Genomic DNA, 922,746 nt, shown 5'->3' on the forward strand with positions numbered 1-922,746 from the left:
CCAACGTGATCCGAGGAGGTTGCTGAACGAGCGAGCCGACCAGTCTCGCCGGCTCATCGGGTGGAACGATTCGAAAGCGATCCACTTGGTCACCATTGACCGTGTCTTCTTTGCTCGCCGTCAGAGACCTTTCCAAGCCGGTTGACTGTGCAAGGTCTGCGACCAGAAGTGAACGACCGCGACTGCGAATATCAAGTTCGGCGACCTGGATCAAAACACTTTCGTCGGTCTTGATGATTCGAGGCAATTGAAAGGTGACCCGGTTGCCATCGTTGTCTCGCTCAAGTTTTCGATGTGCTTCGATCGTGATCGGTGGCAAGACGTCGGCACTGCCAGGATCCAACAAGATCTCCAAATATTGGTCGGTTTCTGAGTAGGGCAGGCTGTTGCCTGTCTCGCTATCGATGATCGCCCTGTGCTCCCAGTCCACCAAGTCCAGTCGGATACTGCGATTCTCCGCTGTCTGGCCCGTGAACTGGATGGTCATCTCCATCTCCGCAGCGGATTCATAAAGCTGAATCTCGGTCTGACTGGAAACTCGCAGTTGCCGTTGAGTAGCGCTCATCCAGAGAGGCAAGTTGAATGAACTACGGTCGTAGCGAAACATGTAGCTACGACTGTTGCTCGATTCAGCCGCGCTGGTGTCGGGAATGCTCTCGACATACAAACGGTCACGCCATCGGAGCCGATAGTCGTCACTGGTGCGAATTTGAATGTCGCCGGATTGGCGAATCGCGCCGACGATTTCGGGGACACGAAACGCGAGGGGGGAAGATGCTGTTGCGTCGTTGCCGGCAAGCTGCACATCCAAGCTCAAATCGATTCGAGGCAGACGTTCGTCTTCCGGTACCGTGACGGTCCACTGTGTACCCGCCGGTGTCTGCTTCGGCTTGGACAACTCCACGACGCGTCCGCTGGCGCTCAATTGTGGTGTGTCCAAAAGGGTCGCGCCCGGTGGCAATCGCAGCTCAAATGTCGAGACGGCACCACGGAGATTGCGAATCTCCATCGTCGTGCTTTGTATGGGTAAGTCCTGTGGCGAGTTCCAGCGTAAGGTCACGTCGCTCTCGACTTCCAACAACGGCTTCTCGATACCTCGTTGCAGCCCGCTCCAACGCAGAGTCAAGCGTCCGCCGCCACTTTCCACACGAAAGTGAGTGCCCTTGGTGGTGGCCTGAGTCTCGATGACTTCATCGCCGCGTCCCACGACGTCTCCAAAAACATCTTTCATGTCAGTGGAAATGTTGATCTGCGATGGTGCGTCAGGCAATCGGAACGCGATCGAGGGCGATGGATTGGACTCCACGCGGACGGCCATCTTCATGTCCACCAATACGTCACACGATTCATCGCTCTTGGTCCAGAGCAAATAGCCGTTACCGTCGGCAGCAGAGGTGACTTGAAATTGCTTCGCCTGACTGGCAGTGTTTTGGTTCGCAGAGTTTTGGTTCGCGGTGCTCTTGCTTTCAGTGCTTTGGGATTCTGCATCGTCCCCCAAGTCGACTTGGAAACGAGGAGCCTCCAGCAGATGAAAGTTACTCATCTGCAAAGCGATCGGAACCAATTGGCCATCGGTCGGACTGATCGAGACCCGTAACCGCAAATCTAATTCGGCGCGACTCTCCGTCGCCGAGCCAGTGACTTCCACCGACTTGCACGCGAACAGACGACTGTTGGCCCCGGCACCCGAGCTGATTTCATTCCAACGTTCATACGAAAGATCAGGAACGAAGATGGGATTGTTGGACCCGTCCAGCAAATAGATCCCTTTGATGGGCAAGCCGCCGGCTCCATTGGCAGCGTCGACTGCGCCCTGAATCCGATCGCGGGGCGGAAAGGTGCCTCCGTCTTGACCCTGCACGCGCTCACTCAACAAAACGCACAAGAAAACGCACAAGAAAACGCACACGAGCACTGCGACCGTTGCGGCCCCATACCGGCTTGGTTTGAGACAACTTGTCGCTCGCGAACCGCGCATACGCCCACCCATGTCGGAGTGTCGGCGGATCCAACCTGCCGGGCGGCCGGGACGGTCAAGAGCGGATGAATGCATGAAATCTGCGAGTCGGAGAAACCGACACGCTATCGACAAGGCCAAATCTGCTGCGGTCGAACGACGAGCTGAAACCGCAGGTCCTCTTGGGCTCCTACATTTTACGCAAATACCGCAATCCGATACAGCAAACTCGGCCCACAAGCGTCACTTTTACGCCATCCGTCCATTCAGCCCGAGCCAAGGCTGCATGATCACCAGAACCGACAAGACGATTTTCATCGTAATAAATGGCTCGATCCGCCGAAATCGACGTGATGACCTTGCCAAACCAGGCTCAAAAGTTCTATGCCCCCAACTTGGTTGCCGCCCGATTTCTTTTCGATGGCGGTAATCATAAGCCCTTACGACGTTCCCTGGAGCATCCGTGCGAATCTTTCTGATCACATGCCTTTGCGTTACTCTCCTGCTGGAAACCCAGTCGGGCACCGGGCGTCTCGGCCCCCAGACGGCATTCGCTGGTGACGCACTGGCGGAATCCACGGGCGGTTTCAACGTATCGGATCTGAACTTCATCCATGGCGACGAAAACGTGTCGAACATCAATTTGCCCCTCAAGACCTCTGGTGGCGGCCAATTTTGGACTGATCATCTGTGGAAATCGGGATATCACGTCCAACAAAATGCAATCACCGGGCATTGGCGTCTGCTGGATCGCAACAACGTTCGGCGTTCTTGGGGCAGCAAGTTCCAGTGTGTGGAGGCGTTGAATGAAATCGCCGAGGATGAATCCAGCAAACATTTTGTCGTTTTGCTACACGGCCTGATGCGAACGAGCGGTTCGATGAAACCTCTCCAGGACAAATTCACGCAGTTGGGATACGAGGTCGTTCCGTTCTCCTATGCCAGCACGCGGGCACCCATTGGGGAACATGCAGCGGCGCTCCGCGAAGTCTTGGAGCACTTGCCGGCCGATGCCCAGTTCAGTTTCAGCGGACACAGCATGGGCAACATTGTGGTCAGGCATCTGGTAGGTGACTTAGAACGCGACGGCGATCCCAAAGGGATTTTGCCGCGGTGTCGTTCGATGGTCATGCTGGGGCCGCCCAACCAAGGCGCCGCGATCGCTCGCAAGTTCGCCAAGACCGGATTGTTCGGGATCGTTACCGGAAAAGGTGGCATGGAACTGGGGCCGAACTGGTCGGATTTGATGGACAAGCTCAGCACGCCGAGCTTTCCGTTTGCCATCGTCGCCGGTGACTTGTCTGACTACAAAGTCAAGAATCCGATGGTTGCAGGCCAGAGTGACTTTGTTGTCAGCCTGGACGAAGCGAAATTGGACGGTGTCGAAGAATTTGAAACACTGCCCGTGCTGCACAGCTTTCTCATGAACGATCAGCGAGCCGTTGATTTCACGGTCGAGTACATTCGGTCAAAACATCCGATCGGTCAGTGACCGGACCGTCAACCGCAGTTCGCTAGCCGGGATCATTCACGCGACGCACTACAGTCCTCGCAATACGTTTGCACGAAACAGGCTGCGCATATCAGCCGCCACGCGATAGCGTCCGGTTCTCACACCTACACTCGGGAACCGGACGCTATCGCATGCCGGCTGATGAATCATCCGTGCTAGGGCATGGGTTGATGCTGAGGCTCCGCATTGGCAAAAACGTGACTACGCTCTCACCAGCGCGCGAAACGCTTCGTTGAGCTGTTTGGTAATTGGGCCCGGCTTTCCATCTCCGATGTCACGACCGTCCAAGCGGACCGCTGGGATCACTTCGGCGGCACTACCCGTCAGAAAACATTCGTCTGCGGTGTAGATATCATGACGGGTCATCGGCAACTCTGTCGTGTCGATACCGGCTTCCTCGGCAAGTTCGATCACCGCATTGCGTGTGATGCCTTCCAAGATTCCCGCATCGATCGGTGGCGTATTGAGAGCACCGTTTTTGACGACAAAGATATTATCGCCGGTGCATTCAGCGACTTCACCTTTGTGGTTGAGCATCAACGCTTCGATGCATCCTGCTCGCAAGCCTTCCATTTTGGCCAAGATGTTGTTGAGATAGTTCAGCGACTTCACTCGTGGACTCAGGGCACCGGGGTGATTGCGGATGCTCGATGCGGTGACCAGATCCAAACCGTCGGTGTAAAACGACTCGGGGTAGAGCGTGATGCTGTCGGCGATGATGATGATTTGAGGATTACTGCACTTGAACGGGTCCAACCCCAGTGGTCCGCTGCCACGTGTCACGACCAAGCGGATGTAGCCATCGACCAATTCGTTCTTGGCCACGGTGGCATTCACGTCTTCGGTCAACTGCTCCATCGAGATCGGCATCTTCAACCCGATCGCGAGGGCGGATTCCCAGAGGCGGATCAGGTGTTCCTCTAACCGAAAGACTTTACCGCTGTACGCCCGCATGCCTTCGAAAACACCGTCGCCGTACAACAGACCGTGATCAAAAACACTGACCTTGGCGTCTTCGCGTGAGAAGTACTCGCCGTTGATGTAGATCGAAATCTGCTTGCTCATCGCAACCGTCGTGAGTGTGTGGGCCGAAGGGAATTTTTGGGGAAGGGAGTATTGGGCGATTTTACAATCGGGTCACCGGTTCTACGGACACGTGGAACACGACAAGACCTGATTGTACTGCGATCAGCCGACTTCGGAGTCCGTGACCGCTTTGACGACCGACGCGTCAAAATAGTTGACTGACATTCCCGCGTCTACGACGATCGATTGGGCGGTGATGCCGCTGCTGCGGGGACTGAGCAAAAAAACTGCGGTCGCGGCAACTTCGTCCGTCTGCACCGCGCGTCCGCGGGGAATCACTCGCTCGGCGTAAAGGTACGAGTCCACATAGCCGGGAATCCCGGCCGAAGCGCTCGTTTTCAGCAGGCCAGACGCGACGGAATTGAATCGCACTTCACTGAACCGGCTGAACGATTTCGTCAAGAATGCCAAGGACGACTCCAGGGCGGCTTTGATCGGCGCCATGAATCCGTAGCTTTCACTGGCCATCCTGGTGGTGCTGATTCCGATCGTCACCACGGAGGCGTCTTTGGTGAATCGATCTTTCAAAGCGTTGCACACACTGGTCAGTGAAAAAGCGGAGATGTCGACGGCTTGCAAGAACTGAGCCCGCGTCGTTTCGTGAAACGGCCGGATGCCTTCTGGATAGTCGGCAAAAGCGATGGAGTGGACCAGTCCGGCGATCGAGACACCCTCATCGCCCAACTGGTTCGCCAAGGCATCGATCTCATCTTGCTTTTCTACATCGCACACGATGACCTTGCGGTTTGCCAACAGTTTGGCGACGCTTTCCAGACGCGTTTGGCTACGAACGGTGTAGATCACTTCGCCTCCGGACTGTTCGATCATTTGCGAGATCCGGTAGGCAACGCTTTTCTTGTTGGCTACGCCCATGACCAAGAACGTCTTGTCCGCCAATTGCAGAAAGTCAAACGTCGGTTGCTGTGTTGTGTCCTCGGTCATGTCGAGCCTCCTTCGCCGTCAGAGCCTGCCACGCTGGTCACACTGCAGGCGAAATCCAGTCGCATCGCTACCTTTCCATCCAACAACATCTTGCCGGTCAAGAAAAATGCGTTGCTGACCTTTTCATTCAGCGTGACGTGGATCTCGACCGTGTCACCGGGCTTGACCATTCGTTTGAACTTCACGCCGTCCATTCGTGTTGCCACCGGGACGGTGCCCGGGGTGGCGTCGAGGCTCTGCTGTAACAGCACGGCACCGGCCTGCAAGCAGCATTCGCACTGAATCACGCCCGGTACGATCGGGGTGTCGGGAAAGTGCCCCTGGACAAAAAACTCGTCGGGCGAGAACGTTTTGCGACAAACGATCTGCGACTCGTCTCGGGAGACGATTTCGTCCAGCAAACGCATCGGGGGGCGATGCGGGATCGCCTGTTCAATTTCTTGTACGCTCATCCGCACAGTCTGACGATCGATCACCCGCAGCGCCAAGCGGTGTGCAGAGTCCTCCGAAGGGAATTACAACGACGCCCCCGCCCAAAACGACCGCGATTTGCTACGCTGAATGAATCCCCAGTCGAGGCGATGCCGCCTTTGAGATTGCGTTCTTCCATTGACATTTTGGCCACGTTCCCCATGACCACCTATTTTGCAACCGGTTCGGAATCGACGTCCCTGACGAGCGAGGACCTCAAGGCGGCGTTGCAACTGACCTTCGACGCGATCGGCAAACCCAAACGTGTCCTGCTGCTGCCTCCCGACCACACGCGGATCTTTAGCCGCGCCGGCGAGCTGACGGCCATGTGTCATCAGATGCTGGGCGACGCCGTCGCCGACATCATGCCCGCCTTGGGGACTCATTCGCCGATGAAGCCCGAGCAGCTCAAGCACATGTTTCCCGGTGTGCCGCTGGATCTGTTCCGACCGCACCGCTGGCGTGACGACGTGGTGACACTGGACGAAGTCCCCGCGTCGTTTGTTTCCGAGGTCACCGGTGGACTTTACAACTCGCCCTGGAAAGCCCAAGTCAACCAGTTGCTCCGCGACGGTGGCCACGACTTGATCTTTTCCATCGGTCAAGTCGTCCCGCACGAAGTCATCGGGATGGCCAACTACAACAAGAATGTTTTTGTCGGCACCGGTGGCGCAGAAGGCATCAACGAGAGCCACTACCTCAGCGCGATCTATGGCATCGAACAAACCCTCGGTCGCGCCGACACACCGCTGCGACAGATCCTGAATTACGCGCAAGATCATTTCTGCAAAGACATGCCGTTGCTGTACGCGTTGACCGTCATCCAACAAATGCCCGACGGTACACTGCACACACGCGGTCTGTACATCGGAGACGATCACGAGACGTTCTTTCAAGCCGCCGAGTTGGCTCGCAAAGTCAACATCACTCACTTGGATCGCGCCCCCAAGCACGTGGTCGCCTATCTGGATCCGACCGAGTTCAAGAGTACTTGGTTGGGTAACAAAGCGATCTATCGCACCCGATTGGCCATCGCCACCGGCGGACGTTTGACCGTGCTGGGGCCGGCAGTCGAAGAGTTCGGTGAAGACCCAGAGATCGATCGCCTCATCCGCAAGTATGGTTATCAGACCAAAGAAGAAATCGTGCAAATGGTTGCCGACAATGAAGACCTCGCAGCCAATCCGTCCGCCGCTGCGCACCTCGTACACGGCTCGCACGAAAACCGATTCGAAGTCGTCTACGCCGCTGGAAAACTGACCGCCGAAGAAATCGCGTCGGTCAACTACACGCCCGGCGACATCAACGAACTGATGCAACGCTATGATGTGTCCAAACTCAACGACGGTTGGCACACGGACATCGACGGAACCGAGTTCTACTTCATCCGCAATCCCGCTCTTGGGCTTTGGGAAGCCTCTGATCGCGGATAGCCTCGCATCACCCGTGAGTGGCGTAGTGGATTTCGCCAGAAATCCTGGGCGAATGGAATTCTGGCGAATCCCACCACCCATGGTGTGCTCCACGATGTTGACGCGCGGCGTCATGCGGTGAAGGTTTCCGTCAGGAAGCATGCCCTGACGCCTTTTGGGTTAAACTGACCGCATTCCATTGCGAATCCGTTCTCACCCAAGACACATCATGCTTCGCACCGTTCTCTCATTCAGTTGTTTGTTGTTGCTCGCCCAATGCGGCCATTCATTCGCCCAATCCGCCTCCGACAGCAACGCTCCGCCCAATATCGTCTTCATGCTCAGCGATGACATGGGGTGGGCCGAACCGGGATTCAACGGTGGCGACCCGGCGTTGACGCCGAACATGGATGCGTTGGCCCGTCAAGGCGTTCGCATGACGCAGTTCTACACGCACTCGGTGTGTGCCCCGACGCGAGCCGCATTCATGACCGGACGATATGCGTTCCGCACGTGGTCGGATTGGCGGAGCGAAGACTTCGGCAAACCGAGTTACTTGGCAAAACTAAACCTGACGCTTGCCAAGAACCAACGCGGCGAAGAAACACGCCGCATCCACGCCTTGGACACCAACGAACGAACGGTCGCGGAGATCCTCCGTGATGCGGGTTACTTCACCGCCATCACCGGTAAATGGCACTGCGGAGAATGGTTGCCCGAGCATCTGCCGATGGGGCAAGGATTCCAGCATCAGTACGGGCATTATGCTTGGGGCATCGACTACAACAACTACACGATCCCGCACAATGCGCCCGCACGATTTGCGGTGTACGACTGGCATCGCAATCAACAGCCGATCCAGGAACAAGGCTACACGACGGACTTGATCGCCAACGAAGTCGTCCGGTTGATTTCACAGCAGAGCGAGACGCGGCCGTTTTTCATGTACGTCCCATTCAACGCAGTCCACGGGCCGATCGAAGTGGTCCCGCGGTACACGGACCAGTATCCCCCACGACAAGCTGCGTTGAAGTGTCTTGATGATGCGATCGGTCGCATAGTTGGTGCGGTGGATCAACATGGTTTTGCCGACAACACGCTGGTGATCTTTGCCAACGACAACGGTGGACTGACCGAGGAACTCAATCGTCCCTACCGCGGAACCAAAAACACCACCTTCGAAGGCGGCGTGCGAGTTCCCTGTGTGATGCGTTGGCCGGGAAAAATCACACCGGGATCGACCAACGATGCGATGATGCACATCGTCGACTTGCTCCCCACGTTTGCGAACATTGCCAGTGCCAAAGTCGATGGCCCGTTTCCGATCGACGGACTTGATCAGACCGCGACGATTCTCGAATCGGCCGACAGCCCGCGATCAGAAATCATTTACGAAGTCGCCGGCAGCGTTCGATTGCCCACCCTGCGTAGCGGCGATTTTAAACTGATGGGTGACATGCTGTTCAACATCGCCGACGATCCGCAGGAAAAGACAGACATAGCCGCCAAACACCCCGACATTGTCAAACGGCTGACTGAGCGATTGAACGCGTTGGCCAAGGAACGACCTCCGTTGGGCGAAAAGACTTTGTTGATGGACCCGCCCCTGCCGTATGTGTATGGACAAGCGGAAAACGCAAACGCGCCTCAATGGCTGATCGATTCGGTCGAGGCGGTCCGCAAAACACAACCACAGTCATGGGCAGCGGGAGAAACGCCATGGCCGCAAGCACCCCAGGGAGCCACCATGACCTACACCGGTGACGGACGCTGAGGCCGATTACTTGATTGCGGCTGATGAATCACCCGGGCTAGCATCGGTCACGTTGGGTTGCGTCTCTGTCTCTCCGACGGTGAACGATTGAGAGAGCAGGCTGGCCAAAGAAAACCGCAAGTCGTCTTTCTTCTTTGCGATTGACTTGTTCAGTTTACCGGGCAGTTTTTCGTTCAGTTCGGGCAGAAATACATCCCTGGCTAGCTTTTCGACCATCTCGCCCCATTGCTCGGCGACGTCGCCTCCGACTTTGCTGATTCGGTCCACGCGGATGTCGCTCAGTTCCAGCGTCGCCGCGGTCACTTGCGGATCGATCACGAGTGCGGGGGGCAACTCGGAGTAGTCACCATAGAACGAGATCGTCGAAGTGGTCTTCAGGCGAACATTCATTTTGCCGACGACGTTGATGCTGAAGAACTGGACGCCGAGGTTCCAGCGCTCAATGCGAGCTTCGAACTCGATCGGTGTTTCCAACTCCGCGTCAATCTCCCAACTCGCGCCGTAGGAATTGATGGCGGTGGCGGAATCTGGTCCGACGGTATCATGTAGCGGACGAACGTCACGGATGACGGCGCTGATCACCGACGACGATCCGGCCGGCGATGGAGGCAGTTCGAGATGGTACTTGATCCACCGACCGTGATTGACTTCGCGAAAACGTCGGTGGGTCTTGAGCTCAAGGCCTTCTCGCTTGATCGAGACACCCGCCCAGACTTTCTTTTGGTCGCCCCAGTGTTTGTCGCCATCATAGGTCGGCGGCATCTTGCTGATCGCTAAATCAACCAGCCACTGAACCGACTGGCGTGCTTGTGCAGTACTGAGCGTAAGCGAGTTTGTGGGGGCAGGAGCCACGGCAGGCAGAGAAGGCTCCGCCGCCGCGACAAGATTTGCCATCGCCAGTGCCAACAGAACCAAAGGCACCAGGACACCGACCCGTACGTCAGCCTTTCCAGGCTGACCGAGATCCCGTACGTCAGCCTTTCCAGGCTGACTTGCTAAATGTACGTCAGCCTTTCCAGGCTGACTTTCGCGCCGTATGTCAGGCTGGAAAGCCTGACGTACGAATAAGCAACGACTTAGCGATACACCACAGCGAAATAGACGCCATCGCGACCATACGCCATCGCGGCGCCGGCTACCGTCATGTTGGGATCGCTCGTGTAGCACGCGTACACTCCACCGGGGGTAAATGAGCTGGACCAGCCCACGCCCTCGTAGCGACCCGGCGCAAACGATCCCGGCGGATGCGTTTTCGTTCCGGTGGATGCCATCATTTGGGCGCGTTGCTGCGCAACTGCTTGCAGCTGCCCGTCGTATCGCAGGCTCGGCAATCCTTGTCGAGATCGTTGTGCGTTGAGCGTGGCCAAAACACTCTGGGTTCCACCACCACTTGGTGCGGAAACCTGCGTCGAGGAAGGGTAGGCGTTTTGGACATACTGAGTCTGTGCCACGACGGGGCCTGGCTGCATCGTTGCAGACGGGGCCGGCCGTGAGTGGACTTTCCCGCATTTGGCACACACGTACGACGTGGTGGCAACGGGATAAGCGTTTTGAGCTTGTGAGTTTTCGGCCACGGTGGTTGCGAAAACCAAGGCTGCCGCAGCAAACAAAGCAAATGAACGCACGATAGGTTCTCCGAAGAGTTTGGAAGGAACCGATCCGCCTTGGGGAAATCAGGAGGACCGACTCGGCTGAATCCCAGTTGCCCAGCCGAACTTGCTTGAGGCGAAAGGATTGCGATCGGCGAACAGGCGCAAAGGGGGTAAGTGGCGGGAAATTTAACGGATGCGTTGGTGTGCCGGTTTGGCACGCCAGTAGTCCAACGCCGGGGCTGACTTACGGCAACGACTTGGCGAAAAGTTTTTTTGGCAGGCCAGGAAATCTAGGTAGCCTGGGTCGCCACTCGCCGCTTTTTCCCTCAAAGAATCCAGCCGCCGCCGAGCACATGGCTGCCGGAGTAGACCACGGCAGCTTGGCCGGGCGCGATCGCGTCAATGTCTTGGTCAAAGACCACGTCAAAGCGATCGGGAGAGTCGGGGTCAAGACGCAGCGTAGCCGGTTCGGGTCCGCTGTTGTAGCGAATCTGAACGGAAACCTGTTGCGGCACATCGTGCGGATCGACCAACCAGTTGGCTTGGTCGGCGCTGAGTCGATTGCCCCCCAGTTCGTGCTTCAATCCCAGGACGACGCGGCGGGTGTCGGGTTCGATGCGAACGACGAAATGGGGCGTACCCAACGCGATTCCCAGTCCTTTTCGTTGACCGATCGTGAAGGCTTCGAATCCGTGGTGTTTGCCGACCACGGTGCCATCGGTGGTGACGAAGTCTCCGGCGGTTGCGCCGACCATCTCGGGTCGCCGCGCTTTGACAAAATCGCTGTGGTGTCCTTGAGTGACAAAGCAGATTTCTTGGCTGTCTTTTTTTCCAGCGACGCCGAGGTGGAGACTTTCCGCGATACGTCGGATCTCGGGTTTTTCGAACACACCGACCGGCAGCATCATCCGATCCAATCGGTCTCGTCGAATCCCGAACAGGGCGTAGGATTGGTCCTTGTTGCCGTCCAGGCCTCGGTGCAGTTGCCCATCGATCATTCTGGCGTAGTGTCCTGTCGCTACAAAATCGGCTTCGACGCCGTCGGCATAATCAAACAGCCGACCGAACTTGATCCAGTGATTGCATTTGACGCAGGGGTTGGGTGTGCGACCATGGAGGTAATCGTCGACGAAGTAATCGACGATTCGTCGGAAATCCTGTTGGAGGTCCAGAGCGTAGAAAGGAATGCCCATTTTGGCCGCGACCCGTTTAGCATCGGCGGCGTCAGAAGCGGTGCAGCACCCTTGTTTGTGGTCGGCCCGGCCTTGACTGAGCCCGCCCAGGACGGGTAGCGACGCGGTATCGGAGACTTTGCAGGCCTGCGAGGATTCTTCGCCGTGGCGCATGAAAACGCCGATCACGTCGTGTCCGGCTTCCAGCAGCAGATGGGCTGCGACACTGGAATCGACACCACCACTCATCGCGAGAACAACGCGTGCCATGTATAGTTTCTCTTGATCCTTTTCGTTTGAATGAGTCGTGACGAGCGAACGCCCGGGCCTCATGTCCTGTCCAGGTGATTCACGGCCTGGCATTCAAACCGACACATCTCAAGACTCATTACAACCGTTTTAGGTGCAGACCGCAAACACGCCTGACGCACTTTTCCTCGATTATTGCCACCGACCCACGTTCCTTGGAGTTGACAAAACCAACATGGAAGCCGAATTGATCCACCGCAGCGAAGAGATCCGCCAGCGTCTGAAACAGCTAGGAGACTCTCTTTGACTACGCTGGCAAACGCGAAGCGATCAAGAATATTGAGTTGCAAATGGGGGAACCCGGTTTTTGGGACGACAACGATTCGGCTCAAAAAACGGTCGGTCGTCTGAAATCGCTCAAAGTCGTTGTGGGGCCGATGAAGGAATTGACCAGTTCCGTCGAGGACTTGGATGCCCTGATCGAGATGGCCGAGGAAGACAAATCGGTCGCTGCGGATGTTGCCGCCGAAGTCGACCGGTTGGAAAACATGCTGGACGACTTGGAGCTCAAGGCCTTGCTCGACGGTCCCAATGACAGCGCCGGAGCGATCATCACGATCAATGCCCGCGACGGTGGTACCGACGCCAACGACTGGGCCGATATTCTCCTGCGCATGTACTCCGCTTGGGCGGTCGACCAAGAATACAAGATCGAATTGCTCGACCGTCAGGAAAACGAGGAAGCAGGCATCAACCATGCATCGATCGCGGTTCGTGGACCGATGGCCTACGGATACCTCAAAGGCGAGGAGGGTATGCATCGACTGGTTCGCATCAGCCCGTTCAACAGCGAAGGCAAGCGTCAGACAAGCTTTGCCGCAGTGAGCGTTTCGCCTGAAATCGATGACTCGATCGAAATCGAGATCGATGAAAAGGACGTTCGCGAAGACCGTTATCGGGCGGGCGGGGCAGGCGGCCAGCACGTCAATAAAACCGATAGTGCCATTCGCTTGACTCACATCCCTTCCAACACGGTCGTTCAGTGCCAGAACGAACGCAGCCAGCACCAAAACCGCGCCACCGCGTGGAAAATGCTACGCTCCAAAATGGCTCGACTGGAAGAGGAGAAACGGGAAGCAGAGGATGCCAAGAGGTACAAGACCCAGGCAAAGACGGGCTTCGGCAGCCAAATCAGAAACTACTTCCTCCACCCCGACCAACGGGTCAAGGACGCTCGGACAGGACACTACGTCGGCAGCTTCAATAGCGTCATCAACGGTAGTGAACTGCAAGGTTTCCTTGACGCGTTCTTGCGTTTCCGAGCAAGCGGATCGATGGCCCCGCCGTCGGACGACTAAAGTTCATCCTGTAATGGGATTCGCCAGAATCCCCCCCAAACGACCAGAACAGACGGAATTCTGGTGAATCCCATTACTACAATCGTTGCTTCACACCCTGACCTTCCATCCACAAAATTTCCAATCGCCATGAGCACATCGCGTTCGCTGAGTCTGTTGTTCTCCCTGATCTTCTGTGTCACAGCGGTCGCCGACGACTGGCCTCAGTACCGTGGCAAACTCGGCGACGGAAAGTCGGCGGAATCCATCGGTGATGTCCAGTGGCCTGCGGAGGGTCCCAAGGTTCTCTGGAAAGCAGAGACACCACTGGGGTTCAGCTCGTTTGCAGTTGCCGATGGCCGCGCCGTCACAGTCGTCGGTGTCGACGGCAAAGAAACCTGTTTGGCGTTGGATGCTCAAATCGGAAAAGAACTCTGGAGCGTCGCACTGGGCAGCACCGACTATGGAGCCGGTGGCGGCGATGCCGGGGAACCGGACAACCGAGGAGGCGACGGGCCACGCAGCACGCCCAGCATCAGCGGCGATCGTGTCTACGTCTATGACGCGCACCTGACACTTCATTGTCTGGATGCTGCCACAGGCAAAACGGTTTGGAAACAAGACATCGCCGCTGACTTTGACGGACGCAACATCCGTTGGGCCAGCGCGGCCAGCCCGTTGATAATCAATGATGCAGTCTATCTCGTTGGCGGTGGAGCGGGGCAGTCGTTCATCGCGTTAAACAAGAGTGACGGCAGCGTGATCTGGAAAAGCGGCGACGAGACGATGACGCACGCCACACCACACTACGCGACAATCAACGAAGTGCCACAAGTCATTTTCTTTGTTCAATCCGGTTTGGTTGCGGTCGATGCGGCAACGGGCAAAGAAACCTGGCGAGCCAAGTTCCCCTACAGCGTTTCCACCGCCGCGTCACCGGTCAGCGAAGAAAACCTGGTCTACAGCTCGGCCGGTTACGGGGTCGGTGCCGGTGTGTTCAAGGTCGACGGAAGCGAGGATGCGGCCGAAGTGTGGTTCAAATCCAATGAGTTGATGAATCACTGGAGTACACCGGTGGTACACGACGGCCATCTCTACGGCATCTATGAATTCAAAAAATACGGCAAGGCACCATTGCAATGCGTCGACCTGGCCACCGGCGAAATCAAATGGTCTGAGCGCGGCTTCGGTCCGGGTAACTGCATCTTGGTCGGCGACAAGCTGGTGGTGCTGTCCGACAAAGGAGAATTGGTGATCGCCGAGGCGCGACCTGACCAGTACAACGAGTTGGCCCGCGCCAAAGTCATCGAGGGCAAGTGCTGGTCAACGCCTGCCTACAGTGAAGGCCGCGTGTACGTCCGCAGCACCAAAGAAGCAGCCTGTATCGAATTGCGATGAGTGCATCAACGCGGTTTGCCCGGCGCAGGCCGGCTGATAGACGCAGACTTTGTTCGCACCAATCCGAGCAAGCCGTTTCGTGCAAACGCATTACGAAGACTGTGTTCAGTCGCGTGAATAATCCACGGCTAGCCGTCGGAGGCTCACTTTGAATGCGTAACGTGCAACAAAATGTTGGCATCGGCGGCATCCGGCGATGGTTGCTGAGCGATCGAAGCTTCGTTCCACGATCGCACCAACGGTCCGATCAACGCCATGATCCACAATAGGGTCAACGTTGCAGGGAATGATTCAAACAGGGTGTCTTCCACCAATCCGGAAACCAGCACGTAGGTGCAGATTCCTCTGACAAGCGGTTCTTGCGACGCAGCAGCGTGATACGCAGTCATCGCAAGCAAGGTGATGAGGATCAACCCCGCGATCACGCCGCCCGAGAATGTGACGTGCAGCAACAGGTTGTGCGTGCCGACGGCTTCCTTGGTCATGACCGATGACGCGCTATCCATTCCGTAGCCGGTCAGTGGTTTCTGCAGAATCCAGTCGATGGCCTCCGACCAAATGGTCGTCCGGCCGGTCAATGACGTCAGCTCTTCCACGTCACCCGACTTGGTGACCGCCGACAGTGCGGAGTCGCCTGCATCGCCCGGTGCCATGATGCCCGCAACGAGAATACCTGTGAGTCCCATGATGGCGAAACCGCTGACAAGGATCGCGCCGTACCGCCCCCAGAGCTTGTCAAACAGCATCGCGCCGATCGCAACGCCACCGGCCAAGATCGATGTTCGTGAATACGTTGCCGCCAACGTCGCCACGGCCAACAACAGCAAGCTGCCCCAGGACCAACGCAACATGGGAATCGATTCTCTGAGCCGACCGGCTCTCAACAATGCGATGCACAAAATCACCGTCACCATGGCTTCACGAGCGACGCCGTTGGGGTGATTGGTGCCTCCCATCCGCGGCACCGTGGACGTACCATCGTTGGTGTATTCGTGGAACACGCCGATCGATGGCACAAACAAAAACAATGCCCAAGTGATCGCGAGAAAAACTCCGCCGCCGACCACCATCGCCCGCGCCGTGTCTTGGGCACTCACTAGCACCAGAGCTGTCACCGTAAAAACAAGGTAACCGCAAAAAATCAGCGCCGAGGCGCGACTGATCATTGCCCAATCTCCGTTGGCCAGCATCGCTGTGCCCACCAACAAGATCGCCAGCGTCGACAGCAACGCGCCGGGAACGGAAACCAAGCAGCGTCGCACGCGAACGCTTTGCAATAGCCCCCAGCCGCCCAACGCGGTCGCCGCCCCCGCGACCAGCAACTTCGACGCCAGCACCGGCGTGAGTCCAGACACGCGTTCTCCGTCGGCCGGCTGAATCGCGTTGAATACGGCGACCAGCGCAAAGATCACCAAGGTCGCAAACGGAAACAATGCGACACGATGCATCCAGCCACCTTGTGGGACGGAGTCGGAGGATCGGACAATCGACTGCGGAACGCTGGTCATGAAAACGGAAAGGGTCCAAACGGGGCCGAAACAAGCGTGTGCTGGTTTTGAGTCTAACTGCCTGCAGCCTGAAGCCGAGACCACTCCTCGTACAATCCCAGCCACGCCATGTGCTTGGTAGCGATTGTACCTTTTGCACGGTCAGGGGGCGTCTTGGGAGCAACGTAAGTCAGGCTTTCACTTCGTACGTCAGGCTTTCTAGCCTGACATACACAGCGCATGTCAGGCTAGAAAGCCTGACGTACGTTTAGGGGCCACACGAGCGGAATCACCAGCAGGGAGATCACCATCACGATCAAGCTCAGCGGAAACCCGAAACGCAAATAATCGGACACCCGATAGCCTCCCAAGCCATAGACCATCAAGTTGGTCTGGTAGCCGAACGGGGTGACAAAACTCGCCGATGCGGCGATCATCACGGCGATCACAAAAGGCGTCTCGCTGACACCGAGCGTTTTGGCCGCGTTGACTCCGATTCCAAACATCAGGATCGCCGCCGCATTGTTGGTGATGAATTCGGTGCAAATCATGGTGGCCAAGTACACTGCCGCCAGTGCCAGAAACGGACTGGAGGGACCCTCGCCTACCAATCCCAGCAAGCCGCCCGCAAGCCCTTTGGCCGCACCGCTGGTTGTCATCGCGCTGCCGATTCCGATCGCCGAACCGATCACGATCAACAACGACCAGTCGACACTTCGGCGAGCTTCGCCAGTGGTGCAGCATCGAAAGGCAACCGTGGCGACCGCGGCCAACAGAGCGGCTGTCAGAATCGAAAGCACGCCGGATGCTGCGATCAAAACCATCACCGCCATGATGGTGACGGAGACCCAAGCGCGTTCATGTCTGCGAACGGATCCTTTCTCCACCGCGCTGATCAAATAAAAGTCGCGTGACTCACGTTGGCGATGCAAGAATGACGGCGACGCTTCCAGCAGCAATATGTCACCGACCTCCAAACGCACGTCACCGATCTTGCCTTGCAGACGACGACCGCCCCGCGCGATCGCCACGGCAGCGGCGCCAAAATGTGAGCGAAAGCGTCCTTCGCGAATCGTCTTGCCCAACAGCGAACAGCGCGGGCTAACCACTGCTTCCACCAACGTTCGACGCCAAGCAGGCACTTGCAACTTGCGCGCTTGATCGTCCGGCGACAGCAGCCCCCGGATCTTTCGCAAATCCACCACCGTGTCCAAGGCACCGACCAAAATCAGCGAGTCATCGGCGCGAAGTGTTTCGCTGGGTTTGGCTGCTGCGATCGTGCCATCGGCTCGTTGGATTTCCGCAATGTAAAGTCCCGATAGGTGTCGCAATCCGGCTTCCTCGATCGTCTTGCCCACCAACGGACCATTCGGTTCGATCAGCATTTCGACGGTGTACTGCTGAGGATCATCGCTGACACTGATCGCCGGTTTTCGTTCGGGCAACAACTTGGGGGATGCAATCAGAATGTAAATCAGCCCCGCCAACGATGCGGGGATGCCGACGCAAGCCGGCTCAAAGAAGCCGAGAACTTTGCCGCTCTCCTCGAAGTACATCGTTCGCACGATCAGGTTGGTGCTCGTGCCCATCACGGTGCACATGCCACCCAAGATCGCGGCATAGGAAAGCGGCAGATACAAACGACTGCTGCTGACCCCGATCCGCTTGGCCAAGTCGTCCATCACCGGCAGCAATGCGGCGACCACTGGCGTGTTGTTGAGAAACCCGCTGACGACCGTTACCGGAAACAACGTCCGGACTTGTGCCCCCCGCAGCGATTTCGCACCCCCGAGCAGCCAGCCGGTCGCAAGATGGGTTCCCCCGGTCAGCTCAAGCCCCGTGACCACCGCGAACAGCAATGCAATGGTGATCACCGCCGCATTTCCAAATCCGGCGATCGCGTCGGCAGGCGACGGCAGCAGGGCCGTCCCGGTCAGCTCCTGAGCAACCACCAGCACGGCCAAGCACGTCAGGGCGACCAGCTCATTGGCGGCGATCCGTAGCGCGAGCCCCGCGAGTAGACCGCAGGCCACGGCGATGGTCAGCCAAGCTTCCCAGGTATTCAAAGTATTGATGAGGTCAAATGGTGGAAAAAATCAGAACGCTGCAAGCAGCAATTTGCACAGGATAGTCAACCTGAATCGCACAGAACGATATCAATCCGCGTTCTAAACACGGCTGAGCCTATTTTCGTTGACCGCCGTATTCAACTACACTCTCGCTCAGCCCCGCCCCGCCTTTCTCCCTCGTCACTTTCGCCAACGAGCAAAAGCCTCCCAATGACCGAGAAACCCCAACAACCCACCCCGCAAGGGCAGGGCTCCTCCCATAAAGGAGCCTGGATCATTGCTGCCCTCGTGCTGCTGCTGCTGATCCTGCACCAAGACAACTGGAATTGGGAAAGCAAGACCCTGGTATTTGGATTCATGCCGATCGGGCTTTTCTGGCATGCTTGCATTTCGATCGGTGCCAGTGCCACCTGGCTGCTGGCCACCAAGATCGCCTGGCCCGCCGATGACGAACAACCTGAGGAGACTGCGTGATGGACCATCCAGGACTTCCCCAACTGATCATCATCCTGATCTACCTGGCCCTCTTGCTGATGCTCGGTTTGTTTTCGAGCAAACTGTTCAAGGGCACCAAAGAAGACTACCAAGTCGCCAGCCACTCGATCGGTCCTTTCCTGCTGTTGATGAGCATGTTCGGAACCACGATGACGGCGTTCGCGTTGGTCGGCAGCAGCGGCGAAGCGTTCAAAGCCGGTGTCGGCGTTTATGGAATGCTGGCCAGCAGCAGCGGCATCATCCACTCGCTGTGTTTCTTTGTCATCGGTGTGAAAGTTTGGAAACTGGCCCGACGCCACAAGTACACCACGCAAATCGAATTCTTTCGTGATCGACTGGACAGTGATTTCGTCGGCTTGCTGTTGTTCCCCATTCTCGTCGGCTTGGTGATTCCGTACCTGTTGGTCGGTGTGATCAGCAGCGGGACCGTGGTTCAATCGTTGACCGCTGGACTTTCGCCGGAATGGTTTCCAGTGGGACCACCGGACAATCCCGTCAAAGCACTCAACGGCGGTATTCCTCCTTGGTTGGGGTCGCTCGTTATCTGTGTCGTCGTTTTGATCTACGTGTTCTTCGGCGGCATGCGAGGAACGACATGGGCCAATACCCTGCAGACCATCGTGTTCATGATCCTCGGTGTGGTCACGTTTGTGGTGATCGCCAACAAGTTGGGAGGCCAAGAAGGACTGCTGGCGAACATTCAAGCGCTCGGGGAATCCGTGCCGGATGAAAAGGCGACTCGGATGACGATGAGCAAAACGTTGTTCTTCACGTATCTGTTGATTCCGTTGTCCGTGGGCATGTTTCCCCACTTGTTCCAGCACTGGATGACGGCCAAGAGCGCCAATTCGTTCAAGCTGCCGGTGGTCTGTCACCCGATCTTTATCATGATCGTCTGGGTCCCGTGCGTCTTGGTCGGCGTTTGGGCCACGGGCGACTTGATGCCCGCCAAGCCGCCATTGCCAAGGATCCCGGGTACCGATGTCGTGAACGCCAACGCGATCTTGCCATTCTTGGTGAACACGCAAACGGTTGCGTTGTTGGGCGGTTTGCTGGCAGCAGGAATCTTGGCCGCGATCATGTCGAGCTTGGACAGTCAGTTCTTGTGCCTGGGCACGATCTTTGCCAACGATATCTTGACCCACTACAAGGGTGCGGAGAACGTGAGCGACAAGCAGCAAGTTCTCTACACGCGGTTGTTCATCATCGCGATCGTCGCCGTCACGTACGGTTTCGGTTTGATCAGCAACAACAGCGTCTTTGCGCTCGGCGTTTGGTGCTTCAGCGGATTCAGTGCTTTGTTCCCGATCGTGGTCGCCGCGCTTTATTGGCGACGACTGACGGCGGCCGGTGCGATCAGCGGCATCTTTGCTGCGATCACGAGCTGGGGAATCTTGTTCTACCAAGCGTTGTCGCAGAACAACCTGCGGGAATTTGCGTTGAAGATTCCATCGGGCAGCGATGAGCCTTACGAAGTCATGCCGGTCGTTGCGATGCTGCTCAGCTCGCTCGTCACGATGGTCGTCGTTTCGTTGGTAACCAAACCGCCCAAACCAGAAACCCTCGCAAAGTTCTTTCCGGAGAACTGACGCAGGAGATTGTGAGCAAGGCCCAGCCCCTTACTCGTCGCGTGATCATCATTTGGCGTTCGCGCCATCACCGACGCGACCGGCCAAGTGGCGGAGGCGATTGTAGATTTCCATCCCGGGCATCGCGTTGGCGTATAGCTTGGCATCGCCGTACGATGCGGCCTCGATACAATTGGCCAGCGTGTCGTGGATTCGTTGCACCAAATCGATCGGGTCCACCGGTTTGGTCAACACTTCCGTTGCTCCCAGCTGCATCGCGCGTTGGTGGGTTGTCTCGCTGTCATCGGCGGTGATCACCATCACGGGTGTCTTGCGCAACAGAGGGTCGGCGCGGGCGATGCGGAGCAAGTAGTTGCCGCTGACGTCGGGCATGGAGATGTCCATCAAGATCAGATCGGCGCTTTCCAACCGCATTCTCTCGACCGCTTCGATGCTGTCGGACGTGGACACCACGTTCCAAAAACCGGCTTCGTTGAGATGCGTGGTGATCACATCGATCACGATTTGCTCGTCATCAATCAGCAAGATCTTGCTGTTGCAAACCTGGGTCGGTTTCTTGCACAAAACACTATTTTGGTTCGATTCCATGATGCTCGCTGATGCGCCGGATCGACGGCGGCTCCGATCGAGGGGACGGATGTTGTCAATCAAATGGTAGGTCAGCGGAATCTTCTGAAACGAAAAACCCATGAGGGTTCACCCGCACGACTGCTCTCTGCAGGGCGAGCGGATGGTGCGAGTGTTGATCGGGCGTTGGCCTCCAAATTCCCACTGAGAAACGCGATTTCTGCATCAGTCCTCAATCGGGGCTTTTCTCTGCTTGGATCATCGATACACTTGAGGTATCGCCGCGTGAGGAGACCTCCCGCGTGGCGATAAACCGATCGTTGACATCATGGCCTATACAAAACCGGTGTTTCGGCGCCGCTTGGGATTTCGGTGTGTCCTGACCACCGGCAAATTCCATGCGTCTGGCGGCAACGGCGGTGGATGGTTTTTGCACCCGCATTCCAGGTGAACTCGCGATGAGTCCCTCCCAGCTTGCCAGCACGCCCTTGGATCAATGGCACCGCGATGCGGGTGCGCGAATGGTGCCCTTCGCGGGCTACGAAATGCCCATCCAGTACGGGTCCATCGTCACAGAACATCAGGCCTGTCGCAACGCAGCGGCACTGTTCGATGTTTCTCACATGGGACGACTTCGTTTCGACGGCCCCGGCAGCGTTGCCTTTCTGGACCGTTTGCTGACGCGTGACATCCGCAACATGCCGCTCGGACGCGTGCGATACTCGCTCATCTGTAACGAGAACGGTGGCATCCTTGACGACGTGTTGGTCTATCACGTCGAAACGCCGTCGCAAAATCCCTACCACCTGATGGTGGTCAATGCGTCCAACCGTGAAAAAATCATCCGCTGGATCGAGCCCCTGTTGGCGGATTTCCCGGAAGTCATCGTCACGGACCGTACCGACTTGACCGCGATGATCGCCGTCCAAGGCCCCAAAGCCATGGCGGCGTGCAGACGTTTGTTTTCATACGACCCGACGCGTTTGAAATACTATCACGCGGTCATCACCAACCAATTCAGCAAACCCGCCTTGGTCAGCCGAACCGGATACACCGGCGAGGATGGCTTGGAGTTGATTGTCAGGGCCGAAGAAGCGCCACGGATTTGGGAGAACATCCTACTGGCCGGACGCGACGAAGGATTCATGGCCGCCGGATTGGGCGCTCGCGACACCTTGCGGATGGAAGCCGCGATGCCGCTCTACGGCCACGAACTCAACGAAACCATCGACCCGTTCTCCGCCGGACTAGGGTTCGCTTGCGATCTCGATGGACGTGACTTCATCGGTGGCGATGCCCTGAGAGAAATCAAAGCCACAGGACCCAAGCAGATCCGCATCGGACTGCTGCCCGATGGCAAGCGTCCCGCACGCGAAGGCTGCGAAGTGCTCGATCAGGCTGGCAACTCCGTCGGCGTGATCACCAGCGGAGGCCCCTCGCCGACCTTGGATCGCCCCATTGCCATGGCCATGGTCGATGCGTCCGCGGCAACCCATGACACTTTGCAAATCGACATCCGTGGTAAGCGTGTCGATGCAACACGAACCGATCTGCCTTTCTACAAGCGACCCGTTTAAAAAGGGGTCAGGCCTCTTTTTCTTTCTCATTCCCCCCCGTTTTGATTCGCCCGCTAAGGATTCTGAACTGATGGCACGTGACAAGTCGACTTTGCTGTACGCAGAAACGCATGAATGGGCAGATGTTGTTGATGATGGTGACTCCAAAATCGCCACGGTCGGCATCTCCGCGTTCGCGATCCAACAACTCAACGATTTGGTCTACATGGACTTACCCGATGTCGGCAAGAAAGTCACTGCAGGCGAAGAGTTCGGTGAAGTCGAATCGGTCAAAGCGGTTAGCCCTCTGTACAGCCCCGTGACCGGCGAAGTCATCGAAGTTCACTCGGATCTGCCCGATCAACTCGAACAGCTCAACGCCGACCCGTATGACTTCGGTTGGATCGTCAAGATCCGAATCGAAGACGAAGCGTCATTGGGCGCATTGATGGATCACGCCGCCTACGAAAAACAGTGTGCCGAGGCCGGCTGAGTTCCGCTTCGTTTGCATCCAACCCACTTTGCTCTCTCTCACCATTTGGTTTTTCATGACAGGTTATCTGTTCCACACCGACGATGATCGACGCGAGATGCTGCAGTCGATCGGTGCTGAGTCGATGAAACAATTGATCGACGACCAAGTCCCCACGGACGTGCAGCTCGATCACTTGATGGACTTGCCTGCGGCCGCCGATGAGATCGTGCTGGATCGTGACTTTCGTCGCATGGCCGCCAAGAACGCCGGTGCAGCCAGCCATGTTTGTTTCATGGGAGCCGGTGCCTACGATCACTTCATCCCCGCTGTCGTGGACGAGATCGCTTCGCGGGGCGAGTACTACACGTCTTACACGCCCTATCAAGCAGAAGTCAGCCAGGGCAATCTGCAGGTGATGTTCGAGTACGAAACGTTGGTTTCGCAACTTACCGGTTTGGATGTCAGCAACGCCAGTCTCTATGACGGTGGTTCGGCGGCGACCGAAGCCGTCTTGATGGCATTGGCCACGATGAAGAACCGCACCCGAGTTGTCACCAGCGGTGCAGTGCATCCTCAATACAGAGATGTGGTCGATGCCTATCTGAAACACATCGATGCCGAATTGGTTGTCGTGCCAACAGACCATGACGGAACGAGCATATCGATCATCGACGCAATCGACGATCAAACCGCCTGTGTCTTGATCCAGCATCCCAATTTCTACGGACGCCTGGAGGACATGCAGGCGATCACCGACGCGGCACACGCGGCAGGTGCCTTGGTGATCCAAGCCTTTGATCCGATCAGCTTGGGATTGCTGAAACGCCCCGGCGATTACGGCGTCGACATCGCGGTTGCCGAAGGACAGTGCTTGGGCAACCCGCTCAGTTTCGGCGGCCCCTACCTCGGCATGATCGCTTGCACCAGCCAACTGGTCCGCCGCATGCCTGGACGAATCGCCGGTCAAACGACCGACCGCCGTGGCAACCGCTGCTGGGTCCTGACGCTGCAAACGCGAGAGCAACACATTCGCCGCGAAAAGGCAACCAGCAACATCTGCAGCAACCAAACGCTGTTGGCACTGCGCGCGACGGTTTACTTGAGCCTGCTGGGACCTCAAGGTCTCAAGGAAACCGCCACTCACTGCGTCGCCAGAACACAACAAGCACGTGAGCGGATCGTGCAAAGCGACCGATTCGAGTTGGTTCACTCCGGCCCTGTCTTTAAAGAGTTTCTCGTACGCGACCGTGAAAACGATGTCGAATCGCTGATGCGATCAGCGACGGAAAAAGGAATCCTGGCGGGCGTCCCAATGGAACAGTTCGACCCCGACATGAACGACTGCTTCCTCGTCGCATTGACGGAAAAGCGAACGGACGACGAGATCGAAGCCTGGATGGAATCCCTCGAATCCGCCACCATCGCCCAAACCGTACGTCAGGCTTTCTAGCCTGACCTACTCCCCAAAAAAAATCCCCCAGCGCATGTCAGGCTAGAAAGCCTGACGTACTGAAGGGCTCCATGGAATTGAAATGAGAAACCAACAAGCCACTCAACTGCTTTTTGAAATGAGCCGTCCCGGTCGACGCGCCCACCGGCTGCCCGAACTGCAAGGCCACGCGGCCACACTTTGTGAAAGCCTGCCAGCGGAATTCAAGGCCGACCAACCACCACCGCTGCCCGAGCTGGCCGAAGGAGACGTGGTACGTCACTTCACCAACCTGTCGACGTTGAACATGAGCGTCGACACGCATTTCTATCCACTCGGATCGTGCACGATGAAGTACAACCCGAAACGCAACGAGCGGTTGTCGTCGCTGCCCGGTTTGATTGATGTGCATCCGCTGCAAGATGCTCGCTCGATCCAAGGACTCTTGGAGATGATGCACGAGCTGCAGCACATGTTGGGCGAGATCAGCGGTCTGCGGGGTGTTTCGCTGCAACCCGCCGCAGGTGCACACGGTGAGTTGACCGCATTGCTGGTCGCTGCGGACTACTTTGCCGATCTCGGCGAAGATCGAAAGGTGGTGCTCACGGCCGACTCCGCGCACGGGACCAACCCTGCCAGCGCCCAAATGGCCGGCTTCTCCACCAAGACCGTTCGCAGCAATGCCGAGGGACTTGTCGACATCGCGGACTTGCGAGCGAAATTGAATGAGCAAACGGCCGTCTTCATGTTGACCAATCCCAACACGCTAGGATTATTCGACTCGCAGATTCGCGAGATCACCGACCTCGTCCACGAGCACGGAGCATTGATTTACCTTGATGGCGCTAACATGAACGCGATCTTGGGAATCACGCGTCCGGGTGATTTCGGCGCGGACCTGATGCACTTCAATCCTCACAAGACATTCTCTGGTCCGCACGGCGGCGGCGGTCCCGGCGCGGGACCGATCTGTGTCCGCGAGTTTTTGGCGGACTACCTCCCAGGCCCGGTCATCACACGTACAGAAGATGGATACGAGTTGACAACTCCCGAGCGTTCCATCGGCCGAGTGCGTAGCTTCTTTGGCAACGTCGGCATTCTGATCCGCGCCTACGCTTACATTCGCACCTACGGCCCCGACGGGTTGCGACGTGTCAGTGAAGACGCCGTGTTGGGCGCGAATTACTTGCTCAGCAAAGTCAAACACATGCTCGATGTCCCGCACGGTGATCGATGCATGCACGAATTCGTCGCCTCGGCATCGCGTCTGAAGAAAGAGAAGCACATTTCGGCGATGGACATCGCCAAACGCATCCTCGACTTCGGATTTCACGCACCGACGGTTTATTTCCCCTTGGTGGTCGATGAAGCCGTGATGATCGAGCCGACCGAGACGGAGAGCAAAGAAACACTGGACGCTTTTGCCGAAGCCCTGTTCCGCGTGGTCGATGAAACGGAGGAAGCCATCCAGCAAGCTCCACTTTCCACCGCGATCAGCCGCCCCGATGACGTCTCAGCAGCGAGAAAGCCGATCCTACGTTGGACGCCACCCCAGCAGTAAGACCAGTGCCGTGAGCGAACCGTCGTCAAAATCATCGTCAAGTTCATCGTCAAGTTCATCGACCGAACAAAGAACAGGCCGGCTGTTTCTGCTGCAGTCGTTCGAGGGCGGCGAGAACATGGCGATCGATCAAGCGATCCTCGACGACGTCACGATCAACCAGATTCCGACCCTGCGATTCTACGACTGGAATCAACCGACGCTTTCGTTGGGTTACTTTCAGTCGTATGAGCTACCCGGCGAGCGTTTCGCGGAGGTCGCCAAAGTCCGCCGCAGTACCGGCGGTGGCGCAATCTTGCATGATCATGAATTGACCTACTCACTTGCCATGCCGATGCCCGGAAATCAAACCGGCGCTCGGAGTGAACTTTATCGCGATGTCCACGCGAGCATCGCCGGCATCCTCGCCGAGCACGGAGTCGCGGCGCATCCGTTTCGAGACGACCCCAAGCCGTTCGGATCCGACAAAGCGTTCTTGTGCTTCCAACGCCGAACCGACGAAGATCTCGTCGTCAGCGGCTACAAGATCCTTGGCAGCGCCCAACGCAGAACCAAGACCGCGGTCCTGCAGCACGGCAGCCTGCTGCTCAAAGCCAGCCGATGGGCTCCCGAGTTGCCCGGCATCCACGACCTGACATCTGCCAGTCTCTCGGCAAAGGAGATCGCCGACGAATTTGCACAGGCTTTCGCGGAGTTGCACAACATCCACTGGCAAAAGTCTCAGGTGCCCGATGAGCTCAAGCAAAAAGCCCAGCCCATCCGCACCGAGCGATTCGATTCAGATTCCTGGTGGCACCGTCACTGACGAAAAGGCTTCCGTCGGTCATGCTGTGCATGACGAAATACGTTCCGCCCGACTTCACCCATGGTGGTTTGAATTGGGAAAACGCTGCAAGTGATCGCCCGACGAGACTGGTTTGCGTTTCGCGGATGTAGTCATGTAGCGCAAGACCACGAAGTGGTCAGAGATGGTAGTTGGCATATCAGCCGCCACGCGATAGCGTCCGGTTCTCACGTCTCTACTCGAAATCCAGACCCTATCGCGCAGTGGCTGTTGAATCATCCGTGTTCACCGGCTTGCGTTGCACTGCATTTTCTTGCCAAGAGTTAGCCTGCGTTCCCCCGGTCGTCTTCTACTCTCGATTTGTCGCAAATCGGATTCCGCACGCGAAGACGCTAAGACGCGAAGAATATGATTCCGACCTCAGCTTAGCGCCTTAGCGCCTTCGACGGGAAGGGCTTCGCCGGGGTCAGGCTTTGCATTGGGTTTTCAGTTGCAGTTTGTCCTCAATCGATGCTGCCCGTCGTCGTCACGACGGCGACTCGGCATGTCGTCGCTCGGCTCGGCGGGACGCGATTGGGGACAGGGCACTCTGTCGCCGTAAGGGGCCGAGTGCTCCGTCCCCTCTGGCGATTAAGAAGCACCGTCTGATAGTGCGGGCCATCACGCGAGCGATCGTGGCTTCAGTGGGACCGAAGACCTCCACGCCAACAAGTCGAGTCATGGCTTGCTCCCAAGGTGACGAGAATGAAATGAGAAGATCGGCTCTACCACTCCAGCACTGTCAGTCAGCCCAGGAAAAGTGCTCTGTCCCCACTGGCCCTTTGGGCGACGAGACCTGGGTGGAGTCGACTGCGAGGAAGTTCGATCTCGAATCGACGATGCGCCCCCAAGGCCGTCAACGAAAGTGATCACGCCCCTCCTGATCTTTACCCATTCTTCCAATTCGGTGTCCGACATCTTTTCTCTGACAAACGGCTGTTGAATCTAAAGCCGCCGAAAACCCAATGCAAGGCCGGACCCCAGCGAAGCTCTCCCTTGACGTTTCAATGAACTACCTCTATTTGCGGAGTTGCTTACGTGCAAATGCGACCTTCTTGATTTCCAAAGCTGTCTTTCGCTCATCCGGGATCAGCGACATTTGGACGATGAAATCAGTAAATCGCTTTTCCCGAAATGCCTCGGAAGCTTTCGTGCGATAAATACTGTCATTGTGATCGTTGATTTGCTTTCTCCACTTTCGATTACATTCATCAGAGCATGATACTACCAATGCTTTCAAGGAATCTCTATCGAGCAAAAACTTTGCCGCATATTGCACAAAGACGATGTCACGCACATTCTCATAGGAACGACGCATCTCATTCTCGTCCGCGTATCGCCAATTCAGAAAGTAGTTCTTGAGATCGGAAGCTTCGACCGGGACTGTGCATTGAATATCAACTTGACGATCTCGTTCGATTGGACTTAACTCCGGGAGAGGGCCGATGCCTACGTGTGGACAGTAATTCGGCGATTCCTCTACTAAATAGCAGAATTCAACAAACCAACTGCTGGTGGAATAACGAACGACATTCGACACAGTCTTGGCCTCCTCAACCACTCCACCGTAATGCAATAAGACTTCTCCAAAGACCTCATCGATTACCTTGCGAAAGTACTGATTCACCCGCATCATTGATTACCTAAGATCTGGATTATCTCTTCGTTTAACACCGTTTCGACAGGAATTCCCCGTTCCTGTAGTCGACCTAGCTCGGTGCGGAAGGGCTTCGCCGGGGTCAGGCTTTGCATTGGGTTTTCAGTTGCAGTTTGTCCTCAATCGATGCTGCCCGTCGTCGTCACGACGGCGACTCGGCATGTCGTCGCTCGGCTCGGCGGGACGCGATTGGGGACAGGGCACTCTGTCGCCGTAAGGGGCCGAGTGCTCCGTCCCCTCTGGCGATTAAGAAGCACCGTCTGATAGTGCGGGCCATCACGCGAGCGATCGTGGCTTCAGTGGGACCGAAGACCTCCACGCCAACAAGTCGAGTCATGGCTTGTCCCCAAGGTGACGAGAATGAAATGAGAAGATCGGCTCTACCACTCCAGCACTGTCAGTCAGCCCAGGAAAAGTGCTCTGTCCCCACTGGCCCTTTGGGCGACGAGACCTGGGTGGAGTCGACTGCGAGGAAGTTCGATCTCGAATCGACGATGCGCCCCCAAGGCCGTCAACGAAAGTGATCACGCCCCTCCTGATCTTTACCCATTCTTTCAATTCGGTGTCCGACATCTTTTCTCTGACAAACGGCTGTTGAATCTAAAGCCGCCGAAAACCCAATGCAAGGCCTGATCCCAGCGAAGCTCTCCCTTGACGTTTCAATGAACTACCTCTATTTGCGGAGTTGCTTACGTGCAAATGCGACCTTCTTGATTTCCAAAGCTGTCTTTCGCTCATCCGGGATCAGCGACATTTGGACGATGAAATCAGTAAATCGCTTTTCCCGAAATGCCTCGGAAGCTTTCGTGCGATAAATACTGTCATTATGATCGTTGATTTGTTTTCTCCATTCTGCGTTTACCTGTTCAGAACGCCTACGTACGATTTCCACTAACTGTTGTCCATCCAGCAATACAGGAACGGCGTAGGGCAAGAACACTTCATCACGCACTCGCGTCATGGAAACTCTCATCTCCGATTCATTGGCATACTGCCAACGGGGACCGTATACGCGTAGCTCTGAAAACTGCTCTGGAACGGTGAACAAAATATTGACCTGTCGATTGCGGTCCATGACGTCCAAGAATGGGAACGGTCCAATCTCAACGCGTGGCCAGTATTGAGGGTAGTCTTCCCATAAAAACAGCACCTCGACAAACCATGTCGCCGATCGAAACAAAACGGAACAGCGGCGTTCATGCGATGTATCACGCAATGCTCCGTGCTGGAGCAAACAGTCTCCAAAAACGTCCGTTACTACACGGGGAAAATAACTGCCGATCCTCATAAATCTCTATCTACCAATGACATTAAGAATTTCGTCTTGCGGCACTTCCTCAACAGGAATTCCGCGTTCTCTTAAGCGATTCATTTCCGCGATGAGGAGGTCAAGCTTTCTATTTCGGCCATCAGGCCCCAAACTACGAAATCGGTCTCCCTCCCGAATGCGCTCGCGCAAGTTTCCGTCATTCAGTTTGTACCTTTCACGAGAAGAAAGTTTCTCCCAATCCGTCTCCGTCATTCCATTCTCGATGGTCCGAGCCCCGGTAGCCTTAGCAAATGGCACTACTCTTGAATATTGACCATTTCCGATGATGGTTGTCTGTTCAGAACCTACACTCGTGGTGCCGCAGTCATTGTGCACCAACAACCCATCCTCTGTCACCCGGAAGACGTGTTGGCCTTGGATTTCCAGGTTGAAGACGGCTTGGCTGTGGCCGGTGGAGTGGATGGCGGCGACGTTGGTTTCGCCACTGAGAGTGGCAACGGTTTCTCCGGGGAACAACTCGCCTGCTGGGACGTAGCTCTGACGATCCACGCTGTAGATCGGGTGGATCGCCGTCACGCCGATCGGCTCCGCCTGACCGGCCAATCGCAACTCCATCACTTCGCCGCTGCTGTGCAGGAAGCGGCCTGTGACGAGGGAACCGTTGCCGCCAGAGACCGACGGACAGGGTTCGATACCCAGCACCTGTGCCGAACCTTCGATCCCCATCTCCGAGAGCGTCAGCGTGATGGTTTCACCCACCGCCGCCCGTTGAGCTTCGATCCATTCGAGCGGACGCAGCAACTCAACGCGAAGCGTCCCGCCGTCCGGTTTGTATGGTCTCTACGACGAAACCGTCGTCATAAGCTGATACGGATTTGTATCATTCGCTCGATGGCTGAACGTCGGCAAACGATTGGAAACAGGTAACAGTGAAGTGATCAGCCACGAAAATCGCAAAGAGACACAAAAAGTACTGCGACCGCTTGATGATTGCCAAATTGAAATTCTTTCACATCAGCGAAATCGACCCACGTTTTTCGTGTGCTTCGTGCACTTCGTGGGCACAAAATGAACAAACAATGTCCCGTGCGTTTATCCCGCAGCAAGACCAGCAGCACGACAGATTACAATACCCTCTGTGTCCTCCGTGATCTCTGTGGCTAGGTCGTCGCGAGCGCGGTTCCGCACGGCATACGGCTGCAGCTTTCACCATCTAAACATTTCCGAGATAGGTTTTGCCACAAAGCATACTGAGTTGATTGCAAGGCAGCGAATGGTTTATGGGCCGCACCAAAGTTGAGCCGGAAATCTGCCTAATCAACCGAAAAGGCTCCTGACCCATATGTCTCGCTCAAATCATCTTCCTGGCGAACTCAAGACGTCTCAATTCTAAATTGGGGAGATGAACTTCCGGGGACACAGCACTTTATCGAGGGTTGACGGTTCCACCTCAGGTGATAGAAAGATAAGCCTCATCTAATACTCATCGCTTTGGGGGCTCACACCATGGCACGACTCGCTCGCGCGGAGGTCTTCGATCCCAACGAAGTCGCCTTCGCACACGTGATCGCTCGCACCGTCAGACGGTGCTTTTTGTTCGGAGACGATCCCGCCTCGGGGAAAAACTTCGACCATCGCAAGATCTGGATCGAACAATACCTCCAGCATTTCGCTGCATGCTTTGGGATCGACCTGATCTGCTTCGCGATTCTTTCAAATCATTACCACCTCATCCTCAGATCACGCCCGGACGTCGTCGAAAATTGGGATGACACGGAAGTCGCCCGGCGATGGTTGATGCTGTGCCCCCATCGCAAGGATGCCGACGGTAATCCCTGTCAGCCCTCCAAGCCCGAGCTCGACGCGATTCGCAACTGCCCGGTCAAACTGGCGGATATCCGCTCACGATTGAGCAATATCTCGTGGTGGATGCGATTGCTGAACCAACGGGTCGCTCAACGGGCCAATGCCGAAGACGAGGAGATGGGGCGGTTCTTCCAAGATCGATACAAAGCCGTTCGACTGATCGATGAATCTGCGGTGCTGGCCTGTGCGGCTTACGTGGACCTCAATCCGATCCGGGCCGCGATGGCCGAGACGATCGAGCAAAGCGATCACACATCGGCACAACGTCGAATCGAAACTCACACGCAACGACTTGTCGAAAGCCACAACGATGGACTGCGGCATGACGATTCGTTTCTCTCACCTGTGGAGAACGACGAAGCGGACGGCGAGACCGGTCCGGTGCCAAGTCAATCCGGCAAACGCTGCAGCGACAAGGGATTCCTGTGGTTCTCGCTAGAGCGATACCTTGAACTGCTGGACTGGACGGCTCGCGAAATCGCAGAAGGCAAACGCGGCCAGACACCGCAGCATCTCGCCCCCATCCTTCAGAGACTTGGTTTGGAGTCCTCGGTCTGGTGTGAGCTGGTAGCGGACTTTGGCAAACTCTTCAAAACGGTCGCCGGCAATCCGTGTGCGGTGGACGAGTATCGCAGTTGCCAAACCCAACGTCGCTTCCGTCTGCCCCGCCGGATCCGCGATCTGATCCCAACGGGCTAAAAGCTTCCCGCGATCAGCACCTTTTCTAAGTCGTTCTCTACAGCGACGCCGCTAGCGTTCTGGGCATCAGTTGCACCCTTCGCCCAAAACTTATGGCGAAAACGCCCATCACGTCGATCAACGCAAGCTAAGCTCCACCCGAGACCGCTCGCTATCCCAAATCACCAAATGGGACTAACCCAACCGCCCCAGCTTAGTGCCCTGCCCCCAAGCTTACCAAGCTTAGTGCTCTGTCCCCATACTCCTACTCACGCGAGTAGTAGTCACTCAGATCAATCGTTTGCCGGGGATTTTGCTCATCGGAGAGATCGATGGTGTGGCAGATCGGTTGCCACTGGACGACCAAACGGACGTCGACAGCGATGAATTTCCAATTGGTGTGCGGTGCCGCTTGATTCAGGATCCCTGTGTTTTTTGCGTTCTGCAAGACCGCGTAGACGAAGTTGGCGGCTCCGTAGTCTTCTGATTCGTAGTAGTCGCCCCAGTAGTAGCTCTCGGTGTCCCAGTACCAGTATTCGACTTGGACCTTGTAGACCTTTTTCCAAGTCGTGTACGTGTTCGACTTGGCACTCGCCTGATTCGAGAAGCAAATTGCGAAAAACGCAAATAGTCCGATCGCCGCCAACGGAGCGGTTCGTTTGTAATGCATCGCTATTCTCCCTGAAAACTTCGGTGGGAATCGAAATTGATAGACGCCCACTCAACGGATGCCCAAGGAGCCTTTCAAACGGACACAAAATTCAAGAAATTTCGCACGCAGATGAACGAGAGAAAGCTGACGTGCCGTGATTGCACTTGTGTCGTGCAATCGACTCGACTCCCAACTGCTTCTTCTCACTCAATTTTCTTTTTCGACGAATCTTTGTCTCCACTCAATGCACTGCGAGAGCGAACCTTATTCGTGGCCGATGCCAAGACCCAGATGGCCAGCAACGCCAGCGTGCCCCACGGTGCGACTAGTCGGGAGCCTTTTGCAATTCCAGATGCTAGGACGCTGGAGCCAAGCCCGGCTGCTTCTTCCATGTTGTCTGCTCGAAGCCTGTGAGGCTGGTCAAGTACCGCCGGAATGAGCCACCAAAGTGTGCAAAAGAAGGCACCCGCAAGAACTGGGCCAAGCCAGAGTGGGGCGACGAGAAACAACCCCCATAACAACAAGATCGGATTGTCATCGCGTCGATTCACTTCGTATTCCCCCGGCAGCAGTTGACAAACCTATCGGTGGCAAATTCTATCGTCCTGAATTAGCCGTAGTAACCGTAGGTCATGCTGTGCATGACGAAATGCGACCCGCCGAACTTCACGCGTGGTGGCCAAGGTTCGGCCAAGACTCCTGGTGAAGTCCATCGCGGTCGGGTTGCGTTGTACGGATGGTGCCATGTATCGCAAGACCACGAAGTGGTCAAAGAGGGCAGCCGACGGTAGAGCGGAGCGATCACCGCTGGTTAGTTTCTGCACAGATCAGCGTGCCACGCGATAGCGTCTGGTTCTCACGTCTCTACTCGGAATCCGGACCCTATCGCGCAGTGGCTGTTGAATCATCCGTGTTCACCGCGCCAGCGTCGCACTGCATTTTCCTGCCAAGAGTTTGCCTGCGTTCCCCCGGTCGTCTTCCACTCTCGATTTGTCGCAAATCGGATTCCGCACGCGAAGGCGCTAAGAAAATGATTTCGGCCTCAGCTTCGCGCCTTAGCGCCTTCGCGTGAGTCCTTCTGCCAACCGACGGCAATCTCGTTCGCGTTTTCCCGGTTGTTCACTCGCACATCGGATAGCGACGCATGCCCCCTCACCCCCTGCCCCTCTCCCCCAATATTTTCGCGACGTTGTCTTTGGCGATGGTTGGCTTGTCTCGCGAAAATATCGGGGGAGAGGGGAGCCATTTTTTTGTGTGGTTCGTCTTGGGTGTCGATGAAATCGGGATTCGTCGGTCATGCTGTGCATGACGAAATGCGTTCCGCCGGACTTAACGCTTGGTGTCTTGGATTCGGGAAACGCCTTGGTGGAATGCCCCCTCTCCCCCAATGTTTTCGCGACGTTGTCTTTGGCGACGGTTGGCTTGTCTCGCGAAAATATCGGGGGAGAGGGGAGCCATTTTTTTGTGTGGTTCGTCTTGGGTGTCGATGAAATCGGGTTTCGTCGGTCATGCTGTGCATGACGAAATGCGGCCTGCCGGACTTAACGCATGGTGGTCTAGATTCGAGGGAATGCTCTTGGTGACGCCGGACGCGACCGATCGCGTTGCACGGAATCCGTCGTGCCCAGCATGACCCGCTTGTTCGACCAAATTTCTTTTTTTTCTTGGCGGGTTCCGAATGTGCTTTCGGCTTCTATTGCGTGCACAGGAGTTGTTCGGCACGGAAGCTGTTTTTTTTCAAAGGTTGCACATCATGTACATGAAACACACGTTTTTGTTGGTCGCCGCAATGTTGTTCTTGGGTCAAGCATCCGCTGAGGCTCAAAATCGAGTTCGACTCGAGACCGACCTCTCGCCGACAAGCTTTGCTCGGCAGGTCGAACCCCTGGCATCGGGGGCCGTGAAGTATGAGGAGAAAGGAAGCGTTCGCAAGTTCAGTTGCGAAATGGAGGATCTGTTCTTTGTTCAGACGGTCATCGTCCGACGTGGGTCCATCGTCTTGGGGATCCTGGATGTCGATAATTTTGGGATGATTGATTTGAACCTGGAGACGGAACTGGGAGATCGGATCACACGGATGCGAGCGGGAAACGTCATTCGCGTCTACGATTTTGATACCGGACGACAGCTCTTTTTCGCCAGGCTGCAGCCCAGGAACTGAATCCGGTCTCACGGTGCCCACATGCCTCCGGTCAGCCACCGCGCCCCGGAGGCGAGTGATTTCGTTGGTTGAACAATCTCGCTGGATGTACAATGACGATCTCGCTGCGGTGGTGCGGCGACTAGACCATTGAAAAATGAACTGCAGGACGGTGAATTGCTGATGCCCCACAAGTCTGCGAGCGACGCCACACTGTTGATTCGTTTCCAAGCAGGAGACGAAGATGCTGCCACGGCGATTTACTCTCGGTACGCCAAGCAGTTGCTTTCGCTGGCGAATCGAAATTCGGGAGAAGCCCTGGCATCGCGAGTCGATCCCGAGGACATCGTCCAGTCAATCTTTCGGACCTTTTTCCGACGGGCATCCCAAGGGCACTATCAGATTCCTGACGGTGACGAATTGTGGAAACTGTTTCTGATCATCGCCCTCAACAAGGTCCGCTCGGTGGCCGAGTTCCATCGAGCGGCAAAGCGAAACGCAGGCCAGACGCAGACATTGGGCAATTTCGACGCAGGCGATGTGGGTGACACCTCAGAAATCCTGAGAATCACCATCGAAGAAGTTCTATTGAGCTTGCCCGAAGATCACCAAGCTGTCGTTCGAGATCGAATCGATGGGTTTGAGGTCAAGGAGATTGCGGAACGCAATGCAACGTCACGCCGCAGTGTGGAACGAATACTGCAGGGCTTTCGCAATCGGCTTCGAAAGTCATTGGAACTGACGTGATTGACCAACGCTACTCTCTCACCGGAGAGGCTTCCCTGCGGATCGAGTCTCTGCTGTCTCAATTTGAGCGTGATCGAGACCGTGGGCCGATCGAAGATTTTTCGCTCTATACGCCGCCGATTGATGATCCCGCCTATGCGGCAGTCGTCACCGAGTTGGCCCGAGTCGATTTGGAACATCGGTTTGACGAAGAAGGCGATGGAGATGCCAGCCGATACATCGATGCGTATCCGGACGTGTTTGCCGAAGAACATTGCTTGCTGCAGATCACGTACGAAGAGTACCGCCTGCGACGCTTGCATGGCGAAGATGTTCAGGCGACAACGGTGGCATCACGCTACGGTATTGATGGAAGTCGTTGGATCGAACTGCCGCTGGGAGACGATTCGGAGGTCGACGCTTGCGGCAATCAATGCGACAACAAAGGCGACGCAACCTCTCGTCGATACACTCCCGGTCGGTCGTCCGGCGAACAGCCGACTGAGTATCCCCATGTCGGCGACCTCTTTGCGAGTTATCAATTGGTTGCTCAACTGGGCGAAGGTGCGTTTTCGAGAGTGTTTCTTGCTCGACAATCCGACTTGGCCGATCGATTTGTTGTCTTGAAGGTGACGCCGCTGGAGACACGGGAATCAGACAAACTAGCAAGACTGCAGCACTCCAACATCATCCCCATTTTTTCGGTGCATCGGGAAAGGAACCTTTCGTGCATTTGCATGCCGTTTCTTGGCACCACCACACTTGCCGAAGTGTCCGCCAGCGGCGAGCGTTGGGCGGCGTTGGACGGACCGGCGGAGGAACTGATTTCAACGATTCTGGCTCGTCGGCAATCCACGATCAAACTCGTCGCAGACTCGCAATCGCAACTCATTTCTGAGACGCCAGACTCCACTGTTTCTGATCCCGGCTCGATGAGGGCGGAGCAGGATTGGACGACAGACGAATTGCTGACGCTATCCAATCTTGGCTACGTGGATGCTCTGGTCACGCTGGCGATCGGGGCTGTGGAAGGCGTCGCGCACGCGCACCGGCGCGGGATCGTTCACCGTGACTTAAAGCCAGCGAATATTCTTGTGACGGACGACGGCACGCCCGTCTTGCTCGATTTCAATCTGGCGATCATCACGGACGAAACTGACAATCGGGTTGTCGGTGGAACGTTGCCGTATATGTCGCCTGAACAACTCGATTCGCTTCGCACGGGAGCTCAATCGTTTCCCAGTGATGACGTGTTCGCCATCGGTGTGATTCTGTACGAATTGCTCTCCGGGCACTTGCCGTTTTCCTGCCCGGATAGCCGTTTGTCTTTTGACTTGGATCAGGTCATTGCCGATCGCAAGCGAACACCACGGTCGCTCAGTCGCCTCAATTCGCATGTTTCGCCGGGACTGGCGGCGATCGTCCAGCGATGCATTTCACCGCAGGCGGCGGATCGATATCAAGACGGCTCGGAGCTGCTGGAGGACTTGCGTCGGCACCGCCAGGACCTCCTGCTGCGCTACGCACCGAATCATTCGCTGGGCGAAAGATTGCGAAAATGGACACGGAGACATCCCCGGCTGGCTTCTGCGTCGACGGTGACGATGGTGGCAATGAGCGCGTTGCTGGCGATCACATTTTTCTGGTGGCAAGGCAGGATTCGCAATGAGCGTCTGAACGCCGAAGTCATGTGGCAGCATTTCTCGGCAAGGTTTCCAGCGACGGTCATGGCACTGTCCTCGCCAGGGCTTGAGCCGGAAATCCTGACGGATGGACTTCAGCAATCCAACGAATTGCTACAGCAGTGGAACGTCGATTCCGAACATTGGCGGCAACGATCTCATGCGGATCGTTTGGATGCGGATCAACAAGCACGCTTGTCACGCCAACTCGCCCGATTGCTGTATCTCAGCGCCGCCACCGAGATCGACCTTGCCTATACCGACAAGGGTGATGACCGTGTGCGACAAAGCCATCTCGCTAATGCTGAGGCAATGAATCGACGAATCACTCGACTGGAACCTGAGTTTCGAGACCTTGCCTCTCATCAAAATCAACGCATCGCCAGTTTTTATCAGGAAAAGTATCCAAACGATCCGCTTCGCAGAGTGTTTAGCATCGTGGCCACAGACGATGAGGGTCACCCCATCGAAGCAACATCGGTCGGCTCTCCAAGCGAACTGCTGCAACTGATTAGCGTCCAACTGGATCGTGAACCGACGAATGCAATTCTCTGGTTTCAGCAGGGCGCTGCCAACATGCGAATGGGGGACTTGAACCAATCGCTATTCAGTTTCGACACCTGCGATCGATTGCACCCCAAGACGGTCGCGACGGTTTTCAATCGAGGGCTCTGCCATCTGGAGCTTGGAAAGCACCGCGAGGCGATGAATGATTTCGCAGAGTGTTTGCGAATCAAACCAGGACTCACCAATGCCAGATTCAACCATGCAGTGGCCGCACATCGCATGGGTGACCATCGTTCGGCGTTGACGGATCTGAATCAATTGATCGACGCCGGAGATCCGAGGACGCGCACGTTGCTGTTTCGCGCCGAGGTTTTTGATGCGATGGGTGAGTCGAAACTTGCGGACCGTGATCGAGCGGCCGCGAGATCCGTTGAGCCATCCGGGGGCCAGGATTACTTGGCCAGGGGAGTCAGCATGCTGAGTGAATCTCCCAAGCAATCGCTTGCCGATTTTCAGGCCGCAGTACGACTCGATAGCGGCAACGCCGACGCATTACTCAATATCGCCCATGTGCAATCGGAGTTTTTGGACCAGCCAGAGCAAGCGATCAAGACGCTTGATCGACTTGCCGCATTGCGTCCCCAAGCAGCATTTCCGGTATCGTCGCGAGGGATCTTGCGGGCTCGCGTGGGGCAATGGCACGACGCCATCACTGACGCCCAATCGGCTGCAGAACTTTCCCCGGGCGGCAGAGAGCAAATGCAGATCGCTGGCATCTACGCGATGGTCGCACACGCTGAGTCGCTGGAGGACTCAGGCGTCGAACAGAGTCCGTCTGAGCTTCGAGGCCTCGCCTTCATGTGGCTGGCCCGCGCGATCAACTCGGACGCTTCCTTGGCCAGGGTGGCCATCGGGGACCCGGACCTGTTGAGTTTACGGCAAAGTCCGCAATTTCAACGGCTGATCGGGGGTGCCGAAATGATCCGGCAAACCGCGAATCAACCGCGCTAGCTTGCAGGCCGCCGAGTAAAAAAGCTCGACTTCTTTGGCGGACGATGCGGCCTTTTCCGGCTTCTGTTGGGTGGAAACCAAAATCAGCACCGACTGCTTGGTCGAACCGGCATCCCACAATCCAACATTTCGAACGAGGAATTCAAATGGCTGTCACCCGAAAACGCTTCCGTCGCGGCCCCTTCTTGGAGACACTTGAAGGGCGAATGCTGCTTGCCGGTGACGGATTTCACAATTTCCTGCAGCCACATGATGTCAATGACGATAGCCGTGTTTCAGCAGCAGACGCATTGTTCGTCATCAATCGACTCAGCGGCGATGACTCACGTGGCTCCGCGTCTTACGAAGACGTCAACGATGACGGCCGAGTCACCGCTCAAGACGCCCTGCACGTCATCAATGGGCTGTCGCACGATCGCTCCAACAGCAATGCGAACGACGAAGCGATCGCGCGGCTGTACCGCGAGGATGGTGTTCGCGTGAAGGTGGAGTTCGAGATCGAAGACTCCGGTCTGAAAGTCGAAGTCAAAGTTCAGAACGCGGCCCCCAACGAAACGTTTGAAGTACGGGTCGACGATGTCAGGCTCGGCGAGATCACCACAGACGGACGAGGACGCGGCAAACTCGAGCTCGGTGCCGGCCAAGATCTGCCACTCCCATCGGTGATGCCGCAGATCCGATCGGGAATGACGACGGAGCTTGTCAGAGCGAGCGACTCATCGTCCAGCACAAGTTCGTCCAGCACAAGTTCGTCCAGTTCTGATTCGTCCAGTAGCGGCAACTCGTCAAGCTCTTCCTCAAGCAGCTCAGACAGTTCCTCCAGCAGCACGGGAGCCTCAACAAGCGATACGAGGGAATTGAAAGCACGGCTCATTGGAGATGCCTCCATTGACGCCGAGTCGAAATTCGAGAGCTCGCCCACTGGCGTTGAGTTCAGCGCTGAATTGAGAAACGCTCCGGCCAATACAACGTTTGATGTACAGGTGGATGGCGAGATCGTAGGCGCGCTGACGACCGACAGTCGAGGCCGCGGGCGATTGCAATTCGAACAGAACGACGACTCGAAACCGTTCCCTGCCAATTTTCCAAACGTTGATGTCGGAACGCAAGTTCGAATCGGCGACACGCTCAGTGGGGTCTTTCGGCTCGACGGTGCAAGCTCCTCGACCGGCGGCGGCAGCTCATCCAGCGACGATTCATCCGATAGCAGCTCAGGCGACGACACAGGCAGCAACGGCGGTGTGACCGCAGGTGCAGTGCTTGAACTGAAATCGCAGTTGAGAGGAATGTCCGGCGTTGATGCAGAAGCGAAGTACGAGAGTACAATGAGCAGTGTGGAATTCAAAGTGGAGCTCGAGGACGCCCCCGCCAATGCGGAGTACTCGGTTACAGTGGACGGCGTCACCGTAGGAACTTTACGGACAGACAGTCGTGGTCGCGGACGCTTGCAATTCGAGCTCAATGATGACTCAAAGCCCTTTCCGGCGAATTTCCCTGCCGTAGCGGCGGGGACCGAGATCCGGGTCGGGAATCAGCTTGCCGGGACCTTTGGCTTTGGTTCCAATGATGATTGAGCCGCGACAGTCACTCCGCCGCGGGTCATTGGCCTAACACGATTCGCTCATGTCAATCCTTTTCCCCTTTATCAATCGACATCGACCGCGTCGTGCATCCAAACGCACGATGCGAGTCGAGTCGCTTCATGCGCGAATCGCACTTCACGGCAGCAGTGTCGGTGCCTCTGATCCGCTTCCCTGGTTTGACCCTGGAGCGTTGACCTATAGCTTTGCACCCGACGGAACGAACGTTGCTGGCCACTCCAGCCAATTGTTTTCCGTGCTCGACCAGCTCTCTGATTCGACACTGTGGCAGAACGAAGTCGACGCTGCGATGAATACTTGGTTGCAGCCCTTAGGGGTGGCCGCACATCAGACGACCGATTCCGGAGCACGCTTCGGTATCGCCGGAGCAACGCAAGGAGATGTGCGTTTCGGCGACATCCGAATCGCTGCCATTCCACTCTCTGATGACGTGATTGCAACTTCGGTGCCCCACAGCTCAATTGTTCGTGGCACTTGGGCAGGCGACATCTTGCTCAATTCCAATGCAAACTGGAGTGATTTACAGGATGTGTTCGCCGTCGTCTTTCATGAATTCGGACACGTGCTGGGGCTAGAGCATTCAGATGACCCGTTGTCGCCGATGTTCGTTCATGGGGTTCACGACGTGACCTCGCCAACCGCCGCGGACATGGAGAAGCTGCTGGATCTGTACAACGGGATTGAGTTCAAGGAGCAACACGATTCGGACGGCGAGAATGTTGGTGAGGGGACCGATTCCGCAGGCAACGCATTCGATACTGCGATCCCGCTGCTGCCCAACGTCGGGACCACACTTCGTTACACATCAGTCGGCTCCATCGGTGTTTCCGGCGATCCCGTTGTCTATCGCCTAGAACCCTCGCTGGGAGCTGCAGAGGAGTTGGAACATCTGAACATCGCCCTGCAAGCCAATGGTGCTGGCCGATTGATCGCAGAAGTGGATGTCTTTGACGAAGACGGCAAGATCGTTGATTCTCAGGTCATTCACCATGGCGAAGGTGCCATCGTTGTTCAAGCCAGGAATGTCAGGAATGACGACGTTTACTTCGTCCGCGTCCGACCAGCAGAAACTTCGCCTCAGTATCAGACAGGCGATTTCGAACTCGTGATGGATTTCGGGCCTCGGATTCGCCAGTCGAGAGAAGTCGCTGATGTGAGGCTGGACTCGGTCAATCGGAACAGCCTACTGAGTTTCTCCGTCGAAACATCACGATTCATCCACCTTCATTTTGATTCAGAACCGCACAACGGAACCGGCGCACGGACCTGGGCCACACTCGTGGATTCAAGCGGTACTCCGGTGGCAAATGCAACGTTCCAGGCCGGGGAGTCTCGTTCAATGCCGGTGGTTTTCCTGCCCTCCGGAACTTATTCCATTGAGCTTGTCTCAGAAGCCGAGTTGATTGACGAAGCCACTCGCGTCAATGTTTTTGTCGATGAGATTTCACTTGACGTCGGCCCAGGTGTCACTAGCCCTATCGGCGAACCCTACCTGTGGTGCGATGACCCCAATGCAAACCCGGATTACTGCTATGAGTACACCCCCGTCGAAGTGACGGTGCCTACGTATACGAATGATGTGCCGGAAACCTATCCAGGCGGTTTTCAGTGGTGGATGTACTACGGATTCCGCTGCGACGACTACACCGGCAGCGATCTGGTAGGTCTGCAGTCGGAGGATCCACTTTGGTGGGACTACTACACCGAAGTTTGCCAAGCAGACCCAACCACCAATCCAACGACTCCAACCAATCCAACGACTCCAACGACTCCAACGACTCCAACCAACCCCACAACGCCGACGAACCCCACGACGCCCACAACGCCCAGCAATCCCACAACACCGACGAACCCCACAACGCCCAGCAATCCCACGACACCGACGAATCCCACAACACCCAGCAACCCCACGACACCGACCAATCCCACGACACCCAGCAATCCCACGACACCGACGAACCCCACAACACCACCGCCGACAGGATCGAGCACAAGTCCTTGGCAGAATCACTTGAATCGGTTCGACGTCTCGGGAAACCAGCTCGTCACGGCTTTTGATGCCTTGATGGTGATCAATTTACTTGGGAGTCAATCGAGCAAGTCGGTTGACGTCGTGGGCAATACGACCAACGTTTACACCGACGTGAACGGTGATTTTGTAGTCAGTGCGTTGGATGCGTTGCTGGTGATCAATGAGATTGCACGTCAAAAAGCGGTTGGCGAAGCCGAGCTTGTTGCGGCACCGACGGCGGGGGCATTGGCACCGCAAAGGCGGACGGAACTGGCATCCACCGTTTCAACAGAAGTCGCCTCCCTGTTTTGAAATCGAAAACATCGCGTCGTGTTACAATTCAGGTGTCCAATCGTGCTTGAATGAAGGTCTGACATGACTCCTGCTGAGAAACCTGGTTTGCGAATGACCGCCCAGGAGTACGCTGAGTGGGAACGGCAGCAGACCGAGCGGCACGAGTTCTATAATGGCGATGTTTTCTCACAGGCAGGCGGAACGCGACGCCACAGCCTGATCGGAACCAATATCGCGAGTTCGATCAACCGTGTGTTACGCGGACATGATTGCCAAGTACATGGCAGCGACATGCGTGTTCATATCAAGGCGACAGGTTATCAGGCGTATCCCGATGCTTCCGTCGTCTGCCCGCCTGTCGAAGGTGACTCGGACGAAGTCATTACGAATCCGGTATTGTTGGTCGAAGTCCTTTCGACATCGACAGCGGACTTTGATCGAGGTGGCAAGTTCGGGCATTACCGACAAATTCCTTCGCTGAAAGAGTATTTGATTTTCTGGCAGGACGAACCGCGAGTGGAACAGCACACACGTACCCCGGACAACCTTTGGCTTCTACGCGAAGTGGTCGGCATCGATCAAGTGCTACAGCTTGCCAGCCTTGGTCTACCCTTTGACCTTCGTGACGCGTACGACAAGACAGATGTCGGCTCGTAGCGTTGGACAGCGATCGTAGATCATTCTGTGCATGACGAAATACGGTCCGCCGAACTTCACGCGTGGTGGTTTGGATTCGGGAAAACGCTGCAAGTGATCGCCCGACGAGACCGGGTTGCATTTTGCGGATGGCGTCATGTAGCACACGACCACGAAGTGGTCAGAGATGGTAGTTGGCTTATCAGCCGCCACGCGATAGCGTCCGGTTCTCACGCATCTACTCGAAATTCATACCCTATCGCACAGTGGCTGTTGAATCATCCGTGTTCACGGGCCTGCGTTGCACTGCATTTTCTTGCCAAGAGTTTGCCTGCGTTCCCCCGGTCGTCTTCCACTCTCGATTCGTCGCAAATCGGATTCCGCACGCGAAGCCGCTAAGACGCGAAGAAAATGATTTCGACCTTAGCTTCGCGCCTTAGCGCCTTCGCGTGATTCCTTTCTCCAACCGACGGCAATTTCGTTCGCGTTTTCCCGGTTGTTCACTCGCACGTCGGATGGTGACGCATGCCCCCTCACCCCCTGCCCCTCTCCCCCAATATTTTCGCGACGTTGTCGTTAGAGATGGTTGGCTTGTCTCGCGAAAATATCGGGGGAGAGGGGAGCCATTTTTTAGTGTGGTTCGCCTTGGGTGTCGATGGAACCGATTTCCGTAGGTCATGCTGTGCATGACGAAATGCGGTCCGCCCGACTTTACGCATGGTGGTTTGGATTCAGGAAACGCTTTTGTGGAATGCCCCCTCTCCCCCAATATTTTCGCGACGTTGTCGTTAGAGATGGTTGGCTTGTCTCGCGAAAATATCGGGGGAGAGGGGAGCCATTTTCTTGTGTGGTTCGCCTTGGGTGTCGATGGCATCGATTTCCGTAGGTCATGCTGTGCATGCCGAAATACGTTCCGCCCGACTTTATGCATGGTGGTTTGGATTCGGGAAAACGATGCAGGTGATCGCCCGACGAGACCGGGTTGCATTTTGCGGATTGTGACATGTAGCGCAAGACCACGAAGTGGTCAGAGATGGTGGCCGGCTTATCAGCCGCCACGCGATAGCGTCCGGTTCTCACGTCTCTACTCGAAATCCAGACCCTATCGCGCAGTGGCTGTTGAATCATCCGTGTTCACCGGCTTGCGTTGCACTGCATTCTCTTGCCAAGAGTTAGCCTGCGTTCCCCCGGTCGTCTTCTACTCTCGATTTGTCGCAAATCGGATTCCGCACGCGAAGACGCTAAGACGCGAAGAATATGATTCCGACCTCAGCTTAGCGCCTTAGCGCCTTCGCGTGAGTCCTTCTGCCAACCGACGGCAATTTCGTTCGCGTTTTCCCGGTTGTTCACTCGCACGTCGGATGGTGACGCATGCCCCCTCACCCCCTGCCCCTCTCCCCCAATATTTTCGCGACGTTGTCGTTGGCGACGGTTGGCTTGTCTCGCGAAAATATCGGGGGAGAGGGGAGCCATTTTCTTGTGAGGTTCGCCTTGGGTGTCGATGGCATCGACTTCCGTCGGTCATGCTGTGCATGACGAAATACGTTCCGCCCAACTTAACGCGTAGATGCCCGGGTTTGGGCAAGACTCTTGGCGTGTTCCATCGTGGCTGGATTGCGTTAAACGGATGGCGTCATGCACAGCATGACCTACCGGTTGTACAATGGGGCAAGCCGCACCGCATGTTTGATACGTCTTTGAGCCACCCAAATGTTTGCTTTGCCAGAACGCATCCCACTGCTTATCGGCGTCCTTTTGGGCGTCGGTTTCGTCTCCGCCGCTGGTGTTTCGGCACAGGGTCGGTCCGGTCGAACCATTGTGATTCGTAGCGTGCCGCCGGAGAGCTTCTCCGGCACGGTGTCGACTTATGGGATCACTCGCGAAGACGTTCATCGCATCGAGACCCTTGTCCCGACCATTCAGACTTTGATCCCGATCCGCACGGTTCCGCAAGAAGACGTCTCTGTCGGGGACCAAGTCCTGCAAACGACGATCGCGGGCACCAACAACCAGTACGCTGAAGTCAAAGGATTCAAATTGACTCAAGGGCGTTTCCTGACCGAAGCCGACTCTGTCCACCAAAACAGTGTCGCCGTGATCGACAGCAAACATGTCCAGAGACTGTTTCCCAATACCGATCCGATCGGCAAAGCAATCCAGTTCAACCGCGAGTATTTCACGGTCGTGGGGATCGTCGATAGTGAAACGCTGCCATCCATCTTCATTCCGATCACGACGATGCGCTCGCGAATGGGGGATCAGTTGTTGCGACGCAAGTCGGGACAGTTTGAATTACAAAGGTACGAACTCAGCGAGGTCGAAATCCTGGTCGACAACGCCCCCAAGGTCGAACAGACGGTGAAGATCATCGAACAGATCCTGCTGAATCAACATCAAACCAAAGATTACGAAATCAAGGTCAGACCATGAAACGGGCCACGACACTCCTGCTGATGGTGATTGTCTCTGCGGCAAGCCTTTGTTCTGTCGCGCAAGCTCAACGTTTCGGAGGATTGTCGGCGGCGGAGATCTCCGCATTGCAGGCAAAAATCAACAAGCAGATTCGCGAGTCGGGAACGCTGGAAAGTGCCTCAGCGGTCACCCTGCACGCTCCCTTTTCCGCAGCGATTCTTGAGATCACGCCGGAAGGCACGCAGGTCAAACAAGGCGACCAGGTCATGCGGTTGGACGCATCCGCGATCGAGCAGGAGCTGTCGACGCAAAGGACAGAGCTCACGAATCGGCTTGCGGAGTTGGCGACGGTTGAGCATGCCGTCAAGGGACTCGAGAGAGACCTTCAAGGTGTTCACGAGAAAGCCGAAAAGCAGATTGAAGTTGCGAACATGAAGCTGGATGTGTTCTCGGGAGACGGTGGTGAAATGAATACGACCGAGCAAGACTTGGCAGAACAATTGTCCGTCGCCGAGAAAAAGATCGCAGCAGCGAACGTGGCAATGGAAGTTGCAAAGCAAGGCTTTGAGAGTGGATCGGCAGACAAATCGGCAGTCCTGACAGCCGAAGCATCACTTGTGGCCGCTCAGGCTGAATCCGCGATGATCCAGCGGCACCAAAGGCTCAATGAGCGGAAACATGCCCTGCGTCTGGCTGAACTGAAGCTGCAGCTTTTTGTCCAACAAGTCGACCTCACCAAGGCGACAACGACGCTGGAATCGGAAATCGTCAAAGGCCGGATGCAATTGACGGCAGCAAGAACGGCGGTCGGGGCGGTTCAATCAAGAATCGCCGAACTGGAATCCAAGGTGGAATCGTCTGTGATCAGTGCTCCGCAGGACGGCTTCGTTCTATACCCAACGCCTCGACGAGGTCAGGAGACGATGGAAGTCGGAGTCAGTGTCCGAGAGAGGCAGGAGCTGTTGATGATCGCGGACATCAGCAACATGCAAGTCGCAGTGACTGTCAATGAAACCAGGATCGCCCGAGTGAAGAAGGGACAAAAGGCGATCATTCGTGTCGATGCACTCCCCGATCAATCGTTTCGGGGAACGGTCACACACGTCAACGCCACTCCAGAACCAGCCAGCTTTCTGCAGGATTCCGGTCGTCAGTACAAAGTCATCGTGGCAATGCAAGACCCCAGTGACCAGCTACGAATCGGGATGACCGCCATGGTCGATATTCAGGCGGATAAAAACGAGTAGACGCGGGCTTACTTGGTTGCGTTCGATTGAAAAGCAGGGTCACTCGAGTCGCCGCCGGCGCGGATGTAAGCGATCAAATCGAGGATCTCTGCTGAAGTCAACGTGTTGATCAATCCCTCAGGCATCTCCGAAACTGTGGATTGTTTCCTCTGAGCAATTGAATCCACCGCAATCTCCACGGTTTGTTGCGTGAAGGGTTGCGTCCTCAGGATCACGCTCGCGTCGGTTTCTCCCACGACGCGTCCTGTGAAGAGCTCTCCATCGTCCGTTAAAATCTTGACCGATTGATACTGCTCCGGGATGACTTTCGACGGACTAATGATGGCCTCAAGCAGGTAGTCGGGAGTGAATCGGTTTCCAGCCCCCGTCAAATCGGGACCAGTGCTGGCACCGGTACCACGCATTCGGTGGCAAAGCTGGCACTGAGTGCTCTCGTACGCTTCTCGTCCTCGCTCAAACGATCGTCCCGCAGACACTTGATCCATCAACGGACTGAGATCGCTCAGTTGCCAGTTGTGAACGAACGATCGTGGGGCTTGAATCTTACTGATCGACTTTGGCTTCTCACGGCCGCTGATAATGCCGGCAATCGACTTCTTTTCCTCAGAGGAGAGTGTGCGAATCGCATCCGCGATTGTCTGTTTGAAAAAACCCTGAAAACTTTCTCCTCCTTCGTAGCGATCGTACGCCATTCTCAGCCATGTGAAATAGGCTTTTCGTTGCTGGATCGTCCAACCCGAACGAAGCGACCGCAACGCAAACGCGTAAAAGAATTGTTCTTCTTGTGATCCCGCGTTCGCCATCAGTTCCAAAGCCGGATCAATGACCGCTGGCGATTGCAGTCGCACCAGCAACCGGCACAGTTCACGATTGATCGCCCAACCATGCGGCGAAGGAAACTCCGCAGCAAGTCGCATCGCCGTGGCGTCGTCCGTTTCGCCATCGGTGCTCATTCGGCTGAGCACCAGCGAGTAGGCACGCAAGAGTTCGCCGGTTTGGACCTGTGAAAGATTCGCAAATGAAATCTCGTTGAGCTGTGTGATCAACGCTTGCTTCATCGATGCGTCTCCGCATCGGGCAAGCGCGACGATGGCTTGTAGCTTGGCCGTCCCGCGAGTCTCATCCATCGCCCGTTGGTGCCACTTGTCCAATGGCTGACGCTCCAGTGCCAAGCGTGCCGCGTAACGTATCATTCGATCATCATGATTCAGGTGAACAAAAACCGTCTCGATCGAGTCGGTTGTTCCGTCGCCGGGGATCGATTCCAGTTGTCTGCGTAAGTCTCGTAAGGTTGCCGAATTGTGATCCGCATCCGACTCAGTCAAACCGACTTCTTCATCGCCGGTGTATCGGACACGATAGATTCCGGACTGCGTGTTCCGTCCCCCCGTCAGGAAATACATTTCGCCGTCGGAATGGACGATCAAGTCAACGACCGGCAGCGGTTTGCCTTGGATGAACGTTTCAAAGGAGCCTCGGTACGTGGCACCATCGGGTGAAAGGCTCATCGCATAGATTCTGCCGTACGCCCAATCCGCGGCGAACAACGCGTTTCGATAACGCGATGGAAAACTCGCACCATGACCAAATTCGACGCCGGTGGGGGAACCGAAGCCGACATCGACGACCGGCCCGATGCTGTCGGTGTAGTGATCGGGCCACTTCGCCGAACCGTACCGCCAACCGTACTCTCCACCGGGGACCAGATGACTCACTCGGCAGGGCCGATACCACGCAGCACCTTTATCAAATTCCATGTCGGAATCGAACGTAAAAAGTTCGCCATCTGCATTGAACGCCAAGTCGTACGCGTTTCGTAAGCCGCCGGCAACCAAAGTCCACTCTTTGCCATCGAGATCTGTTTTCAGCACCCAGCCGCCTGGTGCCATGATCCCTGTCGCAATTCCTTGCGCGTCATCGACGCGCGGCAACAGGATGTCCTCGGCATAATTGCGATAGGGAGAGTCTTTTGAAACGTTCTCCGGTAGGTGCGTGTGATTTCCGCCCATCACATACAGCATGCCATCGGGACCGAGACGGATTCCGTGTGGACCATGACCACTGCTGATCAGCATGTTCTGCAAACGCAACTTGACCGAGCGAAAGTTGGTCGACGAGTTCGTCAACTCAAACGATTGAAGCAATTCAACACTGTCGTACTGGTCGTTGTTGTCGGTGTCACGCACTCGATACAAACCGGGGCCGTCGGCGATCGGTCCTGAGACGACGACATAAAGCTGATCGCCGACGCACTGCAAGCCTTGAGCATGGCCGATGTCCAGGTCGATGGGCTCCACGCCAGGAGCGTCGCTGCCCGTCAACTTCACTCGGTAAAGTCCTCCACGTTGATCGCTGCAAATCAATCGCCCTTTCGGATCCTCGGTCATGCATACCCACGATCCGAACGAATCCAGCGGCACCGAATACACCAAGTCAACGGCAAACCCATCGGGTACCTGTATATCTGTCGGCTCAGTCGCGTCAGCGGAAAAGCATTTCCCGTCAACTGCAAGATAAAGCATCCATGCGACGACGACAGCGATTCGCAGAAAGAGAGCTTGGGGACTCAGGTGCATTGTCAGGCGGGAAAAGCGGTTTTTCATTCGCAATCACTCGATGTGGATCGACGTTGTTCCCCCGGAATAAGTATAGTCTCATGAATGTTATCACATCAAAACCTGCCGCCGACTTGCACGCTCGCAGACGCCCGGTCGCGTCAGTGGGATGTACTGGTCATTGGTTCAGGTCCATCGGGGTCATTATCGGCTCGACAGCTCGCCGCGAGTGGAGCCTCGGTGTTGTTGGTAGACAAGTCCGAGTTTCCACGACGCAAGGTTTGTGGATGCTATTTGAACGGTTCGGCATTGGCGACGCTCCGGTCCGTCGGTCTGGGAGAGCTGACCGCATCGTTGAATGCACCGTCGGTCGACCGCGTTCGAATGGGGAGTCAGGGGCGCACCGCCGAGTTGTCGTTGCCGCGAGGCGCCGCGATTTCGCGTGAAGTGTTGGACAGCGAATTGGTTCGACATGCCATCTCGGCGGGCGCGGAGTTTTTGTCCGGGGCAAGCGTTCGCGTGGGAGCGTTGGGCGAGCAGGAACGCTTGTTTGAAGTTTCTCATGCCGAGGGAAAGTGTGGTGGTCGTGCGAAGGTGATCATTGTCGCCGATGGGGTCTCCGGACATTCACTCCGGGAATGCACGGACATCCAGTTTTCGTTTGCACCACATTCGCTGATCGGTACCGCCGCGATGACAGACACGCTGCCGGATGGTTATCGCAAGGGCACGATTCACATGGCGATTGGAAAGTCGGGTTACGTCGGCGCGTTGCAATTGCAAGACGGTCGTTTGGACGTCGCCGGTGCATTTGATCCTGATGAAATCAAGCGATCCAGCGTAGGTGAAGTCGCGCAAGCGATTTCCGACGGTAGTGGTCTGCCGCAGTTGCGCGGACTGGCGTCGCTGGACTGGCGAGGCACTCCGCCGCTTTCCCGGACTCCTTCACGCCCGGCCGCTCAGCGACTGTTTTTGGTGGGAGATGCGGCAGGCTACGTGGAGCCATTTACCGGCGAAGGAATGTCTTGGGCATTGGCGAGTGGTCGATCTGTTGTACCTTGTGTCGCTGAGGCACTTGACGGCAAGGTTGACGAGGCTCAACTGCGTTGGGTCCGAGAGCATCGGCGTTTGCTACAATCACGCCAGCGTGCTTGTCGATGGCTCACCCGAGGACTTCGTCGCCCGGTCCTGGTTGGGGCGGCCATTTCGCTGTTGTCACGGATGCCATCCTTGGCGTCTCCCGTTGTGAGTTGGATCAACCGTTCCCCTAGCTTGGAAGCATCGTGAGTCAACCGGTCGATCTGAACGACAACGCTTGGATGTCAAGTGTTGATGGAAAACGTGAGTACAATAAAGCTCTCTTTGCGGTGGTCGCTGCAAAGTACGACTTTGTTACCAAAGCACTTTCGTTGGGTCGCGATCAGGCGTGGAAACGCAAGTTGATTGCAGCGCTGCCGGAACTGCCGACGCCGCGTTGTCTGGATTTGGCCAGTGGCACCGGCGACGTCGCGTTTGCGCTCGCCGATCGATATCCGCAGGGACTGATCATCGGGTTGGACTTGTCCGAGGAAATGTTGGACGTTGCTCGTGTGCGACAAAATCAAGACAACGTTGCTTTTCAACTGGGCGATATGGCGGAGACAGGGATCCAGTCAGGCTCCATCGATATCGTCACTGGTAGCTATGCGTTGCGTAACGCGGCTTGTCTTGATGCCGCATTGGATGAGATCGCGCGAGTGCTACGCCCCGGAGGCTATGCAGCATTCTTGGATTTTTCCAAGCCCAAGAATCGATTCATTCAAGTGATACAGAACGGGGTGTTGACCTTGTGGGGCAGTTTTTGGGGACTGATGTTGCACCAAAAGCCATCGACGTATGCCTACATCGCCAAATCGCTCCGGCAGTTTCCGGATCGCGGAACGCTGCACGAAATGATTCGCGAGCGAGGATTTACCGATTTGAAATCCAGTCGGTTTTATTTTGGCACGCTGGAACTGGTTGTATTCCAAGCACCACCGGCACCGTGAGTTTGACGAACAAGATGTTCTTTTCTGATTTATCTCAACGGTCGACCGAAACCGAGTTGATGGATTCGCGTGACAGCGATGTCGGACAACTGTTCAATACATTGGGACTTTTCCCGACGATCAATCGTTGGCTGACGCCGTGCCACAGGTTGATCAATCACTATATTTTGTCCGCCATGAAGTCAGACCGGCATCGGCGATGGACATTGCTGGACATCGGTGCCGGGGGCGGCGATCTGGCACGCTGGCTGTCCGATCGTTGCCATCGTCTGGGCATTCATCTCGATGTGACCTGTTTGGATCATGACCCGCGGGTCATCGAGTTTGCCAGGCAGAAATGCGATTCGTATGCGAATATCGAGGTCCGTCATGCCAAGGCGCAATCGTTGCACGGCACGGACGAGCAGTGGGACTTTGTGTTTGCCAATCATTTTCTGCATCACTTGCATGACGAAGAACTTTCGCCTGTATTGAGCAAGATTGCCAGGGTGACGAAGCACCGGTTTGTGTTGTCGGATATCCATCGAACGGGGCTGACGTACTTGGCATTCTCGTCCTTGCTGCCGCTGCGTTGGACCAGAAGCTTTGTTTACCACGATGGCAGGACATCGATTCGGCGTGCCTTTACCGTCGCCGAGTGTCATCAAATGCTCGCGGCCGCAGGGATGAATGGATCGGTAAAAGTGCGACGCTACCTCCCCGGCCATCTCGCAATGATCGGAAATGTTGCAGGGCTTGGCGAGTGATTTCGTCGGGGTTCAAATGCCGGAACGCGCTAACCAGGGTTATTCATGAGCCGCGGGCGCGATCCAGCGCGTCCCGCTTATCATGGCTGTGTTACAAATCGCTTGGTGGTGTCATGCGCCCTGAGCCGCTGGCCGTCAGGCCACGGGTTTTACGCATTGCAATGTATGCCCGGTACGTGCAAGACCCGGCCGCTCACGCGTCACGGCTCACGGCGTTTGGTTGCGTCATCCGCTTCGATAGGTTGAGCTGTTTGGGATTGAACACCAGTTTCCGCAGAATACCAGCACGACGCGCAAGCGAGTGAATAGAAGCACAAAATGACGATTCACTCGCTTGCGCGTCGTGCTAGTAAAGGCGTGAGAACCGGACGCTATCGCGTGGCGGCTGATGCTCTTGCCCGCTCCATTCGATAGCCCAATCCACGGAGCGCGAGACAGACGGCCAACATGATCATGCCCATGAGTTGATGGCTGAGAACGATTCCGAAGAACACTTCTCCGGAATCGTCTCCTGGGTTGCCGAGCACCGCGCATAGCAGTATAAACTCACCCACGGCCAGCAAGAGACAATAGACGAACCACAAGCCAATTCTTGACTTGATTCTCTCGGTTTTCTCGCCCAGTGAAATCCAGATACAGGGCAATTTCACGAGCAGACTGACAATTCCAAAGATCGTGATCGCGATCAATGGCTCTGGATGGCTGAACAGACTGTCGCGCCAGACCCTTATCAGTTCGATCTCTTCGTCGGGCATCATGGCGCGGCCGATCCCCATGGATAGCGCCAACAACAACGTTCCGACCATGATGTCCCGAATCGCATAGCCCGCACTCTGCCCCGCACTGTGATCGTCTACTGAATCCTGAACGATTTGCCATCGAAAGCACATCGCTGCAATCTTCAACGGCACAAAACTCGTGACGAACCCAAATGTCCAGAGCAATGCCGCCTCGAGCATCGCATAGGCATCAGGCGTTCCCTTTTCGATCGTGATGCCCCATGCAAAGCCGCACCAGGAAAGCACAAGCAGCAGCAAGGTCCACGGGAGTCGAATCCAGAACGTGCCGCGAACCAACGTCCCCCACACACAGATAACGGTCAGTTGTGCGGTCACGACACCCAGTGCGATCATTGCAGGAAATGGTTTCTCGAACCAGGTCGGCGTCGCGACATCGGCAATGAAGAAGCCAATGCAACAGACGGCAATCAGGAGGATCAACTGTGATTTCCGGCTGACCTCCTTCACGGGCATTGAGATCGTTTCGTCATCTGTACTCGCGGGTTCGTTCACGATTGGTTTTTCACAAAGTCAGAAGTGGTGAGTAGGGCTTGCAGGAAGCACTTTGATACAAGGCTTCCAATCGCTAACGGTTTTCCTCGATCGGATTGACGTCATTGAGCCGTTTTCGTCCGGGTGACTTCCACAGCCCATACGCGTTCCAGAGGATCAACCAAAGCAATGCGAAAGGCGGTATGCAAATGCCAGCAGCATGATGCTGCATCGAGCCTGAAAGTGGCTCGGGCAACGGAATTCCATGGTGACGAGGCGGCGGCAACGTTGCATCTCGCGCGGAAATCAGTAACTGCATGAGCGTCGCAACACGCTCTTTGTCTCGAGGATTGGTGTCGGAAAAACCGATCAATTCTGAAAGAGACGTTTCATTGAGATGGGAAACTCTCTCTCCATCGTCAAACGCCATTCGCTCAAGATCGATACTTGCTCGTCCCTTTTGGTCCGGAGCATGAAACATCTCCCATTGCAGCTCCACTGACTTGTAGGCTGGGCAAGAGTGACCCCATAGAAGGAACTGCGGCCCGACGTTGCCTTCGATGTCAAGCGAGCCCAACGTGTCATTTTCCTCTTTTGGCCATACTTGAAACGAAGCACTGAAATAGTAGGAAAAATAGCCGGTTCCAATGCCAGCGCCCACAGTGGTCATCGGAGTCAAAAGAAATCCAATCAAGAAAAAGCCGATGACCAGCATCAGGAACCATTTTCCAAATTGTATGAACGAATGCATCATTTGTTGGCCTCACGACAATGGACCATCGACTTCAAGTTGTTGTCTAGTGGGTCAGAATGCTGATCATGAGTGCGGAACCCTGTCTCTGTCGATTTGTGGCCTCGACGCGCCAGCGACTGGACTTGGTGTGTTGCCAAGTGCTTCGCGGCCCTTTGCTGACGAGGCGTATTTTTCAGTTCTTTGAAGAATGCAGGCGAATCCAAACGCTCCGGCATCTATGGTGATTCCTCTTCCGAGTGCACACGTTTCACTGCGGGCGGCAGGAAATCGATTTTGGTTGGTGTGAGTTTCCCCGTCAATAAAACTGGGATTCGGTGAAATATCGTCTTGGGTCCGGGAAAAGACCCTCCGCCGGCATGTATCCCTTTTTTCGCCAACATCTCTTCCGGCGCAAACTGCCCACGGAATTGAACGATCCAGTACCATCGTTGATCATCTTCTCTCACCAACGCGCACCCGGACACTTCCCATTTGAACAACGCACTGAATCCCGTAAATTCCTGATTGTCGTGATACTCGCGAGCAATCTTTATCGCTCTGGCAGCACCCACTGGGATGTCGGTGAACTCAGGATCCCATTTGGGCGTTGCTTGTAGAATCGACGGGTTGATGACGAAAACGTCATCCGTACCGCTGACTTCAAATTCCTGTGCCACCGCATTTCCGTAGAGCAAAGCAATGGTGCAAAAGGCAGCTAAGTATCGCATTTCGATTTCTCCGTTCGATGGGAAGTTTCTTGGTCAGAGTGACGGACGTTTCGGGACTTGTAGTTGCTGGAATCCCATTTTCTGCGGATGAGCTATCCAAGAATCCAGAGGGCAAAACCAAGTCCAAGACAGATGGCAGTCATACCGCCTGCAAAGAATGCAAGATCCATCCACGTCCTGTGACGAATCTCAGGTGCAACGCCCACGAGCGAATTGCAGGAATCACATTCGCCCCGTCTCGAAAATCTCCTGAGGGCTGAAAGCGTTGAGATCAAAAGAGCTCCACAGTTGGGGCAACGCAATCGCGGATCCTTAGACGATCGAACTTCTGCAACGAATTGCGGAATTAGAAACGCAGGAAAAAACAATAGCAAAGAGATCAACGCAAGAGCGGACTGAAGCGTCAAATCAACGACTTGATTTCTGACAGCCAGCGGAATCGCGATTGCAAGAATTGACACTGCCGTTCCAGCGACGAAGCCGACATACTTGCGACGAAAAAAATCATGCAACGCTAGCCTGCGATCGGAGGGTGTGTACATTTAAAACTCGCTTCTCTGTTGGCCTTTATGCATTGTGACGCGGAAACCCCTGTTGCGACACACTCGAGCTTGGAACTCAACGGTTCGCGTTTGACCGATGCAATAAATGTTTCCGATCTCGATTTCATTTTTACCAGACATCAACCGGCTCCGGATCGATTTTTATGCCGACTTGGGTCGTCAAATCTATTGCTGACCAATTTTGTTCAACCCCGATAGGGTTGGTGGATGCTGCTGATTGTTGTCCCGGGGTGCGCTACGCGACCCCGGGCTTTGGTGTTAAACACCTTCGGCGTAATTATCGGAAGGCCTTTCACGTAACAACGAGGATATACCTGGTGCCAGCGAGGGACATTCCACAATCTACCCGAACATGGTTTCGATTTCTTCGATGTAGTCCAATGCGAGTTCGGGTTCTGTGACGATCGCGCCGGGGACTCTGCCGCCGCGATCGCACTCGCACAACAACATCAAGTCGTCGAATAGCTGGTGCTCGGTCAAGCGACGGCGGCGGCGGGCGCCGATCGTGCGGTCCGCGATCTTGTGGGCTTCCATGTGATGTTTGATCAGCCACGCCGTTCGGTTGGTGATGTACCCCTCGAGCGCTTCGAGTCCGGCGAGCGTGTGGTCGTCAGGATCAATTGCTTTGCCGACATCGTGCAGCAGTGCCGCAAGCAAGAATTCTTCGTCGTAGGGCATCTCCTGCTTTGCCAACTTGTAGACTTGCATGCTGTGGAACAACGCGTCGCCTTCGGGATGGTATCGCGGGTTTTGCTTTACGTTTTCCAAGGGCAATAGCAGAGAAAGGTATACGTTCCAGCGATCCGGACTGGCGTCCATGTCGTCGAGATGAGAATCAAGCTCGGCGGATTCGAGTCCGTGTTGCATCGCGAGCAGTTTTTCCAGTTCAGCCGTCGTCGCACGCTCAATCGGCTTTCCCGTGATGCTGCTGCGAAATCGAAAGCCCAATTGGGACGGAGGATAGACGGTCAGTTCGATCGGGAACTGGTCGTTCAGATGGATGTGGGTGAACCCAACCACGGCCCAATTGCTTGGCCGCTTTCCATTTCGCCTGGTAGTACTCCGAGACCTCTCGGTTGTACATCAAGCGCGCCGCCAAGTATGCCACTTGTTGGCGAAACTTCGTCGAACGCATTATCGGGGTTCGTCGTCGCGAACCGTTTGCACGTGACAGAAAGAAGTTGCAGAGATTATAGGATAACCAATCGTCAAGAAGAATGCGAGAGCGAACGCTCATCGCCAAGATAATCCTGCAGCGGTGTCGCAAAAGCGTTACGCTGAATAAAGGTGAACTTTCGTTTGTGGTTTCCCTATTGGAGGCGATGCGATGTTGGCGGCACCTTATTTTTTGTTTGCGATTGGGATTGGGTTGGTCTTGCTGGGCTTGTTTTGGGGGGCGATCGCCGGGAGCGGAAAGTCAACCTTTATCGATCCCAGACTGAGCGATGAGGACATCGAGCGTCAATTGAACAAGAGCGACGGCAGCGCGGCACCTGGGATCATGATGCTGATCGGTTTGGTGGCCATCCTCTTCAGCGTGGCGTGGCGAATGATTCGATTCTTTGTCTGACGGACGTGCGGAAAATAAGTGTCCTGATCAGGCTGGATAGAGTTGATACAGCATCAGGTAGACCAGGACACCGGTCACTGAGACGTACATCCAGATGGGATACGCGTAGCGGACCAATTTCTTGTGCGCCAGGATTCTGCCGTTCTTGGCCAAATACACCGCACGCACTGCGAGGAAGGGAACGGTGACGGCCAGGATCAAGTGTGTCAGCAAGATGCTGTAATAGGTGTACCGAGCTGCCAAAGGCGCGATTTCCGTGTCGGTGGGAAATCGTTTGTTGGGTTCACCGGTGACCTGATACAGGGCGACTTTGTGCAGCAGGTACAGCATCAGAAACAAAGCGCTGACGGCCAGAGCCGAGAGCATGTATTTCTTGTGCTGCCGTGCTTGTCCCTTCTTGATTTTCATCAAGCCGACGGCGAGCAAGCATGTCGCGGTTGCGTTCAGGAAAGCGGTGCAGTGGGGCAGGTAATCAGCGAGGGCGTGCCAGATCATTCGTTCAAGATTCCTTGTCGGCCAGCAAACGCTTGATCGACTTTTTGAGTTTTTCGAATTGGGCTTTCTCGGGCCACAGATAGAGACCTTCGATCTTGCCAGCCGAATCAACCAATACGAGTCGTTCGGTATGAAATTTCTTGTCGACTGGTTGCTGGAAGATTTCAGCGCCGATTCGTCGGACGTAGGTCAGGTCACCGGTCATGAACAACCATTGGTCTTTGTCGGCCCCGAACCGCGCGGCGTATTCCCGTAGTACCTCCGGCGTATCGGTCTCGGGGTCGACCGAGATGGCGAGAAACTTGACACCTTGGCCTTCGAACTCATCCTGCAACTCTTTGAGTTTTCGGTTTTGCTGAGGGCAAATGCTCGGGCAAGTGCTAAAGAAGAAACTGACCACGTAGGGCTCACCCAACAGATCCTCGCTGTTGACTGTCTTGCCGCTGCGTTCGGTCAATTCAAATCGACTCAGCCAGGCTTCGTCGGTCACCGGGTGCACCGGTTCGGTGTTCTCGATCTTCAGCTCTGTCGGCTCCAGTTTTGTCCCGGGCGCCACGTCCGTTGTGTGGACGATTTCATCAGGGCCAGGCAGGTTTGCATTCTGCGAGGGCTGGTTGCTGAGGGATCGATAGATCAGCCCCATGACCAATCCGGTCACCAGGATCATGACGACATGAAATGCGGTTCGCATGTTTGCTCTGGAGTGATTCAGTGGGGAGGGACGCAATGAGGGGATCGCCGTGATGACTCTAGGAATCAGACAATCACGTCCGCTTTCCGGTTGCCTCGCATCAATTGCCAGGCGATCCAAGTTGTCATTATCGCAGCTACGATCGCAACCGTCCAACAAGCGATCGAGCTGGGGGCAAAAGCAGCGTTTGCGAGGTCGACGTTGGGGAACATCAGACGCCGCAGCTCGGTCATCACGTAACTGAGCGGATTTGCCCGCATGATGCCACCGAGAATCATCGAGCCGATCCCGGCGTCGCCCGACATGGCTGGGATTGGAAAGAACGATCCGCTGAGTAACCACATCGGCATCAGGCCGAGCATCATGATCGCATGGAATCCTTGCGTGCTGTCCATCGGCCACGCGACGATCATGCCCAGCGAGCACATCATCACCGCCAGGATCGCCATCATCAGCAACAGCGCGGGAGTGGTCGCTCCGATGGATGCAGTTCCCACGACGAAAACCAGGATCAAGAACAGCACGGCTTGAACCCACGCGATAACGCTGCCCCCGATGACCTTGCCGAATAACACCGGCCACCGACCGACCGGCGCGACGAGCACGGATTGCATGAATCCTTCGCGGCGATCTTCGATGACAGAGATGGTTGCAAAGATCGCCGTGAACAAGACGATCAACGCGACCGTTCCCGGCAAAAAGAACTCAAGGAAATTTTGGCCACCGACGGACTGAAACGCACCTTTGAGGCCGGTTCCGAATAGCAACCAAAACAGTAGGGGTTGCACGATCGCTGCGGTCACACGATTGGGCTGTCGGATGAAGCGAACGATTTCGCGTTTGGCCAACATCCACGCGGCGCCCCATCCGGCCGACCACGGGGTTGGCAACGCGTTGGGAGGGGAAGTGGACTGTGGCATCGAGCTTCGTTCTGGTTTGTCTAGGCGTGAAAGGATGTGCCGGTGGCGGCGATGAAGACGTCCTCCAGGCTGGGGCGGCCGATGGAGATGGACTGCGCGGCATTGCCCAGTCGCGAGTGGATCGTAGGGACCAGATCGGCGGGTGAGTCGCTGTGGATTCGAATCTGGTTTTCAATCTGCTGGGCGTCGAGATGCAATTCATCTCGCAAGACACGAATCGCAGCGGCGGGGTCGCTCGCGATCACGGTCACGACACCTTCGCCCATCTCGCTTCTCAGTTCATGTGGCGTTCCTTCACGGACCACGGCTCCATCGGCCATGATCACGACCCGGTCCGCCTTCTCGGCTTCCTCCAGCAAGTGCGTCGTCATCAGCACCGAAACGCCGTCGTCGCACATTTTTCTCAGCGACTGAAACAAGTTGATGCGTGCGGACGGATCCAGGCCGGTGCTCGGCTCGTCCAGCAGCATCAGCTTGGGGCGGTGCAACATTCCCTTAGCAAGTTCGACGCGGCGTTTCAGTCCACCGGAGAGTTTTTCGCAAAGTTCACGACGGCGATCGGTCAGCTCCATCTGCTCCAGCACGGCATCGCGCCGTTCGTTGAGATGCTTGCCACCGATTCCGTACAAGGCCGCTTGGCAGGCGATGTTTTCGTCGACCGTCAGCTTTTTGTCCAAGCTGGGAGACTGAAAGACGATCCCGATTTGGCCGCGGATCGCGAGCGGATTGCTGGCCGAGTCGATGCCGCCGATTCGAATCGATCCCGATTGAATGGGCAACAAGGTGCACAGCAACCGAAACAGCGTCGTTTTTCCGCTGCCGTTCTTGCCGAGCAAGGCGACAATCTCACCAGCGGACGTCCTGAGGTTGACGCCTTGAAGTGCTTGGGTTTCTCCATAAGAAAACCGCACGTCGCTGACTTCGCATACCACGTCGGACGCGGAGTGTACGGTTTGCAGGTCTTCTTGAGACGCTGACACAGACATGGCTGATAGGTGAACCTTTTTCCCGCCGGTGGCGTTACCAGAATACTCGAAGTGTGACGACGAGCAGGATGGCGGGCAGCACGAGGAGGGAGGAGAGCATCAGGGCGCGGGCGGACACATCATCCCGCTGTCGCGCGAATCGAATCGATCGCAATAACATCGGCAAGCAGCTCACGGTGACCGCGATCGACGCGATCGATCCGCCGATCCAACCACCGGGAATCCAGCACAACGCTACGGCACAGCCGATCAATCCCAGCGAACCGACAATGCTTTGCCAACCAGCGGACCGACCGGTGGGTTCGACCGTGGTCGTCATCTGAAAGCCCGCTGCCGCATACTGGCGACGATACATCCAAGCGATGGCCATGAAGTGCGGGTACTGCCAGGCAACCAGCACGCCGACCAACAGCCATGGAGTCCAATCGGTCAAGGAACCGTCCAACGCGGTGTAGCCGATCAACATGGGCAACGCACCGGCAACGGCTCCCACGGTGGTGTTCCACGCGGTGCGTGTTTTCATGGGAGTGTAAACGAGGACGTACATCAACCAAGTCACCACGCCGGCGGCAGCTGGGATGAGTGAAAAGTGGCTGTACAACATAGCCGTTCCGGCGACACCTGAGATGGCAGCCATCGCCAAAGCGGTCGGCAAACCCATGCGTCCGCCCGGCAAGGGACGCCGGGCCGTACGTGGCATCTGCCGATCGATTTTTCGTTCCCAGATTTGATTGGACGCGCCGGCGCTGGCGGCAACCAAGCCGGTGCCGACGAGCAACACGCACAGGCTGATCGGTTCGACAAAGCCACCGGCGGCGATCATCGCCGTGGCGATCGTCGTGACCAAAATCATCACCACGATCCGTGGCTTGGACAGCTCCACCAAATCACGCGTCAACGACTGAGGACGATCGAGATTATCGACGGTCATCTTTTCGCGCGACGTCTTTTTACCCGACGTGGCATCGACTGTTTCAACGATCTCGTTGGCGATGATACTGGACTCGGCTGTTGGTTCCGAATGGTCGGTGGGCTTATCCATTGGATCATTTTCTTGACCTGTCGTGTGACGACCAAACAGCGGCTCCACTGAGGTTGTGACCTCGGTTCGGGCGATATCAGCGGTCAAGACATCAATGGACATGATCGATCAAGCGGTAGTGACACTCGCGGAAGCGTCAGCGTTATTTTGGTCAGTGTTTGTACTGGCTGTGATTTCCGACGATCCACTGAATCGCCCGTCGACATTACCAACGGTCTCACCGATATTGCTCTGGGCAAGGTAACGAGTTCGCAGCGTCTGAACAAACACCGCTGCTGCCGTTGCCAAAATCAGCGAACCCATGGCGACATGGGCGGTCACCACGATGGAATCGACGAAACCCTTGGCCTGGACCAGAAATCCGGTGGAGCCAGGGAGCCATCGCAAAAAATGTGGCCACCCGTAATTGACGATCCAAGTGCCCGTGCCGAGCAGGATCTGGATGGTCACAAATCCTACCAGCCACGCCGCCGGGCGGGAGAGCGTCAAATCGCCGCACCGAGCCAATCGCCAGTAAACCAGCGGCACCAAAACCCACAAAACAAAGGCGGTCACGATGTGCATGGCCACCGTCATCGTGAAAAAACCGGTTGTGGCCATTGGGGTGACGTGCCTGAGTTGGGCTCCCAGCACCAATTGGGCGTAACTCAATAAAACCGGAGCAAAGGCGAGAAAAACTGCGGATCGCCCGAGTGTCCTGCGTTTCTCAGCGGTTGCTTTTTGATTCCATTTTCGATCGAACCACCTGCGACTGGTCACCACGACCGCCACTCCGCAGAGGGCGAAAACGACTGGGCCAAAACATCCGTGGATCATCGCCAAAGTCCGGTCGCCGAATACCACACGGACACCTCCCAAAGCGCCCTGAGAAATCACGGCCAGCAAAATCGCTATGGTCAGCCCAGTTACCCAGCGGCGGCGTTCACCGATGATGCTGGCGATCAGCATTGAGATCGCGACGACACCGACCACTGCTCCCAACAATCGGTGGCCGTGCTCGATGAGCAAATCAAACGGTCCGGAGATCCAAGTGCTCAGTGGGTACAGAAACAAGTTGTAGCCGTACGTGTTGGGCCAATCCGGTACGGCCATCCCGGCGTCGTATGTCGTGACCAATCCACCGACCCAAATCAGTGGCCAAACGAGACACACCGACAGCAGCGATAAACGGTGCAGCCATCGAGCAGCGGTCGTGGGCGAATACTCACTCACCGAATCGAGATTCCTGTGGAGTCGTAGATTCCTTTGAAGGCACACGCGTGACGAATCATTGTTCCGAACCCTCGTCCCAAGGATTTCTGGCGTTGTAAATTCGCTCGCCCGTCATCCCGCCGGCCACGGCGCCGGTTGCACCGCAGATCGCCAGCGGCATCACGCCGCCCTGTCCAACGAGATACATCAGTGTGGCACCAATCGCCAGTCCGATGATCGCGCCGATGCTACGGTAGTGTTGTTTCGTCATGTCGACGTTTCCAACGCAGGGGAGGGCTCGGCGTGCGATGGATGATCCTCTGTTACGGAATTGCTGAGCGAGAGCACGTAATGCACCAGATCCCAGACCTGCGATGCGGTCAAACCCGTCGGCGTTTCGGTTTCCGAGACGATCACGCCGGGCATGGGCGTGCCCGCTATCCCTTGAGTGATTCGTCGATACAACGTTTCGCTGTCGCCGCCACCGTGGAAGACACCGTTGCTGAGTTGTCGCGGCTGGATCGTGCTGGGGCGAAGCGCGCCGGCCTTGCGAAATGGTCGGATCGCCTCCTTGTCGGTCGGCGTCAGCCCAAGCTTGGTGGTGAACTCCTTGGTCCAGTCATCATAGTCGATTGTCACCATTTGACCGTTTCCACCAGGTCCGTGGCATCCGGCGCAGTTGGCGACTTGACCATGAAACAGCTCTCGGCCACGAGAGATCGACGCGGCGTCGTTGGGCGTCTCGGTTGGCACCTCCACAACGTTTTCATCTGCGGTCAACCAATCGTTAGTCACCCGCTGGATCACCGCATCGACGAGGTCGGCATTGCTGGGATCACTTAGGCGATCAGAGTCGGGCATCGACGAGTCGTCGTCACCGTATCCCAGTTCATCGATCGCGACGGCCATCAATCGCCGTTCAACTTCGCCGCGTATCGAGAGAAAGATCGCGTAGTCCACCAACGCATCTCGATCTTCGGGGGCCAACAAAGCAAAGGATGGCATGGCGGTCCCGGGAACGCCGTGTTTGAGCAATCTCGCCAAGTCCTCTCGGGTCGGTTTGCTGGCCCGTGTGGTCGATTTCCATTTGAATACACCGGGGCGAAAATCTCGCGGATAGGGTTTTTGCAACAAAGCCGCCGGCCCGTTGCCGCCACCGTTCAATCCGTGGCAAACCACGCAGTGTTCGACCATCAGCCCGTAGTGCTTTCCGGCCTCATCGCTGGAGACTTGTCCGGCCGCGCGGACCAGACTTTCTGGGTCGATTAATCCTGCCGCGGCATCACTCATCCGCTCGACCGGCCAATGAGGCTGCTTGGCCGTTCCAAAAAGCGGACGCATCACGGCTTGCGTGTCGGGCACCAATCGCTGCGAGGGGGCAGATCGCGACGTGCTCAGCACGAGCGCATGCAGCTCGTTGGCGGGGTAATCCGCCAGAGGTTTGTCGCATCCGGCGAGCAGACAGCCGATCGATAGCAGGAAAACGGCTCGGTACACGGTCTGACAGACGATTTGGTACACGTGGCGGCAACGGGGCACTGTGGCTCCGAATCTGGAACGGGGAACGGAAAACGGGGTGCCTCGAAAGAGACTGCTGACTTGATCCTGTTGCGTCCTGCGATGGTGAGCGGCAAGGCGCTAGCCGCCGGTAACGGTGCATTGCCCGCGGCTAGCGTCTTGCGGCTCACCAAATCAACAGTCTCCCAACAACACGAGGTTAACCGCCACGTCCCCGATCGATCAACATAATCAATTGTCGCAGCCAGAAATCCGCTGCTCTGGCTGTTCAAGTTCTGAGGTTGCGGCAGGTGGCGTATGGTTTGTGATTGGCCGGTTGGTGGCGTTCGTTTTCGACTTGGAAAGTCGAACGACAATGCCCCTCTCTTACCAGGGCAGTTCGACGACACCCATGTCGTTCTCGCCCGGTTGCAGGGTCATTTCGAACCGGTTGCTCTTCCACGCCGTTTGTTTGCCTTCCACGGTAATGTCGCTGAAGTCAAACTTTTCGTGGCCGGCCCGGAACACAATTTCCTTGCCCGCCGGCAGACCTTCGATGGTGACGACACCGTCTTTATCACTGACGGCACCGAAGGGATGATCCAGCACAAGCACCTGGGTCACCATCCAGGGGTGGATACTGCAACTTGCAGGGACCGGTGCTTGCTCGCCTGCTGTCAAGTTGATGTCCACCGATTGTCCAGGCGGAACCAACAAATTCAGTTGTTGGTTCTTGAAGAAGTCGAGCTTGACGTTGTGGCCCACGGGGTCACTGTTTTTGACTTGCAACGTGTCGCCTTTGCGGGCGACCATGGCATGCGGTTCGAACCGACAGTTCTTGTTGTCCAGCACAATCGTCTGCTTTTCCATCTCCACCGGCTCCAGTTTGGTTCCGCCTCGTCGGCTGGTGTAGACATAGACAAAGATGTTCTGGACGCCGTGGTTGTCTGGATTGACGACCAAGGTCTCGTCGGGCACTTGCAAGTTTCCGCAAACGGGGCCGCTGACAGCCAACGGCTTGGGATCCGGTGCGGCACGTTTGAGTCGAAACGTTAACTTCAATGTTGCCGTGTCTGCTGCTGTTGCTGAGGAATTCTGCGTCAGGAGCGAGCACGCCGGCACCAGCAGGCAAAGTGCCAGCAAACGCATCTCTTTCAAGTTTGACATGGGGATTCCTTTAGGGATGAATCAGGGAGGACTCGACGCTTTCGCCACTTTCCCACTGCGTGAAATCGTTTTCGTCGCGGTGGATGCGTCGATATACCGTATCACGTTCGATCGGCTCCCGCCCGGCTTCGGTGATCAATTGTCGGATCGAGTCGACGGTCAAGCATTCCGGGGTGGTTGCGCCTGCATCATGATAGATCAGTTCGTGCCGTACGGTGCCGTCGATGTCGTCGGCGCCGTAGGCCAACGCGGTTTGCGCGGTCTCGATGCCGAGCATGATCCAGTAGGCCTTGATGTGCTGGACGTTATCGAGCATCAATCGGCTGATTGCCATGGTCCGCAGATCCATCAGCGCCGACGGTTTCTTGATATCGGACAGCTTGGTGTTTTCAGGATGGAAGGCCAGGGGAATGAACACTTGAAAGCCACCGGTTTGATCTTGCAAGTCGCGTAGACGCAGGAGGTGGTCGATGCGATGGAATGCTTTTTCGACGTGGCCGTACAGCATCGTGCAGTTGGTGCGCAAACCGATCTCGTGGGCGGTGCGGTGGATGTCTAGCCAAGCGTGCGTGTTGGCTTTATGTTCGCACAACTGATCGCGGACTTCGGGGTGAAAGATCTCCGCGCCGCCACCGGGCATGCTGCCCAAACCGGCGTCACGCATGTCTTGCAGGACCCACTCAATGGATTTTTTCGTTTGGAACTCAAACCAGTTGATCTCGACCGCCGTCCAGGCCTTGAGATGAATTTTCGGGTAGTGTTCCGTCAGCAGTTCGATGATGTGCCGGTACCACTCGTACGGTTTTTGGTGATGCAGTCCGCCGACGATGTGCATTTCCGTGCAACCGTTCTCCGTCGCCTCCTGTCCCCGAGCCAGGATCTGTTCATCGCTCATCACGTAGCCCTTGGGGTCACGCAGATCACTTCGGAAGGCACAGAATCGACAACGATAGACACATACGTTGGTCGGGTTGAGGTGGGTGTTGATGTTGAAATAGGCGACGTTGCCGTTCTTGCGTTCGCGAACGAAATTGGCCAACTCGCCGACTTCCTGCAGCGGTACCGCGGGGTCGTATAGAAAGATCCCGTCGTCAAGGCTCAGTCGTTCTTCTGATTCGACCTTGTCGCGAATTTCACGAAAGCGTGCGGTGATTTCTTGAGAGTTCATCGTTGGGAGCTGTCTGTGGCAGGGAGCCGGGGCGGCAACAGGAAACTTTGCAGGTGTTCTAACCGAAGACCGGGGCAGCGGGCAACGCGGAGGCGCAGAAGCCGCAGGAAAACGGCATCACAGCCAAAAACAATCCACCGTGCCGGCGACCAGCAGTGCCACACTGATCGCCGCATTGGTGTCGAAAAAGGCCTGATTGACGCGTCGCAGATCATCGGGGCGTACGAGCATATGTTGGCGGATCACCAACGCGGCCACCAGAATCAGGACTCCACCAAAAAGCCAACCGAATCCGCTGCCCGCGGCTGCCCAGGGCAATGCGGCCAACAGTCCCAGCATGACCACGTGGCAGATCGCCGAAATTCGCAGCGCTCCGGCGACTCCGAATCGGGCGGGGATGCTGTGCAAGCCGACCGATTGGTCGTACTGGGCGTCTTGGCAAGCGTAGATGATGTCGAATCCCGTCACCCAGGCGGCCACGGCAGCGGCCAGGATTCCAGGAGCGATCAAATCGACCGGTGACAAAACGGATGCCGGACCACGGATCGCGACCCACGCACACAGCGGCGACAAGCTCAATGCGACGCCCAGCCACAGATGCGCCGCGGCGGTGAAACGCTTGGCCAAGCTGTAACCCAGCAGGAACAGCAGCACCGGCACGGACGCGGCGAGCGGAACCCAGTTGGGCCAAAACAACAGGGTCGAGAGAACAAACGCCACACTACAACCGATCGTGAATAGCAACACGCTGCGTCGGGTCAGAATCCCCGCGGGCAAGTGTCGCTCGGCGGTTCTGGGGTTCGCAGCGTCGATGCGATGGTCGACCCATCGGTTGAAGGCCATCGCCGCGCTGCGAGCCGTGACCATGCACAAAATGATCCCGAGTAGCGACGCGATCCCGACGGACGGATAGACGGATTCGGTTTGTCCGACGTCGGCTTGACCGGCGGTCACCGGCAGCGGTGTTGCCATCGCCATCGCGGTCGCCAAAGCCGCGAACGGCAAAGCAAAGATGGTGTGACTGAAACGGATCAGACCCAGCCAATCCGCCAGACGGTTCGACGGTTTCACTCGCCCCACCTCTGAATCAATCGATTGTCCAGATCCAATTGGTCCAAGATCCGGCTGACGACAAAGTCCACGATATCGTCCAGCGATTTCACGCCGTGGTACCAACCGGGCATCGCGGGCAACATCACGGCGCCGGCCGCTGCCAAGCGGTGCATGTTTTCTAATTGCAAGACGCTCATCGGCGTTTCACGGGGGACCAAAACGAGCTTGCGATGCTCCTTTAGGTGAACTTCGGCAGCCCGCTGGACCAAGTTGGATGCTGCGGCGCGAGCGATTCCACTGAGCGTGCTGCCGCTGCAGGGACAGACCACCATCGCGCGCGTGCGAAACGAACCGCTGGCGATCGGCGTCATGTAGTCGTCATACTGGTGATAACGCAAACGATTGGAAATGAAATCATCGATCGTAGCGTCATCGGGTGCCGTGACACTCGACCACTTGGGAACGTACGACACCAGTGCCTGCAAATCGGGTTTGCGAATGTTGACTTGCAATTCGGTTTCTTGTGCGATCACCGCGGCACCACTGGGGCTGATCGTCAAGTGAACGGAGATGTCGGCGTTTGCCAGAGTTTGTAGCAAGCGGATCGCGTAGATCACACCGCTGGCACCTGTGATCGCCAATACAATCGGCGGGGCTGAGGGTTGGCTCATGAGGACGAACTCACGTTGTCAGTCGATTCATCCTCTGCAGTCAGTTGGTCTGCAGTCAGTTCGCCTGGTTTGACGCCGATGTACAACGTGCACACACCAAACGTCATGGGCGTGAAGGTCACGTCTCTCAGTCCCGCAGCGGTCATTCGCTCGGCCAACTCAGCACCGTCAGGAAACTCGCCGACGGACTCGGGCAAGTACTTGTAGGCGGACTTGTCATTGCGTGCAAACAGTTGACCGATTCGAGGCAACACATGTCGGAAGTAAAAACCATAGATTTGACGCAAACCGAACAGTCGAGGCTTGGAAAACTCCAACACGACGACTTGACCGCCCGGTCGACACACGCGAGTCATCTCACGTAGCCCAAGATCGGTATCGGTCACATTCCGCAATCCGAAGGCGACCGTGACGCACTGGAATCGATTGTCGCCGAACGGCAGTTTCTGCGAATCGGCTTCCAAGAAATTGATGTCTTCCGATGGGGTGCCGGATTTGCGTTTGTCACGAGCGATCTCCAGCATCGCGTGACAGAAATCGCTGCCGACCACGTCGACTCCTTCGGGTGCTTTGCCGGCGATCGCGATGGCCAGGTCGCCCGTTCCAGTGCAGGTGTCCAAAATCGGCACACCGGCGATCATGTTCAAACGTCGGACGGTTCGCCATCGCCAGTACTTGTCGATATTCAGCGACAGGACATGATTCATCAGATCGTAGCGAGGTGCGATCTGGCGAAACATCTCACGAACCCGCTGATTGCTCTTGTCCAAACCCGAATCGTGCGACGCGTTGCCGGTCGACGTCGCATTGCCGGAGGAGGGCGAGGCGGGATCAGCGGTGGGCGGAGCAGCGGCGGTCATTTTGGGTCCACGGACGGATGAGAGCAGACGGGCGGGGTGGAGAAGTGACGGTGAGCCGAGCTCCATTTGGCAGCGGTTCACTGGTACAGTCTGAAACGGCAACGCTGGGGTGTAAACCGCAGGGAAATTCGATTGGCCACCAGGGCGGCAGGAATTTTTTCGACGCCAATTGTCGGCAGGTACCACACGGGCAGGTCGATCATTACGCTTTCGGGCATGAGAACGCTGTTTTTCGACATTGACGGAACGTTGCTGATCACGCATCGAGCGGGAAGCGGTGCGTTGCAGCAAGCCATTTCGCTGGAATTTCAGGTCGAAAAGGTCAACATGGAGGTTGTGTTCGGAGGTGCCACCGACCGCTATCTGTTGAGTGAATTGCTGCGTTTGAATGGTTTAACGGACAACGAAGAGACTCGCGGGCGGTTGCGTCGGCGGTATTCGCGTTTGCTGCCGACTGTTTTGAAAGAAACGGGCGGCACGGTCTTACCGGGCGTGAACTCGCTGCTGGCCGAGCTTTCAAGGTTCCCGATCGTGAAGTCCGCCGTGATGACCGGCAATTTCGCGGAGACCGGTCGAATGAAACTCGATCATTTCGGTTTGGGGACTCATTTTTGCTGGGTGTCCGGTGGCGACTTGGACGCCGATCGCGATGATTTGGCTCGACGTACGGCCGATCAGTGGTCTCTGATGCACGGCAAAGACGCGGTGGCGGATATGATCGTCATCGGAGACACTCCCAAAGATGTCCGTTGCGCCCGTGCGATGGGCGCTCAGTCGCTGGCGGTGTGCACGGGCGGGTTCACTCGCGACGAGCTGACCGCCGCCGGGGCCACTTGGGTCGTCGATGACTTGGAGCATCCCTCCGCCCTGGAAGTATTGATCCCATGATGGAAAACCATTGCCGATGAACGATCCGTCGACCCGGCCACCAGCCGACAAGTTTGCCGCCACCGATGCTCTGGTCGGCATCATCATGGGTAGCCGCAACGACTGGCCCACGATGAAAGCCGCCGCGGAGATTCTGCGTGAGTTGCAGGTGTCATTTGAGAGCATGGTGGTCAGCGCTCACCGGACACCACAACGCATGGCGGCGTATGCGGAGTCGGCGGCGGGGCGAGGATTGAAAGTCATCATCGCGGGCGCCGGCGGCGCGGCGCATTTGCCTGGGATGGTCGCCAGCGAAACCCACTTGCCCGTGATCGGTGTGCCGGTTCAAAGCCGTGCCTTGCAAGGTCTCGACTCGTTGTTATCGATCGTTCAAATGCCCGGCGGCATCCCCGTCGCCACCATGTCCATCGGGACATCGGGTGCCAAGAACGCAGGCCTGATGGCGGCCAGGATCCTGGCGCTCTCGGATGCAGCTCTTAGAGATCGCTTGCAGGATTTCATCACACGGCAAACCAATGCCGTGCTCGAGTCGGCGGATCTGGAGCTGGAAGACTGATGGACAGTGAAAAACATTTGACGCAGGATGCTATGGAAACGATGGAGCCGCCCAGTGTGGATCGCCCAGTCATCCTGCCACCGGCAACGATCGGCATGGTCGGAGGTGGACAACTGGGGCGCATGTTCGCGCATGCCGCGATGACGATGGGCTACGACGTCGTGGTTTTCTGTCACTCCGACGACGAACCGGCCGCTCAAGTCACACGTCGAGTCGTGTGTGGGGCATTGGATGATCACGACGCCGTGCAACGCTTTGCGCAGCAGTGTGATGTGATCACGTTGGAGTTTGAAAACATCCCGGCGGAAACGATTCGTCTGTGCGGTCAATTCGCGCCGACCTATCCTTCGCACAGTGTGTTGGCGACGGCACAACATCGCATCATCGAAAAATCGACGCTCAGCGAAGCCGGTTTGCCGGTCACGCCGTTTGTCGCCGTTCACGACACCGAGTCCTTGATTGCCGCAGCCAACCGGTTTGCCTGGCCGATCATCGTCAAGACCGCACAGAGTGGTTACGACGGCAAAGGACAGCATCGCGTCGATGGACCACAATCGGCGGCGGAGGTTCCCTGGTCGACTGCGGACAGTTGGATCGCCGAGCAGTGCATTTCGTTTGACCGCGAAATCTCCGTCGTCGTGGCCCGTCGCGCCGACGGTGTCACAAAATGTTTTCCTCCGATGGAGAACGTTCACAGCAACCATATTTTGGATGTCACGGTTGCCCCCGCAGCGATCGACGGCAGCTTGCGAGAACGTGCCGAGCAGATCGCCTCGGCGGCTGCCGAAACACTCGGCGTGGTCGGTCTGCTGTGCGTGGAACTGTTCGTGATGGATCCCGATCGGATCTTTATCAACGAAGTCGCCCCGCGGCCACACAATTCGGGTCACTTGACCATCGAAGCGTTTGCGACGAGCCAGTTTCAGCAGCACGTTCGCGCGGTGTGTGGCTTGCCGTTGGGCAGCACGGAACAAATCGTCGGCGGTGCCGCCATGGTGAACTTGTTGGGTGACCTGTGGAACGAAGACGGCAGCGCACCGGATTGGTCGGCGGCATTGGACGTCGCCGCAGTTCACTTGCACCTGTATGGCAAACGCGTGGCAAAGGTCGGTCGCAAGATGGGACACCTCACCGCCACCGCCGCCACACCACAACTGGCCGTCGAGCGGGCAAAGGCGGCACGCGAGGCATTGACTTCAGTTGGCTCTGCTTGATTCGAGGACTTCGTCCAACAGCAACACTCCATCGTTGTTGCGGTCCAAGCGGCGGAACAACAACGGCCGGGGGAACTCCTCCCGTGTGACTTTGCCGTCGCCGTTTTGATCGGCACGCTGAAAGGACTTTTCCAGAAACGACGGCGACAAGGAGACATCGTCTGACGCGGGTGATTCGTCGGAATCGCTCGCTGCGGTCTCCGTCGTCACAAAGTACTCGACGTAGCCCAGCAGCATTTCATCATCCGTTTGCGGTCCCCAGCGAACCGTTTCGGTGGGATCGGGATTGGCCGGGTTGGATTCACTGTTGTCGAACCATCCGGTGACATCGATCTGGCTGCCTTTGGGAATGTCCAGAGGCTGAGCTAGCCGGTACTCGAGCTGCCAGTTGAAATCGTATCGCGGAACATCCAACAGCACTTCGCGTTGCCCATCGGGCATCGTCACCGTGTATCGAAACGCTTTGCCGCGCAAGTGCATGTGGGGCATGAACGAAAGCACGCGGACATCGGTCGGAACTTTGAGCGAAGCCGATTCGGGGTGGTTGCCCGCGCCGGCAGGAATCGAGATGCGGTGGTTGGAGATACCGGCGTTGCGGATGACACGCGTCGGCGGCTTATCAGCAAAAACGATTCCCAATCGAGTTTGGTCGACCGTTTCCGTGCCGTTGGGCGTGTAGTGCAACTGAAACACCAGCGAGCTGCCCGCCGGCAGTTTCTTGGCCATTCCGGTCGGGTAACGCTGAGACGTGTTTCCGGGAACGTAGGCGGCAAAGAACCCGGCGTCTTCGTTGATGGCTTTCTTGCCGTCTTGGATAAACACGAGCACGTGATGCACCACGGCGCGATCGGTCGGCTGGATCTCGACCGCTTGCACCCAACGGTCTTCGGCAAAGCTCGTGGCGACACGTGCGTGGCGATACGGCATTTGTCCGCTCGCTTTGACGGTGATGGGATCGGGAATCTCGACAATCAAGTCCGGTTGACCGATCTCCCACTCGTCACTGAAACGACGGGGCAATGGAGCGTCGGCCTCGTCGCCTTCGGGGGCCCCCGCGGCGACCCAAGCGAGCAGGGCATCTCGATCCTCCTGAGGCAATGAACGATCGTTTGACCAGCGTATCTCCAGTTTCGATTCGGCCGTGTTGTGAGGTGCGGCGAACCAAGGCGGCATGATCTGGCGTTGAACGACGTTTGCGATCATGGCGGCGTAGTCTTTGGTGTCTTCGTAGGTCGTCAAGGGAAACGGTGCCAGTCCATTGTCCCGATGACACTGCTGACAATTGTCTTGCAGAACTCGCGACACTCGGTTGTGAAAAGTCACGGCAGCGGCTGAGTCTGTTGACTCTGTATCCTCGATCTCGACCAACAGCAACTCGCATCCCGGAGCCGTCGTCGCGGCGACTTCTGGACGTTCGCCTGCCAGCACGGCGGTCAACGCGTCCGCCAAGAAGTTGCGTTTGGGGGCATCCAGTGCGTAGCCGAAGCTGTATTGATCGTCCACGGCTCCCCGATAAACCAATGTGCGTGCGGCGTCCAACACAAAGACTTCGGTGGTCGTGGTCGCACCCAAAGCACGCGTCAGGACCTCTTGGTCGTCACGCACATACAGTCCGCTGAAGCCGTGTGTCTGGATGGCTTCACGCAACACCGCAACACTTTCCGACTCGTTCGGATTGACCAACACAAACGCAACGTCTTTGTCTTGGAACTCGGATTGCAACCGGGCCAGCGTCGGTGAGTATTTTTTGCAAAGCGGGCATCCGGTGCCGGTCATTGCGATCACGGTTGCCTTGTGGTCGGCAAAATCGCTCAGTCGGTGTGTGGCCCCGTCGAGATCCGTGAACGAAACGTTTTCGATCAAGCGACCGACGCCGTGCTCGGTGGGTTTGATTGGCTCGGGACCCGAGCGGACGTCCGCCGCGGCATCGCCTGACTCGGCGGTCGCGTGGATCGGGGCGGCGACGGACAGCCCGATCAGGCAAAGTCCGGTCAGGGTCAGTCGTTTGAATTGTGAGTCCATGAGTTTCACCGAGTGTTTCTCCGGTCCAGCGCGGGGTATCCCATTAGTTGTAACGTAATCCAACGGCCCGCCGAGACAGGAAAACTCAACCGTGGTTGGTTGCGGAGTCAAAAAACGGCACCCGACCGGCCCACTTGGGATGGTTCGAAGAATGCTTTACTCTGTGTTCCGGCATGGTTGGCTGCGTTGCTGGCCATTTTCATGGTGAGTTTTGGCAGGACAGATAGGCACATGAGTCAGTTTGACGTCTTTGGCGTGGGCAATGCGTTGGTGGACATGCAGTCGCAAGTGGACGACAGCGTTTTGTCGGATCTGAAGATCGACAAGGGCATCATGACGCTGGTCGATGACGAACAGCAGTCCGCTGTTCTGGGACATTTGGACGGACGCCCTCTGAATCGCTGTGCGGGCGGTTCAGCCGCGAACACCATCGTTGCGGTCGCGGAGCTGGGCGGCAAAGCTGGATTCGTCGGAAAGATCGGCAGCGACGCGATCGGCGAGTTCTTTCTCCAGGACATGCGAGACCTGGGCGTTGCCATGGAAGTCACCCCGTGCGATGCGCCGACCGGAACCTGTGCGGTGCTGATCACCCAAGACGCGCAGCGAACGATGTTGACCAACCTGGGGGCGTCGGCCCAGTTGTCCGTGGACGACATCATCGAAGAACCGATCAAGAACTCAAAGTACGTCTACATCGAAGGCTACCTGCTGACGGGCGAGTCCACCAAGGCGGCTGCCTACCGCGCCATGGCATTGGCCAAGCAGCACGGCGTGAAAGTCGCCTTCACCGCGTCGGACCCGTTCTTGGTCAACATGATCCGCGATGAGATCTGGGAACTGATCACCGGTCCGGTCGATCTGTTTTTCTGCAACGAATTGGAAGCCCAAAGTTTGACGGGGCAGTCCGACCCGATCCAGTGCGCAGCCAAGATTCACGAGCATTGCGAAAACGTTGCGTTGACGCTTGGTGAAAAAGGATCGCTGGTGATGCACGGTGGCGAAGCGTTTCCGATCGAAGGCGTTCCGACCAAGGCGATCGATACCACGGGCGCGGGCGACATGTACGCCGGCGGATTGCTGTACGGGATCACCAACGGGATGTCCTGGCGAACCGCCGGTCACCTCGGTTCGCACGCGTCGTCACGCGTTGTTGCTCAATTGGGTGCACGCTTGGAACGAAAATTCACACGTGAAGAAGTCGCCGCGTTGAGCAAGCTTGGATAGCGGCGCGGCCGGCCTTCGACACGTGGTTTGGATTGTCCCGAGGCTGAAGGAGACTGCTGACTTTGTGAGCCGCAAGACACGAGTGGCCTGTTGATTTAATCGAAATTGGGAACGCAAGGGTGAGCCGTGGGCCGTAAGGCACCGGGCAATGCGGTAGGCCCGGCCGCTTACGCGTCGCGGCTCACTAAATCAACAGCCCGCTAGCCTGGATTATTCATCAGCCGGCACGCGATAGCGTCCGGTTCCCGATTACAGGCGTGAGAACCGGACGCTATCGCGTTGCGGCTGATATGCGCAGACTGCTTTTGTGCCAATCCGCATAAACCATTTGGTGCAAACGTATTGCGAAGACTGTAGTCAGTGGCGTGAGTAATCCGGGCTAACGCACTTCGGCTATGGCTAAAACAATAAAAGTGGCCCTCGTTTGACCCGTAGCCGATAGGCGCAGGCGGAAACGGCATTTGATTCTGCGTTTCCAACGCGTTGGCTGGTGTCTCCTGAGCCGCTGGATTTCAAGCCACGTGTACGATCTCAACGTTTGATCGTCCGAAAGATCCGCTGAAACAAACCTGGCTTGAGATCGCCCGAGTCCGTGATCTCGATGACTTCGACCGGCTTTGGCAGCGGTGGATCAGGATTGGCCGTTGCCCCTTGAACTGCCTTTGCAAACTGCTCGGCCAACAATTCCGGCTCGATCGGTCCATTGTTTGCCAATTCGTCGGCCAATTCATCAGGCAAGGTGAAGTGGTCCTGTGCGTCGGAAAGTCGAATCGGTGAGAGCTTGTTCCTGTTCGTATTGGTCGGTGAGATCAAAGCTTGGTTCGACACATCGATCGTTGGTAGTTTTGTTTCCGGCTCTGGCAGCATCGGAACGACTTCGGCCAGTTGGGTGTCGGTCGGCAGACTTGGTGTTGGCGTTGGTTCAGCATCGCTCGACGCAACGGCGGGGGCTTCGCCAGGAAAGTACTCGCCGATCTGGTCGATCGCCAGCATGCCGAACCCGCCTCGCTTGGCGGCTTTGCGAAGCCCACCGGTGGTCACCTGCTCGTCGTCTGAGCCGCGATCGTCCTCCACTTGCAATGCATCGAGCACCAGTTCGTCGGTCGCCACGAAATCGGCAAGCGGTTTGAGTTGCCGACGATCAGCGACATGAAACCGACGTAGCTTCGGTGCTTCGAAGGCGAACGCGTCGTCGGAGACTTCCTCTAACGATTGCGACTCTGATTCGCTGGGCGACTTGCTCAGGAGATCATTGGGTGAGAGTTCCCGAATCGGGATCGCTTTGGTGCTCAGCAGTTCACTGAAACTCTGCAATGCGGAATCGCTTCTCGGCGCAGCGGCTTCGTTTGCCGTTTGCGTTGGTTTGGCAATCGGGATGTCCATGTACCGTTTCTTGCCATGAACGATTCGAATTGTCGATCGTTGCGACGGGGCGCTCGATAGATCGATCTCTGACTGTGCGGCGATCGCAGGGGTCGGCGGCTGGCTTGCACATGCCCATGGAATCGAACCGACCGAAAAACTCGACGCAGCGATCGCCAGCGTTGCCGCCGCGATCTTGCGTTTCGTTCGTCGGGGTCCTCGCGGACGCATGTCACGACCGTCCATGGCATTCTCTTTTCAGACTGGGGCATCACTTGCTGGGATTCCTTTCCAGCAGCTTGGCCTTCACGAGATGCAGTTCGGCTCGTTTTGCTATCGCGGGAAAGGGTATTACCTCAATTGAACCGCCACAATCAAAGTGATCACTGGAAATCAGAAAGAACCGAGCGATGCAGCAAAGGACGTTTTCCCGAATCGACTTGCGGTTAACGGACAAACGGTACAGACAGCATGGCACAGCAGGAACAGTCGTCACGGCCGGTGTTGCAGAGCCTGCGGCGGTAAGCTGGTTGCATTAGCGCGATCGCTCGTATTGTGCCCGTCAACAACCATGGCGTGGTGCAAAGCTATGATGTGCTTTTGTAACCCAACTCGCTCGTTTCCTGTCTCGCCATGACACTGCATCCCCAATCCCAGGCTTACGTCGATCTATTGCGTGCGAATCCTCGACCGGGCTGGGAAACCATGTCCGTGTCCGATGCACGCCTCATATTTGAAACCTTTTCAGCATTCGCCGGACGCGTGGAGTCGTTGAACCGCGTGGAAGACCGGATGATCGAAGACGTCCCGGTGAGGATCTATTCCGATTGTTCCAACTGCAATGAGTTGAAGCCGGTCGTTGTCTATTTTCATGGCGGCGGTTGGGTTCTTGGCAGCATCGACTCACATGACGCGTTGTGTCGTCGGATCGCCAAGCACTCGGGCTGCATCGTCGTCTCGGTGGATTATGTACTGGCACCAGAGAGGCCGTATCCGGGTCCGCTCGGCGATTGTGCCGACGTCACACGCTGGATTGCCACCCATGGAGCCGAGATCGGTGCGGACCAAAATCGAGTGGCGGTTGCCGGTGACAGCGCCGGCGGTAACTTGGCTACCGCGGTGACCATGGCTTTGGCCGATGAGCCGTTTTCCATTCGTCTGCAAGTCCTAATCTATCCCGTCACGGCAGCGGATTTTTCGACGGAGTCTTACCGTCAGTTCAGCGAGGGTTTCGGGCTGACGCGAGCCAACATGCAGTGGTTCTGGCAGCAGCATGTCGGCAATCCGTCTGGCAAACTCAGCCCGTTGGCCGCACCGCTGCACTCTCGTTCGCTGTCCGGATTGCCCGCAGCGTACGTGATCACGGCGGAGTACGACGTTTTGCGAGATGAGGGCGAAGCATATGCGAGCAGGTTGGCTGCCGACGGTGTCCGAACCACTTGGCGTCGAGTGGACGGAGTTCTGCATGGATTCATGCACTTTGCGGGCGTTTTCGACCTGGGTGAGCAAGCCGCGTTGGAAATTGCGGAGTTCCTGAAGTCTGAATTTGCCGACAACGATTCGCCGGGCCTCGATTCACCTTGATTCGGGGGCCGCGGAGCCTTTAGAACCCACGTCGGTTCCCAGTCGGGAGCCGCTGACCTCCATCACGTCCAACCGACCCGCCATGCCGGCACGTTATTACCTGACCTGTTTGTGGCCCGGCCTCAGCGAAATCTGGTGGCGTGGTCGGATTTCGGCCCTGACGACTGCGGTGCTCTTCGCGTTGGCGCTCAATACGCTACTCTTCTTGCGTTTTCTGTACCCCGACTGGCTCTCCAGCTACCTCGTTCGATTCGCATTTTGGGTTGGCATCGCTGCCTGGATTTTTTGCGTGCAGAAAAGCGTTCGTGAGTTGCCCGAATTGCTGGCCCCCCGCAGCGTCAGTGAGGAACCGGACCGATACTCCGAGGCCTGCGCAGCCTTTTTGCGGGGCGATTGGAAAGCCGCCGAGCCGCTGTTGCTTGGGATGCTAGCAATCGAGCCGAGAGATCCGCCCAGTCTGCTGTTGCTTTCTGGGGTTTACCGCCACACCGATCGGGTCGAGTCGGCGCGGTTGTTGATTTCGGAACTGCAACGATTGGAAATCGCAGATGCGTGGACGTTGGAGATCGATGCGGAAGTGTCCCGTATTGAAAGGTATTTTGCAGAAAAAGACGCTGCGGCTCCGTCAGCGGATTCGGGCACTGAGATGGCAGGTCGTGGCGCTGCCGATTTGACAGCGGCATAAGTTTCTACAGGGGAAAACATCGGGGATTGAAAACAGGATTCCGTGCTTTGAGCGAGTTGTTGGTGTTGCCGTTGTCCATTCTGGCAGGCAGTGACGATCCAGAACATTTTGTCTGGCAATCAGGATTACTTAGAAAAACGTATGTTTCCCGACCCGTATTCGGGCAACCTCCTATCCCCGGATTTTTGCTCAGCCGATAGAATCATTAGGACTGGAAGAGCAGCTTGTGCCGTCGGTGTGAACCATTCGCACCTTCGGCGACGTGCGGACGGCATTGCCAACTATGGCGTACGGTTTGCTAGATAGAGCTCTGCGATGAACGATTCGCCAGAATGACGGACATGCTCGGAGGAGCATCCCTGACTTATCTTCGCCTTGGCGAAACAACCTACCTGGGTCACGAGAAAAACACATGTACGAACGATTCACGGATCGCGCCCGAAAGGTCATGCAATTGGCCAATCAAGAGGCGCAGCGTTTTAACCACGAATACATCGGTACCGAGCACATTCTGCTCGGGCTGGTCAAAGAAGGCAGTGGTGTCGCCGCCAACGTTTTGAAAAACCTGGACGTGGATCTTCGCAAGATTCGCCTTGAAGTCGAAAAGCTGGTTCAGAGCGGTCCAGAAATGGTGACCGTTGGCAAATTGCCGCAGACTCCGCGTGCCAAGAAAGTCATCGAGTATTCGATGGAGGAAGCGCGTAACCTGAACCACAGTTACGTCGGCACCGAACACATCTTGCTCGGGTTGCTTCGCGAGCAGGAAGGCGTAGCCGCGCAAGTCTTGATGAACTTGGGCTTGAAACTGGAGGACGTTCGCGAGGAAGTCCTCAATCTGTTGGGTCACGGCTTGGAGGGTGCCGAAGTCGGTGAGCGTGGCGGCCGAACAGGCGAAGAAGGCGGCGGCGGTTCATCGAGCAAGAGCGGCAAGAGCAAGACTCCTGCATTGGACAGCTTCGGCCGTGACCTCACGGAACTGGCTCGCAAAGGCGAATTGGATCCTGTGATCGGACGCTCGCGAGAAATCGAACGTGCGATCCAGATCCTCTGCCGTCGTACCAAGAACAACCCGGTGCTGTTGGGCGAAGCCGGTGTCGGTAAAACGGCGATCGTGGAAGGCTTTGCACAACAGGTCATCTCTGGTGAAGTCCCCGAGATCCTCGCCGACAAACGCATCGTCGTGCTGGACTTGGCGATGATGGTCGCCGGTACTAAGTACCGTGGGCAATTCGAAGAACGCATCAAGGCCGTGATGACCGAAGTGCGTCGCGTGAAGAACACGATCTTGTTCATTGACGAGCTGCACACCCTCGTCGGTGCCGGGGGTGCCGAAGGCGCAATCGACGCTGCCAATGTGCTCAAGCCGGCGCTCGCCCGTGGCGAAATCCAGTGCATCGGTGCCACCACGTTGGACGAGTATCGAAAGTACATCGAAAAGGACAACGCTCTGGCGCGTCGTTTCCAAGAGATCATCGTCGAACCGACCGGCAAGGCCGAGACGATCGAGATCCTCAAGGGACTACGCAGTGCCTACGAGCAACACCACCGTGTTCAGATCACCGATGACGCGATCGCATCCGCGGTCGAAATGAGCGAACGCTACATCACCGCACGCTGCCTGCCCGACAAAGCAATCGACGTGATCGACGAAGCCGGCGCGCGGGTCCGCTTGCGTTCCATGACCCGTCCACCGGATCTCAAAGAAATCGACGAAGAAGTCGAACGGTTGAACAAGGAAAAAGAAGACGCGGTCGCAAACCAAGACTTTGAAAAAGCCGCTAACCTGCGTGATCAAGCCGAAAAGCTTCGCAAGAAGAAGGACAAGATCACCCAAGACTGGCGTGAAAAGAGTCAACAGACCGACGGCGTCGTGGACGAAGAAGTCATCGCGGAAGTGGTCAGCAAGATGACCGGCATTCCGTTGACACGACTTTCGACCGAAGACAGCTTGCGGCTGATGCGGATGGAAGAGGAATTGCACAAACGTGTGGTCAGCCAAGACCGTGCGGTGTCCGCGATCGCCAAAGCCGTCCGTCGTAGCCGCAGCGGTTTGAAGGATCCCCGTCGCCCCACCGGTTCGTTCATCTTCGCCGGTCCCACCGGTGTCGGTAAGACATTGTTGGCCAAGGCGCTCGCCGAATACATGTTCGGCGACTCCGACGCGCTCGTTCATATCGACATGAGCGAGTACATGGAGAAACACAACGTCAGCCGTTTGATCGGTGCGCCTCCCGGATTCGTTGGTTACGAAGAAGGTGGCCAGTTGACCGAAAAGATTCGACGTCGTCCCTACGCGGTCGTCCTGTTCGACGAGATCGAAAAGGCGCACCCCGATGTGTTCAACATGATGCTGCAGGTGATGGAGGAAGGACGTTTGACCGACTCGTTCGGACGCAACGTCGACTTCCGCAACACCATCCTGATCATGACCACCAATGCGGGTGCCGAGGCGATCAAGAATCAATCGTCGTTTGGTTTCCAAAAATCGGACGAGGACGCGAGCTACGATGCGATGAAGAAACGCGTGATGGAACAAATCGAACGAGTGTTTCGTCCTGAGTTCCTCAACCGCTTGGATGATACGATCATCTTCCGTCACTTGACCCGAAACGACTTGAAATTGGTCATCGACTACGAATTGTCCAAGGTGCGTGAGCGTTTGCTCGATCGCGGCCTGGCGCTCGATTTGACCGACGAAGCCAAGGAGTTCTTGATTCGCAAGGGCAGCAACCTGGATTACGGAGCCCGACCACTGCGTCGAGCGATCGAACAACGCATCGAAGATCCATTGAGCGAAGAATTGCTCAGTGGGACCTTCGAAGGCAAGGACACGATCGTTGTCACCGCCATCCTGGAAACCGCCGAAGGCAATCGCATCGAGATGAAGGATGTGACGACCACCGACGAAGGAAAGCTGGTCGACAGCGATGGTGGCAAGGTCACCATCGTCCGATTGGACTTCAAAGGCGAAACTCGCGGCTTGTCCGAAGCGGGCGCGGAGCCCGTCGCTGCAGGCGTCGGCGACGGAGAAAAACCGTCCACCGAAGGCGAATGATCCAGTACGTCAGGCTTTCCAGCCTGACACGCGATGCACGTACGTCAGGCTTTCCAGCTTGACACTCGGTTGTGCTCTACCGCACGCCGTCCTCATCAGCCTCATGTGTCCCATCGGTCACATGAGTCCCATCAGTCCCCTGCGAAACGCCCAAACGCCCCGGCAATCAACTGGGATTCGCACGCCCCGTCCCTGAACCGTTTACAATACCGTGTGTCAGGCTGGAAAGCCTGACACACGGTATTGTACGTCAGGCTTTCTAGCCTGACCTTCGGATCGGGTCTCTTTCAGGCGGGTGCTCGCGGTGTTCACTCAAAACGATCCTTCGACAAACTCTCACGCAATCAAGCTTTGGCAAATCACCCCCGCTTGCCTGTTGATCGTCTGTTTTCATGCCGCTCTGTGCATTGCCGATGAGCACGTCGACTATCAACGGCACATCAAGCCGTTGCTGGCGACGAAGTGTTACTCGTGCCACGGAGCACTCAAGGCTGAATCCGAACTGAGGCTCGAAACAAAAGCGTTGATGTTGTCCGGTGGCGACAGCGGTCCCGCATTGGTTGACGGAGATCCGGGTGAAAGTCTGATTTGGATTCGCGTCAACGAGTCAGAAGACTCACGGATGCCGCCGGCGGAATCGGGGTCGCCACTCACAGCAGCAGAACTGGATCTGCTGAAGCGATGGATTGAACAAGACGCTCCCGCGCCCGACGAAGAAATTCCCGACGCGCCGTCACAGCACTGGGCTTTTCAGCCGATTGTCAGCCCTGAGTTGCCATCGCCCGATGGTGGTAACCCGATCGATATCCTGCTGTCGGCAAAGCGAAACCAGTTGGGCATCAAGCCGCAATCAGAACCCGCCCGCTCTCTCCTGATTCGTCGACTGTATCTCGACTTGGTCGGATTGCCGCCGACCATCCAACAACAGAATGACGCCCGACCATGGGACAAAATCGTCGACGAGTTGCTCGCCAGTCCGCACCACGGTGAACGTTGGGGACGTCATTGGATGGACGTCTGGCGATACTCCGATTGGTACGGTCTGGGTCAACAACTGCGTTACAGCCAACGTCACATGTGGCACTGGCGTGATTGGATCATCGATTCGCTCAACAGCGACAAGGGCTATGATCGCATGGTTCAAGAGATGCTGGCGGGCGACGAACTTGAACCCGACCAGCAGAGCGTTGTGGCGGGTACGGGATTCTTGGCGAGGAACTACTACCTGTTCAATCGCACCACATGGTTGGACAGCACGATCGAGCACACGGGCAAAGCGTTCCTTGGCCTGACGCTCAACTGTGCCAAGTGTCACGATCACAAGTATGACCCGATCACACATCAGGATTACTATCGTTTTCGAGCGATTTTCGAGCCGCATCAAGTGCGATTGGATCCGGTGCCTGGAGAGATCGACTTGGACAGCGACGGGCTGCCTCGGGTTTTTGATGATCAACTCGATGCCGAAACATTTCTGCACGTGCGAGGTGATCCGGCGAATCCCGACCGTGACATCAAGATCACACCGGGTGTTCCCGAGATCCTGTCGCGTTTTCAACCAGCGATCGCGCCCGTTCGATTGCCTGCGACAGCGTTCGCTCCGGGAACACGGGAATACGTTGCCCACGATCAACTCGCACACTGGTCACGTCGGATCGACGATGCCCAGCGGGAGCTTGCTGAAGCGACCAAGCGTTGGGAGAGCCAAGTGAGCGAGAGCGATGCTCCGCCCGCGACGGATTTCGATTTGACAGATGACTTTGAGAACAACGATGCCCAGCTTTGGCGATTGCAGGGCCCCGGTTGGCAATACAAGGCAGGCCAACTGGTTCAAACCGTGGCTTCGCGTGACCGAGCCGCTGCAACACTGACAAGCGAGTTGCCGCGAGATTTTGAGCTCACGTGCCGATACACGACAACGGGTGGCAGCACTTACAAGTCGGTGACATTTCGATTCGACCAGAACTCTGGTGATCAAAGCTCAGCCGATCAGAGTTTAGCCGATCAGAGTTTAGCCGATCAGTATGCGAACTTTGTCTACACCAGTGCTCATGAACCTGGTCCCAAACTACAAGTCGCATTCATACGTGACGGCAACAGCAGTTATCCACCGGGCGGTCGCAGGGCTCGCCCGATCCCGATCGGAGAGTCGATCGAATTGCGATTCGCCGTGCGTGAAAAGTTGGTCAACGTGTGGATCGACGATGAGTTTCAATTGGCCTACCAATTGCCGGACCGAGGCGACCGCAACCGATTCTCATTGAGCGGTTTTGATGCAACGGTCGCCTTCGATTCCATCCGTGTGCGAGCGTTACCATCGGATTTTGAGATGCAGCCGGTGCCCGGTGGCACGAATGCAACGGCCAGAGATTCAGAAACCCAGATGCGGATCGCCACAGCCAGATTGGAATCCGTGCGTTTACAGCGAGACGCCGTCCAAGCCGTTCTGTTGGCTGATGCGGCCAAGTACTTGGCCGATGATAACGAGCAGCAGCAGACGCTGGCCCGCAATGCTGCGCAAACTCAAGCGGATGCCTTGTTGGCCGAATCCGAATACGAACGCTTGGCGGCCGGAGGCGATGAAAAGAAGCTCAAAGCTGCCAATGGCAAGCGAGAGGCTGCCGAAAAACGGCTTCGCTCCATCCAGGATGGCAGCACCGACTATGAAAGCCTGCGGGTGACGCGAAAGGCGCTGGAGAGTCCCGCAGATAAGGAAACCGACTACGCGCCGATTTACCCCGCAACGACCACAGGTCGCCGACTGGCTCTGGCTCGCTGGATGACGTCAACGGAGAACCCGCTGACCGCGCGCGTTGCCGTCAATCATGTTTGGACTCGTCATTTTGGGCAGCCGTTGGTCGAATCCGTGTTCGATTTCGGTCTTCGTTGCGAAGAGCCTCTGCACGCCGAACTGCTGGATCATTTGGCGATGTCATTCATGCAGTCCGGTTGGAGCTTCAAGCACTTGCATCGACTGATCGTCACCTCAGATGCCTATCGCATGTCATCCTCCACCGCAGATGCGGATCCCACCACGCTCCAAGTGGACCCAGACAACCGCTACTATTGGCGAATGCCGGGGCGACGGATGGAATCCCAAGTCGTTCGAGACAGTTTGTTGCATTGCAGTGGCACGTTGAATCTGACCATGGGTGGACCGTCCGTCGCGATCAACGACGCCACAAAACGGCGCAGTCTGTATTACAAACATTCCCGAGACGAACAGGACAAATTTCTCTCGATGTTCGACGATGCGGATCTGTTGCAGTGCTATCGAAGGGCCGAAAGCATCGTGCCGCAACAGGCATTGGCGATGGCAAACAGTGCCCTGTCCATGGACGCAGCGGAGCAAATCGAGCGGCGTCTCGCATCGGAGTTTTTCGACGCTGAACTGGAGTCGTTCATCCAGAGCAGTTTTCAATTGTTACTGGCGCGTCAGGCCAGCGCCGATGAGATGCAGCAGTGCATTGCTTTTTGTCAGCAGTTGCGAAAACAGTTGGTTGATGAATCGAAAGTCGACGACGCCAAGATCGATCCCGTCGTGCGGACACGTTTGATTCATGTGCTGCTCAACCACAACGACTTTGTGACCATACGGTGACCGCCATGCAGAGACGAAAATTCATCACCGGTTCGGCACTCGGTTTTGGTGCCATCGCTTTGCAGAGCATGCTCAGATCCGATCGGGCGATGGGCAGCGGTGCCGGGCTTGGATGGCAACCGCCGGACGGCAAGCCGCACTTTGCCCCCAAAGCCAAGAACGTGATCTGGTTGTTCATGCGTGGCGGCGTCAGTCACATGGAGAGCTTTGACCCCAAGCCGGCGCTCAATCAATACGCTGGGAAATCCATCTCCGAGACTCCCTATGCCTCCGTCCAGGATCCAGAGCGGCTCAAGAAAGTACGCGTTGTCGTCGTCAACGACGCCAATGGCCAGCAGCGAAACAAGATCTATCCGTTGCAGGTCGGATTCAAACGATATGGAGCCAGCGGAATCGAGGTGAGCGATTGGTTTCCGCACATCGGTTCGGTGATCGATGACGTGTCCGTGATCCGTTCGATGTGGACGACGGACGACAATCATGGTGCTCAAGTGCAGTTTCATTCGGGGCGGCACATGCTGGACCCGCGCGTGCCGACGATCGGAGCATGGGTGAACTGGGGACTCGGAACGCTGAACGAAAACTTGCCCCAGTTCATCGCGATGGGACCAAGATTCTTTGATCGCCGCGATGGTCACTACTTGGGGCCTGCCTACGACTCGGTTCTCTTAAAAATCGATCCAGCCAATCCGTTGGACTATGCCAAGCCCTCAAGCGATTTTCCGCACCAGCAGCAACGTTTGAGTTTCGATCTCATGCGTCGACTCAATGAATTGACCGCCCAAGAGTATCCTGATGACGCGCAGCTTGATGCAAGAATCAAGTCCTATGAACTCGCGTATCGAATGCAAGCCGCTGTCCCGGGCGTGATCGATTTCTCACAAGAGACCGCATCCACGAAGAAGCTTTATGGGCTCGATCAGCCCGAAACGCGTCCCTTTGGAGAACAATTGTTGGCCGCCCGACGGTTCGCCGAGCAAGGAGTGCGTTTCATACAGATCCAGCACGGTGACGGAGCAGCCGGTGCGTGGGACCAGCACTCCGCGTTGAAAGCCAATCATTCCAAGCTGGCGATGCAGGTCGATCGTCCGATCGCCGGATTGATCCAGGACCTCAAGCAACGTGGAATGCTCGATGAAACACTCGTCGTGTTTGCCACCGAGTTCGGCCGCACACCTGGATCCCAAGGGGCCGACGGTCGAGACCACCACCCGCACGGTTTCAGTGTTTGGATGGCCGGCGGCGGACTCAAAGGCGGTGTGGTACACGGGGCAACCGACGAGATCGGATTTCATGCCATCGAGTCTCCCCAGTACGTGACCGACGTCCATGCCACCATCCTGCATCAGCTTGGATTAGAATCGCATCGGATGGAGGTGCCAGGGCACAAGCGACTTGAGCAGGACTTTGGTCATCCCATCACTGACATCATCGCCTAGTGGTCTGGGACAACTAAAAGTTAGGGTTTAACGTAGTGGATCTTGCCAAAGATCCCACCGCTACAGGATCTTTAACAAGATCCACTACCCTAAAAATAGGTTGTCCCAGACCACTAGTCCGACACATCCGGTAATGGGATTCGCCAGAATTCCCTACGCAAGGGATTTCTGGCGAAATCCACGACGCCGGACAAGGATGCATCAGAAAACCATCATTGCGTCCCATCATTGCGTCCCATCAACGGAGAGCCTGTTTTGAACCTTCGCCAATTGACTACCATCTGCCTGCTGGGCGCTCTGTTCCTCGTACCTGTTCTGGCCAGCAATGGTCAGGAGACGTTGCCTGATCCAGATGGTCTGCCAGCGTCGCAAGACAAGCCCGTGCAGGTCTACATTCTGTTGGGCCAATCCAACATGCTCGGATTTGGTCGCGTCGGTCCCGCTGATTTGCAGGGCTCCTTGGAGTACATGGTCAAGGAAAAGAGCAAGTATCCGCACTTGGTGGACGACGCCGGCAATTGGACGCAGCGCAATGACGTTCGCTTTGTACACGTGATGGACAAGCGTGGCGTGGATTTCCGTGACATGGAGAACTTCGCCGACATGAAGAACGAATGGTTGACGGTCAAAGGGAACTTCGGACCCGAAATCGGGTTTGGCCATGTCATGGGGCATTTGCATGATGAGCCGGTGCTTGTTTTGAAGGCTTGTATCGGTAACCGGAGTCTTGGCTGGGATTTGTTGCCGCCTGGGAGCGAACGATACGAGTTCGATGGCAAGACCTACGCTGGCTACAGAGACAATCCTGGGTCGTGGATTGAGGGCGAGCCCAAAAAGGAGGTTCCTTGGTACGCAGGTCGTCAGTACGATGCCGATGTTGCGCACGCCAAGGCCGTGCTCGCGAACTTGGACAAGTACTATCCGGGATATCAAGGACAAGGTTACGAAGTCGCTGGCTTTGTTTTCTGGCAAGGACACAAGGACCAAAATCCAGCGCACGCGAGTCGCTATGAGCAAAATCTGGTTCGATTCATCAAGTCGCTACGCAAAGATTTTGATGCACCAAATGCCAAGTTCGTTCTTGCGACCATCGCATTTGATGGCGATCAGATGAAGGAACCCGGGCTGACGATCGCCAAGGCGCAGTTGGCTGTCAGTGGAGAGACTGGCAAATACCCGGAGTTCAACGGCAATGTCAAAGCGATCGACGCCCGCCCGTATTGGCGAGACAGTTCCGTCTCACCCAAGAACCAGGGCTACCACTACAACCACAATGCGGAGACCTACATGGAAGTCGGCCAAGCATTGGGTTGGGCCATGAAGGAACTGGAAAGCACCGGCAACTAAGTACGTCAGGCTTTCTAGCCTGACATACCTCTGGAAAAACGGCATCCAAAAACGAGCGAGTGAGCCCCCTCGTCGTGATCGTGCCAGCGACTGATGCTAGGTGCATGTCAGGCTAGAAAGCCTGACGTACATAAGCTCAGCCGCCCAATTCGCCTCGGGCGTGGCGAGCGAGGGTTTCTTGGTACTTCTTCTTGCCCTCCTCGACGGTCTTGCGAATCGCCTTGGTGCTCTCCTCGCTTTCTTTGCGAAGCGTTGCGATCATCTCCAACGATTCGACTTGGAAATCGCTGATGGCATCGACGAGTTTTTGAACCGAGGCCGGGTCAATCGTGCTGCCATAGCCCGCTTTCAAGGCGGCTCGTTCGAGCTCTTTGCCGAGGTCCGCGATGTCTTCGAGCCCCTTGTTCACACCTTCCTTCATCGCTTCGGTCGCCTGGGTGACTTCGTGCAACCCGTGTTGACTTTGGTAGACCGTTCCGAGAATGGTGAAGACGTGTTCGTTGGTGGTAAAGAACGTCACGGCTCGGCGATACACGCGTTCTTTGACGTCGTGGGTTTGCTTCAGTTTGGTGATCAACGTTTCGCCGACGTCGTAGCCGATCTCCAAATTTTCCGCGATGTCCTTGAGCAACTGATAGGTCTCGTCTTCCTTTTCAAAGGTGTGGCGAGCTTCATCACGCTGCAACTCCAACTGACTCTTACCGCCTTCGTCGGTTCCCGCGTAATTGTCCAAGGCGTCTTGTGCGGTCGCCAGTCCGTTCTTGGCTGCTTCGAGAGTGGGGGCATGTTGGTCGAGCAGTTCCCGAGCCAAGACTTCGGCCTCTTTGAGCGCGAATCGAAAATCGATGTACGCGTCCATGATCATTTCTTCGCTCTTGAGGCCTTCCTTGGTGTCCTTGGCGACGTCGCCGTAGACCTCGACGATTTTTTCAAAACGATCGTTGGGAGTTCCCCGGCGGATTTTCATCCACCAGTTGGACACCTTTTCCGTGCCGCTGATCTTTCCGTCGTCGAGCTGGGCGATCAGACGCTTGCTGTCCTCGCGGACCGAGTCAAACATCTGCGTGATTTCCATGTATCGATTACCGACTTGAATGCTCTCAACGTTCTCGCGTACCAATGCGTTGAAAGAACCCATGTGTTGGATGACGTCGGCGATCGCCAGCACTTTGGCTTCGTCGATGTGCTTGACGCTTTCCAGCAAGCTGATCAATTCCTGAGGTGCTGAGTTGCGGCTGTCGATGCCGAATTTTTTTAGCACGACCATCGCACGATCGAGATACTTTCGCATCGATCCGGTATCACGTGCCTTTGGCTCGGTGGACTGCTGAGTTTCCGTTTCGCCTGCGGCGCTGGGGGCCTTGGCTTGAGCTTGTTCCGACATGGTCCAACACTTCTCCGCATTAGGTAATTGTCATCAGTGAGTCGATCTGTGGACTCAGATACAATTAGCGTAGCGCTTGGGGGGCATCGACGCAATCACCGCTTCTGAAATCGCGCTCTTGGGGGAGCGTACCCATCAACCGAATCTGAACGACGACACTGTGTCGTGGCGCTCCGATTGGGAGCCTGCTGGCTGTTTCGCTTGCGCGGCTGAGATCACAAATGGGCAGATAGGGAGTTTTCAGCGACCAGATTGCTGAGTAATCGGGCCCTTGCGGGACCATAAATCATTTGTCCCACGAGCCCGTGGTCCGCAAAACCGCTGATTTGCCTAAACTGTACTGCTAAAGATGGAGTCCCACCGAGATCGGTTTTCGCTGCGGCGGGGGCCTTCCGTCGTCACATCATCCCGTTTCCAGAAACTTTTTATCATGTCCGGATCATCACAAGCTCAGGCACAGGCTCCGATCGAGCCGCCCGTCCACGAATTGACTTTGCAGGAAACGTTGCGAGTGATGGACGTTGCCCGGGAGATGCGTGAACAGAGGCAGCAGGCCGAGGAGATGTTTCGGCGGGACGATATTCGTACTCAACTGCGTGACAAGTTGATGCGCACTGCCAAGTTGTCGGGCGACGATGTCACCGAGGCGGAGGTGGATGCCGCGATCGCCCAGTACATGGACACACTGCACACTTATCAGGACCCACCCACAGGCATGAAGAGTTTCATCGCCCACTGCTGGGTCTGGCGTGACCGAATCATGTGGAGTGCTGCGGCGATCGCCGCGATCGCCACGACGGCTGGTAGCCTGTGGTATGTCTTTCATTGACGTGCCCTGTTGCATAATGTTTCTCTCCATAATTTCTTTGTCTCGAATTCTCCGAATCCACATCAATCATGCCGATTTCTGGCCCCGTAATTCACCGTCAACTGATGGACGGCTACAAGGAAGCTCAAGCGAGATTGGAGGCACTGCGCGGACGTGTGCAGCAGGTCGATCAGAAGCGTGGTGAGCTGGATGATTTCCGCAGTGAAGCACTCGTGGATCTGGCCGAGCATTACCTGCCCGAACTGACACGCGACGCGATCCGCAACACTTGGGTCGAGGTTCGCGCCACCGTCTCGCAGATCCTGCTACGACAGGAGGACCACTGCAATCGCTTGAAGCAATCGTTGAGCGAGCTGAACGACAAACGTCACTTGCAAGACGACCGGTTGTTGGAGCTGAATGAAAAACTCGATGCAGCCTTGGCCGAACAGGACGAGTTGGGTGGCAAAGTGGAAGCGGCACTCAAGAGCGACGCAGCGTTCGTGACGTTGTCCGATCGCGCGGCGATGGCCGAAGCCGCCCTGGAACGCGCCGAGTCGAATCTGAGTGAGATCGAGCAAGATTCGGCTCGCAAGTTGCCCGCGTACGAAAAGAGTTCGCTGTTCAAATACCTCAAGGATCGTCAGTTTGGCACCGCAGAATACAAGAAACGCGGAATCACTAGGCGGATGGATCGATGGCTGGCCAAGCTGATCGATTTCAGAAAGGCGAAACAGGGCTACGAATTCCTCAAGCAAACGCCCGAACGCATGCGTCAAATCATCGCTGACGACCACGCCGCATTCGAAACGGTGATGAGTGAACTGGAGAGTCATCAAGAACAAGTCGCCAAGCGACTCGGATTGACTGATAAGGTTGCGGAAGTCGAGGGATTGCAGGCCCAACGCGCACAACAGTTACAGGAACTGGAGCAAATACGCGAACAATCCGAAGGCATCGAACAAGAACTCAGTGAGCTGGAGGATCCACGAGGTCCCCATTATCGAGAAGCCATTGAGGCGTTCCGAGCGATGCTGGAACGGTCCAGTACCCGTGATTTGGAACGCCGCGCCCGGGCGACCGTCGAAGTCACTGATGATCAGATCGTCGCGCGTTTGAATGGCGTCGAGGCGGATTTGGCGGACCTGGATGCGGCAGAACGACGACGTCAGGATGACCTGGCTCAATCACACGGATTCTTGGAAGCGTTGGGGCGAATGATTCAGCGTTTCCGCGCCGCCGAGTTCGATTCGTCACGCTCGCAGTTTGTCGGCACGTTCGACGTCATCGAGGACCTGAGCCGCGCCAGAACCGAATACGATCTCGACGCACTTTGGCAAAAGATACGAAAGTCACAACGCTGGGGACCAACCTTGGGAGAACAGATCACCAACGTCGCAACGCACCCGGTCACACAGGTCCTGATCAGCGCAATGGCGCAAGCGGCCGGTGCTGCCTTGCGTGATCATGCTCGAAGCGCCGGGCGACGTCGCTACCGAGGTTCCAATTGGTATGGTGGCAGCGCGGACAGCAGCGACGACTTTTTCCGTGCCGGGCGACGCTGATTTTGTGACCCGGATATCTTCACGTCGCCGAGTCGGCTTCGTCATCCAACTCGGGAAGATCAGGGAAGCGGAGTAGTGGCTCGACAAGCTCAGGCTCCCACGTCATTTGGCCGTCCAGGTCTCGCCAGTCGAACTCGCCATCACTCGAAAACGGATCGTCGATTTCGTCGTCGCTGATCAATCCTGCCAGCGAGCGTGCGACGCGCAGGGATGTTTCGATCTCGTCGACCAATCCGTTACCGATGACGCCTTTGCGAATGTTGCCCAAGTTCGATTCGAATTCGTGATGCAACGTCCAATCGATTTCAAAGGCGTGCGAAAGCTCACACAGAACACTCAACGCCGAAATGAAATCGCCTGCCGAGTGATCTTCCGGTGCCTGCTGGCTGGACGCCTCTCCAGCGTCAAGGCTTTGAAGCTTCACGACGAGGTCACCCCTCAAGTGCCCGCTCTCGCATCTGCTCAGTTGTGTCCAATGGCAGTCATGCCACGCATATCGTCCCCATATCGGCTCCGCGTACTGAGTCAACTCAGCAAACAGGTTTGCTTCGATCGGAGACGTGGACTCGAATGAGATTTTGAGGGTCATGACACATCAAAAACCTTATGACTACCCTATTGTGTGGCGTAGCAGCGTAACGTAGTTCGTAGTGGACGAGGTCACGAGTCCTAACGCACGGGACTCGTGACCTCGTCCACTACGCCGGTATATGATCGCTCTTTGCTAAGGTAACTTTCGGCGACGCCGATTTGAATCCCCACCCAGGGCTGATGGAAATGAGTCGTCGCGATTTTCATCAAGCCATCCCCCGAAACCCTTCTGCCAAACATCATGCGTGCAACTTCATCGACCTGTTCAGACCTTTCCGGCCGACGACTACCACGGCGGAGTAAACTCCATCGGGTGGTTTGGCTGATAACCGGCTTGTGCGTGATTTCGTTGGGACCGGGAGCACACGCGGACCAGCAGCCGTCGGATGAGCAGGCGAGAACGGCTCGGGAGCGGTTCGACTACGCGGAGACCTACAGCCGGCGGACCCGTGACCGGGTGTTTCGTCAGTCGGTCAAGCCGACTTGGTTTGGCAAGGATGATCGCTACTTGTGGTACCGCGTACGCACCTCGGCCGACGGCGGGGAATACGTGTTGGTGGACTCGCAGGCGGGTTCACGAAGTCTCGCGTTTGACCACGCAAAACTTGCCCAGCAGCTTAGCGAGCAGTCATCACGCCGCGTCGATGCACAGCAACTTCGCTTCGCCTCGCTGACCTTTGACGAGTCTGCGGAATTCTGCCGATTCCGGTATGCGAACCAATCATGGCGGTTTCAGCTTCCCGACGGTCCGCTCACTCGACATGACGGGCAACCGGACATGACGAGTGATAGTGAATCCACTGGTGAAAGGTTGTCGGCGCAGCAGACGATCGCGAGGAGCGAAGGTCAAGGCGAAGAAACGTCGATTGAGTTTCAAAACGAGCTCACTGTGCCACTGCGATTCTACTGGGTCACCGACTCAGGGGACCGTCGTCCCTACGGAATCATTGATGCCGGGAAAAGTCATCGGCAGCACACGTTTGCCGGACATGCGTGGTTGCTGACCGATCCCACGGGTGAGTCAATCGCGTCGTTCGTCGCGGACGCTTGGCAAACCCGCGCCGTCATTGACGCCGATACGGCGAAGCCAAAGAACGCGACTACTCGCAACCCTCGGCGTCGTCGTGGCGGTTCGGAATCACCTGACGGTCAGTACCGTGTTTCCTTTGACGGCGATAATGTGTTCTTGAAACATGTCGACGACGACGACCAACCCCAGCAAGTGACCGTCGACGGTGATTCGGATAACGGATACGGAAACAACGTTTGGTGGTCGCCCGACTCCCAGCATTTCGTGGTGATGAAGACCAAACGAGTGTCGCCCCGTCAGATTTCAATCGTCAAGTCGTCGCCGCCGGGTTCGATCGATGCGGAATTGGTGACGGTCAATTATCCCAAACCGGGAGACGAGCTGGATCAGCCACGATGTGTGCTGTTTCATGTTGACGATCCCAAGCCGATACTGATTCAAAACGATCTGTTCAGCAATCCCTTCAGCATCAACGACCTGGCTTGGAACGCCGACAGTGGATCGTTTTCCTTTGTGTACAACCAACGTGGTCACCAAACGCTTCGCGTCGTCAGCGTGGATGCTCAAACGGCTGAACCTCGGGCGATGATCGATGAAACCAGCGAGACCTTTGTCTGTTATTCCCACAAACAGTTTTTGCAGCGTCTGGATGCGACCAACGAAGCGATCTGGATGAGTGAGCGTTCCGGTTGGAATCACTTGTACTTGATCGATCAATCTACTGGCGAAGTCATCCAGCCGATCACGAGTGGAGAGTGGGTGGTTCGCAGCGTGCAACGCGTGGATGTCCAGCGCCGCCAAATCTGGCTGGTCGCGGGTGGGCTGAATCCTGACGAAGATCCCTATCACCAGCACTTGGTCCGGGTCGACTTTGATGGCAGCAATCTCGTGGATTTGACGCCGGGTGATGGGGAGCATCAATGGAGTTTTTCGCCTGATCAAACGCAGTTGCTGGATACCTATTCCCGCGTCGACATGCCGCCGGTGACCGTCCTGCGTAACGCGGACACCGGCGAGCTGATCACGGAACTGGAACGCGCCGATGCGACGGAGTTGACCGAAACGGGCTGGCAAATGCCCGAGCGATTCGTTGCATCGGGACGCGACGGAGAGACGCCCATCCATGGGATCATCGTTCGGCCGACGAATTTTGATCCTCACCAACGTTACCCCGTCGTGGAGGCCATTTACGCAGGGCCACACGCGGCGTTTGTCCCCAAGTCGTTCGGTTTGCACCAAAGTCTCTATCAAATGGCAGATTTGGGTTTCATCGTCGTCAAGATCGATGGAATGGGAACGAGTTTCCGCAGCAAGGCGTTTCATGATGTGTGCTGGCAAAACCTTGGCGACAGTGGTTTTCCGGATCGCGTCAAGTGGATTCGTGCGGCTGCCGCAGATCGTCCCGAAATGGACATCACTCGTGTGGGCATCTGGGGAGGCTCCGCGGGAGGTCAAAGTGCGATGCGGGCGTTAATTTCACACGGCGATCTTTACGATGCCGCGGTGGCCGATTGTGGCTGCCATGACAATCGAGTGGACAAGATCTGGTGGAACGAACAGTGGATGGGCTGGCCCATCGGACCGCACTACGAGCAACAATCCAATGTCACGGGTGCGTCCGAATTGTCGGGGGACCTGATGTTGATTTGGGGCGAACTGGACACCAACGTCGATCCAATTAGCTCCATGCAGGTCGTCGATGCGTTGATCAAGGCGGATAAGGATTTTGAAATGCTGATTGTTCCCGGTGTGGGGCACGGCGCGGCGGGGACTCCGTACGCAAAACGTCGACAGGCAGAGTTCTTGATGAGAAAGCTGGGCGTTGCGGCACGGTGATCGCTCAGCGTTTATGATGAAGGGCCCTCCTCAACCATTCCTTCCTCCATCATCGAGAGACGCCATGAATTCGCGTTGCAGAATCGATCGCCGTCAACTCTTACTCGCCGGAGCCACAACGTTGGCGGGCGTCGCCATCAGCCATAACAAGCTTCACGCCGCAGCGAATGACCGTATGAAGGTCGCGTTCATCGGAGTCGGTGGTCGTGGAGGAGGCAACCTGAAGACAATCACGGCAACGGGAGCCGTCGACGTCGTAGCGGTCTGTGACATTGACACCCGATTCATGGACCACGCGGCCGAGCAATTTCCCGGTGCGCAAAAGTTTCAAGACTTTCGCAAGCTGTACGATGCTGTCGGTAACAAGATCGACGCCGCCGTGATCAGCACGACCGAGCACACGCACGCGTTCGCGACCATGCCCGCATTGAAACTGGGCAAGCACGTCTACTGCGAAAAACCACTTGCCTACAACGTCGACGAAACGCGACGTGTGACCGATGCGGCGGCAGACGCCGGCGTCGTGACCCAGATGGGAACGCAGATTCATGCGACACCGAACTATCATCGCGTGGTGGAGCTGATTCAATCCGGCGCGATCGGCGATGTCAGCGAGGCACACGTTTGGGTCGGCAGAGCGTGGGGACTGCAGAGCAAGAAGGACGCCGAAAAGAACGGGGACCGTTTGTTCGTTGACGCTCGACCGACCGATGCCATGTCGCCACCGCCGCACATCGACTGGGACTTGTGGCTGGGGCCGGCACCCGAGCGTCCGTATCACAGCGTCTATTTTCCGGGTCCCAATTGGTACCGCTGGTGGGATTTTGGCAACGGCACGATGTCAGACCTGGGTAGTCACTGGAACGATCTGCCGTTCTGGGCACTTCAGTTGGACGCTCCCCAAACCGTGGAGGCCTTTGGCCCCGAACCGCATCCTGAGATCGCACCCGCGTCGATGAAAGCCGTCTATCAATACGGACCACGGGGTAATCGCCCGGCTGTTGAATTGACGTGGTACCAAGGCAGCGAGAAACCTCAGCGATGGCTCGATGGTGAGATTCCTCAGTGGAATAGCGGCGTGCTGTTCGTCGGCAGCAAAGGCATGCTGTTGTCGGATTACAACAAGCACGTGTTGCTGCCCGAGAACGAGTTCACGAATTTCAAAGCACCGGAACCCTTCATTCCCGACTCGCCTGGGCATCACCAGGAGTGGGTGATGGCGTGCCAAGGACAAGGAGAAACGGCAAGCCCGTTCAGCTACGCAGGACCGTTGACCGAAGCCAACCATTTGGGCAACGTGGCATTCCGAGTCGGCAAAAAGATCACGTGGGATCCCAAGACGATGACTTGTGTGGATTGCCCAGAAGCCGATCCATTCTTGCGCCGTCGCCCCCGCGACGGATGGTCCCTGCAGTAGCAGCGATGTTTGCTGTTGTGGCATTTTGGGTTTGCGCGGGCTCTGCTGTCACCTCCACCGGCGCAAGAGACTGCTGATTGAATCAAAACCAGGAACCCAAGGGTGAGCCGTGGGCCGTAAGGCACCGGGCAATGCGGTAGGCCCGGCCGCTTACGCGTCACGGCTCACAGCGTCTGGTAGCTTCATCCGCTTAGATGCGTCGAGCTGTGACTACGATGAAACCGCGTTCTAAGCGGGATGCTCCCTATCGCCCTGCGGCTGATGGATCATCCGCGCTAAAGTCTCCGAGATGTTTTCCGTCGGCGACATTCCATTGTTTGACCACGCCCGATTGGCCTCCGGAAATGATCCGGCCGCCGTCGGGACTGAGGGAAACGGAAAACAGAAAGTCACCGCCGGCGGACATCGCACGGACTTGGCCGCCATTGTCCGTGTTGTGGATTCGGACTTGACCATCCGCACACGCGGTCGCAACCTGCGATACGTTGGGCAAGAACTCGATCGCAGTGATCTCGTCGCCGAACCCGTTGATGGTTCGCTTTTGTTGCCCCGTCTGGGCATCCCAGACCTTGACCGATTTGTCGGCGCTGCACGACACGAGTGTCAAACCATTGTCGCTCCAATCGACGCCCAAAACATGATGCGTATGTCCATCGAGCGAGCGAATCAATTCGCCGCTGCGAACGTCAACCAGTCGAATCGATTTGTCCGCTGCACCGCTGGCCAAGGTCTTACCATCCGGTGAAAAACGAAGCGTCAGCACCGTGTCGCTGTGCAGTTGGTCCATTCGACGCAGGACTTGTCCCGTTCGTTGCGAAACAATCAGAACTTGACCAGCACGACTGGGTGCCCCCGAACCCACGGCGATCAATTCTCCGGTGGGGTCAAAATCGATGGCGGTCACTCGATCAGAGATCAGATCACCATCGACCGTACCGATTGTGTCTGTCAATTTCCAGCGGCGCGTTACATTCACTGAACGATTCCAACCGTTGATCCACAAGTCGGCTGAATTCACAAAGACACAGTCGCTGGTGGACGCAGGACGCGCGGCATTGCCAGGTGGAAACTCATCGATCGGCGATCCATCAGAGGCTCGATAGGTTCGAATCCATCCGTCGGACGCAACCGAGACGACGGTACTCGCATCAGGTGAAACCGCTACCGCATGAATCGGCGCTGCGAAGGAACTCTGTTCTCGAAAGGTTTTTTCGGTTCGTTCGGTTTCCTGCAGTTGTTCTTTGACCATGCTGATCAACGTTTGCTGGGCGGGGATCGCATCGGCGGCTCGTTGTCGAGACTGTCGAGCGGTCTCCAATGCTTGCAAGCGTTTCGCGACAGTTTCTTCCTTCTTGGTTTTCTCCTCGGCCAGTTTGGTGACCGATGCTTTCTGTTTCTCCAGTTCTGCCTTGGCTTGTTCCATCATTTTGGTCGCGTCGGTCTTGGACTTCTCCAGCATCGCCAGCTTGGCGCGTTTTTCGTCGGCCATTTTCTTGGACGCATCGAGTTGTGCTTGACTCTCAGCGGCTTGTTTGGCGGCCAGGTCGGCAGTCGCTTGCGCCTGGTCGGCTTTTTCTTTCGCTGCAGCAAGCTCGGCTTTGGCTTGTTCCAAAGCCGCCTTGGCGACGTCGGACTTCTTTACCAGTTCGGTTTGTTCTGCGGTCACCTTGGTGATGACGGCTTCGGTGTCGGTCAACTGTTGTTGAACCGTCTTGGACTCCGTTTCGGCTTGTGTCAACGTTGCCGTTGCCTCCGCGATCGATTTCTCGGTGGTGGCAACCTGCGTTTGGACGTCGGTCAACTTTTTCGTTTCCGCAGCCAACTCATCGGTCGCCGTCTTGTGTGCTTCGGTGACCTTGGCGAGTGATTCGTCTTCTTTTTTCAGTTCGGCCGTCAGCGTCTCGGTCGCTTTCTCCATGCGGACCACGGAATCGCGAAAACGTGACGCGTCTTTGGCCAAGATCGCCAACCGCTGCGTCGACGCCAAGTTGCTCTGAGAGGTCCCTCGCGGCTTTCCATCCGCAAGATTCCACATCCGAGTTTTTCCATCTCCGCCACCGACGACCAGGAACGCGCCGTCGGGGGACGACGCCAAGGACAGTGATGAGGCGTCGCCATCGAATTTGAATTTTTGGGCTCCGTCCGCTGGCTGCACAACAGTGACGCTGTTGCCATGTGCGACAGCCAGCAAAGTTCGTTGAGGGGCAGTGAAGCACAGGGATCGTGCCCCTGGGATCGCATCCAATGTACGGACCACCGACAGATCATTTGCTGAAAACACAACAGCCAGATCCGCGGCATTGATCGCAGCGATGGTTTGGCTATCTCCACTGACCATCAGATTGCGAAGGGCCGAATCGTGGTCGATGCAGCGAGCCAGTTGCCCATCGGTGGCTTGATGAACGCAGAGTTTTCCGCCCGCATCACAACTGGCCAGTAAGTCTGTTGAAACCCAGGCCAGGGACGTGACTGGCAACGAGTGCGTTGTGATCGTGTGCTGTTTTGCGTCCGACGCCTTGTCCCAAATTTCGATTTCGCCCAACAGATTGACCATCCCGATCCGCGTGCCGTCGGGACTGAGGGTCACATGATCGGCTGCGGATGCAAGCGATCTCATCTCAACGGTGGGGTGCTCCGCTCGCTGCCAAAGTCGCAAAGTTCGAAATCCGCCCGTAGCGATCGTCTGCCCCAGCGGCCCGAAACGAACCGACTGGATCAGGTCCAGATCAGCGACACCGGCTTGAGGCAAACTCGGATCGACCAATGAATCGACTTGCTTTCCCGTTGCGGTATCAAAAACCGCCACGCGATTGGCGGTTGCCAGGGCTGCCCAGTGGCCATCGGGCGAGTACGAGGTCGTGTAGATCGAACGAATTGATTCCGGTACCGGTTGCCAAGCAATGTTTTCTCCGCTGGTGGATTCTGGAAAGACCGCGCCGCCGAGGATCCACTGCCGCAACTTGTCCAGTTCAGCGGGGCTCAACGGCTTGGCACCGACCGTATTGTCTTCCGGCGGCATGATGGGATCTTCCTCGCCTGACGCTCGCGCCCAAATCAAGCTTCCTGTGACATCGCCCGCAACGATTCCGGGACCAGAGTCGCCGCCAGCGAGCATCTCTTTTTCTGACTCCATCGACAGACCGCCTTCGTCCTGTTTGGAGTGGTGGCAAGCCATGCAGTTACGTTTCAAGACCGGCTGAATCTCCGTCGCGAAGTCGACAACGGGCACTTTGTTTGCTGCATCCGTTTTTTGATCCGAGGCAACGTCCGAGTCCCCGGCCGAGCTTGTCATTTGCTGCAAGACGAACAACAACAGCACAGTCAATATCGATGCGAAGGTGGCACGGGGCATGGCAGATCAATGGTGGGAGAACGGGTGGGGTATCGCGTCAGTCAGTTGACCTGCAACACGACCATCGGTGAGGCGGGGAAAATCGTGAAATCGCGTGGGTTGGCCTGTGGCTTCGCGGATTCCACGCGTTTGTTCGCTGTCTGGATCGCAGCGTCCAAGTCCTTATGCTGATCGGAAAGGTTGGGATCGTCACGCATTTTCTGCAGGCGATCTCGATACTGAGTGGCTCGCTGCAGCGATTGAGGGTTTGGCGCGAATTTGACTTTGGTTTCACCCTGCAGCCAAATCCGATAGGTGCCTGGCTTTGCATTGGCGGTCACATCCAGCGTGTATTCGCCGGTGTCTTGATCGGCGGCAATGGTCACGTCTCGGGCGGTGACCCCGGCTGGGACGTCGCGTCCTCGTAGAATCACGGGTGTTTTTTCCCCGCCGGCACGACGTGTCAGCTTCACGGCCAGCTTTGCCTTGTCGCCTTTGTTGACCACAATCGGCATTGGATCGTCCATGCCGATTGTGATGGGCTCGACGTCTAGGTCCGATACCGAGACCAGGAGCTGCGAGACGAGGCGGGTACGAAGCGAGTTGCGTTGGGCATCCTTTTCCCACTGCACCGTCGTGGGTGTCGCAACGATCGAGAATGCTTGGTCGCCAATACTCGCTTTTGCGTTCACCTCAATTGCCGCGACGGACGCTGCGGCGTCTTCGTCAGCCCGCAAATTCAATTGTGCAACCGAATGTTCGGCGGGCATGGTTACCGGGGCACAGTGCACGCCGGCCGGTAATCCGGATACATTCAACTCGATCGGTCCCGACCAGTTTTGACGTAAGGCGACCACGCGAAGCGGTTGGAGGCCGCCTCGTAATACTCTGACACCGCTGGGACGCGTGACATTGATGTCTCGGTGATCATACGGCAGATAGGCCAGTAGTTTCAGACTCGGGCTTAGCGGGGTGACAGACAACGTGTAGGACTGTGTCTTGCCAAGCATTTCGCCGGAGTCCATGTCTTGGACTTTGATCCGGTACGTTGCCTCGACGTCAGCGGTGTAGTTGATCACTGGGTCGGTGCTCTTGAAACTCATCGGCCCATCGCTAAGGTTGAAGCTGTCGTCTCCGGCGGCAACTTGTTGCCAACTGACCACACCGTCTGCGTCGGTGGAGCGGCGATGTAGTGTCAGCCGGGCATCGGTCGGTTGTCCCAGGCGTTCCGAGAGGACTTCGATCGCAACCGACTGGCCTTTCGTCAATTGACACTGAAAGTAATCGACATCACTTGCTGAATCGAATCGTGCGGTTGCCGTACCGGGGATCGCCAACTCACGCGGCGACTCCATGTCGTCTGAACGTTCGTCCGCCGGTTGGCTCGCCTCCACTGCACCTGCGCTGATCGAACGAACAAGTCGTTCGTCCGATCGATGCGTCGATGCTCGTTCCACTGCGTCGGACGCGTGCAGCACAAGCCCGTAGGGATATTCGTTTCCGCCTCGATACAAGACATCGTGTACGAACAGCAGGTAGTCAGCAGCCAGTCCCACCGGCAGTGGAATCGTCAGATCGACATGATCACTGCCCGTCAAGACGGAGAGCAGTCGTCCATCGGCGTCTCGCAATTCGGCCGTTGCGATCATGCGTGAATCGACCTGTTGAGCGATCAAATCGATCGAGAGGTCTTGGTTCTCGTCGACGTGGATGTGATAGAAATCGCGCTGAGCAATCGATGCGTTGGCTTGCAGGATTTTTTCAAGGGGCAATTCCGTTGGTGCGGCAACATCGTGGCTGGGCGAAAGCAAATCGGTCGGCTCTGGATGCACAGAGATGGTTCGCGGATTGGAGACGCCCAACCGACCGACCGCCCACACGTCGTATCGTCCTGCGGGAACGTCATTTGCAACTCGAACGTGAAAATGTCCGTAACGCGGCTGAACAGAATCATCAAACGGCAATGCGGCGTCGATCAACAACTCGGCGGTGATACCGGGATGCGAAAACCTGAGGGCAGTGATCTCGTCGCCGTCGGCGGAGGAGGCAATCGACATGTCGGCTTCTGAACCGACGGTCAAAAACACTCGCGAAAGTGATTTCAGTTGTGTGGTGGGCAACTGTGCGGCAAGCTCGCCTGCGCATAGCACAAGAAACACTACCGCGCATAGCACAAGAAACATCGCAACGCCGGAGAATCGCAGTTTATTCACAGTCTTGGAGCGTCGAGAGATGGTGTCATCAATGGTTGAACAAGAATTCTTTGGAGTTGACGAGCGCCCAGATCAAATCTTCCCAAGCTGCCGATTCATTCTCTCTGCCCGACAGATACTCCAGCGACGCATTCAGCTCCTCGTCGGTCGGAGCTCGACTGAGTGTCGTCCAGTACAAACCATCCAATCGAACCGCTACCGTGGCTTCCGAGTCATTGGCCAAACGCTTAGCGCGTCCATGATCGCTGCCGAGTTTGTCTTGCATCTGCTTGGAATTCAACAAATGCAAACTCTGTGCAAGGCTCGCGTCTTGGGAACGCTCGCACTCGCACGCCGTCTTGGCTTGCGGTTGCCCGAACACATCCAAGAAATAGGAATCGAAGCCGGTATCGGGCAGCGCCACCGCTCGCGTTCCCGCCGGCATACCCGCGAACGAACTCGGTGTCCCCGTGACGTGATCGATCCCGTCCAGCAAGACCTCCGCCGTCAATCGCTTGGGATAAAAACGCGAATGGCTTCGGCGGTCCGCCAGATTTTCGTCCAAGGGCTGACTGGACGCTTGGTAGGTATCCGAAAGACAAATCGTGCGAATCAGTTCACACAAATCGAATCCTGATTGCGTGAACGAATCAGCCAAAGCATCCATCAACGCGGGGTTGGACGGCGGGTTGGTCACTCGCATGTCGTCTTCGGGTTCGACCAACGCTCTGCCGAGGAAATGTTTCCAGTAGCGGTTGACCAGCGACTTGGCAAAAAAGGGATTGTCGTCTTGGGTCATCCAGTCCGCCAACGCCTCACGCGGATCCTCGTCTGGGGCGATCTCAATCGGTGGGCCGTCCAAGCCAACCGGTTTCAGCGACGCGCCCGTTTTGGGATGGTTTGTTGCCGCGGTGCCGATTCGCGAGACAAAGACCGGCTCGGCAACATCGCCGGCATCTTTTTTGTCAATCAGCGTAAAGAATGCCATCAGTTGGCTGTAATCCGCTTGGCTCCATTTCTCATACGGATGATGGTGGCAGCGAGCGCATTGGACACGTTGTCCGAGAAACAATTGACTGATGTCTTCAACACGTTCATTGCGATCGGAAACCTGATCCAACCAGGACACCGCCGGATTGCTGGTGATCGATCCGCGAGCGGCAACAAGTTGTCGAACCCACATGTCGTAAGCAACGTTCTCGCGGAATTGCTGAGTCAGCCATTGATGAAACAGCATGTTCCGTAGCTGCAGCGGGCCGGAGTCTCGCTGGTTGCGCAAAATGGCGGACCACTTTCGCGCAAAGTACTCCGCATAGTCTTCGTCCTCCAGCAAGCGATTGACCAATCGCTCTCGCTTGTCTGCAGTGGTATCCGCGACAAACGCTTTGGCTTCATCCGGCGTTGGCAAACGGCCCGCAATATCGAGCGTTGCACGACGCACGTACGTCGCATCATCACAACGGGGTGAACGCGGGATACCGAGTGAATTCAATTTATTCCAGACGTGCTGATCAATGACGTTGCTCGGCGTCTCGTGCGTCTCGGCGAGCGAGAGGGGGGACATCGTCCTCGGCACGTCCGCCTGGAATACTGCCACGTGACCTTGATAACGCGCCATCACGGCCACATCACCGACGACATCGCCGATCTCAACCCAACCGGTCGGAGTAACACTCGCCATCTGGGGATCGTTGGATTCGTAAACGACACCACGCGTGATGTCTTCTCTCGTTCCGTCAGTGTAAGTCGCGATCACCGACAGTTGCTGCGATGATCCAGCGGCAACACGGCGGTGGGGCGGAAAAACATCAATCGATTCAACGACACGTTGATTTTCATCACCATACGGCATGCCTTGAAGGATCCAACGCCGCAGCAAGCGATACTCGTAGGAATCGGCGTCCATCCGTTGTCCGCCGCCGTGAGGCACGGTTCCGATCGACTTTTGCAGCAACAAACTGCGATCAGGTGCTGCCACCGAAACGCGACGCCCGAGTGAGTGGGCGATCAAGTGTTTGTGATCAACGTGTGGTTCGAATCCCAGCAAAGACAATCGGAATCCGTTTTGACCGGCGATCTTGCCGTGACATCCGCCTCCATTGCATCCCAGTTTGGTGAAAATCGGAACGACTTGACTGGCGAAACTGATTTCGCGAGCCACGCCGGTTTGAGACACTGTCAGCGGAATCTGGACAGCACGCCCGTCCGGGTGCGTTGTGGTCACGGAAACGTTCGCGTCGGCCAATGGGGTGACCAATCCCGTTTCGTCGATCGAGACGATTCCCGGCGGTTCGCTCGTGTAGGTGACCGCACGCGTGACATCGACTTGGTTGCCCGCATCGTCAACCGTGGAAACGACCAGTTGCAGGCGTGCGTCAACACCGACGAGTTCGGTAAAGGCGAACACGGTTTCGTTTTCAATGATCATCGACGGTAATTGGTCCGCAGCCAACACGCTGGTGGACCTACATGTCGACACGGTCAATAGGGCAAGCAGTGCCGCCATCAGTTTCAACGCATTCCATTGTCGTGTGGTTCGATGTGCTGTTGGGAGCATCAAATCAACTCGGCGATGGGATCGTGTTCGACCAAGTACTGCGGTCGTCCGGTCGGATCGGGAATGGTCACGGTGTGAGTGTCGATGCCCAGGCTGTGATAAAGCGTGGCCACGATGTCCTGCATGTGAACCGGACGTTCCAAGGCTTCGCCACCCATTCGATCCGTCGACCCGATGACTTGACCGGTTCTTAATCCACCGCCCGCCAAGAAGGCACTGCTGACGTTCGTCCAGTGGTCACGTCCGGCGTTTCCGTTGATCTGCGGCGTGCGTCCGAATTCTCCCCAAACGGCGATCGTCACATCGTCCAGCATGCCACGTTGATCCAAGTCTTCGATCAACGCGCTCAAGCACTGATCAAGTTTTCCGCCGTGGTCGCGGACGAGGTCAAAGTTCTGTGAGTGACTGTCCCAGCGTCCAAAGCTGAGGCTGACCACACGTACGCCGACTTCGATCAAGCGGCGTGCGATCAACAGTTGCTCGTTGCAGGTGGGGGCACCATCGTATTGAAACTGGTACGGCTTTCCGTCGCCGTAACGTTCGACCCACTTGGGGTCTTCTTTGCTCAAATCCAACGCATCGACGAGCCTGCTGCTGGTCAAGACATCCAACGCGCGTTGGCCGAACGCATCCATCCCGTCCATCGCGCCGGTGATGTCCGTGTCACGACGCAAGGTATCGAGCTTGGTTAATAGTCGCCGTCGGTCGGCCAGTCTCTCCAACGTGATTCCGTTGAGAGTCATGTTGGCCATGCCCGGGCCATCCGGTTTGAACGGCGTGTACGCCGCCCCGAGAAAACCCGCGTGCCCTGGATCGGACCACGGAACATGTCGGGTCTTGGCGGCCAGGCCGACGAACGGAGGCACCGAGGGATCGACCGGACCGAACAACTTGGAAACCGCGGCACCGATGGACGGCCGACCGCCGACGTTCTTCAGCGAGTTCTTGTCCCAGCCGGTAAAGCACTGGTAGGCTTCGTGGCCGCCATGGCATCCGACGACGCTGCGGATGATGGCGGCTTTGTCCATCAAACCCGCGAGTTGCGGAAAGACTTCGCAAATCTGAATGCCATCGACATTCGTATTGATGGGACGAAACTCGCCACGGATTTCACTCGGGGCATCCGTCTTGATGTCCCACATGTCTTGGTGTGGAGGACCACCGGCCAAGAAAATGTTGATGATCGATTTGTGTGATTTCGGTTTCTCGCTTGCCGCCTCGGCTCGATACAGATCGGCAAGCGAGAGCCCGCCAATACCGAACGATAAGCCGCCAATTTTGAGAAAGCTGCGTCGAGACCGACCGTCGCAAAAACGGCTGGCGCTTCCCTGGAGGGTCAACATGATCGGGCCACGTTGTTGGAGGGAGGGTGGGGTGGGAACGCGGGTGGGACTATCATTCTAGCCGTACAAGGGCGAGAAACGCAACATTTGTCCTTGGCGACTGTTTCACTGGATCGATGTTCACCCCCTAAAACCCGGCTCCCCCCTGCCCAATGCCCCAAATTCACCTCAAAACACTGCTGATTGCCACCACTCTGATCTCTTGGCTGACCCCATCGGTCGACACGCACGCCGATGGCCAGGCAGGGACCGATTCGGCTGTCCGTGTGGTCAATCACCTCACCGACTCCGTGGTCCGATACCCGGTCATCGTGCTCCGAGGCGAAATCCCCCCAGGCTCGACGGGACTAAAAATCACCAGAAACGGTGAGCCTTTGGAATCGGCCGGCGTGCTGGTCGATTCCGGACGTTTCAAAGCCCTGGTGCCGCTGACTAACGGCGACAACCGGCTGCAACTGTCGCCCGATGGAGTCCCATCGGATAAGTCTACGGAGTTGAACATCACCTTCCAGCCGCAGACCAATCCGTACTATGTGCGTCTGATTTGGATGACGGACAAAACGGGTGACACCCGTTTCGCCACACCCAACGACGAGGTACCTCAAGACTACGAGGCGAGGTTACGGACCGCTGCCCAGTTGATGCAAACGTTCACCGCCGAGCGAATGCACGATGCAGGATATGGACGCAAGACATTTCGTTTGGAACGCGACGAGAATGGCGAGATCATCGTTCATACGCTCAACGGAAACAAAGCCGCAGCGGACTACTACAAGATGTCGGACAATCGCTGGTACGGCGACATCAATGGTTGGCTGAACGAAAACCATCCCGATCCGTTTGCAAAGAACATCGTCTTGGCCGCCTACACACGAAAGGATCCACAGACGGGCAAGATGCTCGGCCACACGGCTCTAGGTGGCGGCAACCAAGGTCTGTTCGGTAGCGGTTCGGTGTTTTCCTGGCCACGGGACCTTTCATCCGCCATGCAGGTCTTTCAAGACGACACTGCCGTTGATCCGAGCAGGGTTCACGACGACAGCGCCTTTCGTGGAACCTACTGGGGGCTGGCGTCCACAACGATCGGTGCCACGCTGCATGAGATGGGCCACGCGTTCGGGTTGCCGCACTGCACCGACCCGCTCGGCATCATGACTCGTGGCTTCGACCACTTTCACCGAGCGTTCACCTTCGCCGATCCGGTCAGTCGCGTGAACAATCAGCCCGTTGAATTCAACGACAACCAAGTCGCTTACTTTGCCCCCATCAGCGCATCGTACTTGCAGTGGACACCGTGGTTTCGATTGGATGAGTCCGAGTCGATGCCCGACAGCGAGACCAAGATCACGATCGACCATGAAAAGAAAGAAGTGCGAGTTTCCTCGCCATCAGGTGTTCGATGGGTTGGTTTCTGGGTCGGTGACTCGGTTGCCTACCATCGAGAAATCAGTGGCGATGAACCGACACAAGAAGTTCGATTCACGAGAGAAGAGATTGCCAAGTGGCTCAATGGGCGAAAGCTCAGTACCGTCACATCCATCGCGTCCGATGGCAAAGCCGCACGGATCGCTGTGCGTGATTGACCGCCGAAAGTGATCCCATACGCACACCAGCCGTGTGGGCATTCGCCAGACCTTCGTTCGCGACAGGCGTGCCCTCCGACATTGCATCGATAGCTTTCACTTGCTGCTCGCGTTACGGCTAGAATAGGCCGTCGCGAGTCAGGCGGTTTAGAAACTTTGCTGGTGAGTAAGGCGATGAAGAAGTCGTTGAAGATGCAGCCCACGTTCATCGTGGAATTGCCGTGGGATGCACGAGAAGCTGTCTCCCGAATCCGTAGAGCGATCTTGCATGCCGGATTTCAAGACCACGCGGTTTCGGCGGGCAGTTGCATCGACTTTCGCATCGACCGACAGGATCAGCGGTTCTGGTCGCCTCATTTGTCCGTGCAAGTCAGCGACGTGGAAACGGGCTCACAGGCGCTCGGTCGGTTTTCTCCTCGACCGGAAATCTGGACCATGTTCATGGCAATCTATGCCGTGGTCGCGACGGTCGGCTTTGGCGCCGCGATCTTGGGATACGTGCAATGGTTCCTTGGTTCCACTCCCTGGGCGATCGCTTTGTTGCCGTTGGGGTTCATCGTGATCGCTGCGTTGCACATGGCAAGCTTGATCGGACAGAGCCTTAGTTCGGACCAAATGGATTTGTTGCGTGGTCGTCTCGACGAAACGATTTTGATCGCAAAAGCCGAAACACCGCGTCCAGATGAATCACAGCCAGGGCAAACAATGGACGCTGAGCCCGTTTTATGAAGGATGGCACGACGATGCGAACGGTCTTTTTCTGTTGTAGTGGACAAGGTAACGAGTCCCTGCAGCCAAAATCCGTGTCGAGGATTCGTGACCTCGTCCACTACAAGTAAACGTTCGTCAGCCTCTCGCCTCAACGCTCTGGCTGAATCATTCGCTGGCGATGTACTGAAGTTGGATGTCGGTGTCGGGAAGCTCTTTCTTTAGTTTATCGACTCCCGCCTGAGTCACCGCGGTTCGCGTGACTTTCAAATCCTTGAGTTTCTTCAGCCCATGCAGGTGCACGAGCCCGTCGTCTGTGATCGTTGTGGAGCCCAAGTGCAGGAAAGTCAATTCTGTCAGTCCGGCGAGTGACGGCATGCCTGCATCGGAGAGTAATGTGTTGTCCAGATTCAGTGACGTCAGTCCGGTCAGCGATGCAAGCGGCTTGATGCCCGCGTCCGTGATTTGAACACGCCACAGGTTTAGCTTTTTCAGGTTTGTGCATTGGGCCAACGGAGGCATCGCGTCGTCAAAGATCTGCGAGCACTCACTCAAGTCCAATTCGGTCAACGCTTTCATCTCGGCCAGCTTTGCGACCCCGGGACCGTCGATCGTGTTCTTCGCGAGTCTGAGTTTGCTCAGTTGCGGCAGTCCTGCGATCACGTTCATCGCGTCGTTGCTGATGTTTGTCTTGCTCAGGTAGAGTTCGGTCAGGTTCTTGCAATCGGCCAATTCGGCAATGCCATCGTCGCTGATCCACAGACCGTCCAGCCCGAGAACTTTTAGGTTGGGAAAACGGGCGATGACCGGCATTGCGTCGTCGTCGATATCGCATTGGGCATCGATCCCGGAGAGCTTGAGTGCCTTGAGGTCTTTCAAGCCGCTGAGATTTTGAATCGAAGCATTGCCAATCTCGCATTGCCGCAAGTCCAGGTTTTGCAGGTTGGTTATCTGAGCGAGGGATTCCGACGCCCCGTCTGTGATTTTCGTCCCCGCCAGCAGAACCGATCGAAGTCGTGTCAGCTCGGTCAGCGGCACGACCGCGTCGTCTCCGGCATCGGTACCCCGATAGTCGACTTCGATGATCATGCCGTCGTCGTCGCGTCGGATCTTATCGGTCACGGCCTCAATGGCGGACACGGCGGCCGGGGGATCTGCCATGGCGGTTGTCGTTTCCGAAGCCGTTGTCTCCGTCGATGTCGTCTTTTCCGGTTCCCTCGTGTCCGATTCCGCAACCGGGACTTCCTTTCCGCAACCCACCAAGACCAGCGTGATCCAAGCGGCCATGAGACAGTGTTTTTGGGTGCAGCGGGCGTTCATTTCGAAATGACCTTTGGGGGCGAGTGCGGGGAGTCCAGATTGTAACGCCGACTTCCAGAGCTTTGCACCGGTTGTTGCGAAGGGTTGCTGATATACTGGTGCAATCGTCAACCGACAGGATGGAAAAACATGAACCGACCAGCAAACAGTTCGACTCAGCAAAGTGAATCTGCCCCGTCATGGGGCGAGGGATCCCAAGTCATCCTGCGTCAACCGATCGCTCGCCGACAATTGTTGCGAGGCCTCGGAGCGGCGGCGATCGGATTGCCGATTCTGGAAGCCATGTCGCCGATGTTGTCGGCGACCGCCGCGGTTCATGGTGCGGAACCACCGAGCGCATCGCCCAATCGGTTCATCGCGATCTGCGCGACATTGGGATTTCACGGTCCGTTCTTGTTTCCTGAACAGACCGGGCGTGACTATGAGTTGTCACCCTATCTACAACAGCTCAAAGAACACCGAGATCAGTTCACCGTTTTCTCTGGCTTGTCGCATCCCGATCAACAGGGAAACAACGGGCACGCATCTGAGATGACATGGTTGACTGGCGCGCGTCGACCAGGGCTGGCGGGATTTCGGAACACGATTTCGTTGGACCAATTGATCGCGTCGCACGTCGGTTTGGAGACACGGTTTCCGTACCTGGCACTGGGCACCGGAGGTCAATCGCTTTCCTGGACACGATCGGGTGTCCCGATTCCCGCTGAGTCGAGGCCATCGGTGGTTTTCAAATCTTTGTTCGTCCAGGGCAGTGAAACCGAAGTCGCCGATCAGATGCGTCAGCTAAGGCGCGGTCGCAGCATCTTGGACACTGTTTCGGGCGAAGCGGCAAAGTTGAACCGTGAGCTCGGCCAACGCGATCGCGAAAAAATGGATCAGTACCTGAGCAGTGTGCGCGAGTTAGAGTCTCGCTTGCAGCAGACCGAAGGCTGGGCGCAGCGTCCCAAACCGGTCGTCGATGCTCAGCCGCCCAAAGATGTGACCGAGAAAACGCAAGCGATCGAGCGTCAGCGGTTGATGTATGAAATGATCGCCATGGCGTTGCAAACCGACAGCACTCGTACCATCACGTACACACTCAGTGGACTGAACGCTGTGCCACAGATTGCGGGCGTCTCCAGTGACTGGCACAACCTTTCTCACCACGGCAAGGATCCCGAAAAGATCAACGAACTGAAATTGATCGAGCAAGCCGAATTTGATTGCTTCGGCGAATTCCTCACCAAACTCCACAGCGTGCGTGAAGGAGACCAAACGTTGCTTGACCGTACAGCCGTTCTCTTCGGCTCCAATCTCGGCAACGCCAGCAGTCACGACTGGCACAATCTGCCGATCATTCTGGCCGGCGGCGGATATCGACACGGCCAATACGTTGCCCACGATGAAAAGAACAATACTCCGCTAGCGAATTTGCATGTCGCACTGGCTCAGCGGATGGGCGTGCCCACAGAATCCTTCGGCAGCAGTACCCAAGTCGGAATTCGAGGCCTGGACTCGTAGCTCATCCGAGGCCATCGTTCTTGCAGATCAGTCGTCGCCGCCAAAGATGCCTTTGATGATCCATCCACCGATGGCAAGAACTCCCGCGATCGCCAAACCGATCAATTTGCCGATGCCGCGACCGCGAATGCGAGTCGAACCCGACGAGTTTTCTTGCTGCTGTGAGGCTGAGCTGTATTGAACCATCATAGGCGTTGGAGCAAAGCTCTCTACGGAAACCACCGCTGCAGGCGGTTGCAGCGTGGTCGGCGCGGCCGATGACGAAACGGCAGCGGAGAATGAAAGGACCACCGCCACACAACAGATCAAAAGCATTCTTTTCATTTGTAGGATTCCTCGTGAAAAGAGAACACAGAAAAAACGAGAGTACAAAACCGGGGAGTGATTAGACCCCACCCGTGTGGTCGGGGCAAGAAAAATCTGTTGTAGAAAACAACGCGATCGATTTCACTTCGCGACCTGCCATTGCTCGTCAAAAAATCCGGTTGAGAGGACTTTTCCGGGATCTCGCATCGTTGCTCCACCCGTGATATCGATGATGGCCCAGTCGGGCAGTTTTGGGGTCTGTCGCGCGTTGTTCAAATAGTCGTATTCTCGGAAAGTGAATCCGCTGTTGATCACAACGTAACGATTCGGGTTGAGTGGGTTGGGGTAAATCATCACCAACGCGTTTCCACGGCGACCGTACGTTTTACGGGTGCCACGAATGGTGTCTTGCGTCCAACCGATCGGTAACTGCTCGGAAATCTTTCCAATCACGGAGTTGGACATCGGATCGCCAAACAAGATCAAGTGATTCGAATCGATTTGTTCCTGTGTCAACTCGGTGTCCTTGACTTGGCGAACGTCACCGCGGAAGTGATGACGCCAATGTGACATTGCATGCTTGGATTCGGCGTCAACCCAAGCTTGAAGGTCGCTGTCTTCACACTGACCGCTAGGCAGGACAAACAAGAACGAATCCATGAACGCGTCGTCGATCGGGCCTTGCAATCCAGGACGTTTTCTCAAGTCGGAATCGTCCGGATTGGCAGCGGCCCATGCCTTGTCCCCACGAATCAACTCCCAAGTCCAGGAACGATCCGATCGAACAGGAGGTCCGATAAGTTCATTGCCATCGATGGTGACAACCGGACGCGTTGGAAAGTCGCCGTCCCATTGACCGGGAGCAAAGTCGAACTTGATGCGAGTGACATTGCTGGTGGTAACATCGATCGATGCATCGTCACGGTCGGCGACCACGTTAGCGCTCTGCCAATGTTTGCCCAAACCCTGAATGTCGATCCAGCCCATCTGATGGTAGCGAAGCGTCAGGGTCGTGAAGTCGATGTGCTCGGGGGTTTCATGGCTGACGGCGCGAGCCAATGCATCCATCCTGGATTCGATTTCGACTTGCGAATCTGGATGGATCTTGTGCGCCGTATCGGGACCGATCACGTGAACCAAGTCGATGTCCTGTTTCGCCAGGGCCGCTTGCATCACATCGGCTGCTTGTTTCTGGCGGTCAATTTCACCGCTGTAAGCAACCGTCGGACAATGCACTAGGTTGCGTGACCAAGGTGGACAGTCATACCAACCCCACAAAGTACGTTGGTGCTCGGGAGTACCGCTGAGGTCTTCGCCCTGAAACGACTTTAGAAATTCGGGCGTTTCGCTGAAACCGGCGCCCGGATTGGCGGCAAAGAATCGTCCAGGGTAATGAGTCGCGAATTGCCAACAAGCCGCGCCGCCCATGGAGAAACCGCGAACGCTGATGCGAGACGCATCCACCGGCAGTCGGCTTTCTAGATAAGCCAATGACTCCAGCACATCGATTTCGCCGGCAAACTTGAATGCATTGCTGTAGCGACCATAGGGATGCAGCACAAAGGTATCGGCTGGGGTGTATTGTCCCGCCGAACTGCGACCTTTGCCCAAGAAGCTCATTTCTGTCAACGTCTCGCCCCGCCCGTGAAACCATAGGTCGAGTCGACGTGGACGGGCGTCGGTTTGGTCAAAACCAGGTGGGATCACGACGGCATAGGGCTGGAACGAACCATCGATCTTGGATTGGTAGCCGCCGATGATCAACGTTTGTGACTTGCCATCGCCGATGCCTACGATCTGACTCCACGTCGGGTCGGTCGCAGCGGTCTCGATTCGCCGCGACGCTTCGTCTAACAAACTGACCGCGAGATCAAATTCCGCCGGCTTGTAGAACTGATTGAACTCCAATGCCATCTCGACGGCACGAGGAAACACAAGGATTTCGGATTCCAGTGACTTCAGTGCTGCGAGGGATGCTCGCTTCGCGGCCTTCTGATTGTTATTGCCTTTCTGTGAATCCTGATCAGTTGATTGAACCAGTTTCGCCCAAGCCTGTCGGACTTCGGTGCAGCGTGTTTTCAGGTCCTGTGACTGCTCTGCGCTCAGAGGTGTTCCCGGGGGAGGAATGGGGCGGACCGTGGCTGCGTCGTTGTCTGCGGGTCCATCGGCCATAACGTGGCAGGCGGCACAAAAGAAGGCAGCGAGAACGAATGCGCCGGCGATGATCGTTGGTCGAATGCTTGGTTGAGTCATGAGCGTGATTGATGGGGAAACGACGGTTTATGATCCCGATTTTGTCGGCGGACCCGCAAAAAGCTTGCGTCTCGCTACGAAACCGGAGACGCTATAGATTAGTCAATCAGGTGATTCGCAAGGGGGCGATCCCCACTTTTCCTTCTTCTCTGGAGTAACAGACATGCGTTGGTTTCCTTGGGTGTTGATGTTAGCCATCACCGGTTTTTTCGCAGGCGTTGCAAGCGCCCAGCTTGCGGATCCTTTTGGCGGTGGAGGTTCTGATCCGTTTGGCGGTGGCGAAACTGCCGCAGCGGACCCAGGTACTACTTCACCGAACCAATCAGCCACCCAAAAACCTGCTGGCGCGCAGGCCGGTAAAAGAAAGCCTGCAGAGGCGAAGAACAAATCGTCCGCTGCCATCCGAGCCGCCCTCAACGAGGATACGAGCAACACGTTCATCGAAACTCCGCTGATTGAAGCGTTGCAAGTGCTAGGCGACCTGCATGACATCCCTATCGTTCTCGACAGGCGATCTCTTGAAGAAATTGGATTATCTGCTGATGCCCCTGTCACCATCGATCTCAAAAGTGTTTCCCTGAGAAGCTTTTTGAGACTGATGCTGCGAGATTTGCAGCTCACCTATCTCGTCAAGGATGACGTCCTGCAGATCATGACGACAGAGTCTGCTGCACATAGCTTGACGACCGAGGTTTATCCCTTCTCCAAAGAGCTGTCGGACAAGGGTGACAAAATCATGAAGGCTTTGACAACGACCGTGAATCCATCGACATGGGAAGCATTGGGTGGCCCCAGCAGTGTCGCCGTGATCGACAACGTCCTCGTTGTGTCAGCGACCGAACGCACGCATGAGGAAGTGATCGAATTTTTAAAGAAGCTGCAAGAGGCGTTTGAGAATCACAAGGCGAGTCGGTAAGCACGCCGACAGAAATGATGTTGCCCATTACTAGATGGGCTGATCGTCGCCTTTTTCTTTCCTTGTTCGTACGCGGCGACAGCGTTCGCTGCAATAACGGACTTCGTGCCACACGTCCTTCCATTTCTTTCGCCAAGTGAAGGGGCGGCCACAGACGACGCATGTCTTGGATGGCTTTGGTTTCGCTGGACGCCTTGGCATCACTCTCTCCTCTGACACGGGCGAGGTCCTTCGAAGCGTTTAAATGGGAAAACGATTCGGTTCATCGTCTTCGTCCCCGGGCGAATCATGGATGCGTTCTCCCAAATTCCTTTGCTGCAAAAGTTGGAATCCCTCTCGGAGAAGTTCGCGAAAGCACTCGGCGCACTGCGTGTCGTCTGGCGGCACGCGAGTTGCTTGATCGATCGTCAGCAAAACCATGGCACCGCATTCACAGCAAGTACGTTCGATGCAAGCTGGGGGTAAATCGAGTTGCCTAGCCGAAGACGATTTGGCAGGTCGTTGGGGTGACTGTGACATGATTGCTCCCATTTGCGTGCTGAACCCACTATCAGAACGCGTCAAGCTGATTTTTGTTCCCGAGAATACGTGTGAGAACCGGACGTCCATGCGTTTTCTGCGAGGCGCAAGCGTTCTCACTCAGACTTGATTGCTTTGCCGGTTTCAGGGATTCTTGGATGCGTCTGCCCAATTTTGCAAGACACTCGTAGCCGCTTCGGCTTCGCCGTTGACGCCATTCTCCTTGAGTCGATTCAACAGTGGCTGGAATGGATCTCGCAATTCGGACGGGACTGGTTTCAACGCGGACAAGCACTTGGCGCGGAATGACGGAGTGACGGTCGGGGCGATGTGTGGTGGAAACACGCTCAGTCTGTCCATCAACGGACTTTCAAGCAACTCCAGGATCAAGGAACCGATCTCTGGTTTTCGGTTCAATTGAAGAACGAGATGGTACATGAGTACGTCTGGCCTTTCGCCCGTCCCCAAGTTGCGTTCGAACTGCGGCTTGAGTCGTTGCAGATTTTCAGTGTCCGTCAGATCCAGGAAAACCAAAGCACATACCGCGAAGAATCCGTTGTGAGGTGACGCCGATTTTAGATCCGACAGCAAACGCTGTTCGTGTTCAGATGCGGCAAGCCAAGTGCGAATCGGCGTGAAATCAATGGGATGGTCGTTGTCTGCGTACTCGAAAAGGTTCGCAAGCAACTGAATGATGCTTGCCCGTTTCTCATCGGGAGCGAGTGAATCCCAAAGTTGAAGCGCTGTTCTCTGATACTCGGCAATATCCGCTGTTGCCTCGGTCCGTCCGATTCTCGCCAGCAATGCATTCAACACCGCGGAAGCGTTGCCGTGTTTTGCCAGTAGCTCGATCAGCTCCGTCTTGAAATCCATGGACCTAGTGTCGGGCGATTTGGGAACATGTGAAATCCGTTGGATCGCGGATGCCTTCCCATAATCGGTGTCGTACATCATCAGACGCTGGACGATGTCGAGCAGGTCTTTGTCAGGGATTCTTGACCCGCCCATCATCGCTTCTCGGTACGCCTCCTCCAACGTCACGCCTCTGATGGACCAAGCGATTTCGAAGCCATTAGGCGAATTGCGATCACGCATTTTGTTTGGTTTTGCGTCTGTGATCTTTTCGATCGCGTAGGCGATCCATTTCGGCTCCGATAAATCGGAGGTGCGATACGTCTCGGGTCGACTCCTTGGGACAAACGAACGGATCTCAAATTCGCGTTCCCGCCATGCTTCGATCAGGATCGGTATCACCGACGTATCGCCGATTTCACCAAGCGACCGAATAGCAGCGTCTTTGACGCTGGTTTGTTCATAGTTTCCATCGATTGGATTGCGGACCCCGTACACGCCCGCATGCGTGACGAGTTCGTCTGTGTCTTGCACGATCTCAACCAAATCGGGCACGACCGATTTCGCCGGGGAGCCGACGTCCCCCAATAGCCAAGCCGCTTCGGCGCGATGGGCGAGTTCTGCTGCAGTGAGTAGCTGTTTCAATACGGTCACGACTTCCGGCAAACTCGCCTCCAGTTGGATCAATTGACTGGCGGCATAAAGCTGGAATGCCGGATCGGTGTCCGACAAACGCGGCATCAAAAGCTTGATGCGATCTTCCCGATCACTGACTCGACAATACGTACGCAAAGTACCAAATCGGAGCTCTTCGGCAGCCATCTCGTCACGCACGATCTGCTCAAGTTGGCTTCGCAATGTCTCGTTTTTCAGAGGATAAATGATTCGGGCGTAGGTCAAGTAGTTGACGATGAAACTGCGATTCGCAGTCGTCGGATTGTCCAGTTCCTCGGACAAAGCATTGATGACCACCTCTCGATTGCAAGCGTCAAAGAACTCCTGAGCGGTTCTCAACAACGAAACCGTCTCACCGCTGGCGGTTTTATATTCCGCGTCTCCTTCGTGGTACCTTGATGCCACAAGTACCGCGGCAACCGCTTCGTCCGAGTGTTCGTGCACGGCAAGTTTATGGAAAGCACGCACCGCCTCGTAAAACTGACCTGGGCTTCGTTCCTGCAGCATCAGTCGTAACCATTGATCGAACGTCTTGCCTTCGTAAGTCGGCTGGTCGATCGACGCAATCGCGGGCGATGTTGAATCGCTGGTGGGGGTAGCGGCCATCGTAGCAGAGTCACGCTGCACGATTTTGGCTAGCCAAGTCTCACCGCGTTTGAGCGTAAACTGCCCGTTCTCTACTTCCAGCCCATCGGCATCGCTCACGATCTCGATATCGTACTCGCCGGCTCCCAATCGCAAAGACTCGGCAGTTTGCGAGAGTTTCAATTGACGATGGGTCTCGCCCGATTTCAGAATTCGAACTTCGACATCCGGCGAAGCGGTTTCGATCACCAACTGGCCGGAGTTCATTTGCAAGGTGATCACGATCCCGGCCGCGACAAGCAGCGTCGCCATGGCAAGCCAGATCCAGCCACTGGCAACGAATCTGCCCCAGCGATTGCGAGACTGAGGTGGCGACGCGGGTTGCAGTTCCGCCGTTTCCCCAGGCCACGCACCGTTTTTACTTTCGGCGGAGAAAGGGAGTCGTACGTGTTGTTCGCGTAGCTTGGTGGCTTCCTTGACCCGAGACCGAAGGTCGCAGTTGACGGTCCAGCGGCTCAACGATTGGGCGATCTCTTGCATCGACGCTGGCCGTTCGCTCGCGTCTTTGGATAGCATGCCATCGATGCACTGGCATAGTTCTTCGGGCAGGTCATTGCGGTAGCTTGCGATCGGCAGGGCAGCTTCGGTGGCGATGCGTCGAAGCTTTGACAGCAGTGGCTCTTTCCCAACGATGGTGTGAGGCGAATGACCGGTGAGCCATTTGTACAGAGTTGCTCCGAGCGCGTAGACATCTGCTCGTTCGTCAACATCGTGTGAGTTTTCTATTTGCTCCGGCGCCATGTAGTCGAGTGTGCCCATCAACTGTCCGACGGTCGTCAGCTCGTCATCGATCAAGCGTTCGCCGACAACACGAGCCAAGCCTAGGTCCAGGATCTTGACTTCGCCACCATTGGTGATCATCACGTTGGATGGCTTCAAATCGCGGTGCACGATGCCCTTTTCATGGACGTAAGCCATGCCCGCGGCGGCTTGGCGAGCGATCTCGCAGGCATCGGCGACCGGTATCGGGCCGAGCGTCCGCACCAGTTCGGAGCCATCGATTCCATCGATCAATTCCATAACCAGAAAGTGAACGCCATCGGCTTCGCCGCCGTCGGTGGCTTGTACGATCGCCGGGTGTCGCAGGCTGCCCACGGCTTGCATCTCACGCTCGAACCGGGCCACCACTGCGGGGTTTTGAAGCCAGCGATCGGGCAAGACCTTCACCGCGACTTGTCGATTCAAACGTGTGTGCCGGGCACGGTAAACCATGCCCATGCCGCCGTGAGCGAGCGGCTCAAGCAATTCGTAGTCACGTAACTTGGGCAGCGTCAACGATGGTGCGATGTCCGATGCGTCGTACCAGGAGGCGGCGGCCCGTTTTGCGGCCAAGCGATACACTGAGACCGGTTCAGGCTGGACTGCGGGTGTTCGCAAGCCCTCCACCAGCGTATCGGAATCGCGGTCCAGAGCCGACACGGTCGCTTCACAATCGCTGCACGACTGGAGATGGCTCTCGATTTGAGCGGATTCAAACTCGGTGAGGTCACCCAGTAGGTAGTCGCGGAGTCGGTCTCGAGCGATGCATGGGATGTCTGTCATGGTCATCATGTGATTCATTTTGAGCTTACAAGTCAGGTGAGCAATCGTAAACGGTGTGACCACTAGGCGCGGATGATTCATACCCCGACGCGTAAGCGAGGGATACTCGGTAAATCCCTCGCATACGCGTCGGGTTATGAAAGACACTTTGCCGATTCCTGGTCTGGCTGCTTTGAATCACGCAGACGCGCGACAGGAAAATCAAAAAAGAATCACCTGGCGTCGGACAGTTCTTGCTTCAAACGTCGCAAAACACGCGATTTTGCTTGCCTTACGCTATTGGTCGACATTCCCAGTGAACGAGCGATCTCGTCCGTCGTCCGTTCCTCGACGACGGCCATCCAAAAGGCCTGCCAAGTCTGGGACTCAAAATCATTTCGGATCAACTGCATCGCACGGTGGTACAGCGCCAGCACGTCATTGCGAGTCGCCGCGGAGCTGTCGTCGTCCCAGTGCTCGGGAAGTTGATTCAGCATTCGCAGCGCGGTGTCTCCCCCGGTGGCATTGAGCCCTTGGGCACCCTGTGGTGAAGCACGGCGGAAATGATCGTGAATCTTGTTGCGGGTGATCGTCCACAGCCAGCCTCGAAATCGGCCTTCTGCTGCCGGATCGAATCTCTTGATCGCCCTAGCCACTGACGCAAAAACTTCTTGCATGACGTCGGCGGCATCCTCGGGTGACAGCCCGCCTCGACAGGCCCACGTGAAAATCAGCGGACCATAAAGATCAACCAAACGTTGCCAAGCGTTGGCGTCGTTGGATCGCACACGCTGAACCAAAGAAGCCGAAGTGCCTGCCGATGAGTCGTCCGTGGGATGAGAAGTGTTCATCCCGTTATGGTAACAAAATCGACACTTCAAGAGTGGCTGAATAGGGACTGTTGGACGGCGCCCGTTTGTCGTGAGTCAATGAGTGGGAACGGCAAAACGCTTGGCGAGGCACGCTATCGACTTGGAAAGTCGAGCGACAATTGTCGTTCGACTTTCCAAGTCGAAAACGAACACCACCATCCGCTCAAACACAAGCCATCCACCGTGTGCCGTGCTTACGCTGGGCTGTTCAAAATGTGGTGTTGATATTCTTGTTTCAGTCCATGTTTTTGTCCCATGCATCGCAATCCGAGTGAGCCTCAGGCGCTAGCCGTGGGCCGGTACCACAATCCGCCTCAGGCCCACGGCTAGCGCCTTAGGCTCACTGGGACCACCAGTTGCGCTGGGAGAGGTGACAGAAACTGGCGGATCGCCATAGTGCCACAATCCCAAATTTTGAGCTGTCCAGTGATTGTGAGTCGATTGCTATGATCGGCCTGCCGATTCGATCTTTCGTGCTGCTCCGAGACTCGCTAGAAAAAAGCCGGCTGAGTTTCTAGCAGCAAAGTGGTTTCGGCGACGTAAATGAGGATCGCTAGATGTACGAGGATGAAATCAAGTTTGATCAGTTTCTTTTTGAAATGGACGATGTTTTGGATGTTTTCATCGCGGATGCGGAGAGTGAGGGGGTTCACCTTGACTATTCGTTGGAAAGCCTTGCTGGTGTCGAGCAGATATTGTTATCGGATGCTTCGGATGACCTCACGTTGGAAAACCGGGCCGCACGGTATGTTGGGGAGGTGTTTCGCCGATTTGCTGGCGGCACGTGGTGCTTGTGCCAGAAGGGACCAAAGTATCTCTTCGACAACCTTCCGGTCATCGAAGGCCACTCGTCCAGCCCCGTTGAATTTTGCCCTATCTCGTTGGTAAGACTGTTTAAGATTCGAAAGCGGTGCGGAATGATACAGAAGGCTATTGAATCGAATGCGAATAGCTCGTCTTCTTGACTCTACAGCACCTGGATGTATTGAATGTTGAAAATCTTTGATCAAGAGGTCGTCGATCAGAACATCTGCATTGACGACGAGAAATCGTTTTCGGTCATTGGAAAGCACGCCGTTTTGCGAGGTTGCACGATTGACTGTAGGGTTCCAGCACGCGCAGTCTCATTCGACGGAGCACGGCTGGAGGACTGTCGCGTCATTGCCAAGAAAACCCTCAAGGGTTTTTCCTGGCTGCGGACCAGACTCATCGATACGACGTTTGAAGGAAACTTTACCGAGAACGAGTTTGGACATCTGGAGTCAGAAGGTCCTAACGGGCATATAGAAGCATGCTCGTTTGCATCAGCCAATGTTGACGGCTGCCAGTTCTTTGGTTGCGATGTCGACTCGCTAGTGCTGCCAGGTTGGCCGTATCTGACGATCAAAAACCCGTTTCACGAAGCGGATGCCATGGCAAGTCTCGCAACAATGAGTGATCTTCGTGTGATCTGTAAATCTTTCCGATACTGCGATTCGAATGCTGTGGCGATGGTCAATTCTGCGTCGACGCTGGAGAGTGAGTTTGGGATCCCCATTGAAGATCTGAAAACGTTTTTTCGTCAGTTTGATCACGTTCTGTTGTAGATGCATCCATGTGGTACGATTCCGTTGAACGCCACGTGATGCTTGAAGCTTTGTTGAAAAAAACAGCGGCGTGAGAAATCGGTCACGAGAGAGGTTTGGAATCAGAATGAACGAGTTGCTAGTCAAAGTTATTCTTGATAATGTCGACTTCTACGCGAACTGTGATGATAACGTGCTCGCTCCAGACATTGCCGTCAAGCAATTGGAGAGAATTTCCGCGTCTCTTCGGAAACTGAAGCCCCGGGAACTTAGAGAGTTCGTTTCGGTAACAGCTTCAATTGCACAGTTGTGTGAGCGGGATGATTCTGATCGTGCAGATTTCTATCGATCAATACCAGAGAACCTGGGGTTGCTGTGACTGGTTGGAGCTGTCGCATTCGCGATCTACACAAGATTTACTCTTTGTTTCCGCCGGGCTTGCCCCGGTTCGGAGCAACGAAGGTAGCCGTCAGTTGTTTCCTCTGCCGAGACACGCTCGACGGAAGGAAATGATTAAGCGTACGGTTGCGGCACGCTATCGACTTGGAAAGTCAAGCGAATATTGTTCACTCGACTGTTGGCCGCGTGGTGACGTAGGCGATCGCTGCAGCGAGGACGGTTAGCAGCAACAAGGCGATTGCGGATTGCCAGAGGAGCGTTCTGTATTGCGAAGCAAAATCAAGATCCAATTCCAAAGGCTCTTTCTCGGCGACTTGAACGCTGCGGTTGAACGTGTACACGTCGCCTTCCTCGGGCAAGCTGATGATGATCGCCTGCGGTGCGGGCTCGGTGGTGTGCTGATGCTGAACCAATCGTGCCGCGATCTGTTGCAAAACGGCGTTGTCTTCGGTCGTGTTGCCTTGCAGCAGTTGGCTCAATTGCTGAGGACGAAAGTTCAATTGGTTTTGTTGCAGAACCGGATTGTTGGTCGCGGCGCGTCGCATTTGCTCGTTGTCTACGATCGCAGTGTCTTGGAGACTGTTGTCGAGAAACAATCGTTGACGGCGAGTGTTGAGTCCGACGATGGCCTGTTGGGTTTGCAAATTCTCCAGTTGCACCCTGGCATCCTCGTTCGAAGCGGCGTCCAACGCGTATTGGTTGGCAACGCTGTTGAGTGCCCAGCTTGCTTTGGATTGTTCGCCCGCTTGAAGTAGTTCGTTGGCTTGTTCCAGCAGTTCGGCTGCTTGCCGTGCTTGAACTTCACGCCGACCGCTCACTTTGGACAGGTACGATGCTCGGTCATACTGCCGTTGGATGGATTGCTGAACAAGTTCCAGGTTTCCGTCGTGATCTACCAACTCGAAACCTTCCGGCGCGATCACGTTCCATTGGATGTTTTCCAGCGGAACGTTCATTTCGGGACTGGTTAGATTCAAGCTGCTGAGCCGGTCTCCTTTGACCGAATAAACGAATCGAACCTCCGCAGTGCGGTCATCGATCCCGGGCAGAATGTAGAACTGCCATGCGTTGGAGGTTCCGCCCAGCCGAATCGAATTGACGCTTTCGCCGTTGACGAAAATACTGAGCAGATCACCATCCTGCGGCAGGCCGACACTGAGGCTGCTGCGCTGAATGACTTCCATTGTGACGTTGACTGCGGTGAGCTGGTCACCTGTGGGCGACAGCACGGTTGTCAGCGTTCCCTTGGCCACTCGCAGTTTCAGTGCGTCGGCGATGGAGTGACGTTTTGCGTGGACCGTCAGGTTATTCGCAGGGGTCACGGCGCGGAACACCAGCGAAGGTGTGCTGCGGTTCTCGGCTTCGCGTAGCGTTTGTGGAACGGAGTTCCAATCGGCTCGTTGCCAACCTTGCGTCAGGGTGTCGTGTTCCAGTTCCAGTCGGCCACCGGCGCGGACCGCAAAATAGTAAGCGATCTGGCGAACGCTGGGGAAACTGGCCGGACGGAGCGTTTCGTCATTGTTCTGACGATCACCCCTGCGTTCGTACTCGATGCGAAATTGAACGTTGCCGACCACGCGGCGCTTCAATTGGATCTCCCAAATGTCGGAATCGGTAGCGGTTCGGACCAAGTCACTGACCGTACCGCCACTTGCTCGCAGCGTCTTGATCTCGTCTGCATCGGTGATCGGCAATGCGACGCGTAGTGATCGAATGGAAGCATTCTGGACTTCAAGGTTCGCGATCAATGCCGTTCGAGTTTGTCCTTCCCGCAAGGTGACCTCATGCAGCACTTGGCCGGTTACCCAGGGATCGAGTTTCTCGATGCCCAGAACGAGATTCCAGTCACGTTGCAGCAAACGAAATGCGAGAGCACCCTGAACCACGCCGCCCATCGTGCGTGGATCGGTCTCAGAAACGTTTTGTCGAGTAACGGTTCGCAGTCGAATGCCGGTCGTGGGGCGGACGACCATTTCTCCGCTCTGGCGGGTTGCTTCGTTCAGTTCAAAGTGTGGGACCTGCCATTGGTTGACGTCGGTCGGCGCGATGCCGGACAGAGCAAGCGCAAAGTTCTGTGTGCCGATCGTCTTGCCGTTAAGGTGTAAAACAATCTGTCGGTTTCCGGAGTCGTTGAGTTCGGCCCAGTGATGCAGCGAGTCACCGGTAAGCGATTCGACCTCCAGTCCCTCGGGCAGCGGGAAACTGAGTTGAAACAGGCCTGCTCTGGTGATCTCTGCGGCGAAGTTGACGCTCAAGACGACGCGTTCGTCGCCCAATGAGAGTGCTTGTTTGCTAACGACTCGGACTTCGGGCTCCACGGGGGTGACACGCACGGCCAGTTCGCCACCGTCGGTTCCATACCGGTAGACGCGATGCAAGACGGCTTGCGACTCCGGTATCAGGCTGGCGTCGAAGTCGCCGAGGTTGACCGCCGACATGTCGGTTGCAGAAAGCGTTTCCGGTTGTGCGTCAGGACCGAACGCGATGGCGACCGAGCCGACTTCACCGCTCGCGTCGGCCACTTTTACGGGCGAGAGGTTGACATCGGTCGGCAGGGGATCGAGTCCACGTTGTGTTTCGATCGTGACGTCAAACGCCGCCGATTGCGCCGGTTCGATTTCCAGTTTCAAGGCACCGCTGTCCGCGTCGAATTGCCATGAACCGATGGGGCCATTGACTGTGCTGACGGTCAAGCCCGTGGGGATCATCACGGTCAACCCACTGACTTGTCCTTGCGAAGTGCGGACGTGAAGGTGATGTCGTCCATCCACCACGCCGGGACCCGGCAGGTAGAGATTAGAGGCTTCGACAAAGAACTGGGTTTCTTCGGAGGTCACGTCTCGGGCTTGCGGTTTCAGTTGCAAGCTCGCGTTACCTGGCCCCAGCAGCACCCTGGCTTGGGTGATGTCGTCATCTGATTCGACTTGTTCGATCTGGACGGCCGTTGTGCCAAAGACATCCCAGCCGGCTTCATCGTAACGCAAGTTGAGTTCTTGGTGCGCTGCCACTCCCGTCAGAACATTCACGCCATCGGCCGGTTTGACCGCTTCGAGCTGATACTCGAAGGTGGCGGTGAACTCGCGAGCAGGACGGCTTGCCTTGGGTTGGTCGGTTTCCGATGTTTCGGTTTCCGGTTCGTCTGGTTCTTCGGAAAGTGGAATGCTGGCCACGTACGCCAAGCCTTCCCCAGGCACTTCCTGCTTGGTCAGACGAAGGCCTGTTGCATCGAAACGAGTCAGGACGGCGGGGGATTTCAGCACGATAAAACGGTCGCCAGGTCGGCCGGATAGCGTGATCGTTCCGGTTGCCTTCAGGCGAGCGTCTTGGTGGCTGATCTGCCATTGCTGTGTGATCGAATCGGCTGATTCGAATCCATCGGGTGTCGCAGCCAAGCAGGAGCCTGCCGTGCTAATAACGATGGCCAGCAAAGCGATTGTGGTCGTCACCGCTCCGGGGCCTGGTTCGGTACCCGGATCGTTCGGTTTTGCATCCTCTGCGGCCTTGCGTTGCTCGGCCGAGTTTTTCCACCAGAGGCGTAGCTCGCGCAGGCCGTCCAACGCAGGCTGCAGGAAGAGCAAAACACCGATGGCCAGTGCCAACAGAGCAAAGAACCACGAGGCTCCGTCACCTTGCCACAACACACCCAACGCGATCAGCAGCATGCCGAGACATCGAAGGGATGTCTTGGGTAGGGTCTCAAGTTTTCGGAATGAAAAGCCCACGGCTAAGGCCCCCGCCAGCGCGCAGGTCAGCCCCATCCAGGAAAGATTGACTCGCCAGAGTGGCGTATTGCTGACAGCGATCTCTACCGTTTCACCGGCGGCCAGGATAGGAATGCTGACTTCCAACGGCGCTGGCGGACCGGCATCGGACAGGGCCAGCAATGCGGTCGCGAATGAGACGACGATCGCGAACGCCAAGCTGAGCAGTCCCCAAGCACGTAGAGAACTCGACTTGCCACGTGTCCAAATTCCGAATATGGCAAACAGACCGATCATCAGCAGCGACAGCAAACCATGCTTGGTCAGCCAGTGGAACCCTGTCGGTCGCGAGACAGGCGTGGGAGGTGTCACGGTTCCGCCGCTGGGCAACAACGCGTGTTCTTCGTCCCCGCTGATGTTCCATTGTGTTTTCAGCAAGGGCGCATCGACGACCGGCAGCGTGAGGACCGGCCTGGATTCTCTGACGGTCGGTTTCCCCAATCGCAAGCTGACTTCCACCGGAACGTTGGGATCCGTTCCCCCGGGCAACGGAATCAAGGTTGCATCGTCGGATTGTCGTGCGGTCACCGGTTGGCCGTTGACGGAGACGGCCCAAAGTCGAACCGGATCGGCGGGGATCTGGATTCGAAAAGTGCGTCGGCCGCGAGTCTTGACGTAGTAAAGCACGTCGGTCACCAACTCACCATCGGCCGATACCCGGCTATTGGCTTCCGAAAACTCGACCACTTGCGTCACCGTGGTGCCTGGCTGGAACCAGTTAACTTTCAGATTCAGATCAAACGGACGATCGGTGTACTGCCAAGTGCCCAGTGGCGGCGCTGTACTCAGCAAACGAAACTCGGCGGGCAATTCGAGTGGATCGAGTTTCAGCATGTCCTCTGAGATCGAAACGGTTTCGATTTCGACTTGCATCGGACTGACGACTTGGATGTAGCCACGCTCACCTTGCACATCGGTGGGTGAGATTTGACCGGCTTGGAACGTCCCTTTGCTCTTGTCTGGCTTTTCCTCAAAAGTCACCAGCAGCGTATGCGCTCCCATCACGGGTTGATGCAGCGAAACGATCAGCATGTCGCCTTCACGCCGCCAAGTCCGAACGTCTTGGCCATCGACCATCACATTGCCCAGCGACTGCGGAACAGCGATCGTCCACTCCGACACAGGTGATCCGGTGACGAAGTAATTGATCAGGGCACTGCCGTAAACCGTTTCTTGGCTCAACGAGTACAGGTGAAACACGTCGGACTGCACGCTGCGGTCCAGCAATTCCACTTGCATTGTGGCGGACCAGAGCGGCTGACGAATACGGAAAGCCTGTTGTAAATGAGGTGTCGGTTTGGGGAAATACGACAACGGTTTTTCCACCAGCAGATCTGCTTGCCCCACTGAAACTCGAAATCCTGGTGCGCCAACGACGCCGATATCACCGCGGACGTTTTTTGCACCGGGAAAATCGATGCGTGGCAGCAGCCAGTCGCCAGCGGTAGCTACCTCGCTTTTCTCTAGATGCAACGAAACGAGTTGTCGCCCCGTGATGTCTTGGCCGAAGATGATTTTCAAATTGCGTCTGCCGTCCTGGACCGCAGTGGCCGCGATGTAGTCGGCGACGCTCGCGCCGGTAACCGCGACCACGCTGTAGTCGGACGGGATATCGAAATCCCACTCGCGAATAGGTGCTTCACGGACATCCAACTCGATGTCCGCCGTGATCACGCGATCGGTTTCGGCGAGTTGATAGACAACCAGCTCGGAGATGTTGACTTCCGGTTCGATACGATCCGCGGCCACGGTAAACGAATGCTCGGCGGCAGGGAAACGATAGACGAACACCTGACGTGCTGCTATCGGCTCCGCCGGAAATTGCTCGGGTGCCAACTGGGTCAATCCACTCAGAGCGGTCGGTTCCAAGCGGACCGATCCGTCATTGGCCAGCCTCAGGTATCCTGAATGACGAATCGCACCAATGGGATTGAGTCTCAGGCCTTCCACTCGAACCGGCAGGGCGGTCAAAGGAGTCTGGCTGCGGACATGGATTTGACCGGTCAGTGTGATCGGCTGACTGAGCGTGACATCCAGTTGGCGAGATTGTCCCTGATCGACGACGTTCCAAGCGACGATGTTGGTGCCTTGAACGTCCAGGATTTCGCCGGGACCTTGCAGCAAGATGCTCAGCGATTTCAGCTCTCCCTGCAGGACTTGATAGTCGATTCGGTGGTCCTGACGCATCAGCCCCGCGCCGACTCGTGTTTCGATTTGGCCGGTGGTGGTGAAGAAAAGTTTGCCCTCGCCAGCCTTGCGAGCCATCTTCCAATTCAACTTCGCCCGCCCAGTCGCGGGCAAGAACCCCAACCAGTTGTCTTGGTCACGTATTGGAACCAAGGAATTTTGGTCGGACTGGAATTCCAGATCGGCTGGCAGGCCCTCGATCGTCATCGGGACGACGGCGCTGGCACCGATCGTAAAATCCATGCTGCGACCGCTCGCGTTCGATCCTGTTAAGGCAGCGACGAAGTCCAGCGACACGGGGAAAGTGCCGGGCTCAGCGAACACCAATCGGTAGACGGGTCGATCGTCTTGGGTGGTCAGCCGCAAGCGATAATGAGGATCATCGGGAACGACATTGATCGCTGCGTTGCCCGAGAGAATGCTGATCTCCGCGTCGGGCTCCGTCACCACCGCGGTACCGCGAAACTGAAGGTTGATGGACTCGCCGTTGGGATGAACGGTGCCCTTGAGCGTCGTCTCGATCAACTCAACCGGTCCGGGGGCTGCCCCGTTGCGGTTGAGTGAAAGTTTGATTTGCCCGCCGGTCGTTGTTTGGAAACGATTGGACTGATCGGTGTCGTCCAAGGGAGCAAACCCGGCGGCTTCTGTGACGGTTCCCTGAACCCCCGTCGCGTAATGAATGCTGACGATGGAATTGAAACCGACTGATTCGCCTGGGGTCAAGTGAGTCAGTTCGATCGAGGCCGGTAGCTGAAGTGTCTTCTCTGGCGAACGCAGTTTGACCTGTGCTGTGATGTCCCTGGCGTTCTCCGTGAGTTTCAAATCCAGATAACGCTTTTCGCCTTCTTGACGCACCGACCACGACTGGATGATCTCTCCTTGCACGTCGGTCACCCGATCGGAACCATGCAGTCCGAAACTGACCGAGTCTGCATTTCCTTGGATGACTTTGATCGACAAGTCAACCGTTTGCTCAATGGATTGCGGTCCGACCTGGACGTTCGCCGTGGCGTTGGCTGTGTAGAACACCGGTGGCTTTGGCAATTGCCCTCGTGCTTCGACCACGATGCTTCCTGTGCCGTCGCCGCCGATGGAACTGCTGAAGGTGGCTTGATCGGCGTCTTCCTGTGCAATCGCTGGTACGTTGATCAACCCGATGAATGCCAGCAGGCAGAGATGTTGCAATGGACGCATGGTGGATCGTTGGTTGGGGGGAGCTAATCGTAGATTCAGTTTCTAAAAGGTGTCGGACACCTTTTTAAGCCGCGGACACCTTTTTAAGCCGTCGTGAGCCGTGGGCCGTAAGGCACCGGGCAATGCGGTAGGCCCGGCCGCTTACGCGTCGCGGCTCACTACAGTCTTCGCAACACGTTTAGCGAAACGTCTTGCGTGGATTGGTGCGAAAACAGTCTGCGCATATCAGCCGCCACGCGGTAGCGTCCGGTTCTCAAGCTAGTATTCGAGAACCGGACGCTATCGCGTTGCCGCTCATGAATGATCCGGGCTAGTGGTCTGGGACAACTTATCTTTAGGGTAGTGGATCTTGTTAAAGATCCTGTAGCGGTGGGATCTTTAACAAGATCCACTACGGCAAACCCTAACTTCTAGCTGTCCCAGACCACTAGCGCGTTCGGCTCAGTTGTTTTTGTTAGGTTCACGCCAATTGTGTCTGACGCTTTTTCATCGATCGTTGCGAAGGGAATTCTGGCGAATCCCATTACGACGTGTGCCAACCACTGACGCGATGCTGCTAACGTCCGCTGAGCTGTCTTGCTTGATCGATCATTTGTTTCAGTTGTTTGACGCGGTTGTCTTGACGCTCTGGATCTGGCAAGCCCGAGATCAAGTTCGACAGGGTTTGTAAATCGACCGTTTCTCCGAGTGGTTCGCCTCGCAGTTTTGCGGCCAGCAATGCAGCGGACGCGGCGATGCGAATCGACGGCGCGGCTTGATCGATCCGTGGAGCATCGGATTGGTAAGGAATCGGCCAACGGTTTTCGATCATCTGACCGGATGAAAGATCACGGAAACGCACGGAGACCGAACCGATGTCACCTTCGCCGTCCGCCAAAGGCTCAAACTGGTACATCGCCACGCCGGCTTCGGCGGCAGCCATTTCGGCCGCGTCGACTTTGTCGTTGCGGAAATCTTCTTTGTTCAAGATGTGTTTTTCAAAACCCAGCAGCTTGTAGCTGCCGACACGTTTGGGGTTGAACTCGACTTGCACCTTGACGTTCTTTGCGGATGGCCGGAGGGCTCCGGCGATTTGGCGAGCAAAACCGTCGTCCACGGATTCGATGGAATCGAGCAAGTAGTACCGGCCGTCGCCTTTACGAGTGAGCGCTTCGAGGACTTCGTCATTCAACCCTTCGGCGCTGATACCGGCGGCATCGAACGCGATCCCTTGTCCTCGCATGTCGATGATCATTTTCGACAAGCTTTCGGGATCGGCATCGCCAAGATTGACGGCGCCGTCGGTGAGCAAGATGATTCGGTTCTGAGCACCCTCGGCCTGTTGCTCGCGTGCTTTTTCGATCGCCAACTGCAAAGCGGCTTCGACATTCGTGCCTCCTTCGCTGGGCAGTTCATCGATCAGTTGAACGAGTCGCTGTGCCTGATCTCCGCTGACTTTGTCGGCCAGCAAACGTGGTTGGCGGGCGAAGCTGATCAAGGTGACTTGATCGCTCGGTTGCAGTTGCCTAGCGAGCACGGCAAAGGCTCGACGGACGGTTTGTTGGCGATCGACACGCTCCATCGAACCAGAGTTGTCCAACAAGAACGTCAGTCTCAGCGGCGTATCGCTGGAGCGGCCGGTTGCTGCGGTCCGCATGGAGATGCGGAGCAGGTTGCGCTGCTGGATGAAGGGATGGATCGACTGCTCAATGCGGCAGGCGACCTTCTCGTCTTGGCTCGGCATCGGATCGCCGTAGTTGAAAGCGTTGACGAATTCTTCGATACGAATCTTTGCTGGATCCGGCCATTCACCACGCAACAGTGCTGCGAACGCCAGCTTGAAGGAGACATCGCTGACGTGCAGTGAGAAGGTTGAAAAGGATTCTTGTGCGGCAGATTTTTCGTTCAGACCAGCGGGGGCAGCGCGGCGTGTCGTTGGCGCAAGTCTAGTGTCATCTTCAAGAAGTTTTTTGAAATAAGGACGCGTTTCATAGCGGTAGTTTCGGGCGGCTCGCTCCGCCTCGAGTGCCACTTGGGCTTCTCCGGCTGATCGGCTTAAGGTTTTGCTCTCTTCCCTGAGCGTTTGAACTTCGCCTGAGTAGTGACCGCGAATGGCGGGCCTACGATTGCTTTCAAGATCACTTAGTGCATCCAGACCTTGCTCCTCGACCGCATTCGGTTTTGCAGGCGGCGACAGTTTGCTACTTGCGGATTCAGCGAAATCATCGCTGCGTTCTTCTTGCTCGAGTGCCATCTCTGAATAATCTACGTCCGCCGACATCAAACCCTTGATGACACTCTGTGGTGGTTCACCCATTGACTCACTGCTCTGATTTGTCGCTGAAGCTTTAGCTGGAGCGGGCGTCGCTTGGCGATAGAACTTCTCCGCCGTCGGCTCTGATCCTCGCTGATACGTGATCGAAGAATCACCGGCCATGGGAACGCTAAAGCTGAGTTCGGCACTTTCGGGAAGACTAACGTCGGGGATACCCAATGAACTTGGTTGATCAGTAGACGAAGATCGCCCGTATCGAGATTCTGATTTCGAATCCAGGCTTTCGCCATCCAGACCGCTACCACTCAAGCCACTGTCACCCATGCGAGACAGATCGGAAAAATCCTTCTGTGCAACGACCTTTGGGGCGACCTTTGGGGCGACCTTGCGATCAGCTATCTGTTCGGGCAGCGAATCCCCGTCAGAGTCGTTGCTGCCTTGAGAACCATCGCCATTCTCGGCGAACTCGCGGCCTGCCATGTTTTCAACAAGCGGAGTCGGCGGGGATTGTGCACCGTTCACACTGCTGGATTTGTCCTCACTTGGGGTGTCCGACAGGGAGACTCGTCGTTGCGGCGTGATACTCTGCCAAGCCGAGACGTCTTTGCCTGCACTAGCAACTTCTTCCGCTTCTTGCGGGTTTGAGAGAGTCGATTCCTCGCGAACGACTTGCGGTCCGTTCGCTCCGTTTTCAAACCATCGATTCTGGGGCTCAGCAGCGGCGGCTCCCCACTGCTTCTTTCCGCTCTCAAATCTCGCTGGCCCGTCCGTGAAGGATGGAACTGGCCCAGATGGTTTTGCTTCCGTGGAGGGAGACACCCCATCGCGGGCTTCACCGCGTGTTGACGTTGGTTCTTGCGCGATTTGAAACGCCGGGTTGGCAGGGTAATACTGCACATCGTCTTGCAAATAGTACGGTGACGGCGGTGATGTCGATCCGCTCAGCGGCATGTTCGCTTCGAAGGATTCGCGGATCTCCGAGAGAGCGGTTTTCGAACTGGGCTCGGCGTCTGTGTCCGAGGCGGCAACGCTCAGTTTTGGCCTAAACCCTGCATTGCGATCCGAATATTCATCAACAAATAGGTTTTCCGTCGTGGCCTCATCCCACTGGAGTTCAGATCCGACGTCTTGGAGTAACGGGGGGTCGATTGTTGCCGACATTCTAGTACCGCCTGTAAGATCATTCGCAGTCCTTCTGTAAACCAAGATCGAACCGAGAAGTCCGATCATGCAAATCACGGCCGCGATCTTGGACAAGTTCATCAGCCATTGCTTGCCGGTCCACGCTTTCCGATCATGGGAGGCAAGAGTAATCTTGACTGGCAATTCGACGGGCGTTTCACCACGAATCGTTGCGAGTACCCTTTCGCGTTTCTCTGACGACAGTTTCCAGTCTTCATCGGTGCCAACGAATTCGCCTTCGCCGACTTGATTCAATAATCCATGCACGCTCTGCATTTGCCATTTGAATCTGGCCAACTCGGGGCGTTCTTGAATCAGGCGATTCAGTTCGTCGCTTTCGAAGTCCGATGCTTCGCCCAGAACGAGCGCGACGATGCGTGCTTCGATTTCCGGATCGATCGATGTTGGTTGTCGTTCTTCGTTCATGACTTTTCGTCAAACCCGAGTGTCTTCAGTTTCCCGGCCAGCTCTTTCAAAATGTGGTGCAGTCGGTAACCGACGTTACCGATGCTGAGTCCCGTTTCCTGGCTGATGTCGCGGTACTTCTGACCTTGGAAATATTTCAACCGAACCAATTGCCGATCACCCTCATCGAGTTCCTCAAGTATTTGCCTCAATGCGCCCGTGGCTTCCATCCGCTGCATCGCTGCATCGGGAGTCTCTCCGTCGTCCGCCTTGGGTTCGATTTCGCGGTCTTTGCCGAGCAGGACCTCTCGTTTGTTGCTGCGAAAGTGGTTGTAGGATGCGTTGCGGACGCTGCGAAACAGCCAAGCGCGTGGCGAGTCGACGTCGTCCCAGTTGCGATGCAATTGCAGGAACACTTCCTGCACGATCTCTTCCGCCACCGCACGGCGCCCCGTCAGCGAAAACGCATATCGCAGCAACGGGGCTTCCTCGGAATCAAACAGCTCCTCCAGCGTGCGCTTGCGCACACCCTCGGTATTGGGCTGGCTGACTCGGGGAGTCGGGTTCAACATGAATTCGTTTCGCGACGCCGGGCACTGCTGAATCACATCCATTCATCCTCTCACAAGGAGAAGGACCGCAGAGGGATGCTTTGTTAGAAGAATTGGGGAGATTTTTCTTTGCTTGCTCCATTGTCGCAGAAAACACCCAACAATTGCGGTGTTTTCCAGTTTGATTCGCAGCCGAAGGAGACTGCTGACTTTGTGAGCCGCAAGGCGCGGGCCCGGGTTATTCACGCGACTGCCTACAGTCTTAGCAATACGTTTGCACGAAACGGCTTACGCGGATTAGTAGGAAAACAGTCTGCGCAGATCAGCCGCCATGCGATAGCGTCCGGTTCTTTCGCCTGTACACGGGAACCGGACGCTATCGCGTGCCGGCTGATGAATAATCCGGACTAGCCGCGGGCCCAGGGGTGTTGACGAAACCCTGTGAGGCCCGTGTCTAGCGCCATCGGCTCACAGAAATATATAACGCAGGACGATTAGGTCAGCGGTCTCCCAAGGCGTAGGCATAGGCGGCGTTTGATTTTGCGGGGCAGACCGGTTGGTGGTGGCTCCTGCGCCTTCGGCTACGGGTCAAACGATGTTTAAGGGACACCGTGTTTGACCCGCAGCCGAAGGCGTAGGCGGAAGCGGCGATTGACTCGGCGGGGCAGGCCGGTTGGTGGTGGCGATTACGCCTGCGGCTACGGGTCAAACGATGTTTAAGAGACCCCGTGTTTGACCCGCAGCCGAAGGCGTAGGCGGAAGCGGCGCTTGACTTTGCGGGGCAGACCGGTTGGTGGTGGCTCCTGCGCCTGCGGCTACGGGTCAAACGATGTTTAAGAGACGCCGTGTTTGACCCGCAGCCGAAGGCGTAGGCGGAAGCGGCGATTGACTCGGCGGGGCAGACCGGTTGGTGGTGGCTCCTGCGCCTGCGGCTACGGGTCAAACGATGTTTAAGAGACGCCGTGTTTGACCCGCAGCCGAAGGCGTAGGCGGAAGCGGCGATTGACTCGGCGGGGCAGGCCGGTTGGTGGTGGCGATTACGCCTGCGGCTTGTCGTTAAACGCAATACCGTTCAATGTTTTCATAAATCGCGGCTCCCGCTAGAGTTAGGTTGTCTTACCAACTAGCCTCGCAAGGAGCCGCGACATGAATGGGCAAGGATGCTCTGACTTCTCTTCGGAAGTCAATGGAAGAATTTTAGATCGTATTGCTGGACTCGAAAAGATCATTTCGCCTGAGCTTGTTGAGCAAGCACTTGTCGATACAGGCAAGCAGACCACGCGGGTTTGCAGACTGACTAACGAAGTCATGATTTGGGTTGTTTTGGCAATGGGCCTTTTTACCGAACTACCGATCAGGCAAGTCTTCAAGGCGTGTCGCCGGCTGCGGCATGGAGAGAAATCGCCAGCCAGGTCGAGTCTGTGTATGGCACGTCAAAGACTCGGCAGCGAACCGCTCGTTGCCTTGCACAGTTTGGTGGTCCGCCCATTGGCCACACCGCAAACGCTCGGTGCGTTCTATCGCGGGATGCGCAAAGTCGGCATCGACGGCACGGTTCTTGATGCTCCGGACTGCGATGCGCATCAGCACTTCGGACGCTCATCGGGAAGTCGTGGTGAAGGCCCCTTTCCTCAAGTTCGCAAAGTCAGTCTCGTCGAACTGGGAACTCACATCGAATTCGCTTTCGTTTATGGAGGCTGGAAAGACTCTGAAAAGAAGCTCGTTGAGCAGCTTTGGGAACACATTCCCGACGATGCGTTGTTGATCGAAGACCGAGGCTTCTTTAGCTACAAACACTGGAAATTACTGCATGAAAAGCACAAGTTGCTCATTCGCATCCAGAAATCGATGGTGTTTAAACCGATCAAATATTTCGCCGATGGCTCGTTCCTGGCGAAGGTCTATCCAAGCAACTGGTATCGCGAAAATGACAAGCAAGGCATCCTCGTTCGCGTGATCGAATACAAGCTCGACGATCCTCAACGAGTCGGCCATGATGAGGTCCATCGCTTGATGACCAACCTGCTTGACCCCGAGGAGTTTCCGGCCATGGAGCTAATCATGGAGTACCACGAACGTTGGGAAGAAGAACTCGTCTTTGATGAGCAGAAGACTCACCAAGATCCTTGTCGCGCCGAGAAGACAACGAATCTTCGCAGCGAAACGACCGACGGTTTGAAGCAGGAGTTGTATGCGATGTCGCTGGGACATTTCGTGGTTCGTGCGTTGATGCTCGAAGCGGCGGCCGAAGCAAACATCGACGTGGATCGGTTGTCGTTCAAGGGTTCCTTCCAGATACTCAAGACCCGCTTACCCGAATGCGATCCTAGCAATGAAGTGAAATTTTCGCAGTGGTTCGCGGCCGTCGTATGGGAGATCAGTTGCGAGCGAATCCCTGCACGTCGCAACCGTATCAACCCGCGTGTGATCAAACGCAAGATGTCCCGCTGGAACAAATGCCGCCCCAAACACCGAAAGCAAAAACCGTTGACCAAAACCTTTGCCCAGACAGTAGTTATGATTCATTGAACGGTATTGTCGTTAAACGATGTGGTGTTCAAGAGACGCCTTGGGTTGTCGCTCATCCAACGCTTGGCCTGTTCCACACTGACACCCACTTTGTCCGTCAGCACGGCCATCATTTCCGGCATGGTGGCTGCGGAGCCGGCGAAGTGGGTTCGGTCGGCGGACCAAGCCGCACCGTCTTCGTCCACCGTCACCGTTTGGCCTGCCAACTGAAATTTGCCAGGACCGAGGCCCGCCGCGCTGATCGCATCGGTCACGATGATGATGTTTGCATCCGGCATGACGTCCAAATAGTTTCGCAGCGCAAACGGCGGAACATGGTGACCGTCGGCGATGAACGAGACCGCGATCTGATCGGCCACACTCAAGACTCGTTGGATGATGTTGTCGTGTCGAGGCAGTTCGCCCGGACATCCGTTGCCCAGATGGGTAAAAAGTTTCAGGCCGTTGTCGATGGACTCTTTCAGCTGATCCAAGGTAGCGTTGCTGTGTCCGGCGGCGACACAGATTCCCCGGTCGGTCAAGAACCGGGTCACTTCGGCACCCGAATCCGACTCCGGAGCCAGCGTGACCAAACGAACGTGGCCGTTGCCGCTGTCCAGTAAACGTTCCGCCATCGACTGATCGGCTTTGCGTACGGCGTCGACGGGATGTGCTCCCACGTATCCGGTCTCAGGATTCAAGAATGGACCTTCGACATGTATACCCGCTACACGCTCACGGACCTCGGGCAATCGTTCGATCACGTCGGCGATGTGTCGCACGCGTAGGATCATTTCCGGAAACGGCGCGGTGATCACTGTTGCGAGGATCTGGTCCACGCCGTCGTCACTCAAACGTTTGCAGACGTCGATCCATTGTTGATCGGTGATCGTCTTGGCATTGAAATCGATGCCCGCGTATCCGTTGACTTGCAAATCGATGTAACCGCTCATGCAACGCGTTCCACTTTGACGAGCGAGTCCGCCGACAACTTGCTGGCAGCGGCTTGGTCGATCACCAAGCTCACCGAATGGTGTCGACGCAAGATGCTGGCGGGGATCGTCGGGCTGATTTCGGCTTCGACCGTTGCCCGCACCGCATCGGATTTGCGTTCGTCTGGAACGCTGCAATAAATCTTGTTGGCCTTGAGGATCTGATTCACCGACATGCTGATCGCTTGGGTGGGAACATCCTGCAATGTCGCAAACCAGCCTTCACCGACCTGTTGCTCGCGACATGGCATGTCGAGGTCGACGATCAAGTAAGGCTGGTTGGTTTCAAAATCGGCCGGCGGGTCATTGAAAGCGAGGTGCCCGTTCTCCCCGATTCCGACCAAGGCCAAGTCGATTCGCGTATCGGAAATCAACTTGCCCGCCCTTGCGATCGTTTCTGCAGGGTCGGCATCGCCACGCAAGTACTCGAAGCTTGCCAGAGGCACTTGATCGACAAATCGTTCTCTCAGGTAGCGGCAAAATGAGGCCGGGTGCTGATCCGACAACCCGATGTACTCGTCCAAGTGGAAGCCGTGAACGAGGCTCCAGTCGATATCCGATTGTTCGACCAACCGACTGAGTACCTCGAACTGCGATGCCCCCGTCGCCACGACCAAGTTTGCTTGGCCATACTCTTTGATCGCGGCCCGCAAATCGGCCGCCGCATGTTGCGCCACGTACTTTCCCATCTGGGCGGCGTCGGGCGTTAAGATGATGTCCATGAGTCCAACTCATTGTCTAGTAAAGTAAGTGATAAACCTCGCCGACGAGCGTTCAGTGACGATTCCCCATGCGGTCCAAAGACAACCGGAGTAAAAAATCGATGAATAGATTCTTGATTGCCTGCCTACTGATCGTGCATTCGGCATCGTCGTGGGGACAGGATACACCAGCGACCGACCTGAGGGCAGCGTTGGCAGTACCACAAACAGAAGACTCACGGACGCGGGAACATGTGACCTTGAACGGCCATTTTCCGATGAAGGCTCCCGAGAATCCCGCCCAGTGGTATGCCCGGGCAGAAAACCTGCGGCAGCGTGTCCTGGTCGCCACCGGGCTGTGGCCGATGCCGGAAAGGACTCCGCTGAACCCCTGGATCGGGCCGATCGCCAAGCGTGACGGATTCACTGTGCAACGGGTTTCGTTTGAGAGCCTGCCCGGCCATCACGTCAGCGGGTTGCTGTTCCGCCCCAGCGAAGACATCGAGGCACCCGAGGCGGGACGTCCGGGTGTGCTTTGCCCGCACGGTCACGGTGGTCGGATGCAAGTTTACAGCGACGCGGAGATCGCCAAAAAGATTGCTGCCGGTGAAGAACACTTCGCCGCATCGGGAAGCACGCCCAAGTTGGCTCGTTGCGCGACGCTTGCTCGCATGGGATGCGTTTGCTTTATGTTCGACATGTTGGGCTACGCCGACTCGATTCAGATTCCCTACGAGATCGCCCATCGACACGCCAACGCTCGCCCGAGCGAAAAGGCACCCGACGAAAACGGCTGGGTCTTTTTCAGCCCCGAAGCCGATTTGCGATTGCAGTCGATCATGAGCCTGCAGACATGGAATGCCGAACGTGCCTTGGACTTCGTCGCATCGCTGCCCGATGTGGACCCGGAGCGTCTGGCGGTGACCGGCAACAGCGGCGGCGGCACACAGACCATTTTGCTCGGTGCAATCGATCCTCGGATCAAGGTCGGATTTCCCAACGGCATGGTTTCGACATCGATGCAAGGCGGCTGCTACTGCGAGAACTGCAACTACCTGCGGATCGATACGGGCAACGTCGAGCTGGCTGCCTTGTTCGCACCGCGTCCACAAGCCATGTCAGCGGCGGACGATTGGACTCGCGACATGATGACCGACGGGTATCCGCAGTTGCGTTGGTTGTACGCGATGATCGGTAACGAAAGCGATGTGTATTGCCGACCGATGTTGGATCATCCCCACAATTTCAACTACGTCACCCGCGCGACGATGTATCAATGGATGAACAAACATTTGAAACTCGGTCTCGACGATCCGGTCGTTGAGTCTGATTGGGTTCCATTGACGGAAGCCGAATCCACCGTCTGGGGCGAGGATCATCCGGCGCCGACCAACACGGGCGAACCGCACGAGCGCGAGGTGCTTCGTTGGTTCGAGAAGCAAGCGGTCGCGAACTTGGCATTGCCCAAGGGTGAACCAGCAAAGAAGGCGTTTGACGAAACCATCGGAGTTGCCTGGCGCGTGATGCTGGATCCGACGGTTTCCCAAGACGACTCCGTCAAGCTGGAATCGATGACACACAACGCATTGGGCAAGTACTCCGTACTCACAGCGGTACTGAATGACACCGCGCGAGATGCAAAGATTCCGTTTGCCGTATTCCATGCTGGAACGCCTGATCCGCAGTCAATGCACGCGGGCACGAAAGTGATTTGGACGGATCCGGCTGGCATCGAAGTCGCTGTTGATGCGGCGGGGAACTTGAACCCCAAGATCGCCGAGCTGATCGAGTCCGGAGCAGCCGTGATGACTTGTGATCTGGCATTGCAATCCAAGAACCGTGGCAAGACCCCCGAGAACGGTGCGAGATTGATCGACGACAAACGCAATTACAGTGCGTTCACGTTCGGGTACAACCGTACGTTGACCTCTGAGCGTGTACGCGACCTGATGACCGTGATCGCTTGGACGGCAAAAAGGTCGGGTGATAAAGTGCGTGTGATCGGAACCGGATACGCCAGCACTTGGGCTGCCGCCGCCGTCGCGTTCTCGCACGATGCAGTGGCCAAGGTGATGTTGGATACATCAGAGTTCCGTTTTGCCGATGCGGGGGCGTACAGCGACGAGCGTTTTGTCCCCGGAGCGGTCAAATACGGCGACTTGCCCGCTTTGTTGGCCGGTTGTGCTCCGACACCTCTTCGTGTCTTTGGCGAATCAGGCGTCGTGCCTGAAATGACCAGTGTGCTTTACTCTGCCAACAACGCGTCTGACCAGATCGAAAGCCGCGACGGTGAAATTGCTGAAAGCGATTTGAATTGGTTGGCGAAGTAGCCTGGTAGGTGCAAGCGACCTTTTGGATTGAGTTAAAGATGCTTGCCCGGATATTGCATCAGCCGGAGTGCACTAGCACCCGGTTCCCGAGTATAGGCGTGAGAACCGGACGCTATCGCGTTCCGGCTGATGGATCAAACGGCAACGTACTACTTTCAACAACAACTCTTCGATGAATCTCTACCCCATGACCGCTGCACTTCCCCGTTTGTTGGCAATCTTGACTTGCTTGGCGATCTCCACTCAGGCCATTGCCCAGACGGGGGCATCGCGCCAACGCCCCAACGTGGTCCTTTTCTTGGTCGACGACATGGGGTGGATGGACAGCACGCCGTACGGGTCTCAGTACTACGAGACACCGAACATGAAGCGACTGCAGGAGCAAGCGATGCGGTTCACGGATGCCTATGCCGTCCCGCTTTGCTCGCCCACTCGTGCGTCCATCTTGTCTGGTCAGTACTCCTCGCGTCACGGTGTCACGTCAGCCACCGGACACTTGCCCGCTGCACGCGCAGACGTATCACGATATCCCGCCACGGCATCACCCAATCAGCGTTTGATCTACGCGGAGAGCAAACGCTATTTGGAACCGGAGTTGATCACGTTGGCCGAAGTGTTGCAGGCAGGCGGTTACCGCACCGGACATTTTGGCAAATGGCACTTGGGCTTGAGTCAAGAACACTGGCCGGAGCGACACGGTTTTGAGGTCGCCTTTCACGCTGAACCGAGTCCAGGACCGGCCAGCTATTTTTCTCCCTATGGCGTCCATCTGAGCGGCGTGCCAAGCAGCAAACATCACGTGGGAACGATCACCGACGGACCCGACGGAGAGTACATCACGGATCGGCTGACCGATGAAGCGATCGAGTTTGTCCGAGCCAATCAAGACGAACCCTTTTTCTTGAACTTCTGGCATTTCGCGGTCCACGGTCCTTGGGGCCATAAAGAAGACTACACCAAAGGGTTTTCGGAAAAGAAAGACCCTCGCGGCAAGCAAGACAATCCCATCATGGCGTCGATGCTGAAGAGTGTTGATGAGAGTTTGGGGCGAATGCTCGACGAACTGGACCGGTTGAAACTGGCCGACAAGACTCTGTTCATTTTTTATTCCGACAACGGTGGAAACACACACAGCAATGTCCCCGGCAGTCGCCAGATCGAAAACATTCGTCCTGGGCATCCGAAATGGAATTTTGTTCAAGACTGGCAGAAATGGGCGGGCGATCAACCGCCCACCAATAACGCACCGCTCCGTGAAGGAAAGGGGCGGATTTACGAAGGCGGCCAACGCGTTCCCCTGATGGTCCGCTGGCCCGGTCAAGTCCAACCGGGATCGGTCAGCGATAGCGTCGTCGGCCCCATCGATTTGTATCCGACGATCCTTGATGCGGTCGGACTTGCGAAACCCGCTGGCCACATCATTGATGGTGAATCGATCCTGCCCGTGCTGCGTCAGACGGGACGACTCAAACGCCAAGCTTACTTTACCTGGTTTCCGCATTTGGTTCCCGCCGTATCGATCCGTCACGGCGACTGGAAACTGATTCGCCGTTTCGAACCGCATCCGGTCTACCCCGACGTCCGCGAACTGTACAACCTTGCCGACGACATTGGTGAAACCAAAGATCTGGCCAACGAGATGCCCGATAAGGTTAAAGAGTTGGATGAGCTGATTGACCAGTTTGTTCAAGATACCGGGGCGTTGTATCCCAAGCCCAATCCGGCATACAAGCCACGTGATGCCGCCCCAGCGGCAGTCGGCAAAGATCCCACCACGGGATTGGTCGCAAGAAACTGTGAAATGACTCTGGCCTCAGACGCTCTGCGAATCACAGGGACTGGTCGCCAGCCGTTTTTGGGTACCGCACAAGTCAAGCTTGCTGGGCCGCTGACGCTGCAATTGCGGGTTCGCAGCCGGACAGGTGGACAAGCGAAGGTCCAATGGAAAACGATTGGACAGGATGCGTTTCCGGAGTCCTCACAGATCATCGCGTACAACTTACCCGCTGACCCTCAGTGGCAAGACGTCTCCGTTGACGTGCCCATCGATGGAAAAGCAGGCACGATCCGGATGTATTTCCCAGCGGAGGACTCGGCGATCGAAGTTCAATCGATTCGTTTCGAGGATTCGAGTGGCCGTTCAAAACACTGGAGCTTTACAGGAGCCAAACCGTGACACGCTTTAAAAACCTGCGTCTGGCTGCTTTCGCCCTGTTGTGTCTTTGCTGCCACCCTGTTGTCGCGGTCGCCGACCAGCCGCCGAACATCATTTTTATCTTCGTCGATGACCAAGGATACTATGACTTGGGATGTTACGGGGCGACCGAAGTTCAAACGCCGCAGATCGATGCGATGGCGGCACAGGGAACTCGGCTGACGGACTACTACGCTGCGGCACCGATCTGCAGTCCTTCGCGGGCAGGCCTTTTGACCGGATGTTATCCGCGACGCGTCGGTAACGAGACTTGGGTGCACCGCGCTGATTCAAACACGGGAATTCATCCCGACGAATTGACCATCGCTGAGCTGCTGCATGACAACGGCTATGCGACGGCGTGCATCGGCAAGTGGCATCTCGGTTTTCACGAACCTTTCTTGCCACGCAATCAGGGATTCGATCACTACTTTGGGCTGCTGCACAATTTGGATCCGGTCGAAGTTGTCTATTTCGACGATGTGGGTGGCGTTCCATTGATGCGAAACGACGAAGTTGTCCAGCGTCCCGCCGACCCAGCCGAACTGACTCGGCGTTATACCGACGAAGCCATCGAGTTCATCCAGCAGCATCGTGAAGGGCCGTTTTTTCTGTACCTGCCTCACACGATGTTGCACAATCCACTCGGAGTGAGCGCGGAGTTCCAAGGCAGTTCCCAGTGGGGTGAGTACGGTGATGCGATTCAGGAACTCGATCACAACATTGGTCGTCTTTTTGAGACAATGAAACGTCTCGGAATCGATGACGAAACCATCGTTGTCTATGCGTCGGACAATGGACGTGGGCCGGGGCGAACACCCGAGCAACCGATTCGCGGACGAAAACTGTCTACCTACGAAGGCGGCATTCGCGTGCCTGCGATCGCTTGGGGGCCAGGCGTCGGCTTGCAATCGGGTGTCGAATCCTCGGCCGTTGTCCGGGCAATGGACTGGTATCCGACATTGGCCAGTTTCGCTGGCATCACGGTCCCGGAGGGCCGCGTGATCGACGGCCGAGACATCAGCCCGCTGCTCAAGGGTGAGACCAAGATCGTGCCGCCGCCGGGGATGAAAAAGTCCATCAATGCGTTGGTGCCTCTACGCCGCCGCTGGGATCCACCCGGCGAATGGGCTGAGATCATCAATCGCAATGAGTATCACGACGCGTTCTTCTATCACGGCAGCCAAGGTGCGCTGGCGGCGGTCCGGTGGAAGAACTGGAAACTCTATCTGAACCCATCCCTTGAGCTGTATGATTTGGAATCTGATCCAGGTGAAAACACTCTGGTTCGCAACCCCGACATCACCCGCAAACTGCGTGGCATGGCGATCCTGTTCCAAGAAGAGATGCGCATGGATGCTCGTCCGGCAGGGGAAGTCTTCTTGCCGAGAGCGGACGGGCGAACGGAGGTGCCCCAGTCGACGTTGCAGTCATTGAACGTCAAACGAGATGTTTCGTATGCGCATTATGGTGACCGCTCGCTGGAAATGGATGTGTATCGCCCCAAAGGAGTTTGGGGGCAGTTGCCCGCCGTGGTCTGTATTCATGGCGGCGGTTGGGCAAACGGAAACCGAACCAGTCACGAAAAGATAGCCCAGGCTTTGGCCGCGCGCGGATATGTCGCAGCAACGATCTCGTATCGGCTCAGCGGCGAAGCACCGTTTCCGGCAGCGATCCATGATTGCAAAGCCGCAGTAAGGTTTCTGCGTGCCAATGCCAGAGAATACGGAATCGACGACGCAAAGATCGGCGCGATCGGGCTTTCCGCTGGAGGGCATTTGACCGCGTTGCTCGCGACGTCTGGCGGCGTTCCGGAGCTTGAAGGCGATGGCGGCAGCACGGAGTACAGCAGCGAGATCCAAGCCGCGATTCCGATGGGAGCGCAAACGGATCTGATGTCACAACGCACGCGAGAGATTTCAGCCGTGCCGGATCGCGGCCAAATCTGGCGACAGTTCTTGGGTGGGACACAGGAGGCTCAACCGGCGACCTATCGCATGGCATCACCATTGTTTCATCTTGATCAAGCCGACCCACCCTGTTGGTTCATCACCGGAGAGAATGATGACCCGAGCACGCATGCAGATGCGTTCCGTCAGCGGATGACTGAACTTGGAAAGAGAACGGGCCTGACGGTGATCGCCGATGCGCCGCATCCGTTTCTCGGCAAACAAGTTTGGTTTGACGAGATGATCGAGAAAGCGGACGCGTTTTTCTCACAGACGCTCAAATGAATCGTAGGTCATGCTGTGCATGACCTCCCCGTCATCATTCCCGTTGTGTCCAGTCGTTACAGACGCTTACCCTCATCAAAGAGGCCTGACCCCTTTGATGCAAATCGGATTTTGTCATGCAGAGCATGACCTACGATCGCTGCCGTCGTGGGGCAGGTTTTTAACCTGCCCGATTTCATACAGACGTTATCGAACGGTTGCTGATCCGTTGGTGTTGCTGGCGGCGCTCGCTGTGGCAGCTTGCGAATTCGCGTTCAGCCTCGCACTGTTATCGCTTTGGATGTTTGCATTGGCGCGGATGTTTCCACGTGCTGAAACGTTGTCTGCGGCGGTTGAAACAGTACCATTGCTACGTGCTTGAGCATGCGTGGCTGCCTGCTGTTGCGCGGCCGCGAACGCATCCAGTTGGTTTTCCATCGCGTCGGCCTGAGCCAACAATTCCGCGCTCGCCGATGCGATGGCTTGGTCACGCATCTGAGCGATTTCCGCACGTCGTTGGCGTGCCGCGACGGAGATCATCGCGCCAAAGTCAGCGTTTGCAGAGAGGATTCCGACGACGCTGGTGTTCGTATTCTCTCTACGTTGTTGTGCGGTGTCTTGAGAATTCGTGTTCTCGACGGCTTCGCCATTGTTGCGTTTGCTGCGATTCGGACGCACGAATGGATTCGCTTCCTCACTTTCCTGTGCAGTCGCCGACGAACCATGGGAGCTGGATTCTGCCGATGCCAAGACCACGCTGCCACTACGCAGTGGATTGAACTGACCAAAGATCGAGTCGAACACTTCGATATCGGTTTGAGTGACCGTGACGGGACGACGTGATGAACGCGTCGAAGCGTTCAGTCCGGCAGACGCATTGGTACGTGATTGAACTCCTGGTGTCGCATTCACGGAGATGTTGGTGTTCACGTTGGCATCGACATTGGCTTGAGACGCAGATGCGGCGGTTGCTCTGGCCCGTGCTGCCAAACGAACCGCTTGATTCGCTCTGGCTTGGATTTGACCATTCAGTCTCGCTTGCACGCCGCCGGCGACTTGGGACTGAATACGTTGCTGCACTTGTCCTTGTACTTGTGCTCTAACTTGGTTCTGAACCTGTGCTTGAACACGCTGTTGGACTTGCGTCTGAACCTGTTGCTGAACGCGTTGCTGAGTCTGATTTTGCGCGGCCCCTTGGCCGGGCAACAATCCACCCAGGCCTTGAGCCTGCGTCAACGTTGCCGATGCCAGGAGCACAGAGACAAGTCCGGTGGAACGATAAAGCGATCTGCGAATATTCATCCGTGAACGATTCCTCAAGAGACGGGATGGGGCTTGCGGAGAAGTTGTCGAATTGACGACGAGCTTCGTCGCATTGTGTTTGGACGTTGAAGATTGGGGTAGCGAACATTGTCAATCGTTCGATACCTCACACTTCGAAGCCAACGGTAATAGAACGAGTCCCTCTGCAACCAGACGGGTTTCTCCGATTTGCCGACTTCGAACCAAATGATTCGATGAGTCATATGCTTGTGCGAAAGATAAACCTCTTGTCTCGTATTTTATTGATCGCATTTCTGTTGATCAGCATTTGTGCTGATGCGATGGGAACCGAAACGGCGCCGTCCGCAGGGCAGCAGGCGATGCTGGCATTGATGCAGCAGAAAGTTGCCGAGCGTCCAAAACACTCGGATTCCTGGCGAGTATTGGGGCGAGTACAAAAGGCCTTGGGACAAACCGATGACGCCATCCAGTCGGTTCGACGTGCAGTGGCACTGGACGATGAGAATGCCGCTGCTCACTTTGACTTGGGCCAACTGTTGCTCCAAGGTCCCGAGACGAGCGAGGCGCAATCACATTTCAACAAGGTGTTTCAGATCGCTCCGGCCAGTAGCTACGCGGCGGAGTTGACGACTCAGGGAATTCCCATGACGAACGATCCATCCGATCATCCCATGGGCATGCCGGTGATGCGTCCGTCGTCGGGACCGTCCATGGGCATAGAAAACTCCGCCACAAAAAGCGAATCACCATTCACGACGGTGGGATACGAAATGCAGTCGTTTGACGGAGCTGACGATCTGGAGACTCGACTAGATTCCTTGGAATCCGAGGTTTCGACACCCACGCATCGATTGCGCGTTTTTTTAGAAACAGGAGTTCTCTACAACAGCAACGTGACACTCACGCCGGTCAGTCGCGAGCTGGTGCAGAGCGACAGTGCTAGCTATCAAGCATTTGCAAGTCCTGACATCGATTGGAAAGTGTTACGCACCGACACGATGAGGATGGGACCACTTTTTCGTGGCTATTTCACAGCGAACGAGAGCGCATTTGAGTCATTCAATTTGGCCAGTTTTCAGCCGGGAGCGTTTTGGGAAAGAGACTTCACACTGTTGGACAGTGAGGTGATCGGCCGCTTGGATTATGTCTATTCGACGGATTACTTTGACTGGGTTTCTGTCGGCAACCGGCATGCTTGGACAGCATCCATGACGGTGATTCGACCGGACCTAAAAGCGATCTACGGCTATTTGACGCTTGCTGACTCCGATTTTTCCGACGATGGCCAGACGCCCGGTCAAACGTCACTGGACGGCATCACGTATTCCGTCGGGATCAGCGAGTTTTTTCAAACGGGCTGGGATGGCATGCCGACTTTCTCGCTCGGGCTGGATGGACAGTGGGCCGACACAGTCGGGGCTGACTATCGCTATCAGTCGATTAACTTGCACGGTTCCTCTCAGTGCAAAGTTTCATCTCGCTGGTCCTTCGTTCCGACCTGGGGCGTTGGCTATCGAGCGTACGATGATTTCACCGGAACCGTATCACGTGACGAGCTGTTCTGGCGACTTCACGGACGTCTGAGCTACCAGTGGACCGAGTTGCTGGCGTGGTCGATAGTAGCCGGTCATGACCGGTTCGCGACAGACAATGAGGACTTTGATACTCAACGGACGGAAGGCGGTTTGGTGTTGACGGTGACGCGTTGAAGGTGGAGTGGGTTTGGATAGCTCAGCCAGGAAAGGCGAACTAGATACGATCTCGAAGGAGATGCCTTGGTTTGCGAGCTGTGACAATTTGCTTATCTCCCACGACGGCAATGAAGTTGTCAGGATCAGAAAATTCTGCAAAGTGCACTGTGATAACACACTTTCCATTCCCATCGACCTCAACGACCAAACCGTCGTCGTCGTAACATTCATTGGTGTTCACAATTGAAATGCCGCTTTCATGTCTGCTTACAACCACAAACGAATCTGGCGGCAAGTTTCCAAACTTGTATTCAATACCTTCCTCCATGTATCCAATTGATTGCAGGGAAGTGTAGAAATCGGCGTTAAAACGTCTTTCACGACATCCAATCGCTAACATGACTGCACACAACAATAGTAGGCGAAATAGAAATGGAGTAAGTGAGAGATTGGTCATGGCAGTTTCGGTTGAGTGAGTGCGAAGTGCTCTGTCTGCAGCAGTATTGTCCCTGCGATGTCTATGGAATGGGTCGTGAATGTCAGCCTGGAAAGGCTGACGTACTGCTGAGCAGTTTGACTTGTAGGCGTCGGTGACGGCTGTCCCAGCCGACGACGGTGCCGCGACCGCTCCACACGTCCCGTCCGGCTTGCTCGAACTCGTCGGCCAAGTCATGCGGGACGTACAACACCATCGGTAGCGGTGGGTCGGTGTAGCGAGCCCAAACCGCATAGCCATCTTTGTAGACGTGGGGATCGTCCTCGCCGCTGTACAGCAGTCGCCGTTCGACGAACGCTTCGATGTCAAAGTTCAGGCCGTTGACTGCGTCCACCAACATCTCGACTTGCTCCTTGTCATCTTTGGAACTCCAGATGTGCGAGGCGGTTTCCGCGAACGTCAGGCCGGATTCATCGTCAGCGGGCGGCGACACCGTTGTTTCCGTACGAGTTGGGGTCGTCGCCACGGCTTGTTTGCCGCTGGGCACGACAGTGATGTCGAATGACTTGCTCCAGTCGGGCCAACGTGGAATGTCCACACGGACTTCGACACTCCATTTGATGTCGTTGTCGTTCAGATCAATGGAGTACGGAACATCGCCCGGCAGTGGGACGGAGAGAGGAAAGTGTTTGGCGACACCGGGCTTCAACACGCCGGCGGGTTCGAGGACGGTTTCGGTTTCGTAGAACGTATTGGAGTGCGTCGTTCGATTGCTGCCGCTGCCGCTGATGCAGACTTCTTTGCCGACAAACTTCATCGTGACGCCGTTGATCGGCACGTTTTTTCGTGGCTGGAGTTTCAACTCGCCATTGACTTGTTCGCCGGGTGAAACGCGGATGGATTTCAATTCACAATGAACCTCACCGAGCAAGAATTTTGGCAAGTAGTACTTCATCGCAATGAAGCCGCCGATGAAGGTGACGATACCGCCCACGATGAAGAAAATGAAAGGGTTCTGAGCACCAGCGACAAAGAAGCCGGCACAACCTGCCAAGATCGCGCCAAAGACCATGAACACAATCATACTGGTGAAGATCCATCCGATCATTCCCATCTTTGCTGAGACGGAGGCTTGCGCGTCGGCTATCTCAGGGCCGCACGTGGGCTGCATCAAGAACTCGACGGAGGCCTTGGGGTCGAACGCCCAAGGGATCTTTGCACGTGCCTCGATGTAGTGATCGATGTTGAGATAGTTGCCGTGATAGCTCGGGGGCCACTCGGCAATCGGCAACTCGAATCGATATTCTTCGGATTGGCCGGCGGTCCATTGGCCGGTGAACAACGTGACGGTTTCGACGGTGCCCGAGGCGACGTTTCCGCGTCCGTGAGTCTTCCAGACGGACTGAACGTCGAGGCCTTTGCATTTCACATCGGCATCGGCATGAACCTTGACGGTTCCCGTGATCTTGCCGCCGCCTGGGTAAACACCGGAGGGTTCATCCAAGGTGATCGATAAATCGCATTTTGCCATGAGAGTTCACTTGTTGTTGGACGATATCGTACAAGTAGCTTTCCATTGCGCGCACGTCCGTTCCAAAACGACGGATCAGTGCCCGACAATCAGCTAAGCTGATTTCTGGAACCGATGCCTCGGTATCACGACGCGAGGCGTGGATTCGCTGATTCAAGATTTGTTGCAACAAAGAATCGCTCAGTTGCAATCCGATGCGTTCGGTTTGCACGGTGTAGCCCGCGCGACGAAGCGGTCCGCTGAGATTGCGATGTGTGGCGAGAACAAGCGGCAGTCCGCTGGCAAAGACGGCCTGTCGAATCCGACGCGGCATACGCTGAGCCTCGTCGATCATCACGACACTGCCCGCTGCAATCGGAGGACATGGTTCGTCTTCGGGCAAGTACGCGTAGGTCGCGTCGGGGATGTGGCGTGTGATCGCCAGCATTCGCGTCGTCTTGCCACGACCACACTCGCCGATGAACTGGTAGGCTCGACGCGGTTGGGAAATGAACTGGGCGACCGCCTGAACGTCAACCACTGCCAGTTCGATTCTTTCTTGGCGGGTCAACTCGCCGAAGGGGTTTCGAGACAGATTGTGCGACGCCCAGCGTTGAGCCGGCGCGCCGATCCAGCGGTTGCTGGTGAGCGGCGGAGATTCGATGGTTGTCGATGTCCCGCGAGTCATATGTGTCGTCGAATCGCTATCATGGTGTGAAGGGTGTGCGTATATGATGCCACCACCACGCATGGCTTCGCAAGCCATGACCGAAATCTCTAACAGGTGTTCTGTCCAATCACTGTCGCAAACGATCCCGCCACCCGCCGCCTACCCTTCATTCGCATCATCGCCGCTTTGGCATTGATCGCGTTGGCAGTGACTCTTTGGTGGCGCGGAGTGGAGTTTCGCGATGTTTCGCGTTGGGTCGCGGAGCAAGGGAGCTGGGCACCAGCCTTATTTGTAGTTGTGTCGATCGGGTTGATGTCGACCGTGGTGCCCAAAACGGTGATTGCGCTCTCCGCGGGTGCTTTGTTTGGGACATGGCTCGGGGGCGCATTGTTGTTGTTGATCGCCGTGATTGCAGCGTTCGTGAATTACATCCTGGGGCGATGGTGGTTTTCCGAAGTCACGCTTGGATCACCGAAGGATTCAGTAGCTGGGGACGAAGAGGCTGAGGAAGAAGATGAGTCGGGGCAACAGCGCCCGTGGCTGGAGGCAATTGCTCAACTGGCGGGTGAAGCGGGGTTCGGGTTTCACCTGTTGGTGAGACTTTCTCCCCTGCCCACGATGGTGATCAGCTATGCGATGGGAGCTTATCGCGCGAGATTGGTGCCGTATTTATCGGCGGCGGCGGTTGCCGCGGTCCCGCAGTTGTTGTGGATTCACGCGGCAGCGACTGCGGTGGATTCCGAGGCGACTGGGAGCCGCCTCGTACCGACGATCGCGACGTTCACGTTGGCGATCATTGTTTTTGCACTTCTGCCGCGGCTGACTTATTTACGTTTGAAAGAAATCCGCGCGGGTGCGGGATAGTCGCTCGACGTTCCGCGTCGATGGCGTGCCCTTTCTAGTGAATTCCCAATTTAAGACGCTTACTTGCGCAGACAGTCCCCCTCCCTCGCATTCGCCTAAACGGCTCTGCTCGACCTCCCCCAGGTTCCTTGGGGGAGGTGACAGTGGACAAGGAATGGCTCAAAAAACAACGCTGAAACGTCGAGTCAACACTGAATTTTGAATGGCCGAGGTCCACGCTATCGATCTAGAAGATCAAGCGACGATGAAGGCGATCACTGATCGGCGTACACCATCGTGGCTTCTTCCTTGGTCACCGCGACCTTGGACTGGTCGCTTGTCACCACGGCTTTGATGATGTGGCTGCCAGGAGCAGTGCCGCGAGCTTTCACGCGGTACACGAATTCACCGTTGGCCTGCAAAATGGCTTTCGGGGTGAAAGCCACCGTGCCGCGACCGTCGGTTTGGAAATCGCCGTTGCCGACGAGTTCCAATCCGGGTGGTAACAACATCTGAACCCGGACGTTGCTGTCGTCCTTGGAGCCTGAGTTGTTGACTTTGATCTCGTACGTGGTCTCGCCTCCGACCTCGATCGGGTCAGCTGAGTCGCTAATCGCAAACGACAATTCAGCCAATGAGTCCACCGCGACGCGACTCTCGTTGGTCGCTTTTTGGCCCATGTCGGCTGTTGCTTCGACCTGCAAGACACGTTCGCCTTCCTCGACAGGCAACAAAGTCAATTTGACTTGACCCGATTCGCCTTTGCCGAGATTTGGCAACGACCAGAAGACCGCATGTCGGGACGGGTCGTATTGGCCTTCGTATTCCGTTTCCACGAAAGTGAACCCGCGATCGAGCTGGACCGCGATTTCCACATTGCGTGCGTCGTCTGTTCCCGCGTTGGCAACGTTCATCAAGAACGTTGCTTGGCGTTCCAGGTAGCGACGCGACGGTCCGGTCAAGCTGACTTGCAACTGCGGCGAGATGACTTCGATGGCGATCGTGTGCGTACTTTCCAAGCCATCGTCACCTTTGACCGTAATCGTGTTCTCGACAATCCCGGGCTCGACCGCACGCATCCGCAGCACTTGACGACGCTGCTCACCGGGACGAAGTGTTCCCAGCAAGTTGTCCAGTTCACGACCCGCGGGGTGCGAAAGACCGTCGGGGACGTTTTCTTGCAGCAACACGTTGGTCGCATCGCCGCTGCCCGGGTTGCTGATTTCCAGTTCGATCTCGACTTGCTGTCCAATGGGCACTTGTTTGACAGCGTGTTGAACGATTTTGAGTTCGGGACGGGTGCTGACCGTACGCACCGACGCGGCGGCTTCAAAGGTCACGCGTGCGACGCTGCCCAGCTCGCCTTCTTGTTCGGGAACCAACTGCAACGTGATCGTGCGTTCTTCGCCTGCCTGCAGATCGCCAAGGACCCAGAAAAGTTCCGGCTGATACTTGGGGTCCGGACGGGGAGTGGCGTCTTGTAAACGCATTCCTGCAGGAACACGGTCTTGCACGCGAACGTCGAGCGCCGTCGCGTTGCCGACGTTTTGCACATGGATAACAAACGAGGCCGGCTTGCCGACTTTGACTTCCTCCGGTGCCCGCTTGTGAATCACGACACTGGGTTGCTGGACTCCATCGAGAGTCCGTTCTCCCGGCGACGCCATGGTCGGACCCTTGGGCGCGAGATCAGAGGACGATGGCGGTAGTTGCTGGTTGCCGTTGAGTGATCCAGGGACGCCGCTGCTCTGTGTCGATGCGACACGTGCAGGTACCGGGGTAAACGAGTTGCCCCTAGGCAACTGAGGTGCTTCGGTTGCTGGATAGCTGGGTGGCGGCAGTTGAGGCGGTTGGGCTTGTCCGTACGGCGACGCAGCCATGTTTTGTGTCGGAGCGGCTTGCGGTGGGTTGTATTGTGCTGGATCGTATTGAGCCGCGTTGTACTGAGCTGGGGCGTATTGTGGTTGGGTACCGTTGTGTTGGCCCGGCTGTGGGTATGGCGGAGTTTGCGATTGCGCGACGGCTGATTGTGAATCAAATCCGGGGTATCCCGGCATGGATGCTGGCGCGGGTGCGCCTGCTGCCGAGTAATCGGGTTGTGTTTGTGTTGGATCGTAGCCGTTGTCGTAGTTGTTGCCGACGAACCCGTTCGCGGTGGTCGAGGGAGCGGTATCGGCAGCGGGCAAGTTTGTTTCGGCGGCAAATTGCATCGCAGGCACGTTGAAGTCTTGACCTGCGTCAGCATCCCAAGCTGCGTCTGCGGCTGGCGTGTTCATTGCGGCGGCAGTTGGATCGGTCGCGTTGTCAACGAATCCACCATTGGGCGTCAAGCGAATGGATGGCTCCGCATTGCTCCGCAAGGTCATTTGGGCAGAAGACTGAGGCGTAGTTTGCTGCGTTGGTTGATCGTCACCCGGCAAAGTCACAGCGCCGAGCATTGCGACGGGCGACATGAAGGGAGCCTCCGCGGTTTCGGATGGCACGTTGGCCATCTCGGGCATGTTTGGCATCTCCGGCGTGTTGGGCATCGACGGTGATTCCGTCGCGACTGGCATTTCGTGCTCGAATCCCGCTGGCGTCGAAAGAGCGCCGTTGCCACGAAGGTCGTTCGAGGGTGCGTCGGTGACTGCGGGGGTCATGCCCGTCATTGATTCAGCAGCGTCCTGTGGTGGGGCTGCTGTCGGTGGAGCGGAATCATTGACATCGGCAAAGGTGGGCATTCCCATCGTCATCTGCGGTCCGCCTCCTATTGCCGGGGCAGATGACGTGTCGACGGTTTCGTTTGCGCCGTCACTGGCGCCCGATGGCAGCGTGAAGCCGGCTCCGTCTCCCACCGGTTCGACGTGTTGAACCAATTGAACGGCAGACGGTTCCCAGGTTTCAGCGGAATCCAAATCGGTTGGGCCGCCAATGGGCGAAACGGGCTGATCCGTGGCCTTCGAATCGACGTTCCACGCCGTTTCGGTTCCATTGCCGAGGTCTTTACTGCCCTGAGCGGCCATAATGGCGCCCAACAAAATGGTTACAGCCCCGGCGGCGAGCCGGATACCAAAAGCTTTCATCGGTCACAATCCATGTGTTGAGAACAACGACTGGTCCTACAGTCACACGGACGAATAGCAGATTCCTGTGGCCCGACAAAAGAGCGATCGGGCGGCGGTAGCGAGAGAATTTTGGATTTAGGGTGGGTTGTGCGTCAATGTACGTCAGCCTTTCTAGGCTGACATGGGGTGCGGAGTGTCAGGCTGGAAAGCCTGACGTACTGGTACCTGACGTACGGGCCCGCTAGAGGCCGAGGTCGCCGAAGAGCGGGGTGCTGAGGTAGCGTTCCCCCAGGCTGCACATGATCGTGACGATCCGCTTGCCTTTCATCTCGGGGCGGGCGGCGATTTGAGCGGCGGCCCACATGTTGGATCCGCTGCTAATGCCAGCAACGATGCCCTCTTGCTTGGCCAGCTGCCGTCCCCACTCAAACGCGTCTTCGTCATCGACTTGGACGACATCATCGATGATCGAAGTGTCCAGGTTGCCGGGGATGAAGCCGGCACCGATGCCTTGGATGCGGTGCTTGCCTGGAGCTCCACCGCTGATCACGGGCGAGTGTTTGGGCTCGACCGCGAAGGCTTTGAAATCGGGATTCATCTTCTTCAGGAATCGTGACACGCCGGTGATCGTTCCGCCCGTCCCGACGCCGGCGACGATGGCATCGATATTGTGCCCGCTGTCTTCCCAAATTTCGGGGCCCGTGGTTGCTTCGTGAATCGCGGGGTTGGCCGGATTCTCGAATTGCTGCGGCATGTAAGCATTTTCGCCGCTTTGGGTGATCTCGATCGCTTGATTGATCGCGCCCTTCATGCCGTCGCCCGCCGGTGTCAGCACGAGGTTTGCGCCCATGGCTCTCAGCAAGGCGCGTCGTTCGACGGACATCGATTCGGGCATCGTCAACGTCAACTTGTATCCTTTGGCGGCACACACGAATGCCAACGCGATCCCGGTATTGCCGCTGGTCGGCTCGACGATGTGGGTCTCTGCGTTGATCTTGCCAGCCTTCTCCCCGGCTTCGATCATTGCGACCCCGATGCGGTCTTTGACGCTGTTGAGCGGTTGAAAGAACTCGCATTTGGCGAACACGGTCGCGCCACCGGCAGGGACCAATCGATTGATCTGAACCATTGGTGTATCGCCGATGGTTTTGGTGACGTCAGAGTACGTTTTTCCACGTGACATGGGATCCTCCCGGTTTGTGATGAACGTGATGTGATGGCGGCGTCGACCGAAAACTTTATTCCACTTCCCAGGTATCACCGGCGCGGAACAAGGCTTCGAGGTCTCCCTCGCCTTTCTTGGTTTTTGCTAACGCAACTTGATCGTTGATTTGGTCGTTGTAGGTGGCGACTCCGGTGACGGCACGCAACACGCCCATGGGTTCTGGCATTTCGGGATACCGCATGCGGGCGAGCATCATTTGGATGGACGGATTGGGGTCCTGTTCGTCATGAATCAGCAAATCGTCATCGGGCACTTCGCTACGTTGGACGATTTCCAAGTGGTTGCCGACCAGGCGGATGCCTTTTTCGTTGTCGTGGCCGAACACCAGCGGTTTGCCGTGTTCCAACTCGACCACATTGTCCGCACGTTGTTTCTTTTCTTGTGCGTATGCCATGGCCCCGTCATTGAACACATTGCAGTTCTGGTAGACCTCGACGAGCGAGGTTCCTTTGTGCTGTGCGGCTCGCTTGAGCACATCGCCGAGGTGTTTGACGTTGGCGTCCATGCTGCGTGCGACGAAAGTTGCTTCGGCGGCCAAGGCGACCGACAGTGGGCTGAGCGGGTGATCGATTGAGCCCATCGGGGTGCTCTTTGTGATTTGACCTTCCGTGCTGGTCGGGCTGTATTGTCCCTTGGTCAAACCATAGATGCGGTTGTTGAAAAGCACGATATTGACATCGAGATTTCGGCGCAAGACGTGAATGAAGTGGTTGCCGCCGATCGACAAGGCGTCGCCGTCACCGGTGATGACCCAAACCATCAAGTCCGGGCGGGTGGATTTCAAGCCGGTTGCGAAGGTCGGTGCGCGACCGTGGATGCTGTGCATCCCGTAGGTGTTCATGTAGTACGGAAAGCGACTGCTGCATCCGATGCCGCTGATGAACACGATCTTTTCGCGTGGCACGCCCAACTCGGGCAGCACCTTTTTCATCTGAGCCAGGATGGAGTAATCGCCGCAACCGGGGCACCAACGGATGTCTTGGTCGGACGCAAAATCGGCAGCTTTCAGAACGGGCAGAGACATGATTGAACGTGGATGGATGGGATGGTGGTAGCTGTTGAAAATGAAACGGCAAAGCGGTCAGTTGTGACGCGGTAGCATTCGGTCTACCCGGCTTTGCTGACAGCAGCAGCGTTCTTGCTCGCGGCGGCGGGCATGTTGCTCTCGATGGCTTCGACCAGCTCACTGATGGTGAACGGCTTACCTTGGACTTTGTTGAACCCGATGCAATCGACCAAGTACTCCGCACGCAGGAGCATGCGTAGTTGGCCCATGTTCAACTCAGGCACGATGACCTTTTTGAAAGAACGCAATAGGGTGCCGATGTTTCGTGGCATCGGGTTGATGTAACGCAAGTGGATGTGGCTGACGCTGTGTCCGGCCTCTTGGCAGCGTTTCGTTGCGGTGTGACAGGCACCGTAGGTACCACCCCACGAGACCACCAACAAATCGCCGCTCGTTTCGCCGAAGATGTCTTGTTCGGGGATTCGCTCGGCGATCTTGGCGACCTTTTCGGCGCGTCGACGAACCATGTCCTGGTGATTTTTGGGATCGTAGCTGACGTTACCCGTCTCGTGTTCTTTTTCGAGTCCGCCGACGCGGTGCGTCAGTCCTTCGGTCCCCGGGATGGCCCAGGGGCGCGACAGGTTTTCGTCACGCAAGTAAGGCAAGAACGGTTCGCCGTCGTTGGCTTCCGGATGCGTGATCTCGATCTTTGGCAGGTCGGAAAGCTCGGGAATTCGCCATGGCTCGCTGCCGTTGGCGATGTAGCCGTCAGACAAGAGCATCACGGGGACCATGCACTCCGTCGCGATCCGCCAGGCTTCCACCGCGATGTCAAAGCAGTCTCCGGGCGAGCGAGGTGCCAGGATCGGAATCGGTGACTCACCGTTTCGACCAAACATCGCCTGCAACAAATCGCTCTGCTCGGTCTTGGTCGGCAAGCCCGTGCTGGGGCCGCCGCGTTGAACGTTGATCACGATCATGGGCAACTCAAGCATCATGCCCAAGCCCATCGCTTCGGCTTTCAGGGCGATGCCTGGTCCGCTGCTGGCGGTCACGGCCATGGTGCCTCCGAACGCCGCGCCGATGGTCGCGCAGACCGCAGCGATCTCGTCTTCGGCTTGGAACGTCCTGACGCCAAAGTTCTTGAACCTGGTCAACTCGTGCAGAATGTCGCTGGCCGGTGTGATGGGATAGGTTCCATAGAACATGTCCTTGCCACTGACCTTGCTGGCGGCAACCAATCCCAATGCGAGGGCTTGGTTGCCCATGATGTTGCGATAGGTACCCGGAGTCAGCTCGGCGGCTTCGACTTGATAACTCTCCCCGAACGCTTCGGTGGTCTCGCCGAACGCCCAACCGGCTCTCAATGCGGCTTCATTGGCGGCCGCGACATCGGGCTTCTTGCCGAACTTGTCCGAAATGAAACGCAGGGTGGGTTCGAGTGAGCGGCCAAAGAGCCAGTAGACGAGTCCCATCGCAAAGAAGTTCTTGCAGCGATCGGCGATCTTGGGGCTCAAGCCGTGTTGGGAAACGGCGTCACGCGTCAAAGCCGTCATCGGGACTTTGAACACACGATAGGTTTCCTCGATCACACTGGCGTCCAGCGGATTGGACTCCACGTTGGCGAGCTTGAATTCTTTGTCGTTGAATCCGTCTTCGTTGGCGATCAGGATGCCGCCTTTGCGCAAGTCGCCCAGGTTGGTGACCATTGCCGCCGGGTTCATCACGACGAGGGCGTCGAGGGTGTCCCCGGGTGTGAAGATCTCCTCGCGGGCAAACTGGACCTGAAATCCACTGACTCCGGCGCGGGTGCCGCGTGGGGCGCGAATCTCGGCGGGGAAATCGGGGAACGTGGCGACGTCGTTGCCGGCAAGCGCGCTCGTATTGGTCAACTGAGTACCCAGCAATTGCATCCCGTCGCCGGAGTCTCCTGCCAAGCGAACCGTGATGCCGGTAACCGATTTGACTTCTTTAGTGGTCGTCATTGAGAGATCAGGCGGTCAAGGACCGCCATCAGGGGGAGGTATGGGGAAAGCAAGTCCGCACGAAGACATCGGACTTTTAGGGTTGTATCGAGTGTTCCGGATCGGAAACTTCTTCAAATTCTATAAATCGGGGTCCAAAACGTAATGACCGCCTGAGGGGTTTCGGGGATTTTGGGCAAGAAATCGGGAGTGTGGTAAGTCATGCAGCGCTCTCAATCGGCTTTCAGCAAGCAAGCAAATTCCTGAGCAAGGCCGATTTACCGTAAACTGCCCAACCACACTGGGACGGATCTTGTGATCCGACCGCTGCCCCCGGACCCTTTCATCACGACTTTCCTGTTGCCCGCCATGGACTTCTTTGCCGCCCCGCCCGATCCCGAATCACTGTTGACCTCTGCAAAGGGACCCCGTGGGCAATTGCCGCTGACCGACGAAATTCTTCGTGACTGGTCCAGTGGTGATCTGTTCGGATTGACCCAAAGCGTGGGCATGGGGTTCGACCCGCGACGCGTTTTGGGCGATCAGTATTTGATTCTCAGCACGCAAGGAGGTTTGCGTGGCGAAGACGGCTCGCCGCTGGCACTCGGGTACCACACCGGCCACTGGGAGATCGGCTTGCTGGTTCGTGCGGCCGCCGAACAGATCACGGCGTTCGACGGCGTTCCGTTTTCGGCCTATTGCAGCGATCCCTGTGACGGTCGCAGCCAAGGAACCCGTGGCATGTTTGACTCGTTGCCCTATCGCAACGACGCGGCGATCGTGATGCGGCGATTGATCCGTTCGCTGCCACGCCGCAAAGCCGTGATCGGGATCGCGACGTGTGATAAAGGTCTGCCGGCGATGATGATGGCGTTGGCCGGCACGGGGGGCACCGCCAACGTGTTGGTCCCCGGCGGCGTGACCTTGCCGCCCACGGTGGGCGAAGACGCGGGCAAGGTGCAGTCGATCGGTGTGCGTTACACACGTGGTGAAATGTCATTGGAGGAAGCGTCGCTGGAAGGCTGTCGCGCTTGCGGCACGCCCGGCGGAGGCTGCCAGTTCCTGGGCACAGCGGCGACCAGCCAAGTCGTCGCGGAAGCACTCGGGATGACGGTGCCGCATGCCGCGCTTGCGCCCAGCGGTCAGCCGATTTGGACACAGCTTGCCAGGAACTCGGCCGATGTGGCTCGCCAGATGGTCGCCACCGGCGTGACCATGCAGGACATCCTGACGGAAGATTCCTTGTACAACGCGATGCTGATTCACGCAGCGGTCGGTGGCAGCACCAACCTGTTGTTGCACATTCCGGCGATCGCTGCGGCGGCCGGATTGCCGCGGCCGACGGCACAAACCTTTCGGCAAATCAATCAGCAAGTCCCGCGGTTCGTCGATTGTTTGCCCAATGGTCCGGTGGGTCACCCGACGGTGCGATTGTTCTTGGCCGGTGGTGTGCCGGAGGTGGCTTGGCACCTCCGCGAGTTGGGATTGCTGAAATCAAATGCGAGGACGGTCACCGGGATGACTTGGGATGAATTGTTGGATCAATGGTATGTCAGCGATCGCCGGTCGGCTTGCCGAGAACGTTTGCAGCAAGCCGACGGGGTGGACCCGGACGAAGTCATCGTACCGCCCGCGACGGCACGCCAGCGAGGCATGACCAGCACCGTGTGTTTTCCCTCAGGCAACCTTTGCCCGGAAGGCTCCGTGATCAAAGCGACGTCGATCGACCCCAGCGTGATCGACGAAGACGACGTGTACCGCAAACGCGGACAGGCTCGCGTGTTCGTCAGCGAGCGGGACGCGATCGCGGCGATCAAGGGACAAACCGATTCGCCGATTCATCCGGGCGAAATCATCGTCTTGATCGGTCGCGGGCCGCTGGGATGCGGCATGGAGGAGACGTATCAAATCACGTCCGCGCTCAAATACCTGTCTTTTGGCAAGGAGATCGCGTTGCTGACCGACGCGAGATTTTCTGGTGTCAGCACGGGCGCTTGCATCGGTCATATCGGTCCAGAAGCTTTGGCCGGGGGGCCGATTGCCAAAGTTCGCGACGGCGACTGGATCGAGATCAGCGTCGATCGCCGCACGCTCGACGGCCAAGTCGACTTGATCGAGTCGTCCGACGGCCAGCCTGCTGAAACGCTCTTGCGGGACCGTACGCCCCATCCGGACTTGGCAGTGGAAGCTGAAATGCCCGAAGACACCCGGTTGTGGGCGGCTTTGCAACGCGTCGGCGGCGGGACCTGGGGGGGCTGCGTTTACGATGTCGACGAAATCATCGCCACACTGGAAGCGGGGATCAAAGCTCGCGGCGGCTTGTGAGGCGGCGGCAAACGTCCGTGATGAAACCCGTGCTCCTGCGTCTTACGATTCGCCCCTTGTGATTCAGCCCTTGCGATTCAGCCGATCAAGGGCATAATCGGATCAAAATTCACTGCCCGTTCTACCATTCTCAGGAAGCTCAACCATGGCTTTGGTTCCACTTCGCGTTGTCCTCGATCACGCGGCCGAAAACAACTACGGCGTTGCCGCGTTCAACGTCAACAACATGGAACAGATTCAGTCGATCATGGAGGCTGCCGAAGAGACCGATTCGCCGGTCATCATTCAAGCCTCGCGTGGTGCCCGCGCCTACTCGCAAGACGCCTACCTGCGTCACCTGATGCTGGCCGCGGTTGAACTGTACCCGCACATTCCGATCGTCATGCACCAAGACCACGGCAATAGCCCAGAGACTTGCTTGTCCGCGATCGAAAACGGATTCACCAGCGTGATGATGGACGGTTCGCTGATGGAAGACGGCAAGACACCTGCCGACTACGAATACAACGTCAAAGTCACCGCCGAAGTCGTCAAGATGGCACACGCCCGCGGCGTCAGTGTCGAAGGCGAATTGGGATGCCTTGGCTCCTTGGAAAGCGGTGAAGGCGAACAAGAGGACGGTCATGGTGCGGTCGGCGAGCTGACCCGCGATCAATTGCTGACCGATCCGGATGAAGCCGCACGGTTCGTCGAAGAAACCGGTTGCGATGCTCTGGCCGTCGCCATCGGCACCAGTCACGGTGCGTACAAGTTCACCAAGAAACCGACCGGCGAAGTTCTGGCGATGACCCGCATCGAAGAAATTCACGCCAAGTTGCCCAACACGCACCTCGTCATGCACGGCAGCAGCTCGGTTCCTCAGGAATTGCAAGACATCATCAACAAGTACGGTGGTGAGATGAAGCAAACCTATGGCGTGCCGGTCGAAGAAATCCAACGTGGTATCAAAAGCGGCGTTCGCAAGATCAACGTCGATACCGATTGCCGCATGGCGATCACCGGTGCGATCCGCAAGGTGCTGATGGAAGACAAATCGGCCTTCGATCCACGCGCCTATCTGAAACCCGCCCGCGCCGCAATGAAAGAAGTCTGCGTCGCCCGCATGACCGCGTTCGGCCAAGCCGGCAATGCCGCCAAGCTGCGTGCCAGCCTCGGCGTGACCGCCTGATCGGCACCCGCAAGCTGAGAAAACAATTCACCGAGGTCGGCAACCACGCCGGCCTCGGTTTTTTTGTGCCCATGCTCAAGAGTCGGTACAATAAAAACTTGTCGTGCAGATGTTCAAGCATTGATTGACCAACGCACCCGTAATGGGATTCGCCAGAATCCCCCCCCCACACGATTTCTGGCGAAACCCACGCACCCCCGATCGATCATGCGTTCCCAGCCCGGATGATTCACGCGACTTACTATTAACCTCGGAACAAGTTTGCACGAAATGGTTTGTGTGGATTGGTGCGAAAGCAGTCTGCGCAAATCAGCCGCCACGCGATAGCGTCCGGTTCTCATGCCCGTAATCAGGAACCGGACGCTATCGCGTGGCGGCTGATAAACAGCTTGGACACCGGCGATTACGCACCTTCCGAAAGGCCGATGATGTTTATCAAGATAGCGATCAACCTGTTCACTTGCGGCGTCTTGATCTCGTGCACCGCATGCGCCCCTGCTCAGACTAGTAGCTCGACCAGCACCTCAACGGACAAGCCTGAAACCAAAGTGGCAACCTTTGCCGGAGGATGCTTTTGGTGCATGGAGCCCGCCTTTGACAAAATGCCCGGTGTGATCTCGACGACCTCGGGCTACACCGGCGGTCGCACAAAGAACCCGACTTATGAACAAGTCAAAACGGGACGGACGGGGCACATCGAATCGATGAAGATCCAGTACAACCCAGCCGAGGTCACCTACGAACAACTGCTGACTTTGTTCTGGCACAACATCGATCCCACGCAAGCCGACGGCCAGTTTTGCGACGAAGGCAACCAGTACCGCTCGATGATCTTTTATCACGACGATGAGCAAAAGAAACTCGCGTTGGCCAGCAAGTCCACCGTGGAGCAGGAGCTCGGGCAGCGAGTCCATACCGAGATCGAAAAGGCGGCGACCTTTTACGATGCGGAAGACTATCATCAAGACTATTACGTCAAGAATCCCACCAAGTACAAGTTCTACCGCTGGAAATGCGGTCGAGATCAACAACTGCAATCTGTTTGGAAAGACAAAGCCGGTAAGCCATGAAACATCACACCTTCTGTTCGGCACTGTTCTGCATCGCGATTGTCGCCGCTGCGTGGAGTGCAACGCCAAGTACCGCCGCTGAAAACCCGTTCGGCGAAAACGTCAAGACTGTGCTCTTCCTGGGTGACTCGAACACCTACTCTGGGCATTACATCACGGTGTTGGAAGCTCAACTGCGAGCGGAGGGATATGAAAACCTGCCGACCATCATCAACTTGGGTTTGTCCAGCGAGACCACCAGCGGTTTGACGGAACCGGGGCACCCCTTTCCCCGCCCCTGTGTCCACGAGCGATTGGATCGCGCGTTAAAAAAGATCCAGCCGGACTTGGTCATCGCGTGTTACGGAATCAACGACGGAGTTTATGCCCCGTTGAGTGAAGAACGCTTTGCCGCGTACCGCGATGGCATCAGTCGCTTGGTCGAAAAGGTCACTGCATCGGGGGCAACCTGTGTATTGTGCACGCCGTCGACATTTGATCCGTTGCCGATGAAAAAGAAGGGCAAGTTGATGGCGGCGGAAGCGGATGTGTTTTCGTGGCAGGGAATCTACGAAAAGTACGACGACGTGATGCAGCAGTACTCGGAGTGGCTCCAGCAGGAGTTTGGGAGCAAGCTCCGCGTCGTCGATGTCCACGCCGCTTTGACCGCCTATGTCGATTCTAAACGCAAAACGGATCCCGATTTTGCCATGTCGGGCGACGGTGTTCACTACAACCAGGAAGGCCACGAGGTGGTTGCTCATGCGATTTTGGACGCGTTTTCGATCCCGCACGAAACCACGCCGGACGCGGAGCTGACCCAAAACGTTGGGAAGCGTCAACGTCTGCTGCGAGACGCGTGGCTCAGTGAGGTCGGGCACCTGCGGCCCGGTGTCAAGCCTGGATTGCCGATTGCCGAAGCGATCGAGATGGCGTCGAAACTGCCGTGAGAATGCGTTTTTTCGTGATAATGCGATAAAAATGGCCCCACCGGGGGTCAGCCGATTTGACTTTTCAGCCTCCGTTAGGCTTAATTGTCTGTAAGAGCGGACAACGCTCTGCCCGTCCCACCTTTCCCTGGCACCAAGATCCGGAGAACGTTTTCTCCCAGCGACGTGGTTTGCCCAGGGCGTGCTGTTTTCCAATGAGCACGTCAACAACAATCGGAGACTTTGAATGAAACGGTTTGCAATCTTGCTCGGATGTGTTTGCTTTTTCGTTTCCCCCGCGATGGCGATCAGCGAGTTCGGCAAGCAGTGGAAGAACGATTATCTCAGCGGTGATGATGTCAGTGACGAGTTCAAGAGTGCCGGCCGCAAGGCAGGATGCTACGTCTGCCACGTCAAAGATCACCCCAAGAAGAAAGAAGCACGCAACGAGTACGGACAAGCTCTGCACAAGTACCTCAAGAAGGAAGACTTCACCAAGGAATACATGAAGGAGCATCCCGAAGAGGCCAAGGCAAAGATGGTCGAGGCGTTCAAGAAGGTCAACGCAGAGCACAAGAGCAAGGACGGCACGCTGTTCGGTGAAAAGATCAAAGCAGGAAAGCTGCCGGCAGTCGACATGGAATACAAAGAGTAATCCAGTCTCGGCATCCGCCGCCTTTTGACACATTCGCGCTCGTCGAATTCATTGATTCGCCGAGCGTTTTTTTTTGATGGCGATCTCATTGGGACGCCACTGACTGACAAGTCAAACCATTCCTCCCACAACCTGAGTCCCTGTAAATGAATCTTTCACGTCGTTTGATGACACTCTCCTGTGCCGCGCTGGTTCTTTCCGCCGGTTTCGCACATGCCGATCAGCCCAAAGCGGATGCCGACGCCAAGACGGAAACCGGTTTCGTCAGCCTCTTTGACGGCAAGACACTTGATGGCTGGAAAAAAGCCGAGGAAAACCAAGATGCTTGGCACGTCGAAGACGGCAAGCTGATGTGTGACGGTGAACGTTGTCACCTGTTCTATGTCGGCGACCTCGCGCCGTTTACCGATTTTCATTTCAAAGCAGAAGTGATGACGACACCGGGCAGCAACGCTGGCATCTACTTCCACACGAAATACCAACCAGAAGGCTGGCCCAAGTACGGTTATGAGTGCCAAGTCAATGTGTCGCACGGTGACCCGAAAAAGACCAGCAGCCTGTACGGCGTCGAAAACATCGCTGACCCAGGCGTGAAGGACAACGAATGGTACACGCAAGAAATCATCGTCACCGGCAAACGCATTCAGTTGATCGTCAATGGAAAGACGTTGGTGGATTTCACCGAAGAAGACAATCGCCAACCGTTTGACAGCAGCTTTGAGCGACGACTTGGCAAAGGCACCTTTGCCTTGCAAGCTCACGACCCCAAGAGCAAGGTCTACTTTCGCAACCTGCGAGTGAAACCTCTGTAAGGAGTATGTAGTACGTCAGGCTTTCTAGCCTGACATTTGACTCCCGTGCCTTGCCTTGGGCTGTTCAAGAACTGACGCTGCGGCGCTCCGCAAGTTTCACTCACCTCTCCCGGCGCAGCTGGGGGAGGTCGGATCGAGCGAAGCAAGATCCGGGAGGGGGCCTGCACTGGGCAAACCGTGTTCAAATGCCCAACCGACGCGTATCGCCCCCTCCCTCGCATTCGCCTAAACGGCTCTGCTCGACCTCCCCCAAGTTCCGTGGGGGAGGTGACAGCGGACAAGAAACGGCTCATGAAATAACGCCGAAACATCAAGTCAACGCCAAATTTTGAACAGCCCAGGCGTGCCTCGGTTTGGAGCAACAACTGTAAGCTACCGTTTTCTGTCGCCTCTCCCCGCGAAGCCCGTCGGCCCCGGGGCGGTATGTCAGCCTGGAACGGCTGACATGCGAAAGGCTGACGTACGCGTCAGGGGTTGGTGAAGATGTGGCCTTTTTGAGGGCCGTCTTTGGTCAGCGTCAGGATCTCGGGGCCTTCTTCGGTCATCAGAATCGAATGTTCAAACTGAGCCGATGGCCGGTTGTCTTTTGTTCGCACCGTCCAACCGTCCGCTTTGTCGCAACGCGTATAGCGTGATCCGGCGTTGATCATGGGTTCGACGGTGAAGCACATTCCGGGATAGAGCCGATCGATCCTGCTTTGTCGGTTAGGAAAGTGGGGGATCGATGGGTCCAAATGGAACTGTTTGCCCAGCCCGTGGCCGACGTACTCGCGGACCACGCTGAAGCCGCGATCCTGTGCTTCGGGCACAATCGTTTCCCCGATCACAGCCACGCGGCAGCCGGGAGACAACGCGTCGATGGCCAAATACATGCAGTCAAACGCACACTGGGTGACCGCCAAACGCTCTTCGGAAACGGAGCCGATCAGGAACGTTTCGCTCTGGTCACCGTGCCAGCCGTCCACCACGGTGGTGATGTCCACGTTCACGATGTCACCATCCTGCAACACATAATCCCCGGGGATTCCGTGGCAGATGACTTCGTTGACACTCGTGCAGCAACTACGAGGATAATTCTGATATCCCAGTGTGGCCGGTTTGTGACCGTTATCGATCGTCCACTGATGGACCATTTCATCGATCGCCCGCGTGGTGATGCCTGCTTTGACATGCGGACGCAAGTAGTCCATCAACATGCCGTTGACGCGTCCGGCACGCCGCATTGATTCGCGTTGAGCGTCCGTGAGAATGAGTTTTCGTTGCTTTTGCAGCATCTTGGGCAAATGAGTGAGCAAGAGAAGTGACTGATAAAAGGAAAAGTGCCGGAAATGCGGGTTCTCGCGGCCAGTGGAAACCCCGAATGGATCGCAAAATTCGCCATGTGTGCCGCCAGCTCGTCCGTGCACTTCAGGCCCTGCCCAAATATCATGAGCCTCGAAATCTTAGCAGCAAGGATCTGCCCGCCCAAGTATCTGATAATGGGATTCTTTGACCGTTTTTTGGGACGAGAAACTGGGGTTGGCAGCCAAGGAAGGCGTCGGGTCGGGCGAATCGAGTTGGAACACCCTGGAAAACGGCATTCCTCAGCAGAACTTGGGTGGAATGCAGGGGTTAGAACGCATAGCAAACGGCTATTCTGACCACAATGCGGTCTCGCTGCTGTCCGCCAAAGCATCCTTTTTGCTGGCAACTAGGATGGAGCGGTTCGGTTTCGAACCCGCGCCGATCACATCGACTTATCTCAAGCAATTCACCGAAGATGCCCAACCACATTCGACTCTTTTCCGCTGCCCTGCTGGTCTCGCTTTGTTGCGGTCCGGTTGTTTGGTCTCAGGATACAGCATCGGAGCCCACTGCCAGCGAATCGGCCAGTGGGGCTACCGGCGAGTCCACAGACGGCGACCAACCTGCGGATTCGGCCAGTGAATCGGCCAGTGATTCGGCCGCCCCCCAAGACGCATCTTCCCCACTGCCCGCCACCAATCCTCCCGCCGATACCAACCCTTCCGCCGACACGCCGGCCGAATTCCCCAACCCCAATGACGTGACGCCCCAAGAGGCTGCCCGAATTTTGCTTGAGCAGATGGACCGCCCAGACGAGTTTGCCTCGCAAAGACCTTCCGGCCTTCGCCTGAATTTCACGGGTGCGAGTTGGAAAGAAGTTTTGCAGTGGTTGGCCGAGGAAGCAGACTTGTCGTTGCAGGTTGATCAATATCCTCCCGGCAGCGTGAACTTCGTCGATACCGCCGACACCTACAGCGTCGCCGAAACGTTGGACTTGCTCAATCGCCTCTTGTTGGATCGTGGCCACGCATTGGTCCGACGCGGCCGCATGCTGTTCTTGATCGACTTGGAGGTCGAGAATGCAGCCAAGCTGATCAGCGAAATGGCCGAGTTGGTCACGCTGGAAGAATTGGACAACCGTGCCCACAGCGATATCGTCAGCGCGGTGTTTTCACTCGGCAGCATGACGCCGGAACAAGCACGTCAACAACTGCCCGAGATGGTGGGGCCTTGGGGACGCGTGATTGTGTTGGAAAGCGCACGTCAGGCCAAAGTCACCGAAACGGTCGGCAAGTTGCTCGCGATCCGAACGATGATCGCAGCCTCCAATCAAGAAGTCTTTGAGCTCGTCCTCAAGAATCGCGATGCGAATGAGATCTTGGAAGTCGCGCGTCCGCTGCTGGGTCTGGAGGCCGGCGAAAATGCGAGCGACGACATTCGCATTGCCGTCGGACTTTACGGAGACCGCATTTACGCGATTGGTTTGCCGGCAAAGATTTCGATCCTGCAAGGATTGGTTGAGAAAGCTGACCAGCCTTTGAAAACCGATGGCGAGGCGGATGACGAAGCGCTCGCCAAGCCTTTCTTTAAGTCTCATCCGGTTCGCACGGCAGACATCACGACGGTGTTCGAAATCTTGCAAACGTTGCTGCAAGATGAACCCACCGCACGCATCGCGATCGAACCCGTTACGAGTTCCATTGTGGCGTTCGGTCGCCCATCGACCCATCAAACCATCACCGACATCATTGCGCAGCTGGAAGGCAATGGTAGCGGCGAACGTCTGGAGATCATTCAGCTCAAACGATTGGAACCCTCGCAAGCACTGTTGACGATCAACAAGTACTTTGGCATCACCGAAGAAGAAGGTGGACCGGAAGGACCAACGGTCGACGGCGATCCTGCCACCGGCAAGCTGTGGGTTCGTGGAACCGAAGACGAAATCAAACAAGTCCAAGAGTTGATCGAAAAACTCGACGGAGACACCGAACTGGCATTGCTGGGCGGTCGCGTCCGTATGCTGCCCTACTCGGGACGCGAAGCCGAACAGGCGCTGCAGCAACTGCAAATGATTTGGGAACGATCGGGCAACAACAATCGCATCCGCGTGGTCACCCCTTCGGGACGTGAGGTCCCAGGCGGCAGCGGAATCCCAGAGCGTCGAATTTTTCGCGAAGGTGAGTCGAATTCCGGGCCCACACGGGAACAACAAAACGATACGGAAGAACAACAAAGCAGTGACCCGAACGATCAAGTCAAGCGATCGGGAAAACGTGGTTCCGATGCCGGTCGCTTTTATTACTTGACGCAGGCACCTGCAAATTCGGAAGCCGAGACTGCTGATTCAGACGAACAGGCATCGGGCAAGGGCGCCGATATCGTGATCCAATTCACGCCCAACGGCATGCTGATCGCATCGGATGACACCGAAGCGCTCAATCAAATGGAAACACTGCTGGGCATGTTGGCGACTTCCTCCGGAGCGGCCAGCGATGTCCCCACGGTCTATTGGCTCAAATACATCAAAGCGGATGCGACCGCTGAGTTTCTTGCCGAAGTCATGGGAGGTGCCGATTCCTCCATCTCGTCAGTGACCGATTCCTTGATGGGCGGCATGGGCGGTGGAATGCTCGGTGGCTTGATGGGAGGAATGATGGGCGGCGGAGGCGGCGGTAGCACTTCGTCGGCGAAATCCATTTTGACCAGCACCGGTTCGGTCAACATTGTTCCCGAAATGCGTCTCAACGCGTTGTTCGTTCAAGGCGGTCCGACTGACTTGCAGTTCATCGACATGATCTTGGAAAAGATCGATCGGATCGAAAGCCCCGAAGACATTGAGTTGGTCAACAAACCCCAAGTCATTCCCGTGCTATATCAAGACGCAGCGGAAGTCGCCAAGGTGGTCAAAGAGGTCTATCAAGACCGTATCGAAGGACAAGAACAGGGCGGCGGTCGTGGGGGTGGTGGCGGCGGTCAGCCATCGCCTCAAGATTTCATCGCAGCCCTACGCGGCGGCGGTGGCGGTGGTCGCGGTGGACGGGGCGAAGCCGCCAAGAGTGAACCGGCCAAGATCAGCATTTCCGTCGATACCCTGGGCAACTCACTCATCGTTCGCGCACCCCCGCAAGATTTTGCTGAAATCCAGTTGCTGGTTCGTGCGCTGGACGACACGGGCAAAGAAAACGAAGTGACCACCTCCGTCATCACGATCCCCGGTGGCGTCAGCGGCGATGCCATGATCCAAGCTCTCTCCGCAGTCATGGGCCAAAACCAAAAGAAAACGGACTCAAACACAGCCAACAGCACGTCTGGTGCGACTCCGACGCCCGGCGCCGGTGGTGCTCCTGATGCTGCTGCGATGGACGCGATTCGCCAACGGATGCGAGAGCGGTTCGGTGGCGGAGGCGGTGACTCGGGTGGCCGGCCCTCGTTCGGTGGCGGAAGTCCCTTTGGTGGCGGCAGCCCGTTCGGTGGTGGACGTCCCGGTGGCGGGGGCGGCGCTCCTGGTGGTGGTGGCAGGCCTGGCGGCGGAGGACGAGGAGGTCGTTGATCTCCTGGAAATCACAACAGACCGTCCAACCACGACATTTTGTATGACGACCGACGACCTATTTCATGTCAAAATGAACTTCGTCGTTCTGTCGCCCAGCTTTCGCTGCCAAAGCAAACCCAGCCAGATCCCATCTCTCGGAATTCCCCACCCATGATCATGCACGCCGGAGAAATCCTGAAACGTCGCGGACTGTTGACCGACGACCAACTGGAAAAAAGCCGTAGCGGTGACTCGACCAGCGTGGTTCAGTCAGCGATCGACAACGGTTTCGTTCAGGAACGCGAGGCGCTGCAGGCTTTGGCCGAAGAAGTCGGGCTGGAGTACATCGATCTACGCGACATCGAGATCGACCTGACTGTCTTGAAGGGGTTTCCGCAGAAACTGATCTATCGGCAGTCTCTGTTTCCCATCCGCTGGCAAGACGAGTCGATCGTCGTTGCCACGTCGGACCCCTTGGATTTGTATCCGCTGGACGAAGCCAGCGCGGCAACTGGCCGCAACATCATTCCCGTCGTCGCCGAACGCGCCGAAATTGCCCGGTTGGTCAAACGGCACTTGGGTGTCGGTAGCGAGACCGTCGAAGGCTTGATGGCGGCGAAGGTAGATGACGACGGCGTTGAACTGCTCGAACAGATCGAGTCCGATGGCAGCGAACTGAGCGAGATGGCGCAAGAAGCCTCCGTGGTTCGGCTGGTCAACGAAATCCTGCTCGAAGCGATCGAAACGCGAGCCAGTGACATTCACATCGAAACACAATCCGACGGGTTGGTGATTCGCTATCGAATCGACGGCATTTTGCATCCACAACCGGCGCCGCCGGAGATCAATCGCTTTCAAGCCGCGATCATCAGCCGCTTGAAGATCATGGCACGATTGAACATCGCCGAAAAACGACTGCCCCAGGACGGGCGGATCAAACTGCGAGTCCACGGACGCGAAGTCGACATTCGTCTCAGTGTGATCCCCATGATCCACGGCGAAGGTTTGGTGATGCGGGTCTTGGACAAATCTGCCATGGTCTTTGACTTGTCAAAACTCGGCATGTCAGCGGAGATCTATGAGCGATTCAGCGAGCTGATCGAGCTGCCGCACGGGATCGTGTTGGTCACCGGCCCGACCGGTAGCGGTAAAACGACGACGTTGTACAGCAGCTTGCTGCAGATCCGCAGTCCCGAGACAAAGATCATCACCACGGAAGATCCCGTCGAGTATCAGCTCGATGGCATCAATCAAATCCAGGTCCACGCGAAGATCGGATTTACTTTCGCTGCATCGCTGCGGAGCATCCTGCGGCATGACCCCGACATCGTGCTCGTCGGCGAAATTCGCGACTTGGAAACCGCCGAGAACGCGATCCAAGCGTCGCTGACGGGGCACTTGGTGTTCAGCACCCTGCACACCAACGACGCATCGAGTGCATTCACTCGGTTGGGTGACATGGGCGTCGAACCTTTCCTCGTTGCCGGTACGGTCGAAGGCGTCATGGCACAACGACTGGTCCGTCGGCTTTGCAAGTCATGCAAAGAATCTTACCAGCCGACCAAAGATGAACTACCGAAGGATTTTCCTTGGGACCGCGCCGACAACGCAACGTTCTTTCGACCCGTGGGATGCCGCGAATGCCGCGGATTCGGTTATCAAGGTCGATTGGGTATCTATGAGCTGTTGACGGCCAACGAACGTATTCGTGAACTGGCCCAAAATCGGGCGAGCAGTTGGGACATCCGCAAAGCAGCAATCGAAACAGGAATGCGGACACTGCGAATGGACGCATGGGACAAGACCATCGCCGGACACAGCAGTGTGGACGAAGTCTTGCGAGTGACGAAGGGTGAGACGCTGTAACGATGCCTACCTTTGCCTACACCGCCCGCGACATGTCGGGCAAACAGGTCTCCGGGACACTCGAAGCACAGAGTGAACGCGAAGCAGCTTCGCTGTTGTCTGAACGCTCGCTGTTCCCGATCAAAGTCAGCGATCACGTCAACACCGGTACTCGTTCACTCTTTGGCAACCGAAAGAAAGTCAAAGGGCAAACGATGGCTGTGTTTTACAACCAGCTCGCATCGTTGCTCCGCAGCGGCGTGCCGATGATCCGATCGCTGACCGTGTTGAGCGAACAATCAGCCGATCCCGTTTTGGCGGAGGTCGTGCGTGAAGTCCGCGCCAAAGTAGAAGACGGCGAACCGATGGGCCAAGCGATGGCTCGTTTCCCGGGTGTGTTCAGCGAAATGGGGATCAACATGGTCCGCGCAGGCTCCGAAGGCGGTTTCCTGGAGGACGCTCTGGATCGCGTGGGCAACTTTACCGAACTGCAAGAGGACCTCAAGGGACGCACGATCAGCGCTCTGGCATATCCCGTGTTCCTGTTCTCAATCGGATCGCTCGTCATCACCGGATTGCTGGTTTTCATCGTTCCCAAATTCGATTCCATGTTCGACCGACTCCGGGACAAAGGCGAGATGCCCGCGTTGACCGAAGCACTGCTGACCGTCAGCGGTTGGCTCGGTTCTTACGGTTGGATTTTGGTGCCGGTGATGTTGGGATTGTTTTTCTTGGTGCGAATGCAGCTCAGTACCGAAGAGGGCAAGACATGGTTTGACGGGGCGAAACTAAAGATCCCGGTACTCGGCGGCATTCTGATGAATTTGGCCGTCGCCCGATTTTGTCGCGTGTTGGGAACGCTGTTGGGCAACGGTGTCCCGATCCTCAAGTCGTTGGAAATCAGTCGCACCGCCGCCGGCAATCGCTTGTTGAGCCAATCGATCTCCAATGCGACCGAGAACATCCGCGGCGGCGATGCACTTGCCAGCCCGTTGCGAACCTCGGGATTGTTTCCAGGACCTGTCGTGGAAATGATCAGTGTGGGCGAAGAAAGCAACTCGTTGGAACGCGTCTTGCCAGAAATCGCCGACTCGTTGGAGAAACAGACATTCCGTCGGTTGGATTTGTTCGTGCGTCTGCTGGAACCGATCATGCTGCTGATCATGGCCATCCTCGTGTTGGCCGTCGTCTTGGCACTGCTGATCCCGGTTCTCAAGAGCAGCTCATCCATCTAAGCAAGTGCCTTGGGCGTATGGTGACGTTCGTTTGCGACTTGGAATGTCGGCCGACCATTGTCGCTCGACTTTCCAAGTCGATAGCGTGTCCTGGCATCCGTTTCGCCAATTCCAAACGCTCAATTGCCCAGACGGCCCCCTCCCTCGCATTCGCCTGGACGGCTCTGCTCGACCTCCCCCAAGTTCCTTGGTGGAGGTGTCCAGGGAGTAGGAATAGCTCTAAAAAGGACACTTCTCGCTGATCGTCACCACTGGTTCCCAGGCTCCTGCCTGGGAACCCAATGATTAGCAGGCTCCTGCCTGCCGATCTGCTGACAATTTCCAGGCCACGCTGACTTTCGCGAGGCAGAGACTCCATGGCAGTGCGTTCCCAGGCGTGAGCCTGGGAACGAGCGTTCTGCGGGGTGGCGATCAGCGAGAAATGTCCTAAAAAGCCTTGATGCATCGAGTACATTTCAAGGATTGAACTGCTCACTTTCCAACTGGGATCATTCATCAGCTGCGATCGATGACGCGGAGGGCTCGTTCAAAGAGATGTTTCGCAGCTCCACACCCGACACAAAGGAATACCCTCATTTTGCGTTCAACTAACTTGCCACATCACACTGCGATTGCAAGAGTCGTCATCGCCATCATGTTCGTGATCGCGGTGCTTGCCCAGTCGACAGTCAACTGGCATCACGCGTCTGGCGCAGAATCTCCTCTCGCTCTCCGCCCCGTCGGATCACTTCAACTCGTCGCTAGTAATCATCTGACAGTGACGGTCACTGACGACGTGATCACGCTGGTGACAACGGGATCGGACCCCTATTTGATCATGCAAATGATTCCGCGGGTCGATGGTGCCGAAGATCAGATTCTGGCCTGCGATTACTTTTGCCCGACGGGGATCAGCGCAATTGAATTTCGCATCGGTCCTCCGTTCCCGCACACGTCGGCTGCCTTGCCCGCGTTCTCGCCGGCGGAAGGATGGACAACATGGTCCGCGAACATCGGACGTTTGGCACCGACTGCCTGGGATGGAAGCAAAACCAAACAGTGGCGAGTCGATTTCGGCAGTGAACCAGAGGTCCAGATTCAGCTCCGCAACGTCCATGTTCGCGCGCTAACGCCACAAGAAATCGAGTCGAGGGATCGGTACGACGCACTGAAAAAAGCAAAGCAGGATGACGCGGCCAATCTGCTGGACTATGTGCAGCGAATGATGCCCGCAAGGATCTCCAGAGTGATTCGTGTTGGTGATAACATCCAGGTGCAGGGTCAAGTCGACGAGCAGGAGCTACGCAACGATACCGTTGCTGTCGTTGTCAGGTCACCGGAACAATTGGCAAGCCGCGCGATTTCAAAAGTCGAGTTGGCGACGGCCAAACGCATCACGCCCGATGACAACGGTAACTTCGCCATCGACGTGCCGGTCGACGGATGGCCTGGCAGCGAATCGGCGTGTGCAAGGTTTCAACTGGTGCGATTAAGCGGTGACACGGCTGATCGAGCAGTTTCACACTGTCGCTACATCGAGGCCACTGCTTTGAACTCGTCAAACGACTTGCCCGAGCCGCCGCCATTGCGGTCCGCCAAGGGACTGACATGCATCACATCCCGATTCAATGCGGACCAACTACGTGATCTGGGGATTCGCCACTGCAGTGTCAACGTGTTGCTGGGCGGATTGGTCGATGACCAGCCTCGTCCGGGATACCAGCGTGTTGAACTGCCGTCGGGTAAGTGGTACGCGAATGTGAGGAGACTGTCCGGACTGGATCACGATGTCAGGATGGCCAACGAGGCCGGTGCGGTGGTCGCTGCGATCCTCTTGATTCGTAATCGTTCCAAGGGCGACGAGTCGACGCTCGCACACCACGAGGCCGATCCGGCGGGCACCTATGCGATGCCGGATCTGACCACCGACGAATCAATTCGCCGCTACAGAGCCACCTTGGAATTGCTGGCCGATCGATACGCGCGAGCAGACAACACGTACGGCAGGATCGATCATTGGATTGTGCACAACGAAGTGGACTACGGATGGCAGTGGACCAATATGGGCCAACAACCGATGCCGCTGTTCATGGACCACTACATCAGCAGCTTGCGATTGGTCGACCATTGCATGCGACGAGTCAATCCTCATGCCCGCGCGTTCATTTCACTGACCCATCGTTGGAACGTCCCAGACAACCAGCCGTGGAAAACGTACGCGCCACGCGAGATGCTGCATCATTTAATCGACCGGTGTCGCGTTGAAGGAGACTTTCCGTGGGGAATCGCCTATCACCCGTATCCAGAGAGTCTGTGGAAATCCGACACATGGAACGATCGCCAAGTCAGCGATACTTTGGACACACCATTGATCACGATCCGCAACCTGCCGGTGTTGGAGACGTTCATGCAATCGGATTTGGCAAGAACCTCTGACGGCAAGGTGCGGCCGGTGTTGTTGAGCGAACAAGGGTTTCACGCGCCGATGGACGATCCCGAGGCGTTGCAGCGTCAATCGGCTGCGTTGCTGTACACATGGCAGCAGATGCGGAAATGCCCCTCTATTTTGGCATTCGACTATCACCGGCCCAGCGACCATCCAAACGAAGGTGGCTTGATGCTGGGGCTGCGTGGTTTGCCGACACCAACGAATCCCTTGGGCGAACCAAAACCTGCCTGGAGTGTGTATCGCGACATCGCAACACCGCGCGAGTCGGACCTGATGCGGCAATACAAGCCTTTTTGGTCCAACGCGAATATGGACCGCTAGCCTCGACTGCTCAAAGTTTGCTGTTGACACGTCTTGTTGAAGCCACTGCTTTATTCCCTGTGCCACCTCCCCCAAGGAACTTGGGGGAGGTCGAGCAGAGCCGTTTAGGCGAATGCGAGGGAGGGGGTATGGGTGAAGCAGTAGGTTCACCAACGCGGTTTGCGGCGCGTAGGCCCCCTCCCGGATCTTGCTTCGCTCGATCCGACCTCCCCCGGCTGCGCCGGTGGAGGTGACAGAAAACTTGCGCAAACCCTTAATGACACAACACCAAACTTTGAGCAGTCCACCTTTAGTGCATCGTCCAGTCTTAGAACGTGGGTTCGGTAGATGAGCCGTTTTGGCGTTAGCCACGGTTTTCGTGACACAACCGTGGCTAACGCCAAAACGGCTAACCCCAAAATCAAGACCGGACGATGCACTAGCCTGGATAATTCATCGGCCGAAACGATTGACGTTACAATGGCCTCTTCATCCCGACCATTGCCCCTCCTGGAGACCTGACCGATGGCAGGTGGCTCAAACAATCGCTCCCGCAATTTACTGCCCTACCAGGGGCTGCCCGAATTGGCCGGACTCTGCTCCATGGACCGAGCGATCGATGCTTCCTGGAGTCTTGATGAAAGCGTTCAACGATTGAAACGGCTTCACTACGTGCTCAAGCGAATGCATGAGATCCTCACGTCGCGGATCACGGCGGAGCCCATCTACGAACTCAAAACGGCGATGAGTTATCACGCTTACTTGTTCGCCGAGCAAGTGACGCTGGTCCGCAAACGTGTCGCCGAGATGCGAGAGCCACCGCTGGAACTGGACAAGATTCCTCATCCGGCATTGGAGCTGCTGATGGATGAACTCCAGTCCGCTCCTGACACCGCTCACTTTCTGATGGGGGCGTACCAAGATGTTTTGCCAGCGATCATCGGTTGCTGTATCCGATTGAAACACGATGCGCACCCGCTTGCCGATGCACCTACGGTTCGTGTTGCGAAACTGATTGAATTCGAGTTGCAGGATCTGCTGGAGTTTGGCAACCACGCCGTTTATTGTCTTGTCAACGAACCTGAGGTGGAACATGCCCAGCCTTGGCTGGGGCATTTGCGAAAATGCTTGGCTGCGTCAGGTCACATTGATGGCACGGAGCCGGAGAGTGATGAGGTCCCGCCACGTTTTTTTAGCAAACCAGTCGCTCAGTACGATCCCGAGCCGAAACGTGATCATCGGTTCCAGGATCGCTACAACGCGGGCGTGAATCCCGAATCGTTTCTTTATGATGAACGCTTCTCGGCTCGCGACAAAACCCTGATGATGTACTACAAGCGGATTCGGGAACTGGATGTGCCTGAGATGATGGCCAGCATCCTGGTCGAACTTCGTGACGATGAGCCGTGGGAGTTCCACATGGAAATGTCGCGTCAGCTGTGGGACGAAGCCCGGCATGCGATGATGGGGCAAGTCGGTTTTGTATCGCACGATATCGATTGGACACAAATTCCGATCAATTTCACGTGGTCCAAGAATCTCAATGAGCAACTCAATGCCCGCGAGCGTCACGGCGTTTTGTTCTTCATCGAACAAAACCTGATGCCCAAGAACGGCAAACGCTATGAATGGGAAGTTGCCACGCAAAGCGGTGACCCGCTGTCGAAACTCTTTCAGGATTTTGACTGGGCCGACGAAGTCCTGCATGCTCAGATCGGCAGACGATGGTATGTGCCCCAATTCGGCAACTTAAGCGAAGCTCTCGCCTACGGTGACAAGTGCTGGTCGCAAGTGCTGAGTCACTGGCAGAGCTATCGTGACAAAGGACTGACCGATCACCGCAATTGGTGGCCCGACCTTTATCGTCAAGCTTGTCTCAAATGGGGTGTCCAGCCCGATCCCGAAGCCCTCGCCTTTCACGACACCTACGAAGAAAAACGAGCTGACCTGGAGTCCATCTGAGTACGTCAGGCTTTCCAGCCTGACATACCCCATGCAAGTGTCAGGCTAGAAAGCCTGACGTACGCGATGCAAGTGTCAGGCTAGAAAGCCTGACGTACGCGATGCAAGTGTCAGGCTAGAAAGCCTGACGTACCCTCACGAAAGTCACTCCCATGTCTGATCAATCTATCGGTCGTCGAAAGCTGCTGAAACTGTCCGGCATCTCCTTGGCAGGCGGGATGATGACCGTCTCCTCGATGCCCCGAGTCGTCGCGCAAGATCCTGTATCGTCTCCGATTGACGTGCGTGTCTTGAATGCTCGCGACCGTGTCCCGATGTCCTTCATCATCGATGACTCGACATGCCTGGTGAACATGGGACACTTTTGCATGCCGCAGTTTGCCGAAGCGTGGCCGACGCGGCCGATTTATCAGCAACCCTGGCAAGAGTGGCCGCGTGAGATCCCCGACGCTTTTGTGCGAGAGTTTGGCGAGTGGTGCGCCGAGCAAGGAGTGCGGGGCAAGTACAGTATTGTCCCCTATCCGGCCTGCGTCGGTTGGATGGACCGAGGATTGCCGGGTTGGTCCAAACAAGCGTTGCAGGACAGCTTGTCGCTCGTGCGAGACTTGATGATGCCCCACTGGGACATTCATCCAGAAATGATCACGCACACACGCGTGATTGATTTGAAGACGGGTCGACCGATGGAATCCGCTGACGCGTCGACGATGGAAAACAGTTATCCGCAAACGGATATCAGCACGGACCATCTGGCCGAGTATCTGGCGTACGCTTTACAAATTTTGAAAAACTGCGGCCTTACCTGCGAAGGGATCACGACTCCCGGAGGATTTGGCAATCGCGTCAAAGACAAATTGCCCATCGCGGTGCATCAAGCGGTGCGTGATGTGTTCTCCACTGAATTGCCTCACTATTTCAAATACGTCCATGCAGGTGATCAAAGCACCGATCCGAAATTGGAGTTCATCGGCAGCCAGCGGACCATCGACAACCTCACCGTGAATGTGCCCGCCGGGACCGGCGACTGGTTTGGCGGATGGGAAGGCACGCAGGCGGTGGCCGGCGACAAGTACTGTAATGCAGACGCAACCGCAGGACGGATGGTGGAGATGATCCAGCGTGGACAGCCCGCCGTGATGCTGTGTCACTGGCCTGGACTCTATTGCAACGGAGCGAAAACAGGTTTCACCGCATTTCAAAAGGTCGTGCTGGCGTTGGCGGAGCGATACGGTGACCGCACGCAATGGATGAAGCTCAGTGAGATTGCACGCTACGCCGCGGCCAAGGAATTTGTCACGTTCTCAGGACCGACCGGCATCACGGGACCAGGGGATTCGATTCTGGCAATCAAGTCGCCGATTCGCTGCGACGGATTCACTTTTGAAATCGCGACGCGAGCGAAGTCGACGACGCTCAGCATCACTCAAGCCGGTCAGATGCGAAATCTGAAGGAAGTCGCATCGAGGAAGGACTTGATACACGACTCCTTTACACGTGAAGCCGACAATACGGTGGTGTGTGTGAACATTGCCAAAGGCGACGCAATGCTGGTGCTGTGAATTTTCTCCATTGAAGGTCAATTTGAGATCGCAGCATTAGTGCCAAAATCGCGAGTCCAGCTTTGCTACCAGCACGACGCGCAAGCGAGTGATTCACGGAGTTTTATTCACTCGCTTGCGCTTCGTGCTGGTATTTGCGTTGTTTCCAATCAACGCCAATTCACGATCGCAGCACTAGACTTGCTCGTAGAGCATCCCCAGTTGGAACAGCCCCGAGGAATGGCCGTCGCTGAAGGCGATGTTGTAGGCATACGTGCCCACGGGACGCATGGCGGTGATCGTCAGCGGCAGGGTTTCCTGCATCGTCAGAACGGGCAATCCGATTGACTTGGCGGCTGGCTCACTTGCATCGGTGCCGGTTTCCTTGCTGCGTTTCTTTTCACGACAGGTCGCGCAGGGGCAGCGTTTGCGCAGCTCGGCAGCGGTCCAACGCGTGGTCTTGTCGTCGGTCCAGTGGATAATGATTGCAGACGGGCCGTCTCGTTGAATCGACTGTGGGGTCGGCATGGCGTGGTTGGGGCGTGTGAACCTGGTTTGCAGAGACGTTCACTTGAACGTGGGTTGCAGAGCCGTTCACTCTACCCGAACTGGATTTCTTCGGAAGGCTCCACGCCGCCTTCGGTGCTGCCAGGCTTGAGTCCCAGTTTCTGCAACAACAACCGAGTCACGAAGGCCGGGTTGGTGGTCAAATAGCGTTTCCACAGACGGCCGGGTTCTTTGGTCAGTCGGTAAAACCATTCCAATCCCCGCTTTTGCATCCACGCCGGAGCTTGATCGAGCATTCCGGCGTGAAACGCAAATGCGGCTCCCACGGCGATCAGTGGCATCTGGATCCGACTCCGCATCTCGTAGGCGAACACTTCTTGGCGTGGGCAACCCAAGCCGACGAAGCAGATCCCCGCGCCGCTGGCGTTGATTTCCTCGGCCAATGAGTCTCGTTCTTCATCGGTCAAGGTTCGGAACTTGGACGCGCGTTTGCCGGCAATCCTTAGACCGTCAAATTTTTCACACAACCGCATCGCAAATTGATCGAGCATCTCATCGGTCGCGCCAAAGAGAAACACCGGGACGTCCTGTTGGGCTGCGGCGCGACAAAGTTCCAGCGTCAAATTGGGGCCGTAGACACGATCCGTCAGTCCACATCCGTGCAGCCAGTTGAGCGCCCATCGGACAGGTTGACCGTCGGGACAGACGAGATCGAATCGGTTCAAGCGATACTGATGAGCCGGGTCGCTGACGCCTGTCATCACTCCGTGAACAGCCAATGCGGTAACGGCCATCGACTGATGTGCGTTACCCGCTGCGATGATTTTCGCCACTGCGGCTTCGTAATCGATCGCGCTGACGCCGATCCCTAGTACGTTGTGTTTGCCCAAATCGATCATGGTTTCATGGTCAGGTGGTGAGAGCGGCGTGCATAGGTGAGGTGACCGTTGTCAATTGGCTTCGTTTGATCGAGTTCGGGTCCAGTGCGGCGACTTGATCGATCATGCAGTGGACGTCGAATCGCTGAGCAAGTTGACCGAGCGCCCATTTGACGAGCGAGATTTTCTTGTCTCGCGGCATCTTCATTCCGGGGAAGTACGCCATGTCGGCGTCGTCTTCGCGGCCGAGAAAATCCGGCGGGTGCAGCAGGATCGACGGCGATGTCCCCGTCAACGTGCACAGTCGCAATGCGGTACGAAAGTACGATTTGGCCGTGGCCGTCGAGAAACCGGCCAGGAATGTAAAGTAGCTGAAGTGGATCGGCGTGCGTGTCAACGGCATGACCGTCACCGGCAGTTCCCAAAGGGCAGCGTTATCAATCTCACGACGATAGGGTCGATTGGGATTTCGCATCGCGGCAAATCCGCCATAGAGTTTCTTGGCACGCTCGCGTTGCTCGCCTTGCAGTTTGGTTCGCATCAAAAAAACGGCGCGGGCGATGGGGGCCATCGACGTGGGAAAGATCGACGCGTCGTAAACGTAGTCCAGCCTGCTCAGCACCCGCAGGACTTCGTCGGGACAACTGAACCCGGGACCACGAAACCCGACGCAACGTTGCCCCGTGACTTGCTCGATCGCATCGTGCGTCTGGGCGACTTCGTCATGGATCTCGTCGTCATCCATCGTGTGCATCCACGGCAGATGATTGAGTGAATGATTGGCGTATTCGCAAATGGGCAACCGTCGCAGCGACAGAATCGCGTCGCAATCGGCGTCACTTTGCAAATCGCGTCCGACGATAAAAGCGGTCAAGGGCAAGTTCTTTTCGCCCAGGACATCGACGATGCGATCCGCTGCGAGCTGCAAGTAGCTCGACGCGTCTTGCCAGTCTTCCCGCCCGGCGGCTCTCAAGTAAGCCCATTTGTTGTCGAAGTCCAGCGACAAGCTCGCGATCGGCTTGCTCATTGCCCGGACTCCGATTTCACGCCGGCAACCGCAGTTTCGCTGTCCACGCGAGCGGGCCACAATTCTCGAATGGCTTGTACCGCACCGGATGCCGCCCAAGCCGGCGTGCGTTCCTCGACACTGTCGCGGCATTCGTGACGCATCTCGGTGAGCCGGTCGGCGGAGACGCCAAAGTAGGCGTTGAGGCTTCGGGCGAGCGAGCTTTCGTCGGCTGGGTCGTATTGCCAGCCGTTGATTCCATCGCGAATCAGAGTGGTGACCGCTTGAGCGTATATGCTGCCGATCACCGGAGTGCCTGCCTGCAGCGATTCATTGACCACCAGCAGCCATTCGTCGGCCAAGGTCGGTGCGATCACCGCACCACAGCTGCGCAATTCTGTGGAAAGTTCTTTGGCAGGCACGTTGCCCAACAAGGTCAGGGTCAAATTGGTCGGCAGCGAAAGTGACTGCAGCTGGTCTCGTAACGGTCCGTCACCGGCAAGTCGCATTTCGATGGATTGCTCTGGATGATCGATGCAGTAGCGTTGCAACTGCGTCATCATGGGCAGGACGCCTTTGCGTTCACTGAGTTGACCGACACAAAGCAGTCGATGGCGGGTCTGTCCGTCTACACGTTCGACCGGTCCCATGTGCAGCGTGCGATCGTCCGCGGCGTAGGGAAAGTGATATAAGGCATTGTCGGGAACGCCGAGTTGTTGCAAATAGCTTTGGCAGGAGGGACCGTTGTAGGTCAACGCGTCGGCGCGGCGGACCAGTCGTTTACGAAGGGTTTGGCGAAGCCAGCCGCGGTGCCGCTCGGTGTGCTCGCTCATGTAGGTGCACAAGATGCTCTTGGTGCCTGGGTTTCGGCGACAGTAGTGTGTCGCGCCCAGCGAACGCGCACCCAATTCCAACGACATCACCACGTCGGGACGCAATTGCCGTAGTCGACGCTGAGTATCGTAGGGGATGTGAACATAGAGTTCGTCATTAAACTTCGTTCCCTTGCTGTCACGATGCTTCCACCGTCGACGAACCGTCCAAGTATTTTGCACGGTGACGTCCAGCCCACCCCAGTCCGGAGTGAAGTCCCGATTGGGTTCGATCGGGGTACTCAGCAAGACGTGGAAATCACGAACGCAGGCAGCGATTTCTTGCAACACACGGACTTGATAGAGCGGGATGTAGTGCGTCAAGAATACGACTCGCGCATCGACAATCCCATCGTCAAGCGACGCGGCAGCGAATGTCGATGGGTCACGCAATAACACGTTCTTTGCAGCTCAAGTCAGTCACCTCCGCGTCCAGTCATCGGCACCAGGACGGTACTGAAGATAAGACGGAGGTCTTGCCAGAAATTGTTTCGATCGACGTATTGTAAATCCATCCGCATCCAGTCATCAAACGTTTCGGCTTTCGCCTTGTTGATTTGCCAATGACAGGTCATGCCAGGACGGACATCCAATCGACGACGATGCCATCGGTTGCAGGCGCGGCTTTCGTGCCACGGCAGCGGTCGGGGACCGACCAACGACATATCGCCTCTGAGCACATTGATCAGTTGAGGCAATTCGTCAATGCACGAAGCGCGTAAAAAATGGCCGACTCGCGTCACTCGGGGGTCATTTTTGATTTTGAACGCAGGACCGTCACGATGGCTCTCCGCACGCAAAGCCGCTTGTTTGGCCTCGGCGTCGACCACCATCGATCGAAACTTGTAGATGGTGAACGGTTTCCCGCCGCGACCTTCTCGGGTTTGGCGAAAGAAGATGGGGCCGGGACTGGTCGCTTTGACCGCGATCATCGCCGTGATCAAGACTGGACTGGCCGCAATCAAGCCGGCGCCGGCTCCCACGATGTCGACGACACGTTTGGCAAGTCCCTGCGAGAGTGACCGCGAGACCATCGGCTTTTCCGCCGTGACCTCGACCTCAGCGTGATCTACCCGCAACCACTGTGCGACGCCATCATCGCCCACGCGTCGACGTCCACCGGACCCACCGCTGTGGTCGTCCGAATCGGATCGAAATCCATCCGGATCATGGACCCGCAACGATAGCTGCACTGCAAGGTTGGCCGCATCGCACAGTTGTGACATGCGGTCCAGCACCGAGCGCCCGCCCATCTCAGGCGTGTCGACCAACAGCACCGCAAACTCATGTTTGCCCAAGTCCGCTTTTTGATCGGTGATCCGCAAATGTCGGTGCAGGATTCGGATCAACGCGTTGCGTCCTTTGCGGCGGCGGCTGGCACCGAGCAATCGGATCGTCACGATACAGAATGGAAACGAACGCCGCGTGGCGCGAATTCTCTCTCGCGAAACTTCGCGGTTGAATTCCGTCAGCGTCAACAACAGCGAATCACCGTCGTTGCCGACGGGCCAGACGCCGCTCAATGGTCTCAACAATGCTCCTAGCATTGGGGAATCACCTTAAAAGGACGGTCGCCGCGAATCCAAACGTGCTGCGAACGATCCGTCTCATCATGTGGGCGAAGACTCCGTGTCTTCGCGTTGTAAATCAAGTTGTCACGTCAAAAAAGCTAAATGCCCACGAATCGTTCAGCGAGGAATGACCCCGCCGCCCGATGAGACCAAGACATCGTCTTGGTCATTGGAGTTTGTCATCTGCTCTCGGGAGCTGCCCGATCGCTCAGACTGTTTAGGTACAGACGAATCATCACCGTCAGTACGGTATGTCTTTATTCGTTGATTGCCGTCCGATCGCGGATCAACCGGATTGTCCCGTACGATCGCTTGGAACAGGCCCAGTGCCAATCCAAGGCATACGCCGACTCCCGCAAGCATCGCTCGCGGTGGACCGACTTTCTTTAGGTTCAGCGACGCGTTCTGGATCACCGTCACGTCAGACATGCTCTGCTTGTCCAGCTCGCGAATGATCCGCGCCTCCTCGAGGCTCTTGGAGTGGTCCAAGAAATTTTGTTGTCCGATGTCCGCTTGCCATTTCAAATTGGCCAGAACGATCGAATCGCTGTTCAGACGCTGCAGGTCTTTCTTCGCACGTGCTAGGCTCTCTTGCAGGGCATCACGACGGCTGGCCAAACCGGCTGCTTTCGCGGTCGCCAACAGGTACTCGCTCTCCAGCGACTGATACACGGGATTGATCGCTTCGGTCGTCTGCGTGCGTTCGTCGGATTGGTCCCCGACGATCTGCTGACTGCGAGTCATCTTCCCTTGCATCATCTGGTAGCGAGGATGATTCGGTTTCAGCTTCGCCAGCTCTTCGCTTTCGGTGACCTGTTCGCTGAACAATCGCGTTCGCATGTCATCGGCCGCCGCGCTGGCAATGCCGCTGGTGATTTCCATCGGCACCCAAGGTTTCAAGCTGGCCAGTTGCTTGCTCAGTCCATCGGCCCGGCTCTGGGCTTCGGCATAGCCACTCTCGGCTTCGTTCAACGCGATTTCGATGGCCACCAGACGCTCTCGAACCGTCGACTCGGCGGATTCGACACTCATCCAGCCTTTCTCGCTGCGTGTCTTTTGCAGTTCTTCGTTGGCGGCAATCGCTATTTTGCGACTCTGCTCGACCTGCTCCTCAAAAAACTCAAGCGACCCGTTGGACTGGTGTGCTTCCACATGATACTGACCGTACTCGTTCATCGCGGATTGAACGACACGCTGGATCAATAACGGGTCGGACCCCCGGCCACTGATCGCCACGGTATAGCCTTTCTTGGGCAACTCGACCTTCAACCACGCGGTGACCATTCGGATGGCTTCCTCGCGGGCGATCTGCACCTCGTATTCTTCCTGGGTCATCGTGTCCCCAGGAACGCCGCCGCTGGGGACCAGTTCACTGACCCAGATTTCTGCACGATCGACCCAGTTGCGGGGACGAACGATTTCATCAACGCCTATCGCGTCGACAACTCGTTCGGCGATTTCGCGACTGGCCATCATCTCGGCAACACTCATCACCTCCGATGACCGATTCTCCTGCATCGAGACGCCTTCGGTACTCTGTGTCGTCGGATCCACCGTCAACGCACCACGACCCAAACGGACATACATCATCCCGTCGCTGCCGTATCGATTAGGCCATGCGATCAAAAGGCCCACAACGATGGCCGTCACCAACAGCGTCGTGAAGCAGACGGAGGGCAGTCGACGAAGGACGCATCGGAAAAGATCCGCTGGCGTCACCTGGGCCCATGACTCTGGATTGGTATGTTGCACGACGAAGGCTCACGTCCCTAAGGAATTGGAATTTTCCAACTGTCGAGCAAAATTTTCGACAGGAAACGAGTTCGGGGGCATCACAATTCACGCGACCCGACACGCCGAACCAGATTAGCCAAGCAGTGTATTCGGTCCACCCGCCTGATTCCGGAATCTTGTTGTAGTCCAGGACTTGGGGTATGTGGTAGCAGTTAGTTTGCTTTTTCCGGCAATGCCGCACTTGCCACCCCAAACACCGCCTAAAGATCCCTCAAAATTCGTTGCCATTCGAGCATTCGTTCACCGAAATCCCCTCTTTTGGAGGAAGCTAATGATGATCCCTCGAACCCTGGAGCCCGAGTCGATGGACACGGCAGAGGAAGCCGATGAGTACCGTAAGATGAACCACGAAGCGGTGAACGCTTGTTTCGTGCACGATTTGTTCGCCGGGGGCGCTGTGGGCCCTCGCGTTCTGGACCTGGGAACCGGCCCCGCCCACATTCCGATCCTGATCTGCGAAAAGGATCCTGAGGTCGAGATCATGGCGGTGGACAGCTCGATCGAGATGCTGGAGGTCGCCAAGATCGAGATCGAACTCTCCGGCATGATCGGACGCATCCAACTGGAACACGGTGACGCAAAGAATCTGAGCGGATTTGAACAAGCCGCTGTCGATACCGTGATCTCCAACACCCTGCTGCATCACTTGGCCGAGCCGGGCATCGCGATCGCCCAGGCCGTGAAATTGCTGCGTCCCGGCGGACGGCTTTTCCTCAGAGACCTGTTCCGCCCGGAGTCCGATGACGAAGTTGAGCGATTGGTGACCTTGTACGCCGATGGAGAGTCGGAGCAGGCCCGCCAGTTGTTTCGTCAGTCACTGCATGCTGCGTTGACCCTGTCTGAAATCCAAAGTTTGGTGAACGACCTACCCGGGGGTCTTGGAATCCCGGCCCAGAACGTTCAAATGACAAGCGACCGCCACTGGACGATCGACTGGGTCATGCCGGCATCAACCACGTAGGACCTTGTGTACGTCAGCCTTTATCTACGTCAGCCTTTCCAGGCTGACATAACCACCGCCTCAAGTCAGGGCAGTATGTCAGGCTAGAAAGCCTGACGTACAGAGAGCCTGACGTACGAGGATGCTCCACCAACAACCCTCTGCGAACCGAACATGCTGCCCTACCTAAAACTACTGGACGATGTCCTCGAGAACGGAGTGGACCGGGGCGACCGGACCGGAGTGGGAACCCGCAGTTTGTTCGGCAGGCAAATGCGGTTTGATCTCTCGCGTGGTTTCCCGTTGGTGACGACTAAGAAACTGCACACGCGTTCGATCTTTTACGAGTTGCTGTGGTTTCTGCGAGGCGAAACGAATATCGCTTGGCTGAAAGAAAACGGGGTCAGCATCTGGGACGAGTGGGCCGACGAGAACGGCGAACTCGGCCCGGTCTACGGATACCAGTGGCGATCGTGGCCGACACCCGATGGTGGTGCGGTGGACCAGATCCGCTGGGTGCAAAATGAAATCCGCACCAATCCGATGTCGCGACGCTTGATCGTCTCGGCGTGGAATGCCGCCTGCGTTAACGACATGGCTTTGCCGCCCTGCCACGTGATGTTTCAATTTTACGTCTCCGACGGTCGGCTCTCCTGTCAGCTCTATCAACGCAGCGCGGACCTGTTTCTCGGAGTGCCATTCAACATCGCCAGCTATGCGTTGCTGACGATGATGATGGCCAAAGTCACGGACCTTGAGCCGGGGGATTTTGTGCACACGCTCGGCGATGTCCACTTGTATCAGAACCATTTCGATCAAGCCCGTGAGCAACTTGCTCGGGAACCCAAGCCTTTGCCTACGCTGACCCTACGCTCACGTCCCGATTCGATCGACGAATTTGTCTACGAAGACATCCAGGTGATGGGCTACGATCCTCATCCGCACATCAAAGCCCCTGTGGCAGTCTGAACGAAAGTGAGCTGAAGGAACGTGAATGCCGTGTCGAGTCCCCAGGCCATGTCAAACTCCTTGCCCAAGTTGACCGCCGTGGTCGCCGTCACCCCCGACGGCACCATCGGTCGCGACGGCGACATGCCGTGGAGGCTCCGCGAAGACCTACGCAGGTTCAAACACTTGACCATGGGCGGAGTGCTGCTGATGGGACGCCGCACCTACGAATCGATCGGCAAGCCGCTGCCTGGACGCCGAACGGTCGTCATCACCCGCAACCCGCACTGGTCAGCCGATGGCGTCGAACTGGCCCCCGATCCCGATGCCGCCGTCGCCCTGGCCGGCGATCAAAACGCCTTCGTGGTCGGCGGCGCCCAGATCTATGAGGCCCTCCTGCCGAGGTGCGAACAAATTTTCTTGACCACCGTTTGGTCCAATGTGGTGGGGGATACGACCCTGAAATCCGACTGGACACCCTTTCAAATCGTCTCCCGGACGAGGATTCCCGCAGGTTTACGCGATGATGTGCCCACCGAGTTTGTTCAGATGGTGCGAAAAAATTCCTAGAAAAATGCGCCAAAGTGCCCATTGAGCAAAAAGGGGGCCAGCCGCTATATTTCGGGATTCTTGGCCAGAGCCTCTGGTCTCGACAGGTCGATCTCGCTAGATCGTCCTTTGCTATCAATTTGATGACATTTTAGGAGCATCGCCATGCCCCGTCTGTTGGGCGTTGACATTCCAAACGACAAACAAGTGCAGTACTCGTTGACGTACTTGTACGGCGTCGGACTGTATACCGCACGTGAAGTCTGTGAAAAGCTGGGCATTGATCCCCATCGCGCCGCCAGTGATCTGGGCGAAGACGAGTTGGGTCAGATCGCCGCCATGCTGGAGCGTGACTACACCTGTGAGGGTCCGTTGCGTCGCTACGTGACCCAAAACATCAGCCGTTTGCGTGAAATCAAGAGTTACCGCGGCATGCGGCACCGAATGGGCCTGCCCGTTCGTGGCCAACGCACCAAGACCAACGCTCGGACCCGCAAGGGACCCAAGAAGACGGTTGCGGGCAAAAAGGGCGTCAAGGACTTGCGCTAAGTTTGACGTTTGGACAGCAGAGCTGGACGCGAAGGGCGTCCCGGCATGTTGGCCGAACGGAAACTCACGCCTGTCGCGAGTCAGCTCAGGCGGCTCGTACTGGCTAGGTCATTTGCATCGCCGCTCGTTTGTTCGCCAAGAATTTGTTCGCCAAGAATTTGTTCGCCAAGAATTTGTTCGCCAAGAATTTGTTCGCCATTCATTTGATCGCCCGGCAGTGACATGCTGCCTCGGCACCCATCCAAATTCCCAATCCATCGTCCCACTTCGTAACCAGACAAAGAATCTGCAGTGGCAAAGACCAACAAAAAGAAACGCGTACGGCGTAACGTGAGCAACGGGATCGCTCACATTCACGCCACGTTCAATAACACCACCGTCACGATCACCGATGCCAAAGGTGACACGTTGTGCTGGGCAAGCGCCGGAACCAGCGGTTTCAAAGGCTCGCGGAAGAGTACTCCTTTCGCCGGTCAGTGTGCCGCCCAGCAAGCAGCCGAAAAGGCAACCAAGTTCGGCATGCGAGACGTCGAAGTCCGCGTTAAGGGGCCTGGTTCGGGACGCGAAAGCGCCATCACGGCTCTGCAAGCCGCTGGTCTGAACGTGAAGTTGATCGAAGACGTGACGCCGATCCCGCACAACGGTTGTCGCCCCAAGAAGAAACGTCGCGTTTGATCTGACCTGACTGATCCTACGCATTGCCCGCCGGCAATGCTCGGTGTCGCCCCCTGTGGCGATACGGTACGCCGGCGATTCACCCAATCAACGACCTCGCTCTGGCTGCTTTCCCACCTGGCGAGTTCCCACTGAGCACGACCCCACAGACCCAAGGGTTCAACACGATGCATATTCGATGGCGTGGAATGGAACTTCCCAGCAACCTGGAAGTGGACCGCGATTCCCTTTCGGAAACCTACGGCAAATTCATCGCGGAACCGTTTGAACGCGGTTTCGGCGTCAGCATTGGTAACAGCATTCGCCGTGTCTTGCTGAGCAGCCTGATGGGCAGCGCCGTTACCCAAATCAAGATTCGCGGCGCGCAGCACGAATTCACGAACATCCCCGGCGTCGTCGAAGATGTCACGGATTTGGTCTTGAACGTCAAGAGCTTGATCGTTCGCAACCACAGCGATGCCACCCGCGTGATCACCGTCGAGCGAAACACCGCCGGCGAAATCAAAGCAGGCGACATCCAAACCGATTCCGACGTCGAAGTCATCAACAAGGAACTCGTCCTGGCAACCCTGTCCAGCGATACCCCGTTCATGATGGAAATGGTCGTCGAGAACGGACGTGGCTATGTGCCGGCAACGGAACACTCCACCGCAGACCACGAAATCGGTATCATCCCGATCGACGCCGTGTTCAGCCCGATCACCCGCGTTCGTTATGACGTGGAAGAAACCCGCGTCGGTCAAAAGACGAACTTCGACAAGCTGATCTTGGAAATCTGGACCGATGGTTCGGTCAACCCCGAGATGGCTCTGGTCGAATCGGCAAAGATTTTGCGAAAGCACCTCAACCCATTCGTCCAATATCGTGAACTCGGTCCAAGTATCTTCTCTGCCGCTCGCGGTGGTGCAGGTTCGCCCGAGGCACAATTGGAAGCCAAGTTGAACATGACCCTCGCCGAATTGCGTCTTTCCGTGCGAGCAAACAATTGCTTGGAAAGCGAAAACATCCAAACGGTTCGCGACTTGGTGCAACGCACCGAAGACCAACTTCTGGAAGTCCGCAACTTTGGCGATACCACGCTCAACGAAGTGCGTGAGAAACTCGCTCAGTACGGTCTGCACTTGGGCATGCGAGTGCCCAGCCAACCCATGTTTTGATTCCTGCTCGGTCGCACGCGGCGTCGCCCCCACGCGGCGTCCCAAACGTCCGGCCAGCCCCCATCAGTAAAAAGTTTAACGACGAAACGACGGATTCTCCGCCATGCGACACAGAAGACACGGCCGAACCCTGGGACGCAGCCCCAGCCACCGAAAAGCACTGCTGAAGAATCTTGCCAGCGCTCTGTTCCTGACCGAGCGTGACGCGAGCCTCGATGAGAATGCACCCAAGGTGCCCGGTCGAATCACCACCACGCTTCACAAAGCGAAAGAGGTTCGTCCGCTTATCGAGAAATGTATCACCATCGCCAAGAAGACGCTGCCTGCAGCTGAAGAAGCACGTAAGTACGAAACGACCGCGGATCGCGGCTCCGATGAGTACCGAGCGTGGCGTAAAAGCGAGAACTGGCAGAAATGGGCCGCCGCTCGCGCACCCATCGTCACCGCACAACGTCGAGTGATCCAATTGATCGGTGACCGACAAGCCACCGCAGTCCTGTTCGACACCGTCGCCGAACGCTTCGCCGAACGTCCCGGTGGTTACACCCGCATCATGCGACTGGCCACTCCCCGTCTTGGCGATGCCGGCGAACGTGCGATCTTGGAACTGGTCGGAAAGAACGACCGCGTGACCGTCAAGAGTCAACGGCCTGCATTCGAGGATGATGCCGACACAACGGACTCGCCCGAAGCGACTGCTGATGAGCCCGAAACCACGACTGAAGAAGTCGCCTCGGAAGAAACCGCATCGGAAGAAGCGACCACCGAGCAAAAGCCAGAAGCTGATTCCTGATCCCTCTCTCAATAGCAGCATGATCGCACAAACGGCGATCGGTCTCCGTCACAACAACGGCGACCGGTCGCCGTTTTTTTGTTCTCGTATCAGCCAACCCAGGCTGGATCTGCGAGCCCGCGTTTGACCCGTAGCCAAAGGCGCAGGCGGCAGCGGCGATTGACACTGCGGTGCAAGCCGTTTGGTAGTGGCTCCTGCGCCTTCGGCTGCGGGGCCGACAATGTCCCACAGCTTCGCCAAGAGATCGCGCCAGCGAGTATCATGGCTGGATTGCTGTAACGACTCCCACCGGACACGTTCCCACCAACGTCTTGCGATGCACACCTTCCCGCCGCCGCTCGCCCTCCGCTTTTTGATCTCATGCACGTTTCTCTTCGGCATGCGTGATTGCGTCGCCGAAGTTCCCGTGTTCATCCAACAACACTGCGCTGACTGTCACGACGGCGGTGAAAGCGAAGGGGGCTTTGAGTTTACACAGCTCAATGGCCCCCTGGCCGACGAAGCCGTCTTTGCCAAATGGGAACGCGTTTTTGATCGTACCGAACAACACGAGATGCCCCCAGCGGATGCCGTCCAACCCAGTCAAGCAGAGCGTGATGTGTTCTTGGATGAGTTACGCAAGCCGCTCGCCGAAGCTCACGCGAAAGAAAAGGCGACTGTCTTTCGACGTTTGAATCGTCAAGAGTACGAGAACACCGTCAACGACCTCTTTGGGACACATCTGGATTTGATCGATCGCTTGCCAGAGGACGGTCGAGCAGATGAATTCGATAACGTCGGCGCCGCGCTAAACCTGTCATCGATACAGCTCGATGCCTATCTACAAACGGCTGAGCTGATTCTCGACGAGGCGATCGAGAAACACTTGGAGAAACCATCGATCGAGACCATCCGCGCCAATTACGCCGACATGCGCGGTGCCGAAAAATTCTTGGGCAATCAATGGCTTCATCGCGATGACGGCGCGGTTGTGTTCTTTCAAAGACTCGGATACCCATCCGGCATGCTGCGTGAAGCGTCACCCAGGCGAGCTGGTTGGTACGACGTGAGCGTGACGGGCTACGCGTTCCAGTCCGACGAACCGGTGACCTTTTCGATCGAAGCAACCACGTTTGCTCGCGGGGCGGAAAAACAACACTACGGATTCCGTCAGTTCCTGCCCGGTGACCCGCAAACAGTAACGCTGCGAGCCTGGATTCCTGAACGCTACATGATCGAACTGACGCCGTGGGGAATCTATGACCCGGATTATTTGATCAAAAAGAATGGGATTTCGGCGTACAGCCGACCTGGCTTGGCGATCCAGCACGTCGAGTTGCGTGGTCCGATCGTTGAAACCTTTCCTTCCCGCGGCCATCAACTGTTGTTCGCTGAGTTACCACGAACAGAAATCGTTCCGAGAAATCCCGCCGACCGCAAGAAGTCATGGTACGTCCCCAAGTTTGAAATCCAAGAGGGTGCGGAGACCAGTTCAAGTGTCGACCAAACACTGATCCGCGTCGCGACCGCCCTCTATCGTCGTCCTGTTGGGCCGACTGAGATCACTGCGTATCGGAAACTATTCGATGCGGAACACGACTCCGGAGAATCGATCGAGTCGGCATTGCGCACGGCGGTTTCGGCGATGCTGTGTTCCACCGATTTTTTATTCTTCTCTGAATCGGGACCATGGCTTGATCACCATGCCATCGCCAACCGCCTGTCGTATTTCTTAAATCGATCGTGCCCAGATGCCGAACTGCGTGCTGCAGCAGACAGTGGCAAACTGGCGACCGATCCCGAGTTGCTCAAGCAGCAGACACAACGACTTCTGCTGCATCCACACGCATCGAGATTCATCAACGACTATTGTGACGCTTGGCTGGGCCTACGCGATCTTGATTTCACGACACCCGATGCGAAGCTGTTTCCTGAGTACGACGTTTATCTCAAGAGTTCGATGCGAGATGAAACACGAGCATTCCTTTCACACATGATCAGCAACAATTTGCCGATCAGAAATCTGATCCGCAGTGACTTTGCGATGCTGAACGAGCGGCTCGCCCGGCACTACGGTATCGAGGGCGTCGATGGCCCCGAAATTCGTCCCGTCAAGCTGCCCGCTGACAGCTTGCGAGGCGGCGTGTTGAGCCAAGCGAGTATTCTGAAGATCACCGCGAACGGAACCAACACGTCGCCCGTGTTGCGAGGCGTCTGGGTGAACGAACGGATTCTGGGGCGTCACCCCCAGCCTCCACCTCCTGGCGTGCCAGGAGTGGAACCCGATATTCGCGGCGCACAAACGCTGCGTCAACAACTTGCGTTGCACCGCGACTCGGACAGTTGCCGTGCCTGTCACAACATGATCGATCCACCAGGATTCGCATTGGAATGTTTTGATCCTGTGGGAGGCTTCCGCGATTTTTATCGCACCCTCGGTGGCGGCGGCGAACGGGTGGATCGCAAGGTCGAAGGACGCAAGGTGGTCTATCAGCAGGGGTTGCCAGTGGACGCGTCGGGAACCACTCCTGAGGGATTTGCGTTCAGCGGGTTCAATGATTTTCGCGAGCACGTGGCGTCCGACGAAGATCAAATCGCGGAAGTGGTCGCGACGAAACTGTTGACGTTTGCCACCGGTCGCGAAATGGGATTTTCCGATCGCCAACCCATCGCCGACATCGTCGAGCGTTCACGCAAGTCCGGCCATGGGATCGCCGACCTGATCGTGTACATCACCCAAAGCCCGCTGTTCCGCCAGAAATAGTGAACGTCGCTTTGCCGGGTGACGTACTGGATTGCGCCAGAAAACCGTCTCGCAGGTAATTCTGGCGAATTTCATTACGGAGCTGAGCCTCTCATTGGCTGATGCGATCATCGGGATCGACATGATTGGGGCTCACCTCCAAATCAGGGATCAAGATGGGAGCGGCATCGATCCCTTCTGCATCCATCAGTTTGACAATTCTTTCCAATGCCTTCAGCAGACCAAGGCATTCGATTGGATCGAGAGTCTCCAGACGCGTCAAGAATTGTTCGTGCAATGGGGTGGGCAAACTATTGAGCCGTTGCCTGCCTTTATCCGTCAGCGACACACAGACTCGTCGACGATCCTTGCTATTTCGTTCCCTCGCGACGTATCCGTCTCCGTCCAGCTTGTCCAGGATGCGTGACACGGTCGGAGCCGAAAGTTGTACCGCATGGGCGATCATGGCGACGGTGACTTCCGTATTTTCTGGAAATTCCGAGACCGCTTTCAAGCACAGCATTTGCGGGACACTCACACCGCCATGCTTGCCCACATTGCGCGAGTGGTCAGACGTACGACGAATGATTCGTCGAATCGCTCGTAAGATTTGAAACCCGATCGAATTGTCCTGTCGCAATTCGATCTCGGAACCATCCAATTCAGTAGGTTTCATGATACGAATGCACTAATTTAACGGACGCCACAGATCGATGCCTTTGAGAATCATGTCGACCGCAATTGTACCGATAATCAGGGCGGATGCACGCCCGATAGCTTCAAGATACCGCTGAAGCAGTTGCTCGTTACGGAGTTTGACATAGTTAAAAAGAAACTTAACCGCGATCAACAGCAGGCAACTGATGATTAGCGATACGGCGATTGCCAACCATGCAAAACCGACTGGGAGTTTCAGGCCAACCAAGACGCTCGCGCTGACGGTTCCCGGGCCGATCATGAACGGCATGGCGATGGATCCGCTCAAGTGAGTTGCGTCGCCCCGCAGCTCACCGAGCATTTGGGCACCAAAAACGATGTAGCGCACCGCGATGACAAAGAACACGAGGCCGCCAAAAATCAGGAATGCGGCAAAGCGAACTTGGATGACATCGACAAAGAAGCGTTCTCCTGCCCAAGCAAAGAACGCAAACGCAGCGGCACTGATTAGGAATGCTCTCGAAATGACATTGATGAACGTTCGTGAGTCCAGGCTTGCCATGACGTCGTGCAGATAGACACTCATCAACAGAGGGTTGAACAGCACTAGCATCAGCAGCATGGAATCGAAAAAGGCCTTGACGTCCATTGAGATCAGGCCTTTTCGAAAATGGCGACGTCGTACTGATGCAGGAACGGGAACCACTGGTCTCCATCAAACTGTTCCGTCAGCTCATCAACGGTCCGCGTGATTTCGTCTGCATCGAGGGCAGAGAACACCGACCATGTGTCGCGGTCTCGAATGCCATCGAGCCACTCCGAAACAGGCGTGCTGACGTATTTTTGCCAACGAGTGATCTCTACCTCCCGCCAGTGAGAAACTTCCCGCATGGACCGCAGCAACTCATCGGCAGACGTGTACAGAGAATGCCATTTATTCGCCGCCAACCGTCCGACCGGAACGCAATCATGATCCGGCGGCGTTCGAACGACCATGGCATACCTACCGCCCGGGGCGAGCGAGTCACAGATTCCCTGATGAATCTCCGTCAACGTCTCGCTCGCAAAGTGATGGGCTGTGTCTTTGGTGTAGATCAGGTCAAAGTGTCCGTTCGGAGCATACTGGGCAAATTCGATCGCGCTGCTACAGGTCGCATCAATATTGTCGTGCTCCAGTGCCGCTTCCAGTAGCGAGGCAACCGGTTCATAGCAAACCACGGGCTCGCTCGCACTGAGCTTTTTGCCCAACAAAGACGCAAAGATGCACGTGCCAGCGCCGATCTCAGCAATGCGTTGGGCGGAAGGATGGATCGCGGCAATGCGACTGAGAATCCATGTGGTGAAGTCGTTGTCGGCTTGCGTGAAGTGTTTGCTGCCGTAGTCCTTTCCAACATCCGCGTAGTGCTGCAGTTGCCAATCGTGGTCGGTGGAGACAGGGATTTTTGTCATCGAGAGTCCAAATGCAAGGCGACGGGTTCAATATTTCGTTCCGCGAGATACTCGGGACGCGGCGGACGATCGCAGAACGGTTCTTTCACCACGTTCTCGACGCTGTTGTAAACCGCGAACAGATTCACACGAGGCATCGGGCTGAGATTGCCGTTGGAGCCATGCATGGTGTTGCAGTCAAAGAAAACCACGGATCCCGGCGGGCCTTTGGGCGCGATGATCTCGCGTCCATGGAGCAGCGTTTCAAGTGCTTCTCGTGACGGAACACCAAACTCCTGGCGACGCAAAGACTGTTCATAGTGATTCTCCGGCGTTTTGCCTGAACATCGGATGAACGTCTCGTGCGATCCAGGGATCAACATCAATGGACCGTTGAACTCATGGCTCTCGGTGAGAAACACGGACATGCTGAGCGCCCGCATCCGTGGCATCCCGTCTTCGACATGCCAGGTTTCAAAATCGGAATGCCAAAAGAACTCTTTGCCGTCCATCGGTGGCTTGTAGTTGACCCGCGACTGATGGATGTACACCTCCGTTCCGATCAACTGTTTTGCTCGGTCCAGTAGTCTCTCATCAGCAAAGAGTCGTTGGAACATGTCGCTGATCCGATGCAATCGAAAAATCGATCGGACAGTGTCACATCCCGGTTCGCGAACAATCCCCGGTCGTGACGGCGGCCAGTTCTCCGCAAGCGACTTCGCTTCTGCAAGCATCTCATCGACTTCGTCCTGAGAGAACAGGCTCTGAGCAAACAGAAAACCGTCGTGAGCATAATTCCATACTTCGTCGGTCGTCAGCGGCCCTGGGCAGTCCGACGCGGTGGGATCGACTCGCGGAGCAGCCTCCCAGGTGTCGGAGGTTCGTGAATAGTAGGGGTCGATTGATTCGCTCATTGTTCTTTGTTTTGCCTGTTACCTTGCTCTTTGCATTTGGGCAAGCAGTTGCTCGCCCAGTCCGTCACTCCGTCCGCTACTGATTACTCCAACAGCGGATAGACGCCGTTCTCATCATGCGTCTCCGGCCCCACAATCGGAGGATTGAATACACAGATCATCCGAAGCTGTTCTTCTGCAATCAGGATGTGATGTTCATTCCCGCTGAGGGCATACATGGTTCCCGGTTCGATGGCGAACTCTTGGTCGTTACTCAAGTCCTTTAACCGACCTTTTCCTTCGATGCAGTACACTGCCTCGAGGTGGTTCTGGTACTCCATCTTGGTCGTCGTCCCCGCGTACAAGATGGTGTCGTGTAGAGAGAATCCCATCCCGTCTGCCTTGAGCAACAGCCTGCGACTGACCCACGTTTCCGCGTTCGTTTCGCGATCCGTTCCGGAGATTTCACCGAGTGTTCTGACAATCATGTCCGTATTGATCTCCGATTAGTTGACACACACAGGAACGTTCGTGACCGCAGCGGTGCTTTCACCGAGGATCTTCAATCCGCGATTCAGCAGTTCATCGGCGATTGTCAACGGAGGCAACGTCTTGATGACTTCGTCATTGGGACCCGCCGTTTCAATGATCAGGCCGCGTTTGAAGGCTTCCTTGGAGATGGCAGATGCGATCGAATGATCCGCAAACTCGATTCCCTGAATCATTCCCCGGCCACGAACCACGGCATCGTGGTCGACGGCAATATCCAACAAGGCATCTCGTACGGTACGCGCGTTACGATTGACCTTTCGCGTCAGCTCATCATCTTGCCAATACTCTCGCAGTGCCGCTGTCGCCGTCACGAAGGCGGCGTTGTGTCCACGAAACGTTCCGTTGTGTTCCCCGGGCGAAAAGACATCCAGTTCCGGTTTCATCAACGTCAACGCCATCGGTAGCCCGTAGCCTGAGATGGATTTCGACAAACAGATGATGTCCGGCTGGATGCTGAACGGCTCAAAGCTAAAGAAGGGTCCCGTGCGACCACATCCAACCTGGATGTCATCAATGATCAACAAGACTTTGTATCGGTTGGCCAACTCAGCCAATGCCTCCAACCAACCGCGAGTGCCGATGTTGACTCCACCCTCGGCCTGGACCGTTTCCAGAATGAATGCCGCTGGCAAATCCATTCCGCTGCTGGAGTCCATCAGGTAGCGTTCCAGCGCCGCGATGGTGTCCGTTTCTGTTCCCAGAAAATCGCAAAACGGCATATGAGTGACGTTGTTAAGCGGCACGCCCGCCCCAGCCCGCTTGCCGCTGTTGCCGGTCAAGGCCAGCGAGCCAAGCGTCATTCCATGAAACCCGTTGGTGAATGAAACCACGTTGTGTCGCCCCGTGACTTTACGGGCAAGCTTCAGTGCCGACTCCACCGCGTTGGTGCCCGTTGGACCCGGAAACATGATCTTGTAGGACATGTCGCGTGGCCGCAGGATGACTTCGTCAAACGTCTGCAGAAATGTCCGCTTGGCACTGGTTGACATGTCCAGTGCATGTACCACGCCGTCGCCAGCCAAATACTCGATCAACGCGGATTTCAGGGCGGGATTGTTGTGCCCATAGCTCAACGCACCGGCGCCTGCAAAGAAGTCGATGAACTCCTCGCCCTCTTCGTTGACAAGCGTTGCACCTCGTGCGCTCGAAAAAACCGTGGGGAAACTGCGGCAATATCCGCGAACGTTGCTTTCCAGTCGATCAAAGGTATCCAAGTTTTTACTTCCATTGAGTTGCTGTGACGCCACAAAAGGCTCCACAGGAAAAAAGGCGGGGGGCCTTACGAAACGGCCAACCCCTCGTGATGCTCATTCGCCCGGACTGCACCGAACAAATGGGCCGATCCGTATACGAGGCTCCGCTTCGTGTTCACTGGACTCGTGTTCGCTGCAGGGAAAGTCAGCCACACTGAAACCATCGTGAGGATGATCGGTGATCGGCAGATCAAGCGATCGTGCCAGAGATTCGAAAAGCAGCCGTGATGCTGTGTTGGTCGAAGCAATGGTCGCTTCAATGGCCGTCAGCTCACCTTGACCACATCGGCTTACCAACTCTCTTAGCAATGCCGAGGCGACTCCTCTCCGCTTCACTTCACCAGCCACGCCGATTTGCCAGACGAACAGGACGCTAGGGTCCCGAGGCATTCGGTAGCCAGAGACGAAGCCGACCACAGCCTCGTTCTGACACGCCACCAAGCAGGTGTCGCGGAAATCTCGGCAGAGAAGCAAATAGAGGTAGGCCGAATTCGTGTCCAGGACGCCCGAATTCTGCACCAAACGCCAGATTTGCGATGCGTCATTCGTTTCAGGGGCACGTATCTCGATGCTCAGCTTGTCTGCCTTGGTGGAAATGTCGTGCCTCTTTATCGAAAAACCGCGACCCTGCGACCGGTTTCAGTCAGTGCTGTACCAATCGTTGCCTATGAAATCATTGCTCATGAAAGTATATTGCGGTGGATCTCCACGTCAACCGCAACCGCTTCTGCAATCACGGACCCCCTGAATGACAACTGTCATTGTCAGCTTTCTTTTCTTTCTCGCCGTTTTCGTCGTGATTGGGGTCTCATCCGCTCTGGCTCGCAAAAACACGACGGATGACTACCTGCTTGCGGGTCGCGATGTGCCTCCTTGGCTTGCCGCGCTTTCGGCAGTGGCCACCAATAACAGTGGATTTATGTTCATCGGCCAAATCGCCTACACCTACCGGGTCGGAATCGAATCCGTCTGGATGATGATTGGCTGGGTACTCGGGGACCTAGCGGCTTGGTGGCTGGTCCATCCACGGGTCAGACGAGAGTCGGAAAACATGAATGTGGCAACCGTTCCGGCTCTTCTAGGGACCACTCGGGACGGCGAAAAACGGATCATCATCATTTTGGGCGGTCTGATGACTTTCATCTTGCTGGGAGTCTACGCAGCGGCTCAGCTGAAAGCCGGCAGCGCGGCGCTGCAGACCCTGTTCGGCTGGCAGCCGCAGGTAGGTGCCGTGATCGGCGCCATCATTGTCGTGCTTTACTGCTTTTCAGGCGGAATCCGTGCATCCATCTGGACCGATGCCGCACAATCCTTTGTCATGATCTTGGCCATGGGGGCTCTGCTGATCGCTGCGAGCTTGGAAGTCGGGTCGCCGAGGGATGTTTGGAACAATCTGCAATCGCAAGACCCCGACTTGGTCGGCTGGTTTCCCACGGATCTGAAATTTGGTTTTGCGATGTATTTGCTGGGAATGACTTTCGGCGGATTTGGGGCAATCGGCCAACCGCATATCCTCGTTCGTTTCATGGCCATCCGGTCCGTCGACCAACTGCAGAGGGCAAAGTGGATTTATTTCCTCTGGTTCATTCCATTCTTTATCGCCAGCATTGCTGTCGGCCTCTACGCACGAGCGTACATGCCGGATCTGCTCTCCATCCCGCTAACCGAGGGACTCACTGAGGCACAAGCAACAGAGTTGGCGATGCCGGAGATGGCGAAGAGACTGCTGCCCGATGGGCTGATCGGACTGACATTAGCCGGACTATTCGCAGCAACGATGTCCACTGCCGATTCGCAAATCCTGGTCTGTTCGGGCGCGATTACTCAGGACATTAACCCAAAGTGGAAGAGCTCGTACCTCGCATCCAAGATTGCCACGCTTGCCGTGACTGGATTGGCGCTAAGCGTCGCCCTCTTCGCAGGCCAGGGAGTGTTCGCACTCGTTCTCATTGCTTGGTCCGCTCTGGGAGCCGGACTCGGACCTCCTTTGTTGCTGCGATTGCTGGGAGTAAACCTTTCATCGCTGACCATTTGCTTGATGATGACAGCAGGTGTAACAACGGTGGTCGCGTGGAACATGATCGGATACGACGGTGATGTCTTCAAACTATTCCCGGGAATGGTGGCCTCGTTCCTGATGTGGCCGGTGGGCAATCTGTTTCGTAGAACGTGAAGAACCTTCCGCCGTGGTTCATGAGTCGAGCGGCCACCGGAAAAGCTTGGTGTTGCGATGGGCAGCTGCCAGTTGTGATCCAACTGGGGCAAAACAGGCTGTGCCCCGGGCTGTCTTGTTCAGTTCCTCGGGGCGCACGTTCGCTCAGACGCCGACATTGTTCACGCCTAGCCACAGGCGACAGTGCCCTGGCAACCGGAATGCGCCCCAGAACAGGGTCTCTTGAGACTAGTGGTCTGGGGCAACTTATCTCTAGGGTAGTGGATCTTGTTAAAGATCCTGTAGCGGTGGGATCTTTAACAAGATCCACTACTGCGGGCGTCGGCGCATAAAAAAAGCCCTTTGATGGAGAACCATCAAAGGGCTTTTAAAAATTTGGCGATACCTACTTTCACGCTTGTGGGCACTATCATCGGCTCAGAAAGCTTGACTTCTGTGTTCGGGATGGGAACAGGTATAACCTTTCTGATATGTTCGCCAAAAAGACAACAAGCACGGTATTTCGCATGCTTGTCGCCGTCCCCGGAGGGACAATGACAATTATGTTCGGTAATCAGCAGTTTTCTACGGAGTCGTCAACAAACCTGACAAGTTTGAGTGCGGGATATCGACGGCCAATCCTTCGCCCATTAGTACTGGTTAGCTGAACACGTTACCGTGCTTACACACCCAGCCTATCAACCTGGTCGTCTTCCAGGGGGCTCTCGACTAATGTCTACGAATCCTAATCTTGGAGCGGGCTTCACGCTTAGATGCTTTCAGCGTTTATCCTTTCCGAAGTTAGCTATCCAGCCGTGCCGCTAGCGCGACAACTGGGACACCAGAGCTTCGTCCAACTAAATCCTCTCGTACTAAAGTTGAATCTCCTCAAGATTCGAACGCCCACGGCAGATAGGGACCGACCTGTCTCACGACGGTCTGAACCCAGCTCACGTACCACTTTCATTGGCGAACAGCCAAACCCTTGGGAGCTTCTACACCCCCAGGATGTGATGAGCCGACATCGAGGTGCCAAACCGCATCGCCGCTGTGGACGCTCGGATGCGATAAGCCTGTTATCCCCGGAGTACCTTTTATCTGATGAGCGATAACCCTTCCATTCGGGATTACCGGATCACTAAGACCAACTTTCGTTCCTGCTCGAGTGATGGCTCTCGCAGTCAAGCACACTTCTACCTTTACGCTCTTCGCCTGATTGCCGACCAGGCTGAGTGTACCATTGTACTCCTCCGTTACTCTTTGGGAGGAGACCGCCCCAGTCAAACTGCCCGACTGACACTGTCCTTTGCCCAGATTCATGGGATCAAAGTTAGAATTAAAATATGACCAGGCTGGTATTTCAACAGCGGCTCCCTCAACACTGGCGTGCCGAGTTCAAAGCCTCCCAGCTATCCTACACAAGACATATCTCAACCCAATATCAGCCTACAGTAAAGGTTCACGGGGTCTTTCCGTCTAACCGCGGGTACGTGGCATCTTCACCACGACTACAATTTCACCGGGTCGGTGGTTGAGACAGTGCTGAAATCGTTACGCCTTTCATGCAGGTCGGAACTTACCCGACAAGGAACTTCGCTACCTTAGGACCCTCATAGTTAGGGCCGCCGTTTATTGGGGCTTCGGTCGCGAGCTTCAGTCCGAAGACCTAACCCTCTTCCTTAACCTACCAACACCGGGCAGGCGTCAGTCTCTATACATCCACTTGCGTGTTAGCAGAGACCTGTGTTTTTGATAAACAGTCGTTACAGCCGATTTTCTGTGGCCCTCAGCAGCTTGCACCGCCAAGGGCGCCCCTTATCGCGAACTTACGGGGCCATTTTGCAGAGTTCCTTAACCACCGTTCTCCCGAGCGCCTTAGAATACTCATCTCGCGTACCTGTGTCAGTTTTAGTACGGTCAGTTGCTTAACCTAGCGGCTTTTCTTGGACGTCCTTCCAATGACTTCGAGAACTTATATGCTCTCGAGCTATGCCTTGTATTACGCGGGTCATTTAACTCCCGCCAACTCAGCTTTCGCTACGGACATTTCTATTCGTACCGCTCACTTTCTGGACGCCGTCCCCGCATCGAATACACAACCGGCGCAGGAATGTTGACCTGCTATCCATCGTCTACGCCTTTCGGCCTCGACTAAGGTACCGGCTAACCCTGGGCGGAATTGCCTTCCCCAGGAAACCTTACGCTTTCGGCGAACAGGATTCTCACCTGTTTTATCGTTACTCATTCCGGCATAATCACTCGAAGACCCCGACACCACTCGTTACCGTATGGCTTGTATCTGGTCTTCGACGCTCTCCTACCGCTTGCAAAGCAAGCCCGCTGCTTCGGTGTAGTACTTACTCCCGTTCATTATCGGCGCAGAAATGCTCGACTGGTAAGCTGTTACGCACTTTTTAAATGGTGGCTGCTTCTAAGCCAACATCCCAGCTGTCACGGCACTTCAACTTCCTTAGTGACTGAGTACTACTTCGGGACCTTAGCAGGCGATCTGGGTTGTTTCCCTCTCGACCCTGGAGCTTATCCCCCAGGGACTGACTGCCGAGATAGTTTTACCGGTATTCGGAGTTTGGTTGAGTGAGGTACCCCGGGAAGGGCCCCCATCCCATTCAGTCTCTCTACCCCCGGTAAATAGTGGCTCGACGCTATCCCTCAAGATATTTCGGAGAGAACGAGCTATCTGCTGGTTTGATTACACTTTCAGTCCTCCCCACAAGTCATCCCCTCAGTTTTCAACCTAAGTGGGTTCGGTCCTCCACGCAGTTTAACCCGCGCTTCAACCTGCTCATGGGTAGATCACACAGCTTTCGCGTCTGCAGCATGCGACATATTCGCCCTATTAAGACTCGGTTTCCCTTGGGCTTCGTCCCGTCAGGACTTAACCAAGCCGCTTACCACAACTCGCCGGATCATTATGCAAAAGGCACGCCGTCACCCGTGGTTAAACCATAGGGCTCCGACCGCTTGTAGGCACATGGTTTCAGGTTCACATTCCTCCCCTAGCAGGGGTTCTTCTCACCATTCGCTCACGCTACTGGTTCGCTATCGGTCATTGAGGAGTATTTAGCCTTGCGGGATGGTCCCCGCGGATTCAGTCCAGGTTTCACGTGACTGGACCTACTCAGGTGCTCCTATGGTGCGTATCTGCTTTCGCGTACGGGGCTGTCACCCTCTATGGCGGCTCTTTCCAGGGCCTTCCACTAGCGATACACAATCCAATATTGGAGTCCTACAACCCCACGAAGGAAACCTTCATGGTTTGGGCTGTTCCGATTTCGCTCGCCGCTACTGACGGAATCGATTTTTCTTTCTCTTCCTCTGGTTACTTAGATGTTTCAGTTCACCAGGTTACCGCATCCCGACCTATGTATTCAGTCAGGTGCAATTCGGGTACCTCGGGATCATCGCTTGTTTGTCAACTCCCCCAAGAATTTCGCAGACTTCCACGCCCTTCATCGTCTCTCAATGCCAAGGCATCCCCCATGTGCCCTTGATAGATTGGCCGCCAAAATCCCGAACTCAAACTGAGTCGCCTAAGCAACCCAGCTGAATACGCAATTTCGTTGGATCTATCCTAACGATATCACATTTCGCCATTCACTCGACTGAATCGAAGTCTGCCGAAGCAAACTCTTCAACACCCAAGCAATTGACTAGCACAGAATCCTGTCAGATTCGTTATTCTAATGTGTCGACCACAACTACCCAGCCAGCAAGCTGACTCGAGCAACCGCAATCGACAACGCTTCCGAAGAACTATTTGTAGTCACCAAATTCAATTACCTTGCAACGCTCTTGCGAGTACTGCGGTGGTAACTAAACGTGGCGATCAATAGATGCCAATTACCGAACAACCAAATTGTCAAAAATCAATGCCTTGTCGGGCCTCCGTTGGGAGGCAAAACAAGGGACGCTGCTGATGGGCAGCCGTTCGACACAAGAGCCATTGATGACTGGTGTGTCGGGCGGTCGCTCACAAGCGAGGGCGAAGATTAGCGACGGCGAATGTTGCCGTCAACCGAGCTTCGCATGAAATCTGAAAGAAAGTTTTCTCTCCGATTTCAACCCTCCCTGGCGGTCTCCAACGTGCGTCGGATGATGTCTGCCAGCGAGAAAGGAAAGATACCGGGGAAGTTCTGCCGGTCAACCGCTGATGGCCAAAAGTTGGCAAATTTTTCAGCAAGTCGTTTTTCGGCACGTTTTTCGCGTCAAAGGACACTTTCCGTTCTCGTCTCTCCCGGCTCAACCGACCGTTTTGGCCTCGGGAATCTAGTTCATCGGTCCCGCAGATCGGTTTCGTGAGTTCATTTCTGCTCAATTCACTCTGCACTCTGAGTCGCTGCAGTGAGCGGAATCCTCCGCTGCGCCGGCTTCATTGGCCAAAGATGAGAGTGAAGGTGTCCTGGGCAATTTCGGGAGCAGCCGGATTCTCCACGTCTTTGTACCATCCATTGGTCACCAAAGATTTGCATCAGTGATTGCTATTCACTGAGCTGATGTTCTGAAAACTCCGTCCGAATGAGAGGCAGGTAGGGAATCATTTCGAGCATTTGATCTCTTTGTTCTGTCATGAGCTCAGAGCGATTGGTCGCGTTTCAGCCGGCGATCCAGGTCAACCAGGATCAGTTCAGCCAGATTCGCGAGGAGCGTTTTGTACTCGATTGGGAGAAAGGTCGTCGATTGAAGCAGAGCTACCCGATTCCCAAGCCGCAGCTCCCAATCGCCTGCAGATTCGCCTTAGATACCGGTGTATTTCGGAGAATTGGTCTGAGCGAGTGTCTTGCAAATGCATGTCAGATCGCATGATGAAGCGATACGTTGGCAACCAAAACGATCAGTGGCCCCCCGTTCGCCGCGGTTATTCATGAGAAAAGCCGCTGGACGTAAGGCCATGGGTTTTTCACACGGTTAGCCCGAATCATTCATGCGGATGTTTGATTTTAGCGCAAACAGATTCTTGACAATGAGTTGTGACATCGTCGGGTTATGAATCATCTGGGCTAGCACAGTGAGGCCATGGCGTGGCCGAAAGTATCGGTAGGGAAACTGCGTCCAGAATGTCTTCAACGCTGGTCGAGGATTGGCCGAATTGCGGCGTCACAGACGCGTATTGTCGCGAGAATGTTCCCGATTGACGCCGGTGTAAACGAAAAAAGCCATTTGTCACCTGGTGACAAATGGCTTTTTTTAGATGGAGGTAGACGGACTTGAACCGACGACATCCTGCTTGCAAAGCAGGCGCTCTCCCAACTGAGCTATACCCCCTCCTGCACCCGCGAACGGGTACACTTGAGACTCCTAGAATCTCACAATTCTTCTTCGCCGCCAAGGGCGAAACCGCCAATGAAGGCGAGATGGGCGTGCCAGAACTCGAATCTGGGACCTCGTCGTTATCAGCGACGCGCTCTAACCAACTGAGCTACACGCCCGAATCCTGAACTGCTTTGCGTCGGCCCACAAGTGGACTTTCTCAAATCAGTTCCCCACACCAATTCAGGTGTGAATCGCAGAGTGTACGCAAAGTCGTTTTCCTGTCAAAGGGAAGACGCCAAGAGTTTTTCGCCCAATCTCTGTCGAAGTTGTTCTTTCGGCACGCTACCCATGTTTGCTTAAATCGACATTTTCCTGAACCCCCAGGTTCGTGCAAAATAGCGACTGGGCCGAGAATCCTGTTTGAGGCCCGAAAATTGACGCGTCAATCAACGCGTCAATCAGCACTGAAATCAACGTTTTTCCCTGTTTTGGATGGCTTGCGAGCTGCTTCACAACCGGGTTCACCCTTTCGAGTCACTTCACTACCGGACAAAAACTTCATGACGGATCGAAAAAAAAGCCGCTGCACCGCCCGGTTCCCGCTGGCCTCTACCGCCCGGCTCTCGCTGACATTGCTGGCCGGCCTACTGGCTTCCACGGCCGGATTTGCCGCCCCGCCCTCGGCTGCGGAGGCCCTGAAATTGACGCCGGTTCAAGCGGACGTGCGTTACGAACAGGTCCCCACAGAGGAATTGTCCACCTGCGTCGTACGCGATATCGACATCAAAGGCTGGACGGGCTGGGAAGTGGCCAGCGGTGACGGCACCGTTTTGCGACGTTTTGCTGACACCAACGCCGACAACAAGATCGACTTGTGGTGCTATTTCAACCAAGGCATTGAGGTCTACCGCGACATCGACGGCAACTACAACCGCAGCCCCGATCAATATCGCTGGCTCGGCACCGAAGGCACCCGCTGGGGCTTGGACGAAAACGAAGACGGAAAGATCGATCTGTGGAAGCGGATTTCCGCCGAAGAAGTCACGGCCGAATTGGTGCGTGCACTGGGAGAAGCCGATCCGGTTCGCTTCACACGTCTGCTGGCCACCCCCGGAGACCTGACCAACGCCGGCGTCTCTGCGGACGCGGCCGAGCGTTTGGTCGATCGCATGAAACGTGCCGCAGCTGATTTCACCGGCTTGGCGAAACGTCAAACGACCATCGGGCCGGAGACCCAGTGGGTGCAGTTCGCCGCTCCCGCCCCCGCCGTGATCCCCTCGGGAACCGATGGCGCTACGTCAGATCTGGTGGTCTACGAAAATGTCGTTGCGATGTACGAAACGAAGAAAACGCCTGGCCAGTTGCTGGTCGGTTCGATGATCCAAGTCGGTGACGCATGGCGATTGGTCGGGCTGCCCAGTATCGGCACCGATGGCGAGCCCGTCGCACAGTCCGCTGGCGTTTTTCTGTCTCCAGGTCTCTCCTCCGGCGGCACCGGCGCGCTCGGCTCGCCGGCCGACGACGCGACACAGCGATTGGTCGCCACCCTCGAAAAATTGGACCAGCAACTCCTGACCGCTGGCGACAGCGACGCGTCTAAACTGCACGCCGCCCGCGCCGATGTGGTGGAGCGATTGATCGCCGCGGCCGGCAACAAGCTCGATCGGGAAACGTGGACACGTCAGTTGGTCGACACCGTCAGCGTGGCCACCCAAAGCGGCAAATACCCCGAAGGCTTGGCTCGATTGGCCAAGGTTTCGGCAACCTACTGCGAGGGCAACGAGACCCTGGCGGCGTACGCGGACTACCAGACGATCGCGACGGAGTACGTGACCCGTCAAACGAAGGACGCTGATTTCGAAAAAGTGCAAACCTGGTACTTGGAGTCCCTGGAAAAATTCGTCAAACGCTACCCACGCACCAATGAGTCCGCCCAAGCGATGTTGCAATTGGCGCTCAGCAAAGAGTTCGAGGACAAAGAACGCGAGGCCCTGGGGTACTACAAAACGGTGGCCACGGAGTTCACCGGCACCGACATGGGTAAAAAGGCCGCCGGCGCGGTTCGCCGCTTGGAGTCGATCGGTAAACCTGTCGAATTGCAAGGCAAGACGATCGGCGGCGACGCGTTTCAACTTTCCAAGTACCGCGGACGCCCCGTGGTGCTGCACTACTGGGCGACCTGGTGTGAGCCATGCAAACAAGACATGGTTCTGCTGCGTCGCCTGCAAGCACGCTACAAAAGCGTCGGTTTGACCTTGGTCGGTATCAACGTCGATGCCTCTCGCGCCGACGCGGAAGGATTCCTCAAGGCCAACCCGTTGACTTGGGTGCAGTTGTTCGAGGAAGGCGGCTTGGAGTCGAGCCCACTGTCCAACGCGTTCGGCGTGCAAACGTTGCCGACGATGATGCTGATCGACAAGCAAGGCAATATGGCCCGGCACAACGTCCGTGCCGCCGAATTGGACGCGGAAATCGAAAAGATCGTGAAGTGAGATTGAACTGATTTCAGTCAAGCGTCCACCACGCGTCGCAACGTCAAGCGGGAGCCTCCACGGCTCCCGCTTTTTTCATGGAAGCGTTTAGCGTGACTCGGTGGTCTACACGGGGATCTCGGGAAAGACCGCCGTGCCCATCATTGATCAATGCGACGTCCAAGCCAACGTGAAAGGAAGCTTTTTAGCTTTTTGGTGCCACCCACCAATCTTATAGGCTCGCCATGGCTTTGGGGTTCGAAAAGGGGAAGGGGGTTTTAAAACGAGTTTCGTTTTGTGGGTCGCACCATTTGGCCTTAAGTTGGAGTCTAGCCTTTAGGCGATTGAGCACTGGACTCCAACATGACTGGATTCTTTGGATGCGGTGAGTCGTTGAGATTGTTTGGGCAGCATTGGTTCCCGCCGGCCGGTAGCAAACGTCTTGGCTCACTGGCGAGGCCGACTACCTGTGACGCGATGAACGAGAGATCTTTTAGGGAAAGTATTTTAACGCGCGAGATGAGTTCGAGAAAAGGGGAAGGGGGTTTTAAGGCAGTTCACGCAGAAGCCCCGCGGGTTGCCAGTCACACTCCCTCGATGTTTAACACGATGGACGACCGCACAAAAACTGGCAAAAACGAAAAGATGTTTCACAAATCCGCGTTGGAAATGTGGGTAAAGACAAGGCTGTCGCCGTCGGCTCACAATTGATAAACAGTGCCTAACGTAGCGACACCCCAACTCTTGAACTGCACGATGCACTATAATTTGCGTTTTGTGAATTCTAGCGTTCCTATTTGGGTCCTATCAGCGTGATGACAACAAAAGTGATTCGTTGCCCGTCCTGCGAGAACGTCATGCGAATTCCCAGTGGCAGCGAAGACCGAATACGGTGTCTGACGTGCCAAACCTTGCTGCAAATCCCTGATCGACAGACGAACCTATTGCCAGTGTCTGGTCTCGATCACCCTGCAGAAGTTCAGCCGGTCCAAAACCCCTATGCGACAGGTTCGACGACTCCAGAGATTCCGAATGGACAGCCTCCCTCGGTCTCTTACTGTTGGAGTCTCGTTGCGTTCACATTCGTGGGATCGACTGTGCTTACCGTCGTGGTCTATTTGCTTTCTTCTCAGCTAGCCGTTGTCCTCGCGGCAGCCGTGATCGGTATTGGTAGCGTGGTCACGATCGTCTCCGCTATTCGTATTGTTGTCCTCGCGTTCAAACGAGATGTGTCTCAGGGGCTAATGTGCGTTGTATTTCCTTTCTACGTCATGAAGTACATGTTTCGCGACTGGCAACGGACTTGGTTTACGAGCATGTTTCTATTGTGTGCGACCATCGCAATGCTGGGTTGCGCCTCGGGTATGATCCTCGGCTTCCTTGTTGATGTCGTCATGCATCACTGAGTCCTGTGTTTTCAGAATCGCAAAAAGGGGAAAGAACGCGAAAAGGGGAAGGGGGTTTTAAGACGAGTTCGCTGACGAGGCCAAAAAAAACTACGGTTCCAAACGCTCGTTCGAATTAGTTGACAGGACGACATTTGATTTGCTCAACTGACCAAAATCGCTATCTGATCTAACCGTATCTTGAACAAGGTCGACGAGGTTGTCGGCGTATTTGTCAGGTGGCGAGCTAGCTAAATTAATTTTCCATAGGTATAAGTGAACGCGTTCACTAACTGTCAACAACCGTGCACCGTTACGCTCCGCCACATCGATCGGGGGCAAACGCTTGTTCTGCCAAACGGTTTGCGATAGGCGGCACAGACATAGCACAGCGGTGAGCAAAAGCAGCATACCAAATCGAATTTTGAATTCGTATTTCCTGCTTCTACTGTCTTTCGTTTCTCTACTCGTCATCATCATCATCCGGTAAAGCAGGCAAATCAGTGGTTATGACCGAATTGTCAATGACGCCGCCCAGTTTCCACTTATAAGCCTTCGTCGTTTCCAGTCTATCATCCTTGCTTTTTGGTGCCACCCACCAATCTTATAGGCTCGCCATGGCTCTGGGTATTTGTGTGCCGACTGCGACGCATCGCATTTCCACCGTGTGCCCACATCGGTCACCACGAGACAGGCCTTCAATCGCTGTTGACGATCAGCCTCTCAAACATCCGTTTTGTGCGTGGCACCAACTGGCCTTTAGTTGGAGTCTAGCCTTTAGGCGATTGAGCACTGGTGCAGTTCAGGTTCGAGCGGCTCAAGCCTGGACTCCAACATGACTGGATTCTTTGGATGCGGTGAGTCGTTGAGAACGTGTTTTGAAATTCAGTTTTCGGCCCTTGCCAGCCGTCGGGTCATGAGGTCGATCATTGCGATGTAGATGGCTGCTTCGGAATTTTCAGTGAGTCTTTCGTAGTCTTTTGAAAGCCGACGATGTCGATTTAACCATGCGAATGTGCGTTCAACAATCCATCTCTTTGGTAGGACAACGAATCCTTTCACATTGACCGGACGGAGTACTGTTTGCAGTACCACTCGGCAGGTTTCTTTCGCCCAAGCCGGCAACCCACATTTGCCGTAGGCACTGTCGGCAAAGACAACCTTCAAACGTCGATACGTTTCTTTGATGCGATGAAATACGAAATGTGCTCCTTCGTAATCCTGAAGATTTGCAGCATGAACAACGACCACCAGAACCATCCCAAGCGTATCGACAGCGATGTGGCGTTTTCTCCCGGTCACCTTTTTCCCCGCGTCGTATTCGCATTGCTCACCACCCTCAGCGGATTTGACAGACTGGCTGTCAATGATGGCGGCAGTTGGCGTGGGCTTCTTCCCAGCAGCTTTGCGTACCTTTTCTCGAAGTTTGTCGTGGATCTTTTTCCAGGTGCCGTCGATTCGCCACCGTCGGAAAACCCCGTACACAGTATTCCAGTTGGGAAAATCACTCGGCAAGTATCGCCATTGGCACCCAGTCCGATTCCAATACAGAATCGCATTGATGATCTCTCGTCGATTAATTGGCTTTCGCCCAAGACGTTTGGGCTTCGGCAAAAGACGACGAATCAATTGCCATTGTTTTTCAGTGAGGTTACTGGCATATTCCTTGCCTGGTGACATCGCTACAGCTCCATCCTTGGGATTTAAATTGCACCCGGAGCTGTAGCGATTTTTATGCGCTCAACGCAATTTCAAAACACGTTCTGAGATCGTTTGAGCAGCATTGGTTCTCGCCAGTCGGTAGCGAACGTCTTGGCTCACTGGCGAGGTCACACTACGTGTGACGCGATGAGCGAGAGATCATTTAGGGAAAGTGATTTTGGCGTGCGATATGAGTTGAAGCGAAGCGGATTCCTGTCGGGAGCGCTCGGCCGATTGGGTGAATGTTCAGTTGGTGGGTGGCACCATTTGGTCGCACCATTTGGCCCGTATCGGCGTCCGACTTCTTTTCCCGTTCACGCAACAAGAGAAAGTACGATGACTGCGCAAACCAACACTGTGTTGAATATCCGAGAATCGTAGATGCTACCTTGACAGAAAAGCGAAGCAAAAAAAACAACGATCGTTAGAACAGCGCCGACAAAGCCAGCTCGCAGAATATGCATTTGAATTGATTCTGCTCGAAAAACTCCAAGGCAAGTTTCAACAAGGCTGATATCTGCAAACGTTTTTCCGCCTCTCCCTGCAGATGCAACAAAGATATGTATCATCAAGAACGCACACAAAGTGACTCCAATCAACGCATACACAGCATCTTGTATCGCTTTTAGCAGGTTATGATGGATTTTCACGGGTACGCGAAAAAAGGGAGGGCAGGAGTTAAAGCGGGCACTATACGCTACTCAATCTCAGGAAGTTTCCACTCAACACCAGTGCCATCCGTGCAGCCGCCTGCAAGAAACCGGTTGTCAGATGAGAACACCAAGTTGCTGGACGAAGGGGCTGAATCATTGACGATTGGACGCTCCCAGATTTTTTTGAGACTGATCATGTCCCATAGTGTGACATCTGCATCAAATTGACTGCGGGGAGATGTCACAGCGAGCATTGCGCCGTCGTGTGACAGAGTTAAATCTGATGCTGCAAGAGGCAATTTGAATGGCTCTCCAATGGGTGACCAGTCCTTTGTCGACCAAATACGACCACTTCCTTCGTATTGTGAGACTATAATTGACTTCCCTCGCTCCGCGAATTCAAAGGCACCCCCATCCAATGTATGAATGAGTTCGCCGGTCTCTAGATCCCAAAATTTAATCAACCCTCGCCCACTTGGACCCACTTTGGTCGCAGCGATGGTGCCGTCCGGAGACACTTTAAGTCCGCTGGAAAAAATCCCAAGGTTCTTGATCTCCCATTCGACAGCACCGTTTTTGGCCTCATAACAGCGAAGTCTGGTATCATAACGATCTATGTCTGACGGCTTTGCAACCTCTTTTTCTTTTACAAGACAGAAAAGCTTATCGCTCGTTTCCGAGAATTGAAATGAATACGGGGCTCCTTCTCCTGCAGCGAAACGGGCTATTTCGCTCCCATCCATCACGTTGAGTACGATGATCTCCGAAGCCTTTCTCGAAAACAGTCGGCTTCCATCAGCTGATACCGAAAAGGGCGGCGAATGGAACTCAGGAAACACTCGTTTCGCAACTCGCAGATTAGCTATTAGTCCTCCGCTTCTTGTATCCCACACGCGAATCGTTCCGTCGGTGCTAGATGTAACAAGTCGCTTCCCTTGTGCAGCGTAGCTCACCTTTTTTACGATAGACTCGTGTCCCTGAAGCGGATCAATCTCCTGTCCGCTATCGAGACTCCAAAATCGAATTTTTCGGGGTTCATCTTCCAAAAGAACCGCGAGCCTGCTCCCTCCTGGTACACAGTCGATATCAGAGACTGGCCTTGGGTGTCCAGTATCGATACTTGACTTCTCGGCATTGTCGATGAGATCCCAAATGAGTATCCGACCCTTAGAAACAGCATGGGCAATCAACCGATTGTTCAAAAAGCAAACTGGAAGCCTCGTGGCACCAGTGTGCAATGACGCCGGAGTTAATTTTAAGGTCAGCGAAAGCTCCGCTGTAACCGTATTCCAAACCTTCGTCATTTGACCTGGGAAGCTAACTGCCAGGAATCGATCGTCGGGTGAAAAACACATTGCTGCGGAAGCAAGTCGCAATGTGCCGCTGTCTGCGGAGACGATCTTCGCCCCTTTCATGGACAGCACATCCCAAAGCACAATACCTGCGTCACCTCTCACCGCTACAAACCTACCGCGTGAAACGCAAATGTCTTCTATACTTCCTACATTTGGGTGAAACTCATCGACCTCAAGGCCGGTAAACAGACTCCATGATCTTACCGATCCATCTGCAATTTGGCTAAGTTCTGGTTCCTTACTGGCGAGTCCCAGATAGAGTTGCTCTTTAATTGGTGAGAATGCCGCGGCACCCACGGCGAGGTTTGGGCTCACTCGAAAGGTTGCAGGCATGCTGCTATGTGTGACAACTTTTTTGGACTGATGGAACGTTGCGAGATGGCTGTCCCCCGTAAAGCCACAAGAAAATATATTAGATGCCTGTGTTAAAGGAACTAGACTTAAATCCTGCATATCATAAAGGCGGGCGACTTCTCCCCAGCTCACGAGCATCCTTCCATCCCCGGAAAAGCGGAGGTGCCTATAGTCGCCATGAAACTGAAAACAGGAGCCTCCGAATCGATGGGGATACTCGTCAAAAAACTGCTGAGTCTCTTTCAAGTCGGTCGCAGCGTTTCCGGACTCGGTCTGACGAACTTGCCGATGACTTGAATGGATCGAATGCAAGTACATAGCAACAGAAACCGCCGAGATTATCAGCACCGCAGCAATAAGAATTAAATATCGCTTCATCTTAAGCTCTTGGACTTAGTAAACCTACATCCGTCAACATTTACCTTACGAGAAAAGCGGGTTCTCGCCTTTCCTCTCGTCCAGAATTCGTAGCGTTATGCATAATAGCTTCGAGCCAATTCGCGAAAAATGATCCAAGTTGGTGTGCCTTGATCTCAGGTGAATATCCAGAATCAACTCACGACGTATTTTCCAGGTGTGTAGGCACTTTGAAGAGTGCAGATGAAGTTCAGCGCCAGGATGAATTTCGGTGAAGACGCTAAACAGGTCTTCAACCATGGGTTCAATCGAATGCCAAACTTTACATGAAACCGCCGGCGCCACAGAGCGAGAAACCCACGCTTCACCGAACGAAGACGATTCGGCCAGAATCCGCCACTTCAACAATGGGATCCCACACCAGGGTAGTAAAAACTTAGTCCGAATTCCATATCCAACGAGAAGGTCTAGGTGTACGCGTAATTCGATAGGGGAACGTACTCGCCACCACGGATAGGGCCCCTTTTTCAACCAACGGAAATCAGGATTCATGAACAAACCTCGTGTATTTCGATCTACGAGCTGATTCAGACAGCCTGGTTTTCTCGAACTGCGTTATCTATCGCAGTCCCTCAAATCAAGCGATGGCTTTTTGGTGCCACCCACCAATCTTATAGGCTCGCCATGGCTTTGGGTATTTGTGGTGCCGACTGCGACGCATCGCATTTCCACCGTGTGCCCACATCGGTCACCACGAGACAGGCCTTCAATCGCTGTTGACGATCAGCCTCTCAAACATCCGTTTTGTGCGTGGCACCAACTGGCCTTTAGTTGGAGTCTAGCCTTTAGGCGATTGAGCACTGGTGCAGTTCAGGTTCGAGCGGCTCAAGCCTGGACTCCAACATGACTGGATTCTTTGGATGCGGTGAGTCGTTGAGATCGTTTGAGCAGCATTGGTTCTCGCCAGCCGGTAGCGAACGTCTTGGCTCACTGGCGAGGTCCACTACCTGTGACGCGATGAGCGAGAGTTCATTTAGGGAAAGTGATTTTGGCGTGAGCGAGATGGGTTGAAGCGAAGCGGATTCCTGCCCGGGGGTGCTCGGCCGATTGGGTGCATGTTCAGTTGGTGGGTGGCCCCATTTGGTCCGTTACCTGCGAGAAGATCAAAAACGAAAACCAAATCTGGCCTGCCGCGTCAAAGAGGCCTGACCCCTTTGATCCTTTGCCCCTTTGATCCTTTGACCCCTTTGATCCTTCAGCATTTGGGCCCAACAGTCCGTACCGCCCTCTGTGCCAACCAAGTTCACCCGGCCCCCAAAACGTTCACCTCAGGCGGAGAACCGCGTTGACGTGCGTCAATCTTGCCACGGAGAAACCAGGCGTCAGGTCGACGGATTATCATTAAAGGGCTGATCGTCCCGCCAAATCTGCCACCTTCGCAACATCCATCATGACTGAAAAAACATTTGACTCTCGTGGGAATTCATCCCAAGTCCGCTTTTCTCATCGCATCGTCTCAGCGGTAATCTTTAGTCTCGCGGCGGTCATGCCTTCGGTCACGTTGAGTGCCGACGAGCGTGAGTACCAAGGCGACATCTTTGACGTGACCACGATCGACACGCTTGAGCCCGATGGGCCGTACGGCAAAATCTGGGAACCGTACATCGCAAAGTGGGGAGCGAAGCACTTTGTTGCCGTGTATGGATTGGAAGTGCGCGGCAAAGGAGACATGGGTGATATCGTTTGCTCGATCTCCCGCGATGCCGGCAAGACGTGGGGGCCTCGCGTCATGGTGTTTGATCACCGCCAACGAAATGGGACGGTCCAGTATGCGTACAACAACGCGATTTTGTTTCGACCGCCCAACCAGGATTTGATTTGGATGTTTGCGATGCGTGCCCCGCTTCACTATCGCGACAGCGAGAACGCTGACTTGGTCGCGGCCTACAGTGCCGACGGCGGATACTCATGGCACCACGTCGAAATCGCCATGGACTACCAGGGATCGCTGATCATCGTCGCTGGGATTGAAGCGATCGAGCGTGACGGAGTGACTTATTACCTGTTACCGGCACACCGCAACTCTTTGCGCCGTGATCCGCACGGGGATCGTCGACAATTTGTTTTGGAAAGCACGAGTTTGCTGCATTGGAAATTAGCCGGCTATGTTCCCTACGCCGAAGAAGATGCGGTTTTTCTTCACGAAGGTGGGATCGCCCCCACCGACCGCGCCGGCGAACTGAAAATATTGATGCGGACCGCGACGTTGGATCGCGAACGCCCATTGCCCAATCCACTTGCCTATTCGTCGACCAGCACAGATGGCGGCAAAACATGGTCGGTCGCCAAGCCTGAACTCGAATTGCCCAATTATCGCTCCAAGAGTTTCTTTGGAAAAAACAGTGACGGTGTGCAGATCTGTGTCTACGGTGACTCCGTCGATCGACGTGGGTTGTATTACAAGACGCGGGCAGAAAATGGCCAGTGGTCGCAGCAACGTGACTTCTACGTCGCCGACAATCGCAATAGCTACCCGACGCTGATCGAAGACAAGCCGGGTCAATGGCTGGCCGTATGGGACAGTTCCAATTCGCCGGACGAAAAGCGAACCGCCATTCGATTTGGACGAATCAAGTCAAAGCCGTAGGTACGCCTCATCAATAGGTGGCGTAATGGATTTCGCCAGAAATCCGGTCCGAAAGGAATTCTGGCGAATCCCACTACCAGATGCGTCAGGTAAATGAATCGACGCTGCTAACGAACACTGATCAGCAAACGCCTGACCCTAGTCGTCGGGGAACGTGAAGTTTATCGCTGACATCTTTGACTACCTATCAGTATGGGTGCTGATTCGGGAAAGCGAAATTGGATCCCGCGGGGGATCGCAGAAGGTAGCGACGGGGCGCCGAAGGCGCACCCGTGGTATGCGACGACCATGTTGAATCGACCCCGCAGGGTGTCGCAGACTTCTCGGAATCTGGGCTGCGACCGCCTCCGGGGTCGGTTCGCGTCAGGCCGAATCAACCGGCGATGATCGCAGCGCTCTATCGCCGGCTACCGTCTGAGACCGCTTCACGGTCCTATGCAGCAACAATTCTTTTCACTTTCCGAGGCGATGGCGGTATTAAGCATGACGTGTGGAAAAGATGCCGTTGGGACGGGCCATCAGGGCCCCCAGGGCTGCTCGACGAACCGGCAAAGATGCTGTGTCCCCAATTCTACCCATTTGGGCTAGGATATTGCGCTTCACAACTTGATTCGAATGATGCGGTTTTGGGTGGTCTGCCCTTGGCCTGCATCGCTGGATACCCACTCATGTCACTGGGATTTCAACCGTCCGATCCGTCTGTCACTCGTTGGCTGCAGGAACTGCGTCAGGGCGATGAACGTGCGGCCCGTCTGCTGTGGGATTTTTTCCGTACTCGAATGCTGAATCTTGCGAGGAAGCAGATAGGCCAAGGTGGGGCGGCCGCTTACGACGAAGAAGATGTCGCTTTGAGTGCCTTTGCCGCTCTCTGTGATCGTGTTCGTCAAGGCTCGTACGAGATGCTGGGTGACCGCGTCGAGCTATGGCAGTTGATTTCCGTCATTCTGATGAACAAGGGGCGTAACCGAGCTCGTTCCGAAGCCCGGACTCGTCGAGGCGGTCGTCTGACACGGCAGGAACTGTCCGAAGAACTCTTGGCGAGCATCGGTTGCGACGATTCGGATCCGGCGCTGACATTGTCGATGCAAGATGAATGTCGTCGCCTACTCACCATGTTGGAGCGACATGAAGTTCAATTGGTTGCGCTTTTGCGAGTCGAAGGATACACGAATGAGGAGATTGCAAAGCAACTGGGGTGCACGAGACGTTCCGTACAACGCAGGATCAATTTGATTCGCAAGCTCTGGTCTGGGGAAATCGAATGAGTGATCGTTCGAGTGAAAGGATCAGACGTCAGAGCCTGGAACTGGAGGATCTTTGCAGCGACTTCGAAAATCAGTGGAAGCCCGAGATGCCGTTCGGCTCGCTCGTTGCTGAGTTTTTGGAGCTTGCCGATCCGTCCTTGAGAGACGAGTTGGCCGTCGAGCTTTTTGCTTGCGACATCGAGTTGCGGTCGGCACAGGAGCAAGTCTTCAGTCGCGAGGACTATCACGAGCGATTTCCGGATCGGGAATTGGCAATCGACAGCGCGTTCCGCTTGCTCGATGCCGAGTGGGATTTGGCAGATTGCGATGCCCAAGCACAACCGCCGACTCAACTAGGTGACTTTCAAATCATCCGTGAAATCGGCCGAGGCGGCATGGGGATCGTCTACGAAGCCTCGCAGCAATCATTGGGCAGACGCGTCGCAATCAAGACTTTGTTTGTGCATCCGATGCTCCACTCAGATGCCGTTAAGAGGTTTTCGCGTGAATCTCGCACGATCGCAACGCTGCACCACACCAACATTGTTGACGTTTTTGGCAGCGGGGTGGATTCCGGCGTGCATTATTTTGCGATGCAGCTTGTCGAAGGCAGCAGCTTGCGAGGGCTGATTCGTCAGCGGCAACGGCAACGCGGCGAGCTAGGCTTGCCGTCGCAAGGTGAAAAGAGTCATCACAGGGAGACTGCCAGGATCGGTTGCCAGGTTGCCCGGGCCTTGGCATATGCTCATGGCCAGGGCGTTCTGCACCGAGACATCAAGCCATCTAATTTGCTGTTGGGTAAGGATGGTGAAGTCAAAGTGACTGATTTTGGATTGGCAAAACTTGGCCAAGAAGACGACGGCTCGACGAAAGTTGGTGACGTCATCGGGACTCTTCGCTACCTGCCGCCAGAGTCGATCGATGGACAATGGGATCAGCGTGGTGACGTCTATGGACTGGGCGTCACTCTGTATGAAATGCTCACGTTGCGGCCGGCATTCAACGAAGGCAATCGAGCGAAGACGCTGGATCAGATCTCAAGCGGGAACGTGGTTCGTCCGCGAAGTATTGATTCGAGCATCGATCGGGACTTAGAGACCGTCGTGATGAAGGCAATGGCACGCGAACCCGGGGACCGTTACCAAACGGCGCAGGCGATGGCGGACGACCTGCAGCGATTTCTCAATCTGGAGACCATCCGTGCTCGACGCGCCGGATATGCCGAACGATTGTGGAAATGGTCTCGTCGAAGCCCTGCCATGGCGGCTCTGTGGGCGCTTTTGATGTTCGTCGCGGTGATCGGCGTTCCCGTTCTGTCCACCTTGTGGCACCGCGCAACGTTGGCGAGTGTAGAAGCCGATCAGCGTCGAGCCGAAGCCGAGCAGGCACGAGAGTTGTCCGATGTGAGGGACTATGGCAGCCGGATTCAACTGGCACATAAATTTGCGGAAGACGGGATCGCTCCGGAAGCGTTGCAAGTGTTGGATGGCGTCGTCGGTGATCCGTCCAGCGACCGGCGGTTACACAGGACGGATCGTCGCGATTGGGAGTGGCACTTCCTGCATGAGCAACTCGATAGCTCCACCATGACTTTGCAAGGTCATACCGGTCTGATTCATTGTGTGGCAGTTAGCCCTGGTGACAAGCTCATCGCCACGGTTGGTGGCTCTTCGCGGAAAATGAACCTGGAGCAAACGCCCGGAGAGGTCATCGTATGGGATGCCAGGACGGGTGAACAAAAGCTTGTCCTGCCCGGAGGCTCGACAGGTGTGACGGGGGCCGCGTTCAGTCCCGATGGAGACCGATTGGCAACCATCAGCTTCAGAGCGATCGAAAACAGTAATGATCCGCCCGGTGCAATTAAGATTTGGGATACATCCAACGGCAGATTGTTGCAAACGATCGAACAAACCGGCGAATACCCCGAGCGTTTGCTCTCTGGACTCTTGGGCAGAAGCGTTCTGCCCGGCATTCGATACAGCAACGACGGAAAGTGGCTCATTTCTTGGCCCGAACCGGTCGAGATTCGTGACGCCCGATCCGGTGAATTGGTGCGGTCGGTGCCAGGGGCATCGGTCGACTTACTGCCCGACGGTCGGTTGTTGGCCAAGCCGTTGCGTGGGCCGTTGCGCGTCTTCGATGTGGAGTCCGGCAAAGAACTCTCAAAGCTATCGACAATCTTTCATCCGTTGTACGAAATTGCTGCGGATGCAGATGGGAAAAGTCTGTTCGGCTTGTTTAAGGATCACGCGTATGTTTGGGATCTCCCAGCGAGGAAGTTTCGTGCGATTCCAGCAACGGACATCCAATGGGGAACTTTCGTGCCAGGTGGTGAGCAGTTTGTGTTTGGAGACCGACGCGGATTGCTGCACTTTGTCTCGTTAGATAACGGCCAGCGTCAGCAGTTGCGAATGGGGCATCGCTCCTCTATCTCACATGGCGCGTTCAGTCATGATGGACGCTGGCTGGTGACCGCAAGCCACGATGGTTCGGCGCGGATTTGGGACTTGCAAAAGAATACACATTCGCGTGTGATTGAGACTCGCCTCGGTAGTGATGCGATCGGTGACATACAATTTGGTCGTGTCGGTGAACGGGTTTTGTTTGCCGCGAGGCAGAAAATGGATCGGCCCGGCGTGGTCGGCTGGCACGATCTGGATTCGAGTGACAGCGATTCGGTGGAGCTGCAAACGACCTTCTATTCCAATTGGCCGCGAACCGATTTTGCTTTCAGCGCCGATGGCCGGTTCCTGGCAGCTCCCGCAGCGGAAAGCCAGCCACCGTCGCCCACTCAAAACATCGGCTTCGCTCAATCCAAGCGAATCCATATTTGGTCGGGAGATTCATTGAACTTGCTGGATTCGATCGAAGTCGGTTTGTCCGAAATCGAATGCATCGCTTGGAGTCGGGACGCAAAGAGACTCGCCGTTGCAGGCACAAATGATAAGAAAATGGTCGTTCTGGTTTTCTTGCTTGAACATTCCGCCGATCCGACCGTTTTGCATGTCCAAGCCAAATCTCACAGCGTTCAATCAGACGAAGAGCAAGCGATGGCGATGGCTTTTCATCCTGACGGGGAACAGTTGGCTGTCGGGACCGATCAAGGAATCCAAATGTATGTCCTCCACCCGGACGGGAAATTAAAACCGGGTGTTCGTTTTCCGAAAACTGTCTCGAAAGCCGTTTTTCTCGACTTTTCGCCCCTGGGAGATCGGCTGGCAGCCGCCAGACACGGGCAACATGACGTTGCGGTATGCGATGTAAACTCCGGGCAAATTGTTTACGAAGTCCCGTCCTTTCACGATGTGGGCTGTGTCCGATTCAGTCCGAACGGACGGCGACTGGCCATGGTCGGCTATGAGAGCATCGTTGATTTGCGTGACGCAGAGACAGGCGTCCGATTGATGGCGCTTCGTGGAGCCAGTTTGGGACCCGGACGAATTGGCTTTACTCCACGCGTAATCTTTAGCCCCGATGGTCGACGTATCGCGACCAATGATTGGCAGGGACGCATCACGGTTTGGGGGATTGACGCATCTCTACCATGAAAGCGGATTTGGGGCACAGGCGTTAGTGACGCAGCCGTTACACATGGATCACTTAAAAGCCTGTAGCCCCATCACCGCAAACGGTGAACAGGCTTTTCATTCAGTTTCCTGACATTGGCTCAGTCGCGCCATGTCTGATCGGACTTTCTGGCCCACCACCATTTCCTTCGTGTTTTTACTTTCTGTTCATTCCAATTCATGCGAGGGCTCGAATGAATGCTCGTGCAGAAGACGAGTCGACCCGCACGTCAAACGCTTCGAGAGTTTCACTTCAATGCCATCCTGGTTAGGTGCCGATTCCCTGGTGTGTTGGCGAATGATTCCGCAGGTGTTGCACTGAAGTTCAAAAACGCGACATGAATGTGAATTCCTTTTCCAAACTCATTAGCATGCTGCTACACCAGGGGCTCTCCTCCATAGAACACCGAAGCGGCCGGCGAAAGTGACGGGGGGGAGGGGGATTTTTGGAAAAAATTTCAGGGACTCGACTTGGTCTGCTTTTGCGATTCTTTCGGATCGCCACCACCTCACCCTCAGCTTGCGCCCGGCGGGGTCGCGAGCTGTTCGCGAAAACATACATGGGGGACGTGCGAAAAATGAGTGTCCTGTCTCGTTGCAACAATCACGCGGAGCGATGATTGCTACGTGGATTTCGCGACACTCGTTTTCCGCACGTCCCGAGCAATCGTCTGCTACCGGCCCGACTGCACCGTTATCTTTTTATCAGGCGTTGCCTCCTGCAATCGATCAATGCCCGTCTGGGTCACACGCGTCGATTCAATGTTGAGATAGTGCAAATTCGCGAGCCCATTCAGTTTTGCGAGCCCCTCGTCGCTCACGGCAGTGTCCGCTAGTATAAGTGACTTCAATGCGGGAAGTTTACTGATGGCATCCATCGCGTCGTCTCCAATCGAGGTTGTCGCTAGCGAGAGCCACTTGAGCTTTTGGAACTTGCTGATCGGCTCAATCATGGCATCGGTGATGCCTGGGCCGAACAAGCTCAACCGGGTCAAGTTCAAGGCGCTAAGTTGGTCCAGGTAATTTTTGTCGATCACCGAACCCTCGAAGGTAAGCGTCGTCAGGCTGTCAAGCTTTTTAACTTGCTCGAAGACCTCACTGGTAACACCAGGGTTTTCTCGCAAGGTCAGCATCTGAAGCGATTTCAGGCTGCCTAGCTCTTTCAGCGACGCGTTTGTCACACGCGGGCATCCGCTTACGTTAAGCAACGTAATCTTGCCTTTGGTAGCGAGTCCTTCGATCAGCGAACGGATGCCGTCGTCCGTAAACCGCCCGCCGATCAATTGGAGATTCGACAAACTCGCAAGTTGCGTCAAGGTTTTGATACATTCATCGCCGACGGACTCCGATTTGATATAGATCGATTCCAGATCCACTCGCTCGCCAAGAGCGTGGATACCAGCGTCTGTTACCTTGTCCGAATCGATGAAAATCCCTTTTAGCTGCACGCCCTTAAGCATCTTGAGATGTTCGTCCGTGCTCACATCACGCAATAGAAAAACCGTTGAGAGGTCCGTTTCTTTCTTCAGCTTCTCCACCATCTCGTTGGTGAGCTCCGCCCGTAAATGCGCATTCTTTCCACCGGAGACGGGATTGTTGGTGAAACCGATCGCCGCAGGTGGAAGGACCGCACCGACAGGACCGACGCCGCCTTTGGACGTAGTGACCCGAGCCAATTGTGGAAGTGCCTCCTGCAGTCGGGCGGCCCCCTTTTCGGTTACGTCCGTGTCTCGGAGCGTGACGTATCGCAGTTTGTTGAGTCCCTCCAAGTGCCCAAGTCCCCGATCGGTGATTTGTGCGTCACTGATGTAGAGTCGGGTCAGTTCTCCCAAACTTGCGAGGAACGTCATGCTGGCGTCGTCGATCGATGTTTTGAACAGAGAGAGATCGACGAGCGGAGCTTGCCCAAGAGCCTTCCAGCCTTCCGCGGTGATGTCTGGCGACAGCGAGATTCTCAAATCTAGCGGTATTTTGATCTCAGCCAACTCTTGACAGTCATGGTCCTGGATTCTCTTGACAGAAAGATCCAACTCGCTGAGGTGCGAACACTGATTGATCCAACTTGAAAAACCGATCGCTATCTCGGGATCATTCAATGTCAACTTGTCAATTTGGCGGATCTCGGACAAGTATTCGAGTGCCTCGCTGCCGTCAAGTTCATACAGCGCAAGTGATCGCAAGCCGCTGATTTTTGCGAGGTGCCGTACTCCTGCGGCGGTCACTCGCATCTTGTGCACCGTCAAATTGTCGAGCGACGCCATTTCGGTGAGGCTGTGTAGCCCCTCATTGGTGACAGAACAGTTCATCAGCTGCAGATGAGTAAGCTGTCGTGCATTGACCAGGGACTTCAACCCCGCATCGGTGATTTCGACGCCCGTCAATGTCGCTGATCGAAGCGACGGCAGGCGACTTAATTTTGCAACCTCACGATCGCGGGCAACGCTCACGGAGAAGATTTCATCTTTGGTGCCCCGATGAATTCGTGCGCCTGCCTGAATCAATGCTTCCACGGCACGATCTTCATCCGTCATCGTGAGGTTCTTGAGCTTGCTGGCTGCAAGGTTGGCAATGCGACCGGTGGGATGGGTCGCCAGACGTCTCAGCGCGGCCAACGCCGCATCCGAGTTGTTTTTTTCTTTGTCTTGGCAGATTTCGGCGAGAGCCTCCAAGCACCGTGAACTCGATTCCAAATCCGCTGAATTGGTGCCCTGCTCTAAAGCATCGATCGCGTCTTTTCCGCTGGCGACAAGAGCTCGAAAAGCCGTTTGACGCTGCTGGAACTGGTTGCTGCCGAGGTCCGAAATGGCCTGGGCAATTTCCGATCGTGATTGGAGGTCCGAATCGCCTCCGTTTGTCTTCGATGATTCCCGGTCGGTGGTCTGCGCTGACACGTCGGCGACGTCGCAGATCAACGATCCAATGAAGCTCACGCTGACGACGAGCGTCAACAGTGCCAAACGGTCATACAGTTTTCTGCTCATGTTATGTCCGGTATGAAGTTGACGGGAGTTCAATTGATCGCATCAACGTTATCGTACAGCAAACTGACGCGCCCAAGCGAAGGCTTCTCGTGCTTCCCCCGCGGCTTAGCCGGAATCGTTGGGGCACGAAACCTGGGACTAGCGTCCCAGGCTTTACGCCTCCGCCGCCTCCGCGGTTTTCAGCGACGAGCCATGCGTTCGTTTTCCTTGGCGGTACTCGAGCGGAGTGACTCCGATGTATTGACGGAATGCTTGCGACAGGGAGGCTCCGGATGCTAATCCAGATTCGGTTGCGATTGACGAAACCGATCGGTCTGTATCGAGCAACAAACGGCAAGCATGCTCGAGTCGGACGCGGCGAATCTCCACCGCAGGGCTGCGCTTCAGTAAAAGGCGAAAGCGTTGTTCGAGTCGGCGACGCGAGATGGGAAAGGCACGCGTCAAATCGGCGACGTTGATGCCTTCCGTGGCGTGGTCGCGAATGTATCGGAGAATCTCTGCGATTTCTTCGTCGCCGATGGCAAGGATTTCCGTCGAATGCCGTGATCTCACTCGCAGCGGGGCGATCCATTTGGTGCGTTTCGGCGTGGTCGCTCCATCCATCATCCGTGAGAGTATCGTTGCCGCGGTTTCTCCGATCCGATGGCTTGCCAATTCAATGGCGGAGATCTGCGGCGATGCCACGTTGCAAAGCAACTCGTCATCGTCGCCGGAAAGAATTGCCACGTCGTCTGGAACGCGAATGCCTTCTAACGTGCAGATCTCGATCAACTGCCGAGCCGGATACGGGTCTGCGGCAAACACTCCGAGTGGTCTTGGAAGCCGAGCCAGCCATCGTTGCACGTTCGCATGATTGGTCAGCCATCCGCTCTGGTCGTCGCTGTCGGTTTGGTACAGCGCGCACTGAAATCCCTCCCGCGTCACCGTGCGAACAAAGGATTCCGATCTGACGTCGGAGTAGCGGCCAATCGGTGGAGCATAACAGGCAAAATTGGCAATTCCATGATTGCGAAGATGGTCAAACGCGAATCGTGCGCGAGCGTTGTCGTCGGTTGCCACGCGAGCAAACCAACTTTGCTTGGGCACCATCGCCGAAACGTCTACGACCGGCAGTTTCAGTTGTTTCACATGTCGGGTCAGCGACGTCGTTCGCAGTGATGCGATGATGCCGTCGCCTTTCCAGACCTTGGGCAATCGCAGTCGCCCCTGCGCGTCCCGGGGAGCAATCAAAACGGTCCAGCCGTTGTTTCTCGCGGCTCGGCAAACCGACTCGACCACATTGCGTCCCCATGAATCGTCGGTTTCGACAAGGATCCCTACCTGACGAATTCTGTGTCCTGAGGCTGGCATTGGATGAACACCTGAGGCTGCGGTGGGACGTGCGGAAAACAGTTGTCCTGTCACTTTGCAAGAATCACGCGGAGCGATGATTGCTAAATGGATTTCGCGACAGTCATTTTTCGCACGTCGCTACGTAAAAGTTCTTGTTGACGGTTGTGCGCAATAGATTAACAAAACTGCGCAGTTGCGCAGTGCGGAGCCATCGAGTTGCGGATAAGATGAGCGTCACTAACAGTCGGATCGGCACACGTTCGTGGTGCCCCTCCACGCAGCATGGATTTCTGAGTGAGAAAGAACATGAAGTACGAGCCGTCGGCACTGAGCAACTACCGTCGAATCGTTTTGTTGACGGATGGGTATTCGACGCCGTTTCTTGCGAAGACGGCGATCAATCTGTTGCGATATCGTTGCGACGATATCGCAGCGGTGATTGATCGTGAATTTTCGGGACAGGATGCGTTCGATGTGTTTGGGACGGGGGCGGGGGTTCCCGTCCTCGATGGCGTGCCCGACGATGCTGACTCCGTGTTCATCGGCATCGCACCTCCCGGAGGAAAGCTTCCCGAGTCGTGGCGAGACGTCATTTGTGACGCTCTGCGGCGAGGGATCGACGTTGTCTCTGGCCTCCATGATTTCCTTTCGGATAATCCTGAGTTTGTCTCGCTTTCTGAGGCTCATGGCGGCAAGTTGATAGACGTCCGTCGGAATGTGGAGAAGCAAACGGCAACCGCCGCTGCATTTCGTGACGGATGCCTACGGATCCATACGGTCGGTCACGATTGTAGTGTGGGCAAAATGGTGGCCACCTTTGAGGTCGAGCGAGAGCTCAAGCGGCGAGGGCTGGATGCTGTCTTTCTAGCGACCGGTCAGACAGGGATCATGATTTCCGGCGAAGGTGTCCCGATCGACTGTGTTGTCGCTGATTTTGTCAACGGAGCCGCAGAGTCGCTCGTAAGACGCAACGAGCAGCATGACTTCGTTCTCGTTGAGGGGCAAGGCTGCATCTCGCATCCCAGTTTCTCGGCGGTAACGCTTGGCTTATTGCATGGCTGTGCACCACACGGCCTGATCTATTGTTATGAGGTGGGACGCGAGCAAGTCAAAGGGCTTGACGGGGTGCCGCTGTTGCCGATGCGACGACTGATCCAAGCCTATGAGATGGCTGCATCTCTGCGACATCCATGTTCAGTCATTGGCATCGCGATGAACAGCCGTCAATTGAATGAGTCAGAGGCTCAGTCAGAACGCGAGCGTGTCTCGCAAGAGTTTGGATTGCCGGTGTGCGACGTGTATCGTGATGGTGCCGGCGTGCTGGCTGATGCCGTTGTCCAACTGAGGCAGGAGGTGATCGGGTGAAGCTGCATTTACATCGTCTTGAACTGCCTTTGGAGTTTGAGTTCACGATTGCCCGCGGTTCGATATCGACACAGCCGTCGCTCGTGGTTGAACTGGAACAGCAAGGGCACCGAGGGTACGGCGAATCGACGGCCAATCCCTACTACGGGCACACATTGGATTCCATGTCCCAGTCACTGCAGTCGTGTCGTGAAACGATTGAGTCGTACGAGTTTGGGAGACCCGCTGAACTGTGGCAAATCCTGCAGAAACCTTTGGCGGACGATTCTTTCGCGTTATCCGCGTTGGACTTAGCGGCGTACGATCTCTTTGGCAAACTCACGTCGCGACGGACGTATGAATTGCTCGATTTGAGTTGGGAGTCTGTGCCGGAATCCAGTTACACCATCGGCATCGACACGATCGACAAGATGGTTGCAAAATTGAAGGCGCGTCCCAACTGGCGAATCTACAAGGTCAAGTTAGGAACGGATCGAGACGTCGAGATTGTTCGATCGCTCCGGCAAGTCACCTCGGCTGTTTTTCGCGTTGACGCAAACTGCGGTTGGACGGCTGAGGAGACGATCGAGAATTCACATCAATTAAAGTCTCTTGGCGTGGAGTTCATTGAACAGCCGCTTCCCGCGGATGCGTCCACAGAAGATCAACGACTGGTGTACCAGCATTCCGCCTTGCCAATCATCGCGGATGAAAGCTGTCAGATTGAATCCGACGTCGGCAAGTGTGCCGGCCGGTTCCATGGGGTCAATGTCAAGTTGTGTAAGTGTGGAGGGCTGACGCCTGCGGTCCGAATGCTTCGCCAGGCACGGCAGTTAGGGTTGAAAACCATGTTGGGGTGTATGGTGGAAAGCACGGTGGGGATCTCCGGGGCCGCGCAATTGTCGCCATTGTTGGACTATGCTGACTTGGACGGGGCAGAGTTGTTGTCAGCGGATGCGGCAAGCGGTGTCTCGATCAACCAAGGGCGAATCGAGCTTGGTGATGGGTACGGTAGCGGGGTGGTGTTCACCGGCAATTCGCCGTATTGAGTTCTTTTACGCAATCAAGAATCACAAGGTGGCATTTGATGGCAGTACGAACAGCGTTGTTTTTGATCGTTTGCATACCATGCCTTGTCGGCGGCCTCTGCTTTGGAGCAGAACCGCAGATGCCTTACGCGATCGTGATCCATGCCGGTGCTGGCAGCTCACCCAAGAGCGAACAATGGATTGAAGGCAAAACGGCGGTTCTTGAGCAGGCATTGACCGCCGGGCAGGAGATGTTGAAGTCCGGAGCGACAAGTCTTGATACGGTGGAAGCCGTCGTGCGGATTCTGGAAGATTCTGCTTACTGCAACGCTGGCAAGGGGGCCGTATTCAACGCGGCGGGAACTCACGAGCTGGACGCGACGATCATGGATGGTCGTGATCGATCCACGGGAGCGGTGGGCGGCGTCACAACCATCAAGAACCCCATCTCGCTTGCTCGACGGGTGATGACTCACACCGAACACGTGCTGCTGGTCGCCGGTGGGGCAGAACAGTTTGCCGATCAATTCGCGGACGACGTGATGATTGAGCGGGTCCCGAACTCGTACTTCTCCACAGACTTTCGGCGTGCTCAGTTGGATCGTATTGAGCAGCAGCAACGACAGCAGCAGCGGCAAAGTGAATCCGATTCCATGGGGACTGTCGGTTGTTGTGCGCTGGACACCCATGGCAGTCTTGCCGCCGCGACTTCAACGGGAGGTCTGACCAACAAGCGGTTTGGTCGACTTGGCGATTCTCCCATCGCAGGGGCCGGCACTTATGCAGACGATCAAACCTGCGCGGTGTCCTGCACGGGAATCGGGGAAGACTTCATTCGCAATGGTGTGGCTCGCGACGTCTCCGCGCGAATGTCGTACCTCGGTAATACGGCAGACAAAGCCGTTGAGGCGATCCTGTCAAGCAAAGAGCATCCGGTTCGCGGCGGTATCATTGCAGTGAGTCACGATGGTGAGATCGTGATGCGATTCAATACGGAATCGATGTCAAGGGCTGCAGCGGATTGGCGAGGCCGGCGCGAAGTTCACGTGACTGATTGATAGTGAGTACTAAGATGATGAATTGTCTCAGCCGGATGCTGGCCCTATGGGCGTTGCTTTTTCTCGTCACGGCGTCGTCGGCCGCAGATCAATGGTCGATCGAGCGTCTTGCGGAAGCGAAAGATTATTCCCAGACGATCGATACCGCGGCGGTCGTCATTCTGCAGGATGGCAAGCTCGTTGATCAATGGGGAGCGGTCGCAATGCCGCTCAACTGTCACTCCATTCGCAAAAGCCTGCTGAGTGCTATGTTTGGTCAGCATGTACAGGATGGTATTGTCGATCTCGATGAAACGCTTGGCGATCTGGGCATCGACGATAACGAGCCACCGCTGACAGAGATCGAAAAGACGGCTACGGTTCGTGACTTGCTGATGGCCAGGTCGGGAGTCTATCACCCCGCTCTGTACGAAACCGCATCCATGGCTGCGAAACGGCCGAAGCGTGGAACGCATGCACCCGGAACGTTTTGGTACTACAACAACTGGGATTTCAACACGCTGGGGACCATCTTCCGGCAACAAACGGGACGTGACTTGTTCGACGAGTTCAACTCCAGGATCGCCGAGCCGCTCGGAATGCTCGATTTTCGTCCCGGGAGAGACACGGAGTACGTGTCCGGAAAAGATTCGATCCACCGTGCCTATCCGTTTCAATTGAGCGCCAGGGATCTGGCAAGATTCGGACAACTGATGCTTCAGAACGGTCGATGGAACGGACAGCAGCTCGTTCCCGAAACTTGGGTTCGTGAAAGCACGCAGTCCTACTCGGATGCCGGAAAATCCGGTGGATACGGATACATGTGGTGGGTGGCGGTCGATGGTGAGCACCTGCCTGGCGTGACGTTGCCTGCGGGGAGTTACTCCGGTCGCGGCTATCGCGGCCATTACCTTGTGATCATCCCCGAATGGAACTTGGTGGTTTGCCACCGCGTCAACACACACCAATCAGGCACGGTGGTTTCCAGCAGTCAGTTTGGCAAGTTGTTGTCATTGATCCTCGCAGCAAGAACCGGCACGACAGAAATTGCCTCCAACGACAGCAAAGAACTTCCCAAGGCCAGTGAATACAGCATTATCATCCGCAATGGTGAAATCATCGACGGTACGGGGCGGAACCGTTTTTCAGCGGATGTAGGAATCGTGGCAGATCGCATCGCTGAAATCGGAGATCTTTCCGATGCGACTGCGGATCGAATCATCGATGCCACCGGACAGATTGTTTGCCCAGGCTTCATTGACTTGCACAGCCACGCCGAGGAAGGCTTGGTTCATCGTGATCCCGCAAGACGCAGTGCTCCCAACTTGATCACGCAAGGGATCACAACGGTCGTGGTAAACCAGGACGGCGATGGACCGCTCGATATGAAAAGTCAGCGTGAGTCGATGCAGCAATCGGGAATCGGATTGAACGTGGTCCAAGCTCTCGGTCACGGCACCCTGCGTCGCAAAGTCCTCGGCGACGACTATCAACGTCCCGCATCGCCCGAGGAAATCGAAACGATGCAGGGATTGCTACGTTCCGCGTTAAAGGAACGCGTTTTTGGAATGTCTGCCGGGCTGGAGTATGTGCCCGGCAGATGGAGCACTGCGCGAGAGATGCATTCACTGGCGCAGACGATCAAGGAGTTTGATGGTGTCTACATCGTTCACGAACGTAGTTCGGGCACCCGACCGATGTGGTTTTTGCCGAGTCGTGATTCACACGAGCAGCCATCGATGGTGGACAACATTCGAGAGTTGATCGCGGTTGCCGCCGACACGAGGGTGACGACTGTGGCGACGCACATCAAGGCTCGCGGCACAGATTTCTGGGGATCGAGCGAGACCATCAATTCGATGATCCGAAAGGCGCGCGAAGAAGGGCTTCCGCTATTTGCGGATCAATATCCATACAACACAAGCGGGTCCGACGGTCGTATCGTTTTGATTCCCGATTGGGTGTTCGCCAAAGAGGCGGGCGAACGAGACGAACAGCGCGAAGAGTCCGACAACGCCGATTCAAAGCGTGACTTCGCCAAACAGCTTGAGAGTGTTCTGCAGGACGAGCAGCTGACCTCGCATCTTCGCAAGGATGTCGAATACGAAATCACTCGTCGCGGAGGTGCTGAGAAAATCCTGATCATCCAGTCCAATGAGGCGGGGATCGCAGGCAAGACACTCGGCGAGTATGCCGAGATGCATCAAGAAGAACCGGTGGATGCAGTTTTTCGACTTCAGCTCATGGGGGATCGCCATCGTCGCGGTGGCGCTCAGTTGCGGGCATTCTCGATGGATGAAGCGGACGTCGAAGCATTCGCCGCAACGGCTTGGACGGCTACCTCCAGTGATGCCGGGATCGCACTTCCTCATGACGGTCCGGTTCACCCGCGGTTTTACGGAGCGTTTCCACGAAAGATCCGGCATTACGCCATCGATCGGGGTTTGATGTCTGTGGAGGAAGCGGTGCGAGTTTCCACCTCGCTACCGGCAATGATTCTTGGCCTTATCGACCGAGGCGAATTGAAGACCGGGTTTGTCGCGGATTTGGTCGTGTTTGATCCGGAAACCGTTCGTGATCGCTCGGATGCCTTTCATCCACATCGATTTGCCGAAGGGATCAGCTACGTATTGATCAACGGTTCGTTGTCCGTCGATCATCAGCAGTGGTATGGCAACCTGTCGGGGCAAGTCATTTTGAAAAGCCAACGCGATCCAGTGAAACACCCAAACTCTGACGATGGGAACACACAGCCATGATTTGCTTCAAGCGATATTGTTTAGGAACAATGATCCATTTACTGGCGCACGTGGTTCCATTCGCAACGGCGCACTTGGTAATGGGATTCGCCAGAATTCCTTTCGGGCAGGATTTCTGGCGAAATCCAATACGCCATCCATTGATAATACGCTGCTTACTTTGCCCATTGGTTTTCACAGCTTTGCTCGGTCTGGCGACGGCGGCGGCACAGGATACCGCAGCGAACACAATCATTGCGGCAAAGGAAATTGATCAACAAGACATTGATCAACTCGTACGCAACTACATGGACCGACACGGCGTGCCTGGTATGTCAATCGCCGTCGCCTCGCAGAACGAATTGGTTTATGCAAAGGGATTCGGGTTGGCCGATGTTGAGCATTCGGTTGAGGCAACGGAGACGACGCGTTACCGAACGGCTTCCATCGCCAAACCGATGACAGCCGCCGTGATTTTGTCGCTGTTGGACGAGGGTAAATTGGATTTAGACAAGTCCGTGACGTCGTATGTTTCTGGTTTTCCAGAGAAGCGATGGCCTGTTACCAGTCGGCAACTGCTGGGACATCTTGGCGGGGTTCGACATTACAAATCTTCTGCGGAATCCTCGTCGACGGAGCACTTTTTTAACCTCAAGGCCGCCTTGCGAACGTTTGCCGACGATCCGCTGATTCACGAGCCAGGCACACGGTACCGGTATTCCTCTTTTGGTTACAACCTGCTCGGAAACGTGGCCGAGAGTGCCGGCGGGAACGACTTCATCAGCTTGCTGCATGAATATGTTCTTGCTCCATCCGGCATGACACACACGGTCGCCGACGACACCTTTGCGGTGATTCCCGGTCGAGCACGTGGATACTTGCGGGCAACGCCATCCTATCTCACGACGTTGCCCGATGATCACAGTCTGATCGAAGGTGAGTTGTACAACTCAACGCTCCACGATACGAGCATGAAGATTCCGGGGGGCGGATTGTTGTCGACGGCGCCGGATTTGGTTCGGTTTGCCGTGGCAATGAACCGAGGTGATTTGTTGCAAAAGCCGACGGTTGACGCGATGTGGACGCGGCAGAAGACGAGCGCAGGCGAGGAGACGTCCTATGGTCTCGGTTGGAGCGTCGGTCAAAAATCGGGACGACAAGCGGTTTGGCATGGAGGAGCCCAGTCGGGTACATCCACGGTGTTGCTGCTGTACCCAGAGACCGGGATATGCGTTGCCATCATGAGCAACCTGCAACGCTTGAGTTTGACAAGCTTGGCGGTCGCGATCGCCCAGCGGGTTGAGCCGCCCCAGTACGATTACGAACCGGCGATCAAGAAACTGCGGGAGGCAGTGCGGCACGAAGTCGAGCAGAAAGAGCTGCCCGCGTTTTCGATTTCACTGATCGACCGTGATCACGTGGTCTGGGCAGACGGCTTTGGTTTTCAGGACACAGAGAAGAACATTCCGGCGACTGCGGAAACCGTTTACCGTGTGGGATCGGTTTCGAAGTTGTTCACTGATATCGCTGTGCTGCAATTGGTCGAGGAAGGCAAACTGGATCTCGACGCTCCGGTAGAGCAGTATCTGCCCGATTTCAAACCCGAGGATCCCTTCGGCGTCCCGCTCACGTTGCGTCAAATGATGTCGCACCGTTCGGGCTTGGTGCGAGAGTCACCCGTCGGCAATTACTTTGATCCTGACGAACCGACTTTGGCGGCGACCGTTGCTAGTCTCAACGACACCAAGCTGGTCTACAAGCCGGAGACGAAGACAAAGTACTCCAATGCCGCGATTGCGGTGGTCGGCGCTGTACTGGAAAAGCAACTTGAGGTGTCTCATCCGCAACGTGTTCGAGACACGATTCTCCAACCGCTGGGGATGAACCAGAGCAGCTTTGTTGTGACACCTGCTGTCGAACCAAAGCTCGCGACTGGCTGGATGCGGACCTATGACGGTCGCCGATTTGAGGCGCCAACGTTTTTGCTGGGTACCGGGCCGGCGGGAAACATGTATTCCAGCGTGTTGGACCTGTCCAAGTTCGTGTCGTGTCTTTTTGACGAAGGCCGAACCGAAGACGGAATGATCTTGAAGCCGGAGTCGCTGGAGCTGATGGTGACACCTATCAAAGATTCCGTCGGCAAAGCACAGGGATTCGGACTGGGGTTCCATGTTCAGCAACTGGATGGTTACACCAAGATCGGTCATGGCGGGGCGGTCTATGGTTTTTCAACGCAGTTGGAGGCACTTAGGGAACGTCAGTTGGGAGTCGCTGCAGCGTCATCCCTGGATGGGACCAACGGCGTGGTGCGTCGACTTGCCGATTATGCTCTGCGATTGATGGTCGCGATTCAGGACGGTGCGCCGTTGCCCGAGTATCGCACAACCGTCCCGATTCCTGGGCAGCGCGCGGCAAAACTTGTCGGACGATATCGCGAATTGGATGGCGATGGATTCGCACGGATTTGCGAACTCAACAGAGATGTTTTCCTGCAGCACGGTTCGTTTCGAAATGAGCTCCGTGCTGCAGCGGATGACGGAACCATCATCACGGATGATGAAATCGGTTTTGAAACCAAAGTTGAAATGGGTGACGATGGTCGCTTGGTCGTGGGCGATGTCACCTTCGCGAGATTGCCTGACGAACCACCGGCGGACGTTCCAGATCGCTGGCGTGGTCTCATCGGCGAGTATGGTTGGGATCACAACACGCTGTATATCTTGGAGGAGGACGAGAATCTCTACGCATTGATCGAATGGTTTTACTATTACCCATTGCAGGAAGTCGGCGAGAATCTGTTCGAGTTTCCAGACCATGGCTTGTATCATGGCGAGGGCTTGCGCTTCACTCGGGATGAGAACGGCAATGCGGTGGCAGTCAACGCGGCAGAAGTCATTTTCAAGCGACGGGAGGTCGGCACGAAAGACGGGGAGACCTTTCAGATCAAACCCGTGAAGCCGATTGATGACCTTCGCGCAGGCGCTTTGGCCGCCACACCTCCGGCGGAATCCGGTGACTTTCGCGAAACCGATCTGGTGGAATTGTCGACCTTGGATTCTGGAATCAAGTTGGACATTCGCTATGCCACGACGAACAACTTTACGGGGGCAGTGTTTTACCAACAGCCGCGGGCTTTCATGCAACGGCCGGCCGCGGAGGCCGTCGTTCGCGCCAACGCAAAGCTAGAGACTCTTGGGCTGGGCCTGTTGATCCACGATGCCTATCGACCATGGCACGTCACGAAGATGTTTTGGGACGCGACTCCTGGTGAGTTCAAGGACTTTGTTGCGAATCCCGCCGATGGTTCACGCCACAATCGAGGCTGCGCGGTGGATTTGACGTTGTATGATCGAGCGACAGGCGAGCCGATCCAAATGGTCGCAGGATATGACGAGTTTTCCTTTCGTTCTTTTCCACTCTATCCTGGCGGAACGTCGCGGCAACGTTGGTATCGCGATCTGCTACGTCGCACGATGGAATCGGAAGGGTTTCGCGTTTTCGAATTCGAGTGGTGGCATTTCGACTTCGGTGATTGGCGACGCTACCGCATCGGCAACGCCACGTTTGAGGAATTGCAGCCGTGACGTCGGAGCCAGTGTGCGTGGATTTGAAACGAAGTCGTTCGGTGCGCCCGCCTACGTCTTCGCGGGCTGCTGACTTAGTGAGCCGCAAGGCGCTAGCGGGCTGTTGATTTAGTGAGCCGCGACGCGTAAGCGGCCGGGCCTACCGCATTGCCCGGTGCCTTACGGCCCACGGCTCACCCTTGCGTTCCCAATTTCGATTAAATCAACAGGCCGCTAGCTCGGATTGCTCAAAGTTTGGCGTTGACACTTCTTTTTGAAGCCACCGTTCTATTCCCCGTGTCACCTCCACCAAGGAACTTGGGGGAGGTCGAGCAGAGCCGTTTAGGCGAATGCGAGGGAGGGGGCTCTCGCGCCGCTTGAACACATCAATGCGTATTGCGCAACGTAGGCCCCCTCCCGGATCTTGCTTCGCTCGATCCGACCTCCCCCAGCTGCGCCGGTGGAGGTGACAGCACACCCCGCGCAAACCAATAATGCCACAACCCCAAAATTTGAGCAGTCCGGGCTAGCGCACTCCGGCTGATGCATCACGACAACGTCAGCAGTCTCTTTCGGCTACGGGTCAAACGGCAGTGCGTCGCGTACGCTTCGTTATTGGGTTTCGACAACCGACACGCTGCCCCCTGACGTACTTCACAGCAAGTCTGCATCGACATATCGAATGTGAACAACGCCCAACAGATTTCCAGGCTTGATACCTTTGTAGGTTCTGATGTTGCGGTCGAGCGTTTGTCCAGCGGCGGTTCCCAAGGCACGCGAGTCGGCTTTCGGCGCGTAAAACGCGACCGTGATCAGTCCGATTTGATCTGAGTAACCGCGTTGGTTAGCGAGAGATTCCGCTGCATTGACAACGGTGAACTCTCGGACCTGGCCGCCGACGCCGGATTTTGTCATGAACCCGAGTAAATCCCATTTCGGAATTTTACCGGCCACTTCTGGACCATTTGGATCGAGCAGTCTTGGGACGGCATCGTTGAGATGAGTGATGGGTTGTCCCCACACGTCGATGTCGTTATCCGATTCAGCGACTTTCATGCCGGTGTCCAAGCCATCGACTAGGATTCTCGCAAGCGCGACGGTGCCACTTTTGTTGTGCAAACGGATTGCGTACCGGTCTCCTTTTTTCACACCGACGAAACAATCGTTGCCGCGAAACACGGGCGGTCGCACCGTTCCATTGACGCGAATTTCCACATCAAAACGACTCTTGAATTCTGGATCCAGTAAAGCATGAGCGCCCTGGCTTCGACGATCAGCCGCGGTGATCACTTGCTCGGTCTCCGATTCGCTCGACCGATTGATTGAGGTCAAAACACGTTGTCGGTCCTCTGGACGAATCACGACGCTGTAACCGAGCATCGCCCAGTCATTTTCGCTCAATGCCGCAGTTCCGCCGGTGATTCCGATCACGTCACCGGTGGTCGTTTCTTTGAGTTCGACCTGTAGTCTCAAGAATGCGCCCTGACGTCCCTTGATCGATCCCATCGCGACCGCGGGCATGTCTCCAACGCTCTTGGACAGACTCCGCAATCTCGGTGTGGATGAGATCGCCGACACCTCAAACCCGCCGTCTTGCAGGATCGCATGACGGAGTTGGTCACGATTGACGATGCGAAACGAAGCGTCCTGGCTGGCGGAGATCAACTGTCGTTCCAATTCATCGCCACAAAACTTGCCGACCAAACCGAATTGACCACCCAACACTTCTTGCAAGCGGCTGTCATCGGTGAATTCGAGCACACCTGCGCGGCGATACTTGTGCTCATCCAATAGGTCCGCAACGTGCTCGGCCATGTTGGCTAAAAGGGGACGCAGCGGCTGTGGCTTGAGACGAACCACGTCAGGCACGCCAATCACACGTGGTCCAACAATTCGAACCGGCGTTTGGCGATTGGGAAAACGAACCTTGGCTGTATGGGCAACGCGCCGACTGACGTAGCTGTGGAGCTCATCAATATCAACACTGCCGTTGCTGTCTCGATCCGCGTGCCCCTTCAATCCTTCGGTCAACCAGTAGCTGTAGAGTGAACGTCGTTTGTCTTGCCAAATCACGCTGACTTGATCTTCGCTACAACTGGCCAGCGTGACCACACCATCAACAGCTTTGAAGAGCCGCCCCATTTCGTCCGGGGAGAGTGAGTCGGTGTTGGGTTCAGAATTCTCGCTGCCGGCGTGGCAGGCATCCAAGATCAGGAGTTTCAAGACGGCTGAGCATCCCGCAATTCGTTCTCGCAACCAATCGACACTGATCCCCGTCTCGGAAGGTTTCGTTCGGTCAAAATCCAGCGGCGCCAGGTACATCAGACCGTCATCGTCACGAAAACCATGACCACTGAAAAAGACCAAGACCATGTCGTCTGCTCCGACTCGCTCCAACCAAGCAGGAATCCGTCGGGTCAAGGTTTCGTGCAGCGGTTGCGAGTCTGGTCCCGGTCCGAAGTCCGTGATCTCAAGGATGTGATCCGGGGCCACTCCGCCGTAGGCTATGAGCGTTTCGCGGAGGCACTGGGCATCGTCGACGGTGTATTCCAACGGGCTGACCTGCTGATAATCTTGCACGCCGATCAGCAAAGCCCACGTCTCGCCTGCCGCCAGCGTTCCTGCAGCTAGAGTCACTGTGGCCAACCAAACGCCAAAAGCAGCTGACGCTTTCGTTGCCAGTCGAGCGCGACCAAACACTCTCTTTTGGTCCATCCAAATGATCCCAATGGGTTCTTCGGGGCGTGAAATAAGCCATCAATGGCGGCTGCGCCAGCCACAACATGGTGATCCGATTCCAAGAACAATACAACGTTCGCACAATGAGACATTGTAAATCGGGCAAGCCCCACGGAAAGAACGGAGATCTGCTAGAAATCTTCCTAGCTCAGAAAGATTTTTTGGTTTCAATCGTTTCCCAAAGGAAATGTTTCCACCCCTTGAAGTACCGCTCCATGATTGTTGAAAAGCAATTCCGATCAAACGTCCTCGTTCGGGGCGTTGTTTCCGTTTTCTTGATGTTGCTCTGGTCGTCGGTGGTCTCCGGTCAACAACCGGCCAGTATCACGATTCAGACCAGCAGTGATGCGAAAATCAGTGTCAACGGAAAGGGCTACGGGACGTCGCGAAAACTGAATTTCAAAGACATGGCCACGGACGCGGACTTCGAGTACCGAGTCCGGGCGACGTTTGAGAACGGTCAAGTTCAAGAGCGTCGCCTTTTTCTGGCCGGAGGCCGACACGCGGTGGTTGACTTTCGCTCGTCCCCGGAACTGGTTCCACAACCGGGCGGCAACTATAACGCGATCGTTAGCCCGAGTGGAAAATACATTCTGTACGAACGCGACAACACGGCAGTTTTGCGTGACGCTGAATCTGGATTGGTCCTCCGCGAGTATCGGGCTCATTCAAAACGATTGGAGGGCTTCGCCTTCAGCTCCGACGAAAGCAAAGTTTACACGGCGGGAATGGACGACCGACTCATTACGTGGGAGTTGCAGACGGGCAAAGTCCTACGCGACCTCGACGTGCCGTCATGCTACGGCTTTTGCCTTGCCGGTAACCATTCCACGGCTGTTCTGGCTACGAGCGATGATTGTCAGCTGATGGATGTGCATTCAGGACGAGTTATTCGCACCTTTGATCGTTCTGGAATGAGTTTTTATAATGCGTGGATCAGTCCGAAGGCACAATTCGTCGTAGGGCAAGGTCGGATCAGCAACGGTGCTTATGGCGGTGTGATTTGGGATGCGCGAACCGGCGCTGAACTTCACTCGTTGGGGAGCACCGCCTATTACACGCCAGCATTCAACACAGACGAAACGCTCGTTGTTACCATCGCTGACGATGACAGACGGTTGCAGTGTCGCGAGTCTCGCTCGGGGCAATTGGTTTGGGAAGCAACAGGCAAGAGTTACTCGACCGTCGTCTACGACGCGAACAAAAATCAATTTCTAGCGGTCGGCTCGAATCGACAAGACGATGCCAAGCCGTATGACCAACGTTCCTATTGGCTTGAGGCATTCAACCTGCGATCATCGACGCCGTTATTGTCGAGATCTATGCCAGGCCACTGCGAACTCCTTAGCCCCCAGCATGATGTCGCATTGATCAACGGCAAGCGAATGAGCTTGTCGCAACTCGATGCACAATCTCCGGACGCGTATCCTGAATCGCTTCTGACCTCGACACGGCAGCCGTTCTGGCTCTCAGGAGGACGAGTTGTGCAAGACGACAAAGTCTTCCATCTCGGCACCGGGCAACTATTGCACGATTTTAATGAAGGCGGAGACAGCCGATTGTTTGTCGAATCCGTGTCAGGGGACGGCAGCCGAATTTTTTGTTTTGACAGCCGAGAAGTAGATTACAAAACAATCTATGTTTTCAGTTCGGAGACGTATCGGTTGCTGCAACGAATACGTTCTCCGTTTAAATCCCTTCATCTACGGCCCGACCACGCAGGCTCCCGATTGGCGGCAGGGTTCACGCAGTGGTACTTCTTCGGCGTCAGCTCAAAATCGGTTTTCAATGGCGGAACGTCTGAAATCGATGATCCGAATCTTTCGCCAGATGGGAAACGAACGTACCATAGCGATCGACTCGGCGAAGTTATCTATCTCAAGGAGTTCGAAACCAAACGGGGCGTCCAGAAAAATCTTTCAACCTCTCAGTTAGAATCGCTTATCCGCGGAATCACCCCGTCGTCCGACGGCAAGTATATCGCGGTCTGCGGAACTTACCGCAATCTCGCGCGAAGAAGCGAAGAAGTCGCGACATTGTGGATCCTTGATCCACTCACACTCGCAATTCAGAAAATCATCAAGGATTCTGAAATTGACGAGTTTGGCGCAGTTGTCGTCTCCCCTGACTCCCGTCGTATCGCGTGCGTCGAAGGCTATCCGGAGAGAAGAAAGTCTGTCGTTGTCTACGATGCGGCGACGGGACGACGCCTCATGGAGACGGTCGGCCATTACCCTGGCTATTCCGATCCGCCGGCCTTCAGCCCCGATGGCAAGTTTCTGCTGACGGTTTCCGAAGCAGGGTGGGAATTCTGGGACATCGATCGCCAAGAAAAACTCGCCACCTGGCTGAATTTTGAATCACAAGATGAGAGCGACTCAAAGAACCACTGGCTGGTGTTCACTCCCCAAGGTGCCTTTGATGGAACTTCTGTCGGAAGAAAACAGACGACCTTTCGCGTTGGTGATCGATTGAAAGTCGTTGCTGCCGACCGATTCTTTCAAGACCTCTATCGACCAGGATTGCTGCCTCGTTTGCTTGGTGGGGAAAACATTGACGCTCCCACGGACTTTGCCCAGCAGCAAGCTCCCAAAGTCGAAATGTTATCTCCCAGTTCACGATCCGTCGTCAATCAAAGTCAGGTGGAGATCAAGGCAAGATTCACCGACTTGGGCGGTGGCATTGCTCGGCCGTGGGTGTTTCACAACGGTTCCCGTGTTTTGGTCGACGGCAATTGGCCGGCCGACGGAAGAACGCGTGAGTTCACTTTCTCGCTCGCGCTGGTCGAAGGCGACAACTCGATCGAAGTGTTTAGTGCGAGCGAAGACAAGTCGTGGGAAAGCGACCCGGCGCAGATCGTGATTCGCCACGAGACCCCGATGGCGCAGCCGACGCTGCATTTGGTCGCGGTCGGAGTGAGTCAGTATGCTCAAGAAACGATGAACCTGAAGTTCGCGGCCATCGACGCGGATTCCATTGCCACGATCTTTGACCAACGCGGTCCTGCACTCTACGGTCAGGATCGCGTTCGAATCGTTCGCGTCAATGACCAACAGGCGACTCGCCAAGGAATCTTGACAGCGATTGACGAGGTGGCCAAGGCCTCCAATCCGCAAGACACATTTGTGCTTTTCCTGGCCGGGCACGGTTCCATGGTCGGACAACGGTACTACTTTTTGCCGCACGACTTTGAAAAACAGTCCGACAACTTGGAGGAAGACATTCGCCGACAGGGACTCCCCGGTGACGAACTCAACGATGCATTGGCGTCGGTAGCGGCGCGCCGACGCGTGATGATCTACGACACTTGTCAAAGCGGCGGAGCGATTCAGTTGGCGCGAACGGCACGCAACGGACTGGCGTTTCGAGGAGCTCTGGAGCGAATGAGCCGAGCAACCGGTTCGTACATCATCGCCGCTACGTCGGCCAGCGCGGAGGCACACGAGATCGAAGACCTTGGCCACGGTGTGCTCAGCTACACACTACTTGCGGGCGCGGGAGCGGAGCAGCTCAAAGGCCCCCTGCGCAGCCAGCCGGTCGTTCCCCAGAACTCCAAAACGCTGGACGTCCGGGACTGGTTCAACTATGCCCAGGACAAGGTCCCCGGGCTGACCAAGCTTTACTTGGGTGAAGAGCAATTCGTCGAAGCCAACGCGAGTGGGAGTAATTTTCCAATCTTGCCGTTGTCGAAATAGCTTCGTGTCATTCCCGATCGATGATTGTTCGTCATCCTGTAGGGGAGGCCAGGTACGGATGATCAAACCTGCGGCAAAACGACGCCTAGTTCGGCGAGAGATATTGTGCAAACACGCACGATGAACCAAACTGACCGACGTGAGGAGCGAGCCACGAATTCGTGTGCTCTTTTAACCATCGTCCGACTCTGTGATTTTTCATCAGCGGTACTCTCGACGCGATCGACGGCGACGTAGCATTCTGTGGATGCTGGTGGCGGTGTACGCGTTTGCGCTCGTTGGGGCGCCGGTCACGCGGGTCGATGTGGCTGCGAAAACGGGCCTCAAAGAGCGTTTTCCCTGCGAAAACTGTGCTTGCGGCTGCCCTTCGGCGGCGTTTTGCTGGGACCAGTGTTGCTGCCACAGCGACACGGAAAAACTGAAATGGGCGGAAGCCAACGGGGTTGTCCCACCGGCATTCTTGCTGGCCCGCGTGGCCCAATCCAATGCGGTGGCTCCCGCCACAGGCTCATGCTGTCACTGCAAAAAACAATCGACCTGTGAAAGCGAGCCTGACCCCGAATCGTGTGGTTCGGAGAAGGCCCGCGCCGGGGCAGACGAGATCGCCACTGTGTCGGAAACCAAGATGGTTCTGATGTGGAAATCGGCGCAGTGCCGCGGAATTCAATCGATTTGGAAATCCCTCATGGCGGTGGCCCTGGTCGCCCCGTCTGCTCTTTCTGGCGACTCACCCTGCTTGCCCGAGCCACTTGGTTTGCTCGATGAGCGGGCTGACTCCGTGAGTCATTCTCCCGATCCGCCGGTGCCGTAGCGGAGTGGTCTGGGTGACCCTGTGTCGCCCAAGGTTTGTTGATCCAAGCAACAGACTGCCAGCCACTGAACCCATCGACGCTGCGCAAGCGTGAGTGTTTGCTTCGAGCCAATCGGAGTGAGCCGAGCCTGCGTGTTTCGATATGACACCGCTCCCGCTGAGGCATGCCGAAGGCTTGCTCCTCACAACAGCGTGACTTCGTGTCTTTGGCGGGAGCGACTTTTAGTGTGTTTCGGAGTCCTTGTGAGCCGATGGCGCTAGCAACGGGCTTCGAAGAGGTTGGCTTCATGATAAGGCCCGCGGCTAGCGCCGTCGGCTCACGAAATCAATAGCCAGCTGTCCCAACACTGCATTGCTCGATCACTGAATCTTTCGTCCCTTCATCAATGGCACCCGTCACCCACTCGGACCAAAGTCTGTTTGCGTGGTGCAGCGCTACCGCTGCGCGCGTTGCGTGAGTTCACAAGTGCCGTCCACCAATCATCCCCCACTGACATTCATTACGAAACATGAAAACCTATCACACCCCGAACCGCGAACACGGCGGATTCACGCTCGTCGAGCTATTGGTCGTGATCGCGATCATCGGCATCCTCGTTGGTTTGTTGTTGCCGGCCGTTCAAGCGGCTCGTGAAGCGGCACGCAGAATGAGTTGCAGCAATAACTTTCGCCAGATCGGTCTCGCGTTGTCGAACTACGAGTCCGCATTCAAAAAACTGCCACCGGCCGGGATTCGCGATGGCGACTTTGCCGTTCAAGCCCGGATCTTGCCATTCATCGAACAGTCCGGCCTGCACGACGAGTTGCATTTTGATGTGCCGGCCTTTTCGGGAGGCTGGTCCGGCAAGGTTCCGCATCCGTCCAATGCTGCCGCGTTTGAAAAAGTCATCCCGACATACCTTTGTCCGAGCGATCCGGCGTCGCCGATCACGCTGGTCAACGTCAGTGGAACCGATTACTCCTATGGCGGCCTCAACTACATGGCCAGCTACGGCAGCAATCGGGGGCAAAACTATGACTTTCGCTGGCCCACCGACGGCGTTTTCTTTGAACCCTACGGTGTCCGTTTCAATCATGTGACAGACGGTCTGTCCAACACCGCCGTGATGAGCGAAGCCGTTCGGAGTGAAGGACCAGACCAGACTCTGCCGCCGGGGACTCTGCCGCCCAGACGCCCATACTTGCTGACACTCAACGGCTCCAGCGGCGTCGGAACCAATATCGGCAGCGTTCAAGGAATGCCGGGCAGCGGCGTCTGGGCGGCTTTCGTTAATGCCAACGGAATGATCGAAAACCCAGACTTGGAGGTGCTGCGTCAAAACTTTGACAGTTGGCGGGGCGGCTCAAGTCCGGCGTTGCGTGGCAGGGGCATGAGTTGGGCGTTTACCGGCGCGATCAACTCCATGACCAACGGTTATCTTTCGCCGAACAGCTACACGCCCGATATCGTCACTCACTGGACGGGATACTTTGCACCTCGCAGTTATCACACCGGCGGGGCTCAGTTGTTGTTCGCTGATGGCAGTGTGCATTTCTTGAGCGACAGCACGGACACGGAGCTCCATCGTGACTTGCACAGCGCCAATGGACACGAAGTCATTCAAGGGTTCACGCCATGAGTGGCCAAGCACCAGAGGCAGCGGTCGAACGGGCCGTTTCAACTTCATCAGGTCGCTCTGAATCGGATCGACTCGGGTGGCCGAACTATGCGACCGTTTGGCGTTGGCATTTTTACGCTGGGATTTTTTGTATCCCCCTGGTATTGGTGCTTTCGGTCACGGGAACGATCTATTTGTTTCGGCCGCAGATCGAAGCCTGGCAGGAACGGGATCTGGATCGGCTGCCCCGTGATGGACAAGCAGTCACCCCGGTGACGGAACAAGTCGCGGCGGCGCTGACTCGTATCCCTGACAGTCGTTTCGCTGCGTTGGAGATGCCCGCAGCCGATGCCGATGAAACCACGATCGCGGCAACAAGAGTCTTGGTCGATTCACCGCTGGGGAAATCACGTGTCTACGTGCATCCCGACGATGCGAAGGTGGTCTGCAGTGTCGTTGACGACGAGCGATTCATTCGCGTCGTTCGACGCATTCACGGCGAGTTGCTGTTGGGTAAGCGTGGTTCGTATTTGGTTGAGCTGGCTGCCAGTTGGACGATCGTCATGGTGATCACCGGAATGGTGTTGTGGATGCCGCGCAAATTTCGTGCAGCCGGCGTGCTGTATCCGCGTTGGAACGTCCGCCAAGGCAAAGTGCTTTGGCGGGATTTGCACAGCGTGGGTGGATTTTGGGTTTCCGGATTGATCCTGTTCTTGGTCGTCACCGGGCTGCCTTGGTCGACGTTCTGGGGCGACTACTTCAAGAGCATGCGGCGATGGACCGGGACAGATGTCGCAGCGCAGCATTGGGAGAGCGGCCACGCTCAGCATACTGGTGCTGGTGAGGGCAAGACGCCGCGAAAGACCGGTGGGGCACCGTCCTGGCGAAAGCCTGCGCCGGACCCGAGTAGCTATAGCATCGATGAGCTGCCCGGTGTCGTTGCGTTCGCGCAAACCTTGCCATGGCTCGCGCCGGTGGTGATTTCTCCGCCGTCCGATAGTGACAGTGTGTGGACGATCAAATCCGAGACCGCCAATCGGCCGCATCGTCAAACGATCCGCTATGACGCGGCAGCGGGCAGTGTGATCGACCACACGACCTTTTGCGACCAGCACTGGGTCGACCAATTGGTCGGTCAAGGAATCGCCTTGCACGAAGGGCAGCGATTCGGTTGGGCCAATCAACTGATCGCCTTGCTCGCAACGGTCGGCTTGGTCGGTCTGTCCTGCACCGGTATCATCCTGTGGTGGCGTCGGCGCGATGGTCCAGGGTTGTCGCCACCTGGATTGCCAAAGAAGCGACCGGCAGTCTCGCGTTTTCGAGCTGCATTGCTGCTGGTGACGGTAATGTTGCTGGGTGTCTATCTGCCGCTCTTTGGAGTGTCGCTCATTGCCGTCCTATTGGCAGACATCCTTTTCGTCTCCCGTGTCCCCAGTCTTGCGACTTGGTTGGGGCGTGCGACGTGAATGAGGCGTCAAGCGCCAGTCGCTTGACGTTCCGGGTTGATGGTGAGGGCGAAAACGGAGGACTGAACGGGGAGGAATTCGGTCATTCTCGTGCGACAATCAGCAAAGTGCTGTGGCCCCGTGAGTCTCGTTGCGGAAATCAAGTCGAGGCTGTGAGTAGGATTCAAATTCCCCCTCACCCCCAGCCCCTCTCCCCCAAGCTTTTCGCGACCAAGTCTTTGGTAATAGCTGAGCAACTAGCGCGAAAAGCTTGGGGGAGAGGGGAGCCATGTTTGGAAGTGCATACGCCAATTCGGTTTGCCTGAGCGCTCAAGCTTCTGGTGATTCGATCGTGGCAATGGCCGAGTCATTTGCACGAAAACGTTGATGGCGAGAATAGCCATAGTGGGAATGTTCAGCATGGCTCCCCTCTCCCCCGATTCCTGGCGAGCCTCAAGCGAGTCAGGAATCGGGGGAGAGGGGCAGGGGGTGAGGGGGATTTTAGTACGGTTGATTGAAACTTTCGATTCACCGTTGCCTCAACGTTACGACAAGCTCACTGTGATACAGTGACCGCTCTCATTGATCCCTCGTCGCCCCCTCACCCCCCAGCCCCTCTCCCCCAAGCTTTTCGCGACCAAGTCTTTGGAAATGGCTGAGCAACTAGCGCGAAAAGCTTGGGGGAGAGGGGAGCCATGTTTGAGAGTGAATGCTTCCTTTCGGCTTGCGTTCGTGCGGGTACTTGGGGATCGCGGGAGCTGTTAGACCGTGACCAAGGCTTGTTTGGGGCCAAAGAATTCGCAGTGTTGTCGCGACGCGTCAACGCCGAGTTCGTTGAGAATGACCTCGATCGTTGCCATGAACAGCTTGGGGCCACAGAAGTAGTAGTCCGCCTCAGCGACTGGTGTCTGCTCGGCAATCAAGTCTTTGGTGATCAGTCCGACCTCGTCACATTTGCCGGACGTAACATCACCCTCCAGCGGTTCGTCATAGATCACACGAGTCACGACCGGAGTGATCCCGTCAGCCAAGCCTCTTACTTCCTCTGCCATTGCGTGAACCGAACTGTTGCGTGCCGCTTGGAGGAAAAAAATCGGCGTCGTCAGGTTTGCTGCGGCTACCGACTTTGCCATCGACAGCAGTGGCGTCACGCCGATTCCGCCAGCGATGAACACAAGCGGCTTGCCCGTTTGTTCGGCAGTGTTGATCGTGAACTCGCCACACGGTGGCCCCAGCGCGATCGTGTCACCGACGTTGACGTTGTCGTGCAAGTGGTTGGAAATCAAACCGTCGGGCGTGCCAGCCATGGCGGCTGTTTCCCGTTTCACACTGATGCGGAAATGATCCAGCCCCGGTCGGTCGGATAAACTGTAGTTGCGGGGAGATGTCGGCGTGGTTGGGTGGTCGATGTGGACTGTGATGTATTGACCGGGCAAGAACGTCGGCAACGGGCCTCCGTCGGCTGGTTTCAAATAGAACGATGTCACGATGTCGCTTTCGCTGACCTTGCGATCGACCACAAAGTCACGCTGTCCGTTCCAGCCACCGGGTTGCGATTCCAGACCATCATAGATCTCGCTTTCGCGGCCGATGCACACGTCGGCCAGTACGCCATAGGCTTCTCCGACCGCTTCGATGATTTCATCGGTCGCTGCGTCACCCATCACGTCTTTGATGGCATCGAGCAAGTGCTTGCCGACGATCGGATAGTGCTCCGCTTTCACACCCAAAGAGCAGTGTTTTTGAGCGATCAACTCCACAGCCGGCCCGAGCGCGGACAAATTGTCGATGTTGGAAAAGTAAGCACAGACCGCCCCGGCGAGTGCGGCGGGTTGTTGGCCGCTTTGTTGGTGAGCTTGATTGAAAAACGCTTTGACTTCCGGATTGCCCGCGAACATGCGTTGGTAAAACTTGCACGTGATCGTATCCGCGTGGGCGGCGACGGCGGGCGTGATTTCCTTGATGATCTGAATGGTCTTGTCGCTGAGCATGGGAATCCTGCGGGCGTAGGAGGCAAAGAAAAAAGCGTTGGGAATGACCAACGAGGCGGGCGATGCAACTGGAACTGCGTCCACGGACTGCGATTGCCCTGAACGCGATGTCGGACCAGATGCCGAGTCCTGTACCAAAGGGTATATGTTTAGAATGTGTATGTCAATATGCAGATTTGGGGTGTTTTGCAGATCGACTCGATCGGATGATTTCGCGTGGGTGGCGTAGGACCTGGCGAGTCAATCTTTGGAATGGACTCGATGCTTCGTCGCGTTTTGCCCAGCCATTGTTTTGCCACCAAGTTTGGGCGTTGATCACGACGAGTGCTTTGGGCTTGTCCCGGACTATACTATTCGATCTCAGTGGAACGAGCAGAGCTCGACGAGAATTCCGGTGGGGCGTGTGTTGATCACAGGGCGGGCGTGCCAGCGAGACATCAACACGAGTTTCGATACATCAACTCGGAACGTAGAATCCAAGCCCACTTGATTTCCCTGCATTCTCAAGCTTCTATTCAGATGGCAAACATCCTGCGGCAACGAACGAGTGCTCCATCGGAAGGAAACGCGTATCGTGGCTCTGTCCTGCAGGCAGGCAGGGTTTCTCGGCGGGTCTGCAATTTTGGAATCTTGATCGTCGCTTTTCTCCTGAGCACATTTGACATTGCAGGAGCCGGGGAGGCCAAAAGCGTCCTGATCCTTTATTCGAACGAGAGTTTCTTGCCAGCCAACATCTCGCTCGGCAATGCGTTGGTCGATCAGATGCGTGGGGCCACGCCCACGCGCGTTGAGTTGTTTAGCGAGTTTCTCGATTTGATTCGATTTCCTGGGGATGCTCATCAGTCGCGTACGGCGGACATGCTCCGTCAGAAATACAGCAACCTGCAGATCGACCTTCTCGTGACGGTAGGGCCTCAGGCATTGAGCTTTTTGGCAGGCCAACGCGACGTTCTGTTTCCTGATGTTCCGGTCGTCTTTACTGGGGTACGCGAAGACAATGTGACTTGGCGTGAGCTGAAAAGTGCAACGGGGATCCTGATGCGGCTTGATCCGGTGCCGACGTTGGATTTGGCGATGCAGTTGCAACCGACAACACGACGAGTCGTCGTGGTCACTGGCGCTTCCGGCTTTGATCGATCATGGGACGCGTTGGCGCGAGAACGTTTTGGCAGTTACGAGGATCGGCTTGAGTTCACTTACTTTTCGGGCTTACCGATGCAAACGCTCTTGGAGAATGTGCGCGGCCTGCAGTCCGACACGGTGGTGATCTTCTTATCCGGTTTCACCGACGGGGCCGGTGAGTATTTCCTTTCCGCCGATGCGGCGAGTTTAGTCGCCGGCGCGTCGGCCGTCCCTGTCTACGGACCCTACGACACCTACATCGGAACTGGCATTGTCGGCGGACACATGAGTACATTCGATCAGGTCGGGCGAGAAACCGGACGCTTGGGGCTGCGAATTCTGGCTGGCGAGGCGCCGAAAAACATTGCCCCCTACTTGCCCGGCAACGGTGTCGCGGTAGTCGATTGTCGCCAACTGACGCGGTGGGGATTGAGTGAAGACCGCCTTCCACCACACAGCGATTTGCGATTTCGCCAACCTTCGCCATGGGAAGAGTACCGCAACCTGGTACTCAGCGCTGTTGTCGTCTTGGCACTTCAATCGGTTCTGTTGGTAGGGCTGTTGATCGAGAGAAGAAATCGTGTCCGTGCGGAGCTAGAGGCCGATGAGACACGCAGAGAGCTGACGCACGCATCACGACTTGCTACCGTTGGTGAACTTACCGCATCGATCGCCCACGAGATCAATCAACCTCTCGGCGCTATCTTGAACAATGCGGACGCTGCGGAAATGTTGCTTGATTCGTCACCGGATACGCTGGATGAGGTGCGACAGATTCTCGAGGATATTCGCCAGGACGATTTGCGGGCCAGTGAAGTCATCGGTCGACTGCGAGCCTTGCTGCGTAACCGCGAGATCGAGTTCCAAAAGATCGATCCCCATGACTTGATCGATGACGTCCTGCGATTGATTCAGCGCGAGGCAAGTCGCCGTGAGGTGGCAATCCACACCACTCTTGCTTCAGGGACGCCCATGGTGACGGGGGACAAGGTGCACTTGCAGCAAGTGCTACTTAACCTGTTGTTGAATGGTATGGAAGCAATGTCAGAATTGGAACATGCGAAGAAACTTATCGTCCAGACAAGGATTGTCGGCAGCGAGATGGAAATTGCAGTCCAAGACTCGGGGCCTGGCATCTCCAAGGACATTTGTGCTCGCCTATTCGATCCCTTCTTTACCACAAAGAAAGAAGGAATGGGGTTGGGGCTTTCCATCGCTCGAACACTTGTGGAAGCTCACGGAGGACGCATCTGGGCTGAGGGAGAATCGGGCAACGGAGTGACTTTTCGATTCACGGTACCACTTGCGCGGCAGTCTTCCAGCGAAGCGAGTCAGTCCGCAGGGGAGCTTACTCGGGAGCTGACCTGGTGACGCTAACGATTCCGATAGTCCATGTTGTCGACGACGACGCTTCTTTTCGAAAATCTCTTGTGCGTCTGCTGCGAGCGGCCAGCTACGAAGTCTGTGAGTATGCTTCTGCGGCCGAGTTCTTACTCGCGCGTGTGCGATGCGCACCCGGCTGTGTCGTGCTCGATATTCACATGCCTGGCCTCAGCGGGTTGGATCTCCAGGAGGGGCTGAGCGATTTCGATGATGCACATCCCATCATCTTTCTCACAGGACATGGCGACATCCCCATGAGTGTCAGGGCCATGAAAGCAGGGGCGGTGGATTTCTTAACAAAGCCGGTCCAGCGTGATTCACTCTTGGCAGCTGTTCGTTCTGCGATTGCCAGAGACACAGAGAAACGGATGACACGTGAAAGCCAGACCCTTTTGCGTGCTCGATTCGAGAAGCTAACAGAAAGAGAACTCGCCGTTTTCACGCTCGTGGTCGCCGGGAAACTCAATAAGAACATTGCTTCGGAACTTGGGATTTCCGAACGCACGGTCAAATCGCATCGGGCAAACGTGATGGCAAAACTGCAGGTCACGTCGATCGCAGGGCTCATCGCGTCGGCCGTGCAGCTCAACTTTCCAATTTCTGAGACCTAATCCGACTGGTTCAGCGACTGACATTTTGTTCACCTGCACCAAAGGGCAGTTGAATCTGCCCGCGGGCACACTTGCAATCATCGTACGCTCGTTAGAATCGAAGCCTGCCCGTTGTGACCGGGCATGATCGAGAGACGAATGATGCAGAGTGACTTACTCACAATTGTCGTTGTCGAGGACGATCCTAGTATGCGTCGAGCAATTGAACGAGTACTACGAACGGGTGGCTACAAGCCAATCTTATTTGATTCAGCAGAAGCTACCCTTGAATCGGGTGTATTGTTTAGAGCCGACTGTTTGGTCCTGGACGTCAACCTGCCTGGCATGTCGGGTTTCGAATTACTGGAGCATTTGATCCCCAATGGAGGCTCATTACCGACGATTTTCATCACCTCACATGACGCGCCCGCATTTCGCGACAGAGCGGCAAGCCTGGGGGCGTGCAGCTATCATCCCAAACCTTTTTTGGGTCGGGTCTTGCTAAATGCGGTTCAGGAGGCCTTTCAGGCCAAGTAATCGGTCGGTGTTCACTGCTGTCGAGGTGGCTCAGGCTGTAACGAATTTCATCGCTCACGACGACAGGCCACGGTGGATTTGACCCCGGGCCTATCCTTTTCAACTGGAGATTTTCAATGAATCGATTTCGTCTATTAATGATCGGAGTGCTTGCGTGCAGCGGAGGGATCGCATGTTCGTCGCGTGCCAATGCTCAGCAACCCGATTCCAGCAAGCCCAACATCATCGTCATTTGGGGCGATGACATTGGTACCTGGAATATCAGCCATAACAATCGCGGCATGATGGGCTATAGAACTCCCAACATCGATCGCATTGCCCAGGAAGGTCTGTCATTTACGGACTACTATGCACAGCAAAGTTGCACCGCAGGCCGAGCGGCCTTCATTGGCGGTTCTGTGCCGGTCCGTTCAGGAATGACGAAGGTTGGCATGCCTGCTGCGAAAGAGGGTTGGCAAAAGACCGATGTCACCATGGCAACGGTGCTCAAGAGCCAGGGGTATGCCACTGGGCAATTCGGCAAGAACCACCAGGGCGACAGGGACGAGCACCTGCCGACCATGCATGGTTTCGATGAATTCTTTGGCAACCTCTATCACCTGAACGCAGAGGAAGAGCCAGAGAACCGCGACTATCCGGGCGACCTAAAGCTTGCCAACGGCAAAACGTTCAAGGAAACGTTCGGTCCGCGCGGCGTGCTGAAGTGCAAAGCCGACGGCAAGGGTGGCCAAACCATCGAGGATACCGGACCGCTGACGAAGAAACGGATGGAGACAATTGATGACGAGTCCATCGCGGTCGCCAAAGAGTTCATCACTCGCCATGCGAAGTCCGGCAAGCCATTCTTCTGCTGGTGGAACGGGACTCGCATGCACTTCCGAACCCACGTGAAACCCGAGCACAAGGGCATCAGTGGCAAGAGCGGTGACGAATACCACGACGGCATGGTCGAGCATGACATGCACGTTGGTGAACTGCTCAAACTCATCGACGAACTTGGCATCGCTGACAACACGATCGTTCAATACTCAACCGACAACGGCCCGCACTTCAATACTTGGCCCGACGCCGGAACAACGCCCTTCCACGGCGAAAAGAACTCGAACTGGGAAGGCGCCTTTCGAGTGCCCTGTTTTGTCCGTTGGCCGGGCAAATTTCCCGCAGGTGAGACGCTCAACGGAATCGTTTCCCATGAAGACTGGCTGCCCACGTTTGCGGCCGCCGCTGGTGCACCAGACATCAAGGAAAAGCTGAAATCGGGCGTTGAACTCAACGGCCGGAAATACAAGAACTACATCGATGGGTACAACCAGCTCGACTACTTGAGCGGAAAAACGGACGAGTCGCCCCGCAAGGAATTCATCTATGTGGACGACGGCGGTCACGTTGCTTGCATCCGTGTCGGTGACTGGAAAGCCGTCTATCTTGAGAACCGCGCTGACACCCTCCAGATCTGGAAAGAGCCCTTCGTTCATCTTCGTACCCCCGATCTCTACAACCTGCGGCGCGACCCGTTTGAGAAAGCCAAGATCGGCTCGAACACCTACGAGGATTGGTTCATCGATCGCGCCTACTTGCTCGGCCCCATGCAGGTCGTAGCGAGCAAGTTCCTGATGACGCTCAAGGAGTATCCCCCCAGCCAAGCTCCGGGCGACTGGAGTCTGGAATCGCTTGAAAAGCAGATCTCCGTCATGACGGTCGGCGGCAACTAAAGCGCTAATCGTTTCAAGGGTGCCGTCATCTGACGGCACCCTGGGCTGATCAAAATTCGGGATTGTGGCGCAGCGGCGCTCCGCAAGTTTCTGTCACGTCCCTCGGGCGCAGTTGGGGAGGTAACAGGTGCGCAGCACGGCACACGGCGTCTGGCTTGTGTTTGGGCGGATGGTGGTGTTCGTTTTCGACTTGGAAAGTCGAACGACAATCGTCGCTCGACTTTCCAAGTCGATAGCGTGCCCCGTCAAGCGTTTTGCCATTTCCAGTCATTGACTTGCACAGACAAGCCCCCCTCCCTCGCATTCGCCTGAACCGTCAACAGAAGCACATCCACCTGCCCACCGCCCGCGAATCGCCTTCGGCGATTCGCGGGCGGTGGGGAATTTCTGTTGGTGTGCGACGGTAGCCGTCAGTTGTTTCCTCCGCCGAGACAAGCTAGACGGAAGGAGCTTCGCTGAACAAAACACGCAAAACCAAAACCCGTGTCAACGCCAAATTTTGAACAACCCAGCATTCGCCTTGGTCACGATGCGTCTGCGACCAGGCTTGACGCGCTGACCCGGTACAGTGTGTCTATGAACGGGCCTGTGTCTTATCGAGGGGCCTGCGTCTTCTCGATTGCAGAGGCCAACCGGATGGTTTCAGACGTCGGGTTATCAACCAGCGACTGCTCAATGGCAGAGCGAGCATTGGCTTCATTTCCCGATTCGATATCCAGTAGCGCGATGTTGTGATGGGCGACGGACGATCCGTAGATCGCCGTGAATTGCTGGATTGCTCCTTGTCGGTCTCCGGCACGGTAACCCGCGATCGCGCGAGTTGATTGTAGACGCCGATCTGCGGGGAACTGCTGCAAGGATTCATCGAGAACACGGATCGCTGGAGCCAAACGATCGGATTCCAATAGTGTCCACGCAAGGTTGTTGCGAAGCTCCACGTCGTTCGGCGTCGATTCGATTGCCCGTTGATACCTCGCAACCGCCTTGTCCGTTTCTCCGGCTTGGGCGTAGATCGGTGCCAGTTCTCGATCCAGTGGCGGGTGTTTTGGGGCGAGTTTTTCAGCTTGCTCATACAAAGCGATCGCTTCAGTGAAATGACCGTTGGCAGCAATCGTTTTTGCGGTCTGAATGCAAAGCTCCCTCTCGGACTTGGGTGTCCCGTGTTCGGAAGCGGACGACAAGGAATGGCTGGCAAGAGGCTCGATGAAATCACTTGTCCGTTTAGCTCGCATGCTTTGGCAGCCCAGTGAGATCAACAGGAGCGACGCAACAGTCAGGTATCGAATCATCGAAAGCCTCCTGTAAGACCGGTTCCGCCAATTCCTGATGGACGTGAGATCGGCGCGCCGATGCCCGCGTTTGAATTGCGAGTGTTGCCCAAAGCGCTCGCCGCGCGTTCAGCCTGCGGTCCAGAGAGACCGAGTGCCGCAGGAAACGCAAGTTGAACGTCAGGTGAGTGGATTCCACGAATTGCCAGTTCGTGTAACACAGAGGCTAGGCGGTTCGTATCCACTGCAGCATCACCGGACGGCTCAATCGTCCACGACTGCACGGCAGCCAGATCGGTCTGAGCATGTCTGGACAACCGCTGCAAAGCGGCAGGCGAAAGCGTCGCTGAGCGGTCAATGAAATCGGCTTGGTACAAGACGGTTTGGTCGGCAATCGCGCTGTTGACCTGAGCAGATTGCCACTGGCATACCTTGCTGCCGGCCGGTGCTGGGATTGCGCCGGCTGGAATATCGGCACAGCAATCGACACCCAGTACGCCGTCGTGGTGCGAGCATCCGAATGAAAGACAGCAAGTGAGTGTCACGATCGTCGCGTGAACGAAAATTGGATTATTCATGGTCAAACAACTCACGCATCGTGTTCATTGGAGCCGGCGGTTGTGAATAGGTGTTCTCAATCGCATCGGACGAGAAAGCAGCGGGATCACGCGTGCCGATCATCGTTGGCACGGAGCGATGGGGTACCGAGGTGGGGCGAGGACAACAACGGTCCGTCGGGCCGATTTCACCGATCATGAATTGATCGACGCAACCGTGTTCCCCATGTTTTTGCCTTGCATAGTCCGTGCGTACAGAGGAACGATAGTCTTGGGAGCGGCGGCTCTCCAAGCGATTGGCAACATAAAACTCAATGTCGGTCGGTTCGTGCACGTCGCTGCCGGGTAGATTCGGTGACTCGCATGCGTCGACGGGGGCAACCAAGTGCGGTGTGACCAGAATGACCAGTTCTTGTTCACCACTACTGCTCCGATTGACACCGCCGGTCGACCCGATGATTGGCAAGTCGCCCCAGAAAGGAACTCGGTCCGTGCTAGCGCCGTAGTTGGTTTGGAGCAATCCGGCGACGGCGATGGTTTGGCCGCTGCGAAGTTGCACGGTGGTGGAAAAGTTTCGACTGTTCAGTCCGGCAACTTGCGATCCGCCACCTCCCCCTCCGCCGCCGATATTGGTACCCAGCGATTCGTCGCGTGTGCTGACTTCGGCGTTCATCTGCAACTGGATCACGTCACGATCTTGGATAAACGGTGTGAACTGCAATTGCACACCGAACGGTACGAACGAAACACCTTGCAAGTTGTTGCCGCCGCCTCCGCCGGCACTGATGATCGGGATGGGAAACTGACCGCCGGCTTGAAAGTTGGCAGGTTGTCCGTTCATGGCGACGAGATTCGGCTCGGCGAGCGTGCGTGACAAGTTCATCCGGCGGAGTGCCTCGATGGCCATGCGGACTTGCCCCATATCCAGTGACGCCAGGATGTTGGCACCGCTTTGATTGCCGCCCCCACCGGTTTGTGTCAATCTGCCGGTGAGTGACTGAAAGACTGTCAAGCCGTCGTCGTTGTCGACGCCGAAATTCAACCCGATGCTGCGGGCCGCCGATCGGTTGACTTCCGCGACGGTAACCTTCAGCATCACCTGTTGTTCGCCGACGATTTTCATTTGGTTGATGATTCCGGCGTCGGCCAGAGCGCGTGCGTCGATGATGCGATCGGCGAACGCGGCCGCCCGTTCCGACTCTAGCCGTTCAGCGGTAGTGGTGAAATTCACCGCCGTCAAAGCAGCCTGTGATTCCAAGGCTTGACCACTTTGGTTCCTGACTTGTCTCGCCCCCAACAACACATCTAGGATCTGCGACATCTCGACTGCATCAGGCGTTTGACCGCGAACGATCAAGCGGTCAGCGAGTTCGTCGAGCTCAATGTAACTGTTCGGGAACTTTGCGTTCAGGTCCGCTTGCAAGTCCTTAGTCGGTTGAGCGAACAGCGGATCAGCATACACCCGGACTTCGTAAGCGACGGTGCTTTGCCCGCCGGGCGAGTCCCGATCGTCGAACCAGAAGATCAACGTCGTTGTCCCAGGTTGCAGTCCCGTCACTGCGATTTCTTTTCCGCTTTGCTCGTCGATGATTTCCGTTCGGATGACGGTGTCCGCAGGGGTGTAAACCCGCTTGGGCGTTTCGGAAAGTTGTAAGACTTTGGGGCGACCCACGACGAGCTTCAACGACAACTCGGGATCGATCGAGGTGGGAATGAATCGTGCGGCGTCCCGTTTGGCTCGGTCGCTCGGCGGCGGAAGGATCAGTTCCGTCGGGAAATCACTTTGCAAAGACGAACGAACCGGTTCCGCTACGGCGGGCGGGAGGTTCGGCACAGAGGCTGGCATTGGTGGCTGAGCGAAGATCGACGGTGCGATCTCGAGCTGCTGCGCCGCAGCTGGAACGGCCAAAGCGGCAAGCAAGCCAGCAAGCAGCATTGCATGCGACCGCTGTCGATGATGTCGTAGCCATGTCGATCTCATGAGTTCTCCGTCAGTCAGACAAATACAAATTGCCGCGCAAAGTAATCGCTCCATGACGGAGCGACGCGAGCAGTGAAGTCCGACCAAAGGACAGGAGGTGTATTCGGCATAACCGGTACAGTCGCTTGAGTCAAAACAGCTCAGTCTATTGCCCCGGGCAAATAAGGTGCTCGTGCTCTGGCCAATCGCTGCCATCGAACCGAGTCTCTCTCCGTTGCGTAGTCAAACCCTGTCCTGGTCGGACCTCAAAACGCTCATACTCAGGAAGTATCTCATGTGGTCCCACCCTCTCTGTGCCTTGGTCGTGGCTGTTTTATTGGCGTTTCAACTGGGATGTTCGCCGTCAGCAGACTCAGTCGCTCTATCACAGCATGAAGGTCCATCGCTGCCTGTCGTCCGCGGATCCGATCTGAAATCCTATGTCGCTCAGAGCGAGCGGCCTGTGCTGGTCGAGTTCGGTGTTGACTACAACTGCCCTCGCTGCCAGCAGGTCAGATCAGACGTGGTGCAATTGGGCGATCGCTTGGCTGATCGGGTCGACGTGGTTCGGATTGACTACAATACGAATGCAACCTTGGTGTCCCAGCTTGGAGGCACCCTATGCCCCACGTATGTCCTGTTCCACGATGGCAGCCCAGTACTGACGCGAAGCTTTCCCGTCTCAATTGACCTACTCGAAGGGGAGATCGAACGGATCGTGGAGCAGCGAGCCTCAGTTATGCCAAATGGACTTGATCGTTCGTGACCAACGCGACCGCTGCTGGCATTGTTTCAATCACACTGCAGGTTCCACGCGGGCAAAAGTGAAGACGCCATGGGCGGACGTTACGTGCAACGCTGAGCACTCGGGAGTCGGAATCAAGGTGAATGACGTCGATCGAGAATCGCATGAAGCACGTGTGTAGGGAAGAACACGGTGTCAGCCAGATGCCGGCATCTCGGGGCATCGACCGTCGGAACTGCAGCCCCTTGAAACGTTTCCAGAAGGAATCAGCTAGTTCAACGTCGTGCAACAGCGTTTCGCCTGTTTGTGTTTGAATCAACTTTGCCATCGTCACTCAGAATCCTCCGCCCCGCGTGAAGGTTTCCGTGAGTTTGAAGAGCTGCACAAACGCTGGGCCAAGTGTCCAGACGAATAGACCGGGAAGAAAGCAAATCACGAGCGGAAACAATCGCTTGACCGGCAGTGAGTTGGCAAACGCGATCGCACGTTCACGGCGTCGGGCGCGAATGTCGTCGGCTTGACTGCGTAAGACCTTGGCGATGCCCATCCCCATTTGTTCGGCTTGGACGAGCGCTGAAACCAAGATCGAGATCGAGCCGATTCGGATTCGCCCACTGAGTCGTCGTAAGGACTGGATCCTTGGACGACCGGCGAGTAGATCGGCGTGGTAGAGATTCAATTCACTCGCCAGTGGCCGGCCAGCAAGGCGGGTTTTCAGAATCCGCAACAGCGCCGAATCGAAACTCAAACCGGCTTCACTGAGTGTCGCCATCAGTTCCATCGCTAGTGGTAAGTCCTGTTCGATCATCGCGACTCGTCTACGTCGCGCCGAACGTACCGTGGTGATTGGCAAACAAACCAGCAGGATGCCGATGATCCACGGGGCGACCCAGACGACGGGCAAGAAGGTCTCGCCGACACCGCCGGGAACCAGCACGACTGTGCGTTCCATCACACCCTGCAATCCCGAAAGCAAGAACAAGGCTGCCGCTCCGAATCCGACAACGGTGCAACCCATCATGGCGGCGATAAACATCCAGGGGGCGGAGGCGCTGCGATATCCAGCCAAGAACAGCCAGGCCGACAGCCATCCTCGTGGCGAAGAGGAATCGAGGGCAGCGGAAACATCTCCGTCGGAGTGCCAGCGGGAAAGCGTACGTTCGCGAGCAAACAGATATCGCATCGCAAGGCTTGCGATGATAATGATCGCGATCAGGAAGGACACAGCGAGTGAAATTCGAATCATTTCATTACCCATCAAAACTTCGGCTTTGATATGAAATTCATCCATGCGATCCCAACGGCTTGCATGATGATCGAACCGGCGATGAACCAACTACCAACGGTCGAGGTCACAAACTGGACCATCGGCTCGGGTCCGTTCCGCCATACGATGACAGCAATCAGATAGATCAATCCGAGAATCGCGAAGGTGCTGAATTGAGATTGCGCGATGTTGGATTGAATACGCCGTGTGATCTCGATGCGATCACGGATCGTTCGTCCAACCGTTGCCAAAGTGGGCGCCAGTCGCCCGCCGACTTCAAAGTGAACGGCCAGCGAAGATGAGAACAGCAAGAACGTCTCCAGGGGAACACGATCGGCAAGCGAGCGGAATACCGATGCGGGATCATCGCCAAATCGAATCCGTCCCGAGATTTCTTGGAGATACGGTTTCAATGGACGGTCGGTTTCCAGCGTTGCCGCGTCCATTGCCGGCCCAAGCGCGGATCCGGCACTGACGGCCCCGACCATGATGTCGATCGCATCGGCGAGCTGCCGTTCTAACTTGGCGATATGTCGCGTATGCAGGAAACTCTCGAATTGATTCAGCAATAACGAAATCACCGCACCGATCGCCAAAACATACTGCAGCGGCCAGCGAAGAACGATCGCAACCACCAACGCGATGATCGCTCCGATCGCCCATGGCAGCCAAATCCAACGGCGGGTCAGCCGGCGAGCCGATGAGTCTGGGCCGAGCATTTGGTCGGCAGGCCGATCGCCCGCAGTTGTATCTGAGGTCGACCATTCTTGGGTTGCGGCTGCAAAACGTTCAAGCGTGCGTTGGCGACGGGTGTAAATCTGATACCCGCCGACGCCGACCAATCCGATGAACGCCCATAACGCGACGACACCGACGACTACCATGATCGCCGCCGATCGGAGTGGTCAAGATCATCGGCAGGGTCGGAGCCGGCGCTCGACGAATCATTGGATGGCTGGAACAAATGCATGGGAACGGCAACGTGATTTTCACGCAAACGTTCAGCCACCCGTGGGACGACTCCCGTCGCGACAAAATCACCTGTGATGCGACGGTTGGCTTTGCCCGTCGAAACAAAACGAAAGATTTCTTGCAACTGCGCCGTATCGCCTTCCATGCCCACCAACTCAGAAATCGACTGCACTCGCCGAACACCGTCTTCATATCGTTTGACTTGGACGATGATGTCGATCGCCGAGACGGCTTGTTCGCGAATGGCGCGAGCGGGCAAATCGATGCCTGCCATCAAGACCATGGTTTCTAAACGGGAGATTGCATCACGAGATGAATTGGCGTGGATCGTCGTCAATGAACCGTCGTGCCCCGTATTCATCGCCTGCATCATGTCCAGTGCTTCGCCGCTACGAACTTCCCCGACGATGATTCGATCCGGACGCATACGGAGGGCGTTGACAACCAAATCGCGGGCCACGATGCGGCCTTGTCCCTCGATATTCGGTGGCCGAGTCTCCATTCGGACGACGTGGCGTTGATCAAGTTGCAGTTCCGCCGCATCTTCGATCGTGATGATTCGTTCGTTTTCAGGAATGGCTTCGGCCAACGCGCCCAGGAACGTCGACTTACCTGAACCGGTGCCGCCGGACACGATCATGTTGATGCGACCGCGAATCGCCAGACGCAAGAATTCCAACATCGCCGGCGAAAACATCCCCAGACGCATCAGGTCATCACTTCGCAACCGCCGCCTGCCGAAACGCCGAATCGACAATGTCGGGCCATCGATCGTTACCGGTGGCAGCGTCGCGTTGACGCGACTGCCGTCGGGCAAACGGGCATCGACCATGGGCGAGCTTTCATCGATTCGTCGTCCCACGCGGGCAGCAATGCGGCCGATGATCCGAGTCAAGTGTTCATCATCTCGAAAGCGAACATCGGTCGCTTCGAGTTGTCCAAAGCGTTCGACAAAAACAGTGTACGGGCCATTGACCAGAATGTCGGTCACGGCGGGATCGGCCAACAGCGGGGCGAGCGGCCCGACGCCGATCGTTTCTTCGATCAGGTCATCGACCAATTGTCGACGTTCCGAATCATTCAGCGGCCAATCTTGAGTCGCCAGTGCATCGGCGACATATTCCTTGACCAAATCTGTCAACTCATCTTCGCTCGCCGTGATCCGATCGCGGCGGTCCAGGTCCTCCAGCAGTTGTGTGTGCATCGCGGCTTTGACGGAAGCGAACGATGCGTTGCCGCCTGCTTGGGACCCCGGCGAGGCACTTGCAAAACTCCTGCTCGATTGACGCGAGGACTCGGCGCGGATTCGCTCACCAGGCAGACGTAGACTCGTTCGTGTGAACAGTTCTCGCGCCGACGGCTTCTCGTCTGGCGGTGTGGATTGATTGAAACTCATCGCTCGAACTCTCCCAGGGAAGATGACAGCGGCGTTTCCTCGGCAATCGGATCCGGTGTGACGAGCGGTTGTTCGTTCAAGGCAACACGCGACTGTGTTGAATCAAGATGTCCCGCCACGTCACTGGCCAGGTCTTCCAGGGCGCGACTGAAACCGCTGAATCGGATCGTTGCCATCGCCACGGGGACTCCGCAATTGGCCGCCGCCATCACCCGCTTGTCAAAGGGCAGCACATGGTCAATGTCTCGCTGTAACCGATCAGCCACGTCATCGACCGACAAGCTGCCCGTGACCCTTTGTTGTCGATTCAAGATCACCGACTGCCGCTCCGCCGGGTACCCGATCCGCTCCAGGACGTTGAGCAATTTCACGCCACCCAATAGCGTCGGCAACACGTTTTCCAAAACCACGTAAACGCGATCACTTAAATCCAACGCCGCGATCACGACTTGATCGAACATCGGGAACGTGTCGACGATCACGATGTCGTAGGTTTGGCGAGCCAGCGTGATGATACGGGCGATCAGCAGATCGTCTATCTCCATCGCTTCGACGGCATCGGCAGGTGCGGCCAACAAGTGCAGGCCGCTGGAGTGGACCGCCGCCGTTTGGCGAATCATGGTCGGATCGAGTCGGTCGGACTCGCGTGCTAGGTCGGTCAGCGTTGCCGTCGGTTGTAGATCCAGCAGGGCTGCTGCGACGCCCATTTGAATCGAACCGTCGATCAACAAAACGCTCTGCTTGCCGCGACGAGCAATCGCCACGGCCGCATTGGTCGAGAGCGTCGATTTTCCGACACCGCCTTTATTGCTGATGAATGAAACGACGCGGCCGAGCGGCTTGGACGTCGTTGATGAGCCAGTTGGGTTCGAACGCGGCGTTTGAGACATTAACCGCGACAAATCAGCCGTCGAAAGTGGCCGCCTGAGGAAATCGCACACACCGCAGCGCATCGCCTCGATCAATACGGCAGACTCATTGACGCTTTCGGGAAAGCCTTCGGGACGCAAGATTGCTGCGACGCGTGTTTGAGTCGAGGCGGAGCGAATCTGGCCAACGACGTTTGTCAGTTCTTTCGGGTTTTCGGTGAACTCGATCAGTACCAGCGAAATCGACTGAGTTCTCAGTGCCTCGAACAAATGACTGGATTGCTTGACTAACCGAAACCGAGGCGTGTCTTCGCCCAATCCATCGAACGCGAGCTTGGCCTCTGAGACAATCTTGTCGTCGGTGCTAAGGATCAAAACAGATGCGGTGATCGACATGAATCAGTTCCTCACCAAGACGGGAGCGTTCAAGGCATGCGTCAATGACGAATTGGTGTTCAAGACCGCGTTTCGCCGGGTGGCGTCGAGCAATGCCAAAGTATCGCGGGCCGCTGGCAGACTGGCGGTTGCGTTCCTGCTCGCGACGACACCTTCGACCGGGGCGGGCTGTCCGAGCAAACCGAAACCGACGACGAGCGATGTGACCGGTTCGTAGATGACGCAATATCCGTCCGGTGGTGGAGCCACCATGCCGCCAACCGAGATGGCTTGACCAATAGACAAGCCCTGAGAAATGTCTGACGTGATCGTCACGGGGTTGCTCGGTGAGGCTCCCCAATCGGCGAGGGCAAAAGCAACTGGAACAACTCCAGGCAGCGTTGAAACCGGTGGACCAACACGCACGGCAGGTCTTGGTTCGGCTCTCGCAACACCACCTGTCGCAATTCCATTGCCGACTCTTCCTCGATCCATGAGCGAACCTCTTGCAAAGAGATAAGGTACCGAAGCTCCGTGAGCGAGCAGTTCAAAATCGCCATCGACGACTCCCCCACGTTGGACCGCGACCGAAAATCGATTGTTTGCGATTGGACTGGAGCTCCGTTGCACATCTGTAGAATGATTGGCATCGACCGCCATCAACTGACTTGCATTCAACCCCGGATCGCCGGCACCACCGGAGAAGCTAGCAGCGTTTCCAAAATCCACCGAACTTGGATTGCCGATTGGCAAGTTGAGGTCATCGGCAAACGTCCACGCAATGAAGGGTTCGGCTGCGACTTGGCGATCTTCGAAGTCGACAATCCCTTCACCGCGTAAGCCTTCGAGCGCGGCCGCGTCGGCCGCAGATTGCATTTGTCGCTGGGCGAGGCGTGCAAAGCCCAAGTCGATTACGAGTGCCGCCATCGCGAAGAGTCCGAACAGCATCATCGCAACAAGTACCATGACATAGCCGCCACGTCCGTCACCTCCCCGGGCGAAGCGGGGGGAGGCCGGAACGAGCGAAGTAAGTTCCGGGAGGGGGCCGAGTGCCAAGGTGCGTGCTGATTGCGCAGAGGTGCATCGCATGCCCCCTCCCTCGCGGACTCCTGCACGTCGTCGCTCGACCTCCCCCAACTGCGTTGGGGGAGGTGACAATTCGATGGACAAACTCACAACCCGCCTCCCCCATAAACTTCGACCGATCGCTGGCCACCGATGATGACTTCCGTTGTCTTGACGTTTGCAAACGGGTCGAAGGAGGGGATTTCACCGTTTCCAGCAACGATCGAATCTTCATTTCGTCGCTCAATACCAACGGCGACCAGATGCGAGCGGTTTTTGAGTTCATCACGAGCAGTCAATGATCGGGCAATGGCGGCTTGCAACCGCGTCAGATCTTCGTTTCGAACTTCCAATACCGTTTGTCCGGCGACACTGCCGCGAGCAATACGCACCATCGGCGCGACGACGGCTGAGGTCGCCACGCCGCCCTCTGCGGTGATCTTTCGTGTTGCCAACGACTTGACGACGCCACGTATAAGGATTGAAACGTGATCGCCTGATTCGAATGAATCCAAGCCCTCGATTTCAGCGTTGGCGATCGGCAAGAGAGTGAACCCGACTCGCGCCGTCGCGGCGATCCCGCTGGCCGTTCCCTCAGGTAAGAAATCATCGGCGGTAAAGAAGTCGCCGCGAGCCTTGTCGCGTTTGAGCACGCGACCGTAGAGAGCTTGCAACTCTGGCAACGCTAACGCTTGGGCAAACTGAGGGTCGGATGTTGAAACGCTGCGCGTCGTGATGTCACGGCGATTGCCTTTCCAAGCCGTTTCGCTTAGCTCGGAATAGGCGGCGATGGTTTCCGGTGCGATGGCAATGGTCTTTCGTCGTGGTGATGTCGACTGAGATTCGGCGGCGTGGAACGCGACGGTGAACAAGGCGTCGCGCGAGGCCATCGCCGTGGCGAAAGGTTCAACGTCTTGATCGGCGACGGCGATGATGACCGACGGTCCCGTGAACCCATTGTCGTTGTTTGGCTGCGCGGCAGGCGACTGGATCGCCCGCAGAGCTGCGGCGGGGGCAGGGAATCCGACGGGAGCGACAACGATGGCATCGGACGCGACGAACCAGGGCTCGGCGCGATTACCGAAGGTTTCTTCCCAACTGCGCTGGGTCGTTCGCGGCGTCAACGATTCAGACTTGCGAACGATCACGGTGCCGTCGGGCCGTGTTTCGGTTTCCTCTTCGTCACGCAGTCGCTCCAGCGAATAACTCGCCAACAAATCGATCGTGTCGCCGATTTGTAAGTGTTCGGCACCAAAGATTCGATTCAACGGAATCGAGAACGCGGTTCGTCCAGGCGGAATGAACGTCGTGATTGCCGGGCGATCGCCAACAGCGGTAGCCGACGGAGCCGTCTCGGCTGCCTCGGTTTGAAGCATCGAAACGAATCGTTTGCCATCGGCAGAGAAACTCGTCCGGTGGTTGACGGCTTCCAGGGACACTTCGTCGTCGTCCTGTTTCTTCGGTGGGCCTTTCAGCAAATCTTCGTGGCGAAGATAGCGACCGGCAGGAATGTCTTGCCGCGTGATCGCACCGAGTGCATCGCCGATCGAACTGATAACGTTCATTCGGTCGGCTTCCAGCTTGGAGATCGTGACCGTTTTGATCGAGCGTGTTGCGGGACTGACGAAGGCTTCCCGAGAGACGACTTGATACGCCAGAATCGGTCGTACCGTCACAGGAACACGAATTTCATCGGAGGAACTAGCAACCAAATTCGTTTCGTCATCGCTGATGGGTTTCATCGAATGAGCGACACAGGTGATCGGCAGTTCTTGATTGAGTGCGTTTTGTAGTGGTATCACATCATCGGCGGCGACAGCGATCGCGACTTCGTATTTCGGAGTGTTTTGCATCGTCTTTCCGTTCATCAGCGACGCCGAAGACGAGACCTCATTGCGAACGTAAACCGGACGCAGCACCTTGGCGTTTTGTGCAAGCAGTTCCACTTCGCTGACCGCAGCAGACGATTGATCGCCGTCGCCCGATACTGGAATGCTGGCGAGCAAGTCGATCAGATCGCCCGCACCGAGTGAATGAACGCCAGTCAAGCGAGTCGCGTCCAGCGTGATCGCTCTCATGCCTTGCGGCGTTGCACCGGCGAGTCCTTCGGGTGTGCCTGGCGGGAAGAATGTGCTTTCCTGAAAACCTAAACCAGCTCGCTTATCGGCTTTGACAACGCGACCGATGATCGCATTGATGTTCATGATCGCACCGCCCAACGAGAACGTTTGCCCCTGACGCACTTCGGCTCCATCAGTGACTACAAACACCACCTCATCGTTATCGTTCTTAATCGACTCGACACGACTTTCGACGTGCGAACCGTTTTGATCGACACCGACGATCGCCATGCCGACAGCGGCCCCAGGCGGCAGCTTCTGATACATCAACCCGCCGCTGGTTGGGTTCATCAATTGCTTACGATCGACGCGAGTGTATGCGGGTATCGGCTGCGAGTTGATCGGAATGCGAACCATGAACGGATTTTCAACCGGTTTGCGAACAGCAAACGGGTTCAGTGGCACACCGGCCAGCCACAGGGTGCCGACGATGCCGACGGACATCAACGCGAACAAGCCGAGTCCGCCCAAAATGAGCGTGGGTGTTCGCGAGCGTCGAGATGAGTTGCGGTAGTTTCGTGGTGGCATGTTCTTGAATCGTTATTGTTGATTGATGCCTCCGTGTCTCGTGTTTGAATCACATCCCTGCAACCCTTTGTTTGAGTCAGTTTGCAAATACTTCGCGTCGATAAATGGCCTGCGCGGAGATGACCCGGCGAAATGGACGGACGGTTTGACCAAACGCCCCTTGCGCACCCAAACCGTACTGCCCGCCGTATGTTCCCGCAAAATTTTCTCCAGCGAGAAGCGGTTGTCCAATCAAGCCACCGGGACGATCACCCGCGTTGGTTTCGTTCACGCTGTCGTCGCTGGCCACATTGCGAGTACCGACCGTCGGTTCAAATGGCCCTGCAACGTTGGGTTGAAAGCTACTCATCGACGCGGACTGAAACGGGTAGTTGATTCGCAGTGCGACGATGCCTTGTTGTGGGGAGTCGACGCTGAAGGGATCCTGGTTCGCGTCGTTCTCGATTTCTTCGACAACAGGCACCCAACGGATCGTTTCCGTTCCCGTTGCGTCGCGTCCCGTCACGAGTGGAATGCCAACGGTGAAACCCGTCGGCGTCGAAGGATCACTCAGTAGCGCACCCGGATACCGAATCAAATTGGCATCGGGCGTTCCATCGCCATCGAAGTCGGGTCGGTCGACAATCATCACCGCTGCCAATTGTTGGTTCACCGGAGGCCAGTCGGGAACGATGTCTTCAAAGAACGATTGCCCACCGAGTGTGTCGAGATCAAAAACCAGCAAATCGTTTTGGTACACGTCGTCAAGGGATCCGTCGTTCAGCACTGCCTCAAACGTGGTCACTGCGGGAAGCGGTGTTCGCGAAATCTCCCGCGCCGCCAAATCCACCGCTCCTTGCAAACCTTGCGCAACGTACAACGCGTGACCGAACGTCAAGATCGCGGCGAGCAACATGTACAGGACAAGTGCCACGACGGCAAACTCGACGAGCGATTGACCACGGCGAATTGCAGGTTTGTTCATATCTGAGACACCAAACCAAGGTAGCCGACAAACCCGGCCAAAATCGCCGGGCCGTAGGCGAGATCCTTTTGCCCGCGAACCATCGCGATCACGGACAGCACGCCACCGGCGATGGCCATCCCGAACAGCACGATCAGCAGTCCGACCGGACCGACGAGCAGACCCAGCGAGATGATCAGTTTTGCATCTCCACCTCCGAGGTGTGCGAAGCGAAACAGACCCAAACCGACGAGCAATCCCAGCAATCCACCGACGATCACCCACAGTATTTCTAAATCCCACCACCCCATCAGCGACACGACCACTGCGATGACGCCAATCGCAACGGAAATCCAATCAGGAATCTCGCGAGTGCGAAGGTCGCAAACGGTCGCCGTGGCGAGCAGCAGCAATACGATCGATGCGATGACTGGGAGCATGACGAGTTTGAGAGATTGGTCGCAAAAGAACAGATACAAAAACCACCCATGGCGGGTGGAGTCGCCATGGGTGGTCGATACTTCCGTGCGTTTCTAATCAAGCTTACGGTTCGAGGATCAAACCGCCGAAGCCGTCTTGCGCCGTACCGTCCGCACCCAAGACGTTTGCATCCAAACGACCGGTGTCAGAATTGGTAAAGATCGTTGCGGCGTCCAAAGCGATCGCCCCAGTGTCGGCACCAGTGGTTTCGATCAGCTTGCCGCTGGTGATCGGACCGTTGTCATCGGCGTGGGCACCTGGCAGGATGGTTGCTACGGCTGAGATCAAATCGCTGGTCTTGTGACCGAATACCGAAACGGCTGCGGCACAGATCAATGCCACACCGGCGATGATCAAACCGTATTCAACCAGACCTTGACCCTTCTTGTTACGAAGCATCTTACGCATGTTTGTTTTCCTTTCGAGAAAACGAGTTACAGGGAAATGTGTTGCCGCCTGACCAAAGGTTCCGCATGACCAATGCAGGCGCGTGCGGCGGCGACGAACAGTCCGCACGCGTTGTTTTTTTCTGTAGTGGACGAGGTGACGAGTCCCGTCAGAACGAGCCCTACGTTGTGGGACTCGTGACCTCGTCCTCGGAACGCAATGGGACTCGTGACCTCGTCCACTACGTGCTGTTCTTTTAAAGGTGCCCCACCGCGCCGGCACAGCCGATCGGGTTTGGTCGGACCGTTGACCAACTGCACCGCACGCGGCGGGACGTGTTGGTTTGCAAAGTCCAGGCAGCGATCGTTGCGCACCCGTTCAGGTACGCATCAATCACATCAAGGCGGGGAGACACTACGCCAGTGGCGTAGGCGGACCTCGGGGCTGTGGAATCGAAAGAGATGTCGATTCAGGAGCAAGAACACCAGAAATGCCGATCCGCTCAACGCTGTCGTGATGGATCGTAGGCGAATCCAGTTGCCAAGCAATGCCGTTGGGCATGCCGAGCGACTGACAGATCATACAGGAGCCGGAATCATGGCCGTCGTGTGAATGGCCAGAATGCTCACTGGTCGAGTTTCTGGGACCGCTGTCCGCTACGTCTTCCGCAGCGTCTTCCACTGCGGACGCGGCGTGATGGCAGCAGTGATGCTGACAAGAAACCGATGTGGTGGGAACAGATTCGGATGCAACCTGTGAATGGCTCTCGTGGTCGCAACCGGCGACATGCAACCACGCTGGAGCATGGCCGAAAACGGCCATCCCGCAGAGCAGGCTGATGACAAATGGTCGGACGAACGAAGTCATTGAAGACTTTCGGGGCGAGAGAACAGAGGTTAAAAATGGTCCGACCAAGGACTTGATGCTCGATATACGATGGACAGGTGACATCGGTTCGTCAAGTGCAGAAAATCTTTTGCGGTTAAGTTTCCGTGATTGCTTTCAAGCGGTGAACCGTCGCTATTGACCGCCCGTAAAAGGACAACGACAATCAAAACGTTCCTTGGTCGGACCGAAATATTCAGCAACGCAACCCATTGCCGCAATCATTCTTGATTGCATCCACGTGACTCTTGGAAATCTGCGAACGGTCTAGACCTTGTACGTTTCTCGCCATCTCTGTGCTTACCTGAGCATCGCAGCGTTGCTGATCGGCAACGTCGCCGGTTGGATGCATGTTGGTTGTGTGGCGACGTCCAATTCGTGTTGTGTGCAATCTGCTGCACTGGAGTCCGCGGCTGCAAAATGCACGGCATCAGAGAGTCGCCATCATTCTACGTGCGATCACTCGCACGGGCATTCGGGATCGCACCGGCATTGCTCGGAATCGCATGGGCATGATCTGGCCAATGAAGAATGTCCGGATCGCTGTCCAGATCCCTGTCCGGGCGATCACGATTCCGATCGCTGCAGTATCTGCCAAAGTTTCTTTATTTCGCGAAGTTCGGCGTTGTGTATTCCGACGTCCAACGTCAGTGCCGACGAACCGCCGACGCGGGTGGTTGATGTTTTCGGTCGCGTGTGTCTGCAGGATTCCATCTGGCAGGGCATCTCGGTGAGGGGACCGCCACGAGTCTGATCGGCTCGTCGCTATATCCCCCTACTCATGAGATTCCGTACCGGAGGTGCGTCATCATGGCAATTGTCCATGACGCGTCCACGGGCACGAACTTGGCAGCGCGGTTGCTGACCACAGATTTTTGCCCTTGGGCTAATCGTTTTGTTTATTGGCTAAAGGAACCCATCGGCTGGTTCTTTCTCGCAACGATCATCAACGTGGTGGTTGGGCTCTATCTGGCGCCCATCGGTTGGACGCTGGCCGCCTCCCTGACCGCGGTGATGGCCGTTGGGGTTGCGTGGCCAGCCATCGCTGTTCGAGCAGTGAGTTGTTCGTTGAGTTCCGACAAGCCACAGGTACACGAAGGGGATCCTTGTGAGCTGCGACTGACCACAAGCAATCGGCTGCCCATCCCCGTTTGGGGCTTGGCCATCGAAGGTTTCTTGGATCGCAAGAGCGAGGCCGATGGGGCAAACGTCCCGACGGTTGCGTTAGCGTTCGTAAAAGGTTTTTCGACCGCAACCTTTCGATTTACAGTCCGGCCTGAGTTGCGAGGTCGCTATCCCGATGGTGATGCCGTGATCACGTGTTCGTTTCCGTTCGGCATTTGGACTGCCAGACGGAAGCTCAAGGATGTTTCGCGTGTCACGGTTTGGCCGAAGGTGTTTCCGATTGCCGGGCAGACGGCGATGGTCGGACGGCGTGCTGCGGAGGCGGGAGAAGGCAACCGCGTTGGTCGAGCCGGTGAATTCCTCGGCGTGCGCGAGTACCGCCAGGGTGACTGCATGCGTCAGGTGAACTGGGTGGCGACCGCGAAAACCGGCGATCTGGTGGTTACCCAGAGAAGCGGACCTCAGTGCCCCGATGTGGATGTCTTGGTCGACGTCGGTTGGACGTCTCATCAGGATCAACTCTCGGATCGGATTCGAGTTGCCGCCAGCGTGCTGGCGAACCTGCATCAATCGACCGTGCCACTGCGAGTGCACATTGGCAAACGATGCTTGCATGTGCGTCGAGGCTGGGATGGTTTGACGCAGATGCTGGACGCATTGGCTGAGATCCCGGCAAATGGGATTGCTGATAGTGAGCTTTCCCATCCGTCGCGGCTGCGTGCCGCAATCACTATCTCGTCCAATCATCGGGGCGACATCACTGCTTGCATTTCCGATCCGTCTGAGAATCTACGGTCGGACAGTTTGCATACACACCGAGTGCTACGTCGCGACCAAGACTTGGCAAGTCAACTCCTTTCGTTTTGGACGGAGGTGCGAGATGCCAACTTGGTCGCGTAGAAGAACAGAAGTCATTCTGCTGTCGCTGGTGGCAATTGCCTCAGTGATTCCACTTCGCTTTCATGTGGAATCGCGGAGTTGGTTTCTTGGTGAAATGGTCACCCTGTGCGTTGCCTTGATCGCTGCAGAAACCGCCAGAGTGTTCGGGGATCGATCCGGCCGCGCCAAACGGGTGGCCAATCTGGCGACATTGCTGCTGAGCCTGACGCCAGTGTTGTTCGCATTCCTTGCGCGGAGGCATGGCTCTCCGATTGCGTTTGAAATGTCGGCACTGACGACATTCGGTGCCGTCTCGCTTGCCGTGGCGGTTTCGGCAACAAGCCATCGCACGCGATCGCTGTCCCTGATCATCAGCGGATTCCTGGTGCTCTTTAGCGCTTCGATCTCAGACAGTCCGAACGCCGCGTTGTTGCCGATCATTTGGATGCTCGGCTGTGTTTGGCACTTGATCGCCAACCACTGGGAGCGTCTCGACTTGGCAATGCCTGCTTCTGTCGAACGCACGTGGTCGCTGAGACCAGGTCTTCTGATCGTCACGTTAGTGGTCTTGCTTGCTGGAGGCTATGCGGTGAAGGATCACGTCGGCGCATCCAGGCGATTGGCCGGTTTGATGCCGACCAGTGGCGGCAGTGCATGGTCGGACCCGGCAGCACGCAGTGGAGTCGGGACTGGCAATTTCGCGATCGCCGCCAAGGATCATGCCGAGTCATTCGGCGCCGTGGATTCAGATATTTTTCTGGAATCAACTGAGTCGACGTTGTTCGACATGGTCAACGACGCGATCGGCGACGCCATCAAAAAGAACAAGTGGGAGCGGCGGCAAGCCATGGGGAATGAAAACGTCATTCCTATGCACGAGCAAGCGGCGAAGAGCGAACAAGGCGGTGGAACGTTCTCGACCGAGCGGATGCCTCCTCCAAAGCATCACCATTTTGCGGATGCGAAAGATGCCAGTATTGTTCAGTGGGATGGCCCCACGGGCATCCGGTTGGCCATGCAACGTTATGACACGTTCGATGGGCGAGACTGGAGCCAGTCCGCAGATTTGAAACAAGACAAGCTCGTTCGCGTCGACGTGAGCGGCAACCACTGGTTCTTTGAACCATTCATGCGTGGTGTCCTGGATCGCAGTCCGGATGCCGCGACGGTCGGTCTGTTAAAGGTCATCAGGCTTCAATCGCAACGACTGCCAGTCCCGATGCTGACGGCGGGTATTCACATCAAGGCGGTCGACCGACAAGACTTCTTTGGCATCGAGAAAGACGGCAGCTTTTTCATGCCCGGACGCGAAAAGGTGCCGCCCTTGACCGTGATCCACGTGGCCGGTGTTGGTTTGAAAGAGGATGACATACGTGACAATCTCGTTGTGAAACCAGCGAAAGGTGCCTCACTTGCGTCATGCGAGTTTCTTGACGAATCCACACGGAACGTGATTTCAGAACTGGTTCGCACCGCGATCGCGGGCCACCGTGTACCCGCCGACCAACTGACTGCTTGTGTCGAAAAATTACGCCACGAATTCACGTTCGATCGCAATGGCGAGAGTATCGCGACTTCGCTGCCCGAGTTCCTCCAATCGCGGCGTGGCGGCGATCATCTTTTCGCGACGACGGCGGCATTGATGGCTCGCGAAATCGGCTTGCCGTCACGTTTGGCAACGGGTTTCTATGTTCGCGACGATGCGTTCAATATCGCCGCAGGTCATTCATCGGTGTTGGCAGAAGACGTTCACGTCTGGGCGGAAGTGCAACTGGACGACGGGCGTTGGTTTGAAATCGAACCGACGCCTGGTTACGAGCAACCACATTACCAACCGTCATGGGGATTGACCGCTCGACGCTTTGCCGCCGCGCATTGGCCCTCATTCGCTGGTGGGATGTTGGTCGTCGCAGCGGGCTACGTGACGCGACAGGTGTGGATGGACTGGTTGCTGACTGCGATGTGGTCATTGGCAGGTTGGCTGCGCCCACGACATCGAATCCGTTTAGCAATTCGAATCATCGAAACGCGAGCACGCATGGCTGGCCACCGCCGCCCGCCAGGAAAAACGCAGCGAGCTTGGCTGCAGCAACTCACCGCCACGGACGCCAGGCTTGCCAGTGCCGCTGAGCGATTCACGGACGTCGCAGACGCTTTGGTTTTTGGCCACGGCAATGCGGTGTCCTTTCAGGGAGCGACCGAGTTGGTCGATCTGCTTCGTCTACGAACCATCACCGCATTGACCAAGGAACGTGCGAGAAAAAAGTGTCTGACCCCTTTTGTGCAAAGCACCCGAGGGGCCGGTTCCCGGCAAAAGGGGGCAGACACTTATTTTCCGCTCAGTCCTAATGAGGCGACGTCATGAACTTGATCACCGAGAATGAATTCACCGCTTCCGCCTCGCCACCCGACGTTTCCTCGCTTCGGGAATATTTGCGCGGCGTGCTGCTGGGCAAAGAGCAGCAAATCGATTTAGTCATCGCGTGTCTGTTGTCTCGCGGTCATTTGTTGTTGGATGATTTGCCGGGGACGGGAAAGACAACGCTGGCCAAGGCGATCGCCGATGGGATTCACGGGCGGCTGGCGCGCGTGCAGTGCACGCCCGATCTGATGCCCGCAGACATCACGGGCTTCAGCATGTTCAATCAGAAGACTCGCGAGTTTGAGTTTCATCCGGGCCCGGTGTTCGCCGATGTGCTATTGGCTGACGAGTTGAATCGCACGACACCAAGAACTCAAAGCGCTTTGTTGGAGGCCATGGCGGAGCGACAAGTCACGATCGACGGTGAAGCTCAATCGCTGTCGCCGACATTCTTTGTGATTGCGACTCAGAACCCGATCGATTCGCATGGTGCCTACCCGTTGCCTGAAGCCCAGCTTGATCGATTCGCGATCAAGCTGCGGATCGGCTATCCCGATCGCGAGGCCCAGCGACGAATCCTGCAACGCGAGGTTCGCGACTGGACCGTTGCCAGCGACGAGCGTGCCATCACACAATCACCGCTTTCCCTCGCCGACCTGCAGCAGCTACAGCGGACCGCTCAGTCTGTGCACGTTCATCCTCGCGTGGCGGATTATCTGATCGATCTGGTGGAGGCCGGTCGCGCGGACGAAGCCGTCGAACTCGGCGTCAGCCCTCGCGGAATGATGAGTTGGCAAGCGATCGCGCAGGCGTGGGCGATGCTCAAGGGGCGAGATTTCGTTACGCCGACCGATGTGGCCGATGTGGCACATCCCGTTCTCTCTGTTCGCTTGCTGACTCGAGGTGAATCCGTGGATAACGTGATCAACCGGATCATGAGTACCGTTGCTGCACCGGAGTACAAATGATGAAAAGAGTCATTATCGGATTCTTCGTCTTGCTTCTCGCCGGTTGTGGTTCGTCGGATTCCGCGCCCAAGGCATCGCATTTCGAAGACGACCACGAGATTGCGGCGCATTGGCCGGACGACTTGGCAGATGCCGCTACCAAAATCCGTGAGCGTCTCGACTGGTTGCAGAATGGACTCCCAGACCAGGAGCATGGAAATCATGGGCACGAAGATCACGAGCAGGATCCTGCGGCTGAAATCGCTGACATCGTTAGTTGGGTGCCGGAAGTCGCCGCGGACACGAATCTCCCGGAAGCCGATTGGTTGCCTCTCTACAAAGCCGCTAAGTCATTGTCATCGAAATTGGCGGTCTCGAAAGGAAAGCTCAGTAACGACGACCGCGAGCAGTTGGAGTCCCTTTGCACGTCCATTGATGCTGCTGTCACAAAGATCCCGGAACATCTTCCAAACCTGGTGAGAGGCAAGTGATGAGTCAGTCCATTTCGGTGATTCTGCTTGGCGGACTGATTCGCGTCGTACAAGGATTTTGCCAAGCCGCGCCGACGTTGCTGGTCGGGCTGCTGATCGCATCGATCATACGTTACTACCTTGGGCACCGAGGGACGAGGCGATTGTTTGGCGGTGATTCGCTGCGTTCATTGCCGCAGTCTTGGTTGATCGGCATGCTACTGCCCGTCTGTTCGATCGGAGTGTTGCCGATTCTATTTGAGATGCGGCGAGCCAAGGTAAAACCTGGTGCGATGTCGGCATTCGCATTGTCGGCGCCGCTGTTCAATCCATTGTCCTTGTTGTACGGGCTGACACTCAGTCGACCACTGGTGATCATGCTGTTCGCGTTGGGATCGTTAATCGTGGTGACGGCATTGGGTCTTTTCTGGGATGCTTTTGCCAAACGTGTTGAGTCGGTCGTGTTGAAAAAGGGGTCTGACCCTTTGGAGACCTCGCTGAATCGTGAGGAAGTCGAGAAGTCGGAGAGGGTCAGACCCCTTTTTCAACAGCGTCATGAGTCGGTCGATTCCGCCGAGCGTTCCGACGATGAAGCATCGGACCAATTGATCGGCATGAGACGTGTGTATGCCATGCTTGTTCATTTCACTCGCGAGTCCACTGGCAAAGTATTGCTCATTGCGATGGTCGCGTTGTCCGGCTTGGCAGTTCTCGCTGCCGTGTTGCCGTTTGGTGCGATGCAACACGAGGTGGAACGGGACGACTGGTGGGCACCGCTGAAGATGCTGCTGGTAGCGGTGCCGGTCTATGCGACGCCGATGTTGGCGATGAGTCAAATGGGAATGATGTTTCAACATGCCAACTCACCCGGCGCGTCGTTCACGCTCCTGATCTTGGGGGCAGGAATGAACCTCGCCACGCCGATCTATTTCGGGCGCTATTACGGATGGAAAGCCGCGTCGATGTGGTTCGTGTCACTCATTGTGATTGTTCTGGGGTTGTCCTATGCGATCAACAAGCCTTTGGTGCCGCCGGGCGTGGAACCGGCCGGGCACACGCATGCGTTTGACATCTACGCAAACCCATTGTCGGCTTATCATTCGCTCAGTCTGGGAACCGTCATTGAGACAGTTGGCAAGGACTTGGATGTCAGCGTTATCGTCTCGCTCATTGCCCTGGCGTTCGTTGCTGCCGTCGGTTTGTGGTTTCGATTTCGGGGGATTGATGAGGCATGGTTGGTCAAGACCGCGACCGCGAGTTCGTTTGCCTCTTCACTGAGTGCCGAAGATGCTCCGCCGCGCAAGGGCCTTGATATCGTGGTCCCTCCGAATGTGATCGGTGCCACGATGCTGTTGGGGTTGGTCGTGCTGAGCGTTGTTGCTTGTTTTGCCTATTACCCGCATCCGAGTGAGTGTTTGGAGGAAATCCGCCTTGCTCGGGCAGAGTGTCTCTCCGCGGCCAACAGCGGGCAGATCGATCATGCTTTGTTTTGGTTACCGGTCTGGGAGGACTGGAGCCGTCGACTGGAGGTCGGCACCTTCATTCGTACCGGCCAAGTTCGCCCGTACCAACGCATGCAGGGCTACCTGATCCGCAAAAAACTGGAATTGTTGGAGCATGAGCTGGAGCACGATCCCTTTGAACCTGACGAGGTCAAGAAGGTGGTTCAGGGCATCATCGCGACCAATTCGCGGTGGGTACGAAGTTTCCGATAGGACGACTCGGCATTCGACACAGCGTGGGTCCGTGAAGTATACTGGCCCGCGGTCGGACCGGAATTCTTCAGACCAAGAAGCTCTGGACCAAAAAAATGAAATCGTCAGTGAGAAGGCTCGGTTTTACTCTCATCGAGCTGCTTGTGGTCATCGCTATCATTGGAATCTTGGTTGCGTTGCTGCTGCCGGGGGTTCAAGCTGCGCGGGAAGCTGTCAGACGGACTGATTGCTCGAATCGAGTCCGCCAGTTGGCGTTGGCGACGCAGATGCATCATGATGCGTTCAATTATTTTCCGCCAGCGCGTTATGAATCGCGGCCCGACGCGGCTCCTGCGGACAAGTGCGGATTGGAAACGCCGACTTGGCTGGCGCGGGTGATGCCCTACATCGAACAAGTCTCGTTGGGCGATCAGTGGGAGTTTTCCAAGCCCTGGCATGAGCATCCCGCCGAGGTGCGAATGGTCGTACCCGACATCTTTTTGTGTCCCTCGCGACGCAGCGGAACAAGTCCGGTCGGCTCTCGCAATTTGCGAACCACGGTGATGGGCGGCGGCGGACGTTTGCCCTGTGGTTGCCCCATTCCGCCTCGCCCGGTCGATGTTTCCCTCGATGTTTTCGGTGCTCTTTGCGACTACGCCGGAAACCATGGCGATTTAACACCCGGAGCCACGGGAGACCCGACAGACTTCTATTTTGGAGGCAACGGAACGGGTGTCATCATCAGTGTTCGGCCGAACTGCAAGAATGGAGAAGCCATCAGTCCATCGGATCGGATTCGCATGGCGTCTGTCAGCGACGGAACATCGAACACGTTTCTGTTCGGAGAAAAGTTCGTTCCTACGGCCCAACTCGAAAAGTTTCCTTTCGACTCGCCTGCCTACGACGGAGACCACTTGCCCGCGTCTTGCCGACTAGCAGGTCCGGGGTTGCGTCTGGCCAATGGTCCGAGTGATTTGCTGGCCGACATGTTTTCCTTTGGAAGCTGGCATCCAGGTGGAGTTCATTTTGCTCATGTCGATGGGAGCGTTCGATTCTATAGCCCTGACATCGATACGACAGTACTCGGAGCGTTGGCGAACCGACACGATGCCCGCGTCGTCGAGCTGGTGCCGTGAGTGATCTCAACGCGACACCGGCCTTAGCCCTGGCCGTTGCGATCGTTCTCTTGACTGTCGTTGGTTGTGGCGGCGTTGTGGGGCCGACGGAGGGATTGGTGAGGTTTGCAGACGGAACCCCGGTGACCTCTGGAAGCATTGAATTCCGCAGCTTAAGCGACAAGCAACGTTATGCCAGCCGGATCGCAATCGATGGCAGCTTTCATCCAGCCAATCAGGATGAGGAGATCGGCTTGCCCGCCGGGTCCTACGAGATCGTCGTCGTGCAAATCGTGATGACCGAAGACTTGGCCAAAGAAGCCCATTCGCATGGCAATACGGTGCCGCGTCGGTACGCGGATTATTACACCAGCGGCCTAGAAATCGAGATTCCTCAGGATCAAACCAAGCCGATCGAGATTGTGATTGCCCAGGATTCAGACGGACAGTGATTCAGACGGACGGTGATTCAGACGGACGGTGATTCAGACGGACGGTGACAGATATTGAGGCGACCGGTCTGATTTGCTTGAGACCGAAATTCAACGCAACACGGCAGGCACGTCGGGCTCGAACCAACGGTGCGTTTTCACTTGCCGCTCGTGTTGCTAGGGAGATTAATGAACAAACTGAGTCTTATCGTAAGCTTCCGGCTCGATCTGTTTGGGTTCAAACCATCGGTAAATGGTCGGCAATACCAGCAGCGTGAGGGCCGTCGATGTGATCAAGCCCCCGATGACCACCGTAGCGAGCGGTCGCTGGACTTCGGCACCGGAGCTGGAGGAAAGTGCCATCGGTATGAACCCCAACGCACCACACATCGCCGTCATCAGAACGGGTCGCAAACGATCAATTGCTCCGTTAACGACCGCATCGCGTTGCGAGTCACCGGCATGACGCAAATGCCGCACGTGCTCGATCAAAACAACGCCGTTCATGACTGCGATACCGAACAATGCGATGAAGCCGACGCCTGCGGAGATCGAAAATGGTAGATCGCGTGCCCACAGGGCAAGCACACCGCCGGTGGCAGCAATGGGGACGTTCAAATAGATCAGCATCGCCAGTTTGACCGAACTGAAAGTCATGTAGAGCAAGGCAAAAATCAGCGTCAACGCGACCGGTACGGCGATGGCTAAACGCCGAGTCGCTTGCTGCAAATTCTCAAACTGTCCACCCCAACGGAGCATGTAGCCGGGTGGCAAATCGACTTGCTGGTCAACAACCTTCTGAGCCTCGGCGACAAATCCTGCCAAGTCACGGCCGCGTACATTGCACTGAACGAGCAATCGACGACGGACAGCGTCACGACTGATTTCAACCGGTCCATCTTCGGTGATGATGTCTGCGAGCTGAGAGATCGGGATGGGCCGACCTTCGGAGTCATCCACTTTCAACGCGAGGAGTTGCTCGGTGTTTTGGCGAGACTCAGGACGCAATCGAACTTGTAGTGGAAAGCGTCGTTGCCCCTCGAACACTTGTCCGACCGGGATACCGCCAACCGAGCTAACGGCATCGAGCACTTCGCGAGTGTTGATGCCGTAGCGAGCCAGGTCCTGTCGTCGGACTTTGACACGCAGGTAGGATAGTCCGGCGATCTGCTGGGCCGCCACATCGGCCGCCCCGTCGACTTGATTGAGGGCGCGAACGAGTTCATCACCTTTGGCCTTGAGCACGTCGAGATCATCTCCGTAAAGGCTCAGTCCAATATCGCTTCGCACTCCCGCAACCAGCTCTTGGACTCGCAATTCGATCGGTTGCGTAAAGCTAAACGCATTACCGGGAACTTCTTTGATCAACGCGGCTTGCATTTCCTCGATCAAATCGGCTTTGGAGCGACCTTCACCGTAGTCGGCATTCGGGTCGAGTCTGACAAAGATGTCCGTTTGATAAACACCCATGGGGTCGTTGGCAATCTCTGGACGGCCGGTTTTAGAAACGACCGTCTCGACTTGAGGAAACTTCAGCAATGTGCGTTCCATCGCTTTGGTCATGTCGATGGACGTTTCGAGTGAGACGCTGGGCAGTCGTGTTGCTTGGATGGCAATGTCACCCTCGTCCAGCTTGGGTACAAACTCCACACCGAATCCACTGGCCAGGATAACACTGCCCACAAACAATACGACCGAACTGCCGAACATCAAGAGCGGCTTTTTCATGGCGAACATCAGCATCGGTCGATAGGTTGATTTCAACTGGCGAACCACAAAAGTCTCACGCTGTTTCACGCGTCGAGCGAGAAACAATGACGCCAACACGGGCATCACGGTCACCGACAGGATCAATGCCGACGAGAGTGCCGTCATGAAAGTGAAAGCCATCGGCCGAAACATCTTGCCTTCCATTCCTTGCAAACTCAGGATCGGAAGGAAAACGATGATCACGATCAGTCCTGCAAAGAGTATGGGCTTACCGACCTCCTTTGCCGATTCACGGAAAACGCCTTCGGGAACATGATCGCCGTCGTGTTCTTTTTGATATTGCATGGCCCGTCGAACACAGTTCTCGACCATCACGACTGCCCCGTCGACGATCACGCCAAAGTCGACCGCGCCGAGGCTCATCAGGTTGGCTGAAACACCGGCATAACGCATCGCGATCAACGCACACATCGCAGACAACGGAATTGCTGCCGCCACAATCAACCCGGCTCGCACGTCACCCAACAGCACAAACAGGGTCACAATCACAAGAATCACGCCCAATCCGATATTCTCGCCGACCGTGTGAATCGTTTTGGCGACCAGTTCCGTTCGATCGTAGAACGTGTCGATCACGATGCCTGTGGGTAGCGTTTTCTGGATTTCTGAGATCTTGGCTTTTACATCGCCGACGACCTGACGCGAATTGCCCCCCATCAGCATCATCACCATGCCGACGACTGCCTCGCGGTTCCCATCGCGAGTCACTGCTCCTTGGCGAAGCATCGGGGCAAATTCGACGTTGGCGATGTCGGCGATGCGAATCGGAGTTCCTTCGCGACTCTCCAAGACGATCATTCGAATGTCGTCGAGCGATCCAACCAAGCCTTCGCCTCGAATCAACCGTTGCTCGGCATTGTGCGCGATGTATCCGCCGCCGGCATTCCCATTGTTCTGCTGCAGCGCATCCATGACTTGGGTCAACGAAATGTCATAGTTTTGCAACTTGGCAGGGTCAATCTGCACCTCGTACGTCTTTAACGATCCGCCGAACGTGTTGACTTCGATCACGCCAGGAACGCTGCGAAGTTGAAACGCGATTTGCCAATCCAACACGGTACGAAGATCGGTTAGCGAATGGTCGTATCCTGGTTCGGCGCGAACTTCGAACTGATAGATCTCGCTCATCCCCGTGGCAATCGGCCCGAGTTCCGGCGTGCCCATTCCTGGCGGGATATCTTCGCGAGCTTTCAGCAGTCTCTCGCTGATCAAGTTTCTCGCCCAATAGATGTCGGTCCCCTCTTCGAATGCGACCGTGACGGCCGAGAGTCCGAAGCGACTGATCGACCGGATCTCATCGACCTTGGGGATCCCGCTCATCGCGTTTTCAATCGGGAACGTAATGAACTGTTCGACTTCGACCGGGCCGAGAGCGGGCGAGTTGGTAAGCACTTGCACTTGCACGTTTGTCAGGTCGGGAACCGCGTCAAGCGGGATCGTTGCGGCGGCGAAAAATCCCATCCCAAGAATCGCCAGTGACGACAGGATGACAATGAATCGGTTGTTGAGAGAAAAATCGATGACGAAGTTGACCATCTTATTCATCTCCTAACAAATCAGCGAGTAATTGTGACTTCAAGATGAATCCGCCGGCGGTCACGACCGACTCACCTTTCTGCAGACCTGAACGAATGACGATGGAATTCCCGCTTGTCGGTCCCACGATGACATCTCGACGCAGGAATTGATCGTTTCCTTGATGTACAAAGACGAACTGCTTTCCCTCGTGCTGCTGCACCGCTGTCGCAGGAATCACGACGGATTCGGATTGTCGGATCGGCAATTCGATGTTGACAAACATGCCGGGTTTTAGGCGGTGGTCAGCGTTTTCCGCGATCGCCCGCAGCGAAATTGTGCGAGTGGCTTCGTCCATGATCTCGCCGGTGTAGAAAACCTTGGCGTTGAAAATGTGGTCAGGCAATGCGTCGTTGTGCAGCGTGATCGTCTGGTCTTTGAAGGAATCCAAGAACGGCAGATGCTCTTCGTAAACGTTCGCGGTGACCCAAACGGTGGACAGATCAGCAATGCTGAGCAACATCACATCGGGACGCACTTGCTCTCGCAGCACGACATCCTTTGACAGTACCGTGCCATCAAAGGGAGCTCGGATCGCGTAATGAGAAAGCGTTTCGCCCTGTTTCGCGGGGTCAATCTCTGCAATGTCTTCTGCATCGACGTTTAGAATTTGCAGGTTGGTTGCAGCAACCAGTACCTTGGCTTCGGCCTCCTTGACGGCCTGGTTGGACATCAAGGTGGTGGTCCGTAACTCGTGGTGAATCTGTTCGATGCGAGCTTGAAAGGTTGCTTGGTCGGCGTTGCGTTTTGCGGTCGCTGTCAGCAGCGTTTTCCCGGAAACGGCACCCGATTGGGAAACTCCCTTCAGACGCTCGACATCCGCCTCCGACTTCAAGAATGCCGCATAGGATGCCAGGGCACGCTCGCGAAAATCGCCCATTGGACGATCGCGGAATTGAGACTCTATCTCTTGGATATCGACGTTGGCTCGCAATGCTTGCAGCAACTCAGTGGCGTTCGTAGCGATCGCGGATTGCAAGTCATTCTTGGCGCGGGCAAGCTCTAGCTGCAGTCGAGCTTGATAAAGAGTAAGCTTGGCCGAACCTACTTCGCGGCTGTGGATCACCGCCAATCGATCGTTTGATTTGACGGTCTGTCCGAGTCGGACGGATACATCATCGACGGTCCCCTCAACCATCGAATAGATGTGAGCCACGCGATCTTGGTTGAGCGAGATTTTTCCGGTCAGCCGCAAAGTCTTCTCAAAAGGTTCGTGACGTACTGGCGCGAGCTGGATTCCAGATGCCCGCCATTGGTCCTTTGGCAGGCTGATGACGGCCGGCGCGTCGGAATCGATCGCTTTCGCAGGGGGCTCAGGCGGCTGAGCCGAAACAGCATGCCATCCTGAGTTCAGTGGAAGTGCTGCTATCAAGGCCAGCATCAAACGGCCATGCCTGCGATGCCAGGTAAAGGACAGGAGGTAGTTTCGATTGATCATGAGGACTCCGGCAAGAATGTTTTTGTCGAGAAAGACAAGGCAGGTAAACGGCAACGTTTGGCTTCAGTGATTTTGCTGGCTTGCCACGCGCGAGATGGATGCAGACGGTGTCGGCAATGATGTGAGACCGCTCGTCATGACACATCAATACACGACCGAGCAGGCAAACCAGCCGACAGGATCAAAGACTCGTTCGCGAGCAACCCAACGCGATCAGAGGACTCGCTGAGTTAACAACGAATGACGCCAAGAAGCTCAGGCAGAGAGTGGCGAAACGCCAGTAAGCCAGTCGTCGTGAAAGAGTGACGATGGTTCATCGGGACGGGAGGCGAAATGATAGAACTTTGCCAAATCCAAGCGTCCAGCTTCGACTCGCAGGGATGGTCGCTGGCTGCGAAATTCATGTTGTCCAGCGAAGGGATGCATAGTGCCCTGGAACCACTGTCATCGCCCCCGATGTCAGTGACCCTCATGACGGTGTCCATCCGAAGGACCCAATGCCAATGCCAGCCCGATGGCCAGTCGTCAGCGTTGGCAAGTCCGCCATGACAAGTTTGCAGATGCAACGCCATCTGTTGCTCGGACCAACCAAGCCCGCCGTCGCTGTGACAATGTCCCATCGGAACGGGCGCAGCCCATAACACAACCGATAGCAGTACCAGCTTGGAGACGGCAGATGACAAGCGTTTGTGCAACCTGGGTGGCATCGACGTTCACGAACGCAAAGCAACGAAGGGAAGATGCGGAAAATTCACTTTTCAGAATAGTTGCGGGGTCGTCAAGAGTCAACCGGCAAGAGGGGGGGGCGCCGCCTTGGTTGTGAACGCTATCGACGCAAACGCTGGCCAACGCCGACCACTGCGGCAAGGACCACTGCGGCAAGGACCACTGCGGCAAGGACCACTGCGGCAAGGACCACTGCGGCAAGGACCACTGCGGCAAGGACCACTGCGGCAAGGAGACCTGTCAGCCGACCTCCTCTGTCGCATACTCGGTCATGGTGACGGGGGCCATGAGGCAGGGCGATTGCACGGCGATTTACCGACTGAAAACGACCTTTTCCATGTAGTCATCGTCCCACCCGGCGGTGAGCCGCCTGTTCTTGACTCCACACTTCGCAGTTTTCTCTTGCTTGAGCAAGCGTAAGGCCGTCCGTCTAAGCGTGCTGAAGTTCTCGTCACCATGACCTTTGCGAATGCGACATTGGTCTTCGCCAAACGTCACGTCCAACTGCCAATGACAGCTGTTCTCGATGCCCCAGTGGTTACGCACAGCACAGGCAAACGATTCTCCTTCAAGTGTTTTGCTGAGTATGTAATAACGCACTGCGATCTCGTCGCCCTTTCGACGTTCCGTGTTGTTGATCGACATACCGATGGCACTGAGATTTTTCCAACGACTGGCGTCTGGAAGATCGCTGGGAACCTTGCACAAGTAGTAGCTACGCTCATCCACACGTCCGTGATCGGTCTCCTTCGTGTGATGTTCAAACACCTCGATTCGGGCAAAGTCATCCTCAAGATGATCCAAGAAGAAGGCCTTGATTCCCTCGTGAAGTGTCGGTTGGTTCCCTTTCACTGCCAAGCAATAGTCCGCACCTTCGTCAACGATCTTTGCAGCGATCTCTGTTTGGCAGCCCATTGCATCAATCGTTACCAAACCTCCGGAAACGTCGATGATTTCCAGCAATTTAGGAATCGCTGTGATCTCGTTGCTCTTCGCATCGACCACCGTTTGTCCAAGGCTGATGTGGTTAGCCGTCGCCCATGCACTGACCATGTGGATGGCAGCTTTGCCGGTCGCAGTGTCGTAGCTTCTGCGAAGAGTCTTGCCGTCGATCGCAATGACTTGGCCATCGGTGATCTTGTGAAGCTGAGTGATCCATTCGAGCAGCATCGGTTCAAACTCTTCAGGTTTGACCGCATTGAGGATGGCGTTGAAACGATCGTGCGATGGAACTCCTGCGGTCATATCCAGGAACTTGGAGAACCATTCTTTCTTTGTGTTGGCAAACTTAGCGATCGCAACGAAATCATCCGCACCAGCGATCACCGCACAGATCGTCATAAAGAGAATATTGACAAGCGGATAAATCGGCTCGCCCGGTCGTGGATCGGAAACGGTATTAAGTTTTTCAATCAGTGAAGCAGAGCGTTCCATCAAGCCAATCCTGAGCGAGTCGATTCGCCCAGCCACTGCATCTCAGCGACCCAAACACGAATCTTCGCTCATCTTCGCAAATTACCCAGTGTGGCGCAATCGCCCTGCTGGCAATCCACACCAAATTTGTGAGAAAGCTATGATTCGAAAGCTTATCTGCATCCCTATTGCATTTTGGTGTTTTGTGTTCCCCTCAAAGCAGACGATGCATCGCCCTCCTTTTCTGGAGCTGCGGGGCGTGTGACCGCTGTTGTGGATATTGTGAGCGAAAGGCAAAGAGTTCCGCTGGGTACGCTCGCGTCAAGCTCGACCAATCCAGTTTCGATTGAGCTAAGAAATCCAACGACGGAACCTATCACTCTTCTTGAGGCTACCGTTTCTTGCGGATGCATGGCGGTATCAACAACTAATGCGAAGATTGATCCAGGCAAGACCTGTCGGTTTTCATTATCAATCAAGACCGGTCCCATGTCTGGACCCAACGAAAAAAGTGTGATTTTGCACTGCCGGACATCCTCCGGCGAAAAAATTGCAAAGAGAATTGAATTTACCTTCTTGGTAACTAATCGCTTTGAGTTATATATGCCGATTAGGCGTTTGACAGTAGATCCAAATGAAAGGTCTGAGAAGTATCTTGACTTTGTTTTGCGCGGGTTTCGTGGGTTTGACTTAAGCCGTGTTTCTTTAACGGTTTCGGGTGTTGAGGGAGAGGTTACTCGAACACCAATGGGCCCTAGCGGTGAAGCTTCCAGTGCTGAGCATTGCAGGGTTGCCCTAAAAAACGATGTAATAGTCGACCGCCCCCTCCAAATGGTTTTGGTCGCTCGTGAAGACGGTGATCCTGCTGATTCGCATAGTATTACCGAGCGTGTCGTGGTGCTTAAGAAGGAACAGGTTTCCATTAGCCCACAGAGCCCTCGCGTGGTGAACGGGAGAATAGTTCTGATCGCAAGGTTATTGACTCCGCCTACGGATTCACCGCTATTTGAGTTAATGTAGGGTGAGCTAACGCGTGCGCCGTATACAACGACAAGTCTATCCCCTCAATTGTACCGTCTTGAGTTCTCACCAATCGGATTGACACAGGCTCCCGCTTCATTGTCAACGAAGATGAACGGCAATGCGTTTGAAATTCCTTTGTCAACCATCCACTTTTCTGGAACTGATATATGACAGCATTTCGAGCTATTCGGTCATTGAGGATAATTGCATGTGTCCTGATTCTCCACGGTATCACGACACCTACCACGGGCAAGGCAGATGACGGCATGCTGTCATCCAAGCAAGGATTTCACGCAATAGTGCTTGAATCGGTCGCCGCGCGTGCGGAAGTATCTTCAGGAGAGTTTAAGTATACAATAGTGCAATACCAGGAAGAGGGAGAAGACTTCGAGTGGAAAAAGGAGGGTGTGTTTGCGTACGATGAAAGGCAAAGCCTTAGTATTCACTGGTTTTTGCATACCTTTGGTAAGAAGGCAAAAGACCCAAACCCATGGGGCGCAACCCCTGGAAATGGAATTGCCATCCAAACCGACGATGGTATTCAGTATCGGGGTGGCGCATTGTTTTCGCCTCAATTAGCACTGGCACGTTTACCTGTGTCTGACCGGACCAGAAAAATTGCTGTTGGTACTTCGCCAAACACTTCTTTGTTTGTACCTTTTGAATGGAGGGCCTTTGGTTTTGCATTCTACGCAGACGTCGATCGGAACACGCCTTTCGACAAGGTAATTCCCAACTATCTTGCAGCCGAGGAGGTAGATATCCTGGAAATAAAACACAAGGACCTGCCAAAATCATTTCAACCAGTTGTCAATCGCGCGCGATACTTCAACTATGGCGGATGCGTTTTGTGTGTTGAAGTTGATCGAGATTACTGGGTTACCCGAGCCCGCTTCGCTAGCCCATCCAAGGCGTCGGCTCGTAGTGATGGAGGATATGTTGGTGAGTCTGTAATAAGCGAATGCACGGTTTACCTGGAACAAGTTAACGGCTACTGGGTACCTGCTCGTGCATTGTACAAGTCTGGTAAGCGGCGACTAGATTTCCAAATGGATTGGAAGTTCGTCAATCCGCCCGAGGGAAAGTTTGTGTTCTCCAAGGAAAGGCTTGAAGAAAACCTCCAAACCTCCTTTGTTCCTATACCCTAACACGAAGGTGTTGCGATGAAATCTCTATTTCGCATCTTGTCATAAATAGTGCTCAGTAAACCGTGCGTTGCATTTAAGATGGGGCCTGCATACTCGCAATGCTATGAACAAGCCGACGACGAATGCAGTGAGTACGCGTTTGGGCTCGCCGATCACCTTTGCAATACTGAACTTTGTTTGTCCGAGCATGTGTTCGACAGTATGGGGATTGCTCAGCATCAGAATGGATTTTGGACGATGAATTATGATTGCCCGCCTAATAAATACGAGGGGATTGTGCAGTCAGGGGCGTTTTATATGTGTGAAGAATTTGGCCCAGATGCTTTATTCGACAGGGCTCAAGCCACAACGACTGTCCACTGCGTAAAGATTAAGTACTGCGGCGGTAGCTGTAATAATAATATTACGTCCGAAGTGTCAATGAATAAGACATATCAAGGCCTCACCAAAATTGTTCGCAAAGCGTTTTGCCCCAGCGGAAATGGTCCGTTCTTGAATTGCATTGAGCAGTTCGATGGCTGTGAGGTGCCGAGCACGCAATGTGAGGATGATTGCCCGGAGCTGCCACCTGATCCATGATAGAATTGGAAATTGAATCGCATTTTGCGGGCTGATGGACTTATGGGATTCATACCCCGTAGATGTCCAGTTCCGGAAAACGCGTTTTTCTACGGCAGCGATTTTCGTTTGAAATTGAACGTCGGTTTCGACATGGATTTAAAAGGCATGAACTCCTTAGCACGCGTCCAAAATCTATTCCGTGTTTTTGAGTTTTGGGCGGATCGTGTAATTGAGATCGGGACAAGTTTCGCTTCGAGTGAGTTGAATCTTGCGAAACTCTGACGGGCTCACTTGGCCGGATCTTACGAGATTGTCGTCGTGCAAATCGTGATGACCGAAGACTTGGCCAAAGAAGCCCATACGCATGGGAATACGGTGCCGCGTCGGTACGCGGATTACTACACCAGCGGCCTAGAAATCGAGATTCCTCAGGATCAAACCAAGCCGATCGAAATTGTGATTGCCCAGGATTCAGACGGACAGTGATTCAGATGGACAGTGACAGTTGCTGAAGCGACCGGTCTGATTTGCTTGAGACCGAAATTCAATGCAACACGGTAGGCACGCCGGGCTCCTCTGTCGCATACTCGGCCATGGTGATGGGGGCCATGAGGTCGCTGAATTGTTGTTCGATCTTTTCGATTTCGTCAAAGCATTCCAGGAAGGCGTGTACGACTGCTGGATCGAAGTGAGAGCCGGCGCCTTCGCGGATGATTTCTAGCGAGCGTTGCACGCTGAATGGTTCTTTGTAGGGTCGATGACTTCGCAGGGCGTCGTAGACGTCGGCAACGGCAACGATGCGTCCGGCAAGGGGGATGGCGTCGCCGTGGAGTCCGTTGGGGTAGCCTGATCCGTCCCACTTCTCATGATGTGTGGCTGCGATTTGCGCAGCCAGTTGGATGATCGAGTTGGCCGATGGCGCCATCGACTCGGTACCCAAAGATGATGTCTCATCCACTTGCTCCGTTCCGGCCACACGAGTGAACTTGCTCGGTTCGGTCAGAATCGCCACGCCCATGTTGCAGTGGCTTCGCATCACTCGCCACTCGTCATTGGTCAGGCGTCCAGGTTTCAAGAGGACGGAGTCGGGGATACCGATTTTGCCGATGTCATGCAGCGGCGCGGCGAGGAAAATGTTTTCGCAGAACGATTCGCTCATGCCCAAGCCTTTGGCAATCGCTCGACTGTAGCCGCCGACGCGGATCACATGGTCGCCGGTTTCCTCGTCGCGGAACTCAGACGCTTTGCCGAGACGCCAAATGATGTCCAGTCGTGATGCGTACAGTTCGGCGGTTCGCTGTCGTACCCGTTGTTCCAGTCGCTCATTGCTTTCCTTGAGTTGATCCGAGAATTGCTTCATTCTCAGGACACTCTTGAGCCGAGCGATGAGGTCATCCGTGTGGACGGGTTTGTTCAGCAGATCGGCTGCGTCCCTATCGATCGCCTGACGCTTCAGCGTCCCATCGGCTTCGCCGGTCACAATGATGACTGGGACATCGTGAGTGGAAGGGTTCTCCTTGATCGCCTGCAGCAACTCCATGCCGGTCAAGCCTGGCATGCGAACGTCTGATACGACGACATCAAAGGGCTCGTTTTGTATCCGCCCCAGAGCCTTGAGCGGACAATCCTCGAACGAAAGCACCCAGCTCGCGTCATAGCCTCGCAAAGAGCGGGCGTAGGATCGCAAGACGTTGATTTCATCATCGACGAACAAGATTCGATGTTGACGCATGGGGGTCTCTTAACGAGGAGTTGCTGCAAGCTGAAGGCCTTCGCGGATGACCATCGCCAGCTCAAAAGCGTGGCAGGGTTTGGTCAAGAACTTGAACACGCGGCCGCGGTTGATCGCGTCGGTCATCACCTCAACATCCGGTCGTCCGGTGAGCATGATGCGGACCGTTTCGGGCGAATTCTCGGCGATCCATGCAATCAGCTCGTTTCCTGTTTTGCCACTCATTTGTTGATCGGAAACGACCAGCTCAAAGTGATGGCGTTGCAACATGCTGATGGCCATTTCTGCGGAATTGGCGACAAACAAGTCGTAGGGCTGGTCCCTGAGGACACGTCTGAGACCGTTCAGCAAGTTCACGTCGTCGTCGACCACTAGGATGGAGGTCATGGGATCAATCCTCTTGAAAGAAGTTGGGGGAAAGTTCGATTGTTTCGGGGGTGGTGATGGGAGCCGGAGCCGAGTCGCGAGTGATCAGCACACGGATGGGTTCTTCGACGCCCATCCCGGATCGTTGCAACATTTGCAGTTTATGAATCATCGCTTGGTGCACTTCGATTCCGCTTGCAAGGAGCAGGCGGCCGGATCGATCCAGCACGTTTGCCGACAGGATCATCCCGTCTCGAAGGTCATCAATCGCAACTTCAACGTCTACTTGGTTTTCCGAGATGACACTCGCCAGAATTTCAACGACGGATGGATCGTAAATCTCGGCATTGTTCAGTTTCTGGAGTGCGACTCGGGGGGAATCGATGCTGCGAAATCGTTGGTAGTCGCCGACGGCTCTTAGGATCCGGGCCGCGATCGGGGTCGGATCGGCGGGAGCTCCGTTTTGTGCCAGGATGAGGTCGGCAACCCCCTGCAATCGAGGAATGGCAGCGATGAGAGATTGTCCGCGTTTGGGCATCTCGTCGACGAACGCTTGGTCGCTGGCAGCCAGTGGTCGTCCGCTGAGGTACTGGGTCAATGTCTCCTGCGGCATGGATACACAACCGACACGCATCAACATCGCGGCGATTTCGATTTGCCAAAGGGGGCCGACGCCGATTCGAATGGCGACCTCACGAGTCAAGTTGCGTGCTTCTTGCGTCAAACCGAAAGCATCGGGCATCGTCAACGAGAGCACTTCCGTCAGCATTCGAACGCTGCCAGCGAGTGTCTTGTTGAGCAACTCGGCTTCGGCGGTCACCAGTCGGTACTGTTGGATGCCGGCATCGAGGGCTTGTGCCAACGCATCTGGTTCGCAGGGCTTGTTCAGAAAGCGAAAAATCTTGCCATCATTGACCGCATCGACAGCCGTCTTTTGATCGGCATTGCCGGTCAACATCACACGGATGGTGTGCGGATTGATTTCCAGCACTTTGCTGAGGAATTCGACGCCCGACATCTCCGGCATCTGCATGTCAGACACGACGACCGCGAAGGGGCCTTCGTGGGCTATCGCTTCCAATGCGGCATGTCCACCGACAGCCAGTGTGATGTCGTAGCGTTTGCGTAGATGACGTTTGAATCCTTGCAGGACATTCGGGTCATCATCGACCAGCAGGACTTTGTCGGTCATGGTGCCAGCTCCATATGAAACAGGGAGTCCCAGTGTTCGAGCCGGTCCCCTTCCTTGATCATCGTCAAGTATTGACGGTCAGGCATTTCATCTGTTGCGGCGTCGCCGTCGATAGGTTGCGAATGTCGAACGAGATTGGCAACGTAGACGGCCGTCAATGGGGTAAAGCATTCACTGCAGGAGTCCGCTGGACGATGGTGAAATGCAACGGCCTCCACGATCGGGTTGGGCAAACCCCAGAGTCCGAGCAGGTGAGCACCGACTTCCGCGTGAGAGGATCGAAAGACGCGAGTTTCTGCTTGCCAAAGTGGTATGGCTTCATCCTTGGCAATACGAATCGCTTCGGAGTACTGGGTAGGCAAATTGGCGGCTAGGACCAGTTTTCCGATGTCGTGCAGCATCCCAGCGATGAAGGAATCGTCGACGGTACTCGCCTGATTGGATTCTTTCTCGGCGATCCGTTTGGCGGTGGTTGCGACAGCGAGGCTGTGCTCCAGCAAGCGATCGAGAGAGAATCCTGGCACATTGGACTCTTGAAACTGACTGAATGCGTTGGCGGTCAACACGAGAGGACGAATCACGTTGAGCCCTAGTAGCGACACGGCGTGTTTGGGGCAACTGACATGTTGTGGCAGCCCAAAGAAGGATGAGTTGACCAGCTGCAGTACTTTGGCCGTCATCCCGATGTCTGATCCAATTTTTTGTGCGATGCGATTGAGGGAGGCATCGTCGGATTCCAGTTCAGCAACCAGTTCGCGATAGATCTTTGGCAGACTGGGGAGCGTTGAGAGTTGTGAGATGAGATCCTTGAGCGAATCGTCCTGGAGCTGGCTGCGAAGCCCGCAGGCGCGTTCGATGGTCTTGATCAGCGAATCCGGGTCGCACGGTTTGGACATGAACTGGTGCGCAGGTCCGACAGCACGAAGAATTTTTTCGTGTTCAGACTGGCCGCTCAGCACGAGTCGTACCGTGTTGGGGTACAGCTGTGAAACACGAGTGAGTAGTTCGGCGCCATCGATGATCGGCATTCGCATGTCGCTCACAATCACATCGAACGTCTCCTTTTCAAGGAGCTCCAGGGCTTCCACACCACCGTTGGCGAAATGCATTTCCCACACACTGCGTTGGTTTCGGAGCATGCGGCGGAGTCCCGACAGGACATTGATTTCGTCATCAACGAAGAGCACTTTGGTTGTCATGATGGTTGCCTCTTGATTGGATTGCATCTCGGAATTGATCCAACGAATCGCTAGCCCGGATACTGCATGGGATGTCTGCCACTACGACGTAAGTGGAAGTATCAAGTTGGTTTATGTTTAAATGAGGACGCTACCGTTTGGTACATTAGCCGCAACGCGATAGCGTCCGGTTCTCACTCGTATGCTCAGGAACCGGACGCTATCGCGTGCCGGCTGATGCAGCATTCAAGCTAGTGGACCCATGATTGGGTTGATTTTTCTGGAGTCGCTTGAGCCGATTTAGCGATGGTTTGCTTTGTGGATTGTTCCAACGGCAAACGGATCACAAAGGTGGTGCCACGGCCTGGTTGGCTTTCCACGTTGATCGTTCCGTTGTGTTTCTCGACCACCACCGAATGTGCGATTGCGAGCCCTTGTCCGGTCCCTTTGCCGGCGGCTTTGGTCGTGAAGAACGGCGTGAATATTCTCGCGATGTTTTCTGGTGGGATACCACAGCCCGTGTCTGAGATTCGGACTTCTGCGAATGGCTTTGCCAGTCGGGTCTCGACCGTGATCGTTCCTTTCTTCTCTGGAGAGTCACCGAGTGAATCTCCGATGGCGTGAGCCGCGTTGACGATGAGATTCAGCAGGACTTGATTGAACTCCCCGGGCAAGCAGGGGACTGCCGGCAAGTCTGGGGAGAAGTGGGTCACCATATCGGCGACATATTTCCATTCGTTTCTTGCAACCATGACCGTGTTCTCAATGGATTTTGAAAGATCCGTGAGAGTCATTTCGGTTGCCCCCGGGTGCGCAAACTCTTTCATTGCACGAACGATATTGGAGACGCGAGTGACGCCGTCGAGGGTCTGGTCGATTGCTGCGGGGATTTCATCGACCAAGTATTCTGTATCGGCTGCTTGCATCGCGGCGTGCAATTGTCCGGCTGCGTCGTCGAGATCCTGCAGGCAATGCCCTTCCTTTTGCGCCGTGGCAACCAGTTGTTCGCACGTTGCGAGGATTGCGATCAGATCGTTGCACGCTGATTGAACGAAACGTGTATTGTCGCCGACGTATTGAATGGGGGTATTGATTTCATGAGCGATGCCGGCTGCTAGTTCACCGATCGATTCGAGTTTTTGTGCCTGGGCCAGTCGTTCTTCTGCTTGCTTGAGTTTTCGGGCGTGGTCGACTTTGGCGCGTAGTTCTTCCGCTGAGCAGTCTTCGTGCAGGCAGTCTTCGAATCCTGAGGAGAATGCGGAGCGAATCATCGGATGATTCAGTCGGTCAACGACACTGACGGTGTAGACACTGCGAGTTCGTATTTTTTGGACGAGCGGGTTCATGTTGTCCTGTGAATCGGCCAATGGACCCGGTTGCTCGACGGGGATGCAGCAGAGCACGAGTGCAAAGTGAATCTGATCGACTTGGATGCATGCGGACTCCAGCGACGAAGCCGTTGTGAGGGCAACGTCGAGTGGTTGCAGGCGTTGGCTCCAGAGTTCAATCGAGGTGGGATCGTGTTCAATCAGTAGGACATGCATTCTTGAGACTCGGTTAAGATCGTCGTGTGAGAGAGGGGCAGCGAAATGAGGATGGTCGTGCATCCAGATTCGGTAGACTCGACAGCGATGGTGCCGTTGTGCTTGTTGACAATCACGTCGTAAGCGAACGCCAAGCCTTGCCCGCTACCTTTGCCTACTTCCTTGGTGGTGAAAAAGGGGTCGAAGATTCGCTCTTGAACCTCTGGTTTGATACCGCAACCGTTGTCGGTGATTCGGATTTGGATGCGGTCCGCTATTTGCTCGGTACCAATCAGGATGGTTCCTTTACCGGGTTCGCAGTGTTCGGAAATCGCGTCAGCGGCGTTTGCCAGGACGATCAGAATCACCTGCATGAATTGGTCTTCCATGCATGGGGCTTTGTCCAGGTCTGACTGTAATTCGGTGCAGATTTTGGCGACATCTGAATACTGATTGGCGGCAACAGCCAGGGCTTTCTCGATGGACTGATTGATGTCGACTGGTGTGCGACACCCGCTGGACGACTGTGAGAATTCTTTCATTGTTTTGACGATACCAGCGACGCGTTCGATGCCGTCCAATGATTGGGCGATCGCATCAGGCAACTCTTCACGCAGGAAGGGCAGATCCACGAGTTCGCTTCGGTCATTGATTTGTTTGATCAACCCGTCAGTCGTGGCGTTGTTCTTGACAGCGGTGACGAGCTCGTCAAACAAATCCAACAGTTCGCCAACGTCGTTAAAAGCATCGTGAAGGAACTGAAGGTTGCTGCTGACAAACTGAATGGGGGTGTTGATTTCGTGTGCGATTCCCGCAGCGAGTTGCCCGATCGACTCCATCTTTCTCGCTTGCTGCAGGTTTGCTTCCAACAACTTGCGTTTGGAAAGGTCACGGATGAGGGCGGTGTAGGTGACGGGGTTTCCGAGACTGGGGTTTCCGAGATTGGGGGTATGGTGAGTCCGGCCAACCGAAATCTCACAGGCAAATGGTTCGTGATTGTGTCGCTGAGCGACCAGTTCCACAGGTTCTCTCGTTGCAGAACCGTCTGGGAAGATACTGGGACAAGCATCTGGGATGAGGAATAGAATGGGTTCGGCGTTCTCCGGTGCCGCGAACAACTCTCGGATATTTGCCCCACATGCCGAATCGCGGTCAAAGATTCGTTCTGCCGAGCGATTGCATGATTGAATGACTCCCTCACGGTTGTAAGTCACGATGCCTTCAGCGGCAGTGTCAACAATTGCTTTTGTCCGCTGGGCCAGTTCAAGTAATTGTTGATTGGCCTGGTAGACTTCAGCTGATTTCTTTTCCAACAACGATTCGGCTTCTTTTCTCGCTGCACGTTCGCGATCGAATCGGCGGCGGAGAAGTTCTAGATCGGACACGGCGTCGCCGTCCCGAGTTCCTTGGGAACTGCAGTCGGAGTCAGTGTAAAGCAAGCGTGTGTACCGTCCATCTTTCCTAGCTCCGTGCGACGTACGGCAACGACGTCATCGAAATGGTCCACACAAGCAAGAATCAAGCCTTCGGCGAGGTCCGCGAAAGGACGACTGGATTGATAGGTCATCGTCAGTACGCCATCGCTGGTTTTCTCACATTCGAACGAAGGCAGTTCGGCGTCCGGGTAAAGCTTGCGCACTTCGACGTGGATGTAGGTTTCGATCAGCGGCAGGAAATCTAAGGCAGATTCAACTCCTTGAAAGAATTGTGGGTAGAGCGTATTAAAACGAGAGAATAGGTGTCGTCCAAAGGCACGCACGAGATCCGGAACAGGCACTCCTGTCTCTTGAGAGAGCGCGATCACCAGGCGAATCAGTTCGGCGTGATCATAGGTTCCCACAGCGGTGTATGCGCCGTCGTTCTGTGTGTCGGCTGATTGGATCATGCGATCAGCGATCTCGATTCCGAGATCTGCTTCGACCATCTCGATCAGTTCGGTAAACACAATGCCTTTCATAACGTTCTCTTTCGTCGTCGTGGTTGGTAGATTGTTTTGGGCGACTAGCCCGGATTATTCATACGAACGATTGGTTTTAGCGCAAGCAGATTCTTGGCAATGAGTTATGTCACCGTTGGGAAAGGCAGCTTGTTCTTCATAATCCGACGCGTAAGCGAGGGATTTGCCGAGTATCCCTCGCTTAAGCGTCGGGCTATGAATCATCCGGACTAGGTCGCGGCGGATTCTTGGGCATGGCGGCGCCACCTACCTCGACGGAATCCTTCCAGGATGAGTTGGATTCTTTCGTGGTCGCCCTTCAGATCAGTGAGAGGTCGATGTGGTTGGGATTCGTTGAAGAAATCGACAAACCCAGGAAGCTGTTTGACTTCGTCTTCATTCTCGATGTAGCCCATGCTCCATTGGCCGAAGTTTCGTTCTTCGATCTCGCGACTGGCGAGTTGCAGTACGTTGGTGTGTCGCGGGTCCTTTTCGATTTTTTCATACAGCGAATGGACCACCTGGGGTTCGCCTTCCAGGACTTGAAAGAACGTTCCGTCGATGAAAAGCAGAACGCCCGTGACATTCAAGGAGTGGTTGTTGTCGCGAGCGAACCTCAACAGTTCGCGAAGCATTTCGTCGCTGAACTCCACCGTCGCGGCACTTGCGTAGACCAATTGGATCAACGAAGGATTGCTTGATTCTATGGACATTGGAACCCTCTTTTACTCTTGTGTTGTGTGGTGTTCTATCAGACGAACACTTGTACGTAACATGTGATGAGATCACGGCGGGTGCCACCGGAAACTCAGCCGCGTGATGTGGAAAGAAACACATTTCGTCAGAAAACGAGGTTGTGTTGAATGTCACGCAAAAGAGAACGCGACGAGGGAGAAACCTCATCGAGAAAGCCATCGTTTTATTTGCCTTACACTCTGTCGTTCGTGAGTGCAGACATGCCGAGTTTCATTGCGGTGAGAGCTTGGTCCTTTGGACGTCGAATACATTGACGCCACGAGGGATCTTCTGTGCATCAATGATTCGCTGACGAAGCAATTGCTTGAGTTCGCTTCTGACTGAGTCCCATTTTGTCTCGCCGGCCAAGTTGTGCATTTCGTCCGAATCCGTGCTCAGTTCGTAGAGTTCCTCACCGGCTGAGCCGTCATCGCCCCAGAATGTGTATCGATACTTTGCAGTCCGAATGCTGTATCCGGGAGCCGATTGGCTGAAATGGCTGAGGGCTGAGTCGCGTACCATCGTCTCGGGGTTCTGCAGGGCAGGAACCAGGCTGCGGCCAGACAGATCGTTTGGCGCGTCAACGCCGGCCAATTGAGTGAGTGTCGGATAGAAGTCCACCATTTCTGCCATCGTCTTGGCGACCGTGCCGCCGGGGATCCCCGGTGCTGAGATGATCAGCGGCACATGGGTGGCATTTTCAAACAGTGTTGTTTTTTGATAGTGGCCGTGTTCACCCATGTGATAACCGTGGTCCGAGGTGAACAGGACGATGGTGTTGTCTGCCAAGCCGGACTCGTCGAGCGCGTCGAGAATCAAACCGAGTTGAGCGTCGGCAAAGGTGATGGAGGCGTAGTAAGCCTGAATGGCTTGCGCTGCGAGTTCTGGTTTCAAGTTCACTTGATCGCGTTTGCGACGGATCGATTGCAATGCCGGCTTGGGGATCGTTTCGTCATAGCCATCCGGCACGGACGGTATTTTGATCTGGTCCAGAGGGTATTGGGCAAAGTAATCCTTGGGTGCGACGTATGGCGTGTGGGGGCGATAGAGACCGACGGCTAAAAAAAAGGGGTGTTTGTCGCTTGCATGTTTGTTCAGACGCCGAGCGGCTTCGGCGGCAGCGATCCCGTCGGTCTGCTCAGCGTCGGTACCTTCTGCAGCGAGCCAACTGAGTGTGCCCCCGAAAGTACCGGGCACCAATGAAAAGATTTGGTCTTCGTCATCCACATCGCGTCCGCGAGGGTTGAAAGTGTCGTTCCAGGAATAGGGATCATCGTGACCGCTGGTGCCGATGTGTTTGGGAACGTTGTAGTGATAGATCTTGCCGATGCGAGTCGCAAAGTAGCCTGCGTCACGAAATGCTTCGGACAGTGTCTTTACGTTGGGCAGATGCTCACGCACATAGATCGCGTTTTTCTTGATTCTGGTTTGGTCGGGATAGAGCCCCGTCATGAAGGAGGCTCTGCTCGGACCACAGAGAGGGTACTGACAGTGAGCCGATTCGAAACGAACGCCGCGTGCCGCGAGACGATCGATATTGGGCGTTTTGACTTGAGGGTGACCGTAACAACCGATGTCACAGTTCAAGTCATCGCAGATCAGAAAGAGGACGTTTGGTGGGGCAGCGTGGACCACCGTCGTGTTGGTGGCCAGCGATCCAAGAACCAGAAAAGCCAAAAAGGCGGCAGGGCGGAATAGAGAGAGGTGGGCTGGCATGGTGTGACCTGTCGTTTCCGTGAAAGAATTTTCTAAGAACGACAGTTTAGTCAACCTGCAGGCATCGAGGTGGTTGCCCATTCACCGTGCCGCATCATTCGTCGCCAGTGAAGCGTCCCAGGAGGCGTGCACGGATTCGATTGCCGTGTTCCTGCGGGTCACCGTTGGTCTTGTACAGTTCCATTGCCTTGTCGTACTCGCCGGTCCGCTCGTAGGTGCGACCGAGGTTATAGCGGGCGGGTGGGACCCAGTACGAAAGCTGTTCTTCGTTGAGCACTCGCTTGCTGAGCCAATTGGCAGCCGTTTCGTAACGCAAATCATCGTACTGCAGCAGGCTGAGCCAGTACGTCGCCGTTCGCTTGCCCATTCGCATCAGGCCTTGGATTTGCCGGATTTGCTGATCGTAGATTTCTGAACTGATGCCAAGCTCCCGTCGCACGCCGTAGGCGATTTGCAAATCGACGTCGATCATCAGGTCTTCGATTTCGAACTCGGGAGCTCGCTGGGCAAGGTAGAGGGACCGGGCACCTTCGATACTTTCCAGTTCGTCGTCACCGAAAACGCCGCAGAGATGCTGCCAACGGCCTTTGGACAGTTTCTTTGCCATTTCAAAATCGGCTTCCATCATCGCCCACCGGGCGATGAACCAAAAACCGAAAATCGGGTCGCGTTGTGCGTACTGTTGCAGGGTGGCTCGGTAGATTTCGGCCAGCAGGGGAACGTCCCACATCCGAACGCTGGCAATTCCTTTGACGGCCTCGAACTGGCTGGCAAGCTGATCGGCATCCACATAAACGTTCATGCGTCGATCACCGGTGAGTCCTGATTGCAGGTGTTTCATTCGGGGACTGACGGCTTCGGGCAGAAGATTCAGCAGGGCGACACACTGCTGGATGTCGCGTTGAGTGAGCGGATACTTGAACTGGTCCAGCCCTGCGATGGAGAGACGTCGCATGATCAGCTCATCGTCTCTGGCTTGACTGAGTGTTGCGATGCCGATGCCTTCGGACTCGGGGATGAACGTTCCCAATGCCGGTTCGAACAAATAGACTTCGTCGGCAATCAGCACGCCGACGCAAAAGGGGGTCAGCTCGCCGGTATCGGTCGAACGTGTTGCCAACACGGCGGCGGGCAAGTTGACCTGTCGACACAACTGGGTGAACACACCGGCGCGTTGCAGCGGGTCGCCGGTTCCGTGCATGACGGTGTAGTAATCCGATTGACGAATTCCGGCACCTCGAAACTGCATCCCGTGAGGTAGTTTCAGTTTGTCGGTTGGCGGAGCCGGATCTGTCGGCACCAACGGCTCGAAGGCGACGTTCCGGATCGTCCAATCAAAGAGTCGCGACGCGGTCCGCAACTGATCGGTTGCTTCTTCGCCAATTTCTTTCGTCTTGGTTTCAAACCAGCTTTCCAGCAGCAGATCATCGCGTTCGGGGGTATCGACCCAGCGGACGATTTGTCGAAAAAGGTAGCAGTCACGCAGGTGAGTGGTGTCGGAGCCCGCGAATGTCGACGACTCGATTCGGTTTTCGACGACCTCGGGTGGCAGCAGTTCACTGATGGTGCTCAGCAATTTCGCTGCTTGGGTGCCCGAGGTGTCCGGGTGAGCGATGTTCCATTGATTGAGGTGATAGGCGATCTGCCGCTGGGCTTTTTCTGGATCAAGCCCGACGATTTTGTCGAGCAACTCGACGGTTTCGCCGAGGTGGTCTTGGATCGTCTCCGTCTGCATTTTGTTCTGGCGACGGGTTTGGATCTCGCGAACCAGTTGCCGGTCGTCACTGCAGCCTGCAACGCAAGTGATTGAGGTGAGAAACAAACCGAGTAACAGGCAGGCGTGATGCCGCAAGCGAGTGGATGCCGGCGTGTGGTCTCGCGAGCAGGCAGGTGGTGAGTAGCGGGGCGAATTGGTGACGGGGCGGGCCATTCAGGAGAATCCGGAGTCAAAGTAGTTCCACGGCTTTTCGAATCTTTAGCAATCGGTCCACCATGGCGGCAAATTGATCCAGTGGAACCATGTTGGCCGCGTCGCTTGGCGAAGTTTCCGGTTGAGGATGGGTCTCGAAAAAGACCGCATCCGTACCGATTGCTACGGCGGCGCGGGCCAAAGGTTCGACCATTTCGCGGTTTCCTCCTGTCACACCACTCCCCCCACCTGGTTGTTGCACGCTGTGGGTGGCATCAAAAACGACGGGAGCCCCCAAGGCACGCATCAGGGGCAGGGACTGCATGTCGTTGACGAGGCGACCGTATCCAAAGAAGGTTCCTCGCTCGCACAGCAGAACGCCGCCATCGCCGGAGTCTCTTGCTTTTTGAAGTACAAATTTCATGTCCGAGGGGGCCATGAATTGACCTTTCTTGATGTTCACGGGACGGCCCGTGGCGGCAGCGGCCACGACCAAATCCGTTTGCCGTGCCAGGAAAGCAGGAATTTGCAACAGGTCACAGACCGCGGCAACCCTTTCCACTTGGTCGGGCAGATGGACATCGGTCGTGACGGGCAATCCGGTGGACCGTTTGAGGTCAGCCAGCATTGCCAATCCGGATTCCAGGCCCGGTCCCCGCTGTGCCGAAAGGCTGGTCCGATTCGCTTTGTCAAACGAGGCTTTGAATACAACATTGACATCGTCACGCAGATTGATATCGCGGAGCACTTCGCCGATCTGCGTCGCGATCTCCATCGTTTGCAAAACGCAGGGACCAGCAATCAGTAGTAGCGGCTGGCCGGGGCCGCATGAGTAAGGTCCTATCTTGACGGGGGAGATTTGGAGCATGTTTTGTTTCTAAGTAGGTTTCTGAGTAGCGTTGAAGCTATGTAGAGAGGATTTTGGTGTGCGGGCTAGGCGCCGTCGGCTCACGATATCAACAGTCCGCACTCGGTAGAGTTTCGATGATCCTGGGGGCTGGGGCAATCGCAACAAAGCCCCTGAAAACCTTCATTGCGAGATTTTTCGCAATCGGGTGTCCAACTCAGCGATCGTCGCCGGGCCGATTCCACAACATCCCCCGATGATGGTTGCTCCGGCCGAGATCCATGTCATCGCATGATGGGCGTAGCGAGTGGTGTCGTGTTGCGATTGGCTGTGCCATCCACAACGTTCTTCGTCCACGCCCGCGTTGGCATAGGCTCCCACGGGCACTTTGAGATCTGCAGAAACCAGAGCCTGCAGGAATCGCAGGGTCTGTGATGCGGGAGTGCAATTGACGAGGATCGCGGAAGCACCTCGATCGACTGCGGCGAGGGCGATGTCTACCATTTCCGATTCGCTCAACAAGTCGGCATGGGGGCCAGCGGTGAGAGACAACCAAGTTTCGCTGCCCGTTCGAATCGCTTCCTCCACCGCGGAAAGTGATTCCGAGGGATGACAATGTGTTTCACACAAAATCAAGTCGCAACCGAACTGGTGCAAGGCGTTTGCAAACTCGCGTTGCTCGGGGCGTGGGTCGGGAGGTGACAGATCCGGACGATAACAATCGCACAGCGGCGGCAGGCTGCCAGCGACTCGATGATCATTGGGCACGGCGTTTCTGGCCAATCCAATCGCTCGGCGGGTCCATTGTGACCATTGCTGTCCGACCGTGCGACGTTGCGTTCGAAAGGTATTGGCTGTGTGAATCGTCGCACCGCTGGAAACGTAATCCCGGTGAATCGCGGTGATCACATCGGCATGATCTGAGATTGCGGTCGCGCTCCAAGCCAGGGATTGGTCATTGGCGGCGCCACGGGCGATCAGCTCCGTTCCCATGGCTCCATCCATTAACAAGACGGTTTGTTGGTGATCAGCCATGTCGAGGAACCGTAAAGAAGATGTGTAGCAAGGGATTCGTCCGATTTCGACTGTCCCGGGGAACAAGGCGATTCGACATCGCCCCGTCAACCACTTGCACCGCGAGTCATTATACTTCTGTCTTGAAACCACACGGTAACGATCTGGAGCACTGACTTGATCTCTCGCGTTTTTCAGCCAACTTGGATTCTCAGCACCTCGGCAACCCTTTGGATTGCGGTCTTGTGGTGTGCGAACGTTCACGGCGACTGTGACGCGACCCAGCTTTCTGCCCCGTACACGCTGTTGGTGATCGACAAATCCGGGTCGATGGAGATGACGGCGGACGAGCTGAGGGCGGAGGGATTGGCGATGTTGCCAATCGACGAAGGACGCAAACCTTGGGAAGCCGCGCGGGTGCGGATCGACGAGCTGCTCAATCGGCTCTCCGACGGTCGGATCGTCCGTGGAGGATTGTTCAGCAGCGAAGTGCAATGGCTGGACGAAGTCAGTCTTGATTCTGACGACGGCCGTGATCGTTTGAGAGGAATGATCGACGAACTGGCACCGGTCCGAGGCCAGGGCTCCACGGCGTTGTTCGAAGCGTTGAATGATGCGGTCGCGCAAGCCAGGACGTTGTCCGATGAAGACCCGTCACGAGATATCGCAATCATCGTCTATACCGACGGCGTGGATTCGACCCAAGACCCGACGGAGAAATCACGCAAGCGGGATCGCGTTCGCACCGAGTTTGCCAAGCTGGTGGACAGCAATCCCAACGTATGGCTTTACTACACGCCGATCATTCAAGGCAAAAGCGATGCCATCGAAACGATCATCGATCACTCGCACGCCGTCGGGGTCGGATTCAAGTTTCCGCTGCCATTGGCGATCGAGCCCACGGGGTTTGTTTTGCCGTCGGCCAAGCTGAATCCCAAAGCAACGATCAGCACCACCCTGTGTGGTCATCCAGGCGTATGGCAGATCATCAATGATGCGACGATGAAGCTGGAGTTTGAACCAGACGAGCTGGATGGTGCCAGTGGTCCGCCCATCCAAATCGATGTGGCGCCGGTGAAAATGAGAGAAGGCACGATTGACATTCCGCTGGAAGTCCTCAATGCAGAGGTCTTGAAACCGGATCAAGTGTACTCGGGCAAACTCAAGATCACCTATCCGACGCTTGGCGACCACGAGATTCGAGCGCCTGCGGAGTTCACCGTTCGATTCCAGGCCGCCGCGCCGCCTGAGATCTACGACATTCGTCCTGTAGATGGATCAACGGTTCCGGCCGGTCAACCGATCACCTTCATCGCACAAACCTTGCAAGGCGCCTCCATCATCTGGGACTTCGGCGACGGCGATTCCGATTCCAACGCCACGACCCAGCACACGTACAGCACCGAGGGCGATCGCAAGGTCACGCTTACCGTGACGGCACCATCAGGTCGCACGGAAAAGACCATTTCGCTGAAAGTGATTGACTTGGCGGCGAACATCCAGCCGGTCAACGATCGATTGATCGCCGGTCAGCGTCACGTCTTTCGAAGCGTCACGCGTGGACCGATGAAACGTGTGGAGTGGCTCGTCGACGGACGCCCGTTTGAGCCGACCAATCCGGCGACCGGCGAGTTGGAATATGCCTTTGATCGAGCCGGAGAGCACAAACTGGAGGTGCTCGGTTTCGCCGAGCAGATGCAAACGCCCTACAAGAGCCAGCCGCTGAACGTCACCGTGCTGCCAGGCCCCTCCCTGAAAAGTGACACCGATCCGGTGTACGTCGGACAACAGGTCAAGCTGACGGTGGATTCGCCACCGGGCTGGAAAAGCATCTCATGGGACTTTGACGACGGCACGACGGTGTCCGACGGCGGTGCCGAGCAAACCCACACCTTCAAAATTCGCAAGACGCACCGAGTGCGCGCCGTCATCGAATGGACCGACGGGCCACCACAAACGGTTGAGCTGGACGCGGCGATCAAGTCACGAGCGTTGGTCGCCGGGATCGATCTGGGTGGAGATGCAAAACGGTTTTACTCGGGCGACACCTTGCCACTGAATGAGAAATCGACGGGCGATATCTGGAAACGTAGTTGGTCGGTGCGGCGCCCCGGGGCGGAAACGTTTGAGCCTCTTGTGGAGGGCGCAACGTCGCTGCCGTTGGACAGCGAGGGTGAGTACGAAATACGGTCGGACATCGAGTCCTATCCCGACGAAGCCGGGGCGACGCAGACGGCGTCGACCTCTGTCAAAATCTTGGTGTTGCCCAAGCCCAATCGAGCAATCCTGTGGTCCATCGGCGGACTGCTGGCAGCACTCGTGACGGGTGCGTATTGGGTGTTGGTGCATGGCAACAAGGCGATGTTTTGGCACTTGCGGTATCGCTTGGGAGGCGACTTTGATGCAGACAATCCTGGGTCGCTGACCAAAGTCAAATGGAATCCGTTTCGCAAACAGTCCGCCATTGAGCTCAAGCGTATGGTGCCCGATGGGTTTTGGAGGAGCGCTGAGGGCAAGAACGAGAAGCTCTTTCTGTCCTACAAACGGGCCGCCGGTGAGGTGCAAAGCCGGATGCAGTACACCCGCGAAACACAGCAGGGACGCAAGGAAGCGTCTGTGCGATTGAAACAATCCGAAGTGCGGGAAGACAAGTTTTTGCTGATCGAACCAAAATGTAACGACGAAGCGAGCAAGGTCTACCTGCGTGTGATCAAACGTCATGGCATTTGGTGGCTCGGGATTGTATTGTTCCTCGCCATCCTGGGCTTGAGCCTTTGGTTATTCGTCCTGACCTATCAGTGGGTCTACTCCCTGTAATCCCCTTTTCAATTCAATCCAATCGACTATTTCATAGGATCAACAATGTCATCGAACGTTCATATTTTGACCGGATGTGGCGGTACGGGAGTCACGACGCTGCTGCGAACACTGGAGTTGATGGTCGAAGATCCCTACTGGCGTCCAAGACTGCATCGCGACATCTATTTCATCTTGATCGATACCGATCGCAAGGACATCCAGAATTTCAAACGACGCAAAAGCGAGCTGCTGGCGGGGTTGCCTCATGAGCCGTACTTGTTGGTTCACAACTTGGCGCAAAACATTTCGCACCTGCAGCAACCCGTGCTCAGTCGTTTTCGCGCCAACGATGAATCGCCCGATGCGATCAAGGGACGCGATCGGCTGCTCAGGCACTGGTGGAATCGCAGCGCGTCGGAACCGTTTTATGCTCCGTGGGTCGATGACATCGTGCAGGGGGCCGGGCAATGCGGCCCGGTTTCGTATTTCCTCAGTTGGTTGCGGATGCCCGAGTTTGACGTGGCGCTCAAGGACCTGTTGCGTGAGATCGAGACGCGTCAGGGCGGACTGGGGCCGTGGAAGGTACTCAATTCGTTGATCGTTTCCGGTTTGGCCGGGGGCACCGGGCGCGGATGCTGGCAGTGGATCGGATTCAAGATCCGTGACTTCTTTGCCCGTCAGGGACACAGCCCCGCACCGACGGGATTCTTGATCGACCAATCCGCCTTTGAGGACCGCAAACGCAGTCGTCCACGAACGGCGGTTGCGATGACGGTCAACTCGCTGACCGGGTTGTCGGAACTGTCCGGTTGGATCACCAACCAGCGTGCCGAAAACCACAAGGACGTTTATCGATTCCGCTTGCCCAGTTTTCATTCGCCGGCCAACGAAGTCTCTGATGTGATCCAACCGGACCCGGAGTCCAACCAGTGGCACGGCGGTCCGATCAACTCGGTCCACTTGATCTTTGGCTCCAACGGTCAAACCCACCTGGCCTCCGCCGAACAGTACTTTGAAATGGTCGGCACGGGGATCTACTGCGCGATCAGCAACAGCGACATCCAAGCGCAGAACATCAACGATCGTGGCAGCGCGCACTACTACAGCATGGCCAGTGCGACCGTGGAGGTGAAAGCCAACCAGATCCGCAAGTTCTTTGAGTGGACGGCTCGCGCCGAAGCGATCCACCGATTGCGAAATCGCGATGACAGCGTGGCCGATCGGGCTGCCGGGGAGTTCTTGAAGCAAAACAAGCTGCAGTTGGGTTTGCTTTCTGCGACTAGCCGCAGTGCCAAAGTCGATTCGCCCTTTGAGCCTGACGCACACGGAACTCCTTTGCAGCGTCTGCTGGCGTTCATCGACGGCGCCAGGGCGAAATTCAAGAATGCCCTGAATGAAGCGTTTGATTCCGACGACACGGATTTGGTTCTCGATGCCGCCGGACAACTCTCTGGGGAACGCGAATCGCTGATCGCCGACGCTCGCCAAAAACTCAAAGCCGCATTTGATGAGGTCCGGATCGCTTCGTTTGATGAGGTCGAGCCCGAGATGCAGACGTTCCCGGTCGGCCCGGCATTGGCGGCGGCCAAGCAGTTGTATGAACGAACCGGGTCGGTCGCCAACATGTTGCAGTTCCTCAAACGTACACGGCAGACGTTTGAGTACGAGCGTGAGTCGCTCAACGCGGTGACCGAGTCGACTCATCGTGAAATCGATTCGCTGATCAACCAAGTCTCCGGTCGCAGTTACGCGTTGTTCGGCGAACGATTCGACGATGCGGAGGAGACTGAGATCAAGAGCGCCTGTGACATCCAGTTTCTCGCCAAGAACGACGAACACATTCGCATGTACCTCAAGTCGATCTATGCCGAATGGATCGGAAAACTCCGTTCGTTGGAGGAGCGATTGGAGTTGTACCTCGAATCGCTGGGCGCCGCAGAGATTCTGCTGCGGGATCGCTGCGACGCGGTTGTCCCCGGGACCACCGATGCCCGTTCGCTGCTGTTCAGCAAAGAAGACAAGCCGGAGGATTCGGCGATCGACCCGCTGCATCCTGAGCGATTCTTTCGACGCACCTTGCAACCGGTCATCAGTGACGCTCGCATCAACGAGCTGGTGGAGCCGATGGTCGCCAAGTCATCCGTGTTGACGTCGCTCGTCTCCGACGCGTTCAAGCCGTTGGACAAAGATGCGTATGTGCGTCAACAAACCGGTCGCAACCAACGTGATCGTTTGGTCGCCGAAGTCACACAAGTGGTGCGGGTGAACGATGATTTCATGCCACGCGAATTCGCGTTGCGGAAAGTCGCCTATGACTTGGCCAAAGCATGGTGTAAGCGGCTCGACGGCGCGGTCTCGTCTGATGAACGCAATTACTTGACCGATTTGTGTTACGCCACGTTGGGGTTCAAGCCGCAAACGCAAAAATCGCGTGATGAAATCCAGCATGTGTTGCCAACCGAAGAGGACATCATCCACTACTTGGCCGCCGCGACCGCAAAAAACTGCAAGCCGTACTGGCAAATCCGTAGCGATGCGCTCGTGCATCCGTTCTCGGTCAGCTTGTTCTTTGTCACCGATCTGTCGGAAGACGAATCGAAAGCCAAGTTGCAACCTTTGTTGACGGATCGGCCAGTCAACATCGACGTCAACGCGAGGACGAACAACGATCAGCACTCCGGACACAACCCTTATGTTTTGTTGGCCTACAGCAACGAAGGAATTGACTCCTTGGAGCCGATTCAGTCGGCCCGCTATCACGAAGAGGAGAACATCGAGACGTTGATCAAACAGACCGAGAATCCGTCGGGAGACACGATCTTTCAGCGCGGAATCGGTTACACCAGTCCGATCTTTGTCACTGAACCGGCGATCAGTTCCAAACGATGGAAGCCTTGGGCGAAAGACCTGCGATTCGAGGAAAATCAACGTCAGGGACGCGTCATGGATGCGATCTTGTATTCGCTCTTTCCGGGCAAGAGCGACGACGCCCACGTGGTCGATTTGCTCAGCAAGTTGTCCCATTGTGATTGGCCGATGTCGCTCTTTGAGCCGCAGGATCGCAACTATTTCAAGGTCGCCCGCTTGCCTCGGATTTGGCAAGGCGGCCGATCCGCCATCGACCAACAGACCAGTCACTTGGACGGTTGGTCCGAAGGTTCCAACGTCGCCTCGTCCGCCGGTATCGCCAACGTGCTCAAACGTCTGGAAGAGTCTCCAGCTTGGGTGGGACGCATCCATCAGGAGACCGAGATGTTCCTTGACGATGTGCTGCCATTCCTGGGCTACGGACCGACAACGCCCGCACGCAAAGCCGTCTTTGCCGCGTTTCAGGGTTGGCTGCGCAGCGAGATGGATGATGCCGACAAGAACAAGGACGAAGCGGCTCGCGAAATTTGGAGCACTCTGCTGCAGCGGGCAGCTCAGTGGGGAATCAGCGGTTAGCCGAAATGGATCCTTTTTTCATCGTCGGAAAACGCGTCGAACTGACGCGTTTGCGTGAAGCCAGCCAATTGTCGGGCAGTTGGCTCGCCGATGATTTGCCTCACCCGCGGTACGGCCCCCAAAACAACGCGGGCAACGACATAGGTGACAGCGCAGTCAACGGCGAGCGGACCAATGAGCCGATTCGGTTGATCGATCCCGAGGAGTGGGGTGAAGACGATTGGCCACGGTTGTTGACGATGCAGGAGTCCGTTGTCGCGCACTTGGTGGTGCTTGATGACACCTCCACGTTGAACGATGCAACCGAGCGGGCCAAGCGTCTATTGGACTTGCTCGCTCAGCACATGATCGGCCGTGACCGAACAGTTCGGCACGTGTTGCTGTTGCTGCAGACAACCACCAGCAGCACGATGACACAGGCGGACTTGGACGAGATCGTGGAGCTGACGCTGCCCGATAATCGTGGCCAGCAGAATGCGGATTCGGTTTGGTCGGCCGTCTACGCGATGACCAGCCGGCTCGAGCCGATCGGGGACACCGGGTTCACTGCGGCAAAAGTATGGCCGGTGGCCGTTGGACAGTTGTTGATGCACTGGATGCATGAGTTGCCGCCGGTGGTTGCCTCCTCCGGTTCGCACAATCGTTTCTTTGCGTGGCGGCATTTGACATTCTCGCCGCAGGGCACGCAGTCCCAGGACACGCAGTTACGGGGTTCGGAAGCAATCGACCAAGACGGCAAGCAGTGGGAACAGTTGGTGGCGAAGTGTTTTCAGCAGGTGTGGCGAGGCGTGTTCGCGGATCGATCTGGCCAACGTCCTGATTTGCGATTGGCCGATGGTCCGATGGCGTTGACGCCATACGATTTTAAACCCCAACCGGGCGATCGTCCCTACCAGAAATGGACCGACTACCATTCGCAAGAGTTGCTGGAGCAGCGTTTGACGCCTCATCTGTGGCGGAGTGCAACGCAGCAGACCGGTCAACAACTGCGTCAGCAATCCAGTCAGTACGCGCGCGACAGCTTTGATCGGGGACGTCAAGCCACCGAAGGCTATTGGCGATTGGTCCACACGGATCCCTCCGCGTTGATCTGGCCGCTCGTTGCGGACGGACAGGAGAAAGCAGCTCAGGATTCACTGGCACAATTGGGTGAAGCCGCTGCCCAATTCGAGGAAAACGTTGTCGATCACCATCGCTGTGGCGAAGAGTTTCAGCGGACTCAGTCGGGTTGGATCGAGTGGCCGATGCGGATCGTCGCCATCGTCGCGGTGTGCTTTGCAGTCGGGTATGCGGCGTTGTTGACGGTGTACTACTTGCTGGATTCCCTTTGGATGGCAGCAGGATGTTTGCTCGCTACGGTGATCGGATCGATCGCCGCAGCCTTTCTTAGCAAGGACCTCGAATCCAAAGCTGGTCGACGCGGTCAGTTCACACTGGACGCGGGTTTGCAAAGTTTGGATCAAGAGGTTCAGCAGCGTTATGTTGCCGCCGCGGATTTGTTTGCCCTGGGGACACAACGCAACACTTTGGTCCAGCGTCGTGCTCAGATCGGACACGCCGAGTCCAAACGCAGGGCGTTGCATCACCAGATTCAGCAATGGCAATCCGACATCGACTTGGGCGACAAGCCGGCCAAACGCGGCGCGTCCCACTTGGACTTGGCAGACGTTTTCGCCCAAGCAACGACGTTGCCCCTGCCGATCGACATGCGACCGGTGGATCAGGAAGCCGCTGTGGCACCGTTCATCAAGAAAGAAGTCGAGACCTTTCGCGAGCGTGTTTGGCAACCGATATGTCGCGGCACCGATCCCTTTGCACGCGGTGCGATGGATCGCGATCAAATGCGACGGCGAATCCAAGCGTATTTTGAACGGTTCGCGGCGCGACTGATTTCGTTTGCCGGGTTGATGGCGATCGCACAGTTACAGCAGTCACGGATCTCGGGCTGGTACCAGGATTTGACGTCGCACCTGCAATTGGACAGATACCTTTCAGGGGCATCGTGTCATTTCCCCAGCGGGACCACACCACCGTCGCACCTGCGTCCTGAAATCCAATTGGTGTTTCAATCCGGGTTTGAGAAACTCGGCTGCGACTCTCGCTTGGACGACTTTCGCAAAGACCATGTTTCCGATGGGTCTCATTGGCTGGGCGATGTGCCCGCGCTGGGCTACATGCACGAGCGAATTCCGGTTCACTTGACGGTCGAGGATGGGCAGCTCAGGGTCAAGTCTTGGGAGGAGGGCACTCTCGACGCGCACCTTGGTGGGCAACCATCACCGGGGGGCAGCATCCGATGAAATCGAATACCTTCCGCAGATCCGTTTTGGGCCGCTGGTCGTCGCATCCGGTCGATGTGGCTTGGCGAACCCGATGGTTGGCCATCGCGACGTTGCTGCCGCTGGTGATTTTTGCCGTGGTGTTGGCCACTGAAATTCGCAACCCGCGGCACTGGTTGGGGCTTTGGCAAAACGCAACGGTGTGGGGCAGCTTGGCGTTGATGTTGATCTGCATCACCGCTGCCACTCTGATGACGCTGGGCTTGATGGCGAGGCTGAATCGATGGAGCAGCGAGTTCAAGAAACAGGCTCCTAGCTTTCTCGGCTGGATCGATCCTTGGATGGCCATTCCGGCGATCGCGTTGGCACTGCTGGGGCCGCTTTATTTGGCGGAGATCAACGGGATCGGCGGGTTGGCGGGCTGGGTGTTTCGATTCTTGGCCTTCCTGCCCCTGACATGCTTGATCGCCCTGACAGGTGCGATGCCTTTGCGAGACGATGCAGAGGAAAAGACAAAGCGACAACCTTGGTTGCTCGGCGTGGCGATCGTGTTTGGCTTGTTCGCGTTGCTCACGACGGCTCATGATTTGGCGGTCGCTACGGGAGCGACTCAGGTCAGCGGACGCTTGCAAGGACTCTTGCCCGGCTATGCAGGCGTCGCTCCACCGTTCTCCGGTTTAGTCGGATTCGGTTTGATCGGTTTGGTTGCCTATCTGGCGTGGCGTCTTTGGAAACGTGCGCCGTCGAAAGTGGAAAAGACGATCCGGCGTTACACGTCGTTGGGTAATTTGCTTGAGATTCGCAAGGACCTGATCTCGGGGGCATTGCAGGAGCAGGTGGACGACGATGCGGATTCGCAGGTGCGCGAAAGTGGTTCTCAGCGGGTCGAGTTGGCGTTGTTTGGTCACACCGCCAGCGAGCCACAACGGGGATTTCGCCAAGTCGCCGCGGAACGTTTCGAGCGAGCGGTTTCGGAAATTGTTAGCCCGGTCAGCGGAAACCCTTCCAACGGGCAGGACAACGTCGGCGCGGCGGATGTCTGCGTGATGGGCGATGCAGGATCGGGCAAGACCACGCTGTTGATCGCCCACGCACTGGCGATGGCGATCGAGTCAGGCACTCGAACGTTGTGGATTGTGCCGACGGACATGACATCGACACAGCATCATGAGTTGAGCCGTCGGATCCAGGATCGACTACAAGCGTTGGATTTGGATTGGCTGGTCGCGACGGCAACGCTGTCGGTCCAGTTGGGTGTCGATTGGGCTGATGGAAACGCATCGCTGCCGTCGATCCTGCTGGCCAACGAGCGGCAATTGCGAGAAGCGATTTTGGACAACACGGCGATGAATCAACAGCACCGAGGCAGTCTGCTGGCGTCATTCCCACAGATCATTGTCGACGACGCGCGGAGAGTTTTTGATGCAGACCCGAACGTGTTTTCGACCATTGATCAAGCCGGGCGGCTGTGTGGTGTCTACGGATATCGGACGCAGATGATCGTCAGTTTGTCGTCAACACCGTCGAGTGAGTTGATTCAAGCAATCGCAACGCAACCGGGAACAGCGGTGTTTGAGGATGCGGTCAGCTTGCAGCCTATCGATTCAAATCAACCCACGTTGTAGATTTAGCCTGGACTGTTCACAGTTCGGTGTTGACATTGTTTTTTCAGTCCATGTTTTCGTTCCATGCATCGCAATCAAAGTGAGCCTCAGGCGCTAGCCGTGGGCCGGCACCACAATCCGCCTCAGGCGCTAGCCCGGATTATTCACGCCACTGACTACAGTCTCGCAATACGTTTGCGCAAAACGGTTTACGCGGATTGGCAGGAATAGAGTCTGCGCATATCAGCCGCCACGCGATAGCGTCCGGTTCTCACGCCTGTGATCGGGAACCGGACGCTATCGCGCCAGCGGCTGATGAATAATCCGCGCCTAGCCGTGGGCCGGCACCACAATCCGCCTCAGGCCCACGGCTAGCGCCTGAGGCTCACTGGACCAGCTGCGCCGGTGGAGGTGACAGCAGACCCCGCGCAAACCCAAAAAGACACAACCCCGAGTTTTGAGCAGCCCAGCGCTGCGTTCTGCCCTGGGCTTTCATGTCCGTCTGGAGAGAGTGCCAGAGGGTAGCCGTCCGACAGAGAACTAAGGAACGATTCGATATCGCAGCGTGATCGCAGGTCGTTCCACGTTGGTGCTGGGAGACTCGACATCGGTTCGCAAACGTGTGGTGATGGTGTGCTCGCCTGGGGCCAAATCGGTGACAGGGATTCTTGCCGCGCCCAATAGCGATTCGGCAAGCGTCGAGTTGTGATCGTAGAGATCCAAAAAGATACCTTCGCCCGGTACGATCGCGTGGTTGCGTCCGGTTAGCGACCAACTTGCCGAGCGGACATTCTTTTTGTGGTCGGTCGCAAACCGTTGTCCCGCATAGCGGATTCGCAAGAAGGGATCCGCGTCACCGCCGCCGTACAAGGGCACATTGACGTCACTGGGCTGCAGTTGTGATACGGACGCGGAGATGAGTTCCATGGTCGGTTGCTCGGTCGTGTCGGGGCCGCGACGAAGCAGGACTTGGCGGCAAGCCTCGGACTTGCTGAACTCGCTCAGACGTGCGCAGCGCTCGGGTACAAACGGGTGATCCTGTTGCATCTGTTGGATCACACTGATGACTTTGGTGATGGGTTCTTCTCTCAAGCGAATCGATTGCTTCAGCACCAGGGCCGGATCAAAGTTTTTGTGTTCCGGATCGAACAGTGGATTGGACGGTTTGGTCTGATGGATCAAACGCATCAACGCTTGTTGGGCGACATCCAAGTCGCCACCGACACAGAACAATCCGCAGCGATCGGCAGAGCATTCCGACTCGCGATACCAGTGCAACAACGTCAGCGCCGATCCTGCGGCAACCGCGTCCCCCAGTAGACTTTGACTGGAACGACCGCCACGTCCGATCATGTGGACACACAATCGGCCCACCGCATGAGTGCGCAAGTGCTCTGCTTTGAGGTGCCCAAGTTCGTGACCGATGATGAAGCGAAGCTCCTCAGGTGTTTCCGCGTACAGTTCCAGCAAGTCGCTTGTCAGCACCATCGCGTGTGGGTGCTGCAGACCACTGACGTACGCATTGGGCGGTCCCGGTTGGATGTAAACCTTTGGCGGCTCCAGTTCCAGGATCTCGGCGCACTGATCGACCATCTCCTGGATCGGTTTGGCGCGCGGTTGATCGGAGATATAGATGGAGTTGGTCGCCAAGCTGGATCGCAGTGGTGCATCGGCCAGCGACTTGCCGAACGCCCGCAGGTTCTTGACCAACGGCCACTGCAAGAAATCCACGCCTTCGGTCTGTGGCGTCAGGTGGTGGTGAAAAAACGCGTCCTCCGGGGTCATGATATCTTGTGGGGTCACGTAGGCCGGAAACGAGGTCTGGGTGACTTGCGATGGCTGGGCATTGAGCACCGGGCGCATCATGGTTTGAGCGTCTGGGTCGGCTGCGTCGCAACCGACAAACAAAAGGGGCGCCAGCATGAGGCATGAGAGGCTGAGTTTCATCAAACGGGTTCCCCTGAGTGGTGGAAATGGTGTGCCGCGACGGATTTGCAGGATCGCGTCGTCCGATGTTTCTGCAGGCCCACTAAACTAACAAACGGGTCACGCAAAAGGTATGAAATTATTGATTCATTCCCTTTGGCTTTCTCCCGGCGTCAGCAAAAGTTGCTGAACTGTTGAAAAACGGGCGATTTTCCTTGTGTGGGAGTGAGCGACGGCGTTGGGCTGGATGCTGGGCTGGGGGCGGGGAAGGGGATCGGTTTCTGCTGGGCGGCCCCCCAAAGTCGGCTATTGCCCGATCCGACGCCTGGGGATTTCATCGGCGTATTGACGTGTTTTGACTGTTTCACCTATGTTTTCAGCGAAATCACGCGGTGACACCGGGCTCCGGTGCTGCTTGGGGTCAGACGGTCACTCGACCGTGACGACTTTGTGCAGCGTCAGGCAAGTTCCTGAAGCCGTGTTCCACCATTCCTTTGCAGAACATTCCCCTGGAGATTGCTTATGGCTACCGTCCAAGAACGCGTGGTCGATATCGTGGCTGAACAATTGGGCGTCGATAAAGACAAAATCACTCGCGAGACTTCCTTCGTCAACGATCTCGGAGCCGACTCACTGGACACGGTTGAGTTGGTGATGGAGTTGGAGGAAGAATTCGATATCAGTATCCCCGACGAAGCTGCGGAGAAGATTCAAAAGGTCGGCGAAGCCGTCGATTTCATTGAGAATGCGAAAGGCGACGAAGGCTGAGTCAAAGGTCGAATGCCTGGGCGTTTCTTGAAAGCGTCCAGGTCGCCTTGGCCCGGTCGTGGTTTCTCGCAGTTTTGGCTGCAGGATTTTTTCGTCGACCAATCTTTCGCTTCATCTGAGTTCTCTGTTCCGAGTCCCGATCGACATTCCAGTCGTAGCGGACCGGTTCAGTGTGTGCCAAACACTTTCATCAAAGGTTATTGATGCAACCGCAACGACGAATCGTTATCACCGGTGTCGGTACCGTCACGCCGTTGGGTAACGATGTCTCGACGCTCTGGGATCGACTGTTGGCCGGTGAATCCGGGATCCACGACATCACGACTCTGGACACAACGAAGTACAAGGTTCATTTTGCCGGTGACATCCCGGATTTTGACATTTCAGAGTTTGTGGATTCACGCGAAGAGAAGCGTCTGGATCGGTTCACGCAGTTCGCGGTCCACGCGGGTGGCCAAGCGATCCGGGATTGCGGTATCGATTTTGATTCGGTGGACCGAACACGTTGTGGCGTGATCCTCGGATCGGGAATCGGTGGACTGATCGAGATCGAAAATCAGATCGAGCGGATGTTGTTCAAGGGTCCCGATCGGGTCAGCCCCTTTACGGTTCCCAAGATGATGGTCAATGCAGCGGGCGGTAACATTTCGATCACCTACGGACTGCAAGGTCCCAACTACGCCGTCGCAACGGCTTGCGCAAGTGCGACCAACGCGATGGGCGATGCGCTGCGGAGCATTCGCTTGGGCGAGACCGATTTGGTCATCACGGGCGGCAGTGAAGCGGCGATCACTCGCATGGGACTGGCAGCGTTTCAAAACATGAAAGCCTTGTCCACTCGAAACGAGGACCCGGCCAAGGCCAGCCGACCCTTTGACGCCGGTCGCGACGGATTCGTACTCGGCGAAGGTGCCGGAGTCCTGGTGTTCGAAGAGTTGGAGCACGCCAAGAAACGCGGAGCGAAGATTTACGCGGAAGTTCTCGGATACGGTACGACCAGCGATGCTGGGCACATTACCGCTCCCGATCCGGAAGGCCTTGGCGCCGCACGTGCCATGCAAGCCGCGCTCACCGACGCGGGGATCGCACCTGAGCAAGTCGATTACATCAACGCCCACGGGACCAGCACTCCGTTGGGCGATAAAGCAGAAACGACGGCCATCAAACGCGTCTTTGGCGATCACGCCTACAAGACGTCCGTCAGTAGTACCAAGAGCGCCTTGGGGCATTCCTTGGGTGCGAGTGGTGGGATCGAAGCCGTGATTTTGTGCAAGACGATCGAAACGTCGACGATTTCACCGACGATCAACTACGAAACACCCGATCCCGACTGCGATTTGGACTACACACCCAATACGCCCAAACAAAAGAACGTCGAAATTGCGATGAGCAACAGTTTCGGCTTCGGTGGCCACAACGCGTGTGTGATCTTTGGCAAGATGAAGGACTGATCGGGTCCGACTGGTAGACCCAGGGTTGCCTGGCCGTCGCGTATAATGTGTTCGTCTGGATCTGTGTATCCACCGATGCGTTTTTTCCCGACGCATGTTCTCACACGTATCGCGATGGCATGTCGACTCACTCTCGTCGTCCCGGCAATCCGCCACCCTCTGTGGTTCGTCGCCGGCAAGCGGTGACGCGTCCGCAACCGCTCGATGAAGAAGAGTATATCGAGCAGGCGCACCTTTACGAACTGCTACGGCTGCGCACCGCAGAGCAGATGCCCATCCAGGAGTTGCTTGAGCAGTTGCGTCACGAGGTGTTGGCGACAACAAAACTGCCGATGGCGATGGAATACTTGCTCACCGAAGTCAAGCATTCCGGTCTGCTGGCTCCGGCGATGCAACGGATGGGGCACTACTTCACCGACTTTCAAACCTATCTGATCCGCCAAAGCGAGGAGGATACGGGGCGTTTCCTGATGGGCACGGCGTTGCAAATCATGGAGGCCGAAGTCAAGTTTCGCATTCAGGGTGCGACGCCCGCCGGGATGTTTTTGTTTCAGTTCGAAGTCCTTTGTCGCAACCGTCTGAGTTACGACAAGGGATTGACGGCGATCAGCAACGATCCGATTTTTGATGACGATTGGTCCAAATGGATTCTTGGCATGCGTGCTCAGATCGGTCTGGTGGAACTGAGCGATTTGTTGTTCTTGGTCAGTGACGAGTACAAACGCCGATTGCTAGAGGCCGGCGAGTCCATCGAGAACAAAGGACCGTTCCTGTTTGGCGAAAAGGAAGGCCGAATCGCATTTGCCAACCGACGCAAGGATCCGTTGTTTCTTTTCGGCGCCCTGCAGCGGCATCTGGGCTATCCTAAGGTGCCTCGCATCATCAAGACTGACCCCAATGTGGATCTGGTTCCTCAGTTGGCGCGGAGACTGGAACGATTAGAAGCCAGGATCGGTTTGATGGAGGAAGAACGTCGCGCGGGCTTGGACATCACCAAGTTCTACGAGCAAAACAAACACCGATTGAAACTGCCGGAGTGAATCATGCGTCATGGGTTGAATTCAACTGTTCTGTCAGGAACTGTAATCGCGGTGACGCTGGTCGCGTTGCTCTCACTGCCGGCACCCTTGTCCGCGGACGAACCGGAGTCCCCAGCCGTCGCGGTGCCCCAGTGGCGAGACTTGTTCAATGGCAAGGATCTCAGTGGCTGGATCGACGTCAACACCTCTCCGGAGACTTGGTCGGTTCGTGACGGCATGTTGATCTGTACGGGGCAACCGATCGGTGTGATGAGAAGTGATCGTCAATACGAGAACTTTATCATCAGCGTCGAGTGGCGGCACATGGAACCGGGCGGCAACTCCGGCATGTTCTTGTGGTGTGATGCGGTTCCCTCCGGCAATCGTTTGCCCAAAGGCATGGAAGTCCAGATGCTTGAGCTGGACTGGGTCAATCAGCACAAGGGCGCCGATGGGACACTGCCGCCGATCGCCTACGTCCACGGTGAATTATTCGGCGCGGGCGGCATGACGGCCATCCCCACCAATCCGCGTGGCAACCGCAGCAAGTCTGTCGAGAATCGTTGCCTCGGAGTGGGACAATGGAATCATTACTTGATCGTCGCCATCGATGGTTCGGTGCAGTTGTCTGTCAACGGCAAATTCGTCAACAGCATCCGTGAAGCGTCGGTGCGTAACGGCTACATCTGCCTAGAATCCGAAGGACGTGAGATTCACTTTCGCAACATGCGGATCATGGAACTACCAGGCGGCATGGCCGATGAAAGCAATACCGCCCCGTTGATCGATGCCCCTTGATTGTTGACGCTTGAGTTTTCAATGGGCATCAGGTCATCGAAATGGAATCAAAACCGAATCATCAAGAATTCTCGGACCGGTTGCACTTGAGCGGCGGGAGATGGATAAAATGAACTCTCTGCATACTGCGATCTGATTAACTCCCATTCCCATTCCCTTTCCCTATTCGTCTGTCCAAGTGTCCGAAGAATCTGATCCCAAACCGTCGCCGATTTCCGATAAAGCACAACGCGTTCTCGGGGTGTTGGTCGAGAAAGCCAAGACAACGCCTGACAACTATCCGCTCAGCTTGGCGGGGTTGGTCAGTGGTTGTAATCAAAAATCCAATCGTTCACCGGTGATGGATTTGGACGAAGACGATGTCTTGTTGGCATTGGACGAGTTGCGAGAACGTGGCGCGGCACGCGAGGTTCAAGGCAATGGACGTGTGACCAAGTATCGCCATGCGGCCTATGAATGGCTGGGCGTGGACAGCCCCGGCGCGGCAATCATGACGGAACTGCTGCTCCGTGGTCCGCAAACGATCGGCGAACTTCGCACGCGTGCGTCCCGGATGTACAAGCTGGATGATTTAGAGACGACCAAGCAGGTATTGAAAGAGCTGGAAGACAAGCAGCTCGTTGAATCTCTTTCGCCGCCGGGACGCGGGCAGACATTCGCTCACAAACTCTACACGACGCAGGATCGACTGTACTTGGACGCACGGATGGCCAAGCAAGCAGCGGCATCTGAATCGGACGCTGGGAGTACAGCAACAGCACAACCCCGTTCTGCAGTGCCCAGTGAATCCAAGAGCGCTGTCGATCAATTGATTGCTCGATTGGACAAAGTCACCGAGCGGATCGATGATTTGGAAGCCCGATTGAAGGCGTTGGAATCGTAAGACGGCCACGCTTGGCCGATGCTCTAATCAACTGCCTTTTGACTTTGTGAGCCGCAAGGCGCTGGACTGCTCAAAGTTTGCTGTTGTGTCTTTTATGGTTTGCGCAAGTTTTCTGTCACATCCACCGGCGCAGCCGGGGGAGGTCGGATCGAGCGAAGCAAGATCCGGGAGGGGGCCTACACGCCGCAAACCGCGTTGGTGAACCTATTGCTTCACCCATACCCCCTCCCTCGCATTCGCCTAAACGGCTCTGCTCGACCTCCCCCAAGTTCCTTGGAGACTGCTGATTTAGTCGTGTTGCATTGTGTCTGTGAGCCGATGGCGCTAGCCCGGATATTGCATCCGAAAATTTGTTTCCCCCTATAGCGCAAGAGCCTTAGTCCTGGTATGCATTGGAGTTACAACACTTCACACATCCCAAGCCCAAGGCTCTCGGCAATGACAAAGCGTAATCGAAAACGAGCTGCACTGAAACGCCTCCGTCGCCAAGCTGTCGAGTTTGATTTTGATGGCGGAACGCTCACGTCCGACGCCGGATTGCTACTGCTTCGCGAAGTCGATCAACGACTCGGCCTGATCCGCCGAGTCGACGCTTGTATTGCCGATCCACGCGATCCTATCTACACCGCACATCCGCAGGCCGAGATCCTGACCAGTCGTATCTTTGGAATTGCGGCAGGCTACGAGGACGGCAACGATCACGCCCACTTGCGGCATGATGCAGCCTTTCAAGTCGCTGCCGGACGCACACCTGCACAGAATGACTATGACAGCGACGAACACGTTCCTTTGGCCAGTCCGTCAACGCATTCACGTTTCGAAAATCGTGTCGATCGCAAAGCGATGCTGGCTATCCACGAAGAAATCGTAAACACCTTTCTGGACAGCTACGAGAAACCGCCCGAAGAAATCACGTTGGACTATGATGCCACAGATGATCCGACGCACGGCAATCAAGACAAAAACTACTTCAATGGATTCTACGACGGCCACTGTTTTCTGCCGCTGTACGTGTTCTGTGGCTATCAGTTGCTTGTCGCCTACTTACGTCCCAGCAGTTTTGGCGCAGCCCATCACGCTCGCGCGGTGACCAAACTGCTGGTTCAAAAGATTCGTTCGCGATGGCCGGAGACGAAAATCATTTTACGTGGCGATGGCGGATATTCTGATGAAAGACTCATGCGTTGGTGCGATAAAAACGACGTCTACTATGTCTTCGGATTGCCCAAGAACAACGTCTTGATCCGCAATATTGCCTGCGAAATGACCCGTGCTCGACTTGAGCATTTGAAATTTAAATCCACGCGAACGCTTTTCAAGTGGTTCCGTTATCGCACTCAGGAAACATGGGACCGTCATCGCTGGGTTCTCGGCAAGGCGGAGCACGGCGACAAGGGAGCCAACCCGCGTTTCGTCGTGACAAACCTGCCCAGTGCCCAAGGGATCGTCGAGCCGACTTATCATCGCCCTCGCGTGGACGGCAAACAGGTTCGACAAATCCTCGATCCTGGAACGATCTGCAGTGTTGCTTGGAACCCGAAGGATTTCTATCGAGAACGTTATTGTCAGCGTTGTGAAATGGAGAATCGGATCAAGGAACAACAGATGTGTTTGTTTGCCGATCGAACCAGCTGCACAGACTTCATGGCCAATCAGTTTCGTTTGATTCTGTCGTCGTTGGCGTATGTGTTGGTCGACGGAATCCGCCGGTTGGCACTTCAGGGCACTACACATGCTCGGATGCGTGTGGATACGATCCGCTTGCGTCTGTTCAAGATTGCCGCGCGAGTGCGCGTGACTTGTCGGCGAGTGATTTTTCACCTTCCGACTCACTGCCCTAGCGCGAGTCTCTTTAACGAAGTCATGGCGCGTCTTTGCCGAAGCGACTAAGGGCGGCAACCCTCGAGGAAAACGCAACCACGAAGCGAATCATTCGCTTGGGGGAGGGGGGGCCTTCTGCGCGGCGCTGCGAAAGCCCCCATCAAAATCAAATCATTTCCCAAAAGCGGACGTATCGAACTCGCAACCCCGCGTCAATAACCGATGGATGCAATATCCGGGCTAGCCACGGGCTTCGAAGGGTTCCGTCAACACCATTAGGCCCGCGGCTAGCGCCTTGCGGCTCACTAAATCAGCAGTCTCCCTTGGGGGAGGTGACAAAAAATAGAACGGTGGCTTCGAAAAGACGTGTCAACAGCAAACTTTGAGCAGTCCAGCGCTAGCGGGCTGTTGATTTAATCGAAATTGGGAACGCAAGGGTGAGCCGTGGGCCGTAAGGCACCGGGCAATGCGGTAGGCCCGGCCGCTTACGCGTCGCGGCTCACTAAATCAACGGCCCGCTAGCCGCGGGCCCCAGTGGTGTTGACGAAACCCTGCGAGGCCCGTGGCTAGCGCCATCGGCTCACAGACATTACGCTACACGACACCAAACGCCGCCTGCGACTTCGGCTGCGGGTCAAACGGCTCAGTCCCAGTCGCACAGGGATTCGATGTAGTCGGCAGAACCGTCTCGTTTCCACGGGTCCAACTGATCTTGGCTCTTGAGTTGTTGGCCGCGACGCATGGGAACGACAAAGAATCGTGAATCGAGTTCAGGCAGCGTTGTCATGTCGCCCCACAGTTTTTCGAATTGTGCGACGGGGAAGACATCTTCTTGAGCGTGTCCCCAACGCTTCTTGACTTCTTTGAGCGTCACATAAGTCGGCATGCGGGCTGCCAAGCCTCGCACGGCTGCGTCAACCACAATCGAGTCACCCAGTTGATCACGCGTCAGTCCGAAGGCGGAGAGTAATTGATCGATGTCGATCCAAGTCGTCATGGAGTTGTAGTAGGTCAATGCGAATTCGGCTTGTTCGTTGGGCATCGCCAGGCCTTCGACTAATTGCGGGCGTCCATTGACCAACGCCAAGCCGCCACCGCGATCCTCCAGTCGTCGCGTGATGACTTCGAACGACAACGCGTTGCCTGCATCGATGTGCAATCCCAGCAGGCCGGGATCAACGCTTGCGCCGAGTGTATCGATGTTGTGTAGCAGCAAGTATTTCAACTCGGGCTGTTCGCTGAGCATTTGATTCAGCAAGCCGTTTCGCAGCAAGTTGGGGATTTCGTACCAATGTCCCACGGGGTGCATGCATTGATTGGGCAGGTTGTCGGTGTAATCGCTCGCTTCGCCCGCCGACTTGGCCCAACCGATCAAAGCGTTGCGGAGACTCTCACGGACCTTTTGCTGCTGTTCGTCCAGCACTTGCTGCGAGATTTCCTCCCACATGAAGCGCAGGTCGCGGACCATCGGAACCATTCGCAGCCCGACGCTGCGCCCGGTGGAAACGTGTACGGGACCGTCGAAACCGAATTGATCCTGGTCGGCCAAATGTTGACGAATCGGCTGATCCGTCAGATAGCTGGTGGTGAACACATGGGGGATCACGCCGCCGTGAGTCTTGGTTGTCGCCCGGTTCTTGGCCAAGTGGACTTCGAGGAAACTGCGGTGACGTCCGCCGAATCGGTTGAAGGGATGCAATGCCTTGCACACGCCGGCACCTTGCGTCCAGCGGCTTCCGACACCGGCGGCCAAGGTCACGACGGCGACTTCACCGTTGCGGATGGCGTTGGAGCCGAGCTGGACGTGGCGAGATCCGGCACCCTCACGCACGTCGACGACATCCTGGGGTCGCACTTCGGTGATGGTGGTGCTGCGGGAAAGTCGATTCTGTGACAGACCGATACGTCCGCTCTTGAGGTCACCGCGGACGGCTTCGTGTTGTTCACGATCGAATCCGATTTGAGCCAGCAGTTGCTGTAATGATGCTTCGCGGTGTTCGTCGCTGATCGCGTGAGGCAGCACACTGCTGAGCAACAGGGTCGCGGTTTCACTGCCGCCGACGGTTTGTTGGCATCGACGTCCGATTTGCAGCAGCTCCTCGCGGGTAGAGTCGGACAGATCACGAAGCGGCGTTCGGAGCAAACGTGGCAAGACCAGTTGATAATAGCGATCGGGCATGGCCGCTTCATCGCCGCAAAATAGTTCGGCAAAGCTGCCTTGATCGTTGATTTGGAAATCGTAAACGACGGGGTCCATCGCGAACGGCAATGCCGTTTGCATTTCACGTTTGATTCGGACCATCGTTTCACCGAGCCAAGTCTGTGCCTGCGATTTGATTTGGGGATCAAACAAGAATCCCATGCCGCCGCCAGACATACCGCCGAGCATGACGAAGCCCCAAAACTGGTCGCCGTACTGCTGACGACACGCGTCGATGAGCCGATCGGTGAACCGGTTGGTGGCCCACGGGATGATGGTTTGCAGAGGGCCGACAAAATTTCGCGTCGTGGCTCGACCGATGGCCTGGATGTCGCCCGCCGCGATGGCCTCGACGACTTCATCGAGCACCTTCATTGCTTCGGCCCGCCCCGCCCATTCGCGCTCACTGCGTAGTAAGTAATGCTCGGTCACCATCTCGAGGATGGGGCCGACATTTTGCGCCATGCCGCCGTGAACCAGAACGAGCGAGTCCTGTAGTTTTTGTCGAGTCTCGGGCGATGCATCCTGGGGGCCGAGGACTTTGTGAACCGGCATCAAGCGACCACGGCTGATGCCATATTCAGGGTCACCCGGCTCCGCCGTGGTGCCTTCGATCAGTTTGATGCCCGGCCAAACTCCTCCGCTGTCTTGCCAGCCTCCGCCGCTACCGCCGAGCCATTCGCCCAAGATGGCGCGCGCGGCGACCAGTCGGCGGTCGTTTTCCTCCAGTCGCCCGGTCAGTGCTTGGACTTGGCCGGTCGCTCGCATCAAGATCGAAATGAGCGAACCGAGCAGATTGGTGGAGACGGCCAGGCGAGAGCCTTTGGGGATGTCGTTGATTTTGCTGACCAACTCCAGGCCTTTGCCGGGACCGGCCAATCTTTCCAGCAGCTCCGACATCGGACGTCCGCATCCTTCCAAACCCGGAGGGACGATCCCTGCAGCGATGACGGCTGCTTTGAGCAGTCCCAGGTAGTCACGGGCAAAGTCGAACATCTCGCCGATTTCGGTGATCTCAGCGGTTGCCCCGAGATCGACGCTGGCAAGACGGAAAACGGGTTCGTCGATGACACGCAAGTAGGTTTCGATGGGCGGGCGTGAACATTCGTCGCGCCCACGTACGCCCAGGTCGACGGAGATGTTCAGGACACGCGCGCCCTCGGGATAATCCATCCCCAAAAAGAAGATGTCGCTCCAGGCGCTGTGCGAAAGGTCCATGCGGACAGCCGTGGTTTCTCGCATCAGCGGCGTCGCGCCCGTTGCGGCGTCCTCCACCAACAACTCGGGACGCAGTCGCAGGGGGTGATCGGCGGGGTGACCGAGCCGGAACATCCACTGGTTTCCTTTGACCGTTCGTACACTGCGACGTACTTGGTCGGCCAGCGTTTGGAAACCCAACTGATGGTAGGCTTGGGCCAAGGCGCTGCTGAGTCCATCGCTCGGCCCCGACTTGGTTTGCTGTTCCAAGAACGTATCGATGGCTTCGACGAATCGACGTGACAGCAAGTGCTCGTAGCCTTCGTAGGGAATCAACCCCGTGTGCTGCGTTCCCAGTCGCTCTGGCAAGTGATAGCGATAGATCGCTGACAAAAAGAACAACGCACGGACTCGATGATACAGATTGGGTTGACCGCGACGAAACGCGTCCAATGCCGAGGTGTGTTCCAAGAGCTGATCCAACGACGCCTCGCCGCACACGCTTTCCAGCGATCGGTGGCGGATGCTGTCATGTTCGGACAGAATGATTTCGATCAAGGGGTTCATTGGCCTGCCCCCGCCCCGATGTCTTTCGCCAACAGGTCGACCATCTCGGTCAAGATCAGGTCACGATCGCGACCGGAAAGTCCGATGGCCAGTTGGGCGATCAACAAACCGTAGCGAATGCCCAGGTTGTGCCGTGTGCCTTGGACTTCAAAGGCACAGTACTGATGTTTGGTTCTCAACACCTCCAGTGCATCGGAGAGTGTCGGCAAAATGGCAAGATCTGTGTGCAGTACTTGTTCGATTGCGGGCATGATGTCGGCGGTCAGCACGTGCATGCCAAAGAATCCCAGATAGTGCCCGCTTCGCAATCCCGCGGTGACCAGTTCCTGTTCGGCAAACGTCGGTGTGGGTTTTTCGACGACGCGATCGACGGTGTACAGGCCTTTTCGTTGGGCAACGTGTGTTCCCGAAACGATACCGAAATAGGGCAGCTTGTTTTCACGCGTGGCTTGCACCGCGGATACCGAGCACTCGCAATCACCAGCCACATCGATCAACTGTTTGGCACAAGCGACATCGGTTTGGCTGAGATAAAGGTGGTCTCCGACCAGATGCAAGAACGCATCGTTGCCGGTGAAGTCCTTCGCGCGATAAATTGCATCGGCGTATCCGAGAGACTTGGGCTGTTGCACAAAGTGCAGGCTACCCAAGTGTTCGCCGGATGCCAATTCATAAGCGGCCTGGTCTCCGGGTTTGATCACCACACAGATCTCCTCGACGCCTGCCGCGAGGGTTTCCTCGACGATCAACTGCAACGCTGTTTTATCGTCGCCATGGCGGCTGACGAGTTGCTGGAGGGGGAGCCGGTTTTGACGGGGGCCGGCGGCCGTGATGACGGCTTTTCGAACCTGCATGATGAAGTCAACAGTACGGAGGAGAGACGGGGCGGCAAAGGAACCGAGGGCAAAAGCATTCGAAAGCAGTTCACCGGATGCCAATTCACCCGGTGAACAAAGCGTCAGGGTAGTCTGCTTTCGAAACGTCTGGACCGGGGGCGGGGGGCAATTGAAGTCGCCAAGGGCGGTCAGAAGACCAGCCGTCGGGGATGCAACGATTATGCAGACAGGGAGTTCGAAAGCTCAGGCGGATCGCTGGACGTAGGGAGTCCATCAGTGCAGAAGACTGCTGATTTAGTGAGCCGCAAGGCGTTAGCCGCGGGTAAAGCACCGCTGCCGGCGGCTAGCCCGGATTATTCACGCCACTGATTACAGCCTTCGCAATACGTTTGCACCAAACGGTTTACGCAGATTGGCACGAAAACAGTCTGCGCATATCAGCCGCCACGCGATAGCGTCCGGTTTTCATGCCTTTACTGGGGAACCGGACGCTATCGCGTGCCGGCTGATGAATAATCCAGGCTAATGCCTTGCCGCTCACCATTTCTGGACGCAACACGATTAAATCAGCAGTCTCTGCAGCTGGGGGAGGTAACATTTGCGCAGCACGGCACAATGCGTATGGTTTGAGTTTGAGCGTATGGTGGTGTTCGTTTTCGACTTGGAAAGTCGAACGACAATTGTCGCTCGACTTTCCAAGTCGATAGCGTGCCCCGCCAAGCGTCTGGCCGTTACCAATCATTGACTTGCCCGTCACTGATCCTCACAGGCCTTCGAACGCGGCCTCGATCAGTTCCTTTTGCTCCAGAACATGAGCCGCCATGCTGCCGGTGCTGGGGCTGGCCGATTCGGCTCGCGTGATTGGGATCAATTTGAACCCTGCCGCGGTGAGTTCGTCGCCGAAGCTGAGTTTGACGTACGGCCAAGCTCCCATGTTCATCGGCTCGTCCTGCACCCAACGGATTTCCGTCCCGGATTTGAGGCCGTTGAACGTTGATAGGACTTCGTTCACGCCGAGCGGGTAGAGCTGTTCCAGACGCACCAGGGCGACATCGTTGATTTCGCGGGTGCGACGTTCCTTGAGCAAGTCGTAATAGATCTTGCCGGTGCACAGCATCACTCGCCGAGCGTCGGACATCGCGACGTCCGGGTCCGTCAGGATCTTGCGGAATTGACCATCGGATAAGTCTTCGATCGGGCTGACCACTTCACCATGACGTAACAGGCTCTTGGGGGTCAGTACGATCAACGGTTTTCGCCATTTGCGAATCAGTTGGCGACGGAGCATGTGGTAGTGCTGCGCTGGTGTCGTGGGCTGGCAGACTTGAATGTTCTGTTCAGCGGACATGGCCAGGAAGCGTTCGACGCGGGCGCTGCAGTGCTCTGGGCCTTGGCCTTCGAAACCATGAGGCAGCATCATCACCAAACCACTGAGACGGTTCCATTTGTCCTCGGCGCTGGCGATGAACTGATCCACGATGACTTGGGCGCAATTCCAGAAGTCGCCAAACTGGGCTTCCCAGATCACCAAGCCGTTGGGCGAATCGAGCGAATAGCCGTACTCAAATCCCAGCACACCGGCCTCGCTCAACGGGCTGTTGTACAGTTCCAGTGGAGCTTGGTTTTCACTCAGATGCGACAACGGTGTGTAGCGTTCACCCGATCGGACGTCGTGCAGCACGGCGTGGCGTTGGCTAAAGGTTCCGCGTTCGCAATCCTGGCCGGTGAAGCGAATCGGGTAGCCTTCCACCAACAGAGAAGCGAACGCAGCAAGCTCGGCGGTGGCCCAATCAAACGGCAGCTTTCCAGCAGCCATTTGCCGACGATTGGCCATCGGCCGCTTGAGCTTTTTGTGGGGCGAGAAACCTTCCGGTAAACGTGTCAGCGAGTCAACGAGTTCTGACAGACGTTGACGGTCATAGGTCGTATCGGTTGGTTCGGTTGGTTCATCACCGCCGAAGTAATCGCTCCAGTTCGCAGCCAAGGTTTGCGTATCGGGAACGAATTTCTCGTGCTGGCTGGCTTCGAACTCAGACTCCAGTTTGGATGTTCGACTCTGCTGAATCTTTTCGGCTTCGTCGGGAGAAATTTTTCCAAGTCCCTCGAGTCGTTTGAGGTATTGAACTCGAACGCTGTCGCGACGGTCGATAACCGAGTACATCCGGGGTTGGGTGAACCGGGGCTCATCGCCTTCGTTGTGACCCCAGCGTCGATAGGCGTACAGGTCGATGACGACGTCTCGCTGGAATGTTTTGCGAAATTCCATCGCCAGTTCGACGACTTGGGCAACCGCCTCGGGGTCTTCGCCGTTGACGTGAAAGATTGGGATTTGCAGCATCTTTGCGATGTCGGTCGCGTACGTGCTGCTGCGTCCCTGGTTGGGTTCGGTGGTAAAGCCGACTTGGTTGTTGATGATGATGTGCAGCGTCCCGCCGGTCTTGTAGCCCGCCAATTGGCTCAGGTTCAGCGTTTCCTGGACGACGCCTTCGCCCGCAAACGCGGCGTCGCCATGGATCAGGATCGTCATGCACTTGCTGCGATCCGTGTCACCCTGATGGTCCTGTTTGCATCGGGTTCGACCGAGCGCGACGACGTTGACGAACTCCAGGTGGCTGGGGTTAAAGCAAAGTGAGATGTGGATCTTTTTGCCGGCCGCGGTTTTCCAGTCGCTGCTGTATCCCAAGTGATAGCGAACGTCGCCGCCGCCACGACTCATTTCGGGGTTCGGATCATCGAACGACCAAAAGATGTTCATGGCTCGTTTCTTGAGGATGTTCGCCATGACGTTCAAACGTCCGCGGTGAGCCATCCCCATCACGACTTCTTTGACCTCATGCTCGCCCGCCTTTTCCAACGCCAAGTCCAGCATCGGGATCAGGCTCTCAGCGCCTTCGAGCGAGAATGTTTTTGCGCCCACGAACTTGCGACGCACGAACTCTTCGAAAATCGATGCATCGGCCAGGCGTGCGTAAATACGGCGCTGGGTCTTGTGGGGCAGGTCCAATCGATTCTGGGTCGACTCCATCCTCTGCTGCAGCCAATCGCGAATCCCGCGGTCGTCGATGTGCATGAACTGCGCACCGATGCTACGACAGTACGTGTTTTTTAGTTTTTCTAGAATGGCATCCAGTGTCCCACCGCTGACGTGTTCAATCGTCGTGGTGTCCAGCGGTCGGCTGAGGTCCTCGTCGCTGATTCCGTAAAGAGTCGGATTCAGTTCGGGCGAATCGGGGCGAGCCAGACCCAGGGGATCCAGCTTGGCGACTAGGTGACCGCGGACGCGGTACTCGCGGACGAGCTGATTGATGCGGTGCTGCATCCGCGACATCCAAAGCGCTTGGTCTCGCACGATGTCTTGCTCGGACAACGGCTGGCCGTTTCGCAGAGGCGTGACCGCGGTGGGCTCTTTTCTAGGCGAGGGCTGAACCGTTTGAGGTGGTCCCCCATCGGTGACGGATACCGTGGTTTTGGCGATTTCATTGGCGTCAACGGCCCGTTTTTCTTTGTCCCGGTCGGCCAGCGCCGCCGATCCGATGACAAATTGCTCAAAGTACTCCCGCCAAGAAAGGGGGACACTTTCGGGATCACGCACATATTGGACATACAAATCGTCGATGTAGTCCACACTGTAGCTATTCATATCAGCCGGAGCCGGTCGCGGTCATTGAGGCGGGGCGAGAAAGACGGCGACGGGTAACCGACCAGGACAGGGCATCCTGCCACGGCGGGCACCGCATCTCCGTACTTGGAACAGTTTAGGAATGTCGCACCAAATCGTCATCTGCCAAAACACGATCTGGCGAGCAATTTAGGAAATCGTTCACGACCCGGGTAGCCGCGATGTTGGAGGATTGTCCTGGGCCGCCGCCCTGCTATCGTTTGTCGAAATTGACCGTTTCTGGAAGCTCAAAAACACTGTTTTGACCTCCATCCACCCTTCTGCACCATTTTTTCTCTGATCCCGTCATGCCCGTTCTGATTCAAGTCCGCGATGGCCACAAGCGATTTGGCGACCAAGTCTTGCTGGAGGGGGCAGAATTGTCGCTGGTCGATGACGTAAAAGTCGGCTTCATCGGCCGAAACGGAGCCGGCAAGAGCACCCTGCTGCAAGCTTTGCTGGGCAACGAGGAGCTGGAAAAGGGCGAAGTGATCCACCACCCTTCGCTGCGTATCGGATACCTCCGACAACACGATCCCTTCAAGCCCGACGAGTCCGCGTTGGATTTTCTGATGCGAGACAGCGGACAACCGGATTGGCGTTGCGGGGAAGTCGCCGGACAATTCGAACTCAAAGGCGACTATCTGGAAGGCCCGGTCAAGGCACTTTCCGGCGGTTGGCAAACCCGCGTCAAATTGGCCGCGCTGCTGTTGCACGACCCCAATCTCTTGATGCTCGACGAACCCACCAACTTCCTCGACCTCCGCACCCAAATCCTGCTGGAACACTTCCTGCGCGGTTTCAACAAAGCCGCCCTGATCGTCAGCCACGACCGCGCGTTTCTCAAAGCAACCTGTTCGCAAACCCTGGAGCTTTCGCGTGGCAAGCTGACGATGTATCCGGGCAAGATCGACGCGTTCCTGGAATATCGTGAAGAACGAAGGGAGCACGACCGCCGAGTCAACGCGACCACGATCGCGAAACAAAAGCAGTTGCAACGCTTCATCGAGAAAAACCGCGCCAACGCGGCAACCGCCAGCCAAGCTCGCAGCAAGGCCAAGCAGCTCGCTCGGCTTCAGACCTCCGAGATCGAAGTCGATGAGCCCACCGTCTGCATTCGAGCCCCGCGAGTCCAGCCCCGTCAAGGAACCGTCGCCCGCTGCGAAGGCTTGGCGATCGGCTATCCGGGCAACGTCGTCGCCAAGAATATCAACTTGGAGATCGAGCACGGACAACGTGCCGCAATCGTCGGTGACAACGGACAAGGAAAAACGACGCTGCTGCGGACGCTCGTGGACTCCCTGGCTCCCATCGAAGGCACCATCAAATGGGGCTACGGCACCGAATTGGGCACCTACGCGCAACACGTCTACACGTCATTGGACGAACGACAAACCGTCCTGGAGCACTTGGAGTACGCCTCCGACCAGCAAACCACTCGCCAAGACTGTCTTGCGATGGCCGGTGCGTTGCTGTTCCGCGACTCGCACATCCAAAAGAAAGTCAAAGTCCTCAGCGGGGGCGAACGTGCACGTCTTTGCATGGCCGGATTGTTGCTGGGAACCGCCAACGTGTTGGTTCTGGACGAACCCGGTAACCACCTTGATGTCGAGACGGTCGAAGCGTTGGCCGAAGCGTTGGTGGAGTACAAGGGCACCGTGATCTTCACCAGCCACGACCGGCACTTCATGAGACGCGTCGCCACGAACGTGATCGAAGTCCGTAACGGGACGGTCAAGAATTACTTTGGCGACTACGACAGCTACCTCGAAAGCGTGGAGAGCGAGATCGACGAAGGAGAGCGGCAACGCAATTTGACGGCGGGCAAGTCCGCCGACTCCAAACCAGGCAAGCCACCTGAGGACAAGATCACCGCGGTTGACTATCGCCAGAACCAGCGAGACCAACGCAAGACAGAAAAGGAGATCAAGAATCTGGAAAAGAAAATCGCTCGACTGGATGACGAAAAACGCCAGTTGAACGAGAGTCTGTTGACCGAAACCAATCCCGACGCCGCGCTGAAACTGCACGAGCAGCTCACCCAAATCACGCAAGAGTTGCAAGACGCCGAAGAACGCTGGCTGGAGCTGAGCGAGTTCTAACCGCCGCGACCGTTAGCACCTGGGCTGTTGAGCGAGACGCAGTCCAGGCTAGTGGGCTGTTGATTTAATCGAAATTGGGAACGCAAGAGTGAGCCGTGGGCCGTAAGGCACCGGGCAATGCGGTAGGCCCGGCCGCTTACGCGTCGCGGCTCACTAAGTCAGCAGTCTCCTGCGCCGGTGGAGGTGACAGCAGACCCAGCGCAAACCCAAAATGCCACAACTCCAAACTTTGAGCAGTCCAGCCTATTGCGTCACGCATAGGGGACACATAGCCTTTGGGATGACGTAGGAGCCTTTAGTCACCGACGTTTGGTCATGGAGCAGAGCGAAAAGTGGAAACCGACTCAACGACCGAAAACTCGCCAGCAGCTCCATTGTCGGAGCAACATTTCCAAGAGCTGGCCTTCGCAACTCAGCGTGCACTGCCGGTTCGCCGAGCAGCAAGAGTGGCTGCATTCAACGGATGGATCACTGCCATCATCGCAGCCCTCTCCCTGCCATTCGCTGTCACAGGTTTGATTGCCCTCCTGGTGGCGATCGGATTGGGCGTTGTCGCGTTTCTGGAGTTTCGAGGACGCAGGCAACTGCTGGCGTTCAAACCCGAAGGCGCAACGCTGCTTGGGTGGAATCAAGCGGGGTTCATGACCTTGATCATTGCCTACTGCTGTTGGATGCTCTTCAGCGGAGCCACCGATCTGGATGCGCACCCAGAATACGCCCAGTTGTTGGGCGCTCAAGGAAGAGAGCTTTACCGATCCTTGGTCGTCGCGTTTTACTCAGCCGTGATTGTACTGACGGTGATCTTTCAGGGTGGCAATTCGCTGTACTATTTTTCGCGACGAAAGCACGTCGCTACGTATTTGGAGCAGACGCCGAAGTGGGTCCAAGATCTGCAGCAAGCCAATTCGGGCGCGATGTCAACGTAACCAGTCGCGTGGCGCGCTCATGTGAATTCACGATTCAGAATCTCACATTCACCTCCGGTGGCGAGACTGAAAACGGTGTACGAATGATCGGTGAGATCCAGAATGCCGCAGGTGTGGCTGTCTCGGCTTTGCAGATTGCAAACGGAACCTGGATTCAATACCCGCTTGCCTTTGTATCGGATGTCAAAGGGATAGTGTGTGTGCCCCACAACCAAGATGTCTGCCTCCATACGAGCCAAATCCTTCTTGAACGTCTTTGACAGTTTCTCACAACTGGGGTCTTGGAACACCGGTGCCCCGTTGTCCGATGGTGTAGCGTGTGCCAACAACATCGTCGAGCCAACCCATACAAACGACTGCGTCAGTGGCAGTCCTCTGAGGAAATCGACCGATGCGGCGCTGAGCGTGGAGTCATCTTGGACTTCCACATGAGCTTGCAACTCGTGGTGGCGAACCGCGTTCTCGTCGTGGTTTCCTTGCACGCAGGGAATGGCATGCTGACGAAAATAGTCGATCACGCCGTGATCGTTGCTCCCTCGCTCAACAAGATCTCCGGCGCAAAGGACCCTCTGGACTGAAGCCAATTGCATGTGACTTAGCGCCATGTTCAGTGATGTGAGATCTCCGTGAATGTCCGAAATGATTCCGATCTTCATCACAACACTTTCGTTTTGCCGGGCGTCGGGATCGCGTAGGTCCCATCCGTTTGAGCCGGAACGGGCGAGGCATCGTCGAAGGACAGCGGATCAAAGATCTCATCCGTTCCCGACGCCAACGCCTCATCCCACTGGATGACCTTGCCGGAGTAAGTCGCCATTCGTCCCATGATTGCGGACATCGTACTGTGCGCCGAATACTCGACTTCGTTGTACGGCTGGTCGCTGAGCACGGCTTCGATCAGCGTATTCCACTCCACTTGATAGGGGCTTTGATAGTCCTTGCCCTTTTGACGAGGCGTCCGCCAAAGCTCTTTCTCTGTGCCAGTTTCATCGATCAGCGACAGCGAGCTAGCACCGGTACCCAGGTTTGCACGACCGCGAGATCCCTCGATGACTTCGCCGACATAGTTCTTGCATCCCGGGATCTGACGGCAATAACTGTGCATGGGAGTGCCGTTGGCGTAGGAAAACAGAACCGCATGGTGGTCGTAGATGTTCCCAAAGCGAGGCTCCACGCGTACTTGTCGTCCCCCCATTCCTTCCGCTGAAACAGGATGGTCCTGCATCGCCCAGTTGCAGACATCGATGTTGTGAATGTGCTGTTCGCAGATATGATCGCCGCTGAGGAAGTCGAAAAAGTACCAGTTGCGAATTTGGTACTCCAGTTCCGTCATGTCTTCCCGGGGAACGGGTGTCTTGGCGGGAGCACTTGCATTCCAAAAGCATCGCATGGCGGTGACACGACCGATGACGCCACCGTGGATCTTTTCCATTGCGGTGAGGTAACTGTCTTGGTGGTGACGCTGCAGTCCGACACCGACCTTGAGATTCTTTTCTTTCGCTCTCATGGCGTCTTCCAAAACCGCTCGAATCCCGGATGGCGTGGATGCGACGGGCTTTTCCATGAACACGTGCTTGCCAGCGGCCACCGCGTATCGAAAGTGCGCGGGGCGGAACCCGGGAGGTCCCGTCAGGATCACGAGGTCGACTTCACTGTCGATCAGCTTGCGATACGCATCGAGTCCCGTGAAACGGCGTTCGGGAGGAACATCAATCGCGTTGCCAAACCCGTTTCCGGCCTCAATCTTGCTCACGCCCGGTTTGCCGCGCAGCAGCGAACTCAAGCTGCCTTCCAATCGGTCAACAAATGCGTCCGCCATTGCCACAAGTTGAACATCGTTGCCGGTGGAGAGAGCGTGAGCGGCTGCCCCCGTGCCACGACCACCGCAACCCACCAAACCGATCTTCAGCGGCTCGGATGACGTCGTCTCGGCGGCTGACGCGAATTGGGTGTTCGCTACGTTCATGGTCATCGCCGCAGTTCCGGCGACCGCAGAGTGCCTCAGCACACTGCGTCGATCCATTCGAGAGGCCTGATTCATGACCTGGTGTTCATCATCTGGGGGAAACGCGACGCGTATGTCACGCGAGATTCTGGAATTAGCAGCACAGATGATAGAGCCACGGGGGCGAGATCACAAGTTTTTGCTCAACCGCGTGCTACCGCAAGCCCCAGCGGATGGTGCTCCGTAGGCCGTCTTCTTCGAATTGCATATTAAGCTGCAAGGTGTCGATGCGGTTCATGAGCCCGAATGGCTTTTCCGGATCGAACGCGGGTTGACGTTGCTGGCTGGGTTTTCCGTATTGCTTGCTGACCAGTTGATGGTTTTCCCACAGCCACTGATCACCGGGCAACTGTCGAGGATAAAAACCGAACAGTCGCTGGTGCTCCGCTGCGGCTTGCTCCACATTTTTGGAACCGCTCAACATGAACGGATACAGTCGCCCCAAGCCTGACATGACTGCTTGGCGATTGCCGTCCGACGCGGCGGCAAAAAGTCCGGGTAGTTGCCGCTGACACGCCGACGGATTGGCTTGTAACATCGCTGCATTGAGCTGCGCGGGCTCGACATTGATCACCTGATCGTCACTGGACCAAGGGATGTTGCGAATCACCATGTAGTTGCCATGTACCTCGACTCCATAGCGAAGTTTGACGACGCCAAAGATATCCATGGTCCAAACCCATTCGTCGCGATCATCGACTTGGTAAAACGAAACCGCGAAATCGTTTCGATTGCCACCAACCGTTTTAGACAGAGCGGCTTGACGCAAGTACTGCGCCGTTTGCTCGGGCGACTTTGTCTCCACCATGATGCTGCAAGGACGTGTCAACATGGAAAGCATCACGGGGACCATCAGCATCTGGTTGCCGCCGCCGCGGAGCACATCGCCTCCGAAGGCACCGAAGATATCTCCGCTGCCCATGGCGATGATCGGATCGGCATCAAAGATGGCCACGTGGATACTCGGACCAAAATCATCCATCATCGCGGGGCTTGCGCCGGAGAAACGTTGAAAGAACTCTGAAAAATTGCCCGCGATCTGCTGCCATGCTGCTTCTTTTAAGTTCATCGAAAACTGCAAAACCGGTTTTGGCTCGACCACTGGAATCGATAGCGGCACGTTGTCATCTTGATGTGCCAACATGGTCCTCAGACCGTTGTAGATTGAGTTGTCGACCAGCGGCAGAATGAACGTCGAAAGCTCTAATTGATTCGATTCGACTTCGTCCAGCCGGATGGCGATGGGGTCAAAGAACCGACGCCAGTAGTTGGAATAATTTTCCACATACATCCGATACGCTTCGGCTTCCGCCTCGGTCGCCTTTTCGACCGGGACTTCCGGCAGGGTGCGCATGCGGGGCAATGAACCGTAGCGCTCGCTACGCACCAAACCAGTTGCTTCGACCGACATGCCTTCGCCTTTCCAGTTCTTGGGTAGGAGCCCTTCGTCGATGAGGGTCGACGTCGAGATCGATTCGGCTTCTCCGTTGAGCCGCGCCAGCAAGACGCTTGCCGTCATCGCCTCCAGCTTCGCTTTCTCGATCATGCGTCGACGTTGGGCCAGCTTGACTTGAGGACTGACCAGTCGGCGAATGAAAGGGTCAGACAGGTAAGCGTAGATGCGAGTTTGCTCGCTGACATCGAGTTGCGTCAGCATGTAGCGAAACTCAGCACTGTCGCCGAGACTATCGTGTCCTTGTTGTTCGTGCAGTCCAATTGCCAGCTCGATTTCACCACGTTGTGTGCTGGCAAAGAGCAAATCGTCACGCAGTGCCATGTACGCGGGGGCGTCTGACGTGGTGGGAATCTCTAGGATCGCATTGCCCTCGAGCTTGGATGCCCCCAGCAGCCCGAGCAATTGCCGCAGCAGCTCGGGCTGTCTGAGTTTAGCCACGACCGTGACATCGGTGCCGTCGATGAAAAACAGATCGGGTGCGAACAACGCCATCTCACTGGTCAAACCCGAGGCAAGCACCGTATCGACCCAGTCGCGTGTCATCCCAAGTCGACTCAAATAGCGAGACTCCAGGTTGTACTGCAGGCAGTTGCGTGTCAGCGATGTGCCCAAGCTGGCGATGAAGGGAGCACCTTTGTCGAGCATCGCAGGGATGGATTCCGGCTTGCCGATGTAGACAAACAGTCGATCCGCTGGAACATAACGGGCCATTTCCAAGCTACCACCTTGTGCGCCGCCGAGCATCGCTTCGAACGGATGCGACGTGACTTCGACACCCTTGAGTGAGTCAATCTCAACCGTTTGAGCTTCATCGGACCTTGTCACCGCAAGATCCTGCAATTGCAAGGTCTCTTCGATCGCAGCGCGTCCTCCCAGAACGGAGAACATTGACAGGTTCCGCCGAGCGTCTGGAGTTTGGCGAGGCGCGCCCGCTTGATTCCAAACGTGCAGGACACCACCCCGGCTTGCCTTCAGATAGGGTTGCCAAGCAAAGTTTCTCGCATCGCTGAGATTGCCACTGAGTTGGGCGTAGGGCACGTCGGCAGCTTGTGGGATGTTAAGAGAAACCTTTTCGTTTTGGCCCAGCACTTGATTATGAATGTTCAAACTCAGCGGGGCGTCCATCGCTCGGCTGGACACCACCACCATCATGTAATCCACGAAGTCCTTCTCGGCAGCGACCTTTGCCGCATCCTTGTCCAAAATCGGTCGTATCGTGACCTTTTGCGCTGCGATCAATTCGGGATCCACATCGATACGTTCGCAGTTGCCATCCGTGTACAGAACCCAGTGCTTGCCGTCGTCAATGAGTGGACGTAGTTCAAAGGCAAGAACCACTCGCTTGTCCTGCGGAACGATTTGTCTGGTGACACCGTTGCGTTGAAGGTTCGCATCTGGCTCCGAAAACTTGAACTTTGCAGCCGGGATCAGATGCAAGAAGGGGCCGACGAGTTGCTGGTGATCGATCGCGTCCAGCAATTCATTGTTTCGTAAATTCAACGCATCCCAATTCTTAGCGACGTGCTCCCAACGCTTCTCGTTGGCGAAGTCCGCGAAGTCCGCAGGACCAACGCCGTCGTGGTCTTCTGCGAATTGGCGGCATGCTTCGTATCCCATACGCACCTGCCAGCGGCCATTCTGGACACTGGATTGCTGTAGCGCCGCATACATCCGCTTGCCGAGGTCACGCAGGCGGGCTTTGTCGGTCGGGACCAAGTACAGCTCGCGGAGGGTGTTTTGTGAATCGGCGTCCGGCAAACTTGGTACAAGGGGTGTCCAGAGTCCATCGGCGGGCAAGGAGACCTTGCCAACATAGAGGTGCAATGGGCCATCGCCCAGCGAAGCATGCGAAATCTTGTTGACAGATGTGTCGGCAAACGCAGGCTGGAAGAAAACGCCTGTCGGAACGAAGCAAACTCCGAGAAAGATCGGAAACACTGAAAGAAATCGGCGAAACATTGCTTCATTACCTTGTGGTTGGGGAACAGCGATTCAATTGCTGGCAGACTTCGTAGTGGGATACGCCATAATTCCTTTTGCAAGGGATTTCTGGCGAAATCCACTACACCGACGATTGATAATATGTTGCTAGTGCATCGTCCAGTCTTAGAACGTGGGTTCGGTAGATGAGCCGTTTTGGCGTTAGCCACGGTTTTCGTGACACAACCGTGGCTAACGCCAAAACGGCTAACCCCAAAATCAAGGCACAACCGTGGCTAACGCCAAAACGGCTAACCCCAAAATCAAGACACAACCGTGGCTAACGCCAAAACGGCTAACCCCAAAATCAAGACCGGACGATGCACAAGGATGGATCATTCAGACAAATCAGCGAACGTGAATTCCCGTAGAGAGCCCTTGCGTTGAATTCCTGTGCGCGAAGGCAGCTTGGAAATTCAGAAACTTTTTCAAAGCTGCCGTGTGATCCTGCGAACGGTTCTCAACCTGTGCGTCGGAGCGCGTTCAGTTTGCCTCCAAGGCTTTGCGAAGCACCGGCTCGAACACTTCGGCTTGTCGCATGAACCCCAAATCGCTGGCGTGCGACCCGTCGGTAGCGCCTTCGGAATCGTCCCCGTACAGCGAGTCACCGTCGATGTAGAAGAGTCGCTCAACGCCCTCGTCTTGCAAGCGATTGAATGCTTCTTGGAGTGCCTTGTGGTTTCGGTCGTGGTGGGCATCGCGTGCCGGGGTGATCCAACTGTTGGTGTTCCGGCGATCCTCCACCAGGACGATCGGCGTCTCGGGTTTGGCGGCGCGGATCTGATGCACCAACGGCACACACTTTTGGGACACGGCGTCAGCGTCCATGTTGGGCAGGCAATCGATGACGTAGACGGCAGCATCCAGTTGGGTCAGAAAGTCACCCACTGCGGTGTCCATTCGCCCGTTGCCGGAGAATCCCAAATTGACCACCGGCATGTCGAACTTGCGTCCCAGGATTGCGGTGTGCACCATTCCCGGGCGACTGGCACAGGCGCCGTGCGTGATGCTGGTTCCGTAGAACACGATTGGATTCTCTCGGGGAGGCAGGGAGTCAAACCGAGCTTCCAGCGGCACTCCAATGCTCAGAAATTCCACTCCGTTATACAGAGGCAAGTAGGCAACGTACTGGCGAAACCCTAGCGCCAAGTCCTTGGCGATGATCGTTTTCATTTCTTGTTGATTGGGTTTGACGACGTTGACCCATCGCAGGTTGCCGTTGGGGTCCCTGGCGTACAGGTCGATGCCGCTCACTCCGGTCGCGGGCATGTGTGGCATCCCCAGCGAGCCTTTGGTTACTTTGTAGTGCACCTGAATCGTAGTGGCATCGGTGGCAAAACGGACCATCATTCCGGCACTGTCGCGGCTGAGATTCCAAACCGCGTCGGTCACGCGTCCTTTTGCCGAGGCTGGGAATCGATCAAACCACCGCTCACGTGGTTGATCCGGCAGGATCCTGCCCTCGACACCCCAATTCGTCACATCATGCCACTGAATTCCGTCCCGTTGTGTCACACCGTCGGCGGATGTACCCGCATCGGCCATTTCTGGATCCAGTTTACCGATCGTGGGCGTCTCCCTGTCAGTCTGTTCTTTGTCAGTCGGTTTATCTTGGGCGATCAGCGAACAAGCAGGTGCCCAGAAGGCCAACGTGAGGAACAGCAGGGTTGTAGGTTTCATTCGGGGCATTCCAGTCGAGAGAGTTGGCGTCTGCGGAGGGAAAAGGCGGTGCACGTAGGTGCACTTGCACAAGCCGTTTTACCTTGTCCATCAAGTCGGCGTCGGCATGTTTTTTGCAGCTTCCAGAAACATTCTTTTGGTCGCATCGCCGATTGAATTACCATAGAGGATACCAATAGCACTCTCAACATCACAGAACCAACATGGCAAAGGCACTGGTAACGGGGGCAACCGGCTTCATCGGGTTGCACTTGGTCGAACACTTGACCCAGCGAGGAGACGACGTTCGCTGTCTGGTTCGTCGCGGCAGTGATCGTTCGGCACTGGGACGATACGGGGCCGAGTTTTTCGTCGGAGATTTGACCGATCAAGAATCGTTGCATCGTGCGGTGAAAGATGTCGATGTCGTCTATCACTTGGCGGGTGTGACCAAGTGTTTTTCCGTTGCCAGTTTTGAGGAAGCCAATGTGGTGGGAGTACGCCGTCTGGCGACCGCGTGCTCAAGTCGAACAACGCCTCCGCGGTTCGTTCATGTTTCTTCGCTAGCCGCCGCCGGTCCGTCACAGATCGGTCGACCGAGAAAAGAATCCGATGAGGCTGTTCCTGTTTCCAACTATGGTCGCAGCAAGTTGGCTGGTGAGTTCGTATTGCGGGAGTTCGTCGATCAGATTCCGGTCTCGATTGTTCGGCCCCCCGTGGTACTCGGTCCGGGGGACAAGGATGGTTTCTTACTCTTTGACTCGATCGCACGTTTCGGTTTGCACTTGGTGCCGGGACGAAATGATAACGAGTGCTCATTCATCAGTGCGTCTGACTTGGTCGCGGCGATGCGAGTTGTTTCAGAATCAGGTCAGCATTTGGTTTCCGATGTGGCCGATCCATCCGGCATCTACTTTGTCGCGGACTCCATGATCCGTACGTTTGGTCAGTATGGTCAAATGATCGGTCACTCTTTGGGTCGAGAGCACGTTCGAGTGGTTTCTGTTCCGAATCCCGTGATTTGGTGCGTTGCCGCGTTCAATGAGTTGGTTGCGAGAATTCGAGGGCATCAACACATCTTGAATTTTGACAAAGCTCGCGAAGCGGGTTACGGCTCGTGGGCCTGTTCGTCGGAAAAACTGGAGAGGGAAACCGGATTCGTTCCTGCGGAGTCTTTGCAAACTCGAATCGATCAGACGGTTGCGTGGTACGTTCAAAAAGGTTGGCTGCCGGCAACTGTCGGAACGACCGTCCGCGCAGAGTTGCAGTGACGGTTCCTGGTTGACTACACGGGGATATTGCTGCGCTGATCAAAATCTGGGGTCGTGGCGCTGCGGCGCTCCGCAAGTTTCTGCCACGTCTCCCATCGCAGCTGGTGGCCCCCAGTGAGCCTCAGGCGCTAGCCGTGGGCCTGAGGCGGATTGTGGTGCCGGCCCACGGCTAGCGCCTGAGGCTCACTCTGATTGCGATGCATGGGACAAAAACATGGACTGAAAAAACAATGTCAACACCAAATCTTGATCAGCCCAGTCTTGATGACATTCGCTACGGGCCAACCACTCGTTAGTGGATCTGACACAGCACTAGTTATCGCCGGTCAGCTCGTCGTCGAACCATTGACGCCCCAGTTCTTGTTGAAATCGAAAAAGTCGATCGCCCGCGACTCTAAGTCGGCGACTGATTTCACGACCCAAGTTCATCATGACCATCGTGTACTGCTGCATGTCTTGATTGCAAAGTAATCGAAAGGCACGAAAAGGAATGCGAATGGCTTGGCAATCCGATTCTGCTCGGATCGACGCCGCACGCTTTTGGAGATCGACCAACGACATCTCACCAAAACAGTCTCCTTGCCGTAAACGTCCTAAGATAATGGGCATGTCTTCCCAACGTCGTTCGACAAGCGCTGTGCCTGATTGCAAGACGTAGACGCAGTCGCCCTTGTCGCCTTCGCAAAAGAAATACGAGTCGCGAGGGTGATGGTTTTCATCGCTATGGTTGAGGATGAAACTCAACGCTGCCGGAGAAACGCCGCCAAAAATCGGCATTGCTCGGAGCAACTCCAGTCGCTGTTGGGATGCCATCACTGTCATGAGTCGACCGCCTCTGAATCGCTAGAATGGGACCGCGTCTCAATAAACCGGTGTTCCTGAAACCGATGCACACGCCGTGTTGCATTGAACAGGAATGCCTGAATCTTAACGCATTCACGCGGGGGCGTGGTGGCTCGTGAATGATCCGGGCTAGCACCCAACAAGCATCTGGTCCAGTGTGCGTTACCCGTGGCCTGACGGCCAGTGGCTCAGGGCGCATGACACCACCAGACGCATTGGAGACGCGAGAATGCTAAACTGCCGCTCACTTTGGATCGCATCGTCAGTCAATGGTGCAGTGGATTTCGCCAGAAATCCACTGAGCAACGGAATTCTGGCGAATCCCACTACTGAGTGAACTGCACATGAACCATTCGGGATAGGATTGATCCCCGATATTGCTTGCCCCGAATCCATTTGATTTGAATGCCCCAGTCCCGACACTTGCGAACCGTGCTGCGTGGCGAACGCCTGGAGTCGCGACGTCTGCTTGCCGTGGCAGGCAGCGATGTGATGTCCCGGGAACTCGGGCAGGCACCGTTTCTTGACAAGGGTATCCGCTACTACGATCTCGACACCCCCGTCTTGCTGTCCGTGATGCCGAATCGAATGGCGGTTCGATGGAATGAATCTCCGACAAGCTTGCCGTCGTCGGTGCGCCCTCTGCGAATCGTTGACGGTGACGTCAGAATCTTTGAGTTGCCCGAACCGGTGTCGGTCGGTCCGAATCTGCAAGACTACGTCCGCAGCTTTCCTGGATATGACAGCGAAGTGCCTGTCTTTCACAATCCGGAAACCAATTCAGAAGTTGTCGTTTTCGACGAAGTCATCGTTGCGTTGAAGGAAGTTGTTGACGCAAGTGATTTCTTTGGCCAGCACGAGTTGGTCCAAAGCTATAAACCGTTGTCGGGAACGTCGGACCAATTCGTCGTTACCGTTGCGATTGGCGCAGGGATCGACGCGATCATTGCATCCAACACCCTTCGCAACGATGTGGCGGTCAGTTGGGCTGCCCCCAACTTTTATCAGTCTTGGCAACGGACCGCGATTCCGAATGATCCACGGTTTGTCAATCAATGGCATGCCGAAAACAACGGTCAAGGCGGCGGTGTTATCGATGCCGATGTTGACTTGCCCACCGCATGGGACGTCAATTCGGGCGGTTCACCCGACATCGTGATCGGAATCATCGACGATGGAGTGGCAACGGATCATCCAGACATTTTGAATCACGCCAATCCGGGCGAGATACCCGGTGACGGAATCGACAACGACGGCAACGGCTGGATCGATGACGTCCATGGATGGAACTTTGTCGCCGACAACAATCAATCCAGCTACACCCCGGTGGACGACCACGGGACTGCGGTCGCCGGTGTGGCGGCAGGACGCGGAGACAACGGGATCGGCATCGCCGGTGCGGCCTACCGATCGCCAGTGCTCAGCGCACGCATCTTTGACAATGGCGCGACGGCGAGCGACGCCAACATTGCCGCGGCCATTTATTACATGGCTGGCCGAACCAGGGACGGCAACGGCACTTGGCGATCAGCCGACATTGTCAACAACTCGTGGAGCGGCGGCAGTCCCAGCACGGTGATCCGTCAAGCGTTGCAATGGGGAACGACCCAAGGCCGGCTTGGTCAGGGTGCCATGTACCTGTTTGCGACGGGCAACGAGTTCGGCTCTGTCGACTTGCCGGCGTCCTTGTCATCGCTCATTCCCGGCGTGGTTTCCGTGGGGGCGACGAACAATTTTGGCGAGCGATCCAACTACAGCAACTCGGGACCGCAAGTCGACTTGGTCGCGCCCAGCAACGACACCCGTCCCGGTTATCTTGCCATTGACACGACAGACGTTCCCGGCAGCCAAGGCTATACGAGCAGCGACTACACCGGCACGGGCGGCACTGGATTCGGTGGAACGTCGGCGGCAACGCCGTTGGCAACCGGGATCGCCGCGTTGGCGATGGCGGAGCTGGCTGAGCAAAACATCGTGCTGTCGCCGGCACAGATGCGTCAGTGGATGCGGGCGAATACGGATCTGATCGGCGGTTCCTATGCCACCGACTCGGGGCACAACAATGACTTTGGCTACGGTCGAGTGAACGCAGGCAGCCTGCTACAGTCGATCGGCAAGCCCGAGATCTCCATCGTCACGGACCGTGATGAATTGGTCGATAGCGGCTCCCCGACATTCATAGGTGACGCTGGCGTTGCATTAGCCACCTCCAAGACCTTTCGGGTGCGGAATCAGGGGACGTCGCCGTTGGAGTTGACCAGTCTGGAAATCGCCTCGGGACCGTTCACGATTCAGAATGTTTTTTCGCCATCGACTCTCGATGTGGGCGAATCGGCGACGTTCACGATTCGCTACACAGCGAGCCAGTTGGGCGTGGAGTCTGGGCTAGTCGTTGTCGGGTCATCGGACGCTGACGAAGCCTTGTTTGAAATCCCTGTGACAGGAAACGGATTGACCCCCGCGATCACCGGCATCGCCTTTGAAGATTTCAACGGTGATGGCTTGCGTGGAATCGATGAGCCTGTGATCGACGATCGAGAAGTGTTCTTGGATTGGAATGAAGATGGATCATTGACGCCCGTTGACGCGACATTCACATCCACCGGAACGGCTCCGATTCAAGACTTGCAAACCGCTTCGCTGCCCATCGTCGTCAGTGGCGTCCCATCCGCAACGAGCATTGAAGTCACCGTGGACTTGACGCATACGTATACCGGCGACTTGCACATTTCACTGATCAATCCTGATGGCGATCGTGTCGTGCTGGCCAACCATGTCGGCGAAGATGGCGACCATTTCACAGGGACGATCTTTGCTGACGATGCGACGACTCCGATCAGCGCCGGAGCGCCGCCGTTCGTAGGACGTTTTTTGCCCAACGAAGCACTCTCGGGTGCGATCAAATCCGATTTGAACGGCACTTGGACGTTAGAAGTACGTGATGATGCTGACATCGACGTCGGGACGTTGCATCAATGGTCGATCCGATTCTTGGGTTCGGAACCGGTCACCAAAACCAATTCAGCAGGGGTGTACGGTTTTCTGGATTTGACACCGGGAACGTATCACGTCACATCACTTGCTCCCGCCCAGTGGCAGGCTACTTCGCCGGAGTCGTCGGCAGTGACTCTGCTGATCCCAGGAGACTCTGGCGTTGTAGATTTCGGAACCGCAGTGCGAGATCGTGTTTACGGGCGTGTGTTTGACGACGCCAACGGCGATGGAGTGCAAGATGCTGGCGATGTCGGCTTGCCAGTTGAGACGGTGTTCCTGGACATCAACGGCAACGGTCTGCCCGATGATGGCATCGTCGATCCGCTCGCGGCCGTCGAGCCGGCGGCGTTGACGGACAGCTTTGGAAATTATCAGTTGGATTTGTCCGCCGGTCTGAACGATGTTCGTCTCGTCGTGCCCAACGGTCGCAGTCACACCTTGCCCATCGCGGGATTGCACCAGGTGTCAACCGACGGCACAGCCCTGTTTGACAGAGACTTTGGGACGGCAATCGCCATCAGCGAGGCTCACATCGTAGACCGCGGCCTGTTTTACGCCGGGGCGACGGGAGTCAACCTGTCGAGCGAGGGTGACGCGGAGGCGGCACGCGATCCGGGAAAAATCGCTCTATTGCCGGAGGAAAGCTCCGGATTGCAGCACTACACCAACTACATTCATGGTCTCAACGGATTGTTGTTCGACATCGAGACGATGCCTGATGGAACGACCGATTCGGATTTAGAAGGTGTGCTGCAATTTGCTGTTTGGGATGGGATTGATCCGTCTGGGTTTCAGCCGATTGATTCGGCAATCGCATTTGCCGTCGAGTTGGTTACCATGACACCCTTGGCAACTCGCGTGAAGGTAACTTTTCCCAACAACGCCATTGAGAACACTTGGCTACGGACGACGATTCCCGCCGGGCCCGTCACTGGGCTATCAACCGATGACGTGTTCTACTTTGGCAATGTGATCGGTGACATTGGGATCGGGAACACGGCCACGCGACTGCGCGTCAATGCGTTGGACACGGTCAGTGTGCGTGCCAACCAATCCTTGTCACTCAACTCCGCAGCCGTCGACAATCCACATGACTTGAACCGAGATGGGCGCGTCAACGCTTTGGACACGGTGTACGTGCGAGCCAATCAAGATTTGAGCGGCAGCGTGGCACCGATCACAGCGCCCGCGAAACAGTCACCGCCAACCAAAACGAACGAGACCCATGCGAACGACAGCTCGATCGAGTCCAACGGCCCAATCGACGCTTACTTTGCAGAGTTAGATCCTCAGCAAATCCAAGAATGACAACCCGAATTAGCAGACCCGTTTGATTCCATGATCCGATCTCATTCTCTCCGCCGATTGCCGGTCATTTGCGGATTCGCGTTACTCGCGATGGCTTCGCTGTCACTGCCCACGGCGGCTCACGCCGCGATCTCGTTGCGATTCAACAGCGTGACGATCAGTGAAGGTACCGCGACGACGCCGATCACGCTGTTGATTTCGAGCGCATCGGGCGATGAGGTTTTTGGACTTTCGGCCGACGTACAAGGCCCGGCTGATTTTGAGGCCAGCGGTGACATCGGTTTGACGGGATTCTTTGCCAGCGGAAATTTGGACCCGTCGTCACAATTCATCCGCGACGCGGGCGACAACACCATTGCATTGTTGAGCTTGGACCTCAATGTTGCGATGGCTGTTCCCATGTTGGAAACGCCGGCGGCGCGGATCAATCTGGCAACCGGTTCATTGACCGAAGGCGTCTACAACGTGACGCTGAGCAACGTGACGTTTCTGGATCAGAATGCGATGATCATTCCGGCGATTGTACAGGGAGGTACCATCACAGTGTCTGCGGTACCCGAACCGACTGCTTGCGTGCTCATGTGGGTTGCGATTTGCGGATGGGCGTTGCCTCGGCGAAGTCGCTCGGTATGCGTTCAGGGCAAAGGAACCTGAATGGGGGCTTACTTGATCGCGACAGACGAAGCCGGGTATGGGCCGAAACTTGGTCCCCTGGTGGTGGCGGCAACCGCCTGGCATGTCGATTCGCAGGTTTTGAGTGATTGCACTTTGCAGGGATCATTAGAAGACGCTTTCGCGTTGCTTCGTCATCCGGTGATGCACCAGGGCGTCAAGTTGGTGATCGATGATTCCAAAGCCGTCTATCGGCCACGCTCCTCCGGACCAGAGGGCGGTTCACTGTCCAAGTTGACAGCGGCGGTTGGCATTGCGATGAATTGGGTTTCGGATTCGCCATCGCTTCAAGTCACGCAGTGGATCGACTCAAGTGACAGGCGAGATATCGACGCAACGGACTGGCTCGGAGAATCGTGTTTCGAAATGCATGCCGAATCAAGCGTGGCGGTACCCGAACCGTGGCGGACGTCCTCCGTGCGGTTATTCAACGTCGCGACTCGTGTGATCACGGCCGGTCGCTTCAATCAAATGATTGCGTCGGGCATGAACAAATCCGACGTGCTTTCGGACGCAACGCTTGGTCTCGTTCGCCAGCTTTTGCCGAAACAGTCCTCCGAATCTCCGTTGCCTGCAGACGATCCGATCATCGTCTATTGCGATCGTCATGGCGGACGTCGTTACTATGCGAGTGTCTTGCAGCACGTCTTTGGCGGTGAGCTTGTCCGTGTAATGTCCGAGTCCAAGCACGTGAGTGCGTACAGTGTTCCCTACCAAGGACGAGAGTTTCGGATTTGCTTTACCGTCAAAGGAGACCGATTCACGCCGGTCGCCTATTCATCCATGATCGCCAAGTACTTGCGTGAGCGGGCGATGGAGTCCTTCAACGCCTACTTTGCCGAGTATCACACCGGCAAGCAACCGCTTCTGCCGACTGCCGGCTACCCGGTCGACGCGGATCGATTTTTGGAGGACGTTGCCGCGATCATCAAACGGCGAAAGATCAAGCCAGTCGATCTGGTTCGAGTCCGATGAGCGTCTCCTACGCCTTCGGCTACGGGTCAAACGACGTAAAGACCAGCCCCCGTTTGACCCGTAGCCGAAGGCGCAGGCGGCAGCGGCGTTTGGTTCTGCGGTGGGCCCCGTTTGGTAGCGACTCCTACGCCTTCGGCTGCGGGTCAAACGATGTGAAGCCCAGCCCCCGTTTGACCCGTAGCCGAAGGCGTAGGCGGCAGCGGCGTTTGGTTCTGCGGGGCGACCCGTTTGGTAGCGTCTCCTACGCCTTCGGCTGCGGGTCAAACGATGTGAAGCCCAGCCCCGTTTTTCGTCCACTCGCTACACGTCTGTCACTCGGCGGTTGGGTCTTTGAATCGGGCGACGTGGTGGAGGTGGGTTTTCGGTGTGCTGCGGATCCACGCGCACACCGCCGGGCAATCGCACTTGCACCCGCGGTGAGGGCGGTGGCTGACGCATCGACTGCTGCGGTGTTGGCGACTGAGGTGCATGGGCACCCGCCGACGCACCGTCGAGGTCGCCCAAGTATTCTTCGCGGACCTTGGGATGCTGTTTGACTTCCTCCGGCGTCCCATCGATCAACACTTGGCCTTGATAGATCACGTAACAACGATCGACCGTCGCTAAGATTTCTCGGGCGGCATGGTCGGTGATTAAGACGCTGATTCCGCTGTCACGTAACTGCGTGATGACGCCTTGGATCTGCTGGACCGTGATGGGGTCGATGCCGGCAAAGGGCTCGTCGAGCATCACAATCTTGGGATCGGAAACCAGACAACGCGCGATCTCCAAACGTCTGCGTTCGCCACCGCTCAGTCCGCCCGCTTTGTTCTTGCGAATATGCGTGATACTGAATTCCTCCAGCAACTCGTCCGTTCTGCGTTTTCTTGACTTGCGATCAAAGCCGAGCAGTTCCAACAGCGCCGAGATGTTTTGCTCGACCGTCAACTTTTTGAACACGCTGGGTTCTTGGGGCAAGTATCCCATTTGTCCGTCACGTGCGCGCCTGAACATGGGCCAGTCCGTGACGTCGCGGCCGCTCAAGTAAACGCGGCCACGATCGGGTTCGACCAAACCGCAGATCATACGAAAGCTCGTGGATTTGCCGGCACCATTGGGGCCGAGCAGTCCAACGATTTCGTTTTGACCGACGTGCAAGTTGACACCATCGACGACCCGCCGTCGTCCATAGGTCTTTTGCAAATCGACGGCTTCCAGAATCGGCTGATACAACGCCTCGTCGTCGGCAGCCGTTGGCATCAAAAACTGTGTTACTTTGTTCATTCGAAATCCTTTTCAACGAAAAAGGTGTCTGACACCTTTTTTACAAAGGTCAGCGGATCAAACGCATGCGTTTGAAGTTGGGGGTGATCGGCAGTGGGGATCGCCAGTGGTGCGGCCAGAAAACAGCTAACGCTTTGCCCACGAGCAAGTCTCGGGGAACGTACTCGGCCTCAGAAAACGTGTAAGCTTTCTCGCGATACCGATCGGGCAACCCGCCGACTCGCTTGGCGTTGGCCCAAAGTCTCGCGTCCAAGCTTTCCGGGCTGTTGTCTCCCATCGGAAAGAACTGATCGGCTTGCAAGTCAAACGCAATGCTGCGTCGTGATTTCCAAACGTCGATTTGGTCCCAAGTTTCCGGTTGGGACATCATGTCTTGGATGTCCCGAACGGCTTGATAGGGGTGCAAGTTTTGACCGACGATTCCGCTGAGTTCATCAATGTCGTAGTCAAAGATGCCGCGTGAATCGACGTTGGCGGCGATGTAGTACATGTCGCGAGACACACCGACGTGATGAACCGTGGCGCTGCCGCCGCGAACGGCAAGCCCCACCGGAGCTGCGTCCAGCGGATGAACGCCCGGCTGATATCTCGGGGACGCTTCGTCGGCCGGACGATACCGAAGCGAGTCGAACGTGGTGGGTCCGTCAAATGAAACGAGTTTGTTGTCGACCCAGAGCAGGAGTTGATCGTCACAGTTGCTCATGCGGACGTTGGCCGTTCGTCCGGCACGCAGGGAGGTGGCCGCGGTGGGCGAAGTGGACTCGGTGCCATCAGCGGCCGTGAACGGACGCGTCTGACCGTCGTCGATCTTCAAGGTCGCCTTGCCCGTCGCCAAATCGACCGAACACTGATACTTGACGCCCGATTCGATCAACTCCAGCAACAGCTCTTTGCAGTCACTGCCCAGCTCGATCTCGCTGTCCATGATCAAGTCGCCGACCCAGTGCTGGCCAGTGTAGGCACGATCGCTTTCACCAAAGCTGGCTCGACCCTGCAGGGTATCCAAATCGCCACCGGATACGTAATCGTCACGGAACGTGCCATTGAATCCGCCGCCGATCAGGCCGGTCGAAGTCACCGGATATTCGGAGTAGATCGTGCTGCTGTGAACGTTGATGTAACAATCGTATGCATAGAAGTCCGTGATCGCGCCGCAGGAGTACGGCTCCACGTCACGAAGGTCGCCGTTTGCCTTGGCGGTCGCCCATTGTTCAGGACGAGGCCAGCGGTGAAAATATCGGAGCCAATGCAGTTCGTCGTCATTCGCTTTGAGCTGGGCAGTCAAACCGTCCGCTGATTGTTTAACCGTCCATGAGTCCGTGGGTGGCTCACTGGTGTTTTCCGCCCATGGCTGAATGCGGCTGGGGTAGCCCGATTGAATCAGCAACTCGGATTGGCGGTCGCTGTCGTAGACGTGATGCTGCATCGCGAGCAGTTTGTCGACTGGCTTGCGCAAAATGGTTTCGGTCGCCTGTTCGGCGTTGCCCGAGCTATCACCAAGAGGTCGTGCATACACGTCGCCGTGTTGGATGCGGAGAGTCTCACCGGGCAATCCGACCAAACGTTTGATGTAGTTTTGCTTGGGGTTGCCTGGGAATTTGAAAACGATCACATCCCAGCGCTCCGGATCGGCGATCGTGTAAGCGAACTTACTGACCAAGATGCGGTCGCCGTTGAACGTCCCGTGATCCGGTGCGTCTTTGAGATCAAGACTGTTGACGTATCGACAGTTGGGGCACATGCCCGCCACGACCGTCGACACCTGCCGCTGTTCCCGGCGTTCCTTGCTCGCGCCGACTTGGAAAGATTGTCCGCACTGCTGGCACTCCAGATCCTTGTGCGCTCCCATCAACGTTGGTGCCATTGAGCCGGTGGGGATCACGAAGGCTTCTGCGATGAACGCGCGGAACAGCATCGCCAGGATAAAAGCGACCACGATCGCCTCGATCGTCTCACGCTGCCCACTCGTTCGGATCGCTTCGGCACGGATGACCGCAGGATCGCGAGTGTCTTTGACGGGCACGTCGCCGGCCTTGCGTTGATCGCGTTTTTCGGAGGATCCCGCCGCCTCGGACTGCGGCTGAGCAGACGTTTCGCCGGCGTTGGATGATGATTCAGAGCGTTTGGACTTGCGGCTCATGTTGCAATTGCAAGGGGGCGTGGAAAGGGAAGTACGGAATCCTAGCTGTTTTGCCCAGCTTATGAAACTTCGATTCTGAGTCGCTAATCTTGGCTTTCGGCAACAATCTGGCGAAAACGACCGAAAACCGATTACGCGGTGGCAAACCAGCTTAGCAAGCAAACCATCAAACGGGCGATGTCACGGCTGTCCGGGGGCGATAAGATGGAGGAAAGTGAGAAGCCTTCGGCGGAGCATGGGGAGCCTGCCGCGATCCATCGGCTGACGTCCCTTCCGTCCGCGTTCCCCACTGATCATTCGCCCATGACCAAGCTGAAATCGCCAAACGTCGCGTCTCCGTTTTTTCGGCGTCCGAGCTGCCTGTTTCCGGGGACCGCCCAGCGTCAGGAAATCAACTCTGCGGTCCGGCGAGCTTCTTTTCCGATGCTGCTCGCGATCGGGACTTGTGTCGCCGTGTTGGTCGTCCTGCAGGCAGCCTCGCCAGTTCAGGTCTGGAGCCAAGACGCCACTGCTGACGGCGAATACTCTGACGGCGAATCAGAGACGACCGATCAGCGTGTCCATGAGCTGATCGAAAAACTGGGCAGCGACAGCTACGCGACCCGGTTGCGAGCAAGGAATGAATTGCAGCGAATGGGGCTGGAAGCGTTTGATGCGTTGAGAGAAGCGCAGACGCACAGTGACAGTGAAATCTTGTCCGCCGCACGTTTCCTGATCAGCAGTTTGCATGTCGCTTGGGCCAAAGAAACCGATCCTGCGGAAGTCCGCGAGGCATTGGCCGAGTACGGTGCACAGGACGCGTCGGAACGAGAGAGCCGCATCCATATCTTGGCAAGTTTGCCCGACCGCAAAGGCTTGCACGCGCTCGTGCGACTGGCTCGATTTGAGTCGAACATTGCGTTGAGTCGGTTGGCCGCTCTGTTGGCAATGAAGCAGAATGTGAGCGAGGATCGGGCGCGACAAATCAGCAATGCCGAACGTATTCGAGAAATGCTCAGGGGCAATCAGCGTCAGGCGTCGCAGTGGTTGTTGGCCTATGCCGACGACTTGCGAGAGGGTCAGTATTCGGAAAGTCGCTGGCAAGATTTGATCCACAAACAACGCAGCGAGCTGGACAACGCCTTGTCGCAGACCACGCACGCCTCGTCCGTCTTGGAACTGGTTCGCGTCTCTGCCGCGAGAGCGGCAGAGCAAGGTCAAACCGCAGAAGCCTTGCGTTTGGCGATCGAGAACGCTGACTTGGTGCCCGCGCGGACGCGTGGTTTGATCGATGCGTGTGAGTGGGCGATCGATCATGAGCTGTTCCCCTTTGTCAGCGCGCTGCAACAACAGCATCAGCATGTCTTCGAGTCTCACGCCCTGCTGATGTACTCCGCCGCACACGCGCACTTGTCAGCCGGCGAGGTCGCCAAAGCGAATGAACTGGCAGAGCGGGCAGCAGCGATCCGCAAGTTGCCCGAAGATGAAACGCAGCGGACAAATCTGTCGGACAAAGAGTTTGAGGAGATGGCGTATGCCCACATGGCGATCGGTGAGCAACTGGAACAACGCGGCTTGTTCGACTGGGCAGAGAAAGAATACCGACTGGTGATCGACTCGTCGGACTTGGAAATGAACGTCGGGGTTCAAGCACGCCAGAACATGAGCAAACTGTGCGAAGAATTACTTCGCCATGACGACGCGGTCAAATGGCTGGAGCCAGTCGTGGAGCGTGCGGAAAAGGACAACAAGTTTCAAAACAGAATCAGTATCTTGCTGCTCAGCGCTGCATCACTACGCAGCAAGGTCGAGTACCAGCGTGCGTTGAGCCAAATGAAGTCGGGTCAAATCGACGCGGCCAAGAAGAGCTTGGTCACCGCGATCAACGCAAATCCGACGGACATCAACATCATCATCACGATGATGCAGATTGACGATGAAAACGATCCAGCATGGACGGCTGTCATCTCTCGCTACTGGACGCAATCGATCGGCCGATTGAAATCGGACATCGCCAGTTACGAAGCCAGGATGCGGCGTGGTATCCCGATAGCCGCTCGAGATGATTTGGCCGAATCACTCAACCAGTACGCTTGGTTGGTCTCCAACACCAAGGGGGATTTTCAGGAAGCGTTGCGGGCAAGCCAGCGATCACTCGTGTTGAGCCCCGGCAGCCCTGAATTCTTGGACACCCTGGCACGTTGCCATTTCGCCGTGGGCGACGTGCGTGCGGCGGTGGCAACTCAAAAAGAGGCGTTGAAGGTCTGGCCGCATTCCCCTCCGCTGAAACGTCAGTTGAAGGAGTTCGAAGCGGCGTTGCAGGACACAGAATAACGATCATGCGGATCACTCGGCCAAGCCGACATCCAGTGATTTGCATGCATTCCAATGGACGATCATTCCCGGTGAATCCTCTTTGTATCCTCCCGTTTGGAGACACCTGGCCATGTGGCGTTCACTGTTCATCGCTCTCGGCATCATGGCGATCATTGTCGGCATCGAATGTCTGTTGATCGACAGCGCCAGCTTCTATTCCCGCTCCTCCACGACCGCAGTGGATTTTTTGGATCCCTCGGGAGCGCCGTCCAAATCGATCACGACTTGGAAACCAAAAGAGTGGTTCCCTTGGTTGGTGCTCAGTGTTGGCACATTGGTGGTGATCTATTCCTTCACCATCCCCAATCGAATCCGGCATTCGTCGTTCGACTGAGCCGTCGGGATGCTTTCTTGGGCTGTGTCGATGATTCAAGCCGGAGAATGCCGATCGGGCACCTTTCCCAATAGGGCCACAGACGTCTTTATTGTCGGATAAAGGCCAAGAAAGTCGCATTGCGGAGGGACTGGCCCGTCGGGAAGCGGAAACTATTGACGGTGAAATTGTCGATGCTTACTTTGCATAAGCCGAAATCAACCAGCCGGCTGTCAATATAAGCCCTGTTAATAGTACATCCGCCGCTTTGCACTTCCGAAACTTCGAACTTTTCTGTGCCGTCGCCGACCTCCGCAGCTTTTCCAAAGCTGCGTCGATGTCTGATTTGACCCAGAGTGGGGTGAGCCAAGCGATTCAGCAACTGGAGGAATCGCTGGGAGTGATTTTGATCGATCGGTCCAAGCGACCATTGGGACTGACCGGTGCGGGCGAAGTGTACTACCGCGGCGTTCGCGATCTGTTGGGACGCTACCGTCGCTTGGAGCAAGAAGTTGTCAGTACGAGCAAGCAATTGGAGGGGCAAGTTTGCGTAGCGGCTATCTATTCAGTCGGCTTGAGCTACATGCCCGAAGCGACACAGGCGTTCAAGCGGTTGCATCCTGAGGTCGATTTGCGGTTGTCGTTCGGACGCAACGAACGGGTGATGCAAATGGTCGTGGATGGCATCGTTGACATCGGACTGGTCAGCTTTCCCAAGAACACGAAACAAGTGCAGTCGGTGCTTTGGCAGCAGGAACCCATTCGGCTTGTCTGTTCTCCGCAGCATCCTTTTGCGAGTCGACGCGACGTGTCGTTGAGCGATCTGCAAGGTCTGGAGATGGTGGGATTTGATCGCGAACTGGAACTGCGTCAATTGATCGATCAAACCCTTCAGCGTCTGGGCATCACGGTCGATGTTCGGATGGAGTTTGACAACGCAGATTCGATCGTGCGAGCGATCCAAGCCAACCAGGGAATCGGGATTTTGCCGGAGGCGGTGGTTCGACGCGAGACCGCAGTGGGTTCGTTACAGGTGGTGGCGTGCCCGGAACTGAGGATCACTCGTCCGTTGGGGATCATGTTCAAGCGTCCGGGCAGACTCAGCCGTGCGGCAAACGAGTTTGGCTCCCTGTTGCTCGGGCGACCGCTGGAACCTGATCGCCGTAGTAAACCGATAGCGGCTAAAGCCGCAGCCGTCGACTTGAAGCGTGAGTCGTCCGCGATCGCCTGAATCGTGCACGACGCACCGTCGGCAAAGGAAGTTTTTGGCAGGCGAATGTGCCCTCTCTCTGGGCGGTCCGTGTGCCAGATTCGGGGAAAGGACTCTGCAGCAAGTCACCTACAAATCAACCATTCGCGTGACGCCATCAACGGCGACAGCGCGAGACAGAGTTTTTCGATTGGAAGCATCCGCGTGAAGAGTAAATCCATGAACAAGCCCCTTCTACACTTGCCGACTGCCGACGGGTTGTATGATCCCGAGCAAGAAAAGGATTCATGTGGCGTTGGTTTCATCGCTCATGTCAAAGGCGTACCCAGTCATCAAAACGTGATTGATGCCGGTACGATTCTCGTTGCGATGGACCACCGAGGCGCCTGTGGGTGCGAACCCAACACGGGTGATGGTTGCGGAATGCTGTGTGGATTGCCACATGAGTTTCTGCAAAAGGTCGCCAAGGAAGAGCTCGGTGTGGACCTGCCCGAGCCGGGACGATTCGCCGCCGGCCTGGTTTTCCTGCCCACCGATGAAGCCGAGCGAGCGCAATGCAAATCAACGATGGAGCGTTTGATTGCCGAGCGTGGCCAGGTTCTATTCGGCTGGCGGAAAGTACCCCAAGACACGGATCTCGCCGACGTCGGGCCGACCGCACGTGCCGCCGAGCCCGTCATCGAGCAGCTTTTTGTGGGTGCGGCCGATGGCATCGAGGGCGACGCGTTTGAACGCGAGCTGTATCAGATTCGCAAACGCGCCAGTCACCTTTTGCGTGACAACGACGATCTATCGCAAGCCCTGATGTTTTACGTCTGCTCGCTCAGCACCAAGGTCATCATTTACAAAGGAATGCTGACGCCGGCTCAGTTGCTGCCTTACTACCCAGATCTTTGCGACGAGTCATTCAAAACGCACTTGGCGATGGTACACAGTCGATTCTCGACCAACACGTTCCCAAGTTGGGACCGCGCCCAGCCGCTGCGTTTCATGAGCCACAACGGCGAAATCAACACGCTGCGTGGAAACCGAAACTGGATGCGTGCCCGTGAAGGCACCGCCCAAAGCGAATTGTTCGGCGATGATCTCCAAAATCTGTTTCCGGTCGTCGAGCCGCATTTGAGCGATAGTGGTACGTTCGACAACGTGCTCGAATTCTTGCTGATGAACGGACGGACGCTGCAGGAAGCCATCATGATGATGGTTCCCGAAGCGTGGCAGAAACACGACACGATGTCCGAGGACAAACGAGCGTTCTACGAGTATTTTTCTTGCATGATGGAGCCTTGGGACGGCCCCGCCTCGATCGTTTTCACCGACGGCAAGTACATCGGCGCGACGCTGGACCGCAACGGCTTGCGACCAAGTCGTTACTACCTGACACACGATGATCGCGTGATCATGGCTAGTGAAGTCGGCGTGTTGCCGGTGGATCCAGAGATCGTCAAAGAGAAGGGACGCCTGCAACCCGGCAAGATGTTCTTGATCGATTTCAAGGCCGGACGCCTGATTCCAGACGAAGAACTCAAGAGCTCGTTCGCAAAGGCCATGCCGTACGGAGACTGGTTGCGTGAACAACGAATCCGCCTGAGCGACTTGCACCCCGAAGCAGAGCCGCATGGTTTTGACAGCGATACGTTGCTGCAGCGTATGCAGGCGTTCGGCTACACGAGCGAAACGATGAACTTCATGCTGCGACCGCTGGTGCGTGAACTACGCGACCCGGTCGGCTCCATGGGCAACGACAGCGCGATCGCTTGTTTGAGTGACAAGCCGCGGATGATCTACGACTACTTCAAGCAGCTCTTTGCACAGGTGACCAATCCTGCGATCGACTCGATTCGCGAAGAAGTCATCATGTCGCTGGAGTGCTACATCGGTCCAGAAAAGAATCTGTTGGCCGCGACCCCAGAGCACTGCCATCGGTTGTTGGTCGAGCACCCGATCTTGACCAACGAAGAACTCGCTGCCCTGTCTCACATCAATTTTGAGGGCTGGCACAGTCGGCTGATCGACATCACCTACGATCGTTCCGAAGGAACCGCCGGACTGCAGCGTTCGTTGGATCGTATCGCCGCGGAAGCAGAGGCTGCTGCGGACGAAGGCATCCAACTCGTGATCTTGACCGATCGCAACATCGGACATGACCGCGTACCGGTCAGCGCGCTGCTGGCGACCGGCGCGGTTCACCACCACTTGGTCAAACAAACCAAGCGGACTCAGATCGGCTTGGTCGTCGAAACAGGCGAAGCCCGAGAGGTTCATCACCATTGTTTGCTGGTCGGTTACGGAGCCGATGCGATCAATCCTTACCTCGCGTTTGAATCCTTGTGGCAAGCCCGCCGTGACGGATTGATGGACTCGACACTCGATGATGACAAGATCGTTGCCGCCTATCGAAAAGGCGTAGCCAAGGGGATGCTGAAAGTAATGGCCAAGATGGGCATCAGCACCCTGCAGAGTTACAAGGGCGCGCAGATCTTTGAGGCTCTCGGCTTGAAAGACGAAGTCATCGACAAGTGTTTCGTCGGCACGGCAAGTCGAATCCAGGGTGTATCGTTCGACATCATCGCCGAAGAATCCTTGCGACGTCACAAGCTCGGGTATCCCTCGCGTTCCTCGGACCGTTTGCCGGCCTTGCCCAACTTGGGCGAATATCACTGGCGAGCCGAAGGCGAAAAGCACACTTGGAGCCCCGATACGATCGCCAGCTTGCAAGCTGCCTCTAGGAATAACGACGAGTCGGCTTACTGGCGGTTTGCAAACCACATCAACTCCGACAACAAGAATCGCTGCACGTTGCGTGGGTTGCTCGGATTCAAATCCACGGGCAAATCAATCGACATCAGCGAAGTCCAATCGGCCAGCGAGATCGTCAAGCGGTTCTGCACCGGCGCGATGAGCTTCGGCAGCATCAGCGCCGAGTCTCACGAAACGCTGGCGATCGCCATGAACCGACTGGGCGGCAAAAGCAATACCGGCGAAGGCGGCGAGGACCCGGTTCGCTTTCAGCCCTTGGAGAATGGCGATTCGAAACGTTCCGCGATCAAACAAGTCGCCTCGGGACGATTCGGTGTCACGATTGAATACTTGACCAACGCCGACGAAATCCAAATCAAGATTTCGCAGGGAGCCAAACCAGGTGAAGGCGGCGAGTTGCCCGGTCGAAAAGTTGACAACAACATCGCTCGAATTCGCTACAGCACACCAGGCGTCGGATTGATCAGCCCGCCGCCCCACCACGATATCTACTCGATCGAGGATTTGGCGCAACTGATCCACGATCTGAAGAACGCCAACCGAGCCGCACGCATCAGCGTCAAACTGGTCAGCGAAGTGGGCGTGGGTGTGATCGCGTCCGGCGTTGCTAAAGCACACGCGGACCACATTCTGATTTCCGGCGACACCGGGGGAACAGGTGCATCGCCGTTGACCAGCATCAAACATGCCGGCCTGCCGTGGGAACTCGGGATCGCCGAAACGCATCAGGTCTTGGTACTGAACGATCTGCGTAGCCGTGTCGTGTTGCAGACCGATGGTGGTCTCAAGACAGGTCGTGACGTCGTGATCGCAGCATTGCTGGGCGCGGAGGAATTCGGGTTTTCGACCGCACCACTGATCACCCTGGGGTGCATCATGATGCGTAAATGTCACTTGAACACCTGCCCCGTCGGTATCGCAACACAGGATCCAGAACTGCGTGCCAAATTCAACGGCAAGCCTGAGTATGTCGTGAACTATCTATTCATGGTTGCCGAAGAAGCCCGTCAGTTGATGGCGAAACTCGGCTTCCGAACGATCGATGAGATGGTCGGACGCAGCGACATCTTGGAAACCGATGCCGCGATCAAGCACTGGAAATCCGACGGATTGGATCTCACGAAAATGCTGAAACCTGCCACGCGTCCTCACGAAAACGTGGGTGTGATCTGCGGCCAAGCCCAAGATCACGGCTTGGAACTGTCACTCGATATGACGGTTCTGCTCGAAGCAGCACAACCGGCGCTAGAGAATCAGACGCCCGTCGTGATCGAGACACCGATCATCAATATCAACCGCACCGTTGGAACGATCCTCAGCAATGAGGTCGCCAAAAAGTATGGACAACCCGGACTGCCGAACGACACGATCAAGATCAAGTTGACGGGATCGGCCGGGCAGAGCTTGGGTGCCTTCCTCGCACACGGCATCACGATCGATCTGGAGGGTGATGCAAACGACTATGTCGGGAAAGGACTCAGCGGCGGACGGGTCATTGTTTATCCGCCCAAGCAAAGTTCGTTCCAACCTGGCGAGAACATCCTGATCGGCAACGTATGCCTCTACGGTGCGACCAGCGGAGAAGCCTTTTTCCGTGGACGCGCGGCTGAACGCTTTGCCGTTCGTAATAGCGGTGCCCGAGCGGTTGTCGAAGGAGTAGGAGACCACGGTTGCGAATACATGACCGGTGGACGCGTCGTCGTGCTGGGACCGACGGGGCGGAACTTTGCGGCAGGCATGTCAGGCGGCATCGCCTACGTTTGGGACCGCAAGGGTGACTTTAACCTCAATTGCAATCTGGCGCTGGTGGAACTGGAATCCATCGAACCCGGCGAAGAAGAAGCAGAGGTGAAGCAAATGATCACCGATCATCGCGACTTGACCGGCAGCGATGTCGCCGAGTCGGCACTCGCGGACTGGAATGGATTCCTAAGCCAGTGCGTGAAGGTCATGCCGGTTGATTACAAACGCGTGTTGAAGCAAATGAAAGCCACCGCATCGGCAACCTAAGCCGCGACTCCTTACATGAGACATTGACGGGCGACTCGATGCCCAATCGGTCGAAGTTCGTTTTGACGGACTCGACCCTTCATCAACAAGTACGAATCATCCACCAAAACACCGTAAAGAGATTTGATCATGGGAAAGCCGACCGGATTCAAAGAGATCGATCGCAAAAAAGTGCCATGGCGACTGCCCGTTGTTCGCATCAATGACTACGACGAAATCTATACCGAACACAAAATCGATCACCTGCAAGAACAGGGTGCCCGGTGCATGGACTGCGGTGTCCCATTTTGTCAGTCCGGCACCGGTTGCCCGATTGATAACCTGATCCCCGAATGGAACGACTTGGTTTACAACGGTCGCTGGAAAGAAGCCATCGAGCGGTTGCACAAGACCAATAACTTCCCAGAGTTCACCGGACGAACCTGTCCGGCACCCTGTGAAGGTTCGTGCGTCCTTGGCATTACGAATCCGCCCGTGACGATCAAGAACATCGAGAACGCCATCGTCGACCGAGCCTGGGCCGAAGGATGGATCGTCCCCGAGCCACCGGAAACTCGCACTGGCAAGAAAGTCGCAATCGTTGGCAGCGGCCCCGCCGGATTGTCAGCCGCCGACCAACTCAACAAAGCCGGCCACAGCGTTACCGTTTACGAGCGTGCCAGCCGTATCGGCGGCTTGCTACAGTACGGCATTCCGAACATGAAACTTTCTAAAGCCGCCGTTCAACGTCGCGTCGACAAAATGACGGCCGAAGGAGTCACGTTCGTCACCAATGCCAACGTCGGAAAGGAAATCGATCCCAAGGAATTGATCAACGCAAACGATGCTCTGCTGTTGGCGTGTGGAGCAACCAAGCCACGGGATCTGCCGATTCCCAATCGGGAATCCAAAGGCGTTCACTTTGCCATGGAATTCTTGACCGCCAACACCAAGCAGATGGTGCATGGCGATGACATCGGTAACGAATTCATCAGCGCAGAAGGAAAAGACGTCATCGTAATCGGAGGCGGAGACACCGGCACCGACTGCATCGCAACAAGCATTCGTCATGGCTGTCGAAGTCTGGTCAATTTTGAGTTGCTGCCCAAGCCACCAGAGGAACGAGCCGCTGACAACCCTTGGCCCGAATGGCCGCGCATTTTCCGCGTCGACTATGGACACGAAGAAGCCGATGCGAAATTCGGTCGCGATCCTCGTGAGTACCAAATCCTGAGCAAAGAATTCTTGGTCGATGATGCCGGCAACCTGCGTGGTATCAAGACCGTGGAAGTCCAGTGGACCAAGGATGAACAAGGTCAGTGGAAGATGGCCGAGGTCGAAGGGTCGGAAAAGGATTGGCCCGCGCAATTGATCCTGCTGTCGATGGGATTCCTTGGACCCGAGCAATATGTGCCAGAGTCTCTCGGATTGGAAACCGATCCACGAAGCAATTTCAAAGCCACCCACGGCGAATTCGCCACAAACATCGACAAAGTCTTTGCCGCTGGTGATTGCCGACGCGGACAAAGCTTGGTTGTATGGGCGATCAATGAAGGCCGTGGCGCCGCTCGTTCGATCGACATCTTCCTGCAAGGCTCCAGCAACTTGCCCGCCCCCGGCGTCACCTTGGGCACCAGCATGCAAGTAGGCTAGGGTCCTGCCGTACGTCGGGCTTTACCTTGTACGTCAGGCTTTCTAGCCTGACACCCACTGGACCATGTCAGCCTAGAAAGGCTGACGTACGTTGATTCCTCACACTGGGCACGCCTTATGCGTCGTGTGATCAAAGTCGGCGGAAGCCTGTTGCTCAGGCCCGACCTCGTCCCACTCGTCACACATTGGATCGAGTCGCAACCGACCGGCGAGAACTTGATCATCGTAGGCGGCGGCGAATTGATCGACGCGATTCGGCACCTGGATGCCATTGAGCCGGCTGATGCGTCCGAAACTCATTGGCGTTGTGTCCGTTTGCTGGATCACACCTTTGAGCATTTGATCGCCAGAGCACCGACTTGGAATGTCGTCTCAGAGGGACCTCTGGAGCCGGACAAGGTGTTCTCGCAAGACACCCCAACACTCATTCGCGTGGGCGTCTTTTACAGCCCTGATGCCCAGGCTCCGATGCCACACGACTGGCGCACGACGACGGACGCCATCGCGGCCTTCCTGGCCCATCGACTTGGGGCAGACGAAGCCGTCTTGCTCAAGGCCTGCGAGATCCCAGCCTCCGCGTCTATCCCGGAACTGATCCAGCAGCGAATCGTGGACGAAGCAATCACGATGGCAGGCTACCCAATGTCACAGATACGATTCGAGCAACTCTCGCCCAACCCCACTTAGACTGGGTTGTTCAATCTCCAACCCCGTTTGACCCGTAGCCGTAGCCGTAGGCGCAGGCGGAAGCGGCGTTCGTCTCTCCACGGCAATCCGCTCGGTAGCGTCTCCTACGCCTGCGGCTACGGGTCAAACAACGTAAATGCCCCGCAGCCAAACGCGCAGGCGGAAACCCGTTTGACCCGTAGCCGTAGGCGCAGGCGGAAGCGGCGTTCGTCTCTCCAGGGCAATCCGCTCGGTGGCGTCTCCTACGCCTGCGGCTACGGGTCAAACAACGTAAATGCGACCACCAAGCGAAACAAAGCGCAGTCATTTTGACTACACCCCGCTCCTTGTGACTGCACCCTCATGCATTGCTCGACATCACTTTGACGACACACGTTCTAGCGTCGCAAAAACGCTAAAACCCGTGTTTCGCCGTGAAACACGGCATTTTTGTCACATTGGGCAGACTTGGAGGGTGTTTGGCATCTGCGATGCAATCAAGTAGCCCATCGGTCGGCGGGTAAGTCGACTCACCCATCACACAACTTCAAAAGGGATTTCGTCATGGCACTCACTCGCTCCACTTTCGCTGCCGTCGGCCTGTTCTTTGCCACGTTGGCGACACCGTCGTTTGCGGATACTTACCACCACATTGACGAGGTGGCTGTGACCATCGAGCGGCAAGCCAGACTGATTGTCGAGGAAACCCGTCATTACATCCACACGCCCGAGTACCGGCACCTCGTCAGTGATGCTCAAGACATGTGTCGACTGGCCAGCCACATGCATGAAGTTGCCCATCACCACGGCAGCCTCGCACACCTGGAATCCGACCTCCGTCAACTGGATGCGGAGTTCCATCACTTGGAAGGCCTGTTCGATCGCATTGAGATCCGCGCGGCTCATGGCCAAGGACACATTCACGGCGGCACGGGACACGTCCGATCGTTACTGGACTCCATCGAAGACAACATTCATCACCTGCAAGACGACGTCCGATCGCTTCGCAACCCACACTTCGTGGCACGGCCTGTGATCGTACCGCAGCCGATCGTTTACCCACGACACCGTTCGACTACGATCGACCGTTTTCACGATTCTCACGACCATGGTCATGGCCATCAAGGCTACCGTTCGCATCACAGCGGATCGTTCGGCCGTGGAATCACGATCGGCGGCGGCAGCTCACGCTTCACCATCCGGTTCTAGTGAGCTATCGATTTCGTTGAAATTGGAAACGCAAGAGTGAGCCGTGGGCCGTATGGCACCGGGCAGTGCGGTAGGCCCGGCCGCTTACGCGTCACGGCTCACTAAATCAACCGCTTGCTAGTTGGCCTGATTGGCGAGTAATTCGATCGAGTCAGTGAGCTCGGTGGCTTCGCTGTACTCCGCCTCTGCGATAACTTCGTCGACGCTGACCAAATGAACCGCATCAACGTTTTTGCTCAAGCCCACCAAAGCGACGTCGTGTTGCTCGACAGCATTGAGCAACACGTTCGATTCCGATTCATCTCGAGTGATTCCTTCGCCCTCTGCACGGCCTGAAGAATTCGTCAGCGTTTGTGTCCCAAAGCTCGTGTTCCGCTGGCGGTAAAGCTCATTGATCACTTCCAACGCGTCCAAAGCTGAGATGCGACCGTCGGCATTGACGTCGGGGAAGTTCTGAAGCATCGGGGCGGACTCACCCTCATGCCTGACCCCGAGTTGGTTGACGATTTGCAGCGCGTCCAAGGCAGTCGTGCGTCCGTCAGCGTTGACGTCTGTCGACCTGAGCAGATTGGTTTGAGCATTCTGCAAGGCGCCCGGCTCTGACGAACCAACGGAGTACAATCGCTCATTAAACTGGCCTGGGAAGATGATCGAATACAAGCTGCCGCTACTGATTTCTGCCGTCGTGATCCCATTCTGAATGGTTCCGATAGACTGCAGATCGCCGTCGAGCACTTGAACTTGATCCGTCAGAGACACACTGCCCACAGGGACCACTGTCAATGTCGTGTCAGCCGTCGCTCTAAAAATGATCGCTGTCGGAATCCCATCCGCGGGAATCAAGTACGGTTTGTCGACGACGGTGGGAACGATGATTCTGGTTTCCGAATTTTGCCCATCATCATCGATGATCTGTGCAGTCACCGATCCTTCGTTCGTCACGATGCTATAGCTCGCACTCGGATTGATCGTTACCACCAACGTTTCAGTGGTTTCAACGAGCGAATCATTCACCAGTTGGACGACGACATTTACCTCCGAGACGCCCGCCGCAAAATTCGCAACTCCGTTCGCAAGACCCGGTGACGTCACATCACCAGGCAAAGATGCAGAACCTGAAACCGTGAAGCTGACAGAAAGAGGGGCGTTCAGATTCCCGGTTCGTTGGAACGTGTAAACCAGATTCGATGTGGAGGCCTCGCTAATGAACTGCGTATTGGTCGATACGCTCACCGAGTTGAGTGCAATCGAATCATCATTGTTGATCGTACCAGTCGCCGAACCGTTGGTCGCGCTGACGTTGTAGACCGCTGCGTTGGGCGAAACGGTCAGGATCACTGTCTCATTGCTTTCCACTGTCGTGTCCGCCGTCGGATCGACTGTGACGGTCGCGGTTGCCGAATTGGCCGCGAACACCACATTGGCCGCCGTGCCGGTGAAGTCCGTTCCGGCCGTTGCATTTCCGCTGACCGCATAGTTCACCGTCAAAGGCTGTGTCAGATCTCCACCGGTTCGAGTGAAGGTGTAAACCAAGTTCGCCGCACCGTCTTCGGCCACACTCGACGGGTTCACCGCAACACTGACCGTTGGCAAGGCGGCAACCACATCGTCATCGTTGATCGTACCGGTCGCCGAACCGTTGGTCGCGTTGACGTTGTAGACCGCTGCGTTGGGCGAGACCGTCAGGATCACCGTCTCGTTGCTCTCCACCATCGTGTCCGCCGTCGGATCGACTGTGACGGTCGCGGTTGCCGAATTGGCCGCGAACACCACATTGGCCGCGGTTCCGGTGAAGTCCGTTCCAGCCGTTGCATCGCCACTGACCGCGTAGCTCACCGTCAACGGTTGCGTCAGGTCTCCGCCGGCACGAGTGAAGGTGTAAAGCAGATTCGCCGCACCATCCTCCGCCACACTCGACGGGTTCACCGCAACGCTGACCGTTGGCAGGGCGGCAACCACATCGTCATTGTTGATCGTACCGGTCGCCGAACCGTTGGTCGCGCTGACGTTGTAGACCGCTGCGTTGGGCGAGACCGTCAGGATCACCGTCTCGTTGCTTTCCACTGTCGTGTCCGCCGTCGGATCGACTGTGACGGTCGCGGTTGCCGAATTGGCTGCGAACACCACGTTGGCCGCCGTGCCGGTGAAGTCCGTTCCCGACGTTGCATCGCCACTGACCGCATAGTTCACCGTCAAAGGCTGGGTCAGATCTCCACCGGTTCGAGTGAAGGTGTATACCAAGTTCGCCGTACCGTCTTCAGCCACGCTCGCGGGATTCACCGCGACGCTGACCGTTGGCAGGGCAGCGACCGCATCGTCATTGTTGATCGTTCCGGTCGCCGAACCGTTGGTCGCGCTGACGTTGTAGACCGCTGCGTTGGGCGAGACCGTCAGGATCACTGTCTCATTGCTTTCCACTGTCGTGTCCGCCGTCGGATCGACTGTGACGGTCGCGGTTGCCGAATTGGCTGCGAACACCACGTTGGCCGCCGTGCCGGTGAAGTCCGTTCCCGACGTTGCATCGCCACTGACCGCGTAGTTGACCGTCAACGGTTGCGTCAAGTCTCCGCCGGTTCGGGTGAAGGTGTAAACCAAGTTCGCCGCACCGTCTTCGGCCACACTCGACGGGTTCACCGCAACGCTGACCGTTGAAAGGACCGCAACGACATCGTCATCGTTGATCGTTCCAGTTGCCGATGCGTTGGTCGCGCTGACGTTGTAGACCGCTGCGTTGAGCGAAATGGTCAAGATCACCGTCTCGTTGCTTTCCACCATCGTGTCCGCCGTCGGATCGACCGTGACGGTCGCGGTTGCCGAATTGGCCGCGAACACCACGTTGGCCGCCGTGCCGGTGAAGTCCGTTCCCGACGTTGCATCGCCACTGACCGCGTAGTTGACCGTCAATGGTTGCGTCAAGTCTCCGCCGGTTCGAGTGAAGGTGTAAACCAAGTTCGCCGCACCGTCTTCGGCCACACTCGACGGGTTCACCGCAACGCTGACCGTTGGCAGGACCGCAACGACATCGTCATCGTTGATCGTTCCAGTTGCCGATGCGTTGGTCGCGCTGACGTTGTAGACCGCTGCGTTGAGCGAAATGGTCAAGATCACCGTCTCGTTGCTTTCCACCATCGTGTCCGCCGTCGGATCGACCGTGACAGTCGCCGTTGCCGAGTTGGCTGCGAACACCACATTGGCCGCCGTGCCGGTGAAGTCCGTTCCCGCCGTTGCATCGCCACTGACCGCGTAGTTGACTGTCAATGGTTGCGTCAAGTCTCCACCGGATCGGGTGAAGGTGTAAACCAAGTTCGCCGTACCGTCTTCAGCGACACTTGCGGGATTCACCGCAACACCAACCGTCGGCAACCCAGCCGTGACATCGTCATTGGTGATCGTACCCATCGCCGAACCATTGGTCGCGCTGACATTGTAGACTGCCGCGTTGGGAGAAACAGTCAAGATCACCGTCTCGTTGTTTTCCACCGTCGTATCCGCTGTCGGATCGACGGTTACGGTCGCGGTCGCTGAATTGGCTGCGAACACCACATTGGCCGCCGTGCCGGTGAAGTCCGTTCCCGCCGTTGCATCGCCACTGACCGCGTAGTTGACTGTCAATGGTTGCGTCAAGTCTCCACCGGATCGGGTGAAGGTGTAAACCAAGTTCGCTGCACCGTCTTCAGCCACACTCGTGGGATTTACCGCGACACTGACCGTCGGCAAACCAGCGACCGCATCATCATCGGTGATCGTTCCGGTTGCTGTGGAGTTGGCTCCGACGATGTAGGTGGCGTTGGCTGAAATCGTCAGGATGACGGTTTCATCGGATTCGGCATCGTTGTCGGACGTTGGATCAACGGTGACCGTTGCAGTATCCGATCCAGCGGGAATCACGATCAAGTTACCCGTGCCGGCGTAGTCGGTCCCTAATGTCGCGTCGCCACTGACGGCGTAGGCGACCGTCAACGCGTTGGTCGTGTCACCGGTTCGAGTGAAGGTGTAAACCAAGTTCGCCGCACCGTCTTCGGTGACACTTGCCGGGGCCACGGAAACATTGACCGTCGGCAAACCAGCGACCGCATCATCATCAGTGATTGTTCCGGTTGCTGTGGAGTTGGCTCCGACGATGTAGGTGGCGTTGGCTGAAATCGTCAGGATGACGGTTTCATCGGATTCGGCATCGTTGTCGGACGTTGGATCAACGGTGACCGTTGCGGTATCCGATCCTGCGGGAATCACAATCAAGTTACCCGTGCCGGTGTAGTCCGTCCCTAATGTCGCATCGCCACTGACGGCGTAGGCGACCGTCAACGCGTTGGTCGTGTCACCGGTTCGAGTGAAGGTGTAAACCAAGTTCGCCGCACCGTCTTCGATGACACTTGCCGGGGCCACGGAAACATTGACCGTCGGCAAACCAGCGACCGCATCATCATCGGTGATTGTTCCGGTTGCTGTGGAGTTGGCTCCGACGATGTAGGTGGCGTTGGCTGAAATCGTCAGGATGACGGTTTCATCCGGTTCGGCATCGTTGTCGGACGTTGGATCAACGGTGACCGTTGCGGTATCCGATCCAGCGGGAATCACGATCAAGTTACCCGTGCCGGTGTAGTCGGTCCCTAATGTCGCATCGCCACTGACGGCGTAGGCGACCGTCAACGCGTTGGTCGTGTCACCGGTTCGAGTGAAGGTGTAAACCAAGTTCGCCGCACCGTCTTCGATGACACTTGCCGGGGCCACGGAAACATTGACCGTCGGCAAACCAGCGACCGCATCATCATCAGTGATTGTTCCGGTTGCTGTGGAGTTGGCTCCGACGATGTAGGTGGCGTTGGCTGAAATCGTCAGGATGACGGTTTCATCGGATTCGGCATCGTTGTCGGACGTTGGATCAACGGTGACCGTTGCGGTATCCGATCCTGCGGGAATCACAATCAAGTTACCCGTGCCGGTGTAGTCCGTCCCTAATGTCGCATCGCCACTGACGGCGTAGGCGACCGTCAACGCGTTGGTCGTGTCACCGGTTCGAGTGAAGGTGTAAACCAAGTTCGCCGCACCGTCTTCGGTGACACTTGCCGGGGCCACGGAAACATTGACCGTCGGCAAACCAGCGACCGCATCATCATCGGTGATTGTTCCGGTTGCTGTGGAGTTGGCTCCGACGATGTAGGTGGCGTTGGCTGAGATCGTCAGGATGACGGTTTCATCGGATTCGGCATCGTTGTCGGACGTTGGATCAACGGTGACCGTTGCGGTATCCGATCCTGCGGGAATCACAATCAAGTTCCCCGTGCCGGTGTAGTCGGTCCCTAATGTCGCATCGCCACTGACGGCGTAGGCGACCGTCAACGCGTTGGTCGTGTCACCGGTTCGAGTGAAGGTGTAAACCAAGTTCGCCGCACCGTCTTCGATGACACTTGCCGGGGCCACGGAAACATTGACCGTCGGCAAACCAGCGACCGCATCATCATCGGTGATTGTTCCGGTTGCTGTGGAGTTGGCTCCGACGATGTAGGTGGCGTTGGCTGAGATCGTCAGGATGACGGTTTCATCGGATTCGGCATCGTTGTCGGACGTTGGATCAACGGTGACCGTTGCGGTATCCGATCCTGCGGGAATCACAATCAAGTTCCCCGTGCCGGTGTAGTCGGTCCCTAATGTCGCATCGCCACTGACGGCGTAGGCGACCGTCAACGCGTTGGTCGTGTCACCGGTTCGAGTGAAGGTGTAAACCAAGTTCGCCGCACCGTCTTCGATGACACTTGCCGGGGCCACGGAAACATTGACCGTCGGCAAACCAGCGACCACATCGTCATCGTTGATCGTTCCGGTCGCTGATGCATTGGTCGCGCTAACGGTGTAGACCGCTGCATTTGGAGAAACCGTCAGGATCACCGTCTCGTTGCTTTCCACCGTCCCATCCGCCGTCGGATCGACTGTGACGGTCGCCGTCGCCGAGTTCGCCGCGAACACAACATTCGCTGCGGTCCCGGTGAAATCCGTCCCGGCCGTTGCATCGCCGCTAACGGCGTAGTTCACCGTCAATGGTTGCGTCAAGTCTCCGCCGGTTCGAGTGAAGGTGTAAACCAAGTTCGCCGCACCGTCTTCGGCCACACTTGCCGGATTCACTGCAACACTGACGGTGGGTATCGCAGGGGCAGCGGCAACGATGATTGTTAGGTCACCGAATTCTGTGACGGGGACATCTGCGCCCGTGGTTGTCACTCGAGTCCGACCCCGTCCCTGATCGGCATTCGTGTCTTGCGACGTCAGCGTATAAGTACCTTCAGCCATCGGCGCGGTAACATCAAACGTGCCGATGACGCGAGCTGGAGGCACTGGTAGCAAAGCTCCTGTCCGGGCCAGAGAAACGAAATAGTCCCCGAGATCGGAGTCCATTTCTCCGTCCACTGCCAATGGAAATGCGACCGTTGGGCTATCGCCAGGGACAGCGGGGACGACAAAGTTATTGATCTTGAGCGCGGCATTGGAATTGGTGAGATTGAGCTGTGCTCCCTGGACTCCCGATTCCGAAGTCTCGATTCGGCTGGTCACCGTAAACTTTGTCCCGGGGGCTACGGTGATCTGCGTTCCACCGCCAACTTCCTGTACGACACCCGCCGTGGGGTCCGGCAGGAAGTCCAAGGTTGCCAAGAGTCGCCGAGACTCAAGTAGTTCTGAGATGAGGCTGCGTTTGGTCGGCGCGGGGTTTCGTTTCTTGCGGCGTTTCATGATGCAATATCTGTGGTGGGTTAAGCGAGCGAATCCACAAAGGGACTGGTGAGTTCAGACTAAAAAGCCAGTTCTTCCATCAAAAGGCTAATTGCCGAATCGACCGCTGACTCTGGATCTGTTGATTCGGAATTATCCGCGAGCGGCAAATCTTCCGAGCTGCGTGAGGGATTTTGGGCTTGGCCGGCCCCGGAAACCCGGAGGCTCTGTTCGGCTGCCAGAATCTCGGCCACTGGCAGGACCTCAGCATAAGCGTCATCCTGCTGCGAAGACATCGCCGCATCGATCAACGCCGACGAATTTCCAGATTGAGTTTGCGTAGGGCTGCCGACCGATTCTGACTCCAATGGGTCGTTCTGCGATCGACGATCCGCCGCGATCTGGTTGATCACGACCAACGCATCCAAGGCTGAAACGCGATGGTCGCGATTTGCATCCCGACGCCATTCGTCGTACTGACCTGGATTCTTTTCGCCCAAATAGTTGACGATGTTCAACGCGTCGAGCGCGGAGACTCGTCCGTCGCCGTTGACATCTGTTGGTGAGGAGAGTGTCGTCACCGACGAGATCAGCTCACCTTCGGGATCACTGCCGACGTTCAACTGATTCGACGCTCCGCCGCCAAGGTTGACTTCTTTGAGGAAGTTTTCAACGAAAGTCGAGAAGTCCAGCAGGTCCACACCGCCGTCGTTGTTCAAATCCAAATACGCCGGGCTCACCGGATCTTCTTGCAAGAACCAGTAGACAAAGCTTGAGAAGTCCAGCAGGTCGACGCCACCGTCACCATTCCAGTCGGCACGCAAGGAGTACAAACGGTTCTGTGCGTCGGGGGTGATCATTTGGACCAGTCCGCCGGCGGCTGCTGGTCTGAGTTCCAACTGGTAGACCCCATCCACAATTTCGCCGACGCCCAATTTGATTGTCAACTGTGCGCCATCAGGGCTGAGTTCCAAGTTGGCTTGGGTCAGGGGAACGACGGTCGAGTTTCCGTCGCTTGGATTGACACCCAAATTCGTCAGAATCACATCCGCCGGAGAGATGTTTGCCAGCGGTTTGTTGAAGTGAACCACCAGTTCCCGAAGGCTACTTCGCTGGGTCGACCAAGTTGTCGGTGTTTCTGCCGATCCTGCAAGCGGTGGCGGATCAGCCGCACCGTTGGGACCGTTTGGCGAAACTTGAAAGAGCACCAGTAGGCTGCCCGTTTCGATGATGAACGGGCCGGTTTGCCCGACCGCAATCGACGTCGTCAACGTGCCGCCCTCGCCGAGATCCAAATCGACCTCGTTTCCTGGAATGCCAATGGTTCCGAGCGTGGCAGTCAGTGTGATGTTGTTGCCAACAATATCGGTCCGCGGCAGCCCCTCGATGGCTTCCGCATCGACGGAGTCTCGTGCATACGCATTGACGACATCGGACGCGTCCAAGATCGATACATCGGCCAACAGATCGACGCTCCCTTTGATCGAAAGGACATGTCGAACACCCAGATTACCAGCGGTTTCAGCGACGAAGATGTCCCCGTCAGCAAATGCGGAGAATTGGCCTTCCCCGATGACGTCGACATCGAAACGATTTCCTGGCAATCCAATTGCTGCACCGGCATCCAAAACGATTTCAGCCGCTCTCACATTTGTTTCGTCGCCTGGGAAAGCGTCCACGATAGAACCGTCCGCAGTCAGAATCGCAGCTCCCTGTCTCGCAAAGACCTGATTGATTTGCAAATCGCCTGCCGTTTGTGATGCATTGGTTTCATCAATCACGACATCCCCTGCGGCTCGCGCGATCACGTAGCCACCCGAAGCGGTGTCGATTCTGATCGGTTGATCGATCGTTCCGAGCGACCCTGACGATGCTTCCATGACCACTCGCTGTCCGGTGATGACCTCACTGTTGCCCCCACTCGCATTGGTGATGGAGCCCGCTACCTTGATCTGAACGCGTTCGTCGCTGGCGGCCTGCACACGCCCGATCGCAAGGTCTGATTCGGAACCCAGGAAAATGTGCCGTGGCGAAGTAGCGAAGATCGGACCGTCACTCTTGACGTCTATGTCCTCACGTCGCAGCACACGAATGTAAGCTGCTTGGTCTTGCTGCGCCGGATTCGTGATCACGGGGGCGATGGTGATGTTTCGGGCAGCATCCGTCTGCAGGGTGCGACCTCCCGTGTCCAAAGTCATTGCAGCACCGTTGAGGGCGCTGATTTGATAGAACGTTCCGCTGTCCGTGGTGTCGCGGGTGCTGGTTTCCAGCGAGATCGACTGCCCGACGGAGAATCCGAGAGCGGCCCATGTTCCGGCGTTTCCACCACCAAGAGCCTCCAGCGTGATGGTGTTGCCACCGCCAATGGAGGCAATCACTTCTGACGGCTCTTGCGTTGCATAAATGATGTCGCCGGGTTCGGCGGCTGCAATCGCCGCAAGTTCGTCCAAGTCCAGCACGGCTGGATTCCCCGCATCGTCGGTGAGTCGAATGCTGAATCCGTTTTGATACCTGCCGATCCCTCCGGCGGCATTGATTCGGATTTCACTGCCGACAAGATTTGGTTCTTCGATGACAAACTCCGTGTCGGTCACATTCAAGAAGTGAACTCCTCGCAGATTGAGCAGCTCCTCCGTTGTCCAGACTTTGTTCGAAGCGTCGATTTCTGCTTCTTCCGCAGCAGTCAACGTGTAGTCAAAGTCTGGGTTGTACGCGTCTCCCACAGCTCCCCATGTGGCGTGAAGAGCATGGTACTCCTGCGTCCGACCGTCTTCCAACTCCGTCATCTTGGTCGCGACGAACTGATCCAACTCCGCACCGGTGAGTGACTGCTCGGTTCCCTGCTGCGTGAACAGTGGCGTATAGAAGTCTCGTTCTGCATCCAATAGCGTCACCCGGAAAGCAGGGTCGTAGACGGACGGGTCTGCCTGACGACTACGGAATTTCCAGTAGGCGTCGTAAAGCTGGTTTTGCGTTTCCTTGATCGCCGCAACACGCTCGGTCCGCTTCAGGTCCGCTCCAAGATCTGCCGTCAATTGCAAATCACTCCAGACAGCCGACGTGATTTCGGCGATGGAGCGTTCATCTGTGATGTCGATCAGATTGCCGTCAACAATTGCCGCGCTGCCGATGAGCAAGATGTCGACAACACCTCCCGCGATGATTTGATCCACGATCAAAGTGCTGAAGGGGTTGAGGTAAATGTCACCAGTGGCATGAGCCGACAGTTGGTGAGTAGGATCCTTCACCGCATTGAAGTACCCCGCATCGGCCGCAATACGCCCATCCAGAGAACCAATGTCTCCAGCGTCCGCAATCAAATCAATCGAATTGCCGTCCACCCCGATAAATCCTGGCCCTCCACCGGGTTGAATGCCACGTTCGGCTCGCAGTACGACGTCACCGTCTGCAACAGGTGATTGAGAGCCATTTGCGATCACTCGATTAAGCAAGAAATCACCACGAGTTTCAAAAACTCCGATATGGCCTTGCCGAGTATTGAGCGTGATTCCAGCATTTAATTCTATCTTTTGGAATCGGCCAGTCGTGTAGTCGGTTGTCACCAGATTCAGCGTTCGCGGCGTGGTATCAACGTACTCGTACACTGCGCCGGGAACTCCACCGGCCGTATGATCGGCCGCCACGCGAACTCGGTGTCCCTCGAAGAGTTGCACATTCTGTCCGGTTGCTGATTGAGTCGAGATGAAATCAAAGTCGATCTCGCCATTGACATCGGTCCCAAGCAGTTGTGTGGGCGTGCCGATCGATCCACCGGTCGCTGTTTCCGTTGCGATGTCGATGATACGACCGCCCACGACACCGCGGGATTCTCCGAAAACTGATTTGTCGGAACGGATCGTCGTTGTTCCGGAAGGATTCTCGATCTCATCCGTGATGTAGACATTGCCTTTGGACTGGATTTCAATCCGTCCTTCGTCATAGCCACTGAATTCAATCGAGATGGGGCGGTCGGCTTCGATGCTGTGGTTGTGAAGCGTTCGCTCGCCATTTTCGGTAATCGTCGTGGCGTAGTACGTTGTCGTGCCAATCCAATTGGTTTCGTTGTAGTTACAGCAAGTCCTCGTGTTCGAACTGATATTTTCAGTGCTTGTTGAGTAGCTGTAGCGTTCGCCGTTGGAGGGATCGACAAAGAAATAGACACCCGACTCGGTAATTCGCGGCACACCGATCGGCTCGACGGTGCGGCTAATCTCATCTTCCGGATCGGGAGCAACGAAATCGATTCCCAACCAAGACGAGCTGCCATATTTGACGGTGGTTCGCTCCAGGTTTTCTTCGGCAATGGTCCAACCATAGCGGAGGCCGTTTTGAGGAAGGTGGTTGACTTGAAAGTTGGGAGACAACCGGTCGTTGAACTGCGGCGTGTTGCGATAGACGTAATCGCCTTGGCGCCGATAGGTTGAGACCACCGGATTGGCAGCCGATCCGCCATTGATGTCTTTGATGATCAGCGTTCCTTCGCCGCGTCGCGAAACATCCAATCGTTTGATCTCGATGTCGTAATCCTTGGGGTTGTTGATCGAGATTTTCGAGTAACCGCTCAATACACGGATGGCACCATTTTGTGTGTTCGAGATTCGTCCCGTGATATCGACATATCCACCGGTGGATTCGACTTCCTCAACCACGATGCGTTCGGCACTGAAGTCCCAGCGGACGCGGAAGTCTTCGTTGGTATTGGACTCCAGGAGTCGTTGCCCCGAGGCACCAAACTCGTTCCTGATCTGCTCGATTTCGGCTGCCATCGCGTCCGTGATAGTCAGGGCGTAATCCTTCTTACCGCTCTGAATGACACCGTTGAGATTAACGAAGGCGGCGGAAAGGAAAATGCGAGCACCGGCGAGGTTGAAATCCGCCGGAGCGGGTTGAGCAAGATGGCTGGTGATCGCCGTGTTCAGCACGGGGGTGCTGGTTCCAAATGTCGAATTTATCTGCGCCGTTCCACGTGGTAGCTCATGCGGACCTGCACCGTCGTTGGTTTGAAAAGAGAGCGGTACTCCCACGACATTAAACGTATAGGAAAAATCGAAATCGGTCCATGTCGGATACGCTTGCCCGCCCAATTCATAAACGCTGCCGACGCCGGGCAGGTTGATGGTGACCGAACCAGAGTTCCCCGCCTGGATGACTTGCTCTTTGGCTTCGACACGTGAGGTGATCGTGATTGAACCGGCACCAGACGGCAAGTTTTTCAGGGTGACCTTTCCACTGGAGTTGTCGATGGCGCCAATCACGTTGATGGTCGGCCACGCGAATCGGAATTGTCCGTTCTGAGTGATCTGGGAACTGGTCACGTCCGCACGATTGTCCACCAGGATGAAGGGATCTTGAGCGGCTACATCCGAAATCAATTGACCGTTGAGGAATGTGCCTCCCGTTTGATCTGGGATAGTGATTCCCTCCAAACGCAAGAATGCTTGCGAATTATTAATGATTTCAACACTCGCATCGCTGGGCGAGTTCATGGTCCCATCGCCGTCAATCCGTTCTGCTCGAATGGAAATGGATCCTGCCTGCGCAATGATCGGATCGATCGACAACACCAAAGCGGTACGACGCACGACCTCTTGCGCGCCGGTCGTTGATCCATTGGGTACTTCCAGAAATCCTTGCTTGTTCAGTTCAGCCCGCAGGCGACTGACCTCGGATTCATAGAAGCTCTTCAGTTGCGGATTTCCGCTGTACTGAATCAATTGCCGCTGGGCTTCCTCAAGGGCAATGTCGAGTGACGTCTTGGCTACCTCGATCCGTTTGTCGTAGGTGATGTCACCAGTGGACTGAGCCGACTCGTTAACGACAAAGGCGTTAGGATTGTTGGGCTGGCTGGGGTCCGTCTGTGTGATACTGTTGATGATCAGTTTTTGATTCCGAGCAATCCCGGTTTCGACAAGACCAGCGACATTCACAACCCCGCTGGATTGACTATTAGCGGTGCCGGCAAACTGCTCCACGCCCCCGGCTCCGGTCAGCGCGTTGATCCCGTTGGTGATTCCTGAGACCCAGTTGACCGCTTTGGCTTGAGCCAAAACGTTGTTGTCACCGAATCGATCGGTATGCAGCAGAATATCTCCGGCGCTACGTACGGACGACCCTGCCATGACGTCGATCAAATTGGTTTGGATGAAAGTCGCAGTGGCGTCCATCAAGTCGATTGGGATGGCACTTCCCGCAAAGGTGTCGACACGTGATTTGATGTCGTACTCGTCCTCGTTGAAATCCGTACCAGTACCGGCGGAGAGTTTGATGTCGCGTGTCGCTTCGAGTTTTGCGCCTGGGCGAACGATAACACTCTTGGTCGGGCGAATGTCAATGGTGGAGATTCCTTCCCCGATGGTTGCGGCACCAAACGTTTCCGAGTTCGCTTGGATATCGATCTTGCCGCCACCGCGTGCCCAGGCGGCCAGCTCTCCCTTGACTTTGATGTCGATGTTGTCGCCAAAGATCACACGGGAATCATCCAGTATGGTTCGGATCGTGTTGTCGTTGATACCACCCGCGGCGAGTCCACCGCTGCGAAGTGTGATTTCATCTTTCGCGGTGATCTCACTGACCGCGTTGAGAACCATTCGGTCCCCGGCAATTCGTCCGATATTCATCGTCGCGCCGTCACCTACTTCGACCGTGGTGCGAAGCGTCAACTCGGTGTCGTTGTCGACCCCCACGCCCGCGACGAGCCCACCAGCGGTCGCATCGACGCTTCCGTTCTCGCCCGGTGCCCGCTTGACGACTTGATTGAGTGCTTCACCACCCATCGCCTGGGCGGTGATGTTTGCTCCAGCACCTATGTATGAGATCACCGTGGAATCGATCTTGTTGTCCAAATCGCCACCACCACCAGAAATCACTCCGCCGCTGGTGGCTGTCAGGACAGCATCATATCGAGTGCGATGCTGAGCGTTGACACGCATGAGGCCAGAAACATTGATGGTTGCCCCATCACCGATTTCTGCTTTCGACAGGCTCGTTGTGTTTGTGCTCGGAATCGCCACCGCGCCACTGATTCCACCAGCAGCGCCTGCTGCTGTTTCCGCAATGTTTTGGTCGTCGCCAAACGTTTTCACATTGAGAGTCCGTGCCGTTATGCGAGCGTTGTCACCAATCCTCGCAATCTTTTCGGTGTTGGACGTAGTGGTCGCTTGGGTCACCCCTGCAGCAATCAACCCTAGTGCCCAACTGCTGGACTCGGCGGTTTGTTCTGTGTAATTCAACGCGATCACATCGACAAAGCTGGTGACATCCACGACAGAATCGGCTGCGATATCCGCATACACCTTGATGTTGTTGGTCGCACTGGTCACGGTCGCATCCGTACCGATCAACAAGCCGCCAGCAGAGCCTTGAGCGAAAGCCAGCGATGGAGGCGCGACGCTTGGATCGGCGTTTGGATCGACGTCTGGATCAAACGGCAGGTAGAAGCCCATGGGAGGCGAGGCTTCGGCGTATACCTCCAGGCTACTGGCGGAAAATGTCTTCCCTTTGCTGTCCAGTTTCGCCGTGACGGTCCCGTCCAATGTGATGGTGGCGGTGGACACTCCGACGGCTGCGCCCGTACTGGCTGTCAGCCCGGCTGCCTTTGCCTTCGCATGGGGCGCCACATCGGTGATGATCCCGACGTAACCTGACGCTGTCACGTTGCTGCCAGATACCAGTGAGTTGGCATTGGATGTTACCGTGCTGGTGGCAACGGACCCTGCGGCCGCCAAGCCGACAAGTCCAATGGACACGGCGATCGCAGATGTCTTGACAAGCGTTGTACCGCTGTGAGTCGCCAAGATCTCCATGTCACCGGTGGTAACCGTACTGTCCAGAACCCGGGCATCTGATGTAGAAGTGATGTCACCGATTGATTCCGCACCTCCACCCGACAGGGCAAATCCGATACCGATGCTGACAGAGGCCGCCGCAGCAAAGGCATCGGATGTCAACCTCGCCATCTCGCCCGACTCAAGATCAATCCGATCGCTACTGGTCACATTGGAACGCGCGATGTAGGCATCGATATCATTGTTGATCAAGTTTTCCGACAAAGCGACGGACACGGACACGGCCCCGGAAAACAAACCAGCGGCGCCGCTCAGCGTGGCCGCTCCGACCAACGAATTGATCGTGGCGTCATTGCAAGCGTGAACATGGATGTAACCGCCCGTGATCCCACTCCCCGTGGAGTCTTCGATATACGCCCGAATTTGATTCTGAATGGAATTGCTGACCGATGCTCCCGCCCCCGCGACTGCCGCTCCAACAGTTCCCAGTCCCGCTGCCACAGCCCCTGCTACCACCGTTGCATCAACGAAATCGGTTACCCGAGATTCTACGTTGATACTTCCTAGAACTTGAACGGAACTGTTGTCGATGTATGCGATGATTTGGGACGAACGATCACCGACACCGGGACCGCCTTCGTCCGTAGGTGTCCCAATCGTGTTCGTCGCGAGGGAAACACCGATTGCCGCTCCAACCCCTGCCGTGCTGCCACCTCCCACCGCTGCGCTGGCTGCAACGATGATCGCGTTGACCTGTGAAAAACTGAATGCCTGAACGTTCGCACTGCCGCCAGTAATCGTACTGCCTTCGATGAAAGCAAGCGTTTTGTTGGATAGTTGGTTGTCCGCCGTGGCGCCCGCACCACTGACCGCGACCCCGATCGTCCCCGCGACACCGGCAGACAGCGCCGCCGCGATCGATGACGCTGTGATGTTCGCGCCCTCATTGCTGGTCAACGAAAGGCCCGAGTTTGCCGCAACAACCGCGTTGGTGATGGACGTTTCGACGTGGTTGTTGATTTGGTTGGTGGCAAGCGAGATTCCGATCGCGAGCGACACGCCGACCGAGCCGGACGCCACCAAGGCGACAGACACAGCCGCCGTATCTGTCTTGATGGTCGAATTGTCACTTGATGTCATCGTCACGTCGGGAACGTTGATCCCCGCGCCACCACTGCCGCTGATCGTCGAGTTGACATGTTTGCTGATCAAGTTGCGTGACTCCGCTCCTGAGCCGGCAGCACCCAAACCGGGACCACCACCCGCAGCAATCGCCGCCGACCCGACCAGCACAACGGAGTTGATCGTTTGCCCAGCCTGCGAATTGATGTTGAGCCGATTCGACGTGATGCTCGAATTGGTCAAGGTCGCTAGTGCATCAGACGACTGGTGGTTTTCATCGATGTCATAGCCGATGAAGTTATTCGCGATCGCCGCACCAATCGCCGCCGCCCCGGCCGCTGATGCCGATGCGGCACCGCCGAGGAACAAACCATAGACCCCGGCATCGATCGTGGACATCGAATCGGCACTGATCTTCACATCGCTGGTAGCAGTGACCGTCGAATCGGTAATCGATGCGTTGGCGTCCGTAAGAATCACATTGGATGCCACCGAACCACCGCCCGACAGGCTCAGGCCGGCACTTGCAGAGCCCGTCGCACTTAAGCTGGCTGCGACGGACAACGCATTAATGGTGGAACTGTCTTTTGTCTCCACCTTCACACTTCCAATATCAGCGTTGACCGTGGTGTTGGTGATCGCCGCACTGATTTGATTGGAGATCTCATTACGGGCGATCGATACCCCCACTGCGATCGCAGCACCTTGTGAACCAGAGATCGACGCTGCCACCGATGCGCCGATGGACTGGCTATTGATCAGCGACGTATCGTTTGCGATCACGTTGATATCGCCGCCGGTTGACTTCACGGTGCCGCTACCTGTGATCAAGGCTGAGACCGTGTTGTTGATTTCGTTGTGTGTGCCCGCGCCAGCTGCGGCTAAAGAAGCACTCAACCCTCGCCCACCCGCAACGGCGAGGGTCGCCGCGACCGTCAGGGCATCGATCTTCGCAGTATCCGCACTGGCATCTACGGTCACGTTCCCCGCCGCATTGACCGGCGAATTCTGAATCTTTGCGGTGGTGGTGTTCTCGATGTCGTTGAACGCCAATCCGACACCGATTCCACCCGACAACGTCGTGCCACCCGAGACCGCGGCGCTGATGGCAAACCCGCCGGCGTCAGCGTTGATCTCTGTGCTATCGATCGCTTGCACCAGCAGATCGCCACTGGAAATCATGACGTTGCCGTCGACGATGTCGGCCGTCACGGAATTGGTGACCGAGTTCAATGATAGAGCACCTCCGATGGCCAATGACCCTGTGGTGCTGCTTGTTCCTGCTCGTCCCGATACAGCACCGGCAATGGTGAGCGAGTCGATGTCGGTATCCGTCTTGGCTTTGACCGAGACATTTCCGCCCGCCACCACATCGACGTTTTCCAGCAATGCAGACACGTTACTGGTGATGTCGTTGATTCCTATGCTGGCCCCGAAAGAAATCGCAGCTCCCGCGCTACTGCTGGAGGCAGCGGTGATCGCGAAGCCGCCGCCATCGGCCATGATGATGGAACGATCCATTGCCGAAACGTCGATCGCTCCGGTGGAGGTCACATCACTGTCTTTGACGAAGGCTGCCGCACCGATTTGGATATCATTGATCGCGACGGCTCCCGCTCCGGCCAAATCCAGCTTGGATCCACCGCCGGTGCTGCTGGTCTGGAGAGCGAACGAGGCACCGATGACGACGGATTGAATGTCCTGTGCCGAATCGGTCGAGACGTTCAGCGTTCCCACGCTCAGCTTGTATTGGTCGACGTACGCTTGAACGTTGGAGGTAACGTCGTTGTACGCCACGGGAACGGTCAGTGCGATCGCGCCCACCTTATTGGAATTGACCTTCGCCTTGGCCGCCCCGTCTTCCGCCGATGGTGTGTCCGCATCGGTTTTGAATCCCTGTGCCGCTCCCGACATCACAAAAGCAAAGATGTCGCCTGCGGAAGTCGCCGAGACAGTGACCGCGCCGGGAACATTGATGCCGGTCGCGGCCGGCGCGGCAAGGTCCGCCGTCGTGTCAGCGCGTCCGATGTACGCGCTGACCGTTTGGTCGATCAGGTTGACCCCGACCGAAGCGCCGATGCCGGCTTGCTCGCCTTTGAGGAAAGCCCCCGCGATGCTGATGCGATCCAGCACGTCCTTGGCCGTGACCGACAAGGTTCCCGCGTCGATCGTCACGCCGGTCCCGATGCTAGCCCGCGTGTCGCTCTCAAAATCAGCGGCCGAGATCGAAGCGGAGAATCCAAAGTCGGTGGACCCGGTGCCGGTCTGGACAACCGAGACATTAAAGAAATCACTGTCGGCATTCACCGTCACCCCGGCGGCATCGGCATGGACTTGCGCTCCCTGGCCGATTTGAGCAACAACGGTGTTGTCGGCCAAAGCGAGCAACATCGCTCCACCGGCCGCATTCTTTCCTGAGACGCCCAGTGGATTGACCAGCTCGGTAAAGAAATCCTTGACCTGTTTGGGATCAAAGGTTTCTCCGTCTGGTGTCTGGTTGTTTTGATAGGATTCCAGGAAACCGGGCGCGCTGAGGTTGATCGCCGATTGCTGTCCCACGTCGATCAGGATGGCATTGAGCTTTGCATCCACCAGCACGGACTGCTCATTGGAATTCAGCGTCGCATCTTGATTGATCTTGGCGTTGTCACCGACGCTTGCCAAAACATTGTTGGTGTAATCCGTGACGACAGCGCTCATCGCCAAAACGAACTTGTCTTCGGCACTTCCCGCCAGGGTCCTGGTTTGTGAAGTGAACAGCCCAGAGAGTCCGAGCAAGCCATCGTTGAGGGAGTCAAAGCCGCTGAGTCCATTTTCCTGCAAAGTCGTCAGCGGGTTGATCGCGGCACCGACGGAATCCGCTTTCATGGGATAGTCGACATCAGCCGTGATGGCAGTAGCACGGAATGCGTCGAGTTGGGCACCATTCTGGATAACGGCTTGGGCGTCGTTGTCATAGATCCCGACCCCCACAGCGACACTGATTTCAATGTCGTTGCCGGTGGAGTCATCGGTGCCCTTGCGTGTGGCTTCGGATGTCGCCGTCATTCCGACTTCCTGGGTGATGTGCCCATTGACGGTGATGTCCCCCATTGACCGGAGTATTGCCGTCGAGCCGACAATGGCGTGCACGTCGTGCTCGAAGTACGCAATCGAAACCGAGCCCGCCAAATCGAATCCCTTGCCAGGGTCTTTGTCCGACTCCGTCCCGGTTCTTTGCTCCGCTTGATCGACCGCGTCCATGCCCCGGAATTTTTCGAGCAGCATCTGGCCGGCGCCAAATACCTTGTCGATGTCGCCACTGAGCGCCGCAGCCGTAACGGAAGGCCACGGCTGATCTTCTTTGTCGCTGAGCGTCATTCCGGCTTCCGCAGAATTCGACGCGTCCATGTGTGCTTTGACAACGATCCCTGAGGTGGCGGTCTGTCGGATCAGTTGGTGGGCCGCTCCCGTACCGGCGGTCAAGTCGACAATGCTTGCCGCGGCAGCTGCAAAGGCACTGGTCGCCAAGCGGATTTGATTGGGTGCGTGCGCATCGACGATGACGTGGTAGCCGAAATTGTCTTCGAGACCGCGAATCGGCGCGTCGGGCAGATTGATGGTCGCTCGCGTGGTCGGTGCAGCATTTCCACCTGCTCCGAAACTCGCAAACTCGCGCGCAATCGTCTTCGTGGGATCGGTTCCATAGAAAACCAAATCGCCCGTTTGCAATCCGTGACCGGCTGGTAGCGTGATCGTATCTTTCGTGTGATCCACCGCTGTACGAGCGTCAAAGGTCTGGACTGCTTGCGTGTAGTAAAACCCGTGCTCGCCATTGGCCGGGGCCACGAAATCGATGAAGTCCGCCGCGCCAGGCAGCTTCAGCTTGACCTGATTACCGACGCGGGTGACGTCGTAAGTTTGATTCTGGGCCAGCCCGGCGATGGGAGCGAGTACCGTATCAGCGTCTTCTCCTGCCGCCAGTTTCGAACCCAAATAGGTCAACTGAGTCACGCCGGCTGGCAATGTGGGCAGACTGATCAACCCGTCATTGGTTCCGGCTTCTGCGGTCACATCCGTGGCCGCAAACTTGATCGCCGCCAGCTTGGTCAAAGTGTGTTGGCTGCCGGTGGGAACCTGTCGAGCATCCAAATCGATGCTGTCCGCTGAGACCAAGCGAACCGTTTGTGAAATCAAACCGTTGCCTGGGGGAACCGCAGGAGGATCGCTGGCTTCGCGAACGATATACGTTCGTCCGTCGACCAGGCCGATGTCGGTTTTGGCACCTTCATTGCCTGGTCCAGCGTCGTAAGTAAACCTTTCGCCCACGCGGAGTGGATGAGTCGCGGGTATGTTGTTGAGCGTGATTTGATCATTGGCTGCGGAGACATCCGTCGCAGCGAACGACAAGGCTTGGTTGGTTGCGTTCCCATTGGACGTGATCGTGCCGTGAACTTCCGCCTTGATCGTTGCGTCGTCGACCCCAACAGCCAGCGACGCGCCGCCAAAGCCGTCATCAAAAATGGACGTGCTGGCGGTCACTTCATTGACCACCTTGCCTTGCGCGTCAACCGTTACCGAACCGCCGGACGTGATGTTGGTGGTCTGGCTGACCATGATGGTCGAGTTTTCTGTGGTGTATGCCGCAGCCACATTGAACGCAGCCTCAACCGAGTTGCTGGAGCCCACGGCATTGGCATCAGCCCGCGCGGTCACAGCGGATTCGCTGCTTGCATTGGACGTGATGTCCACCGAGCCGCCCGCATTGATCACGGTGTTGCCCTGCAAGTTCACCGTGGCTGAAGACTTGGATTGACTGTAGCCCAACGAAATCAAGACCACCGAGCCCAGTGTGGTCGCTCCGTTCATCGCAATCGTGTTGAAGGAAGCATCTGCCGACGCGGTCGAGCCAATGGTCACCGACGCGTCGCTATTGATCGTAACGTCGGTCAACGACACCGCTGCGGATGCATCATGGATTTTTACTTGACCGGAGATCGGTGACAACGCACTGATCGCGAGTTGCGGAACTGCCTGCAGTTTGCCGATCAACTCTTGCCCAATGTCCTCTCCAAATCCACCGATTTCGTCCCATCGACTGCTCGTCTCACCTTCGGCGGTGATCGACACATCGTCTCCTCTCAGGGTTGCTCCCGAGAGCGTAATCTTTGCATCACGGGGAGCGTAGAGCGCTGGCGCGATCGTGTCGGCAAAGACAGACAAAGCAATCGGTGGCTTGTCCGTGGCGGTCAGCGTGATGTCGCCCGCGCTGAATGCGCCGCCGCCTACAATCACCGAGGAAAGTGTTGATGCGCCGAGAACAATCTCTCTCGCGGTCAGCGTGATGTCACCCGAGTTTCCTTCTGAGACCGGGCTCGGCGCGCTATTCAAATCTGCCGTATTGAGTGATCCACCCGTCTTGAACTCGATCTTGTTCGCCGTCACCTCCAGCGAGTCACCGTCTAAACCGACGGCCGAATCCACCAGCAGCGAGTTCGCTGTGATCTGCACCTTGTCGCTGTCGATGTCTCCAACGGCAACCGTTCGAGAGAATGAGCCATCAGCAAGATCGATGACCCGAATTTCGTTGCCGGACACTTGCAGTTTCAGATCCCGGGCGGGCTCATCCACGATGAAGTCGGCAGCCAAAAGTTGTCGTGACTCAAGTTGTTCCATCAACATCCGCCGACGAAAGGTTCTCTGACGGGGCCTGGATGGGCGGGGTCGACTAAGAACCTGGCGACGATGAGAGCGATGCATGGGGGGGTAGCTTTCGAAGGGCGTAGGAAAAACGCGGGGGCGTAGGTTGTAGATCAACACACTGGCGACGCAACGGATGTACACGTGCACATCGTCACAAACCTTCGCCCCTTTACCTATCAATTCACGAATGCGTTACGCGGAAAATGTTTTCGGTTTCGCAGCCGTTGAACTGGCAAGAGCAGAGGAGAAGAAACGTGACGGAGAGGTCAGTCTTTGCTGACTTGGCGTGGCTCCGCCAACTTCTTTGAGAGATAATCCTGGGTAGACCGATCCAGCCCATCCCATTGCGTGACTAACGGCTGCCCCAATGCCTGACGCATTGCGTTGTGCATCAGAAAACGCCCTGATTCGATTTTCATATGAATCGCGTCGCGGTACAGATCGCTGAGTTTCTCGATCGGGGCGATTCCCGCGTCAATGTCCTTGGCAATCGATGCCAATAATCTTGTACACTGGGTGCAACGGAACTCGCGCTCGGGGAACTCTGCTCGCAGCCTTTCTAATAACGCATCAACGTGTGCATTGCTGTGAGTCAGCAAACCGGACGGGTCGTCGTCGGCCCATTCTTCGGCGAACTGTTCGTGCTTGGCCCACCCCGTGTGAATGACAAAGATCGCAGAGGGTTGTTGCCGAACCCAATCACTGATCACGTCATAGTCTTCGTCGACGGTCGTGCCGTAATGTGGCTGGACAGTGACAAAGTCATACTGCGTCGTCGCCATCGCGGTGGGCCACAGACGTGACGTGGCCACGCAAGGGGACTCGGGGTGCAACTGGATGAACTGCAGGCTCTTTCCGCAATCGACATGCCAGTGAACGTTGCCGTCCAAGCTTGGTGGCTTGGTGTCCCAAGTCAGCGAGTTGCCGATCGTCAGGATCGAGATTTCACGCTCCAACTCAACGTTGTCGACGATCTCGATGTTCTCAGGCGGAGTGTTGTTGAATCGCACCGGCGGCGTCGCTTCGGTTGCAAGCTGCCAACGGTTTTTTGAAACAATGTTTTTGCCGGCCTTGTGGAAACGCACCGGCGATCGATCGATACGACGAAACGTATTGCCGGTGATGGTGAACCCCGTGGTACCTTCGTCGGCAAACACGCCATTGGACTCGGCGCGTCCCGCGTTCAATGGCACATCGGTGAAAACATTGTTTTCAATTCTGGAATCGGGCTGACGACCGAGCGTGTAGACGCCGGCGCCGTCGCTGAGCACTTGCATGACGAAGCGGATGTCGTTGTCTCGCACAACGTTTTGCTCTGCGGGCGTCACGCTGTCGTTCCAAACCCAACCCAATGAAACTCCGGTGTAAGGACAATCGCGAATCGTGTTCTCCGCAATCTCAAGTTGTTTGTTCAGGCCCGCCCAGATGGCGACGGCGCCGGGCAGCATTACGCCGCACCTGCTTATCTCGCACTTCGTGATTTGATTACCGGTTGCAATTTGCTCCGGCGCCGACTCCGTCCATACTTCCCCGTCCACCCTCCGCTCGCGTCCTTCGCCGACATTGATCGCGTTGCCGCCAATGCTTTGAAACGTGCAGTGCGTGACCAGACAATTCTGACTGCGACGTCCGATCCACAGCGCGGTTGCTCCCAGATCCCGAAATTCGCAGCGCAGCACGCGACAATGTCGGCAGTCTCGCAAGTTCACGGCAGCCGTTAAGAGTTCACGACCCGGACCGTTACGGCTGCCGTCTGCGTTTCGTGCTTCATGCATCGTCGCTTGGCCGCCAGCCAGCCCGCCCGGTGGCATCGGAAACGATGTGCCGGTGAATACCAAACCGTCGAGTGTCAATCCATCGATGGTGCCTTCTAGTGCCTCAGCCTGCAGCAACGTTTCCACGACCGGCAATTCGATCCGCGGCGGATCGCCCAGTGTGTCCGCCGCCACGACAACGATTTGTTTGTTTACCCGATCGACGTACCAATCGCCCGGTTCGTCGGCAAAGTCGGGATGCCCTTCCAACCAGTACCGAGGCTGCTTTTCAAAATGATCGATGGCGTAGTGATCGGCGGCACATCCGATCGGACCAAGCGACCGCAAGGTGCGCGACGCCGCGTCGTAGGAGGCAACGGGCATGCGACTGCTGGACCAATCGTGCAACAAGACAACGTCACACGCGTGCTCAGCGAGTTGCCAAGAATCTGGCAAATCCGACTTGCCGACAATGAATCCACTGCGTCGATCGGACAGCGCGCTCTCGATGCGAGGGTAACCTTCCTCGGGAAATCTCGCTGCGGTCGACAATCTGCCGTCGATCAAGATTGAACGCGGTTGCTGGTCCAGCGATTCAGGTAGCGGATAACGCCAGCGATTTGCCTCAGAGTCACTTTGTCCCTCCAAGACAACAGCACCATTGAAAATGACGTTGCCCGGCGACTCGGCCTTGAGCGTTAGACCGTCGCCGACGATTTCTCGCGACAACGCCAGAGGTTTTGAAATCCGATACGTGCCGTCGGGAAGCGTGATCACCGCACGATCAAGCTCTCCCTTTCCACGTCGCCCAGCCAAACCATCCAGTGTCTCTGCCAGCGCGGAGGCAGACGCATCCGGCAATGTGAGGTTGATTTCCGCTTGTCCCGTGGCGTTCCAAGCAAAGGCAACAAAAACTATCAGAGCATGACGCATCGGCATGGGAATCTGGGCAGTGGTAAGAGGCGGGGCTGCTGCAATCGCAGAGCCCCCCAGTTTACACACTTCTGTGGCGTCAAAGAGGAATTGCTGAGCATTTGATGATGCCCAAGTCCGATAGGATTGCGTGCCGGGACAGATAGCCACGAAGAACACAAAGAGACACAAAAAATCAGTGCTCTCTTTTTGTGGCTTCTCGTGTTTTTCGTGGCCGCGATCTGCTTCCTTGCCGGTGGCAGCGAACGGTGCCCGCGACCGATGTCGGTGGTCGCTCGGGCCCGCTCTCGAAAATGTTCTCGTTGCCGACGATACAGTCGGCGTGCTGTGACTACAGCAAGCCGTCCTTTTCCAGCATCTCTTTGTACTGGTCTCGCTCACGGCGGGTCGCTTCCAGGTCAAATACCAAGTACTTCATGTCCAATCGCAATTGCGAGAGGGCTTCTTGGACCAAGTTCAGGATGCGTTTGCGTCGGGTGCTGCATTCGACCACTCGGGTCATCGCGGGGGCGACGACATCGCGGTAACGAGCGGGCAACGCATCGATCGCTTTGGCAAGCTCTTGCAGCTCGCTGGGGGTCTCGTCATTGAACTTGTCAGTCGAATCGATGGACGTCTTTTGCATTCGAAGGGGCTCCGAGGAAATCGTGGGGTTGCTTTGCACTGACTCCATTGCATTGCGGATGCCAGATCCGCACGGACTCCCTTCCTGTCGAGCAAAACCTGTTGTCAGCAAAGGACTTACGTTGATCACAAATTTTGTGATGTCAAAAGCCAACGGTGAAAAAAAACAACACCACTTCGGCTTGGCCTGAGGCCCTAAATCTTGCTACACAAAGGTCTTACGGCTGCGGTGGCGGGTTGCGATGGGATGAGGTTTTTTTTCAACACTCTGTCGCGTCAGCCGCACACACCTTGTTTCACGATCCGGTGAGCAACGTTCTACCGAAGCCACTTCCCCCGTCGTGCGGCTGATTGTTTCGGGACTCAAGCTCCAAGTCAACGATTGATGAGCACCTGTAAATCATTGAATCGAGAATCGCCGTCGAACGCTCCGCCCAGGCAATCCGTGCGCTTTGGCGGGTGGATGGCCGGTTATGCCGTCGTTGCCTGCCTGTTTTTGCTCGACCTGACTGCGTCGACGGCACACGCACAGTTGCACGACTCTTTAGACGCCTATCCGCCCCGTTGGCAACTGGACACCTCCGATTGCGACGCCCGCGTCGTGGACCATCGCAACTTGGCAGATCAGGGGATCGATGGCGGTGGCTGTGAAACCGTGACCGTTGTGGCTGGCAACGGCAGTGAAGCGCTGCTGGCGTATCGTATCGAACCGGTCATGGTGGTGGATGATTTGACGGCAACCGTTGCCGTGATGAGTGCCAAGCAAGGCCTGCGAGTAGGCTTGCGTGTCCGCTTTCCCTACGAACGAGACGACTTGACCAATCGGCCTCTGTCCACCGTCGTGTTCGGTGCTTCGTATACCCATCCAGGCGAGTTCACCACGTTGGGCGTAGGCCGCATTGGTGGCGATTTGAATCTCAAGATCATCGCGCTTCGCCAGCAATTCAATCGACCGCTCGACCTGCGAGATCCCTACGTCGATGCGATCATCGTCAATGCGTACGGCGGTGCAGGAGCGACGACCGTGCGACTGGATGAAATCAAAGTCCAGGGAATGCTATCGATCGGCGACGCTGCTTCGATGGGTTACGGGAATTTCAGCGGAATTGAACTCGATCGTAATCAGCAGTTTCGTATCGGCTCAGCCGACGGCGAACTGGGGCAAAGCATTCTGACGCAGCCGACGAATCGCACGGTGAGCCAAACCGCGTTTCCGACGGACACAGTGATCCGCATCCTGCAACACAACGGTGAGCCATTGTCGTGGGTCCGCTCGCTCGGGTTTGACGCTGTACTGCTTTCTGCACCACCGGATGCTGAGATCCTGCGCGAAGCCATCCAAGCACAGTTGCTCGTCTATGCCCCACCGCCCACCGCGCCGGATCCATCGCTGGAACCCTTGCTCGATCCCGTCGCCGGTTGGTTCATCGGTTCTGGCCTGTCGTTGGACTCCAGTCGCGTCGGGCAAGCGACGGTGTCATCCAACCGCCTGAGAAACTTCCCCGGCAGATGGCAACGTCCGGTGATCGCTGCACCGGCGGAAGCATGGCGAGACTATGCCGCAATCGCGGACGCATTGGTCGACGACCAGCCGATTCGAGAACGCGATCTTTCGGCTGTGGAAGAAGTCGCGGAGACATCAGAAAAGCGAGTCCAAGTCGGTGACCGGGTACAATTTGCCGTCGGCATCGCATCCATGCCATCTCACCGCGCGATGGAACAGAATGATGCGATCAGCTTGGCGATCGGCGCACCGCCCTCGGGAATGTTTCGTTGGCATTCGATGTTGCTGCAAACGGTTCGAAGTATCGAGAACGCGCCCGCCGCGATCCTGTTTCGTTCCTCGCGATCCTTGGCCAGTGGAACGGAGATGGCAGCCCATCGTTCGATGGCGCTCGGCTACACCAATCGACTGGTCGCGATGTTGGGGCCATGGATCGCTGGCTCGCAACAAGCGGCTCCGCTGCCTTTGTCGGGCGCACGCTACCGTTGCGGTCACCTAACCACGGCCGACGGAGCTGACCTGTTGCTGTTGACGTCAGAGATGACGCGGGGCAGCGAAGTACTGGCGGGGGACGGGCAAAGTATTGAGATTGTCTTGCCACCGGATTTAGCCAACCGAACGGTCTGGCGCATGACTCACTTCTCTGCCGAACGGATTGAAGTCATTCCGACGGCGGATGGTGCTCGCATTCCGATCGTTTCGCCCGATGTGGCGGAAATCATCATCATCAGCGACGACCCGGCATTGGGCAGCAAGTTGTCCGCATCCGCCAAACGTTTTGTCCGCCAAGCATCGTTGGACCGTTGGCAATTGACCACGGATTGCGTCCGCATCACCCGCGAGCTCTGGAATCAAGCTGTTGCGATGCGTGCTGCTGAAGCTGCGATCCCAATCGATTTGCTCACCGCGGCAGCCAACACGATTGCTGAGGGTGAGTCCACTTATCGCGCCGGAGATGCAGAGGCAACGTTGCGAATCGCACGCCGCGCCGATGCTTGGGGCATTCGATGCAGTTGGCAGCTCAGCCAAGCACTGATGTCCGACTGGCCTCATCCAACAAGCTGTCCGCCTATCGACAGCGGTTTGGCCGCCGTGCAAATCGCATGGAGTCCTTTGATGGAGGACGTTGGCTGGGGCCTGGACCGGTTGACCAGCGGAGGACTTGATTCACCAACGGTCTTGGCGCCTGGCAGTTGGACCTTTGGGCAAAGACGCGTCGCCCGCGCGACCAGCGAAGTCTACTGGACCGACCGAGGACATTTTGACGGCGTGGGCGCGTTGCGTCTGATCGCTTCGTCACAGTCGGACACCGAACTGCCCGGCGGCTACGCGGGAACGGTCGCCCAATTACAAAGTCCGCCTGTGCGGATACCGACCGGCAAGGCGTATCGAATCGATGCGATGGTTCGCACCATGGGATTCGGCAATCCCCATCAAGGTCTACTGGTCTACGACTCACTGGGTGGTCAGGAGATGGGTGTGCTGGTCCGCGGGCGAACAGAGTGGACGCCCGTGCGTTTGTATCGACAAGCCACGGAAGAAACGCAGGTCAGGGTCATGTTCGAACTGCTGGGTGGTGGTGAAGCCGTGATCGACGAAGTCCGCGTTCAACTCTGGGAACCCAAAGCCGCCCCACCGCTTCCATTTGTTCCGCTGCGAGCTGCCGAAGAAAACGATTTGCCGAACAGTCGGTTTTAGCCAACCGTGACACGTGATTGTTAAGCGGGACGCTCTCGATCGCGCCGCAGCCGATTTGGAAGAGTGAAATATCTGTTCCCACGGGACAGAAAGAATGGAAGCCAGGAGAAAAAGAAGTCAGGAAGCTTGAGATCCCCATCATCGGTAGCGATATTTCTGTTCGTACGCCCCGCTCCGTGTTCCTGACGCCCCTTTTTCCTATCACTTTCCATCCTCATTGGTCGTCACCATGTTCCCGCTGATTATCGGAATCGTCTTCGTTGCGTTGGTTGTCATCGCTTTGTTTGCGGTCATGCGGTCGCGAACCAGTCCAACGCAAGCGAAATCGTATCCGGCGAATTTGCCAGTTCTGGACACTGGGCTCAAAGCGATCGATCTATTGGCACCGCTGCCGCGAAGCGGAGATGTATTGATTTCTGGTGATCCAGGAGCGGGTGCAAAGACCATTGCCGGTGAGATGATGTACCGGTTACAGAACCATCCGTCATTGCCATATCAAACACTCTGCCTGTTGGACGCCGGATCGAAAGATGCCGAGGTCATGTCGGCAGAGTTTTCGGAGACTCTGCCAGATTCGATTCAACGGCGAATGGTGCAATCAATTGCAACGCGAGATGTGATGGACTTGGTTCAACAGTCATCTCGGGAATCTCGTTGTGCAATTGTGGTCTTCAGTCAAGATGAACGTTTTATTCATCTGTTCCGCGACGCGATCCGCGAAATGCGAACAGAGATTCCTGCATCATCCCGTCTGTTGGCGATCATCGTCACCGAGTCGATGCATTGGACGACTTGTGACGCAACGGTTTACTTTTCACAGTCGGTTGCCGAGTCGGGTGTGTATCCAGCGTTGGATCCTCAACGCTCCTCCTCTCGACTGAGCGACGATCCCCGAGTGCCTGCGCATCGACGTGAGATAGCCGCACGGCTAAGACGCTTGCTCGCTGACGTCGTCGAGAGCCTATACCCGGACGCTCTGGGCGACCCGCAGTGGATGTTTAATCAACGCGGTGCCAACAAAGCACAGGGGCAAGCGTTTCGATTCCTCAGTCAACTTCTGTTTACGGCTGAGCCCTACACGGGAAAGAAGGCGGCGTGCATTGCTGCCGACGACGCGGCGATTTGGTTCCGGCAAATCCTTGACGGACAATTCGAGCAGCTGCCCCCGCAAAGCTTTCTCTATCAAAACAAATTGCCCCACTGACGCGTTTGCGACAATGAGGCAATGTCTGGAATTCATGCTACGCTTGGCGGCCGATCACCAGCCGATGTAGTACGCCGGACGGGCGACGACGACCGGCGGCGCGAAGACGGGACGATACGGCAATACCGGTGCCACGCGATAGGCTTCTACTCGAACCACAGGTGCAGGTGCGTAATAGCTGTGAACCTCAACTGCGGGTGCCGGCGCGTAGTAGGCGGCGGTAGGCACCGGCACCGCTACCGGATGATAGGCGGCATACCGGCGAAACCGCCATCCGCCAGCCTCTGCGTCGGACGCGAAGGTGAATGCCATCACAGCCACGACCGCTGCTACAAAAACTCGACGAAACATTTGACTCTCCAGATGTGGACGTTCCAACCACCGATCGCCCGAACCGCGAATCACGATGTCGTGTGACGTGACTCCGGAAACCCCGGAAACACGTCCGCTGCCTCCTCATGGCGGATCAGCTTCGCGTCGACGCTCAGCGGCTTTTGACCATGCAGTCTACGCAAAAAAAATCGTCAGGGAACACCTGGCGTCTCGGTTATCGGAAACAACTGCGGATCCAGGTCGTGGAGCTTTTGTCGCAGGGAAGGCAGGATCCGCTCGGCGGCCGCCATTCCAAGCTGTGCGGTTTGTCTCGTGTCTTCGAACGCCGCGATGTCGACGTCCGCAACATCCGGGGTGATCGTTACGTCCGCGGACAAGGAACCGATGCGGCAGAGATTGCGGTCCTGGACCTGACGCACCCGCCGAATCACCTGGGTAATGCTGGGTTTTCTCATCTGCCCGGTCGGCGTATCAGGCTTGTTTCCGGCAAACTCTCGCTCCATCCTCGACGCCACGTCCACGCCGATGACGAAGTTTGCCCCGCGGCGGATCAGTGCGTCGGCGGGAATCACATTCAGAATTCCGCCGTCCACCAGAACTTTTCCGTCTCGCAGATACGGAGGGGACAGTTGGGGCAAATTGATGCTTTCGGTGATCGCATCGACGCAATCGAACTGAGACCGGATGACTTCCTCGCCGCTGACCAGATCCGCGCTGACGGTTTCGATCGGGATCGGTAACTGCTCCAGACGCCAGCGTTGAAAGTATCGTCGCAGCATGGGATCCCATCCACGCGTTCGATACTTCCAAATCAAATACCACTTACCGCCACCCGGCAGCATCCTAAAGAAACGCGGCAGTTTCAGATCCGACGGATAGGATCCCAGGGCAAACTCGGCGGAAAACCCCGCACAGTAGGTCACTCCCAACATTGCCCCGACACTTGTGCCGGCCATCAAGTCCACCACGATCCCGGCGCGTTCCAAAGCTTGAAAGACTCCCAGATGAGCCATTCCACGCGCGGCACCTCCACCGAGCGCTAAACCGATCTGCACGCCACGCAGCGCGTGGACGATGCGTTCGGTTCCCGCGTTCAGACCGTCGGGTAAATCACCATAGTGCAGAAGTTCGTCGTCGCCATGGTGGACAACAAAATGACGCGTGATCATCTTCTGCAGTTCAGGTGCCAAGGGGATCACGCGTTCAGCGGCGGACACCACCCAGATCACGTTCAACTTGTCACGAAAGGCACGCGTCTGGGCGACCAAATCGGACAGCATGGTTTCCAGTTTGGCATGGTTCTCCGGGGTGACGACAAAGAACGCTTGCTGAACGTATTGCAGCAAAGGGGACAGGCGTTGCGGGTCGGCAGTCTTGGTTTCCGATTCAAACTCCAACACCACACGATCCATCTTGGTCCACTTTCCCAACTGAGCCCGGATCTCCGCCGTCTCCTCGCCGCTGAACCGAAACGTTGTCTCACTTGGGATTTGGTCGGGATCATCGGTGATCCTGCCGATGGACTCACCCAGATCGATCAGTCGATCCACCACGGCGTTAGTGACCTGCCGGGTGTGTTGAGAGACGTGAATGATCGCCAGTGATTTGGCCCACTCACGTTTTTGGGACGAGTCCAAAAACTCCGACATCGGAACGGCCGCGTCACGCAGTAGATTGCGTGCGAGAACGGGCAAGGACTCCATGAGGGAAACCGCCAAGTCGTGCGGGATTTCCAAAGCCCAGGTCGGCTCCTCCGCGATCAGGTCCACCGTCGCGGGTTCTCCACGCACCAATTCGATCACACCGACTTGATCGTGAGTCCCGAATCGTGCGATAGGGATTCGGGGTTGATCCCGATGAGACGCGAGGCACAATCGCCCGCTGACGATCAGCCAAATCGCCGCAGGGATCTCGCCTGCGGAATAGACGATCTCGTCTTGCGCAAAGCTGCGGATCCGGACACCCGACGCGGCGACTTTGCGGCACTCCTCCTCGGCCAATCCACGACTGGCCGGGTGCAGCAATAGGAACGACAGGATTTCCTCGACAGATTCGGCCATCGGCAACATTCCATCCGTGCGATTCTCTGATCAGTCACGCGGATCGCCGACGGATCCAGTCGTCTCACTACAGCGGGAATTCTTCCTCTGCGGCGGCTTCCGCGTACAACGGCATGTGCCGATAGTAGACTTCCAAGATCATCGTTGCAAACGAGGTGATGCACAAGCGACCCGCGTCGGACATGTGCGGCGAGCCATCAAAGTACCAGCTTCCTTTGGCTCCCGGTTCCTGGGCTTGTGTTTCAACAAGGTAATCTCGCAATTCTGCATTGAACTTGTCCCATTCTGGGCCACCCGCGTGTCGCAGGACCTGCGCGGCGTAGTAATCGTAGTACAAGTCTTTTTTGCTGACGCCTGTTTTCGACAAGTGCTGGACGCCTTTGACGATCCCCGGATGCGTCTTGTCCCAACCGCTGTACATACGACACAGCAAGCCGACAGCAGTGGTTGCCGGACGGACTTTGGTTTCTTTCTTGGTGTAACCGTAAATGGAACCGCCGTCCGACCCGACGCGATCCAGGAACAGCATGGAACCCTTGATGGTTGCCGGTGGAACGGCCAAGTGTCCCATGTATCCACTTTTGAGCGCCATCACTTGCCAGCCGACAACCGACGTATCACCTTGATTGTCACGCACGCCGTAGCGCCAGCCGCCATCGTTGCCTTGTGCGGCAACGATGAAATTGATCGCCGCTTGTGCCGGTCCAGCGATGTCAGGATCACCGGTCATCGCGTAAGCTTCGCATAAAGTGATGGCCGCAAGTCCGTGATCGTACATGTTGCCACCGCCCCGGTAATCGATCACCGGCAAACCGTTTTGCTTTCCAGGTTTACCGTTCTGAATCAAGAACTTCAGCCCTTGCCAGACGACTTGCTTGTACTCGCCTTTGAGGTGCGTTTGTCCGGCGCCCATGAAAGGCAGCAGGGCTAGTGCGGTTGCCGCGTTCACTTGCTTGGCACGTTTCTCGTCGCACTGATTACCGCACGCGTTTCGACAGACCTCGCTGTGGGCAAAGGTCCAAGCGCCTTGAAACGCCCCCGCTTTGATCTGGTGTCGAGAAAACCATTTCAACGCTTCGGTGACCGCCGCTTCACTGCTTTCGGTTCCGCCGTACTCACGCAGCAGTTTTTTCTTCATGTCCGCGCTGCGACTGCCCATCGGTTTCATCGACATCGTCGACAGAGTCTGCAAGGCAGAGGACGTGGGTGCCATTTCGGAAGCGAAGTCCGACATTTCGATGGGGACGGCCGCCATGTCCATCACGGGGACTTCCACCGCAGTGGGCTCGACCATCTCGACCGGTTCGGTGATCTCCACCGGCTCGGTGACTTCCTCGGTCTCTTCGATCTCGCCCGGATCGATCTCGTCCATCGTCAACTCTTCGATCTCCGGACCGTCGTCCGAGTTGGCCGATGCCGTCAACACATTGATGATGTCGATCGGGTTGGCAATGGAGATCAACCCCAGCACCAACAGAATCAGAGCGTGAACCAGTGTGCTGACCAGCCATGCCGGAGTCGCTTGCCAGAACAGAAACCGGCGTTGGATCTGCTCCTGCATGTCCTCCTGATCGCCTTCCTCGGCTTGCAATTCCTCATCCGTCACGGGAACCGCGTCAAAGACATCGTCGACTTGATCGGGGTCTATTCCTGCTGACATGCTTGATCCTCGCATCACGACGCCGGGAAACGGGCCGCAAAAAGAACTGGAATGAAGAAAAGGTGTTGACGCGTCTGTCGGCTGAAAAACCTGTTGGCCGAAAAACTCATTATATGCGAATTTCGTTCCACCGCGAGATTTTCAGCCCAAAGCGAGTGCTGGCGGGAAAAAACGATTGCCAGTCAACACGATTAGAACACCATGAAACCCCCAAAGGTACTCAGGTTGTCCCCATGGTTTCGCGATTCCAGCGGCCGGAAACCGATCCAAAACCACCCCGCAGGGTGGTCAGTTTCGCTGGTCGTAGCTCTTCTGTTGAACGTTGATGAGGGTCTCCAAGAACTTCCTCAGTGCCGGACGGACTCGCTCAATCAGTTGGACCCGCTGCTCCACCGCCGGGATACGCTTCTCCGCTGCCGAATTCTCAGCCAAAACGAGGCCCACCCAGCCGTCATTCATGTCCAGTTGAATTCCCCGCTCAGCGAAGCGGTGTTCGGTGGGGTCTGAAAACCGCAACTCCACAACATAGGAATCTGCGGCTGCGGAGAGCGAAGTGACCGGATTGTCCTTGGTCGAGTCCCACAGGTAACTTCGTTCATCCAGCAACGAGTGCCTGAGGTGCCCCAAGCCGGGCGTTCCGCTCAAGTTCACCGGTTCAAATTCTTTGCCGCTGATCGAAACCAGCTCGACCCGTTCGGCCAACTGCAGGGCGGTGATGGTGTCGTCACCCCAGTACGCTCGCGATTTCTCCAGCCTCGTGCGTCGGGCATAGATGCTGCCGATCGCACCCAGAACGCCCAGCACCAGAATCGCGACGCCAATCAGGATGCCGCGACGAGTGACGGAAACGCGTGGATCATTGAATTTGTCGTCGTGAGGGTTGTCGATTTCATTCATCGGTTATGCTGTCGCGTCAAAAAGTCGTCCGTGGTCCATCAACCGGACCGGCACCTTGTTTAGATCATTTATCGATACATCACTATGGCCCCTGAATCCTCCGCGAACACCCCATCGACGACCGAGAATCGTGGAAACATTGCCGCAGCCTCAGGTCGACGGGCCTCCATCACCGTCGAATTGGCCGAACGCAGTTACCCGATCGAAATCGGAACAGGAATCACAGGCGAACTGGCCGATGTGCTGAGACAAGAGGTCGGTGACCTATCGCATGCGTTGGTGATCGCGGACGAGTCCATCCAAACCCACTGGGCGGACCCGATCATTGAGTGTCTGTCGTCGATCGATAACGTTCGTGTCAACAACACAAACGTTCCGTCTGGCGAAACCACAAAAAGCGTCGAACACCTGTCGCGTTTGTGGGACTGGTTGCTCAGCAGCGGCGCGGATCGGCGAAGCGTCTTGTTCGCCATCGGCGGAGGCGTGGTCGGCGACTTGGCAGGGTTTGCCGCAGCGTCCTTCACCCGTGGGATTCGCTTTGTCCAAATCCCCACGACGCTGCTCGCGATGGTCGATAGTAGTGTCGGTGGAAAAACCGGAATCAACCTTTCCGGTGGCAAGAACATGGTCGGCGCGTTCTGGCAGCCCGAGTTGGTCTGGATCGACACGGCGTGTCTGCAAACAATGGGCGAGCGAGATTACCTCAGTGGATTGGCCGAGGTCGTGAAATACGGTGTGATCGAAGACGCCGAGTTTTTTGATTGGCTGTGCAAGAACGCAGCGTCGTTGCTCGCACGCGACCACGCCGCATTGCAACATGCTGTTACCCGGAGTTGCCAGTCCAAAGCCAGAGTCGTTCGCGACGATGAACGTGAAACCAGCGGACGCCGTGCGATCTTGAATTACGGCCACACATTCGCCCACGCGATCGAAGCGACTGCGGGCTACGGTGCCATCCTGCACGGCGAAGCGGTCTCGATCGGCATGCAGATGGCCGCCAGCCTCGCGATCGACATGGGACTCTGCGACGAAAGTCTGCTGACACGCCAAACCGAACTCTTGACCGCATGCGGATTACCGGTGCAGTTCGCCGATGCCGATGCCGACAAGATGTTGCCCGTGATGATGCGAGACAAAAAAGTCGCGCACGGAAAACTACGTTTCATCCTGCCAACAGATATCGGAAACGTGCAACTCGTCGGCGATGTCGATCCCGCTCAAGTCCGCTCGGCAATCCAGGCCCATCGCTAACCCAACTCGTCGTTTCCCGATCGCCCGAAACGCGGACATTCTGGCTGAAGTACACTGGTCCGATGACTTCCCACCGGAGCTTGAATACGTATGACGCTTGCCGGACGACTTCCCACCACGCGATGGAGCCTTGTCATTCAGGCGGGCGACCGATTGACAGATCCTGTTGCTCGCCAGTCCCTGGAGGAACTGTGCCAGATGTACTGGCCCGCGTTGTATGGATACCTGCGGCGACGCGGGCGGTCGCGACAGGATGCCGAAGATTTGATCCAAGGTTTTTTCACCGATCTGCTGGAACGTGATTCCATCGCCGAGGCAGACTCCAGCCGCGGCCGATTTCGCGCCTTTCTCTATGCGTCTCTGGATCGATTCGTGGCCAACGCACATCGACACGATCACGCGATCAAACGTGGCGGCGGGACGTTGACGTTTTCGATCGATCAAAATCGCATCGATCAAACGGACTCGCGGTACGGCGTCGACCAAATCGCTGCAGATGACGAAGATCCGACGGTGACCTTTGATCGCCAATGGGCCCAGTGTTTGATCGACCAAACCCTGCAAGAACTGCGTCAAGAGTACGCGGGGCAGGGCAAGGCGGATTGGCTGGAGACGTTGATGCCCACGTTGATCTCCAACGATTCGGATCCCAAATCGCGGGAACAAATGGCGAAACGTTTGGGGCTTTCGGCTACGGCGCTCAAGGTCGCCATTCATCGATTGAGGGCGTGTTACCGAACACGACTGCTCAACGCCGTGGCTCAGACGGTCGATGACCCAGGCGATTGCGGCAGCGAACGCCAATGGCTTTTCGAGGCGATGGGCAAAAAAACGAGAAAAAGCCTGTAACCAATTTTCGTGGTGCGTGTAGGAGATGCCAGAAGCGAATGCCCCGTGCGGTCTGCCTACCAACGAGACGACCATGTCCGAAAAACTGTGTCCCCGCTGTCAAACTCCGATTCCAGAGTCCCAGATTCCAGAGTCCCGCGAATCCCGGCCCGAAAATGCATCCGACGATGCGGAAATGGTTCTCCCGGGCCAATGCCCTCGTTGTTTACTGCGGCCCGACTGGGACAAGCCGCATCCGGTGGCAATCACGTTGGGGCCGGGGCAGAGCTTTATCCCTCCATCGATCGAGGAATTGGCACAGCACATCACCGGCTATGAAGTGCTCTCGCGAATCGGCCAAGGCGGCATGGGCGCGGTTTACTTGGGCCGACAGCTTTCATTGGATCGTCCGGTCGCGATCAAAATCTTGCCGCCGCAAATCGCACAGCGACCAGGCTTTCGAGAGCGTTTCGCAAGGGAAGGCCGCGCTCTGGCGAGACTGAATCATCCCAACATCGTCGCCGTGCATGATTTTGGTCAGGCCGGACCGTACGCCATGTTGGTGATGGAACTCGTCGAAGGTGCCAACTTGCGCGAAGTGCTTGCTCAGGGTCGACTCTCCCAGATGGAAGCACTCGAAATCATTCCGCAACTTTGCGATGCCCTTTCCTACGCCCACGGTGAAGGCGTCGTGCATCGCGACATCAAGCCTGAAAACCTGCTGTTCGACGCGCGAGGACGGTTGAAGATCACGGATTTTGGCTTGGCCAAACTGTTGTCGAGCAAGTCACTCAGCGATGGTCATCAACAGCCATCGGACGAGGAAGTATCCTCCGCACCGGATCCCACGCAGGGCATTGTGGGGACTCTGCATTACATGGCTCCAGAACAGTTGGAGAATCCAGGGTCGGTCGATCACCGCGCAGATATCTATGCGATCGGTGTGGTGTTCTACGAAATGTTGACCGGTGAGTTGCCGATCGGTCGATTTCAACCCCCGAGCCAAGTGCGAGCCAAAGGACAATCGGAGGGACCGCCAACCGTGACAATCGATGTGCGTTTAGACGAAGTTGTCTTACGCTCACTGGAAAAGAAACCCGAACGACGGTACGCATCCGCATCGGACGTTCGACATGATATCGACGAAATAGGCAAAAACCCATCGCCGGACGAACGCTCCACCGAATCAACTCATCGCCGACGTGTTCAAGAAACCATTCATCAAACCAGTGAAGTGGTGAGTGGCTTGGCGGCATCCTCCTACGACGCAACAAGTAGTTGGGTGCGCAGTGCCAAGGAAAGTTGGTTGCAGAACCCGCGAGTCGATGGGCCAGCGTACTGCGCAATGGGCGTGGCCACGGTCGGTGGATTGATCGCTCTGATGTTCTCAACGCAACGCTTCGGCGAAGTGCCCGCCATGTTCACCCTATTGCTCTCAGGGTTGATTGCGTTGATCTTTGCAAGAGTCGCGCTATCAAGAGAATCGCTGACGACAGAATCGCGAGAAAACTGGACAGCGGGGCGCATCGGAACTCGTATCGTGCTGGCGATCGTGTACCTGATGCTTGCCGCGCCATTGGTGCTGGTTCCGATGATAGGAACCTTTGCCGGATGGAGCGAATTCTACGGTTTCCCGCGAGACATCGGTGACGTCGGATGGCTTCGCGATTGGGGTCAAGCAGTCTCCATCACGACGTGTGTCGCCAGTGGTTTCTGGTTGGTGATTCTGCTGGTACATCTCTTCTTCCCCTCCTTGCTGTCGTTCATTTTCAAACCCTTCGTGAAACCATTTTCGGCACGCGTCGCAATTCCATTGACGATCACGCTGGCCATGCTGATGACAGCGGGAGTCGTGACCTTTCAGCAATCGGCCTACCGTAGCTATGTGCCGGGCGAAGACGTGCCGCGGGAACAGTGGGATGAGCTGTCACGCGAAGATCTGATGACCTTGCAACAGGAACTCAAACGAACTGCCAAATCAGCATCGTGATGCAGAAACCGACCACGGAAATCACGGTCGAGAGAACTCCCCAGGATCGCAACGTCTGAGCTTCGCTCATGCGGAAATAGCGGGAGATCATCCAGAACCCCGAATCATTCACGTGCGAGAAACCGGTCGCCCCCGCCGCGATCGCGATCGTGATCAATGCCAACTGAGGTTGGCTCAGTCCGTTGACAAAGGTTGCCATCAAGCCCGCTGCGGTGACCATCGCTACCGTCGCTGAACCTTGAGCAATGCGGATCAGCACGGCAAATAAATACGCTAACACGAGCACCGAGATCCCCGAATCACGAAACACTTCTTCCAAAGCCGTCGTGATCCCGGTCTCTTTCAAAACACCCTTGAACACTCCGCCCGCTCCGGTGATCAAGATGATGATCCCGGCCGGCCCCAGTGCTTTGGTCGATACCTCCAACAACGTCGCACGATCCACACCACGCCGCGTTCCCAGGAAATACAACGCGATCAGGGTCGATATCAGCAACGCAATCACCGGGTGCCCCAAGAAAAACATCACTTGCTTGGGCCAAGGAGCTGCGGCGAGTGCGGACTGCAACTGGGCTTGCCGCGTATCGCGATCCAATCCTTCGGCCAAGCTGGCTGCCGCCATCTGCTCGATGACCGTGTTGCAAAGGATCAATCCGATCGGCAAGGCGATCAGCAATAGGATCAGTTTGAAGCTCGGCAGACCGACACCGTCGACCGCAGCCGGCGGAGCTTCTTCCAACGGCGGCAACTCAATTCCCTTAGCCAACCGCTCGCATAGCCATGGTCCGCAAATCAATGCGGTGGGCAGTCCGACGATGATTCCAAATCCTATGACCCAACCGAGGTTCACACCCAACATGTAAGCGACCACGACCGGCCCCGGAGTCGGAGGCACGAAGGCGTGTGTGACCGCCATGCCGGCGACCAATGGCAATCCGAAATGCAGGAAAGGTCGCTTGGTGTCTCGCGCTAACGCAACCAGCAAAGGCGCCAGAATGACCAAGGCGACATCCAAGAACACGGGAATCGAAATGATGAATCCCGTCAGCAACATCGCCCAGGGCGCACGTTTTGCCCCAAACATTTTGACCAGAGAATTGGCTAACGCCTGGGTGCCGCCTGAATGTTCCAGGATCGCGCCAAAGATTGCTCCGATGCCGATGATCGTCGCAATGAAACCCAGCGAGCTGCCCATGCTGTTGACGATCGTTTGAGCGACCTCCGTCAATGGCACGGCATCAGGATTCACGGCCTTGCTCGATGCGGCGACCACGACAGAGACAACGATCAAGGACAAGAACGCCTGCAGCTTCAACGACAGAATCAGAACCAGTAGCAGGGCGATGCCGAAAACGAGCAACGCGATCAGAGGTCCGACGGCGGGCGTTTGCTGCGTCAGGGCGTCGGTTGCGCCCGAGGCGTCCGCCTGGGCGATCAAAGATGCTGAAAAAGTCACTGGCAAGCTGTGGGATGAAAAGGCGGTGAGAGGCAACGTGTCAGAATCGCTCGTTGCAGGCTGGGGTAAGGGCCGGAGTCTATGCGTCACGCCGCGGCAGGTCAAGAAATCAGCGAGTGGTCCGTCAAGGTCTCGTTTTCGGGTCAACCAGCGAAAAGCATCTCGCAGCCCGCCTTTCATGGATTCTAAACCGTACCGACGAACTGTTTTACGCCAAAACGCAACGGAGCGTCAAAAAGGACAACACGTTCCGCTTCAGCGGGGCACGTTACGAAACCCCGATCGACCTGCGTGGCCGAAAGATCGTGCTGCGTCACGAACGTCATCGCGATGGCGACGTGATCGTCTACGAAGGTGGACGCCGGATCGGTAAGGCCCGCCTGCTGGACGCCGTGGCCAACGGCATGATGCGCCGGAAAGAAACCTCGTGAGCCTCAGGCGCTAGCCGTGGGCCCCGAACCACAATCCGCACCACTCGTCCACTCTGGCTCCCTTCTCCCCCAGCTTTTCTGGGGGAGAAGGGCTGGGGATGAGGGGGCTGATCGCTGAAACGTTGCTTCACCCAACACGCATCCATCCCAAGCGACTTCGCGCACGAAAAGCCAACTACCAACTTCACTCCTCCCATTTCTAACTTCCACCCATGATCCGATCCTACTTTCTCTGATTAGCAGCTCCTTCCGTCGAGCTTGTCTCGGCGGAGGAAACAACTGACGGCTACTCGCCCAGGCCAACAAAACTTCCCCACCGCCCGCGAATCGCCTTTGGCGATTCGCGGGCGGTGGGGAAGTGAATGCGATTACGTTACCGGGTAGCTGCCAGTTGTTGCTCCGAACCGGGGCAAGCCCGGCGGAAGCAAAGAATCCATCTTACGTAGACTGTGAACAAAGAGTCACAGCCGGTCAATGAAACCATCCGATCTCAATTCGGCCAAGACCATCCAAAGAGAGTCGGTTGCAAAATCACCATCGAGAGGTCTCTCCAATCTTCGCAACAATTCGGCCACGCAAACCTCAAGAGAACCAAAAATCCACCCAGTCTCAATTCGGCCAAAAACGCGACATCAAAAAGGCCGGTAACATCTAAATCTGCAAGACGGTTGGCGACGTGCTTAGGTCCCGTAATGCGAAATCAAAATAAAGACGGGAAAAAGTAGCTCATTCGTCAAACCGTTTTGAATGTTTAAACAATGGCAGTAACAGTTCATCATCCCAGCCACAAATCTCGAAATACTCACTTGCCGCGAAAAAACGCTGGTCCCAAAGTTCTCTCACTACCTTCTCGACGTTCTTCTCGTCAACTTCCCACAAGTAATTTATTCTATTTGCACTCGAGAGCCCTCCTCTAGCGGAGCTCTCGTTTATCCAGTCCCGAAGCGTAGTTCTTTTATCAACTCGCAAATTGAGATGACACTCAGACAAAACGAGTGTGACCGGCAACCCGCGAGGCTTCTGCGGAGCATTGCGGAATCTGGGTAAACAAAAAGCGGCCAACCTGCCATGATTTGGGTTCTAACTTCCAGGTATCAAAGGCAGGAGGCCGCTGAAATGAGCGTCGAACATTCAAGCGATATTGACAACCCCACTTCGTCTTCTTTTCCGCAGTCGCCCGAGCAAATCGCCGAGAAACTGCAGCAGTGCGGCGACACCATCCGAGAACACGTCGTCAATGCTTCTAAATGCGGCCAGTCTTTCGATGAAACCGAGCGTGCCGTGTGGAATCTTGTCTTGAAAACCGGCTTTCTGGCGATGGAGCTCTTCACCAAACTCCAAGGCAAGGGGGACCTTGGTGATCAAGCGGTCAGCGAATCAGGCAAAACACTGCGACGCAGCGAGAAACCGACCGACACGGTGGTTCGGTCGATTTTCGGTGAACACGCCTTTCAACAGTACACCTACAGCCCGGGAAAGAACAAGAGAATCGAACTGCATCCGATCAGCGCCCGCATGCAACTGCCGGAGCACCGCTGGTCGTACCTGCTCCAAGAGTTCTCCCAAATGTTCTGCGTCGAATCCGCATTCAACCAGGCCGCTGATAATCTCGAACTCGTTTTCGGAGCGAAATTCTCGATCGACACGCTCGAACAGACCAGCCAGAGAATGGGGGTCCAGGCCGATGCCTTTCTGGACGACTTGCCCACGCCCAAAAAGAAGGATGAAGCCGAGCTTCTCGTCGCTTCGGCCGACTGCAAGGGCGTTCCCTTGATCAAAGACGATGCCGCCAAAGTTGCTGCTTTTGAGACAGCAAAGAAACGGCCCGGAAACCGTCGCATGGCAACGGTCACGAGTGCTTACACCGTCGATCCCTATGTTCGCACAGCCGAGCAAATTGTCGCTGCCTTGTTCCGTGATGACAAAGAACCCGGCACGCAATCACGCAAGAGCAAAAAGAAACGACCGCGGCCAAAGCACAAGCATACATCGGCTCACTTTCCCGCGACCTTCGTGGACGACGATACGGAGGTTCCCATCAGCGGTATCCACGAGGGGATCGCATGGCTCGCAGATCAAGTCAGTGTCCGCCGAAAGAAACTCCAAGTGATCATTCTGTTAATGGACGGTCAGCAGAGCCTCTGGGAAGTCGCGCAGTTACACTTAGGCGACGATCCATTAGTGGTGCCAATCTTGGACATCATTCACGTAGCGACTTACGTGTGGGAGGCTTCGTCATTGTTCGAGAAATCCAGCGAAAAGCGAGCAGCGTTTACGCGGGAGCGATTGCTGAAAATCCTGCGTGGTGAGGTCAACGGGGTGATCCGAGGGCTACGTCGAATGGGTTCGCTTGGGAAACTCAAGGGCGATAAACTCAAAGACCTTCGACGCATCTGTGGTTACTTCGAGAAACACAAGGATCGGATGCGTTACGACGAATATCTTGCTGCAGGCTACCCGATTGCCTCGGGTGTGATCGAAGGCGCGTGCGGGCACTTGGTAAAGGACCGCATGGAACGAAGCGGGATGCGTTGGACGCTGGAAGCTGCACGGAGCATGCTCAACGTGCGGGCGGTATTTCAGAGTGACTACTGGGATAAATTCTGCAAACAGCGAGTCACGGAGTTGAGCGAGAGCACCCATCCAAACCGTAACATGGTCTGCCACTACACTCCGCTTACCATGGCATGTTAACCGGCGGGTTGCCGGTCACACTCAGACAAAACTGACACTGGATATACCAGGAGTGGACGGGAAACAAACTCCTTAGGACACTTTAGTCCAACACCATGCTTAGATTCCCATAGTCTCAGTAGGTCTTCGTAGCGAGATGCTGGCAGAGGTCCATTATTCTGAGGATCTTCCCAAGGGTTAAATGGTGGAGCTCCAAACGTTGGAGCTGCGGCAACTCGATGAAAACTGTCGATATTGAAATACTTGGTGGGATTTAAATGCCCGTAGTCAAGATCGAGTCTATCAAGGAGTTTTGTGACAATTGAATTCCCACCTGCCTTATGCCATTCGCTAACCGAGCATGAAATGCTAAAACGCTCACTGAAGTGGACCCCAATATTTGGACCACGAGCGCGCTCGGCTTAGATAGAAAGAGCGAGGCGTTTTGACCGGCCGCTGCGGTAGACTTCCGCAGGCGTTTGGCGTTCGAGCGAACTGTGTTTTCGCTCGCGGGTATAGAAGTCAAAGTAACTGCTCAACCCTTTGTAAAGATCGGTTCCTGTGACGTACTCCTTGAGGTAGACCTCCTCGTATTTGACAGTTCTCCAAAGACGTTCGATCATCACGTTGTCGATCGCTCGGCCTTTGCCATCCATGCTGATCGCGACCCCGTGTGACTTCAGTTTCTCAGTATGTTCTCGGCTCGTAAACTGTGATCCCTGGTCGGTGTTGAAGATCTCCGGTGTCGCGATTTGCAGCGCCTCTTCGAGAGCCTCGACGCAGAAATCGGCGTCCATGCTGTTGGACAAACGCCAGCTCAAAACATGGCGGCTATACCAGTCCAGCACAGCGACCAAGTACATGAATCCATGACGCATCGGGATGTAGGTGATGTCACTGCACCACACCTGGTTGGGACGCTCGATTGAAAGTCCGCGCAGCAGATAGGGATACACCCGATGCCCCGCGTTTCGCAGCGTCGACCGGCGCCCAGGCGCTATGCCTTCGATCCCCATTTTCCGCATTAAACGCTGCACACGCTTGCGATTGACAACAAATCCCTGATCCTCCAGGAAGTCAACGATCTGCCTGGAGCCGCGTGCCGGATGCTTGAGGTGTTCTTCATCCATCAGTCGCATGAACTGAAGATTCTCCTCTGTCTCCGACTGGGGCTCGTAGTAGATGCTGCTTCTTTGAATTCCAAGGAGTCGGCACTGCTCACGGACGCTCAGATCTACGTTCTCGAAGTCGATCCATGAACGTGCTTCAGTCACCGTCTTGGGCCACTTTTTTTTTAAGCCATTCCAGCTGTACCTTAAGCCGACCGATCTGCTCATAGAGTTCTGCCGACTCGGGTTCGTCAGAGTGCTTCGCATCCGGCTTGATCTTGCCGTCGAGAAACACATCTTCCGCACCATCGAGAAGCTGCTTTTTCCAAAGATTGATTTGAGTCGCGTGAAGCTTGTGCTTCTGGGCCATTTCAGCAATCGTCTTGACTCCCTTGATTGCCTCCAAGGCTACTTTGGCCTTGAAAGAGGGAGAGAATGAGCGGCGTTTCCGTGCCATGATTTTCCTCGGTAAATGAAATCTTCGGTTGACTCTGGTTTTACCGATCAAAACGCGAATTTTCTACCTTAACTCGTGGTCCAAATATTGGGGTCCACTTCAAACCATCCGATCTCAATTCGGCCAAGACCATCCCAAGAGAATCGGTTGAGAAAACGCCGTCGAGAGGTCTCTCCAATCTTCGCAACAATTCGGCCGCGCACCCCTCAGAAGAACCAAAAATCCCCTCAGTCTCAATTCGGCCAAAAATGCGACATCAAAAAGGCCGGTAACAGCTGGCGGCATTCATGCTCAAGATGCGTGTGGCGGGCATCCCGCCCGAAGTTGCGATGACTTCCTGTCATCGCTACGGGCACTTCACTCGTTGCTGTCTTACCCAAACCGCCAATTCGGCTCCTGACCCTTTTTCTCGTCCGGCCACGCACCCCTCACGAGAACCAAAAATCCACCCAGTCTCAATTCGGCCAAAAAAAAATGCGACATCAAAAAGGCCGGTAACACGTAACAACCTGACCATTCTCAGTCCATGCATTTTGACAAGTCCAGGTATAGCAAACGCAATTAGTGGCGAATATCTGCAAAAAAACAAGCAATTTAGGGAAAGTGATTCTTCGAAAACCGATGAGCATGCAAACGAATTCTGTAATTGTTATAACCAAAAACACATATGTGAGTGTCCGTAATGCATCTTCTGTCGTGCTCCTTTGATCGGAAAAAACGACGCAGTAACTGGTCAACAAATAGACAAATGGCGACAAATATAGAGCGTTTACAAATCGCGATAAAAAATCATTTTCAATTTCGAGTAAAAAAGACTTGCAATACATTCCAAATCCAAGAACAGATAGTACCAGGATTGGAATAAAGTCTCTTTCGATCAAGAAAGCGATAGCGCTAGCTCCGACAAGGGCCAACCCAATGGATTCGACAACCACTTGACGCTTTTCCGTCAAAGGCGGGCTCGCTGGCTTGATCGAGAATCGACCTACAGTCTTGTACGGGTTTACTGGTTCTTTACTCATCTCGGTTGCCTTAATCTCTAATTTCTCTCCAAAAGCTGACTTTGGCTGTTTGTAATACACCGTCACAGCAACAATCTATGAAAATTGCATCTGATCGCCTTGCGCAGTGCAACAAAAGCTTGGGCCGGCGAGAGGGTAATAATCCTTGGTATGTCAAATTAAAACGCTTGTGATGTCCGGGAGCGATGTGTCGCGATGAAAGGAAGGGGGAATCCTAAAACTGGCTATTTACCTCTTCCCACGAAGGCACTGTGTAATACTCTAAAACATATGCGTTATTTGTAGCTGCATGCGGATCCGAGTCCTTTAGTACCATCGCTTGATCCCTTGACGCTCCTCTGAATTTATCAAATGGTTCATCTTTAGTATGTGCTGCTTCATGGCTAGCCTCGTGGATTAATGTTCCAATCCTAGTTTTACTTCCAGCATTGTCGCCGGACAGGTCGAAGTATGCGTTGTCATTAAAATAGATCTTCTGTAAATTATCTGTTGGTATTACAAATGCAATCACGATGCCTGTTGGTGAGTAAAGCCCCGCACCCATATCCCGCCGTTCCTGCTCGGACTTAGCAAGAAACGAGTAACCGTAGTCCCAAGTGTTACCTCTATTGTTTATGAATGTTATTGACTCCAAGTAGTCGCGGGAGTGAGTTAGATTCGTCAAGACCACTTGGCGATCGCCAGTCCCGAAATATTTGTAGAATCGATCTTGAGCTCTTCGGCTGCCTCCACGGATTTCATTTATCCTGCTATCTAGTAATTTTATCGCTTTCTTCCGGTCTGATTCAAGGACATTTTCGTCGTTGATCATTCGAAGTTTAAGTTCAGCACTTTTCGTTTTCTGATCTATTCCGGCCATTCCTGGGTCTTGATTATTATACCAAACCATCAAAGGGATAGCGAACGCTGTTAGCGCAACTGCAATCCCAATAGTTATAGTCATTGTTCTGGTTCCTCCTGCTCCGCCTGCCATCAAGCCGCTGGGATCGATGCCTGCAATCGGATCGCCGTGCACATAGGAGTACTTGTTAAAAGACTGCGGGTCCTGCCTGTTACCTGTGAAAGCGTCTAGCCGATTGAACTGGCCGTTGGCTGGGTTGTAGAAGCGCGCTCGTAGATACTGCTGGCCGGCTTTGGCGTCGAAGTGCTCTCCGCTGTAGCCGAGCGATGAGAGGCGGTTGGCGACAGCGATCGATTGGGCAGTCGCATTGTGCAGGGCGATCATTTCGCCGTAGGCGGCGAAGGTGAAGACTTGGGCGATGGCGGCTGATGCGTCGTAGAGGACGCGGACGGAGCCGTGGCCGTCGTGGCCGAAGATGTGGAGTTGGTCATTAGTCACTTGTCCTTGGTCATTTGTATCGACGACTCGTTGCGCGATTTCGTCGTGACCGAAGGTGTAGTCGATCGTTTTGACCACGTTGCCTTGGTCGTCGTACGTCGTCTCACGGATCGTCTGTGTGTAGCCGGTGTAGTTGTGGTGATCGGCTAAGAACGAGGTTTCAGACTTTAGGCTCCAGGTTTCAGTGTTGGGGTCGGCGGAGAGCGACGTGCCGTCTTCAGTCACCAGATTGATTCGGAACGACTTGGCGTCGTACTCGTAGCGGGTTCTTTCTCTTGCGGTGAGCAGGGAAGGGCTTCGCCGGGGTCAGGCTTTGCATTGGGTTTTCAGTTGCAGTCTGTCCTCAATCGATGCTGCCCGTCGCCGCCACGACGGCGACTCGGCATGTCGTCGCTCGGCGCGGCGGACAAGCCCCGAGACGCTGCCTATTCCGCTGACACCGAACGCCTCGCCTAGCTCTGCCAAAGTCGCTCCGGTCCACCGACGACACAGCCATGCCGCCATGTCCCGACCGGGAGCTGAGGAGCGAAATACTGCGTAGTCCGAGGCGGTCACGCCATGGTCTTTGGCGACCGCTGCAATCAGTTCTGCCGGATCGACGCTACGCAAGCGACGGCTGACGCTGCGATGCCTGGTCTCGTCCCCGCTCTCGGCCAATTCCAACATCCGACGAAGAAACGACTCGCTGCCGTACACCCAGCCGTGCATCGTGTCCTTCAAAAGGTCATGCCCCTGGGCCAAACCCTCGCTGACGTATTTCCGGTAGGCCTTATTCGCATCGGCCCCGCCGTGAAGGCCCTGCCAATAGCGATGAAGTTCGTCGTAGCGAATCCAGGACAACCGCCGACGCTTATCGGCGTATCCCGGATAGGAACTGTGAAGCCAGGACTCCGGCCGTTGGGCCAGCGGTCGGGTGCCAACGCAAGGATTCAGGTGAATGTAGCGGCTGATCTGCCAGAAGTAGCCGGCATCCTCGACCGGGAAGGCCTTGTAGCGCCCCTGGTATAGATGCCCGGTGCGTCGGTTGCGTTTGGCATACCAGTTGGCGTATCCGGAAAGCCAGTGCTGCATGCCGGTGGCCAGGTTCGGCTCGGGGGTGCGAACGAGCGCGTGGATGTGATTGGGCATCCAGCAAAACGCAAAGACCTCCCAGCCGCACCGGGAGACTTGCTCAGTGAGTCCGCGGGTGAAGCGTTCGTAGTGTCCCTCATCGTGAAACAGTGCCCGTCGGCCATCACCCCGGGTGATCAGGTGATAGATAGCCCCGGGGAACTGGACGCGGTGAGGACGAGGCATGGTCAACTCTGAAGCGGAGGAGGATCAGACGGATGCCAAATCTATCACCGTCGAAAACCCAATACAAGGCCTGACCCCAGCGAAGCTCATTCCAAAGTCGAAGGGCGCGTTGGCGACACTGTCGTCAGCGCACCTTCCCTTCGATTTTGGCACAACGCGAAAAATCTCAGGGGGTTTGGGGGACTGGTCCCCCAAGTACTTCCAACCATTTCCGACTCTTAAGTTCCACGTTTCCAATGAGCAAAGATCACGCTCGACTCCAATTCACACTGAACCAAAACAGTAGCCCCCAGTGAGCCTCAGGCGCTAGCCGTGGGTCTGAGGCGGATTGTGGTGCCGGCCCACGGCTAGCGCCTGAGGCTCACTCTGATTGCGATGCATGGGACAAAAACATGGACTAGAAAAACAATGTCAACACCAAATTTTGAACAGCCCACCACCACTAGGCCAGCAGCGCGGCAACCGGTTCTCCATTGCCGCCGATTTTGAAGGGTCGACCGTTGGGTGCCACCTTTTCCTCATCCAGCGGCAGCCCCGCCGCTGCGGCAATCGTGCGATTGAAATCTTCCACGGAGACACGATCCTTTTCGACCGAAGTCCCCGTTTTGTCGCTTTCCCCGTAGACTTGCCCACCCTTGATCCCTGCGCCGATCAAGAGACTGCAGAACGCGCCGGGATGGTGATCGCGACCAACATTGACGTTCAATTTTGGCTTGCGTCCAAACTCAGTCGTCAGCACGATGAGGGTTTCATCCAAGAGGCCTTTGCTGTGCAGGTCACGCATCAGATTACCAAGCGCCGTGTCCAGATTGCTGGCGTGCGTGTCCAAGCGGTTGTAGATGTCCTGGTGCATGTCCCATCCGCCGTAGTTGATCTCGACGAATCTGGCACCGCTTTGCACCAGCCGTCTGGCAAGCAGGCAGCCTTGACCGAGCGAGTTGCTGCCGTAGGCGTCCCGGATGGCTTGCGGTTCATCTTTGATGTCGAACACCTTCAAGTGCTCACTGCCCATCAACCGCCACGCTTCCTCGTAGAGTTGGTTATACGCATCGACTTTGCCATTCTTGCGTCCGCCCTGAAATTGACGGTCGAACTTACTCGCCAAGTACAAGCGGCGTTGGAAAAGTTCTTCAGGCAGATACGAGGGCAGCTTGATGTTTTGCAATCCCGCAGCGGCATCGGCGATGGGCACCGGCGAGAGCGAGGGTTCCAAGAACCCGGCTCCGGGATGCTCGTTTCCCGATCCGATCAAGAAATTGCCTGGCAACTCTTTGTTGATGCGACCTTTCTCCGACAACATGTACGCGCCCAACGCCGGGTGCTGAATGCTGTTGATCTTTTTGTAGGAGGTCCGCATCAGGTACTTGCCCTTGTCGTGCGCCCCCGTCTCGGTGCTCAAGGACCGAACGACCGAGATCGCGCCGGCCAAGTAGGCCAACTTGGGAAAACGGTCCCCGAACATCATGCCCGGGACGCGAGTCTGGATGGGCTTCGTCTCACCGGCTTCTTCGACACCCGATTTGGGGTCAAACGTATCCAAATGAGTCATGGCTCCGTCCATGAACATGTAAATCACATGTTTCGCTTTGCCTATGATCGGCTCGGCAGCGTTTGCTTCGCCCATGTCGCTGATCACACCCGAACCAATGGCACCGGCAAACGAAACGCCCAGGCATCGACTCGCCGCCGACTTCATGAACGACCGACGATCATCTGTGCTGAAATCAAATCTTGTCATGGGTATTTCCTAATCGTTTGGATCACTGAATGAACAGGAACTCACGGGTGTTGAGAAGTGCCCAAATGATGTTTCCGTAGCCGACGTTGTCGTTCTTGGTCTTGGAAAGTTCACTGGCGGCGATCGCACGGTCGGTTTGGTTGGGAAGCCGGGCCAAGACACTAAGAAAAATCGCGTCTATGCGATCCTTTGCTTTGTCAATCGCGAGCACTTTATCGACAATCGCCGAACCTTCCTCCAGCATCACATGTGTGATGGGGCCGTTGAACATGGCCAAAATCTGTGGCACCGTGGCGTCTTGCTGTGCACCGTTGATCGTCTCACGGTCGCCCTGGCCGAACTGTCGCAAGAAATGGCTTGCGGAAGACGGGCTGGGCAACTCACTGGCGCGACACAGCACATTTCCTTGATAGGCGTGTTTGTTCAGCTCGCGTTTGTAATTGCCCATAAAAAACGTCTCACTGAATCGCTCACTCTGTTTCTTCACCGATTCAAAATTGGCACGCGAAAAATCCAGATCCATGACCCCGGCCATCGCTTCCGCGTCCGGTCGTTGGAACGGCAATGGATTGTAAACGGCCAAAGTCAACATTGAGTCCCAGATCTGCTCGGCAGAAAGACGCCGCAGCGCAGGACCAGGGAAATAATAGGGCTGGCCACTGGTCAGCTCATAGTCGCTGGATTGCCGCTGATAGGTGTTGCTGTACAAGACTGCTCGGATCAATTCTTTGACATCGAATTGTCCTTTGACAAACTCATCAGCCAGGAAATCCATCAGTGGTTCGTTGACGCATGGGTTTTCATCCCGGAAATCGTCGATCGGCTCTACGAGTCCCACACCCATGAACTGCTTCCACAGACGATTGACCAGCGTTTTACTGAACCGTTCGTTTTCACGACTGGTCAACCAAGCAGCGAATTGCTCACGTGGCGTGCTATTTGCCGCCGACGTCGGCACTTCGCCCCACAGCACAGCCGGCTTGACAACTTCGTTCGGCTTGGCGTCCAGGTAAGCGTAGTCATGTGGCAGTTTCATCACTGCTTTGGACTCAGCGACACGATAAGTGTTCGCGCGAACAAGTCTCTGGAATTGCCCGGGAACGCGTCCTTTGTCGTAATGATTTCGGGCTTCGTTGATCAAATCGTTTGCGGGGTTCCCTTTTGTGTACCCCGGGTCACCCTTGCGAATGCGAGTTCGTGTTCCAGCGGTGTACGCAGCCAGCTCGTAGAACTGGTACTGGGTCCATTGGTCAAATGGATGGTCGTGACATTGTGCGCAACCGATCTGAGTTCCCAAGAAAATTCGAACGGTGTTGTCAATGTACGGCAGCGGCATCCCGTCATCACGCAATTGGTAACCGACCGCAGGGTTCTCCCAAACCTTGCCATCAGCCGTCAGCATCTCGTAGACCCACTTGTCATACGGTTTGTTCGTACGGATGGAGTCTTTGACATAGGCCAAGTAAGGGTCGGCAACGATGTTTGCTTGGGGACGTTCCACCAATCTCAAAACATCGGCCCAAAAGTTGTACATGTGGCTAACGTAATCCGGACTGCTGAGCAGCTTATCGATCAGCTTCTCTCGCTTGTTCGGATCGGAGTCATCCAGAAACTCCGTCGCTTCCTCCAACTTCGGAATCCGGCCTGCCACATCGAGGTAGATCCGTCGCAAGAAGACTTCGTCACTCGCCAACTCGTTTGGGGTGACACTCTCGTCAATCAACTTTCGTTCGACCAACGAGTCCAAACGATTCGCAGCCGATCGCGCTGCGGATCTGCCATCGGGACGTACAGCGGCAACGTCCATCCGCACCGGTTCCTTGCTACGGACGCTTTCGGGCAGCCGGATTTTCGGAGGTGCCGGCTTCTTGGCCGAGTTCCGTTTCTGGGCAAACGCATCGGAAGTCAGCACACAGAGCAGCAAGGCGGTCACCAACAAGGAACGCCCCAAAATTCGAGGGGCCAGCATTCGAGGGACCAATGTCGCAAGCGTTGCGAAGTCAAATTTCAAATCGTGCCGGGCGACGCCGCTGGTCTTTATCACCATCTGAATCCTCATTGCGAATCAATAGCGGCAATCTGAACGCCGCAGGCTGGATTATGGTAATCGATCTTGGACGTCGGCGGCGAGCTGAAGTTGCGTTGCGTGGCGAGAATATGGCCGTTTGGCCGAGTTGGTTCGGTCGTATGGCAGGAACCCGTCCATCAGTGGGGCGTCTGGATCGCAGTGACACGACCGGCTAAGAATCAACGATCCCCTTTGCAACGCTTACGATTTCCAGTCTTTCCGACCTGTCACCAAGGCCCCGTGTGCCGGCAACGAAATCGTGGCCTCATCGATCGACAAACCGGCGTCCGTCAGCCAGCGGTCGATCTCGTCACGTCGATAACAGCGACCTTCGCAAATCGAAAACAACAACGCGGAATAGGCAGCGACGGGGCGAGGTCCCGCGGAAACGGGAGGAGCCCCCTCTGGAACACTTTCGAGCAATGAATCCAAGACCATCAAGCAGCCGCCCCTGGCGAGTTCACCCGCATAATGCTGTACCATCGCCCGTGCATCCGCCTCGTTGTAATCGTGCAAAAGATTGGCCAACAACACAGCGTCCGCAGGATCATCCAACTTGGCGTGATGCGCGTCGTCCAATCGAAACGTGACTCGGTCCATGCACCCGGCCGCTTCCGCGTACTCTTGGGCCACACGCAGGGGCGGTCCACGATCAATGATCGTAGCTCTGAGCCCAGGATACTTTTTCAGCAACGCCAAACTGTACAGCCCGTGCGCTCCACCGACATCGACAAGGTGTTTGCACTGCCCGAGGTCCAGCTGTGCGGCAAGCATCGGCGCGACGTTTCTCGCACGATCAGCCATCGCCCGTGTCAACGTATCTGCGGTCTCCGTGTCGTCCAATGAAGACGGCGGACCGTCTTCGTGGAACACAAAGGAAACGTTGCCCGCCGGCGCATCGTCACGCAAGCACTGAATCATATTTTGCACGTCCCCCGAGAATCGCCCCAGCCCCAGGTAGCCTCGCAAATGAAACGGGCTGTCCGGATCCATCTTTTCTTGGCCATAGGCTGTCAAACCGATCCGGTGATCGGCATGAACGTCGATCAAGTCGATCGAGCGCAACGCGGTGAGCAAAACGATTGCTGATCGATCGGCTAAACCAAGTCGCTCTCGCAAATCATCGTATAGCAACGGGCCTGCGGCCAAGACCCGTCCGACATCGAACTCGATCACCGCGGCCACCAGCAAGTTTGAGATCTGAGCTGTTCTCAGATCGTCCAAAAAACGTGTGGTGTCGTGCTGGGGAAGCATTTCAGGCATATGGAAATGGCATTTGTAAACAGAGGGATGTCAAATGAATGTCTTGGCCGTTCAATTCGCCCCGATGCAGTACAGCCGTTTGTCGCTTCGCAACAAAAACTGGCCGCCACTGATGGCCAATGAGCTGCGAACGATTTCATCCTTTGTCAGAGGACTTGGGTTTTTGGACACCACCTCAAGCTGCTCTCCCAAACGCAACACGATGACTTCGCCATTTTCTGCTGCGATGTAGACCAAGCCACCGGCGGACACGGGCGAACCAGAAAAATTGCCAGCCAGACGTTCTTTCCACAGCTCACGACCGTCCTGGCAATCGTAGCCTGTGGCGATCCCTGCCATACCGATCACCAGCATCACATCGTTGCTCACAATCGGCGACGGCAAATCACGACCGCCCTTTCGAGGTGTGTGCCAACGCATATGAGTTTCGGTAACGTCTCCGCGTCCACTGGGGTCGATCGCATAAACGTCGCCCGCTTTGCCATTGACGACAAACAATGTCTTGCCGTCCCAAGCCGGAACTGGCGTCCCACGCCCGTTAAAGCTTTTGCAAAACCAAAGCGGCTCGCCGTTGTCGGGATTGTACGCCTCCACACCAAACTCACCATTGAGCGCCAGTTGACGTTGACCATTGACAACGATGGGCAGCGGAGTGCTCCAGCCTCCCTTTGGTTTTTCACGGCGAGGTGTTTTCCAAACGTCTTTCCCGGTCGATTTGTCCACGGCCAGTAGAAAAGATTCGCCTTCCGCATCCGCGTTCTGGATGACCATTTCATCGACGATGATCGGCGAAGCTCCCACGCCCCATGCGCCGGGAAACTGGCCAAGATCTCGCGACCAGCGTGGATCGCCATCCATCGACAAACAGTGCAGCCCTCCGGCGCCAAAGAAAGCGACGACACATGTGCCATCTGTCGCACAACTTGGCGTGGCCCAACTGTTCATTTTGTGCAGTTCTTCGCCTGAGCCCGTCGCGATGTCACGATTCCACATCAGTTCGCCAGTCTGACGTGACAAACAAATCACGTGTCGGTGAACTTGACCATTCGCTTGCGTCCAACCAGTCAAGAAAATGCGATCCTCCCAAACCACAGGCGACGAGTGGCCTTGAACGGGCAAGTCGACTTGCCAGGCGATGTCGTCGCTGTTCCAACGAGGAGCAACGCCGTTTGATGAGCTGTGGCCGGTTCCTGCCGGCCCACGAAATCCGGGCCAGTTCTGTGACTTGGAATCGGGCTCCGCCGCCACGACGTGACCGCAAAACAACAGCAGGGGAAAGAGGAACAAGCATGATTTTAGGGTGCTATCTTTCACGGTGCGATTCCTGATCGAGGGGAGGATGTTGGGTAGGAGTGGAAGGCGGGCTGTTCATGGTAGAGCGATTCGGCTTGAAAAGAATCGTTCCCGAATCGGGATCAGCATCGCCCACGCTTGCGATAATGGGCGACCGATTTGGCGATGTATTTTACAGCATCGGGAGTCTTGCAACCGGTCTGTCCATGGTCCACGGTCACCTTTCCTACTTGTTCTGCGACCCGGATCGCGCTGCCTCGATGTCGCTCTGAAAAGACACCGATGGCAATGAGCGCGTTATTCATCGCGTGTCTGGCTCGATTGGGCGAATCATGGATTCCGTCAGCAATTCGCTTGAGCGCCTCCTCGATCACTGTATCGGGCACGTCGTCAGGGGATTGTTTCAGCCAGTGAGCGACCAAGCTGTAGGCGGCTACCAGTGATGATTCGGACTTCGCCCGAGACCACTTGGTCCATTTCGTAATCGCAAAACGCGTCTTGGCCACGACCCCGGCCAGCATTCCGACCAACAAGTCGTAGTCGAGTCCCCGCATCCAGTCATCGATCTCTTTGGATTTCAATTGGTTCGGATCGATCACCATCAGTGCCAGCGTCTGGGCGTCGCTGTTCCCTGTTTTCCAAAGCAATGAGGCAAGTTCGTGATCCACACCGATCCTTTTTTTCAAACCAGCAAGATCGCCAAACTTGACCCCAAACAGTGGTTCAGATGCCCCATGACGTAGATAAATCTGGCGTGTTCCGTCGCTGCCCAGTCGGCGGAGTTCACTCAGGGTGTCTTTAAGGTTCACGATCATTTCTCGCTAGAGGGTTCCGCAGCACTAGGCCCTTAGATTAACCCAATTCCGACCCGGCGGCCTGTTGATTTCGTCGTTGGTCGCTCACTCTCGGCCGACGCTCATCACTCAACTGGGCAAGAGCACCTTTCCTACATCCATCAAATCCCCGTCACGAATGAAATCAACAAGCCCATCAGGAGCCCGGCCAACGCGGATAACCGGCATTTTTGTCGGAATCACTTGACTCTGCTATCCAGTAACCCACCGTTCACGTGGAAGCGTCTGTTGGCGGACACGTGCCAGCAGCATTTCTCGCGTTACTCTCCCCATGAGTGACAAACGCACGATGTGGAACCGACGTCGGTTCCCGAAAAGGCAAACCGGCTGCGAAGCCGAGTGCGCAAAGCCACGGGTCTCCCGATGAGACAGCCGGGTTACCGAAAGAACCAAACAACCGATTGTCCGAAGACGCTTGGTCGGAGTCATCACTCCGTGCCGGCCATTCGGTCGGAGTCATCCATGTCCGCACATACTTCCTGGACGCCTGACGGCATCCAGACCACGAACGATCCGAATACACAGCTCTCTGAAGGGGCCATCCCTCGTCGTCGACGAATTCTGGTCGCGGACGACAGCAAGACAGTTCGCCGGTTGAACGAACGTGTTCTCAAACAGGCCGGCTTTGATGTCCTGCTGGCTGAAGACGGACGTCAGGCAGTCGAGATTGCTCTCGATCAACATCCGGACCTGGTCGTGTTGGATATCAACATGCCCGAATTGGATGGCTACGGCGTCTGCCACGAACTGCTCGCCAGGGAAGATTGGAGCAAAGACACTCCCTTCATTTTCTTGACATGTGCCGAAGCGCCGCATCTCACTGCATTGGGCAATGAACTGGGGGCCTTTCTGCCAAAACCGACTCAAGCCGATGTGTTGCTCGAAACTGTCATCTCGCTGCTGACCGAGTTTCGACGTCACCGACGTCACTGAGACTTCAAACCCTCATTCTCCAGTGTTTTGCACGGCAACGCTGAAAGCACAATCTGCCACGTCAACTCATCGCCAATCCACCGGCGCGGACATGCCACACGAATCCACCCCCAACAAACTCGAACCTGAGCCGATCACCGAATCCAGCGTCGATTTTGAATTGACTACTGAGATGCTCGACGCTTGGGAAGAAGAGCTGGATTGTTTTCACAGTGAAATTCGTCAACGACTCGCAATGCTTTCCAGCGGCTCACTGCAAACGAAGTCGACGACTCATCGCACTTCACAAGACGCATTCAATCTCGCCGACTCCATACGAAACTTACTGAAATAGCGACACACTTTCAGCTCACTCATTTCCATGACCACGCTCACCAACAACACGTCCAGCATCGCTAGCCTCAGCGACAAACACTGCATCTTTCGATGCGGTGACGCTGTGTTCTCGCTGCCGGCGACAACGGTTCGTGAAGTAACCCATGCACCGGACATCGTCCCCGTCCCCGTCAGCCATGACGCATTGGCGGGCATTGGTCATGTGCACAGCGAATTCCTGCCGGTCATCGCATTGGCTCCCATCGTCGGGGAGCACGCGGCGGTCAACGGTACATCGAATCAACTTTTGATCCTGAACAGTCCGCTGGGTGACTGGGGGATCCTGATCGACAAAGTCATGGCGATCCACCCTGTCGAAACCCACGTCGCCGCTCAACACCGAAACGACTCGACCGCGACGGTGTTACTGGGAACCGCATCCTTTGATGGTTCCGTCTTAAGTGTTTTGGATGTCAACAGTCTGCAACGCGTGATACAGCAAACGCTCCACGGCCGATGGACGCAGACACACCCCAGTACATCCCACTAGTCAAGCAACTGCCAACTCTCGATACGATTTAGAAAACATCATGAAAGCTCATCTCCTGTTCGCTTTGAGTCATGGACTGGTCGCCGTCGTCGCTGTGGCCTCTGTACTGGCGAGCGCATCGGTCGTGACTGCCCCCGCGTGGGTCATCGTTGCAATCGCCAGCTTTGCCACATCGATCATCTGCGGGTTCATGGTGTCGACCCGGATTTGCCGCGCTGCCACCACGGTGCAAGACACACTGAATCATCGTGAACCAAAATCAAACCGTACAGGAATCGCTGAGCTAGATCAGGTGTGCGTCGAAGTCCAAGAGCGGGCCAAACACTACGAGAATGTGGAAGCCAATGAGCGTCAGCATTCACGTGAAATCAAATCGGTTTTGTCACGGTTGAGTCGACGCGACGAAGGCGGTCAACCGGACATCACTCTTCTGAAGAACGTCCTCGGCGGCATCGGTCGCTCACTTTCCGGAATGATGAACCAGATCGAGCAAGACGTTCTGCAGATCGGCCGCTGCACTCGCGAAATCTCCTCCGGTTCAACAACGCAGACAGAAATCGCGTCACGGACAGAAGCCTCGATCATGACGCTGTCGCAAAGTATCCAAGAAGCAAGCCGACGAGCTGACTCCATCGCACAACAGATCACTGAAATCACCGATGCGATCGGCGCAGCGATGGACAAAGTCGGCGAACTGTCCGACGGAGTCAACCGAATCCGCTCGTGCAGCGAGACCAGCAAAAAGAAGTTGCGCTCGCTGTGCGATCCGACTCGTCAAATCAGCAACCTGGTTTCCACCATCGGCGACGTCGCTTCCCACACCGAACTACTGGCGCTCAACGCGTCCATCGAATCCATTCGGGCAGGGGAGCACGGTCGCAGCTTTGCCGTCGTCGCAGATGAAATCCGAAAACTCGCCGGCCAAACCGCAGCCGCATCCAATGAAATTGGAATCCTGGTCGAATCGCTCGAAGCTCAAACCAACGACTCCATCGCGATTCTCGACAAAGAGTCGCGAGAGGTCGACAACGAAACCGTGCTGATCGCAGCAATCGCCGAGTCGCTCCATCAGTTGACGCAAATGACACACCAAAGTATCGACAAAGCCCATCGTTTGGCCAGCGAAAACGCTCAACAACAACAGTCCGTGCAAAGCGTTCTCAGTGGAGTGGAATCGCTTTGTGGCGTCGGTCAAACCGATCGCAATCAAGCCGGCAACGCATCTTGGGCCGTCAAATCACTTGCCAAAGCGACCATTGAGCTGGACAGTACCATTCATCGTCTACGCGGCTGCAACGAAGTCAATGCTCCTCCGGAGGCCAGTCGCGATCCACAGCTCATCGCTTTGGCTCAACAAATCAACGACCCGGCGTCTCACGACATCTCGTCGGCCGCAGCAGCTCGCACTGATCGTGAGGCCATTCAGTCATGAGTAACCAAACAACCGGATCGGGCAACGCGTTTAGCGATCATGCCTTCGAACTCTCTGGACGAACAACGCCAAAATCCCTGGCGGTACAGTTTGCTGATTCCATGGAGATGCTCGCTGATCTGCAGCAAGCCGGACTTGAGGATATCAGTGACAATCTGGTGGACTTCGTGACGCTCCTGTCCAGCTTTGCAGGCAACGTCAATGAACTGGTCGCAAACTTTGACGATGACGATGCCTCCGTTCAGGAGCAGATGCGTTTCGTGATCAGTGCATGCGATCAGATTCGCGAGATCGTGGTAGGTGACGACTCAGACGGATTCGACTGGGATCAAATCGATGCCTTGAGAGACGAAATCACGATGCGGATGGAGTCTGAGCATGAAAATGCCGAGGAACGCCATTCCGATTCCGAGATCGCAGCACCCTCAGCGGACGAGATCGCCAAGCTGCTTTCGCAACTCGGTGATGTAACGCCTTTATGTGAACCCGTGCCGAAAACAGAGACGGCACTCCAAACACTTGGGAAACCAGCACAGAGCCAATCAAACAACTCGACCGATTCACACTCATCGACAACCGTTGAGCCACCCGCGCTGGATAACGTGGAACTCGATGAAGAGCTTCGTGAAGCCTTCATGGACGACGCGTCACGCGGATTGGCCGCGATGGAGCAGGCGCTGCTGCAATTGGAATCCGATCCCACCGCCGCTGATCCGATTCGGGTGATCCAACGCGAACTGCATACCATCAAGGGTGCATCGGCGAGTGTCGGCATGGAACACTTGGCACGCTACATCCACGATGTGGAAGAATTCATTCGTGAAAAACAAGACGCCGGAAACCCTGTCGATCAACAAGAGCTGTTTCATCATGTCGACGTGATTCGATGTCGTGTCGAAGGGCAACCGCTGCCGGCAGAAACCACCAGCGTGCCCCAGCAGCCACCTGCTCAATGCACAACCTGGGATACTTCCGCACCACACACGGCTCAATCCTCACCACAACCCCTACCACAACCCACGCCGCAGCCTGTTGCGAAAGCGTCAGCAGCATCTCCTGCGGACGACCACGGCGACGACGAAACAGTTCGCGTCAAGTCGTCCCAGCTTAATCGCCTGATGGACATGTTGTCCGAGCTGGTGATGTTGCGAAATCAACGTGATACGGAACTGCGGGACCTGAAACAGATCCATGGAGAACTGACCTACTGCGTGACTCGCATGCGAATGCTGAGCCATGAAGGTGAGTCTTTGCTTGCGATGGACAAACTCGCCGACGCTGAGCTTGCCGGTGAAGGAATCTCGTTCTCGCGTCTCAATGAAGTCGCAAGCGATGTGATGGAATCGGCACAACGATTGCGTGAGTGCTACCAGCCCGTGGCAGACGGCAACCAAGCCGTATCGGAGTTCATCCGAAACTTTCGCCTGGAGCTGACCCAACTGCGTCGAACGCCGGTGGCAGGTTTGTTTCGTCGATTGCACCGCGCGATCAGCGATGCCGCGCGATCAGAAGGAAAACAGATCCGCGTCGAACTGATCGGCGAAAACACCGGGATCGAGAGATCGCTGCAGGAACGAATCTTTGAGCCACTGCTGCACATTGTTCGCAACTGCGTGGGCCACGGCATTGAAACAAGCGAAAAACGTATTGCGAAGGGCAAATCGCCACACGGGACCGTCACACTGCATGCTCATTCTGGTCCCGACTTGCTGGTGATCGAAGTTCGCGATGACGGTTCCGGGCTGGATTTTGACGCGATTCGCCGACGGGGAATTGAACGCGGGCTAATCGGTGCCGAAAACTCCGCCAGTCGTGCAGAATTGGCACAGCTGATTTTCCACCCTGGATTCTCGACCCGACAAACAGTCGACCAGCTCTCTGGACGCGGCGTCGGAATGGACGTTGTTGCGTCGACGTTGGAACGAATGCGAGGTTGGGTGGAGGTGGACTCGGAGTCCGGCCAAGGCACCACCATTCGACTTTCGCTGCCCCTGCCATCCATGATCCAACACGTGATGGTGTTTCGTGCCGCCGGACAGTTGTTTGCGTTTCCTGTGACCGCCATCGCGCAAGCCGGAAACGCCGACGCCTATGAACGAGCCGTTCCGATCCATGACATCCTGAATCTCACCGCGCCGGCAAGTCCCACGAGCGATCATTCAACCATCGCCAATGACTCAGCCGCTGGTGTGATCGAGTTATTCACCACTTCCGCATCCGGCGACCCAAAAGCTGGCAACCGAATCGCATTGTTGGTCGATCAAGTTCTGGGTCCGGAAGAAATCGTTGTACGCCCGTTGCCCACACTACTGAAACCACATCCGTTCTGCTGCGGTGCAACGCTCTCCGGAATGGGAGAAGTGGTCCTGTTGTTGGATCCACGACGTTTTGCTGTCGCAGCGGGTTCGGCATCAACTGTCCCACGAGTCAAGCGACCGATACAAGAATCCGACCTTCGCAACGAAGTGAAAGTTCTGGTCGTGGACGACTCCAAGAGTGCTCGCCTACGAGTTGTGCAGGCTTTGCAGCGATACGGAGTCATGATCGACCAGTTCGAGGACGGCCAAGCAGCCTGGGAAGCGTTGGTGGACGGTTCCTACGACGCTGTCTTTAGCGACATCGACATGCCGAGGATGACAGGCTTGGAGTTGCTGGAGTCCATCAAGCAACACGAAAGCTTGCAGCAGACACCCGTCTTTATGATCAGCAGCCGCAGCGTTGAGACCGCTGGCAAACACGCGATCCAACTTGGTGCATCCGCATACATTCAAAAACCGCTCTTGGACAACCGCTTGGCTGACGCTGTCGCCAACCTGAGTTGGGCAAAACCATGAGCACGCCGTACACGACCTTTTCTTTCGGAGACAGAGAGTAACGATGACCGATACGAACAAAAAAATCTTGGTGATTGACGACAGCGCGACCATTCGAAAACTGGTCGACTCGCACCTGAGTCCCGCGGGCTACTCCGTGACGCTGGCTCCCACTGCCGAAGAAGGCTTGCAGTTGGCTGATGAGATTCGCCCTGACCTGATTCTGCTGGACCATCAATTGCCCGGGACAACCGGATTCGATGTTTGCACGCAGCTGGCGGAGAACTCCGCGTTGCGGCACATACCCGTGGTCGTCAGCAGCACGTTGCGAAAGAAAGCGTACGTGGAGTATGCCGACCTCGACAATGTGGTCGACATGTTGCCCAAACCGTACACCGAGGACCTGTTGCGGACGACCGTCGCCAACGCGATCGAAACCGCAGCGATGATCGTCGAATCGCAAACCAAGGGATCAGCCGTTCCCGAGATCATCGGTGAACAGAGTGAGCCGGATCTTGCAGGACGCTTCGCCAACTTTGGGCTTCGTGAACTCATCGACTTTCTCAACAACGGACAAAAGAAAGGCGTGCTGGAGGTCGAGGCCGAGCGGATGCGGTTGTGGATCTATCTCGACGGCGGACGTGTCCAAGGGATTACGGGCACGGGTTTATCCACCGTCGAAGTCGATAAAATCGTCTCTCGATTGCCGGAATCCCTTCAAAGCCTATCGCAAGTCCTGCGTCTCACCGTTGCCGGGCGAGGAACATCGGAATTCGAAGGATTCGTTCAGTTGATGGACAAGCGTGTTTTGGATCCACGTTTGACCTGCAAGCTCTTGCGATTCCAAGCCGCAATGCTGCTGGGGCTCGCGTTGTCGCGACCGTTGAAGGGATATCAGTTCCGCTGCAATCAGAAGTTCCCTTCGTTGCATCGCGACCTGCCCCTCGAAGTCAGCGTGCTGGGTCTGTTGGTCGAGCATTCTCTGCATGCCGACGAGCACGATTTGCCTGGCGACGATTCCTCGACACGATACGTCCGTCGCGCGATCCGAGGGCAAAACCTTGATCGAGCAGGCTTGTCCGCTCGTCATATGAAGATCATGAATCTGGTCACCGATCCACGCAGCATTGACGAACTGCAGCAGCGATTGGGATGGCAGCGAGACGAGGTTCGACGTGTGCTGCACGGATTCTGCCAAGCGGAAATCCTGGAAACTCAACGAGACGAGAGTGAGGCGAAGTTCGTAGCGTACGAAACCAATACGGTTGTCGCAGGCCAACTTCGACAATCGTTTGCCAACCAACAAGGACGTTTTGTCGGCAAGGTTGTCCGTGACGTTCTGACCTTGCAGTTGTTGGTCAAGCGTTCACAGCCCGACGTGATCTTCTTTGCCGTTGACACCCCACAAGCTTGCGATGCTGTTCGGGACGCCGTGCTCAACGCATCCGAACCCTTCACCGGTTCCCGCAAGGTCGTCCTGGCACCTGCACAGGTCGCCGACGATCCCAACGTGCCTTGGGGAAAGCTGCTCGGATTCCAGCCCAACGAAGTGCTGCATAGCCCATACACGCACGACGATCTTTTTGCCAGCATGGAACGCGTGCTGCAACAAGACCCCGCCGTTGTCGAATCGGTGATTCCCGTCGCCGCTCCTGTCACTCAGTTTGCCGGTGAAGTCCCCATGATGGAGAATCAATGATGTCGCAATCCAATCAATCAAAGTCGGCTGAGTTCGCGTTGCACGTTCTGCGACCGAGTGCGGCACCGATTGTTCATCCTCTGAAACCCGGACGAAGCGTGTTCATTGGCCGGTCGGAGACATGCGGCATACGTGTCCATGGCAAAGACGTGGCCGATATCCATTGTCTCGTTGATGTTGATAGCAGCGTTGTTTCGATTCAAGACTGGGCATCCGCGACGGGCACGCATGTCAATGGTCGATTGATCGACGACAAAACCGAATTGCGGATCGGCGATCAAATCACGGTCGGTGAAGCCGAACTCACCTTGGTGGGCAATGTCGCCGCTTCTGTGGAAGCGGCAGAACGCAGAACAACCGAAATTGCCGCCGAGACGCCTCACGACATGGCTGATGATTGCCAAGACGAGGAAACCGACTCGTTCAGCGAAGAACGCTGTGAGTCTCCATTGTCCTCCGAGGAGGCTTCGACGAATCCTCACCTCGAAAAGACCAGCTCCCATTCAGCCCACCAGATTCAGCCTCCCTCCATCTGCGCGTCCTCTTGGGGAGACTCCACTGACATGTCGATGGACGACATGGATGTGGATGGTCTCGATGCGATCGCCGCGAACGATTGGGACGATGCGTCCGATGATTGGGGTGACGAAGATGCCTTTGATGCCGACACCGTGGGATTGCTGAAAGCTGAGATCGAAGATCTGAGAATTCAGTTGTCCGCCCGAGATGAACAAATCGCCATGTTGCGTGCCGACTCATTCGGCGAAACGCATGCACCTGATGCGATCGAAGTCGCACAACACAGTGATAGCTTGGTCGGCCGCATGGACGACATGCTCGCTGAAATGGCAGAACACGACGAGCGCGTCCGCATTCTGCAGGAACTGTTGGAAACGGCAGAAATCCAGAACCAAGCCGAAAAGGAAGAACGCAGTTGCCTGGAAAACTGGCTCGGTGAAATCGAGCAACGCGTTTCCGAACGTGAATCGGAATGGACTGCGGAGTCCGACGGTCTACGTGAGCGATTATCGACGGTTGCCGCCGAACGCGATCAGCTTCAGCAACAGATGCAAGATGTCGCGCGACGCTACAACGCTCCTCAGTGCCACGAAGAAAATATCACCAAACTGCAAGAGCAAAACACGGCGTTGTTGGATGAACTGGAAAAGCTGAAACGCGAAAACGCTGCCTTGATGAAGGAAGTCGAGAAGGCCAGCCAAGAGGAGCCCGAATCGCTGCAAGAGGAACGAGCCAAGCTTGCCAGGGAACGGGCCGACGTCTCTCGACTGCGGTTCCAATTGTCCAAGCAACTGTCTGAGTTTGACACGGCGACGCCTGAAGCCAAAGAACAACCGGACCGTGAGTTCGCATTGCGATTACGAACGCTTCGAGAACACTTGCGTGAGATTCACGAAGAAGAAAAGGAGAAGCAACAGCCCAAGAGCGATTCGCTCTTCGGTCGAATCTCCGGACTTTGGAAGCGAGTTGACGACGAGTACTGATTTGGACCCGCTCCCGGCGTCATGTTGAGTTCTGTTCCCCATCCCTGCCTATTTCGTTCGTTTTCCTGTGACAAATCTTCCGCCCCATCGCATGAACCATACGCTGGCTGACCAAGTCGCCAGTGGAGCAATCGAGCCACGCCCGGTTGCTGGTGATGCGCCCATGGGGTGCTATCCACCGGAGATTAATGGGCGAATGGTCGGCAGCATTGATGGCGGATTCGATGGCGACTCCTCGCGAGGCTCGGATTTAGACGATCGACTTCAGGCGATTGAAGGCATCGCAACAGACATCAATGGCTTTTTCCGTGGTTTCCTAGGGCGATTTCGGCAGGTTGTGATTCGTGCATCCCAGCTTGCTGAACAAGAGGAAATGCTGAAGCAGACACTGGCGGCGGTGGACTCGCAACAGGCGGAATGGACGCTCAGAACGGAGGCACGCGAACGAGACGTTCAAGAGCAAGCGAGCCTCCTGGCAGACGCTTGGTTGACCGTGGAATCCGAGCGACGTTCAAAGCTGGCGCACGGCAAAGCGGTTGTTCCGACGAATCCAACGCCCACGCATGCTCAGACGTTTACTCCACCAGGAAATATTTCACTGGCACCTGCTGCCCGCGAACACTGTGCACCATCACCGATTCGTAGCCAGATCAGTTTCGCAGCCAAGGACATCTCCGGTCGCGACGCGTCGAAGACCAGCCCAATCGAGTCAGACATAGCATCCGACGCTACGTCCGAACCGGGTAACACTCCGTCCTGCTCTACTGAGTCAAACGAATTCACCGCCGACGCTGGCCCTACGCATTCTCATTGCTCAGCACCAGACGGCGCTCAAGCACCCATCCGCGATGCGTCGAACCCTGGGCAGATTGTGCCCACGAGTAACCCGGATGTTGATTGTCGCCCTCCGGCGATCAAGCCAGTTGCTGGAACGGTTGTACCTCCGGCGATCAATCCGACCAATCCATGGCAGCAGCAAGCCAGCTCTGCCGAAGCTCAGAGCGACGCGGTCAAGCAGTTTCAACGCTTGCGTCGCGAAATACGCTCGAAACAAAACCACCAGTAGTCGCCAGGAGAATTTGCCTTGTCTCTCACATCCTTTTTTCGATCCCCATTGAGCGTATTCTCACTGGGAACCGCCAAACAGCCGGTGCCCAGCGGCCAAAACGAATTGGATTTTGCCGATGCCGCTCCCGACGTTCGGCGTCTGATTCGCGATCGTCGATACATCAAAATCCTCGCTCCCAGCGATGGTGTCGAGTTCGACGCCGCGTCGATCAATCATGCCTGGAAAGCCGTCGAACAGGACATGGCCTATGTTCCTCCCGGGCACGTCACCTTGGTCAACGAGTACGCGATCTCGCAAGACGGTGCATGCGGATTGTCGCCCGGTGTGGTGGGTGCCTCTGAGGTGGCGGCGTTTTACCTCGACCGCACACCGGTCACCAACGCAGACTATGCAAAGTTCGTGGACGCAGGCGGCTACGACGACTATCAACTCTGGCCCGAGCACATTCTGGAAGCGTTGCTGCAGTTTGTTGACGCAACCGGGCAACCTGGACCTGCGAACTGGGCTCAAGGCAAACCTGCGGTCGAAAAACGAAATCATCCCGTGGTCGGCATCTGTTGGTACGAAGCCAATGCCTATGCCCAATGGTCCGGAAAACGATTGCCAACCTCTGCCGAATGGCAGCGAGCAGGAACTTGGGGAAAGAGTCCCGGAGATAGCACGAGCGAGTCTCAGTATCCCTGGGGCAATTCCTTCGACCCCGCAAAAGCCAACACTTGGGCCGCAGGACGCAACGCTACAGCTCCGGTCACGGAGTTCGCGGCGGGCAGCACGCCCAACGGTGTTCGCCAATTGATCGGTAACGTTTGGGAGTGGATGAACACACAGTACGTGTTGCAAGTGACAGAGGATGTCACGGTCCACTTCGATGAGCCGATGGCTGAAGTCCGCGGCGGTGCCTTTGACAGCTACTTTCACTCCCAAGCCACCTGCAAGACTCGTAGCGGACAACCTTTATCAGCGCGTCGCCACAATATCGGTTTCCGATGTTGTCAATTGGCCGATTCACTCACTCCGCCCTCGAACGAACCACACCCCACCACCCAAGACGCAGAAGGTGTCTCCTGATGAGCACAATCGAATCCTACCGTTCCAAATCGTTGACGGAGCAAGGCCCGGAATGCATCTGCTGTGAGTACCAACTGGATGCCGACGACATCTATTGCCCCGAATGCCAAACGCCAAGTGAAATCACGCGGTCGTTGATCGCGCGTGATTCGCGGCCCCACTTCATTTCGGTCGTGGGTGCCAGCAACGCGGGAAAAACGGTCTACTTGGGATTGCTGCTGGACATGCTCTGTGGCGGTGCCCAAAAGCTCAAGGGAATCCCCAACGGCGCGTTCTCCATTGGGCTGCAAGAACAAGTCGTCACGGCTTTGGAGCAACGTTCATTCCCCGAAAAGACTCCGACGGAAACCGACCTGTGGAAATGGCTTCACTGCGTCGTCACCGATTCATCAACGCGAAAACAAAAACAGATTGACTTTGTCGCACCCGACTTTGCCGGCGAAGCGATCGCGGCAGAAATGGAACAACCAGGCTTGTACCCGGCGGTGCAGCACATCGTTTCTCGCAGCAGTGCCCTCCTGCTGTTGTGTGACTCGCTACAAGTCCGTGACTCGGGATCTCGCGAAGACCTGTTTGCGATGAAACTCGGCTCGTACATCTCACAGGTCCAAGGATTGGCGGACCTGAAAGGAAAGAAGGATCTCAGCCCTGCCGTTGCCGTCGTTTTCACCAAGACCGATGTCTGTCCAGAAGCTGCCGAAGATCCACAGCGATTCATGGCAAACAACATGCCACGATTCTTGGATTACTGTCGACGCAACTTCAAGCGACATGCGATCTTTGCCGCAAGCGTTGTTGGTGCGTCGGCCATGTTGTCTGACGGCGCGGGCAACGCTCAGCGAGTCCCGTTGCATATCGAGCCGCGTGGAGTGATCGAACCGCTGCACTGGGCGATTCAAAACTCCTGATCCAGGCACGTACTGACGATGATTCTAGACCAACTGATCTACGGATCGGCAAACCGCAACCGGATGAAGGGCTACCAATTGCTTGGTCAGTCCGACGGTGTCGACACGAGAACGGCGAAACAGTTTTGCCGCTGGGCGCCATCTCACGGAGCGTTGGGCACCGAGGTGGATTCCTGGGGGCTGAGCTTCTTTCCGTTGGAAAATGATCTTCATTGCATCGCCCGAACGATGCACGGTGCCCCTGAGTACAGCGGACGGGGAGGCATGTCGGTCGTCACGCGAGGATTGGTGATCTCGTCAAGTCAACTTTCCAAGTTTGATAACGATCCGATCGCGTTGGCAAGAACCGCCTTCGCGCTTGGTCACTTGATCTTACCCGCAAACACCAATCAAACTCCCGTCGCAGTTTCATTGCCCACCAAATCGTTTCCGATGGAAATGCCGATCAGCGGGTTTGCCAACGAGAGCGAGCCTTTGTTGCCTGAGCACGCGGTCCGATGGGTGGCGCGCGAGACGGCCAGTTTACTCAAGATCCATGAACGCGTCATGATCTGCGGTGCTTGTGATCCACTGCCCATTCTGTACTTGTTATTCGAACTCTTGGATTCGGACGTGCGGCCATCGATCAGCTTTGCATGCGGCTTGCAGCGTTCTACCCGACGCTTGTTTCGTGTGCAGTTCACCGATGAAAAGCTTGATCATGCCATGCAGAGGCAGCTTGCTCAACAATCAATCGCGACGATCGATCTCTCACGCGTGTTGGTGTAACCGTTCATTGCTCGGCCAGTCGCCAGCACATGAGTTGCATTCTGGGCAAGTGAAACGGGCCTTTCCACAGGTTGCCCTTCACGGGTGAACTCAGTCTGCCGTCGCGATGCAGGTAGCCGTACCACTCGCCGTGCTGACGATCTGGAAAGTGAGAATAAGCCCAGTCGTGGATCAACTGATGCCAGTGGGCGTACTTTGTATCTCCGGTCAAGTGATAGGCCAACAACGTCGCGATGATGGTTTCGTTCTGCGGCCACCAGAATTTCATGTCATGCCAGTATTCTTGAACGGGCAACCCTTTGGCGTCGACAAAATACAACATTCCACCGTATTGCGAATCCCAACCGCGTTGCCAACTCCAGTCCAACATGCGGCACCCCAGTTGAATCAGCTCGGTGTCAGATCGATACTTGCCTTCGTTCATGATGAACCAAGCACCCTCGATCGAGTGCCCTGGATTGATCAGTCGTCCGTCAAAATGGTCGATGAATTGGCCATCCGGCCCAACGTTCTCCAAGACGCATTCCAACTCGGGACGCATGTGGTCACGCCGAATGGTCTCGATGCTGCGGTCGATCCACTCATTGGCATCGCTCATGCCAATCGAGTCGCGTAGCTCTTGTGCGGTGATGATCGTGATCATCGGCACGCCAAGCCCTTTCATGGAGCGGGTGCCCGTGAACTTCAGGTCGGATGCCTTGGGGTGCAAGCTTTGCTTGACGAACCCCTCAAAGGCTCGAACGGCTTTTGTGCGGTAAGAATCGTCGCCGGTCGCCTGAAACAGTTCCCCATAGGCGATCGCAGCGAACGCTTCCGAGAAAGCATACCTTCGTTTGCGAATCGGCTCGCCGTCGCGGGTCACATGAAACCACATCCTGCCGTCTGATGGGTCGAAGCAATGACGGTCGATGAAGTCACAGCCATGTTGGGCCAAGTCAAGCCATTGTTGATTCGGCTGCACATTGTTGTACAGTTCCGCCAACAACCAAGTGAATCGACACTGTTGCCAAACGCCCTTGTCCGTGTCCAACACAGTGCCGTCCCGATCGAGCGACATCATGAATCCGCCGTGCTGTGAATCGACACAGTGTTCTGTCCAGAACGGCAGCGTGTCACCAAGCAGTCCGTCGCGGTAGACACCGCGGAGTTGATCCAGTCGATCGGGTGACATCACAAAAGGTCCAAGCGGAATGAGACGGTAGCTGTCAGTGGTCGAGCCACCGGGGCAGCCTAGTGCTAGGCTGCTCAAAGTTTGGTGTTGACATTGTTTTTTCAGTCCATGTTTTTGTCCCATGCATCGCAATCAGAGTGAGCCTCAGGCGCTAGCCGTGGGCCGGCACCACAATCCGCCTCAGGCCCACGGCTAGCGCCTGAGGCTCACTGGGGACCCCCAGCTGGACTGCTCAAAGCTTGGGGTAGACATTGTTTTTTCAGTCCATGTTTTCGTTCCATGCATCGCAATCAAAGTGAGCCTCAGCCGCTAGCCGTGGGCCGGCACCACAATCCGCCTCAGGCCCACGGCTAGCGCCTGAGGCTCACTGGGGGCCACCAGCTGGACTGCTCAAAGCTTGGGGTAGACATTGTTTCTTCAGTCCATGTTTTTGTCCCATGCATCGCAATCAGAGTGAGCCTCAGGCGCTAGCCGTGCGCCGGCACCACAATCCGCCTCAGGCCCACGGCTAGCGCCTGAGGCTCACTGGGGACCCCCAGCTGGACTGCTCAAAGCTTGGGGTAGACATTGTTTTTTCAGTCCATGTTTTTGTTTCACGCATCGCAATCAAAGTGAGCCTCAGGCGCTAGCCGTGGGCCGGCACCACAATCCGCCTCAGGCGCTAGCCGTGCGCCGGCACCACAATCCGCCTCAGGCCCACGGCTAGCGCCTGAGGCTCACTGGGGGCCACCAGCTGGACTGCTCAAAGCTTGGGGTAGACATTGTTTTTTCAGTCCATGTTTTCGTTTCATGCATCGCAATCAAAGTGAGCCTCAGGCGCTAGCCGTGGGCCGGCACCACAATCCGCCTCAGGCCCACGGCTAGCGCCTGAGGCTCACTGGGGACCCCCAGCTGCGCTGGGAGAGGTGACAGAAACTCGCGGAGCGCCACAGTGCCACAACACCAAATTTGGACAGCCCAGCCTAATGCTGGGCGCGGATTATTCATCATCCGGCTTTGTCATAGTAGCCTGGCTCGTCTTTTCCGTCCCCGTCCCAGTCACCCGCGATCGGCTGACTGTCGGCACTCATCCGTTTCAGTTTGATTCGTTTGTCATTGCCGGTCAGCTTATGGTCGCCATCGATATCGATGATCCACTCGTCACCACGCACGACGGCAACTTCATCGATCCCGTCGCCATTGAAGTCACCGACGACGGGCTGGTCACCAGGTTCTCCGAACTCAAAGGTTGCTTCGTCCTTGGCATGCCTGCCGTCGCCATCGGAGTCGAGCATCCAAGTTCCGCCGCGGAAGACGGCGATCTGATCGATGCCTGTTCCATTCCAGTCACCAGAGATCGGCGTATCGACTTCCTCACCGAACTGAAAGACATGGTCCACCGCGTCGGCACGCAATTGGAGGTCCTCCCCACGGACCAGCAGTCTTTCTCGACCTTCCATGCGAGTCTCGGCGGACACAAACCGGTTGTGATAGTTCGGCCTTCGACGACGAGCATTTGCTGGATCTGGAAGACCGGCGTCTTGTCGGACGCGGAACTCGTCACGCTCCCACTGACGACCAAAGATACCAATGTCGTCTTTTCCGTCGCCGTCCCAGTCGCCCACGACCGGACGATCCATGTCGGTCCCGAGCTTGATCCAGAGGTCGCCGGCATCCCAAACGCCGTTTCCGTTCAGATCCACGTACCAACGCCCCGCCACGTAAATCGCGACTTCGTCACCCGCTTCGCCGTCAAAGTTGCCTACCAATGCAACGGCTCGTGAATCGCCAAGAGTGACGCCTCGGCTTTTCTGCAGGATTTGACCTTCCAGAGTCATCAACTGCCATCGGCCCTTGGCGTAGTCTCCTTCGGTGCCGTTACGGTGAACCGTACGGGCTGAAACACTTGCAACCAAATCGGGCTCATCGCTAATTCCGCGTGGAAATCCTCCGTTGATGACACTCAAATGCCAGGTCACGTTGCTGGTCGTGTCCGCGACCATCGGCGGCAACACCTGCGCCGGTTGTGAAATCACCACCAGCCTTTTCGTCTGTTCAAACGTATCCAGCGGAGCAGGAGCGACGGAGATGGGTGGCGGCGTCGCGCGTTTGGGGAAGTCCGGCATGGATGTGATCTGGATTTCACTGAAGTGATTGTGCTCACTGTGCTCTCCTCCACCGACCGTGATGCGGATGATCGCATCCCAGTTGTCCGTCGTCGCCGCATCGACTCTCAACGATGCGATGATCGCTGCTTCCTCATCCGAGTACTCGTCAGCAGCATTGATCGCCAATCCACCCAGCGTGCCCGCGGTGTCCAACGAATCGGTGAATCCCTCGGGTTGAGTCTGATAGATCGAATAGGTCCCGGGTCGGAGGCCTTGAAAAAGGTAGAAACCATCCGCGTCGGTCGCAATGATCGAACTGTCGACCGCATTTCCGCCAAGGAAATCACTGTCAGTCAACTTCATGCCGTTGGCATCTCGCAACTCAATTTGAACGCCCGCGATCGGCAGGTCATCCGAGGTAAACAGGCCATCTCGATAGTCTCGCAGAGACTCCGGAGAGGGCGTGGAACTGAGGGCCAAGTCCGCTCCGTCTTTGAATACGAAGCCTGATATTGTGGCAGGCGGTAGCTCTGGAAAATCGTAGTCGATCGCATCGACTACGCCTCTCAACTCGATCGCATCAATCAAGTCTTCGACAAGAACGGTTCCGCCATGGCTGCCGATCAATTGACCGCCGTGGAAAAAACCGCTCGGCTGAACTTCACTCACCGAGTAAATCCCAGGCGCCAGACCATGGAAACTGTATCGCCCCGACGAATCGGTCGTCGTGGTCTGCAGCAGTTCACCGTCTCCGTCGATCAGCCTGATACTCACTCCGGGAATCGCGACTTCGCCAGCGTCTCGTTTCTGATCGCCGTCGTTGTCCGACCACACGCTACCGGAGATCGAGGAAGGTGCGATTTCACAAAAGTTATAACGCTCGACCGTTTGGCCTGCCGCCAGTGAAACTTGCATCAGGTCAGCGCCGAGGACTTCACCGCCACCGGTGCCAAGCTTTTGTCCACCTTGAAAGAAACCCTCAGGCTGTTGTTCAAAGATTTGATAGGTGCCCGACCTGAGGTTCTCGAATGAATATCGACCGCTCGCATCGGTCACCGTTTGGGCAACAGTATTTCCAGCCGCATCACGCAGTTGGATCGTCACGCCTTGAATCGGCTGTTCCTCCGCATCGAACTCGCAATCGTCATCCTGATCGACGAAAACGAATCCAGAGAGTTCGCTGCCGGGTTCTTCGCAGAAATCGTAGTCCTGTGCATCCTGGCCGGCAGCGAGAACAATATCGGAGATTCGGTTCTCACCGACTACACCACCCGCGGTACCGGCCTTGGCCCCGCCATCAAAGTAGTCAGCAGGTTGAATCTCCTCGACGGTATATCGACCGCGACGCAGACCTTCAAAAAAGTAGTTGCCATTGATGTCGGTCTTGGTCCGCGCGACTTCGCCCTGTTCATCGCGAAGGACAATCGTGACATCCTGTAGGGGCTGTTCGTTCGCATCTTGAATACGGTCTGCGTCCAAGTCGACGAACACGGTGCCCGCAAGCCGACCGCCTGGTTCTTCACAGAAATCGTAGTCCCGAGCGTTCTCGCCGGATGTCAGATCGATTTCGGTGATTCGGTTCTCGCCGACGATTCCGCCAGCCGTGCCGGCTTTCACACCTCCGTCAAAATATCCCTCCGGCTGGATTTCCTCGACTGAGTATCGGCCCGGGCGCAGGCCCACGAATCGGTATTCGCCACTTGGATTCGTTCTCGTTCGAGCAATCTCGTTGCCCTGGTCATCTCGCAGTATGAGCACCACGTCGGCAAGTGCAGCCTCATCTGGATCTCGCTCGCAGTCGGCGTCCAAGTCCTCGTAGACCATGCCGCTCAGCGACGCGGGTTGCAGTTCGCCAAAGTTGTACTCGACTCCGGCGAGCCCCTGTCGCAAATCGATTTGCTGCAGTTGGTCGTCTTGTTGGGCGATCCCGACTCGCTGACCCTCAATGGTCCCCACGCTGTCTTTGCCGTCGAATAGACCGCTGGGCTGCGTTTCCGAAATGGTATACCGACCAGGCGTCAATCCGGTGAACTCGTAACGCCCCGACGAGTCGGTTTGCGTCGTTGCGACGACCACGTTGGAATCATCTTTCAGCGAGATCGTCACCGACGCGACGCCCGATTCCGCAGCGTCTCGCACACCATCGTCGTTGCCGTCGATGTGAACGTATCCGCTGATGCTGGCCGGCGACGCTTCGCAAAAACTGTAGTCCGTCCCCACTCCCGCAGCGATCATCGTGATGTTCTCGATGAACATCCCACCGTTGGAGACACCGACCGGTCGACCATTGATCTTGCCTGGAAAGGATGTCCCGTCGATGTAGCCCGCTGGTGTGTACTGCACAATGCGGTACTCGCCGATGGGCACATCGTCGAAAAAGTAGACGCCGTCTGGCGAGGTGTAGTCCGTCGCGATCACGCTGCCGTCAAAGGTCTGCAACTCGATCTTGACACCAGACAGCGGCGTGTTGCCCGTGGCGTTGTGATCTGCGGTGCAGTCGGCGCCGGGCGCAGCGACGTACACGTAGCCGCCGATGGATCCCAAAACGATTTCACCGAAATTGTATTCAACGCCGGTTTCATTGCCCAACAGATAGACTTGTCGAATCACATCGCCTGGGTTCGTCGCTACGCCGACCACCACACCGTTGACCGTTCCCGCAGAGTCGATTCCGTCGACGTAACCAGGGGGCGTTACGGTTTCCACAATGTCGTAGCTGCCTGGTGCCAATCCATCGAATGAATAAGAACCATCGCTGAGCGTGACGGTCGTCCGTACGGCTTGCGGGGCGATCGTGTTGTTGGGAATGGCCTGGAGCGTCACACCTGCGATGCCCATTTCGCCCGGTTCACGAATGCCGTTGTTGTTCTCGTCAAAGTAAACAAAGCCGGATAGGGTCGCCGACTGAGCCTCGGCGAAATCCATGTTGATGACGGACAAATCACCAGCGGGAACAAAGATACCTGTCAAGGTGTTGGCGTCTTTGGAGAAACCCGTGGAAAGTCCATCCACGGTGCCCGGCACCGAACCGACGCTCAAATAGCCGCTGGGCTGCGTCTGAACGATCTGGTACTCACCCGGCATCAAACCGAGCGATTTTTCGAACCGATAGGCCCCGTTGGTGTCCGTCCGCGTTCGATGTCCGGTGTCGGCAAACACACCATTCGCGTTGCGTTGAAACAATGCCAGCTCGACATCGGCGAGAACGGGCTCGCCGCTTTCACGGACGATGTCCAGGTCGTTGTCGACCCACACGTGCCCCGACAGCTCGATCGGTTTGGGCACCTGCTGCGTGTGGGCGATTGCCGCAGCGGTTCGATTGGGTCGACTGTAGGGATCGGACCCTTCGTCTGGCGGCAGGTTCAAGCCGAAGTCGTCGTACGGAGATCCGAAATCATTTACGAACAGCTCGTCCGCGTGTGCGACTTCGTAGTGGGGCGCCTCGAAGGTTGCGTCCAGGATCGAGTCTTGAAACTCTTGCCCTGAGGTGATCACGTCCAGTCGATCGTTGAAAACACTCAGCTCGATCGCGTTTCGCAGAACTTCGTCCACATCGAGCGTGAACTCCAACCGGTCTCCGGCTCGAAAGTTCTCAAGACGCAGCACCAATTCTTGGCCACCATCAACCACTTCTGCGGCCGCTTGGACGGTGCGGTTGTCGCCGGCGACGACCCGCACGATTTGGAATCCGTGAAAGCCGTTCTTGCCACGTCCACCGGCTTGGGTATCAAAGATCGGGTCGCCGACAGAAATCCCGTCACCATCCTTGTCCGTCGTGATTCGCAGTTCAGTGAGCTGCGTCAGCGGCGCGCCGCCATTAAAGGAAAGAATGAAACGGTCGCCTTGAGTATCACTGCCGACATCCAGATCACTTTCCAAGTAATCCGTTTCGACGTAGACGACACCGACGTGGATCGGGTCGGCGGCCAGCAACTCTCGTCGTTCCAGTCGCTCAGGGCCACGCGTGCGGCGCTGCACGTCCATGACAGGTGTGCGAGTGAGGGAACGTTTTCGTTTGGATTTCCAAATCACGCGGTGGCACCTCCCTGTGCCCTAATTGCAATCGTGCGTGTCGGCCTTCGTCGGCCTCGCGATCAATCCCTCTCCCTGATCTTGTTGCTGTACAGGTCAACAAGATCAGAATGTCATCAACGCTCGAGCCCTGCTTCTCTCTCCGCAATCTGCTCTCGCCCTGTTTTGATGCCTGACAACGACCACCGCCTCAGTGTCGCATCATAGCCTCCCGAGAAAAGGATGCTGTCATATGCTGCCAGGGTGGCAACCGAACCGATGTGATTGTCGAGTTCACGGATCGTGCGTTCTTGGTTGAGACGTACGATTCGTATTTTGTTGTCTGATCCGGCTACCGCGACAAGTTCGTCATCCAAGACAGCAACAGCAAACAACTTGCCCGTTGTGACGTTGAACCGATGCAGCGTTTGCCGAGTTTCCGAATCAAAGACGCAGACATTTCCGTCATCGCCCACCGTTACGATCCTTGATGAGCGTCTCAGAAAATTGATCCCATTGATCCTGCCGGAATGAAGCCTCTCTGCTGAGAGAGCCTGCATCGTCCGTAGATCGAACATTTCCAGCTCTCCACTTCGCCCAGCAGCAGCCAGCAGGTCACCATCGTAACGATAGGCGACTGCCCGCAAATCATTGCTCTTGCAGTTCAACGGCGGTGTTTGGCTGGAACGCTGGCCGATCAGATACACTCGTCGATCGAAACTCACTGCCGCGATCTCATCACTCTGTGGCGAAAAACTCACGCATGAAATCGCGGGCGTGCCATCCATCCGTTGCGTGATTTTGAATTCGCGAGACCGATCCCAGAGAATGAGCTGGCCATCGTTTCCGGCGGAGACAAACTGGTTGCCGCTGGGGTCAAATTTCATAGTGCGAACGAGATCGCGATGATTCTCTAACGTACGAATCACTTTCATCGAACTCATGTTGATGATCCGGATCGCGAAATCATCACCCGCCACCGCGATCAGCTCGCCTAGGGGATCCGTTGTGATCGCTGTCACAACGCATTTTTTGGTCTTACTGCCAATCGCTGCCAAACGCTCCGTTCGAACGCCTGTCAATGTGACGATCGGTGGCAACGGCGGTTCGTCTGCGCACGCAAAACTCACCTGCATCTGCGTTGCGGCAAGTAGCATGGTTGCTAGCATACTGCGTCTTTGCATTCTGAGTTGGTGCATTTGGCAAACTCACTCTGACGAACAGGGGAACGGTATCGCGTCTCACGGGCTGTTGATTCAGTGTATTACGGATTACATGTGAGCCGATGGCGCTAGCCACGGGCCTCGACGGGTTGGATCGCAACCAGTATGCCCGCGGCTAGCGCCATCGGCTCACTCAATCAACAGTCCGCTAGCTTTCATCGGCGCACGTTGCGGTGCACGCGCGGACAGCCGCCTATCGGATTGATCGGCAACCGGCTGAGCCGTCATGACTGGATCAATCGGATTTCCCCGAAGGCCGTCGCGGTGCTAGCAAACGGACCTTGCGGTTTGCTCTTTCGCTGCAGTTTTTTTTATTGCTAGAGTCCCCCCGAAGTCAACTCAATCGGCCGCGTCAGGGGCATCGTGTTCACACGTGCTATAGGATGGAACGCGGCTTCATCGGACAATCGGACAGCCTCGACCGCACGGAATGTGAACATGACGTTGGAACGCCAAATGACTCGATTGATTTTCAAAGCCTCGCTTGCGTTGGGCATTGGGATCCTGACGCTGGCAAGTGCATCGATGGCGGTCGCTCAGGCTCCCAATCAAACGGGCGGCGCGGCGATGACACCGCAGCAAGCTGCCGCCCGCCAGCAGGCACTGGCCCAGCAACGCAGTCAGCCGCAGCAATTGACGCCACAACAAGAAGCCTATCTGCGTCAACAGCAGTTGGCCCAGCAACAGGCCGCACAACAACGAGCCGCAGCGGCCGCGGCATCAACCGCACAAGCACCGTTTCCACCGTTGGATGCAAACGCCCAGGCTCGCTTGGATCAGATCCTTGCAAAATGGGAGGAGCAAACCAAGGGGACAAAGACATTGGAATGTACGTTCCAACGTTGGCACTTTGACCTGCTGGCGACTCCTCCAGGCGTCTATGCCGACAAGTCAATCGGCGATATCAAGTACTCTGCACCGGACAAAGGGCTTTTCAAAGTAAACACCAAACTCTTCTTTACCGGAATGGAGGGGGGAAAGCCTCAATACGCCCCTCAACCCGGCATGGAGGGAGAATGGTACGTCTGCACAGGCAAAGAAGTTTTGGAGTACGACCGATCGATCAAGCAATGCACGATTCAAGAACTTCCCAAAGAAATGCAGGGCGTACAGATTTTCAATAGTCCACTGCCGTTTGTGTTCAATCTTGATGCGGAGCAGATGAAGCAAAAGTTTTGGATCCGAGAGGTTGAATCCAAGGAACCCGGAATGTTGATGCTGGAGGTTTGGCCCAAGACAGCAGAAGATCGCGCTCAGTACAAAGTGGTTCAGATCGGACTGGGATCGGACTTCGTCATCAAAGGTCTCGTGATGTACGCACCGAACTTTCATCCCAAGAACGCTCCCACGTGGGATCAGTATCAGTTTGATGATGTCAAGCGAAACTCATTTGCGGCGGGGATACAGCAGTTTTGGAACTTCTTCATTCCGGAAAAACTGCCCGCTGGCTGGAATGTCCAGCGAGGCAACCTGTTGATGCCGCCCCAGCCACAAATGGCCAACGGAAACCAAGCAGCCCCACCTCGCCGGTAACACGTCGTCGAGTCTCTCGGGACGTGAAACCACCACCGCGCGATCATCCAGATCGATAGCCTCCGTCAGCATACGCACGAGTGGCATCCAAGAATGATCGCCGCAACAGCTCAACGTATCGAAGCAGATGACGCAACCAAACGCTCTGAGCCGTGACGCGTCATCGGCCGGGTCTTGCTTGGACTGCTCAAAGTTTGGTGTTGTGTCTTTTGGGTTTGCGCAAGTTTATGTCCCTACTGCTGGCGCAGCTGGTGGCCCCCAGTGAGCCTCAGGCGCTAGCCGTGGGCCAGCACCACAATCCGCCTCAGGCCCACGGCTAGCGCCTGAGGCTCACCTTGATTGCGATGCATGGGACAAAAACATGGACTGAAAAAAACAATGTCAACACCATCAGGCCCGCGGCAAGCGCCTTGCGGCTCACAAAATTAACAGTCTCCGAAAACGCAAGCGACCCTTCTAACGGGATCCCCCCGCAGCGTCAAATGCCGCTTCCTCCTGCGCCTTCGGCTGCGGGTCAAACGGGCCTGCGGGTCAAACGCGGCAATGTGGATCACACGTCGATGCCGTCGGCGTCTTCGGCTCGTTCCATGATGAAACTGAACCTTGCCGATGCGTCGCGGCCCATCAAGTCGCTGATCACCTTGTCGGTCTCCAGTTGATCATCGATCTCAACCTTCAGCAGTTGACGCGTTGCGGGGTTCAGCGTCGTTTCCCACAACACCTTGGGCATCATTTCTCCCAAGCCTTTGAAGCGTGTGATCTCAGGTTTGGATCGGCCGGCGTGTTTCTCCAAAATCTCGGCGCGGTGCAACTCGTCTTTGGCCCAGTACGTTTCTTTTCCGATGTCGATTCGAAACAGTGGTGGCACCGCGATATACAGCCGTCCGTCGGCGATCAGTTGCGGCATGTGGCGATAGAAAAAGGTCAGCAACAGCGTCGTGATGTGGTGACCATCGCTGTCAGCATCCGCCAACAGAATCACGCGTCCGTAACGCAAGCCGCCGATGTTCATCTTAGGACCGATGCCACAACCGAGTGAGGCAACGAGGTCCTGGATTTCTTTATTGTCCAAGATCTTCTTGAGCGTCGCGCTCTCGGTGTTCAGCACCTTGCCACGCAGCGGCAAGATCGCTTGGTAGTTCCGATCTCGCCCCTGTTTCGCGCTGCCGCCTGCCGAGTCACCTTCCACGATGAACAGTTCGGACTCCATCTTTCCGCTGGCCAAGCAATCACTCAGTTTGCCGGGCAATAGCGTACGTTTGGACCCACCTTTGCGCGAAACGGCCTCGGATGCCGCACGCGATGCGGCGCGGGCGCGGGCGGCAGCGATGATCCGTGCGACGACGGAATCGGCGACTGTCCGATTGTTGTTCATCCATTGTTCCAACGCACCGCGGACAGCACTTTCGCTAAAGGCCTGCGCCTCGGGGTTGTTCAAACGGTCCTTGGTCTGACCTTGGAATTGCGGCTCGCTGATGAAGATCGATAGGATCGCGACCAAACCCTCACGAATGTCTTCATGCGTGAACTTCACCCCTCGCGGCGTCAGGTTGTGCGTGTCGATGTAATTGCGAACGGCTTTATTGAGTCCGCTGCGAAAACCGTTTTCGTGGGTACCGCCGTTGCCGGTCGGAATCCCGTTGACGTAGCTGCGAACGTGTTCGTCGGTCGACTCGGTCCACTGCAGGGCTACCTCCAGCCGAGAGGTCTCATCGACGTGGTGGGTGAACGGAGCCTCATGGATCGGTCGTGCCTTGCGTTCCTTGAGGACCTTGTCCAAATAGTCAACGATGCCGCGTTCGTGCAAGAACGTTTGTTTGGTACCGGCAACTTCGTCGATGTAGGTGACTTTGACGCCACGGTGTAGGAAGCTCGCTGTTTCCAAACGAGACAGAATCGTGGGCGAATCGAACTCTGTCCTTGGAAAAATCGTGGGGTCGGGTTTGAAGGTGATCGTCGTCCCGGTACCTCGAACCGAGCCCTTCAGCTTTTGCAGCTTGCTGGTCGGTTTTCCACGCTCAAAGGTCATCTTGTACTGAGCGCCGTCGCGTCTCACGATGGCCGTCAGTTCTTTGCTGAGCGCGTTGACGACGGATGCACCGACGCCGTGCAGACCGCCGGCGGTCTTGTAGTTGCCTTCCTCGAACTTGCCGCCCGCGTGCAAGACGGTCAGCACCATTTCCAACGCGGGTTTCTTTGTCTTGGGATGCTTGTCCACCGGAATGCCGCGACCGTTGTCCGTGACCGTCACGGTCTGACCGTCCTTGTGCAGCGTCACGGTGATTTCGGACGCGTATCCATTCATCGCTTCGTCGACCGAGTTGTCGACGATTTCCCAAATCAAATGGTGCAGGCCGGCGGACGACACGCCGCCGATGTACATGCCGGGTCGCTTACGGACAGGCTCCAAGCCCTCCAAGGCGATGATCTTGTCGGCGTTGTAGCTTTGTGGTTTTGTTGCAGTGCTCATGGGGGATCTATTTGGCTTTGTTGGAAAAGGGGGTCAAACAAGGCCTACGCGTCCTCTTCAAACGTGACCGGTGGTTCGATCGGCGGCTGAACGATTTCAGCGATCTTGCCGTTCTTTTGAATCTCGACTCCGCGACCGCCACGTGAGGTCACTCGATACTTGGCCGTGGAAATGGTTTTCTTTGCACCACGGTTGGTTTGCACTGTCATCAAGTCACGATCTCCGGTGCTGGCTTTGAATCCCAACAAGCGGTCGCCGGAGGCGAGTCGCATTAGCGTGACGCCTTTTCCGGCACCGGACAGGTAGTTCACTTCTTCGGCTTGGCAGACGATCGCGCGACAGTTTTCTGAAACAGCCAGAATGACTTCGGTTCCCGAAACCGGGATGACATCAACGATCTCAGCATCACCGGCAACGCGAGCAAACCGGCGTCCGCTACGTGTGGACGGTTCGGCAAACGGAGCCAAGCAAAATCGCAATGCGAACCCGTTGCTGGATGCGGCGAACCCGTGGACCTCGGGGCACCAATCGGGATGCTTGGGGTCCTCATTGATCACGCCGCCGATCACTCGCGGGTCGAGAGAGAGGGCGGTGACGATCTTTTCGCCGTCTTTGAGTTTGAACAGCTTTTGAATCGGTTCCCCGAAACCCGTCGAAGCCGGGATGTCGATCATTCTGGCCGTATAGCAGACACCTTTGGATGAAAAGAAGGCGATCGATTCACGAGTGCTGCCAGCGGTCACCGTCAGCACACTATCACCTTGGCGAAGCCTGCTCTTGGAGGGATCGGCGATCAACTTCTGACGCTTCACCCAACCGTCCTTGGTCACCAAAATGTGACAATTCTCCGCGACGATGAAATCCTCTTCCGTGTACTCGAGTTCTTCGTCGACCGTCACCACCTGGGTTCTGCGTTTACAGGAGTCGTGCTTGCCGTAGACTTCCAGCAATTCGTTGATTTCGTCACGAACAATCTTCCAACGTCCTGACGCGTTTGTGTCCTCGGTGTCTTCGTCCAGCAGCTTGCGGATCTCTCGAGCACGCTTGTTCTTGTCTTTCAGCTCGTCCAAGATCAGATTGATTTCCAATCTGGCCAAGCGATACAGTTTCAGTTCCAGGATCGCGTCGGTTTGCTCGGCATCCAGCCCGCCTTTGCTGGCGGGAAAGCGTTTCATGATCTTGTCCGCCGCATCCGCCTTGCCTTCCGATTTGCGGATGATGCGAATGATCTCGTCCAACGCGTCAAAGATCAATGCGAAACCATCCAGGATATGAATGCGTTTCTCGAGCGACGCCAGTTCATTTTCGAGCCGGCGTGTCAGCACGTCCAAGCGGAAATGTAAGAAATGCCACAGCATTTCTTTGAGCCCGAGTCGGTTCGGCGTACCAATCTCTGGGTTCTCAGTGGGCACCAAGCAGGTCAGGTTGACGTTGAAATTCTTTTGAAAGTCCGTGTGCTTGTACAAGAACGCGAGGACTTTGGATTCGTCGGCGTCTTTGCGGAGAATCAAATCGACGCGGATTTCGTCGGTGGAAAGGTCTCGGACTTCGGTAACCAACGGCAGCTTGCCCGAGAAGATCAACTCGGCAATGCGTTCCACCAAGAGGGCTTTGTTCACACCGAACGGGATCGAGTCGATTTGCAGCACCTTGCCACCACGAGACTCTTCACCGCTGATCGTGGTCCCACGCAGCTTGATGGTTCCGTGCCCGGTTCGATAAATCTCTCGCAGCTCGTCCTTGGTGTTGACGATCTGGCCGCCGGTGGGGAAGTCCGGTGCCTGAACGGCATCGTTGGCGACGAGCTGATAATCTTTGATCTCCGGGTCCCGCAACAATTTCAGCAGTGCATTGCAAACTTCTTTGAGATTGTGTGGCGGGATGTTGGTCGCCATCCCGACCGCGATCCCGGTGGCACCGTTGACCAGCAGGTTGGGAAACCGGCTCGGCAAGACAACAGGTTCTTCGCGGCTGCCGTCATAGTTGGCTTTGAAGGCCACGGTTCGCGTCGACAAATCGGTCAGAATCTCGGCCGCGATCGGCGTCATGCGGCACTCGGTGTACCGCATGGCCGCGGCGTTGTCGCCATCGACGCTGCCGAAGTTGCCACTGCCGTCGATCAACGGCATTCGCATCGCAAAGGGCTGGGCCATTCGCACGAGGGCTTCGTAGATCGAACTGTCGCCGTGGGGGTGATAGTTACCCATCACGTCACCAACGACCTTGGCGCATTTACGATGCTTGGCCGTCGCACCGAGGTTTTGCTGGTGCATCGTGTAGAGAATACGACGCTGCACCGGTTTCAAGCCGTCTCGTACATCGGGCAGCGCCCGGCTAGTGATGACCGAAAGCGAATAATTGAGGTATCGCTCCTGCGCCGCGTGCCGCAGCGGTACCGCAGTCATCGCCGAATCGTCGATGGCATCAAATAGAGATTTGGATTTTTTGTCCGCGTTGCTTCCAGATCGACGTTTCGCCACTCCAGTGGTATCCCTTATTCAATTGTCACTCGTTTGCCGTTCCAACGGAACGATCGGCATGCTCGGCCCGTTTCTTGTGCGAAACGGCGTTCCCTGTCCCGGGGACATGAGACGAGATTATAGGAAGATTGGGCTGGCAGTCACGGGTGCGCAATTCACGGGCAATTTGCCGATTTGGCGATATCAGAGCGACGCCAAGACGCCGAGACCGGCCCAGACCCATCTAGCCGGGCTGATGATCAGGTAAGCCGACGGCGCTAGCCGCGTGCCTGATGGTGACGACGCAACCCTTCGAAGCCCGTGGCTAGCGCCATCGGCTCACCAAGACTGCGTATCGCACTCGATCAAAAGCTGCTAGCAAAGACTCAGTTGAGACTAAACGGGGGCGGGAACGTTCGCCCCTGCGACTTGCTGGAGAACGGGTGCTGAAAGGCCGACGAGATGGGGAGCATCTCCAGCTCTCCCCTCCCGAGAACCTTGATCAGCTCCTTTGCTCGCTCATCCACATCGGGCTCGGCCAGCAGTTTCAGCTTTTGCTCGGCAGAGAAAGGCAGCGTGTGGGAGATGATGTCGGTGATCGGACCAAGGCCCAGTTTGCCAGCAAGTAATTCTTGCAGACTCTCTCGAATCTTTTTTCCCGTCGGAATGATCTCGCCAAAAGATCGCAGCAGGTCTTCTTTCAGCTCCAAACGTTGGCTGGCGCTGATCGGCGGGTAGACGTCATCTCTGACATCGACTTCTGCGATCCGAAAGGCGCGACCGGCATCCAGTTCACGCAGGATCTTTGCCCGCCGCACCCCCACGAGCAAAATATTGTGCCGATCGTCATCCAATTCGACATGGGAAACGATCCGGCTGATGCAGACCGTTGAGGCGATAGGCGGCAGATCGTCGACCAATGCAGCCGCTCCGGTCAACGTCGACATCGCGATCAATTGATCCGTTGCCAGCGACTCGCTCAGCATCTCACAGTACCGCGGTTCAAAAATATGAAGCGGCTGAATTGCGTGAGGAAACAGAACGAGCTCGGGCAACGGAAACAATCGAACGCGACCGTCAAAATCGTCCGGCAAACGTGTGACGCCTTCCAAGTCGTGCATGGTTCCTCATTCGCTCTCGGCGAAATACATCAAGATTCTCAGCACATACCAGAACAGCAGGACGACGGACGCAAACAACGCCAGCGACGCGGCGACGTGCTGTTCCGTTCGATAGTGGTGCAACACGTTCGACGTGTCATACAAAATGTAGCCGCATGCCAATGCCACCATGGCAACGCTGAACCAAAGTCCGAGCGAGAAACCCATGAAGGCACCGATCACGATCGCGCCCATTGCGGCAATGCCGCCCAGAAACAGAAACTTGCCCCACGATGCGAGGTCCGCTCGTGTGACAAAGACGAACATGGTCAGACCGCCGAAACACACCAGCGTGATGACACCCGCAATGAACGGCGTCTCCGGTCCGACAAACTTCACCGCCAAGTACAACAGCGGAAACAGGATCAATGCTTCCGCGACGACGTAGAGCCCGAGCCCGACATACTGCATCGAACGAGACGTGTCGCTTTCCGCCCACGACCTAGCCAGCCAACTGACGCCCATGAACACCGCCAATACCACCAGCCAAGACAAGGGATTGATGCGTTGCATCAGTCCCATCATCGTGTTCTCTGGAATCACCGCGAACAGCACCATTTCGAGCGCCACCAAAGCCAGCACGGCACCCAACAGGTGAGTGTACGTGCGGCGAATGAATCCTGCGCGTGCATCCTCGTCAGCAAATGCCGCGGGTACACCGACGTCGGTCACGGAGTAAGGATTGATGTTGCTCACCGAAGTCATCCTTCTTGAAAAGATTGAGACGTTAAACGAATGTCATGGCATAGGGACGTGCGGAAAATAAGTGTCGCAAAATCCACGTAGCAATCATCGCTCCGCGTGATCTTTGCAACGAGACAGGACACCTGTGTTCCGCGCCTCCCGCTGCCCTTGGAAAATTATATCAAGTGGCCACCCCATAGGTGCCTGCCAGCACACCCTCTAATGGAGGAATCTCTCTCTCTGCGTGCAATACTCACGTTCATCGGAATTTGACCTGATTTTGGGTCGTCGTTGTGGCGGAAATGTCCCGAACAGTGGCTTTTCCTGGTCAGAGACGGCGAAACTCGCCTTCCCCAGCGGTGCACCGATTTGTTATTGCCGGTCTCGTACACGAACCAAGCCCTCCACAAGCGGATTCGATCGCATGATTGCTCGTTCACGTCGATCTTTCTTGACCTTCTGCGGAATCGCCGCAGCAGCCACCGTTGCCACCACGTCGGTCGATGCCAAACCACCCAGCCTGCTTCGCATGTTCGGCAAGGCGACGCCGATTCCGCAGGCAGACTCGATGATCCTGACGGAAGAAGACGGCCCGTGGCTGATTCTTGCAACGACCTTTGTCGGCGAAAACTCGCAGGCACGCGCGGAACGAACCGCCAGAGAGATCCGCGAAAAGCTGCGTTTGCCCGCATTCATTTACAAAGAAGACTTCAGTTTCACAGGCGACGCCAGCTCTCCCAACCAAACCGGTTATCGGGCACGCTACGCCAACCCGCATTCCTATCAAGCACACGCGGTGTTGGTCGGCGAATACGATTCCGTGCAGAACGACAACGTCGATCGCGACTTGACCGCGCTCAAGAAAGCCGACTTGGACGTGTTCCGTGACGCGAAAGAAGTCGCCGCGGAATACAACGTCAACACACCGATCAATACGGTCAAGACTTGGGGACAACAAATCTTCAAATCCCGCAAGGGTCATACCAAGAGCCCGTTGGCCAACGCGTTTGTGACTCGCAATCCGTTGCTGCCCGAAGCGTTCTTTTCCCAGCCCGCGGTCGATTCCTTTGTCCAAGAACTCAACGACGGTGTGCCCCACAGCCTGCTGGACTGCGACGGTAAATTCACGGTGATCGTGCGCACGTTCGAGGGATTCGGAACGATCGTCGATGGCAAACAGGAAAAGAATTTCAATCCGAGCGAAGCACGAATGGCGAAACTGGCACGCGATGCCAACCGCATGGTGACCAAACTCCGTGCCGATGGTGAAGATGCCTATCAGTTTCATGATCGACACCGCAGCATCGTCACCGTGGGTAGCTTTGAAACCTTGGGCCGGGAGCTCCCCGATGGCGGTTTCCTCTACGACCCAGAAATCCGGCAAGTGATGGAACGTTTCAGCGCGTTCAACGCCAGCGTCGCCAGACAAGTGCCAGGACGCACGGGGATCGCGGCGAATCACGCCGCCATGATCCCCTTTGACGTCCAGCCGACGCCGATCTCGGTCCCCAAGATCAGCAAACGAAGCCTCTACAGCGCCTTGGGACGCAGATAGGACGAGAAGCTGCTGAAACTTTCCCCGCCGTGGACGAGGTCACGCGTCCCTGCAGCGTAATTCCGCGTCGGGGACTCGTGACCTCGTCCCCTACGGCCGGTACAGATTTATCTGCCGATCGCCGAAGACACGTCGCAGGGGCTCCACCGGGAATTCTTTCGTCTAGAATGTCGATCACCGCATGCAAAGCGGTGTCCCTTTGATGATCGTACCCTGGTTCGGATTTCCCCATGCGCCCCATCGTGTTTCTAGTTCTTGCGTTCGCAGTCACTCACGCTTCGGCGGCCAAGCCCAACGTCTTACTCATCTGCGTGGACGATCTGAAACCGACACTGGGTTGCTACGGTGACCCCGTCGCACAAACGCCACACATCGATTCCATTGCTGCTCGTGGTGTTCAGTTCAATAAAGCGTATTGCAACCAAGCCGTATGCTCCCCGTCCCGCAATGCGTTGATGACCGGCCTGCGACCACAAACCATCGGCGTCTACGATCTGCCAACCTTCTTTCGCAACGGCGCACCCGACGCGATCACGCTGGGTCAGTTTCTGAAATCAAATGGTTATCACGCCGAGAGCCTTGGAAAGATCTACCATCGCGGCCACGGCAATGGAGACGATGCAGACACCTGGAGCGTTCCCCACTGGAATCCGCCCGGACCGACCTACCAATTGCCCAAGTCGACCGCCGACGTGCAAGTCACCGCGGACGGAAAAAAACGTTACGCGTCCACCGAACGCGCTGATGTTGCAGATGATTCGTACGCTGATGGACAAACGGCGATCGAAGCCGCGAAGCGAATCAAGGCGGCGGCGGCCCAACCTGATCAACCTTTCTTCCTCGCCGTCGGATTCATTCGCCCCCATTTGCCATTCGTTGCACCCGAAAAGTACTGGGCGATGTACGACCCCAACGAGCTGCCGATGCCCGAACTGGACTCACCGCCCAAGAATGCACCTTCGTTTGCACCGACCACCTGGGGTGAGCTTCGCAACTACAGCGACATCCCTGCCAAAGGAACGTTGACAAGTGAAACAACTCGCCATTTGATCCACGGATATTACGCCGCAACAAGTTACACGGACGCGCAAGTCGGTTTGGTCCTCAAGACGCTCTCCGAAACCGGATTGGATGACAATACGTTGATCGTCTTTTGGGGAGACCACGGCTGGCACTTGGGTGACCACGGCATGTGGTGCAAGCACACCAATTACGAACAAGCGGCCCGCATCCCGCTGATCATCGCGACGCCCGACCGTCAAAGTGCCGGCTCCAAGACTGACGCGTTGATCGAAACCGTCGACATTTATCCCACGGTGGCTGCCCTCGCGCGACTCGGCACTCCCCCTGGACTCGATGGTGTCAGCCAAGCCGCAGTGATCTCCGATCCAACCGCTCATGTTCGAGACCATGCGATCGGCGTCTACCCACGTTCAGGACGATTGGGGCGTGCGATCCGTACGCAAGACTACCGATTGGTGCAGTGGCGGCGGTTCGGCGCAGATGAAAGCGAGGATCTCTACGAGCTGTACGACTACGTCAACGATCCCCTGGAAACCGAGAACCGAATCGATCAGTTGCCTACCGTCGCGGCGGAATTGAAAGCCCTGCTGGCTCAGCACCCTGATCCACGACCGCCCGTACCCAACAAACTCAAATATAACGGCGCACAGTTCAAGAGCCAAACGAACACAAAGGCTGCGTCAGCCAAGAAAGACTCCACAATGCCCTTTTCAGAGCTCACCCCCGAACAGCAACGGCAAAAGAGAGAACAATGGTTTGACGGACGCGATGCCGATGGTGATGGGAAAATCACCCGCAAGGAGTTCGGAGCGAAACAAGACGCTGATTCGGATGCGCTCGATAGCCGCTTCGCACGCTACGACACCGACGGTGACGGAGCGTTGTCACGCGAAGAGTTTGTGGCGGCCGGAAAGAAGTAGGGAGGAAAAGTATCCTGGGGCTTAAAACGCTATCGATAAAGAGCCACGACACTGATACTCCCCCGTCCCGAAGGGGCCGAACATGAAAGCCCAGGGCAGAGCGCAGCGCCGCCCTGGGTAATCGAACACCCGTCTAATACGACCTCGCCCTGAAAGGGCAAAACACGGCTCTCAATCCAAAACATACCGTTCCTCAGACTCAATTTCGCCTTAAAAAAGTATTGTTGTAACGCCCACTTCGGGGCTTGAGGGGCATGACGCACGATGCCCCAGGGCGACGCTGCGCTCTGCCCTGGGCTATTTTCTCATGTCCCTTCGGGACGGAAACGACTACGCCCCTTGGGGACGAAAATAGCCCTACCGCCCCGAGAGACGCGGCTACGTGAAAACACGTTTCAAGATTCGGTTTCGCTTTCTGCCACGACCACACTTCGCCGCCGACGCCGTCTCAACATCAATGTACCGGCCAGTCCAAAGTAGATGAGCGAACTGGGTTCGGGAACGGATGCAACCGGGGCCGGTGTCGACGTGAAGCTCAATCCCCAACCATCGATTGATCCGATGTCTCCAATCGCAGTGTCGCTCAAAAACAACGTCCAGGCACCGACCGTCGACTCGCCGGCAAACATCGCGGCGAGCGAAACAGGAGTCCCGTTGGTCGTTGATGCCTGGTAGTCGCGGTTTCGCAGTCGTGAATTGCTACCGCGAGATGCTGCCTCTGCAGTGAAGTCGTCACCGCCATCGATGAACGTGTAGTCGCCACGCAAATCGGACGAGTCACCGTAAAAGAACAGGTTGGTGAGTGGCCGAACAAATAAATCAGCTGATGTGCCATTGGGCGAAATGATACGGGCCGTCAAGTCGCCCACCCATGTATGTCGAAAGTCAAAAATGGTGACGGAAAGGTCGCTGATGATCTCGTCCGTGGTGACATTGATCACGCTGTTCACTCCACCCAGACTGTTGTTCGGGATAGAGGTCGCGCCTCCTGAAAAATCAATGAAGTCTGCTGATGCAACACTCACGCACATTGCCACCATGACAGCTGCGATCGCGCACTTGCGCAGTTCGATAAACATGAAAATCCCCCCCGGTGTCCGACTGGCTTCCTGTTGCCCTTCAAAAGGAAGCCGTATTGCTGAACACTAGGTCACCTCATATTTCCAGCCCCAATAAATCCAAACTTGTCCACCAGAATCTTCTCGCCTTTCGGAAAACCGACACCACGGACGACCAACAGAGGGGGCAGCGGGCGTAAAACAGCGTGTCGGCAAGATTTCCTAAACGCGCAAGCCCGGACTATTCGCGCGAACCAACAAAATCGTCGCAACACGTTTGCACGTAACAGCTTGTGCAAAGCGTTGGTGTGAAAACAGTCTGCGCAAGTCAATGGTTGGAATCGGCAAAACGCTCGACGGGGCACGCTATCGACTTGGAAAGTCGAGTGACATTGTCGTTCGACTTTCCAAGTCGAAAACGAACACCACCTTCCGTCCAAACACGAACCATACGCCTTGTGCCGCGATGCCCAGTCCACGACTTACAATCGTCGCGGTTTTTCTCATCCGAGCCCGAGGGCACCAAACAGATCAGAGGTGGCAAAGGGTCTCGCTGCGGCAAAGCTCTCTGCTGCGCCCACGCCGGCAATCGAACCGGTCGCGACCGCAGCCGCGCGAACTCGTTCTAAGATCGTTGTTTTGTGATCAAACTGTGATCGATAACATGCAACTGCCTGAAGCTTTCTTTCCAAAGTTTGAGAGATATCGATCAGCGTGTGAAATGGGTTCGTGGGCAAGATCGTCGAGTCGACCGCCAACCGAAAATACAACTGCCGCTGGACCGGATGAACCGGCAGCCCATCAAACTGCTGCTCCCACTTGCTCAACCGACTGTAGAACACAGCCGCATCGGTGATCTGCATTGCTTGATAGTGATCGGGCGAAGCCATCGGGGTTTTGTCTCCGAATCCGATCACGACTCGCGGCCGATACGTCCGAAAGACTTTGGCCAACGCCAAACGCTCATCCACCCCGTCCATTAACCGGCGATTGGGCAAATCCAACTGAACTCGCATCGCGAGCCCCAAGATCTTGCCCGCTTGCGTGGCTTCCTCCATTCGCTGCTGTGGCCCCGACGAGTAAGGAGTCGGCTCACCATCGGTAAGGTCAACGACACCGACCCGATGACCGGCATCGGCAAGCATCGCCAGCGTACCTCCACAGGCTACTTCTGCGTCATCGGGGTGGGCAGCCACAACGAGCACGTCCAAGGGTTCAGGCAATTCGTTCACCGTTCACTCCATTCTCTGGGCACTTCATTGTTTCCGACAAACTATCCGAACCGGTCGGGCGAGAGCAGTTGTAATCCGCTGACCTTTGGCGCATCTCCTCGGATCCACTGAGCGACCATTTCACCGGAGACCAATGCCAAGCTGATCCCCATCATGGCGTGTCCTGTCGACAAAACGAGGTTCTGCCACCGCCGGGTCGGTCCTAAGTAGGGCAGCCCATCAGGTGAACAGGGCCTCAAACCGCTCCACGCGGTCAATGTTTTCCACTGGCTGGTATCCATGGCGGGAAAGTACTGGGGGATCGAATCCAAGATTCCCTGTACGCGGTCTTGATTGATACGGCCATCAATTCCAGACAACTCCATCGTTCCGCCGAACCGGAGCGAGTCGCCCATCGGCGTCACCGCCACACGTGCTTCCGTCAGGATCGCGGAGACGGTCGGCATCTGCGGTGGATCGGGAACCGTCACACTGTAGCCCTTGCCGGCCTGCATCGGCAACGAGAGCTTGAGTTGCCGACCCAGCTCGGCCGACCAGACGCCGGATGCTAAGACCACGTTGTCGGCTTCGATCTCATGTTGATCCGTCTTGACTGCGCGAATGGCGTGTCCATCGGCAACAAAACCAAGACACGGTGTGTTCCACACGAATCGGCATCCGTCGCCAGTCAACTGCTGAACCAATGACGACATCAGAGTCGCCGGTGAAAGATGGCAGTCGTTGGGATAAAACACGCCACCCACCACGTCCACGTCAAGCCCTGGATTGAGTCGCTCAATGCCTGATGAATCAAGTACCTCAGCCGGGATCTCCAACCGATGTGCCATTTCCGCCATCTCGGTTTCTTCGTGCAACATCGCTTCGCTGCGGCACAGCATCGCCAGCCCACGGTTCTGCAAACCGAATCCGCCGGGCAACTCATCCTGCAAGACTTGGTAACATGCCCGGCTGCGCATGTTCAGATCACGCAACAACGGTGCCGACTGCTCCACGTGAGACTTCGTGCAAGCTTTCTGAAACCGCCACATCCAACTCAACAAATCAGCCGACAACCGAGGCTTGATGTAAAACGGCGATCGCGGTTTCATCATCATTCGCAGCCCCAGGGCGACCATTCCGGGAGACGCCAGCGGAACGAAATGACTCGGCACCAAGAGCCCCGCGTTTCCGAACGAGCAACTGTCGCGTTGCTGTGGCGAACGCTCGATCACGGTGACGTCATATCCCGCGCGGCGGCAGTACCACGCCGCCGACAGACCGATCACTCCGGCACCGACGATCACGACGCGGGGCGGCTTGGCAGTCACTGTTGGGTTTCCGATTGAGAACCACCAAACCCCCAACAGAATGGATCCTCAGGATCAAAGATCAACTGAGCCTGGCCAGTGACGTACGCACGGCCGGTGATCGTGGGAAAGATCCTGCCCGTCGATTCATCATCCCATCGATAGTGAGCCGAGAATTTTGACCCGTGCACGCCGGCCTGTCGCCAAGTGTCACCGGGGGCGAGCCGTCCGTCGGCGGCAAGACATGCGAGTTTGGCACTGGTGCCCGTCCCACACGGGGAGCGATCGTACTCTAGCCCCGGGCACAGGACAAAATTCTGAGAGTCCGCGTCCGCTGGCGTGTTCGACGCAAATAACTCGAGGTGATCGACGATCGTATGCCCTGCATCGCGAACCGCATCTCGAATGTCGGCGGCGGCACGCTGCAAATCTCGGACGCGAGGCAGACTGATCTCGAACGTCGGTTGCTTGACCAAAAAGAATCCATTGCCGCCCCACGCCACATCGCCGACCACCGTTCCCAGGCCAGGCACGTTGACGGACACATCCTGATGCATTCGGTAACTGGATACGTTCTCGATGCTGATACTGCCGTCTTCATTGACACTGACACCGACAGTACCCACTGGTGTGTCGATTCGCGTATGCCCAATGCCCAACCGTCCCAGGTGGATCAGTGTTCGCACAACACCAATCATTCCGTGGCCGCACATCCCCAGGAAACCGACGTTGTTAAAGAAAATCACTCCGACACTGCAATCGGGATCGTAGGGTGGGCACAATACAGCCCCCACCAAGACATCGTGACCACGAGGTTCACACGCGATGGCACGACGGTAGTGATCCAGTGAATCACGAAACGTTGCCAATCGTTCGGACAACGGTTGATCGGTGTTCAGTGCCGTTGCCAAAGCATTGCCGCCTCCGTCAATCACCACTCGGGTCGGTTCCCCTGCGGTGTGGGAGTCGATCACATCGATCCGCTCGCTCATTCGGGCAGATCCTGCGAATACTCGGAATACTGCGGGCGATACCACTGCTGCCACCAATCTTGGAACAGTTTCAACTGTGCCGTCACATACCCGCGTTGCGAATCGCTGAGTCGATCGGTCGCGATGAAATGATGCTCGTATTCCGTCTCGCCCAACAACACCAAGATGTACTTGTAGTACAAAACCAAATCCGGGCCTTCATCAAACGTTGACAAGACGTGCAACGCCCGATCCAGCTCCCACGCCAGTCGCCTGGCTTCACAATCACCGGTCGCAGCACGGCGACACAACGCGATCAATGTCAAGACTTCCACCGGCAGACAGTTGCCGATGCCGGTGATCGCCCCCGCTGCGCCGCAGTGCACAAACCCATGGAATACTTGTGTGTCCACACCGGCCATCAACACGATCGAATCACTTTGATGTGTGATGTGCTCGCCCGCATATCGTAGCGATTGGGCGCCACCGAATTCTTTAAAACCGACCAGGTTGTCGAATTTCTCACGTAGCTGAAAAAACAAATCGGCTTTGGTTTCAAAACCATAGTACGGGCTGTTGTAGATGACCGACGGCAGCGTTGGCGCCGAGGAGAGCACGCTGGCAAAATGATCGTACTGTGCGGCGGGCGATGTGCCCCGCGACAACACACGTGGGATCACCATCAGTCCGGCCGCGCCCACTTCCTCCGCGTGCGCCGCGTGTGCCGCAGCAATCATGCTGTTTTGCGCCCCCGTGCCGACCACCACCGGAATGCCCGCGTCGACCAATCGCTTGACCCCGACTTGACGCTGCTCGTCGGTCAACAACGGCCAATCGCCCATCGAGCCGCAATAAACAACGCCGCTCATGCCCGCGGACATCAGCCGCTGAGCTTTGTCCACCAACGCGTCCCAGTTGGGGGTGCCTTGGGCGTCACAGGGAGTCATCAAAGCGGGGATGCACCCGCGAAATACACTGCTGCCAGAGACCATCTTTTCCTAACCCGTTCACGCGTCAGTAACTTCGAACAAAACCGGCGGTTTCACGAATCGGCAGCGTAAATCAACACGCCGTCTCAGGATAGATGGGAAGCCCGACAGGACATCCGTCGCTCGACTTTCCAAGTCGATAGCGTGCCGCCCCAACAGCTCGACCAACACCATCCCGCTCCCCGCCTCGCTCGGTCTGGCGAATCCCATTACGAGGTCTTTTCGCCGGCGATCGCTGCTTGAATCGGGCAGTCTTTGGCAAGAGCACGATCGCCACGTCGGTAATCTTCCAATAATTGTCGCGACTTCTCCGCCAGCATCCGACGCACTTCTCTTCGCTTTCCCTTGACGCGGGGAATGACCATCTCGTCATACGCGGTGGTCTGGTGACGCATCCACGCGATCACGGCGGATTCGGCACGTTGCTCAATCGGGATTCTCTGCGTGCGGGCAACCGTTCCGCTGCCCACCGGCGTGGCGTGCCGGGTGACGGCACGCGCCAATTTCTGGGCAGTCGTCCGGTGCGCCGAGTCAAACCGTAGAAAATCCAAGACCGCTTGCTCGAAATCCTCGACGTAGGCCGATTGCTTCTTTTCACGACGCTGAACATCGCCAGCACGTTTCCGCTGATACGAATCCGTGCTTCGCTCCGCCTCAAGACCTTGACGGATTTGAGCAATCCGCGTCGCCGGCGCCCAAACTCCTTTGGAAAAAACGCGTCGCCCTTTTTTTTCTTTCACCGTCCACGTCGGTCCGCCCGCCTTCACTCGACGCGTTAAACCGGCGTCCCCCGGCGGCAACAACTCCCAATCGGCGGGTACGGACAAGACGGCTCCGCTCTCCAAACGAACTGTTCGTTCACGTGGCCCCGGGGCGACGATTCGTGTTTGATCAGGCATGAATAAGAGGTGATGGTGAAATACTCGGTCAGCGAATGATTCCGTACACGTTTCACTGGGTCGTTTGCAAAAAAATACCAGCACGACGCGCAAGCGAGTGAATCGACACGACTCGCTTGCGTTGAACACTCCCCTGGATTGTCGTCAACAAAACAGGCTGCCCCCATCAGGGGCAACGCGATAGCGTCCGGTTGTTCCGCAGTTTATTCGGCAACCAGACGCTATCGCATTTCGGCGAATGAATAATCCGTGCTCTCAGAAACCGCTTCGTCCACAAACCTGGAATGTCGAGCGACTGTTGTTGCACGTTGAAAACAACGCCTGGAGCATCAACGTCCTGCCAAACGCTTCGTCAGTCGGCCGCTAAGTTCTTTAACCAGGTCCGGTTCAGACGACGCGATATTCTTTGTTTCACCTGGATCGACCGTGTGATCGTAAAGCTCTGCCTCGCCGCTACGATGCAGCACCAGTCGATGCGAGTCGGTCCGCAGCGTTCGATGGGCGTTGTAGGACACCGCGTCGTGACCAGCCGCATCAGGCGAGTTCAAGATCGGGACCAGCGATACACCGTCAACGAATTCTGGAATCGGTAGCCGCGTCAATTCACACAAGGTCGGAAAAACGTCCAATGTCTCCACGATCGAATCGGTCTTCATCCCGGCCTGCTGCATCCCAGGAACACGAATCACTAGCGGCGACCGCAACGACTCCTCGAACAACGTGTGCTTGCCCCACACCGCGTGCTCGCCAAGATGCCAACCGTGGTCTCCCCACAACACGACGATCGTATCATCACGCAGCCCCAGTGAATCCAGTCGGGACAAGACACGACCCACCGATGCATCCGCATAGCTCACACACGCCGCGTAGTGCTTGCGAACTTCGGTGGCAAACTCGGCATCGTCATTCGGGTTTCGCGACCAGCGATTGTATTTCATGAACTCGCCGGACCCGTGCCAAGTTGTCTTTCCCGATGGCTTGCTCGGATGCGGAATCTCCGGCAGCGACGCGTCGACGTAGTGCTGCATGTATTTCTTTGGCGAGCCGAATGGCAGGTGCGGGCGAATGATTCCCACGGCTAAGAAAAACGGATTGCCCGCCGGGTCGGTCTTCGCTTTGGTCCCCAAATCATCCAGTTGATTCAACGCTTCGTCCACGATCAGTCCGTCGGGATAAATCGAGTCGTCTCCGGCGACCGATTGAAACAAGTCCATCTTGGACGCATTACCACGGATCTCACCGTTGGCCAATCCGTGCATGGCACCGCGTGGATGTTGCCAAGGACCGGCGGGCAGCAGATGCCTGTCCCATGCGCCAGGCATCTCGGGTTGTTGATCATCGTCCCAGTCTGGACCGCCACGTCCGCCGGGATGATGCGAAACCTTGCCCACAGAAACCGTTGTGTAGCCGTGATTGCGAAACCATTTCGGCATGCTCGGCGGAACCATGTCGGGTGTCTTGGCCATTTGAGCGGCCCGTTTGAACAACGCCCCATTGTCCCCCGGTCCGTAGGTACCGGTCAACAAAGTGAACCGCGATGCGCCGCAGGTCGGGGCTTGGACATAGTGCCGATGGAACGGACGTCCAGAAGCGGCCAGTTGATCGATGTTGGGCGAGTGGATGTAGTCCTTGCCAAAACAATTCAACTCCGGTCTCAAGTCATCGACGCACAACAGCAGCACGTTGGGACGATCCGCTGCAAAGGCACAAACCGTGCTACACACGCCGCTCAGGACCAACACGATGCAAAACCAAGTGGATCGCATCGGAAAAGGGACAATTCTGCTCATCAATGGTTTCCAGGTTGCAGGACGATGAATTGTTTTGCGAGATAGTATTTTGCCGTCGCCGGCCACGGAGCGGCACGCATTTCAGTGGAGAGTTCTTGTGAAATCAGATTGTCGACGGTCACGGAGCACTCCAGGATCTGGTCGCTGCTGCGACCGTAGACCAGTTTACCCCAGTGGATTTTGTCACTCAGCGTTTCCTCGGAAATCGCTTTGAAGAATGCTTCGTCGATTCCGCCGAAGTCCCCAACGTCGTCTCCGCCGAACGTCATCATTCCGGCCGACGTGATGGTCCACGGCTTGCCGTTGACGGTCACCTGTTTTCTGGAAACATGCTGATCCGCCGTGTCCATGAACCCCGCATAGACGACGTGAAAGGTGGACAAGGTGAAATTCACAAACGTCATCCCGATCGCGTCATCGGATGTCGAGCCCGCACCGGCAACGAACTCGATGATCTCACGTCCATCAGGCAACACGATCCGAAACTCCACCTCCGCCACATAGCCCTCTGCATCATCCCCGCTGACGTCGTACAAGAACGACCAGAGTCGCGTCGCATTGTCGGCGATGCCGACGCCGGTTTCGTCGTCGATGACACTTTCGTGCCCGTGTTTGCCGAGCCAATCGACAAAGAACTCGCGTCCGCGATTGGTGACCGCATCGGGCTTCCTTTCCGCCGCCGGCGTGTAGTTGATGATTTCGTCGTACTCCGATGCACTGCCGGCACGGAGATCATCGGTCGCCTGCCGGCTACATCCACTCATTGGCACCAGGCAGCTCAACAAGAGGACTGAGAAAGCATGACGTGGCATGTGAGCGGCACCGGTCGGGTAGAGGGCGGATCTAGGACGCCCATTGTACCAAGTACGTCAGGCTTTCGTACGTCAGGCTTTCTAGCCTGACGTACATTGTGCGCGTGTCAGCCTGGAAAGGCTGACGTACATGGGGGCACGGCTGCTAACGTAAATCGTTGACCAAACCGGTCAAGTAAGCCAGTCGCAACTGGATCTCCCTCTGGCGTATCTCTCTCGGCGGCGGATTCCATGGCGCACTGCGTAGATACATAGACTCTGCAGCTGCAATCCGCTTGTAAAACGCTTCGCTGTCCAGACGTCCCGCAGTAAACGCTGCCATTCCAAAATTCCCTCCTATGGATACCGCATATTCGAAACCATAAACGGGCAGCGGAATGGAACTTGTACAAACGGATGCATCGTACGGACTCTGCAGCGACGCTAGTTGCTTGACCGCATCTTCACGCCGATTCTCATCCAACAAAACGTTCACGATCATCAGCAGCGCCGCCCGCTGGTAGCCATCGTTGGACTGCGTCAAGGCGATCTTCTTCGCATCGTCGATTCGACCAAGGATCGCAGGAGCAATCACCGCGTTGGGCGAGTGCGACATGACCGTGTCCACACCAGTTGCGTCGTCGTATCTGCCTTGCAGCGACAAGATGATCGCTCTGTCAGCGTCTTCGTAGCGAGCAGCGGAAAACTCGGAGGCACGTTCGTCAACGGATGTTTTCGCGATGATGCGTCGAATGAAGGGAAACGACTTGGTATAAAGTGCTTGCCCTGGATCAAACTCGTTGAGCAATTGTCGCGTCGATCGCTCAGAGTAAAAGGCCGCGATCTCATTGATGCTTTCCTGTTGCCATTCATTCAGGTTGGGTTTCAGACGCGTGAATTCGGCAAGCATGCGAGCGACTTGCTGTTGATACATGCCAGCGTGTTCTGCCGTGTCGATCGCACACAGTTCCGTCATGAACCGTCCCTGCGCCTCATGCTCCACAATCTTCGACAGATCAAATCTCAAGGCCCGAGGACCATCGACCCGGCACCAGATGAAGACTTTGCGCAAGTCATCTTCGATGCTCCAACCGTTGTTGTCCCTTGCGTTGCTCACCAATTCTGCGTCGGCGAAATACTGACGCTCCAATCGTCCCAATTCCGCACGTGCTTTCTGAATGCGTGCGCTTCGCTGGTCAGCCGACAAGTCCAACAGGCGCGGCTTCTCATCCACCCCACGAACTTTGCCCAAGGACCAGTTGGCATAGCTGCCCCGAAGCACTGGAAATTGACCGTCCGGAGAGATGTTCTTGCCGATCACGTAGTCGTTGGTCTTCTTGCCCACATAGTTGACCAACCCGTTTAGCTCGAGACTGCCGCTACTGTAGAACTGTGAGTCGGCACCGCCCTGCAAGTAGTTCACGACATAGTAGGTAAACACGCTGTGTCCGATTTCGGCATGCTCCCAACTGCGTTGCCCACTGCTGCAACTGAACAACGTTGCCATGCCTTGAGGCACGCTCTGACGGTTCTCGTGGATGCTGCCCAAATCAATTCGCTTCGCACCTTTCGAACTCGCATTTTTCGACAGGACGGCTTCTTGGCATGCATCGATCAACAGCAGCTTTCGATCGGCGCGGACCGAGTTGATCATCTGCATCAACGGCGATATCGGCAACAAGCTGGATTTGTCCGCGAGGTCCGCATCGCTGGGACAGAAATACGTTTCCTTGACCCCAGAGGGTAGCGGACTTTCATCAGAAAACTGAACGCCGTGTCCGGACAGACTGACCAGCAAGGTGTCGCCGGGCTGGCAACTGTTGGCAACGGACTGGATCGCCGCAGTGATCTTTCCCGGTGTCGTCGGCCGCAATCGCGAAGATTCCGCGTCCCCGGTCAGGACGGTCGTTTTGAATCCGATCGCCTGCAGCGAGTCCGCCAGCTCATTGGCATCCTCGGCCGCGAACTTCAGATTCTCAAAGACACTCGTGTCATAGGTCTCCACGCCCACGACCACGGCGTACTTGTCCTGCCCGGCCGCTGGCAGCAGCCCCAGCGAGATCGACAACAGCACTGCCGTTGCACACAGTCCCATTTTCTGAATCATGTCGATCCCCTGCTTGGTCCCAACCTATCGATCGTAACGCACCGTGATGATGCTGCGGATTTGACCAAACTCGCGATCCAATTGCACGTAGTTCTTGTCCAAATCTCGACCTTGTTTGGTCGCCTTGTTGATCGACTTGGATTTCCCGCCTGGTTCGTCCGAGGGACGCGGGCCTTTGGGATCCCAAGAGGCTGAGAACGCTGCGGTGATCATGCCCACACCGGTCGAGTTGCCCACACGCTTGGCAACACTTTCCTCATAACCTCCGATCTCAAACGCTTTGGAGTGCGTCTTGGTGAAGTACCATCCGGGGATGTCGACGTGAGTTCCCGGATAGATGATCAGACGTGAGTCTTTCGGTGCATCCTGTGCATCGACAAACATATTGACGCCATCGATGGTCAACGTAACGGCGGCCTCAAAGGATGCGTCGTTGGTCAGCCGCACGATGTACTCGTCTCCTTTGTTCAATTGGACAAAGGACCTGCTCTGACTGTCCAACTCCGGTTTGCACGGCGACATCTGGTTGCCCTTGAGGACAAAGATCTCCATCGAGAACGGACTGGTCGGGCTTGGCTTCGTCTTGACATTGTCAATCTTCGTCGGTGGATGGTCCACTTGATGGATAAGTGTCTCCTGACGTTGCTTTTCAGATGCCTTGGGCGGTACGTCGACGGTTTGACCGGCGAGTTGCAGGGCGATCGAGCCGAAGACGCTGATCGGCAACTCCGCCAATTCTTCGTCCTCCGAGTCCAAGATCAACGCTTCGATTTCTAACGCCAGGGACTCAAAGTCGTCCTGGAGGTGCTGCTTGGCCTCCTTCAGTTTGAACTTGCCCATCAATTGCAGTGGCCCGTCGTCGCTGACCTTGATGCCGGCAGCCTCCAACTGTTCGACAATCGCTCGACTGATCTCAATCCCGCCGCTCGCTTTTAACTTCGGAGTGCCGGTGAAATCGCCAACGATCATGTGCTTGGGCAATCCCTCTTCGTCGAGGAATTGGCCGATTTCGGTCGCCATCTTCTTAAGACCTTGATCCAACAGCGGATCGGCATGGGCGACCGACGATAGAAGTGTGCAACTGCAAAAGAAGCTGAACGCTAATGTCAAGGTTCGTATGTGTAACATTATTGAAGCCGTCATGAATGTCAGAAATGAATGGATGGAGTCGTTAACAAAGAAACAGTTTGGATTGACCGACCGTCTCCCTAACGGACACGGATCGGTACGCCCACGCCAAGCTCTCGTGAGAAACGTCCGAACGCCCGTTCCCAGTTCTCACGCGAGATCGTTCCACCTTCATTGGCCCAGTTTGCCAAACCGAGTGATTTCATGGAAGGCAAATTGGCCATCGCACGGATGGTCGCGTCGTCTGTTTTTCCCAGCTCTCGTGCTGCGATTTCGACAGTGACGTCTCTCAAGTATCGGTTGGAAACCTGTGTCACCGGCTCAGGAAACTCGGTGATGTCCTGGTCGGCATCCTCGCCCACCTTGAGGAATGGTCCGGTGGCTTCCTCCAGCGCCCGCAAGTAATGATCCCTGTCTTGGCGAACCAAACGCTGCATGGTCTCGTTCGTCGGAAACAAATCCAAAACTTGATCGGCAAGCTGCTGCCCCGCCTTGCCTTCGTACAACGGTCGCACGTCGTCTTTCTCCCACTGGAACATTCCGTTGCGATGGCATCCCATGCAACTGATTCCGTTGGTGATCAAGAACGTTCCGCCGTGACTGTTTGGATCGAACACCACATCGGGTGGACCTTGATCGATCCTCTGATCATCGCCGGCCACCAACATGTAGGCTTGCAAACCGTTGGGCAAGCTGTAAATGATCTCGCCACCGTCGTGTTCAAAGACCGCCAATTGACGACCGGGGAAATTTTCGAAGGCAGGCCCGAGCGGACGACGGATGAAGTCACCCTTGTCGCCCGTACCAGGCTTGATGTCGTAGCTCTTCCAGTAATAGCGTCCACCGCCCGTCGTGTCGTGCCGCTCGACCATGCGGTTCTGTTGCGAGACACCACTTTTTTGGAACGCGGCTCGGGCAAGTTGTCCCTTCAAAAAGTTTTGCTTGATGTCGACTCCCAAATCCGATTCCAGAGTCTTGGCGTTCATCGGTATGCCCAACAAGTCGTGGTACAACGGCGGGCGTGATGCCATCGCGATGAACCAGTCGGCTCGCAAATAGGGAACTTTGGTTTGCGTCATGCGATAAATGTTGTTGGCCGTCTGACCGCTGACCTTCAATCCATACGGGTACTGCTTCAACACTTCGTTCCAGTGCCATTCGTCCCAACCGTAGTCACGCATGTCGATCGCCAGGACGGTTCCAAATTCCTTGTCGACGATGCGGGGCGGAACGATCCGCGATTTTTTGGACAAGCTATTGACCAGTTTCGACAACCCGGCCTGCACCAAACGCAGGTCGTCCGTCATCAACGGCTCGTCGCCTTCGGTATCGTTCCACAGGTGAGCCAACGAAAAGTATCGCGTGTACTGAATGTCGTCGTCATCAAGCGTCCTTAGATCGTCTTCGATCACGCTGAGAACCGTCTCTTCGCCCAAGAACTGTCGCTTGGCCCGAGGCGCCGGCGGAAAATGAGCACCTTCGTCGATCCACTTCTTGAAACCCTCTTTCTCCTCCGCTGAGGGCTGCGGCTGCCCCTCCGGTGGCATGTATTCCGTTTCAATAGCGTCCCACAACCGTGATTCACCCGATTTGCCGGGCACCAAGAATGGATCCTCGCTCTCGTCGGCCGGTCGCAGCAACGTGGCGCGGTTCATGGTATCCAGGCCGGGATACTTCTGGTCCACGCCGTGACACTTGAAACAATACTGCTTGAGGAATGCATGCCCTTTTTCGGCCAAAGGAACATCAAAATCCGGTTCAGAAGCAAATCCCAGCGTCGCGAAAACACCTACAATCAGGACAGGTATACATCGGTTCATTGTGGTCGGCATCATGGTCAGCGGATGAAAAGGTCTTGGGGCGGAATCGCCATGTTGTCAACTTAAACGACACTCGCCGAACTTGCTTCCCACCAGTTCTGAAAAGGGCCAAAATTCTTTGCTTGCGGAGCCGAAGACTCCAATCCCCAACCGCCCCAGGACCGACTCTGCCACAGAACTGGCACTCTTCTCCCGCTGCGCGAAGAACGTCCGCCACGAGCAACTGTAGGTCATGCTATGCATGACGAAATACGGTCCGCCTTAACTTCACGGTTGGCCGCCTGGATCCGGGCAGACACCTGCTGGCAACCGGTGTTACAGACTTGCGATGGACGGATGGTGTCGCGCACTCAACGCCCCAATGCCATGGTTCGCCCAGTACGTAGCACGCTTCGCTGTCAGTCGAGAAGCAAAACACCATCGTCGATTTTCATGATTGCAACGGCACGTTTACCGTCATCCGCGTGCAGGGGCAATCCAACGCGGGAATCAGCAGCGCCTACAAGAAACCATCGCCCAAGTGGCGCTCTGGCAGTAGTACCGATCGACATCGGTGAGCGATTGCTCGATTGAAGCTCAATCTTAACTTGCAGCTCATCTTGCTCGTCGGTATTCAACATGGACAAGACTACCGACATTTGCCCATAGCGAGATGATCCGGCAACATTCGCTCGCTGCCCGATACTAACCATGCTAGCGGCCGAGCCAGCAGGAACCAAACGTCCATAACCTGCAGCAGTCAGGCCCTCGCGAGTCGGTCCGTCATAAGCGATGCGGTTCTCATCGTCGGATTCGATCAACCAAAGCACGTGGAAGGTCACATCTTTCGTTGGTCCAGTGAATTTCGCGTCGTTGGGCGTATCCTGAGCCAGCGACAGATTGCATCCGAGCAAGAGGAGGCAGAGAGCAAATGGAGGTAGTTTCATTGGGAACCCATCCTGGAGTTTGCGGTTTGTCGTTTCAGAGCAACCTTTGACGGAGGAGACAGTGCAAAAGTTCCCCAAGGCCAGTCTTGGTGGGCGAACGATCCGCGATGACAGAGTCGCTGCATTGTGCTTTCCATTTTCCAGCGGTCTACCTGCGTCTTCGGGCGAGTTTTCGTAGGTCATGCTGTGCATGAGGAGATACGGTCTGCCCATTTCCAAGTCTTGCCGCCTGGCTTGGGTAAAACATCTGCTGACATCCGATGCCACCGACTTGCGATGAACGCATGCCGTCATGCGACGAACATTTTCCAAACATGACGTACCGGTTCAACGCCACGTCAGAGCCCCCACCGCGAGGACAGGAAGATGCAAAACCAGAATGAGCACGAGTTTTTTTGCCCACACATTTTTTTGCTCAGACTCGCCGCGCTAAAGCAATCTCGACGCGCCACCATTTCGGCATCATCTAACCCGTTCAACCGAAGCGAGAGATGACGCCAATCCTGGTGCATGAATTCGATATCTTCACGAAGGAACTCCAGGTTGCCATTGCACAGTATGAGGAGTTGACGGTGCGTGCTCGGTTCTTCCTTTCGTAGCAATTCGGCGTTTGCGGAGGACTCGGCGACACAGTTGATCAAGAGACAATAGAATTCGACTCGATCGGCAGTTTCGCGTCCTGCGTTCCCGTGCTGCCTATTCGACATCGCCATGTTTCGTGGCACCCGGTAAAGGTGGGGGCGCAATGATGACCGCCACATACGGAAGCCCCTCTTCAATCTCTATCCGCTTTACTTCTTTACCCGCACCCAACCGCACGGGTTCAACTGCTCGACTGCCAGGTTCATCCAACAGCGTGATGCTCGCCTCGCCACCGACTGGCGTAAAGCCACCCACGAGAACCAACACGCGTCCCTTTTCCCGCAGAGGTACGTCTCCGCCGACGGGGCAAAAGTTGCCAGACTTATTGCCGTCAAGTTGACCACTCCAAACGCGATTGTCAATTTCAGCGTCCTCAAGTAGCCCGTCACAGACAGGCACCCAGTCTGTGACAGCGAAATACTCGGACTCGCCCATCTCTTTGAGTTGCTCTACAACCCAAGACTCGACGACGGGGCCATCCTGCTTCGGAGTGCGCTCGGTGACAGGCACGATTACCTTCACGAACACTTGGTTGAATCGCTGCCGCGCGATCGAGGCTTGCGTTGCATTCTCGGCGGGTAGCTCAGACGCAAAGATCGTGAGCGTGCAGAGCACCAACAATTGGGCAAAGCTACTACATCTCATTTCGGACCTCCAAAAGTGTCAGTGGGACAGAATCCTAGCAGAAGGACGGCGTTGACGGAGTCGCGGCATTGTGGTTTCCATTTTCAAACGGTCTACCTGCGACTTCGGGTGAGTTTCCGTAGGTCATGCTGTGCATGACGAAATACGGTACGCCCCGTTCTACGCTTGGCCGCCCGGATTGGGGAAGACATCTGCTGACGACCGATGTTGCCGACCTGAGATGAACGATTGCCGGCATGCATAGCCTGACCTACCGCAACTGCCGGACCAACGCTGCGTCAGAGGACCGACAGCGAGGGGCAAAAGATGCTGGCTCAAAATGAGCATGAGCATTTTTTTGCCCTTCCATTTTTTTGCCCAAACTTGTCGCACCGAGGTGTCTCAAGTCGATCTGGCAACCTGGAAGTATCGATCGATCATACTCGACTTCGTTCCACTTGATTGGCTTTCAAGCTTCAACGGTAGTATTCGGTCGTCCGAATCCCTGAGTGTCATTTGGCTTCGTCGCTTATTCCACTTCTGGGACATACTCGAATCGGCACGACTGGATGAAGTGGTCCATTAAGAACTTCAGGGTCCTCACTGGCTACTTGACTGACGTGGTGTGCAGCGCGCGTGAGCCGACCAAGGCGAACAGCAAACGTTCTTTGGGGCGCAGACTCCGGGTCTCTCCACGAAGCTCGCCAATGACGCGTCGCGGAGTGCTGCCTTGGGGCATGCACAAACCTTGGGCACTGGAATCATCTGATTGGATCCAACAGGTACCAAATTTCGGAGCTATTCCCGTTCACAGCCGCGCACACCACCCGCAGTCCATTCATCCTCACCCCCTTTCTGCCTGTCTCGCTCCAGAAAGTCCAGTGCTTTAACGACTGACTTCGACCACCCGTCTTAGAGCCGCTGCAACACTCAATACTGGCCTGTCAATACTGGGCCTGTGGGCTAGCAGCTACCCAGGCGGGATTTCCCCCCGCTCGTCAATCAGACCTTGCCAGTCCGCACGTGCAAGGCTTTGTTCTGTGACGTATTTTAGGTCAGTCTTGCAGCGCAATTTCAGTGGTGCCATCGACAATCAAAGCACGTTCCATGATATCAAGTTCCGTCCCATCTAGCATAAGCCTCCAGCGTCCGGGCCGTAGCGTTTCGTCGTGAAACGTGGTCTTTCCCAGTTCCGCTGGCAGTTCCATCCGCGTTGCCCGTTCAATTTCAGTGTCAATTAATTGCCCCGTGAGAACCGTCGTGTAAGTTGGCCGAACATCATTGGACTTGTACACCTCAACGATTGCACCTTGAGGAGAATTTCGCACAGAAATCTGCCACGATGGGCGTGACGTCATCCACGCGAACATCGCGACAATCGGTATCGCAATGATAGCGAGCACGATGATGATAGGCGCGATCTTACGCATGGTGCATTTGCCAGGTGTCGAAGTTGATCTTAGAACGACCGCAATCACCGAGTGCGGCCAAGTTGATTTCCATTTGCAAACACGCCATGCCGCACTTCGATAAATTGCATGGTTCTGCGTTTCTAACGCACCGGGCCGAACAATGCCTGAAGCCCAGCTGAAGATGTCATTGTACCGAATCCGTAATGTCCCACCTTGGGCACAACTGCAAACTTGTGAAAACGAGTGATCCGTTTTCCATACTTGAAATCTAGAAAGGACTGAAATACCAACATGCGTTGTAGGCGATGAGCGCCCTGCATCATCGCGCCGCAACTCTTGCCGAGAGATCCATCGTTTGGGTCAGCATCGTTTTCCCCGCATAGGTAGAAGACTCGCTTCTTTGCGTAAGACTCAACGATCGCCTGAGAATCAACGTCAGCGAAATAGCCGTAGGGTTTCTCAAGTCCGTAACCCCAATGGTTGTATCCAGGGCATTGCTCAACAGTCGTCTCATCTGGAATCAAGAAACTTCGTTTCGAAACGTTGTAACGCTCGGCGGAAGGATAGGCGTATGACGATGGCGCAGAGACAACGTAACGAAATTGAATCATTTCGTGCTGGTATTTGCCTACCATTGCATATCTCTGCACAAATTGACCGCCAGCAGAATGCCCGACCAAGACAATCTCGCGAACATTTGGGAAATTACCGCTGTCGACAAGACGTTCTAACCATTCGTCGACGACGGCATAGGCGCTAAGTGAAATCGCCTTTGCATCAGGACCATTTGCAGATCGTGACGAACCACGATACGGGCTGGACCTCCAAAACAACAAGCCATCTGTGATCGCGCCTGGAATCACGTTCTGCTCGTAAAACTGAGGTGCAACGATTAATGTCTGATTGAGAGCGCCGCGTACGCGCGAAGCCGCTTGCTGAGCATTCTTGTAGTACTGCAACGCGTCGAAATCGCTGCTGTGGATTGAGAATAGAATTCGCGTGATGCGAGGATTTGCCTCTGTAGTGGGGTGGCTGGCAGCGTACGGAACGAACGCTCCAGGCTGAGACTTCACATCGTAACGAAGCGGTGCGGTCTCCAATGCAGTAGCGTCTGCGGACAGCAACGAAACCGCGAAAACGCATGTTATGAAGTGTGAAAATCTCATTTTGTGTGTCTCGCAGCGCTGTCAACTCTAATCGCAGAACGAATTGCGATCTATGCAGGCACAGGACGTGCATGCATAGATCGGGCGTTGAGCTTTGTCGGAGGTTGCCAACCCAAATGACTTGGCCCGTAGAGCTTGGATCGGAGCGTCCAATCCGCCTCAAAAAGATTCTATCTCGAACGACACTCCCGGTGTCAAACCAGGCAGGTACATCTGGAGCGATTTTGCCGGGTCCCAGCCCGTTTCCTTTGCGACTTCTACCTGCGTTTCCAGATACCAGTCGTAATCATCCGAACATATCATGCGTCGCCCCACCATCAGCATCATCGCAACCAAAGCATCGTCCCACCAAAAAGCCTCTCTCTGACCGCGAAGCCGGTCAAAGACGGTAGCCGTTGGTCGCGACAGCTCGCCGACGGTCAGCAATTCCCAATACCCAACCGACCCCGAAGGCGATCGCAGAAGACACGATACACAACACCGCCTGCGAAACGAACAAAGCTCAGGCGTCGGCAGAAAGAAGTGGCCGCAAGCGGTGTCACAATCGCAGTCGATGAGACAAGACATTCATCGGAAGTTGCTCAGTTACGAAGCTTTTTTCGTGTGTCGTTGTGTTCTTCGTGGCCATCGCTGCCCCCGACCCAGCGAGTGAAGACTGCTTGCCACAAATAGCGCGAGAAGCCACAAGAACTCAGGCCACTGTTGGACCGCCGCATGGTTTCATCGGCAGCACCACGTTGCCAGGACGCTCTGATGCTGCGTCCCCATGAGTCGTGCCCTGTAGTGGTCAGGTCCGATTAGTGTAGCTGGCAAGCTAAGCAGCAACCTTGTTGCCACGCGGCCCACCGTAAGCCGTATTCGCCAAGGAAGCGTGATGAGAGAACGGAATGCTAACGACGATTTTGAAACGTCATCGGGGAGGCAGAGGATGAAGGTACGTCCCGACATCGCCCATCGTCGCAAAAAAGGGACTGGAAACCGGTCTTCGATGGCAAGGCACCGTCGAACAGACGCAGCTCGAAACGTGAAGCAGTATCGCACGCCGTGTCGCGTCATTCAGCATGGACGACGCACCGCCAGCATCTGAAGCAGCGGCAAGCAAAAACCAAGTGAGCTAGTCAAACCACTTGGCAGGACCACGGGCTTCTTGAACAGAGGACTTGAACATCGGCTGCATTCGTTCCTCACTCCGCGATGTCAAATCTTTACTTGTTACGTTTCTTCTCCGGGCAGGTGCCAGTAAGAAGGCTTCGTTTCGCGTGGGATCCGATCACCTTCGGGAGTGAAAAACCAGTTTAGAAAATCAGTGCTGCACATTCCAGTACATTCAACATGCACGAGCCCGCGACCGGTAACAGTCATTTCGTTTCCGTCACCCTGAAACTCGACGTTGGTCGAACCACATTGCAGACACTTTGGTGGTGCGAGACGATCGCTCCGCCATTGAACCCGTCGTTCTGCCTCGTCGATCGCCTCGGCATACAACCGTTTTCGGCGTTCGCGAAATACAGGTTTGTCGAAGGGTGGTTCTTCTGAAGTAAAGACTTCGGCGCGCATAGACGTTGGATCGCGCAGTTCGACAAGTTCGTCCTCGATTTGTTGCAGCGACGCAATCCACTCAGCATCGACGAAGTCTTGGCATTTAACGCACCACGCCATCGTTGGTCGAAGGTCAAGTGTCGACCCATCGCCGAATTCGTAGTAGTATCCGCGCAGACCGAACCATTCCGTTTCTTCACCTGTGTCCGCGAATCGAATTATGTAGCAGGCTGGCACCGGCGAACGCCTTTGATCTGAAACGTAACGGTAGCCGTCACCGGGCGGCGAGAGTAAAACTAACCATCAGAAAACGCGTTGACGCCGCTCCGGTGCACGGCATGGTTATCCGTTGCCTGACGTTAGCACGGATCGGATGCGGTAGAGTATACGCCGAATGAAGGACGCTGTCTTGGGCGGTGTTCGGTCATGCGTTGTATCGAGCATCCAGAACGGCATCCGTGACGTCTCCGGCAAACGCTCAACGGTATCGCCACGATCGTCGCCATGTGAGAACGTTCGCAACCGTTCACTAAATGGGCGAGTTGGGGTGGCGTCAAGCTGGTTACGCGGTCGTCGTAGCTTGGGTTTGTATTTGAGCGCACTTGAGACGAAGCGGCCCACGTAAAGTCCACCGCAAAATGAACCGAACAAGATAGCACCAACCGGAGGTGCATCGCCCGCTAACGGCATCGTCGCCGCAGTTGCGAAGATCGCGAATATGATTGCGATGCCGACAGTGATGATGTAGTTCATTGCGAATCACGAACGGGCTTCAGTCGGATAACGGCACGCGTCACCCGGTACACGCGAAAGATTTTTCACTTAAAAACGCTGGCTTGCGTACTCGGGTGCACCTTCTTTTCCGCACGTCTCGTTTTCATTTTCTTCGAGTTTTCGCGGACATGCAAGCGGCGTTCTTTGCGGAATGTTATCCATGCCGGGGTGTCCAGCGATGCGCAAAACTTTTTTTGACGAGCACACCTTTATACTTACGTCAAATGAAATTCACGTAAGTTGAGTCCGACTCGACTTACGTCAATGGCTGTTTCCGTAAGTCTTAATGCACCGCGCGCGCCGTCCCTGTTGGACACCTTTCTATCAACGCAGGCCGATGCATAACGTGCCTGCATGAGACACAAAAAAAGACAACCGCATCGTGCGTCCGATCCTGCCAAGCTCGCAACCAAAGCGGTGGCCGATGACTTGACCTTGCAGTCAAGAACGATTGGGGCTTTGCCCATCATCAATCGATTCATCGACCGATTGAATTTGCACTCGCTGCTCAATCAGTTTCTGCCCTGGGAAGACGGGCGAAGTAAGGTTGCCACGTCCACCGCGATCCTGTTGCTTGTCAAAAACATCCTGCTTAGTCGTGAGCCGATCTACGGACTGGCTCAGTGGGCAGCAGCTTATCAACCTGAACTGCTGGGCCTGTAAGAGACTCAGCTTAAAACACTCAACGATGATCGTGTTGGACGCGCTCTGGATCGTCTCTTCGATGTAGACACACCTCAATTCGCGATGGCCGTGACGCGTCAGTCGGTAGAGCAGTTCGATCTTGACCTATCCGAATTACACAATGATTCAACGACGGTCCGATTCTACGGTGACTATGAAGAGTTTGAAGAACCGGTCCAACGACGTGGCAAACAAACCGCTGCGATGCGACAGGGACACAGCAAAGACCATCGACCTGACCTGAAACAGTTGCTTTACATACTGACCGTCTCTGAGGACGGCGGGGTCCCGGTTTACTTTACAACCGACGATGGCGACAAGCATGACGATCAAACCCATATTCCGACTTGGGATTTGCTCAAGGAACTGACGGGGCGAACGGATTTTCTCTACATCGCCGATTGCAAATTGGCCAGCAGCGAGAATCTTGCGCACCTCCATCGCCAGAAAGGCCGATTCATCACGATCTTGCCGAAGAATCGCAGTGAACCGCGGAAGATGAGGCAGTTGCTCACCGACGATCCCGACTGCGTTTCATGGAAAACGCTCTACGAAATTCGCGACGAGGATGGCAACCTTGAGCATCGGTTTCGGACTCCACGTGAAGAAGAGATGACAAAGGATGGCTATCGTTTGATCTGGATTCACTCGTTGGTCAAGGAGACAACCGATGAAGCCTCCCGTATGAAGGCGATCGGCAAGACGACTAGCGAACTGTCTCGATTCCGCGCACGTCTACGTTCCCCACGCACGCTTATGCGACAGCGTCACCGAGTCCAAGAGGAGGTGGAAGCGATTCTCGCTAAACGTCCTGTCGGTTCGTTCCTAAGCGTTGAAGTGATTCAGGAGGAAGAAGTCACTCTTAAGCAAGCCACTCCGGGGCGTCGCAGCAAGAAGACTCAGTACACCAAGGAAACGAAACTTCGCTTTGACCTCAGTTGGAAAATTGACGCCGATGCTCTCGAAGTGGCCAAGCGAAGCGATGGAATCTTTCCGCTAATCACCAACGACAGCAAGCTATCTGCGGAGGATGTCTTGAGAGCCTATAAGCGTCAACCGATTATCGAAAAACGATTCAGCCAACTGAAAACCGATTCTTGCGTTGCCCCGGTCTATCTCAAGGAAGTCAGCCGAATCGAATCGTTGCTTTGTGTTTACTTCTTAGCACTGGTGATTCAGACGTTGATCGAACGAGAGATTCGCCGGGCGATGGACTCCAGCGGGATAGAAAGCGTCCCGCTGTACCCTGAAGGTCGCGCCTGCAGACGACCAACGACTCGCCGATTGATTGATGCGTTATCGAGTCTCAGTCACCACCGTTTGCAAACCGACGACGGTGACACTCTGAGTCTCTACACGCAGCCGACATCGCTTCAATCGCAATTGATCAAGCTCATGGGCCTTCGCCCATCGAGCTACGGGCGCAAAAAAAACTGACCGCGAAAAACTCAGAGAAATCGGATTTTAGATGTGCGGAAAAGAAGTTGCACGGCATGGTTCGCCGCACCCTACCTCGCACTTTCTACAGATACAGGCTGACCTAAACGACTTTTCTCCTCCAGTAGCATCAACTCCGCGCGAAGCCGGCCTGCAGTAGCAACCGCCATCTCGTCAGTGCCTCCAATTCCGGTCTCCATTCTGACCCGAGCGTAATCCTCTCGCTCCTTTGCGTGCTCAAGCAGTGTTTCCACAGCTGCGATACGGTCTGCTTGAGTGATTGCCGCTGCAAGCTCCGCCTCTGCTAGCTCAATATTTGCTTTCGCAAGTGATGTGATGTTGTCTGTTCCTTGCATGTACCGACGCTCGAGAATTTCGACGACGCGACGCAACGCGTCGCGATACTCAATTCGTTTGTTGAGGATCTCCTGGGACGGCTCTGGATCAAGCGATGGGCGTGAACTGTCAGCGAAATTGCTGTCTTGGGACGATTCGGTGATACCACGCTCAGGTGCACACCCGAGGAGGCAAGAGACGAGAATTGCGGCTGGGAGGATAGGCGTTTTTTTCATTACTCTAGTCGGGAACGGTGGCCGTCACCGGGCACGGAGAGACGACTTTCCATTTGTGAAACCTTGCAAGCCGTGCTCCGTGTGCACGGCATGGTTCGTCGGTCTTTTGTGCAGTGGTGACCGGTCCGAAATTGTAGCCATTCATCTATCATGCCGCTACCAAATCTGCTCGCGTTTCACGGCATCGTGTCATGCACCGGATGGCAATGAATATCATGACTGGAGCGTCGATGAGAATAAAAAAATATCCAGCCCCATTGGCCAACAGAACATGATCCACGTAGATCAACGTCAATAATGCTGTGAAACTTTTGCGATGTCGTATCGTTGAGCGAAATGCAAAGTAGGCGGCAGCCAAGAACACGATTCCGAGCACAACGTCGAGACCAACATGCAGTGGAAATGTCGTTGGCGTAGCATGCTGCAGATGACCGCACATGCAACTGTGCATAAACGTGCAGACCGTAAACAACGGGAAGCCTGCCAACAAAAGGTAGCCGACAGTTGATGTATTTGAAGCAAGTACACGTAGCGGGCGAGCGAGTGTGTCTTCATTGGCTGCGGGCTCGTATGGATTGATGTCAGAATTCGACATTGAGCAAAGGCATTATCCGACGAACGGCAGCGTTGACCGAGCGACGGCAATGTGGCATCCATTTGCAAACGCCGTATCCGTCGCTTCGTGTCCAACGCATTGTTCGTTGGTGTGTTGGTAGCGGCGAACGAGCAACCATTGCCCAACACCGATCACCAAAGTCTAGCGTGCGTATCATCACGCGCCAAATTCGACCGCGCATCGTCGATCGCAACCTTCGTGGTGAAGATTGTCGGCCGCATCGACGCCTGACGCTGGTTTCGAGCATCCGAGTCGTTCCGCCTCCAACCGTGAAGACGATTTGCCACGAAGAACACGAAAAGACACGAAGAAGGTCGCAAGCATTCATTCATCGCGCGGACCAAGATCAGACCCGGCAACAGATCGCGATAGCGTGTCAAAGATAGCCATCAAAACAGACGACGGCAAACCAACACGACACGCATCCTCTTCGATCACATCGATCTTTTGCCTCGCCCAAGACACCTGCGTTGGATTCATTCTTCATCCGACGAACTTGTAATTAAGGGGAGTCAGGACTTGGCGGTTGGTTATTTGACGCCTTATGGGCGGTTGGCCCTCCAGTTATCCCGGTCTTATTGGCAGTTGACTGATTTTGGCCAAGCTTTACAGCAATTTGCCAATAAGAACACCACGCATTATAGGCAGTTGCCGCTTTGAGTGCAATCCCAGGTGGGGTTGACACCACCTTGCAGGGCCTGCATTTTGACAGCACGGACATTTTGTGCATTTGGATTTCCGATTTGAGGGGTCATGCAATGGCAAGATCTGAGAGCAGGCGTGAGAGTGGGTACGGTGGGGTTCATGATAGCGTTGTCGCTTCGGGAAAGCCGGATTGGCCAGCGATCTGGTATGCGAAGTTGCGACGGCATGGCCATTTGGAAACGCCTGAAAGTGGCAGAATCGCTGCTGGAGTTTCGAAGGCGAAAACGATGGGAAGAGTGCCCGCGTTTGGCAGAGGTGTGTGAGACGCTCGCAATATGAAACGAGCCCAGCAAAAGGGAGGGCCGAGAATGCCGGAAGGCAATCTCAGGGCGCCCGAATCGGACCTGGCGGAACGAGGACACATTGCCCCCAGAGAACCATCTAACGAGTTTAGCAGTCTCTGTCGCTGCTTCCGCAGCTTGATGGGATGATTGCCGGTCGAACGTGGGGCTGACGCCCCACGCTTTATGCTGTCGCTGGCTCCGCAGCTGAGGGCGGCCGCACCTAGAGGATGTTTTCGTTTTCCATGGGCAGCATCCATTGACACGTTTGATCAACGCAGCAAAGCACTGTTACCCAGGGCGACGCGGCGATCTGACCTGGGCTATTTTGTCATGTCCCATCGGGACAAAATCGATTAGGTCCCTCTGAAACGAAAATAGCACCTGCCGTCCCATGAGACGTTGCTACGTGATTTGGTGTATTGGGGTTTGTGCCCCCTCATCCCCAGCCCTTCTCCCCCAGATCCTGACTCGCTGGAAGCTCGCCAGGATCCGGGGGAGAAGCCGTGGTGAGAAGATCGGTACGTTATCGGCATTCGCGAAATCCTCGTGACCGCAGGATGCATCGTCACCATTTGCATGAGGACATCAGCACCACGATGATCTACCTGCACTGCTTGAATGACCCAGAAAAGAAAGTGGTCAGTCCGCTGGATCGACTCAATGAGCGGAACGCGGAGCAGAGTGAAGTGCAAGCGAGTGTTCCGGAGCGGATGGCAATGCCGGAAGGCGATCTCAGGACGCCCGAATCGGACCTCGAGGGAGTCCCATCTAACGAATTCAGCAGTATCTGTCGCTGCCTCCGCAGCTTGATGGGATGATTGTCGGTTGCACGTGGGGCTGACGCCCCACGCTTTATGCTGTCGCTGCTGCCGCAGCTGGAAGCGGTCACGCGCAGAGGAAGTTCTCATGTTCCATGGACAACATCAAGCGATACGTTTGATCGACACAGCAAAGTGCTGTGTCCCCCGGATTGTGTTCTACCAAGCGACCGCACCACTGGGTCGCTTGTGAGTCGAAAGCATCCAGTCGCTGAACTTGATGGCGGATCTCCTGCTCGACTTCTCCTGGGGGCACGTAAGGCCTGTGAGTCCCTTTGCCAAAGCAAGTCAACTCGGCAATGATCGCAGCGTCTTTGCCGTCATGCTGACTGGGGACTCCGTCAAAGATCTCTTTGTAATCACTGGATGCCTTGCCGCTGATCCGGTGAACCTCCAAAAAAGCCGCGGTCATTGCATAGCGAACCGCCTCGCTATAGGTGCCGGTAGACTCCAGTCCGATGGTGAGGCTGTCGCAGACATCCTTGAGGGTTTGCAACCGCACAATCAATTCGTCAATCTCCACCGGATTCTTAATGCTCCAGGGCGCATCGAATGTTCCATCAGCCCAACGGACGACGGCAACGATTTCTTTTTTACCGATATCCAGCCCAACACAAGTGCCGGAACCACCTTTGGCGAGTCCTGCATCCTTCAGAATCTCAACGGAGATCTTCTTGACGGGCACTCGACGGTAGAGTCTCTTGGTTCGCATGGGGATGACCTCCTATTTACTGGTCTCTGAGAAGAAAAAACCAGTTTCGAGGCATCCCCTCTTTTTTTGAAGTCCTCATCCTGCGGACTATAGCCAACTGGACTCCAACACGGGCTGAGCGTCTCGGGGGGACGCTGCTACGTGGTGGGTGCGACTTGCTCAGGCGTCGATTTCGACGTCGCTGGTGGGATGGGCGATGCAGAGAACGCAGTCGCCCGGTTCGACTTCGCACTCGGGCTCGCAGAGATACCGTACGCTGCCGCGATTGAGTTTCTGTATGCATGCACCACAGTCGCCGGCCCGGCATCCGGATGTGACGGGGATCTCCAGTTGCTCGGCGATGTCCAGCAAGGTTTGCGTCTCTGAGACCCAGGTTGCCGTTTTCTCCGAGCCAGAGAACTGGACTTGAAACGACTGGCCAGTCGTCGTCGATTGCGTGATGTCAGACGCGGGCACCGCGATCGCGCCGGGACCGGTGAGTTTTCCGCCAAAGGATTCGAACTTGACCTTCGATTCGTTCACTCCATGGACCACCAAGCCGCTTGCCAGCTCGGTCATGAACTCATTGGGACCGCAGAGCAGGAACTCGCCATCCTCATGGCCCAACTGTTCCAGTAATTTCTCAGCCGTGATTCGTCCCGTTTCAAAATCGTACCCGACATCCTCAGCCGATGGTCGACTGTACCAAACGTGCAATCGAAATCGGCATGTCTCGGGCAGTGAGTCTGCGAGTCGACGCAACGGTGCCAGGAAGGGAGCGTTGCTCGCATCACGCAGTTGGTAGAACAAGTTGACTTCGCGATCGAGTCTCTCGCTGAGCGACTGAAACAGCATCGACACCATCGGCGTGATGCCGATTCCGGCAGCGATCAGGTTCAGCGGAGCAGATAGATCGGCTGAGTAGTGAAATCGGCCGCGGGGAGATTGAATTTCGACTTCATCGCCCACGCGGATGGTGTCGTGCAGCAGGTTGCTGAGTTTACCTCCCGGCACACGCTTGACCGTGATTCGATAGTGCGGTTCGTCAGGACCGCTGGACAGGCTGTAACATCTCGAAACCGGTTTGCCGGAGGGATCGGACAATTGTACGAGAATGGATTGTCCGCCGAGAAACCGCGGGAACTGCTTGCCATCGAGCGGCGCGAAAACAAACGAACGACAATCGGGTGACTCGTCAACAATCGACTTGACGCCGACCCGACGCCATCCTTTCCAGCGATCTGAGTTTTGGACAGATTCCAGATCAGCGGGCTTGTTCTGCACCGTTTGCGTTATTCGGCTCGATGACTGTTGACTGGCCCGTACTACTGCGGATTGGCGGGCCACGGCGGAATAGTATTCACGCGTTTTCTTTCGCCAGCACGATTCTTCGTGACGCGTCACGATCTCGGCGAACAGTCGGTGTCCGACGATCGATGCGACAACGGTGATGAGAACGGGCAACAACATGGTCGGATTCGCGGCGACGGATAGGAGATGCTTGGCGGTCGTGAGCTTTCGGAACAGCGGGACCTGGAATCGACAACATCAGCAGACCGCCTACGTAGCAGTAGCTCAGAACTGGGAGATCGAGAACCGCGAATCAGAATGTCAAACACGCAACTTGGCGTGCGATGGGGCCGCTGAGGGTTGTGCGGATTGGATCAATCCTTACGTGCCTTGCGTTTGGCGGCCAACAGTCGCTCGGTGTAGCTGCCGCCGGCGTCTTTTGCCGGAGCGTCGGGCGTTGCCGCGTCCGATTTCGTCGCCGATCGATCACCGGTGCCGCTCGTTCCGATTTGAACATCGTCCGTGGAATTGTCCGACGCGGTGGGTTCGAATCGAACACTCGCGCGTCGTTTTTCCAACGAATCATCCAAGGCCTCTTTGTTCTTGCGCAACGCATCGAGTCGTGCGGTCACCGCGGCATCTTTTTCACTCGTCTTACCCCGCAGCTTTCTCATTGCGTTGCCGACCCAATCGAAATTGATGGCGACGCGACGCACGAAGACATCGGCCAGGAAGATGCAGCAGCCGGTCAGCAAGAACCACGGCCACGCGTCTTTGATGGATCGAGCCAATGCGAGTCCACCGCGAAAGGTATTCGTGTCTACCAAGTCTTCGGTGGGCTCGGTCTCCAGCGCCGGTGCAACGGCCCCCGCTTCGCCGCCCGCCGGCTGGGTCTTGGCCAACGACTCGATCAAGGCCATGTTGGTTTCGCGAACTCGGAACTCGTCGCTGTAGGGGACGGAAACGCCAACGGTTAGCGGTGCGGCGCCGGGTTCAGGGATGACGGTGACGAAGTAGTTGCCAGCCGCGTCGGCTTGGAAGGTTCCGACGTAGCGGCCTGGCGCGGTTTGCCGCATGTCCAGTTGACCGAACGTCGTTTCTTCGCCGCTCTCGCTCGCTTTCATGTCCGACACGTTGGCCTGCATGTCCAGGAAATCCAAGAACGAGTCGTCTTCTTTGAGCGCGTTGACCACCACTTGAACTTCGCCATCCTTGACGCTGGTTGCGATGGAGTACTTGCCCGTGTCGCCGGTGGGACGCATGGTCCAGCGGACGAGCTGACTGAAGAACTTATCGTAGTCGGGCCAATCATTCCATGAAGTCGCCCAGCGTGCTCCCGCATCGGTGGTCAGAACGGCGGTCCGGCCGAGTCCATAAGTCCAAACCGCCAGGACCGTATTGTTTTCAGGTTCAACAGGCTTGGGTGATCGAATCAGCACTTGAGCAAGCGGTCCATCCTTGGTTTGCGTCAGCACAAAGCCACGCGTGTTGGGCAGCACTCGGTCGACGCCGTCCATCAACGCGTGCTGCAACGGGGTGACTTGAGGGATCACGCCGCCTTCGGGCTCGAACACGAGCGGCTTGGAGACACGCCGTGCTTCGCGTTGAAAGATCTTGGGCAACGCTTTTCCCGATTTCACCGCGTAGTACTTGCCCCCGGTTGCTTGTGCGATTCCACGCAACCGTTGGCTTTCGGTCAGACCGTGCGAAGCAACCGCGACGGTGCTGATGGTGATGTTGTTTTGTTTGAAGGCGGCGATCGTTCCCGGCATGGGGTCGCTGGGGTCACCGTCGCTGATGATGATGCAGTGCTTGACGGACGCGGGCGTGTTGGCCAGTCCCTTGACCGCCATCTTCATCGCGGGATCGAACTGCGGCATGTCACCGGGAGTCATGCGGCTGACGGCGGAGAGCATGGCCTTTCGATTGGGGCCGACTTCCATGAGTCCGCCGCCCCACATCCACTGGTCACCGCTCATGCCCCAGTGCAACACGCCAGCGAAATCTGAGGGGCCGAGTTGTTCGATCGCGGCGCGGGCGATGACCTTTTGCCAATGGTTTCCGTCAGCCATTTCGCTGGCGTGCATGATGCAGGCAAGAGCACCGACGGCTTCGACCTTGGCGTTCTTGATCTTGAAATCCACCGGCATGGCTTTCTCGAGTTCGGTACCCGTCCATCCGCTGAACGCGTCCGGACCGCCGATCATCAGGATGCCCGCGCCGAGTTGTTGGGTGTTGCGGACCAACATGTCGATCTGTGCATCGGTGAAGGTCACTGCCGAGTCGTCTTGATCGGCCGATCGTGCGACTCCGGCCAGAATGACAGCGTCAAAGGCCTGCAGTTCGGCCAGCGATCCGAACAGCTCATCGGTGTACTGTTGAACGACTTCGATGTCCGCGTCCCGCAAGGCTTCGATCATCAGATCAAAATCGCCCACACGCCGCTGGTCTTCGATCAGCAGCACACGGGCTTCGCCACGCACGTGTGTGTAGGCGGAGCCTTTGTTGTTTTGTTTCAGCCCGTCGTCTTCGTCCGTGGAAGGCAGAAACTCGGCTTCGTAGACATACGACGCCGGCTGATCGATCTCCAGTCGGACGGGAAAAATGTTTTTGCCCGGCGTCAGCGTGACTTCTTGTTCCAACAACCCCGTGACGGTGCGACCAGCTTTTTGGGTCAGACGCAGCGTCCCCTTTGTTGGCCTGCCCGTCCCGTCGTGGTCTTCGCTGTAATTGTTGAGGACCACTCGGGCTTCGAACGGTTGTCCTTTGCGAATGTCGGCGGGCAAGTCGACCTTTTCTACCAGGACTTCGCTTTTCGCATCCAACAAAACCGGAACCACGTCGATTCCGATCCCCGCGTTGGCGACGCGTGCGGCGAGCTTCTTTGCCTGACCAAGATTTTCGTTGCCGTCGGTAACGATCACGATGCGTCGCGCGGTGTCCTCCGGCATGGAGGCTTGGGCGAGATTCAACGCACCTTCCAAATTCGTCGCATCGGTCTCGTCTTCACCCAGACGCGCTTCCAAGCGTTGCAAATAGATGTCGTCGTCAAACGGCGGGATTTCGATCGACGCGTTTCGGCCAAAAACGATGATGCCAGCGCGGTCGCCACGCTGCTGGTTTCGGTGACGCTTGACGTTGCGAACCACGAAATCCAGCATCACCTGCCGTTTGGCTTGCGGGATGCTGATCGATTGGTCCAGCAAGTACATCACGGTCATCTTGTCGCTGACCCAGACGATCTGAACGCCGGCCAACGCGAGCACGACGATCGACCACACGACGGTACGCAGTGAAAGCGCAAGCCATTTGCGAAATCGCCCCAGCACACCCAGCGACGAATAGCCGATCCACCAGATCAACGGCAACGCGAGCATCAACCACAGGTAACCTGGGTGCTCGAATCCGAGTCGAAATGGCATGGCTGTTGTTCCTATGGGTACAGTTGTCTGGTTGACCCGACGTGATCACGTGTGAATGACCGGGTCGTCAGTCGCGTCGGCAATCGGCAGCGGTGTGGGCAGGTTCTTATTAGGATCAGGATACGCGATCGAAGCAGCAATGACTGCCAGTGTTCCGAGAAAACCCAAGGCCATGATCGACAACGACATGATCGCCACGGGCATGGCCAGGGTGATATCGTTCTGGTCTTCCGGTGCCAAAACGACCGCCACGACGCTGAACACATTATTGACGAAATGGCCCGCCATTGCAGGCAGCAGGGAACCGCTTCTCCAAGCCACGAATCCGAGGAACAATCCCAGCGGTAAAACGGCAATCACATGGACCAAATCGATGTGAAATACGGCAAAAAGCACCGACGCAATGAAAATGCCCACCCCTGGCCCCCAGGCTTTGACCAGCCGCGTTTGGACGTAGCCGCGAAAAAGCAATTCTTCGCAAATGGCCGGGGTTGCCCCGATCATCAAGGCCAGCGGGATCAGGAACCCAGTCGTTCCGTGCCCGCGAAACACGCTGGACATCGTCTTGAGGCTGTCGCTCTCCTGCATGAACGAGCCCACCACGACGGACGAAATCAGACCGACCAAGGGAGTCGCAAACGCCGCTGCGACCCATCCCCACAGCGGCCAGTGGCCTCGAACCAACCCCAGTCGGCGGCGGGTGCGAACCGGTGACAACAACGCAGCAAGAATCGACGGGGTGACCATCGCCAGTTGCGGGATCACCACCAAGATCACCAGCCCGATACGCGACTGGGTGACTTTTTCCATCGCCGCAGGGTCACGCAGCAATCGTAAAGTCAGTTCACCGTGCACCACATAAACGCTGACAGCCGCCATCACCCCACTGGTCACCAAGAACACCGCCAACGACGCAAATACGACCAGCACGGACGACCAAACCCGACGGCCGCCCGACTCCTCCGTCAGCACCTCCGGCTCGATCGCGATGGTGTGTTGATCCGTCGATGCGGAATCCAGGGGAGATCGATACGGATTGGTTGACAACGGCTCGCCCCATTCCGGCGAGTGGTCCGCTGGCTGCTCCGCATCGCGGAAGGAATCATTTGACATAACGAACGTGGGCCGGTGGAATCGATGGTGCTGCGTTTCAGTCTAACCGAAATTGCCGTCTCGCTGAAAACACTGTCTCAGGTCAGGCCGGTGGTTTCATCGAGCGAGAACATCACATTCATGTTTTGGATCGCAGCGCCACTGGCACCCTTTGCCAAATTGTCGATCGCACAAACCAAGACCAATCGGTCACCTGACGCCCGAACGGTCATTTGAACTCGATTGGTGCCCGCAACGTGTTTGGTCGCCGGCAAGTGATCGACGGGAGTGATGAATGGACAGCCCGCGTAGCGTTCTCGCCAAGTTCGCATGACTTGCTCGGCCGACGTTTTGGCGTCTCCTGAGGTCGGACGGACGTAGATCGTGGAAAGGATGCCGCGGTCCATGGGCGTCAAGTGCGGCGTGAACACCACACGGACGGAGGTGCCCGCGATCCGATGCACTAGGTCTTCGATCTCTGGTTGATGCCGATGGCTGCCCACCGAATAGGCCGAGATTGACTCGTTCGTTTCGCAGTACAGCGTCCCGATTTTGGCACTGCGCCCTGCGCCACTGACACCGCTCTTGCTGTCCACGATGATGTCGCCGGTGTCGATCAACCCGGATTGGACCAACGGTGCCAACGGCAGGATGGCTGACGTCGGATAACAGCCCGGGTTGGCAACCAAATCGGCGTCGGCGATTTCCTTGGCAAAGAACTCGGGCATTCCGTATGCCGTCTTGCCAATGCGGTCGGGCCACGGATGCACGACCTTGTACCACGACTCATACAGATCACGTGAGGAAAGTCGAAAGTCGGCACTGAAATCGATCACCCGCGTTCCCGCCTTGATCAAATCATGCACGGTCTCCGCCGACGCGCCGTGCGGCAGGCAACACATGACGACGTCACACCGTTTTGCCAAGGACTCGGCATCGAGTTCCTGCAACGTCAAATCCAACACGCCGGCCAACGAAGGATGCACCGATGCGATGGAGGTGCCCGCATCAGCGCGGGCGGTCGCCGCAACGATCTTTGCCGTGGGATGCGAAGCCAATAGCCGCGCGACCTCTAAACCCGTGTAACCGGTCGCGCCGACCAGTCCGACTGCAATGCTCATGTTCTGCTCTCGTCTCAAAAAAATGTACGCACAACTCCGTAATGGGATTCGCCAGAATTCCCTGCCCTCAAAAACTGCTGGCGGGATCCCTCCATGCTTCTTTGGCCGATCGTCACAGTCCGTACTGTTCGGCCGCCTCGCGTTCTGATTCCGTCAACCGATACATGTCGTGGATCAGTTGGATATCACACGGACGCTGCTGCACTTTTCGTCGCGAAAACATCCGCTGCTGCGTGCTCACCATGACTTCCGCTGGTAACGGTGCCGTTTGACCAAACAGCCGTGCGTAGTTGACATAACTGGGCACATTGGATGTAGCGAAGCCGTAAAGCATGCTGCACACCCCGATGACTTTACCGGTAAAGATGCTCGTGTTGATCGCCGTCTTGGAGTAGTCGCCGATGATGCAGCCCAAGAACTGCATTCCGGTTGCGATCTTTCGGTCGCCGTACTGGATGTTGATTTTACCGTACGTGTTTTTCAAATCGCTGTTACAAGTTCCTGCACCGAGATTGATCCAACTGCCCAGGTAGCTGTGGCCAAGGAAACCGTGGTGCTGTTTATTCGTGTACGGCTCGATCACTGACGCTTCGACTTCGCCTCCGATCTTGACCGTGTGCCCCAACGCCACGCCGTCCTTGAGCGCCGCGTGTTCGATCACGCGAGTGCCCGCGCCGGCATACACGGGTCCGGAAAGGTAACAAAATGGTCCCACGCTGACGTCGCGATCCAACAGAATCGGACCGTCGGATGTGTCGATGGCCGCATACTGTCCGATCTTGACCCCGACTTGGGTGAAGACGCCGTCCGCTGTCTCCGTGTACCCACCTTGATCCAAACGCCATTGCATGGCCGACGGCATCTCACGCATGTGCCATGCGACGATCTCGTGCGGCCAATGAAAAACGGCGATCGAGGGATCCGAGTGAGACACCTTGTTAGCAGCCAAAGTTCGACAAAGCGCCAGCAGCGGTCCGACCGCCGCGTCGCCGGTCGGTGTCTCCGAACCGGACTCTCCGCTCATGGCCAGCGTTGTAGCCAGCGTGGAACCCGATTCGGGGATTTTCAGACAGTCGGATTCCGTAATCCTGGCGACCAAGAGGGTTTGCCCGTCGGTGTCGAGAATCACGCTGGTCTGCTCGCTCTGGGCAAGCCGTTTCAACGTCGCCAGAGTCTCCACCCGCGGCACCAACCTCGCGTTGACCAGCAGAATGCCACCGCGAACCACCGTGTTGCTGGTGATGGCGTCTGGAGCCGATAGTCCGGCATCGAGCCGTTCCAGATCCGCCAAGTGCGGGCGGACCGAAACACTCAACTGACCGTCCAGAGTTCGCAACCAGTCAATCAGTTTGATGCTGGCGCAACTGATCGCGTACGCAGGTCTCGCCAACGTCACCGGCGTGAGTTGCTCGACTTGGCTGTCTTCGAAACAAATGATCTGCATGGAATGTCTGGCTTCGTGCGGTTGTGCGAGTTTTGCAGGTTCTGTAAGTCTTTTCGCCGGGCGAAAGCACTGAAAACGGTGTTTCTCACCCCGCGACGGTCGCCGCTGTGACGGCGCCAGCCCCGATCATTCATGAGCCGCAACGCGATAGCGCCCGGTTCTCGAGTACTGGCTTGAGAGCCGGACGCTATCGCGTGGCGGCTGATATGCGCAGACTGTTTTCGCACCAATCCACGCAAGACGTTTCGCTCAAACGTGTTGCGAAGACTGTAGTGAGCCAGCGTGAATAATCCGGGCTAGCGGCGTGTTATTCAACAGCCGGCCAGCGAAAGTGTACCCGAAAAATGGGATTTCACTCAGCCCCGAAAACCAGATTCGGTAAACCGGATTCGGTGCCGACGCCGAACGTGACCTAGGTTTTTCCAGGCGGTTTGTTAGCTCGAATCACTCCCTGGCTCGCCCCACGAGCCCCACAGTGGCTCCTTCGTTGCCGCCCATCCACGAAGAATCGGACGCGACAAATAGACTGGTTGAGAATGGGTTTCGTTCATCGTTTCGCTCGCGCCGGGGCGCTACTCGCTGTACTGGCGGCAAACGCATTCCTGCCAGCAGCACTTGGCCGGAGCGGTGAACCTAACGGTGTCACGCCGCTTGTCGATCAAGTCGCCACCCAAATCCAACTCCTGGGCTCCGAGTCGTTTGCGGAGCGCACCAAATCACAACGGTCACTCGTTCGGATCGCAGCGGCGGATCAACAATCCTACGCGATTGTCATCCAGTCGCTGCAGCAATCGGTCGCCGATCGGGATATAGAAGTCAGCATCGCAAGTCGAGAATTGATTTCGGAAATTCGGGATCTGCAATGGCACCGCTTGACCGAAGACGCCCTGCGTGCAAAAGACATCGATGAACTTCGTTTCCTGCCCGGCTGGGTCCAATTCTCGGAACTGTTCGGCGCGGACGTCGAATCAAGAAATCTTTACCGTCGCATCTGTCGTCGCCACGCGCGCGTTCTGCAATCGTGTTTCGCGGTTGATCCTGAGACGAAGGCTTCTGTCTCTAAATCGTTCCGACTGCAAGCAATCGACTTCGGCCGATTGGATCGGGAGTCCGATGCGATCTGGGCGTTGGTCATGTTCTTGGATTGCACTGGCGGGCACCGCGAAGGAGGCCGGATGTCGTGGCAACTGGGCAGCTTGCTGCGCCAACCAGGTCACGGCCCTGTCGAGAGCTTGTCCAGCGACCCCGCGTTTCGACGCGTGATTGAAACATGGCTCCGCCTGCACGAATCCACCGGGCTATCGATCGACCGCATCAAGATCGCGATGCGTTACCGCTGCGGTGACACGGCCGCAGAGATCAGTCGCCGCATTCTGGATTCGCCCACAAGCCCGGCTTCTGATCAAGCGATCGCGTTGCTGACACTGACGCGTCTTTCGTCACTGACATCAACTCATTACCGTGCAGGCGGTTGGTCCGAATCGGAACGCATGAGTCTGCAAACGACACTCCGCGGGTTGTTGGACGATCGTCGCGTGTGTCATTGCTATCGCACACGCGAGAATCCGAACAAACCCGCGCAAGTCCAATTGGGCGACGTCGCACTGGCATTGCTAATGAACCAAAGTGGGCTGGACCCACGCACGGTCGGCTTCCAGGAGCTGCAAGCCGATCCAATGTTCATCTATCGCGACACGAGCCTGGGATTCGCATCGGAAGCTCAGCGTCAGCAAGCCAAAGAAACCGCCCGAGGCTTGCTGCAACAAGATTGAAGGTCGACACTCAGTGGTCTGGGCAAAGAGTTAGCGTTGGCCGTAGTGGATCTTGTCAAAGATCCCACCACTGCAGGATCTTCAAGGGACGTGCGATTAATAGGTTACCGCTTGCCGATTGTCGTTCGACTCTCCGAGTCGACAACGTACAGCGAAGAACGCTATCGACTTGGAAAGCTATCGACTTGGAAAGTCGAGCGACAGTTGTTTACCACAGGCACCACTGGTTCCCAGGCTCCTGCCTGGGAACCCAATGTTTGGCAGGCTCCTGCCTGCCGATCAGCTGACAATTTCCAGGCCACGCTGATTTTCGCGAGGCAGAGCCTCCATGGCAGTGCGTTCCCAGGTGTGAGCCTGGGAACGAGCGTTCTGCGGGGTGGCGATCAGCGAGAAATGTCGGATTTCTGGCGAAATCCACTACCCCATCTATTGATGATGCGTTCCTAAAGTGAAGTTGTCTCAACGACAACCCCGCCGAACGTGTTCGGCGGAGATTCCATTTTCCGTCACGCCTGACAGTGCACGCTATCAATAGATACGTTGTTAGCAGATGAACCTTGTCAGTCGATGCCTTGGGCGTGACTACAAAGGCTTGATCTGCAGATTGCGCCAGCGGACTTCGTAGGGACCTGTCTCCTTCTGGATGCCATGGACTTGCAACCCGATCAATCCTTTGGGATGCGTTTCATAAATATCGGCATCCGTCAAATCGGCGATCATTTCGCCGTTGATCCAGACCTTGATGTTTGGCCCTTTTGCCAACACGCGATACTCGTTCCATTGACCGTTCTTGAAGTGCGAATGCTCATTGACCGCTTTGTCTTTGGATTCCGGTTCGGGCGACAACCAGCCTCGTCCGGTCGCTTCACCGTAGATGAATCCCGCTTGACCGGGACCGGATTCGATTTCGACTTGCGGTCCATAAACACGGCCGCCGTAGGAATTCTGCTTGTCCGCGTCTTTCAGCTTGGATCGAATCTGCACGCCCGAGTTCAAACCGTCATCGACCTTGACTTCAAATTTCAGCTCAAAGTCACCGAACTCATCTTTGCTACACAAGAATGAGTTCCCGCTGCCTTCGGCGGTCTTGCCCATGATGATACCGCCGTCCTCAACTTTGTAGGTCGCATAGCCGCTCTTGACCGACCAGTTGTCCAACGATTTGCCATCGAACAAGGGTTTCCAACCGTCATCCGCAGTAGCGAGCGAACTCACACAACAGGCACTGGCAAACAAGCAAACAAGCAACGCGTGGCTGAGTGAACGAAGCATGGTCATTCTCAAAATCAGGGGGAGGGAACACTGGAGGAGCCTCCAGTATAGAGTGAACGTCGCCGCTCGTCTCGTCCTACCATCATAGCGGTTTTCAAGCTAATCTGACGACTCAGATGACGCCACGCCCGTGACCGCCAGTCCTCCATCAACCACTTGCTCACATGACCGACACCCGACTCACTCGATTCGAACTTCAGCTCCGCACCGAGACCTATCAGTATCGAACTCCGATGAAGTTCGGCGGACGCGTGGTCACGGATGTAACGGTACTTTCATGCGACTGCAACGCGGACTCAGCCGCCGGCCACGGGTTGGGACTCGGATCGATGACCATGGGAGTCGCATGGGCTTGGCCCAACGTACTGCATGGTGATGCCAGTGCACGGCATGGTGATGCCAGTGCGGTGCTCAGTGATGACCGCAAACTGGAATTGGTCGTTCGGCTCGCGGGAAAAATTGCTGAGGCATACCAAGCCGCCGAGCAAACCGGGCACCCAATGGACCTGTGTCATGCGATGGTCCAAACGCGGCGAGACTTGGCGGCGAAGCTTGCCGCAGAGGAGGGACTTGCTGAACCGATTCCGGAGTTGGCGGTCTTGCTGGCGGCATCGCCGATCGAGTCCGCGTTGTTCGATGCTCATGGCAAAGCAGCCGGGACCAGCAGCTATCAGTTGCTCGGCCCGGATCACTTGAAACATGACTTGGAACATTACCTGGGCGATGCGAACTATCGCGGGTTGCACCTTTCTCAGTTCATCGCAACGCAACCGACGCCATCGATGCCTTTGTACCATTTGGTGGGAGCGCTCGATCCGCTGACGGAAACCGACGTCGCGGAGCCGATCGGTGACGGGCTTCCTGAAACCCTGGGACAGTGGATTGTTCGCAACGGTCTGACGCATCTGAAGATCAAGCTCGATGGCGCGAACTTGGACTGGGACGTTCAACGCGTTCAAGCCACTTATGCGGTCGCCAACGAAACTCGTCCCCAAACCGACTGGTCGTTCTCGCTCGATTTCAACGAGCGTTGTCAAGACGAAGACTACGTGTTGCGTTTGCTCAACAAGCTGGCCGAGCAAAGCCCTGCCGCTCTGCGTTGTGTCCAGTACATCGAACAACCCACTCATCGCGATTTGGATTCGCATCCCGAACTGACCATGCACCGCGCCGCCGAACGTCGCCCCGTGGTGATCGATGAATCTTTGATTGGACTACAGAGTCTGCGAACCGCGGTCGAGCAAGGATACAGCGGGATCGCCTTGAAAGCCTGCAAGGGGCACAGCGAAGCGTTATTGCTCGGTGCGGTTGCTCGTCACGAAAACCTGTATCTGTGCGTTCAAGACCTGACGTGTGTGGGTGCGTCTCTGCTGCATTCGGCGTCCTTGGCCGCGCACATTCCCGGCGTGGCTGCGGTGGAAAGCAACGGACGGCAATACTCTCCGGCCGCCAACCAGCGTTGGATGGGCGAGTTCGCCGATTTCTTTGAAATCCGAGAAGGCAGAATTCCCACCGCCAAGCTCAACGGCCCCGGCCTGGGCTACGGAAACGACCCTGCTGGATGCAAGTCCAACGATTGAGCCGACCGGTCATGCGTAGCTCGACCACGGCTCGAACTGCCCTCACGCTGCGAGTTATCAATGCCGTGTGTCATTCCAGTTGCAACTCAACCGACTCCGTCTTTTTAAAATCCGGCGATAGCAGTTTCTCGACGCTCAACGATACACCATTCGGAGTGGTCGCAGTGATTTGCACCCTGTCCAAGACCGGACGGATTGACAAGGTTGCCATGCCGCCCGCATCGGTCTGCATGTCCGGAAATCGGTATTGCCAATCAGTCGATTCAATCTGAATGGTCGCTTGAACCGGGCTGCCCTTGCGGTCCAACAATCTGATGGTCAAAGGAGGTACGGGATCAAATTGAAAACTAAGTTCGATCGCTTCCTCGCCTGCTGGCACTTGGCGTACCCATTGATCTTGCGCAAGATCCGGCGTGAACTCGTTCGGGTTGGTCGTCAAAGGCTCAAAGTGGGTCAAGTAACCAAAACGACGCCCGAAAGCGACCACGGCGCATTCTGAGACTGGCAATTCCAGTTGGACGGTCCCCTCTGGATCACTGACCGCCTGAGGGTCTTTGTAGAGGCTGTAGTCGTGATCAGGTCGTCGAAACACGAAACTGACGCCGACACCAGAGATCGGCTTTCCCGTCACACGATCGTTGATTCGAATGATCGCTCTGCGAGTCTTTTTCTGTTCCTGCTGTCGATCCAAAACGACCTCTGGCTGAAAATCCTTCACCGCAGCTTTGCCTGGGATCTCAAAACGCAGCACTGACTCTCGATGGTCGATCCCAACCTCAGGGTTCAGCCGATGAATCGTCGCAAGGAATGGCTCGCTGCTATCCGTCGATAGATAGTAATGACGTTTGAATCCCGTCTCGCGAAACTTCGGGATCCGCACGCCGATGGTCACCATGTGATGCTCGGGCAATCCTGAGAATTCAAAGAAGCCCTCGGGTGAAACGGAGATGAAATGCTGTATTTCACTAAAGAGCAACGATTGCCATTCCGTCGGCAGCGGTTTACGTTCGGAACCTTTGGAGATCTCTGTCAACGCGACTTCCGCAGTTTCCGGAGGCGTCCCGTTCGAATCCAAGACTCGGCCCCGAATGGTTTTCGCGGGCAACAAGACAAAGTTCTGAAAATACGGTCGACCATCCATCGATGAGTAACTCTGCAATCCCATCGCGTGACCTTGCGAGAGCACGCAGATCTCCCACTGCCGGTTTCGCATTGGTTCGGTCCAAGGCGTCGGTTGCTGCTGGAACTTGTAGACGCCATTTTTGTCCGTCCAAGTGACAGCAAATACATCCTCCGCGACACCGGCATTACGATTCACCATTGAGGAATTGCTTTGAATTCTCAGCAACACCAAAGCGTTAGCGACCGCTCTGTTTTCACTTGTCGTCACCATCCCCATCACCGAAATCGGCATTCCCACATAGCGAGACTGTCGATTCCGAATACGGGACAGAAAATCGTCGTCAACAAATCTCCAATTAGGAGTCTGGCGAATGGCATCCACCCATGCCGATTGATACCCGTTCTCAGCGATAGCGACTTTGGTAATAACGCAGACCAAGCAGCATAGGAGCAATCGAGACACGACAACCTCTCGTGGCGAACGTTAGATCAAGTCAACAGTCCGCCGGCGATTGACCATCGCAGACGCCGTTGGGGAGACATTCAACATATCCGAAAACCATTAGCCGCTAAGACGCTAGCCCGGATTATTCACGCGACTCACTACAGTCTTCGCAATACGTTTGCACGAAACGGCTTACGCGGATTGGCACGAAAACAGGCTGCGCACATGAGCCGCCACGCGATAGCGTCCGGTTCTCACGCCTCTACTCGGGAACCGGACGCTATCGCGTGCCGGCTGATGAATCATCCGGGCTAACCTGGATTTTGCAGGCACGCCGTTTGCAACGGTTGATGATCGACGTCGGGTTTATCGTACGTGAGCCCATTATTCTTCCAACGCGATTACTTCAACATGGAGATTCTACGAATGCCTTGCTCCACATTTCGTACTCGATACGGACGGCTTTCACTCTCGATTGCGGCCCTAGCCGTGATTCCTCTCGCGGGTATTTCCGCAAATACAACATTTGGCGACGAGCCCAAACAGGCTGCGGTTAGCGACCAAGATGACGCCAAATCAGCCAGCTTGTCAGACGAACACGCAGATGATGAGTCGCCTCAGTTGGGTGTCATTGTCGGGTCTTGCCCCGGCGAAGGCGTTTGTGTGCTTGACACCGTCTGGGGAAGTCCGGCGCACGAAGCCGGAATCATGCATGGCGACTACATCCTCACACTCGATGGCACTGAGGTCTCGACGCCCAGAGAATTGATGGATGCATTGAAAAAAACCAAAGGGGGTGACACGGCCACGATCGGCTTGTGGCGTCAAGGTGAAACGATGGAACAGAAAGTCATGTTGGCATCCAAAGCCGACAAGCCGCCCGCGAGTCACGGGGCATGGCTCGGGGTGATGCTGTCTCCAGACCAAGACGACAAGGGCGTCCGCATCGAGAAAGTCATGCGTGGCAGCCCAGCCTCAGACGCCGGGCTTCGAAGTGGAGATGTCATTGTTCAACGTGAGCAAAGTGCGATCAGCAGTGTACGTTCTTTTGCAGAGAGCATTGAAGACATGGAGCCGGGTACGGAACTCCAACTGACGGTTCATCGCAACGGAGACCCGATGCAGATGAAGGTCACCGTTGGTGATCTCGACGAAGCACCGATGCGGTTCATGCGAGAATCCCAAAATGCTTTTCAGTCCATGGGGGGCCGCTCGCAGTACTCCGCCGGCCGAGAGGAATCTTCTGAGATGTTAGAGGAAACCCTAGATGAACTGCGAAAGCGAATTCGCGAGCTGGAGAAATCAATCCGTGAGATGAAGCCTTCGGACGACATTTCCCAGCGATCCGACGTGTTGGGTTCTGACGGCACGATGTTGGTGGTTCAACGCGATCAGCGTCGTCGTGGATATGACGGTCGAAATCGTGGTCGCAATTGGGACAATGATTTTTACGACTGGAGAAGCCGCTATCGAAGTGGTTATCGATACCCACTTTATCGAAGTCCACGCTACGGCAATTCGTACTATCGCTATGGCGGACGCCCCTACTACGGCAACTTTGGTCGCTCGTACGGGTACGGTAGAAGTGGGTTCCGCATCGGAAACTTTGGCGTCTGGTGGTGAACCGACGTTGGACGGCGGGGCAAGTTGCTGAGAAGCTCAGTGTGGACGCATTGCGCTGAACACTGAGCGGGAACAAGGCATACAAACCATTCGCAGTTGAACTCTTGCTATCGAAGGAAATACCGATGTCACGAATCACAGCACTCGGATTTGTCATGCTGGATACGGTTCTCAGCATAGCGATGATCGTCCAGTCCACGCTTACCTTGGCGGTCGTATTGTTGACGATCGCCGGATCGGTGGGGCTCGCGTTTCTGTCGAAATCGCTGCGTTCGCTGCTGTGGCCGAGCTACTTTTGGGACGACGTACAAATGGCAAGACGCCCCATCAAGAGGGGCTGAGGACTGCGAGTTGCTAGCCCGGCCACGCGGCGACCGATTTCAACTTCCGATTTGTTTGGGGGTGACTAGTGCCAATATCGCGAGTTGAGCTTTGATGCCAGCACGAAGCGCAAGCGAGTGATTCATGGCGTTTTGCTCACTCGCTTGCGCTTCGTGCTGGTATTTGCATCGTTTCCGATCAAGTTCAATTCAAAATCGCAGCACTTGGATCGGATATGATGGAAGATGTAAGGCTGCAGCGTGGCAGTCGGCCGGCGAACTCAATCCAAAGGGAATCTCATGGTAGACCCAAAACGACGCTCTTTTCTTCGGTCGACGGCGGCATCCGGCATGATCCTCTCGTTGAGCGAGTTTGGTTTTCTGGGACGACTGCCGCAAGTCTCGGCTGCTGAGACTCACTTGTCCCCGGACGCGGTCCAATTTTCATCGGATATCGAGCCGCTGGTTCGACTGTTAGAAGAAACGCCTCGCGAGAAAGTCATCGAAACCTTCGCCGCGAAAGTTCAATCGGGAACAAGCTATCGAGAAGTCTTGACGGCGCTCATGTTGGCCGGCGTCCGGAACGTCGAGCCACGCCCGAGCGTCGGATTCAAGTTTCATGCAGTGTTGGTTGTCAACTCGGCGCACTTGGCCAGTCTCGCCGCACCCGACACCGATCGTTGGCTGCCGATTTTTTGGGCCTTGGATTATTTCAAAGTGTCTCAGGCACGCGATGACCAGGAACGGGGCTGGACGATGCCTGCAGTCAACGAATCGTCGTTGCCGCCATCACACAAAGCAAAGCAAGCGTTTCGCGATGCGATGGACGCCTGGGATGTCGAAGCCGCTGACGTTGCTGTTGCCGCGTTGTGCCGATCGGCCAGCGCGGCAGAGGTGTTTGACCTGTTGGCCCATTATGGGTGCCGTGATTATCGAAGCATCGGACACAAAGCCATTTACGTTGCCAATGCTTACCGGACATTGCAGTGCATCGGATGGCGTTACGCTGAACCGGTCCTGCGCTCATTGGCGTACGCGTTGTTGAATCACAACGGGGAGCCGAATCCGGCGAAGAGTGACTTGGCAGCCGACGCGGCTTGGAAAGTCACCCAAGAAAAACTGCCCACGCTGGAGGGCAACTGGATGCACGGCAAGCTCGACGCATCTGCGACGGCTTCATTGCTCGACACCTTGCGTTCGGCCAGCCCGAGCGAGGCGGTAGGCGAAGTAGTGACGATGCTGCGACAAGGCGTTGCCCCCCAATCGATCAGCGATGCGTTGTTTCTCTCCTCGGGAGAAATGCTGGGACAGCAGCCTGGCATCATCTCTCTGCATTCTGCGACGACCACAAACGCGATGCAGTATGCCTATCGGACCGCGTTTCGAGACCGTACCCGGGGCGAGTTGTTGCTACAAAACGCAGCCTTCATCCCATATTTCCGCGAGTCGATGAAAGATCGCGGCGCGGTCGGAGACCAAAAGATCGACGCAGCACGTGAGCGTGACGACGCCACGGAACCGCTGGCCGTGGATGAGATTTTTCGCCAAGTCTCAGCGGACCGCAGCAAGGCAGCCGACGCGATGCTGGACCATCTCAACTCGGGCGGCCGACCGGAAGCATTGATTGACAAAGCAAGACGGTTGATCTTTCTGAAGGGCAACGACGCACACGACTACAAGTTCAGCTCCGCCGCGTTGGAGGATTTCTATGCCATTTCGCCTGCACACCGAAACCGCTATCTCGCCAGTTCGGCCTACCTCCTGCCGGGCAGCGATGACCGCGACAACGGCTTGGTCGCGAGAGTGCGCTCCGCACTGGCTTAGCAACGACGATCCATTCACTGTCGAACTTGGTAATGGGATTCGCCAGAATTCCTTTCGGACGGGATTTCTGGCGAAACCCACTACGCCACCTATTTGAGAGGTCCCCTTTGGGAGATCAAGTCCTGCGATTGTCATGCCTGAATCATTTCGTCAAGCCGATCCCATCCTCCAAGCTCTGATTGCCGGAGGATTCACATGGGCTCTGACGGCGGCGGGTGCGGCGTTCGTGTTCTTCCTCCTGCATGTGAATCGAAAGCTGTTCGATGCCATGTTGGGGTTTGCCGGCGGCGTGATGCTGGCGGCGAGTTACTGGAGTCTGCTGGAGCCCTCCATCGACGCGGCGGCCGAGCAAGGTTGGCCGAGTTGGTTTCCGGCGGCCGTCGGGTTCCTGCTGGGGGCAGTGTTCTTGTACGGACTTGACCGATCGCTGCCGCACTTGCATCGCGGAAAGCCGGATGAGTCTGCAGAAGGAATCAAGACGACATGGCAGCGGAGCGCTTTGTTGATCTCTGCGATCACGCTGCACAATATTCCAGAGGGATTGGCCGTGGGGGTCGCCTTTGGAAGCGTTGGCAGCGGTCTTGAGACGGCCAGCTTGGGCGGTGCGACCGCTCTCGCGATTGGCATCGGCTTGCAAAACGTTCCTGAGGGAATTGCTGTGGCGGTGCCGTTACGAGCTGAGGGCACCAGTCGCATGAAGGCATGGCTAATGGGACAGGCGTCAGCGATCGTCGAACCGATTGCTGCAGTCATCGGTGCTGCGATCGTTGTATACGTCGCTCCGGTGCTGCCCTTCGCTCTGAGTTTCGCCGCTGGCGCGATGGTGTACGTCGTCATTGAAGAACTGATTCCCGAGACTCAGCAGGAGGGCAACGAGGACTTGGCCGCCCTGCTGTTCATGTTGGGATTCGTCGTGATGATGATTCTTGACGTCTCGCTCAGGTAACTCGCCGTTTGATTCGCATGGTGAGCAGACGGAGGCATCTGGAATGATGTTTGCATGTAGCGTTGATCAAATGGCTTAGAAATCTAAACGGGGTTGATCCGATCAGGGCGATTGAACTCATGACAGAACACTCACACAAAATGACGGGGCCGCGCGGTGCAACTCGTCCGTTGATGGAAACGGAAATGCCACCCAATGGTGAGCATAGCAAGCACGAGGATCATCATGAGATGAGTCATGACGATCGGCTGTCCAAGCTCCAGATGCATCACAAGCAAACGCTATGGATTTACTGGACGCTGCCACTGCTGGGGATTTGGCTATTGGCTGCGCCGTTTCAATTCGGATACGGCAATCCCTCGCTTTGGGTTGATCCATCTGGAGGCCGCGGGCCGTGGTTTGCTGACCAGCCGACGGTCGAGTTGCAGCAATGGCGGGCCTGGTTGATGACGACAAGTGACTTCGTGAGCGGAGTCTTGTTGATCGTATTGGGATGGCGGTCATTGACCCCCAATCGCCCTCGATCGGTTTGGGCATGCTGCTTCGTCGGCGTCTGGCTGACCTTTGCACCAATTCTTTTCTGGGCACCGACCGCTGCGGCTTATCTCAATGATTCACTCGTCGGAATACTGGTCATGGCGTTGACGATCCTGGTCCCTGGGATGCCAAACATGATCATGTACATGAAACATGGCAACGCCACGCCCCCGGGCTGGAGCTACAACCCCTCCAATTGGCCGCAGCGTTCGATCATGATCGCGACCGGCTTCGCGGGCTTCATTGTGTCGCGTTATCTGGCGATGTTTCAGCTAGGCTACATCGACTATGTTTGGGACCCCTTCTTCGGCTTTCAAGAAGGGACAGCAAAGGTGCTGAACTCACAGCTTTCGCATCGTTGGCCGATCTCCGACGCTGGCCTAGGAACCATCTCGTACACTTTTGAGTTCCTGATGGGATACATGGGCAGTCCATCTCGTTGGCGAACGATGCCATGGATGGTTGCTTTCTTTGGCGTGTTGGTCATTCCGTTGGGACTGGTGCATATCATCTTGATGATTTCCCAACCGGTGATTGTGCATCACTGGTGCACGTTGTGTCTGCTGGCCGCGTTGATCATGTTGCCAATGCTGCCGCTGGAAGTCGATGAGGTCGTCGCGATGTGCCAGCATGTACGACAAGCAAAACAACGTGGCGACCGCAACGGTTCCTTTTGGGCAATCTTTTGGAAAGGTGGCGACGCCGCAGGATGCACCCACGACGACCCAGCACCTGCCATCATGGAGTTTCCCAGCAAACCAGGGCAGGTGTTCAAGGCATCACTGTGGGGAATGAGCTTTCCTTGGACGCTGGTGACCACGAGCGGTTTGGGCGTCGTTGTGATGTGCTTGCCGAATTGGTTTGCGATTGACATTCACAGCACTACAGCCGACATCGGCCATTTGGGCGGCGCACTGATCGTCACCGTTTCAGTGATTTGCATGGGTGAAGTGGTCCGCATCGGTCGCTACTTGAATCTTTTGTTGGCAGCAGCGATTGGGCTTGGTCCCTGGCTAGCGCATGCGGGGACAGGCTATTGCGTTACCTTGAGCCTTCTGGCGGCAATCATTTTTGCGTTGTCGATCCCGCGTGGCGTCAAGACACAGACCTACGGAAACTGGGATGTCTTTGTCCGTTGAGCATTTTGTCCGTTGAGGATAAAGAGTCCGTCCGATGCTTCCGTAGGCTACGCTGTTGAAACTTTGGGGGTTGCTATACTGCGGAGCTCCGATCGTTTCTGTCACCTCGCTCAGCGCAGCTGGGAGAGGTGACAATTGCGTAGTACGGCACAAAGCGTATGGTTTGTGTTTGAGCGGACGGTGATGTTCGTTTTCGACTTGGAAAGTCGAACGACAATCGTCGCTCGACTTTCCAAGTCGATAGCGTGTCCCGCCAAGTGTTTTGCCATTGCCAATCGTTGACTCGCGTAGACCGACGCCCAGCTAGATCAAGCTGCAAAAGACCCGCCAAATTCTGAAACTTGGCTATCGGAGGTGCTTTCGGATGCGGTCGTCCAGTTTGGCTTGCGATGCAGCGAACGAGGCCAAACCGGCCAGTGTCATGAGACTGTCGATTGCCAAGTCGCCACGCACGATTCGCTCTTGCCAGCGGTGATGCTTGGGGATTTTGCCGTCATCGGCGATCCACCGGAGTTCTTGTTCTGACATGACCGGGAACAGATCCTCCGAGTCATAGTCGGCGGCCATGAGCCTCAGTTCATTGGCATCGGCAGCGGGTGAGAGAATCGCTTTTTGCACCAATGCACGCTCCGATTTACTGACTTCCCACAGTTTTTCTATCTGCACCGTTTCCGGATTGACCTTTTCATCCAGTACGACTCGATGCTGTTCACTGAGCTGCGATTTCCAGGGTTGATTCAGCGTCTCCTTGGCTTGGCGAGCGACTTTCGTCGGCATCGTGATCACGTCGACTCCGGCGAGTCGTGGCAATTGCGAAGCATCACGCAGGCTGGCAGCGATTTGCTTGGTGTCGGTCATCGGTAGACCTCGCGTGAACGTCGCAACTTCGGCTTGGCTGGCGAGCGTCGTCTTTTCGCCCACAAGGTCTCCATCGCCGAACTGATTGTCGGCCACATACGAATTGAGACGCCCGAGGAATACATTGACAAACGATGGACGCGCCAGTGCAGTGGCGACGTAATTTTGGCGTGCGCTGAATCCGAGCGTGCAGTTGACCCGGATGCCTTCATCACGCAGTTGTCTGATCGCGACCAAGCCGGCAGGCGTCAGGGGGACTTTCACGATAAAGAACTCAGGACAGATGTCGTGACAACGTCGCGCGTAGTCAATCGTTGCTGCGGTATCGTAGGCCAAGTCGGTGTGAAGCTCGACGCTGACACCACAGCGAAATTGCTGCACCAGCTTGAGTGCGTGACAGAGATTCAGGATGAACCCGATCTCTCGTACTTGGCTTTCTTCCGCTAGATCCGCGACCAGCTTACCTGCCTGCGGAACGAGGTCGTCATAGGTCCCTTCTTGGACCTCTTTGTTGAGCAGAGTATTGTTCGTCGTCAGACCGCTAAGGTTTTCATTCCAGAGAGAGCCGATTGCGGCAATCTCGCCGCTGTCGAGCCACAGGCTGGTCTCCGTAGCATTGATCCCCTGCCAGAACTCACTTGGTTTTGCTTCGCTCGGAGACGCGTCCAAGTCGACGAAGTCGTGAACAAACTCCGTAATGCGTTGGGCGTGCTGCGATCTTGGGTCGATCCTCTGAAGTGTTTCTTTGCTGGTGGCAGCGGATGCCATGATGGTTGTCCTCCTAGTTCGTTGATTGCTGGCCGTGTTGGTCCATTTGCTTTCGCTTGGTCCATTTGCTTTCGCTCGTTGAACTCTGATTCGTCAGATGCATCACGTCGCGAAAGCATGAGCGTTCAGCTTTGCGTCGCTGCAAAGACCGCGCCGGTTGTGTGATTGACGAGATTCGACCCTAGCCCGGATTATTCACGCGACTCAATACGGTCATCGCAACACGTTTGCGTGAAATGGCTTGCGCGGATTGGCAGAAAAACAGTCTGCGCAGATCAGCCGCCACGCGATAGCGTCCGGTTCTCACGCCTATACTGGGGAACCGGACGCTATCGCGTGCCGGCTGATGAATAATCCGGGCTAGCGTCGACCGATAGCCGGTGTCCGCAAAAACGGCCCACAAAAAAAGGCCCCGATGCGGGGCAATGCATCGAGGCCCAAGGACGCGATGTGGGGCAAACACCACATCCTATAGTCGACCATTTCTATCAGCGTGAAAAGGAATTGCGATTAGGAGGAGAACACGATACGAGCGTTCGTTGAATCGTTTTTTGTTGCAAACATTTTTGGCAAACTACGGACCGTTTTCTGCAATCAAGCGGCCTGCGGCGACGCCGACGCCGGTTTGCCGCACTGCATCACGACACAACGGCTTCATTCGGCTGTATTCACCTTGATCACGCTGATCGCTTTCCCGCCAGCGATTGGTCGATAGTCGACTCACGTTTGTTACTGGTACGTCACGTGCCTGGAAGGACGCGGCACAATGAGAGCAACGAACGATGGTGCCTAGAAAACCGATGTGGGTGAGCATGCGACGATCACAGGAAGGACAAGTGGTTGTGAAACGCACGACGTTCATGAGACCGTCTCCTGCTGTTTGGAATCGTGTGCAGCGAATACTTCAATGCGATTCTCGATGACATTGACGCCCTCTATACCGCGTGCGATTTCCTGGGCGACTTGTTTCAGAAAGTATGACGGAACCCGTCCGCTCAGCACGCATCGATTCGAGTCGCACGAACAATCAATGCGTAGCAGCGGGCGGCGGCCGCTCAGAGCCAATTGTTCCCGTAGAGCGTCTTCGACGGACTGCCGGTCGTTTGATCGGGTTTTGGTTGATCGGGTTTTGGTGTCAGATTCGCCGGAGGGACACGGAGGCGATGCGAGCGTGGTCATTGCGATCGTTCCTAAGTGTGGTCTTCATTTCCCAATGGAATCGCAAGAGGAAACCATGCAGAGATGAACGCTAGGAATTCAGCCTAGAGGAGATGGGGAGCGAAAAACATCCACAGGGCCGCGGCAAGCATGACGCCCGCCAAGAAACCTCGAACGTTTGAAACTGGGAACAGCGGAAGCAAACCGTGTGCCCTAGCCTGAGATTTCCAGAATGATTTTCCGAGGTTTCGAATTGCAGTTAATCGCTGGGCTGGAACTCGCCCAAGCCACGCAGTTGTAGCAGCGCAATACCTTTTTCCGGCACGCTAGGTGCTCCAAATCTCTTCCTAACCCGACGCGTGAGTGAGGGATTTACTCAGTATCCCTCGCTCACGCGTCGGGTTATGAATAATTCGGGTTAGGTGCAAATGATGTGTGGCAGTACTGATTCTTGCACCTGATCTGCTCGAAATTACCGGCTCGACCATCTTCATCGCATGAACATGACTTCTAGCATCGCACATCAATTGATTGACAACCATTTGATCTCGGGCACCTTGCAGCCCGAGGCAGAGATTGCTCTACGGATCGATCAAACTCTGACACAGGACGCGACCGGAACGCTGGTCATGCTGGAACTGGAATCGATGAATCTGGAGCGTGCGAGGACCGAAGTCTCGGTCCAATATGTTGACCACAACCTGTTGCAAGAGGATCACAAGAACCCTGACGACCATCTTTTCCTGGAGAGTGCTGCTCGACGATTCGGATTGTGGTTCAGTCGCCCCGGAAATGGCGTTTCGCATCCACTGCATCAAGAGCGTTTCGGCAGGCCTGGGGCAACGCTATTGGGTTCAGACTCGCACACCTGCGCCGCCGGAGCGATTGGAATGTTGGCGATGGGTGCAGGCGGCCTGGAGGTCGCGATGGCAATCGCGGGTGAACCGTTCTACGTCAAAATGCCGAAAGTTTGGAATGTCCGTTTGGAAGGCAAATTGCCCGATTGGGTCAGTGCGAAAGACGTGATCTTGGAAATGTTGCGGCGGCATGGTGTCAAAGGAGGCGTGGGCTGGATTCTGGAGTACAGCGGCGACGGACTGAGCGGGCTTTCAACAATGGATCGACATGTGATTGCCAACATGGGCGCGGAACTGGGGGCGACCGCGAGCGTGTTTCCCTCGGACGACGTCACGAGGCAGTTCCTGAAATCGCAAGGCCGTGAACACGATTGGCAAGCGTTCAGTGCCGGGCCGAACGCTCAGTATGACCGCGAAGAAGTCATCGAGTTGAACAAGCTGGAGCCGTTGATGGCCTTGCCGACCAGTCCCGGCAACGTCGTTCCCGTGCGCGAGGTCGCTGGCCAGCCGATCTATCAAGCCTACATAGGCTCCAGTGCCAATCCCGGCTATCGAGACTTTGCGATCATTGCGGAGATGGTAAAGGGGCGTCGCGTCGCCGACGGGGTCTCGCTGGACATCAATCCGACATCGAGGCAAATCCTGCAAGACCTTGCCCGCGATGGCCATCTGCTGACGCTTCTGAAAGCCGGCGCGAGGCTTCACCAAGCGGGGTGCAACGGTTGCATCGGAATGGGGCAGGCGCCGGCGACCGGTCGCATCAGCTTGCGCACCGTGCCACGTAACTTTCCCGGACGCAGCGGCACTCGAGAAGATGCCGTGCATCTGTGCAGCCCCGAAACCGCCGCCGCATCCGCGCTTGCCGGCAAAATCGTCGACCCTCGCGATACGGAACAACCCTATCCGCAAATCCGAGAACCTCGGTCGCCGATCGTTGATACGCAACCGTTCTCTGCCCCGCCGAGTTCTGCACGTGGGTGCCAACCGCCATTGATAAAGGGTCCCAATGTCGTTTCGTTGCCGGAATCGCAACCGCTGGCGGATCGATTGGATCTGAAAGTCTTACTGACCGTCGGTGACAACGTGTCCACCGACGAGATCATGCCGGCCGGCGCTCGCGTGCTGCCGTTCCGCAGCAACGTTCCTCGCATCGCGGATTTTGTTTACGCCGACGTGGACTCAACCTACGTCGAGCGAGCAAAGAAGTATGACGGCGGACACGCAATCATCGGTGGAGCCAACTACGGGCAAGGTTCCAGCCGAGAACACGCTGCGATCGCTCCTCAATACCTTGGTCTGCGATCAGTGATCGCCACCAGTTTCGCCCGCATTCACTGGCAAAACCTGATCAACTTTGGCATTCTGCCTTTGACGATCGAAAACCCATCCGAGCAAATATCACAAGGCGACCAATTGCTCATCGAACACCCCGCCCAACAGATTCGTTCGGGCAGAGAAGTGATCATCGCGAACACGACTCGCTCGATCAACATCGTCGCCCGGCACACGATGTCGCTACGCCAACAAGAAGTACTGGTCGCCGGAGGACTGATCCCATGGATGCGTGCGCGAAATGAGTTCGAATAGCTCAACGTCGAGGATCTGCCAAATGGCGTGATTTGACGTGAAAGCGTTTCTTGTGTGCCTTGGGCACGTCGTTTGCTCGTTCGTGGTCCTAGCCCGGATGATTCATCAGCCGGCACGCGATAGCGTCCGGTTCCCGATTACAGGCGTGAGAACCGGACGCTATCGCGTGGCGGCTGATAGGCGCAGCCCGTTTTCGTGGCAATCCGCGTAAGCCGTTTCGTGCAAACGTATTGCGAAGACTGTAGGGAGTCGCGTGAATAGTCCGGGCTAGGACCGCGGACAAAACGCAACGGCTAACCGAACACTCAATTCAATTCACCAGGGAGTATTATGATGATCTTACGACAAATCTTTGGCTTGGCTCTGGCCGCACTGGTTGTTGGTGGTCTTGCCGGTTGCGACCGAGCAGCCGATCAAGTCTCCACCACGGCCAATGCCCCTTCACCCGAGACCGCCACAACCGACATTCCTGCAACCGATACTCCTGCAGCCGACACAGTGTCTGACGACAACGCGATGGAGAGTGTTGCGAAAGCCAAGTGCGAACTAGTATCGGTCGGCGAGAGCGGAGTGGAGGGACAGGTCGAATTCAGCCAGCAAGGCGAGATGGTGACCGTCACCGGCAAAGTGACAGGGCTCAGTCCCGGCAAGCATGGATTCCATGTCCATGAGAAGGGAGATTTGTCCGACAAAGAGACAGGCAAATCAACGGGCGGCCATTACAACCCCACCGACCAGCCTCACGGAAAGATGACAGATGAAAAGCGTCACGTCGGCGATCTGGGCAACATCGAAGCCGATGCGGATGGCGTTGCGATGATCGACATCAAGGACTCTGTGATCTCGTTGACGGGTGATCATTCCATCATCGGTCGTTCGATTGTCATCCACGCCGATGCAGACCAGTTCACGCAACCCACTGGCGATGCGGGAGCTCGTGTTGCATTCGGCGCCATTGAAAAGCAGTGAACTCATTGCTAATCGAAATCGGGATCGTCATCGCTGGCAAATTGGACACGATCGACCGTCAATCACTCCGTGGCGCGGTCGATTGGCTGTCCAATAGGCTCTCGAAAACACACGCCGACTCTGGACTCCGTTTCTGTTTCTCCGAAGTAGATCGCCCCGAGATGTTGGCGGGCGCGTTGAGTGAACCGAGTGTTTTGTTACGACAAGCTCAAGAAGAACGCGACCGCAAGCACTGGGATTTCGTGCTGGTCGTAACGGCTTCCGAGTTGACCGCAAAATACTCGTCCGCATCTTGCTTTGCCGCACTCAGTCGCCCGTTCGACGCCGCGGTATTGTCCACATCGTTGATCGATCCCAAAGCCGAAGGGGCGAATGTCGACGAAGCCCGGCGTGTCGACATGATATCGGGACGACTGGGACGATTGATGATGCACGCGATCGGTCATTTGTCTGGTTTAGGAAGTGTCAGCGAGCCAGACAATATCATGCATCGACCGTCAACGGCACTGGATATCGATCGCATGGACCAGCTCGACGAATCACAGCGTCAACGGCAGGAGGAGGCGCTCATTGAGATGGCGGACCCTCGATTGGAAGAATCTTCGGCGAACATGATCGGCCGTTGGTGGTTTGTCCCTCAGGCTGCTTGGATCAATCGTCGTGAAATCCTCCAAGCAGTGTGGGCCGCACGCCCTTGGCAGTTCACTCGCCGTCTATCCGGCTTGACGATCGCATCGGTATCAACGCTGTTGATCTTGATGATGACCGCCGAAGCATGGGATCTAGCGATCTCTCAAACTCCGCTTGCCAATCTGCAACTGGCAATCTTGGTAATGACCGGTGCCACCGTTTTTGTTGCTCTGCGACAACAACTACTCATTCGTCGCAGTAGCGGACGCAGTGAACAGAATGTTGTGACCGTCGCCTCGGCATTGCTGATTGTGCTGCTGGGATTGGCCACGACATGGGTCACCCTGTTAGCCCTCGCCATGCTCATCGCATCGCTGCTGTTCTCCTCGCAGTTGATCGCTAACTGGGCGGGGGCCGCCGACTTGTCCGCCGCGCAAATCGGGTGGGGTTGTCGAATCGCAATGAGCAGCTTCAGCAGCTCACTGGGTCTGTTGATCGGCGCACTCGGAGCGAGTTTTGAATCCCAACATCACTTTCAGCACGTGATCTTTGTCGACGAAGAGTTGTAACAGCGTCATCGTAATGGGATTCGCCAGAATTCCATCTCGCTAATGCCGCGGGAACGAACCAATGTGGCATTGAAAGATTTTCCTAACCCGACGCGTCAGCGAGGGATAACGGCATTGAAAGACTTTCCTAACCCGACGCGTCATGATGATTGCCGTAGTGGATTTCGTCAGAAATCCTCTGCGATAGCTGGGGAATTCTGGCGAATCCCTTTGCCAAAAATGATGGTGAATCAATGGTCGTTGGCACCTTTTTGAGTGGCCCGATCGATTTGCCAAACCAACGGTGGGTGTGACGCGTGATTGGGGATCAACGCGATCATCAACAGGAAAAGTCCAACGACGATGTGATTCTGGTGGATGGGCGAAGGGGGCAATACGGCGAAACGCCCCCAAATGATCAGCCCGACGGCAACCAACAAACTCAGCAAGTGTGCGTGCCTGGTTGGTTTCCAATAGGACAATCCTGCAAGAATGCAAATCAAAAGTGCAATTCCAAGATCGCTCCACAGCAAAACCATGTTCGACTGAACATCAAAGATGAACGGGCTGGCGGCGAGCCAAACCGCCGTCATGATTTCAACAACACGTCCCCACATCATGACACCTCACGTGAGAGAAGCTGTTCAGCGGCTTGATCCAGTTCATCACTGCGGTATCCCCAGAATGCATTCCACAGGATTCGCATGCTGTGATGATTCTGCCACACGATCCGCAGATAGGCGAGCGACACTCGCACCTCATCCCATGCCCAGTAGACGAGGATCAAGGAGATTGCAGCCGTCACCAAACACAGAAAGCACCAGTCTCCCACGATGAAAGCTTGGCACAGCACGAGAATGACGCTGACGATGCCGAGTGGAATCACGTCGATTCCGAACAGGATCACCAGCCATGGACGATACTGCCAGCGCCGAGTCGAACCTGCGAATCCGAGAATGGCATCGCCCAAGTAGGCGATCACACCGAGCGCCGCGTCGTGAATCCCCAACAATCCAAACATCGATTGAGCGGTGTCCGATTTCAAGACTTCGTTGCTGCCGTTACCAAACACCGGATCCCAAGTGCTCTGAATGAACCCCCACTGATAGAGCGAGAGGTGGGCAGAGATCGCAGCGGCGACGAACGCGAGCAGGCAGATCGGAATTCGCTGAGACCAAGCGGACGGATTGTGTTTGTACGGCGGAACCGAGCGATTCAGGTCATCGACGGGAAGTGCATCAGTTGCCATGGGGATAAACCAATCCGTTTTTCTGGTACCACGCTTTGGGATCGGATTTCAACAAGTCGGTCATCGCTGCGATGCTGTCGGCGAGCGAGTGCTGCGGTTTCCAGCCCAACAATTCCCGTGCCCGCGAGACGTCCAGTGCGTAATGATCATCCGCCATGTTGACCATGTATGGTTTGATAAAGGCATCTCCGCCTTGGACGAAATCGGTCACGGCCGCCCCGACTTTGGCGATCGGTTTGGGAACATACATCGTTGCCCATTCTTTGTCGTGCAACTGTTGGCCGATCAGATTTTGCAAGCTTTCATAGCTGGGGGGGTCTGCCTCACCGATCAAGATGGCTGTTTTCGGCTCGATCTGTTGGCGTCGTTCGACCGTTCGTACAATCGCATCGATCGCGTCATCCAGGTGCACGGCGGACTGGCCGGTATCGGTATCGCCTGGAAAGAAGTGCCCCTGGAAATCTTTCTCGTAGATGCGTTTGAGCTGCTGAACGATCGTCGGCTGTCGTCCATAGTCTGTGTAGATGCCAGCGATCCGGAGAAACACGGATCGCACACCGGGATGCCCGTCGCGAATCAATCGCTCTGTCTCTATTTTACTCGCCGGATAGGGCCACTTCGCCTCCAGGGGATCGTCTTCGCGGATGTGCTCACCGACTTCGCAGGGCTCATGAACTAGCATGGTGCTGGTAAAAATGAACTGATCCAGTTCAAAGTCTTCCAGTTCATTGAGCAGGCGATCGGTGCCATTGATAGTGACCTTTTCGTAGAGGTCGTTGTCCTCGCCAGAAAAGTCATAGAACGCGGCCATGTGTACCACGCTGGCCAATCGTCCACCGGTCATCGAGTGCACCTTTTGCATCGCGTGTCGGACCGAAACCGAATCGCTGATATCACATTCGATATCGCGAATGTTTGCATGATCCTTCGGTGGTTCGGGCAAACCGACACGGTCGAAACCGAAAACGTAGTAGCCGGCATCGGCCAGCCGCTGGCAAACGGGGCGGCCGAGCAAACCAGAACTACCGGTCACGATCACGGCGGGAGATTGGATGGACATGTTGCTATCAGAATGAGTTCTTGGAGGGGTGTCTTTTGGAACGATGATCGTTCTTGAACTTCCAATTCGGCAAATCTCGTGCCATGAGGGGGATTCGGTATACGACGCCTGCTGTCGATCGAAAGGGGTGCTGTTTGCACGATCGGCAATCATCTCGATCGCTAGCCCACCAAGCATTCGGCAGATGCCACCGGTGCGGGGTTGCTGATCTGGCCCTACAATGCGTGGCCAAGCCGGTCAGCGATTTTTTTTGCGTCGTGATCGGTCGGTCGTCAGCTTTCCACCACGCGAGAAGATGCCTTGTCCGAATCGTCGCCCACTGAAACAGAAACCGAAACGCCATCAGAAACGCAATCCGTGCGAACGGTTTATCGCAAAGACTACACGCCGCCGAATTTTTGGGTCGATCATGTGGACCTGCAGTTCGATTTGCAGCCCAACGAAACGTATGTCTCCGCTCAATTGCGTGTTCGACGCAATCAAGACCAACCGCCGGGGCCGCTGCAGCTCGATGGCAATCATCTGCAGCTGCAGTCCGTTGCGGTCGATGGACGAACACTGTCATCGACCGAGTATCAGCTTACCACCGGTGGCTTGATTCTGACCGACTTGCCAGAGGAGTGTGTGGTGGAGACTCGAGTGGTCATTGACCCCGAGTCCAACAAGGCACTTTCGGGGTTGTATCGCACGTCTGGCAATTATTGCACCCAGTGCGAAGCACAAGGATTTCGACGCATCACGTTCTTTCCTGACCGCCCTGACGTGATGAGTCGCTATCGGGTGACGATCCGTGGCGAGAAAACACAATGCCCTGTGATGCTGTCCAACGGCAATCGCCTGTCGCAGTCGGATTTGCAGGACGGACGACACGAAGTGATTTGGGAAGACCCGTTTCCCAAACCCAGCTATCTGTTCGCGTTGGTCGCGGGCGATTTGAAATGCCATCGCGGCAGCTTCACCACTCGCAGTGGACGCGAGGTGGCTTTGGAGATCTGGGTGGAAGAACGCAATCTCTCGCAGTGCGAACACGCGCTGGTGTCTTTGCAAAAATCCATGCGATGGGACGAAGACGTCTTTGGATTGGAGTACGACCTCGACATCTACATGATCGTCGCGGTCGACGATTTCAACATGGGGGCGATGGAAAACAAGGGATTGAATGTTTTCAATTCCAAGTTTGTCTTGGCACTGCCCGAGACGGCCACCGACAGTGATTTTCTGGGCGTCGAAGCCGTGATCGCACACGAGTACTTTCACAACTGGACCGGCAATCGCGTGACCTGCCGCGACTGGTTTCAATTAACGCTCAAGGAAGGCTTGACTGTTTTTCGTGATCAACAATTCACGACCGATCAAACATCCGCCGCCGTGAAACGAATCGACGACGTGGTTTCCTTGCGTGGTCGTCAGTTTGCCGAAGACAGCGGGCCGATGGCACACCCCATCCGCCCCGAATCGTACATCGCGATGGACAACTTTTACACCGCGACGGTTTACGACAAAGGTGCCGAGATCATTCGGATGTATCACACGCAACTTGGCGCGGAGGGATTTCGCCGCGGGATGGATTTGTATTTCCAGCGACACGACAACAGCGCCGTGACCTGTGACGATTTTCGTGCGGCGATGGCGGATGCCAACAAGGTTGATTTCACGCTGATGGACCGCTGGTACTCGCAAGCCGGCACACCCGATCTGACCGTCGATGATCAGTGGGATGCGGATTCGGGACAGTACACGCTCACTTTCACGCAATCGTACCCGCCGTTGCCCGAGTCGATCCCGGGCGTCTCGGGGCGACAGCCGGTCCCCATTCCGATCCGCACCGCTCTACTGGATTCCAACGGCGATGAGTTTCCGATGCAACTGACCGGCGAGATCCCTCACCCGACGAACGAAAGGGTGTTGATGCTCAACGATACCCAGCGTTCCTTTGTGTTCACCGGCTTGTCACAACGTCCCGTCCCGTCGGTGTTGCGAGGATACTCCGCGCCGGTGCGGCTTCGCATGCAGCGCGACGACGAGCAGCTCGCGTTCCTGATGGCGCACGACAATGATTCGTTCAATCGTTGGGACGCCGGTCAAACACTCGCATTGCGATTGCTGGTTTCTTATGCCCAGGGCGAAGATCTATCCGGCAGCGATTCCTTAACAAGATTTCTTGATGCGATCGGACAACAAACCAGCGATACGACACTCGACGGATCGTACCTCGCCCTGTTGTTAACCTTGCCGAGCGAGTCCACGATTGCACAAGAAATGAAATCGGTGGACCCGGACGCGATTCACAGCAGCCGCCAATTCTTGCGTGCTCAAATTGCCGCTCGTCACGGCAACTGGCTGGCGGAAACGTATCGCAAACTGGCGCAGAGCGGGCCTTATCGAAACGATCCGGCCAGCATCGACGGTCGTCGGCTCAAGAACACCGCGTTGGCTTACCTGACGCTGGATCGCGATACGTTAGGGCCTGATGAGAAGTCTGCTGAACTGGCCGCCAACCAGTATGATTCCGCGGACAACATGACGGATCGTCAAGCAGCGTTAAGTCTGTTGTGTGACCTCGGTGGCCCCAAATGCGAAGCCGCCTTGGCAGATTTTTATGACCGCTACCACGGCATGCCACTCGTGTTGGACAAGTGGTTTACAGTGCAAGCTCTGTCCAGTGCCGAATCGACACTGACGCACGTGATCAAGTTGACCGAACATCCCGACTTTGACCTCACCAACCCCAATCGTGTCCGCTCGCTTTTGCAAGCGTTCACGATGAACCAGGTGCGTTTCCACCGTCCAGATGGAGGTGGCTATCAGTTGCTGACCGATCACGTTCTGATGATCGATCGTCAGAACCCCCAATTGGCGTCACGCTTGGTATCGCGGCTGAACGATTATCGACGACTTGAGCCAGTACGCCAGGGATTGATGAGAGAGCAATTGGAGCGTATCAATGCGTCGAAATCGCTTTCCAACGACGTTCGAGAAATCGTCACCCGAGCACTGGAGTTTTGATCATGGATGAGAAACAAGTCGTCGCTGCCATCGCAAAGAGCCTGGGTGTCCAGGCGAAACAGGTTCAGGCTGCCGTGGATCTGCTGAGCGCAGGAAACACAATCCCCTTCATCGCGCGATACCGCAAGGAAGCGACCGGATGTCTCGACGAGATCGCGTTGCGTGCGATCGAGCAAGCGATCGAGCAGGCCAGGGCGCTCGCCGCCCGCAAACTCACGGTGCTCAACTCGATCGAGCAACAAGGCGAGCTGACCGACGCATTGCGAAAAAAGATCGAGGCGTGTGAGGACATGCGCACGCTCGAAGCGATCTATCTGCCGTACAAGCCCAAGCGACGGACGCGGGCCACGATCGCCCGTGAAAGGGGACTTGGACCGCTGGCCGACCTGTTGTTGAAACAGTCTCCGCTTGGTCAAGCAAAACAGTCGGTGCTGAATCGATTTGTCAGCGCTGAAAAAGAAGTCCCCGACACGCAGGCAGCTCTCGCAGGCGCATTGGACATCGTGGCTGAAGTCTGGTCAGAGGATGCCGACACCCGCCAATGGTTGCTTGATCGAGCGACCAAGTTTGGCAAAGTGGTCTCGAGCGTCAAAAGGGGCAAAAAAAAGGTTGAGGGAGCAGACAAGTTTGAGCAGTATTTTGAACGCCAAGAGTCGGTGTCCCGGATTCCCGGACACAGAATCCTCGCCATGTTGCGCGGCTCGGCGGAAGGCATCTTGAATGTCGCCCTGGAGTTGGATTCCGGTCGTGAAGTTGGTGACTTGCGACGACAACTGGTCACCAACCCACAGTTCGAATTCGCGAAAGAACTATCCGAATGCGTCACGGATTGCTTTGACCGATTGCTGATGCCGGCGACGGAGTCGTCCATCGTTGCTCAATTGAAAGAACAGGCCGACGATGAAGCGATTGCGGTGTTCGGCAAGAACCTGCATGAACTGCTGATGGCGGCGCCGGCAGGTCCGCGCGTGACGATCGGAATCGACCCCGGATTTCGAACGGGTTGCAAAGTCGCGGTGCTGGACGGAACCGGACAATTTCTTACGAACACCACCATCTATCCGACGCCGCCCAAGAGCCAAACCGACGTGGCCGGCAAGGAATTGTTGAGCCTGATCCGCAAGTACAACGTTGAACTGATCGCGATCGGCAACGGCACCGCGTCACGTGAAACCGACGCTTTTGTTGGTGATCTGATCCGCGATCACGAGCTGCAGGTGACCAAGGTCATGGTCAGCGAGTCGGGGGCATCGATCTATTCGGCCAGCGACATCGCGGTCAAAGAGTTTCCCGACTTGGACATCACCGTGCGGGGAGCGATCAGCATCGCGCGTCGGTTGCAAGACCCGTTGGCCGAGCTGGTCAAGTCCGATCCCAAGTCGATCGGTGTCGGTCAGTATCAACACGATGTCAACCAAACCAAATTGCGAAAGTGTCTCGAAGGCGTGGTGGAGTCGTGCGTCAACAGCGTCGGCGTGGACCTGAACATGGCCAGCGCACCGTTGCTTTCATACGTCGCCGGCATCGGCCCCAAGCTGGCAGAGAACATCGTGGCGTACCGAAATGAGCACGGACGTTTCCAGGATCGCAAGGAGCTGACCGCTGTCGCCAAATTGGGCAAACACGCGTTTCAGCAAGCGGCCGGATTTCTCAGGATTCGCGACGGCAAGCAACCCTTGGACAACTCCGCCGTTCACCCCGAGTGCTATCCGATCGTGGAGAAAATGGCAAAGAAACTCGGCGCCGGGGTTCAAGCCGTCGTTGGCAATTCCGGGCTCAGCGCGAAACTCAAGCCGGAGGAATTCATCGACGACCGCTTCGGCTTGCCAACGATCCAAGACATCATCGCCGAATTGGCCAAGCCGGGGCGTGACCCTCGCAGCGAGTTCCGTGTCGCCAAGTTCAACGATCGTGTCAACAGCATGGACGACCTACGGTCCAACATGGTCCTGGAAGGCGTCGTCACCAACGTCACTCACTTCGGTGCGTTCGTTGATTTGGGCGTCCATCAAGACGGATTGATTCACATCTCACAACTGGCTGATCAATACGTTTCGGACCCCAACGAGATCGTCGCGGTCGGAGACATCGTCAAAGTGAAAGTGCTGGAAGTCGACGCGGGACGTAAACGGATTTCGCTGACACGAAAGCTGTAAGTCACGCGTCGCCTTGCATGCTTCGATATTTTGCGGCCAGACCGACGTAGTGCCGAGTTCCCTCTCGGCATCGCTCCGCCAGTGCGTCACTGACGGGCTTGACCGGTTTGGCGGGGCTACCCATCGCGAGATATCCAGGCGGAATCTGAGTGCCTTCTGTGACAAGCGAACCGGCCGAGACAACGGCGCCGCGACCGATACGTGCACCGTTGAGCACGATCGCACCGATACCGATCAAAGCCTCGTCTTCGACGACCGCTCCATGGATGATCGCCCCATGACCAACGGTGACATCGTTTCCGATGAGACAGGGCATCCCGGGATCACAGTGCAGCACACACCGGTCTTGGATGTTGCTGCGTTCACCGATCTCAATCCGTTCGGTGTCACCACGCATCACGACGCCGAACCAAACGCTCGAGTCCGCTCCGATCCGGACTTCGCCCAAGACCTGAGCGTCGGGGGCGATGAAGACGCTCGCGTCCACCAGCGAAAGGTCGGTGACGAGCGTGACAATGGGTTCACGACGCGGCGTCCTGGCGGAACCTTCGAATAACATCGCTAAGTCGCTTCTCTGAGGAGGGGGGCAAGTACGTCAGCCTTTCCAGGCTGACATTCATCGCAACCATGATAGGTCATGCTGTGCATGACGAAAGGCGGTACGCCCTTCCATCCGAGCGCTACGGATCCTTTGTAGCAATCGTGGAAACGCGAACGGCTTTCGATCCAACTTCGTTCTCACCCATGACCCTTTCGCCCTGCGCGACATTGAACTGCTCTACCACCAGCAAAAAATCCACGACACGCTACGCGTCCACAGCCAGCAAGGTGGCTTGTGCCTAGTGGTCGGACGCCCCGGAACGGGCAAGTCCGTGATCAAAGAGGTTCGAATAGAACGCCGTTCTCCTTTTCCTGATTCGAAACTCCTTCCGTCGAGCTTGTCTCGGCGGAGGAAACAACTGACGGCTACCAACGCACGCAAACAAAACTTCCCCACCGCGAATCGCCTTCGGCGATTCGCGGGCGGTGGGGAAGTGAATGCGATTGTGTTGAGGGTAGCTGCCATTTGTTGCTCCGAACCGGGGCAAGCCCGGCGGAAGCAAAGAATCCATCTTGCGTAGACCGTGAATGCCGCCCGCCCAACCTTTTGCAGTCCGGCTTTCGACAGCCAAACCTAGGAATCATCGCACGCTGTACTCGAACACGTACGTGCCTTTGGGCAAGAGGTGCGAATAAAACCCCGTTCCCCTTTTTCTGGTCGGCGTGTTCCACTGGCTGTGTCGCGACGAGCGAAGACCTTTTGGGGAAGAAGCAGTGGTTCGTCTATTCGTAAATGTCACCTAAGCATCGCAACTTGATTGCAGCTACTTGCCCCAACGGGGCAACACATGATAGCCCAGGGCAGAGCGAAGCGTCGCCCTGGGCAAGCGGGATGAATGATGGCCAAAAGCCCTGAAAGGGCGAAACAAATCCGGAAGTGGTGATGATGTTGCAACGCCCTTTCAGGGCTGAGGATCGGGTTTTGATTTTTCATACCCAGGGCGTCGCTTCGCTTTGCCCTGGGCTATCTTGTGACTGCCCTTTCAGGGCGATGGCAGTTCATGGTCGCCACCAGCATGACCCACGGGAACTGGTGGCCCCCTGTGAGCCTCAGGCGCTAGCCGTGGGCCTGAAGCGGATTGTGGTGCCCGCCCACGGCTAGCGCCTGAGGCTCACTTTGATTGCGACTCTTGGAACAAAAACATTGGCTGAAGAGAAGGATTGCGTCATACACAGCATGACCTGCGGGAACTGATGCCCGCGTGAGCCTCAGGCGCTAGCCGTGGGCCTGAAGCGGATTGTGGTGCCGGCCCACGGCTAGCGCCTGAGGCTCACTTTGATTACGACGCGTGGAGCAATAACATTGGCTGAAATAACAGCATGACGCACGGGACCTTTTAAGGAAAAAGGATCGAGATGGACAATTGATCGTGTTTGATCGAAAGGCAGCGAATCGACAACGTGAGACTGCCGCACAACGGCTGTCCATCGCGAAAGTCATCGCTGAATACGGTGGCGACGTCGACTACCGCGATGGCCTGCCGATGCGTGCCGGTGATCGCACAGCGAAAGTGATGAGCTTGATCCCCAAGTGTCGCACCGGTGCCCTGGGTGGATGCACTTGGCAATGCCGCGATTGTGATTCAAACCAATTGGTCCTGAAGTCCTGTGGCGACCGACACTGCCCGACTTGCTCGGCGACCAGTCGCTATCGCTGGCACGAGCAACTGCTCTCCTGGGCGATCGGCTGTGACTACTTGCACCAAGTCGTCACCGTGCCGCATGAACTCAACGATCTGATCGCCGCCAACCAAGGCACAGCGCCGGAGTACCGTGGCCAGAGCGAGAATCAGCACGTCTTCGGCTACCTGGCCAAGTACGTGGCGGGCGTGGCGATTGGTGATCGGCGATTGATCCGCGTCAACGATCACGAGGTGGTGTTCGACGCGAAGGACTATCGCGACAAGTCGCATGTGGAAGTGTCGATGCCGCCCAAGGAGTTCTGCTACGAGTTCTCCCGACACATCCTGCCGCACGGGATGCCACGCACCCGCTAGGGACGTGAAAAGAATTGTTGCTGCCTATGACCGTGAAGCGGTCTCAGACGGTAGCCGGCGATAGAGCGCAGCGATCATCGCCGGTTCATTCGGTCTGACGAGAACCGACCCCGGAGGCAGTCGCAGCCCAGATTCCGAGAAGCCTGCGACACCCTGCGGGGTCGATTCAACATGGTCGTCGCATACCACGGGTGCGCCTTCGGCGACCCGTGGTTACCTTCTGCGATCCCTCGCGGGATCCAATTTAATCGCGTTAGAAACCCCGCTCCCCTTTTCGAAGAAGTACTCCGATTAGTGTTCGATCAGTGAAGATTAGTGGTTCTGCTTCTCTTGAAGTACGATCCGTTTTCACGTTTGCGATGCGTCGTTATTAATCAGCAAGCCGACCTGTATCTCACTGGCTTGAGTGTGGTTTGTTTTTGGGAACACTAATTGGCACTAATCGAACACTAATCAGCAGAACTGCAAGCAGGCTGGATGAAGGCGGCTGGCCAGCAGTTACCGGCAAGGCAGGATTTGGTTCTGTATTTGGGGGAGACAAGCTTCGCGAGCATTCAGATCAGCGGAAGAAGCTAGCCCTCCCCTTCCCCTTTTCGAAGAACTCAGTTGGCGAAGTGCGATTTGGTAGAAGATTACTGGTAGCGACTGCACGGGCGAGCCGTTTTCTGTGACATTTTCTACCAGTAATCTTCTACCATCTCCGGTCTGAACCATTGAGCGCCGCGCAAAATATTCGAGAGTGGACTCTGACTCTGTTGCGGAAGAATCGCAGAAGTGTGCGTCTGTCACAAAACTCTAGAAAATTCCCTTCCCCTTTCCAAGTACGCCGCACGCTGTGGAAGCAATCGCATCCCGAATCGGACGACCCGACAGAGTTGGATTCGCAATCGCCTTTAGAAGAATCAACAACCAAGGAACCTCACGACTATCGCTGCAAGAAGTGCAACGGCTTGGTCGACCCGGCCGGCCAGTTGGAAGGATCGCTGACGGTCTCGCTGTTGGCGGTCGCGCACTGGGTGGTGACATGGCAGCAAGCGCAAGCCACAACGACTCAGGTTGTTCCCCATTGGCGACGGGCACTGGCTGCGGTGATCGGGCAGCGGATATCGATGCCAAGCAAGAACGCATTCATCAATGGCATGCGATCTGGACTGATTCAGACTGATGCTCATTGGTTGAGCCTGATCGAACAGGCGATCGAACTGGTGAGCGAAGAAGTGGAGTGGCCCGAAGCAACCGCGAGACCACCGTGACATCAGGGCGATTGCGCCACACTGGGTAATTTGCGAAGATGAGCGAAGATTCGTGTTTGGGTCGCTGAGATGCAGTGGCTGGGCGAATCGACTCGCTCAGGATTGGCTTGATGGAACGCTCTGCTTCACTGATTGAAAAACTTAATACCGTTTCCGATCCACGACCGGGCGAGCCGATTTATCCGCTTGTCAATATTCTCTTTATGACGATCTGTGCGGTGATCGCTGGTGCGGATGATTTCGTTGCGATCGCTAAGTTTGCCAACACAAAGAAAGAATGGTTCTCCAAGTTCCTGGATATGACCGCAGGAGTTCCATCGCACGATCGTTTCAACGCCATCCTCAATGCGGTCAAACCTGAAGAGTTTGAACCGATGCTGCTCGAATGGATCACTCAGCTTCACAAGATCACCGATGGCCAAGTCATTGCGATCGACGGCAAGACTCTTCGCAGAAGCTACGACACTGCGACCGGCAAAGCTGCCATCCACATGGTCAGTGCATGGGCGACGGCTAACCACATCAGCCTTGGACAAACGGTGGTCGATGCGAAGAGCAACGAGATCACAGCGATTCCTAAATTGCTGGAAATCATCGACGTTTCCGGAGGTTTGGTAACGATTGATGCAATGGGCTGCCAAACAGAGATCGCTGCAAAGATCGTTGACGAAGGTGCGGACTATTGCTTGGCAGTGAAAGGGAACCAACCGACACTTCACGAGGGAATCAAGGCCTTCTTCTTGGATCATCTTGAGGATGACTTTGCCCGAATCGAGGTGTTTGAACATCACACGAAGGAGACCGATCACGGACGTGTGGATGAGCGTAGCTACTACTTGTGCAAGGTTCCCAGCGATCTTCCAGACGCCAGTCGTTGGAAAAATCTCAGTGCCATCGGTATGTCGATCAACAACACGGAACGTCGAAAGGGCGACGAGATCGCAGTGCGTTATTACATACTCAGCAAAACACTTGAAGGAGAATCGTTTGCCTGTGCTGTGCGTAACCACTGGGGCATCGAGAACAGCTGTCATTGGCAGTTGGACGTGACGTTTGGCGAAGACCAATGTCGCATTCGCAAAGGTCATGGTGACGAGAACTTCAGCACGCTTAGACGGACGGCCTTAAGCTTGCTCAAGCAAGAGAAAACTGCGAAGTGTGGAGTCAAGAACAGGCGGCTCACCGCCGGGTGGGACGATGACTACATGGAAAAGGTCGTTTTCAGTCGGTAAATCGCCGTGCAATCGCCCTGACCGTGACATCGAGTTCAAGCATTCCATCGCGTTGCTCCGCACTCATTGGTTTTCAAATACAAACCGACCAGGCTCATCAATCGTCTGTGCAATCGCATCACGATGAATTTGGCACAAAACATCAAGTTCAACCGCCAAGGCGCGACCGTTTCGAGTCACTCAAAGTGATTGCATCGCCTGCAATCGAACCAACCAAGAGCAAGACACCGCGTTGCTTACCCAAGTCACACTGGGCAATCTCGGCAACCAGCTAAACCAGCAAGTCCTAGCTGGCAGCACCCCCAAGAAAGTAACCCTCAATCAACGTCCGCGTGCTCGGCAGAGGGTTCGGGATTTAAGAAGTCAAGTTCGGTTGAATCCCGAATCCCGAGTCTGACCCCGGCGAAGCCTTTCCGGCCCGCGAAGTCCTGCGTGCAAAGCTTGCTGTTAGTGATAACGCGTTTGAAACCAAGTAGTTACATTAATGACTGTGCCATTCGTGGATGAAACCAATTAGCCCTTCAGTACCGCCGCAGCAATCTAACCAATAGGGAACCAAGCGATGACTGAAAAACATAATGAACCTCAGCAACCGGACCTCCGGAGCCTCAACGCTGCGCTCCGGGCAACGCAAGAAATCCAGCCAAAACCAATCCGATCTTCGCTTGTTTAAGGCCTAGCGACCGCAAGCCCACAAAAAATAAATAAGCATTCCCGGCGAGAGATTGATAAACGTATGCGTCAATACCAAGCTTAGCTTTGCATAGTGCCTTGCCCCCCAAATACACCATATCGCATTCAGTGTATGCAGAGAAAATATTGCGGCGATTGGGATAACAAATTGCAGTGTATCACCAACAATGGCAGCTAAGCGGAAAACGTCGATTCCACACGAGAGCTTAATCCCATGAAATAAAAAGGTGATCGCAGCGACGTAAGTCAGCACAGTAGCACCAGTCGTCGGTAGGATTCCCGAAAACCGCTTTGTACGCAATTGACCGCCGTGGTCACTCTTGACAGAGATCAAAATAATCAGCACGGCTAAAGTAGTAAACGCCAGGACTAATAAGGAATAAATTCCAAGTGCGATACCCCTCGCGCTAGCAAATAACCAACTGGTAGATAGGTATCCCTGAAGTACCAACTGCCAAACCACGCAGTTTGTAGTCAATTTTGCAGCGAGCGTCCGAGGGACGCGAGCGTGATCGAATCGTGACTCTTTGGTGCGGGACTCGTCAAAGCTCTCTGGCGAGACGTAGGGATTAGGCGATGACTTCATCTACATTACATGCGTTCCGATTCCGATCAACATCCCGAACGGACCAGCGGGCCGGGAGGGATCTACACATTTCTTCCCTGAATTCACGGGCCGAACGCGAAAATAGTAATTTGTATAGATTGATGTATTTCGAGCTCTATCGAGTGTTTTGGCGCAGTCATAGGCGGCAACATCGGCAGACCCATGCTCGCCGGTAGAGCAATTTGGAGAAACGCGATCCGCAGTCCCTGCACCAGGGGGATCATTTATTAAGAATCCTTGAGCGTCATAAACACACTGTGTACCATGTCCGCATCCAGAACTCCGCAGTTCATAATGCCCTCCGGGATGGTAGTTTCCCCATGCCTGAGTAACGCCAAATACTCCAGACATATCTGAGAAACTCCATGAAGACGGGTCGGGGTTGCATTTATATATTCCGCCACCAACTACGAGAGCTGAAGCATCGCAATTCTTTTTCACGCATCTAATAGTGCAAGGACATGCGGGTAGCTTTCCAATCCAAGAATTTAGCTCGCGGAGTTCTCTCATGTACCAAAGGTACATGTTGTTACCGGTGCATGGCGAAGGCGCCGGGTTGAAAGTTGGTGTCGCAGGTGGAGTTGGTCCCGGCCCTCCCGAAGGCCCAATGGCGTCATCGTAAGCATCTGCTGCGGGGCCTGATGGGTGCCACGGAGATGAAGCAAGAATTGGAGACCATGCCCATCCGTCATGATCCAAACGTGCTGCAGGGCTCCCACCAAGGAACTCGTAGAACTCAAACCCAAAAGATGGATCTTTATTTGGATCTCTGGAGCAAGACTCCACTTGAGTGACTGCGTTGAAGGTGCAGTGGCGTTTGAGGCGGTGGGGCGTTGGTAAGACGTGATTTCGCACGGGCTGATGGCAACGACGACTTCCCCCGCGCGCGTGGGCGACGGTGACGGGTTGGCGGCGGGGGATTTTTTGTCGGCGTTGCATGTGACTCATTGTACGGCATCCAACTGCGATGCGGTTAGTCTTCTTTTCGCTCTGCCGGATGCGTTTTGTCATGGATTTCCTGCAACCTGCGGATCGACGTTCTGGCGTAGACCTGCGTCGTGTCGCTCTTGGCGTGTCCCAGGATCTGCTGGATCAACGTCAAGTCCGCGCCGTTCTCGTGCATCAGTGTCGCCATCGTGTGTCGGTAGATGTGACACGCTCCCGGCTTGTCGATGCCGGCGGCTTGGATGTAACGGCGACCGTACTCCGTGATCGTGTCCGGCTCGAACTCCGTGCCGTGGATCGTCAGGAACAGCGTGTTGTCGCTCGCGGGGGTTGAGAACTTGTCGCGGACGCCTTCGACGTAGCGGGCGATCCAGAGCAACGCTCTGGTGCCGATCGGGATGTAGCGGTCCTTTTGGCCTTTGCCCCGATCGATGAACAACGCCCGACGGTCGACTTGGATCTCGTCCAGACGTAGCGCACAGAGTTGGAAACGGCGGATGCCGGTGGAGTAGAACGTTTCCAGGATGGCACGATCACGTAGACCGATGGGCGTCGTTACGTCGGGCTGGGCGAGCACTTGCTCGACTTCGTCAGCCGTCAGGATCGCTTTGGGAAGCGTCTTGGGTTGCCGGGGGAGCTCCAAGTCGGCGGCGGGACTGAACGCGATGTGGTTCATCTTGGCGAGCCAGGCGAAGTACGTTCGTATTTCTTTGAGCGCAAGATGCTGACTGCCCCAACTCAACGGCTGGCCGTTGGATTTGCGGTACCGGTACAGGTGACGTTGGTAGCTTTCCAAGATCGGCTTGGTGATGTGGATCGCGCACGTCAGGTCGCGGTCTTGGCACCAGATCGCAAAGCCGCGAACGTAGGTGATTCGCTTCTTGATCGTCGCTTCGCTGTAGTTGCGAATGCGAAGCCGATCGGTGTGCTCGACCAACAGGCGATAGAAGCCGCGTGGATCGTTGGTGTCGCCGGGACACTAAAAACTCCCATGCCCTCTCCGGAGAGTCGGAGACCGGAGACTTATCAAGATTCCCTGTCGCGCAGTCGCTTCTGAAGGTCTGACATTCGCTTCGTAAGTGCATCGATGCCTTGCGGAAGCAGTTCCCCGTCACCAGTGGGGGCCTCTCCCAAGAGCTGCTCGAGAAGCTGGATTTGGCCTGCTAATTTGCCTTCCTCACGTCCTTCCTCACGTCCTTCCTCACGTCCTTCCTCGCGCCCTTCCTCACGTCCTTCCTCGCGTCCTTCCTCACGGGCACCTGAAATGGCCCACTCATAGTCTCTTTGAGCCTTTTCGCGTTGATCGTACATTTGCTTGTCTTCCGTTTTAGCGGAGATGGTTTCTATCGTGGAAATCGCTGGCTCAAACTCGATCCCGGGGAGCAATCGGCGGAGAGCTTCCCCGTCGTAATCCTGGGCGTGTAGCAACAGGAATACCCATTGATTCAGTTTACTCGCCCTGGAGATCGTCTGCTCTGCCAAGGCATACTTCGTCAATTCTACCGTGTGGACTTCGATCCCGTTGGAAATTGAACGACCGCTCCGTTGGTCCAGGAGCTGAAAACGGTGGTAAGCTTGGGTGGTTTGGGAGAAAAGAACGCGGCTGAGCAGACAAATTGAGATCGAGGGCGCGGCCAGGGCGTAGTTTCCGCCTTTGGACAGTTGGTCGACGTACATGCTACAGGCATAGTAAACCAGTCGCTCGATCAGGCCCGCATAGACCGATACTTGCATCTCCACATTGAGCATGCGACCAGAGGAATCGCGGCAACGGATATCGAGCACAATCAGTTTGCTTTCGGCAAACTCCTGGTAGCTGAAAGGATTAAGAATCTCGACGGAAACGATCGGTCGATCGAGATCGAGGATGGCATTGAGCAACCCGATCAACGCAGCAGAGTTTTGTGGAGAACCAAAGATTTTTTTGAAGGCAAAATCAACGGTCGGTCGAATTCCGAGCGGCATAGATGGCTTCCAAGCATAGGCACAACGGACGAACACGAACTCCATGTTACACAAATCAGAGCCATGGAGAGGGAGACATCGCGCCACTAGGCCGGTTCACTGCCGGCACCTTGGGACGCGGCCAAGTCCTGGTTTGCCTGCGGCGTGTTTCCCGCTACCGGTGTTGCTTTTGGAATCCTCGGTCGGCTAACACGAAACCGTGACGACGTCGCACCAGTCGGCTTAGACGCCTGATGACCTGTTATCAGCCGAAAAAGACGTGGGGCAGGTTTTTAACCTGCCGAGCTGACGGGAAATCTGGCAGGCTAAAAACCTGCCACACGGAGCAACGGATAAGGAGAATTGCGATTGCCGATAAACCTGGCGGACGAGTCGGCTTTGCGGTCCGTTTTGGCAACAGTGCAAAATAAAGACTGGATCGCCGACATCCAAGGCACGCCGCCTGAGTATCGTGGCCAAAGCGAGAATCAACACGTCTTCGGATACTTGGCCAAGTACGTGGCGGGGGTGGCGATTGGTGACGGGCGATTGATCCGTGTCAAAGATGATGAGGTGGTGTTCGACGCGAAGGACTATCGCGACATGTCGCGTGTGGAAGTATCGATGCCGCCAAAAGAGTTCTGCTACGCGTTCTCGCGGCACATTCTGCCGCATGGAATGCCACGCACCCGCTACGCAGGCTGCTTCGCCCCCAACGTACGTAAAAAGTACCTGGAGTTGTGTCGCAAGCTGTGGAAGCAATCGCATCCCGAATCCGAAGACCCTTTGGAGTTGGATTCGCAATCGCCTTTGGAAGAATCAACAACCAAGGAACCTCACGACTATCGCTGCAAGAAGTGCAACGGCTTGGTCGACCCGGCCGGCCAGTTGGAAGGATCGCTGACGGTCTCGCTGTTGGCGGTCGCGCATTGGGTGGTGACATGGCAGCAGACGCAAGCCGCATCGACTCAGGTTGTTCCGCATTGGCGACGGGCACTCGCAGAAGTGATTAAGCTGCGTTGCACGCTGCCGAGCAAGAACGCATTCATCAATGGCATGCGATCTGGACTGATTCAGCCTGATGCTCATTGGTTGAGCCTGATCGAACAGGCGATCGAATTGGTGAGCGAAGAAGTAGAGTGGCCCGAAGCAACCGTGAGGCCACCGTGACATCGAGTTCGAATCATCAATCTCGTCGTCCCGCACCCATCGGTTTTCAAACACAAACCGATCAGGCTCATCAATCGTCGATGCACTCGCATCACGATGAAATTGGCACCAAACAGAAAGTTCAACCGCCAAGACGTGACCGTTTCGTGTCGCTCAGAGTGATCACATCGTCTGCAATCCAGCCAACCAAGAGCAAGAAACCGCGTTGCTTACCCAAGTCACACTGGGCAATCTTGGCAACCAGGTAAACCAGCAAAATCTAGCTGGCAGCACCCCAAAGAAAGAAACCCTCACTCAACGTCTGCGCGCTCTGCAGAGGGTTCGGGATTTAAGAAGTGAACGCACAGGCAATAGAAAGCCGCGGAGGCGGCGGAAGCGTAAAGCCTGGGACGTAAGTCCCAGGTCTCGTTCCGCAACGATCCCGATTGAGCCCCGAAGGTGGCGACAGATTGCGGGCGATATCGTGCCCTATCTGTCGCCGCTCCGCGGCTTTCGCAATCGGCAATGTGGCACCCCATGGGGCTGACGCCCCATGCTTTACGCTGCCGTCGCATCCGCGACTATCCACGACTCGGCTTTTAAAACCCCCTTCCCCTTATTGCGATTAAAACCCCCTTCCCCTTATTGCGATTCTGCTCTCCTGGGCGATCGGTTGCGACTACTTGCACCAAGTCGTGACCGTGCCGCATGAACTCAACGATCTGATCGCCGCCAACCAAGGCACAGCGCCGGAGTACCGTGGCCAGAGCGAGAATCAGCACGTCCTCGGCTACCTGGCCAAGTACGTGGCGGGCGTGGCGATTGGTGATCGGCGATTGATCCGCGTCAACGATCACGAGGTGGTGTTCGACGCGAAGGACTATCGCGACAAGTCGCATGTGGAAGTGTCGATGCCGCCCAAGGAGTTCTGCTACGAGTTCTCCCGACACATCCTGCCGCACGGGATGCCACGCACCCGCTAGGGACGTGAAAAGAATTGTTGCTGCCTATGGCCGTGAAGCGGTCTCAGACGGTAGCCGGCGATAGAGCGTAGCGATCATCGCCGGTTCATTCGGTCTGACGAGAACCGACCCCGGAGGCAGTCGCAGCCCAGATTCCGAGAAGCCTGCGACACCCTGCGGGGTCGATTCAACATGGTCGTCGCATACCACGGGTGCGCCTTCGGCGACCCGTGGTTACCTTCTGCGATCCCTCGCGGGATCCAATTTAATCGCGTTAGAAACCCCGCTCCCCTTTTCGAAGAAGTACTCCGATTAGTGTTCGATCAGTGAAGATTAGTGGTTCTGCTTCTCTTGAAGTACGATCCGTTTTCACGTTTGCGATGCGTCGTTATTAATCAGCAAGCCGACCTGTATCTCACTGGCTTGAGTGTGGTTTGTTTTTGGGAACACTAATTGGCACTAATCGAACACTAATCAGCAGAACTGCAAGCAGGCTGGATGAAGGCGGCTGGCCAGCAGTTACCGGCAAGGCAGGATTTGGTTCTGTATTTGGGGGAGACAAGCTTCGCGAGCATTCAGATCAGCGGAAGAAGCTAGCCCTCCCCTTCCCCTTTTCGAAGAACTCAGTTGGCGAAGTGCGATTTGGTAGAAGATTACTGGTAGAAGATTACTGGTAGCGACTGCACGGGCGAGCCGTTTTCTGTGACATTTTCTACCAGTAATCTTCTACCATCTCCGGTCTGAACCATTGAGCGCCGCGCAAAATATTCGAGAGTGGACTCTGACTCTGTTGCGGAAGAATCGCAGAAGTGTGCGTCTGTCACAAAACTCTAGAAAATTCCCTTCCCCTTTCCAAGTACGCCGCACGCTGTGGAAGCAATCGCATCCCGAATCGGACGACCCGACAGAGTTGGATTCGCAATCGCCTTTAGAAGAATCAACAACCAAGGAACCTCACGACTATCGCTGCAAGAAGTGCAACGGCTTGGTCGACCCGGCCGGCCAGTTGGAAGGATCGCTGACGGTCTCGCTGTTGGCGGTCGCGCACTGGGTGGTGACATGGCAGCAAGCGCAAGCCACAACGACTCAGGTTGTTCCCCATTGGCGACGGGCACTGGCTGCGGTGATCGGGCAGCGGATATCGATGCCAAGCAAGAACGCATTCATCAATGGCATGCGATCTGGACTGATTCAGCCTGATGCTCATTGGTTGAGCTTGATCGAACAGGCGATCGAATTGGTGAGCGAAGAAGTAGAGTGGCCCGAAGCAACCGCGAGACCACCGTGACATCGAGTTCAAATTATCAATCGCGTTGTTCCGCACCCATTGGTTTCCAAACACAAACCGATCAGGCTCATCAATCGTCTATGCAATCACATCACGATGAAATTGGCACCAAACAGCAAATTCAACCGCCCTGGCGAGACCGTTTCGAGTCACTCAGAGAGATCGCATCACCTGCAATCGAACCAACCAAGAGCAAGAAACCGCGTTGCTTACCCAAGTCACACTGGGCAATCTCGGCAACCAGCTAAACCAGCAAAATCTAGCTGGCAGCGTCCCAAAGAAGAAAACCCTCAATCAACGTCTGCACGCTTGCAGGAAGGTTCGGGATTTAAGAAGTGAACTTTTCGTAACCTGCTACTGACTCGATTCAACCCCCGTCCCGTTTTCTCGTCCGTTTTCTCGTCTCGAAGCAACCGCGAGACCACCATGACATCGAGTTCAAATCATCAATCGCGTTGTTTCGCACTCATTGGTTTTCAAACACAAACCGATCAGGCTCATCCATCATCTATGCGATCGCATCACGATGAATTTGGCACCAAACAGCAAGTTCAACAGCCACGGCGTGACTGTTTCGAGTCACTCAGAGTGATCGCATCGACTGCAATCGAGCCAACCAAGAACAAGAAACCGCGTTGCTTACCCAAGTCACACTGGGCAATCTCGGCAACCAGCTAAACCAGCAAAATCTAGCTGGCAGCCAACCAAAGAAAGAAACCCTCAATCAACGTCCGCGCGCTCGCGGGAGGGTTCGGGAATTAAGAAGTGAACGTTGCGTAACCGGCTACTGATTCGATTCAACCCCCGTCCCGTTTTTCCGTTTCCGTCCCGTTTTTCCGTTTCGATTTAACCCCCGTCCCGTTTTCTTTCCTGCAATCGAACCAACCAAGAGCAAGAGACCGCGTTGCTTACCCAAGTCACACTGGGCAATCTCGGCAACCAGGTAAGCCAGCAAAATCTAGCTGGCAGCCACCCAAAGAAAGAAACCCTCAATCAACGTCTGCGCGCTGGTCGGAGGGTTCGGGATTTAAGAAGTGAACGCAAAGCCTCATCGTACCCACCCCGACCCACCAATCAAAGAGGCCTGACCCCTTTGATTTAGTTTGATTTCGTGCCCACCCCGACCCACCAATCAAAGAGGCCTGACCCCTTTGATTTCGTTGACCCCTTTGATTTCGTCCTCGCTGTTGGCGGTCGCGCACTGGGTGGTGACATGGCAGCAGACGCAAGCCGCATCGACTCAGGTTGTTCCCCATTGGCGACGGGCACTGGCTGCGGTGATCGGACAGCGGATATCGATGCCAAGCAAGAACGCATTCATCAATGGCATGCGATCTGGACTGATTCAGCCTGACGATCATTGGTTGAGCTTGATCGAGCAGGCGATCGAATTGGTGAGCGAAGAAGTAGAGTGGCCCAAAGCAACCGCGAGACCACCGTGACATCGAGTTCAAGCATTCCATCGCGTTGTTCCGCACCCATTGGTTTTCAAACACAAACCGACCAGGCTCATCAATCGTCTATGCAATCGCATCACGATGAATTTGGCACGAAACATCATGTTCAACCGCCAAGGCGCGACCGTTTCGAGTCACTCAAAGTGATTGCATCGCCTGCAATCGAACCAACCAAGAGCAAGACACCGCGTTGCTTACCCAAGTCACACTGGGCAATCTCGGCAATCAGCTAAACCAGCAAAATCTAGCTGGCAGCGTCCCAAAGAAAGAAACCCTCACTCAACGTCTGCGCGCTCGCAGGAGGGTTCGGGATTTAAGAAGTGAACGTTTTGTAACCTGCTACTGACTCGATTCAACCCCCGTCCCGTTTTTCTCTCCGTCCCGTTTTTCTCTCCCAATTGGTTATTCGTCCCGACTTCGGATCCTTGTGATCTTCTTGCGATCTCTCATCGAGTGATGTACTACAATAGCGAACAAAGCAATCACGCCGATCCGTAACATTGATCGATCGATGAATCCTTTTGGAGTCATGTCCTTGCCGGGCCACAAGAAGTAGTCACATAACAGCAACACCATTGACAACCAAAGTGCAAGACGGATGCTCGGCACAACGAGCTCCAGATACAAAATGAAAAGGCGGTCACGCAAACTGAAACATGCGCCTTCGCTACTTTTAGCTTCGAGTTTCGAATTCACATCACCCATTTCTATATCAGGTTTTTAGGAAGTGCCAATTTAAGCGATCAGGAAATGGAGAATGATGCCGTCAACGCAATCGTGCGAATCTACTTTTGGCATCTGCGAATTCGGTCAATAAACGGAGTACAAGATCACCGCAAATCAGCGGGCTGAAACGCTTTACGAGCGGCTCAGAGTGTGAAAGACTGCTTCACCCGACGGAAAATGTAGAATTGCTAGTTTCGGAGATTCGTACGGATTAATCGTAGGCGGCGAATTTCCCCCACCTTTTCCCCCACCTTTTCCTCCTCCTCGCGGAAAACATCGCATCCCTCCTATCACAAGGCACGCTGCACAAATTGCACATGCTGCCGTACATACTGCATCGTTACTATCTTTCGGGCACGCGGCGCAAGCAAGGCATGCAACAATGCAACTAACAATGATCACTGGTATCGGAACCCACCATAGCTCTCCGTCAGGATCAACCGCAGAAAGCGGATTTGAATTGCAGTATTTGTAAAGATTCCACGGACTCCCCTCGAACCCGATCGGATCTCTGGAGCGAGGCACGATTGGCGGTGCTGTAGATGCTGGATCGGTCATCGTACCTGCCGATTCATCAAGATTCCCTGTCGCGCAGTTGCTTCTGAAGGGCTGACATTCGCTTCGTAAGTGCATCGATGCCTTGCGGGAGCAGTTCCGCATCACCGGTGGGTGCCTCGCCCAAGAGCTGCTGAAGAAGCTGGATTTGGCCAGCTAGTCTGCCCTCCTCTCGTCCTTCTTCACGTCCTTCCTCTCGTCCTTCCTGACGGGCACCTGAAATGGCCCACTCGTAGTCCCTTTGAGCCTTTTCGCGTTGGTCGTACATCTGCTTGTCTTCCGTTTTTGCGGAGATGGTTTCTATGGTGGAAATCGCTGTCTCAAACTCAATCCCGGGGAGCAATCGGCGAAGAGTTTCCCCGTCGTAATCCTGGGCGTGCAGCAACAGGAACACCCATTGGTTCAACTTACTCGCTCCAGGGATCGTTTGCTCTGCCAAGGCATATTTCGTCAATTCTACCGTGTGGACTTCGATCCCGTTGGGAATTGAACGGCCGCTCTGTTTGTCCAATAGCTGAAAACGGTGGTGAGCTTGGGTGGTTTCGGAGAAAAGGACGCGGCTGAGCAGGCAAATCGAAATCGAGGGCGCGGCCAGGGCGTAGTTTCCGCCCTCGGACAGTTGGTCGACATACATGCTACTGGCGTAGTAAACCAGTCGCTCGATCAGGCCCGCGTAGACCGATACTTGCATCTCCACGCCACGGTAAGGCGGCATCGTGCCATCAGGCTCGTTCATGCCGCGGCTTTCATGCTGAAGATGCGTGTGGCGGGGCCCCGCCGGAAACTTGCGTCGTGCGAATGGTGTCATGCACCGCATGACGTACCGGAAATGTCGCTTGCGCTACAGGACGCTTTCGGCGACGATGCGTTCTCGATAGTAGCCACAATTGTCGATGTGCCATTCGATCGCGCCGTCGTCGGGATGGAAAAAGTATTCCATGACCACTCTGATTTTCATCGGATTGGCTCCCGGCGGAGTCTTTGCCTCCATGACGACTTCCGCCATGTTGCGACCGTAGTGGTGAAAGATGCGAGTCGCTTGGACGACTTTCCACTCCGCATCGGGGCCGAGGTCCTGAAGCGCACCCGTCAGACTCTCTTCGCGAAACTCCTGCATGACCTGAGAGGCATCCGAAGACCCGAGATAGAACTGCTGCAATGGCATCGACGCAAGGTAGCGATTGGTAAATCGCTTGCGTAACTCCAATGCGTACTCCAAATCACCGTTGGCGATGACGCGGACATATTCTTTGGCAAACTTTTCTGCTTGGGCGCCCACCATGGCCTGTTTGGTCATTGGCAATGCAATGCCGGCAGAACCGAACAACACCGCCAACAGGATTCCGATTCGAGCCGGCGTGGTGCCCACAGGCCGCGACTCAGAATCCCAGCGACGCAAGGCAAAGAGCCCGAAAGCGATTGCTGCGACCGCTGCGATCAGCATCGGCATTGCGACAATGGAAAATATGCTCAGCACGCCCATCAACAGGCCAATGAACCCGGAAATTCGAAGTGGCGCCTCCGTTTCATCCAAAACGAAGCCGGTTTCCGCAGACATGGTGACGGGAGCAGGATCGGATGCAGAACTCATGCAGTCGTGATTCTTGAGCAACGCGGGAAAAGGTCTAAAACACAGGAAATCGTCGGATCGCGGTTGAAATCCAACAATGACGCGCAGGTCCCATTACGCACCGTTTGGCAAAAGGGTTTTCCAGAAAGTCGGGGTGCCGCCAGAAAGCCGCCACGCAAGAGTCCCCGTGAGGCAATGCTGATCGACTAAAATCGACGGATTCTGGTTCCAAACCAGGGACCGCCAACGAATCCCACTCATTTCCCGCACGCCGACCATGCCCGTTACCCATCACCCTGCTCGTCGCCCTGGCCTCTGGTCCAGCATCGCCCAAAACCCCTTACGGTCCGTCTTTTGCATCGCGATTTTCATTTCTCTGTGCATCGTCTCCATGAGCATCGCGGAGAAGACGGCCTTTGCCCAGGACGGAAACGGAGCCTCAAAGCCCGCTGCCACAGGGATCACCGAGGGCTCCGTCAACTACAAGACCGTCGGCGATCGAACGCTTCGCATCGATTGGACGCGTCCGGCCGATTGGCAACCGACCGACCGCCGTCCAGCGATTGCGTTCATTCATGGCGGCGGATGGACGGGCGGCAAACCTGGGCAATTCGCTCCCCACAGCCAGGAGCTGGCAGGGCTGGGCGTCGTCTGTTTTCGAATCGAATACCGATTGCTCAAGGGCAAGTCGGGACCGCCGGCGGACTGCGTCAGCGATGTCTCGGACGCGTTTCGTTTCATCCGTGGCAACGCAGGCCAGTTGGGCATTGACCCCGATCGTATCGCAGCCGGTGGAGGCTCCGCCGGCGGGCACTTGGCAGCTTTCTTGGGGATGATGGACGACGAAGTCATCGACGGTGTTTCACGCAAACCGAATTTGCTTTGTTTGTTCAATCCCGTCTACGACAACGGTCCCGGCCAGTGGGGTGACAAGCGAGTGGGCGACGAATATCCCAAATACAGCCCGGCTCACAACATCAGCAAAGACGACCCGCCGGCGATCGTGTTCTTGGGCACCAACGACAGCTTGATCCCCGTCGAAACAGCCGAGCGATTCCGTGACAACATGATCAAAGCCGGAGTCGAAAGCCGGTTGTTCTTGTACAAAGACCAGCCGCACGGATTCTTCAACGCCAACAAGTCAGACGGCAAGTATTACCGCCTGACGGTCGACGAAATGCTGTCATTCTTGAAGACGCACGGCTGGATCGACGGGTAACCGCTGTGGTTGCCAAATCGTTGAAATAGCGTGCGAGTCCGGACGCCTGGAGAATCAACCTATCCACACGATTGCACCCTCTCTAGACTCCGACTCAATCGCATTTGGATTCACGACGGAACGTGAATCTTTGATTGACGCGAAGACCGATCTGCAAAGGAGTGCCACGGCATGGAAGCCGCCCGTCAAACCCGCCGAATCACGTTCGGCGCGTCATTGTGCGCGTCATTATGCGTGAGCATGTTGTTCGCGTCTGCCTTGACCTCGCCCTGTCAGGCTGCCAACGCACGCTCGCGTAACTTTTTGGTGACCGCGCCGACCCCGCAATTGGCGCAAACGGTCGCGAAAGCCGCTGAAAAGTACCGCGACGACTTGGCCATCCACTGGCTGGGCCAGCCGCTCGCACCTTGGCCGACGCCGTGTCCCATCGAAGTTGTTGAGGGGCCACGCTTGGCCGCACAAGGCGTCACGACGTACAACCGAGCGCCGGTTCGCGACTTTCAAATGAAGGTCATCGGGACCGCCGAACGAATCCTCGACAGCGTCTTGCCACACGAAGTCTCCCACACGGTCTTGGCGACCCATTTCGGCAGACCACTGCCTCGCTGGGCCGACGAAGGCATTTGCACGACGGTCGAACATTCGGCCGAACGCGATAAGCACGAGATGAAACTTCGCGAGTTCCTGCAGACACGCCGTGGCATCGCGATGAACCGCATGTTTCTCTTGACGGAATATCCCGGTGACGTCCTGCCTCTCTACGCACAAGGTTACTCCGTGTGCCGATTTTTGATCGAACAAAACGGTCCTCGCTCGTTCATCAAATTCCTCGAAGACTACATGCAGCATCCATCGTGGACCCAGAACGTCAAACAGCACTACGGTTACGACTCGCTACTACAACTGCAAGAAAGCTGGCTGGCGTGGGTTGCCGCTGGCAGCGGTCCGGTGGCCCAATTTGCGGCTGCCCCCAGGTCGCCTGCCCCCAGGTCGCCTGGCGACTCAGCGCAACCCTCTGGCGGCAACGTTCGCCTAGCCGCAGCCACCACGACGCCGTCTGCATCCAATACAGCGATGGAAATCGCACCCGCTGCCGCCGCGTTTGAAACCATCCCAGCCGGGGTCGCGTCTCTCGCACCGGCGAACACGACAGCATCACGGGGGCAGTCGGGACAGCGATCCACCAGCGGCTGGTACCACCGTCAGCGTCAAAGTGTTCTCAGCGGACAGCCCGATGGTGAAATCGCGGCCCAGGAACCAGCAGCCCACACTGCAGCGGCCCAAAATCCAGCGGCCTCGCTGGCCCAAAACCAAGTTTTCCAGCCGTCCAACGCGAACCCTGGCTCCCGCCCCCCCGCCTCGCAGGCTGCAGCGGGGATCCCTCCGTCGATTCGCGGCAGCGGACGCTACAGCGTCTCTCAACCGCAGCCCGAACAGTCGGTTTCCAGTGCTGGCAGCGAGATTTTGTACGGTACGGGCGGCTCTCAAACCGAATCCGGGAGCATTGGACGGTATTAAATCGCCCAGTTGATGGGGGTGGGTACCGCAGAACGCTCGCGTTTGCTATTTTCACCACTCAAAATCACGACCTAATGCCCACCGAACAGTCCCCTGACTGGGCCGGTGGGCGTTTCATCCAAGGATAAATGACATGGCCAAACCACATCACAAGTTGAAGAAAGCGAACCACGGGCGTCGTCCCGCCAGCGCGAAAGCACGCAAGGCAAAGCGCAGAAAGATCAAGACTTAAGCTTTGTCGAAACCGAACGTTAGGTAGTGCCCCGAAAGCGAACGAAGCGTGCCCAAAGCAGATTTTTTCGTCGATCTCGCGTTGTTGGATTTTGACAATCCGATTGCCGATTTGGAAACCATCCGGCAATACAATCCGCAACGCCATGAAATGGAACATCTGACCGGTATCCTGTATGAGGACACCGAGCGGTTGGTTTGCGCGGGGTACAAACAAGTTTCCCACGACGAATTCTGGTGTCGTGGCCACATGCCTGGAATGCCGGTCATGCCCGGGGTGATCCAGCTGGAGGCCGTGGCGCAACTATCTAGCTTCTTTGCACAAAAGAACGACCTGCTGGGTGCCGAGATGGTCGGCTTTGGCGGCGTCGATGGTGCCCGCTTCCGTGACGTCGTCGTCCCGGGCGATCGCTTGGTGCTGATGATTCAATTGACCAAGGCGCGACGCAATCGCATGATTGTTGCGAATTTCCAAGGTGTCGTCGGCGAAAAACTGGTTGTCGACGGATCGCTCATCGGAATCCCGTTGCCCGTCCAAGCGGTCAAGGACCATCTGCAGAAACGCGCGATCGCTAATTCGAGCGCGAACGCGACTGAATAAAGCTCAGTTGCCGGTGCAACATCTCCACACAGGGCATCCGCTGGCCCGCTGACATCGCATCGCGTATCGGCCGTGCAAAGATCGTCTCCAACTCCATCGGTCGACCGGCCAAGAAATCCAGACGCATGCTGCTGTCGTAGGGCACCATCGATCGCGTGTTGTCCATCGTCTTTCGGATCCAAACCGGATCGATCGCCGCACCGCACGCTTTCGCACCTTCGTACACTTCGCGGATGATGGTTTCCGCCATCGCCGCTGAATGTGGCTCTTCCACGATTTCCTTGGTGGACGCATCCAGCGCAACGGACAATCCATTGAAGGGAATGTTCCACATCAGTTTTCGCCATCGCACCATCCGTAAATCATCCGAGGCGTGTGCATCGATCCCGGCATCGACCAGCTCGCTTTGGATCGCGGAAAGACTCTCTGCGGCAAGCGATGGCGTGCGTAGCGCGCCAAAGACGATGCGTCCGAAATCAATGTGCTTGATGTGCCCCGGGCCGACTTTATTGCTGCACAAAAAACAGCATCCACCCAGCACACGATCCTCGCCTACGATCGCCCCGACGTCTTGCTCGACCCCCAATCCATTTTGCAGCACCAATACCAGTCCGTTGTCACCCGTCGGCCCCGGCAGCAGCTTGGGCAGTAACTCGTTTGCCGTCGTCTTCATGGCAACGATGGTGACGTCACACGGAGGGATCGTCGCGGCATCGCTGTGCGCGTGAACGTCTTTCAAGTGAAAGTCGCCCCAGATGGAATCGACCCGCAGCCCGTGCTCGCGGACGTGATCGAAATCGCTGCGCAGCAGAAAGTGCACTTCGTGCCCCGCTTTGGCCAGCATCCCTCCGTACAGGCCACCCAAGGCACCGGTGCCCAGTATCGCGTAGCGTCGCTTGGAGGTGTCCGAGTTCGTTGTTGTACTTTGGTCTCTCATGATAAAACTCGTGTGTCATCATCGTTTAACGACAAGCCGAAGGCGACAACGCATCTTCGCCTGCAACGAGGTCGCTGCAACGAGGTCGCTGCGGCGAGGTCGCTGCGGCGAGGTCGCTGCGGCGAGGTCGCTGCGGCGAGGTCGCCTGCGGCTTGTCGTTAAACGATTGGGCTATTTGATGGTCACCGTTGGAGCGCATCCGCATCCGCTGCCGCATTGACTCAGTCGTTGGGTTATCTTTTCCGATGTCGGTGTGGTTGCCAATCCGCCCAACGCTGTGCAGCGATGTTCTCTTGGCATGCGTTCGGAGACACGTCGCGCCGCGTCGATGGTTTCATCCAGCGGGATCACTGCATCGAATCCTGCCAAAGCCATGTTGGCGCACGAGATCGCGTTGCTGGCAGCCATCACGTTTTTCCCCAAGCAAGGCACTTCGACGCGATTGGCGACGGGATCGCAAATCAAACCGAGCATGTTCTGCAACGCCATGGATGCGGCGCCGGTTGCCTGAGACGTTGTCCCACCGGCCATGGTGACGAGTGCCGCCGCGGCCATCGCCGCAGCCGAGCCACCTTCGGCCTGACAGCCGCCGACCTCTGCGGCAAAGCTCCACGCGGTGGCAATGAAGACACCGATCAAGCCCGCAGCCAGCATCGCTTGCGCAATCTCGCGATCGGACAACCCCAACGACTCGCCCATCGCCAGGCAACTTGCGGGCAGCGCCGCGCACGCCCCAGCGGTCGGAGCTGCAACGATGACGCCCATCGAACTTTTTACTTCCATCAACGCGGTGGTGTACAACACCATTCGGTTTAGCACGCCGGCATCCAGTAGTCGACCGGCATCGAGCATCTGCTCAAAACCGCCGGACTGATAACCCAGAACTCGGTCGGCGTATTCGGTTCCGCCAAGTCCCTGTTGAACACTTGCACGCAGGATCTGGATGATCTCGACCATCTTGTCGATCGCTTCGTCCTCCGACAGATCACCGCGAGCCATCTCATACCGGGCAGCCCATTGCCAAAGCGACTTGTCGTCGACGCCGGGCTGTGACATCAGTTGCGAACAGCTTTCAAAGGGAACTCGCATCGATCGCCGTGACCGGATCGGCAGCACCGGTGACATTCGATGGATCGATTCAACCGTTGCCCCGCTCATCGCCTGCCCGACGGCACCATCATCTAGCGGTGCCTGCGACTGAATCTGCACCAGCGAATGACCAGCGGCCCGGTGGACTTGGACGCGATCGGCATGCAGTGTCTCTCCGACCGTCGCCGTGTCCTCCGCTGAAAGGTCTCCATCGATGAACACAAGCGTCTCGTCATAACCGCCATCGATACAACCATCGACGCTGACATCGAAACCGTCGATTTCAAGCACTTGGATCATCCCACCTCCGGTCGAGATCGCGATCACCTGATGCCTGCCCGAATCACCCCGCAGAGTCAACCGATAGGTGTTGGGATGCGGGTCGCCGAAATCACCGTACTCGAATTCGATTTCGGTGCCCGAATCGATCAAGTGACGTTGCGAATCGGGTAATCGGGGGTCGTTCGCTTCCCAACCCATCAAGCCGCCGAACAACCCCATGTCGGAACCCTGGCTGGTGTGCGTGGCGGGCAGGGAACCCGAGTTGTCAAACTGAATCAATACTTGGTCGATTGGACCACCCAGCAGATCGCGAGCCAGGCGACCGATCCGAAGCGCAGCGGCGCAGTGTGAACTGCTGGGGCCACGCATGACAGGACCGATCACGTCGTTAAAAATGCTAACAGGCATCGGAGTGGAACCTTTCAATGCAAAACAGAAAACGTGAACCAAGCGTCCAAGAACGAGCCGCCAAGCGTTGCGGCGTTTTCAATCGCCCTACCCTACCCAGCGCCCGACCCTACCCAGGGTAGCCTACTCGACCGCGGCCTCGCCGTCCCCCATCCTCACAAAGATCGAGTATCATGCCAGCCGTTGACGCACCTGAGTGTAGCGCATTGACCGGCTAAAACGCTTTCATTTCATGGAGAATCAGTTAGATGGCTAAACGTGTTGCGATGGTGGGACTGGGTTTTGGTTCGGAATTCATTCCCATATATCAAGCCCACCCGGATGCGGAGGTCGCTGCGATTTGCCGGCGAAACGAAACCGAGCTGAACAAGGCCGGAGACCAGTTCGGGATCGATCGCCGCTACACTCAATACGAAGACGTCTTGGCGGACCCGGACATCGATTTCGTCCACATCAACAGCCCGATCCCCGATCATGCCTCGATGTCGTTGGCGGCCTTGGATGCCGGCAAACATGTGATGTGTACCGTCCCGATGGCCACCAACATCGAGGACTGCCGCAAGATCGTTGAAAAGGTCCAGCAAACCGGATTGAAATACATGATGGCCGAAACGGTCGTCTACAGCCGCGAGTTCTTGTTCATCAAGGATCTGTACGAGAAGGGCGAACTGGGCGAAATCCAACACCTCGCGGCCTCGCACCCGCAAGACATGGACGGTTGGCCGAGCTACTGGCAAGAAATGATTCCGATGCACTACGCCACGCACGTGGTCAGCCCCTGCTTGGGCCTGACGGACGCATTGGCCGAGTACGTCAGTTGCTTTGGCAGCGGCCGCGTGCGAGAGGACATCGCCAAGAAATCAGGATGCTCCTTTGCCGTCGAATCCTGTCACATCAAACTGCTCAATAGCGATGTCTCGGCGCACATTTGGCGGTTCTTGTACGACGTTGCCAGGCAGTATCGCGAAAGCTTTGACGTCTACGGCACCAAGAAAAGTTTTGAATGGACGCTAATCGAAAACGAACCGCACGTCCTGCACACGGCCAAGAAGCCCGAGCACGAGATTGCTGAGAAGATCGAAGTCCCGGACTTTGCGCACCTCCTGCCCGAAGAAATCCGCCGTTTCACTTTGCCGTCGGAGATTCACGACTCCGAGCACTTGTCGTTCGTTCAAGGCGGCGGTCACGGCGGCTCGCACCCGCACCTTGTCAACGAAATGGTTCGTGCCTTGGTCGACGATCGTGACCCCCGCCCCAACGCCGTGACCAGTGCCAACTGGACGTGCGTCGGCATCTGCGCTCACGAATCGGCAACCAAAGGAGGCGAGATCGTCCGCCTGCCGGAATTCACCCTCGGCTGAAAGTGAGGTTGCACGTCGGTGCGTTTGACACCAGCCAGGGATGTCACAACTGGGCTGCTCAAAATTTGGGGTTGTGGCACTATGACGCTCCGCAAGTTTCTGTCACCTCTCCCGGCGCAGCTGGCGGCCTCCAGTGAGCCTCAGGCGCTAGCCGTGGGCCTGAGGCGGATTGTGGTGCCGGCCCACGGCTATCGCCTGAGGCTCACTCTGATTGCGATGCATGGAACAAAAACATGGACTGAAAAAACAATGTCAACACCAAATTTTGAACAGCCCAGACCAAGCCTGGACAACTTGGCGTGAACTCAACGAGGCGACGTTTCCGTCAATACCTCGACAACCGCATCGAACACGGATTTCGGTTTCAGATTGCGATCGAACAGCAACGGATAGTTGACTCGATCCCAAGGAAAGTAATTGAGCCAGCTTTGTCCGTCATGGAGGTTCCAGAATGACACGCGAGCAATGACGTCTTGGTATTCATCAAAAAGCCGAAACAACGCGACGTACTGCTGCGTCTCTTTCTGCTCAATGTCCTTGGGGAGTCCTTCTTTGTAGGGATCGAATGTTTTCAGTTCGTCCCGGTGCGCTCCGCCATCCGCCCACCATCGCCCACGCGTCACCACATCGATGTCCAATTCGGAAACGACCACCTTGATGCCAAGCTCTCGGAGCGAGTCAAAGGTTTCGCGAAGTTGGCTCAAGGAATCATCGCCGAGTTCAAAGTGCCCTTGCATTCCGTAGGCGTCGACGGGCACCCCGCGTTCTTTCAGTTCCCCCAACAACCGGATCAGCTTTTTTCGCTTACCCGGGAAATGGCAGTTGTAGTCGTTGTAAATCAGCAAGGCATCCGGATCGTGCTTGCGAGCAGCGCGAAACGCTGTTTCGATGAAATCGATGCCCGTGGTTGTGGAGTAAACCGATTCACGGAGATAGCCATCCTCACCGTCCGCGAGTGCTTCATTGACGACATCCCACATGGTCGCCGATTCGTGGTATCGCTGAACGACCTTGGCGACGTGATCCTCGATACGCTGCAGTAGCTTTTCTCGCGTCACCGGCTGGCCACCGGCCTCCTCTTTCATCCACTGGTCGGTGCGATCATCTTTGGCCCAGACCAAACAATGGCCGACCAACTCCAGTTGGTTTCGTTTGACGAAATCGACGAAGCGGTCGGTGGCGTCGAAGTTCCATTGGTTTTCAGCCGGATGAATCCCCTGCGGTTTCATGCAGTTTTCCGGTGTCAGAATCTGAAAATGTTTGACAATCAGATCGGCACTCGCAGAATCGGATAGCACGCGTTCGCTGACACCCACACCGATCTTGAAACGTTCACCGACCGCATCTTTCAACGCAACAGAACCGACCGCCACTGCGCCACTCGGTGCCGGCGATTCCTGCGCCAGCGAATCATGGGCCAAGCCGACGGTGAACAACAGTGACGCGACAAGATAGATTGGATGCATGGATCTCATGAAATGATTGTCCTGTGGTTCAATGATGTTGTCGGGTCAGTGTCGCCCGGGCCAGTGTCGCCCGGGCCAGTGCAGATTCTCTCCGCAAGGATCACCTGGTAGTGGGATTCGCCAGAATTCCTTTTGCACAGGATTCCTGGCGAAATCCACTACGCCATCTATTGATGATGCGTTCCTAGACTCACTCGTTTACGCTTCGTGCTCGCATCCTTGTCAGTCTGAATGCTTCACAGCGTTGCCATTGGGGGCCGATGCGTAAAATTCCTCTGTGGTCATGCAGTGTACTCGAACCGGGTTTCGTCGTTTGCCACATCGTCGAGTCGAAAAAAACGATACCTTGAGCCGCGGCCGGTGTTAGCCAGTTGACACAGGAAGCGACCGGAGCGTGCGCCGGCCACGAGGGTGAAATAGCTCCGACAGTTTGCGCAATTCCTCATGGAAAACGCGAATGAACCCGCATTAGACTCTTATCATTGCAATCCCATCGCTTTTGTGTGAATCGGCCGTTTCGGCTGAACATCGCCCTATCAGCGTCCTAAGCCATGCTCACCACCGGGGCCATCTGTGCCGCGTGAGTTGGACCTCAAGACGCTCGTTCCCCATGGACCCATCAAATGACGTCTCTCTTCTTACGCTTGGCTATCGCGGTTTTCCTGCTTGCCGGCACCGGCCTGCACCACGTTGCATCGGCAGTGGAACCTCGCGTGTCCGTCCTGATGCTTGGTGATTCTGGATTCCACAAACCCTCTGAGTTCTATCGCCACTTGGTCGAACCACTGGCCGAGCAGTCTGTGGAGCTGCAGTACACAGAAAAGTTGAGCGATCTCAACTCAGAGAACCTCGCCAAGTACGACGGGCTGATGATCTTTGCAAACGTAGAGCGAATCACTCCGGAGGCCGAGTCGGCACTGCTGAACTTTGTCCAGCAAGGCGGCGGACTGATACCGGTTCACTGCGCTTCGTTCTGTTTTTTGAACTCTGACAAGTACATCGACTTGGTCGGTGGACAGTTCAAGAGTCACGGCTTCACCCGATTCCAAACGACCATCGTCGCTCCTGATCATGAAATCATGGCGGGCCTGAAACCTGTTCAGTCGATGGACGAAAGCTACCGGCACGGCCGTCTGAATCCGGACAAGACCGTGCTGGAACGACGAAGCAGTGATTCAGGGCCGGTGAGTGATCCAGACGGTGAGCCGTACACGTGGGTTCGAAACAGCGGTAAGGGACGCGTTTTCTACACAGCTTGGGGACATGATCACCGCACTTGGTCCAACGTCGATTTCCAAAACCTGTTGGCGCGTGGTGTCCTATGGGCTTGTGGCCAGACACTGACGGCTGCAGTCACGGATAGTGATGACGCCACACAGTCACAGGCCGTAGCTGCAGCCAATCGAACATTCGCCAAACCTGAGATGACTGTGCCGTCGATCGACGAAAAGAAATTTCAGTTCACCGATGTGGGCGCAAAGATCCCCAATTACACGCCGGGCGCCCGCTGGGGGACGCAGGAAGCTCCGTTGACGTTGATGCAAAATCCGCTGCCCGCTGACGAGTCCATCAAAGCGTACTCAACTCCCAAAGGTTTCCAGCTCTCCGTGTGGGCTCGGGAGTCGGATAAGAACTGGCCGGAGAACGCTCAGGACACAGCCGAGTTTGCCGGATTGACGGGCAAGCCGATCGCGATGAACTGGGACGAACAAGGTCGCCTGTGGGTTTGCGAGACGGTCGACTACCCCAACGAGTTGCAATCGGCTCCGGGTGAAGGTCGCGACCGTATCAAAATCTGCGAAGACACAGATAACGATGGCCAAGCTGACAAGTTCACGATCTTTGCCGAGCACCTGAGCATCCCGTCGACGCTGGTCTGCTACCGCGGTGGCGTGATCGTTCAGAATGGTGCCAAGACGATCTACCTGAAAGACATCGACGGCGATGACGTTGCCGATTTTCGCCAGGAACTGATCACCGGTTGGGCGATGGGCGACACACACGGCGGCGTCAGTAATTTCCAATACGGGCCGGACAACTGGATCTGGGGCATGCAGGGGTACAACAACTCCGAGCCGGTCATCAACGGCGAACCTCAGATGCGGTTCCGCCAAGGTTTCTGGCGATTCAAAGTCCGCGCCGGTGCGGCCGATGACACTGCACCTGCGTTCGCGATCGACAAGCAATCAGGATTGCCAGCCGAAAAAGCGTCCGATCAGTTCAACGAACACACCGTTCGCGTTGATGCGTTGGAATTCATGCGAGCGACGAACAACAACACATGGGGACTTGGGTTCAGCGAAGAAGGCTACGTGTTCGGATCAACCGCCAACGGTTGCCCGAGCGTCCACATGCCAATTCCCAATCGCTATTTCGATCAAGTCGCCGGCTGGTCACCGAGCACGTTGCAAAGGATTTCGCCGAACGACCGATTCAACGCACTGGACGATAAGATCCGCCAAGTCGACTATCACGGTGGCTACACGGCGGCGGCGGGCAGTGGGATTTATACCGCACGAAATTACCCGGCACCGTGGTGGAACAAGATCCAGATGGTGTGTGAACCGACGGGCCACATCGTCGGCGGCTTTGTCTTGGAGAAAGACGGCGCCGGATACCAGAGCAACAACATTTTCAATGTCGTCGCCAGCATCGACGACTGGGCATCACCGATCATGTCCGAAGTCGGTCCGGACGGCAATGTTTGGGTACTGGATTGGTACAACTACATCATCCAACACAACCCCACACCCAACGGATTTCAAACCGGCAAGGGTGCCGCCTACGAAAGCGACCTTCGCGACAAACGTTTTGGGCGAATCTATCGAATGCTCTACGAGCAGTCCTCGGCCCCGACGCATGCGATGCAACTCGCTTCGGCTTCAGATGCCGAGCTCGTGGAAGCACTGAAGAGCAACAACTTCTTTTGGCGTCGAACCGCACAGCGACTGCTCGTCCAACGCAGCTCGTCAGACGCGGCAACGCTCAACGCGCTGGTCGCGTTGGTCGACGATCAGCAAACAGACGACATCGGCCTCAACACCGCCGCGATGCACGCCATTTGGACCTTGGCCGGATTGGCCGACGGCCAAATCGAAGATGCCAAAGCGGCCCTCACGGCGGCCTGCCAAAAGGGCTTCCAACACAAATCCAGTCCGGTACGCAATGCGGCCGTGGCCAGTTGCCCGGCCGATCAAGTCGCCGGTGCCATCGAAGCTGGATTGCTGAAAGATGCGGACCCACGTGTCCAACTTTCCACACTGCTGCGGATCGCGGACGGAGCCGGTTCTGCGTCAGGAGAAACTTTGGCGTCGCTCGTAGCAGGCACAAAAACCATCGCCAACGACGATGTCTTGTTGGATGCATGGACCTCCGCCGCTGCGACAGCTCCGGTGGAAACATTGGTAGCTTTGATCAACGCAAACGATCGGTCGAGCGATCGTGAACTGGGATCGCGAGTCGCCATCCTTGCCGAGCACATCGCGCGATCCAATCCGACCGGCGAAAAGATCGAAGCACTGCTGAAAGTCGATCCGGCTTCTCCGCTCACGATCCCGCTGTGGGAAGGACTCGCCAAAGGCTGGCCGAGAGACTTGAGCATCACGTTGTCGGAGGCTGCTCAGTCGCAGTTCCGCGACCGATTCCTCGCCGGCAACACTTCGGTTGAAAACAAAGCGGCGATCTTGGCGGTTGCCGACAAGTGGTCGATCAAGGGACTGGACGAAGCCGTTTCGTCTATTCAAGGTCAACTGCTTGACACTGCATTGGACATCGATGCCGATGCGGAAACACGACTAACCGCGTGGGATCAGGCGATCAAGCTTGCTCCGACGAGCGAAGGCCTACTGGATGCCGTCCAAGCCATGCTGACTCCGCAGTTGGCTCCCGAAACTGGCAGCCGAGCAATCGCTGCCCTTGGATCGGCACGTGTCCCAGGATTGACCGAACAGCTGATCTCGATTCGCAGCCAACTTGGGCCTCAGATGTCGGGCAATATCCTGACGCTGTTGCTAGCTCGCACCGACACGACCACCGAGTTGTTGGATGCGATCGCCGATGGCAAGGCGCAATTGACCGAGCTGCAACTCGATCAACGACAGGCTTTATTGAATCATCCGACACGCGAAATCGCGGCTCGTGCGAAAGAATTGATGGAGATGAAGGGTGCTTCCGTTTCGTCGAATCGCCAAAGCCTCGTCAACGAGTGGATGCCTGTCACGGAGATGAAAGGCGATCTGACCAATGGGATCGCGATGTACAAAAAACACTGTGCTCTGTGCCACAAGCACGGAGAAATGGGTGTTTCGATCGGTCCCAATCTGACGGGAATGGCGGTACATCCCAAAGAAGAAATCTTGGTGAACGTGCTCGACCCCAATCGCAGCGTTGAAAATAACTTCCGCACCTACCAAATCCTGACCGTCGACGGTGCGGTGCTGACAGGAATGCTGGCCGGCGAGTCAGCCAATTCACTGAGGCTGATCGACACGCAAGGCAAGGAGAAACAAGTTCTGCGTGAAGACATCGAGCAGATGAACGCATCGACCAAGTCGTTGATGCCAGAGGGCTTTGAAAGTCAGATTTCCAAGCAAGAGATGGCCGACCTGTTGGCTTTCTTGGCCAATCGCGGACGCTACACGCCGCTCTCACTGTCCACCGCGGCAACGATCAGCGGTCCGAAAGGCTTACCTGGATTCCGTGGCAACGCGGGTGACACGTTCGAATTCAAGACCTACGGGACCATTGAGGTCGAAGGCATTCCGTTCGACTTGCAAGATCCCCAAGGCGGACGCGTTGCCAATGTCGTCGCGTTGCAGAGCAGCGGCGGTCGCTTTCGAAGCACACTACCCAGTGCGGTAACGGTGCCTTGTTCGGGCAACGTGTCGGCAATCCACATGCTGGGCGGCGTTGCCTCCTTCGGATTCCCGATCAATCGTGACGAATCGTCCAGCTTGATCGTGCGATGTCACTACGCAGACGGCAGTTCGGTGGATCACGCGTTGATCAACGGCAAACACATTGCCAACTACCAAGAACGCGTTGACGTTCCGGATTCCAAGTTCGCCATCGACGCCGGTGGCAAACAAGTTCGGTACTTGAAGATCCCCGTGGATGCGAGCAAGCCGCTCAAGGAAATCGAGCTCGTCAAAGGAGAGAACCGATCCATCCCCGTCGTCTTTGCCGTCACGGTTGAGTCCGCATCGAGCGGGGAAGCCGATCATGCCGTCGGCGCAAACGACACGCGACAAGATCCCCCGCAAGATACGCCACAGCCGCCACGTCGTCGTCGAGGTGGATTCGGTGGTCCGATCGAACTCGGACCGGATGACGTTGCCGTCTACGAAGCGCCACCGGCCGATTTCAAATCCGAACGTGATGTGCCTCACGGCAAGCTGGAGATGGTCGAGTATGAATCCAAGACCGTCGGAACAACTCGCAAGATGCAGGTCTATACACCGCCGGGCTACACCGCCGATAAAAAGTATCCCGTGCTGTACCTGCTGCACGGCATCGGTGGAGATGAAACGGAGTGGCAGCGGTTTGCGACTCCCAATCTGTTGCTGGATAATCTGATCGCTGATGGAAAAGCGGTCCCAATGATCGTGGTGATGCCCAACGGTCGAGCACAGAAAAACGACAGAGCGGAAGGCAACGTCATGGCGAGTGCACCAGCCTTTGCCGTATTCGAGCGTGACCTGCTCGACGACGTCATTCCGGCGATTGAGTCAAAGTACTCAGTGGCTGCCAACCGCGAACATCGCGCGATCGCCGGCCTTTCGATGGGAGGCGGACAATCGTTTAACTTCGGACTCGGCAATCTCGATACGTTCGCTTGGGTTGGTCCCTTCTCAGCGGCTCCCAACACCAAGCGTCCCGAAGAGTTGGTCCCGGACGTGGCTGATGCAAAAGCCAAGCTGAAACTGCTCTGGATTTCTTGCGGAAACAAAGACGGCTTGATCCGAATCAGCCAGAACGTGCACCAGTTCCTCAAGTCCAACGAAATCGAGCATGTCTGGCACGTCGACGGGCACGGTCATGACCCTCAGCACTGGAGCAGTAGCCTGTACTGGTTCGCTCAAGAGGTGTTCCAGGACCCTGCGCAAGCCGCTAAAGTCGAGCCTTCCCTTGTGGGTAAATGGACAGGCACGGTTCAAACCCAAATCGGTGATCAACATTATGAGATCACGATTGAAAGTCAGGACGATGGCAACACCGGAACGGCTGTGATGACACTCGACGGAGAGTCGTACAACAGCAAGCTTTCGAACATCAAGCTCGACGCGGGGAAGGTTTCATTTGACGAGACGCTGAGTTTCCGGGGCAACGATCTGACGATCCGGTATTCAGGCAGTCTCGACGTCGATGAAATGAAGCTGACACGCAAGGTGGGCGATTTTGCGACGGAAGAATTCACGGTGAAGCGAGTCAAATAGCAGCGAGTTTCACGGCCGGCAGGGCCGTGTCGTTATCACGCTCCCCTGCCTTTCGTGGCCAGATGGATCTCCACACGATTTCACGGAGTGCCGTTTCTCCTGCTCCAGATCACGCGGCCCAAATCGCACGAAACCCGAATCAACTGGACTTCCCGCATCGATTGACTTATCTTCAAACGCTAGGAACCCCACGCAGGTGAACGGTTCCATGCCGAAAATGATATGCCAAGAGGTCCACGCCTCTCTTTTCGATACGGGTGTCGCGTTCCATGTCCGATCTGATCACCGTATCCAATGGAACTCAGTTCTATCGCATTCCAGAGAGCGACCTGGCCCAAGCGAAACGGAGCGGTTTCTACCGACCGCTAGAGATCGGGCGCACGATCATTTCCGATGGTCGTCAGATCCTGGAAATCCCACTGACGGATCTCGAATCCGCGATTGCCGAGGGGTATCGAAACGCGTTGTCCGCAGAGATGCCGGCCGCAGAGATGCCGGCCGCAGCGATTCCCAGCCAAACCAGCCCCAGAACCGAAGAAACCACGGCCACTCAAGCCGAGGTTTCGCCGTATCGGCAGGCCGAGTTGGAACGCGAAGCCCTGCACGAACAATTGCAGTCCAGCCTTGCCGAAGCCTCTTGGTATGCAAAGCCGTTTGCGGCGGCCCGTCTGTGGTGGTTCCGATACCGCGACAACCTGCTGAAGCAGTGTCGCACAAACGGGCTGAGCATCGCGATTCACGTCGCTCTGCTGTTGCTGCTGTCCGCCGTTTTCCTGACAGACAAAACGATTGACAATCCCAACATTATCACGGTATCGCAAACGGACGAACCGGCGATCGAAGAAGTCATCATTGAGACGGTGGAGATCGAATTCACGGAACCGGTCGAGGAAGTCGTCGAGCCGGAAAGCGAATCGATGGAGGTGATCAACGAAATCACCGAGCAGCTTGTCTCCATCGACGTTGCGGAGTCCTTTGACGGCAGCATGCTGACCGCGCCGTCCGCATCGGGTTCCGAAGGCGACGGAGAGGCGATGGAAAAGCCGACCAAGAACAAGGTGCAATTCTTTGGCGCGAAAACAGAAGCGATCGATTTTGTGTTCGTCATCGACAACTCCAATAGCATGACGAGGGGACGGTTTGAAACGGCGCTCAATGAACTGGTCAAAGCCGTCAGCAAACTCAACCGTCGACAAAGATTCTACGTGATCTTCTACAGTGACACGGCCTACCCGCTTTTCCACCCCTACTCGCCCAAAACGCTGGTTCCCGCGACCGACCAGAACAAGAAACTGTTGGTGCGTTGGCTGCAAACGGTTCCACTGTGCCTGCGGACCGATGGCAAGGAAGCATTGCAACTGGCGTTTGACCTTGATCCCGATGTCATGTTCGTGCTCGGCGATGGCGCGTTCACCGACGGTGCCTCTCGCTACTTTAGCGACAACCCAAACAAAAAGGTCGTCGTTCACACACTGGGTATGGAGGTCAACGCACAAGACGCCGTGAGCTTTAAGACGTTGGCCACTTCTCACCGCGGCACCTATCAAGACGTCGGCGTGCATCCCGAAGCCGCGATGTTTGCAAAACAGTTTCCGCGGCAGCGAAATAACAAACGAAACGGCTACTGGGGCTTGAAGCTGCCCGCCGTCGCCAAAAAGAAGAAGTAACCCGGCTTTTTAAAAGATTTGAATGTCCAGTGCTGGGAAAGACGATTGGCGTTCGCGTGCAAAAACGCTGTCAGCAGGCGGGGCTTCGCCGCCACAACCAACGCCGACATTGCCGAACAACACTGAACCCGCGTCGCCACGCCAGCCCGACGCCGGAACAAGCCTACCATCGCGGTGGCAACCTCTTGACCCCGCGACCGCATTTGAAGTCGTTGGAACGGATGAGGAAACCGAATCGAACTCTCACCCCCTGCGAAGAAAAAAGGCGAGCTGGTTTGAATGGATCGCGGGTGCGACGGTACTGCTGTTGATCGTTGTCGCGATCACGCTGCGGACCGTCAGAAACTCAAGTCCGCCAGATGCCGCTCAAGTGCAACGTACGGCGGCAGTCGGAACGCCTGATCAACCCATCAAATCGCCCATCAGTGATCCTGGTACTCTCGAAAGCGAACCCCAGCCTCAAGAGACAGTTCCTGCTCGCTCAACAGAACAGCGTGAGATTGTTGACAATGTCTTGAGCGATGCCGGAGACGGTTCCTTTGCATTGGGGGATCCGATCAACGACACTACTGAAGTCGCCCAACCGGAAATGACGCCACCGGCGAAATCACCGCAGGTCGAGAAACCGGCTCGTCGGTTTCCGACCGCGCCCGACCCCATGAGGATCCGGCCAGTTTCTCGCAAAGTGATCGAGCGTGAAGCGGACATGCCATTGAGGCGGCAAGTAGAACTGGACGAGCGGACCCACTCGTTCATGCTGTTCAAGCGACTCTATCCGATCGCCTTCGAAACCCATAGCAAATATCTCACAGCCAAGAAATCAGATCCAACGTCCGATGAGTCTGAAACGCTGCTGATTGAATCCATCGGATTGTTCGAACAATGCTTGGATCGCCCCAGTGAAGAAGTGCCCACAGATCAACGACTTCAAATCGAGTACACGCTGGCAAGTCTGTATCTCGATGCCGGGCATCTGTTCGATGCCTTTGTCTATGCGTCACACGTTGTTCGTTTTGCGGAGCCTGGCCAACCGCTCACCAAGGCCGCTGGCACGCTCGCGTTCGCGGCGCTGCAGGAATCCCATCAAGCGCATTACGGCGACCCGACGCAGCCAACCGAATTGAACCAGATGTCCATTCTGTGCGATTTGATGCAGCAGCGTGACATTGAACATCCGCAATTGGACTCGATGCGATTCGCGATCGCCCAGCAATTCGAGCGAGACGGATTTCATCTGCTGGCCGCACAAGCCTACACCCGTGTCGATGAGAAGTCTGAACTGCATGGGAAAGCCCAATTGGCGGCGGGGCGAGAGTTCTGGGCGGAAGCGTTGCAGCGAGAGAACGATTCCATCGATGACCAAGTCGAATGGATTGTGAGTTGCGCTGCAAAGTTTCTTAAGAACGCCATTGAGACGCTTGATGGTGAAAGCCGCGCCTCGCCTACGTTGTTGGCCGGCAAAGTCGCTCTCGCACAAATTCACCTGCGTCGCGGTCGGCCTCAACTCGCGATCGAATTGATCAACGGACCATCGGGCGTCTTGAGCCAGACGGGTGGCGAAGCCAGTGTGTCGAGCGAGTTCGTCACTGCAGCACACGAACTGGTCTTCGAGGGCTATTCGCAAGCCGGTGATCTGGCTGGCGTTCAACGGACCCTCAGTGAGCTGGCTAAGCGTTATGGCCCAGACGGGAAAGCACGCATTGCGAAACTGTACAAGAATCTCGCAAAGGATTTCTTGAGTCGGCTAAGTGATTCAGAAGAGATCTCGTCCGAGCAGGTTGCTCAACTGGATTCGATGATGAAGCCGATTCTGGACGAAAAACTGAATCCGACGTTGGACATCATGCTTTGGGCAGCGGGCATCTGGTCCGATCTCGCCACTCGCGCCACCGACTCCTCCGTTCGATCGCAATGTGTTGATCGAGCCGACACGCTCTTGTCCAAAGCGGCCGCGTCGCCAGAACTAAAGCCGGCAGAAAAGATGGGATTGACGCTTCAGCGCATCGATCTGTCACAGCGTGCGGGTGATCTGTCGCAGGCATTGGATTTGGTGACGAAGATCCTGCAACAAACCCCCAACGCAATCGACTTGCAGATCAAATCCGCGCAGTTGTTGAGCGAGATGGCCAAGTCATCCGGCGACGTCAACGACTTTCACATCGCGGTCGAAGGACTCCCCGAGGATGCCGTGTGGGGTTGGGCCAAGCTCAATGGCACGATCAACCGAATGCATCTCGAAAGCGATGACGGCACACGCTACTTTGAACGCCTGATGGAGTCCGGTTTTGAGTTGAATCAAGCCAGGATCGACCAAGCCCGGGCAACGTCCTCGGAGGAAGATCGTCAACGCCTGCTCGACACCACAAGATCTCATCTTCGACGCATGATCACAACGCTCGCCACGTCGTCTCCATCATGGACAAAAAAACTAAAAGCACTCGAAGCGTCGTTGCGCTAAAACCCAACTCCCCACGTTTTTCAGATTCCCCTCGTAATGGGATTCGCCAGAATTCCCCGATACCTGAGCAGCACCGCACAAGTCCATCCGATTCCTTGTCATTTTAATGGACATGTCCTCGCCAGCAGCTTGCTGCACCTGCGGACTGGTTCCTGTACACTCGGAGCATGCACAGTCCCCCCGACAAAACCGTTTTTGTTTCCCACACATCGAAGAATAATTCTTTCGTTGACTCACTCCGGCATAGGCTGGAGAGCCGCGAGTTCACGGTGTTGGAAGATTCTCAGTTTGGTGCCGGTGAGAATTTGCCAGACAGCGTTCGTGATTTCATTGATCGCTCCGCGACCGTGATCGCCGTCGGTAGCGCCGAGGCGACCGGATCCCACTGGGTCAAACGGGAACTTCGCTACGCCAGCAAGCAGGGCAAGCGTATCGTCCCGCTCATGCTGCCGGGGTCATCAGCGACCGAATTACGTGAAATTTTCGAACTGCCGCAACCCACTTCCGACGACGATCTCGAAGACTGGCCGCCTGAGCTGATCGGCATCCTTGTTGCAGACGGAGCAGGCGCGTTGGATTCTCTGATGCCCGCTCTGCTGGATGCATTGGAAGGCCGTGGCGGCGGTGGTCAGATCGATCTCGGACAGCGCCGAGCGGCGGTGCCGTTGGCCGACTTGGTGCTGAGACTGCGGGCCACACGGTTTGAACTGGTAAAGAATCCGCAAGGCAAAGAGGTCCGGCGTCCCGTAGCGACGGCTAGTCTTGCGTATTTTCCTCCGGACGCTACCGATCCCGAAGTCGTGTCGCCCGAGTTCACGCTGGTGGCCCCGCTGGGGAAAATCGAAGCCGACGAGATGCGTTTCTACCTCGAACGCTATTTCATTTTGCCCTACGGCAACTTCGCCGAGCGTGCTCGCGGTATCGAACAACGGTTGCCATTATGGGGCCAGGACTTGTGGGCAGCACTCGGTTGGGACGAAGCAGGTATCGACTCAGATGCACACGCCGCGCCGGTCAAAGCATGGAAGAAACAGGCCGCAATCAGTGACCGTCGTTTCACCATACAAGCTCCGCCCGCGCGCACGCTGAGTCACCGAGCCACGGACGCGGAAAGGGCCGAACATCGCACAGAGCTGGAAGCCACCACGGAACTACTGGCCTTACCGTGGGAACTGCTGCACGACGACCACAGCTATCTGTTCCACGATGGTATCGGCGTCCGTGTTCGCCGTTCGCTGCCGGGAGGTGAGGAGCCAGCCGAGCTGCCGGAGGCCGCGCATCAGCCTCCACTACGAGTGCTGGCTGTCTGTGCTCGGCCCGAGGACAAGCACACCAGCTTCATCGACCACCGTGTTTCGATACAGCCACTAACAGAAGCACTCAATGCACTTGGCGAACTCGCGGAATACGAAATCCTGACGCCGCCCACGTTCCCCGAGTTGTGCGACCGACTGCGCGCGGCCCTGCAAGCAGGCCGACCTTTCCACATCGTTCACTTCGACGGCCACGGCGTGTTCGACAAAGTCAACGGACTGGGGGCGTTGGTTTTCGAACACCCGGACGATTCGGGAAAGCTACACCACCGAAGGGCCGAAATCATCGACGCTGATCGGTTGGGCAAGGAGCTACGGCACGCCGGTGTCGGCTTGTTCTTCTTGGAAGCATGTCAGTCGGCACAGGCGGAGGACAACCCGGAGGCATCTGTGGCCGGTCGGCTGCTGCAGAGTGGTGTGGCGTCAGTCGTCGCGATGAGTCACAGCGTGCTCGTGGAAACGGCACGACGTTTCACAGCGGAGTTTTATCCGGCGTTAGCCGAGGGCGCTCGTGTTGGCGCAGCGATGTTGCGAGGGCAGCGTCATCTGGAACGTCATCGTCGCCGCGGCTGGGGTTGGGAACCCCGCGGGGACGAACCGGGCAAAATGCAACGTCGTCCATTGGAGTTGCAGGACTGGTTTGTGCCGGTGCTGTATCAGGACGGCGACGATCCGGTGCTGTTGCCTGTTCCGCCACCGGTGGAGCGAGTCCGACAGGAGCTGGAGAAAGATCGTGCGTTGGCGACGGGCAATGTTCCCCTCGCACCTCCGCATAGTTTCGTCGGACGGAGTCGGCTGCTGCTGGCGGCGGAACGGTTGATGCTGGAGGCGGGAAAATCATACGTTGTCCTGCGAGGCGAAGGTGGTGAGGGTAAAACGACGCTGGCCGCCGAGTTAAGTCGATGGCTTGTGTCCACGCGGCGAGCGGATCGCGGCGCGTTTGCGTCGGTGGAGAATCTACCACGCGACGCGGCTCGAGCGGTGTTGGTCCAGTGGGGAACACAGCTCGTCGCGGATTTCTCCGCCAAAGCAGACTCGGTTGAAGCCGGGCTCAACGTTCTCGCTGCAGCACTCAGCACTCGCTCGGTGGTGTTGATGTTGGACAACATGGAATCGATCCTGCCACCGCCTGAGGATTCCGCAGCCGCCGGTGCTCGCGCGGCGGACGCCGATGTGCTTCAGTCCATCTTTGATATCTGTGCCCGACTCCTCGAGCGTGCTCCACAAACTCGCATCATCTTTACTTCCCGCGAAGCACTGCCGGCGGATTCGCCCTTTGGTGATTCAGCTCATTTGATCGACGTTGGGCGACTCACGTCGGATGAAGGCATGGAGTTGGTGGCCCGTGTGTTGGCGGGCAGTGAGTCCAATGCAGGCGATGCCACGATCAATGCGGAAGCGCTTCGTGCGGAGAAAGAGGATGACATCAAAGCGTTAGTCACGACAGTAAACGCTCACGCGCGCAGTCTTGTGCTGTTGGCACCGGAACTGGCCAGGCGTGGTCTTCGAGCCACCACGGAAAAGATTTCCGAAATCATGTCGGATCTCGAAGCCCGTTACCCGGGCGAAAGAGAACGCTCGCTCTTCGCCAGTTTGGAACTTTCACTCCGCCGTTTGCCGGCGGAATTGAGGGGAAAACTGGCACCGCTGGGAGTGTTTCATGGCGGCGGCTTCGCTCAGGGCTGTGGTATCGTGGCTGAGTGGGACATTGATAACGACGAGGAGTTGTTGATCGGACGATCCCTTCAATCTGTCGGTCTTGTGGAATTCGTCCCGTTGTCCGTTGCGTATCTTCGGTTCGAACCCGCTCTCGCGCCGGCGTTGCTGCGTGAATTGCGAGATCAGGGAACCGGCGCCGAGGCCGCTGCTCGCACACGATGGGCGATTGCCTATCGCTCACTGGCTCGGTTTCTTTACAAGCAACAATTCAAGGACGCCCATCTTGCTGCCCAGCTCACGTTGCTAGAACTACCCAATTTGCTCGCGGCCCTGCACGCGTGGTTCGCAGTGATGGAAGCGACTGCTTGCGGTACCCTGTCATCCATCAATTTGCCTGACGCTACCCCTGAGTCGGTCATTGAATTCACGACGGATCTCGAAAGCCTGCTGGCCAACCTCGGACGTCGCGAGGCACTCGTCGATGCTGCAGCGATCCGAACTCGCGCTGCCGATGCACTCGCTGCCCAGCCCGATCGAGGCCTTACCCACGAAGCCTGCCTTGCAGCACAAGCAAGCATCGAACGATGGCTGGAAAGCGGTCGTTTCACCGAGGCGGTCAACGCAGCGCGCGAGCTTGTTGAGTTATTCGAGGTCACCCCCCAAGACGCCTTTCCCCTACTCGCCGGTGATCACGCGGTGACGCTCGTGACGCTCGGTCGAGCGTTGCGGATGTCGGGAGACGCCGTCGCTGCGTTAGACGCACTCACCGACGCCCGCAGTCGTTTCGAGGCACTCGCTACTTCCATGGACGATCCTGATCATCGACGAACATCTGCGAAAATGGCGTCCGGATGCCTGACTGAGGAAGGGGACTGCCTACGCGATCTCGGACAGTTAGATGCTGCTGCAGAAAAATACGAAGAGGCAACCAGCCTCGACGAGGAGCGTGGTGATGTGCGTGACGTCGCAGCAGGCAAGTTTCAGCTTGGCACCGTACGAATGCTTCAAGGCAACTATACCGACGCTCTGACCGCCTTTGGAGAAGCCCGCGAAACGTTCGAGCGTCTCGGCGAACCAAGGTCCGTCGCCGCCGCATGGCACCAGATTGGCAGGGTTCATCAAGGAGTCGGACAACTGGAGGAAGCCGAATCCGCTTACGTACGTTCCCTTTCCATGGAGGTTCAAGCGGGGAACACGCCTGGTGAAGCTACCAGCCGAAGTCAACTCGGTAGTCTTTACAATCGGATGCAAGGCCGTCAGGAAGATGCGGTTACCTTCTTTCTTCAGGCAGCCGAAATCTTCGCCGAACCCGAGGCCGTGGATCCGTTAAACGAAAGTAAAGCTCGGAGCAACGCAGCGGGCACACTTGTCGATCTTGGACGCTACGACGAGGCTCGTGAGCAGGTCCTACGTGCACTTGAGTGCAAGGCATCTTTTGGTCCCAACGCGAAGCCATGGATCACTTGGATGATTCTCCACAGTCTTGAAATCGCCGTCGGAGATCGGCTCGCCGCTGCGCTTGCTCGCGCCAAAGCCATTGCGACGTACGCGGATGCTCGCCGCAGAGATTGGCAAGTAACCGTAGGCGCTGGGGCGCAACTGTGTGGCCTCGTCCGCACAATTCTCGCGGCCAAAGACCCGGCGACGCCACCGGGCGCCATCCCCGATGAGCTTCATGAAAATCTTCCGCAGTTTGAAACGCAACTGCGAGAACAGCTCACTGGCTTTATCCGCGACGAGAACACACAACCGTACCTACGCGCACTCGCCCCGCCCCTGCTGGCCATTCTCGACGGCTCTCGCGACCCCACACTCGCCGACGATCCCGCGTTGGACTACGACGATGCCGCTGAACTTATTTTGTTGCTGGAACAGCTTTGACCTGCATGACGTAAGCGTCATGATGACGGGGCGTCGATTCGAGTGCGGCGGGGGAATTCTGGCGAATCCCATTACCCAGAGACCGGTAGACGGCAGGAACGAAGGCCAAAGCGAGCAGCGTGGCGCCGCTGACGCCGCCGGCGATGGCGAATGCGAGGGGCGGCCAGAATTGGCCTCCGTCGATGATCAGTGGTGTGAATCCGGCGATCGTGGTCAACGTCGTGGCGATCACGTGACGAGTGCAATCGGTGATGGTGTCGATCACCGTTGACAACGTCATGACTTGTTCGCTGGAACGTTGTTGCAATGCCGCCAGTACGACGATCGAATCGTTGATCGCAACGCCGATCAGTCCCATGATGCCGATGATCGCCATGAAGCCGAATGGGTATCCGCCGATCCATAACGCCAACATCCCCAATCCTCCACTGCACGCGGCGACGACCAGGATCATTCCGGCCAGGCGAAATGAGCCGAAGGAAAGCACCAACACCGCGACCATCATCACGGCCAACACGCCGACGTTCGCCATCAAATTGCCAACCGCGTCGTTCCGCTGAGAAGCTTCCCCGCCGTACTCCATCGTGTAACCGTTCGGCAATTCAAATCCACGCTGCTCCAGTCTTCGCTCAAACTCCGCCAGCGATACCGACGGCAAAGTGCCCGCGGTGATGAAACCGGAGATCAGATTCATTCGTCGACGATTCAAACGAGGGATCACCGCAATCTCGCTTTGCAAACTCACATCGGCAACGCTTTCGATCGGCAGTTGCCGACCAGCGGCCTGGAGTTGCAGCGAATGGATCGCCTGGACTTTGGATCGCCGCTGGTTGCCCACCCGGACGACGACGGGGATCTGCTCCGTGTCCTCCAAAATGCTGCCCGCGCGAACGCCTTCCAACAGATCGTATAGCTGGCTCGACACATCGGACGGTTGCAATCCCGCCAACCGCGCATCGGCTTCACGCACGTCGAACGTGATCGTCGGCAGGGTCTCATTCAGCGGTGATTTGGTGTGAATGACATCGGGTGCCGATGCGAGCGCCAGTCGGACTTCGTCGCCTATCTCGGCCAATCGATCCAAGTCAGGACCGAACAAACGGATCTCGATCGGCGCGTCGAACGGTGGGCCTTGTTCGAGTTGCCGAAACAGCACTCGCCCATCCGAAACCAACTCATCGGCTCGTTTCTGCAGAGTACGAAGTGTTTCACCGATGCCTTCGGCTGACTTCATTTGCACGATTGCGTTGGCAAAGCTGGGCACGCCTCGGCGGTTGTTGATCACGTTGTAATAGAACATCGGCGCGCTCTCGCCGAAGTACCAACTGATCTTCACCGCACCGGCGTCCGAGACCATTTGAGAAATTCGCTCAGCCGTTTCCGCCGTGGCTGTGATCGATGCATCGACGGGCAGTTCCAACTGAATGTGAAACTGATTGCGGTCCGCCGGCGGAAAGAACTGCTCAGGCAACTGAGATGCGACAGCGAATCCCATCACGGGCAAGACCAAACCCAGCACGATGGCTCGGTAGGGTTTGACCAACAACCACTGCAAAGTCGACTTGTAGACGCGAGTCATCCGTCGGCTGGAAACGCCAGATTGCCAAATTCGCTGCAGAGCACCCTTGCGTTGTCGCGTGAATTCGTCGTCCGGCAGCGGAGTGAACCTGGCCGCCACCACCGGGATGATGGTCAGCGCGAAGAACAGGGATGCACTGATCGCCAAGATCACACTGACACTGATCGAACCGACAAACTCGCCTGCGTTGCCCGGCATCATCGCGATCGGGGCGAACGCGAGCGCCGTGGTCGCGGTCGATCCGGCCAGCGGCAGTGCGAGGTGGTTTACCATGTCACGAACGGCATCGATCCGTGACTTGCCCTTGCGGATCCCCACCGTGACTTCGTCGACCGCTACGATGGCGTTGTCGATCAATAGCCCCATCGCGATGATCATCCCGGTCACCGACATCTGATGAATGGGAATCTCCAAAACACGCAAACCGAACAACACGGTGAGCGCCGAGAGCGGCAACGAAAGAGCCACCACGATTGCATTTCGCCAGCCCATCAACAACAGCACGACGAACACGACCGCGGTCGCCCCGAGAACCAAGTTCACGGCCAACGAGGACAAACGTTGCTCGACATAGTGACTTTGGTCCAGCGGAATGTCGAGCGTGACACCGGCGGGCAACTGTGCGGCAAAGTCGTCGAGCGTCTCTTGAACCTTGGGTCGCCAAAGATCAATCCGTTCGCCCGGTCGTACCAACACGCCAAGGCTGACCGCGGGCATTGAGTCCACGATCGCCATGCGTGGCAGCGGATCGGGAGTCCCCCTGCGAACGGTCGCGACGTCGCTGAGACGAACCATCTCGCCATCGCGTCCTGATCGAATCAAAGTTTCACCGATCCGATCGGCCATCAAAAATTGGTTTGCCAATTCGATCACGACGTCGTTGTCACCCGCATGCAATAGACCCGCGGAGTTCTTTGCGTCGGACGCGTTCATCGCTCGTGCCACATCGGCTGCCGAGAGTGCCAAGCGGGCGGCTTGATCGGGATCCAGCTCGACCGTGATTTCTTCGCCCGGATCGGCGAACCGATCGACGATTTCAGTGCCAGGAATCGCTCTCAAGTCGTCTTCGAGTTGTTTGGCCAGACGTCTCAGGATCGTCCAGTTGGGCGGCGTCCCATCTTGCCAACAGATTGCGGTGATCAGGGCATAAGCACGAACATCGATTTCGTCGAACACCGGCCGGGCAGCTTCCGGGGGCAGGTCGGCGATCGCATCGTTGATTTTGGCACGAACATCACTCCACACTTCATCCGTCTCCATCACCTCCTCGCGAAGCTCGATGCTGATCGTGCTGATTCCTGGCCGGCTGTCGCTGGTGATCTTTTTGATCTGCTCGACTTCCTGCAGCCGTTCTTCCAGCGGCTCGGTGACCAGCACCTCGATTCGTTGTGCATCGGCACCCGGCATCCGCGTGGCAACCAGCCCGGCACGTTGTCCGATCACCGGGTCTTCCATTCGTGGCAGCAGGGAGAGCGACGTCAAACCACTGACGGCGACCATCCCCAAAACCAAGAACATGGCGCGCGTGTTTCGATAGAACAGCGTCGACCAATCACCCATTGCGGCGTGGGAGGCTTGCTCACTCATCGCGAAGTCTCACCGGCGAAGTGGCAATGGATTCTGCCGGCTGAACCAACATTCCGGCAGTGAGCCGATGGAGTCCATCGGAGATCACACGATCATCCGCTCGCAGCATGCCTTGAACGAGCGCGAACGTGCCGTCCGTCTTCAGGACTTCTACAGCCCGTTTCTCGCAGACACCGCTACCATCGTCGCCGGGGATGACCAACGTCGCCCAGAGTCCTCGGGTGCCACGAGAGAGGGCCGACACCGGCAACCAAAATTTGTCGTCACTGGTTTGCGCTAAAACCATGTTGGGAATCTCAAGGTGTGCTGTTGTGCCCGCAATCCATCCTTGGCTTGTCAGTGTTTCGTAAACACGGTCCGATTGGTTTTCCTCCCGGGAGACGTCATCATCGGCGGATGCCTCAGCATCGGATGCCCATTCCTCGGATGCCCATTCGTCGGATGCTTGACGAAACCGAACGAAGACCGTTCGTGTCCGCGTTTCTCGGTCGACCGATGGCGACATGCGATCCACCCAGGCGGCCCGTTGCACTTGTCCGACTCGAACGGTCACAACATCGTCGGGACGCAGCTTGTTGGCGATCTCGGGCGGCACCCCGAATTGGGCTTCGATCTCAAGACTGACCAAGCTCAGTACGGGGGTATTCGCACTGACAACGGTTCCCTCGTCGACCCTGCGTGATTGGATGGTGCCTCGGTAGGGAGCAACGATCTGTGAATCGCCTCGTTGCGCTGAGATCTCAGCCAATCCCGCACGAACCGCATCGACGGTGGCACGCTGGGCATCGATTCGTTCTTTCCGAGTTCCTTCGTCGAGCTGTTCCAGGTTGGCTTGGGCGGCGATCAAACCATGCTCATCCGCCTGGAGCCCAAAGACCGCCGCGTCCAGTTCGCTGCGACTGGTCGCTTGTCGGGCGGCCAATTGTTTTTGGCGATCCGCCTCGACCTTTGACAATTGGACCCGCGAAGTCAACTCGTCGACCCTGGCTCGTGCCACAGCGAGATCTTGCTTCCGTGGGCCGTTGATGTACTCCGTCAACAAGGACTCTGCGGCAGCGAGCTCCGCCCGGATCCTCGCTTCGGCGGCGTTCAAATTCTCCTGATCCAGTTCCGCCAACGCTTGCCCTGCACTGACCACATCGCCTTCATCGCAGTCGATCATGACCAAGCGGCCGCCCCGCTCAAAACTCAGTTCGCTTTCGCGGCGCGCGATCAACAGCCCAGCGTAGGACTGCCCCAGAACTGGCGGATCGAGTTGGCCTGCCCGCACGATGGAGACCGCCAGCGGTGGCGCATTGACACGTGCCGAGTTCGAATCGGTGATTGCATCTCCGTCATCGGAACCGGCTTGGTAAATCGCGTAGCCCACCGCGATCATCAGACCGACCGTCAGCAAACCGGTAGCGGCCATGCCGCGTCGCCAAGTGATCGTCCGTGATCGTTGATGGGCAGGCGCCGAATGTGCAGTACTCATTGCGAGCCTCCGGCTGGACGCTTTGACGGGGTAGTGACCGACTCATCGATTGGCTGAGCATCGAGAGCCAGTGTTACATTACGTTTCAGGCTAGCGCGGACGTTACGCACCAATTTTCGATCCGCCTGGGCATCGTAGAGCGGTTGCCATTGGTAGCCGTCCATCAATGCATGACAGTTGCGTCGGATCGCCGCGTACGTGTCGCGGATGCCGATCTGATCCAACCCTGGGCTGGTGGCGTCGATGATCATCCCACCGTAGGTGAGCGACCAGAGGCCGAACACGACATCTTCGATGCCACGTTCTCGCGGCAGCACCAAATCGCCCGACTCCAGGGCTTCACGTCCGACTTGAGAAACCATTGCCATGCAACGTTGTTCGCAAGTCGCCATCATCTGCTTGCGTTGATCGGACGCCTTTTCCCAAACGGCGACGTGACGGACCATGCAGTCGATGTCAAAAAGGTCACCGAAGCGAACCCGGAAATCTTCACAGGCCACGCCGATCGCTGCGATCTTTTGTCGAGCATTGGGCTGCCGCTCGATGGCGACTTCAAAGAGCCGCAATCGCTTCTCGTTGGCCTTGATTGCCAAAGCCAACAGGATTTCTTCTTTGCAGGAAAAGTGGTTGTAGATGGTGCCCTTGGCATAAGCCATTTCTTTTGCGATCGCGTCCATACTCAGTCCGGCGAGCCCCTCTTGCGCCACCATCGGGCGAGCCAACTCCAGAATGCGCGCCTCCCGTGACTGGATCTCGGCTTGTTTGGGGGTGAGCGTCGACATGAAGCGGGAGAGTGGCCGGCAAAAGGAACAGAAATTGACATGACGTCAAAATTGACGTTATGTCAATTATGACGCCGCGTCAAGTCTTATTCCCTGGACTTACCTCGTACGCCTCGTAGCCGAAGGAGATTGCTGACTGAGTGAGCCGCAGGGGGCTAGTGCGCTGTTGATTTAGTGAGCCGTGACGGGTAAGCGGCCGGGCCTACCGCATTGCCCGGTGCCTTACGGCCCACGGCTCACCTTTGGGTTCCTGGTTTCGATTACCTCAGCAGTCTCCGCAGCAGGGGGAGGTCGGATCGAGCGAAGCAAGATCCGGGAGGGGGCCTACGCTGGACTGTTCAAAGTTTGGGGTTGCCATGTTTTTTCAGTCCATGTTTTCGTTCCATGCATCGCAATCAAAGTGAGCCTCAGGCGCTAGCCGTGGGCCGGCACCACAATCCGCCTCAGGCCCACGGCTAGCGCCTGAGGCTCACTGGGGCCACCAGCTGCGCCGGCAGTAGGGACATAAACTTGCGCAAACCCAAAAAGACACAACACCAAACTTTGAGCAGTCCAGCAATAGGCTGCCCCAGATCGACTGATCGTTTTACGCTCGATCTGTCTGATTCTCGATCTTTTGGGTCCTGAGATTCAAACTCGCGTATAGCGGTTTTGCGTGCGAATACCTGCCACGGTCTGAGTGGTCCACGGTTTGCCATGGTCAGTGGAATCAAGTTCCAACTCGAATAAAAAAAGGACCCAATCATGGACTCAGCACGACAGCTCCTTCACCTGTTTCTCATTACTTCGGCGTTGGCGGTGGGTGTTTTGATTGCTGGCTGCGACAATAAAGAAACGCTGTTGGATGTGGACACTCCCAACGGAGGCGTGTCTGTCGAGCAGGATCGTGATGATGGCAGCATCACGGTTGATGTTGACGAATGAAACGGAGTGCAACAACTATCTGTCAATTTTGCAATCCAGGTTGCTTCGTTTCCTTGATGACTTGACGAACGACGTTCACCAAATCCATGGCGTCACCCCCGGCCGACTTTCGTTGGCGGTCGGCGCCCGTACCTTGTTCGACGCATTCACGGATGAATCTTTCCACGCAATCACGGTCGCCTGCACGATCCAATACCGGTCCGAGTTCTTGCAGGACTGACTCAGCAACGCTCGGGAAGTCGACTCTGGCGTTTGTTGCGGGGTCGACATACGAGCGATGCATCCCAAATCGTGCCGCGTGCCACATCGCATACGTCAAAACGGAATGACGGACAGGAGGAACGGGTAGCCCCTGAATTTCGTCGTCTTCGCATTTCATCACGACCGCGCGAACGAGTCCTGCATAGGCAACGGTCTCCTCCACTCGGGACAGGACATCGGCTCCACGGAACTCGATCGTCGGAACTTTGGTCGGCAGACGAATGTCCCAGTAGATAAAGCTCTCGTCTTTGATCGCACCACATCGAACCAGTTCGGACACACAGCTTTGGTAGTCCTGGACAGATTCAAAATGAGGTGGCGGACCGGCCATCGGCCACTGTGTCCACATCTCACGTCGAAAACTGGCGTACCCGGTGTCGTGTCCATTCCAAAAAGGTGAATTTGTGGTCAACGCCAACAGAAACGGCAACCAGCGGCGAGATCGATTCATCACCGCAACGCCCATCTCCTTTTCCGGCATGGCCACATGAACGTGGCAGCCAAAGATAAACATGTCTCGCGCGATCTGTTGAAACCGCTCCATCAACGCGTGATAACGATCCTTGGGGGTCGTCTGCGAGTCATCGGGCAATATCAGAGGGTTGGTCGCCGCAGAGGCAAGTGCAAATCCGAGTCCTTCGGCTGATCGAATGATCGCCGCTCGCGTTTCGTTCAGGCTCGTCCGCACATCGTCCAGCGTTTGACAGACCGGTGAAGCCATCTCGATGGTGTTGAGAAACAACTCATTCTGAATGTCTGCCTTGATCGGACCTTGCAAATTGTCCATCACATGTTGGCACTCGGATTTCAGTGCACCTGTCTGTGGACACACCAGTTGATATTCTTCTTCGACACCGATGGTGGGAATGGGCGCGGATTGGGGCATGCAATTCCGTTAGCTGGAGGAAGGGGATGGTAGATCGACGTTTGGATCGCAACACGCGATCGCTGCGGCAGCCAAGACGGCCGCCCCGATGGGCAAGGCACTCTCGTCAATGTCAAACTGTGGCGTGTGCAACGGCGCGGAACCGATCTGAGCACCGGCGATGCCCAGGCGGAACATAGCGGCAGGAACTTTTTCTGCGATAAAAGCAAAATCTTCCGCGCCCATGCTTGGGTTGGCAATCGGCAGCACATTTTGACTCCCGAGCAATTCAATACCTGATCGCTGAATCAATTCTGTCACTGCAGCGTCGTTGATCAAAGCTGGCGCCGACTGTTCGACTTGCCAAACGATCTTGCAACCGTGCGTTTGCTCGATCGATCGATTCAGTTTTTCCAGGCAGCCTAACGCCGATGCCATGGCTGAGTCTGTGACGGCTCGAAGGGTTCCACGAAGCTCTGCGTGGCGGGGAATGACGTTGGCGGCGTTGCCCCCTGAGACTTGCCCGACGCTCAAGACCATCGGTTCCAAGACATCGTGACAGCGGGGAACCCGAATGTAGGCTTGATTGATCCACGCGGCCAACGCAGCGATGCAGTCGTCCGTCAAATGAGGACGCGAGCTGTGTCCCGACCGGCCATCAAACGTGACGCGAAACAATTGGCAACCGGCAGTGAAGCTGCCCGACCGCACACCGATCTGACCGGCCGAACGCGTGGGGTCCACGTGCAGCGACACCGCCGCATCGACGCCGTCCAACGCGCCCGAGCGAATCATGTGCAATCCTCCCGTGCTCGTTTCCTCAGCCGGCTGCAGCAGCACACGCACCCGTGTGGGATGGGGCAACTGACCCAAGGCGTCCATCCGCTTGATGATCATGCCCGCGCCCAGGGCCGTGGTGGCATGAGCATCGTGACCGCAGGCGTGCATCACACCTTCGATCTCACTGCAATACCCGCGATCAAAGTCTTCCTGAATCGGCAACGCGTCAATGTCACCGCGTATCGCAACACAACGGTCTCCCGAACCGATGTCCACCCACAGCCCCCGCTGATCATTGGCCAGCTCAGCGACCAAATCCATCTGCGAGACTTCTCCTGCCAAGAACCGTGTCGTTTCGTGCTCGTGTTCTGACAGTTCTGGGAACCGATGCAGGTGTCGACGGATTCTCTGCAATTCAGCAGAAAAACCACTCGCATGAGTGGAAACCTGCAAAGCTGTGGAGCGTTGATTTGCGTCGACGACAAAGTGGTTCATACGCGATAGGAGTTCCGCATTAGGGTGACACGATTTCTTAACAAAGTGTACACGACGTGGAATCCCTAACCACCTAGTCCAGCAGAGTGTCGATGTAATTCGGGCTACGGACTGAACGATGTGGCAGTCTGCGCCGTCAGAGTGATGGATGACCGACGACCAAGATTGACCGCTCTACGATCGACTCGACCGCCCACCGCCCACATGGGCACACGCCCACATGGGCACGAAGCCAAAAACCGAGCGGTACCCTTTTCCGATCGACCTTTGCTTTGTGAGTGTCGGAAAGAGCGCCTCGTTGTTTTGGATTTCTGGCCACTCTAGACTGTTCTGGGAAATCTATCACGGTCGCAGATCATCCCTCCCTCCTGTCCCCACTCGCAACGCTCATGCCTGACGAAACGCAAGTCGACAACGCATCAGACGGTCCTACTGCGCTGGCTGATATGTCACCCAAATCTCCGTTGCCCACTCAACCTGACAGAACGGTCGTCGCGTCGAATCTGGAAACGGCAAACCTGATCGAAGGCTACCACGTCATTGCGGAATGGATCCGGTTTGCAGATGCAAAGGCGGCTGTGGTGTTGACCGTCGGTGGAGCGGTTGCGGGCTTGGTGATCCCGACACTGCGTAGCTATCTCGGTGAAGAGAACGCGGTTCATCCGACATCCTGGTGGACAACGATGGTCGGCTGCCTGTTTGCCATCTGGTTATTGCTATTGCTGCTCTCTGGGATTTTTGCCTTTCGTTGCATCCTGCCGTACCGTCGCAAGGGTCAGCATCCCGCGTTGGGACACTGCTCGCATTTTCACCCTGCCGCAATCTCAGTGGCGTTCAAACTTGATGATGCGGATCGGTTCATTGCTGAGTGTGAGTCGATGGGCGATGGTGGGTTGCGAAAAGAAGTCGCCGCGTGCCTGCTGATCGATTCCCATATCTCGGGTGCAAAATACCGTCACGTCACAACTTCGATTCGCTTGATCGGAATCAGCAGCATCATTGCCCTGATTTATCTTGTCGCCATTCAGTTTTGATTGACGCGGGCGAATCGTACCAACATCATTCGGTTACCAACCTTACCGTTCCCGACTGTGGGGCCGCGGGGAAGCCTGGAACCCAAGCGTTGTATCGCAATCGAATGTCATCCAGCTTGCCTTTAGCGGACCTTTCGCGTACAGCCTGCACGAATGCTTGGGCAACAGTAAATAGCGTGATGATCTCAGGGTGCGGCTTTCGAGAGTCATTGACGCTGTAAACCAGCAGCCATTCTTCGGCGCCCCGCTCGGTCTGTGGCAATCGAAGCAAGTCCGTAATCAATGAGACGCTTGCATCTCGCCCGCGATCACGCTGGAGGGAGATCGTTTCAACCGAGCGAAGACGCGTCATTGCGTCGATATCCAACTGCCCCATCGCCGACGCCACACGTTTGCGGAGACACCGAATCAGCCAGTTTCGTCTCGCATGTCCCCGAAACGCAATGTTGCCAGCCAGCCATGTTGCGTTGGCCAACAAGGTGCCCGTTGCAGGAGCGGGACTCAGCGTGTCGCTTGGCAAAGCAAGCGAGTGCTCCAATGCATCACTGGTCCAACGTTCCCGCTTCTTGCCGTAGGGAGTGTTGATAACGCTGAAGAGGTAGCCGTAGGTGTGCTGCAGACCCGCGTGTGGAAACTCAATATCCAAACGTTGCTCGGCTACCCGAAAAATCAGCTTCAGAATCCCTGGATCGACGATGACCTTGCCTGCAAGTTCGTCTACGTTTCGGCAGGTTCCCCAAAAAATGAGCGGACCGCCACGCCCTGAATCCTGCTCTAGCTGACAAACCACGTCAGGGCATAATCGCTGCAGCTGCTCGACTTGATCGTCCAGCGGCAGATAAGCATTCTTTGTCAGCCGCCGAGCGATTTTGTCGAAGTCTGGCATGGAAGGAGGCGAGCAACGCACGCTGGGGGTCGGAGGAATTCAAAGAGTCCGACCGGTTCTCGCGACCCATTGCCAGGCTCTTGCAGAAGCCTGGATTCTAGCGGCAATGGATTGGCGTGTCGCTGGTTATCCGTTATCGCCTGCGACGGCGGGCGGTGACGACTCCAGCCATTCCAATCATCAGGGCAAAGAACGCACCTGGCTCGGGGACAGCCGTCAAGCCATTGATGACGATGTTGTCGAACCCGATCGCTTCGTCCGCATTGGTATCCGCAAAAACCTGTAGCGTCAACGAATTTCCGGTCCCGCCGACATTCGCCGAGATCGTTTGGAATGAGTTACTCAGCTCGACTCCGTTGATTGACATGGGATCGTCAAGCGTAATGACCGTGCCTGACTCCATCGTGTAGTCCTTGGAGACTGCTTCGTCGACAGAAGAAACGAAGATGTCTGTGAACGCTCCGCCATCGATCGAGTAGCTGATCGTCAACAAATCGGATGCCTCAAAATCTCCCATCCCGGCAAAGTCAATTCCGATGCTGGTCAGACCACCCGTCGCACTGCTGATGTCGAACGTGAAAGTTCCCGTCATCTCTCCATCAGCAACATCACCGTTGGTGGTGTCGTTGATTCCAAAGAAGCTGTCGGTCTTTGTCGACTGGACAATCCCAAGCGAGTCTCCAGCGAACGCGGCTCCACCGCCCGAGCCAGCGACTGTGTCGTCAAACAAACTGAATGGGCCACCAGTGTTGAAATCGTAGATTCCCCAGGCGTCGCCAGTGCTCGTGAACCCGTTAAAAGCGATGGGCGAACTCGTCGACCCCGTCAAATTCATGGGTGCATCGAAATCATGCGATGCAACGATCGCAGCAGACGCGCGATAGGCCGTGGCGCCACTGACGAAAATGAACGCGGCAAAAGTACAAAGAACAAGTCGTGAGATCATGGATGCGGCTCAGCTCTACGCTTTGAGTGAACGGGGGGCTTCTGCTGAAATACTTTCCGCCTTCTGAGTTGGTCCGAAAATACCAATTCTCAGCTCGATTGCACGCAAGAATGGGCAATTTGGGCAGTCTTTCCCGGAATCTTCACATGGCCGCCTGGAGCGGAAAATCACCTGCTCACGCCTTTCGGCGGGCATTCCGGCAATCTTGCGAAATAACGATGATTTATGCGTCAGTAACAACGCGTCGCGATTGGCTTATGGATCACTACGTACTGTGAAGTTTTTTTGGACTGACTAAATTCGACGGTTTCGGCAGTCCCCTTCGAGAGATTCCAACATGGCGTCAGCTCCTACACGGCGTTTTCTTCCATTTATCGCCAGCCTCCTTTTCATGACGTTGGCTGCCATCGTCGATCCAGACGTGTTGTTCGCACAGCAATCGACGATGGGGACGCGTCGCCCTGCCGACATCCTTTTCCGCCGGCAAGCGGTACGACGCTTCGTGTTCGACAAAACGCAATCCATTCCTCTTTCTGAACTCAAGGTATCAAAGGTCATCGCGTTCGATTTGATGCATCCTGAGCTCAGCGTGGCAGAGCGGAAGGCGATTTGCACAATCCAGGGAGACACATTGACGATTGCCTCGTCAGATGAGGAGTCAGAGTCGTATCGCTGGTTCGGTGGCTTCAATCCCTTTGCCACCTACGATGTCACACTCAAGTCGTTCTCCGGCACAGGTGCGTGCGGTCTGTGTTTCCGTGATTCAGACGCTGGGGATGCGATGAGCGCGGAAGTGGATTTCATCAATGGAAAACCATCGTCAGTAATATGGCGAGTTGTTCATGACGCAAAGGAGGTCGACATGCAACGCTGGGAATGGCCGAACGAACTGATTGACATGGCTGAACCTTTTGATCTACGCGTGCAGATGTCGGCTGTTGGCGTAAACGTTTTCGTCGAATCAGAGGGGCGTTCGCACCTCATCGGCTACGCAGATTTTTCACAGCACTTTGACTTGCGTGAGAAAGCACGCTTCGTTCGCTATCGCACGGGAATCTCATGTCACCTCCAAGCACGCGCGAACGTCGAGATTCTGGGTGCCTCCGCTTCGATCTCTCCCGGCACAGGCCAAGCCGACCTGCGAGCGATCACCGACGAACACGGCGAACCCCTGTTGGACGATGGCCGACTTTGGCTCACCATCACGCTGCGAGGCCGAGACCTGCCGCATCCGACTCAGGGCGTGTTTTCGATGAATCCGTCTGTGTTTGATCTTCGATTCGAAGGCATGGTCGTTTTTGACATGGGTGACGGTTTGTTGAGGAATGAACTGGCATCCCACCTGTTTCGTGACAGCGCATCGGGCCAATGGCGTGGATGGACCACGGGTTTCAGCGCTTTCGGTACCCAGTCGACCAAGGAATCCAAAACGATCCTTGCGGTCTCATCATCGTCCGATCCGCGACGAGGTTTCAGCGTCATGCAAGCGAAGCCAGTGGGAATCGACGGCGCCCACGAAGACCCCCATTGCATTTATGACGCGGAAGCACAGAAATGGCGGTTGCTCTTATGCGAGCACGCAGGCAACTATCGAGCGGCCATGTGGGAGAGTGACTCTTGGGATCGTGGGTTCAAGCGAATCGCTGGACCGGTCGATGTCGATAGCACAGGGACCTTGATCCAACGATTTGGCGACACACGATACGCTTTGTTTGGCAGCGCAGATCGAACCATTTACATCCGTACCTATCCCGATCTGAAACCTGCTGGTGAACTGCAAATGGACCTGCCGCCGTGGGACGAGGATCATGGAACGCGTGTTTGGCCCAATGTGATTCCGATGCCACAAGGCTTTCCGGCTCCGTACATCGCGTTGATGATGGACCGAGCCAACTTTCCCGGGATGCCCAAACGCAATTGGACCTACGGTGCCCTGTACCTGTATCACGGGCACCCAAATCAATAGCTGCCAGTGCCAGATGCCAACAGAATCCCTGCAAAACGAAAGAAGTCCTGAGGGGGCATTCCGAACCTTTACTTCCCCTTGTCGCCATAAGCTTTCTCAAGTCTTGCTTTGCGATCGGCCTGTCGTTTCCGATACTGGCTTTCGGCTTCACTGCGCTGAGCCTCTGCTTCTTCGATCACCGAACTCGCGCTGCGGTCGGCCGCATCCTCAAGTTCTCGAATGCGTAGCGAGTCCAAGAAGTCGGTTGCGTCATTGGACATCGCAAAGTCGTCACTGCCCCAGGTCGCGATCACGTAGACCTTGGTGGTGGACGCATAGACTCGTGCGCGAGCCCTGTGAGGAACTCCTTTGATCGTTCCCACCGCTTCAAACCCTGTCACCCCGCGACGCGTGATTTGATCGGGAACCACATTGGCGATCAGTTTGTTGACCTCGGGACGAAGCTCTTCCAGACGCTGCTGCGGTGCCAACCGTGTCAGCCTCGTGGACTCTTCTTTGCTGAGATAGGCGATCGAGACCATGAATCCTTTGTTGCCCATCTGACCGATCGTTGTCTGTTGCTCGCTGTCTTTCACCTCCTTGACACTCTTTGGCATGAAAGCTTCGATCCCCATCGATTCATTGACGTAGCGTTGCAATCCTCGAGGAATACCTGCTTTGGCGGTCTTTGGGTTGTTCATCCTGGGCGGCGTTGGCGTTTCGGGCTTCGCCGAACTGGCAGGCGCGGCAGGTTTCGTTGTTGGAGCAGGTTTCGTTGTTGGAGCTGCCGGCGGTGCGTTTTTCTTTGGATTGGCTCCCAAGGGACCCACTGAATCGAGGAACTCGTTGGCGGCGGTGGTCTCGATCGCTCGGGCCGGCCCGGTAATGGATGACAGGTACAGTCGTTGGCCGTCAAATAGGACGCGGTGACGCACCGAGATGCCGTTTCCCGCCGGACTGCTGTAGGCAAACTCGCTCGCGGGGATTCCGTGCTGTTTGAATTCGCGATCCGTTTTCAGGTTGTTACCCGACGCACTTCGATGCTGCTCACGGGCCTGTGCCATGAAATTCTTTGCAAGATCATTCACGAGTTGATCATCCAACTTGATCGGCGAGATCACTTGTGTTCGCACCCGAAAGGCCATGTTGTCCACTGAGGCCGCTGACTCAAATTGAGTGTCCGTAATCTGCTGGCCCTCAATGACTGAGTCACGCGTGGTCGATGGCATCATGGCTTCGAACCGACCGTCCTGATTCACGTGTAGGCTCAGTGCGGGGCCATCCCCTAACGCATTGGACGCATGAATCAATAGTGGCAACACACCCGCCCAAACGATGACTTTTAGTACGCGCACGACGATCTCTCCGGCTAGGTGGTGTGAATGGTAAGTGTTTTTTCCGGTTGGAGAACGTACAGGCTTGGTACGACTTCCGCAGTTTCTCGGAAAAGACCAGATCATTCTAGCTGAACAGGGCCGCAGCGATGTATCGAGCAACCACGAAACATTGGTTGCAAAACCAGTAATGGGATTCGCCAGAATTTCCTCTCGCAACGGCAACCACCAACGGTTTGTTTCGAGTCAAACCGCAACAAAACGAGTACCCGACGTTGTAGGCTGAGCATTCTTGCCTGCTCGGCGGGCTGGCCCGAAGTGGCGATTTGCGGAGGTGTTCTGTTAGAATGCGTGAAATGGATATCCGTCCGTGAAAACCTGAACGAGCATTGCGTCTGACCATGGGTACGAATCAGCATCCCCGCGATCACCTGGAATCCCACGATTTGCAGCAGCGGTATGATGCGTTCAAGGCGGAGGGCGAAGTATTGGCGGGAGGGTTACTGGAGATCCCGCGTCGGGTTTCGATCCTGACTCACATGTACGCGGATTCTGGACGCAATCACGCTTTCACGCAAATCGCTGCGCATGGTGCGCTCTGGGGCTTGGCCTATTTTGAGTCCGGCGGAACGCTCGGTCGGCTCGTTGCGAAGCGGTATTTTTACAACCGGCGGGAGAAAGCTTTTCGACTGGGAATCTTGCGAGAGTTTTCAGAAGCGTTCCGGGTGGTGAATCGGCAAGTCTGCATCGACAGCTATGCAAACTACTACTTCACCAAACATTTCGGCGACTCACCTGACGCCGAGACGGTCGTGCCGGCCGCGTTGCTGGACGCATTGAATCGTGTGCACCATGCCAGTCGAAACGAATTGCAGCTCACATCGGAAGAGAAACGAGACGTGTTTGAGCAGTCGTTTCGAAACGAGCAGGAAGTCACGGTTGCGCCAGGCGTGGCGGCCGCGATCGCCGCGTTCGACTGTCCGATCATGGCTTGGTTGTGTTTGCACCCTATCGTTCGGTTTTCGTACTTTCCAGCACTGAAATGGTTTTACTTCCGCGACTTCGCCAACACGGAGGAGCGGATCGAGCGAGGCCTGCAGGCCTATGCACTTGCTCAGCGAAGTGGCTGGGATCGGGTTTTCGACAGCATGCGATACTACGGCCAAATGCCCGACGCATTCTTTGATGAGCCCCACAAGCACTTTGCCGGATTGCGTTCCGATGCAGCCCGAGCAGCCAAGGTCGCAATGTCCTGGGGTAGCGAATCCGCCTGACAGTGAGAATACGTAGGATAGATGTCCGGTCCGGTGGGGCACCGCAGGTTTTCATTCTCGTAGGTCATGCTCTGCATGGCATCATCCGTACATCACAACCCGACCGCACCAGGCGTTGCTGAGAGTTGTCTCAGAGTCCAAGCGTACAGAAAAGCCAACCGTATTTCGTCATGCACAGCATGACCTACAGTTTCTGCATTTGTTTCGCAGCCACGGTAATCTCGATTTCGCCATCGTGAATCACGGCGTCCGTCACGCGGATGTGGCCGTTCCGGCTACTTTCCCAATCCATGTAGATCCGTGGCGGACTCGCGTTGAGGTCCATTGTGATTCCTTTGTTTGCGCGAGGTTGATGCGAGGCAAGCAGCTTCGCGAGTTTATCAACCGGCAACGGCACATGACCGACGCGGAGACTTGTGATTTCGAGAATGAGTTTCTCGGGCGTCACTTGCGGTGACAACTCAGCGGTCAACACAACGGAGAATGTTTCAGCGTCCAGTCGCGCTGCCAAGACGACGCATCCGTTGCGGAAGAGGATTCGCGGATCACGTAATCCCGATCCACGAGGAAGCGGCATTTCAGCAGCGATCCAAGCATTGATTTCTTCTTGAGAAATGGATTGCGAGTTCGGATTCTGCTGTGAATCAAGGCCATCCATCATGGCAGACCACTCTTGGACGTTGAATCGCTCTTGCATCGTCGGTTCGTGCCTCAGTTGCAGGCGCTGCTCCGGCGTGAGTCCTCCGGCAACAAGCCGAACCAGTTTCGTTTCGAGTTGTCGCCGATGCTGGGCGTCGTCCTTCGTTTCCAACGCTTGGGCGTACGGCCCAGGCACGGAGGTCGCCAGGACGCAGGTGCAGATGATGCCGGCCACCAACAACGCGGTGAGGACGCAGCAAGTAACGATAAAACGCAAAATGAGTTTTTTGAGCATTGGCTCTCCTTCGGAATCAAGAAGATCAATCGAAGGCTAGCACACAATTCACGTTCCACTGGTACCAACAATACCGAATCGGTTGCAGAGTCGGCTTAGTGGCATCAGACTCCTGGGGATTCGTGTGGAAATCAGATCCGTACTCGCTATTCAAGCCGCGAGCCGACCCAGAGGGGCTCTTCGGTCAATCGTGTTGGCATAGGAAGACAGTACGTTTGTGATCGCAGCGATCCGCGTTTTGCGGGTGTTTTGCGGGTGTTTTGCCCTCGATTTTGAGGTGAGACATTGGTTCATTGGCCAATCAAAGTTCGATCTCAATTCGACTTCAGACGGCGAAATTCCAAGCGTCGAAATTCTGCCCTCGTTGGGGAATCTGGCGAGCCGACTCCTCCCACCAGCACCGTCGCCGAATCCAATTCGTAAGGCAACACGACGGGTGTGCCGAGCATTTGACCGTTCCAGTACACATGAACCAGTCGTTTTTGGATGAACAATTGAAGTGAGTTGAATTCGCCGTTACCGTTCAACGGAGTTTGCTCGGCAAGCACCTTTTCAAGTTGTGTGTCGCGTTCCTGACGCCTTGGATCGAAGATGCTAGCCCCCACAGAGATCTGATTTTGATTGTAAACAATTCGCAGACCGTCATACGTATTCTTGCCATTCACGGTCTTCTTGTGGTTCAGGTCGACAATCCAGCCTCCATGGTCACCGACCGCACGAAGGTCCACATTAAGCAAACCCTCGTCTTTGTAGCTGAAGCGTGGATAGGCCCACCACCCACCCCAACTGCCATGATTCGGTTGTTTTCTCGCGAACACGAGCCGCTCGTTTTCAGTAGCGAGAAACGTGGTCGTGTCGTCAACCAATACCCGATCTGCGCTATAGTCGTCTTCGATAGAGGGCTCGGTTTCAAACCGATTCATAATGTCGACAATCGATCTCTCCACATCGGCAGACGCTGATGGAATCGTAACGATGTTCGTCACTGGACTTTGTGAGGGGAGAAAAGACACTTTGACTCGGCGGCCCTCAGGAGATTCTAGACTGAACTGCTTCACTGCCATCTGAAAGCCATGCTTGTTGAGCATGAGCTGCTTGCTTTCGGCATCAATGGTGACCAGTATCTCGGCTCCATCGTTCGGGTCCTGAATCTTGATCGTCTTGTCTTCGGCTACATCCACTTCGATGGGCTTGCCGATTCCATCAAATTCAACCAGGACGCGACCGTTTTCTGTTTTCAAGCTGAGGAGGATTCCCGCAGCCCCAAGGATGAAAACGCCGACAAGCGTGGCGACGAATACTGCCCGACTGACTGGTATCCGGTATCTCTCTCGATGCACCGGGAGTCGGTCATTTTGCGTGTTGAGCCAGTTCTCCAAATCAGCGACAACCGCTTGCATGGAGGAATAGCGAGTTTCGACAGAGCCTGACATCATCTTTTCGACAATCGTGGCTAATTCGATATCGATCTCAGGTCGCAACATTCGTACCGACTTGGGATTGGCGGCGCGAATTTGATCAATCACAGCTAGCACATTACCTTCATAGGGCAAGCGATTGGTCAACAATTCGTAGAGGATGACTCCTAGGCTATAGACATCGCAGGCAGGTCCGACGGCATCCCGCTTGCCGCTCACTTGCTCAGGTGACATGTAGGCTGGCGAGCCAATGATCATGCCGCTTTGGGTAATCCGAGCGTCGTCGTGATTGTCGGACAGCAGGGCCAATCCAAAATCCATGATGATCGGCTCATTCTGTTGATCGATCATGATGTTGGCGGGTTTCAAGTCTCGATGGACGACTTTCGCCACATGAGCACATTGCAGGGCCAATGCCAGTTTTCGAGTCAGATTGACGGCTTCATGTGGAGTGTACCGTTTTCCACTTTTTGTGGTTTCCTGCAGGGTTTGACCATTGATGTAGGCCATTGTGATGAAATGCAGCCCGTCAACTTGACCGATGTCGTAAACGGGACAGAGGTTCGGCTGATGAAGAGTGGCTGCTGCCCGTGCTTCTCGTTGAAACCTTTCCATCCGATCGGATTTCTCGGTTTCATCGTTCAGCTTAGAGACTTTGAGTGCAACGTGACGATGGAGTTTTTGATCTCTCGCTAAATAGACGTTGCCCATCGCGCCGGTGCCAAGCAACTTGATGACTTCATAGCGTCCGATGTGTGTTGGAATCTCTCTGTCAGAGTCGAACTGACATTCTGAGCGTCCGGGCAGGTCAGCGTCAGAAGATCGGGAGGGTTGGCTATCCGCGACCGTGCTCATTCCTTGCCGTATGGCGGTTGGCCATTTTTCCGCAACGGTGCTGTATTGGTTTTCGCTGTGACTCCACGAAGTGAAAACGGAGGAAACCACTTCGGAATCGCCAGGAAACCGCTTCAAATAGTCCTCTTGCGAGAAAACTTGTTTCTGCCGAGCACGCCATTCCAGCTCCAGGGTCAGCAACTCGGTCAATAGCGTTTGGGATAAGTCAGTGGAGCATTCGGCCAGGAACTCTTCGATGCATGGTTGTGCCCCGGCCTGCCAAGCGGCTTCAAACCGATCGGCGGTTGAGTCGATGATGCGGAGTCGCGAAATCTCTTGCGGGGAGTGACTTTTGATTGCCATATGTTCGCTCATCGATTGAGCCGAGATTGAGTGGCTGGTATTCGTTGAAGCTCCAGAAACTCGATGGCTTGTCCGGCCTCGGACGCCATTCCGATCAGTCCCGTTCCATCCTCCGCCAGCCTGAACAAGAGCTCAATTCCTTGTTGTGAGCTGCCAAAGACAAGGCTCTCCCCCGCTCCTCTGTTCTGCTCATGCTTTTGTAACACGATGGCGAACCCATGAACGTTATCACCATCGAGACGTAGCTGTCCGCGAAATCGCGATCCCGGCGTGCGTTGTCTGGGAATCGAAAGTTCTACTTCCACAGTTCCAGTTGCATCGACGCCCGATGTCACTTTCATCTCAATATCGGTTGATGATTCCATTCGCGAGTTGGTCAACCGCCCCTTCCAGCGATTCCCAGTGGCGCACGCCTGTTGCCAAGATTGAGCCATGCCATCGCGGTCCGAGGGGGCCTTAATCGAAGTCTCTTCTCTCGTTAGTTCAATGAGCTCTTTGGAACCGGAGATTCCCAGCAGTGTTGTTCCATCGGTGGACAATCGGAACTGATGCTTCGCGTCGCGATGCACCCCATAGACGTCGGCGTAGCCGCTGTATCCAAAGTGGGTGGGCTGTGCGACACTGGACTTCGCCTCCAGTAGGAGAGCATATCCATCGATGGCGCGGTCCATCGGGTCGAGCGTAGCAGAAAAAGATCGGAACTGATGAGGATTGTCTGGGTTCTGAATGGTCATTTGAAACGCTTGCCCGTCGTCATGAACTTCACAAACGTTCAACACGACCTTGTCCGCGGCACTTTCACCGCGAACAATCTTGCCTGTCCAGCGAGTCCCCGATTGCAGAGCAGTTTCCCATCGCGACAGCGAGCTTTGCATTTCAGCGACCTCAGCGGCAGGTTTCAAGTCTACGGAAATATTCTGTGTGAGACTTCCCCGGCTGCTGCTTGCTCCAAAGCATTCACCTGTTGGAGAAAATGCGAGTCTCAGGGAACCGCCGATTCCGCTTGTGATCATTGGTAGCTGATGTTCCGTGCCTTGAAACTTTGTTCCCTCGCCGGAAGTCCACTTCAGATTCAGCGGCCAAGAAAAAATGTTTTCCGGACTCGTCGTCAGCACTCCTTCGAAAATGGCCACGGCGAAATCATCAACTGAGGTTTCCATGATCACACGGACATACTTGCCTTCGTCGCGGTTCTCGGCAAAAGTCAGCCGCACATTGCGTGAGACATCGCCATCATACTGAATCGCTCCCTCCCATACTCGTCCCCGGCCTGTCCACTGCTGAATCTGCGAACGGTATGCCCGATAGTCTGGCAGAGGCGATGAGATCGCTGTGTTTTGGAACGCAACTGGACTCTGCGACTTGAACCACGCTAGCTGGTTGTCCGAGAGAATACCTAAGGTGATGTTGCTTTGAGCATCTGTTTTTGGAAACGGGGGCTCCCCTTCAACTGGTGTGAGCGAAATTGACCAGCCGTCGGGCTGTGGGCGAACTCCGTCGGGCTGTGGGCGAACTCCGTCGGGCTGTGGGCGAACTCCGTCGGGCATCCCATTCTCATTGGAGGTCGGTTGCGGTGGATCGGCGAGCTTGAGCGATCCTATCCACGATGCGCGACGGAGATGGTCTGCAACGTCCTCAAGCAGAACGACAACCTTCTCACCGTCGCTCTCTTGATGCACAAACTGCAAGCTTAGTTGTTGAACCGGACCGTTCGTTGCGAATATTGATGCCTGAAACGATTGATTCGAATGGATCATGGCCAGCAATTGTTGATGCTCCCGATTGAGCCGTTCCTTCATCTGGACTTCTGCATTTGCAACCGCTTGGATCAGTTCATTGCGTTTGGCGATGAGTCGCGTGACCGAGTTTTCTGATACATTTGGTTCGAGCAGCACTGCGTCGTTAGGCAGGTCGTTGCGGGCGATCGCGTCTGCTCCGAAACCTTTGGCAACGACCTGAATGTCCAGGTCTGTGAATTCCCATTTGGATGCATTTTTCCTGGCGATGACAGAGCCATTGCTGGTCGATTTGTCGCCGGTGCTGCCTGTCCGCCGAAATATTTGGAGCGGTGGCTCCGGCGGCGGCATTCTGGTCTTTGCAACGGATCGTTCTGGTTCGCGAAGACCGGCAAGCGTTTGTCTTGCTCGCTCGAAGCTGCTGGGGTCGTGATTGTATGCCGCAAATGCTTCGGCGAGTGATTCTGGATGAAATGTATCGCACTTCAGTTGTTCGTGGACTTGAAACTCAAGTTTCAAGCTACTGTCCGACTGTTTGTTCGAGTTGACCAGAGAAATGGAATTCAGTGTTTGATTGACTTCGCCGCTGCGATGGTGGGTCCGAATCCAAACGTCGAGCTCCTCCATCGACGGCCGATCGGAGCCGCATCCTGATGACACAATCGCAAGAACACCGGCTGTGAACGCAAGTGTCGCTTGCCATACAAGCAGACCATGAGAGACACACGTTTTTTGTTGACTCATTCCGCTCTCCAGCGTTGTGTAGGTGCCAAGTTGATGCCGAAAGATGTTCTATTGACGCCGCACGGAGAAAACTTCGCCGTCGTCAACGCCGATGAGGATGTAGTGGTCTGGGGTCACCCACTTGATCCAGCGTTGGTTTGGCGAACCCGCGTCGGCTCTCTCTTTTGGCGTCGGAATGTAGACGCCGGGGATTTCCGGATCATCGGCGAGCACCTCCACACCCGTTCCTAGCATCTGTTCGACCTGCTTCAGTGGCATTCCGACCTTGACCTTGGTAAAGTCTTGATTGGTCGGGCTTCCCTGGTTGGTCGGGCCACCACAGCCAGTCAACACAAACAAGCTCAACAGAGCAGCGGGCCACCACCATTGGCGATGCGTTTCATGGGGTCGATGAATTGCTGTCGATCGCACCATCTGGATTGATTCCTTCGAACGGCGTAAATGTTCTGAAAAGCGGGATTCTGAAATGACTACCTCTCAATGGCCCGGCACAACCGATTGGGTGACAGAAAATCCGGAAAAACATTTTCATAGCATTTGGGCTTGCGACACGTCGTACCGTAGAGTCAACGTTGGTCGACCTCTCGCTTCGGTCCTTCAATCCAATGGACGATGAATCCGAACGCGACCCGCATGTCGCCCGCCCAAATGATCTACCAGTCGATTCCGCCGGTTCAATGAGCTTGCTCTTGAGGGACTGGGCAGCCAATGAGCAGGAGATAGCCAGGCGGATACATGTCGAGTATTTTCCTCGCCTGCGGAAACTTTCCCACAACCTTCTGCAAGGGTTGGTGAGTGCGAACGTCGAAGCGGATGACGTCGTTCAAAGTGCGATCATGAGTTTCTGCATTTACATGCGAGGAGAGAGGGCGACACAAAACAAAGGGCGTGACGACGTATGGCGGTTGCTCTGTCGCATTGCGGCATGTAAAGCATCTCGACGCAGACAACGCCAAACGCGTGGACTCCGCGGAGGACGCCTGTTGGCAATGTCAGACCTTGCGACTGACAACGGTGCGGGTCGCGTTGAGGACTTGATTCAAGATCTCACCACCGAAGACATCGACTTGGTTCTAAAAGATGCCATCGAGCATCTCGATGAATCGCTCCGACCGATCGCATTAATGGTGATGGAGGGGAGAAGTCAGCAGGAGATCAGTGAAGTGCTCAACGTTTCACGACGAACCGTCATTCGTAAATTCGACCTCACCAAACGTCTGTTGGCGTCTTTGCTAGACGACTCCTCCGCTGATTCGGACTAGGACGTCAGTGTGCATGCTGCGTCGGTCGCGTTACTCGCGTCGTAGGGATGCAAAGAAGACATTGTGTTCAGCGTTCAAACAAAGAAGAATTTCGCAGATGCTCGGAAATTCACGTAGCCGAGCCTCTCCGAGACGTGCGGAAAATAAGTGTCGCTAAATTCACATAGAAATCATTGATCCGCGTGATTTTGGCAACGAGAGAGGACACTTATTCTCCAAACCGACCACGAAGTGGTTAAACAACATAGCCTCGGGTCGAGGCGAAGCCAGCACGCCCCGGGTTAGCTGCTGTCGTCGCATCCGCGACTGAGGGGATTGCTGGGGACGTGAAGAATGAACCGGCGATGATCGCTTCACGGTCACAGGCAGCAGCATTCTTTTCACGTCCCGAGAGACGCGACTACGTGTTGTGATCACAGTGTTTCCAGTGTCACTGCAATGACCACCGGAGCTGTGCCGTCGGGGCCTTTGATGAAATCGATCGACTCGATGACTTCCGATCGCGTCGGGGTCACGGTCAAGTATCGTACTTGCTGATTGCGAACCGCAAATGCGAACTTGGATTCCGGGACATCGACTCGGCGGATGTAATCGGCAAAGTGAACTCCGTTTTTGAGTTCGATCTGCTCACTCTCGCCGTCGGCATAGTTCAGCTTGACGATCATCGACACGCTGTCTTTCTCACCGTACGGGAATCCCCATCCGCTGACGCCGCCGAGCATGTGGATCATGCGAGTCGCGGTGTTGCAGGGCACGTTGACTTGACGAGGCATCGTGCGACACATGGCGCCAGCCGGGCCGTACAACAGAATCGTGTTGGCAACCTTTCCGTCTTGCGGATCGATCAAGGCGAAGGGGACGCCTTCGAACTCTTTGTTGGACCAATCGCGGAAGATCAAACGTTCCAAGTCGCCTTCTTTGGAATTGAACATCCCACGGTCCGATGCGATCGTGGCCGCTTTTCGCAGATCGACCGGGACGAATCGACCACGCTCGGTCAGGAATTCGAGCAAGTCAGTCAATTCTGGAGCCGTGATCTGCTTTTCAAACCCTTCCGGCATCAGCGACTTCGTCGACGCCTTGAGCGCTTCGATGTCTTCACGCAGGATCGGTAGCTTTTCACCTTGGCTGTTGTAGATCTCGATCGCTGTACGAGACTCACTGGCCAACAACCCGACCAGCACGGTTCCGTCGGCTTTGATCACATTGTACGCGCGATAGTTTCCCTCGACGTCACGATTGGGATCCAAAATGTGAGTCAACAACTCGGCCTTGGGGTGTACGGCCATGCCGGTCAAGTCCGGGCCGATGCGTTTGCCCAGTCCGGGTAGCTTTCCATGCAAGTGACAGTTGACACAGTTTTTGGTGAAAACGGCCATGCCATTCTCGACGTTGCCGGTCGCCTTGGTGACGGAGATGAGGCTTTCCATGACGGCTTGCCGGTCCGCATTGGGAACCGCACCGCCACGCGACAGGATTTCGCGTGCACTTCGTCGGATCGCATTTTCTGGGTGATCCAGCAACGACTGTCGCTGATCCAGCGACAGTTCAGAAACCTGGATCGCGCCGCTATCGATCGCCGCCAACATGGCTCTGGTGCGTTCGGGACGCTGCAATAGGACCGCGAGTCCTTGCGAACGCAGTTTTGGCGTGAAGGAGTCGAAGCGGTCAACCAGTTCTTCGCCCAACTCCGGTGAGCGGTGCTCCCCGATCGCCTGCATGATGCCGCCGGCGAGTTCTGGTGCGGCTTGCGGAGTGATGCAATCGAGCAAGTCGAACAGGGTGTCGTCGTCGGCCGCTCCGAATCGCACCATTTCGGTCGCTGCGGCAATCCGCTTGTTCATTGCCAGCGATTCGTCCTGGACCTGAGCCAGCAAGGTGGCATTGATCTCAGCGGCATATTTTTTGAAATGCTCGCTGCCCCAAAGGCGACCGAGTTTGACGAGGTTGCCCTGTGAACTGGCTGGAGCCTTTTGTAACAATTGATCCATCGCGCTGACCAACGCGTCGGTCATCTCGGGCGATTCCTCGGTCGTCCAACCTTGTGCCAACCCATCAATGATCCAACTGGCTGTGTCGACCGGAGCATTCTGAAGTGCTTGGAACAACGGAGCGATGGAGTCGACGGGTGCGCCGCGTGCGTAGTGCTCGGTGATGACACGAGTCGAATCGAGGACAGATGATCCAGGGTCTGATGTCAGTCCCGCGACGGCGGTCAAGAATCCGAAGGCGTTGTTCGCTGCGGCGCTGACGATCGCATCGCCGATCCAGCGATCCACCAAAGACTTGTCTTGCGACATTGCCAAGATGGCGGCACCCGCGGCGGTCGATGGCGGCAAATCTGACAGTGCCAGCAACGCGGCGAGTCGAACTTGGGCATCCGAGTCCGACAACAGATCACCGTCGACAACGGCTTGTGTTGATTCGGCGATGTTTGGCAACACGGCCAACGCGTTTCGTCGAACGCCTGCGGAGGGGTGCTTTAATGCGGCCAGCGCGGCTTGGGTTGCCTTGGGATGTTGTCCATCCAGCATTCCCAGTCCGTGCATGGTCCAGAGGGCGTGGATGGCACCCGGATTGAGACCGATTTCGTCGGTGGAAGTATCGTTGACCAGGGCGATCAACGGGTCTTGGACATCATCCTTGCCGCGTTCGACCAACAGACGCTGTGCTTGGCGACGCCAGAACATGTTGTTGTCGGCAAGCGTTTTGACCAACGTTTGGGCGTCAGCGTTTTTCAGCGAACGAGGTTTGCGATCGGGTGCATCATCATAGACGACGCGATAGATTCGCCCGTGTTTCTTGTCACGCAAGTCGGACTTGTACGCGTTGCCTTTGCCGGTCTCGAAACCGCGCGGCGTGGGGTTGTGTTGGATGATGTAGTTGTACCAATCGATCACCCAAACATTGCCGTCCGGGCCGACTTCGCCCATGATCGGGGCGGTCCATTCGTCATCGCTGGCGAATAGGTTGAACTCATTCGACGAGTGAAAGTCGCTGCCATCGGGTTTGATGACAAAGGTCGCCAGCAGGTGTCCGGTCGGACCGGCGACGAACGCGGTCCGGTTCCACCAAGGCTGTGGATAGTTGCGTGCGGTGTACAACGCGTGCCCGGCTGCAGCGGTGAAACCACCATGGTGGTCGACTTGACGCACTTTGTCGGTGATCGGTGAAAACAGGTGATCTTTGGCGATTGTTCCCAGGCGCAGATTCGGAGTCCAGCCGCGTACGCGTTCGTAATAGCGGTTGGCAATGGGCATGTAAACGCTTGGATTGTGGTTGGCGGTCGAGCCAAAAATGATGCCTTCTTCGCTGATCCCCAGTCCCCAAGTGTTGTTGTCGGTGGAGCGAATGAACTCTACTTCGCCGCCATCGGGTCGGAAACGAAAGAAGCCATTGCGGAACGAGACGGCGTCGTCATCGTCGATCTTGTCGTTCTTGGGTCGGGAGTCGTTATAGCCTTGCATGGCCCAAATCCAATTGTCCAAACCGTATTGGAAATTGCTGACACCACCGTGGGTGTCGCCTTGGTTCCAACCCTCAAAGATGACTTCGCGTTGATCGGCTTTGTCGTCGCCATCGGTATCGGTCAATCGCAAAGTGCGAGTACCGTCGTGAACGATCACCGAACCGCGATCAAAGGTGATGCTGGTGGGAATGCTGAGCTTTTCCGCAAACACCGTGAACTTGTCGGCTTTCCAATCACCGTCGGTGTCTTCCAGAATGCGAATGCGGTCACGGCCCTTGCCCTCGGGTTGCAGTTCGTTGGGGTAGTCGTAGGTTTCCGCGATCCAGAGTCGACCGCGTTCGTCCCAGGACATCGCGATCGGTTTGCCTTGAATGTCGGGGTCGGCGGCAAACAGTTCGAGGTGGAATCCCTTGGGGACCACCGCGTGCTTTATCGATTCCTCGGCCGGCAAAGGATCTTGCATTGTCGACAGCGGCTGGCCTTGGGTTCCCCACGACTGGCCCGGGGTGTAGTTGGGGATCTTGTTGCCGACTTCGCTGTAGGTGAATGGTTTCAGATCGGCTGGAACCGTATTCATCTCTGGGATGGGAAACGGCGCGTCGACCAGATAGGCGGGAACGCTGGTCTGATCGTCACCGGCAGCCCAGCGGACTCCGCGTTCGACGAGGTTGACGAATCCTGGATTTCCCCAAGTGCGATGATCGTGACCCCATGCGGTGTAGAAAACACGTCCGTTGCCTTGGGTGCGAATCCAAGTCCACGGTTCGCGGCCGTTTTCATCGACGCGGTAGGACAAAACCGTTCGGTTTTCTTCGTTGTGCAAGTGATGGACGTAGGTCTCGTCCCAGCTCTCGAATCCGCCGAAACTCTTCATCAGCGGATGGTTGTTCTGAATCTCGGTGCGGAAAACGCCTGTTCCGTGTCGTTGGAACTGCGCCCCCATCAACGCGACCATCTTGGGTGAATTTCGAAAGCAGAAAGTCGCACAATGTAACGGCACAAACCCGCCGCCATTGTTCACGTAATCCATCACGGCTTGTTCGGCCGACGGCGTGATCTCATCAATGTTGGCGTACAGCAACAAGACGTCGTACATCGCCAAATTGTCCGCGTTGATGTCCGCCAGATCGTCGGTGTAAACCAGACGAATGTCCCGTGCGGCCATTTCCGGTTGGAGCTGGTCAAAACGTTGCCGGGGTACGTGGTGGCCGCTGTCCCCGAGGAACAGCACGTCCAGGTGATTTGCCGTGGCAGTACCACCAGAAAGGAGTCCCAGCAGGACGCATGTGAAGAGAACGAAAAGACCGTGACGAGGCATCGACGACGCCCAGTTGCAAAGACGATTCACTGTGAAGTACCGGGGGGAATGGTTACAGAACGGGAAGTTGCCAATAGTTTAGCCGAAAAATCCGGTTCTGCGCTAACTGATTCATTCCGGGGTTGAACGCACCAATTTGTCGAAATCCAGTTCCAATTGAGAACTGTCCTTCCCCCCCAATTCTCGATAGATCAAGCTCGGCTGAATGTCCGTGCTGTTCTGGTACTTGTCGCTGCAATATTCGTCCGCCGAGCCGTGCAGTTGCATGTAAAAGATCTGGCAGATCTGCATTCCGCTGTAGATTCGGACCGGCTGGACGCAGTGCATTTCGATCGTCCAAGTTCCGCAATAGCCGACATTGCCGAGCGAACCGCCGGGATTGATGAACAGCCCCAAGCGGCCCACGGAGCTTCGCCCCTGAATCATGGGAACACAGGCGTGAGTTTCAGTCGTTTCGACCGTGCGTCCCAGGTACAGCATGTTGGGCTGCAAGATGATCCCTTCCGGGGGGATCTCCAAGCGTCGGTATCGATTCGGGGTTGCCGAGTCCAGCACGATTTCTTCGTAGACCAGCAGTTCGTTGTGGAGCGACAGATTGTAGCTGTTGGGATTCAGCCGTTCGGGGTCAAAGGGATCGATGCGGATCGAACCACCAAGCTCTCGCAAGATTTCTTTGCCGGAAAGAAGCATTCCAAATCCATCGTGTGTCGTCAGCAACTGGCCGCCGATTCAACTCGGCGGAATCCGAACTGCCTCCAGTTTAACGGATCGGTCCCGGAGGTGTGCCGGGGACTTTGCGAAAATCAGGATGGATTCTTTTCAGAACGCTCCGCGTGGCGCGCTGATCTGGCTCCCGGTCGACCGCTTATGGGCTGTCGATTCAGTGAGCCGACGGCGCTAGCCGCGGGCTTAATGGTGAAGACGCAACCCTTCGAAACCCGCGGCTAGCGCCATCGGCTCACAACGATTGCGTAACGCACTCAATCAACAGCGCGCTAGGCGGCGTGCGCCGCGTTGAGCATGGCGGAGCTGAGTGTCACGTAGGTCTCTGTCCAGGCTTCCTTGACCTCGTCGGTGAATCCGTCCCCCAGTCCTTGTTGCAATGTCCAAAGCAACGCTTCGCCTACGGTGCTGTAGCTTTCCTCTGGAACCCCGTATTGCACATGGCGTCGTCCGAGTTCTTCGACGGCAGGCAAGATTTCCTCCAATCGAGTCAACGACGTCACGGCTAGATTCAGGGTCGCCATCAGCTTCCGGCCTTGCTCCTTCATGTCACCTTTGAAAAGTGATCGAAGTGAGGGGTCCAGCTCGAACAGCTTTCCGTAGAACAACTCGGCGACTTTCTCGGCATCCGGTTTGACTTGATCCCACGTGGTCTGAACGGCTTCAATTTTCTCGGGCGTCATGTTGATTTTCTTTCTGGTTGGCAAAGTGATAAAAAGAATGAAGTGTTTACAGGGTTCCAAAGTTCACGGCGAATTGAAATGGCGACGAGACGAGGTCCCTAGGGCATGGGAATGCGCACCAAGACGCCACCCATGACATCGTCTTTGGCAAACTCGGGGTACGATTCGCCTCGATTGGGATGCTCGTTGTGGCAAGTCCAACAGGCCTCTGCGACAGCCCTGTCGGGATACACGGCGACGAAATACTTTTTGCCGCCAAGGGTTTCTTCGCCGTAAAAGTTCTCACCGGGGTTGTCCGAGATGTACTTCAGCGCTTCCTGTTCCAAATCCGTTTGCGCTGTATGCTGCTCGTTCAGCGGCCATTGGCTTCGCAACGCGTACTTGAACCCGGCTTGCGGGTTTTCGTCGACAAGCTCCGCCCCCATTCGAAACATTTGTGCGGGCAATGGAATCGCGTTGGTGCTGTCTTTCCAGTACTCATCTGCAGTGACCGGCGCGCCCTGTTTCTTGAGATTCGTCACTACATGAGTCGCGTAAACCGTTCGATCAGCCATCATGACGGCGTGCACCCCGTCCGCGAACTTCTGCGGCGAGATTCCTGTCGGCGTCGCCGACGAGCTGGCTTCCGATGTTCCGCAACCGGAGAACAGTATTGGAAGTGTGCAGCTAGCAACCACTGCAAGGGAGAAAACAGAAATGAAAGTTGACGAACGACGCATGCGGAATTCCTTGTGGAGTGCAATGTAGAAAAACGATTGATTGTGAGTGGTCGCGACCTGCCGGGATCGCGTATGGGTCATGGAGTTGGACTTCGACGGGTACGACTTCGCTTCTTAGATTCGAACCACTGGTGGGCCATCTCCACGCTCTTGGTTCGAACGATGACGGGCGACGAAAAACAGTTCCGCAACAAATGTGGGTCGCTCAACGCACTTAGCGAATACTCCAGCGAATGGCAATGAAGACAGACTTGTCGTGCCATCGTTTCGCTGGGACGCAATCCAGCGTTTTGATCGTGATTGACCCACACGGAATCGCCGTCATTCAGACGTGGCAGGTGACAGGTGGCACAACTGACTCCAGACCCGGCTGCTGCCTCACCCATCGTCTCGGCCGACCAAAGCTCAGCGTGCGCAGAACCCTGATAAGCGAGCGAGTGAGAATCGGCGTGACAGGACAGGCACGCCTGAACGGCCGCAAACTGGGTGTCAAACCGATGTCCGCTGTGGCACGCCGAACAGTTCAATTCACGGTGTGCCGCACCGGAATGCATCGGCAGTCTTGCCAACTCGGGTTTCATCGGCGACAACCCCGCGGCCAAACGCATCCCGTGCTTGCCCGTTTGAAACGTCTCGACTTGACGTTGGTGACACGTTTCGCACTGCTGCATCGAAACCGAGTCTGACCAGAGCGAGTCTATCTGGTGGCAATCGGTGCAATTCACACCGGCCGATGCGTGGGCGGTGTCGGCCCAGTCGTTCAGAATTGCATTCGTAGCCGAGACCGTGTCGGGGGCATCCGACGCATTCTGATCCAGGGCATGTCGCTCGGGATGATTCTGTTGCCATGGCGTGATGATGTCACGCCGGGGAACCCTGCCTTGGTCGATCAAGTCCGGTTCGCCATGGTGGTCGTCCAAGAATTTTTCGTACAGGGCACGGTTGTCGTGGTAGTTGTGGCAGCCCGCAGTGGCGCAGCTATCAAACGCCATGGCTTGGTGACTTGGTCGCGACTGAGCAACATCTTGATGGCAGTGCCAGCAGTAGTCGCTCGGCATGGTCAGACCCATGGGCTGCGTCTGCTCGGGGACGTGCTCTCGATGGCACGTCAAACAGTCTTGAGCATTCAACACCAGAAGCTTTTCGGCATTCACCGGATCATTAAACTTCTTAGCCGGATGCGTGTCGTTCGCGTCCTGGAGCTGCTGACCATGGCACTCGATACAAGCGTTCTGCATCACGTTGGCGGCATCATGGTCCGATGGATCGGCTTTGGGCGAGTGACAAACATTGCACGCCAGCTCAATTTGATGGTGACCATGCGTGGTTTCGCCCGGCAGCATTGCTGATTGGATTTGCGAAGCAGGAACATAGATTCCGTACAAAAACACTCCGATCACTCCCGCGCTGAGAGCCGCCCACGTCACCCACGCTGTTCGGTGCCCGGTGTTCGCAGTGGAGTTCACGACAGAGTCAGTTGCGGTCTCGCAATTGCTGTCGCCTACCGGCAATGATTCCCGGTCCTCGGGAGTCTGGTTTGGTGTCGTCATCGATTCATTGCCTCAGTCACTGAACCAATAGAAACTGAAGACATGCAGGGCGATCAGCACCGGTATCGGCCATGTCATCCATAGGTGCCACTTCGTCAGACGGGGACGCCATTGACGAAACAACATCGCGTATCGACGCGGCAGTGATGACTCCAGTCCGACCGCGACCCCAGAGAATGCGCCGACCAACGCGGCGGCGATGAAGCTGCACGAAAGCACAAGATTGAGATTGCTGCCCAGTCGCAGGCCAGTGTGAACCGCGAAGCAAAACAGAGTGGCAGTGCCGAGAATTCCGTGCAACACACGCCACCAAGCATACTGGCCCCATCTGAAACGAATGATTCGTTTGCGTAGTGAGAAAAGCATCCCCAGCGACAGGACTCCGAGCAAAGTGAAGCCGGTGACTTGTCTGAGGAAATCCGATCGCCAGAGCACATCGATCGATCGCATGCCGGATTGCACCGAATCGGCCATCGTAATGGGTGGCAACAACAGCAACATCACAGCGGCCAACATTCCCACCAACGATGCGGTGATCAATGTGCGCGTGCCGGGAGCAGCAACCACCTCTGGTGTGCCTGTCACGAGCTCCTGAACCAATGGTCGACAACTGCCACAGGCGGTCGCGGCACCGCATCGAGCAGACAGTTGGTTCAGATCCTCACAACCTGACTCGATCATTTCCGTCAGCGTGCCTTTGCTGATCCCCAGACAGGCACAAACCACACTATCGCTCGGCCATTCAGCGACCGGCCATGCACCCGAGGGTGCCCATGGACTGCCTGTTCGCATGAACCTTCTTCGCTGCCAAGGCCACATCTGCTGCTGACGATTGATCGCTTGCCTCACTTGAGGCAACTCGTTCCAATCACCGACGCACGAGGCGCCCACGATCCGTCCTTGCTCCAGCAAAATCTTTCGATATCCATGCTCATCTTGATTGATCAGCGGGATGCCGCCGGGGGAATCACCCAAGGCTCGACCAAGCGTCGCAACCTGTACCCCCATCAGCTTGAGCTCAGCCGATTCATCAGCTCCCAGAAACGTGGCCGACTCACCGGAGAGTCGATGTGCCAACACATCCGCCATGCGGTAACACGGTGCGACCAAACCGTAGACGTGGCTTCGATGGCTGACGCACTCGCCGATCGCGTGGATCAAGGGATCCGCAGTCGTCAACGTGTCATCGACCACGATTCCACCCCGCTGCCCCACCGGCAACCCGCAGCCGCGAGCCAAGTCGTCGTTGGGACGCACTCCCGCAGCAACGATCACGATCCCGACGCTGACGCTTTCGGCATTCTCGAAGTCGAGTCTCAAACGCCCAGGGCTTTCTGTTTCGATGCAATGCAGACGCCGGACGAGTGACACCTCCAGCCCCATCGACTCGACTCTTGTTTTCAATAATGCTGCGCCCTTGGCATCCAATTGCCGAGGCATCAAACCAGGCGCCATTTCGACAACGGAGACCGCCACACCCGCATCGCTCAGGATCTTTGCCGCTTCCAGTCCGAGCAAGCCGCCACCGATCACCACTCCGTTGCTAACGCTATTGGTCTCGATGAATGACTTGATGTCCTGTAGATCCTGCAGCGACCGATAGACGAAAACACCTTGCGAGCGGATTCCAGGAACTGGCGGCAAAAACGCATGGGACCCTGTCGCCAAGATCAAACGATCATATGGAATCCGCTCGTCTTGATCATCGATCACCTCTCGACTCTCGCGATCGATGGATCGAATTCGACGTCCCGTGATCAGCTTGATCGAATGCTCGGCGTACCATTGAGGCGACGCCAGCAGTAGCTTTTCAGCGTTGGATTCGGAAAAGAGTTTGGAAAGGTTGACCCGGTCATAGGCGGGTGTCGGCTCGTCTCCATAAACTGTGACTGCATACCGCTGGATGGATTTTCGGCGAACAAGCCGATCGCACAAACCGAACGCTGACATGCCTCCACCGACAATTACCAATCGTTGCTTGACCACGACGCTCTCGTTCTGGGGACTTGCAGAGCAGTCTTTGATTTGCGATTGGCGAGCTTGAAGCACAGTGGACATCGCAGCCTTTGAAAACCATTCCACGGGCATCCACGCATTGAGCAATTCAGCGTGAAGCGTACGTAGGAAAACAATCAGCATTCATTGCTGGGTATCAACAGATCCATCGATACCCATGGCTTGGCAATTGATATACCAATTGGTGTAGAAAAAGGGCGTGATGTGCGGGTGTGACGCGATGGTCCATTACGCAGACCAAATGGCTGTATCGCAACCGTTAGGTGTGCGGATACGTTCCAGGCAACGCAGTTGGGATGAAGCAATGCAACGGCGAATGCCTCTTTTCGTGGCATAGACCGATCGAGACTGCTAAGCGAAGCAGCGATCCTGGTCGAGAAGACGGTTGCGAGAAAGTGGCCAAGGCCCGAACTTCCCCAAGTTCCTTGGGGGAGGTGCCGGTCACGCGGCACGGCTCATGGCGTTTGGTTGTTGTTTGGCGTATGAAGGTGTTCGTTTTCGACTCGGAGAGTCGAACGACAGTCGCTCGACGTTCCACGGCGATAGCGCGCCCCGGAAAACGTCTTGCCAATTCCGAACGTTTACTTGCGCAGACAGGCCCCCTCCCTCGCATTCGCCTGTAAGGCTCTGCTCGACCTCCCCCAAGTTCCGAGACTGCTGATTGAATCGTGTTGCGTTGTGTCTGTGAGCCGATAGCGCTAGCCACGGGCCTCGAAGGGTTTCGTCAACACCATTAGGCCCGCGGCTAGCGCCTTGCGGCTCACTAAATCAGCAGTCTCGTTCCTTGGGGGAGGTGACAGTGGAACAGGAATGGTTTCGAAGAAATGCCTAAATTGAGCCAACCGCAACTATAGAGCAGCCCAGCGTAAGCATTTGCTGGGCTACTTGGCCGGCTACTTGTCGGTCGCCAGTTTGCGGAAGTAGGCTTCGATGGCGTCGCGGTAGTGGGTGGGTAGATCGCGACTGATTTGCTGTAACGCTTCTTTGCGTTCTGCGGGTGGCAAATTACCCCAGGCTTCTTCGTCGAACTTCTTTTTGTCAACGTTGCCATTGCCCGAACCTCCAGCGATCTGGCTGTCTTGCATCGGCTGAGCTTGGCCGGGTTCCTGCTTGCCGCTTCCTTGACCGGATTGACTTTGTTGCTGCTGCTGTTGTTGTTGCTGTTGCTCCTCCAGTTTCTCGATCAGCTTCGTCAACTTGTCGATGATCTTTTGCTCTTGGTCTTCGACTTGCTCATTACTGCGTCCCAAGTCCAGGCGACGGGTGACGTCACTCATCAATCGCGAAATCTCGTCCAGTGAGTCTTCTTTGAGCGGTTTGATGTCAGCGATCATCAACTTGGCCGTGCGTGTGAAACGAACCGGTGAGTCGGCTTCGTTTTCCAATAGACGTCGCAAATCGGTCAGAGCGTCCTTTTTCATCAGCAACGCGTGATAGCATGCGCCGCGGTAGAACAAGGCCGAAGCCGGATCGAGCGACTCCACCACGTCGACTTCGGCGATCACCGGCAGGGCTTCATCGAACAATCGTTGACGGACCAACAAGCGTCCCAACCAAGTTCGAACGCTCATCCGCATTTGTTTTGGCAAAGATTCAATTTCGGCATAGACACTTTGAGAGGGGTCCATGCTCTTGGCCGCAGCGATGGGGTCATCGGTGGCAGACTGAATCAAGTCTCGGACGCTGGGGACGAGTGGTTGGATGACGGAGACGAACGCGTCGAGCGGGTCGGCGTCTTGCTGCTCAATGGCGGACAAGAATCGCTGAGACGTCTCATCCATCGCGACGGGGGCGGCACCGAGTTGATCGAGTGACTGACGCAGCAAACCGGACATGGATTCGGCGTCGCGTGCGTGCCAACTGGCTTGATTCTCGAGCGATTCGTCATCAGCGGTTGCAGAGGCGACTTGGAGGCTCAGTGTCATGACCCCGATGGACGTGATCAAAATGAGAGGCCAGATCGACAGGGCCGGTAGCCGTGTCACGCGAGCAGTCAGTCGGTTCGCCATGTGTTTGCCTGGTTCTACTGGTTACGCTTCATCACCAAATCGCGTGTGATTTGGTACAACCGTTGTTGCCTGTCCGACAAGCTCTTCAAAAGCGGCAGCAAATCCTGCGCCGATGTCTCCCCAGATTCTAGTGTCTGGGCATACCGCTGGGTGGTCGATTTGATTCGGGTTTCCATCGTCCGGATCAATTTTAGCTCCGCAATACTGTCCACGAGGGGCTGTTCTTGCTCTCCGCCTTGCTGTTGTTGGGGTTGTTGTTGGTTTTGCTGCTGCTGTTTCTCCAAGTCCCGTTGGGCCTGTTGGAGCGACAAAATCATTTCTTCCAGGGCCGCCAAAATATCTTGCTGGATTCCTTGGGTGATCACATCGATTTTGGACTCGCCCAATCGTTGGGCAACTCGGTCGGTATCGTCGCGAATTTGTGCAACCACCTCAGGAAACGCCACGCTGGAGCCTTCCTCTCGCAATAGCAGCATTGCTCGATCCGCCTCCATGGTGATCTTTTTCTCCTCGAAGGAGAGATTTCCCGCCTTGAGGTCCGTCTGACGATTTCGCTGTTCTTGGGGGACCGCCGACAAAGCCACCGTGTCCTCATACACTTTTGTCTGCATCGCCGCCATGCGTTTTAGACGCCCCTCCAATCGGGCGAGTTCCCGCATCATTTCTTCTTCGCGAAGCTGACGAAGGATTTTTTCGAGCCGATCGATGGCCTTTCGCAACTGGGCTTCGGCCTCCCGCTGCCGCTCGGTCGCCTGATCTCGCTTGGCATCGTCGAGTTCCTTTTGCGCCTGCTCCATCTTCTCAATCGCCTCCTGCAACTCCTGTTCGGCCTGTTGCTGAGGAGTTTGAGGTTGCTGTTGAGCGGAATCCTGCTCAGAAGAGTCTTGCTGTGGCTGGCCGGAGGACTCGGAAGGCTTGCCGTCTTGTGACGGTGATGGTTTGGACTGCGATGGTTTGGATTCACTCGACTCCGACGGTTTGCCGTCTGACGGTTGACTATCAGAAGGCTTACTTTCTGATGGTTTTGCTTCTGATGGTTTTGCTTCTGATGGTTTGCCGTCGGTTGGCTTTTCCTCGGAAGGTTTACCGTCTGAATCGCTGGGCTTGTCGGACTTGCTCGGGTCGTCTTTGGAGTCGCCCATCGGCTTGGAATCTGACTCCTGGTTTTCCTCGGATTTCGAAGCGTCACCAGATTTGGAATCGCTTTCTTGGGCGGCATCCGATTGAGCAGCGTCTGATTCTGCTGACTCTGATTCGGCAGACTCCGAGTCTTTGGATTCAGCTTCGGGCTGGTCAAACTCGTTGTCTTCGCTGATCTGATCCTTCAGTTCTTCGCTGCGTTTGGCGATGTCTTTCTGCTCGCCTTTGACCTCATCCAGATCCGCGCCATTCTCGGTGCGGGCGCGTGTGCTGCGTTGAGATCGTTCGATTCGTTTGAGGTCGGAAATCAGCTTCGCGACGCGTTCTTTTTCGTCGCGAATCCGCTTCGAGCGATCTTCGCTCATCAACAACGTCAGGATCGACTTGAGGCCTTCACTTGCTGCTTCTTGATTGTCGATCGCATCCTGAAACTTTTGGTTCTCGATCGACTTCGAGGCATCCCGCAACTTCTCCAGGACGAATTGATCTCTGGATTGTTTCGCTGCACGTCGAAGCAACGCCGCACGTTCGGGGTTCTCGGCGGCCTCGACATCGGCCATCCGCAACAGCAGTTCTTCCAATCGCTCATAGCGTTTCGCGACGCCGTCTTGTTTGAGCAACAGTTGCGATTCATCCGCGGCCGCAGGAACCGTCAACAGTGTGACCCATGCGGCGAGAACGCAAAAACAGGTTCCCACGAAGTTTCGTCGGAGTCGTTGAGGTTTCATCGTAAGGGTCATGGAAATGCTCGTGTGGTCATGTACGTCAGGCTTTCTAGCCTGACATACGCTGGGCATGTCAGGCTGGAAAGCCTGACGTACTTGGGGGCATGTCAGGCTGGAAAGCCTGACGTACTTGGGGGCATGTCAGGCTGGAAAGCCTGACGTACTTGGGGGCATGTCAGGCTGGAAAGCCTGACGTACTTGGGGGCATGTCAGGCTGGAAAGCCTGACGTACTTTTATTACTTGAACAGGTCGCGGACACGTTTCTTGCGTTCCTCTTTGGTTTCTTCTTGGAGGGCTTCCTGGTCATTGATTAGACCGCGGACCATGTCCAGAATTTCATTGTAACTCTCCAAATCGAGCATTTTGTCCAGCACAGCGTTCAATGCTAACAGGACTTCGTCAGCCGTTTGAACCGCCTGTTCGGTCTTTTCTGCCGCGATTTTCGGGGTTTCGACGGATCGTTCGACCTGGGCAATCTGGTCGATCAATTTTGCGAGCGGTTTCTCGACAATTTGTTTTAACGGGTCTCGGACACCTTCGCCCAATCGTTCCCGACGGTCTGCCGAATCAACCCGGTTGTTGACCATTTCCGCCAGGATGTCTTCCAAGGAAGTCGCGATTCCGGTCAGCTCCTCGGAGGTCTTCTGCGCCTGCAGTTGGACTTGCTGAACACGCAGTCGGCGGATCTGCAGCTCACGTAACCGCTCGGCTTCTTGGTCAGGATCGTCGCTCAACTCACCGTTGGGAAAACCGGTGAGCGTCTCTCGTAGTCCCATCATTTCGGTGATCGTCTGCTCCAGCCGAGAACGCAGGCCGAGTTCGCGGCGTTCCAGCAGTGCCAATAGTGCTTCAGGTGTGACGACTTGCAAGCGGAACAGTTCACTTGCGGCGGTGTGCGTTCCATCGAGATCGTATCCATCGGTGGCTTCGGCAAAGACATTCAGCGCAGAGCCAGGTTGCAACGCGATCAGCTTTCCGTCTGCGGTCAAATCACGCAGATCGATTACGGCACTGGCGTTTCCCGCGCGGTCCAGTTCCGGGGACACTGACGATTCCGTCGGCGCGTTTGCCTCGGCGGGTTTGACTTCGCCGTCATCTCCGGCGGCGGATACGACATTGAAAGTCAGCGACTGAACGCCGTAGTCATCGGTCGCGGTCGAACTGAGAGGCAACCGTGCACTGGGGGTAATCGCCGATGTGATCCCGTCGAGTTTCAGTGTGACGTTGGGTGGTTGGTCGAGTACCGCACCGAGGAAATAGCGATACGGTGCTTGAGAGGAAATCCCCGTTGGGTCACGAGGCACCATTCGAACTGCTGTGGGGCGTTTGAAATCCGGCAAGGTGATCGCGAACTGGGATTGTTCGTCGTTCCAAGTCAATTCATTGACGCGGGTTTCCTGGCCGTCGATTTCGTAAACGATGTCGACGTCGCCCAGCGGTGCGCTGGAGCTGGCCTGCAGGGTGACTTCGCTGCCCTCGCTGATCCGCAAACCGGCTTGGTACTCGGTCTGCAAGTCTGGTCCTTCGCCGCCGACCGTTCTCAGGTATTCGGGGTAGCGCACATTGACTTGCATTTTCGAAATGGCTGGCGGTGCGACGGCTTCGATTCGATAATCGGCCAACCTGTCATCGAGTCCTTGAACGGTAAACGTCATCGACTCGCTCAAGCCCGTCAGTGGTGGACCGTCCAGGACAAACCCTTGGTAACCGTCACGCACGCGACCGACGCGTCGCATGTTGGACTGGCCTCTCGTACCGTCGTCGGTTTGGTAATAGACGGTGCACACATCGGGGACTTCTGCGTTCTCGGCGTCGGCGCGGATTCGCAGCATCGGATTGCTGCCCACCGGCAATCGGACCACGTTGTCAACGAATTCGCGGCTGACGGATTCTTCGGCGGCTTGTTCGGACGCGGAAACGAGCGGTAACTCGACGCCGACCATTTCCAGTCGAGCGCGTCGCGGCCATGGATCATCCGAAAACAACGTCAGCCGACTTGCCGCGCGGGCAAATGACTGGGGACTAAAAATCGCCAAGCCGATGCAGCACAACAACAGCGGACCTGCCACCATTGCTTTTCTCGCCAGCGGCTGCCAGCGAAACACGCGATTCGGGTCGACTTGATCGATCACCTGAGCGGCTTCATCGTGAACCATTCGCAATAGGTCTTTGGAGTGCGCATCATGTTGCCGCCCCGGCCGATCGAGCTGAACGGCGGTGACCAAACGCCCGCCCAACTGAGGATGATGACGCTCGACCAACAACGCCAAGGAGTCATCGGGCAACGATTTGCTGAGGCGACCAATCAACAGCTTGGCAACGATGAACACGATTGCCACTGTCACCACCAACAGCAAGAAACCGCGTGCCGAGCGTGGCATCTCGGTGCCGCCCATCAAGACCGGCAAGTAATCGACGGCCAAACCGACCCAAAACGCGACCAGGGCGACGGCCAAGATAGCCAGCACCGAATCCCAAACGACGTACCGGCGGACACGTTGCCGGAGCGATTGGAGTAGCGATTGAAGTTTGGGATCGAGCATGAGCGTTCGTGTCGTTCTCTATTGATCGTTGGATCGTTTGTGGGTTAGGCCAGCCGGTGCAATCGTCGCGTCACCCATTCCATGGTCAACACACTGGCGATCAGCCACATCAGGGCCAAATTACGTCGCTGTGCAAAGTCTTGATCTGCGGTTCCGGGCAAAACGGTGGTCTGAGGCTGCGGACGAATCCGTTCCACTAATTCGGATGCAACCGAATCTGGTCCCGATGGATCGTCAATGGGTAAGAAAACTCCTCCCGTCGTCGAGGCATACTGTTTCAGTTCGTCATCGTTTCTGCGTGGGCGTTCCAGTTCCACGGTGGGCAAGCTGACTTGCACCGTCTGCCGCAGCACTTCTTCGTTGAGCGCATCTCCGAGTGTCAGTCGTAATTCATAGCTGCCGGCTTCGCGGACTAAGAATCGACCGCCATAGGTGCCCGGCCGAGGCTCGCCGGCGACCGGCAGCAAACGAACGTCTTCGATGCGTCCACTGGGTGCTAACAATTTGGCTTGGACCTCCGGCACCACCAGCGGTTCGAACTGATCGTCGCTCAATACCGCGCGGACCGTGATCGTGTCGCCGATCATGGCTCGTTGGTTCTCCACCAGCAAACGCCCGCGATTGCTGTCCCGCAGCAAACGACCTTCGCACACCCAGCGGATGAGCTTGGTGTAGTAGCTGTCAAAGTGGGCATCGCTGGTCCGTCGCAATCGCCACATCTCACCGCTGCCTTGGAAAAACACTCGCCCGGCCCCGTAAAACTGCGAAGCAAGGTACACGGGCAACGAATCGGAAATCGCCGTGGTGGGATCCGAAAAATACGCGTAAACCTTGGTGCCCGGCTTGGTGCTGCTGACGCCGACATAGTCGTAGACGCCACTGAATTCGTTCCAAATTTGAAAGCTTTCGTCGGGACGATCCACCAACCACAGGAACTCCGCGCGTCTGGCTTCCGGCGTGAATTTCAATGGCCAAGCGTTCTCGCCGCCTTGGCGTCCGGTTCCGATCAACGGTCCACGACTAGGGAAATTGACGGGAAAGAAACCTTTGATGATCGGCACACGCGCATCCGTTCGCAGCTTCAACCAACGCGGATGGTAAACCGGGCCACCGACGATGATCAGACCACCGGCTTGTTCGCCCACCCAGCGGTCCAACAGTTCCAGTCCGTCTTGATTGATCGCCGTCCAGTCCGGATCAAACATCGCGATCGCGTCGTACTCGAACAGTTCCTCCGCCGTCTTGGGAAACTCGCTGAGCACCTTGTCCGCATCCTGGCTCATCCCGGGCTGTCCGGTCTGTAGCCACGTGTCCAGTTCGACCGACTTGTCACGATACAACAAATTGCGGACGAATCGATACTCGCGAGTCGGTCCACCGGCAATCGTCAGGACACGCAATCTGCGTGCGACGACTTCGTAGCGGGCGTCGCGAATGTCATCGGCTTCGTTTCGATCTTGCTCGGGAGCCACCACACGAACGGCCAAACGTCGACGTCCAACAGACTGAGGTTCCAGCTCGAAACGCACGCCCTTGAGCGTTCCGTCACCGGTCACGGTGATCTTTTGTGAATCCACCACCTGCGTCGGCATCGCATCGCCGCCGCCGTCGCTCGCCGATTGGTCCAAACCGTCCAGCAATTGAACTTCGACTTCCATCTTTTCCGCGCCGCTTGCTTGCAGGACCGCATTGATCGCAAACTTGTCGCTCGGATAAACACGTTGCGGAGCGTTGATGTTGACGACACGCAAGTTGGTCGGTGCGGCGCTGCTGCCCAAGCCCACCGGGAACACGGCAACTTCGTTTCGTCTGGCGGTGGCCACGGCCGCGCCGGGTTCGCTGCCTCCGTTGCTTTGTCCGTCACTCATCAAAATGATACCGGCCAGCGTGGTCGGGTCGTGGTCGACCAACACGCCACGGATCGCATCACCGATCCGACTCTGTGCGTCCGTTGCGGCGATCGATTCGTTCCAGTCGGACACCTTTATCGGCGGCGGATTGCCATCTCCGTCAGTCACGGGATCCGTCGTCTGAGTGTCCTTGGACTGCGAATCAGACTGCTGCGAATCAGACTGCTGCGAATCAGACTGCTCTGAACTGGACGTCTCCGAATTGGGCAAACCGATCAGCTCGGCCAACGAATACTGTGTTCGTATCGAGTAGACGCTGCCGGTCATCACGCAACCGACGATCAAGCAGCCAGCCGTTGCGAACAGCATCCATCCGATACGATCCGCATTTCCCGACGCGCCGATCATCAGGGAGGAGACCGACAAGATCGCCGTGATGCCCAACAGCACCATTCCCAACATCGCGATGGGCGAAAACGCCGCCAAGTCCGTCGATTGTTTTTCGTCTGCGGCTCCAAATTCGCCGCCGCTGGTTTGCAGCAATCTGGGCTCGGCATTCTCACCGAACGCGTAGACACTGACGCGATGCTCCGCACTGAGTTTATCCAGCATCTCGCTATCTTTGATGATTGCGGCGGCCAGTTCGGCGCGGCTACCGCTGCCCATGTCTTCATAGGCCGGCAACGACATGCTTTGACTCGTATCCACCAACACGACGACTTCGCTGGGCCGCGTGATCGAACGCTGCGTGCGGCGTTGAGCGTCGAGAAAGAAAAACACCAACGCCACGATCGCTGTCAGCCTGAGTGTGATCAACGTCCAGCGGACCGGCCGACTCAGCTCGGCTGCATCGCGGCGGTACAGCCGAACCGCAGCAATCAACAGAATCACTAGCGACAGAACCAACAACGCCCACAACCACCAGCCGGACATCGACTGGGTGCGAGCCAATTCATAAATCACTTGACGAGACGAATCATTCATGGTGCCGTCCTCCGCGTGAATGATCCAACGTCCATGGTCCTGTTTTCAGTGGTGTCGCCGAAGATGAAACGTGATAGCTGGCCCAGTATGCCAAGGCCTGCTCGGCAGCCAAGATCAGCGCCAGCAACGCCAACATGACCAACGTGATCGTTGAGCTGCCCGCCGTACTGACTTGCTCTGTGTAGTCCGCGCTGCTGGTGAATTTGATCTGCATCGGCAACAGGGACTGGACCAGCTCGGCTTGATCGGCACGCCTTAAGTCACCTTCGCCGACTCGGATGACCGAAGCCACCGGGATGACTTGGCCGTTCCCGTTGCTTTGAATCAAACCCCATTCAAAGACGCCCGGACGGAGCAAGTCGTCCACATCGATGGCTTCGCTGATCAAACTATCGTCGGGTTGATAGGTCACCGCGACTTTGTCATCGCCGGCCTTCTCGCTCGCGGTCGCTTCGATGGGAACACGCGGTGGTGCGGTGCTGGGCGGAGCCAACTTTGTTTCAGGAAAATAATTGTTGGTTGCTAAGACCTTCTGCAGTGGCGCATCCACTAAACGTTGCGTCGCCGGTGCTGCCCCGCTCCACAGCGAAGCGTTCGTCAACAACAGAAACGGTACAAACGTCGGGTCGCCCGTCCAGTTGCTCCAGCCGCCATCGAGTCCGGTCAAGATCGTCACCACCCGACCTTGACCGACCGTATGCTGGGTGACCAAAGGCAAGGTGTCGCGACGCGCCAGCACGGTACGAACACGACCGGCCTCGATCTCCGCTGGTGAATCCTCCTCGGCGGACGCCGTCTCCATCGCTGTCGTTTCATCCTCGGTTGGTTCGGCCGCCGGGACCAACGTCCATGACTGTGAAAGTCCGATCAGTGAGAGTGACGCGTCGCCGATGCTGCGTAGCGGATCAATCAAAGTGTCGGTGTCGCCAAAAACAATGTCTCCGCTCTTGCTCGAGTCCCCATCTGGCAACTCAACCGTTTGCTCCAATGCGCGGGGCAGCAGTTGTCGATCGGTTCCAAGCAATACTCGGTTGTACGATTCGGCTTGGACATTGCCGCCCAAGAACCATGCGATCCCACCGCCACGTTCGACATACGTTTGCAACGCCGCGGCTGCCGAATCCGTGACTTCAGGCAAATCCACCAGATAGATCGCGCGGTATTGGGCCAAATCGTCAAAGGTTGCCGATCGCAAGAACGCGGGTGCTTGGATGTCCGGGATCGCACCGATGCGGACTTGGCTCCCCGGATTCAGAACCGAACTGATGTGGTAGGCGCCGATGGCGTCGGGGTCCGAATCGATCACCAAAACTTTTGCGTCGCTGGACAGAGGCAGGGTGCACATCCGCGAATTGTCGATCGCCAACGCATCGTCCGGCAGTGTGACTTCGATCGCATGCGTGCCGACTTCGTTGACAAATACCTGAAACGACTTGGTGACTTCAGCGCCGGGCGCCAGTGTCTCGATCATCAACGCGGGCAACGACTCGACTTTACCGCTGACGGACTCGGCCACATTGATCGTCTGGACGTCTTCTCCGTATCGAATCACGCGGCAGCCCACCGCGACGTTACTGACTTCCGACTGGCCATAATTCTTGATCGTCGCTCGTACCACAACGGGCACGCCGGCGACCCAAACATCCTGAACGGGGGTGACGTTTGTGATCGCCAGATTACCGTCGGGTGTCGCCGCACAATCGATCATGCGGATTTCTGTCCCCTTGCCCTCGATCCCACGCATCGATTCGGCGATCCGCTCGGGAGTCGCCCAGTCGCGTGCGCGAAAATCGCTGGCGATGTACAAGTAACTCGTGTCGGCGGGGGTGGCGTTCATCAATTGAGCAGCCAAATCGATGGCGGCGATCAAATCGGTTCGCATCGGTGAGGCGGTGGTCGACATCACTCGTGAAATCAAGCGACCATCCGGGGTGATGGTCTGAGCGGACAAGTCCGCCGCGACGTCGCCCGATTCGTTTCCGCCGCGAACCGCTAACGCGGCACGACTGGCTCGCATCACCGTCAGCTGATGATTGCCGTCGTCGCCCGCCAACTGTTGCGTCAAAGCTTGCAGGGACTGCAGGGCTCGGCCGTATGCGGTGGCCGCTTCTCCGCCTCCGGCACTGCTGGAATCGCCCATCGAATAGCTGTCGTCCAAAATCACCACATGATGCGTGGTCTGTCCGCCCAAGACACTCAACAACTGACGTCCTCCGGTCCATCCACACAACAGCGCGATCAACAACGCCGCGACCGCCAACCGTGCCAGCAGTAACAACAGTTGCCGCATCCGGATCCATTTTTTCTGCTTGCGATAACTGGCGAGCAAGAAATCCATCGCCGCCCAACGCTGCTTGCGATGGCGCAGCATGTTGATCAGGTGGACCAACAAGGGCACCGCGACAAAGAAAAAGCCGGCGAGGAGGGCAGGATAAAGGAACACTGGATGACCGTTTGAGACAGAAGCCTAATGCTTGAGCTTGGGTAATTTTTGGCGAGAGGAAAGGAACGACGCCAATACCGCGTCGAGTGATTGACTGGTGCGAACTTGCCAATAGTCGATGGACAACCGACCACAGACCTTGCGAGTCTGCTGCAAGAATTCTTCTAACGCTTGGACGTATCCCTCACGCAGTGCACGAGGATTGCAGTTCAGGAAATCGTCGCTCTCCAGACCTTCGAATCGCGTCGCTCCGTCAAACGGAAAATCCAACTCGTGATCGTGCAGCACATGAAACAGCGAGACGTCGTGCCCTCGTGAGCGTAACAGCCGCAGGCCTTCCACCAACGAGTCGACTCCCAATAGATCAGACACCAGCACCACCAACCCGCGCCGCGGCAACGACTGAGCGACTTCCTTGCACACACGCACCAGATCCGTCCGTCCATCGGCTCCCACCGCATCGAGCTGCGCCAGGATTCGATTGAGCTGATGCTGATTGCTTTTGGCCGGTACGTTTCCACGGACTTTGGTGTCAAACGTGATCAAACCGCAAGCATCCTTTTGACGCAATGCGAGATATGCCAGCGAAGCAGCCAAGGAAGCCGAATAGTCAAACTTGTTCGACTCACCGTCGCCGTAGGCCATGCTGGCGCTCCGATCGACGATCAACGTCAAACGCAGATTGGTTTCTTCCTCATACTGTTTGATGTGCAACCGATCCTGACGCGCGTAGACTTTCCAGTCGATGTGACGGATCTCATCTCCACGCGCATACTGACGGTGTTGCAGGAACTCGATCGATTGCCCGAAGTAAGGACTTCGGTGCATACCGGTCAAAAACCCTTCGACCACACGTCGCGCCGTCAGCTCCAGCCGACGGATGCGATCGGTGACATCAGGACGCAAATATTTTTTGGAACCGGGCATCGCGTGATAGCTCATCTTCGGTGGTCGGAGTCGATGCAACGATGCGATCGATCACTTCGTCGCTCGTCACGCCGTCGCTTTCGGCGGCGAAGTTCACGACCATGCGGTGACGCAACACTGGTTTGGCCAATTTCTGGATGTCTTCTACCGAAACATGAAAACGTCCCTCCAAGAGCGCGCGTGCTTTGCCGCCCAAGATCAAGAACTGGACCGCACGTGGACCGGCTCCCCAGCCCACCAACTCGTCGACAAAGTCCGGCACGCCCTCACTGCCAACACGTGTCTGACGGACCAACGACAACGCATAACGGACGACGTGATCACTGACGGGGACTTGGCGCACCAAATCCTGCAACCGCATGATTTCTTCCGCGGTCAGCACCGGCTGCACTTCAGCGACTTTGACGCCCGTGGTCCGTCGCGCCACTTCGAATTCGTCGTCGAACGACGGGTACTCGACATAGACCTTGAACATGAAACGGTCCTGCTGCGCTTCGGGCAGCGGATACGTGCCTTCTTGTTCGATCGGGTTCTGGGTTGCCAAGACGAAAAACGGCGCAGGCAACGGGTGACGTGTGCGTCCGACCGTGACCTGACGCTCCTGCATGCCTTCCAGCAACGAAGCCTGCGTTTTGGGCGGCGTTCGATTGATTTCGTCTGCCAAAACGATGTTGGCGAATAGTGGACCCTGCATGAAACGAAAGTCCCGATGCCCCGTGGCTCGGTCTTCTTCCATGATCTCGGTGCCGGTGACGTCGGCGGGCATCAAGTCCGGCGTGAACTGGATCCGGCTGAACGAAAGGTCGAGCGTTTTGGCCAGCGTGCTGATCATCAGCGTCTTGGCGAGCCCCGGCACGCCTTCGAGCAAAACGTGACCCTGGCTAAAGAGCCCGATCAGGATCTCCTCGATCACATCTTGCTGTCCGACAATGATTTTCCCCAGCTCCTGGGCGATCTTTTCTTTGGCCTCGTTCAATCGTCCGGCGTCGGCCGGGCTGATTCCCTGAGTGTCGGCCGCGTCGTCTGCGGACATTCAATATCCTAAATTTTGGCAACAGGTCGATTCAAAACACATGATGATTTGCCCGCTGAGGGGCGCCACGGAAGTCCCCAGGATACCACGGCGGCACGTTTTTGGCGTGGTCAACCCTGCCGCAAGGCAGCCATCCGGTACGAATCGGCCCTGAAAATGGTTTCCGCAGCGGTTTTTGTACCCCAAAAGAGCGTCCAGCGGATTGTAACCGCGGGGCCAGACATGTCCTCTGATGGGCCTACCGTTTGCCACCAAATGCAGCCAAGGCGGCAGCTGCGTCCTGACGTTGCAACAAGTGAATCGAGCGTGAATCCGGATCCAGGCACGTTTCGTGCAGCGTCTCATCGTTCATGCTGGCCAACCCCCGGTAGCGGCGTTTGGAGTACGCAATCCCCTTGGCATCCAACGCGTCGCGAAGTTTGTGGTAGTGCTCGTCCGTGTAAGCGTGCAGCGTGTCACTGTACCCACGCGCCGAAATCTCAAACAGCGGTGGCTGAACCACCGCCAAACGGTTGGCATCGATCAGGGGACGCAGCATCCGGTCAAAGAAAATCAGCATCAACGCACCGCAATGAATCCCGTCGGCGTCCGGGTCGAACAACAAGATCACGCGTTGATAACGCATCGCGGTCAAATCAAACGCGTCGCCCCAGCCTGTCCCCAACGCTTCGACCAGCTTGGTAAAAAGCTGGTTCTTTTCGATCGATTTCACGCTCGCCTTGGCCGCATTCATCGGCTTTCCCTGCATCGGCAGGACGGCTTGAAAGCGGCTGTCACGAACCCGCGCCACGGTCTTGGACGCCGAGTCACCCTCCACCAGAAACAACTCCGCACCGCTGTCGCCGCCGTGCAGTTCACAGTCCACGAGTTTCGTCGGTCGAACAATGAAGGTCATAAGGCCGAGTGGTGGGGCGAGTGGCGAAATCAAATGCGATGCACAAAGATTAAACCATCCCGTTTGACAAATCAGGTCACCACACTACCGTTTCTCATTGTCGCTCGACTTTTCAAGTCGATGACGCTGATTATTGTCGCTCGACTTTCCAAGTCGATGGCGGGCGGAACCGTTTCACTCGCCAACGCCATACGCGTCCGCAGCGGAATCCGTCGGTAGTGCTTTTCACGTCACCCATGTCGATGACGTTCAGTGATGACTCTGAGCGTTGACGCTATCGACTTGGAAAGCCGAGCGACGATGAGTCGTGTGACGGAAACCTGTTGTTTTCAGACAGAATCGATTCTCCGTCTCTCCCACCCAACCAAGATCCAACCGTGCCACTCATCGAATCACCTTGTACCGGCGTTTGCACGTTGAACACCGTCGGCGTTTGCCAAGGTTGCGGGCGCACCCGCGGAGAAATCGGAGCGTGGTCCGTTTGCAGCTCCAAAGAGCAACGCGAGATCGTCCATGCTGCTCGACAGCGTTTGAACGGCATCAAACAGGAGCCACAAACCACTCTCGATCAACGAGACACTTGACCCCGCACGTCAGCCTTTCAAGGCCTGGGCTTTTAGCGTCTTTGTACTGAGCGTTAAACCATGAAGCACACTGGCGTTTACCCGTTGCAAAGGAGTTGCAGACATGTCATGGATCGCTACGTAGACATCACGCTCCGCCGTGATGCGGTGCGATCAAGCGGGTTGCCATCCAGAAAACGTCGTCGGCCGTTGGGTGTCAAACGAAGCTACTACCGGCAACTCCAACTCTCCAATCAACTGTTCGACATGAAAAGAATTGTTGCTGCCTATGACCGTGAAGCGGTCTCAGACGGTAGCCGGCGATAGAGCGCAGCGATCATCGCCGGTTGAGTCGGCCTGACGCGAACCGACCCCGCAGGGTGTCGCAGCCATGATTCCGAGAAGTCTGCGACACCCTTCGGGGTCGATTCAACATGGTTGTCGCATACCACGGGTGCGCCTTCGGCGACCCGTGGCTACCTTCTGCGATCCCTCGCGGGATCAATTCGCACTCACGAATCAGTACCCATACAGATGGGTAAACAAAGACGTCAGCAATACATTTCACGTTCCGAGCAGGATGGCTACGTAGATGTTAAAAAGCCCTGGCCCTTCCAGGCTGACATCCTCCCCATCAACCCCGCCCTCAATAAACCCAACGCACACCGGCCAGGAACGAATTCACGGCCGAGTTGCTGTTGAATTGGCCTTGGTATGCGGTCGTCAATTGTCCGCCCAGCAAGAACCCCAGGTCGGCTTGCACTCGGACAATCGCCCAGTCGGTCCCCGCCGTGACGCCGCGATCCACCAAAGGGCCGACCGTTCCTGGATCGGAAGCGATTTGGCTGAACATGGTTTCCGATTCGTCGAGATACTCGTGCAGCCACCCCAGTCGAATCCGAGTGCTTGCCGGTCCTAACGCCGTCGCACCATCCTGACTGATGCCCAACCCTAGCACGCTACGCAACGAGTCGCCTGCGCCTCCGCCGCCGGAGAGAGCAAAGTTCATATCGCCCGTTTCCGCATAGGGGTCGATTTCCACACGTGTGCCGTGAAGCCCCAAGTAGGGATTCCATGCGACACCTTTGCCCACCATCACGGTTCCGGTTTCGAAATAGCCAAACTGCGTGGAACCATCAAACGAGCTTTCAGCGAACGTAGACCCGGTAAAAGCGTCCAAGGAACGACGGACGTCATAATTCTGCATGCCCGCCCCACCGGCCGCCAACGCATAGAGGTTCTGTCCGATGTATTCTACCGAGCCGCCCATTCGATAGGACTCGATGTCCGCCGTTTGATCGACGCCACGTGCGTCCAAGTTGCCGCCCGACAGGTGGGCAAACGTGTGGGCAGAAAATCCTCCACCACTGCTGACTCCACAGCCCAATTCCAAACCACCGACCTCATGTCGATATCCCAGCGTCTGACAATCGTCGCGATCGACATGGGCGACCAAGCCGTAACCTCGGACCCATGGCATCAACATCGGCTCGCCAGCTTGTCCGTCTGCTTGCAGCAACACCCGGTCACGCACCGATTCCAGGTTGGTTTGGATGTGATTGATCTCGGCGCTGAGCAACGAAGCATAGATCGATCCCGAAAGCTGATCGACCGCCAGCGTTACTTGCGCAGCCGAACCGTTGCGCAGATCCGCGATGACAACGTCGGGACCGACAACCGTTCTTAGATCATCCAACGCAATCGCCGCTGCGGTCTGATTGCATCCGTCAACGAAACCGGCAAAGCTCAATCCGTTGTCCCGGATCATCAGTCCGAATTGTGTCGCCGGCATTGTTGCATCGGTAGCGGCCTCCAAGAACGGATTGTTGGGCAGTTGATACACGTCCGCTGCATTGGCAAACGTGCCGACGATCGGATTGGTCGACTCCACCAGAACAAACTGTTGCGTGACCTCAAATTGATCGCCAACAAAATTCGGTGTCAGCGTCGCGCCGGTCACATCCACCGTGCCGTCGACGTCGACCAAATCGCGGGTCGGCATGCTGCTGGTTGCGGAGATGTCCGACTGCAATTCGCCACCAGACAGATCCAAATCCCCGGTGACATTCATTGTCCCTACGGTCCCAGCAGCGGCGCTTGCCCCGGGAGCCAAGATCCCTGCGATGTCCATGTTCGCATCGACCTGCCCCTCGCCAAAAATCGTCGTGCCGGCACTGGCGATGATGTCCGCATCGGGCGACGGTGCTCCGGTGGTCACGATGTTCAAACCGCTCGGGTCAACGGTTCCCCCATTGAAGGTCAGCGGTGCCGCGACGCCGTCTCGATCAATGATCACGGCGGCGACGTTGGAATTGAAAAACGAGATGTCGCCGGTCAAGGTCGGCAAATCGCTCAACAGCGTGATCGTCGACGAGGGTCCTGCGATGTCAAACACGATTCGGTCGCCGGATGCCGCCGTCGACAGCGCTTCCCGTAACGAACCCGCCCCCGAGTCTGCATTGGTCGTGACCGTGATGTCCGCCGCCGATACCGCGGAGGCGACAAACGCCAATCCGAGGAAAGCAAGCAAGCCGCGGCGTTTTCGCAGTGGATTGTTACGAGGACGTGTCGTATGCATGTTAGGCCCTGTAGGAGTGGTGACGATCATTACATCGGCGCACTGGCGTGCCGTCCCCCCTATAATCGCGACCACACACACCGCCCCACCCACGACGAGGCGCGTATTCGGTATGAACGTTACAGATTCACAACGTCCAAGCGATTGATCAGCTCGCCACGCCCAATCGCTTCCTTTTTTCGCACCCATGTACGCACAGAGAAATCCTTCCATGCGATGTTTTCCGTCGATCATTCTCTTGGCTCTGGCTTGTTTCCTGGAAATCCATTCCCCCGTCGCAGCCGAAGATTGGCTGCGGTTTCGCGGGACCGGCGGTCAAGGCATCGCCCAGGGTGAAGCACCGATCAAGTGGAATGCCAGCGACAATGTTGTGTGGAAATGCCCGTTGCCAGGAGCCGGTTCGTCTTCACCAATCGTCGTCGGTGATCGCGTGATCGTGACGTGCTATTCCGGTGCGACCGGCGAAAACGCATCACGACAAGTGGTATGCGTGGACGCAAAGACAGGTCAGCAGCTTTGGGCACACAGTGTTTCTGCCCCCAACGTCGAAGACGACTACAACGGATTCTTGACCGAACACGGCTACGCCAGCGGCTCACCGGTCTCCGATGGCACAAACGTGTACGCCTTCTTTGGCAAAGCCGGCGTGATCGCTTTGACGCTCGACGGGGAAAAGCTTTGGCAACGTAACGTGGGCACGATGTCCAGCAACCGTCGCTGGGGTTCAGGTTCCAGCGTCGTGCTGGCGGACGACATCTTGATCGTCAACGCGGCGGAGGAAGCCCGAGCGATCTTGGGACTCAACAAGCTCGATGGCAGCACAGTATGGAAGGCGGAGTCCGATTTGCTGGAGCTTTGTTTTGCCACACCCGTGATCGTCAACGGCGCCGAGGACGTGAGCGAAGCCGTGATCGCGATGCCCGGCGAAGCATGGGGGATCAACACGCAGACAGGCAAGTTGCGTTGGTACTACGAAACAGGCACCGGCGGAAATGTCAGCCCCAGTGTGGTCGTCGGCGACGACGCGTTTTACACCTTCGGCGGATACCCCCAGCAGCAGTCCATCGCCATCCGACGCGGCGGACGCAAGGACATCACGCAGTCGCATCGCTTGTGGGAAAGCCGCGACAGCAGCTATGTCGCCACGCCGCTATACCACGACGGACATTTGTACTGGGTCAGCGATCGCGGGCAAGCCTTTGTGATGGACGCCAAGACCGGAGAGGTCGTCACGCGAAATCGGTTGTCGGGACTGCGTGACGGCGGTCGCCCCGTGTACGCTTCACCGGTTCTTGCCGGCGAGCACTTGTACGTCGTCACGCGACGTAGTGGGACGTTGGTGTTCACTGCCACACCGGAAATGAAACAAGTCGCACTCAACGAGCCCTTGGACGAGTCGCAATTCAACGCCACCCCGGCGATCGTCAACGGAAAGATTTATCTACGCAGCGACACGGCGTTGTACTGCGTCCAGTAAACAGAACACGTAGTTGCGTCTCTCAGGACGTGCGGAAAATAACCTATGTGGCTTGGGCACTCTTGCCCGAGAGATCGCGGACGGGCAAGAGTGCCCATCCTACTATTGTTTACCGCACGTCCCCCGAAACGCGAAACATCTACTCCTTGCGAGTATACACCTGTGGGTACATGAACTCAGGCTGTTCGTTGGGACACAGGTACTGCAGACGCTCTGTCACGCAATCCGGGCCGGACATCAATCGCATGCTCACCTCAACCGGTGCTTCTTCGGTGGGACGAAACTCGATCGACGCCAGCCAGTCCCCGGTATCGGTTCGCTCGATCGATTTTGAAACCAACTCACCGCGGATCAAAGACACGTCGATTGTCATCGAGTGAAAAGATAAATCCCGAATCGTTTCTCCGGAAAAACGAGCGGTGACGCCGATCCGATCTTTTTTTCGATCGACATCCAAATGCGTCACCCTCGCGATCTTGCTTTGATCCGCGCAATCACCAGGGAAAAACTTGACTACGTAGTTCAAGTCTAGCGGATCACCTACTTTGGGAGTTTGTTGGGGAACCCAATAGGCGGCGATGTTGTCGATTCCCTCGTGAGCGCCGGGCAACTCCAGTAACTCAACGCGTCCGTTTTCCCAAACCCCGTCACTGGATCCGTCACGGTTTGGTTCGATCCAGATACTGGGACGCTTGTGATACTGTGCGTTGTGATCGTCGTAATGAAAAAACGCGCGATTGCGTTGCAGAACACCGAACCCCAACAGTTTCTCAGTGGGAACCGTCGAAACGGAAGGATAACTTTGTCGAGCAAACGCTCTCCAAGTCCAGTCGTCTTCGTCGCTGCGAATCAGCAGCCCGTCGGAGTCATGCACGCCTGGTCGCTTGTCCAACGACGGACCATCCAGACCATCGCCCCACATCCACATGCTGGTCAACGGTGCCAATCCGATTTTTTCGGGGATGCTGCGAAAGTGCAACCGAGACTTCACCGCAACCGTTGTTTCTACCCCACCGGGTTGGAGGACGAACTCATACGCACCACACATCGACGGGCTATCCATCAACGCCAGTACCGTCAACGTGTCGCAATCGGGCTCGACCGCCCGAACCCAGAAAGCGCGAAAGAACGGAAACTCCTCGTCGCAGGGTAAGCCGACATTCACCGCCAACCCCCGCGCCGATGCGCCGTATACCGTGTCGCAACTGCGAGCGCGAAAGTAACTTGATCCGAGGAAAGTTAAGAACTCCTGCGGGTCGCCTAGACCAGGAATCCTGCCGACCACTTTTACCCCCGCGTGCCCTGAGTCGAGCAACTCCGCCGAATCTTCGATCGGGATTCCGTAGACAAAGTGCTTGGGCGAAAAGAGGACCTCGTGTACGCCGTCATCGTCGATTGTGAACAAGTCGACGCGATCCTTTTGAACAAATCCTCGGTGAAATGTTTCCAAGCAAAACGGCGATCCACTTTTCCACCAGACGCCTTGTTCGGGACGAAAAGAGATCTCACGATACTGCTCATAGTCCAACTTCGCCAATGGCTCGGGCAAGGGACGTCGAGGGACAAACGGCAGCGTTGCAAGCGACTGCGTCAACAAATCGAGTCGCTCAAACGAGTCGATTTCACGCCAGGTCTGTCTTGAGAGCGCATTCTCAGCCGGCGATTCCGCAGCAACAGGATCGCTGAGCAGTCCAACATGGATCATGACGACATGGACCAACGTGTTCAAACATACGGTTGGGAGGAGATACGCAATGGAGCGATGCATGGGCGAACGGTTCCTGGACGAGATCGGTTTCATTCTACGCATGGCAACGTCCACGCACTGAAACTTGGCTGCAGCATAGAGCACCTTGTGTACCGGCATTCTGAAATGGATCAATGCTCGAAAAACGTTCAACCACCAATGGAGGCTGGAAAGATCCGCTGCGGCGTGAATCCCGCCAGCGGCAACGCTTAGTGGCTGGCGGACGTGACATGGATTTCAAGCAATCTCCGTGATGGACGAGCTTCAACGCCATCAACAAGCAGATGCCTGTACCAATTGCGATCACGCAGGCCCCGATTCATCCAGTTGCCCGGTTACCGGCATCGACTGTAGGCATCGACGAACCCATCGCTTTCGTCGCCACCGGCGGCTTATTCGACAGCCGCAGTCGCGTAATTCCGTGACTTTGGATGAACCATCGTCGCCAACTTGACCAAGGTGCTCTCAATTGAAGCAGGGGGTGACTCATGTTGGACATGAAACTCCCGTGAAACTCCAAGGAATCGAATCGCGAAATCATTTCGCAACGCGACGACGCTTTACGATCAGCGTGAAGAGGTCCGCAAAACGCTTCGCAATGTCGTCGGCTATCCCCTTGATCATGAACTGTTCATTGGCTCGATCGTAACGTCTTTCTTTTGGTTATTGAAAGCATAGGATTGGCACAAGAATTGTTCTGGTGAGTGTCCTTGTCAGAAACAACTGCGACTCTTCAACTCTTCCGTTCAGGATTCAAATCCATGTCAATGGTCCAAACAAGAAACGACGCGATGGTGAGTGACCTCACAGAGCAAATCGCAAAATCTCATGTCGTCGATTACTTGGTCAGATGCGGTACCACCGTCGACTCAGCGATGGAAACGGCACGCAAGATCGTTTCCAAACTGCTTGCGGGACCGCCGGTCGCTCGAAACAGTGAGCTGTTGCGTTCTGCGTTAACGATGGCGATCGATGAGGTGGCGACGCAAGGAATCGCGGTGAAGGGTGTCTTTGTTTCAACGCCCACGGAAGTCTACCGAGCGATGGAGCCGGCAAAACAATATCGCTTGATCGGCACCTCCAAACTGCGTCGGGGTCGCCTGACCCTTCAGTTGGCAGGATCACAGGCATCCGATGCAAACGGTGCACGATGAGCGCTACCGTTGTTAGCGACCTTCGGACAAAGGTGATTCGCAGAGTGGTCGCCTTGGCGACTCTGCTGTTGACTGCTGCCGCGACGGGTAGCTTTGTCGCCATCGCCTTAGGCAACGGCGATTGGAATCTGTTCGAAGTGCTCAGTGCGCCCCTGTTCGCCATCCTGTTTGCATGGATCGCGTTTTCGTTTTGCTTGGCAACGGTCGGTTTTCTATCGTTGGCTCGACAGAATTGGAGAGCTTGGCGACAAACGAATGATTCAGAATACCTGGGCGATCATCCTGATCAAACCGTCCAGCGTACCGCCGTTTTGATGCCTGTCTACAACGAGTCACCGACTCGAGTTTTTGCGGGCATCAAAGCGATGATCCAAGAGCTACGTGCACGCGGAATCGGGGATGCGTTTGCCTTTTATGTGCTCAGCGACACCACCGATCACGAAACATGGATTGCGGAGGAAATGGCGTGGGCGGATTTGGTGGAAACGTTGGATGCCGGCGACTGTTTGTTCTACCGACACCGGCCGCACAACAAGTCTCGCAAAGCGGGAAACATCGCTGACTTTGTCGAACGCTGGGGAGCGCATCACGAATTCATGATCGTGTTGGACGCCGATAGTTTGGTGTCAGCGTCGACCATGAACGCCATGGTTCAGAGAATGCGCGCAGATACAAAGCTTGGTATCTTACAAGTTCCCCCAGTCCCGATCGGCAGAAACTCTCTCTTTGCCCGAATGCAGCAATTCGCCGCCAGTGTCTACGGCCCCATCTTTGTTCAAGGGTTCGCTGTCTGGGCTGGCAATGAAGGAAACTACTGGGGCCACAACGCGATCATTCGAGTCGAGGCCTTTCGTCGCCATTGCGATCTGCCGGTGCTGCCAGGCAGCGCGCCGCTGGGGGGCGAAATCCTGAGTCACGACTTTGTGGAGGCCGCTTTGATGCTGCGTGCGGGATGGAAAGTTCAAGTCGCGACCGACCTCGCCGGCAGCTTCGAAGAATGCCCGACCACGATTGCGGACTATGCTCAGCGTGACCAACGCTGGTGTCAAGGCAATCTGCAGCACTCCAAACTCTTGGTCGCAGAAGATTTTCGTCCGCTCAGCAGGATGCACTTCAGTTGTGGACTGATGTCCTATCTCGCGTCGCCGTTATGGATTCTGTTCACGTTGATGTGCATTGCCGCCATGGCGTTGGATGCCTGGACACATAAGCAGACTGTTCCGTCGGACGCCGCCTTGGGTGCACTCATCATCTTCTCCGTGTCGATGGCTTTGCTGCTACTTCCAAAGCTCTGGAGTGTTCTCCTGATTTTCTTCAGCCGCGAACACGTCAACCAACACGGCGGCTATTTTCGACTTGCTGCCAGTGCACTGTTTGAAACGGTGATGTCGGTCTTGCTGTCCCCGATCATGGCTATCTATCACACGAGGTTCGTTCTCGCCGTGCTACGTGGGACCAACGTCAAGTGGAACTCGCAGCAGCGAGATGAACGCGGTGTTTCATGGCGGGAGGCCGTCATGCAAATGTCGGCGCTGACACTCGGCGGCATTCTGGCCTCGTTGGTGATCTACTCGACCGCTCCCGAGTTATTCCTCTGGTTTTCACCATTGATCGCCGGTGTCATTCTGTCGATTCCAATCGTGGTTGCGATGGGAAGTCAACGGATCGGATTGTGGCTGCACCGGCATGGACTATTGTTGGTGCCGTCGGAAACAAATCCTCCACCCGTGTGCGTTTACCACAAACTGGCCCTCCAAGAAAAACCATCGGACCATCGAGTTTGCGAGACCGCGAACTGGTTCACCGAAACCATTTTGAACCCACGAGTATTCGCATTGCACACGGCGATCTTGCGATCAACCTCATCCGACAACGCGATGCCGCAGCATGAATCCAAAGCGATCGAAGCAACCGCCGCCGCCAAAGGTATCGCTGCGATTCCTGTCAGTGCACGCAAAGCAATCTTGTCCGACAGCGCGACGCTCACCCGATTGCATCGAGAAGCCCAATTGGCATTGATCGACCGCCGTCAAGACAACACCCAACGAGACCGCGTCACTCTGGACTAGCGATATGAGCTAATCCCGTAGGTCAGGAGATTATGGGGACAGAGCACTTTGCTGGGGTGGTTGAACGCTCCACTTTGGATAACTCGGCGTTTGAGGCAGCGAAGAGTCCAACTTGGCTGGCCTTGATCGACGTGCTGGGACGCTTTCGCCAGTGGTTTTGAACGGTTGAGGCAACTGATGCCCAGAACGCTAGCGGCGTCGCTGTAGAGAGCGACTCAGAAAGGGGGCTGATCGTGGGAAGCTTCCTGTTTTAGCTTAGCCCGTTGGGATCAGATCGCGAATGCGGCGGGGCAGACGGAAGCGACGTTGGGTTTGGCAACTGCGATGCTCGTCCACCGCACAAGGATTGCCGGCGACCGTTTTGAAGAGTTTGCCAAAGTCCGCTACCAACTCACACCAGACAGAAGACTCCAAACCGAGTCGCTGAAGGATGGGGGCGAGATGTTCCGGTGTCTGGCCACGCTTGCCTTCTGCGATCTCACGAGCCGTCCAGTCCAGCAGTTCAAGGTATCGCTCCAGCGAGAACCATAGGAATCCCTTGTCGCTGCAGCGTTTGCTGGATTGACTTGGCACCGGACCGGTCTCGCCGTCCGCTTCGTCGTTCTCCACAGGTGAGAGAAACGAATCGTCATGCCGCAGTCCGTCGCTGTGGCTTTCGGCAGGTAGTTGCGTGTGTGTTTCGATGCGACGTTGAGCCGATGTATGATCGCTTTGCTCGATCGTCTCGGCCATCGCGGCGCGGATCGGATTGAGGTCCACGTAAGCCGCACAGGCCAGCACCGCAGATTCATCGATCAGTCGAACGGCTTTGTATCGATCCTGGAAAAACCGGCCCATTTCCTCTTCTTCGGCATTGGCCCGTTGAGCGACCCGTTGGTTCAGCAAACGCATCCACCACGAGATATTGCTCAATCGGGAGCGGATATCAGCCAGTTTGACTGGGCAGTTGCGAATGGCGTCGAGCTCAGGCTTGGAAGGTTCACAAGGATTACCGTCGGCATCTTTGCGATGGGGGCAAAGCATCAACCATCGCCGGGCGACTTCCGTGTCATCCCAATTTTCAACCACGTCCGGGCGCGATCTGAGGATGAGATGGTAATGATTCGAAAGAATCGCAAAGCAGATCAGGTCGATCCCAAAGCATGCAGCAAAATGCTGGAGGTATTGTTCGATCCAGATCTTGCGATGGTCGAAGTTTTTCCCCGAGGCGGGATCGTCTCCGAACAAAAAGCACCGTCTGACGGTGCGAGCGATCACGTGTGCGAAGGCGACTTCGTTGGGATCGAAGACCTCCGCGCGAGCGAGTCGTGCCATGGTGTGAGCCCCCAAAGCGATGAGTATCAGATGAGGCATTTCGTTCTATCATCTCAAATGGCACCGTCAACCCTCAATAAAGTGCTGTGTCCCTAAAAGATCCTCTCGCGGGATCCAATTTAATCGCGTCAGAAACCCCGTTCCCCTTTTCGAAGAAGTGCTCCGATTAGTGTTCGATCAGTGAAGATTAGTGGTCTTGCTTCTCTTGAAGCACGATCCGTTTTCACGTTTGCGATGCGTCGCTATTGATCAGCAAGCCGACCTGTATCTCACTGGTTTGAGTGTGGTTTGTTTTTGGGAACACTAATTGGCACTAATCGAACACCAATCAGCAGAACTGCAAGCAGGCTGGATGAAGGCGGCTGGCCAGCAGATACCGGCAAGGCAGGATTTGGTTCGGTATTTGGGGGAGACAAGCCTCGCGAACATTCAGATCAGCGGAAGAAGCTAGCCCCCCCCCTTCCCCTTTTCGAAGAACTCAGTTGGCGAAGTGCGATTTGGTAGAAGATTACTGGTAGAAGATTACTGGTAGAAGATTACTGGTAGAAGATTACTGGTAGAAGATTACTGGTAGAAGATTACTGGTAGCGACTGCACGGGCGAGCCGTTTTCTGTGACATTTTCTGCCAGTAATCTTCTACCATCTCCGGTCTGAACCATTGAGCGCCGCGCAAGATATTCGAGAGTGGACTCTGACTCTGTTGCGGAAGAATCGCAGAAGTGTGCGTCTGTCACGAAACTCTAAAAAATTCCCTTCCCCTTTCCAAGTACGCCGCACGCTGTGGAAGCAATCGCATCCCGAATCCGAAGACCTTTTGGAAGCGGAGTCGCACTCGCCTTTGGAAGAATCAACAACCAAAGAACCTCACGACTATCGCTGCAAGAAGTGCAACGGCTTGGTCGACCCGGCCGGCCAGTTGGAAGGATCGCTGACGGTCTCGCTGTTGGCGGTCGCGCACTGGGTGGTGACGTGGCAGCAGACGCAAGCCGCATCGACTCAGGTCGTTCCCCATTGGCGACGGGCACTGGCTGCGGTGATCGGGCAGCGGATATCGATGCCAAGCAAGAACGCATTCATCAATGGCATGCGATCTGGACTGATTCAGCCTGACGATCATTGGATGAGCTTGTTCGAGCAGGCGATCGAATTGGTGAGCGAAGAAGTAGAGTGGCCCGAAGCAACCGCGAGACCACCGTGACATCGAGTTCGAATCATCAATCTCGTCGTCCCGCACCCATTGGTTTTCAATCACAAACCGACCAAGCTCCTCAATCGTCTATGCAATCGCATCACGATGACTTTGGCACCAAACAGCAAATTCAACCGCCAAGGCGTGACCGTATCGAGTCGCTCAGAGTGATCGCATCGCCTGCAATCGAACCAACCAAGAACGAGAAACCGCGTTGCTCACCCAAGTCACACTGGGCAATCTCGGCAACCAGCTAAACCAGCAAAATCTAGCTGGCAGCGTCCCAAAGAAGAAAACCCTCAATCAACGTCTGCACGCTTGCAGGAAGGTTCGGGATTTAAGAAGTGAACGTCGACAGCATCGCTTGACGAATTTATCTAAGAGGCCTGACCCTTTTGATTCGACTCAATTCAGGACGATCCTGCCGTGCTTTTAAGGTATTTATTGGTACTCAAAATGCAGACGAGAATTGCTAGTACTACAGGCAGTGCAAGCAAACACATAAATCAACTACATGTCGTTCGACTCGCTTAAGTCCGTGCCATTCACCCCCGTCCCGTTTTCTTCCCCGGCTTTTAAGACCCCCTTCCCCTTATTGCGGTTTCCTTCCCCTTATTGCGGTTTCTTCCCCTTATTGCGGTTTTCGCCCTTTTTCTCGTCAACCTCCTTCCCCATTTCTCGTTCTTCCGCATTTCTCGTTTGGCCGTAGGTCCATCCGGTCGCGTTATGGGAGAACGGGAAGGCACTCATCAGATACTTATGAATGTAGAATCCCTTCATTCCGACAGACTGTAATACATCGGCGAAAATCGGCTTTGCAGCCGTGCTACTTGGCGGAATTTCGTTGTCGACAATGAAGGAGTCGCCCACAGAAAAAAACACCGGTTCCTCTCCGTCGCGAATTATTGTGAATAAGAATCTTGTTTCCAAATGCTTGCGTGGTTCTTTTATAGAGCTCAATTCCATTACTAAACGATTAAGATATTGCCTAAACTGATCTCGAGATAAATTTAGTTCTCCGGAAAATCGAGAACTGCACTGAAGTTTCCAAGCAACTATTCCGGATTCATCGCATTGAATCATTAACGATTCTAAGGTGGTTGCATTGTTCGGCTCGTTTGCAATTGACGACAACAGGAGGATATCTAGACTCCCTGTCGGCTCTACTGCCGAACTGACGGAACACAACATGACACACCAGAAGAACGATAAAGCAGCGACTCTCATATGCTTACCATACAGGAAAAGGCACAACATGTTCCCACTCAATACCGTCATAATACGCTTCTTCCTGTCCATCTTTCGGTGGCTTGTACGGTCCAATGCCACCAGCTGGCAAATTGCCCATGTGGACGAAGTCATTGTTAAGAAAGCCATCATCCAGCGTAACGCTACATTTCCCTTCACCCTCTTCATCACCGACAGTTATGACAAGGTAAGCGTGAATTTTTACTTCCTTCATTTTCTTCTTTTCCCAGGGAAATGAATACCCACCCTCTTGTATGACGCCCACTCGCGCTGAAAAGCAACTTGAGTCGACACGATCAAATGCAGACTTAAATAGATCGGCCCAGTTGTAGCAGTACCACCCTCCAACGGCTTGAGGATGATCAGGATCTCTAGTAAATGGCCCGTATCCGAAATTTGCTTGCCACGCGGATAATGCGGCAAGCGTAATCCGATTTGCGTCCGCTACAGGGCGATTGCGCCACACTGGGTAATTTGCGAAGATGAGCGAAGATTCGTGTTTGGGTCGCTGAGATGCAGTGGCTGGGCGAATCGACTCGCTCAGGATTGGCTTGATGGAACGCTCTGCTTCACTGATTGAAAAACTTAATACCGTTTCCGATCCACGACCGGGCGAGCCGATTTATCCGCTTGTCAATATTCTCTTTATGACGATCTGTGCGGTGATCGCTGGTGCGGATGATTTCGTTGCGATCGCTAAGTTTGCCAACACAAAGAAAGAATGGTTCTCCAAGTTCCTGGATATGACCGCAGGAGTTCCATCGCACGATCGTTTCAACGCCATCCTCAATGCGGTCAAACCTGAAGAGTTTGAACCGATGCTGCTCGAATGGATCACTCAGCTTCACAAGATCACCGATGGCCAAGTCATTGCGATCGACGGCAAGACTCTTCGCAGAAGCTACGACACTGCGACCGGCAAAGCTGCCATCCACATGGTCAGTGCATGGGCGACGGCTAACCACATCAGCCTTGGACAAACGGTGGTCGATGCGAAGAGCAACGAGATCACAGCGATTCCTAAATTGCTGGAAATCATCGACGTTTCCGGAGGTTTGGTAACGATTGATGCAATGGGCTGCCAAACAGAGATCGCTGCAAAGATCGTTGACGAAGGTGCGGACTATTGCTTGGCAGTGAAAGGGAACCAACCGACACTTCACGAGGGAATCAAGGCCTTCTTCTTGGATCATCTTGAGGATGACTTTGCCCGAATCGAGGTGTTTGAACATCACACGAAGGAGACCGATCACGGACGTGTGGATGAGCGTAGCTACTACTTGTGCAAGGTTCCCAGCGATCTTCCAGACGCCAGTCGTTGGAAAAATCTCAGTGCCATCGGTATGTCGATCAACAACACGGAACGTCGAAAGGGCGACGAGATCGCAGTGCGTTATTACATACTCAGCAAAACACTTGAAGGAGAATCGTTTGCCTGTGCTGTGCGTAACCACTGGGGCATCGAGAACAGCTGTCATTGGCAGTTGGACGTGACGTTTGGCGAAGACCAATGTCGCATTCGCAAAGGTCATGGTGACGAGAACTTCAGCACGCTTAGACGGACGGCCTTAAGCTTGCTCAAGCAAGAGAAAACTGCGAAGTGTGGAGTCAAGAACAGGCGGCTCACCGCCGGGTGGGACGATGACTACATGGAAAAGGTCGTTTTCAGTCGGTAAATCGCCGTGCAATCGCCCTGGCGTCCGCTACACAATCCGCAGCCTTGCATTCACACTCATCTCGACATTTCTGGCATCGCGCTGCCAGAAAGGCCGACAACTCACGAATGCCGCTTAGTCCTGCAAGATATTTTGGATCGTATGGTGTATTCGGACAAGGCACTGCCTTAGGACCGTTAGGACTATCGATTTGGCAGTCTCCAGTATCCAACTTGTTGATGATGTTCCCGTTGGAATCTATACCGACAATCGTGTTCCCAAAGGGATCCGTTGATTTTAAACCGAAGTAACTGCTCAAGAGTGAGGTTCCATCGACGTACCCAATTGGATCTCTGGAGCAAGACTCCACTTGAGTGACTGCGTTGAAGATGCAGCGGCGTTTGAGGCGGTGGGGCGTTGGTAAGACGTGATTTCGCACGGGCTGATGGCAACGACGACTTCCCCCGCGCGCGTGGACGCGGGTGACGGGTTGGCGGCGGGGGATTTTTGTCGTCGTTGCATGACGCTCATCGTATGGCATCCAACTGCGATGCGGTTAGTCTTCTTTTAGCTCGGCCGGGTGCGTTTTGTCGTGGATTTCCTGCAACCTGCGGATCGACGTTCTGGCGTAGATCTGCGTCGTGTCGCTCTTGGCGTGTCCCAGGATCTGCTGGATCAACGTCAAGTCCGCGCCGTTCTCGTGCATCAGTGTCGCCATGGTGTGACGGTAGATGTGACACGCTCCCGGCTTGTCGATGCCAGCGGCTTGGATGTAGCGGCGACCGTACTCCGTGATCGTGTCCGGCTCGAACTCCGTTCCGTGGATCGTTAGGAATAGCGTGTTGTCGCTCTCGGGGGTTGAGAACTGGTCGCGGACGCCTTCGACATAGCGGGCGATCCAGAGCAACGCTCTGGTGCCGATCGGGATGTAGCGGTCCTTTTGGCCTTTGCCCCGATCGATGAACAACGCCCGACGCTCCACATGGATCTCGTCCAGACGCAACGCACAGAGTTCAGAGCGACGGATGCCGGTCGAGTAGAACGTCTCCAAGATCGCTCGATCTCGCAGACCGATCGGTGTCCGCGTGTCTGGTCCGGCGAGTACCTGCTCGACTTCGTCAGCCGTCAGGATCGCTTTGGGAAGCGTCTTGGGTTGCCGGGGGAGTTCCAAGTCGGCGGCGGGACTGAACGCGATGTGGTTCATCTTGGCGAGCCAGGCGAAGTACGTTCGTATTTCTTTGAGCGCAAGATGCTGACTGCCCCAGCTCAACGGCTGGCCGTTGGATTTGCGGTACCGGTACAGGTGACGTTGGTAGCTTTCCAAGATCGGCTTGGTGATGTGGATCGCGCACGTCAGGTTGCGGTCTTGGCACCAGATCGCGAAGCCGCGAACGTAGGTGATTCGCTTCTTGATCGTCGCTTCGCTGTAGTTGCGAATGCGAAGCCGATCGGTGTGCTCGACCAACAGGCGATAGAAGCCGCGTGGATCGTTGGTGTCACCGGGACACTAAGAACCCCCTTCCCCTCTCCGGAGACTTATCAAGAGTCCCTGTCGCGCAGTCGCTTCTGAAGGTCTGACATTCGCTTCGTAAGTGCATCGATGCCTTGCGGAAGCAGGTCCCCATCACCAGTGGGGGCCTCTCCCAAGAGTTGCTCGAGAAGCTGGATTTGGCCTGCTAATTTGCCTTCCTCACGCCCTTCCTCACGGGCACCTGAAATGGCCCACTCATAGTCTCTTTGAGCCTTTTCGCGTTGATCGTACATTTGCTTGTCTTCCGTTTTAGCGGAGATGGTTTCTATCGTGGAAATTGCTGGCTCAAACTCGATCCCGGGGAGCAATCGGCGGAGAGCTTCCCCGTCGTAATCCTGGGCGTGTAGCAACAGGAATACCCATTGATTCAGTTTACTCGCCCTGGAGATCGTCTGCTCTGCCAAGGCATACTTCGTCAATTCTACCGTGTGTACTTCGATCCCGTTGGAAATTGAACGACCGCTCCGTTGGTCCAGGAACTGAAAACGGTGGTAAGCTTGGGTGGTTTGGGAGAAAAGAACGCGGCTGAGCAGACAAATTGAGATCGAGGGCGCGGCCAGGGCGTAGTTTCCGCCTTTGGACAGTTGGTCGACGTACATGCTACAGGCATAGTAAACCAGTCGCTCGATCAGGCCTGCATAGACCGATACTTGCATCTCCACATTGAGCATGCGACCGGCCGAATCGCGGCATCGAACATCGAGCACGATCAGTTTGCTTTCGGCAAACTCTTGGTAGCTGAAAGGATTTAGAATCTCGACGGAAACGATCGGTCGGTCGAGATCGAGGATGGCATTGAGCAACCCGATCAACGCAGCAGAGTTTTGTGGAGAACCAAAGATTTTTTTGAAGGCAAAATCAACGGTCGGTCGAATTCCGAGCGGCATAGATGGCTTCCAAGCATAGGCACAACGGACGAACACAAACTTCATGTTACACAAATCAGAGCCATGGAGAGGGAGACATCGCGGCCACTAGGCCGGTTCACTGCCGGCACCTTGGGACGCGGCCAAGTCCTGGTTTGCCTGCGGCGTGTTTCCCGCTACCGGTGTTGCTTTTGGAATCCTCGGTCGGCTAACACGCAACCGTGGCGACGTCGCACCAGTCGGCTTAGACAACTGATGACCTGTCATCAGCCGAAAAAGACGTGGGGCAGGTTTTTAACCTGCCGAGCTGAAGGGAAACCTAGCAGGTTAAAAACCTGCCCCACGGAGCAAGGGAATAAGGAGAGTTGCGATTGCCGATAAGCCTGACGGACGAGTCGGCTTTGCAGTCCGTTTTGGCAACGGTTCAAAACAAAGACTGGATCGCCGACATCCAAGGCACACCGCCTGAGTATCGTGGGCAGAGTGAGAATCAACACGTCTTCGGCTACTTGGCCAAGTACGTGGCGGGGGTGGCGATCGGTGACGGGCGATTGATCCGTGTCAACGATGATGAGGTGGTGTTCGACGCGAAGGACTATCGCGACCAGTCGCATGTGGAAGTGTCGATGCCGCCAAAAGAGTTCTGCTACGCGTTCTCCAGACACATTCTGCCACATGGAATGCCACGCACCCGCTACGCAGGCTGCTTCGCCCCCAACGTACGTAAAAAGTACTTGGAGTTGTGCCGCACACTGTGGAAGCAATCGCATCCCGAATCGGACGACCCGACGGAGTTGGATTCGCACTCGCCTTTGGAAGAATCAACAATCAAGGAACCTCACGACTATCGCTGCAAGAAGTGCAACGGCTTGGTCGATCCGGCCGGCCAGTTGGAAGGATCACTAACGGTCTCGCTGTTGGCGGTCGCGCACTGGGGCGTGACATGGCAGCAGACGCAAGCCGCATCGACTCAGGTTGTTCCGCATTGGCGACGGGCACTGGCTGCGGTGATCGGGCAGCGGATATCGATGCCAAGCAAGAACGCATTCATCAATGGCATGCGATCTGGACTGATTCAGCCTGATGCTCATTGGTTGAGTCTGATCGAACAGGCGATCGAATTGGTGAGCGAAGAAGTGGAGTGGCCCGAAGCAACCGCGAGACCACCGTGACATCGAGTTCAAGCATTCCATCGCGTTGTTCCGCACCCATTGGTTTTCAAACACAAACCGACCAGGCTCATCAATCGTCTATGCAATCGCATCACGATGAATTTGGCACGAAACATCATGTTCAACCGCCAAGGCGCGACCGTTTCGAGTCACTCAAAGTGATTGCATCGCCTGCAATCGAACCAACCAAGAGCAAGACACCGCGTTGCTTACCCAAGTCACACTGGGCAATCTCGGCAATCAGCTAAACCAGCAAAATCTAGCTGGCAGCCAACCAAAGAAAGTAACCCTCACTCAACGTCTGCGCGCTGGTCGGAGGGTTCGGGATTTAAGAAGTCAAGTTGGATGGCATCAATTGGCTATTGGTCGAAGGATGGTACTGCAGAATCGAGTCGTAATTGCGTAAAAAACGCCATGACTTACGCTTATGATATGTAACGAGCTACTCCTCTTCTCCATTCTGGTTGGAAGAATCCAATCCAAGGACTCTCGAGTTGATGGATCGACTGAACACGAGTGATATCTGCGAATTCTCTAATTGCTCTAACTTCAAACGCTCGGGGACACGCCGATCTACTCGCCATGGCCCGAGCGCACGACGAAGCGGAAGGAGTAAAGGAAACGCCTCCACCCCGCGTTCAAGTATTACATCATGTGAATCTAAAATTACGCCCTTGATCTGGGGCTTTACTCGGACCACTACATTCTCCGTTAACTTGAAATTCTTGGGAAAATGCACGACACATAAAATCCACGGATCGTCCGAAATTCCAAGGCCTTGCGGAAAATCAACCAAGCTTGCGTTGACTTTCGAGTGCTTGATTACATCCTCAAGAACAGTCGGAAGATCAATAGAACTAACTGACACTGCTACCTGTTTACTAGGTGTTGCGAACTGCTTTGTCTCAGCAAGGCTAGTGAAGCAGTTTAAGCTCAGGCAGATACCAATCAAAACGAAAGTTTTCTTACACATTAAAGCGATATTTCTGCTAAAGACCCATCGAGGTTCAACGTTAAAGTTGTCGTTCCATTGAAGCTAAAAAAGTTCTCCCACACTCGATGACCAATGTCCGGATCGCATTTGCTAACAACCGCCTGTTGAAATCGCATTTCCATATCTACACGAATAACCACGGGACCTTGCATTCCTCCCGCAACGGCTCGTGCCAGATCAGATAGATTTACTCCTGGCTTATCCAACATAGAATATCTGCAGCCATCGGTTGAGAATTTACTTTTGGTATGTTTATCCGGATCGTCCCATTGCAAATCTTTCTTTCCGTAGCAGACAGTTCTTCCATTTCTTTCGAGTGTGACCGGCAACCCGCCGGTTAACATGCCATGGTAAGCGGAGTGTAGTGGCAGACCATGTTACGGTTTGGATGGGTGCTCTCGCTCAACTCCGTGACTCGCTGTTTGCAGAATTTATCCCAGTAGTCACTCTGAAATACCGCCCGCACGTTGAGCATGCTCCGTGCAGCTTCCAGCGTCCAACGCATCCCGCTTCGTTCCATGCGGTCCTTTACCAAGTGCCCGCACGCGCCTTCGATCACACCCGAGGCAATCGGGTAGCCTGCAGCAAGATATTCGTCGTAACGCATCCGATCCTTGTGTTTCTCGAAGTAACCACAGATGCGTCGAAGGTCTTTGAGTTTATCGCCCTTGAGTTTCCCAAGCGAACCCATTCGACGTAGCCCTCGGATCACCCCGTTGACCTCACCACGCAGGATTTTCAGCAATCGCTCCCGCGTAAACGCTGCTCGCTTTTCGCTGGATTTCTCGAACAATGACGAAGCCTCCCACACGTAAGTCGCTACGTGAATGATGTCCAAGATTGGCACCACTAATGGATCGTCGCCTAAGTGTAACTGCGCGACTTCCCAGAGGCTCTGCTGACCGTCCATTAACAGAATGATCACTTGGAGTTTCTTTCGGCGGACACTGACTTGATCTGCGAGCCATGCGATCCCCTCGTGGATACCGCTGATGGGAACCTCCGTATCGTCGTCCACGAAGGTCGCGGGAAAGTGAGCCGATGTATGCTTGTGCTTTGGCCGCGGTCGTTTCTTTTTGCTCTTGCGTGATTGCGTGCCGGGTTCTTTGTCATCACGGAACAAGGCAGCGACAATTTGCTCGGCTGTGCGAACATAGGGATCGACGGTGTAAGCACTCGTGACCGTTGCCATGCGACGGTTTCCGGGCCGTTTCTTTGCTGTCTCAAAAGCAGCCACTTTGGCGGCATCGTCTTTGATCAAGGGAACGCCCTTGCAGTCGGCCGAAGCGACGAGAAGCTCGGCTTCATCCTTCTTTTTGGGCGTCGGCAAGTCGTCCAGAAAGGCATCGGCCTGGACCCCCATTCTCTGGCTGGTCTGTTCGAGCGTGTCGATCGAGAATTTCGCTCCGAAAACGAGTTCGAGATTATCAGCGGCCTGGTTGAATGCGGATTCGACGCAGAACATTTGGGAGAACTCTTGGAGCAGGTACGACCAGCGGTGCTCCGGCAGTTGCATGCGGGCGCTGATCGGATGCAGTTCGATTCTCTTGTTCTTTCCCGGGCTGTAGGTGTACTGTTGAAAGGCGTGTTCACCGAAAATCGACCGAACCACCGTGTCGGTCGGTTTCTCGCTGCGTCGCAGTGTTTTGCCTGATTCGCTGACCGCTTGATCACCAAGGTCCCCCTTGCCTTGGAGTTTGGTGAAGAGCTCCATCGCCAGAAAGCCGGTTTTCAAGACAAGATTCCACACGGCACGCTCGGTTTCATCGAAAGACTGGCCGCATTTAGAAGCATTGACGACGTGTTCTCGGATGGTGTCGCCGCACTGCTGCAGTTTCTCGGCGATTTGCTCGGGCGACTGCGGAAAAGAAGACGAAGTGGGGTTGTCAATATCGCTTGAATGTTCGACGCTCATTTCAGCGGCCTCCTGCCTTTGATACCTGGAAGTTAGAACCCAAATCATGGCAGGTTGGCCGCTTTTTGTTTACCCAGATTCCGCAATGCTCCGCAGAAGCCCCGCGGGTTGCCGGTCACACTCATTTCTTTCAGTACAGTCTTCTACGTAAATTGGCATCCCGCGATCATTGTTCCCCTCTCCAAGATACTCGATGTGTTCTCGACCTGTCGCGTCAGTATAGGTAACCCGAGTTTTCTCAGAAACCCATTGAACGAACTGACAACAACGGCAACTATGTCCTCCTTCGTCGACGAACTTTAAATCCAAGCCAAATTCACTCGTAAACCACCAATCACTTTTTGGCTGTAGAGGCGGTGCACCAGGAAGCGCAAACGGATTATCTGGTGGCGGGGTAATTTCTCTTTCAAGAATTGGCGTGCCGGGTGGATTGAAGGAAATGTCAGCGATCAAACAAACGCTTGGGCACAGTCCGAGTTGATCAACTTTGGTGAGAGGGCTGCCATCCGTATAGTGATAATACTTGGAACTTAATAACGCATTGGCAATCGGATCTCTGGAGCAAGACTCCACTTGAGTGACTGCGTTGAAGGTGCAGCGGCGTTTGAGGCGGTGGGGCGTTGGTAAGACGTGATTTCGCACGGGCTGATGGCAACGACGACTTCCCCCGCGCGTGTGGACGCGGGTGACGGGTTGGCGGCGGGGGATTTTTTGTCGTCGTTGCATGACGCTCATTGTATGGCATCCAACTGCGATGCGGTTAGTCTTCTTTTAGCTCGGCCGGGTGCGTTTTGTCGTGGATTTCCTGCAACCTGCGGATCGACGTGCGGGCGTAGATCTGCGTCGTGTCGCTCTTGGCGTGTCCCAGGATCTGCTGGATCAGCGTCAAGTCCGCGCCGTTCTCGTGCATCAGTGTCGCCATGGTGTGACGGTAGATGTGACACGCTCCCGGCTTGTCGATGCCAGCGGCTTGGATGTAGCGGCGACCGTACTCCGTGATCGTGTCCGGCTCGAACTCCGTGCCGTGGATCGTCAGGAATAGCGTGTTGTCGCTCTCGGGGGTTGAGAACTTGTCGCGGACGCCGTCGACATAGCGGGCGATCCAGAGCAACGCTCTGGTTCCGATCGGGATGTAGCGGTCCTTTTGGCCTTTGCCCCGATCGATGAACAACGCCCGACGCTCCACATGGATCTCGTCCAAACGTAACGCACAGAGTTCTGAGCGACGGATGCCGGTCGAGTAAAACGTTTCCAAGATTGCTCGATCTCGCAGACCGATCGGTGTCCGCGTGTCTGGTCCGGCGAGCACCTGCTCGACTTCGTCGGCCGTCAGGATCGCTTTGGGGAGCGTCTTGGGTTGCCGGGGGAGTTCCAAGTCGGCGGCGGGACTGAACGCGATGTGGTTCAGCTTGGCGAGCCAGGCGAAGTACGTTCGTATTTCTTTGAGCGCAAGATGCTGACTGCCCCAACTCAACGGCTGGCCGTTGGATTTACGGTACCGGTACAGGTGACGTTGGTAGCTTTCCAAGATCGGCTTGGTGATGTGGATCGCGCACGTCAGGTCGCGGTCGTGGCACCAGATCGCAAAGCCGCGAACGTAGGTGATTCGCTTCTTGATCGTCGCTTCGCTGTAGTTGCGAATGCGAAGCCGATCGGTGTGCTCGACCAACAGGCGATAGAAGCCACGTGGATCGTTGGTGTCACCGAACGCTTTGACGGCAGTGGGTTTGGACTTGGACATGAGAGTCTCCAGGGTTGTGTCCGCGCGCACCGTGAGCCCGGACGATTTTCAAAGAGAGAGTTCGCTTGAGCCAGAGGGGATCAAGCGAGAGTGGCAGGACTGCCACTACGTACGACGATGCTCGTACGTTTTTTTGCGGTGGGGGTGGGACACTCTCGGTGATTCCGAGAGGTTGCGCAGCAAGCTGTAACCAGACAACAACTTACGGTTGCTCACGCGGCCCGAAAGCTGGCCGAAAGCGATCCGAAAGGTTGCGAATTAACCCGAAAGGTCGGTCGTCGTAGGTGCGGTCCTGGTTGGTTCTTGCAGGGACGCGGCATCGACCAAGCCGATCAACGCTGCCTGCCCCTCGCGACCCCGGCCATCGTAAAGAACGCTGTAACGACACAGCTTGCCGTTGTCGCCTCCTTGACGGACCACGTATTCGTCCCGGCACAGACGTTCCAGATGATAGTTCAATTGCGTGGCACTCCAGCCCAATGCCTCGCGTGCTTCTCGACGATTGAACACAATCTCGGTCGGTTCTAGCTCGCAGGTTTTCGATCGGTCGTAGAGCCAATCGTAAAGCTCGATGAGCAGCCGACGCGTTGGACCGGAAAGCTCGTCGATGCTTCGCCCTAACGCCCAGTCGGCGATCGTGTTGGCTTTGGCGATGTCTTCCCGGGTCACTTCAATGTACTGGATCGATTCGCCCTCGATCTCGATTGTTTTCGTCTCGTGTTGGAACTGATACAGCAACGCGACCGCTTTGATCAGCGAAAGATATTTTCTATGGTCACGTCGATGACGGGCTTGGGTGCCGATGAAGCCGAGTTGTTCTGCGTATGGATTGTAGACCGGAAGGCGACGAAGAAGACGCTGTGCGTTTTGATGATTCTTGACGATCTCTTTGCCTTGCATCTCTTGAATGAAACCGTCGACCGTTTCGGCAAAACGCTGTTGCTGAAGAATCGCAGCGGTTTGTGCAACGCTTTCATCGATCGCGATCACCAGACAACGATTCAACAGTTCGGGATCAACGTTCATTGACGTCGTCGTCATGATCAGAGCCACCGGGCCTTCGACTTCGTAACGCTCTGTCGCCGTTCTGCCGCTACCGGCCTCTTTGCTCGTTGAAATCAGTGACAATCGGCCTTCACTTTGCAACAGCTTGAGCTGGTAACTGGCATCTCGGACGCCTTCTTCTTCGGCGACGGAGAGAATCTTGTGCTTGAGACTCTCTTTGCCGAAATAGTACAGGCTTTGACTGGTCATCGCCGAACAGGTGAAGCGGGATTCGGGGGGCATAAACCGCAGGATCGAATCAGACAAGGCACTCTTGCCGGCTGCTGACGACGATTGAATGATGAGTCCAAGCGGCTTGTCGAGAAGCCGACTGGTTGCCGCAAGGTAGCCGGCAAGTTTTCCAGCATGCTCACCGACGATGCCGCAGGTTTCAAAGTCGTCCAAGATGCGATCGAGCAACTTGGGCGACTGCAGCAAGTCCATCGCCTCGCTTCGCTCTGTGTCGGTCATTTCGTACGGCGGAGGCTCGTTGGACTTCGTTCCGGCGTCGGCCTGGAGCTGATCAAGCTTCAGCAGGATGCGGCCTATGTCACCGCGCAGCGTGTTCTCGTCGATCGCGATCTCTTCGCCGCATTCTTTCAAGAACACGCGACGGGAACGCGCGTGGCACAAGTCCAGCGTGTCGACGTGGAACTGATCGTTGCGGTCATTGAACACCATCAAGTTGATCTTCATCGTGCCGGGCGTTGTGTTGCGCTGCAAGCCGCGGACACGGTAACGCCGGTGCTCGATGCGGATGGTGATCTCGTTGTCACTTTGAGCGATGTCCAGATCGTCGACCGGATTTGGTGTTGGTGATGCGACGGGTTGCTGGACCACAGCGTGCTGCGTTGGCTTGCCGCTGACCCAGGTGGCTGCACGGATGCGTGATGCCAGTGGATCGGTTTCGTTGAGGTGGGCTTTGGCGTACGCGTTGACACTGTCGTGACCGGGGAAGGCGATTTGTAGGATTTCCAGATCGGTGAAGTGTTCCAGGTTGATCTCGGGCGACGCGATCAGGAGTCGCTTGATCCCTTTGAAATACTCGTCGTTGAGCTGCTCCGCAACGACAGCGTTGCGGTGACCGGCGGCACAGAACGTCCAGGCGTCGAGGATGCAGCCGCACACGATCAGTTCATCGAACGTTGTCAGCGCCGCCGCGTTGAAGATTCCCGTGCCGATGGTGTTTTCCATCTCGTCTCCTTGGCTACGATCGACGCGACGACCGTGGATACCGGTGATCTTGCCAGCAGTGTCGGTCAGTGGCACCGTGACGAACCCGCGAAAGGTTTCATGGCCGGTGGATTTAAGGACGCCGACGCTTTGCAGCATCTCGCGAAGATCGCGTCCCGCTTTGGAGCGATGGGGCGGCAGGAGCTTGCCGAACGTGCGATCGCTGAAGCCGATGTGGAGATCGTCGCAGTGCAACGCGTTGGCTTGCAGGTGCTCAAGGACTTTCGGGTTGTCCGATAATCGTGACGCGTAGTAGTCGGCGATGAATGCGATCGGGTCGTCGTGGATCGCGGCGTGGAGTTCGTGATCGTTCATGGCAAGTGAGACTCCGTTGGGTGCGCGCATAGCGGGAGCGCGGTTGGTGTTGGATGACTTTTTGGCGCTCCACATTCGGCAGCGTTTCGAAGATGGTCAGCGTTTGCGGGCGTCGAGCGATGAGGTGATGGAAGCGTCCACTGACCGATCAGCCGAATATGGATCGCCAAGCGGTGCTGATGATAGAGGGGCGTTGGCGATTTCTGTAAAAAGTTTTCGATTGGGTGTTAAGCTGTGCGGGCAAGCGTTCGTCGTAGGTACGTGTGATGTAGGTACGATGATGCGAATGGGAACGTATAACGATCGTTGTTGGAGTCTAGCGTTCACGCGATTGAGTGTTGGTGTACCGGCTTCAGCCCAATACCGCTAAGTTAGTATTCAAAAAAAGCAGCATCCCTGCGAGGATTGTGGTGTTCAAATACATCACCTCAGCAAGGAAGCTGCCATGTCAAAGCGTGACAAAAATACGGTCGCAACGCAAGAGAAGCGATTCTGCCGCGAACGCATTGCTTGCTTGAAGAGAATCGTCGGCAGTCGGTTTGTAAAGTCGGAGGTTCGGCAACGCAACCTGCAGAAGCGATCGAGCCGAAAGTGCCCTGCCGACGTGATGGCTTGGTTCGTCATCGCGATGTGGCTCTTTGGTGATTCGGCTTACCCCAAAGTCTTTCGGTGGCTGCATCGGTTCGTCAAAGATCGCATGCCCTCCTCGAGTGCCTTGACCCAAGCCCGTGCTCGACTGGGCATACCCATCATGGCATCGATCTACCAGAAAACGGTCTGCTGTCTTTGCCAAACCAGCACATCCGGTGCTTTCTACGCCGGGATGCTACTCGTCGCCGTCGATGGATTTGTCCTCAATTTGCCCGACAGCAAAGCCAACCGGCGAGCCTTCGGAAGGCCCAAAAACGGAACCTCGATGGGAGCTTTCCCTCAAGCCAGAATCGTGGCTCTGTGCGAGATCGGTTCGCATGTCTTCTTCGGCTTCCTCCTCAAGCCGATTCGCTGCGGCGAAGTCACGTTGGCGAAGCTCGTTTACCGCTATTTGCCGCCCCAAAGCTTACTTCTATTTGACATCGGCTTCTGTACGACAGACTTGATGCGGCAGGTGATCGACGGGAAATCCGACTTCCTGGGACGCTGCAAAACCAACCGTTGTTTTCGCAAAGACAAGGTGCTTCGTGACGGTTCATATCTGTCGAAGATTTACGCCACTGACTACGACCGCCTCAAAGACCGCGACGGAACCGTCGTGCGTGTGATCGAGTACACGCTGGATGATCCTCAGCGTGCTGGCCATGGGGAAACGCATCGACTCATTACGACGCTGCTGGACGAGGCACAGCATCCTGCCGAGACGCTGATCGTTCTTTACCACGAGCGTTGGGAAGAAGAGATCGCGATTGACGAAGCGAAGACTCACCTACGTCATCAACCGAAACTCCGTAGCCACAGCCCGGCCGGTGTGATGCAAGAGGTCTATGGCCTGCTGATCGCTCACTTCGTGATCCGCAAACTGGCTTTCGAAGCGGCCAAGAAGGCTGACGTGCCTCCCAATCGGATTTCATTCACCGGCACAGTCGAAGTACTGCGTGTCAACTTGGCCGAGGCACCGCGTAGCCCACGAAATTTTTCGCATTGGTACGAATCGCTGATCCTGGAACTCAGCCGCGAGGTGCTCCAACCACGTCGCAACCGAGTCAATCCGCGAGTGATCAAACGACCACAAAGTAAGTGGCCAAAGAAACGCGACAAACACCGGCATTTGCCGCCTCTGAAGCACCACTTCGACGAAACCATACAAATCTTAACTTAGCGGTATTGGGCTTCAGCCGGAATACGGCAGGGAGTGCATGGTAGATGGAAGTTGCGCTTGAGCGGCTGAAGCCTGGACTCCAACGCGCCTTCGACGATCGTTGGTGGTTTTGTTGACCGTCAACGGTTGTTGTCATCCAACGGGCATCACTGGTTCTCGCCGGCCGTCAGCAAACGATCTGACTCTTCGGCGTGTTCCACTGGCTGTGTCGCGACGAGCGAAGACCTTTTAAGGAAAAAGGATCGAGATGGACAATTGATCGTGCTTGATCGAAAGGCAGCGAATCGACAACGTGAGACTGCCGCAAGACGGCTGTCCATCGCGAAAGTCATCGCTGAATACGGTGGCGACGTTGATTACCGCGATGGTCTGCCGAGGCGTGCCGGTGACCGCACCGCCAAAGTGATGAGCCTGATCCCCAAGTGCCGCACCGGTGCCCTGGGTGGATGCACTTGGCAATGCCGTGATTGTGACTCAAGCCAATTGGTCCTCAAATCCTGTGGCGACCGGCACTGCCCGACCTGCTCGGCGTCCAGTCGCTATCGCTGGCACGAGCAGCTGCTCTCCTGGGCGATCGGATGTGACTACTTGCACCAAGTCGTCACCGTGCCGCATGAACTCAACGATCTGATCGCCGCCAACCCGGATCAACTGTTGCGGTTACTGGCAAGCGCGTCCCGCGAAGCCAATTTGAAACTGTTTTGTGATCGCTACCGATGCATGCCCGGTCTGGTCCAAGTCATCCATACGTGGGGACAACGACTGAATCATCACTTTCATGTCCACACCGTGTTGACCGGCGGCGGCCTGTCCGTCAATGAAAAAGGCAAGGTCGATGCATCCTCCGCCCAGTGGGTCGATGTCGACTTGGACGACGCGGAGACTCGCACCGAAGAGCTGGCAGCGGGTTTCAAAACGCTGTTCTTGAAAGGGCTTCGAGGGCAATGGGAAAAAGGAGAATTGCGATTGCCGATAAACCTGGCGGACGAGTCGGCTTTGCAGTCCGTTTTGACAACGGTGCAAAACAAAGACTGGATCGCTGACATCCAGGGGACACCGCCCGAGTATCGTGGGCAGAGTGAGAATCAACACGTCTTCGGCTACTTGGCCAAGTACGTGGCGGGGGTGGCGATCGGTGATAGGCGATTGATCCGCGTCAACGATGATGAGGTGGTGTTCGACGCGAAGGACTATCGCGACCAGTCGCGTGTGGAAGTATCGATGCCGCCAAAAGAGTTCTGCTACGCGTTCTCCAGACACATTCTGCCGCATGGAATGCCACGCACCCGCTACGCAGGCTGCTTCGCCCCCAACGTACGTAAAAAGTACCTGGAGTTGTGCCGCACGCTGTGGAAGCAATCGCATCCCGAGTCGGACGACCCTTTGGAAGCGGAATCGCAATCGCCTTTGGAAGAATCAACAACCAAAGAACCTCACGACTATCGCTGCAAGAAGTGCAACGGCTTGGTCGACCCGGCCGGCCAGTTGGAAGGATCACTAACGGTCTCGCTGTTGGCGGTCGCCCACTGGGTGGTGAAATGGCAGCAGACGCAAGCCGCATCGACTCAGGTTGTTCCCCATTGGCGACGGGCACTGGCTGCGGTGATCGGACAGCGGATATCGATGCCAAGCAAGAACGCATTCATCAATGGCATGCGATCTGGACTGATTCGTCCTGATGCTCATTGGTTGAGCTTGATCGAACAGGCGATCGAATTGGTGAGCGAAGAAGTAGAGTGGCCCGATGGCACCGTGAGACCTCCATGACATCGATAACGCACACTCAATCCTGCTCTATCGCACCCATTGGTTTACACTCGCAAACCGATCAGGCTCGCCAATTGTCAGTGCAGTCACATAACAATGATTTTGGCGTCAACTGGAATGTGAAACTGGCATATCGCGACTACTTCGTGTCGCCAAGATTGATCGTTTCGTCTTCCATCGAAGCGATCAAGAGAATGAAAACGCTTTGGTTACCCAAGTCACACTGGGCAGTCTCGGCAACCAGGTAAACCAGCAATCTCTCGCTGGTAACGCCCCAAAGAAAGAAGCCCTCACTCAACGTCTGCGCGCTGGTCGGAGGGTTCGGGATTTAAGAAGTGAACGCACAGACAATAGAAAGCCGCGGAGGCGGCGGAAGCGTAAAGCCTGGGACGTAAGTCCCAGGTCTCGTTCCGCAACGATCCCGATTGAGCCCCGAAGGTGGCGACAGATTGCGGGCGATATCGTGCCCTATCTGTCGCCGCTCCGCGGCTTTCGCAATCGGCAATGTGGCACCCCATGGGGCTAACGCCCCATGCTTTACGCTGCCGTCGCATCCGCGACTATCCACGACTCGGCTTTTAAACCCCCCTTCCCCTTAGTGCGATTCGCACCCATCGGTTTTCAAACACAAACCGACCAAGCTCCTCAATCGTCTATGCAATCGCATCACGATGACTTTGGCACCAAACAGCATGCTCAACAGCCTTGGCGAGACCATTTCGTGTCGCTCAGAGTGATCGCATCGACTGCAATCGAGCCAACCAAGAGCAAGAAACCGCGTTGCTTACCCAAGTCACACTGGGCAGTCTCGGCAACCAGGTAAACCAGCAAGCTCTACCTGGTACCACTCCAAAGAAAGAAACCCTCAATCAACGTCTGCGCGCTCGGAAGAGGGTTCGGGATTTAAGAAGTCAAGTTCGGTTGAATCCCGAATCCCGAGTCTGACCCCGGCGAAGCCTTTCCGGCACGTCCCGCGAAGCCAATTTGAAACTGTTTTGTGATCGCTACCGATGCATGCCCGGTCTGGTGCAAGTCATCCATACGTGGGGACAACGACTGAATCATCACTTTCATGTCCACACCGTGTTGACCGGCGGCGGCCTGTCCGTCAATGAAAAAGGCAAGGTCGATGCATCCTCCACCCAGTGGGTCGATGTCGACTTGGACGACGCGGAGACCCGCACCGAAGAGTTAGCAGCGGATTTCAAAACGCTGTTCTTAAAAGGGCTGCGAGGGCAATGGGAAAAAGGAGAATTGCGATTGCCGATAAACCTGGCGGACGAGTCGGCTTTGCAGTCCGTTTTGGCAATCGTGCAAAACAAAGACTGGATCGCCGACATCCAAGGCACACCGCCTGAGTATCGTGGGCAGAGTGAGAATCAACACGTCTTCGGCTACCTGGCCAAGTACGTGGCGGGGGTGGCGATTGGTGACGGGCGATTGATCCGTGTCAACGATGATGAGGTGGTGTTCGACGCGAAGGACTACCGCGACCAGTCGCGTGTGGAAGTATCGATGCCGCCAAAAGAGTTCTGCTACGCGTTCTCCAGACACATACTGCCGCATGGAATGCCACGCACCCGCTACGCGGGCTGCTTCGCCCCCAACGTGCGTAAAAAATACTTGGAGTTGTGCCGCACGCTGTGGAAGCAATCGCATCCCGAATTCGAAGACCCTTTGGAAGCGGATTCGCAATCGCCTTTGGAAGAATCAACAACCAAGGAACCTCACGACTATCGCTGTAAGAAGTGCAACGGCTTGGTCGACCCGTCCGGCCAGTTGGAAGGATCACTAACGGTCTCGCTGTTGGCGGTCGCCTACTGGGTAGTGACATGGCAGCAAACGCAAGCCGCATCGACTCAGGTTGTTCCGCATTGGCGACGGGCACTGGCTGCGGTGATCGGGCAGCGGATATCGATGCCAAGCAAGAACGCATTCATCAATGGCATGCGATCTGGACTGATTCAGCCTGATGCTCATTGGTTGAGCTTGATCGAACAGGCGATCGAATTGGTGAGCGAAGAAGTAGAGTGGCCCGAAGCAAGCGCGAGACCACCGTGACATCGAGTTCAAATTATCAATCTCGTCGTCCCGCACCCATTGGTTTTCAAACACAAACCGACCAAGTTCATCAATCGTCTGTGCAATCGCATCACGATGAATTTGGCACAAAACATCAAGTTCAACCGCCAAGGCGCGACCGTTTCGAGTCACTCAAAGTGATTGCATCGCCTGCAATCGAACCAACCAAGAGCAAGACACCGCGTTGCTTACCCAAGTCACACCGGGCAACCTCGGCAATCAGCTAAACCAGCAAAATCTAGCTGGCAGCGTCCCAAAGAAAGAAACCCTCACTCAACGTCTGCGCGCTCGCAGGAGGGTTCGGGATTTAAGAAGTGAACGTTTTGTAGCCTGCTACTGACTCGATTCAACCCCCGTCCCGTTTTCTTTCCTCGGGAACTGCTGCCGTTTTCTTTCCCTTCTTCCGAGAACGCGAATCGCGCAAATCATTATCAGCGTTGGGTGGCATCAATCGAGCTTTCAGCAGGCTCCAAATGTGCTACAAGATCCTCAAAGCTATCCATGATGCAATAATCTCCGGCTGTGTCATCGTAGAGAATACGCAAGCCATAAACCTCGATTTTTCTTGCCAGCGAATCTCCTGCGTGAAAATCAATATAGTAGTCTGGAATGCTAGGTGGCACACCGCTGCCTTTCTTCCAGACACTATTAGTCAAATGCGTGACAATCAGCTGTTCTTCCTTGGTCGACAATGCCAGTTCAATTCCAAGTGAATCGAAAACCTTAACGTGAGCTGGTTTCGTGAAAGCTATCGGATGCCGTTGGTCAGCACATCCAGAAGACATGACTACCAGCAACCACGGCCCCACAATGAAATAAGTCATTATCTTGCAATACGTCGTATTAGTTTTTGGGAAAAAATTCCGTCCAGCAATCATCACCTGTCGCATCTATAGAACCTTCGTATGGTGTAAAATCGTGTCCATCATAGGCCAACTTTCGAGTGCATTTTTCACCGCCAACAGCATGAGGATTTCGCATATAGCCCAGGGCTCCCATTACGCGGCAACCTGTGATATTCGCAACTTCCTGAGCAATCTGCGGCCCCCCTTCTTTACGCGGGCACGCACCACTATTGCATCCATTGATGTAAATCACGCAATCGTCGCAAAAACGAATCCGCCTCAACCATCGAACGTCTGTTGGGGGTGCGGGTAAACGAGGGTTTCCAGCTGGGAAGATCCCGAATGGTTCTCCATTATTCACGGACCCTTGCTGACTAGGGTTACTGTGTCCGTACGTTTCCAGCGTTTTCACGCAATCACATTCTTGTCCAAGATGAGCATTGACTGTTTGTGCAAGATCGTCCGCCGTATCAAAATATATGGGAATCAATCCAGTGCTGTCAGCATGCTGCTCAAAAAAGTCGTGGATATCTGTATCATTGTATTGGACTGCAAAGACATCGATATGATTGGGTACGCATTCTTCGCAATCATAACCTGAGTACTCCGAGTTGTAATATTCTTCGTATGTAGTCTGCAAACCGTATGCATCCTGTTCACTTAAAGCAAAGTACGCTCTGTATACGTTCCATCCATCCACATACCCAATTGGATCTCTGGAGCAAAAGCGACCGACGACCGGGTCGTACATGCGGGCGCGGTAGTGGTAGATGTCCATCACCTCGTCGTACTCGCGGCCGGTGAAGGTGTAGCGGTTGCCTTCGGCGGTGGACGTGCGTGCCGTGCCGCTTCCGTCAAAGATCGAGAGCATTCCGTAGGCTGAGTAGGCGTAGCGTTCCTGGATGGTTCCGCTTGCGTCGGTCAGCGCGGTGATGCTGTACTGCTGATTTCGATGGAAGTAGCGATTACCTGAGCCGCCCGTTCGCATCACCGGCTCGTCGATGTAGCTGGCGTAGAGGTAAGTGTAAGTCGGTGAGGTCGCGGCAGTACCGGAGGTGTAGTCCGCAATCGTTTGCTGACCGGACTGCACAAAAACCATCGCCGTCGTGCCGTCGTCGCGACCGACTCGGCGACCAAGGGCATCGAACTGGTAAGTGATGTCGTCCGTGCTGTCGTTGTCGATGTCGGCTCCGATCAGCTTGTTCTCGAAGTCCCATTTCATCTTCAATGGATCGCTGCCGGGACGAAGCACTGCCGGGATCTCCGTTTGGTTGCCTTTGGCGTCGTGCTGGACGGCTTGGCTGGCCACGGTCAGGATCTCGTGGGTAGGACCGTGGGTTCGCGACTGTGAACTGCCATTCTCTGTGATGCTGTTCCAATCGCCCACCAGAGAGAGATTCCATGACTGATCCAGGTTGGTGTCATCTCTCTCCCAGTTCACCAAGCGATCTTCGTCATCATAGCCGCTGGTGCCTACACTGAACCCGTAGCCACTCATCGTGCCGGTGATCGACTCAGACGTCTTGTTCTTGTTGTCGTCCCAGCCATAGGTGTAGTTCCCTATCGCGGCACCAGAATACGAGATGCTGGCCAAGGTGTTGTCGACGTTGTAGGATCGGGTTTCGCTCACCCCGTTATTGTACACACTGGTGAGCAACCTGCCCCCATCATCGTAAGTTCGCGTGTCAATTGTCGTGCTGCCCAAGGCAATCGTGGCCAATTGGCCGCGATCAGTGTAGGTCCGGAAGACATGGTGGGATTTTGGGGAGGATTATGGGGACAGAGCACTAAGCTGGGGCGGTTGGGCTAGGCCTGAACTGCTCAAAGTTTGTTGTTGACACGTCTATTCGAAGCCACCGTTCTATTCCTTTGTCACCTCCCCCAAGGAACTTGGGGGAGGTCGAGCAGAGCTGTTTAGGCGAATGCGAGGAAGGGGGTATGGGTGAAGGAATATGTTCACCAACGCGGTTTGCAATGCGTAGGCCCCCTCCCGGATCTTGCTTCGCTCGATCCGACCTCCCCCGGCTGCGCCGGTGGAGGTGACAGAAAACTTGCGCAAACCAAAAAAGACACAACACCAAACTTTGAGCAGTCAAGGGTGGCAGGCCTCTACTCTGACGCTTTGTACATCAAAGAGGGCCTGGCGAGTTTGTTTTCCTGGCTCGTTTCTTTCCTTGGTGCGGACCGTGCCGGACGTCACCAAGAGCTTTCCGAATCCAGGCCGTTAGCCGTTTCGCCGAGCGTATCGTATTTCGTCAAGCGGAGCATGACCTACGGAAGTTACCGGCTGGCGCGAAGCTGACCGGTCATCTTCTCGAATTCTTTGCGGATGGTCTCGTTGTCGAACTCTCGCAGCGAAGGCACTTGCAAACGCATCAGTGTTTCAAAATCTCGGCGACCGGTTTTCATCAAGGTGGCCACGTCGCTGGATAATTTGACTGTGTCGTACGTGTTCATCGCCGTGGCAAGATTCTTTTGAGCCAGCTTGTTCTCCTTCGCAATCTGCTCCGCGTTTTCTTTCAAATATTTCGCGTACAACTGTGCCGTCTCACGGGTGATTCGATTCGACGCAATGTTGGCTTGCAGTAATTCGGAATCTCCGCCGTTGACTTTGATCAACGCCTCGGCTTGCGCAATGTTCTGCTGCGCCTTTTCCTCGTATTCCTTCAGCCTGGGGATATGGTTGTCCAGTACGTCACGGACAAAGGTTTTTTGGATCCGATCCATCACATGGATCATGACCACGTACATCCCGTAGTAGCGTTTGGAGACATCGAGTGCCTCACCGCTGCTTTCGGTCAATTCCTGCAGTTGCGTGGTCACGAGCTTGATGTTGTCGAAGACGACAGCCATCGTCACGATGTCGTCGCCGGAGACCGATGAGAGCAGTGAGTCCAATCCAGCCTCGTCGACCTTGACACCGATCTTGGACAACTCACTGGCAAAAGTCTTCTTGAGCTGAACGAGCAGTTCTTCCTGACTCTCGATCTCGGCTTTTTCGTTCTTGATCGCCTCATCGATGGCTTCCTTGGACATTTCAAACGGATTGATTCGCTGAATCCGGCCGAGGTCTTTCTCGTAGGAAGCCGACACGCGTTCGCGTTGATAGTCGGCAATCTTTTCATGCGACGCAGCGATCGCGGCATTTGCGTCTCGGATCCGCTGGCGGTAGTCGCTGACCTCCGAAACCCCTAGCACTTCGATCGCTTGGTCCAACAATTCGTTGAGTGCTGCCGCATTGGACACCTTGTCTTCTTTGAAGGGAATGCTGGAATCGTCCGGCAGCGTTTCATGACGGTCGACCAGCAGTCGGGCTTCATCCAACGTCGGCAGTACATTGCCAAACAGTTCGCCGAACCGTTTTCGCATCCGCTCTGCTTCCTGGCTGACGGCGTTCGCTGCCGAGGCAACCCCACCATCAACCGCAGCCACATCGGAAACATTTGCCGTCGGATCCACTTCGACGGATTCGTCCGTTAGCTTGGTCTCACACCCGCAGCAGCAAGCGAGCAGTGGAATCATCAGGATGGAAAAGTAGCATTTTGGCATCAAATCATCTCGTTCCGGTGGGTGGCAGGTTCTATTGTCTACCATCAGCCACGCGATTGGCAACTGGCAAAGCTGGCAACTGGCAAAGCATGTCGGCTCGTCTAAGGCACCTTTTGGAATCGCCTGGGGCGCAGTCTTTTCGCGGTGTCAAAGAGTTTTTAGGATTATTTGGGCTTGAGCGAGTGTCGCTCGACGTTCCACGTCGACAGCGTGACCCGCCGAGCGTTTTACGATCGCCAATCCGCATCCGCTGCCCAGGCGGTCGTCCAACGCATCACCTCGATCGTCCAAAGAGTTAGATCAAACGCTTCGATTACGCTAACGACTCGGGGGCGTGGTGAAACAAGGTGATTGTGCGTCGTTCCCTCAAGCCCCGAAGTGGGCGACACAATCTTTTTTCGACACGAGATTGAGTTTGACGAACGGTGCGTTTGGGATTGAGAACGGTGTTTTGCCCTTTCAGGGCGAGGTGGTAGTAGCGGGTGTTCGATTACCCAGGGCGGCGCTGCGCTCTGCCCTGGGCTTTCTTGTTCGGCCCCTTCGGGACGAGCGATGGTTAGGGCCGGACGTCTTGGACACCCTCAAACGCTGCTTGCGTTGCTCCTTTCTCTCGATTGATAAAATCTCGCAACTCGATCACCGCCGGTCCGATCAACAGGATGGCAATCGGTGGCGCTAGAAACAGCACCACAGGCAACAGCAGTTTGAGCGAAGCCGTGTTCCCAGAGCGTTCGGCTCGGTTCTGACGATCCGCCCGTATGCGACTTGCATAGTCACGCAACGAGTCCGCCAGTCTCCCGCCCAGTTTTTGGCTTTGACGCATCATCGCGCACCAAGCAACGATCTCCGGGATTCCGATTCGCTTTGCAAATCCATCAAACGCTTGCTCGACGGCCCCCGACTCTGCTTGCCGACAGACGATCGCCAGTTCTTTCGCCAAGGCCGGGTAGATTTCTCCCAATCGCCGGGATACTTGGCCAATAGCGGTCGCCAGCGGCAATCCTCCTTGAACGGACATGGCGATCATGTCCATGGCATCAGGAATCGCTTTCTCGATCTCCATCGCTCGCCGCGACGCTCGACCACTCAACAAAATCCGCGGCAACGTGTACGCGAGCAGGCACACAAGTCCCGTCCCGATCGCCAACATCAGTTCGTATCCGTCAGCGATTCCAGCTACCAGAATGAAGGAGCCGGCCAACAGAGAAATCAGCACGCCGGCGTTGCGTTTAGCGAGAAAGTCTTCGACGGCGACTGGACGATGGTCTCCCGCCGTCAACAGATCCTTGGACAATTGCGTGCGTTTCGGCTGTGTTGTCGGCAGTACCTGTGATAAAGGCATGGTCAAATCGCCGAAGAAGACGGCCGGCGATAGAGTGATCGCTTCACCGCCAACTTCTTTCGACACAAGTAATCGACGTCCGATCAGATAAGTGACCATCGCAAAGGACGCGAAAATCAGTGCTGGCGCGAGTGTCGACATGGCATCTCTCTTCGAATCAGAAAGTCGATGGTGTTCAAAAGTCGGACTTCAGGGTGAATCCGACCCATATCAAGCCGATCAATTCTGACACTGCCGCATAGACCAACAGCTTGGTTCCCAGCGGCGAGGTGAAAAGGTTGTCGATGTACTCGGGTTGTGCAGACAGCATGTATCCCAAGACAAAGAGTCCCATCACGACAATGGCGAGGACCGAGTAGCGACCGATGCTGGTCATTGATTTGATCTTTTCTTCGCACTGCGATCGATCTCGAATGGAGGTCGACAGCCTGGAAAGCGAGTCGGCGAGTTTTCCCCCAAGCCGCTGATGAATCGCCAAGTTATGCGCCAGCAGATGAACGTCCACCGAATCGATTCGTGATGCCAAATCCTCCGCAACACGTTGGGCATCAAGCCCCATCTGCATTTGCTTGACACATTGCAAGAATTCTCCCTTGACCGGTTCCTCGCTCGACTCGCCGGCAAGTCGAAACGCGTTCTCCAGGTTCTCTCCCGCTCGCGTGGCTCGTTCCAAAAGCTCCAGTGAAGTCGGAAGGTTTTTTGCAAACTTGCTGATCCGGACTGCCATGATCACGTAAATCGCAATCATTCCGACAGTAATCACTCCACCAAACACTAAGACCACCAGAGTGAGATGCAATTCGGCGACGAACGCGACGCCGGCGATCAAGAATGCGAAGCAGCCCAATAGCAATGTGTACGTCGTACTGTCTAGTGAAACGCCGCCGCGAATCAATGCCCGCTGCAGGGAACGATCGAACCGCACAATAAACGATCTTTCTCTGGCGTCGTTGTTCATCAACGTGTCACGACGAACACGCAGTAGTGGCATCGGCGGGATTTCCTTGGCGTCCGACTGGGATCGTTTGAACACCACCGCCACCACGCAAACCGTCATGGCGATTGCGCAGAACACAAACACATCGATCGCTCCAATCATTGGTCATCCTCACTCAGCGACGCGGGCTCGAATACCGACGGATCATAATCGACTCCGAATTCACTGAAGCTGTCGATGCAGCAGGGACGTTGACCGATCACGAATTCCACCTGCGATCGACCAGCGGAATCGACGCCCGTGCGCTTGAGGGAAAACGCATGACGAAATTCGAGGCCGTCCGGCGTACGATTGAGTTCGGAAATACGCTTCACACGACGAGCTCCGCCTTGTTCACGCACCAGGTGAACCACGAGCGAGATCCCGCTGCAGATATAGGAACGAACCACGGACAGCGGCAATTCCAATCCGGTCATCGCGACCATCAACTCCAGCCTGGATATCGCGTCAACGGTATCGTTGGCATGGATGGTCGTCAGCGATCCTTCGTGACCGGTGTTCATGGCTTGCAACATGTCCAGGGCCTCGGCACCACGGACTTCGCCGACAATGATTCGATCCGGTCGCATCCGCAAACTGTTCTTGACCAAGTCTCTCTGACTGTATTCGCCCAGGCCTTCGCTGTTGGACGGACGAGTTTCCAGCCTGGCGACATGTGGATGTTGCAGAATCAACTCTGCGGAATCCTCGATCGTAATGATCCGTTGATTGTGAGGAATGCATGAGGACAGTGCGTTCAACATCGTCGTTTTGCCCGAGCCAGTTCCTCCAGAAATCAGAATGCTCTGACGCGCGGCCACGGCGGCACGCAAAAAATCCGCCATCGGTTGACTCAGTGTTTCGTTGGCAACGAGATGTTCCAGGCTTGTGTGCCGTTTGCCAAATCGTCGAATGGATAACTTGGAGCCATCCAATGCCAGTGGTGCGATGATCGCATTGATCCGCGACCCGTCCTCCAGCCGAGCATCGACCAACGGACAAGACTCGTCGATTCGCCGCCCCACTCGTGTCGCCATCCGCTGAATCACACGCATCAAATGCGCATCGTCCGCGAAAACCACATCCGACGGCTCCATCACCCCGTTGCGTTCCACAAAGACTTCATGGGCACGGTTGACCAAAATGTCGCTGACCTCCGGATCTGCTAACAATGGCTCCAGGGGGCCGTTGCCAAACATTTCCCAGGGCAGTTCCGTCAGCATCCGATCGATTTCATCTGCCGTCAGCTCGACTTCGTCGTCGAATAGTTCGACGAAACCTCGCAGCTCCTGTTGAAATTCAGGTGTCTGCATTTCGTCGGTCGATGTGATGTCCAGGCTGCCGACGATCCGTTGGTGGATGGTTTGCTTCTTACGCTGAAAATCGATTTCGCTTTCGCGGTCCCGGTTTCCAATCGGCGAATTCTTTTCCAGCAGCGGTTCCGTCGCCATCATTGGATCGGCTCCACATTTCCGCTGGACTGTTTTCCTACGGGTGTCGATCGAGTCGATTCACCTTCCGCCTGGTTTGTTTTCTCAGCGACCGCCTCGGGCTCGTCAAACACCCGTGTTCGAATCGAGTGGTCGCTGCCGAACTGAACTTTGGAAAGCCGTTGACCTCGATAGATTTCCATCACATGCACCGTATTGTCGACGGCCAGGATGTGATCCAAGGTAACCGGATCAACCAACGCAAGCTTTTCCTCGTCCTCGGGCGAACGCATGGTGAGCGACAGGGTTCCGTGTCCCGATGCAACTCTCAGCATTTCTGCTTGGCGCGGCGTGACCGCCAGAGTCACCCGAACTTGCTCTTCGCCCTCGATCGGACTGGCAAGATCCGTTGGCGTGCTTTGATGCCCCAACGCCAGGATCTCAGCGTCTTGAATCAACGTCGATGTCGCGTTCTGAAATTCGGATGAGCCGAGCCCACCGGCACCGCCTCCGATCGTATTTCCGTGGTAATCACGTCGACGCGGAGCATTAAAATCATGATGCCCTGGACGAAATCCTAGATCGCTGACATCAGTGCCGGCCGCAGCGCCAACCGACTCATCACCCGCGCCGTAGTGAAACAACACATCGACACGTTGACCCGGACCGGCGAATCCTAGCAACGCATTGTCCGGTGTCATCGCAACGGTGACCGCTCGCAGCCCGGGCGTCAAACGCCCGGCAACACCAGGGACCTTTCCGGCCGGCAGTAAGTGACGTGTATCGAAGGGATCGTTGCGCTTCAGGTCCGAGGAGAGCACTTTTCCGATGATCTGGTCTGGATTCGTCATGAAGGACTTCACTTTGATCGATTCCTTGATCTCGTCTTGGGTCAGCCGATACAGCGCGATGTCATCCAGCGTGATCGTTGTTCCCGCCGCGATGTCGCGGCTGGCCAATGGGACGGTGGTTCGCGCCGGTGGCTTGGGCGGCGGTGGAGGCTCCTGCTGCACAACCGGTGGAGCGGCCAATGCCAGACGCACCGTATAGGTCCCGATCAGACCGACCAGGATGGCAAAGAATCCCAGCAAGATCGTACCTGAGTTGATCTTGCTCGTGCTTGTGCTCTTCATCGATCAAGATTCCTAGATGACGTGGAAAGCGAGCAACGTCCAAACCGACATTGCGACAGGCAATGCGTAGGGCACTGTCAGCCTCAGCACAGATTCTGGGTTTCCCCGATCATCGCTGGTTGCCGAAGCATCTACCGAAGCAGCGACCGACGCCAACGCGGGCTTTCTGAACCGTCGCCACGCGATCATGGCGATCGCGCACAGGATCACAAAACCGGAGCTGGCAATGAAAACCACCAGCGTCGGCATGGCACCCAACCAAGCTCCGACGGCTCCCATCAGCTTGACGTCGCCGCCACCGCCGCCGCCGATCAGCCAGAGTACCAACAGAACTCCAAACCCGGTGGCAAACCCACCCAAGGAAGCCGCCACTCCGGCTAGACCATTTTCATAGGCATGCCAGCTCAAGCCGGTGATTGCTGCGGCCACTGTCAGCCAGTTGGGGATTCGCCGATTCTTGAGATCGGTCATCAAAGCGATCGCGGTGAACAAGATCACCGCCAAAATGGATGTCGTTTGAAGTTCCATGATCAGTGTTCCTTGATTGCTGTTGGGAGTGGTGCTGAATTGTTTCTGTCTGTTGTCATCTGTTTCATCGCAGCGCTAGCGGTCGTATCACCGATGCGATATCGACGTTCAAACTCGGCGGGAAAGCAGCCTCGCCACAAAGCGAGCGCGCGACCGGCGTGTGTCAGAAAGGTGAAATTCTTTTCCACCTTGTGCTCGTCCATCTCGATGATCTCATTGGCCAGCCATTGCGCGGCGCGAACGATCGTCGCTCGGGGTGGATGCAATTCCTCTGGAGCCATGGACCACCACTCCAAGACATGCCCGGTCGCCAAAATGCGTCGGCTCAAAGGGTCGGTTTCCGGATCTGGAATGGACGATTGAACATCAGGCCAATTGCCGTCCCAGTATCCGGCCGTTGACTGTGAGTGAAAAAGACGCCCCGTCATGCCAAGCAGGTAATCCATGACTTCGGCACGCGTTTCAGCATCAAGCAACCCCTGGGCATCTCTGTTCTTCGAAACGTCCGAACGCTCCTCTCGCATCTGGTCATCAATTCGCAACAAAATCGTCAGCGTGTACAGCCGGTGTTGGCCGTAGCACACGCCCTGTGGTTGCGACTGTCGCATGATGCGTTTGGCCAACACGTTGAAATCTACTCGCTGGCCTTCGGTGGTGAACCAGTGCCGACCGTTCGTCGCATAGAACGCTGTTGCCAACGTCGTCCATTCGTACTCACGCTGGTTCAATCGAAAACCGAGCAACGCGTTCTCCAACAGTCCTCGCACGTCGGCGACTCCGTTGGCGGTCATAACTCCGGCCGAAAGCGGAACGCCGATCTCGGCCAATGTTCCCATCAAGTGATCCACGTGACTGACCGACGGACGACCTTGTTGTGTACTGACGGCGACCCCATGCGGCGAACGCTGCAACAAAGGCGTTGCGCTGCCCCAGACTTTGACAAACTCGTCATGATGCAGCAGCATTCGTAGCATCTCTGTACCGCTGACCGCTTCGTCGGCAAACACTGCATCGTCGTCCCACATTCGCAAGGCATGGTCGATGAAGTTGACTTTGGTGGGCTGCTCGATGAATCGGGGATGAAGCTTCGCCAAGACCGCAGACAACTGTTGGTCAGAAACCACGGTCGGATAGTCGTACAGTGGTCCGACCTGTCGCGGGCGATCATTCAATGTAGGCAAAGCCGATCGGTCGTTCACAGACCGAGCAGTCTGCACGCCCGCCAGTAGGACGGCCGACAGCAGCACCGTTTGAACACAAACAAACCCGACACCACCGGCGCAGAATCGACGGATTGTTGGAATGAAATGCTTCATGATTCCTTGCTCAGATGGATCACTTGAGAGTCTTCGTAAACAATCGTCCATGACCCACTGCCCTGACGGATGCGTCGGACCAGCTGACGTTGCGAATGCTTGTCAATCAGCAACTCCTGCAACGCGTATTTCTCTGCGATCCGCCCCCAGCCGCTTTCTCCTTGAATGATCTGTTCGTAGTCGGAAAGAACACTCGCGGGGATGCGACCCGCGTCACTGTTGACAAAGACCGGAACACCAAGTTGCACCTCGAGCCAATCGCTCCACGGCGACGGGCACAACAAGACACCTTTCATCGTGTGTCCACGCAAGTGGTTCAACGCGGACAGTGGCAGCTGCGATCCGACAAGCTGAGTCTGTGTTCGCATCGGACCACCCAGCAGCGTCGAACCCCATGGTGAGAAACTGAAACCAATCCAAACAAATAGGCACGCCACGAGAGTGGCTGCAAACCGCAGCTGGGAGGGTTCTGGATTCTGCTTCGTCTGGTCGACACCGCCAGCGATACGCTTGACAAGGTCGTCTTGTTGTCCTTGGTTCCCCAGTGTCGAGAGAATCGCGGTCAACATCAGCGGTGCAAAGAAAACGATCAGAGGACTGCAAACCGCGACCGCGATCGTCATGGCGATCGGGTAGAGTAGCCAAGTCATTGGAATGACGCGTCGTCGTGAAACGACCATGAACGTACCCCACAAGATCATCACGCACGCACCGACCCAACCTGACATCGCCGTCGCTTGCAAACCACCGATGCTGTATAAGAACGGATTGTCGGGCCACCAAAACATCGATGCCCAGAGATGTGTTCCAACTGGGTTCACCAAAGTTGCGATCGCAGCAATCTCCAGCAGCCATACGCGTGCCCGAAGCTCGCTGTCCGACATCACGTGCGTCAATCCTTGACGATTGAGGACGACAATCGATCGAGCGACAACGATGGACGCGAGCCAGCCAAGACCGATCACAAATGACGCATCCAGGTTGGACCACAGGCAGAACAATCCACACACGCCTGACCATGACCATCGTGATGCGCCGATCCATTGGATCTCTAGCATGCCGCCTGAGCTTCGCTGGCCGCGAACTCTGGAGGTGAAGATCAACGCCAACAGGGCAAGCATCAACTGGCCGAAAAGTCCTGAGCTCAAACCACAGAGATAGGGAAAGCAAGTCAGCGCAACCAATATGGCAGCGAGCGCGGCCCACCATCGCCCGGTCAGGCGAACAAACACGATGGACCAGCAGGCGAGAACCGCAATCTGAAGCACCGCGGACGCGAACGAGAGCGATTCGACGCCGCCCATCGCATAGAGCATCGAAATCATCCGGTCACCCATCCACGAGACATCGACTTGCCTCATTCCATCTGATAGCGGCAACGACACCGTCGCCTGCCACTCGGCCGCGCCGATCGACACGGCATTCCATGTCGCTGGATGTGCCACTGGCAAGTAGGCAAAAAATAGGAACAGAGACACATAGATCCCACAAATCAATGTGTGATGCCAACGAATGATACAAACGGCAGGCAATGCAGCCGACAACTCACGCTTTTCACTTGTATCTGCTTGAATGGTGGACATGGATTGCTGTGATATTTAAGTGATTTTTCTGCTCGATTGCGCCGTAGTGGATTTACTACAGAACATGATTGATGTTGGGAATTCTGGCGAATCCCATTGCAAAGAGACCTTGAAAGATACGGTGATTCCAAATGGTGGAATACGAATATTGAAATAATGATACTTGTCCGTTACACGACAAATATCGTCCTGCCACTTAAGACATTGCTACCGAATGTGAAACCGTCTTAACTTCAACGTCTATAGTGGCGGCAACGTCCCGTTTCGATCAAACCTTGATAAAATTCGACGGTCCAGGAAATTCACTGCGCACTTTCCAGTGATTTCACTCGCCAATGGGTCCGAACATTACAATGCAATGGTCGGCTCCTGGATCATCGTGGTCGCTATAACCAGAACCGGCGGTTGATGCCGAGGTTCCGGCGACACCACTGGTTTGATAGGATTGGTTCATTTCTTGGACACTTCGAGCGACGTCTGTCAATTCCGACACCACCGCATCTCTCAGTGCTGTTAAGCCTGCGATCAGACCAATGACCAATATGGTCGCGATCAGAACCAGCTCCATTGTCACAACGAAGCCTTGTTCATCACGCCAGAGCCTGATGAACACATCGACGCAGCACCGCGTCGATGAAAACCGTTCATCAGGCTTGTTGGTCATGTACGTTGCCTTGCAGGCCGTGAGGTTCAAGAAACAGAACTACCGCTCGTTCGTCGGGGCGATTCCGATGTGGATGCAGTTGTCGGCCTGGCCTCGTGAGTCCTCTGGTGAGTCACAGAAGTCGGTGCGGTCGCGGTAGTCGCTGCCTTCGGACTGCGACGCATGTCCACAGATTCCATTCAGGATGTAGGACTGATTCAAATCCTGAACGCTGCCTGCGGTGTCCGAAAGTTCGCAGACGACCCCGTCGCGAACGGCTGCTAAGCCCGTGACCAAGCCGATGACGGCGATGGTTCCGACCAACACAAGTTCGGTCGAAATGACGAATCCAGATTCGTCGTTATAGATGCATTTGATTGCGTTTTTCACTGTATTTCCCGTGCGATTTGAGTGTTAGTGCTTTTCAACGTCTGCGCCCCCACGCAGCCGCTATGCCCTGTCAGAACAACTGGGCAATTCCAAAACACCCAACCAGAGTCGGCACACATTGCGTGCCGACTCACGGTCGGGCCAGTCTGATGAAGACTAGTTTTCGTTCGCGGGAGCGCCGTCGAACGTGATGCAGTTGTCAGCTTGACCTGATTGGTCATCGCTGCTGTCACAGAAGTCCAACGCATCGTTGAAGTCTGAGCCGGCGGTCGAGCCAGAGTGGCCGACCACGCCGTTGTAAGAATACGACTGGTTCAAGTCTTGAACGCTGCCGGCGGTGTCGGACAGTTCCGAAACAACACCGTCACGTACAGCCGTCAGTCCGGTGATCAGGCCGATAACGGCGATCGTCGAGATCAAGACGAGCTCAACAGACACGACGAAACCAGCTTCGTCGTTCCAAAGTTTCTTTGCAGTGATCTTCACTGTTACATCTCCAAAGCAAATAGTTAAATCGAACAGCACGGCACGTTGCCGTGGTTGCTTCACGAGCGAAGCAACGTTCACGTATTAACAATTTGGAACACGCTTTGTATGATGTCCCTTTTTTGTGACTATTTTCCCTCAATTGCCGTAACTACGTAGACGGTTCCAACGGCACGAGCATAGTATTTTTACATGATTGTTTTCGGTGTGTTGTTGCTGTGCTATAGAGTAGTTGTTGCTGTGCGCGCGTTGAAATGTTTTGTATGAGAGTTGTATTTTGGTGTAGCGTGGAATTCTGGTGAATTCCATTACGGGTGACGTAGGATTTGGTGAGAGTCACCGAGAGACGCATTTTTTGTATTTGACGTATAGGGGACGTCAGAAATACGATGCTTAGAATGTTCTTGCGAATCGCGATTCTAGGTGCGAAACGGAATGTATGATGATATCGGTAGAATGGTTGCTTGCGCAACTCACTGCGTCATTGCAATGACCGGGGCCTGAGATTTGCGGGTTGGTCCATCAGGCGGTTGATAGAACTCAGCGAGCCCTTTCGCGGCCTGTTTTAGTTCTGGATCTCGCTGCAGCGCCATGTGGAATCGATTCTTTGCCGCATCATATTTCCCCAGGCCGGAAAGCACGAATGCCATATTGGATTGTGATTCTGATTCGGTGCCGACACGCCGAAACAAAGCGAGGCTTTCTTCTTCGTTGCCTTGATAGCCGACGACGATTGCAAGGTTGTTGACAAGTCGTTCGTTGTCCGGTGCAGCGGCGACCGCCTCGCGAAGCGTTTTTTCGGAGGTGTCGTAATCACCTGCCAAGAAATAGGCGTAACCGAGATCACCCAGCAAGTCGGCGGATGCGTCAACGTGCGCCGCGGCAGCGGAAAGATACTCAATCGCTTGATCGAGCTGTTCCAACTGGATCGAGACCACACCCAATCGATGCAGGCAATCGGTATGGTCGGGGTTCGATTTGAGGATTTCATTGTACAGTGTCTTCGCATCGGAAAGCGATCCGTTGCGTTCGATCATTCTCGCCATTCCGAATCGCAAATCGGTGGATTCGGCGGCCGAGGCTTGAACCGTTGCTTTGCTCCAATCCGTCATCGAAACGCACCCCATCTGAAGCCCCATCAGTGGGATCCAAAGGCAATAGGCGGCGGTACGTAAACGCGACGATTTCATGGATGACGGTTAGCTGCTCAGTAGTTCGTGTTGCCGCGAGTGGTGACCGTTGCGTTTCGGTAAGCCGCTGCGGCTTCTGGGGCATCAAGCCCGGTCGGGAATGCGGGGGCAACAATGACCAGTTCGTCTGCATCGATGACGCCCAGCGATTCCAGGGCACGCACCACCACGGCTCGACGCATCGCATCGAGTTCGCTATTGCGATGGACGGGGTATTGGTGTTCGGTATCCCAACGCTTGCTGGTTTGACTGCGTTCTATAACCGCATGAGTTAGTGCGCCGTTTTGCTGACCGTTGCGCAGGACTTCCGCAATTTTTTTTACGTGGTCTTCTCCGGCGGGCGTGAGCCGCAGACCTCTTGGTCGCACCTCGCCGTAATAGCTGAAGGTGCTGTCGGATTTTTCGCTGGCAGCGCGTCGCGCGGGATCTTCCTGCAGATTCATCTCAAACTCGTGAGCGTAGATGATCAGCTTTGCCAGCTCAGCATTCTGTTCCTGCTGACGGTGGATCTCGTCGACCTTACTGCCTAAGACTTCAGGCACCATCACTCCGCCGCCGGGCATGGGTACGCTGCATCCGATCGAGATCAACGTGGCGATTGAAAGGATCAACGCGATGGATTGCTTCGTGCAGGTGGCGATGGGCTCCGAATCAGATCCGTTGTCACTGCAAAGGATGAGTTTCTTCACTTGGACAGCCCACATTCGCCTGAGAAATAGGTTTCTTGCAGTGCCAAGGTGCTCTTTGCTCCTCGCAGGACACCATGAGAAAGCCCTGGTGCATGGAGGCCTTTGTGCTGCGCCGTGATGACCGGCCAAACGGTGCTGCGATGGTGGAACCCGTCGTAGCCTTCGATGAGATGACGAACAAAGAAATCAGTGTTGGTCGGATCGGTCACTTCCATGCCGGGCAGGAACAGGGGAACTTGCTCCGCCTCCAATGGGTGCACCAACTGTGGACTGACCAACACCACGAGTTCCGTTTCGAAACGAGACGTGGTGCGTTTTGAAAAGAGTTGTCCTGCCAGGGGAATGTCGCCCAGGATTGGAATCTTGCTTCGCTGGCCGCCTTGCTCCTCCTGGATCAGTCCCGCGATCGCCAACCACTGACCTTCGCGTAGATCAACCGTTGTGGTCACGCTGCGGCGGTTCAGTCCCGGAATTCCGCCAACCGTCGCATCCGAATTGAGAGTGCTGAAGGATGGTGACACCTCCAATCGGACGAGGTCTTTGTCGAGCACCGTGGGCGTGAAGTCGAGTTCGGTGCCGAATCCTCGAAACGTGGTCGACGCGGCACCGACACCGCCAATGCCGACCGTGGTGGGAACTGCAAACTCACCACCGGCGAGGAATTGAGCCGGTTTTCCGCTCAAGGTCACGAGGGTCGGCTCGGCAAGGATCTTGCCGTAGCCGTGCGTTTGAACGGCGCCCAGAAAGAACTCGACGTCGCCGTCATTCATGATGACCGAAAGGATACCGCCGCTGGTCAATGAACTGCTCATTTCCAGCGAGTCAAAGATCGTCGAGAGCTTTGCACCTGCGCCGCGACTGGAGCTGCGAACCAATTCGGCCACACGGACTTTCAGCATCACCTGCTGTTCACCAGCGACGTGCAACAGGTTGATGAAACTATCCGAATCCACGTCATCGAATTCGTAGTCACCATTGGCGTTGTCGATCCCGGCATCCCAATCGCGTCCGCGATCGAAGTCTCTGCGGGGCAGGTTGTTGTCGTCACCCAGCAGACGCATGATCTCAGCGGCTTCCTTGGCATCGCGGGCTTGTCCACGCACGATGACCTTGTCGTCAACGGGAAACAGAAAGATTTGACTGTCGGGAAACAGTTCGTTGATCCTGGATTGCAAGGATTTGTAACGAGCCTCTCGTCGTCGATGCTCCTGCTGAGCATTGTCGACTTCGACGTAATACCGCAACACCTTGGGGCCTTCGCCGGGAACATCAAACCAGAACGTGATGGTGGTCTCACCAACGGTCTTTCCGATGATCTCGATCTCATCATTGTCGAAGAGATGCAAGTCAACGATCTCGGGGTTTGCGATCGCGGTTCGGTTCACGGGCACCTTGGTTCGAATGATCTTAGACTGCGAGGGTTCGACTCTCAGCAGCAACTCAGGCTCGTAGATCTGATCGATCAGTGAGCGTTCCTTTTCGATCGATCGCGTCGACGGATTTTCCAGCGGTCCGGTTTTGTCTGCGGCCGGCCGATCCCCCAAAATTTGCGCATCGACCGGGCAAGCCATGAACGTGATGAACACGATCAAGACCGCACAAAGAGCTGCGGGACAGGGGGTGGCAGTAGGCAGCATGTTGAATTGCAAGGGTTGTCTTTTCCGCAGTTCACCGATTCAGGCGTATGCGTCCATTAAGCAATTCGGCTGCCGGGAGGAAACCCCAAAACCGGTCAGGCAAGCTGTGTCGAGCGTAGCGACGCCCTGCGGGTTGTCGGCCGCTGGATGCCGACAACAAAATAAACACGGCTCTGGAAAGCAAGGAAAGAAGGACATGGATCGGCAAACCACACGAGCACACCAACGAAGATTTGCAAGCAAAGCGTGGTGGAACGTGTTTGCTGTGATTGGACTTGCCCTCGCATGGTCGGGCGGCTCGGTCAAGGATGCATTCTCCGACGACGCGTGCGACTCGCAAGAATCAGAGTGCCGTCGTTGTTCCGTTCTCGATCGATTCGGGGCATCGTCTACGCTGGTTCCAACGGGTGATTTGGCCCCACGAATCCCGCACGACAGTTTTCAAATCTACTACTACGACCGCCCCTATTCGCCACTGCATGTCGGTGAGCATTGGACGGGGGCTGGGAAAGCCGGAGAACCTCACCAGCCCTACAACACCGATCACTTCAGGGACATCTACGAATCGGTTGAGCGGGAGTTCATGACGAATGGGCTCACGACGAATGGGCTCACAACGAATGGGCTCACAACGAATGGGCTCACAACGAATGGGCTCACGACGAATGGTGAGGATGGCATGCAAGACCAGGTGCGTGAGGTTGTCACGAGAGACAAGTCGCTGGAGTATGTCGACTGGCGAGCGTATCGACGTGTCCGGCTGATCTGGGATGCCGAGTCGGGGGCTGTGACGGAGGGGGCGTCACGCTAAGTAAGGCTTTGTCCGTGGTTGGTGAATTTCGCCAGACGGCCGAGGCGGAGGGAATCCTGGCGGATCCCATTACGCAGCAGAGGACGGGGTTGCGACACCGGTCCTTTTGTTGGGACGACAGAGAGCGAAAGCGTATGGGGGCAACACACGCTGAGGCTCAAAAAGGTTGTCACGCAGGGGCAATGCGTCGGTATCGAGCAACCCGTCAATGAGTACATGCGATGATTCATCCAAGAATGCGCATCTCACTGCGGTGTTTTACTCAAAAACTCGCCGATGGGCCGCTGGTTCAGCATTCGCAAGTTTGGGAATGACGCGATCCACTCGCGGTCGCGACTTTCCTCGTAGTCCATCTCCAATTCCTCCAGCGGGAACTCGCTGATGATGTCGCGGTCGGAGATATCGGTCCCGTTGATCGACAGGTTCTTGATCGGCATACCGGCAACGGGACTGAGGTCGGTGACCTTTGAATCGTTGAGTGTCAGTTTTTCAAGCGACATGCCCCGCAGAGGCGAAAGGTCCTCCACGGGAGTGCCAGCGATCAAGAGTTCGCGAAGAGGCATGTTTGATAGCGGCGACAGATCGTGGACTTCGGTGCTGTTGAGTACCAGGACTTCCAAGGGCATTCCCGCCAACGGTGAAAGGTCTTTCGTCGAACTGCAGCCACAATTCAAATGCGTCAGCGACAATCCTTTCAGTGGCGAAAGGTCGCCTGCGGAATCTTTCAGATGACGATCCCAGCTCCAAAGCCACAGTTGCTTGAGTTGCGTGTCCCTCAGAGCCGCTAAATTGGTGACTTGGCAACCAAAGAGGTAGACAGTGTGCAGCTTCTTGAGATTGGCAATGAACTCCACGTCGACGGGAGTCCTGTAGTCGCCGATGATAGACAAGGACTCCAGGTCCTTTAAATCGCCGATTGCCTCGTAAGTTTCCAGTGGCTCTGTTTCGAAATAAATGACCCTACCCTCACGAACGGTAAAGCGACAGCTTGGGAGATTGCACTTTGGATTCTGCTTGACCAGATTTCGCAACATCCTCTCGATCAGACTGCTGCGTCCTAAAGAAATTCCTCCCATCAATACATGGGGAGCACGGATTTTGGCTCCGTCCTCAACGGAAGACAGATGGTCCGGAACATCGTGACGTAGGTTGACGTGCGGGAATTGTTCCCTCAGGGATTGATCACGTGCCGGATCAACCGCAATTCGGAGTTCTTTCAAATTTGGCATCTGTTTCAACACGGAAAAATCAGTCACCAATGTGTGATCCAGACGCAAGATTTCGATCGGCGACCCCGCCAGTGGACTCAGGTCCGAAACTCTGGAGCCACCCAATTCAAGGATTTTCAGCGGCATTCCCTTCAGAGGCGTCAAGTCCGAGACGTCGGTACAGGTGAGCAGGAGTTCCTGAAGTGGCGCGCCGGCAAGCGGCGTCAAGTCTTCGGCAAGCGTCAGATTGAGGCACAAGAATTCCAAAGGCATGCCACGCAATGGCGATAGATCGCTCACCAAGCTGTTACCGCAATTGAGTCTCTGCAGCGGCATGCCCTGCAGTGGAGACATATCGCCCAGGGCAGGGATGCCATATGCATTCCAGCTCCACATGGACAGATCTCGCAGCGGCAATCCCTTCAGTGGTTGCAGGGTCGTGATCTGCAAGCCGTCCATTTTGAGCGATTGCAACTCCCGCATTCCGGACGCGAAGCCCAGTGAAAAGGAATGGGTCGAACCACCGGACCTGATTCCCAGATGAGTCAAGTCGGTCAAGCCCGCTAGTGGCGAACAATCCAGAGGCCGTATGAGGTCAAGACCCGTGAGGCGATTGTCGGTAAATCCCGAGTGAATCTGGTCGATTCGATACCCTGTGTTTTGTTTCTGAACCTCAGCAATGAATCGCTCCAATTGTACCTTGCCCTGTGGATCAGGCGATTCAGAGCGTTCCTCTGGTCCGACCGCCGATTCTGGCGTCGTCGAGTGGAGGACACTCAAAGACCCAACTGTCTCGCGTGAGGAGGCAGCGAAAGGATTGGTTGACTTTGTGACACCAAGCACGACTGCGGCCACGATCGCAAGCGTCACCGAGGCGCGCAGCCAAAATGCGTTGCGGCCGGAGTTCTGTGAAATCGTCTGATTGGAATGACACGCATTCAACGCATCAATGACTTCACCGGGCGATTGCAGTCGCATCGCAGGATTTTTTTGGATCAGCTGGTCGATCACGGACGCAAGCGCTGCTGGAACGTGCGGGTTGAGATTGGTAAGGATCTCCGGCTTTCCCTCCGTAACTCGCCTCAGAATGGACAGTGCGTTGCGGGCATGGAATGGCGAACGACCTGAGCACATCGCATGCAGCACGCATCCCAAGCTGAACAGGTCGGTCAAATGATCGACCTTGCCCCCGGTTGCTTGTTCCGGTGACATAAAGGACGGCGTTCCGGCAATCGGGCCACTGCGCAAAGGCGATTCCTGATCGTTGGTGATCGCGAGACCAAAATCGGTGACCTTCACCCGACCCTCATGGTCGTCCTGCAGCAGGATGTTCGCGGGTTTGATGTCGCGATGGATCACACCACGGGCAAACGCAGCGCCGAGCGCCAACGCGATCTGCTTGCCAATGCGAATCACGTCCACTGTCGGCAACGGTGATTCGTCATCGATGGCTTGTTGCAGGTTTCGGCCCTCGATGTACTCCATCACCAAAAAAGCAACCGGCGATTCCTCGACCGCATAGATCTGCACGATGTTGTCATGTCGAACGCTTGCGACCGAGCGTGCTTCGTGAAGGAAACGGGTGCGAGCGTCGGTGCACTTGGCCAGACGCGGATGTAAGATCTTGATCGCGACGATCCGCTGCAGTTTTTCATCCAACGCTTTGACGACAACGCCAAATCCGCCGTGGCCGATCGGTTCCAACAGCTTGTAATGCAACAGATGCCCCAGTTGGCCGTCCTCGCCATCAGCGTTCTCGTCGACACGGTCGCATACCTGTTGCAACAACTCTCGAGTGGAGAGCGATTCGGTATCGTCGTCGAGAGACGAGTACAGCGTCCCGAGAATGCTGTGGGGATGGCGATCGAACATCGTGTCGCCGGAATCATCAAACCGCAGCAGTCGTTGAACGCGTGAGAGCAAATTGTTGTCGCCACCGGTCGCCTGCTGCAAATACTTGCTGCGTTGGTCAGGGTCGCGAAGATCACGTGCCTCCACAAAGATCTGGAGTTCGTTCATGACGCCCTGTTTTTGCGTTCGAACGTGTCCTGTTCGTCGTCAGCGTCGGTCATCTCCGCCAACAACCAAGCCTTTGCATAAGCCCAGTACCCGTCCGCGGTACGGCGGCCGATGCCGAGTTCCTCTGCTGCTTCTCGCAACGTCAAGCCCGCAAAAAAACGCAGTCGAACCAGTTCGGCGATCTGTGGCTCGGCGGTCTCCAGTGCCGTCATCGCGTCGTCCAACGCGATCAATTGGCCGGCCATTTCCGGCGCGCTGATTTCGTTGGGGTCGATCAAGATTCGGCTGATGTCGCCGCCACGTTTGACTCGAGTCTTGCGACGCGCGGCGTCGACGAGGATTTGACGCATCGCATTGGCGGCGGCGGCGAAGAAGTGTCGGCGCCCCTCCCACTGTCGTGGTGAGGACGATCGCTCGGAGTCCTTCTCAGTGTCCCTATCGGTGTCAGCTCGACGAAAGACACGCAAGTAGACTTCGTTGACCAACGCGCTGGGTTGCAGAGTGTTGCCCGATTTTTCACGAGCCAACCATTGCGATGCCATGGCCCGCAAGTCCGCGTAGACACGCTCGAACAACCGGTTCTTTGCCTCTGGATCTCCCAGTTCGGCGGCGTGCAAGAGTTCAGTAATCTGTTCGGCCATCGTTCCATCACTCCCGAACCCAGACAAGCAACCCCATGTAGTCGAACTGAGTATATCGGATTGCCGGAGTTCAACCCAATAGGGGCTTAGGTTCAGATTCCATGAATTACGCACGAAGTCGTAGGTTCGGCAGGAATGCTATCATTTGGTGATGACGGCGTATCGTTTTTCGCCGGCGCGACCGATCCAGAGGGTGACGGGCTCATCACCGCACTGACGGTATCGTTTTTCGAGTTCGTTGGGGTTGTGGTCGACGCCGCGAGTCTTGACACGTCGTGGATACGCTTTGCGGGCACGCAATTCCCGACGAAGTTTTCGATCGTCGCAGGACCCCGACCAGACCACCGATTCGCAAATCACGCCGGGGTGAGCGATCGGATCGCCGCTGGTCAGAAAACCAGACGGGGCACCCAATGACGCCGCCCCGTGATCTCCGGCGAAGCATTCGGTCAGCCCCGCGGCGCGAATCGCCGGGTCGATGTCCAGCATGAAGGCCAACGGTTGCTTGACGCTGCTGATTCGCGTGGCCGGCACTCCGCTGTACACCGATGACTGGCCATCCCGGCTGAGCATCACTGCGGACCGCGGCATCACTGCGGAACGGGTCTCCCCATTCATCGAGATGCCAAGATCGCTGGCGGCCAAGTCGATCGACTGACCGCAGACCAACGTTTGTTCGCGAACGCTGAGGGCCAGTGAAATCCAAATCCGGAGCATAGGGATCGGAGACTCGATTTCGGCCGCCGGCGCGACCTTGATCAAAGCGGCCGGCTGTCGACCGACCAATGCAAAGACATCGTCGATGGGCGGCAGGTATCCCGCAGCGTGGGTCATTCGTTTTTCGTTGGGGCGTCGATCGGGGTCGATGTGGATCGCGGCCGATGTCGGGATGTCCTGTTGCAGCACGTCTGCACAACGCACGGTGCTATTCACCCCACGCAGCCTCAGGTTGGCTTCGCACATGTCCGCCATCGTGGGGTCGCAATCGATCGCGACCAAGTCACCTTGCCGCGACAACCAAACACCGTCACCGCCGATACCGGAGCAAAGGTCAAAGACTTCGCCCATGGGCATCCAACGCGATTTTTGCTGGGCGACTTGCCAGGGCGTGGCTTGCTGCAGTGATCTTTCCGTGCACCACCAAATTCCCGCGCCCAGTTTCGCGACGGCTTTGGCCTGCAGTCCCAACAGAGCGACGACGTGTCCGGCGCACTGGCCGTTGAGTTCGGAACGAATGAACGGCATCAACTGATCGATGCTGCCGCCGGTTTCCAGGCACTGTGACAAGACCTGCTCACACCGCAGTTGATCGGCGGCGGACAAAACGATTGGCACAGTGGGTTTTCCAAAAGGGAAATGAGGTGAGCAGCCTTTCCGCTGCGGCGACGCAGTAGAACTGATTCACGAATTATGACGAATACGTCAGAAATGGCGACCACACCGGCACGACGAGATCGTGAAAAGTCGGCAGCGGTCATCAGCCGATCGAGATCGATGGTGCCGTTCTCTCGATCGGCACCGTCGCAAACCTCCCCCAGTCATGCGAAGCTGATCCGATGATGCCCTCCTATCCCCTGCGTCTGACAGGACTGTTGGCGATTGCCGCCCTCGGTCCCTATCTCGCGTCTGAAACCGACTTCGGCCGCAGCGGCGTCTCGACGGTATCCAACTTGTTTCGCGGCGACGGTGATTCGCGGTCGGGGTACACAGCCGGCGGGCCGATCGGTGTGGGCGGTGGTCCTGACTCGTATGCGAATCACGCGCACTATGAAGTCGAGAAGCTACGACAAGTGAACTCAGAGCGTTACCGTTACGGGCACGAAACGGCACGTAAGCTTGGAGCAATCAACGCAGATCCGACGGCCGAACCGACCATCATCGGAGCTCGTGTGGCGGATCTGCGCGAGGTCATGCGGTTCGACATCACGCCGGATTGGGTCATCGCTCGCTTCGCCCGAGTGAGCACGGTGTTGGCGGATTTGCAACTCAAAGGCATGCGGGTCCCCGTCGTCACGGGAACGCACGCAACGGATTTCGCCGGCACGCTAACGTATTATTTTGACGCCGCAGGAAAATTGCAGCGAATCTCGCTGCACGGTTTTACCGGTGACCCGAGCCGTTTGGCCCAAGCGATGGTCGGGCACTACCAACTCCAGAGTGAACCGACCCTGGAAGCCGGCGTGTACACTCGCCGCTGGAACGGTTCTCCGATTCACCTGCTGCGACTGACACATGCTCCGGTGGTGTACAGTGATGCCGTGCATCATAAATACACGATGTTCCTGGAGCTCAACCAAATGAATTCCGCGCACGGAATCAGCTTGGAAGCACAGGAGATCGTGACGGCGGACCATCACACAGGTCGCTGGTAGACACAGTCGCTGGTAGACACACCAAAGCTAAACCGGTCTCATGGCCCGAAAAAAGAACAAGAACAAACCACCTGTCTCCGGCTCGCAAGTGCCCGGTTCGGTGCCGGCGGATCCTGTTGATTTCCCAACAGCAGAAGCAGAATCGACGGCGTCGCGCGCTGCGAAAGCCGGCGACCCAGAGGCGTCGTCGTTGAAGCCGACATTGCCGCCGACATCCGACGAGCCGCCGACATCCGACGAGCCGCCGACATCCGACGAGCCGCTGACAACCGACGAGCCGCTGACATCCGACGAGACCGTGCAGGCGACGATCAAGCTGCTCAGTGGGATCAAGCTACCGTCGCTCTCGCGTGTCTTGTCGGTCACGATGTTGCTGCTGGGCATCGTGACGGTGGGCGCGTTGTTCTATCAAGTCATGGCGGGATTCTTTGTTCCCCTGTTCATGGCAGCGGCGTTGGTTGTGATCTTTCGACCGGTGAACGAATGGTTCTTTTACAAATTCGGCAAACGACCGCGGTTGGCGGCCATCGCCACCACCGGTGTGATCCTGTCCCTGGTGTTCGTGCCGTTGCTGGTCATCGTCACCGTGGCGATGAACCAAGTCTCCTCGCTCGTTTCACGCGCAGGCGCGATGGGCGATGTCATCGACACCGCACGAGAGCGTGCCGGTCTGTCACTGCCATACGCGGATCAGTTTCGTCGCCTGGATGAGCTTACCGCCGGTTTTGACACGCCGACCGAACCCGATAAGGTGCTCAGCGAAATCGACGAAGCGATCGCGCTGATGGACTACTTGCAAGCAGACGTAGTGGGATCACCGACAGCCGACCCCATGGCGGTGACAGCGGAAGAATCCTTGCGAGATTTTCGCAATACCGTTCTCTCTACCCGAGAAGCGCAGGCCAACGACGACAAGCTGGCGATCATTTCCGCAGAAGAAACTTTTCACAAACAGTCTTTGGCCGCATCTGAATCCGTGCGACGCTGGATGAGCGAATTGCTCGGCGGACCGTTTTGGTCTCAAGTCAAGTTTCTTGCCAATCCCAGCAACGCGGATCTGGCCGAGTTGCTGCGTCGGGGGCAAACTCAATTGCAGCCGCGACTGTTCAAGTTGACCGGCGACACCGGCCTATTGGTGGTCCAAATCGCCGTCGGTCTGTTGATCATGATCATCGCCGTGTATTTCTTTCTCATCGACGGCCCCGCGATGATCCGCACGCTGATGCGACTGAGTCCCCTGGATGACAACTACGAACGTCGACTGCTGGGTGAATTTGAGCGGACCAGTCGCGCCGTTGTTTTGGCTAGCCTGCTTAGCGCGGTCGCGCAAGGCTTACTCGCAGCCATCGCGTTCTATATTGCAGGACTCGACTCCATCATGTTCCTGCTGTTGATCACGACCATCATGGCGTTGGTTCCGTTCTTGGGCGCAGCCTCGGTCTGGATTCCTTGCTCGATTTATTTGGCTGCGGTGGAGGAGAGTTACTGGACGGCAGGATTATTGGCGATCTATGGGTTTGGTGTGGTGTCGTCGATCGACAACGTGATCAAAGCGTACATCTTGCACGGGCACAGTGAACTGCATCCTCTGCTGGCACTGCTGAGCGTTCTGGGCGGCGTCGCCGTCTTCGGCCCCGTGGGCTTGCTCGTCGGCCCGATGGTGGTCGTGTTCCTGCAAACCTTGCTGGAAATCCTGAATCACGAATTGGCCCAAGAAACGGCAGTAAGCTAGTGCATCGTCCAGTCTTGGAACGTGGGTTTGATAAATGAGCCGTTTTGGCGTTAGCCACGGTTTTCGCGACTCAACCGTGGCTAACGCCAAAACGGCTAACCCCAAAATCAAGACTGGACGATGCACTAGCGGGCGAACGAGGCTGCTTTGAGGGAATTCTGGCGAATCCCATTACGAAGAAAGGGAATTCTGGCGAATCCCATGACGAAGAAACGGCCACGCCCCCCAGCGTTGGGGACGTGGCCGTTTTGAGAGCCGACAGCCGGATTCGAACCGGCGACCTAATCATTACGAATGATTTGCTCTACCAGCTGAGCTACGTCGGCATGCGTGCAACCGTTATCGGTTGCCACATCTACTGAGATTACAAAACCCGAGCGATTCTGGCCAGTGTGGATCGTTTCAAAGCGGCTAAAACCCGTGCGGCACCACCCGTTTGGGTTATTTGCGAGTGCAATTCGTGACACTGGTGTGCCATAGGACTCGACAAAAATTATTTTTTTCGGTTAAATCATGTGAACGCAAGTTCCCAGCGATGCGACATTTTTGCGTTGGCCTGACGGACCGGCAGACAAGCTAGCGAGTTGTGCGGCTCCTTTTGGGTTTAGCCGTCAGAGTGATCGCGATGACTCGATTGAGGTTCGCGAAGCATCATCGAAAGAGGTTTTTGGTGATGAATCCAACGTTTAGCCGGTGTTAATGACACCGGATCACCCAGATTAACCCCTTGTGGGCAGGAGATTGGACTCGATGAGTGAAGTCGAACTTGATGTGCTCGACTTGAAGGAGCTGATCCTTTCAAACAATTCGTTCGGCCCTTCTGATGTCGCAGAAATCCGGCAAGCCATTGCCGAAAACTACGGCCATTTTGCCGAGCTGCGTGATGCGGTCGGCGAGATGGAGAACGACGAAGCGTTGACGCCTGCGGGCAAGACCAAGATGGGCGTATGCCAATTCTTGCTCGGCCGTTTTCGCAGCGCGCTCGACACGCTCCGCGTAGCTGACGGCAGCGCGACCGCGTTGTTTTATCAAGCACGCTCGCAATTCGAGTTGTCGCAATACGATGAAGCCATCTCGTTGTACGAGCAGTCGAAGAAAGCCGGCTACAACGAAGATCAATGCAAGATCTACATCGCCGAGTCACACCGCTATGCCGGTCGGATCGACCAAGCCATGTTGCTGCTCGACGATATCTTCGGCCCCGCCGAGCAGACGTCGGAGTACATGTACCAACGGGCCGCGACCGTTGCCGCTGTGGGCGGACGTCGCGACGAAGCGATCGCGTTGTATCAACGTGCCATCCAAACCGACGAGAACCATGCCGGTGCGTTGTTCGGATTGGCTTGGGAAAACGAACGCATGGGCAATGATGACGAGTCATTGCGTCTGTACGAGCGTGCCGCCAAGGCTTTCCCGACCGGTGTCGGCGCACTGGTGAACTTGGGCTTGGCCTACGAAGATCGCAACGAGTACGACAAGGCACAGCTTTGCTACAAGCGAATTTTGGACGCTCATCCGGAAGATCGCCGTACCCAGTTGTACATGAAAGATGCGTCGGCCAACGGCAACCTGCTGTATGACGAGGAAGCCCAGCGTCGCAACGATCGCTTGGCTCAAATCTTGGGCATGCCGGTGACCAATTTCGAACTGAGCGTGCGAAGCCGAAATTGCTTGGCCAAAATGGGCATCGAAACCATCGGCGACCTGACGCGCACCAGCGAGTCCGAGTTGCTCAGCAGCAAGAATTTCGGCGAGACCAGCTTGATCGAAATCCGCGAAGTGCTGACGTCCAAGGGTTTGAAACTCGGTCAGTTCGCACACGAGAAAAAGTCGGTCGATCCGCCTGTGGACACCAGCCACTTGTCCGCCGACGAACAAGCGTTGCTGGAGCGCCCGATTTCCGATTTGAACCTGTCGGTTCGTGCACGCAAATGCATGGCCCGCCTGCAGCTCAATTCGATCGGCGAGCTGATTCGCAAGACCGGCGACGAAATGCTTGAGTGCAAGAACTTTGGCGTGACCAGTCTCAACGAAGTGCGTGAGAAGTTGACCGATCTGGGGTTGAAGCTCCGCGGAGATTGATCGCTTCATGACGTTTGAATTCAAACTCCATCACCGCGATGCGTCCACGTCGGCGCGTCGCGGTGTTTTTTTGACGCCGCACGGTGATGTCCAAACGCCGGGCTTCATGCCCGTGGGCACCCAGGGTACGGTCAAGGGTGTCACGATCGATCAAGTCGCCCAGACGGGGGCACACATGATCCTTGGCAACACCTATCACCTCGCGCTGCGCCCCGGAGCGGAAACCGTTCGTCGACTGGGCGGCTTGCACGCGATGACTCGCTGGGACGGTCCCATCCTGACCGACAGCGGCGGCTTCCAAGTCTTCAGCCTCAAAGGCATCAACAAGATCAGCGAAGAGGGCGTGGTGTTTCGTAGCCACATCGACGGTGCCCTCATCGACTTGACCCCCGAGCACAGCGTTGAGATCCAAGAAGCCTTGGGGAGTGATGTCGCGATGGTCCTGGATCACGTGATTGCTTTGCCCGCCCTGCGTAGCGAAGTTGTCGAGGCGATGGAGCGAAGCATTCGCTGGGCAAAACGATGCCAGGATGCAGCGACGCGAGCCGACCAAGCTCAGTTTGCGATCGTTCAGGGAGGACTGGACGAGGAATTGAGGGTTCAATGCGCCAGCGAATTGGCTGCCATGAATTTTCCCGGCTACGCCGTCGGCGGCTTGAGTGTGGGCGAAGCCCCGGAGGAGATGTACCGCATCACCGCAGCGACCTGCCCCGCACTGCCGGAGAACAAGCCGCGATACCTGATGGGCGTCGGTCGTCCGATCGATCTGATCGAAAGCGTCGCCCGCGGCATCGACCTGTTCGACTGCGTGATGCCGACACGCAACGGCCGCAACGGACTGGCGTTCACCGACACCGGCCACATCAAAATTCGCAATGCTGTGCACCGCTATGACACTCAGCCACTTGAGCCAGATTGCCCATGCCCCGCATGCCGCCACAGTCGAGGCTACTTGAGGCACCTGTTCGTCGCCGGAGAAATGCTCGGCCCGATCTTGCTGTCGATCCACAACTTGACGTTCTACCAGCGAGTGATGCGTGAGACACGTGCGGCGATCGAGCGTGATGAGTTCGCGAGCTTTTTGCTGGCAAAGAAAAAAGCGTGGGGATTTGCTGATTCAGCGGGTTGAGTTTGAGCGTGACAAAGCTCTGGACACGGACGGCCTCGGCGATCTACAAGCCACTGGTCAACTCAATTTGCCCGCCAGGTGTGTCCTGACAGGGCTTTCTCGGATACTCGTGACGGACAGGATGTCTGGTATGAACGTGAACTTTTTTGAATGGCTGCGTAACGGGGTCAAGCAATCCGTTTTGCTGGGCGTGGGCGATGCCGTGGAGCAGATGGGTGTGCCACCGAACGAAGAAGAATTGCAGCCCGTGCTGGCTTCGCTCATGGACGCAAGCGATTCGGACGCCAAAGGCAAACGCAAAACGACCGGTGCTGGCCGGAAACGCTTGGGAAAATCACTCAAGGACATGGATACCTCGGGCGCCACATAAGGATGACATGAGGATCTCCCTCACCTGACCAGAAAAGATTTGCGTAACGCGTATGCGAATCTTACAAAATGGGGGGAGTGTTCTTTTGCGACGATCCTCTCTGCGTAATCCAGGGGCTTTTTGCGTTTTTAGCATGCTGGTCGCTTAAAACAAAAAGGTAAACGGATGTCTATTGAAATGACATGCCCCAATGGTCACGAACTAAAGATCAAGGATCATTGGGCCGGAAAAACGGGGCGCTGCCCCAAATGCCGCGTCAAAATGACGGTCCCGATGCCGATCAAAGTCACCGACAGCGATGTCTTGGCAATGATCGGCGACTATGTCCCCACCCAATACACGCAGATCGGAAGTGATGTCGCCGTCAAGCAAGTCAGCGACAACGACGTTCATGCGTTGGATGAGTACGAAACCGCGATGGACAAAGCGACTTCGGGACTGAGTCTGCTCGGTTCCAGTGTCGTTGCCCACAAAAAGACTTGCCGTCATTGTGGGCACAAAGCCAATCTCTGGTTCGCCACGTGCGAAGGCTGTGGAGAATATTTCGACGAGTGACGGCGTGTACGTCAGGCTTTCTAGCCTGACATAGCATCCCAATGCGGGTTCGATAGAAGTTGCCCGTTGTTGCTCCGAACCAGGGCAAGCCCGGGCTGTTCAAAATTTGGTGTTGACATTGTTCTTCCAGTCCAGTTTTTTTGTCCCGTGCATCGCAATCAGAGTGAGCCTCAGGCGCTAGCCGTGGGCCGGCACTGTTCAAAATTTGGTGTTGACATTGTTCTTCCAGTCCAGTTTTTTGTCCCATGCATCGCAATCAGAGTGAGCCTCAGGCGCTAGCCGTGGGCCGGCACCACAATCCGCCTCAGGCTCACGGCTAGCGTCTCAGGCTCACTGGGGGCCACCAGCTGCGCGGGGAGAGGTGACAAAAACTTGCGGAGCGCCATAGTGCCACAACCCCAAATTTTGAACAGCGGGGCAAGCCCGGCGGAATCAAGACCGGACGATGCAATCGTGCTAAATGTCAGCCTGGAAAGGCTGACGTTCTGAAAAGCCCGGTCAAAATGATGGCTGCAAACCTTTGGAGCGAAAGACTCCGCGGAGGTAAACCAAGTCGTCGTCACTCAGCTTGTCGATCATCACGACGATCTTGCGGTCTTTCTCAGCAATCAAAGTCGCACGATCCCCTGTGACGCTCTGCAACCTTGCCTCCACCGTAAACTTCCCCGTCGGATCCGACCATGTTCTGATCGGATACTCGGCGGAGGTGGATGAACTCGGCGAATTCGGATCATCGATTTCGCCCGATGGCGACTCTACGAGTCTCCCTTGCATCTCTGTGCTTGTCGTTTCCGATGGTGCTTCGTTAGGTCTCAAGACGGGGTCCGAATGCGATCCACTCTCGTTCGGCTCCTCAGGGACCGTCGCGGCGACGCGGTTGGCTTGCCCATCCGCTGGACTTCGCAGATACAGGTACCAGTAACCGAGTAGGATTGTGGGCGTGATGAACATCAGCACGGTGAAGCCGATGTTGAAGAACTGAAACAGAATGCCGGGCTTCGTATTCTGTGTCGGCTTGTTCTGCGTCTGTTTGACTTGGGGCTGATTCACCACTCACCTCAACGAATCCCGAAACGAATGATTGCGACACACAACCATTCTAAGCAAGGTACCAAACGGAGGGGATCCGTTTAAACTGCAGCAACTCAAAGAAGCTCCCCCTAACAGACGTCATTGATCCATGAGAATGTTTTTCCTGATGCACTCTTGTCTCGCCGCCGCAGTGTTGATTCTTGCCAGCGGCTGTGAGAGCAAGTTCGAAAAGTATTACCGAGAGAACGGACCTGCGGTAGAAGCGAAATTGGAAACGATCGAGTCTTTGGCTGGACTCGTCAAAGCGGAACCAACCGTCCCACCGGACTACGACGCTTGGGTGCGTGCGGTCGAGGGCATCGGTCGGATCCAGAGCATCGCGGATTCCAAAGAACTCGATCCGGCGGTCAAGGAGCAGGCGACAGCGAACGTCGATTCACTACGAAAAGAGTCCGAGGCGATGTTCGACAAAATCAAACTTTCCCCTCCTTCTGAGATTCGATTTCAAGGTGTAGACAATCCCAACGCAGCCGTACTGATTCTCAATGCGAATGGAACAGCCGAGCGAGACGCGGATTTTGTGAAAAGAAATGAAGGCAGCGGTAGTTGGTATCTCAACAGCACGTCCATTCAAGACCTCGAGTCAGCGCAAAAACAATTCGAGTTCGTCAAATCGCTTCGATTCGTCTTGATTCTCAGGCAGGTCGATATCGTTGAGCCGGAGTTCATCGGAAATGACGATCAAGAGCACGCCGAGTATCAAATGGGTGCGATTGAGTGCGAGGCATTCTTGTTTTCGATCGACGACCGGCAACTCATCGGTCGTTTTCGCTTCGCCGCGACGAACGAAAGATCGGCGCTGTCGGTGGGCCCGTTCGAGCTATTCATGCCCGACGAACCCGACGCAGCCGTCAGCGTTTTTCGCTCGCGACTGTTCGACTCGGCGCGTCGTTACGCCGCGGCGATTGCCGCTGAGTTATCGCCCCAGATCCAAGCACAGAATCGTATCGTTCGCGACTTCTTGGGCACGAGACTCAAGCCGATTGAATCAAACTGAATGGCATCAGAGCGTTCGTTGAATGACTCTCGAAGCCATTGCCGCGATGAACGTAAAGCACGACAGACCCAAAAGGATCCATCCCAAAGGTGCGAGAGATTCATCGGGATCACCCTTGGAGCGTTTGCTTTGGCCGCGTGGGAAGGCTACGGGCGACGAGAGGATCAGCAGCAGCGATATCGGACACATGACGATGCTGGCGAAAAAAACATAGGGTGTGATCTCCGGCAGAACACGCAAAAAAGGAAAACAACATTGCGGCAAACAATGTCAGCGCCAACAACGTCATCAAAGTGAACTTCTTTTCTTGCATGTCTTTTCATCAAGTCCAGTTGAGAGCAAATTCACGATCATCGGTGTAGTGGATTTCGCCAGAAATCCGTTTGTGGAGGGAGGGTGGCGGAGGGAATTCTGGCGAATCCCATTACGGAGAATGTGTTTCAGGTGGCGATGAGCGTCTGCATCGCTACCCAGCCGAGCCAGCCGACGAAAGTCAACCACAGCATGTTTCGCTGGATGGCTGGACCACTCAGCAGGGCAGCGCACTGGCGACGAAACCAAAGATACCCGATGACCGTCATCATGACGGAGACCATCAGGACGTGCCAGTCTGGGGTTCCTGCACGTAGCAACTGCGTGCTGTCCAAGAAGGCGTCGCCGGAGAAGTACCCTAGCAGCAGATAGCTGCCGTTGGCCACAACACAGAACGCTGCGACCAGGGAAACCCAAGTGTGCCGAGCAATCGCGGCGACCAATATTGGAACCAGACAGCCTATCAATGGCCCCGACCACAACGTGATGAGTTCATTGTGTTGGCCGTTGAATAGGCTGTTGGGCAACTGCCACGGGGCAAGTTGCAGGCTTGCGACCTGAGCACCTTGGGCCAATGCACCTGCAACGTGTCCCAACTCGTGAGTCACGGTCATCACCGACCAGCCCCAGGCCAGCAAGATCGCCAGCATCACGAGTTGAGATCGCAGCATGCGTGGATTCGCCGGATCAGATGTTGACCAGATGGCTGACAAAGACCTTCAGCGAATGACAGGGCATGTCGACCACTCGATTGCTCGGTGGCATCGGGCCATCCAGATCCGGATAGATGTCGTCGGGAGAATCGGCGGCTGTATCCAGGAACAAGTTCCACTTCATCCCACGCCCCACCTCCGGTAACACGTGTGTCCGATCGTCACCGGTGCTGTTGAACATCAGCACGAGGTCTCGTCCCAGGCCTTCCGGGTCATCCACTCGACCGGGAGACGCGATGTAGGCGACCATCGCCAAATCGTTCTGTCCCCAGTTCAGCGGTGATCCGTCGGGCGCGAACCACGACACGTCAGGAATCTTTCGCCCATCGACGGGTTGTCCGGTAAGGAAAACGCGACGGCGAACACTCGGTTGATTGCGTCGAAATTGAATCAAGCTCTGCGTGAACCTGAGCATGTCTGAATTCTTTTCAACCAACCGCCAATCGAACCAACTGATGTCATTGTCTTGGCAGTAGGCGTTGTTGTTACCTTTTTGTGTCCGGCGAATTTCGTCGCCGCTCACGATCATCGGTACGCCTTGGCTGAGCAGCAGGGTGCTGAGCATGTTTTTGATCTGGCGAGTGCGGATTGTCGCGACACCTTTTTTCCGCGTCGGGCCTTCCACACCATAGTTGTCACTGATGTTGTGGTTGTCGCCGTCGCGGTTGTCTTCGCCATTGGCGATGTTGTGCTTTTCCTTGTACGACACCAAATCGTTCATCGTAAAGCCGTCGTGGCTGGTGATGAAATTGATGCTGCAGAACGGTGGTCGTCCGGCGTGTTCGTACAGGTCACTGCTGCCCGCCAATCGCGTGGCAAGTGAACCGAGCGTGCCGCCATCGCCACGCCAGAAACCACGCACATCATCGCGATATCGTCCGTTCCATTCGGCCCATCGGTGGTTGCCGAACGAGCCGACTTGGTAGGCCCCGGCGGCATCCCAGGCTTCCGCGATGATCTTGGTGTCGGCCAGCAACGGATCCTCCGCGATCAGTTCGACCATCGGCGGATTGGGAACCAGGTTTCCGGTCCTGTCGCGGCTCAGAATGCTGGCCAAATCAAAGCGGAATCCGTCGATGTGATAGTTGTGGACCCAGTGACGCAAGCAATGAAAGATCATTTCGCGAACCACGGGATGGTTTCCGTTGATCGTGTTGCCGCATCCGCTGTAGTTGGTGAAGTGTTGTCCTTCGCTCAAGATGTAGTAGACGCTGTTTTCGAGTCCTTTGAAGGACAGCGTCGGTCCAAGCTCGTTGCCTTCACAGGTGTGGTTGAATACGACGTCCAAGATGACTTCGATGCCTGCGGAATGCAGGGCTTTGACCATCTGTTTGAACTCGTTGACTTGCGCGCCCGGTTTGGAGTCGTACGCATAGCCTCGGTGAGGCGAAAAGAAAGCCATCGGGTCGTAGCCCCAGTAGTTGGGGCGACTCATTTTGTTTCCGTAGATGTCTCGGATCGGAAACTCATTGACCGGCATCAACTCAACCGCCGTGACTCCGAGCTCTTGCAGGTACGGAATTTTTTCGATCACGCCCAAGTAGGTTCCGGGGCATTTGATCTTTGCGGTTCTGCTTTTTGTGAATCCACGAACGTGCATCTCGTAGATCACGGAGTCACTCAACTCATGACGGATGTGTCGATCACCGTCCCAGTCGAACGTGTCATCGATCACGACGCATTTGGGAGGTCGGACGACTCCGTCATCACTTTTCTGAAAGGTGCCGGCCAGAGCTTGGGCATAGGGGTCGATCAACCTGGCGGCTGAGTCGAACCGGTGTCCTTGCTCGGGTGCCCACGGCCCGCTGGCTTGGAAGTGATACAGTTGGCCCGCCTCAAGGCCTTGAACCGAGAGGCTCCATACATCGCCCCACCGGTCGGTCTCTCTGTCAAACTCGATCACATCGGCCGGCTCTCGATCGGTGACTTTGTTGTACAACAACAATCTCATTTCGGTCGCCGAACGGCTGAAGACCGAAAACTGAACACCTTTTTCCTGCAGCGTGGCCCCGAAGGGTGGCTGGTAGGTGAATTGAAGATTCGCTGACGGCTGACGCATAAGCATATTTAGGGTTTCTCCTGCAGTCCCTGGCGGTAAGTTCCCAGTTGTTCCGGTCGTCATCAAAAGATGAATTGCCGGGTTCGCTTTGGAACACTACCACTCTGGGATAAGTCGTCCTGTCGAACCTCGTCGCTCCGTGCAAAATCTGCCCAGATGACGGAACGGCGTAACGCTTGGCGACTCGGTAGCGGAGAAACCTCCCAGTGGGATGGCGGAAACATTACGGGTTAAATAGACACGCCGGTTTGGGGCTCGGCCGTAGCCGACTGCCGATGGATTGCTGGAATAGGCCCCAAGTCAATCAACAGTGTCAGACGACATGGTTGCCAACATTGTAGGCCAATCCCAAGCCAACCCATCGGGACGGGTCTACCCGAACTCCCAGGATGCGGTCAAACTGGTGTTTCGTCCAAACCAGGTCGCTGCAGAAATCGATGAACCCATGCCGGGGGGAACTACCCTCCTGGTCCATCCATCGGCGTCAGCCATGCTTGGACGGCCCACTAGAACGGCATCCCAGTCGTCTGTTAACGGCCATTTTCGATTCAACGATCTGGACTTCCGTTAAGCCGGATCAATGGCGTGCAACGCACCATCACGTCGAAGGTTTTCGAGAATTACCGTACGATTTGGACCGTCTGACCGATTCCGCATCCGATTCGCTGCTCCCTCCCCGCTGCTGAAGTAACCCCGATATGCCCGCCACGTACAAAGATGCCGGCGTCGATTTGGACGTCTACGCCGAATCGATGAGCCGGTTGCCCAAGCTGATGCACCGGACGTTCAGTCCCCGGGTGATCCCCAGCGACGGTGGTTTCGCCGGCCTGTTCCGACTGGATTTTGCTGGAAAGCTGTTCGCGCGGAATTACCAGGAACCGATCCTCGTCAGCGGCACCGACGGCGTCGGTACGAAACTCAAGATCGCGCAGGTCACCGGACGCCACAGTACCGTCGGCATCGACTTGGTCGCTATGTGCGTCAACGACCTGCTGTGCACCGGCGGCGAACCGCTTTTCTTTCTGGACTATGTGGCGATGGGCAAAGACGATCCGGCTCGACTGGAGCAGATCGTTCAAGGCATCAGTGACGGTTGCATCGCCGGCGACCTGGCCTTGCTGGGCGGCGAGACTGCGATCATGCCTGATCTGTACGGCGACGAAGACTATGACTTGGCCGGTTTTGCCGTCGGCGTGGTGGAACGAAAACGGTTGATCGACGGCAAGATGATCAGCGAGGGCGACGTGGTGCTCGGTTTGCAGTCCACCGGACTGCACAGCAACGGCTACAGTCTTGTCCGCAAAATCATTGCCGATGCCGGACTGACCTGGGAGGACACTCCCGAGGGCCTGGATGGAAAAACGCTGGCAGACGTCTGTTTGCAGCCCACGCAGATCTACAGCGATGTCATCCGCTCAGTCCAAGGACACTATCGGATCAAACAAGTGATCCACGGTTTGGCACACATCACCGGAGGCGGCATCGAAGAAAACTTGGATCGGATTTTGCCTGCCAACGTCGATGCGGCGATCGATGGACAGAGTTGGGACGTTCCGCCGGTGTTTCAGTTCTTGCAAACGACCGGCAGTGTCGAAACGTCAGAGATGCGACGCGTTTTCAACATGGGCATCGGCATGGCAATGGTGGTCAGCGACTTCTATGCCGCCAGCATCCAAGCACAGATCAACGAAATGGGCATCCAGTGCGTCCCGATCGGCAAGATCGTCCAAGGCACAGGCAGCGTGCGATACACGTAGTCAAGACTTCCCGAGACGCGAAGAGCATCGCCAACGGTTTCGCTAAGAGTACGGATAGCGGGTAGGCGGGCGAATGGTGGTGTTCGTTTTCGACTTGGAAAGTCGCACGAGAATTGTCGCTCGACTTTCCAGGTCGATAGCGTGCCCTGAAGACTGCTGGATTAGGCTGGGCTGTTCAACATTTGGGGTTGTGGCATTTTGGGTTTGCGCAAGTTCATGTCCCTACTGCCGGCGAAGCTGGTGGACTCTAGTGAGCCTCAGGCGCTAGCCGTGGGCCTGAGGCGGATTGTGGTGCCGGCCCACGGCTAGCGCCTGAGGCTCACATCGATTGCGATGCATGGAAAAAAACGTGGACTGAAAAAACAATGTCTACGCCGAGTTTTGAACAGCACAGTTTGTGTCCCAACTGCCGTCCCCAGTGAGCCTCAGGCGCTAGCCGTGGGCCTGAGGCGGATTGTGGTGCCGGCCCACGGCTAGCGCCTGAGGCTCACATCGATTGCGATGCATGGAAAAAAACGTGGACTGAAAAAACAATGTCTACGCCGAGTTTTGAACAGCACAGTTTGTGTCCCAACTGCCGTCCCCAGTGAGCCTCAGACGCTAGCCGTGGGCCTGAGGCGGATTGTGGTGCCGGCCCACGGCTAGCGCCTGAGGCTCACATCGATTGCGATGCATGGAAAAAAACGTGGACTGAAAAAACAATGTCAACGCCGAGTTTTGAACAGCACAGTTTGTGTCCCAACTGCCGTCCCCAGTGAGCCTCAGACGCTAGCCGTGGGCCTGAGGCGGATTGTGGTGCCGGCCCAAGGCTAGCGCCTGAGGCTCACATCGATTGCGATGCATGGAAAAAAACGTGGACTGAAAAAACAATGTCTACGCCGAGTTTTGAACAGCACAGTTTGTGTCCCAACTGCCGTCCCCAGTGAGCCTCAGACGCTAGCCGTGGGCCTGAGGCGGATTGTGGTGCCGGCCCACGGCTAGCGCCTGAGGCTCACATCGATTGCGACAGGTGGAACAAAAACATAAAACGCCGCCTTCGCCTTCGGTTACGGGTCAAACGCAACTGATTGAATGTCGGCCAAGAGTGGCCAAGCTACGACTAAATCGCCATGCCTTTGAGCCCGCCAGCGGCTTCAAACAGCATCAGGGCATCGACGGTTTCTCGAACGTCGTGGACGCGGATGATGTCGGCTCCGGCGGCGGCAACGGCGAGTGAAACGCCTAGCGTCCCCGCCTTGCGATCGGCTTCTTTGTCTCCCAGCACCTTGCCGATGAATCCCTTGCGTGAATGACCGATCAGAATCGGCGACGAAAGCTCACAAAACCGGTTGGTTGATCGCAACAGTTCCAGGTTATGCTCGTGGGTCTTGCCGAATCCGATTCCTGGATCCAGGCAGATTCGCTGTGGCTCGATTCCCGCGTCCAAGCAGTACTGGTATCGCTGTCGCAGGTAATGCAGGATCTCATCGACGACGTTCTCGTAGCGGGGATCGTCCTGCATGGTTTGCGGTGTGCCTCGCATATGCATCACGCACACGCCGACTTCGCGTTGTCGGGCGACATCCGGCATCTTTGGGTCGCCTTCCAGGCCCGTGACGTCGTTGATGATCTCTGCCCCGGCATCAATCGCCGCGTCAGCCACGCTCGCCTTGCTCGTGTCGATACTGATTGGGATCGCGAGTTTACCAGCCAGCCGTTTGATCACGGGAACGACACGCTGCATTTCGTCTTCGGCGGCCACCGGTTCGCTGTAGGGTCGAGTGCTTTCGCCGCCGATATCGATGATGCCCGCACCATCGGACTGCATCTGCAGTGCAGCCGACACGGCGTCATCGATGGAAAAATGTTTCCCACCATCAGAAAAGCTGTCCGGGGTGACGTTCAGGATTCCCATCACCACGGGTCGTCCAGCCAAAGTCAACTGGCGTCGTCCCAGATCCCAGACCTTGCTCACCAGCGTGCTTCCATTTGCGAAACGATGCGACCGGCCAGTTCTTCGATGGCGGCTTGCGATGCCGTCGCGTAAGACTGACCGGCCTCTGGGACCATTCGGATGCTTTGACTGAACCCGATCGTGGGTGAGTCGCCGGTCGTGCCGGCGTTGGCCATCAACGGTTGACCGTTTCGTGAAATCCAATCGGCACGCACAGAAATCGACACGTCCAATGCGCGTGGATCGTCGCTGCGGGTTTCCGTCAGCACACTCTTGGTTTCACCGACGACGGTGCATCGCAGCACACTGTCTGCATTGGGATCGCTGGTCACGACGTACGGTGTTCGGCGAGTGATCTCGTCGACGATTGCGTCGGTCAGTCGTACACCCAGGTCATGACGAAAGGTTTCGTTGCGTACGACAGGAACGTGCACCGTCCGGATGCCGACAGGAAACATCGCATCACTGCCGAACTGGTACGCTGCGCATCCACCGACACACGTGATCGCCACTAGGACCAGTGGCAACCAAGCCAGTTGAATCAACGGAGCGTGCCTCAAAGCTTTCATCGGAAAAAGGATCCGCCTGAGGGTTCCTCGGGTTGCGGCTGAGTGGCTTTCGCGCGCTCGGTCTCTACCGTTTCCAGGGGAATGGTTTGTTTGGCGTCTGGAAAGATCTTGGTCAACCAAGCCAGACGCTGAGCCGGTTTGGCAGGCAGACCAGAAATTTCCTTCAAACGTTTCTCTGCGATCGTGGCCTGTGGTGTCGTCGAGTGCTTGCTGATGATCTCGCGATAAAACTGACTGGCGGCTTGGTACTCACCTCTCTTTTCACGAAACTGGGCTCGTGTCTCCAACTTTGCTGCTTGATGAAAGGAAACCTCCGCTGCGGCTCGGGCGAGCATGTCGGCGTATTTCTTTTCGTTGGACTGCTTGGGAAACCGGCTTCGCGTTTGACGAATCAGCGCTTCGGCTTCTTCCAACGCGATACCGCTGTAGTCCGGACCGCCGTAGATCTGGAGTTTGCATTGCACACCCAGCAAATGGGCGAGGAAGAGGTGATCGGAGTCTGGGAATGTTTCTCGCAAGTCGGTCAAGAACTCGTCGGCCTCATCGAACTTGCCTTGGCGGATGTTTTCTGCTGCGGCAGCCATCGTCGCATCATCGGCTAAGCGGCCCGTCGGGTTGTCGTATCGAATCTGGTCGAGCACCTTGATCGCGTGTCCGGTTGTGTCAAACCAGGGCACTGTTTTGTCCAGCGGGTTGAGTGCGTCTGCCCAGCTCTGGCCACCAGCTTTTTCGACATCGATCCAGTACTGGCTGATCGTAAACAGCCGCGCGGCAATTTTGTCGCTGTGACGGTTGTTGGGAAATTCCTTTTGCAATTTTTCGAACACATCACGCGCGGAAGTCAACTGATTGGAAAGGAACAGACTTTCCGCTTCCATGAACATGGCATCTTGTTGCAATGCGGGGATCGGAGACTCATCGGCTGACTTGCGGAAAAGCTTGGCGGCGCTTCGATAGATATCGGCCCGTTCCTCTTTGGATGCAGCCTCGGCTTTGCGGAACGTCGCATCACCGCTCTGATACAACTTGCGTGCTTCGGCCAAGTCGCCCGATTTTCCCGTTACGTAGCTGACCATTCGGGTCGCACCCGATGGCATCAGATCGGACACGCCTCCGGCCGTGGCGACGGTGGGGCTGACCTCCGAAGGATCGACGGGTGCTTTCGCGGAACTCGCCAGCGTCGGAACCGGGAGTCCACCGGCCAGCCTGGAGCGTTTCCAAGTGCAACCGGAGGCGAGCAGGCTGCCGACCAAAACGGCAAGCGTCGCGCGACGCAGAAACGCCAGACGCGATAGTCGCGTCAAGCTCGCTGGAGCAGCGCACGATTGTTGCTGCGGTGATCTGGTTGATCCCAAGGATTCCATTCCTTCTTTCTCCCGATTTGACAACTTGCTCACCGGCGGCGAGCTTCCGTTGCTTTTTTATCACACGGCGGCGACGTTGCGATTGCGTCCTCGTTGGGGATCAATCGCCAGTGGTCAGTCGTGTGGGCAAAAAGCGTTGCATGCGCGGCATCGTTCCGACAATCGTTTGGATGTAGCGGCTGATCACTGCGCGTAGTTCACCGTAAACTTGCGGCTTCACTTCGATCGGCAGGGAGACGTTGGCGGATTGCAAACGCTCCAAATGGTCGATCGACTCAAGTCGCATGGATACGGTTTGGTTCTGTTTGGCACGGCACCGATGACAGACGACTCCGCCTCCCAAAAGTGCGAAAACCATTCGCGACTCCCGGGCGACCACGTCACCACAGTCAGTACAACGTCTCAATTCTGGCGAATGACCGAGCAGCCGCAACGCTTGGATGTCAAATCCCAGCATCGCGAGTGCTACGTTCCCGTCACCGTCGATCTGCGCCAGGGCGTTGATGGCCAAGTCGTATAAATCGGGATGGGGATCGTGATCGTCGGTCAACAAACGCAGCATTTCGGCGATGTAGTACCCTGCATAAACCCGATCGAGCGAACGTTCGGCGGCCCGAAACCGGCGGTGAAGCTTGGCTTCGGTGAGCAAATCGAGCGCATCGGTGGATTTACGAATCAGGACTACACGACAAACCGCCAGCAGGTCAAGCGAACCTTCGAAAGTCGACTTGGGCCTGCGGGCCCCTTTGGCGATCGCCGAGACGCGTCCGAAGTCCCGCGTCAGCAGGGTGACGATCAAACTTGTTTCGCTGAATTCGATCGTCCGCAACACGATGGCGGTCGTTTGCTCCGCTGCCACGGCTTTGCTTTCATTGTACGAAGGGTTTGAAACCACGTAGTCGCGTCTCTCCGAGACGCGGGATTTCGCGTCTCGGAGAGACGCGGCTACGTGTTACAGTTCGCCCAGGGACCCCAGATGGGAGAGCAGTTCGCTCATCTCAGCCGCCGCGTGGGAATCGCCTTGCTGACGAGCCGCTTCGATCCCGTCTCGCAGAAATGTGCGTGCCTGGTCGACTTGATCCAAGTCCACCAATTGCTGTGCGGCCATGAAGAAGGCGGGCACGTATGGGGGCGTATCCTTGGTCAAATCGGTCAGTTGTTGGATGCTTTGCTCGTGGTCACCTTCGCTGCGCAGCTCCATCGCCAAGCTGTATCGCAGAAAAGTGTCTTGTGGCTCATCGGCCAGCATCGCCAAGATTTTTTCTTTGCGGCTCATCGCTCGTCTTCGATTACTTGTTCGTTACAGGGGTTTGATCCATCGGCTGCCTTGCTCGGCAGCTTGGAAATTGATTTCCGCGAGTTTCTGCAGCAAGACCTTGTCCCTGCTGTCCACCGCGGTTTCGACACGGAACACACGTCGATTGCCCAGGGTGGAGACGATGGCACCGATCAGGAACTGTTCCGCTTCCGTCAAATCACCGGGCTGTTCGGTGGCAGAGAGGTCCAGGATCGCATCTGCGATGCTCATGATTTGGCATTCGGCATCACTCAGCCACAGAGCCACGCTGGCCATGTGCTGACCGTTGAGGTGATTGACCAGTGAATGCTGTTCGATGTCCATGTGGCTCATCGCTGAGGCATGAAGGGCATCCGCGGGAAACCAAGATTCGCGCTGCGTGCGAGTGGTGCGACGAAGCTGCATCAGCGATCGTTTGACAGGCATTCGATAGGGATTGCTGTGAACGACCATTCGCGTGACCTGTCGTTCGTGGGTATAGCCGTGTCGCGACAGCAGTGAACCGGTTCGAGCATCGAGAGCCGAGACGCCGATCCCGTGGCCTAGCGGGGGCAGTCCGAGATACCCACAGTGCTGGTCGCGCAGCGGACCGACCACGATTTGCTCAAAACCTGCCTCACGGGCACGCTGTTCGGCCATCGTCAATAGGGAGTCACAGACGGCGAGTCCGGCGTGTGTGAAACAAATTGCGGCCAGGACAACCGTTTTCGGTTGCAGGGGATCCGGGATAAGATGACACCATGCTTCCGGCTCTGGTCCCGCAGCTTTGGGTTCAGGGCTGGCATCGGTGTTGCGATCGGAATCCGAGGACGAATCGTCTGGATCGCCGTGACGGCCAAAATGATTGCCGTTTCCAGGTCTGTTTTCAGTGTTGTGTGAGTGACCGTTGGTGGCGACCAGCAGAATCGTGGAGTCGAAAAAGGTCCGCGATAATACGGCTTGTTCGATCATGGCAACGCTGACCGGCGGCATCGCGCCGGTGTACGACCAGTGCTCGCACCAAATCCGGGCCAAATGTGGCAAATCGACGTTTTGAAAGGTTCGAATGCTTTCCATCGCGGCATGATGCCACAGCGGACAGCTTCACAGAAGACGGTGAATTAGGATTTGCCGCAGAAATAAGGTTTCGTGAGGAAGAAAAATGGACCAGCAACCCGACCCGTTATCGTTTTCTGCTTCTGCGGCGGGCAAGACCTTGGCTGGCAAGTTCGCGGCTGGCAAGATCGCGGGCAAGTTTCAGGCCACGGGACCTGAGAACCTGCCGGCCGACCGCAGGCTCAAACAGGGTGGTCAACTGTTTCTGCTGTCATTGATCGTGTTCTTTTTGTGCAGCATCTTGTTCTACGCGATCTACGCCAGCGCTCGGCGGGGCGATCCACAAAACTTGACGCTGCTGCCCAAGGGATTTTTGATCAGCACCGCCTGTCTGATCTTGATCAGCGTGTTGGTTCACGTGGCGACTCGCACCATCCGTCGTGAGCGTCAACGGCTGACCGGTTGGCTGTTGGGAACGAGCGCCGCAGCTGGGATTCTGTTCACGGTGATGCAATGCCTGACGATGCTCAAGATGTTGCTCGGCCCGGACATGTACACCGGGACCAGCCGCGGCTTGTTCGGGATGGTGATCGTGCTGGCGATCTTGCACGCTCTGCACGTGTTAGGCGGGATCATCGCGTTGGGGATCGTGGCGACGGGTGCCTTTCAAGAACGCTACGACCACGAGCGTCACTGGCCGGTCGACTTCGCCGCACAGTACTGGCATTTCCTGGACGTCGTGTGGCTATGCATGTTGCTGACGTTCTGGTGGACCACCGGCGGTTTCGGATTTTGAGAGGCAGGCCAACACCCGACCCCTTCGGTGATTGTCCGAACTAGTGGTCTGGGACAGCTAGAAGTTAGGGTTTGCCGTAGTGGATCTTGCCAAAGATCCCACCGCGACTACCCAAAAGATAAGTTGTCCCAGACCACTAGTGCATCGTCCGGTCTTGGTTTTGGGGTTAGCCGTTTTGGCGTTGGCCACGGTTGTGGCACGAAAACGGTGGCTAACGCCAAAACGGCTCATCTACCGAACCCACGTTCTAAGACTGGACGATGCACTAGGAATCCGATCCAACAAACTGTCGTTTCCGTCGTGCTGGTATCGTGCGCGCGAAAAAAAACGTCGCAAGCTCTGTGAGCTCGCGACGTCTTTGGTGCGTGTCGGTTCTGATTGTGCCGAGGCGAGACTTGCCCGCCTGGGACGACTCAGACCAACTCTTTTTTATTCCCAACCAGCGTTCGCAGACGTTCGGCCAACAAGTGGGCATCGAACGGCTTTTTGAACGTTTCGTTGATGCTGCTGCGATCGAAACTCATGGGTTGTCCATCGTCCGGCAGCAACGCGATCAGGATGATATCAGTGAAGTCGACATTCTTTCGCAGGTTCTGACAAATCTGAACCGCTTCGATCTTACCGATCGAGAAGTCGACAATGATACAGTCCGGGTTAAAGCTTTCGGCTTGAATACCAGCTTCGAAACCGCTCGCCGCCACAGCGACTTTGAACGATTTTTCTGGTGGCAGTTCTCGCTTCAAGTTTTCAATCAAAACTTGATCCTGGGCGACGATCAGGCACTTTGCCATCGCTTCGTCTTCCAAGTCACCCAAGGGCATACCGTGCTCCTTCAGGAACTTGATCAGGTATTCGCGAGGAATACGCCGATCCTGTGATCCTGGGATACGGTAGCCTTTCAGTCGTCCTGAATCGAACCATTTGGAAACGGTTCGAGGAGCGACCTTGCAAATCTTGGCGACCTGTCCAGTCGTAAAGACCTTCATATCAGGCTCTCCATAACGCCTCGTTGATTATTCCCTCGAACAATGGTGCGTCGGTAACCAGTGTTCTCGCGGTCTTTCGTTCTTCCTTCACGTCGCCGTGATCGGTCCTGAGCGATCTGAAAACTAATTGTTGCGGGAAACATTCAGTCATCCGGCTTATGAAATCACAACGCTGGGTCAGACCAGCCGGCTCGCGTCATGCGACGCTCACCAAACGGGATCTCATGGTTTTGGTTTCAAACACAATCAAATCACACGGGTGTGTGATCCGTTCAGCCGTGCAGAACACGACCGCCAGGGAGAGACACTTGCGAGCCACGGCGACCAACGCCGAACGTTCCCGGTCTGTGCGGTTCAGTTGACGGCGGGTGAAGTCCGTCAGGAACGCACAGTAGGAACGTTCGGCTATAATCGCCGAGCTTAAACTCACCGGCCTTTGTGTCCGTAGACACCGGTTCCGCTGAGTTGTTTTCCCAGAATCCCCCCTGGGTGAACGCGGGTTTCAAACTGCCACCGGCCCGACCCTCCCAGTCACCCCGACTTGCGTCGAATGCGTCTGAGTGAACCAAGCCCAGCTTGTGCTCCTCTGTCCGAGAGTTAGTGTCGAGAAAAACCGGTGTGATTCTTTAGAGCGATTGATCGGGAACAAGCGTCATAAGCGTTTTTCGACGTCGTTGACTGCTCAACCCGGACCAGCCCCATATCGCGTGGAACTCTCAATTGTCAGTGTTTCTTAATGATTCGACGCGCAGTGGTCTTGCGTTGTGACCAGAATTCGGCGCAGCGGCCGTCAAAAAATTTTTTTTTGCCCCGCCGACCCGACGGATCAACGGATTCGTTTTGACGCTCATCAGCCGCCAAATTTGCTGCCCAGTTAGACGTTTTTGATGAGAACCACTAAAGTTAAGCAAGGCGAAATCAACTTGCCGGTTGAATCGATTGCCACCTCGCGTGCACGTCTCCCTGGAATCAATATGGACCCCTCCGCTCTCGAATTCTTTCGCTCTGCTATTCAGACTCCCAGTCCATCCGGATTCGAAGAAACCATCCAAGCGTTGATCGGCGACTACATCCGTCCCCACGCCGACACTCTTCGCATTGATGTCCACGGCAACTTGATCGCCAGCGTCGGAGACACCAGCGGCCCACGTCTGATGTACGCCGGTCACTGCGACCAAATCGGCATGCTGGTGTCCTACATCGACGAGCTGGGTTTCGTCTACGCAAAGACCATCGGCGGATGGGATCCCCAACAACTGGTTGGTCAAGGCATGACCATTTGGACGGCGACAGGTCCCGTGCCAGCGGTGATCAGCCGCAAACCAATCCACTTGCAGACCAGCAAGGAACGCGAGCAAGTCGTGCAACTGGAACAGTTGTGGCTCGACGTCGGAGCCGCAACGCAGCAAGACGCCAAGGACAAGATCCGCGTGGGCGATGCGGTCACACTGGAGTTGCGATACCGTCCCCTGATGGGACAGATCGTTAGCGGGCCGGGCATGGACAACAAATCCGGCATGTGGACCGTGATCGAAGCATTGCGGCGAGCGAACACCCAAACCGGCAAGTCCAAGCTGCGTTGCCACTTACACAGCGTCGCAACCGTCCAAGAAGAAATCGGTTTGCGAGGTGCCAAGACCGCTGCGGGGGGAATCAATCCCGATGTCGCCATCGCCGTCGATGTCACACACGCTTCGGATTGCCCCACGATCGAGCCCAACATCCATGGCGATATCCGTTTGGACCGCGGACCGGTGATCTTTCGTGGCCCGAACATCAACACCAAGGTCGCCAACAAACTGATCACATTGGCCGAGGAAAACTCGATCCCGTACCAACTTGCCGCGATCGGGCGAGCGACCAGCAACGACGCCAATGTCCTACAGTTGCACGGGGCGGGAGTCGCCACGGGCTTGGTCGCGATTCCCAATCGCTACATGCACTCGGCGGTCGAAGCGATCTCGTTGAGTGATATCAATCACGTCGCCCAATTGCTCGCCGAATTCGCGATGTCGCTCACCCCCGACGACGATTTCACCCCCGGACTGTAAACACGTAGCAATCCCCTCAGTCGCGGATGCGACGACAGCATACAGCCTGGGGCGCGAGCCCCAGGTGAACACCGCCCGACGCCGCCAACAAGCCGCGGAGCGGCGACAGATTGCATCCGGACCACCGCGTGCTGTGGGCTACACCAAACGTTTTATGCTGTCGCTGCTCCGCAGCTTCTGGGCGGACTCGCTTGCAGAAACATGGGGTTGGCACCCCATGCTGTATGCTGTCGCTGCTCCGCAGCTATCGGAGCTAACCCGGGGTGCGCTGGCTTCGCCGCGACCCCAGGCTATGTTGTTTAACCAATTCGTGGTCGGTTTGGAGATTAAGCGTCCACTCTCGTTACCAAAATCACGCGAAGCGATGATTGCTAAGTGGATTTCGCGACACTTATTTTCCGCACGTTCCCCGAGACGCGAAAAGGATCGACGACGTTTCATTGAGCGACGTTTCATTGAGCGACGTTCATTTGCCGCGATAGTGAGCGTCAGACACTAGCCGTGGGCCAGCACCACAATCCGCGTCAGGCCCACGGCTAGCGCCTGAGGCTCACTTGGGGTCAATAGCTTCACCGAGGGTAGCGACACAAACCTTCGCAAACCGAGAACGTCGCAATCTGAGTTTTTTCTTCAGTCCTGCTCCTACCCTTTGCGCAGGTGCTCCAGCGGCACGTAGTACCGGACATAACGCTCGCCGTCACTGAAACGCTCGCCGACCGGGTTGGGCACCAGCACGGTCGCACGCCGCGTGATCCGGTTCACCCGCCCGGTCATCCGATGGCCGTCGTGATAGAACTGCACCGTGTCGCCCACGCAAATTTTGAACTTCACCGCTGCCCGTTCTCGCTGTGTGATCAAATTGTGCTGGTAGTCGGTGTGCCCAAAGTAGCGACTGGCGATCGACTGAAATCGGGCTTCACTGCAGTTGCCATCATTCCAGATCAGCATCTCGACCAAATGCACGAACTCGTGCTCGGCCACCCGCTGCATCGCGTCGATCCGATCGCGACAGGGGCACCCGGCAACCTTGACGCCACGCGAAACGTCTTCAAACGTCTGGAACAACAACGTCGACGACAGGACCAATTGGAATTGCCGAATCCCGTCGTGGCTGCCCTCGGGATACTGCGTCACCAGCTTGCCAGCCGTACTGGTCATGCGTGAGGAAAGTGCAAACCGGAGTCCTTCCGCTGACGCCGTGGGTAGGATCTTTCCGTCAAAGAAGCGGTCGTCGTACATCCGCACCATGCGTTCGACGTCGGCGCGAGAGACCCGCGTGAAGTTCGGCCCGTCGATCGAGCGACTTGTCAGCAAAGTCTGCTCGTGGATTTCACAACGCCAGGATTGGATCTGCTCAGGCGTGAACGTCCGCAATGCGACTTCACCAGCCAAGCGGTTCAGCACCGCCGGGTCCCGTGGGCGAATTGCATTGTGTACCGTCCCAACGGGCCGCAGCGTGCCCGTGGGCGTCGCAACTCGCTGCGTGTGCCGTCGATGCTCCCGTCCAGCCGTCGAGCCTGTGGGGCGTTTTCCAGCCATTCCTCAATGTCCTTGTTTGACGAATTCGCGACACACCGTTTCGAAACGGTTTGACTCCGCAAAACCGCTGATTGACATCATACGGCAATCCCAACATTCCAGGAAACAGGGACCTCGCCCCACCGCCGGTTGCAATCGGCGCAATGACAGCATTTATAATGCGGCTTCCAGTACGACACCGGGGGGCGGCGATGCCAAACACACGCAAGGAAAAACTACGGCTGATTTTCGACCGCTTGCTACCCATGCAGCGGTTCTCACGCAGCGAGGCCAAATACAGCTGCCATCCGCTGACGGCTCAGTTTGTCACCGCCACGTTGAACGATTTGGTCCGCGAAGGAATCTTGACGAGTTACATCTCCGGCGACGTCGAAACGCTGGCGTGGAAAACCAACCGCCAGGAGTTTGATCCGAACCACTGGATCCAACGCGTCGTCCATGGGGATCAAGTCACCGAGCAACCCGAACAAGAACGTCCTCGTGAACGCTTGCTCAGCTCGGGCGCCGAATCGCTCAGCGACGCGGACTTGATGGCCATCCTGATTCGTGTCGGTGTGAAAGGCGAATCGGCGATCGCGGCGGGCAAGCGATTGGCGCGTCGCTTTCAAAACAACCTTTGCGATCTGCGTCGTTGCAGCAAGGACGAACTCCGCGCGATCTCACCCGCCATCACCGTGGTCAGCTATGCGGGCCTCCTAGCAGGGATTGAGCTGGGGCGCCGAGTCGCTGCCAGCGAACAACGTAAACGGGATCAGTTTCATACGATCACCAGTACAACGGAGGCCATCGCGTTTTGCGAGCAAGAGTTCCATTCGCTGGCGGTCAACTCGATGCAAGAAGAATTTCACATCGTGACGCTCAGCACAAAACACGCACCGATCAACACCCATCTGATCACCCGCGGAACCTTGGATGCCAGCTTGGTGCACCCCCGCGAAGTGTTCCGACCGGCGATCCGTGACATGGCTGCCGCAGTGATCTTGGTCCACAACCATCCCTCCGGTGATCCGACACCCAGCCGAGAAGACCACCAAGTGACCCAGCGGCTGACAGAGGCCGGAAAACTGCTGGGAATCACCGTCCTGGACCATATCGTGGTCGCATCCCGCGCCTGTGTCAGCATTCGCGAGCACTGACATTCTTTTTACATCCATGGTGATGATTTCCTTGCGCGAGCCACCCATGGCTTGCGTACCATAGGGTTCTGGCGGCGAGACTCTTTCCCCAAATCTTTTCTCGGAGACTCCAGGATGCACCGGTCCACTGGTTTTTTACGCGTGCTCGGCATCTATGCCGGCACCATTTGCGTCGGCGTCACCTCTGCCTTGGCAATGGTTCATGCCGCAGAGGATCCACCGCTAGGAAAAGCTAACGGGCGTCCGACCATCACCAGTTCACCGCAGATCGATCCTGAAATCCACGCGTTGATGCAATCACGCAAGTTTGCCGACGCGGTCAAAGCGATCGATCGACAACTTGGACAAGATGCCACGCCGGATCGGGATTACTTGACGTATCTCAAAGCCGTCGTTCAGGATTCTGCAGGGCAACCCGATGACGCTCTGGAATCCTACAAGGCTCTCGAGCGACTGTTTCCCGACAGCCCCTGGACCAGCCGCGCGAGATTCGGTCGCGCAGGCATCGCCGCCGCCAGTCGTGACTACGGCAAAGCGGGCGAGATTTATCGCGCCGAAGCTCAGCGGTTGCTTTCTCGTGGACGCAAAGATGAGTTGTCCCAAATCTATTTGGAGTTCGCCGACCGATATTTCGAAGGCGTGCCGGCCAAAGATCCATCACAGGAAAAACAACCCGACTACAAACAAGCACTGGAGTATTTTCGCGAGGCTGTCAAACTTGGTCCGTCGCTGGAGTCCCGGCGGATCATCGAGTTTCGCATCGCACGCTGCTTGCAAGAACTCGGGGAGAACGGCGAAGCGATCGCAGCATACCAAGCGTTCCTGAAAGAACATTCCGAACCGGAGTCCACGGTCCAACCCATCCAGTTGGACCTGGTCGCCCCGGTCGAGGCGGACGTCGAAGCCGAAGTGCGATTTCAACTCGGCTTGACCCAATTGAACTCGCATCAACCCGCCAGCGCACGCCGGACTTGGCAAACCTTTCTGACCAAACAAGCTGACGAGCGGGCGAACGAAGCGGTCGCGGCGTTCTTGGCCAAAGCACAGTATCGCCTATCGCACACGTACGGATTGCCCTCACCAAACTCGATCGGTGATCTGGAACTTGCGGTCACTCTCGCCGAAAAATTTCTCGTTCAATATCCCGAGCATCCGTTGGCCGCCAAAGCCGAGTTGGAGATCGCCCAAGGCTACATGCGTCACGGTCGCTATCTCAACGCAGTCGAGCGATTGGAAAAGCTGATCGCCAATCCCTCCTACGCTGATTCGGAACACTTGCCTCTCGCCCGTCAAATGCTCGGCAAGTCCTACTTGGCACAACGCAAGTTTGATGACGCCATCGCGGCTTGGAAGGCGTTTCTGGAGGAGCATCCCACCGACTCGAATTGGCCGAGCGTTCAGCAGGAAATCATCGACACGGAGTTCGCCGCTGCGGCCGACGCCCACGCACGCAAGGACTTTGCCAATGCACGTGAACTCTGGCAAACGTTCTTGAACAAGTACCCGCTGGACGCGCGAGCCGCGCAAGTCCTGTACACGTTCGGTGACATGAATCATTCCGAGGCGGCCAGAGAACACGCACAACGCGTCGAGGCGGCCAAAGAACAAGGCAAGCCGGCGGCGGATCTGTCACTCAACAAAAAGTGTCGGGAGTTGTACGAAGCCGCCATCGCCGATTGGCGTCGCGTGACGAACAAGTACCCGGGTACGGATCAAGCTTCCCTGGCAATGCTGAGAATCGGCCAGACCTTGGAACTCCAGCTCGATCGACGCGCCGAAGCCTTGGAGTCGTACAAAAAAGTCACCGGCGAACAGGAGAGCAACGCACAACGACGTATCGCTCTGCTGACCAAACCACAGCTTCAAGTTCTGACGCAGCGCAAGTACCGCAGTGATGAAAAGCCGCAGATCAAACTCACCACGCGAAATTTAAAACAGGTGACGATCAAGGTCTACAAGATCGACATGGCGGACTACTTTCGCAAAATGCACCTCGCCAGTGGCGTCGAAAAGCTCGACATCGCCTTGATCGATCCCGACGAACAATTCGTTCACACCGTCGACGACTACGAAGATTACAAGCAGGTGGATCGCGAAGTTCTGTTGCCCATCGATGGCCCCGGCGTCACCGCCGTGACCGTCAGCAGTGATAAACTGGAGGCCACGACGATGGTCGTGGTCAGCGACCTCGACGTGATCGTCAAGTCATCACGCAACGAGCTGTTCTTGTTTGCCGAAAACATGCTGACCGGCAAGCCGGCCGCCGGCGTGAGCGTGCTGGTCAGCGATGGCAGCAGCGTGTTTGCTGAGTTGCTGACCGACGATGACGGCATCACACGGAGCACGGACAAGAAACTACAGAACATCAAGGACCTGCGTGTCTTTGCCATCCATGACGGGCATGTTGCGTCAACGGTCACGAATCTCAACGGGTTGGATTTCGCCGTCGGTCTCGCGCCTGCTGGACACCTTTTCTCCGATCGTCCCGTGTATCGACCCGGTGAACTGGTCAACATCAAAGGCATCGTGCGTTGGGTCGATGGCGACCGTTTCACGTTCAAAAGCGGCACGAAATTCAAGCTCGACGTGTACGACTCACGCGGCCGAGTGCTCAAGACGGAAGATGTCGCGCTGAATCCCTACGGCACGATTCATACACACTTGATGCTGCCGGCATCCACGCCGGTCGGCGACTGCCGAGTGCATCTGCATCGCCCCGAGACGACCGACGGTCCCGCATTGTCGTTTGAATCACGATTCCAAATCCAGACGTACAAGTTGGAGCCGATCGAGTTGAAGCTTGAGACGGACAAGAATGTTTATTTCCGTGGCGATGAGATCACTGCCAACATCACGCTGCAGTATTACTACGGCGCTCCCCTGGCCAACGAATCGATTCGATATTCGCTGGGTGGTGGTGATAATGAAGTACTGACAGGAACGACGGACAAAGATGGCAAGTTGGAAGTCAAACTCTCGACGGATCGTTTCAGCGAAACACAACCCCTGACATTGAACGTCAACTGCCCCGAGCGAAACGTGGGACAAAGTCGTACCGTTTTCTTGGCGACGCGTGGCTTCAGCGTTTCCGTGGAAACCGCCCGCCCGGTGTTCATCAACGGCGAAACATTCGACGCCACCGTCCGTGTGGTCGACCCCGCCGGGGAACCGGTGGCAACCAAGGTAAAAATGCAGGTTTTTCGAGTCGTTACGTCAAATTTCGGATTGCCTGCTCCACAAAACACAACGACCGGTGCGGCCAGCGGCGAAGAGTTCGTGGAAGAATTTGAGCTGGAAACGGACGACAAAACCGGACGCGTGGTCAAGACGCTGACGGCGGGCGAAGGCGGACGCTACATCGTCCGCGCGATCGCGACGGACCAATTCGATAACGAAATCAGCGGCCAATCGATTGTCGCGGTCTCAGGGGAAGATGACGACACGCGACTGAGAGTCTTGGCCGATCGTCACAACTACCGCGTCGGCGACACCGCAACGATCCGTGTGCACTGGCGTGAAGCCCCCGCGTTGGCGCTGATCACGTTCGACGGTGCCTCCGTGCTCGGGCATCGCTTGGTGGACTTGCGCAAAGGCATCAACAAGATCGAGATTCCGATCGAGTCCCACTTGGCACCCAATTTCTTTCTCAACGCGGCCGTCATGCAGCGCAATCGGTTTCACCAGGCGCAGAGCGGTTTTGTGGTGGACAAGAAACTGTCGATCGAACTGACGACGAGCGAGCGTGAGCTGGCTCCCGGCGAAAAGCTGACCGTCGAGCTGGCCGTGACCGACTCCGCCGGCAAACCGACGACGGCGGAAATCTCTCTGGCGATGATCCAAGCCAACTTGATGGATCGATTCGGCTCCATGCAGTCATCCATCGTCGACGCATTCCAAGGTCAAATGCGAACACCGCGAGTCCGCCAAGCATCCAGTTGCACGTTCTCGTATCAGACCAGAACGAGGGAAATCAATGAAGCCCTGCTGGTGGAATCACGTCGGCTTCGTGAGGAGTTGGCGGAGCGGGATGCGTTGATGACCATGGGGAATGTTGACAATGATGGAGACGGGGTATTGGACGATCCCTTCGGATCGATTGATGATCTGTTTGGCTCTGGTCCTGAGCCCAATGCATCCGCAGCTGCGGTCGCAGGTGACACGATCGTTGGCGATTTTGCGGTTTCTGGTAACGAGCCGTGGGATCGAGCAGACAACAATGTTTTCTCAGTCGAGGGTAACATGCCGTTGCCATTTCCAAATGCCTCTGTTTTTAACGACCTCAGCATGTCTCGCATGCATCAATCGTCGCAACAGCTCCAGCAAGCGCAATCCGAATATGCCGGTCAGGCAATGCCTCAAATGCAGATGGGGCATCGGTTCGCAACACCTGGCTTGCTAGATCGCACCCGCCAAGAGATTGAAGCCAAGCGACGTGAAGTTTTTGCTTATGGCATGTTGGATGTCGAGCGATCGAGCGTTTCCGATGCGCCAATGGGACAACAGCAAGCTAATGTGTGGTTCAACGGCACATCCAATCAGCAGTTCGACGCATCCTTCCTTTCCAGTCAGATGCTCCAACGCCGCGACTTGACCATCAACGGCTTTACCACGGCAGGTAAATTGATCGTGCTCAACGGTCGCGGCGTGGATGAAGTGCTGCAATTGACACGAAAAGACGGCCTGCAAGTGATTCCACTGGCGGCAACCGGCGAGACCGGTTTCTGGGATCCGGCCGACTTGACCGACGAGCAAGGCAAGGCACAAATCGAAATCACCATGCCGACCGACTCCACGGCGTGGCGATTGCAAGCCGTCGCGGTCAACGTGGATGGATTGACCGGCGAGACAACCGCCGATGTGGTCACGCGAAAGAATCTTTTCGGGCAAATGCGATTGGCCGCCGCATTCACGGTCGGCGACAAATCGATCGTGCAAGCCGAGGTGCACAGTTCACTCAACGGAGCACGCAGCGTCGATGTCACTCTCAAGACCACGATCGGCTCCACGTCCATCGAGCAAACCAAGACCGTTCGGATCGACGGTCCTTCGATCACACCGATCGGTTTCCCCGTGGAGATCCTTGACGGTCAACAGGCCGAGTTCGAATTGCGGGTCGTCTCGAAAACCGACAACGCAGACGCCAGCCTCTCCGACACCACTCAGCAAACCGTTCCGATCGAACCCTACGGCTTGCCCGTTTACCAGACGGCCAGCGGCACCGCTTCGCAAAACACGCTGGCATTGATCGACTTGGCGGATATCTCGGGTGCCCAACCGCGTTCCTTGGAATTGCTGATCGGCGGCAACGTCAACCGCTCCCTGCTGGATAGCTTGTTGGGCGGCCCCGATCTGCTGCCACTTCGTTGCGCCGCCACCAGCGTATTGAGACGCAGCGCATCGGACGCGATGGGCGGCGTGGCTCTGTTGGAAATGGTCCGCCGTTCAATAGGTGCCGACTCACCCCAAGCCACTCAGCTCGGCGATGCGATTTCGTCTGCCGTCAGCAACCTGATCGCTTCGCAGCGCGACGACGGTGGATGGAACGAGATCACCGTTGGCAACAGCAATCCCGATCCGCTGCTGACCGCCCGCATCATGTGGGCGCTCGCCGATGCACGTTCGGCCGGCTTTGCCGTCCCCAACGACGCCTTTGACAAAGGCAAGGCCTATCTGAAGACGGCCTTTACCAAAGAGACTCGTCTGGACCAACAATCGATCTTGCTCTCCGCCATGGCGAGATGTGGTTGCGGCGATTTTGCCTTGGCCAATCGATTGCACCGTGAGAGAAACCGACTATCCCCGCTGGGCGTGACGCACTTAATGCTGTCCCTGACAGCACTGGGACGCGGAGAGATGGCGCGTGAGTTGATCGATCTGGTCGATACGGCAAAGTTCGACGCACGGCAAAGTCTGGATCAGTCCGCTCGACGCGATCACACTTCCATCGAGTTGGCTTCGCTGTACCTCCTCGCTCTACAAGAACTGAAGGTACGCCCCGAAACACGTACCCAGTTGGCGACTTGGTTACTGACCCAACGAGTCGGTTCACGTTGGCCGGTGGAAGACGAAAACGGGCCGGCAATTGCCGCGATGGCGAAACATCATTCGACCGACACGCCGCGTGGTGAAACGATCCGACTGAGCGTCTTTGTCAATGGAAACCCACTAGAAACCCTTGAGATCCAGCCCAACGATCCCAGTCGACGCCTGAGCGTGCCGCGCGAAATGATCCTCGACGAGGGTGAACAGAAAATCGATTTCCGAATCGAAGGCCGTGGCGAGTTCACGTACAGCGCCGTCATGACGGGTTTCGCAGCGGCGGACAAGGTTGCCAGCAGCACACAAGATTGGCGGATCGATCGACGCTACGAACCGGATCAACTTCGCGTCGACGGTAAACTGGTTCCGCGAGGTTTCAGTGTGGTGTCCCGAACCAAATCATGGACGCCTAACCCGCTGACTCAATTGACTCAGGGAACTCGCGGACAAGTCACGCTGTCAGCACGCGTGAACTACGAAAACGGAAAACCGATTCAAGCGTACCTTGTCCTGGTCGAACCCATTCCGGCCGGTTGCACGATCCTCGATGAATCGATCCGTGGCCGATTCGATCGCTATGAGATCCATCCCGGTGCGATCACGTTCTACCTCGGTGAGCACCAATCGCCAGGAGACATCCACTACACCTTGGTCGGCTACCTGCCCGGCGACTACCGCGTACCGCCCACGGTGCTGCGAAGCTACTACGATCCCTCGCAAATGGCGGTTGCCGATGCAAAGTCTTTGACTGTGCTGCCGCCCGGAGAAAAATCAAGCGATGAGTATCGGTTGACTCCCGATGAGATGTTTCACTTGGGAAAAATCGCTTTCGACAAAGCCGAGTACCAGAAGGCACACGAACACCTCAGTCAACTGCTCGCCGACTGGCCGCTGCGTCCCGACTCACACAAAGACACAGTGGTCCATTTGTTCAACGCATCGCAGAAACTGCAAATGCACGCGGACACCGTCAAGTACTTTGAGGTCCTGAAAGAGCGTTTCCCCGAAGTCGAATTGTCGTTCGAGTCCATTTTGCAAGTCGCCCAGTCGTACCGCGAGATCAGTGAATACGAACGCAGTTACTTGGTTTACCGCGCGACCGTGCAAGCCAGCTTTGAACGAGAAAACCAAGTTGCCGGATTCCTCAATAAACGTGGCGAGTTCCTTCGCGGCGTCCAAACCATGGAAGCCCTGCTGCGGGATTACCCTGCTGAGTCCTACGTCGCGACCGCCAACTATTCCTTGGCTCAAGAAGTTTATCGTCGTGCCGATACCGGTTCCGATGACAAACGATTGCAAGACGCCGGCGTCACTCGCGCCGATTTGATCAGCGGTTCGATCCAAATGCTGGATCACTTCCTGACGCGTTGGCCCAGCGATCCGTCCAGCGACCAAGCCAGCTTTGCATTGACGACCGGTCTGATCGACATGAAACGCTACCAAGCGGCCATCGACCGCGCCGATCGATACTCGGCAAACTATCCGAATAGCAAACTACTGGATTCGTTCTGGTACATGACAGGCTACTGTCACTTTGAACTGCAGCATCCCGATCAAGCGATCGCGATGTGCCGCAAAGTGGCCGACGCAGAATTTATCGACCCAGCCACCGGTAGTGCTCGCCAATCGGACAACAAGTGGGAAGCCGTGTACATCATGGGACAGGTCTATCACAGCCTGGGCAAAGCTGCCGAAGCGATCGATCAATACGCCAAAGTCAGTGAGCGTTTCGCCGATGCGGCCGAAGCCATCGAGTACTTCAGTCGCAAGTCCATCGAGTTGCCCGACGTGACCACGTTGGCACCGGCGGACAAGCAAACCGTCGAGCTGAAATTTCGCAATGTGCCCGAGACGCTGGTCAAGGTCTATCGCATCGACTTGATGAAGTTCGGCTTGACACAGCGAAACCTCAATCGCATCACCGCGATCAACCTCGCCGGAATCAAGCCTTACCACCAAGAGACCGTTGCCTTGGGTGATGGCAAAGACTATCGAGACCGAGATACAAAACTTGAGCTGCCCCTCAAAGACGAAGGAGCCTACCTCGTCGTGTGCCGCAGCGAAAACCTTTACACTTCCGGCTTGGTCGTCGTCAGTCCGCTCGTCGTGGCCGTCCAAGAAGACACCGTGTCGGGCCGCGTTCGCGTGAGCGTCAAGAACAGATCCACTGATGCCTTTGTCAATAAAGTCCACGTCAAAGTCATCGGCTCAGGCAATGATGAGTTCCAGTCCGGCGAAACCGATCTTCGCGGACTGTTCATCGCTGACGGCATCATCGGCACCAGCACAGTGATTGCAGTGAGCGAGAACCAAGAGTATGCGTTCTTTCGTGGTGAGTCGGTGTTGCAGCCCTCGCAAAATCAAGACGACCCGTTCGGCAGCGACGAGCAAATGCAGCGGCAAGAGGCCGTCCCTCAGTCGGCCGCGCCGATGGCGGGCAAAAAAATGCTGCTAGAGAACGTCTTCCGAACCAACAGCGCCAATCAGTTGGAGAGTCAAATGCAGTTCGATGGCTTGATCGAAAACGACCGCACGGGCGTGAAGAGCAAAGAAGCGTACTAATCGTCGCCCCCTTCGCGACTCCCCCCACGTAGCCGTTCAGGCGAACACGATTGGGAGGAGGCTTCTGTGCAAGAATGCGTTCGGAATCGGCAATACGCTGGACAGGGCGCACTATCGACTTGGAAAGTCGAGCGACAATTGTCGTTCGACTCTCCGAGTCGAAAACGAACACCACCAATCGCCCAAACACAAACCAAACGCCCGAGCCGTGGCCCGCGTCGTCACCTCCCCCAAGGGAACTTGGGGGAGGTCGAGCGAAGCCGTTCAGGCGAACACGATTGGGAGGAGGCTTCTGTGCAAGAATGCGTTCGGAATCGGCAATACGCTGGACAGGGCACGCTATCGACTTGGAAAGCCGAGCGACGATTGTCGTTCGACTTTCCAAGTCGAAAACGAACACCACCAATCGCCCAAACACAAACCAAACGCCCGAGCCGTGGCCCGCGTCGTCACCTCCCCCAAGGGAACTTGGGGGAGGTCGAGCGAAGCCGTTCAGGCGAACACGATTGGGAGGAGGCTTCTGTGCAAGAATGCGTTCGGAATCGGCAATACGCTGGACAGGGCACGCTATCGACTTTCCAAGTCGAAAACGAACACCACCATACGTCCAAACACTAACCAAACGCCCGAGCTGCCCCCCGAAAGGGTGTCTTTCGTCCTTCGTTTCGCCACCCGATCTTTACACAGGCTCCGCCAACGGCGATGCTATAAGCCTTGAAAACGCCGAAAGCCTTTCCCTCGCGTGTTGAATCCTGGGGAAAGGTTTTCTTTTTTGTTTGCGCCCAGCCCTGCTCGGACCCGCGGAATATGTGCCGCCATCCCCTCTGACGCAGCGCCGACCGCGAAACCAAGACGTGCGGGGCCAGCTTTGGCAAGTGTTCCGCGTTCTGACCAAATGCCAGCGGCATCCCACGATGCCAGCGATAGATTGCTCAACCAGGAGATCAGTGATGCTCGATGCCGTTCCCATGACCCGTGCCGGCTACGACAAGATCAAAGCCGATATTGCTCGGATGGAAAACGAAGAGTTGCCCGCTATCACGGAGAAATTGGCGCTCGCTCGCGAAGAAGGCGACTTGAAAGAGAACGCCGAGTATCACGCACAGCGAGAAAACCAGGGCGAGCTGATGGCCAGAATCAATCTGCTCAAGGACAAAATCGCACGGGCTCAAATCGTCGACATGTCGGAGTTGCCCCGTGACGAAGTCGTTTTTGGCTGCACGGTGACAGTGGAAGACCAGGCCGACGGCATGGAGGAAGAGTTCACGTTCGTCGGTGCGGGCGAAGAAGACTACAAGCACGGCAAGATTTTGGTCACCAGCCCGATCGGTAAGGGCCTTTTGGGCAAGAAGGTCAATGAGATTGCCGAGATCGAAGTCCCATCGGGCTTGATGACTCTGAAGGTCGTCAAAATCGAATTCCGCGACGAATAAGAATGAGCGACGAGCCCTCAGCCGCAGCAAATTCCCCCGGCACTGCCAAACGCACTGACGACGGTGCGGGCTGCATGCCCGGTTTCTTGGCCGCAATGGCGCTGCTCGGGATCGCCGGGTTCATTTGCTGCGGCGTCAGCACATGGTGGCTCTACACCAAACGCTCAGAGCTGGCCATTCGTACCCTACGCCAGACCTACATCCCGGAACTGGAGCAGAGTCGCCTGGCTCCAGAAGACAAAAAACAGACCGTTGAACTGCTCAATCAGTTCGCCGACGACCTCGAACGAGGAAAATACGAGGACTGGCAAGCCGCTGGGGTGATGCAGCGTTTGATCCGACTGCCCGTGCTGCAGTGGGGGGAATTGACCGCAATTGAGCGATTTATCGAGTCCCATCCGGAGGATTTCCAGCCCGATGACGCCTTCCAAATCACGCGAGTTCGCCTCGGCGTCCAGTCTGATAAGGTCACAACCATTGACGTCGAAGATATCCTTTCTCCGGTAGTGCAAACGGATGCATCATCGCAATTGAATCGTTCACTCGTCGAACCTCTGGACGTCACAGCCGTCCAGGATGTCGTTGTGCGGTGCAGGCTCGTTGCGGACCGTAGCGACGTCCCAATGGAGCCCCAAAGCGATGCCGCATTCACCGAGCCTGCCATCAGTGAGATTGTGAAAAGGCAAATCAAAGCCGGAATTGATTCAGGCAGCTTGTAGGACACGCGTTCATGGCGACGGAAAAGGTGGTGGTGGTGGGAGCGGGCCCGGGAGGCCTGGCTGCCGCAATGCAACTCGCTCACGCGGGATGCGAGGTGACGCTGCTGGAAAGCCGCGATCGACCAGGAGGACGAACCAGCTCAATCGAGATCGACGGCTACAAGTTTGATTGTGGCCCCACGTTCTTTCTCTACCCACGCGTCCTGACGGAAATCTTTCACTCGGTCGGATACGACCTGATGACCGAAGTCCCGATGAAGCGGTTGGAGCCCCAATATCGGCTGACGTTCGGCGGCGGAGGTCAACTCGACTGCACGTCCGACATGGACGAAATGGATCGTCAGATCGCTGATTTTGCTCCCAGCGACGTCGGTGCTCTGCGACGCTACATGAAAGACAACCGACGCAAACTGGCCAAGTTTCGCCCCATTCTAGAGTCGCCGTTTTCGTCCCTGTCCGACTACCTCCGCCCCTCTATGCTGGCGGCGGCACCACACCTCCATCCAACGCGGTCCCTCGGCAAGGAGCTCCAAAGGTACTTTTCCGATCCCAGACTCGTGATCGCATTCGCGTTTCAATCAAAATACCTGGGCATGTCGCCATTCAACTGTCCCAGCCTGTTCAGCATCCTGTCATTCCTCGAATACGAGTACGGCGTGTGGCATCCCATCGGAGGATGCAACCAAGTCAGTGTGCGGATGGCGGAGATCGCCCAAGAACTCGGAGTAACCATTCGATACAACGAACCCGTTCGCTCTGTGGAGATGTCCGGTCGCAAAGTGACGCAGATGACGACTGATCACGCAACCTACGACGCAGACGCATTCGTCGTGAACGCCGATTTTGCAAACTGGATTTCTCGCATGGTCCCTAATGCAAAACGACGCCGCTGGAGCGATGAGTCGTTGTCCAAAAAGCGTTTTTCATGCAGCACATTCATGCTGTACTTGGGTATCGAGGGGAAATACGACCAACTGCCTCATCACAGTATTCATATCAGCTCTGACTATGAACGTAACCTTCGCGAGATCGAGCAAGAACACATTCTGAGCGAGGACCCTTCGTTTTACGTGCAGAATGCCAGTGTGACCGATTCGTCGCTGGCTCCCGAGGGCAACAGCGCTCTCTATGTCCTGGTCCCGGTCACCCACAAGACCGATAACGTGGATTGGAAACGAGAGTCAGACAGGTTTCGTGATCTGACCTTGGATAAACTATCCAGCATCGGCTTGGATGACATCCGCTCTCGCATCCGCGTGGAACATCGCATCACGCCCGAGGATTGGGAGTCGCAGTATGGGATCTACAAAGGCGCTACCTTCAACCTGGCGCACAACCTGGGGCAAATGTTGCACAATCGACCGCGCAATCGATTTGAAGAACTCGACGGCCTGTACCTGGTCGGCGGCGGAACACACCCCGGCAGCGGCTTGCCCGTCATCTACGAATCAAGCCGGATCACGACGCGACTGCTGCTGAGCGACCTTCGCAAAGCGTCTTGATCCGCAAAGCAAAGATTCACCTTCGCAGGCGATCGCAACCTGCCAATTCCTACCCGTGGGGCAGGTTTGCAACCTGCCAATCCTCCGACGTAGAACAGATTCTCAACGCCTACAGCTCAAAATCGATCAACGCCTCATCGATCGCCTTGCTTTCGGCGTCTTCATCTCGATCCGACGAATCGCTGATGACATCAATCAACTCGACATCCACGCGGGACATCGTCGACGTCGCCACGATCCTGTCAGTGACCGACTGCAGCGTTTCAATCTGGTCGATCGGGTAGCCCTCGATCACCGCTGGTGTGGGTGCTTCAATCTGATCACTCAGCGTGTTGACGGTGACGAATTCGCCTTCAGGCTCAAGTCCCCTCAGTCGGGCGATTTCATTGACCACCAGCAAGGCATCCAAGGCTGTGATCTTGCCGTCGCCGTTGACATCGTAGTAGTCAGGACCGCGATCGGTGGGCGATACCAGAATCGGATTGGGTCGGTCGTCGTTCAATCGCAATCGGTTCACGATGATCAACGCGTCCAATGCAGTGACTTCTCCGCTCGCGTTGACGTCGTTGAACGCAATCGGATTCTGTAACGTGCTCTGCACGACCACCAAGTCGACTGTTGCCGTGTTGCTTTCGAATCCGGTCACATCCGCGACCGAATACTCCAACGAATCGGTTCCGGTGAATCCAAGGTTTGGCGTGTACCGGATCGTGCCGTTTGGCAACACGGTGGCAACTCCATTGGTCGGCTGTGTCACCACGGTGATCTTCGTCGGATCGGGTTGGCCGATGTCATTTGCTAACACATCCAACTCGACCGCGACATCAACTGACGTTCCCAGCAGATCATTCACCGCTTCGGGAGCCAAGCCGACTCGCAGTGTCACATTCCCCTGCTGGCTTTGCTGACCAGCAAGATCAGCAACCGTGTACTGGAATTGAACCGTTCCTCGGAAACCGGTTGCGGGTGTGTAACTCAGCGTGCCGTCGCCATTGTTCACCAACGCACCGGATGTGGGTTGAGTGGTGATAATGACCGTCGCTGGGTCGATGCTACCATCACTGTCGGAATCGTTGAGCAAAGGCAACAGCAACGTTGTCGTATCCGGTGCCACGTCAAAGGTGTCGTCTCCAACGTCCGGTGCGTCATTGATCCCCGTCACCGTGATGGACACCTGTGCCGTCGGCGCGGGCACCTCTCCGTTTGCGTCGACAACAGCGTACGTGAAACTATCGACCATCGTTTCATTGGGCCCCATGGCCTTCAGGGTAGCTGAAGTGGTCGGGTCGTAAACGATTTCACCAGTGATGCTGTTGTAAGTCGCGGTCGCACCCAAGGTTGTCGTGAACTGTGAGTTCAAGACGACGGTAAGAACGTCTGCGGGCAAATCAGGGTCACCATCATTCGCCAGCAATTCCGATGCCTGGATCCGCACCACGGTGTCTTCGTCCGTGGTGAGCACATCGTCCATCGGCGTCGGTGGATCATCGGTTCCGTTGATTGTCACGTTCAACGTCACCGTGTTGGATCGGCCACCCAACGAATCAATCGCCGTGACATCCAAATCGACGACGCCCGATGCATCAGGTGCGAGGGTAAACGTCAAGAATCCATTGGCATCAATGGCCGGAGGCACGCTAAACAAAGACGGTGAACCGACCGGGGACAAGACTTCAAATCCCGTAACGGTTTGAGTCGTTGCCTCCTCAGCAGGTCCGGGTGAAATGTTCGTCGCCCAAGGATTCACGCTGGAATATGCTCCAGAATCTTCGTCCACAACGATGTCGGCCCCCGGCGTGAATGTCGGGGCATCGTTGATCGCCGCAACATTGATCTCAAAACGGTGGACGATCGAATTCACATCGCCGTTGGGAGCACTGTTAGGACCTGAATCCGACAAGATCACATCGACGACTGCGATTCCATTCGCATCGGGCAGAGCTGTGAATTGCAGCGTAGCTGCATCACCATCCAGTGTGATCGTCGGCGAACCCCCCACGTCGAACAATCCACCTCCGCTGATAATGTTCAAACTCAACGACAGCGTTTGTGGACTCGAGGTAAACGTTCCATTGAGCTCATCATTCGCTGTGGACGGTCCGACAGCCAAGCCGACCATCCAGTCGACCAATGTGACTTCGCCGGCACCTTCGTCGACGAAGACGTCATTGCCACCTGAGAACAACGGTGCATCGTTGACCGGCGTCACCGTGATGGGGACGGTCACCATCGTGGTCCGTGCATCATCAAACCCGACTCCGCCGGTTCCCAAGGCAACGGACTGACCGTCGTCGACAACGCTGTAGACGAAACTGTCCGTACCCACAAAATCAACCGGGGGCTGATATTGGTACCCGGTCACCAAATTGTTGCTGTCCAGAATCGGTGTCAGCGTTCCGCCCTGCGAAGTGGTTGTCGGGAAGTTCGGACCCAACGACAACGTCTGATTTCCGCCCGGTGCGGGAGCTAGATTAGCGGCCTCATTGACCGCTCCCACGTTATAGGAGCCCAACAAGTCGCCTGCAGCCAACCCGCCGGCTACCGAGAAGTCAATCGGCATGTCTTCCTGTACGCTGAACGCCAATGGGCTCACCCCGGCACGCAGTTCGGGAGCGTCGTTGGACGGCAAGACATCGATCGTCAATGTCACGGGTACCGATTCATTCAGGTCACCACGCGCCAAATCGGATGCGCCGGAATCTCGCAAGATGATTTCAAACTCGAAGCGGCCGAACACGTCTTCTGCGGGTTGATAGGTCAACACGCCCGTTGTCGAAAGACTTGGCGGCGAGACGAAGAAGTCAGACTGATTCGCGATCGCATAGCTCAACGGATTGACATCGAACGTCAACGTTTGGCCGGTTGTGATGTTTGTCTCATCCGTTGCCGTTCCGATCGGACCTGCTGAAATATTGAACGCAAATCCGGTGGACCGCTGCACGCTAGCATCTTCCGCCACTTCCAGGTTCAACGAAACTGTGTCAAACGATGGGCGGTCATTTACCGGATTGAGGACCAACTGCACACGGTTCGTCACCGAGCGTCTGTCGTCGATCAAACCCTGACCAAAGAGCGAATAGGTCTCTCCACCAAGTGGACTGTCATCCGTTACTTGGTAGGTAAACGAATCGATCGCGTTGATGTTGGTATTGCGATCAACCGGTGGAGTGTAGAGCAGCGATACGACGTCGCCATTGATGTCCGTCACAGGTTGCAACGTTCCGCCCAAGGCAGTCGTTGCTGGGAAACCCGTGATCCGCAGGATCTGAGAGCCACCGCTGAAGTTTCCGACTTCGTTGGCAGGACCAGCATTGAATACGTCCAACAATCCGGGTTGGCGATACGGATCAGTGACCGGAGTTGTGTTTCTCGCAAACAACTCGAATGGTTGGACTGTTCCGCCAGCTTGAGTGTTGTCTTCTTTCAACACATAGGTGAGTGTTCCGTCATTGGCGATCGTGTAGGCCTCATCTGGCGAAGCCGAATCGCTGGTTCCAGCCAAACTCGATTCCAAACGCGGAGGATCATTCACCGGCTGAACATTCAACTGGAACGTAATTCGTGATTGAATCGGCACGAACGTGGGGTCGAATGGATCAGCATCCATCACGTCCACCACAATCTCAGCCGAGCCGAACTGATCCGGAGCAGGGAATACCGAGATCGAGCCATTTGATGAGATCAATGGATCCTTCCAAAACAGTCCAGCAGGGATGATCGACTCGCTTGTCACGATCGAGAACACCACCGACTCACGCTGCAATTCATCCAACGCCGATGGCGGTCCAGGGCTGATGCTTGTCGCCCAACCAGGAACCAGCGTTTCTCCGTTGTCGTCTCGCTCCAAGACATTGACCACAGGGTTGAACGCAAACGTTGGTGCATCGTTCTCAGGTGCCACCGAAATCGTTACCGTCGCCGGCACCGATCTCTGGTCTACCAAATCGACCTGCGAGTCAATCAGTGAACCATCAACGATTCCGCTACCAGGCACCACCGTCAAACCGTCATCGGCAACGATGTAGGTGAACACCTCGACCGCAGCAAAGGGCGTTCGGCGGTTGTAGTCGTCCGCAGGCGTATACACCCCGGTCGTAAACGCACCATCGACAAAGGTAAAGCTCAGCGTGCCACCGGAGACAGTGGTCATCGTCAGCGTTCCGTCACCGTCGTTGTTCGTCAATGGATCGATCAAATCGTTGACGTCAACGGATTCATCTCCATCAGCAAATCCGACAATTCGCAATGTCTGCTCCACTTCATTGTACGGAGCATTCGGCTGCGGAGTGGCATCGCTGGGCAGGGCAGGCGTGGATCCCGTCAGATTCAACAGATCGTTGACATCAAACGTGATTGTGTTGTCCTCCACTCCACTGAGCGATCGATCGAACGCTTCTGGGCGATCGTTGACAGGATCCAACAGGATCGAAATCGTACCGTTGGATTCTGCAGGATTGAGTTGCAGATTCCCAAACGGTTGCGAGGGGCTCAATGCCAGTTCATCGACACCGTTGTCGCGAACTCGATACTCAAACGTATCCAAGCCATAAACGTTGGCGGGAGGCGTGTATACCAAACCATTGGCCGTCAGCTGAACCGTTCCTCCCAATGCCGTCGTGATCGACGTCGGCACCAGGGTCAGATTGGCGCTGTCCGTGACATTGGCTCGTTCGTCAATCGCAGTGGCACGAGAGTTCTCGTCGTTGCGAAGCACGAACGCGGTCGGAATCAACAGAGTTCGATCTTCCTGGGGTGTCGGAGGCGCCGATGCAAAGAACGTCATCCAGGCCCCTGTTGGATCACTGGTGATCAAATCGTCGCCAGGAAGCGGAGCATCGTTCATCGCACGGACGTAGATCTCGGCGTTGGCATCCATCGTTAACGGTGTGCCTTGCACAAATGCGCCGTTGTAGAAGGAACGTCCATCGTCTGAAACAGTAAACCCAAACCCGTCCAATCGGCTGTTTGTGCCTCCAGTCGGATCTTGGGAATTGAAGTCCTGATCAGGACGGTAGTCCAGCGAAATCAGGTTACCCGAGACGTCAAACTGAATATTGGTGATGGTGCCGTTGGTCGTTGGGAACTCGTCTGTCAATGCAGGCGGTGCCAATGCAGACACTTCCGTTGTCAGGATGCCGTCCGAAATAGCCAGTTTGGTGACGAATGCGGCATTGGGATTGATCACACTGGGATTCTGATTCGATTCATTGAATGGGAAGAAATCAAAGTCCGGATTTACCATCGCATCGCCCTGAACGCCAGCGACCAATTCAGCCGCCGTGATGGTGATCACAGTGTCCTCGTCAGTGACAAACGACTGGTCTGGAGCAAATGGCGGATCATTCACCGGTGCGATGTCCAGGCTGACGGTGCCCGGTGCGTACTTGATGTTCACCACGGTTACCGGATCTCCATTGATATCCAGCACCGGATCTCCATTTGCGTCCAACACGACGTCAATGCCCTCGTCAGCGACGAAGTACGTGAACGAATCGGGGCCGTAGTAATCAGCCGGCGGGCTGTACGTCAGTTCCCGAGTGTTCGTGTCAAACGAAACGGTACCACCATTGGTCGTCGTCAACGGGAACGGACGGAACTGTGGTGGGAAATTCGGTTCAGCCGAAATCAGGAACTGCGTTCCCTGGATCGTGAACTCACCATCGTCGTTGAGCCCATTGAATCGATTGGAGATGAACGTCAAATCGCTGTCGACGTATCCTTGCTCGATGCCGTTGACGCTGCCAAACGCATACAGCAAGCCGCTGATGGTGTTGGCATCAAAATCGACATCCGCAATCAAGCGGTCGGTCGGATCGGGCGTGAAATTGATCCAAGTTGTGTCGTTGCTGTATTGCCACGATCCAAAGAAGAATCGCACGGCGACCATGTTCTGGCTATTGAGCCCGAGCGAAGTCATGGGCGGAGGCGAGGCGGCAAATCGCGTGAACACACTCGTCTGACTGTGCATGATGTATCCCGTACCGGTCGCGGTGTCGTGCACCGCGATTCCCGCATTGACGGGGCCGATCGGAACGGCGGTCGTCAAGCCTTGCTGTTCAACCAAGAACACATTGCCATTGACCGGATTGTCTTCGTCATCACCTGCCGTCGTGCCCGGTGAGGCAAAGCTCAACAGGTAGGATTCAGGGATGACAAAATCAGTGTCTTCCTGCAGTGTGGCGCCCAACGTCGAACTGTCGATCACGATCGGAACGAAGGACGATGTCGGCGGGTCATTCATCGGCAGAACACGCACTTGAATCTGCCGTTGAACTGTTTCAGGTGCCGGCATCGGAACGGCAGGGTTGCCATTCGGCAAAGTCGTCATTCCGTCATCAGTGACGGTGTAATAGAACGTTGCCCGAGACCCATTCGCTCCGTCGGACGGATTGTTCTCGTTGTAGTCAGCGTCTGGCTGGAACACGACCGACAACACTTCTCCATTGAGTTCAGTCGTCGTCACCGTGCCCGCGACAACAAAGCCTCCCGCACCGTCAGAGACATAAGTTTCTGTTGGGACTCCTGCGGCAGCCACCACAATGTTGCCTGAGGCATCCACCACTGAGATGCTTTGAACCGTCAGCGTTTGCTCAGACTCGTTCCACGGAGGCAACTGAGTCGCAGTGTCCGACATCGGCAACGCGTTGGTCAACAACTCGGCCTTCGTAATCGTGACTGCTGTGCTCGTGTTGGTGTCGGTCGGTTCCGTCGTGATGAAATCCAACTTGTCCTCTGCCACCGGAGGATCATTGACCGGAGTGACATTGATCGTAACGGTCGCCACGACACTGCTGCGAACCGGCAGGGTGACACCTTCTATCGTCTGCGTCTCGATCACTCGATAGGTAAAGAAATCTTGGCCATAGAAATCATCCCGCGGCAGGTACGAGAAACCGCCCGTGTTGGGATCCAAGTCAAAGCCCGTGCCGCTGGCACCAAACCCAATCGCCGCGGCATTGCTCGGTCCTCGTTCCAGTTCATACTGTACCGCAATCGGACTCGCCACCGAGAACGTTCCGCTGACGACCCCATTGAGTTCGTCGCCGGAAACCGGCATCTCAGGGGCTTCCGCAATGGTGCAAGAGTTGTCTGGCGTGACACAGGTTGCGCCCGTAGGCACGGGCAGTACCGCAGACGCGATGAACACGGGATAGTCTTCCACTTCGCCACCGATCGCGACTCCACTAGGAGTCAAGTTGCCGGTGCTGCTGATGCGGAAACGTGCCCAGGTCGACCCGGTCAATCCACCGGCGAGTACCGCTGGAGATGTCGGTGTCAAAATCGTTACCGTGTTCTCGCCGTCCAAGACGACCTGATTTCGCAATACTTGCTCATTGGGATCCAGGAAGTCCCCGTCACCGTTGAAGTCGATCCAGGCATCCAGCAGACCGCCGCCCGTGGTCTCCACGATGACTTCGGCGCCGCTGGAATCCAATGGATTGAGGAAGCTGATCACTTGGCCAGAGTCAGGATCGACAAACACTCCGGCAGGAACGCCTCCGCTGCCAGAACTGATTCCCACTCCGTCTTCGTCGTTAAACGTTGACACACTAAAGCTTGCCGAGTTGCCGGTGTACAGCACCGACGTGCGAATGGCATTGACTTTCAAGTCAGCCGAAACTGCCGCAGCAACACGCTGTGCCAATACGCTGGACGGTTCGCCGGGAACTCGGATGATTCCGACGTCACTGGCAAACGTCGTGTTGCCCGCAGAGATCAACTCGTAGGTCCGAGCGCTGCCGTCGATCGTGATCGACAAAATGTCGCCCGCCGCGCCCGCGGCGGTATCCACGGTAATATCCAGCTCTTCACCCAACACCACGTTGTTGATCGTGAACGATCCTGCCCCCGTCGCAACCGCGCTGATGACCGATGCTGTGTCGTCGCTCAGCGGGAAGGCGAATGCATCCGTTTCGGTATCTATGTTGCGACGAGAATCCGATGCATCTCCCAGACTTGGACCTCCAGCGGGCGAAACGGTATGGCGTGCTCCGTTCTCTGCCAACAGGGTCAAATAACCTGGAATCGTAGTCAACCGACTTGGTGCGTCGCCAAAGTCCAGCTCAACACCGGGCATCAAGATCGTGAACTGAGTCTCGCGATTCACACGGTTCGCCTGCAACGGATTGCCAGCGAGGTCGCGGATCGAACGAACAACGCCGTTCTGTGGCCCCGTTACCGCAGTCGTGTTGTCCAACCAAATGGTTCCTCCACCGGGCGCAAACGTGGTCGTGGTCAAGCCGCTACGCTCGATCGCGGAAATGATCTCCGCCGCCAGCGTGTTGGCCGGATAGTCAATTGCCGATGGAATGAATGGGACTCGGATCACACCGCCCGCCACGCCAGTCGTCGTCAACGAACTGCTTGAGACATCAACGGATGAATTGATCGGTGAAGCAGAACCTTGACTGAAGTTCGGTTCGCCCAGAGCGATCACGTTATTCGTACTCGTGGTGCTGGTTGCCGCGAACTCGCTGTCGATCGCAGCAGCCAACGTCTGGGCGATCACTGTCGCATCCGCTGTCGGCAGCAGCAGCACGATTCGGTCGCTCGTCACGACAGATGAGTTTGTCGTCAACAAGAACGTTCGTGTGTTGTTGCCGATGGTAACCGTCACCTGCTCACCAGAGACAGTTGCTCCAGTGGCAGCCGATGGCACCGTCATCATCAATTTACCGGTGACAGCAGGAGTCCCAATGATTGACAATCCGCCTGATTGAATGTCGATCGTGTCGCCTTGCATGCCGCCGAAGTAGACGCGACCGTCTTCCAAACCACGGGCTGCCAGATCCAACCCGGACGCACGAACCGCCGAACCGATCAGGTCGGCGATTTGCTCGGGCGTCTCGGTGCCGTTGAGCGGAATGACATCCGTGGTCGGTAGCAGGGTTTTTACGGGATTGGAGGCATCGACAAATTCGAATTGACGGGTGATGCCATCACTCGATGCGTACAAGAAGTAATCGCCCACCGCGATGCCTTGATCGACACCATCAACGAGCAAACCGTTGAGCGCCTCGGTGACGACTGCTCCCGCTTGACTGCCCAGCTGAATTCGGTCTGCGCCCACCGCGATCGGGTCGATCGAAAGGGCTGCCTTGATCGCCGGATCGCTGAGTGCCGCCAAGATCGCATCGCGTACATCGGACGCTGAGACCTGAGGATTCAACGGATTTGGCGACGTGATGTCGATCGGAATATTAGGCGACGTGACGCCGCCCAACTTATCGAACTCAAAGAAAATCTCCGTCAGGCCATCTGGCGACGTGATGCTAAAGGTCTGCTGATCCAAGAATCCCGAAACATCGCTGACGACCTGCAAACTCAACGTCTGTGCGACTTGCAACACATAGCCGCTGTCGTATTCAAACGTCGCCAAATTGCCGCTGTCGTCCTGAATCGTGAATTGCTCACCATCCTGGACTCCGAGCCCATCACTGACACTGACGACAACTCGGTCGCGGTTATTGAGCGTGATCTCGTAGGCAGAGCTCGGATCCCAAACACCGCCAGCTGGCGTTAACGCAATCGTGTTGGTTGTGGCCGAGTATGCGTAGGTGAAATCGGTTCCTGGAATCAATCGCCGACCATTCTCAGTCAAGACAATGGCTTGCTCCAACACCGTATTGTCATCCAAACCGGTTCCATCCGTATCTCGCAACTGAATCAGGAACTGTCCCTGTGTACCACTTGCCAAGCGAACGTAAGTCGCGAAACCATCGATGTCCCGGCCATCGGCACCGTTATCCAAAGGATCAGTCAATTCAGCGATCGGGCCGAAATTGTCGACTCGGTCCAAAGCACCAATGTCAACAAAGACACTCGGCCCCGTTCCGGAACCATTGTTGTTGCCCGACGTGTCGGAACGGCGTTGCCCGGCCAAGTCCGTGAACGGAGCAAAGATCGGTGACTCCGCAATTCCGAGGGCACCTCGCAGATTGGCCAAATCGAATCGCTCATCAACCAACCCCGTGGCGTTATCAATCAGCAACGAACCAGCGGCCGGGTAGAAGTTCCGGTTGGCTTGATCCACAAACAACGGGTCACCGGTCGGAACGAACACTGCAAACCCGCCCGCTCCCACATTTTGAGTCGGCTGCGCGTTGCCCGAATACAACATTGCAAACAACTCGATGTCATTGATGCTGCCGTCCGCTCGTACACCAATGGCGTTTCCCACGACAGCGTTGTTCACCAACGTCGGCGCGGCGTTGATCGACACATCGATTCCGACGTTACCACCAACGATCGTATTGTTCACAACGCGAGCAAAGGGTGATGGTGCCGGAACGGCCCCTGTCTGCGCGTCCCCAACGAGCGAAATACCGGCGAACGCGTTATCCGCAAGGATGTTGTTGACGATCACGACGCCCGGAGCCGTTTGATTCTGGTTCAGCGTCGGGAAAGCTCGCACAGTACCAGGACGTGGCAGATCATTGCTGCCCAGCGTGCTGACATCGTCTCGGTTTCGACGTCCGGCATCCACCGAGATACCGAATGTCGAACTGTCAACGATCACGTTGTTCTGTAGGATCACCTGCCCCTGATCTCGATAACGATTGGAGTCACCATTGTCCGGACCATAGGGCACAATTGAGCCCTGAGAATCTGGGCCAAAAAACTCCACACCGTGCTGAACGAAGGTCAATCCGGGAATCGTTGGTGCAAAATTGAGTCCACCAAGAATATCCGCCGCAGCCGGACCTTGCAGGAACACTGTGTCGGAGAACCCAATCCCAGTCGTCACTCGGCCATCCGGCGACGCTGCGCTTACCAAGAATGAATCCTGGACGAACGGTTGATTGATCGCATCCCTCAAGGCAGTGGCCAATTCAACGTCCGTTGATTGACTGTTGTATGGAACCGGGATCGCTCCCGTGGTCGGAGCAGTCCCAACGCCATCGTCCAGGTTATTAAACTCAAAACGAAGGGTCTTCAGTCCGTCGGACAAGGAGACAAAAGAGCCGTCGACGATTTGCGAGCCATGCAGCCCGGTCAACTGGAGCGAGATCCCTTCGCCGATGATGTCGTTGGTGTCATAGGAACGTACTGGTTGGGTCAGCCCAGGTCCCACTGCCCCGGGGATCGCATACTCCGCCGACAAACGAACTTCCAACTGGAATGGCCCCGCATCCACAACCGACGGAGTTGCTCCGCCTGGCAAGAATGATGGAGTGTGGTACGGATTGTCCGCCGTGGCAATTCCGGGATTCGCATCGAGCACCAATTCGCCGCGTTCGGCAAAACCGATGATCACGTCGTCAATGAAGAAACCTTCGAACGCATTGTTTTCGGCGCGTCTGCCTCTCGTGTTCAATACGTTACGCGAGAGCCCTGCAACCGCTGACCCACTGTAAGCACCCGCGCGCTGCCCAGGAGCCCCCGGTGTCGTCGTACTCGTCTCATCATTCTGGAAGTAGATCAAAGATCCGGCATCCAAAAGCGTGAAGCCGTACATTCGCACAGACTCGTTTCCTGCCGTACCGTACAACTGATAGGGAGCAAGCGAAACAGGACCAAGTCCGGCGTGGTACTGAGTCGCAATCACCGTCTGCATCGTGGTCGCAATTTGACCAGTCGTCGAATTGACAGAAATCGGGATTGGGATGGCACCAAACGTCTGAACGCCAGCAAGATCAATCGCAAACGAACTGATCAATGGGTTTGACGGATTGAACTGAACTCCACCGATCGTTGGGTTATTTCCAGGAACCCCGAAACGGTTGGGGGTCGTCGGATCAAGGATTGTTGTGAAACCATTCGCCTGCAACGCTGCCCGAGTATTGTTCGAGATCGTCGCAGCCGTGTCGGACTTGTTGAACCCGATATCTCGCGAGTTCGCAGGGGCCGCAACTGCCAGATCGACGTAGCGGAAAGTAACGGGCGCACTAAACGGATTGGTCAACGTGAACGTGTCATTGTGATTGATCGCCTGCCCCGATGTCGGCTGCAGGACCAACCCAAAATCAAACTCAAACGTGGTGGCGTTGGCCGTCGAATCGTGAATGAGGGTGAAATTCCGATCCGCCGGGTTCGTTCCATCGCCTTCCAGCAATAATTGAGGCCGCACCGCTCCCAATTCCACGACATCGACCTGCGATTCGCCGGCGGTGTTGAAATCAAATCGAATCCGTACATCGCTTTGACCTGCCCAAGGAGACAAATCGACGCGTGCTTGACGCCAATCCGCACGATCAAACAGCTCCCGTGTCAGATGCGGATCACCGCTTGGGTCAATGTATCTACTCTCACCGACGTCAAATTCGTCTTGCCCATCGTTTTGCGTGCCCGCACTGGCACCATTGTTGGTTGCGACTAAACGCCAACCACGGTCTTGTTCACTGGAAACGTAAACTCTCACCGAGTCCAGTGCATTGGCGGATGACGGAATCGTGGCTTCCGCGTCCTGCGTGTCGGCAAAGTAGCTGAAGTACATCACGGGCTCGTCCATCGCCCCGTACTCTGACAAGTCAAAGCCGAAACTTTGGATCTGACCGTGTGCCCCACCTGCAAAGTCGTAGGAATTGAGCGAACGGGTTGCGAGATTTTGACCCGTCCAAGTCCCCGCCTGAGTATTGTTCCCCGCGGGTGTCTCGTAACCGAAATACAAACTGCTTTGCCCAGCGGTATCAGGCCGGACCAAATCTTCTGTCGCGGGTGCACCATGACCATCGTCGCCGCCGCGTTGCTGAGTTTGGTGCCAGAGGTTGATGTCCAACGTACTGAACGCAATCCCGTTGGGTGTCGAAGATGGCATTTGGATTGTGCTTTGCCCCAAGTCCAGAAGCTCTTGAGGAGCACCGGTCGTGTCAAACAAATGCAACATGCCCGTCGAATCCGTCGCAAACAACAGATTCGCGTACTGCGGCAGGTTCTTTGGTCCTGTGGTCAACGATGTGAAATTGATTCCCGGAAACTGGGTGATCATGTTGCCGATGTAACGCACATTTGCAACGCTGCCATTTCCCTGTTGGTTTGGCGGAATGGATAGCAACGAGCCGTTGTCCGTCACCACATACAGCGTACCACCGACATCGGTAATCCCTGTTACCAAGCCGATGTCAACATCTGGATCTCCAGGGTTCGCACCTTGGATCCCGATGTGACCGACTTCTACCGTATTGGTTCCCGCGCCACGTGCGGTGCCGTTGCCTGTCCGGCCCGCACCATTGGCCGTTGCATTGATCGCTGCACCCGTTGTCGGATTCAATCGGTACAGATAGTTCTGAGCAGGAAGCCCGGGAACCAAGCCAGTGATCTGATTCTGTGCATTGATCGTCGCCCCAGTGTAGGTCATCTGCCCGTTTCCACGACCGGCGACACCGTAGAGGTTGAGGGTGCTGTTGCCGCCACCGATGACTTGATAGCTCAATGCATTGAACACCATTCCGTGTCCGACGCGATTCCCGTTGATGATCGCTCGACCAACAGCTGGATTGCCGTTGTTGATGAAACCCTCAAAGGTTTGCAGTCCAGTGTTTCCAACATTGACAACGTTGCGACCGGTTTCGTCGATACTGAAAAATGGCTCCGTGTTGGCATCCGTCTCTACTCGGTCGCCTCGGGCGCCGCTGCTGGCGTAAACGACCCCTCCAGGGTGCACCGCGATGTCTCCCAATGCTGATACATTGTTCGTGTAAATCGCATCCAACGATCCGATCAGCGGATTGGCACCGCCAACGTAACTTGTGTTGGCGGCATCGGAATCCAAGACCAGCAGGTCGACGTCACCCAATTGGAAAGGCACCGCATTCTGTTCGCCCTGGAAAACAACTTGGATCGGTGCCGCAGCTGTCACCAAGGGAGCGAGATTGTTGTCCGCAAAGCGGTCTTCCGCGATTCGGATCACCGACGTCACTGGTTCCAAGCGAACGTCAGGATTCGCTGGATCGGCGTTGAACGACTGACGCAAATCGGCCGGAATCTGAGCATCACCGATCACTGCGACTTCATAGAATCCAGCCCGCAGTTCCACAGTGCCCAGGAATGCGTCGCGATGCCCAGCCGAACCACGATCCAAATCGGTGATGTCGGTGCCTTCCAATGGATTGGCGCGGTCGACCATCACATTGGAATTGGTTCCCATCATGATCAAACGGGCCGGCGACGTTCCGTCCACTCCCAGCCAGTAGAGCAAGAGTGTCGTGTCAGGCCTCGAAAACCCGTCGCCGTAGTCAATGTCAAAGGTCGCGGCAATGTAAGTTTCATCACCCGCGTCGTTGGTCGTGCCGCCGACGCCCTGAACCGTATCCTGCTGCCCCTGAATCGAATCTCGTTCCAGTTGGAACTGATAGCGATTGATCGCCCCACCACCAGTCAGATTTCCTGACACACTGATCGCCGCGCGATCACTCGACGCAATGCTGCCCAAATTCACCGGAACGATTGCGTTTGCTGGTGCGCTCAAGCCGCCTTCGCCTGTTAACAGCGAGTGACTCGGCAGGCCATTAACATCAATGCCGATTTGAGCATATCGAATGTCGCTGTAGCGAACAGTCGATCCGCCGAATTCATCGGCTTCGCGCAGCCTGGCTTGCATCTGATACAAGCCCACACTGCCATTGGCTCCGCTAACACGAACGAAATACTCGCGAGAGGAACCGACGGCTCCCGGCAGAACCACCCGCATCCCTGCGTCCATCGGATTGGTCGTGTACAGGTCTTGATAAGTCCCGTTGATCAAGTTCGTCGGCGCATAGGTACTCTGTTGCATCGGCAAACCAGCGGTCCCTGGAAAGTTGATCACACCATTGATGGCTTCCTGGTGGCTGTTGTCACTTCGCGCCAACACGGTTCCATCGGCTTGGACCAACTCAATCACACTGTCCAGTGTGGATGCGGTTCGATCAATGTCCAGCCAAACCGTTGTGCCTGCTGTCCCCCGGAACGAGTAGACGTCTTGATCACCGGGCGATGCGATCGTGCCGTGTACGGTGAATCCGAGACGTGAAATCTCATCGCTGGACTTCTCGTCCTTTGCCAACGTTCCCAGCGTCTCCGCCAGATCCGGCGTTGCATTCAAGTCCCCATCACCCGCTGAGTTGCCCTCGCGTTCAATAACGGTTTCAACGTTGCGGTCATTGCTGTATTCATTCAATTGCAATCCGCGCCAGGAACCGCTCAGTGGTTGCGTGAGTCCGTTGCCGCCGGTATCCACCAACGGTTCACCAAAGGGATCAAACCCGGCACCCACCGAGTCATCATCAATCGAAGTCAAAATGACCGGATGTTCCGGTTGACCGATCACATGCAACGTGCCACCGACGCGATCCAATATGTCGGTCGCCCTTCCATCTGCAACCAAAGTGGAGTTGCCCTGCAGGAACTTAACGACGAGGCTCTCATCCACTCGACTCTGCAGACGGATACCACCGTAGGTGTGTAAGTTCGTATCGGTGATTGTTCCGCTCACCACGTGTACAATGTCGGTGTCGTCCCAAACGATTTCGGTTGCAGCAAGTTCCGGACGAATTCGCAGACCGGCGATTCCGTTTGCCTCCAGCAAATTGCCGTGAATCAATGGACCGAAATTGCCTGCGGGAGAATCAACGATTCCGATGTCGCCCGTCTGACGGCCCCCATCAACGACCGGCGTGGCATCCAACGCATTGAGATTGATCGAAATCGCCGCCGTGTTCAGTCCAACAGTGCCTTTGATTACATTGTCCAAAATGGTCGGTTGTGATCCGGACACATAAATTACCGCTGGCGCATTGGGGCCCCGCCCTGCTCTAAAGGGATCGATTCCAGCAACTCCGCTCGCGTTGGACTCGAAAACAGTATTCGCAATCCGTGCATCCGACTGTCGTATTTCGATCGCATTGAAACCTGAACTGGTTCCGTTGATCGATGAAGTTCCGCCGGCGAAACCTACCAATGTGTTGTCCAAGCTCAATCGGCTGAACGGCCTGGAATAAATGCCTGCCCAGTCGCCCGCCGTACCCGTGCTGTCGCCATTGTCTGTGGTGTCGAACGTTCCCCCGGCACCATAGCGATCGTCGCTGCGACTGGTGAAAATCACAGGTCGTCCCTCGACGCCTTCCGCAATCAGATCGGCGCCAAATCCGAGTTCAATACGAACATTGGTGCTCTTGACCGTGAGTCCTGGATCTACGATCAATCGTGCATCCAGCCGAGTTCTATACTGCGAAAACGCTTGCGCCGTCGTCGCCGTCGTCACATCGTCCAAATGAGTTGTGTCCGTTCGGTCCAGCTCAGCAACCAGTTGGAATCCACCACTTGCCGTATTGCGACGGTACAAACGACGCGAAACGTAATCACCGTTTGCAATCGGTAAAGCCCCCAACTGTACCGCCTGACCTGCGGCAACGGTGACCGGCACGGTTGGATTTGATAACAGTGATTCAAATCCGTAGTTGTCAACGAAACTAATCGCATACTCGTAGTTGCCTGCTGCCAATCCAGCGCCTGAGGCTGCCACGGGGGTTAGCGTCGTCAATTGTGGAGAGGTCGCTTGGGTCTGACTTTTGGCACCGGACGCATAGCCCTCAATCACCAAGTCGTCACCCAGAACGTGCACAACCTCGGTATCATCAAACCGGCCCGCCACACGCAACGATTCCTTGCCATTAGCAGTCGCGTCGATGCGCACCAACACCCCATTGATTGAATTGTCAACCAGATCATTTCCGTACATCACCGGACCGATGCGGTCATAGTCAGGTACGAATGAGTGGTCTCGCTGATAAAGCAGGCCAGTGAATTTGGTTTCTTCAAAACTCGGCGGGTCGGCAGAGATCGCCGCGGAGCTGGAAAAGTAGATTTCGTTGCCGATCAATGTCGGACGGGCTGCGTCCAAACGGATCGGCTCCACGGTCGTTGGTTGACCATTGATTTGAACCAATCCACCGCCGTAGCGCATGTTGGCGTTGGCGATGTAGTTGATGAATAAGCCCTCCCGCTCAAAGTCAACGCGTCCTTCGGAGCGATCCACACCGTTACGAATGTCGATACCGCCCCAGTCTCCAGGCGATGGTGGTAGACTGAGAGAACTCTGTTCCAATCCGACACCAGGGTCATTGAAACTGGTAAAGAAGACGGGCAAGTGCGGAACGCCCAAAACCTGCAGCGTGCCTTCACTGGCATCGATCCCGTCAACACCACTACCGATCGCAATGCGGCTGCCCAGCATCTTCATGACGACGCCCGCATCGATCATCAGGTTCACACCAGCAGGCACCACCAAATTGCGGCCATCCTTCAACGTTTGCGACAACGAATTGATTCGTCCAATGTTAAAGGACAGGTTGTCGTCAGCCGCTTGGAATCCGTCTGACACGACACCGATCGACCCGTCCGCTCCAGTATTACCGACCAAACGCACGGTTTGTCCCGGCGCTGCGGCCGCCAAAGCGTCAGCGACCGAACGGAACGGAGTCGCTGCACTTCCGTCACCACCAATCGGTGCAGCGGCGTTCACGTACAGCGTGTCTGCCAGATCATCAGCGCGGAACCAGAAATCGAATTCACCGCCGGGGACACCATCGGCATCACCGTCTATCGGAGTCCCTGCCGCATCCAAAATTGACTGTCCGGTAGCCTCGGTAAACTTCACCCTTAACTGATAGGTCCCCGAACTATCTGCTCCTGCGCCGCTCCCAGCAATGTCGGGATCGTAGTTCTCATTGCCGTCCGCGGTGACTCCGATGAAATAATTGCCGGCCTCCAATTCCACACTCAACGCGGAGTCGCTACCGAACGAATCGTTGTTAGCAGCAATCAACTCGGGACCACTGGCGGTCTGACGGTATAGCGCAATTTGAGTGTCCAGCAAACTGCCAACTGCGGTGCGTTCGGCAAACGTTTCCACGTCCAAGAACCCACGTTTGCCCGCGGCGATATTGAAGGAATAAAAGTCCACATCGCGGTTGTCCGGCCGATATAAGGTTCGACCGTGAATCAAGTCGGCTGGTCCCGGAAAATTCCATTCGGAATCACCGCCATACTGAGTCTCACTCCCCATCACCGTCGTCGGGTGCAGGTCATAGGTGTGCCCAAGTCCGATGGAGTGACCAAGCTCGTGAATGGCCGTTTCAAAGAACGAAAATTGCCCGGTGTTGGAACGTCCCGGTCCGTCATACCAATTCTCCGCAGCGTCCATTACCGCCAGAGCGGAATTCGCCGCACCGAGAGTCCCTCCAGGACCACTGGGAAAACCAATCAGCTCGCCCACTACGACTGTGGTACCGCTGCTTTCCGTTTCAACAAAATCAACGCCCAGCTGCTCTCCGAAGTAGTCATAAATCTCACGGATGCGATCCATTTGGTCTGGATTGATCGACGTAAACAGCTGACGACCGTCAGGCAGTGTCGCGTAGGGACGATTCAGAGCAAAGTTAAAACTCCTCTGTGTGATTCCGGCAGTCCCATCGGCGCCCCCGATGTGCTGTTGCTCGCCAACGTCCTGGGCACCCAACTGACCATCCACCCCCGGCAGATCGAATGGCAATCCAGGACCGACAATCGATCCATTGATCATCAACGTCGAGGTGCTACCGAAAGCGGTCAATGGCAAGGCGGTCCCAACGGTATCTCCCGGGTCAGCACCAGGAGTCACCGTCGTGATATCACTCGGATCGCCAGCGACCGTGACCGCCTCTTTGCTACCGATTTTCAACCGATAGGCTCCCGTTCCCACTAGCGCTGCCAAGTCACTGCTGAATGTCAGTTCCACGCGGTTGACTCGAACGTCTATGTTGATCGTGGAACCTGGGTTCGACGGATCGGGAACCGCCTGAGGCTCCGTCACCGTGACGTTCACCGAATCGGGCAAGTAAGCAATGTCATCCGTGTTTTGAACCGTGTCGCCCGTACGAATCAACTGATAAAATGCCGGGTCTTTCAGCGAGTCCGTTCCCCCGCCGGCGAACAAATCGTTGTCATCAAAATAGACGTGAATCACGTCACGCTGCGGAGTCACCGATCCATCCGCATTGGCAACGACCGGCTGTGGCACGACAGCACTGACTCGTGCACCAAGCTCCAATGCGAAATCAATCGTGTCTCGGTCCGAACCGTTCTCCCGAGGCTGAAACGCGTCGCCATTGAGCTTGCGCAACGTGTCGGCATTCGTGTTGACGATCTCTTTGATGCCTTCGCCATAGACCTCTACACGGTAAAGCCCATCGGGCAGACGCTCACCGAAGCGGGCAATCACGACGCGATCGCTGTCGCCAAATCCGATCCATGCCGGCGTGACAACAATGTCATCGGCGGTTTGCAAGACTCCGTCGCGTCCAGCTTCCCGGAACCCAATGCCGCTGCTCAATGTCGCCGGATCAATCCCGGTGTCAGCACTGAACCTGAGTGTCAATTCGGTGGGCGAAGTCTCGAGCCTGTTTAAATCTGTTTGGCTGAAGATATCGTCGGCATTCGGATTCACCGAGACCAGTCGCAACGCTCCCGTATTAGCGGCCGTTCCCAGTGTTTGCCCGACTCGCAGGTCCATCGAATACAACTGCGCTTCAATTCCCGAAACGCCAAAGACTTCTACAAAGTAGGTCCCGGCACTGGTCAAACCGAAGTCACTCGTGGACTCACCCTGTCCTAATCCGGTGTCGTCCACACGCAACAACTCGGCACCGCTGCTGTCCAGCACTCGAAAACCAAGATTGACTTGTGCTCCGCGATTCACCGGAACCGGAGTCCCGTTCTGAGGTCCCGCAAGGTACTGAGTTCCCGTGGGTGAAATATCCACGGAGATGTTTGCCGGGGATGTGACAGCAAACTCGTAAAGGTCAACATCTGTTGAAAAATTATCGATCGAAGCCTGGTTGACCGTGCGAAGCTCATCGCTGAGCACGCCAAAGTCATTCGCGGTGGCCAACGAATCGTTTGGCTCTAAAGGATCGCCGTACAAGATATGAGCATTCCAGATGTCATCTTCTTGGGGGCCATAGAACGCCGTGGTGACAAAGGGCTCAAGCAACTTCGTTTGATTGATCGGCTCGACGTGCGCGATCCCCAGACCGTGCCCCACCTCGTGCGCCAACACGTTGGTCAACGCGGTGTTGGGACCCGTCGGTCCGTCCGCATTCAGACTATAAAAGTTGTCATTGGTATCGATGACCATGTCACCTGAAACACCAATCGCTCCGCCAGCAGCCGGAAAATAGTTGAACGCCAAGATGTTGCTGTTGCCGTCGATGTTCATCCCGCCGATACGCATGTCCGCGCGAACCCCCAACACACCGGTGGTCGCGGCGGTGGCTTCCGCGAGCGGCGCACCATCGTCATTGGCCTCATAAACAAGCGTGATTCCGGTCTGCTCTGACCACATGTCATAGATCCGTTGAAACAACGGAAACCAAGGCTTGCTGGAAATGACGTTGATCCCAGACCCACCGTAGATGCCATCCATGAAGGCAACCACATTGCTGGTTCCCGCCACCGCTGCCGTGTTTGGCTCAATGATCTGGGTGCCGTCAGGTACGATTCCCCACGTCAAGGTCACAGGATCGCCAGTGTTCGGACTTGGTCCGCTCGCAGGGATTGACCATCGAGAACCAGCCAGAATCCCGTTGGTGGATCCACCAACGTGCATGCGTGATTCGAGCTCCTGAATCACTTCATCCGAGGTTCCGGGGGCAAAGATCGGATGAGCCATCAGCTCAGCAGCCAAGAGCTCCCGCTTCTCAAGTGTCTCATGCTGCATTCGACGCGACATGACACTGGAACGGCGGGACGTCGCTGGGGATACGCGTCGGCGGGGGGAGAGGCGATTGATCATGAATCGACAGAACCGGGTAGGTAAATGAATGCCGTGCCAAACCTGACTATCAGTTGGCAGAACCACAAAATCATCAAAAACAAATTAACTGAGCATCAATTGACACCCATTGAACTGGACGGCTCGCATTCGCGAATGCCGACCAGTTCTGAATTACCGTGAAAAAATGTGCCCCAGTTTAAGCCAATTGGCTGTAACTAAGCCACCATCAAATACTCCTTGCCGCGTCCAAAACCCTAAATCAGGTCCATGAACGCTGCATCCAACGCTTCAATCCGCTCAGAGCGTTCCTCAGTCTCATCCTGATCTGCGGCGAGCAAATCGATCACATCTGCATCCGATGATGCGGGATTGGAGACTTCCACCAATTTCGCGGCCGCCGGCTCAATCAAATCGACGGCAACATCCGACGAAATCGTCTCGATGCTTGTTTCTGACCCCTTCTGCAGGGGCGTGCCGAGTCCGGCTCCGACAATCAACTCTCCTTCGATGTTGTCAGCTCTTCGCCGCCCCAGCTCGTCGATCACCGCCAAGGCGTCACCAGATGTGATGAATTGGTTTCCATTGACGTCGAAATAGGGAGGTCCGAAATCCGTGTCCTCGACAGGGATCGACCGTACCGATTGCCCAGCCTCACGACTCGCAGCAGCCAGTCGGTTGATGATCAACAACGCGTCAATCGCCGTCACGTTTCCGTCGTCGTTGACGTCGTAGATCAAGTCTGGATTCTGCAGCCGGCTCAACACCACTTGCACGTCGACCGTCGCAACATTTCCGAGTCGGCCTTCCAAGTCCGCGACGGCGTACTGGAAGGAATCATTCCCCACAAAACCCGTTCCCGGGATGTAACGAATGGTGCCGTCTCCACGTGCGATGGCCTGACCATGCAATGGCTGGCTGATGATCTGGATGCCCTGAGGATCAAGTGCACCATCCGGGTCCGAGTCGTTGACCAAGACGGCAATGTCCGTCGGCTCATCGATGAACACGAGTGCTCGATCATCGAACGAAATCGGAGCAGCATTCGCTGCGATCGTGACGATTGCTGTCTGACTGACGAGCCCCAGTTCGTCCCGAACCGTGTATCCGAACTGGTCGACTTCATCGAACGCTTGGAACGGTGTGAACGTGATCACACCCTGAGGTGAGATGTCCAGTGAACCAAAGGCCGGCTGGAATGATATTTGGATCGACGACGGATCAATGGCATTGTCGATGTCAAAGTCGTTATCCAACACGTTGATCACGGTAGGACCAGATAAGCTCAGCGTCGGGTTGTCTCCGCGAACCGTTGGAGCGTCGTTGACGCCGGTAACGTTCAAGGTCACGCTCACCTCCGGACTCGCTGAACCGCTGGCGTCAACCACCGAGTAGCGGAACGTATCACTCAAGATCTGCGACGGTGACAACGCTTGCGCGGTGCTCGAGACCGTTGGATCATAAGTGATCAGTCCGGTCACCGAATCAAATGTCACGCGGGCACCACTGACCGAGAAGCCTTCCGCCGGCATCACGACACGCAGCACATCCGTACCCGCCGGTGGCAAGTCGGGATCAATGTCATTGGCCAGCAAAGCCGACGATGGGATCACCAGGACGCTGTCCTCGGTCGTGGAGAATCCACTGGCCCCTGGTGACGGGTCGGCAACTGCTCTCGGAATATCGTTGACCGCGTTGATTACCAATCGCAGCACCGTACCGTTGGTTCGAGCGCCGCCCGAATCAATCGCGACGACCTGCAAGTCGACGGTTCCGTTTGCATTGGCTGCAGGAATGAATCGCAGCACCCCGGTATCACTGATTTCCGGCAACGTTTGGAAAAGTGGTTGAGCGTCGACAGGTGTGGTGACCTCGAATCGAACACTTTGTGTGGACTCATCCGCAGGACCTGGCGAGATGTTGCGAGCCCATATGTCCGCGTACGGTCCACTGTCCTCGTCGATCGTCACGATCGATCCAGGGGTGAAACTCGGTGCGTCGTTGACCGGATTCACCCGAATGGTAAAGGTTCGCAATTCGCTTTCGTTGTCGTCGCCCTGCGGCAGATTGGTCGGTCCATCATCCACCAACTTGACGGTCAGCACGGCGACACCGTTCGCATTGGGTGCTGCTTGATACGTCAACGTCGCGCTCGTTCCATTGATCACCGCTGTCGGCGGAGTCAGGAACAATTCTGGGTTGCTTGAGACCTGGACGATCTCAAATGACAGGTTCTGGCCGACTTCGTCCAGAGCGCTGGTGGGTCCTGGCTGGACATTGGTCGCCCAACCACTCACGGTGACAACACCGGCATCTTCTTGCGAGACAACGTTGGACGCTCCACTGAACTGCGGAGAATCATTGACGGCCACGACATCGAATGTCACGGTGTTGGACGCAATTCTCGGATCGTTCGAAGCAATCCCGCCAGCTCCGATCCCGACCGTCACCCCATCGTCGGTCACGGTATAGATGAAGGAATCCGGACCGGTGTAGTTGGGTCGAGGCCGGTAACGTAAACGCGTCAGTCCCGTCGCATCCGAGATCGCTTCCAAGGTTCCGCCCGCTGCCGTTGCAACCGGGATCGGCGTCGTCAATGACACGCTCTGGTTTCCGCCCGGATCAACATTGGACGACTCGTTGGCAGGTCCTGGCAGGAACACATCCAACAAGCCCGGAGAGACGGAGTCACCATTGACCAGGATGTCAAACGTGCCGTCCTCCAACAGGCTGAAATGCAGCGGATCCGCTGTCGGATCGACCACCGGTGGATCGTTGACAGGACGAACATCGATCGTGATCGTCGCCGGTATCGACGAAATCAAATCGCCCCGAGTCGCGTTGCCCGGTCCATCGTCCGTCAAGACGACTTCGAAGGTGAATCGACCGAACACGTCCGGTGCAGGCTGATAGCTCAATTGTCCTTGAGGCGTGATCGTAGGGAACTTGGTGAAGTACTGGCTCGACTCGGAAATCGGGAAACCAAGCGACGTCACACTGAATCGAACCGTTTGGCCCGCCACAATGTCCACTTCATCAAACGCGGTCGCTGGAGGGCCAGGATTGATGTTGAAGGCATAGTTGCTGATCGAGACTTCTGCACCGTCTTCGGATACCTCCAATTGGTTAGTTGCCAAGTTGAACTGAGGACGATCATTGACCGGAGTCAAGTCGAGGAAGACCGTGTTGTCCGATGTCAATCGATCCGGCACCAAGGCACCCGCGTTGATCGAGTAGGTCTCACCCGCAACGCTGCCGTCTCGCACCGTGTAGGTAAACGAGTCCACTCCACCAATCGTGCTGTTGTAGTTCAACGGTGGCACATAGTTCAGTGCGACCAACTGACCATTTTCGAACACGCTAAAGAGTTGACCGCCCAGCGTGGTTGTTGCGGGGAACGCAAACAACTCCAAGGACTGCATTCCGCCTGGCGTTGAATCCGCTTCGTTGGCCGGACCGACCGTAAAGACATCCAACAAACCGACGGGATTGAACCCTACCGCATTGGGGTCTCGGCTGAGCTCGATGCGATACGGCGCCGTCGCTCCCAACGGCTGCGTGTTGTCCTCACGTAGACGATAGGTGATCGATGCGTCGATCACGTTGTTGTTGACGTCACGAACATTCGCAACCGAGTAGCCGGCATCTGGGTTGGCTTGGACCGACGTCCCTGCAACCGTGGGATCGAATCTCGGTGCATCGTTGACCGGACGTACGTTGATCGTAATCAATGCATCCGTTACTCCGGCGTTGTTCGGGTCATCGTCTGTTGCTCGCAAGATGTAGACCGCCGTGCCGACCTGATCAGCACTTGGGTACACGGTCAGTCCGAGTCCCGCCGTAATCACCGGATCTTGTGACATCAGTCCTGTGGGGACGCTGACCGGGACGACACTGAACGTCACAGTCTGTGACGCCAACTCGTCCAAGGCCGTTGCTGGTCCCGGCAAAGCATTGCTGACGATGTTCGGCACAGTCGTTCCAGCAGAATCCTCCAGGACATCGATCTCTGTCGGTGAAGTGAACGTGGGCGGATCGTTTGTCGCGGTCACCGTGATCGTTACGGTCGCCGGGATCAGTGAGCGTTCATCCGCCAAGTCCTCCACCACACCACCGACAGGTTGTGTCGTCCGTCCGTCATCGGCGATCGTGTAGGTGAATAAATCATTGGCCACGAACGGCAACTGCTCGTTGTAGTCCTGAGGCGGTGTGTAGAGTCCGTTGACAAATAATCCGTTGTTGAACGTCAGCGTCAATGTTCCGCCGATCGACGTGCCCAGTGTGTGAACACCATTGCCCGCCAATGCGACATCAACCGTGCCCTCTGACGTCGAGAAGGAAACCACTCGCAACGACTGCTCGGTTTCATTGAAGGGAACCGGCAAGTCGTCGTCAAAATCTCCCGCGACCGCTTGCAACTCGCTCACGGCAATGCTGGCGGGGTTTGAGAAAGTCACTACCGCGCCATTCGCTGCGACCGCGTATCCATCAACACGCAACGCGTTTTGAACCAAAGTCGCTAACGTGTCCGCTGTATCCAAAGCCGTGAACGGAATCACGTAGTCAGACCCGATCGACAGCACTCCACTGGTGTTGAACTCAATGACGCGAGTGCCCGCTGGCGTCACCAAGTCGACGGTCTCGCCATCGACCATCTCATTGCCGTTGGGCAACACGATTGTCGTCGGTGTCGTGACGACCGCCGTTGTCGGTGCGGCAGCGACCGCAGCGGTGACGTCAGTCAATGTCACGGCATTGCCTGCTGCGATCAACCCATATCCTTGGGCACGCAAGAGCGCCTGCATCGAAGATGCGATTTGCGGTGCCAAGTCATTTTGTGTGTACACGACAACCAGATCACTGCCAGCAGACGGAGTGCCAGTCGTGTTGAATTCGACGACCACCTGGCCACCGAATCCGTTGTTGAGGGTGATGGTCTCGCCGTTGATGATGTTGCCGCCGTCGGGCAACGTCAATTGTGCACCGGACACGCCAATCATCGAACTGCCGTCGTTGATGCTTGCAACTGTCAACTGACCCAGTCGTACATCCCATCGGGTACCAACACCCGCTTGAGAGACAGCTCCGAATCCTTGAGCGACCAACGCATTGCGAAGCTGATCCGCGATCGTCTGTGAGCTGTCGGCCACCGAGTAACCGATGACAACATCTGCCCCACCGCGTGAGACCCCCGTCGTGTTGAACTCAACGACGAGATTGACGTTGTTTGCATCTGTAAAGGTGATCGTTTCACCACTCACCAATGTTGCCCCGTCAGGAATCGAGACCAGATTGGAGTTTGCAGAGATCGTCGAGTTGAACGTGCTGGACGTGATGTTCGTCACGCCAATGAGTGAGACAATATTGCCATTGGCAACACCGCCTGCTCCATCAGCACGCAGAACATTTTCGAGCTGCGTGGCGATCGTATCGGCAGTGTCCGACAAAGTGTAGGAAACAAGCAGATCGGTACCGATCGACGCCATGCCTGACGTGTTGAACTCGATCACCCGACGCAAGCCAGTGGAATCCGTCAAGATAATCGTCTCACCATCGATCATCGTCGCACCATCCGGCACCGTGATCTGGCTGCTGGTTACCACGATCGGTGAATTGGCGTTGATCCCGCGTCCTTGCAGCAGATCAGCGGCTGTGAAGGACAATACGGCAGGGCCCGCTGGCTCAACCGCCTCGACCACTGACAGCGAACGATCGTACGCAACGGGAGCATCATTGACCGGCTCCAAGATTACCGTCGTCGTGACGGTACTGGTCAGCGGACTGACCACTCTGGTTCCATCAACCGCTTCATTGACACCGGTGTCCTCTACCGTGTACGAGAACTCGATCGTCCCGTAAATATCGTCTGCGGGGGTCAGCAACAGGTCGCCTGTCGGCAACAATTGGATTTGACCCTGAGAGGGATCGATCGTCGCCCCTACGATACGCAACGGCGCATCGTTGTTTCCGACAAACGTGTTCTCGTCATTGGCCAGCGGAGAGCCCGCGAAGTCATTCTGCAACAGGAACGCCGCAGGGATCAACAATTGCTCGTCCTCAGTGGGGACGGGCAGGTTTTGGCCTGCAAAGAATGCCGTGTACGCCGGATCGTCAATCGACAGCACTTCCGTCACCGGAGTTGGCGGATTGTTCTGCGGCGTGACACGAATCTCAGCGTTTCCGATCGCAGTCAACGGAGTTCCCACCGTTGGCGATCCGGCTCCCACGGGAGCCAGCAACCCATTGTCTTGAATCGTGTAGGTGAACCCGTCCAACAGCGGGCTGCCATCTGGATTTTGCGGGTTGTCGCTGTTGAAATCGAGGTTCGGCGTGTAAATCACTTTCGTGATCGTGCCGTCGATCGCAAACTCAGCGGACAACACGCCGTTAGCGGTCGTTGCAACGTCGAACTCATTCGCTTTGCTGATCGTCAGTCCGCCTGCCGTCACCGAGATGACTCGCAACAGGGGTGTTTGGTCTGACTCGTCCCACGGTGCGGACGGGATTGCCGGGTTCGCATGCCCCACCGATCCGACCAACAGATCGGCAGGATCAATTTCCAACGAATCGGGCTGCAGGACATTTCGTTCAAGTCCAACGAAACTTCTCGGCAACGAACCGGGAACAAATCCCGGAGCATCATTGACCGGTTCAACGTTGATCGTCACGGTCGCAAAGGTCGCCAATGCGGCAGAGCTTCCGCTGTTGGCTTGTGTGCTGAGCCGATAGGTAAACGTGTCGACGCCGTAGAAATCGGTATTCGGAATGTAGGTAAAGTAGCCCTCGACCTCGTCCGTCACGATCAACGTACCATTGCTTGGCTGCTGCCCGACAAAGAATCGGGTGTCCAATAGCTGACCATTCACGTTGGCGTCGTTGAACAGTAAGTCGTTCTGCGCACTCACCGAATTGACCACCAACGTGGTGTCTTCGCGAGTTGTGTAGACATCTGGATTCGGAGTCGGCAGTGCCAGTGGAATCACCGAAACCAAGTAGTCTTCGACCTCACCGCCGACGGCCACGCCGCCCGGCAGGAGGTTGCCCGATGAACTCAAACGTACACGCATCCAAGTGTCGCCAGGGTCGGCTGTTGGATCCGAGATGACGGTCACATTGCGATCCCCATCAACGACAGGGACATTGCGGGCGACCTGCTCGTCTTCATCAAAACGACCGTTCTGGTCAAAGTCGACCCAGATATCCAGCAATCCAGAGCCGGTTACGTGAATCGGGATGGATGTTCCAGCGGGATCCAGCGGATTCAGGAAACCAACAACGTCCGACCTCGTGATGACCTGACCCTCAGGAGTTCCCGGTTGAACAAACACGCGATAGCTGTTTGTTCCGTCGTTAAACACTCGTACAGGCACGCCGTCTTCGTCATCCACCGCAGTCAATGTCAAAATCGTGCCCGTCGCATCAAACGACTGCAGAACCGCTTCGTCCACGACGTCAAAGTTGGCTCGAATGGCATCCGACAACTTCTTTGCGATGCTGCTCGATGGCTCACCGCTCGTGAACGTGACAGGGATGTTTCCAGACGTCGGGTTCGCCGTCGACTGAATCAATTGGAATGTTTTCGTCGTTCCGCCAATCGTTAACTGAACGGTCTCCCCACCAACCGGTGGAGCAGGCAGGACAGTGACACTGATCGCATTGCTCGCTACCGGGCGAACGTCGAAGACCACACCTGTGACGGTTGCTGAAAGACTCAGCGGCGTATCGTCTTGATTGATCGGCTGACCATCATTCTCGGTGTCTAGGTGCTCACCCAAACGCAGCGTGCTGGTTCCGGAATAGGTGTGCCGAGCACCGTTGTCAGCCAGCACGGTTTGGTAGGACGGAGGCGCATCACCGTAGTCAAACACGACCTCAGGCATAATGATCGTGAATCGAGTTTCGTTGGTCACCCGTGTTTGCCGCACCGAATTACCGGCCAAGTCGGCGATCGCAGGGACCACGTCCCCGATACTCGTCAACAATCCGCTGAAATCTCCCTGCACCAACGTTGCGTTGTTGATCAACAGCGTTCCACCACCAGGATTGAACGCTGCAATGGTCAGTCCCGATTGACGAATCGAGGTTTGCAAAGCCGAGGCAATCACGGCAGGTGAGACTTGTGGGCTCGGCAGGAACTCAACAGGAATTGCGCCGGGTGTCACTCCCGGTGCACCTGCCAATGTCAAACCGCTGCCATTGACGATCAGGGTGTCAACTTCCAGTCCGCCCAACACCACTCGGCCGCCACCAACGCCCTGTGCCTCGGTCAGTCCCAGGCTTTGCTGACCGACGGCAACCGCAATCGCTGCTGCGATTTGATCCGGGGTGTCAGCACGTGTGAAGGTGATCGGCAGGAAAGAAGGATCCGAAACGCCCAGGTCCGTCGTTAATTCAAAGGTTACCGATTCCGTACCAGAGGTGTACGTGAATCCGTCACCATCGACAACTCCTCCGGCCTGTCCACTGAATGTGATGGCTGCCGCATTGGTTGTCACTGTATGACCGGCCAGCGTGCCCAGTTGAATCTCATCGCCGCCAATGGCAACAGGAACCAAATCGAGAACAGCTTGCACTGTCGATGCCGAACCGGGATCGGTCGACGCCAACGCCGCCAGAATTGCATTGCGAACACCTTGAATCGTGCCGGTGCTGGTCAGGTCAACACGGATATTGCCATTGGTCACGGATCCGTTCGTGTCGAACTCCAGGTTCCGCACCACACCTGTTGGCGAAGTGATGGTGAGCAAGTCTCCATCGTTGAACAATGCACTGGTTTCCGTCACTTTCAATTTCGTGGTTTGAGGCACCACGAGTGAAAATCCGCTATCGAACTCAAAGACGGATTGAACTCCCAGATCGTCTGTGATCACGACCTGGTTGCCATCGGCGATCTGATCACCACTGGGCAACGTGATCTCAATCCGCTCATCATTGTTCAGCGTGATCTCGTAAACCGCATCCGGTCGCCAAATGCCCGTCAACGGCGTCAAACGAATCGTTCGGCTATTTCCGCTGTAGCCGAACACGTAATCCTGATCAGGGATCAATCGGATGCCGTCCTCGGTCAGAATCACCGTTTCGGTGTTCACCGTCAACGGATCAATTCCGGTGCCTGCGGGATCGTAGAGTTGGACTTCAAAAAACTCTACTGTTCCTTCGATCAAACGGACGAACGACTCATCGACGTCTCGATCGCCACCGTCGATTTGAAAACCAATCGAATCTTGTGGAGTCGTCAACGCTGCAGTTGGGACGGCAAAATCGGCGCGATCGATGGCCCCACGGTCGATGAAGACGTTGTCGCCGACACCGCCCGGCGTTTGCACTGCAGGATCATCCACACGTGGTTGACCATAGGCATCAAACTCGGGGGCGATGATCGGTGAACGTTCGATACCAGCGGGCTCTTTCACCGTATCAAAGTATTCTTCACGCTCATCTAATGAATCGAACGAGCTATCGATCACGTCAGAGCCAGCGGCCGGGATGTAAACTCCCAACGCTTGATTCTGGAACAACAGAACGGTATCCGGGACAATGAACGACGAAGGCGAGATCCCGATGGTGGAGTCTGTGTTGTTGCGACGATACGCATTGCCACCCACCACAATTTCGCCGACCTGATTTCCGGCGACAGACAATCCCGTTTGAAATCCGGTGATGATGTTGTTCAACACCGTCGGGCTCGAGTTGCCACTGATGCGAATACCCTCACCAGAGCCTGTATTGACGACCGTGTTGTTGACAATACGCCCGAACGAAGCGGGTGACTCGATTTGCCCGTTCACGTTCACATCGCCACCGAAATCGATTCCGACCGAACCGGATCCGCTGACCACGTTGTTGCTAATAACAACACCTGGAATCAAATCCTGCGTGTTCTGATTTCGTAGCAGCCGTGCTGATCCTGGCCGAGGCAATCCGTCAGGGGACAAATCTCCCGAGCCGGGCGTGAAGATCGCGCCGGACGGAACAAATGTATTGTTTGTCAACGTATCGCCGCGGCTACCGGGAACGGCAAGCACCCCAGCATTCGCTGAGTTCCGAATGAAGTTGCTCGAGATGATCAACTGCCCCTGGTCTTTGACTCGATTCACATCGGTGATTCCGAACTGATAGTCGACCATCAGCACATCGCGTGCGGGCACATTACCCGAGGCTGCCGTGGGTCGGACGGTCAACGCGTACTCACCGAAATCGATGTCGCGGTACCCCAAATTGTTGAATCCAAAGAAACCGGGGAACGTGATGAACGGCAAATCACCATTGTCCTGCAGGTTGATGAACCGTCCGTCCACCAATGGACGCAGGACATCGGACTGATTGGCCGCGATGGCATCAGCAGTCGCCTGCGCAATTTCGTCCGGACCATCGCCTGCATTCAACAGAATGACCGTATTGACCGTCACCAACGCAGGATTGGTGGTGTATTCATAGGTCACCTGTGACGGGCCAGCCTGCAAATTGAACGTCGTTCCGTCAAAGAACGCTGCGGATGCAAAACTGGGGATCTCCATGAACGAGTTGCCAAACAAACTCGCGCTGCTGACCACGACGTCGTAGTAGCCGTCTTGCGGAGCCATGAATTGCAAGAACGCACCATCCTCGTTTTCACCATTGGCTCGACTTGCTTCGAAGAGGCTCGACTGGCGTGCCCGATCCAATGTGAATCCAAACAGGTCTTCCGTCAGCACGTCGCCAGCGTCAAACACCGTGATGACCGGCAAGTCCAAAATCTCGCCGGCCTTGCTAAAGCCCTGCGTGTCGACATCGATGTCAACCGATTGACCGGCTTGCAAGTAAATGCGAACAGAATCGAAATCCTTTGACGGATCCGACGCCAACACGACGGCACCATCCTGCAAATTGCTGATGCCCGTTCCCGTATTCACATAGTCACCGATCTTGCCGATACCGACCAAAGTGTCGACGCTACCATCAAAGTAGCCGGTCGGAGTCGAACGCGACAACTCATCGGCAAAGATGCCCGCAAACACAGCTTCTTCGTCTTGGAAAACGATCGGGATCTGACGCGATGTTTCTCGACCCTGAGAAGTCTCTGCATTGACCAAGTCCATCTTGATGAACCGGCCACCGGACGGGTTGATGACGATGTTGCTGCCGAACAGCTCCACACGATTGCCCGTGTTGGCCGCGCTTTCAAATCCATCGCTCGTTGCAGCAGTGATCTCCAGTACGTTCTGGGCTTGAGACGAATTGATCGCGTCACGAACCGCACGGGCAACCAACGCCGGGTCAGGTGATGCCGGGTTGAATACAACCGGAACATTACCGGGTGCGTGATTGCCGTCCAGCGAACTGTCAAACTCAAACGTTTTCGTCCTCCAGCCATCACTCAATACGAACGTGTCCCCGTCAAGCAGATCGGTGCCTGCGGGTGTGATCAATGTCACGGCGCCGTCAGCCAATCGATCATTGGTATCAAACGATCGCCCCAACGCACTTTGCTCACCGAGTTCCAGATTGATGGGGAAGTAGTCTTGCTCGACACCGTACGAATCGCCGGTGCGGATCTCGAGGGAGTATGGCCCCAGCAGTGTTTCGTTCTGACGCTCGGGTTGAATGGCCGCCGGATGGGTATCCGGCAAAGTTTCCGGATTGAAAATGAACGACGTTTGGTCCGTCGTTGCGTTGATCACCATTTCTCCACGCTCGGCAAATCCAACAATGATGTCGTCGATGTAGACGCCCTGGACCTCATTGTTCAACGCACCCTGCTGACGAATCTGACTGGTGCCAATGAACCCGGGCTGGTTCTCTCCGAACTCGTCACCGGGCAGCGGCGTGGTCGTCAATCCCGCACCACTGGCAATGTCGTAGCCCGAGATACCAAACGGTCCCTGATTACGTGGGGTCGCGTTGTAGAGTCGAATACGATCTCCGCCGTAGACCTTGTAAACATCGGACTCCGTCAGATCGATGTCGGATACTTGGAATCGTCCAAAGCCTTCGACCAAGCCGATCTGCAGACGCTCAGCGACTTCTCGTGAACTCATCGAATTGTCGATGATGATCGGCATCTCGGCAGCGTTGGTCGCTTGGTAGCTGACGATCAGCGAATTGGCACGGACAGAGAGCGATTGAGCGTTCAACAGCTGCAACTGATTTGGCCCGCTCAAGAACGCCTGGTAGGACTGAGGCAACTGGCTCAATACCGCCAGCGTCACTTCTGCAGCCGTGTCGGAGGCGTTGTAGACAATTTCGTTGCCAAGTCCGGTCGACGTCGCTGGCGTCACGAAACGGAATGTCGTCGCACCAGCGCCCGTGACGTCCTCTTTCGCAGTGATCGTCAATGTATCAAGCCCATCACTGATCAGATTGCCACTGGGCAAGGTCAGAGGAATGGCCGATTCGTTGACCTCGCGTCCCGTTTCCAAAATTGCAGGTGGCGTTGCATCCAGGAAAGCGAACGCAGTCGGATTCAAAATATGAATTCCGTGGCCAAGCGGATCCAGGTAAGCATCCCACTGCGCAGACAAAGCGGTCAGGATCTGAGGAATCAAATCCAGCGCCGTGTCGGTGGTGTTGTAGAAGACCGGGATCGTCGGCGAGTTGGTCACCGTCTGCCCTTGACGAATGAACGTGATCGTTTCAAACGTCGGTCCAAAGAGTTGGATCGTCGAGCCGTTTCGAAGCTGGTTGCCGTCTGGAATATCCAGGTTCAGGATGAAGTTGTTGAGCAGCGACTGATTGGTCAGAGTCGATGCCGTGCTGGCCGTGTTGTCAACAACACTATTGGCGAGGAATCGTACGCCGGTCCCGAACACGGTATCCACGACCGCATCCTGCGCCGCAAGCTCTGCGGCCAGCCTGACAGCGACATCGTTGGCCGTGTCCGTATTGGTATAGAACACTTCGCCTGGGTTCGCCGCAGAGGCGGCGAACACGAATGTGATCGTTGTCGTGCCTGTACCAGTCACAACATCAATGGTCTGTCCATCGATCAACAAACTCGGATCAGGAACGATGACTTCTTGAGCCAGCTCAGAAACAGTTGCGATGTTAGAGAATGGAGATACTTCCGCACCCACGGCACCATAGATCAAGATGTCGGCACCATTGACAACCAAGTCGTAGTTTGGCCCCAGCACGCTGGCAACGCGCGACGCGATCACATCCGCCGTTTCACTCTGCAGATAGTTGACGGTTCCCGGCGGACCAGGAATGGAGCTTTGGATGAACTCCAGTTCTACCAAGCCGTTGTCGTCTGAGATCGTCAGCGTCTCTGTGTTGAATAGCAAATTGCCGTCTGGAATGGTGATCCGTTTCGCGGGCGCGGGACCGACCCCAAGTTCTGTTCCTGGGACATTGCTTGTGACCGTCGCGGCAACGGAAATCGCATTTCCGCCAGCGTCATACGCGGATACTTCCAAAGGCAACACGGACAGCAATCGTTGCGCGATCGTCGCGACAGTATCGCCACCTTGGAATCGCACAATCCCTGGCACACTCGGCAACGGGCTGTCTTGGAATGTGACCGTCGTTGTCCCAAAGCGATGCTTGAAGGTTAACGTTTCGCCATTGACCAAATTGTCTCCGTCCGCAGGGACAATTCGCACACGAGATTCGTCAATCGCAAAGGGGTCGTTGACTCCAATCTGCGATGCTGCAGGGATCGTCGTGATGGTGACGTCAGAGTTGAGCAGCGTGATCAGGCCATTACCTTCATTCACCGCCTGGACTTGCGGAGAAATCAGCTTGACCAAACGTTCAGCAATCACATCTGCCGATTCGCTCGCATCGAAAACGATCTCGCCAGGGGCTCCCGTTGAAACAATCACAAAGGTAAAGGTTTCATCGATCGCTCCGGCTCCGAATTGTGAGCGCAGCCTGATTTGATCGCCGGGCTGGATGGACGTTCCATCGGGAATGGACAACTGTCGGGCCCCGAGCGCGCTCTGACCGAAAACGAATCCCGAGTTGTCCGCCAGTCGCTGAACAAGCACTGGATTGGATCGTCCGATCGGAGCGGTTCCTGACACGGCCACGTCGCTCGCGGCCAGGAAACTGACGCGTCCGCCGCCATTGTTCACCGCACCGGCGAACTGAGGCATTGCGGCAACCACTGCTGCGCCGACCTGAGCTTTCGTCATCGACGTGCTGAACTGAACGAAGCCTGGACCTGGCGGGGGAGTGTCGATGAATGTCAACGTGGCGACACCGTCGTCGGTCAAGACCGAGAATTGGTCGCCATTGCTCAGATGGATACCGGCAGGGAAAAGCAAGTCTTGGCCGACAATGTTCTCCAAGACGACCTGATTGTTGTCTTCGTCATCAAAGACAACTTGCTGATGATCCACCACCTCGTCGCCGTCCACTGCGACCAAGTCGATCGAACCAAAGTGCGACCGCATCGAACCGGACGTCGAGAAATCGAATCGAATTCGGGCTCGCTCACTGCCTGCGAGCGGAGACAGGTCGACACGCGCCTGACGCCAATTTCCACTGTCGTCGAACAACTCCTGCACAGGGACGTTGGTTTCATTGAAATAATCGTACTCGTCAGGAAACGCCAATTCACGGAAATCGTTGTTCGTCCCGAGCAGAATCCATTCGCCATCGTCGCCGGCACCGAAGACACGGAAACTGTCGTTCTGATTCCGAGCATTTGCGCCGGTGGGGAAGTAATCGTCGTTGGCCTCAACTTCCATGAAGTAGCTGAAATACAAGGTCGGCTTATCAGCGGCGCTATACCCGTCCAGATTGAATGGACGTGATACAACCGATCCGTGTGAACCACCCGGCGCCAACTCACTGAGCGGACTGTCATCAGCACGCGATAGCGTGTTCTGCGTTACCGTGTTGTTGATTTCAAAACCAAAGTACAGGCTGCTGCCACCGCCAATCGCCAAGTCCTCTCGACTGCGGTCAAACGTTTCCTGTATGCCGTGACCCGGATCGTTGAATCGATCGCCCGTCTGGTGCCACGGATTTTCTTCCAATGGACTGAATGCGAGCCCGGTCGCTGGCAGGGAGTTGAATCCGAATGTATCTCCGGCGAACGTCAGCTCAACGGCATATCGACCCCCGTAAAACACATTGGCAGGCTGGATCTTACCATTGAGGTCGACCTCAGCCGCATACAACCATCCGTCGCTGGTGGTCATGAACAATGTCTGACGAAGCTCACCATCCTCAATGGTCCTGGGGCCAAATGTCAGACCACTGAACTGCGGCACGCTCGAAAACGAAGACAACGCGTGCTCTGGATCAATGGGGACGACACCGTGAAACGTCGTTGGAATCACATTGGCGTAGCCGAATGCTGGTCCGGGTGGCGCCGCGATGTTGTCGGAGAAGCTAAAGGAGTGAATCCCACCTTGGTCCGTGGCGGCAAACAGAATGCCGAAGTTGTCCGGGTCGTAAGCGATGCCCTGAATGTCGCCACCGTCGCCACCTGTCGGAAAAATGAACCCCGTGTCGACGATACCCCATTCTCGGTCCACGGACGCAGGGCCATCACTCGTGTTGTACGGCACTGTTCCCGGAAACGTACGGTGAGCATTCGCGTTGGTGCTGCCGCGACTGGTCACTTGGCCGTTGCCGGTGTCGAACTCATACAGAATGTTTCGTGTCAACTCATCTGGAATCTCAAACCCGCGACCGTTATTGTCGCGGGTACCAATAATGAACCCTTGAGAGGTAGCCGCCAGCGGTTGTGTCTGGGTAACGTTCACGCCATCTGCAAGCGGGAATGCAACACCATTGATCAACAGCTGCGCATTGCCGTCGGCGGCCATGTCGTTGCCGTTCTGATTGGTGCTCTGGAAATCAACACCGTCATCGCCTTCATTCCTGGCGATACCAGTCGCTGTCGACAGGTTTAGCAAATTTCCTGTGTTTCCGTTGCTTGCGGCAACATTGGTCGGCGAAAGCCCGAACGAATACAGCTTGCCATCGATTCGTGTTGCCACGTCGTTGGTTGGCAAGGTCGACTGACCAATCAGTCGCTCCATCGTTCCTGTGAACGGGTTGAAACTCGTCAGCGTCGTATTGTTGTTACCGCTGATTCCGGTATCCAACGTTACGAACAGCCGCATATCATCCAACGTGTAGGGGACAATGGACTCCGAATCAAACGCAGGTTCGATGATGGGACGCTCCGCCGTGTAATTCAATACATCGTCCAGCGATACACTTTGACCCGGCAACAAAGAACCGATCGTATAATCATCCAGTGAATCATCGATGATTCGTCGAACCGAATTGATCGGCATCAAACGGACGTTCGTATTCGCGGCGTTCGGATTAAAGAACTGTCCCAGGTCCGTAGGCACCGTTGCAGCGTTGCCGACGACGACAAAGTACGTTCCCTCGGGCATCTCGACAGGACCGATGTAAGCGTCCAACGCACCGGCGGAGCCACCGGTCAAGTTCGCCGTGTCGACTCCCTGCAGCGGTCGGCCGTTGTCATCAGCAACGTTTGAATCCCGGCTATGCAGCACCAATCGCCCGCCAGAGTCGTAGACCGCGATCGACGTGTTGGGACGCCCCAGGCCGTCGGCGTAATCGATATCAAACGTTGTCGTAACGAATCGTCTTTCATTGTCAAAGACATCCGGTTCAATTTGCTGAGAAAACAAATCGATCTGGTAAACGTCGACATCCTCCAACCGTACATCTGCATCAATCGAATTGATGTTCCCGATGTTGCCCGTGACCACCAATGAGCCACGATCGGTTGTCATCAAGTTGCCCAACTGATCTGCGGTCGCGGGCGTCCAGTTCAGTCGATTGTTGGCTGCTTCCTGAACAAACTCATCACCACTCTGAGGATTGTTTGGTGTCGCATCGATCACCGTCGTGAAGTTCAAACTTTCGTTTGCATCTCCCACCAGCGGCGAGTGCAGTGGCGCGCTGTTGACTGTGATCGCATTGGTTGCAAAACGAATGTCTGCAAGCTGCACCGTGGCTCCGGCTACCTCGTCGGCTTCACGCAATCGTACCGACAGTTGGTACTGTCCGGCACTCTTTCCGTTGGCAGTTCGGACGCGGATGTAGTACTGGTTCTCATCAACACTGGAACCATCCAAAATCACACGCATCCCCGCATCAAGCGGGTTGGGCGATTCGACGTTGCCCAAACCAAGTTGATACAGTGGTTGAACGGTGCCGGGCGGCAAGGTACTGACCAAGAGCCCTGGATTTGTCGCTTCGTAGAACGAGTTATCGCTGCGGGCTTTGACCACGTCGTTGACATCGACCAACTCAACCACGGTATCGAGCCCGACGCTGGTTTCATCGATGTCGATGTAGATCGCCGTGCCACCTCGCGCAGTGAAGCTATAGACGTCCTGGTCTTGAGGAGACGATAGTGTTCCGCGAACATTGAATCCGAGTCGCTGAGTTTCGTCGCCGGCGTACTCATGCTCGGCCAACGATCCGATCACCTGTGAATTGCGAGCCGTCGCGTTGGCAGCCCCCGCCGCCGGATTTGCCTGCTCACTCTCTAGTACATAGGCAACATTGCGATCATTGATATAGGTGTCCAGGACGATGCCTTCCCAGTCACCCGGCGACCCCGTTCCACCCTGTTGGCCGCCACCAGCTTGAGACACGATCGACGATATCAATACGTCGCCAAAGATGTCCGCAATCTGCGGGCTACGTCCGATCTGCCGCAAGTCTCCCGTGACGCCGCCCGTCGCCTGAACCAACGGCAGATAGTCCGTCACGCTTCTACCGCCGGTCACTTGCCCACCAGGCTCCACCGTGAATCCTGGAGCATTGAGCAGATAAACGTCGTCATTATCGATCGCCAATCCGCCGGTGCCGGCATCATTGGAAACTTGAACGTCCAAGATACCTTGCAAGAAAATGCCTTCGGATTGCAACCGTGCGATGGTCGCACCTAAGGTCTGGTTTGCATCCACGACCGATCTGGGCTCATCCGTCGCCAGGATGATGAACTTGGCCGCGTCGGGGCGGAAGTTGTAGTTGTCCAGTGTGAAATTGATCCCGGCATAGCCGTCTTCCTGGAATCCGACGGTCACGAACTGGCTGGTCGCCGCAGCATAATCAGCCGCCGTTCCAAACAGACCGCCGCCGACCATGATCGATCGACCCAAGGTGTCCGCAGGCGTGAATGAACTGCTACCAAATCCAACAGCTCCATATTGATTTCCACCAGCGGCTCCTACGCCAACTCCCGCCGCCAAGAGCCCCGCTTCGAGATCCAGAATGAACTGCGACGAGAACTGCTGAATCGATCCCATCGAGATTGATTCGTCCATCACCACGACAACGTCCACGTAGGGAACATCCGTCGGCACGACGTCGATCACGCCACACGCGCCGCTGTTCAGCGTGTCGTTCATCGGTCGGCCTTCGGGTGTAAACCCTGCGCCGACGGTACAGTCGTTGATCGATGTCAGAACGACCGGGTTGCCCGGTGTACCAATGACTTGCACCGTACCGCCGATTCGATCATTGATATCAAGCGGAGTTCCGGTGCCCAGTAGCTCCGCACCGCTACCGAACTTCACCACCAAGCTCTGATCTGGGGCACTCTCTAATCGCAGCCCACCGCGATAGTGATGCGTCGCGCTGGCGATATCTCCGGCGACATAGTGGACGATATCGGTGTCGTCCCAAATGCTGTCCGTGGTCAAGACCTCACTGCGAACGCTGATCGCGTTGAAGGTGTTCCGATTCAAGCGGTTTCCGGAAATCAGAGGTCCCTGATTGTCCAAGTCAGTCTCCACGATGCTGATCGCACCCGTGGAACGCCCGTGGTCAAGAATCGCGTCTGGAGTAAATGAGTCCGGATTGATGCTGATCGCAGCCCCGGCATTTCCTTCGATCGTATTCTCGACAATGATCGGTTGGCTGCCACGCACAAAGATGGCAGCGGGCTCATTGAAGCCATGTCCACCGCGAATTCCAGGACCGCCAGAACCGTCGGCATTGTCGCGGATCGTCGAATTCGCGATTCGAACGTCGGCTTGGATGATTTCAATTGCATTGAATTCATTGAATGCACCGTTGACGGCAGTGGAACCACCACCGAAACGAACTTCCGTGAAGTCCAAGCTGCCGCTGGAATCCTGTCCGAAGATCAAGCCGCCCCAGTCCCCCGGTGCAGCGTTATCACGGATGTTGTCGTTGTTCGTGTCAAAGGTGCCGCCCGCTCCATAGGTGTCATCACGACGGCTGGTGAAGATGATCTCGTTGCCGTCAGATCCCTCCGCAAACAAATCAGCGCCAAATGTCGCATCGATTCGCGCCGACTGCATTTTGATGATCAACCCTGGATCGATCGACAATCTCGCGTCGTATCGCGGCATGAACAACGCACCGTTGTTCCCGTTATTGTCCAGAATGGGATCGTTGGAGAACTCGCTGCGTCCGTCGTCCAAGTAACTCGTCGTGGTTGCATCAAGCTCAACCACAAACTGATACTCTCCCGTACTGGGAACCAACCGGTACAACCTTCGTCCGGTGTATCCATCCGGCGCCACTGGTAAGTTGTCCAATTGAATGGCACCGCTATCAGGTGCAATGAACGTCGTGGTCGTTGCACTGGCTTGTGATTGCCCTCCCGCAGTGCCAACAAATGTCATTCGGTAATCATACGATTGTCCGCTTGCCAGCACTCCACCCAAGCCATCCGTCAGAGAGACAGCAGTGACATCGGGCCTTTGCTCGGCACGTAACAAACCACCGCGAGTTGTCCCGTCATCCAAGTACGAGGTCGTGCGACGATCCAACTGCGTGACAAATTCATAATTACCGGTCGGGCTCGTGCTTCGATAAATGCGACGTCCCGCAAACTCATTGGGGGCCGTGGGCAGATTGTTCAACCTCAGCGCGCCTCCGGCCGAGGTCGTTCCACCAGACGTTGGCAAGCTTGCCAACGTCTCGACACCCAACTCTGTCACATAGGTGACTCGATAATAGAATGTCTGTGCGGCAGGTAATGTGCCGCCCGAAGTCGGAGTGGTGGTGACGCTGAGAACATCAGGACGATCCTCCAGCAGCACCGCGCCACCAGGTTGTCCCTGCAACACCAACACTTGGCTGAGCACGTGCACCACGTCGGTGTCGTCGAATCGCCCGCTGACCGTCATCGGCTCCAACTGTCCACCTGCCGGTGTCACCACCCGGACGAACAAGCCGTTGATACTGTTGCCAGTCAAGCGGTTGCCGGCAATCTCCGGCCCGACGCGATCGTAGTCGCTGGTGAACCGAGATACCCGCTGGAACAGGGGGGCATGAAAATTGGTTTCACGAAAACTATTCGGATCGGCACTGATCGCGGCATCAGCACTGTTTCGAATCGTGTTGTAAATCAGCGTCGGTCGACTTTCCGCCATCTGCAGCGGAGTGACGACAGGCTCGTTTACTCCGATCGATCCACCGCCATACTGCATATTGGCGTGGGAGACGAAATCAAGGAAGATTCCTTCACGTTCCCATACCGGACGACCTTCGGCGTAATCGTAATCGTTGCGGAACTCAATTCCCGCCCACTGACCTGGCCCGGGCACCGTCGAGAGAGGATTGGTGTCAAATCCAATCGATTGGTCTTGATAGCTGGTGAAATAGACCTCGCCGCTGCCCGTTGATCCGTTGGTGTTCACGATGACGGGAGTACCCAGCACCTGCAGTGAAGCAAGGCTACGGTCCTCGTCGACGGATTCGCTCCCCACGCTGATCTTTGCCTTTTGCAACTTCAAGATGGCACCGGCATCGATCATCACAGCGACACCCTGGGGCACCTCGAATTCGGCACCGTCAGCCAAAGGCCCATTGCTGGGACCGCCGATACCGATCTCATAGGCGATGTTGTCGGCATTGGTCGACAGCAAGCCGTCACTACCAGCGTTGGGCAGCAAGCGAACAATGTCGCCGGACTGTGCCAACGCCAGCGCAGCCTGTACCGTACGCTTGGGCGCACCCAACGAGCCATCGTTCAGGTCGTCCCCAAACTTGTCCACGAAAATCGTCTTGGGCTGGCCGACTTGCGCCGTCGAAAGATCTCGGGCTACTCGGAACCAGAAATTGAAATTACCGCCGGCCTCGCCATCGGCATCGCCGTCCAACGCAGTGCCATTGGAGTCCGTGATCGTCGAGCCGTCTGCCGCATTAAAGGTCATGCGCAGTTCATACCGGCCCTCCGATACGCCACCCAAACCACTCTTGGATATCAGCCCGTTGTAATTGTCGTTGCCGCTCGCACTCACGCCGACGATGTAATTGCCCGCCGTGATTTCCAAACCGATGAAGGAGTCTTCGCTGTAAAAGTCGTCGTTCCGCGCAATCAGCTCGTACTGGTCAGCCGCAGCATCGATGACCCGATACAACTGCAAGTGGGTATCGAGCAAGCTGCTGCCGTCCAATCGTTCAGCGATCGTCTCGATCGATACCACACCGGCTTCGGTCGTGGTGAACGAATAGAAGTCAACGTCGTTGCTCTCTGGACGATGAAGTCCCTGCCCGATGGTGATGTCACTCTGGCTTAGGAATTCTGGCTCAACCGGCAAATTGGGCAGGAACTGATCGCTGTACACTACGGAGTTGGCTTCGTCAGGCGATGAACCACCGGCGCCGACCCCAGCGGGCAGATGGAACAAGTCACCAATGCCCAGCAGATCCCCGATCCCACGGATCGCTTCGACGAAGTAGCTCGGTCGACTATCGGGCGACAGACCGTACCCGTCAAAGAAATTCTCGCCCGCGTCCAAGACCAAGACGCCCTGCGTTTGATCCCGCTCATTCACACGATAAATGCTCAGAGGAGTGTCAGCGCCCGCACCGGTGTCGGCCGAAATCACAATGCTGCGGACGTCCCCCGTTACGATCTGCAATCCCTTGTCTTGAGTCTCGATGAACTCGACGCCCAATCGCTCGCTGTACAGATCCAAGACTTCCCGAACGCGTTGCTTTTGCGCCTCGGTGATCGCATTCTCGAGTCGATTTCCCTGCGGATCGCTTCCGTAGATGCGGGCAAAATTGTAGGGAAAGACATTGATGCCAACCGTGGTGTCGGCAAGTCCATTCTGCTCCGTGTCGCGAATGTTGTTCCGCAGACCCGTTGCGTCGTATGCACCCGGCCAAGGTGGAATGACCGCATCGGTCGACTGGATCAATCCTTCCGTCACCACCACGCTCTGGGTGCCAGAGCCAAAGGTCACACCCAATGGCAGCGCTTGGGCAAAGGTGTCACCCGATCCGCCACCACTTGCTCTGAGCTGTGGCGGCGATGGCAATACATCCCCGCTACCAATCCGCAGCCGATAGGTTCCCGAATTGTTGTTCGCCGCCGCAGGGCCAAGCTCAGCAAGGTCGGCAGGAAACGTCAATCTCGCTCTGTTGAGAACAGGATCGTACTCGACGTTGATGGGAGTCAAAACACTATCGTCAGTGTTTTCGACCGTATCGTTCGTGTAGATCAGCTTGTAATACTGCGGGCGAACGACGGGCAGGTTGCTGTTGGATGTCGAAATCGGAGGTGCAAGGGGATTCGACAACGGGTCATCATTAAAGAAAACGAAAACCTGATCTCGGCGTTGGACGCGATTACCGTTGACTACTTCGATCGGCTGGGGAACAACCGAAACAACTTTCGGCCCGACCTCGACTTCAAATCGAACGTCTTGTATCGGCGACATCGGGTCCGCCGGATTGAGCGGGTGGAATAGGTCACGATCGACGTTTCTCAAACCCACAATCTGGGAATTCGTGTCGTCATAACCGGCCAGTCGAACCACGTACTGATCATCGGGCAGCGTTTCCGCAAATCGAGCCACGATGATGTTGGTCCCGTCGTTGTCCTCAAACCCCAAGAACCCAGGCTGGACGATGATGTCGTCGCTCGCAGGGTCATCTGAGTCTTCAAAGATTCCGTTGTCGCCCGGTCGTCGGAACTCGATGCCGGCCAAGGTGGCCCCATCAATCAAGCTTCCGCCAAAGCGAAACTTCAACTCGGTCGGAGGCGTGGACAAGACATTGTTGTCCTCCAAGTCAAACACCTCACCCGAATTCGCGGACACCGAAATCAATCTCGGTGCATCGGAAAGGATACCGAGTTCCGCAGCCAGCAACTCGCGACGCTCAAGCGTCTGGTGTTGAGATCGGCGCGAAGATTGGCGGGTAGACTTGCGAGTTAGATTTCTACGAACGGTCATTTTTGACCTGGCCTACAGAAAGGAAACGGAATGATTTTTTGGGGAAAAAGATCGCGAAACGGATCACGGAAATTGCAGCAGTGAATGCTGCCATTCTCGCATAGGATCACGACACGACGAAACCGCCTCTCGGGGGAATCCGAGAGTCGGTTTCGGCAACGGAAAATAATTCGTCGTCAGGTGGGGAATCAAAACGGGTAGGGTCCTAACACGGACATTTCGTCCATCAAATCGGTCAAGGCTTCATCGACACTCTCGTCATCGACGGCACCTGTATCATTTTGCAACGTTTCGGCAACCGAATTCGCCGGGGCGACGTTGATCTCCAGCCCTGCAGTCAGTAACGCATCACGACCATCGTTGAACACAATCAACTCGTCGTCCGGCGAGTCCTGCTCAAAAATACTCTCAACGTTGCGAGCGGGGACAAACGCGTTGGAGGGGCTGGCGATCGCGGTCGTCGTTGCCATCAATAGCGACGCAGTGACTTGTTCGCCCTCACGTCCGCCCTGACCGTTTCGCTTCGCCAGTTCGTTGATGACATCCAACGCATCTTGAGCCGAAACAAATCCGTTGCCGTTGGTGTCATAGAAGTCCGGCGGCGGGGTCGTCAGCGTGCTGACCGGTACATTCCTGGATCCTTCGCGACCAAGCAGGTTGATGATTCGCAGAGCATCCAGAGCCGTGATGAAGCCGTCTGCGTTGACGTCCTGACGCAAGTTATCGATGGGGTTTTGATAACGCGACTGAGTCAACGTGAAGCTAACAACGACCTCAGAACCTACCAATCCGGTGCTGTCCACCGGTCGGTACCGGAATGTATCCACATCACCGACATCACCGTCCACATTGGTGTACACAAAGGTGCCGTCAGCTTGCAGATCCAGCGTACCAAGTGTCGGACCAGAGCCAGGGATCAGCTCGACCGTGATGGAATCGCCATCCGGGTCCACTTCATTCTGTAACAGGCCGTTCGCCGGGTTCAAAATCTGCAGTGTCGAACCGATCGGAATCGAATACGAGTCGCCCAACGCGACCGGTGCATCGGGCACGGGCGTGAATGTCACCGTGAAGGTGTGCGTCACGGTAAAGAGGCTGTCCGATGCCGCTATCTCGATTTCAACCGTGCCGAATTGGTTCGCCTTTGGAGTGACGAACAACGTGTTGCCGACCGTGGTCACCGACTGCAAAAGCGGATGCAACGCAATCTGAGCGTTGATCTGTTGAGTGCTGCCGCTCAAGACCGTGCTATCGATCCTCGCAACTCGGTAGTTCAGCTGAGTTCGGTCTGGATCAAAGAACACGGCTCCCAGATCCGTCGTGATCACCTGGTCTTCAGTCCCGGTCAAAACCGTGGGGGCACCAGGTCTGACCGATGGAGCATCCTCTTCGTTCTCCACCGTCACCGAAATGACTTGCTGCGTCATCAGACCTGTGCTGTCAGTTGCCGTGACGATCAAGTTGACGTCGCCGAAGGCAAAGGGCTGACGAGTCAGAGACAACGTTTCCTGAGCCAATGCGACCTGCAGGATGCTGGGGTCACTGGATGTAACAGTGAACGTCATCGCATCGTTTTCAGGATCGATGAACCAAGTTGTCAGGTCGTACTGTGTTTGCTCTGGGTCTTGCTTGCTTTCCTGGAATACCAGAGTGTCGACAGGATCATTCGGATTGCCGTTGACTTTCATTCCATTGACGCCATCGAATATCGGAGCGTCGTTGGTTCCACCCACGTTAAAGAACACTTGGCCCGTCGACGTTGCACCTTCGCTGTCCTGAACGACATAGGTAAAGCTATCCGGTCCGCTGTACAAGCCCGGTGGGCGGTAGACGAGCGCTCCGTTCTCCAGACTGACCGAACCACCTCGGAATGTTGTCGCGGGAAACTGGACTCCCGGTTGGAACAGGCTGATCGTCTGTCCCGCATTGACCTCATCCGGCGGCCCGGGCAAATCATTGCTCAGGATCGCTGACTGGATGACGTTGCCTTGACCATCAGTGATGTCCGTCAAAATCGGGAACGTCAACGGCATGTTTTCAAACGCCGAATAGCTGTCACTCAATGTGATCGGAGGATCGTTGACCGCATTGACCGTGATCGAAACCGTTCCTCGCTTGTCAGCAACCTCCGAAATCTGACCCACAGGCGGTACGTCGGCCACGGTGTAGTTGAACACATCGGGCTGATCGCCGTTGAAGTTCGCGGGCGGTGTGTACCGAATGAGTTCCAACTGAACATCAACCGGCTCGACGCCAAAGACCAGCCTGTCGCCCGCGCCAGCGATTTCAACGCGATAGCCAGCGTTGGTCAGTACGTTGTTGAGCGAAGCAGTGACTTCCGCCGCCGTATCGGCCGCCGTGAAAGGTACACGCAGGTTGAAATTGCTCGTCAAGGCAGCGTTGGAGTCGAACTCCACTCGAACTTCACCATCGGGCGTCGTCAGCAGGACGGTTTCACCATCCGCAACCGAGATCCCTGCCCCAACGGTGATTCCCAGAGGAGTGATCGCGACCGTTTGTACCGGTGAAACCACTTCCGCCGTAATGACATCGTAGAAGACAAGGCGATCAGCATCTCCAGCCACATTCAAATTATTCGGAACTCGTACACGGACTCCGCGGGCGTCCAACAGTGCTTTCGCGCTGGCTGCGATGGTTTCCGCAGTATCGGCAGTCGTAAAGGGAACTACGACATCCGAATCGCCTGCCGAGTTGCCATCGGAATCAAACTCCAACTTGATCACTCCCGTTGCCGTTCGCAGCAGTACCGATTCACCATCCTGCAACGTGTTGCCGGCGGGAACACGCACCGTCAGACCAGCCACAACGGTTGGAGCAAGGCTCTCAGTTTCAAGACTGGTGATACCACGGAAAATGATTTTGTCAGCAGCGACTACGCCACCTGCATCAAAGACTCCGAGTTCTTGACCCAATCTCGCCGCGATGGTTTCAGCCGTATCAGCGGTTGTGAATGGGACGACGACGTCAGCGGCAGTGCTTGGATTCCCGGAGATCGAGAACTCCACCACCAGCTCTTCGCCGTCGATTCCCGTCACCACGATCACTTGACCATCCATCAAGGTCGCGCCACTGGGCACGGTTAGCGTTCGATCCGAATAAGAGAAATTGGAGGCCCGGACCAGCTCCAAGAAGCCGCCCTGATCGGTCCGGAAGGGACCACGAATGTCGCTGCCGCCGGATTCGAAAATCAGCGGCTGGCCAACTTCGTTGCTCGGCCCCGGAACGTATCCTTGATCCAAGATCAATTCTTGCGCCGTAAAGATCTGCACGATGTCTTCGTCAATCGTGCGAGTCGTGATCACATCCTGTTGACTGGTCAGAGGCTTGTCGTTGGCAGGCGTGATATTGACCGTCACCGTAATAGGGCGTGAGTTGACCAACTCCGTCAACGGATTCGCCGGATTGGTATCCGTCACACGGATCGAGAATGTCACCGGGCCGTTCAAATCCTGAACAGAGTCAAACGTGAACGTTCCGTCGACGGCAACATTCAAATCCGCAAGGATGTTTCCTGCCGCGTCACGAATGAACTGTTGCCCAACATCGCCACTGAAGACGCGAACAGATTGCCCGTCTGGATCGGTAACGCCAGCCAGCAAGCCGTCATCATTGGTGGTCAATGGGGTCAAGTTTCCTTGGACATCCAAAACGTTCAGTACCCGGTCTTCCTCGACCGTGTATGACCGAATGGCGTTCCCGTCGTTCAACGTTGGCGGACGACCAGGCACGGTCAACAGGGCATAGTCTTCGACTTCACCACTGAGCGCCAAACCGGTCGGAGCCAATCCGCCTGATTCCGAAATCCGGAATCGAGCATAGGTCGTGGTGGTCTGCAATGGCTCAGGGGTGGACTCTGGCACGAACGTGTAAAACGTCACCGGGTTGGAACTGTTGTTGCTCGTCAGAACAACTTCCGTGCTCGCCGATGCGCGATCGGCAACGCGGTCCGAACCTGATGGATAGAACAATATGGCTTCACCTGGATCGTCCCAGTCACCGTCTGCGTTGTAGTCGATCCAGCCTTGCAAAACGCCGTTGCCTGTGACCGTGATCGGCAGGGTCAGTGCTTTGTTAAGCAGTCCGTTCGGATTGACATCGCTGACGAAGCTGACTCCGTCCTCGTCGTCACTCGAAATGATCACTGTATCGCCGAAGATGGTGACATCTGCCGGAGCGAGCGGACTTTCATTGATCGCAGCAACAATCGCCGCGGCGACGGCATCGATCGTGATTGGATCGCTGGGGTTGGCCAAGAAATCTTGGGGTCGGATCGCGAAATTGTCTTCGTCGAAACGGCCATTGAGGTCCAGCTCCAACGTCGCCTGCGTGGCACCAAGATCGACCGTGACCGTGTCACCGTCGGTCAACAATGGCACGTTCAGATTTCGTGCGATTCGAATCGTGGCACGCCCATCGACGACGGGATCCAGTCGGGCATCGAACGATGCACCTGTTCCACTGATATCGATGGTGACATCGTCACCCTTGGCGCCGACGGATGCCAATGCATTGGACTCACCGTCAATCGTGGCCCCAAGCCGTGCGGTGCCGCCCACCACGTGCCGAGCACCATTGTCTTCCAATAGCGTCGGATAACGTCCCGGAACGCCACCTACCGGATCAGGTGCGTCACCATAATCCAAGCTGACGGTCGGCATCAGAATCGTGAACTGAGTCGTCGCATCCTCACGGTTCGCTTCCAAGGCATTGCCCTGATCGTCGCGAATTGCCGGGAGGAAGAAGTTACTGACGGGACCGTTGAAGATGGCTCCGTTCTCAACAAACAGAGTCGATCCACCTCGATCACGAGCCGTTAAAGTGCTGACCGGGAAATCACTTCCCTCGTTGACTCGACCGATCGCCGCAAGCAACGCTCGTTTCACTTCTGTGGTGGTGAACGAAGGTGAAATCCGAACCGGGATCGCACCGCCAGGCACTCCACTGACCAACAAGGTCGGCGCCTGAGTCACATTGACAGCCGTACCAGGCAAATCGTTCAGTGCAACAACACCTGTCGGCACCCCGAGATCATCCAGTTCCGCTACGGGACTCAAAACCAAACCGTTGAGATTATTTCGGATGGCTGCCGCCAAACTGACCGCGACGTCGCCCGTCGTGCTGCCGGGTTGGAATGGAACTGGGACGTTCCCCTGATTCACTCCACCGCCACCGGCAACGGAATCAAATTCAAAATTCACAACAACGTTGCCTTGGCGAATCGTCAAGATCTCCTGATCGAACACGATACCACGTTCCGTCGTCAGCAGCACGGATGTGCTGGTGACCCGGTCCGACGCAATTCGCCCGAGCGATAGATCGCCGTTTCCGAGATACGTTGCCGTGATTCCTAACGGAGCAGCGTTGATCGCGGTTTCAATTGCCGTGGACAAAGTGTCCACATCATCGAACTGGTTGAACGGGATTGCCGTCGCACCCGGAGTGAAAACGACGCCATTGCTGTCGAATTCAAATACAAAGGGGTTTCCACCGGCATCGGTGATGGTCAATTGCTCACCATCGTTCAGACCACCGCCACCCACCAACGGCACCTTCAGCAACAACGGCCCAAACACTTCAACGGTCGTCGGTCCGGTGACATCGGGCGAACCGACCACATCGATCGAGCTGCCGATCACGGCCAATCCGAGTCCTTGTTGACCCCCGACCGTCAAGATTCCGCCGGAGGCAGTTTGCACTTCGTTGGGATCAATGCCGGCAATCGACCGGCTGCGAATCGCACCCTGTGTCAACAACGCCAACTCGTCAGCGGTGGTCGCCCGGTTAAAGTTGATCGCAATGTTCGATGCGGCAACGCCGTCGTCCATGGTGCCGCCGTTGACGTCCGGCTCATCCGTTCGATTCAACTCAAAAATCACTTGAGCAGAACCATCTGCCGGAGTGAACTGAATCGCGTCACCGTCAGCCGGCGTGCGGCTCAAACCAACGATCGACAGCGGGCCTGGTGCAGCAGTCGCACTGCCGTTGACCGGCAACGCCAAGTAAACCGAAGTGCCTTCGATCGTCGGTGAGAGTCCGAGCGGCGATTGAGCAATTGCGGTTTGGATCGCCCTGGCGACTTCGTCCGCCGTCAGGAACTGTCCAGGAATCTGTTGAGCGATATCGATCCCGATGTTCCCGAGGGCGGGAAGATTGCGATCTACGATTTCAAATGTCGCGGCCCGAGTACCGTTGTCCAGCACAAATGTCTGCCCGGCGACCACGCCACCGACTCCGGCACCTGCTGCTGGAACAGAGATCGCTAGCGACTGGACATCTTGCAGCAATCCGCTGGTGACCGTGTCGACGGTTGCACCGCGCTCGCTGCCCAAGATCACCGTAGCACCATCGACTCGAACATCCAGGTCCAGTCGTCCAGCTTGGACTTCGCCATCAATGGCGTCAGCAATGTTCTGGGCAATCTGATTCAGGAAAGGAGCCAAGTCGGCATCGTCGATCGGGGTGTTCCCGGCAGGCAATCGCACTTCAACGCTGTCGGGCAACTTGGCCGTATCACTGTTGAATTCAAAGACTACCGGTGAACCCGAACCGTCGTTGACTTGGAAGATACCTCCGTCAATCAAACCACCCTGATTCGTTCCCACTTGAGGCACCGTCAGCGTCAACGGATCCGGGAACCGCAATTGGAACCCAGACTCGAATTCGAACACCACGCGGCCACCGGCCGAATCGGTGATCTCCAATTGATCCCCGTCGATCACTTCGCGGGCATCGGGAGCAATCAGCACGGTCCGGTCGGCGTTGTTGAGTTCAATGCGATATGCGCGATCGCTTTGCCAAATCCCCGCCAGCGGAGTCAATGTGATGATGTTCTTGGTTTCATCGTAGCTGAATGTGTAATCGATTCCCTCAGTCAGCAGTTGGTCATCTTCAAACACGGTGACGTTGGCACCTGCGGCTCGCAACCCAGGGATCTCCGGCACCACGACCGTATTGTCGTTGATGGAGTTTCCGAGGAAGGGGTCCGACGCATCACCGTTGTCTCGAAGTTGAATTCGGAATTCGTCATAGACGCCACCGGACAGATTGATGACGCTGACGGTCGGGTCCGAGTCAATGCCTTCCGCATCATTGTCACGAGGCACTTCCGCGACCGCCACCGGACCGACGAAGTCGGCAAGTTCTGTGGAGCCCCGGTCACGGAACACGATGCCACCGATTCCCAAGTTGGGGAAGTCTGGATTGTCCGCACGTAACACGCCGTTGACGTCGCGAATGGGTGCCAAAATGTTGCTGACCGGAATCCCAACACTTTGCTTCAGGTTCGCAAACGCGTCCCGTTCGTTCAGCGAATTGACGGCGCTATCAATCACTCCCGAACCGGGTGCCGGTAAGAAGCTGTCGCCTTGTGGATTGACCAACACAACGGCGTTATTCAGTGCCGTTTGATTGAAGTCGTCGGCGCCACCATTGATGTTGCTCGGCTCGTTGTTCCCGGTCGTGATTCCTGCTCCCACTTGAACAGCGATTCGTGTCGGCAGCGGTTCATCGTGCTGGAACGTGTTACCCACGACCACCACTTCCATCGGTTTGACGTGGTTGTCAAAACCAGGTGCCCCGGCGTTAAACCCACCGTTGTAGGTTTCCTCGACGACCACGCTTTCGTGCAAATTCAAGAACACGTTGTTCAGCAGCGCTGGGCTGGCACCGCCAGCAACCATCACACCGGTCTCATTGATCAATTGATCGGTGTCTCGTCCCGCAACCGGGTCCAAAGTCAACGGACCGGCAAGGATCTCAATCTTCGCCGCATTCTCGACGAAGACATATTGCTCCGTGGTTCCATTTCCACCGGAGGTCAATCGGTCGTGACCAAAACCTCGCTGAAAGTCGGTTGGTCCGTTGGTGGCCGACGATGGTCGGTGAACCATCCGAATGGGCAGTCCGGTACGCGTCAGGTTGTTCAAGCCGGCGTTATCGCCGTCGATGCCGCCCAAAGCTTGTGCGCGGACGCGCGTGATCGGACCAGAGATTCCTCCAGGACCATTGAGACTCTCGTGATTCGCCAATGGTGTGTTGGTAACGCCTTGGACGACGGCCAAGTTGATGCCGCCAGAGATTTCCCGCATGATGTCGGGAAGGTGATCGTTATCGTTGAGAGTGATGAATAGATCTGCAATGTTATTTCCATTGGCGTCAACCGTCGGAGCGGCATTGCCGGACAAGATTTCATACGTGATGTAGTTGAAACCGTTGTTCACCAACGCATTGGGGCCAAAATCTGGAATCTGAGTCACTCGGAAAATCGAACCCGAAACGTCAGTTCCTCTCGCCCCTGTTGCGTTCCCAGTCTCGACACCGATCACATGGGTTCGCGGCGCATAGGCCTCCATGGAGATCGTGTAGTCACCCGTGCCCACTGTGACATCCGTTCGTCCCGACAAAGCGTTCGGATCGTAGTCCGAATTGCCGACCGAACTGACGGCAACGTAGTAGCTGCCCTTTGCCAGAGCGGTGAAGTCGATGAAGGGGTCACGCGTGTTGACCGCGTCCACAATCGTTTCATTGAATGCTGAGAACGCTGGATCCAAATAGTTCGGTGCGGTGGCTTGGTCACTGAGCGTGACCAACGTCCCATTGGCGTCGAGGAACTCCTGCAACACACCTTGTTCGTTGTAAATCCGCACCACCGTGTCGGCACCTTCGACGATCCCGTTAGCTGGGTCCGCGTCCAAGGTATCAATGTCGACAATCAATCGATCCCCGAGCCCCAATTCAACGCGGTAGAAATCAACGTCGGCCCCCATGCCAAGCGGCCCAGCGTTGTCGCCGATCTGAGCGTTGGCAACGTAAGGTCCACGATGGCTTGGGCCAACATTCGTATCGATCGCCGTTGCGATCAAATCATCTGAATCGGTTCCCGTCGCGGGTGGCAATTCTGGGAACAAGCTCTCACGTCCATCTGATCCATAGATCGTGTTGTTGACGATTCTCGCAAATGGCTGCGGTGCTTCGTACACAGGGACCTGCGTGATTCGCGAGATACCTGACGACCTCAGCGGGGTGTAGTAAATTTGGCTCGCACCCTGGATGTAGACCGCCGTATCGGGCGAACCCATCCAGCCTTGCCCCAAGAACGCCAAGCCATTGTCCCGTTGATACATCGACGGACCGACGCTCACATCCACCAACTCAACCAGCCCGTTCGTGACGAGAATACTGCCCTGAATTGCTTGCGCGATTGCCGTGGACAGTTCGTGTGAACTCGATTCAAACGCCCGACCGTTGTAGACGGTTGCTGTGAACTCACGGTAGTAGATCGGAACATTGCCGTCAGCAACACCATTACCACCAGGCGTATTGGTACCGCCGAACGCAGGTCCGGCACCGTTGATTTCCTCAAACTCGAATACCACCCGAGTTCCACCGGCATCAATCGTCAGCAATGCTCCGTCGTCCATCAACGTATTGACAAGGTCTTCGGTATCGATCTCCCAAGGTGCTGTCTCGCCATCAACCTTGATTCCCGCGTAGCCAGCTTGATCGATCGTGTTGTTGGAAATCACGACTCCAGGAGTCAATCCACCCAGAACCGAGTCGTTCAGGGTCGGCAGATTTCGCACGCCGCCCGGGTACGTGTTGCCGACCGGAGGCAATTCCAAGAATGGGTTCGGCGTTCCAGAGTTCACATTGATCGGGTCAAAGAAACCCGTTTGCAAATATCGCTGATCTTCGGGATCCGTGTCTCGCACGCCGGGCTCGGACCAAATACCGATCCCACGAACGTCGCTGATCGTGTTGGCATCGATGAAAATTTGCCCCTGCGTTCGTTCATAGTTCAGGTCACCCATGCCGTTGTGCAAAACCGCTGGCATCAACAAATGACCGTCTGCATCGACCGAGAGTGGCAAACTCGTGTCAGGTGCTCCACCCAATGAATCGATCGAGAGGAACGTGCCCCGAGCGCTGCCGCTGAGCGCCAAGCGTCCGTCGGTCAACGTGCCCGTGTCATTTCCCGACGACGATGCGGCCTCAATCGCAATCGACGTCTGCTGGGTCAGTGCGGTACGAATTGCTTGAGCAATTTGAGCCGGCGTATCTGTCGCACTGAACAAGACCGCTGTGTTGCCGAATCCGACTGATCCGGGGGTCGTTGTGAATTCGAACACTTGGTTCGACGCACCGTCACCCAACACGAATGTGTCACCGTCGCTGAGCTGGCTGCCAGCAGGCGCATACAAGGTAACACTTTGGCTGTGGCGATCATTGGTGTCGTAATCGTCATTGAGCTGCAACCCGCCAAAAACAGATGGCGTCGCATACTCGGTTCCCGGACGCATTTCCAATTGGTACTCACCGGTGCCGCCCGACGCAAAACCGACAAACCGATCTTCATCACCTCGCGTGTTGAATACCGTTTCACCACGCTCTGCAAAACCGACGATGAAATCGTCCAACATCAAACCAATTTCCGTACTGGCCAATTGAGCCGATGGATTGTACGTGAACTCAAATCGAATCCCCGTGTGACCGGCAAAGGCTGACAAGTCCGTGCGGATTTGGTTCCATATGTCGTTGGAAATCAGTTGACCCGACAGCGAAATGCCTGTCATGTCTTGGTCGCTAAAGATTCTCGCCGAGACGGTGTCTCCGATCACCGGGTCGTACCGATAATTGAAATACGAGGTCGGCAAATCACTCGCTGCATAACCGACCAGGTCAAACGGCTGGCTGGTCAGCGTGCCAGTCGCAAAATTGTTGAGCCGATCAAATTGCAATACCGAATTCGCCGAGGCGCTCGGAGGCAACAATTGATTCTCGATCGACACGTGCAGGTCATAGTCGGCCGTCAGCATCGTGGTCGTCGGATTTCCAACCACCGGGAACCCGTTGTTCAAATCAAACGTCGCGCTAGTGTGCAACACACCAACCGCGTAGGTCCCGGCGGCCAGTATCTGATCAAAGAATGGATCGTCGACGCTTGAGCTACCTAGACGACCATCGCTGACATTGGAGTTGTTGAATCGGGAACTGCCGACACCTGCTCCCAAGAACTGCCATCCCAACCCACCTGGATCTTGACGAATCACCACGAGGTCAGTGTCCGCGGCATTGAAGTCGGGATTGAACGGCGTTGAGTCGTCATCGTTGTCCAGGCCCTGCAATCCATTTTGCGCTCCATCGACATCCAGGATCACTCGCGAACCGTCTTCGCTCACGACAATCTCATAGAAGTCGGCGCAGTCGATACACCCGGTTCCCGGCAAGTCACGCAGTGTTCCCTGAATGGTCACGTGCGGAATCGTGGTGGACGTGTTCTCAGAAATGAATGCACCCGAGAGTGGATCGAAAGCGAATCGCCCACCGATCGCGCTGTCATCGTTTACCGAATAGTCCAGCAAACTCAAATCAGCGTTCACCGTCAGGCCGAACGTCTCCGGGGCATCACCGAATGCAACGGCCGTTTCCGAAAATCTGCCGGTCGCGGCAAAGGCTACGGTGCTGGAACCGTCAAAGTGGATCGGTTGACCATGGCCTGGAAGTCCATCCAAAGCGGTTGTGAAACCCGCTGCAGCGATGTCAGCCGGTGCAAACAGGTCCGAAATCTGTGGTCCATTCGCAGTACCGAACGGAGCGTTATCAATACGGTCTTCAACGATTCGCCGCACCGAGTTGACCGGCTCGCGGCGTACCTCCGCACGGCTTAGTTCAAGCGGTTCCAAGCCATCTGCCGTGACCGCAACATAGTACGTTCCCTCGGGCAATGTGACCGGCCCGATCAACGGGTCTCCGGTCGCAATCGAACCACGCAGCAGTTTTTCCAACTCATTGTTTTCACCGTTGGGGCTGGTCTGGTCATCGAAGATATTGCTCGCGGAACCAAACAGCACCAATCGCGGTTGCAGCGTCTCGTTGAACTCTCCATCTGGATCGTAGAACACGCTGATGTTCGTATCCGGGCGGTTGAATCCGTCGGCATAGTCGATGTCAAAGACAGTCGATCGAGTCGCCCCGTTGATGCCGGCAAAATCAACCGTGAACTGATAGAAGTCGATGTCGCCGAATCCATCCAAGCTGCCTCCGACGCTGATCACATCAGCTCGGTTTCCTGTCAGATTGCCCAAGTTCTGCGGTCGCTGCCCAGGCGGTGTGGTGTCTGCCACACGTACGATCGGGCTGTCCAATCGGTCGTTGCTGGCGGCTTGTCCCGCCGTCGCTTCGTTCTCCTGAGCTTCACCCAAGAACGGTGAACTGCCCAACAACCCGCTGACGTGAACACCATGGTTGGCATAGCGAATGTCGCTGTACCGAACCACACTGCCGGGGAACTCTTGATTTTCAGTCAGTCGAACTTGGAAACGATAGCCGCCGCGTGTCAGGCCACCTGCAGCGTCATCCGGATTGACCGATCCGCTGCGGACGCGAAAGAAGTACGTGCCTCGGGAATTGGGATCCGCATTGTTGCCGGTCAGAACAAAGTGAATGCCGGCATCGCGCACGTTCGTCGTACCAAAGTCCTCGTACAAACCGCCGACGCCAAATTCACTGAACTCGGTTGCCCGCGCTTGCAGCGATGTCGTCACACCGTCAAGTCTCGGGTCAAAAACGTCAACGGTCGATCCGTTCGCTACTTCCACGCTGCTGTTGTCACTACGCGCGAGAACTTGGCCGTTCTCATCGAGCAGCTCAATCACAGTGTCCAATCCGAACGATGTCTGATCGATGTCCACCCAGACTTCCGTTCCCGGTTTACCGGTGAAGCTATAGGTATCGACATCGGTCGGTCCCGAAAGGAATCCTTCCACCTCGAATCCCAGACGCAAGACTTCGTCGCTGGCACTCAAATTACTTGCCAACGCACCCAAGAACTGTGCGTTCTCCACATCACCGTTGAGTCCCGGAGCGACTTCCGTGGACAACTCAAACTCTGGAATCACTGCAACGTTGCGATCAACGCTGTATTGATCCAAGTAAACACTTCGCCAATCGTTGGGCGATGGACGCGAACTGATGCCGTCACCGTTGTTGTCGGTGAACTGGGAGCCATCGGGCTTCAAACCAGCGCCAACGGTGTCGTCCAAGAAACTCGTCAACACCACCGGAGCACCCGGTTGGCCAAGAATCGAAATGGAACCTCCGATACGATCGATCGCATCGTCAGGCGTGCCCGTTGCGGTGAACCCGGTACCAATGGTCGAGCTGTTCGGTGTGCCTGACCCAATCAACTTGACAACCAAGCTCTCGTCGGGACGGCTTCGCAGTTTCAGCCCACCGGACGAATGGAAATTGCCGACTTCGATCGTATCGAACAGCAAGTGAACGATGTCGGTGTCGTCCCATACACTTTCCGTTGTCAAAATACCGCCACGAACTTCCATCCCCGTGATCTGATTCAGACCCGGCAAGTCGTTGTCTTCATAGCGGTTGAATCGGACCAACGGACCAAAGTTGTCGTCAAGTTCAGCGAATCGATCGATTGACCCGGTCTGACGCCCCGTGTCCACGCGGCGTTCTGCGGTCAACGAGTCGCTGTCGATATCGATGTTCGAACCGTCGTTGTCGACAAAGGTGTTGCCGACGATGATCGGCTGAGCGCCGCGAACAAAGATCGTTGATGGGGCAGCAGCCAATCGACCGAATCGACCCGACGGTCCGGCGCCGTCTTGCCCACTATCATTGAACTCAAAGCGGCTGTTGGTGATGCGTCCCAATGCTTGCTGCAACTGCAACGGAACGAATCCGTAGGTCTCTCCGCCTTCGATCAAACTGATTCCGCCGGCAAACGACACCACGGAATGATCCAAACTGATTGTCGACGTGGGACCAGCGTAAATGCCCGCCCAATCACCTGCGGACCCTTCACGGGCCGCACCATCGACGAAGTTATTGTTGGTATCGAACGTGCCACCGGCACCGTAGTTGTCGTCCTGGATGCTGGTGAAGATGACCGGATTGCTGGTCAATCCCTCCGCCAGCATGACCGTTCCCGGTTCCAGCTCGATACGAGAACCGCTGAGCTTCATCACAAGCCCTGGGTCGACGATCAGCGACGCATCCAGACGACCGCGAGTCCCCTGACGCGTCAAATCCAAAACGCCGTCCGAAATCGTGCCGTCATCAATGAATCCTGCAGATGACGCATCCAGGTCAGCCACCAAACGGTACACCGGGTTGGGACCTGCGTCGGCGCGATAAAGACGTCGTGAGACGTATTGGCCGCCAAGTTCCACCAATGGCAAACCGGTCATCTCGATCGTCGAATTGGCATTGGCGACCGTGAAGGAAAAACTCGTCGCAGGCTGGTTAGGAACGTTGTCCGGAGTCGCCAACGACTCGAAACCGTCTTTGTCGACAAATGTCAACTTGTACGTGTAGGTGCCTGGCTGGAACGTTCCCCCAGACAGTTCGCGGGCGGAAACCAGCCCCAGCGAGGGCGCGAACGAATCGGTGATGGTTCCCCCGGACTGGCCGGCGACCACGAGATTTTCGGGCAAGTAGTGAACGACTCCAATGTCGTCAAAACGCCCAGCGACGGTCAACTTCTTGGGGGTCTCGGTCGATGTGGTCGAGATCCGAATGAAAAGTCCGTTGACCGAGTTTTCCAGGAACAGGTTGTTGCTGATATCGGGTCCGACGCGGTCGTAATCCGCAGTGAAGGCGCCCGCCTGTTGGAAACGAGGTGACTGGTACGACGTTTCTTCGAAACTGTCCGGAGATGCACTGATGGCTGCGTCCGCACTTTGAGTGATCTCATTGAAAGTCAACGTGGGACGCATGTTGATGATTTGGATCGGGTTGACCAACTGCTGGACCGAATCGATCAACACATTGCTGCTACCGCCATACCGAATTTCGGCATGATTGATGCGTTGCAAAAAGATCCCTTCGTCTTCCAGATCGCGGCGTCCCTCGAACTGATCCAACTCTCGTCGATAAATGATGCCGCCCCAATCGCCGGCGGCAGCATTGTTGCCGGTGCCCGCAGCGGCAGTATCAGCAACTCGATCCCGGATGCTGGTGATGATCACACTGCCATCGTCGTAGCTTGCAATCGTATTGTCGGCGTTGCCGACCAGTGTCGTTTCGACCGGCTGATTTGAATGGCTCAGTCCGACCAACCGCGGCGTTCCCAAGATTTGCAACGCGCCGCCACTGCGGTCCACTTGCAACGTGCTGCTACCGACCATGATGTACGAGCCACGCAATTTGAGGATCGCGCCGGCGTCGATCATCGTGGTCACGCCCTTGGGCACTTCCATCACACGACCGTCTTCCAACGTCTGTCCGCCGACGTCGGCAAATCCGATCTTGTAGCTAAAGTTGTCTTCTTGAGTGGTGAGATCGCCGTCCAAACCACCGTTGCCGACGATGCGAACGATGTCGCCGTCCAACGTACTGTTGAACGCGCTGGCCACCGTCGTGCTGGCAATGTTGTTGAACGGTCTTGCCAAACTGCCGTCCGCATTCGGTCCGGCCGTTTTGTCGACAAAGATGTTACGTCCGATGGCGGTTGCACCACGCCAATCGGCGGACAGTTCAATGCTCCGTTCGCCCGTGAAAATCAAACCCGTCAGCGAACGTGAAACGACAACGCCCGTCTCTCCGGACCGACTGTTGATCGCAGCCTGCAATGCGGCAGCAATATTGCCCGCCGGTGTCGGGAATCCGAGCGTCCCGTCGCTGTAGAAAACCGGTACGGTCCCTGCGGTCGGTGTCCCGCCGTCGGGCACCAATTCGTAGGTCCGAATGATCGGGTTTCCAGCAACATCTGTTCCCGCAACCACCTCCAACTTCTGGCCCGGCGTGATCGCTTCGCCATTGTCGGTGAAATTCAAGATTCGATTCAGAGGCCTGGTCTGGAACCAGAAATTGTGCTCCCCGCCGGGAACCCCATCTCCATCGCCATCCAGTCGAGTCCCGGGCAAATCCTGACGCCCGCTATCCAAATCTCGAATCACATCGACTTCGTCGACCTGTGGTTCGAACTTGATTTGCAGTCCGTACTTTCCTTGCGTCCGGCCACCGAATCCGCTTTGCGTCAAGGTCGGGTCGTAGGTGTCGTTGCCACTGGCGGCAACGCCCACGTAATAGACACCTTCGCCAAGCGTCGCGACGATCCGAGAGTCTTCGCTGAAATAATCGTCATTGCGGCTGATCATTTCCAAGCCACCGCCTCGGAAAATGATCGGCTGAGGCTGGGTCGCTCCACTGATATTGGTCGCACCGTTGCCGAAGGTCACCGCGGCCCGCATGATCGAACTGGCAAACGGGTCGGCGTTGATTGCGTCCACAACATCTTGCGCGGGGACACTCGTGATCGTTCCTGAAATCCGCGGGATATCGATCAACAACGCATTGGCGATCGGATCGCCGTTGGCATCGAAGACACGATTGATACGAATCGCGTTGTCACCGGCAACCCGATCGGACTGCAGGAAATCAATGCGAGTGTTGTTTCCAAGTGCTCCCTTCAGCAAAGAGGTGAACCGCAACGCCAAGTCGGGGCCGGTCTCAAAATCCGTCTCGGCAAAGGCAGACTTTTCCTGAAACAACGTCAACGTCGTGTCCAGCGAACTGGCGTCGGGCAAACGCTCGGCAAACGTTTCTGCCGTAAACGTCCCCACACGGTCGACGTCCTGCAGGTTGACCTCGAATCGATAAAGGTCGACATCCAAACTGTCGGGGCGATGCAAGTACTGGCCGTGCAGAACATCGTGATTGCCTGGGAAGACCGGCTCCAGGCCCGTCAACTGATCGATACCGGCATTCAAGAACCCGCCGTTCAACGCCATTACCGTCTGCGCAGGCAAATCCTGGGCTTGTTCCAACCCGAGCAAGAACCCGATCCCTGCAACCGCCTTGCGAGTGAAGTCCTCACCGTATGCAGTGCCGAAGTCGGTCTGATTGCTGAACACAATCGCAGACTCTGTGAATGTCGGGTCGATCCGCACCGTCGCATTGAGCTGCGGGATGCTGGCGCGTGTGGTGCCCGGCATGAACTGCAGCGTCGCGGTATCCCCGACTGCGAACGTGATTCCCAGATCCTCCGTTTCGCGGAACTGAACGCCGATCTCGCTTGCCCACAAATCCAATGCTTCACGAATTCTCAATCGCTGGCGTTGAGTGATTTGATTCAGGAAGGAATTCGGACCCGACGTGTCGAAAATGCTTTGGAAATTGTAGGGGATCTCCGTCACGCCGTTGACCGAATCGGCACCGAAATCGACGTTGACGTGCTGCAGCAAACCGCCGATGCCTTCGGGCAACTCTCGGTGTCCAGGGTCGTCGTTTCCACCAGGCAATTCGATCGCGAACGGCTGCGGATCGATCGACTCGGTCAAGATCAAACTCGTGATCGCTTCATCACGTCCAAAGATGCCGATGTCCAGCGATGTCGTCAGAGTGTCGCCGGCGGCTTGCAGCACCAAACCGGTCGAACCGATGACCGACTGCGGCAACGGCAGGTTTCCGCCTGCTCGGCGAACACCATTGAGTTCCCAATCGATTTCGATCAACGCATCGACAGCCGCGTTGGCAAGAATCGCAGACTCCAGATCGATGACTTCCGGTGCCGTGCCGCCGAAGTCAAACACGATCGCACCACTGATATCCACCCGCGCGGTGACGCCGCCTGCGGAGGAATCTTCAAATCGAATCACGCGCCCAGAGCTATTCTCGCCAATCTGTTTTTCGGCAAAGCGGACTTGTAAACCCGCTTGTTGGAAATCGGTGACCGCAGTGGCGCGTACCGCAAACGGTTCCGGCTCCAGAATGATCTCCATTTGATTGTTCTGGATCGGCGTGACTCCGTCGCCCACCGCCGTTCCGATGCGCAATCGCCACGTACCGCCTTCCAATGGGACGCCGGGCAAATTGTTGATGTCGTCGGCAAAGATCAATCGTGCCGTGTGCGTCGCCGCATCGTAGACGACTTCCTCAGGATCAAACAGCAAGTCGTCCGTCGTCCGCACCGTCTCTTGGGTGAAAAAGAGCTGATAGAAACGAGGATTCTCAGCCGAACGAAGCGTCGGGTTTCCCTTGATCACAAAGGTGCTGTTCGCCCCCGGTGGGACGAAGACCGCATTGGAGTTGCCTGCAGTCACGGACGCTTGAAAATTCGTCAGCGAATTGATCGCCGTGGCGACTTGACCAATCGTCCCCGTCGCTGGACGCGTCACGGTAATCGCGTTGGCCGCCGCATCCAGTACCGCGACGGTGTTGGTGCCGGCTGCTCCGGTTTGGAATAAGACCTTGGTGTTTGTAAACGAAGGTGCTGTCAAACTCGCCGTCACCGTGATCTGGCCATTGGGGACCGTCAGCACACCGCCCGCCGAATCGTCCTCGACAAACAGCGGATCCTCATTGAAATAAACCACCACCTCATTGCGGTTCTGGGACAGCGAACCGTCCTCGTTTCGAATCACCGGTTGTGGAACGACCGATTCGACCAAAGCCCCCAACGCCAACTTGAAATTGATCACCTCGCTGCGACGCCCCGCTTGACGCGGCATCAACAACTCGCCGCCTGTGTTACGCAGTCCAACGATGCCCAGACCGGTGTCGTCAAATCCGAACACTTCCAGTCGGTAGTTGTCGTCAGGCAACGCGTCGGAGAATCGAATCTCGACCTCATTCTGCTTGACGTCATTGACCACGATCAGACCCGGCTCAATCACCACGTCGTCGTCGGCCGCCGATCCGAATACTCCGTCCGGTCCGCTTCTGGTGATCCGAATCGCGTCCAACGATGCCTGCGAGATGATCTGGTCCTCGTCAAATCGCAACGTCAAAACACGCGGCGCGACATCGCGCACACTGCCGTCGATAATCAGATCGCCTTCGTTGGGCTGCACCCCAATCAATTGCGGACCGGCCAACAGTTGGCGACTTTCCAAAGACTCCAGCAAATGCCGACGACGCTTCTTACGACTGGAATCACTCTTACGGGCGCGAGGGACGCTTGTGGGATGAGTCGGTTGCAGATTAGCCGATTGCGTCGTGCTCTTTCGCTTACGCGAGGTCATAGACCGAACCTTCAAGGCGGTGTCCGACCACTGACAATTCCTTGTCGACGTGATCGGACCGGTGAAATGGATGTGTTCTTAGGTCCAGCATTTGCATCCTGGGAAAAGATGCAGACTGGATAATTTAAGGAGGACCAAATGTGACGAGCTGTATTCCAGACGCCCGGTTGGGACCCTGAACGTTCGGATACAGTCGACGAGTATAGTTAGGGGCAAAAAACCCGCAAACAACTTGATCTGCAGAGGACGCAATGCCCTTGCCAATCCGAGTTGCAAGCACCAGTTGTAACGGGCATGACGATGGTGGACAGATCGGCAGTCCTCCCTCACAGGAGAGGAGGACAGACCACCCCATCAGCCGGTACACCCTTTGACGTGGTCGTTTGACGGCAATTTTCCCCGAAAGTTCCCTAGATTCCGCAAAGACGTACAGCAAGGGATTCGTTGGTAAATTCCCCCATTTGCCGCCCGCAAGCCCAATCTCAGCACTGACAGAACCCGACAACAAGCAAGTCACCCCTAAATCGGGCCGCCAAGCACTACGCGTCGCGTCAATCGCAAGCGTTTTCGACGTTGAGAGCGGAAGATGGAACGATTTCGTCGACATTGCCGACGACGAGGGTCCTCCCCCATGTAGCGGATAGCATCACGCTGTTGATCCCCGAACCGATCCCCAACATCGCCACTCGCTGGTCACACATCAGCTCGCCAGCGGCGGCCGCCCGTGCAACCGTCAGCGGCAGCGCTACCGAACCGGTGTTGCCCAATTGTGGGTACGAAACGCTGTCCCGATCCTCCGGCAAACCCATCGCAGCAAGCATTGCCGAGCGATGGCGTACCCCCACCTGGTGACAAATGGACCGGTCAATCTCCGGTCGCTGCCAGCCCGATTCCCGGATCAATTTTTCGAATCCCGCGACCCCGGTCGCGATCCCTTCGGCCATCAATTTCTCTGAATCCGTGTCCATCAAAGGCTGCATCCCGGCGCCCGCCGAGTCACTGTCACTGACGCACAAGTCATGAAAACGGGTGTTGGCTTCCGCGATCGCGGCATTCAGTGACGTCGCCGCGGGAGCGAGATCCCGATGGGTCAACAGCCACGCGCACGATCCCGAACCAATGGTCAGCGAGGCAAAGGCCCCTTTGACATTTCGGCGTGTGATCGACGGATCGGTATTGAGTGAGTGAATCGTTGACTCCAGCAGCGGACGGCTGTTCTCCGTGCCCACGACCACGCCCGCGCGAATCACACCGGCTTGGATCAAACTCGCAATCTGCACCGCACCGTTGATCAACCCCAAACAAGCGTTGGAGACGTCGTACACCCAACAGTCCTGCGAAAGCCCCGCGCCGTGGTGCACACGAGAGGCCGTCGCAGGCTCCAAGAAATCCCGACACACGCTGGCGTGAATCAAGCATCCGATCTCACGACGTTGTATCCCCAACGCATCGATCGCGCGGTCGACACAACGAATGCTCGGACCGCTGGGCACCGTCCCCGGTTGCCAAACGCGTCGCTCTGCAATCCCGCTCATCAATTCCAAACGCCCCTCGGGCAATTTCAATCGTTGATACAGCGGCTGCAAGCGACGTTCGATCTCATCGCTAGACCAAGTCTCTGCGGGCAACTCCGCACCGATGGCGGCCAAGACTACGTTTTCAAATCTCAATGCACTGACCTCGGTCGCAGAAATTCGAGACAGAATAAAACTGTCCCTGCTCAACGGACGGCATAAAATGGTGAACCAGCGGGTTGCGACGCCTGATTATCCTGATTTTCAAGCGATTCGCGTTTGGTCGCCGCGTTTGGTCGCCGCGTTTGGTCGCCGGACGGCAAGTCGTCGTTATTTCGTACGCATCATATCCAACGCATCACGCTTGCGTAACCGCGTTCTCGCGACTCATCTCGCGTGCTTGCTATCAAAAAAAGCTCCTTGCTATCACTGCCTGTCGTAGACATCGGGTCGATCATCACAATCTGTAGAATTCATTTGGAATTCACGGGAGCGGTCGCTAATTTTCCCGCACCTCACGGGGATTCGCAGCGTCGCGTTTCTCCACCGACACCGTCATCAGGTCAGGGAACCAGCCTAGCGTTACAGCAACGGATGCTTTGACCTATGCACCAGCGGCAGCTTGCTCGCTCGTGTCCAGTGAGATGGCGGTGACGATCGGTCGCCCTCTCTGCGCCAAAGCTTCTCAGACTGTCCACTGCTCGGACTTGCTTTTTGGCCTCTTGGATTCATTACGTTTTCGCCAGCGGAACGGTTTCACTGATCTCATGGGTTCAGCGTGACCATGGCGACGTTGTCGGCAGATGCAGTACGACTTTGCATCTGACAGAACTTGCCCAGTGACTTCGAATAGGACCTGTCGAATGAGCAAACCGATCATCGGAATCAATTGCGATTACAAGCCCGTTGCACGCAACACTCCAGCATTTGCGTATCTGGCCGCCGGTTACTTTCAGTCCATCTACAACGCAGGAGGCATTCCGTTGGTCGTCCCACCGATGGACGACCCTGAGTCGATCAAACAAGCGTTGGATCATGTCAACGGTTTCGTCATGATCGGCGGCGGTGACCTGGATCCACGAAACGACGGATTCATGCTGCACCCAAGTGTTCGTCCGATGGACCCCAAACGCGAAACAAGCGACCGCCTGCTGATCGCCGAGATCGCCGAGCGACGTATGCCGATCCTGGGAATCGGCTGCGGAATGCAATTGCTGAACATCCAAGAGGGCGGCAACCTTTTCTTGCACATCAAGGAAGACCTGCCCAACGCCGTGCCACACATGGACCCCCATGACCCCAACCATCGCCACACCCTCGAAGTCGAAAGCGACTCGCTGGTCGGTCGCGTTTTCGGCGATGGCGAAATCCGTGTCAGCAGTCGTCACCACATGGCGATCGACGAAGTCGCTCCGGGTTTCCGCGTTACCGCACGCTGCCCCGATGGTGTGATCGAAGCCATCGAGAGCGAAATGATGGACTGGTTCGCGATCGGCACCCAATTCCATCCCGAATGCGCCGCCGCCTCGGCTCTCGACATGCGGATCTTTGAAGAATTCGTCGACGGTGTTCGGCTCCACGCCGAACAAGACCTGCGACTGGTCGCCTGATTCAGCCGTTTCTTGATGTGTAAAACGTGCGTCGAGCCACGGATGGTCTCGATGCATGTTCTCTACGGAAGGATGATACGGAGTTTTGAACCCAACGGTACGGAAACCAACCTGACGACCCCGGCAGGGATTGCCGAACATGGCTCACGGATTCGAGCCGGTCATCAGGTCCAAAGCAGGTCCAGAACATCGTCGGCCAGGTCACGGATCGACCTCCGGAACCCAAGGCGGGCCAAGGAATTGGCCCGCTTGATCGGCACTAGCCCGGTTTATTCAAGCTGGCTCACTACAGTCTGCGCAAATCAGCCGCCACGCGATAGCGTCCGGTTTTCACGCCTGCACTCGGCAACCGGACGCTCTCTATCGCGCTGCGGCTGATGAATTATTCGGGATAGCGTGCCCAGCAAATCCAGTCCGTCAAATCCAGCTGGCCGAGCACGCCCTTGTTGCGATAAGCGACCGTCGCAACTCGTTCCATCGTTCCCCGCTTTGACTCCCCAGGCTTTGTCAATACAATACAGGGGTTCGACCACCTGACGTGCTCGAACTCTTCCCCCCTCGACACATCGGTCCTGGAGGTGGTTGCAGGCTCGTTCGCGCCCAACCGACCTTCCCGCTTTCGCCGGCAGTGAGCGTTTGGGTTCTCAATTTCTTGAGCCTCTATTTAGGAGCGAAGCAATGACTCTGTCACACTACCCGTTCGCGATCGGTTTCCCGGGCATGCCCGAGATGTTGATCGTCTTGTTCTTAGCCCTCCTCTTGTTCGGCGGTGCCAAACTGCCCAGCCTGATGAGAAACCTCGGCAAAAGTGCCAATGAGTTCAAACGAGGCATGAACGAGTCGCTTGACGACGACGACGAAAAGGACAACGAAAAGGGCTAGCATGCTTGGACTTTCACCGTTCGAAATGATGGTGATTGGTGTGATTGCGGTCGTCCTTTTTGGCGGAAATCTGCCCGAAGTCGCCCGCAAGTTGGGAAGCAGCTACCGAGAGTTTCGCCGAGGTCTCAGCGACGTCCAGCAACAATTTCGTGCTGCGGAGTACGAAGCCAAGCGGGCTCTGACGATCGACGAGTCGCCGAAACCCAGCAAGGATGAAGACGACGATGAGCCGCCTGGTGAGCCGTCGGCCCCCAAGTTCACACCTCCCACCTGACCCTAACGTCCGAGCCCGCTCGGACAACCTCAACGATCCGATACGCCGCCGACACAAAAACGTCGGCGGCGTTTTTTTTCCGCACCATCGTGATGGCACGCACAATCCGCAAAACCGGATTTCCGACGATTGACCACCGCTACGAGCTAGGTTTAGACAGCAGGCGTTCACTCCCGCCGCACTGAACCAACTTGCTTTCTGGCATCGCCACTCGACACGGACATCCACTCGCATGAGAAACTTCATTGCACTCGTCGTTTTCGCAATGTTCTTTGGGATCGCCTTCACCGCGAGAAACAAAGGCACAGACTCCGTCAGTCAACCACTGACGATCCCGCCGCATGTCGCGCCGGAGAATCCGCCGCGTCCCGCCGCAATGATGGTTTCAACAACCATCTCCCGTTTCTCGGTCGAGCTGCCGGTGCCGGCAAGTGATATCGGGCACGAAAATGAAGTCTGGGTTTTCCTGCCGACAGGCGGCGCATCGAAGGCGAATCAAGACAGCGAGTCATCAATTTCAAAATACCCCTGCCTCATTTACACCTCGGCCGGCGCACCGAACTTTGGCGGCATGCGGCTTTCGCCATCGGACCAGACGTTCATCCTGCCTTATGTGCAGATGGGTTTTGCCGTCGTGTGTTACGAGACCGACGGCGCGATCGACTTGACCGATAAAACAACGCCGGAGGAAATGGCACGCGCCGCCGACTTGTACATTCGATCCAGCGCAGGACTGGTCAACGCTCGCAACGCCATCCATTTCGCGTTGGAGCGTTTCCCAGAAATTGATTCCGACCGACTCTTCACACTCGGCCACAGCTCCGGCGGCAAACAAGCGTTGCTGCTGGCTGCCAATGAGCCGCGGATCAAAGGCTGCGTGACGTTCGCTCCGTCGACCCAACTGGGGTTTGTGGAACGCATCGGGATCGGGCAAATCCCCAGCAAGACCCGCGATCTCGCCGGCGAAGTGGAGCGATTCATGCCGGCCTCCAACGCCGATCGCCTGACGGCGTCGCTGCTGATCCTGTATACGCCCAAAGACGACGTGGTCAGACAAAGTGAACTCAAGAGCTTTGCAAGAAAGGTCGGCGACAACGCGAATCTGGTCGAAGTCAATGCGCGAGGCCACTTTGACTTGCCCGACGAAGGATTCCGGCACGCCAGCCGCTGGCTAGCCAAGCAAGCCGACTTGCCCGCCCTACCCGACCAAGTCATCGCGAATCCACTCTCTGCAGAGAAAAAAAGCCCCACCGTCAACAAGCCCGCCCCCGCGCCGACGGCGGAACGGGTGAGGTCGTCACAGCCCTCGCAGCCGAAAATACAAAAGGTACGAACCAGTCCCCGCAAGTCTGGTCAACCACAGCAAAACCCCTACTTTCAGTAGCCGAAAAGGATTTGCCACCAGTGGAGCGTAGCAACCGATGCTCAGACAGTTGCTCAGTCCGCCACCTGACGATATCCTGATGCACCGCGAGAGGAGAATGACTACAGTCACCTCTCACAAAACGGGCGATTGGCTCAGTTGGTTAGAGCGCTGCTTTCACACGGCAGAGGTCACTGGTTCGAATCCAGTATCGCCCACTAGGTAGTGATTACCAAAGCTATCCTGAATTATAAAATCCCCTGTTTCGCCGAGCGAAACGGGGGTTTCTTCGTTTCGGCAGGCAGCGTCAATAGCGCCAGCTACCCCCGGAATGCAACCACCATCGTCCGTGGTTGCATCAATGCCCACACCGGAGGCCTTACGGAACGCTGCGTCCGTCCTCATCGCGTAGTGCTTCATCGCCACCGCTACGGTGTGTCCCAACCATCCGGCCACGTCTTGGGCTGGATGCTCTGCCATCAGCTCCGTTTCACGGCTTGCCCGCAAATTCTGAAACAACCTGGGCCACGCAACGAAACCGGCTCGCTTGATGATCTTGGTGAATTGGGTTCGCAAGTTGGCGGCGGCGGATCGGTTGCCACACTTGGCCGTCAGTTTCATCCACTCCAAATGTATCGGACCACGGATGAACCGTTCTCCCTCTCTGTGTCGTGGCAGCGGGACCGATTCCTGACGTTTGGAGGTCTTGTTTGCTTTGGAGGCCGCGGGATCCGTGTGCGAGGCGTAGAGCGTGGTCACGTCCGACGTGCTAGCGGCAAATCGACTAACATTCATAGATCGGACCTCAGACGGGAGACGTTATGAATCGTTCAGTGATCGTGGGAGTAATTGCAGGTTTACTCTTCATGGTGTTCATCGTTGTTTCTGGCCTAAGCCAGTTGGGAAACAATGCCAATATGCCAATTCTGCTTGTCGGAGCGGGGGGCATGGGTATTGCCGTCGGATTGGTGGCCGGATTCATCGACCACTCGCGTAGGTGGGAGCGGAAGGAGAAGAAACGCCAAGCCCACCGAAATCGAGATATAAGAAGTCCAAAAATGGAGTGGTCATCAAAGGACAAAGATTGACGAATTGGTCGATCAAACACGGCAAGGCACAATCCTATAGATAATATGAATCCATGAATCAGAAGGTACAGGTGGGACAGTCCGTTTTCGATTCTGATACTTCATTGCTGCTACATCCAACGTGCATTCACAACCAAGAACCGTGCATTCGGTAATCGTCCGTCTTTAATGCACGGTTTTGGACAAATCGAAGAGCGGCAGAGACTTCCGCGATGATCAACACACGTGCATTTTACTTGGAGTAGCCTATTTACCGGTCTGTGCCCGTCGAAGCTCGAGTACGACATCCGCTGCTGGAAGTTTGAACTCGGTTGGGCGGGGCTTTCCCGTCCACTGCTTCTCCTGCCAGGTCCCGACGACACAGCAGAACCTCAGTTTGTCGCCGTCGAGTTCGTAGACACCCAAAGCATCGCCACCGGTCTTTAGCGATTCGTACGAGCGATGATCGAAGACTTTCGGCGTCTTCGTTGGATCGAGGTCGTAGGTTCCTGACCAAAGCTCATTGCTCGAAGCATCGAGCGCCGTGTATGAATGGTCTTTGCGAAAGACTAGTTGTTTAGCTTCTTTCGTACTGCCCGCTGGCTGCACAGCGACGATATCCCACGTTCCAGCCAGTGTTTCAACTGATTGTGCAATGGCTATCGACTTCGCATCTTTGGGCATGGAATCATCAGCCATGGCTCCGACGCCAAAGGCTAACACGACAAGTGTAGATAGAGTTGACTTCATGAATGTCTCCTTTTGATGTTTGTGAAAGAACAGGATCAACGTAATCCGCCAGAAGCAATGATGACTTCGCCGGTCAACCAGCCAGCCTCGTCGGAGGTAAGAAAGGTTACAATCTTGGCGATGTCGGCAGGTGTGCCCACGCGACCCAGAGGCGTCATGGCAACGAGTTGCTTTTCGATATCACTATTGACTCCGTATAGGCCTGCCGCCTTCGTGCCCTCACTGAGAGTTGCGCCGGGGTTGACAGAATTTACCCGGATGTTTCGCTGCGCCAGTTCTTTAGCCAACACGCCGGTGATCGCATCCAGGGCCGCTTTGCTGGCAGAGTAAATTGAGTATCCAGCCGGATGCGAGCTCGATGCACCGGAGCCGATGTTGACAACGCTTCCGCCATTGGGGTCAAAGTGTTTGAGAGATTTCTGGACCACCATTAAGGGACCAAGAACATTGGTATTAAACTGCCAGTGGAAATCCTCCTCGGTGATGGAATCGATTGTCCCAGGCCGATAGACGCCGGCGTTGTTCACGACGATGTCCAATCGTCCGTAAGTCGCCGTGGCCTGCGAGAACAGGCGATCCACATCAGTTGAACGCGACACATCGCCGGCAACTGCGATGGCTTGGCCACCAGCCTGAATGATCTCGTTGACGACTGCCTCTGCACCGGACTGATCGGACGCGTAATTCACGACGACTGCCGTACCCGCCGCGGCGAGTTCCTTTGCGATTCCGGCACCGATTCCTTTTGATGCCCCCGTAACCACGGCAACTTTTTCTTTTCGTTTTGGCATCTTCATTGGACTCCTTCGTGAATATTTGGGCGACTCTACTTCAGAGACACTCCCAAAGAGCGACTGTGACAACTCGGCCTCAAATAATTCAGTCCAATCGAAGCATTCCTCGCACGTCTTCCCGTTGAAACAGTTGCTGAAGCCATTGAATCTCGTCCGCTGGCCGCAGGAAAGGGTGTTCACGGTAGAGGTCAACGTGTTGTCGCTCGACTACGTCTTCGATGTCTCGGATCGTTTCGCCGGCAACCTCTCGCACCCGGTCGACATGTTCCGTCACAAACATCAAATGGTGGGGATCAACATGCCCACCGTCGATGAAACCGCGAGTCTTCTTGGGGCAGCGGCACGGATTGTCCGTGTTGACAAGACCGCACTGGTTGTTCATGAAATGATGCAGATCACGGCGGGCACGCGCCAGCGATTGACGGAAGTTGACAGCTGTTATCTCCATCACCTCGCCACTGACGGTATCGGTAGCGCCGAGGATCTCACCAAGCGTGAAAATCAATCTCTGCTTGCGATCCAAGCAAAGTAGCATTCCCATCGTGCAGCTAGTCTTGGCTTCTTCCACGAGGATCGGTAGTGCCACAGGAACACTCATGGGATCAGGCAACTCGGCATCGAAAATGCTGTTGATCGCTGCTCCATAGTCGATGAACGACATTTCGTGGGCCTCCGCGCCGCGGCGTTTCATGTTCAGGACATGATTGGCGGCAATGCGGTACAACCAAGTGCGGAACTTGCTTTCGCCCTTGAACGTACTCAGCTTGGTAATCACTTTGACGAGGACCTCTTGGGCCACTTCTTCCGCATCTTGTGGGTGGAAAACCATCCGCAATGCGATGTTGTAAACCCATGCCTGGTGTCGCAAGACCAGCTTCTCCAGGGCGGCGTGGTCACCATCATTGGCCTGATCGACGAGAGCGGTATCGGAGACATCGTCGTGTGCGGTCTCGCTAAATGGATTTGACATACCCCAACTCCAGCATTCCAAAGATGACGAGATAGACAACGTTTCTCAAGCTTGGACACACCTACCGCGAAGGTGTGACAACTTTCACACAAAAAATCGAGCCGAGTTTGTAACGGGGGCAAACGTCTATTGTGGCCGACACAGGGTGATTGTCCGTCGCAGTGTAAGGGAGTTGGTCACTCTGCGCACACTGGTCCAACTCACCGACCGCGGCCGCTTATCGTCTCAAAACCTCTTGGAGCGTCAATGACGCCTGATCGCCGATCGCCCTGACTAACATGACTAAAACCGTATGATCGCTGAGCAAGTCACCGCCGAGTACTTCGTCCGCACCGAAAGCTAAGGCCGGACCGTCGACGAATGGAAGGCCCGCCCCGAACAAGCCGACAACCACTGGCTCGACTGCTCAGTCGGTTGTGACACAGCCACCTCGTTTTAGAAAACCGGTTGTTTCAAAGCGAAGAACGCCGTGTACTTTTCCCAAAATGGCACCTGATCCGGGCTGCGAGTAAGGGGCAATTTCTAGACGCCCTGGCGAATTGCTGCTTGGTCGCCAATCGCTTGCTGAAAAGAATTTGCGTGGCTGTTTTCCCGTCTCGCTCAACGTTGCTTGGTCCCGTTTAACAGGTCATGAACTGTTCAAGACGCTAACGCCTCTTCGTTTCGTTGCGGATGATACCGAAAAGAATGGTTCATCAGCAGGAGTCGAGCGTTCACGCCAGGTCGACTTGCAGCATGTAGTCACCGCTCGCGTCTCCATTCAGGTCGCGTACGACAAGTGTGTATAATCCGTCTGCCAAAAGCATCAGGTCCGCGAACGCGATCGTCGATTGGCCGTCCTCGCTTTGCAACAGCGAGCCATCCGGGGCATACAGAAAGACGCCGGCATCCAGTCCAGAACTGATTTCTGCATAGCTCAACGTCAACTTGGAGCCAGCCGTAGCGTTGATCGTGAACGTGTCGATATCACCCAGAGAAAGCGAGTCTGTTATCGACTGTCCGCTGGTCAAAACGACATTGTCGTCGTCGAAGACGTTGTCAATGACGACGGCGGTCAATCCGTAGTCGCCCGCCTCATTTCCATCAAAGTCCCTCACCAAAATCGTGTAGGTCCCGCTGATCGATAGAGGCAGATTGGTGAAGCTGACAGAATCGGTGTCTTCGAGACTGGTCAGCAGCGAGCCATCGGGCGCGAAAACGAACACGCCGCTTCGTAGTAGAGAATTGTTGTCGTCGTAGTTCAAAAACAGCGTGGTGCCGGCCATAGCGTCGATTGTGAAGGTGTCAATATCACCGAGGGAAAGTGATTCCAACACCGTTTGTCCGCTGGTCAACGCAACATTGTCGTCGTCGATGACGTTGTCAATGACGACGGCGGTCAATCCGTAGTCTCCGACTGCATCACCGCCAAGATCTCTTACCAAGATGGTATAGGTCCCGCTGACTGATAGAGGCAGATTGGTGAAGCTGACCGAATCGGTGTCCTCGAGACTGGTCAACAACGAACCATCGGGCGCAAAAACGAACACGCCGCTTCGTAGTAGAGAATTGTTGTCGTCGTAGTTCAAAAACAGCGTGGTGCCGGCCGTAGCGTCGATTGTGAAGGTGTCAATATCACCAAGGGAAAGTGATTCCAACACCGTTTGTCCGCTGATCAACGCAACATTGTCGTCGTCGATGACGTTGTCAATGACGACGGCGGTCAATCCGTAGTCTCCGACTGCATCACCGCCAAGATCTCTTACCAAGATGGTATAGGTCCCGCTGACTGATAGAGGCAGATTGGTGAAGCTGACCGAATCGGTGTCCTCGAGACTGGTCAACAACGAACCATCGGGCGCGAAAACGAACACACCGCTACGTAGTAGAGAATTGTTGTCGTCGTAGTTCAAAAAGAGCGTGTTGCCGGCCAAAGCGTCGATTGTGAAGGTGTCAATATCACCGAGGGAAAGTGATTCCAACACCGTTTGTCCGCTGGTCAACGCAACATTGTCGTCGTCGATGACGTTGTCAATGACCACGGCGGTCAATCTGTAGTCTCCGACTGCATCACCGCCAAGATCTCTTACCAAGATCGTATAGGTCCCGCTGACTGATAGAGGCAGATTGGTGAAGCTGACCGAATCGGTGTCCTCGAGACTGGTCAACAACGAACCATCGGGCGCGAAAACGAACACACCGCTTCGTAGTAAAGAATTATTGTCGTCGTAGTTCAAAAACAGCTTGGTGCCGGCCAAAGCGTCGATTGTGAAGGTGTCGATATCACCGAGCGAGAGCGAGTCTTCGCGTGTTTGCCCACTGATCAATGGAGTGTTGTTGGCATCGACGTTGCCATCAATGACGACGGCGGTCAATCCGTAACCGCCTGTTGCATTACCGCCAAGGTCTCTTACCAAGATCGTGTAGGTTCCGCTGATCGACAGAGGCAGATTGGTAAAGCTGACCGAATCAGTGTCCTCAAGGCTGGTCAACAATGAACCATCGGGTGCGAAAACAAACACACCGCCTCGTAGTAGAGAGCTGTTGTCGTCGTAGTTCAGGAACAGCGTGGCCCCGGCCACTGCGTCGAATTCCAGGAAATCGACCTCTCCTAACTCTGAGATCTCACCCACAATGGTTTCCCCACTCTGGATCACCACGGGCGGGACCTCCAGTTCACTCACTCGGTAATTGAGCGTGTATGCAGTTGCATCTTGGCTGGACGGTGTGTCAATCCAAATGAAGTATTCCCCGGGGAATACGCTTGTTGATAGAGAGATATCCTCAGCGGCGTTTGACGACCTCGACATCTCGATGTCGGTCAAGTCGAACAAACCGTCGGCGTTCCGGTCTTGAGCAAGGTAGATTCGGGCAGCATCCGTTCGACCGTTGAGGCTCAGTTCCAAGTCTTGAAAACTCGTACTGGTAAAGCGGTACACGTCGACCGGATCGGGGTCACCGTTCTCGTCATTGATACCAATCGTTTGATGGATGGAGTCAGAGCCGACCAATTCCCCGAGATCAAATGCGTCAACGAATGATTCTCCAGGATCGGTGTTGGGAATGATTGAGAATCCTGAAGTCACTGGGCTGATGAGTTCGTTTCCACTTAAGTCCTGGAAGACACGATCGACCACCAATTCATAATCGTCGATCTCCAGTGGCTCAAAGATCGCAAGCACCTCACGTCCATTCAAGCGATTGTAGTATCTCTGTGGTGAAATGGTCCTGGAGTCCGATGCGGCCACCAATCGAATCGCGTCAGCAGGCAACGCGTCAATCTGCACGGGCTCGGAGAAACCGATCACCAAAGTCGTGTATCCTTCCAGGCGGACCGAAGAATCCGGAGGCGTGACGAAGGTGACTGAGGGAGCGTCCGTGTCGGCGATCAGTTGAAACTCGAGTGGGCTCGTGAGGGTTTCATTCCCGCCGGTGTCAACCGCGCGAACTTGTAGGTTGATCAAACGATCTGTTTCTCCATCGGCCAATACCCCTGCTTGCGCTTGCAAATCAAACGGGACGGCGACGGATCGAGCAACAACCTCTCCGTCGAATAGCAATTCCACTTGTTGAACTTGAACGTCATCGACGACCTGAATATCAAAATCAACGTATGTTCCTTCTTGCAACTGGATTCCTGCGGTCCCCGCATCAACGTCATTGTTCTGCAGGTTCGCCGTGACGACCGGAGCGTTCCCATCAGAATCGAATGCCAAGTAATTGACCACCGTCAAACCCGCATCGCCATCGGCGACGTATGCAATCCCGCTGGCGATTGCGGTGGCGCGAGAGTCGCCTGGCGTTTCGAATCGCGTCTGAAACGCAGTCACATCCGCTGGGTCCCGTCCGTCGTAACGCGCCAATGCCAAGGTGTTCGCGCCGGAGAAACTCGTCACCGGCAAGACGAGACCCGATCCATTGGTTGCGATGTCGTGAACCGCTTCCTGTGTGCTGCCTGGACTGCCAAGGATTGATAGGCTGGATGGATCACTTATATCCACGGTGCGGTAACCATCGAAAGCACCGACGTAGGCGATCCCGTCATCCACATGCAATCGGCGACCGATCTCCAAGGGCGATACTGACCCTGCCACAGCGATCCGCCCTATTTCGATCAAACCATCCGGGTTGGCAGAAAAGGCAATCAAGTCGGAAGACGACAGCACAAAAATGGTGCCATCAAAGACAGCGATGTCATCAAGCTTTGTTTGTAAGTTCAGGCGAGACAATTGCGATCCATCCGTGAGGGCGTATTGGCCCAGTCGTTGATCGCCGATCGTATAAACGATGCCGTCGTCGATCGCCACTTGATCGGAACGCACCCCAACGGTGTTGATCAATTCGGGCTGATCAAGTTGTGATACGTCGACCAGGTGAAGTCCCCCTGATTGTGCCGCGACGGCAACAATCTGTTGACGGCGATCAAGAGCCAGATCAATGGAATTTCCTGGCAGGTCGATCTCGCCCAGCAGGATGGGATTGTCGAACTGCGAAACATCAGCGACCGCTAATCCATGACTGCCCGTCGCGACAAATGCCGCTTGACTGGCGACTCCTGCGACCGATTCGACAACCACCTCCTCCGCTTCACCCTGCGCACTCAGGTTGGCGATGGGGCCGGATGGAAACAATAAGCCTCCCAGTGGATCGAGACCCTGGGTCCATTCCGCTGCATCACTCACCCCATCGGTATCGGTGTCCCGATTGTCGGGGTGTGTCCCGATCACCGTCTCCACTTCGTCGGGCAGACCGTCTCCATCAGAATCCGTGTCTGTGGACGTCGCGAGCAGGATGTCGCTTGGTAATGGAGTCCTGGAACCATTTGACCCACTGAAGAAATCAAACCTAGCAAACTGGGTTCCCGTACGGTCGGTCGCCGTAATGACCAGCGGCGTGTTTGGGGGAACCACCACGTCGTCCAGCGTGCCGGTGTTGAGCACCTGATCAAAATCGGGGCCGGAAATTCGAACCTTCACATCCTCGATCGGTTCGGAAAGGTCACGAAGGTCTCGCATCAAGTCCGAGACGCGGTTTTCGATCGAGTTGATCTCGCGTTCGATCTGCTCGTAGCCTCCTCGCAATTCAAGTGCACTGGATGCTTGGCGAAAGTCATAGGGTGAGAATCGAGAAATCAAATCGGAATAGAACTGGGTGTCGGATCGAGTCGTGGGCAACTGTCTGACGTCAATCGTGATCGGATCCCCGGTGACGGAATCCAATAGATACTGCCCCGTATCCACATTCCTCACACGGGACCGTCCATTGGCATCAAATTCGAAATCCAGCGGTGACGTGTTGTTCGGGAACCGCTGCCGAATTTCCGGTCCAATGATCGCTTCCACCGCGGCCGAATGCTGCCGCTCGATCGATTCAATCGCTGGTAGGGCCGATTGCAATTGATTGCTGCGGGTTTTTAGCTGTTCCGCTTTTCGACGAATCGCTTCTTGCCGCGTCGGACTGTATTCCGGAGGATTTCCTTCCATCGCATTGATGGTTCCGTCGGCCACTCCGCGAGCACCTTCGACCACATTGCGAACTTTTAGCGCCGTCGAAGTCGCCAACGATCCTAAACAGGCGAGCCCCGATGGTCCGACCGGAACGCGGCAGGTCGTGGCGGCAATCACGCCGGAGCCAATCTCACCGATGTCGAATAGGGTCTCGATCGCATCGTCACGACTGAAATGACCGTCTGAGGCTCGCAGTGATATGTTGTTGAGAAAACTGAGTGCCGAAAGGCTCCCCAGCGGATCCCACCTGATAAAGATCTCGTATAGCGATTGGATGGCCCCGAGAAACCCATTGACCTTTTGTGCGAAATCAGAAAGTCGACGCAAGAAGCCGCTGAGCCGGCTTCCCGACCGCCAGCCGTGCCACCCTGGCGCTTCGATTCCAACGCCCGGATCACTGACCACGCTCAATCCGTCCTCACTGACGGTCATTGTGCCGTTGATTTCGAATCGCCCGGCATCGTGATTGAAACTGAACAGCAAGGCCTTTTCGCCCGGTGCCAAGCCTTCCAGATTCGGAAACTGCACGGGAACTGGGACGTCAAAGTTGGTTGTGCCGGGAGCTTGGATGCTGACGACCAACGCCGGTTCGAAACTTGGCGGCAACGGTGCCGGCAAATAGTCCGGGTCCACCGGAATCACAAACGCTTGTGTTGCCTGTTGTCCAGCATCATTGATTGCGGCGTCTGGAGGAATGATAACCTGCATCTGCTGGAACAACTGCGGGTCCACGTTGGGCATCATTTGAACAAGATCGTCTATCGAATCGTTGCCAAAACTCACCAACGTTTCTTGGCCGGGAACGACCGGGACCATTGCGTCACTGGGAATCGGAGGCAGGAAAATATCGAACGGCACTCCCGCCATATTGAGTTGCGTACGTTGTCCCGGCACACTCGCAAAAGGCTTTCCCAAATAGGCGTAGGAACTGCCATCCGGAGCCACCGCGGACGAACCGTCGATGAAGGCAAAGAAGTCGGGCGCCGGTAAACCGTCGGACACTCCGTCCCCGTCTGCGTCGTCGACTCCCAGCTCGAAGTATCCGTTCTCATCAGTCGTCGCAGAAATCGAGGAGTACGCATCCAACGAAATCACCACTCCCGACAACGGTTGTTGCGTCTGTGAATCCTTCACATAGCCGAAAAGCTCGGTTCCCGGGATCAGGGTTAACGGTAGGGTCCGAAAACTGGTATCGGAATCCCCGCCGGGTTCATTGTCCGCGTCGGCATCCAGTTCCAATCCATCGATTCCTCGAATCATCTGACCGTTGATCACAACGCTGACAGCGGTGGAGGGTGGTAGCGGTGAGTCGTAGAAATAGGTCGCCCTCATCCCGGTGCGATTCACTCGGATATTTCCCGGAATCTCCTCACCGGCTGCAATGACCTGGATCGCATCGGTCGTTACCGATGTTGGGTCCACCGGTTCGTCAAATTCAATGATCGTTTCCCGCTTCACATTGACCTGTCGCTCTCCGTTGCGTGGAGATATCGATGCGATCCCCACGGGGTCCGCAACGGAAAACGATTGCGTCGACGGCGTCGCGATGTTTCCGACCAAATCCGTTGCGCCTCCGGAATACGTGAGCTGGAAACTCGCGTCCTGCAGCTTTTCGACCAACCCGAACCTGAAGCCATCGGTGAGAGTTTCAGTCGACGTGAAGTCGATGGCCGAGCCGCCGGTTTGCGTCAACGTGAACGTTCCGTTTGCCATATCGGTTGCGGCAATCGGCTCGCCAAAACTGACCTCCAACGCATCGGGTGCGACACGCAAAAGAGGACCGCCAACGGGTTGTGGAACGGGTGCACTGCGGTCGACCGTTAGGACAAACTGTACGGAATCACCATCGACGATCCGGACCGTGATTGGATGATCGCCATCCGGCAGGGCTGATCCAAATACCGCATCGATGTCTGCGGCAGAGAGACTTGCCTTGTTGTCCAAGAATTCATTCGTGATGTCGAGGAACGATCCGCTTTCACCAACACGTAACTCAACATGGTGCTCTTCCAGTTGCCCCACGCTCACGCTCAAGTTCAAGGCGTACTCATTGGTCCGCAGATCGAACGCCAAGTCTGTTCTGGAATCGGGTGCAGAATCTTTGGCCAGCGTCGCGACCATCAACGGCTCTCTTCGCCCCAGAGCGTTGACGATATTCAATGCGTCCAACGCGCTGCCGCGTCCGTCACGATTCACATCCAAGAACTCGCCTATGTTCTCTTCGGGAATCGCAAATCGGTCCACATCGGAACGGCCAATCGCGTTGATGATCAGGAGTGCGTCGAGCGCAGAAACTCGGCCATCTCGATTGACATCCAAGCTTTGGAGTTGATTGGTTCCAAATGGATCTGCTGCCAATAATCGCCGGTCTTCAAGTAGTTCAAATACACTCTGCCGTTGTGCAACGCGTTGGTTCGAACGTCGTTTTCTCATGGTGCTATTGATTTGCGAAACGATGTGTGAGATCGCGATTTTAACGTCATCGCAACCACGTTGCATCCTTTCGAAGCTCACGCCGTCCTATCAACTGGAACTTTTCGCAGACATCAAGCTGGATGCCGCGTGGCGGAAAAATGCCGATGGAGCAAGTCTCGTGAAGCGATCTGAGTCGGGACGTGAAGCGTATTTGTGGATGGCACCAATTGACGGGTGGCACCAATTGACGCCAATTGATGCCGCCATTCACGGTGTTTTCGTCGATGTCTTCGAATCCACTTCAGTTGCCGTTCAGCCAGAGCGTACTGTATCGGGTTGCCTGCTGGAGTGAGTTTGGTTTCTTTTTGGGCGCAGGTGGTAATCCTATTTCCAAATCGGTCAGGCGTGTCGGGGTGGCTTCGATGTCGAACTTTTCGGCGTCCTCCGCGATGAAATGGCTGTGTACGAAGTCGTTGGTCAAGTCGTCCGCTGTGATCAACTGAGGCATGACGAAGACGCCAAAGAAATCCGTTTGCGGCAATTCGGAAAAGTTGTACGGGCTTTCAACGAGTGGCACGTGCTCAAAGTCCATCAGCACCCAGCCTTGATCGTTGAAATTCGCTAATTGCCAATCTTGGAAAAAGCCCCACATGCAGGCGACCGGCAAATTTCCCGACGCTTCGTCTTTGCTGAGCAACGCGGTCCCGACCACGCGGCCTTCGCCGTCGACGGCAAACTCGATGTCGTAGGGACGCCACATGTCCAACTGTTTCGCATCAAGTAAATCCAAGAACGGGGCGACGGGCGTGGGAGGAATGAAGTCCCACATGGCGTAGTGGTCACCTGAGTTTTCCACGGCGGTGAACGCAAAGGTCGGCTCGATGAAGTTTTCGTTGAAGGGGCTGTGGCGGTAGTAAAGCTCGATGTCGGTGGGGCGAAGATTGGGGAGCGGTCTGCCAGTGATAGGATCGTTGCCCGGGACCAAAAGCGCATGCATGCCTTCCTCGGTCTCTCCCAACGCCATCAACCAGTTCGTTGATTCCATGATGCCATTGTTGGGTACTTCGACCACGGCAATCCGATGCCCTGCGTCGTATCCTTTCTCGGTACTGGGATGTTTGTCAAACACCTGAATCTCCAGATCGATGACGCGGAAACCCGGCGTGAAGGAGTTGTTGAAACGCACGGCGCTGTAGTTACTGGTCCATTCGTCGTGAATTTCCAGGATCAAGGTGTGAGGCAAATCGGGGTTCATCATCCGTTCGTAACCGGCCGGGAGTTGTGCCGAGGCCGAGGAAGCAACGAAAAGGAGGGACATGATTGAGTAAGTCGCCAGTGCGGTGTGTTTCAGTACCATTGCAAAGCTCCGTGATCGGTGAGAATCGGTTCGAGAAGAATCTTGCGAGATACTGGTAGATTGACATTTGGCTCTGTTTCAGGACAAAGAAAACTTTTTCGCTCAACCGCACCCCCACACTTCATCAACGCATTCGTGACGGTAGCCGACAAAACCGTGACTGAGCCAATCGCCGAAATTTAGCCGATTCAGCGTGAAATGTGCCCCTGCCCGAATCGCACGGTCTCCAGAGGGTGATCGTTCTCGGGTAGTGATGTATCATTTTGTCTCGGGACCGAGCACCCGAGGCCGCAATATTGCTTTATGACCCTGTGTCAGCCCTAACTCGTATGAATCGATTCATTCTGGCCGGTGATCCGAAATGAGATTTCTTGCAACCGCACTCTTGGTGTTCGTCACTGTCCATGTCGCAGCCCAAGACAAGTACGCTTGTGTGGTGGGGGTTGAAGCCTATGACACAGGCACCTTCGATGCGTTGGACTACGCCAATGAGGATGCTCATGACCTCGGCGAATCGCTCAGTGCGATCGGTTTTTTCACAAAAGTAATGACGAGTGATGCGAGTTCATCACCGCTCCGCCCGGCGACTCCACAGAAGATTCTGCGGGTGATGAAGGCGACCGCTGCTAGCTGTGGTCCGGGTGACACCTTATTGATCAGTCTCTCCGGTCACGGGGTGCAGTTCGCCGACGAGCCGCCACTGGAGTCGGGGGTTCGCGAAACGTATTTTTGTCCCGAGGACGCCGACCTAAGTGACAAGTCTACCTTGTTGAGAATCAGCGAAGTGATGGAGTTCATCAACCAATCAAGGGCAAGTCGAAAGTTGTTGTTGGTGGACGCATGCCGTGAAAGTGTTCTCTCGGATCGCGGAAAGAGCAAGTCGGCGAAGCGAATTGACTTGGGCAGTATTCATGAGAACCGCGAAAGCGTTCCCAGTGGAATGGCGGTCCTATTCAGTTGCAGCAGCAAGCAGTTCAGTTGGGAGCATCAAGACCTCAAACACAGCGTGTTTACGAATTACGTCATCGATTACCTAAGCGGCAAGGCCGAGACGCGTTTTTATAGTGGCGGAACGATCGACCTCGACGGTCTGGTGTATTTCGTTCGAAAACGCACGAACGAATTCGTATCCGGACGAAATTTGAGTGCTGATGGGCAAGCACCCGTGCTTCGGGGCGAAAGCGCCAATTGGCCGCTGGGCGATTTGCGTTCACGACCCGCTAGTGCGTCCTGGCAAGTCTATTCGCCCGACAGCTACGAGGGGGCTCTCCGCATTCAGCTCGCAGCAGAGTTGGTGAAGGAAGCGAAATCAATTCACCAGTCAAATGCGTTTCGAACAAAACTCCAACAGACGACGTTTACCGTTGAATCATTCGATGGCAAGAACACCGAGATTCGCGAAGAGAAAATCAGCGATCAGCAAGTCCAGCAAGCTCTTCAACATCTTGAAAGTGAGATCAGTCGAGTTGAGTCCGGCTTGCGGTTCGTTACTGGAATCAGTCGGGGTGAGTTAGCGATCGGCGAGACGTCCGGTCACAGCTCACGGAGAGACTATGACGACGGTTCGCGGTACGTGCAGATGTATCAACCATCAGGCCGGCTGCACGCTGACCTCTTACAGGATTTTGAGCGATTGCTCAATGAAGACAAACCAGACTACTCAACGGTAGCAGGTCTTGGTCAGAACGCAGCGGACTTGCTCGCGCGATACTCGATAAATGACTTTGATCGCCTTCTGTCGAGGCTTCCCAAGAACTCCAGTGATCTTGACGGCTCAGCCCGCTGCACAAAGATGGTTTTAGCGGCGTTTGCTGGGAATCAAGAAGAGGTTCGAATTTTGTCCCAGAAACCACCATTCTATACCCATCGCCCCTATTGGGTCGTTCCGTTCGTCATTCGTGATGAGAATGCCTTTGTCCGAAGCGTCGTCGGGACAACGCCGGATATGGCAGACATGCTTTTGTTCATCATTGGGGAGTTGGTGACGAAGGGAAAGGTGAGCGACGATACGTTCAGTCTGGTCAATTCTATGAGCGATGATGCGTCCGGAGCATTGTTGGTGGATCAGGGCGGTACGATGCTCATTGAAAAGGATTTTTACTGGCTCTTGGGGACACTCAAGCAACGTAGTGCTTTCACACGATTCGCGAACGGCAGCTCTGATTTAGGATTGAAAGCCTATGCGAACCTAGCGTTCGCAAGAGGATTGTTGTGGACGATCGACTATTAGCTTGAGAATCTCATGGAGGTGCTGCAGGGGACTTGTTGCTGGGGACACAGCGATAACGCCGTGTTTGGGGGAGCAACAATTGATGATGTCCCAATTGAGGATCGGTAAAGCGGTAATTTATCTCGCGACTCGGAATTTCAATGTTGCATCGTCGCCGAGCAGCAAAATACCAAACTCGTCGCTAACTCGGTCAACTGAGTGAGGCAAATGGACACGGGCGCGATCCGGCGAGATTGCACTGGGCGTGCGGACGTCTTCGATGAATTCACCATCGGTCGTTTCGAAACGGATGACAAAACGTGTTGTACTCGTAAAGTGCTCACCGCTCAAATCAACCCAGGGATCATTCCGAAGTAGTGGAACCGCCCCATTTTCTGGGGCGGTCGTTACATTGAGAATCGCCATCAGGGACGAATTGGCGGGCAACGATGGCACATCCATCACGCCAAATCCATTTCTGATCGCGACGTAGAACCTGCCCTGGTCATCGAAAGCAAAATCACGGACTGTGATGGGACTGAGATGTTCTGACAGAATGCCCCCTGACACCGGGTTCAGTTCGACAAAGACTCCTTGGTCATTCAAAAGCCAAAAATGACCGGTCAACGGATGCCGACGAAGCTGTGTGAATCCCGGCGCATCGAACCGAGCAAGCAGCGTGGCGTCGATTGAGTCTCGCACCTCCACGCCGTGGGATGTCAGCAGCGTGAGCCGATTTCCATGCAGGTCCAGCGCCAAGGGAGCATCCACCTCATCGGGCAACGCACGACCACAGCTAGCTTGGTTCCAATGCAACCCAGGGCTACTCACGCAAACTCTCTTGTACGGAGCATTCACTAAATGGACGACTTGACCAGGAGGCACGTCTTGGAGTCCGAGCTTGGATGGAACGCGGACGAAATCGAAGCGACCATTTGTTGGGAAACCATCGACACGCATCGGCAATTCCTCAGGGCCACTAAGCCAATAAGTGTCGAATTCGAACTTCCGTCGCTCGACCGCCATGACTTGATTCTGAGGACCGATTGCGAGGTGAGAGATCGCGATGTCTCCCCGATCCACTGTTTTGCGGAAGCTTTCTTCGTCAGCATCTGCATGCACAACAGGGACAAACATGTCCACGGAGCTTTCGGGAGCATAATAGCTGCCAAGGTAGTCGGGAGACGTTAAGAACGGATCGATTATCTGAATGGGAATCGGTTCTTGGGCAGGAGCCAACACGTACGCATTTCTCGCTCCGACAGGAATGACGACATGTCGATTCGTGATTGGCAAAGTGACCTGCTGCCAATCGCCGTCGGCATGCGTTTCATAGTTCAGAAAGACTTCTGACTCTGTAATCAAGGCGTCGGGCAGCAAGTTCCACGACAGCCATTGTCCAGGATTGGCGCTTGGAAATGCGTTGTCCGGGATTTCACCGAAGAACGCGTTGCCTGTCACCTCGACCGAATCGCGAAGGATGACATGCTCATGACTGCCAGCGAGCAACCGGATGGGGCCGGCGATTTCCGCGAGGTTTTCGAAGATGACCGTGATTTGGTCGACCCCTGAGTTGGTTGACGTGTCTACGCGCATGGAATCCATTGGCAGAGCAGGGCCGTTGCCGATTCGAATCTGATCCCATCCAAGTAGGTCCCGCCCCTGTATCAATAACGAGTGCAGACCGTAACGACTCCCCAGCGATATGCGAGTCACTTGTGTCGCGGGTTCGAGTTGCCAGATCGAATGAGATTGATCTCCCAGAAACCATAACTGCGCATGCCGCGGATTATCAGTCCAGGCTCTCAGATGGGAAAACGACCCGTCGTCGTACCGGACAATGCTCGAAAGTGCGCTCGCGTTTTCTCCATCGGGGAACAGCGAACCGCGTAACGGTGGATAAACGACATCGCCGAGCGAAAAAGTCACGCCTTCGCCTCTCAGTCCGTCGATGGAGCCGGTCGAGTTTTCTGCAGTTGCAGTGAGTGTCTTGACCACGACATTTTCCCGCGGCGGTTCCACAAGCCGCTCAATGGGTAGCCGGATCCATCTACCCTTGGAGCCATCGACGGTGTTCAGATCGTCGTATTCGATGCCGTCTATGATTAAGCGAGTCGATCCACCGGACAATCGCTTTCCATAGACAGTCAACTGTCCGTTTCCAAGGTGGACCGACTCAATCACAGGTGCGATCAGCAATTGCAGGGGAACCTCGCCGCTGATCGATCGCGTCGTCCAACCGTAAAGCTGACTCTCGACCCCTATGACTGTGATGGTCGCTTCGCCCGTCTCTGAGCAATCAACGCCCGCGTCGCCCGGCGCTAGTGAATCCCCGTGACAGAACTGATGCTCAGCCTCAGGCTGGACCAATAGGGTTTCGCCTTCATTGATAACGGGTAGGTTCAATCCGAGGTCGTCGGTTCTTTCGGAGGACAAACTCCGAGCCGTGGCGGGCACATAAAGTGTGCTCTTCAACCTGGAAAGCTCAAACAGGATCGGTCCCGATTTGTCAGAGTCGACGGCGACGCGAAAACGATAGATCCCGGAAGCCGGGGCGCGGAAGACTTTCGTACCCTGAATGGTTCGAAGACTGTGACCGGACGCATCATAGACCGTCACGGCCAACGAGCCGGGCGCCTGCATCGTCAAGAGAAACCCCTCCTGTTCCTTCGCCTCAACCGCAAGGAAACGATCACTCGATGATTCGTCGTGAACCCATGTCAGTTGTTGGACAACATCAGGTTCAGGCAATTCGACCAGCGTGGCATCGTCAAGCGAATGCCCCGGCTCGATGAATACCGGGGGCCGGACCGGAATGCCGCCAAGCGTCAGCGCAGAATGCGACACGATCAATGAGTCGTCTGTGGGAAAATCGGAAATCACCTTCACCGATCCGTCCTGAGCACCTGCGGGCACAGTTACCGCGACGATGTCGTGCACATACTGTTGGTCATCACCCTGCACGAGTCGTTTTTCGGCGGGAATGCCATCGATTTCGATGCGGGCGTGCTCTGCGAGGCCCTTGCCGCCTATAAGAATCGTGCTGCCTGGCTTTCTTGGGTCACCGTACATTGCCATCAAGCTCGGCAGGAAACGCAGCTCCGTGGGTCGGGAGGCTCCCACGACTTTGATGGTGCCGGATACCATGTCTGGAGGCACCGTAACGATTGTGGACGAACTCGAAACGGTTTCTGTCCGCTCGTACGGCAGCGTCTTGAATCGCCCCGTAAACTCCACCACGGAGCCCTCAAAAATCTTGCTTCGATTAGCGGAGGAAATGATTTCGAGGCCAGCTCCTGGCGTCGCCAAAACCACTTCGCCGCTTGCAATGTCGGCATCGAGTTCCGTAGACCATTCGACCCCTGGTAATCGGTTGTACAAATACGAGTATCGAACATCCGCATTGCGTCCGACGGTTGGCACTTGATCGTCAATCAAGCGTTCATGGTATCCGTCAACCGTAGCAACTCGTACCTGAAACGTTCCAAGCCACTTTGCGATTGGGTACAAGTCCGTCCCGCCATCTGAATCCACTTTCAACGAATCGTCAGAGATCAAACCTGTCGAATCCAGTCGTGACATCCGGTACGAGGACGTGACTCCGCTGCTTCTGACGACAACCAACGGGGAACAGCAGAAGATCTGCTCAACCAGGGCAATTCCATCGATGGTCGGCACCAACTGAACTTCGCCTTGAACACTTGCTCCGTCACTGGTTTCGAAATCAGTGATCCAAAACTGACCTGATTCCGCATCGAGAGGAATCACGACAAGGAACTCGGTTCCATCTGAGCGTGGGATCCCCGCGACCCAATGAGACCCATCAAATCGAACTCGCGTGGATGGCAAAAAGCCACGGCCTTTCAATACGATCCTCTGGCCGGCATTCGCACTGGGGAGTGAGGCATCGGTCGGAACTCCCCTTTCTGCGGTAGCGATGACCGAGTCTAGCCGAGGAAGACTGCCGGTGAAGGTATCCGCATCTGGCAACCTCAGCGTTCGTAGAAATTCAAACGAGACTGCCATTCCGATCGGAGTGCCATCGGCAAGCACAGCGACATCGTTTGAGGCAGAGCCATCAATCACTGACGAATAGGAAACAGTACTTTGTGGCACATCAACGTCATAAACCTTGGCTGCGCGTATGACTTGGATTTTCGCGGACTGGCGATTGAAGTAGATTCGGTAGCCACGGAAATCGAAGTCGAATGCTCGTCGACTCAGCAATCGTCCATCGACCGCTGACAAAACGACAATCTCTTGAGAGCGTTCTTGTATTCCGTAAAACAGGTTCTCAGAAGGGTCATACGCAATCGAAGATAACTCGACTTCTGGTTCCAGGGTGAGAGAGGAGCGACTCTGGCCGCTAAACGCATCGAATAAATACAACACTTGTTGGCCAAGCGGGTGATAGGATGCTTGTAAGAATCCAATGGTTGGCGAGTTAAAAGTCTTGGCCTGAGAATGCAGCGTCGAATCAAGGTAGATGAAATGCTCAAAGCCCAACACATCGTCAACGTGTTCGATCCCCTGCAGAGTCACATCCTGAATGAAGCTTCCATCGGTGACGCTGTATTGTTCTAGTCGATGTCCGTTGGCTACCCAGACGCGATCGGGATTTGCATCCGCGGCCAGCCGATTCCGGAGTGTAAGATCCACATCCGTCGAGCGATCCGGAAGGTTGATCACCGAGAGAATCATCGGATCGCTGATGCCCACTTCGCTGCGGATCTGAAATCGAACGCGGCCGTTCCCTGCGGTGGACCAGTCCGGCCAAGACCAATCCTTTTGTCCATCACGGAGTGTTAAGTCCAACCAAGGCTGGGTTGCCTCGGTATCGGGAGTAAAAAAACGATACTGACCGCCTTCGTCAGGAACGCCAAAGGTGTGGAGTGAGTAGTCGTCGTAATCAGAGACCGGTAGCGTTTTGGTGAATCGAGAGATCAGAGGGACGATCGAAATCTTGGTCGCTTGTCGAGATCCTTGACGACGAATGAAAACATCCCCAGAGACATCTACGGGCAGCTCGATCGACGCCGAGGAGTCATCATCCGTTGGATTGGTTGCGGCTAGGGTCGCGATCTGGTTGTCAAGTTCGGGCGAATCGAACAGTTGAAAAAACGGATAAGACCCGAGCCGATCGCCGTGAACGGAAATCACCTGCCCCGGGTTTGCCGAAAGCACATTCGCTTCAACCGAAGCACCGAACTCCGCCGTGGCCACAAATCGATCGCCGGCTTCGTAGACTTCGCTGAAACCACCCAGCGTCGCATAACGCCAGCGGTCGGCTTCGAACGGACCGTGCCAATCACGCACCGTGTAGCTAGACTGGTCTGCAGGAATCACATGATTGGCGATCGCATAAGAAGTGTCTTCCAGACGCCTGCCAATATCCGAATCATTTGGGGCCAACTGTGGATTGCCGTGCAAGCCAGTTCCTACCACGGTGACGGAGGACGAGTTACTGCTCCCGAAATAGTCAGGATTGACTGAAAGCGATTGAACGGTCGGAACGATTTGTAACCAATAAGGTGTATCCAGCCCTTCGAGAATCAACGGTCCGGTGGTGGCGTTGATGGGGACAATGTACGTAGCCATTCGATCATTCGACAAATCACTCACGACACGAATTCGTTCGGGCTCAACACGCCGCGTCGTGGTGCCAATCTGGTCAACCACTGTGAAGGAGGCGAAGGCGTCGGAGGTGAACGCGGGCAGTTCGATCAACTGACCGGCATTTGCACTCAATTCTGCGGCAAGACGCGGGGTGCCTGAGTTCGCGATCAGAAGGCTCGATCGATCCGGCAAAACGGCGACGGTGGTTTCGAAGTCTCTCTGCAGCCGATTGCCTGCTCGATCCACCACCTCAGCCGTGACTCGCACAGGGTGGCTTCCCAACGAAGAGGAGGTCTCAGAGAGTGACCGAAAGTAAACGTCCGCGTCATGCTGATGACGCTCAATTCTGTCGATCACGATTCCACTCGATTCCATCGCAATGACTTCCAGCATTTGATCTGCGTGTTCGAAGTCAAAGTTGGCGTCCGTCACGGAAATTCGAAAACGCGAATCACTTGTTGCCCCCGCCTCTCGGATTGCAAGGACGGGGAGGGTCCGGTCCAGCGTGAAAGAATAAGAGAGAAGCGGAGACTCTTGCTGGCTCGTCCACAGTTTCACGTTGTAGCCCCCATCATCCAAAGGGCGACCAAGGGCGTTTTCTAACTGAATCTCAGTGAGCAGAAACGAACCGGTATTGGTTACGAAAACTGGCGATTCGTCTTGTCGTTGATCGGAATCGATGGTGAAGGTCAGCAGCGAATCGCCTAATCCTCGGATGCGTCCCATCAAGGCTGGCTGGCTGGTAACCCGGTCAAGACGGGATTGAGCGCCAGACCCCGTGTCAGTCACCAGCCGAAGCGTTGCCACAGCTCGATCCTTCCCCAGTTGATTGAGGACCATCAACGCATCGAGGGCGGACACTCGGTTGTCACGGTTGACGTCCATATGGAACGCACTGGAATGAGTTTCGCGGACTTTAAGCGAGTTCACGATCTCCAAGGCATCCAACGCCGTTACTTCAAGATCATCGTTGACATCGTGCGGATTCCCAGGATTGGTAGTCGAGGAAAACGGCAGAGGCATTGCGACCAATAAACGACGATCCTCAAGCCGCTGAACTCCGCTAACGAGCCATCGACGCCGCTGACCTCTATGATTCGGTTTTGTTGCCAAAGGACGTTACAAGCCCATCGCTTATCGCGGCGAATGGATTCCATGATCTGCGGCTTCAGAAAATGGTGGGCGAAATTCCCCCACCAACGATCACTTTACATGAAAGCCGCGCGTCATGAACCCCTCAGGTAATGCAAATTGCAAATGGTGCAAATGGTGCCACCCAATAAGATGGCGACTGCGACTGAGGGGCACCGGGGCGAGACGCCCAAACCCAGCAGCGTGCTATTGCAACAATGCCACGTCCGCGGATCGGTTGCCGGGATTCATTGTTGACAGAGCACTAAATGGATTACCGGAGGGAGTAGTCGAATTCCTCCCAGACACGACAGAGCAACGAGCTGTCCCAATAAAGTAGTCTGTCCTCCGTAAGGCTGTTGATGAGGCGTTCGTTGCTACCACGCTGTCTAGCATTCACGCGACTGAGTGTTGGTGTAGCGGCTACATTCGGAAAGCGGCGGGGAGTACGTGACGGAGGGAAGTTGCGTTTGAGCGGCTGAAGCCTGGACTCCAACGGGACTTCGACAGAGTTGGAGTTTGTCGATTATGCTCCAGCGCTTTTCATGGGGTGATCGCTTATTGGCCGATCCATGACTTCAGTGGAACCGGGATTACGGATGACGACGGGGTCGCTTGATGAGCGGGCTGTGTCGTCGTTTGCGTCGGTCTGACGACAGGGGTGTTGATCACGTGCTGAGGTGCGACCACCACGGGAGCGGAGTGAACCACGGGCGGAGCGGTCTGGATTGATTGGGTGTAAACCGGCGCGGCGAAGGTCGGCGTGGTCACGACCGGAGCAGGGTAAACGGGCTGCGAATGAGCGGGTGTGTGAGAAGAGTAGCTCGACCGACGAACCGTCGATGGCTGATAGGAGCGTGAGCGACCACCGAATGCATTGTTCAACCTGCTGGGGGCAGACCACTATGCCACGGTTGACCTTGCTTTGACGGCGGTTAAGAATTCCAGCAGTTATCGCTACTCCAGCCCGGACGAGACGCGCCGTACCCGGTCAAGACAAGACGACGCTCTACACAATCATGGAGATTCGTCATGGCATGGTTTCTGCTCGTGGTCGCCGGCATTCTTGAAGCCGGTTGGGCGGTTGGGTTGAAGTTCACAAATGGTTTCACAAAGCCGTTGCCGAGTGTCCTAACCATCATCGGTATTGTCGCCAGCATGTATCTATTGGCAGTTGCTGCCCGTACCCTCCCGATCAGCACTGCCTATGCCGTCTGGGTGGGGATCGGCGCATTTGGAGCGACCATTTTCGGAATGACGGTGCTGGGTGAAACAGCAACGCCGTTGCGTTTTTTCTTTCTGCTCCTCTTGCTGGTCTCCATCACGGGCCTGAAACTCACAAGCCACTGATTAGCGGGAATGATTGGCATTCTGTGGTGGTGTCACAATTCGCTTACAAAACATTTTAGAGTTCATCGATTTGAGTGACGATGTCTTCTGCCCATTTGACAATCGCAACACCCCGTCGAATTGAAAGTCAAAGCACCTTGAAAACGATGCCGAATATTCTAGGGCGACATCTGATTGTCGTCCTTTTTTTCTTGTCACTCGCCTCCGGAAATCTGACCGGACAAGATGTCCTACGAATCGAGTCGCAAGGGACAGGCGTTGAAGCATCGTTTCGAGGAATCGCGGTCCGTTCGGCGACCGAGTGTTGGGTGTCGGGGAGCGGCGGCACGGTGATCCGCACCACTGATTCGGGGCAGAAGTGGTCCGTTGTTCAAGTCCCTGGCTCTGAGGACCTCGATTTTCGTGACATCGCTCTTCCGCAACCTAACGTGGTCTTGTTGATGAGCGCAGGCCCTGGCAATCTGTCTCGCATTTTTCGATCCGACGACAACGGTGCCTCATGGTCCACCGTTCTAACCAATGATGATGAACGCGGATTTTTTAATGCGATTGATTTCTTTGATGCCGAGCGCGGAGTTCTGGTCGGTGATCCCATCGATGGGCGTCTCGATCTGTATCAATCTTCCGATGGCGGACAGAATTGGGTGGCTGGACAAGGGCCGAGAGTCAAAGAGGGCGAGTATGGTTTCGCAGCGAGCGGAACGAACCTGACGCTCGTCGCCGACCGCTATGTCTTCGTCGCCACAGGCGGCTCCATTGCCAGAGTTTTTCATTCGCAAGACCAGTGTAAAACATGGTCGATCGCTACGCCTCCAGTGACACATGGCAATGAATCATCCGGCATCTTTTCCATTGCATTCCGCGACACACAACATGGCGTCATTGTCGGAGGAGACTACAAGGCGCCGACGCTTGATCGAGGAAATGTTGCCAGAACTGACGACGGTGGTGTGACGTGGAAGCTCGCGGATTCTCCGCCAAAGGTGCCTCACAAAGCATGCGTTGGGCACCTCGCCGAAAACACGTGGCTTGCCGTCGGGCGAACCGGCGTTGCGATCTCGAACGATGATGGAGTTTCATGGCATCAACAATCCGATCAGTCCTATTACACATTTGATTTTGATCAGCGATCAGGAATCGGCTGGATGGCTGGCAGTGACGGGCGAGTGGCCCGTTTCTCTGTGACGCCGACGTCAAGAAACGCCAGTGACACTGGCGAGTCATTGTCGCATTGAGCTCATCCGACGTGGCGTTCAGGGTCAGTAGATGCGGAGGCTGGGGCATTCAGACGGTTTCTGATTTGGGCTCACGCGTTGGAGATTCTTGTTGCGTCACGTGAATGATCCGCGACGGGCCTTCATCGCTGAATGCGTTATGGACGTCAGACACAGTAAATTGAAGCGAGTGAGAACGACAGCGGAACACATGGGACATTGATGACTCGAATGCTAGCAAATTGAACTTGGGATTGGGCTGATGTTCCAATGCTGGACACGTGTTATGTAATCCGCGATAGCGTGTTGCCAACGCGGTGAATAGCGGTTTGCTCAGTTGCTTTTTTCCTGGTACGTACGACGAAAAGGAGTTTCCGGTGGGAAAGACATCCAAAGGAAAAGGGAAGCCAAAGAAACGCATGCTGCCAACGCGGCGGCGACAGCGGGCATCTTCTCGTGTGATGGAAGTCGTGACGCGACTGAGCCGAAACCAAGAGGCTCGAGTCAGCGACGCCCACGCAATGATACTCAAAGGCAGGTATCGGGACGCTCAGGCAATTCTAGAACGACTGGATCGGCAAGGCACCTACTTGGCCGTGATCGAAGCCTTGGCAATGTTGTACGAACGCACCAACCAGCACGACCTATGTGCTCACCATGCCAGTCGGTTGATGCGTTTGACACCCAACGACGCCGAAATCCTGTTGCTGTTCGGCAAGGCCTCCACGTTCGGTTCTCGAACCGCCGTGGCACTCCTGGCGCTTCGTCAATTTCTCTCCCGCTGGCCCGATCATCCTCAAGCCAACATTGCTCACGAGTTGCTGGGGCCGGCCGAGGTGGAAACCAAGTCGCGACTCAAAATGGCGGGGTTTGAATACAACGAACGAGGATTGCGTCTGCAATCGCTGCACGAACAGTCCATTGCAGCGCTTTCGCTGAATCGCTTTGACGATGTTCAGCGACTCTGTAAAGAACTGATCGCCGAAGCCCCCGAGTTTTGCTCCGCTCGAAACAACTTAGCGATCTCTCTGTTTCATAGCGGCGATCTGGAACAAGCGGTGAAGGTGGCGGAGGAAGCAACTCGTGTTTTTCCAGAGAACTGGTTCTCAAGAATTCTGCTGACCAAGCTTCGTTTTCTCGGTGGATTTGCAGATGAAGCAGAGTGTACGGCATTCGCTGAGGAGCTTGTTTCCAATCCTCCTGATTCCCAAGACCCGATCGTCGCTGCGGAAGAGTTATTGTCAATGATGGGTAAAGACACCGAACTGCTGAAGTTCATCGAGTCCATCCCGCAATCGTTGTTGGTCGACGATATTCCTCAAGGAATGCACCTTCACTTTGAAGCGTATGTACGGTGTCGACTCGGCGAGCAATCACATGCCGAACGGCTTTGGACGCGTGCTGCCGACCTATTGCCGGGCGGTGGTGAGGCGTCCGAGAACCTCGAGGATTTGCGAGCGAGGGCAGGGCATGCGCCATGGCCCGGTTCGATGGCTCAATGGTTGCCTATAACGCGAATGCGAGAGTGTTCGAAAATTCTCCGCTCGGCATCCAATTCGACTTTGGCTTCCGGACAGACGAAGTTGCTACCGCATTTCTTGGACCGGGGAGATGAGGCGCTGAGAACATTCGCGGTGGCGTTCGCCCTAGCAAAGGGTAGCAAGGAGGCGTTGGAGCACCTCAAGACGTTTTCCATGTCGGATCGCGGCTCAGACTCCTTGCGACATAAGGTGTTGTCGGAGCTTTGGAGGCGCGAGTTCGTCGATGAAGGTCCACATCCATTCTTCGCGCGTGGAAAATGGAGTGAAGTCGCCTTTCATCAGGCAGAAATCATTGAGGACTCGGTCGGGGCAAGCGACTTCCCTCAAGTCAACGAACTGATCGCAGAGGGAGTGGACGCACTGTATGACGAACGATTCGATGATGCCGAGAGGCTTTTCGATGAGGCGTTGAAGATTGACCCACTCAATCCCAACGCGGCGTACAACAAGGCGTTGGCGTGGCTTCAACGCGACGACGATTTTTCTGTCGAACGTGCGACCGCAGCGTTTAGCGAGATACATAAACGATCGCCGGACTACATTTTCGCTGGTTTGGCCCTCGCGAGTCTTCTTGCTAGAGACGGAAAGCTGGAGGAGGCGAACGAGAAAATGTCACTCTACTCGCTTCGGAAACGCCTGCATATTTCCGAAGCAAAGGCGTTGTATGTGGTTCAAGCCGAAATCTTGATGCTGCAAGGAAATCTGGAGGGCGCCGAGACTGTTTACCAGTTGGCGAGAGACATCGTCGGAGACGATCCGCAAGTGGTCGCGATTCGTGAGGCTCTGGATTCCAAAATTTTCATCGCAAAACGAGGCTGATGAAAAAAGAGAGTCTCGGCTCGGGGCGTATGGTTTGTGTTTGGGCGTATGATGGTTCTCGTTTTGGACTCGGAGAGTGGAACGAGAATCGTCGCTCCACTTTCCAAGTCGACAGCGTGCCCTGTCGAACATATGCCAATTCCGAACGCTTACTTGCTCAGACGGCCCTCTCCCTCACGTTCGCCTAAGGAGCTGTCCTGAATGAAGTTCCAGGTAGCGAAACTCGTCAAGAGTTTCGGCAGCGTGCAAGATGCCGAAAGTCTTGTCAACTTTCGCTACGGGCAAATCGGAAGTCATTTCGGGACAATTCCTAGACGGCTAAGCGTGGGCTGTTCAAAATTTGGTGTTGACATTGTTTTTCCAGTCCATGTTTTTGTCCCATTCATCGCAATCAGAGTGAGCCTCAGGCGCTAGCCGTGGGCCGGCACCACAATCCGCCTCAGGCCCACGGCTAGCGCCTCAGGCCCACGGCCTAGCGCCTCAGGCCCACGGCCTAGCGCCTGAGGCCCACGGCCTAGCGCCTGAGGCCCACGGCTAGCGCCTGAGGCCCACTGCTAGCGCCTCAGGCCCACGGCTAGCGCCTGAGGCTCACTGGGCGCCACCAGCTGCGCCGGGAGAGGTGACAGAAACTTGCGGAGCGCCTTAGTGCCACAACCCCAAATTTTGTACAGCCCAGACTGGGCAGCCCGGCGTTGCGGTGTCTTTCTTTTTCACCATTTGGGGGTCAAATAGAGACCTTCGCGGGCAGGGACCGAAGGGCGTGATTAAGATTGAGGCTCGTCTGAGAGAGTACGCTGAAAAGATGATTGAGATGCCGACGATCCTACTAGTTGATGACAGCCCGACACAGATCGTGTTTGCGCAATCGGTTCTGCAAGAACATGGGATATCGATCCGTTCGGCGCAGCATGGTCGAGACGCGTTGGACGTGATGAATACACATCATGTCGATGTGGTCGTCACCGACATGCAGATGCCGGTGATGGACGGTTTGGACTTGATCCGCGAGATGCAGATTCAACATCCCGCCATCCCTGCGATCCTGTTGACCGGACACGGCAGCGAAGGCTTGGCAGCGGAAGCACTCAGTGCGGGAGCTGTCACATACCTTTCCAAAGAACACATCCACATTCAGCTTCGCGACACAACCCACCGAGTGCTACAACTCGCTCACGCCCATACTCAGGCGATGAAGATCAAAGGCGTGTTGCGGCGATCCGCTTTTGAATTCGCGACCGACTCATGTATCGACCGGATCACTCCGTTGGTTTGCTTGCAGTTGCAGATGATGACCACCATGCGGTTGCTGCACACGGGGCATCGAATTCGGATCGCGGAAGCGTTGCATTACTTGTACTACCACACGATGCTGCACGAAAATTTAGAATTACCGATCAGCAAGACTCCGCTATCCTTCGCGCAAGCCATGTCGCATACCGACTCGATGCGACATGACAAAGACACCGTCCACAAGTTGCAGCGAGCGATCTCTGTCTGGATCGATGCCAACGACGATGCGTTGACGATCACTCTGGCACATCAAGGGTTAGGGGGTTCATTGAAACAAGGTCCGCTGCCTGGCACACCTGACAGTTTTTCTGACGAGCGAGCCCGCGGCATGCTGCTGTTGACGAGTTTGATGGACGAAGTGTTCATCAACCGCCGAGGCGAAATCATGCTGATCAAGCGGTTATGAGTTTTGCCTTCGGTTGCTGGTGGGGCAGGTTTGTGACCTGCCAAACTGATAGCGGCAGGTTGCAAACCTGCCCCACGTTGGATACCGGCGCACTTGGTCGTGGGATTCGCCGGGATTTCTTTCGCCAAGGATTTCTGGCGAAAGCCACTACGCCATTTCTGAACGGAAGCGGTTCTTGTGCGTCACGGGTCAGAGCGTTTCGTGACGTCCTACGTCTAATCGTGTTCTTTGAGAAACTTTTCAAAGAACGCATAAATGATCGCATTGGATTGCGGATTGGGTGAGTGCTCATCGCGGTTGCTCATGGCCACTCGGTCCTCGTATCCGAGTAACCGATTGACTTGGATTGAATGATTGAGCGCCTCCCAACGTTTGGGCGGATCTTCGCTGCCTCCGGAAACGAGAAAGGGGCGTGGGGCCATCAAAGCGTGCAGTTCATGCAAGTCACGGCCGGCGGCAACCATCTCCGGGTAACGGCCTCGTGAAGGATTCTCTTGTGTGATCATTCCGCGTGGACGCCAGGGCGGGGGATGGTATCCCAGATACCAGGGCTCCCAATAGTTGACACTACCGCGTTGCTGGTCGAACACGATGCCTGGGTCGGACCATGCGGCACAAGCGAATTTGTCAAACAGGCATGACGCAAACATGGCCCACTTTCCGCCAAACGAGTGCCCCATGATGCCGATTCGATTCGCGTCCACTTCGGGACGACTGGCCAAGACGTACCACGCGTTGGCTGCGGCGTAGGCCAGCATCGAAAGCGGCTCGACGGTCGCGTCATCGATGCTCGGATGGTAGATCGCATACGTTTTTGCTTCCGAGGCTTCTGTGGTACCGATGGAGAGAGTGACAAAGCCACGTCGTGCGAGTTGCAAGGCAAAGTCTCGATCCGCTTTGCCGCGTCCGATCGCCGTTTCGGGCTCGTAATAAACGACCACAACGGCGGGATGCGGGCCATCGCCCTCTGGGATCAGTAGATAGCCGGTTGTGGTTTCGTTCGGCGTCCATGCAAAGCGAATCTGATGCTGCGTCAAGTTCTCACGACTGGTCGATGTCAGCACTTTGACTGAAGGCTCAGTGATCAATGGCGGCCATTTCCCCAACAGCTGTTCCCATTGATTGGCAATCTCCTGTCTTCGCTGCTGCCACTGCTGGGCATCGGTCACACGGCGTCCGTCGGAAAACAGGAGCGGCGAACGGTAGTCACCAAGTTTCCCCTGCCATTGGACCGGTGGCGTGAAATAGGACTTGAGGTCGACGTCCGAATCCGACGAGGTGGCGGCGGGCGTGGAGTCCTGGCAGTACGCTGACGCTGCGCCTAGAGACATGATCAGCAGAAGTGTGGTGATTTTCATCGGCCTGTTTTCATCCTATGTCGTTCGACTCTCCGAGTCGAAAAACAAGTTTGGGATTGTCAGAATGTTTGGCGGGGAACGCTTTCGACTTGGAAAGTCGAGCGACTGTCGTTCGACTCTCCGAGTCGGTTCGCTTGCGTTGGACGAGTCAACACAGTTCGTTGTCTTTGTCGTTTCAAAGCAACGAACTCAAGGGTGCGATTGGTTGATTGAGTTCCGTTCACGGCTTCACCCAACTGCATCAACCACTGTCGTCGCACAAAAAATGCCCCCCGCGATCGTCGTCGGACGCGGGGGGCAGCATTCGATCGTGCGATGGGAATCGCGAACTACAGGTACTCGCGTTTCTTGACCAAACCGGGCATCGGCACGCTGTACTTGCCTTCCGCGTTGGCTTTCAGCGGCGATTCGCTTTGCAGCGTCAGTTGATCGATGCCGGGAGCGAACTCGTGGTCCAAGCTCATGAACTGCTCCAGCGTGATCTCTTGTCCGGTGTGCGCCGCCATGCGGCCCATGGACGTGACTGCGCTGGCCATGACGCCACGTTCGACTTCGTTGTACGGGGTGTCAGATCGGATCGCCGAGATCAAATCGTCCCATTCGACTTGATAGGGGTTGGGCTCAGGTTGAGGGTACGCCCACAGCAGCTTGTCCTGGTCCATTTTGTGGCCTGAGTAGATACGTGCTTTGGCCGGCGTGTGGGAAGCCGATGAAATCACGGCAAGACCTTTGGTGCCGTGTGCGTAACTGGCGAACTCGCGTTTGCATCCGGGAATGGTCCGCCCATCGACCATCAACTTGGTCCCGTCGCCGAAGGTGTATTCGATCGAATAGGAGTCAAAGTTTTGGTCGACCATGTCTCCACGGTAGTGGCGACCGCCGCAAGCGATCGCGCTGACGGGCCAGTCGTTCTTCATCCAGCACGACTCATCAATGTTATGGATCAAGAAATCGCTGACGGCGCCGCCGCTGAGCCAGAGGAAGCCGTGGAAGTTTTTGATTTGGTACAGCAACTCACTGAGATTGGGGTCTTCGTTCGGTTTTGCCGCAGCGGAACCGGTCGGTCCCGCCATCCGATAGGCACGCATCATGGTGACGTCACCGATCTCGCCGTCTTGGATTCGTTGGAACAGTTCTTGGCGAGCTTTGCAGTGACGGCACATCAGGCCGACCGCGACTTTCAGGTTCTTGTCGATGGCTTTCTTGTTCAGCTCCAGCATCCGAGCCGAGGTGGGGCCGTCCACGGTGACGGGTTTTTCCATGAAGACATTGAGGCCTTTCTCGATCGCATAGGTGAACTGCACCCAACGAAACGCCGGCGGAGTGGCCAGGATCACGATGTCGCCCGGCGAAAGGCAATCCATCGCTTGCTTGTAGGCGTCGAAGCCGACGAATCGGCGTTCCGGAGTCACGTCCACCTTGGACGCCACGGCTTCGTTGCTGGTGATCGATGCAAGGCGAGTGCTGATGTGGTTGTCAAAGACATCGGCCATTGCGACCAATCGGATCGGTCCGTTGTCGACCGATAGTGCGTTGAGAGTTGCACCGGTACCTCGACCTCCACAACCGATCAGAGCAACCTTGATCTCGTTTTCTTCTGCTGCATGCACGCGTTGTCCCGCCGCGGCGATCAGCGTGGCTGCCGCAGCCGTTTTTCCAGTGCGAGAGAGAAACGTACGGCGGTCGGTTTGAGGCTTGGCGTTTTGAGGGTGGTTCATGGTGGGCTCTGCGGAGAGAGTGGGAAGTAGGTTTGACATATAAGGAACGGTGAGAATGCCAGAGGCATCTAGTGCATCGTCCAGTCTTGGAACGTGGGTTTGATAAATGAGCCGTTTTGGCGTTAGCCACGGTTTTCGCGACTCAACCGTGGCGATCGCCAAAACGGCTGACCCTGGACTGCTCAAAGTTTGGTGTTGTGTCTTTTTGGTTTTGCGCAAGTTTATGTCCCTACTGCCGACGCAGCCGGTGGCCCCAGTGAGCCTCAGGCGCTAGCCGTGGGCCTGAGGCGGATTGTGGTGCCGGCCCACGGCTAGCGCCTGAGGCTCTGCCGGCGCAGCCGGTGGCCCCAGTGAGCCTCAGACGCTAGCCGTGGGCCTGTGGCGGATTGTGGTGCCGGCCCACGGCTAGCGCCTGAGGCTCTGCCGGCGCAGCCGGTAGCCCCAGTGAGCCTCAGGCGATAGCCGTGGGCCTGAGGCGGATTGTGGTGCCGGCCCACGGCTAGCGCCTGAGGCTCACTTTGATTGCGATGCATGGAACAAAAACATGGACTGAAAAAACAATGTCAACCCCAAACTTTGAGCAGTCCAGGCTAACCCCAAAATCAAGACTGGACGATGCACTATTGGTCTGGGACAGCTAGAAGTTGGGGTTTGCCGTAGTGGATCTTGCCAAAGATCCCACGGCTACAGGATCTTGAACAAGATCCACTACCCTAAAGTTAAGTTGTCCCAGACCACTAGAATAACAAACGCGCCGCTGAAATGCAGGTTTCTGTTGGTAAAGCCAACCAAGTGTTGGTTTCATCGCGGGTGGGGCACTCTCGGTCGACGGAGTGACGGATTTCGGCCAAGGGTGACTGACCTACGACGGAATCGGCAAGCCGCTATCACGCTGCCGCGGATGAATAATCAAGGAAAAACGTGATCGGACCGACTCGCGAGGCAAATTGCAGACCGGCTACTTGCGTTGCAGACCGGTTCGAGGAAGAATGGAAGGCTTGTTGCAGGCCTGCCCCCCCCACCTCACTTTTTGATCGAGCAATTGTAATGACACGCTTGGTTTATTTGTCCATGTTCGCTTTCGCCCTTTGTTTCTCGGCTGTTGGTTGTGGAAGTTCTGGGAATACCGTCATCGAAGACACTCGATCGCCGGCTGAAATTCAGCAAGAGCTGGATGATTACGACAAGCAGATGGAAGATGCAGCGGCATCGGACGTCAAGAAATAGTCCGCTACGTCAATGATTTTGTAGAACGCACGGCGTTGATTGATGGCTAGACGCAAGAATCGATTGCACTCTGACCGTCAAGCGTCCACAGGCCAGGAGATGCCCTCCTCTGGCAGTGTTTTCACAAGTCGTGCTTCGTTTGCGATCCTCCTAGCGAGCATTTGCGGGCTCGCTTTTTTTCTGCGCCTGCTGCATGTCTTGCAGACGTTTGAAGTCCCCACGTTGGTGCGGCTGCTTGGTGACGCCAGGGGGTACGTTGACTGGGCGGTCAGAATCAGCGATGGCGACTGGTATGGCACCGAGACCTTTTACCAAGCTCCGCTCTATCCGTATTTCTTGGCGGTACTGATCAAGATCTTCGGCCCCAGTATCACCGTGATCCGGCTTGTTCAAATGGTGCTGGGCGTAGCCGGTGTCGGCCTGGTTGGTCTCGCGGGGCGTAAGTTGTTTTCGGAGAGAGTTGGGCTGATTGCGGCATTCATGCTGGCTGCCTATCCGCCTGCGATTTACTACGACGGCATCATTCAAAAGGCTGCCCTGGCCACTTTTTTACTGTGTGCCCTGATGGCGTCATGTGCCTATCTGCAAAGTGAGTCGCGATGGTGGCATGCGGTCATGGCTGGTGTTTCGTTGGGCCTGTTGGTGCTGACGCGAGAGAACGCCTTGCTGTGGACGCCGCTCATTCCGATTTGGATTCTGCTGGGGATTGGCGAGACGAGTCGACACCGATGGATGCTTGTTGGTTGCTACGCAGGCGGCATCGCATTGATTTTGCTACCTGTCGCGGCGCGAAACGCTTCGCTGGGTGGCGAGTGGTCGCCGACGACGTTTCAAGCGGGACCCAACTTTTACATCGGCAACAATTTGGATGCCACGGGAATCTACGTTCCGTTGGTTCCAGGTCACGAGACGCCCATGTATGAGCGAGCTGATGCTCAGCGTTTGGCTGAACAGGCGGTCGGGCGTGAGCTGTCTGCCCGCGAAGTCTCAAAGTTTTGGATGTCGAGGGCTTGGCAAGAAATAAGGCAATCTCCCGGTCGTTGGTTGCAACTGATGATCGCCAAGACGTTCATGGTCTTCAATCGCTATGAAGTCCCCGACGTGGAGAGCATGTACATCTTTCGTGACTATTCATTCCCGCTGAAGCTAAGCCGAATCTGGCACTTTGGCATCCTGTGTCCCTTGGCGATTTGGGGGCTGATCGCGACTGGTGAGGACTGGCGGCGGTTGTGGCTGCACTATCTGTTGTTGCTAACGATGATCGCCGCTGTTGTCGGGTTTTTTATATTGGGGCGATACCGCAACCCGATCGCGATTTTGCTGATTCCGTTTGCGGCGGCAGGTGCGGTTGAACTGTTTTTGAGAGTCCGGGAGCGACGATGGCGATCGACAGGCATTGCTGCTGCGGTCCTCTTGTTGTCCCTCATCGGATGTAACATCAGCGTGCACGAAGAAAGATCTCTGCAAGCCAGTTGTTACATGAACATGGGGATCTCGGCCAGCAAGGCGGGCGACCTCGCGACTGGAATCGAGTTGTTGCAAAGGGCAATCGCCGAGTTTCCTGAGATGGCAGAGGGTTACGTCAATCTTGGCAGGGCATACATGCTCAATCGCCAACCAGACCTCGCTGCCAAGTGCTTTCTACAGGCCCTGTTACTTGATTCGCGACTTGTGGGCGTGCATTTCCAGCTTGGCGAGGCATTGGAGTACTCCGGTGATCGCCAAGGCGCGATCGAGCAGTACCAGCGTGCCTTGGCGGTCGACCCATCGAATGTGAGAGCTGCAGAGTCATTGGAGCGGCTCCACTAGACGCGGATTATCAACGCGACTCACCACAGTCGTCGCTACACGTTTGCACGAGACGACTTGCTCGGATTGGCACGAAAACAGTCTGCGCCTATCAGCAGTCACCCGAGCGAGTCTCGCCTAGAACGCATGGTTTCACGTTGAATTTCAAGCGAAATGCCAGCACGGCGCTCCGCAAATTTCTGTCACCTCTCCCGACGCAGGAGACTGCTGACTAAATACTACTGCGAGCCGCAATGTTGACCAGCGAGTTGAGTTAGCCGTAGGTTGGCCACTCTTGGCCGGCATAAATCCACACAGACGGGCAAGAGTGCCCATCCTACAGTCATTGAATCCCCAGCACGGGCTAGAATCAACAAACCACTTGCGCGTCGCGGCTCACTTAATCATCGGCCCGCCGGCGTCCAATTTTCGCTGCGAAACGCCCGGTCGCACGGTTCGATCGAGTTGGTTCGCTGACCAAGGAGCTTCAGCAGATTTGGATTCATCAACGACGAATTGGCAAAGATTGCCCACGCCCCAGCGGTGTCGCCTGATTGGCGGCGCTGCCACGTTTGTCGCGCGGGCAGCCGACGAATTGGTCGCGGCATGCCAAAGTGACCAGCGCACCGACCCAGCCGAGACGATCGCATCCGAGCTGTTGCCACTGTGCAGCGCCCTGAAATTCATTCAGCGACGTGGCCGCAAGGTATTGGCGGACCGCCACTGTGGTTGGTGGGGACGTCCACTCTGGTTGTGGGGAGCATCCGCTCGTGTCTCTCGCGTGCCACACGGTCGCGTGCTGGTGTTGGGGACATGGAATTACCCAGTGTTGTTGCCCGGCGTTCAAGTCGCTCAGGCTTTGGCAGGGGGCAATCAAGTCTTTCTGAAACCCGCTCCAGGAACCGAGCGAGCGTCCGAATTGCTTGCCAAGTGCTTCTACGATGCGGGAGTTCCTGTGCATCAACTACAAGTGCTGGATTCGACCACCGAGGCTGCGGTCGCACAGATGAACTCCGGCGTGGAATTGGTCGTGCTGACGGGGGCTGCCGATACGGGTCGCAAAGTGTTGGCTGCCGCGGCGACGAGCTTGACCCATTCGATCATGGAACTCAGCGGATGCGACGCAGCAATTGTGTTGCCGGGCGCGGATCTCAAACGCGTCGTACGCGCTTTGGCGTTTGGTCTGAGGTTCAACAGTGGCGCGACGTGTATCGGTCCCCGCCGATTGATGGTGCCGCCTGAGTTCATGCCGGCACTGATGGACGCCCTGAAAGCTGAGTTTGCCGACGATGAATCCGTCGTGGTCCATCCGGCCGCGCGGTTCGGCGCGGCGTCCTTGATTCAGGACGCGTTGGATCACGGCGCCTCGGATTTGCTGGGCGTCTTTGACCGCGATCGATTGATAGAAACGGGCCAGATGCAGATCGTTTTGCTGGGCGACGTACAACCGGACCACGACATTGCATCGGCGGACGTGTTCGCCCCCGTGTTGTCGATCATGTCAGTGGAAAGTCTTCAGCAGGCCATCCAATGGGTCAACCAGTGTCCCTATCGATTGGCCGCATCAGTGTTCGGGCCCAAGTCCGAGGCATTGAAGGTTGCAAACCAGTTGTCGGTCGGAACCGTGATCGTCAACGACTTGATCGCCCCGACGGCCGACCCGAGGTTGCCGCTGGGCGGTCGCGGAGAAAGCGGCTTTGGTGTCACAAGGGGAGCCGAAGGACTGTTGGCGATGACCGTCCCCCGAGTCGTGAGTGTGCGAAAAGGCAACATCGCCCCGCATCTGGAACCCCGCCGGGCATCGGATCAGCAGTTGCTGGGCGGTTTATTACAGTTTTCACACGGCGGGACGCTGAAATGCAGGATTGCGGGACTCAGACGCATGGTGAAGGCGGGCAAAAACAGAGACAATCGCGATGGCGAGGCCTCGTGAGGGTACGTTGCCCAGGCGGTAGCGTCATGGTTCGCGATGCTTGTCGTCCAGTGGCCGCCAGCACCTGGACATCGACTCGACCATCCAGGGCTTGCCTCGCTGAACAATGTGTTGTCCGGTTCGCCGAACGCGGCATCCATCTCAAGTCGTCTCCACGGTTCGTTATCAAACGCTGAAAACATGATTGCAACGGATTCTAAATCACTTCAGGTCGTCGTCGTCGGTAGCGGTTTGGCAGGGCTATCGAGCGCCTGTGTGCTGGCCGCTCGCGGACATCGTGTCATCTTGGTGGACAAGAATGACTGGGTAGGCGGAAAAGCAGCGCAGCACACCGCCGACGGATTCCGGTTCGACATGGGGCCGACGATCCTGACATTGCCCAGCGTCCTGAAGCGTGTGTTCCAGGAAGCCGACCGACGGATGGAGGACTACCTGGAGATTCTGCCGCTCGATCCACAGTGGCGATGTTTTTTCGAAGCCAGTGGTGGGCACGAACGCGCGGTCTTGGATTTGGTTTCCGAGACAGCGACGATGAAAGAGAATCTGCAGCGTTTCACCGGATCGCAAATCAGTGGTGACGGCTACGAGCGTTTCCTCAAGATGAGCCAACAGTTGCACGGCGTCTCGGACCGATTCTTCTTTTGGCGTAGCGTCGGTGGCTTGATCGACACCATGGATGTCGGCGGTGCGTTCTCGGCCGCCGTTTTGAAAGATGTCCTGTCGCTGCGAATGGGAAAGAGTGTTGCATCCGTCGTTCGATCCTACGTCCCTGATCATCGCGTTTCGCAAATGATGGATCACTTCACCCAGTACGTCGGATCATCACCCTACGCGTCGCCCGCTGTGCTGTGTGGCATCGCGCACATGCAGACTCAGGAAGGCATATGGTATCCCGTCGGCGGCACCCGCGCGGTCCCAGAGGCTTTGTGCAAACTGGCAATGGAATTGGGCGTGGACGTGCGAACCAACGTCGACGTGCTGCGAATCCAAACGGCGGGAGATCGAGTCACCGGCGTGGTCACCACGAGCGGAGAAACGATCTCGTGCGATGCCGTGGTCAGCAATTGTGATGCAGTGCGTACGTATCGTGAGTTGCTGGACGACACACCTCAGAGCGACAAATTCGAAAAAGCACGCAAATACGAACCGGCATGCAGTGGTGTCGTGTTGTACTTGGGGTTGAACAAACGTTTTGACCAGCTGTTGCACCACAACTTTGTCTTCTCTCGTGACCCCGAAGAAGAATTCGACTACATCTACCACCGAGGCGAACCCGCGCCGGACCCCACCGCCTACGTGTGTGCTCCTGCGATCAGTGAACCTGCGGTAGCACCTGAGGGCGGTGAAGCCTTGTACATACTGGTCCACACGCCTTACCTGCGACCGCAACACAACTGGAAAGAGATGTTGCCCAAATATCGCGAGGTGATTCTCGATAAACTGGAAAGCTGCGCCGGTATGAAAGGCTTGCGAGACTCGATCCAGTACGAAGCATCACTGACTCCCGAAGGAATTCACAATCGCTATCGCGTGCTCAACGGTGCCATCTATGGTCTGGCCAGTCATGGCAAATACCTCGGTGCCTTCAAACCAGGGAATCGACGCAAGGACCTGCAGGGTCTCTATTTGGCCGGCGGTGCAGCGCATCCAGGCCCCGGAATGCCGATGGTGATGATGAGCGGTTGGATTGCTGCGGACTCGTTGGATCAAGACGTTCAGAATGGCAAGCTGGGTCGACAAGCCTCAGCGATGATTTGACGGCGGTTTGATGAGCACGAATGAATCGTCCGACAAACGTCGAACCCAAACAAAACCGACACCACCGCCCGTCGCCGATTGGCTGCAGAATGGTTTCCATCGCTTCCTCCGGCCGATGCTGCGCCGGGCATTTCATTCGATCGCGTTGGAACGCCAGTCTCGCCAACACACATCGGTCGATCCATCAGCCGCATTGATCGTGTACGCGAATCATCCGTCCTGGTGGGATCCGTTGATCGCACACTTTCTGAACCGAACACTTTTTAACAAGCGACAGTTTTACGCGCCGATTGATTCTGCAGCACTTGAGCAATACCGTGTGTTTGCCAAACTGGGATTCTTTGGCGTTCAAATGCAGTCGACATCGGGTGCCGCTGCATTCTTGAAACAGAGCACCGCGATCTTGAATGCCAGTCGCTCGGCACTATGGCTGACACCGGAAGGTCGATTTGCGGACTCACGAGACCACTCCGCGCCGTTGATGCCCGGGCTGGCTCACTTGTGTACCAAACTCCACGACGCAGTCGCATTGCCGATGGCGTTGGAGTACGTGTTTTGGGAAGAACGATTGCCGGAGTGTTTGGTCAAATTTGGTGAGCCGATCGCGATCGGCCATGACAGCGGATTGTCCAAGTCCGATTGGTCGCAGCGGTTGACGACGCGGCTACGCGACACTCAAGCAGAACTGTCGACACTGGCGATCGCGCGTGATTCAGCACCGTTTGAAAATCTGCTGCCAGGAAAGCGTGGCGGCGGCATGATCTATGACACCTTCCGTCGAGCCAAGGCATTGGCGACAGGAAAACGTTTTCGCGCATCTCACGGCGAACACTTCGAGCAATCGGAGCGTCCCGAATGAGCTTGACACTCGCGATCGCTGCTTTGATGTCCTCTGCATTGCCCGCAGCGATGTTCCTCAAGAACCTGCCGTTGTTTCGAATCGATTTGGCTGCCGGATCAGACGGTAGCGAATCAGACATAGATGCAAATACAACCGGTGTCTCCCTCCTGATTCCGGCGAGAGACGAAGCCCTGGGGATTCGTCAAAGCGTTACCGCTGCCTTGGCAAGCGTCGGCGTTGAACTGGAAGTCGTCGTCTTGGACGATTGCTCGACGGACGGCACCGCTGAAATCGTTTCCCAATTGTGCCGCGACGATCAGCGAGTCCGGCTGCTGCACGGCACGGAATTGCCAGACGGCTGGAACGGAAAGCAACACGCTTGTAAGTTGCTCGCTGATGCGGCTCGCTTTGACAACCTCGTATTCATCGATGCCGATGTCCGTTTGCAGCCCCACGCGATCGCTTGGCTGATCGCTCGGATGCAGGATACGGACGTCGCCCTGCTGAGCGCCTTTCCACGCCAAGTCACCGAAACTTGGCTTGAGAAATGGGTGATCCCGATGATGCATTTCATCCTGCTGGGCTATTTGCCACTGGATCAAATGCGACAGTCGACCAAACCCCCGTTCGCGGCCGGTTGTGGTCAGTTGTTCGTGACCAATAAAAGAGACTATCAGCGTGCGGGCACGCACGCTGCGATCAGGGAGTCTCGACACGATGGTGTGAAGCTGCCTCGTGCGTATCGAAACGCGGACATGATGACAGACGTTGTTGATGGGACGCAGCTGGCAAGCTGTCGTATGTACGACGGTGCCGGACAGGTCGTGCGCGGCGTCTTGAAAAATGCCGTGGAGGGCATCGCCAATCCAAAACTGATCGTGGTTTTCACGATGCTGCTGCTCGGCTGTAGCCTATTGCCAGTCGTTGCACTGGCCGTCGCCACTCTGCAACACAGCACGATTGCGATTGCTATATCCGGAGCGGCGATCGTGCTGGCCCACCTTCCCCGACTGATTGCTTGTCGAGTGTTGCAACAATCATGGTTGGGCGCATTTTGTCACGTCCCTGCAACGGTGCTGTTTGTCACCTTGCAATGGATCGCGTTGATCAATCACGTCACCGGGCGCAAAATTGCTTGGCGAGGACGCACCCAAACGTAGCGACCCCGATCTGGCATAATGTGTCCTGTACGCTGGAATTTGCGTACGTCAGCCTTTCCAGGCTGACCTACCCCTAAATAATGTCAGCCTACCCGTACGTCAGCCTTTCCAGGCTGACCTCACCCTTCAGTCGTGTCAGCCTGGAAAGGCTGACGTACATCTTTCCTCTCTCGCACATGGCACACGACGATGAATTCAATGCTGATTTGTGACCAATCGCTGCGTCAGTTCCAAGACGACGGCTATCTGATGGTTCGTGGTCTGTTTGATGCCGACGAGATGACCGGATTGCTGCGGTACAGCAAAGGGGACTCTGGGTTGGACGCCGACACGATCACGCGAATGGATTCGACAGGTGGCCAAAGTCGACTCGCTCTGCGAAACGAACTCGATCCTGGTTCCCCGTACGCGGCAGTCGTACGATCCCGACGGATGGCAGACACGATGCAGTACTTGCTCGATGCGGAAGTGTATCACTACCACCACAAGATGATGCTTAAAGAGCCGCGTGTCGGGGGAGCTTGGGAGTGGCATCAGGACTACGGATATTGGTATATGTTCGGCTGCTTGTATCCAGACATGGCCAGTGCGCTGCTGGCGGTTGATCGAGCAACCCGCGCAAACGGATGCCTCCAGGTTCTACGCGGCTCGCACAAGATAGGACGCGTCGATCACGGAATGTCGGGTGAGCAAGTCGGCGCGGACATGACGCGGGTCGAGCAAGCGATGAAACATCACGAATTGGTATACTGCGAGATGGAGCCCGGCGACGTTCTGTTTTTTCACGCCAATCTGCTTCACCGCAGCGACAAGAACGAGAGCGAGGATCCGCGCTGGTCTTTGATCTGCTGCTACAACACGCGTCACAACGATCCATTCATCTTGGGCAAGCATGCAAGCTATGAGCCACTGGAACGATTGGAGGACGAGGCCGTCCGACAGCGATTGACGACACTGGGATGATCTCGTCCAAACTCAATGCCCTTTCCCGCTAACGAAAGACATCTGTCATGGCACAAATCTCACTGCTCGGAACCGGACTGATCGGGTCGTTTTACACCCAGGCGTTGCAGCGAGGACGGAGCAGAGATTCGGTGGAGGTCGTTTACTCTCGCTCGCAGGATCGGGCCAACGATTTTGCGACGAAGTGGAATGTGGATGTTGCCACGACGGACATGCAAGTTGCGATTGAAGCCGACACGGATGTGGTCATCGTGGCCTTGCCAAATGATTTGCACGAACAAGCGGTGACGGCGGCAGCAGCGGCGGGGAAAGCCGTCTTTTGTACCAAACCCCTGGGACGAAATGCCGAGGAAGCCTTGCGGATGCTGCAAGCCGTTGAGTCCGCAGGCGTTGCTCACGGCTATCTGGAAGACCTCGTCTACACACCCAAAACGCTTAAAGCGCTGCAGTCCGTACGATCGGGCAGCATCGGTGATGTGCTGTGGGTCCGTTCTCGAGAAACGCACCCGGGACCGCATAGCGATTGGTTCTGGGACAAGCAGCGTGCCGGCGGTGGAGCGATCCTGGACATGGGTTGCCACTGCATCGAGATCGCTCGCAGCTTTATCGGTAAAGACATTCGACCCGTGGAGGTCGTCTGCTGGGGTGATACCCAAGTTCATCCGATCGAGACGGAGGACCACGCGATCGGGATGGTCAAGTACGAGAACGGTGCGATCGGACAGTTCGAGGTCAGTTGGTCGTTCCGTGGTGGCATGGATCTGCGTGATGAAATCTCCGGTACCGGCGGAACGATCTGGCTCAACCATTGGCTGCGAACTGGCATGGAGATGTTTTCCGCAGATGGGATGGACGGCTATGTGGCCGAGAAAGCAGAATCGGATCGCGGGTGGCTATTCCCCGTGGGCGATGAAGTCGCTGCGTTGGGCTACACCGATATGTTTGCCGACATGCTCGACTCGCTGGATCATCGCCGCCCTCCGGTGGAAGATTTCTATGACGGCTACATCGTCAACGCAATCGTTGACGCATCCTATCGTTCGATGCAATCCAAACGTTGGGAAACGATCGATCTGCCGATCTGGCGAGGCAGGGAAGATGTCCAGCGCGTGGGCTGCCACCGCGACTTTGATGATCAACATGTCCTGATCAAAGAAGAAACCATGCCCGACGGAAAACGAAAGCTGATCCTGAGAAACAAATCCACTGGCGAAGTCTCACAACGCGTTACCGGATGATTTGCTCAGGCAATCTCACCGGCAACCAAGAATTCATTGATCTTTGCAACGGCCAGTTGCGACCAAATCTCGAATGACGCCGCGTTCAACCCTGCGTCATTGAGTTTCTCCTTAGCGCTCACCCAGACTCGATCGTCCACGATGTTGTCGGCAAAATCCTGTCCTGCCCACGTCAGGGCCAATGTCGACACGCCATAGCGATCTTTCCGTGGCCCCGTGTCGACTCCCGTCATCATGCCGCCCTGAAGCAGCAAAGCGATGTGATACCCGTACACTCCATTGTCGGTATCGTTGATCAGCGTCTGCACTTCACTGGCAGAGGGACGCCCATCGTGATCACGAATCGCAAGCAGAATTTTCCGGATCAAATCCATGTCACGTATCATTCTCTGTGCTCGCTGGCGGTAGTTCTTTGCTTCTTCATCATCCTATCCCAGTGGTAGCGTTAAGCGTTCCATATTGTGTCTGCTTTGTGTTTTTAGTGGCGATCCGTTGCTGGAGGACAGCCAAGGAATGAGGATTGCTAAAAAGAATAACAAGCAGACACAGAAAGATCGCATGCTGGCTCTCCGTTGACCGCGGAGCCGGTCACAGATGGTAGCCGTCGGTCGCGACAGCGCACCGACGGTCAGTGGAACTTCGCCCCGACCGACTTCGCCCCGACCGACCCCAAAGGCGGTCGCAGAGAACTCGTCGCAACACACGGACTGCGAGAAGCCCGATCAGCCCAAGCGGCGGGCGAAGGAAAGCGAGTCTCTTTGAATTCAATGCCGTCCCGGCCGCCGGCTCCGTGGAATGCGATTTCTCAAATTGAGGTTCTGTCGAGACGTTCAGTCTAACTTCACTTGTGCTAAATACACCGATAGCGTTCCTTCGTGATCCGCTTGGTAGCTGACCCACACATCCCCACGATCCGAAGCGAGACCGATTGGCATGAGATTACCACCACTGGGGATCTCCAACAACTCAGTTAGATTACCGGTTGCCGGATCGAGTTCGCACAGTGAAATCCGATTCTTCTGGTCGACGATCCCAACGGAGGCAATAATACGTTTGTCAGGTAGTTGCAATAGATTCGGGTACTTGATCCGAGCGTCAATCTCTTGCCATTTCCACTCAGTAAAAGGAGCCTTAGAAATTCCAAAGTATCCTCCGAGCACGCCATCGTCGACAAAGTTGCCGTCGGTTCGACTCATCAGGCAATAACCCTGATCACCATCGAATAAGAGGGCGGCCTCGTCCGGAAAGAACCCTTGAAACGTCTCTTCGTACAAGCTTTCGAAATGGTGGCGGTTCGTGCTGGAGAAAATATGAATCGTTTGGGCGTTGCCGCAAATACAGCCACTTGCGTAACTGAAAGCAGATTCGCCGTGCCTGACGACACGACTAAATGGGAAATCGTTCTTTCCGATTTGATCCGTTTCACCCCAACTCCGTCCGTTTCCCGTGAACCACGCCATCGTGTTGATGGTGCCACCGTACTCGGGGACTGGCGTCTCGGCGTTGGGATTCGGCACCACACCGGTCGTAGTGACCATCAACTGGTCGTCGGACAAGACTGTGAATCTCGGACGATACAGGCCCCGATTCGGAGTCTGAGATTTCAGTACCGTCTCAGATTTCCACTCGACTCCGTCTGCGGAACGAACAACACGAATGGCGCTGTTCATAGACCCCTGATCGACACTATCATCGTAGGCCAAGTACCAATGATTATTGAATCGGACGAGATCAGTGCCGCACACACGGGGCGGCTGATTCGAAATGACTGTTGAAGACACAATCTGCGCTTTGTCTTCCGCACTGACAAGCGTCGCTGCAGTCAAGATCAGTAGCGATGTGAAGAATGTACTGACGATAATCCGCATTTCGTTTCTCCTCAATTGAATCTAGAACTGCGTGGTAACCGATGTATTCTACCGTCAATGGGAGGACGCTGACGTCTCGATTGTGTGTGAATCACTTGATTTTCCGCTAGTGCATCGTCCAGTCTTAGAACGTGGGTTCGGTAGATGAGCCGTTTTGGCGTTCGCCACGGTTTTCGTGACACAACCGTGGCTAACGCCAAAACGGCTAACCCCAAAATCAAGACCGGATGATGCACTAGGGTGACAGATTGATCGAGCACAGCCGTCACCGTCTTTGACCGTCCTTGCGATCATGGGATCCTTTTGCGGCACTTCTCGCTGATCGCCACCACTGGTTCCCAGGCTCCTGCCTGGGAACCCAATGATTAGCAGGCTCCTGCCTGCCGATCTGCTGACAATTTCCAGACCACGCTGATTTTCGCGAGGCAGAGCCTCCGTGGCAGTGCGTTCCCAGGCGTGAGTCTGGGAACGAGCGTTCTGCGGGGTGGCGATCAGCGAGAAGTGTCCCTTTTTCGCCTTGACGATGCCCTCGTTATCCTTGTCGCACCGAAATCGGCGGGTGTCATCGGGCGGCTTCACGCAGTTTCTCGGGCGTGCCGTTCCACTCTGGCAGCAGGCCTCCGTTGCTTGATCGCACCAGTTCTCGCATCTCGGACAGGAGATCTTTTGCCTGACGGGCATCTAGATAATTACCCGCAACGGGCGTGGACTCTGCTAGCTTGCTCGACGCTTTCTCATCGCCCACGACATCAGGAGTCGTTGAGTAGACCGCTCCGGTTTCGCCGGATTGGTTGGCGTTCCAAAGAATCACCTTTTCCCTGTCACGAATCAATACGCATTGAAACAGTCTCTCGCCGACAGGATTGGATGAGAAATGGTCAAGGCCGCTCAAATGCATCGTGTACTCAGCGTTCGCCCAATAGTATTGCCGGCCGGTTGGCAGGGAGTCTGCTGCAATAGCGGAAAGCAGATCGATGCCGTCGGTTTCATTCTGATACACCATTCCGGTTGCCGAGGTCACCGCGGTGGGCACGATGTCAGCTAGCGACACCAAGCCATCGTATACGAGGCCGGGTCGATCGGAATTCGCAATCGCATGTGACCAAATGATGAACGGAACCCGGATTCCTCCTTCTAAATCGTCCCATTTGTGTCCCGACAACGGAAAATTTGAACCGTGCTGGGCGCCGTTGTCGCTGGTGATCATCACGAGTGTGTTTTCAGCAAGCCCAAGTTCCTCCAGAGTCGCCATCAACCGGCCAATCCCGCGATCCAGTCCGTGTACCATTGCTGCGTAATGAGCATGTTGAATTTCTGCTGCAGCGTTACGCCCGGCGGTTGCCCGAATCTGATCATCTGTCATGTTTGCAAAGCGATCTGGAAACAGCTTTCTCAGATCAGCCGGGGCTGCCTGCAACGGTTCGTGCGGTGCCGTGTAGGCCAGGTAAAGAAAAAAAGGCGTGTCGGTCTTCTCGCGGATGAACCGGTCTGCATGATCGGTGAAGACGTCCGTCAGGTGTTCGCCACCCTGAGCGGTAAAGGTGAACGGCGTCAAGGAATGGCGTCCTGGGAACGTTTCACCAGCATTCAGGTAGTAACCGCGAGCACCGCCATTGAAGAACAGACCGTCGCTGAACTCAGCGGTTTTCGCATCCGTGTTGTGGAAGACACGTTGCGTCGGTGCAACGCCGTGTGACTTGCCGACGAGACAAGTTCGGTAGCCGGCATCCCGCAACTGCTTGCCGATCCAAGGATGATCATAGATCTCTGCGCGATTGGCCCATTGACCGCTGAGCAACATCAATCGGCTGGGGGCGCACCAACTGCAAGCGTAGGCGCGCGTGCATCGAACGCCTTGTTTGGCGAGTCGATCCAGATGGGGCGTGAATCGAAACGCATCCGGCTTTGCGTCGCCGCCAGGGTACAGTGCTCGATATGCTCCGATGTCTCCAAAACCAAGGTCATCCGCCATCACAACGATGATGTTGGGTTGTCCGACAGTTGAATCTGCCGCTTGAACTTGGCCGTAAAAGAAGCACGTGCTGACAAGAGCGAGGATGATTTTCATGGTTGGCATCTGGATCGGCTGAAATGCTCACCCACTGGATGATTCGTTAAGCCAGTATGTCGTGAACGACGTGTGACGGCTCGACTCCGGTGAGCTTGAAATCAAGTCCTTGGAATCGATGTGTGAAACGTTCGTGATCGATGCCCAGCAAATGCAGCGCTGTGGCGTGCAAATCACGAACATGGACGGGATTTTCGGCGACGTTGTAGCTGAAATCATCGGTGGCTCCGTAAGTCATTCCGGGCTGAATTCCGCCACCGGCCATCCAAATGGTAAAGCATCGTGGGTGGTGGTCGCGTCCTGCCTCGGGCGAATCCCATTTTCCTTGACCGGCCACACCGCGGCCAAACTCGCCACCCCAGATCACCAGAGTGTCGTCCAACAGACCGCGTTGTTTGAGGTCGCGTATCAATGCGGCACTGGGTTGGTCGGTATCAATGCAACGCGAGACGCACCATGAACTCAAGCGAGAGTGGTGGTCCCAGTCAGGATGAAACAATTGAATGAAACGCACATCGCGTTCGGCGAGACGTCGAGCCAGGATACAGTTGGCGGCGTAGCTTCCCGGTCGCCGAGAATCGGGTCCATACTGCTGGAATGTGGACTCGGGTTCATCGCTCAAATCCGCCAGGTCTGGCACGCTGGTCTGCATGCGAAAGGCCATTTCGTACTGCTCGATCCGTGTTTCGATCTCGGGATCCAGCGTCTCGTCGTAACGTCGCTGATTGAGCGAACCAAGTCCGTCGAGCATGCTACGTCGCAGTTGCGGTGGAAAACCATTGTGGTCATTCAAATACAAGACCGGATCGCTGGCGCTGCGAAGCTTGACTCCCTGATGTCGTGAGGGCAGGAAACCGCTGCCCCAATAATGATCGTACAGCGGTTGGTCGCTGGAACGTTTCATTTTAGAAATCAGCACGATGTAATCGGGCAGGTTCTGGTTCATGCTGCCCAGACCATAGCTGGCCCAACACCCAAAGCTCGGACGACCGGGTAGTTGATGACCCGTCAGGAATTTCGTCATCGCTGGAGCGTGATTGATCTGGTCGGTGACCATCGATTTGACGAAACACAGATCGTCGACGACTTTCGCCGTATGAGGCAACCACTCTCCGATGGTCGCACCGCTTTGACCGTAACGTGAAAACGACGTGACGGGCGGCAAAATCAACTGTTTTTGATTCTTCGTCATCCCGGTCAAACGCTGACCTTGCCGTACACTGTCGGGCAGTTCCGTGCCGGCGAGTTTGTGCAAATCCGGTTTGTGGTCAAACAACTCAATCTGCGACGGACCGCCCGACTGGGTCAAAAAGATCACCCGCTTTGCTTGGGGGGCAAAGTGAGGTAGCGAGGCTGTCAGTTCTGCCGCGATGGATTCGCGCCCGAGCAGCGCGCCGGCGGCGATCGCGCCGAGACTAAATCCGGTTTGGGAGAGAAAGGATCGGCGTCCAAGGTTATTCATGGCTGATCGCCTCATCGAGATTGAGCAATAGACTGGCAATCGTCATCCAAGCTGCGGTCTGGACGACCGTCGACTCGGGGGCCGCTGGTTGTTGTCCGATCTTGGTGAATTGGAATGCCGCAACGAGATCGGATTGGTAGTACCGTCGAGCATCCGCCAGTACGTCTTGGATCTCGGAGATTTCGTCGGCGGACAATCGGCGAGACAAAACACGTTCGCTCAACGCGGCCAGTTGGTTCTCCTCGTTCGATTGACTCAGATCAGACAGGACCCAGTCGGCCAACACCCGGGACGCTTCCAGCATCGTGGTATCGTTCATCAACGTCAACGCATGCAGTGGCGTGTTGGTGCGACGCACATTGACCTCACAGACTCGACGTTGTGCGCTGTCGAACAGAAACGTCGGGGCACTGGATCGTCGCCAATAGGCGTACAACGTTCGTCGGTACTGCGCCGGCCCGAGACTTGGGTCGTAGTGAAATCGCCCCATCGTGATTTCTGCCCACACTCCCGACGGTTGATACGGATGGACGGGTGGACCGCCGAGGGCAGGGTTCAATAGTCCGGAAACCTGCAATGCATTGTCGCGGATCATCCAAGCGGGCAATCGGAATCGCGGTGCACGCGCCAGCAATCGATTCTCGGGATCCAGTTCCAACAACTCAGGCGTTGTGTTGCTGCTTTGGCGATAGGTCTCGCTGGTGACGATCAATCGGATGATGTGTCGCAGGTCCCAATCATTCTCCATCAACTCGACGGCCAACCAATCGAGCAGTTTGGGATGCGTTGGCAACTCTCCTTGCAGTCCAAAATCGTCTGGAGTTCGCACCAATCCGTTGCCAAAGAGCATCTGCCAGAGATGATTCACGGCGACGCGCGCGGTGAGCGGGTTTTGGCGATCGACGATCCAATTCGCCAAGTCCAACCGCGTTTGTGTTTTCTCGGCGGGCCATTTCTCGGCGGGCCAGTCGAGGACGGCTGGCAATCCACTTGGCTGAACCTTCTCACCTTGGGCGTCCCAAACACCGCGCAGCAATACATGAGTGTCACGCGGGTCGGTGCGTTGCTCCAAAACCATGACAGACCTGGGCTTGGCTTCAGATTTCAAGCTGGAAAGTTGTTTTTCCGCGCGAGTCAATCGCTGGCGGACTTCCTGGTACACGTCATCGGAAAGCAGAAACTGCTTCAGCAACTCAGCTCGGAGTTCTTTGTCGATCGATTCGCGGTCGCTTGCTTGCGAGTCGATCAACGATTTGATCGGTGAACCACCGTCGACACGAGAAACCGTGTCTCCCGGTTCACTGGCCAGTGAGACTCGAAACCGACCGATGTTGGCGTGCCCGTGGGTGGAGAATTGCCGCAGCAGCAAAACCACTCGATCACCGGGCTGCACGGCGTGCGGCTGCTCAAGTCGATAGACGCCCACGTGTGGGGCGATCTCCTTCGCTCCTTCCGTCGTCCACCCGTCACGCGCGTCGTCGTTGAGAGTCTTTTCGATGGTCGCGTAGCGGTCGTCCCATTTGGTCTCACGTTTCTTGTCCGCTTCGTAGTCCGCAACCGCCGCTGCAATCTCAAGTTCTGATTCGGCTTGTGCGCCGACAGGTCGCAGCAAAGTTCGCACGCTGGTCAACGTGAAATCGCCGTTGCCCTTGGGGTCGAGTGAGAACTTTCCGTCGACGTGAGACTCGTACGGAAAAACTTCCAGACGCCAACCGCTGATCTGCCTCATCGACTCGGGTACGGTGAGTTCGATTCGATAGTCGTCTTGTGAGGGAGTTGGTCCGATCGATTGAACGATAGCGTCGGATTCGATATTGAACTTTGATCCGTTGCTGCTGACCACATTTGGCTCAGGCGTCCACCAGGCTTGATAGGACTCGACGGGATTGGCAAACCATTCATTGAGCCAAGTTTCAAAACGTTCCGTGGCCGTTTGCAATTCGAGTTTCTCGGTCTGACGAAGTTGATCAACAAAGGCCTGCATCTCTGCGATACGCGGCTCGACGAGTGGCGATTCATATTTCAAGTACGGCTTGGCGTTCATTCCCGCCTTGCCGTCTTCGTCGATGCTGTTAAAGAATGCCGTCAGGCTGTAGTAGTCCTGATGTGTAATCGGGTCAAACTTGTGCGAATGACATTGCACACAGCCGAGCGTCAATCCGAGCCAGACGGTTCCCGTCGTGTTGACGCGATCGATCACGTAGTCGACACGTGATTCCTCCGGATCACGGCCTCCTTCGCCGTTGGTCATGTGGTTTCGATGAAAACACGTCGCAAGAATCTGTTCCGGAGTCGCGTCGGGCAGCAAGTCGCCGGCGAACTGCTGAACCGTGAACTGATCGTACGGCATGTTTTCACGGAACGCGTTGACCACCCAGTCACGCCACGGCCAATTCTGTCGTGTCGCGTCTTGTTGAAATCCGTCGGAGTCCGAGTATCGGGCGGCATCGAGCCACCACATCGCCAATCGCTCCGCATGATGAGGTGATTGCAGCATGCGGTCGACGATCGATTCCCAATTCGTGTCGGAAGGATCGTTTGAGAAGGCGTGGACGTCGTCGATGGATGGCGACAAGCCGAGCAAGTCAAAAGAGAGGCGTCGTATCTGAGTGTGTGACCGCGCAGGTGGCGACGGCGTGAGCCCTTTGTCCTGGAGTGTTTGGCGCACGAAGGCGTCTACCGGGTGCTCGGCGATGTCCGGTAGCGACGCTCGTGTTGGTGCTTCAAAGGACCAGTGTTTTCCCCAGATCGCTCCGTCGTCGATCCATCGACGAATCGCTGCACGCTCCGAGGGCGTCAATGGTTTGCGGTGCGAATCTGGAGGCGGCATCTGGACATCGGGATCCGTCGACGTGATCCGTTGCCAAATTTCGCTTGCCTCTGAGTTGCCGGGAACGATCGCACGATAGCCACCCAAATCGTCTTTCGCTGCTTGTTCAACATCCAGTCTCAAGCCAGCTTCCCGGTTCGCTTCGTCGGGTCCGTGGCAGTGGAAGCATCGGTCGGAAAGGACTGGCAGCACGTCGCGTGAGAATCGCACTTCGTCGGCAATCAGCGTGAGAGCGTCTGCGCATGGAATCACGGTCGCGATGACAAGGATGATCGCTGGGGGTAGTGTTGTTCGGGACAGTGTTGTTCGGGACAGTGTTGTTCGGGACAGTGTTGTTCGGGACAGTGTTGTTCGGGACAGTGTTGTCCGGGGCAGTGTCAATCGGGACAGTGTCATCCGGGATGTCATCGATACCTCGTGGCAGGAATGTCTCTAGGGAACTCTCTGGCATTGTCCATGATACTAGCAGGACTGCGTTGCATTGGATGGGGTTTTACGTGAACGGCCGTGTTTTGGAACGGATTGGAATCCATTTGGTGCGTTTTCTCCGCAGAGGATCACCGCGGTTCATCATGAACGCTCTCTTGTGGAGGTGACACGCATCACGGGTCAAAGCGTATGGTGGTGTCGTTTTCGACTTGGAAAGTCGAACGACAGTTGTCGCTCGACTTTCCAAGTCGATAGCGTGCCCCGTCAAACGTTTTACCAATCACAAACGCTCACTTGCGCAGACCGGCCCCCTCCCTCCCTCGCATTCGCCTGGACGGCTCTGCTCGACCTCCCCCAAGTTCCTTGGGGGAGGTGTCAGATGTGCGTCCCGGATCGATGCGGTTGATGGTGTTCGTTTTCGACTTGGAAAGTCGAACGACAATTGTCGCTCGATTTTCCAAATCGATAGCGTGCCCCGTCAAACGTATTACCAATCCCAAACGTTTACTTGCGCAGACAGGCCTCCTCCCTCGCATTCGCCTGGACGGCTCTGCTCGACCTCCCCCAAGTTCCTTGGGGGAGGTGTCAGATGTGCGTCCCGGATCGATGCGGTTGGTGGTGTTCGTTTTCGACTTGGAAAGTCGAACGACAATCGTCGCTCACAGTACGCGTTCCGGTTGGGTTCGAATCTCTTATCGAACTGCAATCTCTCCCTCAAATTGTCGGACGAGGCGTTAAGCCGGATTATTCATCAGCCGCTGGCGCGATAGCGTCCGGTTCCCGAGCTTAGGTGCAAGAACCGGACGCTATCGCGTGGCGGCTGATTTGCGCGGACGGCCCCCCTCACCCGAGCATCGCCTAAAGGGCGAGCTCGACCTCTCCCCCGACAAGTCGGGGGAGAGGTACTGGAGGAGAGGGCTGATCGAACGCGCGAATTGTCGCTCGACTTTCCAAGTCGATAGCGTGCCCCGTCAAACGTACTGCCAATCCCAAACACTCACTTGCGCAGGCCTGCCCTTACCCACATCGTTCTGATCAGCATTGCATTAGGTTCTGGAGTTTGTCACGCATGTCGGAAGATGCCCCGGTGATGCGGAACTTTTTTTGACGGTTCGTTGCGCCGCTGATCAGCTCGATGGAGGATTTTGAAACTCCCAGCGCATCGGCCAGCAGTTTGATGATGGCCGCGTTCGCTTTGCCTTTGTCCGCAGCAGCGGTCACGCTGACACGCAATCTGCCGTCGTGCTGTCCACCGACCAAGTTGCGTTTGGCTCCTGGCGTCGCGTGGACTTCGATCGTGATGGATTCGTTCAAACTCACTTTCCGCTTTGTTCAAACATCGATAGAGAACTGGATCATGAAGTATACTGTCGGCTCGTATGGGTTTGACAATTCGCTAGGACTTCAATGGGTAGGATATCGATGAAACGACGACAGTTTCTCTGTGGCTCGATCACAGCGGCGATGATGAGTTCGGTGCTGCGTGCTGCCGAGGGCAAGTCCACGCCTCGCATCCTGTTGCGGTCCTCGTGGCAAACCGTCAACATCGGCGATATCGCTCACACGCCCGGCGTACTCGCCATCTTGGAGCGGTATTTGCCAGAAGCCGAGATCTACCTTTGGCCCAGCAATGTGAAAAATGGCGTCCAAGAGTTGCTATTGAGCCGCTTTCCCAAGTTGCAGATCGTGCAAGGGGCCGAAGCATTAAAGTCTGCGTTTGCCCAATGCGACTTTTTACTTCATGGCTCCGGTCCTTCATTGGTTGCGGAGCGGGACGTGCGGCGATGGCATGAGGAGACCGGCAAACCGTTCGGGGTCTACGGGATCACCTTGCCCGTTCAAGATTCCGCGTCCACTCAGGCGACGCCTGGCGATGTATTCGCGCGGACGATCGCGTTGCTGAGCGAAGCGGAGTTTGTCTATTTTCGCGATTCCGTATCGATGCAATTGGCCAAGGACCGTGGTTGCACCTGTCCCGTGATGGAGTTTGGTCCTGACGGCGCGTTTGGTACCGATTTGCGTGACGATGAAAAGGCGATCGCTTTCTTGCAGCGACATGGACTGGAGGAAGGCAAGTTCATGTGTTGCATTCCTCGGTTGCGATACACGCCGTATTGGGTGATTCCAGAGAAAAAGAGGGAGCGGGACGAGATCAAGCACGCCAGAAACGAGGCGATGAAGCAGCATGATCATGCACCGCATCGCAAAGCGATCATGGAGTTGGTGCGTCGGACGGATCTGAAGGTGTTGGTCTGTCCCGAGGATCGCACTCAGATGGCGGTTGGCAAGGAATTGTTGTACGACCCACTGCCGGATGACGTGAAAGCTCGTGTGGTTTGGCGTCCGGATTATTGGCTGACCGGTGAAGCCATTTCGACGTATGTTCGCAGCGCGGGTTTGTTTGGCAACGAGATGCACTCGCCGATCATGTGTATCGGGAACGGAGTTCCCGCGATCGTTTGTCGTTGGTCGGAACAAACGAGCAAGGGATACATGTGGCGCGACATCGGCTTGGGCGACTGGTTGTTTGATTTTGACAACGAGGCCGATGTCGAGCGTTTGCCGTCCGCGGTGTTGGAAATGGCGAAAAATCCAGAGGCTGCCAAGGAAAAGGCCGCCAAAGCGAGACAGTTTGTCATTCAACGACAACGCGAGAGCATGGAGATGTTGCAGCGAACCGTGTAGTGGGGTTCGCCAGAATTCCCCTCGTTCACACCGACATCAGCGTGAAGACGGGCAGACCGTATTCCGTCATGCAGAGCATGACCTACAGTCGCTCGACTTTCCAAGTCGATAGCTTAAGCCGTGAAATCACTTCTCGGCCAACATGCGATTCATCTTGTCCTGGATCGCATTGACGCGAGCAGCAATGGCATCGTGTGCGGCCTTGGCCTGATTGGCTGCCGCCGTTGCTTCGGCGACCTTTTGCTGCAACGGAGGAAGAGTTGCAGCTAGTTTGTCCGCTTCGGCTTTCTTTGCAGCAGCAAGCTGCTGTTGCTGACCCACTGCGGCAACGGCACCGATTCGCTCACGACGTTTTCCGGCCAACGCAAGCAAGTGTTTCGCGAGAGCTTCTTCAGCTACCGCCATTTGGTCGAGCAGGTTGGCGTCTTTCTTCAAGTTGACTTGAGCGACGATCAAGGCGTCTTGCAGTTCTCGCGACGTTGCCGTCAGCGGGCCGAGTTCCCCGTCGATCGCGGCGCGTTTCGCATCGTTTGCTTTGGCAGCCGCGTCGGCATCGGCAGACTGTTTTTGCAGAGCAGCGATTTGAGCGTTCAATTCGTCAACCGGTTTTTGTGCCGCTGCAACGGCTGCTTGTGCGGCATCCCACGCGGCCTTGGCGGGCTGCAACTCTTGCTGGACGGATGCGAGGGTGGTTTTGACCGATTCGATACGGGCTTCGATCGGAGGCGGGTTAGCGGCCAAGTTTTGTTTTTCGTCCGGGTTCTCGGCGTTGGCCGTCAGAACGTCGCCATTCCAGTCGCCGTAGATGACTCGCTTGCCATCGTGTGTGATCACGACTTCCAGGACATCTTCGCTGCCTGCGCGGAATTCTTTGATCAGGTTGCCGCTGGGGTCCCAGAGCTTTGCGCGGTCGTCTTTGCCTGCGGTGGCGACGCGACCTTGGTGATCAAACGAGACTGCCGTTGCGCCGCCGCCATGGGCATCGATCGACTTGACCACGTTCCCCGAGTTGACGTCCCAGAGCTTTACCGAGCCATCCAAACTGGCGCTGGCCAATACATTGGAGTCGTCACGCCATGAGAGCGAACGAACTGCATCCTTGTGGCCAACCAAGTCGAGGTAGAGACGTCCCGTTTCGGCTTCCCAAACACAGAGGCCTCCGGAGCGATCGCCTGATGCGATCAAGACACCGTCGGGGCTGTAGGCGACGGAGTAGATCCAGTCGGTGTGTTTCTTGATGTCAAAAAGTTTTTCGCCGTCGGTGGCGTCAAAAATGCGAAGCATCTTCAGTGGGCCTCCCATCGCGACGCGATTCATTTTGTCGTTGACGTCGGCGTCAAAGACGGTGTCGAGTTCATCGCCGATCTCAGCGACTCGTTCACCCGTCTTGACGTTAAAAATCACCGCGGTGCCTTTGAAGGAGTGTTCGCCACCGCCGACGATCAGATAGCTACCGTCACGGCTGAACCTCAGCGACTGGGCGATGCCATCGGGATAGGGCAGGATGCCGAGCAACTCATTGGTGTCGGTGTGGTACATCACGATTTGTTTTTGTCCGGCGATCGCAATCAGCGGTGCCCAGGGGCTGGCCGCGAGTGCTGTGATGGCGGCGGCCCTCTCGGTGACCACGGGGACACTTTGTGGAATGGTTTCCGGCATTGCGGCTGGGCCTTCAGGTTTACCGCCTGCGGAGGAAGTGAAGGCGAGTGCGTTCTTCTTCTTGGCCTTTGCCTTGCTGCCGCTGTTTTCCAATACTCCGCCTTCGATCCAAGCGCGGATCACGGCGAGTTGCTCAGCGGGCAACTTGTCTTTTTCAGGAGGCATGACCGGCGTGTCATCGTGATTGACCAATTGCCACATTCGACTCGCTTCGGCATCGCCATCGTCGTATACGATCTCGCCGCTACCGCCGCCTTCCATCAGTGCGGTAAAGGTGTCCAACGCCAGGCCACCCTTCTTGTCACCTTGATGATGGCAGTTCAGGCAGTGCTGACGCAGGATCGGCTTGACGTCGTCCTCGTAGGTGACCTTCTTCACTTCGCCTTCGGGTGATTTTTGGTCCTCAGCAACGAGCACGCTGCTGAACACGGAACCGACGAATGCGAATACGAGACTGAGCGTTTGATAGTGGCGCATGGGGAGATGCAAACTGAGGCAATGGGGAGGGTGATCGTGGACGATCAGTGGTTAAACACAAACTCTCGAGAATTCAGGACCGCCCAGAAGATGTCTTCCAGTGCAGCGGCCTTGTTCTCTGCTTCTGCCACCCCCGGCAACAAATGATCCAACTCGGTTTGAGTCGGTTTTCTGGACAAACAGCGGACGTAGATCCGCTCAACGACCTGCTGTTCGGTCATGCCCTCATCCTTCATCCATTTGGCGATCTTGCCACCCGCAGCCACTTTGCTGCTCACCGAACTGCCGTTGAGCAAATGCAAGGCTTGCGAGAGCGACGGGTCGGTGGACGCTTCGCAATCACAAACGGTGGCCCGCGGTGCGCGACCAAACGTGGTCAGGAAGTAATTGCTGGTGCCGCCATCAGCGATTTGTACGGCGCGAGCACCCAGTGGCAGCCCTTGGAACTTGTCGGGCGACTCCGTCACCTGCGAAATGCAATCGAGCATGCTTTCCGCTGGTATACGTCGAATAACGGCGTGGGCGTAGTTGCGATTGTCGTGCGCGTTGGTTTCGTTGGTTGCGGTACTGCGTTGATAGGCTTGACTGGTGCAGATGTCGCGAACCAAACGCCGGAAATCAAAGTTGTACTCGATCAACTTTTGGCCCAGCGTGTCGAACAATTCTGGATTGCTCGGTGGATTGCTGACACGAATGTCGTCGACTTGATCAACAATGCCGACACCCATGTAGTGAGCCCATACGCGGTTTGCGATGGACTTGGCAAAGAACGGGTTTTCAGGACTGGTCAACCACTCGGCGACGACTTCACGACGGTCCTTGCCTTTGGTGTCCGCTGGACCACCGCCGAGGAAGGTCGGCTCAATGGGTTTCTTGGTCACCAAGTGGTTCACTTCACCACCACCGCGGTTGTAGATCACTTGCTCGCGATAGTCCTCGGCGTTCTTGCGACCGACCTGTGAAAAGAACGATGCGAACCCGTAGTAGTCATTCATCGTCCAGCGGTCGAACGGATGGTTGTGGCACTGGGCGCATTGGGTTCGGATTCCCATGAAGACCTGGGCGACATTCTCAGCCGTCTTGAGTGTGTCGCGTTCGATCTCGTAAAAGTTTGTCGGTGGCGAGTTGAAGGTACCGCCAGTGCTGGTCAGCAACTCACGAACCATTTGGTCGATCGGCACGTTGCGAGCAAACTTGTCCGTCAGCCAGTTGGCGTACAAGTAAGCCGATTTATAGCTGACTTGATTGCTGCTCTTGATCATCAGCAACTGAGCAAACTTCATCGCCCAAATTTCGCTGAACTCCTTGCGTTGCAGCAGTCGATCGACCAGCGCCTCTCGCTTATCGGGAGCGGCATCGTGCAGGAATTCGCTGTACTCACCTTCGGTCGGTAGCAATCCGGTGATGTCGACTGTCACTCGACGAATGAACTCTTCATCGGAGCATTGACCGCTGGGCACGATACGCAGTTGTTGCAGCTTTTTGCCGACGAGTTGATCGACGTAGTTGCCTGTGATCGGGGGCGGGTTGTAGACAAGGTCTTTGGGCAACGCCAGGACTTGGCTGCCGACGGTGTGGGTATCGAAGCGAGCCATCACGAAAGCTTCGCCGCGACGTCCTGCCGTCACGTTGCCCGCGTCATCGATCGCAGCGGTACCTGAGTTGTTGGATGTGAATGCGGCGAGCCGCGTCACGTCGCGTGTGGTGCCATCGCTGTAGGTGGCAACGGCGACGAATCGCTGGGTGGCACCTTCGCCCTCGATGACGGCTTGGGATGGATAAATATTGACTTCAGTGACCGTCGGAGGCTTGTTGTCCGCGGCATCGGCCGGTGCGCCATTGGACAACCACTCCAGGATCGTGGCGTAATAGTCGCTGTCGGTACCGAACAGCTTTCCACCGGTGTGGGGAACCGCTCCGATGGACTTTTTCAGGAAAAGGCTTTCCGAGGGCACGGCCAAGTTGATGCGACGAACGCCGATCTCTCGCGTGATTCGGAAATAGTCTCCCGCAGGATCAAAACCGAACAAACTCAAATTGAATCCGTCTTTACCGCGTGCGGCACCGTGACAAGATCCGGTGTTGCAACCCGATCGGGTCAACACCGGCATGACGTCTTTCTCGAAGCTGATCGGGTGCTTGGTCGTCGCGTTGGTTACCTCGATCGGAATCTTGACCGTGGTTCCCAAGTACTTGGCGACCAGTTCCGTGCTGCCATCGGCGACGGGCAATAATTTGAATCCATCTCGACGGACTTTGCTCTCATCGGCGATGCTCCACTCGACGCGATCGCTCGCATCCTCGGTCACCCCGTCGTCTCGTTGCAGCACGGCGACGAAGGATTGGAAGTCACGAGCCGAGCCGAGCTTGATCGCTGGCGGATAAACCGACAGTTGCGGCGGCTTGGGCGGATTGGCCGGCGGCGTCGCACTGGCGTCGGCCGGCTCGGCAGACGTTGCGACGCTGGAGTGGAGAGCAGAGCCGATCAAGACCATGGAGGCAATGATCGTGGCGGGCAGCCAAGCGGCAAAGCGAAATCGGTGAGGCATGCAGTGTTGCAAGTTCATGGATCAGGATCCCGAGAGGGAAGTGAATCACGCGAGTGATTCTGGGGGGGCCGAAATCTGGTGGTTGATAAAAATCAAAGGTTGCGAGTTGCCTCGCGAGCCTTGGATCACTCTTGGCTTTGAAGTCGCAATTGCTCAAGTCGGCTAAGAACCTTGGGCGCCTCTGGCTTTGGCGGTTGCGGTTCGGCCGGCTTTTCGACTTTGGGTTCGTCGACTTTGGGTGGTAACGGCTTGTCGATTCGCAGTTCGCCGGTCCCGGTGGTTTGCAGCATCGTTTCACCGTTGGCGGTGACCTTTGACTGACAAACCAACGTCTTGTGCTTGCCGACTTTGGCGTCAGCGGGAATGACCAATGGGAACGTCACCGACGTTGCGTCTTTGGCGATCTTTTGAGTCGCAGCGGGACTGGTCACGCCGGCGGGCAATCCGACCAATTCAACTTCCGCCTCGCCTTCGAACTCTCGCAGAATTTCCATGGTGAGCGTGTAGTTGATTTCCGTGCCCAATTCGCCGGCTGCTTTGGGAAACTCGTACTTGAACAGCGAGTCCTGGACTTCCAGCATGATTGGCAGAGTGCTGCACACGGTCGAACCGATCGGTGTGGAGTAGGTTGCGACGAAAATCATCGGCCAAGTCCCGATCGAAGCACCACCGTTGGCGGTCATCGGGATCGTGCACTCGGTCTGGCCCTTGTCGATATACCGGCTGTTATTCACTCCGATACCTGGAGGATTGTAGAGCGTTCGGAAACTAACCCGTCCGTCGAAACCTTCCTTGCGAGTCAGCTTGACGACGATGTCTTTGCTGCCGTTTCTCAGGATGGGTGTCTTGGGTTGGACGACTTCGACGCTAAAGGGAGCTTCGTCAGTGACCGCCATCGCGGCGCGTGGCGTGACGTATTCAAACATGCCACGGCGATTTTGGCCGAGCACCAACTTGTGCGTTTGACTCAGTGTTCCAAAGACCGTCGGGCTCTTGTCATCACCCTTGGCGTTGATCGTGTACAACGACGCACTGTGCTTGGCATCGGCAGCTGCGGTCAACAACACGGGGACTTCTGGGCGACCCGCGGGAACGGGAAAGGTCGTTGCCGTCACGCCTGCGGGCAGGCCATCCAGGCTCAAACTCACTTCGCCGTTGTACTGATCGCGACCGACCGCGACCATCATCGCAGTCTGTCCGCCGATCGGAACGGAAACCACTTGAGCTTCGTCACGACGCAGCTCACTGAGTGTTAGCGAAACACTCGGTTGCGGTGTGGTGACTTCGATTCGGTAACAGTGTTCAGGGCTGCCGCCACGCAAGTGATCGTAGATTCGGACACTGTGCAATCCGTCTTCTTTGGCTGTGAAATCCAGGAACGGATCGATCTTGCCGCGGCTGTCGTCGGACGACACCAGCGTGGCACCTTTGGGATCAAACACGTTGAGCACGGCGTCGAGTGGTGAACGCAGGATTTCACGGGCAAAGACTTCCACGCGGTAGCGTGTGTCCTTCTTGGCTTGAAAACGGAAACAGTCGTAGTCGTCTGGCTTCTCCACCACGCCGCACAGTGCACCTGGCACAGTGACCTCGGGTGCCTTCATACGGTCATCGTTCGGTTCGACTTCCATCGCAACGGGTAATTCGTTGACGCGAACCCAGTTCGGCGAAGGGCTGATGCCGTTTTCATTTTCGGTGATGACGCCCCATCGATCCAGAGGTTCGCCTGGCAGTTGGACTTCCGCGTTGATCACCTTGTGTTCGTCGTCGATCAACTGTGCCTTCAGAATCGAGCCGGGTGCTCCACCGGCGGGGAGCACGGCAACGGGTCTTGGGAACGTGCCGACGTGCAATCGATACCCGCACACGCCACTGCCCAAGAAGGAACTGTCACGGACCAGGATCGTGTACTTGCCATCTTTCTCGGCGGTGTACGAGCAGAATCCGTCTTGTTGCAGCAAGGCACTGTCATCACTGGTGGCGACTTCGAATCGTCCTTCATCCAGAATGGCGATGTAGGGATCGAGAATGTTTTGATTGTTCAGTGAAAAGGCAAGACGGATACCTTCGATCTCGACGTTGATTTTCTGCCCTGCTTTGAGCTCCACTTGAAAATGCTCGACGTCTTCTCGCTGAACGATTCCTTCCACCGTGGAGTTGAGCGGGATCGACTGGGGGGCGGCGAATTCGTTATTGGGCTCGACTTCCTCGATCACCGGCATCGTCCCCACGCCCAGCAAACGCAAGTTCGCGATTCCGCTCTTGGTGACCAGACGGATGGGATAGAGTCCCGGTGCCAAGTTATCCGCTGCCTTGAGTTTGACCTCTGTCGTCTTGTCGTCCACCGCTTTGACTTCCAGGATCTCGATCCCCGGCAAGTCACAGATCACCTCGGACGCATCTGAAAGTCGATCACCTTTGAGGGTCACGACGGTCTCGGTTCCTCGCACCACCCCCATCGGTTTCAAGCTCGTCACGATGGGCAAGGCCGCCATCAAATGAGTCGAACAGAACACGGCAACCAGAGTTGCGATCATCGAAAGTGTTACGTGGCGAGTCTTCATAGGGCGGGCAGTCTTGCGAGGTAGGGTCGTCGTCGAGTCCAGAAGCTCGACACGGTGATTCGTGTCGAGCGACGTGTCAGAGTTCACGCGGACGAGTGGAAGCACCGCCGCGTTGAACACGATCGGATCAAACCATCAACGGTTCGATCAGTTTGCCACCGTCGACGATTTCGATCGGGCGGTCGCCGGGAGCCATCAATTCTTTGTCGGCAACAATGCCGAGCAAACGGTACATGGTGGTCGCCAAGTCGGCGGGCGAAACAGCGTTTTCCTCTGGTTCGGCTGCGGTGGAGTCCGATGCACCGTAGACCATGCCGCCTTTGATACCGCCGCCAGCCAGCATCACGCTGAACACCTTCGGCCAGTGGTCGCGACCTGCATCGGGGTTGATCTTCGGCGTGCGTCCGAACTCGCTGCTGACCATGATCAATGTTTCGTCCAGCATGCCACGCTCGCTCAAGTCATCGATGAGGGCTGACAGAGCGACGTCCAACGGGGGCATCGTGTTCTTGAAGCTCGACGTGATGTTGGCGTGCATGTCCCATCCGCCGTAGGTCAATGTCACCAGTCGCGTTCCGGCTTCGACCAATCGGCGAGCCATCAACAAACGCTGACCGGCTTGGTTGCGGCCGTAACGGTCACGCATCTTGGCGTCTTCTTTTTCCAGATCAAACGCTTCTTTGGCCGCCGGGGTGTCCAGCAAGTCGAACGCACGCTCATAGAACGTATTCATCGCGTTGACGTTGTCGGCCGGTGAGGCGGCAGCGAACTGGTTGTTCACTACGTTCAGAGCAGCCTTGCGTCGCATGAATCGTTCTGCGTCGACGCCGCCGGCCAAGTCCAAGTCACGGACCTTGAAACCGTTCTGCGCCGGGTCGGCTCCCAACGCGAATCCGCCGTAGCTGCTGGGCAAGTAGCCCGTGCCCGCAAATTCGTTGGGGACGTTTGGAATGCAGACGTAGGGAGGCAGGTTGTTTCGGGGGCCGAACTCGTGGCTGATGACCGCGCCGAAACATGGGTAACGCAGCGCCGGGCTGGGCTTGTAACCCGTGAACATATTGTGCGTGCCACGCTCGTGGGCCGCTTCGCCGTGCGACATCGAGCGAATCACGCTGAACTTGTCGGCACGTTTGGCCAACTGTGGAATCACTTCACTGAACACTTCACCCGTGTTCGTCTTGATCGTTCCCATCTCGCCGCGATATTCCATCGGGCTGTATGGCTTGGGGTCAAACGATTCTTGTTGAGCCATACCGCCGGGCAAGTAAACGTGGATCACGCTTTTTGCCTTGGCTTCGACAAAGTCATACTGCTTTTGCTCAGCCATGGCCTGACGCATCAGCAACTCGGGCAACGAAAGACCGAGTCCGCCAAGTGCACCCGCAGTAAGAATTCCACGACGGCTGAGAGAGTTTCCGCGACAACGCATTCGAGTTGCTCCGAATCAATGGGATGTGGGCTGTTCGCTTACCGACCGATCTTAGACGTCAACATGGTTGTTGCCGAGGAAGCGGTTCGGATTCGATTCGCGTCATCAAACGAGAATCGCGATGAACGTTTTGTTTGAACATCAGGGCCGACAAAGGATTCCTGACGCATGGTTAGGTGGGACCTGAAACTGGATAGCCGCAGGGAGCGCATCGTTTCGGGCTTGTGTGGTGGGGTGGAGGTGGGATGAATCGGAGGTCTCAGGATAATCGCTAGACTGAACTGAAACTCTCCAAATCGCACTCCAGCGTATCGACGGACAGGCGTCTCGTCAAATCACGCTGGTCGTATCAATCGTATGTTTGGACCTCAAATATTGAGTCCAACCCCCTATGAACGGTCCTTCAGGGGGGGGTGGACTCGGAAAATCAGCAATTTCTTCGCTGATCGGCAATTTTTTTCGGTCCCCTAGGGGAAAAGGACTTCTTGGGTCAAAACGGCCGCAGGCTCCAGGGCAGACTTGCCAAAAAACGGCCCAGAAAACTACCCTTGGAAACTTCACAAAGGATTTCACCCCACCATGTCTCGGATTCTGTGACACACTCCAGCGATGCTCGCGTCCTGATCGCCGTTTGCACCTACCAGGAGGCCGGCAACATTCGGCCTTTGCTGGCATCCCTGAGGAGCTCGCTGCCTGATGCTGACGTGCTGATCGTGGACGACGATTCGCCCGACGGGACCGCCGATCTGGTCAGGCAGGTCGCCGCCGAGGACTCAGCGGTCCGTTTGCTGTTGCGGACGGAGAAGCGAGGATTGGGCAATGCCATCCAAGCCGCCATCGGCGTGGCGATCGACGACGGCTACGACTTCTTGCTGAATCTGGACGGCGACCTGAGCCATGATCCGCAGAGCCTGCCGAGATTGCTCGATGTCGCGGTCAACGACCCTGAAATCGACGTCGTTGTCGGATCGCGTTACGTGGACGGTGGACAGATCGTCGGATGGCCGCTGAGGCGTCGATGGATGAGCCGTTTGGTCAACCGCTTTGCCATCACGATGCTCGGATTGCCGGTCCGCGACTGCAGTGGCTCGATGCGATGTTATCGCGTCAGTGCGTTAGCGAAACTGAAACCAGAGAGTCTGCGATGCCAAGGCTATGCGTTGTTGGAGGAACTGCTCGTTCGACTCAACGCCAACGGTTCCAGGATGGTCGAAGTCCCGATCACCTTCACCGAACGCCAACGCGGCCACAGCAAGCTGACGCTCGGTGAGGCCGTCCGCTCCGTCAGTTCCATGATCCGGTTGGCGTTGAAATCCAAGTCGGTGTGAGTTTATTTTCGAAATTTTGTGACAGAAGTCTCTGAGATCCCCGTAGCCCCCGCAGTGGCCGAATTTCCTGGCATCTGCATCGCTACGTCTTCGAATGGGAATCTCATCGATGAAATCTTACTTACTGACGGTTGTCGTCTTGTTTCCGCCACTGTGTTTCGCAGCATCGGAGGTACAAGCGGATGTCGTGTTCGTGTTGGACGCTGCTTATGAAGTCCGCATCGACTCGGTGAGCGGAACCGGGTTTACCATTGGCGGATCGACTTTGGAGCCCATCACGGATCTATTCCAGTTTGGAAACACGGATGGCAGCGTTGACGCTTTCTCCAGCGTCATTGCCGCAGATCCCGCATCGATGGTCACGGGCGACTATCTCTTTGGGTTCGCCAGTGGAGATGGGCTTGCCTCGGCGCCCCCGGATTCGCTTCACAGCATTTTTGCGGGGGCGGACGGTTCGCTGGAGGTGACGAACACCACCGCCGCGGAACTCGACATCACTTTCAGCTTGGGTTACTCACTCTACGCAGAAACCGGAGGCAGCGATTTGTTGCCCAGCACGGCGTTCGCCACCGCCGACTTCGGTTTCTTTGAAGACGGGATTTCATTGTTCGAGCGCAGCGTCACCAGCGACCGCGTCTTAGGTGGAGGCGTCGTCAACGATGCGAACCTGTCATTGATCACCAGAACCATCGCCCCCGGAGAGACTCGCACGTTCGACAGTTTCGTGGCCGTCAACGGATTCGCAGACTCGATCTCCGCCGTCCCAGAACCGAATGCCTTTTGGATCGGATTCGTCTTCATCATTCTAGGGCTTTACGCAAACGACATCGGCTTTCTGAGAACGCGACGAAGCTGAGTGAAGTCATTGCTGAGAACGTCCCGAGCGTCGAGCGACAGTCGTTCGACTTATCGAGTCGAAGCCGAAAACGCGTCCCAAAAAGCTACATGGCTCCCCTTTCCCCCGAATCCTGGCGAGCCTCAGCGAGTCAGGATTCGGGGGAGAGGGGCAGGGGGTGAGGGGGAATGAGAACTAACAACATCCAACGAATTGAGCCTGTGAAATGACACGCCGTAAGTCATCGCTGATCATCATGAACACTTCACAACTCTGCAAACAAATCGCGAACGTTGTACGACGGAAGACCGGTGCCGATCGAAAAGGACGTGGGCGAGTGCGCTCGTCCCGGCTCGGCATGGAACGGTTCGAAGACCGTCGTATGATGACGGTTGCCTTCTACTCGCTGCCCGATCATTTCGTCGCGGTCGATCAAGGGTTCGACACCAACACGGACATGACGTACTTGGTCGGCTCAATGAATCAACAAACCGATTCGCCCATTGCCACACTCGTGACGTCGGTGGACCTGGAGACGTTTCAGGTGGATGAGTTGATTGGCCTTGGTCCTGATACTCAAGTTTTCGGTGTTTCTCCCGATGGTAGTCGGATTGCTGGAGTGTCTAAGTCTCCTGGTTCGTTTGATGTTGGTGAAGGAACCACGTGGCTAAGCTCCGCGCCGGACTCTCCAACGGGTATTGGTTTCGTGCCTGGGAATCCAGCTACGAGTGTCGCGATTTCTGCCTGGTCAGGTGGAGTTGTTGGCGACCAGGGCGGCGTCCAGGATGGGATTGTCTGGACTCCATCTGGAGGATTGGCAGTGCTGCCCGACGGAGGTGGCTTGTCTAGTGTGGTAGATGTATCAGTGAATGGAGACACTTCTGTTGGATTTGCCAGTTCGATTGTCGTGGGCAGCGCTGGTGCTGCCTATTGGGATTCTACGGGCTTTCATGCCTTGCCGACTCCGAATGGTGATACGAGCCAGGCCATTGCGATATCGCCGAACGTTAATTTTATCGGCGGAAATATTGCATTTTTCGACCCTGCCACCTTTGATGGAGGACTGCAGGCCACCGTCTGGACCCTCGTCGATTCTAGTTACGAACCGACCTTGCTCACGTGGTCCGATGGTTCTCGTGTGCGGGGCTCCGTCGTTGATGTTAGCGATTCTGGCTACGCCGTGGTGTCGCTCTCAAGTGGCGGTGCGGCCATCTATCATGCCGACGTCGGTGTTTTGTCCTTGGCCGACTTCGTCGCTTTGCATGGTGATGGGATGCAGTTGCCGGACCCGAATGTTGTTCCTGTTGCCATCTCCGATGTCGCCGACGGTGTGATTCAAATCGCTTTTGAGACGCTGATCATCAAGGTTGACGTCAACGATGGCATCACGACCGTCGAAGGCACCGAGGGGAGCGACAACATCACACAACATATCGCGGCGGGCGAATCACTTCGTATTCACGGCAACGGTGGCAACGATCGGATCACCGTGTTCGTTGACGGTCCGGGGGCGACGTTGATCGTCGATGGGGGAACCGGAGACGATGACATTGTCGTCTACAACCGGGCTGCGGATTCCAGCTTGCAGATCGTTGGTGGCGAGGGTGACGAAACCGTCTCGCTTCACAGTACCAACGCCTCCGATGCAGCCATCGACGTCGATCTGGGCGGAGGTGCCGATACGTTCATGTCCTACGTCATCCAGTCACCCGGGATCGCGTCCTTCGTGGACATGGGTTCCGGCGACGACGCGGTGTACAACCACGTGCGAGAGTCTGATAGTAGTGTGCTTGGTTTTGACCTCGGCGAGGGGACCGATCGTTTCAGCAGCTACGTGTTCTACTCGACCAACGTTTCGGCGGGAGTGTTCGGCGCTGGTGGTGACGCTCGTGTCTCGCACTTCGCGTACGCTTCGCCCGGTTTTGTTCAGGCGACGGTCCTGGGCGAAGGCAATCACCGAGTGACCAACTATGCGTACTACTCCAACGGCGGCCGAAACGCCGTGTCTGTCGGTGGTGGACGTTCGATCGTCTACGACTACGTTTTCGCTTCCGACGACGTGCATGGTGTGTACGATTTCGGCGACGGGCGTTCGGTGTTCACCGGCTACGCGATGCGCAGCAACCGGGTAACGCACGAAGTGTTCGCGAGCAGCGCACAAACCCGCAGCCGTGGATTCGCAATCGGCAGCCTCGATTACAGCGTCACCCGCAGGGATCTCCACAGTGAGCTGAGCACGGACCCAGTGGGAGTCTTGGACGCGGTGTTCGCGGAGGTTGGGACGTTGAGATTGGGGTTTGCGATCGGGATCGAGTTGAATATCTAACTGCAACCTGTCCCTCAATTTGTTGGGGGAGAGGTCGGACGAGGCGTTAAGCCTTCGTCCGGGTGAGGGGGCGATACGCGTGAATCGTCGCTCGATTTTCCAAGTCGATAGCGTGCCCCGGAAAGCGTTTTACCAATCCCAAACGCCCACTTGCGCAGACAGGCCCCCTCCCTCGCATTCGCCTGGACGGCTCTGCTCGACCTCCCCCAAGTTCCTTGGGGGAGGTGACGGTGCGCGTTTAACGACTAGCCGCAGGCGTCATCGCCGCAACCGACCGGATTGCACCGCAGAGGCAAACGCCGCATCTGCCTTCGCCTTCGGCTACGGGTCAAACGGATCTAGAGGGCGTATGGTTCGTGCTCGGCCGTATGGTGGTGTTCGTTTTCGACTTGGAAAGTCGAACGACAATTGTCGCTCGACTTTCCAAGTCGATAGCGTGCCCTGGAAAGCGTTTTGCGGATTCGAAACGTTTACTTGCGCAGACGGCCCCCTCCCTCGCGATCGCCTGGACGGCTTTGCTCGACCTCCCCCAAGTTCCTTGGGGGAGGTGACGGCGGACCATGAAATGGTCCAAGAGGGTAGCCGGCGGTCGAGCGTAGCGAACACCGCCGGTGGTTGGCGTCGCGGGCAAATCGACCCCGACGGGCGTCGCAGAAGTTGCGTCATGAATTCTGCGACACCCTCCGGGGTCGACCGAGCAAGAGGTTCACAAACCACGGGTGCGCCTTCGGCGACCCGTGGCTACCTTCTGCGATCCCTGCCGGGATCGAGTAGTGGACGAGGTCACGAGTCCCTGGAGCGGAGAACCGTGTCGGGGACTCGTGACCTCGTCCACTACAGCAAACTCTTATGTGCCTTTCGTGATGGGGGTGGTGACGGTGCGGGGCCAAGCTCGGCGTATGGTTGGTGCTTGGGCGGTTGGTGGTGACGTCGTCGCCTGCGACTTGGCGATAAACGAGGTGCGCGTGGATGTCAGCCTGGAAAGGCTGACGTGCTGGTTGGGGCAGGTCGGATCTCGGTCGACCGAGGGGGGGGATTCTGGGTAGAATGCCGGGCATCGAATCCCAGAGGACCTTGGACAAGCATGCACCACTGTGACCGTTGATCCCACCACGTCGGTAAGCCTGTTGTTGCGGCTTCAGGATTCGGAGAACCCCAGGGCCGAGGAGGACTGGAATCGGTTCGTGGCGTTGTACACGCCGCTTTTCTTCATTTGGGCGCGGAAGTGGAAGTTACAGGATGCGGATGCGTCGGACTTGGTGCAGACAGTTTTTGTCAAGATGCATCGTGCCATGCCGCGAATGCGCATCGATCCAGGGAAACGTTTTCGTGGGTATTTGTTCACGGTGGTTCTGAACGCCTATCGCGACTTGTTGTCTTCGCGAAAAGATGATCCGCTGGATGGCGTGGAGCTGGAAAACGCCGTGCAGGCAGCTGAATCGGATTTGCAAAGCTGTGACGAACAGGAACATCGTGAGTATGTGCTCGGTCAGGCTTTCAAGGCGATGGAGCACTTGCTGAGCAAGAAAGACTGGCAGATCTGTCAGCGCGTCTTTGTCCACGGTGAGAACCCGCAAGAAATCGCCGATGACATGGGGATCAAGGTGGGGCAGGTGTACACCGCCACGTCGAGAGCAAAACTGAAGATCAAGAATGAACTGCGAGGGATTTTGGACTGAAGCAAAAAATGTCCGTCTTTTGTGACAGAAATGGTTCGATGGCATGTAGCCCCTGATGAACCCCAATGTTTTCTAGGAAATGGCCATGACTGTTCGCAATTGTCCGACCGCTCTGGAATATCAGCACATGCTGCAAGGTGAGGTATCTGCCCGCAGACTGGAGGAGCTGGGGGAACACCTGACCGAGTGCTCCGATTGTTCTCAATTGATTGAACGGTTTCCCGACGACGGAGAGCTGCACCGAGCGGTGGCTCAATCGACGCGGTTCGTTGACCACGACGACGCGGTGCGGCGAGCGATCGAAAACGCCCGATCCATTTTCCAAGACGCGAGTTTTCAAGGCACGAGTTTCCTCGACGCAGCGAGCGATACGTTGTTTGACACCGTCCAACAACGTTCTGACGCCACACTGACGCCGAACGATTCATTCGCCGCATACCACTTTCTGTCGCCTCCAGTGCTACCCGATGAAATCGGCCGTCTGGGCAAGTACCGGATTCTGCAAGTCCTCGGACAAGGCGGAATGGGAGTGGTCTTTCGAGCCAATGATCCCGAGTTAGAGCGAGACGTGGCGATGAAAGTGATCTTCAGCGGCAGGCCCGTCTCGCAAGCCCTACGGCAGAGATTTGCCCGGGAGGCGAAGGCCCTGGCGTCCGTTGAACATGATCACGTCGTTCCGGTTTACTCCGTTGAAACGGCGGGTGAGACGCCATTGTTGACGATGAAGCTACTCGTTGGGCAAACACTGGCGGACCGTCTGCGTGGTGCAGCGTCATTGGATCAAGCCATCGTGGCGAGCATCGGACAACAGTTGGCTAGTGCTCTGCATGCGGCCCACTCGGCTGGTGTGATCCATCGCGACATCAAACCGGGCAACATCTGGATCGAAGAATCCGGAAACGTAAAACTGATCGACTTTGGGCTCGCACGCACGAATGATTTTGACCTGACGTCGGCCGAAAGCATGTTGGGGACGCCGAAGTACATGTCGCCCGAGCAGGCGAATGGTCAGGTCGTCGTCGAGCAGAGTGATTTGTTTAGCGTCGGTAGCGTGTTGTATCACTGCTTGACAGGCAAACCACCGTTCGAGGCGGACAGCGTCATTGGCGTGCTCCGAAAGATTGCCGATGGCGACTACGTGGATTTGGGAGAGACCAATCCCTGTGTCGACCGCGAACTTGTCGAAGTGGTTCGCACGTTGTTGCAAGTCGATCCGGCGGAGCGATATGCGACGGCAGCGGATCTGAACAACGCCTTGCTGTCTGTGCAGAGACGACTTGGTAACGCAGATGCGATCCCCCAGTCGGATGAAGCGAAATCGACATTGCAGACCGTTAGCCGCCACGGCACGGGGGGACGTTCTTGGCAAAAGTTGGTGCTGGCGATGTTTGCCCCGTTGGGTCTGCTGGTGCTCGCCGCAATGATCTTTAACATTCGTTTTCGAGACGGCGAAACAGTTGTCGTCACGATCAACGGATCGGACGAGTCGCTGAAAATCGATGTCGACCGAGAGAGTTTTACCATTGCTGACCCACGCGACGGAAAACTCATTCATGTCAGTGTCGACAAGGGCCGACGACAGTTGCGGTTTGAGAAGGATGGGTTCGCGTCCGTTGGGACGCAATACGATCTCAGCACTCCAGAGGGCAGGTCGATCAACATCCGGTTTCAGCCAAAGGTTGGTGGCAGCACCACCGCCGGCGATACATCACACAGGGCCATCGCGGAGTGGGTCGTCTCCGTCGGCGGACGGGTCGTGCTCAACAATGGCGGACTGACGGTTGACGATATTGAGCAACTGCCAGCATCGATTTCATCCATCGATGCGGTTTATTTGACGAGATTGAATCTTCATGACGACGACCTGCGAATCCTCGCTGGCATCGATTTGGAGGTGAGTCTGTATTTGCAGGAGTTGCCGATACGCGGTACGTGCTTGGAATCGATCGCGAAGATAACGCAACTCCGGGAATTGCTGGTACAGAGTTGCCAAGTTTCCAATTCAGAGAATCTAAATTACTTGGCGGGAAACTCCAGTTTGGAATCCATCGCGGTGGACGGCCCCCTGGGTGATGACTTGGCCCGTGTTGCGATCACGATGCCCCAGCTAAAATACATCTCATTGCCGCAGGGATCGACGGGCGAATCGCTCAAGCTGCTTGCCGGCTGCGTGGGAATCACTCAACTAGCAACGTACAGCTCCACGGACATTGTGCCCGCTGATTTTGCAGAGCTGACGAAGTTGCCTAACTTGGCGATCTTGGAGATGAGTTTCGTCCAGTTGACGGACGAATCCGTCAACGCGATCAATCAGTGTGATGGGTTGAAGCAACTGATCATTTCGGAACTCGAGGGGAGCGGAGACCGGAACATCAGCTTGGTGGGGCAATTGCAAGGCATTGAGGCATTGACGATTTGGCATGCCGATTTGACCGGTGTGGACCTGTCCGGGTTTGCGGAAATGGCCAATCTGCGATCGCTGAAACTGAACTACACCGGGCTGGGACCAACACAATTGACCGCACTGTCCGAGCGTCTGCCCGATTGCGTGATCGAGACCGAAAACTGGAGTTCTGCGACGCCGTCCGATCGGCCTACTGACTAGGGTTTCTTGCCTGGCCAACGGTACTCGACCGGCTCGGCGGCGGGTTGATTCAGGTCGGCGTCGGATGGTAGTGAGATGTGCTCCATCTTTCGTTTCTCGTCCAAGTTCTCGTTCAATTGGGCTTCCGTGATCGGTTCGGATTTGACGCCGCCCTCTGGGACTTCCATGCCAGCGGTCCAGATCATTGCGTTCAAGACGACACGGCGGAAATCGTCGATGGCCCAGTTGCGGTGCCAGTGACCGCCGGTGAATCCGACTCCACGTCCGCCGTCCTTGCGTTGCACCGCCCACATCAACGTTTGACGATTGCCCAGTTCTTTTTCGCCCGCCGGCGTCCAGTGGATGTATCGATTGATCTTCTCACGTGTCGGTGTTGACGTCAGCACATCGGTCGCGGTCTTGGGGTCAGCCCATCTCATGTTGTAGTACCATTCGTCATTAGCTGGGAAACCGGGGACGCCGTTCGCGATCGGATGATCTGAGTTGGGGGCCAAGGGCGCGGTCCAGTGTGGATTGCATGAAAATCCACCTTCGTAGTGTCCGCCGATCCAGCGTTTGAAGTAGTTGCCGCGATCCCCCGGCGGGACTTCCACGGCGTAGTGCATGCACATGATGCCGACGCCGGATGCCGCCAGTTCATCCACCTTTTCCTCGTGGCCGTTGGTGGGATGGCGGTCGTTGCCGTCGGAGTAGATCACGACGGCTTTGGCGTTCTCGAATACCGATTCGTCGTTTGGCCATCCGTTATGGACGACGGTGACATGCACCGGCAGCGAACTTTGTTCATTCAATGCACGTGCCAGCAGGATGCATCCGGCATTGAACTCGTGTTGTCCCGACGGATGGCTCGGCTGACCGGCGATCAGAACGATCTTTGTTTTGGTGTCATCAGCGGCTCGTGCCTCGGGCAAACAAACCAACAGCATCAGGAATACAGGCAGCAGCATGATACGGCTCACGGGAAACTCCGCTCGGATCGTTAGGAAACAGGTAATGGGATTCGCCAGAATTCCCTTCACGAGATTCCCTTGGCGAAGCCCGATGGATCATTGTTTGATGTTTCGCTCCAACGTCATTCATCTGTTCAAGTGGATGACGCTGGAGCGGCACATGAGTCATTCAATTTTTTTGTTTGGCCGCTTGACGGCGGGCGACGATGCCGTCGAGTTTCTTTTTTTCTGCGGCCAAGATTTCAGGGGAGATCGTCGCGGGCTGGACGGGGGTGCGGTCGAGCTTGTCGGATTCCGAAAGCTCGCGAATTTGGATGTCACGGTACCACACTGGATCACCGTGGTCCTGCAAGCTCAATTTTGCGCCCCGTCGGTCAAGTTCGCCACCACGCTGCCGTAGCATGTCCACATGAAATTGGTACTTGGGGTCCGCGTAGTCGAAATCAATCACTTTCTCGCCATTGAGCCAATGCTGGACGACGGTGCCTTTGCAAACGATTCGACCCTCGTTCCATTGACCAACCGGCCGTGTCGCATCGTGGGACGGCTGCATGCAAAAGTACAACGAGGCGGCGCTGGTCCGCGGGTTCTTTCCATCTGCGTGCTGTGAATTGTCCAGGATTTGGTATTCGTATTGGCCGGGACGATAGTAAACACCACTGTTACTGCCCTCGGCGACTTTCCACTGAAATCGCAATTCGAAATCGTCGGGCACCATCATCGTCTCGCAAACAAGACTGCCGCCCTTGCCACTGCGTGTGATACTGCCGTCAACCACGCTCCAGTTGCCGCTGTGACGCCATCCGTCGAGCGTCGTGCCATCAAAAAGCGAGACAAACGCTTCATCGCTTGCGGATTTCGCCTGTGCCAACATGGCTGCCGTGTGCGGCATGGAATCGACCAGTTTTGCATCGGTGCGTCGCAGTTCTTTGATCGCCAAGGCGCGCAGTCGCTCCAGCAGTGCTTTGTTCTCAGGCTTGACGGCCAAATTGACCAGTTCCTCGGGGTCGCTGTGCAAGTCGTACACTTCCTCAACTTCGCCCTCGACGAACGTGCGAATGTATTTGTATTTGCCGTCGCGAAGCAAAGCGTACCAGGGCACATCGCCTACGATCGTCATCGCTTCGTCGCTCGGGTTTGGGATGGGGACCGTATCGTCGCCGTATTTGCGACCCGTGTGAGTCATCAGCACGGGCATGCTCCAGTCCTGGCTCTCCGGATCTTTCAGCAGCGGACGGATGTCGCGTCCGTGCATTTTCCAAGGCACCGTGACATCGGCGACGTCGCAAAACAACTGGACCACATCGGGGGCGGAAACGGGATGACGACAGACCTTGCCTTGAGGAATCGTTTGCGGGTGACGAATGATCATCGGCGACGCGATCGTGGCATCGTAGGCGGCGATCTTTTGATTGAACCCGTGCTCGCCCAACGCGAATCCTTGATCGGCCGTGTAGACGACCAACGTGTTTTCCAGTTGGCCGGTTTTGCGAAGCGTTTCGATCAAGCGTCCGACGCCCTCATCGATCGCCATCGCGCATTCGTTGGTCTGCTGCACCCAATCGTCGTAGGACTGACCGGCCGTGTTGGTGTTGAAATTGCTCGAGCGTACTTGCTTCTTTCGTCGGTACGCTTTGCCGTCGTCGCCTTTGACCCAAGCCGACGTGTTGGAAAGATACTGTGGCTTGTCCGGCCAAGGACCAAAGATGTCCGCTGGCAGCTCCGCTTCGTGGCCCGCCAGTTTTCCTTCGTGTCGCTCTGCCGGTGTCGTCGGCCCGTGGACCGCGCCGTAACAAAGCCAGAGGTACCACGGTTTGTCGGCGTCACGATGTTCGCCATTGATGTAGTCGATCGCCCAGTCGGTGTAGTTGTCGGTCGAATAACCGTCCACCTCTCGATCGACACCGTTGAAGGTCACGATTTGGTTGGCAAAGTAGTTGCCCGCGTTGTCGGGATGACCTGGCCGATTCCAAACGATCTGATGATCCCAGTCGCGACCGTTGCCGGTATCGACGCCGGTGTGCCACTTGCCGATCTGCGCGGTGTGGTATCCGTTCTCACGAAAGGTCGCCGGCCAAAATCGGCATTGCTGTGGATCGTAGGTGCTGGCCGGATAGGTGCCCTCCATTCGCATCGTCTGAACACCGTGTTGCAAGCGTCCCGTCAGGAAACTGGCGCGGGAAGGCATGCACCAGGCGCCGAAGTAACAGCGCTCGAATCGAACACCTTCGCGAGCCAACGCGTCGATGTTCGGGGTGTTGATCCAATCGGGCGACTCCGGATAGCACGACAGAGTCTTGTAGTTTTGGTCGTCGGCGTAAATGAACAGAATATTGGGTCGCTCGGCATGACAAGTTCTGCTGATCAGCAGAGCGGCCATGGCAACAACAGCTACAGAAATCCAGTGGCGCATCGCGGTACTTTGGTCACGAGATGGGGGAGGGGAGTCACATCAGCGGGACGCCCATTGTACACACAGGAACGAGGGCGGTGGATTTGCAGACAGGTGGTTAGGAGCAAGGTTGACGCTACCGTCATCTTGAGATGGCGGGGTGAGATTCAAGCCTTGCCAAACACTTCAGCCCTTGGCGAAATCTCCTGACGCCTGGTAGCACGGCAAACAACAACAAGCCGCGAAGGCGGCGGAAGCATAGAGCCTGGGACGTCAGTCCCAGGTCTCGTAACACAACGATTCCAGGCAAGCCGCGAAGGCGGCGACAGATTGTGGGTGGTGCCGTTGCGTATCTGTCGCCGCTTCGCGGCTTTTGGGTTCCGGTTAGCGCCCCATGGGGCTCACGCCCCATGCTTTATGCTGCCGTCGCATCCGCGACTGGGAAATAAAGGCGGCCGGTTCTGTTGGCGGGAATGATGCCCGCCGCGGTGAAGAAAACGTGGCGATCCGTGGAAACTACCCCCGTCACGTTTTCTTCCTCCGTACTGGAAAATCGTCACCTCCTCCAAGTTCCTTGAGAAAGGCGACAGCCGACATGAAAGGCCCGGCCGCTGACGCGTCGGGGCTCACTGAAGCGACCGACCGATGGCGATTCGTGCTTCAATTCGAGCAGTCGAGTGACCGCATGATTTTGGCGAATTCGTCTCGGTACTCGTGGTCGTCCTTGGGAAAGAGTTCGCCGAAGGTGGCTTGGTCCGCGGCGCCTTGTTGGAATCTGCGTTTGGGAAAGACTGGCATGTCCACGCCCGTGATCTGCTTCACGCCGCTTGCCACGATATCGCCTTTGAGTGCGTAGAGTCGTTCGTGGTCCCAATCGGTCAAGTCCACGAACGGGATCGCCTCGGCGACTTCGATCACATCAGGCAACGCGTAAGGACTGAACCCGGCAAAGCCAAACTTTGTCGCCGGCGCGCTGGTGCGAATGTGCCCGCGACTTTGCCCGCCGCTGTACACCAGCGAATGCTTGACCGCGTCCACTCCCCAGCCTTCCTGGTACAGCATGCGGTTGCCCAGCACGCTGCGGATGGTCAGCTCTGGGTTGTCTTCGATGGGATAGTCTTTCAAGTTTTCGTCACCGCCGTCGCCGTCGATCAAGTAGCGCCAGTCGGGATAGCGGTGGCGGATTTCGCGGATCAACGTCAGTGCCATCGTTGCGGACTGAACGTCCAGCGGTTTGTAGTCTTCGATCACCGCGATCGAGTCACGCCAGGAAACGCGGTCGCGTGGGACCTGGATGACTTCCAACAGCATCTCCAAGTTCACCGCTTTGAGAAACTCAGCGGCTTGAACGCTGTCGCTCGGATTGCCGTCGACCGCCAACGTGAAGGCTTTGACACGAGCGGAAGACTGGCCGCGGCGACGCAGCAAGAAATCCAAGACAACGAGCACACTGCCGCTGTCGATGCCACCAGAAAAGAGAACACCGATCGGTTCGTTGTCGGGCAAGCGTTCCAGCCACCGGTCGATCGACTCGGCAAGTTTACCGATGTAGGCAGCGCCGATGGCTTCGATTGACGCGGGCAAGCGATTGCGTTGGGGAGCAAAGAACCGGGTGAGTGTGGGATTGGGGTCTGGGCAGCCCACCAGTTGGAGTTCCAGCAAGTGGTGCGCGGGCACCATTCGGGTGTAGGAGGGCTGGAACTGGTCCGCGAGTCCCTCAAGTTTCAGTTGTTGGTGGATTTCGTCCATGCGTTCGGCCACGATCAACGCGGGGCCTTCGGCGCGTTTGGCCAAAAAATACCGCATGGGACGGCCGATGGATCTGGCCATCCGCACGGTCTTTCCGGACTGCTGGCAGATCGCAAACTGGCCGCCGATCTGGCGAATGGCCGCGACGTCGCCATCGCGGACTGCCTGCTCGGCTCGCTCTTGGGTGGTGTCCAACAGAATATTCCCCGCTGGATCGAGCAAATTGACGACTCGGTCGATCAGGGCGGGTTGCTGGCCTTGGAAGGATGCGGGTGGGAGGCTGGGGGTTTGCATGGTAGGACTCCTGCCGCACAATGGGAGGCTTGAGAAAACACGTCATCGCTGGGAAAGACTCCGTTTTATCCTGTTTGGAGCCGATCGGCGAGTATCGTGGATCGGGGAGGCGTGACTCAATCGAATTGTTCGCTATCCTTAGCAGTTTGGATAAGACAGGTAAATTCGTAAGGCCGATGATCGGATGGCCGGTACAATCGACAGGTTTTGTACCGGACGAACGGTACAACGGGTTTCGATTCAGAATCGATCAGGCAAAACAGCTCCGCGTGTCGATCGCCAACGAATGCCGATCGTTCGCAAGAGCGAAGGATACGTGGATGACGACGAAGTGTTATCCATGAGCCTCCACGGCTAGCCCAAGGATGGGGAAATTAATTGTCAGGATGGCGAAATGTCCAAACTTTCGATCCTCGGCCCCGGTTTGATCTGTGGATTTTCACCAGTTTTTCGGCAACGAGTCACCACCGAGTGACCATTACGTCTCCGTTCTCGAGCATTGGGCGGAGCATCGTCCTGATTCGATTGCGTTCGGGTTCACCGACGTGGAGTCGACGGATGACTCGTTGACTTACGAGAAGTTGTGGCAAGAGGTCCGTGGCTTGGCGGGTTATCTGCAGGGACGATGCCGGGTCCGCCGCGGCGACCGCGTGTTGTTGATCTACCCGCCGGGATTGGATTTTGTCGTTGGTTTCTTGGCGTGTCACGCGGCCGGTGCCGTTGCGGTTCCCGCGTTTCCACCGCGACGCAATCGCAAGGCGTCCCGGATTCGTTCGATCGTGGTGGATGCGGAAGCCAAATGGGCGTTGACGACGACGGACGTGGTGGAGCGTTTGTCGGGACATGGTTGGCACGAGGATTTGGTCGGCGTTCAGTTGTTGGGCACCGACGATCAGACTTGCCGAGACCAGTCGCGTTGGAGACGGCCGGAGCTGAGTGGCGATTCGCTGGCCGTGTTGCAGTACACATCGGGTTCCACGGGAACGCCCAAGGGAGTGATGCTGACCCAGCAGAACTTGATCGCCAACAGCCAACTGATCATGCACGGTTTTCAAGTCGAACCGGATACGATCGGATGCACGTGGTTGCCCACGTATCACGACATGGGGTTGGTCGGCGGTTTGTTGATGCCGCTGTACATCGGACGGACGAACATGATGATGAGTCCGATGACTTTCCTGCAACGTCCGGCGCGATGGTTGCAAGCGATCTCGAAATACAAAGTCACTGTCAGCGGCGGCCCCAACTTTGCCTATCAGCTTTGCGTCGACAAGATCAGCGACGAAGAAATGGAGGGCGTCGATCTGTCATCCTTGCAGATTGCGTTCAACGGTGCCGAGCCGATTCGCGTCAACACCTTGGACACGTTCTGTGAGCGATTTGCTCCCTACGGATTCAATCGGCAAGCGTTCTTGCCATGTTACGGGATGGCCGAGACGACTCTGATCATCACCGGCGGTCCAAAGGAAACGCGTCCCGTGGTCGAGTCGTTTGACGGACCGCAACTGGACCAAAGACGTGTCGTACACGTCGATGCACAGCAAGCCGGTACACAACAAACCGGTGTGCGATCGCTGGTGGGCTGCGGTCGTGTCTTACCGAACGAAACGGTGTTGATCGTCGATCCGGATACGTGCGACGTTTTGCAAGAGGATCAGATCGGAGAGATTTGGGTTCAAAGTCCATCCGTCGGCGTGGGGTACTACCAGCGGGCCAGTGCGACTCAGCGCACGTTCCACGCCAGGACGTCCGCCGGCGAGGGGCCGTTCTTGCGCACCGGCGACTTGGGTTTCATGTACGACGGGCAACTGTACATCTCCGGTCGGTTGAAGGACATGATCATCGTCCGTGGTGTGAATCGTTACCCGCAGGACATCGAAGAGACCGTCGAGCGTGCCAGCAGCATGGTGCAAGCCGGTGCGGTCGGTGCGTTTGCAATGGAGCATGACGGTCGCGAACAACTCGCGATCGTTGCCGAAACGGTCCGTGAGCGAAACGTCGACTGGGACGCACACATTCAAGCCATCCGGCGCGCGGTCACCAGTGAACACGAACTGCCGCCCGATGCGGTCTATCTCGTTCGCAATAGCAGCGTCCCCAAGACCAGCAGCGGCAAGATCCAGCGTCACGCATGCTTGCACGCGGTTCGCGATGGCGACTTGAAATTGACGGCCAAGTGGGTGCGTTGGGAAGAATCCGCGGGTTCACGCTCTGCGGTGGCTGAGGGTGTCGGCATGCCGATGATGCAAGCCGCCGCCGCAGGAGGTCAAGCCGCAAAGCTCTCCGAAGCCGACGTGAATCCACGCGTCGTCGCTGCGGTTCAATACCACGTCCGCGCCGTGGCCGGTGAACGCGCCCAACGCCTGAGCTTGGACACCAACATCGTGTTGGACTTGGGGCTGGATTCACTGGAACGGCTAGAGATCGCACGGAATCTGGAGCGAACCTTCGGCGGACGTTTTCCCGAACAAGTCTTGGATGAGATCGAAACGATCGGCCAAACCGCGCTTGCCATCGAACGTTACTTGCCGCCTGGAGGCGAAGCCCGCGCTGATGCGTTGTTGGACGGATCCGTGGTCATTGAGAGTTCCACGGGAACGGACACAAGTGGCAAGCGAAACGGCGCCGTCGCGCCGCCACGGCGGGTCGATGTGGTCGAGCCGGAATTCAGTGTCGAACAGTTCGCCGAGTACCGTCGTTTGAAAACAACGATGCAACAGATGGCGATGACTGGTGTCCCGAACCCCTATTTTACCGTCCACGAATCCATCGTCCGCGACACCACCGTGATCGATGGCAAAGAACTCATCAGCTTTGCCAGTTACAACTATTTGGGGTTGAGCGGTCATCCGGCGGTCACTCAAGCGGCTGCGGACGCGGTGAAGAAATACGGCACGAGTGTGTCAGCCAGTCGGTTGGTTTCCGGTGAAAAACCGATTCACGGTGAGTTGGAGCGAAAGATCGCCGAGTGGATCGGCGTGGACAATTCGATCTTGATGGTCGGTGGTCACGCGACCAACGAAACCACGATCGGGCATCTGGTCGGACCGGACGACTTGATCATGCACGACGCGTTGTCCCACAACAGCATTGTGCAGGGGGCGTTGTTGTCCGGTGCCAAACGTCGCCCGTTCCCGCACAATGATTTTGAATCGCTCGATCGCACCTTGACTGAAGTGCGTTCCCAGTACCGTCGCGTGTTGATCATCGTCGAAGGCGTTTACAGCATGGACGGCGATTTTTCCAATGTGCCCGCGTTTGCCGAAGTCAAAAAACGCCACAAGGCGATGTTGATGGTGGACGAGGCCCATAGTTTTGGAACGATGGGCAAGACCGGCCGAGGCATGGCTGAACACTTCGGGATGGACGCTCGGGATGTCGACATCTGGATGGGCACGTTGAGCAAATCCGGTGCGTCGTGTGGTGGATACATCGCAGGCAGCAACGCGTTGATCGAATTGCTGCGGTACACCGCCCCCGGGTTCGTTTTCAGTGTCGGCATGCCGCCGGCTCAAGTCGCAGCGGCGTTGGCGGCGATTCAGACGTTGGAGGCCGAACCGGATCGCGTGGAGCGACTGAGGGAACGAAGCCATCTGTTCCTGACGTTGTGCCAGGAAGCCGGATTGGACACGGGAGACAGTTGCGGCACGCCGGTGATCCCGGTGATCACGGGCAACTCGATGGTCGCATTGAGGCTGTCCAACCGATTGAAGGCCGACGGGATCAACGTTCAGCCGATCCTGTATCCGGCCGTGGACGAATCTGCGGCCCGGTTGAGATTCTTTATGACCTGTGAGCACTCCGAAGAGCAAATCCGATTCACGGTCGAGCGGACGGCCGCCCACATGGCCGATTTGGGATTTCAGAAAACGCTCGCTTGAGCGGAGAGTGAGGGATTCGAACCCACGGTACGCTTACGCGCACACTGGTTTTCAAAACCAGCGCCTTAAACCAGACTCGGCCAACTCTCCGGCGGTGACAGTTTACGGCCCCGGAGCAATCTGTTCCAGCAGCCAGGACGCGGAAAATTTTTGCGAGGTTCGCCAGACCTACGCGGCCTTGGTGATCGGCAACTGAGGACCTGCGACGTCTCGATCCGACTTGGCTGCCGGTGACTGTGTGGATTCGACGTGGTCTTCTTGCGGTGCCGAATCCGTTTTCTCCGCGGCGACGGTGTGTTTCTCGATCGGTGTCGAGATGGAGACGACATGCGGGCGTTCCGTTTGCTCTGGCTCTGGCTCAGCGTCCGCCACGATCTTGGTCGGGTCCAACGCGATCAGCGGCATCGGCTTCGCAGGCTCGACGGACTGTCCGGAGTGCTCAATCTCAAGCTCTGTTTCGATCGCCGTCTCGGATTCTGACTCGATCTCCGTCGTGATTTGCGCGGCTATTTGAGGAATCTCTGGTGCCGGCTCGGCGACCACCTGCTCTGGCAACAGCGACAGATCGCCAATTTGGTCTCCCGTGAAAACCGCGGACACGCCACCGTCATGCTGCTGGATCTTCAGCTCGTCTTCTTCCATGAACCAAGTCGCATCGAAGCGTTCGGCTTGAAATCGGCGACCGCAGTAAAAACCGTCGCGGATCAGAATGGATTCGCTTTCGATCAAGAGGTCCGTTGTGCCCGAGTCATCCGAGCCGGCGCCGTTTTCCCGAGAGGGCTCCCCCGATGCGTCGAACGGGCCCGATGCGTCGAACGGGCCCGAGGCGTCGATCGGGTTCATCCTGCTGAGCCAACGCGTAAAGTACTCGCGTACATTTGCCAAACGTTGAGAATTCGTCATCCGTGGGTCGTCTCAGGGGTCCTGGTTCCGATCGTTTGATCCGGCCGCAAATCAAGCTTTCTCAGCCACTGGACTCCCACGGCGATGGGAACCGGATAAGCTGTACGGGTAAACCATACGGGGCGAAAGATGACTCGCGGCTTATAGGGTCTTCGGCGATCATCTGATTGAATATCCGCGCGAATTGATTTGACGCGTACGAAGATCCCCGTTTACCCAAATAGCCAAAACAGAACAGTCGAATGCGGACACTGTTGACCGAGCAGGAATTGAACGAGGGCGTCGATCGCCTTGCAAAGGAAATCGACTCGCATTACGGAGCCGACCGTCCGTTGACTTTGATAGCAGTCATGACGGGCAGCTTGGTCCTGTTTGCGGATTTGATTCGGCGGCTCTCCATGCCGCAGCGGATCGGCGTGATCCAAGCCGCCAGCTACCGCGGGGGGATGCGGTCGGGTGAATTGACGGTCGATGCAGCGATGTTGATCGACGTGGCCAACCGAAACGTCTTGCTCGTCGATGACATCTTTGACACCGGCAAGACGCTCGATCACTTGACCGTGTTGATCCGGGATTTGGGGGCAAAGAGCGTGAAGTCGGCTGTACTGCTGCACAAGCAACGTGAGCATGTGGTGGATCTGCGGCCCGATTTCGCAGCCTTTCAGATTCCCGATGAATTCGTGGTCGGCTACGGATTGGACTACTTGGACATGTACCGAAACTTGCCCTATCTCGGCGTCCTGGAGCCGGCCGAAATCCAAGCCACAGCGGACCAAGCGGCATCGTGACTCGTGCGATGAGGGTATTGATCGTCACGCATCATTTTTGGCCGCACGGCTCCATCGATGTGGCCGGGCATGCGATGGAACTTGCCACTGGCCTGCATCGACGTGGCGTGCATGTCGAAGTTCTGACGCCAAAATTCTCCAGTCGTTGGGTCGAGCAACTAACGTTTCGCGAAATCGCCGTCCATCGACCGACGTCCATTGCAAAGAACGAATGGGCGTCCAATCGTTATGCCCGTCAGATGACACAGTGGATTCGTGATCGAGGCCAATCGTTTGACGTGATCGTTTGCCAAGGCGGCCGAGACGAAGCACCCGCGGTCGTGGATGCCGCCCGTCGATTGGGCATCCCCAGCGTGATCCGGATCACGGGATTTGGAACCGCCAGCGACGTGGCTTGGTGGCAAACCGGACGTTGGGCGCGACGATGCATGACGGCTGCGAAGTCTGCGGACTGTGTGATCACGAGCCATGCCGGACAACATCGACAGTTGCTCGGTGAAGGATTCCTGGATAGCAAGATTCAGCGTGTCGGGATCTCGGTCGGCGCCTCGCCAGCGATCACGAACAAGCAAAAGCAGCAAGTGCGTTTCGCGCTTGGCGGAATCAACAGCGACCTGTTTGCGACCATGGACACGCCGGTCGCCTTGGCCGTTTGTCCGCTGGATCGCTCGTTTCCATCTAGCCGTTTCGCGAGCGCAATGATGTCGGTTGTTTCGCGAAACCCCGCGATCAAGGTTTGGTTGGTCGGTGATGGCTCCGGTCGCGAAGCCACGCATCGAATGTTGAAAAGCGACGGTGTGCGTCACGCGGTTGCGATACCGGGCTCGTTCAGCAATTTGGAAGACGTCTACGCGGCCGCCGACATGTACATTCACGCCAGCGATTACGGTGTGGATCATCTGCTGCCTGCGGCCATCTCCGCCCGACTGCCGTTGGTGCTCCGAGACAGCCCACTGATGCGAGAATTCATCGATGGCTCCATGAAACAGGAAACCTCTGGCCAGTTCGACACATCCGCATCGTTATCAACACAGCATGCTCCAGTGGCGTGGTTTGATGAACGACCAGCAAGCCTACAAACCGCCAGCCAACGAGCACATGATTCCCCTGGGACACTGGGTCGTGCAGTGGAAAGCATCCTCAAGAACCGCGAGCAAGCAGACGAGAACGCCGAACAGTTGCGGCTAAAGATGCAACGTCAATGGTCGTCCAATGATTCGTTGGATCAATACATCAGCCTCTTTGGCCGTTTGTCGGGTACCGTTATCAAGTCGTCCGAAGGCATCAAGTCATCCGAAGACAGGCAGTCATCAATCCACGGCGACCGCATGCAGAACAGATCGAGATCGGAGTCAGGACAATGACGATTCGACTGGCGCTCGTGATCCCGACGATGGATCGAGGCGGCGCGGAAAAACAACTGTGCTTACTCGCCGAAAATCTGCCTCGCGATGAATTCGATGTTCGCGTGTTCTTGCTCACCCGAGAAGGCCCGCTTGTCGATCGACTTCGCGACGCGGGTGTTTCCGTGACGCTGATCGGCAAACGATTCAAAGCAGACCCGACGGCGTTGTTTCGTTTGCGTCGAGAGCTGAAATCATTCGCACCGGACATCGTTCACACGTGGATCTTTGCCGCCAACAGTTTCGGTCGCTTGGCCGCCAAGTGGGCCGGCGTCCCGACGATCCTTGCCAGCGAGCGTTGCGTCGATCCATGGAAGTCGCGAATGCATTTCATGGTCGACCGATGGTTGGCGAAATCCACCGCTGCGATCACTACCAACAGTGAAGGCGTCCGTGATTTTTATGCGCAGCACGGGATCGATCGAGAACTATTTCGCGTGATTCCCAATGGGATCGAGCCTCGCCGTGGTGTGGCCGTTGGACGCGACGAAGTACGGCGGAGATTGCAGGTCGAGCCGGAACGCAAACTGATCTTGGCCGTCGGCCGACTGTGGCCCCAGAAACGGTATCGCGACCTCATTTGGGCCGCCGAGTTGCTCGGGACGCTTCGTCTGGATACGACACTTGTCATCGTCGGTGACGGACCGCAGAAAGGAGAACTGTTGCGGTTTCGCGATTCGGTCACTTGTCCACAACATGTTCGATTTGCGGGGCCCAGGACGGATGTTGCCGAGTTGCTCAACGGCGCGGATCTTTTTTGGATCGGCAGCGAATACGAAGGCCAGAGCAATGCGGTGATCGAAGCGATGCAGGCGGGCGTGCCCGTCATCGGTACCGACATACCGGGCAACCGAGATCTGATCGTGCCCGGCGTCACGGGGCAGATCGTCGAGCTGGGTGACCGCGCGGGATTCGCCCGCCAGTCCCAGGAATTGCTGGAGAATCCCGCGATGGCGGCCCGATTCGGGCAAGCAGCGATGGAACGGATCAATCGTGATTTCACGATTTCCGCCATGGTGGAGGCACACATCGGGCTCTATCGCGAGCGTTGAAACGGAACATTGTCGCTCGACTTTCCAAGTCGATAGCGTGCCCCGCCGAACGTATTGTCAATCTCAAACGCATCCCGCATCGACCGGCCCACTGTGCTCACCAGGGCGTGGCAAAATAGCCGGTTTTGCCGGCATTCTCTGATAAACAGTTCGGCTCGTAACGATCACGCCAACGTCGATTCGGCTAAAAACTGGGCAAACACCCATTTTGGCTCAATTGCAAGTTGAGTCAGCCGCCCACACAGATAACATCGGAATCGTGCCTGTCGCACACGGCGGCCAATTGCGGCGGATTCCCATCGAATGTCGATCCCAGATCCGCAGCCATTTGTCGCCCGCCTCTGAGAATCATCGGAACCGTCACCCCCCAGCCATCTGATTCATGGACATGAGAGAAAGTAGCCGACAACTGATCGACGAGGTCGAATTGCTGTTGGCCAATGCACGGTTACGTGATGAGTTGGAGCCGTATCGAGATGACTCCATCGATACGTCTCACAAACGCATGTCGCTGCAGGCCGAGAATGAATACCTCGCATCAATGTTGGCTTGGGAGCGTGCACCCGCGCTGCCGATCGCGGAATGGTTTTCGCCTCGCTTGGAATTGACTCCGCCGGAGTCACTCTCGGACGACCAGCTTCCTGTCGTCTTGCATCAGACCATCGCAAAGCTGTTCAGCAAACGGATCATCTTGCGTTGCACGGATCACCTGTCCGATCGCGAGCTGTACAAAATCATCTTCCGAGACATTTTGACCTGTTGCGAAAAGAAAGTGGAGGTGCCCGAGAAAGCGCTGGAGTGGCTGTGCGTGGAAGACACCGAGACGTGGCTTCGATACTACGCCGATGCGGTCGAGCGTCGCCGATACCAGGAAGAACACGACGTGGAGTTGCCGCCGAGCGAAACACCGCCGTTCCGACGGCAGTTGCCCGGCAACTGATCACGATTTAATCCTACCACTGCTAGTAACGCGGGACGGAATCGTCGATCTCGAGACTCCACGCGTCTATCCCGCCGGCCATGTTCTGCACATTTGTGTATCCTGCCTGACGCAAGGCCTGAGTGACGTGGAGACTGCGTCCGCCGTGATGACAATGCACCACGATGTGCCGATCCTTGTGCTCCTCCAACTCGCCGATCCGTTCACCCAATTCGCCCATCGGTAGCAGCATGCTGCCATCGATTCGAGCGGTTTCGTATTCATCGGGCTGTCGGACATCGAGCAACAAAAAATCATCGCCGTCGGATCGCAACTTGGCAACGGCGCGGACATCGATTTCTAGCGGTACAGAATCGGACATGGTCGGCACTGGTTGTGAGAGGAATCTATCGTCGGTGTGACAGACATCCATCATACGATGATCGTTGGCACGATGGCAGCACACAAAACCGTTCTCGGCACACGATTCGCATTGGCGAGACAGGAATGCGGCTGTGCGAGCGAAAATAGCGTGCATGGTGCGGAAATGGCAACCACAATGGGGCCAGCACGCTAAACCGCGCAGGGATTACCTGTCCACAAGAGATTTCAGATGACAGACGGCCAAGACCAGAAAATCGATTTTGAAACCGTACGCAAGAATGAGATCGCCGAGATTGCGAAGCGGCGACGGGAAGCCAATGTCTATGCCGACAAGAACTCTCCGACGGAGAGCCACGCGCCGGAAAGCGATCTCGTCGGGCTGGCGCTTTCGGGCGGCGGTGTCCGCTCCGCCAGTTTCAACCTCGGATTCATCCAGTCTCTTTACGAAAACGGTGTCCTGCGTCACATCGATTACATGGCCACGGTCTCTGGCGGTGGTTACGTCGGCAGCAGTCTGTCTTCCTTGGCATTGCATCCCGACACGGAGTTTGACTGGAAATCGGACGCCTTTGACGCTGATGCCGACGCCGACGCGTCGGATTCGACACACCAGCCGGAGCGAAAGTTTCCATTGTCGCCGCGTGGCGATGGTCGGCAGCCGCCGCGTGTGCTGGAGCTGATTCATGGCGGTCAGTATCTGCGAAAGCCGCTGATCTTTCTCAATCGCTACTTGGTCGGCGTCCTGCTCACCAACGTGGTCGCACTCAGTTTCGTCTTTGCCCTCGCCGCGTTGGCCGCTTGGATGTTTCGATGCCTGGACTACACCTGGTCGATCAACTGGTTGTACGCTTTGGGATTCCAAGGAGACATCGCCCGCGCTTTCTTTCCAATGACACTGTTCTTTGGCCTCTGGTTGGTGATGTGGGGGATCTCGTATTGGCGGCGGGGGGCTCAGGCAGAGGGAGCATTCGCGCGCTGGTTCATGACGTTGACGATCGCATCCCTGCTGCTCGCTGGCGCGACGCTGCTGGGAACCGGCGATGTCAGCTTGACTCATCTGCGGGACAACTACGGCATCGAACCACCGTCGGATGCGGTACGGTTTCTCGGAGGCGAACTGAAAACGTACTTCATCATCGGGCTGGTCATCGCTTTGATCCCGTATCTGAGGATCAAGGATCTGATTCGCAGCGGCACGCGGCCTCGTACGGCCGTGGAAGGCTGGGTTTTTGGGATTGCCAGCCGGGCGTTGCTCTATGGCATCCCACTGCTTGTATTCGGTTGGCTCGCCCGCGAGAACATTTCGCACTTCAACGAAAACCGGGTGGTTCATCGCTACGGTCAAACCATCGATACACAGTATGACTTTGTGCCCCTGGAGTTTCAGAACTGGTCCAAGACTTGGCAGGAGATCGAATTGCAGGCCACGCAGCTCAGTACTTCGGAGGAAAACGGCAGGTTTGCAGTCAGCCGCCGGCTATGGAACTCCGTTGATCACGAGCAGGTCGCAAAATCCATTGAGGTGCTGGAAAAGATTTCCAAGTATGACCGCGAAACCTCCATGTTCAGACGTTGGCTGTTGTTCACCGGTTACACCATCACACGGCAACCCAATGCGGTCACGGACCAGTTCGTCCGCCGCGAAGCATACTTGCATCTACGCACCGAGATCTGCCAACAACTGACCCAGTCGGTGTTGGTCGATCCACAGTTCTACAAAGAATTCGCGTCGGCCGAAGAAGCGTTGAAGATCGAGTTGGCAAATCTGACCGATCAACAGCGAGAGATGCGACTGAACAATATCGAAGCGTTGAGTGTCGAAGCGCAGCATTTGGAAAAGAAAGTCGAGAACGTCTCCGACGGTGAATTGACTTTTGCCAACTGGGTTTCGTTGCGTAATGAGACCTTGCGCTTGCTGGATCGGGCAACGGAAAACGAAATCACCGAAAGCACGGTTCAACTGAAGCAGCAGCTCGACAGCTTGATGAATCTGCAAGATGGCAAGTTCGCGAGTTTGGAAGTGGAAGTCAAGAACATCAATTGGCAATTGATGCTCAACTACTGGGGCGACAGGTTTGCGCCCAAGTCAACCGTTTTTGCGATGGTCTGCTTGCCGGCCGATCAAGCCACGCGATGGACCTGGTTCATGTGGTCCTTCGGTTTGTTTCTGCTATCGGCGTGCGTGGTCAACATGAACTCGACTTCGCTGCACGGATTCTATCGCAACATGTTGTCCAAGATGTGGATCACGGACTGTCCAGGTATCGGACGCGCGATTCCACTGGCGAGATTGGAGACGGCCGCGCGTGGAGCACCCTACCATATCATCGCTGCAACGGTTCACCTATTGGGTCGTCGCCGTAGCACCGATCGCTCGACCACCGATAGTTTTATTTTTTCACAGTGCTACTGCGGCTCCAATCGGACCGGCTATGTTCGGACGGAGTCGTACATGCAGGGCCGTTTTGACCTGTCCAACGCAATGGCACTTTCGGGAGCCGCAGTCAGTCCCACCCAAGTCCACAATCCACTGCTGGCGGTCTTGTTGATGGTGTCCAACTCACGACTGGGGCAGTGGCTGCCCAATCCCGGTCACAAGGCACTCGTCAAAGGATTGTTCTATCGGATCGTGTCGTGGTTACCCCCTGTCCCCATTCGTCTGATCGTCGGCGCAATGCAAGACGCGGAGAACAGGAATTACTGCTTTGTCTCCGATGGCGGTCATCACGAGAACCTTGCGTTGGAACCGTTGCTGCTGAGACGATGCCGATTGATCATCGCATCGGATGTGACAGGTGACATCACCTACGAATTCAGAGACTTCATCCGATTGATCCGCCGAATGCGGTTCGAACATGGGATCCGCATTGTTGACGTCGATGGCTTGGATTGCGACCTGGGGTTGGCTGCGTTGACACCCAAACGGCTTCACGCCGACAGCGAAGTCTCGGAGTTGGGCCTGGAAAAACTATCCAGCCGGCTTTCCAAAACCAATCTCGCCCAGTCCCATTACTTCGTTCTCCGCATCCTTTACCCGGCTGATGGACCGACCGGCTCCCCACAGGAGGGCTTTCTGATCTACGTCAAACCCAACTTCACTGGCGATGAAGCCGCGGATCTGACACGATATCAGCTTGAGAATCCGGCGTTCCCTCACGATCCGACCAGCGACCAGTTTTACGACCCGCAGAAATTTGAATCCTATCGGCAGCTCGGATACCACATCGGAAAGACGTTGCATGCCGAACAGTTCAAGGACCCCGCGGGGGGACGGAAGTGCCGGCCGCTGAGGAAATGGTCCCCCAGTGACGGCTCGACACCAGGTGAACAGTCGCAACAGTGCGAGTCGCCACGGGATTCTCACAGCGACGTTCGCAAACCGAAAGCGTCGAACGACAGACCCGATGACGCCGCGTCAACGACGAATACAGAAAGCAAAAGGCCACCAAGGTGACAGAGCCCAACCTCCATTTCCAAGAAACAAAAGCAAGGAGCTTGACCAAAACCGTTTCTTGGAGATGCGTTGCGGTTCTCAACAGTTTCCTGATTCTCACCATGAAATTCTCCGACCAAGCGTTCGTCAATGCGCTGGCAATGAATGTCACCGGATTCGTGGTGTTCTATTTCTTTGAGCGGATCTGGAACCGTGTCAAATGGGGACGCATCCCCTCTGGCGGCCTGACAGCAGGAGGTGTGGCTGCGGGTGTGGATCAACCTCCGTCGGCCTGAATCGACCATGAGTCCTGAATCGACCATGAGCACTGACGACATCACCATCGAGCGTGTCGCTGTTCCTGCGATCTCGTTCGCTCAGGTGCCGGTGTTGGTAGCGCATTTGCGGTCGATTTATCCTGATGCCAGGGTCAACACCCAATGCGTGCCCAGGCATCATTCGACACGCGATACGATCGAATACTTGCGAGATTGCGATGCGGCAATCGTTTCGTTCGAGCCGATCAACGCGGAAGTCCTTGCTGCTCTGCCTCGGCTGAAGGTGGTCTCCAAGTTGGGCGTCGGTCTGGACACCATTGACCCTGTCGCAATGAGAAAGCACAACGTTCGGCTCGGCTGGACTCCCGGTGTCAACAAACGTTCGGTCGCCGAGCTGGCTCTCTGCTTGACACTCGCTGCACTCAAGCATGTTGTGGCTGCCAATGTGGACATGCGTGCCGGCAAGCGGCCGCTGCAACGCGTGGGGCGTCAATTGACCGGCAGGGTCGTGGGGATTCACGGCTGTGGCGAGATCGGCCAAGATTTCATTCGGTTGCTGAAGCCATTTGGTTGTCACGTGATCGCATGTGATTTGCGAGATCGCAGCGAGTTCTATCATGAGTTTGACGTTGAATCGGTCAGCCCGGCGGCTTTGTATGCCCGATCGGAGGTTCTATCGATTCACATGAACGTCACGCCGATGAACCGCGGGCTCTACAACGCAGATGTGTTGGACCAGTTGAGGCCTGACTGTGTGTTGGTCAATACATCGCGTGGCACACTGGTCGATGAGGTCGCACTGCGTGAGCGACTCAAACGCCGCCAGATCGCCGCAGCGGCCTTTGACGTGTTCGAACATGAGCCACCCGAGGACGATGAGTTGCTCAACCTGGACAACTTCATTGCAACGCCGCACATCGGTTCGGGGTCGATGGAAGCTCGGCTGCAAATGGGAATGGCCGCAATCCAAGGTTTGACCCATCATTTCCTGCCCCAACCGGGTGAGTACCCGTTCGAGTGCTACACCTAGCCCGGATGATTCATGAGCCGACGCGTAAGCGAGGGATACTCGGTAAATCCCTCGCTTACGCGTCGGGTGATAAAAAACAATCTGCAAACCGTAGAGCCCGTGGCCTGACGGCAAGCGGCTCAGGGCCTATGGCACCACCCAGCGTTTGACAACACAATCATGCTAAGCGGGACGTTATCACGTGGCGGCTGGCAGACGCAGACTGTCTTCGCGACAATCCTCACAAGCTGATTCGGGAGGGGGTGTTCAGTCGGTTTCTAAACTCGGCGTCACGTTGAATTCCAGCCAGTACGAAATGAACGCCTGAAACGTCGCGATCAGTTTTTCTGTCCCCAATGGCTTTAAGATGAATGAATTCGCACCGAGCTCATACGCTCGATTCACGTCGCTGGGGTGTTCCGACGACGAAAACACGACGACTGGCAGTCGGGATAGTTTGGGCTGAGCACGCAGCCACTCCAAGAATTCAAACCCGTTCATCAGAGGCGTGTTGATGTCCATCAAGATGACTGCGGGTAACGGATAGATCGCTCGATCGTTGTAGGATGCTTCCCCTGTTAGATAGTGCATCGCTTGGATGCCATCGGCGACCACTTGAATCGGTGATTTCAAATTCGCTTTCTCAAACGCTCGCAGTGCGAGTTTTCGGTCGCAGGGGTCATCTTCGACCATCAAGATTGTCTGTTGGCGCATGGTCATCGCTAAGCTCCTAGGGGCAACTCGATCCAGAATCGGCTACCCTCATCTTGCTGAGGTTCCATGCCGCATGAACCGTTTAGCTTTTCACAGGCGCGAGCAACGATGGCCAAACCGATCCCCGTGCCCGGATATCTTTCCACTCCATGCAGACGGCTGAAAACGCGAAAGATACGCTCGCAATAGGCTTCGTTGACGCCGATCCCGTTGTCGTCCACCCAAATTCGTACTCTCGTGGGAGCCGCATTGTCTGCTGTCAACGACTCACCATAGACGTTGACGATCGGCTGCCGGTCCTTGGCAACAAACTTGATGGCATTGCCGATCAAATTGTAGAAGACATCGACCAATGTTGCATGATCTCCGATGACGGTCGGTAGTGGAGATCGAACGTTGACGATCGCCTCACTTGATTGGATCTCTGCACGCAGAGCTTCCATGGCCTCGTTGACCACGGCATCGAGTCCGACCACACGCAATCGGAGGTCGCTGTACCCCAGACGACTGTATATCAACAAATCACTGATCATCGTATCCATCCGATTGGCCGCATCTTGGATGTCGCTGATGCATTCGTTGCCCGAATCACCCAAACGGTCACCAAAGTCTTCTGCAAGGGCGTCGGCGAAACCGCAAACAGCCCTCAATGGCGCACGCAAGTCGTGAGAGACCGTGAACGCAAACGCCTTGAGGTCCTCGTTCAGTTGCTCCAGTTCGATCGTCCGCGCTCGGACTCGAATTTCCAGGTCGACAGCCAAGTCCTGAAGCTCTTTCTCGATTCGCTTTCGTTCGCGAATATCGATGACACTGCCCCTCAATGCGGGACGATCATCCAGTTCGAACGCGAGCAGCCGGACTTCACACAAGATCGGATTTCCGTCTCCGTCGATGTGGGTCCATTCAAAGACAGGTGTTTCGCCCTGTATCGCTCGCTGAATCAGTTCGCCTGCCATCTCCCCTGACTCACGGCCGTTGGGCTGAAATTGTGGGCTCAAATCTCGTACTGGATCTCGTGCATGAAGCTCAGACGCAGGCAGCTTAAAGAGAAACTCAGCCGCCCGGTTGACGACCACGAGGTGGCCACGCTCGAGGTCATACACGACCACGGCTTCCGGCGCATGCTCAATGAGTTTACGAAACCGGTCTTCACTCTTTCGCAATGCCAGCTCGGTTTCCCGGCTCGCCGAAACGCCACCCAGAAAGCCAAGGGGAGCCGTAACCCGCTTGGTTTCACCAAGGCGTGGAGGAGGCCGAAACCACAAGAAAAACAAAGGGGCGTAGAGTATGGCAATGACAGCCACGGAAACGGGCCAGGGAACAGACGCATATTGATTGAGTACGACAATCAACAACGCAATCAATGTCGCGACCCCGGCATAGCCGATCGGAATCACCGGCCGTGCAGATGCAACCTCACCCTCCCGGTTCGTCTTGCGATTCTGCGGATCGTTTTGTGAACCGGAATGAATATTGCCCATCATGTGGCTCCAGAGTGCCCAACCTCGGAAACGGCTCTGCTATCATAGTGTGATTGGACTGACCGGGGGTGCTCAGGTTGCCTTGGTCGCTCAAAATGGTTGCTTCCATTACCCAAAACGTCAGACTAAGGATCAGAAACAGGCCGTCGTAAGATCAGGCGCATAGCGACCGCCAGTCCCTGGGTGTATTGATAACACGAACGCGAGTCAAATTGAACTCACTAAATGAGTCGCTTTGACTACATGGCTGTTTTATTCTGTTTACAGTTGTTTTCTCGCCACCCTGCGAGAGTGGCCCCGCTCCATTCTTCCCTCCATCGATGTTCACCATGCCGCTTTCACGGATCGCTCTTGTACTGTTGGTTGGGTTCTTCACCGCAGGCCGCGCCATGGCGGTGAATGAATCATCCAAACAGCCACCCAACATCGTGTTTTTCTTTGCCGATGATCAAACCACCAGCACCCTAGGGTGTTACGGAAATCCGATCGTTCAGACGCCAAACATCGACTCAATGGCACGCCGAGGGGTGCGGTTTGAGAACATGTTTGTCAGTCAAGCGATTTGCTGGGTCAGTCGGACGACGATCCTCAGCGGGCTGGTCGGTCGCAGCTATGGAACTGCTCGTTCACCCGAAGACGCTCGGGCTGATGCGGTGCAGACGCTCTATTCCGACATCTTGCGTCAGAACGGCTATCGGACCGGCTATTTCGGGAAATGGCACGCCAAGATGCCGCAGGGATACAAACAACAGGATCACTTCGACGAGTTCGAGGCGATCGGCCGAAACCCTTATTACAAACGTCAGCCCGATGGCAGTCTGCGGCACGAAACGGACTTGATCGTCGATCGCGGCATCGAGTTCATTCAAAACCACCCCAAGGACAAGCCGTTTGCCTTGAACATGTGGTTCAACGCCTGCCATGCGGAGGACGGCGATCGTCGTCCCGGTATCGGTCACTTTCCTTGGCCCGAAAGCGCCAACGGAATGTACGAGGACGTCGCGATTTATCCGCCGCCGCTGAACGATCCGGCCATTTTCGAGGCGTTGCCAGAATTCCTGAAAACGACGATCAATCGCGAGCGTTTCTTTTGGCGATGGAACACCGATGCGAAGTATCAAACCAACATGCGGGCTTACTTTCGCATGGTCAGCGGCATCGACAACGCGATCGGTCGGTTCATCGACGAGCTGCAAAAGGCTGGCTTGGCTGACAACACCATCATCGTCTACTCCGCCGACAACGGTTACTACATGGGCAACCGAGGACTTGCCGGCAAGTGGTCCCATTACGAGGAAGCTTTGAGGGTGCCGCTGATCATCATGGATCCTCGAGTCCCCAAGTCAGAGCAGGGCAAAGTCACCGACGCATTGGCGCTGAACGTTGACTTGCCCGCGACGTTCCTCGATTGGTCTGGGGCCAGCATCCCACAGCGTTACCAAGGGCACAGCCTGCGAGCGGTCGTCAATGGCAACACCCCGGATGATTGGCGCAAGGAGACCTTTCACGAGCACTTTGCCGTTCGCAATCGGATCCCGGCTTTCGAAGGCCTCCGCAACCAGCAATTCAAATACGTGCGATACTTTGATCATGGCAACCACGAGTTCCTGCATGATCTGCAGAATGATCCCAGCGAGTTGATCAATCTTGCGGGCGATCCAAAGTACGCGCAAACACTGGCGGAGATGCGCCAGCGAACGACGCAGCAAGTCGCAGAGTACGGAGGACCGTTGGACCCGTTGAATGCAAAGTTCTCGGCATCGACCCCGCCGCATCCGGTCGCGTCCGCCGCTGTCACGGTCTCACCGGGCAAAGACGGTTTCGTCAATCTCTTCAACGGCAAGAATCTCAATGGTTGGGAAGGCGACCCGAAATACTGGTCGGTCAAAGACGGTGCGATCACCGGTGTCACCGACGGTTCGCTGAAGATGAATCGCTTCTTGACGTGGAAGGGATCGACGATCCAAAACTTTGATCTACGCGTCAAAGTAAAAGTGTCGGCAGGCGGCAACAGTGGCCTGCAGTACCGAGGAACTTCGCGACCTGATATCGGACTGGATGTTGTCACCGGATACCAATGCGATGTCGTCGCCGATAACCCCAACTACAACGGAATGCTTTACGAAGAGCGTGGGCGTCGAATCCTGTCGCACACGGGGGAGAAAGTCATCGTGGCTCCCAACGGACAACCGTGGATCGTCGGCCATTTTCCCGTCAAAGAATTTGAGCCGGACCAATGGCACGACTTTCGCGTGCTCGTTCAAGGAAACCATCACCAGCATTGGATCGATGGTCATCCCACCGCCGACCTGATCGACCTGGACGCCGCCGGTCGATCCTTGGAAGGCGTGTTGGCCGTGCAAGTTCACGTCGGGCCCGCAATGCAGATTCAATACAAAGATTTTATGATCAAGCATTTACCCGATGAACTACCCTTGAAAACAGCGGAACAACACCAGATTCCCGCTGATGCCGTGGGCGTACGTCCACAAGGTCGACTGCCCAAAGACTGGAAGCCACCGGTTTACGGTCAGCAGTAGTCGGCAAAAACAGATGCGTGGTGCGGCGCAACCGCACGTTCGCCACGCACGCGGCGTGCGTATCCGCACTCGCCAGGCATCGCCAGACGAGTCTTCGGATGTTGTGCCAACAATCCACTCTCCATAGGAAGCTGCTTGTTTCATGAGCAAGTCATCGCAGACAACGTCGACCTCCAAGGCATCCCACAACGGAAAGGCGAAATCGCCCAAGAAAAAATCCTCGGGGCTGCGACCGAGCGCAGAAGGCGACATCGCGCCCTCGCTGCAACAAGATTCGTTGGAGCAATTCGAGGTCGAACAGGCGATCGATGCGGCGCAGCAGTCCAAGATCACCGCAGTCGAGGACATCATCAAAAAGACTCCGCCACACGATGTTCACACCTTGGCGAAAACGTTGGAAACGATCATCAGCGGCGCATCGCCGGAAGACGCAACGATTCTGCGAAACGCGTTGCTGCAGAAATCCGCGCCGATGGGAGCCAAACGTCACTCCGGACCCGACGAGTTGCTTTCTGACGACTGGCGAGACGGTGGGTACCCGTATCGCAATTTGATGTCGCGAAAGAACTATGAAAAGCAGAAGTATCATTTGCAGGTCGAACTGCTGAAGCTGCAGGCTTGGGTAAAAGAGTCTCGTGCCAAACTGGTGATCTTGTTCGAGGGACGTGACGCAGCGGGGAAAGGAGGCGCGATCAAACGCTTCATGGAGCATTTGAATCCTCGTGGTGCGCGTGTCGTCGCATTGGAGAAACCCACCGAAATCGAACGCGGTCAATGGTACTTTCAGCGATACATCCAGCACTTGCCGACCGCCGGCGAAATCGCGCTCTTCGATCGTTCCTGGTACAACCGCGCCGGTGTCGAACGCGTGATGGGATTCTGCGACGAAGAGGAGTATGCGGAGTTCATGCGTCAGGTGCCCGAGTTTGAACGCAACCTGGTCCGCAGTGGTGTGCAGTTGGTCAAGTTCTGGTTTTCGGTCAGCCGCGATGAACAGCGGCGTCGATTCAAAGAACGCGAGGCGCATCCGCTGAAGCAGTGGAAGCTGTCTCCCGTCGATTTGGCATCGCTGGACAAATGGGACGATTACACGCGAGCCAAGGAATCGATGTTCTTTTACTCGGACACCTACGATGCACCTTGGACGGTCGTCAAGTCAGACTGCAAGAAACGTGCTCGGCTCAATGCGATGCGTTATGTCTTGCACACGATTCCTTATGAGAACAAGGATCTCGAAGCGATCGGTCCGGTGGACCCTCTGCTCGTCGGACGAGCCAATATCGTGTTCGAGCGAGGGGAGAAATCGGGCAGCAAACCATCGTTCTAGTATACTCTTTCTGCCCACACATTGTTTCTCCTCCAAAGTCGATCCTGTTCATGACATCGAACGTTGCTAGTGCTGCTCCGCGACGATATCGTCTCAATCGCTACGTCTGCCTATTGGCGTTGGTTTTCGGCCAAGTGTTCCTGGGAGCTTGTGGCAAATTCACGGATAGGTCCCAGTGGGTTGCTGCGGACGAACCGGTGATCCCCAGCACACCACCAGCCCCGCCGCGAACCGACGTTCATATCAGCGGCGTCTATCCACACTTGACGGTCTACGGTGTCTACAGTCAGAACGGTGCCCACTACAAATCCGGGCACAACGAATGCGGCATCGGCGCGATCGTTCCTTGGGCGGGCAAATTGTGGATGGTCAACTATGCTCCCCATCAACCCACAGGCAGCGAGCACAAGCTGTACTCGATCGATCCGGATTTGACGCAACCATTGACCATACACCCGGAAAGCGTCGGTGGGACGCCGGCGGGAAGGATGATCCATCCCGAATCGCAACAACTGTTGATTGCCCACTATGCGATCGACCAGACAGGCAAGGTGCGGGCGATCTCTCCTGCCGACATGCCGATCCGCGTGACCGCCATCGCACGACACCTGACCGATCCGGCCAACTTGGTCTACTACATCGATATGGAAGGCTCGATCTGGGAAGCCAACGTGCACACGTTGGCTGTGACTCGCCTGTTCAAGAAGCCGGTGCCGGGCTGGCACGGTAAAGGTGGCTACACATCGCAGGGGCGGTTGGTGATTTCCAACAACGGCGAACTGCACGTCGGCGACTACCGAGACGTCTTGGTCGGCGGCCCGGCAAAGAGCGAAGAAGAACGCGGAGTTCTGGCGGAATACGATGGAAAAGAATGGCGGATCATCGAACGCCGGCAGTTCACCGAAGTCACAGGTCCCAGAGATATTACCGGAGGCAGCGATGGCGACGATCCGATTTGGACCATGGGTTGGGATCGACGCAGCGTGCGACTGAAAGTCCTCGACGGCGGCAAGTGGTTCACTTATCTGTTGCCCAAGGCGGCGATGTGCAACGACGCGTCGCATGGATGGTACACCGAATGGCCGCGGATCCGGGAGATCACGGGCGGACGATGGATGATGGACATGCACGGCATGTTCTTTGACTTTCCCAAATCATTCACCCACGAAAATTCGGCCGGCATTCGCCCGATCGGCAGCCACCTCCGTTACATCCCTGACTTTTGCGGCTGGAATGGTCAAGTCGTCTTGGGCACGGATGAAACGAGCATCCAAGGAAATCCGCTTGCCGGGCAACCACAGACGAATCTCTGGTTTGGCGACTACGAGGATCTCAAGCAATGGGGACCGGCAAGCGGCATGGGCGGCCCCTGGCTGGACGACTTCGTTGCCGCCAATACTCCTTCAGAACCCTTCCTGATCGCCGGATTCGATCGTCGCGTTGTGCACCTGGGCGTGGGGCGAAAGCAAGCGACGGCACCTATCGCTCGTCAGCGTGCGACGGATCAACAACGCATCCATCAGATTCCGACCGAGTTGGAACGGTTGCCATTGGTCACTGTACAACGAGGTGACTGGCACAAGCCTGCGGCGGGTTTCTCCTTTCAAGTCGACCAAGATGTCACCGTCTATCTTGCGGTCGACAAACGCGGCAACCCGCAACTGGATCCCGCTTGGCAAACGACGGACATGCAACTTCACTGGGGCACCGCTGGTTATTCGGATGCCATCTACCAACGCAAGTTTGCCGCCGGAACGGTCGTTGTGCCCTCCAATTCTGTGGAACATGTGCCGGGTTCCTTTGGCATGCCCCACGCAGCGTTTGTTCTTGCCAGTGATCCATCAACGCTAGAAATCATTCCCAGCAACGGCGCGACCGTCACGCAGTCGCAACGCGTCGATTCCGATGGCGATGCTGCTGGCAAAAACGTGACCTTTACCCTGCAAGTTGACCGGGCTGGGAACGACCACTGGACCGATCTGACGAAGATCACCGTTCCCGACGAAGGCAACGTGATCCACTATCTGCCCAATGACTTGGACGCGGTTTGGTTGCGTTTCCAAGTCGATCGAGAATGTCTTGCGACGGCGTTTCTGTACCAGTCCACGGAATCCTTTGTTGATGGTTCTGAACGGGAGAATCAAGTTACGTTTCGCGATCTGGCCGACGTCGATGAAGCCGCCCCGCACGCGGCGGTCCTGTACGCCGCGAAACGGAATCGTGATTTGCGGGTCATCACCAGTGATGATCGATACTTTGATTTTGGCAAAGCCGACTTTGCATTCCACACCGATGAGCCGGACACAAAACTGAAAGAACTGCTGAGCATCGAACCCGAATTCACTGTCGATGAAGCGTCCGTTGTCCTGCGATCCGAAGGACGAACGATGCGATTGCCCAAAGGCGATCCGCGATTCGACAAACCCTTTGCCTGGGGATGGCCGCGCGGCAGTCGCGAAGTGGAATCGGAGCGACATTTGGCGAACATTCATGGCACTTTTTACGAAGTCCCGTTGATTACCAACGGCCGCCCGCCCGCATTTCACCTGATGCGTCCCGTTTCAAGCCATCGCAAACAGATCAGCGACTTCTGCACATGGAATGGCTTGCTCGTGTTGGCCGGCGTAAGCGGGGATGCTCGGCAAAACGGCCTTGAACCTGGCGGCCATGTGTTTGCCGACCCAAAGCAAGACGTCGCGATTTGGTTCGGAGGCATCGATGACCTTTGGAAACTCGGTAAGCCCGTCGGACGCGGTGGCCCATGGATGAACTCGCAGGTACAAGCCGGCCAACCGTCGGATGCTTATTTGATGAAGGGTTACGATCGCAAGACACTGCGTTTGTCACACCAATCCGACACCATGGTTTCGGTGACCATCGAAGTCGATATCACGGGGGAAGGTCACTGGCATCGCTACGACAAGATCTCGGTCGCTGCCGGGGAAACGGCTGTCCATGAGTTTCCGGCAGCCTTCCAGGCGGCTTGGGTGCGTCTCGTCTCGGACACCGACACAACAGCGACCGGGCAGTTTCTCTACGAATGACAGTCGTCGCTCGACTTTCCAAATCAAATGTCGCTCGACTTTCCAAGTCGATAGCGTGCCCTGCGGATCGCTCAACCGTTGCAAAACGTGTTGATCATGGTTCCCCAGCAAGCGACAGAGAATTCTGGCGAATCCCACCAAGAGGGGCAACGACTGGCAGGCAGATTGGTATCTTAGGGTGCCTTGATACTGCCTGGAGAAAACTGATGAAATTCGATTCCGTATTGGTTTGCTGCTTCTTGCTCGTGTTCTGCTATCCCGTCTTTGCGGCGGACGACATTTCCATCTCGCAGAGTCGCATTTACGGACCGCTCTTCGTCGCCCCCGTCCAAGTCGGTAGCCATCCGCCCGTTTGCGTGAGAAAAACCGTGAGTGGGCAACTCGCATCGATCAAGCTGGAACGCAATCCGGGAGCTCCTTGGGTCGCTGTCATTTGCAAGGAACTTGAGCATGAAATGCCAGCGTTGCTGAAGGCTTTCCAGACCGCAGAGTCACTCAAGAATGTCCCTTGCCGAGTCACCGTGACGCCCGAAAAAGGAATCCTGCCGGAGAACCTATCGGACAATGTCACTTACAACACGGACGCCTACTTCACGCCCCAGCAAGCGTTGGACAAACGTGAGTCGCTGAGGCAGTATGCCAAAGAGCATTCGCTCTCTGAAATGTACATCGGCATCGCGGTCAATCCGCTCTGGCGCAGCGGTGCCGGATACACAGACGACAACGATGTCATCGTGGCTTATGTGCGAGGCAAGGTCGTCACGGTTCTTCAGTTGCAATCGGCTGGTCTGACGATAGAAGGCATTCATGACGCGGTCGAAAAAATCGCGGCATCGCATCAAGAGTCGCAACAATGAAAGAAAGAAGAGTTACCTACCGTTTCGAAGCACGCCGAATCGTGCGTGGTGTCCCGCTGGAGACCCTGTTGGATGTCACCGCAAAAGTCACTGTCGTCGTAGGTTCATTCATCGTTCTTGCAGCGATTGTTGCGGTCCAATCTCTTGAGCCGATGATCATGCTGGCCGGTTTGTTTTTTCAATGGCTTTTTCTTCGCTGTATTGCCGAGCACATTCGTCTCCAGAAGAAGATTGCAGGTATCGATTTCGCAGGCCGCATTTCGGGGCCGCGACTGGAAACCATTTGGGCATGTGGCCACTGCAATTCGATGTTGCATTCAGAGAATCACTGCGACAATTGCGGCGCGAGGATAAAGATCGATTCAGACGACTGATGTGTCGGGGCTGGCCTCGCCCAGTACGGACGGGCATTCAGGGACGTCTCATCAATCGGTGGCGTAGTGGATTTCGCCAGAAATCCCGCGCGAGGGGAATTCTGGCGAATCCCATTACGAGGAGCGCCAGCGAGAGGAATTCTGGCGAATCCCGCTACGAGGTGCTCCAGTGAATGGATCGTCGCTCCGAAGCAAAGTCAACGGCATAGGGTTTGCACGAAGTTTCGAAGCAACTGCAGAACTTGACCATATGACAGGGATACCGATTGACCGATTCGAACCCCAACAACGCTGGAGGAAACGCGACCGTCGAGATTCCCATTTCGGGAATGACGTGCGTGGGTTGCTCGCGTAGCATTGAAACGGCACTGACCGCAGAACCCGGTGTCGACACCGCCGTCGTTGACTTCGTCGGTCGCAAGGCCAAAGTCAGTTACGATTCCGGCGAAGTCTCCCTGGAACAACTCAAACGCACCGTCCGATCAGCGGGCTTCGAGGTGGTCGAGGAGTCCGATCGGCAATCGCTGAGTGAGAGCATCGCCCAGTCAGAGAGTCGTCAGCACACGCGACGCAAGTTTTTTCTGACCATCGCTGTTGTCTTTACGGTGCCGCTTTTCATTCTCAGCATGGGACGTGACTTCGGCCTCTGGGGACAGTGGTCGCACGCGGATTGGGTCAACTACCTGATGTTCGCGATGGCGATCCCCGTTCAGTTTGCCGCCGGTGCCGAGTTTTATGTTCAAGCGATGAAGTCACTGCGGCGAGGATACGCCAGCATGGACGTGCTTGTTGCGATCAGCACCTCCGTCGCGTTCTTTTACAGTGTTTGGGTGATGGTGATGCTCAGCATGGGCGCAACCCAATGGGGACACCATGTCTACTTTGAGACCTCCGCCACCATCATCACCCTGGTCTTGGTGGGACGAATGATCGAATCACGTGCAACCTCACGCACGGGAGCGGCGATCGAGAATCTGATGGGCATGCAAGCCAAGACGGCACGCGTGATTCGAGACCTGCAACAAGTCGATGTGCCGATCGACGAAGTTCGCGTGGGAGACCAAGTGGTGATTCGACCGGGCGAACGAATTCCCGTCGATGGTACGGTGATCGCCGGTGAGTCAGCGGTCGATGAAAGCATGATCACCGGAGAAAGTTTGCCGGTGGAAAAGTCACCTGGGATGGACGTTGTCGGGGCGACCATCAACCGCGATGGCAGCTTGACCGTTCGTGCAAAACACCTCGGCAAGGACTCCGCGCTTGCGAGGATCATCCACCAAGTCCAGCAGGCACAATCGACCAAGGCTCCCATCGCACAACTGGCCGACCGCATCTCCAACGTGTTCGTCCCCGTGGTCGCCGCCATAGCTGCCATCGCGTTTTGCGTTTGGTACTTTGCATTCGATGACTTCACGCAAGCCATGTTGCGGGCGATTTCCGTACTGATCATATCGTGCCCGTGCGCGATGGGATTGGCAACTCCTTTGGCGGTGATGGTCGGCATGGGGCGTGGTGCGGAGAATGGGATCCTGTTCAAATCCAGCACCGCATTGCAACGGTCACGGGACACGACGGTCGTGCTGTTGGACAAAACGGGTACGATTTCACAAGGAAAACTCGCTGTCACGGACGTGGTTGCGTCCGAAGGATTTGCAGAATCAGAGCTATTGCGACTCGCAGCGTCCATCGAACGCGGCAGTGAGCATCCGATCGCCTCCGCGATCACCGAGCATGCCAAGATCCCGCTCGAACAATTGCCAGACGCCAGCGAGTTTCGCGGAACAGCCGGGCGAGGTGTTTCAGGTCAAATCGAGGGACAGTCCCTTCACGCGGGCAATCGAAAATGGTTGCAAGACCTGTCCGTTACCGGTCTGGATGCGATGTCGCAGCAGGCAGTCGACTTGCAGAACACGGCCAAGACGGTCGTGTGGGTTGCAGTCGACAATCGATTGGCCGGTTTGATCGCCGTCGCAGATACCATCAAACCGAAATCCAGTGGTGCAATCGCGGCATTAAAACGCCAAGGCTTGCGTGTCGCCATGGTCACGGGTGATAACGCCGACACAGCAGCCGCGATTGCGAGCGACGTTTCATTGGATGAAGTGTACTCGGAGACTTTGCCGGCTGACAAAGCCGAGTTGGTTCGGTCGCTGCAGGCGGACGGACAAGTCGTTGCGATGGTAGGTGACGGAATCAACGACGCACCGGCGTTGGCTCAAGCCGACGTGGGGATCGCGATCGGGACCGGGACCGATGTGGCGATCGAATCCGCCGACGTCACGTTGTTGGGCGGCGACTTGGCCGGCGTATCCAAAGCCCTGACGTTGTCCAAAGCGACCATCCGTAACATCAAGCAGAATTTGTTCTGGGCCTTTGGTTACAACGTTCTGTTGATCCCAATTGCGGCGGGTGTCTTGGCCGGCTTTTCCTCGCTGCCAATCTTTTTGCGCGAGCTGCACCCGATCATGGCCGCCCTGGCGATGGTCTTATCGGACTTCGTGATCGTTGCCAACGCGCTGCGATTGCGAAAAACTCCGCTGGAGGATGGAGCGTAAGTCTGGGCTGCCAAAAGTTTGGGGTTGTGGCATTATTGGTTTGCGCAAGGTTTCTGTTACCTCCACCGGCGCAGGAGACTGCTGATTTAGTGAGCCGCAAGGCGCTAGCCGCGGGCCTAATGGTGTTGACGGAACCCTTCGAGGCCCGTGGCTAGCGCCATCGGCTCACAGACACAATGCAACACGACTAAATCAGCAGTCTCCGCAGCAGGGGGAGGTCGGATCGAGCGAAGCAAGATCCGGGAGGGGGGCCTACACGCCGCAAACCGCATTGGATAGCCCATTGCGTTACCTTTGCCCCCTCCCTCGCATTCGCCTAAACGGCTCTGCTCGACCTCCCCCAAGTTCCTTGGTGGAGGTGACACCTGGAACAAAAACATTGACAAGAATAGCAGTGTCAATGCCAACCTTTTGGCAGCCCAGCGTATGCCCATCCCTCCCGCAATGGGATTCGCCAGAATTCCGTTTCCTCCACGGCAACCAATTTCAACCCGACCTACGACCGGCCAGCGTACCGCATCGCACGCTATCGACTTGGAAAGTCGAGCGACAATCATCCCTCGTAATGGGATTCGCCAGAATCATCCGTCTGTGGATGCTTGGGACGTGCAATCTATCGTCGAACTTGGTCGTCGAGCAGCTCACGACAGTCGATGGTTGCCTGCCTCCAATCTCCTGATTTGGCCAAGGTGATGATTCCCTGGATGGCATGCTCTGCCGCTGCATGATCTGCAGCGGATGGGCCTGTGGCATCAGAAACGTTCTCGGCCAATGCGGCTTCGACCTCCTGTAGCCCACTGACGCTTCGTTGGTTGCAGACACGGTACAACGCGATGACCACATCGTATCGATGCTTGCTGAGTTCAACGCGTTGTCTGGAAATCCACCACACGAATGTCACCGTCAACACGATTGCTGCCAACGACATCAGCAATAGCGTTGGAGGATAGCTTGATCGTTTCTTTTCTGGGTTGGGCATCAGAACTTTTCCCAATCAATCGTTTCGCCTTCGTCCATGCTGGACAGCTCTGCCCACAGATACAGGTCGATGAAATTGGTCACAAAGTTCACGGAGCCATCGCCCATGCAGACGAACCCACCACCGGGATGCTCTGAGAACATTTGACCGACGTGATAGGTAGGGAAATTGACCGGATGGATGATGGGAGCGCCGGTGATATCCAATTCCCCGCCGGACGGTCCCGCATGAACAAGCGTCAGTGTGGCTGCGGCGTCTGGCCCATTTTCCGGTGATGTGAACCGCGGATGCGTGAAACCGCCCGGGACCACACCCACCCAGGTTTTTTCGCTCAGGGCTGCACCATGTTCACCGAAAAAGATGGTGTTGGAGGTGCCGTCGAGGACGTCACGAAAACGTGTCGTTGAATTGCGAAAGAATGGCCCATCGGCAACTCGGCCCGCATCGCCATCGATCTGGACGATCGCGGTCGCCGAAGTGTAGATGTTCGTGAACACTTCGCCGGTTGCCGCTGCACCGCACTCGCCCCAGCAACTTTCCTGCCCGTGGCTTGCCACGTAGTGGCTACGCCCCAGACGCACCTGCCGTCCGGCGATCGAAAGCGGTGCTCCTGTTTCGTTCTTGACGACAAACGGTTCGTCACCGCCCGTGCTGCTGGGGCAAAGGAACAGAGGGATCGTTGCGGAGACGGCTTCTTCGTTGACAGGAGACCAGATGGGCTGATCCGATTGCAAACTCGCCACCACCGAATTGCCTTCCGCGAAAGGCAGCAGTGCGGCAGCCCAACCCCAACCCGGACCAGCATCCCATGTGATCGGATCCATCTGGACGGACGTCGGTGCCACACCGTTTGTCGTGGCGTAGGAAACGTAACCCGCTGGAAATCGTTTGTACGCCGAATGGTAGTTCTGTGTCGCAAGTCCGATCTGTCGCAAATGGTTGCTGCACGACATTCGCCGCGCTGCTTCACGAGCCGCCTGCACGGCCGGCATGGTCAGGGCGACCAGAATGCCGATGATTGCGATGACGACCAACAATTCAACAAGTGTAAAACCGCTGGAGCGGTGCGGTCGTTGCCGCTGTCGCATTCGCTTCATTTTGTGTCCTCAAAAATGGGGCTGAGTCGGATGATTCACGCTGGCTCACTACAGTCTTCGCAATACGTTTGTACGAAACGGACTGCGCGGATAAGTGCGAAAACGTCTGCGCAAATCAGCCGCCACGCGATAGCGTCCGGTTCTCACGCCTAGACCCGGAAACCGGACGCTATCGCGTTACGGTTAATGGATCGTCCGGGCCCAAGCCTCGTCAGTTCGCCCCACAAGTTAGCCTAGGCTAACTTCCAGGAGAAATAAAAACGCGTTCGTTCGCCAGAAGTTAGTGTCGGCTAACTTTCTGGGGATGTTAGCTGCGTTGACAGGGTCCCGCAAGTACCGATATGATTTTGTGTGTCATTTGGCTCCTTTCGTGCCGTCCCATGGAGGGCACAGGGCGGATCAAGAGCCGTACCGGACGCTGTGAGGGCCAATTTCTTTGCCATCCCGAATTTTCAAGAAAACTCGATCCGATCATGCCACAGAAGTGGCGGAGGATTATGTTGAAGCGATCGCAGAGATCATCGCTGCCAATGGCGTTTGCCGATCGATGGACCTCGTCGCTCACTTTGACGTCACGCACGCGACGGTCAACAATACGGTTGGTCGGCTGCAGCGTGACGGATTCGTTGATACCGAGCCCTATCAGCCGATTTCGTTGACGGCAAAGGGTCGGCGGCTGGCTGTCAAATCACAGCGGCGGCACGAGACCGTCAAAGCGTTCTTGCGTCGAATCGGAGTGAGCGAGACGGTTGCTGCGATCGACAGCGAGGGCATCGAACATCACGTCAGCGAAGAAACGCTGCGGGCGATGGAACTCGTCTTGGCCAATGGCTTGCCAATCCAGCCCGAAACTCGTTGATCCGTTTGGATGTCAGTGCTTGTTGGATGCCTGTAATTGATTTTGGCACACCAGTTGCTCGGTGAATTGGCCCATTGCTTCTATCACGCAATGATATCAGGATTTGGACGGATGACGATCAATCTCGTTTGCTCGCAATGTTTGGTTACCAATCGAGTTCCAGATTCCAGGCTGAGAGACAAGCCTGTTTGCGGCAAGTGTCACCAGGCCTTGCTGCCGACCCATCCGGTTGAACTCAGCGACGATACATTTTCCAAATTTCTGACCAAGACGGACATTCCCGTCATCGTCGACTTCTGGGCTCCCTGGTGTGGTCCATGCCGGATGATGGCTCCTGAATTCGCAAGTGCCGCAGAACAGCTCACGCCCCAATTCATTCTCGCCAAATTAAACACCGAATCCTCTCCCATGTCGGCCACACCGTACAACATCACGGGTATACCGACGATGATCCTGTTCAGCAGCGGCTTGGAAGTGGCGCGTCAATCCGGGATGCTCAATACAGCACAGATCGTTGGTTGGGCGCGCCAACAATAGTGAACACGACGTCGACCGTGCCCAAACGCACACCGAGGTCAAGTGCAGCGTCCAGTCTCGATTTTTGGGATTAGCCGTTTTGGCGTTAGCCACGGTTGTGTCTTGATTTTTGGGATTAGCCGTTTTGGCGTTAGCCACGGTTGTGTCTTGAGAACCGTGGCTAACGCTGGGCTGTTCAAAATTTGGGGTTGTCATTGTTTTTGCAGTCCATGTTCTCGTTCCATGCATCGCAATCAAAGTGAGCCTCAGGCGCTAGCCGTGGGCCGGCACCACAATCCGCCTCAGGCCCACGGCTAGCGCCTGAGGCTCACTGGGGGCCACCAGCTGCGCCGGGAGTGAGGTGAGAGTCGATCGCGTTTTCAACCCAGGGTGGCGGTCCCGCTCGTTACCCTCGCGGGAACCTTACCCTGGGCTATGTTGTTAAACGCCCTCGGCGTATCTTCCAAATGAAGGAACAAAACTGGCGAATTGAAGTGGCATGTCAATGCCAAGTTTTGAGCAGCCCAGGATCTTTAACAAGATCCACTACCCTAAAAATAAGCCCAGGATCTTTAACAAGATCCACTACCCAAAAAATAAGTTGTCCCAGACCACTAGTGACACTCAAAAACACTCTCGTCGGTCTCGGTCACCAGATACTGGCGATTCACGGACAGGTTGCGAAAGACTTGGCGTCGTCCCGACGGCCATAGAATTTCTACTTGGTCGATCGATGGTGCGTCACTCAATCCGAAATCGACCGTTGATTCATTGCTGCACAAGAAACCGTCGCCGCCGACGTTCCACCGACTCCAGACTTGATCACCACATTGAACAACAATCGATGCGCCGATTGCGTCACGTTCACTGATCGTTCCGACCAAGTCAAAGCGAACAAAATTTGCCGATTGTGTTCGGTTTTCCAAGACGGCCACGGGTTTGTCCAGATGATTGGCGATGAGATCAGGTTTGTGATCGCGATTCCAGTCTGAGACGGCCATGGTTCGCCCCAAGGCAGGGCTTGACCAATACGACGGACCGATCGTGGAGCCATTGACGCGTACAAAGCCCCGCGAGTCGCCTTGAAAGAGTTGAGGTTGCATCTGAAACGCCTGTCCGCGTTTTCGATGATCGACCAAGTGGCCGTTCAGCATCGCCAAGTCAAGCCATCCATCGCGGTCAAAGTCGACGGCTTGGGCTCCCCATCCGACCGTCATCCTGGTGTCGTTGTAGAGTCCAAAACTCGTGCTCGCGTTGTCAAAAAATGCCGGCGAGTTCTGCAGGTACAAATCGGCAGGCTGATTCCAAAAATTGGTGACCAGCAGATCGAGGCTACCGTTTTGATCGAAGTCTCCGTGTGCGACCCCCATGCAACCCTGTCGTTGCCCCATGGCTCCGAGTCCACAACCGGCCACCATGGCATTCTCGTGCAGGGTGCGTTCGCCACTGTCCCTGACGGGTTCACTTTGCCAGAACTGATTCTCCTTTGTATCGTTCGCCACAAAGACATCGTTTCCGCCGGATCGATCGAAATCTGCAATGATGGCGGCAAAGCCATAGTTGGGTTTTTGATCAAGATTCTGGCAGCCTTTCCAAGTCGTCAATTGGCCTTCTTGGTTTGATTTCCAGACATGATCTACCGCTGGTTGAAAGCTGCTGGGATTGCATAAATCGATCTCTGGTGTGCAAACGACGGCCAAGACCTTTGGATCATCGACGTAGTTGACCTCGAACACCTCTGGCAAGTGATCGCCACTCAGATCGCCACAGGCGATGGATGTCGTCCACGCACCGTTGGTGTTCACGGAGGGCATGGCTTGCTGGCGGAAAGTTCCGTCGCCGTTGTTGAGGTACAGGACGTTCGGCCCGATGTTTGCCACCACCAAATCCGCGAAGCCATCTTGATTGATGTCTGCCACGCAAACGCCTTGCCCGTATCCTTGATCTCCGACATCGGCAGGGACCGTGATGTCTGTTGCTTGGCCAGAAACATTTCGTATCAACTGATTGGGTAGCGAACCATCAGGATCGAACGCGTCTCCGCCGCCTTGCGTCAGGTAGAGGTCGTTCCAGCCATCGCGATCGAAATCGACGACTCCGATTCCTCCACCGGTCAATTGATGCAGCAGATGCTCGTTTGCCCTCCAGTCGTTTCCCGATTGATACTGAAATGCCAGTCCGATGGACTCCGAAATGTCCTCCAGTCGAATCGGTGTCGCAGGCACCATTGCTGACGACGCGTCGGGAGGTGACGTCGTGCTAGAAACGGAGTCTGGCGGTGAAAGGGAAGGGATCGGCAACTCGTCGATCGCTATCCCGCAGCTGTCTGCCAAGTCACTTTCAAAAGCATTCACGGATGCCGCTGTGGTATTTGCGAGTTCATTGCGGCGGGCCTGCAGGCGTTGTTCGTCGATGTCGCCGGAGCCATGGGTGCGAAGCAGTACTTCTTGCCAAGCGATGGATTCCCAAGGGCGATTGAGTTGATCGAGGATCTCCGCGATTCGACTGAGCTCCTCTGGAGTTCCTGGACGGAGGCCGATGTTACGTATCAAATTCGCCATCTCGTTGAGCATCAGATATCGCTGGGTAACGCAGTTCGCTTGCTCGATCCGACCAAGTTGTTGCAGCGACTGGGCCAGTCCGAGGTGGGAGAAGCGATCGGTCGGGTCTCGGCGGATCGCTTCGATGTAACAGCGTGCCGATTCTTTGTGGCGTTCTTGTCGCTGCATCCAAGCTCCCAATGCGTGCCAGTACTCCGGCTCCTCTTCGATTCCCGCTGGCGTCCGCTGGCTCCATTGTTGCAGGGACAAATCATCATGCAGATCCGAATAAATGCGTCCTTGGAAAGCGTGGATCGGAGCAGACTGAGGAAAGGAGAGGCTCAACCGTTCGATCAACTCACGAGCCCGATCAAGTTCACCGTCGGAACGCAGTTGTCTGGCATCGGCCAGTTGGGCGGGTACCAGACGGTCGCCGTAGTTGGGTTTTGGGATCGACTCATCGATGAAGGAATCGCCATAGGTGTTCATGGCGAACAGTTCCTTTTCCGTTGTATCTCCGCTCCGCACCAAAGCCCGCAGATGGGATGCGGCTTGGATCCGCAGTCCCTGATTGTTCAACAAGGAGGCCAGACGGTGGTGGACTCGATTGGTGTCACCACTTCGTTCAAGGATTCTTTGCAATCGTTGTTGCGCCGCGCTCAATTCTCCGGCATCTGCGAGCCACTGTGCAGACAGCCAGTCGGCTTCGTCCAGCAGTTCCGACTGCGGCGACCGCAGATCTTCCAGGAGCCCTGCCGCGGCCAATGCGTTGCCAAGTTGGGCTTCGCATTTCGCCATCAACAAGGTGACTTCGGCATCCTCGGGATGTTCGATCGACAGCGACAGCAGTGTCGTTCGTGACTCGCTATAGTTGCTCTTACGGAACTGCTGTTGTGCATAGGCCAATTGATCCTCAAACGATTGCTTTTGCGTCGCATCAGCGGACTGGCGCTGCAGTTGGCGGCGGCGAAGTTCCGCTGCGGTAGAGCCGTCTTCTCCAGACCCACAGCCCAGCAGGACGACGAGGGTCGGCAGTATGCCGAATGCAATCGCCATCCAGAAATGATGAGGCGACATGACGTTCAAGACCCAGCCTCACCATCGGAGGTGGGGAATTCGAACGCCTGTTCCTGGTCTTCGACGATCAAGTATCGTTTTCCGGAGACCATGGCACCGAGCTTTTGCTCGACACCGCTTGGCCAAATCACGGTGACGTCCTGAACTGCTGTTTCTCCTCCTGTTCCGATCCAGATTTGCCGCTCGTTGCTGGACATGTAACCGTCTCCGGAAAACAGTTGCGACAACACCGTTCGTCCATCGATTTTCATTCGGACCGTGGTACCAATCGCATCTCTCTGCGACCGCGTGGCTTTCAGTTCCAATGCGATGTGATGACCGTGGTTTTCGGATCGATTGACCAAGAGAGCGACCGGTTCGTACAGATTGGAAATGGATACGTCGATTCGCCCGTCACGATCGGCATCCAAGGTGACCAAGGCGCGGCCGAGGTGATCGCGGGTAAAGTACTCTCCCAATTCGGGTCGATCCAACTCACTCCAGCGTCCGTCAGGATTGCGCCGGAAGACTTGGGTGGGCATCCGATAGGCGATGTCTTCGCGATCAACGTCGTCGACGTGCCCGTTGGTCAGAATCAATTCCAGTGCCGAGTTGTTGTCAAAATCGGCCCACTGCGTGCCAAACCCAAGCATGTTCATCGATGGTTGCAGCAGGCCGACTTGGAAACTCTTGTCGGACCAAAGGCCCGGTGCTACTTGTTCGTAATACGTATTGTGTTCGTTCGAGAAATGGGTCAAGAAGAAATCGATATCGCCATCGCCGTCGGGATCACCCACAGCGATCCCCATGGACGCTTGCGCATTCGAGTTTGCATCGGTACCGATACCGCGAATCGCAGCCAGATCGTTGAGCTGAAATCCTGCTGTGTCTGACTTGCCAGACCACAAGTGATTCGCTGTCATGTCATTGGCGACGTACACGTCGACGCCGGGGTGTTCATCAAACTCACCGACGACCACGCCGAGTCCCCTGCCGAGCGATGTCGGCTGCATCCATTCTTCGCTCGCGTCAACAAACGTGCCGTCACCCACGCCACGCCAAATCGTGTCGCGGGCGGCGTCGAACTGGAGAGGCGGGCAGGTGGCGATTCCCTGGTTGTTGGAACAAGCAATCTCGTAGGGCTGATCGCCTCCGCAATAGGCGGCCGCAAAAAGATCAGCAAATCCATCACCATTCAGGTCAGCCATCGCAGAGGATGTGGTCCATGCTTGGCCTGACAGTCCAACTTGCTCGGTAACATCTTGGAATGTCCCGTCGCCGTTGTTGCGGTACAAACGATCCTGTCCGATGTTTCCGTCAAAGATGTCAGGGAACCCATCGTCGTTGTAGTCGCCGATGCAGATCCCGTGTGTGAATCCCAGGTCCTGATACTCGGCGAAACGGGATACTTCGTCAAAGCGTCCTTGGTGATTTCGGAAAAGTCGATTGGGTGACGAGTTGGATTGTCGTGGCTTTCCGTCGAGCATCGCACCAGCGAGATCAGGCCAGCCGTCCAAGTCAAAATCGATGACGCCAAGCCCACCGCCCACACTTTGATAAATCCAGTGCCCTTCGGTCTCGGCCTCCGCGGCCACCGCACATGTGTGCTCAAGTCCTCGCTGTGCTGCCTCCTCGACAAAGTGAATGGATGCATCTGAGGAATGTTTTGGCGAGTCGCTGCCAGGTTGGGCTATTCGCAATGGACCATGGGAACTTGGCGGTTTGATGTCCGGCAGATCGCTCAAGTCGATCGAATTGGCAATCGACATCTCGGGCGATTGCCACGGAGTGGTGACGGTGAGTTGGCGGCGAATGGCGAGGTAACGTTCCCGCGAATCTATCACGGGATCATCGGACAATCCTACCGCCAGGCGAGCCCAGCCTTCCGCTTCCCATAGGCGTCCCAACGCCGCCATCGCTTCGGCAACTTTCATAGCCGCAGCCTGGGATTGGCTGTTTCGTTCAAGAAAAACATGGAGCGAATCACGCAGCGCCGACATCTTCACGATCTGTTTGGCGACCCGCTCTGCTTCTGCGTCTCGGCCGATCTGTTTGAGACTCAGTAACAAGGACTTCAGCATTTCCGAGTGAGTGGTTTCGTCTATGCGGAACGATTCCCAAAGGGCACGGGCTGCTTGCTCGTGTTGCCCCATTTTCTGAGACCACAATCCCATCACAATCCAGTAGTCGGCAGATTGTTCCATGGAGTCAGGCAAAGATTGTTGCCAAGTCGCTAACTCATCCAGCCGATTAAGCTTGATCAAGGCGCGTCCGTAGAGTCCGAGCGCGGGCACGAACTGTGGGTGTTTCGCAACAACCGGCTCCAGACGCGTTGCAACCTTGTCCCATCGCAAGTAAATGGCATCAATCAAAGCGATGCCGTATTCGGGGCGCAAGTCGCTTGGTCGTTCAGACAAGAGTTTGCGGCACAACTCCGCATCCGGCTCGACTCGACCCGTGTTGGCGAGCACAACAAGCGACTCGGGGTCGCCGTGTCCATTCTGTAGCAACCAGCGGAGCGATGCGATGCATCGATCCGGCAGGCCGATCATTGCAGCCATCCCAACGAGGTCGTAGCGAGGCTGGACGACGTCCGGGTAAAGCTCGATCATTCGCTCTAATACCTCCAAGGCATCAAACGGTAGGCTTTGATGCATCAGCACTTGGCTTAGTTTTGACAGGATCGCTTGACTGGGAGCAGCGACATTCGCTAACGATTCGCGATACATGACAGCAGCCTGAGAGAGATCTCCCGTCAGAACGGCCACATCCCCAGCCATTTCCAGCGCAGTGGAGTCTGTCGGTTCCTGGACCAATCGAGCCTTGATCGCGGCGTCTGCGGTAGCGATGTCTCCGCGCGAGATTGCGAGTTGAACGGCTGTGGGTGAAAAAACGGACGCTGACACCGCGTGTGAGTCAGCACCGCCGCTCTGACTCTCTGATTCCGTGGTTGTTGGTGAGCCGCATCCTGACAGCAACACGAAAACCATTGCGTATCCAATGATTCGGTATGCGGCGATTCGGTATGCGGCCACAATAGACTCCCGCCGGATCGAAATGCGTACAAAGGATAGAACGGAAAAAGTGGGGCAGGTTTGTAACCTGCCGTTCCGCCATTGACAGGTTGCAAACCTGTCCCACGCTAAGAAGCGGCGCTGATTCTCCGTTCGCTACTCTGATGATACCGTATATCGCAATTCGGAGTTGCTTGACGGCCAGGAGGATTGTCCTGAGCTATTCAAAAGTTTGGTGTTGACATTGTTTTTCAGTCCATGTTTTGTTTCCATGCATCGCAATCAAAGTGAGCCTCAGGCGCTAGCCGTGGGCCGGCGCCACAATCCGCCTCAGGCCCACGGCTAGCGCCTGAGGCTCACTGGGGGGACGTAGCCGTTGCGCATACAGCACTAGCCAGGATGATTCATCAGCCGGCACGCGATAGCGTCCGGTTCCCGATTACAGGCGTGAGAACCGGACGCTATCGCGTGGCGGCTGATTTGCGCAGACTGTTTTCGTGCCAATCCGCGTAAGCCGTTTCGTGCAAACGTATTGCGAAGAAGTTAGGGAGTCGCGTGAATAATCTGGGCTAGTGGTTTGGGACAGCTAGAAGTTGGGGCTTGCCGTAGTGGATCTTGTCAAAGATCCCACCGCTACAGGATCTTTAACAAGATCCACTACCCTAAAGATAAGTTGTCCCAGAGCACTAGGCGGATGGTGGCGTTCGTTTTCGACTTTCCAAGTCGATAGCGTGCCCCGCCAAGCGTTTTGCCATTCAGAAAGGCTTTCTTGAGCAAACGGGCCCCTCCCTCGCATTCGCCTCAACGGCTAAACGCGACATCTCCCAAGTTCCTTGGGGGGCGGTGACAGTGGACAAGAAATGGCTCAACAACCAACGCCGAAACACCGAGTCAACACGGACTTTTGACAGGCCAGGATTATCCTCCAAACTTGCGTCCAGACAAAAAAACGACGGCCGCAACAGAGTCTGTTGCGGCCGTCGTCAGGATACCATTAGCTACGAAAACAGATCAGTCGTCGAGGGTTTCTGTTTCTTTGCTGGCACGAGTACCAAGTGCACCCCAGAGACCAAATGGGCTCTTCTTGCCAGCGTCGACTTTAGAGCAGGCACCGCATCCACCGGTCGCTGGATCGCTACCGATCGCATAGGACGTTTGATCACCCGCTTCGATCGAATCGGTGACGAAGGTGACCGAACCGTCGGCCATCGTCACGTGAGCGCCACCTGCGTGGTGGCTACTTGCGGAAATGATGCCCGTGTTTCCTTCGGCCTGCTGCACGCTGTAGCTGTTCGGCGGACGAACGGTTTGAAACGCCGAGTAAGGGATTCGCCCGTCAGCCCAACGTCGACCTTTATGGTGACGAATGTTGGCCGTATCAACACCCACGGTGCCGCCACCGCCGGCAACTCCGAGGGACTCAAGGTAACGAGTTGGGTTCAACGGATCGATCAGTTGAGACTCCCAGTTTCCTGGAGGCGTGTTCACTGGTCCGTCTGCGTTTCCGCCTGCGGTGTAAATCGCCGATTTGATTGCAAGGTCGCCACCGTAAACAGTGGTTTCACCAAGGGCGATCGTATGAGCCGTACCGTCTTTGATGTCCTTGAAAGACATGAAGTGACGGGCACGGAAAACACCGCGAGACCATCTGGAAACAGCACTGTCTCCCCACGTACCGCTGTTGTTTGGACGTCCTTGATCATCGACGCCACCGTGTTGCTGCTCGTAAGTTCCGTCGCCGGTACACGCCGCGTAGTTTGTGAAGGCCTGTTCCGTCGAGTTGGGACCACCGACTCGTTCCACCGGATCGCTCGGGCAGCGATACGTGGTCACTTGAGTCATCCAAGGAAGGTAATTGTCGTGCCACGGCACAGGGCCCATGGCGGGCCAGTTCTGAGTCGGGCTACCGGCTCGGTCAAGTTGACTCGGATTGCTGATCTGCTCCCACAAGCCCTGCTGTTCGAAGAACGGCAGAAGGCCAATACGCCAGCTCAACCAGTTGTTGTTTGCAACACCGCCACCCAAGTTGTTGGTGCCACCAGAAAGAGCCGGGAAGTTCTTGTAGGTCGAGTGGTAGTTCTGCAACGCCAATCCGAGTTGCTTCATGTTGTTGCTACACTGCATACGTCGGGCAGCTTCGCGAGCAGCCTGAACGGCGGGCAGCAGCAGCCCCACCAAAATACCGATGATCGCGATCACGACCAGCAGCTCGACCAAGGTAAACGCGAGTCTACCGCGAGCTTGTTTCCTAAACATAATGTCCTCTCAATGCATGACGAAAGAAAAAGGGAACCGAAAAAGCACAGGCCTAGCAGAAGATAAAGCCTGCGCACTGAACCAATAGCTGAATCGAGATCTGCGTCAGTTGCCGACGGGTTGTCCCGTCTTGGGGTCAATCTGCTGTGACGCCGTGTAGTCTTCCAATGCTTTCTCTTCCTCGGGCGTCGGAGCAGTCAACCCTTGAGGGACTTCAGTGGTATTGCTACCACCACATCCGACCGAAACCAAACAAATGAACGACAAAAAGAGCATGCAAAGTCGCAGCATCGTATTTCAACACTTTCAAAAAGAAGGAGGGCAGAATGGCGAACTAATGAACTTTATTGTCGGCTGAAGGCCCCCTCAGGTCAATAGTGCAGGTTTTCAGATGATTACTCTGAGGTTGCACAACCCAGTTGTCGGACGCCGAACCTGCGTCAAGAGCGGGGATGGACCGAGTATGGGAAGCCAAAACTGGGGAGGAGCCGGCAGGAACTGCCTGGAAACGTAGGGGAAGGCAGGTCCAACGAGTTTAAACACCAGTATTGGGGGATTCGCTTATAAAATCTCTAAAAAAAGCGTGCTAATGACCCGAGAATCGCCGCTAGACCCACTTCACGGTGCCCAGCAGCCTCACAAAATGGGCTTGGTCCACCCTAAAAGAGCGAGTTTTCAAGCAATTCCTCGATGACCAGGGATTCTTCTTCGTCCAATTCCGTAAAGAAATCGTCCACTGTCTCGGTGAAGGTCGATAGCGGAGACTGAACGCGTCCTTCGCGAAGTTGGTTGACGATCAGTAGAGCATCGAGCGCGGAGACTCGCCCATCACGATTGACGTCTCGCGGGTCTCGCAGGGTATCCACCACGGTCTCGCCTTCGGCCCGCAGCTCCGCCAATCCATTGATCACCTGCAATGCATCCAACGCGCTGATCACCTGGTCCTTGTTCACGTCCATCGGATGGCTGGCCATCAATGGGGCGACGTTGACGGCGTTGGTGAAGCTGAAATTCACCGTCTGGACGACATCCATTCGCCCGGCAAACTCGGACGTATTGCCATTGTTGTCTGTCACCGTCGCGGTCAAGTAATCCAACGCGTAATTCAGTTCGTTGACGTCGATTGTCAAATCCACGCTTGCGGTTCCCGCATTCAAGTCGACTTCGACGAACGTGCTGGATCCCAGGTACTGCAATCCATGACCGTTTTCGTCGGCGACGAAGAACTCGACGGTCAATGGATACGCAGAATTCTCCACCGCCGAATCCACCGTGAAGTCCAGATGCAGCTCTGCAGTCGTCGCACCGGTCGATGTCAGTGTGGCATCGGATAGCGGCGTGATCGAGTTCTGCAGATGATTCGGACCGTCGTCGACATCGCCCGCGTCGTTGGGATCAAGTCCGACCGGACCAAGGTCGATCCCGTTGACGTTGCCGGTCATGCTGTTCTGCGTGATCTGGTTGTTGATGCTGTCGGCATAGGCTCGCACCGCAGCACGCCAGTTGTTGGCAATCACATTGTCAGGACCGACTTGGTTGTTCGATGCTCCTCCATAGATCTCGACGCCCACGGCCAATCCAAAGATCGGATCGTCGATGTCGGGGCTGGTGCCGACGTAGTTGCCCAGCACAACGTTGTCCATCGCTTCTGCCGTTCCCAGACTGATGCCGGTGGTCGCACCCGTGATCCAGTTGGCGTCGCTCTGGGTCGTGCCGCCGACGACATTTCCTGATGCCTTTAACCAGATCGCTCGCTGCCCACCTTGCAAGACGCCGCTGCCGTCGGCAGTGAAGCCGACTTTGTTTCCCGTGATCGTGTTGCCGGAGGTCAACGCACCAAAGATAAAGATCTGGCTGGCTGTGTTGGCAGTGATCACGTTGTTGCTGATCGTGTTACCCGACGCGTGGTTTTGCAAATGAACGCCGTGCTTGGCATTGGGCAGTGCGGCATTCCCAGCGGCGTTCAAACCGATGATGTTGTTTTGGATGGTCGTGTCGACCGAACCGTTCAGGAACACGCCCGAGTTGCCGTTGCCAGAGACCACGTTGCCTTGACCTGCCTCTGGTCCACCGATCTGCGTGCCGCTGGCCTCGCCGACGTAGATTCCGAATCCGCCATTTCCCACTGCAGCGTATCCGGACGAGTCCACGCCGATGTAGTTGCCGAAGATCTGATTGTCATTGGCGGTCGGTCCGCCGATCACGATCCCCGATTGGGAGTTGCCGGAAATCGTGTTGTTTTGGATCAAGTTCTCCGGTGAAGCGATGTAGATTCCGTAGGATGAATTCCCGATCGCTTGGCTGATGCCGGGGCCGGTTGGCTGCTTCACTCCGAGTCGGTTGTTGATGATCGAGTTGTTACTGGAAAGGGGACCGGACACTCGAATTCCCGACGAAGCATTGCCGTAGGCTTCGTTGTCGCGAATGACCACATCGGTCGTATCGGTCAAGTAGATCCCGTGTTGTCCATTGTAGGCAAACTCACTGTTGGTGATCTCGACGCCGCTGGCACCTTGCACATCAATGCCGTCGCGTGGAAACGACGTGATCAACAGCGAGTCGACAAACACGTCGTCCGTTCGAACCCGCAGACCGTCAGCGTAGATCCCCGGAATCGACGTTCCCCTGATCTCGATCGCAGGAGTAACTCCGGCTCCCAATTGCGAGCCTCCCAGAATAGAAATCTTTTGAGTGATCTCGGGCAACTGGACAACGGGGGTGATGACAAATCGCGAACTCGCGGCGTCCAGCTGCGAGAGTGGAATGTCGAACAGAATCACATGATCGACATAGTCCGGGCTGGCGTTGACTTCCTGCAGCACAGCTCGCAATGTGGTTCGACCTTGTGCGTCTGCCGCAATGCCGTCTCCGATGTTGGCATCCAACGCGTCGGCAGTCGTGTTGACGATGAAGGTTTCGGTACCAGAGACGATCGTGTCCGCGGTTGCGACCGAGAACGCAGTCGCGGAATCCTCGATACGAACGGAAATGGTGTATTCTCCAGGCGCCGCATAAAGATGGCTTGTCTCAATGCTGCGTGTGTACGGATCGATCACGATCGGCTCGTACACGCCCGGCGATTCTCCCCAAGCAACCTCGACTTGATGAACATCATTCAAATCCAGATCGGTGAAGTCCACCGACAGGACAACCGGATCGGCGGAGGAGGTCGACTCAGCGGTCCCTGCGGACGCAGTGATCGTGTCGATCACTGGATCGTCATTGGTTCCTTCGATCAGAATGGAAACAAAGACCGTCGCACTGTCATCGAGCGATACGACTTCAAAAACTTCATCCAGTGTCTCTCCGACGCCAAGGGATTGGACCGCCGAATCATCCAACGTGTATTGCCAGGCTCCTGACGCGCTCAGCTGGAACGTTCCATAATCACCTGCGGTATCTGATTGAGGAATGAATTGGCTTTCGCTGTCATCCGGATCATCAATATCCAATTGTCCCAACGCGATCCCGACTTGGTCTTCGATCACTGTTGCGTCGAAATCGCCGGTGATATCAGGGATGTTGTTGAGCCCCGCGATTTCGATCACGACCTCCAACGAGGCGGAAGCGTCAAGCGATTCCACGACAAAAACATCGGACACAACGTCGGTCGATCGCAGGGTTTGTGATGCCCCGTTGTCGACCGTGTATGACCAATCACCGTTTGCCGTGATGCTGAAACTGCCGTAGCTGCCGCTTATCAACTGTGGGACAAGGGCGGCTTCGTTTTCATCCACATCCGTCACGGTCAATGATCCGGTGACTGGGTCTGTGGCGTCCTCGTCGGTCGCCCCGGTGGTGTCGCCGCTGATCGTGGCCAAATCGTTGACGCCTGTGATCTGGATGTCGACGGTCACGATTCCAGATCCATCCAGTGAACTGACATCGAATGAATCCGTCACGATGTCGCCCGCATTCAGAGCATAAACGGCCAGCGGATCCATGGTGTAACTCCATGCACCCGACTCCGTGACACTGAATGTGCCGTAAACACCTGCGGTGTCCGTCTGGGCGACCGCCAGCGATTCACCTTCATCGGCATCGTTGATGAGCAGCGTTCCCGTCAAGTCCGTCGTGGCGTCTTCGTTGGTCGATCCTGAAACATCGCCAGTGATTTCCGCAATGTCGTTGTTTCCGCTGATCGTGATCACGACGTCGGCCGTGGTCCCGCCGTCGGCGGAAACGATTTGGAACGTGTCGCTAAACTCGTCGCCCGCATTGAATGCTTGCGTGGACGTAGTGTCCACCGTGTACGTCCAGTTGCCACCGGCGTCGATGCTGAAACTGCCGTAATCACCCAGCACAGGACCGTCCGCTTGGAATCCACTTTCCCCGCTATCGGGATCGGTCACCGTCGCAGTACCCGTCACCGCCGACGTGGCATCTTCGTCCGCGTTTCCACTGAGTTCCCCGGTGATCGCAGCATCATCGTTGTTGCCCACGATGTTGATTTCAACCGCCTGAGTCGTTCCACCGTCCAGTGAAGTTACCGTGAACTCATCCGTCACACTGCTGCCGGCAGACAGACTTTGAACGCTTGCGTTGTCGAGCGTGTAAGTCCAGTTACCAGACTCATCGACGCTGAAGGAACCATAGAGCCCCGCCGTCGATGTCTGGCTGATCAGGCCTGATTCATTTTCATCGGCATCCGTCACGACAAGTGTGCCGGTCACCGGCGCCGCGTTGTCTTCGTCGGTCTCACCGCTGGCATCACCCGTGATCGCTGCCACATCGTTCAACCCGAGCACCGTCACCGTCACGGTGTTGGTGTCCGTGCCGTCAATGGATTGGATTTCAAACTCCTCGGCGAATTCATCGCCCTCGTTGAGCGACTGAGCCGACGCGTTGTCGATCGTGTAAGTCCAGTTTCCCGTCGCGGCGATGCTAAAGGTTCCGTAGCTGCCAGCCACATCCACTTGGGCGACGACCAAGTTGTCACCCAAATCCGGATCGTTCACGTTGACCTGACCGGCAACAGCCTCAGTCGCATCCTCGCTGATTTCTCCTCTCAAATCTCCAACGATCTCGGCTGGATCGTCGAGCCCAGCGATGGTGATCTCAACAAGAGTGCTGGTGACACCGTCCAGCGAGACGACTTCGAACGAGTCGGTCGCAAGGGATTCCGGGACAAGTAGTTGAGTCTTGGTGGTGTCAACTTGATACGACCAGTTGCCTGACGAATCGACGCTGAAGTTTCCGTAGGTGCCCGCTGTGTCGGTTTGTGAAATGAAGGATTCTTGTCCGCTATCAAGGTCCACGATGGTCAATGCTCCCGTCACCGGGACGACCGCGTCCTCGTCAGTGTTGCCTGTCACATCTCCGCCGACGACGGCAATGTCATTGACGCCGAACACGTTCACCGTGACGTAGCTGGTCGCCGTTTCTCCTTCGTTATCAACAATCTGGTACGAAATCGTGATCGGTGACAAGCTGCCCAATGGCAAGTGGTCAAAGACACCTGTCGGATCGTAGCGGAAGTTTCCGTCACCCAGATCGGTCAAAGTGCCCACCAGCGGCGAATCCGCGGTGGTCAACGAAGCCACAATCGTACCGTCGGGATCGTAATCGACTCCGTTTCCGTTGTCGGCCAATACGTTGAACTCCACCGGATTGTCTTCGTCGGTGATGATCGAATCCGCAACTGCAACGGGGGCCGAGTTGAATCGGAAGTTCGCGATCGAATCGATCTCGGCTTGACTCAGATGGACGGCGGTTTGTCCGGTCAGTTCGGTCTCGGAAAGCAAAGCACCGGCTGCCGCAACCGCGTCGGCACGTGTATCCGCAGCTACCGTCAAAGTCATCAAACGCAAGATCACTCCGGCTGGCACGGTCAGGTCGTAAGTCCACACCACGTTGTCCCCGACGACTTGCACGTCCGTGGGCGTCAACCCACTCTTTCCGTGGACAAAATGCACCAAAGCTGGCGAGCCGCTGCCGTCCGCATCATCGGTGCCGAACCACTGATCGGTTGTCTCGACATCAGTGTCTCCGTCGGACGATGCAAACACAGTCGTCTCGGAGTCACTACCAAGATTCCCCAGAATCGTGACTGTCGTCGTGATGTCCGCTCCCGTTGAATTGGCAAACGATTCGATCGTACGGGCAAAACTCTCTGCACCGCTCGTTGGCACGGTGATCTCTCGAGAGACGGTCAATCCGTCGATCATTTGCGAACCCGTGACTACCGTCGCTCCCGAATCAGCAAAGACAGATGCACCTGTGGGTTCAAAATCGGTCGAGCCCACGCGCAGCCGATTCAGCCCGTCAAACGCGTTCCCGCTGCCTTGAACCAACTGGCCGGCATGCAATCCACGGATCTGCGGATCAAAGGACATGCCACTGACCGAAATCAACTCCGCCGTCGACGGCTCTAGACCGCTCAGCAACCCGTAAACGGCACCGGGAATGTATGCACTGACCAACAGGTCCGATGTTCCATCAAGATTAAAGTCATCGACGGCGATCGCATCGAACGCCAAATAGACATCGCTTTCGCTCGGGCTCGTCAAGTAGGCGAAATCAAAGTTGCCCGTTCCATCTCCATACAGAACACTGATCGCGTCTCCACTGCCCGTATGAGCGACCGCGAGATCGGGAAAGCCGTCACCGTTGAAATCTCCCGTCACGGTTTGACTTGCGAATGACTTCGTGGTGGTCAAAGTCTTTGTCTCCAATAGACCGCCCGATCCGTCGCCCAGGAACACTTTCAGGTTCCCCGTCGCCACACCACTGCTCGTCACCGCGATGTCCGCGTAGCCGTCAAAGTTGAAGTCGCCCACGGCGGGCAAACCGGCGTAGTTGCCGACTGGCAGTGTATTTGTCGATTCAAACAAGTTACCACTACCGTCGTTCATCAAGAATCGCACCACCGAACCATTTGAGAACGGCGTGTAGGCGATGTCCATGTAGCCGTCCCCGTTCCAATCAAGCGGCCGGAAGCCTTGGCCGTTCGTGCCGGCAGGCGATGCATAGTAGCCTCCACTAAAGCCTCCCAGTCCATCACCCAGCACGACGTGGACGTCACCGTCGACTCCTGAGTCGTATTGCATGACGAGATCCTTGTTCCCGTCGTTATTCAAGTCCACCGCAACGACTTCGCGACTGAAGGTCCCGCCAGATATCGGGGCCACACTCGTGAACACGCCGAAACCATCGTTCAGATAGACCGCAAACCAGCTTGATCCTCGCTCACCAACCACCAAATCGTCGTAGCCGTCACTGTTGAAATCTGCGACCGCCACGGTATTGGGCAAGGTACCGAGCGACGAAATGCTCTGAGTCGTGAAGCCGCCCTCGCCATCACCGAATCCGAGAACGATCAAGCTGTCGTCGTACCGGGTGGTGACGAAATCGAGGTACCCGTCGTAATTCAAATCCGCTGCGACGATTTGTGAAACATCGCTGAGCGAAGATGCCACCTCAACAGGTGGCAACAGAACTTGCAGCCCCGTCGGCAAGACAACAAAATCGACCACATAGTCTCCGCCAACCACACCGTCGGCATCGCCGTCGATCGGATCACCATACGCGTCGGTCAACACATCACTGATCGTCAGCCGAAAGACGCCTTCGGTCAGCGAATCATAATTGTTGTAGACGTAGAGATAGCTGCCAGACGCATACGAGGTGATGTCGATTACATCATCGTCTGCCGTGCCCAGCAGTCCATCTGCTCCCAGTCCTCGCAGCTCTGCGGAGTCAGCTCCCGTGTTCGAATCCAACGCCGCGCTGAACTCGATGTCAAAGTAGCTCACCCCGCTCTCGGTCGAGCCGCTATCGAGGCTCGGGAACGTGCTGACAACTGTCGCCGGGTTCAAATCCACAGGCACAAACACAAAATTCGATGCCGTGTCCAACGGATTGAATTGGTACACCGGATCACGTCCGTCAACGGAAATCTCCAAGTACAGCTCAGGGGCCTTCAGCAAGTTCATGTCCAACGGGGTCACCGACCCCAAGCCGTGCGCAAACGATCCGTAGATCCCATCGGTCACATCGATCGTCGCCGTCTCGGAGTACACTGTGATTCCTGCATAGGCATCGTAGATCGCGAACTCAAAGGAATGCTCCCCAGTGATCGGGACTCCGGTCACTGAGTCGATCAACAGCCCGGCGACGCTGACCGTGTCCGGTCCGTAGTCCTGGCTTTCCATCAAGTCAAAACTGCGAGCAGCGTACAGCGTGTCAAAACGGAAATTGGTTGTGTCCGCCGACAGCCCGCCGCCATCCACCTTGAACCGAGTCGGCAGCATTTCTCCTTGAACGGTCAACTCCACCCAAAGGTCTGTATTATCACTCAGAATTTGTAGATCAAGCGGTGTGTTCTGTCCCAAGTTGATCCCGAATGAACCGCCGATCGAATCGTTGAGAATCAATTCGCCCGAGTCACTGTAGACGGCAATTCCACCCGTTTCACTGTCAAACAGCGAAGCCTGCCATGCGACGACACCTGCCGCTGGCACATCACTCAACTCCCGCAAGTTGCCCAGCAGACGCAGCGCCCACGTCGCATTGTCCACATTGCGTGTGGCAGAGGACAGGAATGCGTTGCGGATCGTCACATCGCCTGCCGTGGTGGTGATGACGTCACCGTTGAGTTCCACCCGTTGTGCGGCAGGAACCCCATCGACACTGATCTCCAGGAACAAACCTTCGGCCGGCAGATTCAGCACACCGAGATAATCGGCCAAGTCAAACTGATAAAAGCCTCCAGGGATGAAGGACACATCCACATCGGTCGTGATGGAGTACGCCAGCTGATTCCCAGCGGTCGCCGCATCGTACAGCGTGTATTCGAGAGTGTGTGTACCGGTCAGAACTTGATCGGTCGCATCCCGCAACTGCATGGCGACAGGAAACGCGGTGGTCAAGTCATCGGCGGCGGGGAACGTGAAATTGGCAATCGACGCTTTCTCATTCTCCGTCAGATATAACTCGGCGTCATAGCGGAATCCCGTTTCGGTGACAAAGTCCGACGCGATGAATTCCGCGGTCGATCTCAAGGCATCTTGAATGGTGAACGTTGCCAATCGAACCGTTTCGCCGGCGGGCACTGTGATGTCGTACGTCCAGAAAATGTTGTCGCCAACGACTTGAACATCGGTGGGCTGCAATCCATCGGCTCCATGAACCATGTGGATCAATGCCGCGGACCCATCGTCGTCTGCGTCGTCCGTCCCGATCCACTGATCGGTGACTTCGACATCGGTGTCGCCATCGGATGTGTTGAACACAATCGTGTTTGCATCGCTGCCCAGATTGCCGATCAACTCGATGGTTGTCGTGATGTCGCTTGCGGTGGCATTCTCAAAGACGTCGATCGTTCGTGCGAATTCGTCGTAGCCGGAATACGAAACCGTGACTTCTCGACTGACACGCAGCTCGTCGCCTCCCAGTCCACTGATCGGAACTGCTTGGACCGAGGTGATGCTCGTTTCACCACCATCGTCGGTGGTTGCAAGAGTTGGATCAAAGTTGATCGAGGAACCGTCCACTTGCAAGCGGTACAATCCGTCAAAAGCAGAACCGCTGCCGCTATAGAGACCCGCATGGGTCACTTGTCCGGCCCCCGTCCCTCCAGTCTGCACTTCGTACTGCGATCCGTAAGTTGAGAACAGTGTCGTGGTGTCGTCGGTGACCACAAAATCATTCAAGTAAATTTGGTCGCCACTGTTGCTGACGGTCAATCGATACGATCCGGCGACCAATGGATCAAAGGACACGGCGACACTGTCGCTGCCCGTTCCGGCAGCGGTCGTTGCTATTGCCACATCATCGGCTGTGCCAAGAAGTCGATCTGCCCCGTCTGACGAGATGGCGATCGTGATGTCGCCAGAAGCGAAAACGGGATCTTGGTTGAACAGGACTTCCAGATCAGTGATCCCTTCGCCGATCGCTCCCTGTCCGATCGTCGGAACGGTCCCCACCACCGCCATCGGTGGCAGCACGTCGATCGAAATGGTCGCGATCGAAAACCCGCCTTCGTCATCTGTCACACGAAAATCGAAGGAATCTGTCCCGAAATAACCAGGTGTCGGAGTGTATGTCAGGTTCGGTACCGTTCCGGACAGCGATCCATTCGACGGTGAACTCTCGACGGAGAAACCAAAGGAGTCGCCATCGATGTCATTGCCGGTCAGCGTGATGTTGATCGGCGTGTCGTATTGCGTTTCCAGGGTTTGTGCGTCGCCGGTTGGGAAGTGGTTGGTCGTGATGGCACTGAGCACCACATCATTCGCATCCGTTCCACCAACGTAACTGATTCGGAAAATATTGCCTCCGTATTCGACGAGTCCGTTTTCAGGCAGTCCGTCAAATGTCCCGGTGGTCGTGCCGGTGCTTGTGTTTTCCAGGATGGTAAACGAGTCGCCGACGCTGGCAAAGCTGCTTAGCAGCGTCACATCAAGATTGCCCGCCAGTTGCACGTCCCCGTTGACGATCAGTTGATCGTAACCGCTGCCAGCCGTTGTTCCGCCCAATCGAACTTCCAGGCCCGCGCGATTCTGGGAATCATTGAATGTCGCGTCACCATCGAGAGTCAGGAGTCCGGTTTCATCGCTGGTGCCAGGGCGTACCTTTCCTCCCAAGTCTGCGGGAGACGCGTTCGTCCAAGCATGGGAGCCCGTTCCGCTCAATCGGGCGCCATAGTAATGGTAGATCCTGGGCGAGATGGTGGTGTTGACCGCGCTGTTGATCTCTGCTGTGCCCCGATTGACATAAATGTAGTACGTGCTGACGGCGCCATTGATCACTGCCGTTCCAGCGTCGTTTCCGTCGATCCGGAGCAATGAACTGGTGCCGGTGGAAAGGGAGCCGTCAAGTATCAATCGGTTGTTGTAATTGGGCTTCAGAAAAATTTCTTGATTGCTGATCAAGTCACCTGACCACGTGTTATTGGTCGTCCCGAAACTTTCCAAGTAGAGATAGTTGTCGGTGGATGAATACAGCTCGTCTTGAATCGTGACTCCACCATCAAGCCGCAATTCGCCGCTGTTGCTGGTCAAGATGGTTCCGGTGGCTGCTGTGCTGTCTCCGGCACCGAGCGCATTGTCATGCGCTGCGACCAGGGTATTGCTGCCAATGGACGTGACGCCGGAATAGCTGTTGTCACCCGATAGCGTGACGATCAAATTCCCGCCCGTCGTCACGCCACCGCTGCCAGAGATCGAGCCTGATAGCGTCAGAGATCCACTGGTCGCGTTCAGGGAAATCAGGTTGCCAGCGTTATCAATGTCGCTGTCAACCGTGAAAGTGCCAAATCCGCTACTGAAACCGCCGCTGCCGCCCAGTGTCACGGGGATTGAAAACGTGTTACCACTGTCGGCACTGGAAACGGAGCCATTGAGTTCGATCGCATTGCCAGTGAACGAGTACCCGGCGCCGCTGATCAAAATCGAGCCAAACGATGTCTCCGCAGGGAAATCATTAACCGTCGATGTCTGTGCCACGGATTCGGGAAAGAGCAGATTCGCACCCGGCAAGGGAGCGACATCACCGACCCAGTTCACCGCGTTCATCCAGTTTCCATCGGTGGCTTCCCCGTCCCAGATTCCTGCCAGGACTTTGGTCAGCACAACGTCGTTGCTGTCCGTTCCGGCAGAGTAGGAGATCGAAAAGACTTCGCCGTCCACTGAAATCAAATCGCCTTCGCCCAGTCCGTCAAATGTACCTGTGGTCGTGCCGGTGCTTGTGTTTTCCAGAATGGTGAACGAGTCGCCGACGCTGGCAAAACTGCTCAGCAGCGTCACGTCGAGATCACCCGCTAATTGTACGTTCCCATTGACGATCAGTTGATCGTAGCCGCTACCGGGGGTGGTTCCGCCCAACCGAATTTCCAGGCCCGCGCGATTCTGTGAATCATTGAATGTCGCATCGCCATTGAGAGTCAGGAGTCCAGTTTCTTCGCTAGTGCCCGGACGTACCTTTCCTCCCAAGTCTGCGAAGGAGGTGTTCGTCCAAGAATGGGAACCCGCTCCGCTCAATCGGGAATCACTGTACTGATAGATCCTGGGCGCATTGGTCGTCGTGACTGGGCTATTGATCTCTGCCGAGCCACCATTGACATAAATGTAGTAAGTGCTGACGGAGCCATTGATCACAGCCGTGCCAGTGTTGTTGCCGTTGACCCGCAGTAGCCAACTGGTACCGGTGGAAAGGGAGCCGTCGAGCACCAATCGGTTGTTGTAGCTGGGCTTCAAAGAGATTTCTTGATTGCTGACAAGATCGCCTGACCACGTGTTGGTGGTCGTCCCGACACTTTCCAAGTAGAGATAGTTGTCGGTGGATGAATACAGCTCGTCTTGAATCGTGACTCCACCATCAAGCCGCAATTCGCCGCTGTTGCTGTTCAAGATGGTTCCGGTGGCTGCTGTGCTGTCCCCGGCACCGAGCGCATTGTCATGCGCTGCGACCAGGGTATTGCTGCCAATGGACGTGACGCCGGAATAGCTGTTGTCACCCGCGAGTGTGACGATCAGGTTTCCATTTGTCGTCACGTCACCGCTGCCAGAAATCGAACCGGAAATCGTCAGATATCCATTTGCTGCGTTCAGGCTGAGCGGGTTACCAGCGTTATCGATGTCACCATCAACCGTGAACGTACCAGACCCGCTGCTGAAACCGCCGCTGCCCCCCAGTGTCACAGGAATCGAAAACGTGTTCCCACTGCCGGCGCTGGAAACGGAGCCATTGAGTTCGATCGCATTGCCCGTGAACGAGTACGCTCCTCCGCTGATCAAAATCGAGCCAAATGATGTCTCCGCAGGGAAATCATTAACCGTCGATGTCTGTGCCACGGATTCGGGAAAGAGCAGATTCGCACCCGGCAATGGAGCGACATCACCGACCCAGTTCACCGCGTTCATCCAGTTGCCATCGGAGCCTTCCCCGTCCCAGATTCCGGCCAGGACTTTGGTCAGCACAACGTCGTTGCTGTCCGTTCCGGCAGAGTAGGAGATCGAAAAGACTTCGCCGTCCACTGAAATCAAAGCGTCTTCGCTCAGTCCGTCAAATGTACCAGCGGTCGTACCTGTGCTGGTGTTTTCCAGGATGGTGAACGAGTCGCCGACGCTGGCAAAGCTGCTCAGCAGGGTTACATCCAGTTCGCCCGCCAGTTGTACGTCTCCGTTGACGATCAGTTGGTCGTATCCGGTTCCGGCAGTGGCTCCCCCCAACCGAATTTCTAGGCCTGATCGATTGTAGAAGTCATTAAATATGGCATCGCCATCGAGGGTCAGGGTCCCCGTTAACGCATGGGTACCAGGTCTTACGCTACCTCCAAGGTTCGCCGAAGATGAGTTCGTCCACGAGACGGAGCCGGTGCCGCTCAACCGACCTCCGTAATATTCGTGGGCATTAGGTCGGTTCACCGTGGTGATTGCACTGTTGATCTCTGCCGTACCACGATAGATATAAACGTAGTTGGTGCTGACGGTGCCATTGATCACTACCGTGCCGGTGTCGCTTCCTTCGATCCGAAGTAGAGAGCCGGAACCGGTGAAAAGGGAGCCGTCGAGCACCAAACGATTGTTGTAGTTGGGCTTCAGAAAGATATCTTGATTGCTGATCAAGTCACTTGACCACGTGTTGCTCGTCTCCCCGTAACTTTCCAAATAGAGATAGACGTCAGTGGATGAATACAACTCGTTTTGAATTGTGACTCCCCCATCAAGCCGTAATTCGCCGCTGTTGCTGGTCAATATCGTTCCGGTGGCTGCTGTGTTGTCCCCGGCACCGAGCGCATTGTCATGCTGAACAACCAAAGTATTGCCGCCAATGGTCGTGACACCGGAATAGCTGTTATCGCCCGAAAGCGTGACGAATTGGCTCCCGCTCGTCGACACACCGCCGCTGCCCGAGATCGAACCGGAAATCGTCAGTGCTCCACTTGCCGCGTCAAGACTGAGCAGGTTGCCGGCGTTGTTGATGTCACTGTCAACCGTGAAGGTCCCCGAGGCACTGCTGAAACCACCGTTGCTGCCCAGTGTGATCGGCATCGAAAATGTGTTCCCACTGCCGGTACTGGAAACGGAACCGCTGAGCTCGATCGCATTGCCGCCCAGCGAATAACCGCTGCCGCTGATCAAAATCGACGCAAAGGATGTGTTTGCCGGGAAATCGTTCAGTGCGCTAAACGAACTCGGAGAAACCGGGAAGACCAATTCATCGTTGGCGACGGGGGCGACATCTGTCGCCCAGTTCTCAGCCGTCCTCCAATTCTGATCGCTTCCGCCGCCGTCCCAAACCACCACGGCCAGCAACCGTCGATCTTCCAGCAGTTCGGTACGCAATCGGGACCGTTTTCGGTAGGCAGCGGTTTGGGCGCGAGGACGTCGTGAGGTACGCTTTCCGAGCAGGTTCTTGAAGATCATCGGCGGGGTTCTTTTCGGTTTGAGCGGCAAACAGGGTGGGCTAAATGGGCGGGGATGGAACACGACTGCCCCATCGCAGCGATGCTGTGCAACGGCGTTGCGCATTCTCGGTCAGCGGGTTTAGGCGAAGCGTTTTTAGGTCTGTGACGCCTAAAACGATTTTTCTGGAAGAAATATGAAGAGCTGCTTGGAATCAGCCTCTTCATCGGGGTACATTGTTCCAAATGCCATCGGCACGCTCTTCTGGGGCGGTCGTCGCGAGTAGGTGCGACCTGATCAGTGTTTTCCGGTCTTGATTTAGACGGAGGCGGTCGGCGAAATAGGTTTCCGTTACTCGTTCGCTGAATCGCAAGGCATTCCCCCCAAAAAAATCACGTCAGAGCGAACGCTTTTTTCGATGATCCAATCCAGCGAGAAGGCCCAATTGATCACCCTGCTGTATGAGGCGCGATCAGGTGATGCAGATGCGCGTCACGAACTTTTATTGCGGATGCGGATGTACATCGGGAGCCTCGCGAAACGGGATTTCCCACGTCGTTTGTCTGCGAAACTCGATGCGTCCGACATCATTCAACAATCGATGGTGGAAGCGGATCTCGGGCTGAAAGATTTCGACGGTCGTTCCAATGCCGAGCTTCACGCCTGGTTGGAGCGATTGGTCAAGAGAAACCTGATCGATGCCAAGCGATGCTTCGCGGATGCGGGCAAGCGAACACTGACACGCGAAGTGCCCCTGGGATCAGTCAATGAAGCGTCCCCTGGGATCTGCCATTCGTTGACGGCCAGCCGAGTCTTGCGACGTCGGGAAGTCGATCGTGAGCTGGAGAATGCGATCGCGCGACTGCCGGATCGGCGACGAACCGTGGTTGAGCTTCGACATCGGCATCAATTGAGTTATGCTGAGATCGCTACGCGGATGGGAATGACGGAGGTCGCAGCAAGGAAACTGTGGTCGCGTTCCCTGGAGCAGTTGCGTTCCCTCCTGAATCAATCAAGTGATCAGCAAAGACCCCCAGAGTGATTCGTCTGCTGCAGAGCAACAGACGTCCCAAATCGACGCCGATGACCTGATCGCCCGTTTGGATCGACTACGTGAGACGCACTCGGATCTGCCCATCGACGACAATTCCGTCATCGGGTCCGCGGGAGGACGCAACGATTTGTGGATCGGCGACCTGACGGGCAAGACACTCGGACAGTATCAAATTCAACGTGTGGTTGGCCGCGGTACCTTTGGCGTCGTCTATCAAGCAATCGATCTGGTGCTTGATCGCGCGGTCGCAATCAAGACGCCTCGATTGGAGTTTCTCGTCGACGACGACAAGCTACGTCGATTCGAAATGGAAGCGCGCGCCGCTGCGATGCTAGATCACCCCGCGATCGTCCCGGTGTTGGAAGCAAGTTTCACCAATACGATCCCATTTATCGCGACGCGGTACATGGAAGGCCCCAACCTCGCCCAATGGTTGATCGAGCGTAACGACGAAAAGCCCGATCAGCCGCTCGATGACAAGGACATCGCAGCGTGGATGGCGGTACTGGCCGACGGCGTTCAGCACGCCCACAGCCATGGCGTCACGCACCGAGACGTCAAACCCAGCAACGTCCTGATGACGTTGAATCGCACTGACGACTGCGACGCGTACCAGTTGGCGTCTTACGATCCCCATCTCACGGATTTTGGGCTGGCAAGGTTGGCTTCTGGAACGCTGCATGACACCGCCGCCAGCGTCATCATGGGAACTCCGCTGTACATGGCGCCAGAACAAGTCAACAGTGACGACGATGCGATCGGCCCTGCGACCGATATCTACGCGCTGGGTTGCATTCTGTACGAACTGCTGACGGGCCAGCCGCCGCACGTCGCTGACAGTTACGCAGCCGTCCTGGACCGCTTGCAAAGCGTTGCTCCGCGTCCACCGAGAGAGATTCGCCCAGAAATCGATCGTGATTTGGAAACGATTTGTTTGAAATGTTTGGAGAAACGATCCGGGGATCGTTATGCCTCGGCCAAGGATTTGGCGGATGACTTGAGTCGTTTTCAGCAAAGCCACCCGATTCGAGCGAAGCGGGCCGGCCTCTGGCAACGCGTTTGCCGATGGGCGGGTCATCCGGCACGGGTAGCAGAAGCCATGCTGGCGACCATTTTGTTTTCGGTGATGCGTGGCGTGACCGCAGTGCTGGGACTCGTGTTACTCAACTCGTTGAACGAGGCTCCACCCACGAGCGAGGAAGTCACCGAAGCCACCTTGGCTCACGCTTTCTTTACGTTCCCTATGGAATGCTGTTTCATTTGGGCCGCCGTCCGTCAGCGGGCGAACCGCTTGCCGTCGGTATTCTCCTGGATCGCGTTTTCAGCATCGCTGGCCATGTGTGTTTTCACAATGTACTCGGCGATCGGTCTGCTGCCATCGGTCCAGTGGTACGAGCGTCATCCCGGAGCTCGGACAGTCGCCTATTCATTCGTCAGCCTGTCCTTTGCCTGCCAGGCGCTCTGCTGGCTGGTCACGCAATCCGGACAGGTGGCGTCCAATTCACTAGCGAAGTCTCGCTCGGTCGTTCGAAATTCTTTGCTGGCCGTCGCTATCGTTTTGATTGTGCTTGGATTCTTCATCGACCAGGATTCCTTTCGGTTAACACGTACCTCCCACGATGTTCCCACTCAGTCCATGCTGTTTGACGGCGAGGACGACTACGCAGAAATTCTCGACGTCGGATTTCGACCCGGCAGACCGGTCACGATCGAAGCCTGGTTGCTACCGATGGATACTCGCAAATCGATTGCGGTCTCGTACCAACCGCTGTCGATCGGAACAACGGCGGCGATGGACGGCCTCCGTATCCAGATCGACATCCCATTGGGCAACGACGGCACGTACATGTTGGATAGTCGCACCGTGGTTCCGATCAACCAGTGGGTTCACGTGGCCGTGACGTACGACACTCAGAATGTCCGACTGTTCATCAATGGCAGGGAATCGGGCTACGACGTTTCGACTTATTGGTACGATGAGACCACAGACGAAGACTACACGGAGACGGCGCTTCGCTTGCCTCGTCCCTTCCATCTGATCGACGTATGGCCGGGCGCTAAGGTGGCCTTGGGTGCGAACAACCCTGGGCAGTTTCCCTTCCACGGTCGAATCGCCGACGTTCGCCTCTCACGCTCGGTCTTCTATGAAGGAACATTCACGCCGCTGCCACGATTGGCGGTGGCGGCCGATACGCAGCTCCTGCTGCACCTCTCAGACGACGAATCGGAAATCCGCGACGAAACCGATCAATACACTCTGAGTGTCACGCGAGGCGACGTTCAGCTCCCGTAGGTCATGCTCTGCATGACGCAATCCGCTCCACACAAGCGATAGCGCCAGCCAAGAGCAAATGGTGCCCGCGTGACGCGACGATGTGACCTTCCTTGTTGGCAAGCCGTATTTTGTCATGCACAGCATGACCTACGGTTAAGAACGTCATGCAGAGCATGACCTACGTGGTGTACTCTGAATTGAAGGTGACGTAGGTGGTGGTCAGGTCGCTTGCCCAGTGGACTCCTGCGCCGCTGCCTGATCCGACGATCAGCTCCACCAATACTTCCGGCGATTGAGACATCGTTTTGCTCAAAGACGCCGCGTCGTAGGGTAGCGGGCGTCCGTTTTCGTAAATCAATACGCCGCAAAGTGTCAAACATGTCTTCGTCGGCTCGATCGGTGGTCCCGCGTAGCCGACCGCGGAAACGATTCGTCCCCAGTTGGGGTCCGCGCCCGTGATCGCGGTCTTGACCAGTGGGCTTGCGCCGACGGTGCGTGCGATGAGTTCGGCATCACGGTCGCATTGGGCGCCGCTGACACAGATCTTCATCCAGTGCGTGGCACCTTCGCCATCGGCAACCAGTTCGCGAGCGATCTCGACGCACAGTTCGTTGAGGCAATTAGCGAACGTGGTTTCATCTTTGCCGGACAACAACTCACCGACTTGTCCACTGGCTAGCAGCAGCAGGGTGTCGTTGGTGCTGGCATGCCCGTCGACGCTGACTCGGTTGTAGCTGCCGTCGGCGGCTTGTTTCAGCAACCGCGTTGCTTGCTCCGGCGTCAGCTTGGCGTCCGTCGTCACCACCGACAGCATCGTGGCCATATTGGGAGCGATCATTCCGGCGCCCTTGGCCATCGCCGTGATCGTGATCGTTTGGTCGGCAATCTGCAACTGACGCGAACACGTCTTTCGGCTTTTGTCGGTGGTCATGATCGCTTGTGCGGCAGAGACAAACGCATCCACGCCGGTGTCGAGTTTTTGCAGCACGTCGTCGATGCCGGAACGGACTTTCTCCATCGGCAGCAAGTTTCCGATCACGCCGGTGCTCATCACCAGCACGTCCGACGCGTCGCATCCCAAAGCGTCGGCGACACGTTGGCACATTTCGGCCGTGTCCGCGTCTCCTTGTTCGCCGGTGCACGCGTTGGCGTTGCCGCTGTTGGCGATCACGGCGCGAACGGACTGGGAGGGTGTGTTGCGTCGGCACCAGACGACCGGGGCGGCGACGATCTGGTTGGTGGTGTAGACTCCGGCGGCGACCAGTGGCTGGTCTCCGACGATGAGCGAAATGTCGGGTTTACCACTTTTCTTGATCCCGGCGATGACGCCACCGAATCGGAATCCATTGGGAACGCAAAGAGGCTTGTCTGTCATCGTTTTTCGGGGTTTTCTCTGTGAAATCACTGCGGTCTACTGGGGGCGTTCCCAGGGCGTCGCGGTCCCGCACTGGGGGTGATCGACGCTGGTGTTGCCTGATGCGGCATCATCGCTGATTGACGCTACGGCACAATAGAGCAAACTTTGCCAAACAAGTTCACTACTCATTCATCCGACGTTCCTCATTTAACGCCCTCGGCCGGAAATTTGTCCTCCTCGATGCCCGCTGCCGTAGCCGAAGAACTGTCCGAATCGTCGATCCCTGTTGCCAGGCCGGTCGTGCAGGTCGACCGTTTGTCCAAACGGTACGGCGAATTCTATGCGTTGCGAGAATGCACGCTGGCGGTCCAACCGGGTGATGTGTTCGGTTTGTTGGGACCGAACGGTGCGGGCAAGACGACTTTGATCCGTTCGCTGTTGGGACACCTGCGGCCGACGTCGGGCAGCGCGACGGTCGACGGTTGTGACCCGCAAGTCGACGCGGTGGCGTTGCGGCGCAAAGTTTCTTACTTGCCAGGCGATGCTCGTTTGCCGAGACACCTGCGGGGCGATGCCGTGTTGAGTTTCTTTGCCGAACTGCACCCCGAAGGCGATCTGCGGCGAAGTCGCGAGGTGGCCGAGCGTTTGGAGTTGGACTTGCGAGTCCGCGTGGCGATGATGTCGACCGGGATGCGACAGAAGCTGGCGTTGGCGGTCGTGCTGGGTCCGATGACGCCGTTGTTGATTTTGGACGAACCCACCGCGAACTTGGACCCGACGGTGAGGGCGGCGGTACTGGATTTGGTGATGGAAGCACACGCGGCGGGACGAACGGTGATGTTCTCGTCTCATGTGTTGAGCGAGATCGAGGACACCTGCAATCGCGTCGTGTTCTTGCGTCGTGGTTTGCTGGTGCGAGAGCTGCAAATGCGAGACCTGTTTCAACGTCATCGAATCAGCGCGGCCCTGTCGAGCGGACGAACCGTCCAAAGTATTGAGATTCCCGAAGCGTTTGCCGATTGCGTCACCGTGACGTCGCTGCGAGATTCCAAGGACAGCGATTCCAAGGACAGCGATTCCAAGGGCAGCGAGTCCGAGGGCAGCGAGTCTCGGGTACGAATCGACACGTCGGGTGATCTGTCGCCGATGTTGCGTTGGATCAGCGAGTTGGGGTTGAAAGAAATTCGCATCGAGCCGCTCGGGTTACGCGCGGTTTACAACGATGTTCATCGCGGGACGGACGCCCAGTCGGAGATGCCAACGCGATGAATCGTGTTTTGATCCGGAATTACATCAAGCAATCGCTGTTGTTGTTCGCGTCATGTGCGTTCGCCTTGTTCGCGTTCGCTTGGGTGCGTGTCTGGGTGGTCAGTCTGTTGGACATGTCCCAGTTCCAAACGATCCTGGAGCAGTTTCGCGATTTCGAAAAGTACGCTCCGATCGACTTTGACTCGCTGTTCACCTATCCGGGGCGAGTGGGCATGACCTTTGACGAGCCCATCGTCATTTTTTGCGTGGTGATCTGGTGCATCGCGCGGGGCAGTGACGTGGTCAGTGGCGAGTTGGGACGCGGCACGTTGGAGATGACGTTGTCGCAGCCGATCAGCCGAAAGCAGTTATTGCTCAGTCACGCGGTGGTCACCGTTGGCGGGTTGGCATTGCTGTGTCTGTTGGTTTGGGCGGGCATCGGTGTGGGGATCGCAGTAACGACGGTCAAAGAAACCGTTTCGCCGCCGAGCATTCATATCCCGTTCTTGGAGATCGATGTTCCGATGCAATTCGGGGAGCCGATTCGAGAGGAAGTGCCACTTGCTCAGCGAGTGGAGGCGTCGACCTTCGCCGCGTCAACCTTCAGCTTGTTTGCGTTCGGTTTCTTTGTGCTCGGCTTGGCGACTCTTTTCAGCAGCATGGACCGATATCGATGGCGAACGGTCGGACTGGTGGTCGGAATTTACGTGTTGCAAATCGTGATGTTTGGGTTGGGCAAAGCGACCGAGTCGTTGAGTTGGCTGAAATCGATGACGTTCTTTGACTGCTATCGGCCGCAGAAAATGGTCTCGTTGGTTGCCAAAGAAGGGTTGGCCGGTCCGTGGAGTTTGACCAAGGCGATGCCCGAGTCTTGGTTTCCGCCATTGGTGTATCCGCTGATTTTGTTGACGCTGGGGACCATTTTTTATGTGATCGCGTTGCGTGTGTTTGATCGACGCGATTTACCGGCGCCCCTGTGATTGTGGCGAAGGGAGAAGCCGCGATTTTCACGTAGACGCGTCTCTCCGAGATGCGAAGAGATCCCGATAGGGATCGCAGAAGGTAGCCACGGGTCGCCGAAGGCGCCCCCGTGGTTGATTGCGACCACGATGATTCGACCCCGAAGGGTGTCGCAGTCTCTGCGGCATCCAGGGTGCGACCACCTTCGGGGTCGGTTCTCGCTTGCCAACATCCACCGGCGGTGATCGCTGCGCTCTACCGCCGGCTACCATCTGTGACCACTTTCGTGGTCTAGTGACGCCGCGTTTTCAGGGTGGTCCGTTTGGATTACGCTGCTGCGATGCCGCCGCCACGAAAACAGTTGATTCGGATTGCCAAGATCGTCATCGCGATCATGGTGACGATCGGACTTGTTTGGTCAGGCCACAAGGCAGTCATTCAGTGGAACGAGCAGACCACACAACTTCGCACGCAGGTCGCTGAGTTGACTCGGGCGGCGGAGTCGGCGGATGGGATGGAGGCGGCCGAAGCGATCTTGGCACAGCGAGATGCGGTGTTAGCCGGGATACCGACGTTGGCAAACGTGAATTGGTCGCGTCTGGCGATCGCCTCGTTGCTCTACGGACTGGGGATCATGGCCAACGGTTTGGTGTTGCGGGAAGCGTTGATGACCTTCGGGCATCGCGTCGGCGTGGTGACGTCTGTGGCCGCCCAGACGCTGGGGCAGGTTGGGAAATATGTTCCTGGCAAAGCAATGGTGGTGGTGATGCGAGCCGGTGCGTTGCGTGAAGTCGGGGTGCCGGTTGTGCCAGCGTCCATCAGCGTCTTCATGGAGACGTTTCTGATGATGGGCGTGGGAGCGACGGTGGCGGGTGTTTTGGTTCTGTGGCTGCCTGTCCCCACTTGGTTGGTCTGGTCGGCGATCGGATTGGCGGTCGCCGCCTGCATACCTACTTTGCCGCCCATTTTGCGTCGCGTGGCGATGCGTGTGATGCCGAACTCGCAGTCGGACGAGGTTTCGGACGGTTCAGACGGATCTGCCTTTGACGAGTTGTCGAGGATCGCTCCCACCAACGCAACGCGATTCTTGGTGATCGGTTGGCTATGGACCTTGGTTTCGTGGGCGGGGATCGGCGGCGCGTTCATGTTGACCATTTCCGCGATTCCCAGTACCGCAGAACAACCGGCGTGGCCCTTGTTGGCTGCTGCGTCGACCGCAGCGATCGCGTTGGCCATGGTGATCGGATTCGTCTCGCTGCTGCCCGGCGGGGCGGGGATTCGCGAGCTCGTTTTGACGACCTTGCTCTCTCCAGTGGTCGGTCCTGCATCGGCTTTACTGTCCGCGATCGCGGCGCGGATCATGTCGATTGTGGTCGAAGTCCTGTTGGCGGGACTCGCGTGGTGGGTGTTGCGAAAACCAGACGCATCGAAATCGTCCCCGTTGGATTGAAATCGCCCGGCGAGGTGTGGTGGTTTATGAAGTCTTGCAGAGCCGATGAATGGGGCTTTCTGGTTGCGTGACCACTTCTCTGTGGTTGTCAGGATCGCTATCGTTCCAAAGAATAGATACTGCACACCAGCACTTTGACTCTCACTAGGAGCCTGACGTCTCATGCCTTACTCACTCCCCGAACTCCCCTACGCCTACGACGCGTTGGAGCCACATATCGATGCTCGGACGATGGAAATCCACCATACCAAGCACCATAATGCCTACATCACCAAGGTCAATGCAGCGATCGAAGGCACCGATCTGGATGGCAAATCGATCGAAGACCTCGTGGCCGATCTGGCTTCGGTGCCCGCAGACAAACGCGGCGCGGTACGAAACAACGGCGGCGGTCACGCCAATCACTCTTTGTTCTGGAGTGTGATGGGACCGGGCAAGGGTGGCAGCCCCAGCGGCGATTTGGCCGCAGCGATTGATGCGGCGTTTGGCAGTTTTGACGCGATGAAGGAAAAGTTTGGCGACGCCGCTGCGACGCGTTTCGGCAGCGGTTGGGCTTGGCTGGTCCTCGACAACGACGGGCTGAAGATCGGTAGCACGGCCAATCAGGACAGCCCCCTGATGGGCGCGGAAGTCGCCGGGATCGGCGGTACTCCGATTCTGGGCTTGGACGTGTGGGAGCACGCTTATTACCTGAAATATCAGAACTTGCGTCCGTCGTACATCGAAGCGTTCTGGAACGTCGTCGATTGGGACGCCGTCGCGGCTCGTTACGCAGCGGCCAAGTAGTCTTGGCGCGCGGTTAGACGTATGAAAAGCGGCCTCATGGGAGGCCGCTTTTTTTGTGGGGCAGGTTTGTAACCTGCCACATCGAATATGGCAGGTTGCAAACCTGCCCCACCTAGTTGCCCCACTATTCGCTCGGGGCGACCATTTCGAATAGGGTCTGCTCGATGGGGGCGTTGCCTGCGGCGTCCTCCGGCCACAACACGGTGACGTTCAGACGCAAGCGGACGTCTCGTTCGACACGTTCCATCAGGGCGCGTAATTCTTGCAGTCGTTGCGCGAAGATTTGCGTTTTTTCATACGCGCTATCGATCGGATCTCGACGCACCCGCAACACCCGGCGTTCTGCGTTGGTGGCGTTGTCGTACGCAGCATCCATTTGTGTTCTCTGGTTCGTCAGGGATTGCAACGCGACCGTGACTTGGTCCGCCATTTGATTCAGCAGGGGACGTGAGAGCAACTGCCAAGGCATGGACGAATCCAGTCGGCAACCCAAGCGAATCCGACACGAAAGTTTCCGCGAGCAACGCAAGTCCATCTGGACTGCCAACGCGATCGTTTCACCATCCGTTGGAGTGAAAACAAGGAAACCTGAGGTGCGTTGCGGCGCGTCAGGCTCATGCGTCTTGATCCATGCGTATTCAATTTCCTCAGGTGTGTCGACATCGATGGCTAAACGTGAAACGCGGGGTGGCAAGGAGGCGTGCAGATCCCAAGTCGGATGCGTATTGGGGGTTTCGAAAAGGATCTGCAACGGTTTTGCTTGAACGGTCGGGCGTAGATAGCTTGAACCGGCATCGCCAAAGTCGACTCGGCCGTGAGGCAGATAACCGGATGAGGAGGTTGTGATCGCCTCAGGGGCCCAGCGAAACTCCACCACGTCGTCGGGAGTCTTGGTGAACTCACCCACGGGAATGTTTTGGCGTGAATCCATGATCCTGATCTTTCCGTCGACTTGATCCAGAGCGAGCGGTATCTCAAACGGAAATGAGAGGCCCGTGGGCAGTGAATTGGCATTGCCCAGTTGAATCACGTTCTGCACATCATCTCTTGGCGGCAATAGAACCGACTGTGTGATCAAATCCGTGGTCACTTGCGGCTGCTCTGGCGGCAGAACGTCGTCCACGGCGTCCAATCGCTTGCCATCCAACTTGGGCGGCTCGGCGACATCCTCCAAGAGGGAGTCGACCATCGATTCGGGCTCGGACGGTGTATCGTTTTTTTCATTGGCCGTCGCATCGGGCTGAGCGTGATCCTGAGCGGGCACGGTCATTGCCAATGGATTGCTCACCGAGATCCTGTCGTCCTGCGTCTCGATCAATTCATCTTTGAGCGATTGACCTGGACCATCGAGTTCCGGCTGCAACATTTGCAGGTCCGCTGGCTCGCTAGGCTGCGGTGACGCGCTGCTCGCTTCGGCGTCCAATTCATTGCGGGCAATGGATTGCCGAGGAGAGACGGTTTGTTCCGGCAATTGGACGGTAGCGTTCCGCGATTCGTTGGATTGTTGGCTATTGATGATGATGCCGACGAGAGCTCCGATGGCGAGCAATCCGAAAACAGCATATGCGATGGTGCTGACTTTACTGCTGTTAGCGTTGCTGCCTCGTTCTCTGAGACTGGTGCCGGATGCTTCTGCAAGCGGACGACCTTGGCGTTTGGCGATCGCCTCGGCGAACATGGCTGCGGTCTGGCGTTTCTTTTCAACTCGGCTGCTCTCGCCATATTGAGAGAGACCCGAAGCGAGCGTTTCATCGTCAGGGGTGCCGTCTGAAACTGGCGATCGATAGGGTTCATCGTGGTCGGCGATGAAGTCCAGGAAACGTTCGATACGATCCAATGACGTCATCGATGGCCGCGATGATTCGCTTTTCTCTGGCGATGCAAGGTTTGCGGAGTCCGGTGCATCGAGCCAGACGATGTGACCTGATGAATCGAGGTGCCATCGGCTGGCATCCGGTGGAGGAATCGGTTCTGAGAAATAGAGCTCGTGCGATTGAGCGATCGCGGTGAATTGATCACGCCAGTTGTCCAGCACATCCGGCGGAGGCGTCCCAAGCCGGTTGATGATCGCAAGCAGGCTTTCACTGGCAGGTTCCGCTTGCGGTGTTTGCTGAAGTGGCGAAAACGGTGGCGGCGAAAGTGATTGCTGTGAAGGCGATGGCGGATGCTCTGAAGAAGTGTCTTGCAGCAGCCGGTCTGCAGCCTGCTCGGGGCTGATGGCTCCGTCACGGATCTGTTGCAATGTTTCCTGGAGATGGATCTCTAGCGACCGTTGGGCAGTGCTCTTGCTGGTGCTGTTGCCAGAGCTGTCGTCAGAGGGTTGTCCGTCGTCGTTCATCCTGCCGTTTCAAGCAATGTGAAGTTTCACGAATCGTCATGATGGCGGTCAGGGAGCGGTTCGATCAAGCAGACAGATGAACATCCCTGGAAAATAGGCGAGCTTGGGCCCTAAAAACGGCGGTCAGACGCCACTTGATGGACGGCGAGACCGGGCCGTCAGGGTTTTCCTAGCCGGTTCTGTCGGAATTATGCAAACGATCGGGGCCGGTTGTGCCGATAAGTCCGCCTGGAGCAGTTGTTCTCGGAGAAACGGTTGTGCGAAAAACGCGGCCGGGTCGAGCAATGGCGGACTCCATCAGCCATCCATGGGGGGCGGCACCAACGAAATCGACGTTGCCGTCTCCACCCAAATCCATCGACTGGGCCTGAAGCCACTGGGTTTCAGCCACGACAGCCAGGCGGCACCGGCCGCGGAGACGTTTGTGATGCAACGAATGATTCAAACCATGGCCAACACTATCCTGATTCGAAAGAATCGAACCGAACGCCGACGCTTCGGTACACCGCCGCGCTCCGGCATGCTACGTGGATTGCTGATCACTGTTGTGGCAGTTGCCGCATCGGTTCACAGCCACGCCCAAATGGCGATGCCCGGAATGGGAATGCCCCAGATGGGAATGCCCAACATGTACGGTCCGGTGACCCAAGCCGACATCGATTACGATGCGAGCGGATTCGTCACTCCGGCCGGAATGGTCGCACCAGGGATGGTTCCTGGCGGTCCCGCTGGCGGCGTGATGCCGGTCGGATTCATGCAATCCTCCTGCGACAACATGCCAGGATGCGATGGCATGGGCGGCTGTGACGGTGGATGCGGCGACGGCAGTTGCGGTGCTGGTTACGGCGGTGGCTGTGACTGCGGCGGAGGCGGCGGATTGCTCGGCAAGCTTCGTAATGGTGGATGTGGCGGTTGCAGCCTGTGCCTCTTTTGCGGAGGTCAGGGGTGCAGTGCCTGTGCCAACATCGGAAACGGTCAACTGATTCGCGGCATGGCCGGTATGCTGGCGATGTTGCGACCTTACAGCGAAGCCAGCTTGTGCAATCAACGTTGGTATGACTTGTCCGGTGAAGTGCTTTTCTTGGATCGCAATGTCGGTTCGGGCAACGGGGGTGTGCTGACCAGTCGAGGCATCTCGGGGCCAGCTGCATTGTCGGTCGGTGACATCAATGCTGATTCGTTGGAAGCCGGTATGCGACTCTCTGCTGCTCTGATTTTTGGAGCGGGCAGCAATTTGGAAGCAACCTACATGGGCGGCAACGAGTGGGATGACACTGCGACCGCGTTCGCAACGCCCGGCCAAGCCGACTTGTTCTCCTTCATCTCGGACTTCGGTACCAACCCGGGTGGCCCAGCGATCTCCGCAGGCTTTGACGACACGGACCGATCGCTGACACAGAGCATTCGCTCACAAGCTGTCTTTCACTCGGGTGAGTTGAACTATCGTCGTCGCACCGTGTGGCCCTGCTGCCGCTTCCAAGGCTCCTGGCTGGCTGGTCTTCGTTACATGCGATACGACGACAGCTTGCTGTATCAAACCGTTGGATTGAATAACAACGGGGCAGCCAACAACGGTCCCCGATTCTTTTCCTCCGACGGTCAAACCAAGAACAAGATGTTTGGTGCTCAACTGGGCTTTGACTTCTGGTGGAACGTTCGTCCGGGCATCTCGCTGGGACTCGGTGGTAAAGGGGCTTGGGTGCAGAACAACGTCGATCGACGCGTCCTGCTGAACTCCAACTCGACCGGCAGCATCGCGGTGGACGACGGTGATTTCAACGACGCGTTGATTGGAGACGCGGAATTCAAGATGGTTTATCGTCTGACGCACTCCATCACGTTCCGTTCAGCGTACTACGTGACAGCAGCAGACCGCGTCGCCTTTGGCTCGGCCGACGTCGCGGCGTCACAGAACTTCCTGACCGGAGCCGCACCCGTGACCCTGGACGACATCCAGTACGACTCGCTGGTGCTGCAAGGATTCTCGTTCGGTGCAGAGTACATGTGGTAGAAACCACATTGATCGCGAAAAACAAAAACGGCCGCGTGACAGAAGTCACGCGGCCGTTTTTTTGTGGATCGACGCTAGCCACGCAAACTCAAATACCGCTTCCGCCTACGCCGTTGGCTAGTCGTTTAACGACTAGCCGAAGGCGCAATCGCCGCCACCAACCGGATTGCACCGCAGGGTCAAACGCCGCTTCCGCCTACGCCTACGGCTAGTCGTTTAACGACTAGCCGAAGGCGCAATCGCCGCCACCAAACGGAATGCACCGCAGGGTCAAACGCCGCTTCCGCCTACGCCGTTGGCTAGTCGTTAAACGACTAGTGCATCATCCGGTTTTGATTCTGGGGTTAGCCGTTTTGGCGTTAGCCACGGTTGTGTCACGAAAACCGTGGCTAACGCCAAAACGGCTCATCTACCGAACCCACGTTCTAAGACTGGACGATGCACTAGCCGTAGGCGCAATCGCCGCCACCAAACGGATTGCACCGCAGGGGCAGACGCCGCTTCCACCTACGCCTTCGGCTGCGGGTCAAACGCCGCCGAGGTGACAGTCGGACAGAAACGCCTCACGAAATCGATCAGCCCTTCAGCTTGGCGGCGAACAAGGGGCCACCGTACAGGGCTGCGCCACCGAGCAGTTCTTCGATACGCAGCAGTTGGTTGTACTTTGCCATCCGGTCGCTGCGGCTTGCCGAACCGGTCTTGATCTGGCCGGTGGACAGTGCGACGGCCAAGTCGGCGATCGTGGAGTCTTCCGTTTCACCGCTTCGGTGACTGGTAACGGCGGTGTAGTTGTTGCGGTTGGCCAATTGGATTGAGTCGATCGTCTCAGTCAGCGTTCCGATCTGGTTGACCTTGATCAAGATGCTGTTGGCGATTCCTTCGTCGATGCCTTTTTGCAGACGTTGCACGTTGGTGACGAACAAATCGTCGCCGACGAGCTGGACTTTGTCGCCGAGCTTCTCCGTCATCTTCTTCCAAGTCGCCCAGTCGTCTTCCGCGGCTCCGTCTTCGATGCTGCAGATCGGATACTTGCTGCACCAGTCGGCCAGGAAGTCGACCATTTCGTCTCCGGAAAGCTCGGAGCCGTCAATCTTGTACTTTTGTGTTTCGCTGCTGTAGAACTCGGTCGACGCGGCATCCAGTGCGATCCAAACTTGCTCACCCGCTTTGTAGCCGGCTTGGTCGATCGCTTGCATGATCACATCCAAGGCTTCCTGATTGCTCTTCAGGTCGGGTGCAAAACCGCCTTCGTCACCCACCGCGGTGTTGTAGCCTTTGCCCGAAAGCACTTTCTTGAGATTGTGAAAGATTTCCGTTCCGCAGCGCAGGGCATCGCTGAAACGTTCGAATCCGAGCGGCATCACCATGAATTCTTGAACGTCGACCGAGTTGTCCGCGTGCTCGCCACCGTTGATGATGTTCATCATGGGCGCGGGCAACAGACGAGCGCCGACTCCGCCAAGGTAGCGATACAGGGGTTGACCGGTTGCGGCAGCGGCGGCGTGTGCGATCGCCAGCGAGACACCGAGGATCGCGTTGGCACCGAGATTGCTTTTGTTGTCCGAACCGTCCAGGGCGATCATGGCCATGTCGATTTCTGCTTGGTCGGTCGCGTCCATTCCCTGCAGGGCTTCGGCGATCTTTTCATTGACGTTGGCGACGGCCTTGGTGACACCTTTGCCCATGAAACAGTCTTTATCACCGTCACGCAGCTCCCAAGCTTCGTGGGCACCGGTGCTGGCACCGCTGGGGACTGCGGCGCGGCCATGAGATCCGTCGCTCAGCAGGACTTCGCATTCGATGGTGGGGTTTCCACGGCTGTCCAGGATTTGCCGGGCATGAATGGCTTCGATCAACGTCATCTGGGGACCTCGATGGGGGATGTTTCGGGTGAAATATGATGCGAAACCACGAGATGCGGTCCGCTTGGTTGCCGATTGGAGCCGCATTCTGTCCAATGCCAGCAGAGATGACTAGCCGTGCAACGAAATCCCGCCACTTCGCGTGGTCACGGTCGTCGCTTCGATGGGCACTGACAGCCCAGCTCCCTTTCGAATTTCCTAGCTGCAGAGTCGCTGAATGTTTACCGGTCTTGTGGAAACCATGGGAACGATTATTGAAGTCGTGGAGGACGGTCCCGGAAAGCGTTTGGCGGTCCAATCCCCCTTGATTGCCACTGATGCGAAACTGGGCGACAGTATTTGCATCAACGGCTGTTGTTTGACGGTCATCGCGATGGACGGCGACCGCTTGGAATTCGAGGCCGGCGAGGAAACGCTCAAGCGGACCAACCTGGGCCAACTGACTGCTGGCTGCAACGTGAATTTGGAGAGATCCTTGGCAGTAGGCGATCGCTTGGGCGGCCACTATGTGACAGGCCATGTTGATGCTCTGGGGCAGTTGATCGAGCGAGTGAACGATCCGCCGTGGGCGAACTTGCGATTCCGCATGCCCGGAGAGCTTGCCAGCCAAGTCGCTTCCAAGGGCAGCATCGCGATCGACGGCATCAGTCTGACGGTGGTCGATGTGGACGACGATTCGTTCAGCGTCGCACTGATCCCGCACACCTTGTCCGTCACGACACTTGGTCAGCGCGCCGTCGGCGACGATGTCAATTTAGAAACCGACGTGCTGGCAAAGTACGTCCAACGATCGCTGGGCCGAGAATAAACCCGCCGAGAATGAACGCGACACGGAACCTATCATGAATCAACCAAGACAAACCGCATCCTATCTTTCCAAGCGGTTGACCCAGGCAGGGCTGAGACCGGTCTCGCACTTTGGCCAAAACTTTCTCATCGACCTGAACCTCGTCGATTTGATCGCCCGCTCGGCCGAGATTCGTCGCACCGATGTTGTGCTGGAAGTGGGCACCGGAGTGGGATCGCTGACCACGAGATTGGCTGACGCTGCCGGCGCGGTGCTGTCGATCGAGATCGACACGAACTTGCACGGATTAGCGCAAGACGAGCTGCGGGGTCGCGAGAACGTTCGCCTGTTGCTCGGAGACGCGTTGAAAAACAAGAATTCGCTGCGTCCAGAGATCATGGAAAACGTTCGCGACGCGTATGAGCGTTTGGGCGAGGAGGCGAGGTTCTTGCTGGTCGCAAACCTGCCCTACAACATTGCCACTCCCTTGATCAGCAATCTATTGCACGAGACACCGACCCCGGACGTGATGGTGGTCACGATTCAAAAGGAACTCGGGGATCGGATGTTGGCTCAGCCGTCGACAAAGGACTACGGGGCACTGAGTGTTTGGGTCCAATCGCTGTGCGATGTCAGTTTGGTTCGCATCCTGCCTCCGACGGTGTTTTGGCCGCGACCCAAAGTGCACTCGGCGATCATTCGGCTGGACTTGATTCCCGAGCGACGTGCGTCCTTCGCGGACTTGGAATACTTTCACCAAATGGTTCGCGCGTTGTTCTTTCATCGACGCAAGTTCTTGCGCAGTGTGGTGATCAGCGCGATGAAGGGGCGGTTGGACAAGACGCAAATCGACGAGGTCTTGTCGCAACTCGGCCATGGGGAAAACGCTCGGACGGAGGAGTTGACCGTCCAACAGATCCAGGAGCTGGTGGAAGCGTTGCGGCAAAAAGAGATAGCCGTCGGCGGGGCGCAAGCGTGATCTTGTTTTCCCGGCGCCGGCGGATCCTGGATCTGGCTTCGCCAAGGTAGGTTGTCAAGAACGTGCGGGGCGTTTCACTCAACCGCATGGGTAGTGCCGATGGCTATGAAGGCTGGCAGCAATTAACGCAACACCCTGCCCCCCAACCGAGATGGGGTGGATTCGTTCGCGCCAAGCATGGCCAATAGGTCGGGTGCAAAGTTGGCAAATCTTGTCGGATTCACTCTCGCCAAAAATCGGGCCCTACGTAATATGCTTTACCCGCCTGGGTTTTCTGCCCTCACTTCGATGTTTTCTGTCTTCGGAAGATTTTGATGCGAGACTGCCGGTCTTTTTCTTATTGACCGGGTTTCTTAAAGCAGTACCCGTCTGGGTTTCTGCCCTCACTTCGATGTTTTTCTGTTCTAGGAAAATCTTTCATGCAAAGAGTTCGTTCGTTTTCTTCCCGACCGGGTTTCACCTTGGTGGAACTGTTGGTCGTCATCGCCATCATTGGCATCCTCGTGGGTTTGTTGTTGCCTGCCGTTCAGGCTGCCCGCGAGGCTGCGCGACGCATGTCGTGCAGTAACAATTTCAAGCAGATCGGACTTGGAATCCAGAACTATCACGGTTCATTCAAGCAGTTGCCTACGAACGGAACGGGTACCAAACAGGTTCCCTCCATGACCGATGCAAGCAACCAGAGTAATCGTCTGTTTGTCAGTTGGTTGGTTCCTATTCTGCCGTACATCGAGCAACAAGCTTTGTGGGAGCAGATCGCGAATCCCAGTACACAAGTCACCGCTGGCCAGACGTTGCCTGCTAGCGTGAACGGCGCATGGAATGCCATGGGTCCTGTGCCTTGGATCACCACCTACGTGCCATGGGTCACCCAAGTCCCGACGTACCGTTGTCCCAGTGACTCGGGTCAAGCTCTTGGTCCTGGACAATTCGCACGGACGAACTATGCATGTTCAGTCGGTGATGCGAACGACCGTGGTCACAATGGCGGCATCAACGACTTCGGTTTCTGGGGCAATTTCAACAATCGTGACGAAGACTGGGCGGTGACACGAGCACGCTCCGCACAACGCGGATTCTTTTGGAATCGTAATGAGTCCAAGTTCCGAGATGTTCTGGACGGGCTTTCCAACACCATTGCGGCTGGCGAAGTCAACACGTCGGGCGGTAAGCGTGAAATCAGCGCGGATTTTGTTCGCAACATCACGACCATGATCAATGTCAACGATACCGTCTTGACTCCAGCTCGGTGCAAGGAAGGTGCTCACATTGATCCTCTACGACCTCAGTTCTACGATCCAACCGCATCGGTTAGCGCTACCTTGTCAGAGGGCAAGCACTGTCGTTGGGCTGATTCGCGTCCCTATTACTCCGCCTTCCACACCATCCTGCCGCCAAACTCTCCCAGTTGCGTGGCTGCTGCGAATGATGGAAATCACTCCGGCGTGATCTCAACGGCGGGAAGCCGTCACTCCGGTGGTGCTCACATCCTGATGGGCGATGGTGCTGTGGTCTTCATCACGGACAGCGTCGACACGGGTAATCTCGAGAGTGTGACCGTCGGTCGTGACGCTCCCGCTTTGCCAGCTGGCACCGCAAGCCCTTACGGACTTTGGGGTTCACTGGGCACACGTGACATGAAAGAAGTCATCCAAGAACAGTTGAATCAATAGGCTGTCGACAGTCTACCGATCCACACAGCCTCGCCCGCTCCCAGCGGGCGAGGTTTTTTTTGTGACTACTTAGCGAGGTGAACCTTGGTGGCTTCATGGTCGATACGAATGAGGTGATCGCGAAGAGGCGGGAAGACATCGCCCTCGACACTCTTTAACCGAAGCTTTTCAGTCGAGCGTCGTGGCATGTGACAGTCGACACAGTTTTCGGCAAACTCGACGCCTTCGTGAGGAAAGAATCCGCAATCACTTTCACTCTTGTGGCAGGCCATGCAGCGGCTGGAAAACAGCTTCTGGTTTCCACGCTCGTTGTGATGGGGATCATGGCAATCGATGCAAGTCATCTGCGACTGCAGAAAACATTCGCTCTGTGACAATCGAGTCAACTGATTGCTGGTGTGAACGCTGTTCTTGACGTCAAGCTCGTCGTCCGGAGGTTGGTAGTGGTCATCCAGATGATCGCCAGGGCGAAAGCTCAATGCATCGCCTTTCAGGTGCCTTGATCCTCCATGGCATTGCCCGCAAACCTCCATCTGGGTCAGACGTTCCAAGTCGGCTGGATTGGTAATGCCGACCGCTTCACGAGCGTCTCGATTTTCACGATGAAATTCCACGTGCTCCTTTGCTGGTCCATGGCACCGCTCGCAGGTGACGCCGAGGATCATTGAGCCGGGTGTGTAGTGATTGATTTTCCCGCGAAAATCAAAATACGTCATGTGGCACTCCAGGCAACGTTGTGGAATCGGTCGAGCGTAAGCAGCGTCTCCGTCGATGTAACCGGGGCTATTGATCCATTGGTTGCCGTCGGTAATGTGCGTCACATTGAGTTGATAAAGACCGTCTTTGTGCCAGTACAAATACGTTTGAGCCATTTTGGACGATCCCATGATGATGTCCATTGGGACGTCAAAGCTCCAGTCAAAGAAATGGGTCCGTTGCAGAAACTCATCACCTTGATGAATCATTTCAAAGGATACGTTGGGGTCGGAGGTCTGAAACGTGTTGGTGCCGGGCTGAAAACTTCCATCGATCGTCGATTCGTTGACCGGTCGGCTTGTCTTGTAGTGCCCGGTCGCGAGAAATGACTGATACTTCTCTTGATGGCATTCCTGGCACTCTGCCGGACCGACAAACCCGGGGTTTTCATGACGGGGAGCGACATCCTCGCTTTGCTGGCGAGATTCACCGGGGCGAAAGGGGATCTCTACCCCACCGCCGTCCTGGTACTTGCCGACGAACCAAATGTTTTCGTCTGAAATCCAATTCACCACCATGTCAGCGGGCGGCTCAGAGACTGGCGACAATTCCGTTTCGCTATCGCTTCGCTGTTGTTGTGCCTTCATCAGATCGCGAACCAACGCATCGTCGCGTTTCGATTGCATCGCATCGTAGCCGAACCAAGCAACGACCAAGACGATCGAAACGAGTGCTATCCAATGTTTGTAGTTCAAGTTTCTCATTTCCTGCGGCCAAGTTCTGTCAGCAAAATCCGATTCGTCCCAATGCTTGATGAATCAACACGCTTTTGATCCGCATTGATTGCCAACAGTTTACCTTAGCCGAGCGTTGCGTGACGCCCAAACCGTAAAGGACGTCTGGCAAGACATGGCAGATCCCCTCGGATGCTCTGTCACAAATCAACAAAATGCCACGGCATGCGGCACGGCCTGGACATTTAGCGAGTTGAAAAAGGGGGATCGGGACGACATACTGAAACGCAATCTCGACCGGAACAAGTGACGAACGTCCAGGAATCGAGTCTTGAACGACGTGTGCTTTCGAACGCACATTTCTCGCGTGAGTCTCCCCGCGGCAGCGGAGCAACGTTTTGGATAGTTTGCACGCATGAATGAAGCAGTCATCTTTTTGAGCGTCGTCATCGGACTAGCCGCAGGCGGGGGTGTCTGGTGGATTTCGCGATCGATCGTTGCTGCGGTCATCGTCCCTGTTGCCGTCGTGACTTTCGTCGTGCTTGCTCTGCCACCGGCGCAACCACCGGCGCAACCACCGGCGGCGGTCCCATCCATTGCTGGGCGGGCGCCGTCAGCGCCCACGGAATCCCAGGACGACGTGCCGATGTCAGAAAAGCTTGCGGCCTTTCGTCCGATCGAGGCTTCTGATTACGGATTCGTCGCTTCGGATGCCTGCCGCGAATGCCATCCCCAGAATCACGCGACGTGGTTCGCATCGTATCACCGAACGATGACGCAAGTCGCTCAGGCCGACTCGGTTTTAGGCGATTTCAATGATGTGAAGTTGTCGCAAAATGGGCGAGACTATCACCTCAGAGAAGTCGACGATGTGTGCTGGGTTGAACTGCTCGATCCCGCGGCGCTCCCAGGAACCGCCGAAGCGTCCCAATGGGTTCAAAGACCGATTGTCATGTCGACCGGTTCGCATCACATGCAGGCCTATTGGTTTCCCATCGGCCTACGACGAACGTTGGCGATCTTGCCGTTTGTGTTTCTGAACGAAACGCAGGAGTGGATACCGAGGTCGGCCGCGTTTTTAAAACCGACGGAGGACAAGGTTTCGCATGAAATCGGACGTTGGAATTCAGATTGCAGTAAGTGTCATTCCACACACCCTCAAGAACGTGAGGTCACGGGCGGCGAGTTTGATACGAGAGCGGCTGAATTTGGAATCAGTTGCGAAGCCTGCCACGGCGCCGGTCAGCAACACATCGCTTATCATCGAGACTTGGCCGGCAAGAAAGGCACCGCCGCCTCACCGTCAATCGATCCTATCGTCAATCCTGAGAATCTGTCGCACGTACGATCGTCACAAGTTTGCGGTCAATGCCACGGCGTGCTGACCTTGAAAGGCGACCAAGACAAAATCAATGTTGAGGGAATCGAATTCCAACCGGGCTCCGATCTACGCGAGACGTACGATGTCTGGCAACTTCATAGTCCGGAAATGAAAGAGTTGCTGAAGATTGAATCGCTTCACGAACGCGTGGTGCACACCAATCGAGGAACATTTTATCCGGACGGCGTCGTCCGTGTGTCGGGACGAGAGTACACCGCCTTGGAACAGTCCGCCTGTTTCCAACGCGGCGAGATGGGTTGCCTGACGTGCCATCAACTCCACAAGGCAGCCGAAGACACACGCAGCGATCAGGATTGGGCAAACGATCAGCTAAAACCCAGTGCGTTTGGCAATGATGCGTGTGTCGGGTGCCACGATCAGCAGCAATACTCGACGTCACACACTCATCACTTGGCGGATTCGTCGGGTTCCAATTGCTACAACTGCCACATGCCACACACGGCGTATGGTCTGCTGAAGGCGATTCGCAATCACACCATCAGCATCCCCGATCTGAAACAGGACATCGCTGCCGGTCGTCCCAACGCATGCAACCAATGCCATTTGGACAAGTCGCTGAAATGGACGGCGGAGAATCTCAAAGAATGGTATTCGATCGAAGAACCGGAGCTGGACGCTGAGCAAACCGAGATCGCCGCGGCCATTCTATGGCTGATGAAAGGGGACGCCGCCAACCGCGCCTTGGCCGCGTGGACCATGGGCTGGTCGGATGCTCAAGCTGCCTCCGGTAACGACTGGCAGTCGATCTATTTGGCTCAATCATTGAATGACCCCTATCAGGCGATACGGTTGATCTCACGTCGTTCGCTGAAAACGCTGCCGGGGTTGGGTCAATTGCAGGTGAACCCATTGGGTTCCGATTCTGAGCGGAGCGATGTCATCGAATCGATCATCACTCAATGGAAACAGCAGTCCCATGCGGCCAATCCTACCTTGCTGGTTGGGCCAGAAAACGTCGTCAACAACGAAAAACTCGATGAGCTGATGAAACAGCGCGACGACACGCCGATGACGCTCACCGAGTGACCGCCTGCGATAACTAGTGGCTGATTGCGATGGGAAAGGCTGGGATTCGCCCGCGGTCGGTGACCGGATGCTGCTTTCCGTCGGTCAATTCTTTCACCCGCGAGGTGACGTAGGTATCGATCTCAGCCAAATCCAAAATCTGGTCGGAATTGAAATCGGCTGGCAAGGTGACTTGTCCCGGCGGCCCCTTTCGCTCGCCGGTCAAGGCTTCGATCAATGCCAAAGCAAACGCTCCGTGTCCCCAGCGATCGTCCTCAAAGCTGACTTCGCGACCGGTCGAACTGGTCATCACCACGACACCGGCTTCGATGTTCGTCAAGTCACTGATGGCGGACCTGACCGCATTCTGAATCCCTTTGCTGCGTCGACCGTTATTCACCGGCCCCATCACCGCGCCGGCGTGGCAGGTGTCCATGCACAACAGGACCTTGCAGGGCAGACTGGATAGCGGTTCGGTTAGTTCTGACCAGCGGATCCCCGTGATCACAGCATCCTGCTCGGGATCGAAATCATGGGGACACAAGAAATAGCTGCCGTCGTCGTCTGCTGTGCCGTGTGCAGAAACCAGAATGATCGCGACGTCATGCTGGGTCACCTTCTTTCGCAAACTTGCAAATCCGGCGCGAATGTTTCGCTCGGTGACTTGTTCGTCCAACAGTTTTCCCACCACGACGCGATCATAAAAGTGACCTTCCTGGCGTCGCAGTGCTTCGATCATTCCGTTGACATCGGCGGTCGGATACGTCAGCGAAATCTTTTCATCCTCAGGTAACCCAGGTTGATCGTCATGCGCGTACTTGGAGACTCCGATGCCCATGACGTACAAGCTGGGTTTGCGTGCCGAACCGGTGGTGCAATTCAAATCAAGGGTGAAGGGCTGGCTGGATGCCGCAGTCGTGCTGGCGACCACTTCGATTGTATTGGGGCCTTCCACTAAGGGGATCTCCATGTCGATGGAGACCGCGCGAGCGTCTTTCGGTTTCGACTCGCTTGTGCTGGTTTCTGGATCTGTACCGCCGGAGGACGCGATTGCGATCGATTTTGAGCCGATCGTTTTGGTGCCAGCAACGGGACGTCCGTTGACCAGAACGCGAACGCTGTCGATCGGCAGCGAACCGGTCGGAACTGCCTGTCCGATGAGACGGACGGAGGACGAAAGGATCGCATCACCGGACTTCGGCGTTTCGATCGCAATCGATGGTATGGCCAGTCGATCAGCGTCAGAACGAACATCGAACATGTCTTGCGGCCGGCGGTTGGATAGGTCGGCTGATAACCGGTTGGCTTGGTCCGCATCGCGTACGGTTAGCATCCGTTCCAAAATGTCCGGTCGCTTCAAACTTCGTGCGTATTGCCAAGCCGACGTGTAGCCTGCGGTCAGGCCGATTCCTTGATTGGTTTGCCAACCGATCAGAGTTTCGCCACCAGGTGAACAGTCAAAGTAACCTTCGGGGGTCCATGCGACGAAGTCACGCCGGTCCGCTGTAAAAAAGAAACTCAGCAGGGGTGGTCGTGAATCAGCCGCGACGCCAAGCTTGGGACGAAACGACAGTTCAATGCGATTGCCGTTTCGCTGCACGTCCATCGAAACCGATGAACCCAACGGAGTCTGCTGGATCATCGAAATGGCGGTGGGGATGTCGTTGACGACTTGATTGCCGATGGATTCCAGGACGTCGCCAACGCGCAAGCCCGCGTCGGCACCCGCACCGTCTGGCTTGACCAACTGGATCACAATTTTGTCGGCACGGATCTGCAGGCCGACACCCAACATCGGCTTGGGCGTGGGAAGTTTTTTCGGATCCAGGTCCCACATTCGGATCGTTTGGTCACTGCTGCTGGAAACCAAAGTCAGGCCGTCTGGGCTGACATCGAGCCCCAAGACCTCGCCGGTATGACCGTCGAAAAGACGTAGCAATTCACCGGTGTTCGCATCGTGCAACGTCAACGCGTAGATGGAGCCGACAACGATCATGTCGCGACCTGGCAGGAAAGCGTGACAACGCAGCAAGTCGAACTCCGTGTCTCGCTTGATCCTGGTGACTTCTCGACCATGGCGACGAACGATCAGAGTGCTTGGTGATCGCGGATCTGGACCCGCGGTATAGCCGTCGTGGCTGGGAGCATGTGCGTTGCGAACAAGATGGTGGGTTTGGTACTGCTCGGCTCGAAATAGATCTTGAGGCACCGGGACAAACCCTCCGAGATCGAAGGCTTGCTCCAGCGGAGTCGAGCTGGCGAGAGCTGCTTGGGATTGCCCCCACGCGATTTTAGAACCGTCTTTGGAGAACGCAACCGAGTGGATCGCTCGACCTCGTCCCATGACGCGACTGTATGCTTGACCGCTGGCGGGATTCCACAAATGAATGTCGTTGGCCAATCCACCGGTGGACGCGACGACCAGAGTTGGCGGAGACGAACCGGCGGCGGCACGCGGCGCAAATCGGGCTTCTCGCACCGTGTCGTCGTGTCCTCTGAATTGTGACACCTTGGCGCATCCAGGTATCGTCCAGACGTTTGCGCCGCCATTGTCTGCTGCATCAGCGGCCACCAGCCATCTGCCGTCGGCTGAAAAATCAATCTTGGATGGCAACCGTCGTCCATGGGGACCCGATGAAACGATGCGTTGAAACCGGCCTGACGAATCCCACAGTCGCACGGTTCGGTCGAGCGAGGAGGTCACGATCCAGCGTCCGTCCGGCGAACAAGCGACTTCGCCGACCGTGTCGCTGTGGCCCGACAACACGGCGGAAGAAAACCATCGACCGTCGTTGCCGCGTTGCCAAATGCGCCCCGTGCGATCGTTGGAGACCGATACGAGTCGGTCGGCTCCGCCGGCGGTGGGCAACCAAGCCAAGCGATAAACGATGTCGCTGTGCGCTTTCAACACAAGCGACTGGACCTCGCCACCGGGAGCGACGCCTGC

The 922,746-nt window shown here is 56.1% G+C and carries 560 protein-coding genes, 5 tRNA genes, 2 rRNA genes, 3 pseudogenes and 2 riboswitches (2 of these 572 cut by a window edge); of the genes and pseudogenes, 266 read left to right on the plus strand and 304 right to left on the minus strand.

The genetic code is table 11. The annotated features are described in order from the left end of the window. On the minus strand, positions 1–1,873 hold the 5' portion of the coding sequence (locus tag Pla52nx_RS07145; protein ID WP_146522367.1) for a hypothetical protein. Its footprint begins 1,598 nt before the window's first position; the window shows 1,873 of its 3,471 coding nt (coding positions 1–1,873); it begins with the start codon at positions 1,871–1,873; its stop codon lies off the left edge, out of view. Positions 1,874–2,420: 547 nt separating this feature from the next. Here Pla52nx_RS07145 and Pla52nx_RS07150 point away from each other — a divergent pair. Then, positions 2,421–3,449, plus strand: coding sequence for an esterase/lipase family protein (locus Pla52nx_RS07150; RefSeq protein WP_146522368.1), 1,029 nt, complete (start codon positions 2,421–2,423; stop codon positions 3,447–3,449). Positions 3,450–3,671: 222 nt separating this feature from the next. Here Pla52nx_RS07150 and ilvE read toward each other — a convergent pair whose 3' ends face one another. The 3 genes from ilvE to Pla52nx_RS07165 form a co-directional block, all read right to left on the minus strand. Further along, entirely contained in the window at positions 3,672–4,535 is an 864-nt protein-coding gene (ilvE, locus tag Pla52nx_RS07155; RefSeq protein ID WP_146522369.1) for a branched-chain-amino-acid transaminase, read from the minus strand. A gap of 123 nt (positions 4,536–4,658) precedes the next feature. After that, positions 4,659–5,498 (minus strand): SDR family oxidoreductase, encoded by an 840-nt coding sequence (locus Pla52nx_RS07160; RefSeq protein ID WP_146522370.1) that lies wholly within the window; start codon positions 5,496–5,498, stop codon positions 4,659–4,661. Next, positions 5,495–5,950, minus strand: coding sequence for a 3-hydroxyacyl-ACP dehydratase FabZ family protein (locus tag Pla52nx_RS07165; RefSeq protein ID WP_146522371.1), 456 nt, complete (start codon positions 5,948–5,950; stop codon positions 5,495–5,497). The genes Pla52nx_RS07160 and Pla52nx_RS07165 overlap by 4 nt, the downstream gene beginning before the upstream one ends. 180 nt (positions 5,951–6,130) lie before the next feature. On the opposite strand from Pla52nx_RS07165, the gene Pla52nx_RS07170 reads away from it, so the two are divergent. Both Pla52nx_RS07170 and Pla52nx_RS07175 read left to right on the plus strand, forming a co-directional pair. Continuing rightward, complete coding sequence (locus Pla52nx_RS07170; protein WP_146522372.1) at positions 6,131–7,402, plus strand: lactate racemase domain-containing protein; 1,272 nt, start codon at positions 6,131–6,133, stop codon at positions 7,400–7,402. A 208-nt stretch (positions 7,403–7,610) separates the two neighbouring features. Continuing rightward, the gene (locus Pla52nx_RS07175) at positions 7,611–9,155 is read left to right on the plus strand and encodes an arylsulfatase B (RefSeq protein WP_146522373.1); all 1,545 of its coding nucleotides are present in this window, start codon (positions 7,611–7,613) and stop codon (positions 9,153–9,155) included. A 6-nt stretch (positions 9,156–9,161) separates the two neighbouring features. Here Pla52nx_RS07175 and Pla52nx_RS07180 read toward each other — a convergent pair whose 3' ends face one another. From Pla52nx_RS07180 to mnmA, 3 genes are all read right to left on the minus strand, one after another. Then, on the minus strand, positions 9,162–10,049 hold the full coding sequence (locus Pla52nx_RS07180; RefSeq protein ID WP_197454939.1) for a hypothetical protein: 888 nt from the start codon (positions 10,047–10,049) through the stop codon (positions 9,162–9,164). A 182-nt stretch (positions 10,050–10,231) separates the two neighbouring features. Next, the gene (locus Pla52nx_RS07185; RefSeq protein ID WP_231742379.1) at positions 10,232–10,780 is read right to left on the minus strand and encodes a CAP domain-containing protein; all 549 of its coding nucleotides are present in this window, start codon (positions 10,778–10,780) and stop codon (positions 10,232–10,234) included. A 293-nt stretch (positions 10,781–11,073) separates the two neighbouring features. After that, positions 11,074–12,189 carry a tRNA 2-thiouridine(34) synthase MnmA gene (gene mnmA / locus Pla52nx_RS07190; RefSeq protein WP_146522375.1) on the minus strand — a complete coding sequence of 372 codons (1,116 nt, stop codon included), beginning with the start codon at positions 12,187–12,189 and terminating at the stop codon, positions 11,074–11,076. 214 nt (positions 12,190–12,403) lie between these two features. Between mnmA and prfB the strand changes: the two genes are divergently transcribed. Next, positions 12,404–13,526, plus strand: a protein-coding gene (gene prfB, locus Pla52nx_RS07195) for a peptide chain release factor 2 (RefSeq protein WP_342190358.1) whose coding sequence is annotated in 2 segments (ribosomal slippage) — positions 12,404–12,472 and positions 12,474–13,526 — 1,122 coding nt in all. Because the reading frame shifts where the segments join, the coding sequence is not laid out codon by codon here. A 129-nt stretch (positions 13,527–13,655) separates the two neighbouring features. After that, positions 13,656–14,903, plus strand: a complete 1,248-nt coding sequence (locus Pla52nx_RS07200; protein WP_146522376.1) for a PQQ-binding-like beta-propeller repeat protein — start codon at positions 13,656–13,658, stop codon at positions 14,901–14,903. 143 nt (positions 14,904–15,046) lie between these two features. On the opposite strand, the gene Pla52nx_RS07205 is transcribed toward Pla52nx_RS07200, so the two are convergent. Together Pla52nx_RS07205 and Pla52nx_RS07210 are read right to left on the minus strand one after the other, a co-directional pair. Beyond that, positions 15,047–16,411 (minus strand): O-antigen ligase family protein, encoded by a 1,365-nt coding sequence (locus Pla52nx_RS07205; protein ID WP_146522377.1) that lies wholly within the window; start codon positions 16,409–16,411, stop codon positions 15,047–15,049. Between the two features lie 227 nt (positions 16,412–16,638). Continuing rightward, the gene (locus tag Pla52nx_RS07210; RefSeq protein WP_146522378.1) at positions 16,639–18,456 is read right to left on the minus strand and encodes an SLC13 family permease; all 1,818 of its coding nucleotides are present in this window, start codon (positions 18,454–18,456) and stop codon (positions 16,639–16,641) included. A 213-nt stretch (positions 18,457–18,669) separates the two neighbouring features. On the opposite strand from Pla52nx_RS07210, the gene Pla52nx_RS07215 reads away from it, so the two are divergent. Together Pla52nx_RS07215 and Pla52nx_RS07220 are read left to right on the plus strand one after the other, a co-directional pair. After that, positions 18,670–18,933, plus strand: a complete 264-nt coding sequence (locus tag Pla52nx_RS07215) for a DUF3311 domain-containing protein (protein ID WP_146522379.1) — start codon at positions 18,670–18,672, stop codon at positions 18,931–18,933. Beyond that, entirely contained in the window at positions 18,933–20,543 is a 1,611-nt protein-coding gene (locus Pla52nx_RS07220; RefSeq protein WP_146522380.1) for a sodium:solute symporter family protein, read from the plus strand. Before Pla52nx_RS07215 ends, Pla52nx_RS07220 begins: the two co-directional genes overlap by 1 nt. 48 nt (positions 20,544–20,591) lie before the next feature. Here the strand turns inward: Pla52nx_RS07220 and Pla52nx_RS07225 are convergent, their stop codons facing one another. Next, positions 20,592–21,131 (minus strand): response regulator, encoded by a 540-nt coding sequence (locus Pla52nx_RS07225; protein WP_197454940.1) that lies wholly within the window; start codon positions 21,129–21,131, stop codon positions 20,592–20,594. 437 nt (positions 21,132–21,568) lie between these two features. On the opposite strand from Pla52nx_RS07225, the gene gcvT reads away from it, so the two are divergent. From gcvT to Pla52nx_RS07250, 5 genes are all read left to right on the plus strand, one after another. Next, positions 21,569–22,687, plus strand: a complete 1,119-nt coding sequence (gene gcvT, locus Pla52nx_RS07230) for a glycine cleavage system aminomethyltransferase GcvT (RefSeq protein WP_146522556.1) — start codon at positions 21,569–21,571, stop codon at positions 22,685–22,687. Positions 22,688–22,757: 70 nt separating this feature from the next. Then, complete coding sequence (gene gcvH / locus Pla52nx_RS07235; protein WP_146522382.1) at positions 22,758–23,159, plus strand: glycine cleavage system protein GcvH; 402 nt, start codon at positions 22,758–22,760, stop codon at positions 23,157–23,159. Positions 23,160–23,214: 55 nt separating this feature from the next. Continuing rightward, entirely contained in the window at positions 23,215–24,591 is a 1,377-nt protein-coding gene (gcvPA, locus tag Pla52nx_RS07240; RefSeq protein WP_146522383.1) for an aminomethyl-transferring glycine dehydrogenase subunit GcvPA, read from the plus strand. A gap of 82 nt (positions 24,592–24,673) precedes the next feature. Beyond that, positions 24,674–26,131, plus strand: coding sequence for an aminomethyl-transferring glycine dehydrogenase subunit GcvPB (gene gcvPB / locus Pla52nx_RS07245; protein ID WP_146522384.1), 1,458 nt, complete (start codon positions 24,674–24,676; stop codon positions 26,129–26,131). A 118-nt stretch (positions 26,132–26,249) separates the two neighbouring features. Then, positions 26,250–26,936 carry a lipoate--protein ligase family protein gene (locus Pla52nx_RS07250; protein WP_146522385.1) on the plus strand — a complete coding sequence of 229 codons (687 nt, stop codon included), beginning with the start codon at positions 26,250–26,252 and terminating at the stop codon, positions 26,934–26,936. 1,036 nt (positions 26,937–27,972) lie between these two features. Here the strand turns inward: Pla52nx_RS07250 and Pla52nx_RS07255 are convergent. The 3 genes from Pla52nx_RS07255 to Pla52nx_RS07265 all read right to left on the minus strand — a co-directional run bounded on the left by Pla52nx_RS07255 (position 27,973) and on the right by Pla52nx_RS07265 (position 30,682). After that, positions 27,973–28,590, minus strand: a complete 618-nt coding sequence (locus Pla52nx_RS07255) for a hypothetical protein (protein WP_342190359.1) — start codon at positions 28,588–28,590, stop codon at positions 27,973–27,975. Between the two features lie 694 nt (positions 28,591–29,284). Continuing rightward, positions 29,285–29,686, minus strand: a complete 402-nt coding sequence (locus Pla52nx_RS07260; RefSeq protein WP_146522387.1) for a hypothetical protein — start codon at positions 29,684–29,686, stop codon at positions 29,285–29,287. Positions 29,687–29,905: 219 nt separating this feature from the next. Next, complete coding sequence (locus Pla52nx_RS07265; RefSeq protein WP_146522388.1) at positions 29,906–30,682, minus strand: hypothetical protein; 777 nt, start codon at positions 30,680–30,682, stop codon at positions 29,906–29,908. Between the two features lie 705 nt (positions 30,683–31,387). On the opposite strand from Pla52nx_RS07265, the gene Pla52nx_RS07270 reads away from it, so the two are divergent. After that, entirely contained in the window at positions 31,388–32,446 is a 1,059-nt protein-coding gene (locus tag Pla52nx_RS07270) for a hypothetical protein (protein WP_146522389.1), read from the plus strand. A gap of 244 nt (positions 32,447–32,690) precedes the next feature. Here Pla52nx_RS07270 and Pla52nx_RS07275 read toward each other — a convergent pair whose 3' ends face one another. Beyond that, entirely contained in the window at positions 32,691–33,095 is a 405-nt protein-coding gene (locus Pla52nx_RS07275) for a hypothetical protein (protein ID WP_146522390.1), read from the minus strand. A 623-nt stretch (positions 33,096–33,718) separates the two neighbouring features. Here Pla52nx_RS07275 and Pla52nx_RS07280 point away from each other — a divergent pair. From Pla52nx_RS07280 to Pla52nx_RS07320, 9 genes are all read left to right on the plus strand, one after another. Continuing rightward, on the plus strand, positions 33,719–33,868 hold the full coding sequence (locus Pla52nx_RS07280; RefSeq protein ID WP_197454943.1) for a hypothetical protein: 150 nt from the start codon (positions 33,719–33,721) through the stop codon (positions 33,866–33,868). A 962-nt stretch (positions 33,869–34,830) separates the two neighbouring features. Next, entirely contained in the window at positions 34,831–35,238 is a 408-nt protein-coding gene (locus tag Pla52nx_RS07285) for a hypothetical protein (RefSeq protein ID WP_146522391.1), read from the plus strand. A 162-nt stretch (positions 35,239–35,400) separates the two neighbouring features. After that, complete coding sequence (locus Pla52nx_RS07290) at positions 35,401–35,964, plus strand: RNA polymerase sigma factor (protein ID WP_197454945.1); 564 nt, start codon at positions 35,401–35,403, stop codon at positions 35,962–35,964. Then, complete coding sequence (locus tag Pla52nx_RS07295; RefSeq protein ID WP_146522393.1) at positions 35,961–39,143, plus strand: serine/threonine-protein kinase; 3,183 nt, start codon at positions 35,961–35,963, stop codon at positions 39,141–39,143. The genes Pla52nx_RS07290 and Pla52nx_RS07295 overlap by 4 nt, the downstream gene beginning before the upstream one ends. A 146-nt stretch (positions 39,144–39,289) precedes the next feature. Beyond that, on the plus strand, positions 39,290–40,717 hold the full coding sequence (locus tag Pla52nx_RS07300; RefSeq protein WP_197454946.1) for a dockerin type I domain-containing protein: 1,428 nt from the start codon (positions 39,290–39,292) through the stop codon (positions 40,715–40,717). Between the two features lie 49 nt (positions 40,718–40,766). Then, positions 40,767–43,067 carry a dockerin type I domain-containing protein gene (locus tag Pla52nx_RS07305; protein WP_146522395.1) on the plus strand — a complete coding sequence of 767 codons (2,301 nt, stop codon included), beginning with the start codon at positions 40,767–40,769 and terminating at the stop codon, positions 43,065–43,067. A gap of 63 nt (positions 43,068–43,130) precedes the next feature. Continuing rightward, the gene (locus Pla52nx_RS07310; RefSeq protein WP_146522396.1) at positions 43,131–43,706 is read left to right on the plus strand and encodes a Uma2 family endonuclease; all 576 of its coding nucleotides are present in this window, start codon (positions 43,131–43,133) and stop codon (positions 43,704–43,706) included. Positions 43,707–45,395: 1,689 nt separating this feature from the next. Further along, the gene (locus Pla52nx_RS07315; protein WP_146522397.1) at positions 45,396–46,115 is read left to right on the plus strand and encodes an ABC transporter permease; all 720 of its coding nucleotides are present in this window, start codon (positions 45,396–45,398) and stop codon (positions 46,113–46,115) included. Beyond that, positions 46,112–47,344, plus strand: coding sequence for an efflux RND transporter periplasmic adaptor subunit (locus Pla52nx_RS07320; RefSeq protein ID WP_146522398.1), 1,233 nt, complete (start codon positions 46,112–46,114; stop codon positions 47,342–47,344). The genes Pla52nx_RS07315 and Pla52nx_RS07320 overlap by 4 nt, the downstream gene beginning before the upstream one ends. Positions 47,345–47,352: 8 nt before the next feature. Here the strand turns inward: Pla52nx_RS07320 and Pla52nx_RS07325 are convergent, their stop codons facing one another. Continuing rightward, on the minus strand, positions 47,353–49,947 hold the full coding sequence (locus tag Pla52nx_RS07325) for a c-type cytochrome (protein WP_146522399.1): 2,595 nt from the start codon (positions 49,945–49,947) through the stop codon (positions 47,353–47,355). Between the two features lie 57 nt (positions 49,948–50,004). Here Pla52nx_RS07325 and Pla52nx_RS07330 point away from each other — a divergent pair, with 57 nt between their 5' ends. The 3 genes from Pla52nx_RS07330 to Pla52nx_RS07340 are packed head-to-tail and all read left to right on the plus strand — an operon-like array spanning position 50,005 to position 52,672. Next, entirely contained in the window at positions 50,005–51,186 is a 1,182-nt protein-coding gene (locus Pla52nx_RS07330; RefSeq protein WP_146522400.1) for an NAD(P)/FAD-dependent oxidoreductase, read from the plus strand. Further along, the gene (locus Pla52nx_RS07335) at positions 51,183–51,926 is read left to right on the plus strand and encodes a ubiquinone/menaquinone biosynthesis methyltransferase (RefSeq protein WP_146522401.1); all 744 of its coding nucleotides are present in this window, start codon (positions 51,183–51,185) and stop codon (positions 51,924–51,926) included. Before Pla52nx_RS07330 ends, Pla52nx_RS07335 begins: the two co-directional genes overlap by 4 nt. Beyond that, on the plus strand, positions 51,923–52,672 hold the full coding sequence (locus Pla52nx_RS07340) for a methyltransferase domain-containing protein (protein ID WP_146522402.1): 750 nt from the start codon (positions 51,923–51,925) through the stop codon (positions 52,670–52,672). The genes Pla52nx_RS07335 and Pla52nx_RS07340 overlap by 4 nt, the downstream gene beginning before the upstream one ends. Positions 52,673–53,043: 371 nt before the next feature. Here the strand turns inward: Pla52nx_RS07340 and Pla52nx_RS07345 are convergent, their stop codons facing one another. The 4 genes from Pla52nx_RS07345 to Pla52nx_RS07360 form a co-directional block, all read right to left on the minus strand. Continuing rightward, the gene (locus Pla52nx_RS07345; RefSeq protein WP_146522403.1) at positions 53,044–53,964 is read right to left on the minus strand and encodes a hypothetical protein; all 921 of its coding nucleotides are present in this window, start codon (positions 53,962–53,964) and stop codon (positions 53,044–53,046) included. A 73-nt stretch (positions 53,965–54,037) separates the two neighbouring features. Further along, complete coding sequence (locus tag Pla52nx_RS07350; protein ID WP_146522404.1) at positions 54,038–54,697, minus strand: hypothetical protein; 660 nt, start codon at positions 54,695–54,697, stop codon at positions 54,038–54,040. 215 nt (positions 54,698–54,912) lie between these two features. Beyond that, complete coding sequence (locus Pla52nx_RS07355; RefSeq protein WP_146522405.1) at positions 54,913–55,404, minus strand: hypothetical protein; 492 nt, start codon at positions 55,402–55,404, stop codon at positions 54,913–54,915. Between the two features lie 905 nt (positions 55,405–56,309). Further along, entirely contained in the window at positions 56,310–56,987 is a 678-nt protein-coding gene (locus Pla52nx_RS07360; RefSeq protein WP_231742380.1) for an HD domain-containing protein, read from the minus strand. A 307-nt stretch (positions 56,988–57,294) separates the two neighbouring features. On the opposite strand from Pla52nx_RS07360, the gene Pla52nx_RS07365 reads away from it, so the two are divergent. Next, positions 57,295–57,537, plus strand: coding sequence for a hypothetical protein (locus Pla52nx_RS07365; RefSeq protein ID WP_146522406.1), 243 nt, complete (start codon positions 57,295–57,297; stop codon positions 57,535–57,537). A gap of 27 nt (positions 57,538–57,564) precedes the next feature. On the opposite strand, the gene Pla52nx_RS07370 is transcribed toward Pla52nx_RS07365, so the two are convergent. The 13 genes from Pla52nx_RS07370 to ubiE all read right to left on the minus strand — a co-directional run bounded on the left by Pla52nx_RS07370 (position 57,565) and on the right by ubiE (position 69,278). Continuing rightward, on the minus strand, positions 57,565–58,029 hold the full coding sequence (locus Pla52nx_RS07370; RefSeq protein ID WP_146522557.1) for a DUF420 domain-containing protein: 465 nt from the start codon (positions 58,027–58,029) through the stop codon (positions 57,565–57,567). A 7-nt stretch (positions 58,030–58,036) separates the two neighbouring features. Further along, complete coding sequence (locus Pla52nx_RS07375) at positions 58,037–58,723, minus strand: SCO family protein (protein WP_146522407.1); 687 nt, start codon at positions 58,721–58,723, stop codon at positions 58,037–58,039. 65 nt (positions 58,724–58,788) lie between these two features. Further along, the gene (locus Pla52nx_RS07380) at positions 58,789–59,643 is read right to left on the minus strand and encodes an ABC transporter permease (protein ID WP_146522408.1); all 855 of its coding nucleotides are present in this window, start codon (positions 59,641–59,643) and stop codon (positions 58,789–58,791) included. Positions 59,644–59,663: 20 nt separating this feature from the next. Beyond that, on the minus strand, positions 59,664–60,629 hold the full coding sequence (locus Pla52nx_RS07385; RefSeq protein WP_146522409.1) for an ABC transporter ATP-binding protein: 966 nt from the start codon (positions 60,627–60,629) through the stop codon (positions 59,664–59,666). Between the two features lie 34 nt (positions 60,630–60,663). Beyond that, a complete protein-coding gene (gene cyoE / locus Pla52nx_RS07390; RefSeq protein WP_231742381.1) occupies positions 60,664–61,773 on the minus strand; it encodes a heme o synthase in 1,110 nt (369 codons plus the stop codon). 6 nt (positions 61,774–61,779) lie between these two features. Continuing rightward, positions 61,780–62,883: a COX15/CtaA family protein gene (locus Pla52nx_RS07395; protein ID WP_231742387.1), complete on the minus strand. Its 1,104-nt coding sequence runs from the start codon at positions 62,881–62,883 to the stop codon at positions 61,780–61,782. A gap of 55 nt (positions 62,884–62,938) precedes the next feature. After that, the gene (locus tag Pla52nx_RS07400; protein WP_146522411.1) at positions 62,939–63,133 is read right to left on the minus strand and encodes a hypothetical protein; all 195 of its coding nucleotides are present in this window, start codon (positions 63,131–63,133) and stop codon (positions 62,939–62,941) included. Beyond that, on the minus strand, positions 63,130–64,401 hold the full coding sequence (locus Pla52nx_RS07405) for a cytochrome c (protein ID WP_231742390.1): 1,272 nt from the start codon (positions 64,399–64,401) through the stop codon (positions 63,130–63,132). Before Pla52nx_RS07405 ends, Pla52nx_RS07400 begins: the two co-directional genes overlap by 4 nt. Positions 64,402–64,746: 345 nt before the next feature. Next, positions 64,747–65,526, minus strand: coding sequence for a methylamine utilization protein (locus Pla52nx_RS07410; protein WP_146522412.1), 780 nt, complete (start codon positions 65,524–65,526; stop codon positions 64,747–64,749). A 10-nt stretch (positions 65,527–65,536) separates the two neighbouring features. Continuing rightward, the gene (gene mqnE / locus Pla52nx_RS07415; protein WP_146522413.1) at positions 65,537–66,694 is read right to left on the minus strand and encodes an aminofutalosine synthase MqnE; all 1,158 of its coding nucleotides are present in this window, start codon (positions 66,692–66,694) and stop codon (positions 65,537–65,539) included. Positions 66,695–66,811: 117 nt separating this feature from the next. Further along, positions 66,812–67,765 (minus strand): UbiA-like polyprenyltransferase, encoded by a 954-nt coding sequence (locus Pla52nx_RS07420; protein WP_146522414.1) that lies wholly within the window; start codon positions 67,763–67,765, stop codon positions 66,812–66,814. After that, the gene (locus Pla52nx_RS07425) at positions 67,762–68,418 is read right to left on the minus strand and encodes a UbiX family flavin prenyltransferase (RefSeq protein ID WP_146522415.1); all 657 of its coding nucleotides are present in this window, start codon (positions 68,416–68,418) and stop codon (positions 67,762–67,764) included. The genes Pla52nx_RS07420 and Pla52nx_RS07425 overlap by 4 nt, the downstream gene beginning before the upstream one ends. Next, positions 68,415–69,278 carry a bifunctional demethylmenaquinone methyltransferase/2-methoxy-6-polyprenyl-1,4-benzoquinol methylase UbiE gene (gene ubiE / locus Pla52nx_RS07430; protein WP_146522416.1) on the minus strand — a complete coding sequence of 288 codons (864 nt, stop codon included), beginning with the start codon at positions 69,276–69,278 and terminating at the stop codon, positions 68,415–68,417. Before ubiE ends, Pla52nx_RS07425 begins: the two co-directional genes overlap by 4 nt. Before the next feature lie 216 nt (positions 69,279–69,494). On the opposite strand from ubiE, the gene Pla52nx_RS07435 reads away from it, so the two are divergent. From Pla52nx_RS07435 to Pla52nx_RS07445, 3 genes are read left to right on the plus strand one after another with little or no spacing between them, the layout of a single operon-like run. Beyond that, positions 69,495–70,166: an HAD family hydrolase gene (locus tag Pla52nx_RS07435; protein WP_146522417.1), complete on the plus strand. Its 672-nt coding sequence runs from the start codon at positions 69,495–69,497 to the stop codon at positions 70,164–70,166. Positions 70,167–70,182: 16 nt separating this feature from the next. Then, entirely contained in the window at positions 70,183–70,722 is a 540-nt protein-coding gene (gene purE / locus Pla52nx_RS07440) for a 5-(carboxyamino)imidazole ribonucleotide mutase (protein ID WP_146522418.1), read from the plus strand. Further along, complete coding sequence (locus Pla52nx_RS07445) at positions 70,722–71,936, plus strand: 5-(carboxyamino)imidazole ribonucleotide synthase (protein WP_315855009.1); 1,215 nt, start codon at positions 70,722–70,724, stop codon at positions 71,934–71,936. The genes purE and Pla52nx_RS07445 overlap by 1 nt, the downstream gene beginning before the upstream one ends. Here Pla52nx_RS07445 and Pla52nx_RS07450 read toward each other — a convergent pair. Next, positions 71,919–73,958 carry a redoxin family protein gene (locus Pla52nx_RS07450; protein ID WP_146522419.1) on the minus strand — a complete coding sequence of 680 codons (2,040 nt, stop codon included), beginning with the start codon at positions 73,956–73,958 and terminating at the stop codon, positions 71,919–71,921. The genes Pla52nx_RS07445 and Pla52nx_RS07450 overlap by 18 nt on opposite strands. A 231-nt stretch (positions 73,959–74,189) precedes the next feature. Here Pla52nx_RS07450 and Pla52nx_RS07455 point away from each other — a divergent pair, with 231 nt between their 5' ends. Continuing rightward, a complete protein-coding gene (locus tag Pla52nx_RS07455; protein ID WP_146522420.1) occupies positions 74,190–75,182 on the plus strand; it encodes an adenosine kinase in 993 nt (330 codons plus the stop codon). A gap of 531 nt (positions 75,183–75,713) precedes the next feature. Here the strand turns inward: Pla52nx_RS07455 and Pla52nx_RS07460 are convergent. After that, complete coding sequence (locus Pla52nx_RS07460; protein WP_146522421.1) at positions 75,714–76,790, minus strand: hypothetical protein; 1,077 nt, start codon at positions 76,788–76,790, stop codon at positions 75,714–75,716. Positions 76,791–77,177: 387 nt separating this feature from the next. Between Pla52nx_RS07460 and Pla52nx_RS07465 the strand changes: the two genes are divergently transcribed. From Pla52nx_RS07465 to Pla52nx_RS07490, 6 genes are all read left to right on the plus strand, one after another. After that, positions 77,178–78,128: an alpha/beta hydrolase gene (locus tag Pla52nx_RS07465; protein ID WP_146522422.1), complete on the plus strand. Its 951-nt coding sequence runs from the start codon at positions 77,178–77,180 to the stop codon at positions 78,126–78,128. A gap of 82 nt (positions 78,129–78,210) precedes the next feature. Next, entirely contained in the window at positions 78,211–78,813 is a 603-nt protein-coding gene (locus tag Pla52nx_RS07470) for a hypothetical protein (RefSeq protein ID WP_146522423.1), read from the plus strand. 412 nt (positions 78,814–79,225) lie between these two features. Beyond that, positions 79,226–81,868 carry an ATP-dependent Clp protease ATP-binding subunit gene (locus tag Pla52nx_RS07475; RefSeq protein ID WP_146522424.1) on the plus strand — a complete coding sequence of 881 codons (2,643 nt, stop codon included), beginning with the start codon at positions 79,226–79,228 and terminating at the stop codon, positions 81,866–81,868. 304 nt (positions 81,869–82,172) lie between these two features. After that, positions 82,173–85,469, plus strand: a complete 3,297-nt coding sequence (locus tag Pla52nx_RS07480) for a PSD1 and planctomycete cytochrome C domain-containing protein (RefSeq protein ID WP_197454947.1) — start codon at positions 82,173–82,175, stop codon at positions 85,467–85,469. Between the two features lie 5 nt (positions 85,470–85,474). Beyond that, a complete protein-coding gene (locus Pla52nx_RS07485; protein ID WP_146522426.1) occupies positions 85,475–86,908 on the plus strand; it encodes a DUF1501 domain-containing protein in 1,434 nt (477 codons plus the stop codon). 255 nt (positions 86,909–87,163) lie between these two features. Further along, positions 87,164–88,255 (plus strand): sialate O-acetylesterase, encoded by a 1,092-nt coding sequence (locus Pla52nx_RS07490; RefSeq protein WP_342190360.1) that lies wholly within the window; start codon positions 87,164–87,166, stop codon positions 88,253–88,255. 136 nt (positions 88,256–88,391) lie between these two features. Here the strand turns inward: Pla52nx_RS07490 and Pla52nx_RS07495 are convergent, their stop codons facing one another. After that, on the minus strand, positions 88,392–89,639 hold the full coding sequence (locus Pla52nx_RS07495; protein ID WP_146522427.1) for a cell surface protein: 1,248 nt from the start codon (positions 89,637–89,639) through the stop codon (positions 88,392–88,394). A gap of 430 nt (positions 89,640–90,069) precedes the next feature. Between Pla52nx_RS07495 and Pla52nx_RS07500 the strand changes: the two genes are divergently transcribed. Then, positions 90,070–90,468 carry a DUF6384 family protein gene (locus tag Pla52nx_RS07500; RefSeq protein WP_146522428.1) on the plus strand — a complete coding sequence of 133 codons (399 nt, stop codon included), beginning with the start codon at positions 90,070–90,072 and terminating at the stop codon, positions 90,466–90,468. 68 nt (positions 90,469–90,536) lie between these two features. Beyond that, complete coding sequence (locus Pla52nx_RS07505; protein WP_197454949.1) at positions 90,537–92,012, plus strand: hypothetical protein; 1,476 nt, start codon at positions 90,537–90,539, stop codon at positions 92,010–92,012. A 19-nt stretch (positions 92,013–92,031) separates the two neighbouring features. On the opposite strand, the gene Pla52nx_RS07510 is transcribed toward Pla52nx_RS07505, so the two are convergent. Then, positions 92,032–92,601 (minus strand): hypothetical protein, encoded by a 570-nt coding sequence (locus Pla52nx_RS07510; RefSeq protein WP_146522429.1) that lies wholly within the window; start codon positions 92,599–92,601, stop codon positions 92,032–92,034. 315 nt (positions 92,602–92,916) lie between these two features. Here Pla52nx_RS07510 and Pla52nx_RS07515 point away from each other — a divergent pair, with 315 nt between their 5' ends. Both Pla52nx_RS07515 and Pla52nx_RS07520 read left to right on the plus strand, forming a co-directional pair. Beyond that, entirely contained in the window at positions 92,917–95,469 is a 2,553-nt protein-coding gene (locus Pla52nx_RS07515; protein WP_197454950.1) for a DPP IV N-terminal domain-containing protein, read from the plus strand. Positions 95,470–95,533: 64 nt separating this feature from the next. Next, positions 95,534–96,886: a Gfo/Idh/MocA family protein gene (locus Pla52nx_RS07520; protein WP_146522431.1), complete on the plus strand. Its 1,353-nt coding sequence runs from the start codon at positions 95,534–95,536 to the stop codon at positions 96,884–96,886. A 244-nt stretch (positions 96,887–97,130) separates the two neighbouring features. Here Pla52nx_RS07520 and Pla52nx_RS07525 read toward each other — a convergent pair whose 3' ends face one another. The 4 genes from Pla52nx_RS07525 to Pla52nx_RS07540 are packed head-to-tail and all read right to left on the minus strand — an operon-like array spanning position 97,131 to position 106,309. Next, the gene (locus Pla52nx_RS07525; protein ID WP_146522432.1) at positions 97,131–100,238 is read right to left on the minus strand and encodes a WD40 repeat domain-containing protein; all 3,108 of its coding nucleotides are present in this window, start codon (positions 100,236–100,238) and stop codon (positions 97,131–97,133) included. A 41-nt stretch (positions 100,239–100,279) separates the two neighbouring features. Beyond that, entirely contained in the window at positions 100,280–102,430 is a 2,151-nt protein-coding gene (locus tag Pla52nx_RS07530) for a hypothetical protein (protein ID WP_146522433.1), read from the minus strand. A gap of 28 nt (positions 102,431–102,458) precedes the next feature. Next, positions 102,459–104,966: a DUF1549 domain-containing protein gene (locus Pla52nx_RS07535; RefSeq protein ID WP_146522434.1), complete on the minus strand. Its 2,508-nt coding sequence runs from the start codon at positions 104,964–104,966 to the stop codon at positions 102,459–102,461. Then, positions 104,966–106,309, minus strand: coding sequence for a DUF1501 domain-containing protein (locus Pla52nx_RS07540; RefSeq protein WP_146522435.1), 1,344 nt, complete (start codon positions 106,307–106,309; stop codon positions 104,966–104,968). The genes Pla52nx_RS07535 and Pla52nx_RS07540 overlap by 1 nt, the downstream gene beginning before the upstream one ends. 152 nt (positions 106,310–106,461) lie before the next feature. On the opposite strand from Pla52nx_RS07540, the gene Pla52nx_RS07545 reads away from it, so the two are divergent. Further along, complete coding sequence (locus Pla52nx_RS07545; protein ID WP_146522436.1) at positions 106,462–107,892, plus strand: metallopeptidase; 1,431 nt, start codon at positions 106,462–106,464, stop codon at positions 107,890–107,892. Positions 107,893–108,066: 174 nt separating this feature from the next. After that, complete coding sequence (locus tag Pla52nx_RS07550; RefSeq protein WP_197454951.1) at positions 108,067–108,621, plus strand: hypothetical protein; 555 nt, start codon at positions 108,067–108,069, stop codon at positions 108,619–108,621. A 147-nt stretch (positions 108,622–108,768) separates the two neighbouring features. Here the strand turns inward: Pla52nx_RS07550 and Pla52nx_RS07555 are convergent, their stop codons facing one another. After that, positions 108,769–109,887, minus strand: coding sequence for a leucine-rich repeat domain-containing protein (locus Pla52nx_RS07555; RefSeq protein WP_197454952.1), 1,119 nt, complete (start codon positions 109,885–109,887; stop codon positions 108,769–108,771). A gap of 162 nt (positions 109,888–110,049) precedes the next feature. On the opposite strand from Pla52nx_RS07555, the gene Pla52nx_RS07560 reads away from it, so the two are divergent. Beyond that, the gene (locus Pla52nx_RS07560; RefSeq protein WP_146522438.1) at positions 110,050–111,420 is read left to right on the plus strand and encodes a DUF1552 domain-containing protein; all 1,371 of its coding nucleotides are present in this window, start codon (positions 110,050–110,052) and stop codon (positions 111,418–111,420) included. A 27-nt stretch (positions 111,421–111,447) separates the two neighbouring features. On the opposite strand, the gene Pla52nx_RS07565 is transcribed toward Pla52nx_RS07560, so the two are convergent. Then, positions 111,448–111,744: a hypothetical protein gene (locus Pla52nx_RS07565; protein WP_146522439.1), complete on the minus strand. Its 297-nt coding sequence runs from the start codon at positions 111,742–111,744 to the stop codon at positions 111,448–111,450. Positions 111,745–111,867: 123 nt separating this feature from the next. Beyond that, positions 111,868–113,979: a prolyl oligopeptidase family serine peptidase gene (locus tag Pla52nx_RS07570; protein ID WP_146522440.1), complete on the minus strand. Its 2,112-nt coding sequence runs from the start codon at positions 113,977–113,979 to the stop codon at positions 111,868–111,870. 163 nt (positions 113,980–114,142) lie between these two features. On the opposite strand from Pla52nx_RS07570, the gene Pla52nx_RS07575 reads away from it, so the two are divergent. Beyond that, positions 114,143–114,895 (plus strand): hypothetical protein, encoded by a 753-nt coding sequence (locus Pla52nx_RS07575; protein WP_146522441.1) that lies wholly within the window; start codon positions 114,143–114,145, stop codon positions 114,893–114,895. Positions 114,896–114,925: 30 nt separating this feature from the next. Here the strand turns inward: Pla52nx_RS07575 and Pla52nx_RS32885 are convergent, their stop codons facing one another. The 4 genes from Pla52nx_RS32885 to Pla52nx_RS07590 all read right to left on the minus strand — a co-directional run bounded on the left by Pla52nx_RS32885 (position 114,926) and on the right by Pla52nx_RS07590 (position 119,958). Next, entirely contained in the window at positions 114,926–115,096 is a 171-nt protein-coding gene (locus tag Pla52nx_RS32885; protein ID WP_146522442.1) for a DUF2256 domain-containing protein, read from the minus strand. Between the two features lie 39 nt (positions 115,097–115,135). After that, complete coding sequence (locus Pla52nx_RS07580) at positions 115,136–115,414, minus strand: hypothetical protein (RefSeq protein ID WP_342190361.1); 279 nt, start codon at positions 115,412–115,414, stop codon at positions 115,136–115,138. 144 nt (positions 115,415–115,558) lie between these two features. Further along, the gene (locus Pla52nx_RS07585) at positions 115,559–119,128 is read right to left on the minus strand and encodes a protein kinase domain-containing protein (RefSeq protein ID WP_197454953.1); all 3,570 of its coding nucleotides are present in this window, start codon (positions 119,126–119,128) and stop codon (positions 115,559–115,561) included. A gap of 212 nt (positions 119,129–119,340) precedes the next feature. After that, on the minus strand, positions 119,341–119,958 hold the full coding sequence (locus Pla52nx_RS07590) for an RNA polymerase sigma factor (protein ID WP_146522444.1): 618 nt from the start codon (positions 119,956–119,958) through the stop codon (positions 119,341–119,343). Between the two features lie 578 nt (positions 119,959–120,536). On the opposite strand from Pla52nx_RS07590, the gene Pla52nx_RS07595 reads away from it, so the two are divergent. The 3 genes from Pla52nx_RS07595 (at position 120,537) to Pla52nx_RS07605 (ending at position 121,923) form a co-directional block, all read left to right on the plus strand. Continuing rightward, on the plus strand, positions 120,537–120,944 hold the full coding sequence (locus Pla52nx_RS07595) for a hypothetical protein (protein ID WP_146522445.1): 408 nt from the start codon (positions 120,537–120,539) through the stop codon (positions 120,942–120,944). Between the two features lie 24 nt (positions 120,945–120,968). Further along, entirely contained in the window at positions 120,969–121,565 is a 597-nt protein-coding gene (locus tag Pla52nx_RS07600) for a hypothetical protein (RefSeq protein WP_146522446.1), read from the plus strand. 106 nt (positions 121,566–121,671) lie between these two features. Beyond that, on the plus strand, positions 121,672–121,923 hold the full coding sequence (locus Pla52nx_RS07605; protein WP_146522447.1) for a hypothetical protein: 252 nt from the start codon (positions 121,672–121,674) through the stop codon (positions 121,921–121,923). A 187-nt stretch (positions 121,924–122,110) separates the two neighbouring features. On the opposite strand, the gene Pla52nx_RS07610 is transcribed toward Pla52nx_RS07605, so the two are convergent. The 3 genes from Pla52nx_RS07610 to Pla52nx_RS07620 all read right to left on the minus strand — a co-directional run bounded on the left by Pla52nx_RS07610 (position 122,111) and on the right by Pla52nx_RS07620 (position 133,540). Beyond that, entirely contained in the window at positions 122,111–129,085 is a 6,975-nt protein-coding gene (locus Pla52nx_RS07610; RefSeq protein WP_231742393.1) for a hypothetical protein, read from the minus strand. Between the two features lie 556 nt (positions 129,086–129,641). Beyond that, positions 129,642–132,947: a vWA domain-containing protein gene (locus Pla52nx_RS07615; protein ID WP_146522448.1), complete on the minus strand. Its 3,306-nt coding sequence runs from the start codon at positions 132,945–132,947 to the stop codon at positions 129,642–129,644. Continuing rightward, positions 132,944–133,540, minus strand: coding sequence for an RNA polymerase sigma factor (locus tag Pla52nx_RS07620; protein WP_231742399.1), 597 nt, complete (start codon positions 133,538–133,540; stop codon positions 132,944–132,946). The genes Pla52nx_RS07615 and Pla52nx_RS07620 overlap by 4 nt, the downstream gene beginning before the upstream one ends. A gap of 1,083 nt (positions 133,541–134,623) precedes the next feature. Here Pla52nx_RS07620 and Pla52nx_RS07625 point away from each other — a divergent pair. Further along, on the plus strand, positions 134,624–136,006 hold the full coding sequence (locus tag Pla52nx_RS07625) for an IS4 family transposase (RefSeq protein ID WP_146522449.1): 1,383 nt from the start codon (positions 134,624–134,626) through the stop codon (positions 136,004–136,006). Here the strand turns inward: Pla52nx_RS07625 and Pla52nx_RS07630 are convergent. After that, the gene (locus tag Pla52nx_RS07630; protein WP_146522450.1) at positions 136,000–136,938 is read right to left on the minus strand and encodes an N-acetylglucosamine-6-phosphate deacetylase; all 939 of its coding nucleotides are present in this window, start codon (positions 136,936–136,938) and stop codon (positions 136,000–136,002) included. The two genes, Pla52nx_RS07625 and Pla52nx_RS07630, sit on opposite strands and share 7 nt — an antisense overlap. Beyond that, positions 136,935–137,699: a glucosamine-6-phosphate deaminase gene (locus Pla52nx_RS07635; protein WP_146522451.1), complete on the minus strand. Its 765-nt coding sequence runs from the start codon at positions 137,697–137,699 to the stop codon at positions 136,935–136,937. Before Pla52nx_RS07635 ends, Pla52nx_RS07630 begins: the two co-directional genes overlap by 4 nt. A 101-nt stretch (positions 137,700–137,800) precedes the next feature. Here Pla52nx_RS07635 and Pla52nx_RS07640 point away from each other — a divergent pair, with 101 nt between their 5' ends. From Pla52nx_RS07640 to Pla52nx_RS07650, 3 genes are all read left to right on the plus strand, one after another. Continuing rightward, the gene (locus Pla52nx_RS07640) at positions 137,801–140,008 is read left to right on the plus strand and encodes an acetylxylan esterase (RefSeq protein ID WP_197454954.1); all 2,208 of its coding nucleotides are present in this window, start codon (positions 137,801–137,803) and stop codon (positions 140,006–140,008) included. Positions 140,009–140,195: 187 nt separating this feature from the next. Continuing rightward, entirely contained in the window at positions 140,196–142,184 is a 1,989-nt protein-coding gene (locus Pla52nx_RS07645; RefSeq protein WP_146522564.1) for a sulfatase-like hydrolase/transferase, read from the plus strand. After that, a complete protein-coding gene (locus Pla52nx_RS07650; protein WP_231742404.1) occupies positions 142,181–144,436 on the plus strand; it encodes an alpha/beta fold hydrolase in 2,256 nt (751 codons plus the stop codon). Before Pla52nx_RS07645 ends, Pla52nx_RS07650 begins: the two co-directional genes overlap by 4 nt. Positions 144,437–144,622: 186 nt before the next feature. Here Pla52nx_RS07650 and Pla52nx_RS07655 read toward each other — a convergent pair whose 3' ends face one another. Then, on the minus strand, positions 144,623–145,717 hold the full coding sequence (locus tag Pla52nx_RS07655) for a hypothetical protein (RefSeq protein ID WP_146522453.1): 1,095 nt from the start codon (positions 145,715–145,717) through the stop codon (positions 144,623–144,625). Between the two features lie 215 nt (positions 145,718–145,932). Here Pla52nx_RS07655 and Pla52nx_RS07660 point away from each other — a divergent pair, with 215 nt between their 5' ends. Beyond that, positions 145,933–147,408, plus strand: coding sequence for a tetratricopeptide repeat protein (locus Pla52nx_RS07660; protein WP_146522454.1), 1,476 nt, complete (start codon positions 145,933–145,935; stop codon positions 147,406–147,408). Positions 147,409–147,448: 40 nt separating this feature from the next. On the opposite strand, the gene Pla52nx_RS07665 is transcribed toward Pla52nx_RS07660, so the two are convergent. The 3 genes from Pla52nx_RS07665 to Pla52nx_RS07675 all read right to left on the minus strand — a co-directional run bounded on the left by Pla52nx_RS07665 (position 147,449) and on the right by Pla52nx_RS07675 (position 150,102). After that, positions 147,449–147,847 (minus strand): hypothetical protein, encoded by a 399-nt coding sequence (locus Pla52nx_RS07665; RefSeq protein ID WP_146522455.1) that lies wholly within the window; start codon positions 147,845–147,847, stop codon positions 147,449–147,451. Positions 147,848–147,929: 82 nt separating this feature from the next. Beyond that, positions 147,930–149,357 (minus strand): sporulation protein, encoded by a 1,428-nt coding sequence (locus Pla52nx_RS07670; protein ID WP_146522456.1) that lies wholly within the window; start codon positions 149,355–149,357, stop codon positions 147,930–147,932. Continuing rightward, positions 149,323–150,102: a hypothetical protein gene (locus Pla52nx_RS07675; protein ID WP_146522457.1), complete on the minus strand. Its 780-nt coding sequence runs from the start codon at positions 150,100–150,102 to the stop codon at positions 149,323–149,325. Before Pla52nx_RS07675 ends, Pla52nx_RS07670 begins: the two co-directional genes overlap by 35 nt. 18 nt (positions 150,103–150,120) lie before the next feature. Here Pla52nx_RS07675 and Pla52nx_RS07680 point away from each other — a divergent pair, with 18 nt between their 5' ends. Then, positions 150,121–150,870 (plus strand): TVP38/TMEM64 family protein, encoded by a 750-nt coding sequence (locus Pla52nx_RS07680; RefSeq protein ID WP_146522458.1) that lies wholly within the window; start codon positions 150,121–150,123, stop codon positions 150,868–150,870. Positions 150,871–151,124: 254 nt separating this feature from the next. Here the strand turns inward: Pla52nx_RS07680 and Pla52nx_RS07685 are convergent, their stop codons facing one another. The 4 genes from Pla52nx_RS07685 to Pla52nx_RS07700 all read right to left on the minus strand — a co-directional run bounded on the left by Pla52nx_RS07685 (position 151,125) and on the right by Pla52nx_RS07700 (position 158,109). Next, complete coding sequence (locus Pla52nx_RS07685; protein WP_146522459.1) at positions 151,125–153,911, minus strand: DUF11 domain-containing protein; 2,787 nt, start codon at positions 153,909–153,911, stop codon at positions 151,125–151,127. A 223-nt stretch (positions 153,912–154,134) separates the two neighbouring features. Further along, positions 154,135–155,076, minus strand: coding sequence for a cysteine synthase A (gene cysK, locus Pla52nx_RS07690; RefSeq protein WP_146522460.1), 942 nt, complete (start codon positions 155,074–155,076; stop codon positions 154,135–154,137). Positions 155,077–155,131: 55 nt separating this feature from the next. Further along, positions 155,132–156,142: a 2-oxoacid:ferredoxin oxidoreductase subunit beta gene (locus tag Pla52nx_RS07695; RefSeq protein ID WP_146522461.1), complete on the minus strand. Its 1,011-nt coding sequence runs from the start codon at positions 156,140–156,142 to the stop codon at positions 155,132–155,134. 83 nt (positions 156,143–156,225) lie between these two features. Continuing rightward, positions 156,226–158,109, minus strand: coding sequence for a 2-oxoacid:acceptor oxidoreductase subunit alpha (locus Pla52nx_RS07700; protein ID WP_146522462.1), 1,884 nt, complete (start codon positions 158,107–158,109; stop codon positions 156,226–156,228). A gap of 348 nt (positions 158,110–158,457) precedes the next feature. Here Pla52nx_RS07700 and Pla52nx_RS07705 point away from each other — a divergent pair, with 348 nt between their 5' ends. From Pla52nx_RS07705 to Pla52nx_RS07730, 6 genes are all read left to right on the plus strand, one after another. Beyond that, entirely contained in the window at positions 158,458–160,413 is a 1,956-nt protein-coding gene (locus Pla52nx_RS07705) for a YjhG/YagF family D-xylonate dehydratase (protein WP_146522566.1), read from the plus strand. Between the two features lie 145 nt (positions 160,414–160,558). Then, positions 160,559–161,581: a class II fructose-bisphosphate aldolase gene (gene fba / locus Pla52nx_RS07710; protein WP_146522463.1), complete on the plus strand. Its 1,023-nt coding sequence runs from the start codon at positions 160,559–160,561 to the stop codon at positions 161,579–161,581. Positions 161,582–162,009: 428 nt separating this feature from the next. Further along, positions 162,010–162,651 (plus strand): peptide-methionine (S)-S-oxide reductase MsrA, encoded by a 642-nt coding sequence (msrA, locus tag Pla52nx_RS07715; RefSeq protein WP_146522464.1) that lies wholly within the window; start codon positions 162,010–162,012, stop codon positions 162,649–162,651. Continuing rightward, positions 162,648–163,580, plus strand: a complete 933-nt coding sequence (locus tag Pla52nx_RS07720; protein WP_146522465.1) for an SGNH/GDSL hydrolase family protein — start codon at positions 162,648–162,650, stop codon at positions 163,578–163,580. The genes msrA and Pla52nx_RS07720 overlap by 4 nt, the downstream gene beginning before the upstream one ends. Positions 163,581–163,806: 226 nt before the next feature. Then, positions 163,807–164,214 carry a hypothetical protein gene (locus Pla52nx_RS07725; RefSeq protein ID WP_146522466.1) on the plus strand — a complete coding sequence of 136 codons (408 nt, stop codon included), beginning with the start codon at positions 163,807–163,809 and terminating at the stop codon, positions 164,212–164,214. Between the two features lie 146 nt (positions 164,215–164,360). After that, positions 164,361–165,026, plus strand: a complete 666-nt coding sequence (locus Pla52nx_RS07730; protein ID WP_146522467.1) for a 3-keto-disaccharide hydrolase — start codon at positions 164,361–164,363, stop codon at positions 165,024–165,026. A gap of 467 nt (positions 165,027–165,493) precedes the next feature. Here Pla52nx_RS07730 and map read toward each other — a convergent pair whose 3' ends face one another. Next, positions 165,494–166,300: a type I methionyl aminopeptidase gene (gene map, locus Pla52nx_RS07735; protein WP_146522468.1), complete on the minus strand. Its 807-nt coding sequence runs from the start codon at positions 166,298–166,300 to the stop codon at positions 165,494–165,496. 485 nt (positions 166,301–166,785) lie between these two features. On the opposite strand from map, the gene Pla52nx_RS07740 reads away from it, so the two are divergent. The 6 genes from Pla52nx_RS07740 to Pla52nx_RS07765 all read left to right on the plus strand — a co-directional run bounded on the left by Pla52nx_RS07740 (position 166,786) and on the right by Pla52nx_RS07765 (position 179,171). Next, a complete protein-coding gene (locus Pla52nx_RS07740; RefSeq protein ID WP_197454956.1) occupies positions 166,786–169,860 on the plus strand; it encodes a secretin N-terminal domain-containing protein in 3,075 nt (1,024 codons plus the stop codon). 153 nt (positions 169,861–170,013) lie between these two features. Continuing rightward, on the plus strand, positions 170,014–171,708 hold the full coding sequence (locus tag Pla52nx_RS07745) for a GspE/PulE family protein (protein WP_146522470.1): 1,695 nt from the start codon (positions 170,014–170,016) through the stop codon (positions 171,706–171,708). 2 nt (positions 171,709–171,710) lie between these two features. Then, positions 171,711–172,922, plus strand: coding sequence for a type II secretion system F family protein (locus tag Pla52nx_RS07750; RefSeq protein WP_146522471.1), 1,212 nt, complete (start codon positions 171,711–171,713; stop codon positions 172,920–172,922). Positions 172,923–173,514: 592 nt separating this feature from the next. Then, positions 173,515–175,671 (plus strand): DUF5722 domain-containing protein, encoded by a 2,157-nt coding sequence (locus Pla52nx_RS07755; RefSeq protein ID WP_197454957.1) that lies wholly within the window; start codon positions 173,515–173,517, stop codon positions 175,669–175,671. Between the two features lie 504 nt (positions 175,672–176,175). Beyond that, positions 176,176–177,612: a hypothetical protein gene (locus Pla52nx_RS07760; protein ID WP_146522473.1), complete on the plus strand. Its 1,437-nt coding sequence runs from the start codon at positions 176,176–176,178 to the stop codon at positions 177,610–177,612. A gap of 152 nt (positions 177,613–177,764) precedes the next feature. After that, the gene (locus tag Pla52nx_RS07765) at positions 177,765–179,171 is read left to right on the plus strand and encodes a hypothetical protein (protein ID WP_231742408.1); all 1,407 of its coding nucleotides are present in this window, start codon (positions 177,765–177,767) and stop codon (positions 179,169–179,171) included. A gap of 174 nt (positions 179,172–179,345) precedes the next feature. Here Pla52nx_RS07765 and Pla52nx_RS07770 read toward each other — a convergent pair whose 3' ends face one another. The 6 genes from Pla52nx_RS07770 to Pla52nx_RS07795 all read right to left on the minus strand — a co-directional run bounded on the left by Pla52nx_RS07770 (position 179,346) and on the right by Pla52nx_RS07795 (position 185,736). Then, the gene (locus tag Pla52nx_RS07770) at positions 179,346–179,678 is read right to left on the minus strand and encodes a DUF971 domain-containing protein (protein WP_146522474.1); all 333 of its coding nucleotides are present in this window, start codon (positions 179,676–179,678) and stop codon (positions 179,346–179,348) included. A 71-nt stretch (positions 179,679–179,749) separates the two neighbouring features. Then, on the minus strand, positions 179,750–180,556 hold the full coding sequence (locus Pla52nx_RS07775; RefSeq protein ID WP_146522475.1) for a WecB/TagA/CpsF family glycosyltransferase: 807 nt from the start codon (positions 180,554–180,556) through the stop codon (positions 179,750–179,752). Between the two features lie 10 nt (positions 180,557–180,566). Continuing rightward, positions 180,567–181,562 (minus strand): polysaccharide deacetylase family protein, encoded by a 996-nt coding sequence (locus tag Pla52nx_RS07780; RefSeq protein WP_146522476.1) that lies wholly within the window; start codon positions 181,560–181,562, stop codon positions 180,567–180,569. Then, positions 181,559–182,812, minus strand: a complete 1,254-nt coding sequence (locus Pla52nx_RS07785; RefSeq protein WP_231742411.1) for a glycosyltransferase family 4 protein — start codon at positions 182,810–182,812, stop codon at positions 181,559–181,561. Before Pla52nx_RS07785 ends, Pla52nx_RS07780 begins: the two co-directional genes overlap by 4 nt. A gap of 17 nt (positions 182,813–182,829) precedes the next feature. After that, complete coding sequence (locus Pla52nx_RS07790) at positions 182,830–183,960, minus strand: sugar transferase (RefSeq protein WP_146522477.1); 1,131 nt, start codon at positions 183,958–183,960, stop codon at positions 182,830–182,832. A 141-nt stretch (positions 183,961–184,101) separates the two neighbouring features. After that, the gene (locus Pla52nx_RS07795) at positions 184,102–185,736 is read right to left on the minus strand and encodes a GumC family protein (RefSeq protein ID WP_146522478.1); all 1,635 of its coding nucleotides are present in this window, start codon (positions 185,734–185,736) and stop codon (positions 184,102–184,104) included. Positions 185,737–186,052: 316 nt separating this feature from the next. Between Pla52nx_RS07795 and Pla52nx_RS07800 the strand changes: the two genes are divergently transcribed. The 4 genes from Pla52nx_RS07800 to rpsM all read left to right on the plus strand — a co-directional run bounded on the left by Pla52nx_RS07800 (position 186,053) and on the right by rpsM (position 188,764). Beyond that, on the plus strand, positions 186,053–186,739 hold the full coding sequence (locus Pla52nx_RS07800; RefSeq protein WP_146522479.1) for a class I SAM-dependent methyltransferase: 687 nt from the start codon (positions 186,053–186,055) through the stop codon (positions 186,737–186,739). A 153-nt stretch (positions 186,740–186,892) separates the two neighbouring features. Next, positions 186,893–187,687 (plus strand): thymidylate synthase, encoded by a 795-nt coding sequence (locus Pla52nx_RS07805; protein ID WP_146522480.1) that lies wholly within the window; start codon positions 186,893–186,895, stop codon positions 187,685–187,687. 48 nt (positions 187,688–187,735) lie between these two features. Next, on the plus strand, positions 187,736–188,236 hold the full coding sequence (locus tag Pla52nx_RS07810) for a dihydrofolate reductase (protein ID WP_146522481.1): 501 nt from the start codon (positions 187,736–187,738) through the stop codon (positions 188,234–188,236). 156 nt (positions 188,237–188,392) lie between these two features. Next, positions 188,393–188,764 carry a 30S ribosomal protein S13 gene (rpsM, locus tag Pla52nx_RS07815; RefSeq protein ID WP_146522569.1) on the plus strand — a complete coding sequence of 124 codons (372 nt, stop codon included), beginning with the start codon at positions 188,393–188,395 and terminating at the stop codon, positions 188,762–188,764. Between the two features lie 80 nt (positions 188,765–188,844). Here rpsM and Pla52nx_RS07820 read toward each other — a convergent pair whose 3' ends face one another. Beyond that, entirely contained in the window at positions 188,845–188,988 is a 144-nt protein-coding gene (locus tag Pla52nx_RS07820) for a hypothetical protein (RefSeq protein WP_197454959.1), read from the minus strand. A 67-nt stretch (positions 188,989–189,055) separates the two neighbouring features. Here Pla52nx_RS07820 and rpsK point away from each other — a divergent pair, with 67 nt between their 5' ends. The 4 genes from rpsK to Pla52nx_RS07840 all read left to right on the plus strand — a co-directional run bounded on the left by rpsK (position 189,056) and on the right by Pla52nx_RS07840 (position 194,132). After that, positions 189,056–189,439, plus strand: coding sequence for a 30S ribosomal protein S11 (gene rpsK, locus Pla52nx_RS07825; protein WP_146522482.1), 384 nt, complete (start codon positions 189,056–189,058; stop codon positions 189,437–189,439). 167 nt (positions 189,440–189,606) lie between these two features. Then, the gene (locus Pla52nx_RS07830) at positions 189,607–190,596 is read left to right on the plus strand and encodes a DNA-directed RNA polymerase subunit alpha (RefSeq protein WP_146522483.1); all 990 of its coding nucleotides are present in this window, start codon (positions 189,607–189,609) and stop codon (positions 190,594–190,596) included. 103 nt (positions 190,597–190,699) lie between these two features. Further along, entirely contained in the window at positions 190,700–191,389 is a 690-nt protein-coding gene (locus Pla52nx_RS07835) for a bL17 family ribosomal protein (RefSeq protein WP_146522484.1), read from the plus strand. Positions 191,390–191,705: 316 nt separating this feature from the next. Beyond that, positions 191,706–194,132 carry a DUF1592 domain-containing protein gene (locus tag Pla52nx_RS07840; RefSeq protein WP_197454960.1) on the plus strand — a complete coding sequence of 809 codons (2,427 nt, stop codon included), beginning with the start codon at positions 191,706–191,708 and terminating at the stop codon, positions 194,130–194,132. Positions 194,133–194,223: 91 nt separating this feature from the next. Here Pla52nx_RS07840 and Pla52nx_RS07845 read toward each other — a convergent pair whose 3' ends face one another. The 7 genes from Pla52nx_RS07845 to ectA form a co-directional block, all read right to left on the minus strand. Further along, the gene (locus Pla52nx_RS07845; RefSeq protein WP_146522486.1) at positions 194,224–194,787 is read right to left on the minus strand and encodes a MarR family winged helix-turn-helix transcriptional regulator; all 564 of its coding nucleotides are present in this window, start codon (positions 194,785–194,787) and stop codon (positions 194,224–194,226) included. A gap of 12 nt (positions 194,788–194,799) precedes the next feature. Continuing rightward, complete coding sequence (locus tag Pla52nx_RS07850; RefSeq protein WP_146522487.1) at positions 194,800–195,417, minus strand: MarC family protein; 618 nt, start codon at positions 195,415–195,417, stop codon at positions 194,800–194,802. 5 nt (positions 195,418–195,422) lie between these two features. Then, positions 195,423–196,217, minus strand: a complete 795-nt coding sequence (locus Pla52nx_RS07855; RefSeq protein ID WP_146522488.1) for a class I SAM-dependent methyltransferase — start codon at positions 196,215–196,217, stop codon at positions 195,423–195,425. Continuing rightward, positions 196,214–197,110 carry an ectoine hydroxylase gene (gene thpD / locus Pla52nx_RS07860; RefSeq protein WP_146522489.1) on the minus strand — a complete coding sequence of 299 codons (897 nt, stop codon included), beginning with the start codon at positions 197,108–197,110 and terminating at the stop codon, positions 196,214–196,216. The genes Pla52nx_RS07855 and thpD overlap by 4 nt, the downstream gene beginning before the upstream one ends. Positions 197,111–197,193: 83 nt before the next feature. Continuing rightward, on the minus strand, positions 197,194–197,577 hold the full coding sequence (locus Pla52nx_RS07865) for an ectoine synthase (protein WP_146522490.1): 384 nt from the start codon (positions 197,575–197,577) through the stop codon (positions 197,194–197,196). 18 nt (positions 197,578–197,595) lie between these two features. Next, positions 197,596–198,855, minus strand: a complete 1,260-nt coding sequence (ectB, locus tag Pla52nx_RS07870; protein WP_146522491.1) for a diaminobutyrate--2-oxoglutarate transaminase — start codon at positions 198,853–198,855, stop codon at positions 197,596–197,598. A 93-nt stretch (positions 198,856–198,948) separates the two neighbouring features. Continuing rightward, positions 198,949–199,506 carry a diaminobutyrate acetyltransferase gene (ectA, locus tag Pla52nx_RS07875; RefSeq protein ID WP_146522492.1) on the minus strand — a complete coding sequence of 186 codons (558 nt, stop codon included), beginning with the start codon at positions 199,504–199,506 and terminating at the stop codon, positions 198,949–198,951. Positions 199,507–199,642: 136 nt separating this feature from the next. On the opposite strand from ectA, the gene Pla52nx_RS07880 reads away from it, so the two are divergent. Continuing rightward, complete coding sequence (locus Pla52nx_RS07880; RefSeq protein ID WP_146522493.1) at positions 199,643–201,067, plus strand: sodium/proline symporter; 1,425 nt, start codon at positions 199,643–199,645, stop codon at positions 201,065–201,067. 373 nt (positions 201,068–201,440) lie between these two features. Here the strand turns inward: Pla52nx_RS07880 and rrf are convergent. From rrf to Pla52nx_RS07900, 4 genes are all read right to left on the minus strand, one after another. Then, positions 201,441–201,549 (minus strand): 5S ribosomal RNA (gene rrf, locus Pla52nx_RS07885). A 128-nt stretch (positions 201,550–201,677) separates the two neighbouring features. Continuing rightward, a 23S ribosomal RNA gene (locus tag Pla52nx_RS07890) occupies positions 201,678–204,568 on the minus strand. A 1,688-nt stretch (positions 204,569–206,256) separates the two neighbouring features. Beyond that, positions 206,257–206,329: transfer RNA gene (locus Pla52nx_RS07895), tRNA-Ala, on the minus strand. A 90-nt stretch (positions 206,330–206,419) separates the two neighbouring features. After that, positions 206,420–206,493 (minus strand) — tRNA-Ile (locus tag Pla52nx_RS07900). A gap of 384 nt (positions 206,494–206,877) precedes the next feature. Between Pla52nx_RS07900 and Pla52nx_RS07905 the strand changes: the two genes are divergently transcribed. After that, positions 206,878–208,809 carry a redoxin domain-containing protein gene (locus Pla52nx_RS07905; protein ID WP_146522494.1) on the plus strand — a complete coding sequence of 644 codons (1,932 nt, stop codon included), beginning with the start codon at positions 206,878–206,880 and terminating at the stop codon, positions 208,807–208,809. 836 nt (positions 208,810–209,645) lie between these two features. Continuing rightward, on the plus strand, positions 209,646–210,194 hold the full coding sequence (locus Pla52nx_RS07910) for a hypothetical protein (RefSeq protein WP_197454962.1): 549 nt from the start codon (positions 209,646–209,648) through the stop codon (positions 210,192–210,194). A gap of 864 nt (positions 210,195–211,058) precedes the next feature. On the opposite strand, the gene Pla52nx_RS07915 is transcribed toward Pla52nx_RS07910, so the two are convergent. Both Pla52nx_RS07915 and Pla52nx_RS07920 read right to left on the minus strand, forming a co-directional pair. Beyond that, entirely contained in the window at positions 211,059–211,853 is a 795-nt protein-coding gene (locus tag Pla52nx_RS07915; RefSeq protein ID WP_146522496.1) for an IS5 family transposase, read from the minus strand. Positions 211,854–212,571: 718 nt separating this feature from the next. After that, the gene (locus Pla52nx_RS07920; protein WP_146522498.1) at positions 212,572–214,614 is read right to left on the minus strand and encodes a WD40 repeat domain-containing protein; all 2,043 of its coding nucleotides are present in this window, start codon (positions 214,612–214,614) and stop codon (positions 212,572–212,574) included. 1,429 nt (positions 214,615–216,043) lie between these two features. On the opposite strand from Pla52nx_RS07920, the gene Pla52nx_RS07925 reads away from it, so the two are divergent. The 3 genes from Pla52nx_RS07925 (at position 216,044) to Pla52nx_RS07935 (ending at position 222,032) form a co-directional block, all read left to right on the plus strand. Then, complete coding sequence (locus Pla52nx_RS07925) at positions 216,044–217,240, plus strand: sialidase family protein (protein ID WP_146522499.1); 1,197 nt, start codon at positions 216,044–216,046, stop codon at positions 217,238–217,240. A gap of 668 nt (positions 217,241–217,908) precedes the next feature. Then, positions 217,909–218,505: an ECF-type sigma factor gene (locus tag Pla52nx_RS07930; RefSeq protein ID WP_197454963.1), complete on the plus strand. Its 597-nt coding sequence runs from the start codon at positions 217,909–217,911 to the stop codon at positions 218,503–218,505. Then, the gene (locus tag Pla52nx_RS07935; RefSeq protein ID WP_146522501.1) at positions 218,502–222,032 is read left to right on the plus strand and encodes a serine/threonine-protein kinase; all 3,531 of its coding nucleotides are present in this window, start codon (positions 218,502–218,504) and stop codon (positions 222,030–222,032) included. Before Pla52nx_RS07930 ends, Pla52nx_RS07935 begins: the two co-directional genes overlap by 4 nt. A gap of 692 nt (positions 222,033–222,724) precedes the next feature. On the opposite strand, the gene Pla52nx_RS07940 is transcribed toward Pla52nx_RS07935, so the two are convergent. Further along, complete coding sequence (locus Pla52nx_RS07940; RefSeq protein WP_146522502.1) at positions 222,725–225,031, minus strand: leucine-rich repeat domain-containing protein; 2,307 nt, start codon at positions 225,029–225,031, stop codon at positions 222,725–222,727. Between the two features lie 153 nt (positions 225,032–225,184). Further along, the gene (locus tag Pla52nx_RS07945; protein ID WP_146522503.1) at positions 225,185–226,381 is read right to left on the minus strand and encodes a xylose operon transcription regulator XylR; all 1,197 of its coding nucleotides are present in this window, start codon (positions 226,379–226,381) and stop codon (positions 225,185–225,187) included. Positions 226,382–226,669: 288 nt separating this feature from the next. Here Pla52nx_RS07945 and Pla52nx_RS07950 point away from each other — a divergent pair, with 288 nt between their 5' ends. The 5 genes from Pla52nx_RS07950 (at position 226,670) to Pla52nx_RS07970 (ending at position 236,094) form a co-directional block, all read left to right on the plus strand. After that, a complete protein-coding gene (locus tag Pla52nx_RS07950) occupies positions 226,670–227,728 on the plus strand; it encodes a DUF1611 domain-containing protein (protein WP_146522504.1) in 1,059 nt (352 codons plus the stop codon). Then, complete coding sequence (locus Pla52nx_RS07955) at positions 227,725–228,756, plus strand: dipeptide epimerase (RefSeq protein WP_146522505.1); 1,032 nt, start codon at positions 227,725–227,727, stop codon at positions 228,754–228,756. The genes Pla52nx_RS07950 and Pla52nx_RS07955 overlap by 4 nt, the downstream gene beginning before the upstream one ends. A 38-nt stretch (positions 228,757–228,794) precedes the next feature. Then, positions 228,795–229,793, plus strand: coding sequence for an isoaspartyl peptidase/L-asparaginase family protein (locus Pla52nx_RS07960; protein WP_146522506.1), 999 nt, complete (start codon positions 228,795–228,797; stop codon positions 229,791–229,793). A gap of 14 nt (positions 229,794–229,807) precedes the next feature. Continuing rightward, positions 229,808–232,531 carry a serine hydrolase gene (locus tag Pla52nx_RS07965; RefSeq protein ID WP_146522507.1) on the plus strand — a complete coding sequence of 908 codons (2,724 nt, stop codon included), beginning with the start codon at positions 229,808–229,810 and terminating at the stop codon, positions 232,529–232,531. Between the two features lie 167 nt (positions 232,532–232,698). After that, positions 232,699–236,094 (plus strand): serine hydrolase, encoded by a 3,396-nt coding sequence (locus Pla52nx_RS07970; RefSeq protein WP_197454964.1) that lies wholly within the window; start codon positions 232,699–232,701, stop codon positions 236,092–236,094. A 633-nt stretch (positions 236,095–236,727) separates the two neighbouring features. Here the strand turns inward: Pla52nx_RS07970 and Pla52nx_RS07975 are convergent. Next, positions 236,728–238,788, minus strand: a complete 2,061-nt coding sequence (locus tag Pla52nx_RS07975) for a caspase family protein (protein ID WP_146522509.1) — start codon at positions 238,786–238,788, stop codon at positions 236,728–236,730. A 239-nt stretch (positions 238,789–239,027) separates the two neighbouring features. Here Pla52nx_RS07975 and Pla52nx_RS07980 point away from each other — a divergent pair, with 239 nt between their 5' ends. The 4 genes from Pla52nx_RS07980 (at position 239,028) to Pla52nx_RS07995 (ending at position 246,382) form a co-directional block, all read left to right on the plus strand. After that, the gene (locus Pla52nx_RS07980; RefSeq protein WP_197454965.1) at positions 239,028–242,507 is read left to right on the plus strand and encodes a caspase family protein; all 3,480 of its coding nucleotides are present in this window, start codon (positions 239,028–239,030) and stop codon (positions 242,505–242,507) included. 190 nt (positions 242,508–242,697) lie between these two features. After that, a complete protein-coding gene (locus Pla52nx_RS07985; protein ID WP_146522511.1) occupies positions 242,698–243,318 on the plus strand; it encodes a hypothetical protein in 621 nt (206 codons plus the stop codon). Between the two features lie 509 nt (positions 243,319–243,827). Then, on the plus strand, positions 243,828–244,937 hold the full coding sequence (locus Pla52nx_RS07990; RefSeq protein WP_146522512.1) for a DUF1559 domain-containing protein: 1,110 nt from the start codon (positions 243,828–243,830) through the stop codon (positions 244,935–244,937). Further along, complete coding sequence (locus tag Pla52nx_RS07995; protein ID WP_146522513.1) at positions 244,934–246,382, plus strand: PepSY-associated TM helix domain-containing protein; 1,449 nt, start codon at positions 244,934–244,936, stop codon at positions 246,380–246,382. The genes Pla52nx_RS07990 and Pla52nx_RS07995 overlap by 4 nt, the downstream gene beginning before the upstream one ends. A 740-nt stretch (positions 246,383–247,122) precedes the next feature. Here the strand turns inward: Pla52nx_RS07995 and hmpA are convergent. Further along, the gene (gene hmpA, locus Pla52nx_RS08000) at positions 247,123–248,352 is read right to left on the minus strand and encodes an NO-inducible flavohemoprotein (RefSeq protein WP_146522570.1); all 1,230 of its coding nucleotides are present in this window, start codon (positions 248,350–248,352) and stop codon (positions 247,123–247,125) included. 519 nt (positions 248,353–248,871) lie between these two features. On the opposite strand from hmpA, the gene Pla52nx_RS08005 reads away from it, so the two are divergent. The 4 genes from Pla52nx_RS08005 (at position 248,872) to Pla52nx_RS08015 (ending at position 253,696) form a co-directional block, all read left to right on the plus strand. Then, on the plus strand, positions 248,872–250,845 hold the full coding sequence (locus tag Pla52nx_RS08005) for a sensor histidine kinase (RefSeq protein WP_146522514.1): 1,974 nt from the start codon (positions 248,872–248,874) through the stop codon (positions 250,843–250,845). Next, positions 250,842–251,468 (plus strand): response regulator transcription factor, encoded by a 627-nt coding sequence (locus tag Pla52nx_RS08010; protein WP_146522515.1) that lies wholly within the window; start codon positions 250,842–250,844, stop codon positions 251,466–251,468. The genes Pla52nx_RS08005 and Pla52nx_RS08010 overlap by 4 nt, the downstream gene beginning before the upstream one ends. 141 nt (positions 251,469–251,609) lie before the next feature. After that, the gene (locus Pla52nx_RS32890; RefSeq protein ID WP_390620408.1) at positions 251,610–251,984 is read left to right on the plus strand and encodes a response regulator transcription factor; all 375 of its coding nucleotides are present in this window, start codon (positions 251,610–251,612) and stop codon (positions 251,982–251,984) included. 116 nt (positions 251,985–252,100) lie between these two features. Beyond that, positions 252,101–253,696 carry an arylsulfatase gene (locus Pla52nx_RS08015; RefSeq protein ID WP_197454967.1) on the plus strand — a complete coding sequence of 532 codons (1,596 nt, stop codon included), beginning with the start codon at positions 252,101–252,103 and terminating at the stop codon, positions 253,694–253,696. 593 nt (positions 253,697–254,289) lie between these two features. Here Pla52nx_RS08015 and Pla52nx_RS08020 read toward each other — a convergent pair. Genes Pla52nx_RS08020 through Pla52nx_RS08030 form a run of 3 tightly spaced genes read right to left on the minus strand, consistent with a single transcriptional unit; the run spans position 254,290 to position 257,502 of the window. Next, positions 254,290–254,985, minus strand: a complete 696-nt coding sequence (locus tag Pla52nx_RS08020) for a tetratricopeptide repeat protein (RefSeq protein ID WP_146522517.1) — start codon at positions 254,983–254,985, stop codon at positions 254,290–254,292. Further along, positions 254,982–255,542, minus strand: a complete 561-nt coding sequence (locus Pla52nx_RS08025; RefSeq protein WP_146522518.1) for a hypothetical protein — start codon at positions 255,540–255,542, stop codon at positions 254,982–254,984. Before Pla52nx_RS08025 ends, Pla52nx_RS08020 begins: the two co-directional genes overlap by 4 nt. Further along, positions 255,535–257,502 (minus strand): type II and III secretion system protein family protein, encoded by a 1,968-nt coding sequence (locus Pla52nx_RS08030; protein WP_146522519.1) that lies wholly within the window; start codon positions 257,500–257,502, stop codon positions 255,535–255,537. Before Pla52nx_RS08030 ends, Pla52nx_RS08025 begins: the two co-directional genes overlap by 8 nt. 274 nt (positions 257,503–257,776) lie before the next feature. On the opposite strand from Pla52nx_RS08030, the gene Pla52nx_RS08035 reads away from it, so the two are divergent. Continuing rightward, on the plus strand, positions 257,777–258,247 hold the full coding sequence (locus Pla52nx_RS08035) for a thioredoxin family protein (RefSeq protein ID WP_146522520.1): 471 nt from the start codon (positions 257,777–257,779) through the stop codon (positions 258,245–258,247). Here Pla52nx_RS08035 and Pla52nx_RS08040 read toward each other — a convergent pair. From Pla52nx_RS08040 to Pla52nx_RS08085, 10 genes are all read right to left on the minus strand, one after another. Continuing rightward, positions 258,219–258,554, minus strand: a complete 336-nt coding sequence (locus Pla52nx_RS08040; RefSeq protein WP_146522521.1) for a DUF192 domain-containing protein — start codon at positions 258,552–258,554, stop codon at positions 258,219–258,221. The two genes, Pla52nx_RS08035 and Pla52nx_RS08040, sit on opposite strands and share 29 nt — an antisense overlap. Before the next feature lie 6 nt (positions 258,555–258,560). Then, on the minus strand, positions 258,561–259,472 hold the full coding sequence (locus Pla52nx_RS08045; protein WP_231742415.1) for a type II secretion system F family protein: 912 nt from the start codon (positions 259,470–259,472) through the stop codon (positions 258,561–258,563). Between the two features lie 11 nt (positions 259,473–259,483). Continuing rightward, positions 259,484–260,377 (minus strand): type II secretion system F family protein, encoded by an 894-nt coding sequence (locus Pla52nx_RS08050; protein ID WP_146522523.1) that lies wholly within the window; start codon positions 260,375–260,377, stop codon positions 259,484–259,486. Continuing rightward, positions 260,371–261,861, minus strand: a complete 1,491-nt coding sequence (locus Pla52nx_RS08055; protein ID WP_146522524.1) for a CpaF family protein — start codon at positions 261,859–261,861, stop codon at positions 260,371–260,373. The genes Pla52nx_RS08050 and Pla52nx_RS08055 overlap by 7 nt, the downstream gene beginning before the upstream one ends. After that, positions 261,858–263,126, minus strand: coding sequence for an AAA family ATPase (locus Pla52nx_RS08060; RefSeq protein WP_146522525.1), 1,269 nt, complete (start codon positions 263,124–263,126; stop codon positions 261,858–261,860). Before Pla52nx_RS08060 ends, Pla52nx_RS08055 begins: the two co-directional genes overlap by 4 nt. Positions 263,127–263,129: 3 nt before the next feature. Then, positions 263,130–264,194: a TadE/TadG family type IV pilus assembly protein gene (locus Pla52nx_RS08065; protein ID WP_231742416.1), complete on the minus strand. Its 1,065-nt coding sequence runs from the start codon at positions 264,192–264,194 to the stop codon at positions 263,130–263,132. Positions 264,195–264,277: 83 nt separating this feature from the next. Continuing rightward, entirely contained in the window at positions 264,278–266,818 is a 2,541-nt protein-coding gene (locus tag Pla52nx_RS08070) for a hypothetical protein (RefSeq protein WP_146522527.1), read from the minus strand. 76 nt (positions 266,819–266,894) lie between these two features. Beyond that, the gene (locus tag Pla52nx_RS08075; protein ID WP_146522528.1) at positions 266,895–267,782 is read right to left on the minus strand and encodes a TadE/TadG family type IV pilus assembly protein; all 888 of its coding nucleotides are present in this window, start codon (positions 267,780–267,782) and stop codon (positions 266,895–266,897) included. Next, positions 267,779–268,201 carry a prepilin peptidase gene (locus tag Pla52nx_RS08080; RefSeq protein ID WP_146522529.1) on the minus strand — a complete coding sequence of 141 codons (423 nt, stop codon included), beginning with the start codon at positions 268,199–268,201 and terminating at the stop codon, positions 267,779–267,781. Before Pla52nx_RS08080 ends, Pla52nx_RS08075 begins: the two co-directional genes overlap by 4 nt. Positions 268,202–268,304: 103 nt before the next feature. Then, positions 268,305–268,649 (minus strand): Flp family type IVb pilin, encoded by a 345-nt coding sequence (locus Pla52nx_RS08085; protein WP_231742420.1) that lies wholly within the window; start codon positions 268,647–268,649, stop codon positions 268,305–268,307. Between the two features lie 65 nt (positions 268,650–268,714). Here Pla52nx_RS08085 and Pla52nx_RS08090 point away from each other — a divergent pair, with 65 nt between their 5' ends. Beyond that, positions 268,715–268,888: a hypothetical protein gene (locus Pla52nx_RS08090; RefSeq protein WP_197454971.1), complete on the plus strand. Its 174-nt coding sequence runs from the start codon at positions 268,715–268,717 to the stop codon at positions 268,886–268,888. Positions 268,889–269,042: 154 nt separating this feature from the next. On the opposite strand, the gene Pla52nx_RS08095 is transcribed toward Pla52nx_RS08090, so the two are convergent. Beyond that, positions 269,043–269,495: a DUF2946 domain-containing protein gene (locus Pla52nx_RS08095; protein ID WP_146522530.1), complete on the minus strand. Its 453-nt coding sequence runs from the start codon at positions 269,493–269,495 to the stop codon at positions 269,043–269,045. An 828-nt stretch (positions 269,496–270,323) separates the two neighbouring features. Between Pla52nx_RS08095 and Pla52nx_RS08100 the strand changes: the two genes are divergently transcribed. From Pla52nx_RS08100 to Pla52nx_RS08130, 7 genes are all read left to right on the plus strand, one after another. After that, positions 270,324–271,538: a DUF58 domain-containing protein gene (locus tag Pla52nx_RS08100; protein ID WP_146522531.1), complete on the plus strand. Its 1,215-nt coding sequence runs from the start codon at positions 270,324–270,326 to the stop codon at positions 271,536–271,538. After that, positions 271,519–273,882 carry a transglutaminase domain-containing protein gene (locus tag Pla52nx_RS08105; RefSeq protein WP_146522532.1) on the plus strand — a complete coding sequence of 788 codons (2,364 nt, stop codon included), beginning with the start codon at positions 271,519–271,521 and terminating at the stop codon, positions 273,880–273,882. Before Pla52nx_RS08100 ends, Pla52nx_RS08105 begins: the two co-directional genes overlap by 20 nt. After that, positions 273,879–274,847 (plus strand): AAA family ATPase, encoded by a 969-nt coding sequence (locus Pla52nx_RS08110; protein WP_146522533.1) that lies wholly within the window; start codon positions 273,879–273,881, stop codon positions 274,845–274,847. The genes Pla52nx_RS08105 and Pla52nx_RS08110 overlap by 4 nt, the downstream gene beginning before the upstream one ends. Continuing rightward, entirely contained in the window at positions 274,847–275,317 is a 471-nt protein-coding gene (locus Pla52nx_RS08115) for a hypothetical protein (protein WP_146522534.1), read from the plus strand. Before Pla52nx_RS08110 ends, Pla52nx_RS08115 begins: the two co-directional genes overlap by 1 nt. Continuing rightward, entirely contained in the window at positions 275,317–277,011 is a 1,695-nt protein-coding gene (locus Pla52nx_RS08120) for a permease (RefSeq protein WP_146522535.1), read from the plus strand. Before Pla52nx_RS08115 ends, Pla52nx_RS08120 begins: the two co-directional genes overlap by 1 nt. A gap of 95 nt (positions 277,012–277,106) precedes the next feature. After that, on the plus strand, positions 277,107–278,126 hold the full coding sequence (locus tag Pla52nx_RS08125; protein WP_146522536.1) for a DUF1559 domain-containing protein: 1,020 nt from the start codon (positions 277,107–277,109) through the stop codon (positions 278,124–278,126). Continuing rightward, complete coding sequence (locus Pla52nx_RS08130) at positions 278,123–278,557, plus strand: carboxypeptidase regulatory-like domain-containing protein (RefSeq protein WP_231742423.1); 435 nt, start codon at positions 278,123–278,125, stop codon at positions 278,555–278,557. Before Pla52nx_RS08125 ends, Pla52nx_RS08130 begins: the two co-directional genes overlap by 4 nt. 165 nt (positions 278,558–278,722) lie before the next feature. On the opposite strand, the gene Pla52nx_RS08135 is transcribed toward Pla52nx_RS08130, so the two are convergent. The 3 genes from Pla52nx_RS08135 to Pla52nx_RS08145 form a co-directional block, all read right to left on the minus strand. Next, entirely contained in the window at positions 278,723–281,842 is a 3,120-nt protein-coding gene (locus tag Pla52nx_RS08135) for an efflux RND transporter permease subunit (protein WP_146522537.1), read from the minus strand. Position 281,843: 1 nt separating this feature from the next. Next, positions 281,844–283,319 (minus strand): efflux RND transporter periplasmic adaptor subunit, encoded by a 1,476-nt coding sequence (locus Pla52nx_RS08140; RefSeq protein ID WP_146522538.1) that lies wholly within the window; start codon positions 283,317–283,319, stop codon positions 281,844–281,846. 230 nt (positions 283,320–283,549) lie between these two features. Next, positions 283,550–284,026, minus strand: a complete 477-nt coding sequence (locus tag Pla52nx_RS08145) for a hypothetical protein (protein ID WP_146522539.1) — start codon at positions 284,024–284,026, stop codon at positions 283,550–283,552. A 134-nt stretch (positions 284,027–284,160) separates the two neighbouring features. On the opposite strand from Pla52nx_RS08145, the gene Pla52nx_RS32895 reads away from it, so the two are divergent. Beyond that, positions 284,161–284,388, plus strand: a complete 228-nt coding sequence (locus Pla52nx_RS32895; protein WP_425289852.1) for a hypothetical protein — start codon at positions 284,161–284,163, stop codon at positions 284,386–284,388. Here Pla52nx_RS32895 and Pla52nx_RS08155 read toward each other — a convergent pair. After that, positions 284,358–285,479, minus strand: coding sequence for an ISAs1 family transposase (locus Pla52nx_RS08155; protein WP_342190363.1), 1,122 nt, complete (start codon positions 285,477–285,479; stop codon positions 284,358–284,360). The two genes, Pla52nx_RS32895 and Pla52nx_RS08155, sit on opposite strands and share 31 nt — an antisense overlap. 261 nt (positions 285,480–285,740) lie before the next feature. Here Pla52nx_RS08155 and Pla52nx_RS08160 point away from each other — a divergent pair, with 261 nt between their 5' ends. From Pla52nx_RS08160 to Pla52nx_RS08170, 3 genes are all read left to right on the plus strand, one after another. Continuing rightward, positions 285,741–286,478: a DUF1573 domain-containing protein gene (locus Pla52nx_RS08160; RefSeq protein ID WP_342190423.1), complete on the plus strand. Its 738-nt coding sequence runs from the start codon at positions 285,741–285,743 to the stop codon at positions 286,476–286,478. 170 nt (positions 286,479–286,648) lie between these two features. Then, positions 286,649–287,629 carry a hypothetical protein gene (locus tag Pla52nx_RS08165; RefSeq protein ID WP_146523632.1) on the plus strand — a complete coding sequence of 327 codons (981 nt, stop codon included), beginning with the start codon at positions 286,649–286,651 and terminating at the stop codon, positions 287,627–287,629. A gap of 852 nt (positions 287,630–288,481) precedes the next feature. Beyond that, entirely contained in the window at positions 288,482–288,676 is a 195-nt protein-coding gene (locus Pla52nx_RS08170) for a hypothetical protein (protein WP_231742837.1), read from the plus strand. A 58-nt stretch (positions 288,677–288,734) separates the two neighbouring features. Here the strand turns inward: Pla52nx_RS08170 and Pla52nx_RS08175 are convergent, their stop codons facing one another. From Pla52nx_RS08175 to Pla52nx_RS08235, 12 genes are all read right to left on the minus strand, one after another. After that, complete coding sequence (locus Pla52nx_RS08175; RefSeq protein ID WP_146523633.1) at positions 288,735–289,922, minus strand: HD domain-containing phosphohydrolase; 1,188 nt, start codon at positions 289,920–289,922, stop codon at positions 288,735–288,737. Between the two features lie 9 nt (positions 289,923–289,931). Beyond that, positions 289,932–290,309: a response regulator gene (locus Pla52nx_RS08180; protein WP_146523634.1), complete on the minus strand. Its 378-nt coding sequence runs from the start codon at positions 290,307–290,309 to the stop codon at positions 289,932–289,934. 4 nt (positions 290,310–290,313) lie between these two features. Continuing rightward, complete coding sequence (locus Pla52nx_RS08185) at positions 290,314–291,480, minus strand: response regulator (RefSeq protein ID WP_146523635.1); 1,167 nt, start codon at positions 291,478–291,480, stop codon at positions 290,314–290,316. Next, entirely contained in the window at positions 291,477–292,679 is a 1,203-nt protein-coding gene (locus Pla52nx_RS08190) for a response regulator (protein WP_231742838.1), read from the minus strand. The genes Pla52nx_RS08185 and Pla52nx_RS08190 overlap by 4 nt, the downstream gene beginning before the upstream one ends. A 230-nt stretch (positions 292,680–292,909) precedes the next feature. Further along, positions 292,910–294,202, minus strand: coding sequence for a hybrid sensor histidine kinase/response regulator (locus Pla52nx_RS08195; protein ID WP_197455140.1), 1,293 nt, complete (start codon positions 294,200–294,202; stop codon positions 292,910–292,912). Next, positions 294,187–295,566 carry a PAS domain-containing sensor histidine kinase gene (locus Pla52nx_RS08200; RefSeq protein ID WP_146523638.1) on the minus strand — a complete coding sequence of 460 codons (1,380 nt, stop codon included), beginning with the start codon at positions 295,564–295,566 and terminating at the stop codon, positions 294,187–294,189. Before Pla52nx_RS08200 ends, Pla52nx_RS08195 begins: the two co-directional genes overlap by 16 nt. After that, the gene (locus Pla52nx_RS08205) at positions 295,554–296,138 is read right to left on the minus strand and encodes a heme NO-binding domain-containing protein (RefSeq protein ID WP_146523639.1); all 585 of its coding nucleotides are present in this window, start codon (positions 296,136–296,138) and stop codon (positions 295,554–295,556) included. The genes Pla52nx_RS08200 and Pla52nx_RS08205 overlap by 13 nt, the downstream gene beginning before the upstream one ends. Before the next feature lie 209 nt (positions 296,139–296,347). Beyond that, a complete protein-coding gene (locus Pla52nx_RS08210) occupies positions 296,348–296,830 on the minus strand; it encodes a BLUF domain-containing protein (protein WP_146523640.1) in 483 nt (160 codons plus the stop codon). A gap of 253 nt (positions 296,831–297,083) precedes the next feature. Further along, entirely contained in the window at positions 297,084–298,568 is a 1,485-nt protein-coding gene (locus tag Pla52nx_RS08215; protein WP_146523641.1) for a sulfatase, read from the minus strand. Between the two features lie 94 nt (positions 298,569–298,662). Continuing rightward, entirely contained in the window at positions 298,663–300,498 is a 1,836-nt protein-coding gene (locus Pla52nx_RS08225) for a tetratricopeptide repeat protein (RefSeq protein ID WP_231742839.1), read from the minus strand. Positions 300,499–300,514: 16 nt separating this feature from the next. Continuing rightward, the gene (gene kdsA, locus Pla52nx_RS08230; protein WP_146523642.1) at positions 300,515–301,345 is read right to left on the minus strand and encodes a 3-deoxy-8-phosphooctulonate synthase; all 831 of its coding nucleotides are present in this window, start codon (positions 301,343–301,345) and stop codon (positions 300,515–300,517) included. A 162-nt stretch (positions 301,346–301,507) separates the two neighbouring features. Beyond that, complete coding sequence (locus Pla52nx_RS08235; protein WP_146523643.1) at positions 301,508–302,359, minus strand: homocysteine S-methyltransferase family protein; 852 nt, start codon at positions 302,357–302,359, stop codon at positions 301,508–301,510. Positions 302,360–302,515: 156 nt separating this feature from the next. Between Pla52nx_RS08235 and Pla52nx_RS08240 the strand changes: the two genes are divergently transcribed. The 4 genes from Pla52nx_RS08240 to Pla52nx_RS08255 are packed head-to-tail and all read left to right on the plus strand — an operon-like array spanning position 302,516 to position 312,485. Continuing rightward, positions 302,516–305,155: a PKD domain-containing protein gene (locus tag Pla52nx_RS08240; protein WP_146523644.1), complete on the plus strand. Its 2,640-nt coding sequence runs from the start codon at positions 302,516–302,518 to the stop codon at positions 305,153–305,155. A 45-nt stretch (positions 305,156–305,200) separates the two neighbouring features. Next, positions 305,201–308,581, plus strand: coding sequence for a tubulin-like doman-containing protein (locus Pla52nx_RS08245; RefSeq protein ID WP_146523645.1), 3,381 nt, complete (start codon positions 305,201–305,203; stop codon positions 308,579–308,581). 5 nt (positions 308,582–308,586) lie between these two features. Continuing rightward, entirely contained in the window at positions 308,587–310,881 is a 2,295-nt protein-coding gene (locus Pla52nx_RS08250; RefSeq protein ID WP_146523646.1) for a hypothetical protein, read from the plus strand. After that, on the plus strand, positions 310,878–312,485 hold the full coding sequence (locus Pla52nx_RS08255) for a DEAD/DEAH box helicase (protein ID WP_146523647.1): 1,608 nt from the start codon (positions 310,878–310,880) through the stop codon (positions 312,483–312,485). The genes Pla52nx_RS08250 and Pla52nx_RS08255 overlap by 4 nt, the downstream gene beginning before the upstream one ends. Before the next feature lie 519 nt (positions 312,486–313,004). Here the strand turns inward: Pla52nx_RS08255 and Pla52nx_RS08260 are convergent. Beyond that, the gene (locus tag Pla52nx_RS08260) at positions 313,005–314,387 is read right to left on the minus strand and encodes a M48 family metalloprotease (protein ID WP_197455141.1); all 1,383 of its coding nucleotides are present in this window, start codon (positions 314,385–314,387) and stop codon (positions 313,005–313,007) included. A gap of 525 nt (positions 314,388–314,912) precedes the next feature. Between Pla52nx_RS08260 and Pla52nx_RS08265 the strand changes: the two genes are divergently transcribed. The 6 genes from Pla52nx_RS08265 to Pla52nx_RS08290 all read left to right on the plus strand — a co-directional run bounded on the left by Pla52nx_RS08265 (position 314,913) and on the right by Pla52nx_RS08290 (position 321,199). Beyond that, positions 314,913–315,158, plus strand: a complete 246-nt coding sequence (locus Pla52nx_RS08265) for an acyl carrier protein (RefSeq protein WP_146523649.1) — start codon at positions 314,913–314,915, stop codon at positions 315,156–315,158. A gap of 203 nt (positions 315,159–315,361) precedes the next feature. Next, a complete protein-coding gene (fabF, locus tag Pla52nx_RS08270) occupies positions 315,362–316,609 on the plus strand; it encodes a beta-ketoacyl-ACP synthase II (RefSeq protein WP_146523650.1) in 1,248 nt (415 codons plus the stop codon). A 119-nt stretch (positions 316,610–316,728) separates the two neighbouring features. After that, positions 316,729–317,649, plus strand: a complete 921-nt coding sequence (locus Pla52nx_RS08275) for a hypothetical protein (protein WP_231742840.1) — start codon at positions 316,729–316,731, stop codon at positions 317,647–317,649. Positions 317,650–317,652: 3 nt separating this feature from the next. Beyond that, on the plus strand, positions 317,653–318,426 hold the full coding sequence (locus Pla52nx_RS08280; protein WP_146523651.1) for a 3-keto-disaccharide hydrolase: 774 nt from the start codon (positions 317,653–317,655) through the stop codon (positions 318,424–318,426). A 178-nt stretch (positions 318,427–318,604) separates the two neighbouring features. Beyond that, positions 318,605–319,309 (plus strand): YceH family protein, encoded by a 705-nt coding sequence (locus Pla52nx_RS08285; RefSeq protein WP_146523652.1) that lies wholly within the window; start codon positions 318,605–318,607, stop codon positions 319,307–319,309. Positions 319,310–319,747: 438 nt separating this feature from the next. Then, a complete protein-coding gene (locus tag Pla52nx_RS08290; RefSeq protein ID WP_342190172.1) occupies positions 319,748–321,199 on the plus strand; it encodes an IS1380 family transposase in 1,452 nt (483 codons plus the stop codon). A 574-nt stretch (positions 321,200–321,773) separates the two neighbouring features. Here the strand turns inward: Pla52nx_RS08290 and Pla52nx_RS08295 are convergent. The 3 genes from Pla52nx_RS08295 to Pla52nx_RS08305 all read right to left on the minus strand — a co-directional run bounded on the left by Pla52nx_RS08295 (position 321,774) and on the right by Pla52nx_RS08305 (position 329,570). After that, positions 321,774–325,094, minus strand: coding sequence for a UTP--glucose-1-phosphate uridylyltransferase (locus tag Pla52nx_RS08295; RefSeq protein WP_146519704.1), 3,321 nt, complete (start codon positions 325,092–325,094; stop codon positions 321,774–321,776). Beyond that, positions 325,091–325,948, minus strand: a complete 858-nt coding sequence (locus Pla52nx_RS08300; RefSeq protein WP_146519703.1) for a sugar phosphate nucleotidyltransferase — start codon at positions 325,946–325,948, stop codon at positions 325,091–325,093. Before Pla52nx_RS08300 ends, Pla52nx_RS08295 begins: the two co-directional genes overlap by 4 nt. 745 nt (positions 325,949–326,693) lie before the next feature. Beyond that, positions 326,694–329,570: a 2-oxoglutarate dehydrogenase E1 component gene (locus Pla52nx_RS08305; protein WP_146519702.1), complete on the minus strand. Its 2,877-nt coding sequence runs from the start codon at positions 329,568–329,570 to the stop codon at positions 326,694–326,696. Between the two features lie 326 nt (positions 329,571–329,896). On the opposite strand from Pla52nx_RS08305, the gene Pla52nx_RS08310 reads away from it, so the two are divergent. Both Pla52nx_RS08310 and Pla52nx_RS08315 read left to right on the plus strand, forming a co-directional pair. Continuing rightward, the gene (locus tag Pla52nx_RS08310) at positions 329,897–331,690 is read left to right on the plus strand and encodes an ABC-F family ATP-binding cassette domain-containing protein (protein WP_146519701.1); all 1,794 of its coding nucleotides are present in this window, start codon (positions 329,897–329,899) and stop codon (positions 331,688–331,690) included. 332 nt (positions 331,691–332,022) lie between these two features. Then, positions 332,023–332,616, plus strand: coding sequence for a hypothetical protein (locus Pla52nx_RS08315; protein ID WP_146519700.1), 594 nt, complete (start codon positions 332,023–332,025; stop codon positions 332,614–332,616). A gap of 17 nt (positions 332,617–332,633) precedes the next feature. On the opposite strand, the gene Pla52nx_RS08320 is transcribed toward Pla52nx_RS08315, so the two are convergent. From Pla52nx_RS08320 to Pla52nx_RS08335, 4 genes are all read right to left on the minus strand, one after another. Beyond that, a complete protein-coding gene (locus Pla52nx_RS08320; RefSeq protein ID WP_146519699.1) occupies positions 332,634–333,272 on the minus strand; it encodes a metallophosphoesterase family protein in 639 nt (212 codons plus the stop codon). After that, positions 333,272–334,657 carry a Gfo/Idh/MocA family protein gene (locus Pla52nx_RS08325; RefSeq protein ID WP_146519698.1) on the minus strand — a complete coding sequence of 462 codons (1,386 nt, stop codon included), beginning with the start codon at positions 334,655–334,657 and terminating at the stop codon, positions 333,272–333,274. Before Pla52nx_RS08325 ends, Pla52nx_RS08320 begins: the two co-directional genes overlap by 1 nt. Positions 334,658–334,775: 118 nt before the next feature. Beyond that, on the minus strand, positions 334,776–338,036 hold the full coding sequence (locus Pla52nx_RS08330; protein ID WP_146519697.1) for a hypothetical protein: 3,261 nt from the start codon (positions 338,034–338,036) through the stop codon (positions 334,776–334,778). Between the two features lie 504 nt (positions 338,037–338,540). Continuing rightward, positions 338,541–339,737 (minus strand): SGNH/GDSL hydrolase family protein, encoded by a 1,197-nt coding sequence (locus tag Pla52nx_RS08335; RefSeq protein WP_231741913.1) that lies wholly within the window; start codon positions 339,735–339,737, stop codon positions 338,541–338,543. Between the two features lie 203 nt (positions 339,738–339,940). Between Pla52nx_RS08335 and Pla52nx_RS08340 the strand changes: the two genes are divergently transcribed. After that, positions 339,941–340,987: an NAD-dependent epimerase/dehydratase family protein gene (locus Pla52nx_RS08340; RefSeq protein ID WP_146519696.1), complete on the plus strand. Its 1,047-nt coding sequence runs from the start codon at positions 339,941–339,943 to the stop codon at positions 340,985–340,987. Between the two features lie 312 nt (positions 340,988–341,299). On the opposite strand, the gene Pla52nx_RS08345 is transcribed toward Pla52nx_RS08340, so the two are convergent. Further along, positions 341,300–341,809 carry a cyclic nucleotide-binding domain-containing protein gene (locus Pla52nx_RS08345; protein ID WP_146519695.1) on the minus strand — a complete coding sequence of 170 codons (510 nt, stop codon included), beginning with the start codon at positions 341,807–341,809 and terminating at the stop codon, positions 341,300–341,302. Between the two features lie 426 nt (positions 341,810–342,235). On the opposite strand from Pla52nx_RS08345, the gene Pla52nx_RS08350 reads away from it, so the two are divergent. From Pla52nx_RS08350 to Pla52nx_RS08360, 3 genes are read left to right on the plus strand one after another with little or no spacing between them, the layout of a single operon-like run. Further along, positions 342,236–346,132, plus strand: coding sequence for a S8 family serine peptidase (locus Pla52nx_RS08350; RefSeq protein ID WP_146519694.1), 3,897 nt, complete (start codon positions 342,236–342,238; stop codon positions 346,130–346,132). A 30-nt stretch (positions 346,133–346,162) separates the two neighbouring features. Further along, complete coding sequence (locus Pla52nx_RS08355) at positions 346,163–346,786, plus strand: hypothetical protein (RefSeq protein ID WP_146519693.1); 624 nt, start codon at positions 346,163–346,165, stop codon at positions 346,784–346,786. Next, positions 346,787–347,779, plus strand: a complete 993-nt coding sequence (locus Pla52nx_RS08360; protein WP_146519692.1) for a hypothetical protein — start codon at positions 346,787–346,789, stop codon at positions 347,777–347,779. A gap of 300 nt (positions 347,780–348,079) precedes the next feature. Here Pla52nx_RS08360 and lptB read toward each other — a convergent pair whose 3' ends face one another. Further along, on the minus strand, positions 348,080–349,042 hold the full coding sequence (lptB, locus tag Pla52nx_RS08365; protein WP_146519691.1) for an LPS export ABC transporter ATP-binding protein: 963 nt from the start codon (positions 349,040–349,042) through the stop codon (positions 348,080–348,082). 49 nt (positions 349,043–349,091) lie between these two features. Further along, a complete protein-coding gene (gene lepB, locus Pla52nx_RS08370; RefSeq protein WP_197454520.1) occupies positions 349,092–351,182 on the minus strand; it encodes a signal peptidase I in 2,091 nt (696 codons plus the stop codon). A 303-nt stretch (positions 351,183–351,485) separates the two neighbouring features. Between lepB and Pla52nx_RS08375 the strand changes: the two genes are divergently transcribed. The 7 genes from Pla52nx_RS08375 to Pla52nx_RS08405 all read left to right on the plus strand — a co-directional run bounded on the left by Pla52nx_RS08375 (position 351,486) and on the right by Pla52nx_RS08405 (position 363,337). Then, the gene (locus tag Pla52nx_RS08375; protein ID WP_146519690.1) at positions 351,486–353,495 is read left to right on the plus strand and encodes a hypothetical protein; all 2,010 of its coding nucleotides are present in this window, start codon (positions 351,486–351,488) and stop codon (positions 353,493–353,495) included. Positions 353,496–353,607: 112 nt separating this feature from the next. Further along, a complete protein-coding gene (locus tag Pla52nx_RS08380; RefSeq protein WP_146519689.1) occupies positions 353,608–353,871 on the plus strand; it encodes a hypothetical protein in 264 nt (87 codons plus the stop codon). 247 nt (positions 353,872–354,118) lie between these two features. Beyond that, complete coding sequence (locus Pla52nx_RS08385; protein WP_146519688.1) at positions 354,119–355,081, plus strand: LysR family transcriptional regulator; 963 nt, start codon at positions 354,119–354,121, stop codon at positions 355,079–355,081. Between the two features lie 198 nt (positions 355,082–355,279). Then, a complete protein-coding gene (gene gltB, locus Pla52nx_RS08390; RefSeq protein ID WP_146519687.1) occupies positions 355,280–359,830 on the plus strand; it encodes a glutamate synthase large subunit in 4,551 nt (1,516 codons plus the stop codon). Between the two features lie 129 nt (positions 359,831–359,959). After that, the gene (locus tag Pla52nx_RS08395) at positions 359,960–361,462 is read left to right on the plus strand and encodes a glutamate synthase subunit beta (protein WP_146519686.1); all 1,503 of its coding nucleotides are present in this window, start codon (positions 359,960–359,962) and stop codon (positions 361,460–361,462) included. A gap of 117 nt (positions 361,463–361,579) precedes the next feature. After that, complete coding sequence (locus tag Pla52nx_RS08400; RefSeq protein WP_146519685.1) at positions 361,580–362,149, plus strand: protein kinase; 570 nt, start codon at positions 361,580–361,582, stop codon at positions 362,147–362,149. Positions 362,150–362,692: 543 nt separating this feature from the next. Further along, positions 362,693–363,337, plus strand: coding sequence for a hypothetical protein (locus tag Pla52nx_RS08405; RefSeq protein WP_146519684.1), 645 nt, complete (start codon positions 362,693–362,695; stop codon positions 363,335–363,337). A gap of 117 nt (positions 363,338–363,454) precedes the next feature. Here Pla52nx_RS08405 and Pla52nx_RS08410 read toward each other — a convergent pair whose 3' ends face one another. The 4 genes from Pla52nx_RS08410 to Pla52nx_RS08425 all read right to left on the minus strand — a co-directional run bounded on the left by Pla52nx_RS08410 (position 363,455) and on the right by Pla52nx_RS08425 (position 387,939). Beyond that, positions 363,455–370,060: a Calx-beta domain-containing protein gene (locus Pla52nx_RS08410; protein ID WP_342190365.1), complete on the minus strand. Its 6,606-nt coding sequence runs from the start codon at positions 370,058–370,060 to the stop codon at positions 363,455–363,457. Between the two features lie 59 nt (positions 370,061–370,119). Continuing rightward, a complete protein-coding gene (locus tag Pla52nx_RS08415; protein WP_197455129.1) occupies positions 370,120–384,600 on the minus strand; it encodes a dockerin type I domain-containing protein in 14,481 nt (4,826 codons plus the stop codon). 293 nt (positions 384,601–384,893) lie between these two features. Next, on the minus strand, positions 384,894–387,320 hold the full coding sequence (locus Pla52nx_RS08420) for a right-handed parallel beta-helix repeat-containing protein (RefSeq protein WP_146523587.1): 2,427 nt from the start codon (positions 387,318–387,320) through the stop codon (positions 384,894–384,896). Between the two features lie 325 nt (positions 387,321–387,645). Then, a complete protein-coding gene (locus Pla52nx_RS08425) occupies positions 387,646–387,939 on the minus strand; it encodes a transcriptional regulator (protein WP_146523588.1) in 294 nt (97 codons plus the stop codon). 384 nt (positions 387,940–388,323) lie between these two features. Here Pla52nx_RS08425 and Pla52nx_RS08430 point away from each other — a divergent pair, with 384 nt between their 5' ends. Next, positions 388,324–391,140, plus strand: coding sequence for a hypothetical protein (locus Pla52nx_RS08430; RefSeq protein WP_146523589.1), 2,817 nt, complete (start codon positions 388,324–388,326; stop codon positions 391,138–391,140). A gap of 229 nt (positions 391,141–391,369) precedes the next feature. Further along, positions 391,370–392,344, plus strand: a complete 975-nt coding sequence (locus tag Pla52nx_RS08435) for a hypothetical protein (RefSeq protein ID WP_146523590.1) — start codon at positions 391,370–391,372, stop codon at positions 392,342–392,344. A 54-nt stretch (positions 392,345–392,398) separates the two neighbouring features. Here Pla52nx_RS08435 and Pla52nx_RS08440 read toward each other — a convergent pair whose 3' ends face one another. The 4 genes from Pla52nx_RS08440 to Pla52nx_RS08455 form a co-directional block, all read right to left on the minus strand. Further along, positions 392,399–392,695 (minus strand): hypothetical protein, encoded by a 297-nt coding sequence (locus Pla52nx_RS08440; RefSeq protein ID WP_146523591.1) that lies wholly within the window; start codon positions 392,693–392,695, stop codon positions 392,399–392,401. A 173-nt stretch (positions 392,696–392,868) separates the two neighbouring features. Next, positions 392,869–394,737, minus strand: coding sequence for a patatin-like phospholipase family protein (locus Pla52nx_RS08445; protein WP_197455131.1), 1,869 nt, complete (start codon positions 394,735–394,737; stop codon positions 392,869–392,871). A 67-nt stretch (positions 394,738–394,804) separates the two neighbouring features. Next, positions 394,805–396,397, minus strand: coding sequence for a hypothetical protein (locus Pla52nx_RS08450; RefSeq protein WP_146523593.1), 1,593 nt, complete (start codon positions 396,395–396,397; stop codon positions 394,805–394,807). Positions 396,398–396,685: 288 nt separating this feature from the next. After that, a complete protein-coding gene (locus Pla52nx_RS08455) occupies positions 396,686–397,294 on the minus strand; it encodes a hypothetical protein (RefSeq protein ID WP_146523594.1) in 609 nt (202 codons plus the stop codon). Between the two features lie 84 nt (positions 397,295–397,378). Between Pla52nx_RS08455 and aroB the strand changes: the two genes are divergently transcribed. The 3 genes from aroB to Pla52nx_RS08470 all read left to right on the plus strand — a co-directional run bounded on the left by aroB (position 397,379) and on the right by Pla52nx_RS08470 (position 401,363). Then, a complete protein-coding gene (aroB, locus tag Pla52nx_RS08460; RefSeq protein WP_146523595.1) occupies positions 397,379–398,545 on the plus strand; it encodes a 3-dehydroquinate synthase in 1,167 nt (388 codons plus the stop codon). Positions 398,546–398,635: 90 nt separating this feature from the next. Continuing rightward, positions 398,636–399,394, plus strand: coding sequence for an RNA polymerase sigma factor (locus tag Pla52nx_RS08465; protein WP_146523596.1), 759 nt, complete (start codon positions 398,636–398,638; stop codon positions 399,392–399,394). Between the two features lie 73 nt (positions 399,395–399,467). After that, positions 399,468–401,363, plus strand: coding sequence for a serine/threonine-protein kinase (locus tag Pla52nx_RS08470; RefSeq protein ID WP_197455132.1), 1,896 nt, complete (start codon positions 399,468–399,470; stop codon positions 401,361–401,363). Here the strand turns inward: Pla52nx_RS08470 and Pla52nx_RS08475 are convergent. Next, a complete protein-coding gene (locus Pla52nx_RS08475; protein ID WP_197455133.1) occupies positions 401,335–402,819 on the minus strand; it encodes a GntP family permease in 1,485 nt (494 codons plus the stop codon). The two genes, Pla52nx_RS08470 and Pla52nx_RS08475, sit on opposite strands and share 29 nt — an antisense overlap. Before the next feature lie 116 nt (positions 402,820–402,935). Here Pla52nx_RS08475 and Pla52nx_RS08480 point away from each other — a divergent pair, with 116 nt between their 5' ends. After that, complete coding sequence (locus Pla52nx_RS08480) at positions 402,936–403,250, plus strand: Mu transposase C-terminal domain-containing protein (protein ID WP_197455134.1); 315 nt, start codon at positions 402,936–402,938, stop codon at positions 403,248–403,250. A 1,116-nt stretch (positions 403,251–404,366) separates the two neighbouring features. Continuing rightward, a complete protein-coding gene (locus Pla52nx_RS08485) occupies positions 404,367–405,944 on the plus strand; it encodes an ISKra4 family transposase (RefSeq protein ID WP_197455184.1) in 1,578 nt (525 codons plus the stop codon). Positions 405,945–406,345: 401 nt separating this feature from the next. Here the strand turns inward: Pla52nx_RS08485 and Pla52nx_RS08490 are convergent. The 8 genes from Pla52nx_RS08490 to Pla52nx_RS08525 form a co-directional block, all read right to left on the minus strand. Continuing rightward, a protein-coding gene (locus Pla52nx_RS08490; protein ID WP_231742867.1) for an IS3 family transposase occupies positions 406,346–407,489 on the minus strand; the annotation gives its coding sequence in 2 pieces (ribosomal slippage) (positions 406,346–407,201 and positions 407,200–407,489; 1,146 coding nt in all). A 1,236-nt stretch (positions 407,490–408,725) separates the two neighbouring features. Then, on the minus strand, positions 408,726–410,075 hold the full coding sequence (locus Pla52nx_RS08495; protein ID WP_146523764.1) for an RHS repeat-associated core domain-containing protein: 1,350 nt from the start codon (positions 410,073–410,075) through the stop codon (positions 408,726–408,728). 81 nt (positions 410,076–410,156) lie between these two features. After that, complete coding sequence (locus tag Pla52nx_RS08500) at positions 410,157–411,146, minus strand: transposase (protein ID WP_146523763.1); 990 nt, start codon at positions 411,144–411,146, stop codon at positions 410,157–410,159. Between the two features lie 442 nt (positions 411,147–411,588). Next, the gene (locus tag Pla52nx_RS08505; protein ID WP_146523762.1) at positions 411,589–412,884 is read right to left on the minus strand and encodes a DUF1501 domain-containing protein; all 1,296 of its coding nucleotides are present in this window, start codon (positions 412,882–412,884) and stop codon (positions 411,589–411,591) included. Between the two features lie 22 nt (positions 412,885–412,906). After that, complete coding sequence (locus Pla52nx_RS08510) at positions 412,907–414,931, minus strand: DUF1549 and DUF1553 domain-containing protein (RefSeq protein ID WP_231742866.1); 2,025 nt, start codon at positions 414,929–414,931, stop codon at positions 412,907–412,909. A gap of 222 nt (positions 414,932–415,153) precedes the next feature. Beyond that, on the minus strand, positions 415,154–416,215 hold the full coding sequence (locus tag Pla52nx_RS08515) for a methyltransferase (protein ID WP_146523761.1): 1,062 nt from the start codon (positions 416,213–416,215) through the stop codon (positions 415,154–415,156). A 51-nt stretch (positions 416,216–416,266) separates the two neighbouring features. Next, positions 416,267–417,529, minus strand: a complete 1,263-nt coding sequence (locus Pla52nx_RS08520; RefSeq protein ID WP_146523760.1) for a PQQ-binding-like beta-propeller repeat protein — start codon at positions 417,527–417,529, stop codon at positions 416,267–416,269. 101 nt (positions 417,530–417,630) lie between these two features. Continuing rightward, complete coding sequence (locus tag Pla52nx_RS08525) at positions 417,631–418,317, minus strand: DNA alkylation repair protein (RefSeq protein WP_197455160.1); 687 nt, start codon at positions 418,315–418,317, stop codon at positions 417,631–417,633. Positions 418,318–418,669: 352 nt separating this feature from the next. After that, positions 418,670–418,747: riboswitch (cyclic di-GMP riboswitch) on the plus strand. 77 nt (positions 418,748–418,824) lie between these two features. On the opposite strand from Pla52nx_RS08525, the gene Pla52nx_RS08530 reads away from it, so the two are divergent. The 11 genes from Pla52nx_RS08530 to Pla52nx_RS08580 all read left to right on the plus strand — a co-directional run bounded on the left by Pla52nx_RS08530 (position 418,825) and on the right by Pla52nx_RS08580 (position 431,419). Further along, entirely contained in the window at positions 418,825–419,295 is a 471-nt protein-coding gene (locus Pla52nx_RS08530; protein ID WP_146523758.1) for a response regulator, read from the plus strand. Positions 419,296–419,317: 22 nt separating this feature from the next. Beyond that, on the plus strand, positions 419,318–419,629 hold the full coding sequence (locus Pla52nx_RS08535) for a hypothetical protein (RefSeq protein WP_146523757.1): 312 nt from the start codon (positions 419,318–419,320) through the stop codon (positions 419,627–419,629). Between the two features lie 27 nt (positions 419,630–419,656). Further along, positions 419,657–420,160 (plus strand): chemotaxis protein CheW, encoded by a 504-nt coding sequence (locus tag Pla52nx_RS08540; RefSeq protein WP_146523756.1) that lies wholly within the window; start codon positions 419,657–419,659, stop codon positions 420,158–420,160. Between the two features lie 40 nt (positions 420,161–420,200). Beyond that, positions 420,201–421,592 (plus strand): methyl-accepting chemotaxis protein, encoded by a 1,392-nt coding sequence (locus Pla52nx_RS08545; protein ID WP_146523755.1) that lies wholly within the window; start codon positions 420,201–420,203, stop codon positions 421,590–421,592. Next, positions 421,589–424,426: a hybrid sensor histidine kinase/response regulator gene (locus Pla52nx_RS08550; RefSeq protein WP_146523754.1), complete on the plus strand. Its 2,838-nt coding sequence runs from the start codon at positions 421,589–421,591 to the stop codon at positions 424,424–424,426. The genes Pla52nx_RS08545 and Pla52nx_RS08550 overlap by 4 nt, the downstream gene beginning before the upstream one ends. 43 nt (positions 424,427–424,469) lie before the next feature. Further along, positions 424,470–426,104, plus strand: coding sequence for a response regulator (locus Pla52nx_RS08555; RefSeq protein ID WP_146523753.1), 1,635 nt, complete (start codon positions 424,470–424,472; stop codon positions 426,102–426,104). Continuing rightward, positions 426,104–427,606 (plus strand): FHA domain-containing protein, encoded by a 1,503-nt coding sequence (locus tag Pla52nx_RS08560; protein WP_231742865.1) that lies wholly within the window; start codon positions 426,104–426,106, stop codon positions 427,604–427,606. Before Pla52nx_RS08555 ends, Pla52nx_RS08560 begins: the two co-directional genes overlap by 1 nt. 91 nt (positions 427,607–427,697) lie before the next feature. Then, on the plus strand, positions 427,698–428,672 hold the full coding sequence (locus Pla52nx_RS08565) for a hypothetical protein (protein WP_146523751.1): 975 nt from the start codon (positions 427,698–427,700) through the stop codon (positions 428,670–428,672). A gap of 18 nt (positions 428,673–428,690) precedes the next feature. Further along, the gene (locus Pla52nx_RS08570) at positions 428,691–429,743 is read left to right on the plus strand and encodes a formylglycine-generating enzyme family protein (protein ID WP_146523750.1); all 1,053 of its coding nucleotides are present in this window, start codon (positions 428,691–428,693) and stop codon (positions 429,741–429,743) included. Then, entirely contained in the window at positions 429,743–430,651 is a 909-nt protein-coding gene (locus Pla52nx_RS08575; RefSeq protein WP_146523749.1) for a TRAFAC clade GTPase domain-containing protein, read from the plus strand. Before Pla52nx_RS08570 ends, Pla52nx_RS08575 begins: the two co-directional genes overlap by 1 nt. 18 nt (positions 430,652–430,669) lie before the next feature. Next, positions 430,670–431,419 (plus strand): hypothetical protein, encoded by a 750-nt coding sequence (locus tag Pla52nx_RS08580; RefSeq protein ID WP_146523748.1) that lies wholly within the window; start codon positions 430,670–430,672, stop codon positions 431,417–431,419. Between the two features lie 4 nt (positions 431,420–431,423). Here Pla52nx_RS08580 and Pla52nx_RS08585 read toward each other — a convergent pair whose 3' ends face one another. From Pla52nx_RS08585 to Pla52nx_RS08595, 3 genes are all read right to left on the minus strand, one after another. Then, the gene (locus Pla52nx_RS08585) at positions 431,424–432,590 is read right to left on the minus strand and encodes an AGE family epimerase/isomerase (protein WP_146523747.1); all 1,167 of its coding nucleotides are present in this window, start codon (positions 432,588–432,590) and stop codon (positions 431,424–431,426) included. A 986-nt stretch (positions 432,591–433,576) separates the two neighbouring features. Further along, a complete protein-coding gene (locus tag Pla52nx_RS08590) occupies positions 433,577–438,661 on the minus strand; it encodes an MSCRAMM family protein (protein ID WP_146519062.1) in 5,085 nt (1,694 codons plus the stop codon). Positions 438,662–438,825: 164 nt separating this feature from the next. Beyond that, positions 438,826–439,887 (minus strand): WD40 repeat domain-containing protein, encoded by a 1,062-nt coding sequence (locus Pla52nx_RS08595; protein WP_146519061.1) that lies wholly within the window; start codon positions 439,885–439,887, stop codon positions 438,826–438,828. 480 nt (positions 439,888–440,367) lie between these two features. Here Pla52nx_RS08595 and Pla52nx_RS08600 point away from each other — a divergent pair, with 480 nt between their 5' ends. Then, entirely contained in the window at positions 440,368–441,444 is a 1,077-nt protein-coding gene (locus Pla52nx_RS08600; protein WP_146519060.1) for a TIGR03009 domain-containing protein, read from the plus strand. A 550-nt stretch (positions 441,445–441,994) separates the two neighbouring features. On the opposite strand, the gene Pla52nx_RS08605 is transcribed toward Pla52nx_RS08600, so the two are convergent. From Pla52nx_RS08605 to Pla52nx_RS08620, 4 genes are all read right to left on the minus strand, one after another. Next, the gene (locus Pla52nx_RS08605; RefSeq protein WP_146519059.1) at positions 441,995–443,914 is read right to left on the minus strand and encodes a DNA gyrase/topoisomerase IV subunit B; all 1,920 of its coding nucleotides are present in this window, start codon (positions 443,912–443,914) and stop codon (positions 441,995–441,997) included. A gap of 44 nt (positions 443,915–443,958) precedes the next feature. Then, a complete protein-coding gene (locus tag Pla52nx_RS08610) occupies positions 443,959–446,394 on the minus strand; it encodes a DNA gyrase/topoisomerase IV subunit A (RefSeq protein WP_231741831.1) in 2,436 nt (811 codons plus the stop codon). Positions 446,395–446,759: 365 nt separating this feature from the next. Continuing rightward, complete coding sequence (locus tag Pla52nx_RS08615; protein WP_146519058.1) at positions 446,760–447,494, minus strand: LON peptidase substrate-binding domain-containing protein; 735 nt, start codon at positions 447,492–447,494, stop codon at positions 446,760–446,762. Positions 447,495–447,500: 6 nt separating this feature from the next. Then, entirely contained in the window at positions 447,501–448,229 is a 729-nt protein-coding gene (locus Pla52nx_RS08620) for a Bax inhibitor-1/YccA family protein (RefSeq protein WP_231741830.1), read from the minus strand. Between the two features lie 412 nt (positions 448,230–448,641). Here Pla52nx_RS08620 and Pla52nx_RS08625 point away from each other — a divergent pair, with 412 nt between their 5' ends. Continuing rightward, positions 448,642–449,772 carry a twin-arginine translocation signal domain-containing protein gene (locus Pla52nx_RS08625; RefSeq protein WP_146519056.1) on the plus strand — a complete coding sequence of 377 codons (1,131 nt, stop codon included), beginning with the start codon at positions 448,642–448,644 and terminating at the stop codon, positions 449,770–449,772. Between the two features lie 242 nt (positions 449,773–450,014). Next, positions 450,015–451,715 (plus strand): sulfatase-like hydrolase/transferase, encoded by a 1,701-nt coding sequence (locus Pla52nx_RS08630; protein ID WP_231741829.1) that lies wholly within the window; start codon positions 450,015–450,017, stop codon positions 451,713–451,715. A 395-nt stretch (positions 451,716–452,110) separates the two neighbouring features. Here the strand turns inward: Pla52nx_RS08630 and Pla52nx_RS08635 are convergent, their stop codons facing one another. From Pla52nx_RS08635 to Pla52nx_RS08720, 18 genes are all read right to left on the minus strand, one after another. After that, positions 452,111–452,794 (minus strand): proprotein convertase P-domain-containing protein, encoded by a 684-nt coding sequence (locus Pla52nx_RS08635; RefSeq protein WP_146519054.1) that lies wholly within the window; start codon positions 452,792–452,794, stop codon positions 452,111–452,113. 482 nt (positions 452,795–453,276) lie between these two features. Beyond that, positions 453,277–454,005, minus strand: coding sequence for a PIG-L deacetylase family protein (locus Pla52nx_RS08640; RefSeq protein WP_146519053.1), 729 nt, complete (start codon positions 454,003–454,005; stop codon positions 453,277–453,279). Between the two features lie 41 nt (positions 454,006–454,046). After that, on the minus strand, positions 454,047–455,312 hold the full coding sequence (locus Pla52nx_RS08645; RefSeq protein WP_146519052.1) for an NAD(P)/FAD-dependent oxidoreductase: 1,266 nt from the start codon (positions 455,310–455,312) through the stop codon (positions 454,047–454,049). After that, positions 455,309–456,283, minus strand: a complete 975-nt coding sequence (locus tag Pla52nx_RS08650) for a proline racemase family protein (protein WP_146519051.1) — start codon at positions 456,281–456,283, stop codon at positions 455,309–455,311. Before Pla52nx_RS08650 ends, Pla52nx_RS08645 begins: the two co-directional genes overlap by 4 nt. Beyond that, positions 456,280–457,254 (minus strand): dihydrodipicolinate synthase family protein, encoded by a 975-nt coding sequence (locus Pla52nx_RS08655; protein ID WP_146519050.1) that lies wholly within the window; start codon positions 457,252–457,254, stop codon positions 456,280–456,282. Before Pla52nx_RS08655 ends, Pla52nx_RS08650 begins: the two co-directional genes overlap by 4 nt. A 206-nt stretch (positions 457,255–457,460) precedes the next feature. Continuing rightward, positions 457,461–458,150, minus strand: coding sequence for a DUF2293 domain-containing protein (locus tag Pla52nx_RS08660; protein WP_146519049.1), 690 nt, complete (start codon positions 458,148–458,150; stop codon positions 457,461–457,463). Between the two features lie 329 nt (positions 458,151–458,479). Beyond that, positions 458,480–459,940 (minus strand): sulfatase, encoded by a 1,461-nt coding sequence (locus tag Pla52nx_RS08665; protein ID WP_146519048.1) that lies wholly within the window; start codon positions 459,938–459,940, stop codon positions 458,480–458,482. Then, positions 459,940–460,704 (minus strand): DUF6348 family protein, encoded by a 765-nt coding sequence (locus Pla52nx_RS08670; protein WP_146519047.1) that lies wholly within the window; start codon positions 460,702–460,704, stop codon positions 459,940–459,942. Before Pla52nx_RS08670 ends, Pla52nx_RS08665 begins: the two co-directional genes overlap by 1 nt. 193 nt (positions 460,705–460,897) lie before the next feature. Next, entirely contained in the window at positions 460,898–462,838 is a 1,941-nt protein-coding gene (locus tag Pla52nx_RS08675) for a caspase family protein (RefSeq protein ID WP_146519046.1), read from the minus strand. A gap of 24 nt (positions 462,839–462,862) precedes the next feature. After that, entirely contained in the window at positions 462,863–463,981 is a 1,119-nt protein-coding gene (locus Pla52nx_RS08680) for a hypothetical protein (protein WP_146519045.1), read from the minus strand. Positions 463,982–464,046: 65 nt separating this feature from the next. Then, positions 464,047–465,801: a c-type cytochrome domain-containing protein gene (locus Pla52nx_RS08685; protein WP_146519044.1), complete on the minus strand. Its 1,755-nt coding sequence runs from the start codon at positions 465,799–465,801 to the stop codon at positions 464,047–464,049. A gap of 383 nt (positions 465,802–466,184) precedes the next feature. After that, positions 466,185–466,712, minus strand: coding sequence for a hypothetical protein (locus Pla52nx_RS08690; RefSeq protein ID WP_146519043.1), 528 nt, complete (start codon positions 466,710–466,712; stop codon positions 466,185–466,187). Between the two features lie 696 nt (positions 466,713–467,408). Next, entirely contained in the window at positions 467,409–467,999 is a 591-nt protein-coding gene (locus Pla52nx_RS08695) for a hypothetical protein (RefSeq protein WP_146519042.1), read from the minus strand. A gap of 1,034 nt (positions 468,000–469,033) precedes the next feature. Next, positions 469,034–469,408: a hypothetical protein gene (locus tag Pla52nx_RS08700; protein WP_197454381.1), complete on the minus strand. Its 375-nt coding sequence runs from the start codon at positions 469,406–469,408 to the stop codon at positions 469,034–469,036. Between the two features lie 122 nt (positions 469,409–469,530). Further along, positions 469,531–470,556 carry a hypothetical protein gene (locus tag Pla52nx_RS08705; protein ID WP_146519040.1) on the minus strand — a complete coding sequence of 342 codons (1,026 nt, stop codon included), beginning with the start codon at positions 470,554–470,556 and terminating at the stop codon, positions 469,531–469,533. Positions 470,557–470,715: 159 nt separating this feature from the next. Then, positions 470,716–470,982, minus strand: a complete 267-nt coding sequence (locus Pla52nx_RS08710) for a hypothetical protein (protein WP_146519039.1) — start codon at positions 470,980–470,982, stop codon at positions 470,716–470,718. Positions 470,983–471,768: 786 nt separating this feature from the next. Continuing rightward, entirely contained in the window at positions 471,769–472,332 is a 564-nt protein-coding gene (locus Pla52nx_RS08715; RefSeq protein ID WP_146519038.1) for a hypothetical protein, read from the minus strand. A gap of 105 nt (positions 472,333–472,437) precedes the next feature. Further along, positions 472,438–472,848, minus strand: coding sequence for a hypothetical protein (locus Pla52nx_RS08720; protein WP_146519037.1), 411 nt, complete (start codon positions 472,846–472,848; stop codon positions 472,438–472,440). A 375-nt stretch (positions 472,849–473,223) separates the two neighbouring features. Between Pla52nx_RS08720 and Pla52nx_RS08725 the strand changes: the two genes are divergently transcribed. Both Pla52nx_RS08725 and Pla52nx_RS08730 read left to right on the plus strand, forming a co-directional pair. Beyond that, positions 473,224–473,532, plus strand: a complete 309-nt coding sequence (locus tag Pla52nx_RS08725) for a DUF4277 domain-containing protein (RefSeq protein WP_146519036.1) — start codon at positions 473,224–473,226, stop codon at positions 473,530–473,532. A gap of 18 nt (positions 473,533–473,550) precedes the next feature. After that, a pseudogene (locus Pla52nx_RS08730) lies at positions 473,551–474,990 on the plus strand (IS1634 family transposase); the annotation flags it as partial. Positions 474,991–475,061: 71 nt separating this feature from the next. Here Pla52nx_RS08730 and Pla52nx_RS08735 read toward each other — a convergent pair. Next, positions 475,062–475,562 (minus strand): hypothetical protein, encoded by a 501-nt coding sequence (locus Pla52nx_RS08735; RefSeq protein ID WP_146519034.1) that lies wholly within the window; start codon positions 475,560–475,562, stop codon positions 475,062–475,064. 2,162 nt (positions 475,563–477,724) lie between these two features. Here Pla52nx_RS08735 and Pla52nx_RS08740 point away from each other — a divergent pair. Then, on the plus strand, positions 477,725–477,985 hold the full coding sequence (locus Pla52nx_RS08740) for a hypothetical protein (RefSeq protein WP_146519033.1): 261 nt from the start codon (positions 477,725–477,727) through the stop codon (positions 477,983–477,985). A gap of 67 nt (positions 477,986–478,052) precedes the next feature. Here the strand turns inward: Pla52nx_RS08740 and Pla52nx_RS08745 are convergent, their stop codons facing one another. The 6 genes from Pla52nx_RS08745 to Pla52nx_RS08770 all read right to left on the minus strand — a co-directional run bounded on the left by Pla52nx_RS08745 (position 478,053) and on the right by Pla52nx_RS08770 (position 487,045). Further along, entirely contained in the window at positions 478,053–478,697 is a 645-nt protein-coding gene (locus Pla52nx_RS08745; protein WP_146519032.1) for an IS110 family transposase, read from the minus strand. Between the two features lie 159 nt (positions 478,698–478,856). Beyond that, positions 478,857–480,146: an FAD-binding oxidoreductase gene (locus Pla52nx_RS08750; RefSeq protein WP_146519031.1), complete on the minus strand. Its 1,290-nt coding sequence runs from the start codon at positions 480,144–480,146 to the stop codon at positions 478,857–478,859. Between the two features lie 194 nt (positions 480,147–480,340). After that, positions 480,341–483,388 (minus strand): VWA domain-containing protein, encoded by a 3,048-nt coding sequence (locus Pla52nx_RS08755; RefSeq protein WP_146519030.1) that lies wholly within the window; start codon positions 483,386–483,388, stop codon positions 480,341–480,343. A 45-nt stretch (positions 483,389–483,433) separates the two neighbouring features. Beyond that, entirely contained in the window at positions 483,434–484,501 is a 1,068-nt protein-coding gene (locus Pla52nx_RS08760; RefSeq protein WP_146519029.1) for a CPBP family intramembrane glutamic endopeptidase, read from the minus strand. Positions 484,502–484,578: 77 nt separating this feature from the next. Further along, positions 484,579–485,601 carry an N-acetyl-gamma-glutamyl-phosphate reductase gene (argC, locus tag Pla52nx_RS08765; RefSeq protein WP_146519028.1) on the minus strand — a complete coding sequence of 341 codons (1,023 nt, stop codon included), beginning with the start codon at positions 485,599–485,601 and terminating at the stop codon, positions 484,579–484,581. A 112-nt stretch (positions 485,602–485,713) separates the two neighbouring features. Next, positions 485,714–487,045, minus strand: a complete 1,332-nt coding sequence (locus Pla52nx_RS08770; protein ID WP_146519027.1) for a putative sugar nucleotidyl transferase — start codon at positions 487,043–487,045, stop codon at positions 485,714–485,716. Between the two features lie 536 nt (positions 487,046–487,581). Here Pla52nx_RS08770 and Pla52nx_RS08775 point away from each other — a divergent pair. Together Pla52nx_RS08775 and Pla52nx_RS08780 are read left to right on the plus strand one after the other, a co-directional pair. Further along, entirely contained in the window at positions 487,582–488,817 is a 1,236-nt protein-coding gene (locus Pla52nx_RS08775) for a hypothetical protein (protein WP_146519026.1), read from the plus strand. Positions 488,818–488,907: 90 nt separating this feature from the next. Continuing rightward, positions 488,908–489,264: a hypothetical protein gene (locus Pla52nx_RS08780; protein WP_146519025.1), complete on the plus strand. Its 357-nt coding sequence runs from the start codon at positions 488,908–488,910 to the stop codon at positions 489,262–489,264. Between the two features lie 135 nt (positions 489,265–489,399). Here the strand turns inward: Pla52nx_RS08780 and Pla52nx_RS08785 are convergent, their stop codons facing one another. Next, a complete protein-coding gene (locus Pla52nx_RS08785; protein WP_146519024.1) occupies positions 489,400–490,089 on the minus strand; it encodes a 3-keto-disaccharide hydrolase in 690 nt (229 codons plus the stop codon). Positions 490,090–490,253: 164 nt separating this feature from the next. Between Pla52nx_RS08785 and Pla52nx_RS08790 the strand changes: the two genes are divergently transcribed. Beyond that, entirely contained in the window at positions 490,254–491,669 is a 1,416-nt protein-coding gene (locus Pla52nx_RS08790) for a mandelate racemase/muconate lactonizing enzyme family protein (RefSeq protein WP_146519023.1), read from the plus strand. A gap of 70 nt (positions 491,670–491,739) precedes the next feature. Here the strand turns inward: Pla52nx_RS08790 and Pla52nx_RS08795 are convergent, their stop codons facing one another. Further along, the gene (locus tag Pla52nx_RS08795; protein ID WP_146519022.1) at positions 491,740–493,254 is read right to left on the minus strand and encodes a hypothetical protein; all 1,515 of its coding nucleotides are present in this window, start codon (positions 493,252–493,254) and stop codon (positions 491,740–491,742) included. Between the two features lie 408 nt (positions 493,255–493,662). Here Pla52nx_RS08795 and Pla52nx_RS08800 point away from each other — a divergent pair, with 408 nt between their 5' ends. The 5 genes from Pla52nx_RS08800 (at position 493,663) to Pla52nx_RS08820 (ending at position 499,625) form a co-directional block, all read left to right on the plus strand. Further along, positions 493,663–494,859: a PDZ domain-containing protein gene (locus Pla52nx_RS08800; protein WP_197454380.1), complete on the plus strand. Its 1,197-nt coding sequence runs from the start codon at positions 493,663–493,665 to the stop codon at positions 494,857–494,859. A gap of 125 nt (positions 494,860–494,984) precedes the next feature. Further along, complete coding sequence (locus tag Pla52nx_RS08805) at positions 494,985–495,200, plus strand: hypothetical protein (protein WP_146519020.1); 216 nt, start codon at positions 494,985–494,987, stop codon at positions 495,198–495,200. Positions 495,201–495,479: 279 nt separating this feature from the next. Further along, positions 495,480–497,003: a hypothetical protein gene (locus Pla52nx_RS08810; protein ID WP_146519019.1), complete on the plus strand. Its 1,524-nt coding sequence runs from the start codon at positions 495,480–495,482 to the stop codon at positions 497,001–497,003. 133 nt (positions 497,004–497,136) lie between these two features. Beyond that, positions 497,137–497,949: a ZIP family metal transporter gene (locus Pla52nx_RS08815; RefSeq protein ID WP_146519018.1), complete on the plus strand. Its 813-nt coding sequence runs from the start codon at positions 497,137–497,139 to the stop codon at positions 497,947–497,949. A gap of 119 nt (positions 497,950–498,068) precedes the next feature. Then, positions 498,069–499,625 (plus strand): vitamin K epoxide reductase family protein, encoded by a 1,557-nt coding sequence (locus Pla52nx_RS08820; RefSeq protein ID WP_146519017.1) that lies wholly within the window; start codon positions 498,069–498,071, stop codon positions 499,623–499,625. A gap of 345 nt (positions 499,626–499,970) precedes the next feature. Here Pla52nx_RS08820 and Pla52nx_RS08825 read toward each other — a convergent pair whose 3' ends face one another. The 3 genes from Pla52nx_RS08825 to Pla52nx_RS08835 form a co-directional block, all read right to left on the minus strand. Continuing rightward, positions 499,971–501,251 (minus strand): transaldolase family protein, encoded by a 1,281-nt coding sequence (locus tag Pla52nx_RS08825; RefSeq protein WP_146519016.1) that lies wholly within the window; start codon positions 501,249–501,251, stop codon positions 499,971–499,973. Between the two features lie 574 nt (positions 501,252–501,825). Then, positions 501,826–501,975, minus strand: coding sequence for a hypothetical protein (locus Pla52nx_RS08830; RefSeq protein ID WP_197454379.1), 150 nt, complete (start codon positions 501,973–501,975; stop codon positions 501,826–501,828). Positions 501,976–502,109: 134 nt separating this feature from the next. After that, entirely contained in the window at positions 502,110–502,430 is a 321-nt protein-coding gene (locus Pla52nx_RS08835; RefSeq protein ID WP_146519015.1) for a BON domain-containing protein, read from the minus strand. A 482-nt stretch (positions 502,431–502,912) separates the two neighbouring features. On the opposite strand from Pla52nx_RS08835, the gene Pla52nx_RS08840 reads away from it, so the two are divergent. The 3 genes from Pla52nx_RS08840 (at position 502,913) to Pla52nx_RS08850 (ending at position 507,021) form a co-directional block, all read left to right on the plus strand. Then, positions 502,913–504,853 carry an aconitate hydratase gene (locus Pla52nx_RS08840; RefSeq protein WP_146519014.1) on the plus strand — a complete coding sequence of 647 codons (1,941 nt, stop codon included), beginning with the start codon at positions 502,913–502,915 and terminating at the stop codon, positions 504,851–504,853. A gap of 333 nt (positions 504,854–505,186) precedes the next feature. Continuing rightward, on the plus strand, positions 505,187–505,822 hold the full coding sequence (locus Pla52nx_RS08845) for a superoxide dismutase family protein (protein WP_146519013.1): 636 nt from the start codon (positions 505,187–505,189) through the stop codon (positions 505,820–505,822). After that, positions 505,819–507,021: a hypothetical protein gene (locus Pla52nx_RS08850; RefSeq protein WP_146519012.1), complete on the plus strand. Its 1,203-nt coding sequence runs from the start codon at positions 505,819–505,821 to the stop codon at positions 507,019–507,021. Before Pla52nx_RS08845 ends, Pla52nx_RS08850 begins: the two co-directional genes overlap by 4 nt. Before the next feature lie 230 nt (positions 507,022–507,251). Here Pla52nx_RS08850 and Pla52nx_RS08855 read toward each other — a convergent pair whose 3' ends face one another. From Pla52nx_RS08855 to Pla52nx_RS08865, 3 genes are read right to left on the minus strand one after another with little or no spacing between them, the layout of a single operon-like run. Beyond that, positions 507,252–507,617 (minus strand): SPW repeat domain-containing protein, encoded by a 366-nt coding sequence (locus Pla52nx_RS08855; protein ID WP_146519630.1) that lies wholly within the window; start codon positions 507,615–507,617, stop codon positions 507,252–507,254. Next, on the minus strand, positions 507,617–508,249 hold the full coding sequence (locus tag Pla52nx_RS08860; RefSeq protein ID WP_146519011.1) for a vitamin K epoxide reductase family protein: 633 nt from the start codon (positions 508,247–508,249) through the stop codon (positions 507,617–507,619). The genes Pla52nx_RS08855 and Pla52nx_RS08860 overlap by 1 nt, the downstream gene beginning before the upstream one ends. Continuing rightward, positions 508,239–509,309, minus strand: coding sequence for an NAD-dependent epimerase/dehydratase family protein (locus tag Pla52nx_RS08865; RefSeq protein ID WP_146519010.1), 1,071 nt, complete (start codon positions 509,307–509,309; stop codon positions 508,239–508,241). The genes Pla52nx_RS08860 and Pla52nx_RS08865 overlap by 11 nt, the downstream gene beginning before the upstream one ends. A 300-nt stretch (positions 509,310–509,609) precedes the next feature. On the opposite strand from Pla52nx_RS08865, the gene pepN reads away from it, so the two are divergent. Both pepN and Pla52nx_RS08875 read left to right on the plus strand, forming a co-directional pair. Then, a complete protein-coding gene (gene pepN / locus Pla52nx_RS08870) occupies positions 509,610–512,315 on the plus strand; it encodes an aminopeptidase N (RefSeq protein ID WP_146519009.1) in 2,706 nt (901 codons plus the stop codon). A 2-nt stretch (positions 512,316–512,317) separates the two neighbouring features. Then, positions 512,318–514,471 (plus strand): Tex family protein, encoded by a 2,154-nt coding sequence (locus Pla52nx_RS08875; RefSeq protein ID WP_146519008.1) that lies wholly within the window; start codon positions 512,318–512,320, stop codon positions 514,469–514,471. A 1-nt stretch (position 514,472) separates the two neighbouring features. Here Pla52nx_RS08875 and Pla52nx_RS08880 read toward each other — a convergent pair whose 3' ends face one another. Next, entirely contained in the window at positions 514,473–515,030 is a 558-nt protein-coding gene (locus Pla52nx_RS08880; protein WP_146519007.1) for a gamma carbonic anhydrase family protein, read from the minus strand. Between the two features lie 1,411 nt (positions 515,031–516,441). On the opposite strand from Pla52nx_RS08880, the gene Pla52nx_RS08885 reads away from it, so the two are divergent. The 3 genes from Pla52nx_RS08885 to Pla52nx_RS08895 all read left to right on the plus strand — a co-directional run bounded on the left by Pla52nx_RS08885 (position 516,442) and on the right by Pla52nx_RS08895 (position 519,553). Continuing rightward, positions 516,442–517,068 carry a transposase zinc-binding domain-containing protein gene (locus Pla52nx_RS08885; protein ID WP_342190366.1) on the plus strand — a complete coding sequence of 209 codons (627 nt, stop codon included), beginning with the start codon at positions 516,442–516,444 and terminating at the stop codon, positions 517,066–517,068. A 713-nt stretch (positions 517,069–517,781) separates the two neighbouring features. After that, positions 517,782–518,321: a hypothetical protein gene (locus Pla52nx_RS08890; protein ID WP_342190367.1), complete on the plus strand. Its 540-nt coding sequence runs from the start codon at positions 517,782–517,784 to the stop codon at positions 518,319–518,321. Between the two features lie 110 nt (positions 518,322–518,431). After that, a complete protein-coding gene (locus tag Pla52nx_RS08895) occupies positions 518,432–519,553 on the plus strand; it encodes an ISAs1 family transposase (protein WP_342190214.1) in 1,122 nt (373 codons plus the stop codon). Between the two features lie 2,273 nt (positions 519,554–521,826). On the opposite strand, the pseudogene xerC (Pla52nx_RS08900) reads toward Pla52nx_RS08895, so the two are convergent. Then, positions 521,827–522,753: pseudogene (xerC, locus tag Pla52nx_RS08900) on the minus strand (site-specific tyrosine recombinase XerC); the annotation flags it as partial. Positions 522,754–522,824: 71 nt separating this feature from the next. After that, positions 522,825–523,763 (minus strand): Rpn family recombination-promoting nuclease/putative transposase, encoded by a 939-nt coding sequence (locus tag Pla52nx_RS08905; RefSeq protein WP_342190368.1) that lies wholly within the window; start codon positions 523,761–523,763, stop codon positions 522,825–522,827. Between the two features lie 342 nt (positions 523,764–524,105). On the opposite strand from Pla52nx_RS08905, the gene Pla52nx_RS08910 reads away from it, so the two are divergent. The 4 genes from Pla52nx_RS08910 to Pla52nx_RS08925 all read left to right on the plus strand — a co-directional run bounded on the left by Pla52nx_RS08910 (position 524,106) and on the right by Pla52nx_RS08925 (position 528,583). Next, entirely contained in the window at positions 524,106–524,912 is an 807-nt protein-coding gene (locus tag Pla52nx_RS08910; RefSeq protein ID WP_146523891.1) for a transposase, read from the plus strand. Between the two features lie 674 nt (positions 524,913–525,586). Beyond that, positions 525,587–525,874: a transposase gene (locus tag Pla52nx_RS08915; RefSeq protein WP_342190369.1), complete on the plus strand. Its 288-nt coding sequence runs from the start codon at positions 525,587–525,589 to the stop codon at positions 525,872–525,874. A 727-nt stretch (positions 525,875–526,601) separates the two neighbouring features. Then, the gene (locus Pla52nx_RS08920; protein WP_342190370.1) at positions 526,602–527,141 is read left to right on the plus strand and encodes a hypothetical protein; all 540 of its coding nucleotides are present in this window, start codon (positions 526,602–526,604) and stop codon (positions 527,139–527,141) included. A 1,160-nt stretch (positions 527,142–528,301) separates the two neighbouring features. Then, positions 528,302–528,583 (plus strand): hypothetical protein, encoded by a 282-nt coding sequence (locus tag Pla52nx_RS08925; RefSeq protein ID WP_197454759.1) that lies wholly within the window; start codon positions 528,302–528,304, stop codon positions 528,581–528,583. 1,315 nt (positions 528,584–529,898) lie between these two features. Here the strand turns inward: Pla52nx_RS08925 and Pla52nx_RS08930 are convergent. After that, complete coding sequence (locus tag Pla52nx_RS08930; protein WP_197454758.1) at positions 529,899–530,615, minus strand: Rpn family recombination-promoting nuclease/putative transposase; 717 nt, start codon at positions 530,613–530,615, stop codon at positions 529,899–529,901. A 105-nt stretch (positions 530,616–530,720) separates the two neighbouring features. After that, on the minus strand, positions 530,721–531,470 hold the full coding sequence (locus Pla52nx_RS08935; protein ID WP_146521233.1) for a hypothetical protein: 750 nt from the start codon (positions 531,468–531,470) through the stop codon (positions 530,721–530,723). Between the two features lie 370 nt (positions 531,471–531,840). Between Pla52nx_RS08935 and Pla52nx_RS08940 the strand changes: the two genes are divergently transcribed. The 4 genes from Pla52nx_RS08940 (at position 531,841) to Pla52nx_RS08950 (ending at position 535,018) form a co-directional block, all read left to right on the plus strand. Continuing rightward, positions 531,841–532,668, plus strand: a complete 828-nt coding sequence (locus Pla52nx_RS08940; RefSeq protein WP_146521232.1) for an alpha/beta hydrolase — start codon at positions 531,841–531,843, stop codon at positions 532,666–532,668. 171 nt (positions 532,669–532,839) lie between these two features. Continuing rightward, positions 532,840–534,186, plus strand: a complete 1,347-nt coding sequence (locus Pla52nx_RS08945; protein WP_146521231.1) for a hypothetical protein — start codon at positions 532,840–532,842, stop codon at positions 534,184–534,186. 133 nt (positions 534,187–534,319) lie between these two features. After that, positions 534,320–534,418, plus strand: a complete 99-nt coding sequence (locus Pla52nx_RS32900; RefSeq protein ID WP_390620391.1) for a 50S ribosomal protein bL37 — start codon at positions 534,320–534,322, stop codon at positions 534,416–534,418. 48 nt (positions 534,419–534,466) lie between these two features. Next, complete coding sequence (locus Pla52nx_RS08950) at positions 534,467–535,018, plus strand: 3-hydroxyacyl-ACP dehydratase FabZ family protein (protein WP_146521230.1); 552 nt, start codon at positions 534,467–534,469, stop codon at positions 535,016–535,018. On the opposite strand, the gene Pla52nx_RS08955 is transcribed toward Pla52nx_RS08950, so the two are convergent. After that, positions 534,990–535,955, minus strand: coding sequence for a putative 2-dehydropantoate 2-reductase (locus Pla52nx_RS08955; RefSeq protein WP_146521229.1), 966 nt, complete (start codon positions 535,953–535,955; stop codon positions 534,990–534,992). The genes Pla52nx_RS08950 and Pla52nx_RS08955 overlap by 29 nt on opposite strands. A 171-nt stretch (positions 535,956–536,126) precedes the next feature. After that, complete coding sequence (locus tag Pla52nx_RS08960) at positions 536,127–537,734, minus strand: L-serine ammonia-lyase, iron-sulfur-dependent, subunit alpha (protein ID WP_146521228.1); 1,608 nt, start codon at positions 537,732–537,734, stop codon at positions 536,127–536,129. Positions 537,735–537,982: 248 nt separating this feature from the next. Between Pla52nx_RS08960 and Pla52nx_RS08965 the strand changes: the two genes are divergently transcribed. Beyond that, positions 537,983–539,095 (plus strand): Gfo/Idh/MocA family protein, encoded by a 1,113-nt coding sequence (locus Pla52nx_RS08965; protein ID WP_146521227.1) that lies wholly within the window; start codon positions 537,983–537,985, stop codon positions 539,093–539,095. A gap of 305 nt (positions 539,096–539,400) precedes the next feature. Here Pla52nx_RS08965 and Pla52nx_RS08970 read toward each other — a convergent pair whose 3' ends face one another. Then, positions 539,401–540,570 (minus strand): endo-1,4-beta-xylanase, encoded by a 1,170-nt coding sequence (locus tag Pla52nx_RS08970; protein WP_146521226.1) that lies wholly within the window; start codon positions 540,568–540,570, stop codon positions 539,401–539,403. Between the two features lie 614 nt (positions 540,571–541,184). Between Pla52nx_RS08970 and Pla52nx_RS08975 the strand changes: the two genes are divergently transcribed. The 4 genes from Pla52nx_RS08975 (at position 541,185) to Pla52nx_RS08990 (ending at position 555,973) form a co-directional block, all read left to right on the plus strand. Next, on the plus strand, positions 541,185–546,995 hold the full coding sequence (locus Pla52nx_RS08975) for a PVC-type heme-binding CxxCH protein (protein WP_231742122.1): 5,811 nt from the start codon (positions 541,185–541,187) through the stop codon (positions 546,993–546,995). A 269-nt stretch (positions 546,996–547,264) separates the two neighbouring features. Next, a complete protein-coding gene (locus Pla52nx_RS08980) occupies positions 547,265–548,662 on the plus strand; it encodes a vWA domain-containing protein (RefSeq protein ID WP_146521225.1) in 1,398 nt (465 codons plus the stop codon). 22 nt (positions 548,663–548,684) lie between these two features. Continuing rightward, complete coding sequence (locus tag Pla52nx_RS08985) at positions 548,685–551,120, plus strand: hypothetical protein (RefSeq protein WP_146521224.1); 2,436 nt, start codon at positions 548,685–548,687, stop codon at positions 551,118–551,120. Between the two features lie 167 nt (positions 551,121–551,287). Next, positions 551,288–555,973 (plus strand): CHAT domain-containing protein, encoded by a 4,686-nt coding sequence (locus Pla52nx_RS08990; protein WP_146521223.1) that lies wholly within the window; start codon positions 551,288–551,290, stop codon positions 555,971–555,973. On the opposite strand, the gene Pla52nx_RS08995 is transcribed toward Pla52nx_RS08990, so the two are convergent. Genes Pla52nx_RS08995 through Pla52nx_RS09005 form a run of 3 tightly spaced genes read right to left on the minus strand, consistent with a single transcriptional unit; the run spans position 555,948 to position 561,395 of the window. Beyond that, positions 555,948–559,139: an efflux RND transporter permease subunit gene (locus Pla52nx_RS08995; protein ID WP_146521222.1), complete on the minus strand. Its 3,192-nt coding sequence runs from the start codon at positions 559,137–559,139 to the stop codon at positions 555,948–555,950. The two genes, Pla52nx_RS08990 and Pla52nx_RS08995, sit on opposite strands and share 26 nt — an antisense overlap. Further along, the gene (locus Pla52nx_RS09000; RefSeq protein ID WP_146521221.1) at positions 559,132–560,613 is read right to left on the minus strand and encodes an efflux RND transporter periplasmic adaptor subunit; all 1,482 of its coding nucleotides are present in this window, start codon (positions 560,611–560,613) and stop codon (positions 559,132–559,134) included. The genes Pla52nx_RS08995 and Pla52nx_RS09000 overlap by 8 nt, the downstream gene beginning before the upstream one ends. Next, entirely contained in the window at positions 560,610–561,395 is a 786-nt protein-coding gene (locus Pla52nx_RS09005) for a TetR/AcrR family transcriptional regulator (RefSeq protein WP_146521220.1), read from the minus strand. The genes Pla52nx_RS09000 and Pla52nx_RS09005 overlap by 4 nt, the downstream gene beginning before the upstream one ends. Positions 561,396–562,139: 744 nt before the next feature. Here Pla52nx_RS09005 and Pla52nx_RS09010 point away from each other — a divergent pair. Beyond that, positions 562,140–562,319 (plus strand): hypothetical protein, encoded by a 180-nt coding sequence (locus Pla52nx_RS09010; RefSeq protein ID WP_146521219.1) that lies wholly within the window; start codon positions 562,140–562,142, stop codon positions 562,317–562,319. A 22-nt stretch (positions 562,320–562,341) separates the two neighbouring features. Here Pla52nx_RS09010 and Pla52nx_RS09015 read toward each other — a convergent pair whose 3' ends face one another. Together Pla52nx_RS09015 and Pla52nx_RS09020 are read right to left on the minus strand one after the other, a co-directional pair. After that, entirely contained in the window at positions 562,342–563,466 is a 1,125-nt protein-coding gene (locus Pla52nx_RS09015; protein ID WP_146521218.1) for a carboxylate-amine ligase, read from the minus strand. Positions 563,467–563,475: 9 nt separating this feature from the next. Then, a complete protein-coding gene (locus tag Pla52nx_RS09020; protein WP_146521217.1) occupies positions 563,476–564,720 on the minus strand; it encodes an amidohydrolase in 1,245 nt (414 codons plus the stop codon). 389 nt (positions 564,721–565,109) lie between these two features. On the opposite strand from Pla52nx_RS09020, the gene Pla52nx_RS09025 reads away from it, so the two are divergent. Further along, on the plus strand, positions 565,110–565,754 hold the full coding sequence (locus Pla52nx_RS09025) for a hypothetical protein (protein WP_146521216.1): 645 nt from the start codon (positions 565,110–565,112) through the stop codon (positions 565,752–565,754). Positions 565,755–565,779: 25 nt separating this feature from the next. Here the strand turns inward: Pla52nx_RS09025 and Pla52nx_RS09030 are convergent, their stop codons facing one another. Beyond that, positions 565,780–566,640: a hypothetical protein gene (locus tag Pla52nx_RS09030; RefSeq protein ID WP_146521215.1), complete on the minus strand. Its 861-nt coding sequence runs from the start codon at positions 566,638–566,640 to the stop codon at positions 565,780–565,782. 133 nt (positions 566,641–566,773) lie between these two features. Next, on the minus strand, positions 566,774–567,586 hold the full coding sequence (locus Pla52nx_RS09035) for a PEP-CTERM sorting domain-containing protein (RefSeq protein WP_146521214.1): 813 nt from the start codon (positions 567,584–567,586) through the stop codon (positions 566,774–566,776). 337 nt (positions 567,587–567,923) lie between these two features. Between Pla52nx_RS09035 and Pla52nx_RS09040 the strand changes: the two genes are divergently transcribed. After that, a complete protein-coding gene (locus tag Pla52nx_RS09040; protein WP_146521213.1) occupies positions 567,924–569,552 on the plus strand; it encodes a hypothetical protein in 1,629 nt (542 codons plus the stop codon). A gap of 68 nt (positions 569,553–569,620) precedes the next feature. Here Pla52nx_RS09040 and Pla52nx_RS09045 read toward each other — a convergent pair whose 3' ends face one another. Next, positions 569,621–570,886 (minus strand): hypothetical protein, encoded by a 1,266-nt coding sequence (locus Pla52nx_RS09045; protein ID WP_146521212.1) that lies wholly within the window; start codon positions 570,884–570,886, stop codon positions 569,621–569,623. Positions 570,887–571,266: 380 nt separating this feature from the next. On the opposite strand from Pla52nx_RS09045, the gene Pla52nx_RS09050 reads away from it, so the two are divergent. Then, a complete protein-coding gene (locus tag Pla52nx_RS09050) occupies positions 571,267–572,139 on the plus strand; it encodes a hypothetical protein (protein ID WP_146521211.1) in 873 nt (290 codons plus the stop codon). 184 nt (positions 572,140–572,323) lie between these two features. Here Pla52nx_RS09050 and Pla52nx_RS09055 read toward each other — a convergent pair whose 3' ends face one another. The 4 genes from Pla52nx_RS09055 to Pla52nx_RS09070 form a co-directional block, all read right to left on the minus strand. Next, entirely contained in the window at positions 572,324–573,073 is a 750-nt protein-coding gene (locus tag Pla52nx_RS09055) for a hypothetical protein (RefSeq protein WP_146521210.1), read from the minus strand. Positions 573,074–573,387: 314 nt separating this feature from the next. Further along, positions 573,388–575,688, minus strand: coding sequence for a serine/threonine protein kinase (locus tag Pla52nx_RS09060; RefSeq protein WP_197454757.1), 2,301 nt, complete (start codon positions 575,686–575,688; stop codon positions 573,388–573,390). A gap of 8 nt (positions 575,689–575,696) precedes the next feature. Next, positions 575,697–578,168, minus strand: a complete 2,472-nt coding sequence (locus tag Pla52nx_RS09065) for a hypothetical protein (RefSeq protein WP_146521208.1) — start codon at positions 578,166–578,168, stop codon at positions 575,697–575,699. Between the two features lie 48 nt (positions 578,169–578,216). Continuing rightward, complete coding sequence (locus Pla52nx_RS09070) at positions 578,217–578,582, minus strand: hypothetical protein (protein WP_146521207.1); 366 nt, start codon at positions 578,580–578,582, stop codon at positions 578,217–578,219. A gap of 191 nt (positions 578,583–578,773) precedes the next feature. On the opposite strand from Pla52nx_RS09070, the gene Pla52nx_RS09075 reads away from it, so the two are divergent. Beyond that, a complete protein-coding gene (locus tag Pla52nx_RS09075; RefSeq protein WP_146521206.1) occupies positions 578,774–579,430 on the plus strand; it encodes an ECF-type sigma factor in 657 nt (218 codons plus the stop codon). A 413-nt stretch (positions 579,431–579,843) separates the two neighbouring features. On the opposite strand, the gene Pla52nx_RS09080 is transcribed toward Pla52nx_RS09075, so the two are convergent. The 14 genes from Pla52nx_RS09080 to Pla52nx_RS09145 all read right to left on the minus strand — a co-directional run bounded on the left by Pla52nx_RS09080 (position 579,844) and on the right by Pla52nx_RS09145 (position 604,458). After that, positions 579,844–584,247, minus strand: coding sequence for a PVC-type heme-binding CxxCH protein (locus tag Pla52nx_RS09080; RefSeq protein ID WP_231742121.1), 4,404 nt, complete (start codon positions 584,245–584,247; stop codon positions 579,844–579,846). Between the two features lie 81 nt (positions 584,248–584,328). Further along, positions 584,329–584,907 carry a dCTP deaminase gene (locus Pla52nx_RS09085; RefSeq protein WP_146521204.1) on the minus strand — a complete coding sequence of 193 codons (579 nt, stop codon included), beginning with the start codon at positions 584,905–584,907 and terminating at the stop codon, positions 584,329–584,331. A 305-nt stretch (positions 584,908–585,212) separates the two neighbouring features. Next, entirely contained in the window at positions 585,213–585,623 is a 411-nt protein-coding gene (locus Pla52nx_RS09090; RefSeq protein WP_146521203.1) for a globin family protein, read from the minus strand. 98 nt (positions 585,624–585,721) lie between these two features. Beyond that, a complete protein-coding gene (locus tag Pla52nx_RS09095; protein ID WP_342190371.1) occupies positions 585,722–586,423 on the minus strand; it encodes a DUF3365 domain-containing protein in 702 nt (233 codons plus the stop codon). Then, positions 586,420–587,892: a cytochrome c3 family protein gene (locus Pla52nx_RS09100; RefSeq protein ID WP_146521201.1), complete on the minus strand. Its 1,473-nt coding sequence runs from the start codon at positions 587,890–587,892 to the stop codon at positions 586,420–586,422. The genes Pla52nx_RS09095 and Pla52nx_RS09100 overlap by 4 nt, the downstream gene beginning before the upstream one ends. A gap of 12 nt (positions 587,893–587,904) precedes the next feature. Further along, positions 587,905–589,950: an FAD-dependent oxidoreductase gene (locus tag Pla52nx_RS09105; protein WP_197454756.1), complete on the minus strand. Its 2,046-nt coding sequence runs from the start codon at positions 589,948–589,950 to the stop codon at positions 587,905–587,907. A gap of 851 nt (positions 589,951–590,801) precedes the next feature. After that, a complete protein-coding gene (locus Pla52nx_RS09110) occupies positions 590,802–591,917 on the minus strand; it encodes a hypothetical protein (RefSeq protein ID WP_231742120.1) in 1,116 nt (371 codons plus the stop codon). Positions 591,918–591,931: 14 nt separating this feature from the next. Further along, a complete protein-coding gene (locus Pla52nx_RS09115; protein ID WP_231742119.1) occupies positions 591,932–593,785 on the minus strand; it encodes a hypothetical protein in 1,854 nt (617 codons plus the stop codon). Between the two features lie 234 nt (positions 593,786–594,019). Then, the gene (locus Pla52nx_RS09120) at positions 594,020–596,326 is read right to left on the minus strand and encodes a polyketide synthase (RefSeq protein WP_146521199.1); all 2,307 of its coding nucleotides are present in this window, start codon (positions 596,324–596,326) and stop codon (positions 594,020–594,022) included. Positions 596,327–596,370: 44 nt separating this feature from the next. Further along, positions 596,371–599,160, minus strand: a complete 2,790-nt coding sequence (locus Pla52nx_RS09125; protein WP_342190372.1) for a VWA domain-containing protein — start codon at positions 599,158–599,160, stop codon at positions 596,371–596,373. After that, the gene (locus Pla52nx_RS09130; protein ID WP_146521197.1) at positions 599,153–601,603 is read right to left on the minus strand and encodes a BatA domain-containing protein; all 2,451 of its coding nucleotides are present in this window, start codon (positions 601,601–601,603) and stop codon (positions 599,153–599,155) included. The genes Pla52nx_RS09125 and Pla52nx_RS09130 overlap by 8 nt, the downstream gene beginning before the upstream one ends. Before the next feature lie 24 nt (positions 601,604–601,627). After that, positions 601,628–602,509, minus strand: coding sequence for a DUF58 domain-containing protein (locus tag Pla52nx_RS09135; RefSeq protein ID WP_146521309.1), 882 nt, complete (start codon positions 602,507–602,509; stop codon positions 601,628–601,630). Continuing rightward, positions 602,499–603,563: an AAA family ATPase gene (locus tag Pla52nx_RS09140; RefSeq protein WP_146521196.1), complete on the minus strand. Its 1,065-nt coding sequence runs from the start codon at positions 603,561–603,563 to the stop codon at positions 602,499–602,501. The genes Pla52nx_RS09135 and Pla52nx_RS09140 overlap by 11 nt, the downstream gene beginning before the upstream one ends. Before the next feature lie 238 nt (positions 603,564–603,801). Continuing rightward, positions 603,802–604,458 carry a toprim domain-containing protein gene (locus tag Pla52nx_RS09145; RefSeq protein WP_146521195.1) on the minus strand — a complete coding sequence of 219 codons (657 nt, stop codon included), beginning with the start codon at positions 604,456–604,458 and terminating at the stop codon, positions 603,802–603,804. Positions 604,459–604,835: 377 nt separating this feature from the next. Here Pla52nx_RS09145 and Pla52nx_RS32905 point away from each other — a divergent pair, with 377 nt between their 5' ends. After that, a complete protein-coding gene (locus tag Pla52nx_RS32905) occupies positions 604,836–605,042 on the plus strand; it encodes a DUF1289 domain-containing protein (RefSeq protein ID WP_146521194.1) in 207 nt (68 codons plus the stop codon). A gap of 108 nt (positions 605,043–605,150) precedes the next feature. Then, a complete protein-coding gene (locus Pla52nx_RS09150) occupies positions 605,151–605,348 on the plus strand; it encodes a hypothetical protein (protein ID WP_146521193.1) in 198 nt (65 codons plus the stop codon). 319 nt (positions 605,349–605,667) lie between these two features. Here the strand turns inward: Pla52nx_RS09150 and Pla52nx_RS09155 are convergent, their stop codons facing one another. Continuing rightward, positions 605,668–607,599, minus strand: coding sequence for an autotransporter outer membrane beta-barrel domain-containing protein (locus tag Pla52nx_RS09155; protein ID WP_197454754.1), 1,932 nt, complete (start codon positions 607,597–607,599; stop codon positions 605,668–605,670). A gap of 211 nt (positions 607,600–607,810) precedes the next feature. Here Pla52nx_RS09155 and Pla52nx_RS09160 point away from each other — a divergent pair, with 211 nt between their 5' ends. Beyond that, positions 607,811–609,076 (plus strand): PQQ-binding-like beta-propeller repeat protein, encoded by a 1,266-nt coding sequence (locus Pla52nx_RS09160; RefSeq protein ID WP_146521191.1) that lies wholly within the window; start codon positions 607,811–607,813, stop codon positions 609,074–609,076. A gap of 139 nt (positions 609,077–609,215) precedes the next feature. On the opposite strand, the gene Pla52nx_RS09165 is transcribed toward Pla52nx_RS09160, so the two are convergent. After that, the gene (locus Pla52nx_RS09165; protein ID WP_231742118.1) at positions 609,216–610,844 is read right to left on the minus strand and encodes a glucan biosynthesis protein; all 1,629 of its coding nucleotides are present in this window, start codon (positions 610,842–610,844) and stop codon (positions 609,216–609,218) included. Between the two features lie 740 nt (positions 610,845–611,584). Here Pla52nx_RS09165 and Pla52nx_RS09170 point away from each other — a divergent pair. Together Pla52nx_RS09170 and mdoH are read left to right on the plus strand one after the other, a co-directional pair. Further along, positions 611,585–611,977 carry a hypothetical protein gene (locus Pla52nx_RS09170; RefSeq protein ID WP_146521190.1) on the plus strand — a complete coding sequence of 131 codons (393 nt, stop codon included), beginning with the start codon at positions 611,585–611,587 and terminating at the stop codon, positions 611,975–611,977. Continuing rightward, positions 611,974–614,046 carry a glucans biosynthesis glucosyltransferase MdoH gene (gene mdoH / locus Pla52nx_RS09175; RefSeq protein WP_146521189.1) on the plus strand — a complete coding sequence of 691 codons (2,073 nt, stop codon included), beginning with the start codon at positions 611,974–611,976 and terminating at the stop codon, positions 614,044–614,046. Before Pla52nx_RS09170 ends, mdoH begins: the two co-directional genes overlap by 4 nt. A 255-nt stretch (positions 614,047–614,301) precedes the next feature. On the opposite strand, the gene Pla52nx_RS09180 is transcribed toward mdoH, so the two are convergent. Continuing rightward, positions 614,302–615,399, minus strand: coding sequence for a hypothetical protein (locus Pla52nx_RS09180; protein WP_231742117.1), 1,098 nt, complete (start codon positions 615,397–615,399; stop codon positions 614,302–614,304). A gap of 620 nt (positions 615,400–616,019) precedes the next feature. On the opposite strand from Pla52nx_RS09180, the gene Pla52nx_RS09185 reads away from it, so the two are divergent. Together Pla52nx_RS09185 and Pla52nx_RS09190 are read left to right on the plus strand one after the other, a co-directional pair. Next, positions 616,020–616,559 (plus strand): hypothetical protein, encoded by a 540-nt coding sequence (locus tag Pla52nx_RS09185; RefSeq protein WP_342190373.1) that lies wholly within the window; start codon positions 616,020–616,022, stop codon positions 616,557–616,559. Positions 616,560–616,639: 80 nt separating this feature from the next. Further along, complete coding sequence (locus Pla52nx_RS09190) at positions 616,640–616,807, plus strand: hypothetical protein (RefSeq protein ID WP_231742115.1); 168 nt, start codon at positions 616,640–616,642, stop codon at positions 616,805–616,807. A gap of 355 nt (positions 616,808–617,162) precedes the next feature. On the opposite strand, the gene Pla52nx_RS09195 is transcribed toward Pla52nx_RS09190, so the two are convergent. Both Pla52nx_RS09195 and Pla52nx_RS09200 read right to left on the minus strand, forming a co-directional pair. After that, positions 617,163–617,432, minus strand: coding sequence for a hypothetical protein (locus Pla52nx_RS09195; protein ID WP_146521188.1), 270 nt, complete (start codon positions 617,430–617,432; stop codon positions 617,163–617,165). Positions 617,433–617,781: 349 nt separating this feature from the next. Next, positions 617,782–618,264 carry a hypothetical protein gene (locus Pla52nx_RS09200; protein ID WP_342190374.1) on the minus strand — a complete coding sequence of 161 codons (483 nt, stop codon included), beginning with the start codon at positions 618,262–618,264 and terminating at the stop codon, positions 617,782–617,784. Between the two features lie 88 nt (positions 618,265–618,352). Between Pla52nx_RS09200 and Pla52nx_RS09205 the strand changes: the two genes are divergently transcribed. Next, entirely contained in the window at positions 618,353–619,474 is a 1,122-nt protein-coding gene (locus tag Pla52nx_RS09205; RefSeq protein WP_342190214.1) for an ISAs1 family transposase, read from the plus strand. A 294-nt stretch (positions 619,475–619,768) separates the two neighbouring features. Here Pla52nx_RS09205 and Pla52nx_RS09210 read toward each other — a convergent pair whose 3' ends face one another. The 3 genes and pseudogenes from Pla52nx_RS09210 to Pla52nx_RS09220 form a co-directional block, all read right to left on the minus strand. Beyond that, on the minus strand, positions 619,769–619,975 hold the full coding sequence (locus Pla52nx_RS09210) for a hypothetical protein (protein ID WP_146523868.1): 207 nt from the start codon (positions 619,973–619,975) through the stop codon (positions 619,769–619,771). 34 nt (positions 619,976–620,009) lie between these two features. Then, positions 620,010–620,936, minus strand: a pseudogene (gene xerC / locus Pla52nx_RS09215) (site-specific tyrosine recombinase XerC); the annotation flags it as partial. Between the two features lie 56 nt (positions 620,937–620,992). Continuing rightward, positions 620,993–621,871, minus strand: coding sequence for an Rpn family recombination-promoting nuclease/putative transposase (locus tag Pla52nx_RS09220; protein ID WP_197455181.1), 879 nt, complete (start codon positions 621,869–621,871; stop codon positions 620,993–620,995). A 344-nt stretch (positions 621,872–622,215) separates the two neighbouring features. On the opposite strand from Pla52nx_RS09220, the gene Pla52nx_RS09225 reads away from it, so the two are divergent. Then, the gene (locus Pla52nx_RS09225; RefSeq protein ID WP_146523871.1) at positions 622,216–623,022 is read left to right on the plus strand and encodes a transposase; all 807 of its coding nucleotides are present in this window, start codon (positions 622,216–622,218) and stop codon (positions 623,020–623,022) included. A 972-nt stretch (positions 623,023–623,994) separates the two neighbouring features. Here the strand turns inward: Pla52nx_RS09225 and Pla52nx_RS09230 are convergent. The 4 genes from Pla52nx_RS09230 to Pla52nx_RS09245 all read right to left on the minus strand — a co-directional run bounded on the left by Pla52nx_RS09230 (position 623,995) and on the right by Pla52nx_RS09245 (position 630,264). Further along, positions 623,995–624,360: a hypothetical protein gene (locus Pla52nx_RS09230; RefSeq protein ID WP_146523872.1), complete on the minus strand. Its 366-nt coding sequence runs from the start codon at positions 624,358–624,360 to the stop codon at positions 623,995–623,997. Beyond that, positions 624,354–625,931, minus strand: coding sequence for an ISKra4 family transposase (locus tag Pla52nx_RS09235; RefSeq protein ID WP_197455184.1), 1,578 nt, complete (start codon positions 625,929–625,931; stop codon positions 624,354–624,356). The genes Pla52nx_RS09230 and Pla52nx_RS09235 overlap by 7 nt, the downstream gene beginning before the upstream one ends. A 760-nt stretch (positions 625,932–626,691) precedes the next feature. Next, the gene (gene xerC / locus Pla52nx_RS09240; RefSeq protein WP_146523874.1) at positions 626,692–627,672 is read right to left on the minus strand and encodes a site-specific tyrosine recombinase XerC; all 981 of its coding nucleotides are present in this window, start codon (positions 627,670–627,672) and stop codon (positions 626,692–626,694) included. Positions 627,673–627,930: 258 nt separating this feature from the next. Beyond that, on the minus strand, positions 627,931–630,264 hold the full coding sequence (locus Pla52nx_RS09245; RefSeq protein ID WP_146523873.1) for a DNA primase: 2,334 nt from the start codon (positions 630,262–630,264) through the stop codon (positions 627,931–627,933). 445 nt (positions 630,265–630,709) lie between these two features. Here Pla52nx_RS09245 and Pla52nx_RS09250 point away from each other — a divergent pair, with 445 nt between their 5' ends. Continuing rightward, on the plus strand, positions 630,710–632,077 hold the full coding sequence (locus Pla52nx_RS09250; protein WP_146523890.1) for an IS4 family transposase: 1,368 nt from the start codon (positions 630,710–630,712) through the stop codon (positions 632,075–632,077). A 261-nt stretch (positions 632,078–632,338) separates the two neighbouring features. Beyond that, positions 632,339–633,844, plus strand: a complete 1,506-nt coding sequence (locus Pla52nx_RS09255) for an IS91 family transposase (protein ID WP_146519225.1) — start codon at positions 632,339–632,341, stop codon at positions 633,842–633,844. Positions 633,845–633,983: 139 nt separating this feature from the next. Here Pla52nx_RS09255 and Pla52nx_RS09260 read toward each other — a convergent pair whose 3' ends face one another. Then, entirely contained in the window at positions 633,984–634,142 is a 159-nt protein-coding gene (locus Pla52nx_RS09260; RefSeq protein WP_197454416.1) for a hypothetical protein, read from the minus strand. 686 nt (positions 634,143–634,828) lie between these two features. Here Pla52nx_RS09260 and Pla52nx_RS09265 point away from each other — a divergent pair. Continuing rightward, the gene (locus Pla52nx_RS09265) at positions 634,829–635,905 is read left to right on the plus strand and encodes an IS91 family transposase (RefSeq protein WP_146519224.1); all 1,077 of its coding nucleotides are present in this window, start codon (positions 634,829–634,831) and stop codon (positions 635,903–635,905) included. A 452-nt stretch (positions 635,906–636,357) separates the two neighbouring features. Here Pla52nx_RS09265 and Pla52nx_RS09270 read toward each other — a convergent pair whose 3' ends face one another. From Pla52nx_RS09270 to Pla52nx_RS09345, 16 genes are all read right to left on the minus strand, one after another. Then, positions 636,358–636,750 (minus strand): hypothetical protein, encoded by a 393-nt coding sequence (locus Pla52nx_RS09270; protein WP_146519223.1) that lies wholly within the window; start codon positions 636,748–636,750, stop codon positions 636,358–636,360. A 19-nt stretch (positions 636,751–636,769) separates the two neighbouring features. After that, positions 636,770–638,491, minus strand: coding sequence for an RHS repeat-associated core domain-containing protein (locus Pla52nx_RS09275; protein ID WP_146519222.1), 1,722 nt, complete (start codon positions 638,489–638,491; stop codon positions 636,770–636,772). Between the two features lie 560 nt (positions 638,492–639,051). Next, entirely contained in the window at positions 639,052–640,320 is a 1,269-nt protein-coding gene (locus Pla52nx_RS09280; RefSeq protein WP_146519221.1) for a hypothetical protein, read from the minus strand. A 556-nt stretch (positions 640,321–640,876) separates the two neighbouring features. Continuing rightward, positions 640,877–641,803, minus strand: a complete 927-nt coding sequence (locus Pla52nx_RS09285) for a type II secretion system F family protein (RefSeq protein WP_146519220.1) — start codon at positions 641,801–641,803, stop codon at positions 640,877–640,879. 34 nt (positions 641,804–641,837) lie between these two features. Then, complete coding sequence (locus Pla52nx_RS09290) at positions 641,838–642,761, minus strand: type II secretion system F family protein (protein WP_146519219.1); 924 nt, start codon at positions 642,759–642,761, stop codon at positions 641,838–641,840. Then, complete coding sequence (locus Pla52nx_RS09295) at positions 642,758–644,092, minus strand: CpaF family protein (RefSeq protein ID WP_146519218.1); 1,335 nt, start codon at positions 644,090–644,092, stop codon at positions 642,758–642,760. The genes Pla52nx_RS09290 and Pla52nx_RS09295 overlap by 4 nt, the downstream gene beginning before the upstream one ends. Then, positions 644,089–645,201 carry a Flp pilus assembly protein CpaB gene (cpaB, locus tag Pla52nx_RS09300; protein ID WP_146519217.1) on the minus strand — a complete coding sequence of 371 codons (1,113 nt, stop codon included), beginning with the start codon at positions 645,199–645,201 and terminating at the stop codon, positions 644,089–644,091. Before cpaB ends, Pla52nx_RS09295 begins: the two co-directional genes overlap by 4 nt. A gap of 12 nt (positions 645,202–645,213) precedes the next feature. Continuing rightward, on the minus strand, positions 645,214–645,729 hold the full coding sequence (locus tag Pla52nx_RS09305) for an A24 family peptidase (protein ID WP_146519216.1): 516 nt from the start codon (positions 645,727–645,729) through the stop codon (positions 645,214–645,216). A 2-nt stretch (positions 645,730–645,731) separates the two neighbouring features. Then, entirely contained in the window at positions 645,732–647,045 is a 1,314-nt protein-coding gene (locus Pla52nx_RS09310; RefSeq protein WP_146519215.1) for a hypothetical protein, read from the minus strand. Then, the gene (locus Pla52nx_RS09315; protein WP_146519214.1) at positions 647,042–648,628 is read right to left on the minus strand and encodes a hypothetical protein; all 1,587 of its coding nucleotides are present in this window, start codon (positions 648,626–648,628) and stop codon (positions 647,042–647,044) included. Before Pla52nx_RS09315 ends, Pla52nx_RS09310 begins: the two co-directional genes overlap by 4 nt. Positions 648,629–648,953: 325 nt before the next feature. After that, the gene (locus Pla52nx_RS09320; RefSeq protein ID WP_146519213.1) at positions 648,954–649,292 is read right to left on the minus strand and encodes a Flp family type IVb pilin; all 339 of its coding nucleotides are present in this window, start codon (positions 649,290–649,292) and stop codon (positions 648,954–648,956) included. A 39-nt stretch (positions 649,293–649,331) separates the two neighbouring features. After that, a complete protein-coding gene (locus tag Pla52nx_RS09325) occupies positions 649,332–649,661 on the minus strand; it encodes a hypothetical protein (protein WP_146519212.1) in 330 nt (109 codons plus the stop codon). 156 nt (positions 649,662–649,817) lie between these two features. After that, on the minus strand, positions 649,818–650,147 hold the full coding sequence (locus Pla52nx_RS09330; protein WP_146519211.1) for a hypothetical protein: 330 nt from the start codon (positions 650,145–650,147) through the stop codon (positions 649,818–649,820). 473 nt (positions 650,148–650,620) lie between these two features. Further along, the gene (locus tag Pla52nx_RS09335) at positions 650,621–651,337 is read right to left on the minus strand and encodes a tetratricopeptide repeat protein (protein ID WP_146519210.1); all 717 of its coding nucleotides are present in this window, start codon (positions 651,335–651,337) and stop codon (positions 650,621–650,623) included. 17 nt (positions 651,338–651,354) lie between these two features. After that, a complete protein-coding gene (locus tag Pla52nx_RS09340) occupies positions 651,355–652,026 on the minus strand; it encodes a hypothetical protein (protein ID WP_146519209.1) in 672 nt (223 codons plus the stop codon). After that, positions 652,023–653,663, minus strand: a complete 1,641-nt coding sequence (locus Pla52nx_RS09345) for a type II and III secretion system protein family protein (RefSeq protein WP_146519208.1) — start codon at positions 653,661–653,663, stop codon at positions 652,023–652,025. Before Pla52nx_RS09345 ends, Pla52nx_RS09340 begins: the two co-directional genes overlap by 4 nt. Positions 653,664–653,859: 196 nt before the next feature. Here Pla52nx_RS09345 and Pla52nx_RS09350 point away from each other — a divergent pair, with 196 nt between their 5' ends. Beyond that, positions 653,860–654,474 (plus strand): hypothetical protein, encoded by a 615-nt coding sequence (locus Pla52nx_RS09350; RefSeq protein WP_197454414.1) that lies wholly within the window; start codon positions 653,860–653,862, stop codon positions 654,472–654,474. Between the two features lie 245 nt (positions 654,475–654,719). Here Pla52nx_RS09350 and Pla52nx_RS09355 read toward each other — a convergent pair whose 3' ends face one another. From Pla52nx_RS09355 to Pla52nx_RS09365, 3 genes are all read right to left on the minus strand, one after another. Further along, positions 654,720–657,701 (minus strand): serine/threonine-protein kinase, encoded by a 2,982-nt coding sequence (locus Pla52nx_RS09355; RefSeq protein ID WP_146519206.1) that lies wholly within the window; start codon positions 657,699–657,701, stop codon positions 654,720–654,722. Beyond that, positions 657,698–658,342 (minus strand): ECF-type sigma factor, encoded by a 645-nt coding sequence (locus Pla52nx_RS09360; protein WP_146519205.1) that lies wholly within the window; start codon positions 658,340–658,342, stop codon positions 657,698–657,700. Before Pla52nx_RS09360 ends, Pla52nx_RS09355 begins: the two co-directional genes overlap by 4 nt. A 141-nt stretch (positions 658,343–658,483) precedes the next feature. Then, on the minus strand, positions 658,484–659,677 hold the full coding sequence (locus tag Pla52nx_RS09365; RefSeq protein WP_146519204.1) for a class I SAM-dependent methyltransferase: 1,194 nt from the start codon (positions 659,675–659,677) through the stop codon (positions 658,484–658,486). Positions 659,678–659,898: 221 nt separating this feature from the next. On the opposite strand from Pla52nx_RS09365, the gene Pla52nx_RS09370 reads away from it, so the two are divergent. Together Pla52nx_RS09370 and Pla52nx_RS09375 are read left to right on the plus strand one after the other, a co-directional pair. Next, entirely contained in the window at positions 659,899–660,714 is an 816-nt protein-coding gene (locus tag Pla52nx_RS09370; protein WP_342190375.1) for a DUF6690 family protein, read from the plus strand. 40 nt (positions 660,715–660,754) lie between these two features. Then, positions 660,755–662,446, plus strand: coding sequence for an AI-2E family transporter (locus Pla52nx_RS09375; RefSeq protein WP_146519202.1), 1,692 nt, complete (start codon positions 660,755–660,757; stop codon positions 662,444–662,446). A 253-nt stretch (positions 662,447–662,699) separates the two neighbouring features. On the opposite strand, the gene Pla52nx_RS09380 is transcribed toward Pla52nx_RS09375, so the two are convergent. Further along, positions 662,700–662,772, minus strand: a tRNA-Thr gene (locus Pla52nx_RS09380). Positions 662,773–663,196: 424 nt separating this feature from the next. On the opposite strand from Pla52nx_RS09380, the gene Pla52nx_RS09385 reads away from it, so the two are divergent. The 4 genes from Pla52nx_RS09385 to Pla52nx_RS09400 all read left to right on the plus strand — a co-directional run bounded on the left by Pla52nx_RS09385 (position 663,197) and on the right by Pla52nx_RS09400 (position 666,582). Further along, on the plus strand, positions 663,197–664,528 hold the full coding sequence (locus Pla52nx_RS09385) for a tetratricopeptide repeat protein (protein WP_146519201.1): 1,332 nt from the start codon (positions 663,197–663,199) through the stop codon (positions 664,526–664,528). A 7-nt stretch (positions 664,529–664,535) separates the two neighbouring features. Further along, complete coding sequence (gene tgt / locus Pla52nx_RS09390) at positions 664,536–665,657, plus strand: tRNA guanosine(34) transglycosylase Tgt (protein WP_146519200.1); 1,122 nt, start codon at positions 664,536–664,538, stop codon at positions 665,655–665,657. 130 nt (positions 665,658–665,787) lie between these two features. Further along, complete coding sequence (locus Pla52nx_RS09395) at positions 665,788–666,027, plus strand: hypothetical protein (protein WP_146519199.1); 240 nt, start codon at positions 665,788–665,790, stop codon at positions 666,025–666,027. A gap of 165 nt (positions 666,028–666,192) precedes the next feature. Further along, a complete protein-coding gene (locus Pla52nx_RS09400; protein WP_146519198.1) occupies positions 666,193–666,582 on the plus strand; it encodes a hypothetical protein in 390 nt (129 codons plus the stop codon). Between the two features lie 498 nt (positions 666,583–667,080). On the opposite strand, the gene Pla52nx_RS09405 is transcribed toward Pla52nx_RS09400, so the two are convergent. Next, positions 667,081–667,632 (minus strand): SHD1 domain-containing protein, encoded by a 552-nt coding sequence (locus Pla52nx_RS09405; protein WP_146519197.1) that lies wholly within the window; start codon positions 667,630–667,632, stop codon positions 667,081–667,083. Positions 667,633–667,762: 130 nt separating this feature from the next. Between Pla52nx_RS09405 and Pla52nx_RS09410 the strand changes: the two genes are divergently transcribed. After that, positions 667,763–668,671 carry a hypothetical protein gene (locus tag Pla52nx_RS09410; RefSeq protein WP_197454412.1) on the plus strand — a complete coding sequence of 303 codons (909 nt, stop codon included), beginning with the start codon at positions 667,763–667,765 and terminating at the stop codon, positions 668,669–668,671. Positions 668,672–669,111: 440 nt separating this feature from the next. Here Pla52nx_RS09410 and Pla52nx_RS09415 read toward each other — a convergent pair whose 3' ends face one another. Both Pla52nx_RS09415 and glgX read right to left on the minus strand, forming a co-directional pair. Further along, on the minus strand, positions 669,112–669,654 hold the full coding sequence (locus Pla52nx_RS09415; RefSeq protein WP_146519195.1) for a M50 family metallopeptidase: 543 nt from the start codon (positions 669,652–669,654) through the stop codon (positions 669,112–669,114). 16 nt (positions 669,655–669,670) lie between these two features. Beyond that, entirely contained in the window at positions 669,671–671,761 is a 2,091-nt protein-coding gene (gene glgX / locus Pla52nx_RS09420; RefSeq protein WP_197454411.1) for a glycogen debranching protein GlgX, read from the minus strand. 692 nt (positions 671,762–672,453) lie between these two features. Here glgX and purM point away from each other — a divergent pair. Beyond that, positions 672,454–673,512 carry a phosphoribosylformylglycinamidine cyclo-ligase gene (purM, locus tag Pla52nx_RS09425; protein ID WP_146519193.1) on the plus strand — a complete coding sequence of 353 codons (1,059 nt, stop codon included), beginning with the start codon at positions 672,454–672,456 and terminating at the stop codon, positions 673,510–673,512. Between the two features lie 1,099 nt (positions 673,513–674,611). Here purM and folP read toward each other — a convergent pair. The 6 genes from folP to Pla52nx_RS09455 form a co-directional block, all read right to left on the minus strand. Further along, on the minus strand, positions 674,612–675,406 hold the full coding sequence (gene folP, locus Pla52nx_RS09430) for a dihydropteroate synthase (RefSeq protein WP_146519647.1): 795 nt from the start codon (positions 675,404–675,406) through the stop codon (positions 674,612–674,614). A 56-nt stretch (positions 675,407–675,462) separates the two neighbouring features. Further along, positions 675,463–676,014 (minus strand): LPS assembly lipoprotein LptE, encoded by a 552-nt coding sequence (lptE, locus tag Pla52nx_RS09435; protein ID WP_146519192.1) that lies wholly within the window; start codon positions 676,012–676,014, stop codon positions 675,463–675,465. After that, positions 676,011–677,369: a tetratricopeptide repeat protein gene (locus Pla52nx_RS09440; RefSeq protein ID WP_342190376.1), complete on the minus strand. Its 1,359-nt coding sequence runs from the start codon at positions 677,367–677,369 to the stop codon at positions 676,011–676,013. The genes lptE and Pla52nx_RS09440 overlap by 4 nt, the downstream gene beginning before the upstream one ends. 109 nt (positions 677,370–677,478) lie before the next feature. After that, positions 677,479–678,273: a DNA repair protein RecO gene (gene recO / locus Pla52nx_RS09445; RefSeq protein ID WP_231741844.1), complete on the minus strand. Its 795-nt coding sequence runs from the start codon at positions 678,271–678,273 to the stop codon at positions 677,479–677,481. Positions 678,274–678,330: 57 nt separating this feature from the next. Next, positions 678,331–678,654: a hypothetical protein gene (locus Pla52nx_RS09450; RefSeq protein ID WP_146519190.1), complete on the minus strand. Its 324-nt coding sequence runs from the start codon at positions 678,652–678,654 to the stop codon at positions 678,331–678,333. A 24-nt stretch (positions 678,655–678,678) separates the two neighbouring features. After that, positions 678,679–679,731: a hypothetical protein gene (locus Pla52nx_RS09455; protein ID WP_146519189.1), complete on the minus strand. Its 1,053-nt coding sequence runs from the start codon at positions 679,729–679,731 to the stop codon at positions 678,679–678,681. Positions 679,732–679,816: 85 nt separating this feature from the next. Here Pla52nx_RS09455 and Pla52nx_RS09460 point away from each other — a divergent pair, with 85 nt between their 5' ends. After that, complete coding sequence (locus Pla52nx_RS09460) at positions 679,817–680,506, plus strand: cytochrome c oxidase subunit 3 (protein WP_146519188.1); 690 nt, start codon at positions 679,817–679,819, stop codon at positions 680,504–680,506. Between the two features lie 413 nt (positions 680,507–680,919). Here the strand turns inward: Pla52nx_RS09460 and Pla52nx_RS09465 are convergent, their stop codons facing one another. Next, positions 680,920–681,492 (minus strand): helix-turn-helix domain-containing protein, encoded by a 573-nt coding sequence (locus Pla52nx_RS09465; protein ID WP_146519187.1) that lies wholly within the window; start codon positions 681,490–681,492, stop codon positions 680,920–680,922. Positions 681,493–682,466: 974 nt separating this feature from the next. On the opposite strand from Pla52nx_RS09465, the gene Pla52nx_RS09470 reads away from it, so the two are divergent. Further along, on the plus strand, positions 682,467–683,543 hold the full coding sequence (locus Pla52nx_RS09470; RefSeq protein WP_146519645.1) for a M42 family metallopeptidase: 1,077 nt from the start codon (positions 682,467–682,469) through the stop codon (positions 683,541–683,543). 642 nt (positions 683,544–684,185) lie between these two features. Here the strand turns inward: Pla52nx_RS09470 and Pla52nx_RS09475 are convergent. Continuing rightward, positions 684,186–685,082 carry a hypothetical protein gene (locus Pla52nx_RS09475; protein ID WP_146519186.1) on the minus strand — a complete coding sequence of 299 codons (897 nt, stop codon included), beginning with the start codon at positions 685,080–685,082 and terminating at the stop codon, positions 684,186–684,188. Between the two features lie 191 nt (positions 685,083–685,273). Between Pla52nx_RS09475 and radC the strand changes: the two genes are divergently transcribed. The 5 genes from radC to crtI all read left to right on the plus strand — a co-directional run bounded on the left by radC (position 685,274) and on the right by crtI (position 698,473). Then, positions 685,274–686,218, plus strand: coding sequence for a RadC family protein (gene radC / locus Pla52nx_RS09480; protein WP_146519185.1), 945 nt, complete (start codon positions 685,274–685,276; stop codon positions 686,216–686,218). A gap of 114 nt (positions 686,219–686,332) precedes the next feature. Then, complete coding sequence (locus Pla52nx_RS09485) at positions 686,333–694,819, plus strand: tetratricopeptide repeat protein (protein WP_146519184.1); 8,487 nt, start codon at positions 686,333–686,335, stop codon at positions 694,817–694,819. A gap of 950 nt (positions 694,820–695,769) precedes the next feature. After that, positions 695,770–696,252: a GreA/GreB family elongation factor gene (locus Pla52nx_RS09490; protein ID WP_197454410.1), complete on the plus strand. Its 483-nt coding sequence runs from the start codon at positions 695,770–695,772 to the stop codon at positions 696,250–696,252. Positions 696,253–696,254: 2 nt separating this feature from the next. Next, on the plus strand, positions 696,255–696,971 hold the full coding sequence (locus Pla52nx_RS09495; protein ID WP_146519183.1) for a hypothetical protein: 717 nt from the start codon (positions 696,255–696,257) through the stop codon (positions 696,969–696,971). Positions 696,972–696,982: 11 nt separating this feature from the next. Continuing rightward, positions 696,983–698,473 carry a phytoene desaturase family protein gene (gene crtI, locus Pla52nx_RS09500; RefSeq protein ID WP_146519182.1) on the plus strand — a complete coding sequence of 497 codons (1,491 nt, stop codon included), beginning with the start codon at positions 696,983–696,985 and terminating at the stop codon, positions 698,471–698,473. Positions 698,474–698,582: 109 nt separating this feature from the next. Here the strand turns inward: crtI and Pla52nx_RS09505 are convergent, their stop codons facing one another. The 4 genes from Pla52nx_RS09505 to Pla52nx_RS09520 form a co-directional block, all read right to left on the minus strand. Continuing rightward, positions 698,583–719,159 carry a tandem-95 repeat protein gene (locus Pla52nx_RS09505; RefSeq protein WP_197454409.1) on the minus strand — a complete coding sequence of 6,859 codons (20,577 nt, stop codon included), beginning with the start codon at positions 719,157–719,159 and terminating at the stop codon, positions 698,583–698,585. Between the two features lie 299 nt (positions 719,160–719,458). After that, on the minus strand, positions 719,459–742,351 hold the full coding sequence (locus tag Pla52nx_RS09510) for a tandem-95 repeat protein (RefSeq protein ID WP_146519180.1): 22,893 nt from the start codon (positions 742,349–742,351) through the stop codon (positions 719,459–719,461). A gap of 188 nt (positions 742,352–742,539) precedes the next feature. Beyond that, complete coding sequence (locus Pla52nx_RS09515; RefSeq protein ID WP_146519179.1) at positions 742,540–761,355, minus strand: tandem-95 repeat protein; 18,816 nt, start codon at positions 761,353–761,355, stop codon at positions 742,540–742,542. A 551-nt stretch (positions 761,356–761,906) separates the two neighbouring features. After that, positions 761,907–763,025, minus strand: coding sequence for a 3-oxoacyl-ACP synthase III (locus tag Pla52nx_RS09520; RefSeq protein WP_146519178.1), 1,119 nt, complete (start codon positions 763,023–763,025; stop codon positions 761,907–761,909). 707 nt (positions 763,026–763,732) lie between these two features. On the opposite strand from Pla52nx_RS09520, the gene Pla52nx_RS09525 reads away from it, so the two are divergent. From Pla52nx_RS09525 to Pla52nx_RS09550, 6 genes are all read left to right on the plus strand, one after another. Continuing rightward, positions 763,733–764,479: a gamma-glutamyl-gamma-aminobutyrate hydrolase family protein gene (locus Pla52nx_RS09525; protein ID WP_146519177.1), complete on the plus strand. Its 747-nt coding sequence runs from the start codon at positions 763,733–763,735 to the stop codon at positions 764,477–764,479. 678 nt (positions 764,480–765,157) lie between these two features. Further along, positions 765,158–765,361, plus strand: a complete 204-nt coding sequence (gene tatA / locus Pla52nx_RS09530) for a twin-arginine translocase TatA/TatE family subunit (RefSeq protein WP_146519176.1) — start codon at positions 765,158–765,160, stop codon at positions 765,359–765,361. A 1-nt stretch (position 765,362) separates the two neighbouring features. Then, on the plus strand, positions 765,363–765,635 hold the full coding sequence (locus Pla52nx_RS09535; protein WP_146519175.1) for a Sec-independent protein translocase subunit TatA/TatB: 273 nt from the start codon (positions 765,363–765,365) through the stop codon (positions 765,633–765,635). Positions 765,636–765,867: 232 nt separating this feature from the next. After that, positions 765,868–767,019, plus strand: coding sequence for an alpha/beta hydrolase family protein (locus Pla52nx_RS09540; protein ID WP_146519174.1), 1,152 nt, complete (start codon positions 765,868–765,870; stop codon positions 767,017–767,019). 123 nt (positions 767,020–767,142) lie between these two features. Beyond that, positions 767,143–767,216: transfer RNA gene (locus Pla52nx_RS09545), tRNA-Val, on the plus strand. A 603-nt stretch (positions 767,217–767,819) separates the two neighbouring features. Then, a complete protein-coding gene (locus tag Pla52nx_RS09550; RefSeq protein ID WP_146519173.1) occupies positions 767,820–768,086 on the plus strand; it encodes a hypothetical protein in 267 nt (88 codons plus the stop codon). A gap of 246 nt (positions 768,087–768,332) precedes the next feature. Here Pla52nx_RS09550 and Pla52nx_RS09555 read toward each other — a convergent pair whose 3' ends face one another. From Pla52nx_RS09555 to Pla52nx_RS09575, 5 genes are all read right to left on the minus strand, one after another. Beyond that, the gene (locus Pla52nx_RS09555; protein ID WP_146519643.1) at positions 768,333–768,815 is read right to left on the minus strand and encodes a TIGR03067 domain-containing protein; all 483 of its coding nucleotides are present in this window, start codon (positions 768,813–768,815) and stop codon (positions 768,333–768,335) included. 35 nt (positions 768,816–768,850) lie between these two features. Further along, the gene (locus tag Pla52nx_RS09560; RefSeq protein WP_146519642.1) at positions 768,851–769,606 is read right to left on the minus strand and encodes an SDR family NAD(P)-dependent oxidoreductase; all 756 of its coding nucleotides are present in this window, start codon (positions 769,604–769,606) and stop codon (positions 768,851–768,853) included. 88 nt (positions 769,607–769,694) lie between these two features. Further along, positions 769,695–770,579: an RNA polymerase sigma factor gene (locus Pla52nx_RS09565; RefSeq protein WP_146519172.1), complete on the minus strand. Its 885-nt coding sequence runs from the start codon at positions 770,577–770,579 to the stop codon at positions 769,695–769,697. 713 nt (positions 770,580–771,292) lie between these two features. Further along, positions 771,293–778,498, minus strand: a complete 7,206-nt coding sequence (locus Pla52nx_RS09570; protein WP_342190377.1) for an Ig-like domain-containing protein — start codon at positions 778,496–778,498, stop codon at positions 771,293–771,295. A gap of 283 nt (positions 778,499–778,781) precedes the next feature. Further along, positions 778,782–779,837: a hypothetical protein gene (locus Pla52nx_RS09575; RefSeq protein ID WP_146519170.1), complete on the minus strand. Its 1,056-nt coding sequence runs from the start codon at positions 779,835–779,837 to the stop codon at positions 778,782–778,784. A gap of 361 nt (positions 779,838–780,198) precedes the next feature. Between Pla52nx_RS09575 and Pla52nx_RS09580 the strand changes: the two genes are divergently transcribed. Further along, positions 780,199–782,067, plus strand: coding sequence for a caspase family protein (locus Pla52nx_RS09580; RefSeq protein ID WP_146519169.1), 1,869 nt, complete (start codon positions 780,199–780,201; stop codon positions 782,065–782,067). A 117-nt stretch (positions 782,068–782,184) separates the two neighbouring features. Here Pla52nx_RS09580 and Pla52nx_RS09585 read toward each other — a convergent pair whose 3' ends face one another. After that, complete coding sequence (locus Pla52nx_RS09585) at positions 782,185–788,685, minus strand: dockerin type I domain-containing protein (RefSeq protein WP_146519168.1); 6,501 nt, start codon at positions 788,683–788,685, stop codon at positions 782,185–782,187. Positions 788,686–789,744: 1,059 nt separating this feature from the next. Continuing rightward, positions 789,745–789,804, plus strand: a riboswitch (guanidine-III (ykkC-III) riboswitch). Between the two features lie 21 nt (positions 789,805–789,825). Between Pla52nx_RS09585 and Pla52nx_RS09590 the strand changes: the two genes are divergently transcribed. From Pla52nx_RS09590 to Pla52nx_RS09605, 4 genes are all read left to right on the plus strand, one after another. Beyond that, a complete protein-coding gene (locus Pla52nx_RS09590) occupies positions 789,826–790,143 on the plus strand; it encodes a DMT family transporter (RefSeq protein WP_146519167.1) in 318 nt (105 codons plus the stop codon). Between the two features lie 146 nt (positions 790,144–790,289). Further along, positions 790,290–791,378 carry a WD40/YVTN/BNR-like repeat-containing protein gene (locus Pla52nx_RS09595; protein WP_146519166.1) on the plus strand — a complete coding sequence of 363 codons (1,089 nt, stop codon included), beginning with the start codon at positions 790,290–790,292 and terminating at the stop codon, positions 791,376–791,378. Positions 791,379–791,734: 356 nt separating this feature from the next. Further along, on the plus strand, positions 791,735–793,717 hold the full coding sequence (locus Pla52nx_RS09600; RefSeq protein WP_146519165.1) for a tetratricopeptide repeat protein: 1,983 nt from the start codon (positions 791,735–791,737) through the stop codon (positions 793,715–793,717). 760 nt (positions 793,718–794,477) lie between these two features. Beyond that, entirely contained in the window at positions 794,478–795,413 is a 936-nt protein-coding gene (locus tag Pla52nx_RS09605; protein ID WP_146519164.1) for a response regulator, read from the plus strand. A gap of 215 nt (positions 795,414–795,628) precedes the next feature. Here the strand turns inward: Pla52nx_RS09605 and Pla52nx_RS09610 are convergent, their stop codons facing one another. Further along, entirely contained in the window at positions 795,629–796,771 is a 1,143-nt protein-coding gene (locus Pla52nx_RS09610; RefSeq protein ID WP_146519163.1) for a dienelactone hydrolase family protein, read from the minus strand. A 329-nt stretch (positions 796,772–797,100) separates the two neighbouring features. Beyond that, positions 797,101–798,489 (minus strand): Gfo/Idh/MocA family protein, encoded by a 1,389-nt coding sequence (locus Pla52nx_RS09615; RefSeq protein ID WP_146519162.1) that lies wholly within the window; start codon positions 798,487–798,489, stop codon positions 797,101–797,103. Between the two features lie 1,047 nt (positions 798,490–799,536). Here Pla52nx_RS09615 and Pla52nx_RS09620 point away from each other — a divergent pair. From Pla52nx_RS09620 to Pla52nx_RS09655, 8 genes are all read left to right on the plus strand, one after another. Further along, positions 799,537–799,716, plus strand: coding sequence for a hypothetical protein (locus Pla52nx_RS09620; protein ID WP_146519161.1), 180 nt, complete (start codon positions 799,537–799,539; stop codon positions 799,714–799,716). Positions 799,717–799,758: 42 nt separating this feature from the next. After that, a complete protein-coding gene (locus tag Pla52nx_RS09625) occupies positions 799,759–801,525 on the plus strand; it encodes a tetratricopeptide repeat protein (RefSeq protein WP_231741843.1) in 1,767 nt (588 codons plus the stop codon). Between the two features lie 475 nt (positions 801,526–802,000). Continuing rightward, on the plus strand, positions 802,001–803,437 hold the full coding sequence (locus tag Pla52nx_RS09630; protein ID WP_146519160.1) for an aldehyde dehydrogenase family protein: 1,437 nt from the start codon (positions 802,001–802,003) through the stop codon (positions 803,435–803,437). Between the two features lie 180 nt (positions 803,438–803,617). Continuing rightward, complete coding sequence (locus tag Pla52nx_RS09635) at positions 803,618–805,195, plus strand: phytoene desaturase family protein (protein WP_146519159.1); 1,578 nt, start codon at positions 803,618–803,620, stop codon at positions 805,193–805,195. A 10-nt stretch (positions 805,196–805,205) separates the two neighbouring features. Further along, positions 805,206–806,054, plus strand: coding sequence for a lysophospholipid acyltransferase family protein (locus Pla52nx_RS09640; protein WP_146519158.1), 849 nt, complete (start codon positions 805,206–805,208; stop codon positions 806,052–806,054). After that, on the plus strand, positions 806,051–807,196 hold the full coding sequence (locus tag Pla52nx_RS09645) for a glycosyltransferase (RefSeq protein WP_146519157.1): 1,146 nt from the start codon (positions 806,051–806,053) through the stop codon (positions 807,194–807,196). Before Pla52nx_RS09640 ends, Pla52nx_RS09645 begins: the two co-directional genes overlap by 4 nt. A 189-nt stretch (positions 807,197–807,385) precedes the next feature. Further along, positions 807,386–808,159, plus strand: a complete 774-nt coding sequence (locus Pla52nx_RS09650; RefSeq protein WP_146519156.1) for a phytanoyl-CoA dioxygenase family protein — start codon at positions 807,386–807,388, stop codon at positions 808,157–808,159. Positions 808,160–808,206: 47 nt separating this feature from the next. Next, positions 808,207–809,397 (plus strand): Gfo/Idh/MocA family protein, encoded by a 1,191-nt coding sequence (locus Pla52nx_RS09655; protein WP_146519155.1) that lies wholly within the window; start codon positions 808,207–808,209, stop codon positions 809,395–809,397. A 5-nt stretch (positions 809,398–809,402) separates the two neighbouring features. Here the strand turns inward: Pla52nx_RS09655 and Pla52nx_RS09660 are convergent, their stop codons facing one another. The 6 genes from Pla52nx_RS09660 to Pla52nx_RS09685 form a co-directional block, all read right to left on the minus strand. Next, positions 809,403–809,783: a DUF2513 domain-containing protein gene (locus Pla52nx_RS09660; protein WP_146519154.1), complete on the minus strand. Its 381-nt coding sequence runs from the start codon at positions 809,781–809,783 to the stop codon at positions 809,403–809,405. A gap of 444 nt (positions 809,784–810,227) precedes the next feature. Beyond that, entirely contained in the window at positions 810,228–811,265 is a 1,038-nt protein-coding gene (locus Pla52nx_RS09665) for a hypothetical protein (RefSeq protein WP_146519153.1), read from the minus strand. 562 nt (positions 811,266–811,827) lie between these two features. Further along, positions 811,828–813,333 carry a sulfatase family protein gene (locus tag Pla52nx_RS09670; RefSeq protein WP_197454403.1) on the minus strand — a complete coding sequence of 502 codons (1,506 nt, stop codon included), beginning with the start codon at positions 813,331–813,333 and terminating at the stop codon, positions 811,828–811,830. 46 nt (positions 813,334–813,379) lie between these two features. Further along, positions 813,380–814,795, minus strand: coding sequence for a DUF1501 domain-containing protein (locus Pla52nx_RS09675; protein ID WP_197454402.1), 1,416 nt, complete (start codon positions 814,793–814,795; stop codon positions 813,380–813,382). Beyond that, positions 814,788–817,877: a PSD1 and planctomycete cytochrome C domain-containing protein gene (locus Pla52nx_RS09680; RefSeq protein WP_231741840.1), complete on the minus strand. Its 3,090-nt coding sequence runs from the start codon at positions 817,875–817,877 to the stop codon at positions 814,788–814,790. The genes Pla52nx_RS09675 and Pla52nx_RS09680 overlap by 8 nt, the downstream gene beginning before the upstream one ends. Before the next feature lie 1,212 nt (positions 817,878–819,089). Then, positions 819,090–819,374, minus strand: a complete 285-nt coding sequence (locus tag Pla52nx_RS09685; protein ID WP_146519150.1) for a DUF167 domain-containing protein — start codon at positions 819,372–819,374, stop codon at positions 819,090–819,092. Between the two features lie 102 nt (positions 819,375–819,476). On the opposite strand from Pla52nx_RS09685, the gene Pla52nx_RS09690 reads away from it, so the two are divergent. Then, complete coding sequence (locus tag Pla52nx_RS09690; protein WP_146519149.1) at positions 819,477–820,739, plus strand: polysaccharide pyruvyl transferase family protein; 1,263 nt, start codon at positions 819,477–819,479, stop codon at positions 820,737–820,739. A 126-nt stretch (positions 820,740–820,865) separates the two neighbouring features. On the opposite strand, the gene Pla52nx_RS09695 is transcribed toward Pla52nx_RS09690, so the two are convergent. From Pla52nx_RS09695 to Pla52nx_RS09710, 4 genes are all read right to left on the minus strand, one after another. Beyond that, positions 820,866–822,875, minus strand: coding sequence for a c-type cytochrome domain-containing protein (locus tag Pla52nx_RS09695; RefSeq protein WP_146519148.1), 2,010 nt, complete (start codon positions 822,873–822,875; stop codon positions 820,866–820,868). A gap of 44 nt (positions 822,876–822,919) precedes the next feature. Beyond that, on the minus strand, positions 822,920–825,424 hold the full coding sequence (locus Pla52nx_RS09700) for a DUF1549 domain-containing protein (protein WP_390620376.1): 2,505 nt from the start codon (positions 825,422–825,424) through the stop codon (positions 822,920–822,922). Positions 825,425–825,549: 125 nt separating this feature from the next. Continuing rightward, on the minus strand, positions 825,550–827,988 hold the full coding sequence (locus Pla52nx_RS09705; protein ID WP_231741838.1) for a PPC domain-containing protein: 2,439 nt from the start codon (positions 827,986–827,988) through the stop codon (positions 825,550–825,552). A gap of 127 nt (positions 827,989–828,115) precedes the next feature. Next, complete coding sequence (locus Pla52nx_RS09710; protein WP_146519147.1) at positions 828,116–829,417, minus strand: DUF1501 domain-containing protein; 1,302 nt, start codon at positions 829,415–829,417, stop codon at positions 828,116–828,118. Between the two features lie 593 nt (positions 829,418–830,010). Between Pla52nx_RS09710 and Pla52nx_RS09715 the strand changes: the two genes are divergently transcribed. From Pla52nx_RS09715 to Pla52nx_RS09735, 5 genes are all read left to right on the plus strand, one after another. Beyond that, positions 830,011–830,745 (plus strand): polyprenol monophosphomannose synthase, encoded by a 735-nt coding sequence (locus tag Pla52nx_RS09715; protein WP_146519146.1) that lies wholly within the window; start codon positions 830,011–830,013, stop codon positions 830,743–830,745. 109 nt (positions 830,746–830,854) lie between these two features. Beyond that, positions 830,855–831,601: a hypothetical protein gene (locus Pla52nx_RS09720; protein WP_146519145.1), complete on the plus strand. Its 747-nt coding sequence runs from the start codon at positions 830,855–830,857 to the stop codon at positions 831,599–831,601. A 205-nt stretch (positions 831,602–831,806) separates the two neighbouring features. Next, positions 831,807–833,906 (plus strand): hypothetical protein, encoded by a 2,100-nt coding sequence (locus Pla52nx_RS09725; RefSeq protein WP_342190378.1) that lies wholly within the window; start codon positions 831,807–831,809, stop codon positions 833,904–833,906. Between the two features lie 1,094 nt (positions 833,907–835,000). Next, positions 835,001–835,585, plus strand: a complete 585-nt coding sequence (locus Pla52nx_RS09730; protein ID WP_197454534.1) for a sigma-70 family RNA polymerase sigma factor — start codon at positions 835,001–835,003, stop codon at positions 835,583–835,585. Between the two features lie 85 nt (positions 835,586–835,670). Continuing rightward, positions 835,671–838,190 carry a serine/threonine-protein kinase gene (locus tag Pla52nx_RS09735; protein WP_197454533.1) on the plus strand — a complete coding sequence of 840 codons (2,520 nt, stop codon included), beginning with the start codon at positions 835,671–835,673 and terminating at the stop codon, positions 838,188–838,190. Here Pla52nx_RS09735 and Pla52nx_RS09740 read toward each other — a convergent pair. From Pla52nx_RS09740 to Pla52nx_RS09750, 3 genes are all read right to left on the minus strand, one after another. Further along, positions 838,187–839,149 (minus strand): ThuA domain-containing protein, encoded by a 963-nt coding sequence (locus Pla52nx_RS09740; RefSeq protein WP_231741924.1) that lies wholly within the window; start codon positions 839,147–839,149, stop codon positions 838,187–838,189. The two genes, Pla52nx_RS09735 and Pla52nx_RS09740, sit on opposite strands and share 4 nt — an antisense overlap. 160 nt (positions 839,150–839,309) lie before the next feature. Continuing rightward, positions 839,310–841,520: a family 16 glycoside hydrolase gene (locus Pla52nx_RS09745; RefSeq protein WP_231741923.1), complete on the minus strand. Its 2,211-nt coding sequence runs from the start codon at positions 841,518–841,520 to the stop codon at positions 839,310–839,312. Between the two features lie 672 nt (positions 841,521–842,192). Then, positions 842,193–843,575 carry an asparagine synthase-related protein gene (locus Pla52nx_RS09750; protein ID WP_146519751.1) on the minus strand — a complete coding sequence of 461 codons (1,383 nt, stop codon included), beginning with the start codon at positions 843,573–843,575 and terminating at the stop codon, positions 842,193–842,195. Between the two features lie 431 nt (positions 843,576–844,006). Between Pla52nx_RS09750 and Pla52nx_RS09755 the strand changes: the two genes are divergently transcribed. Next, positions 844,007–847,456 carry an aminotransferase class I/II-fold pyridoxal phosphate-dependent enzyme gene (locus Pla52nx_RS09755; protein ID WP_231741922.1) on the plus strand — a complete coding sequence of 1,150 codons (3,450 nt, stop codon included), beginning with the start codon at positions 844,007–844,009 and terminating at the stop codon, positions 847,454–847,456. 1 nt (position 847,457) lies between these two features. Here the strand turns inward: Pla52nx_RS09755 and Pla52nx_RS09760 are convergent. Both Pla52nx_RS09760 and Pla52nx_RS09765 read right to left on the minus strand, forming a co-directional pair. After that, positions 847,458–847,546: transfer RNA gene (locus Pla52nx_RS09760), tRNA-Ser, on the minus strand. Positions 847,547–847,624: 78 nt separating this feature from the next. After that, the gene (locus Pla52nx_RS09765) at positions 847,625–848,359 is read right to left on the minus strand and encodes a hypothetical protein (protein WP_146519750.1); all 735 of its coding nucleotides are present in this window, start codon (positions 848,357–848,359) and stop codon (positions 847,625–847,627) included. Positions 848,360–848,601: 242 nt separating this feature from the next. Here Pla52nx_RS09765 and hpt point away from each other — a divergent pair, with 242 nt between their 5' ends. The 4 genes from hpt (at position 848,602) to Pla52nx_RS09785 (ending at position 852,542) form a co-directional block, all read left to right on the plus strand. Then, on the plus strand, positions 848,602–849,147 hold the full coding sequence (hpt, locus tag Pla52nx_RS09770) for a hypoxanthine phosphoribosyltransferase (protein WP_146519749.1): 546 nt from the start codon (positions 848,602–848,604) through the stop codon (positions 849,145–849,147). Further along, complete coding sequence (locus tag Pla52nx_RS09775) at positions 849,144–850,511, plus strand: glycosyltransferase (protein ID WP_146519748.1); 1,368 nt, start codon at positions 849,144–849,146, stop codon at positions 850,509–850,511. Before hpt ends, Pla52nx_RS09775 begins: the two co-directional genes overlap by 4 nt. Then, positions 850,508–851,602: a glycosyltransferase family 4 protein gene (locus tag Pla52nx_RS09780; protein ID WP_315855001.1), complete on the plus strand. Its 1,095-nt coding sequence runs from the start codon at positions 850,508–850,510 to the stop codon at positions 851,600–851,602. Before Pla52nx_RS09775 ends, Pla52nx_RS09780 begins: the two co-directional genes overlap by 4 nt. Positions 851,603–851,984: 382 nt before the next feature. Next, positions 851,985–852,542, plus strand: coding sequence for a hypothetical protein (locus Pla52nx_RS09785; RefSeq protein WP_231741921.1), 558 nt, complete (start codon positions 851,985–851,987; stop codon positions 852,540–852,542). 22 nt (positions 852,543–852,564) lie between these two features. Here Pla52nx_RS09785 and Pla52nx_RS09790 read toward each other — a convergent pair whose 3' ends face one another. After that, on the minus strand, positions 852,565–852,903 hold the full coding sequence (locus Pla52nx_RS09790; protein ID WP_146519747.1) for a rhodanese-like domain-containing protein: 339 nt from the start codon (positions 852,901–852,903) through the stop codon (positions 852,565–852,567). 231 nt (positions 852,904–853,134) lie between these two features. On the opposite strand from Pla52nx_RS09790, the gene Pla52nx_RS09795 reads away from it, so the two are divergent. Genes Pla52nx_RS09795 through Pla52nx_RS09805 form a run of 3 tightly spaced genes read left to right on the plus strand, consistent with a single transcriptional unit; the run spans position 853,135 to position 857,646 of the window. Continuing rightward, the gene (locus Pla52nx_RS09795) at positions 853,135–856,359 is read left to right on the plus strand and encodes a patatin-like phospholipase family protein (protein ID WP_146519746.1); all 3,225 of its coding nucleotides are present in this window, start codon (positions 853,135–853,137) and stop codon (positions 856,357–856,359) included. Beyond that, positions 856,356–856,634 carry a DUF2061 domain-containing protein gene (locus Pla52nx_RS09800; protein WP_146519745.1) on the plus strand — a complete coding sequence of 93 codons (279 nt, stop codon included), beginning with the start codon at positions 856,356–856,358 and terminating at the stop codon, positions 856,632–856,634. Before Pla52nx_RS09795 ends, Pla52nx_RS09800 begins: the two co-directional genes overlap by 4 nt. Before the next feature lie 25 nt (positions 856,635–856,659). Beyond that, positions 856,660–857,646, plus strand: coding sequence for an NAD(P)-dependent oxidoreductase (locus Pla52nx_RS09805; protein WP_197454527.1), 987 nt, complete (start codon positions 856,660–856,662; stop codon positions 857,644–857,646). Between the two features lie 246 nt (positions 857,647–857,892). Here the strand turns inward: Pla52nx_RS09805 and Pla52nx_RS09810 are convergent, their stop codons facing one another. Next, a complete protein-coding gene (locus Pla52nx_RS09810; protein WP_146519743.1) occupies positions 857,893–858,345 on the minus strand; it encodes a response regulator in 453 nt (150 codons plus the stop codon). A 2-nt stretch (positions 858,346–858,347) separates the two neighbouring features. Continuing rightward, the gene (locus tag Pla52nx_RS09815) at positions 858,348–859,820 is read right to left on the minus strand and encodes a sensor histidine kinase (protein ID WP_231741919.1); all 1,473 of its coding nucleotides are present in this window, start codon (positions 859,818–859,820) and stop codon (positions 858,348–858,350) included. A 329-nt stretch (positions 859,821–860,149) separates the two neighbouring features. On the opposite strand from Pla52nx_RS09815, the gene Pla52nx_RS09820 reads away from it, so the two are divergent. The 6 genes from Pla52nx_RS09820 to Pla52nx_RS09845 all read left to right on the plus strand — a co-directional run bounded on the left by Pla52nx_RS09820 (position 860,150) and on the right by Pla52nx_RS09845 (position 870,517). Next, the gene (locus Pla52nx_RS09820) at positions 860,150–862,360 is read left to right on the plus strand and encodes a sulfatase-like hydrolase/transferase (RefSeq protein ID WP_197454526.1); all 2,211 of its coding nucleotides are present in this window, start codon (positions 860,150–860,152) and stop codon (positions 862,358–862,360) included. Between the two features lie 142 nt (positions 862,361–862,502). Beyond that, positions 862,503–863,687 carry a polyphosphate kinase 2 gene (gene ppk2 / locus Pla52nx_RS09825; protein WP_146519741.1) on the plus strand — a complete coding sequence of 395 codons (1,185 nt, stop codon included), beginning with the start codon at positions 862,503–862,505 and terminating at the stop codon, positions 863,685–863,687. A 50-nt stretch (positions 863,688–863,737) separates the two neighbouring features. Continuing rightward, complete coding sequence (locus Pla52nx_RS09830) at positions 863,738–866,731, plus strand: hypothetical protein (RefSeq protein ID WP_231741918.1); 2,994 nt, start codon at positions 863,738–863,740, stop codon at positions 866,729–866,731. A 206-nt stretch (positions 866,732–866,937) separates the two neighbouring features. Next, the gene (locus Pla52nx_RS09835; RefSeq protein ID WP_146519740.1) at positions 866,938–867,588 is read left to right on the plus strand and encodes a hypothetical protein; all 651 of its coding nucleotides are present in this window, start codon (positions 866,938–866,940) and stop codon (positions 867,586–867,588) included. Beyond that, complete coding sequence (locus Pla52nx_RS09840) at positions 867,585–867,962, plus strand: hypothetical protein (protein WP_146519739.1); 378 nt, start codon at positions 867,585–867,587, stop codon at positions 867,960–867,962. Before Pla52nx_RS09835 ends, Pla52nx_RS09840 begins: the two co-directional genes overlap by 4 nt. A gap of 266 nt (positions 867,963–868,228) precedes the next feature. After that, entirely contained in the window at positions 868,229–870,517 is a 2,289-nt protein-coding gene (locus tag Pla52nx_RS09845; protein WP_197454525.1) for a heavy metal translocating P-type ATPase, read from the plus strand. Between the two features lie 613 nt (positions 870,518–871,130). Here Pla52nx_RS09845 and Pla52nx_RS09850 read toward each other — a convergent pair. Both Pla52nx_RS09850 and Pla52nx_RS09855 read right to left on the minus strand, forming a co-directional pair. Next, positions 871,131–871,496 carry a hypothetical protein gene (locus Pla52nx_RS09850; protein WP_231741917.1) on the minus strand — a complete coding sequence of 122 codons (366 nt, stop codon included), beginning with the start codon at positions 871,494–871,496 and terminating at the stop codon, positions 871,131–871,133. After that, complete coding sequence (locus Pla52nx_RS09855) at positions 871,496–872,593, minus strand: DUF1559 domain-containing protein (protein WP_146519738.1); 1,098 nt, start codon at positions 872,591–872,593, stop codon at positions 871,496–871,498. The genes Pla52nx_RS09850 and Pla52nx_RS09855 overlap by 1 nt, the downstream gene beginning before the upstream one ends. 436 nt (positions 872,594–873,029) lie before the next feature. Here Pla52nx_RS09855 and mntR point away from each other — a divergent pair, with 436 nt between their 5' ends. Both mntR and trxA read left to right on the plus strand, forming a co-directional pair. Further along, positions 873,030–873,452, plus strand: a complete 423-nt coding sequence (mntR, locus tag Pla52nx_RS09860) for a manganese-binding transcriptional regulator MntR (RefSeq protein ID WP_146519737.1) — start codon at positions 873,030–873,032, stop codon at positions 873,450–873,452. Between the two features lie 111 nt (positions 873,453–873,563). Further along, positions 873,564–873,989 carry a thioredoxin gene (gene trxA / locus Pla52nx_RS09865; RefSeq protein WP_146519736.1) on the plus strand — a complete coding sequence of 142 codons (426 nt, stop codon included), beginning with the start codon at positions 873,564–873,566 and terminating at the stop codon, positions 873,987–873,989. Positions 873,990–874,582: 593 nt separating this feature from the next. Here the strand turns inward: trxA and Pla52nx_RS09870 are convergent. The 5 genes from Pla52nx_RS09870 to Pla52nx_RS09890 all read right to left on the minus strand — a co-directional run bounded on the left by Pla52nx_RS09870 (position 874,583) and on the right by Pla52nx_RS09890 (position 897,203). Next, a complete protein-coding gene (locus Pla52nx_RS09870; RefSeq protein WP_146519735.1) occupies positions 874,583–877,585 on the minus strand; it encodes an FG-GAP-like repeat-containing protein in 3,003 nt (1,000 codons plus the stop codon). Between the two features lie 5 nt (positions 877,586–877,590). Continuing rightward, on the minus strand, positions 877,591–880,599 hold the full coding sequence (locus Pla52nx_RS09875; RefSeq protein ID WP_146519734.1) for an FG-GAP-like repeat-containing protein: 3,009 nt from the start codon (positions 880,597–880,599) through the stop codon (positions 877,591–877,593). 990 nt (positions 880,600–881,589) lie between these two features. After that, positions 881,590–882,834 carry a DUF1559 domain-containing protein gene (locus Pla52nx_RS09880; protein WP_146519733.1) on the minus strand — a complete coding sequence of 415 codons (1,245 nt, stop codon included), beginning with the start codon at positions 882,832–882,834 and terminating at the stop codon, positions 881,590–881,592. A 105-nt stretch (positions 882,835–882,939) separates the two neighbouring features. Next, a complete protein-coding gene (locus tag Pla52nx_RS09885) occupies positions 882,940–883,125 on the minus strand; it encodes a hypothetical protein (RefSeq protein ID WP_146519732.1) in 186 nt (61 codons plus the stop codon). A gap of 368 nt (positions 883,126–883,493) precedes the next feature. Further along, positions 883,494–897,203: a VCBS domain-containing protein gene (locus tag Pla52nx_RS09890; protein ID WP_197454524.1), complete on the minus strand. Its 13,710-nt coding sequence runs from the start codon at positions 897,201–897,203 to the stop codon at positions 883,494–883,496. A gap of 397 nt (positions 897,204–897,600) precedes the next feature. Between Pla52nx_RS09890 and Pla52nx_RS09895 the strand changes: the two genes are divergently transcribed. Next, entirely contained in the window at positions 897,601–898,224 is a 624-nt protein-coding gene (locus Pla52nx_RS09895) for an RNA polymerase sigma factor (protein ID WP_146519730.1), read from the plus strand. Further along, complete coding sequence (locus tag Pla52nx_RS09900; RefSeq protein ID WP_146519729.1) at positions 898,199–900,529, plus strand: protein kinase domain-containing protein; 2,331 nt, start codon at positions 898,199–898,201, stop codon at positions 900,527–900,529. Before Pla52nx_RS09895 ends, Pla52nx_RS09900 begins: the two co-directional genes overlap by 26 nt. A gap of 160 nt (positions 900,530–900,689) precedes the next feature. On the opposite strand, the gene argJ is transcribed toward Pla52nx_RS09900, so the two are convergent. Together argJ and Pla52nx_RS09910 are read right to left on the minus strand one after the other, a co-directional pair. After that, the gene (argJ, locus tag Pla52nx_RS09905; RefSeq protein WP_146519728.1) at positions 900,690–901,886 is read right to left on the minus strand and encodes a bifunctional glutamate N-acetyltransferase/amino-acid acetyltransferase ArgJ; all 1,197 of its coding nucleotides are present in this window, start codon (positions 901,884–901,886) and stop codon (positions 900,690–900,692) included. A 36-nt stretch (positions 901,887–901,922) separates the two neighbouring features. Beyond that, a complete protein-coding gene (locus tag Pla52nx_RS09910; RefSeq protein ID WP_261344244.1) occupies positions 901,923–902,057 on the minus strand; it encodes a hypothetical protein in 135 nt (44 codons plus the stop codon). 51 nt (positions 902,058–902,108) lie between these two features. Here Pla52nx_RS09910 and Pla52nx_RS09915 point away from each other — a divergent pair, with 51 nt between their 5' ends. The 4 genes from Pla52nx_RS09915 (at position 902,109) to Pla52nx_RS09930 (ending at position 906,312) form a co-directional block, all read left to right on the plus strand. Next, positions 902,109–903,137: an ABC transporter ATP-binding protein gene (locus tag Pla52nx_RS09915; RefSeq protein WP_146519727.1), complete on the plus strand. Its 1,029-nt coding sequence runs from the start codon at positions 902,109–902,111 to the stop codon at positions 903,135–903,137. Continuing rightward, positions 903,134–904,096 carry an ABC transporter permease subunit gene (locus tag Pla52nx_RS09920; protein WP_146519726.1) on the plus strand — a complete coding sequence of 321 codons (963 nt, stop codon included), beginning with the start codon at positions 903,134–903,136 and terminating at the stop codon, positions 904,094–904,096. The genes Pla52nx_RS09915 and Pla52nx_RS09920 overlap by 4 nt, the downstream gene beginning before the upstream one ends. 320 nt (positions 904,097–904,416) lie before the next feature. Then, positions 904,417–905,526: a lysylphosphatidylglycerol synthase transmembrane domain-containing protein gene (locus tag Pla52nx_RS09925; protein ID WP_146519725.1), complete on the plus strand. Its 1,110-nt coding sequence runs from the start codon at positions 904,417–904,419 to the stop codon at positions 905,524–905,526. A gap of 162 nt (positions 905,527–905,688) precedes the next feature. Beyond that, positions 905,689–906,312 carry a superoxide dismutase gene (locus Pla52nx_RS09930; protein ID WP_146519724.1) on the plus strand — a complete coding sequence of 208 codons (624 nt, stop codon included), beginning with the start codon at positions 905,689–905,691 and terminating at the stop codon, positions 906,310–906,312. A gap of 124 nt (positions 906,313–906,436) precedes the next feature. Here the strand turns inward: Pla52nx_RS09930 and Pla52nx_RS09935 are convergent, their stop codons facing one another. Beyond that, positions 906,437–908,650 (minus strand): hypothetical protein, encoded by a 2,214-nt coding sequence (locus Pla52nx_RS09935; protein ID WP_146519723.1) that lies wholly within the window; start codon positions 908,648–908,650, stop codon positions 906,437–906,439. Between the two features lie 307 nt (positions 908,651–908,957). Between Pla52nx_RS09935 and Pla52nx_RS09940 the strand changes: the two genes are divergently transcribed. Continuing rightward, positions 908,958–910,661 carry a hypothetical protein gene (locus tag Pla52nx_RS09940; protein ID WP_146519722.1) on the plus strand — a complete coding sequence of 568 codons (1,704 nt, stop codon included), beginning with the start codon at positions 908,958–908,960 and terminating at the stop codon, positions 910,659–910,661. Between the two features lie 575 nt (positions 910,662–911,236). On the opposite strand, the gene eno is transcribed toward Pla52nx_RS09940, so the two are convergent. After that, the gene (gene eno / locus Pla52nx_RS09945; protein WP_146519721.1) at positions 911,237–912,523 is read right to left on the minus strand and encodes a phosphopyruvate hydratase; all 1,287 of its coding nucleotides are present in this window, start codon (positions 912,521–912,523) and stop codon (positions 911,237–911,239) included. Between the two features lie 217 nt (positions 912,524–912,740). On the opposite strand from eno, the gene Pla52nx_RS09950 reads away from it, so the two are divergent. From Pla52nx_RS09950 to Pla52nx_RS09960, 3 genes are all read left to right on the plus strand, one after another. Further along, positions 912,741–913,331: a riboflavin synthase gene (locus tag Pla52nx_RS09950; RefSeq protein WP_146519720.1), complete on the plus strand. Its 591-nt coding sequence runs from the start codon at positions 912,741–912,743 to the stop codon at positions 913,329–913,331. Positions 913,332–913,365: 34 nt separating this feature from the next. Continuing rightward, on the plus strand, positions 913,366–914,289 hold the full coding sequence (rsmA, locus tag Pla52nx_RS09955; RefSeq protein WP_146519719.1) for a 16S rRNA (adenine(1518)-N(6)/adenine(1519)-N(6))-dimethyltransferase RsmA: 924 nt from the start codon (positions 913,366–913,368) through the stop codon (positions 914,287–914,289). Positions 914,290–914,708: 419 nt separating this feature from the next. After that, a complete protein-coding gene (locus tag Pla52nx_RS09960) occupies positions 914,709–915,962 on the plus strand; it encodes a DUF1559 domain-containing protein (protein ID WP_146519718.1) in 1,254 nt (417 codons plus the stop codon). Positions 915,963–916,027: 65 nt separating this feature from the next. On the opposite strand, the gene Pla52nx_RS09965 is transcribed toward Pla52nx_RS09960, so the two are convergent. Continuing rightward, positions 916,028–917,413, minus strand: a complete 1,386-nt coding sequence (locus tag Pla52nx_RS09965; protein WP_146519717.1) for a multiheme c-type cytochrome — start codon at positions 917,411–917,413, stop codon at positions 916,028–916,030. Positions 917,414–917,807: 394 nt separating this feature from the next. Between Pla52nx_RS09965 and Pla52nx_RS09970 the strand changes: the two genes are divergently transcribed. Further along, positions 917,808–919,820, plus strand: coding sequence for a multiheme c-type cytochrome (locus Pla52nx_RS09970; RefSeq protein ID WP_146519716.1), 2,013 nt, complete (start codon positions 917,808–917,810; stop codon positions 919,818–919,820). A 13-nt stretch (positions 919,821–919,833) separates the two neighbouring features. Here the strand turns inward: Pla52nx_RS09970 and Pla52nx_RS09975 are convergent, their stop codons facing one another. Next, positions 919,834–922,746: the 3' portion of a caspase family protein gene (locus tag Pla52nx_RS09975; RefSeq protein ID WP_146519715.1), read on the minus strand. Its footprint extends 501 nt past the window's final position; only the last 2,913 of its 3,414 coding nucleotides appear in the window; the start codon falls outside the window, past its right edge; it ends in the stop codon at positions 919,834–919,836.

The organism is Stieleria varia, from assembly GCF_038443385.1.
Classification (GTDB): Bacteria; Planctomycetota; Planctomycetia; order Pirellulales; family Pirellulaceae; genus Stieleria; species Stieleria varia.

Excerpts from the sequence above, each read along its gene's own strand:
- ilvE (WP_146522369.1), bottom strand. The coding sequence starts at position 4,535 with ATGAGCAAGCAGATTTCGATCTACATCAACGGCGAGTACTTCTCACGC.
- Pla52nx_RS07160 (WP_146522370.1), bottom strand. The coding sequence starts at position 5,498 with ATGACCGAGGACACAACACAGCAACCGACGTTTGACTTTCTGCAATTG.
- Pla52nx_RS07165 (WP_146522371.1), bottom strand. The coding sequence starts at position 5,950 with ATGAGCGTACAAGAAATTGAACAGGCGATCCCGCATCGCCCCCCGATG.
- Pla52nx_RS07170 (WP_146522372.1), top strand. The coding sequence starts at position 6,131 with ATGACCACCTATTTTGCAACCGGTTCGGAATCGACGTCCCTGACGAGC.
- Pla52nx_RS07175 (WP_146522373.1), top strand. The coding sequence starts at position 7,611 with ATGCTTCGCACCGTTCTCTCATTCAGTTGTTTGTTGTTGCTCGCCCAA.
- Pla52nx_RS07180 (WP_197454939.1), bottom strand. The coding sequence starts at position 10,049 with ATGGCAAATCTTGTCGCGGCGGCGGAGCCTTCTCTGCCTGCCGTGGCT.
- mnmA (WP_146522375.1), bottom strand. The coding sequence starts at position 12,189 with ATGGCACGCGTTGTTCTCGCGATGAGTGGTGGTGTCGATTCCAGTGTC.
- Pla52nx_RS07200 (WP_146522376.1), top strand. The coding sequence starts at position 13,656 with ATGAGCACATCGCGTTCGCTGAGTCTGTTGTTCTCCCTGATCTTCTGT.
- Pla52nx_RS07205 (WP_146522377.1), bottom strand. The coding sequence starts at position 16,411 with ATGACCAGCGTTCCGCAGTCGATTGTCCGATCCTCCGACTCCGTCCCA.
- Pla52nx_RS07215 (WP_146522379.1), top strand. The coding sequence starts at position 18,670 with ATGACCGAGAAACCCCAACAACCCACCCCGCAAGGGCAGGGCTCCTCC.
- Pla52nx_RS07220 (WP_146522380.1), top strand. The coding sequence starts at position 18,933 with ATGGACCATCCAGGACTTCCCCAACTGATCATCATCCTGATCTACCTG.
- Pla52nx_RS07225 (WP_197454940.1), bottom strand. The coding sequence starts at position 21,131 with ATGGAATCGAACCAAAATAGTGTTTTGTGCAAGAAACCGACCCAGGTT.
- gcvT (WP_146522556.1), top strand. The coding sequence starts at position 21,569 with ATGAGTCCCTCCCAGCTTGCCAGCACGCCCTTGGATCAATGGCACCGC.
- gcvH (WP_146522382.1), top strand. The coding sequence starts at position 22,758 with ATGGCACGTGACAAGTCGACTTTGCTGTACGCAGAAACGCATGAATGG.
- gcvPA (WP_146522383.1), top strand. The coding sequence starts at position 23,215 with ATGACAGGTTATCTGTTCCACACCGACGATGATCGACGCGAGATGCTG.
- gcvPB (WP_146522384.1), top strand. The coding sequence starts at position 24,674 with ATGAGAAACCAACAAGCCACTCAACTGCTTTTTGAAATGAGCCGTCCC.
- Pla52nx_RS07250 (WP_146522385.1), top strand. The coding sequence starts at position 26,250 with ATGGCGATCGATCAAGCGATCCTCGACGACGTCACGATCAACCAGATT.
- Pla52nx_RS07255 (WP_342190359.1), bottom strand. The coding sequence starts at position 28,590 with ATGATGCGGGTGAATCAGTACTTTCGCAAGGTAATCGATGAGGTCTTT.
- Pla52nx_RS07260 (WP_146522387.1), bottom strand. The coding sequence starts at position 29,686 with ATGGACCGCAATCGACAGGTCAATATTTTGTTCACCGTTCCAGAGCAG.
- Pla52nx_RS07270 (WP_146522389.1), top strand. The coding sequence starts at position 31,388 with ATGGCACGACTCGCTCGCGCGGAGGTCTTCGATCCCAACGAAGTCGCC.
- Pla52nx_RS07275 (WP_146522390.1), bottom strand. The coding sequence starts at position 33,095 with ATGCATTACAAACGAACCGCTCCGTTGGCGGCGATCGGACTATTTGCG.
- Pla52nx_RS07280 (WP_197454943.1), top strand. The coding sequence starts at position 33,719 with ATGACGAAATGCGACCCGCCGAACTTCACGCGTGGTGGCCAAGGTTCG.
- Pla52nx_RS07285 (WP_146522391.1), top strand. The coding sequence starts at position 34,831 with ATGTACATGAAACACACGTTTTTGTTGGTCGCCGCAATGTTGTTCTTG.
- Pla52nx_RS07290 (WP_197454945.1), top strand. The coding sequence starts at position 35,401 with ATGCCCCACAAGTCTGCGAGCGACGCCACACTGTTGATTCGTTTCCAA.
- Pla52nx_RS07300 (WP_197454946.1), top strand. The coding sequence starts at position 39,290 with ATGGCTGTCACCCGAAAACGCTTCCGTCGCGGCCCCTTCTTGGAGACA.
- Pla52nx_RS07305 (WP_146522395.1), top strand. The coding sequence starts at position 40,767 with ATGTCAATCCTTTTCCCCTTTATCAATCGACATCGACCGCGTCGTGCA.
- Pla52nx_RS07310 (WP_146522396.1), top strand. The coding sequence starts at position 43,131 with ATGACTCCTGCTGAGAAACCTGGTTTGCGAATGACCGCCCAGGAGTAC.
- Pla52nx_RS07315 (WP_146522397.1), top strand. The coding sequence starts at position 45,396 with ATGTTTGCTTTGCCAGAACGCATCCCACTGCTTATCGGCGTCCTTTTG.
- Pla52nx_RS07320 (WP_146522398.1), top strand. The coding sequence starts at position 46,112 with ATGAAACGGGCCACGACACTCCTGCTGATGGTGATTGTCTCTGCGGCA.
- Pla52nx_RS07325 (WP_146522399.1), bottom strand. The coding sequence starts at position 49,947 with ATGAAAAACCGCTTTTCCCGCCTGACAATGCACCTGAGTCCCCAAGCT.
- Pla52nx_RS07330 (WP_146522400.1), top strand. The coding sequence starts at position 50,005 with ATGTTATCACATCAAAACCTGCCGCCGACTTGCACGCTCGCAGACGCC.
- Pla52nx_RS07350 (WP_146522404.1), bottom strand. The coding sequence starts at position 54,697 with ATGATGCATTCGTTCATACAATTTGGAAAATGGTTCCTGATGCTGGTC.
- Pla52nx_RS07355 (WP_146522405.1), bottom strand. The coding sequence starts at position 55,404 with ATGCGATACTTAGCTGCCTTTTGCACCATTGCTTTGCTCTACGGAAAT.
- Pla52nx_RS07365 (WP_146522406.1), top strand. The coding sequence starts at position 57,295 with ATGTTGGCGGCACCTTATTTTTTGTTTGCGATTGGGATTGGGTTGGTC.
- Pla52nx_RS07375 (WP_146522407.1), bottom strand. The coding sequence starts at position 58,723 with ATGCGAACCGCATTTCATGTCGTCATGATCCTGGTGACCGGATTGGTC.
- Pla52nx_RS07380 (WP_146522408.1), bottom strand. The coding sequence starts at position 59,643 with ATGCCACAGTCCACTTCCCCTCCCAACGCGTTGCCAACCCCGTGGTCG.
- Pla52nx_RS07385 (WP_146522409.1), bottom strand. The coding sequence starts at position 60,629 with ATGTCTGTGTCAGCGTCTCAAGAAGACCTGCAAACCGTACACTCCGCG.
- cyoE (WP_231742381.1), bottom strand. The coding sequence starts at position 61,773 with ATGTCCATTGATGTCTTGACCGCTGATATCGCCCGAACCGAGGTCACA.
- Pla52nx_RS07400 (WP_146522411.1), bottom strand. The coding sequence starts at position 63,133 with ATGACGAAACAACACTACCGTAGCATCGGCGCGATCATCGGACTGGCG.
- Pla52nx_RS07410 (WP_146522412.1), bottom strand. The coding sequence starts at position 65,526 with ATGTCAAACTTGAAAGAGATGCGTTTGCTGGCACTTTGCCTGCTGGTG.
- mqnE (WP_146522413.1), bottom strand. The coding sequence starts at position 66,694 with ATGAACTCTCAAGAAATCACCGCACGCTTTCGTGAAATTCGCGACAAG.
- Pla52nx_RS07425 (WP_146522415.1), bottom strand. The coding sequence starts at position 68,418 with ATGAGCCAACCCTCAGCCCCGCCGATTGTATTGGCGATCACAGGTGCC.
- ubiE (WP_146522416.1), bottom strand. The coding sequence starts at position 69,278 with ATGACCGCCGCTGCTCCGCCCACCGCTGATCCCGCCTCGCCCTCCTCC.
- Pla52nx_RS07435 (WP_146522417.1), top strand. The coding sequence starts at position 69,495 with ATGAGAACGCTGTTTTTCGACATTGACGGAACGTTGCTGATCACGCAT.
- purE (WP_146522418.1), top strand. The coding sequence starts at position 70,183 with ATGAACGATCCGTCGACCCGGCCACCAGCCGACAAGTTTGCCGCCACC.
- Pla52nx_RS07445 (WP_315855009.1), top strand. The coding sequence starts at position 70,722 with ATGGACAGTGAAAAACATTTGACGCAGGATGCTATGGAAACGATGGAG.
- Pla52nx_RS07450 (WP_146522419.1), bottom strand. The coding sequence starts at position 73,958 with ATGGACTCACAATTCAAACGACTGACCCTGACCGGACTTTGCCTGATC.
- Pla52nx_RS07455 (WP_146522420.1), top strand. The coding sequence starts at position 74,190 with ATGAGTCAGTTTGACGTCTTTGGCGTGGGCAATGCGTTGGTGGACATG.
- Pla52nx_RS07460 (WP_146522421.1), bottom strand. The coding sequence starts at position 76,790 with ATGGACGGTCGTGACATGCGTCCGCGAGGACCCCGACGAACGAAACGC.
- Pla52nx_RS07465 (WP_146522422.1), top strand. The coding sequence starts at position 77,178 with ATGACACTGCATCCCCAATCCCAGGCTTACGTCGATCTATTGCGTGCG.
- Pla52nx_RS07470 (WP_146522423.1), top strand. The coding sequence starts at position 78,211 with ATGCCGGCACGTTATTACCTGACCTGTTTGTGGCCCGGCCTCAGCGAA.
- Pla52nx_RS07475 (WP_146522424.1), top strand. The coding sequence starts at position 79,226 with ATGTACGAACGATTCACGGATCGCGCCCGAAAGGTCATGCAATTGGCC.
- Pla52nx_RS07485 (WP_146522426.1), top strand. The coding sequence starts at position 85,475 with ATGCAGAGACGAAAATTCATCACCGGTTCGGCACTCGGTTTTGGTGCC.
- Pla52nx_RS07495 (WP_146522427.1), bottom strand. The coding sequence starts at position 89,639 with ATGTCGGAACAAGCTCAAGCCAAGGCCCCCAGCGCCGCAGGCGAAACG.
- Pla52nx_RS07500 (WP_146522428.1), top strand. The coding sequence starts at position 90,070 with ATGTCCGGATCATCACAAGCTCAGGCACAGGCTCCGATCGAGCCGCCC.
- Pla52nx_RS07505 (WP_197454949.1), top strand. The coding sequence starts at position 90,537 with ATGCCGATTTCTGGCCCCGTAATTCACCGTCAACTGATGGACGGCTAC.
- Pla52nx_RS07510 (WP_146522429.1), bottom strand. The coding sequence starts at position 92,601 with ATGACCCTCAAAATCTCATTCGAGTCCACGTCTCCGATCGAAGCAAAC.
- Pla52nx_RS07520 (WP_146522431.1), top strand. The coding sequence starts at position 95,534 with ATGAATTCGCGTTGCAGAATCGATCGCCGTCAACTCTTACTCGCCGGA.
- Pla52nx_RS07525 (WP_146522432.1), bottom strand. The coding sequence starts at position 100,238 with ATGCCCCGTGCCACCTTCGCATCGATATTGACTGTGCTGTTGTTGTTC.
- Pla52nx_RS07535 (WP_146522434.1), bottom strand. The coding sequence starts at position 104,966 with ATGCTCCCAACAGCACATCGAACCACACGACAATGGAATGCGTTGAAA.
- Pla52nx_RS07540 (WP_146522435.1), bottom strand. The coding sequence starts at position 106,309 with ATGTTGACCCTCCAGGGAAGCGCCAGCCGTTTTTGCGACGGTCGGTCT.
- Pla52nx_RS07545 (WP_146522436.1), top strand. The coding sequence starts at position 106,462 with ATGCCCCAAATTCACCTCAAAACACTGCTGATTGCCACCACTCTGATC.
- Pla52nx_RS07550 (WP_197454951.1), top strand. The coding sequence starts at position 108,067 with ATGAAGAAGTCGTTGAAGATGCAGCCCACGTTCATCGTGGAATTGCCG.
- Pla52nx_RS07555 (WP_197454952.1), bottom strand. The coding sequence starts at position 109,887 with ATGGCCGCTTGGATCACGCTGGTCTTGGTGGGTTGCGGAAAGGAAGTC.
- Pla52nx_RS07560 (WP_146522438.1), top strand. The coding sequence starts at position 110,050 with ATGAACCGACCAGCAAACAGTTCGACTCAGCAAAGTGAATCTGCCCCG.
- Pla52nx_RS07565 (WP_146522439.1), bottom strand. The coding sequence starts at position 111,744 with ATGAAAAGAATGCTTTTGATCTGTTGTGTGGCGGTGGTCCTTTCATTC.
- Pla52nx_RS07570 (WP_146522440.1), bottom strand. The coding sequence starts at position 113,979 with ATGACTCAACCAAGCATTCGACCAACGATCATCGCCGGCGCATTCGTT.
- Pla52nx_RS07575 (WP_146522441.1), top strand. The coding sequence starts at position 114,143 with ATGCGTTGGTTTCCTTGGGTGTTGATGTTAGCCATCACCGGTTTTTTC.
- Pla52nx_RS32885 (WP_146522442.1), bottom strand. The coding sequence starts at position 115,096 with ATGCCAAGGCGTCCAGCGAAACCAAAGCCATCCAAGACATGCGTCGTC.
- Pla52nx_RS07580 (WP_342190361.1), bottom strand. The coding sequence starts at position 115,414 with ATGTCACAGTCACCCCAACGACCTGCCAAATCGTCTTCGGCTAGGCAA.
- Pla52nx_RS07585 (WP_197454953.1), bottom strand. The coding sequence starts at position 119,128 with ATGACAGACATCCCATGCATCGCTCGAGACCGACTCCGCGACTACCTA.
- Pla52nx_RS07590 (WP_146522444.1), bottom strand. The coding sequence starts at position 119,958 with ATGAACACTTCTCATCCCACGGACGACTCATCGGCAGGCACTTCGGCT.
- Pla52nx_RS07595 (WP_146522445.1), top strand. The coding sequence starts at position 120,537 with ATGTACGAGGATGAAATCAAGTTTGATCAGTTTCTTTTTGAAATGGAC.
- Pla52nx_RS07600 (WP_146522446.1), top strand. The coding sequence starts at position 120,969 with ATGTTGAAAATCTTTGATCAAGAGGTCGTCGATCAGAACATCTGCATT.
- Pla52nx_RS07605 (WP_146522447.1), top strand. The coding sequence starts at position 121,672 with ATGAACGAGTTGCTAGTCAAAGTTATTCTTGATAATGTCGACTTCTAC.
- Pla52nx_RS07610 (WP_231742393.1), bottom strand. The coding sequence starts at position 129,085 with ATGCGTCCATTGCAACATCTCTGCCTGCTGGCATTCATCGGGTTGATC.
- Pla52nx_RS07615 (WP_146522448.1), bottom strand. The coding sequence starts at position 132,947 with ATGAACGAAGAACGACAACCAACATCGATCGATCCGGAAATCGAAGCA.
- Pla52nx_RS07620 (WP_231742399.1), bottom strand. The coding sequence starts at position 133,540 with ATGGATGTGATTCAGCAGTGCCCGGCGTCGCGAAACGAATTCATGTTG.
- Pla52nx_RS07625 (WP_146522449.1), top strand. The coding sequence starts at position 134,624 with ATGAATGGGCAAGGATGCTCTGACTTCTCTTCGGAAGTCAATGGAAGA.
- Pla52nx_RS07630 (WP_146522450.1), bottom strand. The coding sequence starts at position 136,938 with ATGAGCGGTTACATCGATTTGCAAGTCAACGGATACGCGGGCATCGAT.
- Pla52nx_RS07635 (WP_146522451.1), bottom strand. The coding sequence starts at position 137,699 with ATGGACATCATCTTAACGCCCGACGCCGCCCAGATGGGAAAGTACGTG.
- Pla52nx_RS07640 (WP_197454954.1), top strand. The coding sequence starts at position 137,801 with ATGAATAGATTCTTGATTGCCTGCCTACTGATCGTGCATTCGGCATCG.
- Pla52nx_RS07645 (WP_146522564.1), top strand. The coding sequence starts at position 140,196 with ATGACCGCTGCACTTCCCCGTTTGTTGGCAATCTTGACTTGCTTGGCG.
- Pla52nx_RS07655 (WP_146522453.1), bottom strand. The coding sequence starts at position 145,717 with ATGAATATTCGCAGATCGCTTTATCGTTCCACCGGACTTGTCTCTGTG.
- Pla52nx_RS07660 (WP_146522454.1), top strand. The coding sequence starts at position 145,933 with ATGAGTCATATGCTTGTGCGAAAGATAAACCTCTTGTCTCGTATTTTA.
- Pla52nx_RS07665 (WP_146522455.1), bottom strand. The coding sequence starts at position 147,847 with ATGACCAATCTCTCACTTACTCCATTTCTATTTCGCCTACTATTGTTG.
- Pla52nx_RS07670 (WP_146522456.1), bottom strand. The coding sequence starts at position 149,357 with ATGGCAAAATGCGATTTATCGATCACCTTGGATGAACCCTCCGGTGTT.
- Pla52nx_RS07675 (WP_146522457.1), bottom strand. The coding sequence starts at position 150,102 with ATGGCTTGCGAAGCCATGCGTGGTGGTGGCATCATATACGCACACCCT.
- Pla52nx_RS07685 (WP_146522459.1), bottom strand. The coding sequence starts at position 153,911 with ATGAAAGCTTTTGGTATCCGGCTCGCCGCCGGGGCTGTAACCATTTTG.
- cysK (WP_146522460.1), bottom strand. The coding sequence starts at position 155,076 with ATGTCACGTGGAAAAACGTACTCTGACGTCACCAAAACCATCGGCGAT.
- Pla52nx_RS07695 (WP_146522461.1), bottom strand. The coding sequence starts at position 156,142 with ATGTCTCTGCCCGTTCTGAAAGCTGCCGATTTTGCGTCCGACCAAGAC.
- Pla52nx_RS07700 (WP_146522462.1), bottom strand. The coding sequence starts at position 158,109 with ATGACGACCACTAAAGAAGTCAAATCGGTTACCGGCATCACGGTTCGC.
- Pla52nx_RS07705 (WP_146522566.1), top strand. The coding sequence starts at position 158,458 with ATGGACTTCTTTGCCGCCCCGCCCGATCCCGAATCACTGTTGACCTCT.
- fba (WP_146522463.1), top strand. The coding sequence starts at position 160,559 with ATGGCTTTGGTTCCACTTCGCGTTGTCCTCGATCACGCGGCCGAAAAC.
- msrA (WP_146522464.1), top strand. The coding sequence starts at position 162,010 with ATGTTTATCAAGATAGCGATCAACCTGTTCACTTGCGGCGTCTTGATC.
- Pla52nx_RS07720 (WP_146522465.1), top strand. The coding sequence starts at position 162,648 with ATGAAACATCACACCTTCTGTTCGGCACTGTTCTGCATCGCGATTGTC.
- Pla52nx_RS07725 (WP_146522466.1), top strand. The coding sequence starts at position 163,807 with ATGAAACGGTTTGCAATCTTGCTCGGATGTGTTTGCTTTTTCGTTTCC.
- Pla52nx_RS07730 (WP_146522467.1), top strand. The coding sequence starts at position 164,361 with ATGAATCTTTCACGTCGTTTGATGACACTCTCCTGTGCCGCGCTGGTT.
- map (WP_146522468.1), bottom strand. The coding sequence starts at position 166,300 with ATGCTGCAAAAGCAACGAAAACTCATTCTCACGGACGCTCAACGCGAA.
- Pla52nx_RS07740 (WP_197454956.1), top strand. The coding sequence starts at position 166,786 with ATGCCCAACCACATTCGACTCTTTTCCGCTGCCCTGCTGGTCTCGCTT.
- Pla52nx_RS07745 (WP_146522470.1), top strand. The coding sequence starts at position 170,014 with ATGATCATGCACGCCGGAGAAATCCTGAAACGTCGCGGACTGTTGACC.
- Pla52nx_RS07750 (WP_146522471.1), top strand. The coding sequence starts at position 171,711 with ATGCCTACCTTTGCCTACACCGCCCGCGACATGTCGGGCAAACAGGTC.
- Pla52nx_RS07760 (WP_146522473.1), top strand. The coding sequence starts at position 176,176 with ATGGCAGGTGGCTCAAACAATCGCTCCCGCAATTTACTGCCCTACCAG.
- Pla52nx_RS07765 (WP_231742408.1), top strand. The coding sequence starts at position 177,765 with ATGTCTGATCAATCTATCGGTCGTCGAAAGCTGCTGAAACTGTCCGGC.
- Pla52nx_RS07770 (WP_146522474.1), bottom strand. The coding sequence starts at position 179,678 with ATGCCGACCCCACAGTCGATTCAACGAGACGGCCCGTCTGCAATCATT.
- Pla52nx_RS07775 (WP_146522475.1), bottom strand. The coding sequence starts at position 180,556 with ATGATCGATTTGGGCAAACACAACGTACTAGGGATCGGCGTCAGCGCG.
- Pla52nx_RS07780 (WP_146522476.1), bottom strand. The coding sequence starts at position 181,562 with ATGAGCAAGCCGATCGCGAGCTTGTCGCTGGACTTCGACAACAAATGG.
- Pla52nx_RS07790 (WP_146522477.1), bottom strand. The coding sequence starts at position 183,960 with ATGCTAGGAGCATTGTTGAGACCATTGAGCGGCGTCTGGCCCGTCGGC.
- Pla52nx_RS07800 (WP_146522479.1), top strand. The coding sequence starts at position 186,053 with ATGATCCCTCGAACCCTGGAGCCCGAGTCGATGGACACGGCAGAGGAA.
- Pla52nx_RS07805 (WP_146522480.1), top strand. The coding sequence starts at position 186,893 with ATGCTGCCCTACCTAAAACTACTGGACGATGTCCTCGAGAACGGAGTG.
- Pla52nx_RS07810 (WP_146522481.1), top strand. The coding sequence starts at position 187,736 with ATGTCAAACTCCTTGCCCAAGTTGACCGCCGTGGTCGCCGTCACCCCC.
- Pla52nx_RS07820 (WP_197454959.1), bottom strand. The coding sequence starts at position 188,988 with ATGTCACTGCCGGGCGATCAAATGAATGGCGAACAAATTCTTGGCGAA.
- Pla52nx_RS07830 (WP_146522483.1), top strand. The coding sequence starts at position 189,607 with ATGCATATTCGATGGCGTGGAATGGAACTTCCCAGCAACCTGGAAGTG.
- Pla52nx_RS07835 (WP_146522484.1), top strand. The coding sequence starts at position 190,700 with ATGCGACACAGAAGACACGGCCGAACCCTGGGACGCAGCCCCAGCCAC.
- Pla52nx_RS07840 (WP_197454960.1), top strand. The coding sequence starts at position 191,706 with ATGCACACCTTCCCGCCGCCGCTCGCCCTCCGCTTTTTGATCTCATGC.
- Pla52nx_RS07845 (WP_146522486.1), bottom strand. The coding sequence starts at position 194,787 with ATGAAACCTACTGAATTGGATGGTTCCGAGATCGAATTGCGACAGGAC.
- Pla52nx_RS07850 (WP_146522487.1), bottom strand. The coding sequence starts at position 195,417 with ATGGACGTCAAGGCCTTTTTCGATTCCATGCTGCTGATGCTAGTGCTG.
- Pla52nx_RS07855 (WP_146522488.1), bottom strand. The coding sequence starts at position 196,217 with ATGACAAAAATCCCTGTCTCCACCGACCACGATTGGCAACTGCAGCAC.
- thpD (WP_146522489.1), bottom strand. The coding sequence starts at position 197,110 with ATGAGCGAATCAATCGACCCCTACTATTCACGAACCTCCGACACCTGG.
- Pla52nx_RS07865 (WP_146522490.1), bottom strand. The coding sequence starts at position 197,577 with ATGATTGTCAGAACACTCGGTGAAATCTCCGGAACGGATCGCGAAACG.
- Pla52nx_RS07880 (WP_146522493.1), top strand. The coding sequence starts at position 199,643 with ATGACAACTGTCATTGTCAGCTTTCTTTTCTTTCTCGCCGTTTTCGTC.
- Pla52nx_RS07905 (WP_146522494.1), top strand. The coding sequence starts at position 206,878 with ATGACGGATCGAAAAAAAAGCCGCTGCACCGCCCGGTTCCCGCTGGCC.
- Pla52nx_RS07910 (WP_197454962.1), top strand. The coding sequence starts at position 209,646 with ATGCGAATTCCCAGTGGCAGCGAAGACCGAATACGGTGTCTGACGTGC.
- Pla52nx_RS07915 (WP_146522496.1), bottom strand. The coding sequence starts at position 211,853 with ATGTCACCAGGCAAGGAATATGCCAGTAACCTCACTGAAAAACAATGG.
- Pla52nx_RS07920 (WP_146522498.1), bottom strand. The coding sequence starts at position 214,614 with ATGAAGCGATATTTAATTCTTATTGCTGCGGTGCTGATAATCTCGGCG.
- Pla52nx_RS07925 (WP_146522499.1), top strand. The coding sequence starts at position 216,044 with ATGACTGAAAAAACATTTGACTCTCGTGGGAATTCATCCCAAGTCCGC.
- Pla52nx_RS07930 (WP_197454963.1), top strand. The coding sequence starts at position 217,909 with ATGTCACTGGGATTTCAACCGTCCGATCCGTCTGTCACTCGTTGGCTG.
- Pla52nx_RS07935 (WP_146522501.1), top strand. The coding sequence starts at position 218,502 with ATGAGTGATCGTTCGAGTGAAAGGATCAGACGTCAGAGCCTGGAACTG.
- Pla52nx_RS07940 (WP_146522502.1), bottom strand. The coding sequence starts at position 225,031 with ATGAGCAGAAAACTGTATGACCGTTTGGCACTGTTGACGCTCGTCGTC.
- Pla52nx_RS07945 (WP_146522503.1), bottom strand. The coding sequence starts at position 226,381 with ATGCCAGCCTCAGGACACAGAATTCGTCAGGTAGGGATCCTTGTCGAA.
- Pla52nx_RS07950 (WP_146522504.1), top strand. The coding sequence starts at position 226,670 with ATGAAGTACGAGCCGTCGGCACTGAGCAACTACCGTCGAATCGTTTTG.
- Pla52nx_RS07960 (WP_146522506.1), top strand. The coding sequence starts at position 228,795 with ATGGCAGTACGAACAGCGTTGTTTTTGATCGTTTGCATACCATGCCTT.
- Pla52nx_RS07965 (WP_146522507.1), top strand. The coding sequence starts at position 229,808 with ATGATGAATTGTCTCAGCCGGATGCTGGCCCTATGGGCGTTGCTTTTT.
- Pla52nx_RS07975 (WP_146522509.1), bottom strand. The coding sequence starts at position 238,788 with ATGGACCAAAAGAGAGTGTTTGGTCGCGCTCGACTGGCAACGAAAGCG.
- Pla52nx_RS07980 (WP_197454965.1), top strand. The coding sequence starts at position 239,028 with ATGATTGTTGAAAAGCAATTCCGATCAAACGTCCTCGTTCGGGGCGTT.
- Pla52nx_RS07990 (WP_146522512.1), top strand. The coding sequence starts at position 243,828 with ATGAAAACCTATCACACCCCGAACCGCGAACACGGCGGATTCACGCTC.
- Pla52nx_RS07995 (WP_146522513.1), top strand. The coding sequence starts at position 244,934 with ATGAGTGGCCAAGCACCAGAGGCAGCGGTCGAACGGGCCGTTTCAACT.
- hmpA (WP_146522570.1), bottom strand. The coding sequence starts at position 248,352 with ATGCTCAGCGACAAGACCATTCAGATCATCAAGGAAATCACGCCCGCC.
- Pla52nx_RS08005 (WP_146522514.1), top strand. The coding sequence starts at position 248,872 with ATGGCAAACATCCTGCGGCAACGAACGAGTGCTCCATCGGAAGGAAAC.
- Pla52nx_RS32890 (WP_390620408.1), top strand. The coding sequence starts at position 251,610 with ATGCAGAGTGACTTACTCACAATTGTCGTTGTCGAGGACGATCCTAGT.
- Pla52nx_RS08015 (WP_197454967.1), top strand. The coding sequence starts at position 252,101 with ATGAATCGATTTCGTCTATTAATGATCGGAGTGCTTGCGTGCAGCGGA.
- Pla52nx_RS08020 (WP_146522517.1), bottom strand. The coding sequence starts at position 254,985 with ATGATTCGATACCTGACTGTTGCGTCGCTCCTGTTGATCTCACTGGGC.
- Pla52nx_RS08025 (WP_146522518.1), bottom strand. The coding sequence starts at position 255,542 with ATGAATAATCCAATTTTCGTTCACGCGACGATCGTGACACTCACTTGC.
- Pla52nx_RS08030 (WP_146522519.1), bottom strand. The coding sequence starts at position 257,502 with ATGAGATCGACATGGCTACGACATCATCGACAGCGGTCGCATGCAATG.
- Pla52nx_RS08035 (WP_146522520.1), top strand. The coding sequence starts at position 257,777 with ATGTGGTCCCACCCTCTCTGTGCCTTGGTCGTGGCTGTTTTATTGGCG.
- Pla52nx_RS08040 (WP_146522521.1), bottom strand. The coding sequence starts at position 258,554 with ATGGCAAAGTTGATTCAAACACAAACAGGCGAAACGCTGTTGCACGAC.
- Pla52nx_RS08045 (WP_231742415.1), bottom strand. The coding sequence starts at position 259,472 with ATGATTCGAATTTCACTCGCTGTGTCCTTCCTGATCGCGATCATTATC.
- Pla52nx_RS08050 (WP_146522523.1), bottom strand. The coding sequence starts at position 260,377 with ATGGTAGTCGTCGGTGTCGTCGCGTTATGGGCGTTCATCGGATTGGTC.
- Pla52nx_RS08055 (WP_146522524.1), bottom strand. The coding sequence starts at position 261,861 with ATGAGTTTCAATCAATCCACACCGCCAGACGAGAAGCCGTCGGCGCGA.
- Pla52nx_RS08060 (WP_146522525.1), bottom strand. The coding sequence starts at position 263,126 with ATGTCGATCACCGCATCTGTTTTGATCCTTAGCACCGACGACAAGATT.
- Pla52nx_RS08065 (WP_231742416.1), bottom strand. The coding sequence starts at position 264,194 with ATGCGATGCACCTCTGCGCAATCAGCACGCACCTTGGCACTCGGCCCC.
- Pla52nx_RS08070 (WP_146522527.1), bottom strand. The coding sequence starts at position 266,818 with ATGCCACCACGAAACTACCGCAACTCATCTCGACGCTCGCGAACACCC.
- Pla52nx_RS08075 (WP_146522528.1), bottom strand. The coding sequence starts at position 267,782 with ATGAACAAACCTGCAATTCGCCGTGGTCAATCGCTCGTCGAGTTTGCC.
- Pla52nx_RS08080 (WP_146522529.1), bottom strand. The coding sequence starts at position 268,201 with ATGCTCCCAGTCATCGCATCGATCGTATTGCTGCTGCTCGCCACGGCG.
- Pla52nx_RS08085 (WP_231742420.1), bottom strand. The coding sequence starts at position 268,649 with ATGCGTAAGATGCTTCGTAACAAGAAGGGTCAAGGTCTGGTTGAATAC.
- Pla52nx_RS08090 (WP_197454971.1), top strand. The coding sequence starts at position 268,715 with ATGACCAATGCAGGCGCGTGCGGCGGCGACGAACAGTCCGCACGCGTT.
- Pla52nx_RS08095 (WP_146522530.1), bottom strand. The coding sequence starts at position 269,495 with ATGACTTCGTTCGTCCGACCATTTGTCATCAGCCTGCTCTGCGGGATG.
- Pla52nx_RS08100 (WP_146522531.1), top strand. The coding sequence starts at position 270,324 with ATGGCAATTGTCCATGACGCGTCCACGGGCACGAACTTGGCAGCGCGG.
- Pla52nx_RS08105 (WP_146522532.1), top strand. The coding sequence starts at position 271,519 with ATGCCAACTTGGTCGCGTAGAAGAACAGAAGTCATTCTGCTGTCGCTG.
- Pla52nx_RS08110 (WP_146522533.1), top strand. The coding sequence starts at position 273,879 with ATGAACTTGATCACCGAGAATGAATTCACCGCTTCCGCCTCGCCACCC.
- Pla52nx_RS08115 (WP_146522534.1), top strand. The coding sequence starts at position 274,847 with ATGAAAAGAGTCATTATCGGATTCTTCGTCTTGCTTCTCGCCGGTTGT.
- Pla52nx_RS08120 (WP_146522535.1), top strand. The coding sequence starts at position 275,317 with ATGAGTCAGTCCATTTCGGTGATTCTGCTTGGCGGACTGATTCGCGTC.
- Pla52nx_RS08125 (WP_146522536.1), top strand. The coding sequence starts at position 277,107 with ATGAAATCGTCAGTGAGAAGGCTCGGTTTTACTCTCATCGAGCTGCTT.
- Pla52nx_RS08135 (WP_146522537.1), bottom strand. The coding sequence starts at position 281,842 with ATGGTCAACTTCGTCATCGATTTTTCTCTCAACAACCGATTCATTGTC.
- Pla52nx_RS08140 (WP_146522538.1), bottom strand. The coding sequence starts at position 283,319 with ATGATCAATCGAAACTACCTCCTGTCCTTTACCTGGCATCGCAGGCAT.
- Pla52nx_RS08145 (WP_146522539.1), bottom strand. The coding sequence starts at position 284,026 with ATGCCACCCAGGTTGCACAAACGCTTGTCATCTGCCGTCTCCAAGCTG.
- Pla52nx_RS08155 (WP_342190363.1), bottom strand. The coding sequence starts at position 285,479 with ATGGAACGCTCTGCTTCACTGATTGAAAAACTTAATACCGTTTCCGAT.
- Pla52nx_RS08165 (WP_146523632.1), top strand. The coding sequence starts at position 286,649 with ATGACAGCATTTCGAGCTATTCGGTCATTGAGGATAATTGCATGTGTC.
- Pla52nx_RS08175 (WP_146523633.1), bottom strand. The coding sequence starts at position 289,922 with ATGCGTCAACATCGAATCTTGTTCGTCGATGATGAAATCAACGTCTTG.
- Pla52nx_RS08180 (WP_146523634.1), bottom strand. The coding sequence starts at position 290,309 with ATGACCTCCATCCTAGTGGTCGACGACGACGTGAACTTGCTGAACGGT.
- Pla52nx_RS08185 (WP_146523635.1), bottom strand. The coding sequence starts at position 291,480 with ATGACCGACAAAGTCCTGCTGGTCGATGATGACCCGAATGTCCTGCAA.
- Pla52nx_RS08190 (WP_231742838.1), bottom strand. The coding sequence starts at position 292,679 with ATGACAACCAAAGTGCTCTTCGTTGATGACGAAATCAATGTCCTGTCG.
- Pla52nx_RS08195 (WP_197455140.1), bottom strand. The coding sequence starts at position 294,202 with ATGCATGTCCTACTGATTGAACACGATCCCACCTCGATTGAACTCTGG.
- Pla52nx_RS08205 (WP_146523639.1), bottom strand. The coding sequence starts at position 296,138 with ATGAAAGGCATTGTGTTTACCGAACTGATCGAGATGGTCGAAGCAGAT.
- Pla52nx_RS08210 (WP_146523640.1), bottom strand. The coding sequence starts at position 296,830 with ATGTCCATAGAATCAAGCAATCCTTCGTTGATCCAATTGGTCTACGCA.
- Pla52nx_RS08215 (WP_146523641.1), bottom strand. The coding sequence starts at position 298,568 with ATGCCAGCCCACCTCTCTCTATTCCGCCCTGCCGCCTTTTTGGCTTTT.
- Pla52nx_RS08225 (WP_231742839.1), bottom strand. The coding sequence starts at position 300,498 with ATGGCCCGCCCCGTCACCAATTCGCCCCGCTACTCACCACCTGCCTGC.
- kdsA (WP_146523642.1), bottom strand. The coding sequence starts at position 301,345 with ATGCTCCAAATCTCCCCCGTCAAGATAGGACCTTACTCATGCGGCCCC.
- Pla52nx_RS08235 (WP_146523643.1), bottom strand. The coding sequence starts at position 302,359 with ATGGCTGATCACCAACAAACCGTCTTGTTAATGGATGGAGCCATGGGA.
- Pla52nx_RS08245 (WP_146523645.1), top strand. The coding sequence starts at position 305,201 with ATGTCATCGAACGTTCATATTTTGACCGGATGTGGCGGTACGGGAGTC.
- Pla52nx_RS08250 (WP_146523646.1), top strand. The coding sequence starts at position 308,587 with ATGGATCCTTTTTTCATCGTCGGAAAACGCGTCGAACTGACGCGTTTG.
- Pla52nx_RS08255 (WP_146523647.1), top strand. The coding sequence starts at position 310,878 with ATGAAATCGAATACCTTCCGCAGATCCGTTTTGGGCCGCTGGTCGTCG.
- Pla52nx_RS08260 (WP_197455141.1), bottom strand. The coding sequence starts at position 314,387 with ATGCTGGCGCCCCTTTTGTTTGTCGGTTGCGACGCAGCCGACCCAGAC.
- Pla52nx_RS08265 (WP_146523649.1), top strand. The coding sequence starts at position 314,913 with ATGGCTACCGTCCAAGAACGCGTGGTCGATATCGTGGCTGAACAATTG.
- fabF (WP_146523650.1), top strand. The coding sequence starts at position 315,362 with ATGCAACCGCAACGACGAATCGTTATCACCGGTGTCGGTACCGTCACG.
- Pla52nx_RS08275 (WP_231742840.1), top strand. The coding sequence starts at position 316,729 with ATGTCGACTCACTCTCGTCGTCCCGGCAATCCGCCACCCTCTGTGGTT.
- Pla52nx_RS08280 (WP_146523651.1), top strand. The coding sequence starts at position 317,653 with ATGCGTCATGGGTTGAATTCAACTGTTCTGTCAGGAACTGTAATCGCG.
- Pla52nx_RS08290 (WP_342190172.1), top strand. The coding sequence starts at position 319,748 with ATGACAAAGCGTAATCGAAAACGAGCTGCACTGAAACGCCTCCGTCGC.
- Pla52nx_RS08295 (WP_146519704.1), bottom strand. The coding sequence starts at position 325,094 with ATGAACCCCTTGATCGAAATCATTCTGTCCGAACATGACAGCATCCGC.
- Pla52nx_RS08300 (WP_146519703.1), bottom strand. The coding sequence starts at position 325,948 with ATGCAGGTTCGAAAAGCCGTCATCACGGCCGCCGGCCCCCGTCAAAAC.
- Pla52nx_RS08305 (WP_146519702.1), bottom strand. The coding sequence starts at position 329,570 with ATGAATAGCTACAGTGTGGACTACATCGACGATTTGTATGTCCAATAT.
- Pla52nx_RS08310 (WP_146519701.1), top strand. The coding sequence starts at position 329,897 with ATGCCCGTTCTGATTCAAGTCCGCGATGGCCACAAGCGATTTGGCGAC.
- Pla52nx_RS08320 (WP_146519699.1), bottom strand. The coding sequence starts at position 333,272 with ATGAAGATCGGAATCATTTCGGACATTCACGGAGATCTCACATCACTG.
- Pla52nx_RS08325 (WP_146519698.1), bottom strand. The coding sequence starts at position 334,657 with ATGAATCAGGCCTCTCGAATGGATCGACGCAGTGTGCTGAGGCACTCT.
- Pla52nx_RS08330 (WP_146519697.1), bottom strand. The coding sequence starts at position 338,036 with ATGTTTCGCCGATTTCTTTCAGTGTTTCCGATCTTTCTCGGAGTTTGC.
- Pla52nx_RS08335 (WP_231741913.1), bottom strand. The coding sequence starts at position 339,737 with ATGAAACCTACAACCCTGCTGTTCCTCACGTTGGCCTTCTGGGCACCT.
- Pla52nx_RS08340 (WP_146519696.1), top strand. The coding sequence starts at position 339,941 with ATGGCAAAGGCACTGGTAACGGGGGCAACCGGCTTCATCGGGTTGCAC.
- Pla52nx_RS08345 (WP_146519695.1), bottom strand. The coding sequence starts at position 341,809 with ATGACAGTGATGGCATCCCAACAGCGACTGGAGTTGCTCCGAGCAATG.
- Pla52nx_RS08350 (WP_146519694.1), top strand. The coding sequence starts at position 342,236 with ATGCCCCAGTCCCGACACTTGCGAACCGTGCTGCGTGGCGAACGCCTG.
- Pla52nx_RS08355 (WP_146519693.1), top strand. The coding sequence starts at position 346,163 with ATGATCCGATCTCATTCTCTCCGCCGATTGCCGGTCATTTGCGGATTC.
- Pla52nx_RS08360 (WP_146519692.1), top strand. The coding sequence starts at position 346,787 with ATGGGGGCTTACTTGATCGCGACAGACGAAGCCGGGTATGGGCCGAAA.
- lptB (WP_146519691.1), bottom strand. The coding sequence starts at position 349,042 with ATGAACAAAGTAACACAGTTTTTGATGCCAACGGCTGCCGACGACGAG.
- lepB (WP_197454520.1), bottom strand. The coding sequence starts at position 351,182 with ATGAGCCGCAAGTCCAAACGCTCTGAATCATCATCCAACGCCGGCGAA.
- Pla52nx_RS08375 (WP_146519690.1), top strand. The coding sequence starts at position 351,486 with ATGACCAAGCTGAAATCGCCAAACGTCGCGTCTCCGTTTTTTCGGCGT.
- Pla52nx_RS08380 (WP_146519689.1), top strand. The coding sequence starts at position 353,608 with ATGTGGCGTTCACTGTTCATCGCTCTCGGCATCATGGCGATCATTGTC.
- gltB (WP_146519687.1), top strand. The coding sequence starts at position 355,280 with ATGAACAAGCCCCTTCTACACTTGCCGACTGCCGACGGGTTGTATGAT.
- Pla52nx_RS08395 (WP_146519686.1), top strand. The coding sequence starts at position 359,960 with ATGGGAAAGCCGACCGGATTCAAAGAGATCGATCGCAAAAAAGTGCCA.
- Pla52nx_RS08400 (WP_146519685.1), top strand. The coding sequence starts at position 361,580 with ATGCGTCGTGTGATCAAAGTCGGCGGAAGCCTGTTGCTCAGGCCCGAC.
- Pla52nx_RS08405 (WP_146519684.1), top strand. The coding sequence starts at position 362,693 with ATGGCACTCACTCGCTCCACTTTCGCTGCCGTCGGCCTGTTCTTTGCC.
- Pla52nx_RS08410 (WP_342190365.1), bottom strand. The coding sequence starts at position 370,060 with ATGAAACGCCGCAAGAAACGAAACCCCGCGCCGACCAAACGCAGCCTC.
- Pla52nx_RS08415 (WP_197455129.1), bottom strand. The coding sequence starts at position 384,600 with ATGGAACAACTTGAGTCACGACAACTTTTGGCTGCCGACTTCATCGTG.
- Pla52nx_RS08420 (WP_146523587.1), bottom strand. The coding sequence starts at position 387,320 with ATGCCGATGCGTCATGCTCTGATAGTTTTTGTTGCCTTTGCTTGGAAC.
- Pla52nx_RS08425 (WP_146523588.1), bottom strand. The coding sequence starts at position 387,939 with ATGCAAAAGACGTCCATCGATTCGACTGACAAGTTCAATGACGAGACC.
- Pla52nx_RS08430 (WP_146523589.1), top strand. The coding sequence starts at position 388,324 with ATGAGCACCTGTAAATCATTGAATCGAGAATCGCCGTCGAACGCTCCG.
- Pla52nx_RS08435 (WP_146523590.1), top strand. The coding sequence starts at position 391,370 with ATGTTCCCGCTGATTATCGGAATCGTCTTCGTTGCGTTGGTTGTCATC.
- Pla52nx_RS08440 (WP_146523591.1), bottom strand. The coding sequence starts at position 392,695 with ATGTTTCGTCGAGTTTTTGTAGCAGCGGTCGTGGCTGTGATGGCATTC.
- Pla52nx_RS08445 (WP_197455131.1), bottom strand. The coding sequence starts at position 394,737 with ATGGCCGAATCTGTCGAGGAAATCCTGTCGTTCCTATTGCTGCACCCG.
- Pla52nx_RS08450 (WP_146523593.1), bottom strand. The coding sequence starts at position 396,397 with ATGTCAGCAGGAATAGACCCCGATCAAGTCGACGATGTCTTTGACGCG.
- Pla52nx_RS08455 (WP_146523594.1), bottom strand. The coding sequence starts at position 397,294 with ATGAATGAAATCGACAACCCTCACGACGACAAATTCAATGATCCACGC.
- aroB (WP_146523595.1), top strand. The coding sequence starts at position 397,379 with ATGGCCCCTGAATCCTCCGCGAACACCCCATCGACGACCGAGAATCGT.
- Pla52nx_RS08465 (WP_146523596.1), top strand. The coding sequence starts at position 398,636 with ATGACGCTTGCCGGACGACTTCCCACCACGCGATGGAGCCTTGTCATT.
- Pla52nx_RS08470 (WP_197455132.1), top strand. The coding sequence starts at position 399,468 with ATGTCCGAAAAACTGTGTCCCCGCTGTCAAACTCCGATTCCAGAGTCC.
- Pla52nx_RS08485 (WP_197455184.1), top strand. The coding sequence starts at position 404,367 with ATGAGCGTCGAACATTCAAGCGATATTGACAACCCCACTTCGTCTTCT.
- Pla52nx_RS08500 (WP_146523763.1), bottom strand. The coding sequence starts at position 411,146 with ATGCCTCGTCCTCACCGCGTCCAGTTCCCCGGGGCTATCTATCACCTG.
- Pla52nx_RS08505 (WP_146523762.1), bottom strand. The coding sequence starts at position 412,884 with ATGACAAGATTTGATTTCAGCACAGATGATCGTCGGTCGTTCATGAAG.
- Pla52nx_RS08510 (WP_231742866.1), bottom strand. The coding sequence starts at position 414,931 with ATGGTGATAAAGACCAGCGGCGTCGCCCGGCACGATTTGAAATTTGAC.
- Pla52nx_RS08515 (WP_146523761.1), bottom strand. The coding sequence starts at position 416,215 with ATGCCTGAAATGCTTCCCCAGCACGACACCACACGTTTTTTGGACGAT.
- Pla52nx_RS08530 (WP_146523758.1), top strand. The coding sequence starts at position 418,825 with ATGTCCGCACATACTTCCTGGACGCCTGACGGCATCCAGACCACGAAC.
- Pla52nx_RS08540 (WP_146523756.1), top strand. The coding sequence starts at position 419,657 with ATGACCACGCTCACCAACAACACGTCCAGCATCGCTAGCCTCAGCGAC.
- Pla52nx_RS08545 (WP_146523755.1), top strand. The coding sequence starts at position 420,201 with ATGAAAGCTCATCTCCTGTTCGCTTTGAGTCATGGACTGGTCGCCGTC.
- Pla52nx_RS08550 (WP_146523754.1), top strand. The coding sequence starts at position 421,589 with ATGAGTAACCAAACAACCGGATCGGGCAACGCGTTTAGCGATCATGCC.
- Pla52nx_RS08555 (WP_146523753.1), top strand. The coding sequence starts at position 424,470 with ATGACCGATACGAACAAAAAAATCTTGGTGATTGACGACAGCGCGACC.
- Pla52nx_RS08560 (WP_231742865.1), top strand. The coding sequence starts at position 426,104 with ATGTCGCAATCCAATCAATCAAAGTCGGCTGAGTTCGCGTTGCACGTT.
- Pla52nx_RS08565 (WP_146523751.1), top strand. The coding sequence starts at position 427,698 with ATGAACCATACGCTGGCTGACCAAGTCGCCAGTGGAGCAATCGAGCCA.
- Pla52nx_RS08575 (WP_146523749.1), top strand. The coding sequence starts at position 429,743 with ATGAGCACAATCGAATCCTACCGTTCCAAATCGTTGACGGAGCAAGGC.
- Pla52nx_RS08580 (WP_146523748.1), top strand. The coding sequence starts at position 430,670 with ATGATTCTAGACCAACTGATCTACGGATCGGCAAACCGCAACCGGATG.
- Pla52nx_RS08585 (WP_146523747.1), bottom strand. The coding sequence starts at position 432,590 with ATGTCACCCGATCGACTGGATCAACTCCGCGGTGTCTACCGCGACGGA.
- Pla52nx_RS08590 (WP_146519062.1), bottom strand. The coding sequence starts at position 438,661 with ATGGACGTGCAGCGCCGCACGCGTGGCCCTGAGCGACTGGAACGACGA.
- Pla52nx_RS08595 (WP_146519061.1), bottom strand. The coding sequence starts at position 439,887 with ATGCACCAACTCAGAATGCAAAGACGCAGTATGCTAGCAACCATGCTA.
- Pla52nx_RS08600 (WP_146519060.1), top strand. The coding sequence starts at position 440,368 with ATGACTCGATTGATTTTCAAAGCCTCGCTTGCGTTGGGCATTGGGATC.
- Pla52nx_RS08605 (WP_146519059.1), bottom strand. The coding sequence starts at position 443,914 with ATGAGCACTGCAACAAAACCACAAAGCTACAACGCCGACAAGATCATC.
- Pla52nx_RS08615 (WP_146519058.1), bottom strand. The coding sequence starts at position 447,494 with ATGCACGACTTGGAAGGCGTCACACGTTTGCCGGACGATTTTGACGGT.
- Pla52nx_RS08625 (WP_146519056.1), top strand. The coding sequence starts at position 448,642 with ATGATTGCTCGTTCACGTCGATCTTTCTTGACCTTCTGCGGAATCGCC.
- Pla52nx_RS08635 (WP_146519054.1), bottom strand. The coding sequence starts at position 452,794 with ATGTTTATCGAACTGCGCAAGTGCGCGATCGCAGCTGTCATGGTGGCA.
- Pla52nx_RS08650 (WP_146519051.1), bottom strand. The coding sequence starts at position 456,283 with ATGAGCGAGCGGATCGATGTGATCGACTCCCACACCGCAGGGGAACCG.
- Pla52nx_RS08655 (WP_146519050.1), bottom strand. The coding sequence starts at position 457,254 with ATGGTCTCTGGCAGCAGTGTATTTCGCGGGTGCATCCCCGCTTTGATG.
- Pla52nx_RS08660 (WP_146519049.1), bottom strand. The coding sequence starts at position 458,150 with ATGCCTGATCAAACACGAATCGTCGCCCCGGGGCCACGTGAACGAACA.
- Pla52nx_RS08665 (WP_146519048.1), bottom strand. The coding sequence starts at position 459,940 with ATGAGCAGAATTGTCCCTTTTCCGATGCGATCCACTTGGTTTTGCATC.
- Pla52nx_RS08670 (WP_146519047.1), bottom strand. The coding sequence starts at position 460,704 with ATGAGTGGATGTAGCCGGCAGGCGACCGATGATCTCCGTGCCGGCAGT.
- Pla52nx_RS08675 (WP_146519046.1), bottom strand. The coding sequence starts at position 462,838 with ATGATTCAGAAAATGGGACTGTGTGCAACGGCAGTGCTGTTGTCGATC.
- Pla52nx_RS08680 (WP_146519045.1), bottom strand. The coding sequence starts at position 463,981 with ATGACGGCTTCAATAATGTTACACATACGAACCTTGACATTAGCGTTC.
- Pla52nx_RS08685 (WP_146519044.1), bottom strand. The coding sequence starts at position 465,801 with ATGATGCCGACCACAATGAACCGATGTATACCTGTCCTGATTGTAGGT.
- Pla52nx_RS08690 (WP_146519043.1), bottom strand. The coding sequence starts at position 466,712 with ATGAAACTACCTCCATTTGCTCTCTGCCTCCTCTTGCTCGGATGCAAT.
- Pla52nx_RS08695 (WP_146519042.1), bottom strand. The coding sequence starts at position 467,999 with ATGAGATGTAGTAGCTTTGCCCAATTGTTGGTGCTCTGCACGCTCACG.
- Pla52nx_RS08700 (WP_197454381.1), bottom strand. The coding sequence starts at position 469,408 with ATGCGTAAGATCGCGCCTATCATCATCGTGCTCGCTATCATTGCGATA.
- Pla52nx_RS08705 (WP_146519040.1), bottom strand. The coding sequence starts at position 470,556 with ATGAGATTTTCACACTTCATAACATGCGTTTTCGCGGTTTCGTTGCTG.
- Pla52nx_RS08720 (WP_146519037.1), bottom strand. The coding sequence starts at position 472,848 with ATGAACTACATCATCACTGTCGGCATCGCAATCATATTCGCGATCTTC.
- Pla52nx_RS08725 (WP_146519036.1), top strand. The coding sequence starts at position 473,224 with ATGAGACACAAAAAAAGACAACCGCATCGTGCGTCCGATCCTGCCAAG.
- Pla52nx_RS08735 (WP_146519034.1), bottom strand. The coding sequence starts at position 475,562 with ATGAAAAAAACGCCTATCCTCCCAGCCGCAATTCTCGTCTCTTGCCTC.
- Pla52nx_RS08740 (WP_146519033.1), top strand. The coding sequence starts at position 477,725 with ATGCATCGTCACCATTTGCATGAGGACATCAGCACCACGATGATCTAC.
- Pla52nx_RS08745 (WP_146519032.1), bottom strand. The coding sequence starts at position 478,697 with ATGCGAACCAAGAGACTCTACCGTCGAGTGCCCGTCAAGAAGATCTCC.
- Pla52nx_RS08750 (WP_146519031.1), bottom strand. The coding sequence starts at position 480,146 with ATGTTGTTGCCCGTTCTCATCACCGTTGTCGCATCGATCGTCGGACAC.
- Pla52nx_RS08755 (WP_146519030.1), bottom strand. The coding sequence starts at position 483,388 with ATGCCATTTCGACTCGGATTCGAGCACCCAGGTTACCTGTGGTTGATG.
- Pla52nx_RS08760 (WP_146519029.1), bottom strand. The coding sequence starts at position 484,501 with ATGTCAAATGATTCCTTCCGCGATGCGGAGCAGCCAGCGGACCACTCG.
- argC (WP_146519028.1), bottom strand. The coding sequence starts at position 485,601 with ATGAGCATTGCAGTCGGACTGGTCGGCGCGACCGGTTACACGGGTTTA.
- Pla52nx_RS08770 (WP_146519027.1), bottom strand. The coding sequence starts at position 487,045 with ATGCAGATCATTTGTTTCGAAGACAGCCAAGTCGAGCAACTCACGCCG.
- Pla52nx_RS08775 (WP_146519026.1), top strand. The coding sequence starts at position 487,582 with ATGGGTTTCGTTCATCGTTTCGCTCGCGCCGGGGCGCTACTCGCTGTA.
- Pla52nx_RS08785 (WP_146519024.1), bottom strand. The coding sequence starts at position 490,089 with ATGCTTCGTTCACTCAGCCACGCGTTGCTTGTTTGCTTGTTTGCCAGT.
- Pla52nx_RS08790 (WP_146519023.1), top strand. The coding sequence starts at position 490,254 with ATGACCGACACCCGACTCACTCGATTCGAACTTCAGCTCCGCACCGAG.
- Pla52nx_RS08800 (WP_197454380.1), top strand. The coding sequence starts at position 493,663 with ATGCCTTGCTCCACATTTCGTACTCGATACGGACGGCTTTCACTCTCG.
- Pla52nx_RS08805 (WP_146519020.1), top strand. The coding sequence starts at position 494,985 with ATGTCACGAATCACAGCACTCGGATTTGTCATGCTGGATACGGTTCTC.
- Pla52nx_RS08810 (WP_146519019.1), top strand. The coding sequence starts at position 495,480 with ATGGTAGACCCAAAACGACGCTCTTTTCTTCGGTCGACGGCGGCATCC.
- Pla52nx_RS08815 (WP_146519018.1), top strand. The coding sequence starts at position 497,137 with ATGCCTGAATCATTTCGTCAAGCCGATCCCATCCTCCAAGCTCTGATT.
- Pla52nx_RS08820 (WP_146519017.1), top strand. The coding sequence starts at position 498,069 with ATGACAGAACACTCACACAAAATGACGGGGCCGCGCGGTGCAACTCGT.
- Pla52nx_RS08825 (WP_146519016.1), bottom strand. The coding sequence starts at position 501,251 with ATGGCATCCGCTGCCACCAGCAAAGAAACACTTCAGAGGATCGACCCA.
- Pla52nx_RS08835 (WP_146519015.1), bottom strand. The coding sequence starts at position 502,430 with ATGACCACGCTCGCATCGCCTCCGTGTCCCTCCGGCGAATCTGACACC.
- Pla52nx_RS08840 (WP_146519014.1), top strand. The coding sequence starts at position 502,913 with ATGACTTCTAGCATCGCACATCAATTGATTGACAACCATTTGATCTCG.
- Pla52nx_RS08845 (WP_146519013.1), top strand. The coding sequence starts at position 505,187 with ATGATCTTACGACAAATCTTTGGCTTGGCTCTGGCCGCACTGGTTGTT.
- Pla52nx_RS08855 (WP_146519630.1), bottom strand. The coding sequence starts at position 507,617 with ATGTGGGGACGTGTTGTTGAAATCATGACGGCGGTTTGGCTCGCCGCC.
- Pla52nx_RS08860 (WP_146519011.1), bottom strand. The coding sequence starts at position 508,249 with ATGGCAACTGATGCACTTCCCGTCGATGACCTGAATCGCTCGGTTCCG.
- Pla52nx_RS08865 (WP_146519010.1), bottom strand. The coding sequence starts at position 509,309 with ATGTCCATCCAATCTCCCGCCGTGATCGTGACCGGTAGTTCTGGTTTG.
- Pla52nx_RS08875 (WP_146519008.1), top strand. The coding sequence starts at position 512,318 with ATGGATGAGAAACAAGTCGTCGCTGCCATCGCAAAGAGCCTGGGTGTC.
- Pla52nx_RS08880 (WP_146519007.1), bottom strand. The coding sequence starts at position 515,030 with ATGTTATTCGAAGGTTCCGCCAGGACGCCGCGTCGTGAACCCATTGTC.
- Pla52nx_RS08895 (WP_342190214.1), top strand. The coding sequence starts at position 518,432 with ATGGAACGCTCTGCTTCACTGATTGAAAAACTTAATACCGTTTCCGAT.
- Pla52nx_RS08905 (WP_342190368.1), bottom strand. The coding sequence starts at position 523,763 with ATGCCGCTCGGAATTCGACCGACCGTTGATTTTGCCTTCAAAAAAATC.
- Pla52nx_RS08930 (WP_197454758.1), bottom strand. The coding sequence starts at position 530,615 with ATGAACGAGCCTGATGGCACGATGCCGCCTTACCGTGGCGTGGAGATG.
- Pla52nx_RS08935 (WP_146521233.1), bottom strand. The coding sequence starts at position 531,470 with ATGAGTTCTGCATCCGATCCTGCTCCCGTCACCATGTCTGCGGAAACC.
- Pla52nx_RS08940 (WP_146521232.1), top strand. The coding sequence starts at position 531,841 with ATGAGCATCGCGGAGAAGACGGCCTTTGCCCAGGACGGAAACGGAGCC.
- Pla52nx_RS08945 (WP_146521231.1), top strand. The coding sequence starts at position 532,840 with ATGGAAGCCGCCCGTCAAACCCGCCGAATCACGTTCGGCGCGTCATTG.
- Pla52nx_RS32900 (WP_390620391.1), top strand. The coding sequence starts at position 534,320 with ATGGCCAAACCACATCACAAGTTGAAGAAAGCGAACCACGGGCGTCGT.
- Pla52nx_RS08955 (WP_146521229.1), bottom strand. The coding sequence starts at position 535,955 with ATGAGAGACCAAAGTACAACAACGAACTCGGACACCTCCAAGCGACGC.
- Pla52nx_RS08960 (WP_146521228.1), bottom strand. The coding sequence starts at position 537,734 with ATGCCTGTTAGCATTTTTAACGACGTGATCGGTCCTGTCATGCGTGGC.
- Pla52nx_RS08965 (WP_146521227.1), top strand. The coding sequence starts at position 537,983 with ATGGCTAAACGTGTTGCGATGGTGGGACTGGGTTTTGGTTCGGAATTC.
- Pla52nx_RS08970 (WP_146521226.1), bottom strand. The coding sequence starts at position 540,570 with ATGAGATCCATGCATCCAATCTATCTTGTCGCGTCACTGTTGTTCACC.
- Pla52nx_RS08975 (WP_231742122.1), top strand. The coding sequence starts at position 541,185 with ATGACGTCTCTCTTCTTACGCTTGGCTATCGCGGTTTTCCTGCTTGCC.
- Pla52nx_RS08980 (WP_146521225.1), top strand. The coding sequence starts at position 547,265 with ATGTCCGATCTGATCACCGTATCCAATGGAACTCAGTTCTATCGCATT.
- Pla52nx_RS08985 (WP_146521224.1), top strand. The coding sequence starts at position 548,685 with ATGTCCAGTGCTGGGAAAGACGATTGGCGTTCGCGTGCAAAAACGCTG.
- Pla52nx_RS08990 (WP_146521223.1), top strand. The coding sequence starts at position 551,288 with ATGCACAGTCCCCCCGACAAAACCGTTTTTGTTTCCCACACATCGAAG.
- Pla52nx_RS08995 (WP_146521222.1), bottom strand. The coding sequence starts at position 559,139 with ATGAGTGAGCAAGCCTCCCACGCCGCAATGGGTGATTGGTCGACGCTG.
- Pla52nx_RS09000 (WP_146521221.1), bottom strand. The coding sequence starts at position 560,613 with ATGAGTACTGCACATTCGGCGCCTGCCCATCAACGATCACGGACGATC.
- Pla52nx_RS09005 (WP_146521220.1), bottom strand. The coding sequence starts at position 561,395 with ATGTCGACGCTCACCCCCAAACAAGCCGAGATCCAGTCACGGGAGGCG.
- Pla52nx_RS09010 (WP_146521219.1), top strand. The coding sequence starts at position 562,140 with ATGGACTCAGCACGACAGCTCCTTCACCTGTTTCTCATTACTTCGGCG.
- Pla52nx_RS09015 (WP_146521218.1), bottom strand. The coding sequence starts at position 563,466 with ATGCCCCAATCCGCGCCCATTCCCACCATCGGTGTCGAAGAAGAATAT.
- Pla52nx_RS09020 (WP_146521217.1), bottom strand. The coding sequence starts at position 564,720 with ATGAACCACTTTGTCGTCGACGCAAATCAACGCTCCACAGCTTTGCAG.
- Pla52nx_RS09025 (WP_146521216.1), top strand. The coding sequence starts at position 565,110 with ATGCCTGACGAAACGCAAGTCGACAACGCATCAGACGGTCCTACTGCG.
- Pla52nx_RS09030 (WP_146521215.1), bottom strand. The coding sequence starts at position 566,640 with ATGCCAGACTTCGACAAAATCGCTCGGCGGCTGACAAAGAATGCTTAT.
- Pla52nx_RS09035 (WP_146521214.1), bottom strand. The coding sequence starts at position 567,586 with ATGATCTCACGACTTGTTCTTTGTACTTTTGCCGCGTTCATTTTCGTC.
- Pla52nx_RS09040 (WP_146521213.1), top strand. The coding sequence starts at position 567,924 with ATGGCGTCAGCTCCTACACGGCGTTTTCTTCCATTTATCGCCAGCCTC.
- Pla52nx_RS09050 (WP_146521211.1), top strand. The coding sequence starts at position 571,267 with ATGGGTACGAATCAGCATCCCCGCGATCACCTGGAATCCCACGATTTG.
- Pla52nx_RS09055 (WP_146521210.1), bottom strand. The coding sequence starts at position 573,073 with ATGCTCAAAAAACTCATTTTGCGTTTTATCGTTACTTGCTGCGTCCTC.
- Pla52nx_RS09060 (WP_197454757.1), bottom strand. The coding sequence starts at position 575,688 with ATGGCAATCAAAAGTCACTCCCCGCAAGAGATTTCGCGACTCCGCATC.
- Pla52nx_RS09065 (WP_146521208.1), bottom strand. The coding sequence starts at position 578,168 with ATGAGTCAACAAAAAACGTGTGTCTCTCATGGTCTGCTTGTATGGCAA.
- Pla52nx_RS09070 (WP_146521207.1), bottom strand. The coding sequence starts at position 578,582 with ATGGTGCGATCGACAGCAATTCATCGACCCCATGAAACGCATCGCCAA.
- Pla52nx_RS09075 (WP_146521206.1), top strand. The coding sequence starts at position 578,774 with ATGGACGATGAATCCGAACGCGACCCGCATGTCGCCCGCCCAAATGAT.
- Pla52nx_RS09085 (WP_146521204.1), bottom strand. The coding sequence starts at position 584,907 with ATGCTTCTTTCCGGCAAAGAAATCTTGCGAGAGCTTGGTGGTTCGATC.
- Pla52nx_RS09090 (WP_146521203.1), bottom strand. The coding sequence starts at position 585,623 with ATGACGCCCGAGAAAATTGAAGCCGTTCAGACCACGTGGGATCAAGTC.
- Pla52nx_RS09095 (WP_342190371.1), bottom strand. The coding sequence starts at position 586,423 with ATGACCCATACGCGATCCCGGCAGGTCGCGACCACTCACAATCAATCG.
- Pla52nx_RS09100 (WP_146521201.1), bottom strand. The coding sequence starts at position 587,892 with ATGACGACACCAAACCAGACTCCCGAGGACCGGGAATCATTGCCGGTA.
- Pla52nx_RS09105 (WP_197454756.1), bottom strand. The coding sequence starts at position 589,950 with ATGTCCACTGTGCTTCAAGCTCGCCAATCGCAAATCAAAGACTGCTCT.
- Pla52nx_RS09110 (WP_231742120.1), bottom strand. The coding sequence starts at position 591,917 with ATGGCGAACCGACTGACTGCTCGCGTGACACGGCTACCGGCCCTGTCG.
- Pla52nx_RS09115 (WP_231742119.1), bottom strand. The coding sequence starts at position 593,785 with ATGAAACCTCAACGACTCCGACGAAACTTCGTGGGAACCTGTTTTTGC.
- Pla52nx_RS09120 (WP_146521199.1), bottom strand. The coding sequence starts at position 596,326 with ATGCTCGATCCCAAACTTCAATCGCTACTCCAATCGCTCCGGCAACGT.
- Pla52nx_RS09125 (WP_342190372.1), bottom strand. The coding sequence starts at position 599,160 with ATGAATGATTCGTCTCGTCAAGTGATTTATGAATTGGCTCGCACCCAG.
- Pla52nx_RS09140 (WP_146521196.1), bottom strand. The coding sequence starts at position 603,563 with ATGTCCGCAGACGACGCGGCCGACACTCAGGGAATCAGCCCGGCCGAC.
- Pla52nx_RS09145 (WP_146521195.1), bottom strand. The coding sequence starts at position 604,458 with ATGACCTTCATTGTTCGACCGACGAAACTCGTGGACTGTGAACTGCAC.
- Pla52nx_RS09150 (WP_146521193.1), top strand. The coding sequence starts at position 605,151 with ATGGATCGCTACGTAGACATCACGCTCCGCCGTGATGCGGTGCGATCA.
- Pla52nx_RS09155 (WP_197454754.1), bottom strand. The coding sequence starts at position 607,599 with ATGCATACGACACGTCCTCGTAACAATCCACTGCGAAAACGCCGCGGC.
- Pla52nx_RS09160 (WP_146521191.1), top strand. The coding sequence starts at position 607,811 with ATGCGATGTTTTCCGTCGATCATTCTCTTGGCTCTGGCTTGTTTCCTG.
- Pla52nx_RS09165 (WP_231742118.1), bottom strand. The coding sequence starts at position 610,844 with ATGCATCGCTCCATTGCGTATCTCCTCCCAACCGTATGTTTGAACACG.
- Pla52nx_RS09170 (WP_146521190.1), top strand. The coding sequence starts at position 611,585 with ATGTCAATGGTCCAAACAAGAAACGACGCGATGGTGAGTGACCTCACA.
- mdoH (WP_146521189.1), top strand. The coding sequence starts at position 611,974 with ATGAGCGCTACCGTTGTTAGCGACCTTCGGACAAAGGTGATTCGCAGA.
- Pla52nx_RS09180 (WP_231742117.1), bottom strand. The coding sequence starts at position 615,399 with ATGCCTCATCTGATACTCATCGCTTTGGGGGCTCACACCATGGCACGA.
- Pla52nx_RS09190 (WP_231742115.1), top strand. The coding sequence starts at position 616,640 with ATGCAATCGCATCACGATGACTTTGGCACCAAACAGCAAATTCAACCG.
- Pla52nx_RS09205 (WP_342190214.1), top strand. The coding sequence starts at position 618,353 with ATGGAACGCTCTGCTTCACTGATTGAAAAACTTAATACCGTTTCCGAT.
- Pla52nx_RS09210 (WP_146523868.1), bottom strand. The coding sequence starts at position 619,975 with ATGCAACGACGACAAAAATCCCCCGCCGCCAACCCGTCACCCGCGTCC.
- Pla52nx_RS09220 (WP_197455181.1), bottom strand. The coding sequence starts at position 621,871 with ATGCCGCTCGGAATTCGACCGACCGTTGATTTTGCCTTCAAAAAAATC.
- Pla52nx_RS09230 (WP_146523872.1), bottom strand. The coding sequence starts at position 624,360 with ATGTTAACCGGCGGGTTGCCGGTCACACTCGAAAGAAATGGAAGAACT.
- Pla52nx_RS09235 (WP_197455184.1), bottom strand. The coding sequence starts at position 625,931 with ATGAGCGTCGAACATTCAAGCGATATTGACAACCCCACTTCGTCTTCT.
- xerC (WP_146523874.1), bottom strand. The coding sequence starts at position 627,672 with ATGTCCAAGTCCAAACCCACTGCCGTCAAAGCGTTCGGTGACACCAAC.
- Pla52nx_RS09245 (WP_146523873.1), bottom strand. The coding sequence starts at position 630,264 with ATGAACGATCACGAACTCCACGCCGCGATCCACGACGACCCGATCGCA.
- Pla52nx_RS09250 (WP_146523890.1), top strand. The coding sequence starts at position 630,710 with ATGTCAAAGCGTGACAAAAATACGGTCGCAACGCAAGAGAAGCGATTC.
- Pla52nx_RS09270 (WP_146519223.1), bottom strand. The coding sequence starts at position 636,750 with ATGACTTATTTCATTGTGGGGCCGTGGTTGCTGGTAGTCATGTCTTCT.
- Pla52nx_RS09280 (WP_146519221.1), bottom strand. The coding sequence starts at position 640,320 with ATGCCAAAATGCTACTTTTCCATCCTGATGATTCCACTGCTCGCTTGC.
- Pla52nx_RS09285 (WP_146519220.1), bottom strand. The coding sequence starts at position 641,803 with ATGTCGACACTCGCGCCAGCACTGATTTTCGCGTCCTTTGCGATGGTC.
- Pla52nx_RS09290 (WP_146519219.1), bottom strand. The coding sequence starts at position 642,761 with ATGATTGGAGCGATCGATGTGTTTGTGTTCTGCGCAATCGCCATGACG.
- Pla52nx_RS09295 (WP_146519218.1), bottom strand. The coding sequence starts at position 644,092 with ATGATGGCGACGGAACCGCTGCTGGAAAAGAATTCGCCGATTGGAAAC.
- cpaB (WP_146519217.1), bottom strand. The coding sequence starts at position 645,201 with ATGAAGAGCACAAGCACGAGCAAGATCAACTCAGGTACGATCTTGCTG.
- Pla52nx_RS09305 (WP_146519216.1), bottom strand. The coding sequence starts at position 645,729 with ATGGAACTTCAAACGACATCCATTTTGGCGGTGATCTTGTTCACCGCG.
- Pla52nx_RS09310 (WP_146519215.1), bottom strand. The coding sequence starts at position 647,045 with ATGAAGCATTTCATTCCAACAATCCGTCGATTCTGCGCCGGTGGTGTC.
- Pla52nx_RS09315 (WP_146519214.1), bottom strand. The coding sequence starts at position 648,628 with ATGTCCACCATTCAAGCAGATACAAGTGAAAAGCGTGAGTTGTCGGCT.
- Pla52nx_RS09320 (WP_146519213.1), bottom strand. The coding sequence starts at position 649,292 with ATGACCAACAAGCCTGATGAACGGTTTTCATCGACGCGGTGCTGCGTC.
- Pla52nx_RS09335 (WP_146519210.1), bottom strand. The coding sequence starts at position 651,337 with ATGAAATCGTCGCGTTTACGTACCGCCGCCTATTGCCTTTGGATCCCA.
- Pla52nx_RS09345 (WP_146519208.1), bottom strand. The coding sequence starts at position 653,663 with ATGCTGCCTACTGCCACCCCCTGTCCCGCAGCTCTTTGTGCGGTCTTG.
- Pla52nx_RS09350 (WP_197454414.1), top strand. The coding sequence starts at position 653,860 with ATGGATCGGCAAACCACACGAGCACACCAACGAAGATTTGCAAGCAAA.
- Pla52nx_RS09355 (WP_146519206.1), bottom strand. The coding sequence starts at position 657,701 with ATGAACGAACTCCAGATCTTTGTGGAGGCACGTGATCTTCGCGACCCT.
- Pla52nx_RS09360 (WP_146519205.1), bottom strand. The coding sequence starts at position 658,342 with ATGGCCGAACAGATTACTGAACTCTTGCACGCCGCCGAACTGGGAGAT.
- Pla52nx_RS09370 (WP_342190375.1), top strand. The coding sequence starts at position 659,899 with ATGATGCCCTCCTATCCCCTGCGTCTGACAGGACTGTTGGCGATTGCC.
- Pla52nx_RS09375 (WP_146519202.1), top strand. The coding sequence starts at position 660,755 with ATGGCCCGAAAAAAGAACAAGAACAAACCACCTGTCTCCGGCTCGCAA.
- Pla52nx_RS09385 (WP_146519201.1), top strand. The coding sequence starts at position 663,197 with ATGAGTGAAGTCGAACTTGATGTGCTCGACTTGAAGGAGCTGATCCTT.
- tgt (WP_146519200.1), top strand. The coding sequence starts at position 664,536 with ATGACGTTTGAATTCAAACTCCATCACCGCGATGCGTCCACGTCGGCG.
- Pla52nx_RS09395 (WP_146519199.1), top strand. The coding sequence starts at position 665,788 with ATGAACGTGAACTTTTTTGAATGGCTGCGTAACGGGGTCAAGCAATCC.
- Pla52nx_RS09400 (WP_146519198.1), top strand. The coding sequence starts at position 666,193 with ATGTCTATTGAAATGACATGCCCCAATGGTCACGAACTAAAGATCAAG.
- Pla52nx_RS09410 (WP_197454412.1), top strand. The coding sequence starts at position 667,763 with ATGAGAATGTTTTTCCTGATGCACTCTTGTCTCGCCGCCGCAGTGTTG.
- Pla52nx_RS09415 (WP_146519195.1), bottom strand. The coding sequence starts at position 669,654 with ATGCTGCGATCTCAACTCGTGATGCTGGCGATCTTGCTGGCCTGGGGC.
- glgX (WP_197454411.1), bottom strand. The coding sequence starts at position 671,761 with ATGCTTATGCGTCAGCCGTCAGCGAATCTTCAATTCACCTACCAGCCA.
- purM (WP_146519193.1), top strand. The coding sequence starts at position 672,454 with ATGCCCGCCACGTACAAAGATGCCGGCGTCGATTTGGACGTCTACGCC.
- folP (WP_146519647.1), bottom strand. The coding sequence starts at position 675,406 with ATGGGAATCCTGAACGTCACCCCGGACAGCTTTTCTGATGGTGGGAAA.
- lptE (WP_146519192.1), bottom strand. The coding sequence starts at position 676,014 with ATGAAAGCTTTGAGGCACGCTCCGTTGATTCAACTGGCTTGGTTGCCA.
- Pla52nx_RS09450 (WP_146519190.1), bottom strand. The coding sequence starts at position 678,654 with ATGAGCCGCAAAGAAAAAATCTTGGCGATGCTGGCCGATGAGCCACAA.
- Pla52nx_RS09455 (WP_146519189.1), bottom strand. The coding sequence starts at position 679,731 with ATGGAAAGCATTCGAACCTTTCAAAACGTCGATTTGCCACATTTGGCC.
- Pla52nx_RS09460 (WP_146519188.1), top strand. The coding sequence starts at position 679,817 with ATGGACCAGCAACCCGACCCGTTATCGTTTTCTGCTTCTGCGGCGGGC.
- Pla52nx_RS09465 (WP_146519187.1), bottom strand. The coding sequence starts at position 681,492 with ATGAAGGTCTTTACGACTGGACAGGTCGCCAAGATTTGCAAGGTCGCT.
- Pla52nx_RS09470 (WP_146519645.1), top strand. The coding sequence starts at position 682,467 with ATGGACCCCTCCGCTCTCGAATTCTTTCGCTCTGCTATTCAGACTCCC.
- Pla52nx_RS09475 (WP_146519186.1), bottom strand. The coding sequence starts at position 685,082 with ATGGCTGGAAAACGCCCCACAGGCTCGACGGCTGGACGGGAGCATCGA.
- radC (WP_146519185.1), top strand. The coding sequence starts at position 685,274 with ATGCCAAACACACGCAAGGAAAAACTACGGCTGATTTTCGACCGCTTG.
- Pla52nx_RS09485 (WP_146519184.1), top strand. The coding sequence starts at position 686,333 with ATGCACCGGTCCACTGGTTTTTTACGCGTGCTCGGCATCTATGCCGGC.
- Pla52nx_RS09490 (WP_197454410.1), top strand. The coding sequence starts at position 695,770 with ATGCTCGATGCCGTTCCCATGACCCGTGCCGGCTACGACAAGATCAAA.
- Pla52nx_RS09495 (WP_146519183.1), top strand. The coding sequence starts at position 696,255 with ATGAGCGACGAGCCCTCAGCCGCAGCAAATTCCCCCGGCACTGCCAAA.
- crtI (WP_146519182.1), top strand. The coding sequence starts at position 696,983 with ATGGCGACGGAAAAGGTGGTGGTGGTGGGAGCGGGCCCGGGAGGCCTG.
- Pla52nx_RS09505 (WP_197454409.1), bottom strand. The coding sequence starts at position 719,159 with ATGTCGCGTCGAATGCAGCATGAGACACTTGAGAAGCGGGAGCTCTTG.
- Pla52nx_RS09510 (WP_146519180.1), bottom strand. The coding sequence starts at position 742,351 with ATGACCGTTCGTAGAAATCTAACTCGCAAGTCTACCCGCCAATCTTCG.
- Pla52nx_RS09515 (WP_146519179.1), bottom strand. The coding sequence starts at position 761,355 with ATGACCTCGCGTAAGCGAAAGAGCACGACGCAATCGGCTAATCTGCAA.
- Pla52nx_RS09525 (WP_146519177.1), top strand. The coding sequence starts at position 763,733 with ATGAGCAAACCGATCATCGGAATCAATTGCGATTACAAGCCCGTTGCA.
- tatA (WP_146519176.1), top strand. The coding sequence starts at position 765,158 with ATGACTCTGTCACACTACCCGTTCGCGATCGGTTTCCCGGGCATGCCC.
- Pla52nx_RS09535 (WP_146519175.1), top strand. The coding sequence starts at position 765,363 with ATGCTTGGACTTTCACCGTTCGAAATGATGGTGATTGGTGTGATTGCG.
- Pla52nx_RS09540 (WP_146519174.1), top strand. The coding sequence starts at position 765,868 with ATGAGAAACTTCATTGCACTCGTCGTTTTCGCAATGTTCTTTGGGATC.
- Pla52nx_RS09550 (WP_146519173.1), top strand. The coding sequence starts at position 767,820 with ATGAATCGTTCAGTGATCGTGGGAGTAATTGCAGGTTTACTCTTCATG.
- Pla52nx_RS09555 (WP_146519643.1), bottom strand. The coding sequence starts at position 768,815 with ATGAAGTCAACTCTATCTACACTTGTCGTGTTAGCCTTTGGCGTCGGA.
- Pla52nx_RS09560 (WP_146519642.1), bottom strand. The coding sequence starts at position 769,606 with ATGCCAAAACGAAAAGAAAAAGTTGCCGTGGTTACGGGGGCATCAAAA.
- Pla52nx_RS09565 (WP_146519172.1), bottom strand. The coding sequence starts at position 770,579 with ATGTCAAATCCATTTAGCGAGACCGCACACGACGATGTCTCCGATACC.
- Pla52nx_RS09570 (WP_342190377.1), bottom strand. The coding sequence starts at position 778,498 with ATGAGAAAACGACGTTCGAACCAACGCGTTGCACAACGGCAGAGTGTA.
- Pla52nx_RS09575 (WP_146519170.1), bottom strand. The coding sequence starts at position 779,837 with ATGGTACTGAAACACACCGCACTGGCGACTTACTCAATCATGTCCCTC.
- Pla52nx_RS09580 (WP_146519169.1), top strand. The coding sequence starts at position 780,199 with ATGAGATTTCTTGCAACCGCACTCTTGGTGTTCGTCACTGTCCATGTC.
- Pla52nx_RS09585 (WP_146519168.1), bottom strand. The coding sequence starts at position 788,685 with ATGCCTCTGCCGTTTTCCTCGACTACCAATCCTGGGAATCCGCACGAT.
- Pla52nx_RS09590 (WP_146519167.1), top strand. The coding sequence starts at position 789,826 with ATGGCATGGTTTCTGCTCGTGGTCGCCGGCATTCTTGAAGCCGGTTGG.
- Pla52nx_RS09595 (WP_146519166.1), top strand. The coding sequence starts at position 790,290 with ATGCCGAATATTCTAGGGCGACATCTGATTGTCGTCCTTTTTTTCTTG.
- Pla52nx_RS09610 (WP_146519163.1), bottom strand. The coding sequence starts at position 796,771 with ATGAAAATCACCACACTTCTGCTGATCATGTCTCTAGGCGCAGCGTCA.
- Pla52nx_RS09615 (WP_146519162.1), bottom strand. The coding sequence starts at position 798,489 with ATGAACCACCCTCAAAACGCCAAGCCTCAAACCGACCGCCGTACGTTT.
- Pla52nx_RS09620 (WP_146519161.1), top strand. The coding sequence starts at position 799,537 with ATGACACGCTTGGTTTATTTGTCCATGTTCGCTTTCGCCCTTTGTTTC.
- Pla52nx_RS09625 (WP_231741843.1), top strand. The coding sequence starts at position 799,759 with ATGGCTAGACGCAAGAATCGATTGCACTCTGACCGTCAAGCGTCCACA.
- Pla52nx_RS09635 (WP_146519159.1), top strand. The coding sequence starts at position 803,618 with ATGATTGCAACGGATTCTAAATCACTTCAGGTCGTCGTCGTCGGTAGC.
- Pla52nx_RS09640 (WP_146519158.1), top strand. The coding sequence starts at position 805,206 with ATGAGCACGAATGAATCGTCCGACAAACGTCGAACCCAAACAAAACCG.
- Pla52nx_RS09645 (WP_146519157.1), top strand. The coding sequence starts at position 806,051 with ATGAGCTTGACACTCGCGATCGCTGCTTTGATGTCCTCTGCATTGCCC.
- Pla52nx_RS09650 (WP_146519156.1), top strand. The coding sequence starts at position 807,386 with ATGAATTCAATGCTGATTTGTGACCAATCGCTGCGTCAGTTCCAAGAC.
- Pla52nx_RS09655 (WP_146519155.1), top strand. The coding sequence starts at position 808,207 with ATGGCACAAATCTCACTGCTCGGAACCGGACTGATCGGGTCGTTTTAC.
- Pla52nx_RS09660 (WP_146519154.1), bottom strand. The coding sequence starts at position 809,783 with ATGATACGTGACATGGATTTGATCCGGAAAATTCTGCTTGCGATTCGT.
- Pla52nx_RS09665 (WP_146519153.1), bottom strand. The coding sequence starts at position 811,265 with ATGCGGATTATCGTCAGTACATTCTTCACATCGCTACTGATCTTGACT.
- Pla52nx_RS09670 (WP_197454403.1), bottom strand. The coding sequence starts at position 813,333 with ATGAAAATCATCCTCGCTCTTGTCAGCACGTGCTTCTTTTACGGCCAA.
- Pla52nx_RS09675 (WP_197454402.1), bottom strand. The coding sequence starts at position 814,795 with ATGAATAACCTTGGACGCCGATCCTTTCTCTCCCAAACCGGATTTAGT.
- Pla52nx_RS09690 (WP_146519149.1), top strand. The coding sequence starts at position 819,477 with ATGAAACGACGACAGTTTCTCTGTGGCTCGATCACAGCGGCGATGATG.
- Pla52nx_RS09695 (WP_146519148.1), bottom strand. The coding sequence starts at position 822,875 with ATGCGCCACTATCAAACGCTCAGTCTCGTATTCGCATTCGTCGGTTCC.
- Pla52nx_RS09700 (WP_390620376.1), bottom strand. The coding sequence starts at position 825,424 with ATGCCTCACCGATTTCGCTTTGCCGCTTGGCTGCCCGCCACGATCATT.
- Pla52nx_RS09705 (WP_231741838.1), bottom strand. The coding sequence starts at position 827,988 with ATGAAGACTCGCCACGTAACACTTTCGATGATCGCAACTCTGGTTGCC.
- Pla52nx_RS09710 (WP_146519147.1), bottom strand. The coding sequence starts at position 829,417 with ATGCGTTGTCGCGGAAACTCTCTCAGCCGTCGTGGAATTCTTACTGCG.
- Pla52nx_RS09720 (WP_146519145.1), top strand. The coding sequence starts at position 830,855 with ATGAAATCTTACTTACTGACGGTTGTCGTCTTGTTTCCGCCACTGTGT.
- Pla52nx_RS09725 (WP_342190378.1), top strand. The coding sequence starts at position 831,807 with ATGACACGCCGTAAGTCATCGCTGATCATCATGAACACTTCACAACTC.
- Pla52nx_RS09735 (WP_197454533.1), top strand. The coding sequence starts at position 835,671 with ATGACTGTTCGCAATTGTCCGACCGCTCTGGAATATCAGCACATGCTG.
- Pla52nx_RS09745 (WP_231741923.1), bottom strand. The coding sequence starts at position 841,520 with ATGGCCGCTCTGCTGATCAGCAGAACTTGTCATGCCGAGCGACCCAAT.
- Pla52nx_RS09750 (WP_146519751.1), bottom strand. The coding sequence starts at position 843,575 with ATGCAAACCCCCAGCCTCCCACCCGCATCCTTCCAAGGCCAGCAACCC.
- Pla52nx_RS09765 (WP_146519750.1), bottom strand. The coding sequence starts at position 848,359 with ATGACGAATTCTCAACGTTTGGCAAATGTACGCGAGTACTTTACGCGT.
- hpt (WP_146519749.1), top strand. The coding sequence starts at position 848,602 with ATGCGGACACTGTTGACCGAGCAGGAATTGAACGAGGGCGTCGATCGC.
- Pla52nx_RS09780 (WP_315855001.1), top strand. The coding sequence starts at position 850,508 with ATGACGATTCGACTGGCGCTCGTGATCCCGACGATGGATCGAGGCGGC.
- Pla52nx_RS09785 (WP_231741921.1), top strand. The coding sequence starts at position 851,985 with ATGGACATGAGAGAAAGTAGCCGACAACTGATCGACGAGGTCGAATTG.
- Pla52nx_RS09790 (WP_146519747.1), bottom strand. The coding sequence starts at position 852,903 with ATGTCCGATTCTGTACCGCTAGAAATCGATGTCCGCGCCGTTGCCAAG.
- Pla52nx_RS09795 (WP_146519746.1), top strand. The coding sequence starts at position 853,135 with ATGACAGACGGCCAAGACCAGAAAATCGATTTTGAAACCGTACGCAAG.
- Pla52nx_RS09805 (WP_197454527.1), top strand. The coding sequence starts at position 856,660 with ATGAGCACTGACGACATCACCATCGAGCGTGTCGCTGTTCCTGCGATC.
- Pla52nx_RS09810 (WP_146519743.1), bottom strand. The coding sequence starts at position 858,345 with ATGACCATGCGCCAACAGACAATCTTGATGGTCGAAGATGACCCCTGC.
- Pla52nx_RS09815 (WP_231741919.1), bottom strand. The coding sequence starts at position 859,820 with ATGGGCAATATTCATTCCGGTTCACAAAACGATCCGCAGAATCGCAAG.
- Pla52nx_RS09820 (WP_197454526.1), top strand. The coding sequence starts at position 860,150 with ATGCCGCTTTCACGGATCGCTCTTGTACTGTTGGTTGGGTTCTTCACC.
- ppk2 (WP_146519741.1), top strand. The coding sequence starts at position 862,503 with ATGAGCAAGTCATCGCAGACAACGTCGACCTCCAAGGCATCCCACAAC.
- Pla52nx_RS09830 (WP_231741918.1), top strand. The coding sequence starts at position 863,738 with ATGACATCGAACGTTGCTAGTGCTGCTCCGCGACGATATCGTCTCAAT.
- Pla52nx_RS09835 (WP_146519740.1), top strand. The coding sequence starts at position 866,938 with ATGAAATTCGATTCCGTATTGGTTTGCTGCTTCTTGCTCGTGTTCTGC.
- Pla52nx_RS09840 (WP_146519739.1), top strand. The coding sequence starts at position 867,585 with ATGAAAGAAAGAAGAGTTACCTACCGTTTCGAAGCACGCCGAATCGTG.
- Pla52nx_RS09850 (WP_231741917.1), bottom strand. The coding sequence starts at position 871,496 with ATGCCCAACCCAGAAAAGAAACGATCAAGCTATCCTCCAACGCTATTG.
- Pla52nx_RS09855 (WP_146519738.1), bottom strand. The coding sequence starts at position 872,593 with ATGAAGCGAATGCGACAGCGGCAACGACCGCACCGCTCCAGCGGTTTT.
- trxA (WP_146519736.1), top strand. The coding sequence starts at position 873,564 with ATGACGATCAATCTCGTTTGCTCGCAATGTTTGGTTACCAATCGAGTT.
- Pla52nx_RS09870 (WP_146519735.1), bottom strand. The coding sequence starts at position 877,585 with ATGTCGCCTCATCATTTCTGGATGGCGATTGCATTCGGCATACTGCCG.
- Pla52nx_RS09880 (WP_146519733.1), bottom strand. The coding sequence starts at position 882,834 with ATGTTTAGGAAACAAGCTCGCGGTAGACTCGCGTTTACCTTGGTCGAG.
- Pla52nx_RS09885 (WP_146519732.1), bottom strand. The coding sequence starts at position 883,125 with ATGCTGCGACTTTGCATGCTCTTTTTGTCGTTCATTTGTTTGGTTTCG.
- Pla52nx_RS09890 (WP_197454524.1), bottom strand. The coding sequence starts at position 897,203 with ATGATCTTCAAGAACCTGCTCGGAAAGCGTACCTCACGACGTCCTCGC.
- Pla52nx_RS09895 (WP_146519730.1), top strand. The coding sequence starts at position 897,601 with ATGATCCAATCCAGCGAGAAGGCCCAATTGATCACCCTGCTGTATGAG.
- argJ (WP_146519728.1), bottom strand. The coding sequence starts at position 901,886 with ATGACAGACAAGCCTCTTTGCGTTCCCAATGGATTCCGATTCGGTGGC.
- Pla52nx_RS09910 (WP_261344244.1), bottom strand. The coding sequence starts at position 902,057 with ATGAGTAGTGAACTTGTTTGGCAAAGTTTGCTCTATTGTGCCGTAGCG.
- Pla52nx_RS09915 (WP_146519727.1), top strand. The coding sequence starts at position 902,109 with ATGCCCGCTGCCGTAGCCGAAGAACTGTCCGAATCGTCGATCCCTGTT.
- Pla52nx_RS09920 (WP_146519726.1), top strand. The coding sequence starts at position 903,134 with ATGAATCGTGTTTTGATCCGGAATTACATCAAGCAATCGCTGTTGTTG.
- Pla52nx_RS09925 (WP_146519725.1), top strand. The coding sequence starts at position 904,417 with ATGCCGCCGCCACGAAAACAGTTGATTCGGATTGCCAAGATCGTCATC.
- Pla52nx_RS09930 (WP_146519724.1), top strand. The coding sequence starts at position 905,689 with ATGCCTTACTCACTCCCCGAACTCCCCTACGCCTACGACGCGTTGGAG.
- Pla52nx_RS09935 (WP_146519723.1), bottom strand. The coding sequence starts at position 908,650 with ATGAACGACGACGGACAACCCTCTGACGACAGCTCTGGCAACAGCACC.
- Pla52nx_RS09940 (WP_146519722.1), top strand. The coding sequence starts at position 908,958 with ATGGGGGGCGGCACCAACGAAATCGACGTTGCCGTCTCCACCCAAATC.
- eno (WP_146519721.1), bottom strand. The coding sequence starts at position 912,523 with ATGACGTTGATCGAAGCCATTCATGCCCGGCAAATCCTGGACAGCCGT.
- Pla52nx_RS09950 (WP_146519720.1), top strand. The coding sequence starts at position 912,741 with ATGTTTACCGGTCTTGTGGAAACCATGGGAACGATTATTGAAGTCGTG.
- rsmA (WP_146519719.1), top strand. The coding sequence starts at position 913,366 with ATGAATCAACCAAGACAAACCGCATCCTATCTTTCCAAGCGGTTGACC.
- Pla52nx_RS09960 (WP_146519718.1), top strand. The coding sequence starts at position 914,709 with ATGCAAAGAGTTCGTTCGTTTTCTTCCCGACCGGGTTTCACCTTGGTG.
- Pla52nx_RS09970 (WP_146519716.1), top strand. The coding sequence starts at position 917,808 with ATGAATGAAGCAGTCATCTTTTTGAGCGTCGTCATCGGACTAGCCGCA.